The organism is Halomonas sp. NYA30, assembly GCF_976980765.1.
The window spans coordinates 2,576,633-3,494,712 of record NZ_OZ334477.1; the positions used below are offsets into that span (position 1 = coordinate 2,576,633).

The window sequence follows — 918,080 nt, forward strand, 5'->3', positions numbered from 1 at the left end:
ACAGCGGTGAACTGGATTGGGTAGCCGAATTATTTCCCGGTAGCCGTGACTATTTATCAGTTTACGAAGAAGCAGGCCTTGTCGGCCCCCGCAGCACCTTCGCGCATGGCATCCATCTTGATAACGGTATGCGTAAGCGCTTGGCAGATAGAGGTGCCAACATTGCCTTTTGTCCCAGCTCCAATCTCTTCCTAGGCAGTGGGTTATTTGACCGTGAAGCTGCTAAACAGACGGGTATGGCATTTACTTTTGCCAGTGATATCGGCGCAGGTACCGATTTGTCAGGGTTTGGAACGCTGAAAGCCGCTTATCAAGTGGGTCAGCTAGGAGGGCAACCCCTTACCGCATGGCAAGGTTTCTATGGTTTAACCATGGGTAATGCAAAGGCGCTATCTCTGGATGACCATATTGGCCAGCTTGCTCCTTCTTTAGAGGCTGATTTTGTCGTGATCGACCCTCAGTCGACAACACTGCTTGCAAGACGCATCAGCCGCTGTACTACCCTTGGCGAGCGACTGTTTGCACTAATAATGCTGGCCGATGACCGCGCCATTTATGAAACCTGGGCAGGCGGTATCTGCCAACACCGCCGAGATTAAAACACATATAAACCCAGCCGAGACTGGCTGGGATTTTATATGCCTTATTTTCTTTCACGCACACAAAAAACCCAGCCGGGTGGCTGGGTTTTTTGTGTGCGGTATAGGTGCCTGACGATGACCTACTCTCGCATGGGGAGACCCCACACTACCATCGGCGCTAAGCGGTTTCACTGCTGAGTTCGGCAAGGGATCAGGTGGTTCACGCGTGCTATGGTCGTCAGGCGTAACGGGTAATGTACATCATGCTGACTATTGCTAAATTGTGATCGTCTCATCGCCTGCCGCCCGGGCTGTTGCCTGGGCCACACGCTGCGTATCCGGTTTCTTCGTCATCATCGCGACCAGACCCCTTGGGTGTTATAGGGTCAAGCCTCACGGGCCATTAGTACACGTTAGCTCAACGCCTTGCAGCGCTTCCACACCGTGCCTATCAACCAGCTGGTCTCGCTGGGCCCTTCAGGAGGCTCTAGGCCTCAGGGATGTCTCATCTTGAAGGGGGCTTCCCGCTTAGATGCTTTCAGCGGTTATCCCGTCCGACCATAGCTACCCGGCAATGCCACTGGCGTGACAACCGGAACACCAGAGGGTCGTCCACTCCGGTCCTCTCGTACTAGGAGCAGCCCTTCTCAAACATCCAACGCCCACGGCAGATAGGGACCGAACTGTCTCACGACGTTCTAAACCCAGCTCGCGTACCACTTTAAATGGCGAACAGCCATACCCTTGGGACCGACTTCAGCCCCAGGATGTGATGAGCCGACATCGAGGTGCCAAACACCGCCGTCGATGTGAACTCTTGGGCGGTATCAGCCTGTTATCCCCGGAGTACCTTTTATCCGTTGAGCGATGGCCCTTCCATACAGAACCACCGGATCACTAGAACCTGCTTTCGCACCTGCTCGACGTGTCTGTCTCGCAGTCAAGCACCCTTATGCTCTTGCACTCAATGCACGATGTCCGACCGTGCTGAGGGTACCTTCGTGCTCCTCCGTTACTCTTTAGGAGGAGACCGCCCCAGTCAAACTACCCACCACACACTGTCCTCGATCCGGATAACGGACCTGAGTGAGAACGCCAATGATGCCAGGCTGGTATTTCAAGGTTGGCTCCCTCCGAACTGGCGTCCAGAGTTCAAAGCCTCCCAGCTATCCTACACAGGCAACATCAGCGTCCAGTGTGAAGCTATAGTAAAGGTTCACGGGGTCTTTCCGTCTAGCCGCGGGTACACCGCATCTTCACGGCGATTTCAATTTCACTGAGTCTCGGGTGGAGACAGCGTGGCCATCATTACGCCATTCGTGCAGGTCGGAACTTACCCGACAAGGAATTTCGCTACCTTAGGACCGTTATAGTTACGGCCGCCGTTTACCGGGGCTTCAATCAAGAGCTTCGCCTTGCGGCTAACACCATCATTTAACCTTCCGGCACCGGGCAGGCGTCACACCCTATACGTCCGCTTGCGCGTTAGCAGAGTGCTGTGTTTTTAATAAACAGTTGCAGCCACCTGGTATCTTCGACCGGTTCGGGCTTAGAGAGCAAGTCTCATCACCCTACGCCGGCGTGCCTTCTCCCGAAGTTACGGCACCATTTTGCCTAGTTCCTTCACCCGAGTTCTCTCAAGCGCCTTGGGATTCTCTCCCTGACCACCTGTGTCGGTTTGGGGTACGGTCGCACATGATCTGAAGCTTAGAGGCTTTTCCTGGAAGCGTGGCATCAGTGACTTCCTGACCGTGGTCAGTTCGTTTCGTGTCTCGGCCTTAAAGCATCCCGGATTTACCTAAGACGCCAGCCTACTCACTTTCACCAGGACAACCAACGCCTGGCTCACCTAGCCTTCTTCGTCCCCCCATCGCAACCATGTCCGGTACGGGAATATTGACCCGTTTCCCATCGACTACGCCTTTCGGCCTCGCCTTAGGGGCCGACTCACTCTGCTCCGATTAGCGTCGAACAGAAACCCTTGGTCTTCCGGCGAGGGAGTTTTTCACTCCCTTTATCGTTACTCATGTCAGCATTCGCACTCGTGATACCTCCAGCAGACTTCTCAATCCACCTTCATTGGCGTACACGACGCTCCTCTACCGCTCATCCTAAAAGGATGAACCCGTAGCTTCGGTACCTGGTTTAGCCCCGTTACATCTTCCGCGCAGGCCGACTCGACTAGTGAGCTATTACGCTTTCTTTAAAGGATGGCTGCTTCTAAGCCAACCTCCTAGCTGTCTGAGCCTTCCCACATCGTTTCCCACTTAACCAGGATTTCGGGACCTTAGCTGACGGTCTGGGTTGTTTCCCTTTTCACGACGGACGTTAGCACCCGCCGTGTGTCTCCCACGCGTTACTCACCGGTATTCGGAGTTTGCCTCGGGTTGGTAAGTCGGGATGACCCCCTAGCCGAAACAGTGCTCTACCCCCGGCGGTACTACATGAGGCGCTACCTAAATAGCTTTCGAGGAGAACCAGCTATCTCCGAGCTTGATTAGCCTTTCACTCCGATCCACAAGTCATCCAAATCTTTTTCAACAGATCCTGGTTCGGGCCTCCAGTTGATGTTACTCAACCTTCACCCTGCTCATGGATAGATCGCTCGGTTTCGGGTCTATATCCAGCGACTGTGTCGCCCAGTTAAGACTCGGTTTCCCTACGGCTCCCCTATACGGTTAACCTCGCCACTGAATATAAGTCGCTGACCCATTATACAAAAGGTACGCAGTCACAGAACAAGTCTGCTCCTACTGCTTGTACGCACACGGTTTCAGGATCTATTTCACTCCCCTCTCCGGGGTTCTTTTCGCCTTTCCCTCACGGTACTGGTTCACTATCGGTCAGCCAGGAGTATTTAGCCTTGGAGGATGGTCCCCCCGTCTTCAGTCAAGGTTTCTCGTGCCCCGACCTACTCGATTTCACATGATCAGATTTTCGACTACGGGGCTATCACCCGCTACGGCCGCGCTTCCCAACGCATTCGCCTAATCAGTCACATGCTTAAGGGCTGGTCCCCGTTCGCTCGCCGCTACTAGGGGAATCTCGGTTGATTTCTTTTCCTCAGGGTACTTAGATGTTTCAGTTCCCCTGGTTCGCCTCGTACACCTATGTATTCAGTGCACGATACCGATCTTATGATCGGTGGGTTTCCCCATTCAGAAATGCCCGGGTCACAGGTTGTTGCCACCTCACCGAGCCTTATCGCAGGCTACCACGTCTTTCATCGCCTCTGGCTGCCTAGGCATCCACCGTGTGCGCTTCATTGCTTGACCCTATAACCCGAAGGAGTCTGGTATCTCGCAATGATCACGTTTCATTTTGCCGGATACGCTGACGCGTATCACAATTTAAGACCACTTCTTGCGAAGTGTTCTTGTCAGCATGATATACATTGTTAAAGAGCAGCTGTTCAATGAACAGTGATAAAGCGGCGGGCGATAACTAAAACAACCGTTACAGCACAGCGACTTATCAGTGGTCACGAAACATTCACAAACGGTACTTAAGGTAAAACAGCGTAGCAACGTAATGGTGGAGCCAAGCGGGATCGAACCGCTGACCTCCTGCGTGCAAGGCAGGCGCTCTCCCAGCTGAGCTATGGCCCCATTTAGTCACACTCACCTCTGGCCAATTTTATTTAACGCAAGGCATTTTATGGCGAAGCATAGCCTGCTATGCGAGTCATAAAATAACGCAGCGATAGATAAAATTTGGTGGGTCTGGGCAGACTTGAACTGCCGACCTCACCCTTATCAGGGGTGCGCTCTAACCAACTGAGCTACAGACCCAAGAGGGGATCGTGCTTAAACCGTTTGCTCTATATCTGATCAGGTAATTCATTGTGGACGCTTACCGACGCGTGACGCATCGTTTAAGGAGGTGATCCAGCCGCAGGTTCCCCTACGGCTACCTTGTTACGACTTCACCCCAGTCATGAACCACACCGTGGTGATCGCCCTCTTGCGTTAGGCTAACCACTTCTGGTGCAGTCCACTCCCATGGTGTGACGGGCGGTGTGTACAAGGCCCGGGAACGTATTCACCGTGACATTCTGATTCACGATTACTAGCGATTCCGACTTCACGGAGTCGAGTTGCAGACTCCGATCCGGACTGAGACCGGCTTTAAGGGATTCGCTGACTCTCGCGAGCTCGCAGCCCTTTGTACCGGCCATTGTAGCACGTGTGTAGCCCTACCCGTAAGGGCCATGATGACTTGACGTCGTCCCCACCTTCCTCCGGTTTGTCACCGGCAGTCTCCTTAGAGTTCCCGACATTACTCGCTGGCAAATAAGGACAAGGGTTGCGCTCGTTACGGGACTTAACCCAACATTTCACAACACGAGCTGACGACAGCCATGCAGCACCTGTCTTACAGTTCCCGAAGGCACACCAGAATCTCTTCCGGCTTCTGTAGATGTCAAGGGTAGGTAAGGTTCTTCGCGTTGCATCGAATTAAACCACATGCTCCACCGCTTGTGCGGGCCCCCGTCAATTCATTTGAGTTTTAACCTTGCGGCCGTACTCCCCAGGCGGTCGACTTATCGCGTTAACTTCGCCACAAAGTGCTCTAGGCACCCAACGGCTGGTCGACATCGTTTACGGCGTGGACTACCAGGGTATCTAATCCTGTTTGCTACCCACGCTTTCGCACCTCAGTGTCAGTGTCAGTCCAGAAGGCCGCCTTCGCCACTGGTATTCCTCCCGATCTCTACGCATTTCACCGCTACACCGGGAATTCTACCTTCCTCTCCTGCACTCTAGCCTGACAGTTCCGGATGCCGTTCCCAGGTTGAGCCCGGGGCTTTCACAACCGGCTTATCAAGCCACCTACGCGCGCTTTACGCCCAGTAATTCCGATTAACGCTTGCACCCTCCGTATTACCGCGGCTGCTGGCACGGAGTTAGCCGGTGCTTCTTCTGCGAGTGATGTCTTTCCTGCCGGGTATTAACCGACAGGCGTTCTTCCTCGCTGAAAGTGCTTTACAACCCGAGGGCCTTCTTCACACACGCGGCATGGCTGGATCAGGGTTGCCCCCATTGTCCAATATTCCCCACTGCTGCCTCCCGTAGGAGTTCGGGCCGTGTCTCAGTCCCGATGTGGCTGATCATCCTCTCAGACCAGCTACGGATCGTCGCCTTGGTGAGCCTTTACCTCACCAACTAGCTAATCCGACATAGGCTCATCCAATAGCGGGAGCCGGAGCCCCCTTTCTCCCGTAGGACGTATGCGGTATTAGCCTGGGTTTCCCCAGGTTATCCCCCACTATCGGGCAGATTCCTATGCATTACTCACCCGTCCGCCGCTCGTCAGCATCTAGCAAGCTAGATCTGTTACCGCTCGACTTGCATGTGTTAGGCCTGCCGCCAGCGTTCAATCTGAGCCATGATCAAACTCTTCAGTTTACAATCATTGTGATCCTTACTCGCTTACCCAAGGACTAGCCGAAGGCAGCAAAAGCGGATCAAACTTGGCTCAAGGTTCAAACGAATTCATTCAAAACAGGTTTCGAAAAACCTTATTGCTTGAGTCGCTTGCCTTGATATTTGGTGATTTGCCACCAACATCAGCAAGCGCCCACATGAATTACCTGATCAAATTGTTAAAGAGCTGGTCATCAAGGCCGTGCCCCGTTGACGTGTGGCGTATACTACCCGAATCTCCGGCAAGGTCAACAGTGAAGTCCATATTTATTAGTAAAATATCACTACCAATCAACGCCCACCCACCAAAAACTGCCCAGACGCAAACATTGACCCAAGACAAAACAACATTTCCTCCCTTACGTAAGCTTAAGAATAAGCGGACTCAAACCGCCGTTCGTAAAAGCAAGGGAGAAATAATGATGACTATAAAAGCTATCGTCATACCTGTTCTGATAGCGGGTGCTATTCTTACAACCAATATGGCAAGCGCAGAGAACGGACTGGAAAACTATCGTAACCGCTTCGAAGCGCTGCCTCACTTACCGCCTATTCCAGCAGATAACTCACTTACAGAAGAGAAGATTGAGCTGGGTAATATGCTTTTTTTTGAACCACGTATATCTTCTAGCGGTGTAATCAGTTGCGCCACTTGCCATAATCCAGCCCTTGGCTGGGCTGACCGCATACCGCGAGCGGTGGGTCATGATGGGCAAATCGGGGAACGTAACACCCCTACCGTGCTAAACAGTGGTTTTTTGGGATCCCAGTTCTGGGATGGCCGAGCTGCTGATTTAGAAGCCCAAGCGTTAGGGCCAATTGAAGCACCAGTAGAAATGGCCATGGATTTAGAAATGGCGCTAGATCGGTTAGTCGGGTTCGAGCTTTATCAGGAAAAATTCAATGAAGCGTATCCTAACCAAGAAGACCCCATCACCGATGACAACCTAGCGCATGCACTGGCCGCGTTCCAACGCACACTCAACACACCCAACTCACCTTTTGATCGTTACCTACACGGCGATCAAGAAGCAATTAGCGAACAAGCCAAAGATGGCATGGTGGCCTTTGTTGATAATGGCTGTATCGCTTGTCATCGTGGTTCAAACTTTACCGACAGCCAATTCCATGCGATTCAAGTGCCGGGGTCAACCGACCTAGGTCGCTATGTTGTCACAGAAGAAGAGAGCGATAAGTACCGTTTCAGAACTCCCACGCTCCGCAATGTGGCGGTGACCTATCCTTATATGAATAACGGCGCCACCGAAACACTAGAAGAAGCTGTCGCCATAATGGGACAGGAAATGCTGGGGCGAGAGTTTGATGATGACACTATTGGTGACATAACTGCTTTTTTGAACACACTCACCGGCGAAATGCCCGAGTTTGAAGTCCCCGCACTGCCTTAAGTCACTTATTTTAACGAAGCAGCCGCCTGACCAGTATTGCCAGGCGGCAATATTTTATATCGCAACCAAACGGGCCAGCAGCTCTTCGCGACGCTCTTGAGTAGTAAAGGCTTCTTCAATAGCATTACGCGTTAACTGACGAAACACTGCCTCGTCCCAGCCAAATGCTTCAGCGCAAGCGATGTGATTAGTCAGCATGCCGCCACCAAAGTAGGCGGGATCGTCAGAGCTAATCGTCACTTTGAGCCCTTCAGCCAACAGCTTAGGAAGCGGATGATCGCGAAGATCCTCTACCACCTTTAAGCTCACGTTAGAAAGTGGGCAGACCGTTAGTACAATTTGCTCGCTGCGCAAACGCTCCACTACCTCAGCACTTTCTAAACAGCGCACGCCATGATCAATACGTTGAACATCAAGTAGATCCAGGGCTTCTTGAATATATTCTGCAGGGCCTTCCTCTCCTGCATGGGCCACTCGAACAAGACCAAGCTGCTTGGCACGCTCGAACACCTCGACAAACTCAGCAGGCGGATTATTTTGCTCAGCGCTATCTAAACCGACGGCATCCAGCATTTTCCAATAGGGAGCCGCCTGCTCAAGCACATGCAATGCCTCATCTGCAGGACGATCACGTAGAAAAGCCATAATCATGCCGATAGAGAGATCGAGTGTCTCCTCGGCTTCCTGCTTGGCTTTTAATAATCCAGCCATGACTACTTCGAGAGGAACGCCACGCTGCAGATGTGCTTGGGGGTCAAAATGCATGTCGATATGCACTACGCCCTCTCCCCGCGCACGCTTGAAATAGTCCATCGCCAAGTCGTAAAAATCCTCTTCATTACGAAGCACATTCATGCCTTGGAAATAGAGATTCAGGAAACCTTGCAGGTCGCTGAAATGGTAAGCATCTTTGGCTTCTTGCACCGAGGCATAGGGTAAATCAATGTCATTACGCTTCGCCAAGGCAAACATTAATTCTGGTTCCAGAGAGCCTTCGATATGCAAATGCAGCTCTACTTTAGGAAGGTTGCGTAAGAAATCGTGCATGGAGGGCTCCGTGCTGTCGTATTAACTAATTATTCACTCAAGCATTGGCTAAGTTTACCGGCATCTAGATGCCAGTGGTACTCGACGCCAGGCAATAGGTTCAGCGAACTAATTTGATGGACAAAGAAAATAGCCGTGCGATTAACAAGCCATTTATCAAGTGAAGCAGCGACATGCTGTGCCGTTTTGGCATCAACGCCCGCAAATGGCTCATCAAGAATCACTAGTTGCGGGTTGCATAGCATCAGGCGGGCCAATGCCAAACGCCTACCCTGACCACCCGAAAGCTGCTGGCCTTTCTCGCCCACCGCCGTAGCTAAGCCTTTCGGCAGCTGTTCAACCCAGCTATCCAAGGCAACGTCACTCAATACGTCCCAAAGCATGTTATCGCTAGCGGCGGGGCTGGCAATACGCAAGTTCTCGGCTAAAGAAGCATCAAACAGATCCACTTGCTGAGTGAGTATGGCGAAGTGTTTGGCACGGCTCTCCTCCGAGAGTTGCCACGCTGGCACGCCGCCTACCATCACCTCACCCTGCGTGGCTCTTAAACGTCCCACCAACACACTGGCTAAAGACGATTTACCGGCCCCGGAGTTACCGGTAATCACCGCTCGCTTTCCAGCGGGCAGCTGAAAATCAATACGACTTAACGCGGGCTCTAATGTTTGCGCATAATGAAGAGAGAACTGATTCGCCTGAATGCTTAAACCAACATCATTAGGTAGCGTAACCGCGGAGACAGCCGACGGTGGCTCACCGGTGAACTCATTTAACCGGCGCACCGCCGCGTAGCTCGCGCCCAGCTTCACAAAACTAGCGGGCAGCGTCAGGTAGGCTTCGTTCACCCCCAATGCAATCAATACCGCCATGACTACAATAGGCCCCGTCACCAGCTGCTGGCTAAATATCAAGCTGGCCAGCCACAGTACTGCCAACACCATCAAACCACTAACGGCACTCACCAAGCAGTTTAACAACGCTGTCTTGCGACCTAAACGGCGCTGATTACTGAACGCCTGCTTTTCTTGGCTAGCGATAAGCGTCCGGTGCCACTGGGTAGTTTGATAACTCATCAGCTCAGCCGAGGCCTGCACTTGATCAACCACTAGGCGGCGCAAGGACTGCTGATCCACTACCTGCTGATAGCTTTGCGAAAATCCCCAGGTAGCAGCAAAGAGAGTCACCAGCAACCAGAGCAAGCCCAATGTCACCGCCATCAGCAAGGCAACGCTGGGCAACCAAATAGCCACAAAAAGCGACACAGCCACCATGCCAAGCAGCGTCACTAACGGTGGCACTAAAAGGCGCAGGTATAAATTATCCAGGGTATCGATATCCGCCGTTAACCGGCTAAGCCAGTCACTGGCACGCTTACCATGCAAACGAGCATCGTCTAGCCGCGTTAAATAGCCAAACACGCGATAACGCAAGTCAGCAAGCAGCGTTAACACCGTATTATGGTTATAGAGCCGCTCAATATAACGCGCAATAGTACGTGCCAAGGCGAAGAAACGAATGCCGCCACCGGGAACATAAACATCGAGTCGCGCAGGAATACCCAGCGCTAAGGCGATACCGGCCAGGGCACTGGCCGTAATAAACCAGCCCGACAAACCCAGCAGGGCAAGCCCAGCGATAAGAGTGACCCAAACCAGCAAAGCACCCACCAAAAAGCGCTGACGCCGTCGCACTAACAGCTGCAGCCAGGGAAGGAAGTCTCGAAAAATGGAACTCATAGGATTGCCTCTACCAACTCGCCCTTATTAAAAGCAAAGTGGCGCTGGGCAACGGCAATCACCTCTGGATGGTGAGTCGCTATCACCAGAGTGCGTCCCTGCTGGGCAAGCTCAAGCAAAGCCGACATAACGAACTGCTCAGTCTCCTGATCTAAGCTCGCTGTAGGCTCATCCAACAGCACTAGCGGAGCATTGCTGAGATATACGCGCGCAAGAGCAAGGCGCTGGGCCTGCCCACCTGACAACCCGACTCCGCGTTCACCAATTAGCGTATCCAGGCCATCAGGCAGCTGGGTTAAAAGAGACCCAAAACCTGCTCGCTGAAGCGCAGCCACCATTTCTTCACGGGAAGCGCGAGGTGACGCTAAACAAAGATTATCAATCAAGCTGCCATGCAAGAGGCAAGGCTGCTGATCTAACCAAGCGTATTGGCTATTGTCTTGACGGCGATACTCACCTGAACTTGGGGCAATAAAGCCTGCAAGCAACGCCAGCAGGGTCGATTTCCCACTGCCCGAGGCTCCGCTAATCGCCACCACCTCTCCCTGTTTAATCGTAAGATTAATAGGGCCAATGACGTGCCCACGTACGGGATAAGCAACGCTAACGGTCGTTAACTCAATTACCGATGACGCCGATAACGGCGGTATAGAGTCACGCTCACTCACAAAGGAGGGTTGATTGAGTATACTCACCACGCTTTCAGCAGCCCCCAGCGCCGCCGCACGGTCATGGTAATGCTGAGACAGCGTGCGCAAAGGCTGGAAAAACTCAGGAGCCAGCAATAGCACTGCTAAGCCTGAAAAAAGCGTGAGTGACGATGAAGGCCCATACTCGATATAACCCAGCAGTCCGAAGCCCACATACATGGCCACAACGGCAATCGCTACCGAGGAAAAAAACTCAAGTACCGCGGAGGAAAGGAAGGCCAGGCGCAAAGTACGCATACTAAGACGCCGATAACTATCAGTGGCATGCCAGACATCCTGCTGGGCAGCTGACGTCCGCCCAAACAGTTGCAGCGTGGTCATACCGCGCACACGGTCAATAAAGTGGGCTGAAAGACGTGAGACGGCAACGAATTGATCACGATTAAGACGTTCAGCGCCCATACCCACCAGCGCCATAAAAAGGGGTATAAGCGGGGCAGAAAGCAGCAAAAACAGTGCTACCAAATAGTCCAGCCACCCCACCACCGCCACTATTAATAGCGGTAAATAAAGCGTAATTCTCAGTTGCGGATAAAAGCGTGCAAAATAGCCTTCCAACGTATCAATGTGCTCAACCACCTGACTGGCTAGAGAGCCGCTATGTTGGCTGGTCAGCCAAATCGGCCCTAGCGCGGACAATTTATCCAACAGCTGAGCCCTGGCGCGCTGACGGATTCGCAAGCTTGCCTCCAGGCTCAAGGTCTCATGGCCCCACTGAAAGGCTGCACGTAACAGCACGCTACCCACCAGCAGGGCAAATACCGGCAACAGATCAATGGGTAAACGATCATGCACAATCAGTTGATCAATCAGCCACGCCAAGCCAACGACTACCACAACCGTTTGACTGCCGGCCAGCACACCGCAAAGAGCAGAGCCCAGCAGACGTTTGCGCTCTCCCCTCGCCAGCGTTTTCAGCCAGCTGCGCGGCGTAAGGGAGAACGCCTCATCAGTTACCATCCGCTTAGTGGTATCCCTCGCCTACACGCACCTTGCCGCGGAACACCCAATACGTCCAAGAAGTGTACGCAAGGATGATGGGGATAACGAAGAGCATGCCAATCAATAAGAAAAGCTGCGATTCTGGGGCTGAAGCTGCATCCCACAACGTATAGTTCGGGGGCACAATGACCGGCCATTTACTGACAATCAAACCTAAATAGGTAAATAGATAAATACCGATGGTGGCGATAAAAGGAATACCTTCGTCCCGACGCTTAACCGAACGATAAACCATAAACGCCGATAGCAATGCCAGCGCAGGGAATATCCAGATCAATTGCAGATTGCCAAACCAGCGCTCCCACACCATTGGGTTAACGAACGGCGTCCAAATACTGATAATCGCGAAAACCCCTAGCACAAGCGCCAATAGCATAGGGGTAATTTTATAGGCCCAGTCTTGAATATGGCCTTCTGATTTAAGTATCAGCCAAGTAGCTCCAAGTAGCGCGTAGCCTGCCATTAAGCCAAGGCCGGTTAATACAGAAAAAGGCGTCAGCCAATCAAATGCCCCGCCCACATAGGCGAAATCCTCAACCGGGAAACCTTGAATATAAGCACCTACCACGGCACCTTGCGCAAAGGCAGCGATCGCCGACCCCCAGCAAAACGCGCGGTTCCACCAGTGCCGATTACGCCTGGACTTAAAGCGAAGCTCGAAAGCAACACCTCGGAAGATCAACCCAGCCAACATCAAGAAAACACCAATGTATAAAGCTGGCAAAAACACCGAATAAACCAGCGGAAATGCGCCTAACAACCCTGCACCACTTAGCACCAGCCATGTTTCGTTGCCATCCCATATTGGCGCCACCGAATTCATCATCACATCCCGAGCATCTTCATCAGGTGCAAAGGGATAAAGAATCCCCAGACCCAAATCAAATCCATCCATGAGCACGTACATCATAATGCCGAAGCCGATGATAAAGGCCCAGATCAACGTTAAATCAAACATTTCCATGTTTAGCTCCTCACCGGTTCAACGTCGTCATCATAGGGGGTATGGGCAGCCGACATAGGCCGCATCGGTCGCTTGAAGTGATTATCAGTCGTAGAGTCCTGCTCCTCAGGTAACATGCCGTTGCGCACGACCCGAGTGAGGTAATACACACCCGTATAAAACACTACGCCGTAGACTAAGACATAACCAATCAAAGTGAATAACGCCATTGGACCCGTCAATGAAGGCGTCAGCCCTTCTTCATGGGTCATCATGCCGTAAACCAACCACGGAGACCGACCTGATTCAGTGACAATCCAACCCGCCAATACAGCGACAAAAGGCATCGCAATCATGCCAGTGAGTGTCTTTAAAAACAGTGGCTGTTCATAAACACGCCCCTTGCGGCGCAGGATCAGTCCTGCGAACGCTACCGCTATCATCAACAGACCAATCCCCACCATTACACGGAATGCCCAGAACACAATGATGACAGGCGGTTGCTCTTCCGGTGGCGCTTCACTGATGCCAGGAATCTCCCCGTCAGGTGAGTGAGTAAGAATGAGGCTTGCTAGATTAGGAATACCAAACGCAAAGTGATTGGTCTGGGCCTCCTGGTCAGGAATGGCAAAAAGAAGCAATGGCACATTGGTAGAGGTCTCCCAATGACCTTCCATCGCAGCAACCTTGGTCGGCTGGTGCTCCAAGGTATTCAAACCGTGAAAATCGCCAATAACCGCTTGTGTAGGGGCTAAAAAAAGCAACAACCAAAGGCACATCGAAAGTGCACGGCGGTTTGCCTCCGGGTCGCGATCACGTAACAAGAACCATGCGCTAACCCCCGCCACCACAAAGCCGCCTGTTAAGAAAGAGGCAACGGCCATATGCAAGAAACGGTAAGGGAATGACGGGTTAAAGATTGCCTCGCGCCAAGAGGTAACATGGAAGCGAAAGTCAATCAGCTCAACGCCTGCTGGTGTATGCAACCAACTGTTGGCAGATAAAATCCAAAAAGCCGAAATGAACGTCCCAATCGCTACCATAATAGAGGCAAACAGATGCACCCCTTGAGGCACCTTACCTCGACCAAACAAGAGCACGCCTAAGAAAGCGGCTTCCAGAAAGAAAGCTGTCACCACCTCATAGCTCAGCATGGGTCCGAGGAAGTTAGAAGAAGCTAGGGAAAAATTGCTCCAGTTAGTACCAAACTGAAACGACATCACAATCCCGGACACGACTCCCATCCCAAAGACAACGGCGAACACCTTTGTCCAGAAAAGCGAGAGACGATCCCAAGCTGGATTGTTGGTCTTAAAGAATAGGCCATGAAGCAGCGCAATGTAGGACGCCAGTCCAATAGTAAACACGGGGAAGATCGCGTGAAACGACACAACGAATGCAAATTGCAATCGCGATAATACGAGCGGATCAAGTTCCATTTCACTCTCCTAAGGCCTGAATCGATATTCCATCAACGAGTTAACACAAGCTTAGTTGAGCCTTAAGGGCAGCGCACTTTTAGTTATAAGCACTAAGCTTATTTCTTAACTATGTTAATTTTTTAAACATATTATACATTAAGTCACCATCATACATTGACAGCCTAACACCCAAGATGGGTCGCATTGACGCACCAAGCACCATAGCGCTGCGCTATTAGGAACATACGTCTAACGAGACATAATCACGACGCTTACCATATAGCCGGTGTACGCGATAAAAAGCGCCAGCAATATCCCACCTTCCAAGCGATTAATACGCCGCGTGCGGCCACGCCAAGAAAACGCAAATAGAATCATCAGCAGTGTCATACCGGTCATCACGCTCCAGTCGCGCACCAATACTTCCCGACCTGCTTCAATGGGGGCAATGACCCCCGCCAGGCCAACGACCGCCAAGCTATTAAACAGGTTAGAACCGACCACGTTGCCCAACACCATGTCGTGTTCTTTCCGACGCAGAGCGCTGATAGAAGAGGCAAGTTCCGGCAGCGAGGTACCAATAGCGACGACGGTTAGACCAATAATCAAATCACTGACACCGAAGCGAACCGCAATTTCAACCGCCCCCCAAACCAACAGACGTGAACTAGCGATTAAAAACAGCAGCCCTACCAGGGTCCACATAATGGATTTACCCCGGGACATCGGCTTGCTATCCAGGGTCTCAGCTACTTCAGATACGATTGCGTCGTCAGGCTGACTACGTGAGCGAATAATGCTAACAACGATAAAAGCCACTAATGCCAGTAAAAGACAGACGGCTTCCCAGCGTGCTACAAAACCGTCCAGTAGCATTAAACCAGTCGCCAGCATGACCAGCATAAGTATTGGCATTTCTTTACGGATAACGCTGGAATGAACAGCTAATGGCGAAATAAGCGCTATCAGCCCCAGTATCAAGCCGATATTGGCAATATTAGAGCCGTAAGCATTACCTACCGCCAGCCCTGGGTTACCATCTATTGCCGCCAGCACTGATACCATCATTTCAGGGGCCGAGGTACCAAAACCGATGACAAGCATCCCAATCAACAGCGGCGAAAGCCCAAGCCAACGCGATGTTGCTGCAGCGCCATCAATAAATTTTTCGGCACTCCAAACCAATAAGATCAAACCAAACACAACCGCTAATGTGGGAAGCAACATTTCATTTCCTTCATGGCATAATGATCGGCACTAATTTCAATGTTTTGTATCTTAGTGCCACTTCATAGCGAGGGCGCTAAGATGATTTTACTAGCAACGCTAACTATCACGTTGCGACCTCTTGCTGAGGAGCTATCCTGGCAGAGAAGCAAACGGCAGTGCTGTTCATCCGCTGCCACTCGCCATTGCGCCGCAGCATCGTTGTCTAAACTGATGCCATGGTCAAGCGGCTTGTCTATGTTTTTGAACATTATTTCAGCCACATAGGCTTGCTATAATGTTCAATTAACAGCTTAATTCGCCATATCCTAGTAGCTTAGCTAGGGATTCGCACTGAGAGTTTTGGTTTTTGCCCTCACAAAGATTAACCAAGCGCCGCACATTACCGGTCAACACACCGCTCGTTGACCGCTCGCCACCTGAGGTAAGAACTCAGCGACGGCGTTTGCGTGCCTGTCATGAATGTGACTGGGTCTCGGCGCTCCCACCACTCAGCTCTGGTGAAAAAGCCAGCTGCCCGCGCTGCTCTCATGTGTTAGTCACACGCCACCGCTACCCAGCACAGCGGAGTATGGCATTGGCCATCGCATCACTGATCGCGCTGATAGTAGCGGTGTCATTTCCCTTTATTAGCTTTACGGTTAGCGGTGTTAGTAACCGTATTGAGCTGACTCAGACGGCCACCACGTTGATTGGCTTTCATCAGCCTATCGTCGCCATCGCCATCATAATGACGATTGTGGTACTGCCAGCCGTCTACTTATTCGGTGTACTTTGGCTTCAGTTTGGTCTTCTGCGCAATCATCCCATGCCCTATAGCCGGGATATTGCCCGCACATTAGCGCACTTAACGCCCTGGATGATGGCCGATGTATTTATTATTGGCGCTCTAGTAAGCCTGATCAAAATAGCTGGCCTAGCCGATGTTGATCTAGGCATATCCTTTTGGGCATTTTGCGTGTTTGCACTATTACTACTGATGACCACTCAATCTATCGACGCAGATTGGATGTGGTTCTCGCTAGAGGGAGAACCCTTGGCCCCAGACGGCACTCAAACTGGAATTCCTGCCGCTGGCCAAGGGTTAACTGGGTGCCCCACCTGCGGGCTTATTAATCGCCTATCGCCACAAGGACGAGGATATTGCATTCGCTGCCATGAAAAGCTTCACCAGCGGTTACCGAATAGTTTGCAGCGCACATGGGCACTGCTGGGCGCCTCAGCGATTATGTACATTCCTGCTAACGTTTACCCGATTATGACCACCACAAGCCTGGGCAGCTCTTCCCCGTCAACCATCATAGGCGGCGTCGTTCAACTGATACAGATGGGCTCCTGGCCAATTGCAGCCGTCATTTTCATTGCTAGCGTTATCGTACCCGTCGGCAAATTAGTTGCCTTAACCTGGCTTTGCCTAGTCGTTAGACGCAGCAGTGTCTTGAATGCCCAAAGCCGTACTCGGCTTTATCGCTTAACGGAATTTATCGGCCGCTGGTCGATGGTCGATGTGTTTGTGGTCGCTATTTTGGTGGCGCTAATCCGTGCAGGATCATTAATGTCGATTACACCAGGTCCCGCTGCACTCGCCTTCGGCTCTGTGGTTGTGTTAACCATGTTGGCGGCAATGACATTTGACCCACGCTTAATATGGGATAACTCACCTCCCCATAGAAACGCTTTTCGCCACTTTCTTCTTCGCCGTAAAACGGCCACCAAGGAACCTGTTGATGGCTAATGAAACAACTCCGCCTACTTCCAACCAGGCTAATGCTGACTCCACCAGCGAACAGGATTTAAATAAGGCTAAGACATCGCGTCAAACGCGCCTTTCGCCTATTTGGGTAGTGCCTATCGTCGCCATCGCGATTGGCTTATGGCTGGTATATGACAACTATTCCAGTCGCGGCACCCAAGTCACGCTTACCATGGATAATGCAGAGGGCATCGAGGCGGGCAATACACTGATCCGCAGCCGCAACGTTGAGGTTGGCCGTGTTCAGAGTGTGCGTCTATCCGATGATCTCTCTCATGCGGTATTAACCGCCCGCATCCAGCCGGAAGTCGAGGATATGCTGCGCGAAGATAGTCGCTTCTGGGTGGTTAAACCGCGCATTGGACGTGAAGGGATTAGTGGCTTGGGTACCGTACTATCCGGCGCTTACATTCAGCTTGAGCCCGGCACAGAAGAAGCACCAAGACGCGAGTTTCCTGTTAGCGACATCCCTCCCGTCGCCCCGGCCGGGCAGGCAGGCCTGCGCCTAAGCCTAACCAGCCAATTGGGAAACTCTCTTCGCGTTGGCGACCCGGTTTCCTATCAGGGCTACACCGTGGGACGCATTGAAGAAAATAGCTTTGAACCTGATTCACGCACTATGCAGCATCAGGTATTTATTGAAGAGCCGTATACCGACTTAGTGACCGACAGCACACGTTTTTGGACCTCTAGTGGTATCGATTTTCGTTTAGGTGCTGATGGTGTACGCGTTAACGTCGAATCCATTGAAGCATTACTCGGCGGCGGCGTTACGTTTGGCGTACCTGAAGACCTACCCATGGGGCAGCCAGTCGAAGCCAATACCCGCTTCACCCTTTATGCCGATGAAGATGCTGCACGAGAAGGAACCTTTAATCGTTATTTAGAGTATGTACTACTCGTAGATGAAACGGTTCGCGGTCTATCCAAAGGAGCCCCTGTGGAATTTCGCGGGGTGCGAATGGGCACTGTTGCCGCGGTACCCTGGAACTTTACCGCTCCTCAGCCTGACTCGCGCGCGCGCTTTGCAATTCCTGTCTTGATCAGGATTGAGCCGCAACGTCTGGGTATTGAAAATAGCGATATTAATCTAGAAGAGTGGCAAGCTCGTTTTGACCGCATGTTTGGCCTGGGGCTACGCGCGTCACTCAAAAGTGGCAACCTGCTGACAGGCGCACTGTTTGTCGACTTAAACTTCCAGCGTGACCTCGCCGACGAGTATGTCGCCGAACGATTCTCTGAGCGCGACGTATTCCCTACCGTGGCGGGCGGGTTTGCGCAGATTCAAGCACAAGTGACCGATTTGCTTGAGAAATTGAACAGCCTTGAGGTTGAACCGCTACTCGCTGGCTTGGATCGCAACTTGCAGGCCTCCGAGAGCGTACTTAATGAAGTGCGTGAAGTAAGCACTTCCATCAATCAGCTGCTGAACGACCCTGAGACCCAGGCTATTGGTGGCAATCTAAACGGGACTCTTGAGGAACTGCGTAGCACGCTGGAAGGGCTGTCTCCGTCATCGCCCGCTTACCAAGAGCTCACTACAGCAATCGAACGACTGGATCGCTTAATGCGTGATTTGCAGCCACTTACCCGCACGCTTAACGACAACCCTAGGGCTCTGCTGTTTGACAACCTGGATGCCCAGGACCCCATCCCGCGCGCGCCACGTGATTAAGGAGGCCTCCATGCTGATAGGAACAAGTATGACGAAATGGATCAAGTGTTTACTGCTAGTAATGGTCTGCGCACTGGTATCGGCTTGTGCCAGCAGTGTCGCCCCTCCTGCGCGCTATATGCTGCCGACCGACCAAATAAGCAGCACCACAAACCAGCCCGAGGGTACGCTCGTCCTGAGCGCGCCTCGGCTGGCCCACTACCTAGATGTAGACGGCATAGTGATGCAACTGGACGACATTACGCTGAACGCTGCACGTGAACATCAGTGGGCGGAAGGATTGAATAGGCAGTTAGAGCGCCGCATGCGCGCCAATTTATCGCAAGCAATGCCCACACTCAGGGTAATGCGCGCAGAGGGCGAGCCCGCTGACGCATTGACCCTGCGCCTTACTGTTGATCAATTCCAAGGCCGTTATGATGGTGTCGCCGTTGCAAGTGGCCAATGGCAATTAGTCAACGGTGCTGGCGAACTGTTGGTAATGGAGAATTTCTACTCGGAGACACCGCTTGAAAAAGATGGCTACCCAGCGCTTGTGCGCGCGCTGAGCGAAAGCTGGGATCAAGCCGCCGAGCTTATCGCCAATGAAATACGCCAAGGCCATTATTTTAATTAATGTAAGGCTTACTAACCGTGGTTTGCTGAACTACGCTAAATATCAGCCTTATCAGGGATGTTCTTATGATAGATGAAACGAACAACACTGCTGAATTGCCCGCTGAACAACTGCGCGAGGCGGTCAATGCGTTAATGCAGACAGTGACATCCCTGCTGGAGGGAGAGGCACCACTCGCAACCCTTGAAACAGCCCTGCATAGTCACGACGCCCTACTCGATCAGTTAGCCATTCACTCGCTCGACGCGTCAACACTAGCCGCGCTTGAGCGTATTGAGCAATTTATTACTCTGCACGCGGGGAATTACTATCAAACCGCCAGTGCCGAGCTCGATAACAAACAAAAAAATCGGTTTATTTCTCTCTTTGCACGCCGACTACTCGCCCTTGATGGGCTGGGGCCGGCAACGGCACAACAGCTATTTCAGCTAGGCGTACACACACCCGAGCAATTTTTTGCGTTAACACCTGGCGAGCTTGCCCAGCTGCAATTACCGCCCGCGACATTAGCTCGTTTAATCCCTCTTCATGCCCAGCATTCACCACTGACACGAGACAGCTAAACAGGCTGGCATCGTATATTCGTGGTACACTGCTCGGCTAATTACTGATACGTAAGTTTTCTGGTGTGCCCGTGCACATCAGTCTCAGCATTTCTTAGCGCTGTAATCTTCACGTCTCCTTTCACGGTCATCCACGGCTAACTAACGACCATCGCGGCATGCTGAGATATCTGGCACACTTCGCTGCCGCGAAGGTCAATCAACCTCGCTTTTTGAACATTACATCTAGTGACAACAACCACTTACCGGTATTAACTCACTAGGTGATTGCGGAGAACGCATGAGCTTTTCTGAACTTGGCCTGCACGCCGATTTATTACGCGCTGTCACAGCGCAAGGTTACACCGTCCCTACCCCGATACAGCGACAAGCTATCCCTGTCGTGCTAGAAGGTCGCGACATGTTAGCCAGCGCCCAAACCGGCACAGGCAAAACCGCCGGTTTCACACTGCCCATGTTGCAACGCTTAAACACAGGCAAGCGACCGGGCAAACGTCAGGTTCGCGCCTTGGTATTAACCCCAACCCGTGAACTCGCCGCCCAAGTAGGCGAAAGCGTCACCACCTATGGCCAACATTTAGCATTACGCTCGCACATTATCTTTGGCGGTGTCGGTCAACAGCCTCAAATCGATGCGCTTAAAGCTGGGTTAGATGTACTTGTCGCCACACCAGGGCGCCTTCTTGATCTTCACCAGCAGGGCCATGTAGATCTTTCGTCCGTTGAGATCTTAGTCCTGGATGAAGCTGACCGTATGCTTGATATGGGCTTCATCCACGACATCAAACGACTCCTGCGCCTAGTCCCTAAAAAGCGTCAAAACCTGTTGTTCTCGGCAACGTTCTCGAATGAGATTCAAACCCTGGCTCAACAGTTGCTGGACAACCCAGCGATGATTGAAGTAGCGCCGCGCAATACCACCGCGGAGAAAATTGAACAGGCCATTTACCGCGTAGATCGCGAGAAAAAACGCGAGCTGCTGGCCCACTTAATTCAGCAAAATGGCTGGTTCCAAGTATTGGTGTTCACGCGAACCAAACATGGTGCCAACCGCTTGGCTGAGCAGCTCTCTAAGCAAGATATTCCTTCGATGGCGATCCACGGCAATAAAAGCCAAGGCGCACGTACTCGCGCGTTAACAGCGTTTAAAAGTGGCGACCTGCAAGTATTAGTGGCTACTGATATCGCCGCCCGAGGCCTCGATATCAACGAGCTGCCCCATGTGGTCAACTTTGATCTACCCAACGTGGCGGAAGATTATGTGCACCGTATTGGGCGTACCGGACGCGCAGGCAGTAATGGCGAAGCCGTCTCGCTGGTATGTGTCGATGAGGACGCGCTGCTGGGAAATATTGAACGGCTGATTAAACAGACGTTGCCCAAGCATATAGAACCCGGCTTTGAGCCTGACCCAAGTATAAAACCTGAGCCCATCGAGAATGGTCGCCGCAATCAACGCCAGCCTCGCGCCAAACGCAAACCCGAAGGCCAGAGCGCAAATACTAGTGGCGAACGCAAACGTCGCGCCCGCCGCTAGCCTGATAGGCAGGAATATGCGAAGGTGTCGCCTTTGCATATTCCCCCTCCTATATTGAGCAGCTATTTTAAGCCGTTAGGCATGAACCCCTTATTCATGGAGTGATTATGGCGTCTTCTCAACTTATGGCCGATTACCGCCAATGGCTGACATTTCAACGTCAAGAGCAGCTCAGCCGTGAGCATCAAGGAATTGTGCAGCGTTTAGAGGACGCTCGAGCCTCAGCGAATCAAGTGTCTCAGGCTTACCGCAGCATGGCTGAAAAGGCATCTGTTGAAGGCGCTTGTTACCGCACGATTTTTTTACGCCAACGCGATGATAACCATGCACTGCCCTGCGAAGGGTGGTTGTTTGTGCGCCGCGTACTGAGTGAAGGTAACAGTACCCGTGTGCGTGTCACCCTGCTGGAAACGTTTACCCTGGAAGACGGCATTATGGCCCCAGGCGATAAGCCTGCACGCAAGCTCACGTTAGAAATATTTGACCAGCTGCTAATGGATAAAGGCATGCGCACTAACGTTAGAGTAGATAGCCTGGACTCCTCACAGGATTATCATTTCATCACGCTACTCGATGCTGTTCGCGGAGACTTGCGCCCTCACCTTAAATAAACGTTGGCGTGAAATAAGCATCGATATGGCATCCCGTCGTTCAATTACCTTTATTCTGCTGATGGTCGTGGTAGGGCTAAATTTACGCCCTGCCATGTCCTCAGTTGCCCCTTTGCTGACGCGCTTACAAGAGAGTGCGGGTCTCTCAGCCACTGCCGCGGGACTACTGACCACGCTTCCCGTGCTCTTTTTAGGCCTCTCCGCACCGCTAGCCCCTGCACTTGCCAAACGCATAGGCAGTGAACGCGCACTGAGTGCGGCGCTGATTCTTCTCGCAGCAGGTCTTATTTTGCGTGGCTTACCGCTTCCCGGCGTGTTATTCGTCGGTTCTGCAATGGCGGGGGGCGCAATAGGCATTGGCGGCACCCTACTACCCGCCTTGGTAAAACGCGAACTGCCCCAGAGTGCCGACCTGCTCACCGGCTTATATACCATGGCACTCTGCTTGGGTGGCGCCTTAGGGGCCGGATTTAGCGTACCGCTAACACAGCTGCTCGGCAGTTGGCAGGCAAGCTTAATGAGCTGGGCACTACTGGCACTGTTTGCGCTTGTTTTATGGCACTTTCAAATGCCACGCTCACTGCAATCGAACACGCTCAATCCGCCTAAAAGTGGCCTTTTACGACTGCTTAAGCAGCCGCTTACCTGGCACGTTATGCTGTTTATGGGTATTCAGTCCTCCATGGCTTATATCGTTTTTGGCTGGCTGCCCACCTTATTAGTTGCTCGCGGCTATAACGAGGCCGATGCAGGCTGGACCATGGCGGTTTCGATTATGTGTCAACTAGCCTCCGCGCTAGGCGCACCTTGGCTAGCACGTCTGGGGCGGGACCAACGTCCCGCTTTATTACTGGTGCTATTCAGTACGGCCGCGGGGCTGTGGATGCTGCTTATCGCACCATTAATATGGAAATGGCCCGGCGCGGCCCTCCTTGGCATCGGTCAAGGTGGCAGCTTTAGCTTAGCGCTCAGTTTGTTAGTGTTACGTACAGCCAACTCACGTCTTGCAGGGCAGCTTTCTGGTCTAGTTCAAGGCGGTGGTTATACATTGGCAGCGCTAGGACCTTTCGGCGTCGGGGTGATGCTTCAATCGGGCGCTAACATCTCGCATATCGCCTGGCTGTTAATCGCCCTGCTTACCGTATGCTGTGGCTTTGCATTGCTGGCTGGACGTAATCAGCGTCTAGATGACCAGAGTGGTGGACTTTTGGTAGAGCGCATTACACGCTCATAATGATTTCCCAGTATCGTAACAGGCCCAGGAGATGCCTATGCCCCCCTACTCCCCGCTAGCTAGCAGCAGCGCTTCCCAAGAGCGCATCTTGGTCATTTACACGGGGGGCACGATTGGCATGCAACAGCATGCCAATGGGCTTGCTCCCGGTGGCGACTTTGCCACTCGAATGACCAAGGCCCTTGCTCAGCTTCCGCTTGCTCACCAGCAGTCCCTTCCAGCCTATGACGTCGTTAGCTATTCGACCTTAATTGACTCAAGCGCCGCTACGCCGCTTACTTGGCAGCAGCTTGCACGCGATGTTAGCAGCCAATTAACGGTCTACGCAGGCTTTGTCATCATTCACGGCACCGACACCCTCAGTTGGACTGCTGCTAGCCTTGCCTATCAGCTACAAGGTTTAGATCGCCCGGTGATCGTGACGGGGGCCATGCGCCCGCTGGAAGCTCCCGGCAGTGATGCACTAGATAATCTGCACGGCGCGCTGCAGTTCGCCGCCAAGCCCGAGCTACAAGAAGTAGCTATTTACTTTGCCGGGCAGTTGCTTCGCGGTGTCCGCGCCATAAAACAGCACAGCGAAGCGCTCAATGCCTTTGCAAGCCCCAACTACCCCTTGCTCGGCGAACGGGTGGGCGACGATTTCGTTTATTACCCCAGTCGTGGGCTGGCCCTGCAACAACGGGGAGCACCACGCTTTGAACTGCCCGACTACCGTTTGATTAATCAAGGGGAAGTGGTTCGTATCATGCTCTGGCCTGGCATCACAGCCTGGCAGCTTGAGACGTGGCTAGGTGATTCGCGCGTTAAAGGCGCGTTACTCCAGCTCTGGGGCGCAGGGAACCTGCCCGACGACCCACACTTGCTGGACGTGCTGGCCAGAGCCAGTGGAGAGGGCAAGCTACTGGCCGCCATTAGCCAGTGCCCGCAAGGGAGCATCCAACTGGGCGCTTACGCTGCTGGCCACGGCCTGAGCGATGCAGGCATTCTGGCGGGCGACGACATGACACCGGAAGCAGCATTCACCAAACTGGCTCACTTACTGGCCCAGCCGATCTCATTAGAAGATCAGCGCCAGCGCTTTTTAACACCACTGATCGGCGAACGATAACGTAGCGGAATTTGCGCAGCGCTGGCATACCTTGAGATTCCGTCTATGGTGTAGAAGGGTAACCTAACAGTTTGAAGGAACAATAAATTATGGAAAAGCCAGTACATCATTTCAGTGAACTGTTTGAGCAGCTGGGCCTTGCGTCTGATGCTGATTCCATCGAGCGCTTCATTAAGCGCAATGCCCCGCTCCCCGAGTCAATGCCATTGGCAGAGGCACCCTGCTGGAACGAGGGTCAAGCGGCGTTTCTAAAAGAAGCCGTGGATGAAGATGCCGATTGGGCCGAAGTTGTTGATCATCTGGACGCTTCAATGCATAAGCCTCACTAACCTCGGCAACCACTCGTTGGGTGCGCCGTTAAAAAGCAGCGCCCTAACCGTTTAAACGCGCTTCAACGCGGTCAAGAATTTGCCGGCTGACTTTTCCCACCAGCGGCTTGGCCGCTTTGTTAACGGCCTTTTCCATTAGGCGGTTGCGAATTTCATAGCTTAGCGTCAGCGCCACTTCAGTCCCTTCCGGCACTTCGCGAAGACGGTATCGCCCCTGGTTTTTAACCCCATCCAGCGACTCCCAGGCAAGCACATGGGGCGGTTGAACTTCGGTGACCATGACATCAAACGCCCAATCCATACCGACAGCGCGCACGTGCCATCGATAGCGGTTCTCTCCCAATGTGTCGATGGAGCGGATTAGATCCGAGTAATCAGCAAAATCCTCGACGCGACGCAGTAACTCGAACACCTTTTCGGGGGGAGCGTTAACAATTTCACTGTGTTCAATGGTAGCCATTGGTTGCCCTCTAACAACGTGGATGATTAGCGTAGCATGTTGATATTAATGCTGCCCGCCCATGCCGCAATTACCCCAATATGCGCTAGAACTGGTCAGATTAGCCGCTATTGCGTAAACTGCCGCCTTTCCGGACCGGACCCCGGAACGCCGCGCCAGCAAATTGCTGCTCGCGATCAATAAATTCTCCGACAACGAGTGTTTTCTCATGTCATCAATACCCCCTGTGGCCGCTGATAGCGCCACGACTGTCGTTATCTATTCCGGTGGAATGGACTCTTTTACCGTGCTTCACCGCGCGCTGCGCGAAGGACTTACCGTCCACGCGCTCTCGTTTGACTATGGCCAGCGGCATGCTCGTGAACTCGACACTGCTCGTCAGGTCTGCGCCACGCTTGGCGTGCCCCACCAGGTGGTCGATATTCGCGCCATCCACGGTCTGATTGATAATTCAGCGCTGACCAACCCAGACCAAGCGATGCCCCACGGCGACTACGCCGCGGACAATTTACGCGCTACGGTGGTGCCTAATCGCAATATGATTTTACTCTCTTTGGCGATTGCCAAAGCGGTCAATATTGGCGCAGAGCGAGTCGATTACGGCGCCCATAGCGGCGATCACATATTGTACCCGGACTGCCGCCCCGAGTTCGTTGAGGCCATGAACCACGTCGCAGGCATTGCCAACTTCGAGCCCGTCACGCTCCACGCGCCTTACCTTTCTTCAAGCAAGGCAGAGATCCTGCGTGAGGGCTTGGCCATGGGCTTGGACTACCGCCACACCTGGACGTGTTACGAAGGCCGAGAACTAGCCTGCGGCGTTTGCGGTAGCTGCCGCGAACGACTAGCCGCCTTTGCCGCTAACGGGGTGACAGACCCATTGGCATATACCCCAGACACCGCAGGACAACGCTGATGTACCAAGTTAAAGAAGCGTTTTATACCCTGCAGGGGGAAGGCGCCCAGGCCGGAAGAGCAAGCGTTTTTTGTCGTTTTAGCGGCTGCAACCTGTGGTCGGGCCGCGAAGTGGATCGTACAACGGCTAAGTGCACGTTTTGCGATACCGATTTTATTGGTACTAACGGTATCAACGGCGGAAAGTTTGCCACTGCCGAGGCCCTTGCCGAGCACATTGCAGCCCTTTGGCCTGCCCAAAGCGGTGGTGAAAAGCCCAAGGCAACACCCTATGTCGTGTTTACCGGTGGTGAGCCTTTGCTGCAGCTTGACGAGACATTGATTGCCACGCTGCACCGCCATGGGTTTGAGGTAGCCGTCGAAACCAACGGCACGCTGGCGCCACCCCCTGGCATTGACTGGCTGTGCGTCAGCCCCAAGGGCAACAATCCCTTGGTCGTTACCCATGGCGACGAATTAAAGCTCGTTTACCCCCAGGCTGATGCGCCCCCGGAGCAGTTTTCAAGCTTGGACTTTCAGCACTTTTTTTTACAGCCGATGGATCTTGCTCCCCTCCACCAGGACAAGACAACCGTTGCTGAGACGACCGCTTACTGTATGGCTAATCCACAATGGCGTCTTTCGCTGCAAATGCACAAATTAGCAGGTTTTGATTAATGGCTTTATTCGTTCAACAACTGACCCATATCGACATCTCGCTTTGGTGCGCCAAGCGCGGCTTGGTCGGCTGTAGCTGGCAGGTAGACGCGGTGCTGGAGGGCGAGCTGGGTGAAGACGGCATGCTGTTCGATTTTGGTGAAGTGAAGCCGTGGATTAAGCGTACCCTGGACAGCGGGCTGGACCATACCCTACTGGTCCCCACCGAGGCATCAGGTATCAGTGTCTCCGAGTGCCCTGAAGGGTTATGCGTCCGTACCACGACGCCCTACCCAATGGAAGTACGCGGGCCGGAAGAGGCATTCACCCTGCTTCCCTGGCAAGCTATTACGCTTGAAATGGTCGCTGAACATTTAAGCCACCAACTGACCGAGCAGCGTCCTGAAAATGTTGATCGGGTTTCCCTAACACTTAGCGATGAACCCAACGACGGCGCCGCATACGGCTACAGCCACGGCCTGAAGCGGCACGCAGGAAATTGCCAACGCATTGCCCATGGCCACCGTTCACGACTGTATATCTGGCAGCAGGAAGCGCGCCAAACCCTGCTTGAGCAACAGTGGGCGGCATGGCTGAATAATCGCTACCTTCTTGAAGAAGCAGATATCGCGGCTCGCAATAGTGAAACCCTTACCTGCCGCTACCGAGCTGCCCAGGGGGATTTTTCCATTACCTTGCCACCGTCGTTGTGTACCGTGCTGCCCGGGCCAACCACGGTAGAAAATATTGCGGCCTGGCTGGCACGGGAAGTCGCCACACAGAGCGGTCAAGTCACACGCATTCAGGCGTTCGAGGGTATCAACAAGGGCGCGATTGCTATGTTTTCACCAAGTGCTGCGCTATGAGCGAAGGATGTCGTGCGGGGTGTGGCGCCTGCTGCATCGCGCCTTCGATTAGCTCTGCTATCCCCGGCATGCCAGAAGGCAAGCCGGCAGGGGTACGCTGTGTTCAGCTAGATGAATACAACCTGTGTCGTCTATTTGGTGACCCGAGCCGCCCCAAGGTTTGCGAACGTTTTAACTTTGATGCCAGCGTGTGTGGCGAGCACCGAGAAGAGGCGCTCGCCACGCTGACCTGGCTAGAAGAAGATACACGTTAGAAAGCGCACTTTCTCCACCTCCGCCAAAGCCAACTCCCTTGGGCTAACTCCCTAGGGGCTGGCTCCCTTGTGACTAGCTTTCAATACTCACGGGGTGTGGCAAACGGCGGTCCAGCAGGCTGATCCAGCGTGTCAGTACCGGGGCATCACTGTGACTGACTTCGCTCAACAAGCGCCTGAAACTCTCTTTGGCCTGCTGGTCATTAGGCTCAATGCGCGTCAACCATAGTTCAAGGGCCGCCAGTTCCTGGTGGCGGTTGCCATGCTCGCGAGCTTGATTAATCGCCATCTCAGCTAATGCTTTCACTTCATTGGCGGGATGCCCAAGCAGATCACGCACCTTGGCAAGCTGGGTGGCTAATTCCGGCAGGAATAGCGTTGTCCTTTCACGGGCGATCACTAAGCACTGATCCAGGTAATCCTCTGCAGCGTTTAGCTCGCCCAGCTCAATACACGCGTCCGAATACCAGAGTACTGGCCGCTGATAGCGGTTACGCCCTTTCAGCTCGGCCATCTGGTCTAGACTGTCACGCAGTTGGATAAGCCCCGCTGTATCCCCTGCCAACGCCCGCTGCCAGCCGAGAATAATTTGTGCGGAAATTTGCCATAACTGCAAATCTGGTGTGCCGGTCATAGCGGCCGCCCGTTCGGCGTGCCGAGCAGCCAGATGAACGTGTCCCAATTGACGATAAAGCGCCGCGGCAAATAATAGCGCCATCGCCAAAGTACCAGGGTGTGCAATCTTCTCCGCTAGGCGAATCGCCGACGAGACTTGACGTTCAGCGCGCTGATAATCGCCACGCAAACAAAGCGCCCAGCCTTGAAAGCAGGCAGCAGAGACTTGCGGGTGATCAGAGAATGGCAGCCACTCAATCATCATCTGCGCATTCAGCGGATCAATTTCATCCAAGTGATCGTGCGCCTGCTGAATGCGTCCAGCCCAATACTCGCAATTAGCCCGGGCATAATCGGCTAAACGGCGATAACGCGGGTCTTCGAGACGGGACGCGATATCGGCCAGAGTTGAAGCCAAAGCAAACGCATCCGCATGGGCATAGCGCTGGCTACGACCGACCCAGAGCCCCCATTTGACCAGGAATATCTGTTCCAGGTCTTCAGGGTCTTCGAGACTATCACTGCCCGATTCACGCAGTAGCTCCCGAGCACGCACAAAACTTTCGTGGGCAGTCGGTGAGCCGTGTCCCTCTAACGAAAAAGCCGCCTGACCGCGAACGGTGAGCAGGCTCACTTCACGCTCGATCTCGTGCTCAACATGGCGAAGGCTCGCCAAACCGAAATCCGCCATACGCAGAGCGGTTCGGTTGGCACTGACCTTGAGTGCTTCTCGAGCGGCCAGCTCAAAGTAACGGGCGCCACGAGCATAGTGCCCACTACGACGGAGGTGGGTAGCGAAATCACCGGGGTGACGGCTGATCCATACCGGAAAACGCTCTTCTATTAAAGTCACCACCTGCTGGTGCAGCTTGACCCGCACATCTCTCGGGCAAGAGAGATAAGCGGCTTCCTGCAGCAACTGGTGACTAAACTGGAACTCGTGGTCGCCACTCTCTTTATCAACCGGCTCAACGATTTCCAGCACTCGCATATGCTCAAGCGCTTGGTTCAGCCGACCTTTTTCCCAGCCACTGCACTCAAGTAGAAAATCCAACCGGAAGCGCTTACCCAGTACCGCTGCTACGTGGGCAATTTCACGGTCGCCCTCAAGTTGATCAATACGGCTTGCTAAAAGCCCTAACAACCCCTTGGGCAGTTCTTCAAACTGGACACTGCGCCCTTCTCGGCGATCCATATCCAAACGACGGCAAATCTCCTGCATATACAGAGGCACACCATCGCAGCGCTCAATAATTTGATTACGCAACCGCGGACTCAGATGGATGCGGTAACGGCGGGAAAGTTGTGATAAAAGCCGCGAGGACTGCAACGCATCCAGATTACCTAAGCTGATTTGCTGATCCCAATGCAGTTTCACCGGCAACGCTTCACGCCCATGATGACTAGCTACCAACATAAAAGCGGTGTTGATAGGTAATCTTGCCTGCAGCCCTGCCAATACTTTAAAAGAGGGTTCATCCAGCCACTGTAAATCATCAATCATTAACACCAGCGTGTGCGTCGTTGCTTGCCGCTCAATTAAGCGGTGCAAAAGCATCACGACCAGCTCAACGGCTTCGCCACTTTGGGCAAGCTGGGTAATCTCCTGTACTTCATGTACGCCAAGCGCCTGCTCCAGCAGATGCTGTCGGTCAGCCGCAAGCTGATCAAACCCTAGCGTTGTCTGTAGTTCGTGAATGGCTTCAACAGTAAGCGCTTGCTTGAGATACCAGCCAACCAATGTGCGGGCCACCCCATAAGGGTCTAGCACCGAAAGACGCGTAGTGGGCTGCCAGCATATCGCCGCATCACGACTAAGCTCTAATTGGCGAAAACCGACCATTAACGCCGACTTTCCCATCCCCGAGGCACCACGCACCAATACACTTTGGCGCAAGCCAATACCTGCCCGCGCCAGCGCATCGCGCAGGGTACGCAGCGATGTTTCACGGCCCACCAAGCTGGGGGGAAGTGCATCGCGGCCGCCTTCGTTTTGGCCCAACACCAGCGCACGCAAACGTACACGGCCATCACTGGCGATCAAACGCGACACCAGGCGTGGCTGAAGGTCAAGCGCGGGTGGCATATGCTGACTGGCTTCTTGTGAAATAACCAGCTCACTACCTTCTGCTGCGCTCATGAGCTCCAAAGACATTTGCGTGACTTGCCCTAACGGGTCCGCTAACTGACGCTCGGGTAGGTACACCACACGACCGCTGTGCAAGCCAGCGGCCAACTCAAAGTGCGGTATATTACCCTCACCAGTCCAGTGGCGCCCGCTCTCTTGGGGAAGGGCCTGACGACAATGCTCATAAAGCGCCACTAGTTCCGCCAACTGATGCGCGGGGCCATGAGTGCCGAAACAGGCCAAGCCTAAGCCGCCCGTAGCACCTGGAAGCCAAAAGCCACCTAAGTGATGGCACTGCTGCTCTAACCAGCGTAGTAATTCCAACTGCAGCGTAAGGCAGTGGCGTGTCGCCGCGCGATCTTGCCACTCCCCTTTTAGATGCAAGCGTATAGCCATCACGGAGAGCTGACGCAGTTCGATTTCATCTTCACGTAGCGGCTTACTATCCGCTGCCAGCGCGCGCGAAAAGGCGCCTTGAGGGCTCATCATTCGCGGGTCGTGGTGGCCATCTGACCAATAGCTGGCTAACTGCAGAAAGCTTGGCTCAGGCTGCTGGCCCGACAGCGCTAACAGCTGTAAATAGCTGTTGTATTGCTCATGGGCAGCAGCCATTTGGTTTTGTTCGGCGAGTTGACGAACCAAACGCTCATGAAAGGGACCGTAGCCTGAAAAGCGGCTGACCAACGCTTCCAAAATTGAATCAGGTACATCGGCGTGAGCTTCGAGCACCTGCTCAGCAAAACGAATGACACGCTGACGCCACTCATTACGAACTTGGACTAACCAGCGCTGAAATTCGCTACAGTTGGCCAGTTGCAGCTCTTCAATCAAGTCGCCTTGGTAACAAGACATCAGCGCTTCAAGGGTATTTAAATCGCGGGGTCCTTCTAGGAGCTGCTGCAGCGTATGGAGGTCAACCTGCCAGTTATTAGGAAGTTGAAAAGCAATCGTTTGCCGGGAGACGCTTAATACTTGGTCGGCGCTCTCACCTAACGATTGGCGCAAACAGTGCAGCGCATGGCGCAGGTTGGTTCTGCCTGATGACAAACCTTGGTCGGGCCACAACAGCTCTGCCAGAGCAGCCCGATTGACCGGCTGGCGGTGCAGCAAAAGATAAACAAGCAGCGCTTTCACTTTGTCGTAACTAAAGTGGGTCAATACATCTTCGCCCTGGGTAAGCGAAAAGTGGCCGAATAAGGTTAACTGGTCTGTCTCACGAGCATCGCGCATGATAAACATCCTGCCGGGCTAAGCGGCTTAAGCTGGCACACCGCTATGAAAACGAAAAGCCGTATCGGGCGAAGTAATCAGCTCCGCTTCACGCGCCACAAAAAAAGCGATCCGCTCGTCAATAGAGCTTGCTGTTTGCTGGCGAGCCAGCAACAAATAGTCTTCAAAATGACGGCCTTCTGACTTCACAAGCGTGCGATAAAACTTGGCAAGCTCTTCGTCTAAATAAGGAATCAAACAAGCAAACCGTTCACAGCTACGTGCTTCAATAAGTGCACCGATGATTAACACATCAATTAGCCGTTCGGGATCATTACTACGCAAGTGTCGCCTAAGCCCTTCAGCGTAACGTGATGCCGTTAAATGTTGGTAGGCAACGCCGCGTGCTTCCATAAGCGCGACTACCTGCTCGAAATGGAGCAGCTCTTCACGGGCTAATTGCGACATTTTGCTGAGCAACAGCGGCTGATCAACATAGCGATAGAGCAGACTCATTGCCGTAGAAGCGGCTTTTTTTTCACATTGCGCGTGGTCAATTAATAGCGTTTCAGGATTTTCGAGCGCCCACTGCAGCCATGCGTCAGGGGTTGCACAGGCCAGAAACTGGCGCAGGCTTTCAGGCAACAGATCATCCGCTTTTAACGCATGGTCAGCCCTTTGCAAGGCATTCGTTTGTAATTTATCAGTTTGGAAAGTACTGGTTTGGAAAGTACTGGGTTGTATCGACATAACACCATTACCAATCTTGTGTTTCACTATTGTACAACATATAAGCGCTCAAAACGCTCAGTCCCTGTTAGGTACAAATATTTATACCTTGCATCGCCTATTACTAATGTAGTTATTCGCTCAAAAATGCTCCACACACTTTATAAGCACACTATTAGTAGGATGCCTCTAAGGTTATAAATTGAGGTCTATGGTAACCCGCTGTAACCTCAATCACACCCGCACAAGCCTATGTTAACTTAGAAAATGGTAAAAACTTTCCTGAACTTGAGCCAAACGACTAATAAAAAGGTGTTTTTTGATTCATTTAGATCGTGACATCAACATAAAGTACAACAGAGGTCACGCCATGCCAGCTTAACATTGTCGACAGTTTGCCGTAGAATCTCGGCCATCCAACCATATGCTGTTTGTCAAGCGTATGTCCTATGTGATTGGTCCACTTTCCAACACTGCGCAGCCAATACGGTGCTACGTGTAGGCCGTCACCATAAAGTAAATCAGAACGTAGATGAGAGGGCCCCAACGTGCTTGAAGCTTACCGCCAACATGTCGAGGAACGTGCTGCTGAGGGCATCCCGCCCAAACCCCTAACCGCCGAACAAGTAGCGTCAGTAGTTGAGCTGCTTAAAACGCCACCGGCCGGTGAAGAGGAGTTTATTCTCGATTTAATCACCAATCGCGTACCGCCCGGTGTTGATGAAGCCGCCTACGTAAAAGCGGGTTTTCTAACTGCAGTCGCGAAAGGTGAAGCAAGCTCGCCGCTGATCGACAAGGTGCATGCTGTTAAACTGCTTGGCACCATGCAGGGCGGCTACAACATTGTTTCAATGGTTGAACTTCTCGATAACGAGGAGCTTGCCCGTGAAGCAGGTGAACAGCTCAAGCACACATTGTTGATGTTCGATGCCTTCCATGATGTCGAAACACGCGCCAAGAACGGCAATAGCGTTGCTAAAGACGTTATTCAATCGTGGGCGGAGGCTGAATGGTTCCTCTCTAAACCGGCCCTAGCTGAAAAAATCACTCTCAGCGTGTTTAAAGTACCCGGCGAAACCAACACGGATGACTTGTCGCCGGCGCCAGATGCCTGGTCACGCCCTGATATACCGCTGCACGCTAATGCGATGCTTAAAAACGAGCGTGATGGCATTGAACCCGTTGTGCCAGGCACAACCGGCCCGCTCAAGCAGATTGAAGACGTTAAAGCAAAAGGCTTTCCGGTCGTTTACGTTGGTGACGTCGTGGGCACTGGCTCATCGCGTAAATCAGCGACTAACTCCGTACTCTGGTTCTTTGGCGACGACATTCCTTACGCCCCCAATAAGCGCGCTGGCGGTTTCTGCTTTGGTAGCAAAATCGCGCCTATCTTCTTCAACACCATGGAAGACTCAGGCGCCCTGCCGGTAGAGATGGACGTCAACAACCTGAACATGGGCGACGTCATCGACGTTTATCCTTATGAAGGCAAAGTCTGCAAGCATGGCACCGATGATGTCATCACTACGTTTGAACTTAAAACGCAGCTGATCCTAGATGAAGTACGTGCTGGCGGCCGTATCCCGCTTATCATTGGTCGCGGACTAACCGGCAAGGCGCGTGAGTCGCTGGGACTACCCGCCTCTGACGTTTTCCGCTTACCCGATCAGCCCAAAGATACTGGCAAAGGCTTTACCTTAGCCCAGAAGATGGTTGGCAAAGCGTGTGGTTTGGACGGCGTTCGTCCGGGCATGTACTGCGAGCCTAAAATGACCACCGTTGGGTCTCAAGACACCACCGGCCCGATGACACGCGATGAGCTGAAAGACCTTGCTTGCCTAGGCTTCCAGGCCGATCTGGTCATGCAGTCTTTCTGCCATACCGCCGCTTATCCTAAGCCGGTCGACGTAGATACCCACCACACTCTGCCAGACTTCATCATGAACCGCGGCGGTGTTTCACTACGCCCCGGCGATGGCATCATTCACAGCTGGCTGAACCGCATGCTATTGCCTGACACAGTTGGCACCGGCGGCGACTCGCACACCCGCTTCCCGCTGGGCATTTCGTTCCCAGCCGGTTCAGGCCTGGTAGCGTTTGCTGCTGCCACCGGCGTCATGCCGCTGGATATGCCGGAATCGGTACTGGTTCGCTTTAAAGGCCAGCGTCAGCCGGGCGTTACGCTGCGCGATTTGGTTCACGCCATTCCGCTTTACGCCATCAAGCAGGGCTTGTTGACTGTCGACAAATCCAATAAGAAAAACGCCTTTTCAGGCCGCGTGTTGGAAATTGAAGGTTTGGAAGACCTAACCGTCGAGCAAGCCTTTGAGCTTTCCGATGCCTCTGCCGAGCGTTCTGCTGCTGGCTGTACGATTACGCTGTCAGAAGAGAGCGTGACCGAATACTTGAAGTCCAACATCACCCTATTGAAGTGGATGATGGGCAACGGTTACGGCGACGAACGTACCATTAGCCGCCGTATTGAAGGTATGGAAGCATGGTTGGCTAACCCGAGCTTGATGCGTGCCGACCAGGATGCCGAATACACTGAAGTTATCGAAATTGACCTGGCTGAAATTAAAGAGCCGGTTCTGTGTGCCCCGAACGACCCGGACGATGCTCGCCTGCTATCAGAAGTAGCTGGCCAGAAAATCGACGAAGTCTTTATCGGTTCATGCATGACTAACATCGGCCACTTCCGGGCTGCGGGCAAGTTGCTTGAAAAGCAGCCTGCCGGTAGTTTAAAAACCCGGCTGTGGCTGGCACCACCGACGAAAATGGATCAACACCAGTTGACTGAAGAGGGCTACTACGGCATTTATGGCCGTGCAGGCGCTCGAATGGAGATGCCGGGTTGTTCACTGTGTATGGGTAACCAGGCCCGCGTTGCTGCCAAGAGCACCGTGGTGTCTACGTCTACACGAAACTTCCCGAACCGCCTGGGCGATGGTGCCAATGTGTACCTTGCCTCAGCGGAACTGGCGGCTGTTGCCGCAGTAGAAGGACGCCTACCCAGCGTTGAAGAGTATCAACGTTATATGGGTGAGTTTGACGCCATGGCTGGCGAGATTTATCGTTATATGAATTTTCACGAAATAGAGGAGTATCAAAAGATCGCCTCTAACGTGATTCCGATCGCTCAAGAAGCTTAATTTAACGCTTGAGTCTGATCACCCCATCGCCGATGCTCGCACCATCGCAGAGAATGTGACAGATTGCATTTTCTGAGTCGATGACCGAACGCCCCGCCACTGTTCTTCAGGGCGGGGCGTTTTTTTTGCACTGCCTTTGGACACCAATTTAATATCAACAGCCTCTACCATTAGGAGCGTGTGATGACGAATTCAACGCAAATTGTGACACCCGATCTCTGTGATGCGCACCCAGAAGTCGCCGTACTCGACCCGCTGTTTGTTAACTTTGGTGGTCTTGAAGCCTTTTACGGTCCTATTCGCACCATTAAATGCTTTGAAGATAACTCCATGGTTAAGCAAGCGGTCGCCGAGCCAGGTAATGGCGCGGTACTGGTGGTCGATGCAGGCGGCTCGCATCGCTGCGCCATGCTGGGTGATATGCTGGCAGAGCAGGCCGTCGCCAACGGCTGGGCAGGCGTTGTGATGTACGGCTGCGTGCGTGATGTGGATATACTCGCCGCCTTGCCGATTGGCGTTCAGGCATTGGGAAGCCATCCCCGCAAGAGTGAAAAGCACGGTGAAGGTCAGCGCGACATCGACGTCACCTTTGCAGGCGTCACCCTTCAGCCCGGACAGTGGTTATATGCAGATAACAACGGCATTATTGTTGCTGCGCAAAAGCTGTCACTTTCCTGACTATTTTTACTACCTATAAAGGTTGATTACAGTCCACTTGCCAGGTGTGGTGCTTACTGCCACCCTGGTGATTCATTCTTACCGTTTAGTGACGATGCAGCCTTTGACCTACCTTGGCTCTGCCTTACTGCGCACGCTGCGCGATCATCTTCGCCCTCTGATCGCCTATCACCTGTTTTTTACCCTGCTCGCCTCAGCCTTACTGCTGCCAGCGATCACCTGGGTGACGCGTGGGCTGCTGGCCCAACTCAACCGCACCGTCGTCACCAATGATGAATTGATTGCTCTGCTCTTTAGCCCGCTGGGATTGATAGGCATGCTGATAGGGCTTGGGTTCGCTTTTCTGATTATTTACTGGCAGCAGGCAGGCATGCTGCAGGTAGCCGTCAGACCGCGCGATAACCATTACCGGCTCGCCCTTGAAGCACTCTGGCTGAGCACTCGTCGGCTGCACACCCTGGCGGGCCTTGTCATACTTCAAGTAGGCACACACTTATTATTGCTCGCGCCCTTTATGGCCGGCCTCACATGGCTTTACGACTTCTGGCTGAGCGACATAGACCCTTACTACCTTCAGCGTGTGCGCCCTCCTGCACTGTGGTACTTCATTGGCTGCGCCCTCCCCCTGATCATTGCCTGGATATGGGCGGCCTCATGGCTCTATCTGCGTTGGCTGCTCGCACTGCCCTTAGTGGCCCTGGAAAGTTGCAACCCCTGGCAAGCACTGAAGCGTAGCGTGAGCCTAACGCGCGGCTGGCGCCGTTCGATTGGTGCAGCGGTGTTGCTCTTGCTACTGATTATTATCAGCCTGCCGTTACTGACCACGTTGCTATTCGACCGGCTATTTACGCCCTTGCTGTGGTGGCTGCCTGAGCATAACGCCGTACTCATACCGGCGATGTTGGCGTACCTGTTGGGCTATGTGCTGATTACACTGACCATTACCTTTTTGGGTATTGCCACTAACGCCCTCCTTTCTGCCTGCTTGTACATGCAGCTGGCGCATCAAGAACCACGCCCAGCGGCCCCACCGGACGATACGAACGCAGGGCGCCTTGCCTGGGCGGTTGAGCTCAGTGTGCTTGTTTTTGCCGGCCTTCAAGCGTGGTGGATTCTGAATAGCTTCGAAATTCGTGACAACGTCGCAGTGATAGCCCACCGCGGGAGCTCCATGGTGGCTCCTGAAAACACCCTCTCTGCATTAGAGCAGTCACTTATTGATGGTGCTGACTATATCGAAATTGACGTACGCTTGAGCAGTGACCAGCAGGTAATGCTCTACCATGACCGCAGCATGGCACGGCTAACTGGCGACAGCCGTGAGTTTGGCGAGCTAACCAGAGACCAACTTAGCCAATTCGATGTGGGCAGTTGGTTTGGAGATGCGTTTCAAGGCGAGAACATTCCTGGCCTGGACGAAGCGCTCGAAAGAGTTCGCGGAAAAGCAGGGTTAATGATTGATATCAAGCCCTTGCCGGGTCAAGAGCAAGCGTTAGCCGATGCCGTTATTGATACCTTAAATACCGAGAGCGACATTCGATACCGCTGCTGGGCAACCCAACAAAGCGCCTTTGATGGTTATACCGCCTGCGGTTTCCCCAATACGCTGTTGGATATGCGGATGGCGACCATGTCGCCGTCTCTACTCGAGCATATTAATGCCCGGGCGCCAGAACTACGAGTTACTTTGTTGGCGCAGCTCATTCTGCCCGGCACACTCAATCGACGTGGCTTTGATGCACTCGGCCTACGCCATAACCGCATCACGGAAGGAGAAGTTCGCCTGGCACGGCTTTACGGCTACGAAATACACGCATGGACGGTTAATGATCGCGCCAGAATGTCGACGTTGATTGACCTAGGCGTCGATGCCATCATCACCGACTACCCAGATCGTTTAACAGAGCTTATTCAGATTCGCCGTGAGTTAAGTGACGGGGCGCTAATGCTAGTGAAACTGCGCAACTGGCTTCGTCAGTAGCGCTCCTAATCGCCCATCACCACACCCTCACGCCGTGGGTCAGCGCCACCAAACAGCGTACCATCGTTTAGCCGCCTAATGGCTTGTAGCCCGCTGGTCAACTCCCGTTCGCTAACCGTGTGGCCGCGCTCCCTTAGTGACTCAATAGTTTCCTCAGGAAAACGCCCCTCTTCGATGTAAACATCGCCGCCCAACGTAATGGCATGGGGAAGATTGAGTGCTTCCTGGGCACTCAGCCCCCAGTCACGCAGCGCGATTAGAGTGCGGGCCGTATAATGAATGATCGCCGCACCACCCGGCGAACCCAAGCTAGCCACTAGCTCACCGCTTTCTTGATCGAATACCAGCGTAGGGCTCATGCTAGAACGCGGGCGCTTGCCTGGCTCGACTCGGTTCGCCACCGGGTCGCCATCCACTTCAGGAGCAAATGAAAAATCGGTGAGCTCATTATTGAGCAAGAAACCACCCGCTAGGCCTGTTCCGCCATCCGAGAGAATGCGCGAACCGAACGCCTGCTCAATGGTGGTCGTCATGGCCACCGCATTGCCCTCCTCATCCACAATACTGATATGGCTAGTGCCATGCTCAGGCTGATCGGGCTGGCTGGCCCAACTAACGGCAAGCTCGCCGGGATTGCCCGGTTCAGCGCTGTCGCCCATGCTCATCTCTTTAATGAGCTCACTGCGTTGCTCAAGGTAGTCAGGGGCCAGCATCAATGACCAATCGCCCCCCGGTGCTTCGACAAAATCCGGGTCGGCGATATAACGACCGCGGTCAGCAAAAGCGAGCCGCGAGGCTTCCAGAAACTGGTGCAACCACCCGCTGCTTGGAGCGCCGTTATCTAACGGGGCTTCAAGCAGCGGCTGTTGGTCGAGCATGCCCAAGATCTGCATCACGGTGAGATGGCCCGACGAGGGAGGCGGAAAGCCGCATACTTCCCACTGCTGCCAAGGCGTACATAAAGGTTCGCGGTCAAGCGCCTCGTAGCCACGCATATCTTCAACCGACAAACTACCAGGCCGCTCAGGGTGATTCTGAACCCGCTCAACGATATCTTCCGCCACGGAACCTTCGTGCAAGGCAGCGCTGCCTTGGTTTGCTACGCGACGTAGTACCTCTGCCAAGGCCGGATTCTTGAGTATTTCGCCAACCGCGATAGCCTCTCCTTCGCTATCATAATAAAACTGGCTGGCTAACGGATCTTGGCGCAGAAACTCGTCACTCGTCAGGCTGGTATGCAACCGATTGCTGACAGCAAAGCCTTCTTCGGCCAGGGTAATAGCCGGTGTAAACAATTCTTCCCAGGCTAGCTCACCATGCTCTGCATGGGCTTTTTCAAGCATACGCAGCGTACCCGGCACACCGACAGAAAGGCCACTAACCACCGCGTCGTTAAACACAAGCGGCTCGCCATTCTCTAAAAACAGCTCGCCATTGACTCCCTGCGGTGCGGTTTCACGACCATCATAGGCGCGCACTTCGCTGCCATCGTAATGCATTAGAAAAGCACCACCACCGATACCGCTAGATTGAGGCTCTACCAAATTCAGTACCATTTGCACTGCAATGGCCGCATCAATAGCGTTACCACCGGCTTTCAATACTTGATAACCAGCATCGGTTGCGAGCGGGTTGGCTGCCGCCACCGCAAACGACTCAGCCTCCCAGCCTGGCTTCTCTTCATAGCCAGACTCGCTTTCAGGAGCAATGGAGGGTGTCTCGTAGCTAAACCCCCAACTATAAAGCGGCGTTACCAGCAGCACAGGTAGCGCAAACTTAGCTGATTTTGTGAACATTTCAGCGCTCTCCGCGACAAGTTAAATACAAAAACACACATAAAAGAGTAGTCTATAAAAACAGCAACGCCCGGCTCAATGTCCGGGCGCAAACTAAATGTTTTAGCAAACAAACTTATTCAATTTTTTGGCCTGCGAGCATAAACCACGTTTCCAGGACCGCATCGGGATTGAGCGATACGGAGTCGATCCCTTGTTCCATCAACCACTTCGCCAAATCGGGATGATCTGACGGCCCCTGGCCACAAATGCCGACGTATTTCCCCTTCGCTTTACACGCCTGAATCGCCATCGCAAGCAGCTTTTTAACCGCCCCATTACGCTCGTCGAACAGATGTGCAACGATGCCCGAATCCCGATCTAACCCCAATGTTAACTGTGTTAAATCGTTAGAGCCGATAGAGAACCCATCAAAGTACTCAAGGAACTCATCGGCTAGCAGGGCGTTAGCTGGCAGTTCGCACATCATAATCACTTTCAGGCCTGTCGGGCCGCCCCGTTCCAATCCGTTGGCGGCCAGCAGCTCTACCACCTCTCGCGCTTCGTCGGTGGTACGCACGAAGGGCACCATGATCTCGACATTCTCGAAACCCATCTCTTCACGCACCCGCTTCAGGGCACTGCATTCAAGCTCAAAGCAGGGCCGGAACGCTTCAGAAATGTAGCGCGACGCACCCCTAAAACCGAGCATCGGATTCTCTTCACCCGGCTCATAGAGCTTACCGCCAATCAGGTTTTCGTATTCGTTAGACTTAAAGTCTGACAGCCGCACGATCACACGCTGCGGGTGGAACGCGGCTGCCAGCGTCGAAATCCCCTCAACCAGTTTATCGACGTAAAAACTGACGGGGTCGGCATAACCGGCCGTCCGTAAATCGATCACCTGCTGCAAATCCACCGGCAGCGTGTCGTACTCCAACAGCGCTTTAGGGTGAACGCCGATCATGCGGTTAATAATAAATTCCAGACGCGCCAAGCCTACCCCCGCATGAGGCAGGCTGGCGAAGCCAAAGGCGCGATCAGGATTGCCCACATTCATCATGATCTTGAAGGGAATTTCCGGCATAGCGTCGACACTGGAGACTTTGCAGTCAAACTCCAGCAGCCCTTCGTAGACATTGCCGGTGTCGCCTTCTGCACACGAAACCGTAACGTCGATGCCCTCTTTGAGCTGAGTCGTTGCGTCGCCACACCCCACTACCGCGGGAATGCCCAATTCACGGGCAATAATGGCGGCATGGCAAGTGCGCCCGCCACGATTGGTGACGATGGCGGAAGCGCGTTTCATTATTGGCTCCCAATCCGGGTCAGTCATATCGGTGACCAGAATGTCGCCATCATGGATCTTGTCCATATCGTCAGGGCTGAGCACCACTTTAACGGTACCGCGGCCAATGCGCTGGCCAATTGCTCTGCCGGTGATTAATGTGCGGCCTTTTTCGCGCAGCTGGAAACGTTCAAGCTTGCCGCCTTCCTGCTGGGAGACGACCGTTTCAGGACGCGCCTGAACGATATACAGCTCACCATCATCGCCATCTAGCGCCCACTCAATATCCATGGGGCGCTGGTAGTGCTGCTCGATCGTCATGGCCTGACGAGCCAGCTCCATCACCTGTTGATCATTAATACAGAAGCGACCACGGTCTTGATGAGGCACATTGACGGTTTCAACGGATTTACCGGCGCTGGCATCCTGGCCATAAACCATCTTGATCAACTTGGAACCCAAGTTACGGCGCAGCACTGCCGGGCGGCCCGCCGCCAGGGTCGGTTTATGCACGTAGAACTCATCGGGATTGACTGCGCCCTGCACAACAGTTTCGCCCAAGCCCCAGGAGCCAGTAACGAAAACCGCATCGCGGAAGCCAGACTCGGTATCCAAGGTAAACATAACGCCCGACGCACCGATCTCAGAGCGCACCATTTTCTGCACACCGGCCGACAAAGCAACATTTTCATGGGCGTAGCCACGGTGGACGCGGTAGGAGATAGCGCGGTCGTTAAACAGCGAGGCAAATACTTCGTGCACGGCGCGCTTAATATTGTCGAAGCCGTCAATATTGAGAAAAGTTTCCTGCTGACCCGCGAAGGAAGCATCGGGTAAATCTTCAGCGGTAGCAGAGCTGCGTACAGCCACTTTTAACTGAGGATGCTGTTGCTGGAGCTGTCCGTAAGCGTCGCGAAGGGCTGTCTCAAAGCTAGGCGGCAACGGCGTATCAATAATCCATTGGCGAATAGTGCGGCCCGCCTCGGCGAGCGCTTTAACATCGTCCACATCCAAGCGCGCAAGCGTGGCATTAATGCGCTCGTTAAGGCCTTCGTGGGAGAGAAACTCGCGGTAGGCATGAGCGGTAGTGGCAAACCCGCCAGGCACCGTTACGCCAGCACCGGACAGATTGGAAATCATTTCACCTAGTGAGGCGTTTTTACCACCCACGCGTTCGACGTCTGACATGCCCAGTTGATCGAACCACAGAATGTACTCTTCCACGTAACCCCCTCGCTCATAGACATCGACACGATCACTAATATTGCCGTTTAGACGTAGGATCATGGATTATTGATTGAGACACCCTAGCACCGCGCTACTATATTCGCCATTGGTCTAATAGCGAAGGGAATGGAGGATTTTTACAACACGAAGGGTTTTTAGGTCATTTGTGTAGTCAGTCACTTTGCCCCTCCCTAGCCAGCACGCATAGCGAGTTGCTCTAGCAAACGGCTCAGCACACAATAGCGCAGTTACTTACCAGTGGATGTCACTATGAAACGTACGGCTTTTTTTATCTCTGATGGCACCGGGATCACAGCAGAAAGCTTAGGGCGCAGCCTGCTGGCCCAGTTCAGCGATGTTGAGATCGATATGCAAACCAAGCCTTATATCGATACGCTGGAAAAAGCTCAGGCACTAGCAGCCATTATCGAAGCGACAGCCAGCCGCGACGGTCATCGTCCGATCATCATTGATACCATCGTTGACCAACAAATTCGCAACGTCATTCGGCAAGCATCCGGCTTCAAGGTCGATATTTTTTCAACCTTCCTAGAGCCATTGGAACAGGAACTTAATACTCACTCTTCCTATAGCGTTGGGCGCACGCACTCAATTGGTAGCGATGACGTCTATATGGACCGGATTCACTCGGTGCACTTTGCGCTGGATAATGATGACGGAGCACGCACTCATCAATACGATAAAGCCGATATTATCCTGGTCGGCGTCTCACGCTGCGGCAAGACCCCTACCTCTCTCTATCTAGCACTCCAGTTTGGTATTCGAGCGGCCAACTATCCGCTGACGGAGGATGATTTAGACGAAGATGGCATGTTAAAACTGCCTAAGGCGCTCGCGCCCCACCGTCAAAAGCTGTTTGGGCTTACCATTGATGCGCGGCGTTTATCAGCGATACGCAATGAGCGGCGGCCGAATAGCCGTTACAGCTCCATTGATCAGTGTCTTCAAGAAGTTGGGCAAGCGGAGTCGCTTTATCGCACCATGCACATTCCCTTTATTGATGCGACGCGCTTCTCGGTAGAAGAGATCTCAACGCGGATGATTGCAGAAACGGGCTTAGCGAGGCGCTTTTCGCCCCGCTAACGATCCATTCTGCTGCTAACTTACATTCCTTTAGGGGCAAAAATTCCCGGCGCGTTTCGCCAGTAGCCTTTGTAATCCATCCCAAAACCAAACACATAACGGTCGGCGACTTCCAAGCTGCAGTAGTCGGCCTTTAAACCGGGCACCGCTTTGCGGTTATGCTGTTTATCCACCAGTACTGCTGTCGTGACACTGGCTGCCTGGGCTTCTTCGCAGTAAGCCAAAATGGCGGCTAGCGTGGCGCCTTCGTCCAAGATGTCGTCAACGATCACCACATGGCGCCCCGCCATCGGCACCTCAGGAGAGACACGCCAAAACAGCTCACCGCCGCGCAGCTCATTGCGGTATCGAGTGGCATGCAAGTAATCCACTTCAAGCGGAAAGCCCAGCCGGGTTAGCAAATGCCCTGTGGTGATTAAGCCGCCATTCATAACGCAGTAAAAGACCGGCAGCTTGTCGCCTAAATCTCGCGTGATCGCTTCCGCCATACGATCAAGTGCCCGCTCTACCTCTTGCTGAGAAATAAGGCAGTCGGCGTTATCCATCAATTCACGCATTGAGTCCAATGACTCTAAGGCTTTTTTATCCAACTTTGACATCTAAACTCCAGGCGGGTTAAAAGCTTCAATTACATCAGTCGTGTGAATTTACACAGCATTGGGTTTCGGTTTATCAGCCAATGCTTCCAACTTAGCGTGGGTACGACGCCATCTGCCCAACGCACTTAGGGCATCGATATCAGGCCGTGCACGGCTGTAGCGCAGTTTGGCGGGACGTTTGGTTTCAATACCCCGGCAGGCTTCAATCACCTCAAGTGCAGCGGCGCGATCATTGCATACCAGCAACATATCGCAACCAGCCGCTAGTGCTGCCTGGGCTCGCTGTTTGGGCCCACCCGCCTCGTGGGCGCCCGCCATACTTAAATCATCAGAAAAGATGCAGCCTTTGAAGCCCAACGATTCACGCAGCATACCCAACCAATGAGGGGAAAACCCGGCAGGACGCGTATCGAAAGCACTGTAAATCACATGCGCAGGCATTACACCGTCTAACGGCGCGGCCAAATGGGCAAAGGGCACCAGGTCACGTTGTTTAATCACTTCTAGCGGGCGGTCATCCACCGGCAGCGCAACGTGAGAGTCTGCCGCAACTCCGCCGTGACCGGGGAAGTGCTTCCCGACAGCGGCCATACCAGCCTCATGGAGCCCTTGAATAAAGGCGCTGCCGAGCTGCGCCACATGCTGGGGATCGCGGCTAAAACTTCGGTCTCCAATAACACTTGAGATGCCGCTTTCGACATCCAGTACCGGAGCAAAGCTAAGATCCAAACCGCAGGCGGCCATTTCCATGCCCAATAGCCAGCCAGCATCTTTTGCGAGCGCAAGACCATCATCGGGGTTGGCGCTATAACACTCACCAATGCGAGCCATGGCAGGAAGACGCGTCATCCCTTCTTTAATACGCTGAACGCGGCCACCCTCTTGATCAACGGCAAGCAATAAGTCCGCACGCACACGTCGAATATCGCTGCAGAGCTGGCGTACTTGGTAGCCGTTCTGGACATTGCGGGCAAACAGAATAACGCCCCCTACCACCGGTTCTAGCAGCAAGCGCTTTTCTGCGGCCGTTAATTTCGGGCCTTCAAGGTCGAGCATGACCGGGCCTAACGGTTGAGTCATCGTGATAGGTCCATTAAAAAAGAGGCGGTGATTCTAGACGATCGTCTAGCGGTGTCAAAACAGATTAGTCAAACGACTGACGACCGCCGTGCAACCAAACGGGGGTACCTGGTAACGCTAACGAAAAGATATAGAGCAAATCACTATTGCGTAAACGAATACAGCCGTGGGATGCAGCAACGCCCATGGGCTGATCAGGGGGCGTACCATGAAGATAAATATAGCGACGCTGTGAATCGACCTGACCACCACGGTTCACGCCTTTTTCTAGTCCGCATAGCCACAGGATGCGGGTCAAAATCCAATCCCGCTTCGGATATGCTTCAGCTAGCGCAGGAGAAAATGCCTCCCCCGTCCAGCGACGACCCCGAAATACCGCATTATCAGGCATCCCGTTGCCGATCGCGGCTCTTATATAGTGCCAACCATGGGGTGTTTTGCCACTGCCGTTGTGCTCACCAACGCCCGCGAGGCCAGACGATATCTCACACTCATGCAGCACCTTCGGCCCTCGCCAACAGCGTAGCTGCTGCTGTGTGGTATCGATTTCCAACCAGATGTCCTCTACAGGGGGAAGCTCAGCGAGCTTGGGCGTTCGCATATTTTCCTTCTTCAAGTGCTGGGGGCAACGGTGCATTCATGGCAGCCACCACTACTGGGCGCAACCGCCTAACCAAATCCCGCACGGTGACCTGCTCTTGATAATCCTTTTCAGCGATATCGCGCAGTGCATCAAGGCCTGAAAGCGTAAAAATCACCGTACCAAGCATAAAGTGTAGCCGCCAAAAGCGTTCCGCGTCAGGCAAGTCGGGCGTGGCTTGACGCACTAACTCGGTGAAACGGGTAAACACATCACCATACTCTTGCTGAATATGACGCCTAAGATGCCCCTGCGCTTGGCTATAGGCAAGGCCCAGCAAGCGCATAAACACCTTTAAACTGTTGCGCTCAGCAGGCACTGCCAGCACGGTGGTCGCCATGGTTTCGAGTAGCGTTTCCAACGGAATAACGCGCCCTGCATGCTGGGCTTCAAGTTCATCAAGCGCAGTATGAAAACGCTGGGTGAACGGGTCCAGATAGCGTGAAAACACGGCCTGAATTAAGGCTTTTTTGGAACCAAAATGGTAATTCACCGCCGCTAAATTGACGCGCGCTTTGCTAGTGATGTTGCGCAGCGATGTTTCAGCAAAACCTCGCTCAGCAAACAGCACTTCAGCGGTGTCGAGTATTCGAGTTACCGTATCAGATTGAGCCATGCCGCTCTCCGGGGAAACGAGTGTTTAAAACATAGCAAAATACTATGCCATATCGCTGGTGGGCTCAACGCTTGATTTTCTGATGAAATATGGCTGTCTATATGAGTAGAAGCTTAGTTTAAAACGATTAGGAAAAATTCGGGGGCCTTTCTAGAGAGGGGGTTGACAAGACATGTACTGGACAGAGGAACATACTGTATACTTAACCACTTATCGATTAAGTCGACTTTTAATTTGTTACTGTCTATTCACTATTTTTGGAGTCTGGTATGTCGCGTCCGCTAACCGCTCGCCAACAGCACGTATTTGATTTTATTGTTAAGACCATGGGCGAATTTGGCTACCCTCCGACCCGTGCTGAAATTGCGAAAGCACTGGGGTTCCGCTCACCTAACGCCGCGGAAGAGCACCTGCGCGCGCTCGAGCGTAAAGGCGCTATTCGCATTATTCGCAATACTTCACGCGGTATTCGCCTACCCAATCAAGAGCCCCAGGAGTTAGTAGACAGCACCGCAAGTGCGTTGCCAGCTGCCAATATTGAAGCCTCGCCTGCTGGGCTGCCTGTGATTGGCGAAGTAGCCGCCGGGAGCCCTATCCTAGCGGCTGAGCATATTGACCGTTACTGCCCTCTGCCAGCCGAGTACTTCACTCCTAAAGCCGATTATCTGCTGCGTGTGCGGGGCCTTTCGATGAAGGATATTGGTATTTTAGAAGGTGATTTATTGGCAGTTCACCGTACCGAGCGGGTGCGCGATGGCCAGATTGTCGTTGCGCGCCTGGATGATGAAGTAACCGTTAAGCGCTTCAAACGCCAGGGCCACCAAGTAACGCTATTTGCGGAAAATGCAGACTTTGCGCCCATTGAAATCGACCTGCGTTCACAGTCACTCGATATCGAAGGTGTCGGCGTTGGCGTTATTCGTGGCGGTAATGGCCAGGCACTGGGCTAACCACCGTCGCTACTGCATGTCGATATAGCGGTGGTCATTAAAGGTGGCCACCCAATTAGGATGATAGACCAGCAGAATACTCAGCAGCATCCCGGTAATAAACGCCTCTGAAGGCATTAGTAGAGGTAAGAAGCGAGCATACTCCTGGGCAAGATAGATAGCGTTAGGGTCTGTACCTGCCACGATGATCAGCAGCACGGCAGCCAGCCCTGCCCCTAATGTTGCCAACGCCGCCCCAAAAAATCCGCAGGCAAATAGAAACACCATCAGGTTATCCGGCAGGCGGCGATCTACCAGCCGCCACACTGTGCCAATAATGGCAGCCGGAACAATGCCCGTTACCAGTACATTCGCCCCCAGTAGCGTCCACTCATTGCGGCCGATAATTACCATTGCCACATTAATGAGTATATTGCTGATCAGCGCTAATGGCGCTTTAAACACGAGTGTCATCAATACCGTAAAGACGAGATGCAGCGTTAGCCAGTCGACCGCCTGAGCGCGTAGCTGCCACATCAGCGCCACTGCCAGCGTTGCGCCTAACCAACGGTGCTGAAGAGCAGTGTCTTCCAGTAGCACTTGCCAGGGCCGCCGCCAAAGAGCCCACACCACTACGCCTAACGAGAGTAGCGAGGTGAATATCAGCGCCCAGGGCGCCAGTACACTTTGTGCGAACGACATAGCGGCTTCTCACATTATCGAGCGTTAGCTAAACACCACGGTCTTGTTGCCATGCACTAAAACCCGATCCTCAAGATGCCAGCGTAAACCGCGTGCGAGAACGGCTTTTTCAACATCACGCCCAAAGCGGACTAGATCGGTTGGGGTATGGCAGTGGCTAACGCGATGAATATCCTGTTCGATAATCGGGCCCGCGTCGAGTTCCTCGGTAACATAGTGGCAGGTGGCGCCAATCAGCTTCACTCCGCGCTGATATGCCTGGTGGTAGGGCTTAGCCCCAGCGAAAGAGGGTAAAAAACTGTGATGAATATTAATCACCCGCCCTGCATAGCGTGCGCACAGGTCAGGCGGCAGAATTTGCATATAACGCGCCAGCACGACGCAATCAGCACGTGCACTATCGATTTCTGCTTGCACCTTGGCAAATGACACTTGCTTGTTATCGGGGTCGACTGGCACATAGTGATAAGGAATGCCGTACCATTCGGTCAATGAACGCATATCGTCATGGTTGGAAATGACGCCAACAATATCGCAATCCAACTCACCCGCCTGCCAGCGATAAAGCAAATCTACCAAGCAGTGTGACTCTCTAGAGACCATCAATACCACCCGGCGGCGCTGCTGTGTATCCACCAATGACCACTGCATATCGAATTCGATTGCCACCGGCTCGAACGCTGCACGTAGCGCTTCTACCGACATCCCCACTGAATCCGCCAAGATTTCGTAACGCATAAAAAAACAGCCCGTTTCTAAATCAGAGTGCTGGCTGGCTTCAGTGATAGACCCCCCTTGCTTAGCAATAAAGCTCGATACTCGGGCCACAATACCTACCCGATCAGGGCAGGACACAACTAAACGATAATAATGGGACATGTGAGCGACTCTTGACCTATTTCTAAGGTAATTATGACAAACCAACGGCTTAGGTTGCATAGTGTATCGGAAGGCCAAGGATGATTGTTAGCCGCCCCTGCCTTCCCGTATAGTTGAGTCACTACTTTTTAGGCTTTTCATAACTGATGCACTCTCCACGCGTTCAAATTCGTCCCCGTCGTCGTCCTCCGCTGCGCATGTTGCCGCTGGGGGGATGCGGTGAGATTGGTATGAATCTAACGCTCTACGGCTACGATGATCACTGGATTGTCGTCGACTGCGGCATGATGATTCGCCAGGATCTCCCCAACTCACCGCTACAAGTGCCTAATCTTGATACACCAAAAGCATTAGGGATAGTCCCGAAAGCACTATTTGTTACCCACGGCCATGAAGACCACATTGGCGCCGTCGCTTGGCTCTGGCCGATGTGGAATTGTCCTATTTATGCCACGCCATTAGCCGCAGGGCTGTTACGCCTTAAATTTTCTGAACATCAACTTAGCAGCGCTGCGATTCATGTCATCGAACCAGGTGAGGCACTTGAAAGCGGGCCGTTTACGCTGCGCTACTTGTCGTTGACGCATTCAATACCCGAAAGCTGTGCCATTATGATGATGGCTGGTGGTTATCGCGTTTTACATACTGGTGACTGGAAACTTGATCCTGAGCCGCTTATCGGTTTACCGGTAAGCGCGGCGCAGTTTAGAGCGCTGGCCCCGGTCGATTTAGTGGTCGGCGATTCCACCAACGCCCCCATGCCAGGCCACTCCGGCAGCGAGGGTGATGTGGCGAGAGCATTGGTAAAAACCCTCGCCAACTGTCAGGGCCGTGTGGTGGTCTCTTGCTTTGCCAGTAACCTTGCGCGGGTATTAGCTATCGGGCGCGCAGCGCATCAGTGTGGCCGTCGCATCAGCTTAATGGGGCGCTCAATGGAGCGAATGGTTAGCGTTGCGCGTGGGCTTGGCTATATGGATGACTTACCGCCGCTGGTACCCAATCACGACCTGGGGTACCTCCCCCCGGATGAAGTGGTCATTATCGCCACCGGCAGCCAGGGTGAGGCCCGTGCCGCGCTTCAGCGTCTTGCTCAGGGCCGCCACCCCTTTGTGGATCTTCAGCCCGGCGATAATGTCATCTTCTCGGCTAAAGCCATTCCAGGCAACGAACGCCCTATTGAACAGCTAAAAAAACGTTTAGCGCAGTTAGGTGTTCGTATTTACGACGAAATCAACCATCCCGAGTTACATGCTACTGGGCACCCCGCTCATGATGAGTTAATCAAACTCTATCAATGGATTAAGCCGAAGCACCTGATGCCTGTCCACGGCGAAGCAAGGCATCAGCAGGCGCATCAGGCAATTGCCCGTCAATTAGAGATCAGTGCGCCGTTGTCGCCAGTTAATGGCGATTTAATCAGCTTTGATAACCAAGGGCTGCGCTGCGAGGCACGCTATCCCCAGCCGCCCTGCATCGTCAGCCAAAACAGCGTGGTTCCTCACCCAGGGTTGGAAGTAAAAGACGCCAGTACGGCACGTCGTGGCAGTTTGTACCTAGCACTGCCGGTGACCGCGACTGATACGGGCTGGGCGCGCATTGGACGTTTGATGCTGGATGCGACGGGTGCCAGCCCGCTGGATGAAGATAGCTTTAGTGATTGGCTGGATGATCAGCTTGATGAGATTGCCGCCGACACACTGGCCGACCTTCGCCAAGCATTGCAGCCTCGCTTGGTACACTGGCTGGCGGAGCATATGCAGCACCTGCCCGATGTGCATCTTCAAATTATGGCCGCCGAAATGCCAGAAGCCCTTACCCTGGAAAATGCTGCCAATCGTTAGTGGTGCATCATTGCGGAGTAGCAAGACGTGGCAAACTCACTCCCAGCGTGCCGCGTCTTGTTGGTCAGAGTGGCGTTCTTTGACCCAATATTCTCCCCGAGTGGAGTGCTCTTTCTTCCAAAAAGGCGCCTGGGTTTTTAAAAAATCCATAATAAAATCGCAGGCTTCAAATGCCTCTCGGCGGTGAGCACTAGCTACAAGCACCCGCACGATGGGGTCGCCAGGGCCCAGATAACCAACGCGATGAATTATCCGCACCGCTTGTAGCGACCAACGCTGCCACGCCTGCTCGCCAATCTCCGTTAGCGTGCGCTCGGTCATACCGGGGTAATGCTCCAGTGTTAACCCCGTAACATCGGGCGTCTCGTTGAAATCACGCACCAGTCCGGTAAAGCTCACCACCGCGCCAATATCGCTGCGCCCGACTAATGCATCGCTATAGCCGTAGTCCATCGAGAATGGCGCTGCTTGAACCGCTACTTTAATATCCAACGTTAACCCCCTGTGACCGGTGGGAAAAACGCCACTTCGTCATCATCGGTCACTAGCGCATCATCGTTTGCCATTACCTGATTAATGGCACATAACGTGCGCTGATCAGTAAGCAGTTTAAACCGATCATCGCGCTCGGCCAGCGCTGCCTTTAAACCACTGATATCGCGGCTAGCAAGCTGGTCCAGCCCAACAGTCGCCTCGCTTTCTCCTACCCGCTCGCGCAGTTCAGCCAGAAATTTAACCCGCACGCAGGGGGAAGGACAGCGCTCACCCAGGCTTACTTCTCCTGAGGTGCCTTCGCCCGTCACGATAGGCGACTGCCTATTCACACGCTGATAATCCCCGCGTTGGCCGCCCTGCTTGCTGTCGAGCTGGATCGCTTCAATATGCATGCCCTTATCGACCGCTTTGCACATATCGTAGAGGGTTAAGCAGGCGACTGAAACGGCTGTAAGCGCCTCCATCTCAACACCGGTGCGACCATTTAAACGACACAGCGACGTTACATGCACACAGGACTCGGCCATGTCGATCTCGAATTCAACCGACACCTTTGATAGCGCCAATGCATGGCAGAGTGGAATCAATTCATGAGTGCGTTTTGCAGCCTGAATGCCCGCGATACGGGCGGTGGCGAGGACATCTCCTTTCGGCAATCCCCCTTCGCTGAGCAATGTCAGCGTTTCAGGCAGCATTACAATGCGCCCCGAGGCGACGGCTTCGCGGCGCGTTTCTTGTTTATCGCCGACATCCACCATGTTGGCTTCGCCCCGGGTATTGAGGTGGGTTAGATGCATGCTGGTCACCTTTCCTTTTTTGAAGCCACAGTTTGGTTTTTTGCGTTTATCCAGGTCACTATCCAGCGCGCGATTGCGTCGCTGTCATCAAGATTTAACTGCGCTACGCAAGAAGTTAAATCAATTGGCGATGGCGCGCTTAATGCAACCGCCTCGACCCATGGGTCGGTCAAAATTGCCGAGTCCCCTACGCCATCGCGATAAAGCACCAGCTTAGGGATCGGCCAAGCTTTAAAGCCTTCGACAATCACTAGGTCGGGATGGTGCGGCACCATCATGGTTATTAAGCTGGCTAAATCGGGTTCTTCCTGGTCGGGCGTTTCCTGCATCAGCGCAAATCGTTGCCGTGAAGCGACTAGAACAGGGGCCGCGCCCGCACTACGCAGTTTATAGCTATCCTTTCCAGGCTGGTCGACTTCAAACGAGTGATGAGCATGCTTAATCACGGCTACTTTCAAACCATACGCAGCTAATAGAGGCAGCAGCTTCTCTAACAGTGTCGTTTTGCCGGTACCGCTCCAGGCAGCAATCCCTAGAATGGGGAAGGATGCGGTTAGTTCGTTACTCATACAGCCTACCCCCCTACTTGCCATTCATACGATGCTCACAGCGTTAAAGTGGATGACTTTACTCGCCCTCTTGCGCCTTGGGTAATAGCCAGTTCAACGCAATACCTACCAGTGCAGCCAAGCTCACGCCTTGCAGGGTAAATTGCCCGCTCCCGAACTGCATACCACCTATTCCGAATACCAGTATGAGCGAGACCACTACTAAGTTGCGAGGTGCCGTCAGCGACTGCCCTGCTCGCACTAGCGTGTTCATACCAACGACCGCAATAGAACCAAACAGCAATGTCATAATCCCCCCCATGACCGGGCCGGGTATAGTCTGCAGCAGCGCACCAAGCTTAGACACAAACGCCAGCACAATGGCAAAAATCGCAGCAACAATCATGTACTTGGGGTTAAATGCCCGAGTCAGCGTTACCGCCCCCGTGACTTCCGAGTAGGTTGTATTCGGGGGGCCGCCAAATAGCGCTGCCACACTGGTCGCCAACCCATCGCCTAACAGGGTGCGATGCAGGCCGGGTTTTTCCAAATAGTTTTTGCGGGTCACTGAGCCAATAGCAACCATGTCACCAATGTGCTCTACCGTCGGGGCGATAGCGACCGGGATCATAAATAGAATAGCGGCCCAGTGAAAACTGGGTGCGGTAAAGCTGGGCACCGAAAACCACGCCGCTTCGCGTACCGGGGTAAAATCTACTAATCCCATTAACAACGCCAAGCAATAACCCGTGACGATACCCCCCATAATCGGCACTAGGCGGAGCAGGCCGCGGCCAAAAACGGCCAGCAACAAAGTCACCAACAAGCTGGTCATTGAGAGAAAAATGGCCGGACCATAGCCGATGTTGTCACTGGTTTCACCGGTTGCCATGCTGACTGCCACAGGCGCCAGCGCCAAGCCAATGACCATGATTACCGGCCCGACCACAACGGCAGGGAGTAAGCGGTGCAGCCAAGCGGTACCTTTTAATCGCACCGCTTGTGAGATCGCGACATATACCAGCCCTGAGGCCATCAGACCGCCCATCGTGGCCGGCACACCGAAGCTTGCTACCGACCCCTGAATAGGCGCGATAAAAGCAAACGAAGAGGCCAAAAAAACGGGCACACTTTGCTTCGTCACTGCATGAAATATCAACGTGCCAGCCCCAGCAGTAAACAGTGCGACACTCGGGTCAAGTCCGGTTAATAGCGGTACTAATACCAAGGCACCAAAAGCCACAAATAGCATTTGTGCACCGGTTAACACTACTTTTGGCCACGACTCTACCTGGCTGGTAGCTTCACGCATTAGAGAATTCCTAGTGATTATTAGAGAGCAGCTATGCAAAAAAATGCCCCTAACGCGAAGCGTGAGGGGCTAATTTAAAAAAGGCGCTTAGCGCGTTCCGAAAATCTTATCGCCTGCGTCACCCAGCCCAGGGACGATATAGCCATTTTCATCGAGTCGCTCATCGACCGAAGCAGTGTAAATTTCGATGTCGGGATATGCTTCCTGCACCCGTTTGATGCCTTCAGGGGCAGCGACAAGCACAATCACCTTCATATGCACACAGCCACGCTCACGCAGCATGTCCAACGTAGCCACCATTGAACCACCGGTGGCCAGCATAGGGTCAATCACGATTGCCATACGCTCTTCGATATCGTTAGCGAATTTGGCGAAATACGGTACTGGCTCAAGCGTCTCTTCATCGCGGTAAAGACCAACAACACTGACTCGAGCACTGGGAATTAAGTCTGTTACTCCTTCTAACATACCCAAGCCTGCGCGCAAAATCGGTACCACGGTAACTTTTTTACCCTTAAGCCGTCGTGTTGCAATCGGCTCGCCGTTCCATCCTTGGATTTCGTGATCTTCCAGCTCAAGACCTTTGGTTGCTTCATAGGTCAATAGCTTAGCGACTTCACCTGCCAGCTCACGAAAGCTCTTAGTGCTCAGATCAACTTCGCGCATCAGTCCCAGCTTATGTTGAACAAGCGGATGGTTAATGGCGTAAACACTCATGGGACTTCCTCACAGCTGGGGATTCAAAATGACAATCTGGGTATGTCACTAGACGCAAAATTGCGCACATTCTACCCGCAACCTAATAGGAGGTTAAGGGGTTTCCGGCAATTGCCAGTCGATAGGCGTGCGCCCCTGCGCTTGCAGGAATTGATTTGCTTGCGAAAAGTGCCGGGTGCCAAAAAACCCTCGATGCGCAGAGAGCGGCGACGGGTGCGGGGCTTCAAGCACCAAATGGCGACTCTGGTCAATTAATGCTTTCTTCTGGCGCGCCTGACTTCCCCATAACAAAAACACACATGGCGACGCATGCTGGCTAACGGCTTCAATGGCGCGGTCAGTGAATACCTCCCACCCCTTGCCGCGATGAGAACCAGCATTCCCTTGTTCAACCGTTAACGAGGTGTTTAATAACAGGACGCCCTGCTTGGCCCAACTATCCAAGTTGCCATGCTGCACCGGTTTAAAGCCGACATCGCTGGCCAACTCTTTGTAGATGTTAGCTAGCGAAGGCGGCACCTGTACACCGGGCCGTACGGAGAAACTCAAGCCATGAGCTTGGTTGGGGCCGTGGTAAGGATCTTGCCCCAAGATAACGACTTTCACTTCATGCAGAGGGGTTAACTCAAAGGCGCGAAACCATTGCGCTGAGTGGGGGTAAATGGTTTTTTTAGCCGCCTTCTGCTTCGCCAAAAACTCCTTTAGTGCGAGCATATAGTCAGCCTTAAACTCATCACCCAGCCACTGACTCCAATCGTCAGGAAGTGGATTGGCCATCATTACCTCTTCATTTGATCGACGAGTGGTTCAACGTAAGCAACACCCATATCCCAAGGAAACTGGATCCAGCACTGCTGCGCTACTTCCGTTAGGTATTGATCCACCAATGGACGACCGTCCGGTTTGGCATAAATGGTCACAAAGTGTGCCTTAGGCAACATTTTGCGTACTGCGCGTGCAGTTTTGCCAGTATCGACTAAATCATCGACGAGTAGCCAGCCATCACCGTCATGGTCGACACCCTTCATAATATCCAGGCCACCCTGATCCATATGGTCGTAGCTCTTAATACACACCGTATCGATCAGACGAATATTAAGCTCACGGGCGATTAGTGCGGCCGGAATTAAACCGCCACGGGTAATCGCCACAATGCCCTTAAAATCACGCTCGATCATCTGATGACAAAGCGTACGCACATCACGGTGAAGCTGATCCCAGGAGACAGTGAAGTGTTGGTGATAACGATCGCTGCTCATTGGGGGCTACTCGTCTTCGTTGAAGGAACAAACTGCGAATACGCTGTAACCCGCATCGCGAATTTTTTGTGACCCACCCAGTTCGGGAAGATCAATAATCGTAGCCGTTTCCACTACGTGACCACCGCTGCGCTGGATAAGGTTAGCCGCTGCCAGCATAGTGCCACCGGTGGCGATCAAATCATCCATCAGCAGAATACGGTCATCTTTCTGGAAAGCATCGGAGTGCAGCTCAACTTCCGAATGACCGTACTCCAGCGTATAAGTCTCGCTGATGGTTTTAAACGGTAGCTTGCCCTTCTTACGCACCGGCACAAAGCTACACCCCAACTCATAAGCGAGCGGTGCGCCAATAATGAAACCGCGCGCATCGATTGCCGCGATAGCATCCAGGTTCATTTCCTGATAGCGATGTACGAAGCTATCAATCAGCTTGCGAAAGGCCGCGCTATTTTGTAGCAAAGGAGTGATGTCGCGAAAATTCACGCCTTTCTCAGGCCAATCTGGAACCGTGCGAATAACGGACTTAATGTAGTCGCCGTAGATGCTCATCGCGTCTCTCATTGAGTAGTAAAATTAAGTAGTTAGAAAGCGGAAAAGGCCGATCAAACCAAGAAGAGATACCTTACCGCAAACAGGAGCGCCAAAATAATAACGGCCGGATTCAAGTCGCTAAAACGGCCTGATAACGTTTTGATCGCTACGTAGCTGATGAAACCGAGTGCAATTCCTTCGGCAATCGAGAACGTCAGCGGCATTGCCAAAGCAGCAATCAGTACCGGCGCAGCATCCGTTGGATCTTCCCAATTAGCATGCGCCAAGCTACCCGTCATTAATACCGCTACATACAGCAGCGCACCAGCGGTAGCGTAGGCCGGAATGGAGCCCGCCAACGGTGCGAAGAACAGGCTGATCAGGAATAGGCCGCCCACGACTACCGCCGTCAAACCAGTCCGGCCACCGGATGCGATGCCCGCTGTTGATTCAATATAGCTAGTGGTAGTGGAAGTACCCAATGCAGCACCCGCCATAGACGCGGCACTGTCAGCCATCATGGCACGGCCAAGGCGCGGCAGCTTGCCATCTTTATCCAGTAGTTTGCCCCGATGAGCAACGCCCACCAACGTGCCCGAGGTGTCAAACAAATCAACAAACAAGAAGGCAAAAATGACGCTGAGCATCGCTACATCTAGCGCGCCCATTAAATCCATCGCCATAAATGTAGGCGCAATCGAGGGAGGCATCGACATTAGACCGCCGTACTCATTATGGCCCAGCACCATGGCAATCACTGTCACGCCCAAAATACCGATCATGACCGCACCGGTGACGCGCAGGTAAGAAAGCGCGGTAATCACAAAGAAGCCTAACAGCGCATATAAGGCGGGCGGCTGAGATAGATCACCTAAAGAAACAAAGGTAGCGGGATTAGCAACCACAATACCGGCATTTTTCAGCGCAATCATCGCCAAGAAAAGACCGATACCAGCAGCGATCCCGAGTCGCAATGTCATGGGAATAGAGTTAATAATCCATTCACGAATTCTAAAAATGCTTAACAGGAAGAAAGAGAGACCAGAGAAGAAGACGGCGCCGAGTGCCGCTTCCCATGTATACCCCATACCCAATACAACACCGTAGGTGAAAAAGGCATTCAACCCCATGCCTGGTGCTTGGGCGATTGGATAATTGGCCCATAGGCCCATCACGAAACAGCCAATCGCTGCGGCTATGCACGTCGCCACAAATACCGCACCGTAGTCCATGCCCGCTTCAGACAGGATGCTCGGGTTAACAAAAATAATGTAGGCCATCGTCAGGAACGTAGTGATCCCGGCGATAACTTCTGTTTTCACATTAGTTTTGTGCTCAGTGAGCTTGAAATAACTATCCAGAAGTTTCATGAATTTTCTTATCCTTAGCGATAACGCAGCACGCGCACGCGTTCTGGTGCTGAGAAAAGCCGCACATACTACCGAAACGCTCACCGTGATGCGAGCGCTTCAGCATGGCGACCCATGTAAGCGAGAGCAGCCCCGCCGCTGTATACAAAGCAATCTTCAGGCCACAACCTAACCGATCGGTCAATTCAATGGCGGATTAAGCTAAAGAGGGTTGCTGCGTCCGTTTTTTTGAGAGAGCACGCGCTCTACCGTTTCAACGATCACCTGGGTTTGCGGATCAATTTCAATATTGACTTGATCCCCCGGCGCTCGATCCTGAAGCGTAGTGCGCGATAAGGTTTCAGGGATTAAATTGACGCTAAACTCTACGCTTCCGCTATCGCTTTGACGTACATCACCGATAGTCAAACTGATACCGTCCACCCCGATATAGCCTTTCTCGAACACAAATCGGCCAAGCCTTTCCGGCAGGGAAAACCATAATCGACGGTTATTGGGCGCTTCTTCAATAGCCACTACCTCTGCCATGGAAATGATGTGCCCCGACATAGAGTGCCCACCAATCTCATCGCCAAAACGCGCCGCACGCTCTATATTGACGCATTGCCCTGGCACAATTGCACCAAGATTAGTCAATCTCAGCGTTTCACGCATCAAATCAAAACTAACGCTATCACCATCGATGGCCGTCACCGTTAAGCAAACGCCGTTATGAGCAACAGATGCACCAATCTCAAGCCCCTCGCGCATGGCTGGCGGCATTTCCACAACATGTACGCGAAAATCATCCAGCTCACGCACCGCTACTACCTTGGCGACCCCTTGCACAATGCCCGTAAACATATGGCTCATTCTCCTAATGGGTAAAAACTAAGTATTAAAAAACTAAGTATTAAAAGCGGGGAGGTAAAAATAACCAAAATCACGGGCACAAGCTTACTACTGGCGCCCCCTATGTGTGCACTCTTATGGTGATTTCCATAAGAGCATGAAACGTGAGGCCCTCTATTCTACGTCACTCGTTTTTATAGGGTCTTGCGTAAGCGTGTTTTTCTCTCATCGAACACGCCCCTCTAAGCCTGTCGACAGCTCTAAAAACCTAAACACTCTTTTCTAATAGAATAAAAGACTATTGTAAGCTCCTAAAACATAAAATCAGACGGCTATAATTGACAAAACACCTACCTATCTCTAAGCTTTTGCCGCAAATGTAATGACGCCGATTTGTACCCAGATTGCGGGCGTCCACCAAGTTTCCAACTCGGTGAAGTGCAGCTAAAAGGGTGTGTCCAGCGTTGATGGCCGCCCATTAGGGTGGCCTTTTTTGTTTCTCATTCGCTGCTGGCCCGCCCTACACTGACCCGCCCAATGCTTGCGCCCCGCACTCCGTCTTCGGCCTACCGTTAAGGCAGACGCTATGATTGAACTTAGCAACGTCAGTAAAACCTATTTCAGCAACAACAAAGGCAACGGCTCCAATGCCATCCATGCGCTTAAAGAAGCCAACCTCATCGTCCCCAAAGGCACCATTCACGGCGTCATTGGCCTGTCTGGCGCGGGGAAATCGACGCTAATTCGCTGCGTTAATCTGCTAGAGCGCCCCACGAGTGGCACCGTGACAGTGGATGGACAGGAAATGACAAGCCTGAGTAACGCAGCCCTTAACCGGGCGCGTCACCGCATCGGTATGATTTTTCAGCACTTCAATTTGCTAACCACGCGCTCGGTCTTCGATAACGTTGCCCTACCGCTTGAGCTGATGGGACAAAAACGCCATACCGTTCGCGAACGCGTTATTCCACTGCTCGAAATGGTTGGTCTGGCAGATAAAGCGGATCAGTACCCCGCCCAACTTTCGGGCGGCCAGAAACAGCGCGTTGCGATTGCTCGGGCACTGGCCAGCAAACCGCAGGTATTGTTGTGCGATGAAGCCACCTCAGCGCTGGATCCACAAACCACCAGCTCTATATTAGAACTGCTGCGTGACATTAATCATCAATTGGGGATCACCATTCTACTGATCACCCACGAGATGGAAGTGGTGAAATCGATCTGCCACCGCGTCAGCCTGATCTCAGATGGCGAATTGGTGGAGGATTCTGAAGTCGGCGACTTCTTTACTGCCCCCCGCACCCAGCTTGGCCGTGAGTTTCTCAACGACTTTCTTCAGCTGACGCCACCTAAAGAACTGATAGAAAGGCTCGTTGGTACCCCTGGGAACAATACACACCCGGTGGTACGCCTAACGTTTTCTGGCGACGCAGTTTCCACACCGCTGATTTCGCGCCTAGCTCGCGAGTGCGGAGTCGATGTCAGCATTTTGCAAGCCAAGGTAGAGTCGATCCAGGAACGCACTTTGGGGCTGATGATCGCTGAGCTGCTGGGCACGCCGACGCAAACTCAGCAAGCCATGACCTATCTTGAATCTCATCAACTACAGGTAGAGGTACTCGGCCATGTCCAGCGCAATGATTGATCTTATCTTACAGGCCACGTTGGATACCCTTTATATGGTGGCCGTTTCAGGGCTTATTTCCACCTTAGTGGGCCTACCGCTTGGCGTGATGCTGTATGTCACCCGCCCACGCCAAATATTGGCGAAGCCGGTGCTCAATCAATTGCTGAGCATTATTACCAACATTGGCCGCTCTATTCCGTTCATTATTTTGATGGTGGCCATTATTCCTTTTACGCGCATGTTGGTGGGCACCTCAATTGGTATTAACGCCGCGTCAGTGCCGCTTACTATTGCTGCCATTCCGTTTGTTGCTCGGCTGGTAGAAGCAGCGCTGAATGAAATTTCGCCAGGATTAATTGAGGCCGCCCAAGCCATGGGGGCAACGCCGTGGCAGATCATTTGCAAAGTGCTAATCCCAGAAGCCCGTGGCGGAATCATGACTGGCTTAACGATTACCGCCGTCACGCTGGTCAGTTACTCCGCCATGGCGGGTGCCGTCGGTGGCGGCGGCCTAGGCGACTTGGGCATTCGCTACGGCTACAACCGCTTCAACCCCACCATCATGCTGATTACGGTAGTGATTCTGGTTGTTATGGTGCAAGGCTTCCAAAGCCTGGGTGACTACTTGGTGCGCAAGAGTGATCGTAAATAAAAGCGGCCAACGGAGTAATCCAATATAACCAAAACGCATTAGACAACTGCTTCTTATTACCGCATCATTGAACCATTACGTACAACGTTACTGGAGAGACCTCATGCAAAAACTCATTATTGGTAGTCTTACCGCATTAGCCCTTGCGGTTAACGTCGCTAACGCTGAAACGCGCAGCATCAAGATGGGTACCGTTGCCGGCCCTGAAACCGAGGTAATGGAAGTGGCAGCGCGCATTGCCAAAGAAGAGTATGACCTGGATGTCGAAATCATTGAGTTCACTGATTACGTCACGCCCAATGCTGCTCTGGCCGACGGCAGCCTGGATGCCAACGCCTACCAGCACGAGCCCTACTTGCAGTCGATGGTAGAAGATCGCGGCTATGACCTGGCAATTGCTGGTTACACCTTCGTTTACCCAATCGGCGCTTACTCAGAAAAATACGACAGCATCGACGATCTACCTGACGGTGCACAAATCGCGCTGCCCAACGATCCTTCCAACGAAGGCCGCGCGTTGATCCTGATGCACAACGAAGGACTGATCACCCTTAACGACCCAGAGTTTCTGGAATCAACACCTATTGATATCGCTGAAAATCCCCGCGACTTCCGTTTCCGCGAAATTGAGGCTGCCCAGCTTCCTCGCGTACTGCCTGATGTCGATATGGCGTTCATCAATAATACCTTCGCGCAGCCTGCGGGCCTGAGCCTGGACGACGCCTTGATCAAAGAAGGCCCTGAATCTCCGTATGTTAACTTGATCGCCGTACGTGGCGGTGACGAAGAGCGCGAAGAGATTCGCCAACTGGTCGACGCTTATCAGCGTGATGAAGTGATTGAAAAAGCGGAAGAGCTATTTAAAGGTGCTGCGGTACCTGGCTGGACCGAGTAAAACCGCAAATTAGCCATCAATAGATGACATCAGGCCGACACGCATAGGCACCTCTATGCAAAAAGTGTCGGCCTGATGCGTTAGTAGCAAGAGAGGTCTCATGCAAAACAACGTTGACTATCCACTCCTCAATCGCCAGCTCGAAGCGCTGCTTGACACGCGTGACTGGCTCACCAACAGCGCCCAAACGTGTGCTTTTATTCAGCAGCAGCTCAGCGACCTTAACTGGGTCGGCTTTTATCTCCAGCGCCAGCCTGACGTCTTGGGCCTGGGCCCGTTCCAAGGGCAGCCTGCCTGCCACCCGATCCCATTCAGCAAAGGCGTATGCGGTGCCGCTGCACGCCAGCAAATCACCCAGCGAGTCGACGATGTGCATGCGGTGGCTGACCATATTGCCTGCGACGCCAACTCACGCTCCGAGCTGGTAGTACCCATTGTGGCCAACGGCACTCTTTGGGGGGTTCTTGATCTGGACAGCCCTCTCCATGCGCGCTTTACCTCACAAGACCAAGCAGGCATTGAAGCCCTAGTCGCCACCTTTATACGTCAGACAGAGCTGCCCGACTTAATTGAACGCTAGCGGCTTCATAAAACGCTAACAACGCCCATACGAAAACACCCCGAGCAATAAATGCCGGGGTGTTTTGATAATAGCTGGTAGGACCAGGCGGATTTGAACCGCCGACCTCCACGATGTCAACGTGGCGCTCTAACCAACTGAGCTATGGTCCTAGAAATTGGGGCTGGCTAGCGACTGGTAGGACCAGGCGGATTTGAACCGCCGACCTCCACGATGTCAACGTGGCGCTCTAACCAACTGAGCTATGGTCCTATTGCGCGCTGAAACAGATGGCGCTAGCTAAGCAACGGATGCGTATTTTACGCATTCATCACTGAATTGCAAGCTATTTTACACCACTAACGAATGCGCCTTGAGCTGCTCAACGGGATACAGGTCGTCATTTATAGCGCATTTCTATCTTTATAATCCTTATAGCGCTAGGCTGGGTATTTTAATATTCTTGATATTCATTAAGGGTGATTGATCATGCTGGGTATTTTGCTAGGAAGCATAGCCATCGTGTTATTAATAGCGACACTGATTGCGCGCATAGAATTACACTGGTGGTGGATCCGCAGCTTTGAATTTCCACGCTTGCAGATTGCTTGTCTGGCGCTAATCACCTGGCTTTTAGCTGCTGTCCTGCTGGAAGGGGGGGCATGGCAGTGGGTAACACTACTTGCGTCAGGCATCACTTTTCTGATTCAAGGCTACTACATTATGCCTTTCACTCGCCTATGGCCTATACAGGTTAAAACAGCGAAGAGTAACGACGACGATAAAACCATTACCCTGCTGATTGCTAACGTGCTGACGCCTAACCGGCAAGCTCAACCGTTAATTGATATGATCAAACAGCACCAGCCTGACATCGTATTAACGCTAGAGTCTGACCAGTGGTGGCAAGACCAATTGGATCCCGCGTTAGCTGAGCAATGGCCCAATAGCGTTAAAATCCCGCTAGACAACCTTTACGGCATGCACCTCTATTCTCATCTTGAGCTTACCGACACTTCCGTCGAATGGTTGATTCAAGATGACATCCCGTCTATTCATACCAGAGTAACACTGGCTAACGGCGACTCTATTCGCCTATTTGCCCTGCACCCTCGCCCGCCAGCACCCAGCGAGAGTGAAAAATCCCTTTGGCGCGATGCAGAGCTATTGTTGGTAGGCAAACGTATTCATGAAGACCCCCAACCGACGCTAGTCGCTGGCGACCTCAACGACGTGGCATGGTCACGCACAACACGCCTGTTTTGTCGTGTTGGCGGCATGCTCGACCCACGCCGAGGACGCGGGTTGTTCAGCACCTTCCACGCCAAATACCCGATATTGCGCTGGCCTCTGGACCATATTTTTGTGACCGAACACTTCACGCTGGTGGGTATGCAGCGGCTGAAATATTTCGGTTCTGATCATTTTCCTATGTTGGCAACGTTTTGCTATCGCCCTTCGCGCAAAAATGAAGCAGAAACCCCAGAGGCCAGTACGGAAGAGCGAAGTGAGGCCAGCGAAACAATCCAAGAAGGTAAAATTGAAAAACAAGAGACCTGATCGCTGGCTTACTTGCATTGCTTACTCGGGGACGCCTCCCTGGGTAAGCACGGTTGGGTCTAGCAACCGCTCTAACGTTTCGCGATCCAGGTCGGTCCTCTCCTCGGCGACATCAATAATCGCCCGCCCGGCTTGATAAGCTTCTTTAGCAATCGCCGCGGCAGCGTTATAACCAATCACGCCATTTAATGCCGTTACCAAAATAGGATTTTTTGCTAGCGGGCCTTTTACATTCTCTTCACGCACTTTAAAGGTCGCAATTGCTCTATCCGCTAGCAGCCGGGCAGTATTACTCATCAGGCTAATGGAGGTAAGCAGATTGGAAGCGACCAGCGGCAACATCACGTTCAACTGAAAATTACCGCTTTGCCCGGCAACCGTAATGGCCGTATCCAGGCCTATCACTTGCGCGGCAGCTTGAGCGGCTGATTCTGGAATCACCGGATTAACTTTGCCTGGCATAATGGAGCTACCGGGCTGCAGTGCCTCAAGTTCAATTTCCCCAAGCCCTGCCAGTGGGCCAGAGTTCATCCAGCGCAAATCATTGGCAATTTTCATGATTACACAGGCGAGCCCTTTCAGTTGCCCCGACAGCTCTACCGCCGCATCTTGTGACGAAAGGCTGGCAAAAAAGCTGTCATTGGGTGTGAACATTAACCCGGTCTGTTCACTAAGCTCTTGAGCAACCTGCTCAGCAAAACCGGCTGGCGCGTTAACACCGGTACCTACAGCGGTCCCGCCTTGCGCTAATCTGCAGAGCCTCTTCATTGCGCTGTCAAAACGCTCTACGGCCTGATTAATCTGGCTCGACCAGGCGCCTAGCTCTTGATCCATGCGCAGCGGCATAGCGTCCATAAGATGCGTACGGCCGGTTTTTACCACATGGCTTAGTTCGCTCGCGCGCTGATCAATAGTATCGCGCAGATGAACAAGGGCTGGACGCAGCGATTCGTGAACGGCAATGGCCGCCGAAAGATGGATTGCCGTTGGGATTACATCATTACTCGACTGCCCCATATTAACGTGATCGTTCGGGGTTACCTCAACGCCCTCACGGCTCGCTAAGGTCGCCAACACCTCGTTGACGTTCATATTGGTGGAAGTGCCCGAACCGGTTTGAAAAACATCGATGGGGAAATGCTGGTCATGCTTGCCGGTTAATACGTCACGAGCCGCTTTTTGGATAGCTTCGCCACGTGCGCTATCTAACCCTCCCAGGGTTTGGTTTGCGCGTGCTGCGGCTAGTTTGATGCGGGTGACCGCATGAATAAAAGCGGTCGGCATAGGCGTATGGGAAACAGGAAAGTTATTGATTGCCCGCTGTGTCTGCGCGCCGTAGAGGGCATCGAAAGGCACTTCCAGTTCGCCCATGCTGTCGCGTTCCATCCGTGTTGCCATTGCTCTTACTCCCATCAGTGAGATTAATAGTGCTGCTTATCTGAGCGCATACTCTCTCTTTCGTTCGCCAGCATAAAACTGCATCGACTCCCTTTAAGCTAGCTGGCTGGGCCATGCGGGTAAACATGACCTTGCCCACATACACTTATTTGCCTCTATTCTAAGATGCCTAAAGCCAGATGTTGCACTGCACAAAAACAGTTGCTATGCTGCATCGCAAGATAGCTTAAAAAGCTACCCAATCAATAAGCAGCGCCAACCTCTGGATAGCTGCTTTTGGCAAGACTAGACCCAGGAGGGTATGACGATGCGTACTTTAAACACTAACGAAATGACTCAGCAATTTGACAACATGTTTATGGCGCCAGTACGCGCTTATATGGCATTAAGCATCGATTACAGCGAAAAAATGGTCAATGCTCAAATGGATGCCAGCAAAGCATATTTCGACACAGGCGTTGCGCAGATGCGCCAGATGATGGATGTCAAAGATGCAGAAGGTCTGCGTAGTTACATGGAAGGCCAGCAGAAAGTTGCTAAAGACCTAGCCGAGCGCGCTAAAGGCGACGCAGATAAAGTTGTATCGCTACAGCAGGACTTTATGCAGAAAAGCCAAAAGATTACTGAAGATAACGTCAAGCAGGCGCAAACTGCCGCTAGCAAAATGACGAAAACTGCCTAAACTCAAAAAGGTTTACGTGGGCCGCATGCGCTTTTAAGCGCAGCGGCAATAAACGCCACCGCTGGCTCTGCCAGCGGTGGCGTTTTGGTTACAGCCTTAGCAGTGCGTTTTAACAATGACTTCACCAATTGAGTGCAGATTTCACAAACGGAATGGTTAGTTTGCGCTTGGCCGATAAAGACGCTTTATCGAGTGTTTCCACAGCGCGACACAACTCACCTAGCTCACGCGGGCCGCGATGCAAAATATAGCGCCCGACGTCATCGGGTAGCTGCATTCCTCTCACGCTGGCGCGCAGCTTTAAAGCTGCCAAACGCTCTTCATCGTTCTCTAATGGGTGCACATGGAAGGTTACCCCCCAAGTCAAACGCGAGGCCAAATCGGGCAGTACCACATTTAACTGGCGGGGCGAGGCGCTTGCCGTGATCACCAGTTTTTTACCGGCATCACGCAGCCGATTAAAGGCGTGAAATAGCGCCTCCTCCCAGCGTTTACGTCCAATCACGCACTCCAGATCGTCAATCGCCACGAGATCTAAGCGCTCAATGTCTTCGAGCATTAACGGCGGAAAATGGCCTAAATCACCCAGCGGCAAATAGAGCGCACGCTTATCAGCATCCGATGCGGCATGACAGGCTGCTTGGAGCAGATGGCTACGGCCAACGCCCGGCGCCCCCCAGAGGTAAAGAAACTGTTCACCCTCGGGGTTTAACTGCTGGGTAATGTGCTCTAACAGCGGCGCGTTCGCTCGCGCCGCGTAATAGTTATCGAAAGTAGCATCGTCACGCAGCCCAATTCCTAGTGGAAGCTGTGCCGGTACTCGGCTCATGGGGACTCCCCTAAATCTTTACGACGTTGCTCATCACGGTTCGGCTCATCATGGTATGAAGAACTGACTTCAATGATACTGTTATGTTTGTCGGTGTTATTTTCGTCGTACAGCTCACTGTGCTGATAGCGAACTTTAACCTCTTTCAGTAGCACCAGAATAACCGCTGCCACCGGCAGTGCTAGCAATACGCCTGTCAATCCAAACAGGTTGCCGCCTGCCAACACGGCGAATATAACCGCAACCGGGTGAAGGCCAATTTTATCGCCTAATAACTTAGGTTGCAGAATGACGCTCTCTGCCATTTGACCAATACTGAATACCAGGATAACGCCCAATACTGCCCACCAAGTCGCGAATTGAAAAAGAGCTACAACGAGGGCGATGATTAAGCCAACAATAAAGCCCAAGAACGGCACGATACTGACCAGACCCGACACAAAACCAATGAGTAGACCAAAATTCAGCCCCATCAACGTCAAACCAACCGCGTAAATAATCCCTAAACACAGCATGACTAACAGCTGTCCGCGCAAGAACGAGGAGAGCACTTCATCGCAGCGGCGCGCCAAGCGAAAAGTATCATCTGCCCACTGACGCGGAATCAGGTTGGCAATGTTATCGAGCAGCCGATCCCAATCCAGAAGCAAATAAAAGGTCACAACGGGGATCAGCGCCACATAGGTAATCCAGGATACAAACGCCATACCGGAACGGCCAATTTGGCCTAATGCCTGGGCTAAATATCCTCCTGCATCACGCCAATTTTCGGCCAGTGTTTCTCTGACATTGGTTAATTCTGTCGTTACATCGTAGCCAGTCCACTCCTGAACTTGCGGAGCGAGTATATTTTCTACCCAGTTGAAGACGCTCGGAATAGCCTCTCCCAGCTGTTTAAGCTGTTGCACCAACAGTGGAATTAATATGAGTAAACTGACGACGAGAACGATGAGTAACACCAAAAATACGCCACTCACCGCTAATAGGCGATTCATTCCCCAGCGTTGGAACTGGTCCGCTAGCGGATCGGCCAGATAAGCGAGAATCATCCCAGCAATAAAAGGCATCAGTACTGCATCTAGCAAATAAATCAAACCGCCGATCACCACTAAAAACAGGACACCCCACCAAGAATTCCGCATAGTTCCCTCTCAAACGTGGATTTAATCCAACTATTTTCATTAAACGCTACTATTTTTACTTACCACTACTATGCCGCATATGAACAAAAGCTGCTCGTATGCTTTTCATCATGTGTCACAGCGGTGCGACCTGGGCCGCTGAGTGTTACAATCCGCCAAAGTTAAGCCCAGCTCTGGCCTTGTCGCCAGCACTACCAGCACCGCTAATTGCTTCACAGGATCTGTCATGACCGAGACCTCCTCTTCTTCGGCTACTCCTTCCCTCAGCTATAAGGACGCAGGCGTCGATATTGATGCCGGTAATGCCCTGGTTGACCGCATCAAACACGTTGCCAAACGCACTACTCGCCCAGAAGTAATGGGCGGGCTGGGCGGTTTTGGCGCGCTGTGTGAAATTCCAGCAGGCTATCGGCAACCCGTTTTAGTCTCGGGAACCGATGGCGTCGGCACCAAACTGCGCCTAGCGATGGATCTTGGCAAACACGACACGATTGGTATTGATTTAGTCGCTATGTGTGTCAACGATTTGATCGTGGCGGGTGCCGAACCGCTACTGTTTCTTGACTACTATGCCACGGGCAAGCTCGATGTGGATATTGCCGCTGATGTTGTCACCGGTATTGGTGCTGGCTGCGAGCTGGCTGGATGCGCTCTAGTAGGCGGCGAAACCGCGGAAATGCCGGGCATGTACAAAGGCAGCGATTACGATTTAGCTGGCTTTTGCGTCGGTGTTGTTGAAAAAGCAGACATCTTAGATGGTAGTAAAGTGGCCGAAGGCGACGTGATTCTGGGGCTGGCATCATCAGGACCTCACTCCAACGGTTACTCGCTGATTCGTAAAATACTCGACGTCAGCAACGCTTCGCTAGACACAGACATTGACGGCAAGTCTCTCGGTGATGCGCTAATGGCGCCTACTCGCATCTATGTAAAATCTCTGCTCTCTTTAATGCGCGGCAGCGATATTGCGGTACATGCCCTATCGCATATTACCGGTGGCGGGCTGCTTGAAAATATTCCCCGCGTACTGCCTGATAATCTCGCGGCGCATATTGATATTGCCAGCTGGGAGCGCCCTGCCGTGTTCGATTGGCTCCAGGCCCAGGGCAATGTCAATGAAACCGAAATGCATCGTGTGCTTAATTGCGGTATTGGCATGGTTGTCGTGGTCTCCCAACAGCAAGCTGAGCAGGCAACAGCTCACTTGGAAGCCGAAGGCGAAACTGTTTACCGCCTAGGACAGATCGTTGAGCGCCAAGAGGAAGCCGTTATTTTGGAGAACCTCTCGGCATGACCAATACGGATTATCAAAGCGATACCATTAGAGATGTGGTCCCAGACCCACTAGGCGCGCGTCGCATCGTGGTGCTGGTTTCAGGCAATGGCAGCAACCTGCAGGCGTTAATTGATGCCCAATCCCACGACCGTTTAGGAGGTGGCGAAATTGTTGCCGTCATCTCCAATATCGCTGATGCCTATGGTTTAAAACGTGCCCACGAAGCAGGTATTGAAGCGGTGGCACTGCCCCATCGCGAATATGATAGCCGTGAAGCCTACGACGGCGCCCTGATCAAGGTCATTGAGCGCCATGAGCCGGACCTTATCGTTCTGGCGGGCTTCATGCGTATATTGACACCTCGCTTTGTACAACGCTTTTTGGGCCGTATGCTAAACATTCATCCTTCGTTGCTCCCTTCTTACCAAGGCTTAAACACCCATGCCCGCGCCCTGGCAGACGGCGTTACAAGTCATGGTTGTAGCGTTCATTTCGTCACCGAAGAGCTGGACGGGGGCCCCGTAGTACTCCAGGCCGAGCTTCAGGTCAGCGCTGACGATACGGTGGAAACACTGCAAGAGAAGGTGCGCTCTCGCGAGCACCTGCTTTATCCCATTGCCGTGCAGTGGTTTTTAGAAGGCAGGCTCCAGTTCAGTCCAGAAGGTGCCAAAATGGATGGCCACCTACTACCAGAACACGGGATGCGCCTCTCCCACGCCGATGCGGCTGAAGAGCTTGATGAGGAGTTTGACGAAGAGTCGTAAGGCTAGACTGATATCGTCACAGCAAGCAGCAAAAAGCGCCTTACGGCAAAACCGTAAGGCGCTTTTTTTGGCAATGCATTTCGCAGGACTAGGTACGCGGTAGCGTAACCCCGCGCTGGCCCATATATTTTCCGCCCCGATCTTTATATGACGTTTCGCAAACCTCATCAGACTCCAAGAACAGCATCTGCGCGACGCCCTCATGGGCATAGATTTTCGCGGGCAGATTGGTGGTGTTAGAGAACTCTAAGGTAACGTGGCCTTCCCACTCAGGCTCCAGCGGCGTTACGTTAACAATAATACCGCAGCGCGCGTAGGTGGATTTACCCAGGCAGATCGTCAGCACATTACGCGGGATACGGAAGTACTCAACCGTGCGCGCCAGTGCAAATGAGTTCGGCGGAATAATGCACACATCGCCCTTAATATCGACGAAGCTTTTTTCATCAAACGCCTTCGGATCCACAATCGCTGAGTGAATATTGGTGAAGACTTTGAATTCATCAGCACAACGCACGTCATAGCCATAGCTTGAAGTACCGTAGGAAATAACGCGCTGGTCGTTCACATAGCGCACCTGTTCGGCTTCAAAAGGCTCAATCATCGCGTCGCTTTTGGCCATGCGACGAATCCAGTTATCAGATTTGATACTCATGTGTTACTTCATCACTCGCTAAAAGAAATAGTGGGGCCATCGCCTTGGTTGGCATTAACCGCTTCGGCTACTTTTTGGGCGATAGCAGCAAAGGTCTGGCTAACCGCACCCTCTGGTTCAGATATGACGCTCGGGCGACCTGAATCCGTCAATTCGCGAATAGATAGCGTCAGCGGCAGTCTTCCAAGTACTTGGGTGTCGTACTCTTGAGCAATGCTGTCGCCGCCACCGGTTCCAAAAATAGCCGCTTCATGGCCGCAATTTTCACAATGGTAAAGGCTCATGTTTTCTACCACGCCGAGCACCGGGACGTTGACCTTGCGGAACATCTCAATCCCTTTGCGGGCATCTAACAGCGCAATATCCTGGGGCGTTGTGACGATCACAGCGCCTGCCACCGGCACTTTCTGCGCCAGCGTCAGTTGGATATCACCGGTGCCTGGCGGCATGTCGATCAGCAGAAAGTCGAGATTGTCCCACTGGGTCTGCGTCAGCATCTGTTGAAACGCACCCACGACCATCGGACCACGCCATACCATCGGCTCGCGGGTGTTGACCATAAACGCCATCGACATCGCTTGTAGACCGTGTGCCTCTAGCGGCAGAAACTTATTATTGTCCGCCGCCTGAGGACGAACACCTTCTTTCACGCCGAGCATCTGTGCCTGGCTGGGTCCGTAAATATCCGCATCAAGAACACCCACGCGATACCCTTGCGCCGACAATGCTAACGCCAAGTTCACCGTGACCGTGGATTTACCCACGCCGCCTTTACCCGATGCCACTGCAATAATATGTTTAACCCCATCCATTCAATGGCACTCCTCATTTAGGCACTTAATTAACGTTGAGTGGATGATACTCCTCGGGGGCTCAATCATAAACCAGCAAACAAAAAGCGGATGCCGGTTGCCCGACATCCGCTCTCGTGTTGCTAGTCTACAGCGTTACCGCTTTTCACTATTAGCCAGCAGCGTTTTGCTGTGCTTCCTCACTACCACTATCGCTATCGTTGGCGCTCTCATCGCCATTGCTAGACGCTTCTTCTGACGAATTCTCTTGTGCAGAGCTGTCATTTGAAGAACCACTATTTGAAGAGCCATCGTCTGAAGCGCCGTCGTCTGAAGAGCTGTCTTCAGACGAACCGCTTTCTGACGAGCCACTTTCTGAACCGCTGCTCTGGGAAGAAGAAGTGGCTTCACCAGCAGACTCCTCAGCGTCGGCCAAACGGCTGTCTAGTGTGGAAAGCTCATCGCGCCATTCACCAAGCTGACTCTCTAAGCGCTCTAGTTGGCTCTCACGCTCTTCAATATCATTCTCAACGCTCGACACTTCCTCACGGCCCATCTCTAAAGCGACCATGACGTCATCGAGCTCGGTGCGCACGTCGCTCAAGCTCTGCTCTTCCTCTTCGCGAAGCGCCGTTAGCGAATCCACTTCATTTTGCAGCTCATCGCGTTCGCTAGTGATGGAATCACGCTCGCTTTTTAGTTCATCAAGCTCGCTTTGGGCAGTTGAGATTTCCTCTTCTAAACCGCTTAGCTGTTCATTTGACTGGCTAATCTGCTCTTCTAGCCCTGACAGCTCCTCTTCCATGCTGCCCAGCTCTTCAACCGCTTGTTGGCGCTGCTCCTCGGCTTCTTGACGGGCGGCTTCAGCCTCCTGACGAGCTTCTTCAGCGCTAGAACGCGCTTCTTCAACTTGCTGGAGAGTACTTTCCGCCTCATCGCGAGTGCTGATGATCTCGTCGCGCTCTTCACGCAGCGCGCTCATCTCACTGTCAGCGCTCTCTATCTGCTCATTAAGAGAGGCGATTTCTTCTTCTAGCGCATTTCGCTCGGATTCAAGTTCTTCTAACCGCGACTGCACATCGCTGACATTGGTTTGAGCACTCTCGAGCGAAGAATTGGCCTCTTGCTGCTGAGCCTCAAGAGACGCCATTTCCTCTTGCAGCGCGGCTAAATTGGTTTCAGCTTCCTCTATTTCGCTAATGCGCTGGCTCATTTGGCTGTTTTCTTGCTCAACGCTAGCGAGCTGCTCTTCTAAGCTATCGACGCGATCCTGGCGAGAGCCTGCGTTAGACTGCGCCATAATCGCCCAGACAACCGCAATAGCAGCGATCCCTGCAATCGCTTTTACTCGGTTATCTTGAAAGAGAGTTTTCATATCCGTCTTTTTAGCCGGCTCTGTCTTTTTGGCTGGCTCCGGCTTGTTGGCCGGTGTCGGGTGATCCGTATTATTTGTTTCTGACATTATGCGTTCCTCTTTGGTCTAAGCTAACGTTGGCCAAGCTAACGTAATCAATTGCATTTGTAATGCGCTAGCCGTGGATGTTCTCCCTTTCAGCATACACAGCTCACTGTATCTAGCCAGTCTGTTAGTAACAATCGTATATAAATGTTGCTGTAACGTTACCACCACCCTCTATGATAAATCACGTTAAGCTGAAGGGGGGTGTTTACCCTCATAGAAGCCTGATGCTTGTCCATTGTGCACATCAAACCAACTGAGCGTCGTGTGCAGCGACACCACACTTCCCACTATTAGCAGCGTAGGCGGTTTAATGTGGCCCGCCAAGAAAGTAGCTGGAAGCGCTGACAAACACCCAATATGAGTTTGCTGTTGGCGCGTTGTTCCTTGCTCAATCAAGGCAAGCGGTGTTTCCGGCGCTAAGCCGTGCTTAATCAACGCCTGGCTAATCACATTTACGCTACCCAACCCCATGTAAAAAACCAACGTTTGCCCAGGCCGCGCGAGCGCATCCCAATCAAGATCACACTCGCCTTGCTGCAAATGTCCGGTCACAAAGCGCACCGACTGGGCATGATCGCGATGGGTCAGCGGTATTCCCGCATACGCCGCACAGCCCGATGCCGCGGTTACTCCCGGTATAACTTCCACACTAATGTGCGCCGCCACCAGGGCCTCAAGCTCTTCGCCTCCGCGGCCAAAAATAAACGGATCGCCGCCTTTGAGGCGAACAACGCGCTTACCTTGCTGCGCCCATTTTACTAGCGCTTGGTTAATACCATCTTGAGGAACGCTGTGCTGCGAGCGCGCTTTGCCGACATAAAAACGCTTCGCTTGCGCGGGTATAAACGCAACAATCTCATCGCTGACTAAGCGGTCATATAGCACGACTTCAGCAGACTGCAGCCGCTTATATGCTTTGAGCGTTAATAGCTCGGGATCGCCGGGGCCTGCCCCCACTAAACTGACCAAGCCATATGAGCGAGACATTTGCTCTCGTGCTTCTTCCAAGAAACCACCTCAGGAATAAAAAAGTTTTTTAATATGCAAAAAAGTAATTAATTTTATCACTAAATGCCAATAACGCATCGACTATTGCTTAGAATTCAACTTTTTATATTTTATAAAATAATATGTATATTCTTAAAAAATATAAATTTTAACCATATTGCCTGAAATTACTTACATACTGATTACGTAAATAGCGCTAATCTTCACGACCAAAATTAAATTGGCATATGCTTGGAGATTCACGCATGCCCGTGAATGATATAGACGCACCCCAGCGAATCAGCGCTGACCACTTGATACCCCACATTCCTGGCGTCATCTTTCAATTACACCGCGCTCGTAACGGTCATATGCGCTTCCCCTATATAGAGGGTGGCGGTGTGGCTCTCAAACATATTGACCGAGACCTGCTCGCACAAAATGCTGGTGAGTTGGTTGAGCAATTAACGGGCAATGATCACCCCAAAATCATGTCAGCGATCGAACGTTCAGCACGCTGGATGCTGCCGCTGACGACCCGCTTTCTACTACCGTTCCCGAAAGAAAAACCTCACTGGATTGCGGTGAGCGCACGACCAAAGACGGTCGTGGATGGAGTGCAGTGGAACGGCATAATGATGGACATTAGCGACCAGGTCTCCGAGGAGCAGCGGCTTCGCAAGCTATGCGATACAGACCCGCTCACAGAGTTACCCAATCGGCGCAAATTGATGGTGCATTTAACTAATATAGCCTCACTTAGCACCCGCCATGGCACGCCGCTCTCCATCATGATGATCGATATCGATCATTTTAAACGCCTTAACGACCGCTGGGGCCATTTGCACGGTGATGACGTGCTCAAACAGTTGGCGACACAAGCGCAGTCACTACTGCGCTGTGAAGACATGATCGCCCGCCTGGGCGGAGAAGAGTTTATGGTCGTGCTGCCGCTCACATCGCTGCAGCATTGCCATACACTTGCCGACCGAATACGCCATGCCATCAGTGTGTACGACTTCGGCATGGGCGCTGGCCAGGTAACGCTAAGCATCGGAATTGCCGAATTTCGTTGTGGCGAGCCTCTTACGAGTTTGATCGAACGGGCCGACCAGGCGCTGTATAACGCCAAGGATATTGGTCGCGACTGCGTTTGCCTTCTACGCTAGTAAGAAACACCCCGCTAGAGGAGCAAAAAGATGGCAACGCTCGCTGAATCTACCTGCGAACCCTGCGGTAAAAATGCTCAGCCGCTAAACTTAGGAGAAGCCCAAGAGCGGCTAAAAAGCCTCAGCCAGTGGCAGATTGTCGAGCACGATGGCATCATGAAGCTGTCACGGAGTTTTACATTTCGCGACTTCGCCAGCGCATTGGCATTCACCCAACGCGTTGGTGATATTGCAGAGCAGGCTGGCCACCACCCCGTTATTACCACAGAGTGGGGCAAAGCCACCGTCACGTGGTGGTCTCATGCTATTAAAGGCCTGCATCTAAATGACTTCATTCTTGCCGCCAGAACCGACGAGGTAGCCGAATAAATGTTTGAGCATATTGAGCGAGTCCCAGGAGACGCCATTCTCGGGCTGATCGAAGCTTTCAAAAAAGATACCAACCCGCAAAAAGTGGATTTAGGTGTCGGTGTTTACCGTGATACCCAAGGCAATACGCCGGTAATGCGCGCTGTTAAGGAAGCAGAAGCTCGCCTGCTCAAAAACGAAACGACAAAAACCTATATCGGTTCTCACGGCGCGCCTAGCTATGGCGAAGTCGTGCTGCCCATGGTTTTTGGCGCTGATTCATCCGTCTTAAAAGCCAATCGTGCCAGCGCCACCCAATCACCAGGCGGTACCGGCGCGCTGCGCTTGGCTGCAGATTTTATTGCCACACAGCTGCCGGGTAAGGGTATCTGGGTAAGTGACCCGACATGGCCGAACCACCACGGCATTTTTACGGCAGCTGGTATTGAGCTGCACAAGTACCCTTACGTTGACCCCGACAACCGTCTCGACTTTGACGGCATGCGGTCAGCGCTGAAAAGCATTCCTGAAGGTGATGTGGTGGTGCTACACGCCTGCTGCCATAACCCTACCGGTTTTGATCTTTCCCATGACCAGTGGCAGGAAGTGCTGGAAATCGTGCGTGAACGCAAGCTGCTTCCGCTGATCGATTTCGCCTATCAAGGCTTTGGCGAAGGTCTGGATGAAGATGCTTATGGCGTGCGCCTGCTGGCAGAGAACCTTGATGAAGCGATCATCACCAGCTCATGCTCTAAAAACTTTGGTATTTACTGCGAGCGTACCGGTTGCTTGATCATGGTGGCCAAAAATAACGAGCAGATGGACAACATCCGCTCTCAAGTCGCCATCGTTGCCCGTGAGAACTACTCGAACCCGCCCGCTCACGGCGGCTCTATCGTCAGCGAAATTCTCCACGACGCCGAACTGACCGAGATGTGGCGTGAAGAACTCACCGAAATGCGTGATCGCATCAATACCCTGCGCCGCGACTTTGTGGAAGCACTGAAGCCCTACGGACTGGACGAGAAGTACGCCTGCGTTGCTGAGCAGCGTGGCATGTTCTCCTACACCGGCTTAACGCCGGAACAGGTCGATCGCCTGCGTGACGAGTTTGGTATCTACATGGTGCGCTCGGGTCGCGCCAACGTAGCGGGCTTCTCCCACGAGAATCTCCCCTACTTGGCCAAAGCGATTGCCGCTGTTAACGACTAATCGCCAAGCAGCAACGCAGTAACAAACGCCCAGGCAACGCCTGGGCGTTTTCATGTATTAGGCACTTGACCGATTAGTCAACACTTCGGCACACTCAGTATAGCCTTGTATACAACACACCATAATCAAGAGGCATAACATGGCGGCTGCCAGCACTCACTATCCGTGGTACAAAAAAGAAGACACTGACGCATTCTTCGCTCTCTTCCAAAACAACATCGCCAACTTTGTCATTATCGCCATCACCATGCTGGGCATGGGGTTTCCTGCCTCCATTGTCTATGGGCAAGTGCTGCCCGGCGCAGCGGTAGCGGTGATGGTAGGCAACTTCTACTATGCATGGAGCGCGGCAAGGCTGGCACGCAAAGAAAACCGGGCGGATGTGACAGCGCTCTCTTACGGTATCTCGACGCCGGTGATGTTCGTATTCCTGTTCGGCGTATTGCTACCCGCCAAACAGCTCACCGGCGATGCGGAAATGGCTTGGAAAGTGGCTGTTGCCGCCTGCTTTATAAGCGGTGCCATTGAAGCCGCGATTAGCGTCATTGGTCGCTGGGTGCAATACCACTTACCAAGAGCCGCTATGCTTGGCGCAGTGGCCGGCGTTGCACTGACGTTTATTGCCGGAGAAATGCTGTTTAAAACACTCGAAATGCCGATTATCGGCCTGCTGGTGTTAGCGATTATTATTGTTGGCTTAGTGGCCCGCGTCAGCATGCCCTTTAAGCTTCCAACCTCGCTATTTGCCATTATTGTCGGTACCGCCATGGCCTACTTGATTGGCGACGCTGGCACCGAACGGTTTAGCGATGCCTTTACCCACCTAGGCTTTTATCCATTACTTCCCAATCTGGCCTGGTTTGAGGGGCTGGGGCTACTGCTGACCAGCATGCTTGCAGTGCTGACCGTGGTGCTGCCCATTACACTGTATAACGCTATTGAAACCATGAACAACGTGGAAGCAATGGAGGCGGCAGGCGACAAATACGATGTGCGCGAATGCCAGGCAGTAGATGGCGCAGGCACCATGATTGGCGCGCTATTTGGCGGCGTCTTTCCAACTACGGTTTATATCGCAACGGTAGGCGCTAAATGGATGGGCGCGGGCCGGGGATACAGCCTGCTGAATGGCGCTGTATATGCCTTAGCCACCATGTTCGGTCTCATTGCTGCGCTGGCAGCAATTATTCCCGTTTCTGTAGTAGCGCCCATTCTAGTCTTTGTTGGCATGTCGATGATTGCGACCGCCTTTCAAGCCAACGACACGCGCTACTACCCTGCCGTGGCGCTGGCCATGCTGCCCTACTTTGCTAACTACGTGATGACGCGCTTTAATCGCGGGGCTGGCGAGGTAGTGACCGATATCTCAAGTGCCATCGTAGTAATGGGCCAAGGGGCCATGTTTATGGCGATCCTACTGGGCGCTATGACGGTCTCGGTGATTGATCATCAGTTTAGGCGTGCAGCCGCCTTCGCGGCAATTGCGGCGGGCTTTTCGTTTTTCGGACTAATGCACGCCCCTAAACTCTCTTTCAATGCAGCGCCAGAGTTTGTCATGGGCTACTTGGGTATGGCACTACTGTTTATGTATTTTTCCTATCAGGAAGCAGCACGCAAGCGTTAATGGATGAATCCCGCCTGCCGATGCGGGCGGGATAAAATACGCCGCATAACGAGCCATGCCATAAAGCCTGCCAGCAGATTCCCCACGGCCGCACCCGCCGCCAGCCCCCACCAACCGAAGAACTGCGAGCCCAACCATAGGCAAGGCAAATAACAAATAAACAGCCGCGCACTGGATAACAGCATGGCTCGTAATGGCCAACCTAACGCATTACCTGCCGAGACGACTAGCATGCAAACACCTAGTGCCGCATAGCTAGGCAAGAGAAAACGAATCAGCAGCGTCAGCTCGCTTTGCACATCCGGGTTGCCTGCCAACGCCATCGCTAGCCAGGGCGCTCCCAGTGCCAATACTATGCCGAGACCCAGCTGCCAAAATAGCGCGACCTTAATAGCTAACGTCATCAGCTGCTGAATTTGCCCCCAATCACCGGCACCGTAGCAACGCCCTAACCATGGCGGCAGCGACATGGTCATGGCCAGAATGACCATCAGTGAGAGTGTCTCCAAACGGCTTGCCAAGCCCCAGGCGGCCACTTCGCTTTCACCCAGGCCCGCCACAACAGAGATTACCAGCATCGCAGCCAAGGGTGGCATCAGCTGGCTGACCATGGCCGGTGCGGCAATACCCGTAAATGGCCGCCACGACTGTTTGGCCTCTTGCCACAGTCCCTGCTGAGCGGCCCACTGGCGTTTAAGTAATTTACGCGTGGTCACCAATAGACCTACTGAAAAAGCAATCGCGGTTGCCCAGGCTGCGCCAGGTAGACCCCAGCCTTCCCAATCACCAATACCAAAGATTAGCAGTGGATCGAGAACAAGGTTCACAAGACTACTCAGCACCATCATTTTGCCTGGTAGACGGGTGTCACCGTGGGCACGAAAAACGCTGTAGCTGAAATAAAGCAGTGCCCCCAACCATGCGGATAGCAGCTGAGGTGCCCAATAAATGCGGATATAGGAAAGCGTCGTTTCATCCGCGCCCAGCAGTCGAAAGATAGGCACATAAAATATCCATAATGCGATCGCCAAGAGGCCGATGACGCCGCCACCCGCCATAAGCACCAAACTGCTTAAGCGTCTCGCCCGGGCTTCTTCACCCGCCCCCAATGCCCGCGAAATAAGCGCGGCAATCGCAATACCCATCCCTACCTGAATGCCGATAATCAGAAACGACAACGGAAAGGTAAATGATTGCGCGGCCAACGGCGCAGTACCCAAACGAGCAATAAATGCGCTATCAACAAGTTGAAAACCCAATAGCGCCAACACCCCAATGGCCATAGGCCACGTTTGACGCCATAGGGTTATCGCCAACTCTTTTTGTTGCATGACAGCAGCCAAGCACTCTCTCCTTAGGTGATGGATAAATATTTATCGGTTGTAACGTAAAACGCCACCGCCCTTAAAGGGCAGTGGCGTACTTAGCGCAGTAAATTCTTACTGACGAATACCTTCAAACGTCACATATAGCTCAAGTTCGTGCATAGATTCAGGGAAGTCACTCATATTAATACCATAATCGCCCAAGGTCAGCGTAGTGCTACCTTCAAAACCAGCGCGGTAGTTGCCCCACGGGTCATCGCCTTCACCCATCAGGGTAACCGGCATTTCAATCTCTTGAGTTTCGCCGTGCAGGGTCAAATCACCGGTCAACACGCCTTCATTATCACCCGTTGACTCAAAGCCTGTAGAGGTAAAGGTCGCTGTCGGAAATTCACTGGCATTCAGGAAGTCGCCGCTCAGGATATGACGGTCACGCTCAGCATGGTTGCTGGTCAGGCTATCCACTTGGACTTCGATTTCTGCTGAAGATGCTTCAAGGTCTTCAGGATCGTAAGCGAACTGGCCCTCAAACTCTTCAAAGCTACCTAGAATGTAAGAGAAACCCAAGTGAGAAATTTTGAATTGAATAAAGGCGTGTTGGCCTTCGGTATCGATTTGGTAATCAGCTGCCTGTGCTTGGCTCAATGGTACCAGCGCTACAGCGGCGATCGCGGATGCAAATGCTGTTTTCTTGAACATATTGAATTGCTCCTTGCTTTACTTAATAGGCACCGCGGGAAGTCAATTATCTTACGCGCGATGTTTAGAAAAAGTGTAAACGGCTAACGTGATGACTTTGTTGCATTATGATCGCCAGCTCGGCTATGCGCTGGATTCAGCATACGTACCAATGTTGAATGCCGGTCTAGCCAGTGATGCTTAAACGCGGCAAGCGCGTGACCTGCCGATATAATCATCAATGCCAGAGCGCTATACCAATGTACATTACCTGCCAAGCTTGCCTGGTTGGGGAAGTCATATACCAGTGCAGGTACCTCAAACCAACCAAAGACAGTGATACCGCTTCCGTCAGCGGTCGAAATTAAGTAGCCGCTCACCATGACCAGCAATACAAGCACATAAAGAGCGATATGCCCCACATGGGCAGCAATAATCTCTAGGCGGCCGCCTTCTGCCGTAGGGGTTGGTTGAGCAAAGCGCCATACTAATCGCGCCAGGGTAGCAAATAGTAGCAACATACCAATCGAGCGATGTACCCATGGGCCCTGATTGTACCAGGGGTCATAATAGCCAAGGTCCGTCATCCACCAGCCCAGCGCAAACAGACCGATAATAGCCAGCGCGCTTAGCCAGTGAAACAGAATACTGATCAACCCCCACCCGCTACGACTATTACGCCACATCACTGTTTTCCCTTATTCGTCGCTACCCGTTAGCGAATACGTTAATAACGCAAGCATATCGTGTAACCGCGTTAGGAACCGCTGAAAAAAGCAGAACACATCATTCGTAAAAACCACTGTTTGAAGATAGCGTGCTGATTGAGATTGGCGCAGAAAAAAACCGGCCAACTGCTGGGCCGGTTTTGCTTATCAAGCGGCTAGTTAACTCGCAGCCAGGGCATCCAGTCCACGGGCTAAATCACGCTGAATGTCTTCCTGGCTTTCTAACCCTACCGCGACTCGGATCAAGCCAAGGGCGATACCGGCAGCGGCCTTTTGGTCATCAGAAAGACGCCCATGGGTAGTGGTGGCCGGGTGGGTAATCGTGGTTTTAACATCACCTAAATTACCCGTTATCGAAAGCATGCGAGTCGCATCAATTACCTGCCACGCGCCTTCCTGACCGGCCTTCACTTCAAAGCCCAATACGGCGCCGAACCCCTTTTGCTGCTGTTTGGCCAAGGCGTGCTGTGGATGATCCTCCAGGCCGCTATAGAACACGCGGTTCACCGCCGGATGTGCATCTAACCAGCGGGCAAGGATCAAGGCATTTTCACAATGCGCTTTCATACGCAGTGATAGTGTTTCCAACCCTTTGGTGAATATCCAGGCATTGAAAGGGCTCAAGCACGGGCCGCAGGTACGTACCACACCGAACACTTCTTCAAGCAGCGCATGGCTCCCCACTACTGCCCCGCCAATGGCACGGCCCTGCCCATCCAAATACTTAGTCGCCGAATGGATGACTAGGTCAGCACCTAGCGCCAACGGCTGCTGGAGGGCCGGTGTGAGGAAGCAGTTATCAATTGCCAGCAGCGCGTCGTGACGTTTGGCCAACGCGGCCAGGGCCGGAATATCGGCAATTTCAGACAGCGGGTTCGAGGGCGTTTCGGCAAACAATAGACGCGTTTTGGGCGTGATCGCCGCTTCCCATGCAGCGGCATTGGAAAGCTCGACATAACGCGTGGTAATACCAAACTTGCCTAAATACTTATCGAACAGACTAACCGTTGAGCCAAATAGCGACCGGGAGGCCACAATTTCATCCCCTGCGGAAAGCAATGCCAACGCTGTCGACAGAATGGCCGACATGCCCGAACTGGTGGCAACACAGCGCTCGCCGCCTTCAAGCGCCGCTAGGCGACGCTCAAAGGTATGCACTGTCGGGTTGGTAAAGCGTGAATAAACATTACCCGGCTCTTGGCCACCGAACTTACGCGCCGCTTCTGCAGCGCTTTCATAGACAAAGCTCGAGGTCGGAAAAATAGGCTCCGAGTGCTCCTGCTCAAAGGTGCGCTGATGGCCTGCCCGGATCGCCAGTGTCTCTAATGACCATTCATCCTGGTGACCGTCTTCCTGATGATTGTCATCATGCATAAGGCTTCACTCCTAATCGTCCAGGTCATCGTCTTGATTGTGCATATCGACAAGAGCGTGATCGCCAGCACTCTGATCCTTGGCAGAATCATTACGGCTAGCTTCAAGCGCGGCCAAATAAGCGTCGTCGATATCGCCGGTGACGTAGTTGCCGTCAAACACCGAGCAATCGAACTCTTCCATTTCAGGATTCACTTCACGACACGCCGCTTTTAGATCTTCCAGGTTTTGATAGAAGATGCGGTCAGCCCCAATTAAATCACCGACCTCATCTTCGCTACGGCCATGGGCAATCAGCTCAGACGCGGCGGGCATATCGATGCCATACACATTGGGGAAGCGAACCGGCGGCGCCGCCGAGGCAAAATAGACCTTACGCGCACCCGCATCACGGGCCATTTGAATAATCTGCTTACAGGTCGTGCCGCGCACGATGGAGTCATCCACCAGCAGCACGTTCTTGCCTTTAAACTCAACGTCGATAGCGTTGAGCTTTTGACGTACCGATTTCTTCCGCTGAGTCTGCCCCGGCATAATAAAGGTACGGCCAATGTAGCGGTTCTTCATAAACCCTTCGCGATAGGTCACCCCAAGGTGCTGTGCCATTTCGAGGGCAGAGGTGCGCGACGTGTCTGGAATAGGAATGACCACATCAATATCATGATCCGGCCATTCATTGAGGATTCGATCACCCAGCTTACGGCCCATCTGCATCCGGGTACCGTAAACATAGGCACCGTCCAGCAGCGAGTCTGGGCGCGCTAAGTAAACATGTTCAAAAATGCACGAGCGAAGCAGCGGACGATCAGCACAGACTTGAGTATGAATATTGCCTTCGATATCTACAAAAATAGCTTCACCAGGCGACAGATCACGCTCAAGCTCAAAGCCACCGACATCCAACGCAACGGATTCGGAGGCGATCATAACCGCTTGACCGTTTTCCTCTTCGCGGGTACCGAAGACTACCGGGCGAATACCGAAGGGGTCGCGGAACGCCACCATGCCAAAGCCATTAATAATCGCCACGGCGGCATAGCCACCTTTACAGCGACGGTGAACGCGACGCACGGCGTCAAAGATGTCTTCCGCTTCCAGGTGTAAGCCTTGCTTACCCAGCTCATGAGCAAACACGTTGAGCAGCACTTCAGAATCGGAACTGGTATTGATGTGGCGTAAATCGGTCGAGAACAGCTCCTGTTTCAACTGCTCGGAGTTGGTCAGGTTGCCGTTATGCGCCAGCGCAATACCATAAGGCGAGTTGACATAGAACGGCTGCGACTCTGCTTCACTTGATGAGCCTGCCGTCGGATAACGTACATGACCAATGCCCAGGTTGCCTTTCAGGCGAGCCATGTGGCGGGTGTGGAATACGTCACGAACCAATCCGTTACTCTTGCGCAGTAAGAAGCGTCCCTCGCTCCATGTCATCATGCCGGCAGCGTCCTGGCCACGATGCTGAAGTACGGTCAGGGCATCGTAGATTCCCTGATTTACCGCCTGTTTGCCTAGAAGGCCCACTATACCGCACATTCACGTTACCTCGCTTAATGCCATGGCTTACCTAAGTCACTTACCTAAGCAAGCCCGTACGTTCGTAGAATCGACTTCAGTAACAGGTCAATCACCTGTCGGGATAACTTCACGTTCCGCTGCACTAGGCAGGCGCAACGCAGGCAGAGAAATATCTCGTAGTGACGACGGCGCATCAGGCAGCTCGCGATCCCACTGGTTTAACTGACTCACCGCCCAATCGCGCAGTTGGATAAAGGTCGGCCGCAGCTCCGCCTGTTGCCACGCCTGTAGCTCAGATAACGGGGTGAGCGTAATCAGCACCGTCGCCACAAGCAAAACAACCGCCCCGCGGGCAACACCGAAAGCGGCCCCCGCCACGCGGTTCAAAAGCCCCATGCCCACCCACTCAACCGCGGCATGCACTAAACGAATCACAATGCCACACAGTAAAATGACGGCAAAAATTACCAGCACGAAAGCGAGCACCAGGCGGGCATCAAAGCTTTCAATAAACCCGCTCATCAGTTCCGCCACCGGCTCGGCGAGCACCCGGGCCACCATTAACGCGACGACCCAGGCGGCCAGTCCCAATGCTTCGCGTACAAATCCTCTTACGAAACCGGCTAGCATTGATAACGCCAGCACGGCCAAGAACACCGCATCAATCCATGTTAACGCCATGGTTTAGTCTCTTACTCGAACAAGAAGGCCCTGAACATTGGCGCGTTCTTTGATCGAGGACATGGCAGATTCACCGTCTTCGGAGGTGGCATAGGGGCCAACAAATACAGTGGTCATATTGTTATCACGCTCACGTTGATAAACGCTAAACCCCTCTTCTGACAGTTGTGCGCTGAGTCGCTGGGCATTCGCTGGCTCACCGAAACTGCCCACTTGCACCGCCCACTCCCCTTGGGCGCTGGAAGAAGGACTAGAAGCGCTTTGTGACTCGCTTCCAGAGCTGCTTTGACCACTGCCACTATTGGTGGCAATTAAATCAGCGATGGGGTCGCTATCAGGAGTAGACGGCGCCTCGTCGGGCTCACTGGAGCCTGCCGCTTCTGCGCTAGAAGGTGACTGGTTTGAAGCAGCGATTTGATCGGTTTGCGGCGCTCGCGGGTTGGCATCAATAGGGGTAGAGCCGTCGTCACTATCGTCACTGGGTGCTGAAGATAATGCGGGTTCATCAATGGTTGAGGGCCTTTCTGGCGCGGGTACATTACGACGCTCCACCTCAACCGGCTGCTCAATGACAAAGCTCGGCTGGGGACGCTCTTCTCTAGGTGCCGGGTCACTCATTAGCCACGGCACAAAGATCGCCAGCAGTGCGAGCAAAATTACAATACCGCTAATGCGTTCGGTTTTACCGTATTTCATTTCCGTCTCCATCAAGCGACGCGGCGCCTGTTGGCAGTGGCCGAGCTAGCAGTGCCGCTACAGTAAAGAACGACCCGGTGGCCAAGACACGATCATTGGGCGTTAACACCTTAGCGAGCCAATCGGCGCCAGCGTGCGGCGACTCTGCGCAAAAGTGCACCCGCCCTCCCTGAGCTATAATACGTTGCGACAACTCACTTGCCAGGCAACCTCGTTCGCCTGTCAGCGACACGCACACCCAATCGCTGATGCGGGCTGATAATGCCTGTATGACACCGTCAATATCCTTATCATTCAACATGCCGATAAGGCCCCACTGCTGGCCCCCTTCGGGCGGTGACGGTAAGTGGCGAGCGACGTACTCGGCGGCATGCGGATTATGCCCCACATCCAGGCACCATGGACCAATCCATTGTAGCCGCCCAGCCAGTTGCACCGTCGCGAGCCCTACTTTTACATGAGCGGGCACCAACGCCATTCCGGCAAGTACGAGCGCTTGTAATGCAGTCGCCGCATTATCGATAGGCAGCCCAGGGTCAGGAAGCGCGTCAACGACGATGCTCGTGCCATCCGCTTGCTGCCCCTGCCAGCGCCAATTGGAATACTCTTCACCCATGGTTTGGTGGGTAAACTGCTGCCCTAATGCAAACTTAGGCGCTGCTAACGACTGTGCGCATTCGAAAACGCTTACTGGTAACGCTTGACTGCCTAATACGGCTGGCTTGCCAGCACGGAAGATACCGGCTTTTTCGCGCCCAATCTGAGCCAGATCGGTGCCTAAAAAGTTAGCATGATCCTGAGCAATCGTGGTGACGATGGCTACATCTGCATCAATGATATTGACCGCATCAAGTCGACCGCCAAGACCTACTTCAAGTACCGCAAGATCAAGTTCTGCGTTAGCTAAGCACCACAGACCGCACAGTGTGCCCGCCTCAAAATAGGTCAGGCTGATTTCATCATCCTGCAAGCGTGCTCGCTCAACGTGCTCAAAACCTTCTACGAGCAGTTGATCTTCAGCTTCCTGACCGTCGATTTTGATGCGTTCGTTGTAGCGCAATAAGTGGGGTGACGTATAGGTACCCACCCGCCAACCGTGGGCACGGGCAATGCTCTCGATCATGGCAAGGGTTGAGCCCTTGCCATTCGTTCCCGCCACGGTAATAACGCGGGGAGCAATCGGGCTTGAAAGCAGCCTCATACGCTTTGCCACTTTGGAAACTCGCTCCAGGCCCATATCGATTCCGACCGGGTGCAACGTTTCCAAATGTTGAAGCCATTGGTTTAAAGACAAGGGCGACAAAGAGTCTGGCTGCAAAGAATCAGGCATTGCGTGTATGGTCGTCACTCTTAGCGGTAGAGGAAGTGTCCTTCTTAGCTGGCTCAATGCTTTCATAAGTGACGTCAGCAGTGTCCGCTAACGCTGCCTCTTCGACGATAGGTTCTGAAACGTCCGCATCATCCGTCGACAACGAACTAACTGGCGTAGCATCGTGATGAGTCAGTTTACGCAGCACACTGCCCACGCGGGCACGCATTTCATGACGATGAACGATCATATCGACAGTGCCATGCTCAAGCAGAAACTCACTGCGCTGGAACCCTTCTGGTAGAGTTTCACGCACTGTTTGTTCGATGACCCGTGGGCCAGCGAAGCCAATCAATGCATTGGGTTCGGCAATATTTAAATCACCAAGCATAGCCAACGAGGCTGAAACGCCGCCAAAGACAGGATCAGTAAGCACTGAAATATACGGCACTCCCGCCTGCTTGAGCTTCTCAAGCGCCGCAGAAGTTTTGGCCATCTGCATCAACGAGAAGAGCGCTTCCTGCATACGCGCACCGCCCGAAGCTGCAAAACACACCAGTGGAATATTCTCTTCCAGTGCGAGCGTAGCGGCGCGCACAAACTTCTCGCCTACCACCGCCCCCATTGAGCCGCCCATAAAGGTGAACTCAAAGGCAACCGCTACTACAGGCAAACCGTCCAGCTCACCGCGCATGGCCACCAGTGCATCTTTCTCACCGGTATCTTTTTGCGCTGCAGTCAGGCGGTCTTTGTATTTTTTAGAGTCGCGAAACTTCAATCGATCATTGGGTTCGATTTCCGCCGCGATCTCTTCGCGTCCTGCTTTATCCAAGAACCAGTCCAAGCGTTTACGCGCCGTCAAGCGCAGGTGGTGATCGCACTTGGGACAGACGCTATTGTGTTTCTCTAACTCAGGAAGATAGAGAACCGCTTCGCACTTGGGACATTTACGCCAGAGGCCGTCGGGAACGCTAGCGCGACGGTCTTTACGCTGGATACGACCCATGGAGGGTACGATCTTGTCTAACCAGCTCATATCAAAAAGGCTTCCGTTATACGTCAACGCCTGGCAAAACCAGGCTTGATGAGTGTCGTCAAACTGTTAAGTATAGGCGATAAAGCATTTAGCTTTAGGCATCCATCGCCGTACGCATTTCTGCTAATACACTTTTCAACTGGCCCGCAATGGTTTCCGGCGCATCCAAGCTTTCGGCGATACGGTTAACCAAGGCGCTACCTACAATTACACCATCGGCGACTTTAGCCACTTCCGCGGCCGTAACGCCATCACGAATGCCAAAACCAACGCAAAGCGGCAAATCGGTCATCCCACGCAGTGAAGCCAAGTGCTCGGCTACGTCTTCGGCATTCAGGGTGGCAGCGCCTGTCACGCCTTTCAGCGAAACATAGTATAAGTAGCCCTCGCCATGGGCGCATATTGTAGCGGCACGCTCGTTAGAAGTGGTAGGCGCAACGAGAAAAATCGCCGCTAAATCACGAGATTTCAGCAATGGGCCAATTTCATCGGCTTCTTCCGGCGGCATATCGACAATCAAAACGCCGTCGACGCCGACACTGGCAGCTTGGTCAGCAAAGCTCTCGTAACCAATACGCTCAATAGGGTTTAAATACCCCATTAACACAACCGGCGTCGTGGTATCGGTTTGGCGAAACTCTTTGACCATCTGCATCAGGTCAACCAGCCGTGTTCCCTGCTTTAACGCACGCTCACAGGCTTTTTGAATCACTGGGCCATCGGCCATTGGGTCGGAAAAAGGCACGCCAAGTTCAATGACATCAGCACCGGCGTCTACCAGTGCGTGCATAAAGCCCACCGTATACTGCGGTGCTGGGTCCCCTGCGGTGATGTAAGGGATCAGAGCCTTGCGACCCTGCTGTTTAAGTTCACTGAAACGCTGATCAATACGGTTCATTCTCGCCCTTAAAAAAGCTGACCTTAAAATTCGATGCCATCAATCTTAGCAACGGTCATGATGTCTTTGTCGCCACGCCCAGAAAGGTTGACCACGATATGTTGGTCCGGACGCATGGTAGGTGCCAATACCTTGGCATGGGCCAGCGCATGCGCCGACTCAAGAGCGGGCATAATGCCTTCCATATGCGTCAACTCACGAAACGCTTCCAGCACTTCGTTGTCGTTAGCCACCACATATTTAACACGGCCAACATCCTTCCACAGGGCGTGCTCCGGGCCTACGCCCGGGTAATCCAGGCCAGCTGAAATAGAGTGAGTGTCTGACACCTGACCAGCTTCATCGGACATTAAATAGGTGCGGTTACCGTGCAGCACACCGCGCGGGGCGTTGGACGCCAGCGGTGCCGCGTGGCGGCCCGTTTCAACCCCATCGCCACCGGCTTCTACGCCGTACATAGCAACGTCATCATCTTCAACGAACGGATAGAACAGCCCCAGGGCATTCGAGCCGCCCCCAACACAGGCAATCAGCGCATCTGGCAAACGGCCGATCTGCTCCAACGACTGGCGACGCGCTTCACGGCCCACGACCGCGTTAAAATCACGTACGAGCAGCGGATAAGGGTGTGGGCCAGCCACGGTACCGATGATATAGAAAGTGTTATCAACGTTGGTGACCCAGTCACGCAGCGCTTCGTTCATGGCATCTTTAAGCGTACGCGTACCGGACTCTACCGGAATCACCCGTGCGCCCAGTAAGCGCATACGATAGACGTTTAGCTTCTGACGTTGGACGTCTTCCGCCCCCATATAAATATCGCACTCAAGCCCAAGGCGAGCAGCAACAGTAGCGGAGGCAACGCCATGCTGGCCCGCCCCCGTTTCAGCAATAATGCGCGGCTTACCGGTTTTCTTTGCCAGTAGCGCCTGGCCGATGGTGTTGTTGACCTTATGAGCGCCGGTGTGATTCAGGTCTTCCCGCTTCAGCCAAATCTGTGCGCCACCAAGGCTTTCCGACCAGCGTTTGGCATGATAAAGCGGCGACGGGCGCCCCACATAGTGGGCAAGATCATAGTCAAACTCAGCTTGGAAGTCGGGGTCATCACGTAAGCTGAAATATGTTTTTTCCAGCTCTTCCAAAGCAAAGCTGAGGGTTTCTGACACAAACCGACCGCCGTAGGGGCCAAAATGACCACGGGCATCCGGCATTCGGGTCAGGTCACTGAACTTTGTTTTCAGTACAGTGTTAGAAACGGTTTCAGAAGCGGTCACAGAGACACCTCACAAGATCGCCAGAACAGGCAACCAATAAATGAATCAACTTAACAACGTAGCTCGATAAAATACCCATAGGCAACATACATGAACTGCGTCTATCTAAACGTGCGCAAAGAGCGCTAACAGGCGTCGGCTAATGCCACATGACGAACGAAAGACGCCATCTTATCGGCATCTTTACAGCCGTGGGAGGCTTCAATACCGCCGGATACATCCACTGCATAAGGCGCTACTTGGCGCACAGCGTCAGCGATATTATCAGCACTCAACCCACCGGCGAGGATAACAGGTTTTGCTAGATTTGCGGGGATTCTCGACCAATCAAAGGTCTCCCCTGTGCCCCCCGGCACTCCCGGCCGGTAAGCATCTAACAGCAACGCCTGAGCCCCATGATAGCGTTCAGCTTCATGCGCTAAATCTATTTCATCGCGCATGCGTAGCGCTTTCATCCACGGAAGCGAATAGCGCTGGCAGGCGTCGGGTGTTTCGCTGCCATGAAACTGGAGCATATCTAAATAGGGCAGACAGCGCTCAATCAGCTCATCATCCTGATCTACAAACAGCCCTACGCGGGTCACAAATGCTGGCACGCGCGCTGAAAGCACCGCCAGTTGCTCGACATCCACACTACGGGCACTGCTCGGCCACATCACAAAACCTAAGGCATCCACCCCTAGCGCCACGGCACGATCAATATCCTCGCCGCGGGTGAAACCACAGAACTTAATGCGCGTACGGAGTAACGGCAACGTACTCATATAGACGCCTCCTGTTCAGGGTTAATTGCCGTATTGCTAAGCGAACGGTTGCGACGATAGGCGACCCGGGGCGTATCAGGGAGCTCGCGCTCGCCTGTCCACTCGCCGGTAAATGCGAGTAATTGCGGCCCTAAAGGCTCCTTAGGCAAATCAAAGCGCTCATCGTACACCGAATCAACAAAATGCAGCCCGCAGGCGGGCGCCGTGACATCGCCTTTGCGACGGTTTTGAAGCGCTAAAAGTTCACCAATATAGGCTTCTTTTTGAGCACCGCGGCCAACGCTCACCAGCGCACCGGCAATATTGCGGATCATATGGTGCAGGAACGCATTTCCTTGAATATCAATCATGACTAGCTGGCCGTAGCGCTTTACGTCGACAAAGTGCATATGCCGCCAGGGGGTTTTTGATTGACAGCCAGCGGCACGGAAGCTCGAAAAATCGTGCTCCCCTACCAGCGCCTGAGCGGCTCGATGCATGGCATCGGCGTCTAACGGATCTCGGCACCAGGTCACATTGGCGCGCTCCAGTACGGGGCGGCTAATCTGGTTCAGCAAGACGTATCGGTAGCGGCGCCCCAGGGCGCACAGGCGTGAATGAAAGTCGTCGCCCACTGGTTTCACCCAGCGCACGGCTATGTCGCGAGGTAACTGGGTGTTGGCACCAAAAATCCAGGCTTTCTCAGAACGCCCCGCGGTGGGGTCAAAATGCACGATTTGGCGCGTTGCATGCACTCCCGAATCGGTGCGGCCGCTGGCATGCACCTGAATAGGCTCATTGGCCACCTTGGACAATGCAGCCTCTAACGAAGCCTGGACAGAGGCGGCGTGCTTAAGGCGCTGAAAGCCGCAGTAATGGGTACCGTCGTACTCGATACCCATCGCCAAACGACCCGTAAGCGGAATTTTCTCATCGAAGTGATAGAACAGCGTCATCAAGCCACATCATTTTGAAGATTTTGAAGGTTCGCTATTATCCAGGCCTCGCGGCTTGAATGCTACCTCTTCAATTTCCCACTCCTCTTCAATCGGCCGATGCGGTTGTTTTGCAGGGGAAACAGTTTCGGCGTCAGGCTGACTGGCGAACTCTACCGTAGGCTGCATTGGGGTTTCGGTGCGCAGGCCTTCTTGGCTACTTGGCGTGTTCATTAAAGTGGGCGGGTGATAATCGATAAAGCGATGCCCGGCATCCTCAGACCCTTTGGGGGCGCGTTCGGTTGGCTGTACATGATCAACAGGTGCCGCTGGCTCAGCCGATTTTAAGTCAGCACTGAGAGAAGCCAGCAACAAACGCATGGGCGCTGGGCTTAGTGGCGGCGCTAATGACAAGTGATCAGAACCGTTATCGGGGGCAACATGCAGACCTAAGCGACGCTGACGTCCTTGCTCAGCCAACCCGGATGCCTGGCTTTTTTCATAACTATTCTCATAGCTATTTTCATAATTTGTTTCATAACTGTTTTCATAGCGAAGCGTGTCATCTTGCTCGGGCGTTTGCGCTTGCTCATCAATTAACCACTGATCGGAGTTCGCCGTTGACGCTGCGCTGGTGTAAGAAATCTCGGGTTCGTCTTCGATGGCGACCTGTGGCTCGCTTTGTTGATGTGGCTCTTCCACGTCGTCATCATTCGCCTGGATTGGGTACGCAACAGGAACAGCCTCAGGCATCTGCGCTGTCTTAGAGGCTGCTTTAGGCGCTGCACCAGGCGTGACTGTTGGCTTTGTTACTGGCTCAGGGACATCGTCCCAGGTCTCTTCACGTCGCTTGCGTAACCACACCAATACTCCCAGAAGCAGCGCGATGGCAGCTAACGCGAGCGGCCACTGATAACGCTCAACTAAGGCAGCCACTCCCGGGCTGCCCATCTCATCCATGCTGGCAATGAGTGGTTCGGGTGACTGCTCTTGAGCAGCCAACGCATCGCTCAACGCCTGAGTTAGCGAGGCCACTTCACTACGCAGCGCATTAAGCTCGGCACGCATTAACGCGCGCTCTTCCATTACCTGCTGAAGCGTCGCTTGGCTTAGGCGCAGCTGCTCGGTTAATTCTGCCCGGGTTAGCGCCTCGGGCTCGTCGGCAGCCTCTTCCAGTGCAGCTTGGTCATTTACTGCGGGCTCGTTTGCTTCTCGCTCATTTTGTTCAGCGCCACCCGCGGCAAGCGCGCTGTCTGGCTCAGCTGCACCAGTAGACTCAAGGGTTTGGCCAGCAGCTATAGCAATGTTTGAAACCGCATCCTCTTCAACGTCAGGTAACGGCACTGTCTCCAATGAGCCGTTGCGGCGAGCGCGCCAGGCTTCATTCATCGCTTTTATAGCGGCGTCAGCATCAAGATGGGAGCGCGCCAAAATTCGCTCAGCATCAGGGACACTCAGCGTTTGGCCTGCACGCATATCATTTATATTGCCGCTAGGAAAGACGTCTGGATTGGCTTCCAGTAGCGCCACCATCATCTGCTGAACGCTAGTTTGAGGGGGTTTAACGCGCTCTGCGACGCCCCATAGCGTATCGCCGCTACCCACATACGCGCTGCTGCTGCCATTTCCACGCTCGCTTACCACGGGTGGCGCCGCTGATCTGGCTTCAGCCACCGGAGGAGTCGCTGCGTTACTCGTTGTTGGCGCAGCGTTGGGAGCAGCGCTTTGGGCCTGCCCTTGCTGCGAATAGCCCTGGGGATCAAACAGCAAAGTGATGTCACGAAATTGTTGGCCGCCCGGAAACTCAACCGCCAGCAGCAGGTCAAGCCAAGGCTCCTGCATCGTTTGACCGGAGCTTAAACGCACTTGTCGTTGCCCTTGCTGCTCTACAATCTGGGCACGAACACTTGCAGCTAGAGGCGTCCATTCAAGGCCCGCCGCGGCAAAATCTTCCGGCTCGGCAACGCTGACTCGGATATCGTCAAGAGCGTAGTCACTGCTTTCCAACAATGGAATGGAAGCATTTAGAGGCGCATTCAGATACGAGCCGACACTCGCCTGCCCCAGCCCAACGGCTAGTGCAAAAGGACTCACTGCACTCAATGAGAGCCATGTAATCCATGTCAGTGTCTTTTTCATGAATGATCCCTGATCGCCTACTTACTTTTTTACCATGGATACAAGCTTATTGTATTACGTCTTTTTTATCATAACTTAACGAAATAAAGCCGTATTTCCCACTACCGTGATTAATAGCAGCGTAAAAAAACGGGAAGCTGCAACCAGCTTCCCGTCTTCGACTAGCGTATAACAGCGAACAATTACTGTTCCCGCAGAATCTTCAGCATCCGCTTAAGGGGCTCTGCTGCGCCCCACAGCAGTTGGTCACCGACGCTGAACGCGGAGAGGTATTCACCCCCCATTTGCAGCTTACGTAGGCGGCCAACCGGCACCTGTAGCGTACCAGTGGCAACGGCAGGTGTTAGGCCAGCAATGGTCGCATCCTTATCGTTCGGGATCAGCTTGACCCATTCGTTGTGCTTGGCAATGCGATCTTCGATCTCATCCAACGGCACATCGTGCTTCAGCTTGATGGTGAACGCCTGGCTGTGTGAGCGCATTGCGCCAATACGAACACATAGGCCATCGATGGGGATCGGATTGTTGCCGAGGCCAAGAATTTTATTGGTCTCAACACTGGCCTTCCACTCTTCACGGCTCTGACCGCTTTCCAGCTTGCTATCGATCCACGGTAGCAGGCTACCTGCCAATGGTGCGGCGAAGTTATCGATCGGGAAATTGCCACCGCGCATTGCGGCGGTTACCTTGCGATCGATATCCAGAATCGCACTGGAGGTATCCTTCAGCTCTTCACCAACACTGTCGTGTAACTGCCCCATTTGGTTGAGCAGCTCGCGCATGTGCTTAGCGCCTGAGCCAGAAGCCGCCTGATAGGTCATGGAGGTCATCCATTCAACCATATCGGCTTCAAACAATCCGCCCAAGCCCATCAACATCAAGCTTACAGTACAGTTCCCGCCAACAAATGTTTTGGCGCCCTTGGATAGCTGGTCATCGATAACCTTGCGGTTAACCGGATCCAGCACGATCGTCGCCTCATCTTCCATACGCAGAGTGCTAGCGGCGTCAATCCAGTAGCCTTTCCAGCCTGCGTTACGCAGATCTTTGTAGACTGGCTTGGTGTAGTCACCGCCCTGGCAGGTGACAATAACATCCAGCGCTTTGAGCGCTTCAATATCGAAGGCGTCTTTAAGCGGAGGCACATCCACACCGATATCGGGGCCGGGCTGGCCAACCTGGGAGGTGGTGAAGAACACCGGCTCAATGCCGTTAAAATCACCATCGTCCAGCATGCGCTGCATAAGTACAGAGCCCACCATACCGCGCCATCCCACGAAACCGACTTTCAACATATGAAGTCCTCCTGCAAAGAATGAGTCTCTATATTATACACACTTCTTTACGCTGATTTTTGAAACCACATTGACCAGTGGTGTAATAACGACTGCGTAATCCAGGGCGCCGGGGATAGGTCGTAGAGGGGGTCATTTGCCAGGGCCGTGAAATGCGTCCATGCAATCACGGCATTTCCGCCATCCATGGCGGTCAGTGGCAAATGTAGCGCCCATGGAGGGGTTCACAGCGCCCCCTCGTAGGCCTATCGCCGGGATAGCCCAGCCAACGTCACTTACTGCTTAGCAAACGCCGCCAACACTGCATCACCTATGGCATCGGTGCCGATGGTCTGCATGCCTTCTGAGGCAATATCCGCCGTGCGCAGGCCATCATCCAATACGCTGCCGACGGCGGCTTCAATACGCTCCGCCAGTGCATTTTCATTTAGTGAGTAACGCAGCATCATGGCCACCGAGAGCATCATCGCTAAGGGATTAGCTACATTCTGACCAGCGATATCCGGCGCGCTGCCGTGGCAAGGCTCATACATGCCCTGCCCACTTTCGTTGAGCGATGCTGAAGGCAGCATGCCGATAGAACCGGTGAGCATAGCGGCGGCATCAGAGAGAATATCGCCAAACATATTGCCGGTGACCACCACGTCAAACTGCTTCGGGGCACGTACTAGCTGCATAGCGGCGTTATCCACATACATGTGGGTAAGCTCTACGTCCGGATACTCCGGCGCCAAACGCTCCATGACTTCCCGCCATAGAATGGTGACTTCCAGCACATTGGCTTTATCAACTGAGCAAAGCTTCTTGCCACGCTTCTGAGCCATTTCAAACGCGACACGGCCAATGCGCTCGATTTCGCTTTCAGAATAAATATAGGTGTTAAAACCTACGCGCTCGCCATTACGGACTTCAATGCCGCGGGGTTGGCCGAAGTAGATCCCGCCTGTCAGCTCGCGAACGATCATAATATCCAGCCCGGCGACCAACTCAGGCTTGAGGCTTGAAGCGCTGGCGAGCTGCGGATAAAGCATAGCTGGGCGCAAATTACCGAATAAACCCAGGTTTTTACGCAGGCCCAACAGCCCTTTTTCAGGACGCTTGGAAAGATCTTCGATTTTATCCCACTTGGGGCCACCTACCGCGCCCAGCAAAATAGCGCTGGCCGCTTTGGCTTTTTCCAGAGTTTCCGCGGGCAGCGGCTCCCCATGAACATCGTAGGCAGAACCACCCACCAAGCCCTCTTCTACTTCAATATCCAAGCCCGCTTCTTGGCAAGCTTTTAACAAGCGTGCCGCCTGGGCCGCAATCTCGGGGCCAATACCGTCGCCCGGCAGAAGCAATACTTTATGGGTCATGCTGAATCCTTAGCGTTTAATTATAGAAGGCTGGCTTACGCAGACTGACGAAACAACCACGGACGCGCCGCTTTATGCTTCTGCTCAAAAGCACGGATGGCGTCTTCGTCTTTCAGCGTCAGGCCAATATCGTCCAGCCCTTCCAACAAGCAGTGTTTGCGGAACTCATCCACGTCAAACTCTAAAATCTCGCCGCTGGGAGTAATCACCCGCTGATTCTCTAGATCCACATCCAACTGGTAGCCTTCGCTGGCGTCCACCTCGGTGAACAGGCGATCCACCACGTCTTCTGGGAAGGTGATTAGCAGAATGCCGTTTTTGAATGAGTTGTTGTAGAAGATATCGGCAAAGCTGGGGGCAATCACCACTTTGAAACCGAAATCTTCCAGCGCCCACGGCGCGTGTTCACGAGAGCTACCGCAACCAAAATTGCGCCGCGCCAGCAATACTTCAGCGCCTTTAAAGCGCGGCTGATTCAAGACGAAATCTGGGTTCAGCGGACGCTGCGAGCAGTCCTGGCCCGGCTGACCTTCATCCAGGTAGCGCAGTTCATCAAACAAGTTAACGCCAAAGCCGGTACGCTTGATCGACTTCAAAAACTGCTTGGGGATAATCAAATCGGTGTCGACGTTAGCGCGATCAAGGGGCGCTACCACGCCTTCAAAACGTTCAAACTTTTTCATGGCTTAGGCCTCCTGAGCGTGAGTGGCATCGTTAGCGGGTAAGCTGCGAACGTCAACAAAGTGACCGGCGATCGCCGCTGCCGCTGCCATGGCGGGGCTGACCAAGTGCGTGCGGCCGCCATAGCCCTGGCGCCCTTCAAAGTTGCGGTTGGAAGTAGAGGCGCAGTGTTCACCCGCGCCCAACTTATCCGCGTTCATGGCCAAACACATCGAGCAGCCCGGCTCACGCCACTCAAAACCTGCTTCAATGAAAATTTTATCCAAACCTTCCGCTTCCGCCTGACGTTTCACCAAGCCAGAACCCGGCACCACCATGGCCAGCTTGATCGAATCAGCCACTTTATTGCCCTTGGCGACTTTGGCGGCTTCACGCAAATCTTCGATACGCGAGTTAGTGCAAGAGCCGATAAAGATTTTATCCAGCTTGATATCGGTGATTTTCTGGTTGGCCTGAAGACCCATATATTCCAGCGCGCGGGTATGACTGCGCTGCACGGTTTCATCCAGCGCTGCGAGCGGATCAGGCACTTGGCCTGAGATACCGGTGACCATTTCTGGGCTGGTGCCCCAACTAACCTGCGGCTCGATCTCTTCAGCCTGCAAAGTAACCACTTTATCGAACTGCGCATCGTCGTCAGACACCAGATTGCGCCAGTCTGCCACGGCGGCTTCCCACTGCTCAGCAGTCGGCGCGAAGGGGCGCTTGCCAAGGTAATCAATGGTGGTGTCGTCCACGGCAATCAAACCTACCCGAGCACCTGCTTCGATAGCCATGTTGCACACTGTCATGCGGCCTTCCATGGAGAGCGAGGCAATTGCGCTGCCGGCAAACTCAATGGCGTAGCCGGTGCCGCCAGCGGTGCCAATCTTGCCGATAATCGCCAGCACCACATCTTTGGCCGTCACACCGAGGCCTAGCTCGCCTTCCACACGTACCTGCATATTCTTCATTTTTTGCGCCAACAGGCATTGGGTCGCCATGACGTGCTCGACTTCCGAGGTGCCGATACCGTGGGCCAAAGCGCCAAAGGCACCGTGAGTCGCGGTGTGGGAGTCGCCGCACACTACGGTCATGCCCGGCAGTGTTGCACCCTGCTCGGGGCCCACCACGTGCACAATGCCCTGGCGCGGGTCGTTGATTTTGAACTCTTCAATGCCGTACTCAAGGCAGTTGTCGTCCAGGGTCTGTACCTGAATCAGCGATACCGGATCTTTGATGCCGCTGTTGCCTTCAGCGCGCTCTTTAACCGTAGTGGGCACATTGTGGTCTGGTGTTGCCAAGTTGGCATCCAGGCGCCACGGCTTACGGTTTGCCAGGCGAAGCCCTTCAAACGCCTGGGGCGAAGTCACTTCATGAAGCAATTGGCGATCAATGTAGATTAACGCGGTGCCGTCATCGCGCTGTTTCACCAAGTGCTGATTCCAAAGTTTGTCGTAAAGCGTTTGGCCTGACATGTGGCTCTCCCGGGCAGTGCCCTGCTAGTTCGGTATGGCAGCCTCTGTGTGCTGCTTATATGGCGATAGCAAGAGTGTCACGCGACTCGCGCATAAAAGCAATTCATGTTATTCATAGTTTAGATTCCATATTGGAATACCTGATCAGAGAGCCTCAGTGGATACTCAAAGCCTCCAAGCATTTATGGCCGTGGCCGATACCCAAAGCTTCTCACGTGCCGCGGAGCAGCTTCACCTTACCCAGCCGGCCATCAGCAAACGCATTGCTACTCTGGAATCCCAGGTGGGCACTCGGCTGTTTGATCGCATTGGTCGGCGCATCGCGCTAACCGAAGCCGGTAATGTTCTGCTACCCCAAGCGCGGCGCATTCTGTTGACCGTGGAAGATAGCCGCCGCGCCCTGGCGAATCTTTCGGGCCAAGTTGGCGGTAAATTAACCCTGGCTACAAGCCACCACATTGGCCTGCACCGCTTACCACCGCTCTTAAAGCAGTACACCCAACGCCATCCGGAAGTAGAACTCGATCTTCACTTTTTGGATTCAGAGCAGGCTTACCAAGGCGTCTTGGATGGCACACTGGAAATGGCGGTGGTAACACTGGCGCCCCACCCTCATGAGCAGCTACAGGTTATTGAACTGTGGCGTGATCGGCTCTGTTTTACCTGTGCTATTGACCATCCACTCGCCTCTCATGCCAAACCCCAAGCTCACACTCACCAAGAAGCGTTATCGCTTTCCGCGTTGTGTAATTTTAATTGTGTGATGCCAGGGGCCAAAACGTTTACCGGTTCGTTGATTGCACAGCGCTTCACTGAAGCAGGGTTAAAACTGCCGGTCAGCATGGCAACCAACTATTTAGAAACGCTCAAGATGATGTGCAGCGTAGGCTTAGGCTGGAGCCTGCTACCGGAAAAGATGGTCGATAGTGAGCTAGTAGAGCTTAACGTCGATACTCCCCCTATCCATCGCCCGCTAGGGTATTTGGTGCATACCAACCGGACGCTTTCCAACGCAGCGCGTCGCATGATTGAGCAGCTAGAGGCAGCACGGGAGAACAAAGAAGCTCAATAAAGCGCCTTATTCATCAAAGGTTACTGCCTCAACCAAAGTTATTGCTGGTCGTACTGCGCAAATGCTTCTTTACCGGTTAGCTGCTTGGTTTTTTCCGCCAAAGAGTAGTAAGTAGGTTTTTGCTCTATAAATATCTGCTCGGTTATTTTCCACGCATCAGTGCTATCCAGAAGGCCAACGGGAAGCGCATAGTGCCCATTCTGCTTTAACCGATAAAACAGGTGCGTACCGCACTGCCGACAAAAACCACGCTCAGCCCAATCTGATGAATTGAACGTCGCTATGTGCTCTGCGCCTTTAAAATCCACATCCCCTGCAAAGTCAACGGCAAACATCGGGCCACCTCCCCACTTTCGACACATCGAGCAGTGACAAACGCCGACATGGTTGCTTTTGGTGGTAACAGTGACGCTAACAGCGCCGCAGAGACAAGCTCCCTGATGAGAAACAGCCATTATCACAGCTCCTTCTAAATTTGTAACATTGTGTAAATAAAAAAGAATTTTCTGATGCATCAGCTGTCGGAAAACTCATCACCACAAAATAGCTTAAAAGTGACTAGCACTATTTTAAGAACCAAAAAAAATCTCTTAGAGAAAGGTATCCATCTCTTTAATCCCCCTATAAGTGCCGCTCTCATAGGGGTCTGATGAATTTTATCAGCTGTTTGGCTGATGATATCCCTCTTCAAGTTCACGTTTTATTCCAATATTTACTTAAAGATACTCCTATACACTAGAAATATACATTTGATTACAAATCTGTGGTCATTAGCTTTCTGGGTAGGAGTATCACCATGCAAAATCGTCCTAGCTCCCTACTGCCGATTTGCCTGCTCGCCTGCTTAACATCGGGCGTAGCGTATGGGCAAACGACGACCGATGCGCAACGCGAAGCATTAGTTATCCAAGCACGCCAGGGAGCTCTGGAAACATCAATCGACGGTTTAAAAACGCTTTATTACCAAACACGCGATATTCGTGTTCGTGAGGATTTGGTAGCACTGCTGGTGCGAGCCGGGCGCCATCAGGAAGCACTCGCCGTTTGCGATTGGTGTCTAACAGAAAATTACAGCGATTCAGAACTCGCCAACCTAGCAGGGGCGGCACGCAGTGCAGGTGATTACGATCAGGCGCTGGAACTGTTTCGAGCGCTCACCTACCGTGATCCTTCCAACGCTCAGGGATGGCTAGGACAGGCGTTAGTCCATACGGATATGGAAAATTATACCTTGGCGGATATCTCTCTACAGCAATACAACCAAGTAGCGGGTACAACGACGGCAGGCCTTGAGGCAAGGGGCTACTTAGCAGCACGAACCGCCAATGCCACGCAAGAACTGGATGCCCGCCAATCCTTAATCGCGGAAGACCCCAGTAATACGAGTGAGTTAAATGCCCTTTATCGGCTGGCGGTAGGCTTGGGTGCTAGCTCTGCAGCACGCCGTATTATGGAAACGAACCCTGAGGTTTTCAGCGATAGTGACCGCCTATGGCTTACTTATTATGAAGGGGTAACCGATATACGCCTGGGTATTCACACTGATCAACCCTCAAGAACCCGCAGCGGCTTAGAACAGATGAATATTGTTCTGAGCACGCCGAACGCCCCCCAGGAGCTCATTACCATTGCCGAATACGACAAGGTAGTGGCTCTAGCTGAATTACGGCGCTTCTCTGAAGCTGAAGCGCTGGCGGTGAGACTAGAGAATCAACACGGCCAGCTACCCAGCTACGTTGCTCGCGCCAGAGCCCATGCGCTTAATGGTATGGGCCGCCCAGAAGAGGCCATCACGCTTTATGAAAACCTGATTCGGCAATCCCCCAAGCAGGCCACAAACCCTGACGACCCGCTTAATGAAGGGTTGTTCTACAGCTATACCGACGCCCAGCGCTTTCGTGATGCGGATAAGTTGCTAGAACAGTGGCGTGCCAGTGAGCCCGAGCAGCGCTTGGACTTCACTCAAACCGTTCGTATCGAAAACCCCAACTACCAGAAAGTATTACTGTTAGAGGTGCTGCTTGATGCCTGGCGCGGCCGTGAAGCTGAGGCCAGCGAACGCCTTGCCGCTTATCAAGCTCAAGCGCCAGCTGACCCTTACTTATGGATCATCAAAGGTGATATCGAACGCGACAGAGGCTTGCCAAGAAAGGCCGAGGAGTCTTATCAGCAAGCGATGCCCTTATTACCCCCTGATCGGCAAGAAGCCGCCGAGCATGGCGTATTGCTTTCGCGGTTACAGCGTGGCCAATGGAAAGGCACGACCAGCGAGATCGCTACCGAAATTGCAACCGCACGTCCAAGTGCATCACGGGACGATATGGCCCGCGAGTGGCGAGAACAGCGTGCACCGCAACTAAGCTCCACCGTTGAGCGTAGCAAAGGCCAAGGTAGTGGCACGCAGGCATCTCGTGAGTGGCGCTATGAAGTACTTTTGGAAGGGCCCCGTAATGACAACGGTTCCCGCCCTTTTGCTCAGCGCATTGGCCAGTATGGGGAGTTTGAAGATGAGGATCTTTATGCTTCTTACAACGTGGCGGGTTACGAATGGAACCTTCACCCCGCCACGGTAACGCTGGCGGCAGGCCATGGGTCTCAGCTTAACGAGGACTTCCTGGCGCTCGCCGAACTGCAGTACGCCCCAACGGATCACATCACCACGACGCTGGGTGTCGAAATCAACACCACCGATACACCGCTGCGGGCGCTGCGGGACGGCATCAACGCCGACCGCTACCGAGCTGAAGTGGCCTATCGAAAAGACGAGCGCGGCGCTGGTGCGTTCGGCGTCATGGCCACCGACTTTGAAGATAGCAACCTTCGGCAGTCTGTATACGGTTACTGGAATCAAACGCTCTACCACCTGGATCGCTGGCAGGTTAATGGCGAGGTTCAAGCTTCTGCATCACGCAACGATGACGTTGAAGCCAGCTATTACAATCCAGAGCGCGATGCCAGTTTAGCAGGCGTCCTGTCAGTTAATTATGAGATGCCGATCGATTACCGGCAGTCCTTTATCCAAACCGTTTCCCTAGGTTCAGGCCGCTACTGGCAAGAAGATTTCGACAGCGAAAACACTTGGTCAATTGGTTACCAACATAGCTGGGAGTTAGCCCCCAACGTGAACTTTGAATACGGCATCGCCCGCGAAAGAGCCGTCTATGACGGCGTTCCTGAATACGACAACGTTATTTCAGCCGGTTTTGTATGGAGATTCCTATGACACTCTGGCGCGTCATTATAATGAGCGCGGTTCTGCTGGTGATCGTCAATATTCAGCAGGCTCAGGCCGCACGCTCAGTGGATGATTATGTGGTGATCAGCTACCACGATGTCGTGGATTCCACGGTCACTCCCGATCTAGATATCTATTCACAGACGATTACACGTGGCCGACTCATCGAACACTTCAACCTGATTGCCTTAGGCGGCTATCAGCCAGTGAGCCTACAGCAGATCATCGATGCCAAAGCGGGCGGGCAACCCCTGCCTGAAAAAGCGGTACTGCTGACGTTTGATGACGGTTATCGCAGTTTCTACGATATTGTTTTCCCGCTGCTCAAGCTATACGACTTCCCTGCGGTGCAGGCAGTGGTCGGCAGTTGGCTGGATGTGCCAGCAGGCGGACGAGTGCCTTACGGCAAAATCACCCTCCCCCGCGAACGCTTTCTATCCTGGGAACAAGTTAAAACCTTGGATGAATCACCGCTGGTAGAAATTGCCTCCCACACTTACAACCTTCACTACGGCGCTGTCGGTAACCCGATGGGCAATGAGCAAGCAGCGGCGGTGACTAGCATTTGGAACGCGGGCAATGGTTATGAAAGCGAAGCGGACTACATCGAACGCATACGCAATGATATGGCACGGACGCAGCAGCAATTCCAAGAAAAAATAGGCAAGAGCCCGCGCGTGATGGTATGGCCCTACGGCGCTTACAGTGAAGCGACGCTCAATATCGCCGCCGAATATGGCATGAAATACACCTTCAGCCTACTCGGTGAGCCTAACCAGCTTAACGATTCCATGCGCAGTATGAACCGCTACCTGATTGACCAGGAAACCACCCTGGAAACAATTGAGGAGATTCTCTCTAACCGTGTTTGGGATAATGAAGACCTGCGTATCGTGCACGTTGACTTGGATTACGTGTATGACCCGGACCCCATTCAGCAAGAACAAAACCTGGACCGGTTGATTGAGCGCATTTCACGCTACGGCGTTAGCACCGTTTACCTTCAGGCCTATGCTGACCCGGATGGCGACGGTGTGGCCGATGAACTCTACTTTCCCAACCGCCATTTACCGGTCAGAGCCGACCTTTTCAACCGGGTTGCTTGGCAGTTAAAGAAACGTGCCAATGTGAAGGTGTACGCATGGATGCCGGTACTATCGTTTGATCTGGGGGATGGTTATCAATATGTCACCGATGTAAGAACCGGCAATGAATCTCCAGACCACTACCGCCGACTCTCGCCCTATGTGATCGAGAACCGCAACACCATTCGTGAGATCTACTTAGACCTTGGCCGCCTAACCAAGTTTGACGGTCTGCTATTCCACGATGACGCCTTCTTGACCGACTTTGAAGATGCTAGCCCCGCGGCATTGGACGCCTATGAGCGGGCGTCGTTACCCCGCGATATTAACGCCATTCGTAACGACGAAAACTTGATGGCCACCTGGGCCCGCTTTAAGGGAGAACACCTGACCGATTTCACACTAGAGCTGGAGAAAGCAGCTAACTACTATCGCCAGTCCGACAACAAGGTATTCACGACCGCTCGCAACCTGTATGCCGTCACGGTGATGGAGCCGCGCAGCAAGCGTTGGTTTGCCCAAGACATGCAGAATTTCGCCTCGGCTTACGACTTCGTTGCCGTGATGGCCATGCCCTATATGGAAAAAGCCGAGAACCCCAACCAGTGGCTAAGAAGCCTAGCCCGGCGTTCGCTGGAACAGGTTAGCGCTGACCAACTGGTGTTCGAGCTACAAGCTCAGGATTGGCACACCCAAACCCCCATTCCCAGTGCAGAGATAGCCCAGTGGGTACGCATACTGCGCGAAGAAGGCATTAAAAACATTGGCTACTATCCGGATGATTTTCATCAAAACCATCCTGATATCAATGTGATAAGACCGGTATTTTCCATCGGACGTCGATTCAGGGCCATCCCATGAACATACTCGACCACCTAGCCATCTTTACCCTCGGCTACCCCAGCCTGATGGCAACCATATGGATATGCGGGGGCATCTACTTTTACGTTCACTGGGAGCGCAAGCAGCCCTGGCCCACCACCTTCACGTGGGATGAAAATGCCCCGAAGGTAACTGTGCTGTTGCCCTGCTATAACGAAGGGGCCAATGTGGATGAGACGATTTATCACCTCTTTAAACAGAATTACCCGTTCATGGAAGTTATCGCCATTAACGATGGCAGCAAAGATGACACTGCCAGTCGGCTTGACGCCTTAGTACTTCAATACCCCGCCCTAAAGGTGCTGCATCAAGCTAACCAAGGCAAGGCCAGCGCCATGAACAACGGTTTGAGCCAAGCCACCGGCGATATCATTGTAGGCATCGATGGCGATGCGATACTCGACTACGACGCGATTGGCTATATGGTCAGTCACTTTCTCAGCAGCCCAAAGGTCAGTGGGGTTACCGGCAACCCACGGGTCAGAACCCGCTCGACCGCCATTGGCAAGATCCAGACCGGTGAGTTCTCCGCCATCATCGGCCTGATCAAACGCGCCCAGCGCATCTATGGAATGGTGTTCACCATCTCAGGGGTCATCTGCGCGTTCCGGCGCAAAGCGCTGGAAGAGGTCGGTGGCTGGAATACCGACATGATCACCGAAGACATCGATGTCAGCTGGCGCTTACAGCTGGCAGGCGGCCAAGTTCGCTATGAACCCAGGGCCATGTGCTGGGTACTGATGCCGGAAACGCTACGCGGGCTTTTTAAGCAGCGGCTGCGTTGGGCGCAAGGTGGCGGCGAAGTGTTCCTGCGCTATTTCACGCAAACCATTCGTTGGAAAAACCGCCGCTTCTGGCTGCTGATGCTGGAGTACATTGTCAGTGTGGTGTGGTGTTACTCAGTGATTACTTTGCTTTTTGCTTGGCTGGTTTCTCAGTTCTTTGTGCCCATGTCGTGGCCTATCACCGCTACGCTGCTCTCCTATTTTGGCAGCATCCTCATCGCTATTAGCTTCATCCAGTTCACCGTCAGCTTCTATATCGACAGTCGCTACGACAAAGAGATATTCCGCTGCGTTTACTGGAGTATCTGGTACCCGTTCGCCTATTGGATTCTCAATATGGCGACCGTTGTAATTGCCTTCCCGAAAGCTATGCTGCGCCAAAAGGGAAGGCTCGCCACATGGACTAGTCCTGACCGAGGGGAGCAATTCAATGAACAATAAACTGGTGCCCGTCATCATCGACAACCCTTGCCAAAAAAGCTGGGGCTATCGAACACGCGATATCTTAATCACACTCGCCACCCTCGTGCTGTGGATGTTGGTCATGACCAGGATGTATATGTTCTTCATCGTGGAAGAAGCGATTGTGGAACAGCTCTATTCCTCGGTCATGATCAAGGTGGTATTAATCGGCTTTGTCGTCACCTTCCTAACCTTTCACTTTTGGGCGGTTTACAACCGATACCTCTACACCAGCTACCTAAAACGCCAACTGCGCCACTTCCAGCAGCCAACGCTGACAATAGAGAACGACATGTATAACGAGATGGATAACGAAATCGAAAGCTACCAAATGCGCGAACAAGAAAAAGTCGGCATAACCAACCAAGCAACCAACTAAGACCGCCAGCATCCATTCAGGCCGCCTATGGCCTGAATGGAACGTACTTCCTTCTTCGCGTGGGCAGGCGACTCAATCTTCCCGCTCATGCTCTCCGCCTTTGTTAGTATAAAAGATGGGGGCTTAAAGCCTACTGACCCTAGCGCAGAATTATGTACTCATCATATGCGCGTACCGAGTAAGCCCAACACAACCATTAAGGTTACAATCACAGACTAAGCCAAACCCACTTTACTAATGAACGCCAAGCCCAGGTCTATGACTGTGAACACCCCCAATGGAAGTGAAAAAAGCCGCGCTAAGCCTGTTCGCAAAGGCCTGCACCCGAAGAATCTACACAACCAAGGCTATGACTTTCCTGCTCTCGTAAAAAGCCACCCAGCGCTAGTCCCCCATGTGAAACCGAACGCTTATGGCCAACTTTCCATCGACTTCGCAGATCCATTGGCCGTCAAAACGCTCAACGCCGCGTTATTAAACCGATACTACAATATTGTCGATTGGGACATACCAGAAGGCGCGCTTTGCCCTCCCGTCCCAGGCAGAGCCGACTATATCCATCACATGGCGGACTTAATTGGGCTTGGACCTGAAAAGCCCAGCATCAAGCTGCTCGATATAGGAACGGGGGCCAATGGCATCTACCCGCTACTGGCCTGCCAAATTTACGGCTGGCAGTGTGTGGGTAGTGACATTAACGCTCAGTCGCTTGAGAACGTCGCCACAATTATCGCCAACAACCCCACGCTTAAAGATCGCTTCACGCTGCGCACGCAGCCCGATAAAAACCATATTTTTGAAGGGATCATTCAAGCTGGGGAGTTCTTTGACGTCAGCGTATGCAACCCACCCTTCCATGCCTCGCTCGATGAAGCACTGAAAGGTAGCCAGCTTAAACGCAATAACCTTGCGCGTAGTCGCGGTGAACAAAAAGCAAACACCCAATCGCCCGTTCTGAATTTTGGCGGACTGGGAGCAGAGCTTTGGTGTAAAGGCGGCGAACAGCTGTTTCTTAAAAAGCTCATAAGAGAAAGCCAGGTGTATTCAACTCAATGTCGCTGGTTTAGCAGTTTGGTTTCAAAAGCCGAGAATGTTAAGCCTGCCAAGAAGCTGATTAGTAAGCTCGGTGCCGTTGATAGTCGGGAAATAGAGATGAAACAAGGAAATAAGGTGACGAGGATATTGGCCTGGACATTTATGTGAGCCGTTCTTTAGGAGCCGCATGATGATGCGAAACCTGCCGTGACATTACTCGAACACATATTATCCGCCATGCTTATCCTGACCCGTTTAGCCAGGACGATAAGCATGGCCTTCCGCTTTGTGCCGCCTCTATCCGATGCCGATGCTCATAAGATCATTCCTGTCAAAGGGAGCTAAGAGAACTTGCCATCTCGTCCAATTTATTGGAAAGCGCTCGGTAGGACAGTTTGGGTTGATACTGGGCATCGTAAATCAGCCCGTTACCATGGTTGTAATAGTCGTACCACTCATTAAGTGACGACCAACGATCGGTGAAGCCCCACATGGTGAACGAGTGTGCACCCTCTTCGATGCACGCTTCCAAGTACTGGGCATACCAATCGGCTACGGCCTTTGGGGTATCGGCATAGTTCTGATACTGGTTAATGTCCAGCTCCGACACCCGTACCTCGATACCCAGCGACTTGAAGCGGGCAATGGCCGACTTCAAGTGTGCCTTGGTCACAGAAGAAGTATTGCGTTGCCAGGACGCCTGGTAATCAGCGTTCACGTCTTCGTGCATCTGCAAGCCAATACCATGAATGGGCACGCCGGCGGTTTGCAACTCGACCACCAGGTTGAACAGGAAGTCCTGTTTGTCACCCGCCTCTTCACACCCCCACTCATTAATGAACAGCAGTACATCCGGATCCACTTCATGGGCTTTACGTAATGCCCGTTCAATGTAGCCACGTCCTAATGCCTGGTACCAGACGGAATCACGGAGCTGGTCTGTCCAGTCCAGGAACGGCTCGTTGATCAAATCGAACGACACCATGCGGCCCTTATAGCGGCCAAACAACCTCGCTATATGCTCGTCGAGGATCTCCCCAACTTCGGTAGCGGTGATAGTTCTATCGAGCCAGCCATCCCAGAGCCACTGCGGGGTCGCTTCGTTCCACGCCACCGTGTGGCCATGCACCTCCATGCCATTACGTTCGGCGTAGTCGATCAGCTTGTCCGACTCGTAGAAGTCGTAGACCCCACGGGCAGGCTGGATGAACTGGAACTTCATGCAGTTCTCAGGGGTGATCTGGTTAAACTCATTGCCCAGAATCGTGCGGTACTGCTCATCGAACACCATCGGGTACGTGGCCACCGCGGTACCGATGCGGAACTTACCGGCCTTGTCACGCAAGGTGCCCGCAGTCTTAGGCACACTACGCACAGGCGTCTCTTCCACGGTACCGGTCGTGGTGATCTGAGTGACAAGGAACGTTGCACCCACATTGGCTTCATCCAGGCTTAGATAAACCACCCCATCGGCAAACAGACACATATCCGACTGACGGGTTACTTCCACACCGTTGGTCAGGAACACAAGCTCGGTGCCCTCACGCTTGAAGGTGTAAATCACATTGGTGCCGACACTGGCAGCAGCATTTCCCGACTCGGTATTGTCAGGGTGATACATTGTCCAGTAACACCAGTCTCCATTGACGATCTGGGCCTTGAAGGTGCTCTGCGCGTAGTACCACTCATCCTGCACCATCGGGATAACCCCATGGAACAGGAAGTAGGTGGAGTTGGCGGCAGTCAGCGTAGCGGTGATATTGATCTCAAAGTCACCGGAGACCTGAAAGCGCATTGCCAGGTTGAGCGACGGATTATGTACCGGTGAGTCTGTGCTTTCAGGCAACGGCGACAGCTTACGGTCGAGGCCTTCAAACAGCACACCATTTGATTGCACAGTGGCACCAGAAAAACCTTCCCACAAATGTAATGGAACATTGGTCACGGGAATCCCTCAAAGAAATGTACCAGTGGGTTTTCACACGCATTAATTGTTGGGTTTGGAGGAACAATTGCTCTTTAAGCGCAGGATGCTGACCACTGCTTGACCTGCCAACACTTAGGCGCCAGTGGTGGTTTTCTATAACGCGAAGCGCACCGATAGGTTTGACGTCACGAAGCGGAGAAAAAAGTATTCGAGTGACGCACCGGATTAGCTGTTCCCAAGCATGTACGCACGAAGCTGCCGCTCCTCTCGCATAACATAGAGGACAAGAACCCGCATCTCATCCTCACGATAAAAAATGCGACATGGTGGAACAACGACTTCTCTATACACCGAATTAGGGAGTTCTGCAGGCATCCGCCCGGATTGGGGGAAATCTTCCAAGCGCTCGATTTTATCGAAAATCTCTTCTAACAGGCGGCTCGCAGCTCCAGGATTATCTAGAGCAATGTACTCTGCGATTGCGTTTAACTCTTGAAGGGCTGGCTCAGTCCAGATTACTTCAGCCATTTACTCATTTTCTCCCTGGCCTCACTTTGACTGTACGTTCTTCCCTCAAGTACAGCACGCTCTCCCCGTGAGAGCCCCTCAAGTAGCTCAAGCCGACGCTGCATGAATTCGTAATCTTGCACATCAACAAGATAAGCCGATGGCTGGCCATGTTCAGTGATCAGCACCGGCTCTTTAGACAGATGCAGGTCTGCTAAGATTTTTGTGGCTTGGCGTTTAAGGTTTGTAACAAGCTCAACTTTCATGGGCTCATCCCTGATTCAAATTGATAGTGACACTATAGTATCACTATGCAGGTGGAACAATTACAGCTAACGCCCGCAATAAACGGCGCGAGGAACGAGCGTCCGGCGACCGAAGGGAGCGAATTTAATTGCTTTGTGTACGCCCAGCATGGGCATGAACTAATGAGGTGGAAGTCCTCTGTAGGAAGATCACCGCCTCACCCTGATATTCAGGATAGTAGGCGACAACTACTAGCGAATGGCAAGGGCAAGACCGCGAGGTCTTGTCTGGAGGAAGCCGGACGCAAAACTGCGAGCTGATGAACAAGAACATCATACGAGGCGTAGGCTGGAGGCGAGTTGGCACAAGACAACGAAGCCAGGTGATCTAACGGCCACCGTAAATGATGCAGCAGTGCAGTGAAAGTTCATGCGCTTATCTGGGGAGATCTGCTTAACCAGCGATCGGTCAGCTAACCAGTCAGGCTCTGGTCTATAAGTGCCTGGGCTTTTCAGCCTCATCAACTGAAAAGAGCAAACCGATGAAAACCGATAGCGCGAACTGGGGCAACCCTGTGCGTGATTAAGCAGAGGTCAGCAGAAGGCATAGTAGCCAAATGCCTGCCGTAATGGGCAGGACAGGGTGAAGGCCTGAACATTCAGTAAAAGGAGGAGCCTTGTCACACTTGAATACGCGAATGCCGAACGGCAATGACACGACTCAGCGTGCTGACTCGAAGCCAGCCTTTAGCAGCGATCTGTTCGAGCAATTTCTTTCGCCTGCCAATTTACAGCAGGCATGGAAACAGGTTCGAGCCAACAAAGGGGCCGCCGGGGTGGATGGGATGACGATTGAGGCCTTCCCAGCCTGGGTGAAATCCGGTGAGTGGGACGAGGTAAAAGACCTGCTTCTTAGTGGTCGCTACTACCCACAACCGGTTAGGCGTGTGGAGATCGACAAACCCGATGGCGGCAAGCGATTGCTGGGTATTCCAACGGTGATTGATCGAGTTATACAACAAGCCATTGCTCAGGTGCTCACCCCGATCTTCGACCCGACCTTCTCACCCAATAGCTTTGGGTTCAGGCCGGGTAGAAATGGACACCAAGCGGTCGAGCAGGTGCAACAGATCATCAAGCAGAAACGGCGTATTGCTGTAGATGTCGATCTGTCCAAGTTCTTTGACCGAGTGAATCACGACCTGCTGATGTCGCTACTGAGCCGACGGGTTCATGATAAGCGATTGAAGCAGCTGATCGCTCGGTATCTACGAGCTGGGTTTATCGATAACCAGCTCTTCCAGGAGACGCGAGAAGGTGTTCCGCAAGGGGGGCCTCTGTCCCCTCTGCTGGCCAACATCATGCTCGACCCTCTGGATAAAGAACTGGAAAAGCGTGGCCACCTCTTTGCACGCTATGCCGACGACTTCATCATTCTGGTCAAAAGCCAGCGTGCCGGAGAAAGGGTGCTGAAAAGCATCACCCGCTTTATAGAAGACCGCTTGTCACTGGTGATCAGCACCGACAAAAGTCAGGTAGTGAGTGTCAATGAAAGCAAGTTCTTGGGCTTTACCTTCAAGAACGGGCGAATCAAATGGCACCCGAAAGCCCTGCTGAAATTCAAGCAGAGAATTCGGCAGCTCACTAACCGAAACTGGGGCGTCAGCATGAGATACCAGCTCTTTAAGACCAGCCAGTACATTGCGGGCTGGATCAATTACTTTGGCATCGCCAACTGTTATCAAGAGTGTTACGAGCTTGATCACTGGATACGCCGACGAATCCGTATGGCCTATTGGCGGCAATGGCGGAAACCCCGCACCAAGGTAAGAAACTTAATCAGGCTGGGTGTTCGAGTGCAGGCTGCCGTTGCCTGTGGCATCACCAGCAAAGGCCCGTGGCGCAGCTCCAAAACGCCGGGTATTAACCAAGCATTATCGGATGAATACCTGAAGAAAGCCGGTTTGGTATCACTGCGCGATGGATGGATCAAGCTTCACTACTGAGTGAAACGCCCTGTGCGGTTCCGCATGCAGGGTGTTGTGGGGGCTGGGGGCTAGACACCCCCGGCTACCCGATTATATTTTATTTTCGTCTCTAGTTCCATCATCTTTTCTTATTTTTAAAGATGGCAGTTGCTCACTTTCTAAGACCACTGATATGTCTCTTATATTACCAATAGGGAATCTCAATGCACTCGGGTTTTCATCGATTCCCCCAAATAAAACAAAACGAAATTCACTTTGATACTCGTACTCCGAAAACTTCCGGAATGGCCCCATTTTCCCATGATGTTCGCGTTTATTGACGTACTCGACCGGCCCTATTATAAGCCTCTTCGGGGAGGCTTTTGCTGCTTCTTCAAATCGTCTAACAAACTCTTTAGAATCTTTAATTATTACAGCAGTATCACCGAATCCAATATTTCTTTTATCAAAGTAAAAATTAGAGTCATCCGTAAACATATACATACAAAGAAAATTTTTGTTTTCTTTATACCCGTTTCGATATATCAGAGGGCTTATCGCACATCCAATCGGAACAAAATTACCCTCGCTATCTTGAACAGCAATCTCTTTAAACTGCAACGCTTCGTCTGCTCCTTCATCCGTATCTGATCGGAGAAAACCATCACCTTCAATGCTGGTGAAATAAGCATCAGTATTCATGTAAAGATTCCCATCAAGAAAGTCGTTCAAGTATTCCTGAGGAAGAATCTTAACTAGTATGATCTCGTATGACATCGACCACCCGAAATATAACGCTGAAGCGCACCGGTGGCTTTGTCGCAGCGCAGCGGAGACAAAGGCATCCGAGTGACGCGCCTGGTTAAATTACTACCGCTCACCTTCAAGGCCATGCCATACCCGGAGAATGATGATGGCACTGGGATGGAGCGAATATCGAACGACATATTTCCCGAAAACCATATCTCGAACAGAGTCAGGCACCGGTGCCATTTCAACTGGTGTGCCCATCTTGGGAAAATCAGGAAGCAATTCGATTTTGCCAACCAGTTCGGTGGCGATCCGGGCTGCCGCCGATGGATTGTGGACTGCAATGAACTCCCTGAGGCGCTGTAAATCTTCAATGGCTTCGTCCGTGTAAACCAGTTTCACTTACCTGACCTCGGTGCATCCTGCTCGTTGTCGGTTCCCCAACTATTAAGCCAGCTGTGAACCTCGCGGGCATCAACAACCTTGCCTTGTGCAGCGGACTCCATTGCTTCTAAGGTCTGTTTCCAGCGCTCTTGCTCCAGCTGCTGCTTTTCTATGTACTCCGATAATGCTTGGTTAATTACCCAACCTTTGCTCCGGTGCAACCTGCCAGCAATTGCTTCCAGGTGCTGTTCAACTTCTGCTTGAAGGCGAACCGTGGTGACGCTCATGACTATACCCTCGAGTTTGGCTACTACGATGTATTACAACATAGTCTACGAGGGTGCGGCAAAAAATTTAACGCTGAGGTAACCGGCGCCGGAGCGCAGCGGAGGGAACCAAAAGCGGTACGCTTTTGGCGTCCGGTTGACCGCCTGGTTAATGGCCGTTCACCACCGTGGTTGAGTCTGGAATCAAAGGCCGCATGCCCTCTCCCGGACAACTTGCACCAACTCAACGGATGCGACAGGGACCAGAACGCAAAAGCCGCCGGCCCGATTACCGTTTAAGACGGACGGCCCCGAGACTGGGGCACGCCATGAATACCAATACCGCAGACTATTTTGGCAACCAAACCCGACAGCGAATTTTCCGGCCTTGGCGATCACCAGCATGAGCGGGCTTTGCACCAAACCTGATGCCAAGGCCTTTGCACCGCACCCGCCAAAAACCCACAAAAGCCGGCCCATTAACGCCAGCCAGCATGCGCGGCTACGGAATGAAGGCGAAGCCGCAATGCAGTAGGCGTCGCGTGCCTGGCCTTGTTAGCTATTCTCTGACGTTTCTTCCTTCATTGCAGCGCTGGCAATGACCAATGCAGCCCCTACAATGAGCAATGTGAAGTGGCTATAGTTTCCCGGACACACAGACGCAGGTAGTATCTCCTGCTTATAGAGGTGTGTCATGACTCAGAAGAAAACCAATTCTTATACCGACGAATTCAGAGAAGGTGCCGTCAAACTGGCGATAGAATCGAATCAGCCAGTTGCCCAGTCCGCCCGGGAACTGGGGGTGAACGTCAATACACTGCATACCTGGATCAATAAATTTCACGGCGAACCACCGCCAGGCTCCGGTAAGCAGGTAAATGACGTGCATCTGTATGAGGAGCTAAAACAGCTGCGTCGTGAAAATGCCCGCCTCAAGGAGGAGCGGGAACTGTTAAAAAAGGCGGCAGCCTTCTTCGCCAAAGAATCACGCTGAAATACACCTTTATCATGCACCATCAGAGCGAATTCAGCATCGCTCTGATGTGTCGGGTGTTTGACGTTTCTCGAAGCGGTTATTACGAGTGGCAATTACGGCCGCCCAGCTTGAGAAACCAGCGAGATGAAGCGTTGAAGGCCAACATTCATAAACACCATCAAGCCAGCCGAGCGACGTATGGGACGCGACGTCTCCAGCAGAAGCTGTCTGAAGAGAATGAATCCGTCAGTCGGCGTCGCATTGGTCGATTAATGCAGGAGGAAGGTTTGGCGTGCAAAACAAGGCGCAAGTTCAGGGCAACGACGAACTCGAAACATGATAAACCCATTGCTCCCAACCTGCTGGATCGACACTTCACCACGGAGAAGCCCGATCAGGCTTATGTGGGGGATATCACCTACATACCGACGCGGGAGGGGTGGCTTTACCTGGCGGTGTTTATCGACTTGTATTCGCGCGCTGTCGTAGGTTGGTCAATGGATAGTCGCATGCCGACCTCGCTGGTCAATGATGCGCTCACCATGGCGATTTGGAAGCGTAGGCCTAATGCCGGATTACTAGTTCATAGCGACCGCGGAAGCCAGTATGCATCGGACAACTTCCAGCAGCTGCTGACGCAACATGGTTACCGGTGCAGTATGAGTCGTAAGGGAAATTGCTGGGATAATGCCCCGTCAGAAAGCTTCTTCCACACGCTAAAGACGGAACTTGTTCACCATGAAGACTTCAGGACGCGGGCTGAAGCGAAGCAAGTCATCTTCGAGTATATCGAAGTGTTTTATAACCGGGTGCGGCTGCACTCCAGCAATGGCTATATGAGTCCAGTGGACTATGAGTCAGCGCTACCAGTAGCTGCTTAGAAATATGTCCGGAAGACTGTTGCCACATCAATGCCCATCCCCATTGAAGTTGAACAGACTGCATTGCCATATCTGCTAAACCACGAAATGGGTTGCCTGCGAGCTCTGTCTCCATATCGGCTTTTGCTTGAGACATTTTTGATTGAAAGTTGATGAAAGTAAAAAGCATGACCCCAAGGCTTCCGATGCCCGTAAACCAGAGACCTTTGTATTTGTTTGCCAATACTAAGACGAGGGAAATTACCGCCAGAATTAAGACTATTGTTCCATCTCCTTTACCGTTCTGGAAGTAGTTCATGTTTCCCATAATTGGTACGCTCACAATCGGTGTGAAAACTCCGATAAAAAGGATGATTGAACCGATTAATCCGAGCAGTTGTTTTGTCTTCATATCTTCTCCCTTTTGTATTGCTAACGCCCGGCTCACGCGCCGGTTTGGAGCCGCGAAGCGGCGGAAAATCGGTCGCTGTGCAGCCGATTGTTAGCGTCTGGGCCCACGATTTCCTCTATTTATTCTTGCTCTAATGGTGTCGGAGTTATTTCTTAAGAAATTTGTTTTGCGAGCACAAAAGTCGTATTTACTGGAAATCTCGGTGCTACCTGCCTTTAAATTCACCACTCTATAATGCCCAGAGTGTGAGCCTGTTGAGAAAACCACGACATCACCATTCTTGGTAGTAAATAATTTGACGTCATTCTTATGAAGAAGATCTCTTATTTCTTGCTTTGGGTGCTTAAACTGATTTGCGTAGTCCGCACTAGCAATTGCAATGGTGGGTTTTACCGCTTTAACAAAGGCGGAAGTTGTAAACCCATTACTCGCACCGTGATGAGCTAGGATCATTATATCGGTTTCTTGGTTAATAGTCCTCTGACGCCGAAGCCCTGATGCAATATTGTTGCATTCTACGTCCCCCAAACTAAGAACATTGAAAGACCCTGATCTGAAATGCTTTACAGTCGAATTATTGTTAGAGCTTTCAGCATTTATAAACTTGGGGTGGTGTAACGTATCTTTATACCCATAGTTTTCAGCTTTATCTAAGCTGCTTATATATTCTGGAGTTATGCTAACTATCTTTTTACTGCCTTTCCCTTGCCTCTCATAAGCCCGAATAACTCTTAGACTCTCTTTTCCAGACTCGGAGTGAGGAGCATATCCGGGATATTCGATTTTCCTTGGGTTTAGCTCACTAAGAATTTCTTCCAGCTGGGATGGAGAGCAATGATTTCTATCCCAAGAGGTGATGTGGAGGCTATCTATTCGGGCAACCTCACAAAACCCCATCTCCTGTTTAATGCTATCTTTATTGGTTTCGTTGTAGCGAGCCTCTATAAGTGTAAAGCTATCTCCATTATAGTAAGAGAAGGAAGACCCCGCGCTACACAATTGGTAAGCTCTAAATCGAGTAACTTTGCTTTTAACTGTCAATTTTTCACCTTATCAACAGATTTATCTTTACTAGCTTCAATTCTTTTTACGATGTAACTAGTTTGCTTCTTATAAGAAAACCCTAGCAGCACTACCAGAATCGGAAAAATTGCATATTTTATATAAGATTCCAAGCTATCAAAGATTTCTATTATACTTTTTCCTATCACGACGAAACACAGAAGTAGCAACGCAGAGAGAACCGATCGATACATGTTATTCGTTTCAGATAGGATCTCAATTTTAGGATCAGATTTAACAGCATTTATAAAATCTGAATACTCTGAAAACTTTACGATTTTTAGCCTCTTCATGATTGGCTCCAAAACCAATGACCCAAATCTACTAATTACCAAACCAACGAAGTAATACAAGAACAATCCAGTTACTATGGAATCCTGGACCAGCGGTATGAAAAAGTATCTATCTGCAATAACGCAAAAAAGCACGCCCGGGAATAAATAATTAAATATATTATATGACGATAATTTATCTATGAAATTTTCCACATTTTCCCCATCTCGATACTTGATCATGGTGAACGCTAACGCCCGCAATAAGCGGCGCGAGGAACGAGCGTCCGGCGACCGCAGGGAGCGTACTTAATTGCTTGGTTATGTTTCGTCATTCGCGGAGCCGCTTCTTGTAAACTGACTCAATATCACTGACAGCATTTTTGATCTGCTGAGTAAAGTCATCTTCATCATTAATGAAATAGACAATTTTATCATTCGCGGCTACTCGCTCGGGGCTTCGATCTACTTGGGCACCAGGCCCTGCATAAGCGCCCTTTAACCAGAAATGGAGCCAAATTTCGGAATGGAGCTTACCGATAAGCTTTTGAAGTGCATCGAAGTGATCTTGCTCTCCCCATATGGCTCGTGCTTCGAGAGCCAAGGTTCTCAATTCCGCTCGCTTTTCATTCAGCCTTTGCAACCGTTCAGAGTATATTCGTTGCTCTTGCTCCAGGGCTCTGCCTGCCTCAACTTCCTCTTTTCGCAGATGAAGCATTGGGCTCCTTACCGCCTGAATCGCGTCCTCAATCTTGTAAGTTGTTGTAAGTATATTTTTAGCAACTTCGAACTTGGAGGTTCCATGCAGCTGACGACGCCATGTATTCAACCCAAGGATACCGATTGCCAGCGCCCCGAAAGTTCCAATGATCGCCACTAAATCTTTAGTGAGGCTGATGTCTGCTGATGTAAGGTTGAGGCAGATACTCAAATTTCTCTCCTAGAAACATAACGCTTTGCACAGCGGCGCGAGGTACGAGCGTCCGGCGCCGAAGGCGCGTACTGCTGCAACTTGTTACGTGTTGATTGGCACAAACTCGCGCTCAATTAAGTTAATTACTGAGGCAACTGTTTCAGTGCTTATACTCATTACTTTTGCACCACCCTTTTTGCCTTGCTCTACGTCAAACCCACGGCCTTCAAGGAACTCTTTAATATCATCATAGACATCCCTGCTCCGGCCTATAGAGAGATGATGCTTGCCCGACTTCCTTGCATTTACGTAGTAAGTTAGCTGTTTATCATCACTGAAAAATGTTGGCCCAGCAATCCGTGAACTTGATCTAAGAGGCTTCTCTAGTAAATCTGAAATCTCACCAAGTAAAATATGGTCAGACTTTTGTTTGGCTTCTACTTCTTTACGAAGGACGCTTTGGGTATAGGCGTCATTACTTTGTTCAATCGGTAATTCTTTCGCACCAATTAGCTCCATAATTGGTTGCATACGCTCTACTAGAGTATCGTCTTTATCTAAGAACCATTCACCCTCAATTCGGCTGTCATCTAGGAGCATGTGTAATGCATTTTCAACAGCCCTTGCGTCATGATGCTCCCAAGCAGCGATACATTGCGCCTTTATAGGAGATTTGGTATTGCTTATCTGTTGTAACCTTGAACTAAGGCTTGCATTCCCGGCTCCAGTTATACCCACTTTCTTATACGGAATATCGACATTCCCACCAATATCTACATGGCGCATTACATAGATAATATTTTGCATTATTCAAAAATACTCCGAACTCTTAAAGACACGTAACGCTGAGGTAACCGGCGCCGGAGCGCCAGCGGAGGGAACCAAAAGCGGTACGCTTTTGGCGTCCGGTTGACCGACTGGTTAGATTTCACTCTACCCCCCACGCTTCCTTTTCGCTGTCGGTCATAGATGAGCAAATCTGGCGGAAAGTATTGCTGAATTCGGAACTGACGTTTCCATGGGCTCTATAGTTCGTCAGCAAATATCGTTTCACGGTATTCGGCCACTTACCTGCACTATGAGCGTCATTGATGATGCCCTTTGCATCATGATAGCTAGTACCTTTGCGGACCTCGCCAAGTCTGCGTTCGAAATCTGCGAAGGTCCACTCATCAGATCGTGCCTCAAATTCATTGAGAAGTTTTTCTTTGTACTGCGCCATTAACATGCTTGCCTCCTTATTCGTGGGTAACTCGGAAATCTAACGCGGAGCACAGCGGCGCCCTGTCAAGGGCGTCCGGCGGCCGCAGGCCGCGTACTGGTGCGTATTGTTAGATGCCGGTTACCCGGCACTTTGTTGCGGCACCCAATGCCGAATGCCCACTCCCAATACTTTGAACCAGCTCGACCCATGGCGCTAGGAACCAGGGCACGGAATGCGCCGAAGACGCACGATGGGATGCCGGATTGCCCCGCGACCTGAACACCCAATTAGCTGCCAAAACTGATGCCTGACTGAGGGCTGTGTTCTGCCTGCCGGCAACCACTGAAACCGCGCCCGAACACAACACCAAAAAGCACCGGAGTAAGGCATTTAACGCTGAGCACAGCGGCGACCTTGGAATGGCGACGAAGGAGCCATGGAAAGGGCGTCCGGCGGCCATCGGCCGCGTACTGCTGCGACTTGTTAAGGGCCTGTTCACCCTTGGTTTTTATTGGGCACCCAATGCTGAATGCCAACTCCCGATACTGTGTGCCAGCTTGACCCATTGCGCCAGGAACCAGGCCACCGAATGAGCGGAAATTACCCGACGATTACGCCGGATTGCCCCGCGACCTGAACTCCAAATTACGCGCCGAAGCCGTTGCCAAACTTAGGGCTGTTTTCTGCCTGCCGGCAACCTGCCAAGCGGCGGTAAAACACCAAACCAAAGAACACCGGAGCAAGGCCTTTAACGCCCAGCTCAGCGGACAATTGAAGCGAAGCGGAAATTGTTCCGCTGCAGTTGATTGTTAAATTGCATTGCTAGATTATCTCCTCTGTCTCGCCGGACAGAAACCTATGAGCTTGGTAGTCGATTACGTCATGAAGCTTTTCTTTGTACTTTTCTTCATCAAGAAACCAGAACCCCCTACCACAGGTTTTACCTGTGCGTACTGGCTTGGTATTGAAGCTCGTGCCTATATAAAATCTTTCGCCAACGCGATAGCCCGTAACGCCAACAATACGCTTTTCGTTCTCATCATTATATTCATCTAGAACTTCGTGAGTGGCAATGCTCTTGAGCCTTTTCTGTGATACCCATTTTACAGGCCAAGAATGACCAGTCTGATCTACGACTTCTACCTTGTAGATCTCGGTTATACAGAGACTTTCATGCAAGGAGATAAAGAACTCAGACTTTTCACCTTCGTTTAATTTCACTGCCGACTTCGGATGTTGACGCCAAATCCATCGCCCTTTTTTATGCTGAAAGTACTTAGTAGCTCTTTGTCTCCAGGTTCTTGGAAGAATGAAATACTTAATATAGTCAATAGAAACAGGTCGTCGTCCTACTGCTCTAACCGTGATTTTATGTTTTGGGGTTTTAGGACCATCATAGCCAAAGGAAGACTCACATTTGAGTTTTGGCTTGTTTAGCCCGTGCTGCCTGAATCGGAGCCATAGGCCAAGTAAACCAGCTAAAGTGCCGATGGTCCCCGTAACAGCTCCCCAAAGAGCAAGGACTTCAGTTTGAATCATAACTCTCCTTGCAATTTAACGCTTTGCACAGCGGCGCGAGGTACGAGCGTCCGGCGCCGAAGGCGCGTACTGCTGCAACTTGTTACGTGTTGATTGGCACAAACTCGCGCTCAATTAAGTTAATTACTGAGGCAACTGTTTCAGTGCTTATACTCATTACTTTTGCACCACCCTTTTTGCCTTGCTCTACGTCAAACCCACGGCCTTCAAGGAACTCTTTAATATCATCATAGACATCCCTGCTCCGGCCTATAGAGAGATGATGCTTGCCCGACTTCCTTGCATTTACGTAGTAAGTTAGCTGTTTATCATCACTGAAAAATGTTGGCCCAGCAATCCGTGAACTTGATCTAAGAGGCTTCTCTAGTAAATCTGAAATCTCACCAAGTAAAATATGGTCAGACTTTTGTTTGGCTTCTACTTCTTTACGAAGGACGCTTTGGGTATAGGCGTCATTACTTTGTTCAATCGGTAATTCTTTCGCACCAATTAGCTCCATAATTGGTTGCATACGCTCTACTAGAGTATCGTCTTTATCTAAGAACCATTCACCCTCAATTCGGCTGTCATCTAGGAGCATGTGTAATGCATTTTCAACAGCCCTTGCGTCATGATGCTCCCAAGCAGCGATACATTGCGCCTTTATAGGAGATTTGGTATTGCTTATCTGTTGTAACCTTGAACTAAGGCTTGCATTCCCGGCTCCAGTTATACCCACTTTCTTATACGGAATATCGACATTCCCACCAATATCTACATGGCGCATTACATAGATAATATTTTGCATTATTCAAAAATACTCCGAACTCTTAAAGACACGTAACGCCCAGCTCAGCGGACAATTGAAGCGAAGCGGAAATTGTTCCGCTGCAGTTGATTGTTAAATTGCATTGCTAGATTATCTCCTCTGTCTCGCCGGACAGAAACCTATGAGCTTGGTAGTCGATTACGTCATGAAGCTTTTCTTTGTACTTTTCTTCATCAAGAAACCAGAACCCCCTACCACAGGTTTTACCTGTGCGTACTGGCTTGGTATTGAAGCTCGTGCCTATATAAAATCTTTCGCCAACGCGATAGCCCGTAACGCCAACAATACGCTTTTCGTTCTCATCATTATATTCATCTAGAACTTCGTGAGTGGCAATGCTCTTGAGCCTTTTCTGTGATACCCATTTTACAGGCCAAGAATGACCAGTCTGATCTACGACTTCTACCTTGTAGATCTCGGTTATACAGAGACTTTCATGCAAGGAGATAAAGAACTCAGACTTTTCACCTTCGTTTAATTTCACTGCCGACTTCGGATGTTGACGCCAAATCCATCGCCCTTTTTTATGCTGAAAGTACTTAGTAGCTCTTTGTCTCCAGGTTCTTGGAAGAATGAAATACTTAATATAGTCAATAGAAACAGGTCGTCGTCCTACTGCTCTAACCGTGATTTTATGTTTTGGGGTTTTAGGACCATCATAGCCAAAGGAAGACTCACATTTGAGTTTTGGCTTGTTTAGCCCGTGCTGCCTGAATCGGAGCCATAGGCCAAGTAAACCAGCTAAAGTGCCGATGGTCCCCGTAACAGCTCCCCAAAGAGCAAGGACTTCAGTTTGAATCATAACTCTCCTTGCAATTTAACGCTGAGGTAACCGGCGCCGGAGCGCCAGCGGAGGGAACCAAAAGCGGTACGCTTTTGGCGTCCGGTTGACCGACTGGTTAGATTTCACTCTACCCCCCACGCTTCCTTTTCGCTGTCGGTCATAGATGAGCAAATCTGGCGGAAAGTATTGCTGAATTCGGAACTGACGTTTCCATGGGCTCTATAGTTCGTCAGCAAATATCGTTTCACGGTATTCGGCCACTTACCTGCACTATGAGCGTCATTGATGATGCCCTTTGCATCATGATAGCTAGTACCTTTGCGGACCTCGCCAAGTCTGCGTTCGAAATCTGCGAAGGTCCACTCATCAGATCGTGCCTCAAATTCATTGAGAAGTTTTTCTTTGTACTGCGCCATTAACATGCTTGCCTCCTTATTCGTGGGTAACTCGGAAATCTAACGCTTTGCACAGCGGCGCGAGGTACGAGCGTCCGGCGCCGAAGGCGCGTACTGCTGCAACTTGTTACGTGTTGATTGGCACAAACTCGCGCTCAATTAAGTTAATTACTGAGGCAACTGTTTCAGTGCTTATACTCATTACTTTTGCACCACCCTTTTTGCCTTGCTCTACGTCAAACCCACGGCCTTCAAGGAACTCTTTAATATCATCATAGACATCCCTGCTCCGGCCTATAGAGAGATGATGCTTGCCCGACTTCCTTGCATTTACGTAGTAAGTTAGCTGTTTATCATCACTGAAAAATGTTGGCCCAGCAATCCGTGAACTTGATCTAAGAGGCTTCTCTAGTAAATCTGAAATCTCACCAAGTAAAATATGGTCAGACTTTTGTTTGGCTTCTACTTCTTTACGAAGGACGCTTTGGGTATAGGCGTCATTACTTTGTTCAATCGGTAATTCTTTCGCACCAATTAGCTCCATAATTGGTTGCATACGCTCTACTAGAGTATCGTCTTTATCTAAGAACCATTCACCCTCAATTCGGCTGTCATCTAGGAGCATGTGTAATGCATTTTCAACAGCCCTTGCGTCATGATGCTCCCAAGCAGCGATACATTGCGCCTTTATAGGAGATTTGGTATTGCTTATCTGTTGTAACCTTGAACTAAGGCTTGCATTCCCGGCTCCAGTTATACCCACTTTCTTATACGGAATATCGACATTCCCACCAATATCTACATGGCGCATTACATAGATAATATTTTGCATTATTCAAAAATACTCCGAACTCTTAAAGACACGTAACAGGTATTAGACGGCGCGTCCTATGATTGGATGAACGCGCCAGCATGTTTACTTAGCAAATGTAGCCTACCTTTTCGTGCATAACCACATGATTTTAAAATAAATTAATATTAATTAGGCTGCATTTGCAGAATTCGCATGCTTGCGCGTTTTGCCAAGCTCAATAATACTGTATGTATATCCACTGCCAGGAGACAGACACCAAATGGATATGCAAAGCAGGCCTCCGAAACTAATGGATCGTGTGAAAGCTGTTATGCGAGTAAAGCGCTACAGCCCACGTACTGAAAAAACATACTGTTACTGGATACGTTACTTCATTCGCTATCATGGGGTGCGACACCCAGCCAGTATGGGCTCTTCTGAAGTCCAAGCTTTTCTGGAGCACCTTGCCGTAGAGCGATATGTGGCTGCAGCTACACAAAACCAAGCGCTTAATGCTTTAGTATTTCTGTATCGCCATATCCTTGATATGCCATTGGGTGATATTGGTACCTTTTCACGAGCTAAACGCCCGCGTCGATTACCTGTCGTGCTTTCTCACGAAGAGGTTATGCGCGTATTAAATCAATTGTCTGGGCCTATGAATTTGATGGCAACCCTTATGTATGGCTCGGGACTGAGACTCATCGAAACGTGTCGTTTGCGCGTAAGAGATATTGATACCGAACGCCATATCATCACCGTCAGGGCAGGGAAAGGTGATAAAGACCGAACCACTTTACTACCCGCTGTCTGTCTTCCCGCGTTAGAGGCGCAAATTGAGTCGGCTGAACGGCAACTTGCCTATCGGCTAGCACGTGGTCGCGTACCAGTAACTTTACCTCATGCTCTGGACCGTAAGTACCCAAACGCAGGTATTTCCCTAGGTTGGCAATGGCTGTTTCCTGCCAGCCGCCCATGCTGTGATGATGCCGGGAACGTCGTTCTTCACCATATTCATTCATCGGCTGTGCAAAAGGCCGTGAAGCAGGCGATGAAATCTGCATCATTGCCACGTCCAGGCTCTTGCCATACCTTACGGCACAGTTTCGCCACCCAATTACTAAGCCAAGGCACGGATATTCGCACAGTACAAGAATTGCTAGGCCACAAAAGTATCGAGACAACGCAAATTTATACGCATGTAATAGGTAAGGAATTTGCAGGTGTGCGCAGCCCTTTAGGCTAGTCAAAAGCAAAGCACGCTACCGCCCCGGTGCATCTGGGCTGCGTTAAAACGCTCCGCTTGTGACCGTGTTTGGCTAATTAATCATACTTTATTCACAAACCCACCTCAGGTCACGTGTTGAGGCGAGAAAGGGCGTTGTATTTAAGTTGAATAACTTACTTGGTTTTTGTTCGGGCATCGCTTCGCGATGCTTCCGCGGGTGCCTCATTTGCTCGTTCCTCGCAAATTCGTTACCACGCGCTACGAAATGTGGCTATGCATGTATTAGTGCCAACCAAGGGCACTGCTGCCTCGCTCGTTACTAGGCGCTACGAAAGCCCCTCCCCTAACTCTTAGCTTACTGCTGGCCTTCCTTTGCAAATCCGATTAGCCTGCTAATTCACTATTAAGGGTTTGGCATGCAAGAGACGACTTCTCGGCAGCGCTTGGCGGGCGTGCTGATTCTGCTTGGCTTGATCGCACAAATTATTGGCTTTACAGGCTTATTGGGCACTGCCCATGCGGTGAGCTATTTGCTGTGGGTGGCGGTTTTGTTGCTGTGGCGGGATATTCCTCGCCGCTCGCGGGCTCAGGCGGGTGTGTTGATGGCGCTGGGTACGCTGATGCTACTGGTGGCGCGGTTTGTGTATGGCGCTGAAGTGGATTGGCCTGCGATGCTGCAGGGTAATGCCTTTGTGGCGGCGATGCTGGTGGGCGTTAGTTTTATCTCGCTGATTGGCAAGCAAGGCACTAAGGGTGCAACAGGCCAACGGGTGACTGGGGCGGGCGGTATTTTACGTACCTGGCTGGGGGTGCACTTTCTGGGCACGATTTTAAATCTCTCTACTGTGTTTATGGTGGGCGATAAGCTGGCCCGGCGTGGGCCGCTGACGACTCCGCAACTACTGGCGCTTAACCGGGGGCTTTCAAGTGCTGCGTTGTGGTCACCGTTTTTTGCTTCCATGGCGGTAGTGATCGCGTTGGTACCCGATGTGCAGTATGCGCAAATTGCCGTGGTGGGCTTTCCCATGGCGATGCTGTCAGGGCTGTTAACCACACTGGAACTAAGACGCCGATTTGATCTTACCGAAGTAGATGGTTTTTCGTTGTCGCCGCGCAGCCTACTGATGCCGGTGGGCATGGCGGCACTGGTGATGCTGTTTCACTTTTGGCTCACCCCTTCCCTTACCATCGTCAGCATTATTACCTTTCTGCTGCCTGGCGTGGCGGTGCTGAGCAACCTCCGCGATGGGCCACGTTTTACCCTACGGCGCATTCGTCAGCACACCACTACGCGGCTACCCGCCATGCGCGGGGAGATTTCGCTGTTTTTAGCCGCGGGGCTTTTGACGATTGGCCTTTCGACGCTGGTTAGTGCTGCGGCAGGTAGCGACTGGACCCTGTTCACGCGTTTCGGCACGCCTCAGGCGATGATCAGCTTTGCGGCGATTACCTTAAGCGCGCTGGTGGGCCTTCACCCAATTATTGGCGTTTCCGTACTGGCGTCGATACTGAACCTGCAGAGCGGCGAACAGACTTTGTTTGCCTTTGTGGCATTAAGTTCGTGGGCGGTGGGTACCAGCGTGGGGCCGCTTTCAGGGATCAACCTTTCGCTACAGGGGCGTTATGGGGTAAGCGGTTATCGCATGATGAAAAACAACCTGCTCTACGCGGCGGTGATGAGCCTGCTTTCGCTGGTCGCGATCGCAGGCGTCAGTTATATAGTGGGTTAACCGGCTCGCTTAGGTCTCGACGATTTTATTGGGGAAGCGGTAGAAGTAGCGATGACCGCACTGGTGGCAAGGTTCCAGCCGCGCCACGTTAGGCAGCATTACTTGGGCGTCGCAATGGGTACAGGCCATTAAACCGGGTGCTGCCATTTCACCTTCGCAGTAGTCGGCGCGGGCGGCTTCTAAGTCCTCTTCAAAGCGCTCGCGGTCTACCACGCTGCGGTCAGCAATGGAGAGCAACGACTCCGCCACGCGACGGGAAAGACCTTCAAGATCAATACCCAACCAGCTGGCGACTTGCTTGCCGGTGTCCGCCATGTAGTAGCGCATATCTTTAAGATCGCGCTCTACCCAGGCACGCAGCAGCGCTAGCTCGTCTTTGGTGTACTCTTCCAGCTCCGATTCAAACTCAACCGCGTCGTCTAGATCCTTCTGTAAGTTTTCCCAGGTTAACTCGTTAGCGCCGCCCTGCATCCGCTCTAACAGTCGTTCGTAGCCTTCGCGTAGGCGATTGTCATTCTGTTGTTCACTCATGGTACCTCTCCTTTTGTCGACGCATGCAGATCCTATCCTCGGCTTACCGTTCAAGGATACACCTGCATAGGATACAATCGACCTCACTTATCTGACAGTAGTCATCTAACATTCACTTTGCGCCCCTTTTGGGCGAATACGCCAAGGCATTAATAAACCGATGGACGCACAATACAACCCTCGTGATATCGAACGCGACGCCCAGCAGTACTGGGACAAACATCAGTGCTTCAAAGCCGTAGAGGACGCAAATCGCGAGAAGTTTTACTGCCTATCCATGTTCCCCTACCCTAGCGGCAAGCTGCACATGGGCCATGTGCGTAACTATACTATCGGCGACGTTGTCTCCCGTTTCCAGCGCATGCAGGGTAAAAATGTCATGCAGCCCATGGGCTGGGATGCATTTGGCATGCCCGCTGAAAACGCCGCCATTCAGAATCAGGTGCCGCCCGCCGAGTGGACCTACCAGAACATCGATTACATGCGCAATCAATTGAAGGCGCTGGGCTTTGCCTACGACTGGAGCCGTGAATTCGCCACCTGCGATACCAGCTACTACCGCTGGGAGCAGTGGTTCTTTACCAAGCTGGTGGAAAAAGGCTTGGTCTATAAGAAGATGTCCACGGTGAACTGGGACCCGGTTGATCAAACCGTACTTGCTAACGAGCAGGTGATTGATGGCCGTGGCTGGCGTTCCGGCGCGTTGGTTGAGCGCAAAGAGATCCCGCTGTGGTTCTTGAAGATTACCGACTACGCCGACGAGCTGCTGGCCGACCTGGATAAAGTAGAGTGGCCTGAGCAGGTCAAAACCATGCAGCGTAACTGGATTGGGAAATCCCGTGGCGTTGAGCTCAGCTTTGATATCAAGACCGCTGAAGGCTCCGATATCAAGGCGAAAGACGGCAGCACCTGCGACCCGCTGGCGGTGTACACCACGCGCCCGGATACGCTGCTAGGCGTGACCTATGTCGCGGTTGCCGCAGGTCACCCGCTGGCCAAGCAGGCGGCTGAGCAGAACAGTGAGCTGGCGGCCTTCTGCGATGAGTGCGCCAAGGGCGGCACCTCTGAAGCAGAAATGGCCACCAAAGAGAAAAAAGGCATGCTCACCGGCCATAGGGCGGTTCACCCGCTGACCGGCGATGAAGTGCCGGTTTATGTGGCTAATTTCGTGTTGATGGAATTTGGCACCGGCGCGGTGATGGCGGTTCCCGGCCACGACCAGCGCGACTGGGAGTTTGCCACCAAATACGGCATTGCTATTAAAGCGGTGATTGCCGACGAAAGCGGCCAGCCTGCCGACGTTTCTGAAGCGGCCTACGCCGAATACGGCACGGTAGTGAATTCAGGCGAGTTCGATGGGCTGGGCTTTGAACAGGCCTTTGATGCGATTGCGGCCAAATTGGCCGAGCTTGGCCGTGGCGAAGTCAAAACCAACTACCGCTTGCGCGATTGGGGCGTTGCCCGCCAGCGCTACTGGGGCGCGCCGATTCCGGTTAAATACGGCCCAGAAGGTCAAACCGTACCGTTAACCGACGACGAACTGCCAGTATCGCTGCCCATGGAAGTCACCGTCGATGCATCCGGCTCGCCGCTGAAAAAGATGCCCGCGTTCTCTGACCTGGGCGATGGCTGGACCCGTGAAACCGACACCTTCGACACCTTTATGGAGTCCTCCTGGTACTACGCGCGCTTCTGCTGTGCCGATAACACCGAGGCGATGCTGGACGAACGTGCCAACTACTGGCTGCCGGTAGATCTCTATATTGGCGGTATCGAGCACGCCATTCTGCACCTGTTGTATGCCCGCTTCTTCCACAAGTTGATGCGTGATTTCGGTTTGGTCGATTCCGATGAGCCCTTCCAGCAGTTGCTGACCCAAGGCATGGTGATCGCAGAAACCTTCTATCGCCCTACCGATAACGGCGGCAAGCAGTGGTTTAACCCTGCGGATGTGGAGGTGAAGCGCGACGAGAAAGGCCGCCCGCTGAGCGCTATATTAATGAGCGACGGCGAGCCTGTGGAGATGGGCGGCATTGAGAAGATGTCCAAGTCGAAAAACAACGGCGTTGACCCGCAGTCGATGATCGACAAGTTCGGCGCCGATACCGTGCGCCTGTTTATGATGTTTGCCGCACCGCCCGAGCAGTCGTTGGAGTGGTCGGATTCCGGCGTAGAGGGTGCTCACCGTTTCTTGAAGCGCCTATGGCGTCAGGTCAATGAGCATTTGGCGGCTGGTACGCCTGGGCCGCTCAACATTGACGCGCTCAATGATGACCAGAAGGCACTGCGGCGTAAAACTCACGAGACCATCAAGAAGGCCAGCGACGACATTGGCCGCCGCACCACCTTCAATACGGCGATCGCGGCCGTCATGGAGCTCTCCAACGCGATCGGCAAGTTCGACGACACGTCTGAACTGGGTCTCGCGGTTAGCCGTGAAGCGTTGGAAGCCGGTGTATTACTGCTCTCGCCGATTACCCCGCACCTGTGCCACAGCCTATGGGAAGCACTGGGCCATACGGGCCCGGCCATTGAAGCGACTTGGCCTGCCGTGGATGAAACGGCCCTAACCCGCGATAGCATTGAGCTGGTGGTGCAGGTCAACGGTAAACTGCGTGCCCGTCTTGAGGTGCCCGCAAGCGCCGATAAGGCATCGATCGAAAAACTCGCCATGGAACACGAAAACGTGCAGCGCTATCTTGAAGGTAACACCGTGCGTAAAGTGATCGTGGTGCCCGGCAAATTGGTCAACATCGTGGTGAGCGGATGAATCGACGCACATTTTTAACCGCCAGCATCGCCGCCTCAGCGGCGGTGCTGCTTAGCGCCTGCGGGTTTCAGCTACGGGGTACTGAATCACTGCCCACGCTGCCTCCCCTTTCCCTAGAGGGCGACACCAACAGTGCCGTTGCCCAACAGGTCGCTGCGCGCCTTCAACAGTTAGGCACTCAGGTAACGGCTGATGCCCCATGGCGGGTCACCCTGGGTACGCCTGCGTTAATTGAGCGGCGATTGGGTGGTGATGGCCGCGCAAGTCGTGAACATGAGCTGACACTGAGCACTTCGCTTTCGGTACAAGAGCGGGCATCCAATGCCTATCACCTCAATAACGCGACCCTGACGACGAGCACGCGTATTCGCGTTAGCGACGATGATCTCCTTAACCGTGAAACGCTGATGATGGAAGCCGAGCAAACGCTTGCTCGACAATTGTCTCAGCAAATCATCGAACGCCTTGCTTACATTGAGGGCATGCAGTGAAGGTATTTGCTGATCAGCTACCCGCTGCGTTAGCAAAAAAGCTGCCCCGCGTGGTTATCGTGGCGGGGGATGAGCCCTTACAACATCGCGATGCCTGCGATGCTGTAAGGAAAGCAGCTCGCCAAGCAGGCGTTGAAGAGCGTGAAGTACTCGATGTAGAGCCCAACTTTGCTTGGGGTCGGTTGATGGAGATGTCCAGCAACCTCTCATTGTTTGCGACCAGCAAGCTCATGGAATTGCGTTTGGGCAATCACAAGCTAGGGCAAGAAGGCAGTAAAGCACTAGCGCAGTATGCCGAAACACTGGATAACAGCGATGATATCTTGCTTATCAGTATGGGCAAATTAGACGCCAAGCAGCAGAAAAGTGCCTGGTTCAAAACGCTGGATAAGCAAGGGTTATTCGTACCGGTCTGGCCTGTCGATGTTTCCCGGTTGGGTTACTGGCTAAGGGATCGCGCGTCACTCCACGGCTTACAAATCGATCTGGATGCAGCTCGCCTGCTGGGTGAGCGCACAGAGGGTAACCTACTGGCCGCCGACCAGGAGCTGCAGAAACTAGCGCTGATTCACCCGCAGGGCACGCGCTTGAATGTGGAAAGCATTGCCCAAGGCGTTGAAGACAGCACACGCTTCGATGTTTTCAATTTGGCCGATGCCTGCCTAAAAGGCGAACCTAGCCGCGCATCGCGTATCGTCAATGGATTGCGTAGTGAAGGGGTCGAGGCCCCCATCGTGCTTTGGGCACTGACCCGGGAGCTGCGCACTCTCCTCTCGCTGCATCAGCATCTGGATCAAGGGCAAAGCTTTGAACATGCCTGCAAAAGCCAAAAGCCGATGATTTTTGATAAGCGACGTCCGGCCTATCAAAAAGCGATTGGCCGCCTGCCAATGAAGCGCCTGCATAAATTGCTGTTAATGGCACAGCGGCTCGATTTAGCCGTTAAAGGCGCTGCAACAATACCGCTGTGGCCAGGCCTAAATGATTTGGCAATGACCATGGCCGGTGGTCGTGGGCTGCTTTCTGAATCCGCCTGGACCTATCGCATTAGTGCAAATAATTAGTACTTTGCACATTAGACTTAAAAATTGAACCAATTGTTTCTATACTCACTCCACACCCCCCGACTAGTCTATAAGGAAGAAGACGATGAAAACATTGCGTGCATACCTCTCCACCCTCCTGATTGCGGCGCTTGTTATTACCAGCCTGCCCGTTGCAGCAGCTCCCACTGCGCCTCAATCCATTGATTTAGTCTCTACCCAATCTGTTTTGTCAGCTGATCGTGCTGGCGCTGACCGTGAGCGTATTAACGAGGTCCTGGCCCGCGCCGATGTGCAGGATCAACTGCTAAAACAGGGTGTTGACCTGAACGAAGTAGATGCCCGCGTTGCTGCCTTAAGCGATTCTGAAGCAAAGCAAATGGCTGACCAGCTCGAGATGATGCCTGCCGGTGCCGGTGGTGGCGTTATCGGTGCCCTCTTTGCCGTCTTTATCATTCTGTTGATTACCGATATTCTCGGCCTGACCGACGTTTATCCGTTTACGCGTTGATAGGCAGCTGATGACCACTAAGTCTACTAATATGCTTTCTAACGCCCGCTTCGCGGGCGTTTTTATTATGTTGCTACTGCTGAGCGGCTGCGCACGAAACCCGGCACTGCTACAAAGTACCTATCAAGCGCTTCCGCCCCATGCAGAAATCACCAGCGTACCGTTTTACGCCCAAACGGAGTTTCAGTGCGGCCCTGCCACGCTGGCGATGGTTCTCAACCATCAGGATGTCGAAACAGACGTTGAGCAGCTCATCCCCCAGGTGTTCTTGCCTGAGCGCGACGGCAGCGTACAGCCAGAAATGCTGGCGACTGTGCGACGCTATGATCAACTCGCTTATCCCATTCGCGGCACCATGGATGCGCTGTTAGGCCATCTGGCAGCAGGCGATCCGGTGGTGGTGATGCAAAACTTATCACTCCCTATCTACCCGATGTGGCACTACGCGGTGGCCATTGGCTACGACCTGCCTAGTGAAACGCTTATTCTGCGCAGTGGCGAAATTGAACGCCATACGATGTCGTTTAGCCGTTTCGACGCCACCTGGGCGCGCACTGAACGCTGGGGATTTGTCGTTGCCGAGCCCGGCACGCTACCTGCGGGTATCACTGCCCGTAATGCCCTTGAAGCCATCAGTGCCTACGAAGAAACGAACGGCCCCCAGGCTGCATTATCAAGCTGGCAAACGTTTAACGAGCACCACCCTACCAATGCTATCGGACAATTTGCGCTAGGCAACGCGCTGTACGCTGACCAACAACCAGAGAAAGCTCGCAACGCCTTTGAACGAGCAACGAAGCTTGATGAAAAAATGGGCGCTGCCTGGCTAAATCTAGGCCTTTTACTGCTTCAGCAAGAAGAACCCGTCGCTGCTCGAAAAGCGTTGGAACAGGCCGCCTCGCTGACGGGTAGCTGGCAGGAAAAAGCCCGCTTAGCCATAGAAAGCATGAATACACAATAAATATCAAAGACCTATAAAATTTACTAATAATAACGAGCACAAGTATGATCCTGCGATTAGTAAAGTTGTTGGATAGCATACCTTGCGAGTGAGTGCTTAAGTTACATAAGGATAAGCCTTCAAGTTGTTCATTGGACTACCTAACCATTGACGGGAGAGGTGCCATGCAGAACTGTCCTTTGAAACGTAAGTGCTCTGTTAATGGTTGTGTATATTTACTATACGAGCTGGCTCGTTTGCGACATTTTGCAAAGAGAGACGTCATCACTAACAGCTCGTTGATTGCGTCATGACGATTCTTCATCATTTGCGCCAGCCTCGCGGATGTTTGGCATTCCTTTTCGCCGTCATTTTCTGCACCTTGTCGGCAGTCATGGGCAGCTACGTATACAGCGCTTGTCAAAAAGCCAGTGCCAACTACACCAAACTGGTGAGTGATATTATGCTGGCCCAGCAAGCGGCACCACAATTACGTGAAGCGCTGGAAGAAGGAAGTAGTCATCAGCCTAACAACAAACATATTGAATACATTGATCACTTTATTGCAACTTCCAAGCAGCATTTAAATAACATACAGACCAATATTGAGCGTGATCGCTTTCTCACTTCTAACGTTAACTACCTTATTAATCATTTTAGCGAGCTTGATAACCGTCTTTCTGACCTGAACCAGCAGGCCCGTGAAGTCCATCAGCATCCAGAGCTTATTGAACCGTTGCAGCGTGGAGCAATGAAAGTTGGCGGTTCCTTGGCATGGCTTTATGACAAACTATTGGAAGAAGTCTACACAATGTCTTCGCAACAAAGCTTGGTGATGCAGCGGCTCTCAATCGCTATCAATGTGCTACTGGTAGTCATAATCGGCGCGGCGATCACGCTTAGCATGGCAGTTATCCGCCTGCACCGTCAGCGCAACGTAATGCATCAGTTAATGCTCACCGATGAATTAACTGGGCTGTATAACCGGCGCCATTTGGTCAATGTAGCCTTCGCAGTGCTGACTCAAGCGCAGCGTGATAAAACGCCGCTTAGCCTGCTGTTGTTAGACCTCGATCACTTCAAGCAAATAAACGACACCTATGGGCATCCTACTGGCGATGAGGTGCTACGCCAGGTCAGCAAAAAACTGCGTCAACTAAGCCGCCCATCCGATACATTAGCGAGAATTGGTGGCGAAGAATTTTGTTTGTTAATGCCCAATACATCCACCCATGATGCACTGCAGGTGGCGGATCGGCTGCGCCGAGAAATTGAAGCTAGCGAGCTGGGTGACCTAAATTTACATGCCAACCCGACCATTAGCATTGGTGTAACGACGGGTTATGGCGGCTCGCTTACGTTTGAGCAGCTATATTCATTTGCCGATAAAGCGCTCTACCAAGCCAAGTCGCTGGGTCGCAACCGTGTTGAAAGCTTGTTACCACCCATCGCCAAGGCTTCAGAAAACGCTGAAAAAGCAAAAAACTATATCCATTCTCTCATCAGCTAAAAGCGTATTACTTAACTAGAAAGCAATGAAAGCTGAGGTTAAAAAACACGATTCAAGCCATTTTGAGCGGCCACCCGATACGCTTCTGCCATGGTGGGATAATTGAAAGTAGTGTTAACGAAATACTTTAGCGTATTGGCGTCGCCCTTCTGTTGCATGATCGCTTGGCCGATATGCAGAATCTCAGACGCCTGATCACCAAAACAGTGAATCCCGAGTATTTCCAGGGTGTCCTGGTGGAAAAGTATTTTAAGCATCCCCACGGTATCACCGGTAATCTGCGCACGTGCAGTATCTTTGAAGAAAGCTTTGCCAACTTCGTAGGGCACTTTTGCTTCGGTCAACTCACGCTCGTTGGGGCCAAACGAGCTGATCTCAGGGATGGTATAAATTCCGGTGGGTACATCGCTAACAAAGCGATACTCTTTATCGAGCAGCTCGTTGCATGAATTAAGGCCTTGATCGTAGGCGGCACTCGCCAGACTTGGCCAACCGATCACGTCGCCTGCTGCATAAATATGGGGAACCTCGGTGCGGTAGTGCTCATCAACACTGAGCTGACCCCGGCCATTGGCCTTCAAGCCAATGTTTTCGAGCCCCAGACTATCGGTATTGCCTGTCCGCCCATTGGCCCACAAAAATGCATCAGCGCGAATTTTCTTGCCTGACTTGAGGCGCACGACGACACCTGCTTCATCGCCCTCAACACTCTCATACTCTTCATTATGGCGAACCAATACACCGTGCTTACGCAGGTGATAGGAGAGCGCATCGCTGATTTCATCGTCCAGGAATGACAGTAGGCTGTCACGGTTATTGATTAAATCAACCTTGACGCCTAACCCAGAAAAGATTGACGCGTACTCACAGCCAATCACCCCTGCCCCGAAAATCACTAGGGTGCGTGGCGTATGCGAAAGGCTCAAAATGGTGTCGGAGCAGTAAATACGCGGATGCCGGAAGTTAATGTCCGCCGGGCGATAAGGGCGTGAACCGGTAGCAATGACGATTTTTTTGGCCACCAGCTCTTCCATGCCTTCTTGGCGGTCATGAACTATCAGCGTATGTTCATCTTTAAAGCGGGCAACGCCGTGGAAGAGATCAATCCGGTTACGCGCATAAAATGTCGTGCGCATCTCTACCTGCTTGTCGATGGTGCCACGTGAACGTTCCATTACTTTCGGAAAGGAGAACCAGCGCGGCTCACCGATATCGCGGAACATACGGTTAGTATTGAACGCCATGATCTGTTTGACTTGATGACGTAATGCTTTGGAGGGAATGGTGCCCCAGTGAGTACAGTTACCGCCTACTTGAGCCTGCTTTTCAATAATCGCTACGCGTTTGCCATGCTTGGCAGCGTTAATGGCCGCGCTTTCACCCGCAGGCCCTGTACCGATTACCACGACATCGTAATTGTGAACCGCCATACTCTCTGCGTCTCCTTCCTATTCGGGTTAACCCATTCTCGTCAAACGATCGCCGACAAACGGTCCAAGGCTGATAGTCCCAGGCAAACGGCCCAAGGCAGAAAGTCCAAGACAAACAGGCACTTGTGGCATAAACGTTAAGAAGGCGCAGTTCACATGAACATGCGCCTCTTCGTTATTTATATGGCTTATTAACGACGGGTGGCGTCATAGCCTAGGTCAGCGCCGCGACTTTCGTCACTACGGCGCCGCTCGCTGCCACGCTTGCGGTTCTCTTCTTCGCACACTTCGTCTTTACCGCCACAAATATCACAGCCGTCTTTCATGCCTATTTGATTCAAACCACCGCATGAACCTGCAATAGGTTTACGACCCATGATGACACCCACGGCCATGACACCCATAATCAGTGCCATAAAGCCGAATACCAGTAACCAAATCGCCATAACAACCTCCCAGCATGTCACTGCTTAGCTTTCTATTATTGACCTAACCGGCCATCACCTCTATCTACAGCATTCAGGCCGATTAGTGCCTCACAATCTTTGTTTGTTAAGCCTATTGTACCTCAGTGGGCTGTTGTTATCAGCGCGGCGCACTTCTCATTAACAATACCTATCAGTAACACAAACGGGGCTGACCAAAAGGCCAGCCCCGCTCATTGTTACCGCAGTAATCTTTCTTCATAACCATTGCGATTATGACGATTGATTAGCCACCGAAATCATCCAATAGGATATTTTCTGGCTCAACGCCCATATCAAGCAACAGCTTAATGACCGAGGCGTTCATCATCGGCGGACCACACATGTAGTACTCGCAATCTTCAGGTGCCGGATGGTCCTTCAGATAGTTTTCGTACAGCACGTTATGAATAAAGCCTGTCGGCCCTTCCCAGTTATCTTCCGGCTGTGGATCAGAAAGCGCCAAGTGCCACTCGAAGTTCGGGAACTCTTCGGCTAACTGGTCATACTCTTCATTATAGAAGGTCTCACGCCAAGAGCGCGCACCGTACCAGAAGGTAATCTTGCGCTTAGACTTCAAGCGCTTCAACTGATCAAAGATATGACTACGCATTGGCGCCATACCCGCACCACCACCGATAAAGATCATTTCGGCGTCAGTATCGCGAGCAAAGAACTCACCAAACGGCCCCATCACGGTCACCTTGTCACCTTCTTTAAGATTGAAGACGTAGGTAGACATCAGGCCGGGCGGATGGTTAGTGCCAGGAGGCGGCGTCGCAATACGAATGTTGAACTTGAGGATACCCTTCTCATCCGGGTAGTTCGCCATGGAGTATGCGCGAATCACTTCCTCGTTGTTCTTATGGGAAATTTTGAACATATCAAATTTTTCCCAATCACCACGGTACTCTTCTTCAATATCGAAGTCAGAGAACTTGATGTCGTACGGCGGTGCCACAAGCTGTACGTAACCACCGGCGCGGAAGGCAACTTCTTCTCCCTCGGGTAGTTTCAGGTTCAGCTCTTTGATAAAGGTGGCAACGTTGGGGTTGGCAATAACTTCACATTCCCACTTTTTCACCCCAAACACTTCTTCAGGCACTTCAACTTTCATGTCCTGCTTTACAGGTACCTGACAAGAGAGGCGCCAGCCCTCTTTCTTCTCACGCATGGTGAAGTGCGACTCTTCCGTCGGCAGAATAGAGCCACCGCCCTCTTCTACACGGCACTTACACTGAGCACAAGAACCACCGCCACCACAGGCGGAAGAGAGAAAAATACCGTTAGCAGCAAGTGTATTAAGCAGCTTGCCACCAGCTTGGGTTTTCAAAGTGTGTTCGGGGTCGCCATTGACCTCAATGGTCACGTCCCCGCTACTCACAAGCTTGCTGCGCGCTGCCAGAATGATCGCCGTTAAGCTAATAACGATGACCGTGAACATGACAACACCGAGCAAGATGACTGTTGTATCAACCATGTCGGTTTCCTATTGCTGGAGGTTTCTATTATCCAGCGGTGTCTGACACCGCTGGAGAAAAACCGGCTCCGATTAAAGCTGAATGCCCGAGAAGGACATAAAGCCCAACGACATTAGCCCCACGGTGATGAAAGTAATGCCCAGCCCTTGGAGGCCACCCGGCACATCGCTGTATTTCAGTTTTTCACGGATACCCGCCAGCGCGGCAATAGCCAGCGCCCAACCGGTGCCCGCGCCAAAGCCATAGACCACGGCTTCACCAAAGTTATAGCTACGCTCTACCATGAACAGTACACCACCAAGGATGGCACAGTTAACGGTAATCAACGGCAGGAATACACCCAGCGCGTTGTAGAGCGATGGCACGTACTTATCAAGGAACATCTCCATGATTTGTACTAACGCAGCAATAACACCGATGTAAGAGAGCAGCCCAAGGAAAGACAGATCAATGTTTTCAGCACCGCTGATACCGGTCCACGTTAGCGCACCTTCTTGTAGCAAGTAGGTGAACACTAGGTTGTTCACCGGCACCGTGACGGTTAATACAACAATTACCGCGATACCCAGGCCAATCGCTGAGGAGACTTTTTTGGACACTGCCAAGAAAGTACACATCCCCAAAAAGAAGGCCAGCGCCATGTTTTCAACAAACACCGAAGCAACAAAAAGACTCAGATAATGTTCCATGTTACACGGCCTCCTTGGGTTTGGTGTTTTCCTTCATTTTGAACTCATTATCTTCCACCTGTTCTGGGTTGACTGCACGCATCACCCAGATCAGTAAGCCGATAATGAAGAACGCTGAAGGAGGTAATAGCAACAAGCCATTGGGAACGTACCAACCACCATTCTGAACGGTCTGAAGGATAGTGATACCAAAAATGCTGCCTGCACCCAGCAACTCACGGAAGAAGCCAACCACCATAAGCACAAAACCATACCCAAGGCCGTTACCAACACCGTCTAAAAATGACATTCCCGGCGTGTTGGACATCGCAAAACCCTCTGCACGCCCCATGACGATACAGTTAGTAATGATCAAGCCAACGAATACGGAAAGCTGCTTAGACATCTCATAGGCATACGCTTTCAAAATCTGGTCTACCACGATTACCAGCGAGGCAATGATGGTCATCTGAACGATGATACGAATCGAGGAAGGAATGTGGTTCCTGATCAACGATACGAACAGGTTTGAGAATGCCGTTACGAAAATAACCGCCAGCGCCATAACGAGCGATACGCTCATACTGGTGGTTACCGCAAGTGCCGAACAGATCCCCAGAATTTGCAGCGCAATAGGGTTATTCTGGAAAATCGGCGCGGTTAAAACGCCCTTTGCATTTACGTCCGCCATGATCAGGCCCCCTCAACGTCTTCGAAGTTGGTATCAGTCTCTTCGGCGTCTTCCGGCTCAGTACCACTGCGGAATTTAGCCAAATAGGGACCGAAAGCTTCTTCGCTTAACCAGAACTGCAGCATGTTAGTTACGCCGTTACTGGTTAGCGTAGCACCAGATAGTGCGTCTACTTCGTATTCGCCGCTAGCACCGCCCTTGGTCAGGTGGATCTCCGGTGAGAGGTCGCCCTCTTCATCGTAAATCTTTTTACCTTCCCACTGAGCCTGCCAGCGAGGATTGTTTACTTCAGCACCCAGGCCTGGCGTTTCACTGTGCTCATAGTAGGTGATACTGACGATCGTATTGCCATCACCCTCTACTGCCAGGAAGCCACGCATTAGGCCCCATAGCCCTTGGCCACGAATAGGTAGCACGATCTGTTCCGGGTCGTCTTCACCACCAATCAAATAAACGGTGGCGTAGTTTTCGACACGCGATAGACCAGCGATATCCTGATCGCCAGAAAGCGTGCGACCCGAAGCCGGGTCACGAGCAGCTTCAAAGCTATCGTAGGTATCAGGGTCAAACTCATCAGAATACTCACCGGTATCCAGGTCAACGACCCGAGCGGTGATCTCTTCGCTAAACACCTCTTCAACGTCCATGCCAGGCTCATACAGCTTGGCGACGTTCAAGATATTGGTTTTACGATCAAGCTCCTGATTGAGCTGTTGGGCGGGTCGCAGTGCGACCGCCGCAGTCGAGACAATGACGGAGCACACGATACAGAGTGCAAACGCCACAATCAGGACTTTCTTGATGGAGTTGTTACCTTGTGCCATTAGGCAGTCTCCTCGGCCGGTACGCCGGTACGCTTAACGCGACGCTTGATGTTGGCCTGGACGAAGAAATGGTCAATCAGCGGTGCAAACAGGTTAGCAAATAAGATAGCCAACATGATGCCCTCTGGGAAAGCCGGGTTCACAACGCGAATTAAAACGGTCATCACACCAATCAGCGCACCAAATATCAAACGACCTTGGTTGGTCATCGATGCTGACACCGGGTCAGTCGCCATGAATACCATGCCGAACGCGAAGCCACCGATCACCAGATGCCAGTACCACGGCATGGCAAACATCGGATTGGAGTCAGAGCCCATTAGGTTAAACAGCGTGCTGGTAACGACCATACCCAAAAATACGCCAAGCATGATTCGCCACGAGGCAATCCGCGTCCACAGCAGCACTGCAGCACCAATAAAGATCGCCAGCGTCGACACCTCACCCACAGAACCGGGGACAAAGCCAAGAAAGGCGTCCCACCAGCTGAAAGTATCCGTTAACGCGGTCATACCATCTTGGAACGCCAGCGAGAGCGCAGTAGCACCGGTGTAACCGTCAGCGGCAACCCATACAGCGTCACCGGAAATCTGTGCGGGGTAGGCAAAATAAAGAAATGCACGGCCTGTCAGCGCGGGGTTCAAGAAGTTCTTACCCGTACCACCGAATATCTCTTTACCGATTACCACACCAAAGGTGATACCCAGCGCAACTTGCCACAACGGAATGGTCGCGGGCAGTATCAATGCGAATAGCACTGAGGTAACGAAGAACCCTTCGTTAACTTCGTGACCACGCTTGATGGCAAACAACACTTCCCAGAAACCACCCACCACAAAGGTGACTAAGTAGATTGGCAAGAAGTAAGTCGCGCCGAGGACAAAGTTAGCCCATAAGCTGCTGGCATCATGACCTGACGCCAATGTCATCATAATTGCTTCGCGCCAGCCACCCATTGATGCGTAGCCTGCATCGATAGCCGTGTTTGCTTGCCAACCCGCGTTCCACATACCAAAGAACATTGCTGGGAAGGTACACAGCCACACGGTAATCATGATGCGTTTAAGGTCGATACCGTCACGCACGTGGGCGGTGGTTTTAGCAACGCTTGGCGGTGAATAAAAAATGGTATCTACCGCTTCAAAGAGCGGATAGAACTTTTCGTACTTTCCGCCTTTGTGGAAATGCGGCTCGATATTTTGGAGTGTTTGTTGAATACCCATCATCAGGCCTCTTTCTCGATCATGGTGAGATTGTCACGCAGGATGGGGCCATATTCGTATTTGCCGGGGCAAACGTACGTACACAGCGCCAGATCCTCTTCGTCCAGCTCCAAACACCCAAGCTGCATGGCAACCTCAATGTCGCCCACGATCAGCGAACGCAGTAACTGAGTTGGCATGATATCCAGCGGCATCACCGTTTCATATGAGCCAACGGGCACCATCGCGCGCTCTGAACCATTGGTTGATGTGGTGGGTGCGTAGTTACGCAAGCCTTTAATTCTGGAAAGATAGATCCCCAGGACAGAATGTCGATCTGCGCCCAGTGATAGCCACCCAAGTAAGATGCGCTTATTACCTTCTTCAATCAGACTAAACTGATTGCTAAAGCGTCCCAGATAGGTAAGTTTGCCTTCCGCGGTAAAGCCAGAAAATACAGAACCAGAAATGACACGGGTGTCATCGGGTTTGATGACTTCTTCTGCCAGGAGTTCATCCGTGCTAGCGCCGATACGGGTACGTACCAAGCGAGGGTTTTCAGCACGCGGGCCACCAATGGCAACCACGCGGCTCATATCCAGTTTCCCTTCTACAAAGAGCTTACCGAACGCGATAACGTCCTGATAGCCGATGTGCCACACCTGTTTGTGCAGAGCGACGGGAGAAAGGTAATGAATATGGGTACCCACTAGCCCGGCTGGGTGCGGCCCGGCAAAGCTTTCGGTTTTGACGCCTTCCACCTCACCGCCCGGAATAGAGGCGTTTTCCCCTGTACAAAGAAAGACGTTGCCCTCGGTCAGGCGCGCTAACACCTTGAGGCCATCTTCAAATGCTTGCGGCTGCTCATTAATGATCAGTGCAGGATCAGGGCTTAAAGGATGGGTATCTACGGCTGTTACAAAAATATCGGCCGGAGTGCTATCGATTGCCGGTGTACGCGAGAAAGGACGCGTGCGTAGCGCCGTCCAGAGTCCCGACTCCACCAGTTGGTCAACAACGACCTGGCGTTCAAGCTGCGTTAAGGCATTACGGTCATGAGCAGCGAATTCAATCGCCTCCTCAGTCTCGTCGACTTTGATCACAACAGATAGTAAACGACGTTTTTCGCCACGGTTTATTGCAAGCACTTCACCAGCAGCGGGCGCTGTATAGCGCACACCATCAATTTTCTTGTCGGTGAAGAGCAATTGGCCTAGTTTGACCTTATCCCCTTCCTGAACTTCCATCGTCGGCTTCATGCCAACGTAGTCGGTACCCAGGATTGCCACGTGGCGCACAGGCCGCGCATCTTCAATACGCTGCTCGGGCGCTCCCGCGATGGGGAGATCCAGGCCTTTTTTGACTTCGATCATAGTCTCGCCCAGTTGTTGGATCGGATATACGAAGGTATGGGGTTCGAATGCTTATTTTCTGCTCAGCGAATTGTTATTTTCTGCTCAGATTGTTACCAGTCCGGCCCAAGCAGCACTTGAACCACCCCGAAAAATCCATCGTATTATAAAGATAAGCGCGTCCAATGACCACATCCCTGATGATCTCCAAAAGTGCTATATACATTGGCAAACGGAAGGCATAGAGACAAAAAAACGCCACCCGAAGGTGGCGCTGCATCATTATTTCGCTTGATAGCCCCCGCAGAGAAGCTAATTTAGCAATATTATTATTTAGCTATTTAGCGCGGCAGCTTTAAGAACCGCACATTAGACATCTGTTGTAAAATACGCACGACTTGGCAGCTATAGCCAAATTCGTTGTCGTACCACATATAGACAACCGCATGATGACCGTTGGCGATAGTCGCTTTGGCGTCAACAATGCCAGCATGACGATTGCCTACAAAGTCCGACGAGACCACTTCTGCCGAGTCAACGAAGTCAATTTGCTTTTGATAAGCAGAATCAATCGACATGCGACGCAAGTAGTCGTTTAGCGCAGCCGCATCAGTCGTTTTGTCCAGTGTCAGGTTAAGAATGGCCATGGAAACATTGGGGATCGGCACGCGAATTGCGTTACCGGTTAGCTTACCCTCAAGCTCAGGCAGTGCTTTGGAGACAGCTTTAGCCGCGCCCGTCTCGGTTAACACCATGTTCAACGCCGCGCTGCGGCCACGACGGTCGCCTTTGTGGTAGTTATCGATCAGGTTTTGGTCATTAGTGTAAGCATGCACGGTCTCAACGTGACCGTTTACCACACCATACTCATCGTTAAGCACCTTCAATACCGGCACGATCGCGTTGGTGGTACATGATGCAGCTGAAACAATAAGATCGTTATCGCCAATCGATTCGTGATTAATACCGTAAACAATATTTTTGATATCGCCTTTACCCGGCGCGGTCAGCAGCGCTTTGGCAGCACCTTTGCACTTCAAGTGCTGGCCCAAGCCCTCTTCATCACGCCAAATACCGGTATTATCAACGATAACGGCATTGTTGATGTCGTAGGTGGTGTAGTCGATCTCACTCGGTGAATCGGCATAGATAACCTGAATGACATTGCCATTTACGGTTAGCGTGCGCGCTTCTGCATCAACCATGATGGTGCCATCAAACGGCCCGTGTACGGAATCGCGGCGCAGCAGGCTGGCACGTTTTTCAAGGTCCTTTGCCACATCGCCACGGCCACGTACAACAATAGCCCGTAGGCGTAGCAGGTTGCCGCCACCGGCTTTTTCAACCATCACCCGAGCCAATAACCGACCAATACGGCCAAAACCATAAAGCACCACATCTTGTGGCTCACCGGTGCTGGCACCTGGCTGATAACCATCAATAATTTCGTGCAGTTCTTTGCGCAGAAAGGCTTCCACATCGCCCCCGCCCTGGCGCTTAAACATTACCCCCAACTTGCCCACATCGACATGCGCAGGGCCAAGGTTTAACTCAACCATGCTTTTAAGAATCGGATAGGTATCTTCAACGGAGAGCTCAGTTCCCTCCAGTTTGCGTACAAAGCGGTGGTCTTTGAGAATACGGATGACTGACCGTTTGATGAGCGAGCGTCCGAACATGGTGGCAACAACATTATTCTGACGATAGAGCTGCCCTACCAATGGGATCATCTGCTCCGCCAAGGCTTCGTTGCCTTGCCATTCTTGAAAAACGTTTTCGAGCGCTTGCTGACTCACGGGCGGCCTCATCAGGTAGTGGAAACAGGAAGTGGAAACGGGGTCGTAAACTAATAATTCGGTTTATTATCCGGGGCAAGCGCAGTCGTCGCAATGAAAGGATAGTCGCACAACATGTAGGGGTATTACAGAAACGCCAATCTCACTACAAAACTACTTTCATAACAGATTAACCCGCTACCTAAAGCCGCGGCACTCTAACTGAAACGGGTGATCGTGTATGATCTGTTTTCCGTTTCAGCGCAAAACGATATCTTGCTTATGCCGACTTTCTCTCTGCTCGAACCGCCCCAGCCTCAAGGGACTCGCGATACGCTCTACTGGTCATCGCCACCGGGCAGCGCGACTGCTCTGGCTCTTTCACGCGTGGCCAAGCACGCCCCGCTATTGGTGATTACCCCCAATACGGCCAGTGCGCAGCGCCTGGAACAAGATCTTTACTTTTATAGCGATGTCCCCGTATTACCCTTCCCTGATTGGGAAACGCTGCCCTACGATAGCTTTTCGCCCCACCAGGACATTGTCTCAGCGAGGCTACGTACCCTGCGCCAGCTCCAAGATGGCGTGCGCGGCATTGTATTGGTGCCGATCAATACGCTGATGCAGCGCTTACCGCCGGTTGAGTACATCGCCGGGCGGGTAATGACGCTCAAAACCGGTGAGCGTTTGAATCGCGAAACGTTCCGGGAATCGCTTTCGCGAGCGGGCTATCGCGCCGTGGAAACGGTGTATGAACCCGGCGAATACGCCATGCGTGGCGCGTTGATCGACCTCTTTGCGATGGGCATGGACGAACCGATTCGCATCGACCTGTTTGACGATGAGATCGACACACTGCGTCACTTTGACCCCGGCAGTCAGCGCTCAACCGATAAACTTGAGTCGCTAGAGTTGCTGCCCGCCCACGAGTACTCGCTAAGCCGTAGCGCCATCGCCTGCTTTCGTGAGCAGTTTGAAACCCTCTTTGATGTCGACCCGCGCCAGTGCCCGCTTTATAACGATGCATTAAAGGGCATTCCCTCCCCGGGGCTTGAGCACTATCTGCCGCTGTTTTTTGAGCAGACCGCTTCGCTGTTTGAGCACCTAACCGACGACACCCGGGTCGCCCTACTGCCTGGTGTGCTTAATGCGGCCGAACAGCACTGGCAGTCTATTGATGCACGCTACGTTAACTTGGGTGTTGATCCTACACGGCCACTGCTACCACCTCACCGGGCGTTTTTCCCGGTCAGTGATGTTTTTTCGGCTATAAAAGCACGCCCGCGCATAGAGCTAACTGAAGACAGCGAGCAACGCCATGCGCATATACCTGAAGCAACCCCATTGCCTACGCTGTCGATTAATGCCCGCGCTAAGCAGCCACTTGGCGAGCTTACGGCGTTTTTGAAGTCTCACGCCGAAACCCGGGTGCTGTTTGTAGCGGAATCACGGGGCCGCCGAGAAGCGCTGGAAGAGATATTGGCCCCGCTTAAGCTTTCGCTCCCACATACCGATAGCTTTCACGACTTCCTAGCCAGCGATCACACCTATGCCATTACCGAAGGTTTGGTGGACAGCGGCCTGTGGCTGAACAACCCAAGCATTGCAGTGATCAGCGAGACAGAGCTATTTGGCGATGTGGTACGCCAGAGCAGGCGGCGTGAAAAAGCTACCGATGATAACGAGCTTGCGGTCCGCCATCTGTCAGAACTACACGAAGGCGCACCGGTGGTTCATCAGGCTCATGGCGTTGGCCGCTACATAGGGCTGGAAACATTGGAGGCCGGTGGTCAGGCAAATGAGTTTTTGGCGCTTTCCTACGCCGATGGCGCCAAACTTTATGTGCCGGTCGACAGCCTGCATATGATCTCCCGCTACAGCGGTGCCGGTGACGAATTAGCACCGCTACATAAGCTGGGTTCCGATCAGTGGGAAAAAGCCCGCCGCAAAGCCGCCGAGAAGATTCGTGATACCGCCGCGGAACTTTTGGATGTTTACGCTCGCAGGGAAGCTCAACAGGGCGTGGTCTACGAATCGCCAGGCGATGAGTATGTTCGCTTTGCGAGCAACTTCCCATTCGAGGAGACTCCCGACCAGCACGCAGCCATTGAAGCGGTGATTAGCGACATGACGTCACCGCAGCCCATGGATCGCGTGGTATGTGGTGACGTAGGCTTCGGCAAAACCGAAGTGGCCATGCGCGCGGCGTTTATCGCCGTGCAATCAGGTCGCCAAGTAGTGGTCCTGGTGCCTACCACGCTACTGGCGCGTCAGCACTTCGAAAATTTCCGCGACCGCTTTGCCGACACCGCCGTCAATATCGGCTTGATATCGCGCTTCACCAGTGGCAAAGAGGTTACCCAAACATTAGAGAGTGTTAAAAACGGCCAAACCGATATCGTGATTGGCACCCATAAACTTCTCTCAAAAAGCGTTGAGCTCCCCAAAATGGGACTCCTCATCATTGATGAGGAGCACCGCTTTGGCGTAGCACAGAAAGAGAAGCTCAAAACGCTACGCGCAGAAGTCGATATTTTGACACTAACCGCGACGCCTATTCCGCGTACGCTAAACATGGCAATGAGTGGCATCCGCGATTTGTCGATTATCGCCACCCCGCCCGCACGGCGCCTGTCGGTCAAAACGTTTGTTCAGCAGCACGATGCCAGTATCATTAAAGAAGCCCTACTGCGCGAGATACTGCGTGGCGGGCAGGTGTATGTGCTGCATAACGAAGTCAAAACCATCGAAAACAGTGCTGAAAAAATCCGTGAGCTGATTCCTGAAGCGCGGGTAGCGGTTGCCCACGGCCAACTACCTGAGCGCAGCCTCGAACGCATCATGTCGGATTTCTATCATCGCCGTTTTAACGTGCTGGTGTGCTCGACCATTATTGAAACCGGTATTGATGTGCCTAGCGCCAATACTATTATTATCGAACGCGCCGATAAATTTGGCTTGGCACAGCTTCACCAGTTGCGGGGCCGTGTTGGCCGTAGCCACCACCAGGCCTATGCTTACCTGCTGACACCGCCCCCTAAAGCGATGACCCGTGATGCCATCAAACGCCTGGAAGCCATTAGCGCTTCGGACGATCTAGGTGCTGGTTTCACCCTGGCCAGCCACGACATGGAGATTCGCGGAGCAGGCGAGCTACTGGGTGATGAACAGAGCGGCCAGATGGAAACCATTGGCTATACACTTTATATGGAGATGCTTGACCGAGCAGTGAAGGCCATTCGTGCGGGTAAAACACCCAATATTGATGCACCCTTCAATACCGGCGTGGAAATCAACCTCAACCTGCCCGCGCTGATTCCAAGTGATTATATTCACGATGTTCAGCAGCGCCTGGTGATGTACAAGCGGATTGCCAACACCCAGAGCGATAGCGAACTTAAAGAGTTACAGGTTGAGCTAATTGACCGATTTGGCTTGCTGCCCAATCCGTTGAAAAACCTGATTCGCCAGACCAAGCTGCGCCACCGTGCCGAGCAACTGGGAATCAGCAAAATCGAGGCTGGCGAGAGCCGCGGTAGAGTACTGTTTGATAGCAGCACCCAGGTGGATCCCTTAACCCTGGTGACCCTCATTCAGACGTCACCAAAGCACTATCGTTTAGATGGCTCTGACACCTTACGATTTGAATTATCAATGGAAAGCGTCGACAAACGCTTTCAACAGCTTGAAAACCTACTTAGTACGCTTAATCAAAAAGTAGCGGCGGCGTGACGCTTGGGGCAAACTTACCAGTAGCCATGCCTAGTTAACCCACCTCGTGGACTAACATCAGTGGCCCAACGACGCGCATCAGCAGTGAATTAACATATTAGGAATGATCATGAACATTCGCGACACCTTTACCCTCTGGGGCCCCACCAGCTTGGCAGTGCTATTAGCCGCGAGCTTGGCGAGCCCTGCTTTTGCGCAATCAGCTGCTGAGCAGGCCGACAGCCAACCCCAAGAGCTAGCTCAAGAGCAGGAGCAGGAGCAGGAGCAGGAGCAGCAAAATCAAGAGCAGCAGCCACAGGAAATCAGCATAGACGCTGTCGACAGCGCCGCTCAGGTTGCTGACCAAGATGAACTGCCTCGTGGTCACTTCCGCCTACCCGAAAGCGGTGACGTTATCGGTGAGAGCTACACAGTTGTGGTCGAAGACCCCAAGCAGACACTGATTGATATCGCCCGTCGCCATAACATTGGCTATGAAGAAATTCGCATGGCCAACCCAGATGTCAGCTTATGGGTGCCTGGCGTGGGTACCGAGGTAGTGATCCCCGCTCAGTACATTTTGCCGCCTGCCCCACGCGAAGGGGTGGTGGTTAACCTTTCAGAGCTACGTCTCTACTACTACCCTGCTGACAAGCCCGGCATCGTTGAAACGTACCCGGTCAGCGTAGGGCGTGAAGAGTTCGCAACGCCAGTGGGCATTACCCGCACCACCGTTAAAGTTAAAGACCCTGCCTGGGCGCCCCCCTCCTCCATGCGTCGTGAAGCAGCTGAACGTGGTGAACCAGCGCCTTCCGTGGTGCCACCAGGTCCTGACAACCCACTGGGCGAGCATGCAATTCTACTCGCCATGCCGAGCTATCTAATACACGGCACCAACCGCCCTGACGGCGTCGGTATGCGCGTTAGCCGCGGCTGTATCCGCATGTACCCTGAGGATATCAAATCGCTTTACGAGCGCTTACCGAGCGGTACACAGGTTAATTTAATGGATGCGCCATTTAAAGCAGGCTGGGCTTCCGACGGCACGCTGTTTGTACAGTCGTTTCCGCAGTTGGAAGAGAACGTGGAAGGCTTTGAACCTCTGCTAAATGCCGTAGAGCGCGTCACTGAGCTAACTGACAACGACATTGAAATAGATGCTGAACAGATACAGCGGGCCGTTGAAGCCCCCGATGGCCGCTTTATTGCCCTGCATGGCCCACAAGCGCCAGCACCTGAGCCAGAGCCCGAACCTGTTAAGCTGATTAACGAAGTTGAGCTCAGCGCTGCAGCTAGTGGCGAAGAAGAAACCTAATACACGGATACGGCAGTAACAAAAAACCCCGCCGAGGCGGGGTTTTTTGCGTAGCTAGCGGCAAAAACTACTTACCTAACATCTTTACCAACTACGACTTGCATACAGCAACCGCTGAGAGAGCCTAGTGGCTCCCCAGCAGCTCCAAGCAGAATTACTTCTGCATGGAACGCTGGAACATGCGGTTCATTTCTTCACGGTTCTGCTCAGACATCTGCAGAGCAGCCTGCGCATCGCGCTGGGCTTGGTTTGCAGTGTTCATAGCTTGTGAAGCCATGCTGCGTGCTTCTGCAGCGTCAGCCTGTGCAGATTCTGCAGTCATGCGAACTTCTTCCAGCGCGCCGGTAGAAGCACAACCAGCAAGAATTGCCAGAGAAGCAGCAGCAGCAGTCATCTTCAGAGTAGTTTTCAGAGTCATAGTGTTCTCCTTGAGTCGTCCTTGGGTACTACATTAAGGGTATGACAAAGGTAAGGTTACGCACATTAAAAATGTGCTTAGCTTAAATTTGTCTACCTGCGGTGCAGGTTCTTTACAGTGACTTGTGCTGCGAAGCACGCAAGTCAAACGCTGTTTTATAATAGACTACAGCGGTTGTCTATAGCCACTTTTTAAAAACCTCGAACTTCCTTCAACGGCAATAGCTTAACGGATCACTACACGGGTGCCAACACCCACTAGTTCTGCCAAGCGATCAATTTGCTCGTTGGTAACGGCAACACACCCTTGAGTCCAATGATAGCGACCATGAATATCGGGGTCTGCACTACCCAAGCCATGAATCCCAATCGCACCACCTAGCGCTGTATTTTGTGGCGGATGGCCGTTACGTCGGTAGAAATCGAAGTAATCTTCATAATCGGTTTGGGAATAAATCCCTTTTTCAAGCGCCATGCGTGCATGGGCTGGCGTTGGGAAATCAATCCCCATGAACGTACGCCACTGGCTTTCGTAATTAAAACGATTGATACGAAACTCACCCTTAGGAGTCACGTTATCGCCACGAACGCGCTGAGTCTTCGCCCCTGCACGCCCTAAGGATATGGGCGCATAGCGCTCTAAAAGCTCATTACCACGGAACACACTGAGCGTGGCCTCTTGATCATCAATCAGTACCCACAGCTCATTGCTATGGCGCGGCACATGGGCGCGCGTAAGCATTGTTTCGATAAGGTCAGAGGGAGCAGCCTGACTAGGTGCAGTGACAGCAGCGCTAGCAACCGCTGGCAAGCTCAGCGCCATAGCTAAAAACCGACGGCGATTGATTAAAAACATGGCAGCTCTCGAAACATATTAGCCTGTGGTGGACCAACTAAACGCATAGGGTGGCTGTTATACCTTATTCCCACATCCGCCGTAAGTAATTTCGTCATAGTACCGCTTTGGGTCGTCCCGAAGCGATGATGTGCTCGCCAGTGGCACATACTCATTAAACGCCCTGCAACTCTTCCATACTCGCCATCATGTGACGTATTTCAGAATTATGCCCTTCAGCTAGCGAATCAAAGAATTCTGCTTCGGGTTCAATTCTCGAGCGTGCGGCACGATGCTTGTACAACGCCTGCAAACGCTCATGGGCGGTGGTGGCTGTTTTCATGGCATCTTCTATGGAGCCTGTAACGGTTTGCTCCGCAATTCGATCCAGCTCAGGTGGCTCAGGGAATTCGCTCGATTCATCGAACCACGTCTCCAGCACCTCAGAATGATCCGTACCGTCATGGAACAAGTCTTCTAGACCCGTTTTCATCTTCAATTCACGGCTGGCGAGGTAATCTAATCCCATTTTTAAGCGTTCATTGTCGGCTTTATCAGCAGCCTCGCTGTATTGTCGCGCCATGCGCGCGTGAAAACCTGCCGCCCATTCGACTAAATCTTTAACTTGGTTATAGCGCATCATGATCTCCTTTTCGTGGTGCTTACTTGACCAGCGGATAAAATCGAGCCTTTTACCACTCCAGGCTGGTTTCACGCAGAGCAGCTATTTCGCGCTTTGCCGCCTGAAGATTATCCAGCAATTGCTGAGGCAAACTCGCTTGACTATCCACCTTAATCATAGCGGGATTATGAGTAGTACGCCGCGCAGCCCCTTCATCGCTATGCAGGCGTTCAAGCTGACCTGTCAGCCAATTCAACCAACTTTCCGGCTGAGCGTTTAAGTCGCGCAGACGCTGTAGCTCTGCCAAAGCCGGGCCTTGCTGAGATAACAATACACGCCAGCGATGCTCTGGCAAGCGCGCGTGCTCAGTAACTTCACGTAGAAGCGACTCTAACGCCAGCTCAAAGAGCGCCAACGCGCTCTCCTCCAGCGCCATCTGCCGCGAAGGGGCATGTTCACCCTCCCCCGCTGGCATAATGGCTAACAGCTCCGCTTGGTAGAGTAACTGATTGGTTCGCGAGCGTGCATTCACTTGCGCTTATCCTCCACGTGCCATTTACCAGCCTCAAACATGGCCTTCCAGCCGGTGGCTTTGCCCTCTTCGTCAGTCATTACAAACTGCTCTTTCGTCTTACGCGAATAACGGATTTGAGCGGGACGACCATCGGGGTCTTCACTAGGTGCTTTGAGAATAAAATGGTACTTCTCAGGCAACTCTTCGGCATGCGCTTTTAGCTCTTTCACCAGCGGTGGCCGCGTTTCGCGATTTTTAGGAAATTTACTCGCCGCCAAAAAGAGACCGCTTGCGCCGTCACGCAGCACGTAATGGTCGTCCACTTTTTGACATTCAAGTTCCGGCATCGGAATCGGATCCATTTTTGGCGGCGCCACTTCGCCGCTTTTCAATAGCTTACGGGTGTTTTTACACTCGCTATTGGTGCAGCCAAAATACTTACCAAAGCGACCTGATTTCAACTGCATCTCAGCGCCACACTTATCGCACTCGATCACAGGGCCGTCATAGCCTTTAATCTTGAATTTACCGCTTTCCACCTCATACCCATCACAATCAGGGCTGTTGCCACAAATATGCAATTTGCGCGTTTCATCAATCAGGTAGTTGTCCATCGCCGTGCCACACTTGCTGCAGCGACGCTTAGCACGCAGTGCATTCGTTTCAGCCTCTTCACCCGCATCTTCCGCTACTGCTTCTTCACCTGGAATCAGGTCGATGGTGGTCTTGCAGCGCTCTTTTGGCGGCAAATTGTAGCCGCTACAGCCCAGGAACACGCCTGTGGAAGCGGTGCGAATTTGCATATGGCGGCCACATTTCGGGCAGTCAATATTGGTGGGCACCGGCTGATTGGGCCGCATACCATCTTCGCTCTCCGCCTTGGCTAACTCTTCACGAAACTCACCGTAGAAAGCATCTAGCAAAGCCTGCCAGTTACGCTCGCCTTCGGCGACTTCATCAAGGCTATCTTCCATGCGCGCAGTGAATGAGAAATCCATCAAATCAGGGAAGGACTCTTTCAGCCGCTCGGTAACGATATCGCCAAGCTTCTCGGCATAAAAGCGGCGGTTTTCAAGCTTCACATAGCCGCGATCCTGAATCGTGGAGATAATCGATGCATAGGTAGAAGGACGACCAATCCCCTGCTTCTCGAGCTCTTTCACCAGGCTTGCTTCGGTGTAACGCGGTGCAGGCTTGGTAAAGTGCTGCTGAGGATCAAGCGCTTCCAACGCCATCGGCGTGCCTTTAGGCAAGTCAGGCAGGCTCTGATCTTCATTTTTACCGCTTGGCTTCATCACCCGTGTATAGCCATCAAATTTAAGCACGCGTCCTTTGGCACGCAGCTCATACCCATCAACCTCGACGCTAAGCGTACTGGACAGGTACTCAGCGGGTGTCATCTGGCAAGCTACAAACTGGCGCCAGATCAGCTCGTAAAGGCGCTCTGCATCGCGCTCCATACCGGACAGGTCTGATGCTTTGCGTTCAACGCTGGAGGGGCGAATCGCCTCGTGGGCTTCTTGAGCACTCTCTTTACTACTGTAACGATTAGGCGCTTCAGGCAGATAGCGCTCGCCAAACTCTTCGCCGATATAACTGCGCACGCCTTCCACTGCATCTTTTGAAAGATTGGTGGAGTCAGTACGCATATAGGTGATATAGCCCGCCTCATACAGACGCTGGGCCATGGTCATGGTCTTCTTAACAGAAAACCCTAACCGGCCACTCGCGGCCTGCTGTAGCGTAGAGGTAATAAAGGGCGCTGTCGGCTTGGAGCTGGTGGGCTTATCTTCCCGCGAAGTAATCGCGAGCTTGGCTTTTCTAAGCTGCTCAATACGCGCCAGGGTGTCTTTTTCAGAGGTGGGCTTAAAGGCTTTGCCATCCTGACGAACCAGGGCAAAACGCACCAGCTCACCCTCGGGAGAGGCCAAATCCGCGTGCACATCCCAAAACTCTTCAGGAATAAAGGCACGAATTTCGCGCTCGCGTTCAACAATTAGACGCACCGCGACGGACTGTACCCGGCCAGCCGACAGCCCACGCGCCACTTTCGCCCACAGCAAAGGCGAAAGCATAAAGCCCACCACGCGATCCAGGAAACGCCTAGCTTGCTGTGCTTCCACCCGGGGAATATTTAGCGCGCCCGGCGCTTTGAACGCGTCCTGTATGGCATTTTTGGTGATTTCATTAAACACCACGCGCTTATAGCGGCTGTCGTCTCCACCGATAGTCTCACGCAGGTGCCAGGCAATGGCCTCCCCTTCGCGGTCCAAATCCGTTGCGAGATAGACAGCGTCGGCTTTCTCAGCCAATTTTTTCAGCTCAGCCACCACTTTCTCTTTGCCTGGCAGCACCTCATAGCGCGCTTCCCAGCCATTGTTGGGGTCAATCCCCATCCGCCGAATCAGCTGATCTTGGCTTTTACGCTTCTTATATTCCACCTTCTCTTCCGCCGACATCTTGCGTGTCGCTGCGGCCTGGCGTGCGCGCTCCTTAGGATCGGAGGCTGCCTTACCTGAGCCGCTGGTCGGCAGGTCACGAATGTGACCCACGCTCGACTTCACGATGAAATCGTTGCCGAGATATTTGTTAATCGTCTTCGCTTTAGCCGGCGACTCGACGATGACCAGTGACTTGCCCATAGTGCTCCACTTTCCTAATGCACGGACTGTCTAGCACGTGCTCTAAATTCGGTGCCGTATCGCCGGGATGAAACAGCCCATTAACAAAGATACGGATGAAAAAATGCGCCTACCCTACCCCAGCCCTTGGCTAAGCGCCAGTAGCAACCAAGTCGTAGGAAGAATCCGTAGATTTCTGACAAAGAGTAGCTAGACACTAGACTGCCACTGGCATTACGGCAACCCAAAAGGCACACAGTCAAACAAAGCGCCCCCACCATATAGGCGGGGGCGCTGTGAGCTAACACACTGTTTTAGCGATTGTTAGACGGATTCTCACCTCCGCTAGTGCTGCCAGGTTTCACTGATGGCTTAGTGCTTTCCTCATTGGTGGCAGAGAGTTTAGTGGCTTTTTCCTCTGTTTCTTCAGGCGCAGCCGAGGGCTCAACAGATGTTAGCTTAGCTGCTTTTGGCTTAGCTTCTCCTGTATTAGCTTTTGCCTGACTAATTCCTTCCGATTTAACAGCTTCTTGCTTGGGTTTAATAGTTTCTGATTTAGCAGCTTCCGGTTTGGTAGCTTCTGGCTCAATAACTTTTTTATCAGCTTTACCAACCACGCCAGCCTTAGCGGTTTTTGACTTTGCTGGTGTTTTCGCCTTTGCCTTGGCAGCATTAGGAGTAGCAGGTGCTTCCTTTTTGCTAGGCCGTGCCTGATCAAAAAGCGCTTTTATCTGATCAAAGCGTTTAGCAGCATGCTCTGAAAGCTCGCCACTGGCGGCAAACACGTGTTCAAGGTGGCTAATATAGCCATCAATATCCTCGTTGCTATCACCCTTGAGCAAAATAGGCAGTGAATTCAGTGCTTGCTCACGATCCAGCTTCAAGATAAAGAATTGCTCACGCACTAAGCGCTTAAATTCACTCAGCTCTATGCCTGGCTCAAGCTCAGCACGGGAGGCGCGTAGCCGTTTGAAGTTACGCTCATCCGTGGCTGGAGCACCGCCGAGTACATAGATCAGCGAGCGCATAACCGCCTCATGAGCACCACCGTGGGTAATCTTCTCGCGCAGCGCTTCCCGGCGCTGCTCCATGAAGCGGCGGTGCTCGGGCTCAGCGCCGGGGCGGCGGCGATGCACATGGGCATCGCCATAAAGGCCCACGGCGGCCTGCAACAGCGGCTGGCCGTAAATATCCATAAACATTTTTTCAGTACTGCTATCGCGTAAATCGCGCACCGCATTGAGGCTTGCAACCAGCTGGTCAGAGCCCATGGTCTCAAGGGATTTGAAAAGATTATCATGTGAAACAGGATGACGATTTTTACGTATCGCGTCTGCCATTACCGGTAGCGGCACAGAAAGCGGGTTGCGGTCAGAAAGCAGCTTGTAGCCCAGGCGGATAGGGTGCATACGACGAATTAAGCGCGCCGCCTCAGGTGTTATCATGGCTTTTAGCCAAGGCTGCATAAATATCCGATACAAGCCCAAGTTTATTTCTGAAATACGCGCTACGGTGGCAAAGCGACGATCATCCTCAGGCTTGTGCATCACTGCCTGATCTAATTCTTCAAAGTTACGCGGCATAAATTCGAGCAGATAATCTCGCTCGAACAGCTCAGCATCTTCGCCCTTCTCCGCCGGGGATATGGAGGTTTCGTACAGCCCTGGGGGCAATACGTCGATGTAATCCATATTGGCAGTGAATTCGGTATGCTCTTTGCGTGACACGCTACCCGAAACAAATATACCTAGGTGGCCGGTAGTATCATGCTGGCAATAGACGATGGTTTGCTCGTTGGCAATGATGTCATCTGTGTTTTCATATAAATCACGAATCCATCCCAAGGCTTGCGGCGGCGGGGTAATATCATCCCCACGCGAGCAGAACACTACGATCGGCGAACGCACATTGCGCAGGTCGATTCGGCGCCCATCATGGGTCACCAACTGCGCGGTAGAGAGTCGATTACCGACAAACAGGTTATCGACAATATATTGGATTTCTTCACCGCCCAACACGACGTGACCGCCCCACCAGCGCTCAAATTCGAGGTATCGGTTCGCTTCTGTATCGATGTTGTCGTAAAGGTGATACTGCTTTTTCCAGTACGTATTAGCAGGGTTTAGGCGTTCAAAGTTCTGCACCAACCACGCCCCGTCAAACAGGCCATCACCAATGTCGCTAGTGAGCGCCGTAATCCAACTGCCCCCCGCCATTCCGCCGGTATAACGCATTGGGGCTTTGCCATGTTCGCCAGCCCAATAAGAAAGCGGTGCCCCGGCAATAAGAATAGGGCCAAACACATCTGGCTCTAATGCGGCCGCCATCATGATTTGCCAGCCCGCTTGGCAATTACCCACCACCATGGGCTTTTCGGTGGTTTCTGGGTGACGTTCGATCACATGGCGTAGAAACGCAACTTCTGACTCAACCACATCCTCCACGGTCTGACCCGGTTCAGGAAATGGCAAAAAACCAATAAAGTAGCAGGGATGCCCCGCTTTTAGCGCCACCCCCAACTCGCTGTCTGGCTTAAACCCGCCAATCCCTGGCCCATGTCCCGCACGCGGGTCGATCACTACAAAAGGACGTTTTTGTAGATCAATCTCAGTCCCTTCATGAGGTAGTACGCGTAACAACTCATAGTTGGTTGGTCGCGGCAGCGTCCGGCCAACCATTAGCACTTCAGTATCAAAACCCAATACGTTGGGCTTGGTTTGTTCCATGTGCTCAAGGTATTGATTACCACGCTCACGCATCACATCTAAATACAGAACGCTACGCTCCATGCTATCGCGCCAGTAATCAAAAGCCGCACGCCCAACCCCAAATGGGTCGAATAAGGAAGCGATCGTTTCACTACTTGGTACCACTGTGGAACCACTTTGCTGCTTTAGCCAAGCGTCAGTAAAAGCGCTGGCGGTTAGCAAAGGATTGGCGAGAAAGTTCATAGGTTCTCCCATTTGGTCGATGCGCCGGCATCAAACCGGGCAGCAATGAGGATGCTGCAATGCAATATAGTTTAGGCCACTAAGATCGCAACGTCGATCTTTACTCCTAGTAATTTCGACTAATGGAGCCACAAAGCACTCTTTAAGCAGCGCCAAAGATTCAGTGTTAGCATGCGTTGCGCTGACGATAAAGCCTGTATTTGGCATTAGTCCTAGCGACATTAAAGGGTGTTCACTATGAGGTTGCTATGTCATCCCCTACTCTGCTCAATCGCCTTACATTTCGGCAACTACAGGTCTTCCAGGCGGTGCACCGGCAACGCTCTTATTCTCGCGCAGCTGAGCAGCTGGGACTTACTCAGCCCGCGGTGAGCGCACAAATACGCCAGCTTGAGCTGGCTTTGGGTCAGCCACTCTTTAACTACGCGGGCAAAACGCTCCACACACTTCCCGCCGCCGACACGCTCGCCCATTCGACACGAGAAATTTTTGGTCAGCTTTCACGTCTGGAAATGAACCTATCGGACATTAATGGCAAAATAAGCGGCGAACTTAATATTGCGGCAGTATCCTCGGCTCAATATGTGGTGCCTTACTTACTCGCCCGGTTCCGTGCTCACTACCCAGAGGTGCACGTTCGCTTAAAGGTATGCAACCGCAGCCAAGCCCTAGAGCGGTTGACTGAGCAGCAGGACGACCTCGTTATTATGGCGATGGTGCCAGAGGATGATCGCTTAGTAGTGATGCCAATTCTTGATAATGAATTAATCGCGGTGGTTTGGCCGGAACACCCCCTGCTCTCTATGCCGGAGCCCTCTCTGGCAGACTTTGCACGCCACTACGTATTGATGCGCGAGCCAGGCTCTGGCGTGCGCAATGCCTTTGAACAAATGGCCGCCAATCAGCAGGTCGCCCTTCCACACTGTATTGAGCTGGGCACCAATGAAGCCATTAAAGGCGGAGTAATGGCCCACTTAGGCGTTGCCGTTCTCCCCCGCTTGGCGGTACAGCTTGAACTTGAGCAAGGGTTACTTTTTGAGCTTGGGCTTCCCGATTTTCCGATCCACCGATCCTGGTGCACGGTGTATGCGCGGGAACGTTTTCCCACACCGGTGGCAGAGCTTTTCTTAAGCTTTATCCGTGAGCACTTACCCGATTATCGCCGCCATTTTCAAGCGCCTTCAAGCCCGTTACCGAGCCACGGCGTCGCTTGCCTGCCAATGCTTGCGCCCTAGGGTCATGCGGTGTCCTGTTGACAGTGAAATATGTTACATTAGTAGCTATTAGCACGATGAAATATCGGATGCACTTCGTATTAATTAATCAGGTATCAATTGGCAGGTCTTGTAAGGGCTTAACGCCCACAAACGCACTCGGCCTACCGCACAAAAGAGAGGCTCTGTCCCTATGAGCAATACCCCTCCGCAACGCGTGTCTAGCGGTGAAAAATTCCGTAATGAACATGGCATGACGGTGATCAAGGATGGCATGAAGCAGCGCAAAGCGCAGGCAGAAGCCCCTTCTCTTGAACGCAAGCCTAAGTGGCTGCGCGCTCAGATCCCTGGAGGGGAGCGTTTTGAAGCGGTCAAAAAGAACGTTGCTACCCATCGACTAAGCACCGTTTGTGCTGAATCTCATTGCCCCAATATGGGCGAGTGCTGGAGCAACGGCACGGCGACCATCATGCTTATGGGTTCAGTATGCACTCGCGCTTGTCGATTCTGCGCGGTAGATACCGGCAATCCACAAGGCTGGCTTGATCACGAAGAACCTGAAAACACCGCGAAGTCAGTGGAGTTAATGGGCCTTCGTTACATCGTGCTCACCTCGGTAGACCGTGACGATCTCGACGATGGCGGTGCATCGCACTATGCCAACTGTATTAGTGCCATTAAAGCGCGCACGCCTGAAGTAGTCGTGGAAGCCTTAACGCCTGACTTCGATGGCGAGCTGAGTGCTATTGAGCGCGTTGTTGATTCTGGGTTACAAGTATTTGCCCAAAACGTTGAAACCGTTGAACGATTAACAGGCCGTGTACGTGATCGGCGAGCGGGTTATCGTAAAACGCTTGACGTGCTTGCCCATGCCAAGCGCTACCGTCCTGACATCATCACCAAAACCAGCTTAATGCTGGGATTGGGCGAAACTGACGAAGAGATTTTGCAGACTTTTGATGACCTGCGTGAAATCGGTGTCGATATCGTCACGCTTGGTCAATATTTGCGCCCAACCAAAAATCACTTGGCGGTAGAGCGCTGGGTAACGCCAGAAGAGTTTGACCGCTACCGCGTGATCGGTTTGGAGAAAGGCTTTATGGAAGTGCCTTCTGGCCCGCTGGTGCGTTCCAGCTATCGCGCTGATCGCGTGTTTGAAAAGAACAACCTGGGGCTCGCCTCACCCGCCGCCATTCCTGGTCAGGAACAAGAAGCGAACCCCAATATTATTCCAGCGTTAAACGTAGGATAAGCCTAACTTTACCGCTATATAGAGCTAGCTGAAAATAGGGAGCCACCGGCTCCCTTTTACAGCGGCGAGCTACCTACACTGACTAATTCACGATTTAGCCGTTTGGCTAGCGCTTTCGCCAACTGCTCCCCGACCTGATGATTGCTTGGTAGCGATGCAACGTCGGCCAACCTCACCATGGGCATGCCGGCATAGCCGCAGGGATTAATCCGTAAAAAAGGCGTTAGGTCACCATCGACGTTTAACGCTACGCCATGAAAGCTTGCCCCACGCCTAATTCGCAAGCCTAATGAAGCAATTTTAGCCTCACCAGCGTCGGTCACTACATACACACCGGGCGCATCAGGCCGTGCACGCGCGCTTACACCGTAACTGCTTAATACATCAATCACCGCATTCTCCAATGCAGTGACTAAATCACGTACGCCAATTTTTCCACGCCGCACATCCAGTAACGGATATAGCACCACCTGACCAGGCCCGTGATAGGTAACCTGCCCACCCCTATCTGTATGCACTACCGGAATATCCCCGGGTAGAAGTAAATGCTCCGGCTTGCCGGCCTGCCCTTGAGTAAATACAGGATCGTGCTCGACCAACCAGAACTGATCAAGGGTATTGGCATCGCGGGTATCAGTCAGCGAGCGCATGGCTTCCCAAACAGGAAGATAGGGTTGGCGCCCCAAGTGATGCAGCTTGATTGGCTCGGCGTCGCTCACGCTTACACCACCATATGCACACGACCGGTGGCTTTTAACGCCTCAAACAGCTCTTTAATGTGCTGCTCTCCAGTCGCTCTAATCACCACACGAACCGATTGGAAACGACCATTACGGCTATCAACTACCTGCATTGTCGTGGCGTCGAAATCAGGCGCATGGCGCACAATGACCTGACACACACAGGCAGGAAAGTCTTCGGCGGCATCGCCGACGACTTTTAACGAGTAATCACAGGGAAAAGTGATTTTAGGCGGCTCTTGAACCGCCGGTTGGCGCAAATCACGCAGTCCTTGTGGCGTACCTTTTTTCATAGCAACCCCATCATTGCAAAAAACAAAACCAACGGCTTAAACCTAATCAAACTTTAGTCGGTAAAGTTGCTGATTAGGCCACTAAAGAAGCGCTGCACCTGATCAAACAAACGCTTGAAGAGACCGCCCTCTTCAATGTTTTCCAAGGCCACCAAGCGACGCTCACCGACCACCTCGTCGCCCAGATGAACCTCAAGGGTGCCGACCTCATCACCAATAGCAATCGGGGCCTGAAGATCCGGGTTCAGATTAAGGCGCGCGCGCAGTTCTTCATTACGGTTACGCGGCAAGGTCATAAAGACCTCTTCATCGACTCCCACGCGTAATTCGTTAATATCGCCACCCCACACACGCGGCGTGGCCAAAACAGCACCACGCTCGTAAAGCTTCATGGTCTCGAAAAAGCGGAAACCATAGCTGAGTAGCTTTTGCGTTTCCTGAGCACGCGCCTCATCGGAGGTGGTCCCCATCACAACGGAAATCAAGCGCATATCGTCACGCTTAGCCGATGAGACTAGGCAAAAACCCGCCTCCGTTGTCCAGCCGGTTTTTAGGCCATCGACCGAAGGATCGCGCCACAGCAGGCGGTTACGGTTAGGCTGGTCGATGCCGCCATAAGAGAAAGTGCGCTGAGAGTAGATTTCATAGTGGTCGGGGTAATCATTAATAATATGCTGGGATAAGCGCGCCATATCGTGGGCAGTTGAGTAGTGATTATCCCCCGGCAACCCCGTGGCATTTTGGAAGTTTGTATTATTCATTCCCAGCCGAGTCGCATGTTGGTTCATCAGATCGGCAAAGGGCGTTTCTCCACCCGCTAAATGCTCAGCCATGGCGACACTGGCATCGTTACCCGACACAATAATGATTCCATGAAGAAGGTCATCTACTGAAACTTGATCACCCACTTCGATAAACATTTTAGAGCCGCCGGTACGCCACGCGTTCTCACTAATATTAATCATGTCAGTCAGATTAATAGTGCCGCGATCAAGCTCACGCTCAACCAAATAGGCCGTCATCAGCTTGGTCAAACTCGCTGGCGGCAGACGCTCATCGGAATTATGCTCAGCCAAGATGCGGCCACTGTTGGCATCCATGAGTATCCACGAACTTGCCGCTAACTGGGGAGCCGCAGGAATAATGGTTTGCGGTTGCGGAATTACCGGCTGAGGAACTTGCTGTGCACTGGCAGGCACAGCAACCGTCGCCATTGCAGCAAAAAGGCATAGCCGTGCAGAGCGACCAATGGATGTAAACACGTTCATAACGTCAGTCTCACTTACTTGAAAGCTTACTTGTAAAGCTTTTTTTAAAAACAAGGCGGCGCGTAAAACGCGCCACAAGAAATAAATAGGGTGCTAATTATCGCACAACAAAGACCTGGGGGAACCCTGCTTGACGCAGCGTTTCACGTGCTTGAGTCTCCTGCCCCGGCCTAATCGGACCTACTTGCACACGGTAGACGTCAGCATCACTCATAATACGCACGTCGTGAGGCTGCTCCCCCTGTAAACGCTGCTGTAACTGCTGAGCGCCTTCTGGATTCCCTAACGCGGCAATTTGTAGATAAACTTCGCCATCTGATTCGCCTTGGCTTGGCGTCGGCTGAGATACCGATTCTCGAGAGGACGCAGCAGGCGCTGAAGCAGTAGGCACTGAGGAATTAGATACTGAAATATTAGACGCCGTTTGCCGGGCAACAGCCGACGGAGCGTTTGAAGCAACTTGCCTCGGCTCTGGAGTGCTTGCTTGTTGGGAAGAACCACTCCCCCCTCGACCACGCTCGGCTAGCCACTGTTCAGGGTTGATTGCTTCAACTTTAACGGAGCCGGTGCCATTGTCGAGAAAACCCAATCGTGCCGCTGCCGCATACGAGAGATCTATTTCACGGTCACTATGAAACGGGCCGCGATCATTTACCCTGACAATCACCGATTGCCCGTTATCCAAGCTGGTTACCCGAGCAAACGTGGGTAAGGGCAACGAACGGTGAGCGGCCGACATTTTATACATATCGTAAATTTCGCCGTTTGAGGTCGCATAGCCGTGGAATTTTTCACCATACCAAGAGGCCGTACCGCGTTTTTCGTAGCCTGTGGCATCAGGCAGCACATGGTAGGTTTTTCCCCACACCTCATAGGTTGAGCGGTTGCCACCTCGGGAGGGCTGCTCAACGCGCGGCTCTGCATCGGGCACTTTGGTAACATCCGGCGGTTCAAGTGGGTAGGCATCTCCGCTCATGGCGTAACGACCGTCACTCGTAGCGGCCGACGAACTAGGGGCAGCTGCTTGATTGGCCGAGCTAGGCACATCAATACGCTGGGTATCATTGCTAGCACAACCACTGACCAGCGCCAGCAAGGCGATTACCCCGCCAGCACGCCTGGTTATCGTCAGTTTGCTATTCATGCCTCGTCCTCATGCAGCTTATCGTGCAATGCGGCGATCTCTTCCGCCAACTCGGCTACAGCCATGGCATACAGGTGACTATGGTTATAGCGAGTAATCACATAAAAATTATACTCGCCGAACCGATAGTGGGTCTCGCCATCAGCGAACTCAAGCGCCAACGGCGCGACTAACAATTCACTATCTAGAGAATCCTCAGGCATCAGTCCATGCGCGGCCAGTTGAGCGACACTCACTGCAGGAGGCGACGTTTGGTTAAACGAGAGTTCCTGTAATAGCTCGCTTGACAATTCGTCTGGCCCAGTGGCCTGGTGATAAATATCAGCCCCTGGTTTCCAGTTATGCTCGGCAAAGTAATTAGCGACACTACCAATCGCATCGACTGGGTTTTCCCACAAATCGCGGCGGCCATCATCATCAAAATCTACCGCATAGGCTTGGTAACTGGTGGGGATAAATTGCGGATAGCCCATAGCTCCTGCATAAGAGCCGCGCAGCCCAGTAGGGTCGACCTGCTGCTCGTACGCTATACGTAAAAACGCTGCCAGCTCACCGCGAAAAAAAGCGCCTCTCGCCGGGTGATGAAACGCCAGCGTGGCTAGCGAATCCAATACACGGTGCTGGCCTTTATGACGGCCGTAGTAAGTTTCAACGCCAATAATAGCGGTAATTATTTCAGCAGGAACGCCATAGGTACTTTCGGCTCGCGCCAAGGCGTCAGCATGCTTATCAATAAATTCAACGCCCTCTTCAATGCGCTGCTGAGTCATGAAAATGGCGCGATACTCATGCCACTTTAGACGTCGCTCGGCGGCCCCTTCCATGGCGTCCAGTACACTTTGGGTATAATTAGCCTGTCCGAGCGCCTCTTCTAGCCACGCTTGAGGGACCCCTTGCTCAACTAGCTCTTCCATCAGCGCTTGGCTGTCAGCATTTTGCTGAGGCGCAAAGTGCTGAGGGGCAGCTTGCTGTTCACCCTGAGAAGGCTCCTCAGCAATTGCTATGGGCGTTACCCAGCACATCATGGCTGCCAAAAAATAGCGGCTCGTCTTCCCTTGAACCTTGTTCATTAACTCTCCACTCCTGAGCTCTTTATCCCAGAACGATTAATTCCAGAACCATCTATTCCTGAGTTTTCCATTGCCGAGTAACACAGGCGTCTGAACTATATGTTTGGGCTGGGCAACTTTGCTAGCGCGACAGCAGCCGCCGATGAGCATGTATGGACATGAGAATACCGAAACCCGCCAACAAGGTCACGCTTGAGGTGCCGCCAAAGCTAACCAACGGTAGCGGCACACCAACGACAGGCAGAATGCCACTCACCATGCCCATATTGACAAATACATAGATAAAAAAGGTGAGGATGATACTGCCTGCGACTAAGCGGCCAAAGGTATCCTGGGCAGCGCTTGCCATCCAGACACCACGGCTCACGATTAATAGATACAGGCACAACAGCACCAGCATACCCACTAAACCAAACTCTTCGCCTAAAACGGCAATAATGAAATCCGTATGCCGCTCTGGCAAAAACTCTAACTGGGACTGGGTTCCCTGCAGCCACCCTTTGCCCCACAACCCACCGCTACCTATGGCGGTGGTTGACTGAATGATATTCCAGCCAGAGCCCAGCGGGTCGCTTTCAGGGTTCAAAAAAGTTAACACGCGCTGACGCTGGTAGTTATGCATATTCATCCATAACACCGGCACCCCGGCGGCCCCCAATGCCGCGATAAATCCGATCAACCGCCACGACAAACCTGCTAGCAGAACCACGATAAGAGCAGCACTGGCTACCAGCAACGAGGTTCCCAAGTCAGGCTGAATAGCCGTCAGCACGACGGGCACGCCGATGATAACGCCACACACTAGTATATCGCGCAGACGCGGCGGCAATTCACAGCGATTAAGATAGGCCGCCACCATTAACGGGGCTGCCAGTTTCATCATTTCCGAGGGTTGAAAGCGTATGACGCCAGGAATGACTAACCAGCGCTTAGCGCCCATCCCCACATCACCCACTACATCAACAGCAACCAGCATGGCAACCCCGACCCCATAGGCTAGCGGCGCGAAGCGCAAAAAAGTAGAAGGTGAAAACTGGGCAATGATCACCATCACCACCAGGGCGATGCAAAACCGTATGCTCTGAGCAATCACGGCATCAATGGATTGCCCAGAAGCGCTATAAAGAACGATTAAACCACTGCCCATCAATACCAGTAGCAAACCAAGCAGCCAGGGGTCTAGATGGATTCGCTCCCAAATACTTTTACGCCGGGCGATGCCGCTTTCGGGCGGGCGAACTGGGTAACCACGCATAGAACGCGCTAGATAATGCCAAGGCATGGGTTAGTTCCCCTCCACATTGGCATTATCTTCTTCTAACACTTCGCGTACTTCTTCTACGTCCGGCGCTTCATCCTCAAGTAACCAGGCATCCGTCATAGCACGCGCCAAATGAGCCGCGTGTGTACTGCCGCCGCCTGCGTTTTCAACAATAACGGATACCGCAATCTGAGGGTCTTCCAGCGGTGCAAAGGCCATAAACAGCGCGTGGTCACGGAGCCGCTCCGCTAACTCATCAGCGTTATAGCGTTGGTCCTGGCCCAGCGAAAACACCTGTGCAGTGCCTGACTTACCGCCCATGCGATACTCAAGGCCCACGCCAGTTCGACGCGCTGTCCCTTCGGTGCCACTAATCACCTTCTCCATACCGCTGAATACCCGATTCCACCAGTTGTCATTAGCTAACTGAATGTCATCCAAGGTGTCGGGCAGGTCACGGGGGACAGGGGTATCGCCAATCTGACGCGCCAAGCGCGGCTTCACCCAGTGGCCGCGATTGGCCAGCGTTGCAGTGGCGCTGGCTAGCTGCAAAGGCGTCACCTGCCAGTAGCCTTGCCCAATCCCCACGGACAGGGTCTCACCGGGATACCAGGGCTGGTTAAAGCGTCCTCGTTTCCAATCACGCGAGGGCATCAAAGCGCTGCTTTCTCCTTGCACGTCATGGGCGACACGCTGACCAAAGCCAAAATTACTCATCTGCTCATGGAGATTATCGATACCTAAATCATGTGCCAAGGTGTAGTAGTAAGTGTTATTAGAAACGGCTAGGGAACGCTCCATATCGACACGACCATGCCCCCAGCGCAACCAGTTGCGGTAACGACGGGAGTCGTTAGGTAACTGATAATAACCGGGATCATTAATCGTGCTATCAGGGGTAATGACACCTTCCACCAACCCGGCCAGCGCTAGAAAAGGTTTAATGGTAGAGCCAGGAGGATAATGACCACGGATAGCGCGGTTAAAAAGCGGTAAATCGAGATCTTCCTGCAAACCACGATAAGAAGCCACATCAATGCCGGTGACGAACTGATTACTGTCAAAACCCGGTGTTGAGACCATCGCAAGAATCTCACCTGTGCCTGGCACGATAGCCACGATAGAACCGCGACGACCATCTAACAATTCATAAGCCAGCATCTGGAGCGACTTATCCAACGTTAATGTTAAATTCTTCCCAGGTACCGGGTCAGTGCGCCCTAGCTCTCGTAACACTCTTCCGCGGGCGTTGGTTTCCACTTTGCGTAAACCCGCCTCACCATGCAGCTCTTCTTCGTAAAAACGCTCAATACCGGTTTTACCAATAAAGTGAGTACCCGCGTAACGACCTGCATCCAGCGTTTCCATCTCTTCAGCATTAATACGGCCAACGTAACCTAGCGCATGGGCCATTATTTCGGCATCAGGATAAAACCGCAGCGGCTGTGCCTCTATCTCCACCCCTGGCAATCGGTGGCGGTTAACTGCCAAACGGGCAATTTGGTCTTCACTTAGATCACTGGTAAGCAGCGCTGGTTGGAAAGGTCGTTGACGCTGGCGTGAGCGCACGTTAAACGCTTCAATCTCTTCTTCAGGAAGCTCAAGAAGCTCTACTAGCAGCGCCAGCGTTTCATCCAGATTATCAACACGCTCGCGAACAAGGGTCAGGTTATAGGTTGGACGGTTTTCGGCTAACAGTACGCCATTACGATCGTAAATTAACCCCCGATTAGGCGGCAGCGGTTCGACGCGAACCCGGTTATTTTCAGAGCGCGTGCTATACATGTCGTGCTGGACGATCTGTAAATAAATTAGCCGCCCCGTTAGCAAGCTGGCCAGGGTCAACACCACCAACACGGCGAGCAGCGCTCTAACACGAAAAATACGCAGTTCTTGCTCGGAGTTTTTTAGCGTGTTGGGGCGCTTGAGCATGGCAACGAAGACTCTCAAAACAAACAAAGGGCGCAACAGGACACAAACAGTAATGGCTTACCATTCAGCCGTTAACGGTGATAAGGGTGACCCACTAATAGTGTCCAGGCACGGTAGAGCTGCTCGGCCAGCATAATTCGTACCAGTGGATGTGGTAGCGTCAGTGGTGAGATTGACCAGGTTTTGTCGGCCGCGGCTGAGAGCGAAGGCTCAAGCCCGTCTGGCCCACCTACCAGCAACGCAATATCCCGCCCGGCCATGCGCCAAGCGTCAGCTTCTTGCGCCAGCTGCTCGGTGGTCCATGGTTTACCTTTCACTTCCAGTGCTACCACGTATTCGTCGCCACGCAACTTATCGCGAATACGCTGCGCCTCCTGGGCGCGCGCTTTCGCGATATCTGCATTTTTGCCACGCTGGCCGAGGGTGATTTCTTCAATCTCGAGATTGAAATCTCTCGGAAGCCGCTTACGGTAGGTCTCCACGCCCTCTTCTACCCACCCAGGCATTTTGCTTCCCACCGCTAACAGCCGGATTTTCATGACATGCCGGCTCGCTCTTGAAAGCGCTCAAGCGACTCACCAATCGCGCCCGAGTCCGTCGGCAGATCGGCCCATAGCCGCTCCAAATCATAGAGCGTGCGCGCCTCAGGCATCATGACATGAACCACAATGTCACCCAGGTCGACCAGCACCCAGTCGGCGTTATCACCACCTTCTACGCCCAGAGGACCTAGCCCTGCTGCCTTGGCTTTTTCCACTACGTTTTGCGCCAGAGCAGCGACGTGACGGGTCGACGTACCACTGGCAATCAACATGAGGTCGGTGACCTCGGTTAATTTAGCAACATCTAACTGCGTAATGTCGCGTGCTTTCAGTTCTTCTAGCGCGTCAACCGCTAGATTTTTCAATGTATCGATGTGCATGACTCCTAAAGACAACCTCATGGGGTAATCGGTCAATAAAGCCGGCCATTGTAACGGCTTATTTGACGACTGCCAGCGCTATTCACACTGCTGGTAAAGTCCGTAGCGCGCAATAGCCTGTTCAACGGAGGGCGGCACCAAATAGCGCACGCTTTTACCCGCTTCCAGCCGCTTTCGAATATAGGTCGCTGAAATGGCCATTAACGATGGCAATTCAAGCGACAAAAAGCCCCCACATGACCGCTGCATTAATTCCTCTACGCTATCGACTACCCGATGCTCTACCAGTTCCATTAATGGCGCTGGCAATGGATCGCCATAGCCTGGGCGAGCAATAACCACCAAATGGGCAAACTCAAATATGCGCGCCGGTTGATGCCATTGTGTAAGCCGCAAAAATGCATCGAAACCAATCACCATGACCAGACGCGTATTCTCACCATACTCCGCACGCAGCTCGGCAAGCGTATCGGTGCTGTAGGAGGGGCCGTCACGCAGAAGCTCACGATCATCAGCCAACAAGCCAGGCGTGTCACCGATACCCGCCTTTAAGAGCGCCAACCGCTGCCGCGCTGATACCTGCGGCTGATCCCGCAAGGGGGGCTGCTGAGCAGGTATCATATGTAGCTGATCAAGCGACAGCGCCTCATGCAACTCCACAGCACTGCGTAAATGCCCCAAGTGAATGGGGTCAAAAGTGCCACCCAACATTCCAATACGCTGAAACTTTAGACTCACACCACCCCCTTATTCACGCACTTGGCCATCACCGAATACGACGTACTTCTGGGTGGTTAAGCCCTCTAACCCTACCGGCCCGCGGGCATGCAGCTTGTCGGTTGAAATCCCAATCTCAGCGCCCAGGCCATACTCAAAACCGTCGGCAAAGCGAGTCGAGGCATTAACGATGACCGAACTCGAATCCACTTCTGCCATAAAGCGTCGCGCTAGTGAATAATCTTGGGTCACAATCGCGTCGGTGTGGTGTGAGCCGTACTGCTCAATATGGGCGATCGCTTCATCAACCCCATCGACCACTTTAATCGCCAGGACCGGGGCTAAATACTCTGCGTACCAATCCGCCTCATCGGCTGCGATAGCCTGAGGTAACAGTGCCTGAGTACGTTCACAACCACGCAGCTCCACCTCATATTCAGCATAGGCACGTGCTAGCTCGGGTAACAGTAAATCAGCAATCGGCGCATCGACCAGCAGTGTCTCCATGGTGTTACAAGTGCCATAGCGATGGGTTTTCGCATTGACGGCGATGGCTAAGGCCTTGGCAGGGTCAGCGGTGGTATCGATGTAGACATGACAAACCCCGTCCAGATGCTTGATGACTGGCACGCGCGACTCACGAGTAATACGCTCAATCAGCGATTTGCCACCACGGGGAATAATGACATCGACATATTCCGGCATGCTAATCATTGCGCCCACTGCGGCCCGGTCGGTGGTTGCTACCACCTGAACACTACCCGCTGGCAGTCCTACATCCGCAAGCCCTGCTTGAATACAGGCACTAATCGCAGCATTTGAGGCACTGGCTTCTGAACCGCCACGCAAAATACAGGCATTACCCGATTTTAAACACAGACTAGCGGCTTCCATCGTCACGTTAGGGCGCGACTCATAAATAATGCCAATAACCCCTAGTGGCACGCGCATTTTGCCAACCTGAATCCCGCTGGGCCGGTAACGCATATCACTAATCTCGCCCACTGGGTCTGGCAAGCTCGCTACTTGCTGAAGCCCTTCAATCATGGCGTCGATTCGAGCATCGTTTAGCGCTAAGCGGTCTAACAGCGCGCTCTCTAAGCCGCTCTGGCGGCCACGCTGCAAATCCTCAGTATTGGCGTCTAGTATGCGGCCGCGCGCTTCTGCCAAACGCTGCGCCATTGCCATCAGGGCACTGTTTTTCAATCCCGTATCCGCCAGGCGTAGCTCACTGGCTGCGCGGCGTGCCGCTTGTCCCAACGCCTGCATATAGGCGGGCACATCTCCGGACGCTAGGTGCTGATGGGCCTCTTCTTGGAACGGTGTTGAAACGCTCATAGTGTCTCCGTACGGCATCGTGCGTGCTAAGTGCAAATATGAAATTCAAGTACTCAAGCCATGTATTCAAGCCGAGTGCTCAGAATAACTACCAAGCTTAAAATCAAAAGTGAATAATGCCCTAAGCAGAGCCAGGGTACGTTGTTCAGTGGTTATGAAATGATAAACCCAATAGCTTTGAATGGCATGATTGTGCAGCCGTTTTTTACGTTTGTGCTTATGTTACGCCATTTCGACGTTATACTGAGGATGATTAAGGCGCTAATATGTGTCGCGTACGTTGTTCATAATACGCTCACCCACTTGCTCAGATATTTCTGGTTATTCAGGACGAATAGTAGTCACCATGCAAAGCAAGTATAAAATACGCCTACTACGTGCCAATCTTTTAGCGGCAGCCGTTGCTTTGGCGCTATGGACGCCCGCTACGCCGCCCGCTGCAGCACTCGTGCTGTGGCTTTCAGTCGGCTGGCTATTAATTACCGCTCTAATGCTCGACTTCAGTCACCGACGCTCGCGGGGGTTGCCATGGCAGCTTGTGCCGGGTGTGCTGCTGGTCGCGTTAATTGCGGCGGCTCCTGAACGGCACAGCATTTTGATTTGGGCCTGGGCCGCCATGCTGATGCTGCCACAAAATAATTGGGTGGCGGCATTTCATCTCAGCGCCGCACTGGTTAGCTCGGTCATGGTGGCACCCCAGTTGGAAAAGCCTGAATTTATCCTACTGCTCTGCTGCCTATTGGTGCTTGGCTTGCTGGCCCTCTCAAGAGCACAGCAGCTGATTGATATGAATGGCTCTATTCGCCAACGTTTACGATTGATTCCAGGGCTCAATTTATGGGCCGGTGAACAATTACTGCGCGACATTGCCCGCGAACAAACACGCTGTGAGCGTGAAGGCATTCATGCAGAAGTATTTATACTGCACGTTAAACGTCACCAACTTTGGCCAACTGCACAAAAACTGTGTGAATTAACGCATGATTTTGAAAACGTATACCGTTTAAGCAGTACGACGCTGGTCACCCTGCTTCTCGCACGTTCACCGAAAGAAGCCGCTCAACGACGCAGCTTGCTGCTCGCCGATCTACCCGACAATATCACGAGTGAATACCTTGAATTAATTGATATCGAACCGGCAACCCTATCGGTATGTGAGATGAGTAAGTTACCGACTGAGCGGGTACGAGAGACGATATGACCGAGCACCATATTCCCAAGCGGTTGATGACGCTCGCCTACGCCGCCAGCATTGCGCTAATGGCGGGTTATGCGCTTTGGCTATATGCCATGGGTGACTACCGCGACCTGCTGATCCCTACCTTCATGACCCTGCTGCTCATGTCAGCGCTACTCATGCATATCGGGCAAGGGCTGAAAAGCTATCTACCGCGCATCATATTACTTTGTTGCACTTACTCGGTGGTGCTTAGCGCTTTTTACTACCATCCTGGGGCATCGCCTATTTGGCTTGGCCTGCCCATTACCGCCACTTTTTTACTATTACCGCTGTGGGCTGCGTTACTGGTCAACATCGCTATCGGCCCCTTATGGTGGCTGCTTCCCACCGTCTCCGCTGCGCCACCCGCGATTATTGTCGGCTATGCCGCCTTAACGCTGCTCCTTGCGCTACCTCGATGGGAACACGCCCGTCGCCGTGCACTGCTTCGGGCGACTGACCCAAACGATAGCGACTGCAACGCCTATCACATTGATACGCTAAAAGAGCGCTTAAATAGCGAATTTCAGCGTGCGGCCATGCTCAATCAACAGCTAGTAGTGTTAGTTGTGCACTTGCCGCAGCTGGATATGGCCGCAGAGCAATTTGGCCATCGCGCACAGACGGCTCTATTGGGCGCGCTATGTAGTGAAGTGAATAGCCGCTGCCGTGACCATGATGTCCTGGGCCGCGCCGATAATGCTACGTTTTGGCTGGTTCTACCAGACACCAGTGAAAGCGGTGCACTATTGGTTCGCGAGCGCTTACAGCGAGCTCTTTCTGAGCGCGTGCTGGTGGAAACTGGCCAGCTTGAAGCGCGTATTGCGGCCTGCTTACCCAGTCGAGCAGAAAGCTTCGAACGTTATATAAAGCGTCTGAAAGCACGCGGCGCCTCACTCTCCAACGTTTAATTTATTGTAAGCCTCCCCTCATTTATCGCCGGAGAAGTATGTGCCGCTAGCCGATATGCTCCTTTCATTAACGCCATCGCCCCTACTACTACTTTGCCTAGTGCTGGTCATTGCATTAGTGGAATCGCTTGCGCTGGTGGGCTTGCTAGCACCTGGCGTGGTGTTAATTACCTCAACGGCTTCTATGGCAGGACATCAGGATATTGCCTTGGCATGGCTGATCGGTGCGGCCTTTATAGGGGCTGTTATAGGTGACGGCATCAGCTTTTTGCTCGGCTATAGGCATCGCGAGCAAGTTACCCAGCGTTGGCCGCTGTCTCAGCATCCCGAGTGGTTGGGAAGAGGGTCACGCTTCTTTGAGCGCTACGGTATATGGTCGGTTTTTATCGGCCGCTTTGTAGGCCCTGTAAGACCCATTATTCCCCTGGTGGCAGGCATGATGCAGATGCCGCCACGCACTTTTATTTGGGCCAACCTAACCTCGGCAGCGCTGTGGGCACCTGCTTATATTCTGCCCGGCTACCTACTTGGCCGCACTTGGCAGCACCATTTGAATCTCCCCCCAGGCATTGAAGCCGCGTTATTGGTACTGGCCGTTATTATTGTCGCTCTCGCGGTTATTTTTTCATGGGGCCGCCATCAAGCCACGCGGAATGGTCGACTTTACCGGATGATCGCCGGTACTGCTCGCCGGCTGCCACTGCTACGGCGCCCCTGGTTAGCAATGAGCCAATCAGGAGATGTCCCATTAGCCTCCCTGCTGCTCTTGGTCATAGCACTTGGTAGCCTATCGGGCTGGACGCTAATGGTTATCGGCGAAAACGGCCCACTGGATATGGATATTTTTATTCATCGACTGTTTACAGGGCTGCACGGTGATATTGCTTACAGCGCAGGGAATATTTTTGCGAAAATTGGCGACACCTTTGGCATTATCGCGTTCGCCCTGCCGTGGGCGGCGTGGTTACTGTTAGGCAAACGCTGGGATGCCATACGGCACTGGGGCGGCGCCTTTGCAGGGGTCGCATTGCTTAACATTATTGGCAAAGGGTTGTTTGGGCGTGCCCGCCCTGACACACCGGACTACCTGATGGGCTCTTTTTCCTACCCAAGCGCGCATACATCCACCGCAGTGGTGCTATTTGGTCTGACAGCAGCGTTTATTGCAGCCGAAATGCCTCGCCATAAGCGCTTTTGGGCCTATTGGTGTGCACTTGCGCTTGCACTGCCTATGGCATTATCGAGACTGGTGGTGGGTGTGCACTGGTTTAGCGATCTAGTGGGAGGCGCACTGTTAGGCTTAGTTGTCTGCGCACTGACCCTGCTGCATTGGCAGCAGCAGCCTCGGCCAAGCCTGCGGCCATGCCCCTGGCCTCTACTCAGCGTGGCATCGCTAGTACTTCTCAGCGCCCGCGTCGGTTTTTTGCCCCCGGTTTAAAGCACTAACACCGTTTTGATCAGCCAAGAGCAAGCCAGAGCCCAACCCCTATCATCAACGTGCCAGCGATACGGTTAAGTAAGCGCACATTGCCACTCTTACCGAGCACATTACGTAGCGTTTTACCCCCAGTGGCGTAGACCAGCATACTAGCGAACTCGATGGTTAAAATAACTGCAATCAGCAGACTGAGCTGGCCTGGCAATGGGCGGTTACTGTCTAAAAAAGGTGGCAGCAGTACCATAAAAAACGCCCACCCCTTGGGGTTTGCTACTGCGGTCACAAAGCCCTGCGTCGCTAGCTGTAGCCGACTGGCTGGTGGGCCAGCATCCAACTCGCTAGGTATTGCCATTCGCCCGCGGGAACGCCACATCATAATGCCCAAGTAGCCTAAATAAGCGCCGCCCACCCATTTGAACAGCACAAACAGCTCTGGCTGGCGTAGCATTAACGCCGCCACCCCTGCACCCGCCGCTGCCGCGACCAAGCCGACGCCGAGTAGCTCGCCAATCATCATCCACAGCGTACGCTTAACGCCTTGGGTCATACCCAGCACCATAGCAAGTGTCATGCACATGCCTGGGGTTAGCGAGACAAACAAAAACGTTGGTACAAAAACCGAGAGCGTCGCCCACGACATCATAGATTAGTTATCCTTAATTGATGAGGAGTTAGCAGTGCTTTCGACCTCACCCCAGCGAGGCACCAGCGAATGCTCGATTCCCAACTGGTTTAGGATACGCGCCACAATAAAATCGATTAGATCCTCAATACCTTGTGGGCGATGGTAAAACCCTGGCGCCGCTGGCAAGATGACCACGCCCAGGCGGCTTAATGCCAGCATGTGCTCAAGATGAATGGGGGAAAACGGACTTTCACGAGGCACTAACACCAGCGTACGGCGCTCCTTAATCGCAACATCGGCCGCCCGCTCAATCAGATTATTGCTTGCTCCGGTGGCTACCGCTGAAAGCGTTCCCGTTGAGCACGGGCACACCACCATTGCCGATGGCGCACCGGAGCCTGAAGCCACTGGTGCCATCCAGTCTTCGCGCCCAAAGCAGCGAATTTGCCCCGGCTGGGCACCGCTACGCTCACTTAACGCCTGAGCTAACCGCTGAGGCTGCGCTGGCAGTTCGATATCCGTTTCGGTGGCAATCACCATGTGTGCAGCTTTGGAAATCATCACCCACACTTCATGGCCCGCTGCGACCAGCACATCAATCAGTCGTAGTCCGTACTGTGCCCCAGAGGCACCGGTAAGTGCGACGGTAATTGGCTTTTTGAATAGCGGTTCAGTTTGATTGGTCACACATGCCCCTCGTTGGCGGCGGCTTTTTGGGCAGTCGTCAAAGCGGCCAGCAAGCGCTCATGCACACCCTCAAAACCGCCATTAGACATTACTACTATACGGTCCAATGGTGACGCTTGCATGACTACCGCCGCCACCAATTTATCGATGTCGTTATGCAGCTGCGCACGCGCCCCCTGAGTGGCTACCAGCTCCTCCATTGACCAATCCAGCCCAACGGGCTGAAACCAAAACACATTATCAGCGTCAGCCACGCTCTCAACCAAACGTTCGCGCAGTGCGCCCAAGCGCATTGTATTGGAGCGCGGCTCAATTACTGCCAGCAACCGCCCCTTGGTGGTCGCCGCGCGCAACCCTTTAAGCGTGGCGGCAATTGCCGTGGGGTGGTGGGCAAAATCATCAATGACCTGAATACCATTGATTTCACCGCGCACTTCCTGCCGCCTTCTGGGGGTTTCAAAACGCGCCAGCGCCGCACAACCACGGACTAAATCAATCCCACACAAGCTGGCTGCCGCTAATGCTGCCAATGCATTGCGGGCGTTATGCTCACCGGTAAGCGCCCATTCAACGACACCATCTTCGTCTTGGCCCTTGTTATTTTGAGAATGGCTATCCTGGCTGGGCTCGCCACCACAATGAAGCACCTGGAAACGGCTGGCATCGTCACGCTCAAGGGTAAGCTGCCATTCACTCGTGGCTTGGTCACCAAAATGAGCGACCGGAGTCCAAGCGCCCTGGGCAAGCACACGCTCAAGAGCGGGCTGCTCATCAGCCACTAAAAGTTGGCCTTGGCTGGGCACGGTACGCACTAAATGATGGAACTGGCGCTCAATCGCGGCCAGATCAGGGAATATATCCGCGTGATCAAACTCAAGGTTATTGAGTATCGCAATATGCGGGCGGTAATGAACGAACTTGGAACGCTTATCGAAGAACGCCGTATCGTACTCGTCAGCTTCCACTACAAACGGTGCTCGCGAATCGCCTAAACGCGCCGATACACCAAAATTACGCGGTACGCCGCCGATCAAAAAACCTGGCGTTAATCCGCCGCTTTCCAATAACCACGCCAATATGCTCGCAGTGGTCGTCTTTCCATGGGTACCCGCCACGGCGATAACACGTCGCCCAGGCAATACGTGCTCTGCCAACCACTGCGCGCCGGAGGTGTACGGCACTCCACTGTTGAGCAGAGCTTCCACCTCTTCATTGCCGCGTGACAGTGCGTTGCCTACCACCACAAGATCCGGCTTTGGCGATAGATGGTCAGCGCGATAGCCCTCCATTAAAGTGATACCCGCATCAATCAATTGGGTACTCATGGGCGGGTATACATGCTGGTCCGAGCCACTTACCTGATGACCCAACTCACGCGCCAGCAGCGCCAGGCTTCCCATAAAAGTGCCGCAGATACCAATAATATGCAGATGCATGGCATTCGCCCCGTTATTCGCCAATAAACTATTCGCAAAGACGTTTAATAAAAAAGCCAAAATATGGCGTAAAAATAGTCAAATAGCCTAGCATGCTGATTCAACTTGCTCATCTACTCATCGCTATAAACTGCGATTAACGGGGTCAAAACACCCTTCAAGTGACAAATCCTTTCAGTTGTTGCAGGATGCGGCCACTGTTTATCAATGTTAACTATCACTCTCTTTCCACTCGGCACGCTGATATGGGCCTAACCATCAGCGAAAGGAGCCTTTAGATGCGCATTTTAATCCGCTATTTTTTTCGTGGCGTTCGCTTAGTGCTTGCCCCGTTTATGCTGATTTCTGAAAAGCTCTCTACGCCTAAGTCAGTTGAACGCTCGCCTGAAGAGCAAGCCACTATTGATCAGACATGCCAGCGGCTAGCCCTGTATCAATTTCGCACCTGCCCGTTTTGCATCAAGGTACGCAAGGAGATAGCGCGGCTGGGGTTGAACATTGAACTGCGCGATGTCCAGCTTGACCCTGACCATAAGCAGGCGCTCTTGGAAGGCGGGGGGAAAGTTAAAGTGCCCTGCCTCAAAATTATCCATGACGATGGCCGGGAAGAGTGGATGTACGAATCTGACACGATCAATGCTTGGTTACATAAGCAGTTTGACTAACTAACTGCGTTACACCGTCATGTATTACCCGAAACGGGCAGATGCCGGTTTCGGGTATCAAAACTCGATTTTTTGCGCCTCCACATCAAACGCCACATCAATCTCAATGGTCTCTTCCTGGCTCGGAGGCTCATCCAGCTGTATTTGTAGCGCCAGCACGCCCTGTATCGTGCCAGCCACGTGAACTCGTTGACTGGCCCGCTCATAGTGCGTCAGCGTTACTTCTACATCGCCCCCTTCAGAGGTATAGAGCGGCGGTGAGGTCGAGTCCCCCAGCGGGTGTAACACCACGGCGCTGATCAGCTCCCCTTCGTTTATCGTCAGGCTAATAGACAGCGCTTCTTGAGTCTCCCAGGCCTCATCATCAGCAAATCCCGTAATATCGATAGTGATATGGTCATCACCTGACTCAATAAATGATGCGTTTGAATCATTGCCATGGCTCAAAATAAACCATTCGCGTAATTCACCATCTAACAAGCCTTTGATCTGAGACGTCATTTCCGAGCTGTTAGGCAAAGCATGCTCAGCGCCCTGCTCTGCATTGGTTCCAGGCGTTGGTTCAACGGCGACAGCTAAGGTAGGAAGGTACCAAGCCATGGCTGCCACGACGATTTTTTTCCACATACGGCTTCTCCGCCTATTCGGGCTTATCTTTTTTCTTACTACTTTCGTCTAATTACAAACATGCAATGTGCCGCTACTAGCCACGTCATGTAGCAGATGAATGATGCCTGTCATTATTTCGATTGTATGACGCAACAGGCAGTCTCTATGTTGTTAGCCTATGTTATTAAGATAGCTTTAAAGCTGACCGTGTCTGTTTTACGGGTATTTCCGCTCTTTAGCGAGGGAAAGCATCTGTAAAACGAACAATAAACAATGACCCAAGGGAACAATTATGACGTTCAAGAAAACCCTACTGGCTTCTGTTATTGGTGCAGTGGTTGCAGGTACGACATTGCTGCCGATGACGGCAAGTGCTGAAACCCTTCGTATTGGTTACTCTGCCGACCCTGAAACGCTCGATTTACATGAACAACTCTCTGGTGGCGTGCTGCGTTTCTCTCACCTCGCGTTCGATCCGCTCGTACGCTGGACCAAAGACTTCCAGTTTGAGCCGCGCTTAGCCACCGAGTGGGAACAAGTAGACGAAACCACTATGCGCATGACGCTGCGCGAAGGCGTTACCTTCCACTCTGGTAACGAATTCACCGCTAAAGATGTGGTATGGACTATTGAACGCCTGAAAGAAAGCCCTGACTACCGCGCTATTTTTGAACCCGTTGCCAGTGCCGAAGCGGTTGACGACTACACCGTTGAGATCGTTACCACTGAACCTTACCCGCTGTTGCTCAACCTTGCTACGTACATCTTCCCGATGGATAGCGAGTTCTATACGGGTGAAACCGACGACGGTAGCGACAAAGCTGAAATCGTCAAAGCGGGCAACTCCTTCGCTTCACGCAACGTTTCAGGCACCGGCCCGTTCATCGTGACCAACCGTCGCCAAGGCGTTCGGGTTGATTTCGAACGTTTCGAAGATTACTGGGACACTGAAAGCGAAGGCAACGTATCCAACATCGTCATGACGCCTATCGCTGAAAACGCCTCTCGCGTTGCGGCACTGCTTTCTGGCGGCGTTGACTTTATTGATGCCGTTCCGCCCAACGATTTAGACCGTGTCCGCGAAGCAGATGGCGTCAATCTGATTGAGATCGACGGTACCCGCATCATTGGCTTCCAAATGAACGAAGAGCGCGTAGAAGCCTTCCAAGACGCCCGCGTTCGCCAAGCGGTTGATCTGGCTATTAATCAGGAAGGCATTGCCGACCGTTTAATGCGCGGCTTTGCTAACCCGGCTGGGCAGTTCTCGCCAGAGGGTTACTCAGGCCACAACCCTGATTTAACGCCACGCTACGATATCGAACGTGCCAAAGAGCTAATGGCGGAAGCGGGGTATGAAGAGGGCTTCAGCGTTGAAATGATCGCCCCCAACAACCGCTACGTGAACGATGCCCAGATCGCCCAAGCAGTGGCCAACATGCTGGCGCAAATCAACATTAAAGTTGATCTACGCACCATGCCGCTTGCCCAGTACTGGCCTGAGTACGATACCCGTGAATCCGATATGGCAATGATCGGCTGGCACGCCGATACGGAAGACAGCGCTAACTTCTTCCAGTACCTCTCGTTCTGTATCGATGAAGAAACCGGCGCGGGTCAGTACAATTACGGCAGCTACTGCAACGAAGAGATTGATGCACTGGTAACCGAAGCGGATAGCGAAACGGATCTGGAGAAACGCAACGAAATGCTGCGTGAAGCCGAAGCCATGCTTTACGAAGACGTCGGTTTCATCATGCTGCACTGGCAGAACCTTGCCTACGCCGCGGCGGATGGTGTTGAGGTCGAGCCGGTGGTGAACGCTATCGACTTCCCTTACCTGGGTGACTTGGTCGTTAAAAGCAGCGACGACTAATCATGTCCATCGCGCATTAATTGCACAGTGCCAAAAGAGTCACTGCAATATTAACTGCCAGTATGCTTCGCTCCCTAAGCGTTTAGGGAGCGAAGCCTTTTGTTTGGCGGCACGAACCTGCAAGCACTTTGAATAACCATGCCCCTACTTTCTTTGATGAACCCTTCACATAGGTGGCGTACGCCATGATTGCCTTTTTAATCAAGCGGCTGATGCACGCGATTTTGGTGATGTTTGTCATCAGCGTGCTGGCCTTCGCCATTCAGGACAACCTGGGCGACCCCGTACAGCAGATGGTCGGCCAGTCAGTGCCGGAAAGCGAACGCGAAGAAATTCGTGAGCGTTTAGGCCTGAATGACCCCTTCCTGGTGCAATACGCGCGCTTTGCTAAAAATGCCGTTCAAGGTGATTTTGGCTACTCGTATTTTTACCGCGAACCGGCGCTAGAAGTCATCGCCCGTCACTTACCCGCCACCCTGGAGTTGGTATTTGCGGCAACGTTGATAATTGTGCTTTTTTCAGTACCTATCGGGGTCTACAGCGCGATCAAACCGCGCTCGCCGATTTCGCGACTATTCATGGGTGTATCGATCATCGGTATTTCAATCCCCGTGTTTCTTACCGCGATCGTGCTTATTCAAATTTTCGCGATTGGCGTTACCGTGACACTATTCCCAGAAAGTACCGGCTGGGGCGCTTGGTTAAACGCCTTTTTCTCCACCGAAGGTAATATGCCGTCCTTTGGTCGTGGCTATGATCTGGTGAATGTGGTGGGTAACTGGGATACCAATTTAGCCACCTGGAACGGCTTACAGCATCTAGTATTACCGGCCGTCTCATTGGCCTCTATCATGCTGCCGCTATTTATTCGCCTTATCCGCGCCGAAATGATGGAAGTCCTGCAGTCGGAGTACGTTAAGTACGCCCGCGCCAAGGGTATCTCTATGCGCCGTGTGTATTTTGTTCACGCGCTTAAAAACACCATGCTACCGGTGATTACCGTGGGCGGTGTACAGATCGGCACCATGGTGGCTTACACCATTCTGACCGAGACCGTTTTCCAATGGCCGGGTATGGGTCTGATGTTTTTGGATGCGATCAACCGCGCTGATATTCCGCTAATTGTGACCTACCTGATGATTGTCGGCGTTATTTTTGTCGTCACCAATACGATTGTGGATCTGATCTATGGTCTGGTGAACCCCACCGTTAAACTGACTGGGAAGCCCGCATGAGCACCACAAGTAATTCTTCACAAGCGAGCGCTTCACCCGGCCGCTGGGAGCGCATGCGCGACTCCTATATGTGGTACAGCTTCAAGCGTGACCGCACCGCACAGCTCTGCCTGGCCGTGTTTATTTGTATGGTTATCGCCGCCTTTGCTTCACCGCTGTTGGCGCCGACAGACCCTTACGACCTCGCTCAGATCGATATTATGGCCTCAGAGCTGCCTCCCTTCTGGATTGAGGGGGCCGATGAGCGCTACTCCTTAGGCACTGATGCCCAGGGCCGCGATTTATGGTCGATTGTGCTGTATGGCACACGCGTCTCGCTACTGATCGGCTTTGGCGCGGTCATTTTGCAAGCGCTGCTAGGGGTCACTTTCGGCCTGATGGCGGGCTATCTTGGCGGGCGTGTCGATACTATATTGATGCGGCTAGCGGATATTCAGCTCTCTTTCTCGACGCTAATGGTCGCTATCGTGGTAGGCGCTTTGGTCAAAGCGACCATGGGCAGCGCCTTCTATAGCCAATACGCAGTAATGATGCTGATCCTGATTATCGGCCTGGCCGAATGGCCGCAGTATGCCCGCACCGTGCGCGCTTCGGTACTGGCCGAGAAGAATAAAGAGTACGTAGACGCCGCCCGCGTGATGGGGCTGCGCAGCAAGCGGATAATGTTCCGCCACGTATTGCCCAATACGATGTCTCCAATCTTCGTTATCTCGACCGTACAGATTGCCAACGCGATTATTTCTGAAGCGGCGCTGTCGTTTCTGGGCCTGGGTATGCCGGAAACGCATCCATCTCTGGGCTCATTGATTAAATCAGGCTTTGACTACATCCAGTCAGGCTCCTGGTGGATTACGTTAATTCCAGGTGCGGTACTGGTGGTGCTGGTACTGTCGATCAATCTACTCGGTGATTGGCTGCGTGATGTCATGAACCCACGACTCTACAAAGGCTGAGGACACCATGGCACTACTTGAAGTCAATAATCTTGATGTCCGCTTTGCGCTGCGCCAGGGTGAAGTCCACGCCTTGCGGGACATTAGTTTCAGCCTTGAGCGCGGTGAGCGTTTGGGCATTGTCGGTGAATCTGGCGCAGGTAAATCCGTCGCGGCTTTTTCGCTACTCAATTTAATCGCTAAGCCAGGCTTTATTGCGGGCGGTACTGTCAACTTTGACGGCCAAGTGCTCAACCGCATGTCCGAGCGCGGCCTGCGCAAAGTGCGCGGTAATCGCATCTCGATGATTTTCCAGGATCCGATGATGACGCTCAACCCGGTGCTCTCCATTGGCGAGCAAATGGTTGAGTGTTTGAAAGCGCACCGGCGTATTTCCTCCAAAGAAGCCCGCGCGATTGCCTTGGATAAGCTGCAACAGGTGCAAATTCCCTCACCGGAAACGCGTTTGGATCAGTATCCTCACGAGCTATCCGGCGGTATGCGCCAGCGGATTATTATCGCCATTGCGCTGCTGCTCGACCCGGACATTATCATTGCCGACGAGCCGACCACGGCGCTTGACGTGACGATTCAAGCCGAAATCATGGCGCTGCTGCTTGAACTCTGCGAGCAACACAATGTGGGGCTTATTCTGATCACCCACGACTTGGGCGTGGTCAGCCAGGTCACTCAGCGCATGCTGGTCATGTACGCTGGCCGAGTGATTGAGCAAGGGCCGACACGGGAAATTATTAATGACCCGCAACACCCCTATACCCAAGGGCTAATCAACGCCTTGCCGCAGATGGCAACGCCGGGCGAAAAGCTCAATCAGATTCGTGGCAGTATGCCGTCGCTTTCTAACCTGCCCAGCGGCTGCGCGTTTCATCCACGCTGCGATTTTATCAATCGCGCCGATGGCCAGCCCCGCCCCGCCTGCACCCAGCAAGTGCCCGAATTTGTTGAGTCCGGCAATTGCCGCGTGGCGTGCCACATGGTGGCTGAAATGCTTGAAGACCGCCGTATGAAGGAGGAAACCTCATGAGTGCGCACGCTGAGGCCATGACGGAAAACCCTATGCCTACTCCTCGTCAGAACGAAGAGAGTGCTGATTCGCTGCTGCAGATCCGCGATTTGAAAAAGCGCTTCTCTCTCTCGGGTGATTTCCTTGATCAACTGCGCTTCAAGGGCGGCAAGCTGGTACGGCATCAAGAGTATGTCCATGCTATTAACGGCGTGAATCTGGATATCAAACGCGGTGAAGCACTGTGTGTGGTGGGTGAATCTGGCTGCGGCAAGTCCACCGTGGCACGTACGGTGATGGGGCTTTTAACACCCTCTGAAGGCGAGATTCGCTACGACGGCCAACGTATCGATAATTTAAGCTCGCGTCAGTTGCTGCCGTATCGCAAGCGTATGCAGATGATTTTCCAGAACCCTTATGCGTCGCTTAACCCGCGCATGACCATTCAGCAAACCTTGGAAGAGCCGCTGCGCCTGCACCACCCTGACTGGAAGCGGCCAAAAATCCTCGAAAAGGTTGAAGAAGTGATGCACTCAGTGGGTATCGATCCCGACTGGGGCAAGCGTTTTGGTCACGAGTTCTCGGGGGGTCAACGTCAGCGTATCGCGATTGCCCGCGCTCTGGCCGTGGATCCGGAATTCATCGTCGCCGATGAGCCTATTTCTGCCCTCGACGTCTCGATTCAAGCCCAGGTGCTCAACTTGCTGATGGAAGCCCAGCAAGAGCGTAACCTGACTTATCTCTTCATCACCCACGATTTAGCCGTGGTCGAGCACTTTGGCACCCGTGTGGCGGTGATGTACTTGGGTACAGTGTGTGAAATTGCCACGACGGCCACGCTGTTTGAAAAGCCGCGCCATCCTTACACCCAGGCGCTGCTCTCAGCGATCCCGCGCTTAAAGGATGACCGCCCCCAGCATATTCGCCTATCCGGTGAAGTGCCGACCCCGGTTAATTTACCCAGCGGCTGCGTGTTTCATGGCCGCTGCCCGCATGCCAATTCACGCTGTAAGCAAGAGATTCCCCTTTTGCAAACACAGGATGACGGAACCCGTGTCGCATGCCACGCTGTTGAAGAGGGGCGCCTATGAGTAGGCCCCCCTTTATAATACAGCGAGCCAAGTCGCTGAGAGGTAGAGCATGGAAATTCGCTGGCTAGAAGATTTTATCGCCCTGGCCAGAACGCGGCACTTCTCTCGCGCAGCAGATGATCAACACGTTACCCAGCCCACCTTCTCCCGGCGGATTAAATTGCTTGAGGAGGAGATGGGCGTAACGCTGATTAACCGTCAAACGTTACCCCTCTCGCTCACGCCCGCTGGTGAGGAGTTTTTAACCCTGTGTGAACAGGTGACCGAGCGAGTGCGGCTTACGCGAGACCGAGTGCGTGAAATCAATGCTGGCCAGCAGCGGCGTATTATGGTGGCGGCGCCGCAGAGCCTGTTGCCGCATTTTTTGCCTGAATGGCTTGCCTCTACAGGCTGGCAAGACCGCGTACAGCCCTATTTGCGGGCGACTGGCTGGGTCGCTAACGACTATTTTCAAGCGTTAGCGCGGGCCGAGTGCGACCTTGCCATCTGCTACTGGCCGATTGGGCGTTGCGACCTGGATATTGATACCAGTGCCTGCACCTACCGGGTCATCGGTCATGAAAGATTAATACCGGTGACTGGGTTAAATGCAGAGAGAGAACCCTGTGCGTTGCTACCAGGGTCGCGCCATCAACCAGCACCTTGGCTTGCCTACCCAAAGCGTGTTCTGGTCAAGTGAGAGCGGACACATTTTCAAGCCGCAGCTGCCAGTTCGATCTCCCTCGGTGACTGGTAGCCGAGGGTCGAGTGGAGCCGGCAGCTGTTGTACTCCATCTCGATATATTCGACGACATCGCGCCGTGCTGCCTGGCGGGTCCCATATCGCTGGTCAGCCAGCCACTCGCTTTTCAGTGAGCCGAAGAAGCGCTCCATGACGGCATTGTCCCAGCAATTCCCCTTGCGGCTCATCGAGGCCTGGAACCCGTGCCGATCCAGCGTGGCTCGGTAGTCATGCGATGCGTACTGACTGCCGCGGTCGCTATGATGGATCAACCCGCTCTTGGGCTGCCGCCGCCCTACGGCCATCTCCAGGGCGTCCAGAACCAACTCCGTGCGCATGTGATCCGCCATCGCCCAGCCCACCAGCTGCCGGTCGTGGAGGTCGAGCACCGCCGCCAGATAGAGCCACCCTTCCAGCGTCCAGATCGCGGTGATGTCGGCCACCCAGGCTCGGTTCGGTTCCGTCACCATGAATTGGCGGTTCAACAAGTTAGGCGCCACCGGCAGGGTGTGCTGACTGTCGGTCGTATGACGCCAGCGTCGCCGCTGTCGTGCCTCTACGCCGGCTTTCCGCATCAGGCTGCGAGCCTGGTAACGGCCGACATCGTAGCCGCGGCGGCGCAGTTCTCTGGCCAGGCGGCGGCTGCCATAGCTGCCACGCTTCTGGAGATGAATCTCTCTGACCTCTCGGAGTAGGGCCTGACGAGGGTCATCAGAGCCACGCCGTCGCCAGGCATAGAAACCGCTCCGGCTGACCTGCATGACTCGACACAACACGGCCACGGGATAGGTGGCCTTCTCCGACTCGATAAACTGGTATCTCAGCTCGACTCTTTGGCGAAGAAGGCCGCCGCCTTTTTTAAAATATCCTTTTCAATCTGAAGCTTACGAACTTCTGCGCGAAGCTTCTTGATCTCGGCGTCGCGATCATCCTCCTGCCGCCCCGGGGTGCCGGAGACCTGCTGACGGTGCTTGCGGCACCAGCGGTCCAGTACGCTGCGCTCCACGCCAAGGCGCCGGGCGGCCTCGGATACGGAATACCCCTGATCGATCACCAGGCTCACCGCATCCGCCTTGAAGTCATCGGAAAACCGACGTCGAGTCTTCTTGGTCATGAACACCTCCACTGCCTCCATTATGAGGCTTATCGGGGTGTCCGCTCCAATTGGACCACTTCAGCGCGGCTTGCTTGGCTCAGCCGTTAAAGCCCATTTGGCTAGGTTGCCGCAGAGCACATACTTAACTGCACAGAGTGAAAATCTCTACGCGGCGGGCATTAAAGAGCTGGTGCTGCTTGGCTATGGCATGAGCTGGCTGCCTGAGCGCAACGTGGCCGCAGAGCTTGCTCAAGGTACGCTGGTAAGAGCAGGCGATAGCCGTTGGGATGTGCCGATGGAACTACGGCTCTATCGCCATCAAAGCCACCACCACGCTGAACTCGACGGTTTCTGGAGTGAACTCGCCACTCCACGCACTTGAAGTCGTCTTTGAGAAAGCTTAATTGAGAAAGGACACGGTTTGCATGTCGAGCACTCTTTTTAACTTGCAACTCGATCATATAGCCCACCTTCAGCGCGCCTATGCGTCGATGTTGAGCGAACATGGATTAGATAGCCTAGCGATTTATAGTGGTCATGCCAGCGTGCATTTTGCTGACGATCATACGCCCCCCTTTCAGACTTACGGCCATTTCATGCACTGGGTGGGCTTAGCCGATGTACAGCATAGTTGGCTGATTATTCAGCCAGAAAAACGCCCACAGCTATACTTGTATGCACCCGCTGATTTTTGGCATTTACCCACTCATCTTCCCGAAGAGCCTTGGGTGACCGCCTTCGATGTTCACTTTTGCAGCGACAAAATCACACCACCCTTGATCGGTAATGCGGCCATTATCGGCGATACTGACCAACTCTCAGCTAGTCATCAGCAGACGATGCACGCCGAACGTCAGCCTGAGCAGCTGGTGAATTCACTGGATGAATTGCGGCTATTTAAAACGCCCTATGAGATTGCCTGTATTCGTGAAGCCAATCGCCTAGCGATAGCGGGCCATCAAGCAGCGCAAGCAGCGTTTATTGGCGCCTCCGGTGAACTGGATATTCAATTGGCTTACTTAGGTGCCAGTCGTCAGCGCGAATCAAACGTACCTTACCAAAACATCATCGGTTTAAATGAACACGCAGGGGTACTGCATTACCAGCATTACGACCTAAATGCGCCTAAACGGCGTTACAGCCTGCTAGTAGATGCTGGACGTCGGTTTCGAGGTTACTGCGCTGATATTACTCGCGCCTACGCTGGCCCCGATGCACCTGCAGCGTTTGGCGAACTGGTCACAGCCATGCATGATTTGAAAGATGAGCTTGTGAAAGGTGTGGCGCCAGGCGTTAGCTTTATTGCCCTACATGAGCAAATGCATCAACAGCTAGCTGATATATTGGTGGCCCACGGTTTATTCAAAGGCACCGCAGAGCAAGCGGTTGCTGAAGGCGTAACACGAGCCTTCTGCCCTCATGGGTTAGGTCATTCGCTGGGGCTACAAGTACACGATGTAGCTGGATTGCGTCACCCAGACGGCACGCCAGCACCAGCCCCAGAAAAGCACCCAGCACGTAAGCGTCCATTCCGCGACGTTCTGCCACCCCGCTAAAATTCGCCCTAAAGTAACCTCACAGTTTCCAACACGAGGTTATCGCCATGAGAAAGCACCGCACACCCGACCAGTGGCAGGCTTTGGTCAATCAGCAGCGTGACAGTGGTCTGTCAGCTCGGCAGTTCTGCGAACAAGAGAACATTGGTTACGCGAGTTTCTGCAACTGGCGCAAGCGCCTGTCTGATCCGTCGGCCGATGATTCGGCTGGATCCGGTGAAGCCAGCTTTCTGGATTTGTCGTCACTGATGGACACATCGCAATCCTCCGGCCCAGGCTGGAACATTGTGCTCAGCCTGGGCAATGGCGTTGAACTGCGGCTGAGCCAGAACGGGTGATCGGGCTCGATAGTCAGGCCCGGATCTGGCTGTGCACCGAGCCCACCGATATGCGCAAATCGTTCCGGGGCCTGAGTGCCCTGGTCCGGAATCAGTTGAAGCACGACCCTCTCAGCGGCCAGTATTTCGTCTTCGTCAATCGCCGCAAGACTCAGATGAAGATGCTGTATTTTACGACCACCGGTTACTGCCTGTGGGCCAAGCGCCTGGAGCAGGGGCAGTTCCGGGTGCCATTATCTGCCTCGGGGCAGCGAGCCCTGACCCTGACGGATCTGCAACTGCTGATCGATGGCATTGAGGTGCAGAAATACCGCCAGTTCAAGCGTTTTCGAGGGGTATAGAAGACGGACTTCCGGTATAATATCGGTCATGAATTCAACGGCTTCTGATCCTTGTCCCAATGCATCGTCCTCCTCGGCTCTGGCCGATGAGAATGCACTGCTGCGTGAGCAGGTCCAGATCCTGCAGCGCCAGCTGGACTGGTTCAAGAAGCAGCTGTTCGGCCCCAAGTCCGAGAAGCAGGTGTTTGATCTGCCGGGCCAGAACAGCCTGTTCCAGCCCGATGAAGCACCGCTGCCGGAGCAGCCTGCTGGCGAAGAAAAACGCACCATCAAGGCCTATCAGCGCGGCACCGGCAAAAAGCAGCGGGACGACGACTGCTTGAATGACTCCGGTCTGCGCTTTACCGCCGATGTGCCGATGGAGGTCATTGAGCACCTGCCACCGGAACTGACCGGGCCGGAGGCTGACCAGTACGAAGTGATCGGTAGCAAGACCACCTACCGGCTGGCCCAGCGTGCCTCCAGTTATGTGGTGCTTAAGTGCGAACGCCCGGTGTTCCGGCGAAAGGGGGCCGAGAAGCCGGTGACGACTCTGGCTCCGTTCAACGTGCTGGACAACAGCCTGGCCGACGTCAGCCTGCTGGCCGGGCTGCTGGTGGACAAGTTCCAGTTCCACCTGCCGCTGTATCGTCAACACCAGCGCATCCAGCAGGCCGGTATCACCGTCAGTCGCAGCACCCTGACGAACCTGGTCAAGCGTGCCATCGACCTGTTGCGACCCATCGTGGATGCCCAGACCGACAATGTGCTGCGCAGTCGGGTGCTGGCCATGGATGAAACGCCCATCAAAGCCGGTCATCAGGGCCGGGCCGGCCCGCAAAAGGGCAAGATGAAAACCGGCTGGTTCTGGCCGTTATACGGCGATGCCGACGAGGTGGTGTTCACCTACTCGAACAGCCGTGGGCGTGCCCATATCGAAGAAGTACTCAGCGAATCGTTCAGCGGCACCCTGATCAGTGACGGCTACGCGGCCTATGCCCGCTACGCTGCCGCTCAGGAGAGCGTCACCCATGCCCAATGTTGGGTGCATGGTCGCCGTTATTTTATCGAGGCACAGAAAGATCACCCGGAGACAGTCACCAACGCGCTGCAACAGATCGCCAAGGTGTACCGGAATGAAGAGGCCATCAAAACCCAGGGGCTGACTGGCGAGAAGAAACGCCAGTACCGGTTGGATCACTCGAAACCGGTGGTCAGCGACTTCTTCCAGTGGTGCCGGGATCAGTTGGCACAAGGCGGCCTCGTGCCCAGCGACCCGCTGACCAAGGCCCTGAACTACGTGCTCGGTCGCGAAGCGAGCCTGACCGTGTTCCTGGAAAACCCGGACGTGCAGCCAGACACCAACCACCTGGAACGGGCGCTACGCCCCATTCCAATGGGCAAGAAAAACTGGATGTTCTGCTGGACCGAACTGGGCGCGGAACACCTGGGCATCATCCAGAGCCTGATCAGCACCTGCAAGCTGCACGATATTAACCCCTACACTTACCTGGTGGACGTGCTGCAACGCGTCAGTCAGCATCCCGCCAGTGAAGTGGCGAACCTGACTCCACGGCGCTGGAAAATCCGGTTCGCCGAGAATCCGCTACGGGCTCTGATCGATCCCCGTCATCCGGACCGACAAGCCACGCAACTCACACCGGTGGAGGTCGTCCATGCGCATTGAGGACATGAGCATCGACGAGTTGCTGGAACTGAACCAGTACATCTGCCAGCGCATTGATGAACTGCAAGAACAGGAAACCCTGCAAGCCTTGAGTCGGTTGCGGGTTGGTCTGAAAGTGACCTTCGAAGGCCGAGAAGGACCGGTGTTGGGGATCGTCACCAAGATCAACCGCAAGAGTGTGATCGTGCTGGGCGAGGAAGGCAGGAAACAGTACAAGGTCTCGCCGGAGTTACTTAGGCCTCTGCGTGACGTGAAGTAGGTCAACTACGTCGTAGGATGAACGCTTACCCCAGCACTGCGGTTAACGCGTACGCTGCGCCCAGGTATGGTCGTGACCATAGAGCCAGGGCTCTATTTTATCACTATGCTGCTCGCCCCTCTGCGTAGCACATCACTGCCCATTAACTGGCTACTAATTGATCAGCTCTCACCCTGTGGCGGCATCCGCATTGAAGATAACATCGCGGTCACAGAAAGCGGTTTTGATAATCTAACGTAATGCGCTATTTTTCCGCTCCCTAAACGAGCAACGCCCGGCAAAAGGCCGGGCGTTGGATAACCACAAAACATGTCAGTACTCGATTAGAAGCGGTAAGTAACACCGCCGCCAATAGTAACCGGTTCAATGTCGACTTCACCGCCAACGTTGATATCGGCGTTCACATCCGCGTAGCTTGCGTAGCCATTCAGCATGATGTTATCAGTCACGGCCAGATCAATACCCACCTGACCAATGGCGCCGTAGCTTTCATCAACGCTCAAGCCGCTCGGCTCGCTGGAGAAATGTGTGTAGTTAAGACCAGCACCTACGTAAGGCTGCACGCGTGAATCCAAGCCGCCCAGCGGGTAGTAGTTAACCAGCAGGTTAACCGGCAAGCGATCAATACTGCCCGCTCCCACACCGGCTACACTCAAGTCGTGCTCGAATTCTTCGGAGCTGTTCAGCTCAACACCGACCTTATCGGTAAACAGGTAACCCACGCCATAGGTTAGTCCGCGCGCTTCATCAACACTTAATGAATCACCGGCTACATTGCCATTATCTGAACCCGTATCCGTCTGGGCAACGCCGCCACGGACAAATACATCGCCAGCGTTATAAGCAAGAGCTGCAGAGCTTGCCAGAGTGAAACCAGCAGTGATTACAGCGGCAGAAATCAGTTTCATATTACTCATCAGGGTCGTCCTCATTATGCAGCGCGCAGTTCCTTGCGCTTAGGGATTGCGATTCTTGCTATCCAACTTCCTATACAGTATATAGTATAAAAACAGTGTTTCCAAATATCTTGTGAAATATTAATATAAGTAAATTAGCCCTGATGTTTTTTTAGGCATAAAAAAAGTCCCCCGAAGGGGACCCAGGTGGAGCACGCCAGCTCACTCGATGTATCGTGCGGCTAAACCGCAACGATGTAGCAAAGAAGGGAAAGCACCAGCTCAATCATAGGTCGCTCTATTCATTTGCTGCTTACTCTTTATATTGCGAACGGCGTGCCACTATATTTTTAATATATATAAAACAATTACTTATAAAATTCAAGGGCAATTCAACATTTAAATAGCGCTTTCACACACTGCAAAGCGCACCAACAACGCGCATTTTACTGGCTGATTGCCTCAAAACGAGACATGGTTACTGACAAACTTGATTTCGACCACCACGTTTAGCGCGGTATAGCGCTTCGTCTGCTGTCACAAGCAGCCTTTCCCGTTCCTCATCTAGCACATCGACACTACATACCATCCCCGCTGAAAGCGTACAGGCAAACTCAATGTCGCCTTGTCTAAAGCGCAAGCGTGAAAAATATTCCCGTATGTTTTCCAGTTTTTTCCACCCATCCTCTGCTTCACAATATGGAAGAACGACTAAAAATTCCTCGCCCCCATAGCGACCTATGATGTCCGTTTGACGCAAACGCTGACGCAGGAGTGTGGCAACAGAAGCAATTACGACATCGCCTACCGCATGACCGTACGTATCGTTAACTTTTTTGAAATGGTCAATATCTATCATCGCTACTACTACTGGGTACTGCTGCCGGTAGGCACGAGCAATTTCGTTGATGGTGGCGCTTTTATGCTCAAACCTCGCGGGTTAGATGACAGCACATATAATTTATCGGGAATTGTGCAGCTAAGCTTAATTAATTAGTCTAAATGTATGCATTAATTCATCGGCTGTCGCTGGTTGTATCGATATTTCACATTCAGACGGCTGCTACTTTCAGCCGCGCCACCCACTATGGAAAACATTGATGACCACACCTCAAACCATCTATATCACTGGCGGAGCCCAGGGAATTGGCCTCGGTATCGCCCACACGCTGCTCACCGACGGCTACCGCGTCGCCATTACCGACATTGATGAAGAAGCTTTAAGCGCAGCCTCTGAGCGGTTGCCCCACCGTGAGAACCTGCTAACACTAATGGCGGATGCCAGCGATGAGGCGCAGGTAGCTAGCAGCCTCGAAAAAGCCACCAGCCATTTTGGCCAGTTAAACGGCATCGTTCATAACGCAGGTATTGCAGACCCCTTCAATGGCCCGGTGGAGCAGCTTTCGCTAGAGACATGGCAGGCCTACTTAAACACCAACCTCACCGGCGCCTTTTTGTGTGCCAAACATGGCGCTCCCTACTTACGCCCGCACGGTGGCAGCTTGGTGCTCATGGCCTCTTCCCGTGCACTTCAATCCGAGCCGGATACCGAAGCCTACGCCGCCAGCAAAGGCGGTATCGTCGCCCTTACTCATGCGCTGGCCATCAGCCTCGGCCCTGATATTCGCGTTAACGCCATCAGCCCTGGCTGGATTGAAGTTGGCGACTGGCAAAAGCCCAGCCGCCAGCAACCTGTGGAGCACCGTGCCGTTGACCTCGAGCAGCACCCGGTGGGGCGGGTTGGCACCCCCGAAGATATTGCCGCGCTCACCCGCTTTCTACTCTCCAAAGAGGCAGGCTTTATCACCGGCCAAAATTTTGTGGCCGATGGCGGTATGACGCGCAAAATGATCTATGCCGAGTAGCGGCACCGCCCATCAAAAAGATCCCATTAAAAAAGGCCATCCGCGGATGGCCTTTCGCTTTTCAAGAACGTACCGCTAAGGCGTGACGATAATCTTCACCTGCGCCTTATCGCTCAACAGGGCTTCGAAGCCCTCCTCCACGATATCCGCCAGCGGAATGCGTTGAGTGACCATATCCTCGGCGCGGAAGTAGCCCCGCTGCATCAGCGCCATCACCGCCGGGTACACATGACGATAGGCAATAATGCCTTTCATGGTGCGCTCTTTAATCACCAAGTCGTTGGGGTGAAAGCTGGCCTCTCCCTCCCAAATACTCACCACCACCACTTCGCCGCCCTCGTGAGTGCTGTGCAGCGCTTGGTTGAGCACGGCGGGAATGCCGGTCACTTCGAAGGCCACGTCCACCCCGCCGCCGCTCAAGGCGTGAAGCTTTTCCACCGCGTTTTCTTGCTGCGGGTCGACAACAATGGCTCCCAGCGCTTCGGCTTTAGCCTTACGGGATGGCGCAACTTCCACCGCATAAATCTGTGCAGCCCCTGCGGCTTTAAGCGCTTCGATGGTCATTAAGCCAATCGGCCCCGCACCAAACACCACGGCGCTATCCCCGGCTTTGAGGCTGCTCTGGCGCACTGCATGCAGCGCAACCGCCGCAGGCTCTACCAGCGCCCCCTGTTCAAAGCTGAGGTCATCCGGCAGTTTGTGCACCATGTGTTCACCCATCACGGTGAACTCCGAGAATCCGCCGCCTCCGCCAGAGAGGCCGTGAAAGCCGAGCAGCGGCGTCAGGTTGTAGCGCTCCATCTGGTAAGCGCCATCCTTGTTAGGTGACAGAATCGGCTCAATGGCCACACGGTCGCCTACTTTGACCCGCGTCACTTTCTCACCAACCTCCACCACTTCGCCCGCAAACTCATGGCCCATAATGATCGGTGCCTGTTCACCGCTAATGGGGTGCGGTTTGCCTACCGGAATAAAAATCGGCCCGGCGGCATACTCGTGTAAATCGCTGCCGCAAATACCGCAGGCGGCGACTTTCACCTTTACCTCATGGGGGTCGTTGATGGTAGGCACCGGCACGTGTTCAACGCGCAGATCTTTGGCGGCATACCATACCGCGGCCTGCATCTGTTGCTGATTCGTCAACTGACTCATAAGTATCCCTTCTTGTTAATACAAATGGCTTTCAAGACACATGGTGAACCGGCTGCAGCCCATAGACAGGCGTTTCCAGCCCTTCCATACGAGCCTTTAACTGCAGCGCCAAATAGTGCGAGTAGTGCCGGGACTGGTGCAGGTTGCCGCCATGGAACCACAGCGCCTCCTGCTGGGTGGGCTTCCACATATTGCGCAGCTCGCCCTCCCAAGGGCCGGGGTCTTTGGTGGTATCAGAGCCTAAGCCCCAGCATTTACCCACTTTATCGGCCACTTCCTGGGAGATCAGGCGGGCAGCCCAGCCGTTCATCGAGCCATAGCCGGTGGCGTACACAATGAGGTCTGCCGGTAGCTCGCTACCATCGGTCAAGGTAATGGAGTGCGGATTAATACGCTCGATGCCAACACCGCTGCGCAGCTTAATATCGCCATTGGCGACCAGATCGCAGGCCCCCACATCGATGTAGTAACCCGAGCCGCGGCGCAGGTACTTCAAAAACAGGCCAGACTCATCGTCACCGAAATCGAGCATAAATCCCGCGTCTTCGAGTTTTTGGTAAAACTCAGCGTCGCGCTGTTTAATCGCCTCAAACGCCGGGCGCTGGAAATCGGGCAACACCTTATAAGGAATGGAAGCAAAGATCAGATCGGCCTTTTCATGGGTAAGCCCGCCTGCCACCGCCTCTTCCGAATAAAGCGGCCCCAGCACTTCTTCCATCAAAGAATCCGACTTGACGATATGGGTCGAGGAGCGCTGGAGCATGGTGACATCGGCATCGTGCTCCCAGAGCGCGGCGGCAATATCGTGGGCCGAGTTATTCGAACCAATAATCACGCACTTTTTGCCCGCGTAAGCATCCGGCCCTGGGTGCTGACTGGAGTGCTGCTGTTCGCCCTCGAAGCTCTCCGCGCCTGCAAACTTGGGCACGTTGGGCATACCGGACATCCCGGTAGCCATCACCAGCTGTTTCGGGCGTAGCGTGATCTCTTCGCCGTTGCGCTTCACGTTCACGATCCACTCGCCTGCGGCTACATCGAAGCGTGCATTGTCGCAGGTGGTGGAACTCCAATAATTGATCTCCATCACCTTTGTGTACATTTCCAGCCAATCGCCCACCTTGTCTTTCGGTGCAAACACCGGCCAGTTCTCCGGGAAGGGGATATAGGGCAGGTGGTCGTACCACACCGGATCGTGCAGGCAGAGCGATTTATAGCGGTTGCGCCAGGAGTCCCCCGCGCGCTCATTGCGCTCGATGATAATGGTCGGCACGCCCATCTGCTTTAGCCGCGCCCCCAGGCCAATTCCACCCTGGCCGCCACCGATAATCACGCAGTAAGGCTGCTGTTTGTAGCCCAGCTCGGCTTCCTCGCGCTCCCGCGCTTCCAGCCAGGTTTCCCGCTGTTTGTTGGCACCGTGCTCTGCCCCTTTTGGCCGGTGGTGATTGCGCGGCTCTGGAAAATCATCCAGCGCCTGCATGGTGGTGAGCAGTGTCCAGCACTTGCCGTTCTTCAGGCGCAAGTAACCCTTGCCGCTAGCCACGGCTGTTTTAAAGGTGAACCACCCCTCAATGGTATCGCCGTTTTCGCTAGCCTCCCCTTCCAGCTGCCACTGGGTGGGCTGGGTATGGGCCAGCGTGGCATCGAGCATCGCCTGGATATCATCTTTGCCTTCGCAGGTTTTTAAATTCCAGGTAAAGGTAAGAAAGTCACGCCAATAGCACTCGTCGTTAAACAGCGATAGCACGCGCTGAATATCCTGCGCTTGCAGCGCCTCATCAAAATCATGCAGCCATGCGTTGACGGTGCTGGTAGCGTTTTGTGGTGTGCGTACTTGTGTGTCAGTCATCGCGGGTACTCCAGGGTCGTTGTTGTTGTTGAATTGTCGATAAGACATCCAACCCTAAGCACCCGCCGTGCCAAATACGCCAAACTATCAATAAGCAATTGAAAAATAAAAACAATGTAGTTTAATCTGCTTTCGCTAAGGCGTTGTAAAACACGTACACCTGTCACGCCGTTTACAGTCAAACGTTACAGGTGTAACGCACGACTAACGGCGCAACACACTCACGTTGACACCTCTCTCAGAGCGCATAGGCTTGAAGAACAACAACAAGCCCCAGAGCGTAAAACGCCATGCCCACTCAGTCGCCACCTGCACGGCTTCAATCCGTTCAGCGCCAGCATATCGAGCATATTTTCCAGCTCGGCGAAGGCTTGGAAATACCACAGCTACCGGCTCAACCCATGATTCGGCGCTCCTGGCTGCGCTGCCTGAACGAGTACCAGCTCGACCCCACGCAGCCACGCCCTGCCCGCGTGGTGCCTCAGCAAACACTCATAGAACATCGTGAATCCGTCGATGAGCTGCTGCACGTTGCCCGCGCCGGGGTCGAGCAGCTTTACGGGCAAATCGCCCAACTGGGCTACGTGCTGCTGCTCACCGACCATCGCGGCATTACCGTCGAGTTTCGCGGCAACCCAAATCAAGACCAGCAGCTGCGCAAAGCGGGCCTCTATTTAGGTGCCGATTGGGACGAGCGCTTCGCGGGGACCTGCGCAGTAGGCACCTGCCTTTACGACCGCCAAGCGATCATTTGCCACCGTCAGGAGCACTTCGACGCTACGCACATATCATTGACCTGCACCGCCGCCCCCATTGCCGACCCGCAGGGCAACGTGATGGCCGTGCTGGATATCTCGGCGCTGCAATCGCCTGCCCAGCATGAAAGCCAGAATTTCAGCCTATCGCTGGTCACGCTTTACGCCCGCATGATCGAAGACGCCTACTTCCTTCAGCGTTACCGCGACTGTTTGATGGTGCGGCTGGATACCTCCCGAGAGTTTGTCCATGTGAATGGCCGCGGCCTGATCGCCATTGAGGAGAACGGCCAAGTGATCGCCGCCAATGCCGTTGGCCGTGAACTGATCGCCGACCATCAGCGCCGCTGGCCGCCTTGGGCTGCACAACACGCGACCATGCTCAGCGAGTTGTTTGAATGCGAGATTACCGATGTATTGAGTATTAATAGCGCCACTGATGACCAGCTTCGTGCGTTCCGTGCCCGCGCCAGCAACGCCATCTACTTTATTAGCCTGCTGGAACCCCGCAGGCCGCGCACTGCCCCACCGAATAAGACAACTTCCACGCAGCCCAAGCCGCTAGCACGGCTAGGTGCTGACGACCCCGCCATACGCAAGCTGCAAAAACTGGCCGAACGGCTGCGTAACGAAGCCAGTGTCAACGTGCTGATCAGCGGTGAAACCGGTACCGGCAAAGAGGTCGTCGCCCGCGCCCTGCACGACAGCGGCAACCGCGCAAAAGGGCCTTTTATTGCGGTGAATTGTGCCGCCATTCCCGAAGCGCTGATCGAAAGTGAGCTGTTTGGTTACGAGCCCGGCGCGTTTACCGGCGGGCGGGCAAAAGGCATGCGCGGGCTCATCCCCCAGGCCCATGGCGGCACGCTGTTTTTAGATGAGATTGGCGATATGCCGCTGGCCCTGCAAACCCGCCTGCTACGGGTACTCGCCGAGCGTGAAGTGATGCCGCTGGGGGCGAACAAACCCGTCAAGGTCGACCTCCGCGTGATCACTGCCACCCATCGCCATATCGACAAGTTGATTGAGGAGGGAGCCTTCCGCGAAGACCTCTACTACCGATTAAACGGCGCCCAGCTGCGCTTGCCACCACTGCGCGAGCGGGCCGACAAGCTCTACGTGATTCGTCAGGTGTTTAACGATGTGGTCACAGAACGCGGCGGCAGCCCATCGCCCCGCCTACGAGCCGATGCCATCAGCGCCCTGCTCGCCTACGCCTGGCCCGGCAATATTCGTCAGCTTAAAAACGCCCTGGCGTTTGCCTTAGTGACTGCCGAGAGCGATGAAATCACCGTTTACGACTTGCCCGAACAGTGCCTGAGCCAGCGCATTACCCACACGCCTTCGCTAACCACCCCTGCGAGGGAAACCGCCGATAGTCATCTCATCACACAGCTTCAGCAGCATCAGTGGAATATCAGCGCCGTTGCCCGCGAACTGGGCGTTTCACGGCCAACGGTGTATCGGCAAATGCAGCGCCAGGGCATCGTGCCGCCAAATAAGGCCTGACGACTGACAGCCCTACCGCTTGGCCTGGGCGGCCAGCCTCACGTACACTTGTTTGAATCTTATTTCTATTATGCTTCCGACAAGCCGAGGCCCGTTATGGCATTTGACTCCACCTCTTCGTATATCGCAACCGATGCACTCAAGCAGGCGGTAAATGCCGCCGTGGTGCTTGAGCGGCCACTTCTCATCAAAGGCGAGCCGGGCACTGGCAAAACACTGCTGGCTGAAGAGTTGGCTGAATCTCTCGATACTCAGTTGATCACCTGGCACATCAAATCCAGCACCAAGGCGGCCCAGGGGCTGTATGAGTACGATGCGGTAAGCCGTCTGCGGGATTCACAGCTGGGCGTGGAAGGTGTCGAGAACGTCGCTAACTACATCAAGCCCGGTAAACTCTGGGATGCCTTTACCGCTGGCGAGCGTGTGGTGCTGCTGATCGACGAAATAGACAAGGCGGATATCGAATTTCCCAACGACCTGCTCCAGGAACTGGATCGTATGGAATTTCACGTTTACGAAACTGGGGAAACCATCCGCGCCGAGCAGCGCCCGATCATCGTTATCACTTCCAACAACGAAAAAGAGCTGCCGGATGCTTTTCTGCGCCGCTGCTTTTTCCATTACATCGAATTCCCCGACCGCGAGACCATGCAGGCGATTGTCGATGTTCACTTTCCAGATATCGCCCCTAAGCTGGTCAGCGAAGCGTTAGAAGTGTTTTTCGAGCTTCGCAAGGCGCCCGGACTCAAGAAAAAACCCTCCACCTCCGAGCTGGTCGACTGGCTCAAACTGCTGATGGCCGACGAGCTGGCGCAAGAAGCACTCTATAACCGCGACCCAGCAAAGGCCTTGCCGCCCATGGCTGGCGCCTTGGTCAAGAATGAGCAGGACACCCAGTTGCTCGAGCGCTTGGCATTCATGATGCGTCGCCAGAAGAACACAGGGCGCTAAGCCATGTTTATTGGCCTATTTGAAACGTTAAAGCGCGCGGGCGTGCCCGTCTCACTGCGCGAGCTTTTAGACCTTCATGCCGTAGTGGAGCGCGGCGTGGTGTTCGCCGATATGGAGGCGTTTTATCAGGTAGCGCGCACGGTGATGGTCAAAGATGAGCGCCACTTCGACCGTTTTGATCGCGCCTTCGCCGCCTGGTTTAAAGGCCTTGAGGACATGGACGCCGCCATTGAGTCGCTGATCCCCGATGACTGGCTGCGCCGCGAGTTTGAAAAACAGCTCACCGATGAAGAAAAAGCCAAGATCGAATCCCTGGGCGGCCTCGAAGAGCTCATTGAGACATTTAAAAAACGCCTGGAAGAGCAGAAAGAGCGCCACGCAGGCGGCAACAAGTGGATCGGTACCGGCGGCACTAGCCCGTTTGGCGCCTATGGCTACAACCCGGAAGGAATCCGGATCGGCCAGGATGGCTCGCGCCACCGCCGCGCCACCAAGGTGTGGGATGAGCGACGCTTTCGGGATTACGATGACTCGCTGGAGCTAGGCACCCGCAATATCAAGATGGCGCTGCGGCGGCTGCGCAAGTTTGCCCGCCAGGGCGCGCAGGACGAGTTCGATGTGGATAGCACCATCCGCGAAACCGCCAAAGATGCCGGGCTACTTAATGTGCAGATGCGCCCCGAGCGCCACAACGCCGTTAAAGTGCTGCTGTTTTTGGACGTAGGCGGATCGATGGATGACCATATTCGCGTGTGTGAAGAGCTATTCTCGGCGGCCCGCTCCGAGTTCAAGCACCTGGAGCACTACTACTTCCATAACTGCCTATATGAAGGTGTCTGGAAAAATAACCTGCGCCGGGGCAACGAGCGCATTCCGACCATGGATGTATTGCACACCTATGGCGCGGATTACCAAGTAGTGATTGTGGGTGACGCCGCCATGTCACCCTACGAAGTTTCCCATCCAGGTGGCAGCGTTGAGCACTTTAACGACGAACCGGGCGGCGTTTGGCTGCAGCGCCTATGTGACACGTTTCCGCGTCTGGCATGGCTTAACCCTTTGCCGCCTCGCGCCTGGGAGTACACCTATTCGACCAAACTCATTCGCGAGATTATCGACGACCGTATGTATCCCATGACGCTTGAAGGGTTAGAAACCGCCATGCGCGAACTGGCGAAAAAGTAAAAAGAAGCCAGCTTTTACGCAACACAGCGCCCTATAAGGCGGTAGGAAAGTTATCAAGTCCGGTTAAAAATGCCTGCTTCGCCTGCTCAAATGCCTTTGGGTCGTGTTTAAAACGACGCAGAATCAGCGCTTCATCCAAGCTAAGGGTAGGTGCCAGCTCATTGACGCTTTTGGCGGGGTGGCGCGCGCCTAAACCAATGCGTTTACCCCCTGCCCCGCCGAACCAGCGCTTGATACCACTCTTCTGGTAAAACGCCTCCTGCTCGGCGCTATCCACATCGACGCGCAAAGGGGCTTTCAAGGTAAGTTCACTAATCAAGCGCTGCTGGGCGTCTGCTTGGTCAAGCGAGCAGGCGTGGGTAACCGTCATGCCCACGCCTTCTTCGTCCAGCACTAGTAGTGCCAACGCTTGAGGCTTACCCTGGGCATCAACGGCAGCAAATAATCGTGCAGCTTCTTGAGGAAAGAGCACACTGCAGGTGCCGGTAAACACGACAAGCGGCGTTAGACCGACATCTTGTCCGTAAACTTCAGCGCATAAACGCGCCAGACAGGCATTGCGCTGGGCCTCTGCGTTAACGTGTACGACCTTCATTGGAATCAACCTCGCCGACTGAAAAGCCGCAAGCCTAGAGCAATCACTGCCGTTTGGACAGTGTCTTGTGCCAGGCGATAGACCCATTCATTTATACTGATACTGAACACGACTGCCAACAGGCTGTCGTCAGTCACTGTAAATGTGAACATTGACTTAGAAGGAGCTAACATGACCACCTTTACGAATGACCCCACCATGCCCACCCCGAGTTTCCCCGGCAGCCATATGGTCATAGACGATCATTATGTGTTTATTTCAGGGCTAACCGTCGCCGACCTCTCCAACGGCCACGCCGCACGGGGAAATATTAAAGAAGAGACTCGCTTAGTGATGCGCGCACTTTTGCGCATGCTTGAAATGGAAGGCGGTAGCTTTGCCGATGTAGTGCGCGTGGATATCCATCTTACTGACTTACACGCTATCCAAGACATGGATGGTATTTACGCCGAATATTTTGAACCCGGTCGCTACCCGGCGCGCACATGTACCGAATCCCCCCATCTCTGCGGCGGTAGCAATGTTGAAATCACCGTGATGGCAAAGCGCCAGCATCAATCAGAGCAATAACCGCCTCAATATCGACGTGGGCTTCCAGCATATCGGCCAAGCGATCAAGCTCACGCTCTCGGTGGGCTTGATAATCGCTTTGTTCACCGTTAACCAAACCTAACTGTTTCAGCAGTGCCTGGCAGCCGTCGGGATGGTCAAACAAGCCATGCAGGTAGGTTCCTAGAATCTGTCCATCACCGCTAACGGCACCTTCCGGGCGACCATCCACGGTAAATAAGGGGGAATTCAAGGCAGCCCCTTCGCTCACGCCATTATGGATTTCATAGCCGGTGGCTGTCGCGCCTTCAGTAACCGTTATGCCGCTCACATTTCGCAGCTGTTTGCCCGCCACCATACGCGTTGTGAGCGGCAGCAGTCCCAATCCTGCTTCTTTCCCCGGCTGGCCCTCCAGCCCATCAGGGTCATCCACCCACTCGCCCAGCATTTGAAAGCCACCGCAAATACCTAACACCTTACCGCCGTAACGCAGGTGGCGCTGAATGGCTTTATCCCAGCCCTGGTGCCGTAACCAGGCAAGATCGCTGGCAGTGCTTTTACTACCAGGCAGGATAATCACGTCAGCAGCAGGAATCGGCTGCTCGGGTCCTACAAAGGTCAGCGCCACCTGAGGGTGCAAGCGCAGCGGGTCGAAATCGGTGTGATTACTGATGCGCGGAAGTGCTGGCACGACGATATTAAGCACCTTGCTCTGCTTCTCGGCCTGGGTCACCCCAATACTATCTTCAGAATCGAGCACCACCCCTTGCAGATAGGGCAGCGTGCCCAGTACCGGTTTACCCGTACGCGCTTCCAACCAATCAAGCCCCGGTTCCAGCAGCGCAATATCTCCTCGAAAGCGGTTAATAATAAAACCTTTGGTGCGCGCCTGCTCGCTCTCACTTAGCAGCGCCAGCGTGCCCACCAACTGGGCAAATACACCGCCGCGGTCAATATCCCCCACCAGCAGCACTGGGCAGTCGGCGGCTTCGGCAAAACCCATATTGGCAATATCGCCTTCGCGAAGATTAATTTCTGCAGGGCTACCCGCGCCTTCGGCAATAATCACATCGAAGCGGCTTTCCAGTGCCTGCCAAGCCGCCATTACGCTCGCCTTTGCAGTGCGTTTATAGGCATGGTAATCCAGCGCATCCATATGGCCATGCACCTTGCCGCGCAAAATCACCTGGGCGCCACGATCCGTTTCCGGCTTTAGCAGTACCGGGTTCATATCACTATGAGGGGCCAAATAGCATGCCTGGGCCTGCAGCGCCGTGGAGCGGCCAATCTCGCCGCCATCGCTGGTCACTGCGCTATTCAGCGCCATGTTCTGGGGTTTGAACGGCGCCACTGATATACCACGCCTTGCCAGTGCACGGCAGAGCGCAGCCACCACAGTGCTTTTACCTGCATCCGAGGTGGTGCCTTGAATCATTAGTGTGGCCATCACGTTATCCCGCCCAGGTGAACAAGGGCGAGACTGTAGCGAGAGGTGCTAAGCGGCGCAATGTGTCTAACCATTTACAGACATATCAATCATTGTACGACCGCTATCTAGCTCTACCCATACCCTTTTCCGTTTTACGACACTAATCGGTAAATTGATTAAGACACGCGTGATAAACCGCCAAATCATCAGCCGAAAAACAGCAGAATGTGACCGACTCAACGCTTGGGTACTCCTTCAACATCGCTTTAACCGATGAGACGGCTATCGCCGCGGCCTGCTGGATGGGAAAACGGTACACGCCGGTGCTGATACTTGGGAAAGCCACTGTGTCAGCTTTCACGGTAGCCGCCAACGCTAAAGACTGCCGATAGCAGGAGGCAAGCAGCACCTCCTCGCCTTGTTCTCCGCCCTTCCACACCGGGCCAACCGTATGAATGACATAGCGGGCCGGTAACTCAAATCCATCCGTCAGCTTGGCCTCTCCTGTCGCGCAGCCGCCTAGTTCCTTGCAGGCTTTCAGTAGTTCAGGCCCCGCAGCGCGATGGATGGCGCCGTCAACACCACCGCCCCCAAGTAGTGAGGTATTCGCGGCGTTCACAATCGCATCGACCTTCAGGCGTGTTATATCCGCTTGAACGGCGTTGATGTTCATACAAAACCTCCTTCTTTACTTCATTATTTACTTCGCGACTGCGTTATAGAGACAGTTCAACTTCAGGGGTTGAAGCACTCAATTGCGCCAGCTCCCAGGCTTGTACCATCCGCTTTTTCTCAACACCCCACCGGTAGCCGCCTAGCGCACCGCTTTGCTGAATCACCCGGTGGCAGGGAATCCACAGCGCGATCGGGTTAGCGCCCACTGCATTGCCTACCGCACGGGAGGATTTTGGCGTGCCTAATGCCCTAGCGATATGCGAGTAACTGGCCAGCTGGCCTTCGGGAATAGTGAGTAGTGCCCGCCACACGGCAACTTGAAAATTGGTGCCCGTCACGTGCAATGACAAAGCAGCCGGCGCCTCTTCTGACTTGGCAAAAATCGCCTCCACCGCATAGCGCGTGGCAACTTGGTTAGGGTGGAAGGTGCTGCGCGGCCACTCCATGGCTAGTCTTGTTAGCAGTTCTTCTTCACTGGTGGTATCGATAAAGCCCATGCGACAAATACCACGGGGCGTCATTGCCACAAACATGCTGCCAAGAGGCGTGTCATGAACCCCATAAGTAATCTCAACGCCCTCACCCTGGCGCTTATACTCCCCAGGCGTAACGGCCTCTAGCTGAACAAAGTGATCATAAAGCCGAGATCCGCCGCTAAGCCCCAGGGTATGAGCAATATCCAGCAACGAAGTAGAGGAGTGCATCAACTGCTTACCCCGCTCCAGCGTTAGCGCCTGTAAAAACCGTTTAGGGCTAATCCCCACGTAACGGCAAAACAGCCGCTGGAAATGGAAGGCGCTAATATGAACATGAGCGGCCACTGTTTCCAAATCAGGCTGTTCAGTGGCATTGGCAACCATGTAGGTCATGGCTTTTTCGATACGCGCATAATCGTTCATGTTTATCTCTCTAGCCGTTTCGTTTCAGGCTACTTATGGGCTTATCATGGCAGACTAAGCGCTCAAGGCCCCGTTGCCGACCCGTATCTTGCTCAATGCGTTGTGGGCAAACACCCACTGTTTTAGCGTTATTGTTTCGGTGATGCAAAAAAGACAATCCACCTGTTTTCCGCTAGGGTGAGGCCCCGCCTCCATTGACAGTGCACACTAAGCCCATGCAAGACTTAATTGATGACATTGCCGCAGCCATGGCGAAAGCAGAGAAACGTGGCAAGGTCGCAGACTATATTCCCGAACTTGGCCATGTTGACCCACAACAATTTGCCATTTCGCTCGCCACCGTCGATGGCCAAGTATATTCGGCGGGCTGCGCGACCACCCCTTTCTCAATCCAAAGCATTTCCAAAGTCTTTACGCTGACGATCGCGCTAGGCCAGATGGGCGACTCACTCTGGACAAAAGTGGGCCGTGAACCCTCGGGCGACCCTTTCAATTCTATCGTGCAGCTTGAACACGAAAGCGGCAAACCACGTAACCCGTTTATTAACGCCGGTGCCATTGCGGTAGTCGATGCGATCATGATGGGCCATGAACCCAAAGAGACGCTGGGTGAGATTCTAAGCTTTGTGCGTTATATCGCCGATGACGACAGCATTTGCTTTGACCATGCGGTAGCTGCATCAGAGATGGCGCACCGCGACCGCAATGCTTCATTGGCGCACTTTATGAAAGCGTTTGGTCATCTTCGCCACGATGTCGATAAGGTCCTGGGCACCTACTTTCATCAGTGTGCTATTGCGATGAGCTGTGAGCAGCTCGCTCATGCCGGCCTGTTCCTGGCTTCGGATGGCGTCAACAAACCCAGCAACATTCGAGTCGTCGCCCCTCAGCGGGCCCGGCGTATCAATTCACTGATGATGATGTGTGGGCACTACGACGCCTCAGGGGAGTTCGCCTTTCGGGTGGGCCTGCCCGGCAAAAGTGGCGTGGGCGGCGGCATACTGGCCATCGCCCCAGGCCACGGCGCCATTGCCGTTTGGTCACCGGGGTTAGACGCCTACGGCAACAGTTTGCTAGGCACCCAGGCGCTTGAAATGTTTGTTCAGCGCACCGGCTGGTCGGTGTTTGGGCATTAAAGTACGCACCTCCGCCCCTTTTCCTACGCTAGACAATAGTAAGTCACTCCCACAGTATAGGCAGGCGGCCAAATACGGACATATCGCAACGCCATATCAAGTCAGGAGGACACCATGGCTAATAGTATGAAAAACCCCGATCACCGTGATGCGATTACGCTTTTCGCCCGCATGGGCTACGCCTCCCGCGGCATCGTGTATGTTTTAGTGGGTGGCCTTGCCGCGCTGGCAGCCTTTGGTCAAGGTGGCCAAACAGAAGGTAGCCGCGGTGCATTGGAAAGAGTCCTCATCGCCCCTTTTGGAAAAATACTATTAGGTGTCATCGCAGTGGGTTTGGTTGGCTACGCCATGTGGCGCACCATTCAAGCGGTCAAAGACGCCGACCATCACGGCAACGGTGCTAAAGGCTTAGCTATTCGTGCAGGCTTATTAGCGAGTGCGATTACCCATACGTTATTAGCCTTTTTTGCCGCCACGCTCATCTTCCAATTTACGGGCTCTTCCGGAGGTTCAGGCGGAGGTTCACAGGGCGTGGCAGGCTGGTTGATGCAGCAGCCTTTTGGCCGCTGGCTGGTAGGGGCTGTTGGCTTGGTTATGATTGGCGTAGGCATCGCCCATGCATTTAAAGGCTACAAGGCGAAGTTTCACAAACACTTCGCGATGCCACCCCAAACCCAAAAGTGGGCTTACCCCATCTGTCGTTTTGGCTTAATTATTCGCGGGATTGTATTTGTCATCGTGGGTTGTTTCTTTCTGATTTCCGCTTATCAGTTTAACCCCGACCAGGCAGGCGGTACGGCTGAAGTATTTAGTACGCTGCGCAGCCAAGCATACGGTCAATGGTTGCTGGCCGTTGTCGCTATAGGACTCTTCGCGTTTGGCCTATACAGCCTATTAGCGGCTATTTATCGCCGCATTAATCCAGAGATGTAGCGACCCCTAATGGCCAATACAACAAAGCGAACCAAGCAGTGGTTTGAGCGTATTAACGGCTCGAAGAACATGCTGTGGTTACTCGGCACCCTCTCCTTTTTGGAAACCATTATCCTGCCCATTCCGCTTGAGCTGGTGCTGATCCCGCTGATGGCAGCTAATAAACACCGTATCTGGCTTTTAGCGACGGTCACTACTGCGGGTTGCTTAATTGCGTCGCTGGTCGGCTATGGCGTTGGCATGCTGCTTTTTCAGTCGATAGGTACTTGGTTTATTGAATTTATGGGCATGGAACAAAGCTATCAGTCGTTCCAGACCTTCTTCGACCAGTATGGTTTTGCTGCGATTTTAGCCATTGGCATTCTGCCCATTCCCTTTCAGGTCGCGATGATTACTGCAGGCCTTTCCGGCTATCCGGTCCTACTTTTTACGCTAGCGGCGTTAATCGCCCGCGGCCTGCGTTACTTCGGCCTCGCCTGGCTCGTTCACCGCTTTGGCAGCCGAGTACTGCTGTTATGGAAGCAACAAGCCCTAGTAACCAGCTTGGTGGCGGGTGTAGTGGTACTGGCAGTGGCGCTGGGAATGCAGGCTTTGGCGGGGCTGATTGCTTAACCGGCGCTGTTGAAACATCCAGCCCCACCGTGGCAATGCGCGTTTGGCATTGGCTTACACATCATTCTGCGTCTTGTTACTAGGCGTTGCTGCCGTATGCTTCGCCTTCATATCTTTAAAGGCCTCCATGATGTCTATCGGCAGCGGGAAAACAATCGTCGAGGCGTTTTTATTGCTCATGTCGCTCATGGTTTGCAGATAGCGAAGCTGTAGCGCGGCAGAATTCTCCTGCATCACGTTGGCGGCCTCGACTAACTTTTTCGAGGCCTGCAGCTCCCCTTCAGCGTGGATCACTTTGGCCCGGCGTTCCCGTTCGGCCTCGGCTTGGCGGGCAATGGCGCGGATCATGCTCTCATCCAGGTCCACATGTTTGATCTCAACATTAGCCACCTTAATGCCCCATGCTTCGGTCTGGGCATCGATAATTTCCTGAATATCACTGTTGAGTTTATCGCGCTCGGAGAGCATCTCATCCAAGTCATGTTTACCCAGCACTGAGCGAAGCGTGGTTTGGGCCAACTGGCTAGTAGCCTGGGTGAAATTTTCAACCTGGATAATCGCCCTTTCAGGATCGACCACGCGAAAATAGAGTACGGCATTCACCTTAACCGTCACGTTATCCCGAGAGATTACGTCCTGCTCGGGCACGTCCATGGTCACGACACGTAGATCAACCACTTCCATCTTTTGAATACCGGGAATCACAATGATTAACCCCGGCCCTTTGACCTTCTGAAACCGGCCAAGAAAGAACACCACGCCACGCTTATATTCCGGCAGTATGCGTATGGAGGCGGCAATCAGCATCAACACCAGCACTACTGGAACCAAATAAGAAATAATCATGGGTCACCTCATCGAGTTGCTGGACTATCACATGAATAACGCACGACAACTGAGGGCCTAGTGGGGGGTGACGTATACCGTCAACCCTTCGAGGCGTGTCACTGTAAGCTGATCGCCCTGCTTAACCGGAACATTACTCACCGCGTTCCAGCGCTCGCCGTGCAATTGCACGTGGCCGTGGGTATCAAAATCCTCCAGGGCAATGGCATCTGCGCCAATCAGCTGCTCCGCGCCGGAATGTACCGGGCGGTGATGAAGCGTTGCAAAGCGCATCAGCGTCCATAGCATCAAGCCTCCTGACACCAGCGCCACACCCACGATAAGCGGCAATGAAATAGCCAGATACTCGGCATCCATCAGCATGACCGAGCCGAGCACAAAGGCAACGATGCCTCCTGCCCCCAGCACCCCGAAGCTGGGCAGTAGCGTCTCACCTACCATTAGCGCCAATCCCACCACCATCAACGCTAGCCCGGCGTAGTTAATCGGCAGCACCTGGAACGCAAACAGTGCCAACAGCAGGCAAATGATTCCGATGGTGCCTGGAAATAGGCTACCGGGACTGGCAAGCTCATATATCAGCCCGTAAAAACCCAGAATCATTAAAAAATAGGCGATATTGGGGTTGGTAATCAGCGAAAGTAGTTGGGTACGCCAATCCGGGTCGAAGCGCTCAATGGCGAGATCGGCGGTGGCTAAGGTGTATTCACCCCGCTCCATGACCACTGTCATGCCATCTATCTGCCCTAGCAGGTCATCATTATCACGCGCTACCACATCTATGACGTTTTGCTCTAATGCCTGGTTGGCGGTGAGATTCACTGCATCGCGCACTGCGTCTTCCGCCCAGTCGGCGTTGCGGCCGTGGCGCTCAGCCAAACTGCGGATGAAGCTCACCGCGTCTTCCATGACCTTGCGCTCCATGGCGCTGCCCTCACGGGCCGGCGCATCAGACGCATCTTGATCTTCTTCAGCATCGCTATCAGGCATACCGCCGCCGCCCATTTGCACCGGTGTCGCAGAGCCCAAATGGGTAGAAGGCGCCATGGCCGCTACGTGGCTGCCGTAAAGCAGATAGGTACCTGCACTGGCTGCGCGCGCGCCACTGGGGGAAACATACATCACCACCGGCAGGTCTGAATTGAGCATTTCCCGAATCATATCGCGGGTGGTATCAACCAATCCGCCAGGGGTATCCAGCTCAACAATCACCACTTCGCTGCCCTGCTCTCGGGCTTTACGAAGACCACGCTCAAAATAATCCTTGGTCGCAGGGCCGATAGCGCCTTCAATATTGAGGATTAAAGCGCTGGGCGAGGTTTGTGCCCTGGCCTGCCACGTGAGCGACAGCGCCGCCATCAGCAATCCCGCCACCAACAGCCACAGCCAGTGCGATTTGTGAGAAAGGGAGTGCATATCCGCTCCAGCAGCTATCAATATGCTCAAGGGTATCTACTCAACGTAGCACCCGCAGTGAGCTTCGTCATGAACAACATGATAGCGGGCGGTTAAGCGTAATAACGCTTAACCGCAGGAGGTTATGCTAAGCAACAGCGATGGCTGGAAGGACGTTCGAGGAGGTTGGCTGGGAGTTGGTTAGTTGACGTAATAGCCGCTTACCTTCCAATCACCCTCTTCTAGGTGAGGCGTGATAGTTTCGGTAATCTGAGGCTTATTTTCAAAACGGGTTTGGAACGTAAACACCGCATAATCACCAACAGGCGCGCCGGGCATGGACGTTTCACGGATAACCCGTATTCGCCGCCTGGACTCAACCGCCCCAAAATCACGTCGGGCTGCATTGATGGTACGGGCCAGCATATTGGAAGAGAGCGGCACCTGCAGGAGCGTTGAGGATGCCTCCCACGCTTGTTCATACTCACCGCTATCGATGGCTTCAAGCCACGCCAGCGCTGCCGCTTCAGCCGCATCGGTATGTGAATACGCGTTCGTGGTTAGCACGAGAAGCACGGTAGCAATGATAAAAGTCACTGTTTTGGACATAGCAAACTCTTGTGGCAGCCAGGGTTAATCGTGCGTCTTAAGTCATTATCGGAAGCTGGGGGGATTTCTTTAACGCTAATCCCGCCTAACGGCGACTAATGATAGAAAGGGATTCACCTGTCGTGGTCGGCGCTTCTCAAACCCCACCTGCTCGTTTACTATGCGCCACCCAACCTATCCAGCCCTCACCTTTAGGCGACCATGTCCGTCAACGCACTCTATACCGACCTTTCCGGCTACTACGATTTGATGTGCGTAGATATCGACTACCAAGCGCAAAGCAACGCCATTCGACGGCTGCATCAGCTTTTTGGTAACGACGGCACCGCCCATCTGGATTTAGCCTGCGGCACCGGCCCCCACGTGCGCCATTTTATTGATTTTGGTTACACCAGTGGCGGGCTGGATATCAATCAGCCGATGCTGGATATCGCCGCCTCGCGCTGCCCAGAAGCCCAATTCACCTTGCAAGATATGAGCACGTTCGACGTAAGCGAACCTCTCGATTTAATCACCTGCTTTTTATACTCGATCCATTATAACGATGGTATTGAGAAGCTAACCGCCTGCATCGCCAGCGCCCACCGCGCTTTAAAAGCGGGCGGTGTGTTCTACTTTAATGGGGTGGATAAACAGCGCATCAATAACGATCTATTCGTTAAGCACACCGCGAAACAGGGCGAGGATTCGTTCACCTTCCGCTCAGGGTGGCACTACAGCGGGCACGGTGAAAGGCAGTCGTTAAGGCTCAGCATTGAAAAAACCAGCGCCGGCAACACCCAAGTATGGAACGATGTACACCCCATGGTGGCGGTGAGCTTTATAGAACTAACCGCCCTACTAACGCCTTATTTTGAGGTGCATGTGTTTGAGCATAACTACGAGACCATCACCCCGTGGGATACTGTTTCGGGCAATGCGATTTTTGTGTGCGTGAAGAAATAGCGCCCACACAAGCTTATGGCGGGAAAAGTTCCTAAATGCTGCTTGGTTGAATCACCAGGCGTCTATAGTGAAGAGACCTATCACGGGCTGACGCCATGACCGACCTTATTTTGCCAAGCAACGCACACTTTCTAAATTTTCGGCATCGACCGCCTGACAAGCGCTTGGCCCCCTGGGTACAGTGCCTCTGGTCAATGGGTGGACCTGGGCAACTTAAGACCTCCCGAACCGAGAAGCTCTACCCAGATGCCGGTGCCAGCCTAAGCATCAAGCTCACCATCCCGCGCCCCATCATCACGCTCTGCTTCAACAGGCGCACGCTGGTCGAAACCTTCGACACGTCCACCCCAAGCCTAGGCATTCGCTTCAAGGCTGCCGGCGCCCACGGCCTGCTGGGCCTGCCACTCGAAGCTTTCACGGATGGCTTTCACCATCTAGAAGATGAACTTGAGCCACTAGGGCTGCAGGAACTGATGCCGATAGTAGAACGCCTTTATGTAGTGGTTCAATGATTCCGGACACCAACGTAGGTGGTAAGATTGCCACCATAAGCGAGGTGTCTGATGACCAGAAAACGACGTTCCTTTACTCCTGAATTCAAACAGGAAGCAGCCAGCTTGGTACTGGATCAAGGTTACACCATTGCCCAGGCCTCTACGTCCTTGGGCGTGGGTGAAAGTGCTTTGCGGCGCTGGGTTCAACAGCTGACGGATGAGCGAGAAGGCATTACCCCGAAGGGCAAAGCCTTAACCCCGGAACAACGCCGGATTCAGGAGCTGGAAGCCCGCTGCAAACGCCTTGAGATGGAGAAGAGCATACTAAAAAAGGCTACCGCTCTCTTGATGTCGGACGACCTGAATCGTACGCGCTGATAGACCAGTTGAGTGAGCAAATGCCTGTTGAAATGGTCTGCAATGCGTTCGATATCAGCCGTTCCAGCTATTACGAATACCGCCACCGGCGGAACCAGATAGACGTTGAGCGTCTGGCCCTGAAGGCGCAGGTAAACCGCCTGTTCACCAAGAGCCGCAGCTCTGCCGGCAGCAGAACGATCAAGTGCATGCTCAATGACGACGGCGTTGTCATTGGTCGCTTCAAGGTACGAAGACTGATGGGTGAGCTGGGGCTGATTTGCAAGCAACCTGGCCCTCACGCCTATAAGCAGGCCACCGTTGAGCGACCGGATATCCCGAATCACCTGGATCGTGAGTTTTCGGTAGAGCAGCCCGACGAGGTCTGGTGTGGTGACATTACTTACATCTGGAGCGGCCAGCGATGGAGCTATCTGGCTGTGGTACTGGATCTGTACGCCCGGCGAGTTGTTGGTTGGGCAATGTCATCCAGTCCGGATGCGGACCTGGTTGTAAAAGCTCTGGATCACGCCTGGGAACAGCGTGGTCAGCCAGAGAAAGTCATGTTCCACTCGGACCAGGGAAGTCAGTATGCCAGCCGTAAGTTTCGTCAGAGACTCTGGCGCTATCGAATGACACAAAGCATGAGCCGGCGCGGTAACTGCTGGGACAATGCCCCGATGGAAAGGCTGTTCCGGAGCCTGAAATCCGAATGGATACCGGCCTTGGGATATCGGGATCTGCCCGAGGCCAAAAAAGATGTGGGTGGCTATCTGATGGGCTACTACAACCGGCAACGACCTCACGCATTCAACGACGGCGTTTCGCCCGTCACGGCTGAGGAAAACCTTAAAATACTGTCCGGGATTAGTTGACCACTACATTACCAGCTCGACGAAAAGCAGGGTTTGCGACTTCTGGAAACATGGTTATTGCATCGACTGAGACGCATGCCGATTCTCAACAGCCGGATCGTCATGGTCATTCAGGCCATCAGAGAATTACAGCTTCCACCCCAACAGCTAGGCGCCACTATCGGTTTTACTAGGCGTACTCTGGAACGCAAATTAAAACGTGAAGTGGGCGTTACCCCTGGCCAATTAGTAGCTTATGCCCGTCTTAACCTTGCCCGCCATGAGTTGTTTGAGAGCAATCGTTCCCTAGCGGAAATAGCGTTGCAATGCGGCTACTATGATCAGGCTCACTTCACGCACGCTTTCCAAGCACTCGCCTATGAAACGCCCGCCGCCTACCGCAAACGCAAATTGTCGCAAATCTACAAGGCGTGACGAGCTTACGGTTTTAAGCTGAGGCCTCCACTAACCATCTAGGTCATCCTCATGTCTCAGCGTATCTCTCAGCAAGCCGTTTACCGCCTATGCCCTCGCTTGGCTGAACACTTGGTTCCCCTGGGCGCGGTCGCATCCGGCAGTACAGTCACCCCGACCATCACTCATTTGGTTAAATTGCGTGTTTCGCAAATCAATCACTGTGGCTTTTGTCAGCACATGCACTCGCAAGAGGCCAGAGATGATGGCGAACATCAGGTTCGCCTGGATGTGCTTCCCGCCTGGCGTGAAGTTGAAGTGGTCCAATTGGAGCGGACACCCCGATAAGCCTCATAATGGAGGCAGTGGAGGTGTTCATGACCAAGAAGACTCGACGTCGGTTTTCCGATGACTTCAAGGCGGATGCGGTGAGCCTGGTGATCGATCAGGGGTATTCCGTATCCGAGGCCGCCCGGCGCCTTGGCGTGGAGCGCAGCGTACTGGACCGCTGGTGCCGCAAGCACCGTCAGCAGGTCTCCGGCACCCCGGGGCGGCAGGAGGATGATCGCGACGCCGAGATCAAGAAGCTTCGCGCAGAAGTTCGTAAGCTTCAGATTGAAAAGGATATTTTAAAAAAGGCGGCGGCCTTCTTCGCCAAAGAGTCGAGCTGAGATACCAGTTTATCGAGTCGGAGAAGGCCACCTATCCCGTGGCCGTGTTGTGTCGAGTCATGCAGGTCAGCCGGAGCGGTTTCTATGCCTGGCGACGGCGTGGCTCTGATGACCCTCGTCAGGCCCTACTCCGAGAGGTCAGAGAGATTCATCTCCAGAAGCGTGGCAGCTATGGCAGCCGCCGCCTGGCCAGAGAACTGCGCCGCCGCGGCTACGATGTCGGCCGTTACCAGGCTCGCAGCCTGATGCGGAAAGCCGGCGTAGAGGCACGACAGCGGCGACGCTGGCGTCATACGACCGACAGTCAGCACACCCTGCCGGTGGCGCCTAACTTGTTGAACCGCCAATTCATGGTGACGGAACCGAACCGAGCCTGGGTGGCCGACATCACCGCGATCTGGACGCTGGAAGGGTGGCTCTATCTGGCGGCGGTGCTCGACCTCCACGACCGGCAGCTGGTGGGCTGGGCGATGGCGGATCACATGCGCACGGAGTTGGTTCTGGACGCCCTGGAGATGGCCGTAGGGCGGCGGCAGCCCAAGAGCGGGTTGATCCATCATAGCGACCGCGGCAGTCAGTACGCATCGCATGACTACCGAGCCACGCTGGATCGGCACGGGTTCCAGGCCTCGATGAGCCGCAAGGGGAATTGCTGGGACAATGCCGTCATGGAGCGCTTCTTCGGCTCACTGAAAAGCGAGTGGCTGGCTGACCAGCGATATGGGACCCGCCAGGCAGCACGGCGCGATGTCGTCGAATATATCGAGATGGAGTACAACAGCTGCCGGCTCCACTCGACCCTCGGCTACCAGTCACCGAGGGAGATCGAACTGGCAGCTGCGGCTTGAAAATGTGTCCGCTCTCACTTGACCAGAACAAGTTGCCTGTTTCAGTGAGCAGGAACGCGCCGCTCTGGCATGGGCAGAAGCCCTTACGCTGCTAAGCCAACATCCAATCAGCGACGAAACCTACCAGAATGCCTTAGCCGCCTTTGGAGAGCAGGATTTACTGGAATTGACCACGGTGATTCTGGCCATCAACAGTTGGAATCGGGTCGCAGTCAGCATGCAGTTTATGCCTGCTATCAAACTATAAATCTCCAACTACAGGGTTGAGAAAGGCGGTTTCCTTCCAGGCTACCGCCTTTTATTCAGACCTCTTTGAGACCAAATGCACCATCAATATCTGATACTGATGAAAGGTCAGGCTTCTGAACCACTAGGGGAAGGACGCAGTTGCATCTGAACGCCGAGTAAAAAGTTACGCAGCACCTGATCTTTACACTCGCGATAATTCTTGTGGCTTGGCTTACGGAAAAAAGCGCTTAATTCATGATTGCTGATGCGGAAGCCTGCCAGCTCAAAAATAGCCAGAATATCGTCAGCCTTTAGATTTAAGGCAATGCGCAGCTTCTGGAACACCATGTTGTTGTTTAACTGCGTTTCTGGCGCTGGCTGCGGGCCTTCGCGCTTACCACGCTTGAAGCTGATAAAGCCGTTCAGAAACGCTGCCAGCTCTCTATTTTTCATCGTCACAAAGGCATCGTCTTCATCCTTTTTCAGCCAAGCAGTGACCTGTTCCTGAGTCACGCTGACTTCTGCCAAGGCGAAAATATCCACGATGGTGCTGTCTTTTAAATCAAAGGCATACCGTATGCGGCGGAAAATATCGTTATTAGTCAAAATCGTATCCCTAGTCTTAGGCAAACCCAGCACAATCAGGCGTTATGTGCATCTACGTTTATCGTGAATATCACTAACATCAGCAGCTTAACAACTAACCTGTTGTCAGCTTTCCAAGCAGCTCATCAATTTCGTCTTTAAGCTCGCCATCTTCAATCTTGTTGGCGGTGATTTGGGCCTTTTTAAGATTGTTGATCGCTGCGTCAGTCTGACCCAACTCCACCTGCAGCTTCGCCATGGAGAACGCGATGGATGACATATGGTCTTTCGAATTCACTGCAACGGCTTTCTCAAAGGCTTTTTCGTAGACAGACAACGCCTCATCCAGCTCTTCCGTGAAGTCAGCCAATGTTTCCCACTGCTCTGGATGGTCCTTGTCGGTATTTTCGTTCTCGGTGCAGATCGCTTCCAACTGTGCATAAAGCGCATCAAACGCCTCTCTATCCTCTTTATCAGCAGCCTTCATGAGTTTTTCAGCGAGTTCGTAAACCGCTTTGTATATTTTGGTGTTAATCATGAACGACTACCTTTTCTCTATTAAAAACAGTAACAAGTAAAAAATCTGCTAAAAACAACGTTGTGGAACCGCCAACTCACCTTGGCCGGTGACATTATACCCTTTGAGGATAGCGCTACGGGTGTTCATTTTTCGGTTTTTGGGGCAAGACCAGACCACTGACCGCTATTAACAGTAAAGCTCCATGATGAACTCAGGTTCACCCGTTTGTTCATCAATCTGTTCACCTAATGAAATGAAGCCATGCTGCTTATAAAAATTGATGCTGGGGGCATTCTGGCTGTAAACACTGAGCTGCAAACACGACCTTCTGCTCTTGGCATCATCAATTAATGCTGACCCTATCCCCTGGCCCTGAAGGCTGGGTGACACAAAAACCGCTGCCAACGTACTTCCATAGAGGCAGTAAAACCCTGCTATTTGCTCATCCGCTTCATAGACAAAGGTCTCCGATGCAGGGATGTATACATCACGCATTTCGCTAACTTTGGACTGCCAATATTCTGACCCAGCGAAGGAGTGAGCTTTAATCGATGCTGAAAGCCAGATATCCAAAATGTGCTCAATATCCGCCTCTCGGTATTCACGAATCATCTAGATGTTCCTAATGAGGGTCATCGGCGCCAAAGGCGTTACTGAAAAGCTGCCTAGCTCTGGATAGGTTTTGCACCGGCACCAGGGCTAGGCAGCTTCATAAAATAAGGCGGAAATGCGTTGCCTTCCGTAAGGTAAATCTGATTCTTCCAGAAGATGAAGTCGCTTCCTTCACTTCCTACCGAAAGCGAAAAGGGATTTTACCAGATTATTCAAATAATATTTTTAGGTGCGGAAAATCTAAATTGTTCATCGATCAGCACCCTCGGAGGGTGCTGACCTGCTTATTACTGAGCATCGCGGTTTAAATTCCGCTCCGCCGGGATATCACTCAGATACTCGACAAACTCCACCTCAAAACCGGCCGGATCGACAAAATAAACATTTTTGCGGAATGGCTCCGTCGCGCCGGGTTTGGCGATGGCATAGCCCGCGTTATTTAACCGGGCAACCACGGCATCCAGGTTATCGGTCACATAAGCAAAATGGGCCAGCCCAACGCTGTGACCCTTCAGGTCGCGGTTGGCCCCTTCGCCGTGATCGCTTAACGCCAAGTAATGCTCATCGTCACCAAAATGCACCCATTTGCGGGGTTTGCCATACCACTCGCCATGGCCTTCATCGCGCACCCGCCAGTGTGGGAAGACGGCGCGGTAAAAATCCAACATGGCAGCTATATCGTCAACGACCAGATTCACGTGTTCCAAGTACATCAGTGTCTCCTTGCATTAAGTGAAATAGCAGGATAAAACCTCAACTTAACTTGAGGTAAAGCTGTTTTTGGAAAAAATGGTCACAGCAATTCAGGAGAGCGTGATGGCAGAAGCAGTTTGGAGTGTTGGCAAGGTGGCCAAGCGCTGCGGCATCAACGTCAGCACCCTGCACTTTTACGAGCAGCAAGGCCTGATTCAAAGCTGGCGCAATGCAGGCAACCAGCGCCGCTATAAGCCAGAAGTGCTTAGGCGTATTTCGGTGATCAAGGCCGCACAGAAAGTGGGCGTTAGCTTGGAAGAGATCAAACGAGCTTTTGAATCACTGCCTAATAACCGCACGCCGACAGTGGAAGATTGGCAACAGCTCTCAAAAAATTGGCAACAGATGCTGGATGGCCGGATTGCTTATCTGCAAAAGCTGCGCGATAACCTGGCAGGCTGTATTGGCTGTGGTTGCCTGAGCATGACCAACTGCCCGCTCTATAATCCGGATGACAAGCTGGCGGCATTGGGCAGTGGCCCTGTCTTGCTGGATCAGGCCGAGTACCGGGCCAAGGTGGATCGATAGACCGTCCAAGGGTGGGATTTTATCGCCTCAATCAGCCTGCGCTTCAGCGGTCGGCTGCTTTTACTTTATACTGCATCCTTATTTATTTTTGAAAAACCTTACGACACTCTGTCAGGGCGGCTTATGCCATTTGCAAAACTAGGATTATCCTCTCCTCTTGTTCAAGCGATTACTGAACTAGGATACCAAACGCCAACGCCCATTCAGGAACAAGCGATCCCTGCCATTCTTTCGGGTAACGACTTAATCGCCACTGCCCAAACAGGCACAGGCAAAACCGCCGCCTTTGTTCTGCCGCTGCTAGAACGGTTCAGCAACGCGGGCACGTTACGCGGCAAACGCATACGTGCGCTGATTCTCGTGCCGACCCGTGAGTTAGCGGTCCAGGTCGAAGCCAGTGTGGCGCAATACGCTAAACACACGCAGTTAACCTCAATGGCGATGTATGGCGGGGTGGATACCGAAGCGCAAAAAGAACGCCTGATCAAAGGCGTGGATATTCTGGTGGCCACGCCGGGCAGATTGCTTGATTTGGCCCATCAGCGTGCGCTGCACTTTGATGAACTGAAAGTCATGGTGCTGGACGAAGCGGACAGAATGGTCGACATGGGGTTTGTCGACGATATTAAGAAAATCATAGATCGCCTGCCTGAACACCGTCAGAACCTACTGTTTTCGGCCACCATCACAGACGACGTTCGCGCCCTTGCCTACGACTTTTCAGATCGCCAGATGACCGACCTGGCAGCTGAAATATCCATTTCTCCCAACGTCCGCGCCGCCGCTAATGTCAAACAATGGCTCATCACTGTCGATAAAGACACGAAATCCGCCTTGTTGAGCCACTTGATCAATGAGCAACAGTGGGATCAGGCGCTTATCTTTACCGAGAAAAAACACAATGCAGCCAAGCTCGTTGCTCAACTGGAAAAGCGCGGCATCACAGCGGATTCCATTCATGGCGATCGAAGCCAAGCAATGCGCGAAAAAATTCTGGCTCAGTTCAAATCTGGCGAACTAAAGTACTTAGTCGCCACGGGGGTTGCCGCGCGGGGCTTGGATATTGGTGAGCTGAGCCGTGTGGTGAATTACGATTTACCCTTTAAGCCAGAAGAGTACATCCACCGCATTGGCCGAACCGGCCGCGCGGGCGCCTCTGGTGAAGCCATCTCTTTAGTCGACATGAGTGACTTTAAGAACCTTTGTGCCATTGAAAGGCGGTTAAAAAGCATTATTGAGCGTAAAGAGATTGCAGGGTTCCCGGTTCGAAAAGCAGTACCAGAATCAAACTTGAATTACAGAAAATAAAGTAATCGTTAAAACTTACCCAAGAAGCTCACCTTTTAAAAGGGTGGGCTTCTTTATTATCTATATTTCAAGAATCCGGTACAAACGCATCTAATAGCTCGGCATTAGTGGGATATTTATCCAATAACGAAAGCAACTTCTGCGCGCCTTCTACTGGCTTAAGCGTTGTCAAACCTCTACGCAGTGTCCTTACTTTTTCGATATCTTTTGCATCGATCAACAGCTCTTCGCGGCGGGTACTGCTTTTGGCAATATCGATCGCCGGGAAAATCCGTTGATTGGCCACTTCGCGGGATAACACGAGTTCCATATTGCCCGTGCCCTTGAACTCCTCGAAAATCACCTGATCCATACGGCTTCCCGTATCCACCAGCACGGTGGCCAAAATGGTGAGCGATCCGCCGTTTTCGATCTTTCGCGCAGCACCAAACAGTTTTCGGGGTATTTCCATCGCTCTGGAATCCAGCCCACCCGACATCATACGGCCATTGCCCCGCTGCTCAGCATTGTGAACGCGCGAGAGTCTGGTAAGAGAATCGATCACAATCATCACATTATGACCCTCACCTGCTTGCTTACGCGCCGTCTCAAGAAGCTTATCGGCCATACGCACATGGTGTGTGTAGCTTTCGTCTGAAGATGAGGCATGTACCTCTGCCGACACACTGCGTTTAAAATCGGTCACTTCTTCAGGTCGCTCATCAATCAACAAGGCATACAGCTTTATGTCAGGATGCGCTTCTGCCACGGCCTGACAGATATGTTTTAACATCGTCGTTTTGCCGGAGCCCGGCGGCGCCACAATTAACCCTCGTTGCCCCATCCCAATGGGCGTAATCAAATCCATCGCTCGCACAGTACGCTGGTAAGCGCGCCATAAACCCCATCTACTCACCTTATTGTTGACTGATCACACTGGTGGTCTCTTTAGCATTGGAGATCATCATGAGTCGCGACCTCAATTCCACTCAAGCATTTTGGTTAGGGCACCTGTCTTATGCCGCCGCGTTGCAGATGCCGTTAAGCGCGTATGCTGAAGCGCAAGCCGTGACGTTAGCCGACCTGATGGCGTGGGAAAATCGGTTAATCGTGCAAGGCTTCCCCGTGCCACCGCGTTGTCGTCCCGCGCGGTTTGTCGCGGTGGAGGTCGTCGCATGATACGCCCAAGCACTGATTTGAGGGTGTACCTGTGCCGAGAACCCGTCGATATGCGCAAGCAAATTGATGGATTAGCATTACTGGTTCAGGAAGCCATGGCCTTGAACCCGTTTGATCAAGCGCTGTTCGTGTTCGGTAATCGCCAGCGCGATAAAGTGAAGCTGCTGTTCTGGGAACGTAACGGCTTTGTGGTGTGGTACAAGCGCTTGGAGCGTGAGCGGTTTAAATGGCCAACGCACCTGAAGGACGAGACCGTGACGCTAACGGGTCAAGAACTTAACTGGTTGCTGGATGGCTATAACCTGAAGGCTATGCAGCCTCACAAAGCGTTGGATTTTCAGCGCGTTGGATAGCCGTAGCGCTCTTGTTTTAGCGACGTTTTTGGTACACTAAGTGGTATGAAAAACGCCCCTTCCTCCTCACCGACGGTTACCCAGCTTGAGCGCAAGCTGGCCGCTGCTGACGCTGAAAATGCGCGGCTGTTGGCGTTGATGGAGAAAAAGGAAGCGCAGTGGGAGGCTACCAAACAGTCGCTGTTTGAGCAGTTCCGGCTTGCCCTGGAGCGTCAGTTCGGTCCTTCCACCGAAAAGTACCGTGTCGACCAGCGGGATCTGCTGATCAATGAAGCGGAAGTGGCGGTGGACGAGGAAGATGCAGCGGGTAGCGACGCCACCGCTGATGACGCGACGATCGACACCGCTACGCCTGCCAAGCGTCGCACGCGCGGCGGGCGTGTGGCGCTACCCCCAGAACTCCCACGTGTCGAGGTCATCCATGAACTGCCCAATGATGCTCGCCACTGCCGCGATGACGGCACCGCGCTAAAGGTGATCGGTGAAGAGGTCAGCGAAGAGCTGCACGTGGTGCCCGCCCGGATCGAGGTGATCCGTCATGTGCGACGCAAATATGCTTGCCCGCTGTGCGAAGAGGGCGTCAACACCGCCCCAGCGCCGGCCAAGCTGTTGCCCAAGAGCAATGCCAGCGCCACGCTGCTCGCCTATATCGCGACGGCTAAATACCAGGACGCGCTACCGCTTTATCGGCAAAGCCAGATCTTTGCCCGCCATGGCGCCGAGATCCCCCGCAATACCCTGGCACGCTGGATGGTGCAGGCGGGAGAACGGATCATCCCGCTGATCGACACGTTGCGCCAACACCTCTTAAACGCCCTGCTGATCCACATGGATGAGACGACGCTCCAGGTTAATCAAGAAGCGGATCGTGCCGCCAGTGCCACCTCGTATATGTGGGTGCAGCGCGGTGGCCCGCCGGGCCAGCAGGTGGTCTTGTTCGACTACGCGGCCAGCCGCGCCGGACGGGTGCCCGTTGATCTGCTAGGCGACTATGCGGGGCGCTTAATCACCGATGGCTATAAAGGCTACGCCGAGGTCGTGCGCCGTAACGGGATCACCCATGCGGGCTGCTGGGCGCATGCCCGGCGTAAGTTCGTCGAGGCCCAGAAGGTGCAGCCCAAGGGCAAGACCGGCAAAGCGGACTGGGCGCTGAACCAGATCCGTAAGCTATACGGCGTGGAAAAACAGGCGAAGGCCCTTGAGTCCGAGGCGCGTCACGCGCTGCGTGAACAGAAGAGCCGCCCGTTAATCGCTCAACTGCGCACCTGGCTCGACAAGTCACTGGCTCAGGTGCTGCCCAAAAGTGCGCTGGGTAAAGCCCTGCACTACCTGGATAACCAGTGGCCCCGGCTGACCCGATTCCTGGACGATGGCCTGATCCCGTTGGACAACAATCCGGCGGAGAACGCCATCCGTCCGTTCGTCATCGGCCGTAAAAACTGGCTGTTCAGCCATACTCCGAGCGGCGCTCATGCCAGCGCGGCGATCTACAGCCTGATCGAAACTGCCAAAGCCAATGGTCTCTCGCCTTACGATTACTTGCAGTATGTCTTCGCGACACTGCCCACCCTCAACGATGATGAGCTCCACACGCTGCTGCCCTGGCAGTGGAAAGAGACATTACCGGTCTAAGCGAAATCTGCCTAGATGTGGTTAGTGGCTCGCTTACGTACGCTGCTTGGAACCAGGCTCTAAATAAATGCGTGGGGAAGGATGAATAGCGACGCCATTTAAAAAACGTTTTTCGGGATCGTTAGGGAATTGATCTTCAACTTCATCGGTGGGCTTGGCATCTATCTGTTTTTTCGCCTTCAAGCCTAGTGTTTTTCTCGCCATAATATTGATGGATCGCCTTGAGTAGACTGAATTTATTGAATACTGAATTTATAAAATAATTGCATCGTAGACAGCCGACTGGTCGTATCGTTGCGGTGCTTGGCTTGAAGTAATTGGCATGGAAAACGGTTAAGTCTGACTTGTGCTCAATCAGATAATTCACACTGTGCTCAAAGGTCTGGGGTGGAACTGATCTTGGTAGTTGATCGCCACCAGAACTTAGCCATCTACGGCGTTTTTCTACAGCCTCGACGACCAAACTTTGCAGGAATTTTTGAGCCGCACAGCAGCGGAGAAATTGTCCGGCAACGGCGATTGGTTATGCATTATTCGTAGTGACTCCAAAGCCGGAGGACTTTTACCACTTGCTCATCTTCGAGTACTTGGTACACCAAGCGATGCTGGATATTGATTCGGCGAGAATAGGCTCCCGCGAGATCGCCAATTAACTTCTCAAATGGTGGCGGTTTGCGATAGGGGTCTTCTGCAACCAGTTCCAACAACTCCTGAGCTTTTAGCTTGAGACCACTGGAGGCTAGTTTCTTTGCATCTTTCTGGGCTTGTTTGGTGTAGATCAACTTCCATATCACCAGCCTAGCTCCTCATCGCACTCATCCACGGGGGTATCCATCCCCTCACGAATAGACTCACGCATTCCAGGTACAGATAGCAGGTAGAGTGTTTCTTGAATGGCTGACCAGTCTTCTTCGGATACCAAGACAGCCTTGTTCCGCTTGCCCATAATGACAATTGGTTGATGGGACTCGGCCGTTTCGTCAATCAACCTATAAAGGTTGCTGCGCGCCTCAGTCGCTGTGATTCCGGTCATGACGCACCTCTTGCGTGTTAAGCTTTCCACCAAGTGTACGCTTTAGAGTACGTACGTCAAGACGAACGCTTTGTGTGGCGCCGCACTCTGCGGCGATTTTGGAGGAGCAGAATACGCCGGAAAAATTGACCGCAGCAGTGCATTGTTAGGCTTTACTCATTAAGAGGGTAGACGCCGTCAATCCAAGAATCTGATAGAACCGGATTTTCTGGCGTCCCTCCAAGCAGCCCATTCATTCTTACTCTTTGGCCCTCACTGAGCAGGTATAGCTGTGACATAAGTTCATAACCCGAATCGGTAGGCAAAACGGGATCGAACATAAAGTCCGCCTTGAGGCCCCAATTTTGCCTCTTTAAAGGTACCATTTCGATGCCGATTTCGCTCTCGAACGGAAACTTTCCCAAAGCACCCGGCACGAAACCGACAAATGACACGACGTAACCTTCCCACGTTACTCTTTGGCCCCTATGTAAGATGAAGTTTTCTTGTCGCTTTAGCTGGTTCATTGACGAATAGTCTCTAAAGCCCAAAGGGCTTTCCAGTACGTTAACAACCCGCCGTGCCCCTTCCATATAAGGATCTTCATCGACCTTGAAGGGGAAATAATAGAAGGCTACTGAAAGCAATAGAGCCAGGACGGTGACGGAACCATATACATGGTTATGATACCTTCTCCACCATGATGGAAAAATCTCCCTTTCTAACCCCCGCACATCAGATTTTAGGATCGAATCAACGAGTTCCAGCTTATTAAAGCCGCTGTAGCCCGAGATCTTTAGCCTTTTTGCGATCACCTTTAGTTCATCTTTGCTTTTATCTTTCAGCTTGTCCCTCAACGATCCCTTGTACATTCTACTAATTTCATCCAAGTCTGATTCAGGAAGCTAACGCTCCCAAGCAGGGGCATATTTTTTGAGTTTTGCGCGCAGTGAAGCAAAAATATGTCCCGCTGCCTTGGTTTATTAATGGGTACTGGGTCATAAATAGAGCTATGGGTATGTAGCCGACTTCCAGCCCTGTCCCGTAACGCCGCCATCGAGGTCGCCTAGCTTTATATATCTTGATAGTTCTCTTAAGTAAACACAGCCACAATAGTTACAACGGTACGGACTTCCTTTTGACTCCGAAATCCTCGTTTTGGCTGATTCTGATAGCTCAGCTAACTGCCCCTCGGACAGCTGATTCTGCCTTGTCGATGTTCTACCAGAACATTTATCAGGACATACTTTCATATTAGTTCTCGTTGATGCTTAATAATTTCAGGCTAGTGGCCCAATTACAGTGATTAGGCTGCACGTTCTAATATTGAATAATCGCGCTGCGCTGTTCAAAATACTTATCATGCGCGCCGAAACGCCCTAATTATCTGAAACTGAATTAAATTAATAATAGCTTGGCTATATATCCAAAATTCGCGTGCAACCTAGTTTTGCAGATTTAATCATACTCTATTCATAAAATTGGCTTAGGTCACGCGTCGGGCAGGTAAAATTTTAGTGGTGCTTTGTTGAGAGGATAAGAAGCTGAGAAAGAAAATGCTGTTCAAATGATTGTTTTCATTGGCTAATTATACGCTGATCGCGCAACAAGTTGCGCTCCTACGAACCCTACATCGCGGGCTTTGGTGGCGGGCCGAACTGCTCACCTATAGCCCTAGAGTTATAGTCAAATCTGGTGGATGGCAGTCAGGCGGCAGTCCTGTCTGATTGATCGGTTACCTGCTCCCCATCCTGAAACCGGACGTTGTTCACGACCAGCTCCAGCTTGCTGAACCCCTTGATGCGCTTCCAGCGTTTCTCGGCGCTCTGGAGCAGCTTGAAGACCATCGCCAGGGTCGTCGCCCGGGATCCGCAGTTCCGGCTGCGCTTGCTCCGTAGACGGACCGTGGCGAAGGTCGACTCGATCGGGTTGGTGGTGCGGATATGCACCCAGTGCTCTGCTGGATAGTCGTAGAACGCCAGCAGCTCGTCCCGATCCTTGGCCAGGCACGCCATCGCCTTGGGGTACTTGGCCTCGAAGCGTTTCAACGTGCGATCGAAGGCCTTGTGCGCCTCGTCGCGGGTCTCGGCCATCCAGATGTCATGGAGGTCGGCCTTGACCTTGGGCTGCACTGATTTCGGCAGTTTGTTCAGCACGTTAGCGGTCTTGTGGACCCAGCAGCGCTGATGGTCGGTTTCCGGGTAGATCTTGCTCAGCGCCAACCAGAACCCCATGGCACCGTCGCCCACCGCCAGCTTGGGGGCTTGAGTCAGACCGCGCTCTCGTAGCCCCGTCAGCAGCGTTTCCCAGCTGTCTGCCGACTCACGGAAGCCGTCCTCGACGGCCACCAGCTCCTTGCGGCCCTGCTCCGTGACGCCGATGATCACCAGCAGACACAGGCGGTCATCCATGCGCACGTTGCTGTACACGCCGTCGGCCCACCAGTAGACGTAGCGACGGTCTGACAGGTCACGCTGCCGCCACTCGGTATGCTCGTCTTCCCATTGTTTCTTGAGCCGAGACACCGTGTTGGCCGAGAGCCCCTTGGCCTGGTCGCCCAGCAGCGCCGCCAGCGCCTCCTGGTAGTCGCCAGTGGAAATCCCCTTCAGGTAGAGCCAGGGGATCAGTTCCTCGATGCTGCGGGCCCGCTTCAGGTAGGGCGGCAGCAGGCTGCTGTTGAAGCGAGCACCACCGCCGCTGCGGTCACGCACCTTGGGCACCTGCACGCTGACATCCCCAATCCCGGTCTGGACCGTGCGCTCGGGCAGGTAGCCGTTGCGGACCACGGCCTGACGTCCATCGTCGAGCCGCTGATCGGCATACTGCGCCAGGAAGGTGGCCAGCTCGGCCTCGACGGCCTTGGCGATCAGGTCACGGGCACCTCGTCGCAGCAGCTCGTGCAGCGGGTCAGTGACCTGGGGTTCTGGTTGTGAAAGAGCCCGGAGGGTAGAATCGGTCATGGCGTATCCACTCGTGTTGGTTGAGATCTTGGTCGTGATCAATCAACAGGATACGCCACCCTTCCTACCTCCTCCCATACACCAGACTTGAGCTTAACTCATAGCCCTATTGCAGAGGGCTTTTGTAAGAGCCCGACTCGTCGGGCGATCGTTTTTGGTGGCTGATTAAGCGCTGATCGTCCAATGAATTGGGCTCCTACGACCTACTCACCGCAGGGTTGGTGGGCGCAATGAATTGCGCTCAGGGCACTGTGCATTTAACTGCGTGGGCGTATTAGGCTTTGAGCCATAGCGGAGGGTTTCGACCTGGTCTGGTAATGCACCAGACTTAGGCACCGGCATCGACTTTTTTAGCGGGTGGACGATGCCTTCGTTGTGCAGAGTGGTGTAAGGCTTTGCCACCGCCGCACCGTTTACTGCCACTCAAGCTTGAGGTCTTTATGTGACTGTGCGCAGTCACGCAGGTAGAGGTTAATCAAGCTTTGATAGGGAAGGTCTTTTTCTTCCGCCAGGTTCTTGAAATACGCAATAGTATCTTCATCCAAGCGGATCGTGACCTGCTTCTTAAGCTTTTTGGCATATGGGTTTTTGACTGATTCTGAGAAATCGTAATGTTCACGCATGCCTATACCCTTCGTAAGTTTTTCGCTCTCGTTTATCCGCCTTGCGCGCTGAGATAATTCGAATTGTTTCTCCACAATTGGGTTCATTGTGCTCTATCAGGGCAGCTGGCGCTGCCTTCGCGGGTGCCTTTGGCTCGTTCCTCGCCAAGCGTTACGCCGCGCTACAACTTCACAGACGGCGGCGCTGTATTATCCCCTCTTACATTACCCTTTAGACTTTACCCTTAAAGCTCAATCCCCTTCTGGGCTTTGATACCTTGATCTTTAAAAGCATGCTTAACCACTTTCATTTCAGTGACAGTGTCGGCGAGGTCGATGAGTTGTTGGGGGGCGTAGCGGCCGGTGACGACGGCGTGCTGCATTGCTGGGCGGGCTTGTAGGTCGTCAAGGACTTGGTCTAGGTTTAGGTACTCGTAGCGCAGGGCGATGTTGAGTTCGTCGAGCAGTACCAGGTGGTAGCTTTCGTCTTGAAGCATGCGTTTGGCTTCTGCCCAGGCGGCGTTGGCAGCTTCAACATCGCGTTCGCGGTCTTGGGTGTCCCAGGTGTAGCCCTGGCCCATTACGTGGTAATCCACGTTGGGCAGGTTGCGGAAGAACGCTTCTTCGCCGGTGCTGAAGGCGCCTTTGATAAACTGCACCACGCCGACTTTCATACCGTGGCCCAAGGCGCGGGCGAGCATGCCAAACCCGGAGCTGCTTTTGCCCTTACCGGGGCCGGTGAGCACTAGCAGCACGCCCTGCTCTTTATCGGCGCGGGCGATGCGCTCGTTCATGATTTTCTGCTTGGCCGCCATGCGCAGGGCATGGCGTTCGGGGGTTTTGGCATTCTCGCGCATGGGGCGTCCTCTTTATTAAAGCGCTTTATTAAGCTCTCTATTCAGCTTTCTATTAAGCTCTTTATTTAAATTCAGGCTTTTAGTACGTAGCGCAACGTCTCAACTACCTGATCGGTCGTGGTGCACCAGGCTTGGGCTTGCGCGTCGACTTCTTTAAGCGGGTGAACGATGTCTTCGCTGTGCAGGGTGATGTAGGGCTTGGCCAAGGCGGCGCAGTAGCCAGCATCGAAGGCGGCGTTCCACTGCTTGTACTGATCGCCAAAACGAACGACAACGAGGTCGGCCTGCTCGATCATGGTGCGGGTACGAATGGCATTGACCTTGGATGACTGGTGATCACGCCAGAAGCCATTCTCCGGTTTACCCAGATGGTCACCGGCGGCATCAGAGGCTGCGTGGTCGGTTACCGGGGCGGTGAACACGATATCCAGGCCCGCCGCGTCAGCGCCGCGCTGAATCTCTTCGCGCCAGTCAGTGTGAATCTCGCCGGAAAGGTAGACGTAAAAGCTCATGGTGTTCTCCTGCTGAGTTGAATTCAGATATGAAAAGCACGCAGCATAGCGCAGTTCAATTTTATGGAAAAATCTTCCACATCCTTCGTTAACCGTTATTGATGCTGATTGGCTGCCCGGTAAAAATATCCGCGACCAGCTTGGGTGCAGAAGGAAAGTAGCCATGGAAGTAGCTCGCCACCAACCCGCCTTCACGGTAAATCGGCTCGGCTTCGCTTCCGGCGAGTTTGCGCGTGCGCGCCAGCGGCGTCATGGTGGTTTCGAGTAACGAGTGGTGATAGGTATGGCCACGCAGCTCCCCTGCCCCGGCGTGCAAGCTTTGCAGCCCTAGCGCGGTGAGTTTACCGGCCATTTTCGCGGTGCCGTTAAGCAGCCCAAGCATCGCGTGGCTTTCGCCTTCGCCATCCACCAATTGCTCTACGCAGGCCATTAGGCCGCCGCACTCTGCGAGTATTGGTTTGCCCGCGCGGTGATGGGCGCGAATCGCCTCAAACATGCTGTGGTTGGCGCTCAATCGAGCCGCGTTAAGCTCGGGATAGCCACCCGGCAACCAGAGTGCGTCGCACTCGGGTAACTGGCGGTCAGTCAGCGGTGAAAAGAAGCTGACCTCAGCACCCATGGCGCGCAGCACGTCGACATTGGCGCGGTAGATAAACGCAAAGGCGTCGTCTCGGGCAATCGCAATGCGCACACCATTCAGGTAGTCCGGCACCGGCGCTGGCGACTCCGCGCTAAGCGTGACCAGCTTGGGCAAACGATCTAAACCCGATTCTCTCAATACCTCGGCGGCGGCATCCAACTGCGCATCCAGGCCGCTTAGCTCGCTGGCCTGCACCAAGCCCAAATGGCGATCAGGAATCTTCATTGCCTCGTTGCGGGGAATGGCTCCCAGAAGCGCAATGCCTTCCGGCATGCTGTCGGCGAGCAGTTTGCCGTGGCCGGGGCTGCCGACGCGGTTGGCAATTACTTCGTGAATGGCAAGATCGGGGTGGTAGTTAGCCAAGCCCTGCGCCACCGCGCCAAAGGTTTGTGCCATGCCCCAGGCATCAATCACCGGCAGCGCGGGGATGCCTGCCATGATTGCCAAGTCGGCGCTGGAGGGCGAGCCATCAAACAGCCCCATGGAGCCTTCGACCAGAATCACATCGGCTTCCTGGGCTGCTTCGGCTAAGCGCCAGCGGCATTCCTCTTCGCCGGTCATCCAGGGGTGAAGCTGATACACCGGCTGGCCAGAAGCCACTTCCTGAATCATGGGGTCAAGGTAATCGGGGCCGTGCTTGAAGACCCGCACCGTAAGCCCGGCATTGCGATGAAGCCGTGCCAGCGCCGCGGTGACCATTGATTTCCCCTGGCCGGAGCCGGGTGCGCTGATTAACGCCGCGTGTGCTTTGCCCTGAAACATAACGCTCCTTTTAACGGTTGATGGTTAAGCCTTTTTCATGCGATCAGGGCTGAGTGTCGGCGGGTCGAACCTTTCTTTGCTAAAGTGAAGGTCTTCGTTTAATTCTATGTTCCGCTTCGTTTCACCAACCGGGGTTACCGCATGCGTATTCTGTTTACTGGCGGCAGTGGCAAAGCTGGCCGCCATGCCACTGCTTATCTTCGCGATCAAGGTCACCGCGTTACCAATCTGGATTGGGTGACGTCTGACGTGCCCGGCATCACCACCCTGAAAACCGACCTGACCGATGCAGGCCAGGTGTTCAATGCCTGCCACGCTTATGCCGATTTCGACGAACTGGAGCCAGGCACCGGCGTACCGCGTTACGATGCCATTGTCCACTTCGCGGCCATTCCAGCCATTCTGCACCGGCCGGATAATGAGACTTACCGCATCAATACGCTAAGCACCTACAACGTGCTGGATGCCGCCACCAAACTGGGCATTCCCAAGGTCATCTTCGCTTCCAGCGAGACCACCTACGGCGTCTGTTTCGCCGATGGCGAGAAGAAACCGGACTACCTCCCTGTCGATGAAGAGCATCCCACTGTGCCTCAAGACAGCTACGCGATGAGCAAAGTGGTCAACGAGGTGACCGCGCGCTCCTTCCAGGCGCGTTCAGGCATCGATATCTACGGCCTACGCATCAACAACGTTATCGAGCCACACGAGTACCGTCAGAATTTTCCGGCCTACCTGGAAGACCCCGCTCTGCGTCGCCGCAATATTTTCGCCTACATCGATGCCCGCGACCTGGGCCAGATGGTCGACTGTTGCCTGAAAACGGATGGCCTCGGTTACCAAGTATTCAACGTCGCCAATCACGATCTCTCGGTGGGCTTGGCCAACGCTCAAGTGATCGAGCGCTTCTACTCCGGCGTGCCCATCAAGCGCGAAATGGGCGAATTCGAAACCTTCTACAGCATCGAAAAGGCCTGCCGGTTGGTCGGTTTCGAACCTCGTCACACGTGGCGGGATGAACTGGCGCCATAAGCTAGGCCTTTATCGGCACAAACACCGGCGCGCCATCCACCTCTACCACTGCTAGCTTTTGGCGGTAGAGGCTTTCCAGCGCGCTGGGCACCAGCATGCTAACCCGCGGGCCCCAGCACGCCTCGCCGTTGGGATACAGCAGCAGCACATGGTCGCACCAGCGGGCAGCCAGGTTTAGGTCGTGCAAACACATAATGACCGCCTGCCCCTGGGCGGCCTGTTCGCCCATTAGCGCCATCACGGCACTTTGATGATGTAGATCCAAATGGTTAGTCGGTTCATCCGCCAGCCACACATTGGGTGCCTGGGTGAGAACAGTGGCAATCGCTACTCGCTGACGCTCACCGCCGGAAAGTGTGCTCACCAAGCGGTCGCGTAGATGCGCTACATCTAAGCGCTCAAGGGCGGCTTCTGCGCGGGCGTAGTCATCGGCGCCCTCCATCTGCCACGGTGAGAGATAGGGATGACGGCCAATCAGTGCGGTTTCCAGCACGGTCGCGGGGAAGCCGTCCTGGCGGTCTTGAAACACCAACCCCAATCGCTGAGCGACGTGGCGGCGGCGCAGTTGACCAAGCGCCGAGTCGTTGAGCTCTACGCTGCCTGAACGCGGCGCCTGAAGCCCAGCCAGGGTGTGTAATAGCGTCGTTTTACCCGCGCCGTTAGGCCCTAACACGCCCCACACTTGCCCTGGCTCGATGGTTATATTTAGCGGCGTACCGCCTTCGCGGCCGGGCACATCAATGATGAGATCGCGGGTAGCCAGTACGCTCATCAGCGGCTCCGGTAGAGCAGGAACAGGAAGGTGGGCACACCCAATAGCGCCGTGATGACCCCAACAGGCAACTGTTCCGGGGCGATCATGGTGCGCGCCAAGGTATCGGCCAGCACTAACAGCGTGCCGCCCGCCAATGCACAGGCAGGCAATATCAGCCGCTGGTCATTGCCTAACAGCAAACGCAGCATATGCGGCACGACTAAACCGACAAACCCAATGCTGCCAGCCGTGGTGACTGCAGCGGCGGTCAGTAAACTAGCGGTAACGTAGATACACCACTCGAGCGGCCGAACCGCCACGCCCAGTGCTGCGGCCTGTTGTGGGCCTCGGGCCAATACATTGAGGCTACGGCCTAGCGGAATCAGCACCACGCAGGTGGCCAGCAACAGCAGTAGCGGCGGCCAAGGCGTGCGCGAATAGGAGAGATCGCCCATCAGCCAGTAGAGCATGCCCGGCAGGCGCTCGGCGGGGCTTAACGCCAGCATTAGCGTTATCACCGCGCCCCAGCCCGCAGCAACGACGACGCCAGTGAGCAGCAGCCGCGAAGGCGTCCAGCCGCCGCTACCGTGGGCCAAACCGAAGACTAAAAACGTCGAAAATAGCGCTCCGCCAAACGCCGAGCTTGAAATCGCCAGCCCGCCTAGCCCACCTAGCATGGCCGCCAATGCACCTATTGAGGCACCGCCGGAAAGTCCAAGCACATAAGGGTCAGCTAGGGGGTTGCGCAGTAATACCTGCATTAGCGCACCGGCTACTGCCAACAAACCACCCACGGCAAATGCCGAGAGCGCTCTGGGCAAGCGTAGCTCCATCACCATGGTTCGCGCCAATGCATCGCCTTCGCCTTGCAACAAGTCCCAAATTTGCGCAGGAGAAATCTTAGCGCTGCCTACGCCAAGCGCTAAGAGTAGCGCTGCCAGCGCCGCTAGTAATAGCAGGCTAAGCGGGAGACCCAGGCGCGCTAGCATTAGCTGCGCTCACGTTTTTGGCGGGCGATGTCGAGCTTTTCACAGAGGAGCTGTGTGCCCTCCATCAGGCGCGGCGTGGGTCGCTGAATCAGTGAAGGCGGTACAAAGAAGAGGTTATCTTTCGCAACCGCTTTTAAGTTGGAATACTGCTCCCAATGCGTCAGCCAATGGCGATTCTCTTCACCCATACCACCGGCCACAATCGCTTCGGGATTGGCTGCCAACACGGCTTCATCGTCGATACGCGGCACAAGGCGCGTTTGCTCGCCAAACACATTTTGACCGCCACAAATCTCAACCACTTGGCCAATCAGGTGCTGGTCGTTAACACTCATTAGCGGCTCGTCCCAGACTTGGTAGAAGGTAGGCACTGGCTCGCGGTCTCGATAGCGCTCTTCCAGGGCGTTCATGGTCGTACGGAAATTATCGGCCACCGCCTGCCCGGCCGCTTCCGTTCCTGCCAGCCGCGCCAAGCGTTCGATGGCGCTGGCCACGCCATCCATATCGCGAGGCTCTATATAGAACACCGGCATACCCAAGGCTTCGAGGGTTTCAAGCTGTTCAGCGGGGTTGCCGGTTACCCAGCCAATCACTAAATCCGGTGCCAAACCCACCAGCTTTTCTAAATCAACCCGGGTATGGCTACCCACTGAGGCTACTTGTTTGGCTTCCGGCGGATAGTCGCTATACGAGACGACGGCGACCACCTGATCCCCAGCTCCAGCCGCATAGGTCAGCTCGGTTGCGCCAGGCGAGAGCGTGGCAATTCGCTGGGCAGCATTGTGAAGACAGACCTCGCGATCACGATCATCCACTGCGCAGCGCGAGTCGTCGTTTGCCGGTGCAACCGTTGCCATGAATAGCAGCGCGAGGCCCAAGGCCCCGCGCGCTAATCCACTCTTTTTATTGACCAAAGTGAACACTCAAAAACCCTGCTCGGCCAGCGTTGATGTAGTCGCTCGTCGTTTCATACTCTTTATCAAAGGCATTTTCTACCGTAACACGCGCCGTCCAGAGAGGCGCAAACTGCCAACCTGCCCGCAGGTTAACCAGTCCATAGCCATTCAAACGCTGGGTATTGGCGGCATCGTCGTAGCGATGATTCTGCGCCACTAAGGAACCACCCAGCGACCAATCGCCAAGCTCACGATCGGCATCCAAACGCACACTTTGGGTGGCGCGACGGGCTAACCGATTGCCGGTATCCTGGTCTTCTGGGTCCAGGTAGGTAAACGCAGCTTGCAGAGTCCAATCGCTGATTTCGACACCACTGGAAAGCTCAGCACCGCGAATACGCGCGTTGTTAACGTTTTGCGGCGCCCATAATCCGCTGGGCGTCGGTGCCCAGGCAATCAGATCATCGTAATCGTTTTGGAAGGCTGCCAAGTCCCAGAACCACTGGCTGTATTGGCCGCGAACGCCTACCTCAACGGTTTCAGACGTTTCAGGATTGAGATCAGGATTGCCCGAATTCGGCCAATAAAGGTCATTAAAACTTGGCGCTTTAAAGGCGGTGCCTACGCTCGCGCGCAGCGTATGATAATTATCCAGGTCGTAACCCAACGCCAAACTGCCGGTGACTTCATCGCCATAAGCTTCGTTGTCGTCGTAACGCAGGCTTGCTTGAATGGCGAACGGCGAAAAGTCGAGTAGCCCTTGCGTAAACACAGCGGTGTTATCGCGACTGGTAACATCAAAATCGTTGGTGCTTGAAACACGGTCTTCGCTGATTTCAGCGCCAGCGATCAATTCATGAGCGCCAAACTGAAAATTGTTCTGCCAGCGGGCAGTTTGGGTGCGGGTGTCAATCACTGAGCCACCGAAATTATCGATGGTGTCCAGCTCATCACGAGCTTCGCTAAGCGTTAGGCGACTTTGCCAGGTATCGGTAACTGGCAGCTCGCCATAAATACCCGCTACCTGCTGGACGAAGTCATTCTCTCCGCCATCATATTCATTGTTACCGCGAGCGCGCAGCGCCAGCACACCAACCTCAGCGCCACTTTCAAAGGTATGCGCAACACGGGCCAGCGCAGAGGTGTTGTCGTAGCCTTTGTCTTCACCACCCCGCCGAATGGGTTGGCCGTCGGTATTGAAATGACTACCGGCAAAGCTATAGCGCGTACCTCCCTCGCGGCCAGCAACGCCTGCGCTTAACCGCTGGGTATTAAATGAGCCACCGCCGACTGAGATTCTGGGTTGCGGGCCCTCTTCGTCACCATCAGGTGTAAAGAGCTGAATAACTCCGCCGACCGCATCTGCACCGTAAAGGCTACCGCGCGGGCCGCGCACGATTTCAGCGCGGTCAAACATACGTGGATCTAAATACTGAAACGCGGCACCGCCGGCCGTTGCGGAGCGCAGGCGAATACCTTCAATCATTAGTACGGAGGCATCGCTGGGCGCACCGCGCAGGTAAACGCTGCTGCTTTTGCCAAAGCTGCCGTTGCTAGTGACATCAACGCCCGGCTGACCACGCAGAAGATCCGTCAGGCTGGTGGGGTCTTGATTGCGGAAAGTAGCTTCGTCCAGCACGCTAACAGATGAAAGGCTTTCGTTGGCCGTACGCGGCGCTAAGGCAGCAGTCACAACGACAGGATCTAGTGCGGCTAATTCGGTCGTCGCTTCAGCATATTGGGCCTGGGCAGAAAAGGAGATGGCTAGCGGTAACGCAGCCATACAAAACGCCGCACGTTTGGCGGTCGTGTGAAAACGGTGGTTCATGTGAGATCCCTTGCTCGTCGTGCTCACCCGCACAACGCAGTTTTTTTGACCGAGCGCAGGGAAAAACAAGGGAGTAACGATAGCGTTGCGCTACCGTTCACTGCCCTAAGAACGCCCTCCGCGTCTCGGCATGGTGTGGTTCAGTTAGAACCATTACTCTCGGGCCGGTCTCCGGGCTGACGAGCGAAAGGTGTCTCTAGCAAACAGAGCCACTCTTTTCCGAACGACCACCTTCCCGTGCGTGAGCACAGTGGCGTATTGGCCGTTCTTATCTCGATCACCGTTGCGGGGGCAGCGTTGGAATCACGCGAGGCGTTCACCAACTTCCCGTTTCACTAGCGGCTTTATCCACCGCCAGCACCTAAGAGTGGGCGTAAGCTAGCAACTTGCCCAAGAGAGGTCAATTGAAAGGGCGGTCAATTTTGCTATTGCAGAAACTGTAATCTATAAACTACATTAAATGGATGGCTGACATAAAGCAGACAGACACTTTCCGGAAGTGGGAAAGCAAACTCAAAGATTCACGTGCTAAAGCTACTATCGCTGCGCGTATCTTTCGCCTAGCCAATGGCCTAGCTGGTGATGTACAGCCAGTCGGCCAAGGCGTAAGTGAGCTACGCATTCATTATGGGCCTGGCTATCGGGTCTACTTCTTTAAGCGCGACGATGAATTTATTTTATTACTGTGTGGCGGTAACAAAAGCACGCAACAGAAAGATATAGACACAGCTCATCGCCTTGCGAAGGCATGGAGGTAAACATGAGCGAACAACTTTACGATTACGATCCCGCGGCAGCGCTGGATAACGAAGAAGCCATTGCGATATTTTTATCAGATGCTTTTGAAACCGGTGATGCCAGCTACATTGCAAAAGCTGTTGGTGTAGCCGCCAGAGCGAAAGGCATGTCTCAACTGGCAATTGAAACTGGCTTGTCACGCGAACAGCTTTACCGCTCTTTTGGCGAATCGGGTAACCCCACACTCAAGACAATGTTAGCGGTAACCCGTGCTCTAGGGGTGGATCTCACCACCCGACCCCACAAACCAGCGGCTTAGCCTGCTAGTCCCTAAATGCTATTTTCAGCGACTGACTCGTCAGCTACTTGAGCGCCATCACCAACCCATGGCGCACATACCATACCTCTTCAGCTTGGGCGGTGGCGTCTTGGGTGAACCAGCCATTGAGATCACGCAGGCGCCGCTGCTCTGGTTCCATGGGCACAACCCCACGGCCAACGTCGGTGGCGATAATGATTAACGCCGCGTTTAACTCGTCGGCGCGCTGGCATAGCTGGATCATCTCTCGCTGCCACTGCTGGCGCAGGGCATCGTTATCATCACGTTGAAGGTCAGCGCCGAGCCACTCAAGCACGCCGGTGATAATCAGCGGTGTATTGGCGACTAGCGCTTGCTGGCTATCGCTGAAAGGCTGCGCAGTATCAAGCCGCCACCACTGCGCTTCGGGAAAGCGAGCGATTACGGCGTCGCGTTTGCCAGCGCAGGCACCGCCGATGAAGAGCTGCATTGCCATTCCCCTTTGCCATGTTCGTCTTTTTGATAAATAAGCTGCCACCGCCTGCCTTGCGCTTGAAGCACGGTACCCTCCCAAAAGTGGATCGTCTCAAAGCGGCGACGCAGCTCACGGATCACGCCGCCGTGGGTGACGGCCAGTATCTTTTTGTGACCATCGGCACGAGCATTGGTCGCCAAATCATAAAGCCAGCCATCAAGACGATCGCGCAGTTGAGCCGCCGATTCGCCCCCAGGAATTTGCAGTTCGCCCACGCTATCAATCCAGGCACGGTAGTGCGGCAAGTCTTTTAGCTCGTCGTACACCTTGCCTTCGTACTCGCCAAAATCGAGTTCCCGCAGGCGTGGTTCAAGAGTGAGTGGCACGCCAGCCTTGGTGACTTCTGTCCACGCCAGGGTTTGTTGGCAGCGGTCAAGGTCGCTTGAGTAGATAGCATCAAACCGCTCATCCACCAACGCGTCGCGCAGTGCTAGAAGCCCAACTTCAGCGTCAGGAAACAGCAGCGGAATATCGCGCTGGCCTTGGTAACGACGCTCTAAATTCCAAGCGGTGATACCGTGGCGAACTGCCACCAGCTCCACAGTAAGATCAGTAGCCAAAGCTCTCCCCCTTCGATGGTGGCGCCCACCATATCGCCGTTCATTCCGTTAAACAGTCGCAACATTAGCCAGCGGATTAGTAACACAAAAACAGTGACCATTAGCATCATCAACACTATCGCAGGTGCTAGCAGTGCTATCAGCACGATCGGCACCAACGCAAGCGCCACATCCTGGCCACTAAGCGACTGTTGCCAGCTCCACGCCAACCCTTTCTGCTGGGCGCAGGGCGTCAGCACCAGTAACGCCACGCCTGCCCAGCGGCCTAGCGCGGGGATTGCTAATAGCCACCACCAGGGTGCGTGATAAGCCAGCAGTGCCCACAGCAGCACGGACTTCCAAGCGAGTAGAAACACCAACGCCAGCATTCCGAAGCTGCCGATTTGCGGGTCTTTCATGATTTCCCAACGGCGCGCCAGGGGCTGATTGCTGCCCAGCGCATCGGCGATATCCATTACGCCATCTAAATGCAGCCCGCCCGAAATAGCCACCCAAATGCTTAGCAATGTCAGCGCAGTAATCGGGGCGGGAACGTTTTGCATTCCGAACGCGACTACCGCTAGCACGGCACCAATCAACAGCCCCACTAACGGATAGGCGCGTACTGCCCAGCGTCGGGTATCAGATGTCCAGGGAACGACTATTGGAATAGGAACACGGGTAAGGAACTGCAGCGCAAGCAGAAGACCGAACAGGGCATTACTCAAATCAACGGCTCCTTCATTAACAGAATGCCTTTGCGGACTTCCAATCGATGACACACCCAGCAACCACTTCTATTACCGAGTCCGCCTCTTTCGCTAGCCAGCGGTGAATGCGTTGAAGAAACGCCAGATAGCGCCAGGTTTCAGCATCCGAGGGCGGCAGCGCTTCGTTGATATCATTGGAGACAATCACTAGGTAGAGGCCACGCGCTCGGGCATCGGCAAGTGCACTCGCCAGCCGCGCCAGGCCCTCCTCTTCGCTGAGCTCACTGGCGTACAGCACCTGACTGGCCCAGAGCGTTAGGCAATCCAACAGCACAGCGCTACCATTCGGCACTTTGGTGATCGCTTGATCAATGGCAAGCGGCTCTTCTAGTGTTTCCCACTGAGCGATCTGCCACTCACCTTGTCTGGATTGACGATGACGGGCCACGCGCGCGGCCATTTCGTCGTCGTATACGTCTGCGGTGGCTAAGTAGTAACAGGGCGAACGGCCCGCTGCATTGATTGCCTGCTGCTCGGCGACATCGCTTTTACCCGAACGCGCCCCACCGCTAACGAAGACAATCATTCAGCACCTTTTTCAGCAGGTTGATTAACCGCTGATTAGCAGGCGCGTCGCGTAGCGCCACCCTAAGCCATTCGCCATTAAGGCCGGCAAAATTGTGGGTATGGCGAACCAGCACGCCGCCGCGCAGTAGCCGCTCAAACAGCGCATCGCTGGTCATTTCATGTTTAGCGCTAGAACGGATAAGAAAAAAGCATGCCTGGCTGGGCACCACCTCTAAACCCAATTCAGTAAGCGCTTGAGTCATACGTGGTTGCTCACTGGCCAACCATCGTTGGGTGCGCCGGGTAAAGGCATCATCCGCCAGCAGTGGTGCCACCAATTCCGCCGCCAAGTGATTAACGCTCCAGGGCGGTTGATGGACCTGAGCCGCTTGAACCGTGGCCGCATCCGCCAGCAGGTAGCCCAGCCGGAGACCCGGTAGGGTATAAAATTTGGTCATGGAGTGCAGTAGAACGAGATGCGGATAGCGCGCCAATAACGTTGTCAGCGATGCCTCATCTTGGCTGTTACCCACCACCATATCGATAAAAGCTTCATCGACCACCACGCGACAATTCAGAGCAGCGGTGCGCTCCAGCAAAACCACCATGGTCGAGAAGTCGATAAGCGTCGCGGTAGGATTATTGGGTCGGCATAGAAACAGCACATCGGTGTCGCTTAACGCAGCCATCAGCGCATCAATCTCCAGGCTAAAATCCAATGAAGACAGCGGAATCTCGTTGATCGAAAGCCGATGGGCGCGACAGGCGCGGGCATACTCGCCAAAGCTCGGGGTCAATATGGCGGCTCGCTTACCCGCATGTAACGCAGCGGTCAGAAAGATGGCCTCGGCACCGCCGTTGGTCAGCAACACCTGTTCAGGCTGAAGCTGGTGATGGGCGGCGATGGCCTGACGAGCAGCGGGATAATCGGGCGATGGGTAATGATCAAGGCCCGCTAGCTGCCGCGTTAGCCAATCGCGCACCCACGCGGGCGGCCCCAGCGGGTTGAGATTGGCGCTAAAATCGTCCAGACGGTGATCGGCAGGCAAACCGAAGTGCGTTAGCAGCGTCTCGGCCTGGCCGCCATGCTTGGGCCATGCAGAGCTGGGTAATGGAGAGCTGGTCCATTGAGAGCCGGGGCATGCGGGCGTACTCATAGCAATCCTCGCAGAATAAACATCAGTCCAGCCATCACGAGCACCGACAGCATCATAAAGAGTAGCCAGGCGCCGTGCATCAAACGGAGAGTAGCGCCGATATGAGCAACACGCAGCGTCTCAAGTGGCTCGCCCAGGGTCGCACGGTGGGAAGCCACGCCTTGATAGAAGTTGGTGCCTCCCAACTGCACACCCAAAAGCCTCGCTACCATGGCTTCCGGCCAACCAGCGTTCGGGCTGGGATGGCATGGCGCATCCCGGCACGTGCCACGTAGCGCATCTTTCCAGCGTAACGTTAAAACAGTAAAAGTGCTCAGCAGCAGGCCAGCGAGCCATAGACACAGCGCGGTTAAGCGTGCGGGTACCCAGTTGGCCACATCGTCCAGCTTCGCGGAGGCAAAACCAAAATCAGCATAACGCTGGTTTTTATAGCCGACCATCGAATCCAGAGTATTTACCGCCTTATACGCCAGCGCTAGCGGCGCCCCGCCAATAAGAGCAAAAAACAGCGGCGCAGTGATGCCGTCCACCGTATTTTCCGCCACGGTTTCCACAGTGCCCCGGGTGATTTCCGCTTCGTCCAAGCGATGGGTGTCGCGGCCAACAATCATGCCCAGTGCTTGGCGTGCGGCGGGCAAATCGCCCTTGGTCAGCGGCTCTACCACAGCGCGGGCCGCATCGCCCAAACCTTTGATCGCCAGTGTCGTGGAGAGCAGCCAGAGTTCAGCGACCAATGCCAGCCCAGGGTGCAACTGCGTCAACACTGCTAGTAACAGCCAGCTGATACTCCACACGCCGCCTACCACGATGAGCGTCAGCAGGAAGCCGCACACTCTACGCTGCTGCGCAGTCCCGAGATTCCAAAGCTGTTCAAAACGACTGATAAACCGCCCGATCAGCACCACTGGATGCGGTATTGAACGCGGGTCGCCAACGAGTAAATCAATCACAATCGCCAGGGCGACCAGGATCATGACTGTTAAATCGAAAGGCGCGCTCATACGAATCCTTCGCTAGAGCAAGCTAGCGAGTTTAGCGTTGCCTGATACACTGCTCTTCCAATTGCTCGGCCAAGTGGTGTGCCGGAACCTGCATAAGGGGTTTCCCTCCCTTGCTGAGTGGCCGCCACACATACACAGTCCGTAGAGGTGCCTGTGGCGGCTGTACCGCTATACGTATCGATAATGCCAGCCTTATAGAGCGCTTGAACCTTGGCCTCTGTTATCGACAAACAAGTGTTTACTAGCGCGCCGTCAGTCAGTTGGGCATCGACAAACACAAACACGTTGATAGTGCCTGCCACGAGGCGAGGATCTTGTGAGTGAAGCGCGGTGATATCCACCGCATTGCCTGTCCCCGCCGTCACCAGCGCCATAACGCCATGCTCACGCTGCGCCAATGGCATACTGACGATGGAGGCGTTGCTTAACCGTACGGCTGTCATCATGGCAATTGATAAAGAAGGCAACCCCTGGGCACCCAGCCAAGCTCTGAGATCCGCCACGGGGGTGCGCCCATCGTAATTTTTATCAACATGAAAGTTGGCAAAGCAGTGCGTACTGCCAAAGCCATCGCCTATCAGCGCACTACTTAGAGTGCGCAGCGGCACCTGAGAGGTTATCGCCAAGCAATGCTCGCTTTGCGAGAGCGTTAATGGCTGGTTAAAAGGAAGCGTTTTCGGCGTGCTCAACAGTGTGCTCATAGTGCAGCTTTATCGCTAACACCGGCATCGGTGAACGTGGCCATTTCTGCCATCATCGCTGTGGCCGCCTGCAGCAAGGGATACGCTAGCGCCGCGCCGCTGCCCTCGCCTAGCCGCATGCCCATATCCAGCAGCGGCTTGGCGTCTAGTGCACGTAACGCAACATCGTGCCCCGGCTCTTGGGAACGATGGCCAAAAATCAAGTAGCCGCGCACTGCGGGACACATTCGACAGGCGGTGAGTGCGGCGACGGTAGCGATAAAGCCATCCACAATCGCAGGCAACCGATGCGCTGCTGCCGCTAAATACGCGCCAGTCATGGCGGCGATTTCCAGCCCGCCCAGCTTGGTCAATACTTCCAAGGGTGCCTGTGAATCAGCATTGCGCGCCGCGATGGCACGCTCAATAACGGCCACTTTATGGGTTAGCTGCTGTGAGTTAATGCCCGTGCCAGCGCCCACTAGGCTTGCCACCGGCTCGCCGGTTAACACCGCTAACATGGCGCTGCTGGCAGTGGTGTTGGCAATACCCATCTCCCCGACTATAAGGCACTTTGCCCCCGCCTTGATTGCCCGTTCAACCGCCGATACGCCTGCATTAATGGCTTCTGATGCTTGCCCAGGCTGCATCGCATCTTCTACTGCCATATTGGCGGTACCGCGGGATACCTTGGCACTGACCACCCCAGCCGCCGTGATATCGCTCGCCACGCCGACATCCACCACTTCAATACGCGCGCCAATCTGCCGGGCAAACACGTTAACCGCCGCGCCGCCCTGGGCAAAGTTAGCCACCATCTGAGCAGTCACCGCTTGCGGAAAGGCTGAAACACCCTCCGCGGCAACGCCGTGATCGGCGGCAAACACAATAACGGCCGGCGGTATTACGCTGGGCTTCAGTTCGCCAGTGATAGCGCTAAGCTGAATGGCTAATGTCTCTAGGGCACCTAAGCTGCCTGGCGGTTTGGTTAACGTATCCAAGTAGCGACGCGCTTGCTCACCTGCATGAAAAATAACTGGCTGGATGTCGTCAAGAATCGCGTGCATGCAGGCTCCGGCTTGGTGAATAAACAATAAATATTAAACGTAGCGCGCAAAAGGGTAGCAAAAGCCTGAGTGCTATACTTGCTATTTCACTGGTGGCTCTACCAAGCTGTTGGGGTTCTATGGATCCATCCGCGCATTGGCGGGAAAAATTCGACACCCCATATTCGGGTAATAAAACTACAATTGTGGTTTTTATTGCCGTAAAGTCTCTTAAATCGACACTAAAAAATGTAAAATAACTACATGTGTTACACACCGTCTTTATCATGCAGAGGTCCCTATGCCGAGCTCAACACCTGCCACTCTAAACCCCACCGTTGCTGAGGTTACCCAGCGCATCCGTGAGCGCTCCAAGCACCGGCGTGCCCTCTATGAATCTCATATGGCTGACCAGCATAAGCAAGGCGTACATCGCGGTGAGCTTTCCTGCGGGAACCTCGCGCACGGTTTTGCAGGTTGCGACGTGCCTACCGATAAAGGCCGACTAAAGTTAACCAATAGCGCCAACTTGGGCATCATATCCTCCTATAACGATATGCTTTCAGCCCACCGGCCATTTGAAGACTACCCTGCCGCTATTAAAGAAGCCGCACGTGGCATGGGTTCAACCGCTCAGTTTGCCGGCGGTGTGCCCGCCATGTGCGACGGTGTTACCCAAGGTCAACCGGGCATGGAGCTATCGCTCTTCTCCCGTGATGTAATCGCCATGGCCACCGCGGTTGCGCTTTCCCATAATATGTTTGATGCAGCGCTATATTTAGGTATCTGCGATAAAATCGTGCCAGGTCTCTTTATTGGTGCCGCACGCTTTGGCCATCTACCCGCCATTTTTGTCCCCGGCGGCCCCATGACAACGGGCCTGCCTAACGATGAGAAGGCTAGAGTCCGTCAGCTTTATGCAGAAGGCAAAGTAGGTCGCGATGAGCTTTTAGAGGCCGAATCACAGTCGTATCACAGCCCTGGCACCTGCACCTTCTACGGCACTGCCAACTCCAACCAGCTGATGATGGAGATGATGGGGCTACACCTGCCCGGCGCCTCTTTTGTTAACCCAGGTACTCCGCTGCGCGAAGCACTTACCCGTTACGCCACTGAACAAGCGATTCGCAATACCGAGCAAAGCGGCAACTACCGTCCGTTCTACAAGCAGATTGACGAACGTGCGATCGTTAACGCTATCGTAGGTTTACTGGCCTCCGGCGGATCTACCAACCATACCCTGCACTTGGTTGCCATGGCGGCGGCGGCGGGCATTACCATTAACTGGGACGACTTCACGGACCTCTCCGCCGTGGTGCCCAGCATGACCCGCATCTACCCCAATGGCCAAGCGGATGTTAACCACTTCCAGGCCGCTGGCGGCATGAGCCTGCTGATTCGTGAGCTACTCGAGGCTGGGCTTATCCACGGGGATATTCCCACTGTCTTTGGCACCGATATGTCGGCCTACACTCAAGAGCCTTTCCTTGAAGAGGGTAAGCTTACCTGGAGAGAAGGACCGGCCACGAGCCATGACACAGACGTCCTGCGCCCAGTTAGCAATCCCTTCTCGCCCACTGGTGGGCTTACCGTGCTTGATGGCAACCTGGGCCGCGGCGTGATTAAAATCTCGGCAGTGAAACAGGATCATCGCGTCATCGAAGCGCCGGTACAGCTGTTTGATGATCAAAATCAGGTAAAAGCGGCGTTTGAATCCGGCCAGCTTGACCGTGATGTGATTGTGGTGGTGCGCTTTCAGGGCCCCAAAGCCAACGGCATGCCTGAACTACACAAGCTCACCCCGTTCCTGGGAGTGCTTCAGGATCGCGGCTATAAAGTTGCCCTGGTTACGGACGGACGTATGTCTGGGGCGTCGGGCAAGGTTCCGGCCGCTATCCACGTAACGCCAGAGGCCGTTGACCGTGGGCCGCTCTCGAAACTTAAGGATGGCGATATCGTCCGCCTGGATGCCGATAGCGGAGAGCTAAACGTATTGATAGACGCCGCAAAATTCAATGCCCGTCCATGCGCCGAAGCCAATCTGGAACACAACCACTTTGGCATGGGCCGTGAGCTCTTTGGCGGCTTCCGCCACCTGGCCACTAAGGCCGAAGAGGGAGCGGGCGTATTTGGTGGTTTCGAGGCAGAAGTACTAGCGCGGGAGCTGGAAAAAATCGAGCAGGAGGACCAATGAGCCGACCGGCCCTCATTGGCGACATAGGTGGCACCAATGCACGCCTGGCGTTAGTCACGCCAGGCGAGATCACGCCGCACGATATTGTTAATCTTCCCTGCGCTGACTACCCCGGCGTTATTGAAGCGGTGCAGGATTATTTACAGCGTGTCGGTGCTACCGGCGATAAAGCGCCTCAAGAAGCGTGCTTAGCCTTTGCTTGCCCCGTTCACGCTGAGCGGGTCAAGATGACCAATAACCACTGGGAATTTTTAAAAAGCGAGGTTCAGCAAGCGCTGAACCTCGCTGTTTTTAAAGTCATTAACGACTTTACCGCCCAGGCGCTGGGTGTGCCTCATGTCGCTGCCAGTGAATTGGTCGAAGTCCAGCCAGGCAAGTCACAAGCGCACGCCACACGCCTTGTCATCGGGCCTGGCACAGGGCTAGGCGTTGCCGGGGTATTCCCCGGCCAGCGCGCCTGGATTCCACTGCCTACTGAAGGCGGCCATGTTACCTTCGCGCCCACGGATGATACCGAGCGAGCGATTGTGGATGTGTTTAAACAGCGTCGTCCACGAATCAGTGTAGAGCGAGTCTTATGCGGCCAGGGTTTGTTAGAACTTTATCAAGCCTACTGCACGTTTGAAGGTGCTGAGCCACGCTTAGCTAGCCCGGCGGATGTCACAAAAGCCGCTAATGAAGGCGATAGCCTCGCCACTACCGCCCTGCTGCGTTTTCTAAAAATTCTGGGCGATGTATGCGGCGACGCCACCTTGACCATGGGCGCGAGGGGCGGTGTTTATCTGTGCGGGGGCATCCTGCCGCGCCTGCTAGATTGGCTACCCAAAAGCGAACTGCGCGCCGCTTTTGTCAATAAAGGACGCATGGGAGCTTATAACGCAGACATCCCCATCTGGGTGGTCACCGCCCCCTGGACAGGCTTGTTAGGCGCTGCTGAGGCACTGCATAACGAAGAGGTTTTTTAATACCATTTCTAGCACCTCTAACAACACTCCTAACAACACCAATACGGAACCTGCTATGCCCGCCGCCTTTTTTGATGTGCCGTTTTTACTCGGCATGATGCGCCTGCACGAAGCACCCGCCATGCACGAACCTGAGCGATTAGCAGAATGGATTGAAGCGCGCCTGGAACAAGGCCTTAACTGGTTTGACCATGCAGACATTTACGGCAGCGGCCAAGGGGAGACGCTTTTTGGCGCCGCGCTACGGGCGCGCCCTGCCCTGGCTCAGCGGGTCAATGTCGTCACCAAAGCGAGCATCGCCAACGACAACCCCGCCCCTGGTTCGGGCAAGGTAAAGCACTACAACGCTAGCCCTGCTTATCTTAATAGCGCCATTGATGGCTCACTTGCGCGTTTGAATGTCGAACGTCTCGATCATTTCCTAATTCACCGCCCCGATCTACTGATGAATGCGGAAGCGACCGGCCGGGCGCTGGACGACGCCATTGACGCCGGCAAAATTGGCGCAGCAGGTGTTTCCAACCATTTGCCCAGCCAGTGGCGGCGCTTACAGGGCGCCATGCATCACCGCTTATCAGCTAACCAAATCGAGCTCTCGATTGCCCACACAGCGCCACTGTTTGACGGCAGCTTTGATGATCTCTGTGCCGAAGGCCACGCGCCCATGGCATGGTCACCTTTGGCAGGTGGGCAGTTAATGCATGGCGCCGTTGGCGACTGTTTGGATAAGTGGGCAACAGAGCTTGATAGCACCCCTAGTGCTTTAGCGCTGGCATGGCTGCGCAGTCTTCCTAACTCGCCAGTACCGGTAATTGGCAGCGTTAAACCTGAGCGAATCAACGACATGCTTAAAGGCCCTGCCACGCTACCTAGGGAAGCCTGGTATGAATTGCTAGAAGCCGCCCGCGGCCACTGCGTGGCATAAGGCTATTTGTATAAAACGACGCGGTACAAAACAACTATTACGTTAATTACACTAAGGAGCCACTGATGACGCCAATCATCGCCTTTGGGGAAGCACTGGTGGATATGCTCTCCAGCCGTCTAGGGGCGGCAAAGGATGCACAGGAAACCTTTACGCCCTACGCCGGTGGTGCTCCCGCTAATGTGGCGGTCGCCTGCGCTCGTTTAGGCGTACCCAGCCAGTTTCTAGGCATGGTGGGCGACGATACGTTTGGTCACTTCATCGTGCGCGAACTCAACAGTCACGGCGTCGACACCAGCGGCGTGGTATATACCCGAGAAGCCCGTACAGCGCTGGCGTTCGTTTCCCGGGATGACCAGGGCGAACGCACTTTTGATTTTTATCGCCCACCCGCGGCTGATCTGCTTTATCGTCTTGAGCACCTACCCCACGGTGTCTTTGAGAACCCCGCTATTTTACACCTGTGTAGCAACAGCCTGACCGACCCTGAGATTGCCGATGTCACCCTAGCAATGGCCACCATGGCCAAACGGGCAGGTTGCCTGGTCAGCGTAGACGCCAACCTGCGTCACAATTTATGGCCCGGTGGCGAAGCGGATGCCAGCTTAGTCACGCAGCTGCTAGACGGCGCTGAGCTGCTCAAGCTCTCACAGGAAGAGCTTGATTACTTGCGTGCCGACCACCCTGCGGAGTCGTGGCTTTCAGAGCGGCTAGCGGCAGGGGTAAAAGTTATCTTAATCACCGACGGCCCCAACGATGTCGTACTGAAAGGCGTCGGTATCGACCAGCGAATTGCGCCACCCAAAGTGGAAGCAGTCGATACCACCGCGGGTGGCGACGCTTTCATTGGCGGGCTGCTGGCGGAACTCTCGGCCCACGGCATTAATGAGAATTGGCACAACGATAGCGACTTTCTGCGGCGTGCAGTGGATACCGCCTGCCGCTGCGGTGCGCACGCCGTCACTCGGCCGGGCGCCTACGCCGCACTGCCGACCCGAGCCGATATTGCTTAGTCAGTAAAAACACATAAGCATTAATTAAATGGCGCGCCTGCTTCAGACGCGCCATTTTTTGTCCGCGCGAGGGGTCACTAAACACCCTGTTAGCTCGTACTTATGTCTAATCTGGCTTGCTTGTAGAAATGTCAGACATTTAATAGACTGAGGGTAATACGGCCATTGACGAGATCCGCCATGACGTTGGACGCTCTACCGCCCCACCAGGGGGGCGCTGAACAGTTAGCGTGCCTACTCGCCCAGGCGCTGCTGACAGGCCATTGGCAGCCGGGTGATACCTTCCCCCGCGAGCTTGATATCGGTAAACACTTTGCGGTGAGCCGCAATCAGGTACGCAATGCGCTGACCAGCCTCTCCGCGGCAGGGCTACTGGAACGTACGGCGGGTCGGGGCACGCTGGTGCGCGAAATGGGCGACTGGCACCTGCTCGACCCACTGATGAGCGAGTGGATGACCGGCCTGGTCAATCTTGACCCTCAGCTGGTACGGGCTATTTACGCCTTTCGTTTTTCTGCCGAACCAGTAGTCGCCGGGCTCGCCGCCCAGGCCGCTGAAGCTGAAGACCTCGAACGCTTGGAGCGCGCCTTTGCGGGTATGGAAAACACCGCAGGCAGCGTTGATGCACGCGCCGAGCATGCGGAATACGACGTTGCCTTTCACGATGCCACCTATCGCGCTAGTCACAATTTAGTCTGGCGACAAATGGGGCATTTACTGCGCCCATCCATCATGGCGTTGATTCATGGCTCTCAACACCGTACTGACACCTTGGACGACAGCCTCGCCCGCCATCGTCAAGTACTTGACGCTATCCGCCATCGCGATGCCAGCGCTGCAGAAACCGCCGCCAGAGAAGTGCTGCGCCGCACCGCCATTGACCTTGGCATTGTTAGCTAACATTACTCAATAAATATTTCCTATCCAAAAGGATGACCGGACATGAAAATTACCAAGCTCAAAACCTGGCAAGTTCCTCCGCGCTGGCTGTTTCTCAAAATCGAGACTGACGAAGGCTGCTACGGTTGGGGAGAACCGGTGATTGAAGGCCGCGCCGCAACCGTTGAAGCCGCCGTGCACGAGCTTTCCGACTACCTGATCGGCCAGGACCCGCACCGAATCGAACACCTCTGGAACATCATGTATCGCGCCGGATTCTACCGCGGTGGCCCTATTCTGATGAGCGCGATTGCCGGTATCGATCAGGCGCTATGGGACCTTAAAGGTCGCGATCTGGGTGTGCCCGTTCACCAGCTGTTAGGCGGCGCCGTACGCGACAAAATGCGCATGTACGCCTGGACCGGCGGCGATCGACCAAGCGACGTGGGCGCTGGTGCCAAGGCCTTGGTCGAAAAAGGCTTTACTGCCTTCAAAATGAACGGTACGCCCGAACTGCAAATCGTCGACTCCCATCGCAAGATTGATGAAGCAGTAGCACGAGTCGCTGAAGCGCGAAACGCCGTGGGCCCGGATGTCGGCATTGGGATCGACTTTCATGGCCGTGTGCATCGGCCAATGGCCAAAGCATTGCTGCGCGAGCTGGAGCCTTTTCACCCGATGTTCGTGGAAGAGCCGGTCGCCCCGGAGCACTTGCCTTGCCTGAAGGATATTGCCGGTGGCCTGGGTTACCCGCTAGCCACCGGGGAACGGCTGCACACCCGCTTCCAGTTCCGCGACCTGCTGGCCGACGGCATGATCGACATTATTCAGCCCGACATTTCCCACTGCGGCGGTATCAGCGAAGGGCTCAAAATCGCTGCCCTGGCCTCGGCCTACGATGTCGCCCTGGCGCCCCATTGCCCACTCGGCCCGTTAACGCTGGCCGCATCGCTACAGCTGGATGCAGTCAGCCACAACGCCTTTATCCAAGAGCAGAGCATGGGTATTCACTACAATCAGGGCAACGACGTGCTCGACTACTTGGTCGATAAATCGGCGCTCGCCATTGAAGACGGTTTCTGTGCTATTCCCCAAGGTCCAGGGCTTGGCGTTGAGATCAACGAAGAGTTCGTTGAGGAGCGCGCCAAAGTGGGGCACCGCTGGCGTAACCCGGTTTGGACGCATGAAGACGGTTCAATTGCGGAGTGGTAAGCCATGGAATCAAGCACAATGCGTGAAACGACTGAAATAGCACATCAGTTGGCCTGGATTGCCGTGGATTGGGGTTCTAGCAACCTACGCGCCTGGGGTCTAGATCAACACGACCAGGTAATTGCCCAAGCCAGCAGCGATAAGGGCATGCTATCGCTTAAAGCCGATGAGTATGAAGCCGAGCTGCTACGGTTAGTGGGTGACTGGCTGCCCATGAATGCGCCTACAAAGGTGTTAGTGTGTGGCATGGCGGGCGCCCGCCAGGGCTGGTTGGAAGCCGCCTACCTGCCGGTTCCAACGCGACTAGACCAACTGAGCCAAGGCGCGGTGACGCCCAGGCTTGCAGGCAGCCAGCTGCACGTTTATCTGCTGCCAGGTTTAAGCCAAACCCGCAGCGCGACGGCCCACTTTGACGTGATGCGCGGCGAAGAGACCCAGCTGGCGGGTCTGGTCGCCGATACGCCTGACTTTTCAGGCCTCGCTTGTCTGCCCGGCACGCACGCCAAATGGGCTACCCTGGAAGCAGGCGCCGTCACCCAGTTCACTACCTATCTGACCGGTGAGCTTTATCAGCTCTTGGCACGCCAATCGGTTTTGCAGCACTCCATCGGCAGTGATGACTTGAACGATGCGGCCTGCCGTGATGCCTTTGTGACAGCGGTCAGCGAAAGCCATGAAGCCCCCGAAACCTTTAGCAGCCGTCTGTTCGGCCTGCGTGCGCAAGATTTACTCGATGGTCGGTTACCCGCTGGCGACACGCGTGGTGCGGTATTGGCAGCCAGGCTCTCTGGACTCGCCATTGGCCTTGAGTTTGCTGGCGCCTGCCGTGAGTGCCCCACCGATATGCCCATCATGCTGATTGGCAACCAAGCGCTTAGTCAGCGCTATACGCTGGCGCTCAATGCTATCGGCTATCAAACCCAGCATGTGGATGGCGACACCGCCGTATTAGCTGGCCTGCGCCTCGCCCATTATGCGTTAAAATAATTTAAGCATGGAGAAATTGCCTATGTCGCTGCCACTGATTGGTATTTTGCGCGGTGTAACGCCTGATGAGGCCGTTGAAATTGCGGAAGCCGTGCTAGCCGCAGGTATCACCCAGATCGAGGTACCGCTTAATTCACCCAACCCACTAGAGAGCATTCGTCGCTTGGTAGACGCATTTGGCGAGCGCGCAGTCATTGGTGCAGGTACGGTGCTCACGCCAGCTCAAGTACGCGATGTTCACGCTGCAGGGGGACGCTTGATCGTTTCGCCCAACTGTCGGCCAGCGGTGATTGAAGAAACCCACCGGCTGGGTATGGCGAGTTGGCCGGGGATTGTCACGCCCTCTGAAGCCTTTGATGCACTCGATGCAGGGGCGACAGGGCTTAAACTCTTTCCCGCGGTGCAGGTAGGCTTAGAAGGTATGAAAGCGGTACGTGCCGTATTACCGGCAGGCACACGGCTATATGCCGTGGGTGGCGTTGGGGTCGATAATTTCGCTGAGTGGCGCGCCGCTGGCGTCGACGGCGCAGGCTTGGGCAGTGCACTGTACAAACCCGGCCAAAGCGCTGCTCAGGTACGACAACAAGCGCAAGCCCTTGTTGATGCTTGGTCAGCGGGAGAATAATAAGGAGAGCACACAACAATGAATACAGACATCAGTGTTTCAACGTGGCAGGCCGAGTTAGCGGTTGATAGTCGCTGTACGCTGGGGGAAGGCCCGCAGTGGGATGCTATTAATCAGCGCCTTTATTGGTGCGATATTCTCGGAAAGCGATTGCACTGGCTCTCCCCCGCTACCGGGGAAAGCGGCAACTATCAGCTTGATCATATGGTCTCGCTGGCCACGCCGCTTGAAGGCGGCGGGCTGCTGTTAGTCGGTGAAGATCGCTTATGCAGGTTCGATACCCATAGCGGTAGCGTAGAAACGTTTTGTGATTTCGAAACCGATAACCCGATCACGCGTAGCAATGATGCCCGTGTCGATTGCCATGGCAGTCTGTGGCTTTCCACCATGGGCAAGAAGGCCGAAAAAGGCGCGGGCAGCCTTTACCGCCTACATCGTGGCAAGCTCACACGGTTACGCTCAGGCTTAACGATTCCTAACGCTATTTGCTTCTCAGCCGATGGCTGTTTTGCCTGGTTTACCGATACGGTGACGGGCGTGGTGATGCGCTGGGCGCTCGACAGTGAAGGTTGGCCCAAAGGTGAACCGCAGCCCTGGGCGGACTTCTCCTCTACCCTGGGTAATCCCGATGGCGCGGTAGTCGATAGCGAAGGCTGCCTTTGGCTAGCACTGTGGGGGGCGGGACAAGTTGTGCGTCTGAATAATGACGGAAAAGTGATAGGCCGTGTTGAGCTGCCGGTCAGCCAACCCTCTTGCTCAGCATTTGCAGGTTCTGACCTAAAAACGCTGTATATCACTACGGCCCAAGAGGGATTTAGTGATGAACAGCTAGCCCAAGAGCCAACGGCAGGTTCGCTTTATGTGGTCGAAACCGGTATCAAAGGGCTTGTCGAGCCGCTTTTAAAGCTGGCATAACCGCCATTTGCAAGCGACCTTAAAGTATAAGACCCCGCTATAGCTAGCAGGGTCTTATTCGTTGTGGGTTTAAGCTTTTCGGATAGCTAATTTTTAACCAGCAAAGCTTATATACATAACGATCACTAACACCACCAACACGATGCCAGCAGGCACGGCGCCTTTCCAGGGGGTTAGATCGACGTCGCCGCTGTATTCCTGAACCCAATCAGTTTCACGCGGGCGAAGCTTGCCGATGATCAGCATCACTGCCACTAATAACACGAACACCAGCGCCACAAAGTGGAACTCGTGCATGACCTGCGGCAGCAGCGTGAACGGTGGCACAAAATAACCGGCAGCAATCAATAAGCAACCGCCCACCAGGGCAATCTTGGCCGCCATAGGCGGAACACGTTTGGTCAGCAGGCCAACCAGCACCACCGCTAGAATCGGAATAAAGTAGATCGCGTTCATCTTCTGCAGGTAGCCAAACAGGCTTTCCTGGCCGGCCAGCAGCGGCGCGATGATCATGGTAATGATGGCCATGATCCAGCCAAACACTTTGCCTGATTTAACCACCTGCTCTTCGGTAGCCTCTTTATTCAGTACACCTTTATAGATGCCCAGGCTGAAAATCGTGGTGGTGCTGTTAAGCGCGGAGTTAAACGACGACAGAATCGCACCCACCATCACTGCGGCGAAGAAACCGGTGAGGTAAGGGGGCAGTACGTTAAACACCAAATGGCCGTAGGCTTCATCGGCACGGACGCCCTGGTCAGCATAAAGGTGGTAAGCGATGATGCCCGGCAGCACCAAGTACAGCGGCCCCAGCAGCTTGAAGAGACCGGTCAGCAGAACCCCCTTCTGGCCTTCGGCAAGGTTTTTGGCCGCAAAGGTACGCTGGATAATCTGCTGATTGGTGCTCCAGTAGAAAAGGTTGATCAGGAATACGCCGGTAAACAGGGTGAAAAACGGCACCTGCTGTTCAGCGCCACCAATCGAATTAAGCTTATCCGGGTCGCTCTCTTTAAGGATGTTCCAGCCTTCCATAATGCCCGTGCCGTCACTGACGGCCTGCAGGCCGAAATAGACGATGACGAAACCACCGATCAGCAGCCCGACGCCGTTAAGCGTGTCGGAAACCGCTACCGTGCGCAGCCCGCCAAACAGCGCATACACCGAGCCGATAATGCCGACGATCCACACCGTTAACCAGAGCAGCGTCGAGGACGACTCAATCCCGGTTAATCCAGGAAGATCAAGCATTCCCTGCAACCCGATGGCGCCCGAATAGAGGATAATCGGCAGCAGAATCACCGCGTAGGCAATCAAGAAAATAATATTGGTGATTAGCTGCGTTGTTTTATCAAAACGTATTTCGAGTAACTGTGGCAACGTGGCAATGCCACTTTTCAAAAATCGCGGCAGGAAAAAGAGCGCCAGCGCTACCAGCGCAATAACCGCCACCACTTCCCAGGCCATTACACTTAAACCATCGGCAAAGGCAGCCCCGTTCAACCCTACCATTTGCTCGGTAGAGAGGTTGGTCATCAATAGTGAGCCAGCAATCAGTGGAAAGGTTAGCGTGCGACCAGCCAGAAAGTAGCCGCTGGTGCTTGAGTGATCATCGCGGCGCGTAATGCGCCAAGTGATAAAGGCGACAAGTCCTGTAAAGAACAGGAAGGACGCCAGGGTCAACGCGTGCATATTGACTCACCTCATCATCATTATAAGTGGCACGCACGTTACGGTATGCGCGGATTAAAATGTCAGACATATTATTCAGTCATTTTAGACGAGCTGAATATAGCCCCGTTATACACCTTTGGTCTTAGTCGCTCCTTCAAAGCGCCAAGTGGGCAAAGTCAGCACATAAAAAAGCCCCGGCTCTGTTCTTAAACATAACGTTTAAAAACATAAACCAGGGCGGCTGCCAGCGCTGCTGCTATTGATACGCAGCGGCAGCTTACTTAATGATGAAAACGCTCGGCTGATTGGCGGGCGAGTTCACGGATACCGTCCCAATCTTCCGCTTCCACCATTGCTTTAGGCGTCAACCAGGAACCGCCGACACACATCACATTCGGCAACGATAAATAGTCATCGGCGTTATCAACAGTGATACCGCCGGTGGGACAAAAGCGTGCTTCAGGAATCGGCGCTCCAAACGCTTTGATCGCTTTAGCCCCACCGCTGGATTCTGCTGGGAAGAACTTAAACCGGCGATAGCCATACTGCCAGCCAGTCATCAACTCAGAAACGGTTGAGACGCCTGGCAGCATCGGTACCGGGCTTTCCACGCCATAGCGGTAGAGAGCGTCGGTGGCACCGGGAGTTACCACAAAATCAGCGCCGACCTGCTCGGCTTGGCGATACTGGGCCGGGGTTAATACCGTGCCCACGCCAATGCTGGCACCGGGTAATGCTTCGCGCATGCGTTTAACCGCTTCCAGAGCACAATCGGTACGTAGGGTGACTTCCAGTACAGTTAACCCCCCTTCCACTAGGGCGCGGCCCAGCGGGACAGCGTCCTCCAAGCGCTCAATAGTGATGACGGGGATTACCTCAGCTTTTAAGCAGATGCTATCAAGCTCGGCGGTACGTGTAGACGGTAACTGTTTATCGATAGTCATGAGTGAGACTCCAAGCAAATTATTATTGACTAAGGCGGTTAACTCTCAAGGGCGGGCCTAAAGGATTGACCTTAGGGCGCCCAGTAAATCGCCAGTGGGCAGGTTAAAAAGACACGTATCGGCAGTTGACGTACATCGTCGCCGTTCAATGCCTTGGCCAATACGGCACGTTTGTCGTCGCCGGTAATATGTAGAAAATGGCGGCGCGCTTGATGTAAGCGATCCGCTGAAAAAGTAATTCGTGGCTGCGGCTGGCTAGGGGTGCGTACTGCCACAAGCAACTCATCCGTGGCGAGTGCCAGGTCAAGCTCACGGCTGTCAGGAAACAGCGAGGCGGTGTGACCATCGCCGCCCATGCCCAGAATTACGACGCTAGCGGGCCACGCCAATGCATCCATTCGCTTAGCGACTTCCTCGACACCTTCTTCCGGTGTCGCGGCATCACAAGTTAACGGTATAAACTGGGCAGCCGTCGCTTCACCCTGCAACAGGTGTTCGCGTACCAGCTTGGCGTTGCTATCGGTGCTTTCCTCTCCGACCCAGCGCTCGTCGGCAAGGGTGATGTCAATGCGATCCCACGGCAGTGGCTTGGCCGCCAGCGCCTTAAAAAATGGTACCGGTGTCGAGCCACCTGAGACGACTAACAGAGCGCGCTCTTGATTATTTAAATCGTCTTGAAGGGCTTGAAACACCGCTTCGGCAAGCTGCTCGGCGAGCTGTTGGCGTGCTTGGCTCATATTAATAATCCTCGTACCAGCTACGGCCGTCTTGGGTGATCATGGCGATGGAGGCGACCGGCCCCCAGGAACCCGCCGGGTAACGACGCGGCGGCGTGTCACGTTTTTTCCAACCGTCAATCAGTTGGTCGCACCAGCGCCATGCGTGTTCGATTTCATCGCGGCGAACGAACAGGTATTGCTGCCCTTTCATGACTTCCAGCAATAGCCGTTCGTAGGCATCGGGAATGCGCGATTTCGGGAAGGCACTGTTAAAGTCCAAATGTAGCGGGCCGGGGCGCAGGCGCATGCCTTTATCCAGGCCACTGTCTTTGGTCAACACTTGGAGAGCGATACCCTCTTCCGGCTGTAAGCGGATGATCAGCTTATTGGAGGCAATATTGCGCTGGTCCGGGTCGAAGATATAGTGCGGCTGCTGGCGGAAGTGAATCACAATCTGCGACAGTTTCTCCGGCATCCGTTTACCGGTGCGCAAATAAAACGGTACGCCCGCCCAACGCCAGTTAGCCACTTCGGTTTTCATCGCGACAAAGGTTTCGGTCTGGCTCTGGGTATTGGCGCCCTCTTCTTCTAGATAGCCGGGTACCGACTGCCCATCGCTGTTGCCCGCGATGTACTGACCGCGCACCACGTCTCGATCTAGCGCTTCGCCCACAAAGGGCTTGAGTGCTTTCAGCACTTTCACCTTCTCGTCACGGATGGCATCGGCATCCAGGTTCGAGGGTGGATCCATGGCGATTAAGCACAGTAGCTGCAGCAGGTGGTTTTGCACCATGTCGCGCAACTGACCTGCCTCATCGAAGTAGCCCCAGCGACCCTCAATGCCCACTTTTTCCGCTACGGTGATCTCCACATGGGAAATGTTGTTCTGATTCCACTGAGTGCCGAATAGCGGGTTGGCAAAGCGGAGTGCGATCAGGTTCTGTACGGTCTCTTTGCCCAAATAATGGTCGATGCGGTAAATCCGCGACTCGGGAAACACCTCGCCAATGGCGTCGTTAATTTCAATTGAGGAGTGCAGATCGGAGCCAATCGGTTTTTCAACCACCACGCGGGACTCTTCATCCAGACTTTTGCTGGCCTGAAGATGGCGGCAAATATCACCGTAAATACGCGCGCCGACAGAAAGATACACCACCATCGGGCGGGGTGACCCCTTTCGCCACTGGCGGATAGCGTCGTACCCGTCGACACTGGAAAAATCGAGTTGCAGGTAATCCAGGCGGGCGAGGAAGCGTTCTAAGCTTTGCTTGTCCTGCTCGCCGCTTTTCAGTCGCTTTTGCAGCGCGTCGTTAACCAGTTGCCGAAACGACGCCACATCGTGCTCTTGGCGAGCCAGCCCCATGATGCGCGTGCTTTCAGGCATTAAGCCTTCACGGTCAAGATGGTATAAGGCAGGAAACAGCTTGCGCATGGCAAGATCACCCAGCGCCCCAAATAGCGCTAAATCGATAGCATTATTTGGATCGCCCAGCGGCGCACCGTGGGAAGCATTGGACTGGCTCATCGTTGCTCCTATTTATAGTTAGTCAATCTAATGTAGTTAGATTACCTAAAACCTACCTGAAAGAAGACATTGTACGCAATAATTTGTGTAATTTTACTACAAAAATTGGGATTATCTACCACCAACAGCTCATAACACTCTCTCTGCGTCGCTAAAGCGCGAAATGGACCCGTGACAACAGAGCTATTTCACAAATAATTATCCAAACGGCTTGGTTTTTACAGACTTTTTATGGAAGGCCATGTTCTCTTAGCGCATGCTTTAGAATACTAAATGGCGAGTCAGGTATATGACACCTTTTACACCGTTGTTTCATCGCAGTAGGGATATGTATCGGCACTGGGCCCCTGTCTTTAAAATCATGTCGATTCTCTGGGTAGTACTGGCCCTATTCATGCTGGCTCCCCTGATTGTATTGCTTATCGAGCATGATCCCGACGCCCCCGCCTTTGGCATCTCTGTGCTGTTCATAGTGGGGGCGGCCGCACTTACCTGGCTACTCACCTTCCGGGCCACGCTGGAGCTGAAGCCCTGGCAGATGTTCATTCTGACCGCTGCCAGCTGGGTCACCATCAGCGGTTTTGCCAGCCTACCGCTCGTACTTGGCGCACCCCAGTTGACATTTACCAATGCCGTCTTTGAATCGGTTTCGGCGATTACCACCACGGGGTCGACCATCCTGGTCGGCATCGAACACTTTTCCGATGGCCTGAAACTGTGGCGGGGGCTGATGCAGTGGATGGGCGGCATCGGCATTATCGTCATGGGCATCGCCATCTTGCCGTTTCTGAAAGTAGGCGGTATGCGGCTGTTCCATACTGAATCATCCGACTGGTCGGATAAAGTGATGCCGCGCACGGGTGGTATCGCCAAAGCAACCCTTACCATTTATGTGGCTTTGACCCTGGTCGCGATTGGCAGTTACTGGACCGGTGGCATGACGCTGTTGGACGCCACCGTACATGGCATGACATCGCTTTCCACCGGCGGATTTGCCAACTCCGACGCCTCCTTTGGAGCCTATAGCGGCCAGCCTTGGTTACTCTGGATGGCCAGCTTTTTCATGCTCAGCGGTGCGCTTCCCTTTGTGCTGTATATCCGTTTTATACGAGGTTCAAGCAGCGCCTTATGGCAAGACCAGCAGGTACGGGGGCTGTTGCAGCTGCTGTTTACCGCGGTTCTGCTTATTAGCCTCTGGCGAGTTGCTCACGGAGATAACTGGTTTGAGTCGTTGACCCACGTCACCTTTAACGTCGTATCCATAGTAACCACCACCGGCTATGCCTCTGACGATTATACGCTTTGGGGTGCTCTCCCGATGATGGCATTTTTCTACCTCACCTTTGTCGGCGGCTGCAGCGGTTCGACCAGCGGTGGGATGAAAATCTTCCGCCTGCAGATTGCCACCTTGATGCTGCGTAATCAGTTGCACTACTTGATCCATGCCAATGGCATATTTACCACTCGCTACAATCAGCAACCGGTAACCAGCGACATCTCACGCAGCGTAGTCGCCTTTTCATTCTTTTTCTTCATTACCATCGCCGCACTGGCACTGGGCCTTTCCGCGTTGGGACTTGATTTGGTAACTGCCCTTTCTGGTGCCGCCACGGCGGTTACCAATGTAGGTCCCGGTCTGGGTGACATCATTGGCCCTGCGGGCAACTTCGCCTCCCTGCCCGACGCTGCAAAGTGGCTACTATGTATCGGCATGCTGATGGGACGTCTGGAAATTTTGACGGTCGTCGTACTGCTGACTCCGATGTTCTGGCGCCGCTAGCGAATTACCATGAAGGACGACAACATCATGCCGCTTGGCAAATCAATTAGCAGGTCCGCCTCGCACTTCGTTCGTCGGTTGCGCGCTCCCACGCCGTTTGAAATCCTCATCGCGCTGGCGAGTACCGGTGCTGCGCTGCTGATTGCCTGGGGTCTGTACGCCTGGCTGGCACTCGCCAATCTTTCGTTGATCTTTCTTACCGCGGTACTCACCAGCGCTGTTTTGGCTGGGAGCTATGCGGCTTTGCTCAGCGCCCTGCTGGGGTTTCTGACCTTCAACTTCTGCTTTACCGTCCCGCATTTTTCGCTTGCGGTCGAAGAGCAGGAGCAGCTACTGACGCTGCTATTCTTCCTATTGGTGGCACTCGTAGTGGGCAAGCTCGCCGGTGATAGCCGACAACGGCTGCTGGAGCTGAGTGAGGCGCGCCTTGCAGAAGAGCAGGAAAGGCTGCGGTCCGCGCTACTCTCATCGGTATCCCACGACTTACGTACCCCGCTGGCATCAATCATTGGCGCTGCCAGCTCGCTTCGCACCCTGGATGCTCAGCTGACCCAGCAGGATCGCTTCGAGCTGCTGGATGGCGTGTTGAGCGAAAGCGAACGGCTAAATCGCTATATACAGAACCTGCTGGACATGACCCGCCTCGGCCATGGCGATATGAAAATCGAGCGTGACTGGGTCGCGTTTGACGACCTGGTGTCATCAGCTCGTAAGCGCCTGGGCAGCATCCTCGATGGCCTGCAGATAAGGCAGCACTGGCCTGACGACCTGCCCCTGCTCTACGTGCATCCAGCCCTGATCGAACAGGCCCTGGTCAATGTGCTGGAGAATGCGGCTCGTTTCTCGCCCCCAAATGGCTGCATCACTATCGAAGCCCGCTGCTCCGGCACTTACAGAGCTGGGAAAAGTGGCTCTACTAAGCCCAACAATGATGATACGCCTACCCTGCTATTTTCAGTCACCGACGAGGGCCCCGGAATTCCGCCAGCGCTGAGGGAACGGGTATTCGATATGTTCGTTACTGGCCATGAAGGTGATCGCAGCCGACATGGAAGTGGCTTGGGGCTGGCGATTTGCCGCGGCATGCTGGGCGCCCACGCAGGGCAGATCCACGCCAGTCAAGGGCCCGTAGGGATCGGCACTAAGATCACCATGTCACTGCCGCTACCCTCCAAACGCGAGGAGGCAGACAATGAGCAGTGATCAAGTGCGGGTATTGGTCATCGATGACGAACCGCATATTCGCCATTTCTTGCGCATCAGCCTTGCCTCCCAGGGGTTCCAGGTGATCGAGGCCGCCACTGGTCGTGAAGGGCTGGAAAAACTCAGCGCCGGTGCATCTGCACCCAACGCGGACATCGTTCTGTTGGATCTTGGCCTACCCGATATGGATGGTCAGCAGGTACTCGATGCCATCCGCCAGCATTATGAAGTGCCCGTTATCATCGTTTCGGTTCGCGGGCACGAGGCAGAAAAAGTGCGTGCATTGGATAACGGTGCAAGCGACTACGTTACCAAGCCATTTGGTATCCAAGAGTTGTTGGCCCGTATTCGGGCTTTATTAAGACTGCGCGCCAGTCCCAGTGCTCAGCGATTCAACCATGGTGGACTGGTGGTCGATATCGCCGCCCACCAAGTCAGTTTGAATAATATTGCGGTTCATTTAACGCCTAAAGAGTTTGCCGTTCTGGCCCATCTTATCGCTTGTGCTGGACGCGTCGTGACTCAGACCCAGCTACTTCGTCAGATCTGGGGCCCTACCCACCAGGACGACAGCCACTATTTGCGTATTGTGGTGAGCAAACTGCGCTACAAACTCGGCGACGATCCCCAGTCGCCTACCCTGTTACAAACAGAACCCGGCATTGGTTACCGGCTCTCCCTTGAGCCTGACCGTGAGGACAATAGCCCATGAAAATCATCATTCTCGGCGCTGGCCAGGTCGGCGGCACCTTGGCAGAACACCTCGCCCGCGAGGAAAACGACATCACGGTCGTTGATACCGATGCCAAAAAACTGCGCGATCTGCACACCAAGCTCGATATCCGCACCGTGACCGGGGCGGGCTCCTACCCCATTGTGCTGCGCCAGGCAGGCTGCGAAGACGCCGATATGTTGATTGCAGTGACCAGCAGCGATGAAATTAACATGATCGCCTGCCAGGTCGCCCACACGCTGTTTCGCACTCCGACCAAGATCGCCCGGGTGCGCGCTACGGCGTACCTGACCCGCAAGGGGCTATTCGCCCACGAAGCGATTCCCATTGATGTCCTCATCAGCCCCGAGCAGGTGGTCACCGACCACGTGCGCCGCCTGATTGAGCACCCCGGCGCCCTACAGGTGCTGGAGTTTGCCGGTGGCCTAGTGCAGCTGGTGGCGGTAAAGGCCTTCTATGGAGGCCCGCTGGTGGGCCAGGATTTAGCCTTTCTGCGCCACCATATGCCCAACGTGGATACCCGTGTAGCGGCGATCTACCGACGCAACCGACCGATTATTCCCCGCGGCGATACGGTGATTGAAGCCGATGACGAGGTCTTCTTTCTCGCTGCAAGGCGGGATATTCGCGCGGTGATGAGCGAACTGCGTCGGGTCGAGCGGGATTTTCGTCGGGTAGTGATTGCCGGGGGTGGCAATATCGGCGAGCGACTCGCCGAGCATCTGGAACACAGCCACCAGGTTAAGATCATCGAGCACAACCTGGAGCGCTGTACCACGCTTTCTGAGCGCTTGGATCGCACCGTGGTGCTTCACGGTAGCGCCACCAGCAAGCGGCTGCTGGAAGAGGAGAACATCGAAGAGTGCGATATCTTCTGCGCGCTGACCAACGACGACGAGGTCAATATCATGTCGTCGCTGCTCGCCAAGCGTTTAGGCGCCAAGAAGGTACTGACGCTGATCAACAACGCCGCTTATGTGGATTTGGTGCAGGGTGGCGAGATCGATATCGCTATTTCGCCCCAGCAGGCGACTATTGGCAGCCTGCTGACTCACGTGCGACGCGGCGACATCGTCAACGTCCACTCGCTGCGCCGGGGCGCCGCCGAAGCAATTGAAGCCATTGCCCACGGTGACAAGCAGTCCTCCAAAGTGGTCGGCCGTACTATCCGCGAGATCGACCTACCGGAAGGCACCACGATTGGGGCAATTGTGCGCGGCAAAGAGGTCATCATCGCCCATGGCGATGTGAAAGTGGAAAGCGGCGACCACGTGATTCTTTTTGTGGTCGACAAACGCCGCATTCGCGACGTGGAACGCCTGTTCCAAGTTGGCTTATCGTTCTTTTAAAAACACTTTTAACAGGCGCTTTTAGAGTGGCTAAATCTCGACCGCGCGACCAATAAACTCAATGGGCCCGGTGGGCAGACCGGTGGCCGAACCGGTTTCATCTTCCAGCGTAAGCTCAAACAGCTGGTTATCTTCCAGCGGCGGCAACTGGTCTAGGCGCATCCTAATGGGTTGGCCAGGCTCTACTAAACCAAGCGATACCGGAGCCTGCCACTCATCCGCCTTGGTCCAGAACTCTAGTGCCTTACCTTCAGGCACTTCGAAGGTGCCCAGCGGGATGAGCTCTATTTCCTGCCGCGACGATGCCTGGACCACCCAGCCCGCTGACTGTGTTTGCGGGGCAAGCAGAACCACCATGTACTCGGGGGTAGTTGAAATAGCCGGTTCAGTGACTTCATTTGCCAGCATTACCCCCATGACTAACGCCGCCGCCAAGCCAAACCCGGCAGCACCACGCCAAAGGGGCAAGCTGTGTAGCATGCGCCGTGGTCTGGGAGGCACAACAACAGAACCGGTACGTTTATCGGACGCTTCTCGTGCCTTTAGGCTGCGCTCAATACGTGGCCATAAATAATCAGAGGGCGTTACCGGATCGGTGATAGCGGTATAGGGCAAGAAACGCTCTTCCCAAGCCATCACGGCTTTTTGCAGTTCAGGCTCATTGGGTAACCGAGCTTCCAGCGCTTTGCGCTGCTCTAACGACAGTGTGCCTAGCACGTATTCACCCGCCAAGGCATGGTCATCTTCGCGTTCGTGATCATTAGGGCGGGTCATGCCATACACTCCCGTAAGCGCAGTAAACTGCGTTTTATCCAGGCTTTAACGGTACCGAGGGGCGCCCCAGTATGGGCAGCAATTTCCGCGTGACTGAGGCCATCGACATAGGCGTGAAGTACACAGTTACGCCGCTCGGGCTCAAGTTGCTCTAAACAGCTATCCATCCGCTGGCCGGTCTGCCAATCAAAGGCTTCTTCGGCAACATCAGCGTGCTGGAAATGTTCGTCATGATCAAATTCGGAGGGGACATCGCTATCGAAGGTAATTTCACGGTCACGGTAACGAATAGCATTTAATGCCAAGTGACGCGCGACACTAAATATCCATGCTCGCGCAGACCCTTTGTCAGGGTCGAAACTATCGGCGCGTTGCCAAATATTAAGACAAGCATCGTGAACAATATCTTCCGCCATGCCACGATCTTTAACGATTCGTAGTACCACACCTAAAAGCCTGGCACCTTCGTGAATATAGAGTTGGTGCAAAGCGTCATGCTCGCCGCGGGCACATTTAGCCAATACAGCAGCATGATCAAATTCTGAAGACACGTCAGTCAAACCATAGCTCCCTGGTGACGGCACCGACGCCAGTCGTCGTTTTCACAGACAGCATATCCGCTAGGGACTCAACAAACGAGTCCCCAGCGGAATTAGCGTTCCAGTCGACTTATTCAGCCGCCCAGAAGATGTAATCCGCTTGATAGGTGACTACGGCGGTTGCACCGTCATGTTCCATGTCGCAAGCGACGTCAGGAGCGACACCCCCTTGGGTGTTCAAGCGCTGAATATAGCTAACGCCCGTCATTGCGCCTTCGCCTTCAGCAGGGTTGGCTTCAACAAGCTGGAGCGGAATGTTGCCATCGCCATTAGCGGCTGTGGCTAGCTGGGTGCCGGTGATTTTTGAACCGTCCAGCGCTTCCCATGTTGCTGGCGGGCCATAATAGCTACCCACTTGGCTGCCATCGCTATCATTAAGCGCAGCGTGTGGGCCTTTAAATACCCAGCCCATGTTGCCGTCGTCGTTGGTTTCACACATATAGGTAATAGCGCCAACGCCAACCGTTTCGAGGGCGATGGTGTTGCCGTCCGGTACTTGGACATCCGCAGGCGTTTCGGCCAAAGCGGCTTGACTGAAGGATGCAATCAGTGTGGCGGCCAAAGTAGCGCGCGTTAGATGATGAAGTGTCATTTCAGTCTCCTAAAAGGGTTGTTATCAGCTGCCGTAAATGGCGGCTGTATAGGGAATACCCGCGAGAAGACGTTTTGGATGCACTATTTTTAAAAAATAAAAAAACCCTGAGCAAGGGCTCAGGGTAACGAGTAGGAATAGTTAGCAGTGTTCGCTATAGCTTAAGCGGTCTTCTGCATTGCAATGGCGGTGTCCAGCATGCGGTTGGAGAAGCCCCACTCGTTGTCGTACCACGCCATAATCTTAACCAAGCGACCATTTACACGGGTGTGATTGGTATCGAAGGTGGATGAGTTGGCATCGTGATTGAAGTCGATGGAGACCAGCGGCTCGGCATTAACCGCCAGCACCGGCGAATTCGCAGCAGCCTTCTCGACGATGGCATTGATTTCTTCTTTGGTGGTATCGCGACTGGCGGTGAAAGTAAGATCCACCAGCGACACGTTGATCACCGGCACGCGAACTGCCAGGCCATCGAACTTGCCAGCCAGTTCCGGCAATACTAAACCTACCGCCGCTGCTGCCCCGGTCTTAGTCGGGATCATGGAGTGGGTCGCACTACGAGCGCGGTAAGGGTCAGAGTGGTAAACATCCGACAGGTTCTGGTCGTTGGTGTAAGCATGCACCGTGGTCATCAGACCGTTCTCGATCCCTACCGCATCGTTCAGCGCTTTTGCTACCGGCGCCAGGCAGTTGGTGGTGCAGGAGGCGTTGGAAACCACCGTATGCTCGGCGGTTAGAATATCGTCATTCACGCCGTATACAATGGTGGCATCGGCGTCGGGGCTGGGCGCAGAAATAAGCACCCGCTTGGCGCCAGCAGTAATGTGCTTGGCAGCCGCCTCACGCTTGGTAAACAGCCCTGTGCACTCCATCACCAGGTCGATATTCATCGACGACCACGGCAACTGTGCTGGGTCACGCTCGGAGGAGATCGCGATACGATCACCATCCACCGTGATGCTCTCGTTGTCATGCTCTACCTTGAAAGGGAAGTGGCCATGCACGGTGTCGTGACGCAACAGGTGGGAGTTCAGCGAAGGATCGCCCAAATCGTTGATAGCGACAACCTGTACACGGTCGCGGTAGCTGTTCTCGTAAAGGGCGCGCAGTACATTGCGGCCGATACGGCCAAACCCGTTAATCGCAACTCTTATTGTCATGATATAACTCCTCAATTAACCAATGGTAGCAAGTGTCGCATTTAGTAAAAAAATTACTAAAAATACGTATTTAAGCGTCATGAGGCTGAAAATTCGTATAACAACGGCCCCAAAAGGCTTGTAAATATCCAATATGTAGTAAAATTACTATATAAACGCTACTGTAGTCCAACATTAAAAGCTGGTCTTAGAAAGCCAATACAAGTAAAGGGTTCCGCCATGAGTGATGCACAACCGCCCCGCCAAGCTATCCGCACTCTACAAGCACGCAAACGCATTGCACTGATTGCCCACGACGGCAAGAAGGTCGAAATGCTGGAGTGGGCGACCCGCTGGCAAAGCGTGCTCAGCCAGCATGAGCTGATCGGCACCGGCACCACCGCCGGGCGCTTGAAAACCGCGCTGGGACTCGACGTTGAAGGGTTGATGAGCGGGCCGTTGGGCGGCGACCAACAAATTGGTGCACGCATCGCCGAACAGCGCCTTGATGTACTGATTTTCTTTTGGGACCCCTTCTCGCCGCAGCCTCACGACCCCGACGTCAAGGCGCTGCTGCGCTTGGCCGCCCTGTGGAATGTGCCTGTTGCCTGCAATGCGGCCACCGCAGACTTCCTGCTTTCATCGCCCTATCTGGGCGAAAGCTACGATATGTCGATTCCGGATGCCAACGCTTGGGCCCAGGCCAGAACGGTCTAAGCAGCAAGCATCAGAACGCCCTGTTCAGCGGGTGTGCAGGTGGCGGGCAACTACCTGCAGCCCGCACTCGTAGTGGCCGTCCAAGGCGGCCAACGCGCAGTTCAGCGTCAACGCAGCAATCCGGTCATAATCCTGCAACGCTGAATTGACCGGCTGGGGGAGAAAATCCAGCAGCCGGTGATCGCCAAAGGTGGCCAAACGGATATTGTCTGGCAAGCCGCCACGCTCCAAGAACACATCAAAGACCCCTTCCAGCAGCGTGTACGACGCCGTTACCAGTGCATCGGCGCCGCCCTCCTCATCCAACAGCCGGGCTGCAAGGCGCGCCCCTTCGCTACGCTCATAGCTCACTCCACTCAAGATCAGCGGCACAACCTCCGTGCCACTCAATGCCGCCTGGAAACCGCCCCGCCGTTCGCGGCTGATCGACAGGTTCGGCATTGCCTCCAGCCACGCCACACGTTTGGTCGCCCTACCGATTACCGAGCGTGTCAACGCCTCGGCCGCTTCGCAGTCATTGCTCACCACGCTGGAAAACAGTGCGGGATTCAGGCCACGATCCATGCCCACCACACACCAGCCCTCGTCTACCAGACCGGCGTAGAAGGTGTCGTCGCTGGGCAGACAACTGGCGGTGATCAACACCTCGCAGCGCTGGGCACGCAGCGCCAGGGCGAGTGCTCGCTCGCTCTCTGCACAGTCATCTGAACTGACAATCAGCAACTGATAGCCCTGCTCCCGCGCACCACGCTCCAGGCGTTTCGCCAGCCGGGCATAACTGATGTTCTCCAGGTCCGGCACGATAAGGCCCAGCAGACGGCTAGCCCCACGACGCAGAGCGGCCGCCTGCGGGTCTATGTGGTAACGGTGCTGACGTACTACTGCCATCACTTTCTCAATCGTTGCCACGCTAATACGGCGCTGCTCGGCCTGGCCATTAATCACGTAGCTAGCGGTCGTGCGCGAGACGCCGGCTAGCCGGGCAATATCGGCGAGTGTCATTCGGGTTCCCCTTGGTGTGACCGGGCAGTTTATCAGCAAGTAAGCGCCTACCAGACCAAAGTCTAAAAGCACGAACCTTGCGTCACGAAGTGAATCGATTCAGCATAGCACTAACACTAGATTCATTGGCAAGGATGAATCACCGCTGAAGGGTCGATTCATCCCACTGGCATCAATGCCATTACCATGATCATTTAACGACGATCACTTATGTACACGCCCTGCACTCGACCCAAAGTACTCACCGGAAGTACTTCGCAGCAACAGAGCGCGTTTACAGGAGAATGCTATGTTGACACTCGGCCCCGATGACATCCTGCTAGGCCGCCACGCGGATAGCTGGCAAACCGCGCTGGACAGTGCCGCTGAAGTGCTGGTAGACGCCGGACTGGTTGAGGCCGAGTACCGTGACGGCCTGCACGCCCGCGAAGCCCAGTCATCGACGTTCCTGGGCAACGCCATCGCGATCCCCCATGGCACGCCAGAAAGCCGCCAACATGTGAAGCAGACCGGCGTCCGCGTGCTGCAGTTTCCCCAAGGAATCGAGTGGCACGACGGTCAACAGGTGCATGTGCTGGTGACCATCGCGGCCCAGAACGATGAGCACTTGGATATTTTGCGCCAGCTCACTCACGTGCTGGATCGTGACGGCGTTGCCGAGCAGTTAGCCAGCGCCAGTTCCGCTGCCGATGTGGCGCGCCTGCTGTCCAAACCGGCGCTTGAGCCACGCTTGGATGCTAATACGCTATGTGTCAACTTTCCCGCCCAAGATCCGCAAGAGCTTGCCTTGGCCGCCGCTGCCCGCCTGCGTCAAAGCGGCTGCGTCGATAACGCCTTCATTGCCGCTGTCGCCGCCGCTCAACCCACCTGGTTAGGCAAGGGGTTGTGGCTGGCCAGCAGCTCGCAAGGGGTTAATCAGCCCGCGCTTGGGGTCGCCACGCCGGCGTCGCATACCTTGGAAAGCGCTGGCCACCCGGTCCATGCGCTGTTCTGCTTAGCTGCCCACGGTGATGCCCACCGTCCGCTGTTAGAGCAATTAATGGCCTTGCTGGATAGCGGCGCCAGCGACACGCTGCTCACATGCAACAGTGCTCAACTGCTTTCCCTGCTGGCGGGCGAGACCGCAAGCACCCACACCCGTCGCGTTCGAGTGCTTAATCCCCATGGCCTGCACGCCCGCCCCGCCAAGCAGTTGGTGCAAGTCGCCCGCGCCCAGGCAATGGCGATCAATGTGCGGCTGGAAGAAGGCAGCGCCACGCTGGTCTCGGCGGCCAGCTTGACCAAGGTGATCGGCCTGGGCGCACGCCGCGGCCAATGGCTGGTGCTGTCCGCCGAAGGTGATAACGCGCGTCAAGCGCTCGAGAGCGTGGCGGAAACGATTGAGGCTGGCTTGGGCGAGAAAGTGACGCCCCTTGACGGCGGCTTTGACACCGCGCCCGAAGCCAGCACGACTCAACCGGCCGTCGAGCCACTGGCTGCCGACACGCCCCATACCGGCGTGGCCGCTTCGCCGGGCTTGGCCATTGCCCCGGTGTTTGTTATCCGCCCCATGCAGTTCGACTACCCCGAGCACGCCGATGACGCTGAGCAACAGCTCATCCGCTTGAATCACGCCATTAAAGAGGGCGCGGCCCAACTGGAGGCGCTGGTTCGCAATGCCCAGGGCGGCGAAGTCGCCGATATTCTCTCGATGCACGAAGAGATGCTCGTTGACCCGGAACTTCACCACGCGGCCTCGGATGCCATTCGCGAAGGACGCTCAGCGGAAGCGGGCTGGTGGGAAGCGATTGAAACCGCTGCCCACGCCCAGGAAATGCTGGCCGACCGCCTGCTGGCCGAACGCGCCGCCGACCTCCGCGACGTGGGTCGTCGGGTGTTGGGCGTGCTCTGCGATGTGACGCTTCCTGAACCGCCTGACCACCCCTATATTCTGGTCATGGACGACATCGGCCCTTCCGATGTGGCTCGCCTGGATACCTCCCGTGTGCGTGGCCTGCTCACTGTACGCGGTGGTGCGACAGCCCACAGTGCCATTCTGGCCCGCGCACTGGGTATTCCTGCCGTCGTTGGCGCGGGGCAAGCGGTGATGGCGCTCAACAACGCCAGCATGATGATTTTGGATGGTGATCGTGGCCGGGTAACATCGCAACCTTCCGAAGAGCGGTTACAGCGTGCCGAGCAGCAGTTGCTCGACCACCAGCAGCGCGAAGCAGCTGCCTGGGAAACCCGCTTTGAGGTTGGTCAAACTCGCGATGGCCACCGTGTCGAAGTCGCCGCCAACCTGGGCAATACCGCCCACGCTGCCGATGCAGTAGAACGCGGCGCCGAGGGTGTTGGCCTGCTGCGTACCGAGTTCCTATTCATGGCCCACGCCAGCGCCCCGGATTTGACCACCCAGATCGGAGAGTACCGCCAAGCGGTGGAAGCGTTGGGCGGCCGCCCGCTGGTGGCACGTACCCTGGATGTGGGCGGTGACAAACCGCTGCCTTACTGGCCGGTTCCCCAGGAAGATAACCCCTTCCTAGGGCTGCGCGGCATTCGCCTGGCACTGACCCAGCCCGATGTTCTCGAGACCCAACTGCGCGCGCTGCTGATGGCCAGCAAAGATCACCCTTTGCGCATCATGCTACCGATGATCAAGGACATTGCCGAGTTTCGGGCGGTCAAGGTGATCTATGATCGCCTGCTGCAAGAGATCCCCGCCTCACAGCGCGCTACCGATGTGCAGCTCGGGGTGATGATTGAAGTCCCTTCCAGCGCGCTGCTGGCACCCAGCCTTGCCGCCGAGGTGGACTTCTTCTCGGTGGGCACAAATGATTTGACCCAGTACACCCTGGCGATTGACCGTGGACATCCGGAGCTTTCTGCCCAGGCCGATGGCCTGCACCCGGCGGTGCTGCGTCTAATCCAGATGACCGTGGCCGCAGCGCATAGCCAAGGCAAATGGGTCGGTGTGTGCGGTGAGCTGGCCTCGGATGCCGTGGCTATTCCCGTATTAGTTGGCCTGGGCGTGGACGAACTCTCGGTCAGCGCGCGGCAGATTCCTTTGGTGAAAGCTCGCCTGCGCGAGTTTGATTTTGCAGACGCCCAGGCCATCGCTCAGCTAGCGCTTTCACAAGCGACCAGTGACGAAGTGCGTGATGCACTGGAGGCGCGCTAATGGCCCGCGTGCTTTGCATTACGCTCAACCCAGCGCTGGATTTAGCGTTTAACCTTGACGCCTTAGTATTGGGCAGCGTCAACCGCCCTACCAGCGCGCAGCTCGAAGCCGCTGGTAAAGGCGTTAATGTTGCCCGTGTATTGGCAGAGCTTGGTCATAGCGTCACGGTCAGCGGCTTTTTAGGCAGCGAGAACGACGCGCCCTTCGCCCTGGCTTTCAAACAGCTGGGGCTGGCCGATGCCTTCGTGCGGGTGCCCGGCAGCACGCGTATCAATGCCAAACTGGCTGAACAGGGTGGCCGCGTTACCGATATCAACGGTCCCGGCATGCCGATTGACGCCACACATTTACAAACGCTAATCGACACGTTAGACGCCGAACTGAGCAGCGCGATGCCACCCCAGGCAGTGGTTGTCGCTGGCAGCCTGCCCCCAGGGCTGTCATTGGATGATTTTTGCCAACTGCTGGGGCACTTGAACGCCAGCGGTGTGCCGCTATGGGTGGATACCAGCGGCCCGGCTCTTAACGCCGCCATCGACGCCCACCCGGCGGGCATCAAGCCCAATGAAAATGAACTCGCCGACTGGGCAGGCGACACTCTCGACACGACACCAGCACGCTTGGCGGCCGCCAAGCGGCTACATCAAAGCGGCATCACCCATGCGCTTGTGTCAGCGGGTGCCGAAGGCGTGCTGTGGGTGAACGCCCAAGGTGCCTGGCACGCCACGCCCCCCAAGGTGACGGCAACCAACACGGTGTGCGCTGGCGATACCTTTGTCGCGGGCATGCTTCACGGCTTACTGAATCAACACGACCCGGAACGAACGCTGCGCTTTGCTACCGCACTCTCTGCCGAGGCCGTACGCCATGTCGGTGTCGGCAACGCCAACGCTGCGGATTTCGACTCACTCCAACAACACACCCGGATACGGCGTCTTGATGACTCCATCACCGAGGGAGCTACGCTATGAACATAATTCTGATTACCGCCTGCCCCAGCGGCATGGCCACCACCTTCCTCGCTGCCAAGCGCCTGGAGCAGGCTGCCCAGCGCCAAGGCTGGTCGGTACACGTTGAAATGCATGGCGAAATCGCGCCACTGCAGGCTGCTACTGCTGATCAGATTGCTAACGCCGATTTGATTGTGGTCGCCGCCGATCACGTGCCCGCCCCGGAACGCTTCGAAGGCAAGCGCCTGTTCCAGGCACCGATTGCCAGCGCGCTCCCCGACCCTAGCGGTTTTCTGGCACAGGCCAAGCGTGAAGCGCCGATTTACAGCGCGCCTGCCGCGCCTGCAACTTCCGTTTCTACCGCTGCAAGCAGCGCGGGTGGCAAGAAAATTGTCGCGGTCACCGCCTGTCCTACCGGCGTCGCCCACACTTTTATGGCCGCCGAAGCGCTCTCGGAAGCAGGTAAAGCCATGGGCCACGCCATTCGCGTGGAAACTCAAGGCTCGGTGGGCGCGCAAGATAAATTAACGGAAGAAGAGATCGCTCAGGCCGATGTGGTGCTACTAGCTTGCGATATCGACGTTGATCCGTCTCGGTTTGCAGGCAAGCGCATCTACCGCACGTCTACCGGCAACGCGCTGAAAAAGCCGCGCCCCACCATTGAAGCCGCGCTGGAAAACGCGGCACTGGAAAATAGCGGTTCGGCCAAGACCGCTAGCGACAATAAGAGCGTCAAAGAGAAAGGCGTTTATAAGCACCTGCTCACCGGCGTTTCCTTTATGCTGCCGATGGTCGTGGCGGGGGGCCTGCTGATTGCACTCTCTTTTGTGTTTGGCATTGAAGCGTTTGAGCAGGAAGGCACCCTGGCCGCTGCACTAATGCAAATCGGTGGTGGCACCGCCTTTGCGCTGATGATTCCGGTACTGGCAGGTTATATCGCTTACTCTATTGCCGATCGCCCCGGCATCGCACCGGGTATGATTGGCGGCATGCTGGCGTCCAATATCGGCTCCGGCTTTATCGGCGGTATCTTGGCTGGCTTCCTGGCGGGCTATGTGGCGCTGGCGGTTACTCGCTATGTCAAACTGCCCTCCAGCGTTGAATCTCTGAAGCCGATTCTGATCATTCCGCTGGTCGCCAGCTTGGTTACCGGCCTGACAATGATCTACGTGATTGGGGAACCGGTCGCGGCACTGCTTAGCGCCCTCACCAACTTCCTGGAATCCATGGGCTCCACCAATGCGGTACTGCTGGGTATTCTGCTGGGTGCAATGATGTGCTTTGACCTGGGTGGCCCGGTCAACAAAGCCGCGTACACCTTTGGCGTGGGCCTGCTCGCCTCAGAAACGTACGGCCCCATGGCGGCGATTATGGCGGCGGGTATGGTACCTGCCATTGGTATGGGGATTGCCAGCTTCGTCGCGCGCAACAAGTTCTCGGCACCGGAGCGCGAAGCGGGTAAAGCCTCATTCGTGCTGGGCCTCTGCTTTATCAGTGAAGGCGCGATCCCCTTTGCGGCGAAAGATCCGCTGCGGGTCATTCCTGCCTGTATCGCGGGCGGGGCACTCACCGGCGCGCTCTCGATGCTGGTGGGTGCGAAGCTAATGGCGCCCCATGGCGGTATCTTCGTACTGCTGATCCCCAACGCCATTACCCCGGCGCTGCTCTACCTGGGCGCTATTATAGCGGGCTCACTGGTTACCGGGTTAGGCTATGCGTTTATCAAACGCGGCGCGGCTCAAGTAGCGGTGGCTACCTAACGGCTGACCCTACCCTGTGTGGGCAGGCACGATTGCCTGCCCACACAAATACGTAGCTTTACGCAGTTAATGCAAGTCTAGTCATACTAGTCATAAATGCCTTCTACTCCTCGCCGCTTTTTATGTAGTATTTTTACATAACGCCACGTTTAGTTTGCCATTCGGTTCTGGTTACTACATTCACTTAATAACAAACGGATCGCCCTATGTTTCAGCTCACTCGTAGTGTCACCTGGCAGGCGCTTGACCGCCTACGCGACAAAACCGCTAATGACCGTATTCGTGACTACTTCACCAATGATCCTCAGCGCTTTGAGAAAATGAGCCTTCGGGTGGGCGGTCTGTTTCTTGACTACTCCAAGCACCATGTCTCCGATGAAGTGCTTACCAAGTTGATTGAGCTAGCCGACCACTCCGCACTGGTACAGCGCCGGGCACAAATGTTCTCCGGGGATATTATCAACGTTACGGAAAACCGCCCGGTACTGCACACCGCCCTGCGTCACTTAGGCGATGAGCCGGTGTATGTAGACGGCGAAGACGTCATGCCCGAGATCACCCGCACCCGCGAGCAGATCAAGCTGTTCTCTGAAGCGGTGCGCAATGGCGAGTGGAAAGGCTACAGCGGCAAACGTATTAAAGATGTGGTCAATATCGGTATTGGCGGCTCGGATCTTGGCCCTAACATGGCGGTGCGCGCACTGCTCAAATACCGCCACCCGGAACTGCACTTCCACTTCGTTTCCAACGTAGACGGCACCCATATCCAGAAGGTGCTTTCGCGCCTCGACCCGGCGACTACGTTGTTTATCGTCTCTACCAAGACCTTTTCTACCCAGGAGACGCTGCTAAACGCCAAAACCGCGCGGCGCTGGTTTCTGGAAAACGCCGGCGAAGACGCCGATGTGGGCGCGCACTTCATTGCCGCCTCCACCAACCGCAAAGCGGCCATGGAGTTCGGCATTCGCGAAGAGAATGTGTTCGAATTCTGGGCCTGGGTGGGGGGTCGCTACTCCATGTGGTCGTCCATCGGGCTGCCGATTGCGCTTTCAATCGGTTTCGAAGGCTTTATCGAGCTGCTGGAAGGCGCGCACGAGATGGACAACCATTTCATCGACGCGCCCTTCTCTCAGAACATGCCGGTGCTGATGGCGCTAATTGGTATTTGGTACATCAACTTTATTGGTGCCGAAACCCAAGCCATCGTGCCCTACGATCAAGCGCTGAATCAGTTGCCCTCTTTCCTGCAGCAGCTTGATATGGAGTCTAACGGTAAGTCGGTGGATATTTTTGGCCACCCGGTGAACTACAAAACCGGCCCGATTGTGTGGGGCCAAACTGGCTCCAACGGCCAGCACGCTTTCTTCCAGCTACTGCACCAGGGCACCCGCTACGTGCCGATTGATTTTATTGCCTCACTCAAACCCGAACCCGGCGTAGAAGACCACCACTTCGCGCTACTGACCAATATGCTCGCCCAGGCCAACGCCTTTATGGAAGGCAGCCAGGGGGACAGCAAAGAGCTAAGCCAACATGACCCCTACAGCTGCCCCGGCAACCGCCCCTCCAGCACGCTATTGCTGGACGAGCTAACGCCAAAAAACCTGGGGGCACTCATCGCGCTTTATGAGCACAAGGTATTTGTCCAAGGCGTCATCTGGAACATCAACTCCTTTGACCAATGGGGCGTTCAGCTCGGCAAACGTATCGCCGGTGAAATCAGCGAACGTATCGACACTAACGCCGCTGACTTTGACGCCTCCACTCAAGGCCTGCTGGAGTTGGTGCGGGCGCACTTCCCAAATGGCGGCAGCGGCGAAAAGGAAAGCGCACTGGCCAGTGCCGAGAAGAAGCCAGCACGAAAGAAACGTTGAACGGATAGGTTGGTAAATCTTTATAAAACTGCGCCTTGGCTTGAGTACGTCAAGGCGTTTTCCGTTCTTGGTTCTTTCAGCTTTAATAATTGGCAGTACTGAATCTAGTAGGCTCTTATATGTGAACTTACTTCCTTACGTCTCATCCGGAATCAACGCCAGCAGATCAGTGACGCCAATATCTATACCGGCTTGCGAGAGCAAGGTAGATACCTGCCCGCGGTGGTGGGTTTGGTGATTAAAAAAGTGGTTAATAAGGCGCGAGTAACTTCTGGTTGAAGCCACGCCTTTGGTGTTGTGGTAACTCAGTAGCGTATCCAGGTCATCATCGGTCAGCGCGGCTACCCAGTTAATAATCACGCTATCCAGCCAATGGCGATGCGCGCTTAGGCCTTGCATATCATCAAACAGGCGTTGAGCGAGATGCGTTGGCGTGGGCAGCGGCTCCATTACTGCCAATGTGGCGGCTGAAGAAGGATGAGCCGCAAACCGCTTAAGCCAAATCGTGTCGGCGACAACGATATGGTTCAAGGTGCCAAAAATAGAGCTAAAGAAAGCGCCTCTATCCTCTATAAGCTCAGCCGCACTTAGCTTGCTAGCGGCGTCATATACCTTGGCATTCATCCACTGGTTGTAGGATGCCATTAATGCAAAATGTGGTTGCAGTTCCATAGGTCAAATCGCCTCTTTCCATGCTGGCAACAACGGGTTCTTTAAGCGTATGAAATAAAGACGCGTTTGTATCCCCGAATTTGCTATTTAAGCCGCTAAGCGTTTTCTTGCGCCTTTCCCCAAACGCCATATACTGTATAAATAGCCATATAATTAGTTATACAGGCCAGAGGTGGCAAATGACGATCCCCGATCAAACATCGAGTGTTTCAGCCGTGCGTAAAGGCCGCGGGGCAACGTACGACCCTCACAACCGTTTTGCACCTAGCCATAGCGTGGTGGAAGACGACGGTTGGTGGCGTGAGAAAGCCTCTACGACCATCGCCACCGAAGTGCGCGAGGAAGTGAGCAAGAGCGCACTGTCGTGGAATAAATCACCGGACTTGCCATTTGACCGCTCACTGAACCCTTATCGTGGTTGTGAACATGGCTGCGTTTACTGCTACGCACGCCCCTCCCACGCTTACTGGGATTTATCGCCAGGGCTGGATTTCGAAACCAAGTTGATTGCCCGCAGCGGGTTGGTGGAACGGTTAACAGAGGAGCTGTGCCACCCCAACTATGTGTGCCGCCCGATCAACCTTTCCGGCAACACTGATTGCTACCAGCCGTTAGAGGCTACTTATAAAACCACACGCCGCTTGCTGGAGTTGCTGTTGGAGTGCCGCCATCCGGTAACGCTGGTAACTAAAAGTACGCTGGTGCTACGCGATCTAGAACTATTGGCAGAAATGGCAGAGCATCGCCTGGTGCGTGTGTTTGTTAGCTTGACCAGCCTGGACGCCGATTTAAAGCGCACGCTAGAACCACGGGCGGCGTCGCCTCAGGCGCGCTTACGGGCTATTCGTGAACTTAATACCGCGGGAGTCCCAGTCGGCACATTGATTTCGCCGGTTATTCCAGGGCTGACTGATCATGAAATTGAAAAGCTTCTAGAAGCAGCCAGCCGTGCAGGGGCGAGAACGGCGGCCTGGATGCTACTGTGCTTACCTTACGAAGTGGCGCCGCTGTTTGAAGCGTGGTTGGAAGCTCATTACCCAGAACGCGCCGCCAAAGTGATGAGTCTTATGCGCCAGTGCCGGGGCGGCAAAGCCTATGATGCCCAATTTGGTAAGCGCTTTCGGGGTGAAGGGGTATTCGCGGATTTAATTGCCCAGCGCTTTGCCCGCGCCAGCCGCCAGTGGAACATGCAGGATCGCACCGAGCAGGGCTTGAACACGCGGGATTTCCACCCACCACGGGCGCAGGGCGACTTATTCCTTTAAGCTAAGCAGCGCGTTAATCAATTTGCTGTTAAGGAAGCCTAATGTCCGCGCTTAGCAAAACGAAATCGAGTTTTTACCGACGTTTATACGTGGCCCATCTGATCGAACATGGCGCTGCCAGCGTGCCTGCACTCATTGAAGCCACCGGCATGCCACGGCGTACCGCCCAGGATACGATAGCCTCCCTTGCCGAATTAGATATCGAGTGCGTATTTACGAAAGATGAAGGCGAGCGCCACAACATTGGCCGCTACCAGATACGTGACTGGGGGGCGATTGACCCACGTTGGGTGGCAACGAATGCCGAGAGGCTTAAACAGGCACTCGGCTATTCCGGAACCCTCTGATCGTTTGCCTCCGGCTCGGCCCAGGCTAACCGTGCGGCATTGAGCGTGACACTCAGCGAACTTGCCGCCATGGCGAGTACCGCGACCAGGGGCGGAATGGCCATCACAGCTACCAGCCCTAGTGCCAGCGTATTATAAAGTGCTGAGAAGAACAGATTCTGCACCATGATGCGCCGAGTGCGTTTAGCAATGCTAAGCAGTTGCACTACACCACCCATTCCCGGCGTCATGAGCTGTGCAGAAGCCCCTTCACGGGCGGCTTCGCTGGCACTTAGCGGGGCAATACCCACATCAGCCGCGGCCAAGCTCAACGTATCATTCAAGCCATCACCCACGTAGAGCGTTGGCGATGGTAGCGCCTGCAACAGCCTCGCTTTGGCTTCAGGCGAACGCTGGGCATAGCAAGCTTCTCGGGCAAGCCCTATCTGCTCACCCAGCCAGCTAACGGCCCCCTGCCGGTCGCCGCTAATCATCGCCACCACATAGCCTGATGCAAGCAAACGCTTCACGCTTGGAGCAACATCCTCCACCGGTTGATCAGCTAGATAGAACGTGGCCAGCCAGCCCGCTTCGTCAGCCAACATCACTTGAGAAGCAAACATCAGCGCGGGGTCTTCAGGTTGAAATGGCAACGCAATCTGCTGACGAGTTAGCCAATTAGCGCTGCCTAGCGTTAGCCACTCGCCGCTATTTAGCTGCACTCGGCGCCCTTCCCCAGGCGATTCATTTACTTCTATATTCTGATCCGGATTCTGCTCGGGGTGCTGATCACGCTGATCATCCGACCAGTGGGTTAACGCGTGCGCTAGCGGATGTTCGCTTCCCACGACGGCGGCGCTTAATTTGCGCTGCACAGTATGCTTATCAACGCCCTCCCGCGCCTGCCAATGCAGCACGGAATGATTGCCGGTCGTTAAGGTGCCGGTTTTATCCAGTGCTACCGAGCGAATGCGCGCCAAGGTTTCAAGCGCTGCCGGGTCGCGTAGCGCAATACCTTGCTGCATGGCCTGACCGCCACCGGCAAGGCTTGCCAATGGCACGGCAAGCCCCACAGCACAGGGGCACGCCACCACCAGTACGGAAAGCGCCCGCACAAAGGCCTCTTCCCAGCCCGTTCCAAATAACAGCGCAGCAGGCAGCGTCAGCAACGCCAGCACAAGCGCTAAGGGGCTTAGCCAAGCGGCAAAGCGGTCAGCTAGCTTCTGCAGCTCGCCTTTTTTGGCCTGATAGCGGCGCATTTCGTCGCATAGACGGTCTAACCGGCGCTTGCCTACCCCGGCGCTCACCTGTATTACCAGCGGCGCTGCCCCCAGGTAGCGGCAGCCTGCGTAGACCTTCTGACCTGTATGAAAGTGGCGCGGCAGGCTTTCACCGGTCAGGGAGGCGGTATCGATCCAACCAGGCGCCTCCAGGGTGCCATCAAGCGCTACCAGCTCACCTGGCGCTAACTCGACGCGCATTCCTGCGGCCACTTCATCGGCAGGAACCATTACCCAATGTTCATGTTGGTAAACGCTTATGTTCGCGTTCGGTAGTGTCAATACGTCCAGCGCTTTTAACCCACGGTGACGGCACAGCGTTTCCACTAACCGCCCGACCAGCAATAGCACAATCAGCATCACCGCCGTATCGAAATATACTTCCGATGAACCGCGCCATAAAAGCCCAATCGAGACGAGCACCGCGCCAAATACACCAAGGCTGACGAGCACATCCATTCCAGGGCGTTTGGCGAGCAATGTACGCCACCCCGCTCGGTAAAACGGCACGCCCGCAAACAGCACCACGGGAAGTGAAAAAGCACCCGACACCCATGCCACTACCTGCTCGACCTGTTCATTGGGCAAGGCGGATGCGTAGACCAGAACTGAGGCAAGCATGGTCCACATGCCAAATAGCGAACCCACCATCAGCCTAAGTGTGAGGTAGCGGCTCTCCTCTTCCAGTCGCGCATGGGCATCGCCCACCGGCTCAAGTTCCGTCAGCCGGTAGCCTAGTCGCTTAACCTTTGAGGCAAGCACTGAGAGCTGAGTCGCGGCTGGCGTGCCGCTTATACAGAGGGTGGCGCTGGGATAATGCACGCTAACGTCATACACGCCATCACTCCGTTTGAGGGAGCCTTCCACGGCCAACGCGCAACTGGTGCACCACATACCGTGAAGGGTATAGAGCTTGTCTGCGTTAGTGTCAGTCATACCACTCACAGGCAAGGCGGAATACCGATGATGGGCATCGCTGCAAACAATACGCCGAAGGTAGAAAAGAGATAGAGCCCGGCAGAAACCCGTGCATTAAAGCGCAGCCGCCCGGCATGACGTTTGCTAATGCGGTAACACCCCACCGTTAACGCGGCTAATAGCGCAACGGCAGCAAGACTGACCATAAGCAGCAACGCATTAACGAGGGTAAAAACACCTTGTTCTGGGTCAGGGGGCATGACTTCACAGGCCACAGCATGGCCACCGTAAACTGTTACAAACCAAGCACTCCAAAGCGTTAAGCCAATAACAAAGTGTAATGGGTGAGTGAGGTGTAAGCGCTGCATCACGATGGTCATCCGCCTAACTCCCTATGACACGGGGCAGCACGGCAAGCGCGCCCACGATGATCCAGAACGTCGCCACGTTATAACGCCACAATTGAGCAACGACAGCGGGCTCAAAAGGTGCATGGGCGCCCACATAGCCATAACCCACCCGTAGGCCCTGAAGCAGCGTTAGCACAGCACCCAAACCCCCATGAAACAGTGCATACGCTAGTCCCACCATAATGATTGCATCATGAGAATTCTCGGTAACCGCAAGGTCTGCGCTCAGCAGTACCCAAAGCGTGATGCCCACCTGCAAAAACCCAAGCGCACTAATACTGAACATGCCTAGTGACAGCCCAGCATCACGCTGCTGACGCAACCCACTTATCAGTTTTTCGAGGATGCCTGCACCTACCGTGAGTGCTCCACCAGCCAACAGCAGGCCCACCAGGGAGAGCGGTGAAACCTCAGGCATTCGCCATTCAGGCGAGACCGTCCAAAGGTAGAACCAGCCAAACAAATAGGAAAGGAAGAACGAGCCATTAGCGAGCATGGTTATCGACATTGCCCATAGCCCGGGGCCATCCATGGTGCGCGAGTGCAGCGGAGGATCGCCGGGTGCCACCCGTGCATCAGGCGCAGCTTTTGGATGTGCACCGTTTTCCCATGACCAGCGCAATAGAAACAATCCAGCGACCACCACGGCGATAACGGCCAACGGGTAAAGGCGAGTCAGCAGACTTAAACACACCACTGCCAACGCCATCGCAGCGAAAAGCGGCCACCAAGAGTTACCTGGCAGGTGAATAATTTCGCGCACTTTGCCGGTTAACGGGTCGGTTCCCCACATTTCACGTCGCCCATGAGTCGCTACCGCCAAACTATGCTGGCCTTCCGCTATAGTGCGCGGCAAATCAGGGTCATCCCAAAGCGGGTGGCGTGTCTCGATTTTTGGCAAACTGACAAAATTATAGGCGCTTGGCGGCATGCTATTGGCCCACTCAAGGCCATCAGCATTCCATGGATTAGGCTTAGCGGGCTTGCCAAAACGGAAGTGTAGAGCAAAATCCAGCAGCACCATGGCAATCCCCGCCGACATAATGAAGCCGCCTACTGAAGAAATTAGATTAAAAATATCCCAACCCATGCCCGCGTCATAAGAGTAAACACGGCGCGGCATACCCAGCAGCCCGGTCCAGTGCATAATCAGGAACGTGGTATTAAAACCGATGAATGTCAGCCAGAAGCCCCATTTACCCAGCGTTTCAGAAGGCATACGGCCTGAAAAGAGGGGCAGCCAGTAGTAAAGCCCGGCGATCAGCGGGAAGAACATTCCGCCGACTAAAACGTAGTGCATATGTGCCACCACGAAGTGGGTATCGTGCACTTGCCAGTTAAACGGCACCAGCGCCAGCATTACCCCCGTTAAGCCGCCGCACACAAAAATGATCAAGAAGCCTAATATCCATAGCATCGGCAGCTTCATCTTCGGCTTACCCAGCCATAACGTCGCCAGCCAAACAAATACCTGAATCGCCGTGGGCACCGCGACCAGCATACTGGCGGCTGAAAAGAAGGCTTGAGCCAGCTGGGGAATCCCCACGGTAAACATATGGTGGACCCATAATCCAAAGCTGATAAAGCCGGTGGTGACAATGGCAAAAACCACCCAGCCATAGCCCACAATCGGACGGCCAGCGAACACCGGTATCAGTGTAGACACTATCCCCGCCGCCGGTAAAAAGATGATGTAAACCTCAGGGTGACCGAACAGCCAGAAGAGATGCTGCCAAAGAATGGGGTCACCGCCCCCGGCCACGTCAAAAAAAGGCATCCCCGCGGCACGCTCGAGCTCAAGTAAAATACTGCCCAGAATCAGCGGCGGGAAACCGACCACAATCATTAAAGCCATCGCGAGAATGTACCAGGCAAACAGCGGCATTTTATGCAGCGCCATTCCTTGGGTACGCGTACGCAGTATTGAAACCACCAGTTCTACACCGGCAGAGAGCGCGGAGATTTCAACAAAGGTGATCCCCAGCAGCCAAAAATCCGAACCTAAACCCGGTGAGTACTCGCTACTACTAAGCGGGGTATACATGAACCAGCCGCTGTCCGGTGCCATCTCTAACACCAAACTAAACGTTAAGATGATCCCGCCGAATAGATAGCACCAGTAGCCCAGCGATGTCAGCCGTGGGCAGACCAGATCGCGGGCACCGATCATCTTAGGAATCATGTAAATCGCCAGCCCTTCGAGCATAGGAATAGCGAACAGGAACATCATCACCGTGCCATGCATGGTGGTGACCTGGTTATAGATATCCGGTGTCATGAAATCTTGATCAGAAAGCGCCAGCTGGGTGCGTACCAGCATGGCCAACAGGCCGCCAATCAAGAAAAACACCATCCCAGTGACCATGAATCTCAGGCCAAGGGTGGTGTGGTTTACAATGGTCAGTGCTTTTAAGCCGCGCGGATTTCCCCAGATCTCATGCAGATCGTTGTGCAACCGCTTAGGATTTTCGGGTAAATCGCCCGGTGGCGTCACTTCACGATTAATGGTCGTCATGGTGTCAAGCTCTCCAGCCAAGCACCCAGGGACGCCAAGGTAGCGGTGTCAATATCATCGTGGGGCGGCATTTTATTGCCTGGTTTTAAACGTTGATGGTGTTGCAGCCAGTGGGTCACCGCGCCCTCTTCCATGGCCATAATGCCCGCTCCTAAGCTGGTACGGCTGCCTAAATCAGAAAGGTCAGGCCCTTCTCCAGCCGTTGAGAGCCCGGCTACCCGGTGGCAGCTCGCGCAATGGGTCATAAATGCCTCCCTGGCAGGTTCATGCTGTTGGTCGTTTGTCGCTAGCGACGACAATTCATCCGTTTGACGGTCAGCCAACCAAGCGTCGTACTCGTCGCGCTCGACAGCTTCTACATAGAGCTGCATCTGGGCATGCTGGGCGCCGCAGAACTCGGCGCATTGAGCGCCAAATACCGCTGGCTCATCCGCTTCCAAGCGTATTTTATTGATGCGCCCTGGAACCATATCAATCTTGCCACCTAACCGCGGCACCCAAAAGGCATGGATCACATCGGCACCGGTGACATGAAAATCAATGGGCTCACCCGCCGGCATGATGAGTTGATTAGCAGTCACCACTTCGCCGCCTTCCGCTCCTGGGTAGCGCACTTCCCACCACCACTGATGGCCGATGACTTCAATCACTTCCGGTGGATCACTTAAAGGCAGCGTTAACATACGTTGCCCCGTCGGCACACCAAAAGTTAACAGCGCGATAATACTGGCGACTGGCAGTATTATCCCGCCGCCGACAATCCAACGCCGTGCCACCCGGCGCTCTTCTACCGGCGTGCGTGCCACCTCTTTACGCTTAAAGGTATACAGCCAAAAAACGGTGACCATGACCAATACGACGGTGCCAAAGCCTAGCATCACCCACCAAATCATCACCACATCTCGCGCAGCTTGGCCTGCCGGGTCTAGAATAGACTTATCGCCCGCGCAGCCGGTTAGCAGTAATCCAGCTAACAGGGCGAGCAGAATGCCCAGCCGGTTGACCCTCTGCTGGGTTAAGCGTTGAATACTTGTTAAGCGCTGGATACGTGTTAAACATTGAAGTCTAAGCCTCATCCCTGAATTCCTTTTTCTGCCCACAGGAAGTGACCATGGCAAAAACTCGCCAACTCTCGATCGTAAGCCGCGCCTCTATCGCCGGCCACCCATTGCATCCAGTGATGATTCATTTCCCGGTCGCTGCACTGTTGGCGCTGGTGGCCAGCGATATCGGCTTTTTGCTGAGTGGTGATGAATTCTGGCTGCGCGCCAGCTTGTGGCTGGCTGGCGTCGGTGCGTTTGGCGGCTGGATTGCCAGTACGGCGGGGATTATTGACTTGGTCACCGTGCCGCGTATTCGCCGCCTGATTACCGGTTGGAGTCATGCCATCGTAGCGGTCGTAATGCTCTCGCTGGCGTCGCTGAACTGGCTGCTGCGCTTTAACGACGCCAGCGCGATTTTGCCCTGGGGATTGGCCGTATCGCTGATCACCGCTGGCTTGATCGCCGTGGCGGGCCTGCTGGGCGGCCAACTGGTGTATGAACATGCGGTCGGTGTCGACGTTGAGGACTAGAGCCACAGTGTTAGCTCCAATCCAGCGGTTTTGCTAATACAAAGCCTAGCACACTGAGAATGGCCACTAACGCAACGCATAGCGCTGTCCAGTTGGCGGGCTTCACCCAACGGTAGTGGCCCTGCTCAAGGCGCAGTATTAACCAGCCAAAACAGCCATGAGCGGCCACCATCGCCACCACGGCGCCAAGCTTTAAGATTAACCAGCCGCCCAATATGCCATGGATAAGAAACAACAGCGTACCCGACGCAATCGCCACTAAGGCGGCAGGGGTAGCAAAAGAGATATAAAAAAACCGCGGCATTGGCGGCGTACCCTGTGCAAAGCCCGAGTCTTTACGTAGCTGCAGCGTTTGGCTGAGCAAAGCGGGCAAATACAACAGCGAGCCGCACCAGATCACTAGCGCGGCAATGTGAAGCAGTTTAAGCCAGGGCATCGGGGCTTCCTTGCATTGCTTAAGGCGAGATAATGCTACCCCCTAACCTTAGCCAACTCACCGCACTCTGGCTAGCCGATTAACTCATCTGGATCTCGTAACCTGTGAATTTGCGGAGATTAATAACGCCGCTATCAAGGAGCAAATACTGGCCTTTGACGCCTTGCAGCACGCCTTCCACCACCGGTTGCTTATCAAAATTATGCGACACCACTTTTTTTGGGAAGACGCTGACCGGGTAGTGAAATTCTTGTGCGGGCTGCTCCATGGTGCGAATGGCATCTGCCCCATGAGTCTCGCGGAGTTGATTCAGCCCGCCAGCTAACAGGCTCAGCAGCCGGTCACGCTCAGCGGCTAAATCCATTGCTGTAACATCACCTTTAAGCATAGCCCGCCAGTTGGTGCGATCGGCCACCTGCTCTTTGAACAGCATTTCGACAAACCCCGATTGCTGCCGGGTATCGACTTCCAGAATCGGCAGCGCCTGTATCGCACCTTGATCCAACCAACGGGTCGGCATTTGGGTTTTGCGCGTAATACCCACTTTTAATCCAGAAGAGTTAGCCAGGTAAACGATGTGAGGCTGAAAACAGTGCTTCTCTCCCCACTCCGGCTCACGGCAGGTGCCTTGGAAAAAGTGGCAGGTTTCTGGTTTCATAATGCAGGTATCGCATTGTGCTAACCGCTTAAAGCAAGGGTAACAATGGCCTTGGGCAAAGCTCTTCTTGGTCGCCCGCCCACAGTGGGTACAGGCAATCGCGCCTGTCCAACGCAAACTAAGCGGCTCACCGATACGCTCATTAAGCGCGACACGATGCTCCCCTGCACGCAAATGGTAGGTTACCTGCTCATGCTGACGATCAGGCAGCGCTGCCGCCATTTTGCTTAAACAACCTTGCACTGCCGCTTCAATCACGCGTGGCATCCCGTGCCAAGCCGGCCATTTCTGGTGTTACACCAGCGCCGTTGGCAGCTGCCCCACAGGTACGCTGCTCTAAATAGCCTACGCGGCTCTCTTCCGGCACATTGTTCTCAGCTTCATAGCGCATCACCGCTTCCAAACAGAGCTCGGTCTGTTCGGGCGTTAAGCGACGACCATCAGGCCATTTGCGCAGCGATACCGCCTGTTTCAGGCTCTCATAGATCGCTGGGGTCATCTGGTTAATCATTTTCTCGAACGTCATTTCGCTCATTGCGGCCTCTTAATGTTTTTTCAAACGGCGGGATGAATAATACCAGCCTGTGACCAGCCCCACGAGTAGGCCACCCAAATGCGCTTCATTAGCGACATTGCCAAAACCAACGCTGCCCGCCATATCGGTCATGGTGAACACCATCCACCCCAGCATGAAGACCACCAGCATTTGCGGCACAAAGAAACCACTTCTGGGCACCCGCCGGGACATCAACCAAACGTGGGCCAGCAGCGCATAAACCACACCGGACATACCGCCAAACAATACGGTACCGGTCAGGTACTGGGCGATGTTGGCACCAATGCCAGCCACAATAAGCAGCAGTAGCATAGTGCGGCTGCCCTGCAGCGCTTCAATCTGACGGCCGAAGTACCACACCCACATCAGGTTAAATATCAAATGCATCCAGCCAAAGTGTAGAAACGCAGGCGATAGCAAACGCCACACCTGCCCTGACGAGAGCGTTTGCGACAGCTGACCGAACACCAGCTCACCACCGGAAATACCGATGGGCACGATGGTCAACGTTACGATCAGCTGGTCACCGAATATCCCTATCAGGGCAAACACCACCAAACTTATTGCAATCATCAAGGCCGTCACCGGCACTTGTTTGAGAGAAGTCAGGGAGGAATTCATGTTGCGTGAACGTTTGGCTGAGTGCTGTAGTTCCAGGGGCTCACCCTGTCTCCAGCGCTCTACCAATGATTTCAGTTCATCGTGTTGACGAGGGTCAGCTATCCATAGCAGCTGGCCGTCGGCCTCGTCGGTAATGCGGTGACCAATGCGGTGGCGCCAAAGTGCCTTGCGCAGTTCGCTTGTATCCGCGTGATCGGGCAAAAGCATCACTGGATGCATAACATCCCTCTAATCAATGCGCTAACGGGCACGGTGACCGCAGCGAGTAGGTATTGGGTGAGCTAACGGCTGCCAACAATCGGTTGCCAACAAAAAGGCAAAAAAAACCGGCGGTGGGGACCGCCGGAGAATAAAAGCAAGGGATCATTCAAGGGAACACTTACTCTGATAGCCGACAGCAGGGTTAGTTCAGCCATTTTTCAAAAATTATGTAAAAAAAAGTAACAAAAGAAATAATTACTTAATCAAAATCAATTTCCCAGGGTTTCGGCAATGCCCGCTCTTCTTTTGGCACCTTAATCCATACAAAGTGATCGGCATTTAGCGCCGTCTCTCCGCTCCAGCGGTAAGCGACTAACCGGCCATATTTGACCGCACTGTAATCTAAACAGGCGATATTACGAGCGGGAAGCGACGGTATTCCTTCGCACCAGTAGTGACCAATAAATAACGGCGGCTGTTCAGGCCCATAATAACTCAATTTCTGCCGCTCTTCGGTCGTGAGTTCGCGGGTTTCAAGATCGCCGGGCAGGTTATCTGGCTGAAAGACTACATCACCCCACTGTTGCGGGTCTTGAGCCCAAAAGTGGGCGCGGAAACTTTTCCGCGTAAAGCCATCGCCAGAGTGTATCGCAATCCCTTCGGGCAGCGAGACATGCGGGCCTCGGGTGAGGCGATCGAGTATTTGATACGCTTGGGTAGTGGGGTCGGTGGATTCAACCAAAAAATCGGTGTCCATACATTGATCAGGACGTCGCTGCTTTAGCTCGTCAATCAGCTTCTGATCCCAGCAGGCATGCACCACCCGAATTCCGTCTATCTCAAGGCAGAGCGGGATAGTTTTGAACCACGCCAACGTATCTTCCCACTCGTTGGTGTAGTCGCGATACTGCTCTAGGGTGTCTTGAATAATGCGATTATGCCGAGGAGTATGCTCACGCAGCCAGCGCTTGTGGCTACCTGCAGGCCCTGGATGAGTATACGCCAGGGCGTTGTACTCATGGTTCCCCATCACAATGTAGGCCTCGCCCTGCTCTACCATTCGCCGGGCAATGGTCACAGCCAAGCGAATACGCGGCCCGCGATCAATCAGGTCACCAAGAAAAATCACCTTGCGACGTGGGTGGCGGTATACACCGCTGCGCTGATGATAACCCAGCTTTTCGAGTAATGCGGCTAACGTAGCGCCACAGCCGTGGACATCACCAATCAGGTCATATCCTTCCAGCTGAGGCCTGCCTTGCGTTTCACGCTGCATGCTTAATCCCCCAACCGGTGGCTCCAGCCTAATTTGCTGCGCAGCACTTCGTAGAAATTATGTCCGATGGGGTGCACCAGTTGAACGCGTTCAGGCTTACGGGTAATCACCAACACATCGTTGGGCTTCGCTACCGCCCGCGTTTGCCCATCGCAGCTTATATGCGGATAGGTTTGGTTAGTTTCGCCAATATGAATACGGATTTCGCTGGCGGCATCAATCACGATTGGCCGACTCGACAGCGTATGGGGAAACATCGGCACCAGCGTCACTACATCAAGTTTGGGGTGCATGATCGGCCCACCACCCGAGAGTGCATAAGCCGTAGAGCCGGTAGGCGTGGCGACAATCAAGCCATCGCTGCGCTGGCTATAAACAAACTGACCATCAATAAACAATTCAAACTCAATCATGCGCACCGCTTTGCCGGGGTGCAGAACGACCTCATTCAAGGCATCGCCGTTGCCCACCGCAACACCGTTACGGTAGAGCACGGCGTCTAACAGGAAACGCTGTTCAATCTCAAATTCGCCCGCGAGCACTTCACTAACACGGGTTTCCAGCTCATCTGGCGAAATGTCAGTAAGAAACCCTAAGCGGCCACGATTGACCCCTAAAATAAGCGTTCCGCTTCGGCAGAGCGTGCGCGCCGCACCAAGCAAGCTGCCATCGCCTCCCACCACGATCACCAGATCGCACAGCTCCCCCAACATGCGGCGGCTTGCTTCCGGTTGACCATGGTGCGGCAAGGCAGTAGCCGTGCGGTCTTCCACCAGCACCGAATACTCATGGGCGACGAGATAGGTCACCAGGCGCTGCAGAGAATCGATTACTTTATCGCTACCCAACCGACCAATCAGCCCGATGGTTTTAAAGGGCCTGCCTGATTGATCGCTGGAGAGCGAGCTAGCCTCTGAAGATTTGGCATCTGGCGGTAAGGTGTTGCTCATGGGCCGACTCTCGCTAACAGAAGCCGCCATTATGGAGACACCGGAGGTATCGGGCAAATAGGCTTAGCTAACGGCCACTTGACGACGCTGGCACCACCAATGGTTGAGCCACAGCGAGGCCGCGATGATAAGCGCGCCTAGCAGCAAGCGCGGAATATCCGCATCGCGGTTCCAAATTACCAGGTTAACGATAAGACCTGCTGGCACCAGTGCATTGTTCATAATTGCTAACGTGCCAGCATTCACTTTAGTGGCGCCCTGATTCCAGGCAAAGTAGCCAACGCCAGACGCCACTAACCCCAGCCAGGCCAGTACGCCCCACTGCAGCGATGTGGTCGGTAATGCAGCGCTGTTGCCGAAGAGTAAATAAGCGGGTAGTGCCACTACCATTGCGCCAATGAAGAACCAGCCAAATACATTGTGCCACGCCAGCGTAGGAGGTAAATCAGCCGCTAATCGACGATAACCTACCTGACCAATAGCAAAGCAAAGGTTTGCCCCCTGCACCACTAAAAAGCCCATCCAGAAGCCGCTATCGACACCGTCATAGCGGATGACGCCTGCCCCGAGAACTGCAAGCAGTGCCGTCACGAGATAGATGGGGGTAAAGCGGCCAAACAGGAGGTCATCCAGCAGTGCGATATAGATAGGCGTAAAGATCGTGAACAGCAGTACTTCAGGCACCGACAACAGCAAAAAGGATTGGTAGAAGAAGGTGTACATCACCCCCAATTGGATGGCACCCAATCCCATGAGGGCGAGCCGCTGCTTACCACGCAACAGGCCGGGGCGTAAAAACGGCAGGAACACCAGCATGGCAAGCGTTACTCGTAGCAGCACCGCAAAGTAGCTGTCGACCTGCCCCGCCAGATAAACCCCTATCAACGAAAAGGAAAATGCCCACAGGGCGGTAACGCCCATTAGATAACCCATCGTAAACCCCGGCTTATAAATTAGTTTACGCGGATTATACGCACATGGATGAAGCTGCCAAGTCGTAAACGTAATAACAATCGTTGGTTAACGCCGCTGCAACCACCAAGCCGCATACACCACACCCGGCAACCAACCCGCCAGTGTCAACACCAACGCAATAATCACACGCTTTTGGCCGCCCTGTGTTAAGCCGACTGCGAGGGGTGGCAGGCATATCGCCAGGGCATAATAGGCGAACTTCAACGCGGCGGGCTCAGGTGTCGCTGGTTCTGCCTGGTTTTCTGATGCCGTTTTGGATGATGCAGCCGGGGTCGTATCTAGCGCCGCCTTGGGTGGTGGCGTGAAGTGTTCTACGGCGTCAGGGGCTGGCTCCTTAGCGGCCTGAGCGGCCCGCTCCTGGGCAATCCGATGGGCTTCTTTATCGATTTTCTGCTCAAGGGTTTCTGCCCCTTCAGCCAAGTCATCGTGATGGCGCTCCCATTCTTCCCAATCGTGGGGGGTGCCCGATTTAGGCCGTTGATGACCAGAGCCCCTCGCCCGCTCCCAGGCTTTCTCTTCTAACGTATTGGGTCGATCCGGGTCACGCTCACTCCCCACCCCTTTGCGGTTTAAATATTCACGTGCATCCATGGAAGGCTCCTTGATGCCTTAATTAACGATCAGCTATGCCATTAGAAAATTAACAACACAGAAAATTCAGTACTTATAGCGTTGAATAAAGATAGCTTGCAGGACGCACGCCATGAACAAATCACCTACAGTGAAAGAGTTGATTCTACCTTAGCGCCTACAACAACGAACAATCAGAACGCACTGCCTGCGAAGGCTTTATTGTCACAGCGCTGAATACGATGATCGAGGAGTGTCCATGATGAGTAGAGCTGCACCCAACATCGTTCGCGACATCATGTCCCGCGATTGCTACCGTGTTTCACCCGACGCATCCATCACCACATTAGCCAAGGGCCTGGCACTGCACCGCTTGCCAGGTGCACCGGTGGTTGATGCCGCCGACCGCTTAATCGGCTTTATTTCGGAGCAGGATGTATTGGGCCGTGTGCTTGATAGTATCTATCACGATGATGAGGCGCCGCTCGTTAAAGAGCTGATGCGCCACGAAGTACTCAGCGTATCACCGAATAAGAGCATTACCGACTTGGCACAGGAAATGCGTTCAGCGAAACCCAAGGTGTACCCAGTCGTAGAACAACAACGGTTAATAGGCATCGTGACACGACGTGATATCCTAATTGCACTGCTAATGATTCGCCGCCATTAGCCGTTATGCTGGCAACGCTTTTTTTAAGCAGCGATAAAACAGGCAAGCATCAGGCAAAAAAAAACCGCTACTCAAGGAGTAGCGGAAGCAAGGGATCAAAACAAAGAGCCAGAACAACAACTTTAGCGACTGCTATCGCGCTGTTGTCTGTACATACTCAGACACGCCGCACTGGAAAAGTTCGCAAAATAGTAAAATTTTCGACCTTGGCGGCGTCACGCGTATAATTAAATGACAATTTGTGAACTGATGACGCCTAGGAGCCCAGCGAATGGCGCTGTATTTATTGGTATTTGGGGTGTGTTTGCTGGTGATTGGCGCGGTAATGCTGGTGTTGATGACCTCAAGCACGCCGCGCTACCGCACTGAACCTAAGGATTTACTGGCGCTGTTTGATAAAGCGCTCAACAGCCAGGTAAGCGAAACCGAGTGGAACGCTATCATCGGCTACCCTATTCGGCATAATGAGTATTTGGATGGCATTCGTCGCCGTGCCGCCCATTTAATGGAGCAGCATGGCCGACGCTGGATGGTAGCCCAAGGTAAACCATTGCTCAATCAAGAGGGCCAGGCTGAACTTAAGGCCCTTCGCGATCATTTGTCCGCCCATACAGCCCTCCGCCAGCAGTAGCTGGTGCGGTCCAGGAGACCTGCTATGCCGAGCACCATTCGACAAATACCTCTAGCCAGCGCCACGCAACATCATGCTCATGATTTTCATCAAATAGTCATCACCATGTGTGGCTCGTCAGAGTTTGAAATTGAAGGGTTGGGTGGGCGCGTCAATGCCTTTTCAGGCTGTATCGTGCCCGCCAATCATGAGCACTACTATTCGGGCAATGGCCATAATCGACAATTGATTCTCGACCTGCCCGAGGACGCCCCCGCTTTGACAGGTGAAAATCACGAATTAGTAGCGCTATTTGATGCCCCCCGTTTTTTTGGTTTAGACAACGCACTGCGCCACTACTTAGCCTTTATGGAGAGCGAACTTGCTCAAGGGTTTGATACCTCTACCAACTCCTTTCAGCAAGACCGCTTAGCGGCCACCCTTTTAGGTTCCCTTAAAGCGAGATTGGGCTCTGCTACCACTTCAAACCAACGTCGGCTGGACTTGACGCGAATTAATCATTTTATTCGCCAGCACCTCGCTGAGGAGCTGCGTGTCGCCGACCTAGCGCGGCTGGCTTGTTTGAGCGAAGCACATTTTTCCGACTGTTTCCGCGCCCAAACCGGGCTTTCACCCTGGCAATACGTCAAGCGGCAACGGCTAAATGCGGCCCGCCAACTGATTTTGCAAAGCCGACTTCCGCTCACCGACATTGCCATTCAAACCGGCTTTGCCAACCAAAGCGCACTTTCTCATGCTTTCCGGCGTAGCTATGGTTTGTCGCCGCGTAAACTACGCCAGGGAGATGCGTCACCCATTGCGCTCAGTGCCTCAACCGCTGCGTTAGGGCCGCTAGCTGGCCAGCAAAAACTATACTAAAGTCGTAAAGTTACTGTGCTTGCCGCGGAATTGACATGTTTTACCGTGAAATCAGCATACACCTGAGTTAGCCGCACTCTACATTCGCTGACTAGCTTGGGCGTAACGCCCTGTTACCCATTCGTTCTGTTCAGACTTTCGGGGGCTTCAATGCTCAATGCCAAGAAAATGCGTGACCCTGCCATCTGGCAAACTGATCTCGACACTCTCATGGCGCGCGTTAGCGACCACTACCTAGTGGATGAAAGCGCCTATGTCAGCGAACTGATCAAGGTGTTGGATGCTGACCGCGACGACTTTGCCCGCATTGAAGCTAATACAGCCGCTTTGGTTCAGGATGTCCGTAAAATGGACACGGCCGTCGATACTATTGATGAGCTACTCCAGCAGTACAGCCTGGATACTCACGAAGGCCTGATGCTGATGTGCCTAGCGGAAGCCATGCTGCGCATTCCCGACAAAGCCACCGCCGATGCCCTGATTGAAGACAAACTTGGCCCCGCCGACTGGCAGTCTCACGTGGGCAAGAGCGACTCGTGGATGGTCAACGCCTCTACCTGGGGCCTGTTAATGACCGGGCGCGTGCTCAAGCTAGACCACCCTAAAGAGGGGCAGCCCGCCAACTTCATCAATCGCATGGTTAATCGTATGGGTGAGCCGGTGATCCGCCGCGCCATGTACGAAGCGATGAAGATCATGGGCAAGCAGTTCGTGTTGGGGCGCGATATTAATGAAGCGCTGAAGCGCTCAAAGCCGCTGTTCAATAAAGGCTATACCTACTCCTACGACATGCTGGGCGAAGCCGCCCGTACCCGTAACGATGCACAGCGCTATTTTGATGACTACGCACGGGCCATCGAGCAAGTCGGCAAAACCTGCAAAACGTTAAGCGATAAAACCCCGGCGCCGTCGGTCTCCATTAAGCTTTCAGCGCTTCACCCCCGCTATGAGTTTGGCCGCCGCGAGCAAGTGCTTGCCGAGCTGGTCGACACGGTCATAAAGCTGGTCAGCAAAGCGCGTGCACTGGATGTTGCGGTCACTATTGACGCTGAAGAGATTGATCGCCTGGAGATTTCTCTGGAAGTCTTCCGTGCAGTTTACGAAAGTGAAGCCGCCAAGGGCTGGGGTCACTTCGGTTTAGTGGTTCAAGCCTACTCCAAGCGCGCGCTGCCAGTGTTGCACTACATTAACCGTTTGGCCGACCAGCAAGGTGATGAGATTCCTTTGCGCTTGGTCAAAGGCGCTTACTGGGATACTGAAATTAAAGAGTCCCAGCAGCTTGGGGTCGACGGCTATCCGGTATTTACACGTAAAGCGGGTACCGATGTAGCCTATCTTGCCTGCGCGCAGTTCCTGCTCTCTAGCGACACCAAGGGGCGCATTTTTCCGCAGTTTGCTACCCACAATGCCCACACTGTGACGACTATTTTAGAATTTGCTAATCGCGATAGCCGTCCTTTTGAGTTTCAACGCCTGCATGGCATGGGCGAAGCCCTTTATGACGCTGCTCTTGAGCGTGCTCCGAAAGGTACCTACTGCCGAATTTACGCCCCGGTGGGTGCGCATAAAGACCTGCTGCCCTACTTAGTGCGGCGCCTGCTTGAAAATGGTGCCAACTCCTCGTTTGTTCACCAGTTGGTTGACCCTGACGTACCGGTCGAGTGGCTGTGTCAGCACCCGATTGAAACCCTGCGCCAGCAGCAACATCTGGCCAATATGAACATCCCGTTACCCAAAGACATTTACGGGCCCAAGCGGCGCAATTCACGTGGGGTAAATCTGAATATACGCAGCCACTACTATCCGCTCATGGAGAAGATGGCCGCGTTTATGGATCAGCAGTACCCGACGAAGCCGCTGCTCGCTTTTGATGTCGCTGACGACGCCGCCAATACCCATAGCGTTACCAGCCCATACGACCGCCAAAAAACCGTCGGTAGCGTTCAGTGGACGAGCAAAGAGCAAGCCACCCAGGCGCTGGATGCTGCCTGGGCCGCTTTCCCTCGCTGGGACGCCACCCCGGTGGCCGAACGGGCGGCTATTGTGCGTCGCTTGGGGGATTTGATGGAAGAGCATATGCCAGAGCTAATGGCATTGTGCTCGCGTGAAGGCGGTAAACTGCTTACCGATGGCGTCGATGAAATTAGAGAAGCCGTCGACTTCTGCCGTTTCTACGCCATGCGCGCTGAAGAGGATTTCGGCCAAGTCATCGAGCTCCCTGGCCCCACTGGCGAATCCAACCGCTTATTTATGGGAGGCAAGGGCGTATTCGCAGCCATCAGCCCCTGGAACTTCCCTGTCGCGATCTTCTGCGGCCAAATTGTCGCGGCGGCGGTAGCAGGTAACACAGTCCTGGCCAAACCGGCGGAACAGACGTCTATCGTCGCGCATCGTGTTATTGAGCTGCTCCACGAAGCGGGCATGCCCCGTGATGTCGTCCAGCTACTGCCCGGTGACGGCCCCACAGTCGGTAGTGTGCTGACCTCCGACTCACGGATCACCGGGGTAGTCTTCACCGGTGGCACCGACACCGCACAAATTATCAACCGCGCTTTGGCGGCACGAGAAAAGGCCCCTCTGGCCACCCTGATTGCGGAAACCGGCGGCATGAACGCCATGATTGTCGACTCTACCGCCCTGCCTGAGCAGGTGGTGGTAGATGTTATTCAGTCGGCCTTTCAGAGCGCTGGGCAGCGCTGCTCGGCGCTGCGGGTATTGTATCTACAAGACGATGTTGCCGACCGGGTCATTGAAATCCTCAAAGGCGCGATGAATGAACTGCGCATTGGCGACCCTCGCGATTTAGGCACCGATGTGGGGCCGGTAATCGATGAAGAGGCGCGCAAAGGCTTAATGGAGCACATCGAAAAACTCAAAGCCGAAAATCGTCTGGTCGCCGAAACACCGATGGCTGCTGAGCATACTCAAGATGGCACTTTCGTAGCGCCTGTCGCCTTCACGATTGATAGCATCGATTCACTCACGCGCGAGCAATTCGGGCCCATACTGCATATCGTGCGTTACAAAGCCAGCGAGCTTGATAAAGTTATCAATGACATTAACGGACGCAATTACGGCCTGACATTTGGCGTACATAGCCGTAACGAATCATTCGCCGCTGAAATAGCGCAGAAAATGCGCGTGGGCAATGTGTACATCAATCGTAATATCATTGGGGCTGTGGTGGGCGTTCAACCGTTTGGGGGTCAAGGGCTTTCTGGTACAGGCCCAAAAGCCGGCGGCCTTCACTACCTGCAGCGCTTTGTAACTGAAAAAACGATTACTAATAACACCGCCGCTTTAGGCGGGAACGCGTCGCTACTGGCGCTGGGTGATGAGTGAGCCGCTCATCACACCCGAAAATTTCTCCGACCTCACCCCAGCCTGACATTTGCTGGGGTACGTCAAGTGAATAGGAAAAGGGAATAACAGCCATTAACAACAACAAGACTGCGCCACAACCCACTCTTCTCGGTAAGCGCACTAACCTGTCGGCGCTACGTCCGACTTAATAACTAAGAAACAGGAGACTTTTTTATGGCTATTGGCGTTTGGATCAGCCTTTTTGCTTACTTTGCGCTCATGATTGGCATCGGCCTTTATGCTATGCGCAAATCCACATCCACCTCTGAAGATTACATGCTAGGTGGCCGAACCCTTAGCCCAAAGGTGGCGGCCCTGTCGGCTGGCGCTTCAGACATGAGCGGGTGGTTGCTGCTAGGGTTACCTGGGGCGATGTACGTATCCGGCTTGGGCTCAGCCTGGATCGGTATCGGCCTGTTCGTGGGTGCATTCTTTAACTGGGTGCTGGTGGCTCCGCGCTTGCGTGAACAGACGGTTCACTATGGCAATGCGATTACGATTCCAGCCTTCTTGGCCAACCGGTTCCCCACTCGGTCAATGTCGCTGAGAACGGTCTCCGCCATCGTCATCGTTATCTTTTTCGCAGTATACACGGCGTCAGGCTTAGTGGCAGGCGGTAAGCTGTTCGAAAGCGCCTTTGCTGGCGTCATCAACATTGGTGGCTTGAGCGATTACGCTACGGGCATCATCATCACGCTGGGTGTGGTACTGCTCTATACCGTGGTCGGCGGCTTCCTGGCCGTGAGCATGACGGACTTCGTGCAAGGCTGCATCATGATGCTGGCCTTGGTGATCATGCCTGCGGTGGTGCTGTTTGGCGAAGGTGGTGGTGGTTTCACCCAAGCATCACAAACGCTCAATGAAGTCGATCCCACGCTTCTGTCGTGGACAGAAGGATTGACCTTTATCGGCTGGCTCTCTGCCGTTACCTGGGGCCTGGGTTATTTCGGCCAACCACATATCATCGTTCGCTTCATGGCTATCCGAACGCTGAAAGATGTGCCTATTGCCCGCAATATCGGCATGAGCTGGATGGCCATCTCGCTGATTGGCGCAGTCTCTCTGGGCATATTTGGCCGTGCCTACGCGGTTCGTAATGGCATGGACGTAGAAGATCCGGAAACGATCTTTATTATCCTAGCCGAGCTGTTGTTCCACCCGCTGATCACTGGCTTCCTCTATGCTGCTCTGCTGGCGGCGGTCATGAGTACCATTTCCAGCCAACTGCTGGTGGCGTCTTCATCACTGACCGAGGACTTCTATCGCCTGTTCTTTCGTAAAGAAGCGACCGATAAAGAGTGTGTGGGCGTAGGCCGGATCAGTGTCGTACTGGTTGGCTTGGTGGCAGCCGTTATCGCGTCAGACCCGGATTCACAGGTGCTTGGACTAGTTAGTAATGCCTGGGCAGGCTTTGGTGCCGCGTTTGGCCCGCTGATTATCTTGTCGCTGATGTGGTCGCGCACGAACGGTGCTGGCGCTATCGCTGGCATGGTAGTGGGTGCCGCCACTGTCATGATCTGGATTGCATTGGGCTGGAACGGTGAATTTATGGGTGGTCCCGGTGTGTATGAGATCATTCCCGGCTTCATCGCTTCCTTTATTGCTATCCTGGTAGTGAGCAGTATGACAGCCGATGCGGGTGAATATCAGCACATCACTCGCTAACCAATAAGTTGTTCATGAGACCTTTACGTGTCAGATATATCGACAACAGGAAGGTCTCTACATTACAGCCCTTCTGCGCTGTATGTGATCGGGCCACCTTCGGGTGGCCTTTTTATGCCTGCCGTTCATGTTGTGAATAACGAATCTGGCGTTAAGACAATCACCCCTTGCCCTAGATCAATAACCAGTGACCACCTCTTTATTAGACTCTTAAACATCATGAAGTGGCTTATCCATAGCCGCTTAGCCATGCCACTAGGAGTCAACTCATGCGTAAAGCCGCCCTTCCCACCCTACTCGTTTCCAGTATTGCCGCTGCGGCTTTGATGACCAGCAGCCAGGTATTCGCCTATGGCGCGGGTGACTTTTTTACCCGCGTGGGTGTTGCAAAAGTGGACCCGACAAGCAATAACGGTGAGATATTAGGCGCCGATGTTAATGTCGATGCAGAGACGAATTTTGCCTTCACGCTAGGCTATCGCTTCCACGACAAGATGGGGGTCGAGCTGCTGGCCGCGCTACCCTTCAAACACGACCTGCAAGTGGAAGGCGTGACTGATGGCTCTACCAAGCATTTGCCACCTACCCTCACACTACAGTACTACCCGTTAGGGGGTACCGAGGCCCGTGTTCAGCCTTATGTCGGCGCAGGTATTAACTACACTCGCTTCTCTGACGAAAAAACCGATATCGGCGCATCATTGGAGCTTGACGACTCCTGGGGCGCAGCGGGTCAAGTCGGTATCGATCTGCTGATTGATGAACATTGGGCGTTAAATGCTGCGGCGTGGTACATCGATATCGATTCCGATGCCAAGGTGGGCGGCGCAGAGGCGGGCACCGTTGAGATCGACCCAGTAGTGGTAATGGCGGGCCTCAGCTACCGTTTCTAAGCTGCCTTAAAAGCGTTATGACGGATGCAATTTACAAAGCCTGCTTTGCGGCAGGCTTTGTCTGTTAAATCGCTTCCATCTTTAAATAGCGTTCAGCTTTCAGTGACTAACTGGTCAACTTTCTCTACCGCGTGTACAACAAGCAATTGATGATGTGCAGGTGTTTTCTCCTGCTGCAAATACGCGGCCACAGCGGGAGCCACTTCGCACTTGGCAGGCATGGCGGCGCGGGCCTCAATTAAGGCGTTTAAGCGAGCAATGAATACAAAGCGCACCCATTGAGGCAGCGACATCGTGTCAATGCAAAACGGCTGCTGGCTGGCGAATGCATCAGCGTCAGGTGTCGGCATACGCCATAGATCGGCGGCTTTCATCGCGGCTTCAAGTTCTAGAAGTGCTGTCTGTAGCGGTTGAAAAGTACTCATAACGTCGTTTGTAACTACCTCGTAAAATGAAAAAGCGTATCTTATTACCATTATCCCCATTCGGCTGGCTGCTTGCCAATCACGCTCACTTGTGAAGAGTTATCCATAGACTCACAGAAAACCTGCACGAGCCTGTGGATAAACTATGGAAAGGTGTCGCAGCGCTTGCTCTCATGGGGCTTTCGCACAGTTGTTTACTTTTTAACCACACTGTCATGTAAGGCATCCTCATTGGCCGGTATTTATCCGTCTCGGCGGCTGACAGTGACCCATCATCAAGGTAGAGTGCAGGCTTGCAACGCGGAAGGATGTCATGCAACCGATTCAAACCCTTGATGAGTTTTTTACCCGCAGCGGCGCAGAGGTTTCCCTTTACCATATGGGCCGCCATGTGGTCGCCTGCCCACGGGAGTCCCTCGCCGCCTTTGAGCGTGGCGAACTGGCGTGGCCAGAACCTTGGCAAGGCCAAGCACGTTTAGCCATTCTGTTCCGTTTGGGGGATATGCCCGAACCTGCCATTTGGTTTTTAGCTCTGCCACTCGATGAACAGGGGATGCTTGCCCCTGCTCAGCGTGATGCGTTTTTAAATCGTCTGCTGGAAACATTAGGTCGAGCTGTTTCTCAGGTGGGACGTGAAGAAACAGCGGACGTGGACCACTTAATGAAGGATAATCCCCTCGCCTTTACGCCCAGCGTTACCTTTCAAGCGATGCTCAATGCCCGTGCCACTTCTGACGCAGGGCTACCTGCCAGCCAGCATTTTGAGCCGGTTGAGGATTACTTGAGTGGCCAGCAGGCGATTGATTGGCAGGCATTGGGATTACAGGGAATTGCCGATTACGTCGTTCGTATGGAGTCGCCCGACGCGGACACGTTAGCGCTGAGACTGCCTGACCTACCTACCGCCGTTATTAACTCCGTGTGCTACTGTTTAGAGCACCAGCCACTACCACAGGCATTAGTCGCCGCGCTGCAACGTCGTGGCGAAGCCGCCGCACAAGCGGGCGACATTGAAACCTTATGTGCTTGCCTGCGCGCTGTGGGTAATACGGATGCAATAGCGGTGGGCAATTGGTACTCCGCCTTACTTAAAGACACCACAGTTTGTGGGCCGGATATGCTGGCTGCCATAGCCGGGCGTGGCTGGGTGTATCTTGAAGACGCTGAGCGCTTACCTCTTTTTCTACAGCGTTTGGCGGAAGATGAGCGTACTGATTTTGCCGCGGTAGTGCGTGATCTTGCTCTCATCCCACGGCTACGTTTACCGGTCATGATGGCCATGCGTGATGCGCCCGAAGGCTCTTCTATTCAACACCGTTTGAGCATGATGATGTCGCAGAGAAAGGCTTGATTTGATGTTGTCATTTTTAATTGCAAGGAGTGAGCCGTGAAGGAATTACCCTATCAGGCCAAGGCGGTCATTGGACGCCGTGAAATGGTGACGTTACCTGAGCTAGGGCTTCACCTGTGCTGTAAAGCAGACACTGGTGCGCGTACTTCTGCCCTGCATGCAGAAGAGATAGAGACACATGAAGATGAACATGGTCAACTATGGGTAAGTTTTATTACCCACAGCGCTGGGCCAACTACACCCGCCCATCGCTACAGTCTACATTTACATGATCGACGCCGAGTCACCAGTTCAAACGGACATAGCGAGTGGCGCTATGTAATACGTACCCCAATGCAAATGGGTGATTTGAATTTTCCGGTTGAATTGACCCTGACTGACCGCAGCAATATGCGCCACCCAATGTTATTAGGACGCCGCGCTATGCGCCGCCTGCTAATTGCACCCGGTGCGGCATTTTTGCACGGTGAGCCTTAACCCCTTTTATTAGCCGCCTTTATTTAGACTCGGAGTCCCCTACATGCATATCGCTCTGCTATCGCGCAACCGTAATTTGTACTCTACACGCCGCCTGGTTGAAGCTGCAGAGCAGCGTGGGCATACCGCTCGTGTGGTGGACACGCTGCGCTGCTATATGAGCATTACCTCCCACCACCCTTCGATTCACTATAAAGGTCAAGAAATTGAGCACTTTGATGCGGTCATCCCCCGCATTGGGGCGTCGGTGACCTTTTATGGGTGCGCGCTGTTACGCCAGTTCGAGATGATGGGCACCTACGTTATCAACGATAACGTTTCAATTACCCGCTCGCGGGACAAACTACGCTCACTTCAGCTATTGTCACGCAAAGGGCTGGGGCTACCGATTACCGGCTTTGCGCACTCTCCGGACGATATTCCTGACTTGATAACCATGGTCAAAGGCGCCCCGCTGGTGATTAAGCTGCTTGAAGGCACCCAGGGAATTGGCGTGGTGTTAGCGGAAACGAACCAGGCGGCGGAATCAGTCATTCAGGCCTTCATGGGTATGAAAGCCAATATCATGGTTCAGGAGTACATTAAGGAAGCACGCGGTGCTGATATTCGCTGCTTAGTGATCGGCGATAAAGTCGTGGCTTCGATGAAGCGTCAGGCGGCGGATGGTGAATTCCGCTCGAACCTACACCGCGGGGGCTCCGCCAGCGTGATTCGAATCACTCCTGAAGAGCGTTCAACGGCGATTCGTGCAGCCAAGGCCATGGGCCTGCGCGTTGCCGGTGTCGACTTGCTACGCTCAAATCACGGCCCGGTGATTATGGAGGTTAATTCTTCGCCTGGTTTGCAGGGCATTGAGAACGCCACCGGCAAAGATATTGCGGGCATGATCATTGAGCACATTGAAAGAAATGCCGCCCCAGCTCGTAAAACGCCGCCCAAGCCTAAAGGCTAAGGCAAAATCTTAAAATAATCCGATTCGGGGGTGGCAAATCGACGCTGTCCCCCCCACAATCTGCGTCACCGAAGGAGGTAGACGCTCATGTTTCTCGATAATCGCCAAGTGGCGATGGACAGCGTATTGGAAGCGCTGGCCGATAGCATTGATTATTTCCAAGACAATATCGAACGCCTGCGCCCCTCACTGCGCGACGCTTTAAAGCCGCATTATACTGAGCGGCTTAAGCAGATGCGTAAATTGCAGGAGCTTGCCCGTGCGCATTTGAAAATGCTGCCTCGGGATGCAGACGTTGAACGCGATGACTTTTTATGGCTTTGGAGCCGTCTAAAAAGCTTCGTAGGTAACGATAGCCAAGTATTGATCAATGAGTTATTAGAGCAAGAGCGTGTATTGATGCAGGCGCTCTCTTCGCTCTTTACCCATCCGCTACCTGATCCCATCGAACCGGTGGTAGAGGAATGCATGCGGGGGTGCCGTAAACTGATTCGCGAGCTCTATGCGCTGCAAAAGCGCAAAACGCATCGCTAGGGTGCCGAAAAGCGTTCGTTTAGTGACGGCAGAATTAGCTCGATGGGCGCACGCTTCTTAAACTCTATGGGCTCTGGAGTGCCGAGGAAATAGGGCTCCCTGCCCCATAGATACAGATCGCCCAGGGTAGCCACACGCGCTGCCCACTCGCGCAGTTTTAACCGCCACTCGACTCCCACCGTGGCATCATCCGCCACGCAGCCAGTAACATCCATCCCCAACGCACGTCCAATGTACACCGCGCGGGGAAGGTGCCAGCTCTGGGTAATCAGTAGCGCTTTATCCAACTGAAACACATCCCGTGCCCGCGCAAGGGTGTCATAAGTGCTAAAGCCCGCAAAATCCATGGTCAATTGCTCTGATGCAACGCCGCGCCGATAAAGCTCGCGCCACATCGCTCGTGGCTCGTTATACGCTTGGGTACGATTATCTCCAGACAGCAACAGATGCTCGACCTGGGACTGTTCAATCAAGGTGGCCGCAGTACGCATTCGCGCATGAAAGTGCGGATTCCGAACACCGCTGCGCGTCCAGTGAGAAGTACCGAAGACGACTCCCACACTCGCGGGACGGCACTGCTGCGGTTGACGTTCGATATAAGCAGCTGTCGTCGCGAGCACCCAAAAATTGCCACCTATAAACAGCAATGTCGCCAGCAGCGACAGTGCTCCTAGCGACATTAGTAAGCGCTTTAACCATTTCAACAAGAGGTTATGCATCCAGTTCCCCAGCTGGGGTTAGAACATGCCGAGTTCAAGCTTGGCCTCGTCACTCATCATGTCACGGCTCCAGGGGGGACTGAAGACTATCTCGGTGTGTACTTTGCTGATCTGCGGTGCACCAAGAATCTTATTGCGCGCATCCGCTGCAATAACATCGCCCATACCGCATCCCGGGGCGGTTAGCGTCATACGAATAGTCGCAATGCGCTCGCCGCTGATCAGGCGCTCAATGCGGCAGCCGTAAACTAGGCCCAAATCAACAATATTGACGGGGATCTCTGGATCGAAGCAGGTGCGTAACTGATCCCACACAAACTGCTCGATTTCCTCTTCACTGGCAGTTTCAGGTAGTGTGGGGCGGGGCAACGACTCAAGCCCCAGCGCATCAAGGTTGCTCCCCTCAATCAAGTACAGGCGCCCCTCAAAACCGACGCTCACCGAGCTACCTTTAGCCTGCATGACGCTGACTACGCTATCTTCGACGAGCGTTTCCGTACTACCAAACGGAATGGCAATAGCCTCCACATCGCGCTGGAGCGGCAACTGTTGACCCCGTTCGAGACTGGCTACTTGCTCAAGATCCATATCTGTCCTTAAAAACGTTCTTCAAAGAGCTGGCCTTAAAGAACCGACCTTAACGCACCATACCAATGACACGATTGAGTGCTTCAATAAAGCTATCCACTTCTTCGAACGTATTATACGCAGCAAATGAAGCACGGCACGTCGCATCGACTCCGAAATGATGCAGCAAGGGCTGCGCGCAGTGGTGGCCGGTGCGAATAGCCACGCCGAGTTGATCTATCAATAAGCCGATGTCTTGCGAATGCGCCCCTTCCACCACAAACGACAACACGCCTGCTTTTTGCGGTGCGGTGCCTAAGATACGCAGCCCATCGATTCGTCCAGCCGCTTGCGTCGCGCGGTCAAGCAACTGCCCTTCCCACTCGCCGATAGCAGCAACACCAACGCTTTCTACCCACTCAAGTGCACGCCCCAGCGCAATGACTTCCGCAATGGCGGGCGTTCCGGCTTCAAACTTGTGCGGAAAATCGGCGAAGGTGGTGCCTGCACCGAAAGAGACGGTTTTAATCATCTCACCGCCGCCCTGCCAAGGCGGCATCGCCTCCAGCAAAGCCTGCTTGCCATACAGCACGCCTACGCCGGTTGGCCCATACACTTTGTGGCCCGAGAAGGCGTAAAAGTCAGCATCAATCGCCTGCACATCGACTACCTGATGAGGGGCAGCTTGGGCACCATCAATCAGAATCAAGGCGCCGTGCTGGTGAGCAAGTGCCGCCATTTCCTGCACAGGGTTAATGGTCCCTAGCGCATTAGAGACATGATTGACCGCTACCAGCTTTGTACTCTCACTCAGCAGTGCGCGATAAGCAGCCATATCCAATGCGCCATTAGCCTCAACGGGAATCACTTTAATGGTAAACCCGATCTCGGCGGCCAACAGTTGCCAGGGCACAATATTGGAGTGGTGCTCCAACATTGAGATCAGCACTTCATCGCCAGGTGCTAGGTTTTTACGCCCCCAGCTCTGAACGACCAAGTTGATGGCTTCCGTGGTACCGCGGGTAAAGATGATCTGACGCGCATCTTCCGCGTTGAGAAACGCCCGCACCTTGTGACGCGTGCCTTCAAACGCCGCCGTTGCCTCATCGGCAAGGGTATGCAGCCCACGGTGAATATTGGCGTTATAGCGTGAGTAATAATCGCTGAAGACGTCAATCACCTGTTGAGGCGTCTGGCTAGTCGCCGCGTTGTCTAAATAGATTAGCGGCTTGCCGTGCACTTCACGGGCAAGCACCGGAAAATCCTGACGCAGACGGGCGACATCAAAGGGTGCTTGCACTTGCGCGGGCGCCTGCTCAATAACGGTATTTGGCATCAATCACTCCTCGTTGAGCCCTTGAGGCTAGTCTTTAAAAGCGGGTCTTAAAGAACTAGTCGTTAAGTGCGGCTGCCGCTTCAACAAGCCCAGCAAGATTAAAGCGCTCCGGCAACTTACCCGCAACCGCGAGTTCAACGCGCTCGGCAATCGCATCCAGGCTAACTTTATCCAACACCTCTCCCGCAAAGGCGAGGGTTAGCAGGCCTCGTGCGGTGGCTTCATCGATACCGCGCGTGCGCAGGGCATAGACCGCCTCTTCGTCCAGCTGGCCGGTAGTGGTGCCGTGTGAACACTTAACATCATCGGCGTAGATTTCAAGCTCAGGCTTGGCATCGATGTGAGCACGATCCGAAAGCAGCAGGTTTTGATTGCTCTGAAACCCTTCAATTTTCTGGCTGTCGCGCTTGACGTAGACCTTGCCGTTAAACACGCCGTGAGCGCGGTCATCCAGAATGCCTTTGTAGTTCTCATTAGAGAACGTCAGCGGCGCATTGTGGTTGACCTTGGTGTGGTTATCGACGTGCTGGCGACCTTGACCAAAGAACAGGCCCAGGAAGTTGGTTTCCGCGCCCTGGCCGTTCAAATCACTGATCAAGTCGTTACGCACTAGTGCGCCGCCCAGGCTCAGGTTGTACGAGGTATAGCGTGTATCGCGGCCCTGCTCGACATGAATGCTCGCCACATGCATATCACCCAATGGTGCTTCTTGTAGCTTGTAGTGAGCAAGGATCGCCCCACGATCAAGCATCAGTTCACCCACGACGTTGGTGAAGTTGGTCGCTTCGCTTTCGCCGGTGAAGTGTTCAATTAACGTGGCTTCGCTGCGGCTACCTGCTTCCACCAGTACGCGCGGGTGACACATCACCGGCTGGCCAGCGCGGGACAGAAACTGCAGCAGGATAGGTTTCTCAACGACCGTTCCCGGTGCAATGCGCACCACAGCGCCCTCTTCCATAAATGCCGTATTCAGCGCCGCAAACGGTGAGAAATCCACCCCGGTTAAGCGACCCAGCGGGCCACCAACTGCTTCGTGGTTCTCCGCCAGCGCCTTGGAAAGCGGTAACACCTGGACGCTTGAAGGCAACGAGTCCACATCCGAGAGCGCCGACGAGAAAACACCATCCACGAAGGTCAGGCGGTAAGCATCAATGGGCAGCGTCAGCGCCGCGGCACTGACCTGAGAGAACTCGGCGTTGTCGGCGAGCGCAAAGTTGCCTTGAGCAATTGAGCGCACGTCGGTGTATTTCCACTCTTCATCACGCCGAGTCGGAAAACCCAGCGCTTCAAAGCGGGCTGCACCCGCCTGACGACGTGCAGCAATCCACGTGGGCTCCGCCTGATAGTGCGGGCTGCGCGCTTTGAGTGTATCTAAAAAGGTTTGCGTATCGCTCATGCCACAGACTCCTCGATACCTTCGTACCCATTGGCTTCCAACTGCTTAGCTAGTTCAGCGTCACCGGTCTTAACGATACGACCATCGACCAGGACGTGAACCTGATCAGGCACGATGTAATCCAGCAGGCGCTGGTAGTGAGTCACTAGCAGAATGGCGCGGTCTTCAGCGCGCAGGCTGTTGACACCATCGGCGACCACTTTCATGGCGTCGATATCCAGTCCAGAGTCGATTTCGTCGAGCATCGCAAGCTTCGGCTGAAGCACCAGCATTTGCAGGATCTCGTTGCGTTTTTTCTCACCGCCAGAGAAGCCTTCATTAACGGCGCGCTGCAGGAAGCTGGCGTCCATTTTCATGTAACCAAGCTTCTCTTTCACCAGCTTCATAAACTCCGGCGCTGGCATTTCGCCTTCGCCGCGGGCGACGCGCTGGGCATTCAGCGCCGATTTCAGCAGGTAGATATTTTTAACACCCGGGATCTCGACCGGATACTGAAAACCCAGCAGCAGGCCCGCCTGGGCGCGTTCTTCAATTTCCATTTCGAGCACGTCTTTGCCTTCAAAGGTAATGGTGCCCTGGGTGACTTCGTAGCCATCTTTACCAGCGATAACCGCCGATAACGTCGATTTACCCGCGCCGTTCGGCCCCATGATGGCGTGCACTTCACCCGCGTTGATAGTCAGGGTGAGGCCTTTCAGGATTTCATTGCCTTCGACGGTGACGTGTAAATCATTTACTTGCAACATATTGATTACCTTCTAATTCTGGCGAGTCGCTACGGCGACACTAATAAAATGAGTGACTGAAGGGCTAGGGATTAACCTACCGCGCCTTCCAGGGTGACATTGAGCAGCGCTTCGGCTTCTACGGCAAACTCCATCGGCAGCTCTTGGAAGACGTCTTTACAGAAGCCATTCACAATCATGCTGACCGCGTCTTCTTCCGAGATACCGCGACTCTGACAGTAAAACAGCTGATCTTCACCGATTTTGGACGTGGTCGCTTCGTGTTCGATAGTCGCCGTGCTGTTGCCAATTTCCTGATAAGGGAAGGTATGCGCACCGCACTTATCGCCAATCAAAAGCGAATCGCACTGGGTAAAGTTACGCGCCCCTTTGGCACGCGGGCCGATTTTCACCAAGCCGCGATAGGACTGATCACTGCGACCGGCAGAGATACCTTTAGCCACGATATAGGAACGGGTGCCTTCGCCAATGTGAATCATTTTGGTGCCGGTGTCGGCCTGCTGGCGTCCGTTCGTGACCGCAACGGAGTAGAACTCACCAATACTGTCCTTGCCGCGCAGTACGCAGGAAGGGTATTTCCAGGTAATCGCCGAGCCAGTTTCAACTTGAGTCCAGCTAATCCGTGAACGGTCGCCACGGCAGTCGCCACGCTTAGTAACGAAGTTGTAGATACCGCCCTTGCCATTCTCATCACCGGGATACCAGTTCTGCACGGTGGAGTACTTGATGTAGGCATCGTCCAGAGCGACCAGCTCAACGACTGCAGCGTGCAGCTGGTTTTCGTCACGCATCGGCGCGGTACAGCCTTCCAGGTAGGAAACCTGGGCGCGGCTTTCGCAAATAATCAACGTGCGCTCAAACTGGCCGGTATTGGCCGCGTTAATGCGGAAGTAGGTAGACAGCTCCATCGGGCAAGTCACGCCTTCCGGCACGAATACGAAAGAGCCGTCGGTGAAGACCGCTGAGTTGAGCGCCGCGAAGTAGTTATCCGCCACCGGCACCACGGTGCCCAAATACTGCTTGATCAGTTCCGGATAGTCGCGGATAGCCTCGGAGATAGAGCAGAAGATAACCCCTGCTTCACCAAGCTGCTTTTTGAAAGTGGTGGCTACCGACACGGAGTCAAATACTGCATCAACGGCAACGCCAGCCAGCGCGGCACGTTCATGCAGCGGAATACCCAGCTTCTCGTAGGTCTCCAGCAGCTTGGGATCGACTTCATCCAGGCTCTGGGGGCGGTCTTCCGGGCGCTTGGGCGCACTGAAATAGGAGATCGACTGGTAATCGATCGGTGGGTAATCGAGATGCGCCCAGGATGGCGCTTCCATCTTCAACCACTGACGATAGGCATCCAAGCGCCACTCCAGCATCCACTCGGGTTCGCCCTTTTTCTTGGAAATAAAGGCGATGGTGTTTTCATCCAGGCCAGGTGGCAGGGTGTCGCTTTCAATATCGGTTACGAAGCCGTCTTTGTATTCGCGACGAACCAACTGTTCCATTTCTTCGCTTGCCATGGTGATACCCTCCGGGCAGTTGGGTGGCGAGATTATCGCCTTTAATAATAAAGTAGGCCTGCTGTGCTTGCGCCGCGCTTAGGCCGACGCCGCCGACAGGCTGATCGTTTGAATAGGCAGTTGCACCGGCAATTTTATGGGTGCTGTATCGGCTAAATGCGCTAAGGTCACGCTTTCAAGCAGCGTTCGCATCGCCAATGAAACCCGCTGCCAGTTGTCAGCCACACCACAGGTAGCCACAAGCTCGCAATCGCCTTCCGCTTGGCTACACTCGGTCATGGCAACAGGGCCTTCAATCGCCGCAATAATGTCAGCTGCCGTAATCTGTGATGCTGGCCGCGCCAAGCGATAACCGCCTTGCGCACCACGCTGGGAAACCAACAGTCCCGCACGTGCCAACATTTTAAGTGTTTTACTTACTGTGGGGTGTGGCAGCTGCACAGCCTCAGCCAAGTCGGCCGCTGCATGTGATGCTTGGGAGTGACGGGCAATTTGTGCCATCACTACAGCGGCATAGTCTGTCAGCCGAGAAAGCTTGAGCATGTCGACTCCCCTTTTATGTGCTTGGTACGCAGTCAATCAACTGGTTGGCTGCATCAATTGAGTACCATTTTAGTCCTGTATAAATTTGATGTGAAGCCCTTGAGCTAAATGGTTAGCAATTTGAGCAAAATAACAGCACGATCGACGCCAATCGCATCAAAAACAACAATCATTATCATTTAAAAAAGCTATTAGCTTTATACTGCTGCTGGCTATCGCTTTGCATGTATGAACAGCGTCTGGTAATTTCGATTGAGTATTGAGTGCCATCGCTCTGGATGGCGGCTTGCTATTCGAGGATTAAAAGATGGATTCAGCAGTCAACAATATGGTCAGCGCCTCAATGGCGATGCAGCAGGTGCAAGTAGTCCAGCAGGCCCAGTTTAACGTTTTTAAAGAGGCGTTAGACGGACAAGCAGCGCATATTACTGCGCTAATGGACAGCGTTGCCCAGGCGCCACAGCTGGCCACAAGTGGAAGCGTCGGTACGCAAATTAATACTACTGCGTAAAAGTCGAGGGCTGATAAATCAATAGCCCCCTGACATCAGAGGGCTATTTTTTTGACTGCCTGGTTTAACACTAGGCTTTCTTAACAAATTCAGATTTAAGCTTCATCGGGCCGATGCCGTCTATTTTACAGTCGATATCGTGATCGCCGCCCACCAACCGGATACTCTTCACTTTGGTGCCTACTTTAACCACCAGTGAACTACCTTTAACCTTCAAATCCTTGATCACCGTGACACTATCGCCGTCGACCAACATGTTGCCGTTAGCATCGCGCACGCCTGAAGCTTCTTCAGCGCTCTCCTCTGCTACCTTTGACCACTCGTGGCCACACTCTGGGCAAACGTATTGAAGCCCATCATCGTAGCTAAATTCGGAAGCGCAGGCAGGACAGTTAGGCAGATCACTCATAGGAAGGCTCCATCGCTTGGCTAAAAGAAAAGTCTGGTTCAAGGTCTAAGAAAGCGATGGAGCCTACACGGATTATTCCGCTTGTCTACTTTTGCGGATGCGATCAATCACGCTGATACGTGCCTACCAAACGATTCATGCCTAGCAGATTAGGCTCTACTTCTTTGAGAAGCTCGGCAAGCGTCAGCCCTTCAGGCAACGACGTTTGATGGTCCAGTGCTAACACCCAGAAATAGTAAAGATGTTTACCATGCCCTTCAGGGGGCATCGGACCAAAGTAACCAACTTCGCCTTTATCATTGGCGCCAGCAGTGCCCACAACACTCTTTTCAGTTAACTCATGGGTATCAGCGGGCAAGTTATAGAGCACCCAATGTACAAAGCCGTAGCTGCCATCCTTGACCAAAGGAGCATCTGGATCGTGACAGATAACAGCGAAACCCTGGGTTCCCTCAGGGGCATCTTTCCAAGCTAGGGCAGGCGAAACATTTTCCCCCTCACCAGTGTGCTTGGAAGGAATCGCTTGATGATCAGCAAACGCTGGGCTGGTAACCTGCATTGATGAAAGTGCAAATGCCATGCTTTTCTCCTCGGTCTATCTGATGGGCCTTGGTTTATCTGATGCCTTGATTTATCTGATGAGCCGCTGCTGAGTGTGAAGGCTATTAATCAGCGGGTCACCTGCTCAGCGTGTTGTTGCCACCACTGCTGAGCAGACGCCACATTCTCAGCATTATGTGTGGGGTCAAGTACTACCCCTAACTGAACGTAATCTCCACCTGTTCGAACCATTAGCTGAGGATCTTGAGTGGCTAGCTGAAGCGCGTAGAGAACCAGCATTTGTTCATACGCATCGCTGGTGTTCAACCGAGCAAACAGCAGTGGAACAGCAGGAAGCCCTATTTCGCCTAATTGCTCAGCGGCAATGTACCAGGGACGACGGTTGTCACGATCACCGTAACTGGTCACAAAACGCCGATCGGCCAAACGGCTAACATAATAGGACGCTTCCTCTTCGGGACTGATAAATAGCGGCGGCACCCAGTCACTCGCCGTGACGGCCTCCGGCGCTGTCGTGGCGGCAGGCGCGGGTTGCGAGCTGGCTAACGGTGCATCAGCCGCTGTCTGGCTAGGGGTGGGCGAAGGATGCTGTCCACCGGCACAGCCCGCGAGCAATAAGCTTACACCTACCCCTACCACCCTTAGATATAGCGCACTTCGCTGCATTGTCAGGCTTCCTTTGCTAGACATTAGAGAGGCCACCGGCCCTGTTTCTGTAGGCGACGCTTTACCCACACATCATAAAGGGTTCGCAGTGCTGGTTTAATCCCAGGCAAGCCAATCAGCCAAGCGACCGGGACCAGTAACGGAACACGCTTCATCAACAAACGGTAGGCGTCGATACCTTCTATTAATTGACCTTGCTCGGTTTCGACATGCAGAGAGCGTAGCGCTACTGCAGGGTCAACACCCTTTGCACGTAGGGCTTGCTCATTTTCGCTTACGTCAAGCCAACCAATATCTTTTGCATGGCGCCCCGACCAGCGCTCATAGCGCCGACGCTCTTGTCGACAAAGAGGGCACTGGGCATCGTAATAGACATTGATCAATGTCTTACTGGACATATTGCTTCTCAACTTTAAGACTCTTAAGCAGTGTGGCATTTTCAATATGTGGCGCAACCCCTTGCTGCCCCACGTTTCAATTAGGTCTTTGCTATGAATGCTGAATTGAGTAATGAATTTAGTAAACAACTGTTAGTGATTGCTCATGCCCCGTCGGCGAACACCCGCCTTCTGCGCGAAGCGGCCGCGCGGGGCGCTAGTCATCCTGATCTTGAGCAGGTGCAGTGTGTAGTGAAAGCGCCTTTAGAGGCAGGCCCAGAAGATGTACTAGCCTGCGATGCCATCTTGCTCGGTACCACGGAGAATCTGGGCTATATGAGTGGCGCGCTAAAAGATTTCTTTGACCGCACCTACTATTCTGTTCTAGAAAAAAAGCAAGGATTGCCCTGTGCGCTCTATATCCGTGCAGGCCATGACGGCACGGGCACTCAGCGCGCAGTAGAAAGCATCGTGACTGGCTTACGCTGGCGCTGGGTACAGGCCCCCCTCATTTTACGCGGTGAATGGCAGCCAACATTTGCAGATCAAGTAGAAGAAATTAGCATGACCTTAGCATTTAGTGTTGAAAGCGGCATTGTATAACAACGCGCAGCCTGCCTTACTGCAGGTAAGCACTTCGTGCATTCAGTGCGATTGAGAGTAATCAACGCACGATTCTTAGGTAGCCATTATGCACAACGTCATTGCCTTTTATGATGATCGCGTACTCGCTCACGAACCCAACATTGATGCCGATTTTTTACCTCAGCGAATCGATAAGCGTATTCGCCATCTGCTTGCTGGCTTACCTGTGCCTTGGAAATATCCTGAGCACCCTGGGCGATTAACCGCTATTCAACAGCTGCTTGAGAGAGCCCCCATTGAAGGTTTAAAAATTGAAGGGGGTAAAGCGGCTACCCATGAGCAGTTAGCGCGTGTGCATACCACTTCCTATCTAAGCGACATTTTCAGCCTGCGCGGCAAAAATGCCTGGCTGGATGTGGACACCACCGCGGTTTCACCGGGTAGCGTTGATGCCGCTGAAGTCGCCGCTGGAACGGCTATTGCCGCAGTGGAAGCAGTGATGGAAAAACGCGCTAAAAGCGCCTTTGCTCTTGTGCGCCCGCCAGGGCACCACGCAGAACCCGTTCGCGCCCGCGGCTTTTGCTTGTTTAACAATGTAGCTGTGGCGGCAGCCCATGCTCGCAGCGCGCTAGGTTGCGAAAGAGTGCTCATTGTTGATTGGGACGCCCACCACGGCAACGGTACCCAGGATATTTTCTGGGCAGAGCCCGACGTGATGTTTTTTGATATTCACCGCGCCGCCCCCTTCTACCCCGGCTCTGGCCACCTGGAAGAAGTAGGCGCCGGTTTGGGGGAAGGCACCACCATCAACGTACCGCTACCTGCTGGCGCCGGTGATGAAGCGTATTTGAAAGCCTTTCGCGACATCCTGGCGCCAGCAGCTGCCTGGTTTAAACCTGATATCATTTTAGTATCAGCAGGCTTTGACCCCCACTGGCATGACTTGGCGCTCAACGTCTCCTACGAAGGATTTGGCGCGCTAACCGGCTTTATGCAACAGTTGGCAGAACAGCACTGCGAGGGCCGATTGGTATTCGTATTAGAGGGCGGCTACAACCTTGAGTCACTGGCCAACGGTACAAGGGCGGTGCTCGCGGTTCTGGCGGGCAACACAGTACCGGTACCCGATACCTGCGGTATTGCGGAAGTACAAGCCGCAGCGGATTTTCACCGCACGGCTTTTCAATCTGAACCTGAATAGTGTTTTTCTGAACAAAAACCTGACAAATAAAAACGGCACCTCGAAGGATGCCGTTTGATTACCTAAACGCTATGGTTACTTTAGTCGTTCAAACACCGTTGCTACGCCCTGCCCCATGCCGATACACATGGTCGCCAAGCCCAGGGTGGTATCGCGCTGCTGCATAACGTTCAACAGCGTGGTGCAGATACGCGAGCCCGAGCAACCCAGCGGGTGCCCAAGGGCAATGGCACCACCGTTGAGGTTAACCTTATCGTCCAGCGCATCCAGGAAGCCTAAATCTTTCAACACTGGGATACCCTGAGCGGCGAAAGCTTCGTTGAGCTCAACGGTTTGAATATCCGCGGCTGACAGGCCAGCGGCTTTAAGCGCTTTCTTGGACGCAGGTACTGGACCATAGCCCATGATGGAGGCATCGCAACCTGCCACGCCGGTCGAAAGCACTCGCGCGATAGGCTCTAAGCCCAGTGCTTGAGCGCGCTCGTAGCTCATCACTGCCATTGCCGAGGCGCCCACAGAAAGCGCCGAGGACGTACCCGCAGTCACGGTACCGTTGCGCGGATCAAATACCGGCTTGAGGCTCGCCATAGACTCCAGGGTAGAGTCGGGGCGAATCACCTCATCGCGCTGAACCATCACCCTGAAGCCGCGCTGATCGTGGCCTTCAACACCGATAATTTCATTATCGAAGTAGCCCTTCTCCATCGCCGCTTGAGCGCGCTGGTGGGAACGCACGCCAAACTTGTCCTGCTCTTCTCGGGAAACGCCGTGCATTTTGCCCAACAGTTCAGCGGTCAAGCCCATCATCATCGCCGCTTTGGCCGCGTATTTGCTGGCTGCAGGGTTGACGTCAACGCCGTGAGCCATGGGTACGTGCTCCATATGCTCCACACCACCGATGATAAAGAAATCACCCATGCCCGCTTTGATATTGGCCGCCGCGATATGCAACGCCGTCATCGAAGAACCGCACAAACGGTTGACCGTTTGCGCAGGTACCGAACGGGGAATACCGGTCATAATCGCCGCGTTGCGAGCAATATTCATTGATTGCTCAAGCGTCTGATTCACACAGCCCCAGATCACGTCATCAACTTCCGACGGGTCTAGGTTTGGGTTACGAGTAAATAGTGCCTGCATGGCCGCAGCGGAGAGGTTCTCAGCGCGAACGTTACGAAAAGCACCATTCTTGGCTTTCGCCATGGCGGTACGGACACCGTCAACCACCACAATATCTCTCGGACTCAAACTCATCTCTTATCTCCTATGCGTGGTGGTTAGGCTTGGTTGTCAGACTTATCGCTGGAATAGAATAACTCGCCATTTTGAGCCATCTGACGCAGCTTATCGGTGGGCGCGTATAGCGGCCCCAGCTCTTCGGCTAGCCCTTCCGCTAGTTTCACAAACTCAGCCACGCCCATCGCATCGATGTAGCGCAGAGCGCCACCGCGGAATGGCGGGAAGCCGATGCCATAGATCAACGCCATATCGGCTTCAGCCGGCGTCGCGACAATGCCATCTTCCAAACAGCGTACGGTTTCCAAGCAGAGCGGCACCATCATGCGCGCGATGATGTCTTCGTCGGAAAACTCTTTATGCTCCTTCACCACCTCTTTGACCAATGCGTAAGCCGCTTCGTCGATCACTTTCTTCGGCTTACCCTTCTTGTCCTCTTCGTAGGCATAAAAACCCTTGTCGTTCTTCTGACCCAAACGGTCATTTTCGTACATGACCTGAATGGCGGTTTTGCCATCGCGGGCCATACGATCAGGGAAGCCTTCGGCCATGACGTCATTGGCATGAACGGCAGTGTCTAAACCGACCACATCCAGCAAGTAGGCCGGGCCCATGGGCCAGCCAAACTTCTCCATCACTTTATCAACGCGCTGGAAGTCAGCGCCCTGCTCCACCAGGAAGCTAAAGCCACCAAAGTAGGGGAACAGCACACGGTTGACCAAGAAGCCGGGGCAGTCGTTAACTACAATCGGCGTTTTGCCCATGGCGCGAGCGTAGGCCACGGTGGCAGCAACGGCGGCGTCCGAGGTTTTCTCACCACGGATGACTTCCACCAGCGGCATGCGGTGCACAGGGTTAAAGAAGTGCATACCGCAAAAGTTTTCCGGCCGCTTTAGGTTTTGCGCCAAGCGGTTGATCGAGATGGTTGAGGTATTGGAGGTGAGAATAGTGTTCTCGCCCACCACGCCTTCCACTTCGGTAAGTACCGCGTCTTTGACCTTGGGATTCTCAACAACAGCTTCGACAACGAGGTCGACGTTATCAAAATCGCCGTAAGAGAGAGTCGGGCGGATGTTGGTGAGCTTTTCAGCCATTTGCTCGGTAGTCAGCTTCTTACGCTCTACCTGCTTGGCAAACAGTTTACGGGCTTCTTTCAGACCTAACTCTATCGCGTCATCCTTGATGTCTTTCATCAGGATAGGCGTGCCTTTGGAGGCACTCTGATACGCGATACCACCACCCATAATGCCAGCACCGAGCACCGCCGTTTGCTTTACCGGCTGAGCCTGCTTTTCGTAATTGCTGGCTTTCTTTTTAACCACTTGGTCATTAAGAAACAGGCCGACCAGGTTGAACGCTACGCTGCTTAGCGCCAGTTTGGCGAAAGCCTTGGCTTCAATTGCCTGAGCACGGCCGCGCTCTTCACCAGCGCCTTTCTGTATCACTTTGATCGCTTCAACCGGCGCGGGATAGTGCGGCCCAGCCTTGCCAGCGACATACCCTTTGGCGGTTTCAAACGCCATCATCTGCTCAATCGGGTTGAGCTTCAGCGGGCTGGTCTTTTCAGCACGACGCGCCTGATAATCCAGCTCACCGGCATTGGCGCGATCAAGGATATCCAGCGCGGCGTCTTCCAACTGCTCTGCACTCACCACGGCATCCACAGCGCCCATCTTCAACGCGGCATCAGCACGATTTTCAGTACCGCCAGCGATCCATTCGATAGCGTTATCAGCGCCGATAATACGTGGCAGGCGCACACAGCCGCCCCAGCCGGGCAAAATGCCGAGCTTGGTTTCTGGCAAGCCAATCTTGGCTTTCTCGCTCATCACGCGAAAATCGGTGGTTAGCAATACTTCACAGCCGCCCCCTAGGGCCAACCCATTAATCGCGGTAACGGTGGGGAAAGGCAGGTCTTCGATGGCGTTGAAAATATCGTGTACCTTGAGATTCATCTCAACCAGGTACTCTTCACCTTTATCAAAGAGGTTGTGAAACTCAGTAATATCTGCACCGACGATAAACACTTCTTTACCACTAGCAATCAATAAGCCTTTTAAACTATTTTCAGCTTGGATTGCTTTGACGGCTTCACCCAGCTCTGCCACCACTGCGCTGGATAGTTTGTTGACGGACTCACCTTTCAGATCAAAAGTGAGCATAGCGATGTCATTGCCACTCGGGGTGTCACGACGTGTCACCGTGATGGCGTTGCCTTGGTAGATCATCCGCGCTCTCTCCACAATTCGGGTTGGTTCCATAAAAGGAACCCGCCACACTTTTATTCGACCAATAGAAATATACGGTCAACACAACCCAATCGATTTCATACGGCCGTTTGATTGCTTTAGCTTGGTTGAGTTGCCTGTGTTCGTCAAGCCCTGACTTTTGGCTAATTTATCCATCTACTGAGACCAGCACTCCCCTGCGGGCGTTCATGCTGCTAGGATCACGCTTCCAATTATTTTGCAGGTTAACTGTCTATGGGCGCACTGCTCACGCCATCCCGCATTGCCACCGTTCAGCGGCATATAGAAAGCATTGTCGAGCGACTAAAGCCATGGAGCTGGCTATGGCCCCCCATGGCATTTTCGGCCGGTTTAGGCAGCTTCTTTCTGGTCGATCGTCAACAGTGGCTGGGAGCTGCCCTCGCGCTAGGGCTTTTGTTCGCCTGGACGCTACTGCTTTCCGAAGGTTTAATCAGCCGCTGGCTGAAACGTCGTGGCCACCCAACGCCACCAAGAGGCGTAACGACGTTTATTGCCCAGATGATTCACCAGGAAACGCTTTTTTTCACGCTGCCGTTTATTTTAGTCACCACCGTTTGGAACAGCGGCCAAACGCTGTTTGCTCTGCTTGTAGGCGTGATGGCGCTACTGTCGATCATCGATCCCATTTATTTTAAAATTTCCGAACGATGGCGCAGCCTTTACTTCTTGTTCCACGCCATGTGCGTGTTTCTCGTGTTACTCGTGACGTTACCGATCATGGTACACCTCACTACCGGGCAAAGTTTACTCTTAGCGCTCGGCATCACGGTCGTGGTCGCCCTCCCTAGCTTTTGGCATCTGCTAAAGCAAAGTTCTTTCAAGCGCTGGTGCGCCTTTTTTGGCTTAACGTTGGTGTTAGCGTATGGCGCTTGGCTAGGGCGCATTTGGGTACCTCCTGCCAGCCTATGGATGACCAGCAGTGCTCTCTCGCCTGGGTTTGACGTTGAGCGGCGCCTTCCTCAGGGTTCAATGACGCTAACGCCTCAATCCATCAGCGAAAATGGCCTTTATGTATATACCGCTATACGGGCACCGCGTGGACTAAGTGAAACCATTACCCACGCTTGGCATCATAATGGTGAGCCAATGGACGTAGTGGAATTAAACATCAACGGCGGACGCGAGCAGGGATACCGCGCATGGAGTCACAAACAAAACTTTCCAGAAGATCCAACCGGGCAGTGGCGCATCGACATTATGACAAGCACTGGGCAGCGCTTAGGATTAATACGCTTTGAGGTGGCAGAGGATAGCCAGCAGGCTTCACTAGCCGATGGAGAAATACATGCCAGTGGCTTAAGCGGATTGAACTTACGGCGCTTTGTACCGGGCCGCACTAATGATGCAGAGGCGCAACCGGATGACTGAATTGTTAATCGCCTTGCATTCAGTGGCGCAGCTTATGACAATTCGCTTACTCACATTTATTGGTAGCTAGTTACTTATGGCTTCAACGATTGGTTTTCGTATCGCACGCTTGCCGCATCTATGGCGTTCAATTCTAGATCGACGACTTGCCCCCTTAGGCTTAACGCAAACGCGTTGGGTCACGCTCTATCACTTGTGGCGTATGGGCGAGGGGCACCCACAGTGCGATCTTGCCCGCGCCATTGGTGTTGAGGCACCGTCCTTGGTGCGCACTCTCGGCCAGCTTGAAGAGCAAGGTTTGGTGGAACGCCGTGCCTGTGACAATGACCGCCGTAGCAAACGTATCTATCTGACGCCAGCCGCTATGCCATTGTTGGAAAAAATCGACAGTGTTGCCCAGCAGGCGCGTAAGGAGATGTTTGCAGGCTTGAGCGAGGAGAACCTTGAACAGCTCAATGAATGGCTGGCGGTGATTGAAGCCAACGGGTTAGCCATTCAGGCCCGGGATCAAGACGGCCCAGCCTCATGATCATTCTTTGAGGTTGGCGCAGTCTGCTCTGTCCCTTTGAGCGGTTGACCGTTGGGCCGATCGACATGGCCCTGAAGAGTATCAATCAGTTGCTTAAACTCAGGTAAATATGTCGTGAATCGTTCAGCGGTTTGCGACTCCCACCACCACAGTGTTAGCGAATAGGCTGTTGATTGGACCACAAGCGCATCTTGTGGCAAACGTTCAAGCAGCGCTTTTAATGCTATCTCGGCATCTTCTGGGAGCGGTCGCAACGGGGCTATGCGCCACCGCCAGCCCGCATGATACGGTGCTAAAGCTTCACTCGCATTGCTGTCTCTGACCAAAATGAAATCCGGCCCAGGTGCTGACTGAGGATAGTGCCACCGGTAGGCAGGCATCGTCCCTTTAAAGTGGTGAAGCGGTGGTTTTTCCAGTTTGATAGTTACGCCTTGCTTGGCAATTTGCGTGCGCAACGTCTGCTGGCGCCTTTGGCGTGGACTGGGCTTTAGCCACATCACCGGTGCGATGACAAACATCGAAATTGCTATAATAATTAGCCATTCCATCTCTACATTTCCTTTAACGTGAGCCACACTGTATAAGCTATTCTAACCATCATGACTCAGGTCGTTGTTTTGATACACGTCATGGTTAAAACACGGATCATTGTTAAAATAAGGCACGCCATCTAAAGTAACGGTCATTGAACAAAGAACCTCCATTATTCTTTGTGAACTAGTGTTATCCACGCTAAGGAGATATGCCATGAGCTATCACCACATTTTAGTTGCCGTTGACTTAACCAAAGATTCCCACAAAATCCTGGAACGTGCCGTTGCGATCGCAGCACGAAACGATCAAGCCAAAATCTCCATTATGCATACCCTGGAACCGCTTGGGTTTGCCTATGGTGGTGATATACCGATGGATTTGACCAGCATCCAAGACCAGTTGGATGAACATGCCAAAAAACGCTTAGCCGAAATTGCCGCGCCGCATATTGCCGAGGCTGACCAGCATGTTGTCGTGGGTATGCCCGATACCGAAATCCACCGGTTTGCCGAAGAGCATGATGTGGACTTGATCGTAGTGGGCTCCCACGGTCGTCATGGTTTTGCGTTACTGCTAGGCTCAACCTCTACTGGCGTGCTGCACGGTGCTCAGTGCGATGTTCTTGCGGTACGCGTGGGCAAAAAAGGCGAGAAAAGCGACGAGTAAACCCTTGCTTTATATCGCTACGAAAAAGGCGCCTGTTCGGCGCCTTTTATCGTTGCTACATCTATTCCCCAGCGGCCATCGCTTCCAGCTCCATCCAACGCTCCATTGCAACTTCTAGCGCTTTCTGCACTTTCTCAAGGGACTGAAGTTTAGCCGTAACGGCTTCTGCTTCTTGCTGATAAAACGCGGGGTCACCAATCTCGCTCTCTAGCGCTTCTACTTCACTCTCAAGGCGTTCTATTTCAGCGGGCAGCGCGTCTAACTCACGCTGCAAGATGTAGGAGAGCTTAACGCTTTTCTTAGCCGGGGCAGCAGGAGCTTCGGCCACCTTTTTAGGCGTTTCTGAGGTGGGTTCAGTACGCTGACGCGCCGCCCCTTCCCAAGGCGCTGGAGGCAACTTGCCGCCCTGGCGAATCCAATCGGTATAGCCGCCCACGTATTCACGCACCACGCCATCGCCTTCAAAGGCGAGCATGCTGGTTACCACGTTATCCATAAAGGTACGGTCGTGGGAAACCAGCAGTAGCGTGCCATCGAAATCGAGAAGCAGCTCTTCAAGCAACTCCAAAGTTTCCATGTCGAGGTCGTTGGTCGGCTCATCGAGTACCAGCACGTTAGCTGGCTGAGTAAACAACTTGGCAAGCAGCAGGCGGTTGGACTCACCACCAGAGAGCGCTTTCACCGGTTGGCGTACCCGCTCAGGTGTGAACAGAAAGTCCTGCAGGTAACTCATCACATGGCGATCTTTACCGCCCACGCTGACGCGATCACTGCCCTGAGCAACGTTGTCATACACGGTTTTATCCAGCTCCAGCCCGGCACGCAGCTGATCGAAATAGGCCACTTTTAGATTGGTGCCCATCTGCACCTTGCCTTCAGTGGGTTCCAGCTCGCCCAGCAGGATTTTCAATAGGGTTGTCTTGCCCGCGCCGTTGCGCCCCAGGAAACCGATACGGTCGCCGCGCAGTACTTCAAGGTTAATATCACGCAGTATTACGTCATCGCCAAAGCGCTGGGTGACGCCTTGCAGCTCCACAACGCGCTTACCGGTGCGCTCGCCGCGATCCACCGTTAAGTTGGCATTACCCTGGCGTTCACGGCGCTGGCTGCGTTCGTTACGCATCGCTTCCAGCGCACGAACCCGGCCTTCGTTGCGGGTACGCCGTGCTTTAACGCCCTGACGAATCCAGGCTTCCTCTTGAGCGAGTTTTTTATCGAATTCAGCGTTCTCCCGTGCTTCCACTTCAAGCTCATGCTGCTTACGGGCCTGATACTCTTCGTACTTGCCGGGGTAGCGCCCTAGCTGGCCACGGTCCAGCTCCAGAATATTGGTCGCTAGCTTGGAAAGAAACGCCCTATCGTGCGTAATCAGCAGTACTGCGCCATTAAAGGCCAGCAGTTGCTCTTCCAACCAGGCAATGGTGTCTAAGTCCAAATGGTTGGTAGGCTCATCAAGCAGCAGCAGATCGGGCTCAGCAACCAGAGCGCGCGCCAGCGCTACTCGGCGGCGCCAGCCACCGGAGAGCGAGCTCATTTCAGCCTCAGGGGGCAAGCCTAAGCGCGTGAGCACCGTATCGATACGCTGGTGATACGACCAGCCATCAATGGCTTCCAGGCGCGTTTGCAGGGTCGCCATGCGATCCATATCGGGGTCAGGATCATTGATAAGATGATCGTACTCGGAGAGCAGCTCTCCGGCTTCTGGAAGCCCTTGGGCGACCATATCGAAAATGGTCAAGCCAGATGACTCGGGTAACTCCTGAGCCAACACGCCAATCTTGAGACCGGGTGCGCGCCAGATGGAGCCATCGTCGGGCAGAATATCCCCCGCTACCAGCTTCAGCAGAGTGGACTTGCCGGTGCCATTGCGCCCGACCAGCGCCAGCCGCTCGCCTTTTTCAACCGTCAGGTCGGCGCGATTGAGTAGTACATGGGTGCCGTAGGCGAGTTGCAGCTGTTCGAGTCGTAACAGGGTCACGCGGTGTCCTCCTTAGTCGTGAGGCGCACAGTGTAACGCATGAGCGCGCTGGTAGGGGGAACGTTGATGCATTAGTCGATGCTCGCGCATACCGTTACAATGGTGCCTTTGCATATTGAATGGGAGACACCTTTGACCACCGCGTATGCCGATGATTTTTTACCCGAAGCACTACAGTTTCGGCCTAGTACCCCTTTGGTGGATATCGGCGCTAACTTAACCCACGAAAGCTTTGGCCGCGATCTTGAGGCGGTTATCCAACGTGCCCAAGCGGCGCAGGTAACGACCATGATCGTTACCGGTACCGATCTTGCCCATGCTGAGCAAGCCGTCGAGTTGGCCAAACAGTATCCTGGCCTGTACGCCACGGCGGGTGTACACCCTCATGACGCCAGCCAGTGGGATGCAGGTCTTGAGCGCGCCATGGCGGCCCTGCATGCCTTACCGGAAGTAGTGGCTGTGGGCGAGTGTGGGCTGGATTTTAATCGCAACTTCTCGACGCCCCAGGAGCAGGAGCGTGCGTTTGAAGCGCAGCTGGCGCTCGCGGTCGAAAGCGGGTTGCCGCTGTTTTTACACGAGCGCGATGCGGGCCAGCGGATGCGCGAAATTCTGCATGCATGGCGAGACGACATCAGCCACGCGGTGGTTCACTGTTTCACTGCTGACCGCGATACGCTATTTGGTTATCTCGACCTAGACTTGCATATAGGGTTAACGGGCTGGATTTGCGATGAGCGGCGCGGTCATCACCTGCGATCATTGGTGAGTGATATTCCTCTTGAACGTTTAATGGTTGAAACCGACTGTCCTTATTTGCTACCCCGTAACTTGCCTACAAAACTCAAAGGGCGCCGCCATGAACCCGCTTTGTTACCTTGGATAGTGCGCGAGATTGCTCAGTGGCGCGGCATCAACGAAACTGAACTAGGCAACGCCACCACCCAAACTGCCAAGCGTTTTTTCCGTCTTCCCGCAGAATCATAATAGGAGTACTAGCGTGGCCGATTATCCTGGGTTTATTGCCATTGAAACGGGCGAAGACGATGGCTTACCGCTCGCCATTGCTTGGTCGCTGCCCGATGGCCGAGTGAAGCAAACATTAATTCAGCCGGATGATAGCTGGATAAAGGAAGACACCAATGCCCTGGGCGCCTACAGCATGGAAGAGCTGGAGAGCCTGGGGGTTAGTCCTCTGGAAGTGATTCGCGAACTTGAGAACGACCACTTCTCCGCCACGCTGTATACCAGCGACAACGGCGACGACGAAGCGGCACTGGCACGGCTGTTTGATACCTATGGGCTGGATCCTTTCGTAGAGCTAGCCCCGGCATCGGTGCTCTACCCTTCAATCACTCCTGGCGAATGGCATCGCCAGCGGCGTGAAACGTTCAGCGAGCTGGGCTTAGAGCCGATGCGTCCAGAACATGAGCTTGAGGTTATGCTTTCGATGCACCAGCGCCTTACCGAAGAGGACTAGGCATTAGCTACCAATAGCCTAGGATACGTTTGCACGAAGGAAAACCCTCTGCTAACCCATAATGAGGCTTTGTTTAGAAAGGTAGCTGTAGGACACGCTTTTGAGGACTCCATCTTAACGACATAGCCATTTCTACACAGGAGGTGACAGATGAAGGATTATGTTGAAAAGGGAGATATCTATTTTTTCTATCGGCCCAAGGTCAATACACCGCGGGTCGAAAACATTGAAGACGTTCAGCGCCTTTACTTAGTGCTAGCGCCAGACGATAAAGATACCGCTCGATTATTCCTGGTGGGCAAAAAGCGCATGCCTAAGATTAGCCATGGCAAGCCATCGTCTACCGCGCGCGAGTGGATGATGAACGACATGACAGGCAAGCCAACAAACATTGGCGAGGCGCTGGCGCCGCTCGACTACGCTACCAAGACCCGTGGCGAGCAGGAACAGGGCGAGGCCATTCCTGTTGGAGAAGGGCGCTACGCCATTTTTGAGCGTCACAACAGTTCGCGTTTGGCTTATCGGCTCACCAACCCCACTAACCCCGGCAAAGCGCAGGCGGAACTGGGGATTCTTGCCGAGGCAAGTTATATCATCTCAGTGCGCAACCCATCTCTTGATGTCCCCGGCTTTCCAGACGCTAAACCGAACTACCCCAAGCGCTTAATAGAGAAATTCGCCGACAAACGCTGGCTGGATATTGACGATAGCAAGCTGCTCGACTACGAAGATGCTCAACTTCTGCTCATCGGAGCGCATGACAACCTCGCCGAAGAGCAAATTTCCATCACCGGAAAGGCATCCCTATTCAAGACGTTAGGGCTAAAAAAGCGCGAGTGGCCCAATGAAGCGCTGGAAGATGGCGAGCTCACCGAGCCGCACATGCGGCCAGAAGCCAAGGAACCCGAAGGCGATCGCAGCAAAGGCGGTGAGCGCGGTGGCAAGGCAGCCACTGATTCGGCATCGGCGGCTGGCATTACCAAGGCACTTAAGGGCATCGATTTACCGAGCAGCAAGGCTGACCTGATTAAACAGGCCAAAACCAACCATTCCACAGATGACGTTATTGACGTATTAAAGGAATTTCCCAGCCGAAAGTACTCAACGATGGCAGATATCAAAAAGCGCTGGGGGAGATACGCTGATGGCACAGTTTACTTGTGAAATATGCGGGGCTGAATTCGAGCAAAAATCTCTTTACGAGCGGCATATGCTCACTTCTCATCCAAAACAGGCGGTCTCTGCGGCTGATATTGAAAAAGCGTTGAAAGGGATTGAATTCCCGAAAACACGCAGCGAACTCGTCGATGCACTGAGTGACGATGACCAAGAGGTGTGTGACATCGTGCGGCAATTACCTGACCAGGAGTATCGCGATGCTGCCGAGGTCGCGCGTGCCTTCGGAGAACTGCGTACTCATGATGACGTGCCCCACAACCAGCCAAGCAAGACTGGCGGCCAGCGTGCCATGCAAGCCCCATCCGCAGCTCGCTTTGCTAGCCTGTTCGATGGAATAAGCTTTCCAGCCACGCGTGAGCAGCTAATCAATCATGCCTATCGAAATGCGAGTAAGCAGGAAATACAACTGCTGAAGCAGTTTAGCGACCATCACTACCACAGCATGACTGACATTACCCACGAGTTGAAGCAGGTAAACTAAAGCGCCACTAAGTGGCGCATTGCTCCCCCTTCCCTTTTCAGGAAAATATCTAGCAAAAGCCGTCTAAAAAACTGTTTGCGGTCACCAGCTCCTAAATTAAGCTTGTATAAATCCTTTACTTATTTACTTCGTTTTCCGCCCCGTGAGCTTGTCTCTAAGCCTGTCAACCATGCCTACACCTGCCCCCACACTTTTGTGGAAGAGTTCTGAATGAGGAGCGCTGGGGTGCGGACGAGTCGGCGCCAGTGTTTTGGCCTGCTCTACTTTTTCACCTAGTTCAATGAGTTGGTCACTGGACATATGGGTGCGCATCTTAGGAAATTGCTGTGACTCCTCGTCGTCTGCATGGTGACTTAACAATCCTTCTAACTTTTCGAGCTGCGCCATGAAAACCGGATCGACGGCGTTACAATCTTCCAGCTGTTTCATTACTTGAACAATTTCATCGTGCTCTTGTTTGTCGTGCTCAACCTCTTCGGTTCCATTCGGTATGTATTTTTCTATTGCCGGATAAACGTACATTTCCTCGGCAACGGCATGGCGCATTACCTCAGCGATCAAGGTATCCGCCATATCTCTACGCCACTGTGGGTCATTTGAGCCTTTAATTTGGCCTGCCAGCGCCATCATTTCCTGATGATCTGTGGTTAGGATACCAACCACATCCTTGGCTGATCCGTTTGGATTGTGCTGAGTCATGAGATTCCCTCCTTATGATTCGTAACGCCTACATAGTAGACAGCTTCAACATAGTCGTGTGCATAGCAACCTATCAAGTCCTTGAGCAATGGCTGTTTTGAGCGTCAGCCCTTGTTGATAGTAAGCGTTCAATGCATGGCAAAAGGCTTTGGCACGTAGGGGTAAGCCTTCATCTTGGTAGCGCGCTGCCCGAACCATAACGCGCTGTTGGAAAGCGTCCCGGTCCACGTCCGTATCGCCCCCCAAATTGTCCACGCTGACATGGAAATGGCGGCCACACGCCTGGGCAAATAGGTACTCTAACGCTTGGGGAGCAACCTCTGCGCTCTCAAAAGCAGCTTGTTGCTCAGCATTACGCCCATCCGGCGAATACCAATAGCCGTAATCTTCTAATTGACGACGCTTTTCTCCCGCAATACACCAGTGGCTAATTTCGTGTAACGCACTGGCATAATAGCCCCGCGCAAAAATAACTTGATGGTACGGTGTTTCGCTATCAGCAGGCCGATAGAGGGGTTCATCGTCCCCCCGAATTAGGCGTGTTTGATAATGCTCTGCAAAAATGCCATCAAAGAGCGCGGTAATATCAGCCAGCGTCCATCGATCCTGCACGTGATTCAAATTGACCTCGTTTATCATTGCCGTTTGAGAAAGTATAACTGCCTCACAGAGGCAAACTAAATACAGGGCAGCAAGGCATAGGCTTCCCTGCTAACCTAGCGCTTTTTTATAGCTTAATTCGTCGATCAGGAGCCTTCTCATTGGGCGATTTCACTCAACAAGTTAAATCGGTGTATTGGCCAGAAACTCGCGCTCTGGTCTACTTGGCATTACCCATTTGCGGAGCTCAGCTGGCTCAAGCAGGGATGAGTGTTGTTGATGTCATGATGACAGGCCGACATGATGCAACGTCACTCGCTGCCGTCTCGGTAGGCTCCAGTCTCTGGATGCCATTGATGCTGTTTATGACGGGCACCCTGATGGGGCTCACACCAATTGTGGCACATTTGCTGGGTGGACAGCGCCAAACCGCTATTAGCCCAGCAGTGCACCAGGCGCTCTGGGTTGCCCTGCTGCTAGGTGTTGTCGCGGCCTTACTGCTCTGGTCGGCCGTCATGCCGATATTTGAATTAATGAATGTGCCCCCTGCCGTTGCCAGCCAGTCTGCCGCCTATCTGTCAGCTGTCGCCTTTGGTATGCCGGGGATCGCCCTTTTTCAGGCGCTTAGAGCGTTTTCCGATGGCATGAATCACACCCGCCCGGCGCTATGGATAAGCTTGGTCGGCTTAAGCGTGAATATTCCTGCCAACTACCTCTTGATCTACGGCGGCGATGGTTTGGTTGATTTATTTGGTGCCTGGACTCCCATTAGTTTGCAACAGCTGCCTGCCTTAGGCGCTTTTGGCTGCGGCATAGCGACGGCGCTCTCCATGTGGACGATGGCACTCGCGATGGCCTACTACACGCGCAGGGGAAGCACTTATAAAAGCGTTGCGATTTGGCAAAAACTGACACCGCCCCAATGGCTAGGCATACGTGAATTAGTGGTGGTGGGCGTTCCCATTGGTGTGGCTATTTTTGTCGAAGTGACCCTGTTCACGCTCATTGCACTCTTTATTGCCAGCTTTGGTGAAGTCACGGTGGGGGCTCACCAAATAGCACTCAGCTTCACCTCCATTCTGTTTATGCTGCCCATGTCGCTGAGTATGGCGCTAACCGTACGGGTGGGTAACACGCTTGGTCAGCAGCGTTTAACCTTAGCCCGGCAGGTCGCCTGGAACGGCATTGTTATCAGTGTGATCGTCGCAATTATCAACAGCATCTTGCTGTGGTTTAGCGCAATTCCTGTCATTGCGCTTTATACCTCGAACAGTGAGATACAGTCGCTGGCACTTTCCATCATTGCCTTGGCCGTTATCTTCCAACTCTCTGACTCACTACAAGTCAATCTGGCAGGCGCTTTACGCGGCTATAAAGATACCCGCATCGTGATGGTGATAACGGTACTCTCCTACTGGATTGTAGGCTTGGGCGGCGGCCACTGGCTGGGTTCCCGTGGCGTGGGCAGCATGGTTGCTCCACTTGGGGTTCATGGCTATTGGATGGGTTTGATTGCGGGCTTGAGCACTGCGGCCCTGCTACTTGCCTGGCGTTTGCGGCGTATCAGCGTTAAGGGGTAAACATGGCTTGGTGGGGCAATCTTTTTATAACACTAACCCTAAGTACCTTACTGGCTGGCTGTGGCGATCACCCTGCTGAGCAGCAGTGGCAGTCCTACCATCATCAGCTTGCGAATGATCTCGACCAGACAGGCATTGAGCGAGCTGACCCCATTAATATTGGCGATTTCCCTGAGCGCTCTGCTCGGCTTATTGATATCCCCGAAACAAGGGATAGCATGCTGAATATTTATGCACTACGCGAATGCCAAATTACTTCTCTTATAGCAGCACGTAACAATCAACTCGGCCGAGTAGCACCTCCTAGCCAGCAGTGGTTATATGAGCGAACACTATGGCAACGGCTAAGCACCTGCTGGAACAGCGATGTTCCCGAACAGTTAAGCGATGAAGACCGAACGCGCCTGCAACAGCTGACGGCCACTAAAACAGCTCAGTTACCCGCCGTCAGTTGGAACGCTATTTTTGATTCCAGCGAATGGGTGAAAAGCTTTTCGCGCGCAAGCCAGCCTTTAGCTAACGTCGATGAAAACACTATTGCAAGCCAGCTTGAAGCCATTGATTATCTTCAGCAAATGACGGATCATCAGTTTGACCTCAATTGGCAGCAAGACTCCTCGGCCCTCGAAAATCATTTAAAAACCCTACAAGAGCAGCCATTGACCGCCGAAGTGTTGCGAGCCCTGCTACTCGCCACTCAACGCTTAACCGAAGCGAATGCATTATTAGCTCAGCAGAAAGATGTCACACACTGCTTGAGGCGCTGGGAACCACAGTCGCTTGAACGCTTGGCAGACACTGCCCAACAGTGGCTAACAGCGATCAACCGCTTAATTGACGCGCAGCCGGTAGACAAGCCAATAGCGATTCAACGCTATCAGGCACGCTGGCTTTCGCTGGAAAACGCCCAAGCGCCCTGGGGCCAGTTTCAGCAAGCGTTCACCGAGCATCAAGCGCTACGAGCTCGCTTTCCAACTTGCTCAGATAATTAAAAAGCGTAGAACCCTTAACCTTATGAGCAACTTGTGCTATTGGTTGATAGGTAAGGTGGATAAGCAAGGATAATAATGAAGCAAGCCAAACTTGCTTCGCCAATGTCATGACCACGCAGCACAAGGAGGGACATAATGGGCGCATCCCTGTCACCCCGCTCTGCCCAGGTCATCGACCTGGAAACTGTGCGTCAGCGTCAGCAGGCGCAAAAGTGCCTAGTTCGTTTAGCTCCGGAGCTAGATGGGCTAGAGATGGTGTACCAACTCGCTGCGAGTCCCGACACTTACTACGGCATGCCTATTTTAGCCTGGGGGCTAAGAGAAGATGGTAGCGTCTTTGGCATGGTGCCGTGGATGGAAACGTTGGCGGCCTGCCATGATCTGAACAGCCAGGAGAATGGCTACTTCGTGGGTTACCGCGACCCTGAAACGGAAGAAATTTTCGATTCTCCACCGGACCATAAGTACCATGAGTTAGTCGCCGCAGCTGAATATTTTGATTATGAGGCTTCCGGAGAAGTCACTCTCATTCAGCAAATACCCGACACTCTGGGCACCCACGCGCTGTGCATGAATCACCCCAACACTCCCTGGCATATGAAGCCTGTTTACGGCTGGCGTCTCTACAGCGACGGTAGCCTTGACGCGCTCCTTGCCGACGAGAGCAAAGCGGCGATGACACCGATTTTGTTAGGGGATAAGTGCCTTTACAGCGCTCACGCTCGCCATCAAACCGTTTACTTTTTCCAGCGCCATATCGCCAATCGTATATTGGAAGAAGATCCGGCAACGCTTGAGGCGCTAGCCATGATGGTCGTGGCAAGCGATTAGCCGAGTGCCTTAGTGCTGCCTTGTGAGCGAGGCCAACATCAATGATGTTGATTTGAGCCTCGCTTGGGTTCTAGTGCTATCTCTAAGGATTATGCTAAGCGAATAAAATAGAGGTAGTTATTCTCAGACGCGGTGTCCTGCTCAAGCAGTTCGTGCCCTAAAAACTGACAAAACTTGGGCACATCTCGTGTGGTGGCTGGATCGGTGGCAATCACTTTGAGCACTTGGCCTGATGTCATATCGCGCACTTTGTTATGCATTAGCATAATAGGCTCTGGGCAGTAGAGTCCTGAGGTATCCAATACCACGTCAAAGCTGGGTAACGTACCCGTATTATCAGCCATTAATATCCTCGATGTAGGAAACAGAAAGTATGATTAAAGTTATCATCGAACGGCGAATTATGCCCGGTCTTGAAGAAGAATTTGAGCAAGCAGCGCGGGAGGCAATGCGCGTTTCCCTAGGCGTAAGGGGCTTCATCGGTGGTGAAACACTGGTAGAACTTGGTCATACCGATCGTCGACTGATGATTACCAAATGGCGTGACCTCCGCGCTTGGAAGGAGTGGCACTCAAGCGAAGCGCGGGCAATGGCCATGCAGCGTATTTTACCGCTATTAACCGAAGATGAAACTATCCGGATTTACGAGCCTGGCTATTAAGCCTGAGATTTCACTCGTGTTAATCCCTAAGCCTTACATGCACCGTTACCTCTTCCCGATCATGATAGAGGTGACGGCATGATACGTTCGCATGCACGCCCGCTTTTTCCAGCGACTCTTCCAACGCCGTTAGACAACGTGTTACCTCATCCCAGCGCTTTTTCATGGGTAACTTGAGGTTGAAGATTGCCTCCTTGCACCATTTACGGATCAGCCAACGTTCCACCATGGCTAGAACTCGCACTGGTTTATCGACAATATCGCAGACCAGCCAGTCTAAGCGCTGTGGTGGCTCCCAGGTAAAACCATCCTCTTTGAGATGATCAATCTGGCCGGTCTTCATCAACTGCGATTCCATGGGGCCATTATCAATGGCATAAACGTACATGCCGCGCTGAACCAGTTGCCATGTCCAGCCACCTGGGGCGGCACCTAAATCAGCTGCTTGCATATGCGGTGCTAACCGTTCATCCCACTCATCTCTAGGAATAAACTCATGCCATGCCTCTTCCAGCTTTAGCGTTGAGCGGCTAGGCGCACGAGAGGGAAAACGCAACCGACGAATACCATTAATCAAATCGCTACGATTGCCTGGAAAGCTCATCGCTAGCTGCACTTGATCACCGTCAGTCCAGAAAATATGTAAACGTCGTGCGCCCGCGCTGCGCCTTAACGCACCCCGCTTTTTCAACATACTTTCCAGCGGCTTGGTAAGCGCCTTAATCAGCCCAGCCAGTGCTTTGCCATCATTGGTATCCGGCGTTTCGTGCCAAATTTCCTCAAAGTTCCATCGACTAGCCTTTACCTGCTCCAAAATAGCGGTAAGGCGATCATCTCGTGAAAGAGTGAGAGCGGGCAATGCCGCTAAGCTTTGGCGTGCAAAAATTAGCTTTTTAAAGGCTGCTTGACGATGTAACTCATTCACCGGCTCGCCATCTAGACGCGTTAAGCTTACCCACCCCTCGCCGTAAGATGCCTCACAGGCTACGTCGTTTAATGCTGCATGATGCTGCATTTCAGCTAACGCATCATTTTCAAACCCTGGACGGCAATAAACTAACCATGACGTAGGTACCGTTTCGCTCACCACTTCACCTCGATTCCGCCCATCACAAACGCTGATGGCTGCCTAATTAATTGGGGGCGCATCATAGCATTTATCCAGCTCTATTTATTTTCTTTCACGCACACAAAAAACCCAGCCGGGTGGCTGGGTTCTTCGTGGTATAGGTGCCTGACGATGACCTACTCTCGCATGGGGAGACCCCACACTACCATCGGCGCTAAGCGGTTTCACTGCTGAGTTCGGCAAGGGATCAGGTGGTTCACGCGTGCTATGGTCGTCAGGCGTAACTTTAAATGTACATCATGCTGACTAGCGGTTGCTAAATTATGATCGTCTCATTGCCTGCCGCTTCGCCTGCCTCACCTTGTTCTGTGAGCTAGCTTAGCCACACGCTGCGTATCCGGTGTTCATTTACGTCATCATCGCGACCAAGACCCCTTGGGTGTTATAGGGTCAAGCCTCACGGGCCATTAGTACACGTTAGCTCAACGCCTTGCAGCGCTTCCACACCGTGCCTATCTACCAGCTGGTCTCGCTGGGCCCTTCAGGAGGCTCTAGGCCTCAGGGATGTCTCATCTTGAAGGGGGCTTCCCGCTTAGATGCTTTCAGCGGTTATCCCGTCCGACCATAGCTACCCGGCAATGCCACTGGCGTGACAACCGGAACACCAGAGGGTCGTCCACTCCGGTCCTCTCGTACTAGGAGCAGCCCTTCTCAAACATCCAACGCCCACGGCAGATAGGGACCGAACTGTCTCACGACGTTCTAAACCCAGCTCGCGTACCACTTTAAATGGCGAACAGCCATACCCTTGGGACCGACTTCAGCCCCAGGATGTGATGAGCCGACATCGAGGTGCCAAACACCGCCGTCGATGTGAACTCTTGGGCGGTATCAGCCTGTTATCCCCGGAGTACCTTTTATCCGTTGAGCGATGGCCCTTCCATACAGAACCACCGGATCACTAGAACCTGCTTTCGCACCTGCTCGACGTGTCTGTCTCGCAGTCAAGCACCCTTATGCTCTTGCACTCAATGCACGATGTCCGACCGTGCTGAGGGTACCTTCGTGCTCCTCCGTTACTCTTTAGGAGGAGACCGCCCCAGTCAAACTACCCACCACACACTGTCCTCGATCCGGATAACGGACCTGAGTGAGAACGCCAATGATGCCAGGCTGGTATTTCAAGGTTGGCTCCCTCCGAACTGGCGTCCAGAGTTCAAAGCCTCCCAGCTATCCTACACAGGCAACATCAGCGTCCAGTGTGAAGCTATAGTAAAGGTTCACGGGGTCTTTCCGTCTAGCCGCGGGTACACCGCATCTTCACGGCGATTTCAATTTCACTGAGTCTCGGGTGGAGACAGCGTGGCCATCATTACGCCATTCGTGCAGGTCGGAACTTACCCGACAAGGAATTTCGCTACCTTAGGACCGTTATAGTTACGGCCGCCGTTTACCGGGGCTTCAATCAAGAGCTTCGCCTTGCGGCTAACACCATCATTTAACCTTCCGGCACCGGGCAGGCGTCACACCCTATACGTCCGCTTGCGCGTTAGCAGAGTGCTGTGTTTTTAATAAACAGTTGCAGCCACCTGGTATCTTCGACCGGTTCGGGCTTAGAGAGCAAGTCTCATCACCCTACGCCGGCGTGCCTTCTCCCGAAGTTACGGCACCATTTTGCCTAGTTCCTTCACCCGAGTTCTCTCAAGCGCCTTGGGATTCTCACCCTGACCACCTGTGTCGGTTTGGGGTACGGTCGCACATGATCTGAAGCTTAGAGGCTTTTCCTGGAAGCGTGGCATCAGTGACTTCCTGACCGTGGTCAGTTCATCTCGTGTCTCGGCCTTAAAGGATCCCGGATTTACCTAAGATCCAAGCCTACTCACTTTCACCAGGACAACCAACGCCTGACTCACCTAGCCTTCTTCGTCCCCCCATCGCAACCATGTCCGGTACGGGAATATTGACCCGTTTCCCATCGACTACGCCTTTCGGCCTCGCCTTAGGGGCCGACTCACTCTGCTCCGATTAGCGTCGAACAGAAACCCTTGGTCTTCCGGCGAGGGAGTTTTTCACTCCCTTTATCGTTACTCATGTCAGCATTCGCACTCGTGATACCTCCAGCGAACTTCTCAATTCACCTTCATTGGCGTACACGACGCTCCTCTACCGCTCATTCCGAAGAATGAACCCGTAGCTTCGGTACCTGGTTTAGCCCCGTTACATCTTCCGCGCAGGCCGACTCGACTAGTGAGCTATTACGCTTTCTTTAAAGGATGGCTGCTTCTAAGCCAACCTCCTAGCTGTCTGAGCCTTCCCACATCGTTTCCCACTTAACCAGGATTTCGGGACCTTAGCTGACGGTCTGGGTTGTTTCCCTTTTCACGACGGACGTTAGCACCCGCCGTGTGTCTCCCACGCGTTACTCACCGGTATTCGGAGTTTGCCTCGGGTTGGTAAGTCGGGATGACCCCCTAGCCGAAACAGTGCTCTACCCCCGGCGGTACTACGTGAGGCGCTACCTAAATAGCTTTCGAGGAGAACCAGCTATCTCCGAGCTTGATTAGCCTTTCACTCCGATCCACAAGTCATCCAAATCTTTTTCAACAGATCCTGGTTCGGGCCTCCAGTTGATGTTACTCAACCTTCACCCTGCTCATGGATAGATCGCTCGGTTTCGGGTCTATATCCAGCGACTGTGTCGCCCAGTTAAGACTCGGTTTCCCTACGGCTCCCCTATACGGTTAACCTCGCCACTGAATATAAGTCGCTGACCCATTATACAAAAGGTACGCCGTCACCCAACAAGTGGGCTCCGACTGCTTGTACGCACACGGTTTCAGGATCTATTTCACTCCCCTCTCCGGGGTTCTTTTCGCCTTTCCCTCACGGTACTGGTTCACTATCGGTCAGCCAGGAGTATTTAGCCTTGGAGGATGGTCCCCCCGTCTTCAGTCAAGGTTTCTCGTGCCCCGACCTACTCGATTTCACATGTTCAGACTTTCGACTACGGGGCTATCACCCGCTACGGCCAGACTTCCCAATCTGTTCGCCTAATCAGTCACATGCTTAAGGGCTGGTCCCCGTTCGCTCGCCGCTACTAGGGGAATCTCGGTTGATTTCTTTTCCTCAGGGTACTTAGATGTTTCAGTTCCCCTGGTTCGCCTCGTACATCTATGTATTCAATGCACGATACCGATCTTATGATCGGTGGGTTTCCCCATTCAGAAATGCCCGGGTCACAGGTTGTTGCCACCTCACCGAGCCTTATCGCAGGCTACCACGTCTTTCATCGCCTCTGGCTGCCTAGGCATCCACCGTGTGCGCTTCATTGCTTGACCCTATAACCCGAAGGAGTCTGGACTCGCAATGATCACGTTTCATTTTGCCGGATACGCTGACGCGTATCACAATTTAAGAAGCACTTCGTAAGAAGTGTTCTTGTCAGCATGATATACATTGTTAAAGAGCGACTGCTAGAAGCAGTGATAAGCGTTCTTTCGACTTAAAAAGAAGAAAAGACCTTTAAAACCTTAAAAGCTATTTTTTCTTTTTAACGTGAAAAAACAAAAACACTTATCACTGCGTAGTAACAGCATTCTGATCAGGTAATTCATTGTGGACGCTTACCGACGCGTGACGCATCGTTTAAGGAGGTGATCCAGCCGCAGGTTCCCCTACGGCTACCTTGTTACGACTTCACCCCAGTCATGAACCACACCGTGGTGATCGCCCTCTTGCGTTAGGCTAACCACTTCTGGTGCAGTCCACTCCCATGGTGTGACGGGCGGTGTGTACAAGGCCCGGGAACGTATTCACCGTGACATTCTGATTCACGATTACTAGCGATTCCGACTTCACGGAGTCGAGTTGCAGACTCCGATCCGGACTGAGACCGGCTTTAAGGGATTCGCTGACTCTCGCGAGCTCGCCGCCCTTTGTACCGGCCATTGTAGCACGTGTGTAGCCCTACCCGTAAGGGCCATGATGACTTGACGTCGTCCCCACCTTCCTCCGGTTTGTCACCGGCAGTCTCCTTAGAGTTCCCACCATTACGTGCTGGCAAATAAGGACAAGGGTTGCGCTCGTTACGGGACTTAACCCAACATTTCACAACACGAGCTGACGACAGCCATGCAGCACCTGTCTTACAGTTCCCGAAGGCACACCAGAATCTCTTCCGGCTTCTGTAGATGTCAAGGGTAGGTAAGGTTCTTCGCGTTGCATCGAATTAAACCACATGCTCCACCGCTTGTGCGGGCCCCCGTCAATTCATTTGAGTTTTAACCTTGCGGCCGTACTCCCCAGGCGGTCGACTTATCGCGTTAACTTCGCCACAAAGTGCGCTAGGCACCCAACGGCTGGTCGACATCGTTTACGGCGTGGACTACCAGGGTATCTAATCCTGTTTGCTACCCACGCTTTCGCACCTCAGTGTCAGTGTCAGTCCAGAAGGCCGCCTTCGCCACTGGTATTCCTCCCGATCTCTACGCATTTCACCGCTACACCGGGAATTCTACCTTCCTCTCCTGCACTCTAGCCTGACAGTTCCGGATGCCGTTCCCAGGTTGAGCCCGGGGCTTTCACAACCGGCTTATCAAGCCACCTACGCGCGCTTTACGCCCAGTAATTCCGATTAACGCTTGCACCCTCCGTATTACCGCGGCTGCTGGCACGGAGTTAGCCGGTGCTTCTTCTGCGAGTGATGTCTTTCCTGCCGGGTATTAACCGACAGGCGTTCTTCCTCGCTGAAAGTGCTTTACAACCCGAGGGCCTTCTTCACACACGCGGCATGGCTGGATCAGGGTTGCCCCCATTGTCCAATATTCCCCACTGCTGCCTCCCGTAGGAGTTCGGGCCGTGTCTCAGTCCCGATGTGGCTGATCATCCTCTCAGACCAGCTACGGATCGTCGCCTTGGTGAGCCATTACCTCACCAACCAGCTAATCCGACATAGGCTCATCCAATAGCGGGAGCCGGAGCCCCCTTTCTCCCGTAGGACGTATGCGGTATTAGCCTGGGTTTCCCCAGGTTATCCCCCACTATCGGGCAGATTCCTATGCATTACTCACCCGTCCGCCGCTCGTCAGCGGGTAGCAAGCTACCCCTGTTACCGCTCGACTTGCATGTGTTAGGCCTGCCGCCAGCGTTCAATCTGAGCCATGATCAAACTCTTCAGTTTACAATCATTGTGATCCTTACTCGCCACTCGAAAGTGACAAAAGCGGATCAAACTTGGCTCAAGGTTCAAACGAATTCATTTCAATTTACATTGTCATGACCGCTTGCCTTGATATTTGGTGATTTGTCACCAACGTCAGCAAGCGCCCACATGAATTACCTGATCAAATTGTTAAAGAGCTGTTTCGCTGTGCTTAACTGGCGAACCGTTGAACTGGCTTGCCGCAGCGAGGAAGGCGTATTCTACGCATTTCCTGGTGGTTGTCAACCGCTGTGTTTAGCGGCTGAAGCGAGCGATGAAACTTGCGCTAACTTCCTGACAAACCAAGGCTTTTACACCTCATTCACCGCTGGTAACGCTTGGCGTCCCCGGCAGCGGATGCGTACTTTAAGGCCTCACTATCAAGATAGCAAGGAAAAGAAGTTATTGCGTATAAAAAAGCGGCAGAAGGCTCTCCTTCTGCCGCAAACCACCGATCAGAACGCCTGACCAGAGAGTGCTCTTTTTAACATCTTAGCCGTTAATCAAATTTCAAAGCCCAAGCCAAAGTCTTCACTAGAGATAGCCATTAAGCTGGAAGCGCCTGATTGAATCATTTGCGCATGAGCCTTTGTGCGCGGCAATAGCCGCTGGTAATAGAATCGCGCGGTATTCAACTTGGCGGCATAGAAAGCTTTATCGACACCTTCTAGAGAGACAGACGCCCGTTTGGCTGCGCGGGCAAATAGGTACGCCAGAGTGACGTAGCCGGAGTACATAAGGTAATCGACGCTTGCCGCGCCTACCTCTTCGCGGTCCTGCATCGCTTTCATACCTATGCCCATGGTTAGCTCACCCCACTCTGTGTTCAGCTTTGCCAGCGGCCCGATAAACTCTTTAAGCGCCGGGTTCTCTGATTCAGCCTTGCAGAACTGGTGAATCTCCTTGGTGAACACTTTCAACGACTCACCCTGACTCATAAGGACTTTACGACCCAGTAGGTCGAGCGCCTGAATACCGGTAGTGCCTTCATACAAGCGAGTAATACGTGCATCGCGTACCAATTGCTCCATGCCCCACTCTTTAATAAAGCCATGGCCGCCGTAAATTTGAACACCTTCATTGGTGCTTTCAAAACCGACTTCGGTCAAGAACGCTTTTACAATCGGGGTTAGCAACCCCAAAAGCGTGTCGGCACGCTCTCGCTCTTCACCTGGCTGACCATGCTCTACAACATCCAGCATTTGAGCGGTGTATAGCACCAGCATACGCCCGCCTTCGGCGAAGGCCTTCTGAGTCAGCAGCATGCGTCGAACATCGGGGTGGACGATAATCGGATCAGCCGGTTTTTCAGGCGCTTGCTTACCCGACAAACTTCGCATCTGCAGGCGATCACGGGCATAGCTCAACGAATTCTGGAAGCTGGCTTCAATCAACCCCAGCCCCTGAATACCTACCCCAAGACGAGCAGCGTTCATCATGGTGAACATGCACGCCAAGCCTTTATTCGGGGCGCCCACCAGATAGCCGGTTGCGCCATCGAAGTTCATCACACAGGTAGCGTTACCGTGAATGCCCATTTTATGTTCTAAAGAGCCACAGCTAACGCCATTGCGCTCACCAGGGTTGCCTCCGGCATCAGGCATAAACTTAGGCACCACAAACAGTGAGATACCTTTTGAGCCTTCGGGCGCATCAGGCAGTTTTGCTAACACTAAATGAACGATGTTCTCAGCCAGATTATGCTCACCGGCCGAGATAAAGATTTTGGTGCCGGTAATCGCGTAAGCATCGCCTTCAGTGGGCACTGCACGCGTTTTGATCAAGCCGAGATCGGTACCGCAATGGGACTCGGTTAAACACATCGTGCCAGTCCAAACGCCTTCCACCAACTTGGTGAGGTAGGTAGCCTTCTGCTCATCGGTACCGTGATGGCGCAGTGCATCCGCCGCGCCATGGGAAAGCCCTGGGTACATGCCCCATGCCAAGTTGGTTGCGCAAATCATCTCCGAAAGCAGCATGGCTAACGAATGCGGCAGCCCCTGCCCGCCATGCTCAGGATCGGCGGCCAAGCTCGGCCAGCCGCCTTCTACATATTGCTGATAGGCTTCTTTAAAACCATTTGGCGCTTTTACTTCGCCCCCTTCTAACAAGCACCCTTCTGCATCGCCGCTTTGATTAATCGGCAGCAGTACTTCGCGAGCAAAACGCGCACCTTCCTCTAAAATAGCGCTGACGACATCGGGCGATGCCTCGTCACCACCCGGCAAGCGCGCGTAGTGAGCAGGATAATCAAGCATTTCGTCCATAACGAAACGCATATCACGAATAGGGGCCTGATAAGTGGGCATCGCACTTCTCCTAAAACACTCTCCTACAACCGGGGGATCAAAAGCCGAATTATATTTTCAAAACAGAAAGCGGCTTTCAAACACATGTTTGAAAACTAGCGCGAGCGCTCAACAGAGTCAAGCGAGCGTTTGAATTTAGCGCTAAAACGCTCTACAACTTTGGTAGCTAATGCTGCAAACCTCTAATGCCAGCAATAAAAAACTCGCCAGCCAAAAGCTGACGAGCCGTCTCATTGTGATTCTATATAGCTGAAGCGTTACTGCATGCGTATGCCGCCATCCAAGCGAATGAGTTCGCCATTCAGCATTGGGTTGGTAATAATTTGCTCGGCTAATTGAGCAAACTCATCCGGCTTACCCAACCGCTTGGGAAATGGCACCGCTGCCGCTAGCGCCTGGGCAGCCTCATCGGGTATCTCGCTCATCATTGGTGTTTCAAAAACGCCTGGGGCAATTGCCATAACTCGAATGGCATGACGCGATAACTCACGCGCCGCTGGCAAGCTCATACCCACAACGCCCGCTTTAGAGGCGCTATAAGCACACTGCCCTACCTGACCATCAAAAGCCGCAATAGAAGCAGTGTTAATAATCACCCCGCGCTCCCCGCTTTCATTAGGCGTATTTTTAGCCATCGCCGCCGCGGCGAGGCGCATTACGTTAAAGGTACCCACCAAGTTGATGTTGATGGTTTTAATGTAGCTATCTAGATCAGCCGGCTTTCCCTCACGATCAACCAACTTGGCTACGCTAACGACGCCCGCACAATGAACCACACCTGAGAGACCGCCCTTGCCACCCAGCGCTACCGCGGTATCGACCGCCTGCTGCATTTGCTCGGCAGAGGTAATGTCTGCCAAACACGCTTGAGCATGCTCCCCCAACTGCTGAGCATGTGCGTTTACACTGTCATTTAAATCGCATAAAACGACCCGAGCGCCCGCAGCCACCAAACGCTCTGCCGTTGCCGCGCCAAGACCAGAAGCGGCCCCAGTAATTAAAAAAGTACTGTCCTTAACCTGCATAACCATATTCCCTATAAGCGTTATGTTTATTTGGCTGTCTTAGCTTCTTCTGCTGCTTGGGCACGCAATTTAAAGCGCTGAATCTTGCCACTGGGGGTTTTGGGTAACTCATCGACAAACTCAATAACGCGTGGGAAAGCGTGAGTCGATAACCGCTCACGCACTCGCTGCTTGATCTCATCGGCAAGTGCTTCACTTGCCTCATAGCCTTCTCGCAGTACGACATAGGATTTGATCACTTCGCCACGGATCTCGTCTGGCTGCCCCACCGCCGCCGACTCTGCAACAGCCGGGTGAGTCATTACACTGTTCTCAACATCCGTTGGCCCCACCCGATAGCCTGCAGTAGTAATAATGTCGTCGTCCCGCCCGGCAAATTGGAAGGTGCCATCTTCATTACGGATCACAACATCGCCAGTAAGGTAATAGCCTTCTACAAAGGGATTTTTCTCCTGCCAGGTGTAACCTTGAAAGAAGTGCGCAGGTGAATTCTTGATATCCACGGCAAGCACCCCCGGCTCGCCCGCAGGCAACTCGTGATACTCGGCATCCAAAATCGCCAGACGATAACCAGGCATTGGGACGCCCATCGCGCCCACATGCTTAAGGTGATCAAGAGCATGGTGGTTATTGCACGTCATGCCGGTTTCAGTTTGCCCATAATGGTCCATAACAGGACAGCCAAGCGACTTCTCAACCCAAGTGACCACTTCAGTGTTCAAAGGCTCGCCGGCTGAACTCGCTGCACGCAGCTCCAAGGTTTGATGGGCGTCATCAAACAGGCCTGATGCCTTCATCAGCCGGTAAGCGGTAGGGGCAGCGGCAAAATTAGTAATGTGATGGCGCTTCATAAACGCCAGCGCCCCCTCAGCACTAAAGCCCGCTTCACAAAAATGGGTCGTCACACCGAGCAGCAGTGGCCCCGTAATTGCATAGTACAGACCATACGCCCAGCCTGGATCAGCCATATTCCAAAAGCGGTCATCATCACGCAGGTCAATGGCGAGCTCCATATAGATCGCGAAGGCAGTCATTCCAGACAAGGGAACAGCAACACCTTTGGGCTTGCCCACGGTGCCAGAGGTAAACATTTGTAGAAAAGGTTGTTCAGGCGATAGCCTTGGCGGTTTAACGCTCATTGACGTATGCGTCAATGCAGCTTGCCAATCATGATCATCCGCATGTTCACTGGTTGCACCACCGACTGCCAGCACGGGCGGACACTGGTTCAAGCCATCAAACTTATAGCGATTGGCGTGATCGGTAATCACTAGCTTGGTATCTGCACGCCCTAAACGATAGTCCACGGCATCAGGGCCAAAGGCAGTAAATAGAGGTTGATAAACCGCGCCAATACGCCATGTAGCGAGTACCGCAATCAAAAGCTGTGATGACCGCGGCAACATACAAGCAATGCGATCACCTTTACCTAGCCCTTGAGCGTGAAACCAACCCGCCAATTTAGCACTTTGCTCATCTAACTCAGCGTACGTCAGGGTGTGAACCGCCCCTTGGGTATCCTCTTGAACTAGCGCTAGCACATCGCCGCGCCCTTGGCGCACATGCCGACCACAGCAGGCTTCAAAAGCATTCAACATTCCATCCTGATGGTCATCCAGGCGAGCAATAACGCTATCAATAGAAAATTTTTCAAGGTAGTGCTGATAGTCGGGCAGTGATTGTGGTGTCGCTGTCATGATGGCTCTCTAATGTGGTGGGTCATTGTTGTTAGTAATGAGCGCAAAGTAATACAGGTAGGGCGCAAGCAAGATCGCCAAAACTATCGGTTGACGTTAACGGAAGCTTTAAGTTAAAAACAACGCTAAAAGTAATCGTCGTAGAGAGCAAGCACTCTGATGAATTAAAGCGTTAGACGTTGGTAGGAAGCTGTATAGCGCAAGCAGTTCAAGCAGGCGGGGGCATAATCATGGCGACAAGCTCATCAGCGAGATCATCAGGGGAACGGGGGCCATTAGGATCATACCAGCGTACGGTCCAATTCAGTGCCCCGAGCACGAAGCGCGAGACCAGGAAGCGGTCTCCATGAATCAGCCCTGCTTCTAAAGCATCATCAATGACAGTAACCCACAGCGCTTCGTAGGCATCGCGTAAATGACTTAAATGAGCACTCGCATCAGGATCGAGTCGACGCCACTCAAAGAGTGCCACTACATGGGCATTACGGTCAGTAAAAAGCGTTTCGAGATGGGCACGCGCCATAACGCGCAGGCGCACTTCAGGGTCAGAAGCACACTCATCCAGCGCTTTACGTGCAATTAACAAGGCGTTTTGAGTGCCCTCTTCGATCACAGCAGCGAGGATTTCCTGCTTATCTTTAAAGTGATGGAACAGGCTACCGGACTTAATTCCCATTTCCTGCGCCAGCATACGCACGGTGGTGCGATCAAAGCCCTCGTGTACAAACAGCTGGGCGGCAAGGCGCGTCAATTCCTTGCGGCGAGGTGATGCATTCATTACATTCATGTCATTTACACTAGCGCTTGCTTGGTTACTCTGGAGAAAACCACAGCACCGCCTACGGGTCAACGTATCACCCACTACGCAACCTGATAATCACAATAAATCTGAAGGAGATTGACCATGAGCAGCCCCACTGACGTTGTATTTCTCGCCGCCAAGCGCACCCCTATGGGCGGCATGATGGGCAGCCTTTCGAGCATGTCGGCACCAGAGCTTGGCGCAATCGCCATCAAAGCAGCCATTGAAGAGGCGCGCATTGACCCCGCTCTGATAAGCGAAGGCATAATGGGCTGCGTACTACCAGCAGGCGTTAAGCAGGGCCCAGCGCGCCAGGCGATGCGCCAAGCGGGCATTCCCGATGCCAATGGAGCCACCACCATCAATAAGCTGTGTGGCTCTGGTATGAAAGCCGCCATGCTTGCCCATGATTTAATCAAAGCAGGCAGCGGAGATATTTTGCTGGCGGGCGGGATGGAGTCCATGTCTAACGCCCCGCACGTGCTGACCAAAGCACGCGGCGGTTACAGGTTGGGACACGGCGAGCTTAAAGACCATATGTTTTTGGATGGGCTTGAAGACGCCGAAACGGGCAAGCTGATGGGCGTGTTTGCTCAAGATATCGCCACAGAGCGTGGCTATACGCGCGAACGCTTGGACGATTTTGCCATTGCCTCGCTTGAGCGCGCCATGGCGGCCACTAACGCAGGCCACTTAAACGCTGAGATGGCCCCCGTCACGGTTTCCACGCGCCAGGGTGAACACCTGGTCGAGCACGACGAGCAGCCTTTCCAAGCTAAACTCGACAAAATCCGCCAGTTGCGCCCTGCTTTCGCCAAAGATGGCACCATTACCGCTGCCAACGCCAGCTCGATTTCCGATGGTGCCTCGGCGCTGATTTTGGCCAGTCAGGAAGCCGCGGATCAGCACGGTATTAAATCTTTAGCACGCATGCTCGGCCACACTACCCATTCACGCCACCCAAGTGAGTTCACTATCGCGCCGGTGGGTGCGATAGAAAAGCTGATGAAAAAGCTAGGCTGGGGCGTTAATGATGTCGATCTATTTGAGATCAACGAAGCCTTTGCCGTGGTGACACTGATGGCGATGGATGATCTAGGCCTGCCCCATGACAAGGTGAATGTTTTCGGTGGCGCCTGCGCTCAGGGCCACCCGATTGGCTCAACCGGCTCGCGCATTATTGCCACGTTGATTCATGCACTGCGCACTAAAGGCGGCAAACGAGGCATTGCCAGCCTGTGCATCGGCGGCGGTGAAGCAACGGCGGTTGCCGTCGAGCTAATCGACTAACCACTCCTCGTAAGGATCTAATCTCGAGAGGATAACGCCCTGTCATTACAATGACAGGGCGTTTTTCCATAGCGCAGCAAACAGCCAAGCAAGGCCTAACATAGGCAGAGACCAACGGTGAAACTCTGTCCAAATGCCAGGCTGACGAGCCAAGCGCAGGGCAATTAAATTAGCCATTGAACCTACCGCCAAACCAAAACCACCGACACTGACGCCCCAGGCAAGCGGCTGCCACTCACTCTGCTCCGCGAGTAGCAGCGTTGCTGGCACGTTGGAAATAATTTGTGAAAGCAGTATCCCTACGCTGATATCGCCACCGGGCCACTGACGCATTGTATTTATTGCCTGCTGAACGACATTTAGTTCACCGATGACACTTAAATTGATGAACATTAATACGAACACTACCAGCAGCATCCAATCGATGCTGAACACCGCTCGCCGGGCCACCAATAACATCGCTAGCATTACGCCTACCGTCGCTGGCAACACCCAGCCCATGTCCACCGCAATCAAAAAAAGCGGGTAGCCGATTAGCGCAGCCCATAGCGGCTTTTGTTGCCGCATCGTTGCTCCAATAGAAGTTGCCTCCAAATGTATTGACGCTTTTGGAAACGCCAAGGGAATAAGGAGCAAGAGCAGCAGCATTAGACCAACACCCAGCGGTAGCATTACCCATAGAAATTCGCCAAAACGTAGGCCTGAAAGCTGCCATAGATATAGGTTTTGTGGATTCCCAATCGGGCTCAGCGATGACCCCGCATTCACCGCTAGCGCTTCAAACACAATTAAACGCGCAATAGGCAGCGTTGCCATCCTGGCGAGACTAAGGGTCAGTGGCACGACAATAAACAGCGCCACGTCATTGGTGACAAAGGCAGAAAGCAGACCTGAAAACAGCACCAAACCCACCGCTAGGCGCCTTTCACCCTTCAGACGGGCCAATAACTGGCGTCCCCAGAGCGTTAAATAACCACTGAGCTCCAACGATCGACTGAGCAGCATAAGACCGGTTAACACAGCAAGCGTGGTCCAATGCACCCGCTCAGCCATCTCCGACAATGACTGAGGTCCCAGCCACCACAAAACGACCCATAGGCCGCTCATTAAGAGCAGCATAGGATCGTTCAGTAAACGCTGGGAGATAAAGACGACGGGCGAGATGAGCCGTTGGATCAATTGCAAAACATTAGTCGCTCAGAGAAAACCGCATGATAGCGCTGACTGCCTCTGAATAAACGCAAATTACTGTTTTTAGTATTTTAAGCAGACGTCATCAAATCGGTTTGACGATGGCGCTGCCCATCAGAGCTAGGTAAAGGGGTTTGTTGATGACTAAGCTGCTCCCATTCAGGGTATTCGCCGTTATGTTCATTGATGTCAGCCAAGTCCATTTCGGCAGCTTCTTCGGCAACACTAAACTGCCCAGCATACTCGCGCATTTGCAAAGCCTCCTGGGATAATCCTTCTGCGCTCTGGGCTGCCTGGTTGACTAAGCGCATGGTTCCTTGCGTCGTCGTATCAATTTGCACCACCGCCTGATTAACCTCTTCAATCCCGCGTCGCTGCTCCTCAGAAGCATTGGCTATTTGCGTCATTAGCGTATTCACGTTACTGGCCGCCTGCATTATCGCACGAGTATGCTCACCCGCTTGCTGCGACAACACACTACCCTGTTGAACACTCGCACTCGACGCTTCAATGCGTGACCGAATCTCGCTGGCAGCATTGGCACTGCGGGTTGCCAGCGCCCGCACTTCATTTGCCACGACTGCAAAGCCACGCCCATGCTCACCCGCACGCGCCGCTTCAACCGATGCGTTCAGCGCCAATATATTGGTTTGGAAGGCGATGCTCTCAATCATGCGGATGATGCTTTGGATCTCTTCAGAGTGATCATTGATTGCCTCCATAGTGGCAATAAACTGGGTAATGACCTCGTCACCCTGCTGCGCCTTATGGGAAACATCCGCAGTCGATTGGCTCACATGCGCCGCACTTTCCGCATTTTGATTTACGGTCGCGGTTAGCTGCTCCAGGCTCGCCGCCATTTGCTGTAAGGCAGACACTTGAGTATCGGTTTGGCTGGCCAAAAGCTGGTTCTGCTCAGTCATTTCCTGGCTGTTGCTATAGACCTGCTGGCTGCTGGCAGTAAGGCGATACACGGTTGTCGTTAAAGCGCTCTGCATACTGGCTAGCTCACTAAACAGCTGACCAATTTCATTGGTCGAGTGGGCTAAAACGGGCGTGGATAGATCGCCTTTAGCAATGCGTTGAAAATGCTCGGTAATGACTTTTAAAGGGCGAAGCACATTCTTGCGCACTCCCCATACCACCACCGCCACCACTAACAGCGCGGCACCCAACACCGCAATGACGCCCCAAAACAGTAGCGATGATACTTGCTCATAACGTGCGAGAAGGCCGTTACCCCGCTGGTTTAAGGCGTTAAAAAATGCCTCGGCACTCTGCACAAATTGCTGGCTGCTGTCATCTACCCGTGACTCTCCTGACAGAAAACCAGAGACATCACGCTCTTCCAGCATCATCATCTGCAGGCTAAGGTTATTGTTAACGAACGATTGAAAATCAGCGGCCAGTTGATCAACTAACGCTTGCTGCTCAGGTTCAAAATCACTCGATGAAAACTGTTCGAAGTTGACTGCCGCCGTATCCAACAACCTCTGTGATTCATCGATAAGCGGAGCGGGACGATCAAACGACGGGGTGCGAATTAACTCTGCTGCACGATTCATTTGGATACGCGCACGTAATAACTGCGTGTAAGCACTATTAAGCTCACTGACCTGCGCCATGTCCCGCTGATGTAGCGACGTGAATGCATCGCGGCCAAAATGGTTAGCGAACAGCCCCAATGCGCCAATCACGACGACCAAACCACTGAACGCCAAAAGCACCAGCGTCCAACTCGCCTTGACGCTTAAGTTATTGATCCATTTCATCTCGACCTGCCCCTATGAGTAAGATTAAGCAGACTTATGCAAGGGCAGCCATAGCTGCAGGCGACGGCGAATTTCTAACAACGCCTGCTCGTAAGAGTCAGGCTTACCAATTAGACGAGGGTCGCGAATATCCCAGAACAGCACTTCACCCGCCTGCCCTTGCCAATCCCGACAGGCCTGCTGAGCCTTATCACACAGCACAATGACAAAATCGAAGGTCTCGCTCTCAAACTCATCCAGCGACTTACTGTGTAAACCTTCGGTGGGTAGCCCCTGTTTGTGCAACGCTTCAAGCGTCAAGGCATGGGGTTCATCAGGTTCAGAACCAGCGCTAAACGACTCAAAACGATCACCTGCCATATGGCGAAGCAACGCCTCTCCCATTAAGGACCGTGCAGAGTTAGCGTTGCAAAGAAACAACACGCGGCGCTTCGACATAAGGAAATAGCCTCTAATGTAATTAATAGCTGTCACTTTACGCTGGATTCATGACGGCAATATTGCAGCTTGCAGGCGACGCTAGAAATATACGAAAAAACATATATCATGGAGTGATTAGCCTAAAATAGCGTTAAACAGGTAGCCCTAATGTCGTCACTCAAAGATTTCCCCCACCTGACTGATTTACCTAACATCGATACCGCACTGTTTGAGCGGCCTAGCAGTGATCGCCTTGGCGTTCCACAAAACGCCGAGCATGCACCTAAAATATTACTGTTATACGGTTCTTTGCGTGAGCGCTCGTTTAGTCGTTTAGCCGTTGAGGAAGCAGCACGCTTGCTGACCGCCATGGGTGCAGAAACGAGAATTTTTGACCCTAAAGGATTGCCGCTACCGGATGCTGAAGATGCCAGCCATCCAAAAGTTGACGAGCTACGCACGTTAGCCCAGTGGTCCGAAGGCATGGTGTGGTGCTCCCCTGAACGCCATGGCGCAATGACCGGCATTATGAAAGCGCAAATAGACTGGATTCCGCTTTCGCTAGGTGGCGTACGTCCTACCCAGGGCAAAACATTGGCAGTGATGCAGGTTTGTGGCGGCTCGCAGTCCTTCAACACGGTCAACCAGCTGCGCATTTTAGGCCGTTGGATGCGCATGCTGACGATTCCCAACCAATCGTCAGTGCCGAAAGCCTTCATGGAGTTTGATGAAAACGACCGAATGAAACCCTCCCCTTTCTACGACCGTATCGTCGATGTGATGGAAGAGCTGGTGAAATTTACGCTATTAGTGCGAGAACGTAGTGATCTCCTCACAGACCGCTATTCAGAGCGTAAAGAGAGCGCTGAAGAAGTTTCCAAACGGGTTAACCAACGCGCCATTTAACAAGGAGCTTCACATGTCAGCACTGGGCGATAACACTTCACCCTTCACCGCAGAAGGAATGGGGATTTTCGAGCGCTACCTCTCGCTATGGGTGGCATTAGCCATTGTGGCAGGTATTTTACTGGGACAATTTATACCCGCGGTGCCGGAAACGCTTTCGCGCTTTGAAGTGGCCCAGGTATCGATTCCTGTGGCCGTGCTTATCTGGGCGATGATTTTCCCGATGATGGCGCAGATTGATTTTACCTCGCTGCTAGGCGTGCGGCGCCAGCCGAAAGGTTTGATTATTACCAACACGGTTAATTGGCTGATCAAACCCTTCACTATGTTCGCTATTGCCTGGCTCTTCCTGATGGTTATTTTTCGGCCTTTTATTCCCGCTGAAGTAGCCAGTCAATATCTAGCGGGTGCCATTCTTCTCGGTGCCGCACCGTGTACCGCAATGGTATTCGTGTGGAGTTACTTAACCCGCGGCGACGCCGCTTATACGCTGGTGCAAGTGGCTCTCAACGATGTGATCATGCTGTTTGCTTTCGCTCCCATCGTGGTCTTCCTCCTAGGCATCTCCAACATTCAGGTACCGTGGGATACGGTTGCCCTGTCGGTGGTGCTCTATATTGTGATCCCCCTGACGGCAGGTTATATAACGCGCCAAACCTTGATCAAAAAACACGGTGCAGAGTGGTATGACAACGTCTTTATGAAGCGCGTTGGACCCATCACCCCGATTGGCTTGATCATCACCCTCGTGCTGCTGTTTGCCTTCCAGGGCGAGGTTATTCTCAATAACCCGCTGCATATTGTACTCATCGCTATTCCACTGATTATTCAAACGTTTCTAATTTTCTTTATTGCCTATGGCTGGGCCAAGGTTTGGCGGGTGCCGCATAACGTGGCAGCCCCTGGCGCTATGGTTGGTGCGAGTAACTTCTTTGAACTGGCGGTCGCAGCGGCTATCGCACTGTTTGGCTTACAGTCAGGCGCCGCGCTGGCCACGGTCGTCGGTGTATTGGTCGAAGTACCGCTAATGCTCGCGCTGGTGAAAATTGCCAATAACACCCGGCATTACTTTCCCACTGAAAACATCAAATAGGAAATAAAGGCCGTGGCACCCTATTTAGTGTTTCTGGGTTCAACTTGAAACAGCACACCGCCTACACCCGCCCGCCTCGGCGGGCGATTAGCCAAAGCCTGCATGCACATACTCTCCTCACTACTACATACATCGCATCGGCCGAGTTTATTAATCCGTGAACGTTATCGCTGGAAGCGCCTTTCAAGCCGCGCTTCGCTTACGCACAAAGCGATGCGCCGGGTGGTTAGCGCAACTTGCAGAAGTAAAAGAGACAAAGAACTCATCAGAGTTCCGGTAAACCTAAGCCTGAAATTGATATTGCAGTGATGAGTTTTTCTGTCTTGCGCGTCTGTCAGGACAGAACTAAGCTAAATTTCGGCTTACCAAATTCGGATAACCATATATAACTCCCCCCAGCTAGGGCTTCTCGACAATAACAATGGAGTGTCAAACGATGACACGCTTGAGTCGCCGCACCTTTCTAAAGTTAACCGGCAGCAGTGCCGCTCTGGGTACTCTTTCGCTGGCCCCCCTCACTCAGGCGCAGCAAAATAGCCCTTCTACCGCGGGTACCACACACCTGCCCTACCCACATGAGGTGATCGCCCGGCTTAGCGAGTTGACGGTCAATCAACCATTTTACTTTACTTACCCCGATATCCACTCACCCTGCGTGGTAATTCGCAGAGACCGAAAAGTTAAAGGAGGCGTTGGGCCAGACAAAGACATAGTGGCTTTCAGCACGCAATGTACCCATATGGGCTGTCCAGTGAGCTATGACCAGGAAGCTGAAACTTTCAAATGCCCCTGCCATTTCAGCATATTCGATCCCGATAACATCGGTCAGATGGTGATTGGCCAAGCTACCGAGAATTTGCCGCGAATCATTCTGGAGTATGACGAGGCTGAAGATGCCCTAAGAGCGGTGTCGATCGATGGTCTTATCTATGGCCGTCAGGCCAATATCATCTGATTCGGGAGTATAAAATGTCACAATTCAAAGACCGTATTCCCCTGCCTCCGGCAAATGCTCAAAAGACTAATATGGCTTGTCACTTCTGCATCGTCGGCTGCGGGTACCATGTCTATAAATGGCCTGCCAACCAAGAAGGCGGCAGAGCGGCTAACCAGAATGCGCTAGGGCTCGATTTCACTAAACAGCTGCCGGCCATGCAATTAACCATGACCCCCGCCATGGTTAATCAGATACGCGACCACGATGGCCGTGAATACAGCATCATGATCGTTCCTGATAAGGAGTGCAGCGTCAATAAAGGGTTATCCTCAACGCGTGGTGGCCAAATGGCCAGTGTGATGTACTCGGAAGGAACCTCCATCAGCGAGCGTCGCCTCAAGTATCCCATGATGTACACCGGGGACGATTGGTCAGACACCCATTGGGAACATGCCATGGCTCTATATGCTGGCCTAACCCAACGTATTCTCGATAATGACGGGCCGGATCAACTGTTTTTCAATCTCTTCGATCATGGCGGCGCTGGCGGCGGTTTCGAGAATACCTGGGCTACCGGCAAACTAATTTTTGACGGCATACAGTCAAAAATGGTGCGCATTCACAACCGTCCTGCCTACAACTCAGAATGTCACGCCAGCCGTGATATGGGCATTGGCGAGCTCAATAATAGTTACGAGGATGCAGAGGTGGCCGATGTCATCTTTTCCATCGGCGGAAACTCCTATGAGACTCAGTCGAACTGGTTCCTGGCCCACTGGGAACCGAACCTAAGAGGATCTAACATCGCTAAAAAGCGGGAATGGTTTTCTGGCGAGACAGTCGGCAAAGGAAAAGTTATTCTAGTCGACCCCCGACGCACTCCCACCGTTGCTATCTGTGAAACGATTGCTGGAAAAGAGAATGTTCTACATCTGGCGATTCAACCGGGAACAGATACAGCTTTATTCAATGGGTTGCTGACCTATGTGGTAGACCAAGGGTGGCAAGATCAGGCCTTTATCGACGGACACACCAGTGGTTTCGAGAAAATGCTAGCTGCCAATCGCATGGGATTGGACGAGTGTAGCCGCATCACCGGCGTGAGTCGGGCCGATATCGTTAAGGCCGCCGAGTGGGCCTATAAACCTAAGGCCAGTGGCCATGCGCCACGTACCATGCATGCCTATGAGAAAGGCGTGATCTGGGGAAATGACAATTATCGGATTCAGTCCGCAATCGTCAATCTGGCTGTGGCTACCCACAATGTAGGTCAACGCGGTACCGGCGTGGTTCGTATGGGCGGTCACCAGGAGGGCTATGTGCGCCCACCCTACCCAGGCGGACGCCCAGCACCTTATATTGATCAAGAGCTGATCAAAGGTAACGGCATGATGTTGACGGTGTGGGCCTGCAATGCGTTTCAAACCACCATCAATGCCGAGACTTACCGGCAGGTCATCAAGCGTCGTGCTGCCATTGTTAACCAAGCGCTGGCCGAAGCACGAGGCGTCACTTCTCAAGAAGAGTTGATCGATATTGTCTATGATGCCGTCAAAAATAGGGGCGGTCTATTTATCGTAGATATCGATCTTTACCGCACCAAGTTTGCCGAATATTCACATATGGTGCTGCCAGCGACTCATCCTGGCGAAATGAACTTGACCTCCATGAACGGGGAGCGCCGGCTTCGGCTGTCTGAACGCTTTATGGATCCTCCCGGCATCGCTAAGCCTGATTGTCTCATTGCCGCCGATATGGCTAACGCCCTAAAGCAACGTTATGAATCCGCAGGTAACGCTACGCTGGCCGAGCGTTTCGCTGGATTTGACTGGACGACCGAGGAGGATGCCTTCAACGACGGTTTCCGCATGGCGCATGAAAAGGAAATTGATAGCCAAGGCGGGCCAACAGGGCACTTAGCCACCTATGATAGATTGCGTGTGGCTGGCAATAATGGCGTCCAACTTCCCATCAAAGAGTATCGGGATGGCAAGCTCATTGGCACCGAGATGCTCTATACCGATAATAATTTCAGTACCAACGATGGCAAGGCCCATTTTCAACCATCACCCTGGAACGGTTTCCCCGACGTGGTTCAGCAGCAGAAAGCGTCTTATGACTTCTGGATCAATAACGGAAGAACGAATCATATCTGGCAAACGGCTTACCACGACCAATACCTGGCTTTCCGCAAAGGCCGCTACCCGATGGCACCATTAGAAATCCACCCACAGGATGCCCAGGACTTAGGCATCGCCAACGGCGATATAGTCGAAGTTTATAACGACTATGGTGCAACCACCGCCATGGCCTATCTTGAGCCTGACTTGGAACGGGGGCAGGTCTTTATGATGTTTGGCTACCCTAATGGGGTACAGGGTGATGTCATCAGCGATTGGACAGACAGAAACCATATCCCCTATTACAAAGGCACCTGGGCGAATCTTCGTCGGATAGGGTCAAACCCCGATTACCTTCGTGATGCAACCTTCAAACGTCGACGCTATAGCTAGGGTAAGGAACTCCGGGGCTGCCTCAAAAACCGCCGAGGATAGTGTGTTGGTGACTTAAAGGAGCCCCGAGCACGTCAGGTGCGACAGTGAATCATTAGTAACGCCAACAGAGCGCTCACCATCAAGCCAGAGGTCAACCACAGAGCTCCAGCGCCGTATTGTTCTATCAATAGGCCAAACAGCAGCGGCGCAAACGCTTGCATGGCCCGCGCCGGGGCAATGATTAAACCCTGGCGACGGCCAAAACCCGCAGGACCAAACAGAGCCAACGGCAAGGTGCCAGACGCAATAGTCATCATGCCATTGCCAGCACCGTGTAGCAGCGCAAAGCCCGCAGCGGGCATACCTACCGTTGCCAATAACGCGGCACCTAGTGGATGAAGCGTTGTCGCCACTCGCGCCGCGACCAGGGGGTGTAAATGGCGTAACAAAGCGAACTCACCCAGCCGCGCAGCCACTTGCGCAGGTCCTACCAACGCGGCAGCGGCCACGGCAACTGAGAGGGATACACCGGTTTCCTGCAGTAATCTAGGTAGATGAGCCGCCATCGCCGTCGACACAAACCAGCCTGCTGCAAATACAAAGGCTAACAGCACCATGGCTAAGCGGGGCCGATCAGGCGGTGGAACAGGTTTTTCGTCCTTATGTTCTGCCTGGCTAGCCCCTGCTTTTGGCAAGAGTGCATTAAGCGGCAGCCCTATCACAATATGCAGCATGGCCCAAACGATACAGGCGGCACGCCACCCAAACTCGTTTTCCAAGAGAGCGGTAACCGGCCAGCCGATGGTGCTGGCAAATCCCGCCAGTAGCGTAACACCGGTAATCGAAGCCCGGGCGCTGCGTCCTAATAGCCGCCCTAAGGTGGCAAAGGCGGCGTCATATAACCCCATTGCCATGCCAATACCAGTGATTAGCCAAGCAAGCATTAGGCTGAACACACCTTGAGACAGCGCCATTATGATTAGGCCAAGGGCCATGACACCGTTCGAGGCCATCAACACACCTCGCCCACCGCGCATATCAATCCAACGGCCAACGCTGGGGCCGAGCATAGCGGTTAATAACAAAGCTGCAGAGAACGCCGCGAACACCCAACTGGTCGGCATGCCTAAATCGCGGGCCATAGGCACCGCTAAGATAGCAGGCAAGTAGTAGCTAGATGCCCAGGCCAGCGTTTGCGCGCTGCCTAACGTTAGCGTTAAACCTAGCCTAGGCGAACGGATCATGCGGTTTGTCTAGGCAACGCTAGCGCCATCGCTGAACTTGCCGCCACTAAGGCAGCCGATACCCACAGGCAGGCACTCAGTCCGTAAGCCATATACAGCCAACCCGACAATAGCGTGCCGACTAACCGCCCCATGGCATTGGCCATATAGTAAAAACCGACGTCCATCGACACACCATCGGCGCGGGCAAAGTGAACAATCAAATAGCTGTGCCAGCTGGAATTAATCGCAAACAGCACCCCAAACGCGAGTAGCCCGACGACTAACCAACCTACTTGTGCCAAAGGCAGCATCGCCAACAAAATTGCCAGCACCGCCAGCGCTGCAGCCCACCCGGCCGTCAGCACTCGTACATCACCTTTAATTAGCCGGGTTAATTTTGGTGCCTGGGTCTGTACCCCGCCATAACCAATCACCCATATCGCCAACAGCCCCCCCACGGTCCAGTGCGTCCAGCCGTGCTGGTCGTATAGGAAGACCGGCAGTGCCACCACAAACCACACATCACGCGCTGCAAAAAGACAAAAACGTGCTGCGGAAAGCACGTTAATCGCGCGTGATTTTGAGAAAATCTCGGAGAACTTAGGCTTCACTTTCTGCCGACCAAGATCCGCCTTTAAGCGCAGCAGTGAGAGCAGCAGCACGCCAGCCAGCATCACGGCCATCACAAACACAGCAGCCTGAAAGCCAATCAGCGTTAACAGCAGCCCGCCGACAAAAAAGCCCAACCCTTTTAGCGCGTTTTTAGAGCCAGTCAGCATCGCTACCCAACGGTAAAGCGAGCTGTTAGCGTTCGCACTCTCTTTAGGAACCAGTACCTTAACGGCGCTTTTTGCGCTCATTTTATTAAGGTCTTTAGCAATGCCCGATAGCGCCTGAGCGGCCATGACCCAGACAACAGTTAGCAGACTTGCCGGCACCATTAACATGACCAGGGCCACAATCTGCAAACCCAAGCCCACGTTCATGGTGCGGTTGAGCCCCAGCCTTGCGCCCAGCCAACCACCCACCAAATTGGTCACAACGCCAAAGGCTTCGTAGAACAAAAACAGCATCGCGATGGCTAACGGCGAATAGCCCAATTGGTGGAAGTGCATCACCACCAGCATGCGAAGCGCGCCATCGGTGATCGTAAACGCCCAGTAGTTGCCGGTAATCAGCATGTACTGGCGCACCTCGAAAGGTAGCGCCCTTACCCGTGTAAGCATTGAATCAGCCACGACCCACCTGCTCATGCCCTACCATCAGGGATAGCTCTGCGGTTCGATTCGCGTAACCCCATTCGTTATCGTACCAAGCGTAGAGCTTTAGCTGCGTGCCGTTGACCACCATAGTAGACAGCGCATCAATAATGGAACTGCGTGGATCAGTACGGTAATCGATCGACACCAACGGGCGCTCTTCATAGCCCAGAATACCTGCCAACGGGCCATCCGCTGCGGCTTTCAATGCAGTGTTGACCTCGTCGACAGTGACTTCACGCTCAAGCTCAAACACCATGTCGGTCAGCGAGGCGTTAGCCAACGGGACACGAATCGCGTGGCCATTTAGCTTGCCTTCTAGCTCAGGAAAAATCGCGGTGATAGCTTTCGCCGATCCCGTTGTGGTGGGAATCAAACTCATACCACAAGCACGGGCGCGCCGCAGATCTTTATGCGGGGCATCCAGAATCGTTTGAGTATTGGTGATGTCATGCACCGTGGTCATTGAGCCATGACGAATACCAAAGCTGTCCTGAATGACCTTGACCACCGGCGCCAAGCAGTTAGTGGTACAGCTGGCAGCGGTAACGATCTTATGCTGCGAAGGATCAAAGAGATGATCGTTCACCCCCATCACTACATTGAGCACGCTCGCTTCTTTCATAGGCGCACTTACCACTACACGCCCTACACCTTGGTCGAGATACGCTTGAAGCTTCTCAGTGGTTTTCATTTTACCTGAGCATTCGATGACTACATCGCAGTCGGACCAGTCGCTATCGGCAATTGCTTTATTAGCGCTAAAGGCAACGGACTTTCCATCGAAAATAATAGCGTCATCAGTGGCTGTAATGCCCTGCCCTGGAGCCCAATGGCCGTGTACCGAATCAAATTCCAATAAGTGGGAAAAAGTTGCCGCATCGCCACCCGGGTCATTAATGCGCACAAGTTCAACGTCACCCGTCGGCACTTTTTGCCACAAAATCCTCAGTGTTAAGCGGCCAATACGGCCCAATCCATTGATACCAATTCGAAGTGCCATGGTGCCTCCTAGACTCTCTGTTCTATGGTGCCTATTTCCAGGTTTGCTGTTTTTAAAGCTGTTTATTGCTAAGAAGGATATCGATCATATACGTTTAAACATATATTAATATATAAAAAAACACACATTAAAAACAGGCCCACCGGGTGACGATGGGCCTGCTTGAAAGGCGCTAATTAACCATAACGACCGGAAATATAGTCTTCGGTTTTTTTCTTAGCGGGGGTTGAGAACATCACTTTGGTATCGTTGTACTCAATAATTTCACCCAGGTGGAAAAACGCCGTGTAGTCGGCCACCCGCGCGGCCTGCTGCATGTTATGGGTTACGGTGATGATGGTGAACTCTTCCTTTAGCTTATCCATCAAATCTTCGATGGTCGCGGTCGAGATTGGATCAAGCGCCGACGTTGGTTCATCCATCAAGATTACATCAGGCTGCACGGCAATAGCGCGGGCGATACATAAGCGCTGCTGTTGACCGCCCGACAACGAGGTACCGGGCTCTTGCAACTTGTCCTTCACCTCGTTCCAAAGACCAGCACTACGCAATGCCTTTTCAACCAGCTCATCTTGCTCGGCTTTGCGGCTAACCAAATCGTGCATGCGCGGGGCGTAAGCGACATTTTCATAAATCGATTTAGGAAATGGGTTCGGCTTCTGGAAGACCATTCCTACCCGGCGGCGTAGCGCGACTTCATCCATTTTGGCGGCATTGACGTCCCGCCCATCCATTTCGACCAACCCTTCGGTGCGCACGCTAGGAATCAGATCGTTCATGCGATTCAGGCAGCGTAAGAAGGTCGATTTACCACACCCAGAAGGGCCAATCAGCGCCGTTACATTTTTCTGAAACAGATCAATATTAAGGTTATTCAACGCTTGGTTTTTGCCATACCACAGGTTTAAATCGCGAACCCGGATGCTCAAATCATGGCAGGCTTGATTATTACGCGTGTAGGGCTGCCCAACGGCTGGTTCATACTGCTCATTAACTACAGGTGCTTGGCTGTTCATAGTCATGTCCTCTATCGCGCTGGCCTACCAGCGACGCTCAAATTTCTTACGTAACACAACGGCGAAGGCGTTGAGTGAGATGAGTATGGTGAGTAGCACCAAAATACCGCCGGCGGTTTTTTCTACAAACGCCTGTTCAGGCTCGCCTGACCAAGTAAATATTTGCGCAGGCATAACGGTGGCCGCTTCAGTAAAGGACGCGCCGACATCAGGAATAAATGCCACCATCCCGACAATAATCAGCGGTGCTGTTTCACCCATCGCTTGAGCAAGCCCAATGATGGAGCCCGTCATAATACCCGGCATGGCCAACGGCAGAACGTGATCGCGCACGACTTGCCAGCGCGAACAGCCCACCCCAAAGGCCGCATGGCGGATAGAGTCCGGCACGCTTCGCAGCGCAGTTCGCGTCGAGATAATAATCACCGGCAAGGTCATCAGCGCTAGCGTCATACCACCGGCCAACGGCGACGAACGCGGAACCCCGAAGAAGTTGATAAAGATCGCCAAACCTAACAAACCAAACAGGATTGAAGGAATCGCGGCCAGGTTATTGATATTGATTTCAATCGCCTGGGTGAAGCGGTTATCCGGCGCAAACTCTTCCAAATAAACGGCGGTCATTACCCCGATAGGAAACGAGATTAATAGCGTTACAATCATGGTCATCACGGTGCCGACCACTGCCGAGAGGATACCTGCGTTCTCAGCGATTTTTGAATCCCCGGATCCAAAAAAGGTGGTATTGAAGCGAAGGTCAACCTGGCCCGCTTCGACACGCTCATCAAGCGCCGCTTGCTCCTCTTCACTCAGGCGGTGCCGGTGTCCCTTCAGATACTGGTCGACCTCACTATTTGCTAACACCCACTGCGCTTCGCTGGTACCGATCATGTCGGGATTGTTGCGCAACTCCATGGGAATCACTCGCACCACCGTGCGACTGATTAACGGTAGCAGCTCTTGATCAAACGCCTGCCGACCATCGGTTTCCGCTTCTTCAGTGTAACTAATCTCGGTCTGGATATACGCCTGCTGGAAGGCTGGTAAGCCCTTGTTTAGCATGTCAGCAAAGAAGAGCACCAGAAACAGGCCTGCCAAGCCCAACGATCCCATCGAGATCCATTTAAGGCGGGCTGACTTACGGTGACGCCGACTTAGCTGCTGGCTGATTTCGTCAAAAGTATGGCTCATCGAAACAGTTCCTCAGCTTTACAGGTTATTCACGCGGTATTTTTCGCGGAAACGACGGATCATCAGTACGGACACCAGGTTCAGCGCAAGCGTTACCGCAAACAGCACAAGCCCAAGGGCAAAGGCTGACAAGGTTTCAGCGCTTTCAAACTCCTGGTCCCCTGTTAAAGCCGCCACAATACGCACGGTCACCGTGGTCATATCTTCCAGCGGATTAGCGGTGAGATTGGGCCGCATACCTGCCGCCATTACCACGATCATGGTTTCACCTAGAGCACGCGACATGCCTAGGAGTGCCGCTGAAATAATCCCCGGCAGAGCAGCAGGAATAACCACATCTCGAATGGTTTCACCTTTGGTCATGCCTAATGCCAGTGAACCTTGGCGCATACTATCGGGCACAGAGTTGATTACATCGTCAGACAACGAGGAGATAAACGGGATGATCATGATACCCATCACGACCCCTGGGGCGACGGCATTATTGTAAGAAGCGTCGAGCCCAAAAAATCCGGCGATATTGACAATAATGGGCGCTACTGTAATCGCGGCAAAAAAGCCGTAAACCACGGTAGGAATACCTGCCAGAACCTCCAGTACGGGCTTGGCAATGGTGCGCACGTTACGTGGTGCATACTCGGACATGTAAATCGCGGAGAGCAGTCCGATAGGAACAGCGACCAGCATAGCGATAGCGGTAATCATAAAGGTGCCGGCAAACAGCGGTACCGAACCAAATTCAGCCCCAGCACCATCGCCACGTCCCGCTGATGCTAAAAAACTCGCGCCTGGATTCCACGTGGTGCCGGTAATGAACTCCCAGAAGCTGTGCATTTGGAAAAAGCGCAGCGCCTCGGAAATAATCGAGAACAAAATGCCGAACGTAGTGAAAATCGAGATTAACGCTGCCCCGGCCAAGACCATACGGATGACCCGCTCAATGGCCTGACGGGCGTGAAAATCGGGTTTAACTTGGTTAAGACTTACCATCAGCCCTATGGCTGCAATCACCAAACTCGCGGACAGCAAATAGAGCGTGGGGATATCGGCGCCCATTAAAAGCAGCACAAAAGCCCCCAGCGTGCTCACTAGCACGGCTGGACCGGCAGTTGAGAGCACGGTAAACCAGGCGTATTGATCTGGCTGAGCAAACATCGCCGTGCCCGCACTGCGTAAACGGGTGGCTTTTGAACGGCCAGCAAAAAACGCCAGCAGCCCCAGCAGCAGTAACGCACCGCAAAAAATCAGAAGAAGCTGGTTAGTCTGCATCGAATTTCTCTCGCATTACTTAATGAAATCGTATTGGCGACTACTTTGGGGCACAAACATTACAGCAATGTGACAAACGCCAATATATCGCCGTCATAAAACGAAAGGCCGGCAGCTTTCGCTGCCGACCACTTTCATTTCTAACTTAACGACTTACTTAAGAACGTCTGCTGACATTGTAGTGCGATCTGCTACCGCTTGACGCCACTCTTCACGCTCGTCTTCCGGTAGAACGATCAAGCCGATATCTTTCAAGTAGCCATCTGCACCAATCATCATTTCGCTCATAAACATGTCGGTGTATTCGTACAGCGGCGGTACTTCTTCAGCGTGCTGGTTCTTCACGTAGAACCATAGTGAACGCGCAATAGGATAATCACCCGAGCTGATTGCTTCTGGCTCTGGCTCAACACCGTTGATGCTGGCACCGTTCAGCGTATCGGTGTTCTCTTCAAGGAACGAGTAACCAAAGATACCCATTGCACCGGTATCTTCGCTCAAGCGTTGAACGATCAGGTTGTCGTTCTCGCCAGCGTCGATATACACACCGTCAGAGCGAATTTCAGTATAGGCTTCTTCATACTCGTCCATCTCTTCGGAAGCAGCTTCCATAACCAGCTCTTCAAAAGCGTCACGAGTACCAGAAGTCGTTGGCGGACCATAGATAGAGATTTCGCGGTCTGGCAGCGAAGAATCAATGTCGCTCCAGTTGGTGTAGGGGTTGTCGACCAGTTCGCCGTCAACCGGCACCTGAGCAGCGACTGCCATGAAAATCTGTTCAAGCGTCAGGTCAACAACGTCATTTTCGTTGGATTGGCCTAAAACGATACCGTCAGAACCGATTTTAGCTTCGGTGATATCAGTGACGCCGTTCTCTTCACAACGCTCAAACTCCGCAACTTTCATGCGGCGTGAAGCGTTGGTGATATCAGGCGTGCCTTCACCAATACCATTACAGAACAGACGCAAACCACCGCCCGAGCCGGTTGATTCAATAACAGGAGTCGGGTTACCAGTAGTGGCACCGAACTCTTCAGTCACGTAGCTGGCAAACGGGTAAACAGTACTGGAACCTACGATACGGATTTGATCACGGGCCTGGGCAACACCGGCAACGCTCATTACAGCAGCCGCGATAACGGTGGTTTTTAGAATACGGTTCATGCGAAATACTCCTGTTCGTGTAGGGATCTAACCTTCGCAAGGCATACCTTGCACTGGTTCCATGACAACTTCATGACAGCAAGCAACACATGAACGAATTTTTGCTATACCGGGAAAATTCCCTTTGATTACAGCAGCAAGCCAAGCGCAGCCAAGGTACACAACGCCAGCGAAGCGCCTTGCAACAGACGTCTATCCAAGCGGTGGGCAATCGCGTCCGCCACTGCGTTACCCACCAGTACCGCGGGGAGAAAGGTAAGAGCCACCTGGAAATGCCATAGCTGAATCTGGTTGGCGAAGGCGAGAGTGATAATGGTCAACATTGAGGTCAAAATGAAAAAGGCGGCTAAGTTCCCCCGCACCCGATCAGCGGGTAAACCATGCATCAATATCACCATGGGTGGGCCACCGATGGCAGCAACGGTGCCAAAGATACCTGACAGTACACCAGCGCCGAATAGGGATATTCGATTTACCGGTAGTTTAAAACGGCACAGCGTCACCAACACAGCAAACAGCACGATGATTGCGATCAGCTTTTCTAACAGAAACATCGGCGCGGCGAGCAGAAGCCAAATACCCAGCGCATTGCCAGGCAGGCGCCCTACTAACGCCATGCCAATGGAATCCAGTCGCACCTCGTGCCAATAGTGACGCACCATCATTAATGAGACGGTAAAGCCAAACAGCACTAAAATGACCGGCACCAAGCGTGGCTCAAGCATCAGCAGCAACGGCGCCCCGATAACGGCCAAACCGAAACCGGTCGCGCGCTGGACAAAGGCACCCAGCAGCAGCACGGCTGCGCAGGCTAACCAGGTACTCATCGGCATATTGACCCAGGCCAGCATGCTATCCATCACGGCTGTTCATTCTTATTGCTCATTCCTGCGATTCATCCCTGCTACTCGCTTATGGCGGGCGACTTGGTTAATTTCCGCACGCCGATATTCCCCAACAGGGCAGCGCCCAACATAGTTAGCACCATTGGCCAAAGGTGTTCCACTTCAAACAACCCGACCAGCACCCCAGCGAGAGCGCCACAGGTAAACTGAATGCCGCCTAAAAGCGCCGTCGCGGTGGCACTGATATGGCCAAAGTGATCCAGAAGCGCCGAGATTGCGTTCGGGGTAATCAGCCCAATCATGCCGGTGAAGAGCATAATAAGCGGCACTACTAACATGAGTGACGCCATATTTAACGCGGTGACCAACACCAACCCTAGCGCCGCCACTAACTGTATCAGCAGCCCCAAGCGTAGATTTTGCTGTGGCGTGCGTTTGCGCAGCAGGTGGATATTGACACGATTGGAGAGCGCAATGACCAGCACGTTGACACCAAACACGAGCGGATAGGTGCCGGGCGATAGACCAAAATAGTCGAGATAAAGAAACGGCGAAGCCGTCACAAATGCAAACAGGCCCGCAAAGGAAGCGGCTACCGCGCAGATATACCCCATCCCTTCACGATGCTTGAGCACGCTGGCGTAATTGCGAATGACCTGGCGCGGTGACGCCGCTGGAAGCGACATATCGCGAGTCTCAGGCAGGCGCGTTCCCAGCAGCCAGAGTAAAAAGCCTGCATAAACGGCCAAGAAAACAAAAATCAACCACCAACCGGCCACATACAGCAACAGACTCCCCACGGCTGGCGCCACTAGCGGCGCCAGCATCATAATCATCGCCATCGTCGACATCACTTTGGCAGCCTCTCGTCCGCTAAAGCAGTCACGCACAATCGCTGCCGAGTTGACAACACAAGCACCGCCGCCCAACGCCTGCACAAAGCGCCAGGCAAGCAGCGAGGAGAGACTATCGACCGTGGTGATCGCTAGGCTTGCCAGCATAAACACCACCAAGCCGCCCAGTAGTACAGGCTTTCTACCCATACGATCTGATAATGGCCCAAAACAAAGCTGGCCCAGCGCAAAGCCGAACAAGAACACGCTGATGGAAAGTTCAGTGCGGTGAATACTAGCGCCGATACTCTCGGCGATGATTCCCATCGCAGGTAAGTAGGCGTCGATCGCAAAGGGTGCAAGCGCCGTGTTGGCAGCAACTAACAACGCGACACGGCGGGGATTAAGATGCATGGGTCTCCTTACGGCGATAATGAACGCACGGGAATAGATAGGCCGCTAATCATAGCTGATTTTAAGACACTTGTCGGGGCTAAGCGCTATACACACAGAGCTAGCACATTGGGTAATACGATGGATCACCCGCTGCGATAGCCCTGAGAAAGCCAAATCAGATTAAAGAGGGGTATTTAATGGTGCGTGGCTGCGTCTTGGGACTCAAGCATGTCAACCAGCGGCTGAAACTGCTCGCGGTTATGCTCGTTCATGTGCATCAAAATACGGTGGGCTTCGAGAATGCGTTCACGCAGCCCCTCTTCGTCGGCAGGCTCTTCAGGTAACTCTTCGAGAGCATCGTTAAGCGTTGTTGCCTGCTGCAGAGGCGCTTCCATCAAAGTGAAAAAGCGCGCAAACCCCATCACGTCCAACATTTTTCGAACGTCATCATTATCGACAATAATGGTCGGGGACTGCTCTAAGCGCCCTTTTACTGCCATTGCGACCTTAGCTAAGAAACCCAACGCGGTCGAATCCACATTGGTGGCCTCACGCAGGTCAATCAGTACGGCACGCAACCCCGGTGTCTCAGCAAGACGTTGGGCTTGGGTATCCAGCGTAGCGCAGAGCGTTAAACGCACATCGCCACACAGCTTTAAGACAAAAACACCAGAATCGAACGCCGCTTTAATGCGGCCTTCTTCACTCAGCATGACCAAATCCGCTCACCATCATGATTGTTAGATCATCGGGTAAAGCATCGCGTTCCTGGTTAGCATCAAACTCCGCGTCCCCTTCTCCAAGGAGCGCATTCGTCTCTGCCAGCCGGTCGCGCAACTGCTCAAGCGTGACACTCTCGCTTACTAATTGCTCAAGCTCCTTGAGCCGCGTGTCGAGCGTTTTACCCGGCAAGCATTCCAATACACCGTCTGAGCAAAGCCATAAACGAAATTTGTTCGGCAAAGCACAACTAAGCGAAGGATACTCCACATCGGGGAAAAGGCCTACTGGCATTCCTTCGCCTTCAAGACGCCGTAGCTCTCCTTCTGCTGCTAAAAGCGGCATGGGAAGCTGAGCGCCGAGCGAATAGTGCAGAGTATGCGCCTCATGGTCAATAACACCGACAAATAAGGTGGCATGTTTGCCTATATCAGTACCCTGCAACTCCCGGTTCATCGCCTTTAGCCAATCCGGCGGCAAGTTTTCTGGCTGCTGGCCATCCCACTCACTCAACCAACGATTGCATAAATATTTGAGCAGTACCGTGACAAAGGCCGACGACGCACCGTGCCCCGACACATCGGCAAAATAGAAGGCGCTATAACGCTCGTTATAACGTTGATAGTCTAGAAAATCACCGGATAGATAGAGAGAAGGTGCAAATACATAGTCGTAATACACCCCATTGATGACTTTAGGACGTAACGGCAGTAAACGCCGCTGGATATGACCACCACTCTGCTGATCCATACGCAGTAGCGCTAAATGCGTCTCTAGACTCTCATTTAACTCGGCAAGACGCTCATGATCACGCTTACGCTCTAGGGCCAAATCATTTAGCTCGATGGCTTTACGGATCATGCGCCGCAGCAGCTCGGCATGGCGTAGAGGGTGGACGATATAATCCACCAGCCCAACGTCAATGGCTTTGATAAGATCAGCATCCTGACGCGAGTCACTCACGACCAGCGTTGGTAAGCGTCGCGTTAGCTGCGACCACTGCTGGCGTGGCACTGCTCTGGCGTGGGCCACGATCAGCGCCGTATCCGCAGGCAAATGGTCGATGTCTTCAGCGGCGAATACCCACATGTCGTCACAGGTAATCGCTTCGGCCAGCGCATCGCGCTCTCGACCCGGCTCGTCGATCACCGCGATCAACTGCTTAGAATGCTCCATCATAAGCCTCAATCGACGCTATTTTCGCCACCAACGCCGTCGTCACCAGCGTCGCTATCTTCAAAGTCACTGTCATCAAAGTCGCTATCATCAAAGTCGAAGGTATCGCTGGCAAAGGGGTCATCGCCCAATTCTCCATCGCTCACCTCGAACTGGCGGCTCTGTAAGTAAGCGTCACGAATAAAGCGGTAGCGATCACCGCGAATCAACTCTTCCTGGTCGAGCAACCCCGCTCGGGTGTCAATCAGGTTGAGTGCTGTCAGGCTTATGCGAACAGTGTCGTCTTCTACGTAGGTAACCGGATACGCGGCTATGTCAGCAGGCAAGCCCGTAGTATCACGTAGCGTACTGGGGCCTAAGAAAGGCAGCACCAAGTAGCGTGAATCATCCCAGCCCCATACCGCCAACGTTTGGCCAAAATCCTCTTTATCCGCGGTAATTTCCATCAGCGTTGCGTAATCTAACAACCCGCCAATGCCAACGGTGGAGTTAATCAAAAAGCGCGAGGTAGCAAGGCCCGCATTAGCAGGCTTACCTTGGAGCACACTATTAAGCGCAGTACGTACTTCGCCTAAATTGGAGAAAAAGTTACCTACCCCCGTCTCTACTGGATCAGGGGTAATAGTGCGATAGCCTTTTGCCACAGGCTTAAGCGCGTAGCGATCCAATACGTCGTTGAATGCAAACACTTTACGGTTAAAGCCTTCCCATGGGTCGTCTGGGTTGGCGTTTTCTGCCATTTGTGTACTGGCACAACCGCCGCTTGCTAATAACGCCACCAGCAGTAGCGGCAACCCTTTTGAGCGCCACGAAAGCGTTGACTTGTCGTTACTTAACCACTGCCACATGACATTTTCCTTTTTCCAATTCCACAGCACGTTGACAGAAACCTACACCCGCCGAATGACGACACTGCCCGCACTATAGCCAGCGCCAAACGAACAAATCACACCAATATCGCCCTGATTGAACTGCTCGCGATGAAGGTGAAACGCAATAATGGAGCCAGCTGAGCTGGTGTTTGCATAGCGATCTAAAATGATCGGTGCCTGGGTTTCACTTGGGTCATACCCCAACACTTTACGGGCAATCAAATCGTTCATATGCCGGTTAGCTTGGTGCAGCCACATGCGTTTAAGGTCGCTTCCATTTAGCTCCAAGGACGCCAGATGATCGGTGATCAACTTGGCCACCATTGGGCAAACTTCTTTAAATACCCGCCGCCCCTCCTGCACGAACAGCTTATCCAACGCCATCGGATCACTGTCCGTCACGCGATTTAAAAAACCCGCATTATTACGAATCGCATTGGAAAACTGAGTGATCAAACGCGTACCGAGGATTTCAAACTGCTCATCAGCAACGGCAACAGCGCTATTTTCTAGTACCACAGCGGTACAAGCATCGCCGAAAATGAAGTGGCTGTCACGGTCTCGAAAATTAAGATGCGCTGAGCAAATCTCAGGATTAACCACCAGTGCGCGCTTGACGCTACCGGAAGCTATCGCATTTGCCGCGGTTTCCAAAGCAAACGTGGCTGAACTGCAGGCCACATTCATATCAAACCCATAGCCACTTGTTCCCAGTGCTTGCTGGACTTCAACGGCCACGGCAGGATAGGCACGCTCTAGATTTGAGCAGGCAACAATCACTAGCTCGATATCAGCGGCATCCACTTGAGCGGCGGCCAGTGCCTGACGCGCAGCCTCGGTCGCCATCTCGCACTGAAGCGAGGGTTCGTCATTACTCCGCTGTGGCAGTTTAGGCCGCATACGCTGTGGGTCAAGGATACCTGACGCATCGAGCACATAGCGGCTCTTAATCCCTGACGCTTTTTCAATAAACTCGCTACTCGAGTGTGCCAGCGGCTCGCGTTCTCCTCGCGCAATGGCCTCGGCGTGCTGCTCATTCTCACCATCTACCCAAGCATTAAATGCCGCCACCAGGGCCGCATTATCAATGGCGTGTTCCGGTGTATAGAGTCCTGTACCGGTAATCACCACATGTGTCATGCCAATCTCCTTTAAGCGGCTTGCCGACGTGAGCGGCCATCAATGTAGCGTGCGACTTACGGCGAACCCATCACGTTACTGTGTGCGTAAAATAGCGCTTTTTCCAGCACCTTTTTCAACCACTTGCTAAACGCTGATAATCTCTTGCCAACGCTTTTCTAGGCGTTTCACCGATACGGGCATACGGGTACCCAACTGCTGTGCAAAGAGCGACACCCTGAGTTCTTGCAACCACCAGCCAAAGCTCACTAACGTCGGGTCTTCGACACTCCCTCGCCGCTCACTTTTTCGACGGGCGTCAAAACGGGCCTCTAATGCCTGAACATCCTGCATCATCATTTGATCGCGACCACGTTCACGAGCGGCTTTTTCGAGCCGAAGCAGCGCCGCCTCGGTGTAGCGTGGATATTCATCCAGCCACTCGCCCGCATCGCGTATAAACCCTGGATAAACCAAACGCTGCATTTGCGCACTAACATCGCTGTACACCAGCGCCAAGGCAAAATTGAGCTTACCTTTTAGCACCTTACTGACTGCCAAGTGCCCTTGCAGTGCGGCTTCCACCTTAACCAGCAATGCTTTGGCTTCTTCAACGAGCTGACTCTGAGTAGCGGTCAGTCGCTCACTGAACTCGCCTTCTGAGCGCGGCAGCGGGTGCTGAGCGACGACCTGGGTAAACACCGCTAGCAGCAGATCGTCAATCAGAGCTTGCTTGCTGCCTACTTTGGCAAATAGCAGCGCGCAATTCTCAACACCGGGCAGTTGCTTAATCGCTTTCACTTGCTCGGGTAGCTTGGCAATGCCCAGCCGGGCGATACCTTCCTGGTGGGCGGCATCCGCCTTCGCCGGGTGATCAAACAGCGCCACCTTAAATTCGCTGGCTTCGCCCCCCCTGGTTTCAGCGACCAGCGCAGGATACGCCTCAACACGAATGCCTGCTTGGGTGGTCACGCGAGAGGCAGGCAATGGCGCTTTAGGCAAGCCAGCAACAGCAGGTTCAGAACTCACCTGTTCGGCCAGCGCCTGGGCACCAGCGCTGGCGGCTGCTTCAAAACGCTGCTCTAAAGCGCGCAGATCACGCCCCTGGCCTAAGGTTTCGCCCGCATGATCCACCACGCGAATATTCATGATCAAATGCGGTTCGAGCAAATCCAAGCGCCAGTCGTCCGGATGCACCCGCGTTGATGTGCGGCGGCGAATAAATTCTCCTAACGCCTCGGTTAACGGGCGTTGATCAGGCACCAAGGTTTCCAGCGCGGCATCCACCCAATCTGGGATCGGCACCACCTGGCGGCGAATGCTTTTTGGCAGCGACTTCAGCAGCGCAATACACTTTTCGCGTAACAGCCCCGGCACCAACCACTCCAGCGAATGCACCGACACTTGCGGCAGCATAGCGGCGGGAACGGTCAGGGTAATACCGTCATCCTCGGCTTCAGGGTCAAAGTGGTAGCTTACCGGGTACGCAACGCCCGCCAGAACTAAATGATCAGGATACTGAGCCTGGGTAACGTCATCAGCATCCCGTGCCTTAAGCGAATCAATATCGAAATGCAGTAATTGCGGCTCTTGCTGTTCGACCTGTTTGCGCCAGTGCTCAAAGCCCTTGCCGTTAACGATCTCCGCCGGGATCCGCTGGTCGTAAAAATCAAAAAGCGTATCTTCATCGACCAGAATATCCCGCCGCCGAGCACGGTCTTCCAGCGCTTCGACTTCATCAATCAGCGCGCGGTTATGGGCAAAAAAGACCCCTTTGGTGTGAAACTCCCCCTCCACCAGCGCCCGGCGTATAAACAGCTCCCGGGACTCTTGGGGTGCGATTGACCCGTAGTGCACCCGGCGCTGCGCCACGATCGGCAGTCCAAACAATGTGACCTGCTCAAAGGCCACCACCTGGGCGCGTTTCATCTCCCAATGCGGTTCGCTGTAGCTGCGCTTAACCAAATGCTGCGCCTGGGGTTCGATCCACTGGGGGTCGATTTTGGCCACGGTGCGGGCAAACAGCTTGGAGGTCTCCACCATCTCAAACGCCATGATCCATTTGGGCGACTTCTTGGCCAATCCAGAGCCGGGGTGGATCATAAACTTGCGGTTGCGAGCACCAAGGTACTCGCGGTTCTCCACCAGCGTACCCAAATTGGAGAGTAGCCCTGAAAGCAGCGCCTGGTGGACTTTACCGGAGGTTTTACGTCGTGCCTGCTTAGCCTGCTCTTCGCTCTCTTCTTCATCACGTACAGGCGGCGCGGGTACGTCGATATCCATATCTCGCAGCAGTTGACGCAGCTGGCGGAAGGTATCGTGCCACTCGCGCATGCGCAGGTAGTTGATGTAGTGATCGCGGCACCAGCGGCGCAGTTGATTGCCCGACAGCGCCTCCCGGGCGTTCTCGATGCCGTGCCAGAGGTTCAGCAAGGCGACAAAATCTGAATCCGGATCGTGCCAGCGTTGGTGGGCTTGATCGGCGGCTTGTCGTTTGTCCGCAGGCCGGTCACGCGGGTCTTGAATGGCCAGCGCCGAGACCACGATCAGTACATCGCGCAGGCTGCCGAATTCGGCGCCCGCCAACACCATGCGCGCCAGGCGTGGGTCAATCGGCAGCCGTGCCAGCTTGCGGCCAAGTGGCGAGAGATGCTGTCGCTCATCGACAGCACCCAGCTCGAACAGCAGCCGAAAACCATCTTTAACAAAGCGGCTATCGGGGGGATCTACAAACGGAAACGCCTCAATATCACCCAGTTTAAGCCCCAGCATCGAGAGAATCACCGACGCTAAGTTGGTGCGCTGAATCTCGGGATCGGTAAAACCAGGCCGAGATAGAAAATCTTCTTCACTGTAGAGGCGAATACACACGCCCTCGGCGATCCGGCCACAGCGTCCCTTGCGCTGATTGGCGCTGGCTTGGCTGACCGCTTCTACCGGTAGACGCTGTATTTTGGAGCGGTAGCTATAGCGGCTGATACGCACCAGCCCTGGGTCGATCACGTAGCGAATGCCCGGCACCGTTAGCGAAGTTTCCGCGACGTTGGTGGCCAGCACGATACGCCGCCCTCGGTGTGGCGCAAACACACGATTCTGCTCTTCATTGGAGAGCCGAGCGTAAAGCGGCAGAATCTCGGTACCCTTTAGATCGGCACGGCGCAGAATATCGGCGGTTTCACGAATTTCACGCTCGCCGGGTAAGAATACCAGCACATCCCGGGGGCCATGCAGCCAGCCTTTCTCACGCTCAATAGCTTCGATCTCACCCACTGCGTGCAGGATTCCCTCTTGGAGCGTGCGGTCTTCCTCATCCTCGTCGTCACGTGTTAGCGGACGATAGTGCACTTCAACAGGATAAGTACGTCCGGTGACTTCCACGACCGGGGCGGGCGTTGTCGCAGTGCCAAAGTGTTTAGCAAAGCGATCGACGTCGATTGTTGCTGAGGTAATGATGATCTTCAGGTCGGGGCGCTTAGGTAACAAACGCTTTAAATAGCCGAGCAGAAAATCGATATTGAGGCTACGTTCGTGGGCTTCATCGATAATGATGGTGTCGTAGCGCAGTAGCAGCGGATCGTGCTGGGTCTCGGCCAACAAGATTCCGTCGGTCATCAATTTAACCAACGTACTCGGGCTGCTCTGGTCGGTGAAGCGCACCTGATAGCCTACTTGGTCGCCGATAGAGACCTGCAGCTCTTCAGCCAAACGCCCTGCAACGCTGCGGGCAGCCAGACGACGCGGCTGGGTGTGACCAATCAAACCGCGGCGACCACGTCCAAGCTCCAGACACATTTTAGGTAGCTGTGTGGTTTTGCCTGAACCGGTCTCCCCTGCCACCACCACCACTTGTTGATCGCGTATTGCGTTAACGATGTCTTCTTTGCGTTCAACTACCGGTAGTTCGGGCGGATAATTAAGCGCGACTTGCTGGGCTTCACGCAGGCTAAGCTGTTGCTGAGAGCGATCGAGCTCACGCTGCACTTCATCCAAACCACGGCTGATGGGCTTGTTGTCGCGCTGACGGCGGTATAAACCCGCCAAGCGACGCTCCAGCCGCTCTGCATCGCGCAGCATCACACTCCCAGCCGCCTGTTGCAGCGACGCGAGACGTTGGCTATCGGTGGGGGCTGGGGATGTGTCGGTGGTCACGATTGAGTCGGCTTCCATTCACTTGGGCATTTAACAAGAGACATTTAATTTTGAGCTATAAAAAATCAACCCGCTCAATTGAGCGGGTCTTATACAAAGTTTCTTAGTACAGTTCTATAGTGTAACGCTTTCAGCAGCTCGACGCCTAACCACAGCGCCGAGCCGTCATTTAACGGTCAGGTTTTTGAGGGTTCCTCATCACGCAGCTGGCGGCGGAGCACTTTGCCCACGTTGGTTTTGGGCAGCTCATCTCGAAACTCGATGATTTTAGGCACTTTATAGCCGGTTAGCTCTTTTTTGCACCAGTCACGCAGCGTTTTCTCATCAAGCTGGCTATTTTTGCTCACCACAAACAGCTTAATCGCTTCGCCAGCATTTTCGTCCGGCACACCCACCGCTGCCGATTCAAGAACGTCCGGGTGGGCAGCTACCACATCCTCGACTTCGTTAGGATAAACATTGAAGCCGGAGACCAGGATCATGTCTTTTTTACGATCCACGATGCGAATATAGCCATCATCCTGCAGCACGGCGATATCACCGGTGTGGAACCAGCCATCTTCATCAATAGAAACCCGCGTTTCATCTTCACGCTGCCAGTAACCCTTCATCACCTGTGGCCCTTGAACGCACAGCTCCCCAGGCTCGCCCATTGGCACATTATTGTCATCCGCGTCGACTACTTTGACTGCGGTACCCGCAACCGGCTTACCAATGGTGCCCAACTGAATCGCATCGGTGGGATTGAAGCTTACAATAGGTGATGTTTCCGTTAGGCCGTAACCTTCGGCAATCGGGCAACCGGTGGTTTGTTCCCAGCGCTGCGCCGCTGCTTTGGTGAGCGCCATACCGCCTGAGATAGTTAGCTTTAGTTTAGAGAAATCGAGCTGTTTGAAATCGTCCCGATTACATAGCGCATTAAACAGGGTATTGAGGCCGATGAAAGCGGTGAATGGCAACCCTTTGAGCTCTTTGACAAAACTATCCAAATCACGAGGATTGGTGATCAACAAAGAGTGGTTGCCCGTTTCCATCAAAAATAAGCAGTTAACGGTAAACGTGTAGATGTGATAGACCGGCAGCGGTGCAATGATCAGCTCTTCACCATCGTTTAGATGAGGCCCAATGGCTTCGCGTGCCTGCAGCATATTAGCGATCAAGTTGCGATGTGTAAGCATCGCCCCTTTCGGCATTCCCGTAGTGCCGCCGGTGTATTGAAGCGCAGCTAAATCGTCGGGACTTCTCTTAACCTCAGTGTGATTTAGCGAGGCACCTTTTTTCAATGCATCGCGAAAACCCACCGCACTGGGCAGTGAATAAGCAGGCACCATTTTCTTAACGTGCTTGACCACTGCATTGATTAACCAGCGCTTGGGAACATCGTGTAAGTCGGCTAGCTGGGTGACTAAAACGTGTTTGATATCTGTTTTATCGAGCACTTTCTCCAGCTTGTCGGCCATATTGGCCAAAATCAAAATGGCTTTAGCGTTGGAGTCCTTGAACTGGTTGGCCATTTCCCGCTCGGTATATAGCGGGTTGGTATTCACCACCACCAACCCCGCCCGAAGCGCGCCAAATACCGCCACCGGAAACTGCAGTACGTTAGGTAGCTGGATCGCAATCCTATCTCCGGGGACAAGGTCGGTTTCGTGTTGAAGCCATGCGGCGAAGTCTGCTGACAGGCGGTCAAGGTCGGCGAAGGTTAGCGTTTTCCCCATGCAGGAAAATGCAGGTTTGTCCTTAAAACGTTCTACTGCGGTATGAAAAACATCCGTGACTGAATCATATTGATCCAACCCTTCAAGCGCTGGGCCACGTAAAACGGCGGCGTTGGCGTGTTCGCTCATGGGCAATCTCCGCTATCAATGTCGGCGTGCTCACCGACCTTGTTGTTGTCGCTAGGCTAATGTCGCAAAGTACAGGTGTCACAAAGTACAGACGCCCAACAATATACGACCCACGACAGGCTGTAAAACGATCGATTGAAACTTACGTTTCAACTTTAGCCCTAGTACTGGGTAGGTAAAAATCATGGTTCCTACCATTAACGTAAGTCACTAAGTCTATTATGGACACCCTTTATGGACAGTATCGCGCCTGGATTTCTCCATCCCGCCAAACCAATAGCTCTCCTGGCACCATACGTTGCCACGCTTCATTATGGGTAAGCGGCTCAGTGGCAATGACCGAAACGATATCGTCTGGGGTGGTGTGTTCGGCAAAATTTACCGTCATTTCTGCATCGGAGAGTTCCGCATCGCCAAAAGGCGCGCAGCGGGTGATGTGAGCCAGCTTGGTGGCGCAAAACGTATATAAATAGCGGCCATCCGAGAGCAGCATATTGAATACGCCCAACGCCCTTAGCTGCTCACATAACTGGTGCAAGCGCTCCCAAAGCTCTTCGGGTTCCGCAGGTTGGGTAGGAAACTCACGGCGAAGTTCTCCCATTAACCAGCAGTAGGCGTGTTCACTGTCAGTGCTACCAACCGGGATGTAGTTCCCTAACGCTAGACTCTCCCAGCCACTTAATTGGCCATTATGCGCATAGCACCAGGGACGCCCCCACATTTCACGGGTGAAAGGATGGGTATTGGCAAGCTTTACGCCGCCCACATTCGCTTGACGAATGTGACTGATCACCACGTTAGACTTAATGGGATAGTCGCAAATTAGCCGCGCAATGGGCGAATCGACCGAGGGGTGAGGGTCACGAAAATCGCGGTAACCGCCCTCTTCATAGAAGGCGATGCCCCATCCATCACGATGGGGGCCGGAGCCCCCACCACGATGCAAAAAGCCCGAAAAGCTAAAACAGATATCGGTAGGCACATTGGCGCTCATGCCAAGCAGTTCACACATACGCTTCACACATGCTTAAACACCGAACAGTTGGTTAAGGGGCCCATTAACCAATCACCGGTTCACGACGACGAGAAGGCGGCTGGTCATCATGAGGTTTCTCTTCTTGTGTCACGTACTCAGCATTGCTAGAACGACGCCACCACCACAGAGCGACACCAATAAGTGCGCCTAGCGCCATACCCAACACCAGCCACATCAGCCCGCCACGCAGCGCTGAACCGTTATTTTCTAAAAAGCCAACCGCTGCCACCATCGCCGAAGGTGCCCAACCGGTATAGAATTCACCCTCTTCAATCAACGGCAACCGGAAACTGGCGGGTGTCCATATCGCTCCAGCGACAGCCCAGGTCATCACTAAGCGCGGCAAGCGAGGCAGGAAAGTAAACGCAAAGTAGACCGCGACAATCACTAACAGCGACAGACCGTAATAACTCAACCACAACAGTGACGTTGAATTTGCAAACAGCATAATACCCCTCATGTGGGTGAACTCACCCGACGTTGATTTCCCGTTATGGTACCTATCAATTTATGAAAGCACAGCTAGGCATACAATCAGGCTTACCCGCTGCGCGATATTATCGCGCTAATGACCCGCAATGGCACTGGTTAGAAGAGCGCGAAAACACTGAAGTGAGCGACTTTTTAGAAGCCGCCAACCAGCAACAAGCCGATTGGTTTACCCCGCTAGCCCCGCTAGAAGAAGCGTTATACCAGGGCCATCTAGCGCGGCGCGAATTAGCCATCACCAGTCTTAAGACACCACTTGATCACTTTACGTTCTGGAGCGAGACCGGCGCCAAAGACGACTACCCAAGCTGGTGGCGTCACCCCAATAACCAACCTGAGCAATATGAATGCTTCTTCGATGTTAGCGCCCGCGCCGCCGAGCATGACTTTTACGACATGGGCGACATGGCGCTTTCACCCGACGAGCAGTGGCTAGCGTGGACAGAAGATACCCAAGGCGATGAACGGTTCACGCTCTGGTTGAAAGCCTTGCCTAACGGATCACCCGTTCAACTGCTTAGCGATATTGGCGCTGGCCTATGCTGGGCAGAAGATCAAACGGCCACCACAGCCACCCTACTCTTTACCCGCTTTGATGACACTCAGCGCCCCGATAGCGTATGGCGCATACCGCTACGCCTGGATAACCCCAGCGTCTCACTAGCGCCTGAACTGGTGCTGCGCGAGGAGGATCCAGAGTTTTGGATTGGCATTGGAAAAACACGTTCACGTTCATGGCTGCTGCTCGAAAGCGGCTCAAAGGACACCAGTGAGATTCACTTGCTGCCAGCACATACGCCGACAGCAACGCCGCTCTGTATCCAGCCCCGCCAGGCCGGCGTCGAGTACAGCATCGACCATCGCCCAGGCAGCTTTTATCGCCTGCATAATCAGGCAGGCGCTCATTTTCAGCTTGATTTTCTGCTGGAAAGCCAGCTTGGCCAGCGTCAATTGAGCTGGCTAACCTTAATCGCTCACCGGGAAGAGGCCACGCTTGAAGGCGTTGATGCGTTCTCCTGGGGTCTGATGCTGGGTGAGCGCGACCATGACCAAGCGCAGGTGCGTTTAAGGCGATTAGTGTTTGACGCGCAGCATGCCTGCACATTGGATGAGTATCTTGCCCTACCCGAACAGCCATGTTCACAACTGTTGGAAGATGCACCGCACTTTGATAGCCAGATACTGCGCTTGCGCGAAGAGTCGTTTACCCAGCCACCCAGTTGGTTCGCGCTTGATCTCACCAGCGGCGAACGCACGCTGCTCAAACGTGTGCCCGTTTACGGCAATCTTCAGCCTGAACAATTAATCAGTAAGCGTCTATGGGCCACCAGCCATGACGGCGAGCAGGTACCGGTATCGGTGGTCATGCGCGCCGACCTAGCGGATCAGCCTTTACCCACGCTGCTGTATGGCTACGGTGCTTATGGCGAGGCGCTAGATCCTTGGTTCTCTATCGCCCGGTTAGAGCTACTCGAACGTGGCGCAGCTTTTGCTGTTGCTCACGTTCGAGGTGGCGGTGAGCGCGGTGAACCCTGGTATTTAAACGGCAAGATGGCCCATAAGGAAAACAGCTTCCATGATTTCCTGGCAGCGCGCGAGGCACTGGTTGAGCAAGGCGTTAGTGATCCGCGGCATGTCGTTGCCTATGGCGCTAGCGCCGGCGGGCTACTGGTTGGCACCTGTATAAACCGTGCGCCTGAGGCTTTCTGCGCTGCCTTGCTTGATGTGCCCTTCTTGGACGTACTGCGTACGATGCAGAATCCGGAACTCCCACTGACGACAGCAGAGTACAGCGAGTGGGGGAACCCCGACGACCCAGAAGTGGCCGAACGAATAGCCGCGTACTCCCCCATCGACAATATCAAGGCGCAGGCTTACCCAGCGTTATGGATTGAAGGCAGTTGGTTTGATACCCGAGTCAGCTACTGGGAGCCAGCCAAATTTTATGCCCAGGTCTCACTACAGCAACAGGGTTCAGCGCCGGTGCTAATGCGTACGGATATGAGCAGCGGACACGGTGGCTCATCCGGGCGTTTCAAAGCCTGGCGCGATACGGCGCGGCAAGATGCGTTTATTCTTTGGGCGCTGGGCCTTAACACTCAACCCTCTCCAGCTCCTGCATAAAGAGCATGAAGGCCTGCTGTGCCCCCGCCAACACAGCAGGCCAGGTAGCGGTCGGGCAGTGATGCTCAGCGAAACGCCAGAAGTCGGCCCACTGGGCCTCCTCTAAAGGGTGAGTAGTCAAAAAACGCAGCGGTACCTGATTTCCCATCACGCGCTTAACGTGTCGAGCAATCATGGCGCCCCCCAAACGCGACCCTTCCAACACATAGAGCATGCCTACGATGCTCGCCATACTCTCAGGTAGTGAAACGCCGTGGGGTGCGCTCACCTGATGGCCTAATTGATCAATATCCGCCCTCAGCAGCGCTGCTCGTTGAGTGAGGGGGTAGTGAGCACCGTGAGCGATTAAACCAATGCTCAACACCTCTTCTAAGCTGGCTATCGGCACATAAAGGGCGCTTAACGCAGTGGCATATTCTGGCAGGGTTAAATCCTGCTTAAGCAGCGGCTTCAACGCGGGGTGCTGATCCACTCGACGATGGTCTGCCCGTGTTTCACGCTTCAACCATTCGCTAAGCGTTGGATTACTCATCCGTTGTCCAGCTGAATGACTTTGCCTGTTGAAGTAAGGCACGAAGTTTCAGCAGGTAGATACGAGTACTGGAAAACCAGGGCCTGCTGTGACCCACACGCTGCTCCACCCAGGCTTCAAATGACCGTCTCGGGGCAATCGCACTGCTGCCATTGCGATAGTCGACAGGTTTATCTGGATTGCCGCCCCAAGTGACTTCATAGAGGTGTTCCAGTCGGCAAAGATAGAGATTAACGCTGTGATACTGATCCAGAGGTAAATCACTAACGACTGCAACGCCCGCAATCTCACTCAATGGCATATCAGCACAATCGCGCTGTAGATTATCGCTTATCCATACGGACGACGTTTCAAACCTGGCCGCCTCGGCTACAACACCCACAGCGCTCGCCGATAATACGACCCCTCTTTGATGGTACTCATGTCCGACCTGCAAAATAACACCATCAGCATTAAACGTTTCCATTAGCCAACGACTCAATTCGGGCCAAGCGCTCTCTAACTCACCATGGCGCATCAGTACCGCTTTGGCTTGGTCAAACTGGCGCTGCAATCCATCCAGTATCTGTAACCGCCGACGTGCTTTATAGTCGCGAAGACGTAAATTAAAGGCTTCTGAAAGCGCACTCATGGCCTGTAACTGGCTAACCGTTAACTGTTTTGGTACCGCACTGTGGCAAGAGATCAGCGCATCAAGTTCACCTGACTGGGTGATGGGGAGAGAAATAGCCGAGCCAACGCCCATATTGGCCATATACTCTTGATGAACAGGCGATACGCTGCGCAGATCAGTCCAGGTAAGATTGGGATGTGATGACTCGGCACGCCCAACAATGGCCGAGGGTTCAGCGCTGGCGTGGGGTATAGAGCGCCATGGATTTTGTAAGTAGAGCTGACGTGCCACCTGTGGAATATCGCTGGCGGGGAAACGCAGCCCTAAGTAGCTACCATCCACCTCCGGCTGACGGGCTTCCGCCGTTACTTCACCGTCGCCTTCCGGCATAAAGCGGTAATAGTGCACTCTATCGAAGCCGCTTAAGGCCAGCAGCGCCTCTAATAGTTGCTGGCACTGGATTTCCAGCGCTTGGCGATCTTCTGGTACAGGATAGGCCTCCCCTGTCATAGGCATCAGGTCAGCATGAGCATCCACTGGGTAAAGCTCATAGATCAGCTGTTCGCCGTTATGACTGATGATCACATCAAACTCTTGCTGCCCAATATTCCCCTGGCCAATATAGCGCTCCCCCTGATTAAGGGGTGGGGCGATATTGTGAACCTCCTCAAGAAATTCGGGCAGCGGTTGGTCTAGTAGCTGTTCAATACGCATATCTAAAGCGAGTAAGCTTGCCAAATTAGCCGATACATGGCTGACACGTCCTTGAAGATCACTCACCACCAGCGCCCCGTGAGCCTGAATGGCGCCGGAAAGATGCAACTGCTCCTGCTCACACTGCTCGATAAACCCGTCTTGCATCGCCACGTTAGGAATTCCTTTCCTTGTCATCGTTGCTTGAAGGCAAAGCATAGGCCGCTACTAACACGGTAAACTCAGCCAGCGGTAGAGGTCTTGATAATAAATACCCTTGAACGTAATCACAGCCATTAGCGGTCAACCAACTCAGTTGAGCCTGAGTTTCCACCCCCTCCCCCACGGTGCGGATATTGAGCGCTTTGGCCATGCCCAAAATCGCCAACGCAATCGCTTGGTCACTCTCATCAGCATTACCTAGGCCGTCGACAAAGCTTTTGTCTATTTTCAGCTCAGCCAGCGGTAACCGTTTTAGATACGCCAGAGAGGAGTAGCCAGTGCCAAAATCATCGACCGCCAGCTTGATGCCAGCTTCACGCAGTTTTTCAATATTGCCTAATGCCGCGCTCGAGCGGTCCACCAGCGTACTTTCGGTAATCTCTACCTGGATAAGCTCGTGGGGGACACGGTACTGCTTTAAACAGGTAAACAAATGGGAGATGAAACGCTCTTCCTGAAAGCTGCGGGCAGAGACATTCATGGCCACTGGCGGCGGGCAGATACCGTCAGCAAGCCATTGCGCCAACTGATTAACCAACAGCAGCGCAACATGCCGATCCAGCTCTAAAATCAAGCCTGTTGCTTCTGCGACAGGGATAAAATCGGCAGGACTTACCGCGCCCAGTACCGGATCATTCCAACGCAGTAACGCCTCGGCTCCCACTATCTGATTGGGAGAAGCGCTGGTAAATTTAGGCTGATAGACCAAGTGCAAACGACCTTGCTCCATGCCTTCTCGCAAGGCGTGCTCTATGGCGACGTCTCGCATCAAGCGCTCTTGCAGCTCGGGTTTGAATAGCTCAAAACGGTCACGACCGTTCTCTTTAGCACGGTACATGGCCGTATCGGCAGCTTTGGTGAGGCCTGCCACATCTTCACCGTCATCGGGGCAAAAAGCTAGGCCAACACTTGAGGTGACGAATAGCGAATGACGGCGAACTTCAAAAGGTTTGGAAAGCGATTCAACTATCCGCTTGGCCACCTGTTCGGCACCTTCAATCGTGGTTTCCGTGACGATAATGGTAAATTCATCGCCCCCCAATCGGGCTACGGTGTCCATCTCTCTCACCAGCTCACGCAACCTAGCAGCCACTTGAATCAGCAGCTCATCACCAACGTCATGACCCAAGGTATCGTTAATGCTTTTAAAGTTATCCAGGTCTAGAAACATTAGCGCGCTGATTTGATTATTGCGTTTAGCGTGGGCAATGGCGACCTGAAGGCGGTCTTGAAACAACGTCCGATTGGGGAGGCCTGTCAACGCATCGTGAGTGGCTAAGTACTCCGCGTGCTGCTGAGACTCTTTAATGTGCGTGATATCCGAGAATACGGCCACATAGAGCATTTCTTCATGGCTATCCGGCTCAATACTGTTCAGCGTCAACCATTGTGAAAACAGCTTGCCATCATGTCGGCGGTTCCACACCTCTCCTTGCCAAAAGCCATTATGCTGAACTAGCTCCCATAAAATATGGCAGGTGGACGCAAGCTCAGTATCCATCCCATTTTCTTGTTCGCTGTATATAAGCGGCAGCGCCGGGGTGCCCAGTACCTGTTGAGCGGAAAATCCGGTAATCCGTGAGAAGGCGGCATTAACTGATTGGACATTACCTAACGCATTAATGACAACAATGGCCTCACCCGCCTGCTCGTAGACTTTGGCGGCCACCTGCATTTCCCGCTCGGCCTGCTTGCGCGACGTAATATCTTCCGCTTCTGTCAGGATCAGGTGTGGGTGGCCTTGCTCATCGCGTAAGACTTGATGAACCGACGAGAAAATACGCACGCCGCCGTCAGGCGTGGTCAACACGTGTTCCGCTTTTACCATGCGCTGATAGCGCAGTGCCTCAAGGTCACATGTCCACAGAGAACTAGCATAGGGTTCCGGAAATAATTCAAAGGGTGTATGGCCTACAAGTTCATTCTGGGACAAGCCAAACGTGTTTAAAAACTGGGGATTAGCAAACGTGTAGTGACCATTGAGATCCTTGAGCGCCATCATCACCGTGCTATTTTCCATCAGTGCGTTCAACTGCGCCTGGGATTGGCGTAATTTGGCCTGCACATGGCTAAGGTCGGTGATGTCCATCAACGTCACGATCAATAGCTCTACCTTGCCATCTCGACTAACGCCTGGCGTCAATACTCGCTGTAACAACCGCCCTTCAACTTCAACCACATCCTCTTCCGGCATCCCACTGGTCATAACGCTGGCAAGCTGCTGTTCCAAATTATTGAGTGCAGACGGAAGTTTTAACCCCCCCACGTGCCGCTGAAGGGCCGTAGGTCGAAAGTTGAAATAGCGTGCGGCTGGAGCGTTATAGCGCTTCAAGCAGTGGTCGGTATCAAATACCAGCAGCGGAAAATCAAGTGCATCATAGAGGTAGGTGTACTCTTCGTTAAGCTTCGTCAGCTCACCGGTTTTAACATTGAGTTCTTCATTAAGGCTTATCAGCTCTTCATTAGTAGCTTGAAGCTCTTCGTTGGCGGCCTCCATCTCTTCATTAGTGGCCTGCAACTCTTCATTGGACGCCTGGGCCTCTTCATTAAGCGACTGCATCTCTTCGTTGGCCGTGGCCAGCTCTTCAATTAGCGCCTGGAGATGTTCACGGGTAGCCACCAGCTCATCTTCTAAGCTATTTCCTTTTTCCGTTGGCAGCGGCTCCATTAGCCGCTCTAACGACACATCGGTTGCTGGAACAGCTTCAGTAATGGGATTCGGCGTTAGAATCACCAGAAGACGGCTGTCGTCATCGCTCTCCAGCGACCGCACACTGAGCCGCCACCAGCGGTCTTCAAAACGCCGACGGCGGCCTACCTGAGGCTCCCGCAGTTTCTGGAACTGATGCAACATCGTCATCAGCTCTCCGCGAAACACCGGACTAATCACATCGCTGATGCCTACTTGCGTGCGACCAGCAGGAAAATGTAAAAATTTAGCGACGTCACCCGCTGTATGCAGCACGCTTCCTTGGGTATCGCACAAGGCAACAGTTGCTTCCATATGGGAAACCAGCCCATCTAACAATTGCTGCATATCGCGATCACGCCGACGTAAAGGCTGACTCTCCCCACCCCCTTGCGATGAACGCACGGCTACTTCGCGGCTTTCACCCTGTTTGCGGAACAGACGTTCACGTCTATTCAGCGGCGTAAATAAACTTTCGGTTTGGGCGATACTTTCCGAGCGCCCTAGAAAAAGCACTCCTTTGGTTCTGAGTCCAAAATGAAAGCGCTGCAGCACCCGCGCCTGCAACTCATTATTGAAATAGATCAACACGTTACGGCAAGAAACCAGGTTCAATCGCAAAAATGGGGGGTCGTTGACCAAATTATGTTTGGCAAACACGACCATATCGCGCAGCTCTTTGTTGACCTCGTACGTATGCTCGTCAGCAGTGAAGTAACGCTCCACCCACTCGGACGGCAACGCTTCAAGGGCAGCCGCTATATAGCGACCGCGTCGAGCGATCTCCAAAGCATCTTCGTCGATATCGGTAGCAAATATCTGCACTACACGGCTGAACTCGCCATGCCGCCGCTTGGCTTCGGCAATCATTAACGCAATCGAGTAAGCCTCTTCCCCCGTTGCACAGCCCGCCACCCATATCCGAATTGGCTCACGACCTGCCTCTTGGATAAGGCTATTCACAGCCCCATCCAAAGCATCAAATGCGGACCTGTCGCGTACAAATGCCGTTACCGAAATTAAAATATCGCGACCTAGCTGCTCTAATTCTGCAGCATCAGACTCCACCAATGCTAAATACTGATGCATATCGGCAACATTTGTAGCAATCAAGCGCCGCCTGATCCGTCGACTTAACGTGCCTTTTTTATAGCCGGAAAAATCTAGCTTTCGATGCTCTTTTAACAATGCTAATAAGCGTTCTGGTACGTAGGCCTGATTATCCTCAATGCCTGAACGTTCAAGGCGAGATAGATCAGCCAACCGTGACGCCATGAACTCTACATCCAATACATAATCAATGACGCCGGCATCCAGCGCCGATTGCGGCATGCCGTTGTATTTAGCGCTGGCTGGCGTTTGCACCATCGTGATGCCACCGGCCGCCATAATAGCGCGTAAGCCAGCCGTACCATCAGAACCGGTGCCTGACAGCACAATCCCTACCGCAGACTCATGAGCGTCCGCCGCTAGCGAGATAAAAAATTCGTTAACCGACGGTTTTGGCCCAACGTGAGGTCTTATGGGGGTGGTATAAAAAACCCCCTCTTTAATAAGAGCATTGGTATTCGCAGGCACCACATAGATTACGCCCGCTTCTGGGGTTTGATTATCTTCAAAGAGCTGGACTCTTAAACGGGTCTCTCGGCTTAAAATGTCGACCAGCATACTTTTATGCTTCGGAGATACATGCTGTAACACGACATAAGCCAGTGGCATGTCCGGATCAAGCGGCTTTATCAACTTTGAAATGGCTTCTAACCCGCCAGCAGAGGCGCCGATACCCACCACGAGTGGAGGGATGGGAGGAAAGCTGGCAGCGGTCATGAGAATCCTTACAAGGGGTAACAGTCTCCACTCAGTTTACACACCTTACTGCGCAAAGCGACATTTTCAGAAGTCGAACCAGCCCAATAACCACCTGTTTTTTAATGCAGATTACATTCGTATTTGCTACTGCTTTTAGTTTAGCTTTAGACATTCGCTGTGCACCTGGGCAACCCCAGCTAATCAGCCAAACTTAACTTCAAATATAGAAATTTAGTGATGGCAAACTAAAATGGCGTAAAGCGACGGGGCTAGCACTCGCCACGAACGCCTTTTATGCGCTATTCCACAACGCTCTCGACGCCACTAATTACGCAATTTCTTTATTAAGTGGACACACGTGCCTTCCAAACCAAGCAGTTCCGATACTTATGATGGCTGCGTTTTGTCTGTGGGTCGGTGCACATAGGCACTGTCAGCGGCGCATTTTGCAGCTTGCCGGGCTGTTGTTTTTATGGGGTTATTGGCTTCATTACTTTAGCGGCTCACTTTGGCTGGCCGGTGCGTGCATGGCTACCGCGAGCAATTGAGTTAATCACCGACTTGCTCTGCTTTTGGTTAGGTATCGCGATACTGTTGGTAAGTCGACGCATTCCTCATTTGAAAACGTCGTTAAGCAGTAAGAGCAACTAACGGCGTTTAACTGTGATGTATTTCAAGGCTACCTATTTGCTCCACCGATGCCCATCGAGGCTTTGCAGGTATGGTTGGCAGAGCACTTTCAGACTAATTAAAATTAACTAAAAAGCACTTTTCTGTGTTGTTCTCAAGCGTATCGTCTGCACACCAGCCATTTATGAAAATATTTTCCAGAAAATATTCACTCGCTCACACTACTGCGTCATACTACACCTTAGTCGCATACACCAACGTCCAATCTCAATTTATAAGCCCAATGCTTATGACAGATCTTTAGGAGTCAGCAGAAACCATGAAATACCAAGATCACTTCCCGACAATTTGGGACGCTCCTCGTAAAACTAGCGCCAAACCCGCTAGCCAGGCGCCAGCTAAAAAAGCACTTTTACCGGTTAAAGAAGCGTTTTTATCTATTTGGGATACCCCAAAGCGCCAGCCCAGCGCTTAAAATGTAAGGGATTACATCGGCAGCACGGCAATGATGTGTGACTCCAGCTGCTGCTCAGGTACCTCATCTTGAGAAACAGCAAAACCACGCACACTGACGCCTTTACGATGTACCCGTTCGGCGTCATTGCTTAACAGCGGATGCCAGCCTGCCAGCTTGCGCCCTTCTGCCACCCGACGGTAGCCACAGCTTTGTGGTAACCAGGTGAACTCTTTTACCAAGGCGGGGGTAAGCTGGGTGCAGTCCGGCACCGTTTTAAAACGGTTCTCATAATCGCTGCACTGGCAGCTATGTATATCCAGCAGGCGGCAAGCCACGTTTAGCACTGCCAGTTCCTGGGTATCTTCGTCGTGCAACTTTAACAGGCAGCACTGCCCACAGCCGTCGCATAGCGCTTCCCACTCCTGGGGCGTCAACTCTTCTAGGGTATAGCGCTCCCAAAAACGCTCGCGCATCGCGGTTTCCATCGTTTTCTCCTTCACTACCACACAGAAACACGTCCTATGGTGGTGTATCAGTGTGGCTTAATTCTGCCAACAGCGCCGGCCATAAAGCCTGAAAATCGTCCTCTAGCGCTTGGTAATCGTCGTGCAGCCAGGGTACCAGAGCGGCAAGCTGATTCGGGCCAGACAATCGCTGGCCGATTCCCGCCACGGCGCGGCAGGTAAACGCAAAATCAGCGTAGCCTCTTAACCAATCGTGCTCGACAAGTGATGGCACCATGCCCGCCAGCCGGTTCGGCGCAGAGCGTGCTAAGAGCAGTCGATAGCAGCGTTTTACAATCACTTCCTGGTCAGCCTGCCCCGCCGTATCACGGGCTAGAAAATGGTCCCACACCATGTCGAGCGCAATGCCCGCATAGCGGCGCTGAGCAGGCGGGGCGCGTCGCCGCGCATTCACAACGCTCGGATGACTATCCACCCAGGCATCCACCCGGCGATGATGGCGAATGCCTAGCGCCGTGGCCGCGGGCCAATCACTTAAGTCACGCCCTTTAACCCCATCGGCAATTAAATTGCCGTAGAGAAAATCATCGCTACCCGCCCTGACGAGCCAAGCATGGGCAAGAAAATTCATGTAAAGCTAACGCTACTCATCGTCAGAACGCATATTAGAATGCGAGGCCACATGGGCGCGATGCATGTCGAGCAAGTAGGCCTCTTTAGGCGGCGGCATCTGTAAATAAAAGCCTTTATCGTTAATACCTTCGACCACATCAGCCGCATTAACACGTGACAACTTTTTATCAGCCGTTAGCAGCATGGTAAAAACCAACACCGGCTTACCAAACGTTTCCAGCAGTGGCGCTGGAATATCTGCCAATCCTTGACGTTTATCTACGTACAAATACATTTCATCTTTACGCGAGCTTTTGAACACCTCGCAAATCAGTTTGTCGCTCATGATGGTCGCTCCTCAAGGGCCTGGGCCAGCGCAGCATTCAAATACTCTCCCCGCCAACCGCTCGGCCAGGTGCAAGGCTCGCCCGCCAAGTCCTGCATCACCAGTGTTTCAATATCACGGCGGCGCAGCAGCATTTCCGGTGCCACACCTAAGTCATTGGCTTTCGCCGTCACCGCTTTTTTGAGTGCCTTAAAGCGTGACTTGAACGATGGATGCATCGGGTCTGGCCAACGTGTCGGCAGTGACGCTTCACCGCAATGTTGCGCCTGCTTCACCATTGCCAAAAGAGCATCACCCTCTTTTTTAATTAGCACCGGCTTAACGCCTTCCACTTCAGCGAGCTCGAAGCGGTTGCTGGGCATCTTTTCGGCGATGGCGAACAGTAACTTATCGCTAATGAGCCAATTGCGTGGCAAATCGCGACGGCGAGTTTCGCCTTCACGCCACGTAGTCATCAGCCGATACGCTTCCATTTGACGGGGCAGTAAGCGCCATAATTGGCGTTGACGGGTATACCACTGCTGATCGTTATCAACGCTACGGCCGGCCTGCTCAATCAAGCTAGCGCACTCAGCATCCACCCACTCGCGACGGCCTAGCGCAGTGAGCTTTTCAGCCTGTAGCGCCCAGACTTTTAATAAATAGATAACGTCCAGCGCGGCGTAATGGCACTGCGCAGGCGACAGCGGACGCACTAGCCAGTTTGAGCGTGTTTCCTCTTTAGGCAGCGTTTCACCGACCCAAAATTCGACCAGCTTTTGATACCCCATTCCTGGATTTTCACCCAAAAAGCCTTGTACTACCTGGGTATCAATTAAAGGTACGGGTAACACCCCTGCCCAGTGCTGAAAAACTTCCAGGTCCTCGCTACAGGAGTGGAGCAACTTAATCGCACTGTTTTGCAGCAGAGCACGGAATTTATCAGTACACGGGACAGCCACAGGATCAATTAGATAAGCCTCTTCACCCGCGGTGAACTGAATCAACGCAGGCACTGGAAAGAACGTATTCTCTCGGAAAAACTCGGTATCCAGAGCAATCACAGAAGCATCGGCTACTTGATCGCACGCAGCATCAAGCGCCTCTGGAGTATCAAGCCATTGAAAAGAGGGAGTAAGAGAGGACAAAAGCATTCTTCCAAGTTGGCGCAAGCGCTAAAGCGCTTGCGTTTAGATAGGCTTATTCGCTGGCAAAAGGCAGGCGACCATTAAACGCGCGACTCAAGGTGCCGCCATCAACATACTCCAGCTCACCGCCCATCGGGACGCCATAGGCAAGCCGCGAGAGTTTGACGCCATATTCTGCTAACTGCGAGGCAATATAGTGAGCTGTCGCCTCCCCCTCGATAGTAGGGTTCGTCGCCAACACCACTTCTTCGACGAGCCCTTCTGCGACACGTGCTTCTAACAAATCCAAACCAATCGATTCTGGGCCAATGCCATCTAACGGTGAGAGGTGGCCGTGCAGCACAAAGTAGCGGCCTTTAAAGCCGCCGGCCTCTTCAATCGCTAGTTGATCGGCAGGTGACTCCACCACACACAGCAACGCATCATCGCGGCGTGGGCTTTCGCACAGCATGCAAATATCGGCTTCAGTGAGTGTGCGGCAACGTTGGCAATAGCCCACTTCTTCAATGGCTTTTTGAATAACCGCAGCGAGTCGCTGCCCCCCTGGGCGTTCACGCTCAAGCAGGTGCATCGCCATACGTTGAGCCGTTTTAGGCCCAACGCCTGGCAGTACGCGAAAAGCATCCATCAACTGCTCAACGAGAGGAGAAAAACGCATTGCTTAGAACGGCATCTTAAAGCCGGGCGGAAGGTTCAAGCCAGCGGTCGCTGCTTCCATTTTTTGTTTAGAGCTAACTTCCAATTTGCGCACCGCATCGTTGACTGCCGCGGCTAACAAATCTTCCAAAAGCTCTTTGTCTTCTTCCATAACACTGGGGTCAATGGTCACGTTTGACACGTCGTGCCGACCATTCATAGTGACCTTGACCATACCGGCTCCCGCCTCGCCCTGCACTTCGGCTTTGGCGACTTCTTCCTGGGCTTGCTGCATTTTTTCCTGCATCTCTTGGGCTTGTTTCATCAAGTTGCCCATTCCACCTTTAAGCATGGTCTAGTCTCCAACGTGGTTAAAAGATAGGTCAATATTGCGATGATAGGTGAGACAGCTTAGCGCATTTCATCGGCTGGCTTAACGCTGGATTCTATCAGCTTTGCCCCAAACGCCTGCTGTAATTTCTGTACATGGGGGTCGTGATTGAGTAGATCAACCGCCTGGGCATGACGCTCTTGATTAAGACGCTCTTCGCGCTGCCTAGGTGTTTCCAGGCTATTAGACAACTCAGCCACGTAAAACGCTATTCGCCGCGGCATGCCCTGCTCTTTCAGCGCCCGCTCAATACGTGTTTGGTGCACCTCCGCCTGCATGGCCTCCTGGCTAGGGTCCAGGCGAAGGGTCAACAGCGTGCCATCATCACTTTCGACCAGACAGTTGCCGGCCAGGTTGCGCGTCAAACCGCCCAGCCCGAGTGCCTCAAAACATTGCAACCATTTTGCGTTGTCCAGCATACCAGCCGGGGCCACCGAAGCAGGTTCCTCCTGCGCAGGAGCAGGGTCTGCTGTCAACTCTGGCACTGGCGGCGAAACCGGTTCCGGCGCTGTTGTTGATTCCGCGACAGGCGCTGGATCAACCATAGCCGCAGGCTCTGGGCCTTGATCAGGCGCGCCAACCTCTGACGATGATGTTTCATTCTCGACAACCCAAGGGGGTGGCTCTTGTAACGGCGCCTCCTCTTCAGCGACAGGTAGGGCTTGGGGCTCGGCTTGGGGTTCTGGCTGCGCTTCTGGCGTGGGCTGTTCTTCTGGAATGGTCTGAATGTCAGGCGTTGTTTTCGTTTCTGGCGTGGGCGCTGATGAAACCGTGGCCGGCGCGGGAACGTGAGCATTCGTTTCTGACGCTGCCTCACCTGTAGGCTCGCGACGCAGGGGCAGCGGTGTACGCGGCGGTTTCGGTACGCCTTGAGGACGAAACGCCAGCATGCGCAGCAGCGTCATCTCCAGGGCGCTGCGCAGATCCGGTGCGTGCACCATATCCCCGCGGCCCTGAATACCGATTTGGTAATAGAGCTGAATGTCCTCGGCGGTAAAGCGGCTCGCTAGATGTAGGATAACATCGCGGTCGCCGTGACTATTATCAACCGCATCCGGCACCATTTGCGCCACCGCCAAGCGGTGCAGAATGCTGGAAAGCTCATCCAGCACCGCGGCAAAATCAGGGCCTTGTTCTGCCAACTCAGCCACTTCGGCCAGTAAGCGCTGCACATCCACATCGGCCAGGGCTTCTGCTAGCCCAAGAATATGACGATGATCCAAGGTGCCCAGCATGGCAGCCACATCCGCATGGCGAACCGCCCCCTGGCCAAACGCGATGGCTTGGTCGGTCAGGCTCATGGCATCGCGCATTGAACCTTCGGCCGCTTTACCCAGCAGCCACAACGCGCTCTCATCAAATGCAACGCCCTCTTCCCCTAGTACGTAAGTGAGGTGCTCCACTACGCGCTCAGGTGGCATATGCTTGAGGGTAAATTGCAGGCAGCGCGAGAGCACCGTCGGCGGCAACTTTTGCGGATCGGTGGTCGCCAGTAGGAATTTAACGTGAGGAGGCGGCTCTTCAAGCGTTTTCAGCAGCGCATTAAAGCTGCTGGTGGAGAGCATGTGCACCTCATCAATCAGGTACACCTTGTAGCGCCCTTGGGTCGGCGCGTACTGAACGTTATCGAGTAGCTCGCGGGTATCTTCCACCTTGGTTCGAGAGGCTGCATCGACCTCAATCAGATCAACAAAGCGTCCTTCATCAATAGCTTGGCAGCTATCGCACTGCCCACAGGGGGTAGAGGTAATGCCTTCATCACCACGCCCGTTGGCCGTGCAATTCAAACATTTGGCGAGTATGCGCGCCAAGGTGGTTTTACCCACCCCACGGGTACCTGTAAAAAGATACGCATGATGTAAACGCCCCTGGTCAAGGGCATTTACCAAGGCGCGTTGAACATGGGCCTGACCAACGAGTTCGTGGAATGTGCGGGGTCGCCACTTGCGGGCCAGAACCTGATAGCTCATGAAGCTGTACTTCCTTCAGCGGGCTAACTTACCTCGCGCTGAAGACAGCGCAAGGTAAGTGCCACGGTGCATAACAATGTGTCATTCTAACGGTTGCACCATAGCCCGCCAACCGCTTAGGGCGGAGTGCTCAACAACACTTAAGCGTTGTCACCACCCTCTGCAGCACCAGCGCGCTCGGCAGCTGCTTTCACCAGTTTTTCCAGCTCACCGTTTTGATGCATTTCCACCACGATGTCACAGCCACCGACTAGCTCGCCTTCTACCCATAACTGAGGAAATGTCGGCCAGTTAGCAATCTTAGGCAGTTCCGCGCGGATGTCCGGGTTATCCAGAACATTAACGAATGCAAAGCGCTCACCGCAGCTCATCAAGGCTTGCACGGTCTGGGCGGAAAACCCGCACTGAGGCAACTGTGGCGACCCTTTCATGAAAATAAGGATCGGGTTTTCGCTGATTTGACGCTGAATGTTTTCGGCGGTAGTGCTCATACTATTTCCTCGCTTATTGATGACCGATGCTTAACTACTCCGTTGCTTAGCTACGTAGCACTTAAATCTAGCATTTGGACGTAGCACTAGAAAAAGTACCTGAGTAGAGCGCTCGGCTTTAACGTGTGGGTCTATTCTACGCATGCCGTTCGCGTTGCGCATCCCCTGCTGCATAGCTAGGATAGTGTTTTTGCGCGGAGAGAAGCTCTTATGGCGACACGCCATTTCCTAACGCTGTTGGATTTGACCCCGGATGAGCTGGATTATTTGATCCAGCGCGCCATTACCATCAAGACCAACCTTAAAGCCCAAGGCCCTGTTTATACACCCTTACCCAACCGCACCCTGGCGATGATCTTTGAAAAATCGTCAACACGTACGCGTGTTTCATTCGAAACGGGCATGGCACAGTTTGGTGGTCACGCGCTATTTCTCTCCCCTCGCGACACCCAACTAGGCCGCGGCGAGCCGATCGAAGATACCGCTCGCGTACTGTCGGAAATGGTCGATGCGGTAATGATCCGCACCTTCTCCCACGCAGGCCTGGAGGCCTACGCCAGCGCCAGCAGCGTGCCGGTTATTAACGCTCTGAGTGATGACTATCACCCCTGCCAGTTGCTAGCCGACGTAATGACCTGGACCGAGCTACGCGGCAGTGTAAAGGGACGCACGGCAGTATGGATTGGTGATGGCAATAACATGTGCCACTCCTGGATCAATGCGGCCCGTCAGTTCGGTTTTCATTTGCGCATATGCTGCCCGAAAGGCTACGAGCCACGCGCCGACATCATGGCGGCCGCTGGTGACCAGATAACATTGCTGCATGACCCGCAAGCAGCGGTCAAAGACGCCGACCTGATCACCACCGATGTCTGGGCCTCCATGGGCCAAGAAGAAGAACAGGCCAAACGTGAGGCGGATTTCGCTGGCTTCCAGGTAACCGAAGCGATGCTTGATCAGGCGAATCAAGAGGTGCTGTTCCTGCACTGCCTGCCAGCACACCGCGGAGAAGAGATCAGCCAGACGCTGCTTGATGACCCCCGCGCCGTTGTTTGGCAGGAAGCCGGTAACCGCCTACATGCACAAAAAGCGCTGATCGAGTTCTTACTGCTGGGCAGGGTTGCTGAGTAATCTTTACTGGAGACGAAAAAAAGCCTCGTTTAATCAACGAGGCTTTTTTCTATAATCTTGATAAATATTATCAGGATTATATTTAATTTTGGTGGAGCCTAGCGGGATCGAACCGCTGACCTCAACACTGCCAGTGTTGCGCTCTCCCAGCTGAGCTAAGGCCCCACATGCTGCTCTTTTCGACAGCGAGGCGGATACTACGATGAACATTTACCTCGGTCAAGTTTTTGAACCACCAGCGTTGACTAATTCTCCTTTGCCGCCAGCTGTGGCACTCTATATGTCGTTAGCAAGATATGTAGTCAGCAATATAAAGTAGCGTACAAGGCCAACGCCTGAGCCCACGATGTTTCCATGCAGGAGCCTATCCATTGATCAGTGTACTTATCGCCGATGATCATCATTTAGTAAGAACCAGTATTGCGCACCTGCTAAACGAAGAGTGTGACATTAAAATTGTGGGCGAGGTCGACGACGGTGAAAATGCAGTGACACAGTGTCGCCATTTGAAGCCCGACATTGTGCTAATGGATATACGCATGCCGGGCATCGGCGGGCTGGAAGCGACACGCCGCATTCACCGCACAATGGAGGACGTCAAGGTATTGATCTTGACCGCGCACATGGAAGACAGCGTACTGCGTCGCATGCTGGAAGCTGGTGCCTCAGGATTTTTAAGCAAAGGCGCAGACGCAATAGAGATGACCGACGCCATACGCCAAGTATTTCATGGTCGGCGATATGTCAGTCAGGAAATTGCGCAACGCTTAGCCCTTTCACACTTTACCAATGAGGATAATCCGTTTAGCCACCTCTCCCACCGTGAGCTACAGATTGCCCTGATGATTGTTAACTGCCAACGCGTACAAGACATCTCAGATCGCCTGCACTTAAGCCCTAAAACAGTAAATACCTATCGCTATCGACTGTTTGATAAACTACAGATTGCTACTGACGTTGAGCTCACTCATTTAGCGCTCCGCCACGGGTTAGTCGAGGGGTTTGACGCCGCCCAGATATAACTCAATTTTCCCTGCTGTTATCGGGTACCGACACGCTGATATGACCTTTGATGCAAAACAGTTTCTAAGCTCGGTAAGTACCTCTCCTGGTGTTTATCGTATGCTTGATGAACAAAGCAACACGCTCTATGTGGGCAAAGCAAAGCGCTTAAAAGCGCGTCTTGCCAGCTATTTCCGTGGCCAGCTGAATACCAAAACCCAGGCCATGGTCGGACGCATCGCCGACGTTCAGGTCACCGTGACGCGGACTGAAACTGAAGCCCTGTTGCTCGAACAGACGCTGATTAAGCAACTGCGTCCGCCCTACAACATTTTGTTGCGCGATGATAAGTCCTACCCCTTTGTCTTTGTCACCGACCGTCACCCTTACCCGGCACTTGAGTATAAACGCGCTCGTCAACGTAGCGACGATGGTCGCTATTTAGGCCCTTACCCCAGCAGTGGTGCGGTACGGGAAAGCCTAGCGCTGATGCAAAAAATATTTCATATTCGGAACTGCGAAGACAGCGTGTTTGCGCACCGTTCGCGCCCCTGTTTGCAGTATCAAATTCAGCGCTGTAGCGCTCCTTGCGTCGACTATATCTCCGCCGAGGATTACCAGCGCGATGTTGAACATGCGGTGATGTGTTTGGAAGGCAAAAGCGAAAATGTCACCCAAGAATTGATGGAGGCAATGGAAGCGGCCAGCCAAGCGCTGAACTTTGAGGAAGCCGCTCGCCTACGCGATCAAGTTCAGCAGCTGCGACAGCTTCAGCAGCGTCAGTTTGTCGATACAGGCGGTGGTGATGCAGATATTTTTGCCTTGGCACAGCGACCCGGCGCGCTAGGCGTTTCTGTTCTCAGTGTTCGCGACGGACGCCTGCTGGGGGCACGCCATCACACGCCAAAAAACGACCTCGATCTCCCGCTAGAGACACTGCTCACTGAAGTGGTTAGCCAATATTATTTTGGCCAACCGCATAACGTTCCTAGCGAAGTCATTACCAGCCACCCACTCGACGATAGTGAGCTGATTGCCGAAGCGTTGACGCAGCAGGCGGGTAAACGCATCCGCGTCACCAGCCAAGTCCGCGGCCACCGCGCCCAGTGGCAACAGCTTGCGATTACTAACGCGGAGCAGCAATTGGCATCGCAGCTTGCCAATCAAACGCAACTTACTCAGCGCTTTACCGCGCTACAAAAAGCACTCGGCTTGGAAGAAACGCCTCAACGCCTGGAGTGCTTTGATATCAGTCACAGCCATGGCGAAGCGACGGTTGCTTCTTGCGTGGTGTTTGATCATCAAGGCCCACGTAAAAGCGACTACCGCCATTTCCGCATTGAAGGGGTGGCCGCAGGTGATGACTACGCCGCCATGCAACAAGCGCTCACACGGCGCCTTAAACGGGTGAAAAGTGGGGAAGCGGTAGCCCCCGACATATTGATCGTTGACGGTGGCAAAGGACAGCTCAACATGGCACGCGAGGTGTTTAAAACGCTTGAGATCACCAATATCATTCTATTGGGCGTCGCCAAAGGCACCACGCGTAAAGCGGGGCTTGAAAGCCTATTTTTGGAAACAGCGGACAATCCGCTTGATTTGGATCCGGCCTCACCGGCCCTGCATTTAATCCAACACATTCGCGATGAGTCACACCGTTTTGCCATTGCTGGCCACCGCGCCCAGCGCGATAAAGCGAGACGTACTTCGACACTTCAGGATATTCCGGGCATCGGCCCCAAGCGCAGGCGTGAGCTGCTGCGCTTCTTTGGCGGCCTGCAGGGGGTGCAAAAGGCTAGCCGCGATGAACTCGCCCGCGTTCCAGGTATTAATGCCTCGCTAGCCGAGAGCATTTACCGGGCGCTCAATGGATAAACCGCCTCTTGGCATAGATGCTATCGGCCAAGGGGGATAGAATAAGCGCCAGACACTTCGAATCCTCTGATTTTCCGGCAAGGATCGCACCCTGCGATGAATATACCCAACATACTGACACTGGCGAGAATCGCCTTTATTCCGCTGCTAGTGGTGCTGTTTTATCTGCCCTTCAGTTGGAGCATGCCTATAGCGGCTGGCCTATTTGCGTTAGCGTCCGTCACCGACTGGCTGGATGGCTATTTAGCGCGGCGCTGGAATCAGTCAACGCCATTTGGCGCTTTTCTAGATCCAGTGGCCGACAAACTTATGGTCGTCGTGGCCCTGGCGCTATTAATAGAGCGCTATGACACACTGGTACTCACGCTCCCAGCACTGGTGATTATTGGTCGTGAAATTGTCATTTCGGCGCTGCGTGAATGGATGGCCGAAATGGGCAAGCGTGGCATGGTGGCCGTGTCCTGGGTGGGCAAATTGAAAACAACACTACAAATGGTGTCACTGCTAATCTTGCTGGCGCTTCCACCAGCGCACGAATTTGCGCTGTTAGGAATTATGGTGCTCTATGCCGCTGCTATTCTCACGTTATGGTCCATGATCCAGTACTTGAAAGCCGCCTGGCCACATCTTAGCCGCTCAATGTAAGCTGCTGATAAGTAAATAATGAACACGCGCCAATTCATTGATTGACAAGCTGGCGGTGATCCGTATAATTCGCCCTCGAGTCGAGCGGGAATAGCTCAGTGGTAGAGCATCGCCTTGCCAAGGCGAGGGTCGGGAGTTCGAATCTCCTTTCCCGCTCCAAAGCGAAATTGAAGACGAGGTCGTAAGCTGGAACGCCAGCCCGGTCGAATCTACTTTCTCGCTTCAACGACTTTTGAGGCTGGATGGCAGAGTGGTTATGCAGCGGACTGCAACTCCGTGTACGCCGGTTCGATTCCGACTCCAGCCTCCATCTTTGTGTAGCAGTGATGTTTAAGTAGCACGAAACAGCATTGCGATGTGATTTTTGTGATGTATAGCCCGGATGGCGAAATCGGTAGACGCAAGAGACTTAAAATCTCTCGGGGGCAACCCCGTGCCGGTTCAAGTCCGGCTCCGGGCACCACTTCTTGTTTTATCTTTCCACAGTTATAAACTGTAACTCCCCCCCTTTTTCTGTTCTCTTTTTTACGCTGTAGTTTGCCGCCTTTTTTGTGTCCAAACATCGCTAAACGCTCATCGTCACGCTATGATGCCTGCCGTTTAATGGTTAGCGCTAAGCGGACTAGTCATATCTAAGATATACAAGCTTTTGGTCGGCATGATGAAAGGAGCGGGCACTATGAGCACGCCAATATCCGATGTACTTATCATTGGCGGTGGCGTCGCAGGGCTAACCCTTGCTCTGGAAATGGCTGATCATCAAACAGTCACCTTAGTTCGCCCCGCTCAAGACGACCAAGGCGCCAGCCGCTGGGCACAAGGCGGCATTGCTGCAGTACTCTCGCCCGATGACGATCTCGATGCACATATTAACGACACCTTGATCGCAGGCGATGGATTATGTGATGTCGAGGCGGTTCGCTTTACCGTCACCCACGGCCCTGCTGCTATTCAATGGCTGATTGATAAAGGCGTTCCTTTTACGCCGGAGACCGACCCCGCCGCCCGGTACCCCTATCACCTAACCCGCGAAGGCGGCCACAATGCCCGGCGTATTATCCACGCGGATGATGCCACCGGCCGCGCCGTGGTGGATACACTGTTAAACAACGTGGCGCAGCACCCCAACATTACCCAGCGCAACGACCTCACCATGGTGGGATTACTGCAGGATGAACAGGGCACCTGCCGCGGCGCCTATGGCAGCGATGCTAACCTGCAGTGGCACTCGCTCATTGCGCGTCATACTGTATTAGCGACCGGCGGGGCCAGTGGTCTTTACCGTCACACCACCACGCCAGCTCCTAGCAGCGGCGAAGGCATGATGATGGCTGCCGAACTAGGCGCTTGCTTGATGAACCTTGAGTTTCAGCAGTTTCACCCGACCTGCCTCTTTGATCCGGAAGGCCCGGCGTTCTTAATTAGCGAAGCGGTTCGCGGTGAAGGCGGCCATTTGCTCAATGAAAATGGGCAGCGCTTTATGCTGGCGCTGGATCAACGCGCAGAGCTCGCCCCCCGCGATGTAGTGGCTCGTGCTATTGACGCCGAAATACAGCGTGGCACGCGGGGCCATGTATGGCTGGATATTCGCCATTTAGGTAAGCAGGCAATTCACCACCATTTCCCCACTATTCTGGCCCATTGCGCCTCGCGCGGCATTGATATTACCCAGCAAGCTATTCCGGTAGTACCTGCGGCACACTATAGTTGCGGCGGTGTCGCAACCAACCTGCAAGGCGCCACTCATGTCATGAACCTATATGCCATTGGCGAAACGGCCTGCACGGGCCTACATGGTGCCAACCGGATGGCCAGCAATTCATTGCTAGAATGCCTAGTGTTTGCACGCAGTTGTGCTCGTGCTCTACTGGCCCAAGATGACCTCACACCCGTAGAGAAATTTCAGCCCCCTACCTTCCCGGCAACAGCCACTTTACCCACAGTAATGCTTAGCGATATCCGCCAACGCATGCGGGCCATCATGAGCCAGCATGTCTCCATTGTGCGTAACGCGACAGGGCTAAATACGGCTCAAAAGCAGCTGAAGGTACTGTTAAATTCGTTGGAAGAAGTAGAAAGCGCATTAGCAGCCCCGGAAGGTAAACGCTTATATCAAGCCCTGCAGTTAGCACGCCTAACGGTACTTGCGGCTCAACAGCGGCATGAGTCGCGTGGCTTGCACTACACCACGGATTGGCCACAGCAGCAGACGATAGCCGCTGCTTCGACACTGACTTTGCAAGATTTAGAAAAAAGGCGCTAGATCACGGCACTATTGGCCAGGGCGATGAAATAACTTGCGTACTTCGCGCAATTGCTCAGAAGGAGCGCTATCAGGCCATAACCAAACCCGCTGCTTACCAACATAAAGCCCTATTAACCAGGGCCCTAAATAATCGCAGCGCACTTGATACTCCTTATTGTTAAGCTCGTTCAGCGGTTGGTCGTTCTCAGCAGGCCGCTGCTCGCACGGCAACCAGCGGCCATAAAACAGCGAGCCTGTTGATATCAAAGAGAGCACTCCTGTCGGTTGACGCTGATAACCACGCCATACAAGAGCACCCCCAACCACGGCTACAGTCACTACCGCTGGCTTGCCCCCAACCCAGTAGCTAAGCCCCGCTATTCCAATCAACAGACAGCACTGCGTTAACCACCACTGCCTAGAGGGTACGATAGGCAGAATTATCGGTGGTTTCAGCATGTTCAACAATCATTTGTACGATACGCCGCTGGCTAGGTTCTTCAGGCCACTCTCGGTGCATTAGCCAGACAAACAAGTCCTGGTCTTCACCTTCAATTAGCTGCTGATAGGCCAGTTGATCCGCTTCGCTAATATGATCAAAACGCTGTTCAAGAAACGGAATTAGCAGAAGGTCTAGCTCCCACATACCGCGACGCGAGTGCCAATAAAGCCGTTTGCGCAAAATGGCTGCAGGGGAATTGTCGTCGTTCAACGTCAGCCGCTCCGATCAAATAAATGAAGCACCAGTATACCTAAGCTGTGGGGTCGCGCCAGCGCCCTCCTTCGCCTATGCTATTAATCAGTCTAGAACCTTGTTTTATCTGAATTGTTTTATACTGAATTGAGCAGTATGCTGAATTTGATGTGAGTGAGGCCGAGAGCGCGTCACGGCCTTCAATGTTCGCAGGGAGCTAACCGATGACTAAATCTGAATTAATCGAACAAATTGCGATGCGTCAGCCGGAATTGTCCGCCAAAGATGTTGAAACAGCGGTGCGTATTATCCTGGACGACATGACGGATTCTCTCGCCAGCGGTGGTCGCGTTGAGATCCGTGGCTTCGGCAGCTTTTCTTTGCACTACCGGGAACCGCGCGTAGGGCGTAACCCAAAAACAGGCGATGCGGTTGATCTTGAAGGCAAATATGTACCGCATTTCAAGCCTGGGAAAGAGCTACGTGAACAGGTAGACGCTAGTCGCGCACTCGGCTATTAGAGGCGGCTTTTGCGTTATCCGACCTTCTTCGGGATGACGCCGTCGCTTGAGTCGTACACAATAGCGCTACCGTGAACGTCACAGACTAGGAAACTCACATGCGTTGGATCAAAGGGCTTATTCTGGCCATTATTTTGCTGATAGTAGTGCTCGTAGGTATTTTGTTTGCCGTTAACAATCAGCAAACGATTGCTTTGAACCTTATTTGGCTGGAACTGCCAGCCGTATCGCTCTCTGTTTGGTTATTGGCGACACTGGTGTTTGGCGTCGTACTGGGCATGCTGGCCATGCTAGGTGTATATGTCCGTCTAAAAGCAACATTGGCCCGTAGCCAGCGCCATAACAAGCAGCAACGCAAAGAGCTTGATAGCTTGCGAACCCAGGAGTTCAAGGAACTAGCATAAATGCTGGATGTCGCGCTGCTAAGCGTATTGTTGGTCGCTATCGCCATCGGTTATGGCTTGGGCTACCACCAAGCTGGACGCCGTCGACATCGCTCTCTATCGCCCTCAGCGCCCTCACAGGCACTGTCGAGAGATTACTTTGTCGGGCTAAACTATCTCCTTAACGAGCAGCCCGACGAAGCGATCAACACGTTCATCAACGTGCTAGCCGTTAACAGCGATACGGTGGATACTCACATTGCTCTTGGCAAACTTTTTCGCGCCCGTGGCGAGGCGGATAAAGCGGTCAGTATTCACCAAAACCTCTTAGCGCGTCCTGCGCTGTCGCAGTATACCAATGAACAAATCCAGCTGGAGCTTGCCCGAGATTTCATGTCGCTGGGGGTACACGATCGCTCGCAGCGTCTTCTTAACACGCTACTGGAACACAGCAGCGACGATGAACTCCGCTATGCTGCCAAACAGCTACTGGTGGATTTATTAGAGCGTGAAAAGGCTTGGCACCAAGCATTAGAAGTAATTCAACCGCTGTTTAAACAGCACCCAAAGCTGCGGCGCCCTGCCGCGCATTGGCTGTGCGAACTGGCCATTGAGGAGATCAGCGAAGCCAGTCGAGCGCTTGCTAAAAAGCACCTGAAAAAAGCCCTACAGCTAGATGAAAGTTGCGTTCGCGCCACCCTGCTTTTGGCTGAATTAGAGATGGATAACGGCCACTATGGGCGCGCTATTGAGCGATTAGATAATATCCCGCGCCAGGAAATAGCCCATATTCCTACCATGCTGCCTGCTCTTAAAAATGCCTATTTGCGTCGTAACGATGTAGCGGGGTTTGAGGCGCACCTTTACCGCCTGCTTGAGCAAGCGCCCTACACCAGCATTATTATTGCACTAGGACAGCTCGTGCATCAGCGCGACGGCGTCGACAAAGCCATTGAGTTGATCGGCGAACGGTTGCGCGCAGTGCCAAGCTTGGGCGGGCTGGATTATTTGATCGACCTGTATATTGAGAGCCAGCGGCTAAACGGAAAATCCTCTCCTGACACGCGTTTATTGCTGCTAAAACACCACACCGATGCGCTTTTGCTTAATCGCACCCGCCACCGCTGCCGACACTGTGGATTTGCGAGTGATGCGCTCCAGTGGCAATGCCCCAGTTGCCGCTACTGGGGGACTATCAAGCCAGTTATCGGCGTAGAAGGTGAATAGCGACAGAATAAACAGCGCCGTTTATGCAATCGCTAGTTCGGCCTCAATCGCCTCAAGAGCTATCATAGGGTCTGCGGCCTGAGTAACGGGTCGGCCAATAACTAAATGCGTGCTTCCTGCCTGTATAGCTTGGCTAGGCGTCATAATCCGTTGCTGATCATTAGTCGCTGCAAAACTAGGGCGAATTCCAGGGGTTACTTTTAAGAACGAATCACCACAAAGTGTTTTAATTCGAGCGGACTCTTGAGCCGAACAGACAACACCGTGTAAGCCGCTTTGCTTCGCCAGCAGCGCTAAGCGCTCTACATGCTCAGCCAGCGCTGCATTAATACCAACATCTGCTAAGTCCTCGGCCTGCATGCTGGTCAATACGGTAACCGCAATTAAGTAGGTGCTTAAACCGTGTTGCTCCAGACGCTGCATAGCCGCCTCCATCATCCGCTGACCGCCACTGGCATGAACATTGACCATCCAAACACCCTGCTCCGCCGCTGCCTGCACGGCGCTGGCAACCGTGTTGGGTATATCGTGAAATTTAAGGTCCAAAAACACCTCAAAACCACGTCCATGCAACGCTTCAAGCACGGCGGGGCCACTGCGAGTAAACAACTCTTTACCTACTTTAACGCGGCAGCGGGCAGGGTCTAACTGATCAGCCATGCACAGCGCCGCATCTAGCGAAGGGTAGTCAAGCGCAATAATGATCGGGGATTCAGTGGCCATATAGTTGCTCCGAAAGTAGTTTTTGTCATTATACCAGCCTCTCACCCCTCCTCGCCTCCTCACCTCCTCACCTCCTCACAATGTAAGCTATTTGCCATAGAGCTATAGCTAAAAACTTACAACCGCTGTCGTACATCGCTGACATATTCACTCATTAAAAAAAGCTAAGTTGATAGTGCAGCAGCGTTCATAACGCTAAACGACAATTCAGGCGCATAACATCACCTCCTCTGAACTTCGCGCACCACATCTATGACACCAAATGTTATTAAAAGGATTATCGAGGATGAACATGACTATTAAAGGAACCTTAGCCGCACTTCTGCTTAGCATTAGCTTGGGACTTTCCAGTGGCGTGCTGGCACAAGAAGTGGCGCCTATCAATGTGAATTCCGCCGATGCTGAACTGCTGGCCGAATTACCGGGCATTGGCCCAAGCCGAGCAGAAGCCATTATTGAAGAGCGCGAAACCAATGGTGCCTTTGAAAGCGCTGAAGACCTTGAACGTGTCAGCGGCATTGGGCCTGCCACCGTCGATCGCATGCGCGATCAAGTAACGTTTGAAGAGTAATTTAACGGTGCAAACGACCATAACCCGGTAGCGCTTAAGCGCACCGGGTATTTTTAGTGAGATGTATTGAGCACCAAGGGCTAAATGATCCACTCACCCATAAATTTGTGTACAGGTAACGCTTCAAGCGTTGGCTGATGGCTGCATAGATCAACAATTTTTTGGCAACGACTTGCTGGAAATCGCATCGCCAAGTGTCGCTTAAACTTATCAACTAACAGTGGCATACCCTCTTCACGCCGGCGCCGGTGGCCTAAGGGATACTCCACCACGGCTTTATCTGTCGCACTACCATCCTTAAAAAAAACCTGCACTGCGTTAGCGATAGAGCGCTTCTCAGGGTCGTGGTAATCCGCCGAATACTCGGCGTTTTCCTCTACCACCATCTTGCCCCGCAGCTCATCAATCAGCGGATGAGCCGCGTGAAAGCTATCTTCATAATGATCAGCGGTCAGCTCGCCAAAGATAAGCGGCACCGCGGTCATGTACTGCAAGCAGTGGTCGCGGTCCGCTGGGTTAGCGAGCGCCCCGGTTTTAGAAATGATACGGATAGCCGAATCATGAGTGGTCAACACGATCTTATCGACATCAGCCAAGCGATCTTTCACCTGCGGATGAAGGACTACCGCAGCTTCACAAGCCGTTTGAGCATGAAACTCAGCAGGGAAAGCGATCTTGAACAGGATATTTTCCATCACATAGCTGCCAAACTCGCGCTGGAAACGCAGCCGACGCTCCGCTGCTGGCTTCAGACTCAAATCTTTATTGGCGTGGCTAAATAGTACATCGTAGAAGCCCCATTGGGGCGCCGACAGCGCGCTGGGAACACCCATTTCACCGCGCAGGGCGATATCCGCCAAGCGCACACCCCGTGAAGTGGCGTCCCCCGCGGCCCAGCTTTTCCGCGAACCTGCGTTGGGCGCATGACGATAAGTTCGCAGGCTCTGACCATCGACCCATGCATGGGAAAGCGCCGACAGCACCTGCTCACGATTGGCGCCCAGCAACTTGGCGGCCACCGCAGTAGACGCCACCTTTACTAATACCACGTGATCAAGTCCAACCCGATTAAAGCTGTTTTCCAGCGCCAGTACACCCTGTATTTCATGGGCCATAACCATTGCTTCAAGCACATCACGCATCACAAGCGGTGCTTCACCTTGAGCAACTCGCCGCTGAGAGAGGTGATCGGCTACCGCCAGAATGGCCCCAAGATTATCGGAGGGGTGGCCCCACTCGGCGGCAAGCCAGGTATCGTTATAGTCCAGCCAGCGGATGATACAGCCGATATCCCATGCCGCTTTGACTGGATCAAGACGCAGCGTTGTGCCTGGGACTCGCGCTCCAAACGGCACCACCGTGCCTTCAACTATCGGCCCAAGGTGCTTGGTACACTCCGGAAAGCGTAGTGCCAAGAGCCCACAGCCAAGCGTATCCATCAGGCAGTAACGCGCAGTCTCCAGCGCCTCTTGGGAACCCACCTGATAGTTCAGGACATAATCGGCAATGGCCTGCAGCTCGGGATCGTAATCGGGCCGCTCATTGGCTTCGGATGTGGCAGATGGTCTGGTAGACATAGCGCTCTCTCCTACTGTTGAATCACCTACTCCTCAGTATGGCTCAAGGAACCCGCCCTAAAAGCTGTCCCCAGGAATTCTCACCACTCCTTCCATCAATACCCGGGCACTACGGCTCATCACCGCCTGCTCGATATGCCACCGCCCCTCGTTCAAGCTTGCTTCAGCGCCAACCCGCAGGCTGCCAGAAGGGTGTCCAAAAGTGACCGCGTTACGTTGACCGCCACCTCCTGCTGCCAGATTCACCAGCGTGCCTTCAATGGCAGCTGCGGCGGCAATGGCGACGGCGGCCGTGCCCATCATGGCGTGATGCAACTTGCCCATCGAGAGCGCTCGCACCACCAGATCGATATCACTAGCATTCACACTCTTACCGCTCGAAGAGAGGTAATCTACTGGCGGGCCCACAAACGCCACTTTGGGTGTGTGCTGACGGTTAGCGGCCTCACTGATGTCGCTTATCAGCCCCATTCGTAATGCGCCATGGGCACGAATGGCTTCAAACATCGCAAGTGCTTTACCGTCGCCATTGATGACATCCTGAAGCTCGGTACCCACGTAGCCAATATCATCGGCATTAATGAAGATCGTGGGTATCCCGGCATTGATCAGGGTGGCTTTCAACACTCCCACACCTGGGACATCCAGTTCATCGATTAGGTTGCCAGTGGGGAAGATTGCTCCCTCGCCGTCCGCCGGGTCCTTAAAGGCTACTGGAATCTCAGCCGCGGGAAATGTCACTCCATCCAGCTCAAAACCGCCAGTCTCCTGCACCTGACCATTCACGACAGGCACCTGGGAGACAATGGTTTTCTGAATATTGACCTGCCAGATTCTTACCTCGACGACACCATTTTCTGGAATACGTGATGCATCAACTAGGCCATTGGCTATCGCAAAGGGGCCAACCGCCGCCGATAGGTTGCCGCAGTTGCCGCTCCAATCCACATAGGGCTTGTCGATCGAGACTTGGCCAAACAGGTAATCCACATCGTGTTCGGCTGACTCACTTTTCGACAGAATGACGGTCTTGCTGGTACTTGAGGTCGCCCCGCCCATGCCATCGATCTGTTTTTCGTAAGGGTCGGGGCTGCCGATGACGCGCAGTAGCAACTGATCCCGCGCTACGCCCGGTTGCTGGGCTGCTTCGGGTAGATCATTGAGCTTAAAAAATACGCCCTTACTGGTGCCGCCGCGCATATAGGTGGCCGGGATTTTTATCTGCGGCACATGTTTGTTTTGAACTGACTCGCTCATTATTACCACTCCTAAAAATAACCCGGTGCTCTAAGACTGATTCGAAAAGCTAGGTTCGAAAAGCTAAAGACACCGGGTTCTCTTGGCCAGATACGGTTTTAAGCTGCCGTCGATTCGAGGAAATCCTGGGCGAAGCGCTGCAGTACGCCACCAGCGGTGTAAATTGACACCTCCTCGGCGGTATCCAAACGGCACTTCATCGCGACGCTCTCGCTGTCTCCGCTTTGGCGGTGGATTACCAGCGTGAGCATTGCCCCTGGCGAAACGGCGCCTTCGACATCGAAGGTTTCGGTGCCATCCAGAGCGAGTGTCATGCGCGTAGTACCCGGTTCAAACTCCAATGGCATCACCCCCATACCGATCAGATTGGTGCGGTGAATTCGCTCAAAGCCTTCGGCGGCAATCGCTTCTACGCCTGCCAGTGCCACGCCTTTGGCCGCCCAGTCCCGTGAAGAGCCCTGGCCGTAATCCGCCCCGGCAATGATAATCAGCGGCTGCTTACGCGCCATATAGGTTTCAATCGCTTCCCACATTCGGGTCACTTCGCCTTCGGGCTCTACCCGCGCCAACGAACCCTGTTTTACCTTGCCGTCGGCATCGCGCACCATTTCGTTGAACAACTTCGGGTTGGCGAAGGTAGCGCGCTGGGCGGTGAGGTGATCGCCCCGATGGGTAGCGTAGGAGTTGAAGTCCTCTTCTGGCACACCCATCTTGGCCAGGTACTCACCCGCCGCGCTGTTGAGCTGTATCGCGTTGGAGGGAGAGAGATGGTCGGTCGTGATATTGTCCGGCAGGATTGCCAGTGGGCGCATGCCTTTCAGGGTGCGCTCTTTAGCCATATTACCTTCCCAGTAAGGCGGACGGCGGATATAAGTGCTCTGGGGCCGCCAGTCATACAGTGGGCTGACCTGGGCGCGGGCGCTCTTATCCAAGTCGAACATGGGAATATAGGTCTGCCGGAACTGCTCCGGCTTCACCGATGATTTGACGATCGCGTCGATCTCTTCATCCGCTGGCCAGATATCCTTCAAAGTGACGGGGTTCCCCGCCTGATCAACACCTAATGCGTCTTTTTCGATATCAAAGCGAATCGTGCCTGCAATGGCGTAAGCGACCACCAACGGTGGTGATGCCAAAAACGCCTGCTGGGCGTGGGGATGAATACGGCCATCGAAGTTACGATTACCTGAAAGCACGGCGGTTGCGTAGAGGTCGCGCTCAATAATCTCTTGCTGAATTTTTGGGTCCAGCGCTCCAGACATGCCGTTACAGGTGGTGCAGGCGTAGGCGACGACACCGAAGCCGAGATTTTCAAGCTCGCTCATCAAACCGGCTTCTTCCAGGTACATCTTGACGGTTTTCGAGCCCGGCGCCAGCGACGACTTCACCCAGGGTTTACGCAGCAACCCTAGCCGGTTGGCGTTACGGGCGATCAGCCCGGCGGCGACCATGTTGCGCGGGTTGGACGTGTTGGTGCAGCTGGTGATAGCGGCAATAATGACGGCACCATCAGGCATTCTGCCCGCCTTCTCCTCTTCCCGCGCTGCCTCAAGCCCTACCGCAATACCGCGTTGTGCCAGTTCTGAAGTGGGCAAGTGTGCATGAGGATTAGACGGCCCTGCCAGAGTGCGGTGTACCGATGAAAGATCAAAAGTCAGCACCCGCTCGTACTCAACCTCGGTCAAACTGTCCGCCCACAGGCCGGTGTGTTTGGCATAGGTTTCCACCAGCGCCACCTGCTCATCTTCACGGCCGGTAATTTTCAGGTAATCGATGGTTTGACCATCGATGTAGAACATCGCCGCAGTCGCGCCGTATTCGGGGGTCATATTCGAAATCGTGGCGCGATCACCCACGGTGAGCGCATCGGCACCTTCGCCGTAAAATTCCAGATAAGCCCCGACGACGCGCTCTTTACGCAGGAACTCGGTAATCGCCAGCACCATATCGGTGCCGGTAATCCCCGGCTGCAGCTTTCCGGTCAGTTCTACGCCGACGATATCCGGTAAGCGCATCATGGAAGCGCGGCCTAACATCACGCTTTCGGCTTCCAGGCCACCCACGCCCACCGAGATAACGCCCAAGGCATCGACCATGGGCGTATGGCTGTCGGTACCCACACAGGTATCCGGATAGGCAATGCCGTCGCGGTTTTGCACCACCGGTGACATCTTCTCCAGATTGATCTGGTGCATAATGCCGTTGCCGGGGGGAATCACATCGACGTTCTCGAATGCCGTCTTGGTCCAGTTGATAAAATGGAAACGGTCATCGTTGCGACGATCTTCAATGGCACGGTTTTTCTCAAAGGCGCCCTCTTCTGAGCCTGCGTGCTCCACCGCCAATGAGTGATCGACAATCAGTTGGGTGGGCACCACCGGATTAACCTTGGCGGGATCGCCGCCCTTTTCGGCGATGGCGTCACGCAGCCCGGCCAAATCGACCAGTGCGGTTTGGCCGAGGATATCGTGGCAGACGACACGCGCCGGGTACCAAGGAAAATCCAGGTCACTCTTGCGCTCGATCAGCTGTTTCAGCGCATCAGTGAGCAGTGCTGGATCACAGCGGCGCACCAACTGCTCGGCCAGCACACGCGAGGTATAGGGCAGCTGAGCATAGGCACCGGGCTGGATATCTTCCACCGCCTCGCGAGCATCAAAAAATTCAAGCGCTGTGCCAGGCAGGGGTTTACGGTATTGGGTATTCATAACAGGCAGACTCACAAGAAGGGGCTGAAAAAAGCCCGGTAGCCAAGCCACCGGGCATCACGCAGGTCAGTCTCGCGCTTCTATCGGCACCCACTCGCTCTTCTCGGGGCCGGTGTAATCGGCACTGGGGCGGATGATGCGATTATTGGCGCGCTGCTCAAATACGTGTGCCGCCCAGCCAGTCAGCCGCGAACAGACAAAAATCGGCGTGAACAGTTTGGTGGGTATATCCATAAAGTGGTATGCGCTGGCGTGGAAGAAGTCCGCGTTACAGAACAGCTTTTTCTCGCGCCACATTACCGCTTCGACCCGCTCGGAAACCGGGTAAAGCACTTTGTCGCCTACGTCGTCGGAGAGCTTCTTGGACCAGTGCTTGATAATCGCGTTGCGCGGATCGGACTCGCGGTAGATCGCATGACCAAAGCCCATGATCTTGTCCTTGCGCTCCAACATGCCCATGATCTTGCTTTCCGCCTCTTCCGGCGACTGCCAATTCTCGATCATCGCCATGGCCGCTTCGTTGGCGCCGCCATGTAGCGGGCCGCGCAACGAACCAATCGCACCAGTCACGCAGGAGTGCATATCGGAAAGCGTTGAGGCACAAACTCGTGCTGTGAAGGTAGAGGCATTGAATTCGTGCTCGGCGTAAAGAATCAGCGAGACGTTCATGACCCGGGCATGCAGTTCAGAAGCAGGTTCGCCGCGCAGCATATGGAGGAAGTGACCGCCTACCGAGTCATCATCCGTTTCAGTATCAATGCGTACACCGTCATGAGAGAAGCGATACCAGTAGCAAATAATCGAGGGCAGCACCGCTAGCAGGCGGTCGGCCACGTCCTGCTGCTGATCAAAGTTCTCCTCGGTTTCTAGATTGCCCAGCATTGAGGTGCCGGTGCGCATCACATCCATCGGGTGAGCATCTTTAGGAATCTGCTCAAGCACCGTTTTCAGCGCATCGGGCAAACCGCGCAGGTTTTTGAGCTTACTGATGTAGTGATCTAATTCGCCCTGGTTGGGCAGCTTGCCTTTTAGCAGCAGGTAAGCAACCTCTTCAAACTTGGCTTTTTCGGCAAGCTCTTTGATATCAAATCCACGGTAGGTCAGGCCTGAGCCGGTTTTGCCTACTGTGCATAGCGCGGTAGAGCCAGCGCTCTGACCACGTAGTCCTGCACCTGTTGCGGGTTTATCAGCCATGGTGTGTCTCCTAACTCTGCTTTTATTTTAAATTGTGTGTTTCATTTAACTTTCGGCAAGGCAGTCTCGGTGACGAGAGCAGGTTTCCGCGAGGGCGCCGTGAACCCATCCCTGGGCGCTACTTTCGACATCTGACCGCCATGGATGGCGGAAATGCCGGAATCGTCAGGAACATTTTCCGGCCCTGTCGAAAGACCCTCGCTTCAACCTGCCCTCTCACCAGTTGGCCTTACTGGTCTTCGCCTTTTTCAGCAAATAATGCATCGAGCTTTTGTTCAAAGTCGTGGTAGTTCAGAAAATCATAGAGCTCATCGCGGGTCTGCATGATAGGCACGACGTCTTTTTGGTGGCCGTTGTCGAGAATGCTTTGATAGACCTGGAGCGCAGCAGCGTTCATAGCGCGGAACGCGGAGAGCGGGTACAGCACCATGCGGCAGCCAACGTCACCCAACTCGGATTGGGTAAACAGCGGAGTAGCGCCGAATTCGGTGATGTTGGCCAAAATGGGCGCGTTGACCCTTTCACAGAAAGCTTTGTAATCATCCAGCGTGTGAACGGCTTCGGCAAAAATAGCATCCGCCCCCGCTTCAACGCAGGCGTTAGCGCGCTCAATAGCCGCATCAAGGCCCTCTTTTTGAAACGCATCGGTGCGGGCAATCAAATAGAAGTCGGGGTCGACCTTGGCATCAGCGGCGGCTTTGATACGGTCGACCATCTCCTGCTGGGTGACAATTGCCTTATTCGGACGGTGCCCACAGCGCTTTTGCGCGACTTGGTCTTCCATATGTACCGCGGCGACACCAGCACGCTGCATCTCTTTCACAGTGCGGGCGATATTGAAAGCACCGCCCCAGCCGGTATCGATATCCACCAGCAGCGGCAGCTCGGTGGCGCCGCAGATACGGTGGGCATCTTCCACCACATCATTCATGGTTGTCATGCCCAGATCCGGCAAGCCAAACGACGCATTGGCAACACCGCCACCAGAAAGGTAAATCGCTTGGTGACCGACTTTCTCGGCCATCAGCGCGGTGTAGGCATTGATGGTGCCAAGGATTGGCAGCGGGCGGTTAGCCTCTAGCGCGGCCCGAAAGCGGGCGCCGGGAGTCATTTGGGACATGGGCGTTTCTCCTGTTACTCATTTCTACTTATGTTTAGTTATGTTTAACGACGACTTAACGATGAGATTCTGATGCTGACTGTTCGAGGGTCGCTGCATAGCGATCCGCCACATTGGCGCGGGAGGCGCTGACATGACGGCGCATCAACAGCTCGGCCAACTCGGCGTCCCCGGCTTCAATGGCGTCCACAATGCGATGGTGCTCCACGAAAGCCCGCTGCGGTCGCGTGCCACTGGCACTGAATTGGGTGCGATAAAGGCGCACGAGATAGTAGAGGTCATCGCAGAGCAGATTCATTAGCATTTTGTTATGGCTGCCCTGAACAATGCAGTAGTGAAAATCGAGATCGCCTTCGCGCTGGTAGTAAGCTTCGCCGCGCTTCAGGTCGGCCTGGCCTTCGTGTAGCGCTAGTACATCGCGCAAACCCTGAACCTCCTCCGGCGACATATGCTCCGCCGCCAGACGCGCCGCCATACTTTCCAGAGCCTCACGCAGGTCAAACAGCTCTAGAAGCTCTTTCATTGAGAGTTGAACCACGCGCGCGCCTACATGAGGAACTCGCTCAATCAGGCGGTGTGCTTCCAGGCGACGCATCGCTTCGCGCAGCGGCCCGCGTGAAATACCATAGGTCTTGGAAAGCCCCGGTTCAGTGATCTTGCTTCCGGGGGCGAGTTCGCCACGCACGATGGCATCCTGCAATTGATGAAATACCCGCTCTGCGAGCGTGCGTACTTCGGGTACAGCCATTTCCGAGGCGGTTGCCTCAGAACCTGCTGTTGCAGAGGAAGCGTTGGCGGCAGTAGACGAGTTAGAAGCGAGTGTTGCCATGATTAATTGTCGACAATTGAAAAGTAAACAAACTCTAGCGTGTGTTATTTGAACCGTCAACTAGCCTAGATAGCCGATTTTGTACGCCTTTCGTTGTACTGATAGGGACAATCAGATCAGCTCTGTCAACAATCAAGCAGTTATTGTTAGGTAACGAGTGGTGGGTTGCGGTTGCATAGCGTTAAATGCGACAGGCGTCTAACACTGGTGTCATTGCCTACGCCCCTCTAAAATGGCTCGCCCTTTACTGGCGAGGCGTTTGTTTAATGATCAAGGCGTTGTCGATGACTTCCCTGCCCTATTCACCCGACCCCTTGGGCGTATTCGCCTGCCTGCGCGCCAGACCCGGCGCGGTGCTGCTCGATAGTGGTCGCCCGATTGCCAATGGCCGCTTTGATATTATCAGCAGCGACCCCCTGGCTACGCTGGAAGTGACGAGCGACGGCAACCCGAGCCTCTCATCTCACCAGTTCAGCCCTCCATCACACCTAGCCAACGATGCGTTTGCGCTGCAGCAGTGGCTATTGGATCAGTTAGATATCCCTAATGAGCCCAGCGAACTCCCTTTTCTTGGCGGTTTGATTGGCTATTGGGGCTACGATTTAGGACGTAAAACCTTATCCATACCTAGCGGTCAAGCGAGCCCGGTCGCACTACCACAAGCCCGTCTAGGACTTTACGATTGGTGTATTACGCTAGATCACGTGGCCCAGCAGGCATGGTTAATTGCCACGCCGGAACGTCGTGACCAGGTAAAAACCTGGCTTGCCACGTCACCAGACCAGCCAGGCACATTTGCACTTAATAATGCCTTTCAGGCCGAGCTTAGCCATGAACAGTACGTCTCGCGCTTTAACGCCGTGCAGCGCTATATACGGGCGGGAGATTGCTATCAGATCAATTTAGCGCAGCGTTTTTATGCCGACTATGAGGGGGATGAGTGGCAAGCGTACCTGCGATTGCGGCAGGCAACGCCCACGCCTTTTTCGGGCTTCATGGCCTGGGGAGATAAAGCCGTTCTCTCACTTTCGCCGGAGCGTTTTATCCAATGCCGCAATAGAGAAGTCGAAACGCGGCCCATCAAAGGCACCCGTCCGCGGGGCGCAACGCCAGAAGAAGATCAGGCGTTAGCGGAACAGCTATTGAGCAGCACTAAAGACCGCGCTGAAAATGTGATGATCGTTGACCTGTTGCGCAATGACTTAGGCCGCGTGTGTAAGCCTGGCTCCATTCGCGTGCCGCAACTGTGCCGCCTGGAGAGCTACCCCAACGTGCACCACCTGGTTAGCGTCGTGCAGGGAACGCTGGCCGATAGCTATACCCCACTGTCACTTCTTGAAGCCGCTTTTCCCGGCGGCTCGATTACCGGCGCGCCCAAGATTCGCGCCATGCAGATCATTGATGAATTAGAGCCCTGCCAGCGCAGCGTCTATTGCGGCAGCTTAGGTTATGTCGATGTACGCGGGAGTATGGATACCTCCATCGCCATTCGCACGATGGTTGCCGAGGCGGGAAGATTGCATGTATGGGGCGGCGGCGGCTTAGTGGCAGACTCTCAAGCGGACGAAGAGTACACCGAAACATTGGATAAGATTCGCCACCTAATTGGCGCCCTGGAATAAGCAATTAAATTTCTATATCTAAAAGGAATATAAAAGCCTAACTAAACGGTATTGGGGCGTCAGGGGTCGGGTTTGATAGCCTAGTCACCATGACTCTACACCCGAACAGGAGGCAGCATGTCCTCAGAGCTTGAAGCGATCAATAACGAATTTGCTAACAACCCGCAGGGTTTGGTTGAGTGGGCTTTAGTCCAGGGCGCGCGGCCTATCTGCACCACTAACTTTCGCCCTTTTGAGGCGGTGATTCTGCACATGGTCAGCCAGGTACGCCCAGATATACCGATTGTTTGGATGGACAGCGGTTACAACACCGAGGCGACCTATCAATTCGCCGACGAGGTGATAAAACAACTCCACCTCAATATCGTCAGCTTTGTGCCCCGTCGTACCCGCGCCCACCGCGAAGCGCTGGACGGCCCCATGCCGGGCATTGACGACCCGCGCCATGCAGCCTTTACTCAGGAAGTGAAACTCGAACCATTCGAGCGTGCGTTGCGTGAAATGCAGCCTGACGTATGGTTTACCGCGCTACGCGCTGAAGACACCCCCGAACGCGCCAAAATGCAGGCGGTTAGCCGCAACAGCGACGGCCTGTTAAAAGTGGCCCCGCTGCTACAGTGGAGCGCTAAAGATATGTATCAGTACCTACAGGCGCATAACCTACCCAACAACTTTGACTACTTTGACCCCACAAAGGTGGAAGAGAAGCGCGAATGCGGGCTGCATTTACAGCACTGATACTCGCCAAAAATCAATACTCGGGCAGGTCTAAGTCATCAAACAGCGACTGTTCATGGCGTGGGCCTGCTGTTAGCGCTTCATCCACACGGTCACGGGTTAAGTGAGGCGCGAAGCGCTCTAAAAAGTCATACATATAGCCGCGCATAAAAGTGCCACGACGAATACCAATCTTGGTCGTAGAGCTGGCAAACAGATGACTTGCATCCAGTGCTACCAAGTCATCGTCAAGCGCCTCATCCACAGCCATATGCGCCACAATACCCACACCCATTCCCAAGCGCACGTAGGTTTTTATCACATCGGCATCGGCTGCCGTGAGCACTACGTTAGGCGTTAACCCCTTCGCTTTAAAGGCATCATCTAACTGAGAACGACCAGTAAACCCAAACACATAAGTCACCAACGGATGCTCGCCAAGCGCCTCAAGGGTCAACGGGCCATCATGAGTCGCTAAAGGGTGCCCCTTAGGCACCAGTACGCAGCGGTTCCAGCGATAGCATGGCAGCAGTACCAAATCGGTAAACAGCTCCAGTGACTCGGTGGCGATAGCAAAGTCTGCCTGCCCTTCGCTAACCATCTGTGCAATCTGTTTGGGCGTCCCCTGCTGCATATGCAGGGCTACATCAGGGTATTTCAGCGTGAATTCGCTAATGATCGGTGGTAGCGCGTAACGAGCTTGAGTATGTGTGGTTGCAATCGCCAGGCTGCCACGACGCTCGTCGCTATGCTCCTGGGCAACCTGCTTGATATTATCGGTCAGGCGCAGCACTTGCCCGGCCAGTTCAATAATCGATTGGCCAGCAGGCGTTACTCGCGTTAGGTGCTTGCCGCTGCGGGCAAAAATCTCAACGCCAAGCTCGTCTTCCAATAAACGAATTTGTTTGGAGATCCCCGGTTGTGAGGTAAATAGACTTTGCGCTGTGGCTGAGACGTTTAGGTTATGTCGATTGACTTCCCAGATATAGCGTAGCTGTTGTAGCTTCATATCCTCACCTTATTTATTCTCTAAACAGATCTATGTAGGACGCGCCTTGAAACACATCCTTGCGCAGCTACTACGATGCGGTTGATGGGAAGCGGCGCTGGTGCGGCACTTTACAGCACCAGATAGAATAAAAAACAAATGGATAATACTTTTATATTATAAAAAAATCTTCCTACCAGCATCCATTAATTTCTGCTATTCAGATAAATCACCACACGGGAAATTTGCCAGCAACCTCCGCGCCCGCTAACATCTGCCCACGCTTATCGTGATAGAGATGAGGCGCGGTGAACGAGCGCCAATTGATCGCGTAATGACCGTTGCTCCATTCGAGGCAACGAAACAGTAAGAGCAACGCAAACGGGAGAAGCAAATGGCTAATAATGTTGATGTCACCAACGCCAATTTTGAGCAAGAAGTCCTCAACGCTGAACAGCCTGTGCTAATGAAGTTCTGGGCGCCTTGGTGTGGCCCGTGCAAAGTCATGGCCCCGGTCGTTGATGAAGTGGCTGCAGAGCGTCAGGACAGCCTGAAAGTCGTTAGTGTCAATGTTGACGATGCACCTGAAATTGCTGCCGAGCAAGGCGTACGCGGTGTACCTACCGTGATGCTGTTTAAAGCAGGCACCAAAGTCGCCTCACTGGTTGGCGCGCAATCCAAATCACAACTGACGCAGTTCATCGAACAGAACGCCTGATGACAGCCGTCCAGTACGTGCAATTTAGTACGTGCAATTACCGCCGACGCTGTCGGCGGTAGTGTTATCACTACTCTTTACCTCAACTTCAGCGCTTCCACGGCGGCAAGCTTGCGTCACTCGCCCTACTATCCTTTATACGCCGCCTCCCAGGCCCTAGCAGCCGAGCGATCCAGCGTGTTTGTGGGTGGCTATCAAGCGCGATTTTAAGTGTCATTGTCAGCACCACCGAAAGTAACATCCCCGCCGCACCAAAGATCCAGCCCCACACGACCAACGATAAAAACGCCACAAAGGTGGAGAGCCCTAACGCCTGCCCCATTACCCGTGGCTCAATTAGGTTGCCAAGCACAAAGTTGATGACCAGATATGCCGATGCCAACAGCATCGCCTGAAACGCGCCGCCATCTTGGGCAACCAGTAGTAACAACACCGGCGGTATGGCAGCCAGAGCAGAACCAATATTAGGAATGAAGTTTAGCGCAAAGGCTAACACCCCCCACAGCAGTGGAAATTCAACACCAACAATCAAGCAAGAGAGCCAAACCAGCGCACCCGTGGCAAGGCTAATAACCGTCTTAACCGCAAGGTAGCGCTTTAGCGTTAAGCTGAATTCACTGAAACGCTTCAAACTGGGCGCGGGATTTTCCAGTGCTCGAGATATTTTGTCGCGCACATTGAGCGTCTCAAACAGCATAAAGATAACCAGCAACCCAACAATAATGCTCTGCATGAAGAGATTGCCAAGCTGGCTCAATAGCGCTGGCATCCAGGAGCCTTCATCCTCGCCTTCAAAGAGGGAGTTGATCTGGTCCGGGTTGATTGCTAATCCGCGTGAAGAGAGCGCATTAAGCAAGTTCCAATACTGTTCATACAGCCGAGACTCAATTTCCGGCAGCGCCGTCAAAAAAGTGCTAAAGCTGTTAACCACTAGCAGACCAATGAGCGAAATAAACGCCAGCAACACCATTAAGGTCAGAAAGGCCGACATTCGCATGCTCAGACCACAGCGGTGCAGCCACTGCACCGGCGAGGTACACACCACCGCGATAAATATCGCCAGTAGCAACGGCACCAGTAAATCAGCACCAACTTTCATTCCAGCAATAATCACTACCAACGCGGCAAGCGCCAAGGTGGCATTGAGCGGAATACTTCGGTAATCCTCATCAGACACGTTCGACATAATCTTTCCCTAGCCTGTTATTGGTACATAATGGCTGCTTTGATCATAGTGCACAAACCGTGCAAACAATAAGCAACTGTTGTGCGTCCACTCTTCCTTGCTGAACTTTCTTTTCTACTACTCTTCCAAGTAGTGTCTGCCCTAGCTTATTGAAACAGCTTTTAAAACCATGATTTAACTTGGCGGCGCGGCTGTTCACTCACTGCGACCCCCTTACTAAGGAAACCATTTATGAAAGCAATTCCACTTAATTCTCAAAGATCAGGCTCTTCAGGGCTACGCTCTCAACTTCTAGGTTACGGCCTGCTAGGTGGTACCTTATTAGCACTCCTAAGTGCGCCTTTTGCTCACGCGGCACCGGCACACCAAGCGCCCCCCAGCCTGCACGTTCAAGCGCAATCTTGGGTTGAGGTAGAACCCAACAAGGCCACCCTCAACGCGCGCCTATGGGAAAACACGCCAGCCCTTTCCACCTTGGAAGAGAGCGATAGTAGCGCACTTAGTGATGCACGCGAGCGTTTAGAAAGCCGCGCCAGCGAATTAATCGAAAAAATGGAAGCCACCGGCCTTGAACGCAACGCCATCAACGCTGGATCGCTTAACGTCTACCCAGAGCACATTCAAGGACCACGCAACGAAGACGGCGAGCATGAAACACTCCAGCGCACGCGACTGGAGCGCCCTATCACCGTCGAACTTACCGACCTTGATCAATTAAGCGAAGTATTAGATGCCCTGATTGCGGCGGGCGTTAACTCGCTTGACGGCGTGCAATTCGACCTACAGGACCGTAATGCCGCGACTGACGAAGCATTGGTCAAAGCACTCGAGAAAGCACAGCACAAGGCAAACCTGATGGCCGACAGCTTAGATGCCGAATTGGGCCATGTGCAGCGCATTGAAGAAACTCAATCACCTATCTTCCAACCGCAGATGATGTCGATGCAGGCAGAGAGCGATGCCACTGGTGCCAGCCAATCCACTGCCACCAGTGATTACAGCCCTGGCACCATTCGTATTGATGCTGGCGTTAACGTTGTGTGGGCGCTTAAAGGACCAAATGCTCCAGGCCGCCCAGGTAGCGACGTAGCGGCTCAGGAATAGTCACCGACCCATCCGCCTGCTGGTGGTTTTCAAGCACTGCCAGCAGGCAACGCCCCACCGCTAGTCCAGAACCATTCAAGGTATGCAGCAACTGTGGCTTTTTGGTATCCGGGTGGCGATAACGCGCCTGCATACGCCGCGCCTGAAAATCCTCGCAGTTGGAAACCGAAGAAATCTCCCGGTACGTTTCCTGACTGGGCAACCACACTTCTAAGTCGTAGGTTTTAGTCGCCCCAAAGCCCATATCCCCAGTACACAGCGTCACCACACGATACGGCAGATTCAGCGCCTGCAGGATTGCCTCCGCATGACCACGCATCTCTTCCAACGCCTCGTAGCTCTTCTCCGGTTCGACGATCTGCACCATCTCGACCTTATCGAACTGATGCTGACGGATCATGCCGCGGGTATCACGGCCGTGTGAGCCCGCTTCAGAGCGGAAACACGGTGTATGCGCGGTAAGCTTCATCGGCAATGCCGCCTGCTCGACAATTTCATCGCGCACGAAGTTAGTCAGCGGTACTTCCGAGGTGGGAATCAGGTGGTACTCGCGCTCATCGTCCAGCTTGAACAGATCTTCGCCAAACTTCGGTAACTGGCCAGTCCCCATGAGCGATTCGCGATTCACCATATAGGGCACGTAGCACTCTTCGTAGCCGTGCTGTTCGGTTTGGGTGTCCAGCATAAACTGCGCCAGCGCCCGGTGCAGGCGTGCAATCGGCCCGCGCATTACCGCAAAGCGAGCGCCAGTAATCTTAGCTGCCAACTCAAAATCGAGATAACCCGATTTTTTACCCAGATCGACGTGATCGAGTACCGTGAAATCAAACGCCCGCGGCGTGCCCCAGCGGTGCAGCTCAACATTATCGTTCTCGCTTTTGCCTTCCGGCACGCTTTCATGGGGCAGGTTGGGAATACCGCTGATGGCGTCGTCCCACTCTTCCTGCACCTCGGAAAGCTCGCGCTTGGCTTTATCCAAGCGATCGCCTAAATCGCTGACTTCATCCAGCAGCGGCTGAATGTCTTCACCGTTAGCTTTGGCTTTACCAATCGCCTTGGAACGCATATTGCGCTCGTTTTGCAGCTGCTCGGTTTGCGTTTGCAGCTCGCGGCGACGCGACTCCAGCGCCTGCAGCCCCGCTTTATCAAGCACAAAGCCCCGGCGGGCCAGTTGTTGAGCAACCGTGTCAAGATCACCGCGCAGCAGTTTCGGATCGAGCATGAATCCTGTCCCTTGGCCTGAAATCAATAAGAGCAACGCGCTAATGCGCGTGCATAAAGGCGCCTATTGTAGGCAAAAGCATGGCAGGGAGCCATGGGCAGTGTCACGCTGCAGTTGTGATTCGCGCGTTTTCTCGGCAACCTAGCCCTAATTCACTCAAAGCCGAGCAACGCAACCATGTCTACTCCCTTTGATCAAACGCTTGCCGCCATTGATGCTCTTCATGCCGAGGATCCGCGCTCCACGACGCTTGCCGATGGCACATCCATGCCCCAGGAACTGGCCTACGCCCAGCGCATGAGCGACTGGCTCGACCGCGTGCACGATGCCCCAGATGAAGTGCTGCGCCTGGCCGTTCGCGCTCAGCACTTGCAGCGCTGGTTAGTAGCGCGCAATGAGTATCCCGAAGGGCGTGTGGGTTATTTAACCTGGCGGCGGGACCAAGGCATTCGCGCAGGCGATACTACCGCCCAACTGATGCGCGACGCAGGCTACGCAGACGAAGATGCCGCCCGAGCCGCGAAGATTATTGGCAAGAAAGGCCTGGGCCGCGATCCCGATGTACAAGCGCTGGAAGATTGCGCCTGCTTGGTGTTTCTAGAGAACTACTTTGCTGACTTCTCGCGTAAGATAGAGCACGACCATATGGTGCGTATTGTGCAGATGACTTGGCGCAAAATGTCGCCCCGCGCTCACGAACTGGCGCTAGCACTGCCGATGTCAGACGCCTCAGCAGCGCTGGTAAAAGAAGCCCTGGGTGTTGAGTAAGCCATGGAGTAAAGCGCTATCGTGAGATGCAGCCGGGCAGTCACTGCGGTAAAGTAGCCGTCTTCTTTTTTTGCGCCCCCGGCACTGACGGCTTGCTCAACTATGATTGCATCCTTGGATACCCGTACCGCCCCGTTTGAACGCTTGGGAAATTCGTATTTACGTTTTCTTCAAGCCCTCAAAACTCGCGGATTTGAAGGCGAAATTGCCCCCGACTATGCCAACCGCACGGTGCTGGCGACGGATAACTCGATTTACCAGCGCCTGCCCCAGGCGGCGGTCTACCCCAAGCATGCCGAAGACCTTGAACGCCTGTCCCGACTAGCCGCGCAAACCTCCCACCGGGGCATTGTATTGACCCCACGTGGCGGCGGCACCGGCACCAACGGCCAGTCGCTCACCGACGGCATCGTGGTGGACGTATCACGCCACATGAACAATATCCTCGAGATCGACACTAAAAACCGTCGAGTGCGCGTTCAGGCCGGGGTAGTGAAAGATCAGCTCAACGCCGCGCTCAAACCCCACGGGCTGTTTTTCGCCCCGGAGCTCTCGACCTCCAACCGCGCCACCATCGGCGGCATGATCTCCACTGATGCCAGCGGCCAGGGCAGCTGCGAATACGGTAAAACCCGCGATCATGTTTTAGAGCTCGATACAATTCTGATCGGTGGAAAGCACCTGCACAGCCGGGCGTTAACGCAGGACGAAGAGCTAGCTGAATGCCAGCAGGAAGGCATCCTGGGCCGCGTACACTCCACCGCCGCCGCCATTATCGACCAGCAGCGCGAATTGATTGTAGCCAAGTTCCCGCCGCTCAACCGCTGCTTGACCGGCTACGACTTGGCCCATCTGCGCGATGACGAGGGACTACTCAACCTCAACAGCCTGCTGTGCGGCTCGGAAGGCTCGCTGGGCTTTTTAAATGAAGCGGTGTTGAACGTACTGCCAATTCCCAAGCACTCCACCCTGGTCAATGTGCGCTACACCAGTTTTATGGATGCGTTGCGGGATGCCAAAGCATTAATGACTGCCAGCGCGCGGCCTACCTCGATTGAGACCATCGACGACACCGTGCTGCAACTGGCCATGGAAGACTTCGTCTGGGACAGCGTAGCGGAGTTTTTCCCGGCGACCGCTAACACGGCGATTCGTGGCATTAACCTGATCGAATTCAATGACGACGATGAAGCCGCCCTCGCCGAACGAGTGCGCGCCTTCATCGACCATTTAAGCCAAGACACCACCGTGGAGCGGCTGGGTTACACCCTGGCCGAAGGGCGCGGGCAGATCCAGAAAGTCTACGGTATGCGCAAACGCTCGGTGGGTTTGCTCGGCAACGTGCAGGGTGAGAAACGGCCGATTCCTTTTGTGGAAGATACCGCCGTACCGCCGGAGCACTTGGCGGACTTTATTGCCGAATTTCGTGCCGCGCTGGATGCCAGAGGGCTCTCCTACGGGATGTTTGGCCATGTCGACGCCGGCGTACTGCACGTGCGCCCCGCCATCGATATGAAGGATCCCGAACAGGAAAAACTGATTCGCGCGGTGTCCGATGAAGTGGCGGCGCTTACCAAGAAATATGGTGGCCTGCTATGGGGCGAGCACGGTAAAGGCGTGCGCTCTGAGTACGCGCCTAAGTTCTTTGGCGAGCTCTATCCCAGTCTTCAGCGGGTAAAAGCGGCCTTTGACCCCTATAACCAGCTCAACCCCGGCAAGATCGCCTCACCCGCCGAAGGCGGCGAGCTAATCGCGAAGGATAGCGACCCTGATCTGCTGACGGTCGATGGCGTGCCCATGCGCGGCCAGTTTGACCGCACCATCGACGAGCGCGCCTGGCAGGCCTACGACGCCGCGGTGTACTGCAACGGTAACGGCGCCTGCTACAACTACGACCTTGATGACCCCATGTGCCCTTCCTGGAAGGCAACGCGGGATCGCCGTCACTCTCCCAAAGGCCGCGCCAGCCTGATCCGCGAATGGCTGCGCCTGCAGACCCAGGCGGGGATCGACGTTGTCGAGGAGTCGCGTAAGAAAAAAGCCGAGGGCGGCTGGGGGTTTATTAAAAGCTTTCCGCTGCGGGTGGCGAACACTCTCAGCCGCAAGCAGCACCACGACTACTCCCACGAAGTTTATGACGCCATGGCGGGCTGTTTGGCATGTAAGTCCTGCGCGGGACAGTGTCCGGTTAAGGTCAATGTGCCCCAGTTTCGTTCACAGTTTTTAGAGGTCTACCACGGCCGCTACCTGCGCCCGCTGCGCGACTACGTGATCGGCGGCACCGAATTTATGTTGCCTACCCTGGCCAAGGCTGCGCCGCTGTATAACGCCGTAATTGGCCAGCGCTGGGTAGAGCAACTAATGCGCCGTACGCTGGGCATGAGCGACTCCCCAGCGCTGTCACGGGCCAGTGTTAAAAAGCAGCTGAACGCCTGGGGCGTCGCCGAGGCAACGCCGCTCTCGCTGGCCCTGTTAACCGAACAGCAGCGCGCCAACAGCGTGATACTTGTGCAGGACGCCTTCACCACCCACTTTGAAGCCAAGCTGGTGATGGACGTGGTGGAGCTACTCTCGCGCCTCAATCTACGCGTGTTTGTGATGCCTTATTCGGCTAACGGCAAACCCCTCCAGGTACAGGGCTTTTTAGGCGCCTTCGAGCGCACCGCCGCCAAGCAGGCCGAGCGGCTACGCACCTTGGCCCGCTTTGATATCCCCATGGTCGGTATCGACCCGGCGATGACCCTCACCTACCGCCAGGAGTACGTCAAAGCATTAGGCCATGAAGCCGTGCCGGAGGTGCTGATGCTGCAGGAGTGGCTGGCGATGCGCATCAATACGCTAGCGCCCACCCCGCTTAAGCTAACCGACCCCGGCTTTAAGCTGCTCTCCCACTGCACCGAGAAAACCAACGCGCCGGGCAGCCCTAAAGCATGGCAGCAAGTGTTCTCGGCGTTTGGGTTACAGCTTGAGCTGATGGCCACCGGCTGCTGCGGTATGTCAGGCACCTACGGCCACGAGACCCGCAACGCCACTACGTCCAAAACCATCTACGCCCAGTCGTGGCAACCCCAGGTGGAAACCAAAGAGAACGCAGGCAAGCTACTGGCTACTGGATACTCCTGCCGCAGCCAGGTGAAGCGCTACTCGAATCAAGTACTGCAACACCCTTTGCAGGCGTTACTCATTGCCCTAAAGCGCAGCTAAAATTTGTACAAGCACTAAACCTTGTATAACGTTGAGGGAGCTAACGGCGTGCAGTGCAAAAAGCTGTCACGCTGTTCATTGACTGCAGGGAGCCTCTTATTAACGTAATGAGCGCAGGCCAGACAAGGCAAAAATCAACGAAAAAGCGGAGTTTACGAATTGTAAATGAGCATTTTGAGGTGGTTTTTAACGCCGTATGGGCAAGCGCAATAGTTAATCAGAGGTTTCCTATTTATCAGGAGCTACCTTGTTGTTTCTACTTTCCTCCCTGGCTCGCCTAGGCGCAGGCGCTGTTCTAACCCTGAGCCTAGCATCCCTCGCTATCGCTCAGGAAAACCGTGTTGAGACGCAGTTGGTGGCTGACTCTCCGCGGATTGAGGTACTGCCGCTTACCGGCAGCGTCAGCGCCCCACAAACTTCCCAGCTGTCTAGCGCTGAAACGGGGCAGGTCAGCGAGCTAACGGTTGAAATGGGCGACACAGTCACTCAAGGCCAGCCGCTACTCTCACTGGATACCCGCGATATTAGCTTGGAAAGCCAGCGCGCCCGCGCGGATCTAGCCCAGGCCGAAGCCGAACGTGACGAAGCGCAGCGCCTAGTGAGCGAAGCCAACCAGCTCTCGGCGCAAAACTTTGCCGCCAGCGAGCGCCGCCAGCGTGAAAGCGCTTTGGCGGCGGCCCAGGCCACCCTTGAAGCGCGCCGAGCCGACTACAGCTTGGCCCAGCTGCAGCTCGAGCGTCACCAAATACGCGCGCCCTTCGACGGTATGGTCACCCACCGGGAGAGCAATGTCGGTGAGTGGGTCAACCCTGGCGATACCCTGCTTACCTTGGTCGATCTAGCGTCTCTTCGTTTAGATTTCTCGGTGCCGCTATCCGCCTATCAACGCTTTGAGGGCTCCCAGTTAGAGGTGCGCTTAGAAGGCAGCGATCAATGGCACCCGGCACGCACCCTCGCGCGTATTCCTCTTGATGCCAGCTCAAGGCAGTTTCTGCTTCGCGCGGCGCCGGAAACACCACTGGAGATGCTCCCGGGTATGGCCGTGGAAGGCCGATTGCAGCTTAACGGCGAAAGCGGGCCCAGCGTGCCGCGGGATGCACTCATTCGCCGTCCGGATGGCAGCGTCAGCGTTTGGCTAGCCCGCCAGAGCGATGATATTTGGCAGGCGTTCGAGCAGCGGGTTGAGATCGGCAGCAGCTACCAGGGAGAGGTCGCCGTTAATGAAGGCCTATCAGCGGGAGACCGCGTTATCGTCGTCGGTAATGAGCGGCTTGAAGAGGGGCAAACAGTGTCCCTGAGCGACGACTAAAGGAGCGATACCCGCGTATGTTTGCCGCCATTATTCGTCACGGCATCTTGGTTAGCGTTATTACGCTGATCCTGTTGATTCTGGGGATCGCCGCCATCTGGCGCATCCCTGTACAGATGATCCCCGACCTGGAAACCCGCGTTGTGGGCATCGAGACCCAGTGGCCGGGTGCCACGCCGCAGGATATTGAAAAGGATATCCTGATCGAACAAGAGGAGTTCCTGCGTAATGTGCCCAACCTGCAGCGCATGGAGTCCACCGCCAGTAGTGGCAGCGCCGAAATCGAGCTGGAGTTCCCGTTTGGCGTCGATCTTACCGAAACCTTGATTCGGGTTAATAACGCGCTAAGCCAGGTGCCCTCCTACCCCAACAACGTCGACCAGCCGCGCATCGTCGCTAACTCTTTTTCCGCTAACGCCTTTATGTACTTTAACGTTGGCCCACGGGAAGGCAACCCGCGTCAGCTCGATATGCCCGCCATGCGCGACTACCTGGAAGATAACGTCCGCCCGCGCCTGGAGAGCGTTGCTGGCGTATCGGAAGTCACGGTTTCCGGTGGTGCCGAGCGGCAAATGCAGCTGCTGATCGCCCCCGAAGCGCTAGTCGCCCGCGAACTGAGTATCGCTGATATTCAGGCCGCCCTTCAGGCCCGCAATCAGGATGTCTCTGGCGGTAACCTAGAGAGCGGCAAACGCCGCTACCTGCTGCGTACCGTAGGCCGTTTTGAGGATGTTGAAAGCCTTGAAGCGCTGATCCTTATCCGCGACGGCGACGCGGTCACCCGGCTAAGCGATGTGGCTGAAGTACGCCAATCCTACGCCGAACTCACTTCTCGCGCTTACAGCTCGGATGGACAGCCGGTATTGAGCGTGCAGGTGCGCCGGGAGCCGGGCGCCAATGTGATCGATATCAAGCGCGCCATGCTCGACGAAGTCGCGTCACTTAATGATGGCCTGCTAGCCGAGCAGGGTATGCGCATGACGCTCTCCAGCGACGACGTGCGCTACGTGGAGTCGTCGATTGCTAATGTCTGGGTTAACCTGGGCCTGGGTGCGCTGTTTGCCACCCTGGTGATGTACGCCTTCCTGCGCTCTGCCCGCGCCACCGTGGCCGGGGTCATCGGCATCCCTATCTGCACCATCGCTGCCTTTTTAGGCCTGCTGCTGGCAGGGCGCACGCTCAACGTTATTTCGCTGGCGGGTGTCGCTTTCGCCATTGGCATGACGATAGACAACACCATCGTCGTGCTGGAGAGTATTGAGACCCAGCGCCGCCGTGGTTTGGCGCGCTTTGAAGCGGCTCTCGAGGGCGTCAAGCAAGTATGGCCCGCGGTGCTGGCCTCAACGCTGACCACTATTTTAGTCTTTGTGCCCATCTTCTTTATTCAGCAGGAAGCCGGGCAGCTCTACTCCGATATTGCGGTGGCCATCTCTACGTCGATTATTGTCTCCATGGTAGTCGCCATTACCGTTATTCCCACCCTGGGCGCGCATATCGATTTTCGTGGTAAGGAGAGCGCTTCAACGTCATCGCCGCGCTGGGTACGCGGCTGCCTGTGGGTGGTTGATGGCATGATTCGCACGGCTTCCCGGCGCTTTCTCGCTATCGTGCTGGGCATTGTGGGGGGTATCGGCATTTTTGTCTGGCTGACGCCCCCGGCCGAGTACCTGCCCGAAGGCGAAGAGGCCAAAACCTTTGCCAGCATGAACGCCCCGGCGAGTTACAACCTGGCCACCATGGATGCCATTGCGCAAACGCTGCAGCAAAAACTGGAGCCCCATGTGGGCGCTGATCCAGAGGACTTCGAGAGCGGCGATACCGACATCCCGCCGATTCGTACCATGGGCATTCAAGCCGAAGCCCAAAGCCTACGGATCATTGCGGAAACCATCGACCCCACCCATATTGAAGCCTTGATGGACGCCCTCACCCGGCGCTTTGAGAAATACCCAGACATGCGCGCCTTCGCCGCCCGTGGCTCGATTATCTCCAGCAATGACGGCGGAACGCGCAGTATCACTTTGGATATTGCTGGCAACGATCTCAACGAACTCTACACTACCGCCAATGGGATTTATCAGCGCGCGCAAGACGTTTTCGACAACCCACGCATTCAGTCGCGCCCCTCCGCTCTGGATCTTGGCCAGCCGCTGATTGAGGTGTACCCCAATTGGGAGCGCGCCGCAGAAGTCGGCCTGGATACCAGCGCCCTGGGCACCACCGTCGCGGTGCTGACCAACGGCGCCTACCTGGATGACTTCTATCTCGACGACGAGAAAATCGACCTTTACGGCTATGGCCCCGAGGCGGGCGATATCGACCTGGATGCTCTTGCCACCCTGCCCATCTATACACCCTCAGGGGTAAGCGTTCCTCTCAATACCCTCGCCGAAATTCGCGAGACGGTGGGTACGGCTACGCTGCGGCGGGTAGACGGACGCCGCAGCGTCACGCTGGACGTTATTCCACCCCGCAGCGTGGCGCTGGAAGCCGGTATCGAACGGATGCAGCGCGAGGTGATCGACCCACTGCGCGATGAGGGCGTCATACCCGCCAACATTAATGTCAGCGTGACCGGCGCGGGTGATCAATTAGACGCCACCCGCCAAGCGCTTACCGGCAATGCGTTAATCGCGTTGGCGATTGTGTATCTGCTGCTGGTAGCGATTTTTGCCCACTGGGGTTACCCGCTGCTTATCCTCGCCACTATTCCGTTAGGCGCCGCTGGGGGGATTGTGGGGCTATGGCTGATGAATACCGTGGGCGCTCAGCTGCCGAAAATTGGCTTAAATGCCATCAGTCAGCCGTTTGATATGATCACCATGTTGGGATTCTTGATTCTGATGGGGACGGTGGTCAACAACCCGATACTGGTGGTTCATCAAGCGAGAGAGAATCTGCGCACGGCGAGCATGGGGGTGCGGGAAGCCATTCAACAGGCGGTAGAGAGTCGCTTACGGCCGATTGCCATGACGACTCTTACCACCCTGTGCGGGCTTTCGCCGCTGGTATTTCTACCCGGGGAAGGCACCGAGCTTTACCGCGGCGTCGGTGCCATTGTGCTATTTGGGCTGCTCGGCACGGCGATTGTCACCGTTACCTTCTTGCCAGCGCTTACCGTTGCCGTGCTCAGTTGGAAAACCAAACGGTCGGCGAGCTAAAAAGTTGCGGAGTTAAAAGAATAACCGCTTAAGTGCCAACCCTGGATCGCTTTCGCGCATAAAGACTTCGCCAACCAGAAAACCGTTAACGTTGTGGTCACGCATTAGCTCAACGTCATCGCGGGTATGAATACCCGATTCGGTAATCACCGTGACGCCCTCAGGAATGCGCGGCAGCAGATCCAGGGTCGTATTCAGGCTGGTTTCAAAGGTATGCAGGTTGCGGTTGTTGATGCCGACCAGTTTTAGATCCAGCGCCAGGGCGCGCTCAAGCTCCTCGGCGTCGTGTACCTCGACCAATACATCCATTCCTAGCTGATTGGCCTGCTGATGCAGGTCGCGCAGCTGTGCATCATCCAGAGCGGCAACGATCAGCAGAATACAGTCCGATCCAATCGCCCGGGCTTCACAGACCTGATAGCCATGGGTGATAAAGTCTTTGCGGATCACCGGCAGCGTGCAGACATCCCGCGCGGCAATCAGGTAGTCTTCGTGGCCCTGGAAGAAGTCGGCATCGGTGAGCACCGATAGACAGGCAGCGCCCCCTTGCGTATAGCTTTTGGCGATATCGGACGGGTGAAACTCTTCACGAATAACGCCTTTCGAGGGAGAGGCTTTTTTCACCTCGGCGATAATCGCCGGATCACCCGTTGCGATGCGCGTATTAAGCGCTTCAATAAAGCCACGCGGGGCGCTCTGCTTCTCTCCTAGCGCGAGCAGGTCTGATTCTGAGACCGCTTGGCGACGCTCAGCCACTTCTTGATCTTTGCGAGCCAGAATGCGCGTTAAAATAGTTGGCGTTGCCTGTTGAGTCATGTTGATCTCTTTTTTTAAAACTTATCTTGTTTAAGAACCTACTGCTTAAAAACGCTGGTGAAGTGCGAAAGCTCTTTCAATTTTTCGAGCGGCAGCTTGGAGGCTTGCGCGTCCTGGGCCACCATCACCCCCTCTTTTAAGGTATCCGCCACGCCCGAACAATAAAGTGCGGCCCCGGCGTTTAGCGCGACCATATCGGCGGCGGCGCCTTCACCGGAAAGCGCTGCCTTGACCAAGCGCAGGCTATCTTCGGCGCTATTGGCTTTCAGTGTTGCCAAGCTCTGGCGCTCAATGCCCTGCTCTTCGGGTGTAATGGTGTACTGGGTAATCTCACCCTCTTTTAGCTCGGCGACTAAGGTGGGGCCTGCCAGGGAGATTTCATCCAAACCATCGTCTGAATGGACCACCATCACATGACGGCTACCCAAGGTTTTAAGCACTTCGGCCATGAGCGGCACCAATTCTGCGGCGTAAACACCCAGCACCTGATTGGGGGCGCCAGCGGGATTAGTTAACGGCCCTAGAATATTAAACAGCGTGCGCACGCCCATTTCACGGCGGGGCCCAATCGCATAGCGCATGGCCGGGTGATGATTAGGGGCAAACATAAAGCCAACGCCCACCTGCTCGATGCAGCGCGCTACCTGGTCAGGCTTAAGATCCAGGTAAATACCCGCCACATCAAATAAGTCTGCACTACCGGATGACGACGAAACGCTGCGGTTACCGTGCTTGGCCACGTGTGCGCCAGCGGCAGCGGCAACAAAACTGGCAGCGGTGGAAACATTGAACAGGTTCGCGCCATCGCCACCGGTGCCGACAATATCGACAACGTTTTCAGCATGCAGCTCAACGCGCTTCATCAGCTCGCGCATGACCTGGGCAGCAGCGCTGATTTCAACGGCGCTTTCGCCCTTCATGGCAAGGCCCACCAGCAGGCCACCGATTTGCGCGTCAGAAGCATCGCCGGTCATGATTTGGCGCATCAAGGCGTGCATGGCATCGAAAGAGAGGTCTTCGCGGCGCATCACCGCATTAATCGCGTCTCGCATTTGCATGAGCAGAGGGGCCCCTAAAAAAGCGTGTGAAACCGGCCATCAGCCGCGTTTTAAAAAATTGGCCAATAGCTCATGGCCTTGGCGGGTAAGAATCGACTCGGGGTGAAACTGCACCCCTTCAATATCCAGCTCGCAGTGACGAAACCCCATGACTAAGCCGGGAGTAACGTCGTCATCGCCTGTCCAGGCAGTGACTTCCAAACAGTCAGGCAGGCTCGCTTTATCGACGACCAGAGAGTGATACCGGGTAACCTCAACAGGGTTATCCAACCCTTCAAATACACCTTGGTTCGCGTGTAGTACAGCAGAGGTTTTGCCGTGCATGACCTGTGGGGCGCGCACGACCTTGCCACCAAAGACCTGCCCAATCGCCTGATGGCCCAGGCAGACACCTAAAATAGGTAGCTTGCCAGCAAAATGTTCGATGGCGGCCATGGAGATACCTGCCTCGTTAGGCGTGCACGGCCCCGGCGATACCACCAAGTGCGTCGGCGCCAGTGCTTCAATCTGCTCAATAGTGATGTCGTCATTAAGGTAAGTGATTACTTTCGCGCCCAGCTCGCCCAGGTACTGGACGATGTTAAACGTGAAACTGTCGTAATTGTCTATCATCACCACTTTACGCGCTGGCTGATTCTGCGCTGACAGTTTCTGCCCCGACTGAGCTTGCGCCATTGCCCCACTTACTCCGTTGCGTCATTCAGATCACAGATGAAACCACTAATGACTTGATGATACCGCAACCGGGCGCTGCGTTGCAGGGGTTAAGTGCCGCGCCGGGCAGTAATGATCAGAAGCTCCCCCAGCGAGCTTACGAACCGCCCCATAAATGGGACTCACCAGCGGCGCACAGAAGAAACCGTTCGTTCAGTCATCAGGCACGCTATGCTTAGGAGTGTAAGACTATTAAGCATAGTGGCACTTTCCTTTAGAGGAAATCCAACCTTATACCTTACCTCGCTCGACCTGCCCGAAGATTGGTACTAGCAACGAACCACCGCAGTCTTTATTATCTACCGACATTTACGTTAGTTTACAATTAAGTTAGGAGCGTAAGATGACAAAGCGGGTTACCTGGATGTGTACGCTCTTATTTGTCGCATTGATCAGCACTGCGCCAGCCTATGCCAACACAACGCTACGCGTTATTGCCTCGTTTTCAGTCATGGAGGAGTTGGTCAAACGGGTGGCAGGAGACGCGGTCAGCGTCAATGTAATTGTTCCTGTGGGTGAAGACGTTCACCGCTGGGAGTTAACACCCCCCAATGTGCTTGCGTTAGAAGAGACCCATATCGTCTTTTATAACGGGTTGGGCTTAGAGCCTTGGATTCGTCATATTGAAGCGATGTCAGACGATCAGTTAACCCTCGTGGAAGTGGCGAAAAAGGCCGACTACGCGCCGCTGATGATCTCGACCGGGCAATATAAAGGCGAACCAGATCCGCACATGTGGATGGACCCCGCCGGCGCCGCCGCTTACATTGATGTGATTGCCGCCACGCTGGCCGAGCACCTGCCCAAGCAGGCAGATGTGTTTTATGCGCGCGCCGAAGAAGCTCGCAAAGCGCTGACTACTCTGAGCTCAGAGGTGAAAGAGCGGCTCGATGGTATCCCTCAAACCAACCGCACACTAATCACTAGTGAAGCAAGCTTTGGTTATTTCGCACGTGCTTTCTCATTTCAAGCCCAGGGAATATGGGGCGTTAATCATGAGACCCAAGGCAGTGCCCAGGCAATGGCCAAAATGAGCGAGCAACTTGCTGCAAAACGTCCCTCGGCACTCTTTTTTGAAAGCACGACACCCAGTATTCATATGGATGCTTTAGCTCGGGAGACTTCAATTCCACTCGCAGGGCCGCTGTATGTTGATTCACTGAGTCGCGCAGATGGCCCAGCTGCCAACTATTCGACCATGCTCCGTCATAACGCGGAGGTACTGCATACCGCTTTAGGTGGTGCAACGGCCGAGTAATCAGCCCTTTGCCATTACTCAATCGCTTTTGTCGTCTGGGAGGTGGTTGTCAGCAATTCTGTTAACGAAGAGAGCACTAGATCAGGGTGACTCTCTTCGATTGGCTCGCCGTGGTTGTAGCCGTACGGTAACGCTACGGTAGTAAAGCCTGCCGCTTTACCAGCAGCAATATCATGCCGGGAATCACCCACCATCACACACTCAGCGGCTGGAATTTGGTACGTGCGGGCAGCATGCAGTAGCGGCAATGGATGAGGCTTTTTTTCAGCCAGTGAATCACCGCCCACCCAGAGTGTAAAATAGTCCAACAGTTCAAAGTGCTGTAAAAGCGGCTCAATAAAACGCTCAGGCTTATTGGTGATCAGTACCAGTGTCATTCCTTGCTGGTGCAGCCCCTGAAGCGCTTGCTGAACGCCTGGGTAGAGTGTTGTGAGAGCATGGGGCGCGGCGCCATAGTAGTCCATAAAAGCATAATAGCCGCGCTGCTGGAGTGCGGGCGTGGGCGGTGTCTGTAACGCCCAGGTTAGGGCTCTTTCGACTAATACCGGCGCCCCATTGCCGACCCAATCACGCACCTCGGCTTCGCTTGGCTGGCGTAGATCAAGCGCCTTTAGAGCATGCGCCACCGCAGCGGCAAGATCTGGTACCGAATCAATCAACGTGCCATCCAAGTCGAACGCAATCAGCCGTTTACCCTGCAGTGCCGAATGTAGTCCTGAATATCGTTCTGTAAATCGTATGGAATGCACCGTCACTGCCCTCTGCCTCATCGTGTTTAGAAAACTATCTTACCTGTTCAAGGTAAACCTTCGCATTAGTCAGAAGCGTAAGAAGCTTCTATGCTGGAGCTAACTTAGCCAAGGAGATAATGATGGCCATACCCAGGATTGTGATTGTCGGCGGTGGCGCGGGTGGGCTAGCTCTCGCTACGCGGCTAGGGCATACATTAGGCAAGCGTAAACGCGCAGAGATTGTGTTGCTGGATCGTAACACCACCCACGTTTGGAAGCCTTTGCTCCATGAACTGGCGACCGGTGTGCTTAATTCCAGTATGGACGAGGTGGATTATCGCGGACATTCGTCTGCTCACTTCTACCGTTATCAACGTGGTTCGCTGACGGGTGTGGATCGCCAGCAGCAAGTCCTACGTTTAGCCCCCGTTAAAGACGAAGACGGCGCTGAGGTACTGCCTGCACGCGAGTTAACCTATGACTACTTAGTGATGGCGTTGGGTAGTGTCTCCAATGACTTCGGCACGCCCGGCGTCGCCGAGCACTGCCACTTTATTGATTCGCCCCAGCAGGCCAAAGCGTTTCAGCGCGATATGATCAATACCTTCCTGCGCTATACCGACCCCACCCTGCGCCAGCATACTCAGTTGACTATTGGCATTGTGGGCGGCGGCGCAACAGGGGTAGAGCTTGCCGCCGAGCTATTTGATGCCTCGCGTATGCTCAATGCCTATGGCGTAACGGCGATAGATCATCAGCACATTAGCGTGCACTTGCTAGAAGCTGCGCCGCGCTTGCTGCCTGGGCTTTCTGAACGGGTCAGCCAGACCGTTAAAACAGAGCTTGAGAAAATGGGCGTCACTGTTCATACCGATACGGCGATCAAGGAAGCACAAGCGCATCGGCTGATTACCGACAACGGTGAGGAGATCCAGACGGATATTAATGTGTGGGCAGCGGGTATTAAAGCGCCGCCATTTCTAACCGAACTTGGCCTGACGACTAACAAGAAAAATCAGATCGAAGTGAAACGTAGCCTGCAAAGTGTCGACGATGAAAAAATATTCGCACTTGGCGACTGCGCCAGTTGCCCGATGGGAGACGAGGGTACCGTGCCGCCTCGCGCTCAAGCGGCGCATCAACAAGCCAAGTTATTAGCCAAAAACCTGGTTAACCTACTCGACGATAAGCCACTGCAGGATTTTCGCTACCGTGATCATGGCTCACTGGTCTCACTGGCGCGCTACGATGCAGTAGGTAATTTGATGCGTAGCGGAGCCTCCAAAGGTCTGTTTTTGGAAGGCTGGCTGGCACGCCAAGCGTACGCTTCGTTATATCGTACGCATCAGCTCTCTATTCATGGGGCGACAAAAACGGGGCTGTCATGGCTGGTGGATAAACTTAATAAGTATTTAAAACCGCGCATGAAATTACACTAAACAAACACCCCGTTAATTTTCGCTTGAAACGCAGTATTAAGCCGTCGCTAGCGCCGCCCGCAGTTGTTTGAGTACTGTGTCGTAACCGTGCGGGTCGCTGGCTTGGTGGGCACTGAAAATAGCGGAGCCTGCTACAAAGGTATCGGCGCCAGCGGCGGCAATCTCGGCGATGTTGTCCACTTTTACTCCGCCGTCGATTTCCAAGCGGATATCATAGTGTGATGCATCAATGCGCGCCCGTGCCTCGCGCAACTTGTTTAGCGTACCAGGAATAAATGACTGGCCACCAAAGCCTGGGTTAACGCTCATCAGCAGTACCATATCGACTTTATCCATCACGTAGTCAAGATAAGAGAGCGGCGTCGCGGGATTAAACACTAAACCAGCCTTACAGCCACCATCGCGGATCAACTGCAGCGAACGGTCAACGTGCTCAGAGGCTTCAGGGTGAAAGGTGATGTAGCTGGCGCCTGCCTCGATAAAGTCGCTGATCATGCGGTCGACCGGCTTGACCATCAAATGCACATCAATGGGCGCCGTTACGCCGTGCTTACGCAGCGCTTTGCACACCATGGGGCCAATCGTGAGGTTAGGCACATAGTGATTATCCATTACATCGAAGTGCACCACATCGGCGCCTGCAGCCAGCACGTTATCCACCTCTTCACCCAACCGGGCAAAATCAGCTGATAAAATAGAGGGGGCAATGAGAAAATCATGCGCAGCGGTCATATTCCATTCCTGAAGAGTAAACAGTAGACGAGAGTAGCGACCCCTATGCCTGCGAGCACAGGCTAAAGAGCAAAGCCAAACATCTATCTTATCAGAGCCGCTTACTAGAACCACGTATCTGCGGCCTAAGAGCGGCTGAGCATAGTCATCACAGGCATATTCTTAAATAGAATATAAAACATGATTGTAATTCCACATTGATAGCTTTAACCTTGCGGCTATTGCGACACTACTTTTTGGCGATCCTATGCGCTTACTAATTTAAGGAGTTAACGATGACATTGCCGACAATTTTCCGCCGCAGCCTGATAGCCATTGCCATGGGCGTTACGGTCAGCGGTTCCGCCGTTGCCCAGGAGCGGGAGCTGCTCAATTCGTCCTACGATATCGCTCGCGAGCTGTTTGCCGCGATCAACCCTGAGTTTCAAGCGTGGTGGCAGGAAGAGCACGGTGAAGAAATTGCCATTAGCCAGTCTCACGGCGGCTCTTCTGCACAAGCACGCGCCATCTTGCAGGGCCTACGTGCCGATGTAGTGACCTTTAACCAGGTGACCGACGTGCAAGTACTCGCGGATGCCGGGCTGGTAGCAGAAGATTGGCAAGACGCATTTGAGAACAATGCTTCGCCCTACTACTCCACTACCGCTTTCCTGGTGCGTAAAGGCAACCCCAAAGGCATCGAAAGCTGGGACGATCTAGTCCAAGAAGACGTAGAAGTGGTCTTCCCTAACCCGAAAACCTCGGGTAATGGCCGCTACACCTATTTAGCCGCTTGGGGCTTTGCCGAGAACGAATTTGATGGCGATGAAGAGCAAATCGAAGAGTTCATGAGCACCTTTTTAGCCAATGTGGCGGTATTTGATACCGGCGGCCGTGGCGCGACGACCAGCTTTATTGAGCGAGAAATTGGCGATGTACTGATTAGCTTCGAGTCTGAAGTTAACAATATTCGTAGCGAGTACGGCAGCGACGATTACGAAGTGATCGTGCCGCCTGTCAGTATCCTAGCCGAATTCCCCGTTGCTGTTGTCGGCGAAAACGCTGAGCGCAACGGCAACAGCGACTTGGCCCAGAGCTATCTTGAGTACCTCTACACCGAAGAGACTCAGCGCCTACTCGCGGGCTTCAACTACCGGGTGCATAACGAAGCCGTGGTCGAAGAGTTTGCCGACGAGTTCCCGGAGACCGAATTACTCGAGGTAGACGACGTGTTTGGTAGCTGGGATGAAGCAATGGAAACTCACTTCGGCAGCGGCGGCCTTCTCGACCAGTTACAGCGCCGCTAATATTCACCTATGAGCCAGCCTGAACTATGAGTCAACTTGCCACTTGGCGAACCGGCAGCACACGCGTGCTGCCGGGTTTTGGCCTTTCTATGGGTATCAGCGTGCTGTTTATTTCGCTGGTGCTGCTCTTACCGATTACCGGCCTGTTCGGCCAGTTAGCGGGGCTTAGCTTCGCCGAATACTGGGCGATTATCACTGAAGGTCGTGTGGTCGCAAGCTATATGGTGACCATTGGCGCGGCAGCCGTCGCGGCCATTATCAATGCCATCTTTGGCCTGTTATTGGCCTGGGTGCTGGTGCGCTACGAGTTCCCTGGCAAGCGCTTACTGGATGCCTTGATGGATCTGCCCTTTGCGTTGCCCACCGCGGTGGCAGGCATTACCTTGGCAACGCTTTACGCCAGCAGCGGCTGGATGGGCCAACTGCTTGAACCGCTTGGTTTTCAGGTCGCCTATACCTGGGTGGGCATTGCACTAGCCATGGCCTTTACCAGTATTCCGTTTGTAGTGCGCACCGTTCAACCAGTGTTGGAAGACTTGCCCGCCGAAGTTGATGAAGCCGCCATGTCACTAGGGGCAACTGACGGTGTCGCCTTTCGTCGTGTGATCTTGCCGCATATCTGGCCTGCCTTGGTGACCGGGACCGGGCTTGCGTTTGTGCGCTCACTAGGCGAGTTCGGCGCGATCATTTTTATCGCTGGCAATATGCCTTATGAAACCGAGATCACCGCGCTGATGATCTTCGTCAAACTGCAAGAATACGACTATGCGGGCGCATCGGCGATTGCCTCGGTCGTGCTGTTCGTATCGCTGGCGCTGCTACTGGCTATCAATATTTGGCAGGGACGTTTTGTACGCCGCCTGCATGGAGGTAAGGGGTAATGCGTCGAATTGGTGATGCACCGGTTATCCGGCGTCTGCTGATAGGTGCCGCCCTAGTGCTGTCAGCACTTTTTTTGTTGCTACCATTGGTCGCTATTTTTGCTCAGGCATTTTCTCAGGGCGTCATGGTCTTCTGGACCAATGTAAGTAATACCTTCACGCTGCATGCGATTGGCTTAACGCTGATGATAGCGCTACTCACTATCCCGGTGTGCTTGGTGTTTGGTGTAGCGCTGGCGTGGCTGGTAACACGCTTCAGCTTTCCCGGGCGACGCATTTTACAGACCCTGATCGATATTCCCTTTGCGGTCTCACCTGTGGTGGCAGGTCTGATTTACTTGCTGCTGTATGGGCGCAACGGCTGGATCGGCACGTGGCTGGATGGCCACGATATTCAGTTGATGTTTGCCTGGCCGGGTATTCTGATGGTGACTATTTTTGTGACCTGCCCTTTCGTGGCCCGGGAATTGATTCCGCTGATGCAGGCTCAAGGCTCGCGTGAAGAAGAAGCGGCCGTGACGCTTGGCGCTTCCGGTTGGACGACATTTCGTCGCGTCACGCTACCCAACATTCGCTGGGCACTACTGTATGGCGTCATCCTCACCAATGCTCGTGCAGTCGGCGAATTCGGTGCCGTTTCGGTGGTCTCAGGTGCCATTCGCGGCCAGACCAATACACTGCCACTGCACCTTGAGCAGCTTTATCAGGATTACAACGCCGTAGGGGCTTTTGCCTGCGCGGCCTTACTCGCATTCATTGCCCTATTGACGCTCGCCGCGAAGGCCGGGCTGGAATGGCGCGCAGCGCGCCGGGAGGCATTTGCATGAGCATTCGCTTACACAACATCGCTAAGCACTTCGGCAATACCCAGGCATTAGAGCCCATCAATCTGGATATTCATGAAGGTGAGCTGGTCGGCCTGCTCGGCCCTTCGGGTTCAGGCAAAACCACCCTGCTGCGGATTATCGCCGGATTGGAAAATGCCGACCGTACCACCCAACCGGGTAAAATTCTGTTTGGCGACCGCGACGTGACCAATGTACATGTTCGCGACCGGCGGATTGGCTTTGTCTTCCAGCACTATGCGCTGTTCCGCCATATGAGCGTTTACGATAACGTGGCGTTTGGCTTGACCGTGCTCTCGCGCAAACGCCGCCCCAGCAGCGGTGAGATTCGTGCACGGGTGTTCAGGCTGCTTGAAATGGTCAAGCTGGAGCATCTTGCCAACCGCTACCCTGCCCAGCTTTCGGGCGGCCAGCAGCAGCGCGTGTCGTTGGCCCGCGCCTTAGCGGTGGAGCCTGAAGTATTGCTCTTGGACGAACCGTTTGGTGCCCTTGATGCCAAAGTACGCCAGGAGCTTCGCCGCTGGCTGCGTCATCTGCATGATGAGCTCAATTTCACCAGCGTCTTTGTAACTCACGATCAGGAAGAGGCACTGGAGCTTTCCGACCGCGTCGTGGTAATGAGCAATGGCCGTATAGAGCAGATCGACACCCCCGACGAGCTCTACCGCACGCCAGCAAATCGCTTTGTGTTTGAATTTTTAGGCGATGTCAACCACCTGGAAGGCAAAGTGAGTAACGGCGTATTGACCTGCGGCGATGCCTATTGGCACGTTGATCTGCCCGATGGTCATGAAGAGCTGTTGCTGCGCCCGCATGAAGTACGCTTAACCGAGCAGCCCACCTCAGAGAGCCACTTGCCGGTTACCATCACAGCGATCTCCCCGGTAGGTGCCGAAGTACGCGTGGAGCTAGAAGCCGACTGGCTGGCCCAGCCGTGGCTGGCTACCGTGCGCCACACTGACTTTGAACACTTGGCGCTACGCCGTGGGCAGCGCTTGTTTGCTCACCCGCGCCACTGGCGTCGCTTCCCCAAAGTCACTGAGAAAACGACGGAGCAGACACGCGTCGCATGACGTTTCAATAGCCGCCCCGCCCAGGGGTGGCTTGCGTTAATAACTACTCGGATTAGCTCAAAAGCGCATTTGCCTAAACGTTAGGCTCACCCGCGGCTCGATACTTTTTTTGGTTTTAGGCAGGCTATGTAGCCAGTTTTGCTGTGTAGTACCTTTCATAATCAACAGACTGCCGTGCTCTAGAGTAAGCGACACACTCTCCCCTGTTTGTTTATGTTTAAACGAGAATTTCCTTTCGCCGCCTAGGGTCAACGCCCCGATTGCCCCATTTTCAACAAGGTCTTTTTCGGCATCACTGTGCCAGCTCATGCCTTCCTCACCGGAGCTGTAATAATTACCCAGGCACGAATTAAAGCCCTCTTTGCAGTGGCTCTCCACAACCTGTTTAAGATCACGCAAAAAGTCCGGCCACACTAACGCCATTTTTGTGTAGCCGGAGTAGGTATAGGAAATCGGCTTGTCTGCATACCAGGCTATTTTCCTCTTTGTAACAATCTCTTTGCCGTAAATAAACGTGCGATCATGCTCCCAGCTTAATTCGCTTATGCATTTATCTAAATACATAGCCGCTGTGACTGTATCCAGGATTTTGCCGTGGTAATAAGCCGCCCCATCCCATGGGAGCAGATTAATCAACTTCATATCGTCGTTTTCAAACAGATCTGTATACGTCATAGCGGTGCCTATTTTGCATTCAGGACTGTAAAAAATTAGGACCAGTAGCTGCCAGCAGCGAAGCGATCCAGCAACCCTTTGCCATCGTTGGCAAAGCCGCAACGCCAGAACATACCGTCAGCGCGCTAGCCGCGTTATACTGGCCTTTTAGCCATAGCGGAGGAAGACTATGCTTCGGCGTCACTTTTTACGGATTTCAGGTGTTCTGCTTGCCAGCGCCTGGCTAGCCGGTTGTACTAGCCCGCAGTACCTGCAACTCAGCCCTGAACGCAGCGCCCAGGTGCCTCAGGTTGGCTCTGGCCAGCAAGTCACGGTAATTGCTCAGGATGGGCGCGAAAGCGATATTATTGGCAATCGTGCTGGCGGCGGAATGTCCACCGCGCATATCACCGTGAGCAGCCACGAATTAATTCCGCGCTTACAGCAAGAAGCAGAGCGCGCCGTTAGCGATATGGGCTTTACGCCCACGACTGAGCAAGCCGAGGGGCGTCCGAGTTTGACGCTGGAACTTGCCAGCCTGAATTACGCGCGTGGCGAGAGCGGCCAGCCGTTGGTAGACGAAGCGCGTCTTGAAGGTGTCTTCCGCGCTATCGCGCAAAACAAGGGCACTACTTATACCGGCACTTACACATCGCGCCGTACACAGGGTTATGCGCTTAAACCCGACGCCGACAGTAATGCACGCATGCTGAGCGATCTACTTAGCGATGGTATGAACCGTGCTTTTAGCGACCCTGAACTGGGCCAATTGCTCGCCCGCTAAGCTATCTCCTTCGCACAAGCCGCACACATGCGGGCTGCCCCTCTAAACACTTAGAGGCGCGGCCCGCGTCGTTCCAGCGCCCACACGCTCTCCGTGTAGCCGCGTTCATCGGGGTTGCCCTGCTCTAGAAATGTTAACGTGAAATTAGGGGCGAACAGGCTTTCAATTTCGCTGGCGGGGACACTATAGGGAGGCCCAGCATCACCCTCGTTGTGGGCCAAACTAATCAGCAGACCTTTGGCACCGGGCGGTACCAGTTGAGCAAGATGGAAAGCATAGCGCTGACGGGTTGCTGGCGGCAGCGCTATCAGTGAAGCGCGATCATAAAACGCCCCAATTTCTGCTGCCTGCTGAATATGTAGATGAAAAAAGTCCCCACACCAGAGTTCGACATTACCTTGACGGGAGACATTGAACCCTGCCTGGCGATATCGTGATACTGAGGTACTGCGCTGAGCCAAAAACTGCTCAATGGCTTCTGGGGCAAACTCAATACCCAATACCGGATATCCTTCATCAGCCAGCCAGCGCATATCCAGACTCTTGCCACACAGCGGTACAAGTACCTTGGTGCGTTTGGCAACACCAAGAGAGCCCCAATGACGCAGTAGTGCCGGGTGCGCCTGCCGCAGGTGAAAACCAATGCGCCCTTCTTGCCAGCGCTTGCGCCATTGATCACTCATTTTTTGCTACCTTGTCGTTGATCGCGCTATTAAAACCAACGGTCACGCTTTTTACGCCGACGTGGTAGGTGCGGCACAATCAAACCAACCAACAAGCCCGCGCCAGCCACACCACCGCCGTACATAAAGTAGCGCATCAAAAGATCTTCTTCCTGGGTTTCTAAGCGCGCCTGAAGCCCTCTTACCTGCTGGCGTGACTGCTCAGCCTGACTGTCCAGCTCTTGATTACTCGCTTCAAGCTCGGCAATACGCCGCTCACGAACCTCAAGAGTTTCGGTCATTGAAGAAACACGCTGTTCCCAGGATTCATTGATGCCTTCAAGCTCAGCCGTTAACTCTTCGACCTGCGCCTCTAACGCGGGTAACTGCTCAACGGCACTGGGTGTTTCCTGCAGCTCATCACTCAATACCCAGACCGCATTGCCATCGCTATTGCGAACGCGGGTATAATTGCCACTGGTTTCAAGTACTTCCACCTGTTCGCCAGCATTTAGCGTACCAATAATACGATAACCATCCGTCGGACCACTGCGCACGTAGGTACTTAACTCGTCGGTCACCCATGCCTGATTATCGGATTGGGCGTTAGCATTAATGCTCGCCACACTTAGTAAAACGCCGGCCGCAGCGGCGTAATATCGAAAACGAATTTTATTTACCTGCATGACATCATGTCCTGATTTAAAACGCTGCAAGGCGGACGAAGCCAACAGCGCTTATCGCCTAACTTAGCGGTGCGCTTGTCTCATACGCTTACCCTTCTCCGCGCGGTGGCAACGAAAAGGGACGGGGGAACTCTGCTACCCGGGCATCCGTTTTAACCGCCTTCAATGGGCCTTCACGCTCTACTTCATCAATGCGCACAATAGCATTTAACGGTAGGTAGCTACGTTTGACACCATCAAAGGTTCGCTGCAATTTTTCAGTCGCAGGGTCGACGACTACCCGTGAAGCATCGTCAAAGACAAACTCCTCGACTTCAATAAAGCCCCAAAGTTCGCTCTGAAAGATTTCTCGGACGTATAAATCCCAAATTTCACCCTGCTGGTGAACCACCACACGGTAGATCGGCTTGGCCGCCATCTTGGCCTATTCCTCTTGCCATTTGTACATTAAGTTGAACCGACTAGCTTACCATATTCCTACCGCTACGACTTTACGCTAAGCCTTTAGCGAACGCTGCGTTAATGCTGCGGATAATGGGCTTATTAGCCGCACCAGCCGCCCTCGTGTATGGTGTGCTGGGTGGTTTGGCAATTCTATTCACTCACCAAGTAGGAGTCATCAACATGCAAAAGGATCCAAATAAGGGCTATATCGCTCTGCTCGGGTGGAGCCTCAATGCGATTGAAGCGGCTGAGAATTTTGACCGTCGCTACATTGTCGTTGCACCTGACTGGGCCGAAGAGTATTGCCAAAAACACGACATTCCCTATGTGCCTTGGAATTTCGAGCGTCTTAATGACCGCTCAATGGAAATCGCCGAGACACTCAAAGAAAAGGGTGTTGATGTCGCGATCCCTCTCTATGAAGAAACCGTAGAGTGGGCTGGGGCCATCAACTCCGTACTACTTGATAATCCACGTATTTATGGTCAATCGCTACTGCTTCGCGACAAGGCGTTAATGAAGCGCCGGGCCCAGTTAGGCGGTATCCGCGTCGGTATCTTTGAAGAAGCCCACGATAAAGAAGACGTGGTGCGCTTTTTGAAACGCGTTAACCAGACGCTGCTTAAGCTGGATGGTGACCCCAACGACCCCATTCACCTCAAAGCCTTCGATAAAGCGGGCTGCCTGGGCCACCGTGTTATTCGTACACCGGATGAAGTGGATACCATCCCGGACGAAGAGTTCCCGGTACTGATGGAATCACACCTGGACGGCTGGGAGTTTGCTGTTGAAGCGTGGGTTCATGATGGCAAAATCGCCTTCTTGAACATCTCAGAATATGTAACGCTGGGTTACTCTGTATTTGTGCCTGCGTCTCCAGAGCTTGAGATATACCGCGAACAGATCACTCAACAAATTGAAAAGTTGATCAAGGCATTCGACATTGAGTTTGGTTTGATCCACCCCGAATACTTTGTCACCAGCGATGGTGAGATGTACTTTGGCGAAGTGGCGTATCGTCCGCCCGGTTTTAAAGTTTTTGAACTGTTAGAACGTGTTTACGGCTTTAATGCTTATCAAGCGTCAATGCTAGTGTTCGACCCGAAAACCACGAAAGAAGAAGTGGCCAAGTTTTTTCCCAAAGAAGTGGTCGATGCCGATGGCTTTGCCGGTTGCTTTGGCGTTTACCCACGCCGTCGTGTGGTCAGCCGTTTGGAAATTCCCGAAGAGACCGAAGATCACCCCTACTTTGAGTCTCATGAGCTAACCTCACCAGTAGAAGAAACCGTTACTAAACGCACCGCGTTTGGTACCCATTGGGGTCTGGTCTACTTTAAAGGCGAGGATGCGCATACCATACGCGACCTATTAAAACGCCAAGAAGACCTCGACTTCTATGTATAATCCCTGCTAACGCTGGGATAAGGAGTCACCGTGGAGACAGATCAAGTGACGTCTTCTCAAGAAGATAGCAAGCTCAATGGATTGTTGAGCAAATTTGATGACGCCGTGCGCCTGCTTACGCAGGCGCCCGCCTTCTCAAAGCCCGCCAAGCTGCCGCGAGTAATGGATACTGCGCGGCGAATATTACTTCAGGATGGCGGTTGTGAAGCACTGGAATCACGCGCGCAAGCGTTCGAGAACGCCGGTGTATTTTTAGGTTCCGATTGGGAAACCCCCCAATACTTGGTACCTACTTTGACGACTTTCTCGCTGAAAAGCGCAGATGCCAACGTGGTCGTTATTGAGTCATTAAGCGAGCTGCGACTGCTCTCTGTCGCTAAAGGCGATTTTGTACACCCGCTGGTTTCTGCAGAGCATGCGCACCATTACCTGACTCAGGTCATGGCCATTAATTTATGGCTGCTATTTTTACCGCCCAGTGAGGCGGAGCGGGAAACCCAGGGGCGCCTGGCGACCATTCCTCGCCAGCTTTTCCAGCACTTAGCGGATCGAATCGGCTACGAACATATCGTCGATCAACTGATTGATGAGATTTGGCGCATTTTAAAGCAGCGTCCCATCCAGGTTGACTCGATCAAACAGATGATCACTCAAATAGCGCTGTGCCAAGCCAACCCGGCGATTGATCTTGGCGCCAGTGGCCAAGGCGCCGACCGTTTGGTCAGCTCGCTTTACGGGCCCACTCAGGCCTGCCGAGAAGATCCTGGTGTCGATGTCTATCGTGATCGATTGGAGCATATGGATCAGGCGGCGCTGCAGGCTGAATCCACGGGTTTTGCCAGAGCGATGCACGATACCGGGCTAGTTTCGCCCTACCACGCCGTGTTGCTACGCCACCTGCTTGAAGAGGGTGACCATTTACTCTCTGAAGCGTTGGGCTTGTCGTCTACCGGGCGTGATTGCTTACTCTGCTACCGTGAGCTGGTTCAAGCGTTGATTCGTGGTGGGGTTTATCCTGCTACGTCGCAGGCAGTCTATGGCCTTGCGCTAATGCTCGAACGCGGCATTCTTTATCAGCCGCCGGTGGCACCGGCCATGTGGCGTCAGCTTAATCTGCCGCTCTCAGAGTGGGCGCAGTCACGACTCACTATCGCCTATGGCGACACTGTCTCTCCCCGTGCACGGCTGATTGAAGGCGTACTATGCATGTTGGGTCTGCCATTGGGCGTTGGACAGGGTAATAACCCTACCTGCCAATCGGCACGCGCCCTTTCCATGTGGGCCTACAATGATCCGGACTACCTGCTGCAGATGGTGGCGTGGGCAGCGCGTGATGACGAACTCATCATGCATTTCGAGGGTCAGGCCATCTCATCGATGGAGAGCCTTTCTGGCGTTGCGACTGAACTGCCGATGGATTTAGATCCCGTGTCGCTGATTGTCGTGCCACACCTTGATCGCATTTATGCCGAAATGGGCCGACGTTGTATTGGTCGTGAGGGTGACCCTCACCGCTGGGTGAATCCTGAATTTCATGGTTGGTGGTCAGGACGCGGCTTCCGCATCAATGTCGATGTGGCCACTGGGCAACTAAGCGATGTGGATGATTTTGTACGCCACTTCTACGCCAGCTATCACCCCTACTACAATGGCAACCAACCGCTGATTCACCCCCAGCCGGCGGGCATTGCGGTCACCGATAGCGCAGCACGCTTTATTGGCTGGCACGCGATCACCATTTTGCGGGCCTCCCTCGACCCGTCTGACGTTATGCGGGTTTATTTTTATAACCCCAACAACGATAGCGGTCAGGATTGGGGCGACGGCGTCATTGTCAGCACATCGGGTAACGGTGAACGCTTTGGTGAAGCATCACTACCATTCGAGCGCTTTGCATCGCGGCTGTATATTTATCATTACGACCCACTCGAACGCGGTGAAGTAGTCTCTGTCACCGATGAAGAGCTGGAAAATGTGAAATATTACCTCCACCGTAGCTGGGGAGCATCGCGTTTACCGCCTGTTGAACTACAGGCTGATCAAGGCCCTAACGCCCCACCGGATGCAGAATAAGCCGCCCTATTAACGACACTCTTAATCATTATGATGCGACTCGATCAACTATTGGTCAGCCAAGGGCTGGCCAATTCGCGTACCCGCGCCCAGCGGCTTATTCGCCACGGCCGGGTTCGCCTCGCTGCTGATGGCAAACCGCTCACCAAGGCGTCTGAAAAGTGGCCCGATAATACACGCTTTGAGGTGGAAGATGACCCCGAAGAGCGCTATGTATCCCGCGCTGGTTTAAAGTTGGAAGCGGTGCTTACCACGTTACAGTTGCGCTTTGACGACCATGTAATTCTTGATATTGGTCAATCCACTGGCGGCTTCACCGACTGCGCCCTGCGCTTTGGCGCCCGCCATGTCATTGGTATAGAAGTTGGCCATGGGCAGTTGGCCTCCGAGCTACGTGGCGACCCACGGGTGACGTGCCTGGAAGGATTAAATGCGCGCTACATGAGCAGCGATGAAGCACTAAAAAACTTGCTTGCCGTCCAACCCATCGATAGCGCCATTATGGATGTGTCATTTATCTCGCAAACGCTGATTCTGCCTGAAATTGCTACTCTGCTGCCGCTGGAGGGGCAATTGATTTCGCTGGTTAAACCTCAGTTTGAGCTGAACGCAGAAGCTCTCGATAAGCGCGGCGTGGTGCGTGACGCTAGCCGTTTTAACGACGTTGAAGCCAATATTCGCAGCACCTGTCACGCCTGCGGATTTACCATACGCCACTGGCAGGAGAGCCCGATTACCGGCGGCGATGGCAATCGGGAGTTTCTCCTGCATGCCGTAAAAGGCGCTTAATAAAAAGCTTCAAGTCGACGAAGGAGGCGTGAGCTGATTTGCAGACTGCACTTTTATCGCCTCGCCCTTATCAGGATGTAGCCATACGTCCATCTGCTCAAAGGCCACGCGTACACCCGCCTCACGAAACAGTGCATCAACCCGACAGTTAATTTCATCGGCAGCAAACAGCCTGTCGAGCAGGTCATTGACGAAAATACGTAGCTCGAAATTGAGGCTGTGCTGTCCGTAACTCAAACAGAAAACCTGAGGCTCAGGGTCCGCCAGCACGCGAGGATTGTCATCTGCAGCTTTGCGCAGCAGCTGATGCACCTTCGGCATGTCCGACCCATGAGCCACGCCGTAAGTCAGCACGACACGGGTGATATTATCCGACAGTGACCAGTTGATGAGTTGGTCGGTTACAAAGGTTTTATTGGGGATAATAATTTCTTTACGATCAAAATCAGTGACGGTCGTCGCCCGGATGCGGATACGGCTGACAGTACCGTGCAAATTACCAATCGTGATCGTGTCGCCAATACGAATTGGCCGCTCAAACAGAATGATCAAACCGGATATAAAGTTGGCGAAAATTTCCTGTAAACCAAACCCTAACCCCACACTCAGGGCGGCCACCAGCCACTGCAGCTTGTCCCAGGAGACGCCAAGGGTCGATAACCCCATCACAATCCCCGTGCCCACAATGGTGTAGGAGAGCAGCGAGCTAATGGCATAGGCGCTGCCCTGTTTCAAGGACATCCGAGATAACACCATCACTTCTAACAAGCCGGGTAAGTTGCCCGCCATGATAAATGTAATGGCGACAATCAGTAGGGCAGCAAAGATGTCCGATATCGATAACGCGTTATCAACCAGATCTCCCTCTTGCGCCTCCCACAGTGATACGTTGTCCAGATAGCCAAGCACTGAAAGCAAGTCCGCCCAGACCAAATAAAGCAGCGCACTAAAGCCAATCAACACAATCAGCTTGGAAAGCCGCAGCGACTGGCTATTGATTTGCGCCATATCAAGCGGTGGCTCTTCGACAACTTCTAACCCACCTTCTGCACCTTCTTGCACCTGAGCGCGACGGCGCGCCAGCGCACGGCGATAGGCGAGCCGACGAGCAGCTACTGCCAAGCTGCGCACCAACGTGGCTTCCACCACCACCCACAGCCCCAGCAGGTAAAGCGTAATGGCGAACCTGCCTACTAGGCGCAACGCAGTATATTCATAGCCCCAGGCGACTAATCCCAGCAGCATCAGCGGCACCGACGCCATCGCCAGCCCCAACAGCAAACGAAACAGACGCACGCCAAAAATGGGGATATGCGCCAGTATCAATTGCGCCAGCCACCAGCTCATGGCTATCAAACCAAGCGACAGTAATGCTAGCGCAACGGGACGCAGTGCTAACGGAGTCTCCATCTCACCCGACATCGCGGCAATGGCAATGACGGGCACCAAAGCGACCCCTAATCCGCCTAACAGTTGGCGTAACCGAGCAGTGTATTGAGGTGACCAGGTAAAATGACGCTCAGCCACCCCATCAGCAACCAATAGTCGGCGCCCCCATGCCACTACGCCCCAACTCAGGGCTAACTGAAGCAGTGCCGGAGCAACGCTAGTTGCCAACGGCCCCGCCGCGCCTAATAACCCGCCCCCAATACCCGCTAACGCTAAGGGTCCAGGCAGCGCCAGCAGTGCATTTAGCAGCACTGCTTTCGGCGTGTGCAGCTGGGTGTCGCTTTTCAAGCGTCCGATTTGTGAATGCAGGTTCGCCAAGCGCGTCTTAATTTGGCGACGTAACCCCATCAGCACGAGTCCCACCAACACAAGCGGCGCCCCGTTAAGCACTTGCCAAGAGAGTCCTTGCCAACGGGTGGGCAGAATGGCGCGCCACTCTCCCTCTTGCCACTCTAGGCGTAAATTATTCGGCAACTGGCGCAGCCAGTTAACGTCCAGCGGGCGGCTGTTGGCGACCCAAAATAGCTGTTCATCAATGGTTTCACGCAGCTCACTGGTGGTCGTTAATACCTGCTGCTGGTTCAGCTGTAGCTCGATCGCTGCACTCAACAAGCTACCATAGGACTGCTCCAATTGTTCGACCAGCTCCCGCCGGGACTGATAGAGCCGTGAGAGTGAATCCACCAGTTCTGGCGTCGCTTCTATGCCCGCTTCGACTAGCTGCTCAGTCGCAAACTGCTCGCTTTGGCGTAACTGGTCACGCTGACGGACTAAATCAAATTGCTTCAAACGCAGATCGGCAATTTCATCCTGCAAATCGCGCCGTGCGATTAATGGCGGGAGGGATTGGCGCTGCTCACGCAAAATACGCGACAGCAGTTGGCTTCCGCGTATGGCATTAATTTGCTCATTCAGGCTGCGCTGTAGTTGGCGGACATGCTCCAACTGGCGCTGGGCTTCAATATTCTCACGCACGATACTGTTAGCGCGGTCGGTGGCCCGTAGCAGTTCAAGGCTTAATGTTTGGTTGGCTTGTTGGGCTTGCACCACCACTGGGTGGCCAGCGGCAATTAAGGGGTTATCCCGGGCGGCATCAGCAATCGCTTGCTCTGAGGCCAAACGCCGCTGTTGGTCTATCACCCCTTGCAGCATACTGAGCTGCTGCTCTTGATAATCAATTTGCAACATAAGAACATCACGGCGCTCCTGCGCCAATTCGCGCAACCGGCTATTCGCGCTGAGTTCACGCTGGTAAAAGCTCACTTCGCGGTCAGCAAGTGCGCGCTCAAGGCTCAGCTGTATAAGCCGTGCATCATTCAATGCCGAAAGTTGCCGATCTGCTAGCAAAGCCTCGCGCTCAGCGTGTTGTCGGCGTAAACTCTCCGCGCGCTGAAGGGATTCAGCGATAGATTGTTGGGCACGCTCAGGGAGTGTTTGGGCAGCCAGTAGTTGGGAGTTCACTTCCGCTAGCTGGCTTTGCAGCTGCTGAAGTTCGACCACCGCGTCAGTTTGCAGGGTTTCCAGCTCGTCAAGGGGCCGGTCACTCAAACCAGCCACGGACAGTTGCTGTGACGCTTCTTCGGCTTCGCTCAACTCACGCTGCAAACGAGTTAGTAATTCTGGGGCTTGCTCTACGCGCGTATCTAACGCGGCCAGGCGCTCATCGACAGAGGCTAGCCGTTCATAGGCATCAAGAGCGGCCTCCAAGGCCTCTTTATCGCTGGTTTGTTGGGCGGTCAATGCGCCCTCAAGCGCTTCCAACTGAGCAAGCCTTGATGCCAGCTCAGCCTGCTCAGGCACGCGTTCGAGCATGCTGGCCTGGAATGTGGCCTGGGCCGCGGCACTGCTCACAATAAGCAGCAAGAATAAACACGTTACGATCCACTTACAGGTGCATCTCACCACGTTACTTATGCCTCGTTGACATCGAAAGCTCCGCAGACACGGATAATAGGCGTATTGTCAGACGTTCTGATAGCCAGCGCAATCAGAGGTGTTGACTTCCGCAGGCGGCGTGATAGAAACAACCATGGCATTTGCCTATTCATTCATTTTGCGAGCCACCTTAGATGGTTATCCGAAAACTACCGATCACGAAATTATTGGTTCTGCTGGGTCTTGCTACGTTTAGTGCAAGCTCCTTCGCTGAGTCCCAACAAGAGATTGAGGCGCGTATCCGTGCCCTCAACGCTGAGCTATATGATCTGCATCAACAGTTGCAGCAGGTAGAAAAACCCGAAGACGCCGCCCAAGGCTTACCATTTGAGCAGTTGCCTGAAGAAGCTGCCAGAGAAGACTTGAGCGAGCGCCGTGAACTTGAGCAGGAATCAAGCCGAAACCCGTTTTCAATCACAACGCACCGCACCAATTATCTGTTTCCGGTTAGCTATAATGCGAACCAGAACCGCGAAAGCTTTCGCAATATCTCAGACGACAGCGAAATAGATAGCGTAGAGCTTAAGTTCCAGTTTAGCGCCAAGGTAAATCTGGCTGAGCAGGTGTTTGGCAACTACGGTGACGTCTTTTTTGGCTACACCCAGCGCAGCTGGTGGCAGGCCTACAATACCGACGCTTCATCGCCTTTCAGGGAAACCAACTACGAACCTGAAATATTCATCGATTTTGACAATGCTTGGGAGGCGCTTGGATGGGTGAACACCCGCAACCGAATCGCCCTTAATCACCAGTCTAATGGTCGCTCAGATCCTCTCTCCCGTAGTTGGAACCGGGTGTATCTTGAAAGTACTTTCCAGCGCGGTGACTGGGCGTTCACCCTGGCACCCCATTGGCGGATACCGGAATCCACAAAGGATGACGACAACCCAGATATCGAACGTTACATGGGGTACGGCGATATTCGCCTCGCCAAGCGCCTTAATAACAACCATGAAGTGAGTGGACAGCTGCGTGGCAACCCAAGCGCTGGCAATATAGGCACACAGATAGATTACAGCTGGCCTGCTTTCAACAGCTTGCGAGCACATGTACAGTATTACTATGGCTACGGCGAAAGCATGATCGATTACGATCACCGTGTGCATCGCTTAAGCCTGGGGTTCAGTTTAAATCCCTTATTTAGTGCCACAGGGCTGAACCGATAGGTGTAACTGCTTGTCTGTTGTCAGGTGGCTGCTATGCTTGTAGCAGCCCTCTCATTCATTTTCATTCGTCAAAGGAAGACTTCATGGCCAAACGTCAGCAAACTTATTCTACGCAAGCCGATCAACTTAAAGATGACCTACGCCATTTGAGCGAAACCGTTGAAGAACTCGTCAACGCGACAGCTAAAGATGCCAGCGGAGAGATGAACGATCTACGTACTCGCGCCGAGCGCCGATTAAAAGATACCCGTGCGCGCCTTGAAGCTCGCGGCGAACGCATCTATGACGACACGCGCGACTCACTGACACAGCAAGCTGATGCCTGTGACCGCTATGTTCATGAAAACCCCTGGACGAGCATTGGCATTGGTGCCGCAGCAGGTATGGTTGTGGGTATGCTGCTCGGTCGTCGCTAATGGCTTTGGGTCCAACCCAACGCGTCTTCTCTGCTGCCAAACGCTTACTAAAATCGCTGATCGCTAATAGCGAAACTCGCCTGCGTTTGGCGGTGTTTGAGTTGGAAGAAGAGCGTGCGCGGCTACTGGTTTTACTCCTTCTTGCAGGAGCGAGCTTACTGTTGCTCTTGCTGGGTATTGCCACACTGACAGCGCTGGTTGTGGTTCTGTTCTGGGATAGCTATCGTTTAACCGCCATCGCCATAAGCGCTGGGGTGTTGATAGGTGCCAGTTTGTTACTAGCGTGGATCGCTGTTCGCCAGTCGAAGCGCCATTCTCTTTTAAAAGAAACACTCAAACAGCTTGCTGCAGATCGAGCACTGCTTGAGGAGCCAAGTGATGAAACCATCCGCAGACACCGCTAACCCACCAACAAAGCCACTAAGCCGTGCCGAACGTAAAGCCCTGCTGCTGGCAGAATTGGAGCAGCAGCGCGTGGATATTCTGGTCGATAGCGAATATTTGCAGCAAGCCGCCTCGCCCCTGGATAAAAACTGGCAAAGTTTCAAGCTGCCGCTTTACGCCGTCGGCGGTTTTGCCGCATTCAGACTAATGCGCCACCCAGGTGGAGCAATGGCGGCAGGCAGAAAAGTGCTTGCAGGCTATATGCTACTCAAGAAGCTTAAGTTATTAGCCAAAGTGGCTACTTAAGCCTGTTGCTAATACCCTGAGCGAGTGGCGTTGCCTAGCAAGACTGACCACAGGCTACGCCACTCGCCCACGCCCACTGAAAGTTATACCCACCAAGCTCGCCTGTTACATCCACTACTTCACCGATAAACCGCAGCTGTGGAAATCCTTTCACTTCAAAGGTTTTGGATGATAGCGCGTCGGTATTGACTCCCCCCATGGTCACTTCAGCAGTACGCCACCCTTCAGTACCCGCCGGCTTAAGTTGCCAAGCATTAAGCCTGTCAGCCCATTCGTCCAAGGCCTGATTGGCATATTGAGCGAGCGGCCGCGCAGGATCATGATCGGGATACCACTCAAGCAACGCTTGGGCCAAGCGCTTCGGAAAACGTTCCGTCAGCCACGTAGAAAGTTGACGCTTGGGAGTTTCTTGACGCGCCTCACGCAGCGATTCCGCCACATTTTCACCAGGCAATAGATCAACGGTAAGACTCACCCCTGGCTGCCAAACGCTGGATACCTGCAGCATCGCTGGCCCAGACAGGCCGCGGTGGGTAAACAGCATAGGATCAACAAAGCGACGGCTGCCAGCACTGGCGGCCACTGGTACGCTGACACCAGAAAGTGATGCTGCACGCGCTTTCCAGGTATCACTAAGGGTGAACGGCACCAACCCCGGCCGGGTGTCTAACACTTCCAAGCCAAATTGACGCGCTATGTCGTAGCCAAATCCCGTTGCTCCCATACTCGGAATAGAAAGCCCCCCGCTGGCCACTACCACCACACCCGCATCAATTTTACCGATCGACGTCGTCAGCCGCATGGCATTGCCCTGCTGTTCCACACGGGTAATCTGAGTACTGAGTTTTATTTCAGCCCCGGCCCACTCGCACTCGGTGAGTAGGGTGCGAACAATTTCCTTAGCGGAGGTTGCGCAGAACAGCTGCCCCGGTGTTTTCTCAACATGCTCAACGCCATGGCGCTCAACGAGCTCGACAAAGTGTTCTGGGCGGTAGCGCTTGAGCGCCGATATACAAAAGTAAGGATTTGAAGAGTAAAAATGCTGTGGCGTCGTGCCTAGATTGGTAAAGTTGCAGCGGCCGCCGCCGGACATCAGAATCTTTTTGCCCGCTTTGTTAGCATGATCAAGCACCAAGACCCGTTTACCGGCATAGCCCGCTTGCGCTGCGCACATCAAACCTGCGGCGCCAGCGCCAATGATAACGACATCATAAATCATAATGAGCAGTTCATAGTGGACGACATTCAAGGCGGCTCCGAGTGCAAAAAACAGGCATTCTACCAGGGGCATGCTTGATAAATTTTTATATTAAAAAAATACCCTGCATAATAAACGTATAACTATTTACAACACTGAGATCACTATGTCTTTACCGGTTCGACGACGACTGCTTCTAAGACTCACGCTTGTTCCTTTTGCCCTGCTGTTAGCGCAGGTGGCGTTTGCCCAATCGGCACCATCTGTCATCGGGACACGGGCAGAAATGACTACCTGGTCTGACCCCCTTGAAGCGCTGGGGACGCTGAGTGCCGATGAAAGCGTCACGCTTTCCACCACCGTCACGGAAATTGTCTCCGAGATCAATTTCCAGGACGGTGAACAGGTTGATGAGGGGCAACTGCTTATCCGACTAGAAGATGCCGAAGAGCAGGCGCAACTAAGGGCCTCGCAGTCGCTACGCGAAGAGCGACGCAATGCCTCGAACCGTGCCACGCAGTTGCAAGACCGTAATCTGGCGGCCAGAGCCGACGTAGAAGATAGCCAGTCCCGCCTGCGTCAGGCAGAAGCCGACATTCAAGCCATTGAGGCCCAACTAGCCAACTACCAAATAGAAGCTCCCTTCAGTGGCCGCGTTGGGTTTCGTAATATCAGCGTCGGTGCGCTGGTCACCCCAGGAATGGATCTGGTGACGTTGGATAAACTAGATGTTATGAAACTGGACTTCAGCGTACCCGAGGTGTTTCTAGGCCGCCTTGCACCAGGATTAATACTAAATGCCACTACCGCTGCCTTCCCAGACGATATTTTCAGCGGTGAAATTGCCACCATCGGCACTCGGGTCGACCCGGTGACGCGCAGCATTGATGTCCGCGCCGAACTCGACAACTCTGACGGCCGGTTGCGCCCTGGCATGCTGATGGAAGTCATCGTTCAGCAACACGTGCGCGACACTATTGTGATCCCTGAAGCCGCTATCGAACCCAGTGGAGACCGTCATTTTGTGATGCTTATCGAACAAAGTGACGGCACGACTCGCTTGGCACGCCGCGAAGTGGCGATTGGCGAACGACGCAATGGCGAGGTAGAAATTCTTGAGGGGTTGTCTGCCGATGAGTTAATTGTCGTTCACGGCCTGCAACTGGCCCGGGATGGACAAGAAGCCAGGCTGATCGGGATTGTCGATGACGAGACCGGGATTCGAGCGTTGCTGGAGGCTGACCGCTGATGCGCCTTTCGGATATTTCCGTTCAGCGCCCTGTGCTCGCGATGGTGATCGCGGCGCTGATTATTGCCTTTGGTCTCCTGGCGCTCAATCGCCTGCCGCTGCAGGAGTACCCCACCATTGACCCGCCGGTGGTCACTATCGACACCCGCTACCCAGGCGCCTCGGCCAGCGTGGTCGAAACGCGCATCACCCAGGTACTTGAGGATCGCATAGCCGGGGTGGAAGGCATCGAGCTGATTACTTCGCAAAGCGAGGATGGCCGCTCCCAGATTGAAATCGAATTCGGTATCGATATGGATATCAATGCCGCCGCCAATGATATTCGTGACCGAATTTCCGGCGCCCTGCGCAACCTGCCCGACGATGCTGACAACCCCGAGGTCACCAAGGCTGACAGCAGTGAAGAGATAGTGGTGTGGCTCAGCCTTTCCGGTGAAGACTACTCCATTACCGAACTCACCGATTACGCTAACCGCTTTCTGGTCGACAGCCTTTCCGTGCAACCAGGCGTGGCACGGGTACGCGTTGGCGGCGGCAGCGACTACGCGATGCGGGTTTGGCTGGATCGCAATGCACTGGCTGCCCGAGGGCTTACCGTCGGCGATATCGAGGATGCCCTGCGGGCCGAAAACGTAGAGCTCCCGGCAGGCTCGATTGAATCTGTCGATCGCCAGTTTATCGTTCGCCTTCCCCGCAGCTTTGCCAGCGCTGACGACTTTCAGCGCCTTGCGATCAACTCTCCTCAAAACCAGAGCGAAAACGGCTACCTGGTGCGCCTTGCCGACGTAGCCCGAGTGGAGGTCGGTGCGGTAGAAGATCGCTCTGTCTTCCGCTCCAACGGTGTGCCCATGGTCGGGCTTGGCATGATCATGCAGTCCACGGCCAATGTCATCGAGCTTTCCGAGGCGGTACAGGTAGAGCTTGAACGGCTGCAGGGCACGCTGCCGGAGGGAATGACGCTTAGCTTGAACTACGATGCCTCACTGTTCGTCTCCGGCGCGATTGATCAGGTCGTCATGACCCTATTTATCGCCATGGGCTTGGTAGTGGTGGTGATTTTCCTGTTCCTGGGAAACTTGCGCACTACCCTGGTACCCGCGGTAACAGTGCCCATTGCCGTTATTGGCGCGTTTACCGCCCTAGCCGCGATGAATTTTTCGATCAACCTGTTAACCCTGCTAGCGCTGGTGCTGGCCATTGGCCTGATTGTGGATGACGCCATCGTGGTGCTTGAGAACATCAATCGGCGTATGCACGACTACGGTGAAACACCGCTGGTCGCCGCCTTTCGCGGCACCCGGCAGATCGCCTTTGCGGTCATCGCCACCACGCTGGTATTGGTGGCGGTTTTTGTGCCCCTGAGTATGCTGCAGGGGGACATTGGCCGGCTCTTTTCCGAATTCGCGCTGACCATGGCCGCCGCAGTGGTGATCTCTACCCTACTCGCGTTGACACTTACGCCCATGATGGCGTCTAAAATTCTTAAGCCAGGCATGCACGATAGCCGCATTGGTAAAGCCGTACAGTGGCTGCTTAATGGCACCCAGCACCGCTATCAGGCGACATTGGAGTGGATGCTCAAGATGCGCTGGCTGGTCGTCGCCATGTTCGTGCTGTTGATTGCGGCTACTGCCTGGCTGGCGACAGCGCTGCCAAATGAATACACCCCGCAGGAGGACCGCGGCAACTTTATCGTATTAGTGAATGGCCCTGAAGGCGCTACCTTCGATTACATGATGGATTATATGGATGAAATCGAAGCGCGTATGACGCCGCTGATCGAGAGCGGCGAGCTGGAGCGTGTGGTAGTTCGTGCGCCGCGTGGCTACGGCAATATCGAGAATTTCAACAGCGGCTTTATTATCGTCAATATGGCTGATTGGGGCAGTCGCCGTAGCGCTTGGGAAATCATGGCCGACGTACGCCAGACACTGAGTACCCTACCCGGCGTACAAGCGTTCCCCGTCATGCGCCAGGGCTTTGGGCAACGCACCGAAAAACCGGTCCAGTTTGTACTGGGTGGCGGCACGTATGAGGAACTTGCCCGCTGGCGAGATATGTTGATCGACCATGTGCGTGAAAACAATCCGCGCTTAACAGCCCTGGAAAGCAACTACAACGAGACCCAACCGCAACTGCGGGTGGAGATCGACTACGAGCGTGCTGCCTCGTTAGGCGTTACCGTCTCGGAAATCGGCAGAACGCTGGAAGTGTTGTTAGGCGGTCGCAATGTCACTCGCTATGTGGATGAGGGTGAGGAGTACGATGTCATCCTGGAAGGTGACCGCGGTAGCCAGAACAGCCCCAGGGCGCTGGATAACATTCAGGTTCGCTCGGCGCGCTCCGGTGAGCTGATTCCTCTGGCCAGCCTAGTCACGCTTTCCGACTTTGCTGGTGCCAGCACCCTGAATCGCTTTGACCGCATACGCGCGATTACCATTGAGGCCAACCTGGCAGATGGTTACCCGCTCGGCGAAGCGTTGGCGTACCTAGAGGAGAGCGCTGCTGAGTTGCTGCCAGAAGAGGCACAAACCAATGTGGCAGGCGCATCGCGCGACTTCCAGCAGGCTAGTGGCGCCACCGCCTTCCTGTTGATAATGGGCGCACTGGTGGTGTTTTTGGTACTCGCTGCCCAGTTCGAGAGCCTAATCCATCCTTTTGTCATCATGCTCACGGTGCCACTGGCAATGAGCGGCGCCCTGCTTGCCCTACTGCTCACTGGACAGTCGTTGAACATCTACAGTCAAGTAGGCTTAGTGTTACTGATTGGCTTAGCCGCTAAAAACGGCATTCTGATTGTCGAGTTTGCCAATCAATTGCGTGACGAGGGGAAAGCGTTTCGAGCCGCATTGATTGAAGCCTCTGTGACACGCTTGAGACCTATCTTAATGACCGCCGTCACCACCATGGCCGGCGCCATTCCATTGATTATCTCGACAGGGCCAGGGGCCGAGTCGCGTTTGGTCATCGGTACCGTGATTATGGCGGGGGTCGGCTCAGCCACGCTGTTTACACTGTTTGTCGTGCCCGTGGCTTACGACCTGCTGGCACGCCATACGGGATCGCCAGGCGCAGTGAAGCGACAGCTCGAAGATGAAATCGCCAATGCCCCTTCCCATGAAGGCGCTTCAGGCAGGCAGTAAGTACCTCTCTAGTAAGTACCTATGCAGTCAGTACCAACGAAAAGGGCCTCCCGGTTAAACGGGAAGCCCTTGCTTTGAACTAGCATTGCTGCTGGCGGTTACTCACACTCGCCGAGGTACTCGCCTTCAATGACCGTGTTCATGCTCAGCTCGCCCATGGGCGACTGGGTCAGGATATCGACACTGCCTTCAATGCGCTCACCCATAAAACGCATTTCGCCATCGATGGTCGCTTCGCCACCTTCAGCACGGCATACCATGCTGTAGCTAAGGCCGTCTGCGTTCAAATCCTGATCGAGCAGCTCACAGCCCTCTTCTTCTTCGATGAAGCCGAATTCAGCGCCCTCAAGTTCTTCCTGAGTAATGCACTGACGCTCGGTTTCCGTTTGATCCGGAATTTCCATTTCGCCGCTGACGCTGGTTTTGCTGACAAACTCCCACTCACCAGCGGTTACATTGGGGGTTTCAGCCAACGCGACCATCGGAAAGGCCACTAGGGCCGCTACTGCCATGTTACGTAACATCATCGCTACTCTCACTGCGTTGCTTTAGGAACCAGCGAATATCCTACCTGATTCAATCCCACGATGCCCTACCTGACGACCACACTGCTACACTCACTTCCTTAGTAACGCTTGATTAAGCGCACTCCATCTAAAAGGAAGCCAACGATGCATGACGACGCCCTGGTCAATTATGACTTCCACTGCCCTTACTGCGATTCACCGCTGACCTTTCTCATTGATACGTCACAAGGCAGCCATGACACGTGGGAAGATTGCCACCAGTGCTGCGCGCCTATCCAGTTACAAGTTGTCGTTTCGCCGATGACCGGCGAACTCGATAGCGTAGTGGCCGGTCGCGACGACGACGTTCTATAGTTTGCATTAAACGTCTTGCAGGGCAGCCTTCCGCTTGGTTTCGTTGCGGCGCATAAAAAACCAAGCCAACAATGTTGCCAGGGATACGATCAGTATAATCAGCGTGGCAAGCGCATTAATCTTGGGTGATACGCCCATACGCACCGATGAAAACACCACCATCGGCAGCGTATTCGCTCCTGGGCCCGAGACAAAGCTGGCAATCACTAAGTCATCAAGTGAGAGCGTAAACGCCAGCAGCCAACCTGCCGCTAAAGCGGGCGTAATAATCGGTAGCGTGATGGAAAAGAAGGTTTTCACCGGCGGCGAGCCCAAGTCCATGGCCGCCTCTTCAATGGAGTGATCCACTTCTCGCAGGCGCGCTGCCACCACGACCGCGACATAGGCACTGCAAAACGTGGTGTGGGCAATCCAGATCGTCGCCATGCCACGGTCAGCGGGCCACCCGGTAATCTGCGCCATTTGCACAAACAACAGCAGCAGCGACAGACCGGTAATCACCTCGGGCATGACCAATGGGGCCGTCACCATGCTGGAGAGTGCCGTTTTACCCCGGAAATGGCCGTAGCGCGTCATCACAAAGGCCGCCACGGTGCCTAAGCAAACCGCCATGCTGGCAGCGAAAAATGCGATCCTCAGACTCGTCCACACCGCCGATAGAATCTGCTCGTCACGAAATAGTTCACCGTACCATTGGGTAGAAAAGCCAGCCCACACGGTGACCAGTTTCGAGGCGTTAAACGAATACACCACCAGTACAAACATCGGCAGGTAAAGAAACAGCAGGCCAAGTACCAGCATAACCGTTGAGAAGTTGATCCGTCGCAGGCTGCTCATGATGCTAGCTCCTTGGACTGATAGCGATGGAACCAGACAATCGGCACCAGTAACAGCAGCAGCATCACCATGGCCAGCGCCGACGCCACGGGCCAGTCGCGGTTAAGGAAAAACTCCTCCCACAACACCTTACCGATCATTAATGTGTCCGGGCCGCCAAGTAACTCGGGAATCACGAACTCGCCTACCGCCGGGATAAACACTAGCATCGAACCGGCGACAATCCCCCCCATAGAGAGCGGCAAAGTAACTTTGATAAAGGTATTGATCTTGCGCGAACCCAGGTCGGCAGCAGCTTCCAATAAAGAATTATCCATCCGGGTTAGGTGGGCATACAGCGGCAACACCATAAACGGCAAGTAGGCGTAAACGATACCAATCGTGACCGCAAACTGGGTATTCATCATGCGTAGCGGAGAATCGATCAGCCCTATCCCTATCAGTAGGTTATTGATCAGCCCGCTATTGCTTAAAATACCCATCCAGGCGTAGACACGAATCAGAAACGACGTCCACGAAGGCAGCATGACCAGCAGCAGTAAAAGCAGCTGCCAGCGAGCCGGTGCCCGCGCCATGGCATACGCCATTGGGTAGCCGATCAGCAGACAAGCCACCGTCGCTATGAACGCAGTTTTGACGGAGCCCCAATAGGCGGCGATATAGAGCGAATCCGAAAGGAGAAAGAGATAGTTGCCCAGGTTTAAAAAAACATGCAGCGTTTGGTCGGCATACTCAAGCAGTGGCCCATAAGGCGGAATCGCAATCGCCGCCTCGGACAGGCTGATTTTGAGTACCAGCGCAAAAGGCAGCAAGAAAAACAGCGTTAACCAGACGAGCGGAAACGCAATTACTGCCCGCCGCCCCAGTTTCAAGCGTTTGAGCAGTGCTGAAGAACGAGATGGCTTCATTGAAGGCAGGCTCCTCGCAGTAGGAAAGGCACCACGCTAGCGGTTCAAGACCCTAACGATTCAGAACAATAGTGCTGTGATCTTCCCAGTGGACATAGACGCTGTCTTCCCAGGTTGGCCGGTCACCACGGCGTTCCGTATTGGCCATGCTGACCTTGATCATCTGGCCCGACGGCGTGCGCACGTAGTAGAGCGAGAAGCCCCCCAAGTAGGCAATATCATCCACCTTGCCTTCCGCCCAGTTATATTCCGTGGTGGGCTTTTCACGGGTTAACCAGATTTTCTCGGGGCGTAGAGCGACCCACACCCGGCGATCCATCGCTTGGGTGGTTATCCCATGATCAATATAGATGGGGCGCTCTAGAGCAGGGGCGACGATGCGGCAGTGGTCGGCAGCATCCTCGATAATTTCCCCTTCAAACAGATTCACCGTACCGACGAACTCTGCCACCATGCGGCTTACCGGGCTTTCATAAATATCCACCGGCGAACCTACCTGCTCGATCCAGCCATCGGCCATGATCGCCACACGGTCAGCCATGGTCATGGCTTCTTCCTGGTCGTGCGTCACCATGATGCAGGTAACACCTACCTGTTCGATGATCTCGACCACTTCCAGCTGCATTTCAGTGCGTAGTTTTTTGTCCAGCGCTCCCATAGGCTCGTCCAGCAGCAACAGTTTGGGCCGCTTGGCCAACGAGCGCGCCAGTGCCACCCGCTGACGTTGCCCGCCGGAAAGTTGATGCGGCTTGCGCTTGGCAAAGCGCTCCATGTGCACCAGCTTGAGCATTTGCGCAACACGGGCGTCGATATCCGCTTTGGGCAGTTTGTCCTGCTTTAAACCAAAGGCAATATTCTGGGCAACCGTCATATGCGGAAATAAGGCATAAGACTGGAACATCATATTGATGGGCCGCTTGTGAGGTGGCATTGCGGTGATATTGACACCGTCTAGCAAAATGCGCCCTTCTGTTGGTGTCTCAAACCCTGCCAGCATCCGCAGCAAGGTTGATTTTCCCGATCCAGAACCACCTAATAACGCGAAGATTTCGCCGCGCTTAACCTGCAAATTGACATCATCCACCGCCAGCGCATCATCAAATCGTTTGCTTAAGCGTTTCACTTCCAGCACGACATCCTCGGCAAACCGCGGGGTTTTACCCAGAGGACGTGATGCGGAAGGAGTGCTTGGCGCAGCAGATGAAGGCTCGTTCGACAGGGGCGTAGTGACCATTCGCCACTCCCATCAAAAGGCCCGGTAACCCGGGCATTAATAAAGACGAACAGCGAGCCGGTGAGGAAATGCCTCTGGCTCGCCGTCGGATAAATGTCGGTTTTAACGACCAGACTTCACACGATTCCAGATCCGTGTACGTGCGCGTTGCACATCTTGAGGCTTTTCAATCGCTACGTACAGGTTTTGCATGACCTCAGTTTCCGGGTAAATAGCCGGGTCATTGATAATCTCATCAGAGAGATATTCATTGGCCGCCGCGTTGGGGTTGGCATACCGCACATACTCGGTAATTTCAGCGGCGATTTCCGGATCAAGAATAAAGTTGATAAACGCATGGGCGTTTTCAGTGTTCGGCGCATCGGCGGGTACCGCCATCATATCGAACCAAAGGGCAGCGCCTTCTTTGGGAATGCTGTAACCAATACTGAAATCACGACCAGCTTCTTCAGCACGCGCCGCAGCTTGGAAAATATCACCGGAGTAACCTGCGGCGACGCAAATATCGCCATTCGCCAGATCAGAGACATAACGCGAGGAGTGGAAGTAGGTCATATCGTCGCGAACGTCGGCAATCAGCTCGCCGCCAGCTTCCAGGTCATCAATACTTTCACTAAGCGGGTCCAAGCCCAAATACGCCATGGCGGGCGAGAGCATTTCATCACCTGAATCTAACATCGACAAGCCGCAACCTGCCTCGCTCAACGCAGCGGTTATTTCAGGATCAAACAGCAGCGCCCAACTGTCCAAGGGGGCGTCGTCACCGAGGATTTCCTTTACACGCTCAACGTTATAGCCAACACCGTTAGTGCCCCACATATAAGGAACCGAGTATTCGCTACCCGCATCAATAGCTTCCAAGTTGGCCATCAGGTCGGAGTTGAGATTGTCTAAATTGGGCAGTAGCTCATGGTTAAGCGGCTGGTAAACACCGGCGCTTAATTGACGAGTAAAATAGTGGGTAGAGGGTACCACCACATCGTAGCCGGAGCGCCCAGCGAGCAGCGCGGCATCCAAAATTTCATTGCTGTCATAAACGTCGTAGGTCACTTCAATGCCGGTACGCTCGGTGAATTTTTCCAGCGTTTCCGGGGCAATATAATCTGACCAGTTAAAAACCCGCACCTCGTCGGCGTGGGCAGCGCTAGCCGCTGCGGCAAACGAAATGGCCGCAACGGCCGCGGAAAGTTTGTGGATGTTCCCCATTATCACTGCTCCTAATGTCAAAGCTCTATTTGTCTAAGCTCTATTAGCGACGTTTTTGAGCCACTCGTTTTTAGCTCTCGCTGTTAATAACGCTTGGCTACGGCTGTTTGTGCCAGCTGGCCCACGGCTAACAATAGCGTAGGTCATAACGCTGACCGTGCGAATTTTGCGGTGCAGTGACGCCTACCGCAAGCCAATGTGAAAAATTCTTGTATTTTGCTTCATCGACCCCATTAACCAGCTAGTACAACGACAACGACCTAGTCAATAGAGAAAAACTATTGATGGCATGGCTATTCTTAATTTTAGCCATTAGTCGTTAGCCATTAGTATTATCAAAAATTTCACATTATTCATTCACCAATCCTGGAGATTATCTGAATGTCATTGATCAACACTGAAGTTAAGCCGTTTAAAGCAACTGCCTATTTGAATGGCGAATTTGTTGATGTTACTGAAGCCGACATGCAGGGTCAGTGGTCCATCTTTTTCTTCTATCCCGCTGACTTCACCTTTGTTTGCCCGACTGAGCTTGGTGACTTAGCCGACAACTATGCTGAATTCAAAAAACTGGGCGTTGAAATCTACAGCGTTTCAACCGATACCCACTTTACTCACAAGGCATGGCACGACAGCTCTGACACCATCGGCAAACTTCAGTACCCGATGATTGCGGATCCGACGCTGCGCATTTCACGCAACTTCGAAGTCTTGATCGAAGAAGCCGGTCTTGCCGAGCGCGGCACCTTTGTTGTCGACCCCGACGGCAAAATCCAGATCGTCGAAATTAACGCCGGCAACATCGGTCGCAATGCCGAAGAACTGCTGCGCAAAGTGAAAGCCGCTCAATACGTTCGCGCCAACCCGAACGAAGTGTGCCCAGCCAAGTGGAAAGAAGGCGAAGAGACTCTCGCTCCTTCTCTGGATCTGGTAGGCAAAATCTAAACCGCTCGCGGTTTTCACGCCCTTGCTCTTTTTTGCTGCGCAAGTGCGTGCATGTTCAACGCCCGGGTTTCGCCCGGGCGTTCTGTTTTAAAGCTGTTATTAAACCTGTTGTTAAAACTGTTTTTTAAAACAGTTTTTTAAAATGTTAATGATTAGCACCGTCACACACGTGTGTTCAATACGTCTGTTACCTGCGAGGAAGCTACTGTCATGCTGGACGCCAATTTAAAATCCCAGTTAAAAGCGTATCTGGAAAAAGTGACTCAGCCGTTCGAGATCGTTGCGTCCCTCGATGACGGTGCCAAGTCACAAGAGTTACTCGGTCTGTTGGAAGATATCAGCAGCCTGAGCGACAAGATTACCCTGCACAGCGATGGTCAGGATGCACGTACGCCATCGTTTGCGATCAACCGCCCCGGTGAAGAGACTGGCGTGGTGTTTGCAGGCATTCCCATGGGCCACGAGTTCACCTCGTTAGTGCTTGCCCTGCTGCACATTGGTGGTCATCCGCCTAAGACGTCTGACGAATTGCTTGATCAGGTTCGAGCATTAGATGGCGAGATGCTTTTCGAGACCTATTACTCGCTGTCGTGCCAGAACTGTCCGGACGTGGTTCAGGCGCTCAATTTGATGGCCATCTTCAACCCGAACGTGCGCCACGTCGCTATTGACGGCGCGCTGTTTCAGGATGAAGTCGAGTCTCGCGAAATCATGTCGGTACCGAGCGTTTATTTGAACGGTAAGCCGTTTGACCAGGGCCGCATGACGCTTGAACAGATTCTGGCCAAGGTTGATACCGGTGCCGCCGAACGCGATGCCAAAAAGCTGAGCGAAAAAGCCGCTTTCGATACGCTCGTCATTGGTGGTGGCCCGGCAGGCGCTGCGGCGGCTATCTACTCGGCGCGCAAAGGGATCAATACCGGTGTTGCCGCTGAGCGCTTCGGTGGTCAGGTGGCGGACACCATGGGCATTGAAAACTTCATTTCGGTGTCACACACCGAAGGCCCGAAAATGGTCAGCGCGCTTGAAGAGCATGTCAAAGATTACGAAGTTGACGTCATGAACCTGCAGCTGGCTACTTCCTTTAAAGCCGCCGAGACAGAAGGCGGCCTACATGAAGTATCGTTTGAGTCCGGCGCTAAGCTGAAGAGCAAGACGCTAGTACTGGCGACAGGCGCCCGCTGGCGTGAGATGAACGTGCCCGGCGAGCAGCAGTATCGCAACAAAGGGGTTGCCTACTGTCCTCACTGTGACGGTCCGTTGTTCAAAGGCAAGCGGGTAGCGGTCATTGGTGGCGGTAACTCAGGTGTTGAAGCGGCGATTGACTTGGCAGGCATTGTCGGCCACGTCACACTGGTAGAGTTTATGGGCGAGATGCGCGCTGATGCGGTGCTGCAGAAGAAGCTCAAGAGCCTGCCTAACGTTGATATCATTCTCAACGCACAATCGACCGAAGTCACCGGTGACGGCAGCCGTGTCAATGGCTTGAACTATAAAGACCGTACGACTGATGAGAGCAAATCCATCGCGTTAGAAGGTATTTTTGTTCAGATTGGTTTGGTACCTAACACCGAGTGGTTAAAAGGCTCACCGATCGAAATGACGCCGCGTGGTGAAATCATTGTCGATGCCCATGGCATGACATCCGTACCCGGCGTGTTTGCCGCAGGCGATGTGACCACCGTCCCCTACAAGCAGATCATTATCGCCATGGGTGAAGGTGCGAAAGCATCGCTCGGCGCTTTCGACTACTTGATTCGTAACTGACCGTGACGAAGAAAAGCCCGCGGACAAAATGTCCGCGGGCTTTTCTGTTGGGAAGTACCTTTAACTCGCGACCCGTTACGATACCCACGTACAATCTTTTAGGTATCCATTAAGATTTAGTTGGAATTTCCCCTAGCACCTCTGGAATCGTCATCTTCACATAGCGCCCTGGCGCAGGCTCAATCACTTTGAGTTCACCATCGCCAGGTTGGCGCGCAGGCACCATCTTTTCGCTATCGGCATAGCCATTCTCAGTCATCCAAGACTGCCAGTGGGGCCACCAGGAGCCTTCATGAGGCGTTGCGTTTGCTAGCCACTCTTCATGCGTTTCCGGTAGCACATCGTTCGTCCAGTAGCCGTACTTGTTTTTATGGGGCGGATTAACAATACCCGCGATATGGCCCGATCCGCCCAATACGAAGGTAACCGGCCCTTTAGGTAACAACGCCCCATAATAGGTACTGTTCCACTTGGCGATGTGGTCCTCTTTGGTGGATACGAAATAGCTGGGCGTGGAGACTTTACGCAGGTCTATTTTCACACCATCCAATTCAATACCGCCAGGCTCAACCAGGCGGTTCTCCAGGTACATATAGCGCAGGTACCAAGCGTGCGTCCCGGCAGGAAGATTGGTGCCATCCGTGTTCCAGTAAAGCAGGTCAAAGGCGGCAGGCGTTTCGCCCTTTAAATAATTATTGATGTAAAACGACCAAAACAGATCATTTTCACGCAGCAAGTTGAAGGTATAAGCCATTGAACGACCATCAAGATAGCCTTTCAACTGCAGCGTCTGCTCAATGCCTTCTACCACTCGCTCATTTAGAAATACGCCGATATCGCCAGGATCACGAAAATCCTGCAGCGTCGCCATATAAGTAACCGACTTTACTTTGCGCCCACGGCGCGTGCTGGTGAGGTAGGCCACTGTAGAGGCGGCTAGTGTGCCTCCCACGCAATAGCTGAGTAGATTGACCGACTTCTCACCACAGGCCTGTTCGATGGCTTCCATCGCGCTGATGGGTCCCATCTGCATATAGTCGGCCCAGGTGATATCGCGCTGTTCAGGGCCAGGGTTACGCCAGGAGATTAGAAAGACTGTATGGCCTTGATCCACCAGCCACTTAACCATTGAGTTATCTTCACGTAGGTCAAGAATGTAGTACTTATTGATCCACGGCGGCACCATTAGCAACGGCGTTTTAAAGGTTTTTTCTGTGGTGGGGGTGTACTGGATCAACTGGATCAATTCGTTTTCGTAGATCACAGCACCGGGCGTTACGGCAATATTTTCACCCACGCCAAAAGCGCCACGATCCGTCATGCGGACATTGATACCCTCGGCAGAATTCCCCAAGTCTTCGCGCAGGCGGGCTAATCCATCCACCAAGTTCTGGCCACGGGTTTCAAGCGTGCGGCGCATGACTTCAGGGTTGGTGCTCATAAAATTTGTCGGCGCCATCGCGTTGACCAACTGGCGCGCGTAAAACATCAGATTACGCTTTTTGGTTTCGTCTAAACCGCTTAGGCTTTCAACCAGCTCTTCCACCATCTGCGAAAACAGTAGGTACTGCTGCATGATAGCCATATAGTGCGGGTCTTGTGTCCACGCCTCGTCTTTAAAACGGCGGTCATTTTTGGCTGGCGTGATCAACGGAGTGACCTGCTCGCCAGCCATCCCGCGCATGGCTTGCTGCCACAACAACCATTGATCCTGCACCAACCGCGCCTGGGTTTCCCACAGCAGGGTAGGATTCTGCATCAGCGACTGCGCACCCGCTTCAAAGCTTTCGCGCATATCGCTATAAATGGAGTCGGCGGCTTCACTTGGTGCGATACGGGAAAGCAGATCCTGCATCAATCCTTGGTACTGCTCACCGATCTCTTTGAGCTGATTATTCCACTCTTCAAGCTCTGCCTGAGATAACCCTTCAGGTAAGCCCTTGGCTATTTCATCGGCTAGCCCTTGAGAAAGCCCTGATGATAATGCCTGGAACGGATTGTGCCACGCTGACTGCATACTAACTCTCCCTACGCCCTCTCCAGGCGCACCAACCACTTTGACCAAGACCAAGCTGTTATATAGCTGAGTTTTTAATACGATAAAGTTTTTATACGATAAGACTTCGATATGACAAGGTTTTATCGTTGCAACGTTTTAAATGCATCGCGGCGCCCTAAGGCGCCGCGATGATGTCGTCAATCAGCTTTTGCGCGATGAGTGACTGGAGGCTTTCGCAGGCTGCTCCCCTTTCGCAGTAGCCTTGGCTTGGTCGGACATTTGCTGCCCGGCTTCACTGAACATCTTTTCCATTTCAGACTTAAACTGCAGGCTCATTTCGCTCATCACCCGCGCATCTTCCTGCATCTGCTGGGAAAGTTCGTTCATCATCTCGGCTTGCTTGGTGCCGAAATCACGCAGGCTTTCTGCGTCTTGAATTTCAGTGGCGCTACGAATGCGCTCGGTACCCATCTGGCTGTAGCGCTTCATGGCTTCCAGCTGATACTGGGTCATTTTTTCCATATTGTTGAGCATCAGCGAATTAATTTTTCGCATGGGCTCAAACATCTGCTTAGTTTGGGCGTTAAAGGCGTCCATCATATTGTCTTGCATAGTGTCTGCTCCTGTATCGTTCCTTGGCATGAGCCTTGGAGTGACTCACCGTAATGTAGCTCTGCTGCACTGCAAAAAGAGTAATCTTTGGCATGCTGCATTGCAACAGTGGTGTGATTTCAGTATCACCGTGCAAGCCTGAACCGCTTTGCCATATTACTCTGCCCTACCTCAACAGGTGGAAAACCACCTGTTAAGTTAATGCGCGTTAACTGCTTGCTTCAATCTATGTGCCGCTGCTTCTTGTTTCAGAACGGGAACGTGACGATGCCGTTGACTTTGCTTTGCTGGAAGTAGCGCTTTCCGCATTGCTTTTAGAGTTAGTCCCCCCCCTCTTCTCATCATCATTGCTGTGGGCTGAAGAAGCGCTGGCGCTGCCCGCTTGCCGCAACATATCGAGCATCATTTGCTGGTAGGTTCCGAAGTTAGCTAGCCCTTGAGAAAGCCCTTGCTGCATCATCGGTTGCTGCAGGAAAGGCCGCATTAGGCTCATAGGGTCATAGCCTTCCACCCCAGACTCCATCTGCCGTTGAATATTCTCTAGCAGATTTTTCTGGAAAGCTTCGACATCAGGCAGCCCCAGTGATTGGCGAAATTCATCGGGGGTAAGATCAAACTCAACATTAATCTTCATAGGCGGCTCCTGCACTGTTTTTCATGACGACTACTCATGCAATTGTTTTGTTTGAGTGTAGCAGCGAACTGCAAACCTCACCGTGATGCGTTATCGCTGAGTTAAACGCGGTGTATCAACGTTAACATCGCCATTCTGACCACGCTGACGTAGCCAGTGATCCAACAGCGTAATCGCCATCATTGCCTCAGCAATGGGCGTTGCGCGAATCCCTACGCAGGGGTCGTGGCGCCCTTTAGTCACCACCTCGACTGCCTGACCATGAATATCGATAGAACGGCCCGGCGTAGTGATGCTGGAAGTGGGCTTCAGCGCTAAGCGCGCTACAATCGGCTGCCCGCTAGAGATACCACCGAGCACGCCGCCAGCGTGATTGGAAAGAAAGCCCTCTGGCGTCATCTCATCACGATGCTCGCTACCGCGCTGGGCGATACAGCCAAACCCTGCGCCAATCTCAATCCCTTTTACCGCATTGATACTCATCAAAGCATGCGCCAGATCAGCATCCAGGCGGTCAAACACCGGTTCGCCAAGCCCTACCGGTACGCCTCCGGCAATCACGGTAATTTCGGCACCTACCGAATCCTGGTCGCGGCGCAGTTGGTCCATAAAGGCTTCCAGTTCAGTGACGCGCTCCGGGTCGGGGCAGAAAAACGCATTTTGACCCACCGATTCCCACTGTTTGAACTCAATCTTGATAGGGCCTAACTGGCTCATATAGCCACGAATCTGGACGCCCTGGGCGGCTAGATACTTCTTGGCAATCGCCCCCGCTGCCACGCGCATAGCAGTTTCACGGGCACTGGAGCGCCCGCCCCCACGATAGTCCCGGTGGCCATATTTATGGTGGTAGGTGTAATCCGCGTGGGCTGGCCGAAACTGCTCTTTGATTTTCGAGTAGTCGTTAGAGCGCTGATCGGTGTTCTCAATCAGCAGGCCGATCGAGGTACCGGTGGTTTTGCCTTCAAACACCCCGGAAAGGATGCGCACCTGATCGGGTTCTTTGCGCTGAGTGGTATGCCGCGAACTGCCCGGCCTGCGGCGATCCAGGTCGAGCTGTAAATCGGCTTCGCTTAACGGCAGCCCAGGCGGACAACCATCCACAATAGCGCCGAGCGCTGGTCCGTGGCTCTCACCAAAGGTAGTCACACTGAATAGTTTGCCAAACGTATTGCCAGACATGGCCGTTAATTCCTCACACGAAAGACGCCGCATGGGCGTCGAGTTCAGCGGCGCTCAGAGCAAAAACACCCTGGCCGCCACGCTCGAATTCAAGCCATAGAAAAGCGACATCCGGAAATGCCGCTTCCACATGGCGGTCAGAGTTGCCGACTTCTACAATCAGCCAGCCCTCATCGGTTAAGTGTTCCCGCGCCTCGCGCAAAATACGCCGCACAATATCCAGCCCATCGCTACCGGCTCCCAGGGCGAGCGAAGGCTCGTGGCGAAACTCGGCGGGCATGGTGGCAAGGTCACGGGCATCGACATAAGGCGGATTAGAGACAATCAAATCAAAGCGTCGACCTTCTAAGCCACTGAAGACATCCGACTCTACCGCCCGTACCCGGTCGCCCACATCATGGCGGGTAATATTCTGACGCGCGACGGCCAAGGCCTCCTGACTAATATCGGCAAGCGCCACTTCGCAGGTCGGTAAATAAAGTGCCGTCGCAATGCCGATACAGCCAGAACCGGTGCATAAATCCAGCACACTGGCAGGCGGCTCTTCAGGAAACCAGGCGGCAAAGCCGTCTTCAATCAGCTCGGCAATCGGCGAACGCGGTATCAGTACCCGTTCATCGACACTGAACGGATGGCCGGCAAAAAAGCTCTCGCCCAATAAATAGGGGAGCGGACGGCGGGTGGTAACACGTTCCCGCGCCAGAGTAATAATCCGCTGCCGTTCTACGGGCAGTAGCCGCGCCTCGAGCACACCGGGATCGATGTTCCACGGCAAGTGCAGCGCGCCTAAGCAGAGCGCTACCGCCTCATCCCAGGCAGAATCGGTGCCATGGCCGTAGTGCAGGCCCGCCAGATAAAACTCGCTGGAGACCCAGCGCAGATAGTCGCGTAGGGTAAAGAGCTGGCTCACCAGCAACGACTCCGACAGGGAAAGGGTTGAGTGAGAATGCTCAACGTTTAGATGCGTGGTCACAGCGGCTCCTGATTGACGATAATGATGAATACAGCTGATAAAGCCTTATTCATGCAACGAATAAAAAGATTGTACCTTTCACGCCGCCCGGTTCACAGCAACGCTCAGCCCGCTATACTGTGCCTCTTTATCTGTTTCACCTTTATTTGCCACTTTTTTGCCACCCGAGCCTACCATGACGCGACGCCGCCACCTGCCCGACGATGACGATATCAATGCCTTTCGCGATGCGTTAAAGGCGGCAGGCGTGCGCCGTATCGCGACTAACCAGGCCGACCCTGGCAAACCTAAAATTGACGGCAAGGCCCATGAAGCTAGACGCCATGCGGCTGTTGAAAGCAATACGCCTCAGTCCAGCGGGCGCACCTCTGATGGCCGGGTGGAGGCCGTGCGCCCTTCTGAGTATTTAGAGTTTTGTGTGCCGGATTTACCATGGCGTACTTTTAGCCAACTAAAACGTGGGCAAACGGCGTGGCAAGCGGGACTTGATATGCACGGCTATACGCTGGAAGAGGCGCGTGTGGAGTTGGAGAGTTTTTTGCGCGACGCCGCCAGCCAAGGCTTGCGCTGCGTACTGGTGGTGCATGGCAAAGCGTGGGGCACCACGTCCGACTTTCCTGTACTTAAAAGCCATACTAATGCTTGGCTACGTGAGTGGCCGGGCGTACTGGCTTTCTGCTCCGCTATCGATATCGATGGTGGCACCGGGGCGGTATATATCTTGCTGCGGAAGCGGGGTCAGTAGCCGTTACTCGGTCGCGTCGGATGCGATGCTCGGCATGCGCCGCTCCAGTGCTTCATCAGCCAGATGCCGGCCCAGGCGAATCAAATCCTTGCCGCGGTGGAATTCATAGGTACTGCAGACTGTTTTGGGTATTTCGATCAGCACGTCGGGCGGGTAGCCCGCCACCTTGTACTTGGCCAGCGCCGCCTGGGTAATATCAAACGACTCCAGAATCATATCGAGCTTGCTCCACTCCCGCTTGCCACGGGCTTCAGTGGTCTCCTCCAGCTCTTCGCCCTCTCCGGCTGCCCCCTCCCCATTAGCGCCCAGCCCCGCCCACAGTTTTCGCGTAGCGGCGCGCACATCCCCCATCCAGTTACCCATGTTTTGATCGCGCTCAATCTCTTTTTTGCTACGGCTATCGGTCGCCTCCTCTTCCTTAGGCAGCAACTCCTCCATGGTGACTGGCAGCGGGCTATGCGCGGTCACGTTGACTGCCACCACAAAATCCGCTTGATGAGCCGCCACCACGGGCATGATCGGCAGCGGGTTAAGCAACCCGCCATCCACCAACACCTGATCACCCAAATGCACTGGCGTTATTACTCCCGGCACGGCAATTGAGGCGCGAATCGCCTGTAATAAGGGGCCATTTTGAAACCACACTTCCCGCTGGCGAACCAGATCCGTTGCCACCGTTGTCACTGGAATCGCGAGGTTTTCAATTAATATATCGCCCACCAGCGCTTCCAGCTTGCTCATGATCTTGCTGGCACGCATCGCACCCATCGGGCTCCAGGTCACGTCGACCAATTTAAGTACGTCCAGGTAGTCAAGGTTGCACACCCAATCGCGGTATTCAGGCAGCTTGCCTGCCGCATAAATACCACCGATCAGCGCGCCCATCGAGCATCCTGATACGGCGATGATGTCAAAGCCCCGCGCCTCAAGTGCTTCAATTACCCCAATATGCGCATAGCCGCGCGCACCGCCGCTGCCCAACACCAGAGCGACCTTGTTCCCACTACTGACATGCACCAATTCGTTCATACTGCCATCCATCGCTAGGCCTTATCGCTCTTAACCCTGTCGCTCGTAACCCTGTCGCTCGTAACCCTGTCGCTCATAACCCTGTCGCTCATAACCCAATGAGCGCTGATTACTGCAGAGACTTGCGCTACGGCGCGGGGCTCCAGATGCAAATGATGGCCACCATTAAGCACGTGGCGGGTCAATTCCTTGACTGCATGCCGCGCCTGAACCGCCCAGGCACGTTCACACAGAATCCCCTGCTCCCCTTCAACCAATAGCACTGGAGCGCTAATTTCCGCCAGCAATGACAACACCTGTTCGGGCGTGAAGCGCACCAATGAAGGCTTCAGCAAGCGACTGTCGGTGCGCATTTGCATATGGCCATCGGCGGTGGGCTGGGTGTTGCGCTCCACTAGCGGTGTGGCCGTAATGGTATCCACCGGCGTGACACCTCCGGCAACACGTGCAGCGATGGCACTCTCGATATCCGGGTAGCGCGGCGCGCGGGAAAGTGGCCGACGGTGGGCTGTCAGTCCTTTGCGCAGTTGGCTGGCGGTTTCTTCAACGGGCGTATTCAGCGCCCCTAGCCCGTCAATCAACGTTAGCCGCTCCACCCGTTCGGGCAGCGCAGCAGCAAGCAAGCAAGCCACTGCGGCGCCCATGGAGTGGGCCAACACGCTAACTTGGTTAAGGCCGAGATCTTCCATGACATCCAACACATCGTGGCAGTAGCCCCATAGCGCATAGTCACTGCCTTGTGGTAAGTGCGCCGACTGGCCATGACCACGAAAATCCAGCGCTACTATGCGAATACCGAGCTTTTCCACCAGCAGGGGAGCTAAGCGTGAAAAGCTGGCCGCATTATCCAGCCAGCCGTGCAGAGCCAGCCAAACCGGGGCATCAGCGCGCCCCCAACTAAGAGCGGCCAGGCGACCCTGGGCAAAAGAAAGCGGCTGCGACGCAACGCTGCGTGCAGCCGTAGATTCGGTGTGGGGCATAATCAACCATCCTGAACAAACGGCAACGTCATAAGGCAAGCAAGATGACGACGTAAGCGACAAACGTTACCATGCCCGGCGTAATGCTTCCGCCTCTTTTACCTCCACCCTCATTTGGTGCCATTATGAAACCACACCGCGATACCCGCGCTCGTAATCTGGTCTTTTTTGTTGCTGTCATTAGCGCCCTGGTGGTCGGTTTCTGGCTCGCAAAATAGGTTCAAGCCTCACCGAGTAGCCCCAGGCTGGCCGCTGGTGCTTGGCGACGTAATCCCCGCGAAAGTGCATGGCCTATCACGCCAATCAGCATAGCACCGCCAATGGGGAGGAAAATCCATAGTCCCACATGAAGGCGCGGGGTTAGATCCAACAAAAAGATGTACAACGCAGCCGTAGTCAGTTCGGCCAGCACCGCGCCCATCAACCCACTGGCAAAACCCAGCAACGCGTATTCAGCGCCCTGCACCCGTGAAATCATTTTACTGCCTGCGCCAAATACGCGTAATAGGCCGCTTTCATGGGCACGCACCGGCAAGCTTGCGGTCAGTGCGGCATACAGTACGCTTACCCCTGCCAACAGGACCAATGCAAGCACTAACTCCACCGCCCGTGTAACCTGGCCGAGTACATCCCGCACCTGGCCCAAAATGGCATCAACATTCAGCAAGGAAACCCCGGGGAATTCGGTAATAAGCTCCCGGATCAACCCCTGCTCCGCTTCAGGCAGATGAAAGGCGGTGATGTAGCTATGTCCAAACTGTTCCAGCACGCCTGGCGGAAAAATGACGAAGAAATTAGGCTGAAAACTATCCCAATTCAGGCTGCGCAGGCTGGTAATTTGGGTGGTGATTTCATCGCTACCCACCGAGAAGGTCATCTCGTCACCGATGCTTAAGCCAAGCCTTTCAGCGAGCCCATCCTCCATGGAGATGGGCACTGGCGCCGCTTGCTGCGTTGCCTCAACGGCGCTCATCCAGCCTTGGCCTTCACTGCCCTCTTCATTACCCTCCTCACTGTTAGCGTCGCCTCCCAACTGGGCTGGCGAGAACCACTCACCGGCCACCACAGCATTGCCTTCGGGCACTTCAGATTGCCACGTCAGATTGAGCTCCCGGCGCAGCGAGTTATCACCACGGGCATCAGGCGGCACGGCGTCTCCAGGCGGCTGACCATTAATCGCAATCACTCGCCCACGCACCATTGGGTAGAGGGAGCTTTGGGTTTCCACCCTTGGAGAGACTGCCGCCTCGAAAGGATCGCGTTCGGAAGGCTGGATATTGATGGCAAAGTAGTTAGGGGTATTGTCAGGCAATTGATCCTGCCACGTGCTAAGCAGATCGCCCCTTACCAGAACAATCATCGCCATGGCAAAGAAGGTCACAGAAAAGGCCAATAACTGGCCTAGGCCCGCTTGGCGACGCCGTGCTAGCTGGCGGCCGCCTAAGCGGAGCGCCTGAGACCACTCACTACGCCCGGAAAATCGCTGTACAACGCGCAACAAACCGCTAAGCAGCAGCGCACTAATCATCCACAGCACACCGAGCAGAGCCGCCCCACCAAACAACAGCGCAATCGCCAGCGGCAGGCTACCCGAGTAGAGCCACAGCAGCCCGCCAAACACTAGGCTGGCCACGCCCACCACGAGCCAGGCCGAAGGCGGCAGCGGATCTAATTCGCGACGCAGAACTTTTAATGCGCTCACTCGTTTGATACGCAGCAGGGTTGGCCCAGCAAACCCCACCAGCACGGCAAGAGCCGTAAATACGCCTAATCCCAACGGCATAAGACCAGGTGGCGGTAGCGTCATGGGTAAGAAACTCACCAACAGCCAGATCAGAACCGCTTGGCCAATCAGTCCAAGCAGCGCCCCAATCACTGCGGCTACCAGTGCCAAACCCATTAGTTGAAGCGAAAAAATCGTCACCAGTTGCCGCTGGCTGGCGCCAAAGCAACGCAACAGTGCGGCAGTATCCAGGTGGCGCTCCACATAACGGCGAGTCGACATTGCCACTGCCACGCCCGCCAGCAGTACCGCTGCTAAACCGGCCAGCCCCAGATAACTCTCTGCACGCTGCAAGGCATTGCCAAGCTGGGGGCGATCAACGCGGACATCGCGCACTTCCACCCCATCGCGGCGTAGCTCAGCAAGCAGGCCTTGCACTTGATCAAGCGCTTCCGGCGGGCCTGCTGCCAAGATTTCAAACTCAATCCGCGAGCCTTCTTGAACAAGGCCGGTGGCTTCGACATCGGCGGTATTGATCATCAAGCGTGGATTAAAATTACTGAAGCCGCCGGACTGATCCGCTTCGCGCTCAATGATCCCTGTTATCTCAAGTTCAGTCTGGCCCACTTGGACCCGGTCACCCAGTTCTATCTCAACCAGCTCTATCAAGCGTGGGTCAGCCCATGCTTCACCAGGGGCTGGACCAGACGCTATTTGTTCGGTGCCATTGCCAAAGTCGACGGAAGAGGCGCCGTAGTGAGGGTAGACCTCATCCACGGCTTTTAAGCTAGCCGGTTGAAAACGTCCATCGCGGCTAATCATTGATACCAGATCGACTTGGTCACTCAGTACGAAACCTGCATTTTCAAGGCGTTCTCGCAGCTCCTCTGAAAACGGATCACGCTGCTCTAGCACCAGATCGCCACCCAGCATCTGGCCCGCCTGGCGCTCTAAGCCGCGCTCTAGGCGATCAAGGAAAAACGCAATCATGGTAGAAGCTGCGACCGCCAATACCAGGGCGATAAACAGCGCACGTACATCCGCAGCTCGCAGGTCTCGCCTGAGGCTGCGCATGGCCAGGCGCCAATTCACATCACTCATTGCGTGCCCTCGTCGATCGGAGCCGCGGTGGGTACAAACGCTTCTAATTTTCCATGGTCTAATCGCAGGCAGCGATCACAGCGGCGCGCCAGAGCATGGTCGTGAGTCACTAAAATCAGCGTGGTGCCTGCTTCCCGGTTTAGGGTGAAGAGCAGATCAATGATTTGCGCGCCGGTGTCGGGATCCAAATTACCGGTGGGCTCATCGGCAAACACCAGCTCGGGGTCGGTAACGAAAGCACGGGCTACGGCAACGCGCTGCTGCTCACCACCGGAAAGTTGTTTGGGTAAGTGATTCACTCGCTCGCCAAGCCCAACACGCTCCAACCACTGGGCGGCGGTTTGTGTCTCCCCTGCACGCGGTGAGAGTTCGAGGGGTAACATGACGTTCTCAAGCGCGCTCAAGGTGGGCAGTAGTTGGAAGTTCTGGAACACAAAGCCCACTCGCCCAGCGCGTAGCGCAGCTCGCCCATCTTCATCCAAGCGGCTCAGCGCATGGCCGAAGAGTGTTAGCTCACCGTCGCTTGGGGTATCAAGGCCAGCCAGTAGCCCTAGCAGGGTTGATTTTCCCGCACCGCTCTTGCCTAGAATCGCCACACTTTCACCTGCCGCCACGCTTAGCGATAGGTCGTGTAAGATAGTTAGTGAGCGTTCACCGCTCGTCACTTTTTTAGACAGCTTGTCGGCATGCAGAACGGGATGCCTAACGGCGCCTTGTGGAACATCGCTTAACGCTTGGTTGTCGGTATTAGGCTGGCGCTCACCGTGGGGTGACTCGCTCGACATTGATATATCCGTAGCAGTATTGGCAGTTTTATCTGAGGAGCTTGGATTTGAAGAGCTTTGATTTAAGGAGTAAGACATGAAGCGTGGCATCCCTGTGGCATGGCATGGACTGAACCGCATGGTAACCGGATGGCTGGTGTTGCTGATAGTCACCTTTGCCTCGGTGTCTATCAACGCAGCGCCTACCAATACCGAACAGTCACCCAGTCTATTAGTGATGGGCGATAGTTTAAGCGCCGCCTACGGTATTGAGCGTGAAGAGGGTTGGGTGAGCCTGCTGGCAGAACGTTTAGAAGGCGAGGCGAACGTCATTAACGCCAGCATTAGCGGTGAAACCACATCCGGAGGTCTACAACGATTCTCTGACATTCTGGGACAGCAGCAGCCGGATATTGTTCTACTGGAATTAGGCGGCAATGACGGTTTGCGCGGTCTGGCACCCAATCAAATGCAGGCGAACTTAGCCAGCATGATTGAGCAGAGCCAAGAGGCAGGTGCACAAGTACTGCTACTAGGGATCGATATACCGCCCAACTATGGCCAAGCGTACCGGGACGCCTTTACCGGGGTTTTCCACTCGTTGTCTGAAGAGTACGGCATTTCTCTAGTGCCTTTCTTACTGAAGGATATCGCCCTAAACGACGCGCTAATGCAAAGTGACGGCATTCACCCTACCGCCGATGCGCAGCCGATTATCCTCGACAATGTGTGGCCCGAGCTTGAGCCGCTGATTGAGCCATTATTAGAGACAACGCATCAGGCAGCGGTTAATTAGGGTTAACAAAAAACTGTTTATCTACTTTATCGACGGGTGGATAAACAGCCATTTTGAAATAAACGTTAGCGCATAGCTTCTGCCATATGGGCAAACATCAGCAGTGTTGCTGAAAAATAGTCGTCTTGTTTTTGAGGTGCTGGGCTAGGTAGCGTTTCACCACTAACATAAGCTCTAGTTGCATCCACTCCACGTGAAATCGGGTATTCAGCGCGCTCACCATTTACCACATCAACCCAATCGGTTGGCAATAAATAAATCACTATCGGTTGCGCTATTTCGGTCGCGCACTGCTGGTTTATCGCGAGAGTCTTCACTTACCGAGTAATCACTGGCTAGCTACTCTTTTGTGCTTGCTGAAGCCCTAATCCCAACAAAATGAGCACCAACCCGACCAGGGTTGAAGGCAAAATAGGCTCTCCTACCACTAGATAAAGCAAAAACAGCGACACAGGCGGTGAAAGAAAAATCAGGTTGGAGACTTTGGCGGTGCGCGACACTTGGTGTACCGCCAGCTGCCACAAAATAAACGCCACGCCCATTTCAAACAGGCCTACATAAACGCCCGCCCCAAACGCTGGCCAACCATGCCACTGCACACCTGGGCCAAGCAGTAACAAAACCGTCAGCACAGGCAGACCCACACTGAAGTTTTGCCATTGGCCTACCAGAGGCTGTCGCTTATCGCGTGCATTAAGCAGCCAATAAAGTGCCCACAGCAGCGTCGAAGCGAGCGCCAGTACAACCCCTAATGGATCGGCGAAAGAGACATTGAAAACCGAGCCACGTGTTGCGATCACCCAAACGCCTGCGTAAGCGACGAACCCAGCAACGATATCTATTCGAGTCAAGCGTTGACCAAGCAAAGGCACCGCTAAAAACGCCATCGCTAACGCCCAGGTATAATTCAGCGCCATGGCTTCTTGTCCAGGGAGTCGGTCATAGGCGGCGAACAGCACTAAATAATAAGCCACGGGATTCATCAATCCCGCCCATGCAGCTGTTTTCCAACCACTGCGTAGCGCCTTAGACATATTTCCCTGCTTGATGACTAGCGCTCCCATTAATGCCCAGGAAACGAATACCGCTAGCCACATCAATTCCAAAGGGCTCATCCATGCGAGTGCTACTTTGAAAGCCGTTGCCACTGTCGACCAAAGCGCTACCGCCCCCAGGCCATAGAGGACGGCTTGCTTATCCTGACTCATCGGTCGACATGCCCTAAATCTCGCTCTGGATCCAATTGATCTCGCACGCGTTGCTTGAGAAGTTTTATATCGGGAAAGCCGCCATCACGCTTACGCTCCCAGAGCAGTAGTTCATCACACCATATCTCGAAAGTGCCGCCATGAGAGGGTGATAGCGCGACCTCAGTCAGTTGCTCACCAAAGGTCGATAGCAGTTCTTGGGCATACCAAGCGCTACGCAATAGCCACTGACATTGAGTGCAGTAGCGGATTTGAATGCGTGACATTGAGAGTTCCTTATCGGTAAATTCCTTTGCAGGATACTATGTCGTTCTCAGAAAACATTTTGTCATCTTAAATTAGCAATCGCCAAGGAACCGTCATGGCTCAACCGGATGTTTCACAGTCTCGCCTTTATGAGTGGCTAACAGGCGATGAAGATAGCCGCATGTGCGATGACATACCTGACAGTGCTTGCAACGAACAGCCGCGCAATTTTTTCCTACACCTATGGGCTTCTTTAGGAAATAAGTTGGCTGACGAGTTATCTAGCGCGCGCTTAGTTTTACCGTGGCTGATGGGCATTATTGGGGCACCGGTGTGGATGGTAGGCTTGCTAGTGCCCATACGTGAGGCGGGTGCGCTACTGCCACAAATTTTTGTGGCGGGTTTTATCCGCTTAAAACCCAAACGGAAATGGGTATGGGTAACAGGTGCGCTGATTCAGGCGCTAGCCGCATTAGTGCTGGCCCTACTTGCGTTGTTCGCCACCGGCTCTTTGGGCGGCGCATTAGTGTTAGCCGCGCTCGTGCTGCTTTCGCTGGCACGGGGCTTATCCTCCATCGCGACCAAAGACGTGCTGGGTAAGACTATTTCCAAACGCCGCCGCGGCACGTTGATGGGCTGGAGCGGCAGCGTTGCCGGTGGCGCTACGCTGGCGGCGGGCGCTGTACTCATGCTGCTTGATAGTCGCCCCGGCAATGTCATCGTGGCGCTCTTACTCGTAGTCGCCGCTAGTGGCTGGCTAATGAATGCCTTAGCCGCGGCCCGTATTGAAGAAGCGCCTGGCGCCGTTGAAGGAGGAGAAAACGGCTGGGACAGTATTAAGCTAGGTCTGTCGCTACTAAAAAATGATCGCACTTTTCTACACTTCAACCTTGCCAGGGCATTACTGCTATCAAGTGCACTTGCTTTGCCTTACATCGCCCTGTTGGGGCAAAACCAAAGTGGCACCGACCTCGGCGGCCTGGGTATTTTGATTGTAGTATCGGGGCTTGCAGCGATGGTGGCAAGCCCCGTCTGGGGCAAGCGCGCCGACCAATCGAGCCGCAACGTTATGCGCGATGCAGCGGTAGGTACGGCTATTTGCTGTTTATTAGCTGCCAGCTTGGCCTGGCTGCCAGGCGGGTGGGCACAAAGTATTTGGCCCTATGCGGTGGTTTACGCACTATTAGTGATTATTCACCATGGCGTGCGCTTGGGGCGTAAAACCTACCTCATTGATATGGCGAGTCAAGATAATCGGGCGCTTTACGTTGCGCTCTCTAACACGTTAACAGGCGTATTAATGCTTTTGGTAGGCGGCATTATTGGCGCTCTTGCACAATGGTTTGGTAGCGCCATACTACTGCTAATACTTGCTGCAACCGCTGTGGGGGCTGTATTGAGCGCCCACCAATTGCCCGAGGTCGAATGAGACGGTGCGTGTACACGATTGCAATGCGTGACAACGCTCGCCATGATAGAGCCAGATAGCAGCGGTAGATTGGAGCCCTTGCTATGCTGCTGATAATAAATGATTTGAAATCCTGCCCGTTCACAGGCAAAAAAAGTCACTTTGAACGGCGGGAAGGATTGGAGCTGCAACAGGAACCCCTTGATGAAACGATCTCCATTGATCAGTCCAGAGCTGCTCGAACGCATAATTGACGCCTCGGAAGACGGTATTGTTGTCGCTGAACAGGAAGGCGATGAAAATATCCTCATCTACGTCAATAAAGGCTTTGAGCGCTTAACGGGCTATAGCGCGGATGAAATTCTGTATCGCGACTGTCGTTTTTTACAGAACGAAGACCGCGACCAGGATGCTCTGGTCTCTATCCGAGACGCGCTTAAAGATGGCAGCCCTTCTCGCGAAGTACTGCGTAATTACCGTAAAGACGGCACCATGTTTTGGAATGAATTATCCATTACACCGGTCTACGACGAAGCAGACGAGCTGATGTATTTCATTGGCGTACAAAAAGACGTAACGGAACGTGTAGAGGCCCAGCTTGCGCTTGTGGAGTTACAAAAACAGCGAGATAACCGCTAATTATTAACTTTCTCACTAAAAAAACCGATCAATGCTTGAACTTCATCCCTACTGGCGTTATATAGCCGCAAGGCGCTTAATTTGCGCTAGGCGCTTCACTTTGCAATCCACACATGCTTTTTGATCCGTATGTGCTAATAAGTGGAGCCGTTGTTACGCCGGTACGCCGGCTGGGTTGGAGGACATCACATGAGCCGTGATCCCCTAAATCGTGAAACGTTTACCAGTGAAGCAATCGACTCAGACGAGTTCGAAAGTTTAGACGCCGTTAATGATGACCATTACGGTAAAAGCAAGCCTAGCAAAGCAGACAGCTTACGCGCACGACGCCAAGTAGAAGCATGGCTAGAAGAGCGTCGACTTCAGCGAGCCATAGAAGACGACTGGGACGAAGAAGAGTAAGCGTTGAATAGTTTGGCCTTCTCAGCCAATGAGTGGGCCTGGCTAGCCGCGCACCTTAAGCAGCCTAGCCTTTCCTGGCGCAGACCACTATCATCACTCCTTAGCCAGTAGCCTGCTGCTGTCGCTTTTTTCTATCAACAACCTAACGGATCTCCATGGCGCAATACGTTTTCACCATGAATCGGGTTGGCAAAGTAGTGCCGCCCAAAAAGCAAATTCTCAAGGATATCTCATTATCGTTTTTCCCTGGTGCCAAAATCGGCGTATTGGGGCTTAACGGTTCGGGGAAATCCACACTGCTGCGCATCATGGCCGGTGTCGATAAAGAGTTTGAAGGTGAAGCTCGTCCGATGCCCGGCATCAATATTGGCTACCTTCCCCAGGAGCCGGAACTAGACGACGAGAAAAACGTCCGCGACACCGTCGAAGAAGCGCTAGGGGCAATTAAAGAAGCACAAGAGAAGTTAGACGCGGTGTACGCAGCTTACGCCGAGCCAGACGCCGACTTTGATGCCCTGGCAAGCGAGCAGGGGCGGCTGGAAAATATTATCGAGGCGGCCGATGCGCATAACTTAGAACGCAAGTTGGACGTTGCCGCTGAAGCGTTGCGCCTTCCTCCCTGGGATGCCAAAGTCGGCAACCTATCAGGGGGTGAACGCCGCCGGGTGGCACTATGTCGCCTGTTGCTCTCAAGTCCTGACATGCTGCTGCTGGATGAGCCTACCAACCACCTTGATGCAGAATCAGTGGCTTGGCTTGAGCGCTTCTTGCACGACTACAACGGTACCGTAGTGGCGATTACCCACGACCGTTACTTCCTGGATAACGTGGCGGGCTGGATTCTTGAGCTTGACCGTGGTCAGGGTATCCCGTTTGAGGGTAACTACTCTCATTGGCTTGAGCAGAAAGATCAGCGCTTAAACCAAGAAGCCAAGCAGGAAGCCTCGCGCCAAAAAGCCATCAGGCAAGAGCTTGAGTGGGTGCGCAGCAACGCCAAAGGCCGCCAGGCAAAAAGCAAAGCGCGTCTTAACCGCTTTGAAGAAATGCAGTCAGGCGACTTCCAGAAGCGCAATGAAACCAATGAAATCTATATTCCGCCTGGTCCACGCCTAGGCGACAAGGTCATTGAGTTTCATAACGTGACCAAACGCTTCGATGACAAGCTGCTTTATCAAGACCTCTCTTTCACGATTCCCCCGGGTGCGATTGTGGGGATCGTCGGCGGTAACGGCGCAGGTAAGTCGACCCTATTCCAGCTGATTACCGGTAAAGAGCAGCCCGATGCAGGCGAGGTTGTGATTGGCGAAACCGTCGACATCGCCTATGTCGAGCAGTTACGCGATGCGCTGGACAACAAGCAAACTGTCTGGGAAGCCGTATCGGATGGTCAGGACATCCTGAATATTAACGGCTACGAAGTCTCTTCCCGCGCCTATGTGGGTCGATTCAACTTTAAGGGTAACGACCAGCAGAAGCGTTTATCGGAGCTCTCCGGGGGTGAACGTGGTCGCTTACAGCTTGCGCAAACGCTCAAGCAAGGCGCTAACGTGCTGTTGCTTGATGAGCCGTCAAACGATTTGGATATCGAAACCCTGCGGGCACTGGAAGACGCACTACTCGCCTTCCCCGGCTGTGCCATGGTGATTTCGCACGATCGTTGGTTCTTAGACCGTATCGCCACGCACATTATGGCCTTTGAAGGTGACTCTGAAGTGGTCTTGTTTGAAGGCAACTACGCAGAGTACGAAGAAGATCATAAAAAGCGAGTCGGCAACGATACGCCTAAGCGTATGAAGTACAAACGCATTGATGCTTGATAGCTTGCCTCACACTGACGCGTGATATTGATAGCCAAGGCCCCGCACTGCGGGGCCTTTTTAATTGCGCTGATGTCAGTAAACGCCTAACGTCTGCGATCAGTAAGAAATGAAACGATACACAGAATTAAAAATAGCACGAACAGTATTTGCGCAATGGTCGAAGCAGCCCCGGCAATGCCAGAAAAGCCAACCACTCCCGCGATAATCGCAATGATGAAAAACAGCACTGCATTGCCTAGCATCCTTTGCTCCTTTCCTTGGTTATCGCTTCCCTTAGGGGTTTGCTGCACACTCCATTATGCGGCGTCTATTAGAATTTAAAGGTGATAGGCACTTTTAGAGATGACTTTCGATGCCAGTCGCATGCCCCACTTCACCGGGGCAGGAAAACGAATGCCCCCTGCCTCTAAAGCAAGATGGGCGTGATGCGCCTCATCAACAGCCATTTGGCGTAGGATAGCTCGTGAGCGATAATCGCCGGGGGGTAGCGATTTTTGGTGAGCATCAAGATGTTTGCTTGCCTGTTCTTCCGTCGCGGCAACAACCCCCAAACTGATACGATCACTGACTGCCCCAGTCGCTGCACCGATGCCAAACGAGGCTACATAAAAGAGCGGGTTTAAATAGCTGGGTCGGCTTTGTAACTGCACTAAACGCTCATCACACCAGGCCAGATGATCGATCTCTTCCAGTGCAGACTGCTCAACCTGTTGACGCACATGAGGAAGTTTAGCGGTCACGCTCTGCCCCTGGTAAAGCGCTTGGGCACACACTTCACCGGTATGATTAATCCGCATCAAACCCGCCGCGTGGCGGCGCTCTTGATCATCGAGCACGCCATCGACAACACCCACTGCAGGGCTGGTGCGCTGCGATGCGGCCGCGTGAGGCATTAGCGTACGTAAAACAGTATCAAACTGGTGGATGACGCGATCTGAACGACTCTGTTGACGATCCATGGCAACACTCCGTTGTTTGATGACGGGTGACGATAGCGGTCTACTTAGACTAACCAGCAGGCCACGTGAAAGCGCGTCCACCCATTAAATGCATGTGGATATGGTAGACCGTTTGCCCGCCCATTTCGTTGCAGTTCATAACCACACGATAGCCATCTTCAGCAAAGCCCTGCTCACGAGCAAGCTTGGCGGCAGTAAACTGTAGCCGCCCTACCGTCACAAGATCGGTTTCATCGATATCATTGAGTGTAGCGATATGCTTTTTGGGAATGATCAACTGATGCGTCGGCGCCTGAGGGCCAATATCGTTAAACGCCAACACATGCTCATCTTCATAAACGATATCGGCAGGGATTTCGCGCTTGATGATTTTACAAAACAGACAATCCATATAACTCTCCTTACGGCTTTCAGCCAATGCTGACGGTCACGATTAACGGAAGCGCCGCTGCGCCAGTAGATGCCTGACCAGAGGGGCAAGTATGAGCTCCATGGCCAGCGACATCCGCGCGCCGGGTACCACCAAGGTATGCGGGCGGGTCATAAACGAATCTTTGATCATTGCCAGCAGCCAAGGGAAATCAACCGTGGAGGGATCTCGAAAGCGTATGACCACGAACGACTCAGCATCAGTGGGGATATCCTGCACCTCAAAGGGGTTGGAGGTATCAACAGTAGGCACCCGCTGAAAATTAATGTGGGTGCGCGAGAACTGCGGTTGAATATAGCGGACATAGTCATCCATCCGGCCCAGGATGGTGTCAATAACCGCTTCTTGTGAATAACCACGCAGTTTGGTGTCACGGTCAATTTTTTGAATCCACTCCAGATTCATGGTGGGTGCCACGCCTACCAACAGATCCACATGGCGGGCAATATCATACTCTTCGGTCACCAACCCGCCGTGCAAACCCTCATAGAACAGCAGATCAGTTCCACAGGGCAGCGATTGCCACTCAGTGAACGTCCCCACGCGGTAGCCCGCTTCAATTTTCTGCTTATCTTCGGCGTGGATATAGTGCCGAAAGGTACCTGAACCGTGTTCGCCATACTCGCTAAACAAGCCTTCCAGGCGGTCCAGTAAGTTAGCCTCTACGGCAAAATGAGAAAGCTCATCTTTGCGCTCGGGCTCTTCCCGGAAGATACGGTGCAAATCATCGCGGGTGTAGCGGTGAAAGGCATCGCCATCGACCACGGCTGCATGCACATCTTCACGCAGAAACATCCGCTCAAAACTGCGCCGAACGGTGGTCGTCCCCGCCCCGGAAGAGCCGGTGACCGCAATAATCGGATACTCCCGTGACATTAGCCGCTCCTCGCATGTGCAAGCGCTTGTTTAACCTGCTCAGGCACCTCAACAGGGCGACCCGTAGCAAGATCAATCAGCAGTTGATTAACCCGTGCTGTCGCGACAACCTGAAGGGAATCTGCCTGGTAAATGCGCTGATAAACTGTCAACGCTGTACCTTGAGGCTCAGGCACAGCAGTCGCAATGATCAAAGCGTCAGGCCAGCGTGCTTCACTTTGATACGTTATCGCAAGGTCGGCGACGACCGATGGATGCCCGTGCATGTCCCATTCAGGCAGATCCAGCGCCGCAAAGGCCTGAATACGCGCCTCGTGGAGCAGCGATACCATCGCATCGTGCCCCAAGTGGCGGCCGTAGTTCATATCGGTTACCCGCACTGTCAAAGAGTGACGATGAATGACCGCTTCAGCGGGAAAGTCCAGCTTGACACGCTCCATGCCTTTTCCTCGTCAGTGAACTGTTTAAACGGCGTATGCGTTCAGTACTAGCTCAGCATCAGGCTTACTTACCCCTCGCGAGCAATTGCTCTGAAAGCGATATCACGTCGACACTCAACGCCTTCCCAGTGAATCGCGTTGACGCCTTGGTACGCTTGCTGCTGCGCTGCTGAAACGCTATCACCTAACGCTGTTACGCACAGTACACGACCGCCTGCCGTGGTGATTTCACCCTTGGCATTTTGCGCAGTGCCCGCGTGAAACACTTTGCACCCCGTCTGTTCCGCTTCTGCTAAGCCTTGGATAACATCGCCTTTACGATAGCTGCCAGGGTAGCCGCCAGCAGCCAATACCACGCCTACCGCTGCACGCGAATCCCATTCGCAACGCTGCTCGGCCAATCGGCCTTCGGCACCCGCCAAGCAAAGCTCCGCCAGGTCAGAAAGCAAGCGCAGCATAATCGGCTGGGTTTCAGGGTCACCGAAGCGGCAGTTGTACTCAATAACACGAGGGTTACCGGCGGCATCAATCATTAAGCCTGCATACAGGAACCCCGTATAGGCATTGCCCTCGGCAGCCATGCCACGCACAGTAGGCAGAATCACCTGCTCCATAATGCGCGCATCAACTTCAGGGGTAACCACCGGTGCAGGCGAATAGGCCCCCATACCACCCGTATTCGGGCCGGTATCACCATCGTAGGCACGCTTATGGTCTTGGCTAGTCGCCATGGGCACGACATTCTCACCATCCACCATGACAATAAAGCTCGCCTCTTCACCCTCTAGGAACTCTTCAATCACCACCCGAGCGCCTGCATCGCCAAACGCATTGGCTTCCAGCATGTCACGAATAGCGGCCTCTGCTTCGGCTTCGCTAAGGGCTACGATGACGCCCTTACCCGCAGCCAAGCCATCCGCTTTGATCACTATCGGCGCACCCATTTTTTGCAGATAGGCTAGCGCGGGGCGTACCTCAGTAAAGGTTTGATAGTCTGCCGAAGGGATTTCATGACGAGCCAGGAAATCCTTGGTAAAGGATTTGGAACCTTCCAACTGGGCAGCCGCCTGCGTAGGGCCAAAAATTGTTAACCCTGCTGCTTGAAAACGGTCGACCACACCGTCAACTAAAGGCGCCTCAGGGCCTACCACGGTAAGGCCAATCTGCTCATCACGGGCAAAGGCGATCAGCCCCTCTAAATCGGTTGCCGCAATCGCCACATTGGTTAACTTAGGCTCCGTGGCGGTGCCTGCGTTTCCAGGCGCGACAAATACTTGTACAACCTGTTTAGATTGCGCTAATTTCCAAGCCAGGGCGTGCTCACGACCACCGCCGCCTATCATCAAAACCTTCATGTGCATCCTTCTCAAACGGGAGAGCGTATCGGCGGCATTATGCCACAGCGCAGCGGCGAGTGGGGTCAGGAGGTAGGTTTGTTATCATCGTCGGTGTCGCGGTTATCACTCTCAGTCTGCGTTGTATCTTCTGAGTCATCGGCTTGACCGGGCTGGTTCAGCGTGTTTTGCCAAAAGCGCATATTCTCTTCAGCTAACTCGCGCATAAACTCCAACGGCGTGTTACGCATCGCCTGCTTCCACTGACTTTGCAAACGTTTTTGCTGCTCTAACATCAGTTGAGTGCCTTGTTCTAGGTAGCGCGACAGCGGCAACGGTGATGTCATGTCGTAAACGCGGATTAATTGCGCCAGCAAGTCGTTAGAAAACACTTCTGCTTCGCTGTCCGCTTGCTCCTGCTCGATAATAATAGAGAGCAAAATAGTACGCGTCAGATCTTCCCTGCTTTTGGCATCTTCTACCCGAAATGGCTCTTCTTCGATAATTAAACGGCGCAGGTCTTCCAGCGTTACATAACGACTTTGCTGCGTATCGTACAACCTACGGTTAGCATACTTGCGAATCACGCGCACGGCGCATCTCCTTAAACGCGATAGGGGCTTTTGTTCCCGTTACTGGTATTGTGCCTGCACCACGCGTCCATGCAAGCCACCTTAATAGTTTAGCAAGACGCACTGCGCCTGTTCTGTGACCAATAGACCCTCATTATGAATTTGATTTTGCTTGATCCTAACGATCTTACCGCCGACGGCCACGTCTGCATCACCGACCCACGTCGCCTGACCCATTTGCGCGATGTCCATCGCTCGACCCCCGGCGACCTGTTAACCGTAGGAGTACAGGGTGGCAACATGGGTAAAGCGCTGCTGAAGGAACTGACGCCGGAACGCGCCTATTTCCAACTGGAAGCCCTTGATGAACCACCGCCGCCACCACTTCCCGTGCACTTGGTGCTAGCACTCCCCCGCCCACGGATGCTAGCGCGCACGCTGGAACATGTAACGGCGCTGGGTGTGAAAGAGATCACATTACTGCATACCAAGCGGGTAGAAAAAAGTTACTGGCAGTCACCGGAGTTACGCGCTGAGAAAATTCATCAACACCTACTATTAGGCCTGGAACAAGCGCGCGATACACAGCTACCTACTGTCACGCTGAGCAAAGGCTTTCGTCCCTTTTTAGTGCAGCAACTACCTGGCCTACTGGGCAACCGCCGCGGATTGGTCGCCCACCCCGGTATGCCTGATCCCTGCCCAAGAAATATCAGTGAACCTACTTTATTACTGGTAGGGCCAGAGGGAGGGTTTATAGCGTGGGAAGTCGAGCAGTTGCTGGCAGCGGGTTGCGAGGGCATGCACCTTGGTCCGCGCATTCTACGCGTCGAAACAGCCGTGACCGCCCTGCTGTCACGGCTGTTTTAACTAAGTAAATGTAAGTGGTTAAGATTGGTCATCTTCCGGGTCGTGGGGCACAACGGTTGCGTTTTCCCCACAGTCAGGATCTTGCAAGAAGGTTTCACGCACATCTAGCATGCCAAGGTGGCTAATCGTACGGCGGCCCAGTAGTAACGGGTAGTTCATCTCTTCGCGGTCGCGCAGACTGAATTGCTCTTCATAAATAGTGTCGCCCATGCAGACTTCCAGCAGCACCACAGGGCGCTCGTCGCGGCCGCCGGCTCCGCGCACTGCTAATTCTCGATAGAGCGGACGCTCAATTTGATCACTGAAGACCTCACCACTCGCCTGATCTTCAAGCTTTAAACGAAAGCGTACCCACTCTTCATCATCTTGCTCAAACAGCTCAATATCCCGCGCATCCAGCGAGGAGGTTAAGGCGCCGCTATCGAGCTTGGCCTTCACCTCAATATCCCAGGGCTGCAGGGTTGCTTTTTCAACCCAGCCAAATACTTGATCGTCATCAGCCATTGCTACGGAGGCAGAGAGCAAGCCTCCTATCAACACACTGCCTAGTAACTTTTCTAGTAACTTTTTGCCCATTAATTGCATAACATCATCCTTGGTAAATTCGATTTAACCTGATCACTCTGAATGACTGCGTAACTGCTCAAGCAGTGCTTGCGTCGCAAAGCCATCCGGTATTAACCCTTGATCTCGCTGGAAGTTCCGCAACCCCTGGCGTGTATTGGGCCCCATTACGCCATCCGCGCCGCCCACAGAGTAACCAACGCGGTTTAGGCCCCGCTGAAGCTCTTGAACATCGTCACGGGTAAGAGGCTGCTGCTCCCGCGGCCAGGCATGCTGTATCCCATCACGCCCGGCGATCGCATCACCCAAAGTTGCAACAGCCAACGCATAACTGGTCGCATTGTTATAGCGTAAAATGGCACGAAAATTTGCGCCTGCCAGGAAGGCAGGACCATCGGCGCCAGCAGGAATAACCATGGCCGCACTATCAAAGTCTGGCAACTCGCCCTGCCGCGCCTCTACGCCTTGAGAACGCCATTCGGCGCTGCTGCGTCGCTCGGTCTGAGCATAATCAAAGCCTTCTGGCAAACGCACCTCGACTCCCCACGGCTGACCGGCCTGCCAGCCAGCCCGGTCAAGATAGTTAGCCGTTGATGCCATAACGTCGGGGATACTGCCCCAGATATCGCGACGGCCATCACCATCGCCGTCCACGGCATAGGCTTCAAAACTGCTAGGGATAAACTGGGTATGACCCATCGCCCCTGCCCAAGAGCCTTTCATCTGCTCGGCGGCGATATCTCCTTCGTCGATAATACGCAAGGCAGCGAGTAGTTCCCCGCGAGCAAAGTCACGACGCCGTCCGTCATAAGCCAGTGTGGCAAGGGATTCCAAGGTCGAGAAATCGCCGAAATTACTGCCGTAGTTGCTCTCGATTCCCCAGATAGCGACGATAATTTCGGCAGGGATGCCAAAGCGTTGCTGCATCTGCAGCGCGGTATCCCGGTGGGCAGCCAGCTTCTCCCTCCCGGTATTAATCCGCGTAGACGACACCGCAGTATCAAGGTACTCCCAGATAGCGCGGACAAATTCGGGCTGATAACCGTCGAGCTCAATCACCCGCTCGCGAAAGCGTACGCCATCCAGTGCACTGCTCAGGGTTGCTTCGCTGATTCCCTGATTGGCGGCATACTGACGAAACTCCTGAAGCCACTGCTGAAAGCTTGCATAACTAACCTCAGTAGCGGCCTGAGTATCTACTTCTGTCATCAATTGAGAGTCGGCGAGCGCAACACTGCCTGCAAAAGGAGTGCTTAACGCGGCAATGAACGAGGCACATACTAAAGGGCGGAATGGTCGCCCAGCAGAAAAATTACGAGACATCATTTATATCCTTAGGCAGTCCTTGGCATGCCTGGGATGATGGCCTAGAAAAGTCGTAGATGCCAGCCTTCACGGCTGGTCATCAGTGAAGGTTACTTTGTAACGATAGTCAATATAGGCGGCTTGGCTGTTGTAACCGCTTCTTGGTAAGGAATTAGCCACTGCGCCCACTGTTCAGGTTCAACATAAGGCGCCTTAAACGCGAGAGCATTGACACGCCATGGCTGATGGCGTGCTAAACCAGGGGGAAAATTTTCGAGCGGTTTCAACCAGTGCGCAACATACAGCCCTTGTGGGTCGTAATGGCCTGCCTGCTTAAGCACGTTAAAATAGCGGTCCTGTCGTGGATCGCGCCCTACCCCGGCAATATAACGCCAATTACCCCAGTTACTGGCAACATCGTAATCAACCAAGCAGTGCTCAAACCATAAAGCGCCTAATCGCCAATCCACTTTTAAGTCTTTCACCAAAAAGCTGGCCACGTTTTGCCGGGCGCGATTGGATAACCAGCCAGTGTGTCGCAGCTCTAACATCGCGGCATCGACAAACGGCAGCCCGGTGGTAGCATTTCGCCAAGCATCAAAAGCGGCACAGGGCGTGGCTGGTTGACGAGAGCCAAACATCTTCGCCCCTTCCAGCTCGGCGACACGGATAAAATACTCCCGCCACAGTAGCTCAAAAGTAATCCAATAACTCGATTCGGTGCTGCCGTGCTCCGCTTCCCACGCTTTCACCGCCGCATACACTTGGCGGGCTGACAGACAGCCGCGGGCGAGCCAAGGTGAAACACGGGTTGAAAAATTCGCGCCCAGCAGACCATTGCGGGTTTTCTTATACGTCTCTGCGCCCTGTTGACGCCAAATGTAATCGTTAAGGCGCGTATGTGCCGCCGATTCACCGCCCCGATACACATAGCCCTGGCGGCTATCGGGCTGCCAGGTGGCGCTCTGCTCACAGACAGCTTTCAAGGGTGGAAACCCTCTGGGAGCTTCAGGCCAGGGGGGCAGCGTTACCGGTGCGCAGCGATTCTCAGGCACCGTACATTCTTGCTCTACGCTACGCCTGAAGGCAGAAAAGCTGTTGGGTAATGCCGCCTGCTCGAAAGGCAATGCATGGCGTTCAAAGAGGCGCCCGCTTTCCATACACGTAACGGTTGTTTCACTAGGCAGCGCTTCTACAACCGCTTGGATATGAGCATTTTCTTCAACCCCAGGATGCTCGGCAACGCGTATTTGTCGGGCATTAAGCGAGGCAGACAACTCGATGACAACGTTACTCGGCTTACCAATGCGTACCAACAAGTCACTGCCGCGTTGTAAAAGCTCACCGCGCAATTCCATCAAACTTTGCCATAAAAAGCGTAATCGGGCTGGCCCGATCCGCGGCGTCGATTCGCCCTCTATAAGAGGCGCCAACCACTGCTCATCCACGACAAAGAGACAAAGCAGGTAACTAGGGCGAGCGGTAAAGCGAAAAAGAGGGTTATCCGCAATACGCAGGTCGTCTTGCAGCCAGACGATATCGGTCGTGCTATTCATGCTCATGCCTCCTTGGGGTGCTTTGATGCCAAGCAGTTTGCCTGCTTAGCACTACGACGGCAGCGTTCGCTGCAGTAGCACACCTCGTCCCAGCAGCGCGCCCACTTTTTCCGCCAAAAGAAAGGACGCTCGCATTGAACGCAGGTTTTTTGCGACAAATGTTGTTTGCGGTGCATTGAACATTACTCACGCGCAGCATGTAGCATGCCGCAAAACATAGACACATTATCTTATACAGTATAATTATTGTACATGGTGAGTTTTCACTAGTGTGTATAAAAAAACGGGATTTATTAAACAGAGGATATGAAAAAGCCACCTGTGCGAAGGTGGCTCAATGGCGGTTATTCACTGGCGGGTGATAGGGTTTGTGTAACAACTGATGTCGTCAGCGTTATTTAGTCGGGGTCTGTTTCCCTTGGCTGGCGCTTGGCATTTTCCTGCGTTTCCAGGCCACTTTTTAATTCGTGGGTCAATGGGTCGTAGTTAGGGCGCAATTCATCCTTGACCGTTCCACTCCAAAGCTTGGAACCGACAAAGTAACCAGCTCGCCCAATAACATGGGCCGCTACGGGTGCGGTCATCAAAATAAACACAATAATGGCAAACGAACGGGCCACAATGCCTACTTCTGCAAAGTGCATAGCGGCAGCCAGCATAACCAAAATCACGCCTAACGCCGCCGCTTTGGTGGTCGCGTGCATCCGTGTTAGCAAATCAGGCAACCGCAGCAGGCCTACCGAGGCAAGCAGTATAAATAGCGCGCCCGCGATGATGAGCGTGCCTTTTATGAAATCAATCATCCCGAGGGCCTCCCCTTTCCAAAAAGCGTGCAAACGCTATCGCCGCCAAGAACCCCATCAAGGCAATCACAATGGCGGCATCCAGGAAGCTGGCAACATCCGACTTGATCGCATACACCCCAACCAACCCAACAACAGTGGTTGAAAAAAGCTCCAATGCGACCACGCGGTCGGGCAGACTCGGGCCACGAACGACACGAACAAAGGTCAGGATAAGCGCCAGGCTCATGATGACTTGGCTGATCAGAATAACCGTATCCATTAGCGAAACAGCTCCAGGGCCCGGTGCTCCATCTCTTTTAAATTACGCCGCAACTCCTCTTCATTGTCTAAAAACATCGCATGGATATACAACACCTTACGGTCATCAGACACATCCAGGCTAAGCGTTCCCGGCGTTAATGAAATCAGATTGGCCACCATGGTAATTTCCATTTCGGTGTGGGCGGAAAGCGGCATAGCGATAACCCCCGGCTTCATATGCCAAGGTGGCGTCACGATATCGAAAGCGACACGTAAGTTGGCCTGAATGAGTTCTTTTAGAAAAAAGCCGATAAAACCGATCAAGCGCGGCGCGCGAGCAGGATAACCTTTCAGGGCATCCAGCTGAGGCTCAATTAGCACCAGAGTGATATAGCCGAAGATTAAGCCGACAAGGAGATTCAGCCCACTGAAATCACCGCTCAACAGTACCCAGGCTAATCCTAACAGCAGGTTCCAAATAGCACCGGTCATGGCAACTCCTCCCCGGCGTCAGCCTTAGGTTCTTCATCGTTGGCGGCAGCTGAATCCAGCAGCACATCTTCGGCACTGGCTGAAGCGCCCAGCACTGCTTCAATATACCCGCGAGGCTCAAGCAACTGATCACCAATGCCGGTCATTACCCACATAATCGGTTCGGCAAACACACCAATCAGTAACGATGACAGAGCCAGCACCATTACTGGCAAATACATCATCCACAGACTTGGCTTTAACAGCCGCCCATCGTCACCGGTCGGCGTGGCCGTTTCGGGTACCAGATTATCTTCCGGTAGCGATTTCCAGAATATTTCATTCCAAATTTTGACCATGGAGTAGAGCGTCATTAGCCCCACCGCCAGCGCAATACCAGTGGCCACATAGGCCTCAACTTCCAGACCCGCGCGAACAATCACAAACTTGGCAAAAAAACCTGATAGCGGCGGCACACCGGCCAACGAGAAGGCAGAGATAAAGAAAGCAATGGCTAACCAAGGACGCTCACGATAAAGCCCCCCCATTTTTTTTAGCTGGTACGTGCCCTGCAAACGGTGGGTAATACCGCTAATCAAGAACAGATTGGTCTTCACCACCATATTATGCACGATGGCAAACACCCCCCCGGCAATCGCCAACGGTGTATAAAGCGCCAAACCTAAGATCATATAGCCAATTTGGCTGACAATATGAAACGACAAAATGCGCCTGAACTCATACTGGGCTGCCGCGCCCAATACGCCCGTTACCATGGTAAATACTGCGCCCCAGAGCATAATGTCCTGAAGATAGCCCATGGTTTGATCGAATATCAGCGTGAAAACACGGAACATCGCATAAACGCCGACCTTAGTGAGTAGCCCGGCAAATAGCGCTGAAACAGCGACTGGTGGCGTGTGATAAGACGCAGGTAACCAAAAGAACAGCGGGAAGGCCGCCGCCTTGATGCCGAATGCCACCATAAACATGACCGCTAACACTTCGACCATGCCTGTATGCTCTGCCTCATCCATGCGCAGCGCAATGTCAGCCATGTTGAGCGTTCCCACCATTCCGTAAAGCAGCCCCACCGCCGTCAGGAAGATTACCGACGCTAACAGGTTCAGCGTGACATACTTAATCGCCCCTTCCATCTGTGCGCGTTCGCCGCCCAGAATCAGCAGCGCAAACGAGGCCACCAGCATCACTTCAAACCACACATAAAGATTGAAGATATCGCCGGTCAAAAACGCGCCGGTCACCCCAGCAAGCAACAGGTGCATCAAGGGGTAATAGCCAAATTTTTCATGGCCACGGCCAGTGGTTGCCAATGAGTAAATCCCCATTGCCAAGCCGATAATCGCGGTCATCAAGACCATGACGGCACTTAGCAAATCGGCAATTAAGGTGATCCCAAACGGGGCTGGCCAACTGCCCATCTGCATCGTTACGTAGCCATCCGACAACGTCGATACAAACAGCCACAGGCTGACTATCAGTAGCGCGACATTGCCAGCCACCGCCATAAAGCGCTGCATGGGTCGCGAGCGCCAAAACAGCAACGAGATAGCCCCTGACAACAAGGGCAGGAGGACGGGAAGAGCAACTTCAGGCCTCACGTATCAGTATCCTTCATCTTATCGAGATCATCGGCCTTAACGACTTCGTAGGCACGCCGAATCAATACCACTGCAAACGCCAGCACCCCGAAGGCAATCACGATCGCTGTTAGCACAACCGCTTGGGGCAAAGGGTCAGCTACGCCGCTAGGCGGCTGCATCATACCTTCCGCAATCAGCGGCGGGGCACCACGGGTCATGCCCGCCGTGGTGAAAATCAGCAAATTGGCAGCGTTGGAAAGCAGCATCAAACCAATCACCAGTTTGACGATAGAGCGACGCAGCATCATAAAAATGGCCGTCGCATACAGCAGACCAATTGCCACTGCCATCAATGGTTCCATGCGGTGCCTCCTGTGAATTCAGGGTTCATCCTTATCCACCTCCATCAGCGTCATGACCATGCCCGTCACGGAGCCCAGCACGGCAAAGTAAACGCCGATATCAAAAATCAGCGGCGTGGAGGCTTTAAAATCAATCACCGGAATAGTCCACCACTGGGCAGTCAAAAAAGGCTGACCCATAAACCAAGCGGGCACCACCGAGATCATCCCCAGCAGCAGGCCGATGCCTATCAGGTCACGGGGATCAACCATCCGCAGCACTTCTTTGGTCGCGCTCACCCCAAAGGCAAATAGGTAAAGCGTAAAGGCCCCAGCGGCTACCAAACCGGCAATAAAACCACCGCCCGGCTCATCGTGCCCCCTGAGCAGCAGAAAAACAGAAAACAGCAATTGCAGCGGCATCAACAGCCGTGCCGCCGTATTGAGAATAATCGTGCCTGACTTAACCATCGTAAGGCTCCTTGGTGGTCACTTTACTGCTCTCCCCGCTCTTGCCATTGCTGTTCTCTCCATGACGCAGCTTAAGCATGGCAATTACACCAATCGCTGCGAGTGCCAGCACGAACATCTCACCCAGGGTGTCCAGAGCGCGATAATCCACCAAAATAACGTTGACGATATTGCGGCCGTAAGCCAGCGGAGCACTGTTCTCAATCATGTACGTCGAAATCGGTTCAAACTGCTGAATACTCCACGCAGTCATAATCAATAAGCAGATCAAAATGCCCATCATCGCGGCTACCACACCATCTCTTATGCGCTCTAGACTGGTGGAAAGATTTGAAAACCTCGGCAGCCGAAACAGCACCAGCACCAATAAAATCACCGTTAAAGTTTCCACCAGTAACTGAGTAATCGCTAAGTCCGGCGCGCTGAAAAGAATAAAAATTAACGCAATAGAGAAACCCATTACCCCAACCGACACGACGGCCCCAAGGCGCGAGCGAGTCGTTGTGGCAAATAGAGCGCCCATTGCCATCGTGCCCGCCACCACCACCTCGTGGAAACGGACATCAAGATCAAAAGCGAATATTGGCGAATGGCGTAACAAGATTGAATTCCCAATCAGCGCAATAAGCGTGATCAACATCACCAGAATGTAGTTACGCATATAGCCGTTTTGCAGCAGCCGTGTTTGCCACTCAGAGAACTGCACAATGCCGTTCATCATGCTTTCATAGCCCGCTTCGGGACCATGGCGCATGATCGGAGCCAGTAATGAAAGCTTGGCTCGCACACTATCCCAACGCTTAAACAGCAAAAAGCCAACGCCCAGGCTGATGATCGACATTATCAACGCCACATTGATGCCGTACCAAAGTGACAGTGTCACCTCCATCGTTTCTCCAGAAACAGAAGTGGCAGCTGACGTTAATAAGGCATTAGCGCCTAGCAAGGCTGGCATTAAGCCCAACAGTAGCGACCCTACTGCCAGTAACGCAGGGCCCACTAACATGCTTAGCGGCGCTTCATGAGGCTCAAGGGGGGTATGGTGACGCTTACCATAAAAGGGCCGTAACGCAATGATAAAGGCCACCGCAATCGTCAAAATAGAAGCGACAAAAGCGAATAACACCAACAGCATACGGAAGCTACCGGCGCCTAATACAGACTCAAGCATTAGCTCCTTACCGATAAAGCCAAACAGCGGCGGAACCCCTGCAAGTGAAAGCGCCGCTACCAATGCGATCATCGCCGTTACTGGCATTAACGAGCGCAGCCCGCCCATCTGCGTCACGTCTTTGGTACCGGTTTCATGATCAAGAATACCGGCGACCATAAACAGCGCGCCCTTGTACAGGGAGTGCGCTAGCAGAAAAGTGACAAAAGCGGTCATCGCATATTCAGTGCCAATACCCAACAACATTGTCAGCGTACCCAACGCCATGATGGTCGAGTAAGCGAGCAGCTTTTTGATATTCGTATGGTGAATCGCTAGGAACGCGCCGGTCAGCATTGTCGTCGCCCCAACAACGGACAAAATACCGACCCACATCGCCGTTCCACCAAGCTCTGGGTGTAAGCGAGCCAGTAGATAAATGCCCGCTTTCACCATCGTGGCGGAGTGAAGGTAGGCAGAGACCGGCGTAGGTGCGGCCATGGCGTTGGGCAGCCAGAAGTGGAACGGAAACTGAGCCGATTTGGTAAACGCCCCAAGCAGCAAACAGATCAGCATGGGTGTGTAGAGTGCATGCTCACGCAGGTCGGCTTCCTGGCTAAGGATCTCCGCCAGCGACCAGCTATCGCTCGCAATCCCCAACAATATCAGACCTGCCATCAATGCTAAGCCGCCAGCGACGGTGACAAATAAGCCCTGCCGTGCTGATTTACGGGCGTTAATATCAGCGTGGTTAAAGCCAATTAGCAAATAAGAGGTGATGCTGGTGAGTTCCCAGAAAATAAACAGCGTAAACAGTCCGTCCGCTAATACCAGCCCCAGCATCGAGACCATAAAGGCGACGAGTGCGATATGAAAGCGAGCGATATCGGGATGATCTTTTAAGTAACCACCGGCATACACCAGCACACAGGCGCCCATGACGGTGATCAATAGCCCAAATAGAAGTGACAAACCATCTAGCAGGAAAGTAAGGCTGATACCCAGGGAAGGCACCCACTGCCAATCCAACAGCAGGCTTCCGTTCTCAAAGATTTCAGGGGCTTGTAGTAACAGCCAGGCCGCTAACCCTGCTGGGAAAAGCGCCAGTACAAGACTGGTGCGATGCCCAAACCAACGATGCAGTAGCGGTGACGACGCGGCCAGCAAAAACCCCATTAAAACGGCAAGTTGCATCTGGCGAAATCTCCTGAAAAATGAAAGGCTCACCTTGGAGGTTGAGGCGAATACCCAGGCATCATGCCCTGTCACTGGCATGCCAGCGTTGAAGTAGTGTGATTCTAAAGTTGTACACCTTATAACAGATGGTTTTGACTGACCAGTCAAACGCTTAAACGCAAACAGCCGCTGGCGAACAAAAACTCGTCTGCGGCTGTTGTCAAGAAATGACTATAGCAAATAAGGTGTTACACGTTAGGCAATAGACAACCAACCCGCTAATTCATTATTGATAACTCTTAGTAGCGCTTCGATATGGTCGTCGCGATCATTCAGGCAAGGAATGTAGCTAAACGTCTCTCCGCCCGCTTCCATAAAGCTATCGCGAATCTCCTCTTCAATCTCTTCCAGGGTTTCGACACAATCTGACGAGAAAGCCGGCGACATAATCGCAATATGTTTATGCCCCTGCTTGGCAAGCTCCGCTACATGCTTGACGGTTTGCGGGCCAACCCACTTTTCAGGGCCAAACTGTGACTGGAAGGCGGTATCGACCTCCTCTTTGCTGAAACCAAGCTTCTCACGCAGCAAACGAGTGGTTTTCTGGCACTGGCAGTGGTAAGGGTCTCCCTCCATCAAGTAACGCTCGGGCACCCCATGGTAGCTCGCGACAAGCTTGGTGGGCCGGGTCGCAAAACCGTCATAGGCTTCTTGTACCGAGTTAGCCAACGCCTGAACATAGGCAGGATGGTCGAAATACGCGGGCACTGTGCGAATGTATGGCTGCCACTTCATTTTCATCAACGTACGAAATGCTTCGTCGTTAGCCGTTGCCGTTGTAGGAGAACCGTACTGAGGGTAGAGGGGAAAAAAAACGATTTTTTCACAGCCCTTCTCCTTCAATCGCGTCAACACGCTTTTGGTAGAAGGGTTGCCGTAGCGCATGCAGAAGTCGACTTCGACATCGTCACCATAGAGTGCTTTCAGCCGCGCCGTCATTTTTTCGGTTTGAGCACGCGTGGTGGTTAACAGCGGGCTTTCGTTTTTTTCGTTATTCCAAATACTACGATACGCCTTACCTGACGAAAACGGACGCTTCGTCAAAATAATCAACTGCAGCAGTGGTTGCCATTTCCAACCGGCATAGTCGACCACGCGCTTATCAGACAGGAACTCATTCAAGTAGCGACGCATTGACCAGTAGTCGGTGGCATCCGGTGTTCCCAAGTTAGCGAGCACAACACCGACTTTGGCACGCGGCACCGGCGGGTGATCACTAGGTGCATGGGCCAACCGGCCCTCGCCCGGTTGATCCTTGACGACATTCTCGGTCATTACACTTGCTCCTGGAAAATAACGGTGTCACTGATCACTAATACAATTTATGAATACCAGAGGGCCAAATCCTATCACTTTTCGGCAAAGTGGCGGCATAAAGTTATACTATTGACATCATTTGTATAACTACAGGCCAACTCATGTCTAAGCCTCTGCTTCTGGTGCTCGGCGACCAGCTCTCTTTTTCACTGACAACGCTGCAAGAGGCGCCAACCAATGCGGTCGTTGCTCTGTGCGAAGTCGCTGAAGAAGCACGCTATGTGCCTCATCATATTCAAAAAATCGGCCTCTTTTTGGCCGCCATGCGTCACTTTGCGCAGGCTCTACGTGATAAAGGTTTCCAAGTCCATTACAGCGCCCTGGATGATGCGGACAACTGCCACTCCCTTATTGAAGAAGCCGAACGTATAGCCACTCAGTATGGCTGCGACGAGATACGCGTTGCACGGCCTGGGGAGTGGCGACTGTGGGAGACGATGCAGCAGCGTGAAGACGCCACAATTCCCTGGCGACTTCTCGAAGATGAGCGCTTTTTCACGACGCCCAACGATTTTAGCCAGTGGGCAAGTGGTCGCAAGCAGTTAAGACTTGAGTATTTTTACCGTGAACAGCGTAAGCGTACTGGATTTCTGATGGAGGGCGATGAGCCTGCTGGCGGCAAGTGGAATTTTGACCATGACAATCGCCAGCCCATCAAGTCAGCGCTTGAGTTTCCTGAGCTGCCACAACACCGTCAGGACAAGCTGACCCAAGACGCTCTGGCCGATGCCGAACGCCACTTTAGTGATCATATGGGCACACTGACGAACTTTAACCTTCCGGTGACCCGGAAGCAGGCATTAGTGGATCTGAAGCACTTTATGCAGCATGGATTGGCTCAGTTTGGCCGCTATCAGGATGCGATTAGCGATTCCGCGCCCTATTTGTATCACTCACGGCTTTCAGCCGCGATGAACATCGGCCTGCTGTCGCCCCATGAGGTTTGCGAAGCCGCGGAGCAGTGTTATTACGCAGGGGATGCCCCGATTAATGCGGTTGAAGGATTTATCCGTCAAATTCTTGGCTGGCGCGAGTATGTACGTGGGCTCTACTGGACACAGATGCCCAGTTATAAAAGCGCCAACCAACTCGGCTTTACGCGCGAACTGCCGAATTTTTATTGGGACGCGAATACCGATATGCGCTGCCTGCAGCGCGCTATTCAGATGACCATCGACAATAGCTACGCTCACCATATTCAACGACTCATGGTCACTGGCAACTTTGCCCTCCTCTGTGGCGTCAAACCGGAAGCTCTGTGCGATTGGTACTTAGCGGTTTATGCCGATGCCAGCGAGTGGGTAGAGCTACCCAATACCTTGGGCATGGTACTCCATGCCGATGGTGGCTTAATGGGCTCCAAGCCTTACTGCGCCTCGGGTAAATATATCGACAAAATGTCGGATCACTGCCAGCACTGCCGCTACTCGCCAAAGCAGGTCACCGGACCTAACGCCTGCCCTTTCAACAGCCTTTACTGGCATTTCCTTGAAACTAATGCGGAGCGATTAAATAAAAATCCGCGCATGAAATTAATCTACGGCTCCCTTGGGCGCATGAACGATGAGAAGCGTGAGGCTATTCGCCAGCAGGCCGAACACTTTTAGCACAACTGGAAACATCGCCGGGCTACGGGCAAACCTGCCACACCGCTGGCTATGCAATATCCACAACCGAACGCCAATAAGGAATAACGATGAGCCGCTACTCACCACTGAAGGCATCGCCCCCTGTCACACTGTTTCATGACGGCCACTGCCCTTTTTGTCAGCAAGAAGTCGCATGGCTTAAAAAGCATCGTCACCAGGAACTCATCGCACTGGTAGATATCCAGGCCAGTGACTTTAACGCTCAGGCGTACGGGCAGGAATTTAATGCGATGATGGGCCAACTACATCTAAAAGATAGCCAAGGAGAGTGGTATATCGGGATGGATGCCAGCCGTGCCCTTTATGCAGTGTTGGGCTACCGGCGGCTGGTAAAGATTTCATGCTTACCGGGTGTACGCGGCGTGATGAATGCCGGTTACCGTTATTTTGCCCGTCGTCGAATACGAATCGGGCGGTGGTGGGAAAAGCGTAAAGCTAAGGGTTAACGATTTATACGTGAAGCGTTTGGGTTAGCGCGTAAACTTAAAATACTAACGGCATACGCGATGTAAGCGGCTCGCTGTAATGAGCGTCACGACCAATTACTTCATCGTGCGGCACGTGCTGTACTAAGTAAGCGCGGTGAATGCCAGCCCGTTTGAGTTCCATATAGGCATCATCCAGCGAGCGAAATAGCATTGGCTTAGAACGCTGCATCAGCATATGGCGCTCGCCTTCAACATCTTCCAGCTCAACCTGATAAAAACGGCTACCCGAATGGGTAATCACGCGAATTTCAAAGTTGTCGTGGCTGGCGACAAACTGCTTAAGATCCTTCAGTTCCATGGTTCCCTCCTGTTATTTGTCTATGTCATCAAGTATGCCATCAGATATGGCATCAGGGCACAGCATGACTGCACCCTATGACGTTTCTGTTGCCCTGTTGTTGCAGTGTTGTGACGTCCATTAAAAGATAGACTCACAATAGTGGGTTATTCAACAACTGATTTCTTAACCACTAATTTTCAACTGCATTCGAGGGCAATAGCGCAAGAGAGTTCCTGACCGAAGCGTCAAGAAGTCGTTATTTTACTGGTATTCAGAAGGGTCGATGGCTTTGCCAAGTGAATTACGGTCAATCCAGTTGCCGCCTTTGGTCTCTTTGTAGCGAAACACGACCTTATCCCCCACCTTAACGGGCAGCTCTCCATCTTCGGTTTGATAGCTATACTTTTCTCCCTCCACGACCAAATGGTAGCGATAAAGGTCTGGCATACCTAGCCACTCTTTGAAAGGCCCTTCACGCTCCAGTGCTTCAAGCTCACCGCGACCTTCTAGCTTAGGAAGACGCTGCCGATTACCGCGTCGAAATCCACCTGCCATTTGCTACTCCCGTTTATTTGCATATCGTGGGTGGGGCATTATACGAGCTCGCTCCCCATCCTCAAGTGACTCATCACAAAGCTATCTTTACTAGCCGGTCTTCACAAACCAGTCTTAAAAACCAGGCTTAAAAAAACCTAGTCGCCGAATGCTTGACCGTAGCTATCCGGGGCCAAATCTTCAAAGCGAGTATATTTACCGATAAACGCCATGTGAACGGTGCCGATCGGGCCGTTACGCTGCTTACCAATAATTAACTCCGCGATACCTTGGTTATCAGGGTTATCTGGATTATAGACTTCATCGCGATAAACGAAGGCAATCACGTCCGCGTCCTGCTCAATGGCGCCCGACTCACGCAAATCCGACATAACAGGACGCTTGTTGGGACGCTGCTCCAACGAACGGTTCAACTGGGAAAGTGCCACTACTGGACAATTAAACTCTTTCGCCAAGCCCTTCAATGAGCGCGAAATCTCGGAAATTTCACCGGTGCGGTTTTCGCTAAAGCCGGGGATCTGCATTAATTGAAGGTAATCGATCATCACCAGTGCAATATTGCCATGCTCACGCACCACCCGGCGCAACCGTGAGCGCATCTCATTAGGCGATAAGGCCGCGGTATCATCAATAAACAGCTGTTTGTCTTTGAGCAGGTTGACGGCGGAGGTTAAGCGCGGCCAATCCTCATCTTCCAACTGCCCGGTACGTACACGGGTTTGGTCAATTCTACCCAGCGATGACAGCATCCTCAGCATCAGGGACTCGGCGGGCATCTCCATAGAGAACACCATGACCGGCTTGTCGCTGGAAATAACCGCATGCTCAACTAGGTTCATCGCGAAGGTGGTTTTACCCATGGAGGGTCGACCTGCAATCACCACCATATCCGATGGCTGAAGACCAGTGGTCATCTCGTCCAGGTCACGGAAACCGGTGGAAAGCCCGGTCATCTCACCTTTCAGGTTAAACAGCTCATCAATGCGATCAACGGCCTTGGTCAATAGATCACTCATGCCGATAGGACCGCCAGTCTTAGGACGCTCCTCGGCAATCTGGAACACTAACCTTTCAGCTTCATTGAGCAATTCATCCGCTGGGCGCCCTTGAGGGGAAAAAGCGCTATCAGCGATTTGGTTAGCTGCACGGATCAATTTACGCAGCGTTGCCCGCTCACGCACGATATCAGCGTAGGCGCGAATATTACTGGCAGAGGGCGTGTTACGTGCAAGCTCGGCCAAAAAGGCCAGACCACCGACCGTATCCAAATGATCACGCGCTTCTAACGCCTCGGATAGCGTCACCACGTCCAATGGCTGACCTGACTCAGCCAGATGAATCATCACATTGAACACTAAACGGTGCTCATAGCGGTAGAAATCATCAGCCACCAAGCGCTCTGAGATGTTATCCCAGGCTTGGTTATCCAGCATTAGCCCGCCTAATACCGACTGCTCCGCCTCCAGAGAGTGCGGCGGCAGTTTTAGCGCTGCCGTTTCTTTATCAGCAGAAGGCTGGTCCTGCATAGCGAGCTCCTTTAAACACTACAGCGTAGCCGATGAAGAGGGGTATCTTAGCCGGAGCGAAAGCGTTCGACCACTGGCATCACACCCATCTAGACATTGTCTGAAAACGCCTAACCGTCATAGCCCAGGCAGGTTTATGACAATATCCAGTACGACCACCGAAAAACACAGGCACCAGAAATAACAAAAGGCGCGGGGGTACCCGCGCCTTTTGAGGCGTACGTGCTAGCACAGTGAGCGTCTAAGTAATTACTTAGTTACTCTGCAACTACCACTACGCGTACAACCGCATCCACTTCAGCGTGCAAGTGAATAGCGATGTCGTATTCGCCAGTTTGACGAATCGGACCCGTCGGCATGCGCACTTCGCTCTTGGCAACATCTATGCCAGCAGAGGAAATGGCGTCAGCCAGGTCACGCGGACCAATAGAACCAAACAGCTTGCCTTCGTCGCCTGCTTTGGAAACCAAAGACAGTTCGATGTCGTTCAACTGCTCAGCGCGCGCTTCGGCTTCTGCCTTGCGCTCAGCGGCTTGCGCTTCGAGCTCAGCACGCTGTGCTTCAAACGCTTCGATGTTGTCTTTGGTGGCCGGTACGGCTAAGCCGTAAGGCACCAAGTAGTTACGACCATAACCAGGCTTAACGGTGACTTTGTCACCCAGGCCGCCCAGCTTACCAATGTTGTCGAGCAGAATGACTTCCATCTCGTAAACCTCTTGTCAGTTGCTGCGGGCAAGGCGTGCGCGAACGTTCGCGAATGTATCAATCAGCCCCAACAGCAGCACAATGAGAATCGTGGGCCAGGTCGTGATCAGCAGCACATAAAATGCTACCAGCCACAGCCCGTTCATCCCCTTTATTCCAATAAACCCATGCACTAACGCAACGCCAGCTACCAACAGCGGAATCCAACCAAGCATCGCCAGCGCGTGTGCGCCCAGCAGCATACCTATCACTCCAATGACGACCAATACGGCCAGCTCCTTGGGTGTTAAGCGTAATGCATGAAACTCTTCGCGAAAGCCACCTGGGTTATACAACCCAGCTTGCCAGCTACGCGCAAGCGCTAAACACACTATTGCTGCCAACAGTACGACGAGCCCGGTAACCCCACCCACCACTAGCGCGGCGATGGTTTGGGTATCGTAGCCCTGATTGGCGAATTCCGTGAGCATGCGGTCCACTTCTTCTGAACCTTCCCGCAACTGCTCAAGCATTAACTCTGTGCCGCCTGGTGGGCTGAAGATGCCAAGTTGAACCATGACAGCGGCGACCAAGGTCCCCACAATCAACGTTTCACCCCAACGCATCCTCTCGCGCAGGATAACAGCCATCAGCGTTACCAGCAGTATGCTAGCAAGCGGAATGACGTCTCCCTGTGCCCACCACCAGCCAGCCGGCAGTGCTGCAGCGACAATGACTGGCAGCGCAGGTGCAAAACCTTTGCGTAGAGTCACCAACGCTGCGATGGCTGCCCCTAACCAGAACAGCCAAGGCACTAGCGTTGCCAGGGCCGCCCCGCCTGCAGCGTAAGGCGTGCCCCGCATCAGCCATCGGGCTAGTGCCAGCATCACGTTAAACGCTTACTGGTGGCTATCGGAGTAGGGCAGCAGTGCCAGATAACGCGAGCGCTTGATAGCAGTCGCCAACTGACGCTGATAGCGTGCTTTGGTGCCGGTAATACGGCTTGGAACGATCTTGCCGGTTTCGGTGATGTAAGCCTTCAGCGTGTCCAGATCTTTGTAATCGATCTGCTTGATGCCTTCAGCGGTGAAGCGGCAAAACTTACGGCGACGGAAAAAACGTGCCATGGACTAGCTCCTTAAAACGTGCAGTGAATAAAATCAGGCAGTTTCTTCTTCTTCAGCGCGCGGTTTTTCTTCGCGACGCGGACGTTTTTCTTCTGCCGGTTTCATCATCGGAGAAGCTTCAGTAACAGCTTCTTTGCAGCGAACAACCAGGCTGCGGATAATGGCGTCGTTGTAACGGAAGATGTTCTCGATCTCGTCGAGGGTCTCGCCGCTACATTCAACGTTCATCAGCACGTAGTGGGCTTTGTGGATCTTGTTGATCGGGTAAGCCAAGTGACGACGGCCCCAATCTTCTAGACGGTGCACAGTGCCGCTGTTTTCGGTAACGATGCTGGTGTAGCGCTCGACCATAGCCGGCACCTGCTCGCTTTGATCCGGGTGGACCATAAACACGATTTCGTAATGACGCATGGGATCTCCTTGCGGTTTGACAGCTTCCGTTGTGTGCTACCGCTAAACGCAATAAACGACGACAAGGAAGCAAGGAGTTAACTGAAGTGCTCCGCCACCGCATTAAACGGCTACCGGGGCATCAAACAGAACTTTTATTTCAACGACTGTTTCAATTACTAATTCTCACAGCTAACGCCCGCTTGCAGACAAACGGGCGCGTGTATCTTAGTAGTACGGCGGTTAACTTGCAAGCTGACGCTGACGAACAGCCTCAAACAGGCAGATACCGGTGGCCACCGAGACATTAAGACTCGACACTTCTCCTGCCATGGGCAGTTTGGCAAGATTGTCGCACGCTTCCCGAGTTAAACGGCGCATCCCCTTACCTTCGGCGCCCATCACCAGCGCCGTCGGGCCGGTCATATCGATCTCAAACACACTCTGCTCGGCTTCGCCTGCCGTGCCGGTGATCCAGACGCCGGCGTCTTTAAGTTTAGCGAGGGTGCGCGCCAAATTGGTCACTTGATAGACCGGTACCACTTCGGCTGCCCCACAGGCGACTTTGCGCACCGTGGCATTAAGCGGAGCGGCTTTATCTTTCGCTACAATCACCCCGTGAGCGCCCGCCGCATCAGCACTGCGCAGGCAAGCGCCAAAATTATGCACGTCGGTCACACCGTCCAGAATAAGAAACAGTGGAGAGACCGGTGCTTGCCAGGCGCGTAGCTTCAACCACAGCGACTCTTCACCCTCTGGCACCAGTGGCGGACAAAACGCCACTACTCCCTGGTGGGCAGCCCCCTGGGTCATTTGATCCAACAAGTCACGCGGCTGCTCTTTCACGCGAGCACCTTGGCCCTGGGCATGAGCAACCAGCTCTTTCAAACGACTCCCTGCCCCCTGCTGCACCCACAGCTCCCGGGGCGCTTCGCCTCTGTCTAATAGGCTTTGCAGGGCATGAACGCCATATACCTGATCCAGGCCATCTGGCGTCTTGGGGCCCGTACCCGAATGGCTACGCGAACCTCGCCGAGGTGGTGCCGTTTTCATGCTCAACCCTTATTCGGTGATGGTTTGCGCGGGCCGTTACGGGTGCGCCGGGGACCGCGACGAGCCGCGGGCTTCTCACCACCGGCTGCCTTACTACCCGCTGCCTTGGCGCCACCACCCGTTTTGGCACCAGAACCGCCTTCCCCACCGCGACTCTTACGGGGCTGACGGCGGGGGCGCGGCTTCTCATCGCCCAAGCCAAAGTCAATCTTACGATCGTCCATATCGACCCGCGCCACTTGAACGGTAAGGCCATCGCCCAAGCGGTAAGTGGTGCCGGTACGCTCACCTTTCAGGCGGTGCTTCTCAGCTTCGTAGTGATAGTAATCCGAAGGCAGCGACGTCACATGCACCAAGCCTTCCACAAAGAACTCATCCAGACGAACAAAGAGACCGAACTGAGTGACCGAAGCGATAGTACCTTCGAACATTTCGCCCAGCTTGTCGGACATGAACTCGCACTTCAGCCAGCTCTCGACATCACGGGTGGCTTCGTCGGCGCGACGCTCCGTCATCGAGCAGTGTTCACCCAGCTCGAGCATCTGCTCGAAGGTATATGGGCACCACTTGCTCGGCGGCTCAACCGGCGAACCTTCCACACGCAGCACCGTATTGGTCTGGCGCGGACCGCGAATCACCGAACGAATAGCGCGATGCACCAGCAGGTCAGGATAGCGGCGGATCGGCGAGGTAAAGTGGGCGTAGGCCTGGTAGGCCAACCCAAAGTGACCTTCGTTTTGCGGAGAGTAGACCGCCTGATTCATTGAGCGCAGCATGACCGTCTGAATGATATCGAAGTCAGGGCGGTCGGCAATCGATTCACGAAGTGCCTGATAGTCTTGCGGAGTGGGCATGTCGCCGCCGCCGACTGCAAGACCTAACTCGTTCAGGAACAGGCGCAGTTTATCAAGCCGCTCAGGTGTCGGCCGTTCGTGAATACGGTAAAGCGCCGGCAGGTCATGCTTATCCAGGAAGCGTGCAGTCGCCACGTTGGCTGCCAACATGCACTCCTCAATTAATTTGTGCGCGTTGTTTCGGCTACGCGGAACGATTTTCTCGATTTTACGCTCATCATTAAAGATGATCGCCGTTTCAGTGGTGTCAAAATCGATCGCACCACGTTCAGCGCGCGCTTCACGCAACAAGTAGTAAAGCTCTTCCAGATTCTTCAGCGGCTTTACTAGCTCGCTGTGCTCTGTCCGTAGCGCCTCGCCCTCTTCGCTCTTCTCATCAAGAATTGCCGCCACCTTGTTATAGGTAAGGCGAGCGTGAGAGTTCATGACGGCTTCGTAGAAGCGGTAGCGGCTAATCGCACCGGTTTGCGAAATATTCATCTCGCACACCAGCACCAGACGATCCACGTGGGGATTCAGCGAACAGAGCCCGTTGGACAATAGTTCCGGCAGCATGGGAACCACTTGACCAGGGAAGTAGACCGAGTTACCCCGCGTGCGGCCTTCATTATCCAACGGCGTGCCGGGACGCACATAGTGGGAAACGTCCGCGATCGCGACGAGCAGTTTCCAACTGCCGGATTTCGTTTTCCACGCGCACACCGCATCATCGAAGTCTTTGGCAGACTCATCGTCGATGGTAACCAGCGGTATATCACGCAGGTCAACGCGGTGCTGCTTGTCTTCTTCCAGCACTTCAGCTGAAATGCCAGAAATTTGGTCGAGCACTTCAGGCGGAAACTCTGCAGGAATATCGTAACTGCGAATCGCAATATCAATTTCCATGCCGGGATCCATACGCTCACCCAACACTTCAATCACCTCGCCTACCGGCTGTACACGGGTGGCTGGCTGCTGAACGATCTTGGCCGAGATCACCTGGCCATCTTTAGCGCCACCACAGGCGCTATGCGGAATAATCACTTCCTGAGTAATGCGCGGATTTTCCGGTATTAGAATGCCAAACTCAGGGGTATTGCTACGGTAAACACCAACGATGGTTTGGGTGTTACGTGCAATCACTTCGGCAATCGTCGCCTCATCACGGCCACGGCGATCACGACCGCTAACGCGTGCCAACACATGGTCGCCGTGAAAAACACGTCGCATTTGGCGCGGCGGCAATACCAAGTCCGGCTTTTTGCCATCATCCCGCAAGAGGAAGCCAAATCCATCGCGGTGCCCCAGCACTTTGCCTTTGATCAGATCGAGCTTGTCGATTAACGCATAGGCGCCCCGACGATCACGCAGCACTTGCCCATCGCGCTCCATCGCCGCCAAACGGCGACGGACAGCTTCGATCAGCTCTTCGTCTTCCAGACCCAGCAGGCGGCTCATATTTTCATGGGTAATCGGCTTGCCATACGTTTCTAAGGCAGCGAGCAAATACTCCCGGCTCGGCGCTGGATTACCATATTTATGCGCCTCGCGCTCGGCGTGCGGATCATCACTTAACGTCCAATACTTCATACGAGCAACATCCTTGATGGCGTCATTTGCGAGAGGCATAAAAAAAGCGCATACGCAGTGCGTTGCGGGCGGGATATTTCAGTGTTTGAAAAGCTGAAATGAATAGGATTTTGTTTAGTCATAGGCGCAGTATAGCGCTGCACGTTCAATCACCCAACCGTCTTAGACGTTGTTTATACAATTAGCTTTATAAAAAGCGCATAAGGGGTCTTGCATTTAACCATCACCCCGGTATTATACGCGCCACTTGCCCAGATGGCGGAATTGGTAGACGCGCTAGCTTCAGGTGCTAGTGTCCGTATGGACGTGGAGGTTCAAGTCCTCTTCTGGGCACCAAACTGCTTTTATACTATCTTTTTGTATACGCAGTTCAGTGCTAAGCAAGTAAAGGCAATAAGCCAGTCAACGTAAGTAGCAACAAGTTTGTGTTCGCCCAGGTGGCGGAATTGGTAGACGCGCTAGCTTCAGGTGCTAGTGTCTGTATGGACGTGGAGGTTCAAGTCCTCTCCTGGGCACCATATGAGCACAAACGATAGTAGATAATTTAAGCGTTAGATGATGCGCCCAGGTGGCGGAATTGGTAGACGCGCTAGCTTCAGGTGCTAGTGTCCGTATGGACGTGGAGGTTCAAGTCCTCTCCTGGGCACCATGAGTTACATGGGCCAGTCCGCATCATTATTTGTTTTCCTCTTTTAATCCTCTCCGTTTTACTCGCTTTTCTTAAAGCACCGCACCTTTCTCAAGTACCGTACCTTTCTAAAAGCACCTCCTCTTTACTGAAAGCGCCCTGGGCGTCGCGCCACTTCTTCAAGTGCCCAACCCTGTACTCGCAACTCCCCTTCCAGCACAGACTCTACTTCCGTCGTTAACTCTGGGAAGAAGTTAAGTCCCGTGCGCGTTTCTATATCATCAATCGTTACCAAGTAATCATCCAGCGGCTCATTTCCGCGGACATCCTGAGGCATGATAAACGCAAGCGCTAACGGTGCTTCGTTGTGCGGCGCGACAATAATTTTATAAAACGCCGAGGGCACTTCGACCAGCCCTACTCGATTAAACACGTTATCCATAAAGCGTTCGGGAAATACCGGCCCAGTAATCACCTGCAAACGATCAAAGCGCGGCGCAAAGTGATCCATAACGACTTCTTCTAAACGCTGCCACAGCTGCCGATTGAGTTGGGGCCGCTGCGGGGTCATATTACTCATCAAGAAGGTATCGACCTGAGCGCTACGTCCATGCACCGCGGCAATCGCGTAATTGGGCGCCAGATGGCCTCGGTCGTAACCACTGCCTGCGTAGCTATCCGTGCCTACCGGCCACAGTGTGCGCCAATCAGCTTGAAAATTTGGCCGGGAACCAATGCTTGAATCGTCTACCGCCTCAACCTGATAGCTTACCCAGAGCGGATTAACCCGCACATCAGACCAGCCAACTAAATAGCCGTCGTTGCGCAATACACGGTGAATCGTAGTAGGACGAAACTCCTCCCAGGTAGGCACTCCCATCCACGTATAAGCATCTTTATGCTGGCGCTCTTGAAATTCCCACAGCCCCGTACCAACAGCAACAAACAGCACGGCAATACCCAAGCGTCGCCCCTGCCGACGCCAGCTCGAAAGCGATGTTCCCAACACTCTTACTCCCTGGTTAGCGCTGACGAGCGCCTATCGTTTTATCTCGCTTAAAGCTACTACCATCGTGGCGATAAACGCGGCCCCAATTACCAGCCTAGTGAAAACATCGTTTCAAGATCGTGGCGGGAGTGCACCTGCATGGCATTCAGGGTTTCTGTATCGCTGATACCTTCTACGGCATTTAAGCGCTCCGTTACCAGCTCAGCCAAGCTTTCAAAATCGCGAGTACGGGCAATCGCCACCAAGTCGTAGCGGCCACAGGTAGAATAAACTTCACTAATGCCTTCTACATCAGCTAAGCGCTCGGCCACGGCTTTCACTTGGCCTTTATCGGTATTGATTAAAATGACTGCGTTTTGCATGGCGTGCCCCTCAAGAGAAAATAATGGCAACAAAAAGTCGTCTTTAAGCTGCGCAGAGTATAGCAGCGACTAGGAAGCGAGCGCAGCACCCAGCAATAGCGTGACCAATTGTCGCTGTACATCTCACGGCATTCGCACAAGCTTTGCACATCCGCTAGCATGTAAGAGAGAACTCCGACTTATAAGTTTATTCGGAGCACTAATAGAGGTGGATCACCACCCGACAACCGTGACCAACGTCATACCGTGACGATAAGGAGAAATCATGGCTAATAAGAGCCGTCGTGACTTCATGCGCAACAGCATGTTAGGGCTCGCTGCCCTTCCGCTGGGTGCAGGCATTCTTTCCAAGACTGCTTTCGCTCAAGAGCTGCCGCGTCTTGATCCTTCCTCAAGCAACGCCCAAGCGCTTAACTACGTCGAAGACGCCAGTGAAGCAAGCGACCACCCTGCTTATGAAGAGGGCGAGCGCTGCGATAACTGCATGTTCTTCAATGCAGAGACACAAGGTTGCCAGCTGTTTCCTGAGAACAGCGTTGAGCCTGCGGGCTGGTGTCAGTCTTGGACTGCACAAGCCTAAACAGCTGCCGTTTAACGCGGATACTGCTGTACTAACAACTACCCCGCGCTTTGCGCGGGGTAGTTGTTTTTAAAGGGTTGTTTTGAGAAAGCCGATTTTCACCGAAGAGCGCTTAAGAAGCATGGCTCTCATCTTCAACCGGCCAGTGAAAACGTCGCGTCACTTGCCCCTCCTCCATTGAGACCAGATGTACGGGGAAACCCCATAGCTGCTGTAAATGGCGAATGACCGGATAAACGCTGCGCCCCAGCGGGCGGCGATTATCCTGCACGTGATGAAGCGTCAAAGAGCGGTCCCCACGAATCGCTGCCTCGACCACTTGAATATTGGGCTCGCGAACAGAGAGCGCATACTGCGTCGCGAGCGCTTCACGAACCTGACGATAGCCCTGTTCGTTATGTATCGCCGCTACTTCAAGGGCCTCTAACTGATCATCATCCACCACTAAAAACAGCTTATGGTCGCGCATCACCTTCGGCGACAGAAACTGCTGAATAAACGACTCGTCCTTAAAGTTGCGCATCGCAAACTCCACCGTTTCCCGCCACGGGGTACCCGCCACATCTGGAAACCACTCACGATCCTCGTCGGTAGGGTTTTCGCAGATGCGCTTGATATCCATAAAAATCGCGAAACCAAGCGCATAAGGGTTAATCCCACTAAAGTGAGGGCTATCAAAGGCTGGCTGATTAATTACAGCGGCGTGAGACTGCAAAAACTCCAGCATCAGCCCTTCATCGACATTGCCGTCGTCGTAGAGTCGATTCATTAACGTGTAGTGCCAGAAGCACGCCCAGCCCTCATTCATCACCTGCGTTTGCCGCTGGGGATAAAAATACTGCGCCAGCTTGCGCACAATTCGCACAATCTCACGCTGCCAAGGCGCCAGCAACGGGGCGTTTTTCTCAATAAAGTAGAGCAGATTTTCCTGCGGCTCTGAAGGGTAAAGCCCGCCGCTATGTAAGCCTAACGGGTCATCGCCATTGGCATTGTGCAAACTACCCGGCAGCGAAGACTCCCCAGTGGGTGGTTCGGGAATGGTTCGCCAGAGCATATTAACCTGGGTTTGTAGATAGGCTTCCCGCTCATCCTGGCGCTTCGCTTCCTCTTCTGCAGAAATCGGTGAGGGGCGTTTGTAGCGGTCAACACCGTAGTTTTGCAGCGCATGGCAAGCATCCAGCAGCTGCTCGACAGCCTGCACGCCGTGGCGCTCTTCGCACTGGGCGATATACTTACGTGCAAACACCAAGTAATCGACAATAGAAGAGGCATCCGTCCAAGTACGGAACAGGTAGTTACCTTTAAAAAAGGAGTTATGACCGTAGCAGGCGTGGGCCATCACCAACACCTGCATCATCAGCGTGTTCTCTTCCATCAAGTAGGCTATACAAGGGTCAGAGTTAATGACCAGCTCATAAGCCAGGCCCATCTGGCCGCGCTTGTAAGCCCCCTCAACGGCTAGAAACTGCTTTCCGAATGACCAGTGGTGGTAGCCCACCGGCATGCCCACGCTGGCGTAGGCATCCATCATCTGCTCCGTGGTGATCACTTCTATCTGATTGGGATAAGTATCCAGACGATACTCATCAGCGAGCCTTGCCAGCTCCGCATCGAAGCGCTCCAGCAGGTTGAAGTTCCAATCGGAGCCGGTGGCAATCGGCTTGCGCTTGCGGGTCGCACTCATAGCCCACTCCTCTATTACACGGTCATACGGTCACTAGCCTCTATACACGGTCACTAAGACTGACTTAAGCGACGCTTGAACAGTTCGCGAAAGACCGGATAAATATCGCCCGCCTCTATAATTTGCCGCATGGCAAAGCGTTCGGGAAATTCTTTGACCACACTTGCATACTCATGCCACAGCGATTGATGGTCGTGAGGCGTAATCTCAACGTAAGCGTAGTATTGCAACTGTGGCATTAGCTGTTTGATCAGCAAGTCGCGGCAAATATTCGAGTCGTCATCCCAATTATCGCCATCGGAGGCTTGGGCCACATATAAATTCCACTGCCCCACTGGATAACGCTTTTCAATGATCTTATTGACCAGATTCAGCGCACTAGAAACAATCGTACCGCCGGTTTCGCGTGAGTAAAAAAACTCCTCCTCGCTAACTTCCCGAGCAGCGGTGTGGTGACGCACAAACACCAGTTCGACTTTTTCGTAGTGTTTCTCCAAAAACAGGTACAACAGTAAGAAAAAGCGCTTAGCGATATCTTTATGGTTCTGGGTCATCGACCCCGAAACGTCCATGACACAAAACATGACCGCTTGATTAGAAGGCTGCGGCTGGGCGCTTAACTGGTGGTAGCGCAGGTCATAGGTATCAATGAACGGCACGCCAGCAATACGTTTTTCCAGGCGTTCGATTTCAGTTTTCAGCTCGGCAATACGGGCCGGATTACGCAATACCGGGTCTTTACGCTCTTCGGCTTCCAGGGCCTCATGAGCTTCCTTAAGCGCCCGTTTAATCGGCGCGCGCATGGCAATGCGCCGAGCGTAGGCTTCGCGCATCGAACGGGTAATGCTGATCCGGGAAGGCACGCCATCTTTAGACAATCCCGCCCGCACCATTTTGACCTCTTCCAGCGACTTCAACGGTTTGCGCTGCAAGTGGGGTAACTCAAGCCCGTCAAACACAAACTCCAGAAACTCCTCGCGGCTGAGGGTGAAGGCGAACTCATCCACCCCTTCCCCCTGATTAGAGGCGCCGCCTTCCCCCGCACCACTGCCACCGCCCTGCCCGCTAGGCCGTCGTATTTTGTCGCCCGCTACAAACTCCTTGTTGCCTGGCGAGACGATATTGCGTGCCCCGCCCGGGCCATGCTGAAACACTGGCTCAGAGATATCCTTCGCCGGAATAGATATTTTTTCACCGCGCTCCATATCAGTAATGGAGCGGCGATTAACGGCCTCTTCAACCGAACGCTTGATATGCTTGCGATAGCGCTCTAAAAAGCGCTGACGGTTCACCGCGCTTTTATGTTTAGCGTTAGGCCTTCGATCAATAAAGTAGGTCATACGACCTCCTTAGACGCTTTTCTTAAGCACTGTTTTAACAACAGCCCTTAACTATCCGTCCCTTACTGGGACTTACGCACGCGCAGGTACCACTCGGACAGTAATCGAACCTGTTTTTCGGTGTAGCCGCGCTCAACCATCCGCGCCACAAAGTCTTCATGCTTCTTCTGGTCTGACCGGGAGGCCTTGGCATTGAACGAAATCACCGGCAGTAGCTCTTCGGTGTTGGCGAACATTTTGTGTTCGATAACACCTTTTAGCTTTTCATAGGACTGCCAGCTCGGGTTCATACCATTATTTTGTGCGCGTGCTCGCAGCACAAAATTGACCACTTCATGGCGGAAGTCTTTCGGGTTGGAGATTCCCGCCGGTTTCTCAATTTTCTCCAGCTCTTCGTTCAGCGATTGGCGATTCAACAGCTCGCCGGTTTCATGATCACGGTATTCCTGATCCTGTATCCAGAAATCAGCGTAGGTTACGTAGCGGTCGAAAATATTTTGACCATATTCGCTGTAGGATTCGAGGTAAGCGGTTTGAATCTCCTTACCAATAAAGTCCACGTAGCGGGGCGCCATATACTCTTTGATGAAGCCCAAGTAGCGTTCAAACACTTCTGAGGGCAGCTGTTCACGCTCCAATGCCTGCTCCAGCACATAAAGTAGATGCACCGGGTTGGCAGCCACTTCGGTGCTATCAAAGTTGAATACCTTAGAAAGAATCTTGAAGGCGAAACGAGTGGAGAGCCCTTGCATGCCTTCGTCAACGCCAGCCGCGTCGCGATACTCCTGAATCGACTTGGCACGCGGATCGGTGTCTTTCAGGTTTTCACCGTCGTACACGCGCATCTTGGAATAGATATTGGAGTTTTCCGGCGCTTTAAGCCGTGACAACACCGAAAACTGCGCCAGCATGCGCAGCGTATCCGGCGCGCAGGGCGCGGCATTTAATGAAGAATCCTCTAGTAGTTTTTGATAGATTTTGATCTCTTCGGTGACTCGCAGGCAATAAGGCACTTTGACGATATAGACCCGGTCAAGAAATGCCTCGTTGTTACGATTGTTGCGGAATGCCTGCCATTCAGACTCGTTAGAGTGCGCCAGGATCACCCCATCAAAGGGTATTGCTCCCATGCCTTCGGTGGGATTATAGTTGCCCTCCTGCGTCGCGGTGAGCAGTGGATGCAGCACCTTGATCGGCGCTTTGAACATCTCCACAAACTCCATCAACCCCTGGTTGGCACGGCATAAGCCACCAGAGAAGCTGTAGGCATCTGGGTCGTCCTGGGAGTAAAGCTCCAACTGGCGGATATCGACCTTACCCACCAGCGAGGAGATATCCTGGTTGTTCTCATCTCCCGGCTCGGTTTTCGAAATGGCAATTTGATTCAACCGTGAGGGGTACAAACGTACCACCCTAAACTGGGAAATATCACCGCCATACTCTTTGAGCCGCTTCGCCGCCCAGGGCGACATCACGCTGCGCAGATAACGCTGAGGAATACCGTACTCTTTCTCTAACAGCTCGCCATCCTCCTCGGGAGAGAATAAACCAAGTGGCGACTCATAAACTGGCGAGCCCTTAATGGCATAGAACGGGATGCGTTCCATCAGTAACTTCAAGCGCTCTGCCAGTGATGACTTACCGCCACCCACTGGCCCCAGCAGGTAGAGGATCTGCTTGCGCTCTTCAAGCCCTTGGGCAGCATGGCGGAAGTAGGCAACGATTTGCTCGATAGCCTCCTCCATACCGTGGAACTCTGCAAAGGCAGGGTAGCGGCGAATCACTTTGTTGGAAAAAATGCGTGACAGACGCGGGTCTTTCGCCGTGTCGATCACTTCAGGCTCGCCTATGGCTTCCAGCATGCGCTCGGCGGCGCTGGCATAAACCTTCGAGTCACGGCGACAAAGCGCCAAGTACTCCTCAAGGCTCATGTCTTCTTGCTGAACGCGGGCAAATCGGTCTTGAACGCGATCAAAGATACTCATGGAATTCTCCTGTGGCCTAACCCCAGGCTGCCACCGCCAAACCAAGTGTTTCGCAACGGTGTGCCAAACGAGGTGTCGCTTTTTTTAGCGTAGTCAGCATTAGCAAAAAGTGATGACTAAAACCTTCAACGCAGCGGCGATACAGTTAAGAGAATTATTCAGGGGATTAGTTGCGTTAAATAAAGCAACTGGCTACGAAAGGGAGCGCACTAGAGCAGTTGCGCCGCTGCCAGGGCAGCGGCGCAACTAGATTGCAGGTGCTAAACAGCAGCAAAAGAGGTGCTGTTTTCGCGCTTAACGCTCAAGCACGTCACGAATATCGGCTAATAACTCATCAAGTAATTCAACGGTGGTGTTCCAGGCACATACAAATCGGGCACCGCCAGCGCCAATAAAAGTATAGAAGGTCCAGCCTTTGGCTTTCAACGCTTCAATTGCCGGGAGTGGCAATTCAACGAAAACGCTGTTGGCCTGAGTAGGGAACATCAGTGAGACACCCGGCAACGCCTGTAGGCCTTCCGACAGGTAGCGAGCCATGGCGTTGGCGTGCTGGGCATTCGTTAACCAGGCGCCGCTCTCTAATAACCCTAACCATGGCGCTGAGATAAAGCGCATTTTAGATGCCAGCTGGCCTGCTTGCTTGCAGCGGTAAGAGAAATCTTCGGCTAACTCACGGTTAAAAAACAGGATTGCTTCCCCAAACGCCAAGCCGTTCTTGGTACCTGAAAAACACAGCGCATCCACGCCTACCTGCCAGGTCAGTTCAGCGGGAGTGGCATTTAGACTTGCACAGGCGTTGGCAAAGCGGGCACCGTCCATATGCAACCGCAGGTCATGTTTATCAGCAATGGCGCGAATCGCCATCAGCTCTTCGCGGGAATAAAGCGTGCCCACTTCGGTCGCTTGGGTCAGCGAGACCACTTTGGGTTTGGGGTAGTGAATATCGCTGCGCTTGGTGACCAGCGCCTCGATACCTTCCGGGGTAAGCTTGCCATTGGCGCCGGGTGAGGTCAGCAGTTTTGCGCCGTTTGAGAAAAACTCCGGGCCACCACACTCGTCGGTTTCGATATGCGCCAGCTCATGACAAATAACGCTGTGGTAGCTACGTCCCATCGCTGAAAGGGCCAGTGAGTTAGCAGCGGTGCCGTTGAAAACGAAGAAGACGTCACAGTCATAGTCAAACATTTCGCGGAAGCGATCTGCGGCACGGGCCGTCCAGGTATCGTTACCGTAAGCCAAATCATCGCTGCGGTTGGCTTCTAATAGATATTCCATCGCCTCCGGGCAAATACCGGAGGTGTTATCACTGGCTAAAAAACGCGGGCTACACTCCGAGGTCATGACAGTTGTCCTTATATCTGGCGATCTTACGGCACAGGCTGGGTGCCACCAGTGCCTTTAATGCCTAGCTATGCTTAATAGCCAGGCCAAGAAATCCCTTAATAACAGGACATTCAGTCTATCGCCATTAATGGGTAAACGTCACCCGCTCTACTAGCTTGTCTAGAACTATATCAAATACATCGGTGTCGAGAGCATGCTTCCGAGAGGGCGCTGTAAACCCATCCATGGGCGCTACTTTCGCCATCTGACCGCCATGGATGGCGGAAATGCCGTCATTGTCAGGAACATTTTCCGGCCATGGCGAAAGACCCTCTCTTCAACCTGCCCTCACACCTAGTGAAAGTTTTGACCCGATTACAGGATAGCGGCCAGACGTGTGCCCTGCTCAATCGCCCGTTTGGCATCCAGTTCGCTGGCTTCATCGGCACCGCCAATAATATGCACCGCCACTTTTGCCTGCTCCAGCGGCGCCAGTAACTCCCGCACCGACTCTTGCCCGGCGCACACCACCACGCTGTCTACCGCCAACACTTGATCAACGCCCTCGCGGCGAATATGCAGCCCTTGGTCGTCGATTTTGTGATACTCGCAGCCCGTTAGCGTGGTGACCCCACGGGCTTTAAGCGAGGCGCGGTGCACCCAGCCAGTGGTTTTACCCAGGTTTTTACCCGGTTTGGAGCTTTTACGCTGCAGCATCACGATCTCGCGGGGAACGTCTGGCGGTGTCGGTGTTTTTAAACCGCCGCGTTCGCCCACTGCTAAATCAACGCCCCATTCGTCGCACCAGTCAGCAATATCCAACGCGGGGTGTCCTTGGTGTGCCAGCAGTTCAGAGACATCAAACCCAATCCCCCCCGCGCCGATCACGGCTACTTTACGCCCGACCCGCTCGGGCGACTCAATCGCCTCGGCGTAGCTCAGTACCTTTGAATGGTCGTGGCCCGGCAGGCTTAGTTCGCGGGGTCGAACGCCGGTGGATAGCACCACTTCATCAAAATCGGCAAGCGTTTCTGCGGTTGCCGTGGTGTTCAAGCGCACCTCTACCGAATACTTCTCTAGCATTACGCGGTAGTAGCGCAAGGTTTCGTTGAACTCCTCCTTACCGGGGATTCTCCGCGCGTAGTTAAACTGCCCGCCGAGCTCACTGCGCTGTTCAAACAGCACCACGTTATGCCCGCGGCTGGCCGCTGTCACAGCCGTTGCCAGCCCCGCCGGGCCGCCGCCAACCACCGCGACTCTTTTACTCGTTTGCGCAGGCTCTATCACCAGCTCGGTTTCATGACAGGCGCGAGGATTAACCAAACAGGAGGTCAGCTTGCCGGCAAAGGTGTGATCCAGGCAGGCTTGGTTACAGGCGATGCAGGTATTGATCTCGTCTGCTAAACCTTCCTGGGCTTTACGCACCCAGGCGGGATCAGCCAGAAAAGGCCGCGCCATGGAAACCATGTCGGCGTGGCCCTCTGCCAGCACCCGCTCGGCGACCTCGGGCATGTTGATGCGGTTAGTGGTGATCAATGGAATCGAGAGCGCCGACTTGATGCGCTTAGTCACCTCGGTAAAGGCCGCTCGTGGCACGCTGGTCACAATCGTGGGCACCCGCGCTTCGTGCCAACCGATGCCGGTATTAATGACATTAGCACCAGCAGCTTCAATCGCTTGCCCAAGGGTAACCACCTCTTCCCAGGTACTGCCCTCTTCGACCAGATCAATCATCGAGAGGCGGAAAATAATCACGAAACGTTCACCTACCGCCTCGCGTACACGACGCACAATCTCCACGGCAAAGCGCATGCGGTTTTCAAACGCCCCACCCCACTCGTCCTCGCGCTGATTGGTGCGTTGGCAAATAAACTGATTAATCAGATAGCCTTCAGACCCCATCACCTCCACGCCGTCATAGCCTGCCTGCTGGGCCAGACTCGCGCAGCGCACGTAGTCGGCAATTTGCTGCTCCACCTCGTCGCTACTTAGCGCCCGTGGCATAAACGGATTGATCGGGGCCTGTATCGCCGAAGGTGCTACGAGATCCGGTGAGTAGGCGTAGCGTCCGGCGTGCAGAATCTGCATACACAGGTGGCCGCCTTCAGCGTGCACCGCATCAACCACTTGGCGGTGCTCCGGCAGTTGCGCTTCGTCAACAAGCGCATTGGCCCCCTGAAAAACCGCGCCTTCTGCATTGGGGGCGATACCGCCAGTGACAATCAGGCTAACCCCCTCCCGCGCCCGCTCGGCATAGAAAGCGGCTAGCCGTTCAAAGCCATTCGGCGCCTCTTCCAAATTGGTGTGCATCGAGCCCATTAAGACGCGGTTAGGCAGCGTCAAATGACCAATCGTTAGCGGTCGGAAAAGATGCGGATAGGCGGGCGTCTGGGTCATCACGGGTCTCCTGAATCTTATTAGTAGCGTTGCAAGGCAAATTCAAACAAGCGTATGACATCCTGAGCATCACGTATAGCCCTTAGATCTAGTCCTTCAATCTAGCCCCTCGATCTTTTGCCAACCGCTTGCCCAGCGCGCGAATCCGCGTCACATTACCCGGCTAACGATAAGGAACAGTTGCTATGCCCTTGATTTACTTTTTGCCGCCGCTCGCCACTGTATTGATATGGTCGGGCAATATGACCATTAATCAGCTTAGCGTAGGCGCCATTGCGCCCAGTAGTATCGCCTTTTTACGCTGGTTATTAGCACTCGCGGTGATGACGCCTTTTGTGCTGCCTGCGGTGTTGCGTCACCGTGACGAGATTCGTCGCCAATGGCCGAAGCTTGCGCTACTCGGGTTACTCGGCATGGGCCTATGGCAGGGGCTTGCCTATGTAGCGGCAGAAACCACCACCGCCACCAATATGGGCATTCTTGCCGCCATGGTGCCGTTGCTAACGGTGCTGCTGAGCGCGCTTATTCTCCGCGAACCACCGACTTTAGGCGGTGTTTTGGGCGGGGTGCTAGCGTTTGTGGGCGTCACCGTATTGCTAGGGCGTGGCAATCCGCTTTCGCTACTGCAGCTCCAGGTCGCCCTGGGCGATGCGCTGATGGTGGTCGCAGCAACCTGCTACGCGCTATATGGCGTGATGCTCAAGCGCTGGTCAATGAACTTACCGCCTTGGGTGATGCTCTACGCCCAAGTCTGTTTCGCCGTCCTATTCTTGTTGCCACCCTATTTAATGGGGCCAATGACGCCGATTGATGGGCAGAATATCGGCTTGATTCTCTATGCAGGTATTCCCGCCTCAGTCATCACTACGTTTCTATGGATGCGGGCGGTACGTCAAATCGGTGCCAATCAATCGAGTATTTTTATCAACCTGATGCCGCTATTTAGCGCAGTCATTGCCATGATCTTTTTAGGTGAGCGAGTGGCTGGTTTCCACTTTGCAGGCGGGCTACTCATCCTTGCCGGGGTGATCATGGCGCAAACACTGACACGGCCGTTAACCCGCGAGTTAACACCAGATAAGCCGAGCAACGCCCAATAATGCTAGAATGGGCGTTTACTTCTGACGCTGGGAAGCCCTGATATGTCCCTGGAAGAACTGCATCTTAATCTGCGCAACCTAATGAGCGATGACTACGATCAGCTCAAGGCATTGATGGACGCTGTCTATCACGATATCGGTGGAGCTTGGCCAAAGCGCACGATCGACAAATTAATTCAGGAATTCCCTGATGGCCAAATCGCCATTGAGGACGATGGACTGCTGGTGGGCGTGGCGCTCACCGTGCAGGTGGATTACGACGAATTTTCTAATCCGCACAAGTACGATGATCTGATTGGTCACCGCGAGATCATCCTCAATGATGAGGATGGCGACGCCATGTACGGTCTGGACGTGCTGATTCACCCGGATTACCGCGGCTATCGCTTGGGCCGCCGACTTTACGAAGCGCGTAAAGAGCTGTGCCGCTCAATGAACCTGCGCGCAATACTGGCCGGTGGGCGTATTCCCGAGTATCACCAGCACGCTGATGAACTCACCCCAGCTCAATACATTGATAAAGTCTCGCGCAAAGAGATTTACGACCCGATTCTCTCTTTCCAGCAGGCCAATGACTTCCAGGTCAAGCGCCTGCTGCGTAAGTACCTGCCGGAAGATGAGCAGTCGCGCGGTTACGCTACCCTGCTAGAGTGGAACAACATTCTGTTTGAGCCTGCTGCCAGCGTGCTCGACAACAAGCCTACCCAAGTACGTGTAGGTGCTGTGCAGTGGCAAATGCGTGAGTTCTCCTCAGTGGAAGCCGCGCTTCAGCAGATTGAGTACTTTGTTGATGCGCTGTCTGACTACCAGAGCGATTTTGCGGTATTCCCAGAACTGTTTTATGCCCCCTTGATGGGCCTTCAGGATCGCGCCGCCCAGCAGGATCAAATGGGCGCCATTCGCTTTTTGGCAGGTTTCACCGAGCGCTTTAAGTCGGAACTCTCGCGCATGGCGGTCTCCTATAACATCAACATTGTCGGTGGTTCGATGATTGAGGTCGGCGAGGATGACCGCCTCTACAACATCGCGTACCTGTTCCACCGCGATGGCAGCGTTGAGCGCCAGGCCAAGTTGCACATTACGCCTCAAGAGCGGCGCGACTGGGTCATTGAGGGTGGCGATGAGCTACAGGTGTTCGATACCGACGCTGGGCGCGTGGGCATCCTGATCTGTTACGACGTGGAATTCCCAGAGCTTGGTCGTCTACTGGCCGACCAAGACATGGACATCCTATTCGTACCCTTCTGGACCGATACCAAAAACGGCTACCTGCGCGTGCGCCACTGCGCCCAGGCGCGGGCAATTGAAAACGAGTGCTACGTGGTGCTGTGCGGCAGCGTCGGCAACTTGCCGTCGATTGAAAACCTGGATATCCAGTACGCGCAATCCGCGGTGTTCTCACCTTCTGATTTCGCCTTCCCCCACGATGCGGTGCTGGCGGAAACCACGCCGAATACCGAGATGATCTTTTTCTCGGACTTGGACTTGACCCGTTTGACGGTAGTGCGTGCCGAAGGCTCAGTGACCAACTTGAAAGACCGCCGCAAGGATCTGTTTGATTTACGCTGGCGCGACTGGTCGTGGAAATCGGGTGCTAACCTGGAGGAGTGAAGGGAATCATGAAAACAACAACGCCGCCCAATGGGCGGCGTTGTTGTTTCTAAAAGTGTGTTGTACTAGAGGAGTTATATAGCTCAATCAGGCCAAACAAGATGCGCGGGTACGCGGCCTTTGGCATCGAACAGCACCCCCTCATCGCGTAACTTGCGGTGCTGGCGCTCGGCGCCACCATGGTCGGCAAGCTTTAAGGATGCTGCAATCACGCGATGCCAGGGCAACTGATGGCCATCCGGTAGGTGGCGCATAGCCGACCCCACCATGCGCGGCGTAGCGCCTTCGGTCATGGCTGCAATGCGGCCATAGGTGGTCACTCGGCCCGGCGGAATTTGATCGACAATGGTGTAGATCTGCTCGAGCAATTCCGGCCGGGGCATGTGAAATATCCTCTTATTTATTACGCGTCTTTAAAAATCTTACCACCTGCTTACAGCGCCTCGACCAATTGATCGATCGCTTGAAAAGCTTCCTTGAGCGCAGCGTCGCGATGCTGCTCGCCCATGTTCAAACCTTCAGCATAGACCACCTGGGTATCTTTAATCCCCATCAAGCCGAGCATGGCTTTGAGGTGCGGCGTTTGGCTATCCATTTCGGTGCCAGCGTACTGGCCGCCACGGGCAGCCAGGATGATCGCCCGCTTGCCTTCTACCAAGCCTTGAGGCCCGTTTTCGGTATAACGGAATGTTTCTCCAGCCCGCAGCACACGGTCAAACCATGCTTTCAACTGCGAAGGAATACCCAGGTTATACATCGGCACCGCAATCACCAGCACATCATTCGCACGCAGCTCTGCCAGCAGCGTTTCCGAATGAGCAGCCAACTTGTGTTGCTCGGCGCTGCGCTCTGCAGCCGCCACTTGCCAGGCGCCCAGCTCGCTGATATCCAGGTGAGGCAGTGTATTTTTCACCACATCACGTTGGGTGACATCGATACCATCGCGAGCGTTAGCTTGCTCGATAAAGCGATTAGCCAGCGCATTGGATTGGCCGTTTTCCGCCAGAATAGAAGAGGTGATTACCAGGGCACGCGTCGTCATTGTAAGCTCCAAAGATCATTAGGTTAATGAGTTGGAAGCTATTCTACGACGCTTTCCGATAAGCAAAAGCGCAACGTTTTCCGACTTGTATTCGATTAAATCGAATTATGCGAGTGTGCTCTGTTTTATTTACATACATTTCACACATTCACCGGTTAAGCCAGCGGGCAGTCGCAGCCGACATGCTCTTCATCCCATCGAGTTGCACAGCCATTGCCAGACCAACCCTGCTTCATCGCTAACGTGGCGGCGGCTTGGCCGTACCAGCCAAAAGCGCTCGTCGCTAGCAGCCTGTCGGTCTTTCCGTTGCACCGTGAGATACTGACCACCGTCATCGCCGAGCTGAGAAGATCGCCATGAGCCGCTTCATCCCTGTGGATCGCCAGACCGATTACCTGCTGCCGCCTTCGGTAGACGAGTGGTTGCCCGATGGTCACCTGGCGCGGTTCGTTGTCGATGTTGTCGAACAACTGGACCTCTCGACGTTGACCCGGCGTTACATGGGGCGGGGTTCCAAGGCACATCACCCGGCGGTGCTACTGAGCCTGCTGATCTACGGCTACGCCACCGGGGTGGTCTCCAGCCGCAAGATCGAGCGCGCCACCTATGACTCGGTGGCGTTCCGTTACCTGGCCGCCAATACCCATCCCGACCATGACACGCTGGCCACCTTTCGCCGCCGCTTTCTGCCGGAACTGGAACAGTTGTTCGTGCAGGTGCTGTTGCTGGCCCGCGAGATGAAGCTGCTCAAGCTTGGCACCATCGCCCTGGACGGCACCAAGCTCAAGGCCAACGCCAGCAAGCACAAGGCGTTGTCGTATGGCCATGCCAAGAAGCTGGAGGCACAGTTCAGGGCAGAGGTGAAAGCGCTGACCGAGCGGGCCGAGTCGGCGGACAAGGAGGACGCGGCCGACGGCATGGATATCCCCGCCGAGATTGCCCGCCGTGAAGCCCGCCTGGCGGCCATCGCTGAGGCGAAGGCCAAGATCGAGGCGCGCGCCGAGGAGCGGGACGCCACCGAGCAAGCCGCCTATCAGGAAAAGGTGGCGCGGCGGGAGGCGCAGCGCAAGGCCGGCAAGAAGCCCCGTGGGCGTGACCCCGAACCGCCCACTGGTGGCCCGCGTGACAAGGATCAGATCAATTTCACCGACCCGCAGTCGCGCATCATGCCGGTCACCGGCAAGGGGTTTGATCAGTGCTACAACGCCCAAGCCGCGGTTGATACCGAGAGTCTGCTGGTGACCCATGTCCACGTCACGCAGGCGACCAATGACAAGCAGCAAGTCATGCCGCTACTGACGGCCTGGCAAGGTTACCCGGAAACGCTGGGAAAACCTGACCACCTGCTGGGTGATACCGGCTACTTCAGTGCCAGCAATATCCAGGCCTGCCATGACCATGGTATCGAACCGCTGTTGGCGATGAAGCGAGACGTCCATCACCTTCCGGTCTTTGAACGTTTCGCCGCGGATCCGCCTGCCCCGGAGAGCGAGGACCCCGTCGAACAGATGGCACACCGCTTGAAGACGCAGGCGGGCCGAGCGCTCTATGCGCTGCGCAAGCACACGGTGGAGCCGGTCTTCGGGATCATCAAACACGTGATGGGGTTCCGGCAGTTCTCGCTACGCGGACTGGATAAGGTCAGCGGCGAGTGGCGATTGGCCACCATGGCGTGGAATATCAAGCGGATGCACCGGTTGACGGCGGGCTGAGGGCTCGCCGCGCCCAACCGGCCAGCAGGCAAGGCGTCAGAACCGCCTTGCAGAAGCTGAGGGGCAGGTTAAGAGCCACACAACAGCACCAACACCAACACAGGGGGGGGTGAAGAACCCACGCCTCAGCTCATCCATTAACCTCAAGTCCGACAGACTGCTAGGCACACTAATAGTAAAGGGCGCCACTAAATCGCCACGTTGCTCCATTAAACGCCGGTGAGTAAGCGCAATGCCGCCACCTTGGCTGGCAAGTGCCAACGTCATGACCTGGTTATCGCAGGTGAGCGACCAACACTGCGCCTCAACATGGGCAGCACCCGCTTCCTGCAACCAGCCCGGCCACCCCACTCCAAACCCCACGGCGTGCAGCAGCGTGTGCCCGGCCAGATCACTCGGCGCAGAAAGCGTCTCTGCCAAGGCCTGGGAGCACACCGGCAGCAGATGCTCTTCCCCTAGCGGCTGCATTTCAACGCCGGTCCACTCCCCTTTGCCATAGCGAATCTCGACATCTGCCCCTTCAGGGCCAAAGTCATCAGGCCAGATAGCGCTCACCAAACGTATCGCCACCTGCGGGTGGGCGCGGTGGAAGGCAATCAGACGCGGCGCCAACCACGACTGCTGGATGACAGGCGTGGCACGCAGTGTGACCGGTTGCTCGGCCGTACTGCCAAAGACTTCCAGGGTACCTTCGCTGATTCGGACAAAGGCATCATGAATACTCGGCAGCCACGCTTGCCCCGCTGGGGTTAACGTTAAGCTGCGGGCATGGCGAACAAACAACTTCTGCCCGACACGGTCTTCCAGCAATCGAACGCGCTGACTGATCGCCGCCTGGGTCACTCCAAGCTCATTGCCTGCGGCAGTGAAGCTCAAGGTACGCGCTGCGGATTCAAAGGCTTGCAGCCATAACAATGGCGGTAACTGACTCATGAAAAAGAGACCTATAAATTAAATGATGTCTTAGGGGTCAGATTAATCGTTTGTCACTGGCGCTGCTACTCCTCATCCTGGTTAACACTTAAGCACACCCCTAACGCACAGCCATCTGGCTCTGCCGCAAAGGGAGCGATTCGGAGTCATCATGAATAGCGCGGTACAAACGACAACGATACCAACGACAAATAACGCTCAAGCCCCAGACATGGGCGAATTAACCCCCTACCAAACCGGCCCCGCCCTCACTCAGGCAATGCTCACCCAACAAGGTGTTGCACTTGAGTGGCAAGATGGCGAGCACACCACCCTGCCCCTGCTCTGGCTACGCGATCACTGTGCCTGCCAAGCATGCCGTCATCCGCAGACCCGTGAACGGCTTTACCTGCCGCTTGAAGCGATTTCCGAGCCGCCAACCGTGGCGCTACTGGATGGTCACTTGCATTTGAACTGGCAGGACGGCCACGTTAGTACGTTTCACAGCGGCTGGCTTTATCAGCGTCGTCCAGAAGCGACCCTTGCCTCAGCCGTCCCCAACGCCAAACCGTGGGTCAATAACTTCGCGCCTGAGCGCATCAACCATAGCGACTTCCTCACGCCCCAAGGCGAAAAAGCCTGGTTAACCGCTATGCTGCGCGATGGCTTGGCGCTGATCACCGACGGCCCTTTGGTAGAAGAAGAAGTAAGCCGGCTGGCTGAGCGTATTGGCCCACTGCGCGCCACCAATTTTGGTGCCCGTTTTGATGTGCGCTCTAAGCCCAACCCCAATAACGCGGCGTATACCGCGGTAGGATTGCCGCTGCATGTTGATTTGCCCAACTGGCAACAACCGCCCGATATTCAGTTGCTCTACTGCCTGCAAAACGAAGCCAGCGGTGGTGAATCGCTGTTTGCTGATGGTGCCCGCGTGGTAGAAGCGCTACGCCAGCAAGATCCAAAAGCGCTCGCCATACTCAGCGAAACGCCCATCGACTTTCGCTTTCAGGATGAGACCCACGATATTTCCATGCGAGCGCCGGTGGTCACGCTGGACAGCGCAGGTAACTTGGTCGAGATGCGCTTGAACAACTGGATTCGCGACGCGCTTCATTTACCGGTAGAGCAGATGGATGCTTGGTATAGCGCCTATGCTCTATTGTGGAAGTTATTTCACAGCGAAGCGCACCAGCTGGAGTTCACCCTCCGCCCTGGGCAGATGATTGCATTTGATAACCGTCGCGTACTGCACGGACGGCGCGAATTCGACCCCAATAGTGGCGCTCGCCATTTACAAGGCACCTATCTAGACCGCGACATGCTGGCCTCCCGCCTTCGTGTGCTAGCCCGCAACGTTTAGCGGCTTTCAAGTTTAAAGCACTTATCTGACAACAGCGTTTATCTGACAAAAAACCTAGCAAGGAGATCATATGACACATTTTAAACCTCTCGCTTCGGGCATTGCCCTTGCCACCACTGCGCTATTGGCCACGACCGTACAAGCTGATGATCAAACCATCGACTTCGGCGTACCCGCCTGGCCCGGCATTACGGTTAAAACCGCTATTGCTGAGCAGCTATTAAACCCGCTCGGCTACGAAACCAGCGTCCAGGAAATCGGCCTGCAGGTGATTTATCAGGGCATTGAAAGCGGCGATATAGACGTCTTCCTGGGTGCTTGGCTGCCTGCTCAACGCGAGATGTTCAATCCCCGCAAAGAATCGGGCGTACTCATTGATGTGGCGAACAATGTCGATGGCGCACAAATGACTCTGGCGGTTCCTGAATACCTCTTTGATGACGGCTTGCAAAGCTTTGCCGACCTTGATGACTACCGCGACCAGTTGGATGGCGAGATTCATGGCTTTGGTGCCGGTTCAGCGGCCAGCGAGATTCTTAACAACGCTATTGATAACGACACCTGGGGACTCGGCGACTGGCAATTGGTCGACACCAGCGAAGTCGCCATGCTTTCCGCCGCACGCAATGCGATTTCCCGGGAAGAGCCGATTGTCTGGGTGGGCTGGACGCCTCACTGGATGAACCTTGAACTGCCGATGCGCTACCTGGAAGATCCCGAAGATCTGTTCGGCGAGAACAACGGTGAAAGCGAGGTATTGACGCTTCTTCGCAGTGACTATGCTGACGCTAATCCCAACGTCGTGGCGTTCTTTGAGCAATTCACCTTCTCCGCCGAAGAGCAGAGTTGGATGATTCAGGCATTTGGTCAGGAAGAGCGCGATCTTACTGAGGTCGCCGAGCAATGGATCAATGAGCACCCCGAGCGCATTGAAGCCATGCTGGCTGACGTGACCACCACCGACGGTGAGCCCGCCTGGCCGGTGATTGAAGCAGAACTCAACAACTAATCGTTCGCCTAAAAAGCGCCTTCATCCCATCGCACGGCTAGCGTATGCTAGCGCTTTTTTAGTCGATGGGAGTGGGCATGTCGCGAACATTGAGCAAGGGCGTTGGCCTGCTGGTAGCCGTCGTGCTGTTAGGCGCTATGTGGCATTTGCTACAGCGCTATGACCTACTAACCCAGGCGCGCCTGAGCGAGCTGATTGATACCATCCGCCAGTGGCGTAACGCGCCCTGGATGTTTGCGGCGGTGATGGCCGTTTACGCTGGCGCGCTGCTGGTGATGTTCCCGCTTAGCCTACTGGTGGTAGTGACAGGCTTACTGTTTGGCCCGGTGTGGGGGCTGGCGTACGCCACGCTCGGTACATTGACCTCATCAGTGGTGTCTTATTGGGTGGGGCACTGGCTAGGTCGAGAGGCGCTGATGCACTATGGCGGCCGTCATTTACGTGGCCTTTCGGGCTATTTGTCCAAACGTGGCATTCGCACCATGACGGTCATTAACCTGTTGCCTCTCGCCCCGTTCACGCTGACGAATATGCTGGCGGGCGCTTTTCACCTTAAGTTCCGCGATTATATGATCGGCTCCACCCTCGGTATTGTGCCGGGGCTCGCAGCGGTGATTCTTTTGGGTAGCCAGTTAGGCGCCCTGTTCACTGCGGCCTCCACAAAAGAACTCGTGTTGGCAGGCGCAGGGCTTGCCGCTGGCGTTGGCCTGCTTGTCGGGCTTAAGTACTATACCAGTCAGCGTCAAGATGCCAACCGCCGCCAAGCAGCCAAAAAACGGCCTCAGCGTGAAGGGGAGTGATACTTAGCGAGCACTTCGGCGTAAAAGGTGGCTACCGCGGTGGCAAAGTTGGCAATATCAAACTCTTCAGCAAAGTGGCTGGCCTGTTTACCCAACTGCTGGCGAAGCTCTGCGTTATCTTTTAGCTCGATGACTTTTTGCCCCCACGCCTGACGATTTTGCGGCGTCTTGAAGCCGTTCACCCCCTGGCGTACCACATCATCAATACCGCTTGAGCGCACCGCCACCACGGGCAAGCCCGCCGACATCGCCTCTAAAATGACCATCCCCTGGGTTTCCGATGTAGAAGCGAACACAAATATATCGCCTAGGTGATAATAAAGCGCCATTTGATCAGGCGGCACCGCGCCCACTAACGTTACCCGTGCAGCCAGTTTTAAAGTATCGATCTGATGTTGAATGGCCTCACGATCTGGCCCATCACCGATGAGCAGCAGATGAAAATCCTCGTGTCCCTGGTTCTGCAGCTCAGCAAGTGCTTCCAACATAAAGCCAATATTTTTCTCTTTGCTAATCCGCGAGACGCTAATCAATATTTTTCGCGCGGGATCAATCGCTAGCCGCTCACGCAGTGCTTCTAACTCTCCCGCCTCGACATGCGCGAAACGCTCCACATCAATTCCCGTGGGTTGCACTAGCGAGGGCGTTTTAACCCCGATCATGCGTAGATACTCCTCTGCGGAGTAGGTAGGCACGATCACCCCTTGGCAGCGGTTAGAAAAGTGCTTAATCAGAGAGTGCGAGATCAAATTCCGAAACAGCGCACCGGGTAACGGTACAAAGTGGGCATAGTGTTCCAGGCGGGTGTGATAGGTGTAGACCACCGGCACCTTAAGCCGACGCCCCATAAACAGCCCCATGGAACCAAGCCAGAAAGGATGGTGAACATGAATCAAATCTGGCTTAAAGGCACGCAGGCAGCGGCGAAAGCGCACACTGAACGGGTTGGTTAAACGGAACTCCCTCTTCTCACCAAACGCCATCAAAGTCGGGATACGTTTGATCGCTTTATCGTCCTTCCATGCGTCACGATAACGGGGCACTAGCAGTTGAATCGAGTGCCCTAAATCACGTAAACCATTGCGCAAACGGTCCACCGACACCGATACGCCAGACACAAACGGAAAGTAGTTATTGGATACCATCGCCACTCGAAGTGACTTACCCAGGAAAGGCGTCGGATCAATATCAAAATCGGGATAATAATGGCGGTCTTCAAAAATCAGCCGATATAAACGCAGCGCTAACAGCGTCAGCAAGCCAACAATCAGTAAAAAGCGGGTATAGCTGACGTAAAAGAAGGCGTAAACCGTTGATCCAACGCTACTCACTACCCGCCACCAACCGGGGCTATCCACATTTAAACGCACCGGTGCAATGGCGACATTCTCACCTTCTACGTCGACGATAACGTAGTGATGAAAGCTGCTGTCGGCATCAATCAGAATACCGCCCGCACCGCCCGTGGTGACGTAATCCACCCCATTAATCGTCTGCTCTGAAAAGAGCGTTAGGTTAGCGGAGAACACCGTATCAACATCATACTCCTCCGCCAGCGCCATAATACCCTCGGCCAGCCGGGGGTCATTGAGATAATTGTCGGCTTCAAACAGCGGCGCGTCGCTCACGACGTTGTGCAGCGGCAAACCAATAAACAAAAACCGATGCTGCGCTTCAGATGCAGCCAGTTCCCTGGAAAGCCAATCAAGTTGCCAAGAGGTGGACGACTTGCCCGTACCGTCCAGGAAGATAAAGTGGCTATCGCCCGCGACGAAGGAGTAGAAATGCGGGCCAAAATATTCATAAAACAGGTAACTACCAAAGTCACTGTCTTCGTTATCACCATAGGTCAGCAAGTAAGGCACATTGAGCTGTTCCATGCTGTGATAGATCGCCTGATAGCTCTCTTGTCGCCCGCCATTAACGGCGTTACCCGCCGAGATCAGAAAATCGATGCCGCCCTGGTTGATGAGCGGCACAATTTCATCTTGAAAGACGCTCACCGAGTTATTGATGTTACCGACCACCGCAAAGCGGTAGTCGGTTCGCTCCGTCAATACCTCGCGAATATTCGCCACCTGAAGCGTATGGACTGACTCAAACTCAGGCTCCGCCACGTATAACCAAATTTGGTGCGCAATGAGCACACCCACCAAGGTAAGATTGAGAAAGAAAAACAGCCGCAACCATCGCTGGCGGGAAAAATGAAAAACGGAGCGTCGTGGCATTTAAAAGCGCTTTTTCCATGGTAAATGCAGAATGAACCGCTACTGCAGCGGCTCAAGCCTTAAAACGCCCTAACTATACAGCAACCCCGCGTTCAGGTGATGCCCCAGGTTAACCAGCGTCGCACCCGTTTAGGGTGGCCAATAAACGCCGCGGCCCGGCCTGATGACGATGCTCCCCCAGCCATATGCCCTGCCAGGTGCCCAGCGCTAGGCGACCGTCACGCACGGCCAAGGTGAGCTGAGTGCCCAGCAGGCTGGCGGCCACGTGGGCTGGCATATCATCAGGGCCTTCCAGCGTATGGCGAAAATAGGGCAAGTCTTCCGGCACCAGGCGGCGCAGAAAGGCATCTAAGTCGTGGCGCACATCGGGGTCAGTATTCTCGTTAAGCGTTAACGAGGCGGAGGTGTGCATCAACTGAAGGTGCAGCGTGCCAATATGAACATCGTTTAAACACGGCAGCGCCCTGGCCACGTCATCGGTAATAAGATGGAAACCGCGCGTCATCTCGGGTAAATGAATTTCTTGTTGGCACCACATAAACACTCCTGTGTTTGCTATCTCATTAACGACACGTCATCAGCGTGTCCTTCTTATATGGCAAAATGACGACAGAATGTAACGTCTGATAGTACACAACATAGCCGATCGCCAAAGACTCATCGCCAAGGAGCGCTTAAATGAAACATTTGCTAGGAAGCAGCGTCATCAGTATGGCTTTACTTACCGGCTGCACCGGCATTCCCGAGGGAACCGAGCCGGTTAGTGACTTTGCATTAGATCGCTACCTGGGCCAATGGTACGAGATAGCGCGCCTGGACCACTCATTTGAGCGTGGCCTTGATTGCGTCACCGCCACTTATAGCCTGCGCGATGACGACGGCGTACGCGTGATCAACCGTGGCTACAACCTGGAAGAGCAAGCGTGGGATGAAGCCGAAGGCCGCGCCTACTTTATTGATGATAAAAACATGGGCCGTTTGAAAGTGAGCTTTTTTGGGCCCTTTTACGGCGGCTATAACATTCTTGAACTTGACGATGACTACCAGTGGGCGCTGGTAGCGGGTCCTAACCGTGACTACCTATGGATACTCTCGCGTACACCGGAAATGGATAGCGCGACGGAGTCCCGCCTGCGCCAGCGTGCAGCGGAGCTGGACTTTCCTACCGATGAACTGATCGATGTCGCCCAGGGCGAAGCCTGCCCTAATCGCTAGTCAGGAAGACTTCGGCAGCGCCGACACCCGCCCCGCCATCTCCTGCTGAATAAACTCAATAAAAGCACGCAGCCGGGCGGGCACATGCCTGCGCTGCTCATAGACCGCATAGAAGTCCGCTCGTACACTCTGCCAGCCGGGTAGTAGCTCAACTAACGCGCCGCTGGCAAGGTGCTCGTTTACATCCCACCAAGAGCGCAGCATCACGCCATGGCCGTCCAACGCCAAACGGGTAATCACCTCACCATCATTGCTGGCTAACCGGCCACTGACTTTTACCGTTTGCTCCTTTTTGGACGGCTCGCTGCGTTCAAAGCGCCATAGCGGAAAATCACTGTCGTTCTCACGAATGACTAGGCAAGCATGCTGCTGCAAATCAGCCGGTGTCTGAAGGGGCGACGAGTGAGCGATATAGCCAGGCGATGCGCAGAGTATGCGTCGATTCGCTAAAATGCGTCGCGCGACTAAACGCGACTCTGGGGGTTCACCCACACGAATGCCGATATCAAAGCCATGATCGCTTAGGTTGAGCGGAAAGTTGGTGAGCTCTAGCCAGCCCTCCACCTCAGGGTGCTCAGCACAAAAACGCGATAGTAACGGCGCAATATGGCGGCGGCCAAAGCCAAACGTGGCATTAACACGCAACCGACCACTAAGGGCTTGGTTGGAACGCTCACCCAGGGAGCTCTCCAACTCGGCAAGCTCATCCAAAATTAGCGTGCCACGGGCAAGGTAGCGCTCGCCCTCCGCCGTCAGCGTCAACCGCCGAGTGGTACGGGCGGCCAATTCGACCCCCAAACGCGCTTCTAAAAGTTTCAGCCGCTTACTCACGGCGGAGAGCGATAGCCCCAATTCACGGGCGGTTGCCGTTAAGCTGCCTGCCCGTGCCAGGTGTTGAAAAAACGCCAAATCATCCAGTTGTGCCATACACCCCTTAGCCACTCTTCACTTTTACGCAACAATAGCTTGAATAGTAGCCTGATTATCTCTATCAAAATAGCCGCTACACTCTATTCAGTACTTACCAGACCTAGTACTTACCAGACCTAGTACTTGCCAGACCCAGTACTTGCCAGCAATTGTCAGCCACTAACAAGAGAAGGAAGCACCATGGCTCATCGTATCGCCATTATCGCCGGCGACGGCATCGGCACCGAAGTCATGCCCGAAGGCATTCGTGCCCTAGAGGCAACCGCCAAGCGTTTTAATATCGACCTTGAGTTCACTACTTTTGAGTTTGGTAGCTGCGACTACTACCTCGAACACGGCAAGATGCTGCCGGATGATTGGTTTGAGCAGTTAAAAGGCTTCGATGCACTGTTTTATGGCGCAGTTGGCTGGCCCGATAAAGTACCTGACCATATTTCCCTATGGGGCTCGCTGCTGCAGTTCCGCCGCCAGTTCGATCAGTACATCAACCTGCGCCCCTGCAAGCTGATGCCCGGCATTAAAAGCCCGTTGGCAGGCCGCGAACCCGGCGATATCGATTTCTATGTAGTGCGTGAGAACACCGAGGGCGAGTACTCAAGCGTTGGCGGCAAAATGTTTGAAGGCACTGACCGTGAAGTCGTCATTCAAGACACGGTCATGACACGTACCGGCGTGGACCGTGTATTGAAGTACGCCTTTGAACTGGCCCAAACCCGCCCGCGCAAAAAGCTTACTTCTGCCACCAAATCCAACGGCATTTCCATCACCATGCCGTACTGGGATGAGCGCGTCGTCGAAATGGCGAAGGGCTACCCTGAAATCGCGGTGGATAAATTCCATATCGATATTCTGACCGCCAACTTCGTTCTGCACCCGGACTGGTTCGATGTGGTCGTGGGCAGCAACCTATTCGGCGATATCCTTTCCGACTTGGGCCCCGCCTGTACCGGCACGATCGGCATTGCTCCATCAGCCAACATCAACCCGGAAGGCCACTTCCCCAGCCTGTTTGAGCCGGTACACGGCAGCGCACCGGATATCGCTGGTAAAGGCATCGCCAACCCTATCGGCCAGATCTGGTCCGGCGCCATGATGCTTGAGCACCTTGGCTACAAGGAAGCCGGTGATGCGCTGGTAAGCGCCATTGAGGAAGTGTTGAGCGCAGGCGACAGTCAAGTTCTCACCCGTGACGTGGGTGGCCAAGGCACAACGCAAAGCTTAGGCAAGGCAATTGCTGACGCTATTTCGCGCTGACGTTCAGATGCCATAGCGATTGTCTGCCCGGCTGACTCCAACCGGGCAGACAATGTATGTTTTTTACACGTCTATGTTCTACATTTGTCCTGAGGTGAAGAAAACGTCAGTTTCACTTCGCTCATAACAACATCAACAAACAAACTCAGGACAATGCTATGAAACTTGGACGCCGTCAGTTTCTCTCGGCAACGGCCGCTCTGGCCGCAGTCGGCACCACCCCCCAGCTGTTTGCCATGCAGGCCTCGCCAGGGCCCGCTCCCGCTCGCTACCCCATTGATGCCTGGAAAGTTGAGGATCAGCGCTTCAGTGACTACATGATTTTTAATAGCCCGCTGGAGCGCCACTGGAGTGGCGGACTATGGACAGAGGGGCCGGCCTGGAATGCCGTGGGCCGTTACGTTGTGTTCAGCGATATCCCCCGAGCCAAGCAGATGCGTTGGGACGAAGCGACTGGCCAGGTCAGCGTTTTAAGAGACAACGTTGGCCACTCTAACGGTAATACCTTTGATCACCAGGGTCGGCTAATTGCTTGCGAACACTACCCTTCTCGGGTGTTACGCTACGAGTGGGATGGCAGCACCACGGTGCTTGCCGAGCGCTATCAAGGCAAGCCACTCAATGCTCCCAATGACGTGGTGGCGCTCCCGTCGGGTGGTGTGATCTTTACCGATCCCGGATACGGCGCCCACTTCGACTATGAGGGCAAGAAGCGTGATCTGGAACTTGAAACCGCCATCTATTACGTCGATGACAGCCTTGATGAACCTATCATGCTGACCGACGATATTTTTAAACCCAACGGTATTGTACTAACACCGGATGGCAAGGGTTTCTACGCCAGTGACAGTGCCCCCACTCACTTCGAAGAGCCTGCGCGAATCATTCGCTGGACGCTTGGCGAAGATGGCCGCAGTGTCAGTGATCGCCAAGTGGTCGTTACCAGCGAAGATACCATTTTCGACGGCATGACCTGCGACATGGATGGCAATATCTGGTCGAGCGCCAACGGTGGCGAAGGTATCGATGGCGTCGTGGTTTTCTCGCCGGAAGGCACGCTGCTGGGGCGGGTTTTGCTGCCTGAAGTCTGTTCCAATGTATGTTTTGCTGGTGCGAATCGTAACCGGTTATTTATGACCGCCAGCCAATCCGTTTACACCATTTACACCGCGGCACGCGGCGCCTAGCGGTGTCGATATCACCCATAAAAAAGCCTCGCTGGACAATGCCAGCGAGGCTTTTACGTTATGAACTACCACTTCATCAGCTGGCTAGTTTTGCCGCTGTCTTGGCGACTAGCTCACCCTGGAAACGAGCAATTTTGAGCTCGCGCTCATCGGGCTGGCGAGAGCCATCGCCGCCAGCAAGGGTCGCAGCGCCGTAAGGCGTGCCGCCACTCACTTTGGAAATATCGAACTGTTCTTCAAGGCCATAACCAATCGGTACAATGATCATGCCGTGGTGAGCCAACGTGGTCCACGTAGAGGTAATGGTCATTTCATCACCACCGCCCGTACCGGTAGACGTAAACACGCTGGCAACTTTGCCACGAAGTGCGCCGTTAGCCCATAGTCCGCCAGTTTGATCCAGGAAAGTACGCATTTGCCCCGTCATATTACCGAAGCGGGTTGGCGTACCGAAGATAATCGCATCGTAATCAGCGAGTTCTTGTGGCGTAGCTTCCGGCGTATCGTAATCCTGCTTGCCGCCTGCGTTTCTAAAGGCTTCCGCGGGCATGGTTTCAGGCACGCGCTTAACGGTGACTTCAACGCCGCTGACGCTTTTTGCGCCCTCTGCAACGGCGTGCGCCATCGTATCGATATGACCGTACATGGAGTAATAAAGTACCAGAACCTTTGTCATGGATATCTCCTTAGCGATGTGTGGCTTATAGCTAACTTAGCAGTGCGTTGGGCTTTCTCAATAAACTGTACCTACAACATAGCGCACTCAAACGTAGATAAAAGCGAATGTTTTCGTCCGCGGGCATCGATTTCATCGACGAACGCCAGCTTGCACTTTACGCAAACCCCCACTAGCTTTGGTCTTGCCTACCTAAACGTATCCAAGGAGTCTGGAATGACGATTTTTGAAGCCCTGCGCAAGGATCATGATATTCAGCGTGATCTGCTTGCCCGCTTGATTGAGACTCATGGAGATAGCGACGAGCGCGACTCACTCTACAAACAAGTAAAAAAAGAGCTGCATGGTCATGCCGCAGCCGAAGAGCGCGCTTTCTACATTCCGCTGATGGAAATGGATTTGACCCAGGAAAAAGCTCGTCACAGCGTGGCCGAACATCATGAAATTGATGAGCTTATAGAACTTCTCGATGAAACCGACTACAGCGCCACTAACTGGCTGACCCATGCTAAACAGCTACAGCATTTAGTGACTCACCACCTTGATGAAGAAGAGCAGGAAGTGTTTCAGTTGGCAGGCCGAGGTCTACCAGATAACCAAAAAACCTCCCTTGCCAGTGAGTATCAGCAGGAAATGGAGCGCCAGCGCTCAGCGTAACCCGACACGCAGCTTGAAAAAGCGCTCATGCATCGCATGGGCGTTTTTTTTGATGCCAGTTCCCTTATGCTTTTCACGAATACGCTGGGCTTTTACATGCGAACGACCTAGTGTCTTGTGACAAACAGTTAGCGTGGTGATGCTAGGCTCACTTTTTATAACGACAACGACACTAAAAACAGAGACTAAGGAGCTGACAATGCTAGGCCAATGGCTCGACTGGTCACTTGACGGGCAGCTCCCGGACAAAAAGCAAGGCGTTTTCCCAAGCGGTCGCTACCACTTGTATGCACCGGGCGTTTTGGAGCTCACACCAAATACAGCAAGCCACGCGGCTCACGCGTGCATTTTTTCAGCGGCTATCCACGGTAATGAAACCGCGCCCGTTGAACTGATCGGTGAATGGCTCAGCCGCCTGGAAGCCGGTAGCGCCATACTTGGCGCGCCCGTGCTGGTCATCCTTGGGAACCTACCCGCGCTTAAAGCACAGCAGCGTTTCATCACCACCAATCTGAACCGGCTGTTTAAGCGTGAATTACACAATGAAGGCGAAGAACCGGAACGCGCCCGAATATTAATGGCCGCCGTGGATGACTTTTACGCCCGCCATTCAGGGCTACCCAAACTGCACTACGACCTACACACCGCCATCCGGGATAGCCGTTATCCCCGCTTCGTTGTCGAACCATTTGCCGACTCCTCTACCGACGCTGAGCAATGGGGGTGGCTCGCCGCTGCGGATATGCAGGCGGTGCTACACCAACATCAGCACAGCTGGACATTCTCCCACTACAGCAAGCACTATCACGCCGCCCAGGCCTTTACGTTTGAATTGGGCCGCGTGGCGCCCTTCGGTCAAAACGATATGGCGTCTCTAAAACCTATGGGTGCCCTGCTCACAGCGTTAAGTGAAGGGCACTCTCCGTCCCACCAGCCAGCCTCGCAAATGCAGTTTTTTAAGGTACAGCATGAGCTGATTCGCCACTCAGATGACTTTCAGCTCTGTTTTGCCGAAGACACGGCCAACTTCAACCGTTTTGAGCCTGGCACGCTGCTGGCGCAAGATGGAGAAGCTGGAGAGTTTCGAGTGGGTGATATGCCACTTCACGTGGTCTTCCCTAACGCCAATGTAGAAGTGGGTGCCCGTGCGGCACTGTTGGTGGCACCGGTTACGTAGGGTTAAGCGTTAAGGCGCTCCTCAAGACCCTCCTAACGTTAGAGAGATTGACAATAATAATGGTGAGGCGATAACAGGCTGCTCGGCGTTGATACAACTAACGTCGAGTGTTTAATGTGATAAGTAGGGCGCGCATTATGCGTCCAGCCTGATAGAATCGCCCCTTTTTTCGCGCCAGCCGCATCACAGCCCGTTATTGATAAACTACCGCTGATAACCCGTTGCTGCGGCAACTCTGTACTGGAGCCAATGTTATGGCCGCTACGCCTACTCCCCTTGAAGTGCGTAATATTAAAAAACGCTTTGGCGATACGGAAGTTCTGAAAGGTCTCTCACTGCAAGCCCAAAAGGGCGACGTGATTACCATGATTGGTGCCTCTGGGTCGGGTAAAAGTACTTTTTTGCGCTGCATGAATTTGCTTGAACAGCCCGACGATGGCGACCTCATTGTCCACGGCGAACCGATTCGCTTTAAGACCACGAAGCACGGCCGCGAACCTGAAGATTGGAAGCAGGTAGTACAAATGCGCGCCAAGCTTTCCATGGTTTTCCAGAGCTTCAACTTGTGGGCCCACATGACGCTGCTGGAAAACATCATTGAAGCGCCGATTCATGTACTGAAAAAACCCAAAAAAGAAGCCCTGGAACACGCCCACGCCCTGCTCGATCGTGTGGGATTAAGCGCCCGTGCCAACGCCTACCCGGCACAGATGTCCGGCGGCCAGCAGCAGCGTGGCGCCATCGCGCGCGCACTGGCGATGGACCCGGAAGTCATGCTATTTGACGAACCCACCTCCGCCCTCGACCCAGAGTTAGTAGGTGATGTGTTGAAGGTCATGCACGGGCTGGCCGAAGAGGGCCGCACCATGGTCGTGGTCACCCACGAAATGAGCTTCGCCCGAGATGTTTCCAGCCAAGTAATCTATCTTCACCAAGGCCTAGTGGAAGAAGCGGGACCGCCGGATCAAGTGCTAGGCAACCCGCAATCACCGCGCCTGCAGCAGTTCCTGGCACCTAAATACTGATCCGCGAGGCTCACCATGATTGATTTGCAAGGCTATGGGCCCCGGCTGTTAGAAGGGGCTGGCGTCACTGTTCAATTGGCGGTGCTATCGTTAATTTTAGCGATTATTTTAGGATTACTGACCGCCAGCGCAAAAATGTCGCGCAGTTGGTTGTTAAAGCGAACCGCCACGGTGTACACCACGCTCATTCGTGGCGTACCGGATTTGGTGTTAATGATGTTGCTGTTTTTTGGCGGCCAGATTGGTGTCAACGCCATCAGCGACATGCTCTATTACAACTACGACATCGATATTTATATTAACTTCAACGCCTTTGCCGCGGGTGTGCTTACCATTGGTTTTATCTTTGGTGCCTACATGGGCGAGACCTTTCGCGGCGCCTTTATGGCCGTGGATAACGGGCAGATCGAAGCAGGTAAGGCTTATGGCATGAGCAGCGGTCTCGTCTTTCGCCGTATCCGCTTTCCGCAAATGATGCGGCATGCCCTGCCTGGGCTGTCGAATAACTGGATGGTACTGCTCAAAACCACTGCGCTGGTATCCGTGATTGGGTTAACCGACATGGTACGCGTGGCCGCTGAAGCCTCTCGCGCCACCCACGAGCCGTTCACCTTCCTGATCCCGGTCGCCGTGGCTTACCTATTGATCGCCAGCGTCTCCGAATGGATTTTTGCGCGGCTGCAAAAACGCTACGACATCGGCTTTGGAGGTCAGTGATATGCTCGATATTTCCGCTTGGTTCAATGACCTACTCGCTGGCAATACCATTTTTACCGCCGATACGCTGGGCTACTATTGGGAAGGTTTAGTCACCACCACCCAATTAGTCTTCTTATCACTTATCGCCGGGCTAATACTTGCCGTGCCACTAGCGATCATGCGCAGCTCCAAACATAAATGGATTAGCCTACCGATCTATTTTTATACCTACGTATTTCGCGGTACGCCGCTGTTGATTCAGCTCTATATCATCTACTACGGCGTGGTGTTTATTGACGGCATTCAAGACACCTTTTTATGGCCAGTGCTGCGCGAAGCGTTCTATCCGGCCTTAATCGCCTTTACGCTCAATACCGCCGCTTACACTACCGAGATCTTCCGCGGCGCGATTAAAGCCACCGCGCAAGGCGAGATCGAAGCTGCCCGCGCCTATGGCATGTCGCAGAGCTTGATGATGCGACGGATTATCTTACCCAGTGCATTTCGCCGTGCCCTGCCCGCTTACGGCAATGAAGTAATCTTTATGCTACACGCCAGCGCAATTGCCAGCGTGGTCACCTTGATGGACTTAACCGGCGCCGCGCGCTTTGTCTATGCGCGTTATTACGCCCCTTTCGAAGCTTTTCTGTTCGTGGCTGCCATTTATTTATGCTTAACGTTCGCGATCCTGTTCTTTTTCCGTTATTTGGAGAAAAAACTGTTAGCGCACCTAAATTCATAAGTATGCCGCCAAGACCGTTAATCATGAAAAAATGATGAAACCGTCAAACAAACGTTGGTTCACTGGCATGTAAGCTCTTTTCGTCAGCGCCAACCTGGGTTAGTTTAATTGTCGGCTAACAACTATTTGTCAGTTAAAAACGGGGATCACATTCTGGTGAGTCCGCTTTTCTATGGAGATAGCTATAATATGAAAAAATTACTAACTCTTTCACTACTCGGCTTAGCAGTAGCGGCCGCCTCCTCAGCACAAGCACGTGACTACGACAACGTCCGTATTGGCGTTGACGTTCCATACGAACCGATGGAATTCCGCACCGCTGAAGGCGAGCTCACCGGCTTTGATATCGACCTGGGCAACGAGCTGTGCGACCGCATGGGCGTTACCTGTGAATGGGTCGAGCAAGCATGGGATGGCATCATTCCAGGGTTAATGTCTCGCAACTACGACGCCATTATGTCGTCCATGACGATCAATGAAGAGCGTCGTGCGCAAGTACTGTTCTCAGACCCCTACATCACCATGCCGTCAGCCTGGTTCGCCGCCAGCGACCTGGGTATTAGCGAAGCCACCACAGAAACGCTGGAAGGCATGACGATCGGCGTTCAACGCGGCACCCTGCAGGACAACTACGTTACCGACAATTTCAGTGACGTGGCTGACATCAGCCGCTACTCCACCGCCGATGACATGGTGCTGGATATGGCCGCCGAGCGCCTGGATATCGTTTTCCTTGACTTCCCGATTGGCCAATCGACCCTACTGGAAAGCGACGAAGCAGAATACGTCGTCGTAGGTGAGCGCATTAGCGAGCCGAAAGAGTACTTCGGTGACGGCTTTGGTATCGCCTTCCGTCAGCGCGACGAAGCACTGGCTGAAAAATTCAACGAAGCACTCGCTGAAGTGCAAGAAGACGGCACTTACGACGAAATCTATACCCGTTACTTTGGCGAAGAAGACGCCGAGTAATTACTCTTTCCTCCCCGGCTGAAACGTCGGGGAGGAATTCAATAGACACTCTCCAGCCCCTAGCTGCCCCCTGCCATTTTAAACCCATTGCTCCCACCTTCTACTTCCAATTCCCTTCGCTTAGCCATTGAAATTCCTAAATCACACCATGGTTGGTTTAAACCGGGTAAACTTATCGCCTGTTTGTAATGACGTTGAGAGCCGTTCGGCCAATTCAGCGAACTCGTGTGCGTAATACGGGTCTTTACTTCTCAACGCGAACCTACAAGGAGGTAACATGGTTGAAAAATCAGCGCCCCACTCAGCAACAGAGACGGCTGCGTCTTTGCGCCCCTCTTCCCACTGGACAGGCTGGGGGCAGTGGTTAGCACTGGTTACCATGACCATTGATCACCTCACCCGCTACATTCTGCCCGGCGCTTGGGATTTGGATTGGGCGGGTTCTTCCATAGGCCGTATTGCCTTTCCGCTGTTTGCCGCTATGGTGGCGTGGCACGGGCTGTTTAATACCCGTAATCCGCTGCGCTATTCGCGCCGAATTCTGATTATCGGTTTGGTCGCCCAGCTTCCCTATATGATGATGCCGCGTACGTCAGACGCCTTCATTCTAAATGTCTGCTTTACCCTCGCCAGCGGCTTGGCCCTGGGCGCGCTCGTGCGCCAAGGTTGGCAGCACTACCAGCAGCAAACCCTCACCATGCCCTGGCTGTTAGCTGGTGCCGCACTAGGCGTTACGGTGTGGTATCTGCTGGGGTTCTGGGTCGAGTATGGCCATAATGGGCTGTTGCTGATTCCGCTATTGATGTTTGCCATGCATGCCTTGAGCCAAGCGGACAGTGACTTTCAGTCGCGCCTGTGGGCCGGGTTAGCAGCGTTTCCGGCACTTTGGATTGCCGGTCAAATGAATGCGTCTGACATGGCCAAGTCATTTACCGTAGGCACTTGTGTGGTGGTGCTGATACTTGCCGCAGGGGCCGCCCAACGCATTCCTGCCATTAACTTGGCGATGCCGCGGCGTCTATGGTTAGCGTGGTATCCCGGCCACTTTGCATTAATCGCGCTATGGCTATTGCTGAGCGGACAGATAGCCTAAAAGATTCTTTCAACGCCGCTTTAATGCATGGCATCCCGCATCCAGGGCTTAAAGCGGCGTAGGCGTGCTCGCCCTTCCGTTTTGGCGCGGTACATCGCAATATCGGCCTGCTTAAGCAATTCTTCATCGTCACAATCAGCGGCCATAAAGCAGGTGTATCCCATGCTGGGCGTTACCTCCACCCAGCGGCTTTCAAGCCGATAAGGTTCAGAGAGTGCCTGCTGAACAGCGCACATATAAGCCTCAGCAGCGGCTTCCATATCTACCTCGGCCTCTTCTTCAAGCAGCGCCAGCAGGACAAACTCGTCGCCGCTAAGCCGTGCGGCCATGTCGCCTTCGCGCAGACAGCCTTCTAGTCGGCGGGCTACTTGCACCAGCAAATCATCCCCGGTGGCGTGCCCCCAGGTATCGTTAATCAGCTTGAAGCGATCTAAATCTAAAAACATCAACAAACCGCCCTGCTGTTCAGTTTGCTTCTCATGGCAGAGGGCAGCTAATCGCTCAATAAACAGGCGACGATTGGGCAAATCAGTGAGTGAGTCATAGTAGGCTTGGCGGTAAATAATCGCGTCGGCGCGCTTACGCTCGGTAAAATCTTCGATAATCGCTACACCGCCAACCATCTCGTTACCCGCGCTATGTACGCCATTGAAGAAGGCGCGCAGGGGCGTTCCCGCGCTAGCCTTGGGCAGATAGTAGGTTCCTTCGTAATAGCCAGTGCCTTTGGCCAGTGCGTTGCGCACAGCCTTTGCCACTCTGCTATCCGCCGAATGGGATAACATGCGATAGCCGAGCAACTGCGCACGGTTAACACCCAGGATATCCAGCAGTTTGCTATTACAGTCCGTTACTTGGCCATGTTCATCAAAATGCAGCACGCCCAGCGGCGAACGTTGAAAGATAGAGCGGTAGCGGTTTTCGCTTTCTTGCAACTGCACTTCGCGAGCAGACATACTCACCCGCAGGGCAATATTGTCGTGAATAATGCGACTTAGGCGTCGGCTGGTAGTAATAATCAGGCCTAAAAATAGGCTTAGCATGGCGCCAATGAGAATTGCCAGTGATGACCCTAACAACAAAAACTGCACCAGCAAGGGCAGTATAATCGGCAACACAAAGCCAAGCGAAACCCACCATACGGCAGAAAGCGTTGTGATGCCGCCAGCGGCAATACCGGCCAGGACAATCGAAAGCGCGGCTACCTGGCCATGGTTTTCGCCGGTAAACAGAAATACCCCACCAGAACCCCACACGCAGCCAGCCGCAATCGCACCAATGCTGAACCGATGTAACCAGCGGCGGCGCTGCTGTTGCTGCGCGGGTAAGCGGCTAAAATAGTAAGCCAAGGCAAGGCGAGCCAACGACACAAAGGTCAAGACGGCAAGCCAGGTCAGCAGTATCCAGCTCGCCACTACCGGCCACATGGCAGCCACTAACAACATGCCTGCCAACACACTGCTAAGCACGGGCTGCCATAAGTTATCGTACAGAAGGCGTACTTTCTCGCTGTGTAAGCGTTTTACGGTGACATGATGATCGCGCTGGAAACCACTACGCATCCCCGACGCAGTCCTCGTAGTTGAGGATTGAGACATACCGACTACCCGCCTAATGAAAAAGTGCTATTGGTTTCAGCCTAGTAAGCTGATTTTTTTGTGATTCCTTTTTAGCGCATTTAGGCAATTTTAGCGATATAAGTTGCGTACTCGGTCAACTACTGACCCATTAAGTAAGCAAAAAAGCCGCTTGCGGGGCAGGCGGCTTTGGAGCACTACTGTTTGATTGAAAAACTGAGATCTGGAGGGGGAGCATCGGGCAACAAAGCGCTACAGGCGCGAACTTTCTCAAGCAGTTCGGCATGGTTGGGTGCCAGGATATTGACGTGGGCGAGTTTGCGCCCGGCACGTTCTGCTTTGTCATAGCGATGCAGGTGCGTGTTTGTAAGCGCCAGGATCGCCGCATTATCCCCCTCACGACCAATTACATTAATCATGCACGTGGGGGCTATCGCCTGGGTATCGCCCAACGGCAAGCCCTGAATAGCACGCAGATGATTCTCAAACTGGCTGGTCACCGCGCCGTCCATCGTCCAGTGGCCGGAGTTATGTACGCGTGGGGCCATTTCATTGGCCAGCAGGCTGCCATCGCGGGTTTGAAACAGCTCTAACGCCAGCACCCCCACGTAATCCAACTCATCCAACAACGCACGGATATAGCTATCGGCGGTTTGCTGAACGCTAGCATCCAGATCCGGCAGCGGCGCAACGGAATAGCGCAGAATGCCATCCACATGCTGGTTTTCCGCCATAGGGTAGAACACCACCTCGCCATCACGACCGCGCACGGCAATCATCGAGACTTCGCGCACGAAATCGACAAATGCTTCAACGACTAGCTGCGAATGGCCAATAGCGGCCCATGCATCTGCCGCCTGCTCAGGCTGTTTCAATACTGCCTGGCCTTTACCGTCGTAGCCTTCCGTGACCGATTTAGCCACTACCGGGCAGCCCAGCTCGCGGGCGGCGGCTTCAAGCTGCTCGGCACTTTCCACCACACGATAAGCAGGCGTCGGAATTCCCAAGCGGTCAAATAGCGTCTTCTCTTCGACCCGGTTTTGGCACACTTCAATGGCGCGGCTACTCGGGTAAACCGGCTTGTGCTGCTCAATTTCCCGTACCAGTTGCACCGGCAGGTGCTCGAACTCGTAAGTCACCACATCCACCTTGGCTAAAAACTCAGCCAGGTGCTGGTTATTAGGGTCGACAATGACGTCGCCAATGCCTGCACTGGGGTTACCCGTGGTATCTAAAAAAGTGAAGCGATTGCCCAGCGGATAACCCGCTAGCGCCAGCATACGGCCTAGCTGGCCTGCGCCTAGTACACCGATATTCATAGACAGCCTCCTTATTCTGCTTCTGGATCGGGACGCGGATCCGGATTATCGAGTACTTTCTGGGTCTGCTCAGCGCGAAACGCCTCGACCGCACTGCGCACAGTGGCATCTTGTAAGCCAACAATCTGCGCCGCCAGCAAGCCTGCGTTAGTGGCGCCCGCCTTACCAATCGCCAGCGTCCCCACCGCAATGCCGCCCGGCATCTGCGCAATCGAAAGCAGCGAATCCAAGCCTTTAAGCGCCTTAGACTCCACCGGCACGCCGAGCACGGGCAGCGGCGTTTGCGAGGCCACCATGCCGGGCAAGTGAGCAGCACCACCAGCACCCGCCACAATCACTTGTAAGCCGCGCTCGGCCGCACCCTTGGCATAATCGAACAGCAGGTCCGGCGTACGGTGCGCCGAGACCACGCGGGTTTCATAGGCCACGCCCAAACGCTCCAGCATGGAGACAGCGTGCTCCATGACCGGCCAGTCAGACTTAGAACCCATGATCACGCCCACCTTGGGTGTGCTGTTCGACGACATGCAAAACTCCTCGGCCCAACGGCCTATAAAAGCGATACTAAATTGAAAAAGCGGCGTGTACCGGCCCAGGTACACAGCAAAATAGGAAGGCGCCTAGTTTACCAGAGCTAGCGCGTTTGCGGGCTTTGCAGAAATCGTGAAATTTTCATCAAAATAGGCATTGAAATGCGCACGAGTTGGCGGCATTGTGTCCTTGTCATTTCAGACTGTTGGAGCCACATGAGCACGGCACGCGCAACTGCCACTGCGGAACAGCTAGATCCTCCGCGAAGCAGCCCTGACCTCGATGTCAGGGAACTAGAAAAACGTACGCGATTAATGCGTATTATCACGCGTCTGATCGCTGTATCAGACTTAGGAAGCAGAGAAATTGCCCGTCGGGCAGGGCTTCCCGTTCAGAAAATTAGCGACCTGCTCGCCGGAAGGCTAGAGCACCTGGGAGTGGATGAACTTCACGCCCTGCGTCGCACCTTAGAGCTGGAGGCGCCATAGCAGACACTTTTCTGCTTTTCCCACCGCTTCTCCAACCGACAGGCCGCCTCCCGGCGGTCTGCCTAAAAGCTTTTTCTTCACGTCCCCAACCCTGAGATCGCTTCGCTCGCGATGACAGAAAACATTGCATTGCTCACGGTGCGATAAATATCCCGCCGAGCGCTACCAGTAAGACCACCACCCAAGCGGGCAGCTTCCATACGGTTAACAGCAAGAACCCGGTGAGCGCCAGCACAAACTCTTCTGCCCCAATGATCGCGCTGGTCCATACCGGCTGATAAAGTGCTGCGCCTAAAATGCCCACGACCGCCGCATTGGCACCGCGCATTAGCGCCTGAGCACTGCCCCACCGACGAAATTGGTTCCAAAACGGCAGCACGCCGACCAGCAGCAAGAACCCTGGGATAAAAATTGCCAGCAGTGCCAACAAAGCGCCCACTACCGCGTTCATGCCGGGCAGAAGCGCGCCCAGATAAGCCGCAAATGTGAATAGCGGCCCTGGCACCGCCTGGGCAGCGCCATAGCCTGCCAAGAACTCATCCGGTGTTATCCAGCCCGACTGTACTACCTCGGCTTCTAACAGCGGCAGCACCACATGCCCACCACCAAATACCAGCGCACCTGAACGATAAAAAGCATCGATCACGTTAAGCCAAACAGCACCGCCCGCCATCAGTGGCAGCAGAATCAGCAACCCGCCGAATAGCCCCAACGCGACCAAGCCTGCTCGGCGGGAAACCGGAAAATGCAGCGGTGCGCTTTCTGCTATGGCGGCACTATTCCGGCACAGCGTCAGCCCCACTAAACCACCCAATACAATCGCGGCGACCTGTCCCAGCGGGCCGCTTACCACCACCACCGTGAACACAGCGGCCAAGGCGATTCCTACACGGGTTTTATCCGGGCAGAGGTTGCGTGCCATCCCCCACACCGCATGGGCCACGATCGCTACCGCGACCACTTTTAAGCCGTGGATGATACCGCTGGCGATTGGACCATCCAGCACCGCAGCCCCCAATGCGAACAGCAGCAGAATAATCGCCGAAGGCAGCGTAAAGGCCAGCCACGCCATGGCCGCGCCCCAAGGGCCAGCGCGCAGTAAGCCGAGCGCAAACCCCACTTGGCTACTCGCCGGGCCGGGCAGAAACTGGCACAGCGCCACCAAATCAGCGTAGGCACTTTCGCTTAACCACTGACGCCGCTCCACAAAGGCAGTACGAAAATACCCCAGATGTGCCACCGGTCCGCCAAAAGACGTTAATCCCAGCGCTAAGAATGCCCAAAACACCTCGCCTATGCGCCTGCTTGTCTGCGTTTGCTCCACCATCCATCCTCACCGTTTACCCAATAAAAAAGCGCAAGGCTTATATGCTAAGCCTTGCGCTTGACGTCTTGATGACAACCACCAATAAATCGTTACTCTTGGTCTGTTACCGCACCGGTACTGGCAGAGCTAACGAGACGTGCATATTTGGCGAGCACGCCGCGGGTATAACGGGGTTCTGGCTGCTTCCACGCTGCGCGACGACGCATCAACTCTTCGTCAGACAGGTCCACCTCAATGGTATCGGCCTCCGCATCAATGGTGATGGTATCGCCATTCTCTACCAACGCCAGCGGGCCACCGTCGAACGCTTCCGGCGACACATGGCCGACCACAAAACCATGGCTGCCACCCGAGAAACGGCCATCGGTAATCAGCGCCACGTCATTGCCCAAGCCGCGGCCCATAATCGCCGAGGTAGGCGTGAGCATTTCGCGCATGCCGGGGCCGCCTTTAGGTCCTTCATAGCGAATCACCACCACATCACCCGCGACGACAGTGCCATCGTTAATGCGCGCCTGGGCTTCTTCTTCCGAGCCAAAGACCCGTGCCGAGCCTGAGAAGCGCGTGCCCTCTTTACCGGTAATTTTTGCGACTGCGCCTTCCGGTGCCAAGTTGCCGTAAAGCATGCGCAAATGGCTTTCCGTTTTAATCGGGTTACCGAGGGAAGCGATGATCGGCGGCTCGGCAGGGTAAGGAGCTACATTGGCCAGGTTCTCTTCCAACGTTTTGCCGGTAACGGTCAAGCAGTTGCCGTTGAGCAGGCCTGCGTCCAGCAGCATTTTCATCAGCGGCTGAATACCGCCAATCGCCACCAGCTCGCTCATCATGTAGTGGCCGCTAGGGCGCAAATCGGCGAGTACCGGCACGCGTTTACCGATCTCGGTAAAGTCCGCCAGGGTCAGTTCCACACCAATGGTGCGCGCCATACCAATCAAGTGCAGCACCGCATTGGTAGAGCCACCTAGTGCGATGGTCACCGTAATGGCGTTCTCGAACGCCTCGCGAGTCATGATATCGGAAGGCTTAATATCGTTGGCTAACAGCGCCAGCACGGCCTCGCCCGCTGCTTTACAGTCATCGCGCTTCTCCTGAGAGATCGCATTTTGCGCGGAGCTGCCCGGCAAGCTCATGCCCAATGCCTCAATCGCAGAGGCCATGGTGTTAGCGGTATACATACCGCCACAGGAACCGGGGCCAGGGATCGCCGTTTCTTCGATGTTTTTAAGCTCGATCAGGTCGATATCACCACGGGAGTGTGCGCCCATCGCCTCGAACACCGAGACGATATCGGTATGTCCTTTGCCGGGCATAATGGTGCCGCCATAGACGAACACGCTGGGACGATTCAAACGCGCCAGCCCCATCAGGCAACCGGGCATATTCTTATCGCAGCCCCCAATGGCCACCAAACCATCAAAGCCTTCGCAGCCCGCCACCGTCTCGATGGAGTCAGCAATCACTTCCCGCGATACCAGCGAGTACTTCATACCCTCGGTGCCGTTAGCAATACCATCGGAAATCGTGATGGTATTGAAAATCACACCTTTACCACCGCCAGCATCGGCACCATCGCGGGCAAACTCGGCCAGCTCATTAATGTGGCTGTTGCAGGGCGTCACCATGCTCCAGGTAGAGGCAATGCCCACCTGAGGCTTTTTGAAATCGGCATCCGTAAAGCCCACCGCGCGCAGCATGGCGCGGCTAGCGGCTTTACCAGGGCCATCAACCACAGGCGCAGAGTGACGACGGGAGTTTTGCGATGAATCTGACATTAGAAATCTCTCTTAGCGTTGTTCACGGTATCCGCATAGCTTGGCGATGCCACGGCGTTCGCGCAAGGGAAGATGGGAAACCCGACCTATGGCTTCATAGTTTGATATTTGTATTAAACAGCCGTTTTGTGCGGCTGCGCCTGGACTGACAACTCAAATCCGCAGGCTTTTGCATAGCGCTGAAGCGTTTTCCAACCGGGATTGCTGTCCCCGCGCTCTAGCCTGCTGATGTTACTTTTTTGAGTATGTAGGCGCTTTGCCAATTCGTCCTGGGTTAAACCTGCTTGCTGACGCATAGTAATCAGCGTATTGGCCAACTCAAACTCAGGTGCCAAACGGTCATACTCTGCTTTCACCTCAGGATTTTGCAGCGCCTGCTCTTTTAATGCTTTTAAGTTAATCACGACTGCACCTCGCGCTGTCTTGATTGAGCTAACTTTAACGCCTGTCGAGGCGTTTTTTGGCTCTTTTTTACAAATGCATGGAGAATCACAACGTGTTGTCCATGCACATAGCAAAACAGAGAACGTCCAATACCTTCTTTCGCTTTTGCTCTTATCTCAAACAGACCATCGCCCATCGCTTCTGTATGCGGTGGCCCTAAGTTCGCGCCATGTTCTTCAATCATTTCCAGCAACCGAAGCATTCTGGCCTGTATTTTGGGTGGCATGCTGAGAATATCTTTCTCAACGCCTGGGTAAAAATCAACCTGCCATTCCATTGCACAGCCCCTAAAGTTATCACTCATGATAACCTGAACTCTATAAAAGTTCCTAACCTTGATGCACACGGGCGCTCTTAACTTATGGCACCATACACTTAGCCGCTCCGCCCCGGCCGTGAAGGAACCATCCATTAAGGAACATCGTGCATGTCTGCAAACTCGCTGCTCTCACAAACGCCGTTAACGCCGGGCTTTATGGTCGTGCACGCCAATCGCCTGGAAGACCTGCGCGGTTTGGCGGTGGAGTGGATGCGCCTACACCCGCTCTCGCCGCTGGAGAATGAGACTATTCTGGTGCAGAGCAACGGCATTGGGCAGTGGTTAAAGCTGGCGCTGGCGGAAGACCCGGCCCAGGGCGGTGCGGGCATAGCCGCGGCATTGAACGTCACGCTGCCCGCGCGCTTTCTATGGCAGGCTTACCGCACGGTGTTGACGCACTTAACCCACGACGAGCACGCGGTGCCAGAAACGTCGCCTTTCGATAAGTCGCGGTTGATATGGCGCTTATTGCGCCTGCTGCCCAGCCTTGCCGAGCAGGAAGCCTTTGCGCCGCTGGCGCGCTTTTTAGAGGTTGATCGCGACCAGCGTAAACACTACCAACTGGCCGAGCGATTGGCGGATCTGTTCGATCAGTATCAGGTGTATCGCGCCGATTGGCTGGACGCCTGGGCCAAGGGTAACGACGTGCTGATCACCGCCCGTGGCGAAGCCCGCCCGTTGGAAGCGCACCAGCTGTGGCAGCCCGAGCTCTGGCGTGCCCTGCGCGACGATGTAGCAATGACGCAAGGCGACGCAGGCCTTAACAGCAGCCGTGCCCAGGTACACAGCCGTTTTCTGGAAGCCGCCGAACAGCTTGAAGGCCAAGCGTGCCCGAACGGATTGCCCCGGCGATTGATCATTTTCGGCATCTCGTCACTGCCCCAGCAAACCCTCGAAGCCCTGGCCGCGCTTTCACGCTGCTGTCAGATCGTGCTCTGCGTGCACAACCCCTGCCAGTACTACTGGGCGGATATCATTGAGCACAAAGACCTGCTCCGCGCCAGCCGTTATCGCCAGCGGCGCAAGGCGGGCATGCCCGACGCCCTGGATGTGCTCGGCACCGGTGATGCCGACGACGCCCTGCACCTCCACGCCCAGCCGCTGCTGGCCGCCTGGGGCAAACAGGGCCGCGACTACCTGCGCCTGCTCGACGAACACGACGACTCAGGCAACTACCAAACGTTATTTGAGCAGCAGGCGCTGCGCATCGACATGTTTGAGCCCTTCAGTGGCGAAGAGCGCCACTGCCTGCTCAGCCAACTGCAGGACGATATCCGCGAGCTGCGGCCGGTAGCAGAAACCCAAACTCACTGGCCCGCGCTAGACCCGGCCAGTGACGACTCAATAGTGTTCCATATCGCCCACGGCCCCCAGCGGGAAGTGGAGATTCTTCACGATCAGCTACTGGCAGCCTTTAGCGCAGACCCAGATCTTCGCCCGCGGGATATCATCGTCATGGTGCCGGATATCGACCGCTACGCGCCGCATATTGAAGCCGTGTTCGGCCAGTACCGCTCCGCTTTCGGTGGCTATAACGCGAACGCTAAACCCGACGATCCGCGTTACATTCCCTACACCCTTTCGGACCAGGCCAGCCGCCACCGCCTGCCAATGATGATCGCGCTGGAAAAACTGCTGCGCCTGCCGGAACTGCGCCTTTCAGTGAGTGACCTGCTGGATCTATTGGAAGTGCCCGCGCTGCGTGCACGCTTTGGCATCGATGAATATGACCTGCCCACCCTGAGCCGCTGGATCGAGGGCGCGGGCATCCGCTGGGGGCTTAATGCCGAACAGCGTACCCGGCTTGATCTTCCCGAAGGCCTGACCCAGAACACCTGGGCCTTTGGTCTGCGTCGCTTGCTGTTGGGTTACACCGTAGGCAGTGCTGAGGCGTGGCAAGGCATCGAGCCATTCGACGATATTGGCGGGCTGGAAGCATCGCTAGCAGGCCCCCTGGCAAACCTGCTGGAAAAGCTGGAAACCACCTGGGAAACCTTCTGCCAGCCCACCGACACCGCCACCTGGGTGGCCCGGCTGCGCGAGCTGCTGGAAACCTACTTCCTGACCGACGACGCTCAAGAGAGCGTGATGCTCACCAAGCTGGAAACCGCGCTACAGCAGTTGCTGGACAGCACCGAAGAGGCCGCGCTTTATGATCCCCTGCCGCTCTCCATGGTGCGCGAGCACTGGCTCGGGCAAATCGACGAGCACAGCCTTTCCCAGCGCTTTCTCGCGGGGGCGGTCAACTTCGCCACGCTGATGCCCATGCGGGCCATTCCCTTCAAGCACGTGTGCCTGCTGGGCATGAACGACGGCGAGTACCCGCGCTCACAGCCGCCGCTGGATTTTGACCTGATGGGCAGCGACTACCGCCCCGGCGACCGCTCACGGCGGGAAGACGACCGCTACCTGTTTCTGGAAGCGCTGCTCTCCGCCCGCCAACAGCTCTATATCAGCTGGGTCGGCCGCAGCCAGATCGATAACAACCCCATGCCGCCCTCGGTGCTGGTCGGCCAGTTGCGCGATCACCTGGAAGCGGGCTGGCACACGCAAAACGGCGAGCCGCTGCTGGAAGCGATAACCACCGAGCACCCGCTGCAGCCGTTCAGTCGCCGCTATTTCTCTTCCCAAGCCAGCGATTCCCCCGCCCAAGCACGGCTGTTTACGTATGCCCACGAATGGCACGCCCTGCACACCCCCAGTGGCGAAAGCACCCAAGGCTCAAAGCCACCAGCGCTTAAGGCAGACAGCGAACAGCAGAGCACGTTAACCCTGGCCCAACTAGGCAGCTTTCTACGCGACCCCGCGAAGGCCTTTTTCAACACCCGCTTAGGGGTCTATTTCGAGCAGGAAGCGCTTACCCAACTGGATGTCGAGCCCTTCACGCTGGATGGGCTACAGAACTGGCAACTACAGGATCAGTTAATCGCCGCCCAGCGCCACGCCGTGGATAACGGCCAACCGCGTATGGAAGCACTGCACGCAGCACTGGAACGCTTCAAGGGCCAGGGCGTGCTGGCCGTAGGAGCATTTGGCGAGCGGATGCGCGAAGCGCTGGCGGAACCGATGGAGGCACTGTTTGGCGCCTACGAAGAGGCGCTGCAAGAGTGGCCACACGTGGTAACAGCACCCCAGGCAGTGCATGTCGTTGAGAGAACTGAAGAAAAGGTAGCGCTGGAGGATTGGCTGGGGGAACTGCGCCAGGATGAAGCGGGCAACCGCTGCCGCCTGTTACTGCTTAGCAGCAGCCTGGTCAGCCAGGGGCGCGGCCGTGGTCAATACCGCTGGCAACACCTGCTGCGGCCCTGGGTTGCGCATCTGGCGGGCAATAGTGAGCGCCCGATGACCACCCAACTACTCTCCAAAGCGGGCCATGTGCGGCTGGAACCACTAGAAGCCGAGAACGCCCGCTACCAGCTACAAAACCTGCTAAGCGCCTGGTGCGATGGCATGCAGGCCCCGCTACCGCTGGCGCCACAGTCCGCTTTCGCCTGGCTGGCGAAGCTAGGCACACCGGCATCCGAACCGGACAGCGATGCCTACGCCGCCGCCGAAACCGCCTACGAAGGGGGCCGCTTCCAAACCGGCGAAGTCGCCCAAAGCGCCTACCTTTCCCACCAGTGGCCGAGCTTTGAAAGGCTATTCAAAGAGCGAGCCCTTGGTCACGGCTTCGCCACGCTAACCGAAACGCTCTATTCACCGCTGCATCGTGCTGTTAAAGGCTGACAAGCCTAATGGCTCTTCCAGCCCAGGGTTAACACCCGCTTCGCCAGCGAGATCATCTCCGGATCGCCGGTGTGCTTGTCCGGCACATCGGAGAGCTTGATCACCGGCAGCCACTGCTGCCCTTCCGGACGCGCCTCAACCATCTTGATCACCATGTTCATCGGCTCGACGCCCACATCATTGGTGAAGTTGGTGCCGATGCCGAACGCCATACCAATCCGGTCTTTGCAAAACGCATGAATATGCTCGACCTTCTCCGGCGTCAGCGCATCGGAAAAGATGATCGTCTTGCTCAAGGGGTTGATGCCCAGTCGCTCGTAGTGGGCGATGGTCTGGGAGGCAAAATCAATCGGGTCGCCGCTGTCATGGCGCACGCCATCGAACAGCTTGGCGAACTTCTTATCGAAGCTGTCGAAGAAAGCCCGCGAGGTAAACGTATCGGTCAGGGCAATGCCCAGATCACCGCGATACACATCCACCCAATGCTCGAGGGCAAGGCTGTTGGCCATCTTGAAACCAAAGCGGGCGCCGTGGAACATGAACCACTCATGGGCGTGGGTGCCGATCGGCTTAACCCCATGGCGCATGGCCAGCAGCACATTGCTGGTGCCGCTGAACGCCTCGCCACCATTGTGACAAAGTGCGCCCACCACTCGGTCATGAACATCGAACGAGAAGCGCCGACGGGTGCCGAACTCGGCAATCTTCAACCCAAGACGGCGGTAGAGTTCGATCTTCTCCTGGGCGCGCTGTTCGATCATCGCATCGGCCTCATGGGTGACCGACACACCACGCAGCCGATACCAAAGCTCGCTGATCAGCGCCATCAACGGCACTTCCCACAGAATGGTGCGGTACCAGGGCCCTTCGATAATCACCGAAAGGTCACTGCCCTGCTGCTCGATAATCACCTCGGCAGGGTCGTAATGAAACCCGGCCAGGAAATCGAGGTAGGTAGGGTCGAGATAGGGGCACGTCGTTTCGAGATAGCGCTTTTCCTCATCACTCAGGCGCAGCGTCGCCATCTGATCCACTTCGCGGCGCAGCGCAGCACCGAAACCATCAGGAAATTCGTGCTCGCCACGATTGATAAAGGCGTAGCGCGCCTGGGCATAGGGAAAGCGTTTGATCACGGCGTTCTGCATCGTGATCTTGTAAAAGTCATTATCCAGCAGCGATGTCAGCATGAGATCCCATCGTTAGAGTGAACCGAAGCCGCCGGTAGCGTAAACTCATTGCACCAAGAGTGGCTCGGCGACAAGATTATCAGGTGGCGGGGCTCTCATACAGTCTAGGAGCTGTCTTGATGCGTCTTACTCAATCACAGCGTGACACGATTCTTTCGAGCGTACGCGAGTTCATTAAGCCTTCTGTGCAAGTCCAGGTGTTTGGTTCGCGGCTGGATGATACCAAGCGGGGCGGCGATGTTGACCTGCTACTGATCTCCCAGACCGCAATACCACTACTTAGCCGTGCCGAACTCAAAATGGCACTTGAAGAGCGCCTCCAACTGCCTGTGGATATAGTGGCCTATGCCTCGACGGCTGAACCCACGCCCTTCCAAGCAATCGCCTTGGCACAGTCACGCCCGATCGATAGTGAGGAAGCAGCATGAGTCATGATGTTCTCAGCGAGCAGCAACGCTATCTTGCGCAACTGCTGGAAGCGATCCAACGCTGTGCTTGGTTTCTACAACAGTCACGCAACAAAATTACCTGGCCGATTGACGGTGAGTGGTTGGCAGAACACAAAAAAGATGTGGATTATTTCGAAACCCTTGCCGCCATTAATGAGCGGTTTGCCAAGCTGCAAGACTCGATAGCATCTACTATGCGGCACAGTGCTTTGCTTGCCGGTGAATCCACTGACAGCTTTCTCAAGGTACTGGCTCTATTTGAAAAACAAGGCGTAATTAACGCGACAAGTGATTGGCAACGCTGCCGCGCCATCCGCAATATCGCGGCACATGACTACTCGACCGACTACGAACAGATAGCCGAACACTTCAATCTGCTGAACGAGCTCGCTGACATACTTTTAGTGACGTCTCAACGTCTTGTGGCCTGGAACGCTGAGCAACTCAGTATCTACCCCGCCAGCCCTGACTTTTCAGCTGAGTTTGACAGCCTTTTCTTATGAGCCAGCCAGCACCACTCAATCCTCTGAGCCTCCCGCTCCACGGCAGCCGACTGATAGAGGCCAGCGCTGGTACCGGCAAAACCTTCACCATCGCCCTGCTTTACGTGCGCTTGGTACTCGGCGGCCACAGCGTTGACGACGACACCGCGTTTATCCGCCCGCTCACGCCGCCGGAAATTCTGGTTGTCACCTTCACCAACGCCGCGACCCAAGAGCTACGCGAACGAATCCGCAACCGACTGGTAGAAGCAGCAGGCGTATTCCGAGCAGAGGACGAAGAAGGAGGGGCGCCGGGGGCAAGCCGTAGTGGAGGTCATTCAACAGGGATGTTGAATGTAGCGCCCACGGATGGGTTCACAGCGCCTCCACGTAGGCTTGCCGCCGGGGAAGCCCCGGTTGCACTAGATCCGTTGCTCCTAGAACTCCGCGACCAATACGACCCTGCGACTTGGCCCGCCTGCTCGCGGCGCTTGGCGCTAGCCGCGGAATGGATGGACGAAGCCGCGGTTTCCACCATCCACAGTTGGTGCTACCGGATGCTGCGCGAACATGCCTTCGACAGCGGCAGCCTGTTCTCTCTCAACCTGGAAAACGACCAGCGCGAACTGGAACAGGAAGTGGTGCGCGACTACTGGCGCAGCTTCTACTACCCGCTGGACAGCGACGCCCTCGGCATTGTCACCCGCTACTGGAAATCACCGGACGACCTGCACGCCCCGCTACAACGGCTACTGCCCGAAAGCGAAGCGCTGGGCGACGAAAAGCCCGAACCCAGCGAGACCCTGGCCGCCACCCAGGCCGAACGCATCGCCCAACTCAATGAACTCAAAGCCCCCTGGGCCGCCTGGCTGGACGAACTGGTGCCCGCCCTGGAAGACGCCGCCACACGCAAAGCCTTCAAAGGCCAGAGCTTCAACGCCAAAAGCCGCGCCAACTGGCTAGGCGCACTGCGCGAGTGGTGCGACACGGAGGCCGACCGCCCGGCGCTCACCGACGCCGCCTGGAAACGCATGACGCCCGACGGCATGGCCGATATCTGGAAAGAGGGCGCACCGCCCTGCCCACAAGCCTGGGAAGCGCTGGCACAGCTACCGAAAGCACTGGACGCCCTGCCCGAGCCACGCAACGACCTGCTGATTCACGCCGTGCAGTGGTGTCGCACCCGCCTGGAGCGCGAACAGGAACGCCGCGCCGAGATGGGCCCCAACGACCTGCTCACCCATCTGGATCGCGCCCTGAAAGGCCCCAACAAAGAGGCCCTGGCCGCGCAGATTCAGCGCCAGTTCCCCGTGGCACTGATCGACGAGTTCCAGGATACCGACCCGATCCAGTACCGCATCTTCAACGCCGTGTATGACGTCGCAACGCCCCGGCGCGACAGCGCCATCCTGCTGATTGGCGACCCCAAGCAGGCGATCTACGCCTTTCGCGGCGCGGATATCTTCACCTACCTGCAGGCCCGCCAAGACACCGATGGCCGCCACGTCACGCTGGGCACCAACTTCCGTTCCAGCAGTTCGATGGTGGCCGCGGTCAATCACTGCTTTCACTACGCCGACCAGCACGATGCCGGTGCCTTTTTGTTCCGTGCCGATGGCGGCGACAACCCGCTGCCGTTTAACCCGGTGGAAGCCAAAGGCACCAAGGAAACGCTGGTACTCAACGGCAAACCAATACCAGCGATGACCTTATGGCCATTGGAGTGTGAAGAACCGCTCTCCAAAACCGCCTACCAAACGGAGATGGCCGAATGCTGCGCCTCGCACATGGCCGCGCTACTGGAAGCAGGCCGCCACCAGCAGGCGGGCTTTGCCAAGGACAGCAACGATAACGGAGAGCAATCACTCACTCCGCTGGCCCCCTCGGACATGGCGGTACTGGTCAACGGCCTGCAGGAAGCGCGGGCGATTCGACTGGCGCTGGCCAGCCGGGGCATCAAGAGCGTCTACCTTTCCGATCACGACAAGGTGTTCAGCTCCCCCATTGCCCCGCAGCTTGCCATTTGGCTGCGCGCCTGCGCCGAGCCCCAGGCCAACTCGCGCCAGGCGGAAGCCAAGCTGCGCGCCGCCCTGGCAACGCCAGTGCTGGGGCTGAGCCTTGAAGCACTCGATTACCTGAACCAGAGCGAACTGGCCTGGGAAGCGCGGGTCGAGCAGTTCAGCGACTACCACCGCCTGTGGCAGCGGCAGGGCGTGCTGCCGCTGGTGCGCCGAATGATGGTCGATTTTGATATCGCCGCACGGCTACTAGGCGAATTCGCCGAGGGTGAGCGTTTGCTAACCGACCTGCTCCACCTGGGTGAAATGCTGCAGCACGCCAGCCAGGAACTGGATGGCGAACACGCGCTGATTCGTTTTCTGGCCGAAGCCATTGCCGACCCGGATAGCCATGGCGACAGCCACAAGCTGCGCTTGGAGAGCGACGCCGATCTGGTCAAGGTCGTGACCATTCACAAATCCAAGGGGCTGGAGTACCCGCTGGTGTTCCTGCCGTTTATCGCCAACCACCGCCCGGTCAGCGACACCGACCTGCCGCTGCGCTGGCACGATAGCGACGGCACGCTGCAACTCAGCCTAAGCGCTGATGAAGCCACGCTGGCCACCGCCGACCGCGAACGCCTCGGCGAAGACCTGCGTAAGCTTTACGTCGCGCTCACCCGTGCCCGTCACGCCACTTGGCTCGGGCTGGCGCCGCTAAAAGGCAGCGAGAACAGCGCCATCGGCCACTTGATCAACGGCGGCAAGGCCATCGCCCCCAGCGCGTTTACCCACGCGCTAGGCGAACTGGTGAAAGGCAGCGATATCGATTTAAGTACCGCCCCGGAACCCACTACGCTGCGCTTCACCCCGGCGCCGGAACAGCAGGCACTGGGCCACGCCCGCACCCCGCTGCGCCCCGCCCGTGAGCAGTGGTGGATCGCCAGCTACTCGGCGCTGCGCACCTCAGGGGCCATTTCTGAAACGCTGCCAGGGGCGGCGCAGCCAACGCCCACGCCAGAACCCACCACCCCCCAGGAAGCCACCACCCTGGAAGTGCTAGATGAACCCCACGACAACGCCATCAACACCGAAGCGTTTCACCTGCACCGGTTTCCGCGAGGCCCAGGCCCCGGCACCTTCCTGCATGGATTGCTGGAGTGGGCGGGCCAGCTAGGCTTCAACAAAGCGCTAGAAGACCCCGCCGCCCGGGAAGATATGCTGCGGCGGCGCGTGCAACTGCGCGGCTGGCAGGCATGGCACGACACCCTGGCGGGCTGGCTGGAAGAACTGCTCGCCACACCGCTTCCCCTGCCTCACTCTCTGTCACTGGCCCCGTCCCTGACAGAGCCCAGCGAAGGCAGCCAAGTGGCGCTATGTGAACTCGAAAGTTATCAGGTAGAACTGGAGTTCTGGTTTGCCGCACACCAGGTACAAACGCGCAAGCTGGATGAGCTGGTCAGTGACCACTTACTGCCAGGGGTATCACGCCCCGTACTGGATGCCGACACCCTCAACGGCATGCTCAAGGGCTTTATCGACCTCGCCTTTGAGCATGAAGGCCGCTTCTATGTACTCGACTGGAAATCTAACTACCTGGGCAGCGACGACAGCGCCTACACCGCTGACGCCCTGCGCGATGCCATGCTCGAAAAACGCTACGACCTGCAAGCGGCGCTGTATATGCTCGCCCTCCACCGGCTGCTGAAAGCGCGCCTGCCCGACTACGACCCGCACCAACACCTGGGCGGCTCGATGACGGTGTTTCTGCGCGGCAGCCGCACCACCGCCCGCGGCGTACACGCCGTGCCCGCGCCGGTCGCGCTGATCGAAGCGATGGATGCACTGTTTACAGGCTCAGCAACAGCGTCAGCAGCAAGCAACCAGGAGGCACTGGCATGAGTAAGCGAGACACGGCTTCCAAGAACGAGTCCATGAATCTAGACCTGTTCGCCGATGACGCGCCGCCCGCTGCACCTGATTCAACCGCATCGGTAACACCACCGACAGAATCAGCCGCCAGTGCTACCCAGCCGCACCCCGCGCTAAGCGACACCGACGCGCTATTCCTGCTGTGTGAGCGCTGGGTTTCCCGTGGCTGGCTGCGGGATCTGGATCTGGCCCTGGTGCGCTTTCTCGACCGCGAAACCCATAACGCCCCGCCGCTGCTGTTGCTGGGCGCTGCGCTAGCCAGCCACCAGCTTGGCCGTGGCCATGTGTGCCTGGATATAGCCGCTACGCTGGAAGCGCCGGATTTTGCGCTTTCGCTGCCGCCGGAAGGCGACGACCTGAACGACCCGCCGCCGCTGCCCAGCCATGTACTGGCCACGCTAACGCTGCCCGAGTGGCAGGCCCCGCTCAACCACCCCACGCTGATCAGCGACGGCCCCGGCAATACGCCCCTGGTGGTGAGCCACAGCGACAACACCAGTAAACTCTACCTGCGCCGCTACTGGCAGTTCGAGCAAACCCTACACCAGGAAATCGCCATCCGAGTTAGCGCCGGTAACGAAGCGGATAGCCCACTACTCAAAAGCGCACTAAATACGCTATTTCCCGCCACCGACACCCTGGATTGGCAAAAGAACGCCTGTGCACTAGCCGCCCGCAGCCCCTTCGCGATCATCACCGGCGGCCCCGGCACCGGCAAAACCACTACCGTGGTGCGCCTGCTGGCCCTGCTGCAAACACTGCAACTGGCCCAGCCCAACGCCCACCCGCTACGCATTCGCCTGGCCGCCCCCACCGGCAAAGCCGCCGCACGGCTGAATGAATCCATCGCCGGGCAGGTGAAAGACCTACCCCTTAGCGGGTTGGAATCGCTATTAGATGAGCACTCAGCCACCGCCTCATCGAACGTAATCGACATTCCGACGGAAGTGACCACGATTCACAGGCTACTTGGCGCCCGCGCCGACACCCGCCACTTCCGCCACAACGCCGCCAACCCGCTGGCGCTGGATGTGCTTGTGGTGGATGAAGCCTCAATGGTGGATATCGAAATGATGACGGCGCTGCTAAGCGCCCTACCCGCCAGCGCCAAGCTAGTGCTGCTGGGGGATAAAGACCAGCTGGCATCCGTGGAAGCAGGCGCCGTGCTGGGCGACCTATGCCGCCGCGCCGACGCCGCCCACTACACTCCCACCACGGCGCAATGGCTGGCCGAACTCACCGACCACTCGCTGCCAGAGGCATTAATCGACCCGGACGGCCAGCCGCTGGACCAAGCCATTACCATGCTGCGGGTAAGCCACCGCTTTACTGAAACAAGCGGCATCGGCCAGCTCGCCCAGGCGATTAACCAGCCGCTAAGTGAGGCGTTGCGGGAACGGGATAAACACCAAGCCGTGCATGGCGTACTCAATAACGGCTACGCCGACCTACACCACTTAGTGTTAAAGCCAGACGCGCAAAACAAAGACAGCGCCTTGGAGCGCCTAGTGATCACCGGCAGCCCGGAACGTTTTCCCAACGCAGGCGAAGGCCGCACCAATTTCAAGGGCGAGCCGATTGCACCGCCCACCGGCTACCAGCACTACCTGAATACCCTAGCGAGTGAACGGCCTGATACGACACTGCCGTTTGAAGAGAACGGCGACGCTTACGATGCCTGGGCGAAGCAAGTGCTGAGCGCCTACAGCCGCTTTCAGCTACTGTGCGCGCTACGCAAAGGCCCGTGGGGCGTAGAAGGCCTAAACCTGCGCATCGCCAAAACATTGCGCCGCGAAAAGCTGCTGTTCGGCAACGACCACACGTTAGAGAAAGGCTGGTTCGAAGGCCGCCCGGTGCTGGTCACCCAAAACGACTACGGCCTGAAACTGATGAACGGCGATATCGGCATCACAATGGCGGTGCCTGATCCCCGCTCTTCCGGTAGGTCATTATTAAGAGTCGCCTTTCCGACCAGCGACCCAGAAAACCCCATCCATTGGGTGCTGCCTTCCCGCCTACACGCAGTAGAAACCGTTTTCGCGATGACGGTACACAAATCCCAAGGCTCCGAGTTTCAGCACACCGCCCTGCTGCTACCGCAAACGCCCAACCCCATCCTCACCCGCGAGCTGGTCTACACCGGCATCACCCGCGCACGCGATTGGCTTACGCTGATCGAAGCCAAGCGCGGGATATTGAATGAGGCGGTGACGCGGGCGGTTATGAGGGTTAGTGGGTTGGAGGATTAAAACCGACACAACCGGTTCTAGCCCGGATTTCTCACAGGGTATAAAAGAAAGCGGCTGAAAGTGCTATGATTTCAAGAACCTAACCAATCCATCAAGCACCAACAGCCGCTTCCAAAATGGTACCTGAAAAGCTGACCTTCTCGCCACTCTCACGCCGCCAAATTGAAGCCGACTTCTCCGGGGGCCACATTACGTCGGACGCCGGATTACTCCTGCTTCGTGAAGTCGATAAACAGCATCGCCTGACACGCCGCTTGGCCGCCGTGCTTCATGATCCCCGCGCACCGGAACAGGTTCGTCATAAGCTCGACACTTTGGTTCGTCAGCGGGTGTTCGGTGTCGCCGCTGGCTATGAAGATTTCAACGACCATGAGGCCCTGCGCTATGATCAGGCCCTTCAGACAGCGCTCGGTGAAGAGGATACGCTGGCAGGCAAGTCGACGCTGTGCCGGGTGGAGCAGAACGCCGATCGGCAAGCAATAGTGAAGGCCCATGAGTTGCTGTGGCATCACTTCATTGAACAGCATGACGAACCACCAAAGGAGATCGTGCTGGACTTTGATGGCACCGACATCCCCGTGCATGGCGAGCAACCCGGCAAGTTCTTTAACCGTTATTACGATCACCACTGCTACTTCCCACTGTATGTCTTCTGTGGGCGCCACTTACTGGTGAGCTATCTGCGCACCAGTGACCGCAGCGACAGCCGCCATAGCTGGGCGATCCTCGCCTTACTGGTACGCTTTATCCGTCAATACTGGCCCGATACGCGCATCGTGTTACGAGGTGATAGCCACTTTTGTCGTCCCCGGATGCTGAACTGGTGTGATCGGCATCACGTCGACTACATCGTGGGAATCGCCAAGAACAGCCGGCTGCTCAAGGAAGTGGACGTGCCCATGATGCTGGTGCGCAAGACCCAATGGCAGGTGGGAGGGAAAGTAGCGGGGACGTTCCGCTTCCAGTATCAAGCCCACTCCTGGAAATACTCACGCTGGGTGGTGGCCCGCCTAGAAGAAGGCGAGTTAGGCTCTAATCCCCGGTTTATCATCAGTTCCCGTTACGATGATGGCTTCAAGCTTTACTACGAGCAGTACTGTGCCCGGGGTGACATGGAGAACCGGATCAAGGATCAACAACTGAGCCTGTTTGCTGACCGGACCTCCAGCACGCACTGGTGGGCCAATCAGTGGCGGCTGATCTTGTCGGGCTTCGCTTATACGCTGTTCGAGCGGTTACGGACTTATCTGAAGCACACGCCCTTCGCGCGCATGAGTCCGAGCAACCTGAGGCTCAAGCTCATCAAAGTAGGCGCGGTCATCATCCGCAATACGCGTCGAATCCGAGTACTCATGAGTGACAGCTACCCCTATAAAACGGCGCTATCCGATCTCGTCAGGCGGTTGGTTCCTAACTGACTGCTCGGGCGCCCCCGGCCCGAAGCAATGGGGGAAAGGGGGAAGTGTGTCTGAACGCCGGAAAGTGGTTAAAAAGTAGCCGATGTAAGTCGAGCCAGTAGGTGTTTAGCGGTGTTACAGCCTGAGTGCGGTACTGGCTGAGGTACTATGAGAAATCCAGGCTAGTGGCGTCGGTTTCGGTTTAGAGCAGAATTAGAATGTGCTCTAATGTAACGGCTTGCTCACCGGAAAATAGGAGCGTAGCGAGTATTTTTTCCGGTGCCGCTATTTATTAGCCGATTTATCTATCTTTTTAACAGTTAAGGTATACCTCTTCTTTCATTACTTCTTGTAATGGACGGCCATTTCCTTAATCCACAACTACCTTTTCAAAGCCTGGGAATGTTGCCAGCAGATATTTCTCCTCATCACTGGTTACCACTTTAACAACTGTTAGATTCCTGATCGTTCGTGAACATGCCACATAAAATAGCTTCATGTTAGGGGGCGTGAAGACGCTACTAGTTTCAGTACTGTCAGGACTAAATTTAAATTTGTAGCGAGACCAGAAATACTCATCGAGAACAACTAAAACGTTTTCAATACCGGACCCCTTAGTCTTGTGCATTGTGATATATTCACACCCTTCATTAAGATACCTGTAATAGTTGATCACCTCATTAAAGGATATCGACTCAGAGAACAGCTCCTCGTAGAACCTCTCTTTTTTAAGGTTGGAATTTAACTCATTAAATACTTCTTCAGTAATTTCAATGCCTTCTCTTTCCATTCTAGATATAGTGTTGACTCCTGAAGCAAATCTCTCCTTGAACTTCTGGTATGTCTTATCTTTTTCTAGATCAGCCAAAAATGAGTCCTTACGCTCAATATAAGCTAGGTAACTGTCTGACTTCCTGATTATCTTTTTCTCAAAAGCAATTTCAAGCGTTTGAGTAACACTTAAATCACCTGAAGCGATCTTCTCAAATGCAGCAACAATTTTCTCTTTATCTTCAAGCTTGTTAAGCACAAACCCTGACTTCTTCAGTTCGGCTAGTATGAAATTGTATCTCTTTTTTGATCCATTATAGGCATCACATAGTTCTGCCAGGTCAAGTACCTGAATGCTTGAAAACACCTTTTCGATCTCGTCTTTAACTTCCGTATACCTATCAGCAAACATCTTATAGAGTGCGAAAAATCCAACCTTCCCTGCAATTGACTTGTTTGTAAGCATCAATTTTTTATGAGAGAGCCCTTCACCGTCAACCAAGTCAATTAACTTGTCGACGAAATCAAGGTATGCTTGCTTGTCTTCAGGACTACTATGTGTATGAGGTTTACTATCACCCCAGATTGCATAAAGCAGCCTAACCTGACCTTGCCTATCTTCCAAGGTTTCCTTGGTGCCATCGTTTCTAATCTTGAATGCAGGTTCTTGCCTAAGAGCATCCCCTCTAAGAGCATTAACAAAGTTAATTACCTGTTCAGAACATCGAAAGTTATCTTCCTTTGGTATCTCGACAAGATCACCTGAGTCAATATAGGCACGCACATCCCCAATACCATCTGAGTATATGCTTTGCATTGCATCCCCAAATAATCCTATTGTGGTCTGCCTGTCTTGAGGGAGATACTTTAAGAACACTTCAACAACGTCCTCGTGTGTATCTTGGTATTCATCAACCAAGATGAAGTCGTACTTATCAGATAAGATCTTTCCAAGCTTTGGATAACGTTGAAAGAGCAAACTTGTGATCTTGAGGAGGCTATCATGTCCAAATGAAAGGTCGTTGAACCTGTCAAAACGTGATTCATTGTACCTTATACGCCTATGACACTTACCCTCAATGCTATGTCGAACTTCAGCATTCAATTCAGCGATATTTTCATTTAGTGTCTGATTGATCTCATCCGGTGCTTTACCATACTCTCTTTTGCCAAGCTCTTTTGGTGAGGTTGCACCTATGGCAATGTATTTTAACTTTGCATACTTCTTATAGGTCTTCTTGTAGTTGTCATGATTAGCTTTCTTAAGGTCATTACCAATTAACCCTGAACTTTCCTCGGTCTCAATTTCTAGCTCATCCACTGTGAATATTTCATGTATAACTTTATGGATGGCTCTGGTGAACCGCCCCGGTTATTCCGGAGACCGGTTTGTTTGAGTCAGGCAGCTTCACCCGACTCCTCCAATTGACGATAATACGTCCTTTCTCGTTCTGCTGGTGGAACGTTTCCGATGGGTTCCAGCAGTCGGCGGTTGTTGAACCAGTCAACCCACTCCAGCGTGGCATACTCAACGGCATCCAGTCCCCTCCATGGGCCACGATGATGGATCACCTCCGTTTTGAACAAGCCGATGATGGTTTCAGCCAGCGCATTGTCGTAGGAGTCGCCGGTGGTGCCGACTGAGGCATTGATACCCTCGTCAGCCATACGCTCGGTGTAGCGGATCGAGAGATATTGGCTTCCCCTATCACTATGATGGATCAACCCTTGTCTGTGTTTTCGTGCCCACAGAGCTTGCTCCAGAGCGTCCAGCACCAGCGCCGTTCTCATCGACGTCGCTACACGCCAACCCACGATACAGCGTGCATAAACATCGATAACGAACGCAACGTAAACGAAGCCAGACCAGGTAGCGACATAGGTAAAATCGGCCACCCAAAGCTGATTAGGACGCATGGCCGTAAAGTCACGTTTCACTAAATCAGGTGCCCGTTTCTGGCCGGGATCACTGATGGTCGTGAAGGGGCGTTGGCCTCGCACCACGCCGCGAATTCCTAGGCGGCGCATGAGCCGTTCTACAGTGCAACGAGCAACATTAACGCCTTCACGGCGGAGTTGCCGCCAGACCTTACGGGCACCGTAGACGCAGAAGTTTTCTTCCCACACGCGCTGAATCTCAGCGGTAAGAAACGCATCCTGCCGATACCGGTCTGCCCGCCGTTCAGGATCAGCTTCAAGTGCCTTGTGGTGGTAATACGTCGATGGGGCGATTGGCAGTTGACTACAAATCGACTCGACCCCGAACTGAGCACGATGCTCGTCGATAAATGACACCATCAATTGGGTTTGCGGTCGAGCTCCGCCTGGGCGAAAAAAGCAGCCGCCTTACGGAGAATTTCATTGGCACGCTTCAATTCGGTGTTTTCACGCTCTAGCTGCTTGAGCCGTTCATGTTCAGACAGGTTAACCGAGCTGTTTTCCTGCGTGAGTTCTGTGCGTTTGCACCAGGCTCTCAAAGTCTCTGGTGTACAGCCGAACTTGCTGGCAATGGAGCAGATCGCCGCCCACTTGGACGGGTATTCGCCTTGCTGTTCAAGGACTAATCGAACAGCTCGCTCCCGGACTTCTGGGGAATATCGTTTTGGTGAGTTCATAACTCCATCCTCTCAAGATATGGAGTCTCCGGTAAAGACGGGGCGGTTCACTGGTGTAGTTCTTGATTAGTGAGCTAAGAAATGAATGTATGGTGGATATGTTGTAACCTTCTCCTACGCGGTCTATGATTTCGTTTACCGCAAGGTTGGTATGGGTAATGCACGCAATTCTCTTCTTAGGATAATCTTTGGATAGGAATTGTAGCGTTTCCTTTAGTGTTTCTGTCTTCCCACATCCAGCCCCTCCTTGCAAAACAAAACTATTTTTGTTTTCTGTGCATTCTTGGATTCTTTGCAGTGGTGTTACTTGGCTATCCACTTTAGTCCCTCCTTAATATACGAAGGGATATTCCACTTCAGGTTTTCATTTGAGAGAGCGAGGTAGAGTAATGATGAAGCAAAATTAGACTTTCCCTTACTATCAAGCATATCATCCACAAACTGATCAGGGTCAAACTTACACTCATCAAAATTGCCCTTGTTTTTAAGACCGTCGACATTCTCAAGATTACAGCCTATTTTAACCATGTTCGCACTCACGAACGCCTCCTCGAAGCTTCTACCCTGGTATCCATCTTCTTCAACATTCTGATAGGCAATCTTGATTAATGGCGATGGGTCATCATGATCATGGTTTTTAAGTTTTTCCATCCATGCAGAGAAGCTCTCCTCTTCAAACTTCGGTGAGTTATAAAAATGCCGTAGGGTTGCATTGCTAGTATGTGTGCCGTTCTTCGCAGGACATGCCGGATAGCTAACTCTATCCTTCTTACCCCTTTCTCCCATTTTGATCTGCTTCTTTGTTGTATCCAGATCTGTAATGATAAGAGTCTTTATCTCAAGGAAGTCAAGGAAATGCTTAAATGCTTTGGCGTTTGCTCCGACTTCAAGAATTGATATATTTTGAGACGTGAGTGCAGTATCACCCTTATCACCTATATCATCTTCGTCAAACTGATTAATGAAGTATGGAAGAAGCATCTTTTCAGAAGTACCTTCTATAAAGATTATCTTTTCTGCAAAGAAGAGCTCTGAGGACTCGATGGATAAGTATTGGTTTAGAAATTTAAAATGTTTCTTTTCCATCCTATCAATTTCAGCATCCTCTTCATCAGCATACCTTGCTTGTAACTCTATGAAGAAATTTCGTATCTCTACATTTTCTTTGCCCTTTGGAATGTGAAAATAACGGATGTTCTTGAAATTACATTTCTTGACGATATGAGCTGAATGCGTTGATATAAAAGTTTGAAGCCCCTTGATACCTCTTGGCCGCAGAAACTGAGTGCAACACCTTAAAATTTTAGTAAGGTGTTGGATTTATGGCTTATACAGAACTCAGTATCGAAGAGCGTTCCACCATTCAGGTCAGCCTTTGGCAGGAGATGAGCCTCCGACAAATAGCCAATATGCTGCAACGATCTCCATCCACCATCAGCCGCGAAGTACGTCGCAATCAAACTCAGCGCGGTACTTACCATGCTCGTCATGCACACACCCATCGTTGTGCTAGGCGTGTTGCTTGCCGCCCTAAGCCCAAGCTGCTTCTGGGCAGTGGTCGCTTTGAGCTGGTCATGTATATGCTCCGCCACCGCTTGTCTCCAGAGCAAATCGCAGGCAAGCTCCGACGCATGATCATGCCCCGATTTGAAGATGCTTACGTTTGTCGCGAGACGATTTACAGCGCCATTTACGCGTTACCTGTGGGTGAGCTTAAGAAAGAGTTGATCCACTGCCTTCGCCAAGGTAAATCAACGCGTAAACCTCGTCGTGGCCAGGTTGATCGGCGTGGGCAAATACCCGATATGGTGAGCATCCACCTTCGACCACCAGAGATCGAAAGGCGTGCCATGCCAGGACACTGGGAAGGCGACTTAATCAAAGGTAAGAACAATGCCTCTGCGGTTGGCACGCTAGTCGAACTAAGCAGTGGATACGTCATTCTAGCCAAACTCAACGATGCAACGGCCACCTCGGCGGTGGAAGGGTTTAGCGCAGCGCTCAACCGGATGCCGCTAGCGGCGCGTAAAAGCATGACGTACGACCAGGGGCGGGAAATGGCCAAACATGCGGACATCACCCAGGCAACGGGCGTTGCTATCTACTTTTGTGATCCACATAGCCCATGGCAACGGGGTAGCAATGAAAATATCAACGGCCTGATACGACAGTATTTACCGAAAGGAACCGATCTCTCTCGGCACACTCAAGAAGAGCTAGATGCTATTGCGCTACAGCTGAATATGCGACCTCGGAAGCGATTTGACTTTAGGTGTCCGATTGAAGTGCTGGGTGAGCTGTTAGCGAAGCATCAAGACAATCCACCCGCTGTTCATTAACGAGTGTTGCACTCAGAGTCTGCATCCAACCCTTTTAGAATCTTGGAAATTTGCTCAATGAAAACATACTGCAGTTGTGGATGGGTGTGAGCTTCAGGTTCTTCAATAAACAGAAGGTTTATATCCCGCCCCTTACCTTCAAAGTCAGCCTTCTCAATCTCTATATTGAGAAGAAGGTAGAGTATGTTCATGTAAGTGCCTATTCAAAATTAATCGCGTGATCAGTTCCGTAACCACCGAGTAAGCGGTGTACCTCTTCATGTAGACGTTCAAACGAGAGATAGGCACTCAAGGGCAGCCAGGTGTACTTCATCTGCCGCCACAGAATCTCTATCAGATTCAGCTCTGGTGAGTAGGCAGACAGATAGATCAGATGCACACGTTGCGACATCCACTCCACCCTCTTGCGCCTAAAGGCCTTGGAGCGATGCATGCTGGCATTGTCGAGCACCACAACGGCGAAGGTGTCTGGATCCTTCTGGATCACAAACTGGTCAAACGCTTCTATGACCGTTTCCGTGGTCACTGTCTCGGTTGTCGTGTGATAGACCAGTTTTCCGGCTCGGCTTAGGAAGCCCAGCACGTTTAGCCTTCGGCTGCGGGAGTAGGCAGTGACTTCCCAGGGCTTGCCGATAGGGCTCCACGCATACGGCACCGACGACGCTTGTGAAAAACCTGATTCATCAAAGTAATAGAGCTCGTGCTCGCCTTGGTCCTCTCGCTCGTGAAGCGCTTTCATCAAGCCTTGCGTTTTGCGAAAGTCCGTTTCGTCACGCTGGGTCTTGAGTGAATGCCGAATGCGCTTGAAGCTATGGCCATTTTTTTTTCAACGCCCGGCGCAGTGTCACCGTGGCGACAGACTTGCCAGTCTCTTCTTGAAAGCGAGCCTGTAAGGCGCGAATCTGATGGGGATGCTCGGCTACCAACGCTTGCAGTCGCTTGTGATCGTGTTCATCGAGGGCGGGTGTTCGTCCACTACGCGGTTTGTCGGTGAGACCATCAAAACCGGACACTTCCCATTGCTTGAACCATCGTGATACGGCATCGCGGCGAACCTGAAGTATCTCACTGATTTGGGTAATAGTATGGCCTTGGTCACTCAGTAGAATGGCATGCGCCCGACGACGGAGAGCGCGCTTCTCGCCATGGTGATAGGCGGAGGTCAGCGTCTGTTGTTCAGGTTCAGTGAGAGGGGCAACGAAGCGTTTTTCCATGGTTCTGTCCGTGTCAGAAATCCTGGCATGGATATTACACGAAAACTTTAGATCAGGTACTTAACCCAACCCGTTTAGGTGTTCAGGAAGTTCTGTATCATCTATCCCATAGGTAATTTTAGAATGGCTTGCCATGACTTCCTTAGACTGAAGATCAGACACAACATTTAAGGCTGTAAGAGCAAGAAAGGACTTTGCATTTTCAAGAAATGGTTCAAAGAAGGTTTTATAGTTGCCACTTAGTTGAACATCAGCGTCTATAATAGATGAATTAATGTCGTAAAGATCATCATGAGACATCTTAACTTTACTGTTATAGAACCGCGTTGTTAAGTGTGAGAGAATTCTTCGGTCTTGAGGGCTTGCGTCTGAACTTGTAACACTTCTATTTGCTTCAATTACCTTCAGGTTAATAAGATTGTTTACATCTGAAGCTTCCTTCTTGATCAAATTTGAGCGATGTTCAGCTTCAAAATCATTGTAGCTATCAAAGACATAGTATCCAACTTGGATATAATCAGAAAGATTTTTTCTGATGAACTCATCTTTCCTTTTGGTAACAGCTTCAAGATCTTTTAATAATTTCGATTTATTGATCGTTGCTTCAAAAGCAATTCTTACTGAGTTACATTTTGGATCAAGATCCACAATGAAATCAGAGAGATTCTGAAGGTTGTCTTCTTTGCCATACTCTATCTTCAGGGAAAGTCTTATCGCCAATGAATAGACATCTGTCTCGTCACAAATCTCAAGGATGTCTTTACGCAATCTCATAGGAAAATCATCGTAGCAAAAACGTCTGAATTTCAAAAAATTCTCAAACAGAACAATGAAAGATGTCTTCCCCGAGTTATTTTTGCCAATCAAAAGAGAGAGCTCGTTATTTGACTCAACTTCTAAATCCAGCGTTGTGTCTTTAAGTAATCTGAAATTCTGCATGCGTACTTTACTTATGTGCATATTTTCTCCTTCTAAAAAAATAGGAACACCTTAACTCCCCGCCCAAGATTCGCTTAAATCTCACTATTTCATGAAATCTATCCATCATGGAGCTTCCATATATTTTTTATATTTAGCTTCATTTGAACATTCAGAGTTTGGCTACTTACTTCACGGATCTGAGTTTAACCGTATTAGGAAAACTTCTATGACCATCCTCAATTATCATGTCTAATGCCAACCACAACCGGACACATAAAAGCGGAGCAGAGCGCAGCTTTTTGATGCCCGAGTTCATGGCATTGTTAGGTGTTTTACTTTTCATCGAAAAACTTCATGTTACCTTTAGCTAAAACCCAATAGAGAGGAAACTCTGAAACCGAACCACATTTTTCACATTGAAAACGTTCATGCAAATAGAACATTGCAGCATTTTTCTTTTTAATTCTAAAAGTCGCTTCACAGTGTATACATGAAAGCATATCCTTCATTGTTTTTTGCAACACCCTGCTAATAGACATTTTACGCCCATCTAGAAATAATGCCTCGTAACATCCCATAGTTATAAGAATGAGGTGATTTACTGTTTTTTGGTTAACAGAGTGTATTCGATTAAATGATGCCAATGTGATTTGTGAGAGATATAAAAATAGATAGGGCAGACCTTCCTTTAAAAACATATAGTAGTAATCATCTAAAGCATCTTCGAAGACAAAATTAAAAGAATAGTTTTCTGTTTTTAGCAAATCACCTTGAGACGTAGTTAGATGGGTTGCCCGCTGCCATGTTGCCTCAAAACCATTTTCATGTTTTTTTGAGTAAACGTAATTCCATATACTCTCTTCATCAAATGCATCCTTTAAATGTAACTTAGCAATCGCCTGCCTTATGATTTCCAGTCGTTTTTCCTTAGTTACTCCGCTAAAACTAATATAGTTATCCGATTCAAATCGTGAAATAAAATCATCTTCATCTGCAAGAATCCAGGAAAGGAAAAAAAGGTGTTCCTTGAGTGGCTTTCGCAGTAGTGAAAACGCTACCGAAAACTTACGCTTTTCGAAACACATCAATGACTCATACAAGAAATGAAGCATGTCTGCAGTTAATGCCAAAACGACATGACTTACGATATGGTGCTTGTAGGGCTCAAGAAGACCATTATCTTTCATGTAAGACAATATCTCTACATTCTGAAACTCTGCTTCTCTGCCCGTTTCGATTATTACCTTATGAAAAGTGTCGACAACTATATCTTGAACTCCGTGAGAATCATACTCAATCAGTAACTCGAGTATCTTGTCATGTAAGAAGAAACAGAACTCATGTGCCGGCCAGTAGTCTGGGGGCAGCATTTCTAGCCTATCCTCTCCTAGAATTCCTATTGATCGCATTTTCACCTACTTTTTGACATCTGAGGCTCAAAACAGCGGTGCGTTTACGCATCCGCCTGATTTTGCTTGTTAGCATTTTGTTTAATTAAAACCTTCTCTACGAGGTATCGCTTCAATACTCCTTTAGCAGATACTACTCTTTTTGCGTGAAATTCAACTTTTCCTTCTCTTTCACCACTTTGAGCATGATGCATTGACCAAGTTACTCGCTTCCTCATTTGCTCAGGGGCTTTTTCAGGGATTTTAAACGATACTGTATGGCCTTTCTTATCTTCATAAAACCTGCCGATACCGGAAAGTATGTTGTACTTAGTAACGTTGCCTTCTATGCCCGTTACAATCTGGTTTTCTGTGCGGATTGAAACACTCTTCAGTGTTTCTGCGTTCATGTTTATGACATCGCCAACCCTGGGCCTAGAAACTGTTATAGTTATGTCAGGGTTATTTTTAATTGGTCGATGAGCTTCTTCTAACGCAGACTCTAATACCTCTTCTATATCACTTATGAAAGGCTCAACTCGCTCTCCAAGTTTTTTAACTGTTGAAGTTTCGGGTTCGTAAACTAAATCGAGGGTTTTTGACCACGTCTACTTCAAAATGTCCCAAAAGGCAGCAGCAACAACGCTTCCAGCAATAGGATTTTCAATTATTAGAGTTAAAACTTGCTCATAGCTACCTTTTTGGGGAGGGCTAACAAATATCTTGGCTCCCGCAGCCCTGTTCCCTTTCCTTTTAACATCACCATCATTTAGCAAAGCATGAGTTGTAATCGCTATTGCTCTAGCAAAACCGTGTAATGATACAGACGCATCGTACATATCCAACCGGTGAAGATCAGCATCCCCGCCTTGATACGAAAGCTTTATTTGAATTTTTTTCATAATCTTTTTTTAAACTCCGAGGCAAATTACTCAAAAATGCCAACAGTGATCAGGCTGAATGCTGTGGTACAAAATGAAAGTGACGGCACGTTTAATAACGTTGTCTAGCACATTACCCATACCCTAACCTTTTAAAACCACTAATCATTAATTACAAATAAGCAATATAACAACAATCATTGTGCTCTCTGTATAAAACGAATGAACGTGCCTGCAGTATTTACCGGTATGAGCGTTTTGTGCCGAACAGCGTCATCCGCTTACTCCCTCAGAAAATGCCACCTTGCCCGCAATAGCTTCCATACCCTCAATCGGTTCCTCATAACTCCAAGCGATATCCCGATTCTCACCCAGCGAGAAATACACCGTATGCCCTTTAAAGGGACAATAAGTGGTGTTTTCTGAAACGGTGAGTAAGCCCATTTGCACGTCTTCACGTGGAAAGTAGTGGCGTGGCGGGTAGCCGTGCTCGCGGAGTTCAAGCGTATTGGTGGAGTCGGCTAGCAGAATGCCATCAACCTGCACTTGCATGCGCTGCTTGCTGGGGTGAAGCGTTATGCGGGCATTCTGCATTTTGTTGTCCCTGCGGCATTTTTTGCTCTAATGCTTCGAGACTAGCAGTTAACTTAGGTTAAGCCTACCTTGCCGGATTAGCTTTTAGTCGGTAACTGATCCTTTTTGATACAGGTGAGTCATTACTTCCACGCTACCGCTTAATGCACCGTGTTGAACGCGGCACAGCACTAGGCTGGGCTGTGTGCCTTTGGCTGTAATAGTTAGCTCGCCTGCTGCGTTCCAGCCGCCGCTATTGCCGCAGGTTTCCCATCCGCCCGTGGTGGAAACGTGGTTGGCGAGCAGTACCGGCAGTTGGTGGCGCTTTGCGATGGTGGAAAGTAGCTCGGCATCTTTTACGTAGCCGCCTGGGGAGATCAGTGCACTGGCTAGGTAAACGTCCGCTTGTTGGGCGGCGGCGGTTGCAGAGTGGCCGGGGTGGGTGAAGTCGGCGCAAATGGCCAGGGCAATGCGGGTGCCGTTTACATAGATAAGGCCGCTTTCATGGCCTTGGGCACAATAAACATCCTCCCCTTCGTGAAGGTGCTGTTTTAGGTAGAAGGTGTGTTCACCGTTGGGGAAGCAGATCACCGCTGCAATATAGGGTTTGCCGTTTGGGTTGTGCAGCGGGCAGCCTGCAATCACCACCGTGTTAGTAGCTACGGCGGCAGCAGTGAGCGTGGCAAAGGTTTTATCGTTGCGGGGCATAGCCAACTGGCTGAGTAGCGCCAGCTCGTAGCCAGTGAGCGAAAGTTCGGGAAAGGCTACTACATTGGCCCCTAGCGCGGCGGCGCGTTCTATGTAAGCCAGGTGCATTTGTAGGTTTTCGTCTACCGCTGCTTTGCTGACAGGCAGTTGGGCTAGTGCAATGGTGATGGGGGCTGGTGCGGTGGTTGTCATTTTTTATCGCTTCGCTGGCTGGGTGCTGGAAGGATCGCGGGCTAAAGCCACCTCCCACCGTGCCTTTATCGGTTTTTTGCCATACAAGGTAAATACCGCTTCTCGTCCAAAAACAAAAGCGGCTAAGAGATGTTTGACCAGACGATAACACTCCGCAATAGCGATGCGATACTGCCAGCCAGGGCATGAGCGTAGGCTTTGCTAAACAAATGCCGTCTGCTGAAAGCTCTCTCTTGCAATCACACCAGCATGCCAAGCCTGAAGCTGCGGATACTCTTCTTCCCAGTTCACCTCTGGCAGCCTGAAGGCGAGATAATCCAGCGCGACCGCAATAGCAATTTCACCCAAATTGATAGTTGAGGGCTGCGGTGTTTCTCCAAGCTCACTGTTCAACTGATTCAACAGCCGCTGAATGGCCCGCGAACGCCGCTGGCCCAGCTCGCTATCATCAACCCCATTGCCGAAATGCTTTCTGGCAATCACGGTGGTGAACGCGGCATCCATCAGGTTTTGGCCCAGCCCCGCCAGGTGCAATACATTCCCCAGGCTGGCTGCTGGCAGCATGGGCGGGTTGGGGCTTACGCTATCCAGGTAAACGGCAATCAGCATGGATTCGCAAAGCTGGGTGCCCTCCTCCGTTACCAGCGCCGGAATGCGCCCGGCGGGGTTGGCCTTTAATAGATCGACATCGTCTGCCCAGGGGTCGCACCACTTCAGCGTCACAGCGTCTGCTAGGCCTTTTTCCAGTAATACGATGCGCACCAGGCGCGCATAGGGCGAGGTTGCGTTTAGGTAGAGTTCCATTATTGCCTCCCGTGGTGTGTAGCGTGCTTTGTAGGTTGTTGGGCAGAAAGTTGCGCATGGCGCTGTTGTACACCGCGGCTAAGCAGTACCAGTAAAAAGCCCGCGACGAGGATGATGCCGCTGATGGCAAACAGGGGCGCGTAGCTGCCCCAGGTGCCATAAAGTGCCGACATGGCATAGCCTGCCACCGCCTGGGCGGCGGCAAAAGCGGCGGTGGCTTGCCCCCAGAGTTTCTTGTGGGCGGTTGGCCCTACCAGCTCAGCAAGACGGCCAGAGGTGAGTGCGACAATGCCGGGGATCATTGCCCCCACCACGAACGAGGAAACCGACTGGCTGAGGAATGCGAGCGAGAACACCGGCAGTAAGACAGCGGCGGCCTTCGCCGCAAAGGCGATCATTAAGCCACCCTGCCAGCCCACTCGCTGCGCCATTGCGCCAACCATGAATGGCCCACACAAGGCACCCACCCCGAAGATTCCCCACTGCAGTGAAGCCGCTTGATTGCCCAGGGCGTTTTCCCTGGCGAGATAGTCCACCCAGAACACGGTATGGGGCACAAAGCCAATCGCATCCAGGGCGTAAGCGCCCACCACCAACATCACGATTATCTTTACACCCGCACCCCCTGTGGGGCTATTCACCCTTGGGCTAGCCGTGATTGGTGAGGTTAAGTGTGCTATTCCCCAGTCGCACAAAAGGCCAGCGGCAATACACAGCAGCCCAAGCGTGCCCCAGGTGACGGAGAGGCTTAACGCTAGGAGTAGCGGTACGATGAAGGCCGAAAGCAGTGCGCCAAAGCCAATACCGGTAAACACCATGGCCCCGACACGTACTCGCCTTTCAGGTGGCGTGGCCGCTAGCGCCAGCGAGGGGCCAACGACCATTAAGATGGCCCCGGCAATCCCCGAGACCAACCGCCAGAAGAAGAACCAGAGAAAACCGCCCGCCCCGGCGCAGAGCACAAAGCTAAGCGTGATACCCGCGAAGCTTGCGGCCATCACCATGCGAGGAGAAAAGCGCTCACTCAGCCAGTGGGCAGCGAGTGCGCCGATAAAGTAGCCCATCAGGTTGGCGGCCCCCAGGTAGGCGCCTTGGCTCGCGGTGAACCAACCCTCTTGAATAATCGCGGGTAGTAGCGGCGTATAGGCGAAGCGTGCGATGCCTATCGCCGCCAGGGTCGCCATTATGCCTGTCATCAGGGCGGGCAGATCGTGGGTAGTGAGTGTTCGCTTCATCACGCCAATTCCTTTTTGTGCTACTCCTTGGTGGGGTCGGCAGCACGTGGGTACACCACCAGACTACGCGTGAGGAATTATTTCTAGAAACGATTAGTTTTGATCGCTACTATCTTGTTTATAGATAACCTGACAGGGAGACGGCGCGTGCAACTTAAATCGCTGCGACTGCTCGTAGCCGTGGCCGACACCGGCAGTTTTGGGGCGGCGGCCAAACGGCTGCACACGGTGCAATCCAATGTGACCACCCACATTAAGAAACTCGAGGAGGAGTTAGGCGTACAGCTGATTCACCGTGCGGGGCGGGTTCGCCCTACGAGTGCCGGGTTGGCGCTGGTGGAGTACGCCGAGCGCATGCTGTCGGCCCACGATGAAGCGGTGTCGCTGTTCAAAGGCCAGGAGAAGGCGTGTGGGCGGCTACGCATAGGCGCCATGGAGACCACAACGGCATTGCGCCTTCCGCCGATACTGGCGGCGTACCACGCAGCACAGCCTGACGTTGATATCCAGCTCAAGACCGGGCCCACGGCTGAGCTGGTCGAGTTGTTGCTTAACGGGCAGGTGGACTGTGTTTTCGTGGCCGGTCGGCTCGAGCATGGCCGCTACCATTCGCTCAAAGCGTTTAGCGAGCAGCTTGTCTTAGTCGGCTCAACGCCGATGACGAAGATGCCCTCTTCACAAGCGCTGCTGACGTCTGCCTTTTTGGCGTTTCGCCAGGGGTGCAGCTACCGCCAGCGTATCGAGCTGTTGCTGGCCTCCCATGGCGTCAATGCAGGGCGGATCTTCGAGTTCGGCTCCCTGGACGCGATGCTTGGCTGCGTTGCTGCCGGAATGGGTTACACGGTACTCCCCCGTGGGACGGTTGAAGCCCACCAGCACCGGTTCGGGATTCATACGCTGGAACTGCCCACGTCCATCGCCAATATCGATACCTATTTTGTCGCCCCCGAACCAGAAACCTGGACACCCGCACTGGCAAGCTTCGCTGAAACGTTGCGTGACTCGGTGTTGGTGGATGAGCCTCAGTTGACTGCGTCGTGATTAGAATTTGATCAGTACTTTGCCGATGTGTTTGGCGGCAGCTTGGAAGCGGTAGGCTTCTGGGGCGTCGTCAAAGTCAAAGGTTTTGCTGATGAAGGCGGTGCTGTCGTTTGCTGCCAGTGCGTTGATGTAGTTGACGAACATGGCGCGGCTGCCGTTGGCGATGCCTTTGATGGTGATGTTTTTGGTGATGAAGCTGATGTAGTTGGGGATCGGTGAGTTCTGTCCTGGGGTAACGCCGATGATAACGATTCGACCATTAACAGCCGCCGCGGCAACGGAGTGGCCTAGGGTGTCTTGCCCGCCGGTTTCGACGATGATGTCGGCGCCTTGGTCGTTAGTTTGCTTCATTAGCTCGACAGACCAATCTGGGTATTGTTTGTAGTTGATGGTGATGTCGGCACCCAGTTCACGAGCAACGCTGAGTTTCTCGTCGCTTGATGAGGTGATCGCTACTCGCGCACCGTGCATTTTCGCTACTTTTAACGCGGCTAAAGACACGCCCCCAGTGCCAAGGCACAGCACGAGGTCGCCCGCTCTTATGTTGGAGGTTTCTACCAGTGCGTTCCAAGCGGTTAGCCCTGCGGATGCGAGAACCGCTGCGTCTTGATCTGGGATGTTGTCAGGTAAGCGAATGAGTGACGCTGCAGGCAGCAGGATTTTTTCAGCTAGCCAGCCGTCGTGGGTGATGCCAATGTCGTGGGAGAAAATATTGGCACTGAAAGGGCCTTCGTGCCAGTTAGCAAAGTGACCACACACCACGCGGTCGCCAACGCTGACCTCTGTTACGCCTTCGCCAACGGCAATCACATCGCCCACGCCTTCTGTGCCAGGCACGCGCTTAGGGTCTTGTAATGGGCCGTAGGTGCCGGTGAGTATTTGTATGTCTCGGCTGATTAGGCTGACTAATCGTGGCGCAATGATGGCTTCTCCAGGACCTGCGATAGGTTCTCACTTAAGGTGTTGGTGCTGTGTTGTTCGCCAATTTGAAATGCTTTCATCGAGTAGGTAATCCTTTTTTTAGCCTGTATAAGAACGATGCTATCGCGCTGGGCTAGCAGTTTAACTGCTATTACCCAGCAGTAGTCTGGCATCCCCATTTTCAAGATGAGCTAGCGCTAGCTTACCTCCCACCACTCAAGCACCTGGGGCTCGATATGGCCGGTGGCCGGAAGCTGACCGTTGCGCGCGAAGTCGGCCCATAGCGCACGCATGCGTTGGCCATGTTCCAGCAAAGTGGTCTCGTCCACGCCTTTTACCAAATCGGCATGTTGCCAGCTGGATGGCTCGCCCAGTAGCAGCGGCAGGTCGATTGTGTGGGTGGCGCCAAACGGATAGCGGCCCTTGCACCAGTCCAGCCGATACAGGTAAGCGCGCCCACCTGCCTGGGCGTGGCGGCGGGCAAACTTATGCGCATCGCGGATATAGACTGAGCGTGTGGTGACGGCCACCATCGCTTTATTGAGCGCCTCCCCCACTAAGGGCGTGTTACGTAACCGCGTCAGGCTCGGCGATATCACCACAAACAGCGTGTTCTCTTCCGCGGTATAGCCCATAAACAGGTCGATTTTTGCGGCCGCGCGACGCCAGGCCGCATCGGTCTGGGCTTCACTGGGCAGCGGGTAGTGGCCGTACTGGGTGCCAAACGGCATGGCCGCTTTTAGGCCAAAGCCGCGGGCGGATTCAGCCACCTGGGTCTGTACGCGCAAAAGCTCATTAATAGGCGCATTGTCTTTTAAAGTGGCGGCTTTTTGGCCCATCTTGGCATTCATTTTTGCTCGGCCACGGCTAATGCCCAGCGGCGCGCTTTGAATAATGGCGCGCTGAAAAAGTCCTTCGGTGCCCTCGGAAATCATCAGATGCGCCGCTGCATCGCCCCCGGCGGACTGGCCAAATAGCGTGACATTGGTTGGGTCGCCGCCCATGGCCGCAATGTTGGTGTTGATCCAGCGCAGGGCCGAGATCATATCGAGCAGCCCCAGGTTCGCGGGGCGGTTGGCGTAGCCGCCCAGAAAACCCAACAGGCCAAGCCGGTAGGTGACCGAAACCACAATGAGATTGCCTTCGAGTGCCAGCGGGCGCACGTCGAACACCGCAAGATCCCCGGCGCCAAACACGTAAGAGCCACCGTGAATCCATACCATTACCGGGCGCGGCGCTTTAGCGGGGTTATCCGGCTGGGTGACCGATAAATGCAGCTCGCCCTCAACGGCGTGGAACTCCTGTTCGGTAACGCCTAATGCTTCATTCAGCTCTGGGATGGTGTTTTGCGGCGAGGCCGGTGACCACTGAGTAGCCTGGATAGGCGTGGTCGATGGCGGCTCATCTTTTGGGGCGCAAAAACGCTGAGCACGGGCGTAGCGAATGCCCGTGGCGCGAATAACGCCGTTATCCCGCCAGCCGATAATCTCCCCGGCGGGGGTCGTAAAGCGTGGCGCATCGTGGTCGTTTTGCTCAGCAGGGCCGTTTAGCTCTTCGTAGTGCATACCGCTCCTTGGTTTGCTTGATGAAATAAGCGCAGCGCCGCTCTTGCAGGTCGAGGCGTCGTTTAATCAGGAGGCGCTTGTTCATTTTGGTGCGCCTCAAGCACTGTAAGCGCTTCGGCTTCGATAGCATCAAGTACCTCGTCAGCCACTTGATAGCGAAATTGTTTACGGCGGTTGTTTGAAAGACGACCCTCATTGCTCAGGCACATCATGACCAAGCGCGCCAAATCGCTACCACGAATATCGTAAGCTTCGTTTATTGCAGCATACACATGATCGAAACACGCCAAGTAGTGAGCCTCGGCTTTTAGCTCGTCTTCCAAAGCTGCTTTTGCCATTTTTAGTAAAAATGCCACCGCCTCTGTCGCATCCCAAAAACGGTACAGGGCGTCCAACCCCTTAAAGTGAAAGTCATATTGATCAGCATCTATCCAGGTGACGTTCCAATGCTCTCGGGTGGGCTTTGAAAACGCTTCGAGAGCAGCCAAGTACTCTGTTTCATGACGCTTCATGGCAACCGAAATAGGTAAAAGACTGTCGCGATCCAACCCTCCCTTTCGGCATAACGTATGGTGTATCAGAAACCGCGAGATGCGTCCGTTGCCGTCCATGAAAGGGTGTAAAAAAACAAATCCAAAGGAGAGCACCGCTGCCACCACCAGTGGCGAAACGCCGTCTGCTATCCCCTTTTCTGAATCTTGATTGGCCCAGGTCATTAGCCAATTCATCAGCTCATCACAAAGCGCTGGCGGGGGTGGCAGATAGCTGACGCCTAGCGCTCCGGGTAAGCCATTGTGCAAGTAGTTTTGCTCATGGCGAAAGGTGACGGCTTTGTCGAAAGGATTACTGATAGCGCTGTTTTGAAGTTCGACGAGGTAGGCTTCTGTCAGCGGTCTACGTTCATGGGCTTGGCGCAGCAGTTGCATGAAGCGCTGTTGCTTATCTGGCGATGGCGACTCCTGTTCGATCGCGAACGAGGACTGAGTTTCACTCAAATATGCCCACTGAATTGCACGATCAAGCATACCCGTGGGCAATGAAGCCATAAAAGTGGAAGCTTGCCCCAGGATATCTTCTTCTAAAAGCGCCGTAATAACCGAGGTTCGACGTACAGTGGCGCAGTAGCCCAACGTGCCTAGACCATTGAAATCGATTCGCCAACGGCTATCCCGTACCGAGGGGCCGACAATATAATGCTCAGGATCGAAGAGAGGCACTGCCCGACCGCTGACAGCGATATCAAACGGCAAGCGTTTGACCATCGCTTCATATAGATGCGCTAACTTCCTCAAATAAATGCCGTTTGGCGAGTTTTGTAAGGCCTCTTGTAACTCTTCTGTGGGCAGATGGGGCAAAGTACCTGCCAGTATGGCAAGGTCTATCCCTTCGTGTTTCAGCGCAAACACCAGATGAGCGAGCAGTGAGGCATCCGGGGCTCGTCCTGCGGGTACCGCTATCTCGTCCCCCATAGTCATGATGCGCGTCACGGGACGAACCCGCGCGGGGTGTTTGGGCGGGCATACTCCCAAGGCTAAATGCTCGTGAAGGTATGCATAGCCTATCAGTTTCATCTTGAAGTGCCTCGAAACAGAATATTTTGTTCACTTCATCAAGAAAATATTCAGTAAGCAACTAGAAGATGATTTTTTATTAACCTGTAACACCCTGTAGGATTAGCTTTTAATCGCACATTACTCATGTTTCGCGGCAAGCCCGTTCATGCTCGCTAGGTAAACACGCTTGGCCCCACTTCTCCTGATAGAAAATCCTAACAGAAAGACGTCTGCTGAAAGCTCTCTCGCGCAGTAACGCCAGCATGCCATGCCTGAAGCTGCGAATGCTCTTCTTTCCAGTTCACATCTGGCAGCCTGAAAGCTAGATAATCCAGCGCCACCGCAATGGCGATTTCACCAAGATTGATGGATGAGCCTTGCTGTTTTTCCCCAAGCTCACTGTTCAACTGACTCAACAGCCGCTGAATAGCTCGCGAACGACGCTGGCCTAGCTCGCTCTCGTCAATCTCGTTGCCAACATGCTTTCTGGCAATCACGGTCGTGAACGCGGCATCCATCAGGTTTTGGCCCAGCCCCGCCAAGTGCAGCACATCCCCCAGGCTGGCGGCTGGCAGCATTGGCGGGTTGGGGCTTACGCTATCCAGGTAAACGGCAATCAGCATGGATTCGCTAAGTGTGGTTCCCTCCTCCGTTATCAGCGCCGGAATGCGCCCGGCGGGGTTGGCCTTTAACAGATCGGCATCGTCTGCCCAGGGGTCGCACCACTTCAGCGTCACGGCGTCCGCCAAGCCTTTTTCCAGTAATACGATGCGCACCAGGCGCGCATAGGGCGAGGTGGCGTTTAGGTAGAGTTCCATTGTTATTTCCCTAGTTGCTCGCTCAACGCGACAAGGTCTTCAGCCACAAAATCCCACGCTTCTTCTGCGTCTAAATCTTTGCTTTGGTGGGGCCCATACTCTGTGCGACGGGGGATAAACGCCGTTTTCAGTCCCAATGCACGGGCAGCACGCAGGTCAGCATTATGCGCCGCGCACAGCATTACCTCTTCCGGCGGTAGGCGTAGCAAGCGGCAAGCCCCTAAATAAACCTCCGGGTCAGGCTTGTAGTGCTCGAATAACTCGGCGCAAAAAATCATATCCCACGGTAGCTTGGCGTGACGGGCAACATCGACCATTAATGAGACATTACCGTTGGTCAACGTTGCGATGATGGCGTGCTCTTTCAGGCGCTGTAGGCCCTGTGGTACATCTGGCCAGGGTTCTAATTGGTGCCAAAAGTGATTGACGCGATCAATGGTCGCTTCGTCTAGCGCAATCCCCTGTTGATCGAGTAGCTTGACTAGGTTTTGTACGAAAAGTTGGCTCGCAAGCAACGGTCGATGCACGCGACGCATACCATCGCTCTAAAGCTACTGGCTAACTTTTCATATCGTGTGGCGATTCGGCGTAACTCTTTCAGCCAACCAAAGCAGCGCTCTACTGCATTGCGTTGCCGATATTTATGTTTATCAAACCGTCTTGGTAATCCAGGACGGGCTCTTCGATGCATATCACGTTGAGCTATCACGGGCTTCATACCGTGCCTGTCACAATAGTGGCGTAGCTCATCGCTGTCATAGCCTTTATCCGCCACGATGTAGCGACTACGCTTACGGGGCCGCCCCGTTCTACCTGGCAGATGAATCCTTTCTAAGGTAGAGATGAAGTGTCGAGAATCTGCTTGTTGGCCGGGTGACAAAGTGAAGCTCAAAGGCCAGCCGTGCCGGTCACATACCAAGTGAATTTTGGTGGTAAAGCCGCCGCGGCTACGGCCAAGCGCATGATCTACCGGTTCTTTCGAGCCCCCTTTTTAGCGCCACCCGCGGCAGCACGTGTCGCTCGAACTGAGGTGGCATCAATCATCCATGTATCCAAGTCCATAAGCCCATCTTCACGCAACCGAAGCTGCAGGCGGGCCAAGATGGCCTCGAAAGTGCCATCATCGCGCCACTGGCGAAAACGTTCATAGGCGGTAGACCAGGGGCCATATCGTTCAGGTAAATCGCGCCACTTGGCACCCGAGCATAATATCCAGAAAATACCATTGAGCACTTGCCGGTCATCGCGTCTGGGCCTGCCCATGGTTTGAGGAGGCGAGACGATATCTTCAATCTGTGCCCAACCGTCATCAGATATCTCGTAACGTCCGACCATCGTTTTCCCCTATGCTGCTATTGCATAGGAAAAGTTAGCAGATAAGACTTTTCGTACAAAGCCTAAGCTTTCTCGATGCAGCTCATCTAATACTGTCCAGGGGATTTCCCCTCTGCGCACCCTGTCCATGGAAGGCGCATAAAGCTGACGCCATTGATCCGCCAGTTCTTCACTGGGTAGATCAATCCCCAGTTCTTGCTCAAGCCCCCTGAACTGATGTATCAAGCTGGATCGCCAATCAACAATAGTGCCAAATACGTCAAACACGATGGCTTTCATTAGTGTCTCCTTGATGGATGGTTATTGCTGACGGCGTCGTTAGGTGGCTAGAAGTATCCTGGGCTGGTTTAGGCTTTTTTCACAAAGTGGGCGGTCACCATCATGTCGCCGACGCCGTCGACCTTACAGTCTAGTTGGTGATCCTTGCTATCCATTAATCGCTTGATCACGGCTTTGGTGCCCACCTTGAGTACCAGTGAGCTGCCTTTGACCTTGAGGTCTTTGATCATCGTTACCTTATCGCCTTCCGCTAGCAGCGTGCCGTGGGCATCTTTTACCGTCACGGTGTCTTCCGCCGCAGCCTCAGCAGGGTTCCATTCGTGGGCACATTCGGGGCAGATGAACAGGCGTTGATCCTGATAGACGAATTCGGATTGGCAATGGGGGCAAGGTGGGCACGGCATGAGTGATGACTTCTGTGGTTTGGTTTAGGCTGATGATGATACTTAGCCAGTGGCGCCGTGGCGAATGCCTTCACGCCCGCCCAAGAAAGGAGAACCAGGATGAACAAACGTGACCTGGAAGCGACCTATCGTGATTACATCACCTGCCTCAATAATCAGGACTGGATGAACCTTGGCCAGTTCGTGCATGACGATGTCCACCACAACGGCAAGCGCCTAGGCGTTGATGGCTATCGCGCCATGCTGGAAGCCGATTACGAGCAGATGCCGGATCTTCACTTTAACATTGAGCTGCTGGCCGTTGATTCACCGCATGTTGCGTGCAGGCTGCGATTCGATGTCACCCCCAAAAGTAGCTTCCTCGGCCTTGCGGTGGATGGCAAAAAAGTAACGTTTTGCGAGAACGCATTCTACCGCTTCCACGATAATAAGATTCAGGAAGTCTGGTCGGTGATCGATAAAGTCGCGATTGAGGCGCAGCTTGGTTAAACGTTCTGGTTATCTCCATTCACAAATGAATAGAGCAGAATATCGCATTCGGCTGAGCGCCCGCCAAGCGCGTCCGAGAGGTCGGGGCCTGTATGCAGGCGGCCCGGCCAGCGCAGCACCATGATCGCCAGAACGTTGCGGTGTTCACCACCCGCCAGCTCCTTTTCCCCCTCGGGCGAGGGAATGATGCCGCTGTCCGGGTCGATCGCCGCCATTAGTGCCTCGCGCACCCGTCCCACTAGCGGGTGGTCCTCGCGGCCGGCCAGCAGGAAGGCCAACGCCACCTCGGCCTGGATGTCGGCCGTGGCGCGGGCCATGATGCCGGCCGTCTCCCGTTCCAGCGCTTCCAGCACCCAGGCGTGCACCTCCGGGTCCACCTTCCGCTGGTAGTAGCGACTGTCAGCGATGACGAAGTGGGTCAGGCCATAGAGCCAGTTACGGTACTCGGCGTCGTTGAGCCCGGCAACTCGATCAGGCGGGTAGTGGCGTCGGAAGGCTTCTTCCACCTCCCGGCGCAGGTCCATCACGCCGAGCTGGTGAAGGAAGTACTTATAGTTGGCCACCTGAGCGGCATAGATCCCGATCACCGCGGGGTCGGTCAGGAAGGCCGCCCAGTCAACTTCTGCCTGGTAGCCCAGCGCCCGCTCGTGGTCCTCAATGGCTGGCAGCAGGCCGTGGTACTCGGCCTGGACCAGCCTGAACAACAGCCCCCGGGCGAAGGCGATCTCCTCCCACTCACTCAGCATGGCGCGCCGGGCACGCTGCTTGGCAGTGCGCTGCGAATAGTCGGCAACGATCGCCCGGCTGCGGGCAGCCGCGTACCCGGGCTCGGCCAGGCCGACGATGTCCTCCTCGAGTCGCGCCAGTAGTCGCTCGCCGTAGGCGTGATTGAGGGCGCACCAGCGCTGCTCGCCAGTCAGGCGGTAGAGCCGCTGGGCAAAGTGGCGCTGCTTGTCCTCGGACAGCGTCGGCAGCGCCTGCTCGTAGATCTCCTGGATGGCCAGACCGGCGTCGCGCTGGACGTCACGCTCCGCATGAGGCTCCATGGCGGCGCAGCCAGCCAACACCAGCACAATCATCAGTGAAAAGAGCTTTTTCATGACGGCCCCTTGGTGGCGTTCACTATCGATAGGCCATCATTGCACAGTTGATGAGCAATTAGGTGTTAGCTGATTGCTCAGAAAAAAAGCGCCCTGAGGGCGCTTTTCATAACGGCTAGCGATTAGAAAGAAGTCCATTTCTCGGTGTCTTGCTTGCCACCAACCACGTGAGTCGGCAAGCCTTTGTTGGCCCGCGGCTGGCTGTCACGCGCTCTTGGCGCTGCGGGTAGCGCGCGTTGGTTTTGGCCGGTGGTCGCTCCTCTAAAGAACGATACCTCCTTCAACAACGCTTCCGCTTGGCTTTGCAATGAACGCCCTGCCGCACTGGACTCTTCCACCAAACTCGCATTCTGCTGGGTGACACTGTCCATTTGCGAGACGGCGGTGTTTACCTGCTCGATACCTTGGGACTGCTCGCGGCTGGCAGTGGCAATCTCACCCATCAACACCGAGACGCGCTTAACGCCATGGACGATACCTTCGAGCGACTTGCCTGCTTGGTTGACCAGGTTTGAGCCGGTGTCGACTTGGCCGATACTGTCCTCGACGAGTTTTTTGATATCTTTCGCGGCATCAGCACTGCGCCCTGCCAGGTTGCGTACTTCGTTGGCCACCACTGCAAAGCCACGACCTTGCTCGCCCGCGCGGGCGGCTTCCACTGAAGCGTTCAGCGCCAGCAGATTCGTCTGGAAGGCGATTTCATCGATCAAGCCGACGATACCGGCAATCTTGCGGCTTGAGGCGTTGATGCCTTCCATCGCTTTGACGGCTTGACCTGCGATCTCGCCCCCGGCGTTGGCTTGCTGGCTGACATCGTGCACGAGTTTGTCGGCTTCGGAAGCGTTGTCGGCGTTCTGGCGCACGGTCGAGGTGATTTCGTCCATCGAGGCCGCGGTCTCTTCGATATTTGAGGCCTGCTCCTGAGTACGGCGACTGAGATCGTCGGTGCCTAGCACGATTTCATCGGCGGCGACATTCACGGACTCGGCGTTATTACGAACGGACATGACCACCTGCGAGAACTTGGTTTCCATGCTCTTTAACGCCCTGAGCATCACGCCAAACTCGTCCTTGGCTGAAGCGTCGACGTTGTTATCGAGCCTGCCTTCAGCCATGGCATTGGCGAGTGCTTGCGCCTTGCCCAGCGGCGTCATGATGCCGCGAATCAACCACATTGAGAGCAGGATGCCGAAGATGATTGCCGCCACCATAACGCCTATAACGAAGTTGCGCGTCCAAGCATAGTCGCTTGCTGACTGCTGGTTATTGGCGGCGGCTTGGGCGCTGTTAAGGTCGATAAGGCCCTGAATCGCCGTGAGCACTTTAGGGTATTCAGCACGTAGCGTGGTGGTGGCTATCTCTCTGGCGGCGTCATAATCATTGCCAATCATTGCCGCGTTAATATCGTCAATACCGGCACGCAGACTGGCTAGCGACACGATAAAGCTTTCGGCTACCGCACGCTCTTGATCACCAGAAACACGCTCAGGGAAGTAATCATTCCAGGCGGCGTCGATAATGGCATCGTTTTCCGCAACCTCTTGTTTCGTTGTTATAGCAGATGCCGGGGTTCGATCGCGCTGCTCGGCCGTTATCTTAACCCGGTTGCCGAGCAGTGCTTGGTTGACCTTAATAAGATCACCCAAGGTGAGTAAGTTCCCCTCATAAGTCCTGTTGAGGGCATCGTTGGTTTTGCTGAGACTGTAGAGACCGATAATACCGACAACAATTAACATCAAGATACACGCGCCTAAACTCACGGCAAGCCGCAGTTTAACGCTTCGATTCAGAAGTAGCATGGGGGATCTCGTGAAAGCCCGCAGCGCGTTGCATTGGGCAGGTGGAAGCCATCTCGGTAACTTCAAGCGTTTAGACCCAACGCATCTTGATACCAAGCAAAATGCATTATCGGCACGCGCACAGAAACATTAAATTTTTTTAACTTATAAAGCGCCAATTTCTTATGTCATTACATGCTACCCGCCCCCTTTGATGGTCATTAACTTATCATCTGCATGACACAGCTTTGTCACCTAGGAGCGCTAACGTTGCATTGTGAGTCACAATCAAGTGAGCTCATACATTACAGAAGGTGATCCAATGGAGCCTGTTCAATCCTCTGACTTAATGCTCCGCATCGAGAAAATGGGGGTGACATATCCTGGGAATGTTCTCGCACTCCGACCCACCACCGTTGATTTCCACAAAGGGGAGTTTACGGTTCTACTCGGTCTTTCCGGTGCAGGTAAATCTACGTTACTGCGCTCCCTCAACCACTTGGTGCGGCCCAGCACCGGCAAAGTGATATCGGCTGAACTAGGTGCACTCGAAACCATTACTACGGTACGCCGCCATCGGTGCAAAACCGCCATGGTTTTCCAGCACCATCAGCTCATTGAACGCCACACTGCGCTCCAGAATGTGCTGATGGGTCGGCTTGCTTACCACAGCACCTGGCGCAGTTTGTTTCCGCTACCCAGGCAGGAACAGGAGCTTGCCCTGCACTGCCTGGATCGCGTAGGCCTGGCTGAGAAGGCGCTTACCAGGGTCGATCAGCTTTCCGGAGGGCAGCAGCAGCGCGTGGGCATTGCTCGTGCCTTGGCGCAGCAGCCCGCCATGATCCTGGCGGACGAGCCAGTGGCCAGCCTTGACCCGGCAACCTCTGAGCGAGTGCTTACATTACTGCGAGACATATGCCGTGAAGATGGTATTACCGCCATCATTTCACTGCACCAGCTGGAATATGCCCAGCGGTTTGCTGACCGCATTATTGGTCTAGCGAATGCCCAAATCGTTTTCGATGCAGCCCCGGCACAGTTACAGCAATGCCACCTAGATGAGATTTACCACGGTGCGCCAGGGGTTTTGCCCGAAGCCGATGAAACCACCAACCCCACCCCTCAATCCGCGAATACCCCTTCGATAAAACTGGAGATTGCACAATGAAACCGCTATTCAGCTTTTTCTTCGCTATCTGTCTTATGGCTGGAATGACCGTGTCGGCCTTAGCTGCGGATCCTGATCCAAACCCAGACCTGTTAAAAGTCGCACTGCTCCCTGATGAAAACGCTTCTGAACTGATCAAACGCAACCAGCCATTGAAAGACTATCTTGAAAGCACGCTTGGCAAAGAAATTGAGCTAATTGTCACTACAGATTACTCCTCCATGATCGAAGCCATGCGTTTTGGTCGCATCGACCTCGCCTACTTCGGGCCCCTCTCCTATGTGATGGCAAAAAGCAAAAGCGAGATCGAACCCTTTGCGGCCATGATTGTGGATGGCAAGCCCACCTACCGCTCCATCATTATTGCCAATGTCGATTCCGGCGTTGAGTCTTATGCCGATATCGAGGGCATGAAGATGGCCTATGGCGACCGAGCCTCCACTTCAAGCCACCTGATTCCCAAAACCGTGTTGCTTGAATCGGCTGGTTTGGAAGCAGGAGAGGACTATGAAGCCCATTTTGTTGGCTCCCATGATGCCGTGGCGGTGAACGTTGCCAATGGTAATGCAGATGCAGGGGGACTATCGGAAGTGATCTTTGAACATGTGATGGACCGCGGCCTGATAGGTCGCAGCAAGGTTAGGGTGTTGGGTCACAGTGGGGAGTATCCGCAGTACCCCTGGGCGATGCGTTCCAACTTGAGCCCGGAACTCAAGCAGGAGATACAAGACGCTTTCATTAGCATTGATGATGAAGAAATCCTGAGCAACCTGAAAGCCGAAGGTTTCGCCGTTATCACTGACTCCGATTACGATGTGATCCGGGAAATGGGTAGTCTGCTCAACCTTGACTTCGCCAAGATGTAAGGGGGCATTATGAATCAGACCAAAACGGATCCGCCGGCCCTTTCTTCATTTTCTCCTGACGCGGTGCTGGCCGAACACGCGCGCGGCTGGCGGAGTAAGCTCTTCCAAGTGGGCTCGTTACTGGCAGTGGTTCTCCTGGCTAGTTGGTACGTGGACTTGCTGGATTTTCGCACCCTAGCCAACGGGGTTCCTGCCATCGCCACCCTGCTGGGTGAATCGCTACCGCCCGATTTCACCAATGCCAGGGATTGGATGTCTCCGTTGGTCGATACGCTCGCCATGAGCATTGCTGGCACGGCAATAGCGGTCATCGCTTCCGTGCCCCTGGCGTTCCTGGCTGCTCGCAATACCTCGCCCCATCCCGTGGTCTTCCACGTAACCCGCACGTTGCTAAATGCTCTGCGCTCGGTGCCCGAGCTGATTATGGGCATTATCTTCGTTGCTGCAGTGGGTTTTGGCGCCTTGCCGGGCGTGCTAGCGCTCGGCCTTCATTCCATCGGGATGGTGGGTAAATTCTTTGCCGAAGCGATTGAGCATGTCGACCCAGACCCAGTGGAAGCCGCCAATGCCGCTGGCGCAACTCGATTACAGGTTCACTGGCACGCTGTGCTGCCGCAGGTTCTTCCGCAGTTTGCCGATGTTTCCATCTATCGCTGGGAATACAATTTTCGCGCCTCTACGGTGATGGGCATGGTGGGGGCTGGCGGGATCGGCTTCGAGCTAATGGGCTCTTTACGTGTCATGCAGTACCAGGAAGTCAGCGCCATCCTGATTGTCATACTCGTTATGGTGACGATGGTGGATAGCCTTAGCGGCCATCTTCGTAAGAAATTCAAGTAAGGAAATCAAATGAAACCAAGGGTTTTCATTACCCACCGGGTACATAACAGTGTGCTGGAAAGGCTGGAACAGAGCTGTGAATTAATCACCAACCAGTCAGACACTACCTTACCCGCCGCCGAGGTAAAGGCCCGCGCGGCAACCGCAGATGGCATGATGGTGTTTATGCCGGATCGGGTCAGCGAGGAATTTCTGGCTGGCTGCCCCAAGCTGAAAGTCATTGGCGCCGCCTTGAAGGGATACGATAATTTCGATGTGGAGGCCTGTACGCGTCATGGCGTTTGGCTGACCTTCGTACCGGATTTGCTGACAGTGCCAACGGCTGAGCTCACCATAGGGCTAACCATTAGCCTAATCCGACATGTTCGGGCAGCCGACGAGTATGTTCGTTCTGGCCAGTTCAGGGGGTGGCAGCCAACGTTCTATGGGCTTGGGATTGCAGACGCCACTGTGGGTATCGTCGGCATGGGGCCCATCGGCAAGTCTGTGGCAACACGGCTCAAAGGCTGGGGGGCCACCTTACTGTATTCTCAGCCAGATGCCTTGCCCGCTGCTGAGGAGGAAACGCTTGGCGTGGCGCGCAAGTCGCTTGAAGAGCTGCTCGGGCAAGCCGACATTGTCATTTTGGCCCTGCCGCTCAATAAACAAACCCTGCATACCATGAACGCTGCGCGCTTGGCCCTGATGAAACCAGGCGCCTATTTGATCAACCCATGCCGGGGTTCTGTAGTGCAGGAAGCTGCCGTTTTGGAAGCATTGGAGTCTGGGCAGTTGGGCGGCTACGCAGCGGATGTTTTTGAAATGGAAGATTGGGCTCGAGAGGATCGTCCGCAAGAGATTTGCCCCACTTTGCGAGCACATCCCAACACGCTATTCACGGCACACATTGGCTCTGCCGTCCAGGATGTGCGGCTGATGATTGAACAGCGTGCTGCCGACAACATTCTGCAAGCGTTACAAGGAGAACGCCCTCAGGATGCGGCTAATTCGCCCACTATCACTGAGACAACTCCATGCTGAACTTGGTCTGGCTGAAAAGTTTTACCACACTGGTTCAGCATCGACGTTTTCAGGCCGCCGCCCAAGCTCTCGGTATCGCACAACCCACGCTTTCACAGCACATTCAAAAGCTCGAAGAGCAGCTAGGTGCCCTGTTGATACGCCGCAGTAAAACGGGATGCGAGCCCACCAAAGCAGCCCTGGCGCTTATGCCTCTAGCGCTTAGTATGTTGCAACTGGACGAGCGTGCCCGAGAAGTCGTTAGCGGTACGCGTTTACGCGTAGGGGCAAGTTCTAACATCGGTATTTACATGCTCCAGCCCTACGTGAGCACGTTCAAGAACATTCCGACGGTACCTGAGCTGGACCTAGTGATTGATAACAATCCAAACATTGCCAGACAATTGACCAGCGGCGAGCTGGATATTGCGGTGATGGAGTGGTGGAACCCGAAACCTGGCTTCCAGGCAATGGATTGGCGACAGGAGCCCGTGGTGTTAATTACTTCACCCGATCACCCCTGTGCGGAATGGCATGAAATAGACCGGAAAACCCTCGCAGGAATGAGCCTGCTGGGCGGTGAACCCGGAACAGGTACGGGCCGGTTGCTGGCGAACTTCTTTGGCGAAAGAGGGCCGTTCCCGAAGGTTTCAATGCAACTGGGCAGTACCGAAGCGGTTAAACAGGCTGTCAAAGCTGGCCTGGGCGTATCACTGGTGCTGGCAGCTTGCGTCGAAGAGGAGATTCAAGCGGGCACCTTATGTGCCATCCCGGTCAGTGATGCCGCATTGGCAAAAAAACTGATGGTCATTTGCCCTGAGACGCTTGCGCGGCAACCGCCAGTTTCCACTTTCGTCAGCCATATATGTCAGTGAAAATTGAGGGACATCTTTAGAGCCAGGGAAGGCGTGTGGGTGGCTAAGAATAGGTGCCATTGAGACCAACCCCCGCAAGCTTCACTGAAGCGTTAATCGGCATCGCGCAGCCGCACGCCTTCACTTTCGCTCCACAGGGCAATGGCGGCGTCATAGTCGTTGATGGTCATGGCGCGATAGTGCATTAGGCGGCTCTCATTGGGTGGCGGCGGTGTCTTGATCGTTCTGTTCGGCTGGCTGTTGGAAGTGGTCCTTCTGCTCGGCCCATTTCAGCAAAGCATCTAACGCCGGGCAGAGCGTTTGCCCCCATTCGGTGAGGCGGTACTCCACTTTCGGCGGCACCTGGGGGTAGACCTTTCGGGCCACGATGCCATCCGCTTCCAGTTGGCGCAGCTGTTGGGCGAGCATTTTCTGGGAGATATCGGGGATGAGTTTTTCGAAATCGGAGTAGCGCTGCACTTTTCCATCGAAGAGATGAAAGAGAATAATGAGCTTCCAGCGCCCTTCCAGCATTTTTAATACATTTTCCACATCGCTTGCGGCGGTAGCGGGCGTATAAATCTTTCTCATGGGGGAGCCACTTACCTTTTTGTGCGTTCTTGATAACGCGTCAGTCTAGGCAGAAGATTCTCGCATATTAACCCTTGCGAGAGATGACCATCATGAGTTTGTCACTGCCAGACGCGATCAGCACTTATTTCCACATCAGCAACGGGGCGGATGTTAGCCATATTGCAGAATGCTTTACCCAAGATGCCTGTGTGTTCGACGAAGGCGAGACGCACCGCGGGCACACCGCTATTCAAGCGTGGATGCGCGCCACCCGCGAGAAGGTTGAGTATAGCGTCGAACCAGTCAGTGTTTCCCAACAAGGCAACACAATGGTGGTCAGTGTTTCCCAACAAGGCAACACAATGGTGGTAACTGCCACCGTGACCGGCAACTTCCCCGGCAGCCCGGTGCAACTGGACCATGCTTTCCAGCTTGCCGAGTCGCAAATCCAGTCATTGGAGATCCACTAATGAACCTGAACTTGAACGGGCGACGCGTATTGATCACCGGTGGCAGCAAAGGGGTTGGCGCGGCTGCGGTGGCACTCTTTCGCGAGGAAGGCGCGCATGTGCTAACAACCGCCCGTACTAGCCCCGCTGACCTGCCCGATGAGCTGTTTGTAACTGCTGACCTGACGACGGCCGAAGGCTGTGCCACGGTGGCCGATGCGGTCAACGATCGCTTGGGCGGAGTCGATATTATCGTTCACGTACTGGGTGGTTCATCCGCCCCCGGCGGCGGGTTCGCTGCCCTTGGGGAGGAGGAGTGGCAGCGAGAGCTCGACATCAACCTGTTTCCCGCTGTGCGGCTGGATCGCGCCCTGCTGCCCGGCATGCTGGCCCAGGGCGATGGGGTGATTATCCACGTGACCTCCATTCAGCGTGAGCTCCCCCTGCCCGAATCGACCACGGCCTATGCGGCTGCCAAAGCGGCGCTCTCCACCTATAGCAAGAGCTTGTCCAAGGAAGTGTCACCCAAAGGGGTGCGGGTGTTACGGGTGTCGCCGGGCTGGATCGAGACAGAAGCCGCCGTTGCGCTGGCCGAGCGGATTGCCCACGACACAGGCACCGATTACGCAGGCGGCAAGCAGATCATCATGAATTCGCTGGGCGGCATCCCGATTGGCAGCCCCTCGAAGCCTGCAGAAGTGGCCAACCTGATTGCGTTTCTGGCATCACCGCTGGCAGCCACCATTACGGGCACGGAGTATGTAATCGATGGGGGTACCGTGCCGGTTGTTTGAGGGCGATTTGAGGGTGGTTTATACCGCCCCCTTAATGGCTTCCCGGTCTGCGATGACGGCTGGCAATTGTTCGCAAGCTGCATTGCCCTACTGACGATTAGCCATTAAAACCAGTGTTCAATAACCTTATTCGGTGAGGCACTGGTTCTTTACGTCTGGTTTTTTTTGATGGTCTTGGTGAGCCCGATAGGCTCTGTAGAAGTTGACGACGCCTCCGGCGAGAAACAGCAGGCTGGCGAAAATAAACTGAGCACCTAAGTAGGTGTGTAGTGCATGGGCAAGCGGTGTCTGATAGCTCGGCCAGAGATAAGGAATCGAGGCGGCCAAAAACAGGATGGAGCCGATGACAAACGAGATGGCAACGGCATTGAGTAGCTGCAAGACCACTAAGGTTCCCGCCTGAGTGATCTGCGTCACGTTGACCGTCGCGCCAATCGTAAACAGAACACTGCCAACGATAAAGCACCAGGCGCCCCCTCTTTCCCAGCCCACGCTGGGCAGAAACAAGGCGCTGCCTATCAGGAACAGTACACTACCGATGATATAGCCTGCCGACATTATAAACTCGAGCATGGTCTTCTTGCCGTGCGAGGGGTGACGGCGGTAATAGCTGATGATTTCTATTCAATCGTTTGCCGCCACCGCTAGATAGAATAACGAGCCCAAAATGAACAGCCCGGCCCCTGCCGCCATGTATTTTTCAAAGGCTGGCAGGAAGAAGACACTGCCTATCACAAAGGCAGCGGCACCCGCGATATAGGCTGAAGCATTCAGGCCTTCCCATAAAAAACTATCTTTGGGTAACGATGTTCTATAACTGCGTTTTCGGTTAGTGATGTGATGCGGCATGTCACGTCCTTATGTTTACACGAGCTAACAGAATGGCCGTTCCAGCGCTGATTTAAACACTCATCAAGTTTGCCCACGCCACTCGGCAGTTTAGCAGGCTATTGCATTTTACTGCCCGAAGCTGATGCCCAGCCGTAGTGCTTGTAGACCATCAAATTCGACCGTGACTTCATCAGAAAACAGGGGGTGGCCCTGTACTGTCAAATCCAGCGTTGCTTGCGAGCCGCGATAAGTGACGGTGACAGCTATATCTGCTGAGGTGCTAACGGGCGCCAGCACATCATACTCAACGTTATCAATGCTAACAGCGGAGAGGCCACGGTCATCCAGCTGTTCTTGGATTTCCCGCTCAACGACCACGCCGTAATAGAAGTAAATACCAGTGTAGCCAAGCGCTACTATTACGATTAGTGAAAGGAGCTTTCCCATTATTTCTCTCTAGTTTGTAAACGCTTTAATGGTTATTGCCTGCCATTAATAGGCGGCGTCACCATTGATAAGTTCTGTTTTATATCGAATATATTTAAGCTATTTCCTGCCCATGCGACACAGCTTGAATGCTGACTATATCGTCGTGTTCTAACTGCTCCACTTTGTCTTTTAAGTTTACGAGCATAAAGCACGATAGCACGGAATCCACGCTATCAAATATTCTTGAGACGGAGAGAATTGGTTGCTCGATTCTCTTCCAAGAACCGAGCAACCACTGCAATGGCCTGAATCGTTGAAGGTCAGGCCCGAAAAAAGCAGGGTAGTAAAAACAGATTAGTAAAAACCCGCTAGAAAAGCTTAGGGATCGCCAGCGCCACCGCCCGCGCCGTGTATATTGCCGGTGGTGTAGCTGGATTCTGGCGAGGCCAGCAGTACATAAGTACCGGCCAACTCTACCGGCTGGCCGGGGCGACCAAGCGGCGTGCTTTCGCCAAACGTTTCCACGGCGTCTTGTGGCTGGCCACCACTGGGCTGAAGCGGGGTCCAGAACGGGCCGGGCGCGACGCCGTTGACACGAATGCCTTGCTCGGCCAGCTGCTTCGCCAGCGCTTTGGTGAACGCGACGATGGCCGCTTTGGTCATGGAGTAATCGAGTAGGATTTTAGGCGGATCGTAGGCTACCACTGAGGTGGTATTAATGATCACTGACCCAGGCTCCATGTGGGGTATTGCTGCTTGGGTGATCCAATACATGGCGTAGAGGTTGGTCTTCATGGTGTCGTCGAAGGCTTCATGGCTAATATCCATAATCGACGGCTGCCACTGCTGGCGACCAGCGTTATTGACCAAAATATCTAACCCGCCTAATTGCTCAACGGCCTTTTCCACTAACTCGCTACAAAACGATGCATCACGGATATCACCTGGAATAGCCGCCGCGGCACGCCCTTCGGCTTCAATAAGCTCAATGACTTCGCGCGCGTCTGACTCTTCCGCGGGCAGGTAGTTAATCGCCACATCAGCGCCTTCACGCGCATAGGCAATAGCGGCCGCACGGCCAATGCCGGAATCTCCACCGGTAATCAGTGCCCTTCTTCCGGTTAAACGACCACTGCCGCGATAACTCTGTTCGCCGTGGTCTGGGCGCGGTGTCATGTCACTGGCAAGCCCAGGCCACTCTAGCGGCTGGCGTTAAAAGGGCGGTTTGGGGTACTTGCTTTTGGGATCCTGCATTTGGTTTAACGTGCCTCCTGAGTCATTGGTGTTTGAGGTATTACCTGCACCACCGGATGGCGATGTCGAAGATGACTGGGCGAATGCGGGAGCGGCCATAGCCGCCGCCATACCAGTAGCAAGGCCGCCCACCACTTGACGGCGCGTCGGGTCAAACGTGTTGTCAGGCTTCATAGTAATCCCCCATAAGTAATCGTCGTGAATCCATTCTGGGCGCATGGCCTAAAACGCGCGTGCTATCCCTGATAGAGCATGCAATAGGGAAATGCGTCAGCTCGTGTAAAACCCTATTGACCCTAGTTGGAATAACGGTGATTACCAAGCGGAGTACCGAAAGAAGCCATAAACTTAAAAAATGATAGTTATAAACCAAAATTTAAATAAGCAATTTGAAAAGTGGCAAGAGATGAATAATAAAAAGCAGGCGCGATGGCCTGCTTTTATACCTGTCTCACAACAACTCGCTCTTTACTTACCTTTTATCAGCAGGCTTGCGGTTCACTCACTTCCCGACACGCCCTGACGCTTTCTGCCAGTTCACTGACTAGGCCATGCACACGCTCTACGGCTTCATCGGGCGTATTGGCGTGTTCAATACAGTCGACCAACGCAGAACCGACCACCACGGCATCGCTATAACGGCCGATGGCGGCGGCCTGCTCGGCGGTACGAATACCAAAGCCCACGGCAATGGGTAGTTCGGTGTGTGCGCGCAGTTGATTTACTGCGCCTTCCAACCGCTCTGGCGTGGGCGCACTGCCGCCGGTGACGCCCGCCACGGAAACGTAGTAGATAAACCCCGAGGCGTTGGCCAGCACTTTGGGCAGGCGCTTGGCATCGGTAGTCGGCGTGGCCAGGCGAATAAAATCAATGCCGTGCTGGGCCGCTGGCGTACAGAGCTCTTCGTCATGTTCTGGAGGCAAGTCCACGACAATCAGGCCATCTACCCCGGCCTTAGCGGCATCGGTCAAGAAGCGCTCGACGCCGTAGCAGAAAATGGGGTTGTAGTAGCCCATCAGCACAATGGGCGTGGTGCTGTCTTCTTCGCGGAAGCGGCGCACCATTTCCAGCGTTTTGGCTTGGGTCTGGCCGTTATTCAAGGCACGCAACGCGGCTTTCTGAATGGCGGGGCCATCGGCCATGGGGTCGCTGAACGGCATGCCGAGTTCGATGATATCCACCCCCGCTTTTGGCAGCCCATGCAACAGGCGACGGGAGGTGTCGGCGTCCGGATCGCCAGCGGTAAGGTAACTCACCAGCGCCGGGCGGTTTTGCTGCTTAATGGCGGCAAAGCAGTTTTCAAGACGAGAGGTATGGGTCATGACGTTCTCCTGTGTCGCGCTCATAGCTGTTTAACCCCGAATTTTTCACCCAGGTGATGGGCTACACTCATCATGTCTTTGTCACCACGCCCGCTAAGGTTGACCACCATTAAGTGCTCGCGTGGCAGGTTGGGGGCGCGCTTGGCGACTTCGGCCAGGGCATGGGCGGTCTCTAGGGCGGGGATAATGCCCTCCTGTTGACAGCAAATCTGGAACGCTTCCAGCGCTTCGTCATCCGTGGCAGAGACGTACTCGACCCGCCCTTGCTCGTACAACCAGGCGTGCTCTGGCCCGATGCCGGGGTAGTCCAACCCGGCGGAAATCGAGTGGGCGTCGATAATCTGGCCATCTTCGTTTTGCAGCAAGTAGGTGCGATTGCCGTGCAGCACGCCAGGGGTGCCGCCGTTCAGGCTGGCTGCATGCAGGCCGCTTTTCACGCCCTTGCCACCCGCTTCTACGCCAATCATCTTCACGTCGAGGTCATCAAGGAAGGGGTGAAACAGCCCCAAGGCGTTTGAACCGCCACCAATGCAGGCCACCAGCGAATCTGGCAGGCGACCTTTCTTTTCCAGCATTTGGGCGCGGGTTTCATGGCCGATCACGGCCTGGAAATCGCGCACCATGGCCGGGTACGGGTGTGGTCCCGCCACGGTGCCAATGATGTAAAAAGTGTCGTCGACATTCGTTACCCAGTCACGCAGCGCTTCGTTCATGGCATCTTTTAGCGTACCGGTGCCAGAGGTAACGGGAATCACTTCCGCGCCCAGCAGCTTCATGCGGAATACATTGGGTTGCTGACGCTCGATGTCGGTGGCGCCCATGTAGATGACACAAGGCAAACCAAAGCGCGCCGCAACGGTCGCGGTGGCAACGCCGTGCATGCCTGCACCGGTTTCCGCGATGATGCGTTTTTTGCCCATCTGCTTGGCCAACAATACCTGACCGATGCAGTTGTTGATCTTGTGCGCGCCGGTGTGATTCAGCTCTTCGCGCTTCAAGTAAATACTCGCACCGCCAAAGTGCTCGGTGAGGCGCTCAGCAAAGTAGAGCGGGCTGGGGCGACCTACATAGTCGCCCTGGAAATAGGCAAGCTGGCGCTGAAACTCAGGGTCGCTCTTGGCAATGGTGTATTCGTCTTGCAGCTCTAGAATTAGCGGCATTAGGGTTTCGGCGACAAAGCGGCCACCGAAGCTGCCAAATAGGCCGTTGGCATCCGGCAAGCTTGAAGATAAATCCATTGGTTTATTCATCACGACCTCTGAATGCGATTGAGCGGAGCAATTTAAGATTGTGATGAAGATAGCGCAGGCAGGCGGTGATAAAAATCGATAAGATGTCAGCAACATGTGAGATTAAGTCAACTGTCAGCAGGATACTCCATGCAACACAGCATGCCCCCGCTTAGCGCCTTGCGCGCCTTTGAAGCCACCGCCCGTTTGGGTAGCGTGACCGCTGCTGCCGATGAGCTAAGCGTGACTCACGGCGCGGTCAGCCGCCAGTTAAAGAGCCTGGATGACCATTTTGGTGTCGCACTTTTTGCCAAAGCGGGCCGAGGCATAGCGCTTACGCCATATGGTGAAAAGCTGCAAACCGGTGTGGGAGAGGCGTTCGACCGTCTCAAGGATAGTTGCGCAGCGCTCAAACGTGATGTGGAAGAAGCCCCCTTCACTCTCGCCTGCCCTGGCAGCCTGCTAGCACGCTGGTTGATTCCCCGCCTGGATCGCTTGCACCGCGAGTTGCCTGAGCTCAAGCTAAAAGTCGTGGTGAGCGAAAGCGAACAGCCGGGTACGCAAACGGATGCCAGCGCCACCCTAGCGTTTGCCGAGCCTCCCTGGCCTGCGGGTGTGGAAGTATTCGAGCTGATGGCGGAGCAGATATGTGCGGTGGCAAGCCCACAGCTGGCGGCCCATTGCGATGCGACCAAGCCCGAATCGCTGTTTGCCAATAAGCTCTTGTATACATCTTCCCGCCCCCAGGCGTGGCCGCAGTGGGCCACTGCCAAAGGGCTAGAACTGGCACAGCTTGAAACGGCGCTAAGCAAAGGCCAGGGGTTCGATCACCTTTATTACTTGATGGAAGCGGCAGTGGCGGGCTTGGGTATCGCCATCGCGCCGCGGCTATTGGTGGAAGACGACCTGAGGAGTGGCAGGCTGGTGGCCCCCTGGGGAAGTATCCAAACCCCTGCGCGTCTGTGCCTGTGGTTACCCGGCCAAACCAACGTTCTCACTCAACCCCGCCGCAGCGAGCCGCTGGCGGAGTGGCTCAAGCGGGAGCTGGGGGCTGCACACTGCTGAAACCTTTCATAGTTGCTTCTGTACAATTAGATAAGTATGCAACTCCGGATACTGGTCGTACTCCAGATGTCTGCACACCGCGCCTAGCGTAATCAGCAGGGACAAGAAGCCGCTGGTACCAAGCGTAGAGTAGTAGACCTCGGGCCCCATAAAACTATCGGTATGCTCACCGGGTTCGTCGGTACCGCCGAAAGAGAAGATCAGTACCCCACCCTTATTCAGGCTTCCGATAAGCTTGGTCATCACGCTTTCCTGCTGCGCTAGCGGAATATGCCAAATGCTGTCCCAGGCGGTGATAAAGTCGTATTTTTCCGGCGACTGCCACTGGCAAATATCCTGGTGGTGAAAGGTCACGTCAGGGTGCTTCTGCTTCGCCAAACGTAACATTTCATCGGATATATCCACGCCTTCAGGCGTAAAACCTTCTTGTTGCAAGAAGTCGATAAAGCGGCCGGTACAGCCGCAACCGATATCCAGCGCCCTGCCCCGATTTTTCACAAACGAAAGCGCCCTTCTGTGAGCCTCTATCCCGTTAGCGAGATTGAATTTTTCGCTTTGCCAAAGGTGAGCGATCTGATCGTAGGCGCTGCCAATATCAGTAGGTGTCATGGGTGGCCTATAGGATAAAAAAGTGGAGACTTAGAGACTCTATCACCCACTCAAGCGTTCGCGGTTATTGGCCACCATTTCAGCCAGAAAGTCTGCCACGGCCCGAATGCGGCCTGACTGGGTAAGATCCGTCTGGATAACGAGATAGATGGGCTGATCTACGCCAATATCCGTAGCGACACAGACAAGCCCGGCCTCCCTGGCCAGAAAATGTGGCAATACCGCTATCCCCAGCCCCGCTTTCGCCGCCGCTAGCTGGGTCGCCAACGAGGTGGTGGTTAGCGCCGGTTCCCGCCCTTGCAGAACCCGCTCAACCCACTGGGCGGCAGGCAGGTGCGCTTGCATGTCTCCCCAGGTAATAAAGGCATCGGTGTCGTAATCGCCAGCATCGCGGTGAGCCTCACGCTGGGCCTCATAATCGGAGCTCGCATAAAGCCCAAACCCTAGCGAGCCAAGGCGCCGAAGAGTGACATTGCCCCGCTCGGGCTTGACCATTCTAAGCGCCAAGTCAGCGTCACGACGGTGCAGATTGACGGTGGTGATATCGGTCACCAGCTCAAGCCTGATACCGGGGTACTGATCATAAAATTGTGGCAATGCAGGCAGAATCAACGACGTGGCCAGGTTTTCAGCGGTGGCCAAACGCACCCTGCCGCTCAGCTGCGTAGCGAGTGCGCCCCCGCTGGAAAAGGCCGCTGCGGCGGCTTCCAGCGCTTCGGCTTTTTCGATTAGCCCGGCCCCTTCTTCAGTAAGCTGATATCCCGACTGCTGACGAACAAACAACGGCAGCTTTAAGGCTTTTTCCAATCGCTCAATACGCCGGGAGAGCGTCGCGATACCGAGATGGAGTTCCGCTGCCGCGCCGCTCAAAGTGCCGTGGCGGGCCACCGCCAGAAAAATGCGAGTGTCATCCCAGACCCATCCGCGGGGCATCTGGTTTTCAATATTGGAAAACGGCTTACCGAACTCGTTCATTTTTTTCATTATTGGATAGTGCCACGCTGTTATTGCGCGTTTCAACAAGCGCTCGATAACGGCTCACGCTCTCTTGGTGGGCCATGGTTTCGTGAGTCATAACAGGAGACATCGCATGCAAAAACGTACACTCGGCACCGACCTGACCCTCTCTGCCATTGGCTTAGGCTGCATGGGAATGAGCGAGTTCTACGGCCCCCGAGACGATAGCGAGTCGCTTCAGGTGTTGGCTCGGGCGGTGGAGCTGGGAATCGACTTTTTTGACACGGCGGATATGTACGGGCCACACCATAACGAGGAGCTGATTGGCCGTTTTCTTGCCAGCCATAAGCCAAACGTACGTATTGCCACAAAATTTGGCATTGTTCGCAACCCTGGTGAGTATCAGCGTCGCCTGGATAGCAGCGCCCAGTATGCCCGCCAAGCTTGCGAGGCGTCGCTGAAGCGGCTGGGCATCGAACAAATCGATCTCTACTACGTCCATCGCGTTAATCCGGAAACGCCTATTGAGGAGACCATGGAGGGCTTGGCGCAACTGGTGAAAGAGGGAAAAATTGCCCACATTGGCCTCTGCGAGGTTAGCGACGAGACCCTGCGCCGCGCACACGCCGTGCACCCGGTGACGGCGGTTCAAACCGAATACTCGCTCTGGACGCGGGACGTAGAGCAAGCGGTACTGCCCACCTGCAAGGAGCTCGGTATCGGCTTTGTGCCCTACTCTCCTCTCGGTCGAGGGTTTTTAACGGGCAGGTTTCAAGAGAACGCTGATTTCGGAGAAGGTGATTTTCGTTCTAACCTGCCCCGCTTCTCTGAACAGGCCATGGACACTAACCGCCGAATCGCGGAGGTGATTGGTGACATGGCAGCACTCAAAGGCTGCACCCCTGCGCAGCTCTCGCTGGCTTGGCTACTTTCCAAAAGCGACAACATCGTACCGATCCCGGGCACCAAACGGTTGCGCTACCTTGAAGAGAATGCAGCAGCTGCGTCCATCACCCTAACCGATGATGAGCAGCAACAGCTCGAAGCGGCCACTGCACACCTTCCGGTCATCGGCGAGCGCTATACACCGGAAGGCATGAAGGGGGTGAATGCGTAAGGAGCGGCTTGGGCCTGGCTACTGAATGATCTCGCCAATCGAACGTTTGCCATCCAGCAGCAGATACTCTTGGTTTACTAAATCGGGCTTTTGCACAGTGTGAAGTAGCGCATGGGCCACATTAGCGCGGGAGATTTGGTTGTCGCCTGCCTCCTCCAGTGAGCTGGCAAACTGCTGGCTGGCAGTTTCGTCGGTCAAACGCCCAGGCTTGAGAATGACGTAGGGCATACCGCTATTACGAAGGTGGGCATCAGCAGCGAACTTCGCGGCCATGTAGGGGCGCATTTTCTCGGGCGCCTCTAGTGGTTTTTCTGCACGCATGGCGCTAATCATGATGTAGCGGGAGAGACCTTTTTCCTTGGCGATATCGGCGGTCCGAATGGCGCCAAAAAGATCAATCATTAGCGTTTTATCTGGCCCGGTGTGAGGCCCTGAACCCGCCGTAAAGACCACTTGGTCGCAGCCGTCAAAAGCGTGCTCAAATTCGCCTTCTAAATCAGCCACCACGGTATCGATGCCGTGCTCTTTGAACCAGGCTGCCTGCTCGTCACTGCGGATCATCGCCTTGATAGGCGTGCCTGCTTTCTGGGCCAGCTCGCAAAACTGTTTGCCAATCTGTCCATTCGCGCCAATCACTAACGTTGTCATAACAGCTCCTTATGAATTACCTATTTACTTTGGGTGCAGGCACCCAGGCAGGATTTCAAGGCAATGAGCAGGCCGCTCTCCCGATAGGTCAAACTCTACTTGGTGGTATTCCCCTTACGCTACAACCCCAAACACTCGCCCTATTGCGGAGGTTAGCGCCATCGCGAGGCTGCCCCAAAACATCACTCTTGCGGCAGCTTTTAACATCGGCGCGCCACCTACTCGAGCAGCGATGGCACCCAACATAGCCAAAAAAAGCAATGAAAACAGCGCTACCAATGGAATCAATATTGATGGTGGCGCCCACCAGGCGACCAAAAGCGGCAACAGCGCACCCGTGGTGAAAGTGGCCGCCGATGAAAGCGCAGCTTGCAAGGGTCGCGCTTGGCTGGTGTCGGTAATGCCAATCTCGTCGCGCGCATGTGCGCCAAGGGCGTCGTTGGTCATTAATTGTTCGGCAACCTGCCGCGCCAGCTCAGGCGTTAAGCCTCGGGATTCATAAATAGCAGCGAGCTCTTCCTGCTCTAGTTCGTAATGCTCTGCCAATGCTTTGCGTTCAATATTCAGGTCGGCGTGCTCAGTATCGGCTTGCGAGCTGACCGATACATACTCCCCCGCCGCCATCGACATGGCGCCAGCCACCAAGCCAGCAACGCCTGCCAGCATGATCTCACTCTGCGCGGTGCTGGCCGCTGCAACACCGAGGATGAGGCTACTGGTAGACACAATGCCGTCATTGGCGCCTAGCACTGCAGCGCGCAACCAGCCAGACCGGTGAGAGCGATGATGCTCTGTATGGATCATGGGTTTATTTCCATCGTTGTTGAGTCGCGGGACTGGGTTTTAAATACACTGGGCTCCTTCAGAGCCTAGCAGGTCTTTTATGAAAACGACCGACTAGCAATTTTTTGCATTTACGCTTTGCAGCAAGAAATCTATTAGTTATTACGCCCACCCTGTAAGCAATAACCTACAAGAACGTAAGTAATTGCTTACAAAGCTGTCAGTTATAACTTACAAAAAAAGCATGGAAATAATGGTAAAATTAAGAATATTTAGTGAGCAGCTCGCCTCAAACGTATGTACAAATCTTGAGGCTTGTCGGTACCTCTAGATAAAAATTCTAACCGACAAAAAAATCATTAGGGAATCTCATGTTGAAACGTTCTATTACCGCCTCTATTGCACTGTTAGGTGCGACAACTGCACTTACATTAAGCGCGACCACTTTTGCTAATGATCATCAAGGCGAAATCAATCCGTGGCAACATTGCGGCATCGGCGCTGCTATTTTTGATGACAACACTACCGCTGCAGCGATCTCAAACGTTATTTGGGACTCAGGCACCACTGCCGTGACTTCAGCAACTATTTCACCTGGTTCTTGTGAAGGCGAAGAGATCAAAGTAGCTCAGTTCATCGATGAGACGTACGACCAACTCGCGATGGAAGCAGCCATGGGAGAAGGTAACCACTTAGCCGCTGCACTCGGACTGGTAGGTTGTGACGCTGGCGATGCTACTAGCATTTCTCAGCTACGTAGCGACTTGAGTGCTGTAAGCGCCGACTCTAGCTACTCCTCTATGAGCCATAATGACAAAGCCTACAGCTTTTACACTAGCTTAAATCAAGCGGCTGCCAACTGTTCAGCTAGCTAATGCCATACGTAGGCTGGCCCAGTCAGCCCACTTCGCTTTCTAAAGGATATATTTCGCATGCGGCGGCTTTGGCTGACGATTCTTTTATTTTGCTCACTATCGTCCACCTTTGTTCACGCAAATGTCGCGACCCTTTCTCAAGACTCACAGTGGCTATCACTGCTGCACTTTGACCGTAAAACTCCCTTCTCTCCCCCTAGAAGTGCCGTTATCGACAGCGCTTTTTTCCTTGCCGAAAATGGACGTTATGACCCCCAGGCGGAACTCGTTGCGACGCTTGCCGCCTTACGCAAGCCACCTGAGGCATCTGGCAGCCACGCAAGTTGCCGCTTCCCTGCACGAGCAATGTGGTTGTCAGCTAAAACTGGTGAGCAGTGGCCCGACACTAATTGCTCCGAATTTAATGAATGGCAAGAACAGCATCAGGGCTCTGAAATAGGCTTGATGTTTGCAACGGGCTATCTGGGTAATCCAGCCTCATTTTTTGGCCATGTAATGCTTCACTCTTCCGTGCCAGAAACGCAAAGCTCATCATCTAATGCGCAGTATCTGCTAGATACCAGCTTAAATTTTGGTGCTGATGTACCCAATGACGAAGGGTTGATTACCTACATGGCGAAGGGCCTTTTGGGCGGCTACGACGCGCAGTTTTCAAATGCTTCGTTCTATCGCAATACCACGCTTTATTCTGAACGAGAGATGCGCGACTTATGGCATTACCAATTAGGCTTTACAGAGGAAGAAGTATCCCTATTAACCGCCCACTTATTTGAGATTATTGGCAAAGACTACGAGTACTTATTTTTATCGCAAAACTGTGCCTCCCGAATTGCTAGAACACTGGAGCTGGTCGTAGAGAATGACCTTACACCTGGCTTTTCGCCATGGGTAGCGCCTGAGGATCTATTAAGGGCTTTGAGCAACACCACGCACCATGACAGCCCTTTATTAGTCAAAACGCGCCAAATACCTTCAAGAAGGCTTATTACCCAACGCTCTTTCAATGCCCTAAATAGTGATCAGCAACGTGCAGCAAACGCCGTATGGCCTTCCGAAAATGATTTAAGAATGGAGGCGCAGTCGTTTTCTGAGTTATCAGCAGTGCAGCGTAGTGACGTCTTGGATACGCTGCTTAGTCATGCCTCTTTTTTGCGCCAAACAGGCGACACAGAGCAATTGCCGGAAATAGAGCGTCAACTGCTTCAAGCACGGTTACGCCTTCCTACCGGCCATGCCGAAGTGAACTATGAAACATCGCCTGCAATACATGAAGTAGCAGCGCCCTCATTGATAGGTTTCAGTGGGGTTCATAACAGCCACTCTACTAATAGCACTCGTCTAAGGTTTCGACCTCTTCAGTACGATTTGCTCGATACCAATCAAGCTCGTATGCCCAATTCGGCTGTTGAAATTACTACTGTAGAAATTAATGCCGATGATCAAGGCGTATCGTTAAACCGCTTGGATCTTTTTAACGTTACCAATTTACATACTAATGCCATAGCGCTCCCTACCCTGCCACAAACGGCATGGCAAATATCTGCGGGCATTGAGAGGAACCGGCTAAGTTGTCGGCGCTGCTTTGATGGTGTTGCTAATGTGCTAGCCGGTAAATCATGGTCATTGGGGTCACATTTACCTTATTTTTTAGCAGGTGCGCAATTGCGAACACAGCGGCATTATGATGGCATGGCGGTACCGATGGTGAAGGCGGGCGTAGTGAGTAGTTGGTCACCAAGCCAACGCACCCACATTCAGTTATCACATCGCAGTAATATGGGTTACAGCGATCGCCAACGAACAGAGTGGCAATTACAGCATCGTTTTGCCCTATCCACTGAGTGGGACATGCGGTTTGAATTTCAGCATGACTATTCCGCTAACGAAGCGAGTATTGGTCTATCCCGTTACTTTTGAGTAAACACTGAACAGTTTCCCTCTTTTGGCGTTAACGCTTCAGGGGATGTACGCTTATTGAACGAACATTCAATTAAGGAATTCCCATGCAACGCCGTTTACTGGTTACGTCAATAACCCTGGGCCTTTTCGGTTGTGCTGCCACCAATGCGCTGGCGGAGTCCACACCGCTGGAACAGCAGCTAAAAGATCTGCAGTCATTCCAGATCATTGCCCACCGCGGTGCCAGCGGCCATGCGCCGGAAAGTACGATGGCGGCCTATGAACTGGCCCATGAGTGGGGCGTCGATTACTTGGAACTCGACGCTCAAATCACTTCGGACGGTGAGGTGGTGGTGTTTCATGATGACACCATTGGTCGCACCAGTGACGGCGAAGGCGAGATCAATAATTATACGCTGAAAGAACTCAAAGCTCTGGATACCGGCACGTGGTTCAACGAGCAATACCCTGACAGTGCCGACACGGCCTTTGAAGGTGCTCAGATACTTACCCTTGAGGAGTTATTGGAGCACTTTGGGCACGATGCACGCTACTACATAGAAACCAAGTCGCCGCAGTTGAACCCAGGCCTGGAAGAAGCGTTGGTAGCGTTACTGGAAGAGCACGACTTGATCGAGAGTGGTCGCGTTCTGGTGCAATCGTTTGAGCAAAATAGTTTGCTGAAAGTGCACGAATTAAACGAGAACATCCCGCTTATTCAACTCGTCTGGTATTACCCCAGCGAAGAAAAAAATGGCCGATTGGTGGAGTGGACGGACGTGACGCCGGGGCCAGAAGAGATCACCGATGAGGACTTCCAGGCAGTGGCGGATTACGCGGTCGGTTTGGGCACCAATTTCATTTACGAAGGCGAGGAAGTGATTGACGCTGACTTCATCCGTCAGGCGAACGACAACGGCCTGCCGGTACATGTCTACACCATCAATGAAGCTGATGAAATGGAGCGTTTGATGGAAATGGGCATCAACGGTCTTTTCACCAACTATCCTGATCGTCTGCTCGAACTCATAGAGTAAGCCGCTTATAAGCACTCCGTACGCCCAGCCTGGCTGGGCGTTTTTGGTGAATCGCTTTACGCCCTGAAGTCAGTGGCCAGGTCGAGCTGTGCCACTACCTGTTCCACTCGTTTACGGCCATCTCCTTGTAGTGCTTTAAGCGGTTGAGGCAAGCAGGGTTGGCTGACCTTGCCAGTTACTTCTGCAATGGTGGCCGCTACCCGCAAGCTGCCACCATATTCACGATAAAGCGCCCATAACGGCTCAAGCGCACTGGAAAGCGCATTAACCTGCTGGGTATCTCCCGCTTGAGCAGCCCGGGTCAGCGCCAGTGCTGTGTGGGGATAGAGCCCGCCAATAACGGAGTACCACGCATCACAGCCAGCGCTTAGCCCTGTAGCGGCGGCCGGATCCCCACTGATACCAATGGTGACCTCTGAAGGAATGAGTGCGCGCAGCCGCGCCACACGCTCGCGCGCTTTCTCGATATCATTCACTACTGGCGGGATCTTGATAGAGCGCACCTGTGGCAATTGAGCAATACGCCCGTGCAGCTCATCGCTGAAATCAAAATGGGTGGTGCCAGGATTGTCATACACGCATAGCGGAACACTCAATGAACGGCTGACGGTAGCATAGAGGTCGTACACTTCATCGTCGGTCAGCTTTTGATAGGACACCGGTGCCAATAACAGCCCACTGGCACCGGCTTGCTGGGCACGTTCCGCATTAACCAGCACATCGCGAGTACGCAATGCGCCTATGCCTACGACAACAGGCACGCCCCCGGCGTTTTCGACACTGAGGTTAGCCACGCGGGCGCGCTCTTCAACGCTTAAATAGGCGTAGTTGCCGGTCGACCCCAGCACACCAATGGAGTCCACACCTGCCGCGGCCAAGTGCTTCACTAAGCGAATAAACTCACACTCTTGAACGCCCTGTTCGTTCATGGGGGTTAGCGGAAATGCACTCAGGCCGGTGAACATGGCGGATGATCCTTTTAGGATGGCAGAGGAGAATTTTCAAATAGCCTTAATGAAATGTGTATCGCACAGACGCTTAACCATTAAGCTCAAGCTCTCATGAGCGCCGCGAAGCATAAGTCAATCTAAATTGACAAAATTAAATGAACAAAAATTAAAAAACAACTGCCACCAAGAGCCCTCACTCTTCTTCAACATAACTACCTGTTATTTTTTTTAAATTGATGTAGTGTTTGTGTATATGCCGTATCGTTACGGCACAGTTTTTTGGTGCTTATCCCTTAGCTAATCAAAGGACACTGAAGATAAAAAGCAATGCCGATAGACTGCGAGGGAGAACGCGTCATCAACTCATACACAGATAAAGTCCAATATAGAACTGCATCGTGCATGAACCTGGCGTTCATCAATCAACCAGTAAGATACCGCCCATGCCTCCACCTGTTTTGAGCGGTGCTCTAATGCGATTGCCGTTACTGGCAGTGGTCACCCTCGTTTTGCTGGTGATGTTCACTTTCACCTGCACAAATGCCATCGCTCGGGAGACCCCTCTTTTTTTAGTCGCCCATCCTGACGTCTCCACCCGCTGGTTGAATCGTGATACTACCCGCGCGATTTTTGCGATGCGTCAACGCACATGGCCGGATGGCCAAGCTGTCAGGGTCTTCGTTTTAAATAACAGTGATCCCGTACATGCTCGCTTCACCAAAGAGCAATTAGCGGTATATCCGCACCAGCTTCAGTTAGCCTGGGATCGCATGGTCTTCTCGGGAACCGGCCAAGCCCCTGACCGCGTCGCTGATCAGGCAGAGATGCGCGAGCACGTTGCCACGACACCCGGCGCCATTGGCTACCTAGAAAGGGAGTATCTGGATGATAGTATCCAAGTTATCTCAATGGAGTGAATACCGTGCTGTTGCCGCTCTGTTAGGCGTTGTTATATTAGGAGCTTCTACCCAAGCCCGTAGCGATGAAAACGTTAGGGATACTCTGCAGATGCATGGCTTTCTTAGTCAGGCGTTAGTCGTTACTGATGATAACGACTTTTTTGGCCCCAGCAGCCAAGATGAAGGTAGTTTCGAGTTCACCGAAATCGGTCTCAACGTTTCATTACGCCCTCATCAGGATGTGTTACTTGCCGCACAAATGCTAAGCCGCCGTGCAGGTGGCGAAAGTAGTGATGCTTATCCAGAGCTTGACTATGGCCTTATTGATTACCAAATAGTTTCCGACCAGCAGCGCACCTTTGGTATTCAGCTAGGCAGAATTAAAAATCCGTTTGGGTTCTACAATCAAACGCGCGATGTAGCATTTACACGCCCTAGCATACTGTTACCCCAATCACTTTATTTTGACCGCACCCGTTCACTAGCTCTAACAGGGGATGGACTAACGTTCTACCTGGAAGAGCGATTGGATAACGGCGTTATAAGAGGTCAGCTTGGTTTAGGGATACCCCAGGCTGACGGTGGCTTAAACCAGACGCTTCAGTTGCATCGTATCCGGGGCTCTTTCGATCCACAGCAATCTGGCATTGCACAAGTACGCTATGAGCATGATGCAGGACGTATTGTTGCGGCTCTAAGCCATGCCCATGTCAGATCCCAAATAGATACCCATTCCCCCAGCGTGAGTGATGGAGACTTTTACTTTAGGCCCTGGGTATTTTCGTTGCAGTATAATCAAGAACTCTGGAGTCTAACGGCTGAGTATGCACTGCGCCACTCAGGGTTAAAAAACTTCAATCAACCGGCTTTAAATTTTGATACGACCGGTGAAAGTTGGTATGTGCAGTATACGCGGCGCTTTTATGACGATTGGCAGTGGCTAATCCGTTATGACAGTTTGGTCAGTAACCGTGATGATGCGTCAGGTAAAGCCTTTGAGGCTAATGGCCTGGGGCCTGCTCACTCTCAGTATGCAGATGATTTAACCTTTGGTTTGCAATGGACGCCGCACCCTCAGGTAATGCTGGCAGGCGAATATCATCATGTGGATGGTACTGGCTGGCTGCCCCTTCAGGATAACCCGGATTCATCAGCCACCAGCCGACGCTGGAACATGTGGTTGTTCCAGTTATCACTGCGTTTTTGATGGGTTACTCGATTCTGGCTAGGATGCTATCGCGATGAAAACACCCGCCCTTTTTCGAACCCCTCAGCGCCTTAGCCTGACTTGGCGTGTTATCGCGTTGAGTAGCTTACTGCTTTTAGCATTAGTTAGCCTATTTACTTGGCTGGGTCACGAAAATCTCACCCGCCAGTTTCAGGAAAGCCGAAGCCAACACCATGAACGTCAACAGCGTGAAATTCATTTAGCGTTAACGCGTTCCTCCGAGAATTTACGTCAATTAGCCGGATTGACCGCTGCTTCAGCAAGCTTAGGCCCACCTTTACAAGCAGGTAATACTATTGATGTGGAGCAAGCGCTGGATTCCCAGTGGCCTGCACTCCAGCTTGAGGCGGGAATCGATGAAATCCTAATCATTAATACGCGTGGCCAAGTCTTGGGCACATGGGGCTCCGGTAATTCAGAAGCGCAGCTACCCATACTCAGTTGGGTGCAACGAGTCATGAATACCGAACGGCCACTAACCACGCTTCGCTGTGCCGCTAGTTGCCAACAATTTGCTGCAGTGCCGGTACTGGTAGATGGCGAAAGTGTCGGCATGGTCGTCCTGTCCCGCTCATTAGCGGATGTCACTCGGCAGGCGAAAGAAGTCTCTGGCAGCGAAATCGCGTTACTGGTCACAGGCGCTGCTGAAGACAGTGAAGGCCGTAATGTAACGGCTCAACGACAATTGAAAGCATGGAATGGGTATCTGCTCGCACTGACCAGTGAAAAACAAAGCCTAGCGCCGTTGCAGCGGGCAGCAGAAACCGCGCCAGTGGAGCGTTTGATAGAGGCACCGTTACACTTTGGGCATACTGGCAGGCATTTGGAGCTTAGCGCTGCACGCATGATAGAGAGCAGCGAGCGCAACGATAATGGTTACTTCCTACTGATATCGGATATTACCAGCCAAATTAATGCCATCCATAACGATACACGCACCCTATTGTTCGTTGGTGTGCTTGGCTGGATTGCCGCTGAATTACTACTGCTCGTCATACTGCTTGGCCCCATGGCACGGCTGCGTAGAGTCGCAGGCTTGCTACCCATACTGGCGAGTGGGCAATTTAGCGATATACGCTCCGCCCTTCCCAATCATCGCCATCGCATTGCAGACGAGATAGATATACTCGAAGTCACCACGCTTGAGCTTTCTCATCAACTCGAAAGATTGGAAAGCGAAGTACAAGAGCGCGGCAGCCAATTAGCTGAGCGTATTGATGAACTGGCCCAAGAGCGTGATTTCGTCAATAGCTTACTGGATACCGCCCAAGTATTTATCGTTGCCCAAGACAGCACAGGACGCATCAGTCTAGTCAATGAGTACACTCAATTGATGTTGGGGATAAAGGAGGCTTCCCTGCTTGGGCGCAATTTTGTAGATGTCTTCGAGACTGGCGTCTTTACCACAGCGAATGCAATTGCCTTACCTCAACAAGAAGAGAAAACGCTGCGAACTCCCGATCATCATCTCCACACTATCGCTTGGTATCATGCGCCTTTGCATACAGGTAACGAGGAACCGGTATCGCACATTTCCGTTGGCCTTGATATCACCGAACGCAAGGCCCCCGAAGCTCGGCTAACCTGGCTTGCCGAGCGAGACCCGCTGACCGAGCTGTACAACCGGCGCTACTTCCAACATGCGCTGCAAATCGCCATTGAACGCTCTGCCACTGCAAAAGGGGCGGTACTGCTGCTGGACTTGGATCAGTTCAAGGAGGTTAACGAGCTGAGCGGCCACCACGTGGGCGACAAACTGTTGCGTGAAGTGGCCGATACACTGTTCCATAAGCTAGGCCGCCGTGGCGTCATCGCCCGCTTAGGGGGGGACGAATTTTCGCTGCTACTCGAAGATACCAATGCCGACCAAGCAGTAACCGTCGCGCAATATATCGTTCAGCTGCTAGACGGTATCGGCTTTGTAGTCGGAGAGCGGCGGCATCGGGTCACGGCGAGTATTGGTATTGCGCTGTTCCCCACCCATGGCAATACGCCTGCCGATCTAATGGCGAGCGCCGATGTGGCTATGTACAAAGCGAAGGAGAGTGGCCTTCAGCACTGGCACCTTCTTTCTAAAGCTGAAAATGCCAAAGATGAGCTGCAGGATCGCGTTTACTGGGTTGAGCGGATACGCAGTGCGCTGGAAGAAGACAGCTTTGAGCTAATGGTTCAACCTATCATTAGGCTAGAAGATCAAGACATAAAACATTACGAAGTACTGCTGCGAATGCGCAACGCAGATGGCAGCCTGGTTTCTCCCGCAAACTTTATTCCTATCGCCGAACAGAGCGGCCAAATCGTGTTGATTGATCGCCGGGTAGTACGGCACAGTTTAAAAGCACTCAGCCAACTGCAGGATCGAGGCATTACGTTTGCAGTTAACCTTTCCGGCCAGTCCTTACATGATGAGGGGCTAAAGCAATATTTAGCCGAGGAAATAACCGCCAGCGGCGCTGACCCTCACCATTTGATACTGGAAGTGACAGAGACTGCAGCGGTTACCGATTTCTCTGCTGCACGCGGTGTATTACAAGCCGTGCGCAGCCTAGGGTGCCGCACCGCTCTGGATGACTTTGGTGTTGGTTTTAGTAGTTTTCACTACCTTGGGCAGTTACCCGTTGATTACATTAAGATAGACGGCTCTTTTATTCGCAGTTTGTTAATTAGCCCTGACAGCCGCGTTATCGTTCGCGCTATTGCGGATATAGCCAAAGGCTTTGGTAAGCAAACCATTGCCGAGTTCGTTGACCAAGAAGCATTGCTGCCCATATTAAAGGACTATGGAATCACGTATGGGCAGGGGTACCATTTAGGCAAGCCTACCAAGCTTACCGAAGCATTTTTTGGAATCAGTTACTTATAATAGAAGCAGTTTCAATTTCATTCTTGGACTAAAAAGGATAGCGCGTGATGTCTTCACCTCGTATAGCAACAAATAGGGAAGCACCTTCAGCATTACTGGAAAGGTTTATTCAAGAATTTAAATTTAAACTGTGTATCACTGAGCAGGAAAAGCATAAAGTTTATCGTTTAAGGCATGACGTTTACTGCGAAGAGCTGCAATATGAAGAACCGACTGACCCTTACAACAAGCTCGAATATGATATCCATGATCAAAACTCTATTCATTGCTTGATTGAACATCGCAGAACCGGCCTAGTGGCCGGATGTGTGCGAGTCGTCATTCCAAAGCCTTCTAGCCCTCAGCCGCTAAACCAGCTTCCTTTACAGACATATGGCAGCCAGAGCCTAACTCATCCGGAATTCCATCCCGAAAAGCTGGCTATCAATAGTTACTATGAAATTTCTCGCCTTGCCGTTAACCCTCTATTCAGAGCAAAAGCAAAAGAAAAAGACATTTTAGCAAACACAAGCGCTATTACCTGTTTTTCCGTAGAAGAAAGACAGCTATTCCCATTACTGGCAAGCGGGCTATTCATCACAGGTTATTCGTTAGGAAAGCAGCTAGGTAAAATTCAGGTATTTGCCATGATGGAACCTAGCCTGCCTCGGCTGCTCGCGCTAACCCGGATTTCTCACTGCACCTCAATGAGCTGCATAAATAGGTCGTAATACCGCCAACGGCCTATGACGACTGCTCAGATTGTCTACTATTTAACCAATTTCCACCGTCCAGACACACTTCCCCCTTCCCCCCATTGAGTCGGGCCGGGGGAGCCCGAGCAGTCAGCCCGGAGCCAACCGCCTGACGAGATCGGATAGTTCCGCCTTGTAAGGGTAGCTGTCACTCATCAGCACCCGGATTCGCCGGGTGTTGCGGATAATGACGGCCCCCACCTTGATCAGCTTGAGCCGCAGATTGCTCGGGCTCATACGCGCGAAGGGCGTCTTTTTCAGGTGTGTTCGTAATCGCTCGAACAGCGTATAGGCAAAGCCCGATAAGATCAGACGCCACTGATTGGCCCACCAGTGCGTGCTGGAGGTACGATCAGCAAACAGGCTCAGCTGTTGATCTTTAATCCGGTTCTCCATGTCGCCCCGAGCGCAGTACTGCTCGTAGTAGAGCTTGAAGCCGTCGTCATAACGGGAACTAATGATAAACCGGGGATTAGAGCCCAGTTCGCCTTCTTCCAGACGGGCCACCACCCAGCGTGGATACTTCCAGGCGTGTGCTTGATATTGGAAGCGGAACGTCTCTGCCACTTTCCCTCCCACCTGCCATTGGGTCTTGCGCACCAGCATCATGGGCACATCCACTTCCTTGAGCAGCCGACTGTTCTTGCCGATACCCACGATATAGTCAACGTGATGCCGATCGCACCAGTTGAGCATCCGGGAGCGACAAAAGTGACTATCACCTCGTAACACAAGGCGCGTATCGGGCCAGTATTGACGGATAAAGCGCACCAGTAACGCCAGGATGGCCCAGCTGTGATGGCTGTCGCTGTGGTCACTGGTACGCAGATAGCTCACTAGCAGATGGCGGCCACAGAAGACATACAGCGGGAAGTAGCAATGGTGGTCGTAGTAGCCGTTGAAGAACTTGCCCGGCTGCTCGCCGTGAACCGGGATATCGGTACCGTCAAAGTCCAACACAATTTCCGCCGGTGGCTCCTCGTGCTGCTCGATGAAGTGGTGCCAAAGTAGTTGATGGGCCTTCACTATCGCCTGCCGATCCGCCTGCTGCTCCATCCGGCACAGCGTGGACTTGCCTGCCAAGGAGTCGTCCTGGCCAACCGCCGTTTGCAGCGCTTGATCAAAGCGAAGGGCTTCATGATCGTTCAGGTCTTCGTATCCAGCGGCCACGCCAAATACCCGTTGACGAACCATGGTGTCTAGCCGGTGGCGAATCTGTTCTGGATCCCGGGGATCGTGAAGTACCGAGGCTAGTCGGCGAGTCAGGCGATGTTGTTTATCGACCTCGCGCAGCAAAAACAGTCCGGCATCGGAGGTGATGTGACCGCCGGAAAAATCGGCTTCAATTTGACGGCGAGAGAGTGGCGAGAAGGTCAGTTTTTCAGGTACCATTTTGGATAGCGGCTGTTGGTGTTTTTTCTGGTGTAACGTCCTGAAATAATAACACTTTCAGCCGCTTTCTATTATCCCCTGTGAGAAATTCGGGCTAACGGGGTTTCACTTCACCAAGGTAGGAGAAACCATTAACTTTCATGGTAAAAGAAGTGCCTACTATATAGATAAGCAAAAAGCAGAAAGTGGTTTAAAGAAAACGTTGCTACCCTTATATTTGCACATACAACAAACTCTCGCCCCTCAGTTAGAAGAAATGCTGGCTCAAGAAGCCAGCATTGCTCTTACCATGTAAATAAAAATGCCTATTATCAGCGTAGGGTCTAGGCTTCGGCGGTTGAGCTCCCACGATCATCCAAAACGTTCGGACGCTTAAAATCATTAACTGTAACGCTGGTAAATTTCTCCAAGAAAAATACTAGCGTTTCGGGATATCGAAAGCGCTCTACAAAGCGCTCTTGACCTTCTTGCGAACGCCGCGTCACGCTCGCTTGATAGCCGCTGTTAGATTTTGTCACTTTAACGCTATTTTCTCGGGCACCATCACTGGTAACAGCGGTTAGGGAAGAGTTACTCGTTAGTAAGGCATCAAGCTGCTGGGCAGCCGTGTGTTCTTCTTCAGTCGCCCATAGAGGTTGATCGCGATCCCCGTAGTGGAAAAGCATAATTACCAACATGACGGAAAAAATACTGCTGGTAAGCATCCAGGTTAATAAAACGCTCGATAACGGTGTGGTGAGCATTACGACTAACTGAATCACAATACCCACCGCTAGTATTCCCGCCAACGGCCTCCACATACGCGGGTTCATAAACCGCCGCTTCAGGGTGTACCCCCACAGCCCAATTACTGCTAATGCGCCCACCAGCAAATACACGGGAGAGAGCAGTGTACCGCCACCTGCTAATAAGGCGATGACACCGATGATAAGTATCACTGTGTAGAAAGCTGCTAATAGGCGGTAAGCGCGGTCTAGATTCATCAGTCAATCTCCATGCTTAATGGCCGGTGTCATAAGTGGTGTACCAGCCTTTGTTTTTATCGGCTATGGTTCTCGTCGTACTTTATGCAGTATAGGCAATGTTGTGAGTTCTACACGCCACGCCGCGTCAATGAATTAATTTAAATTTACATTAAAGCCCCTGGGCGCCACGACGCAGCCAATCATGCACAAACGCCAGCTTGCGCCGAGCGTTTTCAGAAAGCACAAAAGGATAGAGGTCCGGCAAGCCCATAGAGCGGTTAACATGATTAACGCCCACAGTGAGCGCCGCTGCCACGTAAATCAAGCGATCAGCATCTGGCTCCGCATAAGGCTCCCACTGATGACTGGGCAACTCTGGTGAAGAGAGATCGGATGCTGCAAAGCTATCGGCGATATCGGTTAAATGCAGCAAGTGCGCGGCCGTCTCGGCCCAATCCTCATGGGGATGGGCAGATGCATAAGTGGTTAAATAACGCTCTTTCCAATCGGGGGGCGGTCCGTTTTGATAGTGGCGCTGGAGCGCGGCGACATAATCCTGACGCTCGTCACCAAACATTTCCCGGAAAGCGTCAAGAAAATCTTCACGCAGGCTAAGCCGCCACCAAAGCATATGCGATATTTCATGGCGCATGTGGCCAATCATGGTTCGATAAGGCTCTTCTAACGCCTCACGCCGCGTTGTCACCAGTACAGGATCGACCTCGGCAACGCTGATGGTGACGACACCTTCAATGTGGCCCATGGGCACGGGCTTTTTGCCTTCCGCTAGAAGATGAAAAACCGGCGGCGCGCCTGGGTCTTCGGGACGGAACCAGTGCCAGCGGCCCAGGTTATCCAGCACCCAGCGCTTCGCCGCTTCGGTTTGGGCCCAGTTCGGAATTGCTTTAGGAAGGCTGGGGTCGGGCGCCAGCGCAGTCATCGCACAAGAGCGGCAAAAAGCGCCTTGTTCGGGGGCTATCCAATTACAACCGATGATGTCTCGATTAATACAGAACGGCGGCATAGGCACAAAAGCCCGAGCCTGGGGATCATAGGCGACGGGGACACCGTCAGCCGTTGTAAGATTGTCGAACCAAAGAGTGCCGGAGCCGACGGGGTTAGCAAATACGCGCATGCGGTGGAGCTCCTGAAAACGAGGAAAAGAGATCATCAAATAAACTGTTGAGCTTTCTCTTCTCCAAAATCCTAATAAAAAGTGTGATGCGCTTATTTCTTCGTTGCAATATTGTTCATTTCAAAGCCGTTTCTTTTCCAAGCTATTTCATTTCAAGGCTACTTCATTTCAAAGCCACGCTTGATCAAGAAATCACGCATATGCGGGCGCAGCTTGGTATCGAAAAGTGGCTTGAGATTATGCGACCAATCGGTATTTTTATTACTACTGCTACGCGCTTGGTAGTAAGCCTGCATAGTGGCATCAAAACGTTTCACCTGCTCACCGTCTTCAGTGTAGTAGTCTTCTTTTAGAATCGCTTCCACTGGTAGGCGCGGTTTTACTTCAGGATCATGGTCCGGGTAGCCAAGACACATACCAAAAACGGGATAAACATGCTCAGGTAGGCGTAATAGATCACTAATTGCTTGGGGATTATTACGTATGCCGCCGATATAGCAGATTCCCAGCCCTTCAGATTCAGCCGCCACTGCAACGTTTTGTGCCATCAGCGCCGTGTCTACCGTCGCTACTAACAGTTGTTCAGTCATGCCGCGCACTACGTTCGCCCCCGTCTGCTCAGATGCCTCGGTAGGCCGTTTCATATCGGCGCAAAACACTAAAAAGTCGGCACAGGTCGCAATGTATCCTTGCCCACCCGCCAGTTCCGCAATCTGCTCGCGATTAGCCTGATTTTTAACATGGATAACGGTATACGCCTGCACATGGCTGGACGTAGCAGCACCCTGCCCGGCCTGGATAAGCTCAATGAGCAACTCCCGTGGAATCTGGCGGTCACTGAATTTACGGATCGAACGGTGGGATTTAAGTAACTCAATAACGTCGTTCATGGTACCTCGTCTTGGCATATTGGCTGTCGCTAGTAAGCGCTAGAACCACCTAGCATAACTCCCTTATCCTATCGGCTATGCCGAAACCTCACCAGCTTCTGCCAGCATCGAATGCTAATCGCTCTTCTGCCGGTGGTTGCACCATGGCTATCTTTTAAGTGTCCTTTTTTTAGTACCGTGGCTCCGATTCTCTTTGTTGTTTTTTGCTCCAGCGCTCCAGCAGTAGATACACCATGCACGCCAGCCCCAGGGGGAGCAAAAAATAGAGTGCGCGATAGCCGATCAAAGCAGCGAGAATGTCGCTCTTAGCCACTTGATGTTGCAACAAAGCGATGAACACCGCTTCAAGCACACCCAGGCCCGCGGGAATATGGGTCACCACACCCGCAATACTGCTGACAAGAAGAATACCCAGGATAGTAGGGTAGAAAACGCCCTGGGGTAGCAGTAGGTAGACAAGCGCCGCCATCAAGGACCAATTAACCGCGCCAAGCAACATCTGAAGTAGAGCTAGTCGTAGCGAAGGGAGAACGATTTCATGACCCCGCCATTGCCAGGTGCGTCGCCGTGAATAACGACACGCTGACAGATAGAAAAGGCAAACAAGCAATAAACCCGCCCCAATAAACTGCAACCCTAGCGTGCCAACTTGCCAGTGCGCAGGCAACTCAATCAGCCTAAGCGTAAATAGCGTTCCGGCAAGCAGCATATAGCCCAGCCAATTGGTGGTTAAGCTCACACTCAGCACACGCGTCACGGTCGCCACTGTCAGGCCAAACTTTGTGTATAGCCGATAGCGCAAGGCAATGCCGCCAACCCAGGCGCCCAGGTTGAGGTTAAAGGCGTAGCATACGAAGGCTAACGGCAGCACCTCCTTGATCGGCAGCTCATGGCCGGTATAAAACTTGCCGAGCAGATCATAACTGCTGAAGACGGCAAAGCTTGTGGCAGTAATACCAAGCCCCATCATGACCAGGGCGGGACTATAGCCGCGCAGCGTTTCGATGACGGCCTGCCAGTCCATGTTCCGGACCAGTGAAAATAATAAGATCGCGACCACCATAAAGAGCAGCAAAGTGATGCCATGCTTCAGCCAACGCCCCCAGGCATTGCGCAGTTTAGCGCTCGCTTTTTTGCTGTTTGACTGCATCCGGCTCACTCCTCTGCACGCTTGTGTTTGTGCTTCCGAGACCTGGGCGCCAACGTTTCCATCCGAGCCACATGAGCGGGTAACCATCCCATTCGCCTGGGAAAATGACGCAGGAAATGAAAACTCACGAACATAAGCGGCGCCCGCCACCAGCGGCCTTTTTCCGCGACTTCGGTTGTTATCCTTTTACAACTGCTCTCGATAAGCTCAGATAGGTGTTTATGGATCTGTTGGTTGAGCCCAGCGTCGCAAACGAACAAATTGGCTTCCAGGTTCAGTGACAGGCTGAGTGGATCGAGATTGCTTGACCCCACCGTTGACCATTCATGATCAACAATCGCGATCTTTCCGTGTAAAGGGTGCTCGGTATACTCGAAAATGCTAATGCCCTGCTGCAACATATAGCTGTAAAGCGAGCTGGAAAACATTCTAGCCCAGGGCATATCGGGACGACCCTGCAAGATCAGCGTAACGTTAACGCCCCGTCGCGCCGCGTTTCGCAATTCATGAAAAAGACGATAACTGGGAAAGAAGTAGGCATTAGCAATGACTAGATGTGACTTTGCCGAACGAAAAGCCTGGAGATAATGCTCTTCGATATCATTACGGTGAAGGCTGTTATCACGAATAGCCAGACGTATAGCGGCGCTGCCAGCGGGGGAAGGCAATGCCCGAATCTGCGGCAGTCCCTGTACCGCTTGATGCTCTACCAGTAGCGCTCCAGCCGCATCACGAATGTCCATTACAATCGGGCCCCGCACTCGCAAGCCATAATCTTGCTTGCCCATGACATATTTGTCGGGCAGGTGATCGGCGCCGAAGTTGATACCACCGATAAAAGCCACATCGCCATCCACCACGACGATCTTTCGGTGAAGACGGCGAAACAGGTTAGTACGCATACCGAACAAGCGCGGTTTGGGGTCATAAACATGCAGGTGAATGCCAGCGTCTATCAGCTCTGTTATGTAGTCGTTGTCCAGATCCGCTGTCCCATAGCCGTCTACGGTGACGTCAATACGTACCTGCCTAGCGGCAGCGTCAAGTAGAGCCTCCTTAAGCTCCTGTCCTACTTCATCATTGAAAATGATGAAGGTTTCAATTAATACTTCTTCGCGAGCCGAACGAATGCAGTCAAATACGCTATTAAAATACTGACTTCCATTGATTAGCAATTCAGCTTCGTTACTTTCCGTCCATTGGAAATTCACAAGCATATCTCGGCAATGAGTGGTACGTGATCAGACAGGTGAGTCCAGGGTTTTCGAGACAATGCGCGGGGATTACGCACTGAAACGTTACGCACATAGATGCGATCAAGGCACAATAGCGGCCAGCGCGCCGGAAACGACTTCGCTGGGTGACCATAATGGTGCACGAATGCTTCAAACAGCCCACATTCCGTCAGCACATGGTCTGCCTGACGCCGCCAGTCATTGAAGTCTCCCGCGACAATAACCGGCTCGTCATCCGGCAAGGTGTCGAGCAGTTCACACAGTAGCTTCATTTGCGCTAGGCGATGACCCTGCCGTAGCCCGAGATGAACGCAAACAGCATGTACCCCACTGTGGCCGGGCACATCCAGTTGGCAATGCAGCAGGCCACGTTTTTCGGTGTCCTGAATGGAGACATCCTTATTGTCGTACTGCAGTATCGGGTAGTGGGATAACAGCGCGTTGCCATGATCGCCATTAGGGTAAACAGCGTTACGACCATAGGCAAAATCTGGCCATAACGTGTCAGCGAGGTATTCGTATTGAGGCACGCTGGGCCAGTCATGAAAGCGAACCGCATGTTTTCGGTGCTCGCCTATCACTTCCTGGAGAAAGACCAAGTCTGCGGATAGGGTCGTTACCGCCTCTCGAAGCTCTGGCAGGATATGACGTCGATTAAATACATTGAATCCCTTGTGCACATTGAGCGTCATGACCTGTAACGACTCGACAGGCGTGATAAGGCGTGACTGTTTTGTTGCAGACTCCTTCGTTGCAGACTGTTCCTTGGCGCTCACCGAACTCTCCCTTTCTGCTCCATGACATGGCCCACAGGGAACCCCATCAAGGAAAAGCGTAGCAGGAGAGCCTTGGTCTTGCTTTTTATCGGCCTCTTCTTGGTGCTAATGGCAATCGTTGTAGCGCAACGCGACGATACACATTACAACAAATGTAGAATCGCCCCGCGTATACCGCGTTGATCAATCCATAATTTGCCTAACGTAATGGGAAGCTTAAACCGACGCTTTCCCGCCGCACCTGGATTAAAGAGCAACTTTCCTGCCTGGGTTTCGTTGCGAGGTTTATGAGAATGACCGTGCAGAACGGCATCGCAAGGAGACGATGGGTCAAAATCCGCTAAACGATGAACAAGGTGCAGATGATGGTCATTAACCATAATATCCTGATGCACTGGCAAGCTCCCCGCCCATGCTGCCGTGTCGATATTGCCTTGAACGCAGTGAACCGGCGCCAGTGTTTCCAGGTGTTCCAAGATCGCTTTATCCCCTTCTTTGTTGCCCACGTCGCCCAAGTGCAGGATTAGCTCGCACCCCTGCAACAGGACAAGTGCTTCATCACGCAATAACCCATGAGTATCGGCAATAAGTCCGACGGGAGAAGTGATGTTGTAACGCGGCATTGATGAGTTCATTAATACGGTTTTCTCGCTTTTTTGAACTTTGTTGTAGTAACAATTTCGTCGCTTTTATTGATAGAACGCTACGTAACATTACTCAAATAGATCATATTTTTAAATAAACGGAAATGTCGTGATGTAATTGTTTTAGATTTTTGTTATCTATCTAATAAGTTAAGCAACAGCAAGCTATACTATGCTGGCTATCATTATATGACTGCCCCTTGATGGAATAATAACGACGCCAGGAAGCCGACATGACCAATATTTCTCCAAACGCACCCGGGCAAGAGTGGAACGCCAATGGCTATGCCCAGAATGCTGATTTTGTGCCTAAGTTAGGCAGCGAAGTCGTCAAGCTATTAGCGCCTCAACCCGGCGAACGCATTTTGGATCTTGGCTGTGGAGATGGCGCGCTGACAGAGCGCTTAGTGCAATTAGGGGCTAGTGTACTAGGGATCGATGCTTCAGAAGAGATGGTGGAGGCAGCACGAAAGCGCGGTATTACCGCACGCGTGGTCGATGGCCATCAGTTGCCCTTTGATCACGAGTTTGACGCCGTGTTTAGCAACGCGGCACTGCACTGGATGCTTGACCCCCAGGCTGTTTTGGCAGGGGTTAAGCGGGCGTTGAAGCCAGGGGGCCGGTTTGTGGCTGAGTTTGGTGGCCATGGCAATGTTGCCGCTATTTGCACCGCCCTGATTGCCGCCCTGCAGTTCCGCGGCATTAGTGCGCGCGGACGCCATCCCTGGTATTTTCCTACCACACATGAGTACGGCCATATACTGGAAACGGTAGGCTTCAAAGTAGAAAGCATTGAGCTGATTCCTCGCCCCACTCCTTTGCCTACGGGCATGATTGGATGGCTTGAGACGTTTGCCAGCCCGTTTTTACATGGGCTTGATGAAGATGTGCGAGAGGCCGTGCTGGAAAATACCTTAACGCTTTTAGGCCACAGCCTACGGGATGAGCAAGGAAACTGGACAGCCGATTATGTACGTCTGCGTGTTTCAGCCCGCGCATAAAGCCTGACAAGCATCTAAAAAAAGCCGCCGATAGTGAACGTTCACTATCGGCGGCTTTTACTTAAACCAAGACCTAGAATTCATCCCATTCGTCAGCGGTGACTTTTTTGCTTTGCGTTGTTTGCTGGCGTGGCGCTGGTTCAATGTGCCGGTTAGTGTCTTGCTCTTGCGTAACATGAGGATGAATTAGCGCACCATTGCTACTGGCACTCTCATCAATGCGGAAAGTAGTCATTAAATCGGCTAGTTCGCGGGCCTGACCTTCTAAAGAGCTTGCGGCGGAGCTGGTCTGTTGAACGAGAGCAGCATTTTGCTGGGTTACCGAGTCCATCTCAGTAAGCGCTGCGTTGATCTGTTCAATGCCACTATTTTGCTCCCTCGTCGCGGTCGAAATTTCACCCATCAATGTGGTGACTTGGCGAATTGCGTCCACTGTTTGATGAATGGTCTGCCCACTGCGCTCTGCTTGTTCGGCACCACCGTTAATTTTTGTAGTGGTTTGCTCAATCAAACTACGAATCTCTTTGGCTGAGTCGGCACTGCGCGTCGCCAATGAACGCACCTCGCTGGCCACCACAGCAAAGCCGCGACCTTGCTCCCCGGCACGCGCCGCTTCAACCGAGGCATTAAGCGCCAAAATATTGGTTTGGAAGGCGATAGAATCAATCACACCGATAATATCGTTGACTTGGCTCGCGCTAGCGGCAATCTCACGCATTAGTTGCACCGTACGCTCTACCTCTTCACCACCTGACTCCGCAGACTGCGACGCTGCGACTGAAAGCTGATCAGCCTCTTGGGCCGTTTCAGCATTTTTACTCACCGTCGTCGACATCTCCTCCATGCTGGAAGCGGTTTGTTGTAATGCTGAAGCCTGCTGTTCGGTTCGCGAAGAGAGATCGTGACTTCCCGCTGAAATATCACCCGCACCACTGAAGACTCGCTCGCTGCTGCCTCGTAATGCTATTACCAGCTGTTTTAACTTCTCCTGCATAGCCGCCAGGCCACTGAACAACTGGCCAATTTCATTACGGCCACGATCCTCTATGTGCCCTGTTAGATCGCCATCGGCAATCCGAGCAAAATGCGCACTGGCGTCGCGTAGTGGCCTTACAACGCTACGCATCATTGCCCACCTAATCACCACCGCCGCCAGGAGTGAAATTACTAGCAGGGTAATGGCAATGACACCAATAACAGTGGCTAAGTGGTTCACCTGTTGAAGAACACTAGCGCCGCGTCCTTCGGTATAGGCAATAAATCCACTCATAGCCGCATCAAGCTCAGCGCTTAAAGCTCCCAGCTCTTCTTGGCGGCGCTGAATTTGAAAAGGAGCGGCCTCAAGCAATGGGGAAATACCCTCTGTCACAAAGGCTTCATAAGCGCTGATAATGGCATCACGATGTGGTGCCAAAGTGCCTTCAGGGTTGATTGGCACAGCACGAAACTCATTAAAACGTGCCTCTGCTTCAGCGACTGCCTCTACCGCCATGGCAAGGCTTTCCTGCCCTTTTTCGGGGTTGCCTTGCGTGCTAAAACTCGCCGAGCGGTCTAAGAAGGTTTGCGCTCTTAATGAGTGCACTTGTGTGCGGTTGGCTAAGTTGGTGAGTCTTACGTTGGTGGCTGTCAGTTCCTCAAGTGCTTGAGAGCTGTTGTGATTCGCATAGAACCCAAGCCCGCTGATCAACCCAATCATCAGCACCAGCAAGGCTAACGCGGCAGTCAGACTCCATTTAATAGAGAGGTGCTTCATCCGGTGATCCCTTTTTCATTTATAAGTCATTCAATTAGGTATCGGCGAAGCTCAAGACAACTGAAACGTTCCGGGGTAATTTTAGACGTTTGTATAATAAACAATAGACTTAACGGTACTGTGCACACACGCGACAAGCGGGATCACGGCGAACTTGAAAATGTCGCCATTGGCCGCTCAAACCATCAAACGTGGATAACCCCTGGTGAGTAGTGCCTGCTCCGCTCAGTAGTTTGAAGGCTTCAACCGCTTGAAAGCAGCCGATCAAGCCTACCAGTGGTGCCATGACCCCACTCTCTGCGCAACTCAGCGCTTCGTCACCACTGTCATCGGGGGGATATAGGCAAGCGTAGCAAGGGCACTCGGCATTACGGGGATCAAAGACGGCCAGCTGGCCTGAAAAACGAATGGCCGCGCCGGAGATCAGCGGAACCCCAGCCTTTTGTGACGCCGCATTGACGGCATAACGGCTTGAAAAGCGGTCCGTACAATCCAGCACCACATCCGCTGAAGCCACTAAGCGCTCAAGCGCTTCGCCTTCTACATGTTGGTCTAACGCCACGACATCGCAGTGCGGATTAAGCGCTTGCATGCTGGCCTGGGCAGAGTGGGCTTTATTTAATCCCACACTTGCCTGCTGATGCGCTATTTGGCGCTGAAGATTAGAAAGTTCGACGTGATCGGCATCCGCGATGGTGATCCGCCCTACCCCAGCAGCCGCTAAATAAAGCGCCGCCGGTGAGCCCAAGCCACCTGCCCCAATAATCACGGCGTGAGCAGATAGCAGGTGCTCTTGGCCCTCGATATCCACTTCGGGCAGCATGATTTGACGGCTATAGCGCAGCAGTGCCTGATCGTCCATCATCGGCTTATTTATCCTCAAATTCCTCAAAATCAGGAATGTGTAAATTGAAGTTCTCTTTAACTTCTTCCATTACCACATAGCTTTTTGATTCTTTCACCCCAGGAAGCGTTAACACCACATCGCCCAACAGTTGGCGATAGGCCGACATTTCGGGAATACGGCACTTTAAGATGTAGTCAAACTGCCCTGACACAAGATGACACTCTTGAATCTGGGGTAGTTTCTCGACCGCGCGGCGGAATTCATCAAATACGGCGGGCGATTGTGTTTCTAAACTGATTTCGACAAAGACTAATAAATTGGCCTTCAAGGCACGCGGATCGAGGATTGCCTGATAGCCACGGATAATGCCAGCTTTCTCCAAGCGTTTAACCCGCTCGAGACAAGGGGTTGTGGATAACCCTACTTCCGAGGCCAAATCAACATACGAAATACGCGCATTGTCCTGCAAGCAGCGCAGGATTTTAAGATCGATACGGTCCAGCGTTCTATTTTTAGGTTTCATGCCAGAGTCCTTCATGCCAGTGTCCTTCATGCGAGCCCCTTGCTAAGGGTTGTACTAAATGGCGCTGAGTGATCAGACCATTTATATACAAATTCTAATCAACCAGTTAGTTATTAAAATAGCCTCTCAACATCAGCGCTTGAGGATTTGCAGCGGTTGTTGACATTAGCGCTGTCGATTTAACCCGCTGAGTTTAAGTGGCTGTTATTAGGCGCCCTAGGGTAACCCGTTCATGCCCTCCCAGGTCTCGAACACTTTCAACGTTCTGATAGCCAGCACTGCTTAGTGCCATGCGTACTTTTTCCGCCTGTGTATAACCGTGTTCAAGAAGCAGCCAGCCGGACGCTGTCAAATAGTGCCGAGCGGACTGCACCAAGTGCAACAAATCCGCCATGCCATCAGCGTTTGCAACCAGCGCCGAGCGAGGCTCAAAACGCACATCGCCTTCGGCAAGGTGAGGGTCATCGGCAGCAATATAAGGCGGGTTACTAACGATAATATCGAAAAGCGTACCGGCCTCAGCATCGCTTTCCAGCGCGCTAAACCAATCACTCTGCAGAAAATGGGCGTTGGTAATACACAAGTCTTGCGCATTGCTTGCTGCCAGCTCGACCGCCTCGTTACGCACGTCTACACCGAGCACTTGCCAGCCTGGCTGCTCGCTAGCAAATGCTAACGCAATGGCGCCCGTGCCGGTTCCAAGGTCAAGCAGTCGGCCAGTGGGCAGCGTCGCCCGGTTAAGCGCAAGCTCGACTAACGTTTCAGTATCGGGACGGGGAATTAACGTATTGGGAGAGGTCGCTAAACGCAGCCCCCAAAATTCACGCTCGCCGGTTAGGTAGGCCACTGGCGTGCCCTGGGCACGTGCGTCGATGAGTGCATCGAAGCGCGAATGCTCCTGGGAGGAACACATTTTATCGCCCCAGGTGTACAGCCAGGTACGATCCCGCTCAAGCACATGGCACATCAGCACTTCAGCATCCACACGCGGCGAGGTAGACCCCGCCGCCTGTAACCGTTGTGCCGCCTGTTTCAACAGCGCATCAAGCGACATTAGACGTCCTGAAGGGCTGAAAGCTGTTCCGCTTGATACTCGTGAATCAGCGGATTAATCACATCGTCCAACTGCTCGCCACTGACCACTTCATTCAGTTTATACAGGGTCAGGTTAATGCGGTGATCGGTGATGCGACCTTGCGGAAAGTTGTAGGTGCGGATGCGTTCGCTGCGATCCCCCGAGCCTACCAGCGAGCGACGGGCATCGGCCTGCTCCTGACGCTGGGAATCTACCGCATTGCGTTTGAGCTTGGCTGCCAGCAGCGACATCGCTTTGGCACGGTTTTTATGCTGACTGCGCTCTTCCTGGCATTCCACTACCACGCCGGTTGGTAGGTGAGTAATGCGGATGGCGGAATCGGTAGTGTTAACGTGCTGACCACCAGCACCGCTGGAACGGTAGGTATCCACACGCAAATCGGCTGAGTTGATATCGATATCACCGACATCGTCGACCTCAGGCATGACCGCGACGGTGCAGGCAGACGTGTGAATACGGCCCTGAGATTCGGTCGCCGGTACGCGCTGAACCCGGTGGGCGCCGGATTCAAACTTTAGCTGGGCGTAAACACCATCGCCCTTCACCCGGGAGATGATCTCTTTGTAACCGCCCTGCTCGCCGTGGCTGGCGCTGACGATTTCGACCCGCCAACCGCGCTTTTCCGCATAACGCGAATACATGCGGAAAAGATCACCGGCAAAGATGGCAGCCTCGTCGCCGCCGGTTCCTGCGCGTACTTCTAAAAACACCCCACGCCCATCGTCAGGGTCTTTCGGCACCAGCAGACGCTTAAGCTCGATATCTAATTCTTCTAACCGCTCGCGCCCTTCGCTCAGTTCCATCTCAGCCAATTCGCGCATGTCAGCGTCGCTGTCGCGGCTAAGCTGCTCGGCTTCATGCATATTGGTTTCGATGTCACGATAGCGCTGCCACGCGGCTACAAGCTCCTCTAACTCGGAGTATTCTCGTGAGTAGTCGCGAAAGCGCTGCTGGTTATTGATCACTTCCGGATCAGACAGCAGCATCGCCAGCTCTTCAAAACGTTCTGTAAAGCTGTCTAAGCGTTGGCGCAAAGTCTCTTTCATGCGGGCGTATCATCCTTCTGGCGTTTAACCGGGGGCGCAGGCGTGGTTTCAAAGGCTGGTTTAGCAGGTAACAGTAGGCGCGGCGCGGCATTCAGCAAGTCATGATGCTCCTCTGAGGCGGCATCACGTATGGCTTGAGTCGGCTGGTGCAGCAGGCGGTTAGTCAACTGATGCGCCAAGCGCTCAATGACTTTAGCAGGGTCTTCACCGCGCGCCAGCCGCTCTAACGCTTGATCGCGTGAAAGATCGCGCAGCGCTTCGCCATGCTGACGATAGTCGCGAATCAACTCTCCGCCGTTGCGAATGCGTCGCTCATGCTGCCAACTGCCCACCCCGTGTTCAATCAACGACTCGGCTTGATCGGCGGCGACTTGGCGATGGCGGCGATTCTCTTGAATCACCTCTTCCAGATCGTCGACGGTATAGAGGAATACATCGGCCAACTCGCCCACTTCGGGTTCGATATCACGCGGCACGGCGATATCGACCATAAATACCGGCCGATGACGACGCTTCTTGAGCGCCCGCTCCACCATCCCTTTACCGAGGATAGGCAGCGGGGCCGCGGTGGAAGAGATGACGATATCGGCATGTTCAAGGGCTTCAGGAATTTCTTGCAGGGTAATCGCCGTACCCCCCAAGGGGCCTGCCACGAGCTCCGCACGTTCGCGGGTGCGGTTGGCAACAGTAAGCTGGCGAACACCGGCTTCGTGTAAATGCCGAGCGACCAGTTCGATGGTTTCACCAGCGCCAATGAGTAACGCGCGTGAACGACTAAAATCATCAAAAATGCGGCTGGCCATACTGACCGCCGCGTAGGCCACTGAGACAGGGTTTTTGCCAATACCTGTTTCGGTACGTACCTGTTTGGCCACCGTAAAGGTGTGCTGGAACAGGCGCTCAAGCTCACCGCCCAACCCTTTAGATTCACGCGCCTGTTGATAGGCATCTTTCAACTGGCCAAGAATCTGCGGTTCGCCCAGCACCATAGAATCCAGACCAACCGCTACGCGCATTAAATGGCGCGCCGCATCGTTGTCTAGATAGTGGTAGGCACAGCGGGTCAGCTCATCGACGCGTAAGTTATGAAAGCGTCCGAGCCAATTGAGTACCGCCTGCTCGCCAGCCGCATCCGTGACACAGTAAAGCTCCGTGCGGTTGCAGGTCGATAGCACCGCCGCTTCACTAATTTGTGGCAGATTGCGCAATTCAGCCAACGCAATGTCAAGCTGCGCGGGCGAAAAAGCCACCTGCTCACGCACGGCCACGCTGGCGGTACGATGATTTATTCCCAGGGCAAGAAGCGTCATGCGTTATGCGTCTTCGCTAGTGTGTCGGACTTTCGCCGACCGCCGGTCTTAAAGCGGCCGCACCGTCAATTAGGGCTTGCTCAAACAAGTCTTTGGCGTGGTTCAAGCGCTGCCTATAAAATAGGCATAAAGATTGCTGACCACTTTTTCAAGGAGGAACATTCTATCACAGCAGGCTATCATCTGGCCCACACCACTTTGCCGCAGGCAGGCAAGCCGCTATGCTGAGCATTCGGCCACTTAATCGAGAGACGCATGCGACCTCGCTCTACACTTCTCGGCTCTACTGTTCTGAGCTTTTCATTTTTGCGCTTTGCTTTTCCAAGCGCTGCTGTACGGCGTTCGTCGCTGCTACCAGTGGCCGCCGCAGCGTTACTCCTGGGCGGCTGCCAATCGACATCCAGCCAGCAGAATGGCCCGCTGGGCACATGGGCCGATGACCCAATGCGCGAGGCCCCGCCTATAACGCGAGGGCTAGATGCCGCAGGGCTTAGCACGCTGCTGGGGGCTGAACTGGCTGGCCAGCGAGGCGATTACCGCTCGGCAAGCAAGGGTTATCTTGAAGCGGCGCAGCGCTATCGCGAGCCAGCACTTGCCGAGCGTGCGACGTTCGCCGCCCGCTTTGGCAACGAGGCCTCTTTAATAGAGGCTTCTGCACTACGTTGGCGTGAGCTGGCCCCACAGGCAGAAGCACCTAATCGCTTATTGGCGGCTTTTTCATTACAGCGCGGTGATTGGCTCGACAGCCTTGAGCAGCGTATTGATATTGTCGAAGCTGGCGGCCATGGCGATTTGACTGCCTTTGCAGAAATTGCGGTGGCGGAAGAAGCGCCACTTACCTTAATTGCTCAGCAGTTGCGCGCGCACCTAGCCCAGCCCAATGCTGACCAATTAGAACATCACAGCGATGTACTGCTCGGCACAGCACTGATTGAAGCCGCCCTTGGCGACACCGCCGTTGCCCAGCGGCGGCTTGATCAAGTCGCGCTACTGGATCCTGAATCAGCGGCGTTATGGTTGGTAAGAGCACGCCTTGCGCTAGAGACGGAAGACTACTCTGCTGCTCAGCGGGCGGCACAGCAGGGCTTGGAACTCGCCCCTGACGATGTGCGATTTATTTTGCTACTGGCCCAGGCCGAGATTCGCCTCAACAACATCAGTGCGGCCGAGACGCAAACTAATGCCCTGCTGGAGAGGCATGGCGGCAACCAGGACCTGCGCTTATCGCTGGCACAGCTGTATCTGGAAGAGGGGCACCCCGAACCCGCCCAACGCCTGCTACAGCCGCTGATTGGCCAGCCAGAGGTGCCGAATCTAGCCTATTACCTGCTCGGGGCGATTACCCAGGCCCAAGGCGATACCGACAACGCCCTACTTTATTACCGTCAAGTCAGCGAGGGGGATGAATTTGTGCCCGCTCGCGCGGCTGCGGCGCAAATGCTGATTGAAGAAGACCGTCTGCTTGATGCCCGTGCCTTTCTGCGCATTGAACGGATGCGTTTTGACAGCTACTTTACCGAGCTGGTAATGCTCGAAGTTCAGTTATTGGACGAAACCAATCAGACCGAAGAGGCCAATAGGCTATTAGACCGTGAAATCACCCGCACACCGGATGATGCTTCACTGCTTTATATGCGCGCTATGCGCCGCTGGGAAGCTGGCGACATTGCGGGAATGGAGGCTGATTTACGTCAAGTGCTGCGCACCGACCCTGACAATGCCGAAGCGCTCAATGCGCTGGGTTACACGCTGGCCGATCTCAATCTGCCTGGACGCCTACAAGAGGCGTTTGAACTGATTGAGCGCGCCTACGAAGCCGACCCGGACAACCCCGCCGTACTCGACAGCATGGGTTGGGTCTATTTCCGCCTTGGGCAGCCAGATGAAGCGCTTCCCTGGCTTGAAAGCGCCTATACACAGCTACCCGATCAAGAGGTCGCCGCCCATTTAGCCGAGGTCTTGCAGGCACTAGGTCGTGAAGAAGAGGCGCGCCGCCTGATTGAGCAGATTATGCAGCGAACCAACCTGCATCCGCAGATTGACGATTTGCTTAAGCGCTATCCTGAACTAACACCGCAGGCGATACCCTAACGCTATACCACCGATTCAGCGCACCGATCATGCTACTCTTGCGCCATCATCACCTAACATGGAGCCTGTTTATGCCGACACTGACGTCCTTTCCTTTACGCTCACCCATTGCACTTCCTTTCCCGCGGCTATGGGTTGTGGGTCTTACTCTCTTGCTCCTTGCTGGGTGCGCTTCGCAAGGCCCGGTAGATGAAAGTGGCCGACAAGCAGGCCAGTGGGAGCGGCAGCAGGCTGAGGTAGAGGCATTCCAAACCTGGACGCTGGTGGGCAAAGCGGGCCTGCGTACCTCGCAAGAGAACGTCAGCGCTAACCTGGACTGGAATCAGACCCCTTACTATTTCCGGATGCTGATCAGCGGGCCGTTTGGTGGCGGGCGCAATGTGCTTGAGGGTCGTGAAGGTCGCTTCTCACTCTCCAATAGTGACGGACGCTTTGAAGCAGAAACGCCGGAAGCCTTAATGGATGAGCAGCTTGGCTGGTCACTGCCTGTTAGTGCCATGCCTGACTGGGTACGCGGCCTACCCGGCGAAAATGACGACTATCAGATGGAAACCGATGAACTCGGCTTTCCCAGCCACTTGACACAAGACGGTTGGGAAATTGACTACCGCGACTGGGAACAGTTTGAAGGCATGTGGCTGCCGCGCCGGTTAATCATGAACTACGACGATGTACGCATCACGCTGGTCGTTAATCAGTGGCAAGCCAGCGACGAGTAAACCGTTTAAATGAATGCGCAACTTACTTTACCCGCCCCGGCCAAGCTTAACCGCATGCTGCATATAGTGAGCCGTCGTGAAGACGGCTACCACACACTGCAAACGCTATTTCAATTTATTGACCTTAATGATTACCTTGCGCTGGCTGCCCGCGATGATGGAGAGATCCATCTAACCCATGAGCTCAGCGGCGTAAACCACGATGACAATCTGATTGTGCGTGCCGCCCGCTTATTGCAGCGTCACAGCGGCACTCGACTAGGGGCGACCCTTTCTATTGAAAAACAGCTGCCTATGGGCGGTGGCTTGGGTGGCGGCAGTTCCAACGCGGCTACCACGCTAGTGGGGCTCAATCACCTCTGGCAGCTTCATCTATCGTTAGACGAATTGGCACGCTTAGGCCTGCAGCTGGGGGCCGACGTGCCTGTCTTTGTGCACGGCCATAGTGCCTGGGCTGAAGGGGTAGGCGAGCAGCTTACCGCGGTGACGCTGGATACCCCTTGGTTCGCCATTATTCATCCCGGCATAAGTGTGTCTACACTTGACGTCTTTCAAGACCCGCAATTGACACGTGACAGCCGCCCCATTACTATGGCGCGCGCACTGCAGGGGGGAGCGCCGGAGTGGCGCAACGACTGTGAAGCCGTCGTAAAGGAACGCTATCCGCCAGTTGCGGAAGCCCTTGATTGGCTCGCACAGCACGCACCTAGTCGGTTGACCGGCACGGGCGCTTGTTTGTTTGCTGCTTTTGAGACGCAGCAAGCAGCACAGGCAATCGCGCAATTAGCGGGTCAACGTTGGCCGACATGGGTAGCACGCGGGCTCAACACCTCTCCCCTACATGATGCTCTGGGCTGTTTATAACCCCGCTCTGGGCAGTTTATAACCCCGCTCTGGGCAGTTTATAGTCCCGCTCTGGGCAGTTTATAGTCCCGCTCTGGGCTATTACAGCCCCGCTCTGGGCAGTTAAAAGCGCCCGGTCAGCGCGTTAGGTTATTGCTGGGGTATCGCCAAGTGGTAAGGCACCGCTTTTTGGTAGCGGCATTCCCAGGTTCGAATCCTGGTACCCCAGCCAACCCAACAATGGCCTGCGTTTTTACCCCTGATTCCCAACACTGCAAAGGTGGCTGCGCGTGTCAAAATTGATGGTTTTCGCCGGGAATGCTAATCCCGCACTCGCTCAAAAAATTGCCGAGAGCTTAGACAGCCGTATGGGTAATGCTACGGTGGGTCAATTCAGCGACGGCGAAATTGCAGTCGAGATCAATGAGAACGTGCGCGGTAAGGATGTCTTCATCCTGCAATCCACCTGTGCACCGACAAACGACAATCTGATGGAGTTGATCCTGATGGTCGACGCACTGCGTCGCGCCTCGGCAACTCGTATCACCGCTGTTTTGCCCTACTTTGGCTATGCACGCCAGGATCGCCGTGTGCGTTCCGCACGGGTGCCGATTTCCGCCAAGGTAGTGGCGGACATGATGGTCAAGGCAGGCGTTGACCGTGTGATGACCATGGATCTACATGCTGATCAGATCCAGGGTTTCTTTGATGTCCCGGTCGACAACGTCTACGGCTCACCCATTTTGCTGGATGACATCGAGCGTCAGAATTATAGCGACCTCGTTGTAGTCTCCCCCGATGTGGGTGGTGTGGTTCGTGCACGCGCCATCGCCAAACAGCTGAACGCCGATCTCGCCATTATTGATAAGCGTCGCCCCCAGGCTAATCAAGCCCAGGTGATGCACATTATCGGTGAGATTGAAGGCCGTACCTGTGTCGTGGTCGACGATATGATCGATACCGCAGGCACGCTATGTAAAGCCGGTGAAGCGCTCAAAGATCACGGCGCCAAGCGCGTCGTGGCTTATGCAACGCACCCGATTTTATCCGGCCCAGCGGTTGATAATATTACCAACTCCGTACTGGATGAAGTGGTGGTGACCGACACCATCCCGCTCTCTGACGTTGCTCGTCGAAGCGGAAAAATTCGCCAGTTGAGCGTTGCCGGCCTTATCGCGGAAGCGATTCGTCGGGTCAGCAACGAAGAATCTGTCAGCGCGATGTTCCACTAAACGCCTGACGATATAGCCCCCTTTTGGGGCCACGGAAACGCCATCGTCTGGTCGCGGTCGATGGCGTCTTCCTTACTTAAACCAAGAGGCAATTCCATGTCTGATTTTATCCTGAAAGCCAGCGTTCGTAACGACCTGGGGAAAGGTGCGAGCCGCCGCCTGCGTCGTGCGAACCAGCAAGTACCTGCCGTTGTATACGGTGGCGAAAAAGGCGCGCAGTCTATCTCTGTAGAAAAAACCGCGTTCTACAAAGCGATTGAAGACGAGTCCTTCTTCTCCTCGGTCATCAAACTGATGATCGAAGGCAAAGAAGAGCAAGTGGTTGTTCGTGACCTGCAGCGTCACCCGTTCAAGCCGTTGCTAACTCACGCCGACTTCCTGCGCGTTGATGCTACTCACGAAATCACCATGAACGTGCCGCTGCACGTGACAGGCGAAGAAGTGTGTGTAGGCATTAAAGACCAAGGCGGTGAACTGCACGTACTGGCCAACGAAATTTCGGTCAGCTGCTTGCCGAAAGACCTGCCTGACTTCATTGAAGTCGATATCGCTGCTGTTGAGCTTGGCACTACGCTGCACCTGTCTGACCTTACTCTGCCGGCCGGCGTCACTTCTGTTGACCTGTCCCACGGTGAAGAGCACGACAATGCAGTACTGAGCATCACCAAAGTGAAAGTTCGTAGCGAAGAAGACGAAGACGGTGAAAGCGAAGGCGAAGAAGATTCCAGCGCCGAGTAAGTACTCGTTAAGCATCCAATGAGGGCCATGCCTGCATGGCCCTCGTGATGCTGACATGATGTTAGAATCAAGCGCCTCGGCGCTTGATTTTTTTTAGGGCTGGCGCTGGCGCGATGTCAAAAATTTCTCCTAGAAATGGGTATGAGGTGGGAATATGAGCCAGGTAACGGCCATTATTGGATTAGGTAACCCCGGCGCAGAGTATGACGCCACTCGCCATAACGCTGGCTTCTGGTTGGTCGATGCAATTGCGCGCAGCGCCCATGCAGAGTTGCGCCCAGAAAAGAAGTTTTTTGGCCACTATGCCAAAGTCCGCCTAGGCGACCATGAGCTGCACCTACTCAACCCCGCTACCTTTATGAATCGCAGTGGCGCCGCTGTGGCAGCCTTATGCCAATTTTTCAAACTGACCCCCGATAATTTACTGGTCGCCCACGACGAACTTGACCTTCCGCCAGGGCAGGCACGCTACAAAACTGGCGGTGGGCACGGCGGCCATAATGGCCTACGCGATATCATTAGCGCGCTAGGCGATCAAAAGCAGTTTCACCGGGTACGTATCGGCATTGGCCACCCAGGCGAGGCACGCCAGGTCACTAACTATGTCCTAGGGCGGCCCGGCAAAGCCGAACAAGAAGCGATCACTCGTGCCATTGATGAGTGCATCACCACGCTGCCATTAGTGCTAGCGGGAGACTGGGCCAAAGCGATGAACCAGTTACACAGCCTTAAGTCAGAATAAACGCTGTCGAAAACTGGCTAGTGACGCCGGTAGCTGACGGCTAGTGCATCTCGTAGAATGGCGATTATATTTACGCCCTACCACCTTATTTTCAGGAATATTATATGGGTTTCAATTGCGGCATCGTCGGTCTGCCTAACGTCGGCAAGTCCACGCTATTTAATGCACTGACGAAGTCAGGCATTGATGCAGAAAACTTCCCTTTCTGCACCATTGAGCCAAACGTCGGTATCGTTCCGATGCCGGACCCGCGTCTTGATAAGCTCGCCGAGATCGTCAAGCCGCAAAAGGTACTGCCGACCACCATGGAGTTCGTCGACATTGCTGGCCTAGTCGCCGGGGCTTCCAAAGGCGAAGGGCTGGGCAACAAATTCCTGGCCAACATCCGTGAAACCCAGGCGATTGCCCATGTGGTGCGCTGCTTCGATAACGACAATGTTATCCACGTGGCAAATCAAGTCGATCCTCGTGCCGATATCGAAACGATCAATTTAGAATTGGCGCTGGCCGACCTGGATACTGTCGAAAAAGCTAGCCAACGCTTGGTTCGTTCGGTGAAAGGGGGAGATAAAGACGCTATTGCCACCAAGGCGATTCTTGATCGTATTCAGCCCCACGTTGCGGAAGGCTTGCCGCTGCGCAGTTTTGGCTTGAGCGAAGAAGAGCAGCGTCAGGTGAAAAGCTTCGGCTTTTTAACCCTGAAGCCGACCATGTACATCGCCAATGTCAACGAAGACGGCTTCGAGAACAATCCTTACCTGGATATCGTTAACGAGATTGCCGCCGAAGAAGGCGCGCTGGTGGTGCCCGTGTGCAATCAGTTGGAAGCTGAAATCGCCGAGCTGGACGATGAAGAGCGCTCCATGTTCCTGAGCGAAATGGGCATGGACGAGCCGGGCCTTGATCGCGTGATTCGTGCGGGTTACTCCCTGCTAGGTCTGCAAACCTACTTCACAGCGGGTGTTAAAGAAGTTCGCGCCTGGACAGTGAAAGAAGGCGCAACAGCCCCAGAAGCAGCAGGCGTCATTCACACCGATTTCCAGAAAGGCTTTATTCGTGCCGAAGTCGTCGCTTATGACGATTTTGTTTCACTGGGTGGCGAGCAAGGCGCTAAAGATGCCGGCAAGTGGCGTCTGGAAGGCAAAGAGTACATTGTTAAAGATGGTGACGTAGTGCACTTCCGCTTTAACGTATAAACGGCCACGCCAACATTCTTAGCAATAAAACATTGACTAAAATCAGTGTTATCAGTATCATTCGCCCCCGTTGAAAGGCTACGTAGCTCAGCTGGTTAGAGCACATCACTCATAATGATGGGGTCCCCTGTTCAAATCAGGGCGTAGCCACCAAAGCTTATTGAAAAGCCCGCTGATTCTGTCAGCGGGCTTTTTTGCTTTAACTCGGCTGTGGCTGTGGGCGCAACACGATCAACTCAACGTGGTGCGGTTTAAAAATTGCGTCAGCGCGCGAGTAAGGTACTCCACATCTTTAGTACCTGCAGTTTCTCGAATGGAGTGCATCGCCCACTGCGGGATACCAACATCAATAGTGGGTACGCCTAGTTCGGTCGCGGTAATCGGTCCAATCGTGCTGCCGCAACCCATATCTGCCCGGGTCACGAACAACTGCACCGGGACATCCGCTTCACGACACACATCACGAAACAGCGCGCCGGTAACGCTATTAGTGGCGTAGCGCTGGCTCGCATTCACTTTGATCACCGGGCCGCCGTTAATCGCCGGGCCGTGGCGCTCATCGTGCTTGTCGCGAAAATTGGGATGCAGCGCATGGGCGTTATCGCACGAGATCATCAGCGACGACTGAATCAGCTGAATCAGTGACTCATCACTGCCCTTTTCACTTCCCTTGCCTCCCAGTTGACCATTAATGCGCTTTAGCACATCTGCCAGGAAAGGGCCTTGAGCTCCACAGGCGCTGGCACTACCCACTTCCTCATGGTCATTGGCCACCAGCACAGCCCCTTGACTACCATCGCTCTCTAGCAGCGCTTCTAACCCTATGAAGCAGGAAAGCAGGTTATCCAGTCGGGCGCTCGCCACCAGCTCTTGCTTGACGCCAACGAGTGATGGTGGCTGCACATCGTAAAAACCCAGCTCAAAATCAACCACTTCTACGGCACTCAGGCCGTGCTGCTGCTCTAGCCACTGCGCCACCAACTCGGCTAACGTGGCTGCCTCACTTTGCATCAACACCGGCGCCATTTGTGTCTGCGGATTTATCGGACGGCCGCTATTCACATCTCGATCAAGGTGGATCGCTAAACTTGGGATGGTGGCAATAGCACGATCGACATTGAGCAGCACGCTTTCTAAGCGCCCATCAGCGTGGCGCACATGAACGCGCCCTGCTAACCCTAGATCACGGTCAAACCAAGGCGCCATCAGCACACCGCCGTATACCTGTACGCCTAACTGTAGCCAACCCGCAGAACGCTGAGTAGCATTGGGCTTTAAATGCAGGCCGGGGCTGTCGGTATGCGCACCAATCATGCGCAATTCGGTTAATCTAGACTCAGGTAATTGAAACGCAATAATGGCTGAGTCGTTACGGGTAACGTAGTAGCGCTTGCCCGGCGTTAGCTGCCAATTCGCCTTTTCTTCCAGCCGCTGAAAACCGGCTTGCTCCAATCGCAAGGCCATATTGCCTGCAGCATGCCAGGGTGTCGGTGATTGACGCAGAAAGTCACAGAGACGTGTTAAACGATCAGCGTTGAAAGTCTCGGACATGGAAATCCTCTTAACAGTAATGATTGAGTCTCATAGCGCAGGCGACCTGCTACAATACTCCCTCGACCTACGCAACTCATGGGTCACATTGCGTGTCTAGGGAAGAATGAGTGTACACAAATCCGGGAGAGCTTGACTGATGAGCTTGTTTGCAACGCTTTCGCGTTCGGTCGCCCTGGCTGTCATGCTGGTTGTTTCCAGCCCAGCCGCCTTGGCGCAACTCGAGCCGACCGACGAACAACGCCAGGCGGCAGTGGAAATTGCGGACTCGCTCCGCTACGGACACTATGCTGACGTAAATTTTGACGAAGCATGGTCGCAAGACACATTCCAACGCTATTTGGACATTCTTGACGGTCAGCGCGCTTACCTACTGCGCAGTGATATTGAAGCCTACCGCCATCTAGAAACCAGCATGGCAGACGCCATTTTTAGTGGCGATCTAGACGACGCTTTTAATCTGTATAACGCGTTTAGTGAACGTCAACGCACTCGCGTTGAGTCGCTACTTACTCAGCTCGACGAAGGTCTTGATTTTAACTTTGAAAGCAATGAACGCTTAGAGATTGATCGTGAAGATGCCCCCTGGGCCTCCCGGCAAAGCGAACTCGACGAGCTATGGCGCAAACGGCTCAAAAATGACGCTTTAACCCTTGCCTTAACCGACCAGGACAGCGAACAGATTGAAACCAATCTGCGTCAGCGCTATGAAGGCCAACTGACCCGCCTGGAGCAAACCGAGCCTGAAGACGTGTTTGGCGTACTCATGGCAGCGGTCACTGGCAGCATCGACCCGCACACCGGCTACCTCTCCCCCCGCCAGGGTGAGTCGTTTGATATTCAGATGAGCCTCTCGCTTGAAGGGATCGGCGCCCTGCTTCAATCGGACGGCGAGTACGTCAAGGTTGCAAGCCTAGTGCCCGGTGGCCCAGCAGAGCGCGCAGGCGTTTTGGAACCAGCAGACCGCATCATCGCTGTTGGCCAGGAAGAAGGCGAGATGGTTAATGTCGTCGGTATGCGTCTGGATAACGTCGTGGACTTAATTCGTGGTCCTAAAGGCTCCATCGTTCGCTTAGATGTGGTACCTGCCCAAGCAGTCGATATGACTCGCTCGCAGATCGTTGAAATTACCCGCGATACTGTCAGCCTTGAAGATCAAGCTGCCAGTAGCGAAATCATTGAAGTCGAGCGCAACGGCGAGCCGCACCGCCTTGGGGTCATTAACGTGCCCACGTTCTACGTTGATTTCGACGCTTGGCAAGCCGGTGAAGAGGAGTACCGCAGTACCACACGCGATGTTGCCAAAGAAGTCGAACGCCTTAAAGAAGAGGGCGTAGAAGGTATCGTGCTTGATCTGCGCAACAATGGCGGTGGTGCCCTGCAGGAAGCCAATTCATTGATCGGCTTGTTTATCGATCGCGGCCCCACCGTACAGGTACGCGACGCCCAGGGCCGCATCCAGCTCTACGGCGACAGCGAAGCAGGCACGCTCTATGACGGCCCGTTAGGCGTATTAGTGAACCGCCTCTCTGCCTCTGCATCGGAAATTTTCGCTGGCGCTATTCAGGATTACGGTCGCGGCCTAGTGCTCGGTACGCCTACGTTCGGCAAAGGCACCGTGCAAACGCTTAATGATCTGAGCCATGGCCAGATCAAGCTAACTCGCGCCAAGTTCTACCGTATTTCTGGCGATAGCACCCAGAACCGCGGCGTAGAGCCGGATATCGACTTCCCCAGCCTGATTGACCCCGAGCGTATTGGTGAAAGCAGCTTGGATAACGCATTAGCGTGGGATACCGTTCAGAACGTTCAGTATCGCCGCTATGGCGAACCTGAAAACATGCTGGAGCAACTCATTGCCCAACATGATGCACGTGCGCAGGATAATGCCAATTTCCGCTATCTTGAACGCCAGTCCACACTTGCTCGTCAGCTACGCGAACAGCACACCAGCGTGAGCTTAAACCGCGAACAGCGCGAGCGTGAAATGGAAGCCCAGGAAGCCGAACAGCTCTCATTGGAAAACCAACGCCGCCGTGCGCTGGGCCTGGAAGAGCTGGATGAGTGGATGGACGCTCGGACAGACGCCACGGCAGGAATAGGCGGCGAAGAAAGTGATGATGCTGCTGCCTCACAAGAGAGCGAAAGCGAAGAGGATGAAGCACTGGCCGTCGATCGCGCCTACGTGTTGGAATCAGCAGAGATACTTCTCGATTACGTCCATTTGCAGGATTCTCAGCGGTTAGCGGCTAAGCGTTAACACGCACGGTTAAAGCACACTGAGAAAAAACGCCGACTCCTTTATAAGGGTCGGCGTTTTTATTACGCTATTTTAATCACTTAGCCTGCCTCAGCATCGCGTTAACACAGCGCCGCTCGGCGGGCAGGCCGATCACCCATTCGCGTTAAGCGCTGCGTGAGTGCCGCTAATTGCACAGCGCTGCCTTGGGTGCCCGCCTGAACAATATCGTGGGCCCAGGCAGGTAATTGAGAGGCAAGGCGGTAATAGACCCACTGCCCCTCGCGCTGATCGCTAAGCAACCCACATTGACGTAACTGAGCCAAGTGCCGTGACACTTTGGGCTGCGATTCCTGCAGCGCATGGGTCATTTCACACACGCACAGCTCCTGCTCTTGAGCAATTAGCAGCACCAGCATCAAACGCGTTTCATCGCTTAAACACTTAAATACTTGCAGCGCCTGGGGCGCAGTCACGTTGCCCACCATAAACTTCCTAAACTAATGGATTATCAATGTAGTTTACGTCACTAAATCGGTTGACGGTAAGCACCGATAGTTCTAATGGCGAACCAGCTCACACGCCAGACACAACAAAACCGCCTATACATTAGCTGGCAGTGGGTATAGCAAAAGAGAAAAGGAAACACTAGAAATGAACGCTTTCAGTCAACGCAGAGAAAACTAGGCGCTAATGAAAAGCAAATAAGCAGGGGGAATTAATTGGCTCCTCGAGCAGGACTCGAACCTGCGACCCAATGATTAACAGTCATTTGCTCTACCAACTGAGCTATCGAGGAATCATGCACTACCCAGAACGATACGCCGTAAAAAGGCAGCTAAAGAGGTACTAACTATATTACAACTTGGCTCCTCGAGCAGGACTCGAACCTGCGACCCAATGATTAACAGTCATTTGCTCTACCAACTGAGCTATCGAGGAACATCATAAGTTGTCGTGTTTTAAGCAAAGCCCTTCGCTTTAAAGCGGTAGCGAAGATTGGCTCCTCGAGCAGGACTCGAACCTGCGACCCAATGATTAACAGTCATTTGCTCTACCAACTGAGCTATCGAGGAACTGCTCAAACACGGTGCGTAGTATACCCATTGAAATGTGATGGTCAAGTATCGATTATGGCCGAATGCTAGCCCCAGGTTTCTTGTGCCCGTATAATGGGGATATCTAAAAGTGGCATGGCCCACTATCCGACACTCAATTCATCCTCGTCCCTTGACGACTCATAGATGACAGGTACCGATGGCGAAGAAGCTCTTCATCAAAACGCACGGCTGCCAAATGAACGAGTACGACTCCTCCCGCATGGCGGATCTACTCGGCGAATCTCACCAGCTCGAACTCACTGATAATGAGCGTGAAGCCGATGTCATTCTGTTAAACACCTGCTCGATTCGCGAGAAAGCGCAGGAGAAAGTTTTTCATCAGCTGGGCCGCTGGAAAAAACTTAAAGATGCCAACCCCGATCTAGTGATTGGCGTAGGTGGCTGCGTGGCCAGCCAAGAAGGCGAAGCCATTCGCAAGCGCGCACCGCATGTGGACATGGTATTTGGGCCACAAACCCTCCACCGCGTTCCTTCGATGCTGGATGCCCGCAGCAATAATCAGATTGCCGCTGTGGATGTCACTTTTCCTGAAATTGAAAAGTTTGACCATCTGCCCAAGCCCTCCTCCGATGGCGCCACTGCATTCGTATCGATCATGGAAGGCTGCTCCAAGTACTGCACCTTCTGCGTGGTTCCTTACACCCGTGGCGAAGAAGTTTCACGCCCCTTTGAAGCAGTTATGGATGAAGTCATCCACCTTTCCGATCAGGGCGTGCGTGAGATCAATCTGCTGGGCCAAAACGTGAATGCCTATCGCGGTGAGAATCAGCTTGGCGACGAGATCGACCTGGCCGAGCTGATTGCCTGTGTGGCGGCTGTAGACGGGATCGATCGCGTGCGCTTTACCACCTCGCACCCGGTTGAGTTTACCGACAGCCTTGTGGACGCCTTCGCGGATATCCCCGAGCTGGTGAGCCACCTACACCTGCCGGTACAGTCGGGTTCAGACCGCATTCTTAACGCCATGAAGCGTGGCCACACGGCGGCGGAGTACATCGAAAAGATGGAGCGTATCCGCGCCAACCGCCCGGATATCAGCTTCTCTTCAGACTTTATCATCGGTTTCCCCGGCGAAACGGAAGAAGATTTTGAAGCGACGATGAACCTGATTCACCAGATTGGCTTCGACCACTCGTTCAGCTTCGTTTACTCCGCACGCCCCGGCACACCTGCTTCTGGCCTGCCAGATGAAACACCGGAAAGCGTGAAAAAGCAGCGCTTGGCAATTCTGCAGGAGCGGATCATTCAGCAAACCGCGCAAATTAGCCGCCGTATGGTGGGCAGCACGCAGCGTGTACTGGTTAACGGCTTTTCGCCCCGCGACCCCGGCCAACTCTCAGGGCGTACCGAGAACAACCGCGTGGTGAACTTCCGTGCCGCCAACCCCACCGAGCTAATCGGCTACTTTGTCGATGTGGAGATCACCGAGGCCTTCCCCAATTCGCTGCGCGGCGAACTGGCCTCACCCGAGCGCTATTAAACGTTCACTTAGCACCGCCATTAACACAGGTCATTGCCCCGCTTCAGGCGGGGCAGTAAGCTGAACGATACACACACTAACGAGGGGTTCCCCACTCTTGAGCCAGCCAACACCTCAGGCCAATCGCATCATCACCTTAAGCCTTGAACCCAATGATCCGCAGCGCCTTGCTAGCCTTTGCGGCCAGCAGGACGAGCATTTGAAGCTGATTGAAAGCCGCCTGGACGTGACGCTGCGCAACCGAGGCAATGTGTTCCAACTGGCGGGCCCCGCCAATCGCATTAAAGCAGCGGCAAACGTACTGGAACATCTCTACCGCGAAACGGCATCCAGCGAACTTGAAGCCGATACCGTCCACCTGTTCCTACAGGAATCAGGGCTAGAAGCGATAGAAGATGAAGAAGATGGTAGCGGCAACAGCGACGAAGTGATCATGCGCACGCCGCGCACCATGATCAAACCGCGTGGCCTTAATCAGCAGCGCTATGTGTCCAGCATCCGCGAACACGATATCAATTTTGGTGTTGGCCCGGCGGGCACAGGCAAAACCTATCTAGCAGTCGCTGCGGCGGTTGAAGCGCTCAATCAACAGGAGGTACGCCGCATTCTGCTTGTGCGGCCTGCCGTCGAAGCGGGTGAGAAACTTGGCTTTCTACCTGGCGACCTGGCCCAAAAAATTGACCCCTACTTGCGCCCTCTTTATGACGCTCTGTACGAGATGATCGGTTTTGAGCAAGTGGCGAAACTAATTGAACGACAGGTAATTGAGATTGCCCCGCTGGCCTACATGCGTGGCCGCACGCTTAATAATTCCTATATCATTCTGGATGAGAGCCAGAACACTACGCCAGAACAGATGAAAATGTTCCTGACCCGGATTGGTTTTGGTTCTACCGCCGTCATTACCGGCGATGTGACCCAGGTCGATTTACCCAAGGGGCAGCGTTCAGGGCTGATTCAGGTGCTCGACGTATTGAAAGACACCCCAGGCATTGGCGTTACTCACTTTGCCGCCAAGGATGTGGTTCGCCACCCGTTGGTTCAGCGCATTATCGAAGCCTACGACATGTTCGAGTCCCAGCAAGAAGTGGAAGAGCGTGCTCGCCGTGAAGTGCGCCAGCAAGAACGTGATGCCCGCATGCAATCGCGAGAAGGCTCCTGGGATAGTTCGCGATGAACGAGCCTACGATTGATGAGCTAATAATTGATCGTCAGGCAGCGATCAACGAACCCCTGCTACCCTCTCTGACACAGCTCACCCACTGGGTGGGCTGTGTTTTTGCGCACCACCCGGATGACCAACGCCGGGAAGTGACTATCCGCTTCGTGGATGAGAGAGAAAGTCAGACGCTTAACCGCGACTACCGGGGCAAAGACAAAACCACTAACGTGCTGTCGTTTCCCTTTGAGAGCCCGCCCGGGGTTGAATTACCGTTACTGGGTGATCTCGTGATTTGTCATGCCGTGGTGGCTCAGGAAGCTCGCGAGCAACGTAAACCGCTTGAGCATCACTACGCTCATATGGTCGTGCATGGCATCTTGCATTTAATGGGCTACGATCATATTGATGATCAGGAAGCAGAAGAAATGGAGCAATTCGAGCGCGAACTATTGGCTGAGCTGCACATTCCCGACCCTTATGCTGACACTACCTCCGATGGCATTAATGGCTAAACGCTTTGGGTTTTTATTATTTGATAGTGGGTGCGTTAATTCAGGTAACAACGAATCTGGTACTATCCCCCGCATCGGTGATAAAACAGCTACCTGACAACGCCGTAAATAAGATAGCAACTGTCTGCCCGCAAACGAGAGAATTGACGCATGAGCGAAGACCGATCGAGCAACCCCAATCAAAAATCCTGGCTCGAGAAAATCTTTGGCGCCCTTTCCGGAGACAATGACGAACCCAGCTCACGCGATGAGCTGATGACGTTTTTACGCCATACCGCAGGAAAACTAAAGCTGGACCAAGACGCCATCATGATCATCGAAGGCGCGCTTGAAATCAGCGACCAGCAAGTACGCGAAGTGCTGATACCGCGTTCCCAGGTGTCCGCCATCGCGCTGGATCAAACCAGCGACGGCTACCTACCCCTCATTCAGGAAACCGGCCACTCCCGCTACCCGGTGATTGGTGAAAACCTGGATGATGTGAAAGGTATTCTGCTGGTAAAGGATCTGTTACCGCTACTCTCCCAAACGCAGGCCCAGCGTGACGCTTTCAAGCTTGATGATATCTTGCGACCGGCGATGTTTATTCCTGAGTCAAAACGCCTTAACAGCCTGCTCAAAGAGTTTCGTGATACCCATAATCACATGGCCATCGTCGTTGACGAATACGGCGGCACTGCGGGCATTATCACCATTGAGGATATCCTTGAGCAGATTGTCGGCGACATCGAAGATGAACACGATACCGACGAAGAGGATGATATCCGCGAGATCGAAAATGGCCGTTTTGCCATTCGCGCGCTAACCCCCATCGAAGACTTCAACGAACGCTTTGACACTGAGTTCTCCGACGATGAGTTCGATACGGTTGGCGGCCTGGTAATGCAGCAGTTCGGCCATCTGCCTCGGCGCGGAGAACATACCATTCTTGGTGGCTGGCGATTTGTGATCCTCAATGCTGACACCCGGCGCATTCGTCTACTCGAAGCCTACCGTGACACGCGTCGTGATGACGAAGAAGACGATGACCAGGAGAACAAGCCAGCCTAGTCGCTGATCGTCACTCTGCTCTCTATCCGCTTTCTCGCACTTTACCGACGATAGGTTATCGCTATGGGTTTACCCCCCGCGTTTTTGTTACAGCTGCTTGCCGCCCTGGTTGCTGGTGGATTCACCACCCTAACGGCCTCACCGTTTGAACTGTGGTGGCTTGGCCCGGTGGCGATTGGTTTACTATACACGGGCCTGCACACGTTAACCCCCGCCCAGGCGGCTCTAAAGGGGTGGCTATATGGCGTGGCGCTCTTCGCCAGCGGCACTTCGTGGGTATATGTCTCTATTCACGATTATGGCTATACCGGTGTACCACTGGCCGTTTTCCTAACTGTGCTGTTCGTGACGATTTTGGCGCTGTTTTTTGCCGGAACCTTCTGGCTCTATCGCCGCTTCACATCCGCTCGGCTCGCGTTTATCAGCTTTGCGGGCGCCTGGGTATTGGGCGAGGTGCTACGAACCTACCTGTTTACCGGTTTTCCCTGGCTGCTGCTGGGCTCTGGCTATGTCGATTCGCCACTAGCCGCCTGGGCACCCGTTGGTGGCGTCTATCTGCTTTCTCTATTGGTAGCACTTAGCGGTGCGATTGGTGCTGAACTACTGCTGCGCCGTCGGTGGTGGGCACTCGCGCCACTGGCAGCTATTTGGCTAGTCCCGCTGGCATTGCCTCAGCAGTGGACCACGCCAGTAGACGAGCCCACCCGTGTCGCCCTGTTACAAGGTAATCTGCCACAGCTGTTGAAGTGGACTCCTGAAGGGCAACGGGAGGCCGCTAACACCTACAGCGAACTGACTCGCGAAGTTGCCGACGATGTTGACCTGATTATCTGGCCTGAAACCGCCCTGCCGATGATGGAAACCCAGGCCCGCCCAGTGCTGGAACGAGTACAATCTAACCTACCGCCCGATGTCGCCCTGCTCACCGGCATCGTTCAGCGCGACGACCAAGAGCGCTATTTCAATAGCGTCATTGGCGTAGGCAATGTAGAGGGCAGCTACCAGAAAGAGCACTTAGTGCCTTTTGGTGAGTACTTGCCGCTGGAAAGCGTACTCCGCGGGGCGATCGATTTCTTTGACCTACCAATGTCGACCTTTACCAAAGGCGAGCACGAGCAAACACCCATGCAGGCCGCGGGGATAAATATCGGCAATGCGATCTGCTATGAAATTATCTACCCGCAGTTAGTTGCCCGCCGCGCGCAAGACAGCGGTGTCATCATGACGGTCTCCAACGACACCTGGTTTGGTGCCTCAATCGGCCCCCACCAGCATTTGCAGATGGCCCGTCTGCGAGCGCTAGAGAATGGCCGCTATGTGGTCCGCGCTACCAGCAACGGTATTACGGCGATTATCGACCCCGAAGGCCATATCGTGGAGCGCGCCCCGCAGTTCGAAACCACACTGATAACCGGTGAGTTCTACGCCATGGAAGGTTTGACACCGTTTACCCGCACAGGCAGTTGGCCCGCTTGGCTGCTAGCAGGCTTGTTGCTTTTACCCGGCGTCGTTGCCGCGCGCAGCAAACGTGACGTAAAAAGCTGATACGTAAAAAATCTGATACATAGTACTCGCCCGTAGCAAAATGGCCCGCGTCCTTTGTAGGACGCGGGCCATTTCGTTGTTTCAAGCTAGCGCTATGGGCAAGTGAATGCCAAAAGATTAGGCAGCGCTGTTTTTCAACGTCGCCATATCAATCACAAAGCGATAGCGTACATCGCCTTTTTCCATGCGCTCAAAGCCTTCGTTGATGTTGTTGATATCCAACATCTCGATATCACAGGTAATGCCTTGGTCAGCACACAGCTTGAGCAGCTCTTCGGTCTCGGCAATGCCGCCAATCAGCGAACCGGCAACCACACGGCGTTTGAAGACCAAGTTAAAGGCTTCAATGGCTGGCTCAATAGGTTCAAGCAAACCGACAATAATGTGCGTACCGTCGTACTTCAGCGACTTCAGGTAAGGGTTAAGGTCATGCTGTACGGGTACGGTGTCGAGCATAAAGTCGAAGGTATCAGCCACGGCATCCATCTGCGCCTGGTCGCTGGAAACCACCACGTGGTCAGCACCGTTGCGCTTAGCTTCTTCAACCTTGGCATCTGAGCGGGTGAATACGGTGACTTCCGCACCCAACGCCTTAGCCAGTTTAACGCCCATATGGCCTAAGCCACCCATACCAATCACACCAACTTTATGGCCTTGACCGACGCCATGGTGCTTGAGCGGTGAATAGGTCGTCACACCGGCACAAAGAATCGGCGCTGCTGAGGCTAGATCGATACCATCAGGCATCTGCAGTACAAAGTGCTCACTCACTACGATGGCGTCGGAGTAGCCACCCTGGGTTATGGTGCCGTCTTGGCGGTCTTCGCTACCATAGGTCATGGTGAAGCCTTCCAGGCAGTACTGCTCTACGCCATCTTTACAGGCGGCACAGGTACGGCACGAATCCACCATGCAGCCAACACCGACTAAATCACCGGCTTTAAAACGTGAAACCTTATCGCCGACCGAGGTCACGCGGCCGACAATTTCATGGCCGGGGACGACAGGGTACTGGCTCATTCCCCAGTCATTGCGGGCAAAGTGAAGGTCGCTGTGGCACACGCCACAGTAGAGAATTTCAATCGCCACGTCGTCCGGGCGCGGCTGGCGACGGTCAAAACTGAACGGTGCTAACGGTTTGTCCGCAGCAAATGCTGCATAGGATTTGGCTTGGCTCATCGGTGGGGCTCCATCTTGACTTCGCAACTAGACTTAAAAGCTGTTTTTTTCAAAACCAACTTTCAAAATCAGCAGACATTTCCTCGCGTGCGAGGTATGCCGACAGTATTGGCCTAATCCGTAAGGATAGCGATGAACGAAGCTACGCCATTTTTGCCAATTACTCCGATAGCACGTAATAAAATAACAAAAAATAGCTTAAAATCGCTATGATTATGCAAAAGCCACCAGAAACCAGAGAGAACCCCATGGCCTCCACCGCTCAGGCTGGCAATGCGCTGGCTGCTGTTATTGCACCACTCATTAAAAGCGACGGTATCAGTCAAACGACTCTGCCCGGCGTATCGTTACTCTGTTTAAGCCGCCACCAAGTGCGTACGCCGCTTCTCTATGAACCAAGCCTGACCATTATTGCCCAGGGGCAAAAGATGGGGTATCTGGGCGATCGTGAAATCCACTACGACCCCGGCCACTATTTAGTTCAAACGCTGCCCATGCCGTTTGAGTGCGAAACTTACGGTTCACCGGAAGCCCCGTTGCTGGGTATATCGGTACGCCTGGATCCGGCACTGTTGAGTGAGATGGTGACCGCCATGGGCGAGGCGGTACAACAGAACCAAACGCCACTGCCAATGGCATCAGTCGCCATGAACGATGGTATGCAAGACGCCGTACAGCGTTTGGCGCGCACACTGCATGCGCCTGTTGAATGCAAAACGATGGGCACGGCGCGTATTCGTGACGTGGTATTCGAGGCATTAAAGGGGGAGCAAGGCCAAGCGCTAAGGGCGTTGGTATTGGGGCATGGCAACTATTCGCGCATCGTGCAGGTGCTTTCGAGGCTTCATGCCAATTTTGCTGAAGACTTTAGCATTGAACAGCTGGCAGCCCAGGCCAATATGAGTCCGTCGACATTTCACCAGCACTTTAAGCAAATTACCCGTGCGTCACCGGCTCAGTACTTAAAGCGGCTGCGCTTAATCAAAGCCCAGCAGTTACTTTTGCAGGACAACCACAACGTCAATCAGGCCGCTGCGGCGGTTGGCTACCGCAGCGTGCCTCAGTTTAGCCGCGACTATAAGCGCTATTTTGGCGAGCCTCCGCTTCAACACCGTCGACAGGAACAGGCGTTACAGGCCGGACATCGGGGCGCCATAGCGTTTTACAGTCATTACTGATTACTTGGCAAAGTCTATTTTGCAAAGATCTGGCTCATATCTTTGAACGCCTTGAACTCCAGGGCGTTTCCGCAAGGGTCGAGCAGGAACATAGTGGCCTGTTCGCCCACTTCGCCTTTGAAACGTACGTAAGGCTCAATCACAAATTGTGTATCCCGCGCTTTCAGTCGCTCGGCCAGGGCTTCCCACTCATCCCACTGCAAAATCACGCCGAAATGCGGTACTGGAACGTTGTGACCGTCCACGGGATTGGTATGAGCGCTCTCTTGTCCCGGCGTTTTGGGTTGCTCGTGAATGACTAACTGATGGCCGAAGAAATTAAAGTCGACCCACTGCTCACTGGAACGCCCCTCTTCCAGGCCAAAAACGTCATTATAGAATGCCCGTGCCAGCGCAACATCGTAAACAGGAATCGCCAAATGGAAAGGTGAAAGGCTCATCGTCATCTCCAGCTTAAGTCGGTTTATGGGGATTGAGTGACACTTTGTGCTGCCACGCTGTATTCATCCTAGGGCGACGCATGGGAAAATAAAATCAATAACTATTTGGCTGATTCACAAAAAGGATTTATCAATGATCCGTGAGCTAAAGACGCTGATCGCGGTTGCCCAGGAAGGCACCTTTGCCGCAGCGGGTAACAAAATTGGCCTGACTCAAGCAGCGGTCAGTGCGCAGATGAAACGCCTTGAGGGAGAACTAGGCCTTGCCCTGTTTGAACGCAAAGGGCGTGCCGCCATATTGACCCAGCGAGGGCAAGAGACGTTGAAGCAAGCCCACGCCCTGCTGACGCTCTATAGCACGCTGGGCGTATCCATGTCAGGCCAGCCAGCCACACAACGGATCAATATCGGCGCCATCGCCTCCATCCAGCGCTCGCTACTGCCTGATGCACTCGCGCGCTTTCATCACGCTTATCACGATTGCTGTACCCACGTGGTACCGGGGCTTTCCATGGAACTGGTCAATCAGGTCGACGCTGGCGAACTGGATATGGCAGTGATAATTCGCCCGCCCTTTTCGCTACACAGTGATTTGCGCTGGACACCCCTAGCTCACGAGCCTTTTCGGTTAATCGTGCCACCGCATATCAACGGCGATCAGTGGCGGGAACTGCTCTCCAACCAGCCGTTTATCCGCTACGACCGTGCCTCCTTTGGGGGCAGGCAGGTGGAGCGCTTCCTACGAGATAACCACTGCAATGTGCGTGAGGTGTGCGAAGTCGACGAACTGGAAGCGATCATTAAGCTGGTCGCCAAGGAGGTAGGCGTGGCGCTGGTTCCCGAGGCCATCGCCCATTCACGCTGGCCAACCGGCGTGCGTGCGATTGATTTAGGCGAGCGTACCTTTCATCGTGATATAGGGCTGATCCATCCTACCAGTGGTCATTTGAGCGAACCCGCCCGAGCGCTTGCCCAATTGATTGGCGAAACGGCAGAACAACCTGATAATTGTGTTTAGCACGCAATCAAAGCCACAGGAGTTAATGCATGAAACCAGAGGATCTGGAAAAGCTAGTCACCCGTACCATGCCCTTTGGCAAGTATGAGGGCCGCCTGATCGCCGACCTCCCCGGCCCCTATTTAAACTGGTTTGCCCGGGAAGGATTTCCTTCTGGCGAGATTGGCCAGCTGCTTCATCTAATGCATGAAATCGATCACAACGGGCTTGGCCCGTTGCTTGACCCGCTGCGTAAAACGCCCAGCCAGCGCGGCGAAACTTAACGTTGGCAATCTTCGCGCTCGTTGAGGGCGCTCTGAAACTCAGCCCGGTAAGCCGACTCGTGGAGGGTCGGGTCTTTGGGAAAACGGCCTAAAGCGACAGCTAACTCAAAGAAGCCCGTAGCGGGTAACCCATCGCCCCGGCGGCTGACGACTAAGGCGGCGATAAAAGGTGTTTGTTGCGCGGCGTCTTCACGCATTAACTGCTCAAGCGCTTGGGTAACTTGCCCAATGGTGCGCGGCGGCGTCAGCCCCAGCTCGGTGGCCACCTGCTGGTAGGTCATTGGCAGGGCTTCTTGCGGTGCGCTGAGAAGCAACTGACGTAAAGCGGTTACGTGATCGGTCATGTATATCCTATCGTCAGGTATTAAACGTTCAGATTGCCAATTGGCGTTGTATTTGTGCTAAGAATAGCTGGAAAGGATAGCTCAAAAGAATCGCTGAATACGATGTGACAAGGAGAGAACATGGCAATGCAACTGAAAGCGTCACACCCACGCGGTGGCCGCTGGCCAGGTATACTGGCAGGTTTAGCCATTCTGCTGCTTGTAGTGGCGGTACTGATGATGGCGGGCGCTGGCCCGGCTTATCGGGGCGAACTTATCAGCCTGGGCGAGGCGTTTAACTTACTACGTAACGGCGTCTATGCGGCGGGTGGAGCGGTGGCAGTCAGCATCGTTACGCTGCTGCTGAGCATACTGGCTCGTCGCTTCACATCAGCCTTGATGGCCTCGCTGGTCATTATCGCTGCGGCGGCGCTGCTTTTTGTGCCTTGGCAGCACTGGCAACGTGCTCAAGAGGTACCGGCCATTCACGACATCACCACCGACACCCAGAATCCACCTGCTTTTGAAGCCTTAGCCAACGCACGGCGTGCTGCCCCTAACGCGGTCGATTACCCTGGTGAGGCAACCGCCCAGCAACAGCGAGCAGCCTACCCTCACCTCAAGCCGATAATCGTAGATGACTCTCCGCAAACCGTACTGGCAGCTGCCCAAGCAGCAGCGGAAGAGTCTGGCTGGCGTATCGCCAGAATTACCGACAATCGCATAGAGGCCACCGCAACCACGCGCTGGTTTGGCTTTGAGGATGACGTGGTTATTCGCTTAACCGAGCTGGACAATGGTGTGCAGGTCGATATGCGCTCGGCATCACGCCTGGGCGCAAGCGATGTGGGCACCAATGCAGCACGTATTGAAGAATTTTTAAGTGCGCTGGAAGCACGGCTCGAATAACGGCTCTACTTCTTTTCCAGCCCCCTTATCAGCCGCCGTTTTTAATGTAAGGAGTCCTGCCTGTTGCAAGTTTCACGCGCTAAAATTTGCTCCGCGTCCAGGGTGGCGATGGGTACCTGGTGCTGGATTGGAATATCGCCGCTCAATTGAAGCGCTTGGTAACGCAGGGCGCAAACGCGTAAAAACGAGGTGAAGTTACCCAAATCGTGCCCAGCATCGATCGATTCATGATACAGCCGAGTAATCATTTGGGCGGTATTCATTCCATCTCGCTGGGCGATCTCTTCGAGAATGTGCCAGAAATAGTTTTCCATCCGCACACTGGTGACCATGCCATCGATACGCAGCGAGTGCGTCGCACTGCGCCACAGCTCGGGGTTAGCTTGAATAAAGAGTTTACACATGGGTGTTGCCTCTCAGCGTAATCTGTTCAAACGTGTGTTCAAACTACAAGCATAGCGGGGAAAAACATAGCGCGCCCAGCCGGGGCTGGGCGCAAAGGTAATTATGATAGTGCGGCTAGCTTTACTTATTTAACAGTGCCATAAATTGCGCCAGCCATGCCGGGTGGGCAGGCCACGCGGGAGCGGTGACCAGGTTGCCATCGGTCACCGCATCCGTCACTTCCAAATTGGCGAAGTGACCACCAGCAAGTTCTACCTCCGGCTGGCAGGCCGGGTAAGCGGAGCACTGCCGGCCCTCAAGCACTTTTGCAGCAGCCAATAGCTGCGCACCATGGCAGATGGCCGCCACGGGCTTGTTGGTCTCAAAAAAGTGCTGAACCATCGTCAGGACTTCCTTGTTGAGACGAAGATATTCCGGTGCGCGGCCACCCGGTACAACCAGGGCATCGTAATCGGCAGGGTTAGTGCTGGCGAAATCAGCATTCAGTGCGAAGCGGTGCCCAGGCTTTTCAGAATAGGTTTGATCACCTTCAAAGTCATGAATCGCGGTTGCCACAGTATCGCCCGAGGCTTTACCAGGGCAGACAGCATCTACCTGGTGGCCGACGGCCATAAGTGCTTGAAACGGCACCATGGTTTCATAGTCTTCAGTGAAATCGCCGGTGATCATTAAAATACGCTTGCTGCTCATCTCAGTACTCCTTTTACCTATTTATCTTATGGTTATTGATCGAGTGTGTGAGCACACGCGAGGCGTGTGAGATGAGACTAGCAAGCGCTTTCCACCAGCAGGTAGTAATTGCTTACTACGTTGTAATTTCTTCCTTCTGTGGGAGTGACAGATGACGCTGTCCTGCCGTATCGCTTACCCGAAAGCGCCCTACCAGTGAATGCATATCACCGGCACGATCATCCAGTGTATGACTGGCTGTCGTGGCTTCTTGTACCAAGCGGGCATTTTGGTGCGTCACCTGATCCAATTGCGAAATCGCTTGGTTGATCTGGTCAATGCCTGCCGACTGTTCGTGGGTCGCCCCAGCGATCTCGGTAACATAGCGCGTCACCTCACCCAGGCTATCAATGATCTCCTGAAGGTGCTTACTGGATGCGTTGACGAGTTGCTCGCCCTCGCTAACCTTAGCGACACTATCATCTACTAAATGACGAATTTGGGCCGCCTCTTCAGCGCTGCGTCCCGCTAACTTACGCACTTCCTGAGCCACCACAGCAAACCCGCGCCCCTGCTCGCCAGCCCGGGCGGCTTCAACGGAGGCATTTAACGCCAACAAGTTGGTTTGAAAAGCAATATCGTCGATGGCTTTAATAATAGAGGTGATTTTTTCGCTCGCCTCACGAATATCACCCATTGCTGCTGTCGTACGAGTTGACACATCCCCAGCGGCACGTGCACGTTGATCAACGTTGCCACTGGCGTCTTTCGCCTGGTCAGCATACTCAGCCGTTTGCTTCACCGTCGCGGTAATCTGCTCAAGACTGGAGGCCGTTTCAGCCAGCGATGCTGCCTGCTGGTCGGTTCGTTGTGAGAGGTTTTCATTGCCTGCCGCAATCTGTCGGCTGCTCGCCGCGATGGCTTCAGCGCTTTCACGAATTTGCGCCACCATGCCTTCAAAAGTATCCATCATGCTATTAAACGCTTGAGCCGTCTGGCCTACTTCATCGTTGCGTTTAAGATCGAGACGCTTGGAAAGATCAGCGTTCTCGCCAGCAGCGCCACTGATGCTTTCCATCTGGCGGCGCATTGCCACGAGCGGGCCCAGTACACGCACCATTGTGCGCCAGCCAAAGATAGCAAGCAGCGCAATCACAATCAGTGTGACCATAATCAGTAACGAACGGCCAGCATTGGCTAACGTTTCCGCCTGGGTCGCGGCACTGTCAGCCTGTGCCACGGTATACGCTTCAACGTCACTTAACGCCGAGCGCATCTGCACCATGGCTTGGGCAACGTTACTGAGCGCCGCCTGCACTTGGGCATGTTGCGCAAGCTGCTGTAAGCGAAGCTCATAAACGGCGTTGTCATCGGATACCATCAGACCATCCAGCTCTCCGATGACCTCGACCAGATTATTAATCAATGCGCGCTGTTCTACTTCGGTACTGGGTGCATTTGCGATGGCCGCCAGCGACTGGCGGGCAAGCCCGACCTGCTGGGCAATTTCATTATGGCGCAAATTGACCAGGGCGTCGGTGCTGTCCATTTGCATCATTTGACGTCCAAGGTCAGATAATTGCGCGAGTGCCATGCGCGCGTTACCGCTCAAACGCCCAATGTCCGCCTGTGCGGTAAACATATTATCCAGAAGCGTAGTCGGCAGTGTCGTCATGCCGTCTTCGCGCCAGGCTTCCATCAACTCACGCTGGTCACGGTCACTGCGTACTTGGGCTAACGCGGTGCGTCCGGCAATGTCTTCGGCACTAAGCATCACTTGAGAAATAAGAGCTTGCATCGCACTAATACGCTCGGCCATTTGTGTTTGCAGGCTCAGTTCTTCACGGCGAATCGCCTCAAGCGCCGTATCGCCTGCCAGTAACGCCTGATAATGACTATCCAATTCATTCAGGCTTTCACCGTGTTCCACCCCACTCAGCCCTTGGCGGGCGTTATGAAAGCGTTCATCCAACGCGGTTTGTGTGGTGATCTCATCAAGGCCTGCTGCGTTCTCAGCAGCAAGCAGATCCGCATGGCGTTGACCAAACGCGCCCATGGTGAGCACCATGCCCCGGCTGGCATCCTGAAGCGGTAATACCTCACCGGTGATATAGCGCTGCGAGTCGATGAGCCGTTGGTTGGTCGTCCAACCTGTTGCCGCCAACACCACGGCGCCCAGCACCGCTGCTAAGAACAGGCTGATCAACATGGCTCTAATACTTAACGTTTTTTTCATTATCTGTTTTCACTTGTGTCAGGGGTCTTACAGGTAACTTAAGCCTTGATAACGTAACCGTTACGGTAACAGGCTCGCCCACTCCACCGACTCGAAACGGCCGTTTGTGATAATGGTTGGCCATACCGCATCGCTAGCCTGATGATCATTGCGCCCAAGGCTGAGCGGCTCCTCCAGGCCAATATCGATGGCGCCTAAGCCCAGCAAGCCATCCACAATGGCATCACGATCCGGATCAGCGCCAGCCGCTTTAACACCTTCTACAAACACCTTCGCGGCGAGATAACCTTCGAGGGAGATAAAATCAGGCTCGCTACCGCGGGCGTGGGTTTCAAGCGCCTGGCGATAAGCTTTAACAGCAGGCAGTTCGGCATCCAGGGGCGGCACAACTTGGGTAATGATGACGCCTTCTGATAACTCGCCAAGCTCAACCATCAGCGCTTGGCTGCCCACAAAGGAGACATTCAAAAACACTGCATCGGGTAGATCGTTGTGGGCTTCACGGATAAAGTCTGCCGCGGGCCCGTAGGTGCCCACAATAATGATGGCACGTGGTGTGACTGGCGCTTGCAGAATGGTTGCCAACCCTTGGTGAATATTGCGCGTACCACGGGTAAAACGTCCATGTGCCAGCGCTGCGGTATTTTCAACGCCATGAGAGGTTAACGCCTGTGTCGCACCATTGTAGCCAGCGTCGCCGAAGCTATCGTTTTGGGTAAAAAAGGCAATTTCCTCGGGTAAAATACCCGCTTCCAGCAGCCCATCCACCATTGCGGCGGTTTCCTGCACATAGCTGGCCCGGTAATTGATCACATAGCGGTCGGGCGGTGTTTTGCGCAATACGCCAGCGCCTGTGAACGCGCCATAAAGCAGCGTTTCATACTCGTTATAGATGGGAATGGTAACGGTGGCCGTCGGCGTACCGACGTTGCCTATCGCCGCCAACACGTCATCTTCTTGAATCAGTTGGCGGGTATTGCTGGCGGCTTTAAGTGGTTGGTATTGATCATCGCGTGCGATCAAGGCAAGTGTTTCACCATTCACCCCGCCTGCTGCATTAACCTCGGCAAAATAGGTCTCGATACCTTTTTGCATACCCAGCCCTAAAGGCGCAGCGCCACCGCTGGAAGGGGCGACAATCCCAAACGTAAGCTCTGCCTGCGTCAATGGTGAAACCAACAGCCCAGCGAATAACGTTATCTTCAACAGCCTCGTTTTAGGCAGCTGTTTTTTAAAACATTTTTTTATTAACAATAGCGTTCCCAGTCGTCGCATTGATCTGCTCCTTGCTAGCTAGATCACTTCTCCACCCTATAAATGGCATGTTGAAAACAGACAATGGGAACCATCGCATGCCTCCTACATTACCGATCTGTTACCCCTTACTATCGGCAGAAGAGTATACGACTAAAGGTTAGTTATCATTAATCGCTAAGTAATTATTATTACCCACTGTGTAACCCCAGTGAAATGATGGTTAGAAATATAAAAATAACCTTAAAAATCATTACTTTATAGAAATTAAGCGATCGCTAATCAGGTCGTTCAATCGCAAAACGATCGCTAATGCGGATGTAATCGCTGCCCGCTAGGCGGCCTACCGGTTTGAGAAGATCCATATCCACATGGCGGCCGTCCCATAGCGCGTCATCAATATGAATAGAAACCACTTGCGCCAGTACTAACGTACCTGCCAAGGGTTGGTCACCGAACCGAATCATATCGAACAGTTTGCAGCCAAACGCCACAGGCGCATTAGCAATCCGCGGAACGCTCACGCCCGGCATAGCAGCCTTTTCAAGCCCGGCCAGGGTAAACTCATCCTCTCCTGGCGGCAGGCTGGCACTAGTGGTATTGAGCGCTTCAATTAACGCTTCACTCCCCACATGCACAACGCATTCTGCAACGTCATTTAAATTACGCACCGTATCTTTAAGCTCACCGCTGCCATTGAGCAGTGGTGAAAACGCCAGCACCGGCGGGTTGACGCTAGCGACATTGAAGAAGGAGAACGGTGCTAAATTAGTATTTCCCTGCTTATCCTGGGTAGACACCCAGGCAATGGGCCTTGGGCAAACAACGCCAGATAACAAGCGGTAAATAACACCGGGGCTTAGGGGGGAATCATCTAACAGATAGTTACTCATTTTGGGCTCCTTGACGGTTAGTGTTCAGGTTAGTATCACTTTATAACAACAAGGCCCACCAAGCCTTGTTTTACTATTACCGATGCGACCAGTTTAAGGAATCCTCTCTATGAAGATTGTTATCCCCGATGACTACCAGGACTGCGTGCGCCGTTTAGATGCCTTCAAGCAGCTAGAAGGCCACGATGTAACGATCTATCACGACACCCTTACCAACCTGGACGCGCTAAGTGCGCGTTTTCAGGACGCCGAGGCGTTAGTGCTGATTCGTGAACGCACGCCTATCACGGCTGCCCTACTGGCGCGCCTGCCCAACCTGAAAGTCATTAGTCAAACGGGTGGTGGTGCAGCGCATGTGGATATGGCGGCCTGTCGCCGCCATGGCGTCACTGTCATGGCGGGCACTGGATCGCCTTATGCAGCGGCAGAATTAACCTGGGGTTTAGTCCTGGCGGCAATGCGTCATATACCGGCAGAAGTTGAGAACCTGAAAGCGGGCCGCTGGCAGTGCACGTTAGGTACCGGCCTTAAAGGACGCACACTAGGTATTTTTGGCTACGGAAAAATCGGCAGCCTAGTGGCACGCTATGGTCAGGCGTTTGAAATGAACGTGTTGGTGTGGGGTCGGGAAGGCACCCGCCAACGCGCCGCTAAAGCCGGGTTAGAAGTAGCCGAAAGCCAAGCTGCGTTGTTTCAGCGCTCAGATGTGCTGAGCCTGCACCTTCGCTTGAACGACGAAACCCGCGGTATCGTCACTGCTGAATCACTCGCCCAGATGAAACCTACATCTCTGCTGGTAAATACCAGTCGTTCACAGTTAGTGGTGCCCGGTGCGCTTGAGCAGGCGCTTATAGCCGGGCGCCCTGGTCAGGCAGCGGTGGATGTCTTCGATGTGGAACCGGTCATTGAAAACTCGTTGCTGGCATTGCCTAATTTAGTCGCCACGCCTCACCTTGGCTATGTAGAAAAAGATAGCTATGAGCTCTATTTTGGCGATGCCTTCAGCAACCTGCTGGCATACATGGATGGTCACCCGATTAACAATTTAGCGGGCTAATAGAGCGCGCTAAATAGGCTAGCCATCCCCGTCTCTGTGCCAATTGTGCTAGCCTTATGGGTTCACAAGTAACACAGGGGCCATTAATGCTCACCATTTCTAATAACGTTACCCTGGCTGATTGGGAGATTGATATCAGCCAAATTCGCGCCCAAGGTGCTGGCGGCCAGAACGTCAATAAAGTCGCTTCAGCAGTACATTTACGCTTTGATATTCTGAGCTCTACGCTGCCGCCTCTGTATAAAGAGCGCTTAATGGCGTTATCGGATCAGCGCATTAGCAAAGAGGGCGTGGTAATTATTAAAGCCCAGAGCCATCGAAAGCTTGAACTCAATAAAGAAGATGCGCTGGCACGTTTAAAAGAGCTGATTCAGAGTGCCACCAAGCAGCAAAAAGTACGCCGCCCCACCAAGCCCACCAAAGGCTCGCAGCGCCGTCGTGTTGATCACAAAACCCGAAAGGGAAAAATTAAGTCATTGCGCGGTAAAGTGTCGGCGTCATAATGCGCCAGTCAGTTCTTCAGAGCCTATCTTAATGAGCACCTCTTCTACCGTCCGCCCACTCTCGCCGTGCGTGCAGATCTGCCAGATCGAGCCATCCACTTCATTGTGCAATGGCTGCGGCCGTACACTAGATGAAATTGCTGTCTGGGGCGCCATGACCGAGGCCGAAAAAGCCCCGGTATGGGAACGCCTGGAAAGCGAAGGCTATGTCTCTGATAGCCATGTTTCCAAAGACTACGTTTCCAAAAACCATGTTTCCAAAGACCACGTTTTCAAAGACTAAGTTTTTACAGACTAAGTCTCTAAAGACAATGCCGCAGGCTGATGACGGTCACTCAAGATATGGTGCAACTCACCGCACGCCACCATCGGGTCGTCACAGTTGATCACAATATCCGAGCGCGACAACACGTAACTGCGGCCGGTAATGGTATTTTCCACTACTTGGTAAGCGCCTTCCTGATGCGTGCCAATGAAGGTGCCGATAAACCCCGTTTCACGCAGTGAAACCGTCTCCAGTTTATCGCCTATACTCAATCTTCCTTCATAGTTCATCAATGCTAGGCGTGCCGAGGTACCAGTACCCGTTGTACTACGGCAAATAACGCCAGGATGAACATAGGTGGTTGAGCGTGAACGTATATAACCTTCCGTTACCTTCTCTTCAGGCCCCATAAAGTGCAAAAACGGCAGTGGCCCTACGTCACCCAGCGTGTAGTGGGAAAAGCCTCGCTGCGCTTTAATCGCTTCGACGATTTTATAGGCACACTCGGATAGCGCACGTTCTTCATCACGCGTCAGCTTAAAGCCCAATTCAGTGGCATCCACTAACGCATAAAAGCCACCGCTGTAGGCGATGGAGTATGTGACATCACCAATACCCGGCACATCAATCGTATCGCGATAGGTGTCGATATAGCTGGGCAAGCCGCCACAGGTAACTGACTCCACCACGCCGTTATGCACTTTGGCTTCTATCTGCACCAAGCCTGCCGGCGCTTCCAGCTTAAAGCGCTGTATCCCTTCCTGCTTGGGCACAATACCGCTCTCCAGCACAGCTGTCGCGGTACACAAAGTGTTAGAGCCAGAGTAAATGGGATAGCCCATTACTTCCATAATGATATAGCCCGCGACCGCTTCCGGGTGGCTGGGAGGCACTAACAAATCGACTGACATTTCTGGAATGCCGTAGGGCTCTTCAAGCAGCAAGCGACGTAAACCGTCGGCGTCATCGCGCAGGTACTCCATCTGCTCGCGCACAGTGGCGCCTGGCAAAATATCGATGCCACCGGTGACAATACGGCTAACATCGCCACCGGCGTGAGTATCCATTAACTGGATGGTATGGAGATTAGGCACTAGTGGCGCTCCTGAGCGTCAGAAGAAAAATTTTCGAGGGCGAACGGAGCACCATGAGAGGCCCACTGGGCATCGGGAACAAGTACAATTTTACCCAGATAGTTGCTGTCTCGATTAACAAAATAGCGCTCGGCCGCGTGCAGGTCGGAAAGCTTAAATGCCGCATGAAGCACGGGCTTTAATTCACCGCTGCGTATCCATGCCACAAGCTGTTCGGCCTCTTCACGGGTGCCGTGGGAAACGCCAAAAATCTGCACTTGATACAGATAAACGCGCGTCCACATCATTTCGCTCAGATTGCCACCGCTGGCACCCGCAATGGAAAGGCGCGGGTAACTCTTACGCCCCTGCATATCGACAATCATGGTATCGATAAATAGATTGGTCATTTCACCGCCGACCAGATCCATCACCGCATCGATCGGTTTACCGCTGGTCGTTTCCAGCACGCGATCCACAAATGTCGGCAAGTCGCCACGGTCAATCACCGCTTCTGCGCCTAGTGCTTTGAGTGCGTCAGCCTTGTCTAGCTGGCTTACCGCATAGGGAATAGCGCCCACAACACGGCAGAGCTGAATCAATGCGGTCCCCACGCCGCCGCTGGCACCACTGACCAACACGCGCTCACCAGCACTTACCTTGGCGGCGGTCATCATGTGGTAAGCAGTTTGATACGAACACATGCCCATTGAGGCAAGTTCTGCATCGTGCAGCTCAGGGTTGGGCACGTGATAGAACTGGTCAGCAGGGACAGCGATATACTCAGCAAAACCGCCGTCGGCGCCATGGCCGTAGTAGTCAGGAGTGAGGTTAATATCACGGCGCTCGTCGGCGTAGATATTAAAATCGAGCAGCCCTCGCTGACCAATGCGCTCGGCGTCGACACCCTCTCCGACCGCCACGATACGGCCTGCCACATCGGCCCCTTGAATACGCGGGAAGGTAAGCGTCGGGGTGCCGCCCATGGCAAAGGAAGTTACATCACCTTTATCTTTGGTGGGGTAAAGGCCTTCACGCGCTTTTCGGTCAGTATTGTTCTTTGCCGTAGCAGTCACCTGTACCAGCACTTCCCCCGACTTGGGCTGAGGTGTAGCGACATCCTGATGGTATTCCAATTTGTCGATATCGCCATGTCCAATCAATAGCATGGCAGCCATCGTCGGCGGCACCGTGTGTTCAGTTTCGGCCATGAGCTGACTCCTTAATATGGGTGTATTGGCGCTCAAACGACAATAACAAACTCTTGCCGAGTCTCAAAAGCCATATAAGCGGCAATGGCGGCAACGCGTGGTTGCGAGGCCGCCAGAAGAACAAAGCATTACTATTAATATTAGCCAATTCAAATCTTAATTAAACATAAGCATTAGCTAAAGACAGGGACACCAATCAACACAGTGTGCAAGTAAAAAGCAAAGACAACATACGCCACCAGCCCGATGAGTACGGTAGCAATGGTAGCCATTTTCGTAGTTTTAACTGGCGCAGCTGGCGTCAAACGACCACGCTTTTTGGCAGCTTTAAACGCTAGGATTGCCCAGATAAGAAAGGCTGCAAAAAAGACAATATCGCCTAAGCGGCCATTGGCTAGCAGGTGGGCAAACGCCCATATTTTCACTGACAGCATCATCGGGTGGCCAAGCTTGGCCTTAATAGCATTATGGGGAACATACGCCGCCACTAGCATAATAAAGGCAGGCAGCATGAGCAGCGCGACCGCATGGCGCATTCCCATGGGTGGTTGCCACACATAAATAGGGTCAAGGCGCATCTGGCCAAAGCCGTAAATGGCAATTGCCAAGCCGATCACGGACACTGCCGAGTAGGCTATTTTCCACGTGATTTCGCCGAATTTGGCAATTTGCTGCTGACGCCAATTTTCAGCGAAGATACGTACAGAGTGGCTGCCTAAAAAAATCAGCAGCCCGATGATCATTATGGTCATGAAAAATGCTCCCAGTGAAAACGCTAGTCGACGGCTTGATGCCTTATAGTCTTGGTCGCTGCAGAGAATGCCACACTCACCCCTCAACCACCTATGCATGCGTCAACTTTTCGTTTCCTGGCGAATCGTTCACTGACGAGCTTAGAACCAGTGTTTGCGTTTAAATAACCAAATCAATATGCCGCCGATGCCCAGCATTGCTCCCAAGACAAAAAAGTAGCCGTACTCATAGCGCAGCTCGGGCATATTTTCGAAGTTCATGCCGTAAATTCCAGCAATAAATGTCAGGGGTACAAAAATTGCGGTAATAACGGTGAGAACACGCATGGTGATATTTAGCTGATGAGAAGAAATAGAGATATAGCCATCGACTAAGTCACCACAAATGTCATAGTACATCTGGGTCAAGGTGTAGAGGCGTTCAAAGCGGTCCGCCACATCGTTAATAGCGTGCAGGGTTTCGCTCTCTTCTCGGGGCAGATGCTCGTAGTCATAAGCCGTCAGTTCTTGAGTAATGCCTTTGTGGTAACTAAAAATGCGGCGCATTTTGACCAATCGAGAGCGATAAGTAATGATTTTGCGCATCAAGACATCGTTGCCGTCTTCTAACAGTTCATCCTCTAGATCGCTTAATTCAGTTTCAAACTCAAGCAGGCTATCGATATAAAATCCGGCTGAGATATACATAACGCGCAGCGCGACCTGCTCCGGCGAATGCGCCAAAAGTGCTCTTCCGTGCTCGTTAAATAGCCGCTCAATGCTTAACGCTTCACCAGGATGGAGCGTAACCAAAAACCGTTCGCCCACAAAAAAACAGACCTGTTGAGGCAAATAGTTCAGCTCGGCATCGAAGGAGGAAATGCCGCGATAAATAATCAGCGTATGGTTATCAAACTCTTCTATTTTAGGCGGATGACGCTCTTTATGGGCATCTTGAATCGCCATCGGGTGAAATTCGAATGCCTCTAAAATCGACCGTTCGCTCTGCTGGGTCTCCCCCTGCATGTCAATCCAAATATGGCTTCCCGGCGTAGCCCGCCACACAGCTATCAGGCTTTCACCGCCCTCTTGGGTCTCGCCTTCAGGCGTGGTCAGAATAGTTCGAATCATGATCGTCCTTGAATATTTCCGGTCTCGGGGTTTGTACGAAAAGTCGCTGAGCGAAGACCAGACTAGGCAAAAATAGGCGAAAAAACGGAGTTTACAGAGTGTAAATGAGTATTTTGAGCCGATTTTTAACAACGTATGGGCGAGCGCAAGCAGTTTTCGTACCAAGCCTAAGAAGCACTATCCAAAGGCTGCACTATACGAACTTGGGCTTTTCCCAAGCGCTTGGCATCATACATGGCAACATCGGCTCGCTTTAATAGCTCGTTGGCCGTTTCAGCACTAGTCGGCATGTACATGACAACACCTATGCTTGCACTGATATTCAGCGCCGCATTGCCAGCAGCAAACGGCTCTTCAATCACCTGTATTAATTTTTTAGCCAACGGCTCAATCGCCATGGACTCACTGCCTTCTAATAGCAAGACAAACTCGTCTCCGGCCCACCGCGCTATATAGTCGGTTTCACGGACGGCCCCCGCCAATCGTTTAGCCATCACACGCAGCAGCTCATCCCCCATGGCATGGCCATGAGTGTCGTTAATCGCTTTAAAACCATCCAGGTCCATGAATAAAACTGCTAAGGGCTTTTGAGTACGCCGAGCGCGGGCCATCGCATCAGGCAGGCGTTCATCCAGGGCGCGTCGATTCGGCAGTTTGGTTAATACGTCTTCACGGGCCTGTTGATCGCGCAAGCGCTCTAGCTGCTGCCGTTCGGTAATATCATGGATAAAAAGACTGCGTCGTTCGCGGCCATCAATGGTCAATGTCTTGATGCGGACCTCGACGGGCAGTTCCTTGCCATCATGGCACCGCGCTGTAAAGGTGATAGGGGCTTGATCACTCTCAGTTGGCAAGCCATTCGGAAAGAGTAGTTGTGTGATTGGCCTTGCCAGCACCGCCTTGCGTGGCCAACCAAACATTAGCTCAGCCGCTCGATTCCAATCCAGAATAACGCCCTGTGAATCAACGCTGATATAGGCGTCATAGGCGGATTCAATGACCAGGTTGAGCTCGTTGGTGCGCCGTTCAATTTGGCACTCCATACTGTAATGAAGCTCGCTCAACGCTCGCTGAGATTCCTGTGCTTTTTTTCTCTCTCGGATCAGCCGCTCACGCAGGCGAATTTCATCAGTCACAATCGCCGCTAAATCTTTCAAAGCCGCCAGTTCCTGATCACTAAGAGTACGAGGTTTAATATCAATCGCGCAGAGGGATCCCAATGCAAGTCCATTGGAGGTGCACAGCGGAATACCCGCATAAAAGCGAATCCCATTCGGGGCGGTCACATGGGGGTTTTGCGCAAATCTAGGATCCTTGCGTGCATCTTCAACAATTAACGGCTCTGAGGCCGTCACTGTATAAGCGCAAAAAGCCACATCTCGCCCTGTCTCGCGGGTTTCCACGCCCACGCGCGACTTAATCCACTGACGCTCAGCATCAATCAACGTGATCGTTGAGATAGGTACATTTAGTAACTGGGTAACCAACCTGGTGACGCGATCAAACGCCGGTTCATCCGGGGTATCTAATAGTTCAAGCTCATAAAGAGCGGCTAACCGCGCCTCTTCATTAGATGCTATGGGGTAGCTCATTGTCATGTCACCCATTCAGGGAGGTGTAGGTCTACCAGCATATCGCGACCAGCACTTTTCTGCTTACTGCTTATTATTTTTACTCATACTCGCGAGCAACACACTAACCAGCGTAGAGGCGACTATCGCGCCGACAAACGGCCCCAGCGTAGGAATACTGCCTGGAAAACTGGCAGCTACCACTCCCGCGATGAGACTGCCCTGACCGAACCACCCTGGAATAATGGCACCCAGCAATCCTGCAACGCCTCCCGCAACAGCCGAAAAAGGGGTCATGCGCTGCCACAGACCTAGCAGCACAGGCACCACAATGGCAGCACACAGTAAGTCAGCAATCAGGAATAGCCGCAGTACCGACAGCCCCTGCAAAGCAACCACTACCACCGGTATCATCAATGCAATCGTGACCCAGCGGGCAGCGGCGATGGAAACACCCCGCTGTTCGCTGCGCGACACCACCAGGGAAGCGATACCATTTTGTAACGTATCCACACTGGAGGCCACCAAGGTGACTGCCAGCACTAAGGCAGGTAGCGTCAGCCAAGCTGGGGCCTTCGTTAGCAGGGCGAAAAACGGCATCGGCGGCTCGCCAAGGGGAACCCCACTCATTGTCGCCAGCATGCCCAAACCACCAATTAGCATCACGACGACGACGGTCATACCGCCGCCTAGCCAAGCGCCACGGCCCAGGCTTTGATCATCCCTCGCCGCCCAAACGCGCTGCCAATACCCTTGATGGAAAAGGTTCGCTGCGGTGACGGCGATGACCAGCGTTAACGCAACGCTTAGCGCGCTGGTAACGGGGATGGAAGGCAGCGTTGCCTCGCTAGGCATTGTGGGTAGGCGCCATAACGTAACGCTACCCACCGCCAACAGAAGCGCTAGCAACAGCCATGCCTGCCATCGGTCTGTGGCAAGGCTGGCACGCAACCCGCCAACCGCGGTATACACCAGGGTGGTGAGGGCAACGCCAATAATCACCAGCGCGGGCGGCACATCTGACAATAGCGCGGTGATTGCCCCAATGGCGGTGAGCTCCGCTGCTAGAAAGCAAGCCATATAGCCCACCGAAACCAACGTTACCCAGCGCCGCACGCCTGGGCCATAGCACGCCTCTGCAAACTCGGCGATACTGCGCCCTTCCGGCAACGCACGGCGAATTTTTGGCCCGTAGAGTCCTAATACAATAAACGGCAGTGCCGACCCGAGCGCATAACCTGCTAATGCGAGGGGGCCAACAAAGGCGCCAATTTCAGGCGGGGCAAAGAGTATCCACGCCCCCATGCCGGAGGCAAGAAAGGAGAGGCCCAAGGTTGAAGCCGTTTGTGAGTTGCGGGCCGTCACATAGTCATCAACGGGACCATCCGCCCAGCGAGCCCGTAGGCCTAAAAAAGCAAAGCAGCACAGCGCCGCGCCAAGCACGGCTGACGTCAGATATAGCATGTCGCACTTCCTCCGCCGGTACGAACCGGATCAGGTTCCAGGGTCTGCGCAGCGCGCATTCTCAGCCCTTGCAAGCAGGGCTCCCCTGGCGACAGTGAATGAAGACGGTATCGTCAACCAAAAACGCGCCTTAGTAAAGTTTCGCGTCTTGGTAAGATTTAAGGTGTGTTGACAGCCTCAGCGCGGGGCACTCGCCCCATCAGATAGAACTCCTCATTGGGCGGCGTACCCGCCAGGGTGACCAGTCGATTCGACAAACCAAAAAATGCCGCAATGGCGCCTATATCCCAGCAGTCCTCTTGGCTAAAACCTTCTTCCCGCAGGCGTGTGCACCACTCATCAGTCATTTCACCGACATCAATGGCACAGTGCATGGCAAAGTCGAGCATGGCGCGGTGGCGCTCACTAATCGGCGCCACACGATGGTTGATGGCGACCTGATCCGCAAGCAGCGGGTCTTTGCTATAGATGCGCACCAGTGCCCCATGCGCCACCACGCAATACAAGCAGCGATTCCGCGCACTTGTAGCGACCACAATCATCTCTTTCTCGGCTTTAGTGAGCGAGTCAGATTCACGCTCCATGAGCGCATCGTGGTAGGCAAAGAAAGCACGAAATTCAGCAGGACGATGGGCCAACATTAAAAATACATTAGGCACAAACCCTGCCTTTTCCTGGACGGCCAAAATAGCGTGGCGAATATCGTCGGGCAGATCATCTAACGTTTCTGGTACATTAAAACGGCTTAATGAAGCAGACATAATCACCTCTTTATTGTTAAGTTTAACCATCTCATAAAAACGGCTTAGCCTTTACGTAACAAAACGCTAACTTAAGTGACTTTTAATTAGCGGCCCTGCTCGCCATACTGACGTAACGACCTGCAATAGCTGGCATAAACGAACCGCGCGCCTAACGCTTAATAATCAGTTCGTTCAAAGGGACACTGACATGAGCCATAACGAAGCAAAAGAACACATCTCCGGTCGTCTAAACGAACTGTTTGCTGACCCCTACCAAGCGTTTGAAAATGATACGGATGAACGCCAGCTACATATTCGGATCATGCTACATATGTTACTTGCCCGCCCAATGACGCGGGGCCAAATGACCTTGAGAGTCATTCATGGCTGGGAAAATGGTGGGTTTGAGCCCGACGACCTGCAGCATGTCGACTACACCCTCAGTGACGTTTCAGACTTCAAACGAGCAGTGCAGGATTTTGAAGACGCCTCCAAGCACAACACGCCTTTACCTGCTGACCAAACCGCCATTCTTGCTGCCCCGCTAGCCGATGCGATTGCAGAGGCGAAAGCCGAGGGCCAAGACCTCACCAACGGCATTCGTCATACCCCAGCGCGCTGGCCAGCGTTTGAGGGCGGCTTGGCACTCTATACGCTGTTTAAAATGTACCACCGCCTGATTTATGGCGAAGATGACACCTACCGCTGCTCGCAATGCATGACGCCGCTTGGTTTGCGCGAAATACATGAGTTTCACCTCGAAGAAGGTGAGTTCGCGCTGCTGGTGCCGCCTGCCCAGGACTTCATGAACGAACACTCCCTGCTGGTGCTGCATGAAAGCCAACTTGGCCCCATTGAACAACTGTTGGAAGAAAGCTTGCCGTTGTTTGATAACTTTTAAATCACGATATGTCGTTTCATCGGCTTGGCTTTGGCCTCGCCTGCTATCAATTGACCCCGCTTAATGCGGGGCCAGCAACAGGCATTTAATAGCGCTTCATTTAGCCAAGCGAAATCGTACTATTAATGCCACTAGAAACATTCTCTGGTTCAAACCAACGCGCTGTGACGGTTTTGGTTTGCGTCCAGAAGGCAATCGCCTGTTTGCCGTTAGGCCCTAAATCTCCCAGCTTTGATGCCCTCGAACCGGTGAAGCTGAAGTAGGCAACAGGCACGGGGATGGGCACGTTAATACCAATCTGGCCCACATCGATATCGGTTTCAAAACGGCGAGCAATCCAACCAGAGTTAGTAAAGATAGAGGTGCCATTGCCGTTGGGGTTGGCGTTGATAAATTCGATCGCTTCATCGAGGGTTTCAACACTGACCACGCACAGTACAGGCCCAAAAATCTCTTCGCGGTAAATGGTCATATCCGCAGTCACATCCGCAAACAGAGTGGGACCCACGAAGTTACCGTTGGGGTAGCCGTCCACTTGAACATTGCGACCATCGACCATCAGTTTGGCGCCCTCTTTTTCGCCTGCATCGATTAAACGCAGCACACGATCACGAGCAGCCGGCGATACCAGTGGCCCTAAATCGGCATCCAACTGGGTGCCCGGCCCCACTTTCATTGCCCGCGCCGCCTCAACAATGTCGCTTAGCCATTCGCGTGCCTCACCGACTAGCACCACCACCGAGTTGGCCATGCAGCGCTGGCCAGCCGCACCAAAGGCTGAGCCCAACAGGTTGTTAATCGCCTGACTGCGGTTAGCATCCGGCATCACCACGCAGTGGTTCTTGGCCCCCATCATCGCCTGCATCCGCTTGCCCGCTGCGGCGGCGCGGTTATACAACAGCGAACCCACGTGGGTAGAGCCAATGAACGAGAGCGCTTTGATATCCTGATGATCAGCAATTTGATTAGCCACATCCGGACCACCGTGTACCACATTGAGCACGCCGGGCGGGATACCGGCTTCGTGGGCCAGCTCGACTAAGCGCATAGTGGAGCTAGGATCTTGCTCTGAGGGTTTGAGAACAAAGGTATTGCCGGTGGCAATCGCCAGCGGAAACATAAAGCACGGCAACATAATGGGGAAGTTGAACGCGGTAATCCCTGCGCCCACACCCAATGGCTGATGCATGGTGTAAACATCCACCTCGTTGGCAGCGTTTTCAGCCAGCTCTCCCAGTTGCAGCGAGGTAATCGAGCAAGCGTGCTCCACCACTTCCAGGCCACGGCCTACTTCACCTTCCGCATCCGGCAGGGTTTTGCCGTGCTCTTCGGTAATCAGTGCCGCCAGCTCTGCAGTATTGTCACGAATCAACGCCTGAAGCTTAAGCATGATGCGCATTCGCTTGCCAAGCGGCACTTTTCGCCACTCCTTGAAAGCCTCCTTGGCATTACTGATGGCATGCTCAACTTCGTCAGCGGTGCAAAACGGCACCCGCGCAACGACCTCTTGTGTAGCGGGGTTAACCACATCGCGCCATTCCTGACTTTGCGACGGTACGGGCTGACCATTGATATACATGGGTATTTCGCGAACGGACATAACGTTGCTCCTGTTTATAGTTTTGGTTGTGGTGGCTGTGATGGTTGTGGCTATGGCTGTAATTGTTATGGCTGCGATTGCTGTCATAAAGCAGTGATTGCCTGCGCATCGCGGTAAGCAAGAACACAGGGTATAGCAGCAAGTTGACGTTAACGTCAATCAAGTATCCTACGAGTAAACAAAATCTGCCGTATGGCGTCAATTAGCCTTTCCATTGTTATGCCGTGCTGGCTATGCTTCGGCTAATCAGGGGCGCCGTGGCTTTTCAAACCGTTCACGGCAAACACTACGCATAACGTGTTTAAGCACAGGGAATTAACGATGCAGACCTTCAGCTGCCGCTGTGGCAATCCACTTTTCTATGAAAACACCCACTGCCTTACCTGCCAGTCAGACGTCGGCTGGTGCCCCGTCTGTAGCAATATTGTCGCGATTGAGCCGCTGGACAACGGTGGCTATCGCTGCGCCCACCCTGGTTGCGATACAGCGCTGATGAAGTGCCACAACTACGCCGTTGAGAACGTCTGTAACCGCATGGTGGTGATGGAACACGGCCAAGCGGATGCCCTATGCGATTGCTGTCGTTATAACGAGGTAATTCCCGACCTCAATATTGAAGGTCATCGTGAACGCTGGGCGGCGCTTGAAGCAGCGAAGCGGCGGCTATTTCATACCCTCGATCTACTCAAGCTGCCACACGGCACCAAAGACGATGCTATTAACGTGCCGCTAAGCTTTTCATTTATGGCCGACGCCCTCCCCGACCAGGGGTTATGGCGCTCTACCGCGAAGCAAGAGAAGGTTTATACCGGCCATGCCTCGGGCCATATCACCATTAACGTCAAAGAAGCCGATGACGTTGAGCGTGAACGCTTGCGCGTCGATATGAACGAATCACACCGCACGCTCATCGGTCACTTCCGTCATGAAATTGGCCACTATTATTGGGATGTACTGGTAAAGGATCGCGATGAAGAGGCTTGCCGCGCGGTATTTGGCAACCACCATCGACCAAGCTACGCCGAGGCGCTAGAGCGTTACTATCAGCAGGGCGCCCCCAGCGACTGGCCTGCGCGTTTTATCTCTGCCTACGCCACCATGCACCCCTGGGAAGACTTCGCCGAAACCTTCGCCTATTACTTGGATATGGTGGCCGTGCTGGATACCGCACTGCACATGGGCATTACCCATGTCGAATATGACGGTAGCCTGGACAGCATGTTGATGGCTTTTCATCAGGTCGGCTTGGCGGTGAACGAACTCAACCGGGATATGGGGCTACTCGACCTTTCGCCGACGGTGCTCGCCCCCGCCGTGCGCGATAAACTGGCGTACCTGCATCAACTGATCCAAGCCGCCAGCCCTGTTGAGCGCTAGCCCGTCAATCGTTGTCGTTGTCCCCTGCGTGGCTTTGGCTTTGTGTCTGGTTTTGCGTTTGTGCCACTCGGGGAACAGTGTCGTCATTCACAAAGTAGGTCGCACTAAGCGTATCGTGAATGGCAGCAAAGCCAATTTGCAGCTCGTCGATAAAGGCATGCAGCTTGCTCGGCGAATGGGCAAGCGCTTGGATATCGGCATCGACTACGTCCGCGCGAACCAGCGAAACCGTGGCCGCGGGGCGGTCTTGGCGGGGTAGCAAGTTAAGCTCATGGCCTAGCGTTTCTAGGCTGCAGGCAATCGAACGTGGCAGGTTGGGGTCTTGGAGCAAAAAGCGCAGCACATCCGGCCCCCGTACGCGTAAACGCACCTGCTGACGGTACATTTGATACGCGGTGAGTGATTTAAGCACACTCATCCACTGCAGGTTTTCAAATGGCAGCAGCTCCTCAGGGTTTTGCGGCAGCAAGCTGGCAGAGCGCACGTCCACGATGCGCGTCGTCATATCCGCCCGCTCCAACTGGCGCCCTAATTCAATAAACGTACGCGCCGGGCCATGACTCAAGGTGCCCTCAATGAGCCCCGTTAACGCTTGGCAACCACGAATCACGCTTTTGAGAAAGCTATCGCGGCGGCGCGGGCTAACGCCATGTTCAGCATGGTCGACGACGCTCAGATAGAGCTGATTAACCTCCTCCCAAATCTCCCGAGGCACCACATCCCGGGTGGTTCTGAGGTTCTCGCGAGCACTGGCGAGGGCGGAGATAATCGAAATATCATTCTCGGTATCGGCACATAAAAAATGTACGACATTGCGCTCATCGAAGTCTGTATGGCGTGCGGTGAAGGCTTCCAGGCTGCCGGTCATTTCGATAAGTGGGGCCCAACCTAACGGCAAGCGTCCCGGCAAATCCAGCATAAGGTGGCTGTTAACGCTCAATAGGCGCGCGGTATCTTCCGCTCGTTCAATATAACGCGCCATCCAGTAAAGATTTTCAGCAACGCGTGACAGCATGGCGTTAGGCTCCTTTCACCGCGGCCGCTGCCGCCTTATCGTCGGTTTCTACAATCCAGGTATCTTTACTGCCGCCGCCTTGTGAAGAGTTCACCACCAGCGATCCTTCTATCAAAGCCACCCGCGTCAAACCACCGGTCGTGACATGAATTTCAGGCCCTGAGAGTATGAAAGGGCGTAAATCCACATGGCGCGGCTGCGGCAACCCATTCGCTAGCGTAGGCGTAGTAGAAAGCGCCAGGGTGGGCTGGGCCATATAATTGCGTGGATTTGCCTTGATCAACTGCGCAAACTCATCGCGGGTCTCTTTGGTTGAGCGCGGGCCAATCAACATGCCGTAGCCGCCCGACTCATTGGCGGGCTTGACTACCAATTCATCCAGGTGGTCGAGCACATAGCGGCGGTCATCTTCAAACATGCACAGGTAGCTCGGCACGTTGGGCAACAGCGGCTCTTGATCGAGGTAATAACGAATCAGCGCAGGTACGAAAGCGTAAACCACCTTGTCATCCGCCACCCCAGCGCCCGGCGCGTTGGCCAGCGCGACTTTACCCGCCCGCCAAGCGCGCATCAGGCCCGCAACACCCAGCATTGACTCAGGATTAAACGCTTCCGGGTCTAGAAACTCATCATCAACACGGCGGTAAATAACATCCACGCGGCGCATGCCCTCGACGGTGCGCATATACACCACATCATCGTCATCCACTAACAGGTCACTTCCCTGCACCAGTTCTACACCCATTTGCTGGGCAAGATAGGCGTGCTCGAAGTAGGCAGAGTTATAAATCCCTGGGGTCAGCACCACAATTTGCGGGTCATCGCCGGGGCGCGGCGACATCGACGCTAGCATGTCGTAAAGCTGAGCCACGTAATCATCAACCGGCAAAATCTTGCCTGAGGCGAATAACTCCGGCAGCACTCGCTTAGTGACATTGCGATTTTCAAGCATGTAAGAGACGCCGGAAGGAATGCGTAAGTTATCTTCCAACACATAGAGCGTGCCATCCCCATCGCGCACTAGGTCTGACCCGCAAACATGCGCCCACACGCCGTGAGGGGGATTAATGCCTACACACTGAGGGCGAAAATTAACCGACTGCGCCAATACCTCAGCGGGTAACACTTTGTCCTTGATCACCTTTTGGTCGTGGTAGAGATCATCAATAAATAAGTTTAGCGCCTGCACGCGCTGCTTGAGCCCCGCCTCGGTTTTACGCCACTCATTGGCGGGAATAATGCGCGGCACAATATCAAACGGCCAGGCACGGTCGATCATTGCCCCTTCTGAATAAACGGTGAAAGTAATTCCCATGGTACGGATAGCGATCTCCGCCGCCGTTTTCCGCTCTGCTAACTCTTCTGCGCTAAACCTTGCCAACATGTTGCACAATTCACCCGCTGACTCGCGTGGCTGACCGGGCGCTGCCATCAGCTCATCGTAAAAATCACGACACGCATAGTTATTCCAATTCACTTGGCTCATGGGCGCTCTCCTGGCGCTGGGGTGGAAGCGGCAACTTCCTTAATGCTCAGTGTAGGCCTGCCGCGTGCAAAACAATCAAACAATTGAGAGCAATATGCGTACCATCTTTTGCGATATTTCAACGTTCGCTTACTTAAACGCAACTCAAACATTCCTTGGCAGAGCATCAGCGCCCATCAAACCCCTTTTGTGCTTCCTTTTGGTGCGGCCAGTCAGCTTCAAGTTGGTGCATAACGCCCTTTCCACTTTAGTTAAACGCCTTACTTAAGATAGCGGCTGCAAAAAAGTAAAAGTGGAACGATACTTGCGAAACGTTCGGTTATTCCCTAACCCAGCCGACTATCCGGTTGATAACGGTTCTCTTGAGGGTGGCCCATGACCATTCGCGTTGCCTTGTACCATCGTACGACTTACCACTTTGACCGCCCGGTGCGTCTATCACCCCATGTTATTCGGCTACGTCCGGCGCCCCACTGCCGCACCCATATTGAGTCGTACTCGCTCAAGCTCTCCGGCGAAGACCACTTTTTAAATTGGCAACAGGACCCGTTTGGCAACTTCAACGCCCGCGTGGTGTTCCCAGAACCGCGTAAAGAGCTAACCATCGCCGTCGAGCTGATCGCCCCGATGACGGTGATTAATCCGTTCGATTTCTTCCTGGACGACATTGCGCAACAGATTCCCTTCGATTACCCGGAAGCGCTGCGCCAGGAGCTGGGCCCCTATCTTGAAATCACCGAGTCCGGGCCGCGCTTGATGGAGTGGCTAAAGGGCGTGCCCCGCGAACCGACCACCACCGTCGATTTCCTGGTCGCGCTTAACCAGCGCCTACAAGACGATATCGGTTACCTGGTGCGCTTGGAGCCCGGTGTACAAAGCTGTGAAGAGACCCTGTCCCTGGCCAGTGGCTCGTGCCGCGATAGCGCCTGGTTGCTGGTGCAGATTTTTCGCCATCTAGGCCTCGCGGCACGCTTTGTATCGGGCTATTTGATTCAGCTTAAATCCGATGTCAAAGCACTCGATGGCCCCAGCGGTACAGAAGTAGATTTCACCGATTTACACGCCTGGACCGAAGTGTTTCTACCTGGTGCAGGCTGGGTAGGCCTTGACCCCACCTCGGGCCTGTTTGCAGGCGAAGGCCATATCCCGTTGGCCGCAACCCCCACCACGGGTAGCGCAGCCGCCATTACCGGTTTTTCAGATAAGTGCGAAGTCACGTTCGATGTGACCATGGAAGTGGAGCGTATTCACGAAGACCCACGGGTCACCAAGCCGTATAGCGATGAGCAGTGGCAGCGTATCTGCAACCTCGGCGACGAGGTGGATGCCGAGCTTCTTCAGCAAGATGTGCGCCTGACCATGGGTGGCGAACCTACCTTTGTATCGGTCGACGACATGGAAAGCCCGCAGTGGAATACCGAAGCGCTCGGTGAGCACAAGCGCGAGCGGGCCGAAGCACTACTGACGCGCCTTCAGGCCGCCTACGCCCCGGGCAGCGCGATTCAGCAGCAGCAGGGCAAGTGGTACCCTGGCGAACCGTTACCGCGCTGGGCGCTGGCCTGCTACTGGCGTAAAGATGGCGTGCCGCTATGGCGCGACCCACAGTGGCTGGCCTGCCTGGAGACCGCCCCGAAAGTGCAGGTGGATAACACCATGGCGCAACGCTTTACCAAGGCGCTCAGCGAGCGGCTGGGTGTGGCCGAACGTTACTGGATTCCGGCGTTTGAGGATGCCTACTACTATCTTTGGAAAGAGCAGTCGCTGCCGGTCAACGTTGACCCACGCGAAGCCAATCTCAAAGACGATGCCGAGCGCCACCGCTTGGCCCGTTTGTTAGAGCAAAGCTTAGATGAAGTGGTGGGCTATGCGCTGCCGCTGCGCCACTCGATCAGCCAAGCACACCGCTGGGAAAGCGGCCGCTGGCCGCTCAAGCGCGACCACCTGTTCCTGGTACCCGGCGACTCCCCCATGGGGCTACGCTTACCGCTTTCCGCGTTGCCTTGGGCTGACCCAGAAGAGCAGCCCCAGCCCGAATCACTGTTCGCACCGCGCCCTGAACTGGGCGATATTCACGGCGAGGTCGCCCGGCGTAACGCCGAGCAGCTGCATATTAGTGATGCCGAGCGCCTGGGGCGTTCCAGCCACCCCAGCCCATCGCACCCTGAAGGTGAAGACGTCCAGCAGCAGCCGCGGGCTGAAAGCGACCGCGAGAGTGGCATTATTCACACCAGCCTGTGTGTGGAGCCACGGGATGGGCGCTTGCATATTTTCCTGCCGCCATTGACCAGCTTAGAGCACTACCTCGACCTGCTCAGCACCGTTGAAGAGTGCGCCAAGGAACTCGCTTGTCCGGTCATGGTAGAGGGTTACTCGCCGCCTCGAGATCCGCGCTTGGAAAACTTTATGATCACCCCCGACCCAGGCGTGATCGAAGTGAATATTATGCCCGCCGCCAGTTGGCAAACCTTGGTTGCGCAAACTGAACGGCTGTATGCCGAGGCACGCGAAACCCGGCTGGGCACTGAAAAATTCATGTTGGACGGGCGCCATACCGGTACCGGTGGCGGCAACCATGTCACGCTGGGCGGCATTACGCCTGACGACTCGCCGTTTTTACGCCGCCCCGATTTGCTGGCAAGCTTGGTCACTTACTGGCAGCACCACCCTAGCCTCTCTTATCTGTTTTCGGGTCTGTTTATTGGCCCGACCAGCCAAGCCCCACGGGTGGATGAAGCGCGTCACGAAGCACTTTACGAGCTGGAAATTGCGTTACAGCAAATGCCTGAGGGTGATGTAGTACAACCCTGGCTGGTCGATCGCTTGCTGCGCCACCTGTTAACTGACCTAACCGGCAACACCCACCGCGCTGAGTTCTGTATCGACAAACTCTACTCACCGGATAGCGACAGCGGCCGACTCGGTTTATTGGAGCTACGTGGCTTTGAGATGCCGCCCCATGCGCGCATGAGCCTGATGCAGATGCTGCTGATTCGCGCCCTTGTCGCGCGCTGCTGGAAGGCACCCTATCGAGCCAAACCGGTACGCTGGGGCAGCGCCTTGCAGGATCGTTGGATGCTGCCCCACTACCTATGGAACGATCTTGACGATGTGCTTAGTGATCTACGCCACCACGGCTTCGATTTTGATCTTGAGTGGTTTGCCCCCTTCCTGGAGTTTCGCTTCCCGCTGCACGGACGCTTGCACACCCCCATGCTGGATATTGAGCTGCGCCAAGCCATCGAACCCTGGCATGTATTGGGCGAAGAGGCCTCAGCTGGCGGCACTGCCCGCTACGTGGATTCCTCAGTGGAGCGCCTGGAAGTCAAGGTGAGTGGCATGAGCGGTGACCGCTATGTGGTGACCTGCAACGGCCGCCGGGTGCCCCTTTCAGCTACCGGCAGAAACGGCGAAGCGGTGGCCGGGGTGCGTTACCGCGCTTGGCAGCCGCCCTCGGCGCTTCATCCGCAGATCCCCATTCACGCGCCGCTGGTGTTTGATGTGATCGACACCTGGAACCAGCGCTCAGTCGCGGGCTGTACTTACTACGTAGTGCACCCCACAGGGCGTAATTTCGATACCTTCCCGGTCAATGCGTTTGAAGCCGAAGCGCGAAGACTGGGGCGTTTTAGTGACAGCGGCCATAGTCATGGCCATCAGGTTCCCAAGCTGGAAACCCCCAGCCTGGAACTGCCGCAGACCCTCGACCTGCGCTGGACGCCTAGCTAATGCTTTTCTCTTAGCGACTAGTGCAGGATAATCCGCCTCCTACTGCTTAGGATTACAAGGATAATGACGGCCCCTGTCTCTCCCTCACTTCTCGCGCCCGTGGCTAACGGGCTCGTTGAGGATTACTTACACCAGCTAGGCAAGGGACAGCCCGGCACGTTCGACGCCATGCTCGATGGCCAGGGGCAGTTACGCCCTGGCTGGCAGAGCTTACTCGGCTCATTGGAGGGCCTGGGCCCGACGGGTCGTCACCAGCAGCATGACGAGATTCAGCGCCTACTGGCTGAAAACGGCGTAATTTTCAATATGCATGATGAAACCCAGGGGCGTTCGTGGCGGCTCGACCCGCTACCCTGGGTGATTGATGAACCACAGTGGCAAGCATTAGAAGCGGGGCTAATCCAGCGCAGTCGTCTGCTGAGCGCCCTCTACGACGATATCTATGGGCCCAAAACGCTCTTTGAGGCTGGACTACTCCCCACCCAAGAGCTGCTTGCCTCAGCGCATTTATTACTGCCCTGCCACCAGTCGCTGCCCAATGACCGCGCGCCGATTATTTTCCACGGTGTGGATGTGATTCAGGATACTCAGGGCCAGTGGCGGGTGTTGGCAGACCGCCTACAGGCGCCATCCGGTACTGGGCTTGCGCTCGAAAACCGTATACTGATGGCCCGCGCCCTGCCGGATATGTATCGCAATGCGCCCTTAAAGCGGCTAGCGGGGTTTCTTGACCTACACCACCGCACGCTGATCGCCATGGCCTATCAGCATCGCGATAACCCCACGCTTATCTTATTAACGCCGGGGCCGGGGAGCCCACGCTATTTTGAGCACGCCTATTTAGCCAATTACCTCAATATTGCACTGGTAGAAGGCCAGGATTTAGTCGTACGCGATACCCAAGTATGGCTGCGCACCCTGGGCGGTCTACAGCCAGTCGATGTGATACTGCGCCACTGCGACGACGCTTACTGCGACCCGCTGGAACTGCGCGGCGATTCGCAGCTGGGCGTACCCGGGCTACTCCAGGCCATGCGCTCAGGCGGCGTGGCGCTATCTAACGCCTTGGGGGTAGGCATTTTGGAAGCCCCGGTGTTAGCGGACTACTTACCGATGCTGTGCGAGCATCTTCTGGGTGAGACCCTGCTGCTGCCCAACGTCAATGCCACGACGCAGCCAGCCACCGCGCCGGTTTTTGATAGCCACCTACAGCGCCTGGAGCCCACCACGCTCAACCTACGCTGCTTTGTAACACGCACCCCCAATGCCACTGCCAAAAGCAGCACTGCTGCTAAAAATAGTGCGGCTGGCGAGTACCAAGTAATGCCCGGTGGTTTAGCTTGGGTTGGCGAACCTGGCTTGCCATCACTAAGCAGCACCATCGTTAAAGATGTCTGGGTTACGGCAGCCTCTCCTCAGCCCCATGTCAGCCAGCTCCGCCAGGCCCGCGGCCCGGTGGTGGCCACCCGTGACGGCACCGACCTACCCAGCCGAGTAGCCGAAAGCCTGTTTTGGTTAGGCCGCTACGGCGAGCGCTTAGACACCCGCGCGCGACTGCTGCGTGAAGCGCTAATGAGGCTAATGGAGTACGACCAGGATGAGATCGCCGATCAGCTGCTCGATGAACTTCTGCTGGCACTGGATATCACCACGCTAAACGAAGAGGACCAACAGCGACTACAGGCACCTTTGATTGGTTTTGATCTAAAGCGCGCCGCGTTACTGGCGCAGTTTGATGACGTGGATCCCCAGGCCTTACAGCCACTGTTTGCCCAACTAATGCGCAACGCACGCAGCGTGCGTGACCACTTAGGCGATGACTCCTGGCGGGTGGTGCACCAGCTGCGTCAGCGCATGGCCACCTTCAACCCAAGCTTGGGGGCCAGCGCGGCACGGCGCGCTTGCGAGGGGCTGTCTGCTCAGCTAGCCGCCTTCTTCGGGCTGTGTAACGAAACCATGCCCCATCACTACGGCTGGCGGTTTATGGATATTGGTCGCTTCCTGGATCGCGTACTGGGACTGCTCTCGCTGCTCAATCTCACCCTCAATGCGCCGCACTCGCCGGGGCTGGCGTTGTGGGAAGTCGTGCTCGCCACCACCGATAACTTTACCGCCTATCGCCGCCGCTACCGCAGTGAGCTTCACCCTGCGGCGATTCTCGATCTACTGCTGTTCGATGAAACCAATCCTCGCTCGGTGGGCTATATGCTCAAGCGCATTGAGCGTCAGATGGATCGACTGCCAGGCACTACATCCCCCTACCGTAACGCCGAACGCAGGCTGTTGATTCAGGCGAATGCAGCGCTCCATCTTGCGGATATTGATCGTTTGAGCCATTTAGCGGATACCCCCGAGGCGCAAGAGGCGTTAGAACAACTGCTGGACGCCCTGATTGAGCCCCTGAGTGCGCTTTCTGAAGCCATTAGCCAGAGCCATTTCAGCCATGTGGAACGACCTCGCCAGCTAGTTAGTATGGAGCCCGATGCATGAACTATACGTTGCGGCATACCACCCGCTACCACTACAGCGCTCCGGTAACGTTGTGCCATAGTGAAGCGCGGGTGCTTCCACGCAAAACGCCCCATCAGCAGTGTGGCGCTTCGGAATTACATATTAGCCCTGCGCCGCAGGTACAAAAGGAGCGCTGCGATATATTCGGCAACCGGGTGCTCTATTTCGCCATGGAAGAGGTCCATCAAACGCTGGATGTCACCGTGGTAACACCACTGAATACTCAACCGCTCACCGCCCTGCCAACTGTTTCACCAGCGTGGGAAAACGTGGCCCAGCTGCTGAGCCAAGACAACAGTTTTGACGTTCAACTCTACCGGTTGGACTCACCGTTTATCCGGCGTAACGACGAGCTAGCGGCCTTTGCCCGCAGCTGCTTCACCCCGGGCAGGCCACTTATTGAAGCAGCGCTAGCGCTGAATGAGTTGATTTATAGCACCTTTGAATACGACCCCAGCTTTACTACGCTGGCGACACCGTTAAGCGAGGTACTTGCCAACCGGCGAGGTGTTTGTCAGGACTTTGCTCACCTGGCGATTGGCGCACTGCGTTCGGTAGGGCTCGCCGCACGCTACGTCAGCGGTTATCTGGAAACCCAGCCACCGCCCGGGCAGCCGCGCCTGATCGGCGCGGATGCTTCCCATGCGTGGCTGGCGACCTGGATCCCTGAATGGGGCTGGCTGGCGCTTGACCCCACCAATGGCTCAGTGGCCGGTGAACAACACCCCGTGCTGGCTTGGGGGCGTGATTATGCAGATGTCGCGCCGCTCAAAGGGGTTATGAACGGCGGCGGCGAGCATCGTCTTGAAGTTGAAGTCGATGTCATGCCGCTGGCGAGCTAAAACATTAATAATTATTAATGCCTGATAGCCATCAGGCTGATTCGTAAGCGGCTTTAAGTCGATAAAACTCTTCAACAATAGCGGCCATTTCATCGGCGTCATAATCGCACAGGCCGCTCACCACGAGCTTTTTGGAGCCCACCCCTACCGCTTCACCGGCGGACTCTATCGAGAATTCCAGCCGTGCATCGGCACGTTTGCCGTTAACTTCTAGCGAAGAGTGATTCAGCGTTAAGCCCGGTGAAAAGCCATCTAAACGCTTGAGTGAAAATCCCATGCTATCGTAGATCACCAGCGGGCGTTTAGGGTTAAACATAACCCCATGCTGCTCCATGAGTGGTTTGAGATAGTGTGGGAAATTCTTGCCTGAAAACGCCACATAACAGCGTGCAAAGGCTTCCACCACAGCGGGATCATGGGTAATGTCACCGCTGCGCACCACCTGCAAGTAACCTTTACCGCTCTCATCACAGACATGCAGTGTACCGTCGTCTTCTTCGCTGAACTTTAGCGGTGTATCGGCGCCCACCATGTTGGTAAAGCGAAATTCCATTTGCCGCGACAACCCAAACTTTGTGAGCACCAATGCAAACAGCAGATCACCGGGCACACAAAAGCGGCGTGCATCCGGATTATGAATAGGGTTGTAGTCACCCGCCACGCCTTTGGCGAAGCGACTGGCCTGCTCTGCGGAGATCACCACATACTCTCCACGCTGCGTATAAAAATCCTTGAACATGGCGTTTGTTGCCTGCCTAGCGTTGAAATCGAAAACCCGTCACTGCCCAACGCCGCGCATAATGCCATAAAACACGCCCCAACAGGAGTAATCTGCCAGGGAAGCCACTATGCCAGACGCGAACACTCGTAAAAATCGCCTACCCCGCCTGCTTTTCAGGGTGTTGATTGGCTTACTGTTTATCATCCTGATCTGGGTAGCGGGCAGCTATTGGCTGCTTAATAGTCAGTGGCTACCCAAACGCATTTCCCAATTTGAAGGCATCGACATCCGCTGGGAGCAAGGCGCCAGCCGACACCCTGGCCGGTGGGAAGTCGAGGGGCTGTATCTCGCACGTGAAGATGAAGCCTTACCCATCTCCATTGAAGCCGAACGCGCGACCCTTTCGCTCTCTTTGCTGGCTCTGCTACGCGGCGAGCTACATATTAATGCCCTCGATGCTGAGGGCATTCGCCGCCTGATCGTCGGTGATATCGCGCTGGAAGCGGAAGGCCAACTACACGTAGCGGAGACCACACTGAGTCGCGACACCCTAGCTATCCCTAATGTTTCGCTCGCCATTACTAATGGTCGTTTAGTTCGCCTGAGTGATCAAGCAACCCTAGTGCACGATATTGATCTTACCGCTGATGCGACACTCGACACGATAACCCCCGTCGACGCCACCAGTGGCCAACTTAACCCCAACCTGCTGGCGGCGCTTTCGGCACAGCTTCAGTTGAATGCCCAAGCGGATGCCTGGGATGTCTTCATGCCCTATTTAGACGCCCTGCCCTGGCTAACCCTGGAGGGGCGCGGGGCACTCACCGGCACACTTGAGCTAACCGCTGGTAAGTTACAGCCCGGTAGCGAATTAATGCTGGACGCACCAGTGTTACGCTTAGCGGTAGATGAGCAGCGTTTACGAGCTTCAAGCGACTCGCCCCGCTGGCTAATCGCTGACAACCCACCACCACGTCACACCGCCACCGGTAAAGGCCAGGTTCGCTTGGCGATTGAGAACGATCAACTGCATTTTTCGACCCAGCTTGCCGATGTTGAGCTAGCTGAAATAGAACTGGCTGAAGTAGGACTGGCTGAAATAGAACAGGACGAGCCGCGCCCCTATGCAGAGCACGCTGAGCTTCGCCTTGCGACCCAAATTCCCAATCAACGCCTGGATCAGCTCGACCTTCCCACAGCGGCTACCCTGGCATTAAAGGGCAATATCATTCGTTTGGATATGCTTGACCGTTATCTTACTGCGTATGCTGACGAACAGGGCATCCGCCTTTCCGGCCATGGCCAAATGGATGCCTCAGCCAGCATTCGCGAATCGCGCCCTTTTGAAGCCCAGCTGAACATTCAAGCACCGGAACTAGCCGCCAATACGCTCGGCTTTATCGCCCAAGGCAGCGGCTCACTCAATGCACGGTTAACACCGCAAGAGATAATGGAAGCCACGTTCAACTTTAACGATGCCACGCTCCATCACCAAGAGCGCCTGCTGCTTGACGACGCTGATATCAACCTTATCGCCACAAGCCCTATTAATCCGCAAAAAGCGCTTGATGAAGTCTCTGCCACGCTCAGCTGGCAAGCGGCGCGGCTCCCTGATATCCGCGTACTACAGAGCTATTTAGCGGCCATTTTACCCACCCCTGCACCTCTGCAGTTGCTTAGCGGCCAAGCCACGAGTCACGGCCAGCTTACTATGACGCCAGAGCAACTCAGCGGTGAGGTGCATTTAGCTGGAAGCGGGCTAACGACTCGCTGGCAGCATGGCGAACAGGCGGGCACGTTAACCAGTGATATGCAGCTATTCCTGCCACTCCAGCAAGTAGCGATGGATGGTTCAGAGTTGAACATCAGCGGCACCCGGCTGAGCTGGCAAGTGGCCGATATCGACCGACCTAGCGAGCGCCTAGAGAGCGTATTAGTGTTAACCGACGGGTGTTTTCAGCGCCGCAATAGCATGCCTAGTGGTCAGTTTGCACTTGAAGGTAGTGTGCAACGGCTAGGCTTTTTAAACGCGTTTTTGCCTGACGCCCATGGCTTGGCCATTGCTGGCGAAGGCCAGCTCTTTGCTCAGGGCGCCTTTCGAGATAACCGCCTGCTGGCACCGACTCGATTGCGGGTCAACGCCGACCAGTTAGAAGTCACTTTTTTAGACTATCTCGCCACCGGACGCGGCGAACTTACCGCCCAGTTGAATAGCACCGAGCAGGCCCAGCTCTCGCTTGGCATTCCCCGTTTTGTCTTAAAGCGCCAAGACGATGACAGCCCACATGTGCAGGGGCGCCACTTTGCCCTCACCACGCAAACCAAGCAGTTTAGCGAAGTGCTTGAATCCCCCCAGCCCGAGCACTTCACCACGCGTATTGCGCTACCGATTACCGAGGTGCCCGACTTCACCCGTTACAACCGCTACCTGCCAGAAGGGGCGGGTATCACCTTGCTTGATGGGCAAGCCAGCCTAACCAGCGAATGGCTGCTGGAAGGATTGAACGCCCAAGGAGAAATAACGCTGCGCGCCTTTGGTGCCGAGCTGGCGCTACTGGATCAGCGCCTACGGGGCGATGTGCACTTGTATTTGCACCTAACCGACGGCGATCTGAATACACGCCGCTTTACTGCTAATGACTCTTTCCTACGCCTGGAAAACGTTAACCTTCAGAATGAAAACGGCTCATCGGATGCGGGTTGGTGGGTGCAACTTTCAATGTTTGATGCGCAGTTAGCGTGGGAAGACCCTGTTCGCCTAGCCAGCCAACTACGTTTGGAGATGCGCGACACGGGATTACTCGCCCGGTTATTTCTCGCCCGCGCCAGGGATAGCGACTGGCTCGGGCGCCTGCTAAATGTTCATGATATTGAGGGCACTGCGCAACTAGAGATCAACGGCGAGCTTATTAGCCTACAAGACCTGACACTCACCGGTGGCCCGCTGCTGCTGCTTTCGGACATCGCTCTGGCAGACCGCAGTGCCAACGGCGCGCTCTATGCGCACCTTGGAGTGGTTGGACTAGGCGTTGAGCTTGAAGATAGCGAACCAACCTTGCACGTTATTCAACCGCGCCGCTGGTTTAACCGCTGGCGAAAAGCCAATGGCAGGTAATACACATAAACGTTGCCTAATGTTTTTTGCGCTCACGGCGAATCATCCTCACCCGCTCTTTGGCTTTTTGCGGCGTGGAGAGCGGTGCCGCCGCCTCATCGTGGGTTTTGGCGGGCACCGTGACCCAGGCAAACACCGGCAATGCCAAGTGCCAATGAATGGCCGCCAAACGAAGCCCAAGAGTGACGCTTAGCGAGGCGGCAATCGCCAGTGTAAGCGGTGCCTCCAGCGCATGCAGCGCGACGTAAACGATACCTCCCGCCATCGCAGCGGTGGCGTAGATCTCTTCGCGCAATACCATGGGCACTCGTTGCGCCAGCACATCACGGATCATGCCGCCCGCCACGCCGGTCATCATGCCCATCAACACCGCCACCATGCCAGACGTGCCCAGCAGCAGTGCTTTATGGGCGCCAATAACGGTGAACAGCGCCAGCCCGAACGCATCGGCAATCGGCAAGAAGCCCCTTGAGAGACGGTGGATATAGTGAAACCCCATCAGCGAGACGCCTACGGTGGCTAAAATCACCCATAAATAGGTTGGGTCGGTCACCCAGAACACCGGCTTTACGCCTAGCACTAAATCCCGCAGTGTGCCCCCACCGATGCTGGTCACCGCCGCCAGCACCAGCATGCCAATTGGGTCCATGCGCGACCTGCACGCCAACATCACACCCGACAGCGCGAACACAATGACACCCGCCATATCCAGCCAATAGACCACACCTGACACGCTCTTCTCCTTAATGTTCGCTATCGATAAAGGCGCCAAGAATAACACTCTTCCCCAAAACACTGGCTCCGGCGCTCATTACTCAGTTGGGATAAATACTCGTGATTAGGTTACGCTGACCTATTAGGTTAACTGTGGAGTTGGAGCGTTTATGGATTGGAACCCGGCTTACAGCTGGCTGGTACTCGCCCTACTATTAAGTCTGGCAGAGCTATCCTCTGGCGCAATGGTGCTGCTTGCACTGGGTATTGCCGCGGCGCTAACGGCGGCCGTTACGGCGTTAGGTTTAACGCTCCCCTGGCAACTGCTCAGTATGGCTATTTTTACCGGCGTACTGCTACCGCTATGCATCATGGTCATTCGCCCGCGCTTCTCTCCCCGTGGCGTGGCTTATGGCACTACCGGCACGGGCGTCGAGAAAGGCAATCGCTACACTACCCTACGCCGGGATTTTGATGATGCCACAGGCATTAAAGTTAACGGCGATTTCTACCGCCTGCGCGTCGTTGAAAGCGGTGAAACTGAGCTACCCAGCGGTACGCTGGTTATATTTATACGATTTGAAGGCACCACTGCGCTGGTCGCGTTACATCAGCCTGACGACATAGCCCCTCACGAAGACGATCCCCAACGCAAGGAGCCTTAACAATGGATTTACCTATTAGCCCAGGTTTATTAATAAGCCTTATTATTGTAGTGATCGCGGTACTGATCATTTCTAAAGGTCTGATCATTATTCGCCAATCGGAAGTCATGGTGGTGGAGCGCCTTGGTTCATTCCATCGCGTTTTAGAAAGCGGCATCAACATCATCATTCCGTTTATCGAACAACCTCGTGCGATCACCATGCTGCGTTATCGCAAAATGGGTGAGGACTACACCGCCATCACCACAGACGAAACCCGTATTGATCGCCGCGAAACGGTGATGGATTTCCCAGGCCAACCGGTCGTTACCACCGATAACGTCACCGTGCGCATTAACGGCGCCCTTTACTATCAGATCATTGACCCCAAGCGGGCGGTCTATGAAGTCGAGAACATGAGCCAGGCCGTCGAAGTACTGGCGAAAACCACGCTACGCTCAGTAGTCGGTAAAATGGAACTGGATAAACTGTTTGAGTCCCGCGCGGAAGTTAATAATGAGATTCAGGCCGCGATGGAAGAGCCTGCGTCTAAGTGGGGGGTTAAAATCTCCCGCGTCGAAGTACAAGATATTGCCATGCCGGAAGAAGTGGAAACCGCCATGCGCCTGCAGATGGCCGCCGAGCGTAAACGGCGCGCGACAGTCACCGAAGCCGAAGGTGAAAAATCAGCGGCAATTGCCATGGCCCAGGGCCAGCGTGAATCTTCGATTCTTAACGCTCAAGGCGATAAAGAGTCCGCTATTCTGCGCGCACAGGGTGAGCAGGAGTCCATCAAACTAGTACTGAGCGCCATCGGCGATAGTGAAGAGAACAAGCGCACGGTGGTGGGTTACCTGCTCGGCCAAAGCTATATCAAGGTACTGCCCAACATGGCGAAGAATGGCGAGCGTGTATTCGTACCTTATGAATCATCGGCATTGCTTGGCTCAATGGGCATGTTCCGTGAAATGGCGGGATCACCTGAGGACACGGTGGCTAACCACCTTAAAAACCGTAGCGGCAGTGACAGCGATTTTCGTAGTGGAATTGTCGGTGGCGCGGTCAGCGGCCACTAATAGCGCCATCAAGAAACCGCAGGAATTACGTTAAGCCGGGCCCCGCGGGGTCCGGCTTTTTTGTACTCTGGACTTATCCGTTACCCGTCATCAAACGTTGAAGAAAACTTCATCGCCTGCGCCAATTTTTTAGCTAAACTGGGAACCATCGCTCAGTGGGCCGGGCATCGTTATGCGTTAACCACCAGTGTTGTCATCGGTTGATGCATCCAGCAGTGGAATACAATCTTGTTGGCACTCAAAACGCTCTCCATGCTACTTCGTGGGTACACCTTATGCCATGGCATTCTGCTAACGATAACCTTTACCTTGTTAATGGTAACGTCAACTGCTCTTCAGGCAGATGCCTCGCCTAAGCCACTCAATAGCTGGGAGTACCGCTGGGGTGATTCACCATTCAATGCCCAAGGTGCGCCCCAGTGGCTGCAGGATGAATCGCTAGACTGGCACGCCATTGATTTCCCTGCCGACCCGCCCGGCCGGAAGGGCCAACAAAATGTCTGGTATCGTGCTGTGCTGCCTGAGGGCGATTGGAACGATCCAGTGCTCTACATCACCAGCATCGACCTAATCGCCCAAGTCTACCTGGATGATAGGCTGATTTATCAACATGGCGAATTCGATTCCCAAGGATGGGGGGAGTTTGCGGGTTGGCCATGGCATATGCTCGACCTGCCTGAAGATGCGGCGGGCAAGACTCTCTACCTGCGCGTGTTTTCTTATTACACCAACATCGGCCTATGGGGCGAAGTTCAGGTGATGGAGCGCCTTGATGTGCTCAAGCACGTTATTCATGATTCAGCTCAGGATCTTGGCGTAAGCGCACTGGTTTTAGTACTGGCGATTCTAGCCACTATTTTTGCGCTGATTGGCCCTGAACGGAGAGGATTTGGCGCCATCGCCCTATTTGCCTACGCAGCGGGGCTCATGCTGATTGCGGAAGCCCCAGCTCGACAACTGATCGCCAGCAACGCCCTTGCCTGGGATACCCTGCGGGCGGGCAGCTACTATATGCTGCCTGTTGCGCTGGGGTTACTCCTTAGCCACTGGCTCGAAGGGTCTGCCAAGCGTTGGCTAAGCCATTTTTGGCGCCTGCATCTTGCTTATTTAATAGTCGCCATTGGCTTGGTTCAGGTTGGCATCATCAGCCTGCCAATCACCTTTCCGATTTTTGATGCTTTGCTGGCAGTGACGCTTCCGGTCATGTTGATACTGGCCCTATTCCGTTTCCCCAGGCTAAGCCTTGAGCAGCGCTTACTGGTAGTAAGCTTCACTGTTTTCGCACCGCTGCTAGTGACCGATATGCTAGTGGCACACGGCTTTATCTCGTGGCGCCCCATCCCCCTAAGCTATGGCACCCTCGTATTTTCACTGGCTAATGCCGCCATTTTTCTATGGCACTATCGCCGTACGCAGCAGGAACTGGCGCTATCGAACGAAACGCTTGAGCTAAAAGTGGCCGCACGTACGGCAGAACTGGACCGTCTGGTGCATGAGCTGGAAGGCCTTTCTTTCGAGGATCCTCTTACGGGTCTTCATAATCGTCGCCACTTCAATACTGTGTTCGATCATGAGTGTCGTCGCGCACAACAAAACAGCAGCCATCTATCGCTACTAATGTTGGATATAGACCATTTTAAAAAGATTAACGACCATTTTGGCCACGATGCTGGTGACAGCGTACTGGTAGAGATCGCATCGCGACTCCGGCAACACTTCCAGGGGATGGATGTCGTCTGCCGGTTCGGGGGAGAAGAGTTTGTAGCGCTGTTGCCGGCCACATCAGTAAGCGCAGCCGAGGAGCACGCCACTGCTCTGCTTAATACGATTTCTCATCAGGCATTGATCTATCATGGGGAACCGCTGGGGCGTATCACGCTCTCTTGCGGGATAGCCACTTACCCGGGGCTCACACAAGATCCGCAGAAACTACTGCGACTCGCTGACGAAGCGCTTTACCAAGCCAAGCACAGCGGCCGTAACCGCTGTGTCGTATGGGCTGAATCGCATCACGCTCAGCAGTTCATGCTGGCCCCAGCAGGTATTTCCATCTGTCTGGCGACTAGGGTGAATCGGTCGCCAGAAAGTGATCAATAAACACTGCGTAATCCTGCTCAGTACAGTCCGCGTAAGCGACTGCCAGTGTTGAAACGACCTCGACAAACTGCGTTTCTCTTCCTTTCAGGCGTTGGCAAACGGCCTTGGCAAAGCGTGTCGCGTCACCTCGATTAAGCGCCTGGGCACCGCGCAGGTGTTCACGGGCAAGAATTTCCCCCCACTGCTGCGCCAGCTTTTTATACGACTTACCACCAGAGAGCTTATGGGTCGGCATGTCTTTCTTGAAAGGCGAACGTTCGCGCACCGAAAACACCTTGTCATTCATGGTCAACCAACCAAGGTAGGCATCCGGATGCTCGGCAATGGCGTGGAAAGCCGCGGCATGACGGATACCTTCATTGGGAAACAGCTTCCGCCACGCCTGCTGCTGGGTCTTATCCATCAGTTGGTACGCTTCTGGCGGCACCTGCTCTTTGATATCCAGAATGATATCGTCATGCTCGTGCTCAACGCCTCCCTCAATCAATACGTAGTAACGCTCCACGCCCAGCGAACCAGTACCTGCATCCAGACGTCGAGCCGTATCTTTCACACGAAAATGGTGAGGATCACTCTCTTTAAAGGCGTGTTGCAGCGTTTGCTGGTACTCCTGCTCAATCAGACGGCGTAACTGGCTGGCGACATCCGCCGGTAGATTGGCGAGCTTACCGGGCCGCTCGGCGAATTGACGGCCTTTCTGGTCATCAAGCGTCGTCCATTTTTCGAGCATCCGCGCACGGCTCTGTTTATCCGCCACCTTATTCATGAACGGCTTCAGCGGGCCCTTGGCGGTGTCGAGAGTGACAGCGTGAATGGGTTTACCATCGACGTGATCCGCCAGCGTTTGGTAATAGCCTTTTATTAACTTTTTGAGTGCTTTATCAATCGCTTTGGTGTCCAGCTCTGCGTTCTCGCGACCATCCAGTACCACGCTGATAGCCAGTCGCCACACGTCGTACTGATAGTCACCAATCAACGCGTCGTCGAAGTCATCCATGCCATAACGCACCTGATCATCGTGGTGACCGTAAGCGCCAAAGTTATAGACGTGAGCATCGCCTTGCAGCCACGTTTGAGTTTCCGGCCAGCCGCCGAACAGGGCAAAGCGCCAATCGTGCCAAACGTCTTGCCAGAAAAGATGATTACTCCCCCGATAAAACCGGTAAGGCGACGCAGCCATTTTGGCGTACTTGGCCTGGCGGGTTGCCGTGGCCAATGTTTTGTTCGCCTGATGGGTTGCCTCAATCACCTGCTGAGGGCGGTTATGTCCAGTCAGTGCATGGCTCATTGCGTTGCCTTTGTTAGTGCATTCATTCGCTGTGTTTGCCCGGTGCGTAAAAAGCGCTCGGAGCATAAAAGCGGTTATCTGCAAGGGTAAGCGATGAACATGAATAGATTAAGTCAGCGTTTACTATCCACCCTTGCGCCCTAAGCGTGTTAACCCGCGTGGAGCCGCGATACGAAAGAAGCGCTCAACCACTTCTGCGTTGGTAGATGGCGTCATTAATGAGATCGCAACAAATACCGGCAGATTGAGCATTAGCCCCCAAAAGCCCGCGTGAATACCCATCGGGTGTGGCCAAAGGGTAGTAAATGCCGTGGTAATCAAAAAACCCACCACGATACCGGCCATCACGCCCAGGCGAGACGCTCGCGGCCAGAAGAACATCCCGATGAACGCAGGCATTACTTGGGAGGCAAAGCCCAGCCCCACCAGCAGAATCATCACCAGGCTACCGGGCTCGGCAATTGCCAGTGGCGCTATCACTAAGAACATGATGGGTAGGATCAATAGTCGCGCCAACTTGCCGGTGACAGCGTCGGATAACTTCAACACGGGCTGAATCACATCCTTACTGAGCGACAACGACACCGAGTGAATAAAAGGTTCGCTGGAAGACATAGAGGCCGCCAGAGTGCCCGCCCCCAGCAGCCCGACCAGCACGACAGGCAAGTGCTGCATGGCATATTCGAGTACCACAGTATCGGCGCGGGCGAGTTCAGGCAGCGAAAAAATGCCGATGAAGCCCACCACCACCATAGGCAAAATCACTACGTAATAAGTGGGCAGCCACGTTGCGCTGCGACGAATGGTGCGCGCGGAGGAAGCGCTCATCCACTGCGTCCATACTGGCGGCATAAACGAGAACATCGAAACGATGATCGAGGTTGTCCAAAAGCTAAAGCTCATATCACCACCGGCGCCTGGCAGGGTGAGAAACTCGCTATGATCGGCCTGGATGCGTTCGAACACCCCCGCAAAACTTAACCCACCGGTGGCGCTATGCACAGCCCACAGGCCAACCGCCCAGGCAACGATTAGCATCAGCACGCCTTGAAAGGCATTGGTGCGGCCAATCGCCCGCTGCCCGCTGACGTAGAGATACACGGCAATACAGGCCAACACCAGCACGACTCCCAGCCAAATCGGTATCAAGCCGCCGCTCATCACAAACAAAATATAGGCAGAGCCGATAGTTTGAAGCACCGCGTAGGCAACAGAGCCGATCGCCATCACGAGCGCGGCCAGTGCCCCCAGTGCAGGGCTCTGGTAACGGTCAGATATAGCACTTGCTTGGGTGACATGACCAAACTGCTCGCCGAACTGCCACACCTTCGGGCCGAAGTACCACGCGACCAACGCGAGATAGGCAAGGTAAATCGCTACATAAAATACCGCGACGCCTTTGGAATAGGCCCAGCCGGGCGCACCCATAAAGGTGTAAGCACTCACACTACCGGCGGCGATCAGCAGGTAGAGCGTTACCGGCCCCATGCTGCGCCCCGCTACGCCCCACTCCTCCAGGCTGTTCATGGAGCGGCCTGCCTTGGCGCGTAGGCCAATCACCATCGCAATGGCCACATACGTCAGTGTTATCAGTAATGGCCAAGGGCTACTCATAGTCGTCTCGCTCCACAATGCGGTTACCAATCAGCATGACCACCACGCAGGCAAAAATAACCAGGTAGCTCCAGACCACCATCAATGGAAGTCCCATCACCAGTGTTGCCCGGTTTACCAGGCCAATCACTGGCCATGTACCCGCCGCCATCAGTGCCACGAAAGCTATCAACAACCCCCACCCCGCACGGGAAGTGGGTAGAACGATCAAACGTCGCACGAGTACTCTCCTTTATTTAAACGCAACTTTATCGACGGCAGCGCAGGCCAACGCCAAGCGCTCCTTAAAGCCCCAACTGCCTCGACATCACTGTGACGGTCTCGCCCCGGTACTCAAGGTTTTCTATATATTGCCAGCCCAAGCGGCGATAGAGCGCTTGCTGGTCGGGGGTATAAAGGTAGAAATGCCGTATGCCACTCTCTATTGCTTCCGCCTCTACCCTTTTCACCAACCCAGATGCAATGCCCTGCCCCCGCCATTCGGGCACGACGAAGACGGAGGCTAGCCAGGGGGTAAGTTCGGGTCGAATGCTCATATCATCGGCAATAAGGCTGGCGGTTCCCACAGGGGTTTCACCTTGCATGGCCACAAAGATGGAGGGCACTCCTCCCTGGCCACATTCGGCCCTCACACGTTCAATAGCCTGTTCTTGGGTGAGGCCTGGGTGTAAATGCCCCCAAGCTTCAAATATCCAGATCGCCACCAATGAAACATGAGGATCATCGGCAGTTAGCCGATGAAGGGTAATATCGTCCGGCACGTTTTACTCCAAGCGTATTTAGCAAAATCGCAGACATTAGCGGTAAAGCAGTGATAGCGCTATAAAGCGTTTAGCTATAAAGCGTTTAGCTGGAAAGCGGCTAGCGGCTGCCCCCACTGGTCGCCATGCACCAGCTCACTCAACGGTAGCCGTGAGCGCCAGCCTTTGGCTTCAAGCTCCGGCTGATCTAAGAAATCGCTCACATAGCCAAGGCAGAGATACGCCAGCGGATAAACATGCCCAGGCAGGTTCAGCGCAGTGCTTAGCTGCTCTTGATCGAGAATACTCACCCAGCCAACGCCAATACCTTCAGCACGCGCCGCCAGCCAAAGATTTTGTACTGCTAAGCAGGTACTAAACAGGTCGGTATCAACTATGCTGTTGCGCCCCAGCACATGCGGGCCGCCCCGGCTTCGATCACAGGTAATACAGAGATTGAGCGGGCTTTCCAAAATGCCTTGCAGTTTAAGGCTGCGGTAATGATTTTTGCGCTCGCCCTCAAAGCGCTCGGCGGCCTTCCGGTTCTCCTGCTCGAACATCGCCAGCACTGTTTCCCTGACGTCGCGACTTTCAATCACGATGAAATCCCAGGGCTGCATAAACCCTACTGACGGCGCATGGTGTGCAGCTTCTAAAAGACGGGCCAGCACATCAGGGGAAATCCGGTCGGGCAGAAATTGCGAGCGCACGTCGCGCCGTTCGTGTATGGCGCGGTAAAGCCCACGGCGCTCAGCATCGGTAAAACGGTGATTCGAGGTGGTCATGGCGCTTGTCGGACCTTTTGCTGATCTGATTTATAGACGAGTGAAGAGTCTACACGAGGTCAGCCCAGCCTCCATCGCAGTGGCGTTGTTTGGCGTAATACGCCGTCCTCGTCCCAGTCATCCCACCCAGCAAAGGGGATAGCCAGCTCATTCTCCAGACTCTTCAGCCGAGATATCCAGGCCGCTTTACAAGCCTCCAGGTGACCCGGGAGGTCAGCTTCCGCTTGATAACGAATACCGCCGCCCTGAATGCCGTAGTTCACCTGGGGCGCCAGTACGTCAAAGCCAACGTAGTACAGGGATGAATGAATCGGCCAAAGCCAGTGAACCATGTTGCCTGCACGACCCAAGGGTTGAAATGTCTTTTCAGGCGAGCCCGTGGTCACTGAAAGTATGGCCCTCTTACCACGATAGTAGCCTTTATCGTAACGCATGCGACTCGTGTAGCGTCCTCCATACACTAACACCCGATCCAACCAGCCTTTCAAAATGGCAGGCTGGGCGTGCCACCATAAGGGAAACTGGAAGATCACCAAGTCAGCCCACTCCAACCGCGCCAACTCCCGCTGGACGTCCTGCGGCAATGTGTTTTCTTCGTGGTGAGCCCGCTGCTCATTGAGGGGATAGAAGTAGTCCGATGCCACAGCGCTATGCGGATAGTGCCCAGCGCGCTCCACTGGATCAAACTGCTCAGCATAAAGATCATCCACTTCCACTGTGTGACCCTCGCCTATCAGCTGTGCTACCGCTTCATCTACTAGGCCGCCATTAAACGACTTGCATTCAGGATGAGCCAAGACGATCAATACATTCATACTGCGCTTCCCCTATCGATTGGTTCAACGACACACTAACCTGTTCATATATGCTCAAAAATTGGCTAAAAATGAGAACCAGGCTTGCATGAATGAACAACGGATAAGATGGGACGACCTAGAAATTGTGCTAGCGATTGCCGAGGCGGGTTCGCTATCCGGCGCCAGCCGAACGCTGCGGATCAGCCACGCCACTGTTTTCAGGCGCCTGAGCGAGATGGAGAGACGTCTGGGCGTTACTCTTTTTGAGCGCAGCCGTAACGGCTATACGCCGACCATGGCAGGCGACGATTTAACAGCGTCGGCCCGCCGCGTGCAGCATGAGATCAACGGCGCAGAGCGCCGAATCATCGGGCAGGATTTAACGCTTACCGGTAGCCTGCGAATCACCACGACCGACACACTTTTCACGGGCCTGCTCTCCCCGCTGCTGGCAAGCTTTCGACAAACCTATCCGGCTATCACGCTGGAAGTGGTCATCTCCAACCAGCTTCACAGTTTGACGCGACGTGAGGCCGATATCGCGATCCGTCCGACTCGAACACCACCCGAAACCCTAGTAGGTCGCAAGGCAGGCGATATCATCCTGGCAATGTATGGTCAAAAGGCATATTGGCGAAACACGCCGTTGCCATTGGATCCTGCATCCTTGGCAACAGCGAACTGGATAGGCCCGGATGTACACCTAGGCGATACAGCACTTGAACAGTGGATGGTGGGTAAAAACGCGGCCTACCGGCTGGATAGCATGCTGGGGATGCAATTGGCGGTACGCCACGGGGCGGGAATTGCGGTACTGCCTTGCTACCTTGGTGATGCCGATGAAGCGCTACTCAGACTCAGCGAACCGATTGACGTGTTGACGACTCAGCTCTGGCTACTCACCCATCCAGATTTGCGCCATGTGGCCAGAGTGCGCGCGTTTATGGAGGCGATCACTGAAAGGCTGCGCGGAGGGTAACCATAAGGTCTGGTGCCTGATCGATGGATCAAGTGGCAGTGCATACCGGTGGCAAGAGCGATCACTCCTGCTCAACCCCCGCCAGAAACTGCTTCAGCAACTCATCCAGTTGTTGACGTTGTTCGTCAGTCAGCCCGCTCACCAGCTGCGCCTGTGTCTCCACATGGGCAGCCACCGCTTCGTCGATCAGATCAAATCCGCGCTGCGAAAGAGAGATCAGAAAACCGCGACCATCATCAGGGTTCTTGACCCGCTCGATCAGTCCTGACTTTTCCAATTGATGGATACGGTGAGTCATGGTGCCTGAGGTCACCATGGTGGATGCCATCAAATCGCTCGGCGATAGCGCATAGGGCGTCCCCTCTCGGCGCAGCGTGGCCAATACGTCAAAGCCCGCATCCGTCAGACCATATTTTGCCCAGGTCTTCTCCATCGCGCGCATCAAGGTGTGGTTCAGCCGTTTGACCCGCCCGATGGTACCCATCGGGGCTACGTCGAGGTCGGGCCGTTCCTGCCGCCACTGTTTGAGTATGTGGTCTACATGATCCATCGGTGTATTTTGCACCCAGTTATCTTGACGTCAAGATTAATCACACATAACTTGATATCAAGATATCAATTGAAACGCCGCTCTCGAGAACTTCACCAATGCCACCATCCAGCGCCACCCGCACGCCTTCAACCAAACGAGCCTGGCTTGCTCCGCTACTGTACTTGTTGTCAGGGGGTGCTTTGCTGGGCCTATCGACTAATTTGGCTAAATTTGCCAACGAGATGCAACTGTCGGCGCTCTCTTTTCTGTATTGGTCAATTTCGGGGGCGGCACTTATTCTGCTCGCGCTCGCTGCCTACCGCCGCAATCTGCCGCCGCTGACTGTTCGCAGCGTCGAGTACTACCTGATCTCTGCGCTGCTGGGCGTGGCGGGCGCCAACCTGCTCTTCTTTTCGGCTATCCCCCATGTCGGAGCAGGATTTGTGGCATTGATCATCACGCTGCCACCGTTGCTCACCTACGTTGGTGCTTTAACGTTAAAAATGGAGCGCTTTCAGCTCTTGCGTGCGGCTGGCGTCCTGTCAGCCCTTGCGGGAGCCTTCACCCTGGCTTTCCATAAGCTTTCCGCCCCTGATGCTGACTACCTTTGGATTATTCTCGCCTTGATTGGCCCTGTGCTGCTGGCCATCGGCAACCTCTATCGAACCCTGCGCTGGCCAGTGGGGGTATCCAGCGATGCGCTGGCGCCAGGGATGCTGATAGCTGCCTCTATTCTTCTGCTGGGGGTGGGCCTACTGCCAGGCTTCTCACTTCACGTGCCCATGGATCGATCTCTGCCGATTGTTCTAATTGCCGTCCAGGCGGTGGTTTTCGCGGGTCAGTTTTTACTGCTCTTTCTGCTACAGAAAAGCGGCGGCCCGGTATTTCTGAGCTTGCTGGGCTCTGTCGGTGCTGTGGTGGGTGTTCCGGTCGCTATCTTGTTACAGGGAGAAATCACCCCCGAGGGTTTGCTGCCTGGCATCCTACTGATTGGTACCGGTATTGCCCTGCTTAATATTGGTAAAGCGAAGCAGGTGCCTAATAGATCAGCCTAAACGGTGGGCCTAAGCGATGGGGTGATGATCATGGCAGGACGCTGTGGAGAGGGAGTCACAAGAGCCGTTATACCATCCTACTTACTGCTACAGAATGAGACGCTCCATGGAGTGCATTCCTCCTGCGGTTTTCACTATCCTAAACCCCATGCGCTCGTACAAAGCGATGGCTGGATTGATACAAAACACGCGAAGCCGAAGTAAGTGAATGCCCGCGTGCTGGGCAGTTTCACCCGTGAAGCGGATCGCCTCTGCACCCAAGCCTTGGCGCTGCCACGGCGGGGCAATTTGTAGTTCCCGAATATAGTAGGCGTCTTGATCGTGATTGATGCATAGCAGCCCCACGCGTGACGCGTTGATGACTAACGCGTAGCTGTCCAACTCGCCCCACTGTCTATTAAACAGATCGATATCCCATCGCATATCCAACTGCTTATAGTAGCTAGACATATTTTGACGAATTAGTTTTTCCGCGAACGCCTTGTCGTCAGTCGGCCGAATGATAGGCGTCATATCTCGACTCCTGGTGCTTGCTTCAGGTCTATGTGATGGCCCTTCCTTCGCGTTGCATGGACACTATCAATATTGAATCCGCTTACGCTATTCCTACCCCAACTGAAAAGGATACACAGGGCCGATCTTGAGCAACTGGGTGAGTTCATCCAGTGCCGCAAGCGACTCCTCCGCCAGCTGCGGGTCGGCGAGATCGTCGGGAGCCAGGCGGTCGCGATAGTGGCGATTCACCCAGGCAGTAAGGTCGTCATAAAGTGCATCGTTGAGCAGCACGCGGCCAGAGAGCGCGGCACGTTCGGCTTCTGTTAGCACCACACGCAAGCGCAGGCAGGCGGGGCCGCCACCGTTGCGCATGCTCTGCTTGACGTCTTTGACGATCACCTCGCCGATGGGGTTATTGCCCGCCAGAATGAGATCCTGGATCGTCCGCCAGACCGCTTCCCGCTCCTGACATTCGCCGGGGACCACAAGCGTCATGGTGCCGTCCGGGTTGGAGAGCAGTTGGGAGTTGAAGAGATACGATGCGACCGCGTCTTCCATGCTCACCGCCTCGACCGGCACGCGCACGGGAATCAGTGGCGTGTGCATTTTGGCACGCAACGCATCGAGCGTGCCCTCTTCATCCAGGAAGGCCATTTCGTGGTAGAGCAGCACGGGGCCGTTGCCCACCGCAATGACATCGTTATGGAACACGCCTGCATCGATGGCATCCGGGTGCTGCTGGGCGAAGACGGTTTGCGCTTCCGTAAGCCCGTGCTGGCGGGCTACCGCCTGACTGGCTTCCAGGGTCTGCCGGGCGGGGTAGCGCTGGGGTTCACGCTCGCCGCTACGCCCGTCACCAAACGCTTGGCGGCCATAGACAAACAGGTGAACGCCTGGCTCACCGTATTCGCCGCAAAGGCGGGTGTGATTGGCCGCCCCTTCATCGGAAAAGGCCGGCGTGGCAGGCAGCACGGGATGATGAGCAAAATGTTGCTCATCATGGAAAATAGCTTGCAGTACCCTTCCGGTGGTTTGCGGCTCCAGGTAGCGATGAAAGCTCGACTGCAGATTGGCCGGCGTGAAGTGCACCCGGCCATCCGGTGCGTCGACGCTGGGGGTAATCGTGCCTGCGTTAGCGGTCCACATGCTGGAGGCCGAACATACTGCCCGCAGTAGCTGCGGTGCCTCGATAGCAGCGCGGGCCAGCACATCGCTATTACTGCCGCTGAAGCCTAGATCACGCAGTGCCCCAACATCAGGCCGCTGCTGTGGGGGTAGCACGCCCTGGGCGTAGCCCGCGTCCATCAGCGACTTCATCTTGGCCAGACCCTGTAGCGCGCCCTCCTTGGGATTGGAGAGCAGGCCACCGTGGCTCATCGAAGCGACGTTACCGACTGCCAGCCCTGAGTAATTATGGGTAGGGCCGACCAAGCCGTCGAAATTGACTTCCCTGATATGGCTGAAGGCACTGCCGTTCATAGACTCACTCCTGGTGGCAAGGTTTCAGGCATCTCCAGGGTGTCGGCTTCCATGGAAGCAACCGGATAAGCGCAGTAGTCTGCCGCGTAATAAGCGCTGGGGCGGTGGTTGCCGCTGTCACCTACGCCGCCGAAGGGCGCATCACCGGAAGCGCCGGTGGTCTGGCGGTTCCAGTTGACGATGCCTGCGCGAATGCGCAGCAGGAAGTCGTCCCAATCGGCTTGATCGCCGCCAATCAACCCGGCGGAGAGCCCGTAGCGGGTGTTGTTGGCAAGCGAGAGCGCTTCATCCCAATCGCGATAGCGATGGATTTTCAGCAGCGGTCCGAAGTGCTCCTCGTCGGGAACGTCCAGGCCCGTCACATCAATCAGCGCAGGGCTTAACAGACTGGTGTTCTCTTCCAAGCGACGCATGCGATTGATCACCGTGCCCCCCATGGACTCCAGTTCCTCTTGCGCCTTGAGCAGACCATCTGCCGCCGCTACGCTCACCAAACCGCTATAGAATGGCGCAGGGTTCTCTTCGAACTGGCCCGCCACGTGCAGCTTAGCGATCGCCTCGGAAAGCGCATCGATCAGCCGGTCGCCCACGGCGCCCTCCGGCACCATCAAGCGGCGAGCGCAGGTGCAGCGCTGGCCACCGGAGAGAAACGCCGACTGCAGAATGGTGAGTACCGCTGCACGCTCGTCATCAATGTCCTTCACTACCAGCGGGTTGTTGCCACCCAGTTCGAGCGCCAGGATTTTATCCAGCTGTCCGGCAAACTGCTGATGCAGCATACCGCCCACTTTGGCGCTACCGGTAAACAGCAGGCCATCAATACCGGGGTTGCCTGCCAGCGCTTGACCAACGGCGACGCCTCCCTGCACCAGATTGATCACCCCAGCAGGCAGCCCGGCTTCCAGCCAGCACTGAAGGGTTAAATCGGCGGTCAGCGGGGTCTGGTCGCTGGGTTTGAAGACGACGGTGTTGCCCGCCAATAGCGCAGGAACCATATGGCCGTTAGGCAGGTGGCCTGGGAAGTTATAGGGGCCGAATACCGCCATCACGCCGTGGGGGCGATGGCGCAATACGGCTTTTGCATTGCCAACGGCTTTTTCACGCTCACCGGTACGCTCGTTATAAGCCTTGACCGATAGTGCGACCTTGCCCACCATCGCACCCGCTTCAGTGCGCGCTTCCCAGAGGGGTTTGCCGGTTTCAGAGGCAATCGCCACGGCTAGCGCCTCCCCTCGGGATTTCAGCACCTCGGCAAAACGCTCGACGAGGGCCTGGCGCTCGGCAAAGGGAGTGCGCGCCCAGCCAGGAAAGGCGCTGCGGGCAGCCTTTACGGCGATCTTGACCTGATCCGCGCTGGCCGTGGTGGCCTGCCAGAGCAGCTGACCGGAAACGGGATCGTGCTTGCTCAACGACGCGGCGTCGCCTGCTAGCCAGGCGCCATTGATAAGTTGCTGCTGTTGGGCGTGCATCGTTCTCTCCTTGCCATGTAAATGCGGGCTTATGTACGTACAGGCTTTCGGGCTCAGGTTTCCAACAGGCGAAGGTAATCACCGGTAGCGACACCCAAGCGGCTCGCTTCCTGCTCGTTAAGCACGATAGTGTTGTCGTCGGCGGGCGCGCGACCTATCCAGCTGGCAGTAAAGTTCAGCATATGGGTGGTAGCCGCCAGCCAGCGGCTGACGCTCTCTTCACGGGCAGCGGCAGACACCTCAACCTGGCATAGCCTTGAATTACGGATAGCGCGCACATCATCGATGTAAGCTTCCACCGTGGGGCCACCGTCGAAAATGTCGATATAGCCTTCCCAGCGCAATCCCTCTTTCTTCAACATTTCCAGTGCTGGGCGGGTGTGGCGATGTACCTGGCCAATGCAAGCGCGCGCCTCTTCGGCCATAAAGGTGGTGTAGATCGGGAACTTGGGCATCAACTCACCGATAAAGCTCTTCTGCCCCAAGCCGGTGAGTCGGTCCGCTTCGCTGAAATCCATGGGGAAGAAGTGTTTGCCCAGGCTCTCCCAGAAAGGGCTGGTGTTGTTCTCATCGAACACACCGCGCATTTCCGCCAACACTTTATTGGGGAATCGGTCACGAAACTGGGCGATAAACAACCAGCGCGCTTTGGAAAGCAGCGCGCCGTTGCGTAAGTGGCGATTGGCTTCACCACGATACTCCGGACGCAGGAACAGCGAGCACACCTCAGCATCGCCGGTGTGGTCGGAGCTTAAAAACAGCGTGTCGATGGTGCGGTGAAGATCCAATTGAATGGATGAGTGCGCCAAAGTACCCAGCCGATAGTTGTAAAACGGCACTTCGCGCCCTACCTGGCCTTCAATGGCACAACAGCCAGCAAGTTCGCCGCTCTCTTCATCTTCAAGAACAAAAAAGTAGAGCCGGTCATCCACCGGGGTGCGCTCTTCAAAGGCACTGGCGGCGGCTTCTATCTTGCCGGCCAGAAACTCGCGGTTATCCGGCAGCGAGGTAAACCCTACCCCGGCCTGCTGCGCAAGCGCCTGCAGCCCATCCAGGTCATTGCGGGCAATGGGTCGAATGCGCATTACATTTCTCCTTCATCGAGCGCGTCCACCGCGGCGGGTAAGGTAAGCGGTGCGGCCAGCACGGCTCGCCCTTCCGAAACGCCCAGCCGCTCGGCGTGCTCCGCCGACAGCATCAACTGGCCCGTGGGCGACAACGCATAACGCGCGACGATACAGCGGAAATCACCCAGCTTCTGGTTGGCAATCATCGCCGGTTCGGCATCTGGCAAAGCGTGTTCGGGACGTATGCGCACCGGGTGCCAGGCGGCTCGACGAAAGGTTTCCAGCCGCTCACGCTCGGCTTTGACAATCGGCCCAGCGTCGAAAATATCCACATGGCGCGAACGCACAAACCCCTCTGCCAGCATCTCTTCCAGCGCCTCTTCATGGGCGGGGTGTTCACGACCAATGGCGGCCCTCGCCTGGGGCGTCAACAGCGGCAGGTAGAGCGGGAATTGGGGCATCACTTCGGCGATGAAACTTTTCGAGCGCACCCCCGCAACGTGGTTGATGTCCTGGAAGCTGCGGGCAAAGAAGTGCCTGCCGACGCTTTCCCAAAACGGCGATTCACCGCGAGTATCCAGGTAGCCGGGGAACGCGACCGCCAGGATGCGCGAAAAGCGCTCTGGATATTGGGCAATAAACATCAACCGCGCCCGACGCAGCAGATTCTCGGCACTGGTGCCCTTATAGCGGGGATTCAGCGAAAAAGCGCACAGCAGGGTAGCATCGGAGACTTCGTGGGAAAGCGCCAGTGTCTGAACTTCACGACGCACATTCAACTGCTGCGAGGCGTGAATCAGCGTTTCCTGACGATAGGTGTAGTAAGCCTCATTGGCGCCTGCCTGGGCACGGATAGTGGCCGTTCCCAACACTTCCTCACGACTATCGTCAGCGAGCACAAAGGTATAGTGCTCGTTTTCTGGAAACTCGACCTCGCCATTGAAAGCCTCCTGGGAGCGCGCGATGCGCTCCTGAAGCCGCTCGCGATTGGCAGGCAAGTTGGTCAACCTGGGCACTGCATGCTCAGCCAACTGTTCGAGCGCCGGGAGATCCGACGCTTTAACGGGTCGCACTACCAGCATCTTCGACGCCCCCTCTGTTAACCCAGTAGGCTGCTCACTCATGCTGAGGCAACTAGCCGCTCAATGGCACGCTCTAGCCGAACCATGCCTTCGGCGATATCCGCCTCGGGAATCACCAGCGAAGGTGCCATGCGCAGTACATTGGGTCCTGCAATCAGGGCCATCAAGCCCTCTTCGATGGCCAGCGGCAGAATGTCCTTGGCGCGGCCTTCATAGGCATCCGACATCTGGGCACCTATGAGCAGGCCCATACCCCGGATCTCCTTGAACACCCCGTGCTTGCGGTTGATGGTTTCCAGGTGTTCGCGGAACAGATCGTGACGCTTTTTCACGCCTTCCAGCACTTCAGGGGTATCGATAAACTCGACGGCTGCCAGCGCCACGGCAGAGGCAAGCGCATTGCCGCCGTAGGTGGAGCCGTGAGTACCAATGACCAGCGACTTGGCGACGTCATCGGTGGCCAGCATGGCGCCAATGGGGAAACCACCGCCCAGCGACTTGGCGCTGGTCAGGATATCCGGGGTGATGCCGTAGTTCTTGTAAGCGTAGAGCTCACCGCTGCGACCCACGCCGGTTTGCACCTCGTCAAAAATCAACAGCGCGTTATGTTCGTCACACAGATCGCGCAAGCCCTGGAGAAATGCTGGTGTTGCGGGCACGATGCCGCCCTCGCCCTGCATGGGCTCGACCATGATCGCGCAGGTGTCGTCGCCCATCAGCGCACGAACGCTTTCCAGGTCGTTGTAGTTGGCGTGATGAATGCCGCCCGGCACCGGGCCAAAGCCCTGGGAATACTTGGGCTGGCCGCCCACGCTCACGGTGAAGAAGGTGCGGCCGTGAAAAGATTGATAAAACGAGATGATCTTGTCTTTCTGTTCGCCATGGTTATCGACGGCCCAGCGACGTGCCAGCTTCAGCGCGGCCTCGTTGGCTTCACCGCCTGAAGAGCATAGAAACACTTTATCAGCGAATGTACGCTCGACCAGCGTTTTGGCCAGGTTCAATGCGGGCTCGTTGGTAAACACGTTAGAGAGGTGCCAGAGCTTTTCGCCCTGCTCTTTCAGCGCATTGACCAGCACCGGGTGACAGTGACCCAGGGAGTTGACGGCGATGCCCCCAGCGAAATCGATATATTCCCGCCCCTGCTGATCCCACAAGCGGCTACCTTCACCGCGCACGGGTATGACCTGCTGCGGAGAGTAGTTGGGCGTCATGTAGTGGTCGTAATCTTGACGGCTTGGGGTATGACTCATGGCGCGTTATCTCCGGTGGAGGAAAGGAATGAAAACAGTATAAGGGGCCAACGCGGTTAACCGCTTTCAGCAATGGGACGGCAAATTATGAATAGCGACGCCCATTGAGTCGCGTTAACGCCTTGAAGAACGCTATAAGACCCCCATACTTATTGGCAAGCGATAAAGTCATGCTTGGATAGCGAGGTATCGCGACGTACTGACACTCAGGAAGAGAGGAGTACACCCTATGCAGATTGATCTAAGCGGTAAGCACGCCATCATTACCGGCTCGACGGCGGGTATCGGCTTTGCGATTGCCCAAGGGCTTGCCAACGCTGGCGCCAAAGTTGTCGTCACAGGCCGTTCGCAGGCACGTGTGGATGAGGCAATAGCCAGCATTAAACAGGATGCCCCAAATGCTCAGGTAGAAGGCGTGGCCGCCGATCTCGGCACCGCTGAAGGTTGCAAAATGCTGATCGAGCAGCAACCCAGCACGGATATCCTGATCAATAATGTGGGAATTTTCGGCCCCCAGGACTTCTTCGAGGTTGATGACGCGACCTGGCAACAATTTTTCGACATCAATATCATGAGTGCCGTGCGCCTTTCTCGCCATTATGCCCAGGGCATGCGCGACCGCGACTGGGGCCGCATCCAGTTTATCTCTAGTGAATCGGGCATTAACATCCCCACCGAGATGGTGCATTACGGCATGACCAAATCGGCGCTGTTATCGGTTTCGCGCGGGCTGGCCAAAGTGCTCAGCGGCACGCAGGTAACTGTCAACGCTATCTTGCCTGGGCCAACGCGCTCTGAAGGCGTGCTCACGATGATTGGTGAAATGGCAGAGAAAGAAGGCATTTCTCAGCAGGAAATGGAGGCACGCTTTGTTAAAGAGAACCGCCCGACTTCTATCATCCAACGCTTAGCAACACCTGAAGAAGTGGCTAGCATGAGCGTCTATGCCGCATCGACCCAAGCGAGCGCCACCACGGGAGCGGCACTGCGCGTGGAAGGCGGCATTGTCGATACGTTAACCTGAGCCCTCTAACCTTATCTTTCTAACCCAGGCGCTCTTCTCTGGGCGTCATGCCAAAATGATTTCGGTAGGCGGTGGAAAAATGCGCACCGGAGGAAAAACCGGTAGCGAAAGCGATATCGCCTACCGGCCGGTCACTTTCACGCAGTTGTTTGCGCGCTTCCTGTAAGCGTAAATCCAGATAGTACCGGCTTGGCACCGCCTGCAGATACTTCTTAAACAGTCGCTCCAGCTGGCGCCGGGAAATCCCCAGGTGCTCGGCCAGCTCAAGGGTCGAGAGCGGCTCCTCGATATTGGCTTCCATCAGCGTGACGGCATCTATCAGGCTTTTGGGCGCATGGCCCAGGCGGGTGCGTAGTGGCACATGCTGGCGCTCGTCCGCCAGCCGAATGCGATCACACACAAACTGTTCCGAGACCTGCTCTGCCAAGCGTGCGCCGTGGTGCTGACCTATCAGCGTCAGCATCAGATCCATCGCCGCCGTGCCGCCGGCGCAGGTCAGTCGGTCGCGGTCAATTTCGAACAGCTGCTGGGAAAGGGTGACTTGCGGGTAGGCTTGCGCAAACGCCTCAAAGCGCTGCCATGGCAGCGTGGCACGATAGCCTTCCAGCAACCCACAACGCGCCAGCACTTCCGTCCCCCCGGCCAAACCGCCCAGCGCCACGCCGCGCCCCTGGTGGCCGCGCAACCACTCGTTAAGCTTTGCTGGCAACGTATAGGGAAGCGGCGTAGGCGCGCATATTAGTAATAGATCGAGCGGCCCCAGCGCTGTACTTAATTCATGCTGCGCAATCAGGGAAAGCTGCGCACCGCTGCGTACCGGTTCATCGCTAAGGCTTAACGTAACGGTGTGATAAAGCATCTGCCCGCTCAACTGGTTCGCCATTTGCAGCGGCTCCAGCGCGCTGGCGTGGGTCAACAGCGAGAATCCCGGCAGTAGCATAAACGCGACCCGCCGACGGGCTATCGCTGCTTTTGATGCTAAGTGATTGGACTGCATAATTATTGAAGAAACTGCATGAGAACCGCCAACGACTTGGATAAATAACCATCTTACCCAATTGCGCAAATGAAGGCAGCGCTTGTTACTCATACATAAAAAAAGATGTCGCCGCGTTAATAGCGTTAGCGCAGCTACCAAAAAGGGCAAGGCGTATCCGCCTTGCCCTCTTCATTAGTCACTAACGATTGACTGTATCAAACAGCACCTCTGTTAGTGTTGCTGCGTTACTGTTGCTGCGCCTCAGATAGCGTCATGTTGCCATCCACTTCGCTGTACTCATCTTCTTGGTAATTATTCGATGAAGCTTCAATTTCATCTTCGCCATAGTTTGTGTTGACAACGAGCTGATCATTTTCAAGCTGCATGTCATTGATAGGCAGCGCAATGTCCGTTGCGCCAAAGCCCCAAATACCACCTACCGAAACAATAGCAAACAAATCGCCAGACTCATCGTGCTTTGCAATATGTTGTACTCCACCGATCTCTTCATCTTCCTGATTCATCACTGTCATCCCTTCCAGGTCGCTGACCTGACGTGACATCAGTGAGTTGGACTGGTCATTTTGATCGGCCTGATCATTTTGATCATTTTGATCAGTTTGGTCACTCTGCTGATCATTCTGCTGGCGCTCTTGCTCGTCTTCATTGACATTAACCTGGGCGTCTTCCGCTTGCTCAATCGTCACCTCAGGCTCGCCAGTTTGCTCAACGGTGACATTAGGTTCGGCTTCTTCCACGGTCACATTGGGCTCAGGTTGCTCAATAGTGACTTTAGGTTGAGACTGCTCCACCGTGATATCAGGTTTCTCTTGCTCTACTTCTACTTCAGCAGGCTTTTGTTTAACGTTGATGTCCCTAGTTTCGTCGTTGCTACCCTGCCCTTGTGCATTTGTGTCTTGTTGCTGGATCGTTTGATTGCTTCGATCAGTGTCATTCTCGTTCTCTTCCTGAGCAAGAACGCCAGCTGATAAGCCTGCGCAAACCGCACCGATGGCAATTGCTAATGCTGTCCGTTTCATACAATCTCTCCTTGTGTTGGTTTACACTTAAGAAGCTAGTACACCGAAGTGTACTAAATCAAAGCCAAAACGAATTTCTTATAAAAGATTAATAAACATTAACCACTTGCCAACTACATCTATTATTTATGTAGACAAAGTATTCACTACCACTTTTACTATTTAGCCCTTAGCTAATAGAGCGCTAAAAAACACTGTGCAGCTATTTACATACTGAATATTACACCGAGACTGGCTAGCTGATTAATAATACAACTACCCAGGAAAACGCTTACCCGCCTGTTCATCCGACGCATCATAATCCTGAGTATCATCAGGGTCGGAGCCAAACTCCTCGGCTGTTTTGGCTTCAAAACGCCGTGCAGCGTCAATGGCTTGAGGTTCAGTTTCATGTTGAGAGATTTCCTGAGGCTCACTAGGCTCAGTTACATCTATCACTCGCCAACCCGAAATAATAAGCTTATTGTCTCGCTTTTGACTGATAGGCTCCACGCGTGCTACTCGTGTCATATATCCTCCTGCTTGAAAGGTATTAACTTTTTATAACCTCTTCCTTTCTTAGCAGAACTTTCGTCCTCTGACGAATTTATAGACGAAATTTAACAACTATTGAAAGTAATAAGCCTCTTTCTAAATATTAAACGCTCTTGCCAAAACAAAATTGCCGGGCGCTCGGCCCGGCAATACGTCAGCATGGTGACTCGCTAGTTACCCCGATTAATGATGCCTAGCACAATAATGCTCACCACGATCACACCAAGAATGATAATCACCAGCGGGAGTAACTTATACATCCCGCCGGGGCGCTTCTTGGCTTCAGGCTGAAGATGTGGCTTGGAAGATTCAAAATCCTCAGGCACCCGCTCACCAATGATGTGCTCTTTCTGTTCTTCCGGGGTTTTGCTTTCCTTAGTATCCATAAACACCTCCCGCGTTCCGGTCGAATAGGCGTCACTAACGCCTAGGTGAATGACTTACAGATTGACGACATCGAACGTAACCTCTGGGTTGACGTCAGCATCGTAATCTACGTCGTCACGCTCGAAACCAAACAGCTTCAAGAATTCGTGCTTATAACCAGCATAGTCGGTAATGTCGAACAAGTTATCGGTCGTCACCTCTGACCATAGATCCTGACAAGCTTGTTGAACGTCGTCACGTAGCTCCCAGTCATCCAAACGCAGACGCCCAGCTTCATCTGTCACGAGTTCGCCCCGCTGTCCTTGGGCTGAGTAGAGGTGCTCGCCGAATAGGCGGTTTAATTGATCAATAGTGCCTTCGTGCAGCCCCTGCTCTTTCATGATGCGATAGACCATGGCGATATACAGCGGCATCACCGGAATCGCCGCACTCGCCTGGGTAACGACCGATTTTAGTACAGCAACGTTGGCGCCGCCGCCGCTCGCTTTTAATTTGCTGTCGATTGCCGTGGCAGCACGGTCCAGATCTTCCTTGGCTTTACCTAACGCGCCATGCCAGTAGATCGGCCAGGTGATTTCGGTACCGATATAGCTAAATGCCACACTGCGTGCGCCTTTCGCCAACACACCGGCTTGGTCAAGGGCATCCATCCACAGTTCCCAATCTTCGCCACCCATGACGGTGATGGTGTCGTCGATCTCTTGCTGGGTGGCAGGCTCTACTTCCGCTTCAATGATGGCGTCTTTATTAGTGTCGATTGCGGTGGCACGGTAGGTTTCGCCAATCGGCTTCAGGCTGGAACGCTTCAGCTCGCCGCTGTCCGGCAGCTTACGCACGGGCGATGCCAGCGAGTAGACCACCAGATCGATCTCGCCCATGTCCTGCTTGATCAGCTCAATGGCTTTTTCCCGCGCTTCATGGGAGAACGCATCGCCGTTGATCGACTTGCTGTAAAGCCCTTCCTGCTTGGCAAACTTATCGAAAGCCGCACTGTTATACCAACCGGCAGTACCCGGCTTTTTATCGGTGGCGGGCTTTTCAAAGAAGACGCCTAGCGTATCGGCCCCATAGCCAAACGCCGCGGTAATACGTGCGGCCAAGCCATAGCCACTCGAAGCCCCTATCACCAACACTTTTTTCGGGCCAGCCTGCTTATCCAAACTGCGGGTGCGGGTTGCTTCAATCTGCTCGCGAACATTCTGCTCACAGCCAATGGGGTGAGTGGTGGTACAAATAAAGCCGCGCACTTTGGGTTTAATAATCACAGTGAACCTCGTTATAGGATTGATTTGGTTACCAACATCGCCTTGCCAAGGCAACATTTTGACTCAGTGGGGCTATTCTAGCTGTCTCCGTGCCGTGTGTCCGCTCTTGAGCTATTGTGTAGCCGTGCGCTATTGTCCGCCCTTGAGCTAGGGGCGCTTTCACGTCACGATAGTTGCCTAAGCACCGACTTCTCCAATGAGGCGACCATGAATGCACAGCAGCTAGTAGATGAACGTGGTGACCTTTGGCTAGCGCTAGCCCCGCTGTGGCTGGATCGTGAACCCAGCGAACGCGATTACGCCCATATGGTAGAGGTCGTGCAGCGCTACGATATGACCCTGAGTGAACTTGAGTGGATGTTTCGCTTGGAAATGGCCCCGGTGATGTCTCGCCACCAACTTTCAATCGCTAGCGAGTGGCGACAATTTGATGATTATAAGCTGATGAAGCAGTTGGTTAATCACAACATGCGCTTGAAGGGCTGGCGACGCAAAAGCTGGGCGCTGTTTTCGGGATTGACCACGATGATGGTTCGCCACCGCTGGAATGCGCTAATGAACCGCGTCGCTGTCGGGCGGGGAGAACAGATTTAGGCTGACTTTTTCAGGCAGTCTCACTCTTGTTTTACAGATTAGCGTTATGGATAGGCTTGATCCAGCGCTTGCTCTAATGCCAGACGCAGCGGGCTCCCATGGTCGCGGGGCCCAAAGCGCGCTATCACTTTGCCATCGCGGCCTATTAAGAATTTGGTGAAATTCCACTTAATCAATTGGGTCCCCATCACACCGGGCGCTTCCCGTTTAAGCCAGCAAAACAGAGGATGGGCCTGGCTGCCATTGACGCTAACCTTTTCCATCAGTGGAAAGCTCACCCCAAATTTCTGTTCCCCAAACTGGCAAAAGGCTTGCGCGCTCTCGGGTGACTGGCGGCCAAATTGGTTGCAGGGGAAACCAAGCACGGTAAAGCCACGGTCCCGATAGCGCTGATAAAGTGCTTCCAGCTCGCTTAACTGAGGGGTAAAGCCACATTGGCTGGCAACGTTGACCACCAGCAGTACTTGGCCACGCAGCGCGCGTAGGTTAAACGGCAGCCCTTGGTGGGTATAGCAGTCTTGGTCGTAAATTTGCATCACTCGACCCCACAAAACCTCAAACGGCATAGCTATCACCATGCCACGACTCTACTTTTTACACCAGCGGCCCAGCGACCACTCTTAGCGCCAGCGCGATCAGCAGTACCCCGGTAATGCGGTTAATCCAGTGGGCACGCTGTTGCAGCCAAGGCAAAATGCGTGAGTAGGAAAGCAGCACAGCCACCAACACGTACCAACCACCATCAATAATCATCGCTGTTAGCACTATAATCGCTTTAGCCAGCGCACTCATGTCCGGGGTTACAAACTGACTTAGCAGGGCGACAAAAAATAGGATCAGCTTAGGGTTACCTAACGCGACGAGCACGCCCTCTTTGGCTGCTTGGCCCCGGGTAGTAGTCATCACTGTCGGCTGTAAGGCGCCCGCTTGACCGGCCCGCAGTGCTTTAATTCCCAGCCATGCTAAGTAGGCGGCTCCGCACCAAGTGATCAGTTGAAACAGTAACGGAAAGCCGGCAATTAATGCCCCCAAGCCCCACACGGTCAATAGCGCGTAAAAACCCACACCCAGGGCATGAAATATTGCGGCGGTCACGCCAGCAAAGCGGCCGCCGCCTAGTGTGTGGCGTAGTACCAGTGCCAAACTTGGCCCCGGCGACATAGCGCCCATGGCACAGATCGCGGCAAGTGATAGCCACAGCGTCAATGGCATGTGGTTGTCTCCTTGAGAGGTCGATATCACGATATAAGGCGTAAGCGCCAGTATACGCTAAGCCAAGTAACACTTCGGCCAGCTTCTTAAATAACGCTGTTAGCATGGTACGCTGTTGGGTAAAATTTGCTTTTTCGCTCTTTTTCACTCTTTTGAAGACACCCGCCCCGCTACTCAGTGCGCGGGGCATATAGAAAACTTAAGTCTAGAAAAATTAGGTCTAGAAAACATACATAGGACGGCAACATGGGTAGGGCTTTTCAGAACCGTAAGGAATCCATGGCCAAAACGGCCGATGCAAAGACCAAGGTCTACAGCAAATACGGGCGCGAAATTTACGTTTGCGCTAAAGCTGGTGGTACCGACCCGAACGGTAACTTAGCACTGCGCGGTTTAATGGAGCGTGCCAAGAAAGATCAGGTACCCTCTCACGTCATTGATAAAGCGCTCGACAAAGCCAGCGGTGCCGGTGGGGAAGATTTCTCTGCCGCGCGCTACGAGGGCTTTGGCCCCGGCAATGTGATGGTGATTGTCGACTGTCTAACCGACAACCCCAACCGCACCTTTGGCGATGTACGCGGCTGCTTTACCAAAACCAAGAGCAAAATTGGTACGCCCGGTAGTGTGAGCCATATGTTCGACCACTGCGCTATCTTCTCCTTCGCCGGAAGCGATGAAGACGCCGTACTGGAAGCATTGATGGAAGCCGATGTCGATGTCACCGACATCGAGCAGGAAGGCGAGCGCATTACGGTCTTCGCCCCGCATACCGATTACGCCAAAGCGAAACAGGCGCTACTGGATGCATTCGGTGAAATTGACTTTGAGGTTGACGAGATTCAGTTTCTACCGCAAACCACCACGCCGGTTGAAGGCGATGACGTGGCAATGTTTGAAAAATTCCTGGGCATGCTCAACGAGCTGGACGACGTGCAAAACGTCTATCACAGCGGTGAGCTGCCCGAGGAAAGCGAGAGCTAATCACTACCTCTTGAGGAAGCCGAGCCCACCGCGTTGCGAGTATCCAAGGCCGCATCCGGTGGCAACATCGCTGACTGTACGCCCGCGGCACTCAGCACTTTTTTGCCACGCAAGGTGAGATCGGTAATAAACAAGAATTGCTGGCGAGGGTCCACCGGGTAGGCGCGAATGCGATAGTGGGTACCCCAGGGTTTCTCTTCAGCTACGACAATAATTGGCTTATCGAACTTCAGGTAGGCACTGGTTAGCGCCACATCGCGCAATGCTTTGCGCACCCAGCCTGCTTCGTGCTCCGGGTGAAGATAAAAGCTCGCCACGCACTGCAGGCTGGTACCGCCGTTGTTGGCGTTATAAACGGCGTGATCCCACAGCTTTAAATGCGGCACATAGACCAAGTCATCGTCAGGGGTTTGGATGTCAACGGTGCGCAAGCCAACGTGCTTGACCTCGCCGTAGGTATCTTCAATCTGCACCCAGTCACCGGGCCGATAAGGCAGTTCTACCGCTGAGACAACGCCCGCTATCAGGCTGCTGACATAATCTTTCATGGCAAAGCCAATGGCTAAGCCCAGCGCCCCCATCACGGTCACCATGTTGCGTAGCGACGGCTCAATAATAGTCGGTACGATAATAGCGAGCGCAGTAATCAATATCAGCAGGCGTGTCATCGGCACCAAGGCAAAAATACGAAAACGTACTTGGCCGTGCATTCGATTGCCGATCCAGTTCAGCCCGCGTTGGCTGACAATAATCAGCACAATGGTTGCTAGCAGCACAACACCTAACGTCATCAGCGTTTGGCTATCGATATCGTTAAACAGTCGCGCGTACTTCTTTTGTTCTTCCATGGGTAGCCCTCCGTGGGCGTATCGAGAAGGGCTGCTTAAAGAGGGTCGACCAGATAATTACGCGACGCCAATAACTGACGAACGCTCGCGTAGCTTAGCGGTGTGATCTGCCAGCGCCCTTCGCAACTTGAAACAATGCCTTTGCGCTGTAGGGCTAAACGGGCATTAAGTGCCTCATGGTGTGAGAACGGCAGCACTTCGCCTAGAGCGTGATCATCCAGGCCGCCATGAACCAGTAACGCATGCAGTACCAGTGTGGCGATATCCCCGGTGTCGGCGGAAAGCTCCGCCTCGGCAAGGGCATCAACCAGCCATAGGGCATCTTCATCTTCTGCGTTTGGCTCACGCAGCCGCTTACGCCAGTAGTGCCATGCAAGTCCTACATGACCACGGCAGTGAGCCGCTAAGCGCTGGAGCTCTTTATTAGGCGCTTTACCGTTTTGCTCAGATGCTGAATCAGACAATACCTGCTTGCCGGTTCGCGTACTGTAAACCGCTGGAGGCTGTCCTTCATGAGTCGCCATCGCCGCAAAATAACGTGACAGCTGTTCGCCCTCCATCGATTGCAGGGTAAACACCGGCGCGCCATCAATTCCGACCACCTGCTGAAGATACGCATAGGCCCAGCTATCACAGCCAATCACGCCCTGCCCCAGGCGGCCGCTTAAAGCGCGTTCAAGAAACTCACGAATACCCTGAATTCCTTGGGTGTGGCGTAAAAAGTGACGCTCTAAGGCCGGTACTGCCCACTTTTGCTGATTGACGCAGCGCTCTACCCACTCAGTGCCCCCCTTGGCGAGTTCGTTAAGCGTAGGTGGCGGTAAACAGGCAACTTGGTGCTCTTCCGCCCACTGCCTAACCACCGCTGTATGGCCGCCATGAGGTGGGGCAATAAAAAAGGTGACCGGTGCTTCGCAGCTTTCAAGCTGTTGCGCTAACGCCTTAGCTGCAAACGACCAATCGATGGGCGGCACTAAATGCGCCAGCCGAACCCCAGGTAGCGCGTGTAGCTCGCTCTCTTCTTTCACTTGCTGTTCGGCGGCGTTCTTGCCCACTAGCCATGTTGACACCGAACGTAATGAACGTCGCCACTGGCTGGCCTGGGTCTGCTCGGGGGTATGAAATTGATCAAGCTCAACGACTTCCCATAATGGCGTGTCGGCTGATGATGGGTGCTCCCCCATGTACCTATTCCTGTCGCTAGAAATACCAGCACTTTAGCACGGCATTCCTAAAGGCTAACCTCATCACCGAACTTATAGTCTAAAATAAAGTCGTTAACAGTAGTATTTAACGCTCTTACAGGACGGATGTCGTAGGCAACAGCTAAAGGAGAAAGCGATGAGTGTTGTTCATGTCAGCGAAGAAGAGCTACACGCCAAATTAGAAAAATGTATCGCGGGTGAGCGGCTATTGATCGAGCATGAAGGCAATCGATTCAGTGCCAGAATTCAGCATGTCGGCTTGTTGGGCGTGAAGGTAATTCCAGAAACCGAGATTAAAAATAGCCACCGCACGCCAGGTGATGTGGAAGGGATTACCGTTCCTTATGACGATATACTGGAGCTAGAGGTTAAGGGCGTTGTTTACAGTCGATTGCCAGATTAATTCTAACCTTGCACGCCCGTAAGTTAACCAAGGCGTGCAAGTTTTCAGACTAAGCTCTAGTAGGGATGGCTATGCCAACTGGCTTAAAAAGTCAGGCAGATCTTGCCGAAGTGCTTGCCTGATTCCTGATGGCGAAAAGCGTCAGCGATTTCAGCGAGCGGGAATTCGCGGTCGATCACTGGATGCATATCAAACGTTTCCAGCGCGCGAATCATCTCGATCTGATCGCGGCGACTACCCACAATCAAACCTTTTAAACTCGCCTGTTTGGCCATTAGCTTAGCCGTTGGCACTTCACCTTCACGGCCAGTGAGAATACCAATCAAGGCGATATGCCCACCGATTTTCACCGCGTCAATGGACTGCGGCAACGTGCCAGAACCGCCTATCTCAACAACGTGATCAACACCTTCGCCGTTGGTCAGCTCTTTTACGCGCTTACCCCAATCTGGCGTCTCTTTATAGTTGATGGTGTGCTCGGCGCCCATTTCACGAAGCCGCGCCAGCTTTTCGTTGGAAGATGACGTCGCAATGACCCGCGCGCCCATTAGGCGGGCAAACTGCAGGGCAAAAATCGATACACCGCCGGTGCCCAGCACCAGCACGCTATCGCCTGCTTTAATACCACCATCGACAACCAGCGCACGCCAAGCGGTTAATCCCGCGGTCGTTAAGGTAGCGGACTCAGCGTGGCTGTAGCCTTTGGGCTGATGGGTAAACCACTCGAACGGGCGCACTACCTGTTCACGGGCATAGCCCTCTACGCCGTCGCCCGGCGTGGTGCGAAAATCGCCCACTCTTGCCGGGCCTTCCAACCAGTGGGGAAAGAAGGTAGAGACCACGTGATCGCCGACGGCAAACTCGCTCACACCTTCGCCAACAGCCTCGACCACGCCTGCGCCATCTGACATAGGAATGCGATTCTCTTCTGTCGGAATCATCCCGGCAACCACAGCGTAGTCATGGAAGTTCAGTGAGCTGGCGTGCAGGCGTACTTTAATTTCACCGGGGCCAGGCTCCCCTGGAGCCGCTAGCTCAACGATGTCTAGTTTGTCTAAACCGCCGGGCTGCTTAAGGTTGATCGCTTTCATCGTTACCTCACTATACAAGCGTGTATGTAACTATTATCAATTGGGGCTACTGCCCTCAACATCAAGCCCAAGAAACCCACCGGACTGCCGCTGCCACAAGCTGGCATAAATACCGTTTTTCGCCAGCAGCGCCTGATGCGTGCCGGTTTCGACGATGCGGCCCTCGTCCACCACAATCAGCCGGTCAAGCATGGCGATGGTAGAAAGGCGGTGGGCAATGGCGATGACCGTTTTACCTTCCATCAGCGTATCCAGCTGCTCTTGGATCGCCGCTTCGACTTCTGAATCCAGCGCTGAGGTCGCCTCGTCCAACACCAGGATCGGCGCATTTTTGAGCAGAACCCGAGCAATCGCGATGCGCTGGCGCTGGCCGCCGGATAGCTTCACGCCCCGCTCGCCCACGTGGGCATCTAAGCCGCGGCGCCCTTTCGGATCGACCAGTTCGTCGATAAAGGTATCCGCATGGGCCCGGCGTACGGCATTCCAGACATCTTCATCGCTGGCGTGAGGGCTGCCGTAACGAATGTTATCGCGCAGCGAGCGGTGCAGAAGCGACGTGTCTTGGGTCACCATACCAATCTGGTGGCGCAAGGAGGTTTGAGTCACGTCGGCAATGTTCTGACCATCGATCAATATCTGCCCACCTTGCAAGTCATAAAAACGCAGCAGCAAATTGGCCAGGGTGGATTTACCCGCCCCGGAACGGCCAATCAGGCCGATTTTCTCGCCGGGTTTGATGGTCAGGCTCAATCCATCAAAGACGTTTTTACTCTCCCCTTTCGCCTGGGCGTATTGAAAGCGCAGCGCGTCAAACACAATTTCGCCATGGGGCACCTGAAGCGCTTTCGCATTGGGCGCATCGTTGATCGTAGGCTTCTGAGCGATGGTGTTCATGCCATCCTGAACCGTGCCAATATTTTCAAACAGCCCGGCGACTTCCCACAAAATCCAGTCGGACATAAAGCGGATACGCATGACCAGCGCGATGGCAATCGCCAAAACGCCCAGGGAAATCGCCTCTGTGTACCAGGCGCTGATCGCCATGGCCGCAGTACCTACCAACAGCGCCGTGTTGAGCAGCGTCAAACCCATGCTCATGATCGTCACCAAGCGCATCTGGCGGTGAACGGTGACCATAAAGCCTTCCATAGCGTCTTTGGCGTAGCGCTGCTCGCGCTCGGTGTCGGCAAACAGCTTGATGGTTTGGATATTGCTGTAGCTGTCCACCACGCGGCCGGTCATCTGGGCGCGGGCGTCCGCCTGGGCCATGGAGACATCTCGCAGGCGCGGCACAAAGTAGCGCATGATCGCCAGGTAGCCCACCAGCCATAAGCCCAGAGGGATCAGCAGCAACAGATCCGCCCGGCCTAGCAGGTAGGCCGCGCCAGTGAAATAGACGATGGCGTAGACCAATAAATCCATCACCTTGGTGACGGTCTCGCGGATCGCCAGCGCCGTTTGCATCACTTTTTGCGACACCCGCCCGGCAAATTCGTCCTGATAAAATGCCAGGCTCTGGCTCAGCATATGGCGGTGGGATAGCCAGCGGCCTATCATCGGGTAGTTGCCGAAAATACTCTGATGGGTGACCAGTGACTGCATCAGCACCAACAGCGGCAAGCCGATCAGCAGCACTAGCCCCAGGCCAGCAAGCCACAGGCCGTTTTCAGCCCAAAAGCCTGCACGTTCAACATTGCCCAGCCAATCGACCAGTTGACCCATGTAGCTGAAGAAAACCACTTCAGCCGCCGACACCAGCGCCGTGAACAGCGTCATTAGCAGTAACAGCGGCAACATCGGACGGGAAAAGTGCACAATAAACGGCATCAAGCCTTTAGGCGGCGTTTCAACGTTGCCTTCAGGATAGGGATCAACCCGCGTTTCGAAGTAACGAAATAGCGGCTGTAAAACACGCGACAGCATATATTTTCCTTGTGAAGAACGCGGGTAACATTGCCTACAGCGCCGATACCCTGACAGGGAAGCGGAAAAAATGCGCTACAACATAAGCTGAAACGTTAATAAGGCTGCGGAATTTCACCTTCATCGTCATCATCGTCACGCATCCGCGCCTGGCGGTCGGCCTCTTCCTCTTTGGCATCGTCGATGACTTCCATCAGCTCATCGACGTTAGCAATATGGGTGTCGGCATCGAAGTGGCCGGTGAGCTTGCTATCCGGATGTAGTTCGCCGGTTTCATACAGCGCCCACATCTCTCTGCCATATTCGGTATTCAGAAGCGCTGGCGCGTACTTACCGAAATAATCTCGCATGTTATCCACATCGCGATAAAGCATGGCGGCCGCGCTGTTATTACCGGCGGCGTCAACGGCCTGAGGCAGATCAATAATCACCGGGCCCGAGGCATCGACCAGCACATTAAATTCCGACAGATCGCCGTGAATCAAACCTGCGCACAGCATCCTAACCACGTCTTGAATGACTTTGGCGTAGTAGGTCTCAGCCTGTTCTGGCGTTAGCGTGACTTCGTCCAAGCGCGGTGCCACATTCCCCTCGGCATCGCTGATCATCTCCATCAGCAGTACACCGTCGACAAAGCCGTGAGGTTCGGGCACCCGTACACCCGCAGAGGCAAGACGATAAAGCGCATCGACTTCGGCGTTGAGCCACGCCTGCTCCTGCTCTTTTTGGCCGTAACGGGTTTTTTTGGCCATTGCCCGTGAACGGCGGCTGTTGCGCTCTTTACGCCCTTCTTGGTACTGAACAGCCTGTTTAAAGCTGCGCTGTTTGGCCTCTTTAAATACTTTGGCACAGCGCACTTCTTCACCGCAGCGCACCACGTAGACCTGCGCCTCTTTACCGCTCATTAACTGCACCAGCACCTCGTCGATCATGCCATCATCGACCAGCGGCTGTAATCGCTTAGGGATTTTCATGGTTAGCTGCGTCGGCTCCTCTTTGGTACGCTTTCAATAACGGATACGGCGAACACGGAAAGCCCGCCCTTTTAATTTATCACGCTCGAGTTTGGCCTGGGCCTGCTGAACTACATCGCGCTCAACGGCCACATAGGCACTGCGCGCCAGCACTTTAATCTTGCCCACTTGGTTACCACGCAACCCGCCTTCGCTGGTCAGCGCGCCAAGAATGTCACCGGGGCGCAGTTTATCTTTCTTACCACCGGCTAATTGTAACGTCGCCATTAGCGGCTCAAACGGCACTGAGTGCTGGGGTTTAGGCAAAGGTTCGGTGGCAATAGGTTGCTCCAGCAAGCCTTCTAGCCTCTCCAGCCGGTAACTCTCTTTAGGGGTCACTAGCGTACAGGCAATACCGCTAGCCCCGGCACGCCCTGTGCGCCCTACCCGGTGAACGTGAACATCTAGCTCGCGGGCAATCTGGTAATTGAACACGGCGTCCAATTGGGCAATATCCAAGCCGCGGGCGGCCACATCGGTGGCCACCAGAATAGAAGCACTCTGGTTAGCAAACAGAATCAATATACGGTCGCGATCTTTCTGCTCTAAATCGCCATTCAGCGCCACAGCGCTAAACCCGACATCCGTTAGCTGCTCAGCCACGGCCTGGGTTTCACGCTTGGTATTACAGAACACCACGCTGGTCGCGGGCCGATAGACCAGCAGTAGCTGGCGCAAAGCGTCAAAACGCGCTTCTTCATTGGCGACGCTATAAAAGTGCTGCTGAATCGTGCGGGCGTCGTGAACCTCAGCGATTTTAACCGTCACCGGCTCACGCATGACGCCACGCGTCATCTCGGTCAGCCCGCCAGATGACTGCTCATCGGGAAAGGTCGCGCTGAACAGTAGCGTTTGGCGATTAGTCGGAGTGTCGGCAATGATGTCATCGATGGTGGCCTGAAACCCCATATCCAACATGCGGTCGGCTTCATCCAGCACCAAAATCGAGAGCGAATCAAGGGTCAGCGAGCCTTTGCGCAAATGCTCGTCAATACGCCCTGGCGTGCCAACCACAATATGCGCTCCGTGCTCTAAAGAGCCGAGCTGAGGGCCAAACGGCGCGCCGCCACAGAGGGTAAGGATTTTCACGTTGGCCATGCCGCGGGCCAAACGGCGCAGTTCTTCCGCCACCTGGTCAGCGAGTTCACGGGTGGGGCACAGCACCAGGCCTTGTACCGCGAAACTTTCGACCTTGAGTTGCGCCAGCAGCGCTAAACCAAAAGCTGCGGTTTTGCCTGAGCCGGTTTTCGCCTGGGCCAGCACATCGCGCCCGGCCAGCATGGGCGGCAGGCTCTCCGCCTGCACCGGCGACATTTCGTGGTAACCAAGGGTGTCTAGATTAGTCAGCAGCGCTGCTGGAAGCGCCAAAGAAGCAAAAGAAGTGTCGGACACAAAAAATTCCTGAAAGGGCTATATGGCCTAGTAAAGCTGTAATGTGAGGCACCATAACAGAAAGCGCCCCGGCCTGCGCCGCCATCACGTCGCCAGCGGAACAAAAGTGGCTTGGCTGAGCGTGGCTAAGTCCCTTGGCGAAAGCTCAATTTCAAGCCCACGCCGCCCGGCGCTCACATAAATATTGGCAAAGCTTTCTGCGGAGTGATCGATAAAGATGGCCAGCCGCCTCTTTTGTCCCAGCGGGCTCACGCCTCCCAATACATAGCCAGTAGTGCGTTCTACCTCGTCGGGTTGCGCCATTGCCGCTTTCTTCGCCCCGGCAGCCTTGGCGATCTGCTTCAAACCCAATTGGCAATTCACCGGCACAATGCCCACCGCCAACTGCTTACCATCCAGCTTCACAACTAAGGTTTTAAATACCTGCTCAACCGCTACGCCCAGCTTTTCCGCCGCTTCCAACCCATAGGAGTGCACGGTGGCATCGTGTTCATACTCATGAAGCTGAAAGGCGAAGCCTGCTTGTTTTGCGCTATTAATAGCCGGTGTCATGTCGCTCTCTTGGTTAACGGCGTGGATGGTACAGATTTTACTGTCAGGCGCACTTCGCCCTTTAGGTTAATAGCGCGACAGGTAAAAGAAAGTCAACTGATGGGCACAGTGGGAAGTTTGATTGATGCTGCTGGAAAGCTGCGCTACAGCGACTATGCTCACTAGTGCAATGCTTAACAGTGCCCTAGGTAAAAGGAAGCTAACCGAAAGGAGTTCAGCAATGCCAGCAACCTCTAAAGCACAGCAAAAAGCGGCGGGCGCGGCCCTTTCCGCAAAGCGCGGAGAAACCAAGCCCAGTGAACTTTATGGTTCGTCTAAAGAGATGTATGACTCGATGAGCGAGGAGGAGCTAGAAGATTTCGCGAACACAAAGCGCAAAGATAAGCCGCAAAAGAAAGACGATTAATCAACAGCTTGCTAATCAACAAAAACGCCAGCATCGTTAAGCTGGCGTTTTTTGGCAGTGCCTTAAACAGAACGTCAATCTTTTTCGCACACCTTAACCAGCGACCAGCGTCAGACTGGTGACTGGGCGCAGATTTAACCGCTTACAACGCTGTTCAACGCTGTCGACAATCTCTTGGGCGTCGTTGAACTGCTGCTTATCGAGTTGAATATCCACCATGAGAAAACTGCCTACCTGGGCAAGCCTCACATCGTCGGCGGTGACATCAAAATCAGCGACATCTTCCACCACGTTCTGGCGCACGCTGCTGCATGAGCCACCGAACATCAGTTCACGCAGCGCCCCACGCACCATGCGGATCGGCATGGGCAGGAAGTAGCCTGCAATAATCAGCACCATGACCGGGTCGGCAAAGCGCGCATAGCTGGCCCAGGGCGACTTCGTTAGCAGCCAGGTGAGCGCGAAGCCGAGCATCACGGCGGCACTCAGCCAAGTATCCATCTGCCACTGACGCAGTTCAGCCGCCAATAAAGATGAGCTTGCCACCCGGGCATAGCGCGCCAACCACCACCAGGTGAATAGGCAGCCCGTTACATTGACCACGCCAAACATCAGCGCCAAATCCAGCGTGACCAAGCGGCCACCCTCAAGCAGGCTCCAAAGCGCAGACACCAGCGAGACGATACACACCATCGCGATCACTACGCCTTTGAGCAGCACCGCGAGCGGCTCCACCGTCAGCCGCCCAAAGGGGTAGTGATCATCCGCTGGTTTGCGCGCCTGCTTGAGGGCATATAGCGACAGCGATGCCAGCACTAAGCTTAATAGTGAATAGCCACTATCAAATAAGATCGTTATTGAACCACTGGTAAGCCCTAGCGCTAACCCGGTAAAAGCAAACAGGCTAGCTGAAATGGCTGAGAATTTTAGCGCACGGCGCTCGGCAACAAAGGGGGTCACGCGGATAACTCCATAGCATTAGACGAATTGTGAGCCATAATAGTAGGGAGTGATGACAATCACGAGTCGCTCAGCGCCAAGTTAAATGGCGCTCAATGAATTCAGCGGAACAATTATGCGTGCGGAACAGGTTCAAGCCTTTATTGATGTCACCGAACACGGCTCTTTTGCCGCCGCGGCGCGGCATACCGGCCTCAAGCGGAGCACCCTTAGCGCTGCGGTTAATGCGTTGGAGGACAGTTTGGGCGTGGCGTTATTTGAGCGCTCTGGCAATAGCCTTACGCTGACCGCCGTGGGCGATAGTGTGCTGCCCGACTGCTACCGGTTACTGACCAGCGCCAGCCGGATCAAAAAGCACTGCCACCAACATTTGCAGGGCGTTGAAAGCCAACTCTGCATTGCCCGCGATGACGCTTTGCCTGAAGTGTTTTGGCGCCAGGTGATGCATGACTTAAAACAGCAATTCCCGCTCACCGCGATTTCGGTGTATTTGGTGCCTCCCCAGGAGCATACCCAGTTTGTGCAGCGCCAAACGGTGGATATTGCCTTCGGCCTGTATACCGCCGAAGGCATTGACGCCAATGCAGCCAATCTTGCTCCCGTCAGTATGCGTTTAGTGGCCGCGCCTAAACACCCGCTCAGTCGCTTGCCTAGCGTAAACCGCGACGACTTAGCCCAGTACACCCAAGTCTGTTTGACCCACGTGCAGGATGACAAGTTGATCAGCGAAGCGCTGTTTTCAGGCAATTACCTGGGGCTGACCATGTTTGAAGTAATTCGCGATGCCGTTATTAACGCGACTGGTTGGGCGCTACTGCCTTACCCGCTGGTTAAAGGTGCCCTGGAGACGGGCACACTGTGCACGCTTAACCATGACCTTGCGTTAGATAGTCACTACTACCGCTACGTTGAGAGCGACAACCGCGGCGTGGTTGCCACCGCCTTATTAACGAAGGTGGCACACTTCTTAGCCTCCCAGAACTAATAAACAGAACTAGTACACAGAACCGGCTGACATATCGTTGAAATCTTTTTTGTGGCGAAAAACACCAAAGCCTTCCACGCTATTAAAAATAGCTAAATAAGGAGCCGCCAGGACACGCCACGTGAGGGAGACACAGGCAAGTGTCATCTAGGCGTAATACGCACCTGCCAGTGTCGAAGTTGCCGTCAACCAAGGAGTGATTCCAACGATGGTACGACTCGATAAGAAAGCCACTCGGCTATATGTGTTGGACACCAATGTCCTCATTCATGACCCCACCGCGCTTTATCACTTTGATGAGCACGATGTTGTTATCCCCATGACAGTGCTGGAGGAACTTGATAAGCACAAAAACGGTGTTCGTGAAATCGCTCGCACGGCTCGCCAAATCAGCCGTACGCTCTCTGACCTTACTAGCCAAGTCACTTTTGACGAGATTCAACGCGGCATTCCCATTCCTCGAATCAGCGGCGAAACAGGACGCCTGCACTTCTTATGCTATAACGACTTAAAGCTCTTTGACTCACTCGATGATAGCCCTGACAACCGCATACTGGCGGAGACCTGCCGCCTACGCGAAGAGCGCCCTGACGCCTCCGTCATCCTAATCACCAAAGACATTAATCTTCGTGTTAAAGCCGCCGCATTGAAGGTGCCGGTCGAGGATTACCTTAACGACCGTGCTTTCTCCGACAGCGACGCCATGATCGAGGGTGCCCAGGTCTACGCTTCAGCGGGCCATGATGGCGCGTCACTCTGGGAAACGCTGAATGTTGACGTGACCGTTGAGCGTGTTGGCCATCACACGTTCTATCAGCTCACTGGCAACATGCCCCGCCAGTGGCACGTTGGCATGCTGGTCTCGGATAGCGAAAACGGCGCCGAATTTGAGGCGATCATTCGTGAACTGGGGCCTTCCTCGGCTCGTCTGCAACTGCTAACTAATTACCGCCATCACGCGGGCGTCTGGGGTGTGCATGCCCACGACAGTCGGCAAAATTTCACCTTAAACCTCCTGATGGACCCCGATATTGATCTGGTGACCATTGCAGGTAATGCCGGTACCGGCAAAACCTTCATGACCCTGGCCGCCGCCTTTCAACAGACACTGGATGCCAAGCTGTTTGAGCGTATTGTGTTTACCCGCGCGCCGATCCCGATGGGTGAAGATATTGGCTTTCTGCCCGGTACAGAGGAGGAGAAGATGTCGCCGTGGATGGGGGCCTTCCACGACAATATGGACAACCTGTTACGCAATGAGGAGGGAGAATCAAGCTGGGACAACGGCGCCACACGGCAGTTAATTGGATCGCGTGTTCAAATACGCTCACCGAGCTTTATGCGCGGCCGCACCTTAAACGACACTTTCTTAATCATTGACGAGGCACAAAACTTCACCCCCAAACAGCTCAAATCGCTAGTTACCCGGGCGGGGCGCAATACTAAAATCGTCTGCTTGGGCAACGTCGGGCAAATCGATACGCCGTATCTGACGGCTAACACCTGCGGCATGGCGGCGGTGGTGGAACGCTTCCGCGATTGGCCCCACGCAGGGCACATCACACTGAAAAGCGTTGAGCGCTCACGCTTGGCACTGGCGGCAGAAGAGCTGCTTTAACCCAACTGCCTCCCGCCGCTGGTATGGGGCGGGAGGCAAGGTGCCATCAAAAAGCCTTATGATTACGTTGACTTACTCACTATCGGCGTCTCTATCTACGTCCTTCCACGGCCGAGGAGTACCAATAGTATCCGCGGCAAATGCCTCGCGCTCGCCTAGCGGGCGCGCCTCGCCAATCGTGGTGTCGTTGTAAGTTTGACGCTCCATTTCGCAGTTCACTTCCGCACCGAACAGCACCACAAAGGCGGAAAGCCAAAACCATAGCATTAGCGCCACTACCGCCCCTAACGACCCATAAAGCTCGCTAAAGGTAGAGAAATAGCGCACATAGAGCGAAAGACCGCCGGAGCCTAACAGCCACATCACCGTCGCCAGCAGCGTGCCATAACTCAGCCAGCTCCACTGCGCGGACCGTCGATAGGGCGCGTAGCGGTACAGCAGCGCAATAAGAAAACTCATAATCACCAGTAGCGCAGGCCAACGCAGCCACTGCAAAATTTTGTTTAACGGCGGGTCGATCGCCAGACTATTGACCACAGCGGGCACAATCGCAATAAAACCCAGTGAAATCAGGGTCATAATAATCAGGCCAAAGGTCAGCGATACCAGTACGGTGCTACGGTGCAAAAGGCTGCGCTTTTCAGTTTCGCCATACACCACGTTAAGCCCGATCACCAATACCCCGACCCCCTTGGAGGCAATAAACATCGCAATCAACAGCCCCACCAGGGCACCCAGAAAGTTACCTGACTCCGCGCTCTCCACCACCTGCTGCGCCTGTTGATCAATGAGCTCGGCAGCATCCGGCGGCATAAAGCGGCTGATCTCATAGAGCTGTTGGCCTGCCTCGTAGGGGTCAAATAGCAATCCCCAGAGTGAGATCACCGCCGCGATGGTCGGAAACAGCGCCAATAAGGCATAGAAAGCCACCCCAGCGGCCAGCATGGTAATACGATTACGGCGCGCGGCGCGCACCACACGCCAAGCAATATCGTGCCAGCCACGCTGCGGTATATCGCCAGGCACAAGCGCGCGGCGGCCGCGCGCAAGTTTACCCACAGAGTGCTCCTAATAAGCGCCTGTTTGAGTACGTTCCAGGCAACCTTTTTTCTAACAGACGTATCATCGCTGGCCTTCCCACATCAGTAGCGCCGCAAGCAGTACGGCAAGCATCATCATTAAACCGCTAGTATGGTGACGCAACCAGGACTCCCCCGACAATAGCCGAGTTAGATGGCCCATCAACGTCTCTTCCGCTTTTTGAGCGGTCACCACGCTTACCGATTTCAGCCGGCCGCAGCAGTGACCGAAAGCTCGGATAGGCACCAGTACCGCGCCAACTACAAAAGCATAGAACCCCCATAGATCGCCCGCGGGAAGCGTTTTACCCGTCAACGGACGCGTTAGTAACCACCCCACCGCGGCGAACAGTACCCCTACCGGAAATGGCCACATAATTCCCAGCCACTCTTTCAGCGGCGGCATCTCGATGCTGCCAGCAGGCAGGGGAAGCCAAAGCGGCGTCAACAGCGCGGCGATGACGGCCACTAACCAGGCGCCCCACTGCTCTCGGTTACTGCCCCCTTGATGGCGCTGCTGCCACTGTCGCCAAAGCGCAGCGCTCACCAGTGCTGCCGTACCAACAGCAGCCCAACTGAGCAGCTTGATCAACGATTCATGATGCATTTCATAGAGCGGGGCTTTCACTCCCCATTTACTGACCATGCCCGCGCCGATAGCGCCCGCCAGCGAGATACCCGGCAATGCCAGCAAGGCCCATACCAGCGGCTGCGGCCAGCGTGGGAGATGTTCGCTGATGCTGGTGCCCATAAACAGCGAGCCTTTGGCAAGCGCATGATGAGCGGCAAACAGTACTAACCCTGGCCAAAGCAGCGGCCATACATCTGGCGCTACCAATCCCATGGCCACCAATGCGGTCATCATGCCCATCTGGCTGATACTGGAGTAGGCCAATACGGCTTTTGGATGGCGCTGAAAAACCCCATACACAGCAGCTGCAAAGGCGGCTGCAAGCCCTGCCACTAACATCCAATGACCAAACTGGGCTAAAGCGCCTGAAACCTGAGCGTGGCCTAGCGGCAGCACACTGATCCACCCCAGTAAGCCCGCCTTAATCATCACTCCACTCAGTACTGCGCTGGCAGGTGCTGGCGCCGCCGGATGCGCCAATGGCAGCCATACGTGCAAGCCAATCACACCCGCTTTGACACCAAAGCCAAGGCACAGCAAAGCAGCCATCCACACGCCGTGCTCGGCGCTGACAATGCTTTCGCGCACCCCCTGCAGCATCAGCGTGTCGGCGGCTCCCGCCGACCATAAGAAACCGCCTAAAATTAGCCCTTCGCCCAGCACCGCTAATATCAAGTATGCCTTGGCGCCTAAGCGTGCCTCTTGCGTTCCGGTGTGCACTACCAGGGCGTAGGCGGCAAAAGTCATCACTGCAAAGCCTAAATAGAAACTGGCGATATCCTGGGCAATGATGAGCAGCACATTACCCAGTGATGTTAACGGCCATAGCAGCGCCAGCCGCAGCAGGCGTCGCTGTGCATCTTGATCTCCTCGCTGTGCTTGCGCCTGCTCCGCTGCAAAATATCCCCTCGCGTGTACCGCTGCCAAACTCCAGAGCAGTGCGGTGAATGCTAGCCATGGGCGGCTCAGCGAGTTTAATTCCCACTCCCCGCCTAGCATCCAGGCATCCATTGTCCACTGCGCTTCCCCAACGTAAGCTAATAACAGCGCTGGCCAAGCGGCGCTTAGCCACAGCACTGAAAAGTAGTCACGCTGTGCCTCAGGCGTGCGGTAGGCAAGCCACACCGCATGACCCATAACGCCAAAAGGCCACAGCAGTGCCAGCGTAAGCAGTAGCGTTATCATGGCAGGTACTCCCCGTTTGCTACCCGGGCTGCCCAATCCAGGGGGCTATACGGGAGCCCTGCAAACAGCCCGGCCCCAAGGCTTATCAGCGCAGTGAACACCATGGGCCACAGCAGCCAGCCATGGGTTTCTAAACGCCCTAAGCGCTGCTCATGAGGCCAACTGCCTTTGCCGTGGGAAGGCCCTGGGCGAAACCAAAGACGATGCAAAATCGGCAAAAAGTACATGGCATTGAGTGTGCTGCTAGCCACCAACACAGCGACCACCCAATACATTTCAGCCTGTATCGCACCAACGCCGAGATACCATTTGGTAATAAATCCAGCGACGGGTGGAAGTCCGATCATGCCTAACGCGCCGATGGTAAACGCAATGCTGGTCAACGGCATGCGTTTACCGGCACCGTCCATTTCATCGATGCGATGAATGCCCAGCTCTTCGGCGTAGTTGCCCGCACAGAAGAATAACGTAACCTTCATTAAACCTTGGTGAAGCAAGTGTGCCAACGCCCCGACCGTACCAAAAGGGCCGAATATGCCTATTCCCAGAATGACGTAGGAGACTTGGCTGACCGTAGAAAATGCCAGGAGTGGCTTCAGCTCCTGTTGGGCAATGGCCCTGAGCGAGCCATAAATAATCGTAATAGACGCCGCCACCGCTAGCCCGGTAATAACGCCCAGCTCCACGCTAAGCTCAATCCCATACAGATCGTAAACGACCCGTAGAATCCCGAAGGCACCAGCCTTCACCACCGCGACCGCGTGCAGCAGCGCACTGACCGGGGCGGGTGCCACCATCGCCCTAGGCAGCCAGCCATGCAGCGGCACCATGGCAGCCTTGACCGCCAGCCCACTGACTAGCAGGATAAATATTAACGTTAGCAGGCCACGATGATCGTTTAAGTAGTCGCCCAAGCCCTCTTCAGAAGAGAACGATTGATCACCCGTTAAGTTATTCAGCAGCACCGCGCCCAGCAGCAATACCACACCTGCGCTTAGCGTGTAGCGCAAATAGACCCGTCCCGCATTGAGTGCTTGCTCCGTCCCCCGGTGAACCACCAGGGGATAAGTGGATAGCGTCAACATTTCGTAGAAAATCAAAAAGGTAAATAGATTATCAGCCAGCGCAATGCCGATAGTGCTCGCCACGCAAAGACTAAAAAAGCCAAAGAAGCGCTTTCGATTGGCAGAGCCTTCCAAGTAGCCAATGGCGTAAATCGTGGTGCATAGCCACAGTAGTGATGATAACCCTGCAAACATCACGCCCAAGGCATCAATGCGCAGCACAAAATCAAGGCCGCCTATCACCTGGAAACTAAAAATGTCTTCATGACCGGCGGCCACTCGCCTGACCATCAGAGTGACCAGAATAATCTTCACCACCGCCGCGCCAATGTTAATTGTCGTGCGTAGCCGCCGGGCCTCTTCCGGCAGGGCGAAAATAGTCACGGCCACCAGCAAGGAGGTGGCCAAAGCGGTTAACGGTAACCATGCGGCGTTCATGGGCTGCCTCCGTGCATCAATTCCAGCGGGAAATGAGCCAATAGCCCAAGTGCGAAAGCCGTTAAGGCGAGCAACATGGCAATTAAATCCATGCCTGGCGCGAGGGGTTGATAACGATGGCGCGGCGCCGTCTCATCAAAAGAGTAGCGAAACATGCGAAATACATAAGCCGCCGTCAGCAGCGTACCGGTTAATAGTGCCGCCACCGCCCACCACTGCTGGGTGATAATCATCGCCTCAAGCAACATCCATTTAGCGGTGAAGCCAGAACTGGGCGGTAGGCCCATCAAGGTAATCGAAGCAATGCCAAACACGAGTAACGAAAGTGGCAAACGGCGGCTGGTGCCTGCCAATCCTTTAAGGGTGTGCTCCCCAGTGGCCAATATCAGATTGCCAGCCGCCATAAACATGGCCGCTTTGGCAAAGGCGTGCCCCACCAGTTGCAGCCAAAAACCTTCCCAAGCCAAGGCACGCGGTAACGGAGCAATATCCGGCCCCAGTAACAGCGGAAAAGCCACCATTAGATAGCCCAATTGCGCGACCGTAGACGAAGCAACCAAGGTTTTAAGCGAGTCGGTACGCCACGCCAGGAGCCCACCCCATACAATCGCCAGCAAGCCTAACCAGGCAATGATGCGCGGGGCATAGAACGTATCTGGAAGAAGAATGCTCCATAGCTGTAGCAGCATGAACAGAGAAGCCTTGATGACCAACCCGGCATGCAGCGCACTCACCGGTGTCCAGGCGTTTTCGTGCACAGGGGTAAGCCAAGCGTGCAGCGGAAACAGCGCGGCTTTCAAGGCGAGCCCAGCGCCTATTAGCGCCGCGGCGAACCAAGCCACCGGGCCTGGCTCTATCACCTCGGCCAAGCCCTGCAAATCCAAACGGCCCCATTGGCCCAGAATCAGTGCCACCCCTAATAGATACGTGAGCGACCCAACTAACGCCAATAACAAATAGCGCATTCCCGCCAGCAGCGCTGGCGCCTTTCCGGATAGCATTAACATGCCTACCGCGGCCAGGCCCATTAGCTCTAACGCGATATAAAGAGTGAGTAAATCGGTGGCCAACCAAATGAGTGACAGCGCGCTCAGCGCAACGCCCATTAATGGCCATAGCCAACGTGCTAAAGGGCCAGGCTCGGTTAAGCGAAAATGCCCAGGCGTGTAGAGCGCGGCGGCAACGACGATACACTGAGTCGTTAGCAGTAACAGCACGCTTAACCCGTTTAAGCGCAGCGATAAGATAAGCCCCGCTATTTCCCATTGCCAACGGAGTAGGCCCGCCTCCTGAAAGGCCATTAGCAGCACGACACTCGAGGCTAATAGCGGCACGCTGGCCAACACCACAGGCCAGGCGCGCTTAGGAGGAAATAGCGCTGCCAATCCCCCCATCAACAGTGGAAAAACCAGTGCCACCAGCAACGCCCAGTGAGTAGAGACAAGCGGCGCAAAGGTGCTATCGAAAAGGCCAAAGCGCCATGTCATGCCTTGCTCCTCTGGGGTTTACCGTCACGCCCTAGCGCCTCGACCCCTTCCAAATGTAACAGCTGGCGAATGAGTAAAGCGCCAAGCATCGTCCCAAGACACGCCACCAACAGCCCTACACTGATGAGCATTTGCGCCGCCGCTGAGGTTCCCGCCACGCCAGCCAACAGTATAAAAACGCCGGAGCCAAGCAGATTAAAGGCCACCAAGCGCCTGAAGAGATGTCGGTGAAGGGCAAACGCCGCCAGGGCAAGAGCGGCGATGAGCACCCCGGCCAACAATAGTGGGTGCTCGGCAGGTGAATACACCATATCGCCAATCACGTAGCGAATTGCCGCGCCGACCATGACAAACCAGGCCAGCGCCAAGACCACGCGCATCGCAACCCGCGACCAGGAATGGCTAAATTTATCGTGCTTTAAAGGCGCAGAAGCGCCGGGAGATAGGAGGCCCAGGGCATAGAAGAAGCACAGCCCTGTCAGCAAAACGCCCAACACTAGCTCGGACGCCGCCAGCCATGGCGCGCCGAGCTTCAACCACGCCAGCACCATTGCGGCAGCAAAGGCGACAAAAAAACAGCTGGCACGCACTAGCCCGGATTTCTCATAGCACCTCAGCAAGTACCGCACCCAGGCCGCCATGCTATTAAAAACCTATTGGTACATCTTAAATTGCCTACTTTTTAACCACTTTCCGTCGTTCAGATACACTTCCCCCTTTCCCCCATTGCGTCGGGCCGGGGGCGCCCGCGCATTCAGTTCGGCACCAACCGCCTGACGAGATCGGATAGTTGCGCTTTATAGGGGTAGCTGTCACTCATCAACACCCGGATTCGGCGCGTATTGCGGATGATGACCGCGCCCACTTTGATGAGTTTGAGCCTCAGGTTGCTTGGGCTCATGCGCTCAAAAGGGGTCTTCTTCAGGTAAGTACGTAAGCGCTCGAACAGCGTATAGGCGAAGCCCGATAAGATCAGCCGCCACTGATTGGCCCACCAGTGCGTACTGGAGGTCCGGTCAGCAAACAGGCTCAGTTGTTGATCCTTGATTCGGTTTTCCATGTCGCCCCGAGCACAATACTGCTCGTAGTAAAGCTTGAAGCCGTCGTCGTAACGGGAGCTGATGATAAATCGGGGATTGGAGCCCAGCTCGCTTTCTTCTAGACGAGCGACCACCCAGCGTGGGTATTTCCAAGAGTGTGCTTGATACGGGAAGCGGAACGTCTCTGCCACTTTGCCTCCCACCTGCCATTGGGTCTTGCGCACCAGCATCATGGGCACGTCCACTTCCTTGAGCAGCCGACTGTTCTTACCGATACCCACGATATAGTCAACGTGATGCCGATCGCACCAGTTCAGCATCCGGGGGCGACAAAAGTGACTATCACCTCGTAACACAATGCGCGTATCGGGCCAGTACTGGCGGATAAAGCGCACCAGTAACGCCAGGATGGCCCAGCTGTGATGGCTGTCGCTGTGGTCACTGGTACGCAGATAGCTCACTAGCAGATGGCGGCCACAGAAGACATACAGCGGGAAGTAGCAGTGGTGATCATAATAGCGGTTAAAGAACTTCCCGGGTTGCTCGCCGTGCACGGGAATATCGGTGCCATCAAAGTCCAGCACGATTTCCTTGGGGGGTTGGTCATGCTGCTCAATGAAGTGATGCCACAGTAACGCATGGGCCTTCACCATCGCTTGCCGGTCTACCTTCTGCTCGCTCCGACACAGTGTAGACTTACCCGCCAAGACTTCATCTTCACCTAGCGCGGTCTGAAGCGCTTGGTCGTAACGTAGGGCCTCATGGTCGTTAAAATCTTCGTAGCCCGCGGCGACACCGAACACCCGCTGACGCACCAGAGTGTCGAGCTTGTGACGAACCTGTTCCGGTGCGCGGGGATCATGAAGCACGGAGGCCAAGCGGTGCGTCAGACGATGTTGTTTATCGACTTCCCGTAGCAAGAGCAATCCAGCATCGGAGGTGATGTGGCCCCCAGAGAAATCGGCTTCAATTTGCCGGCGTGAGAGTGGCGAGAAGGTCAGTTTTTCAGGTACCATTTTGGAAGCGGCGGTTGGTGTTGGTTTTTGGTGTAAGGCCCTGAAACGTTAACACTTTCAGCCGCTTTCTTTTATACCCCGTGAGAAATCCAGGCTAGGTGGCGATCAAACAGGCACACAAAAGCGAACCCTGTTAAGCACAGCGCCAGTAGCACTTCTATTACATCAAAGGAAGCTAACATCCGTTTACGTCACGTCCTTGCATCGGTCACGAATAGGCGCTCAGCTTAGGCGAGCACTTAGCCACTTTCCAATATCGTTAACCTGCTGAGGGCAGAGTGCATGCGCCATTGGGTACTGACGGTAATTGACTGCATAACCCAGCGCTTTTAAGCGATCTGCGCCGCTGCGGCCTAGGCTCTCGGGTACAATCGGATCAAAATTACCGTGCTGAACTTCGATCGGGATCTGGCGGTTGGCTTCCGCTAACTCAATATTGTCGGCCGTCGCAAAGTAGGTCGACATAGCCAACAGCCCGCCCAGCGGTGCGGGGAAAGTAAGCGCTGCGTGATAGGCAACGGCGCCCCCTTGTGAAAAGCCCGCCACAATAATGCGCTGGCTATCGATACCCTGGTCGATCTGCTCTTGGATCAGCGCCTGGATGCGTTCAGCAGATTTCTTAAGCTGGCTCTCATCTACCCGGCGCCCCAAATCCATGGCAAGAATATCGTACCAAGCGGGCATGACCATGCCGCCATTGATGGTCACCGGCAGGCGTGGCGCATGGGGCATAATAAAGCGCACATGCGAATCTTTAGGCAGCGCTAATGCGGGTACCAGCGGCTCAAAATCGTGCCCGTCCGCACCTAAGCCGTGAATAATAAACACACACGCATCGGCGGGTTGACCATCTTTCGGTTCAATAATCAGTTCGCCAGGAGCAGTCATAACATCGTATTCCTTATCCAAAAGGCGTCACCCTAGCGCAAACCTGCGTTAACAGCGAGCAGGCCAGCGCTTTAAATGGCCATCGTCGATTAAAAAGGGCGTACTTCGCTTAAAAGGGCCACACCAAAGGGATCAAGAGTAGCGCTATCGCCCCAGTCAGTATATTCAAACCACTCCCCAAACGCAGAAAATCGCTCACCCGATAGCCCCCAGGGCCATATACCATCAGGTTGGTTTGATACCCAATGGGCGTTAAAAAGCTGGCTGAGGCAGCAAACATCACAGCCACCACATAAGGCATTGGGCTAACGCCCAGGCTTTCTGCCGCGCTCATCACCACCGGAAAAATAATCACTGCGGCGGCGTTATTGGTCACCAGTTCAGTGAGCAGCGCAACCACACAGTAAGTGCCGATCAGGAGTAACAAAGGATTCCCCGCCACTAAGGTAAGCAAACTACCGGCAATGACCTCAGCGGCGCCAGAGCTTTGCAGCGCGGCACCCACGCCAAAGGAAGCAGCAATGGTTAACAACACTTGGGTATCAAGACCACGTTTGGCCGCCCCCACCGAGCAACATCCCGTCAACAGCGCTAATGCCGCCCCCAACATCGCGGCGTTCAACATACTCAGCACGCCCAGGGCGGCGAGCAGCACAGCGCCTAACAATAACCCCCAGGCGAGTGGCGCCTTTTCGTGTATCGGCCGGGCCGCGCCATTCAGCTCGCTAATCAATAAGAAGTCGCGTGACTGACGATGACGCTCAATAAACGGTGGTCGTGCTTCCAGCAGGAGCACATCAGCGGGCTGAAGCCTAACCTGACCTAGATTGCCTTTGACGCGCTCACCACTGCGGCAGATCGCCAACACCGCCGCGCCATACAAGGTTCTAAAGTGGCCGTCGCGAATACGTTGGCCAATAAACTGGCACTGGTTAGAAACCACCGCCTCGACCAAGCGGCGCTCCTTAAACTCTTTCTCCAGACTGGAGGTTCCATCTCGAGAAGGAATCAGGCCACGAATCTGCTGCAATTCCACCGCGGCATCGGAAGTGCCCGCAAACACTAGTCGGTCGCCGCCTTTTAGCTGCTCGCCGGGACCCACCACGCTAACCACGTTGCCTGCGCGCTCTATTTCAACCAGAAATAGCTCCTGCAAATGGCGCAGCCCGGCTTCCTCAACGCTGCGATCAACCAACACGCCCGCCGGGTCGACCTCCATTTCAATGGTGAACTCACGTGGGTTGGCAAACGCATTGGCCATCCCCTGCCGAGCAGGCAGTAAGCGTGGTCCCAGCAAAATCAGGTAAGCAAGGCCAGCTATCGCGACAGGGATACCGACCCAAGCCAAATCCAGTAGGCCCATGCCAAGCTCGGGGTAGCGTTCCAACAGTAGCCCATGCACCACTAAATTAGTGCTGGTGCCAAACAACGTAATAGTGCCTCCTAAAATGGACGCGAAACTAAGCGGCATCAGGAGTCGCTGGGGGGATAAACGCAGCCTGCGACTCCAGCTCATGACGGCCGGAATATAGGTAGCGACCACAGGCGTGTTATTAACGAAGGCGCTGAGTGCTGCCACAGGCAGTAAGAGGCGTACCAGCGCGCCGCTTTCTTTATGGGGGCGGCCAAGCACATAGCGAATGATCAGATCGATACCGCCGGTTTCACGAATGCTTGCCACCAGTACATACATAAAGGCAACGGTGAATAAGCCGCTATTGGAAAAGCCCCCCAGCGCCTGCTGCGGGTCAATCACGCCCAGCGTCATCAACACAATCACCGCCCCCAGCAGAATAATATCCGGGCCTAGGCGGGAGAACGCCATTAGCGGAAAAATGGTCAGTACAACCGTGACTGCAATCCAAGCATCAACCGACATCACCACAACATCCTTAATAAATAAGCATGGGTGTATTGTGAGGCCAGCTCTATATTCTAAAAAGTTATTTTTAGAAACACTTAAAGAACAAAATAGAATATACAGGTGTGAGGTGTGAGGTGTGAGGTGTGAGGTGTGAGGTGTGAGGTGTGAGGTGTGAGGTGTGAGGTGTGAGGTGTGAGGTGTGAGGTGTGAGGTGTGAGGTGTGAGGTGTGAGGTGTGAGGTAGGTATCGTTGCAAACAATCGTATAAATACAAAGAACCCCGCACTTGGCGAGGTTCTTTGGTCAATCAACGCTAGGCGGTGATTGCTAACATCTCAATATTTAAGAATTAACTTAAACAACTTTGATGTTAGAAGCCTGAAGGCCTTTTTTACCCTGGGTGACGTCGAAGGAAACCTTCTGGCCGTCTTGCAGAGATTTGAAACCTTCAGACTGAATTTCAGAGAAGTGCGCGAACAGGTCGTCGCCATTGTCGTCAGGAGAAATGAAGCCGAAGCCTTTAGTGTCGTTAAACCACTTAACTGTGCCAGTTGCCATGATCGAAATCCTCGATGTAGCTAATTAAATCCGGGAAATACCCGAAGTGCAGTGGGTAGAACAAGAAACCTTCACCAGATTTAACGCTTGAGGCGCTTCTATGCTGCTGACAACGTTCGACTTGCTAACCAACTGTGTTTATTTTGCGCCTAACCTGTGTGCGCGTCAACACACTTATAATCACGGCTATGCTGGCTCGTCTGACGGGGTGGAGACTAATCATTGACCGCGCTCACCAAGGAGCCAACCGGCTGCTTTCTCCGCAATCATCAGCGTGGGTGAGTTGGTATTGCCACTGGTAATCGTCGGCATAATACTCGCATCAGCCACGCGTAGCCCGCTAATGCCATGTACTCGCAGCCGACTATCGACTACCGCCATGGCGTCATCTTCACGGCCCATTTTGGCAGTGCCAACGGGGTGAAAAATCGTCGTGCCTATATCACCCGCTAACCGGGTTAGCTCGTCATCGGTTTGGTACTCAACGCCGGGCTTCACTTCTTCTGGAGCGTACTTGGCAAACGCGGTCTGCTCGGCGATCCGCCGGGTGACACGCAGAGAATCCGCGGCCACCTTTCGATCCTCGGGTGTGCTCAGGTAATTGGGCGAAATAGCCGGTGCCTGTCGGGGGTCGTTGCTTTTTAGCCGCATCGTGCCACGACTGGTCGGATTCAAGTTACACACGCTAGCGGTAATCGCCGGGTACGGGTGCAGTGGTTGGCCAAAAGCCTCCAGGCTCAGCGGTTGCACATGGTATTGAATATTGGGGTACGTTTGTTCCTTAGAGCTGCGGGTAAACGCCCCTAACTGTGAAGGCGCCATACTCATAGGCCCAGAGCGTTTAAGCAGGTACTCCAAGCCAATCCCCGCTTTACCTAACAGGGTACTGGCCACGGCATTCAGGGTTTTGCCATTGGTGATTTTATATATCGAGCGAATCTGCAGATGATCCTGCAGGTTCTCGCCCACCCCGGGCAATTCATGCACTACTTCGATGCCATGCTCGCGTAGCAGTTCGCCCGGCCCTACGCCGGAAAGCTGGAGTAGATGTGGCGTACCGATAGCCCCCGCGCAAAGCACCACCTCGCCGCTCACTATGGCGCGCTGCACCTGACCACCCCGTTCCACTTCCACACCTGTGCAGCGCAGCGCCTCCCCATGCTTGTCAAACAGCAGTCGATTGACCTGAGTGGAGTGCCAAAGCGTTAAGTTGTCGCGCTTCAACGCGGGTCGCAAAAACGCTTTAGCAGTATTCCAGCGCCAGCCCGAGCGCTGATTAACCTCAAAGTAGGCCACGCCTTCGTTAGAGCCGCGGTTAAAGTCCTCGGTACGTGGAATACCTGCCTGGACGGCAGCCTCGGCAAAATCATCCAGCACCTGCCATTTAAGGCGCTGCTTTTCGATCCGCCATTCGCCGCCGTGACCGTGGAAATCTCGATGCTTCGCATCAGCATCACCGCCATCGTCAAGGCGATAGTGGTCTTCGTGCTTGATGAAATCGGGCAAGCAGTTCTCCCACCTCCAGGCATCGTCGCCCGCCACATCGGCCCAGTGATCGTAGTCCCGGGCCTGCCCACGCATGTAAATCATGCCGTTGATGCTGGAGCAGCCGCCCAGCGTCTTACCGCGCGGATAGATCAACGAGCGGCCATTAAGCCCCTTATCCGGCTCGGTGCGAAACAGCCAGTCGGTACGTGGGTTATTAATGCAGTAAAGATACCCCACCGGAATATGTATCCAGTGGTAATTATCGCGCCCGCCCGCCTCTATCAGCAGTACACGGTGGTTGGGGTTGGCACTCAGCCGATTCGCTAGCAGGCACCCGGCGGTGCCTGCTCCCACCACGATATAGTCAAACTCTAAGCCCGCATTTGGCGCCGCTTGTGATTGTTGTTGAGCCATTATTGTTATCTCCGCTGGGCTTACTTCGCGGTCGGCATGACGAACTCAGCACCCGCATCGATGGAGTCCGACCAGCGCTGCATAATTGATTTCTGCTTGGTGTAAAAACGTACGCCCTCTTCACCGTAGGCATGGGTATCGCCAAATAAGGAGCGCTTCCAGCCGCCAAAGCCATGCCACGCCATCGGCACCGGGATAGGCACATTGATCCCCACCATGCCGACCTGAATACGGCGGCCAAACTCCCGTGCCACTGTACCGCTTTCAGTGAAGCAACTGACGCCGTTGCCAAACTCATGATCGTTAATCAACTGGATCGCGGTGGCAACATCCGGCACCCGCACACAGACCAGCACCGGGCCAAAAATTTCCTCTTTATAGATCGTCATCTCGGGGGTGACGTTGTCGAACAGCGTGCCGCCCATCCAGAAGCCTTCGGCGCAGCTCTCACCCGCCGCTGAGGCCTCAAAGGTACGGCCATCGACGACCAGTTCAGCGCCTTCCGCCACGCCTTTTTCGATATAGCCGGTAATCCGCTGGTGGGCTTGGCGGGTCACAATGGGGCCCATTTCCGCATCAAGCTGCATACCGTCTTTTACTTTTAGCGCTTTAGCCCGCTCAGCCAGTGCCGGCACGACTTTATCCGCCACGTCGCCGACCAACACCGCCACGCTAATCGCCATGCAACGCTCACCGGCAGAGCCGTAGGCGGCGCCGATCAGCGCATCGACCGCTTTATCAAGGTGGGCATCCGGCATCACCACCATGTGATTTTTAGCCCCACCGAGTGCTTGAATACGCTTGCCATTCCGCGCGCCGCGCTCGTAAATCAAATTGGCAATCGGCGTAGAGCCCACAAACGACAGCGCCTTAACGTGCGGATGATCGAGCAGCGCTTCCACCGAAACCTTGTCACCCTGTACGACGTTGAAAACGCCGTCGGGTAGACCCGCCTGTTTTAGCAGATCAGCCATCAACAGTGAGGCGCTTGGATCAAGCGGACTTGGTTTCAAGATAAACGTATTACCCGCCGCAATGGCGAGCGGAAACATCCACATCGGCACCATGGCCGGGAAATTAAATGGCGTTATACCCGCGACCACCCCTAGTGGCTGACGCATCGTCCAGTTATCGATGCCGGTACTTACCTGCTCGGTATAGTCACCCTTGAGCAACTGGGGGATTCCGCACGCGAATTCAACAATATCAATACCACGTGCGACTTCCCCCTGGGCATCGGTAAATACTTTACCGTGCTCCTTGGTAATCGCTTCGGCTAGCTCGTCTTTGTGGACATTTAACAGCTCTAGAAACTTGAACATTACTCGGGCACGGCGAATGGGCGGTGTATCGGCCCAGGCCGGAAAGGCGGCTTGAGCCGCTTCGACAGCGGTGTTCACATCTTGTGATGAAGCGAGCGATACACGGCCAGTAACGCGGCCGGTGGCGGGGTTAAAAACGTCCTGAGCGTTTGAAGACTCGCCAGCGGTGACCTGGCCATTAATAAAGTGCTGAATCGCTGTTGTTGTCATGGGAGTGCCTATTTTAAGAGCGTGGTTTTAAGAGCGTAGGTTAAATGCTTACGAAAAAGAGCCTGCGTTTAGCCTAGCCTACTGGGCGCTGGGAACAGATCAATTGAGTTATTTAAAAGCCAGTTATAAGCTTTGCTAATATCATCGGCATGCGTTGAGGCTCATCATGCAAGACTACGCGACACTCCGCGCCTTCGTGGCCGTTGCAAGAACGGGCAGCGTATCGCGCGCCGCTGAACAGTTACATTTGACGCAACCGGCCATCAGCCTCAAGTTGAAGCAGTTACAGGCCAATTTAGGTCTCACGCTGTTTAGCCGTCGCCCCCAGGGGCTAGCGCTGACATCCGATGGTCATGCCCTGCTCCCCGCCGCTGAAAAAGCTCTGGCCAGCGCCCAGGCGTTTGAGCAAACCGCTGGAACGCTGCACAGTACGCTACGCGGCAAGCTCTCCATCGGCACCATCGTTGACCCAGAATTTCTTCGCTTAGGCGCCTTTTTAAGCCGCCTGATGGCACGGGCACCTCAATTAGAAACCGAACTGCAGCATGGAATGAGCGGCAGCGTGCTAAATCGCATCGCACAGGGTGACCTGGATGTCGGCTTTTATCTGGCACCACCTGGTGAAGGCCCTGGATTGAACCAGGGATATGAGGCACTGGCTTGGCGCGAGCTGACGCACTTTGATTATCATGTGATTGCCCCTGCAGGCTGGGAGAACCGACTTATTGATACCCGTTGGGAGCACTTAGCCACGCTGCCCTGGATTGTGACGCCACAGGATTCCGCCCACCATCGGCTGCTGAAGCAAGCACTCGCCAAGAGCGGCGCAGTGCCTAACCGGGTAGCCCAGGTTGACCAAGAAGCCTGTATGTTGGATTTGGTCCGCGCAGGCGTTGGCTTAAGCTTGGCCCGCGACGCCCTGGCAATGACTGAGCGCCAAGAGAGTGGCCTGGCAGTTGCAGACAACATCCGCCTGCCCTGCGCATTAAGCTTTGTATGGCGACACGACAGCACTGCCGAATCGACCGTGAACGCTGCACTCAACACGCTGGACGAAGTATGGCCACATCGCTTGAGCTAGGTTGTCAGAAAAGGGTTGTAAGGAAAGGGAACGCCAAGCCACTAATCGACTCAACATAAACGATGACTCGCCACCGCCACTGGAGTGCTTGCAATGACCCGATTGTCCCTTCTTCGTCCATTCACGCTTAGCGTGTTGGCTGCCGCTGGTCTCGCCAGCACTTCGCTTCAAGCTCAGGCCACTCAAGCGGAGGCCACGTTTGCAGGCGGCTGCTTCTGGTGTATGGAACCCCCTTACGACAACCAACCCGGTGTTAACGCCACCATCTCCGGCTATATCGGCGGCGAACTCGAGAACCCCACTTACGAGGATATCTCCAGGGGTGGTACGGGGCATGCGGAGGTTGTGCAAATCGAATATGACTCAGAGCAGATCAGCTACGAGCAATTGTTGGATATTTTCTGGCGCAACATCGACCCCTTCGCGGTAGATCGTCAGTTTTGCGATGTGGGCGATCAATACCGCTCGGCAATTTTCTATCACGACGAAAGCCAGCGTGAACTCGCCGAAGCCTCCAAAGCGGAAATGGAAGAACGCTTCGACCGGGAAATCGCCACCCAAATAGTACCGGCCACCACCTTCTGGGCGGCCGAGGAGTACCACCAGGATTATTATCAAAAGAACCCCGTTCGCTATAAATTCTATCGCTTCAGCTGTGGGCGCGATGGACGCCTGGAAGAGGTGTGGGGCGAAGAAGCTGGTGGGCCTATGTTTGAATAAACAACTTCTTTAGCATTTTGCAACTTTCTACTTTGATAGCCGCAGCAGCTTATTAGTAGTAAGCATCATAATATGAAGCCCACAGATCAAAAGTCTGTGGGCTTCATTAAACGCTACTACGTTTTCGTGGAAATCACGCAAAGCTAACCTAATCAGACTAAATTTTGCTACTCAGCCATTTGCTTAATACCCAAGCACAGATACTTCAGCTCGGTGTATTCATCGATGCCATAGCGTGACCCCTCACGACCGATACCCGACGATTTGACACCCCCAAAAGGCGCCGAAGCGGTCGAGATGAGCCCCGTATTAATGCCCACCATGCCATACTCCAACGCTTCCGATACGCGCCAGATCCGTGACACGCTTTCAGCATAGAAATACGCCGCCAACCCATACTCCGTATCATTGGCCTGACGAATAACCTCCGCTTCCGTCTCAAACCTGAACACCGGCGCCAGTGGCCCAAAGGTTTCCTCGCGAGCACATGCCATGTCAGCGGTTACGTCAGCCACGACCGTTGGCTCAAACCAGGTACCGCCTAAGGCGTGTCGCTTACCACCGGTGATTAAGCGACCACCTTTATCGAGTGCATCCTGCAAATGGGATTCAACTTTCTCTACCGCCTTTTCAGAGATGAGTGGCCCCACCTCTACGCCTTCATCGCTACCTTTACCGACACTCAGTTCACTGGTGCGCTGGGCCAAACGTTCAACAAATGCATCGTAAACACCGCTTTGCACATAAATACGATTAGCGCAGACACAGGTTTGCCCGGCATTACGGAACTTACTGTCCAGCGCCCCGGTGACAGCATCTTCAATATCGGCATCGTCAAACACAATAAAGGGCGCATTACCGCCAAGCTCAAGAGACACCTTTTTGACCGTTGGAGCACAGGCAGCCATTAAATGCGCGCCCACTGGGGTAGAACCGGTAAAGCTCAGTTTGCGCACAATCGGGCTATCTGTCAGCACGGGGCCAATCGTTTTGGCATCACCGGTAACAATATTAATCACCCCGGCAGGAATGCCCGCTTGCTCGGCTAACGCCGCTAGCGCAAGCGCCGTCAACGGGGTTTCCATAGCGGGCTTAACGATAATCGTACAACCCGCCGCCAAGGCAGGCGCCACCTTGCGGGTAATCATGGCCGCAGGGAAGTTCCACGGCGTAATCGCCGCACAAACGCCCACCGGCTCGCGGGTAACAATGATGCGTTTATCAGTCGCATGACCGGGAATAGTATCGCCGTATAAGCGCTTCGCCTCCTCAGCGAACCACTCGATAAAGCTGGCCGCATAGCCGATTTCACCGCGTGCCTCTTTTAACGGCTTTCCTTGCTCCAAGGTCATCAGCTCGCCTAGCGCCGCCTCATTTTCCATAATCAGTGCATGCCAGCGTTTTAAAAGCTGCGAACGTTCCGCTGCGGTTTTAGCACGCCAAGCAGGCAATGCGGCGTTAGCAGCTTCAATAGCCTGACTGACTTGCTCCGCACTCAAGCTAGGGACATGGCCAAGCGTCTCACCGCTAGCAGGGTCGGTGACCGCGACACTACTGCCATCCGTTGCGGCCACCCACTGGCCGTTGATGTACGCGTTTTGTTTAAAAAACGTTTGCTTGGAGATAGACATTATTTTTCCTTTCAAAGTGAAGGTTAGATAAGTTCTTGACGCCAACGTCGCTGTTTTTTGACCAGCGTAGATTGATCGATGCCCAATGCAGCGGCTGCCGCTCGGGTCGTGCCATGGCGAGTAAGCGCCTGTTGAATGACTTGCTGTTCAAACTGCATTACCTGCTGGCGAAGATCACCACTCACGGGCGGTTGGCTAAACAGAGTGCTTGGGAATATCTCGTTCGGCAGTGCCGTTGCGGTTATCTCATCGTCTAAAACCGTGACGGATAAACGTTCGGTTAAGTTGATCAGCTCACGAATATTGCCAGGCCACGAATAGCTAGAAAGCAACTCCAACGCCTCGGGGTTCCAACCCCTTTCTACCCCATGCAACTGATTAAAATGGTCTAGGTAATAGTTCAGCAATGGAATCACCTCATCGCGCCGTTGCCGCAAAGGGGGCAGCCATAGCGGCACCACGCTAATGCGATAAAACAGATCCTCGCGAAAAAGCCCTTGCTTGACTCGTTCATTCAAATCCTGGTGAGTAGCGGTAATCAGACGTACGTTGGCATGACGAAAAGCTGTCCCACCTACCGGCAAGTAGCGATTCTCTTCCACCACTTTGAGTAGTTTTACCTGCAGTGCGAGAGGTAAATCGCCAATTTCATCCAGAAAAAGCGTACCGCCATGAGCCACATCCAATAGCCCCTGTTTGCCTCTAGGGGACGCCCCGGTAAATGCGCCTGCGGTGTAACCAAACAGCTCCGCTTCCAGCAACCCTTCAGGAAATGCCGTACAGTTAAGCTCCATAAAAGGTCCATCCGCACGGTCGCTTTGCTGATGTATATAGCGGGCCAATAGCGTTTTACCGGTGCCTGTTTCACCTTGAATCAGAATCTTCGCCGTTGTTTTCGCGACTCGACTGGCAAGCGCAAAGCAGGGCTCCGTTTGTTGGCTGGTGATCACCCCCGGCGCGCTTAGCGCCATAACCTCGGGCACTTTATATGCCTCGCGGATGCGCTGAATTTGCTCTAGCTGCTCTTGGGCATGTTTCGCCAGTAGCAACTCAGTGATATCCCGAACACTGGTAACCACATAAGCAATCGAGCCATCGGCACTGAACATAGGCGTTCCAGTGACTACGATCTTGCGGCTGTTATGGATAGTCTGCGCCAGCGTAATCGGGCGGCGTTCACGGATGACTTCCAACGACGCGGATTTGGAAATAAACCCTGCCTTCACCAAATCCGCCATATGAAAGCCCACTACCTCAGCGCGCGAAATGCCGGTGATACGTTCATAGGCTTTATTGATCGTTACCGTAATACCGTTGGCATCGGTGATATAAACCCCGTCATGCAAAGCATCCAACAGTGAACGCATCGGCTCTTGGTCAAAACCAAACGCATCTACGCTTTCAGCTTCCACCGGCGGTTTAATACCGGTGACACGGTAGCGAATACACTCGCCCACCAACTGGCCCAACGTCGCATCACACTGCGCCTTTTCGATATCGGTACGGGTCAACACCCCAATGACCTGACCTTGGGTATCAAAGACTTCCACCGCATCAGTGCCGTGTAAATCAAATAACGGCAGTGCGGTTTCCAGTGAAAGCCCCTCTTCGATCCGTTGCATAACAGTTCCTCTCACAGGCCAGGTCCACCGCCTAAGCGGTGAACACTGGTTTTCCAACCTTTTGGCGATTAAACCACTATAAAGGCAGAGACTGTTATTTGCGCAATGGCACTTCCGGCTCAGGATCCTCAACGGGCTGGGATGCCTCATCCCAATCCTTAACGAAAGTTTTATCCACCTCACCGGAGAAGAAGCGCTTACCGTAAATTAACGCGCAAAGCAAAATGCCCACCCCAAAGGCCCAGGTAGCGCCCTTTATCACCAGCATGGCCGCGATAATGCCCGCGATACCCAAGTCCCGTTGGCTGCGCGCTTCCATAATGCCGATGCGCACACTGACATAGCCTTGAATCAACAGCGTCAGCGCCAGCGCAATTCCTAGAATAGGCTCCACCAGGCTCACGATCGGCAGCAACAACAGCCCCGTATTCGTCCCCCAGCGAAATGAACCAGAACCACCGAAGATAGAGTTCATCGCCGCTTTGCCCTGCTTGTAACGCTCAACCGTTACCACATGCATCGCTGCCCAGAGCGGACCACACATCACCACATCAGGGCCAAAAATACTCATCCCAAAGTTACGCCCACCAAAAATCATATGAGCGCGGTTAGGGTTATAGTCGATTTTTTCATCCTGGCGCTTCTCATCAGCTTCTTCCAAAAGTGCCTTGCTTTGAAGCACATCGCCAAATAGCACAATGTAGGCCGCAATAACGGTCGGAATGGCCGTTAAAAACATCATCAACGGAGGTAAACCAACGCCAAATACCGTGTATTCACTGAACATCAGCGCGAAATCAGGCTGACTAAAGCCCCACTCAACGTCTGGCCAGGGCGCTTCACCAAACAGTGGAGCCACCACAATCGCCAGCACGATAATCGGGAAAATACCCAGTTTACCCACGGCACCCCACAGGCCGCCCTGCGCTTTCAGCTTGTTGAAATGGCGAGAGAAAATCAGATAAAACGCGACACCTACGGCAATCGCAATGGTAAAGGGGTACTGCTCAAAACGACCGCCTTCATCAAACACCACCACTATGGCGGCTAAGCCCGCGCCCATAATGACCCCCGCTTTAATGGCGGAAGGAATGAGCCGCACCACTTTACTGGCCATACCCGTTACCCCCAGGCCCAGTGCCAGTACCCCCAACATCATCTGAAAGGCAATCAGCGCATGCACCCTGTCTACCCCCTCGGGAAAGGTCGACACATAAGCCATCAACAGCGGAATAGCAGGTGTGATCCACCCTGGAATGACAGGGTCACCCAACAGGTGATGCAGCAAATAAAGCAAGCCATTTAAAATGACGATGGCCAACGCCGCTTCAAACGGCATGCCCAGTAGCTGCATCATCAATGGGATCGCGGCAAGATCCACCGCGCACATCAAAAGCCCTTGCAGGTAATCGGGCAGTTCAAAACGATAATGGTAAAACGGCAGGCGTAGCTTAAACGGCCCTAATGGTGTGTACGGGCTTTCTTCACCGTCAACGCGTTGCTTCCAAGCGCTCATGGCATGGACTCCTGTTTAAAGTTGTTAGTATTTTTAATAAACGTTTTGTCGTTATAGCGTTTTAATTAGCGACGAATTAATAAGCGGCGTGGTAAATCGCCTCAACATCCGCAAGCGTTAATACCCGCGGGTTATTACGCAGCAAACGTTCCACCTTAATGGCCTCGGCGGCCAACTCAGGAATGGCGGATTCAGGAATATCAAACGAACGCAGACCAGAAGGGATCTCCACATCAGCGCACAGTTTGTGTAAGCGCTTGATAACCAGATCCGCCACCGCATCATCGGAAAGGCCCGTTACTGGCTCGTCGAACGCCACCGCAATACCCCGAAAGCGCTCAACGCAAGCCAACTTGTTCCACTCCATGACGAAGGGAAGCAAGAGCGCATTGGTGACACCATGGGCTAAGTGGTAACGCCCACCTAATGGATACGCCAAAGCATGCACCGCGCCTACACCCGCATTACCAAACGCCAGCCCCGCCAACAGGCTGCCGGTGGCCATATCCTCGCGGGCCTGCAGATGGTTAGGATTGGCAAACGCCTTGGGGAGCGAATGCACAATGAGGTTCATTGCCTTAACCGCCAGTGCATCGGTAATCGGCGTGGCAAAGTTAGATAGATACGCCTCCACTGCATGGACTAACGCATCCACCCCGCTGGCCGCTGTCACAGAACGTGGGCAACTCAACGTAAGCTCAGGGGCGACAATCGCGACATCCGGTAATAAGCAGTCACTGACGATGCCCTTTTTCATCTGTTGGGCTTTATCCGACAGAATCGCGATATTGGTCACTTCAGAACCGGTGCCCGCCGTGGTGGGCATGGCGATCAAAGGTATTGTGCGTTGGTCAACCTTGTTCTCGCCAAACAACGCCTCCAGCGGACCTTCGTAGTGCGCATATACCGCTACACACTTAGCGATGTCCATGGCACTCCCGCCGCCTACAGCGATGACGCTGTCGTGCTTGCCAGCATTGAAAGCACGGGTGCACATTTCGACTATTTCTACTTCCGGCTCGGGCGTTACCTGATCAAACACCTCATAGGTCACCTTTAGTGCCGTGAGCTGCTCAGTAATCATATCCAGCGTGCCTGAAGCCACCACACCACTATCGGTAACGATTAAGGGGCGCTGCATACCCAACGATTGAACATAAGGCTGCAACTGCTGAGCGGCCCCATGGCCGGTAATCAGCTTCCCGGCGCTTTTAAAGCTACTCACTTGATTAAAGCTAGTTAACTGCATATGGCGCTTCCTATTAGCTTTTATTGGTGGTTTTACCAGCTCAATTATCAAACCGAGAATAACGCTGGCTATTTTTTACTTAGCAAACGCCATGCCAACCAAAAAAAACAAACAACCAACTGATTTAATTGATAAAAAAATTAAAGATAAAATCATGCAGGTATATGGGATGCAAAAAATCATCGAATAGCGACATTTTGATGACTTAATTCATCAACGTAACCACATATTGGCCCGAGCAAGGTAACTACGCCCTTCAAACAAACATGTCAGATATTTTTATCGCTATGCGATAAATAATAACTCTTGCCGATAAATAAAACTCACCTAGGCTCTGAAATGACGTTACCGAATAGCTTTTAACAAGGCGTAAATAACAATCCCCAACACTCTCAATGGTGACCCAATGAAACGCACATCCAACAGCCAACCTCTTCTTCACTTTAAAAAAGCGATGCTGTTACCGGCGGTACTGGGCGCAGCCTTATCGCTTGGTGCTACTACGGCAAACGCACAGGAAGTGCTAAAAGCAGGCGGAACGCCAAGCGGGATTCCGTTTACGTTCCTGGACGTGCAAACCAATGAGATCACCGGCGCGATGGTCGATCTGGTCAATGCACTGGGCGAAGATATGGGCTATGAGGTCACTATTCAGGAGTCTCAGTTCAACGCCTTGATACCCTCGCTGACCGCTGGGCATATCGACATAATTTCCGCCGCAATGCTGAAGACCGAAGAGCGCGCCAAACAGGTCGCGTTCAGCGATGATGTCTACCCCTATGGCGAAGGGGTCGTTACCCGTCAGGACTACGATGGCGAGATCAACACACTGGAAGACCTCTCAGGCGAAGTGACTGGCGCCCAGGTCGGTACCACCTACGTCGAACAGCTCAACAACATGGGCATTTTTCCAGAGATCCGCAATTACGACTCTTGGGCAGACATGATGCGTGACATCTCGTTAGGCCGCATCGTGGCGGGTGTCGGTGATGCCCCCATCATGAGCTACCACCTCAGCCAAGACCGCTTTCCAGAACTCCAGCTAGCAGACAACTACGAGCAGGAAATGGTTGGCCATATCGGCTTTGCGGTTGACCAGGAAAACACCGAACTGCTGGAACAAGTGAACACCTCGCTTGCTCACCTGAAAGAGAATGGCACTCTCGATGCCATCTTCGAAGAGTGGGGCTTGTAAACCACACCCAGGTAACCCACCGGCAGCGTTAACGAAACAGCCTGCTAATGATCACCCCAGCACTGCTTCACTGCCTCTTCGGGGGTAGTTGAAGAAGTGCATGCAAAATAAAGGCTTCCCATGGAGTTTTCGGACATCACCGCCTTTCTACCCATTCTATTAAAAGGTGCTCTGATTACGGTGCAGATCACCATTGGCGCCCTACTGCTAAGCACCCTGCTCGGCCTGCTCTTAGCCCTGATGAAGCTCTCGCCCGTGCGGGCGCTGTCGCTCACTGCAGGCACCTTCATCAATGTGGTGCGCGGCCTACCGATTATCGTTCAACTGTTTTATATCTACTTCGTACTCCCCGAACTCGGCATACAACTTAGCGCCTTCCAGGCAAGTATTATCGGGCTTGGCGTCGCCTATAGCGCCTACCAGGCGGAAAACTTCCGCGCCGGTATCGAAGCGATTGAAGCAGGGCAAATTGAAGCCGCCAGATCCATCGGCATGAAAAGCAAGCTCATCATGCGCCGCGTCGTACTGCCCCAGGCGATACGCATTGCGCTGCCACCCTATGGCAATACGGCCGTCATGATTCTGAAAGACTCATCGCTAGCCTCCACCATCACTGTCGCCGAAATGACCCGGGCCGGGCAGTTAATTGCCGCCTCCACCTTTCAGAACACCACAGTCTATACCCTCGTTGCCCTGCTCTATCTCTGCCTTAGTCTACCGCTGATTTTTGGCGTTAACCGCCTAGAGCGCTATTTCGGCAAGTCAGCGAAAGGAGGCAAATCATGATCAATATCAACGCTATTCATAAATCCTTTGGCGACGTAGAAGTGCTCAAAGGGGTCAGCCTAACGGTCGCCAAGGGTGAAGTGGTGTGTCTGATAGGCCCCTCAGGCTCTGGCAAGTCGACCGTCCTTCGCTGTATCAACGGCCTGGAGTCCTATGATCAGGGCAGCATTACGATCAATGACCGCCAGGTCGATGTGGTCAGCAAAGATATTAACGACCTGCGTACTCAAGTCGGCATGGTCTTCCAGCGCTTCAACCTATTCCCTCACCGCACGGTGGTCGAAAACGTGATGGAAGGGCCGATCTTCGTCAAAAACGAACCCCGTGAAACCGCCCACGCCAACGCCATCGCGCTGTTGGAGAAAGTCGGGCTAGGCGACAAAGTCGAAGCCTATCCACAGCAGCTATCCGGCGGCCAACAGCAGCGTGTCGCCATTGCCCGCGCCCTGGCCATGCAACCGGAAGCCATTCTGTTCGATGAACCCACCTCCGCCCTCGACCCCGAACTGGTGGGCGATGTGTTAACCGTCATGCGTGACCTGGCCAACGAAGGCATGACCATGGTGGTCGTCACCCATGAAATGGGCTTTGCCAAGGAAGTCGCCGACCGCGTTTGCTTTTTGTATGGCGGGCAGATTGTCGAATCCGGCGACGCCCACACGCTGCTTACCCAGCCTTCCCACGAGCGCACCCAGGATTTTCTGCGCCGCGTGCTAAACCATTAGCGGAGACCAAGGATGGCAAACCCATCTCATATGCCCCCTTCCCTGTGGGCTGACACAGCCCCCGCGGGCAGAGACTACCCAGCGCTGCAGGGCGCCCAGCGCAGCGATGTGGTGATTATCGGCGGCGGATTTACCGGCCTTTCCGCCGCCCTGGCACTCGCCAAACGCGGCATAAGCACCGCCTTACTGGAAGCCGAGAGCATCGGCTGGGGCGCGTCAGGCCGTAACGGCGGCCAAGTCATTCCCGGCCTCAAATACGACCCAGATGAACTCATCACACGCTATGGCGAAGAGCGCGGCCAACGCATGATAGAGCTCTCTGCCCGCAATGCCGATGTGGTGTTTGACCTTATAAAGCAGCACAACATTGATTGCGACGCCCAGCAGCGCGGCTGGATTCAACCCGCGGTTACCCATGCCAGCCTGAAAGCGATTGAATACCGTGCTCGCCAATGGCAAACGCGCGGCGTAAACATCGCCTGGCTAGATCAGCAGCAGTGCGCCGAGCGTCTCGGCACTTCAGAGTATCTTGGCGGCTGGGTAGACCCCAGGGCTGGCGGGTTGAATCCGCTCGCCTACGCCCGCGGGCTGGCACAGGCAGCGCACGATAGTGGAGCAACGCTGCATGAACACACTCGCGTAAGCTCTCTTACCCGTGCCGAAGGTCGTTGGCGCGTCATGTCGGAAGGCGGTGCGGAAATTCAGGCAGAGCGGGTTCTGCTCTGCACCAACGGCTACAGTGACAATCTGCAACCTAAACTCGCCAGCAGCCTAATCGCCGCCAATAGCTATCAGATCGCCACCCGCCCCCTTACGGCAGAGGAAGGCAATCATATTCTGCCCGGTGGCGAAGTGGCGTCAGATGCCCGCAAGCTGCTGCTCTATTTTCGCCGCGATCGGGACGGCCGCCTGCTGATGGGCGGTCGAGGCTCCTTCAACGACCCACGTAAGCCCAACGACTTTCGGCACCTAGAAAACGCCATCATCAAACTCTACCCCCAGCTAAAGGACGTAGAGATCGCCTTTCGCTGGGCAGGCCGCATCGCCATCACTAAGGACTCGCTTCCCCACCTACACGAACCCCAGCCAGGGCTCACCGTGGCGCTGGGCTATAACGGCCGTGGCGTGGCCATGGGCAGCCATCTGGGTAAATTATTGGGAGAGCACCTAGGTGAACATTCCCTGGAGGAAGCCCTACCTTTTCCTCTAACTCCCATCAAGCCGATTCCCCTGCACGGCCTACAAAGGCTGTATGTTGAAACGGTGGTCAATTACTATCGGGCCAGAGACTGGCTGGAGCGCTAAACCGCCCAGACGCTTCCACACCAACACACAAGATGTTGATACGCTCCCCTTGCGGCCTCGCCCCCAAGGGGAACACGTAAGGAACCCTATAAAAGCATGAAGCACGCCAACGCCAACGAACCACGCTCGCCGCAGTTCAATCAATCCCTTGCGAAAGCGTTTGACCTGCTTGAGCTGTTTGACGCCCAGCACAGCGAGCTCAGCCTCTCAGAAATCGCCAAGTTTTCAGGGTTGAGCATGGGCTCGGTGCAGCGCATCACCCACACGCTCGAACAGCTCGGCTACCTGGTCAAAGCCCCCTCCAGCCGCAAATACCGGCTCGGCATCCGCCTGATGACCCTCTCCGCCAACTATTTGGAAGCCGATTTACTGGTCGATTGCGCCAACCCCTACCTCTCGGAACTGAGCAACAGCTGCCTGGAAACCGTGTCGCTCACCGAACCCTGCGGGCTCGATATGATCTACATGGCCCGTTTTACCAGCCGCCACTACATTCCCATTCATATGCCGGTGGGCAGCAGCGTGCCAATGTACTGCTCCGCCTCCGGAAGAGCATACTTATCGGCGATGGACGACACCCGCGTTCACGACTATTTAACCGCCTGTGAGCTAAAGGCCCATACGCCCAATACGATTACCGATATCGACACCCTTAGCGAGCTGATCCGTGAATGCCGCTCACGCGGGGTCGCCTGGAACGACGCCGAATACTTTCTCGGCGATATCAATATTGCCGCGCCGATACGCAACGCTGCGGGTACTCCCGTCGCTGCCGTGCACATCACCACCCCTAGCAGCCGGTGGACCCTCGACCGCGCCCTGGAACAGCTCGCGCCCTTGTTAATGGAGTGTGCCCGCGCCATTACCAAAGCGGCCCGCATGCGTAGCTAAAACTATTGATTACGCCGAATATTTTTAGCATCACCTTATACCTCGGGGAAACAAAATAAACTTATAAAAACTCAATGAGAAATCAAAGGAACTGATTGATTAAATCAATGCCCGTAAGTAAGTACCTTTATTATGCAGAGGCGCTCAGTTTGTACTAGAGTGGTCCTGTATTAGAAATAGACCGGTCGATTAAGCGTCCAGGAGCTGGACGTCATGACCAACACATTGATCTATAGATAGGAGATCTTATGAGCAACAGCATCACGACGATTAACCCGACTAACGGTGAAGCACTCGATACTTACGCACTCATGAGCAGTGTTGAAGCCAAGCAAGTAGTCGATGCCTGCTACGATGCTTTTCTCGATTGGCGCCTGGAGTCACTCGAAAGCCGCGCCAAAACGGTGAAGGCGATTGGCCAAGCGATGCAAGCGCACAAAGAAGAGCTTGCCGACCTTATGGTCAAAGAGATGGGCAAACTGCCTTCTCAAGCGCGCCAGGAAGTCGATTTGTGTACCGCTATTTGTGACTACACCGCTGAACACGGCCCTAAGAAGCTAGCCGATGAAGAGCGTCAGCCGGGTAATGGTGAGCGTGGCTTTGTGACCTATTCACCCATGGGCGTCATTTACGGCATCCAGCCCTGGAACTTCCCCGCTTATCAAGTCGTTCGCTACTCTATCGCCAATATCATGGCGGGTAACGGCGTCCTGCTGAAGCACGCAGAAAACGTGACAGGTAGCGGCCTGCTGTTGGAAAAAATCTATCGTGAAGCAGGACTTCCCGAGAACGTTTTCCGCACACTCGTGATCTCTCATGACACTTCTGACGAAGTCATCGCTCACTCTGCAGTGCGCGGTGTTACGCTCACAGGCAGCGACGGCGCGGGTCGTAAAGTGGCCGTTAAAGCCGCTGAGCACCTCAAAAAGACCGTGCTTGAGCTGGGATCTAACGATGCTTATCTGGTGCTTGATGATGCCGACATGGATGTAGCGATCGACACCTGCGTTCAGGGGCGTGTCTACAACGGCGGCCAAACCTGTGTAGCTGCCAAGCGTTTTGTAGTGACTGAAAAGAACTATGAAGCGTTTAAAGAGCGCTATGTAGCTCGCATGCAGTCGCTAAAGGCCGGTGACCCGACCCAAGAAGGTAGCGACCTTGGCCCCATGGCCCGCGTTGACCTGCGCGATGGTCTTCACGACCAAGTGGAAGAGAGCGTTCGCAAAGGCGCGAAGATTCTCTGCGGTGGTGAAAAGCCATCCGGTAAAGGCGCGTTTTACCCGGTCACCGTGCTGGATAACGTGACCCCTGGTCAGCCAGCATACGACGACGAACTGTTTGGACCGGTTGCAGCGCTGATTCGCGCCAAAGATGATGAAGATGCGATGCGTATCGCCAACGACAGCCGTTACGGCCTGGGTGGCGGCATCATCTCTAAAGACGTTAAGCGCGCGACAGAGCTTGCCAGCAAGTACTTCGATACTGGCATGGTGTTTATCAACGGCTTTGGTGTCGCCACACCGGAAATGCCCTTCGGCGGGGTGAAAAACTCCGGCTATGGGCGTGAACACGGCGGCTTTGGCATGCTTGAGTTCGTTAATGCCAAATCAGTCATCGTCGTGCAAGAGTAATACGGTGAGCAACCTCAACAACATGCTGTGAGTTGTGAGTTGTAAAAAACTAGCGCCGCAGGCCTTCATCAGGCCTGCGGCGTTTTTGTTGTGCGTATGATTAAGAGCTTAGATTAAGAGCTTAAATGTTGTTCAGACGCTCGGCGCTGCCATAGCTTTATGCCTATCGCCATAATCACCCACGTTATCAACGCTGCGACAACATCGTCTAAAACAATACCGAAACCGCCATGCACAAACTCAGTTAGATGAATCGGCGGTGGTTTTAACGCATCAAAGAAGCGGTAAACACCAAACCCGAGCGCGATTACCAAGGGATGGCGCGCTGCCGCTAAACCAATAACCGCAAGCGGAAAGGCTACATACTCGTCGGCGACAATACTGCCATGATCCAACCCATCATAATGCCAGGCGGCAACGTGGCAAACCGGCACTGCCAGCACCAACAGAACCGCCATAACGATCCCTTGCTGGCCCAATGGGCGGCTCAATAACCACCACGCCAAGGGAATCCCCAACAGAGAGCCAAACGTACCGGGTGCAATCGGCGCTAGCCCTAGTCCAAAGCCCGTCGCTAACCAAAAATTAAACGTATCCAGCATTAACCCGCCTGCTCGGCTTGGCGCTCAAGTTCAGTTGTCATTTCTTTAGGTAAATTAAGCGCGCTAGCCAACTGATCCAGCCAGGCACGTTCCATAGGATTTTGGTCATCGGTCACGGCCACACTGATCAGGTACATCTCGCGTGCTGCCTGGGGAGAGTCCGCTTCACGTGCCAGGGCCTGAGCATCCAGCGGTGCTTTTAGCTGCCGCTCTACCCAGTTGTGCATCTCTTGATCGGCACCTAAGGCATCGATCTGTTCGGTGATCAACGCCTGTTCCTGCTCATCGATGTGACCGTCGGCGCGTGCCGCCATAATCATAGCCTGCAGTAGCTCCAGGCTGCGGCGCTCTTGGATCTCACCGCTGAGCACTTCAACCCGTTCGCCCTCTGACGCATTTTGGGTAGTATTCTGCTGGCCACTGTCAGTTTTTGCCGCCTGAGAGCTTTGCCAAGCTTTCCACGCCAGCATGCCTACCCCGGCAATGGCGCCATATTTAAGCGCTTTGCCACCCATGCTGCGGCCGCGCTTAGAGCCTACTAACATGCCCATGGCGCCGCCACCGAGCAGGCTTTTAACATCGAAGCCGCTAGAAGAGCCGCTTCCTTGGCCACTGCTACCGCCGCCTAATTGCTTAGAAAGCCCACTCAGCATGCCTTTAACATCGACACCGCTGCTACTGCCGCCCTTCTGGCTGCCGCCGGCTTGCTGCATCAGCTGCTGTAAAATCTTGCTTGCGTTCATCCTTGCACTCCTAAGTTGATATTATCTTTAGAGCTCGTTTGTCGATTAACACACTTTATAAATCATTCTATATGAACGCAGCATGAACTAACGCTGGCTTGGGCTTTAAATGTCATAGCCTTTAAATGCCTGAGTCTTTAAATACCTTAGAAATTAAAGAAGTGCGCCCTTCACTTCCACCGAGCTCCCGTGCCGGCTGGCACGCACGTCTATACGGACTGGCATTTGCTCTTTGAGTTCGCTGACATGGGAGATTACGCCAATCATACGCCCGCCCATTTGCAGTTCGCTCAGCATGTTAATGGCTTGATCCAGAGCATCCTGATCGAGGCTACCAAACCCTTCATCGATAAATAGCGTATCCAGTTGAATACCGCCAGCGTAAGCCTGCACTACATCCGAAAGGCCCAGCGCTAACGACAGAGCTGCCATGAAAGACTCCCCGCCGGAAAGCGTTGCTACCGAACGGTTCTTGCCGGTGTAAGTGTCAGCCACATCTAGCTCAAGGCCTGACGCTTTATTGCCCTTAGTGGGGTCCTCGCGGCGCACCAACTGATAACGCCCGCGGCTCATGCGTACTAGCCGTTCAGAAGCCTGAATCAGTACGTCATCCAGCAGCACGCCGAGCACGAAGCGTTGCAGGCTAATGCGATGCCCGGTGCGACCGTTAGCGACTTCGCTTAGCGTGCCCCACACCTGATACTGGGCTTCAAGTTCAGCCTGAGCCGTGTGAGCCTTAGCCAGTTTTTGGCGGATGCCATGCAGTGTGGTTAAGCGTCCATCCAGCGTCCGCCACGCCTCTAGCTGGGAGTTTTCTTCCGCTTGGGCGGCCTCGGTTTGACTAGAAAGCGCAGCCAAATCGGGGGGCGTTTTTTCAGCCAGTTGAGCGTGGTAATTCTGCAGCGCCCCTTCTAATTCGGCCAAACGGCGCTGGTACGTGTCTACCTGATGAATGAGCTCCTGACGCTGAGCGTCATCCAGTTGGGCTGCCTGAAAGGCAGCCTCATCCTCAAAGGGGCTGGCCAGAAGCGCTGCCTGCCACTCTGCTTGGGTCTGTTCAAGTGTTTGTTTAGCCTGCTCGACTCGCTCGCTGGCTCCCCTTAGCTGCTCGTCTGCTCGTGCCAGTTGGGTTTGGCTGTTCGTCAGCGCCAGCTGAGCACTATCCCAGGCTTGTTCAATTTGGGTAACTTGGCGCTCGAGTTCCGTGAGCATTTTTTGCATTGCGGCAGGATCACGAGCGTCGTCAGGCAGCGACTGACTCAACTGATCGCGCTGGCTTTCTAGCCTTAACGCGTCCTCTTTGGCTTTTTCAACCGCGGGCCGCTGGGCTTTAAGCTGTTTATCCAGTGCGCCCCACTCACGCCTTAACGCATCACGGGCGGTGATTTGTTGGCTAATCTCGCGCTCAACGCTTGCCTGCCGAGAGACCTGGCGATGCAACTCATCGCAGGTTTTTTGTAGCTCATTCAGCGGTTGGCTAGCCCACTCGCCTAATTGCTGATTGAGTCGCTGTACTTGCTCGCTGTGGTAGCTTATCTGCTGCGCTAGCTGTTGGTGATGGCGTTCAGCGCCCTGGAAAGATTGACGGGCCTGCGCCTGGGCTGAGCGCGCGTTTTCCACCTGCTCTTTGGTGACGATGTCTGCGTTATTAACGGCCGGGGTCGGATGCGCCAGGCTGCCGCAGACAGGGCAAGGGGCATCGTCCTCAAGAGTGAGCGCTAACAGCGCAGCCTGCCCTTGATGCCACCGCATCTCCTGCTCGGTAGCGAAGCGTTCCGCCTGCTCTGACTCGCTGCGCCGCTGGTCTAGTGCTGCCGTTGCCTGCTGTTGTTGCGTGGTGAGCTCGCGTCCCTGGTCGATTAGCGCATCCAGCTCTTTACGTTGGGTTAGCAGCGTTTCATAGCGGTTTAGCTCGACAGGGGCGCTGGCCAGCTGCTGGCGTTCCGCCTGTAACCGTTCGAGATTAACGCCTGCCGCCTCGCCCTGTTGGCGAATGGTGTCCAGTTGCTCCTCATCGCGCTTGAGGGCACCGTCAGCTTGTTGCCAAGCGGCCTGTGCCGTTTGGAATCGCGCCTGTAGTTCGCTTAATTGTTGGCCTTTTTGAATAAACTCGCTCAACTGGCGATGACGCTCGCGCAGCTCAGGGAGCCCTGTCTGACGCTCGCGGGCCGCCTCAAATGCACGCTGTGCCTGCTCCGCGCTAGTGCGCTGGCTGCTCAGTGCGGCGTCTGCCTGCTGCTGTTCCGCGTGCGCGGTGCTTAGCGCCTGCTGCGCTTGGGTTAACGCCGTACGCTGGGGGCGCAACGCCTGTGCGTGTTCACTTTGGGTCAAATGGTCTTGAATGCTGACGACCTGGCCCTGCTGTTCAAGATGACGCGTTTTTTCAGCCGCCAAGCTATCCCGCGCTTCAAACTGACGCTGAAGTGCCTGGGCATCATCGCGCTGTTTTTCGGCTTTACGTCGCTGCAGTTGGGCGGTTTCGAAGTCCTTTCGCGCTTGCTCGACCCGGGGCGTCAACGCTGCAAGCTCTTGCTCTAAAGCCGCTTCACTCTCCAGCTCACCACCGGCGAGAATGCCGCTGATATGTTGGCGATGCTCTTTCACTTCCCGTTCAATTTGATTGGCCTGAAGGCGCAAACGCTCTTCAATACGCTGAAATATTTGCGTTTGAAACAGCTGGGAAAATATCTCCTCGCGCTTTTTGGAGTCAGCGATCAATAGTTCACGAAACTTGCCTTGGGGCAGCACCATCACTTGGCGAAACTGGTTGGCATCCAGGCCTATCAAGGTTTGCAGCTCAGCGGTGGCATCGTTGACTTTGCGCGCCACCAAGCAGGTCTCTACCCCGCCATCCGCGTTTAAGCGCCATAGCTGCGCTTCCGCGTTATGGGTGGTGGTGCCTTCGCCACGTGCCTTGGGGCGCTCTTGCTGCGGCACGCGGCGTACCCGGTAATCCGCCCCGCGCAAGCGAAAATCAAGCGTAACTTCCGTTAGCAGCGTGGCGTTCGCTTGGTCACAGCGCATCTGAGAAGGTTCACGCTCGTTACCCGTCGTTTGGCCATAGAGCGCAAAACATAACGCATCCAGAATCGAACTTTTGCCCGCGCCTGTTGGGCCATTAATCAGAAATAGCGGGCTTCTTCCTAACGCAGTGAAATCGATGTTTTCTGAACCTGCAAAGGGGCCGAACGCCTGCATGGTAAGGGTTAACGGCGTCATTCTTGGGCCTCATCGCGCTGCAGCTGGTTAATCAACTCGGCCATGGCGCTAGCTTGCTTATCGCTCATGGCATCACCGCTGGTCTGAGTGAAGAAGTCACTAAACATATCTAGGGCATCAAAGCGTAACCGCTCGCGGTCAAGTTGCTGAGTGCCTCGTGCTTCCAGCATGCCGGGCTTTTCCAGATGCAGCACATTGGGAAACACCTCACGCAGCTTGCCCATGGGGTCGAGGATGGCGTGGCGATCGGTCAACCGCACCAACAGGTAATCGTCTGCTTGTGCATCCGTTCTTCCCTGGGCGATTAGCGCATCAATCTCACCCTCTAATACGCGCACTTCACGGCTGGGTATTAGCGGAATCTGTTCGATGTGCTTTATCCCGCTCGCGCCTACTTCCACCAGTGTGACGCCTTTGCTCTGGCTGGCTTCGGAAAAGCTGTACTTAAGCAAGGAGCCGCTATAGCGAATATGCTCACCGCCGCGATACTGCGGGCCGTGCAGGTGGCCAAGCGCCACGTAATCAAAGTGCCGCATAGGCTCCCAGGCCACGCTTTCGGCACCGCCTAACGTTAGCGGGCGCTCCGAATCAGAAGCGCTGCCGCCATCTACAAAGCAGTGGCTCATTAGTAGGCAGGGGCGTGTTGCATGGCGGCGCTCGCTAATCTGCTCGACCAAATAGCGATGGGCGCCGTCAAAGTCGCGCACTTCCACGTTAAACAGGCTGCGCACATGCTCAGGGTCGGCGTAAGGAATGCCGAATATATCCACTTCGAGGCCGTCAATGGTCAGCGTAACCGGCGTGGCAAACTCAGCTAAATCGGAGAGAATATGCAGCCCGGCTTGGCGCAGGTGGCGCGCGCCAAAGCGCAACCGCTCGGCGCCATCATGGTTGCCTGAAATCATGATGACCGGCAGCTTGCGCACCTCGCATAGCGCATGCAGCACCTCATCGAGCAGCGTTACCGCCGCCGAAGGCGGCACCGAACGGTCGTAGATATCGCCCGCAATCAGCACCGCATCGACGTTTTCCCGGTCAATTATTTCGATGAGCTGGTTAAGCACATGGCGCTGGTCTTCCAGCAACGAAAGGTTGTGAAATAGCCGACCCAAGTGCCAATCAGCGGTGTGGAGTAAACGCATAACAAGCTCAACAGCCAATAGTGTCGCGGCATCATAGCAACCTATTGGCGCTGCGTTTAGCGCTAGCGTTGAGCTTATAGAAAATGTCGTTACGGCGTTCTGGGGAGCTGGCGTTTATGATCGGTGCGTTGATAGGTATTGGTAATGGTGGTGTAGGCCTGGTCGCTAACCTGCTGACCGGTAAGAAAGGCATCGATTTCGGTGTAAGTGACGCCTAATGCCTCTTCGTCAGCCAATTGAGGTTTAAGCGACTCTAAATCAGCAGTGGGCTGTTTCTCTACCAGTATAACGGGCGCGCCTAACGCAGCACCGACCTCTCTCACCTGCCCTTTGGTAAGCCCTGTCAGCGGCACCAGATCGCATGCGCCATCACCATACTTGGTGAAAAAGCCCATTAATGCTTCTGCTGCTTGGTCGGTCCCCACCACTAAACCCGACTTTGCGCCAGCAACCGCGTACTGCGCCACCATTCGTTGACGCGCCTTAATATTGCCTAATACAAAGTCGCGTTGAGCGGCATCTTGAAACGTTAATCCACCCTCCTCCAAGGACGCTAGCAAGGCGTCACTGGCTGGCTTCACATTGATATCAAGCACTTCATCAGGGGTAATAAACGTTAGTGCCTGTTGAGCGTGATCCTCATCTTTCTGCTCGCCGTAAGGCAGCCGAATGGCATAAAAGCGTGCCTCAACCCCCTTTTCGCGGGCCTTTTCGACGGCCAGTTGGGCTAAACGACCAGCAACGGTGGAGTCCACCCCGCCGCTAATCCCCAACACAAGCGCGTGCTGTCCTGTCTCTATCATCTGGCTGCATAGAAAATCGACGCGCGCCTCAATTTCATACTGCGGCTCAATCGATGCTTTTACCTGCAAATCTGCCTGGATACGCTGCTGAGTTACTTGGTTAGTCATGGGGCTTCCTGCCTCACGGTTATGGATAGAGATTTCATCATTAAGATTCATCAACGCGGGGCGCTTTGCCTGCCAATACATCACCATGATGCTTTGGCAACATTTCTAGCGCATAGTGCGCAGCGGCAAGACGTACCTCATTACGATCACCTGAAAAGCGTTTCGTCTCCACTATCATGTATACCTCTTGGGCATGTCGAAACGCCCAGGCAAAGCAAACGGTTCCCACCGGTATATCATCATGGGGCTCTGGGCCCGCAATACCGGTGTTCGCTATGGCAACATTGGCATCATTATTGTTTAAAGCGCCTAACGCCATTTCGCGTGAGGTGACTTCGCTAGTCAGGCCATACGTATCGATGGTGTCAAAACTGACAGCTAAATAGCGATTTTTGGCCTCGGGTGAATAAACAGCCAATCCACAATCGATCGATTGCCCGCTACCCGGTATGCCCGCTAGCTCTGAAACAATTAGCCCCGCCGTGCACGATTCAGCCGTGGCCATTTTGAGTTCGTGCTTTTTTAGATACTCACTAATCTTTTCAAGCAGTTCCATTGCTTATCTCCTTATAACGTCATACCTCTGACTCCATTCACACCTTTGAGGCACTATAGTTAAGCACCGTTATTTGTCTAAAGCCTGTCGCCATTATTAACATTGTTTATGTGCGTGAATTAACGTCAAAACAGCTATAAAAAAGCCCCGCCCGAAGGCGAGGCTGTGATTTGCTAATGGGTTATATCAGCGCCGAAATGCATCGGGATAGTTGGTTAGATCCACGTTCCATAACACCGGCAACAAGAAATAAACCGCCGCGACGATGAGTAGCATGGCAATAATGTTGATCCAAAAGCCTGTGCGCACCATCTCAATGATTTTGAGTTTACCAGTGGCGAAGATAATCGCGTTAGGCGGCGTACCCACCGGGAGCATAAAGGCACAATTGGCGGCCATGGCGGCGGGCACCATCAGTACAAAGGGATGAATATCCAGTGCAAGGGCCAACGACGCTAGCACCGGCAGAATCATCGTGGCCGTGGCGGTATTTGAGGTGATTTCAGTAAGGAACAACACCATGCCGGTCGCTATGAGAATAACCAGCAAGAAGTTAACACCTTCCAGCACGCTCATTTGCCCACCGATCCACTCGGCCAGGCCCGAAGAGCCAAACCCTGCGGCAATCGCTAAACCACCGCCGAACAGGAGTAAAATGCCCCAGGGCACATCTTTGGCAATATCCCAACCCAACAGGCAACCGCCTTTATTTTTGGAAGGGATCAAAAACAGCAGCAGGGCCGCGACCACCGCGATCATGGTGTCATTGATGCCGGGGATATTAATGATCTGGCCTTGCCATAAAAACGAGCGGGTAATCCACATAAAGGCCGCAAACAGGAAGACCACCAGCACCGCTTTCTCTTCAAAACTGGTTTTACCCAGGGCCTCTTTCTCTTTGTGAATTAGCTCCCGCCCACCCGGCAAGTGACTAAATTCAATCCTGAAAAATACCCGTGTCAGTAGCAGCCACGCGCTAAACAGCAACACCAGCACGACAGGGAAAGCAAACATTAACCAGCCAGCAAAAGAGATTTCGATACCAAGCAGCTCATTAACAATCGCCGCCAGGATAATGTTCGGAGGCGTGCCAATCAGCGTGCCGAGGCCACCAATGGTACCGCCGTAGCCAATACCAAAAATCAAAGCCTTACTGAATTTTTCGATTTCGTCACTGTGGTCCCCATCACTTTTTTCAAGTTCCTGGCTAACCTGGTAAACAATCGCGGTACCGATAGGCAGCATCATCATCACCGACGCTGTATTAGATACCCACATCGATAAAAAGCCGGTCGCAGCCATAAAGCCGAACACAATGCTATTAATACTGGTGCCCAGTACGGCAATAATCGACAGGGCGATACGCTTGTGCAAATCCCACTTTTCCATCGCTAAGGCGATCATAAAACCGCCCAGAAACAGGAAAATAATCGGGTTGCCGTACGCCGCCGTTACCGTATTGCCATCCAGTGCGCCGGTAATGGGTAATAGTACAATGGGCAGTAGCGAGGTAGCAGGAATGGGGATAGCTTCGGTGATCCACCACACCGCCACCCACAACGTAGTGGCCAACACCATACGCCCTTCAAAACTTAAATCTTCAGGGTGAAAAAACATCACCACAAAAGCGAACAGCAGTGGTCCAAGCAGCAATCCAACTTTCTGTGGGTTGGTATAGGCAGGTGGCTTAGGTTGATGAGATGGCTCGCGCTTGGCACTGGAGGCCGCCGCCTTCGCGGCGCCGCCCGTTGGCAACGCGCACATCAATAGTTTTTTGGCTTGGTAGTGGGAGTGCCATAGCTGATCCCATACCGTCATCAGGGCTGTTTTATGCATAACGTAAGCGCCACTTGCGGTCAGAGTGAAAAGAAAAGGTCGGAGGCAGCTTTCCGATAAATGAACCGCCCCACGGGCCATACTGGATCTCCTTTGGCGCCCTTTATTAACTGCAATAGGCAATTAGTCCAGTCATTTGCCCAAAATTGCCACTAAAGTCTAACGACTTTAGTTTTATTATTAGCGCTTACTAACAGTGACATGAGCACATTGCCCACGTAAGTTAGCGCTACTATTAAATAAATAGTGACGCATTAAGGTTAAGGAGAATCGAGTGCTCGACCGCTGGACAATGCCGCTTACCCATCGCCCCTTAAAATGCATCGCACGCCCCTTGCAGCAAGTAGGCATAACGCCTGACCAAGTGACGCTAACTGCTTTTTTAATCGGCATTTCCGCGTTGCCGCTGCTGGCATACGAGCAGTATGGGTTGGCCCTCCTGGCGATTGTGCTTAACAGACTCGGTGACGGTGTGGACGGGGCCTTGGCACGCCTCAGTGGTCTTACGAGCGACGCTGGCGGCTTTCTTGATATCGGACTCGATTTTGTTTTCTACGCGGCCGTGGTGCTGGGGTTCGCGCTGGCAAAACCTGCCCAAAACGCACTCGCTGCTGCCTTGCTGCTATTTGCTTTTATCGGCACCGGCACCTCGTTTTTGGCGTTTGCGATTGCGGCCAAACAGCAGGCAATAGAGCGCCCTCACTTCCCCAATAAAGCGTTCTACTATTTAGAAGGTTTGACCGAAGGCACCGAAACGGTGATGGCGCTGGTGGTTTTTTGCCTATTCCCGAAGCACTTTTCAATACTGGCTATACTGTTCTCAATTGCCTGTCTCATCACCACGGCAACAAGATTATGGGGAGGTTACTGGACACTGCGCAGGCCTGAAAAACCTTAGCGCACCCTGGGCTGTTTACGCATTTGCTTCTCATTGGCGGCTATATTAAGCTCAGTTTCGTACCTCACACGTACCATTCAAATTCAGGCGGTTACCTCAGGTTAACCGCTGTCGCAATCACACGGAGCCGTGATATGCATAGCGAAACGTTAAACGACCTTTCCCAGGCAGGCCTTCAAATCGCCATTCAAGACATCAAGGATGATCTGTTCGACACTCCCGAGTGCGACTACGCGATTGCCCAACTGCTTAGCCAGTGGGGGCAAGCTGAAAAAGCCGAGCAACTGCTGGATGAGATGCTGCTTAAATGGGGCACTTCCCCTGAAGTTCTGGCTTTAACACAGCGTGGCCATAAAGAAATGAAAGCTGAAATGACGTCAGAGATGACCGGGAGTGAACTGCTCGCGGAGAATGACGAACCAATGCGCAAAGCACCCAAAACAGCACCGGCACAAGTTCGCGTTGTTGCGGCTTGACCCGCTAATTTAGCTTTTATCAATGCCCCTGGCCGCGTTCTCGGCAGGGGCATTTTTGATGAATGCCCGCAGCATACAAGCAACTGATAGAATAACGCCCCTTTCAGGTGCGTTAGTGGCCCATCGCCGTAATGCCCTCCTTTTCACTACCTGAGAGTTGCGCAATGTTCGCCACCGCCCACGCAGTTTTCCAGCCGCTCTTACGGCTGGGCCTTATCCCGCAGATTTTAATCGGTATCGTTACCGGGGTATTGCTCGCCCTGTTTGCACCGGGCGTTGCCAGCGATGTGTCTTTACTGGGCCAGCTATTTATTGCCGCTTTACAGGCAGTGGCACCTATTTTGGTGTTTGTACTGGTGGCGGCAGCCATCTCTGCTCATCAAAAAGGCCAACCTACCCACATGCGCCCTGTGCTGGTGCTGTATGTGGTTGGCACGCTGATCGCCGCATTCATCGCGGTGGCGGCCAGTTTTCTTTTTCCTACAGAGCTTTCATTGAATGCAGGTGAAGTGGAAGGCACCCCACCTGGGGATATTTTTAGCGTCCTGCGCGATCTGCTGTTGAACGCCGTAGCCAACCCCGTTAGTGCATTGATGGAGGCTAACTTTATCGCTATTTTGGCCTGGGCCATCGGCCTGGGTTTAACGCTGCGCCAAGCCAGCGACACCACCCGCCAAGCACTAAACGATTTATCCGCAGCAATTACCCGCATAGTTACCCTGGTCATTCGTTTAGCACCGCTGGGCATCCTGGGTTTGGTGGCAGGCACGCTGGCAGAGTCTGGCGTTGAAGCACTGCTCAACTACGCACAGCTGTTAGGTGTAATCGTGGGCTGCATGCTGTTTGTCGCGCTGGTGAGCAATCCGCTACTAGTGTACGTCGCTACCCGACAAAACCCTTATCCACTAGTATTTACGTGCCTGCGGGGGAGCGCGATTACCGCCTTTTTCACCCGCAGTTCAGCAGCAAATATTCCGGTCAACCTAGAACTTTGCCGTCGCCTGAAGCTTGATCCTGACACCTACTCTATTTCGATTCCGTTGGGCGCAACGATCAATATGTGCGGTGCGGCCATTACCATTACGGTGATCACCCTGGCCACGACTCATACGCTGGGCATTAATGTTGATTTCGCCACGGCGCTGCTGCTATGCGTGGTTTCAGCGCTGGCGGCCTGCGGCGTTTCAGGCGTAGCGGGTGGCTCACTGATGCTGATTCCCATGGCCGCCAACCTGTTTGGCATTCCCACCGAAGTGGCCATGCAGGCAGTGGCGATTGGCTTTGTGATTAGCGTGGTGCAGGACTCAACCGAAACCGCACTCAACTCCTCTACCGATGTACTCTTCACCGCTGCCGCCTGCCAGTCACAAGAGGCGAAGCGTTCGTAAATGCTCCGTTCGAGAGTGGCTTGTCGTCAGTACCACTCCCGGTCGCTGCCCACATTAACTATTGGATGGCTTAAAAAGCCCAGCCAAACGCTCACGCTCATCCTCTTCATAAAAACTCGGATCATCGAATAGATCACGCTGAGTGTCATCGAAGATCATTTCTAATGCCCCTGCACTGCTTTGTACCATCGGCTCAAAATGTGCGGTGTGGGTAATCAATGCCGTAACGTGGCGACGACGATAAATGGCGTACAACCCCAATAGGGTAAACACACAGGCGATATAGATCGGCAGACCGTGGCTCCCCACCGCCGTCATTAATGAGCCCGCCGCAATCGGCGCTACTGCACAGCCAGCGCCATGCATCACCAGCATATCCGCCGAGCCGGAAACAATTTCATCCGGGTGCAGTTGGTCGATCAACTGGGCCACCGCCAGCGGATAGAGCGAAAACGCCAGGCCACCCCAGATAAAATAGAGCCCCAGCAGCACTTCATGGCTGGGCGCAAAGGGCATACCCGCTGCGATCAGCGCCGCCAAGAGCACCACCCAGGTCATCACCCGAGGGCGGTCATGCTTATCAGAGAAACGCCCAATCGGGATTTGCAGCAACGCACCGCCAATAATTGCCACGCTCATCACCAGCCCAACGCCGCCAATATCAAACCCCAGCTGTGTCGCATAGACCGGGGTCATCGACCAAAAAGCCCCCATGGCGAGCCCCGATAATGCCGCTGAAGCCACCGCTAGCGGCGCAAAGCCTAGCAATGCTCGCAGGCTGCTTTTGGGTCGCTCGGGAATGGTAGGCTGAACGCGGCGAGTGAGGGTGATAGGTAGTAGCGCCCAACTGATCAAAATAGCGATAATCACGAAGAGCAAAAAGCCTTGCGGTGAGGAGAGCCGCAGTAACTGCTGAGCAGTGGCTAAAGCGCCCAAGTTAACCACCATGTAAACCGCGAAAATACGCCCCCGCTCATGGCTGGCGGCTTGGCTATTCAGCCAGCTCTCAATCACGGTGATTAAGGTAATAAACGAAAGCCCGTAGACCACCCGCAACGGCAACCATACCCAAGGGTTAACAAAGATAAGATGCAAAAGCGCCACCGATGCACAAATAGAGGCACAGAAGCCAAAGGTACGGATGTGACCCATACGGCGGATCAAGCGCCCGCTCACCCAGGTGCCGCAGATAAAGCCGACAAAGTAGCCGGACATGATGATCCCGAGCACCGCACTGGAAAAGCCCTCCTCAGTCCCCCGCAGCGTTAGCAGCGTATTCAATAAGCCGTTGCCCAGCAGCAACAACGCCACGCTCTGCAGTATCGATTTAACCGGTTTGAGCATTGCCAATGAACGCATTGCGTTTCCTCGCAGCAGACAACTTAAAGGTCATCAAAAAAGGCCATCAAAAAAGTTCATGCAGAAAGTAGATGCATAAAGAGTGCCACTGAAAGCTTTCGCTACCACCGTTGACAGGCTAACGTTCTTTATATAGAACGTTCTATATAAAGAACAGCCGGACACCCCATTATGGATCAGCTCTCCCTAAGCACCTTAGGTCAACATTTACAATCACTGCGATTAGCGCGGGGTTGGTCACTTTCGCAGTTAGCCAATGATGCGGGCATTGCCAAATCCAATTTGTGCCGCCTGGAGCAAGGGAACGGTAATCCAACGCTAGATACTATTTGGCGGTTGGCGGTGCAGCTCAACGTCCCTTTCGGTACATTAGTGGCGCCCATTACCGTACCGCTAGGCGAAGATGGCGTGCAGGTGCGTTTAATAGATCAGGGCAAAGATACTCCCCAAGTGGACGCCTATTGGATGCGCTGCGCGCCCCACACCCTGCGCCATGCCGAGGCCCATACCGCTGGCACTCGCGAATCGCTGACGTTGATTAGCGGCTCGCTTGAAGCGGGCCCAGCAGGCGACACTACCCAGCTTGGGCCAGGGGATACGATCACCTTCGCCGCTGACCAGCCGCATCTTTATCGTACCCAAGAAGCAGAAGCCACCTTGATGATGACCATCACCTACGGCATAAAAGGCGACACGCCATGAACCACTTTGCCAACCACTCCCCAATCCGCAACGCCTTCAAAGGCGTGCGGGAAGCCATTCCTCTGCTGGGCGGCTATGTTCCTGTTTCACTCTCGTTTGGAGTAGTCGCCACCCAGGCGGGGTTTAGCATGTGGGAAGCCGCCGCTATTTCAGCGCTGATTTACGCCGGCGCCTCACAGTTTTTGTTCGTAGGCATGGTGGCGGCGGGCTCTCCGCTTTGGCTGGTGGTAGCGATGACACTACTCATAAACGTACGCCATGTGGTTTACGGGCCGAACCTAGCAGCCTTATTACCGCGCAGCCGCCACTGGCCCTGGCTGATGCATGGCCTGACAGACCAGGTGTTTGCCCTGGCGCTTACGCGGCTGCCTCAGTTGCCTGCCCCTGAGCGTTTTGGCTGGTTTGTCGGCGCCTCGCTGCTGGCTTGGGGGGTGTGGATTGTCGGCACAATGGTCGGCGCGACGGCAGGGGAAACGTTAACCGCCCGCTGGCCACTGCTCGGTGAAGTGATGCCCTTCGCCCTGCCCGCGCTGTTTCTGACCATGGTCGCGCCGCGCTTTACCGACAAACGCTGGGCGCTGGCGCTGAGCTGCACCATTATCGCCGCGCTGCTGTTTACCTTTTACGGTTGGAGCAACGTGGCCATTCCGCTGGCAGCCGCCTGCGGCGCGATTTGTTTCTATATGGTGAAGTTTCAAACGAGGAGGTGTAACCCATGAGCAGTGCACTTTGGCTAGCCGTTGTGGTTTCGGCATTGGGGACGCTACTCATGCGCGTAGTGCCTTTCCTCTGGATGCAACGCCGTTTAAACAGCGCCACGGGGATTAATAACATGCCCCAGTGGCTTGGCATTCTCGGCCCGCTGATGATTGCGGCGGTATTGGGTGTATCCATCATGCCGGTCAACCCAAGCGCGATCTCCTGGTTCGCAACGGCTGTCGGACTCTCTGTGACACTATTGGTATGGTGGAAATTACGCTCACTGGGCTGGCCAGTGGCAGCTGGGGTAGCCGTTTTTGGGCTAGTGCAGGTGATAGCTTACATTTGATAAGGCCTGTGCGTTTAACACAGGCAACAAAAAGCCCGGCGAGTGGCCGGGCTTAGCGAAGAAGAAAGGCTTACCTCTTACCAGCTATATTTCACGCTGCCGATCACACTGCGGGACTCGCCGTAATAGCACCAGTACTCACAGCTTGCGACGTATTCTTTATCGGTGAGGTTGTTAACGTTAACCTGAGCTTCCCAGCCATCGGCAAATTCGTAACCCACCATGGCATCCACCAGGGTATAGCTATCCACTTCTGTGTTATCTGCGACACTGGTATCAACAGTACTGCCCACATAACGCACGCCACCGCCCAGGGTAACGCCATTTAACGCACCGCCGGTAAAGGCGTAGTCTAACCAGGTGGAAGCTTGGTGACGCGGAATCAACGGCGCGCGTTCATCTTCTTCCAAGCGCGAATCGTTGTAGGTGTATGCCGCTGTCACTCGAAGGTTATCGGTCACATAGCCAACACCTTCCAGCTCGAAACCTTGAGAGGTGCGCTCCCCTTCTTGTACCTGGAAGCCTGCCGGTGAGTTCACCAGCGTGTTGCTTTCTTGCAAATCAAAAACGGCAGCCGTTACATAGCCATCCCAGCCAAAGGGAGCCACCTTCACACCGGCTTCCCACTGCCGCCCTTCACGGGGGTCGTAAAGCTCGCCATCACTGTCAACGCGACCCACTGGGTCGAACGACTCGGTATAGCTGATATAGGGGTTAACACCGTTTTCACCCAGGTACATTGCGCCACCTGACCAAGATACCTGGTCATCGTCTGAACGCTGGGTCGTGCCCGCCGTTAGGTTGCTATTATCCGTTTCGGCCTGGTCGTAACGCACACCACCCAGCAGCACCCAACGGTCATCTATGCGCAGTTGGTTTTGGGCATATAAACCAGTTTGCTCTTTATCGATTTCCCGACTCAACAGATCATCTTGAGCAATTGGTGTGTAGTTACCATAAACTGGGTCGAAAATATCGATCGGATCACCGAATGCGTAATCGTCCCCTTCCTGACCACTCAGGCTTAGGTTCTGGTAATCAACCCCTAGCAGCAGCGTATTCTCGGTACGATCACCGTACCAAGTACCCACCATGCGGTTATCGACAGTCCAGCTATCGATAGAGCCATCACGATATACCAACCCGCGTGAGGCGCGGCGATCATCGACCATAGACAGCGCATAGCTGCTGCGCAGCTCTAAATCTAACTCGCTGTAGCGTAAATCTTGTTCAAACGCCCAGGTGTCATTAATGTTATGTTGTAGCTCATAACCCAGCCCCCATTGGGTACGTGTGTCCTTATCGTACCCTGGCTCGCTCAAATTGGTTTGCGGATCAATACGCCCGAAAGGTGTGTTTTGGACGGTGCCGTAAGGTAGCTTAAATCCGTTGACCGGTACGCCGTCATCCTTTTGCACACTGGCTAAAAAGGTGACGGTGGTGTCTTCGCTAAAATCCACCGCTAGGCTCGGCGCAAAGTAATAACGCTCGTTATCCGTAGCGTTTAAATCGCCATCGCGCTCTTTGTACATACCCACTAAGCGATAGCGTACATCGTCTGACTCACCCAGCGGCCCGCTGGTATCAATCCCAACTTGGCGATGGTTGCGGTTGCCAAGCTGCAAATTGACTTCCCCTTGGGGCGTTTCGGTAGGACGCTTGCTTACCGCATTGATCAAGCCACCAGGAGGCGCCTCACCGTAGAGAATCGATGACGGCCCTTTAAAGACCTCAATACGCTCCAACCCATAAGGCTCGGGTAGCCACTGATAAAACCCTTCACGGTAAATGCGCAGACCATCTTGATAGGTAGACTGATCAAAACCACGCACCTTGAGCCAATCGGTATTGTTATCACTACCATAGTGGCCAGAAAGCACGCCCGCACGATAGCGGAACGTTTCATCTAACTGCTGAACGTTGCGGGTTTCCAACTCTTCACGGTCAACGCTCGACACCGGGCGCGGCGTTTCTACCAGCGGTGTGTCGACCTTAAGTGCAGTAGCCGTCACTACCACGGTGTCGTTGGAAGTGGCTTCATCTTGAGCAAGCACAGTGAGCGGAACAACGCTCAGCATGCCGCCTAGAGGTAGGATAAGTGAACGTCGCACGGCGACAGCGAGCGGTAAACGCGCGAAGGGCTTAGTGTTCCGGAGCATGAAGAGGGCCTCAAAGGTGATAAAAAGCGTATCTCTATTATAGTAAAGCGAATGATACGGATTTTTATTCACATCCACAATAAGCACGATGAGGCAAGACAGGGCTGTGGAACGGAATGTTTCACGACAGGTGGGCTAAGGAACGCAGGGTTGGATGCAGACTCTGAGTGCAACACTCGTTAATGAACAGCGGGTGGATTGTCTTGATGCTTCGCTAACAGCTCACCCAGCACTTCAATCGGACACCTAAAGTCAAATCGCTTCCGAGGTCGCATATTCAGCTGTAGCGCAATAGCATCTAGCTCTTCTTGAGTGTGCCGAGAGAGATCGGTTCCTTTCGGTAAATACTGTCGTATCAGGCCGTTGATATTTTCATTGCTACCCCGTTGCCATGGGCTATGTGGATCACAAAAGTAGATAGCAACGCCCGTTGCCTGGGTGATGTCCGCATGTTTGGCCATTTCCCGCCCCTGGTCGTACGTCATGCTTTTACGCGCCGCTAGCGGCATCCGGTTGAGCGCTGCGCTAAACCCTTCCACCGCCGAGGTGGCCGTTGCATCGTTGAGTTTGGCTAGAATGACGTATCCACTGCTTAGTTCGACTAGCGTGCCAACCGCAGAGGCATTGTTCTTACCTTTGATTAAGTCGCCTTCCCAGTGTCCTGGCATGGCACGCCTTTCGATCTCTGGTGGTCGAAGGTGGATGCTCACCATATCGGGTATTTGCCCACGCCGATCAACCTGGCCACGACGAGGTTTACGCGTTGATTTACCTTGGCGAAGGCAGTGGATCAACTCTTTCTTAAGCTCACCCACAGGTAACGCGTAAATGGCGCTGTAAATCGTCTCGCGACAAACGTAAGCATCTTCAAATCGGGGCATGATCATGCGTCGGAGCTTGCCTGCGATTTGCTCTGGAGACAAGCGGTGGCGGAGCATATACATGACCAGCTCAAAGCGACCACTGCCCAGAAGCAGCTTGGGCTTAGGGCGGCAAGCAACACGCCTGGCACAACGATGGGTGTGTGCATGACGAGCATGGTAAGTACCGCGCTGAGTTTGATTGCGACGTACTTCGCGGCTGATGGTGGATGGAGATCGTTGCAGCATATTGGCTATTTGTCGGAGGCTCATCTCCTGCCAAAGACTGACCTGAATGGTGGAACGCTCTTCGATACTGAGTTCTGTATAAGCCATAAATCCAACACCTTACTAAAATTTTAAGGTGTTGCACTCAGTTTCTGCGGCCAAGAGGCATAAAAAAACGCCAAGTGTGCTTCTACGAGAGGCATGACGGATTTGTCATGAAATTGGTGGGCGCGGCAGGACTTGAACTTACGACCAAGGGGCTATGAGCCGTGTGAATAGCATGCCAATAATTGCCTTTGGTTGCTGTTTCAATTATCTACTTAAACAGTACCTGCCTCAGCACGTCTATTTTGCTCATCAACGTTGACACTTTGTGGCCCCTTCTTCGTCATTAGCTTAGAATATTTAAGCTGTTTTGTAACCCTCTGAGACGAGATATCCTAGCCCGGATTTCTCATAGCACCTCAGCAAGTACCGCACCCAGGCCGCCATGCTATTAAAAACCTATTGGTACATCTTAAATTGCCTACTTTTTAACCACTTTCCGTCGTTCAGACACACTTCCCCCTTTCCCCCATTGCGTCGGGCCGGGGGAGCCCGAGCATTCAGTTCGGCACCAACCGCCTGACGAGATCGGATAGTTGCGCTTTATAGGGGTAGCTGTCACTCATCAACACCCGGATTCGGCGCGTATTGCGGATGATGACCGCGCCCACCTTAATGAGCTTTAGCCGCAGGTTGCTTGGGCTCATGCGCGCGAAAGGCGTCTTCTTCAGGTAAGTGCGTAAGCGCTCGAGCAGCGTATAGGCGAAGCCCGATAAGATCAGCCGCCACTGATTGGCCCACCAGTGCGTACTGGAGGTCCGGTCAGCAAACAGGCTCAGTTGTTGATCCTTGATTCGGTTTTCCATGTCGCCCCGAGCGCAGTACTGCTCGTAGTAGAGCTTGAAGCCGTCGTCATAACGGGAACTAATGATAAACCGGGGATTAGAGCCCAGTTCGCCTTCTTCCAGACGGGCCACCACCCAGCGTGGGTATTTCCAGGAGTGGGCTTGATATTGGAAGCGGAACGTCTCTGCTACTTTCCCTCCCACCTGCCATTGGGTCTTGCGCACCAGCATCATGGGCACGTCCACTTCCTTGAGCAGCCGACTGTTCTTGCCGATACCCACGATGTAGTCGACGTGATGTCGATCGCACCAGTTGAGCATCCGGGGACGACAAAAGTGACTATCACCTCGTAACACAATGCGCGTATCGGGCCAGTACTGGCGAATAAACCGCACCAGTAACGCCAGGATGGCCCAGCTGTGGTGGCTGTCGCTGTGGTCACTGGTGCGCAGATAGCTCACCAGCAGATGGCGGCCACAGAAGACGTACAGCGGGAAGTAACAATGGTGATCGTAATAGCGGTTAAAAAACTTGCCGGGTTGCTCGCCGTGCACGGGAATATCGGTGCCATCAAAGTCCAGTACGATCTCCTTGGGTGGTTCGTTATGCTGTTCAATGAAGTGATGCCACAGCAACTCATGGGCCTTCACCATCGCTTGTCGATCGGCGTTCTGCTCACTCCGGCACAGCGTAGACTTGCCCGCCAGCGCCTCTTTTTCACCGACCGCCGTCTGAAGCGCTTGGTCGTAACGTAGAGTCTCATGGTCATTGAAATCTTCGTAACCAGCCGCCACACCGAATACGCGTTGACGAACCATGATGTCGAGTTTATGACGAACCTGTTCCGATGCGCGGGGATCATGAAGCACGGAGGCCAAGCGGTGCGTCAGACGATGTTGTTTATCAACTTCCCGTAGCAAGAGCAATCCAGCATCGGAGGTGATGTGGCCCCCAGAGAAATCGGCTTCAATTTGGCGGCGTGAGAGTGGCGAGAAGGTCAGTTTTTCAGGTACCATTTTGGAAGCGGCTGTTGGTGCTTGATGGATTGGTTAGGTTCTTGAAATCATAGCACTTTCAGCCGCTTTCTTTTATACCCCGTGAGAAATCCAGGCTAGGCAAACAAAAATCACCATACATATATAAATAAAAACCTCTTTTTTTCTTTCAGGTATTTTACTTGACTCTTGAATCATCACGCGCTGCAAAGCAATCTTTAAGTCTTCGTTTCTATTCTGAATATTTTCCACTAACCCTTTCTCAATACTAAGAAAACTTTCATCAGCATAGGGATTGTTTGAACGAGCATATATTTCTACACAATTATTTAACTCTAAAACCAATTCTTTTATTCCACCCATTTCCCTTAACTTATTTTATTTAAAGGATTTTTCGCATATTGTTAAGTAAGTATTTAGCTTTTCTCCCTTAGAAATCAAAGACTGCATTTTCCCAATAATTTCTTTGCTTTCCTCAACACCCTTATTTACTTTCTCCATTACTTGGTTCACTTCATCCTCAAGAGCATCAATACCTTTTCTGTCATTCTCCTCATGCTTTTTCTTTACTGCTTCTGAAAGTTTTTTCCTTTCCTCCTTTAACATCTTGAAATCTATTGTTCTATAAGCCATTACCATTACAAGCTTTATTAAATCTTCTTGATACGACTGACAAACCATCCTAATATAATCTAAAGAATCTCTTTCTTTTTTATTTTTTTCATTTTCCTCTGACACTATTATTGTCATATAACTTAATAACCCTGCAACCGTTGCTGCTGTTAGAATCGTAATATTCTCAGCATCAATGTTAACTATAAATGCAAGACATGCCCCTAACCAAAACGCAAAAAAACCAACGAGTACGAATCCCTTACTTTCCATTAAAAACCTCAACCTTCTTATTTTCATGGCTCAAACGCATTCGCTTCAAAACAACGCCACCATCCCTACAAACAGCATTCAAAATCCTATCCCTACGCTGTCTATCAGCCCTTTTATGACTAGGATCGTCGAGTTCTATCGCACAGTGAATACGAAAGTCTTCTTTTTGACATAGGAGGTAATCAAAGTGCCATTGCGATATTTGCCTAAACAGTGCTTGATATTCTCTAGTTTTAGAAAAATATCGGTTCACATTCGGCTTAATAACATCGGCAACGCGTACTTGAGCAAAAATATAGTATTTATCACCATATTTACTCTCAAGAAATCTGTAGAAATCTCTTTCAGTCGGTGTCATTAAAAACTCATTTCCTACATAGGCCTTACCTTTTTCAAGCAATACAGAAGACAAAGACTCTGTATCATCTTTTAAACCTCTACCCTTCTTACTTTTCTTACCTGTTTTATTTTTTAACATTACCTTTAATGCAAATATCGCGATTAAGCCTAACAAAGAAGGCCATAAACTCTGTAAAAAAGCTCCAGTTATCCCCAATCCTTCAAACATTTCCTTTCCTCTTTATTCACAGCCACTCTGGAAGCATTTATCAACAACCTTTTTTACTAGTTGATATCCGTTCTCGGCTCTGTTTGCGCTTTTTTCAAATTTTTCTTTGCCAGCTTGGCCAAAAATGTAAAACCAAACGAGGACTCAAATTACTCACCTGAGATTTAATTTTACTTTATATTATGAGTAGGAAACCACCGATTACGTCTTCTAGTCAACAATAATGGCTAGGTGACGGTAGCCTGATAGCCAGTAGCGCTGGGCCAAGTTGGTGGTGAAGGAAAGCGACGAGCTGGAGCTTCAGTATCGTCACACCCTGGAAGCACTGGCCCGCGAAAGTGGGCTGATCGGCATCCTCTTGCGCAAGGCTTAGAACAAGCTCTCCGATCCGGCCAAGCTCAAGAGGGTGGTCAGCCTGATCGACAAGGAAGGCCCTTGGGTTGGCTTGGAGATCGAGGTTAAGGGAGCCATCTACGAGGACTTGCTGGAGCGCAACGCCTCCGAAGTAAGATCCGGCGCCGGGGGGCTTCCTGCTCTCCACCTTCGAACACATCAAGACCCAGAGCCAGGATCGCGAGAAGCTGCGTCAGCTCAAGCGCAGCGCCCTACAAGGCTTAGATATCGTCGATGAGGTCGTGCGGCTGAGTGCCATAAACCTCTACCTGTGCGGCAACGGCGGCAATCGTTTCGACGTGGTGCTGCCGGACAACGTGCTGTTCTTCGACAAGCTCCCGGCCTTCCGGGAAGCCCAGACCAGAGAGCTGTGGGTCTGCGACTACCGCACTAACATTCACAAGACCCTGAAGACTAAGCGCCTGACTCATGCCGACCTCGATGACTTCGTTCGCTGCTACCACGAGCGCCAGGAGACCGAGCGCTTCCGCTGTTTTAACCATGACGAGCTGGTCTAGCGCGACAAGCTCAACCTGGATATCTTCTGGCTGAAGGATGACAGCCTGGAGGACATCAACAACCTGCCGGAGCCTGACGTGCTGGACCTGAAAGTCTGGAAAACCGACAATCATGTGATGAATCCTCGCCACAGCTATGGCAACTGTATGTTCATCAACATGTGACCCGCATTCAGGATCACAACGCCGTGGCACAAAAAATGGCTTTCCGCTGGCCCAACAGGACGCGCGGGATCACAGGTCGATATCTACCTCCTCGATCTCGGCCGCGACCGGCGGCGCGTCGCGCTGCGTCTCTGCCAGCTTGCGGTCGAACAGCAAGACGCCCAGCGTGGTGCCATCATCTCGCTCAGATAGTGTAGCGGCGACGACGGGACCGCAGCGCGCTGGGTCTTTCATCGCATAGGACGGCCCCCCGCTTTTGTCCTGCGGCCAGCCTGCCGCGAACCAGAACCCATGGCGCGGCAGGCTGTATTCGTTCTCGAACCTGTCGGTCTGCCGCGTCGTCATATTGGGTATGTCGCTGCCCATGCCGCTGCTGACCGTAAGGATACCACCGCAGAAATCCAGTTGATCCTCGCCTTCGGGCAGGGTGCCCCACAACATATATCGCCCTCCCTCCGTCAGCGAAGGAGGCCCGTATTTCCCCTCGAGCGACCGTCGCAGCCCCGCGGGCGTGGCGCTGTCGATCGGCACTTCAAGCCGACGCATAATGCCGATAATGGGCTGGCCCTCCAGGGCAGGCGCATAGATCGCCATGAAGGCTTCTTGCGTCTCAGGATTCAGGAACCCCTTGGCGGTCCCGAACAACCCCTCCACTGGCCTGGACGGCGCGAACACCACTGGATCGGGGATTTTCTCGCTGACGGCCGCTTCGAAGGCCGCCAGCGGCATCCCCAGGGTCAGGCCCACCACGTCCAGCGCCTGCGGTGGAACCGCCTCCGGCACCTTCCAGTCATCCGGCCCGATCGGCTCTGAAATCTCTAGTTCGCCGACGTTGTTGCGGACATGTTTCGTCAGCAAAACAGGCGTGACACTCAGGGTAACGACCCCGACAAGATCCGGCCCATCCATCCGGGCGGGCGAAGCACGCGCAAAGCGGACCTCATCTATATCGGCGATATATGTGGCGCTGGCGGCCCTTCCCGGGCCTTGCGGCGTGGGCTGCGCCCTGATCTGAACCAGCGCATCGGCATAGGGCGCGTCGGCCAGCGCGGGCACATCACTGTTGTGCCCCATCTGGCGACTAATATAGCCGCAATCGGCGCGAGTCTTATCTATGACGGCCCGCCCTTCGGACACCCAGAAACGATCCGGACCTGCGCGCGACGGCCCGCTTCGGCCGAGATTCATCCCTTCATCCGGCAGGGTGGCTTCGGGCATATGCTGGGCGACACCGTCATAGGCCGAGGTATTGCGACGCCCGACCGCGTTAGCCCTGACCTCTGTCATACCAATGCACCCGCTGTCTGGATGCCATTTCATCTCGAAACTCAGCGGCACGGCCACGCGGGGCGGAAGCTGCGCCGCCCGTGCCAGTGTCCATTCCCGAAAGATCGGGACAAGCCGCTCGATCTCGGGCGGGGTCACGTGCAGGGTCGGGTTCTCGAAGAACCGCCCCCAGTCGACCGAGCTGGGCACCACCACGTTCTCCACCGCTCCGGCCAGCGCGCGCTCCTTCAGCAGACGCTCGACCAGCATGCGCGTGTAGGACGCATCGTCATAGGCTTCGGGGGCGACGCTGATGGCCAGCAGGTCGATCCCCTCGTGATCCAACATCAGCACCTCGGGTGGGGTGATCTGCGGCGTGTCCTCAGTGCTTGGCCCCAGCTTGGGCGGCGCAGCGATCAGGAACCTGTCATCATCGCTCAGCAGATCGCCATTCCCCTGCGACTGACCCAGCATGATCTCCGATGGCGCGGACAATACGAGGATCGCACCGGATCTGTCGTCCTTCACCCCCACCGGGCGCACGCGGATATTACTGGTCAGCCGCATGCCGTCGCGATGCCCCGCCCTGTCAAGATCCAGATAGGCCTCGAACGCCTCGCGCCGCTCCGGATCAATACGCAACACCTCATAGGCATGCGAGGCCTCACCCTGAAGCGGTGGCGAGGCAAAGCCTGACACATCGTCACGATGCGGCACCCCGCGGAAGCGGACCGCCCTAACCGGATAGCCGCCCGCCTCCGCATCAAATGCGTGCAAGTTCCAATGCGCACCGATCCAGTATTCATCATGTGCGGCGGCGGTGATGTCCTCCGTCATCGAGGCCACCATCCTTGGACGCTGATCCGCAGGGGCGCGGGCCACATCGCGCAGACCGTTCAACGCAGCGCCTATGGCCGCCTCCCCCCCCGGAAAACGGCCCATAGCCCCAAGAAGCGACTTGCCCGTCGTGGCGAACACCTCATTCGGCAAAGGTTTCGGCCCCGTATCGTCCTGCGGCGCCGCGGTGACCGGTTGGGCCACGGGTATCGTCAGCGCCCGGTCGGCAAAAATCGTCACCGCATCGACTTTCGTGCCCAGCCTGACAAATCCCAGTTCCGCAACACTGATCGGCCCGCTGGCCGTTGCCCGCACCACCGCATCGCTCAGTGTGTAATCCACCGCGGCATGCAGCATCCGCGTGCGCTCGCCGCTCTGCTCCAGCATCGACAACAGGGCCGAGGCCTCGGCCTCTTCCATCGGCAGGAAGGACGGCACCAGATCCTTGATCGCCTGACCGGTCAGCGGATCCCGTGGTGCCCAGCGTCCGTTCTGCGCGCGCAGCGGAAAGCCCTTCAAGGTAAAATCATAGTCACTGACGACAACCGACATCACGTCGCGCACCTGCAAGGGAAGTTGCGGCATCCTGCCAGACAAGATCGCCCGTAAGCTCGGCTGCGCCGACTCCAGCGCGGCGCGGCGCTCGATCTCGTTCATGCCCTCGGGGTTCGACACATAGGCAACCGGAAACAGATCGTAGGCCTCGCGCTCTGTCAACAGGTAGCGGATCGCCTCATGCGCGGCATCGGCACCGATGGCACGGTCCGGCCCGGCCGCCAGAAGCGTGCCAAAGGCCAGGGCCGTTTCGATGGAATGTGTCTGCTGGCCCTTGTTGATGATCCCGGTCTCGACCCCCAGAGCGCGCCCCTTGGAGGCGTTGGTGTCCCATTCCGGCACGTAACGGCCCGAACTAACCGCTCCGCCGAACACGGCGACCATCCCGGCGGGATCCGTCGGGCGCGGCGCGCCTGTTGCCATGGTCGCGCCGGACTCGGGCGTCCAGTTCAGCACCACCCGGTCTGGTTCAGACACGTATTTCCCATCCACACGCCGCTCGGTCCGCCGTATCAGTGACACATGTTCGATCTTCGCTTCGGCGGTGAACTTGCGAAAATATCCGCCGCGTATCTCGATGGCGGGGGTCGAAATGGTCAAGACAACGCTCAACAGCAGGTTGTCCTTGACCCTGTTACCTCCCTTCTCCAACTCCGGCGCCACCATCCCGTCGGGCAGCGGCAGATAGAACGGTTTCTGGCTTGTCAGCGCAAGCGATGAGCTCAACTGCCGCCAGTTGAGCGAAAGGTTGGTCAGGGTATGAACCCCCTCGATATCCCGGCCCGATGAATACAGGCGCAAGCCGTCGCGCATCTCGTGCTGGCGCAGGGTTGCGGGAAATTCCAGCCGGAGCCGCGAGGGAACGGGTTTGGTCGCGTAAAAGGCGGCAAGAGATCGCAGAAAGGCCTCGAATTCGGGGCCGGTGATCCCTCTCTGCGGCGGCAGCGGCGCATCAGGTGGCAAGGCCATCCGCGGCACAAATTGCTGATACTGAGGAACCGTCGCTGACTCGGGATTTTGGGCAAGCGCCCACCCGAACAGTGCGGCCTGCACGGCGTCGTTCCCGTCGGTCGCGGCGGGCACGGGGGCCGCTGGGGCAGCGGCCGCAGTTGGCGCTTGCGCGTCCCGCTGTTGCGGCAGACCGAAGGACACGGACTGATCCGTGCCCGCCACGACCGGCCCAAACTGTCGAGCTGTCACCACAGACCTTAATTTCTCAAGGAGCTGTGGGCTTGCCGCTCCATCGACGGCAAGTCTCTGATCACGTTGGAATTGCTGAATAGCTCTTTTCGCATTCGGCCCCATCAGGCCATCCACCGGGCCGGGCTCATACCCCAGCTCGGAGAGTATTTGCTGGGCTTCGGCAATCTCCTCACGGCCGATCGAGGTACTCTGGACAAGGGAGACGGGAGGAGCGGCCGTTTGGGCCGCGATCAGCTGGCCATCAGCAGTGTGAGTCCAGGTCCCGATAGTCTGACCGGCAACGCTGCCGATCAGCCGCAGTTGCTGGATGGCGGGGCACTCGAACCCAAGTATCTGGCGAACGCCACCGGCAAGAAGCTGCAGCTGTCGAGTGCCGTCGCTCAGCTGTGCGGCATCTGGTGCGTGAACGCGAACCTCGACCGTCTCGCCGCACCACTGGCTTGCTTGGCTGATGGTGGCCTGCAGCCCGCCCATCCGGGCAACGGTGCGCTCCGATGCCTGAGACGGGGTGGCAAGCCATGGCAGAAGGGCAAGCGTAGCGACAATAGCGACAAGAGTATGCATGTGGTGCCCCCTAGCTGGTGTGTGCTGGGCGCATTGTCACGCAGGCCCTGCTCGACGCCGGCCATTGGTAAGCTTCCCAAACGGAGCGTTTCCGGCCGGTGCCACACGATTTTTGATTTCGCCATCATGCTCCCAGGTGCAAGAGCATGGCACCGCAGCAGTTACGCCTCTTCGATGATGTAGCCATCGGGACCTTGGCACATACGTATGCGTTCTTGGACAGTGGAACCATCCGGCTGTGTCACAGTGGTGGAGTTGATACTGCAGGTCTGGTTGGCCTCGACCAGCATCGTATCTGCACCGGCAGCGGGTTGAGTGGGAGCGGGTGCCCGCTGTCCGGCTGGCGCCGGGCGCAGCAGCCGCGTTGCCACAAAACCACTGGCGGCGCCATCTTCCGAGATGAGGTACCAGTTGCTCCCCTGCACTTTGCCGACAACCTGAACGTGCTGGCCCGCTGCGAGCGAGTCGACACTGCGATATTCGGTGCTGGGTCCCCCACGGATATTGCTGCTGCTGTCAGCAACGTAGGTTTCGCCAATCAGGTCGATGGGAGGCAACTGCTCGATGCGGTCACGCTTGACACTGACGGGAACCTGACTGCGCTGTGTAGTGCGTGCGGTGACCTCCGTGCGGCCACTGGCACCGGTTTCGGGGTCCTGCCACTCTTGCGGCTGTCCAGTCTCCAGGGCCCGCTGGTTGGCCTGTACCATTTTCTCCTGGCCGGACTGACTCAGGTGTCGTGCAATCTCCCGCCCGATCAGTGCACCGGCAACTGCGCCGGCGCCCGTGGCCAGAATTCTTCCCCGCCCCCCGCCGATCTGCGAACCAATCAGGGCGCCCGTTCCACTACCGATGAGGGTGCCAAGCGTGTCGGGCTGAAAGCTGCCCCCGGTGGTCTCGCAACCCAATAGCGAGAACACCAGGCCGCCCGTTGCCACGCCCATCGCCAGCGCCTTCAAAGGCCGCCGTGTCATCGTTGTTATTCTCGACATCATCGTTCCTCGCTGTTGAAGGACTACCCGCGATCCAGCTAACGAAGTTCAACCGAGTCCCATGCACCGGTCTTCCCCAAGTTCATTGAGCCTAGATTTTGAAACAAAATGTATCAATAGGTTTTTTTCTACAACAGCACGCTGACGATACTCATACTCGGCGTATGACAAATATCTAGCGCAGAGGGGATAAACTGAGCCTTGCGGTGAATGCCGGTTCAACGCCTCGACTATTGGCGCTGACAGGGGGCCAGGTGGGGCAGTACTGGCACGATGAAGCCGCAGCTATTCCAAGCCCAACCGCCACACGGAGAGCACGTTCCTGTGCCTGATACTGGTCTACCCCAAGAGTACGAAGGACAGCTTAACGCCCGCTGAAGGCTGCACTGAAAATACTGCCCACCAATTGAAGACAAAGGTTTCCAAATGAGCATTTTTGACGAACTGCAAACATCGCTGCAGGAAGCCGTTGAGATAAAACAAGGCAAAGCGCAAGCCAGCCGCATAACACGCCATGAAGTGGCTGATGTCGAAGCCATCCGAGCAAAACTACACGTCTCTCAAGCCGAGTTTGCCGAGGCTATGGGAACCAGTGTGGACACCATCAAAAGGTGAAAGTCCAAGCGCCGTAACCCTAAGGGCTAGCCGCAAAGGTATTGGCAACGATTCAGGACAACCCTGCTTTTTTCAACGAACTTGCTTCACATTAACGCTTTATTTGCAGTATGAATGCAGTGTCAATATCTAGTTAATATTTATGAAGAATATCGCTCGATACTCAAGTGGTGTTTGCCGTAGGCAATCTGCCGATTAAATCGGCCTTTTACTTTGACCACTACCCGCGCCGGAATTTGTGTGCGGCCCGCCTGATAAGCCTTTTCGGCACTGGCTGGCTTCCACTGCACCCATAGACGGTTCAATGCCTCTTTGGCAGCCTGGTCAAAGCCACCAGGCGCTGCAATCATTGGTTTGCCCGTAATACGGTTTGGGCGCGCTTTGGCGTATAGCCCCTTACCAATACGTACTAATCGTCCCTGCGCCTCCAATTGTCGAAGCACACGGCCAACTTGGTCATAACCACCCAGTGCAGCGAAATCATCACGTAGAAATACCATTCGCCGACTTTTGCGAATTTTTTCACGAATGCGTGACTCGAGCGTTTGAGTGGTCATGTAACGCCTCCAGTAGCTGGATAATAACGGATTTTACTCTATACCTTCAGACCTAAAAATACAAAAACACGACATCATAAATTATAAAATATTATTTTAATAAATTAAAATCAATTACTTAAAGGTTAAATAAAAAATTAAAGCGCCGCATATTCTCTACAGCATACCTCTTGCTTGTGAGCCGATCAAAAGCAAGCTCGGTATGTCACCACTCGCTTGGCAAATAATTCGGCCGATTGGCATTCCACGCTTTCGATCCCGCTGAAAATTCTCTCGATTCTGCAATACCCGGACGGCACCAAAGTGCTGAGACCCTTGCCCAATAATCTGGAAAAATGGCGATACAACCCTCGTGCCTTCAAAGTTAATGCTAAGAAACCACGTCGGCTTTTATGGGCGATAGCGTGGGACCAACAAGGTAATAGCAGCTGCGCTCGGACTATTTACTTTTATCGACGGAAGAAAGAATATGCACTCCAATCAGGCAAGGGCTATCAGGGTTGATAGCCCCCTCGACCTAGCTTTGTGTAACGTACCACCCTTGCAGCATTATCTAGCTAATGCGGTCAAACATCTTCTTCAAGTAACTATTACCACCCTCTTCCATAAACAATACATGCCTCTCCTCTAGGTCGGTTTTATGTTTTGGATCGCCCACGTTAAGCAAATCAGAAAACTTCGTTGGCGACAGCACGAAGGCATTCAATGTCAATGGTGGTTCGCCAAGTTTAGCCTGAGCAGCTAATGTTGACTCCAGGGTTTTTACTTCCTTGTATAGCCCAAGCTTAGGATGCGTCAGGTCTAGGTTACGAAGGCCCTTCGGATCGACAAACGTCAACCACTGCTGATTGGTTGCATCGTCCACTAGCCACAGCAGAAAATCTGGATAAAAATTCCCTGCCAAGGCAAAACCAAGGCCTTTTTTCTCGCTATCGGCATTGCGCAACAAATACAGGCTTCGGTGCCCGATAGCTTCTTTTCCTGCAGCTGAGTTATAGAAGGCTTCCAGGTCGCGCACAAACTCCCATTCACTGGGCGCATCAAAGCCCAGTGGCCGTAGCTTAAGGGGCACCGCATCCTTATCTTCAAGCGCTAGTAAGGGATAATACAAATGTCGGTCAAAGCTTATAGCTACCATATTCGGGGCTGACCATTGGCTTGCCTCACCTATTTTACCCTCAGCGACAAGCTGCTTCAGCGCTTCAAGCTTTTTCAGGTATTCTCCTCCTTTATCATTATTTTCTAGCTCAACTTGATAAAGCTTCAGCATCGATCCGTGGTCTTCATCGACATGGATAATGTCGTAGAATTGGCCTTCATACCCTTTCTTTAATGCATTATAAAAGCGCTCGGTATAATCGATTAGCAGCCGAATCAGGATGTCTTCCTGCTTACGAATATCACTAAAACTGCGCACTTTTAGTTCAGCTGCGGGAATGTACAGGGTGTACCACTCATTTGAGCCTGAGCAGAAATCGATCAGTCTTTGGCGATCAAGGCGTAGGTTGCTCCAGCTACGCTGGATTTTATAATCCTGCAGCGCTAAATAGACCCGATCCCAGTCGAAAACTGAAAATAAGTCGGTATTAAGTTTTTCCTTGTTTCTATCTTCTTTGACCGCCTGAAGGCCCTTACTTTGCGATGCATTTCGCTGGGTACTGAGCGCTTCCACACGCGGATACAAGTCGAGGATGATTTGGGGCGTTTTGATCTTGCCTTCAAATTCATCCGGAATCTCATATAGCCAGGGAAAGTGAGTACGCTTGAACCCTCTTTTCTGGTTATCTTTGTAACCATCCTTTAGAGCCAGCGTTTTCAGCTTCCCAGCAGGTAAATTAGCCTGCGTGGGAAAATCCAATTCTAAAATCTCATCACTGGGCGTGATGCCCTCTTCACGCAGATAGTCTTTAAAGGCCGCCATATAACTGGCGCGCACGCCAAAAATATTGAGCGTTTCCAGCTTATCTAGATGCACGTCTTTGGGCCGCTCCTGTGGCGTGGTTCGCTTCAACGAAAAGCCCTTACCTTTCAAGCGCACACCACGACCAAACAGCTGAATAATCTGTGAGCCTTCGCCCTGCCCCATATTTAGCAGCCCCATAGTCGAGACCCGCCAGCTGCTCCAGCCTTCGGTAAATTTGCGTGAGCCGATTAGCACGTTAAGCTGGCTACTCTTATCGTTTAGCGTGCCGAACAACGCGCCGCCAAAATCATCGCGCTCGCTGTCGAACGTGTCCTTATCTTCTGCCTGACCGAATAATTTGCCTTCATCTCCGATATTTATCAGGCCGAATGGTTCAGCATTACCCACGCGCAGTGCTAATTCGCCTTTACTGCTTTTTATATTGACCAGCTTAAGACGCTGCTTGGAAGGGGCATTGAACACTCGCTGTAAAATATCGGCATAAAGGCCGTCTACGTTATCAGTGAAGCCCATCAGAGGTGTAAAGCGGCCTTTGAAGATATTGTTGCCTTTAGCATCCAATATCTGAGCCCTATCAGCGATCAGGTCAGCCAACCATGTCTTGATTTGAGCATCATTGTTCAAGAAATCTGCTAGGAAGCTAACAACCTCCAATATGTCTGAATCTTCCCCGGATACCGTATTGCCTACAAACACCCAGAGTGGTTTTTCAATGTTGAAATCGTTCAGTTTTTCGCGATGAATGCTCCACAGCCATAACTGCTGATAAAAAGCCAGCAAACAGGCAGTGAAGTACTTAGCCGCATTATCTCCCTGCTCGTAGGCATCGCCATTCATATTGAGAATCAGCGACTCTTTACCGTAACCGTCTTCATAGAAAAACTTATAGGAGTAATCAAACAGAATACACTTGGCGTAGATTTCGCGAGTGGCTGTCACTCGGGCAAGGCGCTTATCCTCTAGAGATAGCGTCAGCTCTGCCAATTGAGTTTCATCCAGCTTTTTCAGGCTGCTAGTGCCGAACAGCATCTTGGCACGCTTTTTCTGCGTTTCCAGCTCCGCCATTTCCACGGTATAGCCTTTCGCAACCGCTTGACCGAAAGTGGCGGAATACTCAAAGGCAAATCCGCCTTGTATCAAAGCATTCCTACGCCGCATCCATGCCGTGGCATCTTTACCAGTTCCCCGATGTCCTTCATCGACCAACACCAGGTTGTTACCCTCAAATGCTTCTACGGCGACCATTTTGTCGCCCATCTCATCGCCCAGCTTATTGATATCGATAACTTCAACCATACCGGGATACATCAGCGTTTGGTTTTTGTTGAAGAGTTGAGCAGGGAAACCTGACAATTTCAGTTCATCTAGATGCTGTCGTGATAGCCCCTCGTTAGGGGTCAACAGAATGATTTTATCCGGGTAGCTGTCCGAGTGCCCCATCTGAAAGTAATGAAGGTACTGCTTAATGTTGACGTGAAGCAGCAGGGTCTTGCCGCTGCCTGTGGCATTCCAGAACGCCACCTTATTCAGATCATCGGCGACAAAATCGCGAAAAGGTTCTACGCCTTTTTCATCGCGATAGCAGGCCATCTCTTCATTTAAACCATCGAGTAAGATTTGCCGCTTATTGAAATACCAGTCCATGTAGATTTCGGTGAATAACAGCGATAGGTACTGAAAGTACTTCATCTGCAGCTCATGACCTTCCAACTTGTTACGCTCGGCTGTGATCTCTTGCCAATAGCGGACAATATTCAGGTCGTAGCGGCGTAGATCCGTCTCAGCCACCCGGTTTGGGTTGAACAAGCCGTGCATCAGCTCATGAAAGAACTTACTCTGACCATCCTCATCGATGCCTTCATGCCGGTCTTCACCAAGGCGCTGCTTTAAATCTGCCAATTTTTCGATGTTGAAAAACGCCAGCATCCAGCGGTTAAGAACCAACTCCTGGTGGAAGCTGCGTTTCTGATTTTTCTTGCTCACTCCGCCTCCCCCTTGGTATTGCCCTGTTTACTGGCTGTAGAAGTCTCCGGCTTGTTCTTACCAGACTCTTTTTTCAACAATTGAGCAGCACCTTCAAGCTCTCGCATGTGCTCAATAGCACCAAGGGCTTCTTTCTCCTCTCGACGGGTGGCGGTAAATTTCTCAAACTCAGCATGAGCGATAGCATCAGCTTGTTTTCGAGTACGTTTTCCCGCGTCAGACAATACCTGACGGTCGTTAAACCGCAAGAAGTCATCCAGCTTCTGCTCCCAGTCGGCCATGAAGACCTGCTTTCGTCGTTCTGCCTGATCCTCGGCAAAATCCAGCCACATGGTGATGATACGGTTCAGCTCGCGTATTTCATCTTCATTCAGGTAGTTCTTGGCTACCGTCACATCTCGCTTGCGTACCTCTTCACCTGCCCAACTGCTTAATCCAGCATTGGGCAACTGGTAGTTAATGCGGTTGGCAATAATCTCCGGCGCAGTCATGCCAGTAATCGCAAAATGCAGCTTGTTCTGCATGGTCTGAAAAAAACGTGTCGTTTCCTTAAGCGAGGGCTGGTAATCCGCAGCCAAAGAAAAAATCTCACGCACCCGCAGGTACATACGCCGTTCGCTGGCTCGTATGTCGCGGATACGTTCAATCATTTCATCGAAGTAGTCCGGCACCGCTGAGCCCGCTACCGGTGGGTTTTTCAGTCGCTCATCGTCCATGGCAAAACCTTTGACGATGTATTCACGTAGCACTTGGGTAGCCCACTGTCGGAACTGGGTAGCCCGTATTGAACTCACGCGATAGCCTACCGAGATGATCGCATCCAGATGGTAAAAACCGGTCAGGTACCGTTTGCCGTCGCTCGCAGTTATCCGGAATTTCCGGATAACTGATTTTTCCTGTAACTCGTTGTCTTGGAATATATTTCTTAGATGTTCACTGATGGTACGAATATCGACATCAAACAGCTCAGCCATTTGCTTCTGCGTTAGCCACAGGCTTTCCTCATGCAGCCGGGCTTCAACACGTAGGCGTCCATCCTTACCGGGGTAGATGACCATTTCACCTACCTTATCTGGATCTGGATGCGGTGCATCTTCATGCTCTGTCATCACACATCCTCCATGGAGAACATGCGCTCCAAAAACTCTGACTCAATTTGGCGCAGCAGAAGCTTTCGGGTTGCACCGCCCTCTTCGGCGGTTTGCGTTAGTACAGTGGGGATGTTGTGGTCGCCGTTGATATAAACTACATCGAATTCGTTATCAGCTGGGTTAATAGCCAGCCTATCGCACAAGCGGCTAACGCCTTCGTAATTCATCACGTCACAGTCACGCCAGAGCACCAAGCAGCTTTCTCCACTTGGCAAGGTACCAGTCACCGTCACAAAGCCGCGTTCCGGCTGGGCATCGATATGATCTACCCGCAAACCAATCAGGTAGTTGAAGGTTTCCACCAAGTCGACTTTAGTACGCTCATAAGCACCAGCAGAGTCAGTGGCGATATTCATGGCATAGTCGAAAGGCTTGTTGAAGTCCTCAACCGATAGCAGTGAACCTCGGCTTTCTACATCCAGCATGTAGTGAAGCAGATAGTCATCTTTTGCAGCCTGGTCGAGAGCGTCTAGCGTTTGGTTCTGTTTAACCTCACGGCGTAGTTGTAGATTGTTAAGGGTATCTTCATAACTTTCTAACTTTAGAACTTTGAAACAGTGGGAGATACCGGTTTCAGCTGAGGCTGGTTTTCCGTCTTGCCAGTTATCAGAATAAACGATCTTCTGCAGCCTTGGTTTAAGGACAGTGTCAAAATACTCGCCTTGTTCTGCGAGTATATATCTACGTTTCCCATCATCCTTTCTGTTTAGTTTTACTACTGCATGTGCAGTTGTCCCAGACCCTGCAAAATAGTCTAGTGTTAAAGAATTACGATCTGCCGCACCTGCAATATAAATAGCATCTACTACAGCATGAATGGATTTTGGATAAGAAAAGGGGTTAGAGCCAAATAGTTGCTTGAGCAATGCAGACCCATGCTCCGTGGCTGAATGTTTAGCATCTGCCCATGTTGAAACTGAAACCACACCACTTTCATTTGGGCGTCGCTTGTAATAAACATAATTTTTCCCTGAGCGATCCTTCCTTACTGAAAGCTCGGATCTTCTTGTTTCTACAGTACGCCACTCCCACCGCCAGCGCTTTTGAATACCATCATCATTATCCGGAAAAACGGCTGTTTCTTCGTCTGAAGGCTGCTCAAGTGGCACCCATTCTTCAGTCTCCTCATTCCACTCTATTTTTGGGACACGAAGGGCTTCGTCAGTCACATAGATAGGATAATACATTGAGCGCCGATCATTTCTATTCGAGTCGGAGCCCTCGCGGCGTAAATTCCTCCATTCAAAAATCCCGTCTTGATCAGATTCCTTAAAACGCGCGAGCTGGGCGGGGGTCGGAGGAAGCCTTTGAATTTTTGAGTTTCTAGTGTTCCCTGCAAACATTAGATATTCATGGGAAACAGCATAGCCACTCATCGTAGGCCGCCCTGATGGGTTAGAACGTACATTAATAATACCAAGCAAATTATCGTTAAACACACCCGTTAACAAAAAATTCAACTCTCTTTGCTGAGCATCATCAATGGCTGCAACAAGAACTCCCTCTGAGGCCATCAGACATGGTGTAATTTCAAGACGAGATTGCATCAAAGATGCCCAGCTTGAAGCTTTATATCCATTTTTATAGCTAATAGCACTAGCATCCGTATTGTAAGGCGGATCGATATAAACACAGTCAGCTTGCTCTCGATAACGCTCACTTAAGAACTTTAATGCTTGAAAATTATCTGAATTCAGAATCAGCCCTTCAGTTTTGTTATCGAGACTATCAATACTCGATATTAGCATTTGACTGAACATGCTATCGAAAAGACTCGTATCCAGCAGCCTATACGACCCAGACTTTAAGTCCTCAAGGGTTCCAGGAACCACCCCGTTCCATATACCTAGCTTATGCCATTGCTCCCACTGCTTTTCATTGGCAACTATCTCCGATAGTAACCAATCTCTGGAGGCCATTACCTTGGCCTTTTCTTCTTCATCTTCTATATCTTCGCCTATAGCAAATACTCGATCCAGTGTGATGCAGTAGTGACTAGACACCACAAACTTCTTTTTTAACCACAGTTTCTTCTGAAAGTCTTCTAACTGGGCAAGGAAACTTATCAGCTCCAGGGCGATAGCACGTAGACACTGAATCATGCGCAGATTTTTTTCAATATCGGCAAAGGCGCCTGCATCCTGCACATCGTCCAGATGCATCACTTCGTTTTTGATATAGAAGTCCAGCTCGCGGCGCAGAAAACCGCCTAGATTCTTATGAATAAAGTAATCGGCGTTATTTTTGGTGGTGTAATCATTTAGGTACTTTTCCAACTGGGTACGCTGGGGATTCTTCTCAGTAGGCACACGATTGCCCAAGTCTAGCCAGCGAGCCTTAACCGCTTCGTCCTTTAACACGCCGTCGACCGCTTGTTTAATGAGCGCATCCTGTTTTGTACCTTTAGGCTGAGGTGCATACTCAAAGCGGATAGTCAGCTCTGTGCCCTCTTCGCCAACCACTTCCTCAACCGGGGTTAGCGCTTCCTCGTACTCTTCACCTTGCTCATCGGTTCGAATGACCGTCTTTGGGTGAATGAGTGCGAAGCGACGCTCTTTATCGTTGTCTTTACGGTTGTCTTTGGCGGTATCGGCAGACACTAGACGAAAGTGAACGGTACGACCATCGTCCAGCTTAAAGCTGTAGTTGGCAAAGTTTTCACCGCTCTTCGTGTAGTACTGGTCTTTATTTGCCCAGTGCAGCATGACCTCTTCGCCAGAATAAGGAATGGCGTAGGTATCACCCTTGTAACGGCGCTGGCTGATAAAATCGCCATTGTCGTAGTAGCGGGAAAAAAAGGTCAATAAGTGAGAAAAGACAGCGTTTTCGTGCTCAGAAGCCCCAGCGCTGTATTCAGCCAGCTTCTGACGCAGTTCCTGCACTTTGGGTACATTGTCAGGGTCAAGTCCGTCGGCGGTGTACTGCTCTTCTTTTTCTTTCAATTCACGAGTGATCTGCTCACGCTGAACATTGCTGCCACTGCTCAGGGCTGACTGCACTTTTTTTGGTAAACGCTTTTCTAGGTATTCATTGATCTCATCAGCGCGCGCATTGAGAATCCGGTAAATACCAAAATCTAACTCTGGCTGATCAATCTGAAAAATTTCGCGCAGCTTAGTGACAAGCTCTTGAAATTTTGGACTATTTGATTCATTCATGTACTCAAACCTTAAAAGTTATATCCCTGCAATGTCATACGACTTGCCAGCGCAGGGTGAAAAGCGTCTCTGTTTCGGTTGTTTCCTGCAGACGTTGCTGCAAGGAGTCAATAAGTTGATCGCGCTGCTCTATAATTTCATCTTCCACAGCAAAGATATCCCGACGCTGGCGGCGCTGCTGTCTTTCTAATGAGGCGATTTCCTGTTGAATATCCGACTGCTCCTGCAGTGTTGAAGCCTTGCGGGCATCTCGCTTGAGTTGTGCGATACGCGCCTTGGTGTTTTTCAGCGCTTCTTCTGCTGCCAATAGTTTGTCTTCGGCCCACTTTTCCAGCTTGTCGCGCTCTTCATTAAACAAGCGCTGATTGGCTTCGAAAATATCGGCAACAGCAGCATTAATATGGCGTTCGCTGTTAGCGACAAGCTGAGCTGGAGGCTTATCATCCAGCACTTGCGGCTTGCCCTGGGCTTCAACTGCCATCAGCTTTTCGCACACTTCCTGGTCGAGTGACTGTCCATCGTCAGTGAGACCAGAAAACAGCAAGGTTTCGGTCGTTTCAAATGCAGTGACCTGTAATCTGTCCAGACGCAACCAACCGGTCTTGCCCACTAATTTTTCGACCTGGCTTATTTTGCTGTTGTGAGCACTGTAATCAAAAGTGATTTTGGCTTGAGGGGTTTTTGCGCTCAAACTACTTTCCTGTGCCCACTCACCCAATGGGTGGCTAAGCCGATAAGCGTGAGCGAGCATGTCAGGCTGAGCTGCGCCTCGAATCAACTGATATCGGCCTGGTGTAATGTGAGAACTCATGCCTGCCGGAGTTTTCTGTAAAGCAAATGCATAGGAAGCATGATCAAAGCGCACATATTTTTCTAACGCGTAGCGAGTCACCCCCCAGAACCAGCGGCCCAGTTTATCAAGACGTGCTTCAGCTTCATCTAGTCGGAGCTTGAGCCGGTCGTGGACATCTGCGTCAAAATTCTCTAACAGTTGGCTTTGAGTGTCCTTGATCCGGTCATTGATCGCTTCTTCTAGCTCCTCCTGCAAGGCGTTGAAGGCTAGTTCAATGTCATCTGGGTGGCGGCAGGTCTCGTAGATAGAGAGAATACGTTTTTCAAAGTCTATGCCGCTTTCTATGCGTCCTAGCACTTCATCCGAAGCCCCGAACACCCCTGAGAACAGGTGCAGCTTTTCAGATAGCAGCTCCAATACCCGCTGATCAGCCTGATTTCGTGTATTCAGGAAGTTGATGACCACCACGTCGTATTTTTGCCCGTAGCGGTGGCAGCGACCAATTCGCTGTTCTATTCGTTGCGGGTTCCAGGGCAGATCATAATTGATCAGCAGCGCACAAAATTGTAGGTTGACCCCTTCTGCAGCGGCTTCAGTGGCGATCATGATGTCGGCACCTGAGCCATCATCTTTACGAAAATGATCAATCAGGGCGGTGCGTCGATCCACCTGCGGAGATCCGGTAACCCTATCTGTGCCTTGATGCTCTTTTAACCAATCCTGATAAATGACTGTGGTGTCTGGATGGTTATTAGTCCCACTGAACATTGCCAGCTTGCCATCATAGCCATTGGCGGCTAAAAATTGGTATAGATAGCCTTGGGTACGCTTCGACTCAGTAAAGATAATAGCTTTGCGGGGAGCCCCCAGCTCAGTCATATTGGCAAAACCCAACTGCAGCGCTGTGAGCAATGATTTGGCTTTGGTGTCAGTTTGTAGGCCCTGGGCCAGCGTGATGATACCGTTTAGCTCATTTATTTCTTCGCGAATAGCCTGAGACTTTTGCTCGGTTGTTTTCAGTTCCTGCTGCAGTGCGGGAAGATAGCCCTGATTGGCTATTTCAGCGCCTGCACTTTGCTCCAGCTCTTGTTCTTCCAGGTAGTCGGTTTCAAGATCATCTTCTTCTACCCACTGTTCCAGTAGATTGATCTTATCGGCGGCGGCTTCATCAACCAGTAACTGTTCCAAGCGTGCGCAGATAGTGACAAGAGTACCGACAATAGCTGGGGTACTTGAAGCAAGCAGCTTGCGTAATATCAGCCCTGTTAGGTGGCGCTGGCGTTTGGGAAGGGCAAAAGATTCCTCGCGCAACAAAAAGGCAGAAACTCGCTCGTAAAGAACCTGCTCGGCGTCAGTGGGGTTGAAAGGCTGCGTTATTGCTCGCCGTGCGGTGTACTGAATGTACTCCAATACGTCTTTACGTAAGGTACGTTGAGTAAAATCAGCCAAGCGACCGCGCAGCTCTTCCAGCCCCTCAGGATTATTCACGTATTGCTTGCGGAAGGCCTTTTCATCACCAAAGAGATGCTCATCAATTAGCGTGGAAAGCCCGTAAACTTCCATCAAAGAGTTTTGAAGCGGCGTCGCAGTGAGCAGTAGCTTCTTCCGGCCTTCCAGGGCACGGCGCAGCGCTTGCCCAGTCCGGTTGCTTTGGCGATGGGCGTTACGCAGCTTGTGCGCTTCATCGATTACAACAATATCCCAAGAAATAGCCCGCAGCTCAGCTTCTAGTCGAGCAGCAAACTGGTAAGACATGATGATGACGGTCTTACCAGCTAGGTGTTGCAAGGTTTGCAGGGCGCTACCGGCTGACTGTTTACGGAGCGCGATGGCATCCAGCACGGTAGTAGGAATCGCAAATTTATCTAAGAGCTCCTGTGCCCATTGCTTGCGTAAGCTGGCAGGCGCAATGATCAGTAGCTTTCGACGGCGCTCAGCCCACAACTGGCATACCACCAGCGCCGCTTCAATCGTTTTACCAAGGCCCACCTCATCAGCCAGCAGAACGCCTTGCTGTAGCGGGTTGCGCATGGCAAATAGCGCCGCTTCGATCTGGTGAGGGTTCAGGTCTACGCTGGCATCAAATAGCGATTGAGATAGACGATCGACACCATCCGCCCCGTGACGTCGAGTTAGTTCGTGGGCGTAATACTTGGCGTGGTAAGCAGTGATTAACGTTTGCATTGCACCTAGCCTAGCCACGGGTTGATAACGATGGCACCTGTAGCCTCAAGAGGGCTTGTTCCCCATATTGTAAACGGCTGATGAAAGACACATATCATACACGCTAGCCAATGGGGATCAGCCTTTAAACTTTCGTAAAATGACAAACAGGAGAATAAAACGAGGGGGAAATACGTTACCCGCAGACCAAGGGACTTATAATCCCCTGCTTTTAAAATAGGCAAATATAGAAGTGGTGGGCCCAGTAGGACTTGAACCTACGACCAAGGGATTATGAGTCCCCTGCTCTAACCAACTGAGCTATAGGCCCGAAAAGCGTGCATATCATAGCGAATGTGGCAGAGTGAGGCTACCCCCTTTGCGCTATCTTGATGTCATTACGGCACTTTATGTGGATTGGGCAGTCTGGTGAGTAGTTCTTTATGCGGAGACGCGTTGTGAAAGTATTGATTGCTCTATTTCCCCTATTGTTAGCAGTGCCGGCTTTCGCTGACTGGCAGCTTGACCCTGCCCAGTCCCAGGTGCAGGCGTCGATTACTCAGTTGAACGGCGAAGCACCGCAAACTCATCACCATCAAGTGCGTGATCTGCAGGGTGATATCTCCAGCGATGGTACGCTGCGCCTGCCGTTAAAACTTAGCCAAACGGATGTGCTTGAGCGGTTTGGCGAGCTACCGCCATGGATAGGCATGCTGGCAAATACCACCCTGGTCACGCTAGTGGCACAGATGCCACCCGAGCGTTTAGATAGCTTAGATATTGGTGAATCACTGGTGGAGACGTTGGAGTTTCGCGTTCAGTCCGACATGATTAACCAGCAGGAATCCGTGCCGCTGCGGTTTACCCGCGAAGGCTTGAACGAGATACGCGTGACCCACGCGGAACCAATGGCGATGGATGGCCGAGCACTGATGGCCAACAGCACGGTGCGCACCGTGCTGTCGATGCTGGGCTATCAAGAGATTGACGAGCATGTGCCCGTCACTCTCAATGCGCTCCTGGTTAATAGATAATCGATAGCCGTTAAAGGTTGCTAATTGCTTCCACATCCCCCGCCTGGGCTTCGCCGGTTTGTACGCGCCACTGGGCGGCATAGTGGCCGTTAGCTGCCAATAGGCTCGAGTGGCTGCCCCGCTCGGCCACTTGGCCTTTCTCGATTACGACGATCTCATCGGCATGCACGATGGTCGAAAGCCGGTGAGCAATCATAATCACCGTGCGGCCATGGGCAATACGCTTGAGCGAGCGCTGAATGGCCGCTTCGGTTTCGTTGTCCACTGCGCTAGTGGCTTCATCCAGCACCAAAATAGGCGGGTCTTTCAGCAGCGCCCTGGCTAGAGAAAGCCGTTGGCGCTGGCCGCCGGAAAGCCGCACGCCCCGCTCCCCCACTGGCGTATCCAGCCCTTGGGGCAACGTCTCGATAAAGCTCCACGCTTCCGCCGTTTTGGCGGCATCGATAATCGCCGCGTCGTCCGAGTCAGGTTTGCCGTAGGCGATATTGTCGCGAATGCTGCCTTCAAATAGATAAACGTCCTGGCTAACCAGGCCAATCGACTGGCGTAGCGAGTTCATGCTGACGTCGGTAATCGGTTGCCCGTCGATCAGTACGCGCCCGCTTTCCGGGTCGTAAAAACGCAGCAGCAGTTTGATCAAGGTGGATTTTCCCGACCCCGTAGCCCCCACCAGCGCTAAGGTGTTGCCCGCAGGCACGTGCAGGTGAATGCCATCGACCCCGACAAGGCTGGTCGCGTAGTGAAAGCTGACATTATCAATCGTTACTTCGCCGCGTACTGGCTGGTTAAGCGGTGTGGTGCTGTCATCTTTGACCGTAATCGGCACTTCGAGCAGGTCAAGAATGCGACGCGTGCTCGCCATGGCACGCTCAAACAGGTCAATCACTTGGGCCAGGCCGGTGAGCGGCCAGAGCAGCCGCTGCGTCAGGAATACCAGCACGCCGTAAGCGCCCACGTTCAGCGAGCCGTTAAGCGCCATCATGCCGCCGACGGTAAAGGTGGCGAGAAAGCCCGCCAAAATCGCCATGCGGATGACCGGAATAAACGCGGAGCTAACCTTAATCGCGCGGCGGTTGGCTTCCACGTAGGCTTCGCTGGCATCGCGCAGGCGCTCGGCTTCACGGTCTTCGCTGGTGAAGCTTTTAATCGTGGCGATGCCGCTAAGGTTATTGGTTAACCGGCTGGCCAAATCACCGACCTTTTCACGCACATCGCTGTACAGCGGCCCGGCTTTACGCTGGAAGAAGAACGCCCCCCAGATAATCAGCGGAATCGGTGTGAACGCCAGCAGCGCTATCAGCGGCGAAAGCACGAAGAACACCGCGCCCACGGCTACCACGGTGACCACCACCTGAATCAGCGCGTTGGCTCCGCCATCCAGAAAGCGCTCAAGCTGGTTCACATCATCGTTCATGGTCGCTACAAGCTGGCCGGAGCTTTTCGACTCAAAGAACGCCATATCCAGCCGCTGGGCGTGCTCATAAGTATCCTGGCGCATATCCGCCTGTAGCCGCTGGGCTAAGTTGCGCCATAAAATCTGGAACAAGTACTCAAACAGCGACTCCCCTGCCCAGATAAAGAACGTCAGTACCGCCAGCATCGTGATCTGCTGTTGGGGCGTTTCAAATCCCAAACTTGCCACAAAGCTCTGCTCTTGATTGACCACCACATCAATGGCGACCCCAATCAATATCTCTGGGGCAATATCAAACAGCTTGTTGATAACGGAACAGACGGTGGCGGCAATAATGCGCCGCCGATAGCCTTTGGCGTAGCGCAGTAGCCGCACCAAAGCTTGAAAACTGTGCGCAGGAGAGGACACAAGGTTACCTTTCTAAGATTGTTGTTGGCTTAATCTATTGGCTAAGCAATAGCCTTAAACTAGCTAACCGCCGGAGAGCGCCGCACATTGGCAAGCAGCGGGCTACCGGTATCAGGATCAGTTAATAGTGTGCACTCTACTTGATAAAGCGTGCGTACTAAATCTTGAGTGACCACGGTAACGGGCGGCCCTTCCGCCACAATTTGCCCTTCCCGCATGGCGATTAAGTGATCAGCGTAGCGGCAGGCACTAGCGAGGTCGTGAAGTACCATCACCACGGTGCGACCGTGATGGGCAAGGTGCTTAACCAATTCGAACACTTCGATCTGATGGCCAAGATCCAGTGCCGAGGTAGGTTCATCCAGTAGCAGTAACGGCGTTTGTTGGGCGATGGTCATGGCAATCCAGGCGCGTTGCCGCTGCCCACCGGAAAGCGCGTCAATTGGCCGATCGGCGAGTTGCTCAAGCCCTGCTGCGGCCAGCGCGTGCTGAACTACCCGCTGGTCTTCTGCTGACCACTGGCGGAGCCACCCTTGATGGGGCTGGCGGCCAAAGCGAATCAGCTCGGTGACGGTTAAGCCTTCCGGCGCGACGGCCTCTTGAGGCAATAGCGCCAGCTGCGTCGCCAACTGGCGGGTGGGCAGGAGTTGAATATCGGCGCCATCCAGCAGTACCGCCCCGCTGTCAGGCTTATGCAGGCGCGCAAGCCCGGCCAATAGCGTTGATTTCCCACAGCCGTTGGGCCCCACAATGGCGGTGACTTGGCCGCTGGGTAGGGAGATATTCAAGCCTTCGATCACCAGCCGGGCACCATAACTCATGCCGAGTGATTGAGTCGCCAGCGAAGGCATTGATAAGGGCATTGATGTCGACGGGGAATGGCTCATGTGTAGCTCCTTTGCGGGCGCATTAATATCCAAAGTAGCCACGGCCCGCCAACCACTGCGGTCACGATACCCACAGGAATCTCAATGGGTGTGAGCAGCGTACGCCCGGCCAGATCAGCGAGCACCATTACCAGCGCCCCGGCAAGCGTTGCCGCCAAAAGTGGCACGCCGCGGGAACTCGACAGCGACCGGGCGATCTCGGGGCCAATTAGCCCCACCATACCTACTGGCCCGACAACAGCGACCGCCAACCCCGTCAGTGCAACCGACAGCAGCAGCACTTCCAAGCGGCGGCGTTTGACGTTAACCCCTAAACCGCTCGCGGTGGCATCTTTAAAACGTAGCAGCGTTAGTGAACGTGCCAGCGCCAGGGCGGTTGTCAGCCCTAACGCTAACCCGAGCATGAGTAGCTGTAGCGCACCGCTGGGTCGGGCATTAAGCGAACCGACCGTCCAGGGGTAGGCGGCGTTGGCGGTATCAATCGCCACCCGGGCAAGCAGCAGTTGCGTCACCGCGCCAAATACCGCACCAACGCCAATCCCCGCAACGATAAAACGGTAGCCCTGTGTGCCACTGCCTGCCGCTAAACCAAAGGTAAGCACTGCCGCCGTGGTCGCCCCTGCCAATGCCATGGCGGGCGGTGCAATTGAAACACCTATCCCTACGATGGATGCCACGGCAAACGCCGTCGCGCCATTATCAATGCCGATAATGCCCGGCGTCGCTAGGCGATTGCGGGCTAACGTTTGCATCAAAATGCCTGCCAGTGCGAAGGCGGCCCCGGTAAAGCAGGCGGCAGCCAACCGTGGCAAACGTAGCTCTTGCACCACAAAGGTGGCCATCATGTCAGCGTTGCCAACCAGTGCTTTCAGCACCATTCCCGGCGCTACCGGAACGCTGCCTAGGCTTAAATAGAGCATACAAGCGAGCAGTAGTGTGGTTAACAAACCAAGGTTAACCACTAGCGCACGCTGTTCAAACAGCAGACTGTTTGCGCCGTAGCGGCTTCGCCAAGCTAAGCGCCAATAGCCTTGCGGTGGCGGTACGCTGCTATTTTCGCCCTCACGCGCTGTAGTGTCATAAGCGCCAGATGAGAAAGTAGCAGAGGAACGGATAGAGGTGGCTTTCATAATCCCACTCATAACATCGGTAAGCGGCGCGCACGCACGACGGCTATCAATACAGGCGCGCCACACAACGCAGTGAGCACTCCCAGCGGCAGTTCTGAAGGGGCGACTACAACTCGTGAAATAATATCGGCAGCGAGTACGATCAGCGGCCCAATGGGCAGACAAAACCAAAGCGTGCGGCGAATATCCGGCCCGGCAAAGGCGCGCGCAACAAACGGCACCACCAGCCCCACAAACGCAATTGGCCCTGCGATAGCAGTGGCCGCGCCGACTAAAAGCGCCACGCAGGCCACGACCAACCAGCGAATAAGGTTTGGGTGGTGGCCCAACCCGGAGGCAACTCGTTCGCCTAAGGCCAGCGCGGCTAACGGCCGGGCGATCAATATGACGACCACTGTCGCGACCAACATACTGGGCAGCACCGCTAGCAAGTCGTCTAAGCGGCGGCCTGCCAAACTGCCAATCACCCAGAAGCGTATTTCATCCGCGGCGCGCTGATCATAAAGCAGAATCAACGAAGTGAGTGACGCCAGCAGCCCAGAAAACGCAGCCCCGGCGAGCACTAACCGAATAGGGTCATTGCCCACCCCGCGAAAGCGCGCCACGCTCAATACGCACACGCAGCCCACCAAAGCACCTAATTGCGCCACTGAAATACGTAAGGTAGCGGCACTGGCGCCGAGTACTAGCGCAAGCGCCACGGCAAATGCCGCACCCGCACTTACGCCTAAAAGGCCCGGTTCAGCCAGCGGATTGCGCGCCACCGCTTGCAATAGCGCGCCCGCCACCCCTAATGCCATCCCCACCACGATGCCGATTAAGGTACGCGGCGCGCGCAGCTCCCACACGATAAACTGCGCTTCGCTGTCCTGCGTACCACTAAGTAGCGCCAACGCCCGACCGGGGCCAACGCTTCCCGCGCCAATCAGTAGGCTAACGAGGCTCACCGCCATTAAGGCGGTGAGGAGTAGCAGTATCAGCGTACGCGGATGAGTACGGAGGTTAGTCATTGCAGAAGACGGAAATGTCACGGCAATAGCGCAGCCTCTATATCATCAAGGATCGCTTGCGCGGCCAGCGGGCCGTTGGCGCTGGTCCATAGTTGGCCATCAACCGGCACTACGCGCTCTTGCTGCACGACATTAAGCCGCGTAAAGGCGTTACTTTGCTTGGCCGCCTTCAACGCTGCTTGGCCGTCTTCGTTTAGCGTTGCCAGGAACAGCCAGTCACCGTCCACTTGTGAGAGGTTTTCCAAGCTAAGCACATCGCTATGCACGCCGCGCTCCCCCACCAATCCACCGTCCTGAATATCCAAACCGGCTTGGGCTAAAAGCCCTGCTGAGAAAAGGTTTTGCGACATGACCATTGGGCCACCGGGCATCCAGCGAACCAAAAACGTACTGCCACCAACACCTGCGGCCTCCACTGCCTCGGCCACTTCAGAAGCGCGCTGTTCCACGGCCTCAATGGCCTCTGCAATCGCCTCTTGTCGATTAAGCGCTTCGCCATAAAGGCGCGCTTCGTCTTTCCAGTTATCCGGTGCAAGTGGCTTAGTGGGTGGCACCACCGTGGGCGCAATGCGGGATAGCAGCTGATACTGCTCACCAGAGAGCTGGGCAGGGGCCAGAATCAGGTCCGGCTGCTGCGCCAACACGGCTTCGATGTTGATCTCGCGCACCACGCCCATAATCGCCGGCCGGTCATCGCCAAGATGAGCTTCAATGTAGCCCGCCACGTTATCGCCACCACGGGTGGTAACGGCACCTAGCGGGTTCACGCCTGCCGCCACGGCGGCATCCAGCGCCCCTTCGTACAGCGTTACAACGCGCTCCGGGGTTCCCTCAACGCTTACTTCTCCAAAAGCGGTTTCTAGCGTGCGAGCTTGCGCAGTAGTTGCCCCTAAAACAGTGAAGATCAAGGCACACAGCGCGATAGCCATGCTGAGACGCCAGCTCCTAGTGTGAATAGTCGTGTGGCGGTCAGTCTTTGATGTCGTTTTAACCCACATAGCTTTCTCTCAAGACAAAACGTTGAGATAGATAGTAACGATTCTCAAAAGCACCTGCACTACTATTCGGTAGAATCCTACGTTCCACTTCTTGCAACCCATCGCCGGCTTATACGTTTCACTTTATGCAACAAATCGTTCCTCAATTTTGCATCGCAAATAGGAACTTTTCTTTTTAGACTCTCAACCCTATTTGATAATTAATATCATAAGCAATCGAATCGTATTACCAAGGGGTTTTCATGCAAGACTTTACGCGTCACACATTAACCAGTGCCATTGCACTAGCCGCTGTCTCTTCGGGCGCCTATGCGCAAGAAACCGCTCAGTTAGGCAATATGGTGGTATCTGCCAGTGGCTTTGAGCAAGCCATGGTAGACGCACCGGCCAGCATCTCGGTGATCTCACGTGAGGAGCTTGAGCGCACGCGTGTCACTAGCATTGCCGATGCCCTGCGCGATATTGAAGGCGTCGATGTAGGTGGCCAAGTGGGTAAAACGGGTGGCAGTAATATCAGCATCCGCGGTATGCCGAGCGACTACACATTGATACTGATCGACGGACGGCGTCAGAATGCGGCGGGCAGCGTTACGCCTAACGGCTTTGGCGAAACCTCGACCAGCTTCTTCCCCCCCGTATCCAGCATCGAGCGCATTGAGGTTATTCGTGGGCCGATGTCGACGCTTTATGGCTCCGATGCCATGGGCGGTGTCATCAACATTATTACCCGCCGCGTTGGCCGTGAGTGGACAGGTTCCGTGGGCGTTGAGAATACCTTTAACCAGGATCGTGATTTTGGCGACCGCCGGGAAATCAACCTCTATACCAGTGGCCCAATAGTGGCAGATACACTGGGCGTTCAACTGCGCGGACGCTTCTATGAGCGCGACGCCTCCGAGCTTGTCTATAGCGACGAGAACGGTGACCCGATTGAAGTAAGCCAGCGCGGCCCCAGCCCGGTCGAGGGCGATATTTACAACCTGGGCGGCAAGCTGACCTGGACACCGGATGACAACAATGACCTCTGGGTTGATGGTGAAGTAAACCGACAGCGCTATAACAACGATGAATGCCAGTTAGGCACGCTTGACGGACGCACTCGTAGCTGCGACCCGGAACCAGGCGAAGCATTTGGCTACTCTGACGAACTGCGCTTTGAGCGTGAACAAGTCGCGATTGGCCACACGGGTCGGTTTGCATCAGGCACGTTGGAAACTAGCCTAATGCGCAATACCACCGAAACCAAAGGGCGCACCATTCCAGGCGCAATAGGTGAGGCTTACGACGGTTTTCCAGGCATTGTCGGCGGGGACCCGCGCGAGCTTGAGACCACTAATACGGTGCTCGATAGCAAGTTCATCATGCCGTTAGACAATCATATGACCACGGTAGGGATGCAGTGGTGGGATGCAGAACTTGATGATGGCCTTGCAGGGGAGACTTTCGAGCAAACCACTTGGTCGCTATTTGCTGAAGATGAGTGGCTGTTGCAAGAGGACTTAGCCCTGACTCTAGGCGGTCGCTATGACCACCACGATGCTTTTGGCAGCCAGTTCAGCCCACGCGGCTACTTGGTTTGGAATACTACCCCGGAGTGGACGCTAAAAGGCGGTGTTAGCCGCGGCTATAAGACCCCAACGCTTAATGCGCTGCACGCTGGCATTAATGGTGTCACCGGACAGGGTACCGTGCTGACCATCGGTAACCCTGACTTGGAGCCGGAAACCAGCACCAGCAGCGAGATCGGCGCTCACTACGATAATCAACAGGGTTTCACCGCCAGCGCGACGCTGTTCTACAACCAGTTTGACGACAAGATCGCCAGTGGCAACGATATCTTGATCGAAAACGATCCGCTGATTCCCGACGGTCTTTATGGCCAAGATATCAATATTGATGAAGCCATCACCCAGGGCATCGAGCTAGCCGCCAGCTATCAGTTCAATCCCGATTGGCGTTTGAATGCCAATTACACCTATACCGATAGTGAACAGCAAAGCGGCGAAAATGAAGGCGATCCGCTTACCGATACCCCAGAGCACGCGGTCAATGCCACGCTGCGCTGGCAAACCACTGCGAAACTGGACACGTGGCTCTCCGCGGAGTACCGCAGCGAACGCTACCGTAATCGTGAAAGCGTTCGTGGCGCTCCTTCCTATGATGATTTAGGTGATTTTAAAGCCTACTCACTGTTTCACCTGGGCGGTAATTACGCGGTGTCCGACAGCCTTAACCTAAGCGCCACGATCTACAACCTGTTTGATAAAGACTTCGTTGACTACCGCGCCTATGGCGATGGCACTAGCTTTGGCAATGTGTACGCCAATAGTGAGGAAGGCCGCCGCCTGTGGCTCTCCGCCCGCTACGAGTTTTAATCGGTTTCAGCTCGCTACTGTTTCAATGCTGTCTTCTGCCCCGGCTATGCGCCGGGGCTTTTTTGATAATTAGCACGCGCTCTTCTTAGCCAAAAAAAGGCGGCTATCGCTGGATAGCCGCTGCAGTAGTGCACCTATTACTGGAAAACTGGTTTAGAACGCAACGTTGAGACCCAACCAAACCCGGCGGCCATCTTCTACATAGCCGTACTCGTCGTAATCGATCGCTTCGTCGAACAGGTTGTAGATGCCGGCGTTGAGCTGCGTTGTTTCATTAAGCTGATAGCCCACGCCTGCATCTATAAAGGTGTAGGAAGGTGCCACAATGGCGCTTTGCGAGGGGCCGGTATTGGGCTGGCTCTCTTCACCGCGGTAGGTCGCTTTGGTCCACTGGCGCAGCTTGGGCGAGACTTGCCAATCTAGCGTGGCCGATACCTGATGGCGCGGGAGCTGGGTGAGCGGTTCGCCTGCGTACTCACCGCTCTTCTGCTCGCTGTCGGTAAAGGTGTAGCTGGCTGTTAGTTCAACTGCCTCGCTTAGCGGCGCCGCTATGCTTGCCTCTACCCCTTGTGTGACCGCTTCATCAATGTTGATGCGATAAGTAGGATCGCTGCCGAACTGGTTAGGCTCATCGGCACACACACCTTCGGGGCAGGCAATGCGGGTGATTTTATCTTCAAAGTCATTATGGAACAGTGTGATACCGCCACTTAGCCCGGCGTCATTGGCATACAGCAGCGCCAGTTCCTTATTGAGCGAGGTTTCTGGTTCTAAATCCGGGTTACCGTAAACGTCACCGCCTCGGCTGATTTGCCCCCAGTCAGCAGTGGCTTCGCGCAGGTTAGGCGAACGGAAGCCGGTGGAAACTCCGCCTTTTAACGTCCAATCTGGGGTCATGTTCCACACACTGTAGAGCCGCGGGCTGATGTGACTACCGTAGTTTTCAGCATCGTCTAACCGTATACCGCCAGTCAACGCCCAAGTATCGGTCAGCAGCCACTCATCTTCTGCAAACAGAGCCCACTGCCGCTGCTCTACGTTAGTACGATCGGAAATCTGGTTGGTCGTGTTGTCATCCAGCGACTCCTCTTCGTAGCTCGCGCCCAAGGTGAGCATATGGGCACCCAACGGCATCACCAGGCTGGTTTTAGCGGTGGTGTTGGTGATCTCAATTTCCCGCGATGGGTTTTCGCTGGTTTCCCGCTGGACAAAGCTTTCGCTGGTGCCAATATCAAAGCGGCCGCTATGGGTCAGAGCAACATGCCGATTGGTATAATCGTTGAAGCTATCCGTGCAGCCACCTCGGCAGCCTTCTGAGGGCGCCGAGTTACCCATTAGCGATTGACGCTCCTGCTCGGTAATACCGGCTTCAGCGGTAAAGTCGTGGTTATCCGAGGCGGCAAGACTGAACCGTGCTGTCAGGCTTTGCAGGCTTTTATCTTCGTAGCCGTTAAGAATATTATCTTCGTCACGCTGAGAAGTACGCCCATAAAGCTGCAGCCCCAACCTATCCCCTACCAGCGGGCCGCTTAGATAAAAATTGGCTTGGCGGCTGTCGCCAGAATCACTGCTCTCTTGCAGTACCGTGTCGAGCTGGACATTACCGTGCCACTCCTGGGCAACTTTGCGGGTAATCACGTTAATCACACCGCCAATGGCATCGGAGCCGTAGAGCGTCGACATTGGCCCACGCACCACTTCAATACGCTCGATTGCCTGCAGTGGCGGCAGCCAATCCTGCTCAAAACCGGCACTACCATTGGGCCGAGACTCACGCGAGTTTTGTGGGCGCCCATCCACCAGTATCAGCGTGTACTGGGAGGGCATGCCGCGGATAGAGATATCGTGGCCGTTATCCCCCGCGCCGCCACCGGTCACGATCACACCGGGCACATCGCGCAGCGCATCGGTAACATCTTGATAGTGGCCCCTTTCCAATTCCTCGCGTGAAATCACACTAATAGACGCTGGCGCATCCGAAACTGACTGTTCAAAGCCGGAGGCAGTCACCACCATATCATCTAACCGTGGTGCTTCTTGTGCCCATAGGGTGCCGCTGGAAAGAGTAGAGATAGCACTAGCCAGCAGCGTTCGGCGCAAACAGGGAGACATAGAAAAAGTCCTTCATGTAAGTGAGCAGTTGCCCTATAAATGGGAATTATTAGCATTTGTATTTTTGCACACTCTTTCCATAATGGGGTGAGACGGTGCGTTCAGCAAAACGGAACACAAATGCCTATTATTTTCATTCGCACCAAACAGTGGCACAATTAAACCTCACCCTTTGCCCGTGGGCCTGACCATGTATGACTTTGACGAACTCACCGCTTTTGCCGATGTAATGACCACGGGCAGCTTGACCCGCAGCGCGCAAACGCTCGGTTTAGCCAAATCGACCCTAAGTCGACGCATCAGTCAACTGGAAGCTCGGCTTAACCAGCCGCTGCTAAGACGCCAAGCCAACCGCTTAATCCCCACGGAAGCTGGGCTGCTGTTTCACAACTACTGCACTGAACTTTTGGCGATGGCGGCCCATAGCCAGGAGGCGCTGGCGGAGCTGCGTGAGGAGATCAGCGGTGAAATAACCCTTGAGGTACACGGTGCCTTAGCGCGTAGTTGGTTAGCGAGCGCCATTGATGCCTTCTTGAACCGGCACCCCAAGGTAGAACTAACGCTACACACTCGTGAAACGCCGCCAACTAAAATGCACAGTAATAGCGTGCATGTTTGGTTGGGGCCAACGCATGAGTGCGGGCTTAATCAGGAACGCTTGGGGTATTTAAGCCGTGGTTTATATGCCAGCCCCCGCTATTTAGAAAGGGCTGGCATGCCTAAGCACCCCGAAGAACTTAATCAGCATGCTTGGATAGACCTTTTGAACTCAGCGTCAAATGGGCTACTGCTCTCACATCCTGAACACGGCGAGTACACCTTTAACCCGCCCCGCTCACGGTTAAGGGTGGATCTCACCGCCCTCCATATTGATGCCATCGCGCGTAGCCAGGGCATTGGTCTACTCGCTCACTGGTTAACCGCCAAACGTGAACAGCATCATCCGGGCGAGCTGATTAACTGCCTGCACGGCTGGGAGCCAGCCCCTTTACCGATCACGCTGCTTTACGCTTATGGCCACCAGTCACGCCGAACTCACGCCCTGTTGGAGTTTTTACGCAGCCAAGTGCCCGCCCAGTGGCGTACGTCCACCGCCGCTGCATAGACCCATTAAGTGTTTACCTTGCCAGTTAGCCCGCTTATTAACGACAATAGGCGCTTAATTATTGCCAAGGACAGTCAATGCTTGCCGAACTTTTTGCCGTCATGGCGCCCGTACTTGCCGGTGCAGGGCTTGGCTATTTATGGGTACGCTTAGGCCATCCTTACCCGGTCGACTTCATTACCCGTCTGGTATTTAACATCGGAACACCGTCACTGGTATTAGCGTCCCTGGCAGGCGCCGACATTGATGCCACCACCTTTGGCCAGACAATGCTGGCCGCCGCGTTGGTGATTCTCACCATGGGGGCCGCGACCTTTCTGGTCGCGAAACTGTTGCGCCGCAGCTGGCGGGTGTTAATTGCTCCCATGATGTACCCCAATACCGGCAACATGGGCTTACCGGTGGTGCTTTACGCTTTTGGCAGCGCAGGCTTTGCCTATGGCATCACGGTGATGGTTACCGTCTCGTTATTTCAATTCACCCTGGGCGCTGTCCTTAATAGCCAAGGTAATCCACTCAAAACCCTCGTTAAAACGCCAACCGTTTACGCCATTCTTATTTCTATGGCGCTGTTGCTGACCGGTACCTCGCTGCCGCCCTGGTTGGCGAACACAGTAGATTTAATGTCCGGTTTCACAGTACCGCTAATGCTGATTACGCTGGGCGTCTCGCTGGCCAGCATCAAGGTCAAAAACCTGCGTTCGGGGCTAGGGTTTAGCTTAGTGCGCATCCCCCTTGCTGCGGTAGCCGCTTGGTTGATCGCTGGCTGGGTGGGCCTTCCCCCCCTCGCACAAAGCATTTTAGTAGTGCAGATGTGTATGCCCGTGGCGGTATTTAACTATCTATTTGCGCAACGCGCTCAGCGTGAACCTGTCTATGTTGCCAGCCTAGTGTTCTGCTCAACGCTGCTAGCGTTGGTTTATATACCGGTACTGCTCGCCATACTCATGTAAGCCCGCTTCTTTCAATAACGCCGTTTAAGCACTCTTAGCGGAACCCCGACGTGAGTGAAGAGTCACTGCTAGACTGTTATTAATAACGGGTACTAATGATAACGGGCATTAACATCACAGAGGGCACGCTATGCATTATGCCAATAAGAGTCACTCTACCCGCCTCTGGCTCGCGCCGGGGATTCGAGTAGCGGGGATTAGCGGGTTGATACTGGCGGCTACGATGAACAACGCGAACGCAGAAGTGATTGAGGCGTCGCTTGAAACTGAGCATTTAACCCTTTCTATGAAGCGTATCGCCGAGGGTTTCGAACACCCCTGGGCGGTTGCGTTTTTACCTGATGGGCGCTCGCTGGTCAGTGAACGCAGCGGGCAACTGACGCTTGTTGACCCCGAAAGTGGCGAAAAACGCTCCCTGGAAGGCATGCCAGACGTCAGCACGCAAGGCCAAGGCGGCCTGTTAGATATCGTTTTGCACCCTGATTTCAAAGATGGCAATGGCGCGGGTGACAACGACTGGATTTATTTCACCTGGAGCAAGCCCGATGGCAATAACACGCGTTCGGCGCTATCACGCGTACAATGGCTGGGCGACGAACTGGGTGAGGTAGAACACTTATTTGAACAGGACCGCGCCTCTGGGCCTGGCCGCCATTATGGCTCGCGACTCGCTTGGCTACCTGATGGCACGCTGCTAATGAGCATTGGCGACCGCGGTAGTGAGCCGCCTCGCGCCCAAGCAAGCGATGACCACGCGGGCTCAACATTGCGCCTTACCGCCACCGGCGGCGTGCCTGATGACAACCCTTTTGTAGACGATGACGCCACACTGGACGAAATCTATACCATGGGTAACCGTAATATTCAGGGCATGACCGTGTTGAGTAACGGCCAAGCTTGGGTATCCGAGCACGGCCCGCGAACCGGCGACGAGCTTAACCATATCGAAGCAGGCAATAACTATGGCTGGCCGGACGTCAGTCAGGGCAATGACTACGCCACCAATGAACCGATTGGCGAAGACTCACTGCCCGGCATGGTGAACCCGGTATATGTGTTTGAAGGCCGCTTTGCACCCGCCGGACTTGCAGAAGTGACTAGCGACGCGTTTGGCGAGTGGAAAGGTAACTTATTGGCTGGCGGTCTCGGCAGTGAAAAGCTACTTCGCTTGCGCTTAGAGAATGGTAACGTAGCCGAAGAGGAACTGATTCTTAATGGTGACATTGGTCGTATTCGTGATGTTCGCCAAGGCCCGGACGATGCCATCTATCTGCTTACCGATGCCCCACAGGGTGGTCTTTATCGCTTGGCGCCAACGAAACAGTAACGCCTCAAGCATTTACTGATACTAAAATGTATTAACACCACTATGGGCGCCGCATGCGACTACGCAATTTAATAATTTTAACGGTAATTGTGCCGCTTTTTGTCGTCCTAGTGGTGTTTAGCTTAGTCGCCATTAAATCGCTTGAGGATAACGTACGCTCAAAGCTCCAAACGGAAGTAGAGATTATTACCCGCACGCTGAGCTCTTCGCTGAGTTACGCGGTCACGCCGGACAGCAGCACCCCGCTCGAAGAAGCGCTACAATCGGCGTTCTCCTTCCACCGCATTTATGGCGCCTATGTATTCGATACCGACGGGCGCGACATTTACGGTCTAGGCCTTGGCAAAGACATTTTCAGCCGGGAAGAAATTCAGCAAGTCATTGAGCGCGATGATTTATATAGCAACTATCGACAGCACGATGGGTGGAATTACTACTCTGCGTTGACACCCCTGCGCTCACAAGATGGCACTGTGTATGGCGTGCTGCAGGTCAACCGACTCAATACCGGCATTGAGAGCTATACTGGCTTTATTAGCATTGTGGCCGTGTTGGTATTTGTGGTCGGCGCTGCAGGGATTGTATTTAGTATTTGGTGGGGGTTTCGCCGCCATATCGAGCGCCCGCTTAATCGGCTGCTGCACGTAATGCTGCTGGTGGAAGATGGTGACCGCAGCCAGCGTGCCGCCGAAGACGGCCCTACCGAATATCGCCGCCTCGCCTCTGGTTTAAATGGCATGCTGGACGCGATGGCAGAGAAAGACCAAGAAATCGACGACCGCCAGCGACGTGAAATAGAGCTTGAAAAGCGTCTACGTAAATCGAAAAAACTAGCCGAACTAGGTGTTCTTGCAGCGGGGGTTGCCCACGAAATAGGTGCACCGCTAACGGTAATCAATGGTCAAGCTCAACGCCTGGCTCGCCGCGATGTGATTGGTGATGACGAACGCGCAAGGCTAGGCCGCATTCGCGGCGAAGTGGAACGCATCGTTGAAATTGTGCGTCAATTAATGGAATTAGGCCGTCAACATAACGTAGAGAAAGGCGAGTTAGCACTTGATCAGCTTATTATGAGCGCCAGCGATTTGGTTGAAGAGGAGCTTGAGCCGCGCAACATTCGTCTAGACATTGAATTACCGTCACCGACCCCCAACTTAATCGCCAATGGTCAGCAGCTTATTCAGGTGCTGACCAATTTACTCAGAAATGCGGCGCAAGCGCCCGAAGTAAGCCGCATTAGGGTTCGAGCCCAACAGCAAGAACACGAATTAATACTGTGGGTAGAAGATGATGGCCCGGGTATACCCGACTCTCATCATCATAAAGTGTTCGATCCATTTTTTACCACCAAACCCGTCGGCCAAGGCAGTGGTTTGGGGCTCTCTATGGTACATCGCATTATTAACGACCACGGCGGCACGATCGGCGTGTTTGACAGCGTCCTTGGTGGCGCTGGTTTTGAAATTACACTACCCCTTAGTGAAACCGCATCCGCGTGAGGACAACGTTTGTGACCCATCAGGAACACCTTTTACCTTTATTGGTGGTGGAAGATGACGCCGCTATACGTGAGTTATTAGAGGAAGAACTGCAGGATGCAGGCTATACCACGCTCGGTGTCCCTAGCGCTGAAGAAGCTATCGCCTTATTGAGCCACACCACCGTCTCGCTGGTAATTACCGACGTACGTTTGCCGGGTATGACTGGCATACAGTTACTTCAGCAACTCCGCCAAGCGGGCAGTGAGTTGGGCATTATCGTGATTACCGCCTTTGGTACCATTGATCAGGCGGTCGAGGCATTAAAACTCGGGGCTGACGACTTTTTAACCAAGCCACTCGATTTGGATGCAATCCGGGAAGCCGTTTTTCGTGTGCTAGAACGGCAGCGTTTAGCAGTCTTCCACGATACCGATATCAGTCACTTTCATGGCATCGTGGGTAAAAGCCAAATCATGCAGGCGCTGTTTCACGATGCCTCTCGGTTAGCCAAAAGCGATGCCCCCATCCTCATTTTAGGTGAAAGCGGCACCGGTAAAGAGCTACTTGCTCGCGCCATTCATCAGGAAAGCCCGCGTAACGACCAGCCCTTCGTACCAGTTAACTGCGCGAGCATTCCCGCCGACTTGATGGAAAGTGAGTTCTTTGGCCATGTAAAAGGCGCTTTTACCGGCGCTAGCGAAGCGCGCAAAGGGCTATTTCAAAGCGCCCAGGGCGGCAGCCTGTTCTTAGATGAAATTGGTGAAATGCCGATTAATCTGCAGGCTAAATTGCTGCGTGCCCTGCAGGAGAAAACCGTGCGTCCAGTGGGTGGCGAGCGCGAAGAGCCGGTGGATGTGCGAATCATCGCTGCGACCCATCGCAATCTAGAAAAAGAGATAGAGCAAGGTAACTTCCGTAGCGACCTTTTTTACCGGTTGGAAACTTTTTCGCTGCGTATCCCGCCTCTGCGTGAGCGCGGCACCGATATCGAGCATCTTGTTTTTGCCCTTATCGATAAGCACTCTGAGGCACAGGGCAAGCAGATTGAGAAAATCGAACCCGAAGCACTCAGTAATTTGCTCAATTACGCCTACCCCGGCAACGTGCGCGAATTGGAAAACGCCATTATGCGCGGCGTTACGCTGAGCGAAGATGGCTCGCTAAGCCACAAGGATTTACCCGAGCGCCTGCGGGAGCAATCAACGGTGGAAACCGGCACGCCTATAGTGCCTTCCGTCAGTGGCGAACTACTCGCGGGCGGCCAACTGCCAGTCCCGCCTCCGATCCGCTGGCCCAGCTTGGAAGAAGTCGAAAAACGTTATATTAACAAAGTCTTGGAAGCCACAGGGGGCAATAAACGGCGCACCGCAGAGGTGCTGGGCATCGCACGCAGAACACTCTACCGCCGCCTTGAAGATAATGAAGAGTAATTAACGCGACCCTGCTAGCTGATTAAACAGGATAAAAAAAACCCCCGCGGGCGCGGGGGCGGAAAGGATGGCAAACCGTGTGGAGCAGCCGCAGGGAACAGACAGCTGATGCGATTTACCATCGTAGGGAGCGGTACACTAACAATTACTAATGACTAGCCATTACTGATTACTGGTTTCCTCATCATCGTCATCTGGGGTGGCATCTGTATCTTCACTGTCGCCCGGCATCGGGTCAGTGCCTTCACCGAAACCCGCTTCATCTTCTTCGGGGTTCATTGTCCCCGTGGCGGGTTCATCCATTGTGTCTTCAGGCATGTTCTCTTCTGACATGCTCTCTTCAGACATAGGCGCTTCAGATTCAGCGCCTGTACTTTGCGTCATAGAGCCTTCTGAACCTGAATCCTGTTCCATTGCAGGCTCTTCACTCATGCTCTGCTCAGGCTCAGTGGTGGCATCTTGTTCCAACGGAGACGGCTCTTCCGTGGGTGTCGCCGGCTCTTCACTATCGCCGCAACCAGCCAATACGATGACACTTGCTGCGGTTGCCATCATGCACAGCGTTAACCAACGTGGGCGCTTGGTAGCTTGCTGACTTTCAATTTGGTCATGTTGATTATCCATAATACCCACCTCCATTGATGAGACCGTTAATCTCTACTCTGCAACATGCAATTAATAAAACGTTTACTTGGTTAAATGAAAATTTGTCTTATACAAATAGTGACACGGCTATTAAGCACATTCATTTAACGTGCCAACTTCCACATAAAGAAAACAAAAACTTTAAAATCATAACGTTATGAAATAATAAATATCAGCATCGACGGCAGTTGCTCGAAATCAGGTGGGTAAAAAATGACACATGTAGCGTTAATTGCCCCGTTGAGCGAGCCGTTGTGACACACAGGCCCTACCTATGTATAATAATTATTAATAAATTAACCAACACAAGTTATCTTTTCTTTTATGAATGACGTTGTGCCGCGGCTAACGCTGTCATCAATGCACATTCATTCTGCTCAACAAAAAGGCACCGCCGATGGACGAGACACGACCCGTCAAAATTAAAGTGCGCGGCTTAAGCAAAGTCTTTGGCAAGCACCCTCAAAAAGCAATCGAGCTACGTAACCAGGGAATGAAGCGCCCGGAAATTCTGGAGAAAACAGGCCAGACGCTGGGGCTATCGGATATTTCGTTTGATGTCTATGAAGGCGAACTTTTGGTTATCATGGGGCTTTCAGGGTCAGGCAAATCGACGTTGATTCGCTGCCTTAACCGCCTGATTGAAACGACCGAAGGTGAGATCGTCATCGACGGTAAAAATATCCCGACGCTGAAAGAGAAAGCGTTGCTGGAGTGCCGTCGCCGCCACTTCTCTATGGTGTTTCAGAATTTCGCGCTATTTCCTCACCGCACTGTGCAGCAGAATGCCGAGTTCGGTTTGGAAATTCGCGGCGTAGAGAAAGCAGAACGGCACAAGATTGCTCATGACTCGCTGAAACAGGTTGGCTTGGAGGGTTGGGAAGACGCCTACCCCAATCAACTCTCCGGCGGCATGCAGCAGCGCGTTGGCCTAGCCCGTGCGTTGGCCAACGATGCCACCGTGCTGTTAATGGATGAAGCCTTCTCCGCACTCGACCCGCTGATTCGTAAAGACATGCAGCAAGAGCTTTTGCAACTGCAATCCAAAATGCAAAAGACCACCGTCTTCATCACTCATGACCTGGATGAGGCGCTCAATATTGGTGATCGCATCGTGCTGCTGAAAGATGGTGAAGTGGTGCAGATCGGCACGCCGGAAGAAATTCTGACTAAACCTGCGGATGACTACGTGCGGCGCTTTATCGAAGGGGTTGATCGGTCACGTATTCTGACCGCTGAAAGCGCCATGCGTCCGCTACGCACCACCGCCCGCGAAAGCGATGGCCCGCGTACCGCCCTGCACCGTATGCGCGACCACACTATCGACTCTATCTATGTCGTTGATCGCGACCGTCGTCTGCTCGGCCTGCTGGAGGTGGATGCCGCTAGCCGTGCGATTGAAGAAGGGGCTGACTCAATCATTCCCTATTTAACCCAAGATTTCCGCAAAGTCCCTATGGATGAGCCGCTGCATAACCTGTTTGCCATGTTTAGTGAAAAGAGCTTCCCTATTGCCGTGATTGATCAGCAAGAGCAACTGCTTGGCGTGGTGGTAAAAGGCGCAGTACTTGATGAACTGGCACGAGCAGGAGAGCAATAATGGAAATCCCACGCATCCCGCTAGGTGATTGGATTGAAAGCGGCCTGACCTGGTTGACCAGCGAATACTCCCTGGTTACCCGTGGCATCTCACGCTTCACTCAAACCGGCATTGATTTTTTAAACGACAGCCTAATGTGGCTGCCTGAGTGGGCACTGCTCGGTTTGATAGCCCTGCTCTGCTGGAAACTGGCGGGCGTTCGCTTAGCAATAGGCGCTGTCGCTGGTTTAGCGTTGATTTGGAACCTAGACCTCTGGAATCCAATGATCGAAACGCTCACGCTGGTGGTATTTGCCACCATGGTGGCAGTGGTCATTGCATTACCTGTGGGCATCGCTGCGGCGCTATCCAATCGGCTTTACCGCGTGATAATGCCGATTCTGGACTTCATGCAAACCATGCCAGCGTTTGTTTATTTGATTCCCGCGATTCCGTTTTTCGGCATTGGCTCCGTCTCAGCAATTTTTGCGACGGTCATCTTTTCGATGCCACCAGCGATTCGCTTTACCACGCTGGGTATTCGTCAAGTTCCTGTAGAGCTCATCGAAGCCGCTGATGCTTATGGCGCTACACGGGGTCAGAAACTGTTCAAAGTACAGCTGCCGCTTTCATTACCCACAGTCATGGCGGGTATCAACCAGACCATCATGTTGGCGCTCTCCATGGTAGTGATTGCCGCCATGATCGGTGCGGATGGTTTGGGCAGCGAAGTATGGCGCGCTATTCAACGTCTGCGTCCTGGCGATGGTTTTGAAGCGGGCATTGCGGTGGTTATTCTAGCCATGCTGCTTGACCGCTTGACGCAGTCACTGAGAAAGACCCGATAACCGGAAAAATGCATCAATTAAGCAAAACGGCAGAAGCGACTGCGTTGAGCCAACCGCTTGCTAAGTCGCTTCTGGCTAAGCATGCTGTGTTTGGCAGCAAATCGTCACATTAATAAATGTATACCCAAGGGAGAAAGTGAATGAAACATCGCACATTGAACCTCCGTATCCGTATCGCTTCACTGGCACTGTTAGCTGGTACAGGCATCGCTATCAGCAGTACAGCGCAAGCCGAGGAAGAGAAAGGCACCGTTAACCTGGCCTACGTCGAGTGGTCATCTGAAGTTGCTTCCACCAACGTGGTTGCCGCAGTACTTGAGCAAGCAGGCTATGAGGTGGATCTCACCTCGCTTTCTGCTGCTGCCATGTTCCAAGCGCTCTCTTCTGGCGATGCGGATGCTATCGTTGCCGCTTGGCTGCCAACCACTCACGCCGATTACATGGAACGCTTGGGTGATAGCATAGAAGACCTGGGTCCCAACCTGGACGGCACCAAGCTAGGCCTCGTTGTACCTGAGTACACCGACGTCGACTCCATTGCTGACCTTAACGATAACGCTGACAGCTTTAATAACGAGATCATCGGTATTGACCCCGGCGCAGGCTTAATGTCGCTGTCCGAAGAGGTTGTGGATACCTATGACCTTGACCTGGAACTGCGTAGCGGTAGTGGCGCCACGATGACGGCAGCGCTTTCGAGTGCCATTAATAACGAAGAAAACGTTGTTGTTACCGGCTGGACGCCTCACTGGATGTTCGCCCGCTTTGACCTCAAATACCTAGAAGATCCTGAAAATGTCTACGGTGGTGCAGAGCAGATCCATACCGCGGTTCGCGAAGGCCTGGAAGAAGACATGCCAGAAGCCTATGCCATTCTCGATGCTTTCGAATGGACGCCAGAGCAGATGGGGGAAGTCATGCTGATGAATCAGGAAGATGGCAGCGACCCCTACGAGAACGCAAAGCAGTGGGTTGAAGACAACCAAGACGTAGTGGAACAGTGGCTCGATAGCTAAAACTATACGAGCAAGCTATAGCAGGGGGCTTCGGCCCTCTGTTGTCGTTGTAAGTACCGTTTTAAGTGCTGTGTTAAGCACCGTATTAAGCGCTATGGTTCACAATACGTTGAACACTGTTTTAACAGATTTGCTATTGTGCGCCTTAACGTACGCCATGCAATGTTGGTTGATGACCACATTTTGGTTTTTGTTCAACATCTTTTGATCGACATACCTTGATCGAAATAGAGAGGCTCAAGTGGATAACCACGACGATAAACGCCCCCCTGAAGAGCAGGTCTCTGAAGGCATACCTGCCCCAGAGGGTGCGGCGAATCTGATTGACACCGATTATGTCATCGGGCAAGACAACATCACCACGAACACCATGGGTCTCAATCTTGACCTGCACGGCAAAGTGTTTAGCATTTCGGCAGTCGTTGTATTGCTGTTTGTGGTGCTAACACTCGCGCTGCAAGACACTATTGCGCCTATTTATGACGCTATTTTCGGCTTCTTGACCGGCAATCTAGCTTGGTTCTTTATTTCAGCTGCTAATATATTTGTCATTTTGTGCTTAGGCCTAATTGTCTCTCCCTTAGGTAAAATCCGCATTGGTGGTGCCGATGCCAAGCCTGATTTTACCTATATGGGCTGGTTCTCAATGCTGTTTGCCGCGGGTATGGGCATTGGCCTGATGTTCTTCGGCGTCAATGAACCGCTGACTCACTTTGGCACATCCTTTGACGGTGGAGACTGGGCTCCGCTGGCGGGCGCCGAGGGAGATGCCGCAGGAGCGGCTGCACTAGGCATGGCGGCCACGATCTTTCACTGGGGCCTTCACCCCTGGGCAATTTACGCGGTCGTGGCGCTTTCGCTAGCACTGTTCTCGTTCAATAAGGGCCTGCCGCTCTCCATGCGTTCAGTGTTCTACCCGATTTTGGGTGAGCGTGTTTGGGGCTGGCCAGGCCATGTCATTGATATTCTGGCCGTCTTCGCCACTCTATTTGGCCTAGCTACATCACTGGGCCTAGGTGCCACTCAGGCCGCTGCAGGCCTTACCTACTTGTTCGGCGCGCCGGAAAGCGATATCACCATGATCCTGCTGATCGTTGGTATTACGATCATCGCGATTGGCTCCATCTTAGCGGGTGTCGATAAAGGCGTGCAGCTGCTCTCCAAGATCAATATTGTGATAGCGGCGATGCTGCTGTTCTTTGTGATCGCGGTTGGCCCTACCCTGCTGATTGCCACCGGCTTCTTTGAGAACCTGTGGAACTATGCAGTTCACCTGCCTGCGCTATCAAACCCATTTGGCCGTGAAGATGCCAACTTTAGTCAAGGCTGGACGGCCTTCTACTGGGCATGGTGGATCTCCTGGTCTCCGTACGTCGGCATGTTCATCGCCCGGGTATCACGTGGTCGTACTGTTCGCGAGTTCCTGATATCCGTTTTGATCGTGCCTTCTGTGGTATCTGTACTGTGGATGACCACCTTCGGCGGCACCGCCATTGACCAATATGTCAGCCAGGGTATTGAAGCCGTACGTGACGCTGGCGTCGATCTGCAGCTCTTCATCATGCTGGAGCAGCTGCCGCTGTCACAAATCACCTCGTTCATCGCGATCATTTTAGTGATTATCTTCTTTGTGACCTCCTCTGACTCCGGCTCGTTGGTTATCGACTCGATTACCGCGGGCGGTAAGGTCGATGCACCGAAACCACAGCGCGTGTTCTGGGCGATCATTGAAGGCGCGATTGCCATTGCACTACTGCTCGGCGGTGGCCTAACGGCACTCCAGACCATGGCTGTATCAACCGGCTTCCCGTTCACCATCATATTGCTAGTGGCGTGTTATGCCATTATCAAAGGGTTGATGAGCGAGCCAAAAGCGGTTTAAGCCTTCGGTCTACTTACGCCGTAAAGCAAACGGGCAACCCAGTGGGTTGCCCGTTTTTTATTGATAGCCTTTAACACCAAATATCTTTTAAGGGTGTATCGGGCCGGTAATGGGTGGCAATTTGCGCCTGTAGTAACTCTGCCGTCGCCAGCGCATCCACCAGGGCGTGGTGGCCTTGATAGGCAGGCAAACCATAGCGTTCGCGGCTAGCGTGCAAACGTATCGAAACCGGTGGGCGGCCCAACCAACGACGAAAACGTGCCCAAAGCGTTTGACGATGGAGCCGCGCCTCCAGCGACATGGTATCGATCATCGGAAACAGCACCCCTTCCCCACGGCGAGCTTTGACAGCGGCATCTAAAAAAGGCCGCTCGATATTGCGGAAGTGAACGACGACTAATCGACCCGCTAACGCCGCTAACACCTCATCCAATATCACGTCTAAATCTGGCGCCTGGGCAATCTCTGAGTGGGTAATGTGGTGGTAGGCAATCGAGGCTTCCGCCAGCGGCCGCGAAGGATTCACCACCCAGTAGCGCCGCTCGGCAAGCTTAATGCGATTAAGGGTAAACGGCACAAGACCAATACTGACAATGGCATGGCGCCGCTCATCCAGCCCGGTGGTTTCCATATCAAGTGCCACCATAGGCACCTCGGCAATCGGGGTTTCCGGATCAGGTAGCGGGGTACTGAAAAACTTCTGGATCGCCGAACTGTCTGCCTGCTGAGCCCGCTGGGCCATATAGCCCGCCCAATCAGCCTGAGTGATTTTCTGACGTGGTCGTATTCCAAGCATCTCAGCGCCCCTGCCGCTGAGCGGGCATCGGGTAGCGGAACTTCAGAAATTTTTGCGCATTGCTAAGCACCTGGAAAGCGTCTTTCAGGGTGTGGCGCTCGCTATCCTCGACATTCTCCGGTTCAATATTGTTATCCGGTAGACGATCTTCTTGTAGGTCGATCATTTGATGGCGCAATCGTGACATGCACAGAAACTCAAACGCATAGCTCAATTTGTCGCTCATCCCGGTCGCTAATAACTGGGTGTTTCCAATGTCATTCAAACGCTGGAAAGAGTTCTGCGCTTTGGAGCCGCAAGCCAAGGCATGGATACGTACCAAATCCACCATCGGTGCAGTGCCCCGCCGTTTTAGATTAATGGAGTTGTTATGCTTGCCGTCCTGCTCCATCACAAAGGTACGGAAAAATCCTAACGGCGGTGTGCGGTTTAAGGCATTTCGCGCCATGGCGGCTAAAAATAGCGGCGATTTGGGTGCTGTTTCAGCAATCAGGTCTTGCAACGTTTCTACATAGTGGTCTTCGCCATAACAGCTATCCAGGTCAAAGAATATCGAACTGTGTAGCAGCCTTTCTGGCGTCGGATTGGCCATCCAATCCTGAAAATAGCGCTTCCAAACACTTACTGGCTGGCGCCACTGTGTATTGGTCGCCATCACGTCACCTTTGCAATAGGTATAGCCGCAGGCGTCCAAACCATCGCTAACAATTTTCGCCAAGGCGTGAAAGTAAGCGTCGTGCTGTTCGGGAACAAATTCATCGGAGAGTATCAGCGCATTGTCTTGATCGGTAACAATGCTCTGCTCATTGCGCGCCATGGACCCATTGACCATAAAGCAGTAAGGCACTGGCGGCGGACCTAGTTCCGCTTCGGCCATTTCTAGCAGCCGGCGGGTAAAGCTACGCCCGATGGTGGAAAGTGCACTACCCACCATCTGAGAATTGGCCCCTTCTTGTACCATTCGTACAAACGCCGCGCGTACATCCGGTGCTAAGCGTGCTAACCCTTGGGTACTGGATTGGTTAAAAATATTACTAACCAGATAGAGACCGCTATGGGTTTCATAACGAATGATATCGGAAAGATGCACGACGCCTACCGGACGCTGACGATAGAGCACAGGCAGGTGATGCACATTACTGCGCAGCATCGTCAGCATGGCTTCATAGACCGAGGCATCTGATTGAATAGTAATTAAGCGCGAGGAAACCACTTCGCCCACCTTAGTTTGTGGCGATAGCCCCTCAGCCACAATGCGAGTGCGAAAATCACTATCGGTCAAAATTCCGCACATCTGCCATGTTTGGCCCTCGCTGTCTTTGAAGCTGAAGCGTGGGTTGTCACTCCCCTCTTTCAATACTAATAGCGCAGAGGCTTGGGCTTCGCTCATCTGCTGAGCGGCTTGCTGAACGCTGGTAGAAACTTCAACCATTACCGGATATCGAGTCAGCAGTTTGCGTATCCGCGTGACCATCATGTCATTGGATTTCTTTTGCTGCTCGGCGGCGGTTTCTAGCCGCGGCCGTTCTAGCTCAACAAAATCAGCAAAATGGTCATCTTCTTCACACAGACGTTGGAAGACTGCGTTAGGGATAAAGTAGATTAAAGTATCTTCAATCGCTTGGGCTGGGAAACGCACTTTGTGGTTACGCAGCAGGCTGAAGTGACCGAAAATATCGCCTTCACCCAGGCGGTTATATAGCTCTCCCTGGCTACGATAGACCTCTACAGCGCCACTGCGAATATAGCAAAGGTCACTTAACGTCTCATTGAGCTCTAAAATACTACTTCCGGTTTTGAAATAGCTCACTTCCACCTGTTCTGCGATGGCATCAAGAAGATCATCCGACAGCCCATCAAACGGGGGAAACCGCCCCATATGCTGGCGTATTTCTAGCAGTTCGACATCCATACGGACTCCTTAGGCTTGCCGGTCAATTGACTGAATAATCAACATATAACGTAAAGTGTGGCGGGTAGGCTAGGTAAGGTAAACCCACGATGCACAATAAGGCGACCTTGTTGAAAAGATTAATCATTGAAGAAGCCAACATGAAAAAGCCCGATGCAATAAGCACCGGGCTTTGGTGGCCGAAGCCGAACTGATAGTTACGTGGCTAACTAATTTAGTAAACTAGCTACACTAGAAGGCTATCAGCTGATATCAATGGCTCAGCTTAGGATTGGCTAGCCATTTCCTGAACGCGCTGCATCATTTCTGGGTCTTGCTGAATAGATTGACCAATTGCATTGAAGGTATCAACATCTAAACCGCTGTCTTCGACCACTTCGATCATGCGGTCATTAGCTTCAGTGCGCACTTCCTGCTGCGCTGATTCATCTTCAGCTTCCTGCAGACGTTGGGTATATTCTTGAGAAATAACCGCAATTTCTTGAGAAGCATCGGCGAACTGCTGGAGCTGATCGTCAGAAAAATCCTGGGCAGGTGCTGCTTGCTGGGTTGCCATTGGATCTTGTGCTGAATCCTGATCTTGCTGGGCATGAGCAGTAGCCGTCATTAAACCAGTAGCGAGCAGGGCAGCGGAGAACAGAGCAGTCATACGTTGCATAGTAATAAACCTCAATATTGCGTTATGTATGTGCCCACTGTGACGCGCCTGATTCAAGCAGGTTCAATTTATTATGTAAAAGTTAGTAACAAAAAGAACTATATGTATCAAATAAATGATCTAAACACGCCACTACGGAAAAATAATGACCAATAAATTCAACAGCTTAAAATATAACGACCTCTCATCTGCGGGCTTGGCTGCTATGCCCGCTATTTTTGTTCTTCTTTGGAGCACAGGCTTTATTGGCGCCAAATTTGGCCTGCCTTATGCCGAACCCTTCACGTTTCTGTTCATACGCTTCGTGCTGACCTTACTGCTGTTAATTCCGTTGGCGCTCTTAATGCGAATTCCTTGGCCAACATCACCTAGGTTATGGACACACATCGCCATATCGGGCTTTCTAGTTCACGGCGCTTACTTGGGTGGCGTCTTCTATGGCATTTACTTAGGTATGCCGGCCGGGCTAGCGGCGCTGCTTGTCGGTCTTCAGCCGCTTTTGACCGCCGCCTTTGCCGGGCCACTATTAGGGGAAAAGCTGACACGGCTTCAGTGGGTGGGGTTGAGCCTGGGTTTAATCGGAATCTGCTTAGTCCTCGGCAGTAAGCTAGAGATTGGTGAATCCCTCTTTGATGGCTTCGGTATTAGCGCTTTACTGTGCGTCACCGCCGCATTAATGGGCATTTCGTTGGGTACGCTCTATCAGAAAAGATATTGCACCAGTATGCCGCTGCTTTCTGGGGCGGTTATCCAATACTTGGCGGCAGGTGTCCTACTAGGGAGTGGCGCACTACTATTTGAGACACGCCAGGTGGAATGGAGTAGTACTTTTATACTAACCCTTGCTTGGCTGGTGTTGATTCTCTCAATTGCCGCTATCCTGTTACTTATGGCCTTGATTAAAAAGGGGGAAGCCTCGCGGGTAGCGAGTCTTTTTTATCTTGTGCCACCTGTCACGGCGCTTCAGGCGTGGTGGCTGTTTGACGAACGTCTACCCCTACTGGGGCTTGCGGGAATGGTGATTGCCATCACTGGGGTAGTGATGGTGATTCGAAAACCCGCTCATGGGATGACTAAACGATAACAAGGTTTTGTAGACCAGGGTTTGGATAAACATGTCAGCACAACACCACTGTGCCAGGGTGAACGGACACTGTAACCGTTGCGATTCACCGGTACCTTTTGCATTTACGATGGCATTTCAACCAATCGTCGATGTTAGTCAGCGAGAAATTATTTACTACGAAGCGTTAGTGCGCGGGCCCAATGGTGAGTCTGCCTTTTCAATACTTGAGCAAGTAACTCAAGATTTGATGTACCGTTTTGACCAGGCGTGCCGTATTAAAGCTATAGAACTAGCCAGTGAACTAGGTATGCAGGAAAAGCTCTCTATCAACTTTCTTCCCAATGCGGTTTACGAACCAAGAGCGTGCATGCAAGCCACCCTTGAAACAGCGCACCGTATTGGCTGGCCTATCGAGCGGCTCAATTTTGAAATAACCGAAACTGAGCGAGTTACCGATCGTGGACATTTGCGCAGAATTATCGAAAGTTACCGCGAAATGGGGGTTACCACCTCGTTAGATGACTTTGGTAATGGCTATGCCAACCTTGACCTATTGACCGACCTGCAGCCAGATTCACTGAAACTTGACCGCGACCTGGTAATGACATGCAATAACGATAAGCGTCGCCAAGCCATACTCCGTAGCCTAGTGGCGCTAGCCAGCACATTGGGAATACCGCTAATTGCTGAGGGCGTTGAAACCCGTGAAGAGTCTCGCTGCCTAGTTGAACTGGGCATTCCGATGCAGCAAGGCTACTACTTTTCCTACCCAAATTTAGAGGCATTGACGGAAATTGACCACGCCAAATACGATTAGGTCATGTGAATAAAGACCATGACCAAATCGGTTATAGATGCTTTTATATCAGCATCCTAAACTATAGTTGTTGCAGATAATCAGCTCCGCCTAAGTTACGCATCTGCTGGCGTATCCATTGGCTGCGCCGCTCAACCTGGGCATCGGGCATTGCGGCGCTACGCGTTAACGGGCTGGGTAAAATAGCGGCCAACAAGCTGGCTTGGCGCTCGGTAAGGGAATGGGAAGAGGCGCCAAAATAGTGTTTAGCCGCTGCCTCCACCCCAAACACGCCGCGGTCCCACTCAGCGACATTGAGATAAACCTCAAGAATACGTTGCTTACTCCAGAGTATCTCAATCAGCAACGTAAACCACGCCTCTAACCCCTTGCGCGTCCAGCTTCGGCCGGTCCATAGAAACACGTTTTTCGCTGTTTGCTGGCTCAGGGTACTGGCACCGCGTAGCCTTCCGCCGTCCCGACTGGCCTGCAGCGCGCGGCGTAATTCGACAAGATCAAACCCACTATGATGCGGAAAGCGCTGATCCTCTGCGGCAATCACTGCCAGTTTGGCGTTGTCAGAGAGAGAATCCCAACCGCGCCACTCGCGCTGTAGTCGAATCGGCTCACTATGGATCCAACTCTGTATTTTGCGCTCAACCATCACCATCGAGCCCGGTGGAGGAACAACGCGAAACAGCACTACCAGCGCGACTGATAGCAGCACAAACGCTAATACGCTGCGCCATACAATCCGCCATAGCAGACGCATAAAACGGCGCAGCGAACGATTGAGCATCCAGTAATCCTTAACGCTTCATGAGGTGGTCTGCATGATAGCGCAGATGATCCTCAATGAACGAGGCAATGAAGAAGTAACTGTGATCGTAGCCCGGCTGACGGCGCAGTGTTAACGGATGATCGTGCTCTTCACAAACGGCTTCTAAACGCTCAGGCTGAAGCTGCTCTTCTAAGAACTGATCCGCTTCGCCCTGGTCGATAAACAGTCGCTGACGGGATGCACCATTAGCCACCAGTTCACAGGCGTCGTACTGACGCCAGCGTGACTGATCTTCACCTAGATAGGCAGTAAAGGCTTGCTGCCCCCAGGGGCAGTTCATTGGATTCACCACCGGTGAAAAAGCCGATACTGAGCGGAAACGACCTGGATGACGTAGTGCCAGAATCAAAGCGCCATGCCCACCCATCGAATGGCCACTAATGGATTCGCGACCATTCACCGGGAAGTGCTGGCGTACTACCGAAGGCAGCTCCTCAATCACATAGTCGTACATGCGATAGTGAGACTTCCAAGGCTCCTCAGTCGCGTTGACATAGAACCCAGCCCCGGATCCCAGATCAAAACTTTCGTGCTCGCCAGGCAAATCCGTGCCTCTGGGGCTGGTGTCAGGGCAGACAATCGCCACACCCAATTCGGCGGCAATACGGTGAGCGCCCGCTTTCTGCATAAAGTTTTCGTCATTGCAGGTTAGCCCCGAGAGCCACCAAAGCAGCGGTACGCGCTCGTTTTCCGCCTGGGGAGGCAGGTAAACGGCAAAGACCATGTCGCAATCCAGCGCACGGGAGTAATGGCGGTAGCGCTTATGCCAGCCACCAAAACTACGGTTAGCGGACACCAGTTCTAAAGTTTCACTCATGCTCATGGGCAGGTTCCTTTAAATGCAGCAAACGCGGCAGGTCTCCCCGCCGCGTTTTACACGTGCTAGCTATCAGTTTCAGCAATGATACTCAGTAATGCAGTACGGTACGAATGCTCTTACCCGCATGCAGTAAATCAAACGCTTCGTTGATCTTCTCAAACGGCATATCGTGGGTAATGAAGTCGTCGATATTGATCTCACCGTTCATATAACGATCAACGTAACCCGGTAGCTCGCTGCGCCCTTTGACGCCACCAAAGGCGGATCCTTTCCAGACGCGCCCGGTGACCAGTTGAAACGGCCGTGTCGAAATCTCTTCACCGGCCCCGGCGACACCAATCACGATCGATTCGCCCCAGCCTTTATGGCAGCACTCCAGCGCCGAACGCATCACGTTAACGTTGCCGATACACTCGAAGGAGTAGTCGACACCGCCATCGGTCATATCGACGATGACTTGCTGGATGGGGTCTGAGTACTCTTTCGGGTTCACGAAATCGGTAGCGCCAAACTGCTTGGCCAGCTCGGACTTATCGGCGTTAACGTCAATGGCGATAATCCGACCTGCTTTGGCCATCACCGCACCTTGAATAACAGCAAGACCAATCGCACCAAGGCCAAACACCGCCACCGTAGCGCCCGGCTCTACTTTGGCGGTATTCAGCACTGCACCGATGCCGGTAGTCACACCGCAGCCCAGCAGGCAGATTTTATCCATAGGGGCTTCTTTAGACACCACCGCTAGGGAGACTTCTGGCAACACCGTGTACTCGCTGAACGTAGAGGTGCCCATGTAGTGATGAAGCATCTTACCGTTTAGGGAGAACCGCGAGGTACCGTCAGGCATGACCCCCTTACCCTGGGTAGCGCGCACGCTGCCGCACAGGTTGGTTTTACCCGACAAACAGAACTTACACTTACCGCACTCGGCGGTGTAGAGCGGGATCACATGGTCGCCCGGCTTAAGGCTGGTAACGCCCTCGCCTACTTCTTGAACGACGCCGGCCCCTTCGTGACCCAATACTGCGGGGAAGTTACCTTCCGGATCAGCTCCAGAAAGCGTGTAGGCATCGGTATGACAGACGCTAGTCGCTGCCATTTTAACCAGTACTTCGCCCGCTTTTGGGCCTTCAACATCAATCTCAACTAATTCGAGCGGCTTACCCGCTTCTAGTGCAACAGCTGCGCGTGACTTCATTTCGGCTCCTCAATGTTCATTACTTCAACCACTATTACGAATGCGTTACTCGTCAGCTGCTACCGGGGCAAACTCAATTGGCAGCCAGCGATACCCTTGTTCATCTTCTATGATATGTCCAATACCAGGGAAAGGCATATGGGCACCGGCGATCCAGTGCTTATCTTCAACGGCGCTTTCGAGCACACTTTCCCGCGTGCGCACGGCCTGCTCTGGATTGGAATCAAACTCAATAGCCACCGTAGGGTCGGCAAACTGCACGCCGTAGCTGTGTACCACGTCACCCCATACCAGCATAGCGTCATCATCGCTATTGAGCATAAAGCTTGAGTGGCCAACGGTATGGCCATGAGTCTCTTGGGCCACAATGCCCATGAGCACTTCATCACCTGCTGTAAAGGGGTTGAAGCGACCCGCTTCCTGATAAGGCGCTACCGCGTCTTGGGCCATTTCAAAGAACGCTCGATTACCTTCGGGCGCCGCTGCCGCACGCTCCTCATCCAACCAAAAATCAGCATCGGCTTGGCTGGCACGTAACTCAGCGTTTGGGTAAACCGCCTCACCACTCTCATTGGCTAAACCGCACACATGATCCGGATGTAAATGGGTCATCAACACCGTGTCGACATCTTCTGGCGAATAGCCTGATGCGCGGAGGTTGCTCTCTACCTGACCAAGCGAGGGGCCAAAGCAGGCGGCAGACCCGGCATCGACCAGCACCAGATTCTCGCCAGTATGAATAAGAAAAGCATTAACCGCGGTTTGCATACCGCTTTCCGCATCAATAAATAGCGCATCCAGATGGCGAAGAATCTCTTCTTGCTCCATGCCTTTTAGCAAAGAAGTATCAATCGCTGTATGACCATCGTAGAGAGCAGTGACTTCATGCTCCCCAACCATCATACGAAACCAACCGGGAGCCTGCTCTTGCTGTTGCGTAGGTAGCTCTGCCTGAGCACTAGCGGCACAGCCAGCACTAATTGCAACGGCCAGCGCACCGCGCGACCACTGAGATAGGAATTTAGACATAAGCTATACACTCCATTGATACGCTAACGATGCGAGCAGTATAGGTCAGCTAGGCGCAGTAGATAAAGCGGGATACACTCATAAGATTATTGTCACTCAGCAACAATCGCCGTCGACCTAAGGAATTTCAACATGCAGCACTGGAGCCGTATCGAAGCGTTTGTCGAAGTAGTGCGTTTAGGCACGTTTTCTTCTGCAGCCCGCCACTTGAAAGTCTCTACCTCACATATCAGCCGCTTGGTCAGCCAGCTTGAAAACCAGTTGGGTGTACAGTTGCTGTATCGCACCACCCGCCAGATCCGCTTGACCGACGCGGGCGCTACCTATGTAGAGCACTGCCGCCACCTATTTGATGGGCTGCGCGATGCCGAGCAAGCACTGAGCGAACTCCAGGCCAAACCTAATGGGCTACTTAAACTTACCTCGGCCACGACCTTCGGCGAGCGCTTCATCGCCCCACTAGTTAATGACTTTCAGTGTTTGCATCCGCAGCTGGATGTACATATGCACTTCACTAATCGACCAGTGGAACTGATTGAAGAGGGCTACGATATTGCCATTCGGATGGGAGTGTTAAAGGATTCCACACTGATCGCTAGGCGCCTATGCGACCGGCGCGAATATATCGTCGGCTCGCAGGGCTATTTTCGCCAAGCGCCGCGCCCACATACCCTGGCTGAACTTAGCCAACATCGTTGCTTGATTGGCTCACGACCTAACTGGCTATTTGAAGTGAACGGCCAACGCCGGGAAGTGCGTGTCGAGGGGTGCTGGAGCGGTAATTCCGGTCCGGCGCTGTTAGATGCTGCTCGCAAAGGGCTGGGCTTGGCGCAGTTGCCGGACTACTACGTGGCCCCCTACTTAGCCAGCGGCGAGCTGATCGCCGTGCTGGAGCCTTTTCAGCATCACGATACCGCTGTGTGGGCGGTCTACCCCCGCCACCGCCATCTATCGCCTAAAATACGCCAGCTGGTAGATTATCTGGTTGCCAATATTGCCAGCGTCTTACCCAAGGACTCGCTTAGTTGAGAAATCGCTACTTAGCACTCAATAGCATTAACGGCGAGCCCACCTTTAGAGGTCTCCTTGTACTTATCCTGCATATCGCGACCGGTATCGCGCATGGTGCGAATCACTTTATCCAGCGATATAAAGTGCTCACCATCGCCATGCAGCGCCATACGCGCGGCATTAATGGCTTTGACGGAGGCGATCGCATTGCGCTCTATACAAGGCACTTGGACAAGGCCGCCCACCGGGTCGCAGGTTAACCCCAGATTATGCTCCAAGCCGATCTCAGCAGCGTTTTCCACTTGGCCCGGCGTGCCGCCCAGCACTTCGGCAAGCCCAGCGGCCGCCATTGCACAGGCGGAGCCCACCTCGCCTTGGCAGCCTACTTCAGCGCCCGAGATGGAAGCATTCTTTTTACACAAAATGCCGACTGCCCCGGCTGTGAGCAGAAAATCCACTACATCCGCCTCGCTAGCGTCGGGCTCAAATTTCAAATAGTACGCCAATACGGCTGGCACGATGCCCGCCGCCCCGTTAGTCGGTGCGGTGACCATCCTCCGCCCAGCGGCGTTCTCCTCGTTCACCGCCAGCGCAAATACATTGACCCAATCCATCACAGTAAAACTCGACACAATCAGGCGCTGATTTTCTGGCGGACTCAGTAATTGCTGATGCAAAGACTGCGCACGGCGGCGCACATTTAACCCTCCAGGCAAATGCCCTGTGGCACGCAGGCCATTGTCAATGCTGTCACTCATCGCTTGCCAAATAGTCAGCAGCTCTTCACGAATGGCCGATTCGCTACGCCAAGCCTTCTCGTTTTCAAGCATCAACTGACTAATGCGCAGTTGATGCTGCCGGCAGAGTGCGAGCAGCTCCTCCGCCGTATTAAAGGGATATGTCAGCGGCGTACTGTCCTCACCCACCTCGCCTTGATCCGCCTTGGCCTGATCAACATAGAAGCCGCCGCCTAGTGAGTAATATGTGTTCGTCGCTATCAGTGTGCCATGGCAGTAAGCGCTCAACACCATGGCATTAGGATGAAACGGCAGGCAGGTTTCATCCCACTCCACATCGCTGCCAACCTCAAAGGCGATTTGCTGGCCATTGGCAAGCAACAGTGGTTCGCTCTCATCAAGTTGTTTTAATCGCGATGCAATAGTGTCGGGGTCGATGCTTTCGGGCGCCTCCCCCATCAGTCCCATGATCACCGCTTGATCAGTACCGTGACCCACGCCGGTGGCGGCCAGTGAGCCATGAAGTCTTACCACGACTCGCGTGACGGAGGCGTCTTCGAGCGCCATGGCAAAATCACGCGCAGCGCGCATCGGCCCGACCGTATGGGAACTGGAGGGTCCAATACCAATACGAAAAAGATCAAACACACTAATAGCCATGCCGATACTCCCTCACAACGTTGTTATTGCCTGCCCATTTAACACTTTGCAGGGGCGATGACCAAACGTCGAGCGAATAACCACAATATCGACGTGCGAACACAGAAGTGTGACGATATAATGAACATTCACCCCTGCATGTTTGCATATGCACGTTACGACGCTGCTTACCCACAATGGATGTCGGTATGTCTTCTTCACCTCCCTGGCCAATAGGGTTTCAAACTATTTTAATACGTGCAGTGTTATACGTATTTTTCATTGGGGCAATTGCCCAAGGCGCCTATCTTGAAGCGCTCTATCTTCCCTCAGTGCGGTTTTCTGAATTGGGTTTTACCGAGTTTACGCAAACACTCGTGCTGGCCACCTGCTGCGCCATGCTGCTTTATATTCGCCAGGTGCTTAGGGTATGGCCCACCGTCAGCCTGCTGCTACTCGCGTTTGTAGCGGCCTCACTGGTGCGCGAGCAAGATCATTTCCTGGATAACTATGTCGCTGATAACACTTGGAAAGTGCTAGTAGCGCTGATCATTTTCCCAGCACTCTTTTGGGTGGTTAAGCAACGTAATCGCTTCCTCGTTGAGTTTGCCCATTACAGCAATACTTTCGCCTTTGGCTTGTTTACAGCGGGCGTACTGACCACGTATATCTTCTCGCGCCTGTATGGCCGGCAAGAGTTTTGGCAATTAATACTCGAAGATAGCTATTCAGGCACCTTTAAGAGTGTCGCTGAAGAAGTCGTGGAGCTTCTCGGTTACAGCTTGATTTTGATCGCCACACTGGAGCTGCTGCTGTTGGCTCGGCGCATTTATAAGACACAACGCCAAACGCCTGCATAACGCTTTCTATTGGCAGACCCATTACACTAGACCAAACATAAAAAAGCCCGCCGTTCAGTGAACGGCGGGCTTTTTAGGTCTTAGCCACTATTTAGGTATTAGCAGCTATCGATCACTCATCAAGGAATGAACGCAGCGGCTCAGAGCGGCTGGGGTGACGCAGCTTACGCAACGCTTTGGCTTCAATCTGACGGATTCGCTCACGCGTCACGTCAAACTGCTTGCCTACCTCTTCCAACGTATGGTCGGTATTCATATCGATACCAAAACGCATACGCAGCACTTTTGCTTCGCGTGCAGTCAAGCCACCTAATACGTTACGCGTCGCTTCGATAAGGCCTTCACCGGTGGCCATATCGATCGGCAGCAGCATGGTGCCATCTTCGATAAAGTCGCCCAGGTGTGAATCATCATCGTCACCAATCGGCGTCTCCATGGAGATCGGCTCTTTGGCGATTTTGAGCACCTTGCGTACTTTGTCTTCGGGCATTTCCAAGCGTTCGCCGAGCTCTTCCGGCGTCGGCTCACGACCCATTTCCTGCAGCATTTGACGCGAAACGCGATTGAGCTTGTTGATGGTCTCAATCATATGCACCGGAATACGAATGGTGCGCGCCTGATCAGCAATCGAACGGGTGATTGCCTGACGAATCCACCACGTGGCATAGGTCGAGAACTTGTAGCCACGGCGGTATTCGAACTTGTCGACCGCTTTCATCAGACCGATGTTGCCTTCCTGAATGAGATCCAGGAACTGCAAACCACGGTTGGTGTACTTCTTGGCAATCGAGATAACCAAGCGCAAGTTAGCTTCAACCATCTCTTTCTTGGCGCGACGCGCTTTCGCTTCGCCAATGGAGAGCTTGCGGTTTACCTCTTTGAGATCGGCAACCGAGAGCTGCACCATGTCTTCTTCAAAGGCGATCTTGCGCTGGGCACGAGCGATATCGGCGCGCAGCGGCTCAAGACGGTCAGCGTACTTGCTCTGCGCTGCCTGAAAATCATCCAGCCACGTTTTGCGTGACTCGTTACCCGGAAACGACTTGATAAAGGTTTTGCGCGGCACCTTGGCTTTTTTCACGCACAGCTGCATGACCGCTTTTTCCTGGGCACGCACTTGCTCGACACTGATACGCACTTGGCCAACCAGGCGCTCAAAGTGCTTGGGGACCAGCTTGATCGGCGAGAAAAGCACGGCTAGACGAGTCTGCTCGGCCTTTAGCTCGGCACTACCGCGACCATGCTTGGCAAACGCCGCTTCGACTAAAGCGTTCTGCTCGCGAATCTGCTCAAAACGCGCACGCGCTTCTTCGGGATCCGGACCGCCTTCGCTGGCGGTGGAGTCCTCGTCTTCTTCATCATCACTATCAACGTCGTCGTCAATCTCGGGCTCGGGTTCCGGCTCAGGCACTTCGGCCTCTGCTACACCAGGAATACCTTCATCCGGGTCGATGAAACCAGAAAATAGATCCGAAAGACGCCCCGGCGCTTCTTCATCCTGGGTAGCGTCGTAGGCGTCTAGAATAGACGCGACGGCACCCGGCAAATAGGCCAGAGACGACATCACTTCACGGGTGCCCTCTTCGATCCGCTTGGCGATTTCAATTTCGCCTTCACGGGTAAGAAGCTCAACCGTGCCCATTTCACGCATGTACATGCGGACGGGGTCAGTGGTGCGGCCTACATCGCTTTCCACGGCGGCAAGGGCCGCTACGGCCTCTTCCGCAGCGGACTCGTCCGTGGATTGATCCGACATCATCAAAGTGTCTTCATCTGGCGCTTCTTCAGCGACACTTATACCCATGTCGTTGATCATGCCAATGATGTCTTCCACTTGATCCGGGTCGGCGATATCCTCGGGTAGATGGTCGTTGACCTCGGCATAGGTCAGGTAGCCCTGTTCCTTGCCGCGTGCGATCAACTCCTTCAGACGCGACTGCTGCTGCGCATTTCCAGCCATAGAAACCCTATCTCGACGAAGAAGAATGAAACACCTGGAGCGCTGAATCGATTAAACTCAACAAGCCGTACAGTATAGCGTAAAAAGCAGGAAATTTTCCAGCTCGACGTATTTGCGCGGTCATTCAGGTGTGTTAGGTTGTTCGGTTAGGCCAACGCTCGGTGGCTGACCTTATATTTGGTGTTGATACGGCAGGAATTCAACCCCATCGCTCAAAACACCGCCTTATTGGCGCTGTGCAAGCTCCATTACCAAGCTTGCCAAACGCTGGCGCTGCTCCTTATCTAACTTTTGTCCGGCGCGCTCCTGCGCCAGCAACGCTGCGTACTCCTCTTGCGGAGAACGCTGACGCTGAACATGCTGCAGATGTTCCACCCAGCCATTCAGCTCTGCTTCCCTATCTGCCTTTGGAATCAACAATTCGCGCTTAGCGAAGGCTGCCAAAGCTTGCCCCTGCTGACTGCCCTGAAAATGCGCCAACACCACCTGCGGACTGCGGTAACGCCCTGCTTTGAGCAGTTCAACCAGCTCTCGGCATAGCGGCGTATCGTCATCCTCTGGCAACCACTCCAAATGATCAGGCAGCGCTGAAACCAAATTAGGCTCATGCAGCAGAAGCTGAACAATACGCCCGACAGGAGAAAGCACCTGAGAGCGGGAACGCGATGGCTGAGTAGACGCCAATTTGACCGCGCTGGGACTTCCTGAAGTCGAGTCAGTCTCACCCTGCTCCAGCTCCCCTTGCGCCAGATGGCGCTGTGCCGCTTGGGTACGCTTTTCTAGCAATACTTTCAACTGCTCTTGCGCCAACCCACTACGCTGCGCCAAGGACTCAAGCAGTAGTGATTTGAGCATGCCATCAGGCACTTTGTTCAATGCTTCAAGCACCTGGCTGGCAAATCGCTCGCGCCCTTCCACCGTATTTAAGTCGCGTCCTTGGGCCGCCTGCTCGAACAGAAACTCCGACAGCGGCATGGCACAGGTGACGCGATCCTGAAACGCCTGGGTGCCTTCACGGCGCACCAGAGTATCCGGGTCGTCACCTTCCGGCAGAAACAGAAAGCGCGCTTCACGGCCATCGATCATTTGCGGCAACGCGGTTTCCAACGCCCGGCTAGCTGCCTGCCTTCCCGCACGGTCGCCGTCAAAACAGAACACCACACGACTCACCAGTCGAAACAGGCGGGTCAAATGGTCTTCCGTAGTGGCGGTACCCAGCGTCGCCACGGCGTTATAAATACCGAATTGCGCCAGCGCCACCACATCCATATAGCCTTCGACCATAACAAGTTGCTCAAGCTTGCTAGAGGCTTGGCGCGCCTCATACAGGCCGTAAAGCTCACGGCCTTTGTGGAACACGGGTGTTTCCGGCGAGTTGAGGTATTTGGGCTGATCATCACCCATTACCCGCCCGCCGAACGCAATCGTACGCCCACGTAAATCACGAATCGGAAACATGACCCGATCCCGAAAGCGGTCATAGGTACGCCCGGTATCTTCACGATGAATCAGCAGGCCATACTCCACCTGAACCGGCTCACCAATACCACGCTCGCTGAGATGCTGCTTCAGCGCCTCCCAACCCGCTGGGGCATAGCCAATGCCGTAGGTCTTGATCACCTCATCCGAGAGCCCACGCCCCGCCAAATAACGCTGGGCGGGCTGCCCTTCCTGCATCTTCAATCGCTCACGATAAAAACTGGCGGCGAGTTCGAGCAGGTTAACGCCCTCTTTGCGCTTCTTTTCGCGTTGCTGAGCACGTGGGTCGTCAGCGCCTTCGCGAGGCACCTCAATACCCAAGCGCCCGGCCAACTGCTCTACTGCTTCGGGAAATGGCAGCTTGTCGTACTCCATCAAGAAGCGTAGTGCATTCCCATTAGCGCCACAGCCAAAGCAGTGATAAAACTGCTTATCCGCGCTGACGGTAAACGACGGGGTCTTTTCTTGATGAAAGGGACATAGCCCGGAGTAGTTACGGCCGGCTTTTTTAAGCTGCACACGCTCACCGACCACCTCAACCACATCAACGCGGCCTAACAGGTCATCAATGAAACGCTGTGGAATTTGGCCTGCCATGAACTACGGGCATCCTCGCGCAAAGCGCTAACTTTCGAGACTGTTTTTAAAAGCCCTGTTTTTAAAATCTGTTTTCAAAACCAGTTTTTAAAAACACTGCCTAAGGTCATCAGACCCATTACCAGATCAGATCATCATAAACAGCGACGGTCTTAACCAACGAAAGCATTAAAAACGACAGTCAAAAACAAACGGCCACCTAGTGGCGGCCGCTTGGCATCCCTCTTGAGACGACCAGCTAATTGCTCCGGCCCCCTCGGGTACGGATCAATAGAGCCGTTCGAAACGCTTTTGCTCACGCTGGACTTTCTTAGCGTGGCGTTTTACGGCAGCTGCCGCTTTGCGTTTACGCTCAGCAGTCGGCTTCTCATAGTGCTCGCGGCGGCGTACTTCAGAAAGAACACCGGCTTTTTCGCAAGAACGCTTGAAGCGACGCAGGGCGACGTCAAACGGCTCGTTATCACGTACTTTTACAGAAGGCATTAAGCACTCACCTACCTTAAGGAGTCTTGAGTTCGGATAGTACGTACACTGCGATATTGCGGTTCAGAATACAGTGTACGACCCAGTTTTACAGCGCACAGTAGTCTAGTCGCCGTTGGCCATCTTTGCAAATGCTTACGCTCGTTTGCAGCGACAATGCTAGACTACTGACCTTGTGATTTTCACCTTTATATTTTTGCACATCCTTTGAGAGTCCCTTATTTATGCGTGTTCTGGGCATTGAGACATCCTGCGACGAAACGGGCGTTGCGCTTTATGACACTTCGCTAACCGGCGGCAAAGGGCTGCTTGCCGACGCGCTTTACAGTCAAATCGCCATGCACGCCGAATTTGGTGGTGTGGTACCCGAACTCGCTTCTCGCGATCACACCCGAAAACTGCTACCGCTGATTGAGCAGGTGCTCAGCGATGCCAAGCTAACGCGTCACGACCTGGACGGCATTACTTATACCGCTGGCCCGGGCTTAGTCGGTGCATTAATGGTGGGCGCCAGCACCGCCCACGGCATGGCACGAGCGTTAAACATCCCCGTGCTCGGTGTACACCATATGGAAGGCCATTTACTGGCACCGATGCTGGAAGACGAGCCCCCCGAGTTCCCTTTCGTGGCGCTGCTGGTATCCGGTGGCCATACCCAGTTGGTCGAAGTGCAAGGGCTAGGTCGCTATCAGCTGCTCGGCGAATCGGTGGATGACGCCGCGGGTGAAGCGTTTGATAAAGCTGCCAAAATGCTGGGCTTGGCCTATCCAGGCGGGCCTCAAGTCGCCAAACTGGCGGAACAAGGGGATCCCAAGCGTTTTCGCTTCCCACGCCCGATGACCGACCGTCCAGGGCTCGATTTTAGTTTTTCCGGCTTAAAAACCCACACCATGACCGCCATTCGCCAATTGGAGGCAGCTGGTGAACTCGACGACCAAGCACGTGCCGACGTAGCCCGCGCCTTTGAAGAAGCCGTGGTTGATACGCTGGTCATTAAGTGCCGTAGAGCACTGGATCAAACCGGTTTGAAACGTTTAGTGGTGGCGGGTGGGGTTAGTGCCAATCATCGCCTGCGCGAACGACTACACGTTGAGTGTAAAAAACGCCATGCCCGCGCCTACTACCCACGCGGGCGCTTCTGCACCGACAATGGCGCCATGATTGCCTATGTAGGCGCTCAACGCTTGGCAGCAGGCGAGTGCGACACCTACGGCATAATGCAGGCAACCCCCCGTTGGCCGCTGGATCAACTGACACCCCCGGTTGCCGCTGATAGCTAGCTGCGCTCTAGGAGCCGCGAAACGGCGGCTCTTCACCGCGTCGAAGTCGACGAATATTGAGCCCGTGGCGGGCCAGCACCAGCAGGCTGAAGCCGCCGACCACCATAAAATACGCAGGCGCTAGCCAAGCGCATATAAGCGGCGCCACCAAAGCACTGGCTAGTGATGCCATCGCCGCCGTCTTTAGCCGCCACGCCAGTAGCGCCCAAATGACGGCGCTTAATAGCGCCACATTGGGCACCAATATCAGCAGTACACCAAACGCGCTGGCAACTGCCTTTCCGCCACGAAAGTGATGCCATAAGGGAAAACTGTGTCCAAGCAGCACGGCCAGCCCAACCAGCCCTTGCAACCATACTGGGCAGTTCATAAGCTTGGCCCCTAAAACAGCGGGCATGGCTTTTAAGGCATCTAGCAGCAGAGTAACGGCCGCCAAACGGGGGCCATAAAGGCGCAATACGTTAGAAAACCCAGGGTTAAACGAGCCATGTTGGCGTGGGTCACCCACACCCGCTAGGCGGCAAACGCTCAGCGCTGCCAACCAACTGCCGCTTAAATAACCCACTACTATCCATTCCATGGCGCTCTGCTCGCTTTATAGACCGTCTCGATAGCCTGGCTCGCTGTCGTTTAGCCCCATCCTAACGTACAATCGCCCGCTTGTTGCAGCTGGGGGAAGGCAGATGGATCGCATTTTGATTGAAGCGTTAACCGTCGACACAGTTATCGGTGTCTATGATTGGGAGCGTTCGATTCAGCAGTCGCTGAGCTTGGACTTGGTGCTGGCAACCGATATACGTTCAGCGGCAGCGACCGATGATTTACGCCTCACGCTGGATTACGCGGCCATTTGTCAGCGCATCCAGACATTTGCCGATGCTCATCAATTCGCCCTGGTCGAAACTTTCGCCGAACGCCTCGCAGAGTACCTGCGCACAGAATTTCCAATCAATTGGTTGCGCCTCACCGTGCGTAAACCCGGCGCAGTGCCCAACGCTGTCAGCGTCGGTTTGGAAATTACCCGCGGCGCCTTACCAGAGGCAACGCAGGAGCCCAGCGCATGAAGCTGGTTACTGTCAGCTTAGGCAGCAATATTTATCCCACTCGGCATATCCGCTACTGCCTTGATGCGCTCGCGGAGACCTTTGGCTCGCTGCAAATCTCACGTGTTTTTGAAAGCGAGCCAGTGGGTTTTACCGACAGCCGCAATTTCTATAATTTGGTAGTAGCCTTTCACAGTGACTGGTCACCCGGGGAGCTTCAGGCTTGGAGTAAGCAGCTGGAAATAGAACACGGTCGCCTTCCCGACACTGCTAAATTCAGCCCCCGCGCGTTGGATATCGACTTGCTTACCGTGGGCAGCCTCTGCGGCACCATCGATGATGTCACGTTGCCACGCAGCGAAATCACTCATAATGCGTTCGTGCTGCAGCCGCTTGCTGAATTGCTACCCACTGAACGCCACCCCTTGTGTGACACCTCTTACGCTTCGCTATGGAAAACCTTCGAACTAGGCAGCCAACGCCTCTGGGCGGTTGATTTTAGCTGGCGTGGCCGCTGGATCTCTCAGTCAGACGAGCTTCCTCGCTTGGCAGCGGCCCGTCGATAACCAGCTACTCAAGTGCCACCGCCACGACTTGCCCCCGCCGCACGCGTATTGCCTCACCCAGCGCTGCCCCCTGATATCCTTCCGCCATTAACGCCTGCGGCCCCACCTCGCGAGCCGCTAGCCAAGCGCTGCCAAGCCGCTTCACTTGCTCCGGCGCCAGCACGCTCACTAATGCCAACTGCGCCTCGACCTGCTCGGGCTTGCGCCAGCCATCCAACCGCTCCAGCCAATGCAGCACATTCGGGCCATCCAGTGGCGCGGTAAGCAGCGCATAAGTGAGCGCGGTATGACGGGCAAGCTGGGCCACGGCGTTAGGCAACTTTAACCGCGTTGCTAAGGCATCACGCTGTTCGGCGGTGAGCGGTGACACCAACTGCGCGTAGCGCCAGTGGGCCACTGCTAGCGTGCTGCTTTGGGGCGTTTGACCCAGCGCAGCTAAACCTTGCGGCAACACCGACCCCATAAGTTCGGGAAACCAGATGGGCAGCGCCTCACAGCGCTCTAGGGTGGTGAAATAAACGTCCGGGCTTGGTTCGCCCAGCGCCTTTTCGGTTTCCACCCACACCCGCTCGGCGGCCAAATGCTCAAGTTCACCGCTGTGGCTCACTTGGCGCATCAATGCCAGGGTTTCATCGGCTATGGTGAATCCCCGCGATGCATAGCGGGCTAAAAAGCGCGCAGTACGCAGTACCCGCAGCGGGTCTTCGCTAAACGCCATTGAGATATGCCGCAGCACACGCTGTTCAATATCGCCCTGCCCATTAAACGGGTCGGTTAACTCCCCCTCAATGCTCTGGGCAATTGCATTGATGGTTAGGTCACGGCGTAACAAATCCTCTTCCAGCGTGACATCGGGGCTGGCGTGAACATCAAACCCTGCGTAGCCGTGGCCAGACTTTCGCTCGGTGCGGGCAAGGGCATACTCCTCAGCTGTTTCTGGGTGCAAAAAAACCGGGAAGTCGCGACCCACTGGCTTAAAACCACGCTTGCGCATGGCCTCTGGCGTCGCCCCCACCACGACCCAATCATTATCGACAACCGACCAACCCAGCAAAGCGTCACGCACCGCGCCGCCTACACGATAAACCTGTAGGCCTGCTAAACGGGGGTCACTCCGTTTGTTAGTGTCACTTTTTTCCATTGTTTTCCCTATCTCCCCCGCTGCTGACTGGGCACGCTAGTGCGCTCGCCATTGGTCAGGTTTAGCGCGGTTAATCGCCCGCCCCAAACACAGCCTGTATCAAGCGCCTCGACGGGCACCTGCGCCTGAGGAGTCTCCCCTTCAAGGGCAGCCCAGTGGCCAAACAGCAGTTGAATATCATCGGCACGCGGGTATTGAAACCAAGGTAGAAAACCTTCTGGGGCACTATCAAGCCCCTCTTTCGCGGCAAACTCTAAACGCCCTTGGGCATCAATAAAGCGCATCCGAGTGAACACATTCACAATCAAACGTAGCCGGTCCATGCCTTCTAGATCGTCGCGCCAGATGTCCGGCTGGTTGCCGAATAGCTGGGTTAAAAACTGCCCTGATGTTTCACTCGCTAGCGCCGCCTGAACTTCCCGCCCGAGCGCTTCGGCCTGAGGAACGCTCCACTGGGGCAGCAGCCCGGCATGGGTCATTAGTATCCGGTGCTCAAACACGCTAAGGGGCTGGCTTTGAAGCCAATCCAGCAGTTCCTCCCGGTCAGGGGCACCAAGAATATCGCTCAGGGTGTCATTTTTTTTAAGCTTACCGCCACCACGGGCCACGACCAGCAAATGGAAGTCATGATTGCCCAATACGCTTTTTGCGGCGCTACCGAGCGCGCGCACCTCCCGCAAGCACGCTAAAGAACCGGGGCCGCGATTAATCAAATCGCCGACTAGCCAAAGCGTATCCCGCGCAGGGTTAAAACTGAGTTTCTCCAGCAGCGCTACGAATTCAGCATGGCAGCCATGTAAATCGCCGATCGCATAGGTGCTCATGCGTGAGGCCTTTTTAATGAAATGAATGGGCTAAATACTACCACCTCACTTGCCTGTTCTGCCTGCCGTCGGTTATTTATCTTGATGATTAACACTGGTGAAAGTAGCGAACGTGGATCACTATAAAAATGCGCGCAGGCGCTCTCAAGAGACACGTCCAGCAGCGAAATCGCCTTTCATAAGCATGGCTGCCTCGTCACTACTGTTAAGGAAAACGATACTCATATGGCTATGGATCATACGCGGCGTGGGCTACTACGGGTGGTTACCCTGGCGGGCATCGGCGCTGTAGTGCTGCCCGGTACAACACTGTTGCCGATCGCCCAGACCTTTACCGCTAAAACTTCCCCACCTATCGCTTCGGTGGTGGTGAACGGTTGGTTGCTTAAGGCTAGTGACCGCTGATGTATATCAATTTTGAGGCTATTAGCGAACAGCGTGACGCCGTGGATGTATGCATTATCGGCGCGGGTGCAGCAGGTATTTCCATGGCGGTCACCCTGTCGGAGCGGGGGCATCGCGTGCTGCTGTGCGAAGGTGGCGATGCGGACTACAGCGAACGCTCCCAGGATTGTTATCGGGGTGAAACCATCGGCGACCCTTATATTCCTTTATATGGCGCTCGCCTACGCCATTTAGGTGGCTCGACCAATCACTGGGGAGGCGTCTGTCGTCCGTTGGATCGCTATGACTTCACCGCCAAATCAGCTGCCAGCGAGACAGCTTGGCCCATTGGCCGTGATGCGCTTTCACCCTACTACCGCTCTGCCGCTAAGTTACTCGACTTGGCGACGACGCCCGCAGACCAATCCATCGCTGGGGCTGGGTTTAAACGCATCTATTTTTCTCTGGGCAACCCGACACGGCTGAAAGATAAATTTGCCGCTACGCTGCGCGATTCGATGACGCTTGAGTGCTGCTTAACGGCCAACCTAGTGGCACTGGAAACCCAAGATGGCCACGTCACCAGTGCCACTTTCAAGAATTACCAAGGGGACTACCGCTTGGTACATGCGCGCTATTTTGTGCTCGCCTGCGGCGGTATCGAAAACTCACGTTTGTTGCTGTGGTGCAACCAGCAAGCCAATGGACAGCTAATACCGCAGGCGGGCACGCTGGGGCGCTACTGGATGGAGCACCCTCACGCCACGGTGGGCAAGGCACTGTTGTTCAAGCCAGCGGCGCTGGGGCTAGACGACGAATACAACGTGTTTCTCTCCCCCACTGCTGCATCCCTCGATTCACGTCAAATACTCAACTGTGGGCTGCGCTTGCACCGTATGAACACTGAAACCACTCAGGCGCTGATTGATGAGCTCGCTGATCAAGCCCCTACGCTGGCGGGACGGATACGTGTCTGGCAAGCCCAAGGGCAGGTAATCCATGGCGTGGTATTAAGAGCCGCCTGGGAACAGGAGCCGCGCTTTGAGAACCGTATCGAACTGAGCGATGAGCTGGATGAACTGGGCGTTCCCCGCAGCCGCTTGGTATGGCAGCAGTCTGAGCTGGATCGCCGCACCATTCGCGAGAGCATGCTGCTGCTGGGTGAATACCTACGTGACAATGAGGTGGGCAGACTACAGATGGCTGATTGGCTTGCCGATACGCCTGTGCAACTGCCCACGGAAGGCGAACTAGCTGGACGTCACCACATGGGCGGCACGCGCATGAGCCTTGCTGCCGAGACGGGTATCGTTAACCCCGACTGCCGTCTATTTGCCCAGGAAAATTGCTACGTGGCGGGCTCCAGCGTGTTTGCCAGCGCGGGGCACGCCAACCCTACATTAACGCTAGTGCAGCTGGCCCTGCGGCTTTGCGATCATCTGGAGAGCAGGTTAACGCAGACATCTAGTGAAGCTGGAGCGGTACCGCCAACCTAAACGGTGTGATAGCCACTTCAAACGCGCGTTGCGTAGATGTGTCTAGCAACGTATAGGCGCCTTCCATGACTCCCACCGGCGTTTGAAGAATGGCACGGCTGGTATAGCGAAAGCTCTGGCCAGGGCCAATCAGCGGCTGCTGCCCGACGACGCCTTTGCCGCGCACTTCCTGGCACTCGCCGCTACCCTGGGTGATTTTCCAGTAGCGCGCCATGAGCTGCACGCTATGGGGGCTTTGATTATGGACGGTGATGGTATAGCTGAAGACGTAGCGCGACTCCGCATCATTGGACTCATCGGCACGGTAGCTAGGCGCAACGTTTACCTCGATAGTTAGACCACTCACGCTTGGCTGCCCCGCTCACTGCTCGCCTGCTCATCGGCGGCGACTCGATTGGCAATCGCCACGTACTCGGCGACCGTCAGTGTTTGCGGACGGCGGATAGGATCAATACCTAATTCTTCAAGGATTTCAGGGCTCACGCGCCCTTTAAAGTTATTGCGCAGCGTTTTGCGCCGCTGTCCAAACGCGAGCTTTACCAACTCAAACAGCAGCGTGGGGTCTTCTGCTGTATGAGGCAGGGTCGCATGAGGCGTTAAACGCACAATGGCCGACTCAACCTTGGGCTGCGGCACAAAGGCTTCCGGCGGCACAATAAATAGCTGCTCGACACTACAGTAGTACTGCGCCATGACCGAAAGACGCCCCCAATCAGCACCGCCCGGTTCAGCAGCCAAGCGCTCAACGACTTCTTTTTGCAGCATGAAGTGCATATCTTCTATCGCACTTCCTGCGGCAAGCAGGTGAATTATCAACGGCGTGGAGATGTTGTAAGGCAGATTACCCACCACGCGCAGCGCAGGCCCATCGCCTTTCAGCGCGGCAAAATCAAACTTCAGCGCATCGCCTTCGTGTATCACAAAGTCGGGGTAGTTAAAAAACTGCACGCGCAGGCCAGGGATCAGATCGCGGTCGAGCTCAATGACTTCTAAATGCCCTGCCGCTTCCAGCAGCGGCTCGGTCAGTGCACCCTGCCCTGGGCCAATTTCGACAAGGCGATCCGTCGAGCGCGGGCCAACGGCACGAACGATCCGCGAAATAATGCCAAGGTCGCGCAAAAAGTTCTGACCAAAGCGTTTACGAGCGCGGTGTTGGGGCACAGTAGACATCAAACGGTGTTCCTTGGAGTGCGGATTCAATCGGGAGTATTTCGCAGCAAACGCTAGACAGTAGCAGACAACCGCTGGGTAGATAGACGGCGTGCAAGGGCGATAGCGACTTTCAGGCTGCCGGGGTCTGCCACGCCTTTGCCAGCCAGATCCAACGCGGTGCCATGGTCGACCGAAGTGCGTACCAATGGCAAGCCCAGGGTAATATTGGCAGCCTGACCAAAGCCTGCATATTTTAACACTGCCAAGCCCTGGTCATGGTACATCGCCAACACTGCATCGACACCTGCCAAGTGCCGCGGGGTAAATAGTGTGTCGGCGGGCAACGGGCCAAGGATATCCATTCCCTCAGCGCGAAGGGCATCAAGCGCGGGAATAATAATATCCAGCTCTTCGTGGCCCAGGTGGCCATTTTCACCGGCATGCGGGTTTAAGCCACACACTGCAATGCGCGGTTTAGCAATCCCGAACTGGTGCTGCAAACCAATCGCCAGTAAGCGACTAATGCAAGTGACCCGCTCAAAGGTGATAGCGTCGGCGACGTTGCGCAGAGGCAAGTGGGTGGTCACCAGAGCAACACGTAAATCGCCACTACCCTGCCAGCTTGGCGATGCCGCATGTAGCGCCGCGTCGGTGGCCAGCATCATCACGACGTCATCAACGCCACAGGCATCACGCAGCCATTCGGTATGGCCGGTAAAGCCAGGGTGACCGCCGTCAATAATTACGCCTTTGTGCAGCGGTGCGGTCACCATGGCAGCGGCGAGGCCGTGTTGACAAGCATCGACCGCCATTGCCAGGGTGGCAAGTACGTAATCGGCGTTAGCTGGATTAAGCACACCTGGCGAGGAAGGGGCATTAAGAGCGACGGACCAAACAGGTAAGGCATTGTCGCCACTTGGGCACTCACCCACCGAACACTCTACCACCGTAACATCCAGCCCCAGCGCAATTGCGCGCTGGCGCAGCATTTCCGGATCGCCAATGGCCACGGTATTTGGAGGAAGCCCCCCCCCGGCTGCAAGCATTAGCGTTAGTTCAGGACCGATGCCCGCTGGTTCGCCGGTGGTGATGACCACCGGCAGCGCGCTATCAGCCCTTGAAGTCCCAGCTACCATTAGAGACGAACATCAACAAAAGCCTGTGAGCGAATCTCTTGCTGCCAGGTTTCAAGCTCTTCGTTCGCGCGACGCTGGAAGATCGCTTGGCGAACCTGCTCGCGCTGACTCTCCTGAGTAACGTTCTGGCGGCGACGCTCTTCCACCTCAATCACGTGGTAGCCGAACTGAGAGCGCACCGGCTGGGATATCTGGTTAACGCCTAGGTCACGCATTGCTTCCTCAAACGCAGGAACAGTTTGCCCTGGGCGCACCCAGCCAAGCTCACCCCCGTTGAGTGCAGTGCCGCTGTCATCGCTATACTCGCGCGCCACGGAGGCAAAATCATCTCCCTGAGACAAGCGCTGGCGCACTTCTTCGGCTCGCGCTCGCGCCTGGTTTTCATCGCGATTAGGCGTCAGCTCGATTAATACGTGGCGGGCCCGCGTCTCTTCAATGAAGTTCTGCTCGCCGGCCTGCCCCTGCTGCTGGTCAAGAAAACGCTCAACGTCACGATCACTAACCGTCACACGATTACTGATTTGGCGCTGCTGCACCTGACGCATCAGCATTTCGCGGCGAATATCTTCGCGCACGCTCGCCAGCGTCATGCCGTCAGCTTCCACGGCATCAGCAAACTCATCCAGCGTCATACCGTTGGATTCGGCAATCGAGCGCACCTGACCGTTTAGCTCAGTATCATCAATCGTCAGACTGGCATCTTCCGCCATTTGTAGCTGAATCTCTTCCATCACCATACGCTCAAGCACTTGCCGCTCAAGCTGGGAGCGGGGAGGAAGATTACCGCCCTGCGTCTGGGCCTGCTGCTCAATTTGCGCCATACGATCATCCAATTCGCTGCGCATGATCACATCGTTATTGACCACGGCCACGACACTATCCAATGCCTGACGCTGAGTGGATTGGAAATTCTGCGCCTGGAGTGTCAGCGGCGCCAACGCAAGGCCAGCGCCAACGCAGAGGGCGAGTAGGCTACCCGCAGAGAGCTGTTTCATTCGGCCTAGCAAGGGCTTTCTCATTTTCATTACAAACGTCTCTTTCATTAGCCATTCTATGGAAGTCATTTACAGGGCGGTCGGACGATAGCCAGGAATGGTCTGTTCAAAATAGCTGTCCGCATTCTGGCCAACGCCACCTAAGCCACGGAACACGAAGCGCAAAAAAAGCCCGCGATCATTAAAATCATCATCAATGCGGGCAGTATCATCGTCATCGACCCATTCACGCCAAACAAGCTGCAGGCCATAACAGCAGTTATTCCACTGCACGCCTGCCAGCTGCTCAAGCGAGCGGTCATTGGTTTGATCGTGAAGGTAGCGACCGATCAAATCAATGCTAGTGCTGGCTTTCCAGGCAAACGACAGATCCCACTCTTCACGGTTATAGTCGCGAAAGCCGTCGTCGCCCTGCAACACACCCGGGTCAAATCCTTCGATCTCCCAACGGTAGCCAAGGTTCACTACGTGCCCTTCGGGATGGCGATAACGTACATCAACGCTTGAGCGTTCGGTGCGATCACGGTGATCATCGTAGAGCCATTCGTAGCCACTGCTCCAGCGATCATTAATTTGCCAATCAAGGCGGGTCACTAGTGGTGAACGATCCCGGGTGGCCTGATAGTAGCTTTCAGGATTAACGTTGGGGTTTTCTTCCGGCCGATCCGGCAGCGTATCCGCATCGCCTTCGCTATCGATTCGGCGATCATCAAAGTAAACACTCTGCCCGACCCCAAACGAAAGTCGATCACGACCGGACGCATCCTCAAGTAGGCGCGACTGCACGCCATAAGAGAGCCGGTTGAGATCACCCACGCGGTCAGTGCCGGAAAAGCGCTGGGCGGACCAGAGCTGATCCCAGGAGAACACACGTTCTCGACTGTCAAAGTCCGGCAGCTCAGTTTGATCGGTACGTGGCACGTAGGCGTAGTTCAGACGCGGTTCCAAGGTTTGGCGATAGTCGCGCCCGCCGAGGGCCAGCTCGCGCTCAAAGACCAACCCGCTATCGATTGAGGTCAGCGCAATGCTGCGGCTGGGCGAGTCACCCCGCTCCGTTTCTCGCTCGCCATAATCCAACTCATAGGCGGTGTTCCACAGTTCAGTACGCGGCTCTAAATAGCCCCAAGGCCGTTCAAAGCGCCAGCCAACAACAGGCGTAAGGTGCAATCGGCTACCGGTGGCCGCCTCACGCTCCGGCACACGGCGCTCATCCACATCGCGCCAAAAATAGGTCGCATTAGAGCGCCACTGGGTGTAGAGGCCGTTGTCGAACTGCCAGTTCGCGTTGGCACTCAGGCTCGGCAGTTGATAAAAGGGCTTATCGCTATCGCTGAGCGGGTCTTCCAGACGCTGAAAGCCTTGGGCACGGGCATCTAACTGCCAGCGCTGGCCACGGTAATCGACCTGGGCCAAGCGCTCCATGCTGGCGCGATCACTTTCACCGAACTCGCCACCAAAGTCATCAAAATAGCGCCCGTCGCTGGCCGCACCATAGCGCAGCCGGTAAATGCTACGCTCGTTTACCCGCCCTGCATGGCGGGCATCCACATACCAACGATCCTCACCTTCAAAGCGATTTTCTCCACCGCCGGAGCCGCCGTTATCACTATTTAAATAGCCGCCTTCGACGATGCCCGCACTCTCTTCAAACAAGTAGCGGTACTCACCGTTCATTAGCAACCCGTGGTCGCTCATCCAGCGCGGCGTGATGGTTGCATCGTGGTTAGCAGCAATATTCCAATAAAATGGCTGAGTATAATCAAAACCGTCTGTTGAAAAGCCGATTGACGGGGACAGGAGCCCGGTGTGACGACGATCGTCAATGGGAAAACGTAGCCAAGGCCAGTAAAACACCGGGACATCTTTAACATGCAGTCGGGCATGACGCGCGGTGCCAAAGCCTTCTGCTTGGTATAATCGAATATCACTGCTCACCAATTCCCAGCTATTGGCGCCTGGGTCACAGGTCGTGAAGCTGGCGTCCTGCAGACGATACTCGCCCTCTGCCGTCTGCTCTAACTGATTTGCCTGACCGCGCAGGTGCTGGTCGTAAAGCACATAATGGCTATTCCCCAACGTCGCCCGGTCTTCGTTTAGCCTCAGCATCGCCTGCTCGCCGCGCACCAATGCACGTCCGTCACGTATGGCGATATTGCCTTCAGCATCGACCTGCTCACGGTCGGCGGGTAAAAAGACACGCTCCGCTTCTACTTCCTCATTGCCGCGCCGAAGCACCACATCACCGCGCAACAACGCCTCGCCATTGGCGGCGTAATCGACGTCGCTGGCCTCAAGTGAGAGGGTTTCCGGGTTCTCTTCCGCGGGTAAGCGGTAGCTGGGCATCACGTAGCGCCCCCGGCACAATTGATTGGCCGCCTCTTCTTCCCCCCAGGCTTGCCAGTCTAACGCCTCTGCGGGCATGTTTTGACCTTGAGCCACCGCTGTAAACGAGGCGCCAGCAAGCAAACTGCCCATCAGCGTATGCGCAACTGGCAACGTGCGCGAAAATCGCTTGCCCATGTTCGTTATCCTTGGCATCCAGAATCGGTATTATACAGCCCGCATGATGCCCGACCAGCAAGGAGCTTGCATGTCCTCTTATCGGATTAACGCCCTCACCACGTGGGCTGCCCAACAAAACGGCCTTTCCAAGGCCGATATTACGCTTTCATCCGCCGTGGGCGATGCAAGTTTCCGGCGTTATTTTCGCCTCACATTACCCGACGGCTCTACCCAGGTAGTAATGGATGCCCCGCCTGAACAGGAGGACTCACACCCTTTTGTCGCCATCGCCCAACGTTGGCACAGCGCAGGCTTGGCGGTACCCAAGGTGCATGCCGCCAACTTGGCGGACGGCTTCCTGCTGCTTGATGACCTGGGCAACACACCGCTACAAAACTTGTTTACCGACGACGCTACCACACAGGCGTACCATGCGCAGGCCCTAACGCTCATCGCCGAGCTGCAAAACCGCGCCAGCCCCGAATCACTGCCCGCTTATGATAGGGCGCTGCTTGGCCGGGAGCTCGATCTGTTTCCCGAATGGTGCTTGGGTGCTTGGCTGAAGCTACCGCCACCCGAAAGCTGGCACCCCCTGCGCGAGCAGCTTATTCAGCAAGCGCTGGCCCAGCCGGTGGTCAGTGTGCACCGCGATTTCGATGCTATGAACCTGATGGTACACGACCAGCGTTTATTCATGATCGACTTTCAGGACGCGGTGGCAGGCCCGCTAAGCTACGACCTTATCTCATTGTTGCGGGGGCGCTACTGCCGCTTTAGCGATGAGGAGTTTAGCGACTTCGTCAGCGCATTTTATCAGCAGGCCCGCCGTGATGGTCGTCTTCCCAGCCGGGTCGATTTTGCCACCTTCCTAATCCAGTGCCATGCCATGGCCGCTCAGCGCTCGCTGAAAGTGCTGGGCATATTTTGCCGTTTAACGCTACGCGATCAAAAAAGTGGCTATCTTGAGCGCTTGCCGCACTTTTTGGATCATCTGGAGGATAGTCTTTCGTTCCTGACCGAGCAGACTGATTTCACTGAGTGGGTCACGCTCACCTTTCGCCCCGCCCTCATGAAACGACTAGCGGAAATGACGTAATGAAAGCAATGATCTTAGCCGCAGGGCTCGGCAAGCGGATGCGACCGCTCACGGATCACTGCCCCAAGCCCCTGTTACCCGTCGCGGGTAAGCCGCTCATCGTGCATCATCTGGCGCGTCTTCACGAAGCGGGGATTCATGAAGTCGTCATTAATGTCAGCTACCGTGCCGAGCAGATTATTGATGCCCTGGGTAATGGCGATGCTTTTGGGCTGCGTATTCATTGGAGCCGTGAAACAGAGCCTTTGGAAACCGGTGGCGGTATTCAGCAAGCCCTACCGCTGCTGGGTGAAGCACCTTTTCTACTTATTAACGGCGATGTCTGGTGTGAAGCGTTGCCCAACGTACAAGCGCTGCAAGGCGATGATTTAGCGCATTTGGTGCTGGTAGATAATCCTTCCCACCACCCCGACGGCGATTTTGGGCTAGCGGGAGGGCGCGTTAATCAAACCAGCAATGAGCGGTTGACCTTCGCGGGCATCAGTGTGATTCACCCAGCATTGTTAGCCGGTCAGCCTCAGGGCGCCTTTACATTAGCGCCACTGCTCAGGACCGCTATTGATGACCAACGGGTGAGTGGGGAACATTACACGGGGCAATGGGTCGATGTGGGCACGCCTGAACGGCTGGCGGCATTGGAAAGCCAGCTCCAATTCCAACGACCGCGCGGGAAGGACTAGCCGATGCATCCAGACTATTTACGTGAGGCAATCGCTGATACGCCCCGCGTAGCGGTCTATGGCACGCTGAAGCAGGGTTTCAACAACGCCCACTGGTTAAACGGCGCCAGGCGACTGGGGAGCGACACCACCCGCGCCCTCACGCTCTATGATATCGGCCCCTACCCCGGCGCAAAATGGCAGCCATCCAAAGGCGTCACTATAGAGGTTTATGAGGTCAGCGTTGGCCAGCTGGCCCAGCTAGACCGGCTGGAGGACTACCGTATCGATGCCCCCGCGCAGGGCGAGTATGACCGCCAGCAAATAGCCACCCGCTTTGGTCGTGCCTGGGTCTATCTTTACAATCCGGAAGTGGCGGATAAGCGAGCCATTTGCGAAGGCGGTTGGGAGATGCCTTACACTGACCATGATTAATAATGCCGGTGATGAAAAACAGGGACATTGAGAAGAGCCCCGAGAAGAGGCGCGCAGGCCAAGAAATGTTATGCTGCGCGACTTACCTTTCGTCGCCTAGATGAGGAGAGCCGCGTGAAAGCACGGGTAAAATGGACAGAAGGCCGTCAATTTGTGGCGGAATCCGGTAGCGGGCACAGCGTTGTCATCGACGGTCCGCCCGACCACGGTGGCCGCAATACGGGGCCCCGCCCCATGGAAATGCTGTTGATGGGCATGGGCAGTTGCACCGCTTTTGACATCTTGAACATTCTCGATAAAGCGCGTGCCAATGTCACCGACTGTGTCGCGGAACTTGACGCTGAACGCGCTGATGAAGTGCCCGCCGTCTTTACCAAGATCCACGTTCATTTCGTAGTGACTGGGCATGCATTGAAAGAGAAGCAGGTTCAGCGCGCCGTTGAACTCTCTGCTGAAAAGTACTGCAGCGCGTCGATCATGCTGGTTAATGGCGGCGTAGAGATCACTCACTCTTTTGAGATTATCGAGGCTTGAGCGGCTGTTTGCACGGGCAGCGCTTGGCTCTCTCGGCTAGCGCCGCCGCTTGCCCAACCGCGGCGGCAAAAAAAGTAGTTCAGTCGGATGCAAGCAATCGCCTTGACGGGCATAATACGCCCGCTTGTTTTACCTTCACCTGTGCTGTCACCGCCCTGCTTTATCGGGTGGGGTTACACCGCAGCGATGGTGGCAACGTCTTATCGGTTCCGGCGCTGGCTCGTCGGGGTGTCTTCACCTGCCATAAGGAGGCTCGGACATGACAGATAATCTCCGACTCCACGGGTTTAACAACCTGACAAGCTCTTTGAGCTTCAACATTTACGACATTTGTTACGCCAAAACCGAAGAGCAGCGTGCGGCTTATATCGACTATATCGATGAGCTCTACAACGCCGAACGTTTGACGCAGATCCTGAAAGACGTCACCAACATTATCGGCGCTCATGTGCTGAATATCGCCCGCCAGGACTATGAGCCCCACGGCGCAAGCGTGACGATCCTGATTGCCGAGCATGAGCTGGATGACGCCGCGCCTGAGCAGATTAAGCCGGGCCCCGGTCCACTGCCAGAAACGGTGGTTGGGCACTTAGATAAGAGTCACGTTACGGTGCACAGCTATCCTGAGTCGCATCCTGACAACGGCATCAGCACCTTCCGTCTCGATATCGATGTCTCGACCTGTGGTCATATCAGCCCGCTTAAAGCGCTGAACTACCTGATCCACAGCTTCGACTCCGACATTGTCACCATGGATTATCGGGTACGCGGCTTCACCCGTGACGTAGACGGCAAGAAGCTGTTTATTGATCACGGCATTACCTCCATCCAAGACTACCTTGCTGACGATACCAAGCATGCGTATCAGATGATGGATGTAAACGTGTATCAGGAAAACATGTTCCATACCAAGATGCTGCTCAAAGATTTCGAGCTGGAAAATTACCTGTTCGGTACGTCTCGCCGCGATATTACCTTTGAAGAAGCACGTGATATTGAGAGCCGTTTGCGTAAAGAGATGCTGGAGATTTTTTACTCTCGTAACTTGGATTAAGCGACGCCTCTGAATGCCAAAAGCCAGCTAACGCTGGCTTTTTTTGTGGCGCTTATATGGGATCAATAAACGCTGGGCTCGCCTTCGGGGCGGGTCTTAAAGCGTCTATGCAGCCACAGATATTGCTCCGGGTGCTTGCGAATGGCCTGCTCAATAAACTGATTGACCTTGGTCGCATCGGCTACCTCGTCATTGCTCGGAAACCCTTCTAACGCTGGCAGGCTCTCGATGGTGTACGTCGCATTATCAGGGTTGCGGTGAAACATCATCGGCACCACCGACGCGCCGGTCATACGCGCAAGCTTGGCCGTTAAGCGAATCGTCGCAGCCTGCTGACCAAACAACGGTGCAAACACACTGACATCGCGGCCAAAATCCTGATCCGGCGAGTACCACACCATCCGGCCTGCCTTAAGCTGCCGCACAGCCCCACGCAGATCGTAACGGTCAATCGCGACTCCAAAGTTGCGTCCACGAGCGCGAGTCATAAAGCGCTCAAACAGCGGGTTGTTATGCGGGCGATAGACAGCGTCAGCAGAGAAAAATAGCGCGTGTAAGGCACCGCCTAAATCGAGCGATGAGAAGTGAACACCGATAATGACCACCCCTTTGCCTCGCGCCTGAGCACGGGCCATGTGCTCTTCGCCAATATAAGCAACTCGGTGGCGTAAGCTTTCGCCATTTCGACACCAGCCCGTCGCGGTTTCGACGAGACCAATGCCATTAGCGATGAATGACTCTTTGACGAGTTGCCGCTGTTGTTCGGCGCTCTTTTCGGGAAAGCACAGCGCTATATTGGTGTCGGTAATGCGCCGCCGCCGCTTGGCAAAGCGCCATGCGAGCAACCCAAGCCCTTTGCCAATACTCATTTTTAGCCGCCAGGGCAGCCAGGCGGCAACATACATGGCACCAATCCCGAGCCAAGTGGGCCAGTAACGCGGGTGGGCAAACGAACGTGGATAACGTGATTTTGACATAAAAACAACCGTTTAATCAGAACGCCCATGATAACGCCGAGGCGCCCGGGGCAGTACCCCCGTCAGCAGGGTATAGCTGATCGTATCGCAGTAACGGGCCACTTCATCCACCGGCAGTACTTCGCCGTTGCTAGCGCTACCCCATAATACGACTTCGCTGCCAATGGCGGCATCGGGCACGTCTGTTACATCCACCGTGAGCATATCCATAGAGACTTTACCGGCAATCGCGCAGCGTTGGCCGTTTACCAGCACTGGCGTACCATCGCGGGCATGGCGGTCATAGCCGTCACCGTAGCCGCAGGCAACCACGGCAATGCGTGAACGCCGCGGCGCACGCCAGCGCCCGCTGTAGCCCACGGGCTCGCCCTCTTCTAGCTCTCGCAGGGCGATAATTTCAGAGCGCAGAGTCATCACTGGCTTCAGTTGCCGGGTGATGTCATTGGCGACTTCTAAGGGGTCGCTGCCGTAGAGCATGACGCCTGGCCGGTTCCAGTCACCATGTGCCACCGGCCACGCCAAGGTCGCCGGTGAGTTGGCTAGGCATAGCGGCGCTTCTAGCTCACTGGTCAACTCCTGGAGCCGTGCCATTTGCTGAGTGAAATAACGGCTATCCTGAGCATCGGCAGTGGCAAAATGGCTCATCAGGTGCAGCGAAGCCACACTCGGCGCAGCAAGAAGCTGGCGCCAGATGGCAGCGGCCTCTTCAATGGCAAAGCCCAGGCGGTGCATGCCGGAGTCGACTTTTAACCATACCGGGATGGGCTGGCGTGGCGTGGCCGCCAACAGTGCATCAACCTGCCACTGGCTATGCACCGCGATCCAGAAACCGTGGGTGTCCACCAGCGCCAACTCATCAGTACTGAAGATGCCTTCAAGCAGAACGATAGGCTTCGTAATGCCACCTTTACGCAACGCGAGAGCCTCTTCGATACAGGCGACGGCAAACGCGGGAGCATGGGCCTCCAGCGCTTGAGCGCACGCTAGCGCACCATGCCCGTAAGCATCAGCTTTGATAACGGCCACTGAGCGGCTTTGGGGCGCACAGCGGCACGCCAATTGATAGTTGTGACGCAGCGCGTCCAGATCAATATCGGCCACAAGGGGGCGCATAGGTTTTCTCACTTACCTGATTCAGCAATAAATGCTTATTAACAAAAAATGTCAGCGATAAAAAACCGAGCAAGCACCTATAGGTACTTGCTCGGCTTAGAGGGAAGGCGCGTTTAATAATCACCTTTGTTGCGCTTCAAACACTTAAGTTTCAAACAAAGCTTCTAACGAGAGACCCTGTTTTTCCAGCGAACGACGCAGCTTTTTCAGCGCTTCGACTTGAATCTGGCGAACTCGCTCGCGGGTTAAACCGATTTCGGCGCCCACTTCTTCCAGGGTGGCGGATTCGTGGCCGCGTAAGCCAAAGCGGCGCACGACAACTTCACGCTGTTTTTCGCTCAGCTCATCAAGCCAAAGATCAACGTGCTCTTTGACATCGCCATCCACCAGACGCGCTTCAGGCCCCTGCACCTCATCGTCGGTCAACGTATCGATCAGCGGCTTATCGCTCTCACCGCCCATCGGGTAATCAACGGACGATACGCGCTCATTGAGGCCGAGCATCTTTTTGACCACCTCGACCGGTTTGTCCAGGTGCTCGGCGATCTCTTCAGCAGTGGCCTCATGGTCAAACTTCTGGGTCAATTCGCGCGCCGCGCGCAGGTAGATATTGAGCTCTTTGACCACATGAATCGGCAAACGGATTGTACGCGTTTGGTTCATCAACGCGCGCTCAATGGTTTGTCGAATCCACCAAGTGGCATACGTTGAAAAACGAAAACCCCGTTCGGGGTCAAACTTTTCAACGGCGCGGATCAAGCCCAAATTACCCTCTTCGATCAAATCCAGCAGCGTTAAGCCGCGGTTAAGGTAGCGGCGGGCAATCTTCACCACCAGCCGCAAATTGGACTCAATCATCCGTGAGCGTCCCAGCGGGTCGCCCTTACGCGCTAATCGGCCGTAATATACTTCCTCTTCTGGCGTTAATAATGGCGAAAAGCCGATTTCGTTGAGGTAGATTTGCGTTGCATCCAAGCTTTGGGTCGATTGTCGATCCTCACGCCCTAGCGCTTTTTCAAAAGCATCTTCTTCTACCGCGATGTCATCATCGGTATTATCAAGTGCCTCCTCAGCAGCCTCCAGGTCAACCTCCTGTAGATCTTTCTCCAACATACTCATGGCCTTACCCCCGTGTTTCGCCTACCCGCCATTTAGAAAGTCAAAGGGGTGCGCTCTAAGGCGCACACCATATTGTTATGTGACAATTGTTATATGACGCTCGAATACAGCGATTCGGGCAACTTCCAAGTTAAACGCTGGCCTTCCACGCTACCGGTGAGTGCATTAGCGGGAAGGCAGAAAGTCCATGGGATCTTGAGGCTGGCCATCACGGCGAACCTCGAAGTGCAATCGGACATTTTCTGCGTCACTATCCCCCATCGTCGCAATCACTTCACCCGCTTCTACCACGTCATTTTCACTGACCCGTAAGCTATCGTTATGCGCATACGCACTCAGGAATTGGTCGTTGTGCTTGAGAAGGATGAGGTTGCCATAACCCCTGACGCCGCTGCCCGCATAAACCACAATACCGGGCCCAGCTGCTTTAACAGGTTGCCCCTTTTCACCGGTGATATCAATCCCGGCAGTGATGCTATCGCCTTGTCCAAATGCCCCGACGACGTTGCCATCGGCAGGCCATTGCCAATTGATCGTTTCAGCAGGCGTATAGGTACGCGAAGAGCGGTCAACGCTGGCACTTTGTGTAGCTGGAGCAGCTTCAGGCTGTGGCTCGGGTTCTGATACTGGCTGCGGTTCAGGTTCTGACGCTGGCTCAGGTTCCGGCTGAGCGGCAGGCTCAGGTTCGGCAGCTGCGACCACTTCAGGCTCAGGCGTGGAGGAAGAGGTATTTTCTTCACTGCTAGGCGAAGAATCAGCCACTTGTTCCGCAGCCTCTACGGCATCGCGTTCAGCGGTTAGGCGCTGGTTACGTTGAATCGCGGATTCGTCGGGCAACAGCCAGTCGAGTTCCTGGTCATCACTCGCAACAGAGGCTGCTTGCGGATTCAGTCCGGTCGCCACGGCGCCACCACCATTGTTATTAGCGGCAGGCTGGCTACTGGCGACTGATGACGTTGAGGCGCCTTCGCGCAGGGCAATGGTTTGCCCTGGCCGAATTTGGTACGGCGCATCAATATTGTTCATTGCCGCCAACTGGCGATAATCCAAATTGTGCTGCCATGCGATGCCATACAGCGTGTCGCCCGCTTTAACGGTGTACTGGGGTGAGTTTTCCACCGCTTGGCGTGCTTGGCTTAAATCACGCACTTGAGGGCTTCCGCCTTGTTGGCTGGCACAACCCGCAATTGTTAATGCCAGCGCCGACATCATCAGTACTTTAAGACTATAACCTTTACGCATATAAACCTTACTCCTTTTCAGCGCCAAGCTTGGTATCGATGGGCCGACGATCCGCGTGTCGGTTGAGTAACACAACAATGAGTGCCCCCAAGGCCATTAGCGCGACAACGCCAGCTACTTGTGCCGAGGCACCGGTCAATACGGCATAGTCAGCGGGCAACAAATAACGGTGCTCCAAAGGGATCATTTGCCCTTCTGGCCCTATTTGATAGCGTAACAGTTCACGCCATGGCCAGAGAACCGGTAACGAACCGACAATAAACCCCAGTAGCAGTTGCATGGTCGAGGTATGGTGGCGCCGTAACAACCAGGACAACAAGCGTGAAAACAACGCTAAACCCACCACACAGCCCATTCCAAACAGAATAATAATGCCCAGATCAAAGCTGCGAATTGCTCCCATGATGGTGCCGTAGAGCCCCATTGTCAGCAATAGAAAACTGCCTGATACCCCTGGCAGGAGCATGGCGCTGATGGCAATGCAGCCTGCCACCATCACTACCAGCGCCTCGTTGCCCAGCAGCAGCACCAGCGGCATCATGCCTGGCAACGCTTGGGCGAGCACTAACCCCACCAACAATGGCAGCAGATACCATAGTTTCCAGCCGCTACTTGCCTGCCCGACCACCAGTGCGGAGGCCGCTACAAGGCCAAAAAAGAACCCGTCCAACAGTAGTGGATGCGCTTCCATCAACCATAGTGCTAAATGCGCAACGCTAAATAGACTAACCGCAACACCTGCCAATAGCGGTACCAGAAAGGCTAGGTTCAAATGGAGACTCAGGGCTTTCCAGCCACCTTGACGCCATACACCAATCGCACTTGGGCCAAATTGCTTGATGGTGTTAATCAGCTCTTCATAGATACCGCTAATAAACGCAATCGTACCTCCCGACACACCGGGTACCGCATCGGCGGCGCCCATCCCTGCGCCACGTAAAAATATTCCCAAGGGTTGCCGCTTCAATCCACTACTCCTTGTAGTAAAGGTACAAAACGTACGGGCTCAAGCCGCCGTTTTTCAAAGGCACTGCCGATGCGCTTTACCTGAGTAAGCCACTGGCTGCCATCGGGATCTTCCAAGGGGGCGATCAACACCCCGTCGTAACTCAATTGCTCTAGTAGCGATGTGGGCAATGTATGAGCGCAGGCGGTTAGCAAAATAACATCAAACGGTGCCACTTCAGGCCAACCATAGCCTCCATCCGCCACTGCTAGTGTGGCTGGGGCCGTAAGCCGCCGTAACCGCTCAGCCGCACGCTCGTACAACGCACCAATGCGTTCAATGGAGTAGAGCTCTTCTACCAAGCGCGACAATATTAACGTTTGATAGCCAGACCCGGTGCCCAGTTCCAATACCCGGCGGGGCCCGGCGCGCAACACGAGCTCGGTCATCCGCGCCACAATGAACGGCTGCGATAGCGTTTGGCCAAAGCCAATCGGTAAGGCGGTATCTTCATAGGCGCGGTGCGCCAGCGCCTCATCCACAAACAGATGACGCGGTTCACTGGCCATGACCTCTAGCACGCGGGCATCGTTGATGCCTTGCTGCATGAGGCGCTCGACCATTCGGTCTCGGGTACGCTGTGAGGTCATACCGCGACCGCGCAGCTCAGCAGGGGAGATATCAGGCAAAAACATCCAACCAATCCTGCACATCGTTAAGCGCGGGGTGGCGCGTCAGGTCTGTTTGTAACGGTGTAATCGATACAAAGCCCGCTTCAACAGCGGCAAAATCGGTATCTTCACCATCATCGGCATTGGCTGCTACCGGCGCAATCCAATAGCGGGTACGCCCCCGCGGGTCTTGTACTGGCAACGGTTTTTCGGCTGGTCCGCGGTACCCAAGGCGGGTAACTTTAACGCCTTTGATCTCTTCCCAGGGTACATCGGGGACATTGACGTTAAGCAGCGTACGCGGCGGTAGCGAGAGTTGATCCGCGGCGCCAATCAAGGTGGCGGCCACTCTTCCGGCGGTAGCGAAGTGGCGCTCGCCGCATAGCGACATGGCAATCGCGGTCATGCCTAGGTTGCGCCCTTCCATCGCCGCCGCAACGGTGCCGGAATAGAGCACATCGTCGCCCAGGTTACTGCCGTGATTAATCCCTGAGATCACTAAATCAGGTTTTTCATCCCATACACCGTGAACGCCTAAATAGACGCAGTCGGCAGGGGTACCATCAACGCTATAAAAGCCGTTATCAAGCGCCGTCAATGAAAGCGGCCGTGACAAGGTAAGCGAATTACTGGCACCGCTGCGGTCTCGGTCAGGCGCCACCACGCGCATATTGGCGTGCGACAGCAGCGCATCGTGTAGCGCACGCAACCCAGGCGCGTAAACACCGTCATCATTTGAAAGCAGTAGTCGCCGCATAGTGGCTCTCCCTTTTTTATATGCACAAGTTATATGCACAAGAGTCATTAGCGCCAGCGTCATAAGCACACAGCATAAACGCGAAAGGTGACAACTCCTATCCATCACTTTTAGTAAACTTTTTAACGTCTTATAGCTATTCTGACGACTTATAACCGTTCTGACGACTGACGTCGCCCACCGCTATCCACTCATCTCTATCAGCTCACCAAGCACAGCGGTAGCAAAGCTACCGCGAGGCAACGCAAACGAAAGCCGTACGGCATCAGCTTCCCAAGTAAGCTGTGGTTCCAGCAGCCGCATCCGCAGCGCACGGCGTGCCTGCTTAACCCCGCAGCGCTCCAAACCACTACACAAGCCAGGATACTGCTGCTGCAAATACGTTTCATAGCTAGCAGCGTCACCCTGACCGGCTTCGCCAACGCCCCAGAGCACCCCCGTTGGATGCACATCCAGCGCCATGGCGCGGGCCTGAAGCGTCGCATCGGTGGCTTCAATACCAAACACGCTTTGCGTGCCGTCCAACATTAAGGTGTCGCCTGCCAGGGGTTGCGTCCAAGTGCCATCCGCAACGCGAGTGCTGAGCAGTTCGTTAAACAAAAAGCTGCGCGCGGTAGAAAGCATCATACCTTGACGGTCGTCCCGTTTACGCCAACCTCTGTTAAGTAGTGCTTCTGCGCGCTGAAGATTATGCCCTTCATGACCAAAGCGCTGGGGGCCGAAATAGTTGGGCACACCAGACTGACAAAGCGCTTCCCAGCGGCTGATAAAGTCGTCGCTTGCTATGGCCTTACCGCTTAGGCGTAAGACGAATCGATTAGTGCGGTGAACCCCGCGCTTAAGCTTACGCGGGTGGCGCGCCTGCTCAACCACCGTGATGCCCTGGGCATTAAGCGATTGCTCTAAGTCAGGCGGCGCATCGCGCCCTGGCAGATGCACGCTCAGCCACTGGCGGGTCACGGCAATACGATCCTTCATCCCGGAGTAACCAATATCACGGGGTGTTACGTCACAAAGCCGACTTAACAACTTAGCCACTTCTAACGTGGATTGGTTACGTTTTTCAACCCGCAACCACAGGTGTTCCCCGTGCGCCTCGGGAGTAAAATCCAACTGTTCGTCAACCCAGAAGTCTTCCGCCTGAGCACGGTATTGACCGGCTTTAGGCGGGCCGAACAGAGGATCTAAGCAACGCTGCCAGACAGGCATATTAATCATTAAGCGCCTCTGCACGGTCTAGTAGCACCACTGCCTCAGCAGCAATACCCTCACCGCGCCCGGTAAAGCCCAGCCGCTCGGTAGTGGTGGCTTTAACGTTAACCTGGCTAAGCGCGACGCCTAAGTCAGCGGCAATGATGGCCCGCATTGCATCAACATGAGGCGCCATTTTAGGCGCTTGCGCCATTAGCGTGGCGTCCAGATTGACCACGCCATAGCCCTGGCCCTGAATAAGAGTGACCACATGGCGCAGCAGTTCGCGGCTATCAGCCTCCGCCCACGTTGGGTCGGTATCGGGAAAATGACGGCCAATATCGCCCAACGCACAGGCACCTAACAGCGCATCGCTCACAGCGTGCAGCAGCACATCGCCATCGGAGTGCGCCACGAAGCCATGGTCAAATGGCAGCTTAACGCCACCGATCATCAGGTGATTGCCGGGGCCGAAACGGTGGACATCGAATCCGTGGCCAATACGCATTACTAAGCTCCTAATGATTAAAGCCTGTCAGGCAGGTTAGCGGCTTGGGCCGCCATAATCGCAGCTGCCAGCGCTAAGTCGTCTGGGTGGGTAATTTTCAGGTTGTCGCGCCGCCCGCTTACTAATTGCGGCCGTTCGCCCAGGGCTTCGACTGCCGAGGCTTCATCAGTTACCAGTGTTTGCTGCTGGCGGGCGGTTTCCAGTGCACGCCGCAGCAGCGCGTAACGAAAACCTTGGGGCGTTAGCGCATGCCATAAGCCATCCCGGGGTTCTGTTCGCGAGCTCAGGCTCTGGTTATCGGCACGCTTCATGGTATCGGCTACCGGCATCGCCAAGAGCGCGCCAGCGGGGTGTGTCGAAGCGGCTTGATAGAGCGCCTGCAGGTCGTTCACGGTAATACAGGGACGTGCCACATCATGCACCATCACTACATCGTCACCCTCGGCCGTCATGGCGTGCAGCGCATTTAACACGCTGTCCATTCGCTCGTTGCCACCGGGTACTCGCTGCCAGTCCGCAAAAGGTACCCAGCCCGGTGAAAACCAGCGGTCATCAGCATCTAAACAGAGTACCAAGCGGGCGTGGGGAAAGGCGTGATGCAGCCGAGCCAAGGTATGCGCCAACACCGGCTGTTCATCGGCCAAGGTTAAATACTGTTTAGGCTTGTCTGCCCCCATGCGGCGACCTTGGCCCGCCGCAGGAACGATTAGCCAGGTTTGGCTCACTGTGCCGGCTCCTGGGGAGCGACCAGACCCGCATTAATACCGATCAGCTCATTCTCAATTGCCACACCAGGCACCCAGAAAAATTGTTCATCGGTACGCACCATGCCCATATCGCTACGCGCCCGTTCCTCTATGGCGTCTAAACCGTTTTTTAAATCCGTCACTTCGGCCGCCAGCCGCGCATTGCGCTCGCGCATGGGTACATTGGCCGCTTCTTGCACCGCCACACGTTGCTCCACACGCTGTAAATCGCTCCAGCCGCCGTTACCTAGCCACAATTCGTATTGAAGCAGTGCCACCACCGCGAGCAATGTTATCACTAGCCATTTGCGCATCATTGCTCTCCCTTGGTATATCGGCTGGGTTTATTAAAAGCACTGGCTGAATCAACCTCTGCGCTGATCCGCTAAAGAGCGCTTATCGGCGCGCATTATGCCATTAAGGGGCAACACCAGCGAGCCGCGCCTTACTTTAATGTCGGTTTTAATAGCGGTTTTAATAGCAGTTTTAATATCGACTTAAATGACGGCGTAAATGATCGTTAAAATCACTGCTTAAATGGCAGCGCTTGATGGGCCGCTTCGCGATAGGCGCTGACATGCTCGCCCTCTTCCTGGCAAAACTGGGCGACACCGGCAGCAAGCCCCGGATGGCGAATATAGTGCAGCGAGCGCACTCGTTGAGGGGCAAAGCCACGCACCAGCTTGTGCTCACCCTGGGTGCCTGGATCAAACAGCGTTAAGCCATGCTGCAAACAGTACTCAATCCCCTGGTAGTAGCAAGCCTCAAAGTGGAGACAATCAGCGACGACCTCGCTTCCCCAATAGCGGCCATATAACGTGCTACTGCCACGAAAATAGAGCGCTGCGGCTACCGGGCGGCCTTCACTATGGGCCTGTACCAGCACTAGCGCGTCCGGCATGGTTTGGCGTAGTTGTTCAAAAAAATCATGGTTTAAATAAGGCGGACGACCACGCTCATGGTAGGTAATCGCATAGCAGCGATAGAAATGTGCCATATCGGCGGAGGTAATCGCCTCGCCTTCCAAACGCGATACCGTTAAGCCTTGCTCAGCGACTAAGCGCCGCTCGCGCTTGATCATTTTGCGTCGCTTTGAGGTCAGGCTGGCCAAGAAGCCATCAAAGTCGCCAAAACCACGATCACGCCACTGAAACTGGACGCCTTCACGGGTGATAAGCTCGGGGCACTGTGCCTGCCAAGCGGTGACATCCGCTTCATTGGCAAACAGCAAATGCCAGCTTGAAAGGGCTTGGCTTGTGCACTGTTCACGCCATGCCTCGGCAAGAAACGCTCGCACTGCCGTGGCATCGGCGTGTTCAGCAATCAGCGTGCGCACGCCGGGTACCGGTGTGAACGGCACCGCGCTAAGCGCTTTAGGATAATAACGACCACCGGCGTGTTCTAACGCTTCCGCCCAGCCCCAATCAAACACATACTCACCGTAGGAGTGATGCTTGCGGTACATGGGCATCGCCGCGACTAGCTGCTCGCCTTGCCATACACTCAGATGACAAGGCTCCCAGCCGGTAGCCACGCTGACCGAGCCGCTGACTTCAAGTGCGTGTAAAAAAGCATGGCGTAAAAAGGGCTGATCGTTATCGACGAGGGCATCCCACTGGCTTGCCGTGACGGCCCCAATGGTGGGTAAAATAGTGAGCGACAGCGGATCTAACGGCATAGCACCTTCCAAGGAGTGTGGGGCTAACGCAATATAAATTACCAGCACCACTTTACACTAACTGACTGCATTAACCGTTTACATTAATCATTGTCGTCAGCCGTTTATACCGACCATCTCTACCCGACCAACTATACCGACATTGATACCCACGTTTATCACTCACGCCGATAGCGGCGTACAGGAGAGGCCATGAAGCGCGACCTAACGGGTGACTTCCAAACGCAGCGTCATGCTGCCGATCAAATGCCCTACCCGACGCTAACGGTGCGACGTGAACGACTGGCTCGCCTTGCGCGCATGACCAAGCATCACCAGCTAGAGATTATCCGTGCGATTCAAACCGATTTTGGTCAGCGCAGCGACGTGGAAATACGCATAGCCGAGATCAGCGCGGTACTAGACGCCATTCGTCACGCAAGACTCAATCTATGGCGCTGGATGCGCCCTTGGGCGGTCAGTATGCCCTGGCGGCTACTGCCAGCACGGGCTCGCATTGCGCCTCAGCCACTAGGAGTTGTCGGCGTGATATCACCCTGGAACTACCCATGGTGTTTGTCGTTAATGCCGGTGGTTGACGCCTTTGCAGCAGGTAATAGGGTGTTACTCAAACCTAGCAAGCACTCCCCCGCTACCAGCGCCCTACTGAAGCGATTAGTACCGCAATATTTTACCCCTGAAGAGTTCAACGTGGTGGAGGGCGATGAGGAGGTTGCGCGTCGTTTTAGCGGCTTACCGTTTGATCACTTGATATTCACTGGCTCTACCGCGGTGGGACGGCAAGTCGCCCAAGCGGCGGCGGCGAATTTAACCCCAATCACGCTAGAACTGGGCGGTAAATCGCCTGCTATCGTGGCGGGCGATGCCGACCTGGATCAAGCGGCCGCAGCGATTATTTTCGGCAAAGGTATGAACGGCGGACAAACCTGTATTGCCCCTGACTATGTGCTGGTAGAGAGCCGCCATATTAGCGGCTTGGTTAAGGCGTTAAGCCACGCCATTCAGCAGCAGCGACCCGACGATCACGCAGCCACGTCTCCCATTGATGCAGCTCATCAACAGCGGCAAGAGGCCATGCTCCAAGAAGCCCACGATCATGGCTGTAGAATCATTGATTACGGCCCGCATGCGCCTGCACTGATTATCGATCCCCATCAAGGCCTTCAGGTGATGCGTGAAGAAACGTTTAACCGCTGCCTATCGGTGATTGGTGTCAGTGATATAACGGCAGCTATCAACGTTGTGAATGCCCGCCCCCACCCATTAGCCCTTTACGCATTTACTCACGATAAAGGTTTACAGCAACAGCTGCTGGAAACCACTCGTTCTGGGGCACTGGTGTTTAATACGACGCTGCTGCATCACGCAGTGCCATCTTTACCTTTTGGTGGTGTAGGAGAGAGTGGCATGGGCGCCTATCACGGCCGCCACGGCTTTGAGCGATTTAGTCATTTACGTAGTATTTTTTATCAATCAAAACGCACACCTAGCCACATGCTTTATCCGCCTTACCGGCGCTGGCTAATGAAACTGATTGGGCTTGGTTAAAGCTTACGGGTTAATGTCCGATATTTAGTTATACATTGGCATAAAACCCTTATGGTATGTTTTATTAATTCTCAGCTTTGGAATAGTCATGCAAGCCACAGAAACACCTGATAATGAAACACAGCGTTTGGCGGCCTTGCATGCTTTACAGGTACTCGACACCCCTCTCGATACGGCTTTTGAGCGTATGACGCAATTGGCCCGTGACCTGTTTGATGTGCCTATTGCGCTGGTTTCATTAGTCGATCAAGAGCGCCAATGGTTTAAATCGCACCAGGGACTTGATACCTGTGAAACCAGCCGGGAAGTCTCTTTCTGCGCCCATGCCATTGCACTTGATGCGCCACTGGTGATCGAAGATACGCTTCACGACGAGCGCTTTAGAGATAATCCACTGGTCGGCGACCTGCCGCATATCCGCTTTTACGCAGGTTACCCACTACGGCCATTAAATGGCATGCCGGTAGGCACACTGTGTATCATTGATCGCCAGCCTCGCGTCTTCAGCGAGCGTGACTTAATGTTACTCGGTAGCTTGGCCGGTCAAGTAGAAGAGCTATTACACCAGCATAAGCTGCAGGTGGACCTTACCCATACCGCGCGCCGTTTTGAGGCGCTATTCAACAAAAGCGCCACCGCCAAGATACGTATTGATCACGCGGGCCTGATTATTGGTATCAACCCCTTCGCACTGAACCTCCTCGGTTATGAAGAGAGCGAGCTACTCGGAAAAAATGTCGCTGTGCTCACTCCCCCAGACATTAGCTCACAGCACGATTCGTTTATCGCCCGCTATATTGCTGGTCACGAGCCCAAAGTCATTGGGCGTGGCCGTGAAGTCGAGGCATTACATAAAGAGGGACGTTACATACCGGTTCATCTCGCGATTAATGCCATCCACGATGATCACGGAAAAGTGGTCGAGTTTTTAGGCGTACTCACCGATTTAACCGATGTTTACAACGCCAACCGCAGGATGCGTAAAGAGCAGAACTTGCTCAAAGTGCTCCACCAGGGCGTTACCGACTATCAAGCATTAATGTCGGGAAAACGCCTATGGACCTTCTTAATGGAGGCGCTTCGCGACCTTACCGACAGTGACTACGCGCTGATCGGTGAAGTAATGCCCACCACGACCACCAATGCGCTTAAAATCCATGCGATTACCGACCTGTCCTGGAGTGAAGAGTCTCGCCTCCTGATGGAGCGACTGCGTAGCGGCGATATGACCCTCACCAACCCCAAATCGCTGCTTGGCCGCGTATTTGCGTTTGGCGAAGTGATTATGACCGATGACGTTTATAGTCACGTCAAACGCGGCGGTTTCCCCCCGGGTCACCCACCGCTGCATAATTACCTGGGTGTACCCATATTCAGCGGCGAGCGGCTGATCGGCATGTTTGCCATCGCCAATAGTAAACAGCCGCTCAATCAGGCACTGCTGGATTGGTTGCAGCCGTTTACCGATACCTGTGCTCTGCTGATCAACCTTTACAGCCAAATGGCAGAGCGCGAAGAGGTCACCAAAGATTTGGCTAACGCCAGAGATCAAGCGGAAATAGCCAATCAGGCGAAAAGCGAATTTCTCTCCTCGATGAGCCATGAGTTGCGCACCCCGCTCAATGCCATCATTGGGTTTTCTCAATTGCTAGCCAAAGGACGGCGCGACCCACTGACTGAAAAGCAGCAGCGCCAAGTAACACAAATTGAGAAAAGCGGGCTTCATTTACTGAGTTTAATTAATGAGGTACTCGATCTCGCCAAAATAGAAGCAGGTCATCTGACGCTGTCCATTGAGGCAATCGTAGTGACCAACGTGATTGATGATGCTTGCAGTACGCTTGAGGCCAATATTGAAGCGGCGGGTATTACGTTACTTCGCACACCCCACCCTCCCCACTGGCAAGTCAGCGCAGACTACACCCGCACCAAACAAGTGCTGCTTAACCTGCTCTCCAATGCGATTAAATATAATAGTCATTACGGGACTATCGAAATCGCAGTAACGCAAGAGAGCGATGAGCTATGTATTAGCGTTACCGATTCGGGAAAAGGGATTGCTGCCGAGCGCCAACATGAGCTATTTGAACCGTTTAATCGCCTTGATGCCGAGCAGAGCACAACGGAAGGTACGGGTATCGGCTTAGCCATCACCCGCGAACTCATTGGGCGGATGCAAGGGCGAATCGGTGTGGAAAGTGCACCAGGAGAAGGATCCAGCTTCTGGTTTACGTTACCTATCAACGAACAGAGCCTACCGCAAGAAAACATGCTGCCTAGCGAAATCTCAGAGACCGCCAACGAGACTGAGCACATCTTCCAGCTGCTTTATATTGAGGACAATCCAACTAACCAACGGTTGATGGATGACATTATAGAAGACTATCCCAATATTGAGCTTCAGACGGTGTCCAGTGCAGAACTAGGGCTTGAAATCATGCGACACTCGCCGCCTGATTTAGTGTTAATGGATATTCATTTACCCGGTATGAATGGCTATCAAGCGTTAGCGGAGATACAGAACACCCCCGCACTCCAGCATATTAATGTGATTGCCCTGTCGGCCAATGCGATGGATCGCGATCTTCGCTATGGTTTAGCCGCCGGTTTTGCTGATTACCTGACGAAACCCATCGATATCGAGAAGCTAAGCCGTACGCTTCACCAGTTTTTACCGCCTGTGGTAAGGGAGGTGCCATGAGCCTTACCGAAAAACATCTGCTAGTTATTGATGACAACACGGTTAATATCGAATTATTGCTCGACCTACTTGACGAGTATGGCTTCGAGAATGTTCACGGTATTAATGATTCACGGGAAGTGCTTGGCCACTGTCAGTTGCAGATGCCTGACCTGCTACTGCTGGATATCCGTATGCCCTACTTAGACGGCTACGCGGTTATTGAGCAGTTGAGTGCCCACTTTGAAGAGCAGATGCCTCCGATCATTGTGCTCACCGCGCAAATCGATGATGCCACCCGTCAACGCGCTCTCGCTTTGGGCGTTCGTGATTTTATCACCAAGCCCTTTAAGCAGGATGAAGTCCTGCAGCGTATACGCAATACGTTGAACATTGAGCACCGCTATCAAATACGCGATAAGCAGGTCGACACGTTAGAACTGACGGTCGCTAAACGCACCCAAGAGCTTGATAGCCAGTCGCGCACTGACTCAATTACCCAATTACCCAATCGCCGCGGATTAAACCAGGCATTGCAAGCGGCAGCCCTTCAAGCCTCCGGCACAGGGGTATTGTTTATTGCGCTTGATAAATTAGATGATGTGGTGCGCCTGCACGGCTACCAGGTCGCCGACCAATTGCTGCGTCACATTAGCCAGCAGCTGCGACAACAGCTTAGCGCTGATTGCCTGCTCGGCTTGTGGGGTGGCAGCGAACTCCTGGTTATCACACCAACGGCAGATTCAGCCAAGCTGACGCAACTGGCTGAACAGCTGTTGAGCTGCTTTGAGCAGGATCAGGCGTTGGATGAGCTGCTGCTTCCCCTTAGCGCACGTATCGGGATTAGCGGTGAAACGGGCCATTTTGAGACTGAACGCCTGGTGCATATGGCCGCCTTAGCGTTGCCGCCCCAAGGGTCGCTACGCATCCAATGCTATACGCCAGCGATTGAGGAGAAGCAGCGCCATCAGCTACATATTCAGCAGGCGATACGCGGCGCCACCGAACGAGGTGAAATGTCGCTCGCTTTCCAGCCCAAACTATCGCTGGCCGATCACAAAATTATAGGCGCAGAAGCACTCCTGCGCTGGCACCATCCAGAGCTCGGTCTTATCTCCCCAGGCGAGTTTATTCCACTGGCAGAAGCCAGCGGTGATATTCTTGCCATCGGTGACTGGGTGCTCAATGAGGCGATGCGCTACATCAACCTTTGGCGGGCGCAAGGGCTGCTCAATGATGACTTCCATATTGCCGTCAACGTGGCCGCACGCCAGCTAACGCGTAAAGACTTTGCCCAACAGCTACTGGCGCGGCTTGAAGAGCAGCAGATTCCCCAGCGCTTTTTTGCTCTGGAAGTGACAGAATCCGGGCTGATGAGCGATATGGATCACGCTCGCCAACAGCTCGCGCAGCTGGCCAAAATGAATATCGCTGTCGCTATTGATGATTTTGGTACAGGCCAGTCGTCGCTGGCGTATATTAAAACGCTGCCCTTTTCGACACTCAAAATCGATCGTGCCTTTGTGATGGATCTGGAAACCAGCGCCATTGATCGCCAACTGGCGCAAACGATTACCCAGCTTGCACATAGTGTAGGTTGCGATGTGGTGGCAGAAGGCATCGAAAATTCCGCCCAAGCGGCGTATTTAAGCTCGATTGGCTGTGAGGCTGCACAAGGTTACTTTTACGCTCGCCCGCTGCCTGCCGAGGCCTTTGTGACCTGGTGCAGCGAATGGCAGCCGCTTCTTTCTACTTCTCCTAGGGAGGCCGTTAATGGCTCATGACTTACTTGACCGCTTACGCGAACGTTTAGAAGAACTCAACCGCTCGGAGCGTAAAGTCGCCAATGTAATTCTTGAGGACCCGACGGTCGCTACCAGCCTTAGCATTGCCAGCCTAGCGCAGGCGGCAAGCGTTAGTGAGCCCACGGTAAACCGTTTTTGCCGCAACTTTGGCGCCAAAGGCTACCCTGATTTCAAAATCAAACTCGCTCAGAGTTTGGCCGGTGGCACGCCTTATGTCACCCGGGCCGTGGAGCCCGGCGACACCGCCACCCAGTACACTCAAAAAATTTTTGGCGCCACCATAGCCGCACTAGACGAAGCACAGCGTGAAATCGACATGGCCGCCATCGAGCGCATGGTCGACTATCTCACCCAGGCAAAACAGATCCACATTTTTGGTTTGGGCGCTTCTGGCGCAGTGGCCCAGGATGCCCAACACAAGTTCTTCCGCTTCAACCTGCCGGTGATGGCCTACATAGACGTGCTGATGCAACGCATGGTCGCCGCCGCCTGCCATACCGGTGATGTGGTAGTGATTATCTCCTACACCGGCCGCACCCGGGAACTAGTGGATATTGCCCGCTTGGCGAGGGATGCCGGCGCCGTGGTTCTGGGCATCACCGCGCCCAATTCACCGTTAGCGCATGAGTGTACTGCCACGCTTGAAGTGGCCACGCCCGAAGACACCGACCACTACATGCCGATGACCTCGCGGGTAATCCAATTAACGCTGATTGATGCGCTGGCCACCGGGGTGACCCTGAGGCGTGGCGAAGACTTCTTACCCCACCTCAAGAAAATCAAAGACAGCCTACGCGACACCCGCTTTCCGGTGGAAAAGCCCGGCAAGTGAGTGGTGAGTGTTTACTCACTGACGGCGGCGGTCACGGTAATTTCCACTTTCAGCTCATCAGCTGGCAGCGGTGCGCACACGCAGGTGCGCGCCGGGGCGTAGCCTACCGGTACCCAGGCGTCCCATACTTCGTTCATGGCAGCAACGTCGCTGCCGTCTTTTAGGTAAACCGTCGCGCTAAGCAACTGTTCACGGCTTGAACCAATCTCTTTCAGTAGCGCATCTACCCGCGCCAGCATGCTTTCGGTTTGCGCGGTAATATCGCCATTACGGGCCTCAGGGCCAGCCACTTGACCACACAAATAGGCAACCCCTTGGTGAATCACCGCACGGCTCATGCGGGCTTTCGTATCGTGGCGCTGAATCGTCATAGTGCAAACTCCCAATAAGTAGAAAAAAAGCAGTCTAAACCGCTTAGCTTACCTTTGACCATGCCAAAAGCATTAAGGCTATCAAAGCCGATCGGTAGGCACCGGGCGATGTTCAAAGACCCGCCGCAGGACAAAGCTGGTGTGCGCCCCCGTCACGCCTTCAATCCGGTTGATCACGTGCAGGAGCAGGTGCTGATAGTCATCCATATCGCGCACCAGAATCTTGAGCTGAAAATCCGCCGCCTGACCGGTAATAATCAAACACTCAATGACGTTGGGTATCTCGCGAATATGGCGCTCAAAATTATCGAAGCGCTCCGGCGTGTGCTGATCCATGGAAATATGCAAAAGCGCCATCAGTTGATAACCCAGCTGGCGGGAATCTACCTCGGCACGGTAATGCAGGATTAAGCCATGCTCTTCCAGTGCCCTCACCCGGCGCAAACACGGCGAAGGTGAAAGCCCAATGCGGTCGGCCAACTCCTGATTACTGATACGCCCCTCCTGCTGCACTATATCCAAGATATGACGATCGAAACGATCCAACACCAATGGCGACACGGACATAACAGGCAGCTCCTACCAAAATAGTTAATCAAAACGATATATTATGCCAATTATGTTCTTGTTAACCCTATCTTCGCAAGAACCTAGCGCGGCAAACCTTTTACACTAAGGAAGCTGCCAAAAGCAGTGAACACGTTAGCACGGTCGCCACAAGCAGCCGACTCAATCACCCAGCTACGATTAGGAAACCACCATGTCTGCTTTTGATCATCGCAAATATCGCCCTGCGCCCCGTGTGCCTGCCTTCAATCGCCAATGGCCGGATCGTGACCTTGATCACGCCCCGATCTGGGTGAGCGAAGACCTACGCGACGGTAACCAGGCGTTACTTGAGCCGATGACCGTTGAGCAGAAACAGCGCTTCTGGCATCAGATCGTTAAAGTAGGTATCAAAGAAGTCATGGTGGGCTTTCCTTCGGCCAGCCAACCGGACTACGACTTCGTGCGCTGGCTGATCGAAGAGGATCAAATTCCCGATGACGTCACCATTGCGGTGCTGGTGCAGTGTCGCGAACACCTGATCGAAAAGACCTTTGCCTCGCTGGTAGGCGCCAAACGCGCCATTGTTCACCTCTACAACTCCACCTCAACGGTTCAGCGCGAACGTGTCTTTGAGATGGATCGCGCCGGTATTGTGGATATCGCGGTACAGGGCGCCACCTGGGTTAAGACCTACGCCGACCGTTACCCGGACATTGACTGGCGCTTTCAGTACTCACCGGAAAGCTTTTCCAGCACCGAAATCGATTTTTCCCTGGAGGTCTGCGAAGCAGTCTTGGATGTTTGGCAGCCAACGCCGGACAACAAATGCATTCTCAACCTGCCGACCACGGTGGAAGTGGCTGGGCCGCACCATCACGCCGACCAGATTGAGTACTTCTGCCAGCACATCAGCCGCCGCGACAGTGTGATCATCTCGGTGCATACCCACAACGACCGCGGTGGCGCTGTCGCCTCCGCCGAGCTTGCCCTGCTGGCCGGTGCCGAGCGGGTAGAAGGCACCCTGCTGGGCAATGGCGAGCGTACCGGTAATATGGATATCGTCACCCTGGCGATGAACCTTTATAGCCAAGGCATTGATCCTGAGCTGGATCTTTCCAATCCTGATGAAATCATTCAGGTCGTCAACGAGTGCACCGGGATTGCGATTCACCCACGCCACCCCTGGGTGGGCGAGATGGTCTACACCGCTTTCTCAGGCAGTCACCAAGATGCGATCCGTAAATCACTCAAGCACCAGAAGCCCGACGAGCCGTGGCAAGTGGCCTATTTGCCCATTGATCCCCATGACATCGGTCGCGACTATCAGGCCGTCATTCGCGTCAACAGCCAGTCCGGTAAGGGGGGCATGGCCTTCCTGCTGGAACGCGATTACGGCATTAACCTGCCGCGTTGGATGATGCTGGCCTTGGCGCCTTACGTGCAGCAAGAGAGCGAAAAACGCGCCAGCGAACTCTCCAGCGAAATGATTCGCCAGGTGATGTTTGATCACTTCACCCAGGAAGCACCGCTCTCGCTAGTCGACTACCGGCTTTCCAAGGGTCAGCAGGAAGGCATTGAAGTCACGCTGCAACAAGGTAGCGAAACGCTACGCCTTTCAGGCAAGGGCAACGGCGCGATGTCCGCGTTTACCGATGCGTGGCAACGTCACTCCGGCAGCAGCGTAGGCATTATCGATTACAGCGAGCACTCTCTCGGTGCCAGCAGCGAGGCCAATGCCATTGCCTTTGTGCAGCTTAATATCGATGGTCAGCGGCTCTGCGCGGTAGCCGAGGACAGCGATACGGTAAGTGCATCGCTCAAGGCGATCATCGCGGGTATCAATTTCACCGATCAAACGGTGGCAAAGGGATTATCTTCCAAGGAAGCAGAGCTGACGCTGTAACCGCCGCTGCCACCTAAACCTCAACTGGCGATGTAGCCTGACTCAAGCAGGGATTCATCTACGTCGCCAGCAAGCGTATCGAAGACAAATATTGCACACCCAGCTCTACTTTCGGTATTTCTCACATGGATTAGCGCAAAATCAACACCGGCAGCTGCGCTTTACGCAGCATCGCGGTGGTAGTACTGCCGACCAATAGGTGGCGAATTCGCGAGTGGCCGTAGGCCCCCATCACCAACATATCAATGCCGTTCTCTTGTTTGTAAGCACGTAGCGTTTTTTCTACTTCGCCAGAGCGGATGGCCCCTTCGGCAGTGTGACCGGCCTCGCGCAGTGTTTCTAATGCCCAGGCTAGCTGCGAGCGGTTTTCTGCGGTTTCCGCACCCACAATCACCACGTGGCAGGTGGCGCCCTCAAATAGTGGGCTTTTAGCCAGCATTTCCACGCCTTTACGCGCGGTGTTACTGCCATCGAATGCCATCATCACGTTATGCGGCTGGGTAAACTGTTTCGGCACCATAAGAATCGGCCGGTGCATTTCCCGCACCACACGCTCAAGGTTGGAGCCTAAATGGCCGCTGGCTTGGTGCGCCGTTTCGCCCCGCTTGCCGACTACCAGCAAGCGCACCTCTTTTTCGTTCTCGACTAACGTTTCCACCAGCGTACCGTTGCGCTGCAAGCACTGCGGCTCGGCAACGCCCGCGCTTATCGCACGCTCTTTGGCGGCGTCTAACAGTAGTCGCCCGCGTTCACGGGAGACTTTGGCATGCTGCTCTTCTATACCCGAGAGTTTTTCCAGCAGGTGCTCTCGGGTACCTAATCCTAGGTTACCGGTTAAATCCGGCTCGGTTACCTGGGCGTGATGATTATCGACGGTGTGGATAAAACTAAGCGGCGCATTCAGCGCTTTAGCGGCCCAGGCCGCATAATCACACACACCTTCTGAAAACTGAGAACTATCGATAGCGGCCAACACGCGATCTGACATGGAGTACTTCTCCTTGAGCGGGGGCATCAACATTGTTGTTATATTCTCGACCTTTTCTACACCAACTGATTGACGTGCGACACCCTAAAACGCTCTTGCGTGCTTCGGACGCTATAAAACGCACATGCTAAACTGGGCGGCCTATTTATTGAGCGCCTAAGGGGGAAGCATGAGTGATGGCTTAACAAGCGTACTGTTAGTCGCACTCGGCGGCGCGCTGGGTGGCATGGGGCGGTTTGCGGTTTCCAATCTACTGGCCCGCTATCTCGGTAAGGCCTTTCCCTGGGGAACCCTGGCGGTTAATGCCAGCGGCGCGTTTCTAGCGGGCTGGCTACTCGGCAGCCTAGGTATCGCCAACGCCCCCTCACCTTTATGGCTGTTCACTGTCGCCGGTTTACTGGGTGGCTACACCACCGTTTCTTCTTTTAGCCTGCAGACCATCGAGCTATGGCAAGGCGGCCAGCAACTGCGCGCCAGCGTGAATGTAGGGGCCACGCTGCTGTTTGGCTTAGCCATGGTCACCTTTGGCTGGTTGTTATCAGGCGCTTCTCTGTCAGGAGCGAACTTATGAGTGCCTGGAGAGCGTACCTTGCGGTGGGCATCGGCAGCGGCGTCGGCAGCGTGCTACGTTACGGCGTTTCGCTGTTATCGCAGGCGGCATTAGGGGGTTATTTCCCGTGGGGAACACTTATCGTCAACGTGCTGGGTTCTTGTTTAATCGGCTGGTTGGCTGCCACCTTCTCGCGCTCACCCCACAGCCCACTCGCGCGTTTGCAACCGTTACTGGTCGCCGGGTTTTGCGGGGGCTTTACCACCTTTTCGCTGTTTAGCTTAGAGACGCTGTATCTGGTGCAGGTGGGCAAACCAGCTATGGCGCTGGTTTATATAGTGGTCAGCCTGCCGCTTTGGCTGGGTGCCGCCGTTGTGGGTGAACGCATGGCGCTTTCTCGTTAGGCTTTGTACGAAAACTGCCTGCGCTCGTCTATACGGCGTTAAAAATCATCTCGTGCGCGAGTCCGATCAAAATGCTCATTTACACCCTGTAAACTCCGCTTTTTCGTTGATTTTTGCCTTGTCTAGCCATCGCTCGCCGACTTTTCGTACAAACCCTAGCAAAACCGTCAGCCAAAGGACGATCCAGTATGCGCGATCAGATGGAACAGTATCAGTCTTGGCTCTATCTGGTATTCATTGGCTTGGGTTTAGCACTAGGCATCGGGGCGCCGGGATTTGCTCAGCGCCTAGCGCCGTTAGTATGGCCTCTATTAGGCATACTACTGTATGCCACCTTTACTCAAATCCCCTTACTGAACATTGCCCGCAGCTTCACTGACAAGCGCTTTATGGCGGCGTTACTAACCGGCAACTTTATCGCCATTCCCGCTTTTTTAGCGCTTTTCGTTTTGTGGCTACCGCTTTCTTCCGCAGTGCTGGCAGGCGTTCTGCTGGTACTGCTAGTACCCTGCACCGATTGGTTTATCACCTTTACGCATTTAGGCAAAGGCGATGCCGCCCGGGCGATGGCTGCCACCCCGCTACTGCTGCTGGTGCAGATGGTTGCGCTACCGATTTATCTTTGGCTGTTTTTAGGCAGTGAATGGTTTCAGTTAACGCTTTCTAAAGAGCTACTGAGTGCCTTTACCGGCCTTATTATTACGCCGTTAGTGCTCGCTTGGCTGACTGAATACCTAGCCCAAGGCCGCCGCAGCATTAAACGCAGCGTTGCCTGCCTGGGGCTGCTGCCCGTGCCGCTATTGGCGCTGGTGGTGTTTATGATTGCCGCTTCGCAGGTTCACACTGTGATCGAGCTTAGCGAGGTGTTGGCTCAGGTCGTCTTTATCTTTATCGGTTTTTTACTCTTCGCGGCACTGCTGGGCAAAGGGCTAGGCAAGCTGTTTGCATTGCCCACCGCTAGCGCCCGAACCCTGGCCTTTAGCTTTGGCACGCGTAACTCCTTTGTAATGCTGCCTATTGCGCTAACGCTACCTAGCGCTTGGCAGGCAGCGGTCGTCGTGATTGTGTTTCAATCACTGGTAGAGCTCTTTGGCATGGTGGCGTTCTTACGCTGGGTGCCTAGCAAGCTATTGCCAGAGAAAATAATTAACTGATGCGGTGATAGCCTCCCAATACCCCCTGCTTGCTCATCACAAATTGCCAAAGATGGATTTCCCGGGCGCGGAAAGCACCGGCGCAGCTTAATAAGTAGTAGCGCCACATACGATAAAACCCTTCGCCATATTGGGCTTTAAACGTCGGCCAGTTAGCCTCAAAATTTTGATGCCAAGCCATCAGCGTTCGGTCGTAATCAGCCCCAAAGTTATGTACATCTTCCACGACGAAAAGCGCTTCAGAAGCCTCAGTAACCTGCCCCATGGTGGGCAGTTCCCCATTGGGAAAAATGTACTTATCAATCCAGGGGTCGGTGACCGTATTGCTTAAGTTTTTACCAATGGTATGTAGCAAAAAAAGCCCGTCATCTTTTAAGCAACGGTGTGCGACACTCATAAACTCGCGGTAGTTTTTATGCCCCACGTGCTCAAACATGCCGATGCTGACAATACGGTCAAACTGCTCGTACTCATTACGGTAATCCTGCAAGCGAAACTCGACCGGCAAGCCTTTTTTGATCAGCCGCTGCCCGAACTCGGCTTGCTCTTTAGAGATCGTAAGGCCTACGCATTCAACACCGTAATGCTCGGCGGCGTAGGCCATAAAACTTCCCCAACCGCAGCCAATATCTAGCACCCGCATACCGGGCTTTAGCTCAAGCTTGCGGCAGATCAGATCAAGCTTTGCTTCCTGGGCCTCATCCAGCGTTTGAGCATCTTTCCAATAGCCGCAGGTATAGGTCATGCGCTGATCGAGCATGGCGGCGTAAAAGTCATTACCCAGATCGTAATGCTTTTCGCCCACTTCCCAGGCACGCTTCACCGTTTGCCGATTCAGCAGGCGCGAACGCAGAGAGTGATAAATCAATTGAGTGGGCTTGATACGCTGCCCGAGCTGGGCACGCATTAAGCGGTAAAACAGCTCATCAAGCCGATCGGCGTTCCAGTCCCCCTTCATGTAGCTTTCGCCAAACCCAAGATTGCCTCGCGCGAGAGCGCTATCAATAACGCCGGGGGCATTCAATTGGATATCCCAGGGGCGGTGCCCGTCGAAATGAATATCGGCTTGGGCCAGTAGCTCAGCAACAAAACGGTGGGAAGTAGAGGCTTCGTCGAAGCCAACAGGCTTTTTTTCCAACATAGGCATGTTCACAGCAGGCTCCTTACGCTATTCCAGTGGGTGAATAGGTTACAACCTGACTACTAGCATAGAAGCGCATGGCAACATTAGCATCATTTGATGGAGATCATTTATGCACTGCAGAGACTAAAAAGCCGGCTCACTCAAGAAAGAGGGCCGGCTGCGAAGGTAATACGCAAAGCGAGCTAAACGGTTATGCGCTACTGCTTTTTTTGAGTTTTAGCGCAAAATCAGCACCGGGATGCGGCTACCACGTAGCATAGCCGTTGTGGTGCTGCCAACCAGCAGGTGGCGAATACGCGAATGGCCGTAGGCGCCCATCACCAGCAGGTCAATGCTGTTCTCTGTTTCGTAGGCTTGTAGGGCTTCATCTACCTCGCCTGCACGAATAGCGCCTTCGGCTTGGTGGCCCGCTTCACGCAATGTGCCTAACGCCCACTCAAGCTCAGAACGGCGTTCAGCCGTTTCCGCACCCACGATCAGCACATGGCACTCAGTGCCAGCAAAAAGCGGCGAACGAGCCAGCATCTCGACGCCTTTACGGGCGGTTTTGCTGCCGTCAAAGGCCATCAATATCTTTTCAGGCCGATTGAAGGTTTTTGGCACCATCAGGATGGGGCGGTGCAATTCACGCACCACCCGCTCAAGGTTAGAGCCAAGGTGGCCACTGGCCTGATGGGCGGTTTCACCGCGCTTGCCCACCACCAGTAAACGTATGTCTTTCTCAAGCTCTAACAGGCTTTCCACCAGGGTGCCATTGCGTTGGCGTGTGGCGGGGTCGCTGACCCCATCTTCTATTGCGCGCTCTTTGGCGGCTTCCAACATCAACTTGCCTTGCTCGCGATTCACTTTAGCGCGCTGCTCATCAAGTTCGGAAAGCTCTTTCATCAGCCGTTCGCGGGCGCCGAAACGCAGGTTGCCGGAAAGGTTCTGCTCTTCGGGTACTGCTGAGTGGTTGTCGACCACATGCACAAAGGTTAGCGGTGCATCCATGGCCGAGCTTGCCCAGGCAGCGTAATCGCAGACGCCTTCGGAAAACTGGGAGCCGTCAATAGCGGCTAATACTTGATCTGTCATGTTGCGCTCCTTGCGTTGGTTAGTGGCCGCCCATCAACTTTTCAACCGCTTCGGGGTCGTTATGAACCGCATAGCGATCCACTACCGTCGCGCTGGCTTCGCTCAAACCAACAAGCTCTACTTCAGTACCCTCACGGCGGAATTTAATCACGATCCGGTCCAGCGCTTGTACGGCAGTCACATCCCAGAAGTGTGCTCGGGAAAGATCAATCGTCACTTTCTCGATACTTTCCTTGAGATCGAAAGCGGCCGTGAAACGCTCAGAAGAGGCGAAGAACACTTGGCCGACTACTTGATATTCACGCTCTTTGCCAGCTTCGATCTCTCGTGACCCGATGTAGAGAATGTTGCCCACTTTGTTAGCGAAGAACAGCGCGGCAAGCAGCACACCGACAAACACTCCGATCGCCAGATTGTGCGTACTGACCGTGACCGCCACGGTAGCCAACATGACGATATTGGTGCTTAGGGGGTGTTTTTTAAGGTCTCGGATCGATTCCCAGCTAAAGGTGCCGATTGATACCATGATCATTACCGCCACCAGCGCCGCCATGGGTATCTGCGACACCCAATCTGACAGGAAGACCACCATCATTAAGAGCACCACGCCAGCAATCAGCGTCGATAATCGCGTCCGGCCACCGGACTTAATATTAATAACTGATTGACCGATCATGGCACAGCCAGCCATGCCGCCCATCAGCCCGGCACCTATATTGGCAATCCCCTGCCCTTTACACTCGCGATTTTTATTACTCGGTGTATCGGTCAGGTCATCCACAATGGTGGCGGTCATCATCGACTCAAGCAGGCCCACCACAGTCAGCATCAACGCGTAAGGTAAAATAATCCATAGTGTTTCCAGATTCAGCGGCACGCTGGGCCACAGAAAAACAGGCAGCGTATCGGGCAGTTCACCCATATCACCGACACTGCGGATATCCATCCCACTAATCATATAGACCGCGGTTAGCACCACAATGCAGACCAACGGTGAAGGAATCGATTTACCGATGACCGGTAAATAGGGGAACAGATAGATAATGCCCAAGCCCGCCAACGTCATGGCATAAACATGCCAGGTCACGTCGGTCAATTCCGGCAGTTGCGCCATGAAGATCAAAATCGCCAGCGCATTCACAAACCCAGTAACCACTGAGCGCGACACGAAGCGCATCAAATCCGCGAGTTTCAGGTAACCGGCTATAATCTGCAGTACACCGGTAAGCAGCGTTGCCGCCAGTAGATATTCAAGCCCATGTTCGCGCACCAGCGTCACCATCAGTAACGCCATAGCGCCGGTTGCCGCTGAAATCATGCCGGGACGACCACCGGTGAAGGCAATAATCACCGCGATACAGAAGGAGGCATAAAGACCAACTTTGGGGTCAACGCCTGCGATGATTGAAAAGGCAATCGCCTCGGGAATCAGCGCAAGGGCGACCACGATTCCCGAGAGCGTGTCGCCTTTAATATTGGAAAACCACTCTTGCTTACTATAGAGAGACATTCAGGGAGTCCATGGCTGGAGGTTAAAATAGTACAAACCCTCGACGCGACACAGTGGCGCACGCAAGACGCGCGGTATCAGAAGGATAAGCCAGTGCTTGAGCAATCGAAGGTTCGGCCCGCCAATCGGCGGAAGAATGGCAATAGCGTGCCGCGACGCCGTGACAACGCAATGAACGTGTCGAGACGTTTCGCTTGAGGAGGGGAACAACCTAGGGCGGAGTCATCAGCCCAGAAACAGGCAGTGCCTGCGATAATCTTGAAAAGATCATTACTGTTATGCCTTGCTGTCAGTAAAGCGCGAATCGACATCGCGTCGGTTAAAGCGGGAGGATTCTATCAGCAATTAGCGCCCACTGCACCCGTGCTACGCCCTTAGCAGGGTGCCCTCTAGGTTCAATTTGGCGTACCATGACGCTTGAAAACGACGTCTTATCCAGTCCCAACAATTTTCGTTGAAGCGGCACGTGCAGCCCACCTTCCGATTAAAGAGGAGCAGTCAATGAGCCAGTCTATTGCAGTCATCAAGGGCGACGGTATCGGCCCCGAAATTATGCAGGCCACGCTACGAGTACTCGACGCGTTAGATTGCGGCTTGAATTACCAACATATTGACGCCGGCCTGGGCGCGCTTGAAAAGCACGGCACGCTGATTCCCCAGGAATCGCTGGATGCCATCGAAAAATACGGCATTGCCCTAAAAGGCCCGCTGACCACGCCGATTGGTAAGGGCTTCTCCTCAATCAACGTACAGCTACGCCGCCACTTTGATCTTTACGCCAACGTGCGTCCGGCGATTAGCTTCCCCGGCACCCGCTCGCGCTACGACGATATCGACATGATCACCGTGCGCGAAAACACCGAAGGCGCCTACCTTTCCGACGGTCAGGAAATGATCGACGACGGCAATACCGGCATTTCGGTAATCAAAGTTACCCGCAAAGGCTCAGAGCGTATTGTGCGCTACGCTTTTGAGCTGGCCAAAAACAACGGCCGCAAAAAAGTCACCGCGGTACATAAAGCCAACATCATCAAAACCAGCTCTGGGCTGTTCTTGGACGTGGCGCGTGAGATCGCCAAAGAGTACCCCGAGATCGAATTTCAGGAGATGATCGTCGATAACGCCTGCATGCAACTGGTGATGAACCCGCATCAGTTTGATGTGGTGGTCACTACCAACCTGTTTGGCGATATTCTCTCTGACCTATGTGCAGGTCTAGTGGGTGGACTGGGCCTGGCGCCTGGGGCGAATATCGGCGAAAAAGCGGCAATCTTTGAAGCCGTGCACGGCTCCGCGCCAGATATCGAAGGCAAAAACATTGCTAACCCCTGTGCCCTACTGCTGGCTGCCGCGCAAATGCTCGATCACCTGGGCATGAACGAGAAAGGCGACGCTATCCGCCAGGGTATTCGTACCGTGCTGGAAACCCGCCGCGATATGGTGACCCCCGACATGGGCGGAACCGGCAGCACCGATTCCTTTGCCCAGGCGTTGGTCGAGTACGTACAGGGCTAGTTCATAACTAACTAGGTGGTTTGTCTTAAACGTCGTTAAAGCGGTAACGTAATAAATGCAACGCATTGAGGGTGACCAGCACGGTCGCCCCGGTGTCCGCCATTACCGCGACCCACATCCCCGTAATTCCCAGCGCGGTAGAGACCAGAAACAGCGCTTTAAAGCCAAGCGCCAAGGCCACATTGGTTTTAACATTACGCATGGTCGCCCGGGAGAGCGCAATCATTTCGGCAATGCCCGCTACGCGGTTTTTAAGCAAAGCGGCGTCGGCGGTTTCTAGCGCCACATCGGTACCGCTACCCATCGCAATACCTACTTCCGCTGCCGCGAGCGCCGGTGCATCGTTAATACCATCGCCCACTTTACCTATCGGCCCAAGACCTTGTGCCTGCCACTGGCGTACACGCTGGGCTTTGTCTTCGGGCATCAGCTCGCCTTCGGCTTCAATGCCCAACTGCTCACCAATGGCGGCCACGGTGCGGGCGTTATCTCCACTAAGCATCAGGGCCTGTACGCCTAGGCGCTCAAGCGCTTGGAGTCCTTCGCGAGCATCTTCACGGGGCTCATCACGCAAGGCAATCAGCCCTAACGGGCGCTCATTTTCTACCTCTATTTCTATCAAGACGGCCACGCTTTTGCCCTGCGCTTCCAGCGCGGCAATGCGCTTATCGCCGTCACTGGTGGGCCAGTTGAAACGTTGCAAGTAGCGCGGACTTACCAGCATTAACTCACGCCCATCCACCCGCCCAGCAACGCCATGCCCTGCTAGCGCATGGGCACCTTGCACAGTAGGCAGCGGAGCATCCTGCTGCCGGTGAAAATAATCACTAATCGCCACGGCGAGGGGGTGGCTCGAGCCCTGCTCCAGCGCAGCGGCGAGGCGCACTATTTCATCCCGCCTGTTTTTATCAACACTGCCGTCAGTTTCAAAGCTCTCCACATCGGTGACGATGGGCGTGCCTGCGGTTAGCGTCCCGGTTTTATCCAGCGCGACCCGTTTAAGCTTGCCTAACTGCTCCAATACCGCGCCGCCTTTCATTAACAGGCCGTGACGAGCGCCCACCGACAAGCCTGCTGCAATGGCCGCGGGGGTCGAGATCACTAGCGCACAGGGACAAGCGATCAACAGCAGCGCCAGGGCGCGGTAGATGGATTCCGACCACAGCATTGGCGACACCAGCGGCGGTATAATAGCGACCAGCAGCGCTACTGCCACCACCGCAGGCATATAGTAAAAAGCAAAGCGGTCGATAAAACGCGCCACCGGTGCTTTCGCCGCCTGGGCCTCCTCCACCAGCTTGATCACTCGGGCAATTGTATTGTTTTCAGCGCTTTTGGTTACCTCGACCTCCAGCACGCCGTCCAGGTTGACGGTGCCCGCAAACACCCCCTCGCCTTCGCCACGTTCACTCGGCACCGACTCACCATTGACTGGCGATTCATCAATTGAGGACCGTCCCGCCATAATGAGCCCATCGCAGGGTAGCCGGTCGCCGGGGCGCACCTGCACCCGCTGGCCGGGCTGGAGCGAAGCGGCAGCGACCTCACGAATGTTGCCTTGCTCCATTAATCGTGCGGTAGAGGGCGTCAGCTTAGAAAGCGCCGAAATACTGCGCCGTGCCTGGGCGGCGGCGACCCCTTCGAGCATTTCCCCCACCGCAAACAGAAACACCACGACCGCGGCTTCGGCGGCGGCGTTTATCGCCAGCGCTCCAATGGCAGCGATGCTCATCAGCATTTCAATGGTGAACGGATTCCCCATCTTCAGCGCTTGCCCAGCACGCTGAACAATCGGCACAAGGCCAACCACCGTCGCGACGACAAACGGCCAAGTGCCCAGGCTAGGCCAGGCAAATTTAAGCGCCCAAGCAAGCGCCAGCAATACCCCACTGACAAGCACTAAACGCCCTTTAGGCGTTTTCCACCAGGGGGTATGAGTGGTCGCTTCAGCCGTGTCCGACGACTCATCAATTACCTGGTACCCCAGCGCAGTGATGGTCGACTCTATCTCGGCATGGGGCAGCGTTTTCCCAGGCGGCGCGGTCAATCGTACCGAGCCGGCGACAGAACTCGCAGAGACTTCTTCGACATGGTTTAAGCGCGTTAGCGCCGCTTCGACCTTACGCTCGCAGCCGCCACAATCCATGCCCTGCACTCGCAAGGTGGTGGGCGTGTTCGTCGCTTGAGGGGATTTGTCTTGTGTGGTTTTAGCAGGGGTCGTGTGACTCATCGCATGGAGCTCCCAGTTCGACTATCTTAAGGGAAGCGTAATACCTGTAGCGACTAGAGGTTCAAGCAATGAAAGAACATTCCCCAGCGCTCTCCCCCGCTGAGCGCTATATTGGCATTGGTGAATTGGCACGTGAGTCCGGCTGCAAACCGGAAACGGTGCGCTATTACGAGCGCATTGGTCTACTGCCTTCAGCACCGCGCAACGAAGGCAACCAGCGCCGCTATACGGCGTCGGCTATCCGTCGATTAACGTTTATTCGTCATGCACGGGATTTTGGCTTTTCGGTTGAGGCGGTACGGGAGCTTTTACAAATGGCGGATTATCCCGCCATGCCCTGCGAAGAGGTCGACACCTTGGCCAAACATCACCTAGCCGAAGTAGAAGCACGGCTTGCGCGGCTAACCGCGGTGCGCGATGAACTGCAGCGCATGATCAATCAGTGCGCGGGAGGCAATATTGGCCAGTGCCATATTATTGACGTGCTGAGCGACCATCGCCTGTGTGAGCACTCTGGCCCCCACGGTGGCGCGGATGTCATCGGTTAACGTGAAGTTAGCCCAGCCACACATCCAGAAACAGCATAATCACCAGCCCCATCGCCAAACCAAAGGTGGCTTTCTTCTGATGGCCGGATCGGTGGGTTTCAGGAATGATTTCATGGCTGATCACATACAGCATGGCGCCAGCGGCAAAGGCTAAGCCCCATGGCAGCAATATTTGCGAAACGCTAATAATACTGGCGCCAAACAGCCCACCGATGGGTTCGATCAAGCCGGTTAGCGCAGCAATCGACCAGGAGCGCCACCTCGAGTAGCCCTCGCCCATCAACGCAACCGCGACGGCTAGCCCTTCCGGCATGTTCTGCAGGCCAATGCCGATCGCCAGCGGCATGCCGCCTTCTAGCCCATTGGCGCCAAAACCGACGCCCACCGCCATGCCTTCTGGCAGGTTGTGGATGGTAATGGCAAATACAAACAACCATACCCGGCGCAGTGATGCAGCCGCTGGCCCTTCGCGCCCCTGGGCAAAATGCTCATGGGGAAGATGCTCGTTAAGCAGCGCAATCGCGCCCATGCCCAACAAAATAGCGGTACACACAATCGCGGCGGGCACGGGGCCACCAGAATAATAGATTTCAGCGGCATCCAGCGCAGGAATAATCAGCGAAAAGAAAGACGCCGCCAGCATCACCCCAGCGGCGAAACCCAACGCCAAATCGCGAAAGCCACGGCTGGGTGCTTTGCCTAGCAGCACTGGTAATGCGCCTACAGCCGTTAGCAGCCCGGCCGTTAAGCTGCCTAAAAACCCTAATAACAACGTATTTTCCATGAACAACATAAACCCGGTTAGCAATTAGCAAGACATAAAACAGAACGACACGTTGTTGTCTAGGTTTTGTACCAAAAGTCGCTGGAGAAAGGCCAAGCGAGGCCAAAACCGGCGAACATCACTTCGCCCTCCTCACTCTGCATTGAGCATCGCCAACGAGTCAATTAACACCTAGGCCTGGCGGTCTCAATAACAAAGCCGCCTTCTTCTTCCGCTATATGTAAAATTTTAATTACAATGTGTTAATAACATTATGTGCTATATCGCTACAAAAAAGTGATTTTACACCGAATGTCTATTATGATTTGTATAACTATACAAGCCCTATACGATCGAGACATTTTATAAATGCTAAGCCTTCACCGCCATTCACCCCAACATAGCGCCCTATTGCAACATACTGCCTGTATTTCATTCACCCCTGATGGTGAGATTAAAGAGGCAAGCCCTCTATTTTTGAACGCTGTGGGCTACACGCTCGAGCAAGTTAAGGGACAACATCACCGTATGTTTTGCTTTCCTGAAGAAACCAACCAGCCCGAATACGCCGCTTTTTGGGAAACACTCGCCGCAGGCTACAGCCAGCAGGGGCGCTTTCGGCGCTTAAACGCTAAAGGCAAGGAAATTTGGCTTGAAGCGACCTATATACCTATCAAAAACCGGCGTGGAAAAGTTATACAAATATTCAAAGTCGCTAGCGACGTTACAGACAAACATCAAAATGCGGCGCGGGAGCGCGCCATTCTTCAGGCGTTGAATAACTCTATGGCAGTGATTGAATTCACTCCAGATGGGTATGTACTGGATACAAACAGTAATTTTGAACAAACAATGGGCTACGCAGCTGAACAAATAAGAGGCGTTCATCACCGCCAATTTTGCCCTGATACGTTTTACCAGCAGCACCCTGATTTTTGGGAGCGGTTAAGCCGTGGCGAATTTATGCAGGGTAAATTTGAGCGCATTGATGCTCGTGGCAACACTATCTGGTTGGAAGCCACTTATAACCCAATCCACGATGAGCAAGGGAAAATCATCAAAGTAGTCAAATTTGCCACGGATATTACCCGCTCAATTCAAGAATCAGAAGCAGCGTATATAACGGTTAATACGGCGCAAACATCGTCAACACAGACTGAAAAAATAGCCCAGAGCGGTTTAACTCACCTCAAACAAATACTCAAGGATTCAGAACAAGCCACACACACGCTCAACGAAGCACAGAGCTTAATAGCCGCCCTTAATCAACAAGCTGACCAAATTAATAAAATCACCGCTTCAATCGCGCAAATTGCCAATCAAACCAACCTATTGTCGCTTAATGCTGCAGTTGAAGCAGCGCGAGCCGGCGAGCAAGGCCGCGGATTTGCGGTGGTTGCAAACGAAGTACGCCGTTTAGCCAAGGGCTCCAGCGAAGCAGTTGAAGAAATTACCCGAGTGCTTAAAGACAACAGCGCATTGGTGGAACGCACTACGCATGCTATGCAGCAAGTGGTGGAACAGGGCAAATCAAGCCAAGCCAGCGTGGGCGAAATTGAGGTCATTGTGAATGAAATACTGATTGGTGCGCGCAGTGTGTCAACGTCTATTGAGCAGCTAGCGTTGGAATCTCCTCGCTAACCCAATAAAAAAGCCAGCACTGTTGTACTGGCTTTTGTAGCTTATACCACGCTGTTAACGTAGCGGTGTTTTGCGCAAATAGGGCAGGATCGTTTCGTATTCGCCATATTTCTGTTTGGCGTCTTCATCAGAAACGCTAGGTGGAATAATAACGTCTTGCCCTACCATCCAATCAGCCGGAGTGGCAACACCGTGCTTCGCGGTGGTTTGCAGTGCATCCAGGGCACGCAGAATTTCAGCAAAATTACGCCCCACGGTCATGGGGTATGTCATCGAGAGCTTCAACTGCTTATCCGGTCCGATAATAAATACCGAACGTACCGTGGCACTGTCTGCTGGCGTGCGGCCATCAGGTAAATAGGCATCTTCAGGCAGCATATCGAACAGCTTGGAAACAGTCAGGCTATCGTCAGCGATGATAGGAAAATCAACATCGCTGCCGGATACGTTCTTAATATCAGTGCCCCAGCGTTTGTGGTCTTCCACGCCATCAACCGATACACCGATCACCTTGGTGCCGCGCTTTTTCCACTCTTCGCTCAGAGTGGCAACAGCACCAAATTCCGTCGTGCAGACCGGGGTAAAGTCTTTAGGGTGTGAAAATAGGATAGCCCAGCTATCGCCAATCCATTCGTGAAATTGAATCGGCCCCTGACTAGTCTCCGCTTTAAAATCAGGCACGACTGCATTGATACGTAATGACATTGCTTTCCTCCTTATTGGATGTTGAACGCCCTAATACCTTATTTGTCTTTCAACACCTTCACTATAGATCATTTAGTGCTAAGACAGCCAGTGGCAAGGCAACGTTCACTCTGTAGAGCCAAGCCCAGTATAAAGGCGTAAAAGCCTAACTATAAAATGTACAACGGCGCCTTAAGGCGCCGTTTTATACCAATAAGCTGTAAAAGACTTACTCAGCCGCTTTGGCGTTTTTATCATCCCGCTTAACACGCTTGATCCACTGCTGTTTCGCGTAGTGGCGCAAATTGGCTACATTGTCGGTCTCATCGACAATATCCTGCCCCAGAATGGTTTCGATAATGTCTTCAAGCGTAATCAGGCCGACAAAAGTGCCGTGCTCATCATAAACCACCCGCATATGCAGGTGATCTTTGAGCATAGAGGTAAACACCTGCTCTACATTATTTGAAACATCCACGCTACCAATCGGGTGCATCAGTTCACGCATCGTTTTGGCATCGTCTGCATGGTACATATCGGCTTTATGCACATAGCCAAACGCCTGCTCGCCGTTATCCATCACGGGGAACCGCGTGAACGGCGCTTTGCCATACTGCTTATCAAACGCGGAGACGGTCATATCAGGCAGCACCGTTACACACACGGTACGTGGCGTCATCGCTTTGCTCACCAGGATATCGTGCAAGTTGAGCATATTGATGATGGTGCGTGATTCATCCGCATCCAGCACGTTCTCTTCCAGGCCCACGCGCGCGAGGACTTTGATTTCATCGCGCAGGTCGACATCATGCTCTGACTTGCCTAGGCGGCGCGTAATCTGTTCTGACATCCAGATAAAAGGCAGCAAACCCATAATCATAAGATTTAACAGGCGTGGCAGAAACGGCGATAAACCGCGCCAGTACGTTGCGCCAATGGTTTTTGGGATAATTTCCGACAAGATCAAAATCAGCATCGTCATCACTGCCGACACGATAGCGATAGAGGCTTCACCAAATACCACGGCCGCCTGAGCCCCCACCGCCGTTGCCCCAACGGTATGGGCGATCGTATTAAGCGTCAAAATAGCCGCGAGCGGCCGGTCGATATTGGCTTTTAGGCGCGTAAGCGAGGCATGTAACTTGGGATTGTCTTCTTTCTGTTTAGCTATATAGCTGGGGGTAATCGAAAGAAGCGCCGCTTCAAGGATGGAACATAAGAATGAGAACGCGATTGAAAGGGTAGCAATCGTGATTAAGAGGAACATGAGGGCCTAGGGTGATGGATTATTTCGCGTTTATAGGGGTAAGGCAGACGAATGTCAATAACAGCCATCACCAAAGCAGCAGAAACCATCCATTGGCCTCCCCCCTAGCTTGCGCCTTTCAAAGTTTACTTTTGTTCACAGTTGAAGGGTTACAAATCTAGTGCAAAGAGAACTATATTATTAAAAATGAGTTCAGATTCATCAATAAAGAAGAAGTTACAATAATTAAACTCACTTGATAATCAAGCCTCTTTTCACTTAGGTGCCTCCCCTTGTGCCTGTTCCCAGTATTATTCGACTAAATACAGAGAAGGCCTAAATGTATAACAACTTTTTTAACGCATCTCTCTATAAAGCATTACTCAATCATACGGCCTGCATTTTCTTTACGCCACAATGGGTTATCAAGCACGCTAGCCAATCGTTTTTAGACGTAATGGGGTGTCGGCTACAGGAAATCAAAGGGCAACATCACCGTATTTTCTGCGATGCCGCCGAAACACAACGCCCTGAATATCAAACGTTTTGGCTGTCGCTTGCCGCTGGCAAAAGCCACCATGGGCGCTTTCGCCGTTTTAGAGAAGATGGCGAAGAGGTGTGGCTTGAAGCAACCTACCTGCCAATATGCACGCGCATGGGCAAAGTAACTCAAATTCTTAAAGTAGCCAATGAAGTTACTAAAAGCCACCAAGAAGCTAACCACCAAGATGCGCTGCTGCATGCCCTACACCGCTCTATGGCCGTGATTAAATTTACGCCAAAAGGCGACATCCTGGATGTAAACCAAAACTTTGAAAAAGTAATGGGTTATCGCAAGGAAGCATTGATCGGCAAACATCACTCTATGTTTTGCCGACCTGATTTTTATCGCCAGCAACCCAACTTTTGGCAGAATCTTGCCAACGGTGACTTCAAAAATGGCCGCTTTGAACGGGTAGATGCACAGGGCAAAACCGTATGGCTTGAAGCGACGTATAACCCTGTTGAGGATGAAGACGGTAATGTTATAGAAGTCGTTAAATTTGCCAGCAACATTACGCCACTGGTAGAAAAAGCCACCGCCACAACAGGTACGATAAGCTCAGCACAAAGCAGTACGTCGCAAATCGAGCAAACCGCTAAAGAAAGCCTGGGTCACTTAGATGAGATGGTGAAAGGCGCTGCACAGGCCGCGCAAACGCTAGCCCAAGCGCAAGCACTAATTGATGAATTGCATAAGCAGTCGCAAGGTATTCACAAAATCACCGAATCCATCGCAAAAATTGCCAACCAAACCAACCTCCTCTCGCTGAATGCTGCCGTAGAAGCCGCCCGTGCGGGCGAACAAGGCCGTGGCTTTGCCGTTGTAGCCAATGAGGTACGTCAACTCGCCAAAGGGGCCACCGAGGCGGTAGCGCAAATAACCCAGGTACTTAAAGACAACAGCAGCTTGGTAGAACGTACGACCCAATCCATGCAGCAAGTGATTCAGCAGGGCAAAGCCAGCCAGTCCAGCGTTAGTGAGATTGATACCATTGTGAATAAGATTCTTCACGACGCCCGCAATGTCGCCACCTCTATCGAACAACTCGCCGCCGATACGCATATTTAGCCAAACCGATTTCATGCACAAGGAAGTGCACCCTTTACACATCAACCTCCTTTTATCGCTTTTAAGCATGCTACTATCTAACCCAGCTTAACTAGTTTAGATAAACATGCCTGAAAGGATATTGACTGATGTTCGATTCGCCCGTTGCGGTTGCCACGCCTGCCGCTGTTGATAGCTTTATCGACCGCTGGAAAGGCACCACCGGCACCGAAAAGGCCAACTATCAGCTCTTCCTTTCAGAACTGTGCACACTGCTTGAACTCCCCACGCCCGACCCTGCCAGCAAAGATAACAGCGAAAACGCCTACACCTTTGAGCGCCGGGTGGATATTCAAAACCCCGATGGCAGCGAAAATCGTGGCTTTATCGACCTCTACAAGCGCGGCGCGTTTGTACTGGAAGCCAAGCAAACCGGCAAAGGGCTAGAAACCAAAGGCTGGGACAAAGCCATGCAGGCGGCTTATAACCAAGCCGACCAATATGTACGCGCCCTGCCCGCTAAAGAAGGCCGCCCAGCGTTTATTTTAGTCACGGATGTTGGCCGCACGCTGGCACTCTACTCTGAGTTTTCGCGCTCCGGCGGCACCTATGTCCCCTTTCCAGATCCGCGTAATTACCGCATTAAGCTGGAAGACTTACGCCAGCCAGACATTCAGCAACGCCTTAAAGCGCTATGGGAAGCACCCGATACGCTAGACCCGAGCCAATACGCTGCCCGCGTCACTCGCGAGGTCAGCGGCAAGCTGGCGACCCTAGCGAAAACGCTTGAGGCCGATGGCTATGAAGTCGATCGCGTGGCGCATTTTCTTAAACGCTGCCTGTTCACCATGTTTAGTGAAGATGTGGAGCTACTGCCCAAAGGCAGCTTCACCGCATTTTTAGAGCGCATGAAAGCAACCCCCGAGCACTTTACGGACGCCATTGGCTCGCTGTGGGAAAGCATGAACAACGGCGGCTTTAGCGGCGTGCTCACCGCTAAAGTAATGCGCTTTAACGGCGGCCTGTTTAAAGGCATTGACCCGATCCCGCTCAACGCCGAGCAAATTCAGTTATTGATTGATGCCGCCAAAGCCGACTGGCGCTTTGTCGAACCGGCCATTTTCGGCACGCTGTTAGAGCGCGCCCTAGACCCCCGCGAACGCCACAAGCTGGGTGCCCACTACACGCCCCGCGCCTATGTCGAACGGCTGGTAATGCCCACGCTGATTGAACCGCTGCGCCGCGAATGGGCCACCGCCCAGGTAGTCGCAGAAGCCCACAACCAGAAAGGCAAAACCGACAAAGCGCTGGAAAGCCTGCGCGCTTTTCACCACAAGCTGTGCCAAATACGCGTGCTTGACCCCGCCTGCGGCAGCGCCAACTTCTTGTATGTCGCGCTGGAACATATGAAACGCCTTGAAGGCGAGGTCTTAAACCTTATTTCCGACCTGAGCGGCGGGCAAGACAGCCTGGACGCCGAAGGGCTAACCGTCTCGCCCCAGCAGTTCCTCGGCATGGAAATTAACCCCCGCGCCGCCGCTATTGCCGAAATTGTATTGTGGATTGGTTACCTCCAATGGCACTACCGTATTCACGGCAGCCTCGATTTGCCTGAACCGATTCTAAAAGACTTCCACAACATCCAGGAGCGCGATGCGCTAATTGAATACGACAGCAAAGAGCTGCTCTTGGACGAACATGGAGAGAAAGTCACCGTTTGGGACGGCATCAGCATGAAGAAAAGCCCCGCCACCGGTGAGCTGATCCCCGATGAAAGTGGCCGGACTGACGTTTACCGCTACCACAACCCCAAGCGCGCCGAGTGGCCGCAGGCGGATTATATTGTCGGCAACCCTCCGTTTATTGGCGCCTCTACCATGCGCCGCGCCCTGGGCGATGGCTATGTGGATGCTGTCCGTTCAGTGTATAAAGGCACCGTGCCGGAATCCGCCGATTTCGTGATGTACTGGTGGCATATTGCCGCCGAAGCGGTCCGCACTGGCCACGCTCAGCAATTTGGTTTTATTACCACCAACAGCCTGCGCCAAACCTTTAACCGCCGCGTATTAGAACCGCACTTAAGCGATGCCAAAAAGCCGCTGTCGCTCACCTTTGCCATACCCGACCACCCCTGGGTAGACGGCAACGACGGTGCCGCAGTACGCATCGCTATGACCGTGGGCCGCGCTGGCGAAGCACCGGGGCTTTTGCAGCAGGTAACAAACGAAAGCAGCGATGAAGCTCGCGAAGCCCGAGCAGTTACCCTTAGCCGCCGCGACGGTAAGGTATTTGCTGACTTAACCATTGGTGCGGATGTGGCTGGCACTGCTTCTTTAAAATCTAATCAAAACATCGGCCAGCGCGGTTTTGAGCTAGGCAACTCAGGTTTTATTGTCAAAAATAATGAAATAAAAGAGCTTATTCCCAAAGATGTAGAGCTATTTTCAAGCAATGTAATACGTCCTTATCGTAATGGACGAGATCTGACGCAAACACCTCGACACGTTAATGCCATAGATCTTCACGGGCTCGACTTAGATACAGTCCGTCAGAACTATGGTGCTATCTATCAGTGGCTTCTTGAAAGAGTAAAACCTGAGCGCGAACAAAACCGTGACCCTCGCTTGCGAGAAAACTGGTGGTTACACAGAAGATCACGCGGTGACTTGCGCAGCATGTTGCGCCACCTTCCTCGTTATATCGCCACGGTAGAAACTACCAAGCACCGTCTTTTTACATTCTTAGGTGCCGATATTTTACCCGACAATATGTTGGTGAATATTGCGGTAGATAACGCAGCTTGGCTTGGCATTCTATCTAGTCGTGTGCATGCAGCTTGGGCACTGACAGCAGGTGGACGTTTAGGCATGGGCAATGATCCACGCTATAACAAAACACGCTGCTTCGAGACCTTCCCCTTCCCTGACATTACCGGCGAGCAGGCGTCGCATATCGGCCAACTGGCCGAGCAGATCGACGCTCACCGCAAGCGCCAGCAGGCAGAGCACCCCACGCTCACGCTAACCGGTATGTACAACGTGATGGAAAAACTGCGCGCCGGTGAGGCGCTCAACGCCAAAGAGCAAACCATCAACCAGCAAGGGCTAGTCAGCACGCTGATGGCCGACCACGATGCTTTAGACAAAGCAGTTTTTAACGCCTACGGCTGGGATGACTTGGCAAAAGTACTAGTAGGCTTACCCGGCGCCACTACGCCCCTGCCGGATAAACCCACCGCCCAGGCAGAAGCCGAAGAAGAGCTTCTGATGCGCTTGGTAGCGCTTAACAAGCAGCGCGCCGCCGAAGAAGCCCAAGGTAAGGTGCGTTGGCTACGCCCGGAGTACCAAGCGCCTGCAGAAGCCGCGCCCACCCAAACCGAGCTACAAAGCGCTACAACGGCCAGCGACACACCCGCCGCCGAAAAAACCAAAGCTGCATGGCCCAAAGACTTGGCCAGCCAAGTCACCCAGCTACGCGATATGCTCGCCGCCAGCCCAAACAGCGCCGAAAGCCTGGCCGCCCAGTTCAAACGCAAACCGGTAAAAGGCGTCAACGAAGTCCTATCCGCGCTGGCCGCCTTGGGCCAAGCCCAGCAAGAAGGCGAGCAATGGCGGCTGGTGAGGTGATATGAAAAGACCTTACGTAGTAGAGGCTAAGGAAATTCTGCGCCAATCGACCCAAGGACGCACAAAGCCATTTATCATACGTGATGCAAATAATGATCAATATGTAGTGAAAGGCGTCAATGGCGTTGGCCAACAGTCACTGGTATCTGAACTCATTTGTTCTGAATTAGCACGACGCTGTGAATTGCCTGTTGCTGAGTACGCCTTAATGCGTTTTCCAACGGGCATGTTGGACTTTTCGACAGAACCACGTGCTGGGGATCTAGAGGGAGGAATGGCCTTTGCGTCTAAGGTAGCTCCCCATAGCCAAGACTTACTCTTCTCGTTAATAGGAGAGGTCGACGAAGGTACCCAGCAACGTCTCTTACTGTTTGATATTTGGATTAACAATGAAGATCGATGTTTAAGCAGCCAGGGAGGCAATGTAAACCTACTATGGAGCGCTGTAAGTGGTTTGGTGGTCATAGATCATAATTTAGCTTTTAACCCCATAAACCACACAGGTAATTTTGAAAATCATGTATTTAGTCACCAACGTGAACGCTTTGCAGACCTCGAAATACGCGCACGCCACGAAGCGGTGCTTGACGCTACACTGAATGATTGGGATATGATCACTGACTTAATACCTTTAGAGTGGCTCTACCGAGATATAGACGACGAGGCCTCTGAGATACAGCCCACGTTAGCAGAGCGCTTTAATTTGTTAGTACGTTTACGCGATCCGTCCTTCTGGAGCTTGATATGAGCGCAATTATTTGTAATTACGCGGTACTGCGCTTTCAGCCCTATCTCGATACAGGTGAGTTCGCGAACCTGGGGATCATCATGCTCTGCAATAATGGCGCTTTTCTCCAGCGGGTCGAAACCATTTCACGAAAGCGTATTACCCATTTCTTCGATAAATTGCCAGTCAAAGTGTTTACACAAGCACGCCAGCATTTCGTGACGGAGCTTAAGCGCACGGTTGATTTAGCCAACCACCACAAAGGTCAATTGGATGTACAGCTGCGCATATTCAATGACTTGGTAGAACCACGCGAAGCCATGTTCCGCTTCAGCAAGCCGGGGACTCTGGCTGCTAAAGATCCAAAGACCGCCCTTGATGAACTGTTCAATCGCTATGTTCACCATGATTTCAAGCACATAGCCACACCAGAAGAACAGCTCACTAAAAATGTTACCGATTGGCTCAGATCACTGAATCGCAGATACACAGAACAGACGCTGGGTAATGATATTGTTCGTGTAAAATTACCATTCGTCTGGCAGGAAGGTGCCAATATACGTCAAGCCATAAAGCCAATTAGCTTTGATTTAGAAGACGCTAGTCGCATTATTGAAAAAGGTGACAAATGGTTATCGCACTTACGCCGGCTCAAGCTTTCAAACAATGCGCCTGAGGACATGGTGTTTATAAGCCAAGCCCCTAATGTACAAAAAGGCCCTAAGCTGCGTGCTTACAAAGAAATTTGCCAAGAAATAGAGAGTGATTTTTCAGCAAGAGTCCTTCCCGAGCAACTCGGCCAATATAACATTCTCAAGGCAGTCGCAGAGCCTGCGGCATAAAGCCGAAAGAGTTAGCTGCAAAGCGGCCAAACCAGGCTTTTAATTTCATATTTAAACGGCCAACTTTTTGACGCCAATTAGTTTTAATGCGAAATGCCGTATGTGAGGCAATAGTTTCACGCCCGAAACGGCAGTGCAGTACCAATAGCAACAAAGATACCGCCGCAGGTGCGGTTGAATCCGCGGCCCACGCGTTTTAACCAGTGGCGGACGCGGTTGGCCATATTGGCGAGTAAGCCTTCAACGATACATTCAATCGCCACAAAGGTGCCAGCCAGCACGAAAAACTGCAGTATCAAGCTACCTTGAGGATTGATAAATTGAGGTAAGAAGGCGCTGAAAAACAGTAGCACCTTAGGGTTGGTGATGGATGCCAGTACGCCCTGGCGATATAAATGCCATCCGCTCGCTTGGCTTGCGTTCACGTCAATTTCGCCTGTAATTGGTGGCGAGCGCCATACTTGAATACCCAACCAGACAAGATAGGCTCCACCTACCCATTTCAGCACCGTTAGCCATATCACCGATGATTTAAGCAGCGCACCAATCCCAAACATGCATAGGGCAATAATCAGGAAAAAGCCTGTGGCACCGCCAATAATGGTAAACAGCGTTTTCCGGCTGCCATGCATCGCGCCATGGGTTAGCGCTAACAGGCCGTTGGGCCCTGGCGAAAGTGACAGGCCTATGCAGGCGATAAGGTATAAAAGCCAAGTGTCCAACAGCATGTTACTGCCTCACCCAGGGAAAATATGTGTGTCGCCAGCATGTCACTATTAATTAGCGTTTTCCATTGTTAATGCACAGACAATAAAAAAGCCTCCCCGGCGATATGTGGCGCTGGGAAGGCGTTTTGCTACTGCGTTTATGATGTTGCTTAACGCTTAAGCGAAGACTTCAGTCCACTCGTTGCGCTTAGCTAGCAGATTACGGGCTAGTTCCTGGGCACCTTCTAAGCTGTGGCTGGCAGCCCAGCCGCACTGCATTTCGTTGCAGGCGGGTACTTCAGTCGCGACCAACACATCGTTTAGCGTTTGCTCAATGATGCTCAGCACGCCGTCATAGTCATCGTGATTAATCATCGCGATATAGAAACCGGTTTGGCAGCCCATGGGGCTGATATCGACCACTTTATCGGTGTGATTGCGAGAAAGCTCAGCCATCAAATGCTCAAGAGAGTGCAGCGCAGGCATCTCCATGTGCTCTTTATTGGGCTGGCAGATCCGCAGATCGTACTTGTGAATCCTGTCGCCGTTCTGGCCTTCTTTGATGTCGGCTAAACGCACGTACGGGGCTTTTACCTTGGTATGATCCAGGTTAAAGCTTTCGACGTTCATCTTTTTATCGGTCATGTTGGCTCCTTTTTGCGTGCCGCTTTCCGGTTAGCTAGTGGCCTATTCTACACGCTAGGGCTATACCTTGGGTGCGTCGAAATTCCATGGCTCATCGGTGTAGACGCACACGTTGGCATCTTCAATATCGCCGTCCGGCGATTCAACGTGCTTGGCAAAGAACGCTTGAATCTCTTTGCGCTGGCAGTGGGCTTCAAACTCTTCACGGCTAGCCCAAATCTCATGAAAAACAATCGGGTAACCGGTGCCTTGAGCGAAAGGGTTGTCGATTTGGCGCGTTACGGTGTAGTGAATGCACGCATCTTCACGGTGGGTGTTTGGCTCTAAACCCTGCAACGCTTTGAATACCGCTTCTTCTTTGCCCGGCTTGGGTTTAAAGCCAGCAACACAGTAAATTTTTTCTGACATGCTCATATCCTAAGTCGTTAAGCGTGCGTCATTATGCGGCCTGTCTACGTAGGTTAACAATCTAACGGATAATGCGCTCCGCTAATGCTTGTAAATCGGTGACCGTCATATCGGGTTCAATTCCCCAGGGATCAAATGGAGCATCCGAACTCCGCCGTACCCAGGCGCTACGTAACCCGGCATGGGTAGCACCAATCACATCAAAGGGGTTGCTGGAAATTAGCCAGGAGTGCTCTGGGCGCACCTCTAAACGGCTACGCAGATGAGAATAGACGGCGGGGTCTGGCTTAAAACGCTTTACCTCATCGGCGCTTATCACGTCATCCATATGGCTCTCAACGCCTGCTCGAGCCAGTAGCTTAGTTACCGCGTCTGCCGTGCCATTTGAAAACGCCACGCAACGTATGCCCGCATCGCGCAGTTGATCCAAAGCGGGCACGACATCAGGAAACGCTGGCAGCTCACCATACACCGACATCAAGTGATCATGGTCGGTATCGGTAAGGCCAGTTTGTAACGCCCGATCAATGAAGACCAGCGCTTCGCGAGTGCATTCAGAAAACGGCACATAGGCACCCATAAGGCCGTGGCGGAAGCTGTATTCAAGCTGTTTCTCCCGCCAGCGGCGGGCAAACTCGCCTGCTTTGGAGGCATCAGTCAAGCGTCGTTCCAGCTCAATCGTTACCCCTTGGGTATCAATCAGCGTGCCGTAAACATCGAAGGCTAATACCGGCTGCATTGTGGGTCTCTCCTTTACTATCAGTTGGCTAACATCTGTATTCAGCATAGTCGTGGTCTTCAAAAACAGAAGCAGCCGCCTTCAAAAACAAAAGCGCCGCTGCACAGGCAGCGGCGCTCAAAAGGCTAAGACAGGTTATTAAACCGTAAAGGCAGCCTCTTGCTGGCCGGTTTTCAGATCACCGGAGCGGGTAAGCTCATCAGTGATACGGTCAATCGCACGTTTGGCGCGGCCAATCATCTCATCCACTTCACCCCGGTTAATGGTCAGCGGTGGCGCAAAGCCTAGGATATCGCCCTGGGGCATGGCGCGGGCAATCAGGTTTTCTTCCATGGCTGCCGCGGCCACACGCGGGCCAACTTTAAGCGCGGGGTCGAAGTGCAGGCGCTGCTTGGCATCTGGCGAGAACTCAAGCGCCGCCATCAAGCCAACACCACGCACGTCACCCAGCAGCGGATGGCCTTCGAAGTTAGCTTTTAGCTGCTGCTGGAAGTAAGCACCGGTTTCCGACGCGTTACCCACCAGGTTTTCACGCTCGATGATATCCAGGTTAGCAAGGCCAGCCGCACAGCCTAGCGCGTGTCCAGAGTAGGTCCAGCCGTGGCCGATGGGGCCATATTCACCAGTGCCCTGCTCAAGTACTTGCCACACTTTCTCGCCGACAATCACACCAGAAAGCGGCTGGTAAGCACTGGTTAAGCCTTTGGCGATAGTCACCAGGTCAGGCTTCATGTTGTAGTGGTGGCTGCCGAAGTCAGAGCCGGTACGGCCAAAGCCGCATACCACTTCGTCAGCGATCAGTAGCACATCGTACTTCGCCAGCACGGCTTGGATCGCATCCCAGTAGCCTTCCGGTGGCGGCACGATACCACCCGTGCCCAACACCGGCTCGCCGATAAAGGCGGCCACGGTATCAGGGCCTTCTTCCAGAATCATTGCTTCCAGCTTGTCGGCGCAGTAGGAGGAGAACTCAAGCTCCGTCATACCGTGCTGTTCGGCGGCACGCAGGTAGTAGTGCGGCGCTTCGGTATGGCGAATGGTGTCAATTGGCAGGTCGAAGTGGTCATGGAATGCTTTTAGACCCGTCAGTGAGCCAGAAGCGATACCAGAACCGTGGTAGCCGCGCATGCGTGAAATAACTTTTTTCTTCTGCGGACGGCCTAATACGTTGTTGTAGTAACGCACGATCTTGAGTTGGGTTTCATTGGCGTCTGAACCGGACATGCCGTAGTAGACCTTGGACATGTTCATGCCCGCAATCTTCAGAATACGCTCGGAAAGCTCGATTTGTGGCTCGTTAGAGTGGCCCACGTAGGTGTGGTAGTAGGAGAGCTCTAGCGCTTGCTTGTAGATCGCTTCGGCAACTTCAGTGCGACCGTAGCCTATGTTGACGCAGTAAAGCCCGGCAAAGCCGTCGATAAACTCACGGCCATCTTTATCCACGATATTGATGCCTTTACCGCCGGTAATCACGCGGCCTGGCGCATCGCCGTGGGCGAAATCGCGCAGGTGGGTAGAGGCGTGGAAAGTGACTTTACGATCGCGTTCGATCAGGTCCTGATGCAAGCTCATAGTGTTCTCTCTGTACGATAAACCTCCCCGACCAGCGGGGCGGCATTAAAAATATTGTGGGCTGCACGGCTGATTAGGCACACGCGAACACGCTGTAAACCCATCCCTGGGTGCTCGGCTTTTTCATCTGACCGCCAAGGATGGCGGAAATGCCGGAATTGCATGGAGCTCTTTCCGGCCCTGAAAAAGACGGTTCGCTTAGTGCCTAACCAGCCTCGACTGCGACTCTATCCTCGCTAGCTCCCCGACACCGAACCCAGCGCGCCAAGGCAGTAATATTTCGTTTCCAAATACTCATCGATACCGGTAGCACCACCTTCACGGCCAAGGCCGGACTGCTTCACGCCGCCGAAGGGTACTGGCGGGCCGGTCATTTTCACCGAGTTGACGCTGACCATGCCGTACTCAAGCGCGCGCATCAGCTTCCAAATGCGGCGGATATCATGGGTGTAGATGTACGCAGCCAGGCCGTACTCGGTATCGTTAGCCAGCTCGATCACTTCATCGTCGGTGCTGTAAGCGGTGATGCCGGCGACCGGCGCAAAGTTCTCTTCCCGCCACACTTTCATCTGGGGCGTTACGCCGGTCAGCATGACTGGCATAAAGAAGTTTTCACCCGGTGCTTTGTTCTGATCACCACCGATCATAGTAGCGCCTTTGGAAATGGCATCATCAACAATCGCGGCAGCTTTTTCCACCGCTTGGCGGTGAATCAGTGGGCCAAGATCAATCTCACTTTGCAAACCATTACCTACCGTGAGGGCAGACATACGCTCGGCAAACTGCTCAACGAACTCATCGTGGATCGATTCGTGCACCAGAATACGGTTAGCCGCTAAGCAGTCCTGTCCGGCGGTTTGGAACTTGGCGTCCACCGCGGCGTAGGCCGCTTGTTTAGGATCCATATCCGGCCCGACGATAAACGGCGCGTTGCCGCCCAACTCTAAGGAGAGCCGTTTTACCGTGTTAGCGCTTTGCTCGATCAGTAGGCGACCTACCCGTGTGGAACCAGTGAACGAGAGCGCCCGAATACGCGACTCACCACACAGAATTTTAGAGACTTCCGCCGGGTCGCCTAACACCACGTTGAAAATACCCGCGGGAATGCCGGCACGCTCGGCAAGCTCCGCCAGCGCCAACGCCGAGAACGGCGTTTCATTGGCAGGCTTAACGATTACTGGGCAGCCAGCGGCCAGCGCGGCGGCCGCCTTACGGGTTATCATCGCCAGCGGGAAGTTCCAGGGCGTAATCATGGCCGCAATACCCACCGGCTCTTTAATGGTGCCAAGTGAGGCATTAGGGATATGGCTGGGAATGGTTTCGCCGTAGGTACGCTTGCCCTCTTCCGCGAACCAGCGTACGAAGCTGGCGCCGTACTCGACCTCGCCACGGGCATCCGGCAGCGGCTTGCCCTGCTCCAGGGTCATGATGGTAGCGAGGTCTTCACGGTTGGCTTGAATCAGGTCGTACCAGGCCAATAAGCGCTCGCAGCGCTCGTCAGCGCGTAGCGCCCGCCAGTGAACAAACGCAGCCTCAGCGGCATCCACCGCAGCGGTAATCTGTTCGGCTTCCAGCAGCGGGATATGGCCAATGGCTTCATTGGTGGCAGGATCATACACCGCCTCTTCGCGACCACCTTCACCGTGGGTCCATTTACCGTTCACGTAGGCGTACTGCCGGAACAGACGCGGATCTTCCAGGCGCTTGGCAAGCGTGGTCGATAGTGTGGTCATGGAAACCTCCCTCAAATGCAGTCTGGCTAACCGAACGCTGCAGAAACTGTGTGGCATTGTCAGCAAGCTCATTGCCTTGCCGTCGAATGCACCCAGGTTAACGAAGAGTGGCCACGAAGTGTTTTTGAAAACCGAGACTTATCACGCGACTTTTTTTGTCAGCGGTCGTTTGGCAGTGCTTTTTTTTTGTTGTACTGGGTAATAGCTTTTGGTGGGGCCTAAAGAATGTCGTCGGTATCAATACCGATAGGCACACGTTTGACGGTTTTAGTCACGATATAGGTGAAGTAGCGCTCGATACCGGCCTCGGACACCAGCCACTTATCCATCAGGCGTTGATAGCTATCAATGGTGCGGGCTTCAAACTTCACTAGGTAATCCACTCCACCCCCTACCGCCACACACTCAGTGACTTCGGTGGTTTGCATCACCAGCGCTTCAAAACGGGCAAAGCTTTCGGCGTTGTGTTGCTTAAGCTCGATCTGCACCCACACGGGATTGCGCGGCACCAACACATTCGCGTTGATGCGCGCCGTATACCCTTCGATCACACCGGCTTTTTCAAGGCGCTTCACGCGTTCCCAACAGGGACTGACCGAGAGATTGATCGCCTCGGCCAGTTTCGACTTGGTGATTCGCCCATCACGAGAGAGGATGTCGAGAATTTTCAGATCGTAACGGTCAAGTTTTATCATGCTGGGGGCTACGCCTCCAGGCGGTCAACAACATCGGCAATCACCGCCAGGGTGTCCCCCATATTGATGAGCGAGGGCGCACGGCGGGCCATCAAAATGCCATCACGCTCGGCTTTGTAGGCCACTGGTGCAGTGCCGCTGCGAGTCATGTCATACACATAGGCGATGGTTTGCCCTTTTTTCACTTCATCACCGAGTGCCACCAATAACTCTAACACGCCGGAGTGCTGGCTCTGCACGTAACAGCTGGCATCGGGCATATCGAGATACATCTGCCCGCCTGCAGGCATTTCGACTTCGCCTTTGACTAGCCCGTAGTGAATCAGGAAATTGCGCACGCCGCGTTCGGCAATGGCGATACTTAAGGGCGTCGACGTGCCGCCGCCGCCAAGCTCTGTGGCCACAAACACTTTGCCCTGGCGCTCGCAGGCGGTATCGAAGAGCTTTTCCGCATCCAGCTCAAACATCACCATGGCGTAGGGGGCGCCGAACGCTTTGGCGCCTTCCAGAGCGGACTGCTGCTGCGCTTTGTCATCCAGTACGTGAGACGCACCAAACGGCAGAATATCCAGCGTACGGCCGCCAGAGTGCAGATCAAGCACCACATCACTCATCGGCACCAGCACGCGGGTAAAGTAGTCGGCAATCTGCGGCGTGACGCTGCCATTGGGGTCGCCGGGAAAACTGCGGTTGAGGTTGCCTTTATCCATCGGCGAGGTGCGCTTGCCCGCCATCACGGCTGGGGTGTTCATGCATGGCACGATAATCACCCGCCCTGTTACGTCTTCTGCTTTAAGCGTTGAAGAGAGCTTCAGCAGCGAGGTAATGCCTTCGTACTCATCACCGTGGTTGCCGCCGGTCAGCAGTGCCGTGGGGCCGTCGCCGTTCTTGACCACGGTCACCGGAATCATCACCGCGCCCCAGGCAGATTCGTCAGTGGAGATGGGCAGTTTTAAAAAGCCGTGCTGCACGCCATCGGCATCGAAATCAACGGTGGCGGAAATGGGGCTTGGCCGCAATTGGTTCGCTTGATCAGTCATTGGATATTCCTTTTTTACAAACCACTACTTAACAAACAGCTGGCGCGGAAAATTGGCCAGGGTTTCGCAGCCGTCTTCGGTAATTAAGATGCTTTCGGTAATTTCCAAGCCCCAGTTTTCCTCCCAGAGCCCGGGCATAAAGTGGAACGTCATGCCCGGCTCCAGAATAGTGTCATCGGAGGGGCGCAAACTCATGGTGCGCTCACCCCAGTCGGGGGGGTATGAAATACCGATGGGATAACCACAGCGGGCGCCGCCGCGGTCAAAACCGTATTTATCCATCGCCGCACCCAGCGCCATGGCAATATCCGCCGTGCGGTTACCGGGTTTGGCCACTGCCAAGCCGTTTTCAATGCCTTCCAGCAGCGCCGATTCGGCACGGATAAAGTCAGTGGGCGGCGTACCCAGGAAAACCGTACGCGACATGGGCGCATGGTAGCGCTTAAACACCCCGGCAATCTCAAAGAAGGTCCCCTCGCCTTTGCGAAAAGGCGTGTCGTCCCAGGTCAGGTGCGGTGCAGCGGCGTCTTTACCGGTAGGCAGCATGGGCACAATGGCGGGATAGTCACCGCCAAAAACCTTGCCATTCCCATCAACAAAGCCTTCAATGCCTACGCGGTAAATTTCCGACACCAGCTTGCTCTTCGGCAGGCCGGGTTCAATCACTTCCAGAATACGCGTATGCATGCCTTCCACGATTTTGGCGGCAATGCGCATATAGGCCACTTCCTGGGGCGATTTGATCGCACGACACCAATTGACCAACGCATTGGCATCCATAAAGCGTGCATGGGGCAGCTCTTTCAACAGGCTCAGATAGGCCTTGGCGGAGAAGTAGTAGTTATCCATCTCCATACCCACCACACCCAAGTGCCAGCCACGATCAGGCATGATCGACTGCGCCAGATACTCCATTGGGTGCATATCCGGATTTTGCACATAGTAATCCGGGTAGTAGGTGATGTTGTCGGGATCAATCCAGCAGGTGCGCAGGGCACCGTTGGCATCCATGCGCCGACCAAACCATACCGGCTCGCCTTCGAGGCCCACCAGGACACACTGATGCACATAAAACGACCAACCGTCGTAACCGGTTAGCCAGGCCATATTGGAAGGGTCACTGACGATTAATACGTCAATGCCACGACTGGCCATTTCAGCACGCACTTTCCACAGGCGGGTAGCATACTCTTCGCGTGTGAAAGGTAGGGAAACCTGAGTCATCGGGCAACTCGCCATTAAGGATCACCAAGAACCAACGTGCTGCCTACTGTTAGGCACACAACGCTGGGCCACAGGATCGACCTGGCCACCACCGATCAGGCGTCGGGGTTGCATCTGCTGCGGTTGCAGCAGGCCCGCCAATGTCGTCTTAAGGCGATACTAGCACCGACCCTTGGTTAGCGGTCAAAGGCTTTATGACAAAAAGTGCATAGAACATCATTATTTAGGCTGAGCGAGCTTGCAACAGTCCCCATCGCTCACCATGATAACGGCAGTGAAGACACTTTTATCGAGAGGAGGCGGGATGAAAATTATTGTCCATATTGACGAAGCTGCACAGTGGCAGGAGGCGCTTTCACAGGCACTGCCCCAAGCCACAGTGCTAACTAGCGAAGCACCCGCGGAGGAGCGCAAACAGGCTGACTACCTCGCCATTTGGAAAGCGCCTGCGCATTTGCTGCAAGAACAGACTCAACTAAAAGGGATTATCAACTTAGGCGCCGGGGTGGATTACCTGCTGAAAACGCCAGGGCTGCCTAGCGATGTACCGATTGTGAAGTTACGCGATGCGGGCATGGGCGAGTTAATGGCCGATTACGCCCTGTATGGTGTGCTGCATTTTTACCGCAGCATGGACCGTTACCGGGAACAGCAGCAAAGCGCCACCTGGCAACCACAGGCCGTGGTAGAGAAATCGCAGTGGCCGGTGGGTGTACTAGGTCTGGGGGCTATAGGTGGTTTTGTGGCCAGCGCTTTGCAGCAAGCTGGTTTTCCGGTGCTGGGCTGGAGCCGCTCGCCCAAGCAAATTAGCGGCGTACACTGTTTTCACGGCGATGACGGGCTAACCGAACTGCTAGGACAGGTGCAAAGCTTAGTCACTATTTTGCCTGACACGGAAGCGACCAAACACATTCTTAACGCCGAGCGTCTTGCCCAATTACCCAAAGGCGCCAGCGTGATCAACCCAGGCCGGGGCAGCTTGATTGATGAACAGGCATTGCTGGATGCGTTGGGCAGTGCTGACCAGCCGGGCCACTTGCGAGGGGCACTACTGGATGTCTTTCAGGAGGAACCGCTGCCGACAAACAGTCCGCTATGGCAGCATCCCAATGTGGTCGTTACACCGCATATGGCGGCGCCTACGCCGCTGAATGATGCCATCGACCAGGTAATTTCCTACTTACATGCCTTTGAATCAGGTGAAAAACTCTCCACCGTCAACCCGGACGCGGGCTACTGAAGCCCTCCTCCACCGCGGTTATACTAGCGCGCTGGGAACCAAGCGCTGGCTAAAGGCTCTTAGGAAGACACCATTTTTGGAGGGACGGCCTTGGTCAATGTTTTCGCACGACAGCCTAGCCGCATGCTTGCGGGGATAGGGTTGAGTCTTGCCGCTTTCTGGTTGAGCGGCATGGCGTTAGCAGCAGACACACTCAAAGACCCACGCCCCTTTGAGGCCCAATACCGGCTTGAAGTGCGCGGCTGGCCTGGGGCCACCATCACCCACCGGCTCACTAACGAAGGTAGCCACTGGTTAAGCGACATGCGTTTTTCCATTACCGTGGCACGCGGCCAGGAATTCAGCCGTTTTGCTGTCAACGGCGATGAGACCCAGGCGCTGCTCTTTAATAGCAGCTACTCAGTGCTAGGCGTCGGTGATAGCTATGAATTAAACGAAAACGATATTCCCAGCTTAGATCGGCAAACGGCGCTGTTTGATTTATCGCGCCGGGCGGGGCATGAAAACTGCATCGAGAGCGCCCCCTGCGAGATTGAGTTTGTTGATCAAAAGGGGCGTGATGAGCACTTTCAGTATTATGTTACAGAAAAAAATACCAACGCCCCTGACACCATTAGCGTCCCTGCCGGTGAGTTTGAAGCGCTGCAGGTATCCTTGATTGATATAGAGAAACCTGACCGCCTGCTGCAACTTCACTTTCACCCCGACTGGCCCGGCTTGATTCTGTCTGCGGTGTACCAAAAAGAGGGCAGCCGCGAAACGCAGCTGACGTTAACCAACTTCAACCCAGACGGGGGCACGACGCCCTAAATGTTTTCAGGCTTATTGATTGTTTTGTTACCGCTGGTTCTTGGCTACTTGGTACCGGTGCATGCCACCCGCATTCAGCAGTTAATAAACCGAGCCGTTAGCGGCTCGGTTTATTTGATTTTACTGTTCATGGGCATCAGTTTGGCGGGTCTAGAAAACCTAGCTAGCCAATTTTCACGCTTAGGTGGCAACGCCCTACTGCTATTTAGCATTACCACCGCCTTTAACCTAGCAGCGCTTTGGTGGTTATCATGCCGTTTGCCCCTTAAGGCAGGCAACTCGCCGGTGGTAAAGAATGCACCCACCAGTAAATTGGCCGCCATGCAGGGCTCGCTGTTGCTCGTTGCTGTGGTGGCGGGCGGCGTTATCGTCGGCCTGCTGGCAGGGCCTCTTGTGGGCGAAGGGCTTTTCAGCACCGCCGATTTACTCGCCGAATGGGTGCTTTACCTACTATTAGCACTGATTGGTTGCCAGCTGCGCAACTCAGGCATGCCTCTTAGACAAATCCTGCTTAACCGTATGGGGCTGATGATTGCAGTCACCCTAGCAATCAGCTCATTACTGGCGGGCCTAGTTGCCGCCCCGCTGCTTTCACTTAGCTGGAACGAAGGGTTGGCGATGGCCTCGGGCTTCGGCTGGTATTCGCTTTCGGCGATTCTAATTGGCGATCAATTAGGCCCACTAATGGGTGGCGTGGCATTCTTCAACGACCTCACCCGCGAGCTGCTGGCGTTTATCCTGATTCCGTTGGTGATCCATCGCCATACCGCGCTGGCGATTGGCTACGGCGGGGCGACCTCTATGGATTTCACCTTGCCCGTCATTCAGCAACATGGCGGCGTGGCCTGCGTCCCTATCGCCGTGGTCAGCGGGTTTATTCTTTCGCTGCTATCCCCCCCGCTGATCCTGTTTTTTCTTTCACTATCGGCTTAAATGCGGCGAGGCCATGCTTTTTTTCGCAGTGGCCTCGCCCCCTGCCCTAAGCGATTAATAAGCAAGCCAAAGTTACTATTTACTTTTGTTAAAAAAACAGCCTAGCTCACTAAAGATACAGGAAAATTCAACAAACAAAAATAGAAAAAACCCTCTTATCTTTTATTAAATTTTAAACATAACCCTTTAAAGCCAAAGCATTTAACGGACTTAACCGCTCTTCCATTGTGCCTCTTTAGCTCTTCCGATACTTATTTAACACGCATATTGATGTAGGTTATGGTTGCCCCCCATTTAGCTAACCTATGATTCCTCAACTATAGTTTTTAAGTAGCGCCTGCTCTTAAGTAGCGACTTCCGATGCAACGCCTAGAGGCATGGTAGCCGAGGGTAAGGAAAGGAAGTCATTAAAGAGTAATGAGCTAGGTAGTTAAATACTCGATAGTTAAATACTAGATAGTTAAATACGGCCTGACTTAAGGCCATCTAGTTAAAAGCTATCAGTTAAACAGTGTTGACCATGGTAATCCAGGGAGGTAGAACATGGGCGATGTGGCTTTGAGTGAGGTTGCTAACATTAAAAGCATGCCGGACGAGAGCATGGTAGAAAATGACGAACAAGAGGGGCCTAGACTGAAAGAGGTTCCTTTTACCCATAACCAAGTAATCCCCCGGCACCATTTAAATCAAACTGTTACCGATCGCCGTTATGACATTATCGATCGAAGCCATAACGATAAACTCGACTCTCCACAGCGCATTCTATTTGTTACCACTGAAATTACCGATTTCGTTAAGGTCGGCGGTCTGGGCGATGTCTCCTCGGCACTTCCCCGCGCACTGGCAGCGCATCACGATGTACGAGTATTAATCCCCGCTTATCGGGAAATGGTTCAGTCCAACTATGACATTGTAACTGTTGGCCATTTGCCTTCTTTTGCGGGATTGCCAGCGTGTGATATTGGCCAGCTAACCTGCCGCGATGGGCTGATCGTTTATGTACTGCTCTGCCCAGAGCTTTATGAGCGTGAAGGCACTCCCTATGGCACCGGCTCTAGCGGTTATGGCGATGGTCAAGATGAAGGCTGGAAAGATAATGATATCCGCTTTGCTCGCCTGTCACGGGCAGCTGCCGATATCGCCTTGGGCAAGGCAAATCTCGATTGGCAGCCCCAGTTATTGCACCTCAACGATTGGGCATGTGGCTTGGCACCGGCGTATTTGCACTGGCAAAGCCAAGGGCAACCCATCCCGACTGTTTTCACCATTCACAACCTGGCTTACCAGGGCGTGTTTGATGCCTCGCGCCTTGGGGTGCTCGGCATTCCTGACGAGGCGTTTCATATTGATGGCGTCGAATACTATGGCGACATCTCCTTCATGAAAGCGGGCATCGTTTATGCCTCGCAAGTAACCACCGTCAGTGCCACCTATGCCCAGGAGATCACCACGCCGAAATTCGGCTGTGGGCTTGATGGGCTGCTTCGTTGCAAAGCCGACCAAGGACGCTTGAGCGGCATTCCCAATGGTATTGACGACTCCTGGGATCCGCGCACCGATAGCCTCTTGATCCAAGCGTTCTCTTCTAACGATTGGCGCGGTAAGCGTGCCAATGCTGATTATGTTCGCCGTCACTTTGGGCTAACCCCCAGCCAAGGTCCCTTGTTTGCGGTGATATCACGCATGGTGCATCAGAAAGGGCTGGATCTGACCATTGAAGCAGCCAAAGCCATTGTCCATGCGGGCGGCCAAATCGTTTTTATGGGTTGCGGCGAACACCATGTCGAGGAAGCGCTACGTAAGCTGGCCATTCGTTTTCCTGGCGCCATTACTGCTTACATCGGTTTCGATGAGTATCAGGCTCGCTGCCTCTTCGCGGGAAGTGACTTTCTGCTGATGCCGTCACGCTTCGAGCCATGCGGGCTAAGCCAGATGTATGCCCAGCGGTTCGGCTCACTGCCGATTGCTCACCGCACCGGCGGCCTGGCCGATACGATTGAGGACGGCGTTACCGGCTTTTTGTTCGACGACATGCAGTTCGGCAGCTACATGCATGCCATTCAGCGCGCCTTTGCCGTATACCGCTCAACCGACCTGTTCAATGCCATGCGCGGCGCGGCGATGGCGGGACGTTACCACTGGAAACAGTCAATCGTCCCCTATAGCAAGCTGTACCTACAGGCGCTTGAACAGGCAGGCAACGAGGCGACACTGGCTCAGGGATGAAGGGGGATAAGCGATGCTTGAAAAGCCACGGCTCCAACTACAAGCGTTTCAACCCACCTTCGGCGCACAGGTCGTCGGGGAAAACTTAACACGGTTCGTGCTCTGGGCGCCGGGCGCTCGCCGGGTTGCTGTAGAGGTTGAGGGGTTGCCCAGTGTCACCATGGATAAGAGCGATGACGGCTGCGCAACGGCCGAAGTAGCCTGTGGGCACGGTGCGCGCTACCGCTATCGTATATTTAATGAGAAAGACGACGAGAACGCCGAGCAGGGCAGCCTAGTGCCCGACCCCGCCGCCCGCGCCCAGGCCGGTGATATCGACGGCCCCAGTGTGGTGATCGACCCCAATCACTACCGGTGGAAAAACACCGACTGGCAGGGGCGCCCGTGGCATGAAACCGTGTTCTACGAATTGCATGTCGGCACCTTGGGTGGCTTTCAAGGCGTGCGCCAACATCTGCCCTACTTGGCGGAATTAGGTATCACCGCCATTGAGTTGATGCCGGTGTCGGAATTCCCCGGTGCGCGTAACTGGGGCTACGACGGCGTGCTGCCCTACGCGGTGGAAGCCTCCTACGGCAGCCCTGATGATATGAAAGCGCTGATCGACGAGGCCCACGCCTACGGCCTAATGGTGTTTCTTGATGTGGTCTATAACCACTTCGGCCCCGACGGTAACTACTTGGCCAACTACGCTGGCGCCTTCTTCCGTGAGGATTTGGTCACCCCGTGGGGGCCCTCCATCGACTTTCGCCAACCGATGGTACGCCGTTACTTCATTGATAACGCCTTGATGTGGCTAGAGGAGTACCACCTGGATGGCTTGCGCTTCGATGCTGTCCACGCCATTAGCGAGCAGGACTTTCTGGTTGAGCTAGCCGAAACAATACGCACCCAAATTGCCCCCGAGCGGCATATCCATCTGGTGCTGGAGAACGAAGGCAATACCGCCAGCCTACTCAATCCACAGCAGTTTACCGCTCAGTGGAATGACGACTGGCACAACGTTTTGCATGTGCTGATGACCGGCGAGCAGGAAGGCTATTACAGCGATTTTGTCGATGACGCCACCCCCCGGCTGGCCCGCTGTCTCAGCGAGGGCTTCATATTTCAGGGCCATACCTCGCGCCATGGCCATTCCCGCGGAGAGCCCAGCGCGCACCTACCACCCACGGCCTTCGTCGCGTTTCTTCAGAATCATGACCAAACCGGCAATCGTGCCCTCGGCGAGCGGTTAAATGTACTCACTGATGCCGATTCACTGGCAGCCGCTGAGGTTTTACTGCTGCTATCCCCCATGATCCCGCTGTTATTTATGGGCGAAGAGTGGGGAGCCACGCAGCCCTTCCTATTTTTCACCGAACATAATGAAAACCTCGCCCAAGCCGTTCGTGAAGGGCGGCGGGCAGAGTTTGCCGACTTTAGCGCTTTTATTGACGAAAAGAGCCGCGAGCGCATACCCGATCCTAATGCCCTCACCACCTTCGAAGCCTCTATTCCCGACTTTGCCGCGCGAGAAAAGCCACCGTTTGCTGCCTGCTTAGCGCGCTATCGCACGCTATTAGCGCTGCGCCACCAGCATATTGTGCCGCGTCTGGCTGGCGCGGAAGCATTGGAGGCAAACGTGCTCGGCGACAAAGCAGTACTGGCCCGCTGGCGAATGAAGGACGGCACTCAACTGGTGATAGCACTCAATCTTGGGCAGCAGCCGGCAGCTACACCGGGACTAGGAGTAGGTCAGCTACTTTATGAAACCAGCGACGGGGTCGCGAAGGCCGCCGAGAGTGGCCGGATGCCTCCCCGCGCTGCGGCGGCCTGGTTGCGCGATAACCCCGGTGAAGAGGAGGTAAGTGCATGAAAGTGTTACTAAGGGAACTCGCCGACGCGGCCGGATTACTGCTTGAGTGGGAAGATAGCGACGGCGAGCCCTGCCAGCTCTCTGAACAGGTTCAGCGTCACTTACTGGAAGTACTGGGCTATTCAACGGCGAGTGAGGCCGCCATGAAGGAAGGCTTGCAACGCCTGAAGCGCCTGCATGCACCGCAAAGCCCGGCAGAATGGCCACCGCTGCTTACCGCCGACTGTGACACACCGATCACGCTGCCCTCGCCGTTGCCTCCCGGCACCGCGTTTACATTGCAGCTTGAGCAGGGCGGCTCTCAACAAGGTTACCTCGACGATGACGGTGCGGTGCCCAGCGTTACCGAGATCGGCTATCACCAGTTGCAGATAGCCGATACTGAATTGACCCTGGCCGTCGCACCTCACCAGTGCTATTCGCTTAGTGACGCCAGCGGCGAGTCTACGCCCAGGATGTGGGGCTTGGCAGCGCAGCTTTACGCCTTGCGGCGTCCCGGGGATGGCGGTATTGGCGATACCTTGGCATTGGAGCAGTTCGTTACACATGCCGCTCAACAAGGTGCGGCTGCCCTGGCGATTAGCCCTACCCATGCCATGTTTAGCGCCGATCCTGAGCGCTACAGCCCCTACTCCCCCTCTACACGACTGCTCTACAACGTGCTTTACAGTGCTGCGGAAACTCTGCTGGGCGAGACCAGCGTTCATGACGCCCAGGCCCGCAACGGGCTGCAGGCTGAGCTGCGCCGCCTGGAAGCCGATGACTACCTCGACTGGCCCGAGGCAGCACGCGTCAAGCTCTCCTGGCTGCGTTATCTCTACGATGACTTCATGGTGCGTGAAGATGATGAGGCCCAAGCCCTCCACCGGGAGATGCAGGCATTTCGCCGTGCGGGTGGCGCATTGCTGGAAGATCATTGCCGCTTCGAAGCTCTGCAAAGAGAGCTCGGCCCCGGCGACTGGCGAGAGTGGCCTGAAGAGCTACGCGACCCAGCCAGCCCTAAGCTTGCTCACTTCGCCGAAACCCGCGCCGATGAAATCGGTTTTCATGCTTTCCTGCAGTGGATAACCGCCGATGGGCTGTCCCGTGCCCAGCGCACAGCTCGTGAAAGCGGCATGGCGATTGGATTGATCGCTGATCTGGCGGTAGGGGCAGATGCTGGAGGCAGCCAAACCTGGAGCCGCCCAACGGATATGCTGGAAGGCGTCTCAATCGGCGCCCCACCCGACCTGTTTAATGCCCATGGCCAGGATTGGGGGCTTGCCGCTTTTTCTCCCGATGGCCTAAAGCGTTCAGGCTTTCGTAGTTTTATCGACATGCTGCGCAGTGCCTTCGTCCATGCCGGCGGGGTGCGGATCGATCATATCCTTGGCTTGTTGCGACTATGGCTCATTCCCCGTGGCGCATCGCCCACTGAAGGCGGTTATCTCCGCTACCCGCTAGACGACATGCTGCGCCTGGTGGCACTGGAGTCCTGGCGACACCGCGGCATCGTGATTGGTGAAGACCTGGGCACCGTCGCCCCCGGCTTTCGCGAACGCCTTACCGCCCGCGGCATATTGGGCATGCAGGTGCTGTGGTTCGAGCAGGACGAGGCGCATAACTTCCTTGCCGCCAGCGATTGGAACCCACATGCCATGGCAACCTCCTCGACCCATGACCTGCCCACCGTGGCGGGCTGGTGGGCGGGGCGAGATATTGAATGGCGCAGCCGGCTGGGGCTACTCAAGGAAACGCAAAGTGCTGAAAGTGAACAGCTAGCCAGGCGCAAGGAACGGGCCAAACTCGCCGCTACGCTGGGCTTACTGGGTGTAAAGCCGACGACCGAGACACTAGAAGCGGCCGATATACCCGCCTCGCAGGTACTCGATGCGTGTGCGCGCCACTTAGCTGCCACGCCCGCGCCGTTACTCCTGCTCCCAGTTGAAGACGTCCTGGGGCTTGAGGAGCAAGCCAACTTACCAAACACGGTGGATGAGCACCCTAATTGGCGTCGGCGCTGGGCATCCGATGCCAACGATTTACTGACATCGGATGAGGTTCGTCAACGGCTCGTGGCGCTGACACGTGCGCGCAAAGCCACCTCCTCTAGCAAACCATCACGATCCGCCCTATTTGGGAAATCGACTCATGAATGAAATCCTCGCGACTGTGCGGTTGCAGTTTCACCGCGACTTTACCCTAGAGGATGCCGAACACTGGGTAGACTATTACGCCAGCCTGGGTATTAGTCATATTTATGCCTCACCTCTACAGGCATCACGTGCCGGTTCGCCCCATGGTTACGATGGCATCGACCCAACACGCATCGACCCTGAGTTAGGCGGCGAGGCGGCGCTGGAGCGCCTAGTATCGCGGCTTCGCTCGCGTGGCATGGGGCTAATCCTGGATATTGTCCCCAACCACCTAGCGGTGGGGGGCTCCCAAAACCGCTGGTGGCAAGATGTGCTGACCTGGGGGAAAGATAGCCCCTATGCCGACTTCTTCGATATTGACTGGCACGCTGCTGATATTAATAGCGCCGCCCCCTCGCTTGCCGGAAAGCTGCTAGTGCCGTTCTTGGGTGACCCTTATGCCGAGATACTCCATTCGGGTGAATTAGAACTGAGCTACGACGCCGATAAGGCAGGCTTCCATGTGGATTATCACGAGCACCGCTTTCCCATCGACCCCCGTCATTACGGCGACATACTACGCTTTGCTGAGCACAACGTGCTGCACGAACAGGCGGCCTTTTTCGATGCCTTGCAGCAACGCGAAGACGCCTATACCGCCGCTGACGAGGCGCGTTACCAGCTAAGCAAGGTGATGGAATCCCCCGCTGCCCGGCAGTCGCTCGACGATGTTCTGCCCCTGTTTGACGGTGCAAACCCCAACGGCGCCATTCGCCTGCATAACTTACTTGAACGCCAGCATTACCGCCTGGCGTGGTGGCGCACCGCCTCTGATGAGATCAACTGGCGGCGTTTCTTCGATGTCACCGAACTAGGCGGCGTGCGCGTTGAAGTGCCGGAAGTGTTCGAGGCCGTTCATGCCCTGCCGTTACGGTTGGTCGAAGCGGGCTGGGTCGACGGCTTACGGGTCGACCACGTTGATGGACTTGCCGACCCACGCGGTTATTGCCTAAAGCTGCGCCAGCGCCTGGATGCCTTGCAAGCCAAGCGACCGGCCGAAGTGCCTCGCCAAGTCGCTCTCTATGTAGAAAAGATTTTGGGTGATGGCGAAACACTACATGACGACTGGGGCGTGGACGGCACCAGCGGTTATGAGTTTATGAACGAGGTCTCAGGCATACAGCACGACCCGGCCAGCGCCGCACCACTGCGCAAGCTTTGGCAGGAAATCAGTGGCCGAGACGTTGATTTTTCAACCGAGGTACGTCTGGCCAGGCGCGAGATACTGACCTCACTGCTGGCCAGCGAATTCAATGCCTGTGCCAACGCCCTGCATGCCGTTGCCCGCGCCCAGCTTGCCAGCCGTGATATTACTCTGGCGGCCATCAGCCGGGCACTGGAAGCATTAATCGTTCACTTCCCCATTTACCGCAGCTATGCCGATGAGGCCGGGCGCCCCAAAGCCGATGCTCCCTTCTTCGCTCAGGCGATGCGAGGGGCTCGGCAGGCGCTAAATCCGCCAGACATTGCAGTGCTCGAAGCATTAGAGCGCTGGCTGGGCGGCGAAGCGCCTTGCGACATCGCTAAGGATGACGAGCGCCGATTGCGCCAGCGCGCCATAGTGCGCTTCCAGCAGCTCACCTCGCCGGTGGCGGCCAAGGCAGTGGAAGATACCGCGGGGTATCGCAGCGCCGTGTTGATCTCGCGAAACGATGTGGGCTTTGATGGCGAGCATTTCAGCCATTCTCCCAAGCATTTTCACGAAGCGAATGCCCGGCGTGCCCGCCAGTTCCCCCGCACCATGGTGACCACCGCCACCCACGACCACAAGCGTGGCGAAGATGTTCGCGCGCGTTTAGCAGCACTCAGCGAGCACGCCTCTCACTTTGCGACAAACATTGAGCATTGGCGGCGGTTAGCCGCCCCGCTGCGCCGATCGTTGCCCGGTGGGGTTGCTCCCTCACCGGGCGATGAACTGATTCTCTACCAAGTTCTTTTAGGGGCTTGGGCGCCAACGCTTGACCCGCTGGACAACGACGAAATGCAAACGTTTACCCAGCGGCTCGCTCAGTGGCAGCAAAAAGCCCTGCGCGAAGCCAAGTTACGCAGCCATTGGCTATGGCCAGATGATACTTATGAGTCCGCTTCTCAAGCGTTCCTTGAGGACTTACTGACCACACCGCCCCTGCGCGATTCCATTGCAGCGGCGGCACGCACTATCGATCTACCGGGCGCCCTCAATGGCCTCGTACAAACGGTACTTCGCCTGACCGTACCCGGCGTACCTGACCTCTACCAAGGTGGCGAATTCTGGGATTACAGCTTGGTCGATCCTGATAACCGCCGCCCCGTCGACCATGCCGCGCGTCAAGCAGCGCTTGAAGCGGCCCTAACGTCTACAGAGGCACTATTAACCTGGCGGGATGGACGAATAAAGCAAGCGCTCATCGCCCGGTTACTGGCGTTGCGCCATCGTCATCCACGGCTATTTACCCACGGTGATTATCATCCTATCTCGGCAACCGGTGAGCATGCTGACCATGTGGTGGCATTTACCCGGCGCTACGCTGGCTACCGATTGTTGGTGGTAGTACCCCGGCTGACGACAGCGCTACTAGGCAACGCTGAGCTACCGCATATTCCCCCGACGCACTGGGGAGATACTTTGCTACAGCCAGATGCTGGCGTTTGGCAGGGGATTTTGACCGCGTCTTCGCTGGAGATAGGCGACCACGGACTTCCTATTGCCTCCTTGCTGGCGGAACTACCCGTCGGTGTCTACCTGCGCGACGACGACACGGAGAGCAGTGGCGCTTGGGTTACTTCTAGATGACTTCCACACCCTGTCACATCGAAAACGAGCGTCGAAAACGAATTGTGACATAGCACATAGGATGAGCTGACATGACTGACGAAGAACGCGTGCGTCAACTGGCCTACAGCATCTGGGAAGCTGAAGGACGCCCCGAAGGCCAACAGCAACGCCATTGGGATAGGGCATTAAAGATCGTTGCCGCTGAGCAAGCAGCCGGTAACGACGCCGATTTGGAAGAAGTCGGTGAGCCGCTGGACGAAACACCTATCTTGGAGGAGGACTTGCCGCTAGAGGATGACGAGGTAGGCATCCAGGAGAACCGTTTACCGCTGGAAGACCCGGACGGCGACCCCGACTTCGATGAAGCTCCCTTTCGCGACGACACCGTAGTGGGGCAAGACGTGCCGGTACAAGATCGTGGCCATCCGCCCCAGGCGCCCACCGACCCCGACGCTACAGCGAGTTCGATGGAGCCACTGCCTGAGGACTCCGCCACGGTGGTGCGTACCCGCCGCCCGCGGCGTAGCAGCGACCCGCTGGCCGCTAGCAAAGAGACGAGCACAGCTAAGACAGCTAACACATCCAAGAAAGCAGGTAAGACGGCAACGGCTAAAAAGACAGATGCCAAGACAACGAAAAAAGCGACGCCAAAGGCGAAGAAAACCAATACGCCTAAGACAAGCGACCCCGAGAGTTAAAAGCCGTTTTTAAAAACGGTCGTAAAAAAACGCTTGTTAACAAACAGACGTTAAAACGTTAGCTAACACCCAAGTGCCCGAATGGCCCAAGGATGAATGCAATGAATACAAGCCACGCCTCGCGGGACAGCGATAAGTCCGTTGCCGCCGACGAAACCCCAAGCGTTATGCGGCAAACACGTGTTCACGAAGGATCATCGTTTCCTTTAGGGGCGACCTGGGATGGGCTAGGCGTTAATTTCGCGCTGTTCTCGGCGAATGCCACGAGGGTTGAACTATGCTTGTTTGATGAAAACGGCGAACAGGAGTTGGCACGTGTAGAGCTGCCCGAATATACCGATGAAGTTTGGCATGGCTACCTACCCGACGCCCGCCCCGGCCAACTGTATGGTTACCGTGTACACGGCCCTTACGCCCCCGAGGAAGGCCACCGCTTCAACCCCAACAAGCTGCTGCTCGACCCTTACGCCAAGCAGATTGTGGGTG

At 54.0% G+C, this 918,080-nt stretch carries 829 protein-coding genes, 17 tRNA genes, 6 rRNA genes, 7 pseudogenes, 2 riboswitches and 1 other annotated feature (2 of these 862 running past the window's edge); of the genes and pseudogenes, 344 read left to right on the forward strand and 515 right to left on the reverse strand.

Going from position 1 to position 918,080, the window contains the following annotated elements; all coding sequences use genetic code 11:
* A protein-coding gene (gene guaD / locus ACWI0H_RS11950; protein WP_485873558.1) for a guanine deaminase crosses the window boundary here: on the forward strand, window positions 1-599 show its 3' end. The gene continues 715 nt to the left of window position 1, outside the view; the window shows 599 of its 1,314 coding nt (coding positions 716-1,314); the start codon falls outside the window, past its left edge; the stop codon is at window positions 597-599.
* A 109-nt stretch (window positions 600-708) separates the two neighbouring features.
* Here the strand turns inward: guaD and rrf (ACWI0H_RS11955) are convergent.
* From rrf (ACWI0H_RS11955) to ACWI0H_RS11975, 5 genes are all read right to left on the reverse strand, one after another.
* Window positions 709-824, reverse strand: a 5S ribosomal RNA gene (rrf, locus tag ACWI0H_RS11955).
* A gap of 139 nt (window positions 825-963) precedes the next feature.
* Window positions 964-3,856: ribosomal RNA gene (locus ACWI0H_RS11960) — 23S ribosomal RNA — on the reverse strand.
* Between the two features lie 257 nt (window positions 3,857-4,113).
* Window positions 4,114-4,189, reverse strand: a tRNA-Ala gene (locus tag ACWI0H_RS11965).
* A gap of 106 nt (window positions 4,190-4,295) precedes the next feature.
* Window positions 4,296-4,372: transfer RNA gene (locus ACWI0H_RS11970), tRNA-Ile, on the reverse strand.
* An 84-nt stretch (window positions 4,373-4,456) separates the two neighbouring features.
* Window positions 4,457-5,989: ribosomal RNA gene (locus ACWI0H_RS11975) — 16S ribosomal RNA — on the reverse strand.
* Together the 16S, 23S and 5S rRNA genes with 2 tRNA genes alongside form the textbook arrangement of a ribosomal RNA operon.
* 65 nt (window positions 5,990-6,054) lie before the next feature.
* Between ACWI0H_RS11975 and ACWI0H_RS11980 the strand changes: the two genes are divergently transcribed.
* Window positions 6,055-7,416: a cytochrome-c peroxidase gene (locus ACWI0H_RS11980; protein WP_336270376.1), complete on the forward strand. Its 1,362-nt coding sequence runs from the start codon at window positions 6,055-6,057 to the stop codon at window positions 7,414-7,416.
* A gap of 54 nt (window positions 7,417-7,470) precedes the next feature.
* Here the strand turns inward: ACWI0H_RS11980 and ACWI0H_RS11985 are convergent, their stop codons facing one another.
* The 6 genes from ACWI0H_RS11985 to ACWI0H_RS12010 form a co-directional block, all read right to left on the reverse strand.
* Window positions 7,471-8,463 (reverse strand): adenosine deaminase, encoded by a 993-nt coding sequence (locus tag ACWI0H_RS11985; protein ID WP_101145401.1) that lies wholly within the window; start codon window positions 8,461-8,463, stop codon window positions 7,471-7,473.
* 29 nt (window positions 8,464-8,492) lie between these two features.
* Window positions 8,493-10,199 carry a thiol reductant ABC exporter subunit CydC gene (cydC, locus tag ACWI0H_RS11990; protein ID WP_008956269.1) on the reverse strand — a complete coding sequence of 569 codons (1,707 nt, stop codon included), beginning with the start codon at window positions 10,197-10,199 and terminating at the stop codon, window positions 8,493-8,495.
* Window positions 10,196-11,869, reverse strand: coding sequence for a thiol reductant ABC exporter subunit CydD (gene cydD / locus ACWI0H_RS11995; protein ID WP_008956268.1), 1,674 nt, complete (start codon window positions 11,867-11,869; stop codon window positions 10,196-10,198). Before cydD ends, cydC begins: the two co-directional genes overlap by 4 nt.
* A 4-nt stretch (window positions 11,870-11,873) precedes the next feature.
* A complete protein-coding gene (gene cydB, locus ACWI0H_RS12000) occupies window positions 11,874-12,875 on the reverse strand; it encodes a cytochrome d ubiquinol oxidase subunit II (protein ID WP_101145402.1) in 1,002 nt (333 codons plus the stop codon).
* A gap of 2 nt (window positions 12,876-12,877) precedes the next feature.
* Window positions 12,878-14,293, reverse strand: coding sequence for a cytochrome ubiquinol oxidase subunit I (locus tag ACWI0H_RS12005; protein ID WP_008956266.1), 1,416 nt, complete (start codon window positions 14,291-14,293; stop codon window positions 12,878-12,880).
* A gap of 231 nt (window positions 14,294-14,524) precedes the next feature.
* Window positions 14,525-15,502 (reverse strand): calcium/sodium antiporter, encoded by a 978-nt coding sequence (locus ACWI0H_RS12010; RefSeq protein ID WP_101145403.1) that lies wholly within the window; start codon window positions 15,500-15,502, stop codon window positions 14,525-14,527.
* Between the two features lie 349 nt (window positions 15,503-15,851).
* On the opposite strand from ACWI0H_RS12010, the gene ACWI0H_RS12015 reads away from it, so the two are divergent.
* The 9 genes from ACWI0H_RS12015 (at window position 15,852) to ACWI0H_RS12055 (ending at window position 24,928) form a co-directional block, all read left to right on the forward strand.
* Complete coding sequence (locus ACWI0H_RS12015) at window positions 15,852-17,237, forward strand: paraquat-inducible protein A (protein WP_101145404.1); 1,386 nt, start codon at window positions 15,852-15,854, stop codon at window positions 17,235-17,237.
* Window positions 17,230-18,930, forward strand: coding sequence for an intermembrane transport protein PqiB (pqiB, locus tag ACWI0H_RS12020; RefSeq protein ID WP_101145405.1), 1,701 nt, complete (start codon window positions 17,230-17,232; stop codon window positions 18,928-18,930). Before ACWI0H_RS12015 ends, pqiB begins: the two co-directional genes overlap by 8 nt.
* A 10-nt stretch (window positions 18,931-18,940) precedes the next feature.
* Window positions 18,941-19,546: a PqiC family protein gene (locus ACWI0H_RS12025; protein WP_232774571.1), complete on the forward strand. Its 606-nt coding sequence runs from the start codon at window positions 18,941-18,943 to the stop codon at window positions 19,544-19,546.
* 65 nt (window positions 19,547-19,611) lie between these two features.
* Window positions 19,612-20,109 carry a hypothetical protein gene (locus ACWI0H_RS12030; RefSeq protein WP_101145406.1) on the forward strand — a complete coding sequence of 166 codons (498 nt, stop codon included), beginning with the start codon at window positions 19,612-19,614 and terminating at the stop codon, window positions 20,107-20,109.
* A gap of 280 nt (window positions 20,110-20,389) precedes the next feature.
* Window positions 20,390-21,646, forward strand: coding sequence for a DEAD/DEAH box helicase (locus ACWI0H_RS12035; protein WP_101145407.1), 1,257 nt, complete (start codon window positions 20,390-20,392; stop codon window positions 21,644-21,646).
* A 107-nt stretch (window positions 21,647-21,753) separates the two neighbouring features.
* Window positions 21,754-22,257, forward strand: a complete 504-nt coding sequence (locus tag ACWI0H_RS12040; RefSeq protein WP_008956259.1) for a hypothetical protein — start codon at window positions 21,754-21,756, stop codon at window positions 22,255-22,257.
* 25 nt (window positions 22,258-22,282) lie between these two features.
* Complete coding sequence (locus ACWI0H_RS12045) at window positions 22,283-23,491, forward strand: MFS transporter (RefSeq protein WP_101145430.1); 1,209 nt, start codon at window positions 22,283-22,285, stop codon at window positions 23,489-23,491.
* A gap of 37 nt (window positions 23,492-23,528) precedes the next feature.
* Window positions 23,529-24,599 (forward strand): asparaginase, encoded by a 1,071-nt coding sequence (locus ACWI0H_RS12050; RefSeq protein WP_232774573.1) that lies wholly within the window; start codon window positions 23,529-23,531, stop codon window positions 24,597-24,599.
* Window positions 24,600-24,688: 89 nt separating this feature from the next.
* Window positions 24,689-24,928 (forward strand): DUF2789 domain-containing protein, encoded by a 240-nt coding sequence (locus ACWI0H_RS12055; protein WP_101145409.1) that lies wholly within the window; start codon window positions 24,689-24,691, stop codon window positions 24,926-24,928.
* Between the two features lie 43 nt (window positions 24,929-24,971).
* Here ACWI0H_RS12055 and ACWI0H_RS12060 read toward each other — a convergent pair whose 3' ends face one another.
* Window positions 24,972-25,388, reverse strand: coding sequence for an SRPBCC family protein (locus tag ACWI0H_RS12060; protein WP_101145410.1), 417 nt, complete (start codon window positions 25,386-25,388; stop codon window positions 24,972-24,974).
* 208 nt (window positions 25,389-25,596) lie between these two features.
* Between ACWI0H_RS12060 and queC the strand changes: the two genes are divergently transcribed.
* Genes queC through ACWI0H_RS12080 form a run of 4 tightly spaced genes read left to right on the forward strand, consistent with a single transcriptional unit; the run spans window position 25,597 to window position 28,059 of the window.
* Window positions 25,597-26,304: a 7-cyano-7-deazaguanine synthase QueC gene (gene queC, locus ACWI0H_RS12065; RefSeq protein ID WP_485873559.1), complete on the forward strand. Its 708-nt coding sequence runs from the start codon at window positions 25,597-25,599 to the stop codon at window positions 26,302-26,304.
* Window positions 26,304-26,960: a 7-carboxy-7-deazaguanine synthase gene (gene queE, locus ACWI0H_RS12070; protein ID WP_101145412.1), complete on the forward strand. Its 657-nt coding sequence runs from the start codon at window positions 26,304-26,306 to the stop codon at window positions 26,958-26,960. The genes queC and queE overlap by 1 nt, the downstream gene beginning before the upstream one ends.
* Window positions 26,960-27,805, forward strand: coding sequence for a 6-pyruvoyl trahydropterin synthase family protein (locus ACWI0H_RS12075; RefSeq protein ID WP_101145413.1), 846 nt, complete (start codon window positions 26,960-26,962; stop codon window positions 27,803-27,805). The genes queE and ACWI0H_RS12075 overlap by 1 nt, the downstream gene beginning before the upstream one ends.
* Window positions 27,802-28,059 carry a YkgJ family cysteine cluster protein gene (locus tag ACWI0H_RS12080; RefSeq protein WP_101145414.1) on the forward strand — a complete coding sequence of 86 codons (258 nt, stop codon included), beginning with the start codon at window positions 27,802-27,804 and terminating at the stop codon, window positions 28,057-28,059. The genes ACWI0H_RS12075 and ACWI0H_RS12080 overlap by 4 nt, the downstream gene beginning before the upstream one ends.
* 73 nt (window positions 28,060-28,132) lie before the next feature.
* On the opposite strand, the gene ACWI0H_RS12085 is transcribed toward ACWI0H_RS12080, so the two are convergent.
* Both ACWI0H_RS12085 and ACWI0H_RS12090 read right to left on the reverse strand, forming a co-directional pair.
* On the reverse strand, window positions 28,133-32,032 hold the full coding sequence (locus ACWI0H_RS12085; protein ID WP_101145415.1) for an ATP-binding protein: 3,900 nt from the start codon (window positions 32,030-32,032) through the stop codon (window positions 28,133-28,135).
* A gap of 27 nt (window positions 32,033-32,059) precedes the next feature.
* Window positions 32,060-32,761, reverse strand: coding sequence for a MiaE family protein (locus ACWI0H_RS12090; RefSeq protein ID WP_101145416.1), 702 nt, complete (start codon window positions 32,759-32,761; stop codon window positions 32,060-32,062).
* A 527-nt stretch (window positions 32,762-33,288) separates the two neighbouring features.
* Between ACWI0H_RS12090 and acnB the strand changes: the two genes are divergently transcribed.
* The 3 genes from acnB (at window position 33,289) to ACWI0H_RS12105 (ending at window position 38,551) form a co-directional block, all read left to right on the forward strand.
* Window positions 33,289-35,892 carry a bifunctional aconitate hydratase 2/2-methylisocitrate dehydratase gene (gene acnB, locus ACWI0H_RS12095; protein ID WP_101145417.1) on the forward strand — a complete coding sequence of 868 codons (2,604 nt, stop codon included), beginning with the start codon at window positions 33,289-33,291 and terminating at the stop codon, window positions 35,890-35,892.
* Between the two features lie 183 nt (window positions 35,893-36,075).
* Complete coding sequence (gene rraA / locus ACWI0H_RS12100) at window positions 36,076-36,570, forward strand: ribonuclease E activity regulator RraA (RefSeq protein WP_176303724.1); 495 nt, start codon at window positions 36,076-36,078, stop codon at window positions 36,568-36,570.
* A 37-nt stretch (window positions 36,571-36,607) separates the two neighbouring features.
* The gene (locus ACWI0H_RS12105; protein ID WP_101145418.1) at window positions 36,608-38,551 is read left to right on the forward strand and encodes a glycerophosphodiester phosphodiesterase family protein; all 1,944 of its coding nucleotides are present in this window, start codon (window positions 36,608-36,610) and stop codon (window positions 38,549-38,551) included.
* 5 nt (window positions 38,552-38,556) lie between these two features.
* Here the strand turns inward: ACWI0H_RS12105 and ggt are convergent, their stop codons facing one another.
* Window positions 38,557-40,347, reverse strand: coding sequence for a gamma-glutamyltransferase (gene ggt / locus ACWI0H_RS12110; protein ID WP_101145419.1), 1,791 nt, complete (start codon window positions 40,345-40,347; stop codon window positions 38,557-38,559).
* A 115-nt stretch (window positions 40,348-40,462) separates the two neighbouring features.
* Complete coding sequence (gene ppsA / locus ACWI0H_RS12115; protein WP_101145431.1) at window positions 40,463-42,838, reverse strand: phosphoenolpyruvate synthase; 2,376 nt, start codon at window positions 42,836-42,838, stop codon at window positions 40,463-40,465.
* 273 nt (window positions 42,839-43,111) lie between these two features.
* On the opposite strand from ppsA, the gene ppsR reads away from it, so the two are divergent.
* Window positions 43,112-43,945 carry a posphoenolpyruvate synthetase regulatory kinase/phosphorylase PpsR gene (ppsR, locus tag ACWI0H_RS12120; RefSeq protein ID WP_101145420.1) on the forward strand — a complete coding sequence of 278 codons (834 nt, stop codon included), beginning with the start codon at window positions 43,112-43,114 and terminating at the stop codon, window positions 43,943-43,945.
* A 20-nt stretch (window positions 43,946-43,965) separates the two neighbouring features.
* On the opposite strand, the gene ACWI0H_RS12125 is transcribed toward ppsR, so the two are convergent.
* The 4 genes from ACWI0H_RS12125 to ACWI0H_RS12140 all read right to left on the reverse strand — a co-directional run bounded on the left by ACWI0H_RS12125 (window position 43,966) and on the right by ACWI0H_RS12140 (window position 46,880).
* Window positions 43,966-44,544, reverse strand: coding sequence for a hypoxanthine-guanine phosphoribosyltransferase (locus ACWI0H_RS12125; RefSeq protein ID WP_101145421.1), 579 nt, complete (start codon window positions 44,542-44,544; stop codon window positions 43,966-43,968).
* A gap of 48 nt (window positions 44,545-44,592) precedes the next feature.
* Window positions 44,593-45,624: a beta-N-acetylhexosaminidase gene (nagZ, locus tag ACWI0H_RS12130; RefSeq protein WP_101145422.1), complete on the reverse strand. Its 1,032-nt coding sequence runs from the start codon at window positions 45,622-45,624 to the stop codon at window positions 44,593-44,595.
* Window positions 45,625-45,688: 64 nt separating this feature from the next.
* Window positions 45,689-46,225, reverse strand: a complete 537-nt coding sequence (locus ACWI0H_RS12135) for a L,D-transpeptidase (protein ID WP_101145423.1) — start codon at window positions 46,223-46,225, stop codon at window positions 45,689-45,691.
* The gene (locus tag ACWI0H_RS12140; protein WP_035557501.1) at window positions 46,203-46,880 is read right to left on the reverse strand and encodes a TetR/AcrR family transcriptional regulator; all 678 of its coding nucleotides are present in this window, start codon (window positions 46,878-46,880) and stop codon (window positions 46,203-46,205) included. Before ACWI0H_RS12140 ends, ACWI0H_RS12135 begins: the two co-directional genes overlap by 23 nt.
* A gap of 269 nt (window positions 46,881-47,149) precedes the next feature.
* Here ACWI0H_RS12140 and lexA point away from each other — a divergent pair, with 269 nt between their 5' ends.
* On the forward strand, window positions 47,150-47,830 hold the full coding sequence (lexA, locus tag ACWI0H_RS12145; protein ID WP_035557499.1) for a transcriptional repressor LexA: 681 nt from the start codon (window positions 47,150-47,152) through the stop codon (window positions 47,828-47,830).
* 9 nt (window positions 47,831-47,839) lie between these two features.
* Here lexA and ACWI0H_RS12150 read toward each other — a convergent pair whose 3' ends face one another.
* Together ACWI0H_RS12150 and purU are read right to left on the reverse strand one after the other, a co-directional pair.
* Complete coding sequence (locus tag ACWI0H_RS12150; RefSeq protein WP_101145424.1) at window positions 47,840-48,511, reverse strand: energy-coupling factor ABC transporter permease; 672 nt, start codon at window positions 48,509-48,511, stop codon at window positions 47,840-47,842.
* 24 nt (window positions 48,512-48,535) lie between these two features.
* Window positions 48,536-49,390 carry a formyltetrahydrofolate deformylase gene (gene purU, locus ACWI0H_RS12155; RefSeq protein WP_008956237.1) on the reverse strand — a complete coding sequence of 285 codons (855 nt, stop codon included), beginning with the start codon at window positions 49,388-49,390 and terminating at the stop codon, window positions 48,536-48,538.
* Between the two features lie 230 nt (window positions 49,391-49,620).
* Between purU and ACWI0H_RS12160 the strand changes: the two genes are divergently transcribed.
* The gene (locus ACWI0H_RS12160; RefSeq protein WP_101145425.1) at window positions 49,621-51,231 is read left to right on the forward strand and encodes a ribonuclease J; all 1,611 of its coding nucleotides are present in this window, start codon (window positions 49,621-49,623) and stop codon (window positions 51,229-51,231) included.
* Window positions 51,232-51,267: 36 nt separating this feature from the next.
* On the opposite strand, the gene moaE is transcribed toward ACWI0H_RS12160, so the two are convergent.
* The 10 genes from moaE to ACWI0H_RS12210 all read right to left on the reverse strand — a co-directional run bounded on the left by moaE (window position 51,268) and on the right by ACWI0H_RS12210 (window position 59,106).
* On the reverse strand, window positions 51,268-51,723 hold the full coding sequence (moaE, locus tag ACWI0H_RS12165) for a molybdopterin synthase catalytic subunit MoaE (protein ID WP_035557489.1): 456 nt from the start codon (window positions 51,721-51,723) through the stop codon (window positions 51,268-51,270).
* Between the two features lie 2 nt (window positions 51,724-51,725).
* Window positions 51,726-52,523, reverse strand: coding sequence for a cyclic pyranopterin monophosphate synthase MoaC (gene moaC, locus ACWI0H_RS12170; protein WP_101145426.1), 798 nt, complete (start codon window positions 52,521-52,523; stop codon window positions 51,726-51,728).
* 5 nt (window positions 52,524-52,528) lie between these two features.
* A complete protein-coding gene (mobB, locus tag ACWI0H_RS12175; protein ID WP_035557484.1) occupies window positions 52,529-53,092 on the reverse strand; it encodes a molybdopterin-guanine dinucleotide biosynthesis protein B in 564 nt (187 codons plus the stop codon).
* A 58-nt stretch (window positions 53,093-53,150) separates the two neighbouring features.
* The gene (locus tag ACWI0H_RS12180) at window positions 53,151-54,383 is read right to left on the reverse strand and encodes a uracil-xanthine permease family protein (RefSeq protein ID WP_350359339.1); all 1,233 of its coding nucleotides are present in this window, start codon (window positions 54,381-54,383) and stop codon (window positions 53,151-53,153) included.
* An 87-nt stretch (window positions 54,384-54,470) separates the two neighbouring features.
* A complete protein-coding gene (upp, locus tag ACWI0H_RS12185; protein WP_339884846.1) occupies window positions 54,471-55,100 on the reverse strand; it encodes a uracil phosphoribosyltransferase in 630 nt (209 codons plus the stop codon).
* A gap of 93 nt (window positions 55,101-55,193) precedes the next feature.
* On the reverse strand, window positions 55,194-55,877 hold the full coding sequence (gene ung / locus ACWI0H_RS12190) for a uracil-DNA glycosylase (RefSeq protein ID WP_485876216.1): 684 nt from the start codon (window positions 55,875-55,877) through the stop codon (window positions 55,194-55,196).
* Between the two features lie 2 nt (window positions 55,878-55,879).
* Window positions 55,880-56,359: a xanthine phosphoribosyltransferase gene (gene gpt, locus ACWI0H_RS12195; protein ID WP_008956229.1), complete on the reverse strand. Its 480-nt coding sequence runs from the start codon at window positions 56,357-56,359 to the stop codon at window positions 55,880-55,882.
* A gap of 6 nt (window positions 56,360-56,365) precedes the next feature.
* The gene (locus ACWI0H_RS12200) at window positions 56,366-56,911 is read right to left on the reverse strand and encodes an adenine phosphoribosyltransferase (protein ID WP_035557476.1); all 546 of its coding nucleotides are present in this window, start codon (window positions 56,909-56,911) and stop codon (window positions 56,366-56,368) included.
* 53 nt (window positions 56,912-56,964) lie between these two features.
* The gene (locus tag ACWI0H_RS12205) at window positions 56,965-58,263 is read right to left on the reverse strand and encodes an NCS2 family permease (RefSeq protein ID WP_035557474.1); all 1,299 of its coding nucleotides are present in this window, start codon (window positions 58,261-58,263) and stop codon (window positions 56,965-56,967) included.
* A 201-nt stretch (window positions 58,264-58,464) separates the two neighbouring features.
* Entirely contained in the window at window positions 58,465-59,106 is a 642-nt protein-coding gene (locus tag ACWI0H_RS12210; RefSeq protein ID WP_485876218.1) for a riboflavin synthase subunit alpha, read from the reverse strand.
* A gap of 574 nt (window positions 59,107-59,680) precedes the next feature.
* Between ACWI0H_RS12210 and ACWI0H_RS12215 the strand changes: the two genes are divergently transcribed.
* The 4 genes from ACWI0H_RS12215 to ACWI0H_RS12230 all read left to right on the forward strand — a co-directional run bounded on the left by ACWI0H_RS12215 (window position 59,681) and on the right by ACWI0H_RS12230 (window position 62,848).
* A complete protein-coding gene (locus ACWI0H_RS12215; RefSeq protein WP_485873560.1) occupies window positions 59,681-60,739 on the forward strand; it encodes a methionine ABC transporter ATP-binding protein in 1,059 nt (352 codons plus the stop codon).
* Entirely contained in the window at window positions 60,720-61,373 is a 654-nt protein-coding gene (locus tag ACWI0H_RS12220; RefSeq protein WP_008956224.1) for a methionine ABC transporter permease, read from the forward strand. Before ACWI0H_RS12215 ends, ACWI0H_RS12220 begins: the two co-directional genes overlap by 20 nt.
* A 103-nt stretch (window positions 61,374-61,476) precedes the next feature.
* Window positions 61,477-62,268 carry a MetQ/NlpA family ABC transporter substrate-binding protein gene (locus tag ACWI0H_RS12225; RefSeq protein WP_008956223.1) on the forward strand — a complete coding sequence of 264 codons (792 nt, stop codon included), beginning with the start codon at window positions 61,477-61,479 and terminating at the stop codon, window positions 62,266-62,268.
* A gap of 100 nt (window positions 62,269-62,368) precedes the next feature.
* Window positions 62,369-62,848, forward strand: a complete 480-nt coding sequence (locus ACWI0H_RS12230; RefSeq protein WP_485873561.1) for a GAF domain-containing protein — start codon at window positions 62,369-62,371, stop codon at window positions 62,846-62,848.
* 75 nt (window positions 62,849-62,923) lie between these two features.
* Here ACWI0H_RS12230 and ACWI0H_RS12235 read toward each other — a convergent pair.
* Both ACWI0H_RS12235 and ACWI0H_RS12240 read right to left on the reverse strand, forming a co-directional pair.
* Window positions 62,924-63,000, reverse strand: a tRNA-Val gene (locus ACWI0H_RS12235).
* A 23-nt stretch (window positions 63,001-63,023) separates the two neighbouring features.
* Window positions 63,024-63,100: transfer RNA gene (locus ACWI0H_RS12240), tRNA-Val, on the reverse strand.
* A gap of 216 nt (window positions 63,101-63,316) precedes the next feature.
* Here ACWI0H_RS12240 and ACWI0H_RS12245 point away from each other — a divergent pair.
* The gene (locus tag ACWI0H_RS12245; RefSeq protein WP_485873562.1) at window positions 63,317-64,387 is read left to right on the forward strand and encodes an endonuclease/exonuclease/phosphatase family protein; all 1,071 of its coding nucleotides are present in this window, start codon (window positions 63,317-63,319) and stop codon (window positions 64,385-64,387) included.
* A gap of 21 nt (window positions 64,388-64,408) precedes the next feature.
* Here ACWI0H_RS12245 and ACWI0H_RS12250 read toward each other — a convergent pair whose 3' ends face one another.
* A complete protein-coding gene (locus ACWI0H_RS12250) occupies window positions 64,409-65,785 on the reverse strand; it encodes a class II fumarate hydratase (protein ID WP_485873563.1) in 1,377 nt (458 codons plus the stop codon).
* Between the two features lie 307 nt (window positions 65,786-66,092).
* On the opposite strand from ACWI0H_RS12250, the gene ACWI0H_RS12255 reads away from it, so the two are divergent.
* On the forward strand, window positions 66,093-66,467 hold the full coding sequence (locus tag ACWI0H_RS12255; RefSeq protein ID WP_485873564.1) for a phasin family protein: 375 nt from the start codon (window positions 66,093-66,095) through the stop codon (window positions 66,465-66,467).
* A gap of 121 nt (window positions 66,468-66,588) precedes the next feature.
* Here ACWI0H_RS12255 and hda read toward each other — a convergent pair whose 3' ends face one another.
* Together hda and ACWI0H_RS12265 are read right to left on the reverse strand one after the other, a co-directional pair.
* Window positions 66,589-67,296, reverse strand: a complete 708-nt coding sequence (hda, locus tag ACWI0H_RS12260; protein ID WP_485873565.1) for a DnaA regulatory inactivator Hda — start codon at window positions 67,294-67,296, stop codon at window positions 66,589-66,591.
* Window positions 67,293-68,438, reverse strand: coding sequence for an AI-2E family transporter (locus ACWI0H_RS12265; protein WP_176303708.1), 1,146 nt, complete (start codon window positions 68,436-68,438; stop codon window positions 67,293-67,295). The genes hda and ACWI0H_RS12265 overlap by 4 nt, the downstream gene beginning before the upstream one ends.
* A gap of 226 nt (window positions 68,439-68,664) precedes the next feature.
* On the opposite strand from ACWI0H_RS12265, the gene purM reads away from it, so the two are divergent.
* Window positions 68,665-69,732, forward strand: coding sequence for a phosphoribosylformylglycinamidine cyclo-ligase (purM, locus tag ACWI0H_RS12270; protein ID WP_101145438.1), 1,068 nt, complete (start codon window positions 68,665-68,667; stop codon window positions 69,730-69,732).
* Window positions 69,729-70,478, forward strand: coding sequence for a phosphoribosylglycinamide formyltransferase (gene purN / locus ACWI0H_RS12275; protein ID WP_101145439.1), 750 nt, complete (start codon window positions 69,729-69,731; stop codon window positions 70,476-70,478). Before purM ends, purN begins: the two co-directional genes overlap by 4 nt.
* A gap of 88 nt (window positions 70,479-70,566) precedes the next feature.
* Here purN and dcd read toward each other — a convergent pair whose 3' ends face one another.
* The 4 genes from dcd to cobA all read right to left on the reverse strand — a co-directional run bounded on the left by dcd (window position 70,567) and on the right by cobA (window position 74,373).
* The gene (gene dcd, locus ACWI0H_RS12280) at window positions 70,567-71,133 is read right to left on the reverse strand and encodes a dCTP deaminase (RefSeq protein WP_101145440.1); all 567 of its coding nucleotides are present in this window, start codon (window positions 71,131-71,133) and stop codon (window positions 70,567-70,569) included.
* Window positions 71,134-71,144: 11 nt separating this feature from the next.
* Window positions 71,145-71,945 carry an iron-sulfur cluster carrier protein ApbC gene (apbC, locus tag ACWI0H_RS12285; protein ID WP_485873566.1) on the reverse strand — a complete coding sequence of 267 codons (801 nt, stop codon included), beginning with the start codon at window positions 71,943-71,945 and terminating at the stop codon, window positions 71,145-71,147.
* 151 nt (window positions 71,946-72,096) lie between these two features.
* Window positions 72,097-73,386: a coiled-coil domain-containing protein gene (locus ACWI0H_RS12290; RefSeq protein WP_485873567.1), complete on the reverse strand. Its 1,290-nt coding sequence runs from the start codon at window positions 73,384-73,386 to the stop codon at window positions 72,097-72,099.
* Window positions 73,387-73,572: 186 nt separating this feature from the next.
* Entirely contained in the window at window positions 73,573-74,373 is an 801-nt protein-coding gene (gene cobA, locus ACWI0H_RS12295) for a uroporphyrinogen-III C-methyltransferase (RefSeq protein WP_485873568.1), read from the reverse strand.
* Between the two features lie 266 nt (window positions 74,374-74,639).
* On the opposite strand from cobA, the gene ACWI0H_RS12300 reads away from it, so the two are divergent.
* From ACWI0H_RS12300 to ACWI0H_RS12315, 4 genes are all read left to right on the forward strand, one after another.
* A complete protein-coding gene (locus ACWI0H_RS12300; RefSeq protein ID WP_350359348.1) occupies window positions 74,640-75,542 on the forward strand; it encodes a GGDEF domain-containing protein in 903 nt (300 codons plus the stop codon).
* Window positions 75,543-75,572: 30 nt separating this feature from the next.
* Window positions 75,573-75,911: a 4a-hydroxytetrahydrobiopterin dehydratase gene (locus ACWI0H_RS12305; protein ID WP_350359349.1), complete on the forward strand. Its 339-nt coding sequence runs from the start codon at window positions 75,573-75,575 to the stop codon at window positions 75,909-75,911.
* Window positions 75,912-77,102: an amino acid aminotransferase gene (locus ACWI0H_RS12310; protein WP_008956208.1), complete on the forward strand. Its 1,191-nt coding sequence runs from the start codon at window positions 75,912-75,914 to the stop codon at window positions 77,100-77,102.
* Window positions 77,103-77,241: 139 nt separating this feature from the next.
* Window positions 77,242-78,726: a uracil permease gene (locus ACWI0H_RS12315; RefSeq protein WP_035557427.1), complete on the forward strand. Its 1,485-nt coding sequence runs from the start codon at window positions 77,242-77,244 to the stop codon at window positions 78,724-78,726.
* Here ACWI0H_RS12315 and ACWI0H_RS12320 read toward each other — a convergent pair.
* From ACWI0H_RS12320 to leuC, 18 genes are all read right to left on the reverse strand, one after another.
* Window positions 78,723-80,069: an MATE family efflux transporter gene (locus tag ACWI0H_RS12320; RefSeq protein ID WP_485873569.1), complete on the reverse strand. Its 1,347-nt coding sequence runs from the start codon at window positions 80,067-80,069 to the stop codon at window positions 78,723-78,725. The two genes, ACWI0H_RS12315 and ACWI0H_RS12320, sit on opposite strands and share 4 nt — an antisense overlap.
* Before the next feature lie 96 nt (window positions 80,070-80,165).
* Window positions 80,166-80,750: a YceI family protein gene (locus ACWI0H_RS12325; RefSeq protein ID WP_035557424.1), complete on the reverse strand. Its 585-nt coding sequence runs from the start codon at window positions 80,748-80,750 to the stop codon at window positions 80,166-80,168.
* An 83-nt stretch (window positions 80,751-80,833) separates the two neighbouring features.
* Complete coding sequence (locus tag ACWI0H_RS12330) at window positions 80,834-81,415, reverse strand: cytochrome b (RefSeq protein WP_485873570.1); 582 nt, start codon at window positions 81,413-81,415, stop codon at window positions 80,834-80,836.
* Between the two features lie 201 nt (window positions 81,416-81,616).
* Complete coding sequence (locus ACWI0H_RS12335) at window positions 81,617-82,831, reverse strand: O-succinylhomoserine sulfhydrylase (RefSeq protein WP_485873571.1); 1,215 nt, start codon at window positions 82,829-82,831, stop codon at window positions 81,617-81,619.
* Between the two features lie 12 nt (window positions 82,832-82,843).
* Entirely contained in the window at window positions 82,844-84,364 is a 1,521-nt protein-coding gene (purF, locus tag ACWI0H_RS12340) for an amidophosphoribosyltransferase (protein ID WP_485873572.1), read from the reverse strand.
* Window positions 84,365-84,451: 87 nt separating this feature from the next.
* On the reverse strand, window positions 84,452-85,027 hold the full coding sequence (locus ACWI0H_RS12345; protein WP_485873573.1) for a CvpA family protein: 576 nt from the start codon (window positions 85,025-85,027) through the stop codon (window positions 84,452-84,454).
* A gap of 3 nt (window positions 85,028-85,030) precedes the next feature.
* Entirely contained in the window at window positions 85,031-85,723 is a 693-nt protein-coding gene (locus ACWI0H_RS12350; protein WP_485873574.1) for an SPOR domain-containing protein, read from the reverse strand.
* Window positions 85,710-87,053, reverse strand: coding sequence for a bifunctional tetrahydrofolate synthase/dihydrofolate synthase (gene folC / locus ACWI0H_RS12355; RefSeq protein ID WP_485873575.1), 1,344 nt, complete (start codon window positions 87,051-87,053; stop codon window positions 85,710-85,712). The genes ACWI0H_RS12350 and folC overlap by 14 nt, the downstream gene beginning before the upstream one ends.
* On the reverse strand, window positions 87,046-88,068 hold the full coding sequence (gene accD, locus ACWI0H_RS12360) for an acetyl-CoA carboxylase, carboxyltransferase subunit beta (RefSeq protein WP_101145447.1): 1,023 nt from the start codon (window positions 88,066-88,068) through the stop codon (window positions 87,046-87,048). Before accD ends, folC begins: the two co-directional genes overlap by 8 nt.
* A 94-nt stretch (window positions 88,069-88,162) precedes the next feature.
* Window positions 88,163-88,966 (reverse strand): tryptophan synthase subunit alpha, encoded by an 804-nt coding sequence (gene trpA, locus ACWI0H_RS12365; protein WP_485873576.1) that lies wholly within the window; start codon window positions 88,964-88,966, stop codon window positions 88,163-88,165.
* Between the two features lie 23 nt (window positions 88,967-88,989).
* Entirely contained in the window at window positions 88,990-90,177 is a 1,188-nt protein-coding gene (gene trpB, locus ACWI0H_RS12370) for a tryptophan synthase subunit beta (protein ID WP_045812255.1), read from the reverse strand.
* 188 nt (window positions 90,178-90,365) lie between these two features.
* On the reverse strand, window positions 90,366-91,004 hold the full coding sequence (locus tag ACWI0H_RS12375) for a phosphoribosylanthranilate isomerase (protein WP_336274357.1): 639 nt from the start codon (window positions 91,002-91,004) through the stop codon (window positions 90,366-90,368).
* Entirely contained in the window at window positions 91,001-91,939 is a 939-nt protein-coding gene (gene truA / locus ACWI0H_RS12380; protein ID WP_485873577.1) for a tRNA pseudouridine(38-40) synthase TruA, read from the reverse strand. Before truA ends, ACWI0H_RS12375 begins: the two co-directional genes overlap by 4 nt.
* Window positions 91,940-91,948: 9 nt before the next feature.
* A complete protein-coding gene (locus tag ACWI0H_RS12385) occupies window positions 91,949-94,057 on the reverse strand; it encodes a type IV pilus assembly protein FimV (protein WP_485873578.1) in 2,109 nt (702 codons plus the stop codon).
* 182 nt (window positions 94,058-94,239) lie between these two features.
* The gene (gene asd, locus ACWI0H_RS12390; protein WP_336274354.1) at window positions 94,240-95,352 is read right to left on the reverse strand and encodes an aspartate-semialdehyde dehydrogenase; all 1,113 of its coding nucleotides are present in this window, start codon (window positions 95,350-95,352) and stop codon (window positions 94,240-94,242) included.
* Window positions 95,353-95,627: 275 nt separating this feature from the next.
* Window positions 95,628-96,707, reverse strand: a complete 1,080-nt coding sequence (leuB, locus tag ACWI0H_RS12395) for a 3-isopropylmalate dehydrogenase (protein WP_485873579.1) — start codon at window positions 96,705-96,707, stop codon at window positions 95,628-95,630.
* Window positions 96,708-96,742: 35 nt separating this feature from the next.
* Window positions 96,743-97,390 (reverse strand): 3-isopropylmalate dehydratase small subunit, encoded by a 648-nt coding sequence (leuD, locus tag ACWI0H_RS12400; protein ID WP_176303695.1) that lies wholly within the window; start codon window positions 97,388-97,390, stop codon window positions 96,743-96,745.
* 3 nt (window positions 97,391-97,393) lie between these two features.
* Window positions 97,394-98,845 carry a 3-isopropylmalate dehydratase large subunit gene (gene leuC / locus ACWI0H_RS12405; RefSeq protein ID WP_336274351.1) on the reverse strand — a complete coding sequence of 484 codons (1,452 nt, stop codon included), beginning with the start codon at window positions 98,843-98,845 and terminating at the stop codon, window positions 97,394-97,396.
* A gap of 157 nt (window positions 98,846-99,002) precedes the next feature.
* Here leuC and ACWI0H_RS12410 point away from each other — a divergent pair, with 157 nt between their 5' ends.
* Window positions 99,003-99,917: a LysR family transcriptional regulator gene (locus ACWI0H_RS12410; protein ID WP_485873580.1), complete on the forward strand. Its 915-nt coding sequence runs from the start codon at window positions 99,003-99,005 to the stop codon at window positions 99,915-99,917.
* A 38-nt stretch (window positions 99,918-99,955) separates the two neighbouring features.
* On the opposite strand, the gene ACWI0H_RS12415 is transcribed toward ACWI0H_RS12410, so the two are convergent.
* Entirely contained in the window at window positions 99,956-100,372 is a 417-nt protein-coding gene (locus tag ACWI0H_RS12415; RefSeq protein WP_336274349.1) for a GFA family protein, read from the reverse strand.
* A gap of 341 nt (window positions 100,373-100,713) precedes the next feature.
* Here ACWI0H_RS12415 and pgaA point away from each other — a divergent pair, with 341 nt between their 5' ends.
* The 5 genes from pgaA to rlmF all read left to right on the forward strand — a co-directional run bounded on the left by pgaA (window position 100,714) and on the right by rlmF (window position 107,948).
* Window positions 100,714-103,140 carry a poly-beta-1,6 N-acetyl-D-glucosamine export porin PgaA gene (gene pgaA, locus ACWI0H_RS12420; protein WP_485873581.1) on the forward strand — a complete coding sequence of 809 codons (2,427 nt, stop codon included), beginning with the start codon at window positions 100,714-100,716 and terminating at the stop codon, window positions 103,138-103,140.
* Complete coding sequence (gene pgaB / locus ACWI0H_RS12425) at window positions 103,137-105,098, forward strand: poly-beta-1,6-N-acetyl-D-glucosamine N-deacetylase PgaB (RefSeq protein WP_485873582.1); 1,962 nt, start codon at window positions 103,137-103,139, stop codon at window positions 105,096-105,098. Before pgaA ends, pgaB begins: the two co-directional genes overlap by 4 nt.
* Window positions 105,095-106,345 (forward strand): poly-beta-1,6-N-acetyl-D-glucosamine synthase, encoded by a 1,251-nt coding sequence (gene pgaC, locus ACWI0H_RS12430; RefSeq protein WP_485873583.1) that lies wholly within the window; start codon window positions 105,095-105,097, stop codon window positions 106,343-106,345. The genes pgaB and pgaC overlap by 4 nt, the downstream gene beginning before the upstream one ends.
* Window positions 106,335-106,745, forward strand: a complete 411-nt coding sequence (locus ACWI0H_RS12435; protein WP_336275275.1) for a hypothetical protein — start codon at window positions 106,335-106,337, stop codon at window positions 106,743-106,745. Before pgaC ends, ACWI0H_RS12435 begins: the two co-directional genes overlap by 11 nt.
* A 258-nt stretch (window positions 106,746-107,003) precedes the next feature.
* The gene (gene rlmF, locus ACWI0H_RS12440) at window positions 107,004-107,948 is read left to right on the forward strand and encodes a 23S rRNA (adenine(1618)-N(6))-methyltransferase RlmF (protein WP_485876220.1); all 945 of its coding nucleotides are present in this window, start codon (window positions 107,004-107,006) and stop codon (window positions 107,946-107,948) included.
* A 163-nt stretch (window positions 107,949-108,111) separates the two neighbouring features.
* Here rlmF and ACWI0H_RS12445 read toward each other — a convergent pair whose 3' ends face one another.
* The 3 genes from ACWI0H_RS12445 to ACWI0H_RS12455 form a co-directional block, all read right to left on the reverse strand.
* A complete protein-coding gene (locus ACWI0H_RS12445) occupies window positions 108,112-109,725 on the reverse strand; it encodes an endo-1,4-beta-xylanase (RefSeq protein ID WP_485873584.1) in 1,614 nt (537 codons plus the stop codon).
* Between the two features lie 207 nt (window positions 109,726-109,932).
* Window positions 109,933-110,235, reverse strand: a complete 303-nt coding sequence (locus ACWI0H_RS12450) for a type II toxin-antitoxin system RelE/ParE family toxin (protein WP_290675810.1) — start codon at window positions 110,233-110,235, stop codon at window positions 109,933-109,935.
* Entirely contained in the window at window positions 110,223-110,480 is a 258-nt protein-coding gene (locus ACWI0H_RS12455; protein ID WP_022990189.1) for a type II toxin-antitoxin system Phd/YefM family antitoxin, read from the reverse strand. The genes ACWI0H_RS12450 and ACWI0H_RS12455 overlap by 13 nt, the downstream gene beginning before the upstream one ends.
* 656 nt (window positions 110,481-111,136) lie before the next feature.
* Here ACWI0H_RS12455 and ltrA point away from each other — a divergent pair.
* Window positions 111,137-112,465 carry a group II intron reverse transcriptase/maturase gene (ltrA, locus tag ACWI0H_RS12460; RefSeq protein ID WP_336275325.1) on the forward strand — a complete coding sequence of 443 codons (1,329 nt, stop codon included), beginning with the start codon at window positions 111,137-111,139 and terminating at the stop codon, window positions 112,463-112,465.
* A 72-nt stretch (window positions 112,466-112,537) separates the two neighbouring features.
* Here the strand turns inward: ltrA and ACWI0H_RS12465 are convergent, their stop codons facing one another.
* The 3 genes from ACWI0H_RS12465 to ACWI0H_RS12475 all read right to left on the reverse strand — a co-directional run bounded on the left by ACWI0H_RS12465 (window position 112,538) and on the right by ACWI0H_RS12475 (window position 113,847).
* A complete protein-coding gene (locus ACWI0H_RS12465) occupies window positions 112,538-113,128 on the reverse strand; it encodes a hypothetical protein (RefSeq protein WP_485873585.1) in 591 nt (196 codons plus the stop codon).
* A gap of 168 nt (window positions 113,129-113,296) precedes the next feature.
* Window positions 113,297-113,578 (reverse strand): type II toxin-antitoxin system RelE/ParE family toxin, encoded by a 282-nt coding sequence (locus ACWI0H_RS12470; protein ID WP_023012028.1) that lies wholly within the window; start codon window positions 113,576-113,578, stop codon window positions 113,297-113,299.
* Window positions 113,575-113,847 carry a CopG family ribbon-helix-helix protein gene (locus ACWI0H_RS12475; RefSeq protein WP_022989998.1) on the reverse strand — a complete coding sequence of 91 codons (273 nt, stop codon included), beginning with the start codon at window positions 113,845-113,847 and terminating at the stop codon, window positions 113,575-113,577. Before ACWI0H_RS12475 ends, ACWI0H_RS12470 begins: the two co-directional genes overlap by 4 nt.
* Window positions 113,848-114,520: 673 nt before the next feature.
* On the opposite strand from ACWI0H_RS12475, the gene ACWI0H_RS12480 reads away from it, so the two are divergent.
* Window positions 114,521-115,683, forward strand: a protein-coding gene (locus ACWI0H_RS12480; protein ID WP_336270105.1) for an IS3 family transposase whose coding sequence is annotated in 2 segments (ribosomal slippage) — window positions 114,521-114,794 and window positions 114,794-115,683 — 1,164 coding nt in all. Because the reading frame shifts where the segments join, the coding sequence is not laid out codon by codon here.
* 481 nt (window positions 115,684-116,164) lie between these two features.
* Here the strand turns inward: ACWI0H_RS12480 and ACWI0H_RS12485 are convergent.
* The 9 genes from ACWI0H_RS12485 to ACWI0H_RS12525 form a co-directional block, all read right to left on the reverse strand.
* Entirely contained in the window at window positions 116,165-117,115 is a 951-nt protein-coding gene (locus ACWI0H_RS12485; protein WP_485873586.1) for a ComEC/Rec2 family competence protein, read from the reverse strand.
* 624 nt (window positions 117,116-117,739) lie between these two features.
* Window positions 117,740-118,339, reverse strand: coding sequence for a hypothetical protein (locus tag ACWI0H_RS12490; RefSeq protein ID WP_050713458.1), 600 nt, complete (start codon window positions 118,337-118,339; stop codon window positions 117,740-117,742).
* An 84-nt stretch (window positions 118,340-118,423) separates the two neighbouring features.
* Window positions 118,424-119,128, reverse strand: a complete 705-nt coding sequence (locus ACWI0H_RS12495) for a GIY-YIG nuclease family protein (protein ID WP_485873587.1) — start codon at window positions 119,126-119,128, stop codon at window positions 118,424-118,426.
* Window positions 119,129-119,249: 121 nt separating this feature from the next.
* Window positions 119,250-119,549 (reverse strand): hypothetical protein, encoded by a 300-nt coding sequence (locus ACWI0H_RS12500; protein WP_485873588.1) that lies wholly within the window; start codon window positions 119,547-119,549, stop codon window positions 119,250-119,252.
* 798 nt (window positions 119,550-120,347) lie between these two features.
* Window positions 120,348-121,064 carry a hypothetical protein gene (locus ACWI0H_RS12505; RefSeq protein ID WP_485873589.1) on the reverse strand — a complete coding sequence of 239 codons (717 nt, stop codon included), beginning with the start codon at window positions 121,062-121,064 and terminating at the stop codon, window positions 120,348-120,350.
* Window positions 121,065-121,146: 82 nt separating this feature from the next.
* Window positions 121,147-121,851 (reverse strand): GIY-YIG nuclease family protein, encoded by a 705-nt coding sequence (locus ACWI0H_RS12510; RefSeq protein ID WP_485873587.1) that lies wholly within the window; start codon window positions 121,849-121,851, stop codon window positions 121,147-121,149.
* A gap of 106 nt (window positions 121,852-121,957) precedes the next feature.
* Entirely contained in the window at window positions 121,958-122,674 is a 717-nt protein-coding gene (locus ACWI0H_RS12515) for a hypothetical protein (RefSeq protein ID WP_485873589.1), read from the reverse strand.
* 104 nt (window positions 122,675-122,778) lie between these two features.
* Window positions 122,779-123,078 carry a hypothetical protein gene (locus tag ACWI0H_RS12520; RefSeq protein WP_485873588.1) on the reverse strand — a complete coding sequence of 100 codons (300 nt, stop codon included), beginning with the start codon at window positions 123,076-123,078 and terminating at the stop codon, window positions 122,779-122,781.
* A 100-nt stretch (window positions 123,079-123,178) separates the two neighbouring features.
* Window positions 123,179-123,883, reverse strand: a complete 705-nt coding sequence (locus ACWI0H_RS12525) for a GIY-YIG nuclease family protein (protein ID WP_485873587.1) — start codon at window positions 123,881-123,883, stop codon at window positions 123,179-123,181.
* A 241-nt stretch (window positions 123,884-124,124) separates the two neighbouring features.
* On the opposite strand from ACWI0H_RS12525, the gene ACWI0H_RS12530 reads away from it, so the two are divergent.
* The gene (locus ACWI0H_RS12530) at window positions 124,125-125,090 is read left to right on the forward strand and encodes an integron integrase (RefSeq protein ID WP_290673205.1); all 966 of its coding nucleotides are present in this window, start codon (window positions 124,125-124,127) and stop codon (window positions 125,088-125,090) included.
* 398 nt (window positions 125,091-125,488) lie between these two features.
* Entirely contained in the window at window positions 125,489-126,802 is a 1,314-nt protein-coding gene (locus ACWI0H_RS12535; RefSeq protein ID WP_336274553.1) for a hypothetical protein, read from the forward strand.
* 9 nt (window positions 126,803-126,811) lie between these two features.
* Here the strand turns inward: ACWI0H_RS12535 and ACWI0H_RS12540 are convergent, their stop codons facing one another.
* The gene (locus tag ACWI0H_RS12540; RefSeq protein ID WP_336274552.1) at window positions 126,812-127,333 is read right to left on the reverse strand and encodes a zinc ribbon-containing protein; all 522 of its coding nucleotides are present in this window, start codon (window positions 127,331-127,333) and stop codon (window positions 126,812-126,814) included.
* 160 nt (window positions 127,334-127,493) lie between these two features.
* On the opposite strand from ACWI0H_RS12540, the gene leuS reads away from it, so the two are divergent.
* The 6 genes from leuS (at window position 127,494) to ACWI0H_RS12570 (ending at window position 134,598) form a co-directional block, all read left to right on the forward strand.
* On the forward strand, window positions 127,494-130,103 hold the full coding sequence (gene leuS, locus ACWI0H_RS12545; protein ID WP_336274551.1) for a leucine--tRNA ligase: 2,610 nt from the start codon (window positions 127,494-127,496) through the stop codon (window positions 130,101-130,103).
* Window positions 130,100-130,594 carry an LPS-assembly lipoprotein LptE gene (locus ACWI0H_RS12550; RefSeq protein WP_008956582.1) on the forward strand — a complete coding sequence of 165 codons (495 nt, stop codon included), beginning with the start codon at window positions 130,100-130,102 and terminating at the stop codon, window positions 130,592-130,594. Before leuS ends, ACWI0H_RS12550 begins: the two co-directional genes overlap by 4 nt.
* Window positions 130,591-131,658 carry a DNA polymerase III subunit delta gene (gene holA / locus ACWI0H_RS12555; protein WP_485873590.1) on the forward strand — a complete coding sequence of 356 codons (1,068 nt, stop codon included), beginning with the start codon at window positions 130,591-130,593 and terminating at the stop codon, window positions 131,656-131,658. The genes ACWI0H_RS12550 and holA overlap by 4 nt, the downstream gene beginning before the upstream one ends.
* Window positions 131,659-131,743: 85 nt before the next feature.
* A complete protein-coding gene (locus tag ACWI0H_RS12560) occupies window positions 131,744-132,148 on the forward strand; it encodes a PA2779 family protein (protein WP_008956584.1) in 405 nt (134 codons plus the stop codon).
* Between the two features lie 10 nt (window positions 132,149-132,158).
* Entirely contained in the window at window positions 132,159-133,109 is a 951-nt protein-coding gene (locus ACWI0H_RS12565; RefSeq protein WP_336274549.1) for a PA2778 family cysteine peptidase, read from the forward strand.
* 289 nt (window positions 133,110-133,398) lie between these two features.
* On the forward strand, window positions 133,399-134,598 hold the full coding sequence (locus tag ACWI0H_RS12570) for a GGDEF domain-containing protein (protein WP_485873591.1): 1,200 nt from the start codon (window positions 133,399-133,401) through the stop codon (window positions 134,596-134,598).
* Between the two features lie 38 nt (window positions 134,599-134,636).
* Here ACWI0H_RS12570 and sthA read toward each other — a convergent pair whose 3' ends face one another.
* The 9 genes from sthA to ACWI0H_RS12615 all read right to left on the reverse strand — a co-directional run bounded on the left by sthA (window position 134,637) and on the right by ACWI0H_RS12615 (window position 144,506).
* Entirely contained in the window at window positions 134,637-136,028 is a 1,392-nt protein-coding gene (gene sthA / locus ACWI0H_RS12575; RefSeq protein ID WP_485873592.1) for a Si-specific NAD(P)(+) transhydrogenase, read from the reverse strand.
* A gap of 191 nt (window positions 136,029-136,219) precedes the next feature.
* Window positions 136,220-136,474 (reverse strand): (Na+)-NQR maturation NqrM, encoded by a 255-nt coding sequence (nqrM, locus tag ACWI0H_RS12580; RefSeq protein ID WP_008956588.1) that lies wholly within the window; start codon window positions 136,472-136,474, stop codon window positions 136,220-136,222.
* A 265-nt stretch (window positions 136,475-136,739) separates the two neighbouring features.
* Complete coding sequence (gene nqrF / locus ACWI0H_RS12585) at window positions 136,740-137,972, reverse strand: NADH:ubiquinone reductase (Na(+)-transporting) subunit F (protein ID WP_176303677.1); 1,233 nt, start codon at window positions 137,970-137,972, stop codon at window positions 136,740-136,742.
* Between the two features lie 72 nt (window positions 137,973-138,044).
* Complete coding sequence (gene nqrE / locus ACWI0H_RS12590) at window positions 138,045-138,662, reverse strand: NADH:ubiquinone reductase (Na(+)-transporting) subunit E (RefSeq protein WP_240719763.1); 618 nt, start codon at window positions 138,660-138,662, stop codon at window positions 138,045-138,047.
* Window position 138,663: 1 nt separating this feature from the next.
* Complete coding sequence (locus tag ACWI0H_RS12595) at window positions 138,664-139,332, reverse strand: NADH:ubiquinone reductase (Na(+)-transporting) subunit D (RefSeq protein WP_336274546.1); 669 nt, start codon at window positions 139,330-139,332, stop codon at window positions 138,664-138,666.
* A 2-nt stretch (window positions 139,333-139,334) separates the two neighbouring features.
* A complete protein-coding gene (locus ACWI0H_RS12600; RefSeq protein WP_485873593.1) occupies window positions 139,335-140,156 on the reverse strand; it encodes a Na(+)-translocating NADH-quinone reductase subunit C in 822 nt (273 codons plus the stop codon).
* Window positions 140,156-141,382: an NADH:ubiquinone reductase (Na(+)-transporting) subunit B gene (locus ACWI0H_RS12605; RefSeq protein ID WP_485873594.1), complete on the reverse strand. Its 1,227-nt coding sequence runs from the start codon at window positions 141,380-141,382 to the stop codon at window positions 140,156-140,158. The genes ACWI0H_RS12600 and ACWI0H_RS12605 overlap by 1 nt, the downstream gene beginning before the upstream one ends.
* The gene (locus ACWI0H_RS12610; protein WP_485873595.1) at window positions 141,382-142,731 is read right to left on the reverse strand and encodes a Na(+)-translocating NADH-quinone reductase subunit A; all 1,350 of its coding nucleotides are present in this window, start codon (window positions 142,729-142,731) and stop codon (window positions 141,382-141,384) included. Before ACWI0H_RS12610 ends, ACWI0H_RS12605 begins: the two co-directional genes overlap by 1 nt.
* Before the next feature lie 320 nt (window positions 142,732-143,051).
* Window positions 143,052-144,506, reverse strand: coding sequence for a glyceraldehyde-3-phosphate dehydrogenase (locus tag ACWI0H_RS12615; protein ID WP_035586224.1), 1,455 nt, complete (start codon window positions 144,504-144,506; stop codon window positions 143,052-143,054).
* Window positions 144,507-144,767: 261 nt separating this feature from the next.
* Between ACWI0H_RS12615 and mfd the strand changes: the two genes are divergently transcribed.
* Window positions 144,768-148,217, forward strand: a complete 3,450-nt coding sequence (mfd, locus tag ACWI0H_RS12620) for a transcription-repair coupling factor (protein WP_485873596.1) — start codon at window positions 144,768-144,770, stop codon at window positions 148,215-148,217.
* A 109-nt stretch (window positions 148,218-148,326) separates the two neighbouring features.
* Window positions 148,327-149,511: a L,D-transpeptidase family protein gene (locus tag ACWI0H_RS12625; RefSeq protein WP_485873597.1), complete on the forward strand. Its 1,185-nt coding sequence runs from the start codon at window positions 148,327-148,329 to the stop codon at window positions 149,509-149,511.
* A 154-nt stretch (window positions 149,512-149,665) separates the two neighbouring features.
* Here ACWI0H_RS12625 and ACWI0H_RS12630 read toward each other — a convergent pair whose 3' ends face one another.
* The 6 genes from ACWI0H_RS12630 to ACWI0H_RS12655 all read right to left on the reverse strand — a co-directional run bounded on the left by ACWI0H_RS12630 (window position 149,666) and on the right by ACWI0H_RS12655 (window position 157,471).
* Window positions 149,666-149,929 carry an Lpp/OprI family alanine-zipper lipoprotein gene (locus ACWI0H_RS12630; RefSeq protein WP_008956598.1) on the reverse strand — a complete coding sequence of 88 codons (264 nt, stop codon included), beginning with the start codon at window positions 149,927-149,929 and terminating at the stop codon, window positions 149,666-149,668.
* A gap of 225 nt (window positions 149,930-150,154) precedes the next feature.
* A complete protein-coding gene (locus ACWI0H_RS12635; protein ID WP_336274540.1) occupies window positions 150,155-150,784 on the reverse strand; it encodes a L,D-transpeptidase family protein in 630 nt (209 codons plus the stop codon).
* A gap of 154 nt (window positions 150,785-150,938) precedes the next feature.
* Window positions 150,939-151,403, reverse strand: coding sequence for a ferritin family protein (locus tag ACWI0H_RS12640; protein WP_008956600.1), 465 nt, complete (start codon window positions 151,401-151,403; stop codon window positions 150,939-150,941).
* A gap of 52 nt (window positions 151,404-151,455) precedes the next feature.
* Window positions 151,456-151,917, reverse strand: a complete 462-nt coding sequence (locus tag ACWI0H_RS12645) for a DUF6586 family protein (RefSeq protein WP_339881700.1) — start codon at window positions 151,915-151,917, stop codon at window positions 151,456-151,458.
* Window positions 151,914-154,541 carry a type I DNA topoisomerase gene (gene topA / locus ACWI0H_RS12650; RefSeq protein WP_485873598.1) on the reverse strand — a complete coding sequence of 876 codons (2,628 nt, stop codon included), beginning with the start codon at window positions 154,539-154,541 and terminating at the stop codon, window positions 151,914-151,916. The genes ACWI0H_RS12645 and topA overlap by 4 nt, the downstream gene beginning before the upstream one ends.
* A 293-nt stretch (window positions 154,542-154,834) precedes the next feature.
* Window positions 154,835-157,471 (reverse strand): DUF3141 domain-containing protein, encoded by a 2,637-nt coding sequence (locus ACWI0H_RS12655; protein WP_485873599.1) that lies wholly within the window; start codon window positions 157,469-157,471, stop codon window positions 154,835-154,837.
* Between the two features lie 248 nt (window positions 157,472-157,719).
* Between ACWI0H_RS12655 and ACWI0H_RS12660 the strand changes: the two genes are divergently transcribed.
* Window positions 157,720-158,706, forward strand: coding sequence for a LysR family transcriptional regulator (locus ACWI0H_RS12660; RefSeq protein ID WP_035557245.1), 987 nt, complete (start codon window positions 157,720-157,722; stop codon window positions 158,704-158,706).
* Window positions 158,707-158,878: 172 nt separating this feature from the next.
* Window positions 158,879-159,937 (forward strand): lipoyl synthase, encoded by a 1,059-nt coding sequence (gene lipA / locus ACWI0H_RS12665; RefSeq protein WP_336274536.1) that lies wholly within the window; start codon window positions 158,879-158,881, stop codon window positions 159,935-159,937.
* 56 nt (window positions 159,938-159,993) lie between these two features.
* On the opposite strand, the gene lipB is transcribed toward lipA, so the two are convergent.
* The 11 genes from lipB to ACWI0H_RS12720 form a co-directional block, all read right to left on the reverse strand.
* Window positions 159,994-160,656: a lipoyl(octanoyl) transferase LipB gene (gene lipB / locus ACWI0H_RS12670; RefSeq protein WP_336274535.1), complete on the reverse strand. Its 663-nt coding sequence runs from the start codon at window positions 160,654-160,656 to the stop codon at window positions 159,994-159,996.
* Window positions 160,657-160,658: 2 nt separating this feature from the next.
* Complete coding sequence (locus ACWI0H_RS12675) at window positions 160,659-160,970, reverse strand: HP0495 family protein (RefSeq protein WP_035557238.1); 312 nt, start codon at window positions 160,968-160,970, stop codon at window positions 160,659-160,661.
* Between the two features lie 53 nt (window positions 160,971-161,023).
* Window positions 161,024-162,238, reverse strand: a complete 1,215-nt coding sequence (locus tag ACWI0H_RS12680; protein WP_101145742.1) for a D-alanyl-D-alanine carboxypeptidase family protein — start codon at window positions 162,236-162,238, stop codon at window positions 161,024-161,026.
* Between the two features lie 97 nt (window positions 162,239-162,335).
* A complete protein-coding gene (locus ACWI0H_RS12685; RefSeq protein WP_035557234.1) occupies window positions 162,336-163,382 on the reverse strand; it encodes a septal ring lytic transglycosylase RlpA family protein in 1,047 nt (348 codons plus the stop codon).
* On the reverse strand, window positions 163,379-164,452 hold the full coding sequence (mltB, locus tag ACWI0H_RS12690) for a lytic murein transglycosylase B (RefSeq protein WP_485873600.1): 1,074 nt from the start codon (window positions 164,450-164,452) through the stop codon (window positions 163,379-163,381). The genes ACWI0H_RS12685 and mltB overlap by 4 nt, the downstream gene beginning before the upstream one ends.
* Window positions 164,453-164,573: 121 nt before the next feature.
* Complete coding sequence (gene rodA, locus ACWI0H_RS12695) at window positions 164,574-165,734, reverse strand: rod shape-determining protein RodA (protein ID WP_176303662.1); 1,161 nt, start codon at window positions 165,732-165,734, stop codon at window positions 164,574-164,576.
* A gap of 3 nt (window positions 165,735-165,737) precedes the next feature.
* Complete coding sequence (gene mrdA, locus ACWI0H_RS12700) at window positions 165,738-167,645, reverse strand: penicillin-binding protein 2 (protein ID WP_176303661.1); 1,908 nt, start codon at window positions 167,643-167,645, stop codon at window positions 165,738-165,740.
* A 71-nt stretch (window positions 167,646-167,716) separates the two neighbouring features.
* On the reverse strand, window positions 167,717-168,184 hold the full coding sequence (gene rlmH / locus ACWI0H_RS12705; protein ID WP_008956613.1) for a 23S rRNA (pseudouridine(1915)-N(3))-methyltransferase RlmH: 468 nt from the start codon (window positions 168,182-168,184) through the stop codon (window positions 167,717-167,719).
* Window positions 168,181-168,567 (reverse strand): ribosome silencing factor, encoded by a 387-nt coding sequence (gene rsfS / locus ACWI0H_RS12710; protein ID WP_035557221.1) that lies wholly within the window; start codon window positions 168,565-168,567, stop codon window positions 168,181-168,183. Before rsfS ends, rlmH begins: the two co-directional genes overlap by 4 nt.
* A 78-nt stretch (window positions 168,568-168,645) precedes the next feature.
* Window positions 168,646-169,305, reverse strand: a complete 660-nt coding sequence (gene nadD, locus ACWI0H_RS12715) for a nicotinate-nucleotide adenylyltransferase (protein ID WP_485873601.1) — start codon at window positions 169,303-169,305, stop codon at window positions 168,646-168,648.
* Between the two features lie 9 nt (window positions 169,306-169,314).
* Window positions 169,315-170,622 carry a glutamate-5-semialdehyde dehydrogenase gene (locus ACWI0H_RS12720; RefSeq protein ID WP_485873602.1) on the reverse strand — a complete coding sequence of 436 codons (1,308 nt, stop codon included), beginning with the start codon at window positions 170,620-170,622 and terminating at the stop codon, window positions 169,315-169,317.
* Window positions 170,623-170,968: 346 nt separating this feature from the next.
* Between ACWI0H_RS12720 and ACWI0H_RS12725 the strand changes: the two genes are divergently transcribed.
* From ACWI0H_RS12725 to ACWI0H_RS12735, 3 genes are read left to right on the forward strand one after another with little or no spacing between them, the layout of a single operon-like run.
* Entirely contained in the window at window positions 170,969-171,823 is an 855-nt protein-coding gene (locus ACWI0H_RS12725; protein ID WP_339884881.1) for a hypothetical protein, read from the forward strand.
* Complete coding sequence (locus ACWI0H_RS12730) at window positions 171,820-172,752, forward strand: diguanylate cyclase domain-containing protein (RefSeq protein ID WP_485873603.1); 933 nt, start codon at window positions 171,820-171,822, stop codon at window positions 172,750-172,752. Before ACWI0H_RS12725 ends, ACWI0H_RS12730 begins: the two co-directional genes overlap by 4 nt.
* Before the next feature lie 40 nt (window positions 172,753-172,792).
* Window positions 172,793-174,190, forward strand: coding sequence for a bifunctional DedA family/phosphatase PAP2 family protein (locus tag ACWI0H_RS12735; RefSeq protein ID WP_485873604.1), 1,398 nt, complete (start codon window positions 172,793-172,795; stop codon window positions 174,188-174,190).
* Window positions 174,191-174,209: 19 nt separating this feature from the next.
* On the opposite strand, the gene ACWI0H_RS12740 is transcribed toward ACWI0H_RS12735, so the two are convergent.
* From ACWI0H_RS12740 to mpl, 3 genes are read right to left on the reverse strand one after another with little or no spacing between them, the layout of a single operon-like run.
* On the reverse strand, window positions 174,210-174,833 hold the full coding sequence (locus ACWI0H_RS12740) for a LysE family translocator (RefSeq protein WP_179915895.1): 624 nt from the start codon (window positions 174,831-174,833) through the stop codon (window positions 174,210-174,212).
* Between the two features lie 3 nt (window positions 174,834-174,836).
* A complete protein-coding gene (locus ACWI0H_RS12745) occupies window positions 174,837-175,502 on the reverse strand; it encodes a flavin prenyltransferase UbiX (RefSeq protein WP_485873605.1) in 666 nt (221 codons plus the stop codon).
* Window positions 175,499-176,938, reverse strand: a complete 1,440-nt coding sequence (gene mpl / locus ACWI0H_RS12750; protein ID WP_485873606.1) for a UDP-N-acetylmuramate:L-alanyl-gamma-D-glutamyl-meso-diaminopimelate ligase — start codon at window positions 176,936-176,938, stop codon at window positions 175,499-175,501. The genes ACWI0H_RS12745 and mpl overlap by 4 nt, the downstream gene beginning before the upstream one ends.
* Before the next feature lie 278 nt (window positions 176,939-177,216).
* Between mpl and ACWI0H_RS12755 the strand changes: the two genes are divergently transcribed.
* A complete protein-coding gene (locus ACWI0H_RS12755) occupies window positions 177,217-177,603 on the forward strand; it encodes a glutaredoxin family protein (protein ID WP_008956417.1) in 387 nt (128 codons plus the stop codon).
* A 57-nt stretch (window positions 177,604-177,660) separates the two neighbouring features.
* Here the strand turns inward: ACWI0H_RS12755 and ACWI0H_RS12760 are convergent, their stop codons facing one another.
* Entirely contained in the window at window positions 177,661-178,230 is a 570-nt protein-coding gene (locus tag ACWI0H_RS12760; protein ID WP_485873607.1) for a hypothetical protein, read from the reverse strand.
* A 274-nt stretch (window positions 178,231-178,504) separates the two neighbouring features.
* Between ACWI0H_RS12760 and ACWI0H_RS12765 the strand changes: the two genes are divergently transcribed.
* From ACWI0H_RS12765 to ACWI0H_RS12790, 6 genes and pseudogenes are all read left to right on the forward strand, one after another.
* A complete protein-coding gene (locus ACWI0H_RS12765) occupies window positions 178,505-180,085 on the forward strand; it encodes an ABC transporter substrate-binding protein (RefSeq protein ID WP_485873608.1) in 1,581 nt (526 codons plus the stop codon).
* Window positions 180,086-180,270: 185 nt separating this feature from the next.
* Complete coding sequence (locus ACWI0H_RS12770; protein ID WP_335596250.1) at window positions 180,271-181,320, forward strand: ABC transporter permease; 1,050 nt, start codon at window positions 180,271-180,273, stop codon at window positions 181,318-181,320.
* The gene (locus tag ACWI0H_RS12775; RefSeq protein ID WP_485873609.1) at window positions 181,317-182,273 is read left to right on the forward strand and encodes an ABC transporter permease; all 957 of its coding nucleotides are present in this window, start codon (window positions 181,317-181,319) and stop codon (window positions 182,271-182,273) included. The genes ACWI0H_RS12770 and ACWI0H_RS12775 overlap by 4 nt, the downstream gene beginning before the upstream one ends.
* A 7-nt stretch (window positions 182,274-182,280) precedes the next feature.
* Window positions 182,281-183,297 (forward strand): ABC transporter ATP-binding protein, encoded by a 1,017-nt coding sequence (locus tag ACWI0H_RS12780; protein WP_336274521.1) that lies wholly within the window; start codon window positions 182,281-182,283, stop codon window positions 183,295-183,297.
* Entirely contained in the window at window positions 183,294-184,367 is a 1,074-nt protein-coding gene (locus ACWI0H_RS12785; RefSeq protein ID WP_374730571.1) for an ABC transporter ATP-binding protein, read from the forward strand. The genes ACWI0H_RS12780 and ACWI0H_RS12785 overlap by 4 nt, the downstream gene beginning before the upstream one ends.
* A 49-nt stretch (window positions 184,368-184,416) precedes the next feature.
* Window positions 184,417-185,040, forward strand: a pseudogene (locus ACWI0H_RS12790) (LysR family transcriptional regulator); the annotation flags it as partial.
* A 20-nt stretch (window positions 185,041-185,060) separates the two neighbouring features.
* Here the strand turns inward: ACWI0H_RS12790 and ACWI0H_RS12795 are convergent.
* A protein-coding gene (locus tag ACWI0H_RS12795) for an IS3 family transposase (protein WP_485873610.1) occupies window positions 185,061-186,202 on the reverse strand; the annotation gives its coding sequence in 2 pieces (ribosomal slippage) (window positions 185,061-185,941 and window positions 185,941-186,202; 1,143 coding nt in all).
* Window positions 186,203-186,263: 61 nt separating this feature from the next.
* On the opposite strand from ACWI0H_RS12795, the pseudogene ACWI0H_RS12800 reads away from it, so the two are divergent.
* From ACWI0H_RS12800 to ACWI0H_RS12830, 7 genes and pseudogenes are all read left to right on the forward strand, one after another.
* Window positions 186,264-186,566, forward strand: a pseudogene (locus ACWI0H_RS12800) (LysR substrate-binding domain-containing protein); the annotation flags it as partial.
* A 43-nt stretch (window positions 186,567-186,609) separates the two neighbouring features.
* Window positions 186,610-187,740, forward strand: a complete 1,131-nt coding sequence (pepQ, locus tag ACWI0H_RS12805; RefSeq protein ID WP_485873611.1) for a Xaa-Pro dipeptidase — start codon at window positions 186,610-186,612, stop codon at window positions 187,738-187,740.
* 47 nt (window positions 187,741-187,787) lie between these two features.
* On the forward strand, window positions 187,788-188,078 hold the full coding sequence (tnpA, locus tag ACWI0H_RS12810; protein WP_172416383.1) for an IS66 family insertion sequence element accessory protein TnpA: 291 nt from the start codon (window positions 187,788-187,790) through the stop codon (window positions 188,076-188,078).
* A complete protein-coding gene (gene tnpB / locus ACWI0H_RS12815) occupies window positions 188,075-188,419 on the forward strand; it encodes an IS66 family insertion sequence element accessory protein TnpB (protein WP_004578760.1) in 345 nt (114 codons plus the stop codon). Before tnpA ends, tnpB (ACWI0H_RS12815) begins: the two co-directional genes overlap by 4 nt.
* Window positions 188,420-188,447: 28 nt before the next feature.
* Window positions 188,448-190,085 carry an IS66 family transposase gene (gene tnpC / locus ACWI0H_RS12820; RefSeq protein ID WP_172416382.1) on the forward strand — a complete coding sequence of 546 codons (1,638 nt, stop codon included), beginning with the start codon at window positions 188,448-188,450 and terminating at the stop codon, window positions 190,083-190,085.
* Window positions 190,075-190,344 (forward strand): hypothetical protein, encoded by a 270-nt coding sequence (locus tag ACWI0H_RS12825; protein ID WP_062375866.1) that lies wholly within the window; start codon window positions 190,075-190,077, stop codon window positions 190,342-190,344. The genes tnpC (ACWI0H_RS12820) and ACWI0H_RS12825 overlap by 11 nt, the downstream gene beginning before the upstream one ends.
* A gap of 30 nt (window positions 190,345-190,374) precedes the next feature.
* Window positions 190,375-190,584 (forward strand): annotated as a pseudogene (locus tag ACWI0H_RS12830) (M24 family metallopeptidase); the annotation flags it as partial.
* Window positions 190,585-190,667: 83 nt separating this feature from the next.
* On the opposite strand, the gene ACWI0H_RS12835 reads toward ACWI0H_RS12830, so the two are convergent.
* The gene (locus tag ACWI0H_RS12835) at window positions 190,668-191,261 is read right to left on the reverse strand and encodes an OmpW/AlkL family protein (protein WP_336274518.1); all 594 of its coding nucleotides are present in this window, start codon (window positions 191,259-191,261) and stop codon (window positions 190,668-190,670) included.
* A 457-nt stretch (window positions 191,262-191,718) separates the two neighbouring features.
* Window positions 191,719-192,150, reverse strand: a complete 432-nt coding sequence (locus tag ACWI0H_RS12840; protein WP_336274558.1) for a GGDEF domain-containing protein — start codon at window positions 192,148-192,150, stop codon at window positions 191,719-191,721.
* 190 nt (window positions 192,151-192,340) lie between these two features.
* On the opposite strand from ACWI0H_RS12840, the gene ACWI0H_RS12845 reads away from it, so the two are divergent.
* Window positions 192,341-193,105: an SDR family oxidoreductase gene (locus tag ACWI0H_RS12845; RefSeq protein ID WP_336274517.1), complete on the forward strand. Its 765-nt coding sequence runs from the start codon at window positions 192,341-192,343 to the stop codon at window positions 193,103-193,105.
* A 75-nt stretch (window positions 193,106-193,180) separates the two neighbouring features.
* Here ACWI0H_RS12845 and ACWI0H_RS12850 read toward each other — a convergent pair whose 3' ends face one another.
* Both ACWI0H_RS12850 and ACWI0H_RS12855 read right to left on the reverse strand, forming a co-directional pair.
* The gene (locus tag ACWI0H_RS12850; RefSeq protein ID WP_336274516.1) at window positions 193,181-194,257 is read right to left on the reverse strand and encodes a 2,3-butanediol dehydrogenase; all 1,077 of its coding nucleotides are present in this window, start codon (window positions 194,255-194,257) and stop codon (window positions 193,181-193,183) included.
* A gap of 31 nt (window positions 194,258-194,288) precedes the next feature.
* A complete protein-coding gene (locus tag ACWI0H_RS12855) occupies window positions 194,289-196,103 on the reverse strand; it encodes an NAD(P)-binding domain-containing protein (RefSeq protein ID WP_485873612.1) in 1,815 nt (604 codons plus the stop codon).
* A gap of 290 nt (window positions 196,104-196,393) precedes the next feature.
* Between ACWI0H_RS12855 and ACWI0H_RS12860 the strand changes: the two genes are divergently transcribed.
* The 3 genes from ACWI0H_RS12860 (at window position 196,394) to ACWI0H_RS12870 (ending at window position 200,500) form a co-directional block, all read left to right on the forward strand.
* Window positions 196,394-198,364 carry a sigma-54-dependent Fis family transcriptional regulator gene (locus tag ACWI0H_RS12860; RefSeq protein ID WP_485873613.1) on the forward strand — a complete coding sequence of 657 codons (1,971 nt, stop codon included), beginning with the start codon at window positions 196,394-196,396 and terminating at the stop codon, window positions 198,362-198,364.
* A 96-nt stretch (window positions 198,365-198,460) separates the two neighbouring features.
* The gene (locus ACWI0H_RS12865) at window positions 198,461-199,315 is read left to right on the forward strand and encodes an AAA family ATPase (protein ID WP_176303639.1); all 855 of its coding nucleotides are present in this window, start codon (window positions 198,461-198,463) and stop codon (window positions 199,313-199,315) included.
* A 3-nt stretch (window positions 199,316-199,318) separates the two neighbouring features.
* Entirely contained in the window at window positions 199,319-200,500 is a 1,182-nt protein-coding gene (locus tag ACWI0H_RS12870) for a vWA domain-containing protein (RefSeq protein ID WP_485873614.1), read from the forward strand.
* Between the two features lie 31 nt (window positions 200,501-200,531).
* On the opposite strand, the gene ACWI0H_RS12875 is transcribed toward ACWI0H_RS12870, so the two are convergent.
* On the reverse strand, window positions 200,532-201,095 hold the full coding sequence (locus ACWI0H_RS12875) for a hypothetical protein (protein WP_485873615.1): 564 nt from the start codon (window positions 201,093-201,095) through the stop codon (window positions 200,532-200,534).
* Window positions 201,096-201,266: 171 nt separating this feature from the next.
* Here ACWI0H_RS12875 and ACWI0H_RS12880 point away from each other — a divergent pair, with 171 nt between their 5' ends.
* Window positions 201,267-201,665, forward strand: a complete 399-nt coding sequence (locus ACWI0H_RS12880; RefSeq protein ID WP_485873616.1) for a RidA family protein — start codon at window positions 201,267-201,269, stop codon at window positions 201,663-201,665.
* Here the strand turns inward: ACWI0H_RS12880 and ACWI0H_RS12885 are convergent.
* The 3 genes from ACWI0H_RS12885 to ACWI0H_RS12895 form a co-directional block, all read right to left on the reverse strand.
* Window positions 201,625-203,091, reverse strand: a complete 1,467-nt coding sequence (locus tag ACWI0H_RS12885; RefSeq protein ID WP_485873617.1) for a cobyric acid synthase — start codon at window positions 203,089-203,091, stop codon at window positions 201,625-201,627. The genes ACWI0H_RS12880 and ACWI0H_RS12885 overlap by 41 nt on opposite strands.
* 142 nt (window positions 203,092-203,233) lie before the next feature.
* On the reverse strand, window positions 203,234-203,746 hold the full coding sequence (locus ACWI0H_RS12890; protein WP_485873618.1) for an O-acetyl-ADP-ribose deacetylase: 513 nt from the start codon (window positions 203,744-203,746) through the stop codon (window positions 203,234-203,236).
* Between the two features lie 43 nt (window positions 203,747-203,789).
* The gene (locus tag ACWI0H_RS12895; protein ID WP_485873619.1) at window positions 203,790-204,647 is read right to left on the reverse strand and encodes a bifunctional transcriptional activator/DNA repair enzyme AdaA; all 858 of its coding nucleotides are present in this window, start codon (window positions 204,645-204,647) and stop codon (window positions 203,790-203,792) included.
* Window positions 204,648-204,862: 215 nt separating this feature from the next.
* Between ACWI0H_RS12895 and ACWI0H_RS12900 the strand changes: the two genes are divergently transcribed.
* The 3 genes from ACWI0H_RS12900 to ACWI0H_RS12910 all read left to right on the forward strand — a co-directional run bounded on the left by ACWI0H_RS12900 (window position 204,863) and on the right by ACWI0H_RS12910 (window position 207,328).
* A complete protein-coding gene (locus ACWI0H_RS12900) occupies window positions 204,863-205,783 on the forward strand; it encodes a glutaminase (RefSeq protein ID WP_485873620.1) in 921 nt (306 codons plus the stop codon).
* Window positions 205,784-205,897: 114 nt separating this feature from the next.
* Window positions 205,898-206,716 carry a DUF1206 domain-containing protein gene (locus ACWI0H_RS12905; protein ID WP_485873621.1) on the forward strand — a complete coding sequence of 273 codons (819 nt, stop codon included), beginning with the start codon at window positions 205,898-205,900 and terminating at the stop codon, window positions 206,714-206,716.
* Between the two features lie 9 nt (window positions 206,717-206,725).
* Window positions 206,726-207,328: a YqaA family protein gene (locus ACWI0H_RS12910; protein WP_485873622.1), complete on the forward strand. Its 603-nt coding sequence runs from the start codon at window positions 206,726-206,728 to the stop codon at window positions 207,326-207,328.
* A gap of 54 nt (window positions 207,329-207,382) precedes the next feature.
* Here the strand turns inward: ACWI0H_RS12910 and ACWI0H_RS12915 are convergent, their stop codons facing one another.
* The 3 genes from ACWI0H_RS12915 to ACWI0H_RS12925 form a co-directional block, all read right to left on the reverse strand.
* A complete protein-coding gene (locus tag ACWI0H_RS12915; RefSeq protein WP_485873623.1) occupies window positions 207,383-208,174 on the reverse strand; it encodes a slipin family protein in 792 nt (263 codons plus the stop codon).
* A 57-nt stretch (window positions 208,175-208,231) separates the two neighbouring features.
* Window positions 208,232-209,590 carry an NfeD family protein gene (locus tag ACWI0H_RS12920; RefSeq protein ID WP_336274503.1) on the reverse strand — a complete coding sequence of 453 codons (1,359 nt, stop codon included), beginning with the start codon at window positions 209,588-209,590 and terminating at the stop codon, window positions 208,232-208,234.
* 180 nt (window positions 209,591-209,770) lie between these two features.
* Window positions 209,771-210,178 carry a DUF4019 domain-containing protein gene (locus ACWI0H_RS12925; protein ID WP_336274502.1) on the reverse strand — a complete coding sequence of 136 codons (408 nt, stop codon included), beginning with the start codon at window positions 210,176-210,178 and terminating at the stop codon, window positions 209,771-209,773.
* A gap of 201 nt (window positions 210,179-210,379) precedes the next feature.
* On the opposite strand from ACWI0H_RS12925, the gene ACWI0H_RS12930 reads away from it, so the two are divergent.
* The 6 genes from ACWI0H_RS12930 (at window position 210,380) to ACWI0H_RS12955 (ending at window position 214,761) form a co-directional block, all read left to right on the forward strand.
* Complete coding sequence (locus tag ACWI0H_RS12930) at window positions 210,380-211,123, forward strand: class I SAM-dependent DNA methyltransferase (RefSeq protein ID WP_485873624.1); 744 nt, start codon at window positions 210,380-210,382, stop codon at window positions 211,121-211,123.
* A gap of 95 nt (window positions 211,124-211,218) precedes the next feature.
* On the forward strand, window positions 211,219-211,635 hold the full coding sequence (locus tag ACWI0H_RS12935) for a DUF6597 domain-containing transcriptional factor (RefSeq protein WP_485873625.1): 417 nt from the start codon (window positions 211,219-211,221) through the stop codon (window positions 211,633-211,635).
* A 51-nt stretch (window positions 211,636-211,686) separates the two neighbouring features.
* A protein-coding gene (locus tag ACWI0H_RS12940; protein WP_350359378.1) for an IS3 family transposase occupies window positions 211,687-212,849 on the forward strand; the annotation gives its coding sequence in 2 pieces (ribosomal slippage) (window positions 211,687-211,942 and window positions 211,942-212,849; 1,164 coding nt in all).
* A gap of 75 nt (window positions 212,850-212,924) precedes the next feature.
* Window positions 212,925-213,263: a helix-turn-helix transcriptional regulator gene (locus tag ACWI0H_RS12945; protein ID WP_485873626.1), complete on the forward strand. Its 339-nt coding sequence runs from the start codon at window positions 212,925-212,927 to the stop codon at window positions 213,261-213,263.
* Window positions 213,264-213,314: 51 nt separating this feature from the next.
* A complete protein-coding gene (locus ACWI0H_RS12950; RefSeq protein WP_485873627.1) occupies window positions 213,315-213,590 on the forward strand; it encodes a carboxymuconolactone decarboxylase family protein in 276 nt (91 codons plus the stop codon).
* A gap of 29 nt (window positions 213,591-213,619) precedes the next feature.
* Window positions 213,620-214,761 (forward strand): IS3 family transposase gene (locus ACWI0H_RS12955; RefSeq protein WP_485873610.1). Its coding sequence is split into 2 segments (ribosomal slippage): window positions 213,620-213,881 and window positions 213,881-214,761, totalling 1,143 coding nucleotides; the frame shifts between segments, so codons are not numbered across the junction.
* Between the two features lie 354 nt (window positions 214,762-215,115).
* Here ACWI0H_RS12955 and ACWI0H_RS12960 read toward each other — a convergent pair.
* From ACWI0H_RS12960 to ACWI0H_RS12975, 4 genes are all read right to left on the reverse strand, one after another.
* Entirely contained in the window at window positions 215,116-215,595 is a 480-nt protein-coding gene (locus ACWI0H_RS12960; protein ID WP_336274498.1) for a YehS family protein, read from the reverse strand.
* 94 nt (window positions 215,596-215,689) lie between these two features.
* Complete coding sequence (locus ACWI0H_RS12965; RefSeq protein WP_472952729.1) at window positions 215,690-216,112, reverse strand: tetratricopeptide repeat protein; 423 nt, start codon at window positions 216,110-216,112, stop codon at window positions 215,690-215,692.
* A gap of 168 nt (window positions 216,113-216,280) precedes the next feature.
* The gene (locus ACWI0H_RS12970; protein ID WP_472952731.1) at window positions 216,281-216,706 is read right to left on the reverse strand and encodes an N-acetyltransferase; all 426 of its coding nucleotides are present in this window, start codon (window positions 216,704-216,706) and stop codon (window positions 216,281-216,283) included.
* 287 nt (window positions 216,707-216,993) lie between these two features.
* Window positions 216,994-217,419: a VOC family protein gene (locus tag ACWI0H_RS12975; RefSeq protein ID WP_485873628.1), complete on the reverse strand. Its 426-nt coding sequence runs from the start codon at window positions 217,417-217,419 to the stop codon at window positions 216,994-216,996.
* Between the two features lie 103 nt (window positions 217,420-217,522).
* Here ACWI0H_RS12975 and soxR point away from each other — a divergent pair, with 103 nt between their 5' ends.
* Together soxR and ACWI0H_RS12985 are read left to right on the forward strand one after the other, a co-directional pair.
* Window positions 217,523-217,987 (forward strand): redox-sensitive transcriptional activator SoxR, encoded by a 465-nt coding sequence (gene soxR / locus ACWI0H_RS12980; RefSeq protein WP_485873629.1) that lies wholly within the window; start codon window positions 217,523-217,525, stop codon window positions 217,985-217,987.
* Between the two features lie 123 nt (window positions 217,988-218,110).
* Window positions 218,111-219,295, forward strand: coding sequence for a DEAD/DEAH box helicase (locus tag ACWI0H_RS12985; protein ID WP_485873630.1), 1,185 nt, complete (start codon window positions 218,111-218,113; stop codon window positions 219,293-219,295).
* 67 nt (window positions 219,296-219,362) lie between these two features.
* Here ACWI0H_RS12985 and rho read toward each other — a convergent pair.
* Window positions 219,363-220,160: pseudogene (gene rho / locus ACWI0H_RS12990) on the reverse strand (transcription termination factor Rho); the annotation flags it as partial.
* A gap of 80 nt (window positions 220,161-220,240) precedes the next feature.
* On the opposite strand from rho, the gene ACWI0H_RS12995 reads away from it, so the two are divergent.
* From ACWI0H_RS12995 to tnpC (ACWI0H_RS13005), 3 genes are read left to right on the forward strand one after another with little or no spacing between them, the layout of a single operon-like run.
* Window positions 220,241-220,453, forward strand: coding sequence for a hypothetical protein (locus tag ACWI0H_RS12995; RefSeq protein ID WP_138801450.1), 213 nt, complete (start codon window positions 220,241-220,243; stop codon window positions 220,451-220,453).
* Complete coding sequence (gene tnpB, locus ACWI0H_RS13000; RefSeq protein WP_336268928.1) at window positions 220,450-220,806, forward strand: IS66 family insertion sequence element accessory protein TnpB; 357 nt, start codon at window positions 220,450-220,452, stop codon at window positions 220,804-220,806. Before ACWI0H_RS12995 ends, tnpB (ACWI0H_RS13000) begins: the two co-directional genes overlap by 4 nt.
* A 45-nt stretch (window positions 220,807-220,851) precedes the next feature.
* On the forward strand, window positions 220,852-222,438 hold the full coding sequence (gene tnpC / locus ACWI0H_RS13005) for an IS66 family transposase (RefSeq protein WP_485873631.1): 1,587 nt from the start codon (window positions 220,852-220,854) through the stop codon (window positions 222,436-222,438).
* Window positions 222,439-222,471: 33 nt separating this feature from the next.
* Here the strand turns inward: tnpC (ACWI0H_RS13005) and ACWI0H_RS13010 are convergent, their stop codons facing one another.
* The 9 genes from ACWI0H_RS13010 to ACWI0H_RS13050 all read right to left on the reverse strand — a co-directional run bounded on the left by ACWI0H_RS13010 (window position 222,472) and on the right by ACWI0H_RS13050 (window position 229,783).
* The gene (locus ACWI0H_RS13010; RefSeq protein WP_485873632.1) at window positions 222,472-222,642 is read right to left on the reverse strand and encodes a hypothetical protein; all 171 of its coding nucleotides are present in this window, start codon (window positions 222,640-222,642) and stop codon (window positions 222,472-222,474) included.
* A gap of 326 nt (window positions 222,643-222,968) precedes the next feature.
* Window positions 222,969-223,232, reverse strand: a complete 264-nt coding sequence (locus tag ACWI0H_RS13015) for a Txe/YoeB family addiction module toxin (RefSeq protein WP_290699360.1) — start codon at window positions 223,230-223,232, stop codon at window positions 222,969-222,971.
* A complete protein-coding gene (locus ACWI0H_RS13020; protein WP_290699357.1) occupies window positions 223,229-223,471 on the reverse strand; it encodes a type II toxin-antitoxin system Phd/YefM family antitoxin in 243 nt (80 codons plus the stop codon). The genes ACWI0H_RS13015 and ACWI0H_RS13020 overlap by 4 nt, the downstream gene beginning before the upstream one ends.
* 152 nt (window positions 223,472-223,623) lie before the next feature.
* On the reverse strand, window positions 223,624-224,340 hold the full coding sequence (locus ACWI0H_RS13025) for a Rho termination factor N-terminal domain-containing protein (protein WP_485873633.1): 717 nt from the start codon (window positions 224,338-224,340) through the stop codon (window positions 223,624-223,626).
* A gap of 816 nt (window positions 224,341-225,156) precedes the next feature.
* On the reverse strand, window positions 225,157-226,410 hold the full coding sequence (locus tag ACWI0H_RS13030; protein ID WP_054641842.1) for an IS256 family transposase: 1,254 nt from the start codon (window positions 226,408-226,410) through the stop codon (window positions 225,157-225,159).
* 413 nt (window positions 226,411-226,823) lie between these two features.
* Window positions 226,824-227,120 carry a BrnA antitoxin family protein gene (locus tag ACWI0H_RS13035; protein ID WP_485873634.1) on the reverse strand — a complete coding sequence of 99 codons (297 nt, stop codon included), beginning with the start codon at window positions 227,118-227,120 and terminating at the stop codon, window positions 226,824-226,826.
* Window positions 227,121-227,257: 137 nt separating this feature from the next.
* A complete protein-coding gene (gene cobO, locus ACWI0H_RS13040) occupies window positions 227,258-227,869 on the reverse strand; it encodes a cob(I)yrinic acid a,c-diamide adenosyltransferase (RefSeq protein ID WP_485873635.1) in 612 nt (203 codons plus the stop codon).
* 71 nt (window positions 227,870-227,940) lie between these two features.
* Window positions 227,941-228,381, reverse strand: a complete 441-nt coding sequence (locus ACWI0H_RS13045) for a YtoQ family protein (RefSeq protein ID WP_295709557.1) — start codon at window positions 228,379-228,381, stop codon at window positions 227,941-227,943.
* 88 nt (window positions 228,382-228,469) lie between these two features.
* Window positions 228,470-229,783 (reverse strand): cobyrinic acid a,c-diamide synthase CobB, encoded by a 1,314-nt coding sequence (locus tag ACWI0H_RS13050; RefSeq protein ID WP_485873636.1) that lies wholly within the window; start codon window positions 229,781-229,783, stop codon window positions 228,470-228,472.
* 141 nt (window positions 229,784-229,924) lie between these two features.
* Between ACWI0H_RS13050 and ACWI0H_RS13055 the strand changes: the two genes are divergently transcribed.
* A complete protein-coding gene (locus ACWI0H_RS13055) occupies window positions 229,925-230,815 on the forward strand; it encodes an NAD-dependent epimerase/dehydratase family protein (RefSeq protein WP_485873637.1) in 891 nt (296 codons plus the stop codon).
* Window position 230,816: 1 nt separating this feature from the next.
* Here ACWI0H_RS13055 and ACWI0H_RS13060 read toward each other — a convergent pair whose 3' ends face one another.
* From ACWI0H_RS13060 to ACWI0H_RS13075, 4 genes are read right to left on the reverse strand one after another with little or no spacing between them, the layout of a single operon-like run.
* The gene (locus tag ACWI0H_RS13060; RefSeq protein ID WP_485873638.1) at window positions 230,817-231,587 is read right to left on the reverse strand and encodes an ABC transporter ATP-binding protein; all 771 of its coding nucleotides are present in this window, start codon (window positions 231,585-231,587) and stop codon (window positions 230,817-230,819) included.
* Entirely contained in the window at window positions 231,587-232,558 is a 972-nt protein-coding gene (locus ACWI0H_RS13065) for a FecCD family ABC transporter permease (RefSeq protein ID WP_485873639.1), read from the reverse strand. The genes ACWI0H_RS13060 and ACWI0H_RS13065 overlap by 1 nt, the downstream gene beginning before the upstream one ends.
* Window positions 232,558-233,415, reverse strand: coding sequence for a cobalamin-binding protein (locus ACWI0H_RS13070; RefSeq protein WP_485873640.1), 858 nt, complete (start codon window positions 233,413-233,415; stop codon window positions 232,558-232,560). The genes ACWI0H_RS13065 and ACWI0H_RS13070 overlap by 1 nt, the downstream gene beginning before the upstream one ends.
* A gap of 46 nt (window positions 233,416-233,461) precedes the next feature.
* Window positions 233,462-235,282, reverse strand: coding sequence for a TonB-dependent receptor domain-containing protein (locus ACWI0H_RS13075; RefSeq protein WP_485873641.1), 1,821 nt, complete (start codon window positions 235,280-235,282; stop codon window positions 233,462-233,464).
* A 145-nt stretch (window positions 235,283-235,427) separates the two neighbouring features.
* Window positions 235,428-235,662: riboswitch (cobalamin riboswitch) on the reverse strand.
* Between the two features lie 84 nt (window positions 235,663-235,746).
* Between ACWI0H_RS13075 and ACWI0H_RS13080 the strand changes: the two genes are divergently transcribed.
* Both ACWI0H_RS13080 and ACWI0H_RS13085 read left to right on the forward strand, forming a co-directional pair.
* A complete protein-coding gene (locus ACWI0H_RS13080; RefSeq protein WP_485873642.1) occupies window positions 235,747-236,040 on the forward strand; it encodes a type II toxin-antitoxin system RelE/ParE family toxin in 294 nt (97 codons plus the stop codon).
* A 2-nt stretch (window positions 236,041-236,042) separates the two neighbouring features.
* Window positions 236,043-236,339 carry an addiction module antidote protein gene (locus tag ACWI0H_RS13085; RefSeq protein WP_339934718.1) on the forward strand — a complete coding sequence of 99 codons (297 nt, stop codon included), beginning with the start codon at window positions 236,043-236,045 and terminating at the stop codon, window positions 236,337-236,339.
* 43 nt (window positions 236,340-236,382) lie between these two features.
* Here the strand turns inward: ACWI0H_RS13085 and ACWI0H_RS13090 are convergent, their stop codons facing one another.
* Genes ACWI0H_RS13090 through cobT form a run of 8 tightly spaced genes read right to left on the reverse strand, consistent with a single transcriptional unit; the run spans window position 236,383 to window position 242,574 of the window.
* Window positions 236,383-236,808, reverse strand: coding sequence for a bifunctional adenosylcobinamide kinase/adenosylcobinamide-phosphate guanylyltransferase (locus ACWI0H_RS13090; RefSeq protein WP_485873643.1), 426 nt, complete (start codon window positions 236,806-236,808; stop codon window positions 236,383-236,385).
* Window positions 236,760-237,413 (reverse strand): histidine phosphatase family protein, encoded by a 654-nt coding sequence (locus ACWI0H_RS13095; protein ID WP_485873644.1) that lies wholly within the window; start codon window positions 237,411-237,413, stop codon window positions 236,760-236,762. The genes ACWI0H_RS13090 and ACWI0H_RS13095 overlap by 49 nt, the downstream gene beginning before the upstream one ends.
* Window positions 237,350-238,120 (reverse strand): adenosylcobinamide-GDP ribazoletransferase, encoded by a 771-nt coding sequence (cobS, locus tag ACWI0H_RS13100; protein WP_485873645.1) that lies wholly within the window; start codon window positions 238,118-238,120, stop codon window positions 237,350-237,352. Before cobS ends, ACWI0H_RS13095 begins: the two co-directional genes overlap by 64 nt.
* 16 nt (window positions 238,121-238,136) lie before the next feature.
* Complete coding sequence (locus ACWI0H_RS13105) at window positions 238,137-238,688, reverse strand: bifunctional adenosylcobinamide kinase/adenosylcobinamide-phosphate guanylyltransferase (protein ID WP_485873646.1); 552 nt, start codon at window positions 238,686-238,688, stop codon at window positions 238,137-238,139.
* Window positions 238,672-239,826 carry a threonine-phosphate decarboxylase CobD gene (gene cobD / locus ACWI0H_RS13110; protein WP_485873647.1) on the reverse strand — a complete coding sequence of 385 codons (1,155 nt, stop codon included), beginning with the start codon at window positions 239,824-239,826 and terminating at the stop codon, window positions 238,672-238,674. The genes ACWI0H_RS13105 and cobD overlap by 17 nt, the downstream gene beginning before the upstream one ends.
* The gene (cbiB, locus tag ACWI0H_RS13115) at window positions 239,823-240,827 is read right to left on the reverse strand and encodes an adenosylcobinamide-phosphate synthase CbiB (RefSeq protein ID WP_485873648.1); all 1,005 of its coding nucleotides are present in this window, start codon (window positions 240,825-240,827) and stop codon (window positions 239,823-239,825) included. Before cbiB ends, cobD begins: the two co-directional genes overlap by 4 nt.
* A complete protein-coding gene (locus ACWI0H_RS13120; protein WP_485873649.1) occupies window positions 240,824-241,528 on the reverse strand; it encodes an adenosylcobinamide amidohydrolase in 705 nt (234 codons plus the stop codon). The genes cbiB and ACWI0H_RS13120 overlap by 4 nt, the downstream gene beginning before the upstream one ends.
* Window positions 241,525-242,574, reverse strand: coding sequence for a nicotinate-nucleotide--dimethylbenzimidazole phosphoribosyltransferase (gene cobT / locus ACWI0H_RS13125; RefSeq protein ID WP_485873650.1), 1,050 nt, complete (start codon window positions 242,572-242,574; stop codon window positions 241,525-241,527). The genes ACWI0H_RS13120 and cobT overlap by 4 nt, the downstream gene beginning before the upstream one ends.
* Window positions 242,575-242,854: 280 nt before the next feature.
* Between cobT and edd the strand changes: the two genes are divergently transcribed.
* The 9 genes from edd to ACWI0H_RS13170 all read left to right on the forward strand — a co-directional run bounded on the left by edd (window position 242,855) and on the right by ACWI0H_RS13170 (window position 252,268).
* A complete protein-coding gene (edd, locus tag ACWI0H_RS13130; RefSeq protein ID WP_485873651.1) occupies window positions 242,855-244,747 on the forward strand; it encodes a phosphogluconate dehydratase in 1,893 nt (630 codons plus the stop codon).
* A complete protein-coding gene (glk, locus tag ACWI0H_RS13135; protein WP_485873652.1) occupies window positions 244,744-245,712 on the forward strand; it encodes a glucokinase in 969 nt (322 codons plus the stop codon). Before edd ends, glk begins: the two co-directional genes overlap by 4 nt.
* 55 nt (window positions 245,713-245,767) lie before the next feature.
* Window positions 245,768-246,637: an aldo/keto reductase gene (locus ACWI0H_RS13140; protein WP_485873653.1), complete on the forward strand. Its 870-nt coding sequence runs from the start codon at window positions 245,768-245,770 to the stop codon at window positions 246,635-246,637.
* 65 nt (window positions 246,638-246,702) lie between these two features.
* The gene (locus ACWI0H_RS13145) at window positions 246,703-247,650 is read left to right on the forward strand and encodes a carbohydrate kinase family protein (protein ID WP_336274423.1); all 948 of its coding nucleotides are present in this window, start codon (window positions 246,703-246,705) and stop codon (window positions 247,648-247,650) included.
* A 180-nt stretch (window positions 247,651-247,830) separates the two neighbouring features.
* Window positions 247,831-248,550, forward strand: a complete 720-nt coding sequence (locus tag ACWI0H_RS13150) for a FadR/GntR family transcriptional regulator (protein WP_485873654.1) — start codon at window positions 247,831-247,833, stop codon at window positions 248,548-248,550.
* A gap of 42 nt (window positions 248,551-248,592) precedes the next feature.
* Window positions 248,593-249,741 carry a galactonate dehydratase gene (gene dgoD / locus ACWI0H_RS13155; protein WP_336274421.1) on the forward strand — a complete coding sequence of 383 codons (1,149 nt, stop codon included), beginning with the start codon at window positions 248,593-248,595 and terminating at the stop codon, window positions 249,739-249,741.
* Window positions 249,742-249,744: 3 nt separating this feature from the next.
* The gene (locus tag ACWI0H_RS13160) at window positions 249,745-250,728 is read left to right on the forward strand and encodes a 2-dehydro-3-deoxygalactonokinase (protein ID WP_485873655.1); all 984 of its coding nucleotides are present in this window, start codon (window positions 249,745-249,747) and stop codon (window positions 250,726-250,728) included.
* A gap of 22 nt (window positions 250,729-250,750) precedes the next feature.
* The gene (locus tag ACWI0H_RS13165) at window positions 250,751-251,353 is read left to right on the forward strand and encodes a 2-dehydro-3-deoxy-6-phosphogalactonate aldolase (protein ID WP_485873656.1); all 603 of its coding nucleotides are present in this window, start codon (window positions 250,751-250,753) and stop codon (window positions 251,351-251,353) included.
* Window positions 251,354-251,371: 18 nt separating this feature from the next.
* A complete protein-coding gene (locus tag ACWI0H_RS13170; RefSeq protein ID WP_485873657.1) occupies window positions 251,372-252,268 on the forward strand; it encodes an SMP-30/gluconolactonase/LRE family protein in 897 nt (298 codons plus the stop codon).
* A gap of 93 nt (window positions 252,269-252,361) precedes the next feature.
* Here ACWI0H_RS13170 and ACWI0H_RS13175 read toward each other — a convergent pair whose 3' ends face one another.
* From ACWI0H_RS13175 to zwf, 4 genes are all read right to left on the reverse strand, one after another.
* Window positions 252,362-253,957 carry a solute:sodium symporter family transporter gene (locus ACWI0H_RS13175; protein WP_485873658.1) on the reverse strand — a complete coding sequence of 532 codons (1,596 nt, stop codon included), beginning with the start codon at window positions 253,955-253,957 and terminating at the stop codon, window positions 252,362-252,364.
* A gap of 263 nt (window positions 253,958-254,220) precedes the next feature.
* A complete protein-coding gene (locus ACWI0H_RS13180) occupies window positions 254,221-254,883 on the reverse strand; it encodes a bifunctional 4-hydroxy-2-oxoglutarate aldolase/2-dehydro-3-deoxy-phosphogluconate aldolase (RefSeq protein WP_008956979.1) in 663 nt (220 codons plus the stop codon).
* 71 nt (window positions 254,884-254,954) lie between these two features.
* Window positions 254,955-255,620: a 6-phosphogluconolactonase gene (pgl, locus tag ACWI0H_RS13185; protein ID WP_485873659.1), complete on the reverse strand. Its 666-nt coding sequence runs from the start codon at window positions 255,618-255,620 to the stop codon at window positions 254,955-254,957.
* 1 nt (window position 255,621) lies between these two features.
* On the reverse strand, window positions 255,622-257,127 hold the full coding sequence (gene zwf / locus ACWI0H_RS13190) for a glucose-6-phosphate dehydrogenase (RefSeq protein WP_336274415.1): 1,506 nt from the start codon (window positions 257,125-257,127) through the stop codon (window positions 255,622-255,624).
* A gap of 289 nt (window positions 257,128-257,416) precedes the next feature.
* On the opposite strand from zwf, the gene ACWI0H_RS13195 reads away from it, so the two are divergent.
* Genes ACWI0H_RS13195 through trkA form a run of 4 tightly spaced genes read left to right on the forward strand, consistent with a single transcriptional unit; the run spans window position 257,417 to window position 262,192 of the window.
* The gene (locus ACWI0H_RS13195; RefSeq protein WP_485873660.1) at window positions 257,417-258,907 is read left to right on the forward strand and encodes a TrkH family potassium uptake protein; all 1,491 of its coding nucleotides are present in this window, start codon (window positions 257,417-257,419) and stop codon (window positions 258,905-258,907) included.
* 9 nt (window positions 258,908-258,916) lie between these two features.
* The gene (locus tag ACWI0H_RS13200; protein WP_485873661.1) at window positions 258,917-260,110 is read left to right on the forward strand and encodes a sensor histidine kinase; all 1,194 of its coding nucleotides are present in this window, start codon (window positions 258,917-258,919) and stop codon (window positions 260,108-260,110) included.
* Complete coding sequence (locus ACWI0H_RS13205) at window positions 260,100-260,822, forward strand: response regulator (RefSeq protein ID WP_485873662.1); 723 nt, start codon at window positions 260,100-260,102, stop codon at window positions 260,820-260,822. Before ACWI0H_RS13200 ends, ACWI0H_RS13205 begins: the two co-directional genes overlap by 11 nt.
* Window positions 260,819-262,192, forward strand: a complete 1,374-nt coding sequence (gene trkA, locus ACWI0H_RS13210) for a Trk system potassium transporter TrkA (protein ID WP_485873663.1) — start codon at window positions 260,819-260,821, stop codon at window positions 262,190-262,192. Before ACWI0H_RS13205 ends, trkA begins: the two co-directional genes overlap by 4 nt.
* Before the next feature lie 30 nt (window positions 262,193-262,222).
* Here the strand turns inward: trkA and ACWI0H_RS13215 are convergent, their stop codons facing one another.
* The 4 genes from ACWI0H_RS13215 to gap form a co-directional block, all read right to left on the reverse strand.
* Complete coding sequence (locus ACWI0H_RS13215; protein WP_485873664.1) at window positions 262,223-262,966, reverse strand: anti-sigma factor; 744 nt, start codon at window positions 262,964-262,966, stop codon at window positions 262,223-262,225.
* Window positions 262,963-263,517, reverse strand: a complete 555-nt coding sequence (locus ACWI0H_RS13220) for a sigma-70 family RNA polymerase sigma factor (RefSeq protein ID WP_336274450.1) — start codon at window positions 263,515-263,517, stop codon at window positions 262,963-262,965. Before ACWI0H_RS13220 ends, ACWI0H_RS13215 begins: the two co-directional genes overlap by 4 nt.
* 118 nt (window positions 263,518-263,635) lie before the next feature.
* Window positions 263,636-264,157 (reverse strand): DUF3455 domain-containing protein, encoded by a 522-nt coding sequence (locus ACWI0H_RS13225; RefSeq protein WP_485873665.1) that lies wholly within the window; start codon window positions 264,155-264,157, stop codon window positions 263,636-263,638.
* Window positions 264,158-264,318: 161 nt separating this feature from the next.
* Window positions 264,319-265,320, reverse strand: a complete 1,002-nt coding sequence (gap, locus tag ACWI0H_RS13230; RefSeq protein ID WP_008956989.1) for a type I glyceraldehyde-3-phosphate dehydrogenase — start codon at window positions 265,318-265,320, stop codon at window positions 264,319-264,321.
* Between the two features lie 219 nt (window positions 265,321-265,539).
* Between gap and ACWI0H_RS13235 the strand changes: the two genes are divergently transcribed.
* Complete coding sequence (locus ACWI0H_RS13235) at window positions 265,540-266,016, forward strand: methylglyoxal synthase (protein ID WP_008956990.1); 477 nt, start codon at window positions 265,540-265,542, stop codon at window positions 266,014-266,016.
* Between the two features lie 24 nt (window positions 266,017-266,040).
* Here the strand turns inward: ACWI0H_RS13235 and cra are convergent, their stop codons facing one another.
* Window positions 266,041-267,018 carry a catabolite repressor/activator gene (cra, locus tag ACWI0H_RS13240; protein ID WP_485873666.1) on the reverse strand — a complete coding sequence of 326 codons (978 nt, stop codon included), beginning with the start codon at window positions 267,016-267,018 and terminating at the stop codon, window positions 266,041-266,043.
* 289 nt (window positions 267,019-267,307) lie between these two features.
* Between cra and ptsP the strand changes: the two genes are divergently transcribed.
* The 4 genes from ptsP to pgi all read left to right on the forward strand — a co-directional run bounded on the left by ptsP (window position 267,308) and on the right by pgi (window position 274,762).
* Complete coding sequence (ptsP, locus tag ACWI0H_RS13245) at window positions 267,308-270,178, forward strand: phosphoenolpyruvate--protein phosphotransferase (protein ID WP_485873667.1); 2,871 nt, start codon at window positions 267,308-267,310, stop codon at window positions 270,176-270,178.
* Window positions 270,178-271,149, forward strand: a complete 972-nt coding sequence (gene pfkB, locus ACWI0H_RS13250) for a 1-phosphofructokinase (RefSeq protein ID WP_485873668.1) — start codon at window positions 270,178-270,180, stop codon at window positions 271,147-271,149. The genes ptsP and pfkB overlap by 1 nt, the downstream gene beginning before the upstream one ends.
* Window positions 271,146-272,888 carry a PTS fructose-like transporter subunit IIB gene (locus ACWI0H_RS13255; RefSeq protein WP_485873669.1) on the forward strand — a complete coding sequence of 581 codons (1,743 nt, stop codon included), beginning with the start codon at window positions 271,146-271,148 and terminating at the stop codon, window positions 272,886-272,888. The genes pfkB and ACWI0H_RS13255 overlap by 4 nt, the downstream gene beginning before the upstream one ends.
* Before the next feature lie 206 nt (window positions 272,889-273,094).
* Window positions 273,095-274,762, forward strand: coding sequence for a glucose-6-phosphate isomerase (gene pgi / locus ACWI0H_RS13260; protein ID WP_485873670.1), 1,668 nt, complete (start codon window positions 273,095-273,097; stop codon window positions 274,760-274,762).
* 135 nt (window positions 274,763-274,897) lie between these two features.
* Here pgi and ACWI0H_RS13265 read toward each other — a convergent pair whose 3' ends face one another.
* Window positions 274,898-275,434: a DinB family protein gene (locus ACWI0H_RS13265; RefSeq protein ID WP_339934996.1), complete on the reverse strand. Its 537-nt coding sequence runs from the start codon at window positions 275,432-275,434 to the stop codon at window positions 274,898-274,900.
* A 179-nt stretch (window positions 275,435-275,613) separates the two neighbouring features.
* Here ACWI0H_RS13265 and ACWI0H_RS13270 point away from each other — a divergent pair, with 179 nt between their 5' ends.
* Together ACWI0H_RS13270 and ACWI0H_RS13275 are read left to right on the forward strand one after the other, a co-directional pair.
* Window positions 275,614-276,699 carry a PA0069 family radical SAM protein gene (locus ACWI0H_RS13270; protein ID WP_485873671.1) on the forward strand — a complete coding sequence of 362 codons (1,086 nt, stop codon included), beginning with the start codon at window positions 275,614-275,616 and terminating at the stop codon, window positions 276,697-276,699.
* 41 nt (window positions 276,700-276,740) lie between these two features.
* Window positions 276,741-277,046 (forward strand): winged helix-turn-helix domain-containing protein, encoded by a 306-nt coding sequence (locus ACWI0H_RS13275; protein WP_008956999.1) that lies wholly within the window; start codon window positions 276,741-276,743, stop codon window positions 277,044-277,046.
* Here ACWI0H_RS13275 and ACWI0H_RS13280 read toward each other — a convergent pair.
* Genes ACWI0H_RS13280 through coxB form a run of 4 tightly spaced genes read right to left on the reverse strand, consistent with a single transcriptional unit; the run spans window position 277,028 to window position 283,224 of the window.
* Complete coding sequence (locus ACWI0H_RS13280; protein ID WP_485873672.1) at window positions 277,028-279,241, reverse strand: heavy metal translocating P-type ATPase; 2,214 nt, start codon at window positions 279,239-279,241, stop codon at window positions 277,028-277,030. The genes ACWI0H_RS13275 and ACWI0H_RS13280 overlap by 19 nt on opposite strands.
* A 5-nt stretch (window positions 279,242-279,246) precedes the next feature.
* Window positions 279,247-279,603 carry a hypothetical protein gene (locus ACWI0H_RS13285; protein ID WP_339934993.1) on the reverse strand — a complete coding sequence of 119 codons (357 nt, stop codon included), beginning with the start codon at window positions 279,601-279,603 and terminating at the stop codon, window positions 279,247-279,249.
* Window positions 279,604-279,607: 4 nt separating this feature from the next.
* The gene (ctaD, locus tag ACWI0H_RS13290) at window positions 279,608-282,148 is read right to left on the reverse strand and encodes a cytochrome c oxidase subunit I (RefSeq protein ID WP_485873673.1); all 2,541 of its coding nucleotides are present in this window, start codon (window positions 282,146-282,148) and stop codon (window positions 279,608-279,610) included.
* The gene (coxB, locus tag ACWI0H_RS13295) at window positions 282,145-283,224 is read right to left on the reverse strand and encodes a cytochrome c oxidase subunit II (RefSeq protein ID WP_008957003.1); all 1,080 of its coding nucleotides are present in this window, start codon (window positions 283,222-283,224) and stop codon (window positions 282,145-282,147) included. The genes ctaD and coxB overlap by 4 nt, the downstream gene beginning before the upstream one ends.
* 35 nt (window positions 283,225-283,259) lie before the next feature.
* Between coxB and ACWI0H_RS13300 the strand changes: the two genes are divergently transcribed.
* Entirely contained in the window at window positions 283,260-283,721 is a 462-nt protein-coding gene (locus ACWI0H_RS13300; protein WP_008957004.1) for a DUF2231 domain-containing protein, read from the forward strand.
* A 10-nt stretch (window positions 283,722-283,731) separates the two neighbouring features.
* Here ACWI0H_RS13300 and ACWI0H_RS13305 read toward each other — a convergent pair whose 3' ends face one another.
* The 8 genes from ACWI0H_RS13305 to ACWI0H_RS13340 form a co-directional block, all read right to left on the reverse strand.
* Entirely contained in the window at window positions 283,732-284,157 is a 426-nt protein-coding gene (locus tag ACWI0H_RS13305; protein ID WP_008957005.1) for a CopD family protein, read from the reverse strand.
* A gap of 79 nt (window positions 284,158-284,236) precedes the next feature.
* Window positions 284,237-285,037, reverse strand: coding sequence for a DUF2797 domain-containing protein (locus ACWI0H_RS13310; RefSeq protein WP_485876223.1), 801 nt, complete (start codon window positions 285,035-285,037; stop codon window positions 284,237-284,239).
* A 28-nt stretch (window positions 285,038-285,065) separates the two neighbouring features.
* Entirely contained in the window at window positions 285,066-285,350 is a 285-nt protein-coding gene (locus ACWI0H_RS13315) for a YeaC family protein (RefSeq protein WP_176304616.1), read from the reverse strand.
* 9 nt (window positions 285,351-285,359) lie between these two features.
* A complete protein-coding gene (locus ACWI0H_RS13320; RefSeq protein ID WP_485873674.1) occupies window positions 285,360-286,211 on the reverse strand; it encodes a rhomboid family intramembrane serine protease in 852 nt (283 codons plus the stop codon).
* A gap of 241 nt (window positions 286,212-286,452) precedes the next feature.
* The gene (locus ACWI0H_RS13325; protein ID WP_485873675.1) at window positions 286,453-287,469 is read right to left on the reverse strand and encodes a metallophosphoesterase; all 1,017 of its coding nucleotides are present in this window, start codon (window positions 287,467-287,469) and stop codon (window positions 286,453-286,455) included.
* A gap of 2 nt (window positions 287,470-287,471) precedes the next feature.
* Window positions 287,472-288,419, reverse strand: coding sequence for an NAD(+) kinase (locus ACWI0H_RS13330; protein WP_101145263.1), 948 nt, complete (start codon window positions 288,417-288,419; stop codon window positions 287,472-287,474).
* A gap of 63 nt (window positions 288,420-288,482) precedes the next feature.
* The gene (locus ACWI0H_RS13335) at window positions 288,483-289,352 is read right to left on the reverse strand and encodes a carboxylate/amino acid/amine transporter (RefSeq protein WP_176304614.1); all 870 of its coding nucleotides are present in this window, start codon (window positions 289,350-289,352) and stop codon (window positions 288,483-288,485) included.
* 87 nt (window positions 289,353-289,439) lie between these two features.
* Window positions 289,440-289,985 carry a YqaE/Pmp3 family membrane protein gene (locus ACWI0H_RS13340; RefSeq protein ID WP_485873676.1) on the reverse strand — a complete coding sequence of 182 codons (546 nt, stop codon included), beginning with the start codon at window positions 289,983-289,985 and terminating at the stop codon, window positions 289,440-289,442.
* Window positions 289,986-290,226: 241 nt separating this feature from the next.
* Here ACWI0H_RS13340 and ACWI0H_RS13345 point away from each other — a divergent pair, with 241 nt between their 5' ends.
* The 6 genes from ACWI0H_RS13345 (at window position 290,227) to ACWI0H_RS13370 (ending at window position 298,044) form a co-directional block, all read left to right on the forward strand.
* A complete protein-coding gene (locus tag ACWI0H_RS13345; protein WP_035557597.1) occupies window positions 290,227-290,634 on the forward strand; it encodes a CBS domain-containing protein in 408 nt (135 codons plus the stop codon).
* 271 nt (window positions 290,635-290,905) lie between these two features.
* Complete coding sequence (locus ACWI0H_RS13350) at window positions 290,906-291,265, forward strand: hypothetical protein (RefSeq protein ID WP_008957014.1); 360 nt, start codon at window positions 290,906-290,908, stop codon at window positions 291,263-291,265.
* Window positions 291,266-291,289: 24 nt separating this feature from the next.
* Window positions 291,290-292,123, forward strand: a complete 834-nt coding sequence (locus tag ACWI0H_RS13355; protein WP_485873677.1) for a helix-turn-helix domain-containing protein — start codon at window positions 291,290-291,292, stop codon at window positions 292,121-292,123.
* Between the two features lie 150 nt (window positions 292,124-292,273).
* On the forward strand, window positions 292,274-295,465 hold the full coding sequence (gene putA, locus ACWI0H_RS13360; RefSeq protein WP_485873678.1) for a bifunctional proline dehydrogenase/L-glutamate gamma-semialdehyde dehydrogenase PutA: 3,192 nt from the start codon (window positions 292,274-292,276) through the stop codon (window positions 295,463-295,465).
* A gap of 195 nt (window positions 295,466-295,660) precedes the next feature.
* On the forward strand, window positions 295,661-297,151 hold the full coding sequence (putP, locus tag ACWI0H_RS13365; RefSeq protein WP_485873679.1) for a sodium/proline symporter PutP: 1,491 nt from the start codon (window positions 295,661-295,663) through the stop codon (window positions 297,149-297,151).
* 269 nt (window positions 297,152-297,420) lie between these two features.
* The gene (locus ACWI0H_RS13370; RefSeq protein ID WP_336274390.1) at window positions 297,421-298,044 is read left to right on the forward strand and encodes an OmpW/AlkL family protein; all 624 of its coding nucleotides are present in this window, start codon (window positions 297,421-297,423) and stop codon (window positions 298,042-298,044) included.
* Window positions 298,045-298,136: 92 nt separating this feature from the next.
* Here ACWI0H_RS13370 and ACWI0H_RS13375 read toward each other — a convergent pair whose 3' ends face one another.
* Entirely contained in the window at window positions 298,137-298,469 is a 333-nt protein-coding gene (locus tag ACWI0H_RS13375; protein WP_176304609.1) for a YqcC family protein, read from the reverse strand.
* Between the two features lie 313 nt (window positions 298,470-298,782).
* Here ACWI0H_RS13375 and ACWI0H_RS13380 point away from each other — a divergent pair, with 313 nt between their 5' ends.
* The 4 genes from ACWI0H_RS13380 to ACWI0H_RS13395 all read left to right on the forward strand — a co-directional run bounded on the left by ACWI0H_RS13380 (window position 298,783) and on the right by ACWI0H_RS13395 (window position 301,783).
* Complete coding sequence (locus tag ACWI0H_RS13380) at window positions 298,783-299,820, forward strand: DUF3549 family protein (protein ID WP_485873680.1); 1,038 nt, start codon at window positions 298,783-298,785, stop codon at window positions 299,818-299,820.
* Between the two features lie 36 nt (window positions 299,821-299,856).
* Window positions 299,857-300,297 carry a putative ATP-dependent zinc protease gene (locus tag ACWI0H_RS13385; protein ID WP_176304607.1) on the forward strand — a complete coding sequence of 147 codons (441 nt, stop codon included), beginning with the start codon at window positions 299,857-299,859 and terminating at the stop codon, window positions 300,295-300,297.
* A gap of 43 nt (window positions 300,298-300,340) precedes the next feature.
* Window positions 300,341-301,249: a 30S ribosomal protein S6--L-glutamate ligase gene (gene rimK / locus ACWI0H_RS13390; RefSeq protein ID WP_485873681.1), complete on the forward strand. Its 909-nt coding sequence runs from the start codon at window positions 300,341-300,343 to the stop codon at window positions 301,247-301,249.
* An 87-nt stretch (window positions 301,250-301,336) separates the two neighbouring features.
* The gene (locus ACWI0H_RS13395) at window positions 301,337-301,783 is read left to right on the forward strand and encodes a hypothetical protein (RefSeq protein WP_336274387.1); all 447 of its coding nucleotides are present in this window, start codon (window positions 301,337-301,339) and stop codon (window positions 301,781-301,783) included.
* Here ACWI0H_RS13395 and ACWI0H_RS13400 read toward each other — a convergent pair.
* The 7 genes from ACWI0H_RS13400 to ACWI0H_RS13430 all read right to left on the reverse strand — a co-directional run bounded on the left by ACWI0H_RS13400 (window position 301,780) and on the right by ACWI0H_RS13430 (window position 308,604).
* Window positions 301,780-302,502, reverse strand: a complete 723-nt coding sequence (locus ACWI0H_RS13400) for a SanA/YdcF family protein (RefSeq protein WP_176304605.1) — start codon at window positions 302,500-302,502, stop codon at window positions 301,780-301,782. The two genes, ACWI0H_RS13395 and ACWI0H_RS13400, sit on opposite strands and share 4 nt — an antisense overlap.
* An 18-nt stretch (window positions 302,503-302,520) precedes the next feature.
* Window positions 302,521-303,090, reverse strand: a complete 570-nt coding sequence (gene sufT / locus ACWI0H_RS13405) for a putative Fe-S cluster assembly protein SufT (RefSeq protein ID WP_176304604.1) — start codon at window positions 303,088-303,090, stop codon at window positions 302,521-302,523.
* 49 nt (window positions 303,091-303,139) lie between these two features.
* Window positions 303,140-304,405: an aminotransferase class V-fold PLP-dependent enzyme gene (locus tag ACWI0H_RS13410; RefSeq protein ID WP_176304603.1), complete on the reverse strand. Its 1,266-nt coding sequence runs from the start codon at window positions 304,403-304,405 to the stop codon at window positions 303,140-303,142.
* 55 nt (window positions 304,406-304,460) lie between these two features.
* Window positions 304,461-305,801 (reverse strand): Fe-S cluster assembly protein SufD, encoded by a 1,341-nt coding sequence (sufD, locus tag ACWI0H_RS13415; protein WP_485873682.1) that lies wholly within the window; start codon window positions 305,799-305,801, stop codon window positions 304,461-304,463.
* Window positions 305,798-306,547, reverse strand: a complete 750-nt coding sequence (gene sufC, locus ACWI0H_RS13420; protein WP_336274385.1) for a Fe-S cluster assembly ATPase SufC — start codon at window positions 306,545-306,547, stop codon at window positions 305,798-305,800. Before sufC ends, sufD begins: the two co-directional genes overlap by 4 nt.
* 71 nt (window positions 306,548-306,618) lie before the next feature.
* Window positions 306,619-308,061, reverse strand: coding sequence for a Fe-S cluster assembly protein SufB (sufB, locus tag ACWI0H_RS13425; RefSeq protein ID WP_176304600.1), 1,443 nt, complete (start codon window positions 308,059-308,061; stop codon window positions 306,619-306,621).
* A gap of 78 nt (window positions 308,062-308,139) precedes the next feature.
* Complete coding sequence (locus ACWI0H_RS13430; protein ID WP_008957030.1) at window positions 308,140-308,604, reverse strand: SUF system Fe-S cluster assembly regulator; 465 nt, start codon at window positions 308,602-308,604, stop codon at window positions 308,140-308,142.
* Between the two features lie 307 nt (window positions 308,605-308,911).
* On the opposite strand from ACWI0H_RS13430, the gene ACWI0H_RS13435 reads away from it, so the two are divergent.
* A complete protein-coding gene (locus tag ACWI0H_RS13435; protein WP_008957031.1) occupies window positions 308,912-309,115 on the forward strand; it encodes a putative motility protein in 204 nt (67 codons plus the stop codon).
* Window positions 309,116-309,185: 70 nt separating this feature from the next.
* Here the strand turns inward: ACWI0H_RS13435 and ACWI0H_RS13440 are convergent, their stop codons facing one another.
* The 4 genes from ACWI0H_RS13440 to ACWI0H_RS13455 form a co-directional block, all read right to left on the reverse strand.
* Window positions 309,186-309,524 (reverse strand): zinc ribbon domain-containing protein YjdM, encoded by a 339-nt coding sequence (locus ACWI0H_RS13440; RefSeq protein ID WP_101145273.1) that lies wholly within the window; start codon window positions 309,522-309,524, stop codon window positions 309,186-309,188.
* Between the two features lie 103 nt (window positions 309,525-309,627).
* Window positions 309,628-310,104 carry a YbhB/YbcL family Raf kinase inhibitor-like protein gene (locus ACWI0H_RS13445; RefSeq protein WP_485873683.1) on the reverse strand — a complete coding sequence of 159 codons (477 nt, stop codon included), beginning with the start codon at window positions 310,102-310,104 and terminating at the stop codon, window positions 309,628-309,630.
* An 89-nt stretch (window positions 310,105-310,193) separates the two neighbouring features.
* Window positions 310,194-310,751 (reverse strand): hypothetical protein, encoded by a 558-nt coding sequence (locus ACWI0H_RS13450; RefSeq protein WP_485873684.1) that lies wholly within the window; start codon window positions 310,749-310,751, stop codon window positions 310,194-310,196.
* A gap of 23 nt (window positions 310,752-310,774) precedes the next feature.
* The gene (locus ACWI0H_RS13455) at window positions 310,775-311,149 is read right to left on the reverse strand and encodes a thiol-disulfide oxidoreductase DCC family protein (protein ID WP_485873685.1); all 375 of its coding nucleotides are present in this window, start codon (window positions 311,147-311,149) and stop codon (window positions 310,775-310,777) included.
* Between the two features lie 93 nt (window positions 311,150-311,242).
* Here ACWI0H_RS13455 and ACWI0H_RS13460 point away from each other — a divergent pair, with 93 nt between their 5' ends.
* Together ACWI0H_RS13460 and ACWI0H_RS13465 are read left to right on the forward strand one after the other, a co-directional pair.
* Window positions 311,243-311,731 carry a flavodoxin family protein gene (locus ACWI0H_RS13460; RefSeq protein ID WP_339934983.1) on the forward strand — a complete coding sequence of 163 codons (489 nt, stop codon included), beginning with the start codon at window positions 311,243-311,245 and terminating at the stop codon, window positions 311,729-311,731.
* Between the two features lie 88 nt (window positions 311,732-311,819).
* Window positions 311,820-312,914, forward strand: coding sequence for a histone deacetylase family protein (locus tag ACWI0H_RS13465; protein WP_485873686.1), 1,095 nt, complete (start codon window positions 311,820-311,822; stop codon window positions 312,912-312,914).
* A 75-nt stretch (window positions 312,915-312,989) separates the two neighbouring features.
* Here ACWI0H_RS13465 and fadA read toward each other — a convergent pair whose 3' ends face one another.
* The gene (fadA, locus tag ACWI0H_RS13470; RefSeq protein WP_008959931.1) at window positions 312,990-314,168 is read right to left on the reverse strand and encodes an acetyl-CoA C-acyltransferase FadA; all 1,179 of its coding nucleotides are present in this window, start codon (window positions 314,166-314,168) and stop codon (window positions 312,990-312,992) included.
* A gap of 23 nt (window positions 314,169-314,191) precedes the next feature.
* Complete coding sequence (gene fadB, locus ACWI0H_RS13475; RefSeq protein WP_485876225.1) at window positions 314,192-316,378, reverse strand: fatty acid oxidation complex subunit alpha FadB; 2,187 nt, start codon at window positions 316,376-316,378, stop codon at window positions 314,192-314,194.
* 255 nt (window positions 316,379-316,633) lie between these two features.
* Between fadB and ACWI0H_RS13480 the strand changes: the two genes are divergently transcribed.
* Window positions 316,634-317,788: a DUF5924 family protein gene (locus tag ACWI0H_RS13480; RefSeq protein ID WP_339883968.1), complete on the forward strand. Its 1,155-nt coding sequence runs from the start codon at window positions 316,634-316,636 to the stop codon at window positions 317,786-317,788.
* A gap of 76 nt (window positions 317,789-317,864) precedes the next feature.
* Window positions 317,865-318,317: a transcriptional regulator SlyA gene (gene slyA, locus ACWI0H_RS13485; protein ID WP_035556925.1), complete on the forward strand. Its 453-nt coding sequence runs from the start codon at window positions 317,865-317,867 to the stop codon at window positions 318,315-318,317.
* Here the strand turns inward: slyA and ACWI0H_RS13490 are convergent.
* A complete protein-coding gene (locus ACWI0H_RS13490; RefSeq protein WP_485873687.1) occupies window positions 318,296-318,865 on the reverse strand; it encodes a preprotein translocase subunit YajC in 570 nt (189 codons plus the stop codon). The genes slyA and ACWI0H_RS13490 overlap by 22 nt on opposite strands.
* Before the next feature lie 199 nt (window positions 318,866-319,064).
* On the opposite strand from ACWI0H_RS13490, the gene ACWI0H_RS13495 reads away from it, so the two are divergent.
* The gene (locus tag ACWI0H_RS13495) at window positions 319,065-319,517 is read left to right on the forward strand and encodes a universal stress protein (RefSeq protein ID WP_008959936.1); all 453 of its coding nucleotides are present in this window, start codon (window positions 319,065-319,067) and stop codon (window positions 319,515-319,517) included.
* A 61-nt stretch (window positions 319,518-319,578) separates the two neighbouring features.
* Here the strand turns inward: ACWI0H_RS13495 and ACWI0H_RS13500 are convergent, their stop codons facing one another.
* The gene (locus ACWI0H_RS13500) at window positions 319,579-321,495 is read right to left on the reverse strand and encodes an ATP-binding cassette domain-containing protein (protein WP_485873688.1); all 1,917 of its coding nucleotides are present in this window, start codon (window positions 321,493-321,495) and stop codon (window positions 319,579-319,581) included.
* A 99-nt stretch (window positions 321,496-321,594) separates the two neighbouring features.
* Between ACWI0H_RS13500 and ACWI0H_RS13505 the strand changes: the two genes are divergently transcribed.
* From ACWI0H_RS13505 to ACWI0H_RS13520, 4 genes are all read left to right on the forward strand, one after another.
* Window positions 321,595-322,479, forward strand: a complete 885-nt coding sequence (locus tag ACWI0H_RS13505) for a TatD family hydrolase (protein ID WP_485876227.1) — start codon at window positions 321,595-321,597, stop codon at window positions 322,477-322,479.
* Window positions 322,480-322,492: 13 nt separating this feature from the next.
* Window positions 322,493-322,972, forward strand: a complete 480-nt coding sequence (locus ACWI0H_RS13510; RefSeq protein ID WP_008959945.1) for a hypothetical protein — start codon at window positions 322,493-322,495, stop codon at window positions 322,970-322,972.
* A gap of 150 nt (window positions 322,973-323,122) precedes the next feature.
* Window positions 323,123-324,136, forward strand: a complete 1,014-nt coding sequence (locus ACWI0H_RS13515) for a DUF2795 domain-containing protein (protein WP_485873689.1) — start codon at window positions 323,123-323,125, stop codon at window positions 324,134-324,136.
* Complete coding sequence (locus ACWI0H_RS13520) at window positions 324,117-324,632, forward strand: DUF2795 domain-containing protein (RefSeq protein ID WP_485873690.1); 516 nt, start codon at window positions 324,117-324,119, stop codon at window positions 324,630-324,632. The genes ACWI0H_RS13515 and ACWI0H_RS13520 overlap by 20 nt, the downstream gene beginning before the upstream one ends.
* A 123-nt stretch (window positions 324,633-324,755) precedes the next feature.
* Here the strand turns inward: ACWI0H_RS13520 and ACWI0H_RS13525 are convergent, their stop codons facing one another.
* Together ACWI0H_RS13525 and ACWI0H_RS13530 are read right to left on the reverse strand one after the other, a co-directional pair.
* Window positions 324,756-325,331, reverse strand: coding sequence for a hemerythrin domain-containing protein (locus ACWI0H_RS13525; RefSeq protein ID WP_336275250.1), 576 nt, complete (start codon window positions 325,329-325,331; stop codon window positions 324,756-324,758).
* Window positions 325,332-325,376: 45 nt separating this feature from the next.
* On the reverse strand, window positions 325,377-325,970 hold the full coding sequence (locus ACWI0H_RS13530) for an elongation factor P hydroxylase (protein ID WP_431313202.1): 594 nt from the start codon (window positions 325,968-325,970) through the stop codon (window positions 325,377-325,379).
* Window positions 325,971-326,092: 122 nt separating this feature from the next.
* Here ACWI0H_RS13530 and ACWI0H_RS13535 point away from each other — a divergent pair, with 122 nt between their 5' ends.
* The 3 genes from ACWI0H_RS13535 (at window position 326,093) to ACWI0H_RS13545 (ending at window position 329,334) form a co-directional block, all read left to right on the forward strand.
* Entirely contained in the window at window positions 326,093-327,511 is a 1,419-nt protein-coding gene (locus ACWI0H_RS13535) for an MATE family efflux transporter (protein WP_485873691.1), read from the forward strand.
* A gap of 2 nt (window positions 327,512-327,513) precedes the next feature.
* Entirely contained in the window at window positions 327,514-328,503 is a 990-nt protein-coding gene (locus ACWI0H_RS13540; RefSeq protein ID WP_485873692.1) for a DUF3080 family protein, read from the forward strand.
* A 135-nt stretch (window positions 328,504-328,638) separates the two neighbouring features.
* Window positions 328,639-329,334 carry a hypothetical protein gene (locus ACWI0H_RS13545; RefSeq protein ID WP_485873693.1) on the forward strand — a complete coding sequence of 232 codons (696 nt, stop codon included), beginning with the start codon at window positions 328,639-328,641 and terminating at the stop codon, window positions 329,332-329,334.
* Window positions 329,335-329,423: 89 nt separating this feature from the next.
* Here ACWI0H_RS13545 and tusA read toward each other — a convergent pair whose 3' ends face one another.
* On the reverse strand, window positions 329,424-329,678 hold the full coding sequence (gene tusA / locus ACWI0H_RS13550) for a sulfurtransferase TusA (RefSeq protein ID WP_336275254.1): 255 nt from the start codon (window positions 329,676-329,678) through the stop codon (window positions 329,424-329,426).
* A gap of 29 nt (window positions 329,679-329,707) precedes the next feature.
* Between tusA and ACWI0H_RS13555 the strand changes: the two genes are divergently transcribed.
* A complete protein-coding gene (locus tag ACWI0H_RS13555) occupies window positions 329,708-329,995 on the forward strand; it encodes an antibiotic biosynthesis monooxygenase family protein (RefSeq protein WP_101145289.1) in 288 nt (95 codons plus the stop codon).
* A gap of 19 nt (window positions 329,996-330,014) precedes the next feature.
* On the opposite strand, the gene rlmM is transcribed toward ACWI0H_RS13555, so the two are convergent.
* The 4 genes from rlmM to ACWI0H_RS13575 all read right to left on the reverse strand — a co-directional run bounded on the left by rlmM (window position 330,015) and on the right by ACWI0H_RS13575 (window position 336,243).
* Entirely contained in the window at window positions 330,015-331,085 is a 1,071-nt protein-coding gene (gene rlmM, locus ACWI0H_RS13560; RefSeq protein WP_198555983.1) for a 23S rRNA (cytidine(2498)-2'-O)-methyltransferase RlmM, read from the reverse strand.
* Window positions 331,086-331,227: 142 nt separating this feature from the next.
* Window positions 331,228-331,343: ribosomal RNA gene (gene rrf / locus ACWI0H_RS13565) — 5S ribosomal RNA — on the reverse strand.
* 167 nt (window positions 331,344-331,510) lie between these two features.
* Window positions 331,511-334,402 (reverse strand): 23S ribosomal RNA (locus ACWI0H_RS13570).
* A gap of 308 nt (window positions 334,403-334,710) precedes the next feature.
* A 16S ribosomal RNA gene (locus ACWI0H_RS13575) occupies window positions 334,711-336,243 on the reverse strand.
* Between the two features lie 150 nt (window positions 336,244-336,393).
* On the opposite strand from ACWI0H_RS13575, the gene ACWI0H_RS13580 reads away from it, so the two are divergent.
* Window positions 336,394-336,732, forward strand: a complete 339-nt coding sequence (locus tag ACWI0H_RS13580; RefSeq protein WP_485873694.1) for a hypothetical protein — start codon at window positions 336,394-336,396, stop codon at window positions 336,730-336,732.
* 35 nt (window positions 336,733-336,767) lie between these two features.
* Here ACWI0H_RS13580 and ACWI0H_RS13585 read toward each other — a convergent pair whose 3' ends face one another.
* The 4 genes from ACWI0H_RS13585 to ACWI0H_RS13600 form a co-directional block, all read right to left on the reverse strand.
* Entirely contained in the window at window positions 336,768-338,573 is a 1,806-nt protein-coding gene (locus ACWI0H_RS13585; RefSeq protein WP_485873695.1) for an acyl-CoA dehydrogenase C-terminal domain-containing protein, read from the reverse strand.
* Between the two features lie 257 nt (window positions 338,574-338,830).
* Window positions 338,831-339,598, reverse strand: coding sequence for an SDR family NAD(P)-dependent oxidoreductase (locus tag ACWI0H_RS13590; protein ID WP_101146497.1), 768 nt, complete (start codon window positions 339,596-339,598; stop codon window positions 338,831-338,833).
* Between the two features lie 26 nt (window positions 339,599-339,624).
* Window positions 339,625-341,295, reverse strand: coding sequence for an AMP-binding protein (locus ACWI0H_RS13595; protein WP_485873696.1), 1,671 nt, complete (start codon window positions 341,293-341,295; stop codon window positions 339,625-339,627).
* Window positions 341,296-341,503: 208 nt separating this feature from the next.
* The gene (locus ACWI0H_RS13600; RefSeq protein WP_485873697.1) at window positions 341,504-342,073 is read right to left on the reverse strand and encodes a TetR/AcrR family transcriptional regulator; all 570 of its coding nucleotides are present in this window, start codon (window positions 342,071-342,073) and stop codon (window positions 341,504-341,506) included.
* Window positions 342,074-342,199: 126 nt separating this feature from the next.
* On the opposite strand from ACWI0H_RS13600, the gene ACWI0H_RS13605 reads away from it, so the two are divergent.
* Window positions 342,200-343,387, forward strand: coding sequence for an acetyl-CoA C-acyltransferase (locus ACWI0H_RS13605; RefSeq protein ID WP_485873698.1), 1,188 nt, complete (start codon window positions 342,200-342,202; stop codon window positions 343,385-343,387).
* A 45-nt stretch (window positions 343,388-343,432) separates the two neighbouring features.
* Here the strand turns inward: ACWI0H_RS13605 and ACWI0H_RS13610 are convergent, their stop codons facing one another.
* The 3 genes from ACWI0H_RS13610 to ACWI0H_RS13620 all read right to left on the reverse strand — a co-directional run bounded on the left by ACWI0H_RS13610 (window position 343,433) and on the right by ACWI0H_RS13620 (window position 346,788).
* Window positions 343,433-344,572: an SLC13 family permease gene (locus tag ACWI0H_RS13610; protein ID WP_485873699.1), complete on the reverse strand. Its 1,140-nt coding sequence runs from the start codon at window positions 344,570-344,572 to the stop codon at window positions 343,433-343,435.
* 77 nt (window positions 344,573-344,649) lie between these two features.
* On the reverse strand, window positions 344,650-346,350 hold the full coding sequence (locus tag ACWI0H_RS13615; protein WP_485873700.1) for a methyl-accepting chemotaxis protein: 1,701 nt from the start codon (window positions 346,348-346,350) through the stop codon (window positions 344,650-344,652).
* A 24-nt stretch (window positions 346,351-346,374) separates the two neighbouring features.
* Window positions 346,375-346,788, reverse strand: coding sequence for an arsenate reductase ArsC (locus ACWI0H_RS13620; RefSeq protein ID WP_485873701.1), 414 nt, complete (start codon window positions 346,786-346,788; stop codon window positions 346,375-346,377).
* A 150-nt stretch (window positions 346,789-346,938) separates the two neighbouring features.
* Here ACWI0H_RS13620 and arsH point away from each other — a divergent pair, with 150 nt between their 5' ends.
* The 4 genes from arsH to ACWI0H_RS13640 all read left to right on the forward strand — a co-directional run bounded on the left by arsH (window position 346,939) and on the right by ACWI0H_RS13640 (window position 352,219).
* The gene (arsH, locus tag ACWI0H_RS13625; RefSeq protein ID WP_485873702.1) at window positions 346,939-347,676 is read left to right on the forward strand and encodes an arsenical resistance protein ArsH; all 738 of its coding nucleotides are present in this window, start codon (window positions 346,939-346,941) and stop codon (window positions 347,674-347,676) included.
* A 13-nt stretch (window positions 347,677-347,689) separates the two neighbouring features.
* Window positions 347,690-348,769: an ACR3 family arsenite efflux transporter gene (gene arsB / locus ACWI0H_RS13630; protein ID WP_485873703.1), complete on the forward strand. Its 1,080-nt coding sequence runs from the start codon at window positions 347,690-347,692 to the stop codon at window positions 348,767-348,769.
* A 436-nt stretch (window positions 348,770-349,205) separates the two neighbouring features.
* The gene (locus ACWI0H_RS13635) at window positions 349,206-349,724 is read left to right on the forward strand and encodes an arsenate reductase (azurin) small subunit (RefSeq protein WP_485873704.1); all 519 of its coding nucleotides are present in this window, start codon (window positions 349,206-349,208) and stop codon (window positions 349,722-349,724) included.
* Between the two features lie 14 nt (window positions 349,725-349,738).
* Window positions 349,739-352,219 (forward strand): arsenate reductase (azurin) large subunit, encoded by a 2,481-nt coding sequence (locus tag ACWI0H_RS13640; protein WP_485873705.1) that lies wholly within the window; start codon window positions 349,739-349,741, stop codon window positions 352,217-352,219.
* Window positions 352,220-352,293: 74 nt separating this feature from the next.
* On the opposite strand, the gene ACWI0H_RS13645 is transcribed toward ACWI0H_RS13640, so the two are convergent.
* From ACWI0H_RS13645 to ACWI0H_RS13725, 17 genes are all read right to left on the reverse strand, one after another.
* Window positions 352,294-353,445 carry an MFS transporter gene (locus tag ACWI0H_RS13645; protein WP_485873706.1) on the reverse strand — a complete coding sequence of 384 codons (1,152 nt, stop codon included), beginning with the start codon at window positions 353,443-353,445 and terminating at the stop codon, window positions 352,294-352,296.
* Window positions 353,442-354,680 (reverse strand): organoarsenical effux MFS transporter ArsJ, encoded by a 1,239-nt coding sequence (gene arsJ / locus ACWI0H_RS13650; protein ID WP_485873707.1) that lies wholly within the window; start codon window positions 354,678-354,680, stop codon window positions 353,442-353,444. The genes ACWI0H_RS13645 and arsJ overlap by 4 nt, the downstream gene beginning before the upstream one ends.
* Window positions 354,658-355,689 (reverse strand): ArsJ-associated glyceraldehyde-3-phosphate dehydrogenase, encoded by a 1,032-nt coding sequence (locus ACWI0H_RS13655; protein ID WP_485873708.1) that lies wholly within the window; start codon window positions 355,687-355,689, stop codon window positions 354,658-354,660. The genes arsJ and ACWI0H_RS13655 overlap by 23 nt, the downstream gene beginning before the upstream one ends.
* A 176-nt stretch (window positions 355,690-355,865) precedes the next feature.
* On the reverse strand, window positions 355,866-356,705 hold the full coding sequence (gene pstB, locus ACWI0H_RS13660; protein ID WP_485873709.1) for a phosphate ABC transporter ATP-binding protein PstB: 840 nt from the start codon (window positions 356,703-356,705) through the stop codon (window positions 355,866-355,868).
* 24 nt (window positions 356,706-356,729) lie between these two features.
* Entirely contained in the window at window positions 356,730-357,896 is a 1,167-nt protein-coding gene (gene pstA, locus ACWI0H_RS13665; protein ID WP_485873710.1) for a phosphate ABC transporter permease PstA, read from the reverse strand.
* Between the two features lie 18 nt (window positions 357,897-357,914).
* Entirely contained in the window at window positions 357,915-359,165 is a 1,251-nt protein-coding gene (gene pstC / locus ACWI0H_RS13670) for a phosphate ABC transporter permease subunit PstC (protein ID WP_485873711.1), read from the reverse strand.
* Window positions 359,166-359,318: 153 nt separating this feature from the next.
* Window positions 359,319-360,329 (reverse strand): PstS family phosphate ABC transporter substrate-binding protein, encoded by a 1,011-nt coding sequence (locus ACWI0H_RS13675; protein WP_485873712.1) that lies wholly within the window; start codon window positions 360,327-360,329, stop codon window positions 359,319-359,321.
* Between the two features lie 128 nt (window positions 360,330-360,457).
* Entirely contained in the window at window positions 360,458-361,189 is a 732-nt protein-coding gene (locus ACWI0H_RS13680; protein WP_101147903.1) for a sulfite exporter TauE/SafE family protein, read from the reverse strand.
* A 44-nt stretch (window positions 361,190-361,233) separates the two neighbouring features.
* Window positions 361,234-362,421 carry a multidrug effflux MFS transporter gene (locus ACWI0H_RS13685; RefSeq protein WP_101147902.1) on the reverse strand — a complete coding sequence of 396 codons (1,188 nt, stop codon included), beginning with the start codon at window positions 362,419-362,421 and terminating at the stop codon, window positions 361,234-361,236.
* A gap of 176 nt (window positions 362,422-362,597) precedes the next feature.
* A complete protein-coding gene (locus tag ACWI0H_RS13690; protein ID WP_485873713.1) occupies window positions 362,598-363,116 on the reverse strand; it encodes an STAS domain-containing protein in 519 nt (172 codons plus the stop codon).
* Complete coding sequence (locus ACWI0H_RS13695) at window positions 363,106-364,299, reverse strand: PP2C family protein-serine/threonine phosphatase (RefSeq protein WP_101147900.1); 1,194 nt, start codon at window positions 364,297-364,299, stop codon at window positions 363,106-363,108. The genes ACWI0H_RS13690 and ACWI0H_RS13695 overlap by 11 nt, the downstream gene beginning before the upstream one ends.
* An 8-nt stretch (window positions 364,300-364,307) precedes the next feature.
* On the reverse strand, window positions 364,308-365,147 hold the full coding sequence (locus ACWI0H_RS13700; RefSeq protein ID WP_101147899.1) for an MlaA family lipoprotein: 840 nt from the start codon (window positions 365,145-365,147) through the stop codon (window positions 364,308-364,310).
* A 42-nt stretch (window positions 365,148-365,189) separates the two neighbouring features.
* Window positions 365,190-366,311: a beta-ketoacyl-ACP synthase III gene (locus tag ACWI0H_RS13705; RefSeq protein ID WP_485873714.1), complete on the reverse strand. Its 1,122-nt coding sequence runs from the start codon at window positions 366,309-366,311 to the stop codon at window positions 365,190-365,192.
* A 126-nt stretch (window positions 366,312-366,437) separates the two neighbouring features.
* The gene (gene hrpA, locus ACWI0H_RS13710; RefSeq protein ID WP_485873715.1) at window positions 366,438-370,457 is read right to left on the reverse strand and encodes an ATP-dependent RNA helicase HrpA; all 4,020 of its coding nucleotides are present in this window, start codon (window positions 370,455-370,457) and stop codon (window positions 366,438-366,440) included.
* Window positions 370,458-370,615: 158 nt separating this feature from the next.
* Window positions 370,616-372,286, reverse strand: a complete 1,671-nt coding sequence (locus tag ACWI0H_RS13715) for an AMP-binding protein (protein ID WP_035563314.1) — start codon at window positions 372,284-372,286, stop codon at window positions 370,616-370,618.
* Window positions 372,287-372,518: 232 nt separating this feature from the next.
* Window positions 372,519-373,298, reverse strand: coding sequence for a class II glutamine amidotransferase (locus ACWI0H_RS13720; RefSeq protein WP_485873716.1), 780 nt, complete (start codon window positions 373,296-373,298; stop codon window positions 372,519-372,521).
* 46 nt (window positions 373,299-373,344) lie between these two features.
* Window positions 373,345-373,770, reverse strand: a complete 426-nt coding sequence (locus ACWI0H_RS13725; protein WP_339883658.1) for a hypothetical protein — start codon at window positions 373,768-373,770, stop codon at window positions 373,345-373,347.
* A gap of 62 nt (window positions 373,771-373,832) precedes the next feature.
* Here ACWI0H_RS13725 and ACWI0H_RS13730 point away from each other — a divergent pair, with 62 nt between their 5' ends.
* A complete protein-coding gene (locus ACWI0H_RS13730; protein ID WP_485873717.1) occupies window positions 373,833-375,935 on the forward strand; it encodes a S9 family peptidase in 2,103 nt (700 codons plus the stop codon).
* On the opposite strand, the gene ACWI0H_RS13735 is transcribed toward ACWI0H_RS13730, so the two are convergent.
* The 11 genes from ACWI0H_RS13735 to grxD all read right to left on the reverse strand — a co-directional run bounded on the left by ACWI0H_RS13735 (window position 375,904) and on the right by grxD (window position 389,617).
* Entirely contained in the window at window positions 375,904-376,467 is a 564-nt protein-coding gene (locus ACWI0H_RS13735; RefSeq protein ID WP_485873718.1) for a biliverdin-producing heme oxygenase, read from the reverse strand. The genes ACWI0H_RS13730 and ACWI0H_RS13735 overlap by 32 nt on opposite strands.
* Complete coding sequence (locus ACWI0H_RS13740; RefSeq protein ID WP_336274344.1) at window positions 376,460-377,941, reverse strand: GAF domain-containing protein; 1,482 nt, start codon at window positions 377,939-377,941, stop codon at window positions 376,460-376,462. Before ACWI0H_RS13740 ends, ACWI0H_RS13735 begins: the two co-directional genes overlap by 8 nt.
* 7 nt (window positions 377,942-377,948) lie before the next feature.
* On the reverse strand, window positions 377,949-382,511 hold the full coding sequence (locus tag ACWI0H_RS13745) for an EAL domain-containing protein (protein WP_485873719.1): 4,563 nt from the start codon (window positions 382,509-382,511) through the stop codon (window positions 377,949-377,951).
* Window positions 382,512-383,609: 1,098 nt separating this feature from the next.
* Window positions 383,610-384,065 carry a YcgN family cysteine cluster protein gene (locus tag ACWI0H_RS13750; protein ID WP_485873720.1) on the reverse strand — a complete coding sequence of 152 codons (456 nt, stop codon included), beginning with the start codon at window positions 384,063-384,065 and terminating at the stop codon, window positions 383,610-383,612.
* Between the two features lie 34 nt (window positions 384,066-384,099).
* Entirely contained in the window at window positions 384,100-384,675 is a 576-nt protein-coding gene (locus ACWI0H_RS13755; RefSeq protein ID WP_101147891.1) for an acyl carrier protein phosphodiesterase, read from the reverse strand.
* A gap of 12 nt (window positions 384,676-384,687) precedes the next feature.
* Window positions 384,688-385,002 (reverse strand): YcgL domain-containing protein, encoded by a 315-nt coding sequence (locus ACWI0H_RS13760; protein WP_485873721.1) that lies wholly within the window; start codon window positions 385,000-385,002, stop codon window positions 384,688-384,690.
* Window positions 384,999-386,135: a ribonuclease D gene (gene rnd / locus ACWI0H_RS13765; protein WP_485873722.1), complete on the reverse strand. Its 1,137-nt coding sequence runs from the start codon at window positions 386,133-386,135 to the stop codon at window positions 384,999-385,001. Before rnd ends, ACWI0H_RS13760 begins: the two co-directional genes overlap by 4 nt.
* Window positions 386,136-386,181: 46 nt before the next feature.
* Window positions 386,182-386,787, reverse strand: a complete 606-nt coding sequence (gene recR / locus ACWI0H_RS13770; protein WP_485873723.1) for a recombination mediator RecR — start codon at window positions 386,785-386,787, stop codon at window positions 386,182-386,184.
* A 3-nt stretch (window positions 386,788-386,790) separates the two neighbouring features.
* Window positions 386,791-387,117 carry a YbaB/EbfC family nucleoid-associated protein gene (locus ACWI0H_RS13775; protein ID WP_485873724.1) on the reverse strand — a complete coding sequence of 109 codons (327 nt, stop codon included), beginning with the start codon at window positions 387,115-387,117 and terminating at the stop codon, window positions 386,791-386,793.
* 59 nt (window positions 387,118-387,176) lie between these two features.
* A complete protein-coding gene (gene dnaX / locus ACWI0H_RS13780; RefSeq protein WP_485873725.1) occupies window positions 387,177-389,126 on the reverse strand; it encodes a DNA polymerase III subunit gamma/tau in 1,950 nt (649 codons plus the stop codon).
* A gap of 140 nt (window positions 389,127-389,266) precedes the next feature.
* The gene (grxD, locus tag ACWI0H_RS13785) at window positions 389,267-389,617 is read right to left on the reverse strand and encodes a Grx4 family monothiol glutaredoxin (protein WP_008959532.1); all 351 of its coding nucleotides are present in this window, start codon (window positions 389,615-389,617) and stop codon (window positions 389,267-389,269) included.
* Between the two features lie 210 nt (window positions 389,618-389,827).
* Here grxD and argF point away from each other — a divergent pair, with 210 nt between their 5' ends.
* Window positions 389,828-390,748, forward strand: coding sequence for an ornithine carbamoyltransferase (argF, locus tag ACWI0H_RS13790; RefSeq protein WP_008959533.1), 921 nt, complete (start codon window positions 389,828-389,830; stop codon window positions 390,746-390,748).
* An 89-nt stretch (window positions 390,749-390,837) separates the two neighbouring features.
* On the opposite strand, the gene ACWI0H_RS13795 is transcribed toward argF, so the two are convergent.
* Window positions 390,838-390,913 (reverse strand) — tRNA-Ala (locus ACWI0H_RS13795).
* Between the two features lie 206 nt (window positions 390,914-391,119).
* On the opposite strand from ACWI0H_RS13795, the gene uvrY reads away from it, so the two are divergent.
* The 7 genes from uvrY (at window position 391,120) to nadB (ending at window position 396,533) form a co-directional block, all read left to right on the forward strand.
* Window positions 391,120-391,770: a UvrY/SirA/GacA family response regulator transcription factor gene (gene uvrY, locus ACWI0H_RS13800; RefSeq protein ID WP_008959534.1), complete on the forward strand. Its 651-nt coding sequence runs from the start codon at window positions 391,120-391,122 to the stop codon at window positions 391,768-391,770.
* 40 nt (window positions 391,771-391,810) lie between these two features.
* Window positions 391,811-393,625: an excinuclease ABC subunit UvrC gene (gene uvrC, locus ACWI0H_RS13805; protein WP_176304403.1), complete on the forward strand. Its 1,815-nt coding sequence runs from the start codon at window positions 391,811-391,813 to the stop codon at window positions 393,623-393,625.
* Between the two features lie 96 nt (window positions 393,626-393,721).
* On the forward strand, window positions 393,722-394,270 hold the full coding sequence (pgsA, locus tag ACWI0H_RS13810) for a CDP-diacylglycerol--glycerol-3-phosphate 3-phosphatidyltransferase (protein ID WP_035566621.1): 549 nt from the start codon (window positions 393,722-393,724) through the stop codon (window positions 394,268-394,270).
* A gap of 84 nt (window positions 394,271-394,354) precedes the next feature.
* Window positions 394,355-394,429: transfer RNA gene (locus tag ACWI0H_RS13815), tRNA-Gly, on the forward strand.
* A 77-nt stretch (window positions 394,430-394,506) separates the two neighbouring features.
* Window positions 394,507-394,580, forward strand: a tRNA-Cys gene (locus ACWI0H_RS13820).
* Window positions 394,581-394,646: 66 nt separating this feature from the next.
* A tRNA-Leu gene (locus ACWI0H_RS13825) sits at window positions 394,647-394,733 on the forward strand.
* A 216-nt stretch (window positions 394,734-394,949) separates the two neighbouring features.
* Window positions 394,950-396,533, forward strand: coding sequence for an L-aspartate oxidase (gene nadB, locus ACWI0H_RS13830; RefSeq protein ID WP_485873726.1), 1,584 nt, complete (start codon window positions 394,950-394,952; stop codon window positions 396,531-396,533).
* Between the two features lie 9 nt (window positions 396,534-396,542).
* Here nadB and ACWI0H_RS13835 read toward each other — a convergent pair whose 3' ends face one another.
* Together ACWI0H_RS13835 and ACWI0H_RS13840 are read right to left on the reverse strand one after the other, a co-directional pair.
* A complete protein-coding gene (locus ACWI0H_RS13835; protein ID WP_485873727.1) occupies window positions 396,543-396,974 on the reverse strand; it encodes a hypothetical protein in 432 nt (143 codons plus the stop codon).
* A complete protein-coding gene (locus ACWI0H_RS13840) occupies window positions 396,934-397,227 on the reverse strand; it encodes an FAD assembly factor SdhE (protein ID WP_008959539.1) in 294 nt (97 codons plus the stop codon). The genes ACWI0H_RS13835 and ACWI0H_RS13840 overlap by 41 nt, the downstream gene beginning before the upstream one ends.
* A 206-nt stretch (window positions 397,228-397,433) precedes the next feature.
* On the opposite strand from ACWI0H_RS13840, the gene ACWI0H_RS13845 reads away from it, so the two are divergent.
* From ACWI0H_RS13845 to lapB, 3 genes are all read left to right on the forward strand, one after another.
* A complete protein-coding gene (locus tag ACWI0H_RS13845; RefSeq protein ID WP_008959540.1) occupies window positions 397,434-397,730 on the forward strand; it encodes an integration host factor subunit beta in 297 nt (98 codons plus the stop codon).
* 98 nt (window positions 397,731-397,828) lie between these two features.
* Window positions 397,829-398,134, forward strand: coding sequence for a lipopolysaccharide assembly protein LapA domain-containing protein (locus ACWI0H_RS13850; protein ID WP_339883030.1), 306 nt, complete (start codon window positions 397,829-397,831; stop codon window positions 398,132-398,134).
* A complete protein-coding gene (gene lapB, locus ACWI0H_RS13855; protein ID WP_485873728.1) occupies window positions 398,135-399,340 on the forward strand; it encodes a lipopolysaccharide assembly protein LapB in 1,206 nt (401 codons plus the stop codon).
* Between the two features lie 21 nt (window positions 399,341-399,361).
* Here lapB and pyrF read toward each other — a convergent pair whose 3' ends face one another.
* Window positions 399,362-400,063 (reverse strand): orotidine-5'-phosphate decarboxylase, encoded by a 702-nt coding sequence (gene pyrF / locus ACWI0H_RS13860; protein WP_485873729.1) that lies wholly within the window; start codon window positions 400,061-400,063, stop codon window positions 399,362-399,364.
* A gap of 286 nt (window positions 400,064-400,349) precedes the next feature.
* On the opposite strand from pyrF, the gene ACWI0H_RS13865 reads away from it, so the two are divergent.
* Complete coding sequence (locus tag ACWI0H_RS13865; RefSeq protein ID WP_485873730.1) at window positions 400,350-400,634, forward strand: ComEA family DNA-binding protein; 285 nt, start codon at window positions 400,350-400,352, stop codon at window positions 400,632-400,634.
* Window positions 400,635-400,714: 80 nt separating this feature from the next.
* On the opposite strand, the gene prpD is transcribed toward ACWI0H_RS13865, so the two are convergent.
* The 6 genes from prpD to ACWI0H_RS13895 form a co-directional block, all read right to left on the reverse strand.
* Window positions 400,715-402,211: a 2-methylcitrate dehydratase gene (gene prpD, locus ACWI0H_RS13870; protein WP_485873731.1), complete on the reverse strand. Its 1,497-nt coding sequence runs from the start codon at window positions 402,209-402,211 to the stop codon at window positions 400,715-400,717.
* A gap of 57 nt (window positions 402,212-402,268) precedes the next feature.
* Window positions 402,269-403,468 (reverse strand): 2-methylaconitate cis-trans isomerase PrpF, encoded by a 1,200-nt coding sequence (prpF, locus tag ACWI0H_RS13875; RefSeq protein ID WP_485873732.1) that lies wholly within the window; start codon window positions 403,466-403,468, stop codon window positions 402,269-402,271.
* 98 nt (window positions 403,469-403,566) lie between these two features.
* On the reverse strand, window positions 403,567-406,176 hold the full coding sequence (gene acnD, locus ACWI0H_RS13880; RefSeq protein ID WP_485873733.1) for a Fe/S-dependent 2-methylisocitrate dehydratase AcnD: 2,610 nt from the start codon (window positions 406,174-406,176) through the stop codon (window positions 403,567-403,569).
* A gap of 66 nt (window positions 406,177-406,242) precedes the next feature.
* Entirely contained in the window at window positions 406,243-407,370 is a 1,128-nt protein-coding gene (gene prpC, locus ACWI0H_RS13885) for a bifunctional 2-methylcitrate synthase/citrate synthase (RefSeq protein ID WP_485873734.1), read from the reverse strand.
* Window positions 407,371-407,599: 229 nt separating this feature from the next.
* Window positions 407,600-408,490, reverse strand: coding sequence for a methylisocitrate lyase (gene prpB, locus ACWI0H_RS13890; RefSeq protein WP_336274293.1), 891 nt, complete (start codon window positions 408,488-408,490; stop codon window positions 407,600-407,602).
* A 55-nt stretch (window positions 408,491-408,545) separates the two neighbouring features.
* On the reverse strand, window positions 408,546-409,238 hold the full coding sequence (locus ACWI0H_RS13895; RefSeq protein ID WP_336274343.1) for a GntR family transcriptional regulator: 693 nt from the start codon (window positions 409,236-409,238) through the stop codon (window positions 408,546-408,548).
* A gap of 347 nt (window positions 409,239-409,585) precedes the next feature.
* Here ACWI0H_RS13895 and pabB point away from each other — a divergent pair, with 347 nt between their 5' ends.
* Window positions 409,586-410,941: an aminodeoxychorismate synthase component I gene (gene pabB / locus ACWI0H_RS13900; RefSeq protein WP_336274292.1), complete on the forward strand. Its 1,356-nt coding sequence runs from the start codon at window positions 409,586-409,588 to the stop codon at window positions 410,939-410,941.
* Window positions 410,942-411,058: 117 nt separating this feature from the next.
* Window positions 411,059-411,679, forward strand: coding sequence for a phosphoadenosine phosphosulfate reductase domain-containing protein (locus tag ACWI0H_RS13905; protein ID WP_336274291.1), 621 nt, complete (start codon window positions 411,059-411,061; stop codon window positions 411,677-411,679).
* Between the two features lie 13 nt (window positions 411,680-411,692).
* Here the strand turns inward: ACWI0H_RS13905 and cysB are convergent, their stop codons facing one another.
* Window positions 411,693-412,667, reverse strand: a complete 975-nt coding sequence (cysB, locus tag ACWI0H_RS13910) for an HTH-type transcriptional regulator CysB (RefSeq protein ID WP_008959553.1) — start codon at window positions 412,665-412,667, stop codon at window positions 411,693-411,695.
* 373 nt (window positions 412,668-413,040) lie between these two features.
* Between cysB and trxA the strand changes: the two genes are divergently transcribed.
* A complete protein-coding gene (trxA, locus tag ACWI0H_RS13915) occupies window positions 413,041-413,364 on the forward strand; it encodes a thioredoxin (protein WP_008959554.1) in 324 nt (107 codons plus the stop codon).
* Between the two features lie 88 nt (window positions 413,365-413,452).
* Here the strand turns inward: trxA and ACWI0H_RS13920 are convergent, their stop codons facing one another.
* Window positions 413,453-414,550 (reverse strand): AI-2E family transporter, encoded by a 1,098-nt coding sequence (locus ACWI0H_RS13920; RefSeq protein WP_008959555.1) that lies wholly within the window; start codon window positions 414,548-414,550, stop codon window positions 413,453-413,455.
* 231 nt (window positions 414,551-414,781) lie between these two features.
* On the opposite strand from ACWI0H_RS13920, the gene ACWI0H_RS13925 reads away from it, so the two are divergent.
* Window positions 414,782-415,654, forward strand: coding sequence for an SIMPL domain-containing protein (locus ACWI0H_RS13925; RefSeq protein ID WP_485873735.1), 873 nt, complete (start codon window positions 414,782-414,784; stop codon window positions 415,652-415,654).
* On the opposite strand, the gene serS is transcribed toward ACWI0H_RS13925, so the two are convergent.
* Window positions 415,599-416,876 (reverse strand): serine--tRNA ligase, encoded by a 1,278-nt coding sequence (serS, locus tag ACWI0H_RS13930; RefSeq protein ID WP_336274288.1) that lies wholly within the window; start codon window positions 416,874-416,876, stop codon window positions 415,599-415,601. The genes ACWI0H_RS13925 and serS overlap by 56 nt on opposite strands.
* Window positions 416,877-417,053: 177 nt before the next feature.
* On the opposite strand from serS, the gene ACWI0H_RS13935 reads away from it, so the two are divergent.
* The 4 genes from ACWI0H_RS13935 (at window position 417,054) to ACWI0H_RS13950 (ending at window position 425,318) form a co-directional block, all read left to right on the forward strand.
* Window positions 417,054-417,644 (forward strand): DUF4202 domain-containing protein, encoded by a 591-nt coding sequence (locus ACWI0H_RS13935; protein ID WP_336274287.1) that lies wholly within the window; start codon window positions 417,054-417,056, stop codon window positions 417,642-417,644.
* A gap of 102 nt (window positions 417,645-417,746) precedes the next feature.
* The gene (gene ydiJ, locus ACWI0H_RS13940) at window positions 417,747-420,848 is read left to right on the forward strand and encodes a D-2-hydroxyglutarate dehydrogenase YdiJ (RefSeq protein ID WP_485873736.1); all 3,102 of its coding nucleotides are present in this window, start codon (window positions 417,747-417,749) and stop codon (window positions 420,846-420,848) included.
* 247 nt (window positions 420,849-421,095) lie between these two features.
* Window positions 421,096-422,157, forward strand: a complete 1,062-nt coding sequence (locus ACWI0H_RS13945; protein ID WP_485873737.1) for an efflux RND transporter periplasmic adaptor subunit — start codon at window positions 421,096-421,098, stop codon at window positions 422,155-422,157.
* 17 nt (window positions 422,158-422,174) lie between these two features.
* Window positions 422,175-425,318: an efflux RND transporter permease subunit gene (locus ACWI0H_RS13950; RefSeq protein ID WP_485873738.1), complete on the forward strand. Its 3,144-nt coding sequence runs from the start codon at window positions 422,175-422,177 to the stop codon at window positions 425,316-425,318.
* Window positions 425,319-425,330: 12 nt separating this feature from the next.
* On the opposite strand, the gene trpC is transcribed toward ACWI0H_RS13950, so the two are convergent.
* The 3 genes from trpC to ACWI0H_RS13965 are packed head-to-tail and all read right to left on the reverse strand — an operon-like array spanning window position 425,331 to window position 427,867.
* A complete protein-coding gene (gene trpC / locus ACWI0H_RS13955; protein WP_485873739.1) occupies window positions 425,331-426,134 on the reverse strand; it encodes an indole-3-glycerol phosphate synthase TrpC in 804 nt (267 codons plus the stop codon).
* A gap of 38 nt (window positions 426,135-426,172) precedes the next feature.
* The gene (gene trpD / locus ACWI0H_RS13960) at window positions 426,173-427,192 is read right to left on the reverse strand and encodes an anthranilate phosphoribosyltransferase (RefSeq protein ID WP_485873740.1); all 1,020 of its coding nucleotides are present in this window, start codon (window positions 427,190-427,192) and stop codon (window positions 426,173-426,175) included.
* 39 nt (window positions 427,193-427,231) lie between these two features.
* Complete coding sequence (locus tag ACWI0H_RS13965) at window positions 427,232-427,867, reverse strand: anthranilate synthase component II (RefSeq protein ID WP_176304545.1); 636 nt, start codon at window positions 427,865-427,867, stop codon at window positions 427,232-427,234.
* 382 nt (window positions 427,868-428,249) lie between these two features.
* Between ACWI0H_RS13965 and ACWI0H_RS13970 the strand changes: the two genes are divergently transcribed.
* Window positions 428,250-429,164 (forward strand): metal ABC transporter substrate-binding protein, encoded by a 915-nt coding sequence (locus tag ACWI0H_RS13970; protein ID WP_176304546.1) that lies wholly within the window; start codon window positions 428,250-428,252, stop codon window positions 429,162-429,164.
* 14 nt (window positions 429,165-429,178) lie between these two features.
* Here the strand turns inward: ACWI0H_RS13970 and ACWI0H_RS13975 are convergent, their stop codons facing one another.
* On the reverse strand, window positions 429,179-429,934 hold the full coding sequence (locus ACWI0H_RS13975; protein ID WP_339885432.1) for a phosphoglycolate phosphatase: 756 nt from the start codon (window positions 429,932-429,934) through the stop codon (window positions 429,179-429,181).
* Window positions 429,935-430,035: 101 nt separating this feature from the next.
* Between ACWI0H_RS13975 and ACWI0H_RS13980 the strand changes: the two genes are divergently transcribed.
* A complete protein-coding gene (locus tag ACWI0H_RS13980) occupies window positions 430,036-431,334 on the forward strand; it encodes an NAD(P)/FAD-dependent oxidoreductase (protein ID WP_176304548.1) in 1,299 nt (432 codons plus the stop codon).
* A gap of 36 nt (window positions 431,335-431,370) precedes the next feature.
* Here the strand turns inward: ACWI0H_RS13980 and rpe are convergent, their stop codons facing one another.
* The gene (rpe, locus tag ACWI0H_RS13985) at window positions 431,371-432,066 is read right to left on the reverse strand and encodes a ribulose-phosphate 3-epimerase (protein ID WP_101147858.1); all 696 of its coding nucleotides are present in this window, start codon (window positions 432,064-432,066) and stop codon (window positions 431,371-431,373) included.
* Between the two features lie 275 nt (window positions 432,067-432,341).
* Between rpe and cysP the strand changes: the two genes are divergently transcribed.
* From cysP to ACWI0H_RS14005, 4 genes are read left to right on the forward strand one after another with little or no spacing between them, the layout of a single operon-like run.
* The gene (gene cysP, locus ACWI0H_RS13990) at window positions 432,342-433,352 is read left to right on the forward strand and encodes a thiosulfate ABC transporter substrate-binding protein CysP (protein WP_101147857.1); all 1,011 of its coding nucleotides are present in this window, start codon (window positions 432,342-432,344) and stop codon (window positions 433,350-433,352) included.
* A 26-nt stretch (window positions 433,353-433,378) separates the two neighbouring features.
* Window positions 433,379-434,233: a sulfate ABC transporter permease subunit CysT gene (gene cysT, locus ACWI0H_RS13995; protein ID WP_101147856.1), complete on the forward strand. Its 855-nt coding sequence runs from the start codon at window positions 433,379-433,381 to the stop codon at window positions 434,231-434,233.
* Window positions 434,233-435,060, forward strand: coding sequence for a sulfate ABC transporter permease subunit CysW (cysW, locus tag ACWI0H_RS14000; RefSeq protein WP_101147855.1), 828 nt, complete (start codon window positions 434,233-434,235; stop codon window positions 435,058-435,060). Before cysT ends, cysW begins: the two co-directional genes overlap by 1 nt.
* Window positions 435,057-436,151, forward strand: coding sequence for a sulfate/molybdate ABC transporter ATP-binding protein (locus ACWI0H_RS14005; RefSeq protein ID WP_008959573.1), 1,095 nt, complete (start codon window positions 435,057-435,059; stop codon window positions 436,149-436,151). The genes cysW and ACWI0H_RS14005 overlap by 4 nt, the downstream gene beginning before the upstream one ends.
* Before the next feature lie 57 nt (window positions 436,152-436,208).
* Here ACWI0H_RS14005 and ACWI0H_RS14010 read toward each other — a convergent pair whose 3' ends face one another.
* Complete coding sequence (locus ACWI0H_RS14010; protein ID WP_232774968.1) at window positions 436,209-436,793, reverse strand: alpha-ketoglutarate-dependent dioxygenase AlkB family protein; 585 nt, start codon at window positions 436,791-436,793, stop codon at window positions 436,209-436,211.
* A 202-nt stretch (window positions 436,794-436,995) separates the two neighbouring features.
* On the opposite strand from ACWI0H_RS14010, the gene ACWI0H_RS14015 reads away from it, so the two are divergent.
* Window positions 436,996-437,589 carry a YajG family lipoprotein gene (locus ACWI0H_RS14015; protein ID WP_008959576.1) on the forward strand — a complete coding sequence of 198 codons (594 nt, stop codon included), beginning with the start codon at window positions 436,996-436,998 and terminating at the stop codon, window positions 437,587-437,589.
* A gap of 50 nt (window positions 437,590-437,639) precedes the next feature.
* Here the strand turns inward: ACWI0H_RS14015 and ACWI0H_RS14020 are convergent, their stop codons facing one another.
* The 3 genes from ACWI0H_RS14020 to ACWI0H_RS14030 all read right to left on the reverse strand — a co-directional run bounded on the left by ACWI0H_RS14020 (window position 437,640) and on the right by ACWI0H_RS14030 (window position 439,355).
* Complete coding sequence (locus ACWI0H_RS14020; RefSeq protein WP_101147853.1) at window positions 437,640-438,272, reverse strand: class I SAM-dependent methyltransferase; 633 nt, start codon at window positions 438,270-438,272, stop codon at window positions 437,640-437,642.
* A gap of 29 nt (window positions 438,273-438,301) precedes the next feature.
* Window positions 438,302-438,937, reverse strand: a complete 636-nt coding sequence (locus tag ACWI0H_RS14025; RefSeq protein WP_485873741.1) for a TIGR04211 family SH3 domain-containing protein — start codon at window positions 438,935-438,937, stop codon at window positions 438,302-438,304.
* A gap of 88 nt (window positions 438,938-439,025) precedes the next feature.
* Window positions 439,026-439,355, reverse strand: a complete 330-nt coding sequence (locus ACWI0H_RS14030) for a DUF1820 family protein (RefSeq protein ID WP_008959579.1) — start codon at window positions 439,353-439,355, stop codon at window positions 439,026-439,028.
* Between the two features lie 206 nt (window positions 439,356-439,561).
* On the opposite strand from ACWI0H_RS14030, the gene ACWI0H_RS14035 reads away from it, so the two are divergent.
* The 3 genes from ACWI0H_RS14035 to ACWI0H_RS14045 are packed head-to-tail and all read left to right on the forward strand — an operon-like array spanning window position 439,562 to window position 443,647.
* Complete coding sequence (locus ACWI0H_RS14035; RefSeq protein ID WP_176304553.1) at window positions 439,562-440,785, forward strand: ATP-grasp domain-containing protein; 1,224 nt, start codon at window positions 439,562-439,564, stop codon at window positions 440,783-440,785.
* A gap of 30 nt (window positions 440,786-440,815) precedes the next feature.
* Window positions 440,816-442,858, forward strand: a complete 2,043-nt coding sequence (locus ACWI0H_RS14040; RefSeq protein ID WP_485873742.1) for a hypothetical protein — start codon at window positions 440,816-440,818, stop codon at window positions 442,856-442,858.
* 30 nt (window positions 442,859-442,888) lie between these two features.
* Window positions 442,889-443,647, forward strand: a complete 759-nt coding sequence (locus tag ACWI0H_RS14045; protein ID WP_485873743.1) for a TlyA family RNA methyltransferase — start codon at window positions 442,889-442,891, stop codon at window positions 443,645-443,647.
* A 9-nt stretch (window positions 443,648-443,656) separates the two neighbouring features.
* Here the strand turns inward: ACWI0H_RS14045 and mscK are convergent, their stop codons facing one another.
* Complete coding sequence (mscK, locus tag ACWI0H_RS14050; protein ID WP_485876230.1) at window positions 443,657-446,998, reverse strand: mechanosensitive channel MscK; 3,342 nt, start codon at window positions 446,996-446,998, stop codon at window positions 443,657-443,659.
* A gap of 167 nt (window positions 446,999-447,165) precedes the next feature.
* On the opposite strand from mscK, the gene ACWI0H_RS14055 reads away from it, so the two are divergent.
* The 4 genes from ACWI0H_RS14055 (at window position 447,166) to ACWI0H_RS14070 (ending at window position 449,303) form a co-directional block, all read left to right on the forward strand.
* Complete coding sequence (locus ACWI0H_RS14055; RefSeq protein ID WP_485873744.1) at window positions 447,166-448,197, forward strand: phospholipase A; 1,032 nt, start codon at window positions 447,166-447,168, stop codon at window positions 448,195-448,197.
* Between the two features lie 83 nt (window positions 448,198-448,280).
* Entirely contained in the window at window positions 448,281-448,613 is a 333-nt protein-coding gene (locus tag ACWI0H_RS14060; protein ID WP_008959585.1) for an ElaB/YgaM/YqjD family protein, read from the forward strand.
* Entirely contained in the window at window positions 448,613-449,017 is a 405-nt protein-coding gene (locus tag ACWI0H_RS14065) for a phage holin family protein (RefSeq protein WP_008959586.1), read from the forward strand. The genes ACWI0H_RS14060 and ACWI0H_RS14065 overlap by 1 nt, the downstream gene beginning before the upstream one ends.
* The gene (locus ACWI0H_RS14070) at window positions 448,992-449,303 is read left to right on the forward strand and encodes a YqjK-like family protein (RefSeq protein ID WP_008959587.1); all 312 of its coding nucleotides are present in this window, start codon (window positions 448,992-448,994) and stop codon (window positions 449,301-449,303) included. Before ACWI0H_RS14065 ends, ACWI0H_RS14070 begins: the two co-directional genes overlap by 26 nt.
* Window positions 449,304-449,337: 34 nt before the next feature.
* Here the strand turns inward: ACWI0H_RS14070 and ACWI0H_RS14075 are convergent, their stop codons facing one another.
* Entirely contained in the window at window positions 449,338-450,522 is a 1,185-nt protein-coding gene (locus tag ACWI0H_RS14075) for a BaiN/RdsA family NAD(P)/FAD-dependent oxidoreductase (RefSeq protein WP_485876232.1), read from the reverse strand.
* A 145-nt stretch (window positions 450,523-450,667) separates the two neighbouring features.
* Between ACWI0H_RS14075 and ACWI0H_RS14080 the strand changes: the two genes are divergently transcribed.
* Window positions 450,668-451,750, forward strand: a complete 1,083-nt coding sequence (locus ACWI0H_RS14080; protein WP_485873745.1) for an efflux RND transporter periplasmic adaptor subunit — start codon at window positions 450,668-450,670, stop codon at window positions 451,748-451,750.
* Window positions 451,750-454,893 carry an efflux RND transporter permease subunit gene (locus tag ACWI0H_RS14085; protein ID WP_485873746.1) on the forward strand — a complete coding sequence of 1,048 codons (3,144 nt, stop codon included), beginning with the start codon at window positions 451,750-451,752 and terminating at the stop codon, window positions 454,891-454,893. Before ACWI0H_RS14080 ends, ACWI0H_RS14085 begins: the two co-directional genes overlap by 1 nt.
* Window positions 454,894-454,991: 98 nt before the next feature.
* On the opposite strand, the gene ACWI0H_RS14090 is transcribed toward ACWI0H_RS14085, so the two are convergent.
* Complete coding sequence (locus ACWI0H_RS14090) at window positions 454,992-455,420, reverse strand: DUF3617 domain-containing protein (RefSeq protein ID WP_008959591.1); 429 nt, start codon at window positions 455,418-455,420, stop codon at window positions 454,992-454,994.
* A 144-nt stretch (window positions 455,421-455,564) separates the two neighbouring features.
* Here ACWI0H_RS14090 and ACWI0H_RS14095 point away from each other — a divergent pair, with 144 nt between their 5' ends.
* Window positions 455,565-455,774: a zinc ribbon domain-containing protein gene (locus ACWI0H_RS14095; protein ID WP_008959592.1), complete on the forward strand. Its 210-nt coding sequence runs from the start codon at window positions 455,565-455,567 to the stop codon at window positions 455,772-455,774.
* A 6-nt stretch (window positions 455,775-455,780) separates the two neighbouring features.
* Here the strand turns inward: ACWI0H_RS14095 and ACWI0H_RS14100 are convergent, their stop codons facing one another.
* From ACWI0H_RS14100 to ACWI0H_RS14115, 4 genes are all read right to left on the reverse strand, one after another.
* Window positions 455,781-456,611, reverse strand: a complete 831-nt coding sequence (locus ACWI0H_RS14100; RefSeq protein ID WP_176304561.1) for an ABC transporter permease subunit — start codon at window positions 456,609-456,611, stop codon at window positions 455,781-455,783.
* Window positions 456,608-457,519 (reverse strand): ABC transporter permease subunit, encoded by a 912-nt coding sequence (locus ACWI0H_RS14105; RefSeq protein ID WP_339882628.1) that lies wholly within the window; start codon window positions 457,517-457,519, stop codon window positions 456,608-456,610. The genes ACWI0H_RS14100 and ACWI0H_RS14105 overlap by 4 nt, the downstream gene beginning before the upstream one ends.
* Before the next feature lie 52 nt (window positions 457,520-457,571).
* Window positions 457,572-458,753, reverse strand: a complete 1,182-nt coding sequence (locus tag ACWI0H_RS14110; RefSeq protein ID WP_485873747.1) for an ABC transporter ATP-binding protein — start codon at window positions 458,751-458,753, stop codon at window positions 457,572-457,574.
* Between the two features lie 102 nt (window positions 458,754-458,855).
* Entirely contained in the window at window positions 458,856-459,959 is a 1,104-nt protein-coding gene (locus ACWI0H_RS14115) for a polyamine ABC transporter substrate-binding protein (RefSeq protein WP_101147840.1), read from the reverse strand.
* Between the two features lie 387 nt (window positions 459,960-460,346).
* On the opposite strand from ACWI0H_RS14115, the gene ahpC reads away from it, so the two are divergent.
* Both ahpC and ahpF read left to right on the forward strand, forming a co-directional pair.
* Window positions 460,347-460,904, forward strand: a complete 558-nt coding sequence (gene ahpC, locus ACWI0H_RS14120; protein WP_431313221.1) for an alkyl hydroperoxide reductase subunit C — start codon at window positions 460,347-460,349, stop codon at window positions 460,902-460,904.
* Between the two features lie 210 nt (window positions 460,905-461,114).
* The gene (gene ahpF, locus ACWI0H_RS14125) at window positions 461,115-462,671 is read left to right on the forward strand and encodes an alkyl hydroperoxide reductase subunit F (protein WP_485873748.1); all 1,557 of its coding nucleotides are present in this window, start codon (window positions 461,115-461,117) and stop codon (window positions 462,669-462,671) included.
* 109 nt (window positions 462,672-462,780) lie between these two features.
* Here the strand turns inward: ahpF and phaC are convergent, their stop codons facing one another.
* The 5 genes from phaC to prmB form a co-directional block, all read right to left on the reverse strand.
* Window positions 462,781-464,688 carry a class I poly(R)-hydroxyalkanoic acid synthase gene (phaC, locus tag ACWI0H_RS14130; protein ID WP_485873749.1) on the reverse strand — a complete coding sequence of 636 codons (1,908 nt, stop codon included), beginning with the start codon at window positions 464,686-464,688 and terminating at the stop codon, window positions 462,781-462,783.
* Between the two features lie 183 nt (window positions 464,689-464,871).
* Window positions 464,872-465,282, reverse strand: a complete 411-nt coding sequence (locus tag ACWI0H_RS14135; RefSeq protein WP_176304566.1) for a phasin family protein — start codon at window positions 465,280-465,282, stop codon at window positions 464,872-464,874.
* A gap of 226 nt (window positions 465,283-465,508) precedes the next feature.
* Entirely contained in the window at window positions 465,509-465,916 is a 408-nt protein-coding gene (locus ACWI0H_RS14140; protein ID WP_336274962.1) for a hypothetical protein, read from the reverse strand.
* 90 nt (window positions 465,917-466,006) lie between these two features.
* On the reverse strand, window positions 466,007-467,098 hold the full coding sequence (aroC, locus tag ACWI0H_RS14145; RefSeq protein WP_485873750.1) for a chorismate synthase: 1,092 nt from the start codon (window positions 467,096-467,098) through the stop codon (window positions 466,007-466,009).
* A gap of 13 nt (window positions 467,099-467,111) precedes the next feature.
* Window positions 467,112-468,071 (reverse strand): 50S ribosomal protein L3 N(5)-glutamine methyltransferase, encoded by a 960-nt coding sequence (gene prmB / locus ACWI0H_RS14150; protein WP_101147836.1) that lies wholly within the window; start codon window positions 468,069-468,071, stop codon window positions 467,112-467,114.
* A 175-nt stretch (window positions 468,072-468,246) separates the two neighbouring features.
* Here prmB and ACWI0H_RS14155 point away from each other — a divergent pair, with 175 nt between their 5' ends.
* Window positions 468,247-468,816, forward strand: coding sequence for a Smr/MutS family protein (locus ACWI0H_RS14155; protein ID WP_008959605.1), 570 nt, complete (start codon window positions 468,247-468,249; stop codon window positions 468,814-468,816).
* A gap of 3 nt (window positions 468,817-468,819) precedes the next feature.
* Here ACWI0H_RS14155 and ACWI0H_RS14160 read toward each other — a convergent pair whose 3' ends face one another.
* The 4 genes from ACWI0H_RS14160 to ACWI0H_RS14175 form a co-directional block, all read right to left on the reverse strand.
* Window positions 468,820-469,845 carry a patatin-like phospholipase family protein gene (locus ACWI0H_RS14160; RefSeq protein ID WP_336269568.1) on the reverse strand — a complete coding sequence of 342 codons (1,026 nt, stop codon included), beginning with the start codon at window positions 469,843-469,845 and terminating at the stop codon, window positions 468,820-468,822.
* Between the two features lie 14 nt (window positions 469,846-469,859).
* Entirely contained in the window at window positions 469,860-470,825 is a 966-nt protein-coding gene (locus ACWI0H_RS14165; protein ID WP_485873751.1) for an alpha/beta fold hydrolase, read from the reverse strand.
* A gap of 220 nt (window positions 470,826-471,045) precedes the next feature.
* Window positions 471,046-473,649 carry an ABC transporter permease gene (locus ACWI0H_RS14170; RefSeq protein WP_485873752.1) on the reverse strand — a complete coding sequence of 868 codons (2,604 nt, stop codon included), beginning with the start codon at window positions 473,647-473,649 and terminating at the stop codon, window positions 471,046-471,048.
* Window positions 473,646-474,434, reverse strand: a complete 789-nt coding sequence (locus ACWI0H_RS14175) for an ABC transporter ATP-binding protein (protein ID WP_485873753.1) — start codon at window positions 474,432-474,434, stop codon at window positions 473,646-473,648. Before ACWI0H_RS14175 ends, ACWI0H_RS14170 begins: the two co-directional genes overlap by 4 nt.
* A 76-nt stretch (window positions 474,435-474,510) precedes the next feature.
* Between ACWI0H_RS14175 and ACWI0H_RS14180 the strand changes: the two genes are divergently transcribed.
* Window positions 474,511-475,209 (forward strand): arylesterase, encoded by a 699-nt coding sequence (locus ACWI0H_RS14180; RefSeq protein WP_485873754.1) that lies wholly within the window; start codon window positions 474,511-474,513, stop codon window positions 475,207-475,209.
* Window positions 475,210-475,274: 65 nt separating this feature from the next.
* On the opposite strand, the gene ACWI0H_RS14185 is transcribed toward ACWI0H_RS14180, so the two are convergent.
* Genes ACWI0H_RS14185 through ACWI0H_RS14195 form a run of 3 tightly spaced genes read right to left on the reverse strand, consistent with a single transcriptional unit; the run spans window position 475,275 to window position 476,683 of the window.
* Window positions 475,275-475,526 carry a hypothetical protein gene (locus tag ACWI0H_RS14185; RefSeq protein WP_101147830.1) on the reverse strand — a complete coding sequence of 84 codons (252 nt, stop codon included), beginning with the start codon at window positions 475,524-475,526 and terminating at the stop codon, window positions 475,275-475,277.
* A gap of 18 nt (window positions 475,527-475,544) precedes the next feature.
* Window positions 475,545-476,417 carry a DMT family transporter gene (locus ACWI0H_RS14190; protein ID WP_485873755.1) on the reverse strand — a complete coding sequence of 291 codons (873 nt, stop codon included), beginning with the start codon at window positions 476,415-476,417 and terminating at the stop codon, window positions 475,545-475,547.
* A complete protein-coding gene (locus tag ACWI0H_RS14195) occupies window positions 476,414-476,683 on the reverse strand; it encodes an Rdx family protein (protein WP_485873756.1) in 270 nt (89 codons plus the stop codon). Before ACWI0H_RS14195 ends, ACWI0H_RS14190 begins: the two co-directional genes overlap by 4 nt.
* Window positions 476,684-476,778: 95 nt before the next feature.
* Here ACWI0H_RS14195 and ACWI0H_RS14200 point away from each other — a divergent pair, with 95 nt between their 5' ends.
* The 4 genes from ACWI0H_RS14200 (at window position 476,779) to ettA (ending at window position 480,929) form a co-directional block, all read left to right on the forward strand.
* A complete protein-coding gene (locus tag ACWI0H_RS14200) occupies window positions 476,779-478,092 on the forward strand; it encodes an MFS transporter (RefSeq protein WP_485873757.1) in 1,314 nt (437 codons plus the stop codon).
* A gap of 183 nt (window positions 478,093-478,275) precedes the next feature.
* Complete coding sequence (locus ACWI0H_RS14205; RefSeq protein WP_485873758.1) at window positions 478,276-478,710, forward strand: PAS domain S-box protein; 435 nt, start codon at window positions 478,276-478,278, stop codon at window positions 478,708-478,710.
* 189 nt (window positions 478,711-478,899) lie between these two features.
* Window positions 478,900-479,112, forward strand: coding sequence for a PA3496 family putative envelope integrity protein (locus tag ACWI0H_RS14210; protein WP_008959622.1), 213 nt, complete (start codon window positions 478,900-478,902; stop codon window positions 479,110-479,112).
* A gap of 155 nt (window positions 479,113-479,267) precedes the next feature.
* A complete protein-coding gene (gene ettA / locus ACWI0H_RS14215; RefSeq protein ID WP_101147825.1) occupies window positions 479,268-480,929 on the forward strand; it encodes an energy-dependent translational throttle protein EttA in 1,662 nt (553 codons plus the stop codon).
* A gap of 86 nt (window positions 480,930-481,015) precedes the next feature.
* On the opposite strand, the gene ACWI0H_RS14220 is transcribed toward ettA, so the two are convergent.
* The 7 genes from ACWI0H_RS14220 to phaR form a co-directional block, all read right to left on the reverse strand.
* Window positions 481,016-481,174 carry a DUF1328 domain-containing protein gene (locus tag ACWI0H_RS14220; protein ID WP_101147824.1) on the reverse strand — a complete coding sequence of 53 codons (159 nt, stop codon included), beginning with the start codon at window positions 481,172-481,174 and terminating at the stop codon, window positions 481,016-481,018.
* A gap of 75 nt (window positions 481,175-481,249) precedes the next feature.
* A complete protein-coding gene (coq7, locus tag ACWI0H_RS14225; protein WP_008959625.1) occupies window positions 481,250-481,891 on the reverse strand; it encodes a 2-polyprenyl-3-methyl-6-methoxy-1,4-benzoquinone monooxygenase in 642 nt (213 codons plus the stop codon).
* 49 nt (window positions 481,892-481,940) lie between these two features.
* Window positions 481,941-482,282, reverse strand: coding sequence for a histidine triad nucleotide-binding protein (locus ACWI0H_RS14230; protein ID WP_008959626.1), 342 nt, complete (start codon window positions 482,280-482,282; stop codon window positions 481,941-481,943).
* Window positions 482,283-482,324: 42 nt separating this feature from the next.
* Complete coding sequence (locus tag ACWI0H_RS14235; protein WP_008959627.1) at window positions 482,325-483,197, reverse strand: phosphoribulokinase; 873 nt, start codon at window positions 483,195-483,197, stop codon at window positions 482,325-482,327.
* Window positions 483,197-483,637 (reverse strand): acyl-CoA thioesterase, encoded by a 441-nt coding sequence (locus ACWI0H_RS14240; protein WP_485873759.1) that lies wholly within the window; start codon window positions 483,635-483,637, stop codon window positions 483,197-483,199. The genes ACWI0H_RS14235 and ACWI0H_RS14240 overlap by 1 nt, the downstream gene beginning before the upstream one ends.
* Before the next feature lie 68 nt (window positions 483,638-483,705).
* Window positions 483,706-484,992 carry a phosphoribosylamine--glycine ligase gene (gene purD / locus ACWI0H_RS14245; protein WP_485873760.1) on the reverse strand — a complete coding sequence of 429 codons (1,287 nt, stop codon included), beginning with the start codon at window positions 484,990-484,992 and terminating at the stop codon, window positions 483,706-483,708.
* Between the two features lie 65 nt (window positions 484,993-485,057).
* Window positions 485,058-485,564 (reverse strand): polyhydroxyalkanoate synthesis repressor PhaR, encoded by a 507-nt coding sequence (phaR, locus tag ACWI0H_RS14250; protein ID WP_336274486.1) that lies wholly within the window; start codon window positions 485,562-485,564, stop codon window positions 485,058-485,060.
* A 135-nt stretch (window positions 485,565-485,699) separates the two neighbouring features.
* On the opposite strand from phaR, the gene ACWI0H_RS14255 reads away from it, so the two are divergent.
* Window positions 485,700-486,413 carry a 16S rRNA (uracil(1498)-N(3))-methyltransferase gene (locus ACWI0H_RS14255; protein WP_485873761.1) on the forward strand — a complete coding sequence of 238 codons (714 nt, stop codon included), beginning with the start codon at window positions 485,700-485,702 and terminating at the stop codon, window positions 486,411-486,413.
* Window positions 486,414-486,431: 18 nt separating this feature from the next.
* On the opposite strand, the gene rloA3 is transcribed toward ACWI0H_RS14255, so the two are convergent.
* The 12 genes from rloA3 to hemH all read right to left on the reverse strand — a co-directional run bounded on the left by rloA3 (window position 486,432) and on the right by hemH (window position 497,432).
* Window positions 486,432-486,998 (reverse strand): retropepsin-like aspartic peptidase RloA3, encoded by a 567-nt coding sequence (gene rloA3, locus ACWI0H_RS14260; RefSeq protein ID WP_339884110.1) that lies wholly within the window; start codon window positions 486,996-486,998, stop codon window positions 486,432-486,434.
* Between the two features lie 33 nt (window positions 486,999-487,031).
* Window positions 487,032-488,300 (reverse strand): lytic murein transglycosylase, encoded by a 1,269-nt coding sequence (locus ACWI0H_RS14265; protein WP_485876234.1) that lies wholly within the window; start codon window positions 488,298-488,300, stop codon window positions 487,032-487,034.
* A 92-nt stretch (window positions 488,301-488,392) separates the two neighbouring features.
* The gene (locus ACWI0H_RS14270) at window positions 488,393-489,838 is read right to left on the reverse strand and encodes a DASH family cryptochrome (RefSeq protein WP_485873762.1); all 1,446 of its coding nucleotides are present in this window, start codon (window positions 489,836-489,838) and stop codon (window positions 488,393-488,395) included.
* A gap of 2 nt (window positions 489,839-489,840) precedes the next feature.
* Window positions 489,841-490,014, reverse strand: coding sequence for a DUF2256 domain-containing protein (locus ACWI0H_RS14275; RefSeq protein ID WP_348534239.1), 174 nt, complete (start codon window positions 490,012-490,014; stop codon window positions 489,841-489,843).
* A gap of 222 nt (window positions 490,015-490,236) precedes the next feature.
* A complete protein-coding gene (gene mnhG / locus ACWI0H_RS14280; protein ID WP_008958996.1) occupies window positions 490,237-490,641 on the reverse strand; it encodes a monovalent cation/H(+) antiporter subunit G in 405 nt (134 codons plus the stop codon).
* The gene (locus ACWI0H_RS14285) at window positions 490,634-490,903 is read right to left on the reverse strand and encodes an MrpF/PhaF family protein (protein WP_008958995.1); all 270 of its coding nucleotides are present in this window, start codon (window positions 490,901-490,903) and stop codon (window positions 490,634-490,636) included. The genes mnhG and ACWI0H_RS14285 overlap by 8 nt, the downstream gene beginning before the upstream one ends.
* Window positions 490,903-491,376, reverse strand: coding sequence for a Na+/H+ antiporter subunit E (locus ACWI0H_RS14290; protein WP_485873763.1), 474 nt, complete (start codon window positions 491,374-491,376; stop codon window positions 490,903-490,905). The genes ACWI0H_RS14285 and ACWI0H_RS14290 overlap by 1 nt, the downstream gene beginning before the upstream one ends.
* Window positions 491,373-492,977, reverse strand: coding sequence for a Na+/H+ antiporter subunit D (locus ACWI0H_RS14295; RefSeq protein ID WP_101147808.1), 1,605 nt, complete (start codon window positions 492,975-492,977; stop codon window positions 491,373-491,375). Before ACWI0H_RS14295 ends, ACWI0H_RS14290 begins: the two co-directional genes overlap by 4 nt.
* Complete coding sequence (locus ACWI0H_RS14300; RefSeq protein ID WP_008958992.1) at window positions 492,974-493,321, reverse strand: Na+/H+ antiporter subunit C; 348 nt, start codon at window positions 493,319-493,321, stop codon at window positions 492,974-492,976. Before ACWI0H_RS14300 ends, ACWI0H_RS14295 begins: the two co-directional genes overlap by 4 nt.
* Before the next feature lie 18 nt (window positions 493,322-493,339).
* Window positions 493,340-493,771 carry a Na+/H+ antiporter subunit B gene (locus ACWI0H_RS14305; protein ID WP_008958991.1) on the reverse strand — a complete coding sequence of 144 codons (432 nt, stop codon included), beginning with the start codon at window positions 493,769-493,771 and terminating at the stop codon, window positions 493,340-493,342.
* Entirely contained in the window at window positions 493,764-496,115 is a 2,352-nt protein-coding gene (locus ACWI0H_RS14310) for a putative monovalent cation/H+ antiporter subunit A (RefSeq protein WP_485873764.1), read from the reverse strand. Before ACWI0H_RS14310 ends, ACWI0H_RS14305 begins: the two co-directional genes overlap by 8 nt.
* Window positions 496,116-496,352: 237 nt before the next feature.
* Window positions 496,353-497,432 carry a ferrochelatase gene (gene hemH, locus ACWI0H_RS14315; RefSeq protein WP_485873765.1) on the reverse strand — a complete coding sequence of 360 codons (1,080 nt, stop codon included), beginning with the start codon at window positions 497,430-497,432 and terminating at the stop codon, window positions 496,353-496,355.
* A 143-nt stretch (window positions 497,433-497,575) separates the two neighbouring features.
* On the opposite strand from hemH, the pseudogene ACWI0H_RS14320 reads away from it, so the two are divergent.
* Window positions 497,576-499,161, forward strand: a pseudogene (locus tag ACWI0H_RS14320) (cryptochrome/photolyase family protein).
* Between the two features lie 9 nt (window positions 499,162-499,170).
* Complete coding sequence (locus ACWI0H_RS14325) at window positions 499,171-499,569, forward strand: thiol-disulfide oxidoreductase DCC family protein (RefSeq protein WP_176302031.1); 399 nt, start codon at window positions 499,171-499,173, stop codon at window positions 499,567-499,569.
* A 37-nt stretch (window positions 499,570-499,606) separates the two neighbouring features.
* Here ACWI0H_RS14325 and ACWI0H_RS14330 read toward each other — a convergent pair whose 3' ends face one another.
* From ACWI0H_RS14330 to rnr, 9 genes are all read right to left on the reverse strand, one after another.
* Complete coding sequence (locus ACWI0H_RS14330; protein WP_008958985.1) at window positions 499,607-499,909, reverse strand: DUF6482 family protein; 303 nt, start codon at window positions 499,907-499,909, stop codon at window positions 499,607-499,609.
* A 243-nt stretch (window positions 499,910-500,152) separates the two neighbouring features.
* Window positions 500,153-500,446 (reverse strand): hypothetical protein, encoded by a 294-nt coding sequence (locus ACWI0H_RS14335; RefSeq protein ID WP_008958984.1) that lies wholly within the window; start codon window positions 500,444-500,446, stop codon window positions 500,153-500,155.
* A gap of 137 nt (window positions 500,447-500,583) precedes the next feature.
* Entirely contained in the window at window positions 500,584-501,972 is a 1,389-nt protein-coding gene (gene dnaB, locus ACWI0H_RS14340) for a replicative DNA helicase (RefSeq protein WP_485873766.1), read from the reverse strand.
* Window positions 501,973-502,229: 257 nt separating this feature from the next.
* Window positions 502,230-502,676 carry a 50S ribosomal protein L9 gene (gene rplI, locus ACWI0H_RS14345; RefSeq protein WP_035584127.1) on the reverse strand — a complete coding sequence of 149 codons (447 nt, stop codon included), beginning with the start codon at window positions 502,674-502,676 and terminating at the stop codon, window positions 502,230-502,232.
* 15 nt (window positions 502,677-502,691) lie between these two features.
* Window positions 502,692-503,543 carry a hypothetical protein gene (locus ACWI0H_RS14350; protein WP_176302066.1) on the reverse strand — a complete coding sequence of 284 codons (852 nt, stop codon included), beginning with the start codon at window positions 503,541-503,543 and terminating at the stop codon, window positions 502,692-502,694.
* Between the two features lie 12 nt (window positions 503,544-503,555).
* Window positions 503,556-503,783, reverse strand: a complete 228-nt coding sequence (rpsR, locus tag ACWI0H_RS14355; RefSeq protein ID WP_008958980.1) for a 30S ribosomal protein S18 — start codon at window positions 503,781-503,783, stop codon at window positions 503,556-503,558.
* Between the two features lie 33 nt (window positions 503,784-503,816).
* Window positions 503,817-504,194 carry a 30S ribosomal protein S6 gene (gene rpsF, locus ACWI0H_RS14360; RefSeq protein WP_007113338.1) on the reverse strand — a complete coding sequence of 126 codons (378 nt, stop codon included), beginning with the start codon at window positions 504,192-504,194 and terminating at the stop codon, window positions 503,817-503,819.
* 222 nt (window positions 504,195-504,416) lie between these two features.
* The gene (gene rlmB, locus ACWI0H_RS14365; protein WP_485873767.1) at window positions 504,417-505,226 is read right to left on the reverse strand and encodes a 23S rRNA (guanosine(2251)-2'-O)-methyltransferase RlmB; all 810 of its coding nucleotides are present in this window, start codon (window positions 505,224-505,226) and stop codon (window positions 504,417-504,419) included.
* A gap of 2 nt (window positions 505,227-505,228) precedes the next feature.
* Complete coding sequence (rnr, locus tag ACWI0H_RS14370; RefSeq protein ID WP_485876236.1) at window positions 505,229-507,649, reverse strand: ribonuclease R; 2,421 nt, start codon at window positions 507,647-507,649, stop codon at window positions 505,229-505,231.
* Between the two features lie 249 nt (window positions 507,650-507,898).
* Between rnr and ACWI0H_RS14375 the strand changes: the two genes are divergently transcribed.
* The 3 genes from ACWI0H_RS14375 to ACWI0H_RS14385 all read left to right on the forward strand — a co-directional run bounded on the left by ACWI0H_RS14375 (window position 507,899) and on the right by ACWI0H_RS14385 (window position 508,298).
* Window positions 507,899-507,985: transfer RNA gene (locus ACWI0H_RS14375), tRNA-Leu, on the forward strand.
* Between the two features lie 95 nt (window positions 507,986-508,080).
* Window positions 508,081-508,167, forward strand: a tRNA-Leu gene (locus ACWI0H_RS14380).
* 44 nt (window positions 508,168-508,211) lie between these two features.
* A tRNA-Leu gene (locus ACWI0H_RS14385) sits at window positions 508,212-508,298 on the forward strand.
* 124 nt (window positions 508,299-508,422) lie between these two features.
* On the opposite strand, the gene ACWI0H_RS14390 is transcribed toward ACWI0H_RS14385, so the two are convergent.
* Window positions 508,423-509,283, reverse strand: a complete 861-nt coding sequence (locus ACWI0H_RS14390; protein WP_485876238.1) for a DNA/RNA non-specific endonuclease — start codon at window positions 509,281-509,283, stop codon at window positions 508,423-508,425.
* A gap of 89 nt (window positions 509,284-509,372) precedes the next feature.
* On the reverse strand, window positions 509,373-509,648 hold the full coding sequence (locus tag ACWI0H_RS14395) for an Lrp/AsnC family transcriptional regulator (protein WP_008958975.1): 276 nt from the start codon (window positions 509,646-509,648) through the stop codon (window positions 509,373-509,375).
* A gap of 265 nt (window positions 509,649-509,913) precedes the next feature.
* Here ACWI0H_RS14395 and ACWI0H_RS14400 point away from each other — a divergent pair, with 265 nt between their 5' ends.
* Window positions 509,914-510,228, forward strand: coding sequence for a high-potential iron-sulfur protein (locus ACWI0H_RS14400; RefSeq protein WP_008958974.1), 315 nt, complete (start codon window positions 509,914-509,916; stop codon window positions 510,226-510,228).
* Window positions 510,229-510,340: 112 nt separating this feature from the next.
* Here ACWI0H_RS14400 and ACWI0H_RS14405 read toward each other — a convergent pair whose 3' ends face one another.
* From ACWI0H_RS14405 to ACWI0H_RS14425, 5 genes are all read right to left on the reverse strand, one after another.
* Complete coding sequence (locus ACWI0H_RS14405; RefSeq protein WP_350359379.1) at window positions 510,341-511,912, reverse strand: SpoVR family protein; 1,572 nt, start codon at window positions 511,910-511,912, stop codon at window positions 510,341-510,343.
* 53 nt (window positions 511,913-511,965) lie between these two features.
* Window positions 511,966-513,252: a YeaH/YhbH family protein gene (locus ACWI0H_RS14410; RefSeq protein ID WP_101147802.1), complete on the reverse strand. Its 1,287-nt coding sequence runs from the start codon at window positions 513,250-513,252 to the stop codon at window positions 511,966-511,968.
* Window positions 513,253-513,314: 62 nt separating this feature from the next.
* Complete coding sequence (locus tag ACWI0H_RS14415; protein ID WP_485873768.1) at window positions 513,315-515,237, reverse strand: PrkA family serine protein kinase; 1,923 nt, start codon at window positions 515,235-515,237, stop codon at window positions 513,315-513,317.
* Between the two features lie 294 nt (window positions 515,238-515,531).
* A complete protein-coding gene (locus ACWI0H_RS14420) occupies window positions 515,532-516,578 on the reverse strand; it encodes a threonine aldolase family protein (protein ID WP_485873769.1) in 1,047 nt (348 codons plus the stop codon).
* A 357-nt stretch (window positions 516,579-516,935) separates the two neighbouring features.
* A complete protein-coding gene (locus ACWI0H_RS14425) occupies window positions 516,936-518,957 on the reverse strand; it encodes an FAD-dependent oxidoreductase (RefSeq protein ID WP_485873770.1) in 2,022 nt (673 codons plus the stop codon).
* Window positions 518,958-519,142: 185 nt separating this feature from the next.
* Here ACWI0H_RS14425 and ACWI0H_RS14430 point away from each other — a divergent pair, with 185 nt between their 5' ends.
* On the forward strand, window positions 519,143-520,057 hold the full coding sequence (locus tag ACWI0H_RS14430) for a DMT family transporter (protein WP_101147800.1): 915 nt from the start codon (window positions 519,143-519,145) through the stop codon (window positions 520,055-520,057).
* A gap of 42 nt (window positions 520,058-520,099) precedes the next feature.
* A complete protein-coding gene (locus tag ACWI0H_RS14435; protein ID WP_336274473.1) occupies window positions 520,100-521,668 on the forward strand; it encodes a GNAT family N-acetyltransferase in 1,569 nt (522 codons plus the stop codon).
* Between the two features lie 83 nt (window positions 521,669-521,751).
* Here ACWI0H_RS14435 and ACWI0H_RS14440 read toward each other — a convergent pair whose 3' ends face one another.
* Window positions 521,752-522,051: an MGMT family protein gene (locus tag ACWI0H_RS14440; protein WP_176302023.1), complete on the reverse strand. Its 300-nt coding sequence runs from the start codon at window positions 522,049-522,051 to the stop codon at window positions 521,752-521,754.
* 50 nt (window positions 522,052-522,101) lie between these two features.
* Window positions 522,102-522,710 carry an FMN-dependent NADH-azoreductase gene (locus tag ACWI0H_RS14445; protein ID WP_485873771.1) on the reverse strand — a complete coding sequence of 203 codons (609 nt, stop codon included), beginning with the start codon at window positions 522,708-522,710 and terminating at the stop codon, window positions 522,102-522,104.
* Window positions 522,711-523,066: 356 nt separating this feature from the next.
* Here ACWI0H_RS14445 and ACWI0H_RS14450 point away from each other — a divergent pair, with 356 nt between their 5' ends.
* Entirely contained in the window at window positions 523,067-524,422 is a 1,356-nt protein-coding gene (locus ACWI0H_RS14450) for an IS1182 family transposase (RefSeq protein ID WP_016913619.1), read from the forward strand.
* A 36-nt stretch (window positions 524,423-524,458) separates the two neighbouring features.
* On the opposite strand, the gene ACWI0H_RS14455 is transcribed toward ACWI0H_RS14450, so the two are convergent.
* Window positions 524,459-525,355, reverse strand: a complete 897-nt coding sequence (locus tag ACWI0H_RS14455) for a LysR substrate-binding domain-containing protein (RefSeq protein ID WP_485873772.1) — start codon at window positions 525,353-525,355, stop codon at window positions 524,459-524,461.
* 151 nt (window positions 525,356-525,506) lie between these two features.
* Between ACWI0H_RS14455 and ACWI0H_RS14460 the strand changes: the two genes are divergently transcribed.
* The 3 genes from ACWI0H_RS14460 (at window position 525,507) to ACWI0H_RS14470 (ending at window position 528,503) form a co-directional block, all read left to right on the forward strand.
* Window positions 525,507-526,694: a TauD/TfdA family dioxygenase gene (locus ACWI0H_RS14460; RefSeq protein ID WP_485873773.1), complete on the forward strand. Its 1,188-nt coding sequence runs from the start codon at window positions 525,507-525,509 to the stop codon at window positions 526,692-526,694.
* 70 nt (window positions 526,695-526,764) lie between these two features.
* Window positions 526,765-527,703 carry an ABC transporter substrate-binding protein gene (locus ACWI0H_RS14465; protein ID WP_485873774.1) on the forward strand — a complete coding sequence of 313 codons (939 nt, stop codon included), beginning with the start codon at window positions 526,765-526,767 and terminating at the stop codon, window positions 527,701-527,703.
* Window positions 527,704-527,780: 77 nt separating this feature from the next.
* Window positions 527,781-528,503, forward strand: coding sequence for a TVP38/TMEM64 family protein (locus tag ACWI0H_RS14470; protein ID WP_339881992.1), 723 nt, complete (start codon window positions 527,781-527,783; stop codon window positions 528,501-528,503).
* Here the strand turns inward: ACWI0H_RS14470 and ACWI0H_RS14475 are convergent.
* Both ACWI0H_RS14475 and ACWI0H_RS14480 read right to left on the reverse strand, forming a co-directional pair.
* On the reverse strand, window positions 528,485-530,731 hold the full coding sequence (locus tag ACWI0H_RS14475; protein ID WP_485873775.1) for a glycosyltransferase: 2,247 nt from the start codon (window positions 530,729-530,731) through the stop codon (window positions 528,485-528,487). The genes ACWI0H_RS14470 and ACWI0H_RS14475 overlap by 19 nt on opposite strands.
* A gap of 109 nt (window positions 530,732-530,840) precedes the next feature.
* The gene (locus ACWI0H_RS14480; protein WP_008958959.1) at window positions 530,841-531,269 is read right to left on the reverse strand and encodes a secondary thiamine-phosphate synthase enzyme YjbQ; all 429 of its coding nucleotides are present in this window, start codon (window positions 531,267-531,269) and stop codon (window positions 530,841-530,843) included.
* 140 nt (window positions 531,270-531,409) lie between these two features.
* On the opposite strand from ACWI0H_RS14480, the gene ACWI0H_RS14485 reads away from it, so the two are divergent.
* Complete coding sequence (locus ACWI0H_RS14485) at window positions 531,410-531,946, forward strand: lipocalin family protein (protein WP_485873776.1); 537 nt, start codon at window positions 531,410-531,412, stop codon at window positions 531,944-531,946.
* Here ACWI0H_RS14485 and ACWI0H_RS14490 read toward each other — a convergent pair whose 3' ends face one another.
* On the reverse strand, window positions 531,947-532,873 hold the full coding sequence (locus ACWI0H_RS14490; RefSeq protein ID WP_485873777.1) for a LysR family transcriptional regulator: 927 nt from the start codon (window positions 532,871-532,873) through the stop codon (window positions 531,947-531,949). It abuts the gene before it with no gap.
* A 183-nt stretch (window positions 532,874-533,056) separates the two neighbouring features.
* Between ACWI0H_RS14490 and ACWI0H_RS14495 the strand changes: the two genes are divergently transcribed.
* Together ACWI0H_RS14495 and ACWI0H_RS14500 are read left to right on the forward strand one after the other, a co-directional pair.
* Window positions 533,057-534,130: a tartrate dehydrogenase gene (locus ACWI0H_RS14495; protein ID WP_176302013.1), complete on the forward strand. Its 1,074-nt coding sequence runs from the start codon at window positions 533,057-533,059 to the stop codon at window positions 534,128-534,130.
* A 158-nt stretch (window positions 534,131-534,288) separates the two neighbouring features.
* The gene (locus ACWI0H_RS14500; RefSeq protein WP_485873778.1) at window positions 534,289-535,317 is read left to right on the forward strand and encodes an SMP-30/gluconolactonase/LRE family protein; all 1,029 of its coding nucleotides are present in this window, start codon (window positions 534,289-534,291) and stop codon (window positions 535,315-535,317) included.
* A gap of 76 nt (window positions 535,318-535,393) precedes the next feature.
* Here ACWI0H_RS14500 and wrbA read toward each other — a convergent pair whose 3' ends face one another.
* The gene (gene wrbA, locus ACWI0H_RS14505) at window positions 535,394-535,993 is read right to left on the reverse strand and encodes an NAD(P)H:quinone oxidoreductase (protein ID WP_485873779.1); all 600 of its coding nucleotides are present in this window, start codon (window positions 535,991-535,993) and stop codon (window positions 535,394-535,396) included.
* A gap of 216 nt (window positions 535,994-536,209) precedes the next feature.
* Between wrbA and ACWI0H_RS14510 the strand changes: the two genes are divergently transcribed.
* The 7 genes from ACWI0H_RS14510 to ACWI0H_RS14540 all read left to right on the forward strand — a co-directional run bounded on the left by ACWI0H_RS14510 (window position 536,210) and on the right by ACWI0H_RS14540 (window position 542,355).
* Window positions 536,210-536,650 carry a hemerythrin domain-containing protein gene (locus tag ACWI0H_RS14510; RefSeq protein ID WP_176302011.1) on the forward strand — a complete coding sequence of 147 codons (441 nt, stop codon included), beginning with the start codon at window positions 536,210-536,212 and terminating at the stop codon, window positions 536,648-536,650.
* 199 nt (window positions 536,651-536,849) lie between these two features.
* The gene (locus tag ACWI0H_RS14515) at window positions 536,850-537,827 is read left to right on the forward strand and encodes a succinylglutamate desuccinylase (RefSeq protein ID WP_485873780.1); all 978 of its coding nucleotides are present in this window, start codon (window positions 536,850-536,852) and stop codon (window positions 537,825-537,827) included.
* A gap of 254 nt (window positions 537,828-538,081) precedes the next feature.
* Entirely contained in the window at window positions 538,082-538,852 is a 771-nt protein-coding gene (locus ACWI0H_RS14520) for an ABC transporter ATP-binding protein (RefSeq protein ID WP_336270121.1), read from the forward strand.
* A gap of 15 nt (window positions 538,853-538,867) precedes the next feature.
* The gene (locus tag ACWI0H_RS14525; RefSeq protein ID WP_336270122.1) at window positions 538,868-539,569 is read left to right on the forward strand and encodes an ABC transporter permease; all 702 of its coding nucleotides are present in this window, start codon (window positions 538,868-538,870) and stop codon (window positions 539,567-539,569) included.
* A gap of 1 nt (window position 539,570) precedes the next feature.
* Window positions 539,571-540,293, forward strand: a complete 723-nt coding sequence (locus tag ACWI0H_RS14530; RefSeq protein ID WP_290700368.1) for an ABC transporter permease — start codon at window positions 539,571-539,573, stop codon at window positions 540,291-540,293.
* Window positions 540,294-540,482: 189 nt separating this feature from the next.
* On the forward strand, window positions 540,483-541,262 hold the full coding sequence (locus ACWI0H_RS14535) for a transporter substrate-binding domain-containing protein (protein WP_290700371.1): 780 nt from the start codon (window positions 540,483-540,485) through the stop codon (window positions 541,260-541,262).
* Between the two features lie 277 nt (window positions 541,263-541,539).
* Window positions 541,540-542,355, forward strand: coding sequence for a TraX family protein (locus ACWI0H_RS14540; protein ID WP_485873781.1), 816 nt, complete (start codon window positions 541,540-541,542; stop codon window positions 542,353-542,355).
* A gap of 20 nt (window positions 542,356-542,375) precedes the next feature.
* Here ACWI0H_RS14540 and ACWI0H_RS14545 read toward each other — a convergent pair whose 3' ends face one another.
* From ACWI0H_RS14545 to purE, 3 genes are all read right to left on the reverse strand, one after another.
* Entirely contained in the window at window positions 542,376-543,914 is a 1,539-nt protein-coding gene (locus ACWI0H_RS14545; protein WP_485873782.1) for a diguanylate cyclase domain-containing protein, read from the reverse strand.
* Window positions 543,915-544,126: 212 nt separating this feature from the next.
* Complete coding sequence (locus ACWI0H_RS14550) at window positions 544,127-545,248, reverse strand: 5-(carboxyamino)imidazole ribonucleotide synthase (protein ID WP_008958944.1); 1,122 nt, start codon at window positions 545,246-545,248, stop codon at window positions 544,127-544,129.
* Between the two features lie 11 nt (window positions 545,249-545,259).
* Window positions 545,260-545,775, reverse strand: a complete 516-nt coding sequence (purE, locus tag ACWI0H_RS14555; RefSeq protein ID WP_008958943.1) for a 5-(carboxyamino)imidazole ribonucleotide mutase — start codon at window positions 545,773-545,775, stop codon at window positions 545,260-545,262.
* A gap of 219 nt (window positions 545,776-545,994) precedes the next feature.
* On the opposite strand from purE, the gene ACWI0H_RS14560 reads away from it, so the two are divergent.
* Window positions 545,995-546,267: an XRE family transcriptional regulator gene (locus tag ACWI0H_RS14560; protein WP_008958942.1), complete on the forward strand. Its 273-nt coding sequence runs from the start codon at window positions 545,995-545,997 to the stop codon at window positions 546,265-546,267.
* A 133-nt stretch (window positions 546,268-546,400) separates the two neighbouring features.
* On the opposite strand, the gene chrA is transcribed toward ACWI0H_RS14560, so the two are convergent.
* The 4 genes from chrA to ACWI0H_RS14580 form a co-directional block, all read right to left on the reverse strand.
* Complete coding sequence (gene chrA / locus ACWI0H_RS14565) at window positions 546,401-547,594, reverse strand: chromate efflux transporter (RefSeq protein WP_485873783.1); 1,194 nt, start codon at window positions 547,592-547,594, stop codon at window positions 546,401-546,403.
* Window positions 547,595-547,683: 89 nt separating this feature from the next.
* Window positions 547,684-549,366, reverse strand: a complete 1,683-nt coding sequence (gene ilvD, locus ACWI0H_RS14570; protein WP_485873784.1) for a dihydroxy-acid dehydratase — start codon at window positions 549,364-549,366, stop codon at window positions 547,684-547,686.
* Between the two features lie 113 nt (window positions 549,367-549,479).
* Window positions 549,480-549,770 (reverse strand): helix-turn-helix domain-containing protein, encoded by a 291-nt coding sequence (locus ACWI0H_RS14575; RefSeq protein ID WP_350359384.1) that lies wholly within the window; start codon window positions 549,768-549,770, stop codon window positions 549,480-549,482.
* Window positions 549,767-550,114 carry a type II toxin-antitoxin system RelE/ParE family toxin gene (locus ACWI0H_RS14580; protein ID WP_485873785.1) on the reverse strand — a complete coding sequence of 116 codons (348 nt, stop codon included), beginning with the start codon at window positions 550,112-550,114 and terminating at the stop codon, window positions 549,767-549,769. The genes ACWI0H_RS14575 and ACWI0H_RS14580 overlap by 4 nt, the downstream gene beginning before the upstream one ends.
* 123 nt (window positions 550,115-550,237) lie before the next feature.
* On the opposite strand from ACWI0H_RS14580, the gene recC reads away from it, so the two are divergent.
* Window positions 550,238-553,855, forward strand: coding sequence for an exodeoxyribonuclease V subunit gamma (recC, locus tag ACWI0H_RS14585; protein WP_485873786.1), 3,618 nt, complete (start codon window positions 550,238-550,240; stop codon window positions 553,853-553,855).
* A 5-nt stretch (window positions 553,856-553,860) separates the two neighbouring features.
* Here recC and pncB read toward each other — a convergent pair whose 3' ends face one another.
* Window positions 553,861-555,042, reverse strand: a complete 1,182-nt coding sequence (pncB, locus tag ACWI0H_RS14590) for a nicotinate phosphoribosyltransferase (protein ID WP_008958936.1) — start codon at window positions 555,040-555,042, stop codon at window positions 553,861-553,863.
* Window positions 555,043-555,161: 119 nt separating this feature from the next.
* Between pncB and ACWI0H_RS14595 the strand changes: the two genes are divergently transcribed.
* From ACWI0H_RS14595 to ACWI0H_RS14615, 5 genes are all read left to right on the forward strand, one after another.
* Entirely contained in the window at window positions 555,162-555,470 is a 309-nt protein-coding gene (locus ACWI0H_RS14595; RefSeq protein WP_350359386.1) for a nucleotidyltransferase domain-containing protein, read from the forward strand.
* A complete protein-coding gene (locus ACWI0H_RS14600) occupies window positions 555,467-555,994 on the forward strand; it encodes a hypothetical protein (RefSeq protein WP_101147781.1) in 528 nt (175 codons plus the stop codon). The genes ACWI0H_RS14595 and ACWI0H_RS14600 overlap by 4 nt, the downstream gene beginning before the upstream one ends.
* Complete coding sequence (gene recB / locus ACWI0H_RS14605; protein WP_485873787.1) at window positions 555,991-559,872, forward strand: exodeoxyribonuclease V subunit beta; 3,882 nt, start codon at window positions 555,991-555,993, stop codon at window positions 559,870-559,872. The genes ACWI0H_RS14600 and recB overlap by 4 nt, the downstream gene beginning before the upstream one ends.
* Window positions 559,873-559,904: 32 nt before the next feature.
* Window positions 559,905-562,151, forward strand: coding sequence for an exodeoxyribonuclease V subunit alpha (gene recD / locus ACWI0H_RS14610; protein ID WP_485876240.1), 2,247 nt, complete (start codon window positions 559,905-559,907; stop codon window positions 562,149-562,151).
* Window positions 562,152-562,267: 116 nt separating this feature from the next.
* Window positions 562,268-563,569 (forward strand): IS1380 family transposase, encoded by a 1,302-nt coding sequence (locus ACWI0H_RS14615; RefSeq protein ID WP_035565795.1) that lies wholly within the window; start codon window positions 562,268-562,270, stop codon window positions 563,567-563,569.
* A gap of 349 nt (window positions 563,570-563,918) precedes the next feature.
* Here ACWI0H_RS14615 and ACWI0H_RS14620 read toward each other — a convergent pair whose 3' ends face one another.
* The 4 genes from ACWI0H_RS14620 to ACWI0H_RS14635 form a co-directional block, all read right to left on the reverse strand.
* Window positions 563,919-565,640 (reverse strand): UvrD-helicase domain-containing protein, encoded by a 1,722-nt coding sequence (locus ACWI0H_RS14620; protein ID WP_485873788.1) that lies wholly within the window; start codon window positions 565,638-565,640, stop codon window positions 563,919-563,921.
* Window positions 565,641-565,717: 77 nt separating this feature from the next.
* Window positions 565,718-566,934, reverse strand: a protein-coding gene (locus tag ACWI0H_RS14625; protein WP_230806374.1) for an IS3 family transposase whose coding sequence is annotated in 2 segments (ribosomal slippage) — window positions 565,718-566,649 and window positions 566,649-566,934 — 1,218 coding nt in all. Because the reading frame shifts where the segments join, the coding sequence is not laid out codon by codon here.
* Window positions 566,543-566,659 (reverse strand) — a sequence feature (AL1L pseudoknot). (Overlaps the previous gene by 117 nt.)
* A complete protein-coding gene (locus ACWI0H_RS14630; RefSeq protein ID WP_485873789.1) occupies window positions 566,873-567,253 on the reverse strand; it encodes an AAA family ATPase in 381 nt (126 codons plus the stop codon). The genes ACWI0H_RS14625 and ACWI0H_RS14630 overlap by 62 nt, the downstream gene beginning before the upstream one ends.
* Complete coding sequence (locus ACWI0H_RS14635) at window positions 567,238-568,020, reverse strand: TOPRIM nucleotidyl transferase/hydrolase domain-containing protein (protein ID WP_485873790.1); 783 nt, start codon at window positions 568,018-568,020, stop codon at window positions 567,238-567,240. Before ACWI0H_RS14635 ends, ACWI0H_RS14630 begins: the two co-directional genes overlap by 16 nt.
* A gap of 236 nt (window positions 568,021-568,256) precedes the next feature.
* On the opposite strand from ACWI0H_RS14635, the gene ACWI0H_RS14640 reads away from it, so the two are divergent.
* Window positions 568,257-569,273: an IS30 family transposase gene (locus ACWI0H_RS14640; RefSeq protein WP_101145547.1), complete on the forward strand. Its 1,017-nt coding sequence runs from the start codon at window positions 568,257-568,259 to the stop codon at window positions 569,271-569,273.
* Here ACWI0H_RS14640 and ACWI0H_RS14645 read toward each other — a convergent pair.
* The 10 genes from ACWI0H_RS14645 to ACWI0H_RS14690 form a co-directional block, all read right to left on the reverse strand.
* Complete coding sequence (locus ACWI0H_RS14645) at window positions 569,270-569,464, reverse strand: AAA family ATPase (RefSeq protein ID WP_485873791.1); 195 nt, start codon at window positions 569,462-569,464, stop codon at window positions 569,270-569,272. The two genes, ACWI0H_RS14640 and ACWI0H_RS14645, sit on opposite strands and share 4 nt — an antisense overlap.
* Window positions 569,465-569,472: 8 nt before the next feature.
* A protein-coding gene (locus ACWI0H_RS14650) for an IS630 family transposase (RefSeq protein WP_101146788.1) occupies window positions 569,473-570,487 on the reverse strand; the annotation gives its coding sequence in 2 pieces (ribosomal slippage) (window positions 569,473-570,099 and window positions 570,101-570,487; 1,014 coding nt in all).
* Window positions 570,488-570,547: 60 nt separating this feature from the next.
* A complete protein-coding gene (locus ACWI0H_RS14655; RefSeq protein WP_485873792.1) occupies window positions 570,548-571,447 on the reverse strand; it encodes an AAA family ATPase in 900 nt (299 codons plus the stop codon).
* A 293-nt stretch (window positions 571,448-571,740) separates the two neighbouring features.
* Window positions 571,741-572,778, reverse strand: coding sequence for a hypothetical protein (locus tag ACWI0H_RS14660; RefSeq protein WP_485873793.1), 1,038 nt, complete (start codon window positions 572,776-572,778; stop codon window positions 571,741-571,743).
* Between the two features lie 83 nt (window positions 572,779-572,861).
* Entirely contained in the window at window positions 572,862-573,206 is a 345-nt protein-coding gene (locus ACWI0H_RS14665; protein WP_485873794.1) for a DUF7947 five-stranded beta-barrel domain-containing protein, read from the reverse strand.
* Between the two features lie 198 nt (window positions 573,207-573,404).
* A complete protein-coding gene (locus ACWI0H_RS14670; RefSeq protein WP_485873795.1) occupies window positions 573,405-573,698 on the reverse strand; it encodes a DUF7946 domain-containing protein in 294 nt (97 codons plus the stop codon).
* Window positions 573,699-573,950: 252 nt separating this feature from the next.
* On the reverse strand, window positions 573,951-574,271 hold the full coding sequence (locus ACWI0H_RS14675; RefSeq protein ID WP_485873796.1) for a DUF427 domain-containing protein: 321 nt from the start codon (window positions 574,269-574,271) through the stop codon (window positions 573,951-573,953).
* An 84-nt stretch (window positions 574,272-574,355) separates the two neighbouring features.
* Window positions 574,356-575,150 (reverse strand): carbon-nitrogen hydrolase family protein, encoded by a 795-nt coding sequence (locus ACWI0H_RS14680; protein ID WP_485873797.1) that lies wholly within the window; start codon window positions 575,148-575,150, stop codon window positions 574,356-574,358.
* Between the two features lie 201 nt (window positions 575,151-575,351).
* Complete coding sequence (locus ACWI0H_RS14685; protein WP_485873798.1) at window positions 575,352-575,954, reverse strand: glutathione S-transferase N-terminal domain-containing protein; 603 nt, start codon at window positions 575,952-575,954, stop codon at window positions 575,352-575,354.
* A complete protein-coding gene (locus ACWI0H_RS14690) occupies window positions 575,954-577,189 on the reverse strand; it encodes a YbfB/YjiJ family MFS transporter (protein ID WP_485873799.1) in 1,236 nt (411 codons plus the stop codon). The genes ACWI0H_RS14685 and ACWI0H_RS14690 overlap by 1 nt, the downstream gene beginning before the upstream one ends.
* Before the next feature lie 147 nt (window positions 577,190-577,336).
* Between ACWI0H_RS14690 and ACWI0H_RS14695 the strand changes: the two genes are divergently transcribed.
* Window positions 577,337-578,230, forward strand: a complete 894-nt coding sequence (locus tag ACWI0H_RS14695; RefSeq protein WP_485873800.1) for a LysR substrate-binding domain-containing protein — start codon at window positions 577,337-577,339, stop codon at window positions 578,228-578,230.
* Here ACWI0H_RS14695 and ACWI0H_RS14700 read toward each other — a convergent pair whose 3' ends face one another.
* The 8 genes from ACWI0H_RS14700 to ACWI0H_RS14735 all read right to left on the reverse strand — a co-directional run bounded on the left by ACWI0H_RS14700 (window position 578,231) and on the right by ACWI0H_RS14735 (window position 585,105).
* Window positions 578,231-579,175 carry a zinc-dependent alcohol dehydrogenase family protein gene (locus ACWI0H_RS14700; protein ID WP_485876242.1) on the reverse strand — a complete coding sequence of 315 codons (945 nt, stop codon included), beginning with the start codon at window positions 579,173-579,175 and terminating at the stop codon, window positions 578,231-578,233. It abuts the gene before it with no gap.
* A gap of 173 nt (window positions 579,176-579,348) precedes the next feature.
* Entirely contained in the window at window positions 579,349-580,716 is a 1,368-nt protein-coding gene (locus tag ACWI0H_RS14705; protein ID WP_485873801.1) for a carboxylesterase family protein, read from the reverse strand.
* 62 nt (window positions 580,717-580,778) lie between these two features.
* Window positions 580,779-582,287 carry a Fic family protein gene (locus ACWI0H_RS14710; RefSeq protein ID WP_485873802.1) on the reverse strand — a complete coding sequence of 503 codons (1,509 nt, stop codon included), beginning with the start codon at window positions 582,285-582,287 and terminating at the stop codon, window positions 580,779-580,781.
* Window positions 582,288-582,484: 197 nt separating this feature from the next.
* Window positions 582,485-583,087, reverse strand: coding sequence for a glutathione S-transferase N-terminal domain-containing protein (locus ACWI0H_RS14715; protein WP_336274042.1), 603 nt, complete (start codon window positions 583,085-583,087; stop codon window positions 582,485-582,487).
* A 2-nt stretch (window positions 583,088-583,089) separates the two neighbouring features.
* Window positions 583,090-583,623 carry a haloacid dehalogenase type II gene (locus tag ACWI0H_RS14720; protein WP_485873803.1) on the reverse strand — a complete coding sequence of 178 codons (534 nt, stop codon included), beginning with the start codon at window positions 583,621-583,623 and terminating at the stop codon, window positions 583,090-583,092.
* Window positions 583,569-584,422, reverse strand: a protein-coding gene (locus ACWI0H_RS14725; RefSeq protein ID WP_485873804.1) for an IS5 family transposase whose coding sequence is annotated in 2 segments (ribosomal slippage) — window positions 583,569-584,080 and window positions 584,080-584,422 — 855 coding nt in all. Because the reading frame shifts where the segments join, the coding sequence is not laid out codon by codon here. The genes ACWI0H_RS14720 and ACWI0H_RS14725 overlap by 55 nt, the downstream gene beginning before the upstream one ends.
* A 9-nt stretch (window positions 584,423-584,431) precedes the next feature.
* A complete protein-coding gene (locus ACWI0H_RS14730) occupies window positions 584,432-584,701 on the reverse strand; it encodes a hypothetical protein (protein WP_485873805.1) in 270 nt (89 codons plus the stop codon).
* A gap of 68 nt (window positions 584,702-584,769) precedes the next feature.
* Window positions 584,770-585,105, reverse strand: a complete 336-nt coding sequence (locus ACWI0H_RS14735) for a zinc ribbon domain-containing protein YjdM (RefSeq protein WP_339935700.1) — start codon at window positions 585,103-585,105, stop codon at window positions 584,770-584,772.
* Window positions 585,106-585,204: 99 nt separating this feature from the next.
* Here ACWI0H_RS14735 and ACWI0H_RS14740 point away from each other — a divergent pair, with 99 nt between their 5' ends.
* Window positions 585,205-585,594: an ester cyclase gene (locus tag ACWI0H_RS14740; protein WP_485873806.1), complete on the forward strand. Its 390-nt coding sequence runs from the start codon at window positions 585,205-585,207 to the stop codon at window positions 585,592-585,594.
* On the opposite strand, the gene ACWI0H_RS14745 is transcribed toward ACWI0H_RS14740, so the two are convergent.
* Window positions 585,591-586,694: a DUF3541 domain-containing protein gene (locus tag ACWI0H_RS14745; RefSeq protein ID WP_485873807.1), complete on the reverse strand. Its 1,104-nt coding sequence runs from the start codon at window positions 586,692-586,694 to the stop codon at window positions 585,591-585,593. The genes ACWI0H_RS14740 and ACWI0H_RS14745 overlap by 4 nt on opposite strands.
* A 122-nt stretch (window positions 586,695-586,816) precedes the next feature.
* Window positions 586,817-588,493, reverse strand: coding sequence for a methyl-accepting chemotaxis protein (locus ACWI0H_RS14750; RefSeq protein WP_485873808.1), 1,677 nt, complete (start codon window positions 588,491-588,493; stop codon window positions 586,817-586,819).
* Window positions 588,494-588,794: 301 nt separating this feature from the next.
* Here ACWI0H_RS14750 and phnC point away from each other — a divergent pair, with 301 nt between their 5' ends.
* From phnC to ACWI0H_RS14775, 5 genes are read left to right on the forward strand one after another with little or no spacing between them, the layout of a single operon-like run.
* Window positions 588,795-589,640 (forward strand): phosphonate ABC transporter ATP-binding protein, encoded by an 846-nt coding sequence (gene phnC / locus ACWI0H_RS14755; protein ID WP_336274044.1) that lies wholly within the window; start codon window positions 588,795-588,797, stop codon window positions 589,638-589,640.
* Window positions 589,637-590,506: a phosphate/phosphite/phosphonate ABC transporter substrate-binding protein gene (phnD, locus tag ACWI0H_RS14760; RefSeq protein ID WP_485873809.1), complete on the forward strand. Its 870-nt coding sequence runs from the start codon at window positions 589,637-589,639 to the stop codon at window positions 590,504-590,506. The genes phnC and phnD overlap by 4 nt, the downstream gene beginning before the upstream one ends.
* A gap of 9 nt (window positions 590,507-590,515) precedes the next feature.
* Entirely contained in the window at window positions 590,516-591,346 is an 831-nt protein-coding gene (phnE, locus tag ACWI0H_RS14765; protein WP_176301979.1) for a phosphonate ABC transporter, permease protein PhnE, read from the forward strand.
* A gap of 9 nt (window positions 591,347-591,355) precedes the next feature.
* Entirely contained in the window at window positions 591,356-592,366 is a 1,011-nt protein-coding gene (locus tag ACWI0H_RS14770) for a phosphonate dehydrogenase (RefSeq protein WP_485873810.1), read from the forward strand.
* On the forward strand, window positions 592,360-593,220 hold the full coding sequence (locus ACWI0H_RS14775) for a LysR family transcriptional regulator (RefSeq protein WP_485873811.1): 861 nt from the start codon (window positions 592,360-592,362) through the stop codon (window positions 593,218-593,220). The genes ACWI0H_RS14770 and ACWI0H_RS14775 overlap by 7 nt, the downstream gene beginning before the upstream one ends.
* Window positions 593,221-593,415: 195 nt before the next feature.
* On the opposite strand, the gene ACWI0H_RS14780 is transcribed toward ACWI0H_RS14775, so the two are convergent.
* Window positions 593,416-593,790 (reverse strand): winged helix-turn-helix transcriptional regulator, encoded by a 375-nt coding sequence (locus tag ACWI0H_RS14780; protein WP_176301976.1) that lies wholly within the window; start codon window positions 593,788-593,790, stop codon window positions 593,416-593,418.
* Window positions 593,791-593,882: 92 nt separating this feature from the next.
* Between ACWI0H_RS14780 and ACWI0H_RS14785 the strand changes: the two genes are divergently transcribed.
* Both ACWI0H_RS14785 and ACWI0H_RS14790 read left to right on the forward strand, forming a co-directional pair.
* A complete protein-coding gene (locus ACWI0H_RS14785) occupies window positions 593,883-594,242 on the forward strand; it encodes a nuclear transport factor 2 family protein (protein WP_485873812.1) in 360 nt (119 codons plus the stop codon).
* Complete coding sequence (locus ACWI0H_RS14790; RefSeq protein ID WP_485873813.1) at window positions 594,242-595,015, forward strand: SDR family oxidoreductase; 774 nt, start codon at window positions 594,242-594,244, stop codon at window positions 595,013-595,015. The genes ACWI0H_RS14785 and ACWI0H_RS14790 overlap by 1 nt, the downstream gene beginning before the upstream one ends.
* 126 nt (window positions 595,016-595,141) lie before the next feature.
* Here ACWI0H_RS14790 and ACWI0H_RS14795 read toward each other — a convergent pair whose 3' ends face one another.
* From ACWI0H_RS14795 to trpB (ACWI0H_RS14825), 7 genes are all read right to left on the reverse strand, one after another.
* Window positions 595,142-595,588, reverse strand: coding sequence for a YrhK family protein (locus ACWI0H_RS14795; RefSeq protein ID WP_485873814.1), 447 nt, complete (start codon window positions 595,586-595,588; stop codon window positions 595,142-595,144).
* A gap of 51 nt (window positions 595,589-595,639) precedes the next feature.
* Window positions 595,640-595,864 (reverse strand): YrhK family protein, encoded by a 225-nt coding sequence (locus tag ACWI0H_RS14800; RefSeq protein ID WP_485873815.1) that lies wholly within the window; start codon window positions 595,862-595,864, stop codon window positions 595,640-595,642.
* 108 nt (window positions 595,865-595,972) lie between these two features.
* Window positions 595,973-596,293, reverse strand: coding sequence for a hypothetical protein (locus ACWI0H_RS14805; protein WP_176301972.1), 321 nt, complete (start codon window positions 596,291-596,293; stop codon window positions 595,973-595,975).
* Window positions 596,294-596,653: 360 nt separating this feature from the next.
* A complete protein-coding gene (locus ACWI0H_RS14810) occupies window positions 596,654-597,451 on the reverse strand; it encodes an SDR family oxidoreductase (protein ID WP_485873816.1) in 798 nt (265 codons plus the stop codon).
* Between the two features lie 36 nt (window positions 597,452-597,487).
* Window positions 597,488-597,703 carry a hypothetical protein gene (locus ACWI0H_RS14815; protein ID WP_485873817.1) on the reverse strand — a complete coding sequence of 72 codons (216 nt, stop codon included), beginning with the start codon at window positions 597,701-597,703 and terminating at the stop codon, window positions 597,488-597,490.
* A 308-nt stretch (window positions 597,704-598,011) separates the two neighbouring features.
* Window positions 598,012-598,851 carry a tryptophan synthase subunit alpha gene (gene trpA, locus ACWI0H_RS14820; protein WP_485873818.1) on the reverse strand — a complete coding sequence of 280 codons (840 nt, stop codon included), beginning with the start codon at window positions 598,849-598,851 and terminating at the stop codon, window positions 598,012-598,014.
* Window positions 598,852-598,871: 20 nt separating this feature from the next.
* Window positions 598,872-600,101 (reverse strand): tryptophan synthase subunit beta, encoded by a 1,230-nt coding sequence (gene trpB, locus ACWI0H_RS14825; protein WP_485873819.1) that lies wholly within the window; start codon window positions 600,099-600,101, stop codon window positions 598,872-598,874.
* A 129-nt stretch (window positions 600,102-600,230) separates the two neighbouring features.
* Between trpB (ACWI0H_RS14825) and ACWI0H_RS14830 the strand changes: the two genes are divergently transcribed.
* Complete coding sequence (locus ACWI0H_RS14830; RefSeq protein WP_485873820.1) at window positions 600,231-601,145, forward strand: LysR family transcriptional regulator; 915 nt, start codon at window positions 600,231-600,233, stop codon at window positions 601,143-601,145.
* Window positions 601,146-601,151: 6 nt separating this feature from the next.
* Here ACWI0H_RS14830 and ACWI0H_RS14835 read toward each other — a convergent pair whose 3' ends face one another.
* Window positions 601,152-601,754 carry a class I SAM-dependent methyltransferase gene (locus ACWI0H_RS14835; RefSeq protein WP_485873821.1) on the reverse strand — a complete coding sequence of 201 codons (603 nt, stop codon included), beginning with the start codon at window positions 601,752-601,754 and terminating at the stop codon, window positions 601,152-601,154.
* Between the two features lie 42 nt (window positions 601,755-601,796).
* Window positions 601,797-602,738: a LysR family transcriptional regulator gene (locus ACWI0H_RS14840; protein ID WP_485873822.1), complete on the reverse strand. Its 942-nt coding sequence runs from the start codon at window positions 602,736-602,738 to the stop codon at window positions 601,797-601,799.
* Between the two features lie 106 nt (window positions 602,739-602,844).
* Here ACWI0H_RS14840 and ACWI0H_RS14845 point away from each other — a divergent pair, with 106 nt between their 5' ends.
* Window positions 602,845-603,828, forward strand: coding sequence for an aldo/keto reductase (locus ACWI0H_RS14845; RefSeq protein WP_485873823.1), 984 nt, complete (start codon window positions 602,845-602,847; stop codon window positions 603,826-603,828).
* An 18-nt stretch (window positions 603,829-603,846) separates the two neighbouring features.
* On the opposite strand, the gene ACWI0H_RS14850 is transcribed toward ACWI0H_RS14845, so the two are convergent.
* Together ACWI0H_RS14850 and ACWI0H_RS14855 are read right to left on the reverse strand one after the other, a co-directional pair.
* The gene (locus ACWI0H_RS14850) at window positions 603,847-604,476 is read right to left on the reverse strand and encodes an SDR family oxidoreductase (protein WP_485873824.1); all 630 of its coding nucleotides are present in this window, start codon (window positions 604,474-604,476) and stop codon (window positions 603,847-603,849) included.
* Window positions 604,477-604,590: 114 nt separating this feature from the next.
* Window positions 604,591-605,280, reverse strand: a complete 690-nt coding sequence (locus tag ACWI0H_RS14855) for a VIT1/CCC1 transporter family protein (RefSeq protein ID WP_339881922.1) — start codon at window positions 605,278-605,280, stop codon at window positions 604,591-604,593.
* Between the two features lie 350 nt (window positions 605,281-605,630).
* Between ACWI0H_RS14855 and ACWI0H_RS14860 the strand changes: the two genes are divergently transcribed.
* The 4 genes and pseudogenes from ACWI0H_RS14860 to ACWI0H_RS14875 all read left to right on the forward strand — a co-directional run bounded on the left by ACWI0H_RS14860 (window position 605,631) and on the right by ACWI0H_RS14875 (window position 609,070).
* Window positions 605,631-606,134, forward strand: coding sequence for a DUF3015 family protein (locus ACWI0H_RS14860; RefSeq protein WP_176301966.1), 504 nt, complete (start codon window positions 605,631-605,633; stop codon window positions 606,132-606,134).
* A gap of 57 nt (window positions 606,135-606,191) precedes the next feature.
* Window positions 606,192-606,482, forward strand: a pseudogene (locus tag ACWI0H_RS14865) (DUF7843 domain-containing protein); the annotation flags it as partial.
* A gap of 3 nt (window positions 606,483-606,485) precedes the next feature.
* Window positions 606,486-608,051, forward strand: coding sequence for an Lnb N-terminal periplasmic domain-containing protein (locus ACWI0H_RS14870; protein ID WP_485876244.1), 1,566 nt, complete (start codon window positions 606,486-606,488; stop codon window positions 608,049-608,051).
* A gap of 86 nt (window positions 608,052-608,137) precedes the next feature.
* Window positions 608,138-609,070: a glycerophosphodiester phosphodiesterase family protein gene (locus ACWI0H_RS14875; protein WP_485873825.1), complete on the forward strand. Its 933-nt coding sequence runs from the start codon at window positions 608,138-608,140 to the stop codon at window positions 609,068-609,070.
* A 56-nt stretch (window positions 609,071-609,126) separates the two neighbouring features.
* Here the strand turns inward: ACWI0H_RS14875 and ACWI0H_RS14880 are convergent, their stop codons facing one another.
* Window positions 609,127-610,035, reverse strand: a complete 909-nt coding sequence (locus tag ACWI0H_RS14880) for a dihydrodipicolinate synthase family protein (protein WP_485873826.1) — start codon at window positions 610,033-610,035, stop codon at window positions 609,127-609,129.
* A gap of 428 nt (window positions 610,036-610,463) precedes the next feature.
* Here ACWI0H_RS14880 and ACWI0H_RS14885 point away from each other — a divergent pair, with 428 nt between their 5' ends.
* Genes ACWI0H_RS14885 through ACWI0H_RS14900 form a run of 4 tightly spaced genes read left to right on the forward strand, consistent with a single transcriptional unit; the run spans window position 610,464 to window position 615,720 of the window.
* Window positions 610,464-610,937: a hypothetical protein gene (locus ACWI0H_RS14885; RefSeq protein WP_339934814.1), complete on the forward strand. Its 474-nt coding sequence runs from the start codon at window positions 610,464-610,466 to the stop codon at window positions 610,935-610,937.
* A complete protein-coding gene (locus tag ACWI0H_RS14890; RefSeq protein WP_485873827.1) occupies window positions 610,906-612,126 on the forward strand; it encodes a hypothetical protein in 1,221 nt (406 codons plus the stop codon). The genes ACWI0H_RS14885 and ACWI0H_RS14890 overlap by 32 nt, the downstream gene beginning before the upstream one ends.
* 34 nt (window positions 612,127-612,160) lie before the next feature.
* Window positions 612,161-615,010 (forward strand): bifunctional diguanylate cyclase/phosphodiesterase, encoded by a 2,850-nt coding sequence (locus ACWI0H_RS14895; RefSeq protein ID WP_485873828.1) that lies wholly within the window; start codon window positions 612,161-612,163, stop codon window positions 615,008-615,010.
* Between the two features lie 47 nt (window positions 615,011-615,057).
* The gene (locus tag ACWI0H_RS14900; protein ID WP_485873829.1) at window positions 615,058-615,720 is read left to right on the forward strand and encodes a PEP-CTERM/exosortase system-associated acyltransferase; all 663 of its coding nucleotides are present in this window, start codon (window positions 615,058-615,060) and stop codon (window positions 615,718-615,720) included.
* Between the two features lie 114 nt (window positions 615,721-615,834).
* Here ACWI0H_RS14900 and ACWI0H_RS14905 read toward each other — a convergent pair whose 3' ends face one another.
* The 8 genes from ACWI0H_RS14905 to ACWI0H_RS14940 all read right to left on the reverse strand — a co-directional run bounded on the left by ACWI0H_RS14905 (window position 615,835) and on the right by ACWI0H_RS14940 (window position 623,910).
* On the reverse strand, window positions 615,835-617,136 hold the full coding sequence (locus tag ACWI0H_RS14905; protein ID WP_444676419.1) for an IS1380 family transposase: 1,302 nt from the start codon (window positions 617,134-617,136) through the stop codon (window positions 615,835-615,837).
* A gap of 323 nt (window positions 617,137-617,459) precedes the next feature.
* Window positions 617,460-618,119 carry a hypothetical protein gene (locus tag ACWI0H_RS14910; RefSeq protein ID WP_339884051.1) on the reverse strand — a complete coding sequence of 220 codons (660 nt, stop codon included), beginning with the start codon at window positions 618,117-618,119 and terminating at the stop codon, window positions 617,460-617,462.
* 151 nt (window positions 618,120-618,270) lie between these two features.
* The gene (locus ACWI0H_RS14915; protein ID WP_485873830.1) at window positions 618,271-619,236 is read right to left on the reverse strand and encodes a zinc-binding metallopeptidase family protein; all 966 of its coding nucleotides are present in this window, start codon (window positions 619,234-619,236) and stop codon (window positions 618,271-618,273) included.
* A gap of 158 nt (window positions 619,237-619,394) precedes the next feature.
* Window positions 619,395-620,126 (reverse strand): oxygen-insensitive NADPH nitroreductase, encoded by a 732-nt coding sequence (gene nfsA, locus ACWI0H_RS14920; protein ID WP_485873831.1) that lies wholly within the window; start codon window positions 620,124-620,126, stop codon window positions 619,395-619,397.
* 169 nt (window positions 620,127-620,295) lie between these two features.
* Entirely contained in the window at window positions 620,296-621,276 is a 981-nt protein-coding gene (locus ACWI0H_RS14925; protein WP_485873832.1) for a lysylphosphatidylglycerol synthase domain-containing protein, read from the reverse strand.
* Between the two features lie 5 nt (window positions 621,277-621,281).
* Window positions 621,282-622,493 carry a cardiolipin synthase ClsB gene (clsB, locus tag ACWI0H_RS14930; RefSeq protein WP_485873833.1) on the reverse strand — a complete coding sequence of 404 codons (1,212 nt, stop codon included), beginning with the start codon at window positions 622,491-622,493 and terminating at the stop codon, window positions 621,282-621,284.
* A complete protein-coding gene (locus ACWI0H_RS14935; RefSeq protein WP_485873834.1) occupies window positions 622,484-623,287 on the reverse strand; it encodes an endonuclease/exonuclease/phosphatase family protein in 804 nt (267 codons plus the stop codon). Before ACWI0H_RS14935 ends, clsB begins: the two co-directional genes overlap by 10 nt.
* Window positions 623,288-623,430: 143 nt before the next feature.
* The gene (locus ACWI0H_RS14940; protein ID WP_485873835.1) at window positions 623,431-623,910 is read right to left on the reverse strand and encodes a metallophosphoesterase family protein; all 480 of its coding nucleotides are present in this window, start codon (window positions 623,908-623,910) and stop codon (window positions 623,431-623,433) included.
* A 254-nt stretch (window positions 623,911-624,164) separates the two neighbouring features.
* On the opposite strand from ACWI0H_RS14940, the gene ACWI0H_RS14945 reads away from it, so the two are divergent.
* Entirely contained in the window at window positions 624,165-624,932 is a 768-nt protein-coding gene (locus ACWI0H_RS14945; RefSeq protein WP_485873836.1) for a class I SAM-dependent methyltransferase, read from the forward strand.
* A 73-nt stretch (window positions 624,933-625,005) separates the two neighbouring features.
* Here ACWI0H_RS14945 and ACWI0H_RS14950 read toward each other — a convergent pair whose 3' ends face one another.
* The 6 genes from ACWI0H_RS14950 to hemA form a co-directional block, all read right to left on the reverse strand.
* Window positions 625,006-626,685 carry a methyl-accepting chemotaxis protein gene (locus ACWI0H_RS14950; RefSeq protein WP_485873837.1) on the reverse strand — a complete coding sequence of 560 codons (1,680 nt, stop codon included), beginning with the start codon at window positions 626,683-626,685 and terminating at the stop codon, window positions 625,006-625,008.
* A gap of 109 nt (window positions 626,686-626,794) precedes the next feature.
* Complete coding sequence (locus ACWI0H_RS14955) at window positions 626,795-627,550, reverse strand: HesA/MoeB/ThiF family protein (RefSeq protein WP_485873838.1); 756 nt, start codon at window positions 627,548-627,550, stop codon at window positions 626,795-626,797.
* 4 nt (window positions 627,551-627,554) lie between these two features.
* Complete coding sequence (locus ACWI0H_RS14960; RefSeq protein WP_336268596.1) at window positions 627,555-628,055, reverse strand: Lrp/AsnC ligand binding domain-containing protein; 501 nt, start codon at window positions 628,053-628,055, stop codon at window positions 627,555-627,557.
* 193 nt (window positions 628,056-628,248) lie between these two features.
* Window positions 628,249-629,109 carry a peptide chain release factor N(5)-glutamine methyltransferase gene (gene prmC, locus ACWI0H_RS14965; RefSeq protein ID WP_336268565.1) on the reverse strand — a complete coding sequence of 287 codons (861 nt, stop codon included), beginning with the start codon at window positions 629,107-629,109 and terminating at the stop codon, window positions 628,249-628,251.
* On the reverse strand, window positions 629,109-630,197 hold the full coding sequence (gene prfA, locus ACWI0H_RS14970) for a peptide chain release factor 1 (RefSeq protein ID WP_008957335.1): 1,089 nt from the start codon (window positions 630,195-630,197) through the stop codon (window positions 629,109-629,111). Before prfA ends, prmC begins: the two co-directional genes overlap by 1 nt.
* Window positions 630,194-631,507, reverse strand: coding sequence for a glutamyl-tRNA reductase (gene hemA, locus ACWI0H_RS14975; RefSeq protein WP_485873839.1), 1,314 nt, complete (start codon window positions 631,505-631,507; stop codon window positions 630,194-630,196). Before hemA ends, prfA begins: the two co-directional genes overlap by 4 nt.
* 255 nt (window positions 631,508-631,762) lie before the next feature.
* On the opposite strand from hemA, the gene ACWI0H_RS14980 reads away from it, so the two are divergent.
* The 9 genes from ACWI0H_RS14980 to ACWI0H_RS15020 all read left to right on the forward strand — a co-directional run bounded on the left by ACWI0H_RS14980 (window position 631,763) and on the right by ACWI0H_RS15020 (window position 639,221).
* The gene (locus tag ACWI0H_RS14980; RefSeq protein WP_485873840.1) at window positions 631,763-633,598 is read left to right on the forward strand and encodes a tetratricopeptide repeat protein; all 1,836 of its coding nucleotides are present in this window, start codon (window positions 631,763-631,765) and stop codon (window positions 633,596-633,598) included.
* Window positions 633,599-633,669: 71 nt separating this feature from the next.
* On the forward strand, window positions 633,670-634,317 hold the full coding sequence (lolB, locus tag ACWI0H_RS14985; protein WP_485873841.1) for a lipoprotein insertase outer membrane protein LolB: 648 nt from the start codon (window positions 633,670-633,672) through the stop codon (window positions 634,315-634,317).
* Between the two features lie 9 nt (window positions 634,318-634,326).
* Complete coding sequence (ispE, locus tag ACWI0H_RS14990; protein WP_485873842.1) at window positions 634,327-635,181, forward strand: 4-(cytidine 5'-diphospho)-2-C-methyl-D-erythritol kinase; 855 nt, start codon at window positions 634,327-634,329, stop codon at window positions 635,179-635,181.
* A gap of 136 nt (window positions 635,182-635,317) precedes the next feature.
* Window positions 635,318-635,392, forward strand: a tRNA-Gln gene (locus ACWI0H_RS14995).
* 58 nt (window positions 635,393-635,450) lie between these two features.
* Window positions 635,451-636,392 (forward strand): ribose-phosphate pyrophosphokinase, encoded by a 942-nt coding sequence (locus tag ACWI0H_RS15000; protein WP_009287569.1) that lies wholly within the window; start codon window positions 635,451-635,453, stop codon window positions 636,390-636,392.
* A 96-nt stretch (window positions 636,393-636,488) separates the two neighbouring features.
* Window positions 636,489-637,130 (forward strand): 50S ribosomal protein L25/general stress protein Ctc, encoded by a 642-nt coding sequence (locus ACWI0H_RS15005; protein ID WP_339883783.1) that lies wholly within the window; start codon window positions 636,489-636,491, stop codon window positions 637,128-637,130.
* Window positions 637,131-637,284: 154 nt separating this feature from the next.
* Window positions 637,285-637,872 carry an aminoacyl-tRNA hydrolase gene (pth, locus tag ACWI0H_RS15010; protein ID WP_485873843.1) on the forward strand — a complete coding sequence of 196 codons (588 nt, stop codon included), beginning with the start codon at window positions 637,285-637,287 and terminating at the stop codon, window positions 637,870-637,872.
* Between the two features lie 104 nt (window positions 637,873-637,976).
* Entirely contained in the window at window positions 637,977-639,068 is a 1,092-nt protein-coding gene (gene ychF / locus ACWI0H_RS15015; RefSeq protein ID WP_007113453.1) for a redox-regulated ATPase YchF, read from the forward strand.
* 76 nt (window positions 639,069-639,144) lie between these two features.
* Window positions 639,145-639,221 (forward strand) — tRNA-Met (locus ACWI0H_RS15020).
* 78 nt (window positions 639,222-639,299) lie between these two features.
* Here the strand turns inward: ACWI0H_RS15020 and ACWI0H_RS15025 are convergent.
* Window positions 639,300-640,619 carry a M18 family aminopeptidase gene (locus tag ACWI0H_RS15025; protein ID WP_485873844.1) on the reverse strand — a complete coding sequence of 440 codons (1,320 nt, stop codon included), beginning with the start codon at window positions 640,617-640,619 and terminating at the stop codon, window positions 639,300-639,302.
* Between the two features lie 139 nt (window positions 640,620-640,758).
* Between ACWI0H_RS15025 and ACWI0H_RS15030 the strand changes: the two genes are divergently transcribed.
* Window positions 640,759-642,879, forward strand: a complete 2,121-nt coding sequence (locus ACWI0H_RS15030) for a carboxy terminal-processing peptidase (RefSeq protein WP_485873845.1) — start codon at window positions 640,759-640,761, stop codon at window positions 642,877-642,879.
* A gap of 101 nt (window positions 642,880-642,980) precedes the next feature.
* Here ACWI0H_RS15030 and ACWI0H_RS15035 read toward each other — a convergent pair whose 3' ends face one another.
* The 4 genes from ACWI0H_RS15035 to ACWI0H_RS15050 form a co-directional block, all read right to left on the reverse strand.
* Window positions 642,981-643,346: a metalloregulator ArsR/SmtB family transcription factor gene (locus ACWI0H_RS15035; protein ID WP_008957347.1), complete on the reverse strand. Its 366-nt coding sequence runs from the start codon at window positions 643,344-643,346 to the stop codon at window positions 642,981-642,983.
* A gap of 235 nt (window positions 643,347-643,581) precedes the next feature.
* Window positions 643,582-643,657 (reverse strand) — tRNA-Asn (locus tag ACWI0H_RS15040).
* 67 nt (window positions 643,658-643,724) lie between these two features.
* Window positions 643,725-643,800 (reverse strand) — tRNA-Asn (locus ACWI0H_RS15045).
* Between the two features lie 58 nt (window positions 643,801-643,858).
* Window positions 643,859-643,934, reverse strand: a tRNA-Asn gene (locus ACWI0H_RS15050).
* A 181-nt stretch (window positions 643,935-644,115) separates the two neighbouring features.
* Here ACWI0H_RS15050 and miaB point away from each other — a divergent pair.
* The 5 genes from miaB to lnt all read left to right on the forward strand — a co-directional run bounded on the left by miaB (window position 644,116) and on the right by lnt (window position 649,728).
* Window positions 644,116-645,459, forward strand: coding sequence for a tRNA (N6-isopentenyl adenosine(37)-C2)-methylthiotransferase MiaB (gene miaB, locus ACWI0H_RS15055; protein ID WP_176301940.1), 1,344 nt, complete (start codon window positions 644,116-644,118; stop codon window positions 645,457-645,459).
* A 97-nt stretch (window positions 645,460-645,556) separates the two neighbouring features.
* The gene (locus ACWI0H_RS15060) at window positions 645,557-646,636 is read left to right on the forward strand and encodes a PhoH family protein (RefSeq protein WP_485873846.1); all 1,080 of its coding nucleotides are present in this window, start codon (window positions 645,557-645,559) and stop codon (window positions 646,634-646,636) included.
* On the forward strand, window positions 646,633-647,133 hold the full coding sequence (ybeY, locus tag ACWI0H_RS15065) for an rRNA maturation RNase YbeY (protein ID WP_176301938.1): 501 nt from the start codon (window positions 646,633-646,635) through the stop codon (window positions 647,131-647,133). Before ACWI0H_RS15060 ends, ybeY begins: the two co-directional genes overlap by 4 nt.
* 150 nt (window positions 647,134-647,283) lie before the next feature.
* Complete coding sequence (locus tag ACWI0H_RS15070; RefSeq protein ID WP_101145639.1) at window positions 647,284-648,183, forward strand: CorC family transporter; 900 nt, start codon at window positions 647,284-647,286, stop codon at window positions 648,181-648,183.
* A 63-nt stretch (window positions 648,184-648,246) separates the two neighbouring features.
* Entirely contained in the window at window positions 648,247-649,728 is a 1,482-nt protein-coding gene (lnt, locus tag ACWI0H_RS15075; protein ID WP_485873847.1) for an apolipoprotein N-acyltransferase, read from the forward strand.
* A gap of 117 nt (window positions 649,729-649,845) precedes the next feature.
* Here the strand turns inward: lnt and ACWI0H_RS15080 are convergent, their stop codons facing one another.
* Window positions 649,846-650,907 (reverse strand): NAD(P)-dependent alcohol dehydrogenase, encoded by a 1,062-nt coding sequence (locus ACWI0H_RS15080; RefSeq protein WP_336268555.1) that lies wholly within the window; start codon window positions 650,905-650,907, stop codon window positions 649,846-649,848.
* A 248-nt stretch (window positions 650,908-651,155) separates the two neighbouring features.
* Between ACWI0H_RS15080 and ACWI0H_RS15085 the strand changes: the two genes are divergently transcribed.
* Window positions 651,156-652,085, forward strand: coding sequence for an AraC family transcriptional regulator (locus ACWI0H_RS15085; protein WP_336268554.1), 930 nt, complete (start codon window positions 651,156-651,158; stop codon window positions 652,083-652,085).
* A gap of 14 nt (window positions 652,086-652,099) precedes the next feature.
* Here the strand turns inward: ACWI0H_RS15085 and ACWI0H_RS15090 are convergent, their stop codons facing one another.
* Window positions 652,100-652,525, reverse strand: coding sequence for a VOC family protein (locus ACWI0H_RS15090; protein WP_336268553.1), 426 nt, complete (start codon window positions 652,523-652,525; stop codon window positions 652,100-652,102).
* A 133-nt stretch (window positions 652,526-652,658) separates the two neighbouring features.
* Here ACWI0H_RS15090 and ACWI0H_RS15095 point away from each other — a divergent pair, with 133 nt between their 5' ends.
* Together ACWI0H_RS15095 and ACWI0H_RS15100 are read left to right on the forward strand one after the other, a co-directional pair.
* Complete coding sequence (locus ACWI0H_RS15095; RefSeq protein WP_485873848.1) at window positions 652,659-653,543, forward strand: LysR family transcriptional regulator; 885 nt, start codon at window positions 652,659-652,661, stop codon at window positions 653,541-653,543.
* 29 nt (window positions 653,544-653,572) lie between these two features.
* Entirely contained in the window at window positions 653,573-653,806 is a 234-nt protein-coding gene (locus ACWI0H_RS15100) for a DUF3820 family protein (protein WP_022522550.1), read from the forward strand.
* On the opposite strand, the gene ACWI0H_RS15105 is transcribed toward ACWI0H_RS15100, so the two are convergent.
* Window positions 653,803-654,150, reverse strand: a complete 348-nt coding sequence (locus tag ACWI0H_RS15105; protein WP_336268545.1) for a hypothetical protein — start codon at window positions 654,148-654,150, stop codon at window positions 653,803-653,805. The genes ACWI0H_RS15100 and ACWI0H_RS15105 overlap by 4 nt on opposite strands.
* Window positions 654,151-654,270: 120 nt before the next feature.
* On the opposite strand from ACWI0H_RS15105, the gene ACWI0H_RS15110 reads away from it, so the two are divergent.
* Entirely contained in the window at window positions 654,271-655,038 is a 768-nt protein-coding gene (locus ACWI0H_RS15110; protein WP_485873849.1) for a DUF1499 domain-containing protein, read from the forward strand.
* A gap of 41 nt (window positions 655,039-655,079) precedes the next feature.
* Here ACWI0H_RS15110 and ACWI0H_RS15115 read toward each other — a convergent pair whose 3' ends face one another.
* The 5 genes from ACWI0H_RS15115 to ACWI0H_RS15135 all read right to left on the reverse strand — a co-directional run bounded on the left by ACWI0H_RS15115 (window position 655,080) and on the right by ACWI0H_RS15135 (window position 660,495).
* Window positions 655,080-655,442, reverse strand: coding sequence for a ribbon-helix-helix domain-containing protein (locus ACWI0H_RS15115; RefSeq protein WP_101145647.1), 363 nt, complete (start codon window positions 655,440-655,442; stop codon window positions 655,080-655,082).
* 121 nt (window positions 655,443-655,563) lie between these two features.
* Window positions 655,564-656,133 (reverse strand): DJ-1/PfpI family protein, encoded by a 570-nt coding sequence (locus ACWI0H_RS15120; protein WP_008957362.1) that lies wholly within the window; start codon window positions 656,131-656,133, stop codon window positions 655,564-655,566.
* A gap of 115 nt (window positions 656,134-656,248) precedes the next feature.
* Window positions 656,249-658,348 carry a methyl-accepting chemotaxis protein gene (locus tag ACWI0H_RS15125; protein ID WP_485873850.1) on the reverse strand — a complete coding sequence of 700 codons (2,100 nt, stop codon included), beginning with the start codon at window positions 658,346-658,348 and terminating at the stop codon, window positions 656,249-656,251.
* Window positions 658,349-658,408: 60 nt separating this feature from the next.
* On the reverse strand, window positions 658,409-659,554 hold the full coding sequence (locus ACWI0H_RS15130) for an ABC transporter substrate-binding protein (RefSeq protein WP_485873851.1): 1,146 nt from the start codon (window positions 659,552-659,554) through the stop codon (window positions 658,409-658,411).
* A 326-nt stretch (window positions 659,555-659,880) separates the two neighbouring features.
* Window positions 659,881-660,495 (reverse strand): flavin reductase family protein, encoded by a 615-nt coding sequence (locus ACWI0H_RS15135; protein WP_008957365.1) that lies wholly within the window; start codon window positions 660,493-660,495, stop codon window positions 659,881-659,883.
* Between the two features lie 109 nt (window positions 660,496-660,604).
* Between ACWI0H_RS15135 and ACWI0H_RS15140 the strand changes: the two genes are divergently transcribed.
* The 3 genes from ACWI0H_RS15140 to ACWI0H_RS15150 all read left to right on the forward strand — a co-directional run bounded on the left by ACWI0H_RS15140 (window position 660,605) and on the right by ACWI0H_RS15150 (window position 662,338).
* Window positions 660,605-661,552 (forward strand): D-2-hydroxyacid dehydrogenase family protein, encoded by a 948-nt coding sequence (locus ACWI0H_RS15140; RefSeq protein WP_485873852.1) that lies wholly within the window; start codon window positions 660,605-660,607, stop codon window positions 661,550-661,552.
* Window positions 661,553-661,638: 86 nt separating this feature from the next.
* On the forward strand, window positions 661,639-662,055 hold the full coding sequence (gene arfB / locus ACWI0H_RS15145; RefSeq protein WP_101145656.1) for an alternative ribosome rescue aminoacyl-tRNA hydrolase ArfB: 417 nt from the start codon (window positions 661,639-661,641) through the stop codon (window positions 662,053-662,055).
* Between the two features lie 31 nt (window positions 662,056-662,086).
* On the forward strand, window positions 662,087-662,338 hold the full coding sequence (locus tag ACWI0H_RS15150) for a DUF1289 domain-containing protein (RefSeq protein WP_485873853.1): 252 nt from the start codon (window positions 662,087-662,089) through the stop codon (window positions 662,336-662,338).
* Between the two features lie 11 nt (window positions 662,339-662,349).
* On the opposite strand, the gene ACWI0H_RS15155 is transcribed toward ACWI0H_RS15150, so the two are convergent.
* The 7 genes from ACWI0H_RS15155 to ACWI0H_RS15185 form a co-directional block, all read right to left on the reverse strand.
* The gene (locus tag ACWI0H_RS15155; RefSeq protein ID WP_198556003.1) at window positions 662,350-663,414 is read right to left on the reverse strand and encodes a proline racemase family protein; all 1,065 of its coding nucleotides are present in this window, start codon (window positions 663,412-663,414) and stop codon (window positions 662,350-662,352) included.
* Window positions 663,414-664,604: an alcohol dehydrogenase catalytic domain-containing protein gene (locus tag ACWI0H_RS15160; protein ID WP_485873854.1), complete on the reverse strand. Its 1,191-nt coding sequence runs from the start codon at window positions 664,602-664,604 to the stop codon at window positions 663,414-663,416. Before ACWI0H_RS15160 ends, ACWI0H_RS15155 begins: the two co-directional genes overlap by 1 nt.
* A gap of 173 nt (window positions 664,605-664,777) precedes the next feature.
* Window positions 664,778-665,356: an NnrU family protein gene (locus tag ACWI0H_RS15165; RefSeq protein ID WP_339885345.1), complete on the reverse strand. Its 579-nt coding sequence runs from the start codon at window positions 665,354-665,356 to the stop codon at window positions 664,778-664,780.
* A gap of 141 nt (window positions 665,357-665,497) precedes the next feature.
* Window positions 665,498-666,466, reverse strand: coding sequence for a magnesium transporter CorA family protein (locus ACWI0H_RS15170; RefSeq protein WP_176301918.1), 969 nt, complete (start codon window positions 666,464-666,466; stop codon window positions 665,498-665,500).
* 167 nt (window positions 666,467-666,633) lie between these two features.
* A complete protein-coding gene (locus tag ACWI0H_RS15175) occupies window positions 666,634-668,058 on the reverse strand; it encodes a sensor domain-containing diguanylate cyclase (protein WP_485873855.1) in 1,425 nt (474 codons plus the stop codon).
* Between the two features lie 63 nt (window positions 668,059-668,121).
* Window positions 668,122-669,501 (reverse strand): SLC5/6 family protein, encoded by a 1,380-nt coding sequence (locus tag ACWI0H_RS15180; protein ID WP_485873856.1) that lies wholly within the window; start codon window positions 669,499-669,501, stop codon window positions 668,122-668,124.
* Window positions 669,491-669,598, reverse strand: a riboswitch (TPP riboswitch). Its footprint overlaps the gene before it by 11 nt.
* A gap of 61 nt (window positions 669,599-669,659) precedes the next feature.
* Window positions 669,660-670,262, reverse strand: a complete 603-nt coding sequence (locus ACWI0H_RS15185) for a peroxidase-related enzyme (protein WP_485873857.1) — start codon at window positions 670,260-670,262, stop codon at window positions 669,660-669,662.
* Between the two features lie 190 nt (window positions 670,263-670,452).
* Between ACWI0H_RS15185 and ACWI0H_RS15190 the strand changes: the two genes are divergently transcribed.
* The gene (locus ACWI0H_RS15190) at window positions 670,453-671,145 is read left to right on the forward strand and encodes a hypothetical protein (RefSeq protein WP_176301914.1); all 693 of its coding nucleotides are present in this window, start codon (window positions 670,453-670,455) and stop codon (window positions 671,143-671,145) included.
* A gap of 100 nt (window positions 671,146-671,245) precedes the next feature.
* On the opposite strand, the gene ACWI0H_RS15195 is transcribed toward ACWI0H_RS15190, so the two are convergent.
* Window positions 671,246-672,745: a CoA-acylating methylmalonate-semialdehyde dehydrogenase gene (locus ACWI0H_RS15195; RefSeq protein ID WP_176301913.1), complete on the reverse strand. Its 1,500-nt coding sequence runs from the start codon at window positions 672,743-672,745 to the stop codon at window positions 671,246-671,248.
* A 321-nt stretch (window positions 672,746-673,066) separates the two neighbouring features.
* Between ACWI0H_RS15195 and ACWI0H_RS15200 the strand changes: the two genes are divergently transcribed.
* Complete coding sequence (locus ACWI0H_RS15200; protein WP_101145666.1) at window positions 673,067-674,122, forward strand: zinc-binding metallopeptidase family protein; 1,056 nt, start codon at window positions 673,067-673,069, stop codon at window positions 674,120-674,122.
* Between the two features lie 4 nt (window positions 674,123-674,126).
* On the opposite strand, the gene ACWI0H_RS15205 is transcribed toward ACWI0H_RS15200, so the two are convergent.
* Together ACWI0H_RS15205 and ACWI0H_RS15210 are read right to left on the reverse strand one after the other, a co-directional pair.
* The gene (locus tag ACWI0H_RS15205) at window positions 674,127-675,137 is read right to left on the reverse strand and encodes an alpha-E domain-containing protein (RefSeq protein WP_336274066.1); all 1,011 of its coding nucleotides are present in this window, start codon (window positions 675,135-675,137) and stop codon (window positions 674,127-674,129) included.
* 4 nt (window positions 675,138-675,141) lie between these two features.
* Window positions 675,142-676,623, reverse strand: coding sequence for a circularly permuted type 2 ATP-grasp protein (locus ACWI0H_RS15210; RefSeq protein ID WP_101145667.1), 1,482 nt, complete (start codon window positions 676,621-676,623; stop codon window positions 675,142-675,144).
* Window positions 676,624-676,998: 375 nt separating this feature from the next.
* Between ACWI0H_RS15210 and ACWI0H_RS15215 the strand changes: the two genes are divergently transcribed.
* From ACWI0H_RS15215 to ACWI0H_RS15225, 3 genes are all read left to right on the forward strand, one after another.
* A complete protein-coding gene (locus tag ACWI0H_RS15215) occupies window positions 676,999-680,349 on the forward strand; it encodes a transglutaminase family protein (RefSeq protein ID WP_485873858.1) in 3,351 nt (1,116 codons plus the stop codon).
* 63 nt (window positions 680,350-680,412) lie between these two features.
* Window positions 680,413-682,839: a circularly permuted type 2 ATP-grasp protein gene (locus tag ACWI0H_RS15220; RefSeq protein WP_485873859.1), complete on the forward strand. Its 2,427-nt coding sequence runs from the start codon at window positions 680,413-680,415 to the stop codon at window positions 682,837-682,839.
* A complete protein-coding gene (locus ACWI0H_RS15225; protein WP_336274069.1) occupies window positions 682,836-683,702 on the forward strand; it encodes a transglutaminase family protein in 867 nt (288 codons plus the stop codon). The genes ACWI0H_RS15220 and ACWI0H_RS15225 overlap by 4 nt, the downstream gene beginning before the upstream one ends.
* Before the next feature lie 31 nt (window positions 683,703-683,733).
* Here the strand turns inward: ACWI0H_RS15225 and ACWI0H_RS15230 are convergent, their stop codons facing one another.
* Window positions 683,734-684,441, reverse strand: coding sequence for a DUF3581 family protein (locus tag ACWI0H_RS15230; protein ID WP_336274070.1), 708 nt, complete (start codon window positions 684,439-684,441; stop codon window positions 683,734-683,736).
* A gap of 109 nt (window positions 684,442-684,550) precedes the next feature.
* On the opposite strand from ACWI0H_RS15230, the gene ACWI0H_RS15235 reads away from it, so the two are divergent.
* Window positions 684,551-687,538: a translocation/assembly module TamB domain-containing protein gene (locus ACWI0H_RS15235; protein ID WP_485873860.1), complete on the forward strand. Its 2,988-nt coding sequence runs from the start codon at window positions 684,551-684,553 to the stop codon at window positions 687,536-687,538.
* A gap of 16 nt (window positions 687,539-687,554) precedes the next feature.
* Here the strand turns inward: ACWI0H_RS15235 and ACWI0H_RS15240 are convergent, their stop codons facing one another.
* Complete coding sequence (locus ACWI0H_RS15240) at window positions 687,555-688,271, reverse strand: trimeric intracellular cation channel family protein (protein ID WP_336274072.1); 717 nt, start codon at window positions 688,269-688,271, stop codon at window positions 687,555-687,557.
* 151 nt (window positions 688,272-688,422) lie between these two features.
* Here ACWI0H_RS15240 and ACWI0H_RS15245 point away from each other — a divergent pair, with 151 nt between their 5' ends.
* From ACWI0H_RS15245 to ACWI0H_RS15255, 3 genes are all read left to right on the forward strand, one after another.
* Window positions 688,423-688,917: a nodulation efficiency, NfeD-like protein gene (locus ACWI0H_RS15245; protein ID WP_336274073.1), complete on the forward strand. Its 495-nt coding sequence runs from the start codon at window positions 688,423-688,425 to the stop codon at window positions 688,915-688,917.
* Between the two features lie 2 nt (window positions 688,918-688,919).
* Window positions 688,920-689,972 carry an SPFH domain-containing protein gene (locus ACWI0H_RS15250; RefSeq protein WP_335596467.1) on the forward strand — a complete coding sequence of 351 codons (1,053 nt, stop codon included), beginning with the start codon at window positions 688,920-688,922 and terminating at the stop codon, window positions 689,970-689,972.
* A 228-nt stretch (window positions 689,973-690,200) separates the two neighbouring features.
* Complete coding sequence (locus ACWI0H_RS15255; RefSeq protein WP_485873861.1) at window positions 690,201-692,069, forward strand: GGDEF domain-containing protein; 1,869 nt, start codon at window positions 690,201-690,203, stop codon at window positions 692,067-692,069.
* Here ACWI0H_RS15255 and ACWI0H_RS15260 read toward each other — a convergent pair.
* From ACWI0H_RS15260 to ACWI0H_RS15285, 6 genes are all read right to left on the reverse strand, one after another.
* Window positions 692,035-693,357, reverse strand: coding sequence for a DUF2252 domain-containing protein (locus ACWI0H_RS15260; protein WP_485873862.1), 1,323 nt, complete (start codon window positions 693,355-693,357; stop codon window positions 692,035-692,037). The two genes, ACWI0H_RS15255 and ACWI0H_RS15260, sit on opposite strands and share 35 nt — an antisense overlap.
* Before the next feature lie 123 nt (window positions 693,358-693,480).
* Window positions 693,481-694,971, reverse strand: coding sequence for a sodium:solute symporter family protein (locus tag ACWI0H_RS15265; protein ID WP_485873863.1), 1,491 nt, complete (start codon window positions 694,969-694,971; stop codon window positions 693,481-693,483).
* Window positions 694,964-695,191 carry a hypothetical protein gene (locus tag ACWI0H_RS15270; protein ID WP_485873864.1) on the reverse strand — a complete coding sequence of 76 codons (228 nt, stop codon included), beginning with the start codon at window positions 695,189-695,191 and terminating at the stop codon, window positions 694,964-694,966. The genes ACWI0H_RS15265 and ACWI0H_RS15270 overlap by 8 nt, the downstream gene beginning before the upstream one ends.
* Before the next feature lie 64 nt (window positions 695,192-695,255).
* Window positions 695,256-695,732 carry a GNAT family N-acetyltransferase gene (locus ACWI0H_RS15275; RefSeq protein WP_485873865.1) on the reverse strand — a complete coding sequence of 159 codons (477 nt, stop codon included), beginning with the start codon at window positions 695,730-695,732 and terminating at the stop codon, window positions 695,256-695,258.
* A gap of 74 nt (window positions 695,733-695,806) precedes the next feature.
* Window positions 695,807-696,496 (reverse strand): 5,6-dimethylbenzimidazole synthase, encoded by a 690-nt coding sequence (gene bluB, locus ACWI0H_RS15280; protein ID WP_485873866.1) that lies wholly within the window; start codon window positions 696,494-696,496, stop codon window positions 695,807-695,809.
* A 59-nt stretch (window positions 696,497-696,555) separates the two neighbouring features.
* The gene (locus tag ACWI0H_RS15285; RefSeq protein ID WP_485873867.1) at window positions 696,556-697,311 is read right to left on the reverse strand and encodes an NAD(P)H-dependent oxidoreductase; all 756 of its coding nucleotides are present in this window, start codon (window positions 697,309-697,311) and stop codon (window positions 696,556-696,558) included.
* Between the two features lie 88 nt (window positions 697,312-697,399).
* On the opposite strand from ACWI0H_RS15285, the gene ACWI0H_RS15290 reads away from it, so the two are divergent.
* Window positions 697,400-698,272, forward strand: coding sequence for a LysR family transcriptional regulator (locus ACWI0H_RS15290; RefSeq protein ID WP_485873868.1), 873 nt, complete (start codon window positions 697,400-697,402; stop codon window positions 698,270-698,272).
* A 61-nt stretch (window positions 698,273-698,333) separates the two neighbouring features.
* On the opposite strand, the gene ACWI0H_RS15295 is transcribed toward ACWI0H_RS15290, so the two are convergent.
* Window positions 698,334-698,822: a MarR family winged helix-turn-helix transcriptional regulator gene (locus tag ACWI0H_RS15295; RefSeq protein ID WP_485876246.1), complete on the reverse strand. Its 489-nt coding sequence runs from the start codon at window positions 698,820-698,822 to the stop codon at window positions 698,334-698,336.
* A gap of 98 nt (window positions 698,823-698,920) precedes the next feature.
* Between ACWI0H_RS15295 and ACWI0H_RS15300 the strand changes: the two genes are divergently transcribed.
* A complete protein-coding gene (locus tag ACWI0H_RS15300) occupies window positions 698,921-699,859 on the forward strand; it encodes an EamA family transporter (RefSeq protein ID WP_485873869.1) in 939 nt (312 codons plus the stop codon).
* An 87-nt stretch (window positions 699,860-699,946) separates the two neighbouring features.
* Here the strand turns inward: ACWI0H_RS15300 and ACWI0H_RS15305 are convergent, their stop codons facing one another.
* The 6 genes from ACWI0H_RS15305 to ACWI0H_RS15330 form a co-directional block, all read right to left on the reverse strand.
* Window positions 699,947-700,372, reverse strand: a complete 426-nt coding sequence (locus tag ACWI0H_RS15305) for a GNAT family N-acetyltransferase (protein WP_485873870.1) — start codon at window positions 700,370-700,372, stop codon at window positions 699,947-699,949.
* A gap of 93 nt (window positions 700,373-700,465) precedes the next feature.
* A complete protein-coding gene (astB, locus tag ACWI0H_RS15310) occupies window positions 700,466-701,833 on the reverse strand; it encodes an N-succinylarginine dihydrolase (RefSeq protein WP_485873871.1) in 1,368 nt (455 codons plus the stop codon).
* Complete coding sequence (astD, locus tag ACWI0H_RS15315) at window positions 701,830-703,302, reverse strand: succinylglutamate-semialdehyde dehydrogenase (protein ID WP_336268502.1); 1,473 nt, start codon at window positions 703,300-703,302, stop codon at window positions 701,830-701,832. The genes astB and astD overlap by 4 nt, the downstream gene beginning before the upstream one ends.
* A gap of 53 nt (window positions 703,303-703,355) precedes the next feature.
* Window positions 703,356-704,387 (reverse strand): arginine N-succinyltransferase, encoded by a 1,032-nt coding sequence (astA, locus tag ACWI0H_RS15320; protein WP_008958092.1) that lies wholly within the window; start codon window positions 704,385-704,387, stop codon window positions 703,356-703,358.
* Window positions 704,387-705,451 carry an arginine N-succinyltransferase gene (locus ACWI0H_RS15325; protein WP_008958093.1) on the reverse strand — a complete coding sequence of 355 codons (1,065 nt, stop codon included), beginning with the start codon at window positions 705,449-705,451 and terminating at the stop codon, window positions 704,387-704,389. Before ACWI0H_RS15325 ends, astA begins: the two co-directional genes overlap by 1 nt.
* Window positions 705,452-705,489: 38 nt before the next feature.
* Window positions 705,490-706,704: an aspartate aminotransferase family protein gene (locus tag ACWI0H_RS15330; RefSeq protein WP_336268501.1), complete on the reverse strand. Its 1,215-nt coding sequence runs from the start codon at window positions 706,702-706,704 to the stop codon at window positions 705,490-705,492.
* Window positions 706,705-706,933: 229 nt separating this feature from the next.
* Between ACWI0H_RS15330 and ACWI0H_RS15335 the strand changes: the two genes are divergently transcribed.
* On the forward strand, window positions 706,934-707,728 hold the full coding sequence (locus ACWI0H_RS15335) for an SDR family NAD(P)-dependent oxidoreductase (protein WP_485873872.1): 795 nt from the start codon (window positions 706,934-706,936) through the stop codon (window positions 707,726-707,728).
* Window positions 707,729-707,747: 19 nt separating this feature from the next.
* On the opposite strand, the gene ACWI0H_RS15340 is transcribed toward ACWI0H_RS15335, so the two are convergent.
* The 5 genes from ACWI0H_RS15340 to fabV form a co-directional block, all read right to left on the reverse strand.
* Window positions 707,748-708,725: a GlxA family transcriptional regulator gene (locus ACWI0H_RS15340; RefSeq protein ID WP_431313205.1), complete on the reverse strand. Its 978-nt coding sequence runs from the start codon at window positions 708,723-708,725 to the stop codon at window positions 707,748-707,750.
* Between the two features lie 227 nt (window positions 708,726-708,952).
* A complete protein-coding gene (locus tag ACWI0H_RS15345) occupies window positions 708,953-709,747 on the reverse strand; it encodes a PRC-barrel domain-containing protein (RefSeq protein ID WP_336268499.1) in 795 nt (264 codons plus the stop codon).
* Between the two features lie 255 nt (window positions 709,748-710,002).
* Window positions 710,003-710,257, reverse strand: coding sequence for a hypothetical protein (locus ACWI0H_RS15350; RefSeq protein WP_485873873.1), 255 nt, complete (start codon window positions 710,255-710,257; stop codon window positions 710,003-710,005).
* A gap of 194 nt (window positions 710,258-710,451) precedes the next feature.
* Entirely contained in the window at window positions 710,452-710,667 is a 216-nt protein-coding gene (locus ACWI0H_RS15355; protein WP_008958099.1) for a hypothetical protein, read from the reverse strand.
* A 54-nt stretch (window positions 710,668-710,721) separates the two neighbouring features.
* On the reverse strand, window positions 710,722-711,933 hold the full coding sequence (gene fabV / locus ACWI0H_RS15360) for an enoyl-ACP reductase FabV (RefSeq protein ID WP_101147777.1): 1,212 nt from the start codon (window positions 711,931-711,933) through the stop codon (window positions 710,722-710,724).
* 207 nt (window positions 711,934-712,140) lie between these two features.
* Here fabV and ACWI0H_RS15365 point away from each other — a divergent pair, with 207 nt between their 5' ends.
* Window positions 712,141-712,527 (forward strand): DUF7079 family protein, encoded by a 387-nt coding sequence (locus ACWI0H_RS15365; protein ID WP_101147748.1) that lies wholly within the window; start codon window positions 712,141-712,143, stop codon window positions 712,525-712,527.
* Window positions 712,528-712,571: 44 nt separating this feature from the next.
* Here the strand turns inward: ACWI0H_RS15365 and ACWI0H_RS15370 are convergent, their stop codons facing one another.
* Both ACWI0H_RS15370 and ACWI0H_RS15375 read right to left on the reverse strand, forming a co-directional pair.
* Window positions 712,572-713,063 carry a glutathione peroxidase gene (locus ACWI0H_RS15370; protein WP_035586876.1) on the reverse strand — a complete coding sequence of 164 codons (492 nt, stop codon included), beginning with the start codon at window positions 713,061-713,063 and terminating at the stop codon, window positions 712,572-712,574.
* Window positions 713,064-713,121: 58 nt separating this feature from the next.
* Complete coding sequence (locus ACWI0H_RS15375; RefSeq protein ID WP_101147747.1) at window positions 713,122-713,739, reverse strand: LysE family translocator; 618 nt, start codon at window positions 713,737-713,739, stop codon at window positions 713,122-713,124.
* A 246-nt stretch (window positions 713,740-713,985) separates the two neighbouring features.
* Here ACWI0H_RS15375 and ACWI0H_RS15380 point away from each other — a divergent pair, with 246 nt between their 5' ends.
* Window positions 713,986-714,720 (forward strand): YebC/PmpR family DNA-binding transcriptional regulator, encoded by a 735-nt coding sequence (locus tag ACWI0H_RS15380; RefSeq protein ID WP_008958104.1) that lies wholly within the window; start codon window positions 713,986-713,988, stop codon window positions 714,718-714,720.
* On the opposite strand, the gene ACWI0H_RS15385 is transcribed toward ACWI0H_RS15380, so the two are convergent.
* Together ACWI0H_RS15385 and ACWI0H_RS15390 are read right to left on the reverse strand one after the other, a co-directional pair.
* Window positions 714,717-715,568: a mechanosensitive ion channel family protein gene (locus ACWI0H_RS15385; protein WP_485873874.1), complete on the reverse strand. Its 852-nt coding sequence runs from the start codon at window positions 715,566-715,568 to the stop codon at window positions 714,717-714,719. The genes ACWI0H_RS15380 and ACWI0H_RS15385 overlap by 4 nt on opposite strands.
* Window positions 715,569-715,603: 35 nt before the next feature.
* Window positions 715,604-716,752: a hypothetical protein gene (locus ACWI0H_RS15390; RefSeq protein WP_485873875.1), complete on the reverse strand. Its 1,149-nt coding sequence runs from the start codon at window positions 716,750-716,752 to the stop codon at window positions 715,604-715,606.
* Between the two features lie 157 nt (window positions 716,753-716,909).
* On the opposite strand from ACWI0H_RS15390, the gene ACWI0H_RS15395 reads away from it, so the two are divergent.
* Window positions 716,910-717,176 carry a hypothetical protein gene (locus ACWI0H_RS15395; protein WP_176301878.1) on the forward strand — a complete coding sequence of 89 codons (267 nt, stop codon included), beginning with the start codon at window positions 716,910-716,912 and terminating at the stop codon, window positions 717,174-717,176.
* 83 nt (window positions 717,177-717,259) lie between these two features.
* On the opposite strand, the gene ACWI0H_RS15400 is transcribed toward ACWI0H_RS15395, so the two are convergent.
* The 5 genes from ACWI0H_RS15400 to ybaK form a co-directional block, all read right to left on the reverse strand.
* Window positions 717,260-718,267 carry a zinc-dependent alcohol dehydrogenase family protein gene (locus tag ACWI0H_RS15400; RefSeq protein ID WP_485873876.1) on the reverse strand — a complete coding sequence of 336 codons (1,008 nt, stop codon included), beginning with the start codon at window positions 718,265-718,267 and terminating at the stop codon, window positions 717,260-717,262.
* Window positions 718,268-718,303: 36 nt separating this feature from the next.
* The gene (locus ACWI0H_RS15405) at window positions 718,304-720,190 is read right to left on the reverse strand and encodes an ABC transporter ATP-binding protein (protein WP_485873877.1); all 1,887 of its coding nucleotides are present in this window, start codon (window positions 720,188-720,190) and stop codon (window positions 718,304-718,306) included.
* 95 nt (window positions 720,191-720,285) lie between these two features.
* Complete coding sequence (locus ACWI0H_RS15410; RefSeq protein ID WP_336275092.1) at window positions 720,286-721,164, reverse strand: PA4780 family RIO1-like protein kinase; 879 nt, start codon at window positions 721,162-721,164, stop codon at window positions 720,286-720,288.
* Between the two features lie 33 nt (window positions 721,165-721,197).
* Window positions 721,198-722,595, reverse strand: a complete 1,398-nt coding sequence (gene dbpA, locus ACWI0H_RS15415) for an ATP-dependent RNA helicase DbpA (RefSeq protein ID WP_485873878.1) — start codon at window positions 722,593-722,595, stop codon at window positions 721,198-721,200.
* 84 nt (window positions 722,596-722,679) lie between these two features.
* The gene (gene ybaK / locus ACWI0H_RS15420; RefSeq protein WP_485873879.1) at window positions 722,680-723,147 is read right to left on the reverse strand and encodes a Cys-tRNA(Pro) deacylase; all 468 of its coding nucleotides are present in this window, start codon (window positions 723,145-723,147) and stop codon (window positions 722,680-722,682) included.
* Window positions 723,148-723,367: 220 nt separating this feature from the next.
* On the opposite strand from ybaK, the gene ACWI0H_RS15425 reads away from it, so the two are divergent.
* Window positions 723,368-723,553 carry a DUF3008 family protein gene (locus ACWI0H_RS15425; protein ID WP_485873880.1) on the forward strand — a complete coding sequence of 62 codons (186 nt, stop codon included), beginning with the start codon at window positions 723,368-723,370 and terminating at the stop codon, window positions 723,551-723,553.
* Between the two features lie 93 nt (window positions 723,554-723,646).
* Here the strand turns inward: ACWI0H_RS15425 and ACWI0H_RS15430 are convergent, their stop codons facing one another.
* On the reverse strand, window positions 723,647-724,513 hold the full coding sequence (locus ACWI0H_RS15430; RefSeq protein ID WP_485873881.1) for a cation diffusion facilitator family transporter: 867 nt from the start codon (window positions 724,511-724,513) through the stop codon (window positions 723,647-723,649).
* A gap of 115 nt (window positions 724,514-724,628) precedes the next feature.
* Between ACWI0H_RS15430 and ACWI0H_RS15435 the strand changes: the two genes are divergently transcribed.
* Both ACWI0H_RS15435 and ACWI0H_RS15440 read left to right on the forward strand, forming a co-directional pair.
* Window positions 724,629-725,498, forward strand: a complete 870-nt coding sequence (locus ACWI0H_RS15435) for a LysR family transcriptional regulator (protein WP_485873882.1) — start codon at window positions 724,629-724,631, stop codon at window positions 725,496-725,498.
* 208 nt (window positions 725,499-725,706) lie between these two features.
* Window positions 725,707-727,116: a PhoH family protein gene (locus ACWI0H_RS15440; RefSeq protein WP_008958119.1), complete on the forward strand. Its 1,410-nt coding sequence runs from the start codon at window positions 725,707-725,709 to the stop codon at window positions 727,114-727,116.
* A 72-nt stretch (window positions 727,117-727,188) separates the two neighbouring features.
* On the opposite strand, the gene ACWI0H_RS15445 is transcribed toward ACWI0H_RS15440, so the two are convergent.
* From ACWI0H_RS15445 to ACWI0H_RS15495, 11 genes are all read right to left on the reverse strand, one after another.
* Window positions 727,189-728,175 carry a YihY/virulence factor BrkB family protein gene (locus tag ACWI0H_RS15445; RefSeq protein WP_008958120.1) on the reverse strand — a complete coding sequence of 329 codons (987 nt, stop codon included), beginning with the start codon at window positions 728,173-728,175 and terminating at the stop codon, window positions 727,189-727,191.
* Window positions 728,176-728,238: 63 nt separating this feature from the next.
* Entirely contained in the window at window positions 728,239-730,011 is a 1,773-nt protein-coding gene (locus ACWI0H_RS15450) for a proton-conducting transporter transmembrane domain-containing protein (RefSeq protein WP_485873883.1), read from the reverse strand.
* The gene (locus tag ACWI0H_RS15455; RefSeq protein WP_335596437.1) at window positions 730,008-731,513 is read right to left on the reverse strand and encodes a complex I subunit 5 family protein; all 1,506 of its coding nucleotides are present in this window, start codon (window positions 731,511-731,513) and stop codon (window positions 730,008-730,010) included. The genes ACWI0H_RS15450 and ACWI0H_RS15455 overlap by 4 nt, the downstream gene beginning before the upstream one ends.
* Entirely contained in the window at window positions 731,510-733,000 is a 1,491-nt protein-coding gene (locus ACWI0H_RS15460; RefSeq protein WP_485873884.1) for a complex I subunit 5 family protein, read from the reverse strand. Before ACWI0H_RS15460 ends, ACWI0H_RS15455 begins: the two co-directional genes overlap by 4 nt.
* Window positions 732,997-733,590: a hypothetical protein gene (locus ACWI0H_RS15465; protein ID WP_485873885.1), complete on the reverse strand. Its 594-nt coding sequence runs from the start codon at window positions 733,588-733,590 to the stop codon at window positions 732,997-732,999. The genes ACWI0H_RS15460 and ACWI0H_RS15465 overlap by 4 nt, the downstream gene beginning before the upstream one ends.
* 164 nt (window positions 733,591-733,754) lie before the next feature.
* Window positions 733,755-735,056 carry an IS1380 family transposase gene (locus ACWI0H_RS15470; RefSeq protein ID WP_101146771.1) on the reverse strand — a complete coding sequence of 434 codons (1,302 nt, stop codon included), beginning with the start codon at window positions 735,054-735,056 and terminating at the stop codon, window positions 733,755-733,757.
* A 222-nt stretch (window positions 735,057-735,278) separates the two neighbouring features.
* Window positions 735,279-735,944 (reverse strand): alpha/beta hydrolase, encoded by a 666-nt coding sequence (locus tag ACWI0H_RS15475; RefSeq protein WP_339883820.1) that lies wholly within the window; start codon window positions 735,942-735,944, stop codon window positions 735,279-735,281.
* A gap of 109 nt (window positions 735,945-736,053) precedes the next feature.
* Window positions 736,054-737,823 carry an SLC13 family permease gene (locus tag ACWI0H_RS15480; RefSeq protein WP_485873886.1) on the reverse strand — a complete coding sequence of 590 codons (1,770 nt, stop codon included), beginning with the start codon at window positions 737,821-737,823 and terminating at the stop codon, window positions 736,054-736,056.
* 338 nt (window positions 737,824-738,161) lie between these two features.
* Window positions 738,162-738,365, reverse strand: a complete 204-nt coding sequence (locus ACWI0H_RS15485) for a cold-shock protein (RefSeq protein WP_008958127.1) — start codon at window positions 738,363-738,365, stop codon at window positions 738,162-738,164.
* 219 nt (window positions 738,366-738,584) lie between these two features.
* Window positions 738,585-740,267, reverse strand: coding sequence for a GMC family oxidoreductase (locus ACWI0H_RS15490; RefSeq protein ID WP_485873887.1), 1,683 nt, complete (start codon window positions 740,265-740,267; stop codon window positions 738,585-738,587).
* A 20-nt stretch (window positions 740,268-740,287) separates the two neighbouring features.
* Window positions 740,288-741,799 carry a CoA-acylating methylmalonate-semialdehyde dehydrogenase gene (locus ACWI0H_RS15495; RefSeq protein ID WP_485873888.1) on the reverse strand — a complete coding sequence of 504 codons (1,512 nt, stop codon included), beginning with the start codon at window positions 741,797-741,799 and terminating at the stop codon, window positions 740,288-740,290.
* 166 nt (window positions 741,800-741,965) lie between these two features.
* Here ACWI0H_RS15495 and ACWI0H_RS15500 point away from each other — a divergent pair, with 166 nt between their 5' ends.
* A complete protein-coding gene (locus ACWI0H_RS15500; protein WP_281662279.1) occupies window positions 741,966-742,880 on the forward strand; it encodes a LysR family transcriptional regulator in 915 nt (304 codons plus the stop codon).
* 93 nt (window positions 742,881-742,973) lie between these two features.
* Window positions 742,974-743,600, forward strand: a complete 627-nt coding sequence (msrA, locus tag ACWI0H_RS15505) for a peptide-methionine (S)-S-oxide reductase MsrA (RefSeq protein ID WP_101147724.1) — start codon at window positions 742,974-742,976, stop codon at window positions 743,598-743,600.
* Window positions 743,601-743,767: 167 nt separating this feature from the next.
* Here msrA and ACWI0H_RS15510 read toward each other — a convergent pair whose 3' ends face one another.
* From ACWI0H_RS15510 to ACWI0H_RS15525, 4 genes are all read right to left on the reverse strand, one after another.
* The gene (locus ACWI0H_RS15510) at window positions 743,768-745,231 is read right to left on the reverse strand and encodes an NAD-dependent succinate-semialdehyde dehydrogenase (protein ID WP_101147723.1); all 1,464 of its coding nucleotides are present in this window, start codon (window positions 745,229-745,231) and stop codon (window positions 743,768-743,770) included.
* Between the two features lie 23 nt (window positions 745,232-745,254).
* Complete coding sequence (locus ACWI0H_RS15515; RefSeq protein ID WP_101147722.1) at window positions 745,255-746,853, reverse strand: sigma 54-interacting transcriptional regulator; 1,599 nt, start codon at window positions 746,851-746,853, stop codon at window positions 745,255-745,257.
* Between the two features lie 94 nt (window positions 746,854-746,947).
* Window positions 746,948-748,369 (reverse strand): hypothetical protein, encoded by a 1,422-nt coding sequence (locus tag ACWI0H_RS15520; RefSeq protein ID WP_101147721.1) that lies wholly within the window; start codon window positions 748,367-748,369, stop codon window positions 746,948-746,950.
* Window positions 748,370-748,445: 76 nt separating this feature from the next.
* Window positions 748,446-749,618 carry an iron-containing alcohol dehydrogenase gene (locus tag ACWI0H_RS15525; protein ID WP_485873889.1) on the reverse strand — a complete coding sequence of 391 codons (1,173 nt, stop codon included), beginning with the start codon at window positions 749,616-749,618 and terminating at the stop codon, window positions 748,446-748,448.
* Between the two features lie 406 nt (window positions 749,619-750,024).
* On the opposite strand from ACWI0H_RS15525, the gene ACWI0H_RS15530 reads away from it, so the two are divergent.
* From ACWI0H_RS15530 to ACWI0H_RS15555, 6 genes are all read left to right on the forward strand, one after another.
* Window positions 750,025-750,813, forward strand: coding sequence for an ABC transporter substrate-binding protein (locus ACWI0H_RS15530; RefSeq protein ID WP_198556143.1), 789 nt, complete (start codon window positions 750,025-750,027; stop codon window positions 750,811-750,813).
* 120 nt (window positions 750,814-750,933) lie between these two features.
* The gene (locus tag ACWI0H_RS15535) at window positions 750,934-751,599 is read left to right on the forward strand and encodes an amino acid ABC transporter permease (protein WP_022522437.1); all 666 of its coding nucleotides are present in this window, start codon (window positions 750,934-750,936) and stop codon (window positions 751,597-751,599) included.
* Window positions 751,596-752,324: an amino acid ABC transporter ATP-binding protein gene (locus tag ACWI0H_RS15540; RefSeq protein WP_022522436.1), complete on the forward strand. Its 729-nt coding sequence runs from the start codon at window positions 751,596-751,598 to the stop codon at window positions 752,322-752,324. The genes ACWI0H_RS15535 and ACWI0H_RS15540 overlap by 4 nt, the downstream gene beginning before the upstream one ends.
* A gap of 12 nt (window positions 752,325-752,336) precedes the next feature.
* The gene (locus ACWI0H_RS15545) at window positions 752,337-753,629 is read left to right on the forward strand and encodes an NAD(P)/FAD-dependent oxidoreductase (RefSeq protein WP_485873890.1); all 1,293 of its coding nucleotides are present in this window, start codon (window positions 752,337-752,339) and stop codon (window positions 753,627-753,629) included.
* A 96-nt stretch (window positions 753,630-753,725) separates the two neighbouring features.
* Window positions 753,726-754,520, forward strand: a complete 795-nt coding sequence (locus ACWI0H_RS15550; protein ID WP_485873891.1) for an IclR family transcriptional regulator — start codon at window positions 753,726-753,728, stop codon at window positions 754,518-754,520.
* A gap of 248 nt (window positions 754,521-754,768) precedes the next feature.
* Window positions 754,769-756,151: an NAD-dependent succinate-semialdehyde dehydrogenase gene (locus ACWI0H_RS15555; protein WP_485873892.1), complete on the forward strand. Its 1,383-nt coding sequence runs from the start codon at window positions 754,769-754,771 to the stop codon at window positions 756,149-756,151.
* A 113-nt stretch (window positions 756,152-756,264) separates the two neighbouring features.
* Here ACWI0H_RS15555 and ACWI0H_RS15560 read toward each other — a convergent pair whose 3' ends face one another.
* The 7 genes from ACWI0H_RS15560 to ACWI0H_RS15590 form a co-directional block, all read right to left on the reverse strand.
* Window positions 756,265-756,753, reverse strand: coding sequence for a phosphatidylglycerophosphatase A family protein (locus ACWI0H_RS15560; RefSeq protein ID WP_281662286.1), 489 nt, complete (start codon window positions 756,751-756,753; stop codon window positions 756,265-756,267).
* Entirely contained in the window at window positions 756,753-757,496 is a 744-nt protein-coding gene (locus tag ACWI0H_RS15565) for a tellurite resistance TerB family protein (RefSeq protein ID WP_101147713.1), read from the reverse strand. The genes ACWI0H_RS15560 and ACWI0H_RS15565 overlap by 1 nt, the downstream gene beginning before the upstream one ends.
* A 153-nt stretch (window positions 757,497-757,649) precedes the next feature.
* Window positions 757,650-760,715: an AAA family ATPase gene (locus tag ACWI0H_RS15570; protein ID WP_485873893.1), complete on the reverse strand. Its 3,066-nt coding sequence runs from the start codon at window positions 760,713-760,715 to the stop codon at window positions 757,650-757,652.
* Window positions 760,712-761,857 (reverse strand): exonuclease SbcCD subunit D, encoded by a 1,146-nt coding sequence (locus ACWI0H_RS15575; RefSeq protein ID WP_485873894.1) that lies wholly within the window; start codon window positions 761,855-761,857, stop codon window positions 760,712-760,714. Before ACWI0H_RS15575 ends, ACWI0H_RS15570 begins: the two co-directional genes overlap by 4 nt.
* 89 nt (window positions 761,858-761,946) lie before the next feature.
* Complete coding sequence (nadE, locus tag ACWI0H_RS15580) at window positions 761,947-762,768, reverse strand: ammonia-dependent NAD(+) synthetase (RefSeq protein ID WP_485873895.1); 822 nt, start codon at window positions 762,766-762,768, stop codon at window positions 761,947-761,949.
* Between the two features lie 40 nt (window positions 762,769-762,808).
* Window positions 762,809-763,324 carry a CinA family protein gene (locus ACWI0H_RS15585; RefSeq protein WP_336274102.1) on the reverse strand — a complete coding sequence of 172 codons (516 nt, stop codon included), beginning with the start codon at window positions 763,322-763,324 and terminating at the stop codon, window positions 762,809-762,811.
* A gap of 186 nt (window positions 763,325-763,510) precedes the next feature.
* Complete coding sequence (locus ACWI0H_RS15590) at window positions 763,511-765,160, reverse strand: DASS family sodium-coupled anion symporter (protein ID WP_485873896.1); 1,650 nt, start codon at window positions 765,158-765,160, stop codon at window positions 763,511-763,513.
* A 274-nt stretch (window positions 765,161-765,434) separates the two neighbouring features.
* On the opposite strand from ACWI0H_RS15590, the gene ACWI0H_RS15595 reads away from it, so the two are divergent.
* From ACWI0H_RS15595 to sstT, 3 genes are all read left to right on the forward strand, one after another.
* Window positions 765,435-766,058 (forward strand): CDP-alcohol phosphatidyltransferase family protein, encoded by a 624-nt coding sequence (locus ACWI0H_RS15595; protein WP_485873897.1) that lies wholly within the window; start codon window positions 765,435-765,437, stop codon window positions 766,056-766,058.
* Between the two features lie 134 nt (window positions 766,059-766,192).
* A complete protein-coding gene (locus tag ACWI0H_RS15600; RefSeq protein ID WP_336274105.1) occupies window positions 766,193-766,534 on the forward strand; it encodes a hypothetical protein in 342 nt (113 codons plus the stop codon).
* Between the two features lie 164 nt (window positions 766,535-766,698).
* Window positions 766,699-767,922: a serine/threonine transporter SstT gene (sstT, locus tag ACWI0H_RS15605; protein WP_485873898.1), complete on the forward strand. Its 1,224-nt coding sequence runs from the start codon at window positions 766,699-766,701 to the stop codon at window positions 767,920-767,922.
* 54 nt (window positions 767,923-767,976) lie between these two features.
* On the opposite strand, the gene ACWI0H_RS15610 is transcribed toward sstT, so the two are convergent.
* Window positions 767,977-769,281: an MFS transporter gene (locus ACWI0H_RS15610; RefSeq protein ID WP_485873899.1), complete on the reverse strand. Its 1,305-nt coding sequence runs from the start codon at window positions 769,279-769,281 to the stop codon at window positions 767,977-767,979.
* Window positions 769,282-769,452: 171 nt separating this feature from the next.
* Between ACWI0H_RS15610 and ACWI0H_RS15615 the strand changes: the two genes are divergently transcribed.
* From ACWI0H_RS15615 to ACWI0H_RS15625, 3 genes are read left to right on the forward strand one after another with little or no spacing between them, the layout of a single operon-like run.
* A complete protein-coding gene (locus ACWI0H_RS15615) occupies window positions 769,453-769,983 on the forward strand; it encodes a helix-turn-helix domain-containing protein (RefSeq protein ID WP_101147704.1) in 531 nt (176 codons plus the stop codon).
* Window positions 769,980-770,702: an AzlC family ABC transporter permease gene (locus ACWI0H_RS15620; RefSeq protein ID WP_485873900.1), complete on the forward strand. Its 723-nt coding sequence runs from the start codon at window positions 769,980-769,982 to the stop codon at window positions 770,700-770,702. Before ACWI0H_RS15615 ends, ACWI0H_RS15620 begins: the two co-directional genes overlap by 4 nt.
* Window positions 770,699-771,031: an AzlD domain-containing protein gene (locus tag ACWI0H_RS15625; protein ID WP_485873901.1), complete on the forward strand. Its 333-nt coding sequence runs from the start codon at window positions 770,699-770,701 to the stop codon at window positions 771,029-771,031. Before ACWI0H_RS15620 ends, ACWI0H_RS15625 begins: the two co-directional genes overlap by 4 nt.
* Before the next feature lie 77 nt (window positions 771,032-771,108).
* On the opposite strand, the gene ACWI0H_RS15630 is transcribed toward ACWI0H_RS15625, so the two are convergent.
* The 10 genes and pseudogenes from ACWI0H_RS15630 to ACWI0H_RS15675 form a co-directional block, all read right to left on the reverse strand.
* Window positions 771,109-773,109 (reverse strand): TonB-dependent siderophore receptor, encoded by a 2,001-nt coding sequence (locus ACWI0H_RS15630; RefSeq protein WP_485876248.1) that lies wholly within the window; start codon window positions 773,107-773,109, stop codon window positions 771,109-771,111.
* 260 nt (window positions 773,110-773,369) lie between these two features.
* Window positions 773,370-774,386, reverse strand: coding sequence for an IS30 family transposase (locus tag ACWI0H_RS15635; RefSeq protein ID WP_101145547.1), 1,017 nt, complete (start codon window positions 774,384-774,386; stop codon window positions 773,370-773,372).
* Between the two features lie 497 nt (window positions 774,387-774,883).
* Complete coding sequence (locus ACWI0H_RS15640) at window positions 774,884-776,185, reverse strand: IS1380 family transposase (protein WP_485873902.1); 1,302 nt, start codon at window positions 776,183-776,185, stop codon at window positions 774,884-774,886.
* A 72-nt stretch (window positions 776,186-776,257) separates the two neighbouring features.
* The gene (locus tag ACWI0H_RS15645) at window positions 776,258-776,527 is read right to left on the reverse strand and encodes a hypothetical protein (protein ID WP_485873903.1); all 270 of its coding nucleotides are present in this window, start codon (window positions 776,525-776,527) and stop codon (window positions 776,258-776,260) included.
* A 15-nt stretch (window positions 776,528-776,542) separates the two neighbouring features.
* A complete protein-coding gene (locus tag ACWI0H_RS15650; RefSeq protein ID WP_485873904.1) occupies window positions 776,543-777,049 on the reverse strand; it encodes a hypothetical protein in 507 nt (168 codons plus the stop codon).
* Window positions 777,039-777,617, reverse strand: coding sequence for a DUF2726 domain-containing protein (locus ACWI0H_RS15655; protein ID WP_485873905.1), 579 nt, complete (start codon window positions 777,615-777,617; stop codon window positions 777,039-777,041). The genes ACWI0H_RS15650 and ACWI0H_RS15655 overlap by 11 nt, the downstream gene beginning before the upstream one ends.
* Window positions 777,618-778,231: 614 nt before the next feature.
* Entirely contained in the window at window positions 778,232-778,642 is a 411-nt protein-coding gene (locus tag ACWI0H_RS15660; protein WP_485873906.1) for a hypothetical protein, read from the reverse strand.
* A gap of 120 nt (window positions 778,643-778,762) precedes the next feature.
* Entirely contained in the window at window positions 778,763-783,118 is a 4,356-nt protein-coding gene (locus tag ACWI0H_RS15665) for a peptidoglycan-binding domain-containing protein (protein ID WP_485873907.1), read from the reverse strand.
* Window positions 783,119-783,279: 161 nt separating this feature from the next.
* Window positions 783,280-783,828 (reverse strand): SH3 domain-containing protein, encoded by a 549-nt coding sequence (locus ACWI0H_RS15670; protein WP_485876250.1) that lies wholly within the window; start codon window positions 783,826-783,828, stop codon window positions 783,280-783,282.
* 42 nt (window positions 783,829-783,870) lie between these two features.
* Window positions 783,871-784,113: pseudogene (locus tag ACWI0H_RS15675) on the reverse strand (glycine zipper 2TM domain-containing protein); the annotation flags it as partial.
* A 423-nt stretch (window positions 784,114-784,536) separates the two neighbouring features.
* Here ACWI0H_RS15675 and nadS point away from each other — a divergent pair.
* On the forward strand, window positions 784,537-784,725 hold the full coding sequence (gene nadS / locus ACWI0H_RS15680; RefSeq protein ID WP_485873908.1) for a NadS family protein: 189 nt from the start codon (window positions 784,537-784,539) through the stop codon (window positions 784,723-784,725).
* A gap of 140 nt (window positions 784,726-784,865) precedes the next feature.
* On the opposite strand, the gene ACWI0H_RS15685 is transcribed toward nadS, so the two are convergent.
* The 6 genes from ACWI0H_RS15685 to ACWI0H_RS15710 form a co-directional block, all read right to left on the reverse strand.
* Window positions 784,866-785,282: a DUF6088 family protein gene (locus tag ACWI0H_RS15685; RefSeq protein ID WP_485873909.1), complete on the reverse strand. Its 417-nt coding sequence runs from the start codon at window positions 785,280-785,282 to the stop codon at window positions 784,866-784,868.
* 553 nt (window positions 785,283-785,835) lie between these two features.
* Window positions 785,836-789,189 carry a DEAD/DEAH box helicase family protein gene (locus ACWI0H_RS15690; protein WP_485873910.1) on the reverse strand — a complete coding sequence of 1,118 codons (3,354 nt, stop codon included), beginning with the start codon at window positions 789,187-789,189 and terminating at the stop codon, window positions 785,836-785,838.
* Window positions 789,186-790,298 carry a virulence RhuM family protein gene (locus ACWI0H_RS15695; RefSeq protein WP_485873911.1) on the reverse strand — a complete coding sequence of 371 codons (1,113 nt, stop codon included), beginning with the start codon at window positions 790,296-790,298 and terminating at the stop codon, window positions 789,186-789,188. Before ACWI0H_RS15695 ends, ACWI0H_RS15690 begins: the two co-directional genes overlap by 4 nt.
* The gene (locus tag ACWI0H_RS15700; RefSeq protein WP_485873912.1) at window positions 790,298-793,498 is read right to left on the reverse strand and encodes a site-specific DNA-methyltransferase; all 3,201 of its coding nucleotides are present in this window, start codon (window positions 793,496-793,498) and stop codon (window positions 790,298-790,300) included. The genes ACWI0H_RS15695 and ACWI0H_RS15700 overlap by 1 nt, the downstream gene beginning before the upstream one ends.
* 34 nt (window positions 793,499-793,532) lie before the next feature.
* Window positions 793,533-796,475 (reverse strand): SNF2-related protein, encoded by a 2,943-nt coding sequence (locus ACWI0H_RS15705; protein WP_485873913.1) that lies wholly within the window; start codon window positions 796,473-796,475, stop codon window positions 793,533-793,535.
* Between the two features lie 233 nt (window positions 796,476-796,708).
* Window positions 796,709-796,785 (reverse strand) — tRNA-Ile (locus ACWI0H_RS15710).
* A 112-nt stretch (window positions 796,786-796,897) separates the two neighbouring features.
* Here ACWI0H_RS15710 and ACWI0H_RS15715 point away from each other — a divergent pair.
* Window positions 796,898-797,488 (forward strand): hypothetical protein, encoded by a 591-nt coding sequence (locus ACWI0H_RS15715; RefSeq protein WP_485873914.1) that lies wholly within the window; start codon window positions 796,898-796,900, stop codon window positions 797,486-797,488.
* Window positions 797,489-797,498: 10 nt separating this feature from the next.
* Here the strand turns inward: ACWI0H_RS15715 and ACWI0H_RS15720 are convergent, their stop codons facing one another.
* Genes ACWI0H_RS15720 through ACWI0H_RS15740 form a run of 5 tightly spaced genes read right to left on the reverse strand, consistent with a single transcriptional unit; the run spans window position 797,499 to window position 803,266 of the window.
* Window positions 797,499-799,310 carry an ABC transporter ATP-binding protein gene (locus ACWI0H_RS15720; protein WP_485873915.1) on the reverse strand — a complete coding sequence of 604 codons (1,812 nt, stop codon included), beginning with the start codon at window positions 799,308-799,310 and terminating at the stop codon, window positions 797,499-797,501.
* Between the two features lie 59 nt (window positions 799,311-799,369).
* Window positions 799,370-800,197, reverse strand: a complete 828-nt coding sequence (locus ACWI0H_RS15725) for an ABC transporter ATP-binding protein (protein ID WP_485873916.1) — start codon at window positions 800,195-800,197, stop codon at window positions 799,370-799,372.
* Complete coding sequence (locus tag ACWI0H_RS15730) at window positions 800,194-801,327, reverse strand: FecCD family ABC transporter permease (protein WP_485873917.1); 1,134 nt, start codon at window positions 801,325-801,327, stop codon at window positions 800,194-800,196. The genes ACWI0H_RS15725 and ACWI0H_RS15730 overlap by 4 nt, the downstream gene beginning before the upstream one ends.
* An 8-nt stretch (window positions 801,328-801,335) precedes the next feature.
* On the reverse strand, window positions 801,336-802,337 hold the full coding sequence (locus tag ACWI0H_RS15735) for a FecCD family ABC transporter permease (protein ID WP_485876252.1): 1,002 nt from the start codon (window positions 802,335-802,337) through the stop codon (window positions 801,336-801,338).
* A 17-nt stretch (window positions 802,338-802,354) separates the two neighbouring features.
* Complete coding sequence (locus tag ACWI0H_RS15740; protein ID WP_485873918.1) at window positions 802,355-803,266, reverse strand: ABC transporter substrate-binding protein; 912 nt, start codon at window positions 803,264-803,266, stop codon at window positions 802,355-802,357.
* 311 nt (window positions 803,267-803,577) lie between these two features.
* On the opposite strand from ACWI0H_RS15740, the gene ACWI0H_RS15745 reads away from it, so the two are divergent.
* Window positions 803,578-805,710: a TonB-dependent receptor domain-containing protein gene (locus tag ACWI0H_RS15745; protein ID WP_485873919.1), complete on the forward strand. Its 2,133-nt coding sequence runs from the start codon at window positions 803,578-803,580 to the stop codon at window positions 805,708-805,710.
* Window positions 805,711-805,863: 153 nt separating this feature from the next.
* On the opposite strand, the gene ACWI0H_RS15750 is transcribed toward ACWI0H_RS15745, so the two are convergent.
* Window positions 805,864-807,822 (reverse strand): ligand-gated channel protein, encoded by a 1,959-nt coding sequence (locus tag ACWI0H_RS15750; RefSeq protein WP_485873920.1) that lies wholly within the window; start codon window positions 807,820-807,822, stop codon window positions 805,864-805,866.
* Between the two features lie 190 nt (window positions 807,823-808,012).
* Here ACWI0H_RS15750 and ACWI0H_RS15755 point away from each other — a divergent pair, with 190 nt between their 5' ends.
* From ACWI0H_RS15755 to ACWI0H_RS15775, 5 genes are all read left to right on the forward strand, one after another.
* Window positions 808,013-808,927, forward strand: a complete 915-nt coding sequence (locus tag ACWI0H_RS15755; protein WP_485873921.1) for a LysR family transcriptional regulator — start codon at window positions 808,013-808,015, stop codon at window positions 808,925-808,927.
* A 77-nt stretch (window positions 808,928-809,004) separates the two neighbouring features.
* Window positions 809,005-809,880 carry an AEC family transporter gene (locus ACWI0H_RS15760; RefSeq protein WP_008958165.1) on the forward strand — a complete coding sequence of 292 codons (876 nt, stop codon included), beginning with the start codon at window positions 809,005-809,007 and terminating at the stop codon, window positions 809,878-809,880.
* Window positions 809,881-810,010: 130 nt separating this feature from the next.
* A complete protein-coding gene (locus tag ACWI0H_RS15765; protein WP_485873922.1) occupies window positions 810,011-811,207 on the forward strand; it encodes a PQQ-dependent sugar dehydrogenase in 1,197 nt (398 codons plus the stop codon).
* 53 nt (window positions 811,208-811,260) lie between these two features.
* Window positions 811,261-812,706 carry an ATP-binding protein gene (locus ACWI0H_RS15770; RefSeq protein WP_339882937.1) on the forward strand — a complete coding sequence of 482 codons (1,446 nt, stop codon included), beginning with the start codon at window positions 811,261-811,263 and terminating at the stop codon, window positions 812,704-812,706.
* An 11-nt stretch (window positions 812,707-812,717) separates the two neighbouring features.
* Window positions 812,718-814,118 carry a sigma-54-dependent transcriptional regulator gene (locus ACWI0H_RS15775; RefSeq protein WP_485873923.1) on the forward strand — a complete coding sequence of 467 codons (1,401 nt, stop codon included), beginning with the start codon at window positions 812,718-812,720 and terminating at the stop codon, window positions 814,116-814,118.
* 162 nt (window positions 814,119-814,280) lie between these two features.
* Here ACWI0H_RS15775 and ACWI0H_RS15780 read toward each other — a convergent pair whose 3' ends face one another.
* Window positions 814,281-814,742 carry a hypothetical protein gene (locus ACWI0H_RS15780; RefSeq protein ID WP_485873924.1) on the reverse strand — a complete coding sequence of 154 codons (462 nt, stop codon included), beginning with the start codon at window positions 814,740-814,742 and terminating at the stop codon, window positions 814,281-814,283.
* 418 nt (window positions 814,743-815,160) lie between these two features.
* On the opposite strand from ACWI0H_RS15780, the gene ACWI0H_RS15785 reads away from it, so the two are divergent.
* The 4 genes from ACWI0H_RS15785 (at window position 815,161) to ACWI0H_RS15800 (ending at window position 820,088) form a co-directional block, all read left to right on the forward strand.
* A complete protein-coding gene (locus ACWI0H_RS15785) occupies window positions 815,161-816,363 on the forward strand; it encodes a quaternary amine ABC transporter ATP-binding protein (RefSeq protein ID WP_485873925.1) in 1,203 nt (400 codons plus the stop codon).
* A complete protein-coding gene (locus tag ACWI0H_RS15790; protein WP_176304473.1) occupies window positions 816,363-817,190 on the forward strand; it encodes an ABC transporter permease in 828 nt (275 codons plus the stop codon). Before ACWI0H_RS15785 ends, ACWI0H_RS15790 begins: the two co-directional genes overlap by 1 nt.
* Window positions 817,191-817,330: 140 nt before the next feature.
* Window positions 817,331-818,206, forward strand: a complete 876-nt coding sequence (locus ACWI0H_RS15795) for a glycine betaine ABC transporter substrate-binding protein (RefSeq protein WP_339882944.1) — start codon at window positions 817,331-817,333, stop codon at window positions 818,204-818,206.
* 241 nt (window positions 818,207-818,447) lie between these two features.
* Window positions 818,448-820,088, forward strand: coding sequence for a BCCT family transporter (locus ACWI0H_RS15800; protein WP_485873926.1), 1,641 nt, complete (start codon window positions 818,448-818,450; stop codon window positions 820,086-820,088).
* A 70-nt stretch (window positions 820,089-820,158) separates the two neighbouring features.
* Here ACWI0H_RS15800 and ACWI0H_RS15805 read toward each other — a convergent pair whose 3' ends face one another.
* The 3 genes from ACWI0H_RS15805 to ACWI0H_RS15815 all read right to left on the reverse strand — a co-directional run bounded on the left by ACWI0H_RS15805 (window position 820,159) and on the right by ACWI0H_RS15815 (window position 823,454).
* Window positions 820,159-820,884 (reverse strand): 3'-5' exonuclease, encoded by a 726-nt coding sequence (locus ACWI0H_RS15805; protein ID WP_485873927.1) that lies wholly within the window; start codon window positions 820,882-820,884, stop codon window positions 820,159-820,161.
* A gap of 1 nt (window position 820,885) precedes the next feature.
* Window positions 820,886-822,796 (reverse strand): DUF294 nucleotidyltransferase-like domain-containing protein, encoded by a 1,911-nt coding sequence (locus tag ACWI0H_RS15810; RefSeq protein ID WP_485873928.1) that lies wholly within the window; start codon window positions 822,794-822,796, stop codon window positions 820,886-820,888.
* A 265-nt stretch (window positions 822,797-823,061) separates the two neighbouring features.
* Window positions 823,062-823,454 carry a DUF4168 domain-containing protein gene (locus tag ACWI0H_RS15815; RefSeq protein ID WP_101145241.1) on the reverse strand — a complete coding sequence of 131 codons (393 nt, stop codon included), beginning with the start codon at window positions 823,452-823,454 and terminating at the stop codon, window positions 823,062-823,064.
* A 145-nt stretch (window positions 823,455-823,599) separates the two neighbouring features.
* Between ACWI0H_RS15815 and ACWI0H_RS15820 the strand changes: the two genes are divergently transcribed.
* Together ACWI0H_RS15820 and ACWI0H_RS15825 are read left to right on the forward strand one after the other, a co-directional pair.
* Window positions 823,600-824,538, forward strand: a complete 939-nt coding sequence (locus ACWI0H_RS15820) for a DMT family transporter (RefSeq protein ID WP_485873929.1) — start codon at window positions 823,600-823,602, stop codon at window positions 824,536-824,538.
* A 31-nt stretch (window positions 824,539-824,569) separates the two neighbouring features.
* A complete protein-coding gene (locus ACWI0H_RS15825) occupies window positions 824,570-825,337 on the forward strand; it encodes an EAL domain-containing protein (RefSeq protein WP_485873930.1) in 768 nt (255 codons plus the stop codon).
* A gap of 61 nt (window positions 825,338-825,398) precedes the next feature.
* Here the strand turns inward: ACWI0H_RS15825 and mtgA are convergent, their stop codons facing one another.
* The 4 genes from mtgA to ACWI0H_RS15845 form a co-directional block, all read right to left on the reverse strand.
* A complete protein-coding gene (mtgA, locus tag ACWI0H_RS15830) occupies window positions 825,399-826,115 on the reverse strand; it encodes a monofunctional biosynthetic peptidoglycan transglycosylase (RefSeq protein WP_485873931.1) in 717 nt (238 codons plus the stop codon).
* A 10-nt stretch (window positions 826,116-826,125) separates the two neighbouring features.
* Complete coding sequence (gene fghA / locus ACWI0H_RS15835; RefSeq protein ID WP_179916035.1) at window positions 826,126-826,980, reverse strand: S-formylglutathione hydrolase; 855 nt, start codon at window positions 826,978-826,980, stop codon at window positions 826,126-826,128.
* Window positions 826,981-827,065: 85 nt separating this feature from the next.
* Window positions 827,066-828,175, reverse strand: coding sequence for an S-(hydroxymethyl)glutathione dehydrogenase/class III alcohol dehydrogenase (locus ACWI0H_RS15840; protein WP_485873932.1), 1,110 nt, complete (start codon window positions 828,173-828,175; stop codon window positions 827,066-827,068).
* A 45-nt stretch (window positions 828,176-828,220) separates the two neighbouring features.
* Window positions 828,221-829,204: an MBL fold metallo-hydrolase gene (locus tag ACWI0H_RS15845; RefSeq protein ID WP_485873933.1), complete on the reverse strand. Its 984-nt coding sequence runs from the start codon at window positions 829,202-829,204 to the stop codon at window positions 828,221-828,223.
* Between the two features lie 132 nt (window positions 829,205-829,336).
* Between ACWI0H_RS15845 and ACWI0H_RS15850 the strand changes: the two genes are divergently transcribed.
* Window positions 829,337-830,233 carry a LysR family transcriptional regulator gene (locus ACWI0H_RS15850; protein ID WP_485873934.1) on the forward strand — a complete coding sequence of 299 codons (897 nt, stop codon included), beginning with the start codon at window positions 829,337-829,339 and terminating at the stop codon, window positions 830,231-830,233.
* 11 nt (window positions 830,234-830,244) lie between these two features.
* On the opposite strand, the gene ACWI0H_RS15855 is transcribed toward ACWI0H_RS15850, so the two are convergent.
* Window positions 830,245-831,612, reverse strand: a complete 1,368-nt coding sequence (locus ACWI0H_RS15855; RefSeq protein ID WP_101145234.1) for an L-serine ammonia-lyase — start codon at window positions 831,610-831,612, stop codon at window positions 830,245-830,247.
* Window positions 831,613-831,800: 188 nt separating this feature from the next.
* Between ACWI0H_RS15855 and ACWI0H_RS15860 the strand changes: the two genes are divergently transcribed.
* Window positions 831,801-832,451, forward strand: coding sequence for a hypothetical protein (locus tag ACWI0H_RS15860; protein WP_298967565.1), 651 nt, complete (start codon window positions 831,801-831,803; stop codon window positions 832,449-832,451).
* A gap of 112 nt (window positions 832,452-832,563) precedes the next feature.
* On the opposite strand, the gene rpoD is transcribed toward ACWI0H_RS15860, so the two are convergent.
* From rpoD to rpsU, 3 genes are all read right to left on the reverse strand, one after another.
* Window positions 832,564-834,411 carry an RNA polymerase sigma factor RpoD gene (gene rpoD, locus ACWI0H_RS15865; protein ID WP_336274127.1) on the reverse strand — a complete coding sequence of 616 codons (1,848 nt, stop codon included), beginning with the start codon at window positions 834,409-834,411 and terminating at the stop codon, window positions 832,564-832,566.
* 225 nt (window positions 834,412-834,636) lie between these two features.
* Window positions 834,637-836,487 (reverse strand): DNA primase, encoded by a 1,851-nt coding sequence (gene dnaG, locus ACWI0H_RS15870; protein WP_485873935.1) that lies wholly within the window; start codon window positions 836,485-836,487, stop codon window positions 834,637-834,639.
* Between the two features lie 267 nt (window positions 836,488-836,754).
* Window positions 836,755-836,970 carry a 30S ribosomal protein S21 gene (gene rpsU / locus ACWI0H_RS15875; protein ID WP_008956349.1) on the reverse strand — a complete coding sequence of 72 codons (216 nt, stop codon included), beginning with the start codon at window positions 836,968-836,970 and terminating at the stop codon, window positions 836,755-836,757.
* Window positions 836,971-837,194: 224 nt separating this feature from the next.
* Here rpsU and tsaD point away from each other — a divergent pair, with 224 nt between their 5' ends.
* On the forward strand, window positions 837,195-838,250 hold the full coding sequence (tsaD, locus tag ACWI0H_RS15880) for a tRNA (adenosine(37)-N6)-threonylcarbamoyltransferase complex transferase subunit TsaD (RefSeq protein ID WP_485873936.1): 1,056 nt from the start codon (window positions 837,195-837,197) through the stop codon (window positions 838,248-838,250).
* Window positions 838,251-838,257: 7 nt separating this feature from the next.
* Here the strand turns inward: tsaD and plsY are convergent, their stop codons facing one another.
* Window positions 838,258-838,830 carry a glycerol-3-phosphate 1-O-acyltransferase PlsY gene (gene plsY, locus ACWI0H_RS15885; RefSeq protein WP_339883525.1) on the reverse strand — a complete coding sequence of 191 codons (573 nt, stop codon included), beginning with the start codon at window positions 838,828-838,830 and terminating at the stop codon, window positions 838,258-838,260.
* A gap of 103 nt (window positions 838,831-838,933) precedes the next feature.
* Between plsY and folB the strand changes: the two genes are divergently transcribed.
* The gene (folB, locus tag ACWI0H_RS15890) at window positions 838,934-839,314 is read left to right on the forward strand and encodes a dihydroneopterin aldolase (RefSeq protein WP_101145228.1); all 381 of its coding nucleotides are present in this window, start codon (window positions 838,934-838,936) and stop codon (window positions 839,312-839,314) included.
* Complete coding sequence (folK, locus tag ACWI0H_RS15895; RefSeq protein ID WP_176304454.1) at window positions 839,311-839,859, forward strand: 2-amino-4-hydroxy-6-hydroxymethyldihydropteridine diphosphokinase; 549 nt, start codon at window positions 839,311-839,313, stop codon at window positions 839,857-839,859. Before folB ends, folK begins: the two co-directional genes overlap by 4 nt.
* A gap of 4 nt (window positions 839,860-839,863) precedes the next feature.
* On the opposite strand, the gene ACWI0H_RS15900 is transcribed toward folK, so the two are convergent.
* On the reverse strand, window positions 839,864-841,000 hold the full coding sequence (locus ACWI0H_RS15900; RefSeq protein ID WP_336274130.1) for a tRNA nucleotidyltransferase/poly(A) polymerase-related protein: 1,137 nt from the start codon (window positions 840,998-841,000) through the stop codon (window positions 839,864-839,866).
* A gap of 8 nt (window positions 841,001-841,008) precedes the next feature.
* A complete protein-coding gene (locus tag ACWI0H_RS15905) occupies window positions 841,009-841,824 on the reverse strand; it encodes a symmetrical bis(5'-nucleosyl)-tetraphosphatase (protein ID WP_176304452.1) in 816 nt (271 codons plus the stop codon).
* A gap of 225 nt (window positions 841,825-842,049) precedes the next feature.
* Between ACWI0H_RS15905 and ACWI0H_RS15910 the strand changes: the two genes are divergently transcribed.
* Together ACWI0H_RS15910 and ACWI0H_RS15915 are read left to right on the forward strand one after the other, a co-directional pair.
* Complete coding sequence (locus ACWI0H_RS15910; RefSeq protein ID WP_336268472.1) at window positions 842,050-842,229, forward strand: hypothetical protein; 180 nt, start codon at window positions 842,050-842,052, stop codon at window positions 842,227-842,229.
* Complete coding sequence (locus tag ACWI0H_RS15915; RefSeq protein WP_336268471.1) at window positions 842,229-843,704, forward strand: FAD-dependent oxidoreductase; 1,476 nt, start codon at window positions 842,229-842,231, stop codon at window positions 843,702-843,704. Before ACWI0H_RS15910 ends, ACWI0H_RS15915 begins: the two co-directional genes overlap by 1 nt.
* Here the strand turns inward: ACWI0H_RS15915 and apaG are convergent.
* From apaG to ACWI0H_RS15940, 5 genes are read right to left on the reverse strand one after another with little or no spacing between them, the layout of a single operon-like run.
* Window positions 843,673-844,050 carry a Co2+/Mg2+ efflux protein ApaG gene (apaG, locus tag ACWI0H_RS15920; RefSeq protein WP_008956340.1) on the reverse strand — a complete coding sequence of 126 codons (378 nt, stop codon included), beginning with the start codon at window positions 844,048-844,050 and terminating at the stop codon, window positions 843,673-843,675. The two genes, ACWI0H_RS15915 and apaG, sit on opposite strands and share 32 nt — an antisense overlap.
* A complete protein-coding gene (gene rsmA / locus ACWI0H_RS15925) occupies window positions 844,047-844,874 on the reverse strand; it encodes a 16S rRNA (adenine(1518)-N(6)/adenine(1519)-N(6))-dimethyltransferase RsmA (RefSeq protein WP_035558921.1) in 828 nt (275 codons plus the stop codon). The genes apaG and rsmA overlap by 4 nt, the downstream gene beginning before the upstream one ends.
* A gap of 53 nt (window positions 844,875-844,927) precedes the next feature.
* A complete protein-coding gene (gene pdxA, locus ACWI0H_RS15930; RefSeq protein WP_101145222.1) occupies window positions 844,928-845,992 on the reverse strand; it encodes a 4-hydroxythreonine-4-phosphate dehydrogenase PdxA in 1,065 nt (354 codons plus the stop codon).
* Window positions 845,992-847,017, reverse strand: coding sequence for a peptidylprolyl isomerase (locus ACWI0H_RS15935; protein ID WP_101145221.1), 1,026 nt, complete (start codon window positions 847,015-847,017; stop codon window positions 845,992-845,994). Before ACWI0H_RS15935 ends, pdxA begins: the two co-directional genes overlap by 1 nt.
* Window positions 847,018-847,056: 39 nt before the next feature.
* Window positions 847,057-849,507 carry an LPS-assembly protein LptD gene (locus tag ACWI0H_RS15940; protein ID WP_101145220.1) on the reverse strand — a complete coding sequence of 817 codons (2,451 nt, stop codon included), beginning with the start codon at window positions 849,505-849,507 and terminating at the stop codon, window positions 847,057-847,059.
* Between the two features lie 70 nt (window positions 849,508-849,577).
* Between ACWI0H_RS15940 and ACWI0H_RS15945 the strand changes: the two genes are divergently transcribed.
* The 5 genes from ACWI0H_RS15945 to speD all read left to right on the forward strand — a co-directional run bounded on the left by ACWI0H_RS15945 (window position 849,578) and on the right by speD (window position 853,267).
* Window positions 849,578-850,585: an aminoglycoside phosphotransferase family protein gene (locus ACWI0H_RS15945; RefSeq protein ID WP_101145219.1), complete on the forward strand. Its 1,008-nt coding sequence runs from the start codon at window positions 849,578-849,580 to the stop codon at window positions 850,583-850,585.
* Window positions 850,585-851,265, forward strand: coding sequence for an N-acetylmuramate alpha-1-phosphate uridylyltransferase MurU (murU, locus tag ACWI0H_RS15950; RefSeq protein WP_472953370.1), 681 nt, complete (start codon window positions 850,585-850,587; stop codon window positions 851,263-851,265). The genes ACWI0H_RS15945 and murU overlap by 1 nt, the downstream gene beginning before the upstream one ends.
* A gap of 3 nt (window positions 851,266-851,268) precedes the next feature.
* Window positions 851,269-851,679 carry a gamma-glutamylcyclotransferase family protein gene (locus tag ACWI0H_RS15955; protein ID WP_472953372.1) on the forward strand — a complete coding sequence of 137 codons (411 nt, stop codon included), beginning with the start codon at window positions 851,269-851,271 and terminating at the stop codon, window positions 851,677-851,679.
* A gap of 114 nt (window positions 851,680-851,793) precedes the next feature.
* Window positions 851,794-852,213, forward strand: a complete 420-nt coding sequence (locus ACWI0H_RS15960) for an OsmC family protein (protein ID WP_008956332.1) — start codon at window positions 851,794-851,796, stop codon at window positions 852,211-852,213.
* 259 nt (window positions 852,214-852,472) lie between these two features.
* A complete protein-coding gene (speD, locus tag ACWI0H_RS15965) occupies window positions 852,473-853,267 on the forward strand; it encodes an adenosylmethionine decarboxylase (RefSeq protein ID WP_008956331.1) in 795 nt (264 codons plus the stop codon).
* 62 nt (window positions 853,268-853,329) lie between these two features.
* Here speD and lpxL read toward each other — a convergent pair whose 3' ends face one another.
* From lpxL to ACWI0H_RS16025, 12 genes are all read right to left on the reverse strand, one after another.
* Window positions 853,330-854,244, reverse strand: a complete 915-nt coding sequence (lpxL, locus tag ACWI0H_RS15970) for an LpxL/LpxP family Kdo(2)-lipid IV(A) lauroyl/palmitoleoyl acyltransferase (RefSeq protein WP_336274135.1) — start codon at window positions 854,242-854,244, stop codon at window positions 853,330-853,332.
* 12 nt (window positions 854,245-854,256) lie between these two features.
* The gene (gene alr, locus ACWI0H_RS15975) at window positions 854,257-855,357 is read right to left on the reverse strand and encodes an alanine racemase (protein ID WP_101145214.1); all 1,101 of its coding nucleotides are present in this window, start codon (window positions 855,355-855,357) and stop codon (window positions 854,257-854,259) included.
* 144 nt (window positions 855,358-855,501) lie between these two features.
* Window positions 855,502-856,476: an RNA polymerase sigma factor RpoS gene (gene rpoS, locus ACWI0H_RS15980; RefSeq protein ID WP_035558949.1), complete on the reverse strand. Its 975-nt coding sequence runs from the start codon at window positions 856,474-856,476 to the stop codon at window positions 855,502-855,504.
* A 165-nt stretch (window positions 856,477-856,641) separates the two neighbouring features.
* Entirely contained in the window at window positions 856,642-857,718 is a 1,077-nt protein-coding gene (locus ACWI0H_RS15985) for a peptidoglycan DD-metalloendopeptidase family protein (RefSeq protein WP_101145213.1), read from the reverse strand.
* Window positions 857,719-857,725: 7 nt separating this feature from the next.
* Entirely contained in the window at window positions 857,726-858,685 is a 960-nt protein-coding gene (locus tag ACWI0H_RS15990) for a DUF368 domain-containing protein (RefSeq protein ID WP_008956326.1), read from the reverse strand.
* Complete coding sequence (locus tag ACWI0H_RS15995; protein WP_101145212.1) at window positions 858,682-859,359, reverse strand: protein-L-isoaspartate(D-aspartate) O-methyltransferase; 678 nt, start codon at window positions 859,357-859,359, stop codon at window positions 858,682-858,684. Before ACWI0H_RS15995 ends, ACWI0H_RS15990 begins: the two co-directional genes overlap by 4 nt.
* The gene (gene surE / locus ACWI0H_RS16000; RefSeq protein WP_101145211.1) at window positions 859,346-860,092 is read right to left on the reverse strand and encodes a 5'/3'-nucleotidase SurE; all 747 of its coding nucleotides are present in this window, start codon (window positions 860,090-860,092) and stop codon (window positions 859,346-859,348) included. The genes ACWI0H_RS15995 and surE overlap by 14 nt, the downstream gene beginning before the upstream one ends.
* Window positions 860,093-860,275: 183 nt before the next feature.
* Window positions 860,276-861,310, reverse strand: a complete 1,035-nt coding sequence (truD, locus tag ACWI0H_RS16005; RefSeq protein WP_101145210.1) for a tRNA pseudouridine(13) synthase TruD — start codon at window positions 861,308-861,310, stop codon at window positions 860,276-860,278.
* Window positions 861,303-861,791, reverse strand: a complete 489-nt coding sequence (gene ispF, locus ACWI0H_RS16010) for a 2-C-methyl-D-erythritol 2,4-cyclodiphosphate synthase (RefSeq protein WP_485873937.1) — start codon at window positions 861,789-861,791, stop codon at window positions 861,303-861,305. Before ispF ends, truD begins: the two co-directional genes overlap by 8 nt.
* Before the next feature lie 17 nt (window positions 861,792-861,808).
* On the reverse strand, window positions 861,809-862,516 hold the full coding sequence (gene ispD, locus ACWI0H_RS16015; protein WP_485873938.1) for a 2-C-methyl-D-erythritol 4-phosphate cytidylyltransferase: 708 nt from the start codon (window positions 862,514-862,516) through the stop codon (window positions 861,809-861,811).
* Window positions 862,513-862,851, reverse strand: coding sequence for a cell division protein FtsB (gene ftsB, locus ACWI0H_RS16020; protein WP_008956320.1), 339 nt, complete (start codon window positions 862,849-862,851; stop codon window positions 862,513-862,515). The genes ispD and ftsB overlap by 4 nt, the downstream gene beginning before the upstream one ends.
* A gap of 212 nt (window positions 862,852-863,063) precedes the next feature.
* Window positions 863,064-864,215, reverse strand: coding sequence for a GNAT family N-acetyltransferase (locus tag ACWI0H_RS16025; protein ID WP_485873939.1), 1,152 nt, complete (start codon window positions 864,213-864,215; stop codon window positions 863,064-863,066).
* A gap of 192 nt (window positions 864,216-864,407) precedes the next feature.
* Here ACWI0H_RS16025 and ACWI0H_RS16030 point away from each other — a divergent pair, with 192 nt between their 5' ends.
* The 4 genes from ACWI0H_RS16030 (at window position 864,408) to ACWI0H_RS16045 (ending at window position 871,080) form a co-directional block, all read left to right on the forward strand.
* The gene (locus ACWI0H_RS16030) at window positions 864,408-865,763 is read left to right on the forward strand and encodes an aldehyde dehydrogenase family protein (protein WP_485873940.1); all 1,356 of its coding nucleotides are present in this window, start codon (window positions 864,408-864,410) and stop codon (window positions 865,761-865,763) included.
* Window positions 865,764-865,851: 88 nt separating this feature from the next.
* Window positions 865,852-868,464 (forward strand): ATP-binding protein, encoded by a 2,613-nt coding sequence (locus ACWI0H_RS16035; RefSeq protein ID WP_485873941.1) that lies wholly within the window; start codon window positions 865,852-865,854, stop codon window positions 868,462-868,464.
* On the forward strand, window positions 868,461-870,227 hold the full coding sequence (locus tag ACWI0H_RS16040) for a two-component system response regulator (RefSeq protein WP_176302454.1): 1,767 nt from the start codon (window positions 868,461-868,463) through the stop codon (window positions 870,225-870,227). The genes ACWI0H_RS16035 and ACWI0H_RS16040 overlap by 4 nt, the downstream gene beginning before the upstream one ends.
* Complete coding sequence (locus ACWI0H_RS16045) at window positions 870,217-871,080, forward strand: MurR/RpiR family transcriptional regulator (RefSeq protein WP_008956315.1); 864 nt, start codon at window positions 870,217-870,219, stop codon at window positions 871,078-871,080. Before ACWI0H_RS16040 ends, ACWI0H_RS16045 begins: the two co-directional genes overlap by 11 nt.
* 11 nt (window positions 871,081-871,091) lie before the next feature.
* On the opposite strand, the gene ACWI0H_RS16050 is transcribed toward ACWI0H_RS16045, so the two are convergent.
* Entirely contained in the window at window positions 871,092-871,451 is a 360-nt protein-coding gene (locus tag ACWI0H_RS16050; protein ID WP_485873942.1) for a RidA family protein, read from the reverse strand.
* A gap of 81 nt (window positions 871,452-871,532) precedes the next feature.
* Window positions 871,533-872,018: an Lrp/AsnC family transcriptional regulator gene (locus ACWI0H_RS16055; RefSeq protein WP_008956313.1), complete on the reverse strand. Its 486-nt coding sequence runs from the start codon at window positions 872,016-872,018 to the stop codon at window positions 871,533-871,535.
* Window positions 872,019-872,211: 193 nt separating this feature from the next.
* On the opposite strand from ACWI0H_RS16055, the gene ACWI0H_RS16060 reads away from it, so the two are divergent.
* Window positions 872,212-873,903 carry a 2-isopropylmalate synthase gene (locus tag ACWI0H_RS16060; RefSeq protein ID WP_101145202.1) on the forward strand — a complete coding sequence of 564 codons (1,692 nt, stop codon included), beginning with the start codon at window positions 872,212-872,214 and terminating at the stop codon, window positions 873,901-873,903.
* 130 nt (window positions 873,904-874,033) lie between these two features.
* Here the strand turns inward: ACWI0H_RS16060 and ACWI0H_RS16065 are convergent, their stop codons facing one another.
* Window positions 874,034-874,891: a universal stress protein gene (locus ACWI0H_RS16065; RefSeq protein ID WP_101145201.1), complete on the reverse strand. Its 858-nt coding sequence runs from the start codon at window positions 874,889-874,891 to the stop codon at window positions 874,034-874,036.
* Between the two features lie 169 nt (window positions 874,892-875,060).
* Here ACWI0H_RS16065 and crcB (ACWI0H_RS16070) point away from each other — a divergent pair, with 169 nt between their 5' ends.
* The 3 genes from crcB (ACWI0H_RS16070) (at window position 875,061) to ACWI0H_RS16080 (ending at window position 876,999) form a co-directional block, all read left to right on the forward strand.
* Window positions 875,061-875,462 carry a fluoride efflux transporter CrcB gene (gene crcB / locus ACWI0H_RS16070; protein ID WP_101145200.1) on the forward strand — a complete coding sequence of 134 codons (402 nt, stop codon included), beginning with the start codon at window positions 875,061-875,063 and terminating at the stop codon, window positions 875,460-875,462.
* Window positions 875,459-875,845: a fluoride efflux transporter CrcB gene (gene crcB, locus ACWI0H_RS16075; RefSeq protein WP_101145199.1), complete on the forward strand. Its 387-nt coding sequence runs from the start codon at window positions 875,459-875,461 to the stop codon at window positions 875,843-875,845. The genes crcB (ACWI0H_RS16070) and crcB (ACWI0H_RS16075) overlap by 4 nt, the downstream gene beginning before the upstream one ends.
* Before the next feature lie 188 nt (window positions 875,846-876,033).
* Window positions 876,034-876,999, forward strand: a complete 966-nt coding sequence (locus ACWI0H_RS16080; RefSeq protein ID WP_485873943.1) for an arsenic resistance protein — start codon at window positions 876,034-876,036, stop codon at window positions 876,997-876,999.
* Here the strand turns inward: ACWI0H_RS16080 and cfa are convergent.
* The 3 genes from cfa to ACWI0H_RS16095 all read right to left on the reverse strand — a co-directional run bounded on the left by cfa (window position 876,992) and on the right by ACWI0H_RS16095 (window position 880,727).
* Window positions 876,992-878,152 (reverse strand): cyclopropane fatty acyl phospholipid synthase, encoded by a 1,161-nt coding sequence (gene cfa / locus ACWI0H_RS16085; RefSeq protein ID WP_485873944.1) that lies wholly within the window; start codon window positions 878,150-878,152, stop codon window positions 876,992-876,994. The genes ACWI0H_RS16080 and cfa overlap by 8 nt on opposite strands.
* Window positions 878,153-878,359: 207 nt before the next feature.
* Window positions 878,360-879,217, reverse strand: a complete 858-nt coding sequence (locus ACWI0H_RS16090; RefSeq protein WP_485873945.1) for a universal stress protein — start codon at window positions 879,215-879,217, stop codon at window positions 878,360-878,362.
* Between the two features lie 19 nt (window positions 879,218-879,236).
* A complete protein-coding gene (locus tag ACWI0H_RS16095) occupies window positions 879,237-880,727 on the reverse strand; it encodes a SulP family inorganic anion transporter (RefSeq protein ID WP_485873946.1) in 1,491 nt (496 codons plus the stop codon).
* A 501-nt stretch (window positions 880,728-881,228) separates the two neighbouring features.
* Between ACWI0H_RS16095 and ACWI0H_RS16100 the strand changes: the two genes are divergently transcribed.
* Window positions 881,229-882,242, forward strand: a complete 1,014-nt coding sequence (locus ACWI0H_RS16100) for an isocitrate dehydrogenase (protein ID WP_101145194.1) — start codon at window positions 881,229-881,231, stop codon at window positions 882,240-882,242.
* Between the two features lie 25 nt (window positions 882,243-882,267).
* Here ACWI0H_RS16100 and ACWI0H_RS16105 read toward each other — a convergent pair whose 3' ends face one another.
* Window positions 882,268-884,472: a heavy metal translocating P-type ATPase gene (locus ACWI0H_RS16105; RefSeq protein ID WP_485873947.1), complete on the reverse strand. Its 2,205-nt coding sequence runs from the start codon at window positions 884,470-884,472 to the stop codon at window positions 882,268-882,270.
* A 68-nt stretch (window positions 884,473-884,540) separates the two neighbouring features.
* Here ACWI0H_RS16105 and ACWI0H_RS16110 point away from each other — a divergent pair, with 68 nt between their 5' ends.
* Complete coding sequence (locus ACWI0H_RS16110; protein WP_339884519.1) at window positions 884,541-885,020, forward strand: MerR family transcriptional regulator; 480 nt, start codon at window positions 884,541-884,543, stop codon at window positions 885,018-885,020.
* A 7-nt stretch (window positions 885,021-885,027) separates the two neighbouring features.
* On the opposite strand, the gene ACWI0H_RS16115 is transcribed toward ACWI0H_RS16110, so the two are convergent.
* Complete coding sequence (locus tag ACWI0H_RS16115; RefSeq protein ID WP_472953392.1) at window positions 885,028-885,804, reverse strand: ZIP family metal transporter; 777 nt, start codon at window positions 885,802-885,804, stop codon at window positions 885,028-885,030.
* 348 nt (window positions 885,805-886,152) lie between these two features.
* Between ACWI0H_RS16115 and ACWI0H_RS16120 the strand changes: the two genes are divergently transcribed.
* A complete protein-coding gene (locus tag ACWI0H_RS16120) occupies window positions 886,153-887,424 on the forward strand; it encodes a methyl-accepting chemotaxis protein (protein ID WP_472953395.1) in 1,272 nt (423 codons plus the stop codon).
* A gap of 54 nt (window positions 887,425-887,478) precedes the next feature.
* On the opposite strand, the gene ACWI0H_RS16125 is transcribed toward ACWI0H_RS16120, so the two are convergent.
* Window positions 887,479-888,129, reverse strand: a complete 651-nt coding sequence (locus ACWI0H_RS16125) for a peroxiredoxin (RefSeq protein WP_336274145.1) — start codon at window positions 888,127-888,129, stop codon at window positions 887,479-887,481.
* Between the two features lie 208 nt (window positions 888,130-888,337).
* Window positions 888,338-889,375: a CNNM domain-containing protein gene (locus ACWI0H_RS16130; protein WP_485873948.1), complete on the reverse strand. Its 1,038-nt coding sequence runs from the start codon at window positions 889,373-889,375 to the stop codon at window positions 888,338-888,340.
* 319 nt (window positions 889,376-889,694) lie between these two features.
* Between ACWI0H_RS16130 and ACWI0H_RS16135 the strand changes: the two genes are divergently transcribed.
* The 4 genes from ACWI0H_RS16135 to ACWI0H_RS16150 all read left to right on the forward strand — a co-directional run bounded on the left by ACWI0H_RS16135 (window position 889,695) and on the right by ACWI0H_RS16150 (window position 896,140).
* The gene (locus ACWI0H_RS16135; RefSeq protein WP_485873949.1) at window positions 889,695-890,966 is read left to right on the forward strand and encodes a methyl-accepting chemotaxis protein; all 1,272 of its coding nucleotides are present in this window, start codon (window positions 889,695-889,697) and stop codon (window positions 890,964-890,966) included.
* A gap of 128 nt (window positions 890,967-891,094) precedes the next feature.
* Window positions 891,095-894,571, forward strand: coding sequence for a class I SAM-dependent DNA methyltransferase (locus tag ACWI0H_RS16140; RefSeq protein ID WP_485873950.1), 3,477 nt, complete (start codon window positions 891,095-891,097; stop codon window positions 894,569-894,571).
* Between the two features lies 1 nt (window position 894,572).
* Window positions 894,573-895,319: a HipA family kinase gene (locus ACWI0H_RS16145; protein ID WP_485873951.1), complete on the forward strand. Its 747-nt coding sequence runs from the start codon at window positions 894,573-894,575 to the stop codon at window positions 895,317-895,319.
* Complete coding sequence (locus tag ACWI0H_RS16150; RefSeq protein WP_485873952.1) at window positions 895,316-896,140, forward strand: DUF3037 domain-containing protein; 825 nt, start codon at window positions 895,316-895,318, stop codon at window positions 896,138-896,140. Before ACWI0H_RS16145 ends, ACWI0H_RS16150 begins: the two co-directional genes overlap by 4 nt.
* A gap of 116 nt (window positions 896,141-896,256) precedes the next feature.
* On the opposite strand, the gene ACWI0H_RS16155 is transcribed toward ACWI0H_RS16150, so the two are convergent.
* The 9 genes from ACWI0H_RS16155 to doeA all read right to left on the reverse strand — a co-directional run bounded on the left by ACWI0H_RS16155 (window position 896,257) and on the right by doeA (window position 904,903).
* Window positions 896,257-896,868 carry a LysE family translocator gene (locus ACWI0H_RS16155; protein WP_485873953.1) on the reverse strand — a complete coding sequence of 204 codons (612 nt, stop codon included), beginning with the start codon at window positions 896,866-896,868 and terminating at the stop codon, window positions 896,257-896,259.
* Between the two features lie 156 nt (window positions 896,869-897,024).
* Complete coding sequence (locus tag ACWI0H_RS16160; protein WP_290835322.1) at window positions 897,025-897,492, reverse strand: S-ribosylhomocysteine lyase; 468 nt, start codon at window positions 897,490-897,492, stop codon at window positions 897,025-897,027.
* Between the two features lie 60 nt (window positions 897,493-897,552).
* Window positions 897,553-897,900: a putative quinol monooxygenase gene (locus ACWI0H_RS16165; RefSeq protein ID WP_427387081.1), complete on the reverse strand. Its 348-nt coding sequence runs from the start codon at window positions 897,898-897,900 to the stop codon at window positions 897,553-897,555.
* A gap of 61 nt (window positions 897,901-897,961) precedes the next feature.
* Window positions 897,962-898,639 (reverse strand): haloacid dehalogenase type II, encoded by a 678-nt coding sequence (locus tag ACWI0H_RS16170; RefSeq protein WP_485873954.1) that lies wholly within the window; start codon window positions 898,637-898,639, stop codon window positions 897,962-897,964.
* Window positions 898,640-898,777: 138 nt separating this feature from the next.
* Window positions 898,778-900,211, reverse strand: coding sequence for an aminotransferase (locus tag ACWI0H_RS16175; protein ID WP_485873955.1), 1,434 nt, complete (start codon window positions 900,209-900,211; stop codon window positions 898,778-898,780).
* A gap of 236 nt (window positions 900,212-900,447) precedes the next feature.
* Window positions 900,448-901,944 carry an NAD-dependent succinate-semialdehyde dehydrogenase gene (locus ACWI0H_RS16180; RefSeq protein WP_485873956.1) on the reverse strand — a complete coding sequence of 499 codons (1,497 nt, stop codon included), beginning with the start codon at window positions 901,942-901,944 and terminating at the stop codon, window positions 900,448-900,450.
* A gap of 218 nt (window positions 901,945-902,162) precedes the next feature.
* Window positions 902,163-902,639, reverse strand: coding sequence for an Lrp/AsnC family transcriptional regulator (locus ACWI0H_RS16185; protein WP_485873957.1), 477 nt, complete (start codon window positions 902,637-902,639; stop codon window positions 902,163-902,165).
* 8 nt (window positions 902,640-902,647) lie between these two features.
* On the reverse strand, window positions 902,648-903,679 hold the full coding sequence (gene doeB, locus ACWI0H_RS16190; protein ID WP_485873958.1) for a N(2)-acetyl-L-2,4-diaminobutanoate deacetylase DoeB: 1,032 nt from the start codon (window positions 903,677-903,679) through the stop codon (window positions 902,648-902,650).
* A gap of 24 nt (window positions 903,680-903,703) precedes the next feature.
* Window positions 903,704-904,903, reverse strand: coding sequence for an ectoine hydrolase DoeA (doeA, locus tag ACWI0H_RS16195; protein ID WP_176302433.1), 1,200 nt, complete (start codon window positions 904,901-904,903; stop codon window positions 903,704-903,706).
* 304 nt (window positions 904,904-905,207) lie between these two features.
* On the opposite strand from doeA, the gene ACWI0H_RS16200 reads away from it, so the two are divergent.
* From ACWI0H_RS16200 to glgX, 9 genes are all read left to right on the forward strand, one after another.
* Window positions 905,208-906,143 carry a 2-hydroxyacid dehydrogenase gene (locus ACWI0H_RS16200; protein WP_336275211.1) on the forward strand — a complete coding sequence of 312 codons (936 nt, stop codon included), beginning with the start codon at window positions 905,208-905,210 and terminating at the stop codon, window positions 906,141-906,143.
* 90 nt (window positions 906,144-906,233) lie between these two features.
* Window positions 906,234-906,953 carry a hypothetical protein gene (locus ACWI0H_RS16205; RefSeq protein ID WP_101147457.1) on the forward strand — a complete coding sequence of 240 codons (720 nt, stop codon included), beginning with the start codon at window positions 906,234-906,236 and terminating at the stop codon, window positions 906,951-906,953.
* Complete coding sequence (locus ACWI0H_RS16210; RefSeq protein ID WP_101147458.1) at window positions 906,954-907,886, forward strand: LysO family transporter; 933 nt, start codon at window positions 906,954-906,956, stop codon at window positions 907,884-907,886.
* Between the two features lie 543 nt (window positions 907,887-908,429).
* Window positions 908,430-910,112, forward strand: coding sequence for a glycogen synthase GlgA (gene glgA, locus ACWI0H_RS16215; protein WP_485873959.1), 1,683 nt, complete (start codon window positions 908,430-908,432; stop codon window positions 910,110-910,112).
* Window positions 910,113-910,125: 13 nt separating this feature from the next.
* Complete coding sequence (treZ, locus tag ACWI0H_RS16220; protein ID WP_485873960.1) at window positions 910,126-911,967, forward strand: malto-oligosyltrehalose trehalohydrolase; 1,842 nt, start codon at window positions 910,126-910,128, stop codon at window positions 911,965-911,967.
* Window positions 911,964-914,105 carry a 4-alpha-glucanotransferase gene (gene malQ / locus ACWI0H_RS16225; protein ID WP_485873961.1) on the forward strand — a complete coding sequence of 714 codons (2,142 nt, stop codon included), beginning with the start codon at window positions 911,964-911,966 and terminating at the stop codon, window positions 914,103-914,105. The genes treZ and malQ overlap by 4 nt, the downstream gene beginning before the upstream one ends.
* Window positions 914,098-916,914: a malto-oligosyltrehalose synthase gene (treY, locus tag ACWI0H_RS16230; RefSeq protein WP_485873962.1), complete on the forward strand. Its 2,817-nt coding sequence runs from the start codon at window positions 914,098-914,100 to the stop codon at window positions 916,912-916,914. Before malQ ends, treY begins: the two co-directional genes overlap by 8 nt.
* Before the next feature lie 71 nt (window positions 916,915-916,985).
* On the forward strand, window positions 916,986-917,594 hold the full coding sequence (locus ACWI0H_RS16235; protein ID WP_339882595.1) for a DUF2934 domain-containing protein: 609 nt from the start codon (window positions 916,986-916,988) through the stop codon (window positions 917,592-917,594).
* A gap of 101 nt (window positions 917,595-917,695) precedes the next feature.
* Window positions 917,696-918,080, forward strand: partial view of a glycogen debranching protein GlgX gene (glgX, locus tag ACWI0H_RS16240; RefSeq protein ID WP_485873963.1) — the beginning only. 1,814 nt of this gene lie beyond the right edge of the window; the window shows 385 of its 2,199 coding nt (coding positions 1-385); it begins with the start codon at window positions 917,696-917,698; its stop codon lies beyond the right edge, outside the window.

What these genes read in the sequence shown, in the direction of transcription:
- ACWI0H_RS11985 (WP_101145401.1), bottom strand. Translation starts at nt 8,463, where the DNA reads ATGCACGATTTCTTACGCAACCTTCCTAAAGTAGAGCTGCATTTGCAT.
- cydC (WP_008956269.1), bottom strand. Translation starts at nt 10,199, where the DNA reads ATGAGTTCCATTTTTCGAGACTTCCTTCCCTGGCTGCAGCTGTTAGTG.
- cydD (WP_008956268.1), bottom strand. Translation starts at nt 11,869, where the DNA reads ATGGTAACTGATGAGGCGTTCTCCCTTACGCCGCGCAGCTGGCTGAAA.
- cydB (WP_101145402.1), bottom strand. Translation starts at nt 12,875, where the DNA reads ATGGAAATGTTTGATTTAACGTTGATCTGGGCCTTTATCATCGGCTTC.
- ACWI0H_RS12005 (WP_008956266.1), bottom strand. Translation starts at nt 14,293, where the DNA reads ATGGAACTTGATCCGCTCGTATTATCGCGATTGCAATTTGCATTCGTT.
- ACWI0H_RS12010 (WP_101145403.1), bottom strand. Translation starts at nt 15,502, where the DNA reads ATGTTGCTTCCCACATTAGCGGTTGTGTTTGGTTTGATCTTATTGGTT.
- pqiB (WP_101145405.1), top strand. Translation starts at nt 17,230, where the DNA reads ATGGCTAATGAAACAACTCCGCCTACTTCCAACCAGGCTAATGCTGAC.
- ACWI0H_RS12025 (WP_232774571.1), top strand. Translation starts at nt 18,941, where the DNA reads ATGCTGATAGGAACAAGTATGACGAAATGGATCAAGTGTTTACTGCTA.
- ACWI0H_RS12030 (WP_101145406.1), top strand. Translation starts at nt 19,612, where the DNA reads ATGATAGATGAAACGAACAACACTGCTGAATTGCCCGCTGAACAACTG.
- ACWI0H_RS12035 (WP_101145407.1), top strand. Translation starts at nt 20,390, where the DNA reads ATGAGCTTTTCTGAACTTGGCCTGCACGCCGATTTATTACGCGCTGTC.
- ACWI0H_RS12040 (WP_008956259.1), top strand. Translation starts at nt 21,754, where the DNA reads ATGGCGTCTTCTCAACTTATGGCCGATTACCGCCAATGGCTGACATTT.
- ACWI0H_RS12045 (WP_101145430.1), top strand. Translation starts at nt 22,283, where the DNA reads ATGGCATCCCGTCGTTCAATTACCTTTATTCTGCTGATGGTCGTGGTA.
- ACWI0H_RS12050 (WP_232774573.1), top strand. Translation starts at nt 23,529, where the DNA reads ATGCCCCCCTACTCCCCGCTAGCTAGCAGCAGCGCTTCCCAAGAGCGC.
- ACWI0H_RS12055 (WP_101145409.1), top strand. Translation starts at nt 24,689, where the DNA reads ATGGAAAAGCCAGTACATCATTTCAGTGAACTGTTTGAGCAGCTGGGC.
- ACWI0H_RS12060 (WP_101145410.1), bottom strand. Translation starts at nt 25,388, where the DNA reads ATGGCTACCATTGAACACAGTGAAATTGTTAACGCTCCCCCCGAAAAG.
- queC (WP_485873559.1), top strand. Translation starts at nt 25,597, where the DNA reads ATGTCATCAATACCCCCTGTGGCCGCTGATAGCGCCACGACTGTCGTT.
- queE (WP_101145412.1), top strand. Translation starts at nt 26,304, where the DNA reads ATGTACCAAGTTAAAGAAGCGTTTTATACCCTGCAGGGGGAAGGCGCC.
- ACWI0H_RS12075 (WP_101145413.1), top strand. Translation starts at nt 26,960, where the DNA reads ATGGCTTTATTCGTTCAACAACTGACCCATATCGACATCTCGCTTTGG.
- ACWI0H_RS12080 (WP_101145414.1), top strand. Translation starts at nt 27,802, where the DNA reads ATGAGCGAAGGATGTCGTGCGGGGTGTGGCGCCTGCTGCATCGCGCCT.
- ACWI0H_RS12085 (WP_101145415.1), bottom strand. Translation starts at nt 32,032, where the DNA reads ATGCGCGATGCTCGTGAGACAGACCAGTTAACCTTATTCGGCCACTTT.
- ACWI0H_RS12090 (WP_101145416.1), bottom strand. Translation starts at nt 32,761, where the DNA reads ATGTCGATACAACCCAGTACTTTCCAAACCAGTACTTTCCAAACTGAT.
- rraA (WP_176303724.1), top strand. Translation starts at nt 36,076, where the DNA reads ATGACGAATTCAACGCAAATTGTGACACCCGATCTCTGTGATGCGCAC.
- ggt (WP_101145419.1), bottom strand. Translation starts at nt 40,347, where the DNA reads ATGTTCACAAAATCAGCTAAGTTTGCGCTACCTGTGCTGCTGGTAACG.
- ppsR (WP_101145420.1), top strand. Translation starts at nt 43,112, where the DNA reads ATGAAACGTACGGCTTTTTTTATCTCTGATGGCACCGGGATCACAGCA.
- ACWI0H_RS12125 (WP_101145421.1), bottom strand. Translation starts at nt 44,544, where the DNA reads ATGTCAAAGTTGGATAAAAAAGCCTTAGAGTCATTGGACTCAATGCGT.
- nagZ (WP_101145422.1), bottom strand. Translation starts at nt 45,624, where the DNA reads ATGACTCAACCGTTAGGCCCGGTCATGCTCGACCTTGAAGGCCCGAAA.
- ACWI0H_RS12135 (WP_101145423.1), bottom strand. Translation starts at nt 46,225, where the DNA reads ATGCGAACGCCCAAGCTCGCTGAGCTTCCCCCTGTAGAGGACATCTGG.
- ACWI0H_RS12140 (WP_035557501.1), bottom strand. Translation starts at nt 46,880, where the DNA reads ATGGCTCAATCTGATACGGTAACTCGAATACTCGACACCGCTGAAGTG.
- lexA (WP_035557499.1), top strand. Translation starts at nt 47,150, where the DNA reads ATGTCGCGTCCGCTAACCGCTCGCCAACAGCACGTATTTGATTTTATT.
- ACWI0H_RS12150 (WP_101145424.1), bottom strand. Translation starts at nt 48,511, where the DNA reads ATGTCGTTCGCACAAAGTGTACTGGCGCCCTGGGCGCTGATATTCACC.
- purU (WP_008956237.1), bottom strand. Translation starts at nt 49,390, where the DNA reads ATGTCCCATTATTATCGTTTAGTTGTGTCCTGCCCTGATCGGGTAGGT.
- ACWI0H_RS12160 (WP_101145425.1), top strand. Translation starts at nt 49,621, where the DNA reads ATGAATCTAACGCTCTACGGCTACGATGATCACTGGATTGTCGTCGAC.
- moaC (WP_101145426.1), bottom strand. Translation starts at nt 52,523, where the DNA reads ATGCATCTAACCCACCTCAATACCCGGGGCGAAGCCAACATGGTGGAT.
- mobB (WP_035557484.1), bottom strand. Translation starts at nt 53,092, where the DNA reads ATGAGTAACGAACTAACCGCATCCTTCCCCATTCTAGGGATTGCTGCC.
- ACWI0H_RS12180 (WP_350359339.1), bottom strand. Translation starts at nt 54,383, where the DNA reads ATGCGTGAAGCTACCAGCCAGGTAGAGTCGTGGCCAAAAGTAGTGTTA.
- upp (WP_339884846.1), bottom strand. Translation starts at nt 55,100, where the DNA reads ATGAGTGTTTACGCCATTAACCATCCGCTTGTTCAACATAAGCTGGGA.
- ung (WP_485876216.1), bottom strand. Translation starts at nt 55,877, where the DNA reads ATGGCCAATCCACTTCCTGACGATTGGAGTCAGTGGCTGGGTGATGAG.
- gpt (WP_008956229.1), bottom strand. Translation starts at nt 56,359, where the DNA reads ATGAGCAGCGATCGTTATCACCAACACTTCACTGTCTCCTGGGATCAG.
- ACWI0H_RS12200 (WP_035557476.1), bottom strand. Translation starts at nt 56,911, where the DNA reads ATGAGCATCTACGGCGACTACATTAAGTCCGTTATTCGCACGGTTCCA.
- ACWI0H_RS12205 (WP_035557474.1), bottom strand. Translation starts at nt 58,263, where the DNA reads ATGAAACTTCTGGATAGTTATTTCAAGCTCACTGAGCACAAAACTAAT.
- ACWI0H_RS12210 (WP_485876218.1), bottom strand. Translation starts at nt 59,106, where the DNA reads ATGTTTACGGGCATTGTGCAAGGGGTCGCCAAGGTAGTAGCGGTGCGT.
- ACWI0H_RS12215 (WP_485873560.1), top strand. Translation starts at nt 59,681, where the DNA reads ATGATTGAACTTAGCAACGTCAGTAAAACCTATTTCAGCAACAACAAA.
- ACWI0H_RS12220 (WP_008956224.1), top strand. Translation starts at nt 60,720, where the DNA reads ATGTCCAGCGCAATGATTGATCTTATCTTACAGGCCACGTTGGATACC.
- ACWI0H_RS12225 (WP_008956223.1), top strand. Translation starts at nt 61,477, where the DNA reads ATGCAAAAACTCATTATTGGTAGTCTTACCGCATTAGCCCTTGCGGTT.
- ACWI0H_RS12230 (WP_485873561.1), top strand. Translation starts at nt 62,369, where the DNA reads ATGCAAAACAACGTTGACTATCCACTCCTCAATCGCCAGCTCGAAGCG.
- ACWI0H_RS12245 (WP_485873562.1), top strand. Translation starts at nt 63,317, where the DNA reads ATGCTGGGTATTTTGCTAGGAAGCATAGCCATCGTGTTATTAATAGCG.
- ACWI0H_RS12250 (WP_485873563.1), bottom strand. Translation starts at nt 65,785, where the DNA reads ATGGCAACACGGATGGAACGCGACAGCATGGGCGAACTGGAAGTGCCT.
- ACWI0H_RS12255 (WP_485873564.1), top strand. Translation starts at nt 66,093, where the DNA reads ATGCGTACTTTAAACACTAACGAAATGACTCAGCAATTTGACAACATG.
- hda (WP_485873565.1), bottom strand. Translation starts at nt 67,296, where the DNA reads ATGAGCCGAGTACCGGCACAGCTTCCACTAGGAATTGGGCTGCGTGAC.
- ACWI0H_RS12265 (WP_176303708.1), bottom strand. Translation starts at nt 68,438, where the DNA reads ATGCGGAATTCTTGGTGGGGTGTCCTGTTTTTAGTGGTGATCGGCGGT.
- purM (WP_101145438.1), top strand. Translation starts at nt 68,665, where the DNA reads ATGACCGAGACCTCCTCTTCTTCGGCTACTCCTTCCCTCAGCTATAAG.
- purN (WP_101145439.1), top strand. Translation starts at nt 69,729, where the DNA reads ATGACCAATACGGATTATCAAAGCGATACCATTAGAGATGTGGTCCCA.
- dcd (WP_101145440.1), bottom strand. Translation starts at nt 71,133, where the DNA reads ATGAGTATCAAATCTGATAACTGGATTCGTCGCATGGCCAAAAGCGAC.
- apbC (WP_485873566.1), bottom strand. Translation starts at nt 71,945, where the DNA reads ATGGATGGGGTTAAACATATTATTGCAGTGGCATCGGGTAAAGGCGGC.
- ACWI0H_RS12290 (WP_485873567.1), bottom strand. Translation starts at nt 73,386, where the DNA reads ATGTCAGAAACAAATAATACGGATCACCCGACACCGGCCAACAAGCCG.
- cobA (WP_485873568.1), bottom strand. Translation starts at nt 74,373, where the DNA reads ATGTCTCGCTCATATGGCTTGGTCAGTTTAGTGGGGGCAGGCCCCGGC.
- ACWI0H_RS12300 (WP_350359348.1), top strand. Translation starts at nt 74,640, where the DNA reads ATGCCCGTGAATGATATAGACGCACCCCAGCGAATCAGCGCTGACCAC.
- ACWI0H_RS12305 (WP_350359349.1), top strand. Translation starts at nt 75,573, where the DNA reads ATGGCAACGCTCGCTGAATCTACCTGCGAACCCTGCGGTAAAAATGCT.
- ACWI0H_RS12310 (WP_008956208.1), top strand. Translation starts at nt 75,912, where the DNA reads ATGTTTGAGCATATTGAGCGAGTCCCAGGAGACGCCATTCTCGGGCTG.
- ACWI0H_RS12315 (WP_035557427.1), top strand. Translation starts at nt 77,242, where the DNA reads ATGGCGGCTGCCAGCACTCACTATCCGTGGTACAAAAAAGAAGACACT.
- ACWI0H_RS12325 (WP_035557424.1), bottom strand. Translation starts at nt 80,750, where the DNA reads ATGTTCAAGAAAACAGCATTTGCATCCGCGATCGCCGCTGTAGCGCTG.
- ACWI0H_RS12330 (WP_485873570.1), bottom strand. Translation starts at nt 81,415, where the DNA reads ATGTGGCGTAATAGTCGTAGCGGGTGGGGGTTGATCAGTATTCTGTTT.
- ACWI0H_RS12335 (WP_485873571.1), bottom strand. Translation starts at nt 82,831, where the DNA reads ATGCATGATGACAATCATCAGGAAGACGGTCACCAGGATGAATGGTCA.
- purF (WP_485873572.1), bottom strand. Translation starts at nt 84,364, where the DNA reads ATGTGCGGTATAGTGGGCCTTCTAGGCAAACAGGCGGTAAATCAGGGA.
- ACWI0H_RS12345 (WP_485873573.1), bottom strand. Translation starts at nt 85,027, where the DNA reads ATGGCGTTAACATGGATTGATGCGGTGTTCTTGGCCGTGCTGGCGTTA.
- ACWI0H_RS12350 (WP_485873574.1), bottom strand. Translation starts at nt 85,723, where the DNA reads ATGAAATACGGTAAAACCGAACGCATTAGCGGTATTGTAATTTTGCTC.
- folC (WP_485873575.1), bottom strand. Translation starts at nt 87,053, where the DNA reads ATGCCTGATTCTTTGCAGCCAGACTCTTTGTCGCCCTTGTCTTTAAAC.
- accD (WP_101145447.1), bottom strand. Translation starts at nt 88,068, where the DNA reads ATGAGCTGGTTAGACAAGATCGTACCCTCCATGGGTCGTATCCAGCGT.
- trpA (WP_485873576.1), bottom strand. Translation starts at nt 88,966, where the DNA reads ATGAACCGTATTGATCAGCGTTTCAGTGAACTTAAACAGCAGGGTCGC.
- trpB (WP_045812255.1), bottom strand. Translation starts at nt 90,177, where the DNA reads ATGCCGGATGCCCGTGGTCATTTTGGCCCCTACGGCGGTCGGTTTGTG.
- ACWI0H_RS12375 (WP_336274357.1), bottom strand. Translation starts at nt 91,004, where the DNA reads ATGAGTACGTTGCCGTTACTCCGTACGCGCATTAAGTTCTGTGGTTTC.
- truA (WP_485873577.1), bottom strand. Translation starts at nt 91,939, where the DNA reads ATGACGCTGTTCTATCACTTCGATGAGAAAATTCCGCTTACGGGTCGT.
- ACWI0H_RS12385 (WP_485873578.1), bottom strand. Translation starts at nt 94,057, where the DNA reads ATGAAAAAGACACTGACATGGATTACATGGCTCTCATTGAGTGCAGTG.
- asd (WP_336274354.1), bottom strand. Translation starts at nt 95,352, where the DNA reads ATGTTGAAAGTCGGTTTCGTGGGATGGCGCGGTATGGTGGGCTCTGTA.
- leuB (WP_485873579.1), bottom strand. Translation starts at nt 96,707, where the DNA reads ATGACCCATAAAGTATTGCTTCTGCCGGGCGACGGTATTGGCCCCGAG.
- leuD (WP_176303695.1), bottom strand. Translation starts at nt 97,390, where the DNA reads ATGAAAAAGTTTGAACGTTTTGAAGGCGTGGTAGCGCCCCTTGATCGC.
- leuC (WP_336274351.1), bottom strand. Translation starts at nt 98,845, where the DNA reads ATGTCAGGCCAAACGCTTTACGACAAACTTTGGAATCAGCACTTGGTG.
- ACWI0H_RS12415 (WP_336274349.1), bottom strand. Translation starts at nt 100,372, where the DNA reads ATGGCTGTTTCTCATCAGGGAGCTTGTCTCTGCGGCGCTGTTAGCGTC.
- pgaA (WP_485873581.1), top strand. Translation starts at nt 100,714, where the DNA reads ATGCAAAATCGTCCTAGCTCCCTACTGCCGATTTGCCTGCTCGCCTGC.
- pgaB (WP_485873582.1), top strand. Translation starts at nt 103,137, where the DNA reads ATGACACTCTGGCGCGTCATTATAATGAGCGCGGTTCTGCTGGTGATC.
- pgaC (WP_485873583.1), top strand. Translation starts at nt 105,095, where the DNA reads ATGAACATACTCGACCACCTAGCCATCTTTACCCTCGGCTACCCCAGC.
- ACWI0H_RS12435 (WP_336275275.1), top strand. Translation starts at nt 106,335, where the DNA reads ATGAACAATAAACTGGTGCCCGTCATCATCGACAACCCTTGCCAAAAA.
- rlmF (WP_485876220.1), top strand. Translation starts at nt 107,004, where the DNA reads ATGACTGTGAACACCCCCAATGGAAGTGAAAAAAGCCGCGCTAAGCCT.
- ACWI0H_RS12450 (WP_290675810.1), bottom strand. Translation starts at nt 110,235, where the DNA reads ATGGCTGAAGTAATCTGGACTGAGCCAGCCCTTCAAGAGTTAAACGCA.
- ACWI0H_RS12455 (WP_022990189.1), bottom strand. Translation starts at nt 110,480, where the DNA reads ATGAAAGTTGAGCTTGTTACAAACCTTAAACGCCAAGCCACAAAAATC.
- ACWI0H_RS12465 (WP_485873585.1), bottom strand. Translation starts at nt 113,128, where the DNA reads ATGAATACTGATGCTTATTTCACCAGCATTGAAGGTGATGGTTTTCTC.
- ACWI0H_RS12475 (WP_022989998.1), bottom strand. Translation starts at nt 113,847, where the DNA reads ATGAGCGTCACCACGGTTCGCCTTCAAGCAGAAGTTGAACAGCACCTG.
- ACWI0H_RS12495 (WP_485873587.1), bottom strand. Translation starts at nt 119,128, where the DNA reads ATGCAAAATATTATCTATGTAATGCGCCATGTAGATATTGGTGGGAAT.
- ACWI0H_RS12500 (WP_485873588.1), bottom strand. Translation starts at nt 119,549, where the DNA reads ATGTTAATGGCGCAGTACAAAGAAAAACTTCTCAATGAATTTGAGGCA.
- ACWI0H_RS12505 (WP_485873589.1), bottom strand. Translation starts at nt 121,064, where the DNA reads ATGATTCAAACTGAAGTCCTTGCTCTTTGGGGAGCTGTTACGGGGACC.
- ACWI0H_RS12510 (WP_485873587.1), bottom strand. Translation starts at nt 121,851, where the DNA reads ATGCAAAATATTATCTATGTAATGCGCCATGTAGATATTGGTGGGAAT.
- ACWI0H_RS12515 (WP_485873589.1), bottom strand. Translation starts at nt 122,674, where the DNA reads ATGATTCAAACTGAAGTCCTTGCTCTTTGGGGAGCTGTTACGGGGACC.
- ACWI0H_RS12520 (WP_485873588.1), bottom strand. Translation starts at nt 123,078, where the DNA reads ATGTTAATGGCGCAGTACAAAGAAAAACTTCTCAATGAATTTGAGGCA.
- ACWI0H_RS12525 (WP_485873587.1), bottom strand. Translation starts at nt 123,883, where the DNA reads ATGCAAAATATTATCTATGTAATGCGCCATGTAGATATTGGTGGGAAT.
- ACWI0H_RS12530 (WP_290673205.1), top strand. Translation starts at nt 124,125, where the DNA reads ATGGATATGCAAAGCAGGCCTCCGAAACTAATGGATCGTGTGAAAGCT.
- ACWI0H_RS12535 (WP_336274553.1), top strand. Translation starts at nt 125,489, where the DNA reads ATGCAAGAGACGACTTCTCGGCAGCGCTTGGCGGGCGTGCTGATTCTG.
- ACWI0H_RS12540 (WP_336274552.1), bottom strand. Translation starts at nt 127,333, where the DNA reads ATGAGTGAACAACAGAATGACAATCGCCTACGCGAAGGCTACGAACGA.
- leuS (WP_336274551.1), top strand. Translation starts at nt 127,494, where the DNA reads ATGGACGCACAATACAACCCTCGTGATATCGAACGCGACGCCCAGCAG.
- ACWI0H_RS12550 (WP_008956582.1), top strand. Translation starts at nt 130,100, where the DNA reads ATGAATCGACGCACATTTTTAACCGCCAGCATCGCCGCCTCAGCGGCG.
- ACWI0H_RS12560 (WP_008956584.1), top strand. Translation starts at nt 131,744, where the DNA reads ATGAAAACATTGCGTGCATACCTCTCCACCCTCCTGATTGCGGCGCTT.
- ACWI0H_RS12565 (WP_336274549.1), top strand. Translation starts at nt 132,159, where the DNA reads ATGACCACTAAGTCTACTAATATGCTTTCTAACGCCCGCTTCGCGGGC.
- ACWI0H_RS12570 (WP_485873591.1), top strand. Translation starts at nt 133,399, where the DNA reads ATGACGATTCTTCATCATTTGCGCCAGCCTCGCGGATGTTTGGCATTC.
- sthA (WP_485873592.1), bottom strand. Translation starts at nt 136,028, where the DNA reads ATGGCGGTTCACAATTACGATGTCGTGGTAATCGGTACAGGGCCTGCG.
- nqrM (WP_008956588.1), bottom strand. Translation starts at nt 136,474, where the DNA reads ATGGCGATTTGGTTACTGGTATTCGGCTTTATGGCACTGATTATGGGT.
- nqrF (WP_176303677.1), bottom strand. Translation starts at nt 137,972, where the DNA reads ATGGTTGATACAACAGTCATCTTGCTCGGTGTTGTCATGTTCACGGTC.
- nqrE (WP_240719763.1), bottom strand. Translation starts at nt 138,662, where the DNA reads ATGGAACATTATCTGAGTCTTTTTGTTGCTTCGGTGTTTGTTGAAAAC.
- ACWI0H_RS12595 (WP_336274546.1), bottom strand. Translation starts at nt 139,332, where the DNA reads ATGGCGGACGTAAATGCAAAGGGCGTTTTAACCGCGCCGATTTTCCAG.
- ACWI0H_RS12600 (WP_485873593.1), bottom strand. Translation starts at nt 140,156, where the DNA reads ATGGCACAAGGTAACAACTCCATCAAGAAAGTCCTGATTGTGGCGTTT.
- ACWI0H_RS12605 (WP_485873594.1), bottom strand. Translation starts at nt 141,382, where the DNA reads ATGATGGGTATTCAACAAACACTCCAAAATATCGAGCCGCATTTCCAC.
- ACWI0H_RS12610 (WP_485873595.1), bottom strand. Translation starts at nt 142,731, where the DNA reads ATGATCGAAGTCAAAAAAGGCCTGGATCTCCCCATCGCGGGAGCGCCC.
- mfd (WP_485873596.1), top strand. Translation starts at nt 144,768, where the DNA reads ATGCCGACTTTCTCTCTGCTCGAACCGCCCCAGCCTCAAGGGACTCGC.
- ACWI0H_RS12625 (WP_485873597.1), top strand. Translation starts at nt 148,327, where the DNA reads ATGAACATTCGCGACACCTTTACCCTCTGGGGCCCCACCAGCTTGGCA.
- ACWI0H_RS12630 (WP_008956598.1), bottom strand. Translation starts at nt 149,929, where the DNA reads ATGACTCTGAAAACTACTCTGAAGATGACTGCTGCTGCTGCTTCTCTG.
- ACWI0H_RS12635 (WP_336274540.1), bottom strand. Translation starts at nt 150,784, where the DNA reads ATGTTTTTAATCAATCGCCGTCGGTTTTTAGCTATGGCGCTGAGCTTG.
- ACWI0H_RS12640 (WP_008956600.1), bottom strand. Translation starts at nt 151,403, where the DNA reads ATGCGCTATAACCAAGTTAAAGATTTAGTCGAATGGGCGGCAGGTTTT.
- topA (WP_485873598.1), bottom strand. Translation starts at nt 154,541, where the DNA reads ATGGGCAAGTCACTGGTCATCGTCGAGTCGCCGGCTAAAGCGAAGACG.
- ACWI0H_RS12655 (WP_485873599.1), bottom strand. Translation starts at nt 157,471, where the DNA reads ATGAACTTTCTCGCCAATCCTTTGCTAACCGCCAGCGCTTTTACTGAC.
- ACWI0H_RS12660 (WP_035557245.1), top strand. Translation starts at nt 157,720, where the DNA reads ATGTCATCCCCTACTCTGCTCAATCGCCTTACATTTCGGCAACTACAG.
- lipA (WP_336274536.1), top strand. Translation starts at nt 158,879, where the DNA reads ATGAGCAATACCCCTCCGCAACGCGTGTCTAGCGGTGAAAAATTCCGT.
- ACWI0H_RS12675 (WP_035557238.1), bottom strand. Translation starts at nt 160,970, where the DNA reads ATGAAAAAAGGTACGCCACAAGGACTGCGTGATTTGCGCCAACCGGCG.
- ACWI0H_RS12680 (WP_101145742.1), bottom strand. Translation starts at nt 162,238, where the DNA reads ATGAACGTGTTTACATCCATTGGTCGCTCTGCACGGCTATGCCTTTTT.
- ACWI0H_RS12685 (WP_035557234.1), bottom strand. Translation starts at nt 163,382, where the DNA reads ATGAATAGCAAACTGACGATAACCAGGCGTGCTGGCGGGGTAATCGCC.
- mltB (WP_485873600.1), bottom strand. Translation starts at nt 164,452, where the DNA reads ATGAACAAGGTTCAAGGGAAGACGAGCCGCTATTTTTTGGCAGCCATG.
- rodA (WP_176303662.1), bottom strand. Translation starts at nt 165,734, where the DNA reads ATGCCTTGGCATTATCTAGCGCGTTCTATGCGTGGTTACCCAGTTCGC.
- mrdA (WP_176303661.1), bottom strand. Translation starts at nt 167,645, where the DNA reads ATGCTCAAGCGCCCCAACACGCTAAAAAACTCCGAGCAAGAACTGCGT.
- rlmH (WP_008956613.1), bottom strand. Translation starts at nt 168,184, where the DNA reads ATGAAAATCCGGCTGTTAGCGGTGGGAAGCAAAATGCCTGGGTGGGTA.
- rsfS (WP_035557221.1), bottom strand. Translation starts at nt 168,567, where the DNA reads ATGCACATCGATACATTGAAAAATCTAGCGGTTGACGCGCTAGAAGAA.
- ACWI0H_RS12720 (WP_485873602.1), bottom strand. Translation starts at nt 170,622, where the DNA reads ATGAGCGTTTCAACACCGTTCCAAGAAGAGGCCCATCAGCACCTAGCG.
- ACWI0H_RS12725 (WP_339884881.1), top strand. Translation starts at nt 170,969, where the DNA reads ATGCAAAGCAAGTATAAAATACGCCTACTACGTGCCAATCTTTTAGCG.
- ACWI0H_RS12730 (WP_485873603.1), top strand. Translation starts at nt 171,820, where the DNA reads ATGACCGAGCACCATATTCCCAAGCGGTTGATGACGCTCGCCTACGCC.
- ACWI0H_RS12740 (WP_179915895.1), bottom strand. Translation starts at nt 174,833, where the DNA reads ATGATGTCGTGGGCGACGCTCTCGGTTTTTGTACCAACGTTTTTGTTT.
- mpl (WP_485873606.1), bottom strand. Translation starts at nt 176,938, where the DNA reads ATGCATCTGCATATTATTGGTATCTGCGGCACTTTTATGGGAAGCCTG.
- ACWI0H_RS12755 (WP_008956417.1), top strand. Translation starts at nt 177,217, where the DNA reads ATGCGCATTTTAATCCGCTATTTTTTTCGTGGCGTTCGCTTAGTGCTT.
- ACWI0H_RS12760 (WP_485873607.1), bottom strand. Translation starts at nt 178,230, where the DNA reads ATGTGGAAAAAAATCGTCGTGGCAGCCATGGCTTGGTACCTTCCTACC.
- ACWI0H_RS12765 (WP_485873608.1), top strand. Translation starts at nt 178,505, where the DNA reads ATGACGTTCAAGAAAACCCTACTGGCTTCTGTTATTGGTGCAGTGGTT.
- ACWI0H_RS12770 (WP_335596250.1), top strand. Translation starts at nt 180,271, where the DNA reads ATGATTGCCTTTTTAATCAAGCGGCTGATGCACGCGATTTTGGTGATG.
- ACWI0H_RS12775 (WP_485873609.1), top strand. Translation starts at nt 181,317, where the DNA reads ATGAGCACCACAAGTAATTCTTCACAAGCGAGCGCTTCACCCGGCCGC.
- ACWI0H_RS12780 (WP_336274521.1), top strand. Translation starts at nt 182,281, where the DNA reads ATGGCACTACTTGAAGTCAATAATCTTGATGTCCGCTTTGCGCTGCGC.
- ACWI0H_RS12785 (WP_374730571.1), top strand. Translation starts at nt 183,294, where the DNA reads ATGAGTGCGCACGCTGAGGCCATGACGGAAAACCCTATGCCTACTCCT.
- pepQ (WP_485873611.1), top strand. Translation starts at nt 186,610, where the DNA reads ATGTCGAGCACTCTTTTTAACTTGCAACTCGATCATATAGCCCACCTT.
- tnpA (WP_172416383.1), top strand. Translation starts at nt 187,788, where the DNA reads ATGAGAAAGCACCGCACACCCGACCAGTGGCAGGCTTTGGTCAATCAG.
- tnpC (WP_172416382.1), top strand. Translation starts at nt 188,448, where the DNA reads ATGAATTCAACGGCTTCTGATCCTTGTCCCAATGCATCGTCCTCCTCG.
- ACWI0H_RS12825 (WP_062375866.1), top strand. Translation starts at nt 190,075, where the DNA reads ATGCGCATTGAGGACATGAGCATCGACGAGTTGCTGGAACTGAACCAG.
- ACWI0H_RS12835 (WP_336274518.1), bottom strand. Translation starts at nt 191,261, where the DNA reads ATGAGTAATATGAAACTGATTTCTGCCGCTGTAATCACTGCTGGTTTC.
- ACWI0H_RS12845 (WP_336274517.1), top strand. Translation starts at nt 192,341, where the DNA reads ATGACCACACCTCAAACCATCTATATCACTGGCGGAGCCCAGGGAATT.
- ACWI0H_RS12850 (WP_336274516.1), bottom strand. Translation starts at nt 194,257, where the DNA reads ATGAGTCAGTTGACGAATCAGCAACAGATGCAGGCCGCGGTATGGTAT.
- ACWI0H_RS12855 (WP_485873612.1), bottom strand. Translation starts at nt 196,103, where the DNA reads ATGACTGACACACAAGTACGCACACCACAAAACGCTACCAGCACCGTC.
- ACWI0H_RS12860 (WP_485873613.1), top strand. Translation starts at nt 196,394, where the DNA reads ATGCCCACTCAGTCGCCACCTGCACGGCTTCAATCCGTTCAGCGCCAG.
- ACWI0H_RS12865 (WP_176303639.1), top strand. Translation starts at nt 198,461, where the DNA reads ATGGCATTTGACTCCACCTCTTCGTATATCGCAACCGATGCACTCAAG.
- ACWI0H_RS12870 (WP_485873614.1), top strand. Translation starts at nt 199,319, where the DNA reads ATGTTTATTGGCCTATTTGAAACGTTAAAGCGCGCGGGCGTGCCCGTC.
- ACWI0H_RS12875 (WP_485873615.1), bottom strand. Translation starts at nt 201,095, where the DNA reads ATGAAGGTCGTACACGTTAACGCAGAGGCCCAGCGCAATGCCTGTCTG.
- ACWI0H_RS12880 (WP_485873616.1), top strand. Translation starts at nt 201,267, where the DNA reads ATGACCACCTTTACGAATGACCCCACCATGCCCACCCCGAGTTTCCCC.
- ACWI0H_RS12885 (WP_485873617.1), bottom strand. Translation starts at nt 203,091, where the DNA reads ATGGCCACACTAATGATTCAAGGCACCACCTCGGATGCAGGTAAAAGC.
- ACWI0H_RS12890 (WP_485873618.1), bottom strand. Translation starts at nt 203,746, where the DNA reads ATGAACATCAACGCCGTTCAAGCGGATATAACACGCCTGAAGGTCGAT.
- ACWI0H_RS12895 (WP_485873619.1), bottom strand. Translation starts at nt 204,647, where the DNA reads ATGAACGATTATGCGCGTATCGAAAAAGCCATGACCTACATGGTTGCC.
- ACWI0H_RS12900 (WP_485873620.1), top strand. Translation starts at nt 204,863, where the DNA reads ATGCAAGACTTAATTGATGACATTGCCGCAGCCATGGCGAAAGCAGAG.
- ACWI0H_RS12905 (WP_485873621.1), top strand. Translation starts at nt 205,898, where the DNA reads ATGGCTAATAGTATGAAAAACCCCGATCACCGTGATGCGATTACGCTT.
- ACWI0H_RS12910 (WP_485873622.1), top strand. Translation starts at nt 206,726, where the DNA reads ATGGCCAATACAACAAAGCGAACCAAGCAGTGGTTTGAGCGTATTAAC.
- ACWI0H_RS12915 (WP_485873623.1), bottom strand. Translation starts at nt 208,174, where the DNA reads ATGATTATTTCTTATTTGGTTCCAGTAGTGCTGGTGTTGATGCTGATT.
- ACWI0H_RS12920 (WP_336274503.1), bottom strand. Translation starts at nt 209,590, where the DNA reads ATGCACTCCCTTTCTCACAAATCGCACTGGCTGTGGCTGTTGGTGGCG.
- ACWI0H_RS12925 (WP_336274502.1), bottom strand. Translation starts at nt 210,178, where the DNA reads ATGTCCAAAACAGTGACTTTTATCATTGCTACCGTGCTTCTCGTGCTA.
- ACWI0H_RS12930 (WP_485873624.1), top strand. Translation starts at nt 210,380, where the DNA reads ATGTCCGTCAACGCACTCTATACCGACCTTTCCGGCTACTACGATTTG.
- ACWI0H_RS12935 (WP_485873625.1), top strand. Translation starts at nt 211,219, where the DNA reads ATGACCGACCTTATTTTGCCAAGCAACGCACACTTTCTAAATTTTCGG.
- ACWI0H_RS12945 (WP_485873626.1), top strand. Translation starts at nt 212,925, where the DNA reads ATGCCGATTCTCAACAGCCGGATCGTCATGGTCATTCAGGCCATCAGA.
- ACWI0H_RS12950 (WP_485873627.1), top strand. Translation starts at nt 213,315, where the DNA reads ATGTCTCAGCGTATCTCTCAGCAAGCCGTTTACCGCCTATGCCCTCGC.
- ACWI0H_RS12965 (WP_472952729.1), bottom strand. Translation starts at nt 216,112, where the DNA reads ATGATTAACACCAAAATATACAAAGCGGTTTACGAACTCGCTGAAAAA.
- ACWI0H_RS12970 (WP_472952731.1), bottom strand. Translation starts at nt 216,706, where the DNA reads ATGATTCGTGAATACCGAGAGGCGGATATTGAGCACATTTTGGATATC.
- ACWI0H_RS12975 (WP_485873628.1), bottom strand. Translation starts at nt 217,419, where the DNA reads ATGTACTTGGAACACGTGAATCTGGTCGTTGACGATATAGCTGCCATG.
- soxR (WP_485873629.1), top strand. Translation starts at nt 217,523, where the DNA reads ATGGCAGAAGCAGTTTGGAGTGTTGGCAAGGTGGCCAAGCGCTGCGGC.
- ACWI0H_RS12985 (WP_485873630.1), top strand. Translation starts at nt 218,111, where the DNA reads ATGCCATTTGCAAAACTAGGATTATCCTCTCCTCTTGTTCAAGCGATT.
- ACWI0H_RS12995 (WP_138801450.1), top strand. Translation starts at nt 220,241, where the DNA reads ATGAGTCGCGACCTCAATTCCACTCAAGCATTTTGGTTAGGGCACCTG.
- tnpB (WP_336268928.1), top strand. Translation starts at nt 220,450, where the DNA reads ATGATACGCCCAAGCACTGATTTGAGGGTGTACCTGTGCCGAGAACCC.
- tnpC (WP_485873631.1), top strand. Translation starts at nt 220,852, where the DNA reads ATGAAAAACGCCCCTTCCTCCTCACCGACGGTTACCCAGCTTGAGCGC.
- ACWI0H_RS13010 (WP_485873632.1), bottom strand. Translation starts at nt 222,642, where the DNA reads ATGGCGAGAAAAACACTAGGCTTGAAGGCGAAAAAACAGATAGATGCC.
- ACWI0H_RS13020 (WP_290699357.1), bottom strand. Translation starts at nt 223,471, where the DNA reads ATGACCGGAATCACAGCGACTGAGGCGCGCAGCAACCTTTATAGGTTG.
- ACWI0H_RS13030 (WP_054641842.1), bottom strand. Translation starts at nt 226,410, where the DNA reads ATGACCGATTCTACCCTCCGGGCTCTTTCACAACCAGAACCCCAGGTC.
- ACWI0H_RS13035 (WP_485873634.1), bottom strand. Translation starts at nt 227,120, where the DNA reads ATGAACCCAATTGTGGAGAAACAATTCGAATTATCTCAGCGCGCAAGG.
- cobO (WP_485873635.1), bottom strand. Translation starts at nt 227,869, where the DNA reads ATGCGCGAGAATGCCAAAACCCCCGAACGCCATGCCCTGCGCATGGCG.
- ACWI0H_RS13045 (WP_295709557.1), bottom strand. Translation starts at nt 228,381, where the DNA reads ATGAGCTTTTACGTCTACCTTTCCGGCGAGATTCACACTGACTGGCGC.
- ACWI0H_RS13050 (WP_485873636.1), bottom strand. Translation starts at nt 229,783, where the DNA reads ATGTTTCAGGGCAAAGCACACGCGGCGTTAATCAGCGCACCCGGCTCC.
- ACWI0H_RS13055 (WP_485873637.1), top strand. Translation starts at nt 229,925, where the DNA reads ATGCGTATTCTGTTTACTGGCGGCAGTGGCAAAGCTGGCCGCCATGCC.
- ACWI0H_RS13060 (WP_485873638.1), bottom strand. Translation starts at nt 231,587, where the DNA reads ATGAGCGTACTGGCTACCCGCGATCTCATCATTGATGTGCCCGGCCGC.
- ACWI0H_RS13065 (WP_485873639.1), bottom strand. Translation starts at nt 232,558, where the DNA reads ATGCTAGCGCGCCTGGGTCTCCCGCTTAGCCTGCTATTACTAGCGGCG.
- ACWI0H_RS13070 (WP_485873640.1), bottom strand. Translation starts at nt 233,415, where the DNA reads ATGGCAACGGTTGCACCGGCAAACGACGACTCGCGCTGCGCAGTGGAT.
- ACWI0H_RS13075 (WP_485873641.1), bottom strand. Translation starts at nt 235,282, where the DNA reads ATGAACCACCGTTTTCACACGACCGCCAAACGTGCGGCGTTTTGTATG.
- ACWI0H_RS13080 (WP_485873642.1), top strand. Translation starts at nt 235,747, where the DNA reads ATGGCTGACATAAAGCAGACAGACACTTTCCGGAAGTGGGAAAGCAAA.
- ACWI0H_RS13085 (WP_339934718.1), top strand. Translation starts at nt 236,043, where the DNA reads ATGAGCGAACAACTTTACGATTACGATCCCGCGGCAGCGCTGGATAAC.
- ACWI0H_RS13090 (WP_485873643.1), bottom strand. Translation starts at nt 236,808, where the DNA reads ATGCAGCTCTTCATCGGCGGTGCCTGCGCTGGCAAACGCGACGCCGTA.
- ACWI0H_RS13105 (WP_485873646.1), bottom strand. Translation starts at nt 238,688, where the DNA reads ATGATTGTCTTCGTTAGCGGTGGGGCGCGTTCGGGTAAAAGCGATGTC.
- cobD (WP_485873647.1), bottom strand. Translation starts at nt 239,826, where the DNA reads ATGAGTACGCCCGCATGCCCCGGCTCTCAATGGACCAGCTCTCCATTA.
- cbiB (WP_485873648.1), bottom strand. Translation starts at nt 240,827, where the DNA reads ATGAGCGCGCCTTTCGATTTAACAGTCATGATCCTGGTCGCCCTGGCG.
- ACWI0H_RS13120 (WP_485873649.1), bottom strand. Translation starts at nt 241,528, where the DNA reads ATGAGCACACTGTTGAGCACGCCGAAAACGCTTCCTTTTAACCAGCCA.
- cobT (WP_485873650.1), bottom strand. Translation starts at nt 242,574, where the DNA reads ATGCACGCGATTCTTGACGACATCCAGCCAGTTATTTTTCATGCAGGT.
- edd (WP_485873651.1), top strand. Translation starts at nt 242,855, where the DNA reads ATGCCGAGCTCAACACCTGCCACTCTAAACCCCACCGTTGCTGAGGTT.
- glk (WP_485873652.1), top strand. Translation starts at nt 244,744, where the DNA reads ATGAGCCGACCGGCCCTCATTGGCGACATAGGTGGCACCAATGCACGC.
- ACWI0H_RS13140 (WP_485873653.1), top strand. Translation starts at nt 245,768, where the DNA reads ATGCCCGCCGCCTTTTTTGATGTGCCGTTTTTACTCGGCATGATGCGC.
- ACWI0H_RS13145 (WP_336274423.1), top strand. Translation starts at nt 246,703, where the DNA reads ATGACGCCAATCATCGCCTTTGGGGAAGCACTGGTGGATATGCTCTCC.
- ACWI0H_RS13150 (WP_485873654.1), top strand. Translation starts at nt 247,831, where the DNA reads ATGACGTTGGACGCTCTACCGCCCCACCAGGGGGGCGCTGAACAGTTA.
- dgoD (WP_336274421.1), top strand. Translation starts at nt 248,593, where the DNA reads ATGAAAATTACCAAGCTCAAAACCTGGCAAGTTCCTCCGCGCTGGCTG.
- ACWI0H_RS13160 (WP_485873655.1), top strand. Translation starts at nt 249,745, where the DNA reads ATGGAATCAAGCACAATGCGTGAAACGACTGAAATAGCACATCAGTTG.
- ACWI0H_RS13165 (WP_485873656.1), top strand. Translation starts at nt 250,751, where the DNA reads ATGTCGCTGCCACTGATTGGTATTTTGCGCGGTGTAACGCCTGATGAG.
- ACWI0H_RS13170 (WP_485873657.1), top strand. Translation starts at nt 251,372, where the DNA reads ATGAATACAGACATCAGTGTTTCAACGTGGCAGGCCGAGTTAGCGGTT.
- ACWI0H_RS13175 (WP_485873658.1), bottom strand. Translation starts at nt 253,957, where the DNA reads ATGCACGCGTTGACCCTGGCGTCCTTCCTGTTCTTTACAGGACTTGTC.
- ACWI0H_RS13180 (WP_008956979.1), bottom strand. Translation starts at nt 254,883, where the DNA reads ATGACTATCGATAAACAGTTACCGTCTACACGTACCGCCGAGCTTGAT.
- pgl (WP_485873659.1), bottom strand. Translation starts at nt 255,620, where the DNA reads ATGAGCCAAGCACGCCAACAGCTCGCCGAGCAGCTTGCCGAAGCGGTG.
- zwf (WP_336274415.1), bottom strand. Translation starts at nt 257,127, where the DNA reads ATGAGCCAGTCCAATGCTTCCCACGGTGCGCCGCTGGGCGATCCAAAT.
- ACWI0H_RS13195 (WP_485873660.1), top strand. Translation starts at nt 257,417, where the DNA reads ATGACACCTTTTACACCGTTGTTTCATCGCAGTAGGGATATGTATCGG.
- ACWI0H_RS13200 (WP_485873661.1), top strand. Translation starts at nt 258,917, where the DNA reads ATGAAGGACGACAACATCATGCCGCTTGGCAAATCAATTAGCAGGTCC.
- ACWI0H_RS13205 (WP_485873662.1), top strand. Translation starts at nt 260,100, where the DNA reads ATGAGCAGTGATCAAGTGCGGGTATTGGTCATCGATGACGAACCGCAT.
- trkA (WP_485873663.1), top strand. Translation starts at nt 260,819, where the DNA reads ATGAAAATCATCATTCTCGGCGCTGGCCAGGTCGGCGGCACCTTGGCA.
- ACWI0H_RS13215 (WP_485873664.1), bottom strand. Translation starts at nt 262,966, where the DNA reads ATGACCCGCCCTAATGATCACGAACGCGAAGATGACCATGCCTTGGCG.
- ACWI0H_RS13225 (WP_485873665.1), bottom strand. Translation starts at nt 264,157, where the DNA reads ATGACACTTCATCATCTAACGCGCGCTACTTTGGCCGCCACACTGATT.
- gap (WP_008956989.1), bottom strand. Translation starts at nt 265,320, where the DNA reads ATGACAATAAGAGTTGCGATTAACGGGTTTGGCCGTATCGGCCGCAAT.
- ACWI0H_RS13235 (WP_008956990.1), top strand. Translation starts at nt 265,540, where the DNA reads ATGAGTGATGCACAACCGCCCCGCCAAGCTATCCGCACTCTACAAGCA.
- cra (WP_485873666.1), bottom strand. Translation starts at nt 267,018, where the DNA reads ATGACACTCGCCGATATTGCCCGGCTAGCCGGCGTCTCGCGCACGACC.
- ptsP (WP_485873667.1), top strand. Translation starts at nt 267,308, where the DNA reads ATGTTGACACTCGGCCCCGATGACATCCTGCTAGGCCGCCACGCGGAT.
- pfkB (WP_485873668.1), top strand. Translation starts at nt 270,178, where the DNA reads ATGGCCCGCGTGCTTTGCATTACGCTCAACCCAGCGCTGGATTTAGCG.
- ACWI0H_RS13255 (WP_485873669.1), top strand. Translation starts at nt 271,146, where the DNA reads ATGAACATAATTCTGATTACCGCCTGCCCCAGCGGCATGGCCACCACC.
- pgi (WP_485873670.1), top strand. Translation starts at nt 273,095, where the DNA reads ATGTTTCAGCTCACTCGTAGTGTCACCTGGCAGGCGCTTGACCGCCTA.
- ACWI0H_RS13265 (WP_339934996.1), bottom strand. Translation starts at nt 275,434, where the DNA reads ATGGAACTGCAACCACATTTTGCATTAATGGCATCCTACAACCAGTGG.
- ACWI0H_RS13270 (WP_485873671.1), top strand. Translation starts at nt 275,614, where the DNA reads ATGACGATCCCCGATCAAACATCGAGTGTTTCAGCCGTGCGTAAAGGC.
- ACWI0H_RS13275 (WP_008956999.1), top strand. Translation starts at nt 276,741, where the DNA reads ATGTCCGCGCTTAGCAAAACGAAATCGAGTTTTTACCGACGTTTATAC.
- ACWI0H_RS13280 (WP_485873672.1), bottom strand. Translation starts at nt 279,241, where the DNA reads ATGACTGACACTAACGCAGACAAGCTCTATACCCTTCACGGTATGTGG.
- ACWI0H_RS13285 (WP_339934993.1), bottom strand. Translation starts at nt 279,603, where the DNA reads ATGACCATCGTGATGCAGCGCTTACACCTCACTCACCCATTACACTTT.
- ctaD (WP_485873673.1), bottom strand. Translation starts at nt 282,148, where the DNA reads ATGACGACCATTAATCGTGAAGTGACGCCACCGGGCGATTTACCCGAA.
- coxB (WP_008957003.1), bottom strand. Translation starts at nt 283,224, where the DNA reads ATGAGGCTTAGACTTCAATGTTTAACACGTATCCAGCGCTTAACAAGT.
- ACWI0H_RS13300 (WP_008957004.1), top strand. Translation starts at nt 283,260, where the DNA reads ATGGCAAAAACTCGCCAACTCTCGATCGTAAGCCGCGCCTCTATCGCC.
- ACWI0H_RS13305 (WP_008957005.1), bottom strand. Translation starts at nt 284,157, where the DNA reads ATGCCCTGGCTTAAACTGCTTCACATTGCCGCGCTAGTGATCTGGTGC.
- ACWI0H_RS13310 (WP_485876223.1), bottom strand. Translation starts at nt 285,037, where the DNA reads ATGGCGGCAGCGCTGCCTGATCGTCAGCATGAGCAGGTAACCTACCAT.
- ACWI0H_RS13315 (WP_176304616.1), bottom strand. Translation starts at nt 285,350, where the DNA reads ATGAGCGAAATGACGTTCGAGAAAATGATTAACCAGATGACCCCAGCG.
- ACWI0H_RS13320 (WP_485873674.1), bottom strand. Translation starts at nt 286,211, where the DNA reads ATGCATCCAGTGATGCTTTTGCCCGATCACGCGGATACAAGCGAACTG.
- ACWI0H_RS13325 (WP_485873675.1), bottom strand. Translation starts at nt 287,469, where the DNA reads ATGCAGCGTGAAACGCAAGGCAGGCCTCAGCTGGAAGGATATGACCTG.
- ACWI0H_RS13330 (WP_101145263.1), bottom strand. Translation starts at nt 288,419, where the DNA reads ATGAGCAACACCTTACCGCCAGATGCCAAATCTTCAGAGGCTAGCTCG.
- ACWI0H_RS13335 (WP_176304614.1), bottom strand. Translation starts at nt 289,352, where the DNA reads ATGGGTTATCTAATGGGCGTTACCGCCCTGTGGGCATTTTCCTTTTCG.
- ACWI0H_RS13340 (WP_485873676.1), bottom strand. Translation starts at nt 289,985, where the DNA reads ATGGATGCACGTGAATATTTAAACCGCAAAGGGGTGGGGAGTGAGCGT.
- ACWI0H_RS13345 (WP_035557597.1), top strand. Translation starts at nt 290,227, where the DNA reads ATGAGTAGAGCTGCACCCAACATCGTTCGCGACATCATGTCCCGCGAT.
- ACWI0H_RS13350 (WP_008957014.1), top strand. Translation starts at nt 290,906, where the DNA reads ATGGCGCTGTATTTATTGGTATTTGGGGTGTGTTTGCTGGTGATTGGC.
- ACWI0H_RS13355 (WP_485873677.1), top strand. Translation starts at nt 291,290, where the DNA reads ATGCCGAGCACCATTCGACAAATACCTCTAGCCAGCGCCACGCAACAT.
- putA (WP_485873678.1), top strand. Translation starts at nt 292,274, where the DNA reads ATGCTCAATGCCAAGAAAATGCGTGACCCTGCCATCTGGCAAACTGAT.
- putP (WP_485873679.1), top strand. Translation starts at nt 295,661, where the DNA reads ATGGCTATTGGCGTTTGGATCAGCCTTTTTGCTTACTTTGCGCTCATG.
- ACWI0H_RS13370 (WP_336274390.1), top strand. Translation starts at nt 297,421, where the DNA reads ATGCGTAAAGCCGCCCTTCCCACCCTACTCGTTTCCAGTATTGCCGCT.
- ACWI0H_RS13375 (WP_176304609.1), bottom strand. Translation starts at nt 298,469, where the DNA reads ATGAGTACTTTTCAACCGCTACAGACAGCACTTCTAGAACTTGAAGCC.
- ACWI0H_RS13380 (WP_485873680.1), top strand. Translation starts at nt 298,783, where the DNA reads ATGCAACCGATTCAAACCCTTGATGAGTTTTTTACCCGCAGCGGCGCA.
- rimK (WP_485873681.1), top strand. Translation starts at nt 300,341, where the DNA reads ATGCATATCGCTCTGCTATCGCGCAACCGTAATTTGTACTCTACACGC.
- ACWI0H_RS13395 (WP_336274387.1), top strand. Translation starts at nt 301,337, where the DNA reads ATGTTTCTCGATAATCGCCAAGTGGCGATGGACAGCGTATTGGAAGCG.
- ACWI0H_RS13400 (WP_176304605.1), bottom strand. Translation starts at nt 302,502, where the DNA reads ATGCATAACCTCTTGTTGAAATGGTTAAAGCGCTTACTAATGTCGCTA.
- sufT (WP_176304604.1), bottom strand. Translation starts at nt 303,090, where the DNA reads ATGGATCTTGAGCAAGTAGCCAGTCTCGAACGGGGTCAACAGTTGCCG.
- ACWI0H_RS13410 (WP_176304603.1), bottom strand. Translation starts at nt 304,405, where the DNA reads ATGCCAAATACCGTTATTGAGCAGGCGCCCGCGCAAGTGCAAGCACCC.
- sufD (WP_485873682.1), bottom strand. Translation starts at nt 305,801, where the DNA reads ATGAGCGATACGCAAACCTTTTTAGATACACTCAAAGCGCGCAGCCCG.
- sufC (WP_336274385.1), bottom strand. Translation starts at nt 306,547, where the DNA reads ATGTTGCAAGTAAATGATTTACACGTCACCGTCGAAGGCAATGAAATC.
- sufB (WP_176304600.1), bottom strand. Translation starts at nt 308,061, where the DNA reads ATGGCAAGCGAAGAAATGGAACAGTTGGTTCGTCGCGAATACAAAGAC.
- ACWI0H_RS13430 (WP_008957030.1), bottom strand. Translation starts at nt 308,604, where the DNA reads ATGCTCAAGCTTTCTCGGCTGACAGACTATGCCGCTGTAGTGATGGCA.
- ACWI0H_RS13435 (WP_008957031.1), top strand. Translation starts at nt 308,912, where the DNA reads ATGGATTCAGCAGTCAACAATATGGTCAGCGCCTCAATGGCGATGCAG.
- ACWI0H_RS13440 (WP_101145273.1), bottom strand. Translation starts at nt 309,524, where the DNA reads ATGAGTGATCTGCCTAACTGTCCTGCCTGCGCTTCCGAATTTAGCTAC.
- ACWI0H_RS13445 (WP_485873683.1), bottom strand. Translation starts at nt 310,104, where the DNA reads ATGGCATTTGCACTTTCATCAATGCAGGTTACCAGCCCAGCGTTTGCT.
- ACWI0H_RS13450 (WP_485873684.1), bottom strand. Translation starts at nt 310,751, where the DNA reads ATGCAGCGAAGTGCGCTATATCTAAGGGTGGTAGGGGTAGGTGTAAGC.
- ACWI0H_RS13455 (WP_485873685.1), bottom strand. Translation starts at nt 311,149, where the DNA reads ATGTCCAGTAAGACATTGATCAATGTCTATTACGATGCCCAGTGCCCT.
- ACWI0H_RS13460 (WP_339934983.1), top strand. Translation starts at nt 311,243, where the DNA reads ATGAATGCTGAATTGAGTAATGAATTTAGTAAACAACTGTTAGTGATT.
- ACWI0H_RS13465 (WP_485873686.1), top strand. Translation starts at nt 311,820, where the DNA reads ATGCACAACGTCATTGCCTTTTATGATGATCGCGTACTCGCTCACGAA.
- fadA (WP_008959931.1), bottom strand. Translation starts at nt 314,168, where the DNA reads ATGAGTTTGAGTCCGAGAGATATTGTGGTGGTTGACGGTGTCCGTACC.
- fadB (WP_485876225.1), bottom strand. Translation starts at nt 316,378, where the DNA reads ATGATCTACCAAGGCAACGCCATCACGGTGACACGTCGTGACACCCCG.
- ACWI0H_RS13480 (WP_339883968.1), top strand. Translation starts at nt 316,634, where the DNA reads ATGGGCGCACTGCTCACGCCATCCCGCATTGCCACCGTTCAGCGGCAT.
- slyA (WP_035556925.1), top strand. Translation starts at nt 317,865, where the DNA reads ATGGCTTCAACGATTGGTTTTCGTATCGCACGCTTGCCGCATCTATGG.
- ACWI0H_RS13490 (WP_485873687.1), bottom strand. Translation starts at nt 318,865, where the DNA reads ATGGAATGGCTAATTATTATAGCAATTTCGATGTTTGTCATCGCACCG.
- ACWI0H_RS13495 (WP_008959936.1), top strand. Translation starts at nt 319,065, where the DNA reads ATGAGCTATCACCACATTTTAGTTGCCGTTGACTTAACCAAAGATTCC.
- ACWI0H_RS13505 (WP_485876227.1), top strand. Translation starts at nt 321,595, where the DNA reads ATGGTGCCTTTGCATATTGAATGGGAGACACCTTTGACCACCGCGTAT.
- ACWI0H_RS13515 (WP_485873689.1), top strand. Translation starts at nt 323,123, where the DNA reads ATGAAGGATTATGTTGAAAAGGGAGATATCTATTTTTTCTATCGGCCC.
- ACWI0H_RS13520 (WP_485873690.1), top strand. Translation starts at nt 324,117, where the DNA reads ATGGCACAGTTTACTTGTGAAATATGCGGGGCTGAATTCGAGCAAAAA.
- ACWI0H_RS13525 (WP_336275250.1), bottom strand. Translation starts at nt 325,331, where the DNA reads ATGACTCAGCACAATCCAAACGGATCAGCCAAGGATGTGGTTGGTATC.
- ACWI0H_RS13530 (WP_431313202.1), bottom strand. Translation starts at nt 325,970, where the DNA reads ATGATAAACGAGGTCAATTTGAATCACGTGCAGGATCGATGGACGCTG.
- ACWI0H_RS13540 (WP_485873692.1), top strand. Translation starts at nt 327,514, where the DNA reads ATGGCTTGGTGGGGCAATCTTTTTATAACACTAACCCTAAGTACCTTA.
- ACWI0H_RS13545 (WP_485873693.1), top strand. Translation starts at nt 328,639, where the DNA reads ATGGGCGCATCCCTGTCACCCCGCTCTGCCCAGGTCATCGACCTGGAA.
- tusA (WP_336275254.1), bottom strand. Translation starts at nt 329,678, where the DNA reads ATGGCTGATAATACGGGTACGTTACCCAGCTTTGACGTGGTATTGGAT.
- ACWI0H_RS13555 (WP_101145289.1), top strand. Translation starts at nt 329,708, where the DNA reads ATGATTAAAGTTATCATCGAACGGCGAATTATGCCCGGTCTTGAAGAA.
- ACWI0H_RS13580 (WP_485873694.1), top strand. Translation starts at nt 336,394, where the DNA reads ATGAATTACCTGATCAAATTGTTAAAGAGCTGTTTCGCTGTGCTTAAC.
- ACWI0H_RS13585 (WP_485873695.1), bottom strand. Translation starts at nt 338,573, where the DNA reads ATGCCCACTTATCAGGCCCCTATTCGTGATATGCGTTTCGTTATGGAC.
- ACWI0H_RS13590 (WP_101146497.1), bottom strand. Translation starts at nt 339,598, where the DNA reads ATGCAGGTTAAGGACAGTACTTTTTTAATTACTGGGGCCGCTTCTGGT.
- ACWI0H_RS13595 (WP_485873696.1), bottom strand. Translation starts at nt 341,295, where the DNA reads ATGACAGCGACACCACAATCACTGCCCGACTATCAGCACTACCTTGAA.
- ACWI0H_RS13600 (WP_485873697.1), bottom strand. Translation starts at nt 342,073, where the DNA reads ATGAATGCATCACCTCGCCGCAAGGAATTGACGCGCCTTGCCGCCCAG.
- ACWI0H_RS13605 (WP_485873698.1), top strand. Translation starts at nt 342,200, where the DNA reads ATGAGCAGCCCCACTGACGTTGTATTTCTCGCCGCCAAGCGCACCCCT.
- ACWI0H_RS13615 (WP_485873700.1), bottom strand. Translation starts at nt 346,350, where the DNA reads ATGAAATGGATCAATAACTTAAGCGTCAAGGCGAGTTGGACGCTGGTG.
- ACWI0H_RS13620 (WP_485873701.1), bottom strand. Translation starts at nt 346,788, where the DNA reads ATGTCGAAGCGCCGCGTGTTGTTTCTTTGCAACGCTAACTCTGCACGG.
- arsH (WP_485873702.1), top strand. Translation starts at nt 346,939, where the DNA reads ATGTCGTCACTCAAAGATTTCCCCCACCTGACTGATTTACCTAACATC.
- arsB (WP_485873703.1), top strand. Translation starts at nt 347,690, where the DNA reads ATGTCAGCACTGGGCGATAACACTTCACCCTTCACCGCAGAAGGAATG.
- ACWI0H_RS13635 (WP_485873704.1), top strand. Translation starts at nt 349,206, where the DNA reads ATGACACGCTTGAGTCGCCGCACCTTTCTAAAGTTAACCGGCAGCAGT.
- ACWI0H_RS13640 (WP_485873705.1), top strand. Translation starts at nt 349,739, where the DNA reads ATGTCACAATTCAAAGACCGTATTCCCCTGCCTCCGGCAAATGCTCAA.
- ACWI0H_RS13645 (WP_485873706.1), bottom strand. Translation starts at nt 353,445, where the DNA reads ATGATCCGTTCGCCTAGGCTAGGTTTAACGCTAACGTTAGGCAGCGCG.
- arsJ (WP_485873707.1), bottom strand. Translation starts at nt 354,680, where the DNA reads ATGAGCAGGTGGGTCGTGGCTGATTCAATGCTTACACGGGTAAGGGCG.
- ACWI0H_RS13655 (WP_485873708.1), bottom strand. Translation starts at nt 355,689, where the DNA reads ATGGCACTTCGAATTGGTATCAATGGATTGGGCCGTATTGGCCGCTTA.
- pstB (WP_485873709.1), bottom strand. Translation starts at nt 356,705, where the DNA reads ATGAACAGCCAAGCACCTGTAGTTAATGAGCAGTATGAACCAGCCGTT.
- pstA (WP_485873710.1), bottom strand. Translation starts at nt 357,896, where the DNA reads ATGAGCCATACTTTTGACGAAATCAGCCAGCAGCTAAGTCGGCGTCAC.
- pstC (WP_485873711.1), bottom strand. Translation starts at nt 359,165, where the DNA reads ATGCAGACTAACCAGCTTCTTCTGATTTTTTGCGGTGCGTTACTGCTG.
- ACWI0H_RS13675 (WP_485873712.1), bottom strand. Translation starts at nt 360,329, where the DNA reads ATGAACCGTATTCTAAAAACCACCGTTATCGCGGCTGCTGTAATGAGC.
- ACWI0H_RS13680 (WP_101147903.1), bottom strand. Translation starts at nt 361,189, where the DNA reads ATGGATAGCATGCTGGCCTGGGTCAATATGCCGATGAGTACCTGGTTA.
- ACWI0H_RS13685 (WP_101147902.1), bottom strand. Translation starts at nt 362,421, where the DNA reads ATGCATCTTAATCCCCGCCGTGTCGCGTTGTTAGTTGCTGCCAACACG.
- ACWI0H_RS13690 (WP_485873713.1), bottom strand. Translation starts at nt 363,116, where the DNA reads ATGCTGAGTGAAGAAGGCCGCATTAAAGCGGCGTTCGATTCTGGTGTT.
- ACWI0H_RS13695 (WP_101147900.1), bottom strand. Translation starts at nt 364,299, where the DNA reads ATGGAGCATTCTAAGCAGTTGATCGCGGTGATCGACGAGCCGGGTCGA.
- ACWI0H_RS13700 (WP_101147899.1), bottom strand. Translation starts at nt 365,147, where the DNA reads ATGTGGCAGTGGTTAAGTAACGACAAGTCAACGCTTTCGTGGCGCTCA.
- ACWI0H_RS13705 (WP_485873714.1), bottom strand. Translation starts at nt 366,311, where the DNA reads ATGACACATGTGGTGATTACCGGTACAGGACTCTATACACCGGAACAC.
- hrpA (WP_485873715.1), bottom strand. Translation starts at nt 370,457, where the DNA reads ATGGAAGCCGACTCAATCGTGACCACCGACACATCCCCAGCCCCCACC.
- ACWI0H_RS13715 (WP_035563314.1), bottom strand. Translation starts at nt 372,286, where the DNA reads ATGAGCGAACACGCCAACGCCGCCGTTTTACGTGGCCCAGCGCTTGAA.
- ACWI0H_RS13720 (WP_485873716.1), bottom strand. Translation starts at nt 373,298, where the DNA reads ATGTGTGAACTGCTTGGCATGAGCGCCAATGTGCCTACCGATATCTGT.
- ACWI0H_RS13725 (WP_339883658.1), bottom strand. Translation starts at nt 373,770, where the DNA reads ATGCTGTTTGCAAATTCAACGTCACTGTTGTGGTTGAGTTATTACGGT.
- ACWI0H_RS13730 (WP_485873717.1), top strand. Translation starts at nt 373,833, where the DNA reads ATGAAAGCACAGCTAGGCATACAATCAGGCTTACCCGCTGCGCGATAT.
- ACWI0H_RS13735 (WP_485873718.1), bottom strand. Translation starts at nt 376,467, where the DNA reads ATGAGTAATCCAACGCTTAGCGAATGGTTGAAGCGTGAAACACGGGCA.
- ACWI0H_RS13740 (WP_336274344.1), bottom strand. Translation starts at nt 377,941, where the DNA reads ATGCAAGACGGGTTTATCGAGCAGTGTGAGCAGGAGCAGTTGCATCTT.
- ACWI0H_RS13745 (WP_485873719.1), bottom strand. Translation starts at nt 382,511, where the DNA reads ATGACCGCTGCCAGCTTTCCTCCCATCCCTCCACTCGTGGTGGGTATC.
- ACWI0H_RS13750 (WP_485873720.1), bottom strand. Translation starts at nt 384,065, where the DNA reads ATGGAAACCGCGATGCGCGAGCGTTTTTGGGAGCGCTATACCCTAGAA.
- ACWI0H_RS13755 (WP_101147891.1), bottom strand. Translation starts at nt 384,675, where the DNA reads ATGAATTTTCTTGCCCATGCTTGGCTCGTCAGGGCGGGTAGCGATGAT.
- ACWI0H_RS13760 (WP_485873721.1), bottom strand. Translation starts at nt 385,002, where the DNA reads ATGAGCGACAAACTGATTTGCGAGGTGTTCAAAAGCTCGCGTAAAGAT.
- rnd (WP_485873722.1), bottom strand. Translation starts at nt 386,135, where the DNA reads ATGCTTTTGTCCTCTCTTACTCCCTCTTTTCAATGGCTTGATACTCCA.
- recR (WP_485873723.1), bottom strand. Translation starts at nt 386,787, where the DNA reads ATGCGTTTTTCTCCTCTCGTTGAGCAGTTGATGGATGCTTTTCGCGTA.
- ACWI0H_RS13775 (WP_485873724.1), bottom strand. Translation starts at nt 387,117, where the DNA reads ATGCTTAAAGGTGGAATGGGCAACTTGATGAAACAAGCCCAAGAGATG.
- dnaX (WP_485873725.1), bottom strand. Translation starts at nt 389,126, where the DNA reads ATGAGCTATCAGGTTCTGGCCCGCAAGTGGCGACCCCGCACATTCCAC.
- grxD (WP_008959532.1), bottom strand. Translation starts at nt 389,617, where the DNA reads ATGAGCACTACCGCCGAAAACATTCAGCGTCAAATCAGCGAAAACCCG.
- argF (WP_008959533.1), top strand. Translation starts at nt 389,828, where the DNA reads ATGGCGACACGCCATTTCCTAACGCTGTTGGATTTGACCCCGGATGAG.
- uvrC (WP_176304403.1), top strand. Translation starts at nt 391,811, where the DNA reads ATGACCTTTGATGCAAAACAGTTTCTAAGCTCGGTAAGTACCTCTCCT.
- pgsA (WP_035566621.1), top strand. Translation starts at nt 393,722, where the DNA reads ATGAATATACCCAACATACTGACACTGGCGAGAATCGCCTTTATTCCG.
- nadB (WP_485873726.1), top strand. Translation starts at nt 394,950, where the DNA reads ATGAGCACGCCAATATCCGATGTACTTATCATTGGCGGTGGCGTCGCA.
- ACWI0H_RS13835 (WP_485873727.1), bottom strand. Translation starts at nt 396,974, where the DNA reads ATGCTGAAACCACCGATAATTCTGCCTATCGTACCCTCTAGGCAGTGG.
- ACWI0H_RS13845 (WP_008959540.1), top strand. Translation starts at nt 397,434, where the DNA reads ATGACTAAATCTGAATTAATCGAACAAATTGCGATGCGTCAGCCGGAA.
- ACWI0H_RS13850 (WP_339883030.1), top strand. Translation starts at nt 397,829, where the DNA reads ATGCGTTGGATCAAAGGGCTTATTCTGGCCATTATTTTGCTGATAGTA.
- lapB (WP_485873728.1), top strand. Translation starts at nt 398,135, where the DNA reads ATGCTGGATGTCGCGCTGCTAAGCGTATTGTTGGTCGCTATCGCCATC.
- pyrF (WP_485873729.1), bottom strand. Translation starts at nt 400,063, where the DNA reads ATGGCCACTGAATCCCCGATCATTATTGCGCTTGACTACCCTTCGCTA.
- ACWI0H_RS13865 (WP_485873730.1), top strand. Translation starts at nt 400,350, where the DNA reads ATGAACATGACTATTAAAGGAACCTTAGCCGCACTTCTGCTTAGCATT.
- prpD (WP_485873731.1), bottom strand. Translation starts at nt 402,211, where the DNA reads ATGTCTACCAGACCATCTGCCACATCCGAAGCCAATGAGCGGCCCGAT.
- prpF (WP_485873732.1), bottom strand. Translation starts at nt 403,468, where the DNA reads ATGAGCGAGTCAGTTCAAAACAAACATGTGCCGCAGATAAAAATCCCG.
- acnD (WP_485873733.1), bottom strand. Translation starts at nt 406,176, where the DNA reads ATGAATACCCAATACCGTAAACCCCTGCCTGGCACAGCGCTTGAATTT.
- prpC (WP_485873734.1), bottom strand. Translation starts at nt 407,370, where the DNA reads ATGGCTGATAAACCCGCAACAGGTGCAGGACTACGTGGTCAGAGCGCT.
- prpB (WP_336274293.1), bottom strand. Translation starts at nt 408,490, where the DNA reads ATGTCCCAAATGACTCCCGGCGCCCGCTTTCGGGCCGCGCTAGAGGCT.
- ACWI0H_RS13895 (WP_336274343.1), bottom strand. Translation starts at nt 409,238, where the DNA reads ATGGCTGTACCCGAAGTACGCACGCTCGCAGAGCGGGTATTTCATCAA.
- pabB (WP_336274292.1), top strand. Translation starts at nt 409,586, where the DNA reads ATGATCAAGGCGTTGTCGATGACTTCCCTGCCCTATTCACCCGACCCC.
- ACWI0H_RS13905 (WP_336274291.1), top strand. Translation starts at nt 411,059, where the DNA reads ATGTCCTCAGAGCTTGAAGCGATCAATAACGAATTTGCTAACAACCCG.
- cysB (WP_008959553.1), bottom strand. Translation starts at nt 412,667, where the DNA reads ATGAAGCTACAACAGCTACGCTATATCTGGGAAGTCAATCGACATAAC.
- trxA (WP_008959554.1), top strand. Translation starts at nt 413,041, where the DNA reads ATGGCTAATAATGTTGATGTCACCAACGCCAATTTTGAGCAAGAAGTC.
- ACWI0H_RS13920 (WP_008959555.1), bottom strand. Translation starts at nt 414,550, where the DNA reads ATGTCGAACGTGTCTGATGAGGATTACCGAAGTATTCCGCTCAATGCC.
- ACWI0H_RS13925 (WP_485873735.1), top strand. Translation starts at nt 414,782, where the DNA reads ATGAAAGCAATTCCACTTAATTCTCAAAGATCAGGCTCTTCAGGGCTA.
- serS (WP_336274288.1), bottom strand. Translation starts at nt 416,876, where the DNA reads ATGCTCGATCCGAAACTGCTGCGCGGTGATCTTGACACGGTTGCTCAA.
- ACWI0H_RS13935 (WP_336274287.1), top strand. Translation starts at nt 417,054, where the DNA reads ATGTCTACTCCCTTTGATCAAACGCTTGCCGCCATTGATGCTCTTCAT.
- ydiJ (WP_485873736.1), top strand. Translation starts at nt 417,747, where the DNA reads ATGATTGCATCCTTGGATACCCGTACCGCCCCGTTTGAACGCTTGGGA.
- ACWI0H_RS13950 (WP_485873738.1), top strand. Translation starts at nt 422,175, where the DNA reads ATGTTTGCCGCCATTATTCGTCACGGCATCTTGGTTAGCGTTATTACG.
- trpC (WP_485873739.1), bottom strand. Translation starts at nt 426,134, where the DNA reads ATGACTCAACAGGCAACGCCAACTATTTTAACGCGCATTCTGGCTCGC.
- trpD (WP_485873740.1), bottom strand. Translation starts at nt 427,192, where the DNA reads ATGCAAATGCGAGACGCGATTAATGCGGTGATGCGCCGCGAAGACCTC.
- ACWI0H_RS13965 (WP_176304545.1), bottom strand. Translation starts at nt 427,867, where the DNA reads ATGGCGCAAGCTCAGTCGGGGCAGAAACTGTCAGCGCAGAATCAGCCA.
- ACWI0H_RS13970 (WP_176304546.1), top strand. Translation starts at nt 428,250, where the DNA reads ATGACAAAGCGGGTTACCTGGATGTGTACGCTCTTATTTGTCGCATTG.
- ACWI0H_RS13975 (WP_339885432.1), bottom strand. Translation starts at nt 429,934, where the DNA reads ATGAGGCAGAGGGCAGTGACGGTGCATTCCATACGATTTACAGAACGA.
- ACWI0H_RS13980 (WP_176304548.1), top strand. Translation starts at nt 430,036, where the DNA reads ATGGCCATACCCAGGATTGTGATTGTCGGCGGTGGCGCGGGTGGGCTA.
- rpe (WP_101147858.1), bottom strand. Translation starts at nt 432,066, where the DNA reads ATGACCGCTGCGCATGATTTTCTCATTGCCCCCTCTATTTTATCAGCT.
- cysP (WP_101147857.1), top strand. Translation starts at nt 432,342, where the DNA reads ATGACATTGCCGACAATTTTCCGCCGCAGCCTGATAGCCATTGCCATG.
- cysT (WP_101147856.1), top strand. Translation starts at nt 433,379, where the DNA reads ATGAGTCAACTTGCCACTTGGCGAACCGGCAGCACACGCGTGCTGCCG.
- cysW (WP_101147855.1), top strand. Translation starts at nt 434,233, where the DNA reads ATGCGTCGAATTGGTGATGCACCGGTTATCCGGCGTCTGCTGATAGGT.
- ACWI0H_RS14005 (WP_008959573.1), top strand. Translation starts at nt 435,057, where the DNA reads ATGAGCATTCGCTTACACAACATCGCTAAGCACTTCGGCAATACCCAG.
- ACWI0H_RS14010 (WP_232774968.1), bottom strand. Translation starts at nt 436,793, where the DNA reads ATGAAGTTGATTAATCTGCTCCCATGGGATGGGGCGGCTTATTACCAC.
- ACWI0H_RS14015 (WP_008959576.1), top strand. Translation starts at nt 436,996, where the DNA reads ATGCTTCGGCGTCACTTTTTACGGATTTCAGGTGTTCTGCTTGCCAGC.
- ACWI0H_RS14020 (WP_101147853.1), bottom strand. Translation starts at nt 438,272, where the DNA reads ATGAGTGATCAATGGCGCAAGCGCTGGCAAGAAGGGCGCATTGGTTTT.
- ACWI0H_RS14025 (WP_485873741.1), bottom strand. Translation starts at nt 438,937, where the DNA reads ATGCAGGTAAATAAAATTCGTTTTCGATATTACGCCGCTGCGGCCGGC.
- ACWI0H_RS14030 (WP_008959579.1), bottom strand. Translation starts at nt 439,355, where the DNA reads ATGGCGGCCAAGCCGATCTACCGTGTGGTGGTTCACCAGCAGGGTGAA.
- ACWI0H_RS14035 (WP_176304553.1), top strand. Translation starts at nt 439,562, where the DNA reads ATGCAAAAGGATCCAAATAAGGGCTATATCGCTCTGCTCGGGTGGAGC.
- ACWI0H_RS14045 (WP_485873743.1), top strand. Translation starts at nt 442,889, where the DNA reads ATGATGCGACTCGATCAACTATTGGTCAGCCAAGGGCTGGCCAATTCG.
- ACWI0H_RS14055 (WP_485873744.1), top strand. Translation starts at nt 447,166, where the DNA reads ATGGTTATCCGAAAACTACCGATCACGAAATTATTGGTTCTGCTGGGT.
- ACWI0H_RS14060 (WP_008959585.1), top strand. Translation starts at nt 448,281, where the DNA reads ATGGCCAAACGTCAGCAAACTTATTCTACGCAAGCCGATCAACTTAAA.
- ACWI0H_RS14065 (WP_008959586.1), top strand. Translation starts at nt 448,613, where the DNA reads ATGGCTTTGGGTCCAACCCAACGCGTCTTCTCTGCTGCCAAACGCTTA.
- ACWI0H_RS14070 (WP_008959587.1), top strand. Translation starts at nt 448,992, where the DNA reads ATGAAACCATCCGCAGACACCGCTAACCCACCAACAAAGCCACTAAGC.
- ACWI0H_RS14075 (WP_485876232.1), bottom strand. Translation starts at nt 450,522, where the DNA reads ATGATTTATGATGTCGTTATCATTGGCGCTGGCGCCGCAGGTTTGATG.
- ACWI0H_RS14080 (WP_485873745.1), top strand. Translation starts at nt 450,668, where the DNA reads ATGTCTTTACCGGTTCGACGACGACTGCTTCTAAGACTCACGCTTGTT.
- ACWI0H_RS14085 (WP_485873746.1), top strand. Translation starts at nt 451,750, where the DNA reads ATGCGCCTTTCGGATATTTCCGTTCAGCGCCCTGTGCTCGCGATGGTG.
- ACWI0H_RS14090 (WP_008959591.1), bottom strand. Translation starts at nt 455,420, where the DNA reads ATGATGTTACGTAACATGGCAGTAGCGGCCCTAGTGGCCTTTCCGATG.
- ACWI0H_RS14095 (WP_008959592.1), top strand. Translation starts at nt 455,565, where the DNA reads ATGCATGACGACGCCCTGGTCAATTATGACTTCCACTGCCCTTACTGC.
- ACWI0H_RS14100 (WP_176304561.1), bottom strand. Translation starts at nt 456,611, where the DNA reads ATGAGCAGCCTGCGACGGATCAACTTCTCAACGGTTATGCTGGTACTT.
- ACWI0H_RS14105 (WP_339882628.1), bottom strand. Translation starts at nt 457,519, where the DNA reads ATGAAGCCATCTCGTTCTTCAGCACTGCTCAAACGCTTGAAACTGGGG.
- ACWI0H_RS14110 (WP_485873747.1), bottom strand. Translation starts at nt 458,753, where the DNA reads ATGGTCACTACGCCCCTGTCGAACGAGCCTTCATCTGCTGCGCCAAGC.
- ACWI0H_RS14115 (WP_101147840.1), bottom strand. Translation starts at nt 459,959, where the DNA reads ATGGGGAACATCCACAAACTTTCCGCGGCCGTTGCGGCCATTTCGTTT.
- ahpF (WP_485873748.1), top strand. Translation starts at nt 461,115, where the DNA reads ATGCTGGACGCCAATTTAAAATCCCAGTTAAAAGCGTATCTGGAAAAA.
- phaC (WP_485873749.1), bottom strand. Translation starts at nt 464,688, where the DNA reads ATGCAGTCAGCGTGGCACAATCCGTTCCAGGCATTATCATCAGGGCTT.
- ACWI0H_RS14135 (WP_176304566.1), bottom strand. Translation starts at nt 465,282, where the DNA reads ATGCAAGACAATATGATGGACGCCTTTAACGCCCAAACTAAGCAGATG.
- ACWI0H_RS14140 (WP_336274962.1), bottom strand. Translation starts at nt 465,916, where the DNA reads ATGAAGATTAATGTTGAGTTTGATCTTACCCCCGATGAATTTCGCCAA.
- aroC (WP_485873750.1), bottom strand. Translation starts at nt 467,098, where the DNA reads ATGTCTGGCAATACGTTTGGCAAACTATTCAGTGTGACTACCTTTGGT.
- ACWI0H_RS14155 (WP_008959605.1), top strand. Translation starts at nt 468,247, where the DNA reads ATGACGCGACGCCGCCACCTGCCCGACGATGACGATATCAATGCCTTT.
- ACWI0H_RS14160 (WP_336269568.1), bottom strand. Translation starts at nt 469,845, where the DNA reads ATGAACGAATTGGTGCATGTCAGTAGTGGGAACAAGGTCGCTCTGGTG.
- ACWI0H_RS14165 (WP_485873751.1), bottom strand. Translation starts at nt 470,825, where the DNA reads ATGCCCCACACCGAATCTACGGCTGCACGCAGCGTTGCGTCGCAGCCG.
- ACWI0H_RS14170 (WP_485873752.1), bottom strand. Translation starts at nt 473,649, where the DNA reads ATGAGTGATGTGAATTGGCGCCTGGCCATGCGCAGCCTCAGGCGAGAC.
- ACWI0H_RS14175 (WP_485873753.1), bottom strand. Translation starts at nt 474,434, where the DNA reads ATGTCGAGCGAGTCACCCCACGGTGAGCGCCAGCCTAATACCGACAAC.
- ACWI0H_RS14180 (WP_485873754.1), top strand. Translation starts at nt 474,511, where the DNA reads ATGAAGCGTGGCATCCCTGTGGCATGGCATGGACTGAACCGCATGGTA.
- ACWI0H_RS14190 (WP_485873755.1), bottom strand. Translation starts at nt 476,417, where the DNA reads ATGAGTCAGGATAAGCAAGCCGTCCTCTATGGCCTGGGGGCGGTAGCG.
- ACWI0H_RS14195 (WP_485873756.1), bottom strand. Translation starts at nt 476,683, where the DNA reads ATGTCACGCATTCAAATCCGCTACTGCACTCAATGTCAGTGGCTATTG.
- ACWI0H_RS14200 (WP_485873757.1), top strand. Translation starts at nt 476,779, where the DNA reads ATGGCTCAACCGGATGTTTCACAGTCTCGCCTTTATGAGTGGCTAACA.
- ACWI0H_RS14205 (WP_485873758.1), top strand. Translation starts at nt 478,276, where the DNA reads ATGAAACGATCTCCATTGATCAGTCCAGAGCTGCTCGAACGCATAATT.
- ACWI0H_RS14210 (WP_008959622.1), top strand. Translation starts at nt 478,900, where the DNA reads ATGAGCCGTGATCCCCTAAATCGTGAAACGTTTACCAGTGAAGCAATC.
- ettA (WP_101147825.1), top strand. Translation starts at nt 479,268, where the DNA reads ATGGCGCAATACGTTTTCACCATGAATCGGGTTGGCAAAGTAGTGCCG.
- ACWI0H_RS14220 (WP_101147824.1), bottom strand. Translation starts at nt 481,174, where the DNA reads ATGCTAGGCAATGCAGTGCTGTTTTTCATCATTGCGATTATCGCGGGA.
- coq7 (WP_008959625.1), bottom strand. Translation starts at nt 481,891, where the DNA reads ATGGATCGTCAACAGAGTCGTTCAGATCGCGTCATCCACCAGTTTGAT.
- ACWI0H_RS14230 (WP_008959626.1), bottom strand. Translation starts at nt 482,282, where the DNA reads ATGGATTGTCTGTTTTGTAAAATCATCAAGCGCGAAATCCCTGCCGAT.
- ACWI0H_RS14235 (WP_008959627.1), bottom strand. Translation starts at nt 483,197, where the DNA reads ATGTCACGGGAGTATCCGATTATTGCGGTCACCGGCTCTTCCGGGGCG.
- ACWI0H_RS14240 (WP_485873759.1), bottom strand. Translation starts at nt 483,637, where the DNA reads ATGGAGCGTGTCAAGCTGGACTTTCCCGCTGAAGCGGTCATTCATCGT.
- purD (WP_485873760.1), bottom strand. Translation starts at nt 484,992, where the DNA reads ATGAAGGTTTTGATGATAGGCGGCGGTGGTCGTGAGCACGCCCTGGCT.
- ACWI0H_RS14255 (WP_485873761.1), top strand. Translation starts at nt 485,700, where the DNA reads ATGAATTTGATTTTGCTTGATCCTAACGATCTTACCGCCGACGGCCAC.
- rloA3 (WP_339884110.1), bottom strand. Translation starts at nt 486,998, where the DNA reads ATGCAATTAATGGGCAAAAAGTTACTAGAAAAGTTACTAGGCAGTGTG.
- ACWI0H_RS14265 (WP_485876234.1), bottom strand. Translation starts at nt 488,300, where the DNA reads ATGTCTCGTAATTTTTCTGCTGGGCGACCATTCCGCCCTTTAGTATGT.
- ACWI0H_RS14270 (WP_485873762.1), bottom strand. Translation starts at nt 489,838, where the DNA reads ATGAATAGCACGACCGATATCGTCTGGCTGCAAGACGACCTGCGTATT.
- ACWI0H_RS14275 (WP_348534239.1), bottom strand. Translation starts at nt 490,014, where the DNA reads ATGCACCGCAAACAACATTTGTCGCAAAAAACCTGCGTTCAATGCGAG.
- mnhG (WP_008958996.1), bottom strand. Translation starts at nt 490,641, where the DNA reads ATGATTGATTTCATAAAAGGCACGCTCATCATCGCGGGCGCGCTATTT.
- ACWI0H_RS14285 (WP_008958995.1), bottom strand. Translation starts at nt 490,903, where the DNA reads ATGGATACGGTTATTCTGATCAGCCAAGTCATCATGAGCCTGGCGCTT.
- ACWI0H_RS14290 (WP_485873763.1), bottom strand. Translation starts at nt 491,376, where the DNA reads ATGACCGGTGCTATTTGGAACCTGCTGTTAGGATTAGCCTGGGTACTG.
- ACWI0H_RS14300 (WP_008958992.1), bottom strand. Translation starts at nt 493,321, where the DNA reads ATGGAACCATTGATGGCAGTGGCAATTGGTCTGCTGTATGCGACGGCC.
- ACWI0H_RS14305 (WP_008958991.1), bottom strand. Translation starts at nt 493,771, where the DNA reads ATGGTTAAGTCAGGCACGATTATTCTCAATACGGCGGCACGGCTGTTG.
- ACWI0H_RS14310 (WP_485873764.1), bottom strand. Translation starts at nt 496,115, where the DNA reads ATGCAACTTGCCGTTTTAATGGGGTTTTTGCTGGCCGCGTCGTCACCG.
- hemH (WP_485873765.1), bottom strand. Translation starts at nt 497,432, where the DNA reads ATGACCGAGAATGTCGTCAAGGATCAACCGGGCGAGGGCCGGTTGGCC.
- ACWI0H_RS14325 (WP_176302031.1), top strand. Translation starts at nt 499,171, where the DNA reads ATGAGCCGCTACTCACCACTGAAGGCATCGCCCCCTGTCACACTGTTT.
- ACWI0H_RS14330 (WP_008958985.1), bottom strand. Translation starts at nt 499,909, where the DNA reads ATGGAACTGAAGGATCTTAAGCAGTTTGTCGCCAGCCACGACAACTTT.
- ACWI0H_RS14335 (WP_008958984.1), bottom strand. Translation starts at nt 500,446, where the DNA reads ATGGCAGGTGGATTTCGACGCGGTAATCGGCAGCGTCTTCCTAAGCTA.
- dnaB (WP_485873766.1), bottom strand. Translation starts at nt 501,972, where the DNA reads ATGCAGGACCAGCCTTCTGCTGATAAAGAAACGGCAGCGCTAAAACTG.
- rplI (WP_035584127.1), bottom strand. Translation starts at nt 502,676, where the DNA reads ATGGAAGTCATTCTGCTCGACAACATTGGTAAGCTGGGCGGCCTGGGT.
- ACWI0H_RS14350 (WP_176302066.1), bottom strand. Translation starts at nt 503,543, where the DNA reads ATGCTGGCACTAGCCCGATGGCTGATGCGGGGCACGCCTTACGCTGCA.
- rpsR (WP_008958980.1), bottom strand. Translation starts at nt 503,783, where the DNA reads ATGGCACGTTTTTTCCGTCGCCGTAAGTTTTGCCGCTTCACCGCTGAA.
- rpsF (WP_007113338.1), bottom strand. Translation starts at nt 504,194, where the DNA reads ATGCGTCATTACGAAATCGTGTTTATGGTCCACCCGGATCAAAGCGAG.
- rlmB (WP_485873767.1), bottom strand. Translation starts at nt 505,226, where the DNA reads ATGAAAACGGCACCACCTCGGCGAGGTTCGCGTAGCCATTCGGGTACG.
- rnr (WP_485876236.1), bottom strand. Translation starts at nt 507,649, where the DNA reads ATGAAGTATTGGACGTTAAGTGATGATCCGCACGCCGAGCGCGAGGCG.
- ACWI0H_RS14395 (WP_008958975.1), bottom strand. Translation starts at nt 509,648, where the DNA reads ATGCAAAACGCAGTCATTTTAATCAATACCGATAAAGGCCAAGTGAAA.
- ACWI0H_RS14400 (WP_008958974.1), top strand. Translation starts at nt 509,914, where the DNA reads ATGGCTAATAAGAGCCGTCGTGACTTCATGCGCAACAGCATGTTAGGG.
- ACWI0H_RS14405 (WP_350359379.1), bottom strand. Translation starts at nt 511,912, where the DNA reads ATGAGTGCGACCCGCAAGCGCAAGCCGATTGCCACCGGCTCCGATTGG.
- ACWI0H_RS14410 (WP_101147802.1), bottom strand. Translation starts at nt 513,252, where the DNA reads ATGACCTACTTTATTGATCGAAGGCCTAACGCTAAACATAAAAGCGCG.
- ACWI0H_RS14415 (WP_485873768.1), bottom strand. Translation starts at nt 515,237, where the DNA reads ATGAGTATCTTTGATCGCGTTCAAGACCGATTTGCCCGCGTTCAGCAA.
- ACWI0H_RS14420 (WP_485873769.1), bottom strand. Translation starts at nt 516,578, where the DNA reads ATGACCTCGGAGTGTAGCCCGCGTTTTTTAGCCAGTGATAACACCTCC.
- ACWI0H_RS14425 (WP_485873770.1), bottom strand. Translation starts at nt 518,957, where the DNA reads ATGACCCAGACGCCCGCCTATCCGCATCTTTTCCGACCGCTAACGATT.
- ACWI0H_RS14430 (WP_101147800.1), top strand. Translation starts at nt 519,143, where the DNA reads ATGCCCTTGATTTACTTTTTGCCGCCGCTCGCCACTGTATTGATATGG.
- ACWI0H_RS14435 (WP_336274473.1), top strand. Translation starts at nt 520,100, where the DNA reads ATGTCCCTGGAAGAACTGCATCTTAATCTGCGCAACCTAATGAGCGAT.
- ACWI0H_RS14440 (WP_176302023.1), bottom strand. Translation starts at nt 522,051, where the DNA reads ATGCCCCGGCCGGAATTGCTCGAGCAGATCTACACCATTGTCGATCAA.
- ACWI0H_RS14445 (WP_485873771.1), bottom strand. Translation starts at nt 522,710, where the DNA reads ATGACGACGCGTGCCCTGGTAATCACCTCTTCTATTCTGGCGGAAAAC.
- ACWI0H_RS14450 (WP_016913619.1), top strand. Translation starts at nt 523,067, where the DNA reads ATGAGCCGCTTCATCCCTGTGGATCGCCAGACCGATTACCTGCTGCCG.
- ACWI0H_RS14455 (WP_485873772.1), bottom strand. Translation starts at nt 525,355, where the DNA reads ATGAGTCAGTTACCGCCATTGTTATGGCTGCAAGCCTTTGAATCCGCA.
- ACWI0H_RS14460 (WP_485873773.1), top strand. Translation starts at nt 525,507, where the DNA reads ATGAATAGCGCGGTACAAACGACAACGATACCAACGACAAATAACGCT.
- ACWI0H_RS14465 (WP_485873774.1), top strand. Translation starts at nt 526,765, where the DNA reads ATGACACATTTTAAACCTCTCGCTTCGGGCATTGCCCTTGCCACCACT.
- ACWI0H_RS14470 (WP_339881992.1), top strand. Translation starts at nt 527,781, where the DNA reads ATGTCGCGAACATTGAGCAAGGGCGTTGGCCTGCTGGTAGCCGTCGTG.
- ACWI0H_RS14475 (WP_485873775.1), bottom strand. Translation starts at nt 530,731, where the DNA reads ATGCCACGACGCTCCGTTTTTCATTTTTCCCGCCAGCGATGGTTGCGG.
- ACWI0H_RS14480 (WP_008958959.1), bottom strand. Translation starts at nt 531,269, where the DNA reads ATGTGGTGCCAACAAGAAATTCATTTACCCGAGATGACGCGCGGTTTC.
- ACWI0H_RS14485 (WP_485873776.1), top strand. Translation starts at nt 531,410, where the DNA reads ATGAAACATTTGCTAGGAAGCAGCGTCATCAGTATGGCTTTACTTACC.
- ACWI0H_RS14490 (WP_485873777.1), bottom strand. Translation starts at nt 532,873, where the DNA reads ATGGCACAACTGGATGATTTGGCGTTTTTTCAACACCTGGCACGGGCA.
- ACWI0H_RS14495 (WP_176302013.1), top strand. Translation starts at nt 533,057, where the DNA reads ATGGCTCATCGTATCGCCATTATCGCCGGCGACGGCATCGGCACCGAA.
- ACWI0H_RS14500 (WP_485873778.1), top strand. Translation starts at nt 534,289, where the DNA reads ATGAAACTTGGACGCCGTCAGTTTCTCTCGGCAACGGCCGCTCTGGCC.
- wrbA (WP_485873779.1), bottom strand. Translation starts at nt 535,993, where the DNA reads ATGACAAAGGTTCTGGTACTTTATTACTCCATGTACGGTCATATCGAT.
- ACWI0H_RS14510 (WP_176302011.1), top strand. Translation starts at nt 536,210, where the DNA reads ATGACGATTTTTGAAGCCCTGCGCAAGGATCATGATATTCAGCGTGAT.
- ACWI0H_RS14515 (WP_485873780.1), top strand. Translation starts at nt 536,850, where the DNA reads ATGCTAGGCCAATGGCTCGACTGGTCACTTGACGGGCAGCTCCCGGAC.
- ACWI0H_RS14520 (WP_336270121.1), top strand. Translation starts at nt 538,082, where the DNA reads ATGGCCGCTACGCCTACTCCCCTTGAAGTGCGTAATATTAAAAAACGC.
- ACWI0H_RS14525 (WP_336270122.1), top strand. Translation starts at nt 538,868, where the DNA reads ATGATTGATTTGCAAGGCTATGGGCCCCGGCTGTTAGAAGGGGCTGGC.
- ACWI0H_RS14530 (WP_290700368.1), top strand. Translation starts at nt 539,571, where the DNA reads ATGCTCGATATTTCCGCTTGGTTCAATGACCTACTCGCTGGCAATACC.
- ACWI0H_RS14535 (WP_290700371.1), top strand. Translation starts at nt 540,483, where the DNA reads ATGAAAAAATTACTAACTCTTTCACTACTCGGCTTAGCAGTAGCGGCC.
- ACWI0H_RS14540 (WP_485873781.1), top strand. Translation starts at nt 541,540, where the DNA reads ATGGTTGAAAAATCAGCGCCCCACTCAGCAACAGAGACGGCTGCGTCT.
- ACWI0H_RS14545 (WP_485873782.1), bottom strand. Translation starts at nt 543,914, where the DNA reads ATGCGTAGTGGTTTCCAGCGCGATCATCATGTCACCGTAAAACGCTTA.
- ACWI0H_RS14550 (WP_008958944.1), bottom strand. Translation starts at nt 545,248, where the DNA reads ATGAATATCGGTGTACTAGGCGCAGGCCAGCTAGGCCGTATGCTGGCG.
- purE (WP_008958943.1), bottom strand. Translation starts at nt 545,775, where the DNA reads ATGTCGTCGAACAGCACACCCAAGGTGGGCGTGATCATGGGTTCTAAG.
- ACWI0H_RS14560 (WP_008958942.1), top strand. Translation starts at nt 545,995, where the DNA reads ATGAGCACGGCACGCGCAACTGCCACTGCGGAACAGCTAGATCCTCCG.
- chrA (WP_485873783.1), bottom strand. Translation starts at nt 547,594, where the DNA reads ATGGTGGAGCAAACGCAGACAAGCAGGCGCATAGGCGAGGTGTTTTGG.
- ilvD (WP_485873784.1), bottom strand. Translation starts at nt 549,366, where the DNA reads ATGTCAGATTCATCGCAAAACTCCCGTCGTCACTCTGCGCCTGTGGTT.
- ACWI0H_RS14580 (WP_485873785.1), bottom strand. Translation starts at nt 550,114, where the DNA reads ATGAGTGATAACTTTAGGGGCTGTGCAATGGAATGGCAGGTTGATTTT.
- recC (WP_485873786.1), top strand. Translation starts at nt 550,238, where the DNA reads ATGTCTGCAAACTCGCTGCTCTCACAAACGCCGTTAACGCCGGGCTTT.
- pncB (WP_008958936.1), bottom strand. Translation starts at nt 555,042, where the DNA reads ATGCTGACATCGCTGCTGGATAATGACTTTTACAAGATCACGATGCAG.
- ACWI0H_RS14595 (WP_350359386.1), top strand. Translation starts at nt 555,162, where the DNA reads ATGCGTCTTACTCAATCACAGCGTGACACGATTCTTTCGAGCGTACGC.
- ACWI0H_RS14600 (WP_101147781.1), top strand. Translation starts at nt 555,467, where the DNA reads ATGAGTCATGATGTTCTCAGCGAGCAGCAACGCTATCTTGCGCAACTG.
- recB (WP_485873787.1), top strand. Translation starts at nt 555,991, where the DNA reads ATGAGCCAGCCAGCACCACTCAATCCTCTGAGCCTCCCGCTCCACGGC.
- recD (WP_485876240.1), top strand. Translation starts at nt 559,905, where the DNA reads ATGAATCTAGACCTGTTCGCCGATGACGCGCCGCCCGCTGCACCTGAT.
- ACWI0H_RS14615 (WP_035565795.1), top strand. Translation starts at nt 562,268, where the DNA reads ATGGTACCTGAAAAGCTGACCTTCTCGCCACTCTCACGCCGCCAAATT.
- ACWI0H_RS14635 (WP_485873790.1), bottom strand. Translation starts at nt 568,020, where the DNA reads ATGGAAAAGAAACATTTTAAATTTCTAAACCAATACTTATCCATCGAG.
- ACWI0H_RS14640 (WP_101145547.1), top strand. Translation starts at nt 568,257, where the DNA reads ATGGCTTATACAGAACTCAGTATCGAAGAGCGTTCCACCATTCAGGTC.
- ACWI0H_RS14645 (WP_485873791.1), bottom strand. Translation starts at nt 569,464, where the DNA reads ATGAACATACTCTACCTTCTTCTCAATATAGAGATTGAGAAGGCTGAC.
- ACWI0H_RS14655 (WP_485873792.1), bottom strand. Translation starts at nt 571,447, where the DNA reads ATGCACATAAGTAAAGTACGCATGCAGAATTTCAGATTACTTAAAGAC.
- ACWI0H_RS14660 (WP_485873793.1), bottom strand. Translation starts at nt 572,778, where the DNA reads ATGCTGCCCCCAGACTACTGGCCGGCACATGAGTTCTGTTTCTTCTTA.
- ACWI0H_RS14665 (WP_485873794.1), bottom strand. Translation starts at nt 573,206, where the DNA reads ATGAACGCAGAAACACTGAAGAGTGTTTCAATCCGCACAGAAAACCAG.
- ACWI0H_RS14670 (WP_485873795.1), bottom strand. Translation starts at nt 573,698, where the DNA reads ATGAAAAAAATTCAAATAAAGCTTTCGTATCAAGGCGGGGATGCTGAT.
- ACWI0H_RS14675 (WP_485873796.1), bottom strand. Translation starts at nt 574,271, where the DNA reads ATGCAGAATGCCCGCATAACGCTTCACCCCAGCAAGCAGCGCATGCAA.
- ACWI0H_RS14680 (WP_485873797.1), bottom strand. Translation starts at nt 575,150, where the DNA reads ATGACAACCACCGCACCAGCCCCCATCACCATTGCACTAGCCCAACTG.
- ACWI0H_RS14685 (WP_485873798.1), bottom strand. Translation starts at nt 575,954, where the DNA reads ATGGAACTCTACCTAAACGCAACCTCGCCCTATGCGCGCCTGGTGCGC.
- ACWI0H_RS14690 (WP_485873799.1), bottom strand. Translation starts at nt 577,189, where the DNA reads ATGAAGCGAACACTCACTACCCACGATCTGCCCGCCCTGATGACAGGC.
- ACWI0H_RS14705 (WP_485873801.1), bottom strand. Translation starts at nt 580,716, where the DNA reads ATGCACTACGAAGAGCTAAACGGCCCTGCTGAGCAAAACGACCACGAT.
- ACWI0H_RS14710 (WP_485873802.1), bottom strand. Translation starts at nt 582,287, where the DNA reads ATGAAACTGATAGGCTATGCATACCTTCACGAGCATTTAGCCTTGGGA.
- ACWI0H_RS14715 (WP_336274042.1), bottom strand. Translation starts at nt 583,087, where the DNA reads ATGGAACTCTACCTAAACGCCACCTCGCCCTATGCGCGCCTGGTGCGC.
- ACWI0H_RS14720 (WP_485873803.1), bottom strand. Translation starts at nt 583,623, where the DNA reads ATGCGTCGCGTGCATCGACCGTTGCTTGCGAGCCAACTTTTCGTACAA.
- ACWI0H_RS14730 (WP_485873805.1), bottom strand. Translation starts at nt 584,701, where the DNA reads ATGAAAGCCATCGTGTTTGACGTATTTGGCACTATTGTTGATTGGCGA.
- ACWI0H_RS14735 (WP_339935700.1), bottom strand. Translation starts at nt 585,105, where the DNA reads ATGCCGTGCCCACCTTGCCCCCATTGCCAATCCGAATTCGTCTATCAG.
- ACWI0H_RS14740 (WP_485873806.1), top strand. Translation starts at nt 585,205, where the DNA reads ATGAACAAACGTGACCTGGAAGCGACCTATCGTGATTACATCACCTGC.
- ACWI0H_RS14745 (WP_485873807.1), bottom strand. Translation starts at nt 586,694, where the DNA reads ATGAAAAAGCTCTTTTCACTGATGATTGTGCTGGTGTTGGCTGGCTGC.
- ACWI0H_RS14750 (WP_485873808.1), bottom strand. Translation starts at nt 588,493, where the DNA reads ATGCTACTTCTGAATCGAAGCGTTAAACTGCGGCTTGCCGTGAGTTTA.
- phnC (WP_336274044.1), top strand. Translation starts at nt 588,795, where the DNA reads ATGGAGCCTGTTCAATCCTCTGACTTAATGCTCCGCATCGAGAAAATG.
- phnD (WP_485873809.1), top strand. Translation starts at nt 589,637, where the DNA reads ATGAAACCGCTATTCAGCTTTTTCTTCGCTATCTGTCTTATGGCTGGA.
- phnE (WP_176301979.1), top strand. Translation starts at nt 590,516, where the DNA reads ATGAATCAGACCAAAACGGATCCGCCGGCCCTTTCTTCATTTTCTCCT.
- ACWI0H_RS14770 (WP_485873810.1), top strand. Translation starts at nt 591,356, where the DNA reads ATGAAACCAAGGGTTTTCATTACCCACCGGGTACATAACAGTGTGCTG.
- ACWI0H_RS14775 (WP_485873811.1), top strand. Translation starts at nt 592,360, where the DNA reads ATGCTGAACTTGGTCTGGCTGAAAAGTTTTACCACACTGGTTCAGCAT.
- ACWI0H_RS14780 (WP_176301976.1), bottom strand. Translation starts at nt 593,790, where the DNA reads ATGAGAAAGATTTATACGCCCGCTACCGCCGCAAGCGATGTGGAAAAT.
- ACWI0H_RS14785 (WP_485873812.1), top strand. Translation starts at nt 593,883, where the DNA reads ATGAGTTTGTCACTGCCAGACGCGATCAGCACTTATTTCCACATCAGC.
- ACWI0H_RS14790 (WP_485873813.1), top strand. Translation starts at nt 594,242, where the DNA reads ATGAACCTGAACTTGAACGGGCGACGCGTATTGATCACCGGTGGCAGC.
- ACWI0H_RS14795 (WP_485873814.1), bottom strand. Translation starts at nt 595,588, where the DNA reads ATGCTCGAGTTTATAATGTCGGCAGGCTATATCATCGGTAGTGTACTG.
- ACWI0H_RS14800 (WP_485873815.1), bottom strand. Translation starts at nt 595,864, where the DNA reads ATGCCGCATCACATCACTAACCGAAAACGCAGTTATAGAACATCGTTA.
- ACWI0H_RS14805 (WP_176301972.1), bottom strand. Translation starts at nt 596,293, where the DNA reads ATGGGAAAGCTCCTTTCACTAATCGTAATAGTAGCGCTTGGCTACACT.
- ACWI0H_RS14810 (WP_485873816.1), bottom strand. Translation starts at nt 597,451, where the DNA reads ATGACACCGCGCCCAGACCACGGCGAACAGAGTTATCGCGGCAGTGGT.
- ACWI0H_RS14815 (WP_485873817.1), bottom strand. Translation starts at nt 597,703, where the DNA reads ATGAAGCCTGACAACACGTTTGACCCGACGCGCCGTCAAGTGGTGGGC.
- trpA (WP_485873818.1), bottom strand. Translation starts at nt 598,851, where the DNA reads ATGACCCATACCTCTCGTCTTGAAAACTGCTTTGCCGCCATTAAGCAG.
- trpB (WP_485873819.1), bottom strand. Translation starts at nt 600,101, where the DNA reads ATGAATAAACCAATGGATTTATCTTCAAGCTTGCCGGATGCCAACGGC.
- ACWI0H_RS14830 (WP_485873820.1), top strand. Translation starts at nt 600,231, where the DNA reads ATGCAACACAGCATGCCCCCGCTTAGCGCCTTGCGCGCCTTTGAAGCC.
- ACWI0H_RS14835 (WP_485873821.1), bottom strand. Translation starts at nt 601,754, where the DNA reads ATGACACCTACTGATATTGGCAGCGCCTACGATCAGATCGCTCACCTT.
- ACWI0H_RS14840 (WP_485873822.1), bottom strand. Translation starts at nt 602,738, where the DNA reads ATGAAAAAAATGAACGAGTTCGGTAAGCCGTTTTCCAATATTGAAAAC.
- ACWI0H_RS14845 (WP_485873823.1), top strand. Translation starts at nt 602,845, where the DNA reads ATGCAAAAACGTACACTCGGCACCGACCTGACCCTCTCTGCCATTGGC.
- ACWI0H_RS14850 (WP_485873824.1), bottom strand. Translation starts at nt 604,476, where the DNA reads ATGACAACGTTAGTGATTGGCGCGAATGGACAGATTGGCAAACAGTTT.
- ACWI0H_RS14855 (WP_339881922.1), bottom strand. Translation starts at nt 605,280, where the DNA reads ATGATCCATACAGAGCATCATCGCTCTCACCGGTCTGGCTGGTTGCGC.
- ACWI0H_RS14860 (WP_176301966.1), top strand. Translation starts at nt 605,631, where the DNA reads ATGTTGAAACGTTCTATTACCGCCTCTATTGCACTGTTAGGTGCGACA.
- ACWI0H_RS14875 (WP_485873825.1), top strand. Translation starts at nt 608,138, where the DNA reads ATGCAACGCCGTTTACTGGTTACGTCAATAACCCTGGGCCTTTTCGGT.
- ACWI0H_RS14880 (WP_485873826.1), bottom strand. Translation starts at nt 610,035, where the DNA reads ATGTTCACCGGCCTGAGTGCATTTCCGCTAACCCCCATGAACGAACAG.
- ACWI0H_RS14885 (WP_339934814.1), top strand. Translation starts at nt 610,464, where the DNA reads ATGCCTCCACCTGTTTTGAGCGGTGCTCTAATGCGATTGCCGTTACTG.
- ACWI0H_RS14890 (WP_485873827.1), top strand. Translation starts at nt 610,906, where the DNA reads ATGATAGTATCCAAGTTATCTCAATGGAGTGAATACCGTGCTGTTGCC.
- ACWI0H_RS14895 (WP_485873828.1), top strand. Translation starts at nt 612,161, where the DNA reads ATGAAAACACCCGCCCTTTTTCGAACCCCTCAGCGCCTTAGCCTGACT.
- ACWI0H_RS14900 (WP_485873829.1), top strand. Translation starts at nt 615,058, where the DNA reads ATGTCTTCACCTCGTATAGCAACAAATAGGGAAGCACCTTCAGCATTA.
- ACWI0H_RS14905 (WP_444676419.1), bottom strand. Translation starts at nt 617,136, where the DNA reads ATGGTACCTGAAAAACTGACCTTCTCGCCACTCTCTCGCCGTCAAATT.
- ACWI0H_RS14910 (WP_339884051.1), bottom strand. Translation starts at nt 618,119, where the DNA reads ATGAATCTAGACCGCGCTTACCGCCTATTAGCAGCTTTCTACACAGTG.
- ACWI0H_RS14915 (WP_485873830.1), bottom strand. Translation starts at nt 619,236, where the DNA reads ATGCGCGTATTTGCTAACCCCGTCGGCTCCGGCACTCTTTGGTTCGAC.
- nfsA (WP_485873831.1), bottom strand. Translation starts at nt 620,126, where the DNA reads ATGAACGACGTTATTGAGTTACTTAAATCCCACCGTTCGATCCGTAAA.
- ACWI0H_RS14925 (WP_485873832.1), bottom strand. Translation starts at nt 621,276, where the DNA reads ATGCAGTCAAACAGCAAAAAAGCGAGCGCTAAACTGCGCAATGCCTGG.
- clsB (WP_485873833.1), bottom strand. Translation starts at nt 622,493, where the DNA reads ATGCTTGTGAATTTCCAATGGACGGAAAGTAACGAAGCTGAATTGCTA.
- ACWI0H_RS14940 (WP_485873835.1), bottom strand. Translation starts at nt 623,910, where the DNA reads ATGCCGCGTTACAACATCACTTCTCCCGTCGGACTTATTGCCGATACT.
- ACWI0H_RS14945 (WP_485873836.1), top strand. Translation starts at nt 624,165, where the DNA reads ATGACCAATATTTCTCCAAACGCACCCGGGCAAGAGTGGAACGCCAAT.
- ACWI0H_RS14950 (WP_485873837.1), bottom strand. Translation starts at nt 626,685, where the DNA reads ATGAAGCACCTCTCTATTAAATGGAGTCTGACTGCCGCGTTAGCCTTG.
- ACWI0H_RS14955 (WP_485873838.1), bottom strand. Translation starts at nt 627,550, where the DNA reads ATGATGGACGATCAGGCACTGCTGCGCTATAGCCGTCAAATCATGCTG.
- ACWI0H_RS14960 (WP_336268596.1), bottom strand. Translation starts at nt 628,055, where the DNA reads ATGAAACCTAAAAATAGAACGCTGGACCGTATCGATCTTAAAATCCTG.
- prmC (WP_336268565.1), bottom strand. Translation starts at nt 629,109, where the DNA reads ATGTCGCTTGATGCGCTGTTGAAACAGGCGGCACAACGGTTACAGGCG.
- prfA (WP_008957335.1), bottom strand. Translation starts at nt 630,197, where the DNA reads ATGAAAGAGACTTTGCGCCAACGCTTAGACAGCTTTACAGAACGTTTT.
- hemA (WP_485873839.1), bottom strand. Translation starts at nt 631,507, where the DNA reads ATGACGCTTCTTGCCCTGGGAATAAATCATCGTACCGCCAGCGTGGCC.
- ACWI0H_RS14980 (WP_485873840.1), top strand. Translation starts at nt 631,763, where the DNA reads ATGCGACCTCGCTCTACACTTCTCGGCTCTACTGTTCTGAGCTTTTCA.
- lolB (WP_485873841.1), top strand. Translation starts at nt 633,670, where the DNA reads ATGCCGACACTGACGTCCTTTCCTTTACGCTCACCCATTGCACTTCCT.
- ispE (WP_485873842.1), top strand. Translation starts at nt 634,327, where the DNA reads ATGAATGCGCAACTTACTTTACCCGCCCCGGCCAAGCTTAACCGCATG.
- ACWI0H_RS15005 (WP_339883783.1), top strand. Translation starts at nt 636,489, where the DNA reads ATGTCTGATTTTATCCTGAAAGCCAGCGTTCGTAACGACCTGGGGAAA.
- pth (WP_485873843.1), top strand. Translation starts at nt 637,285, where the DNA reads ATGAGCCAGGTAACGGCCATTATTGGATTAGGTAACCCCGGCGCAGAG.
- ychF (WP_007113453.1), top strand. Translation starts at nt 637,977, where the DNA reads ATGGGTTTCAATTGCGGCATCGTCGGTCTGCCTAACGTCGGCAAGTCC.
- ACWI0H_RS15025 (WP_485873844.1), bottom strand. Translation starts at nt 640,619, where the DNA reads ATGTCCGAGACTTTCAACGCTGATCGTTTAACACGTCTCTGTGACTTT.
- ACWI0H_RS15030 (WP_485873845.1), top strand. Translation starts at nt 640,759, where the DNA reads ATGAGCTTGTTTGCAACGCTTTCGCGTTCGGTCGCCCTGGCTGTCATG.
- ACWI0H_RS15035 (WP_008957347.1), bottom strand. Translation starts at nt 643,346, where the DNA reads ATGGTGGGCAACGTGACTGCGCCCCAGGCGCTGCAAGTATTTAAGTGT.
- miaB (WP_176301940.1), top strand. Translation starts at nt 644,116, where the DNA reads ATGGCGAAGAAGCTCTTCATCAAAACGCACGGCTGCCAAATGAACGAG.
- ybeY (WP_176301938.1), top strand. Translation starts at nt 646,633, where the DNA reads ATGAACGAGCCTACGATTGATGAGCTAATAATTGATCGTCAGGCAGCG.
- ACWI0H_RS15070 (WP_101145639.1), top strand. Translation starts at nt 647,284, where the DNA reads ATGAGCGAAGACCGATCGAGCAACCCCAATCAAAAATCCTGGCTCGAG.
- lnt (WP_485873847.1), top strand. Translation starts at nt 648,247, where the DNA reads ATGGGTTTACCCCCCGCGTTTTTGTTACAGCTGCTTGCCGCCCTGGTT.
- ACWI0H_RS15080 (WP_336268555.1), bottom strand. Translation starts at nt 650,907, where the DNA reads ATGAGCCAAGCCAAATCCTATGCAGCATTTGCTGCGGACAAACCGTTA.
- ACWI0H_RS15085 (WP_336268554.1), top strand. Translation starts at nt 651,156, where the DNA reads ATGGCCTCCACCGCTCAGGCTGGCAATGCGCTGGCTGCTGTTATTGCA.
- ACWI0H_RS15090 (WP_336268553.1), bottom strand. Translation starts at nt 652,525, where the DNA reads ATGAGCCTTTCACCTTTCCATTTGGCGATTCCTGTTTACGATGTTGCG.
- ACWI0H_RS15095 (WP_485873848.1), top strand. Translation starts at nt 652,659, where the DNA reads ATGATCCGTGAGCTAAAGACGCTGATCGCGGTTGCCCAGGAAGGCACC.
- ACWI0H_RS15100 (WP_022522550.1), top strand. Translation starts at nt 653,573, where the DNA reads ATGAAACCAGAGGATCTGGAAAAGCTAGTCACCCGTACCATGCCCTTT.
- ACWI0H_RS15105 (WP_336268545.1), bottom strand. Translation starts at nt 654,150, where the DNA reads ATGACCGATCACGTAACCGCTTTACGTCAGTTGCTTCTCAGCGCACCG.
- ACWI0H_RS15110 (WP_485873849.1), top strand. Translation starts at nt 654,271, where the DNA reads ATGGCAATGCAACTGAAAGCGTCACACCCACGCGGTGGCCGCTGGCCA.
- ACWI0H_RS15115 (WP_101145647.1), bottom strand. Translation starts at nt 655,442, where the DNA reads ATGTGTAAACTCTTTATTCAAGCTAACCCCGAGCTGTGGCGCAGTGCG.
- ACWI0H_RS15120 (WP_008957362.1), bottom strand. Translation starts at nt 656,133, where the DNA reads ATGAGCAGCAAGCGTATTTTAATGATCACCGGCGATTTCACTGAAGAC.
- ACWI0H_RS15125 (WP_485873850.1), bottom strand. Translation starts at nt 658,348, where the DNA reads ATGAAAAAAACGTTAAGTATTAGAGCCATGTTGATCAGCCTGTTCTTA.
- ACWI0H_RS15135 (WP_008957365.1), bottom strand. Translation starts at nt 660,495, where the DNA reads ATGAGTAACTATCTGTTAGATGATTCCCCCCTAAGCCCCGGTGTTATT.
- ACWI0H_RS15140 (WP_485873852.1), top strand. Translation starts at nt 660,605, where the DNA reads ATGAAGATTGTTATCCCCGATGACTACCAGGACTGCGTGCGCCGTTTA.
- arfB (WP_101145656.1), top strand. Translation starts at nt 661,639, where the DNA reads ATGCTCACCATTTCTAATAACGTTACCCTGGCTGATTGGGAGATTGAT.
- ACWI0H_RS15150 (WP_485873853.1), top strand. Translation starts at nt 662,087, where the DNA reads ATGAGCACCTCTTCTACCGTCCGCCCACTCTCGCCGTGCGTGCAGATC.
- ACWI0H_RS15160 (WP_485873854.1), bottom strand. Translation starts at nt 664,604, where the DNA reads ATGGCCGAAACTGAACACACGGTGCCGCCGACGATGGCTGCCATGCTA.
- ACWI0H_RS15165 (WP_339885345.1), bottom strand. Translation starts at nt 665,356, where the DNA reads ATGACCATAATGATCATCGGGCTGCTGATTTTTTTAGGCAGCCACTCT.
- ACWI0H_RS15170 (WP_176301918.1), bottom strand. Translation starts at nt 666,466, where the DNA reads ATGATTCGAACTATTCTGACCACGCCTGAAGGCGAGACCCAAGAGGGC.
- ACWI0H_RS15175 (WP_485873855.1), bottom strand. Translation starts at nt 668,058, where the DNA reads ATGAGCTACCCCATAGCATCTAATGAAGAGGCGCGGTTAGCCGCTCTT.
- ACWI0H_RS15180 (WP_485873856.1), bottom strand. Translation starts at nt 669,501, where the DNA reads ATGCTATATCTGACGTCAGCCGTGCTTGGCGCGGCGCTGTGCTGCTTT.
- ACWI0H_RS15185 (WP_485873857.1), bottom strand. Translation starts at nt 670,262, where the DNA reads ATGTCTGCTTCATTAAGCCGTTTTAATGTACCAGAAACGTTAGATGAT.
- ACWI0H_RS15190 (WP_176301914.1), top strand. Translation starts at nt 670,453, where the DNA reads ATGAGCCATAACGAAGCAAAAGAACACATCTCCGGTCGTCTAAACGAA.
- ACWI0H_RS15195 (WP_176301913.1), bottom strand. Translation starts at nt 672,745, where the DNA reads ATGTCCGTTCGCGAAATACCCATGTATATCAATGGTCAGCCCGTACCG.
- ACWI0H_RS15200 (WP_101145666.1), top strand. Translation starts at nt 673,067, where the DNA reads ATGCAGACCTTCAGCTGCCGCTGTGGCAATCCACTTTTCTATGAAAAC.
- ACWI0H_RS15205 (WP_336274066.1), bottom strand. Translation starts at nt 675,137, where the DNA reads ATGCTGTCACGCGTTGCTGAAAATCTTTACTGGATGGCGCGTTATATT.
- ACWI0H_RS15210 (WP_101145667.1), bottom strand. Translation starts at nt 676,623, where the DNA reads ATGAGCCAAGTGAATTGGAATAACTATGCGTGTCGTGATTTTTACGAT.
- ACWI0H_RS15215 (WP_485873858.1), top strand. Translation starts at nt 676,999, where the DNA reads ATGACCATTCGCGTTGCCTTGTACCATCGTACGACTTACCACTTTGAC.
- ACWI0H_RS15220 (WP_485873859.1), top strand. Translation starts at nt 680,413, where the DNA reads ATGACGGCCCCTGTCTCTCCCTCACTTCTCGCGCCCGTGGCTAACGGG.
- ACWI0H_RS15225 (WP_336274069.1), top strand. Translation starts at nt 682,836, where the DNA reads ATGAACTATACGTTGCGGCATACCACCCGCTACCACTACAGCGCTCCG.
- ACWI0H_RS15230 (WP_336274070.1), bottom strand. Translation starts at nt 684,441, where the DNA reads ATGTTCAAGGATTTTTATACGCAGCGTGGAGAGTATGTGGTGATCTCC.
- ACWI0H_RS15235 (WP_485873860.1), top strand. Translation starts at nt 684,551, where the DNA reads ATGCCAGACGCGAACACTCGTAAAAATCGCCTACCCCGCCTGCTTTTC.
- ACWI0H_RS15245 (WP_336274073.1), top strand. Translation starts at nt 688,423, where the DNA reads ATGGATTGGAACCCGGCTTACAGCTGGCTGGTACTCGCCCTACTATTA.
- ACWI0H_RS15250 (WP_335596467.1), top strand. Translation starts at nt 688,920, where the DNA reads ATGGATTTACCTATTAGCCCAGGTTTATTAATAAGCCTTATTATTGTA.
- ACWI0H_RS15260 (WP_485873862.1), bottom strand. Translation starts at nt 693,357, where the DNA reads ATGAGCCATGCACTGACTGGACATAACCGCCCTCAGCAGGTGATTGAG.
- ACWI0H_RS15265 (WP_485873863.1), bottom strand. Translation starts at nt 694,971, where the DNA reads ATGAGTAGCCCTTGGCCATTACTGATAACACTGACGTATGTGGCCATT.
- bluB (WP_485873866.1), bottom strand. Translation starts at nt 696,496, where the DNA reads ATGACCACCTCGAATCACCGTTTTACCGATGCTGAGCGCCGTGGGCTT.
- ACWI0H_RS15285 (WP_485873867.1), bottom strand. Translation starts at nt 697,311, where the DNA reads ATGAATGTATTGATCGTCTTGGCTCATCCTGAATGCAAGTCGTTTAAT.
- ACWI0H_RS15290 (WP_485873868.1), top strand. Translation starts at nt 697,400, where the DNA reads ATGAATGAACAACGGATAAGATGGGACGACCTAGAAATTGTGCTAGCG.
- ACWI0H_RS15295 (WP_485876246.1), bottom strand. Translation starts at nt 698,822, where the DNA reads ATGGATCATGTAGACCACATACTCAAACAGTGGCGGCAGGAACGGCCC.
- ACWI0H_RS15300 (WP_485873869.1), top strand. Translation starts at nt 698,921, where the DNA reads ATGCCACCATCCAGCGCCACCCGCACGCCTTCAACCAAACGAGCCTGG.
- ACWI0H_RS15305 (WP_485873870.1), bottom strand. Translation starts at nt 700,372, where the DNA reads ATGACGCCTATCATTCGGCCGACTGACGACAAGGCGTTCGCGGAAAAA.
- astB (WP_485873871.1), bottom strand. Translation starts at nt 701,833, where the DNA reads ATGAACGGCAGTGCCTTCAGCCATATCAGGGAAGTCAATTTCGACGGC.
- astD (WP_336268502.1), bottom strand. Translation starts at nt 703,302, where the DNA reads ATGCACGCCCAACAGCAGCAACTTATCAATGGCGCCTGGCTAGCAGGC.
- astA (WP_008958092.1), bottom strand. Translation starts at nt 704,387, where the DNA reads ATGCGCATTCGACCCATTGCCCGCAATGACCTGGATGGGCTGCAGGCG.
- ACWI0H_RS15325 (WP_008958093.1), bottom strand. Translation starts at nt 705,451, where the DNA reads ATGCTGGTAGTGCGACCCGTTAAAGCGTCGGATCTCCCGGCGCTCGAA.
- ACWI0H_RS15330 (WP_336268501.1), bottom strand. Translation starts at nt 706,704, where the DNA reads ATGAGTCATACCCCAAGCCGTCAAGATTACGACCACTACATGACGCCC.
- ACWI0H_RS15335 (WP_485873872.1), top strand. Translation starts at nt 706,934, where the DNA reads ATGCAGATTGATCTAAGCGGTAAGCACGCCATCATTACCGGCTCGACG.
- ACWI0H_RS15340 (WP_431313205.1), bottom strand. Translation starts at nt 708,725, where the DNA reads ATGCAGTCCAATCACTTAGCATCAAAAGCAGCGATAGCCCGTCGGCGG.
- ACWI0H_RS15345 (WP_336268499.1), bottom strand. Translation starts at nt 709,747, where the DNA reads ATGAAACGGACAGCATTAGCAATTGCCATCGGTGCGGTTTGCGCAGGC.
- ACWI0H_RS15350 (WP_485873873.1), bottom strand. Translation starts at nt 710,257, where the DNA reads ATGACACGAGTAGCACGCGTGGAGCCTATCAGTCAAAAGCGAGACAAT.
- ACWI0H_RS15355 (WP_008958099.1), bottom strand. Translation starts at nt 710,667, where the DNA reads ATGGATACTAAGGAAAGCAAAACCCCGGAAGAACAGAAAGAGCACATC.
- ACWI0H_RS15365 (WP_101147748.1), top strand. Translation starts at nt 712,141, where the DNA reads ATGAATGCACAGCAGCTAGTAGATGAACGTGGTGACCTTTGGCTAGCG.
- ACWI0H_RS15370 (WP_035586876.1), bottom strand. Translation starts at nt 713,063, where the DNA reads ATGCAAATTTACGACCAAGACTGCTATACCCACCAAGGGCTGCCGTTT.
- ACWI0H_RS15375 (WP_101147747.1), bottom strand. Translation starts at nt 713,739, where the DNA reads ATGCCATTGACGCTGTGGCTATCACTTGCCGCGATCTGTGCCATGGGC.
- ACWI0H_RS15380 (WP_008958104.1), top strand. Translation starts at nt 713,986, where the DNA reads ATGGGTAGGGCTTTTCAGAACCGTAAGGAATCCATGGCCAAAACGGCC.
- ACWI0H_RS15385 (WP_485873874.1), bottom strand. Translation starts at nt 715,568, where the DNA reads ATGGAAGAACAAAAGAAGTACGCGCGACTGTTTAACGATATCGATAGC.
- ACWI0H_RS15390 (WP_485873875.1), bottom strand. Translation starts at nt 716,752, where the DNA reads ATGGGGGAGCACCCATCATCAGCCGACACGCCATTATGGGAAGTCGTT.
- ACWI0H_RS15395 (WP_176301878.1), top strand. Translation starts at nt 716,910, where the DNA reads ATGAGTGTTGTTCATGTCAGCGAAGAAGAGCTACACGCCAAATTAGAA.
- ACWI0H_RS15400 (WP_485873876.1), bottom strand. Translation starts at nt 718,267, where the DNA reads ATGAAAGCGATCAACCTTAAGCAGCCCGGCGGTTTAGACAAACTAGAC.
- ACWI0H_RS15405 (WP_485873877.1), bottom strand. Translation starts at nt 720,190, where the DNA reads ATGCTGTCGCGTGTTTTACAGCCGCTATTTCGTTACTTCGAAACGCGG.
- ACWI0H_RS15410 (WP_336275092.1), bottom strand. Translation starts at nt 721,164, where the DNA reads ATGAAAATCCCTAAGCGATTACAGCCGCTGGTCGATGATGGCATGATC.
- ybaK (WP_485873879.1), bottom strand. Translation starts at nt 723,147, where the DNA reads ATGACACCGGCTATTAATAGCGCAAAACAAGCAGGCTTCGCCTTTCAG.
- ACWI0H_RS15425 (WP_485873880.1), top strand. Translation starts at nt 723,368, where the DNA reads ATGCCAGCAACCTCTAAAGCACAGCAAAAAGCGGCGGGCGCGGCCCTT.
- ACWI0H_RS15435 (WP_485873882.1), top strand. Translation starts at nt 724,629, where the DNA reads ATGCGTGCGGAACAGGTTCAAGCCTTTATTGATGTCACCGAACACGGC.
- ACWI0H_RS15440 (WP_008958119.1), top strand. Translation starts at nt 725,707, where the DNA reads ATGGTACGACTCGATAAGAAAGCCACTCGGCTATATGTGTTGGACACC.
- ACWI0H_RS15450 (WP_485873883.1), bottom strand. Translation starts at nt 730,011, where the DNA reads ATGATAACGCTACTGCTTACGCTGGCACTGCTGTGGCCTTTTGGCGTT.
- ACWI0H_RS15455 (WP_335596437.1), bottom strand. Translation starts at nt 731,513, where the DNA reads ATGAACGCCGCATGGTTACCGTTAACCGCTTTGGCCACCTCCTTGCTG.
- ACWI0H_RS15460 (WP_485873884.1), bottom strand. Translation starts at nt 733,000, where the DNA reads ATGACATGGCGCTTTGGCCTTTTCGATAGCACCTTTGCGCCGCTTGTC.
- ACWI0H_RS15470 (WP_101146771.1), bottom strand. Translation starts at nt 735,056, where the DNA reads ATGGTACCTGAAAAACTGACCTTCTCGCCACTCTCACGCCGGCAAATT.
- ACWI0H_RS15475 (WP_339883820.1), bottom strand. Translation starts at nt 735,944, where the DNA reads ATGACTGCTCCTGGCGAACTGATTATTGAACCGAAAGATGGTCAACCC.
- ACWI0H_RS15480 (WP_485873886.1), bottom strand. Translation starts at nt 737,823, where the DNA reads ATGTCGGTTGATGCTTGGATTGCAGTCACGGTTGTACTGACCATTTTT.
- ACWI0H_RS15485 (WP_008958127.1), bottom strand. Translation starts at nt 738,365, where the DNA reads ATGGCAACTGGCACAGTTAAGTGGTTTAACGACACTAAAGGCTTCGGC.
- ACWI0H_RS15490 (WP_485873887.1), bottom strand. Translation starts at nt 740,267, where the DNA reads ATGGCTCAACAACAATCACAAGCGGCGCCAAATGCGGGCTTAGAGTTT.
- ACWI0H_RS15495 (WP_485873888.1), bottom strand. Translation starts at nt 741,799, where the DNA reads ATGACAACAACAGCGATTCAGCACTTTATTAATGGCCAGGTCACCGCT.
- ACWI0H_RS15500 (WP_281662279.1), top strand. Translation starts at nt 741,966, where the DNA reads ATGCAAGACTACGCGACACTCCGCGCCTTCGTGGCCGTTGCAAGAACG.
- msrA (WP_101147724.1), top strand. Translation starts at nt 742,974, where the DNA reads ATGACCCGATTGTCCCTTCTTCGTCCATTCACGCTTAGCGTGTTGGCT.
- ACWI0H_RS15510 (WP_101147723.1), bottom strand. Translation starts at nt 745,231, where the DNA reads ATGTCTATCTCCAAGCAAACGTTTTTTAAACAAAACGCGTACATCAAC.
- ACWI0H_RS15515 (WP_101147722.1), bottom strand. Translation starts at nt 746,853, where the DNA reads ATGCAACGGATCGAAGAGGGGCTTTCACTGGAAACCGCACTGCCGTTA.
- ACWI0H_RS15520 (WP_101147721.1), bottom strand. Translation starts at nt 748,369, where the DNA reads ATGAGCGCTTGGAAGCAACGCGTTGACGGTGAAGAAAGCCCGTACACA.
- ACWI0H_RS15525 (WP_485873889.1), bottom strand. Translation starts at nt 749,618, where the DNA reads ATGCAGTTAACTAGCTTTAATCAAGTGAGTAGCTTTAAAAGCGCCGGG.
- ACWI0H_RS15530 (WP_198556143.1), top strand. Translation starts at nt 750,025, where the DNA reads ATGAAACGCACATCCAACAGCCAACCTCTTCTTCACTTTAAAAAAGCG.
- ACWI0H_RS15535 (WP_022522437.1), top strand. Translation starts at nt 750,934, where the DNA reads ATGGAGTTTTCGGACATCACCGCCTTTCTACCCATTCTATTAAAAGGT.
- ACWI0H_RS15540 (WP_022522436.1), top strand. Translation starts at nt 751,596, where the DNA reads ATGATCAATATCAACGCTATTCATAAATCCTTTGGCGACGTAGAAGTG.
- ACWI0H_RS15545 (WP_485873890.1), top strand. Translation starts at nt 752,337, where the DNA reads ATGGCAAACCCATCTCATATGCCCCCTTCCCTGTGGGCTGACACAGCC.
- ACWI0H_RS15550 (WP_485873891.1), top strand. Translation starts at nt 753,726, where the DNA reads ATGAAGCACGCCAACGCCAACGAACCACGCTCGCCGCAGTTCAATCAA.
- ACWI0H_RS15555 (WP_485873892.1), top strand. Translation starts at nt 754,769, where the DNA reads ATGAGCAACAGCATCACGACGATTAACCCGACTAACGGTGAAGCACTC.
- ACWI0H_RS15560 (WP_281662286.1), bottom strand. Translation starts at nt 756,753, where the DNA reads ATGCTGGATACGTTTAATTTTTGGTTAGCGACGGGCTTTGGACTAGGG.
- ACWI0H_RS15565 (WP_101147713.1), bottom strand. Translation starts at nt 757,496, where the DNA reads ATGAACGCAAGCAAGATTTTACAGCAGCTGATGCAGCAAGCCGGCGGC.
- ACWI0H_RS15570 (WP_485873893.1), bottom strand. Translation starts at nt 760,715, where the DNA reads ATGACGCCGTTAACCCTTACCATGCAGGCGTTCGGCCCCTTTGCAGGT.
- ACWI0H_RS15575 (WP_485873894.1), bottom strand. Translation starts at nt 761,857, where the DNA reads ATGCGTTTACTCCACACCGCTGATTGGCACTTGGGTCGGCTATTTCAC.
- nadE (WP_485873895.1), bottom strand. Translation starts at nt 762,768, where the DNA reads ATGACTAACCAAGTAACTCAGCAGCGTATCCAGGCAGATTTGCAGGTA.
- ACWI0H_RS15585 (WP_336274102.1), bottom strand. Translation starts at nt 763,324, where the DNA reads ATGGAACTGCTTGAAAAGATTAGTGAGTATCTAAAAAAGCACGAACTC.
- ACWI0H_RS15590 (WP_485873896.1), bottom strand. Translation starts at nt 765,160, where the DNA reads ATGCATAAAACAGCCCTGATGACGGTATGGGATCAGCTATGGCACTCC.
- ACWI0H_RS15600 (WP_336274105.1), top strand. Translation starts at nt 766,193, where the DNA reads ATGCATAGCGAAACGTTAAACGACCTTTCCCAGGCAGGCCTTCAAATC.
- sstT (WP_485873898.1), top strand. Translation starts at nt 766,699, where the DNA reads ATGTTCGCCACCGCCCACGCAGTTTTCCAGCCGCTCTTACGGCTGGGC.
- ACWI0H_RS15610 (WP_485873899.1), bottom strand. Translation starts at nt 769,281, where the DNA reads ATGCGTTCATTGGCAATGCTCAAACCGGTTAAATCGATACTGCAGAGC.
- ACWI0H_RS15615 (WP_101147704.1), top strand. Translation starts at nt 769,453, where the DNA reads ATGGATCAGCTCTCCCTAAGCACCTTAGGTCAACATTTACAATCACTG.
- ACWI0H_RS15620 (WP_485873900.1), top strand. Translation starts at nt 769,980, where the DNA reads ATGAACCACTTTGCCAACCACTCCCCAATCCGCAACGCCTTCAAAGGC.
- ACWI0H_RS15625 (WP_485873901.1), top strand. Translation starts at nt 770,699, where the DNA reads ATGAGCAGTGCACTTTGGCTAGCCGTTGTGGTTTCGGCATTGGGGACG.
- ACWI0H_RS15630 (WP_485876248.1), bottom strand. Translation starts at nt 773,109, where the DNA reads ATGCTGAGCGTTGTTCCGCTCACTGTGCTTGCTCAAGATGAAGCCACT.
- ACWI0H_RS15635 (WP_101145547.1), bottom strand. Translation starts at nt 774,386, where the DNA reads ATGGCTTATACAGAACTCAGTATCGAAGAGCGTTCCACCATTCAGGTC.
- ACWI0H_RS15640 (WP_485873902.1), bottom strand. Translation starts at nt 776,185, where the DNA reads ATGGTACCTGAAAAACTGACCTTCTCGCCACTCTCACGCCGCCAAATT.
- ACWI0H_RS15645 (WP_485873903.1), bottom strand. Translation starts at nt 776,527, where the DNA reads ATGGGTGGAATAAAAGAATTGGTTTTAGAGTTAAATAATTGTGTAGAA.
- ACWI0H_RS15650 (WP_485873904.1), bottom strand. Translation starts at nt 777,049, where the DNA reads ATGGAAAGTAAGGGATTCGTACTCGTTGGTTTTTTTGCGTTTTGGTTA.
- ACWI0H_RS15655 (WP_485873905.1), bottom strand. Translation starts at nt 777,617, where the DNA reads ATGTTTGAAGGATTGGGGATAACTGGAGCTTTTTTACAGAGTTTATGG.
- ACWI0H_RS15660 (WP_485873906.1), bottom strand. Translation starts at nt 778,642, where the DNA reads ATGATTGTCGGTTTTCCAGACTTTCAGGTCCAGCACGTCAGGCTCCGG.
- ACWI0H_RS15665 (WP_485873907.1), bottom strand. Translation starts at nt 783,118, where the DNA reads ATGCATACTCTTGTCGCTATTGTCGCTACGCTTGCCCTTCTGCCATGG.
- ACWI0H_RS15670 (WP_485876250.1), bottom strand. Translation starts at nt 783,828, where the DNA reads ATGGTACAGGCCAACCAGCGGGCCCTGGAGACTGGACAGCCGCAAGAG.
- nadS (WP_485873908.1), top strand. Translation starts at nt 784,537, where the DNA reads ATGAGCATTTTTGACGAACTGCAAACATCGCTGCAGGAAGCCGTTGAG.
- ACWI0H_RS15685 (WP_485873909.1), bottom strand. Translation starts at nt 785,282, where the DNA reads ATGACCACTCAAACGCTCGAGTCACGCATTCGTGAAAAAATTCGCAAA.
- ACWI0H_RS15695 (WP_485873911.1), bottom strand. Translation starts at nt 790,298, where the DNA reads ATGACAGAGCATGAAGATGCACCGCATCCAGATCCAGATAAGGTAGGT.
- ACWI0H_RS15700 (WP_485873912.1), bottom strand. Translation starts at nt 793,498, where the DNA reads ATGAATGAATCAAATAGTCCAAAATTTCAAGAGCTTGTCACTAAGCTG.
- ACWI0H_RS15705 (WP_485873913.1), bottom strand. Translation starts at nt 796,475, where the DNA reads ATGCAAACGTTAATCACTGCTTACCACGCCAAGTATTACGCCCACGAA.
- ACWI0H_RS15715 (WP_485873914.1), top strand. Translation starts at nt 796,898, where the DNA reads ATGCGGAGACGCGTTGTGAAAGTATTGATTGCTCTATTTCCCCTATTG.
- ACWI0H_RS15725 (WP_485873916.1), bottom strand. Translation starts at nt 800,197, where the DNA reads ATGAGCCATTCCCCGTCGACATCAATGCCCTTATCAATGCCTTCGCTG.
- ACWI0H_RS15730 (WP_485873917.1), bottom strand. Translation starts at nt 801,327, where the DNA reads ATGAAAGCCACCTCTATCCGTTCCTCTGCTACTTTCTCATCTGGCGCT.
- ACWI0H_RS15735 (WP_485876252.1), bottom strand. Translation starts at nt 802,337, where the DNA reads ATGACTAACCTCCGTACTCATCCGCGTACGCTGATACTGCTACTCCTC.
- ACWI0H_RS15740 (WP_485873918.1), bottom strand. Translation starts at nt 803,266, where the DNA reads ATGGCTATCGCGCTGTGTGCCTTGATCTTCACTGTTTTAGGGGCAACT.
- ACWI0H_RS15745 (WP_485873919.1), top strand. Translation starts at nt 803,578, where the DNA reads ATGCAAGACTTTACGCGTCACACATTAACCAGTGCCATTGCACTAGCC.
- ACWI0H_RS15750 (WP_485873920.1), bottom strand. Translation starts at nt 807,822, where the DNA reads ATGTCTCCCTGTTTGCGCCGAACGCTGCTGGCTAGTGCTATCTCTACT.
- ACWI0H_RS15755 (WP_485873921.1), top strand. Translation starts at nt 808,013, where the DNA reads ATGTATGACTTTGACGAACTCACCGCTTTTGCCGATGTAATGACCACG.
- ACWI0H_RS15760 (WP_008958165.1), top strand. Translation starts at nt 809,005, where the DNA reads ATGCTTGCCGAACTTTTTGCCGTCATGGCGCCCGTACTTGCCGGTGCA.
- ACWI0H_RS15765 (WP_485873922.1), top strand. Translation starts at nt 810,011, where the DNA reads ATGCATTATGCCAATAAGAGTCACTCTACCCGCCTCTGGCTCGCGCCG.
- ACWI0H_RS15770 (WP_339882937.1), top strand. Translation starts at nt 811,261, where the DNA reads ATGCGACTACGCAATTTAATAATTTTAACGGTAATTGTGCCGCTTTTT.
- ACWI0H_RS15780 (WP_485873924.1), bottom strand. Translation starts at nt 814,742, where the DNA reads ATGGATAATCAACATGACCAAATTGAAAGTCAGCAAGCTACCAAGCGC.
- ACWI0H_RS15785 (WP_485873925.1), top strand. Translation starts at nt 815,161, where the DNA reads ATGGACGAGACACGACCCGTCAAAATTAAAGTGCGCGGCTTAAGCAAA.
- ACWI0H_RS15790 (WP_176304473.1), top strand. Translation starts at nt 816,363, where the DNA reads ATGGAAATCCCACGCATCCCGCTAGGTGATTGGATTGAAAGCGGCCTG.
- ACWI0H_RS15795 (WP_339882944.1), top strand. Translation starts at nt 817,331, where the DNA reads ATGAAACATCGCACATTGAACCTCCGTATCCGTATCGCTTCACTGGCA.
- ACWI0H_RS15805 (WP_485873927.1), bottom strand. Translation starts at nt 820,884, where the DNA reads ATGCTTGGAATACGACCACGTCAGAAAATCACTCAGGCTGATTGGGCG.
- ACWI0H_RS15810 (WP_485873928.1), bottom strand. Translation starts at nt 822,796, where the DNA reads ATGGATGTCGAACTGCTAGAAATACGCCAGCATATGGGGCGGTTTCCC.
- ACWI0H_RS15815 (WP_101145241.1), bottom strand. Translation starts at nt 823,454, where the DNA reads ATGCAACGTATGACTGCTCTGTTCTCCGCTGCCCTGCTCGCTACTGGT.
- ACWI0H_RS15820 (WP_485873929.1), top strand. Translation starts at nt 823,600, where the DNA reads ATGACCAATAAATTCAACAGCTTAAAATATAACGACCTCTCATCTGCG.
- ACWI0H_RS15825 (WP_485873930.1), top strand. Translation starts at nt 824,570, where the DNA reads ATGTCAGCACAACACCACTGTGCCAGGGTGAACGGACACTGTAACCGT.
- mtgA (WP_485873931.1), bottom strand. Translation starts at nt 826,115, where the DNA reads ATGCTCAATCGTTCGCTGCGCCGTTTTATGCGTCTGCTATGGCGGATT.
- fghA (WP_179916035.1), bottom strand. Translation starts at nt 826,980, where the DNA reads ATGAGCATGAGTGAAACTTTAGAACTGGTGTCCGCTAACCGTAGTTTT.
- ACWI0H_RS15840 (WP_485873932.1), bottom strand. Translation starts at nt 828,175, where the DNA reads ATGAAGTCACGCGCAGCTGTTGCACTAGAAGCGGGTAAGCCGCTCGAA.
- ACWI0H_RS15845 (WP_485873933.1), bottom strand. Translation starts at nt 829,204, where the DNA reads ATGTCTAAATTCCTATCTCAGTGGTCGCGCGGTGCGCTGGCCGTTGCA.
- ACWI0H_RS15850 (WP_485873934.1), top strand. Translation starts at nt 829,337, where the DNA reads ATGCAGCACTGGAGCCGTATCGAAGCGTTTGTCGAAGTAGTGCGTTTA.
- ACWI0H_RS15855 (WP_101145234.1), bottom strand. Translation starts at nt 831,612, where the DNA reads ATGGCTATTAGTGTGTTTGATCTTTTTCGTATTGGTATTGGACCCTCC.
- ACWI0H_RS15860 (WP_298967565.1), top strand. Translation starts at nt 831,801, where the DNA reads ATGTCTTCTTCACCTCCCTGGCCAATAGGGTTTCAAACTATTTTAATA.
- rpoD (WP_336274127.1), bottom strand. Translation starts at nt 834,411, where the DNA reads ATGGCTGGAAATGCGCAGCAGCAGTCGCGTCTGAAGGAGTTGATCGCA.
- dnaG (WP_485873935.1), bottom strand. Translation starts at nt 836,487, where the DNA reads ATGGCAGGCCAAATTCCACAGCGTTTCATTGATGACCTGTTAGGCCGC.
- rpsU (WP_008956349.1), bottom strand. Translation starts at nt 836,970, where the DNA reads ATGCCTTCTGTAAAAGTACGTGATAACGAGCCGTTTGACGTCGCCCTG.
- tsaD (WP_485873936.1), top strand. Translation starts at nt 837,195, where the DNA reads ATGCGTGTTCTGGGCATTGAGACATCCTGCGACGAAACGGGCGTTGCG.
- plsY (WP_339883525.1), bottom strand. Translation starts at nt 838,830, where the DNA reads ATGGAATGGATAGTAGTGGGTTATTTAAGCGGCAGTTGGTTGGCAGCG.
- folB (WP_101145228.1), top strand. Translation starts at nt 838,934, where the DNA reads ATGGATCGCATTTTGATTGAAGCGTTAACCGTCGACACAGTTATCGGT.
- folK (WP_176304454.1), top strand. Translation starts at nt 839,311, where the DNA reads ATGAAGCTGGTTACTGTCAGCTTAGGCAGCAATATTTATCCCACTCGG.
- ACWI0H_RS15900 (WP_336274130.1), bottom strand. Translation starts at nt 841,000, where the DNA reads ATGGAAAAAAGTGACACTAACAAACGGAGTGACCCCCGTTTAGCAGGC.
- ACWI0H_RS15905 (WP_176304452.1), bottom strand. Translation starts at nt 841,824, where the DNA reads ATGAGCACCTATGCGATCGGCGATTTACATGGCTGCCATGCTGAATTC.
- ACWI0H_RS15910 (WP_336268472.1), top strand. Translation starts at nt 842,050, where the DNA reads ATGGCTATGGATCATACGCGGCGTGGGCTACTACGGGTGGTTACCCTG.
- ACWI0H_RS15915 (WP_336268471.1), top strand. Translation starts at nt 842,229, where the DNA reads ATGTATATCAATTTTGAGGCTATTAGCGAACAGCGTGACGCCGTGGAT.
- rsmA (WP_035558921.1), bottom strand. Translation starts at nt 844,874, where the DNA reads ATGTCTACTGTGCCCCAACACCGCGCTCGTAAACGCTTTGGTCAGAAC.
- pdxA (WP_101145222.1), bottom strand. Translation starts at nt 845,992, where the DNA reads ATGGTAGCTGGGACTTCAAGGGCTGATAGCGCGCTGCCGGTGGTCATC.
- ACWI0H_RS15935 (WP_101145221.1), bottom strand. Translation starts at nt 847,017, where the DNA reads ATGAAAATGAGAAAGCCCTTGCTAGGCCGAATGAAACAGCTCTCTGCG.
- ACWI0H_RS15940 (WP_101145220.1), bottom strand. Translation starts at nt 849,507, where the DNA reads ATGGGCAAGCGATTTTCGCGCACGTTGCCAGTTGCGCATACGCTGATG.
- ACWI0H_RS15945 (WP_101145219.1), top strand. Translation starts at nt 849,578, where the DNA reads ATGTCCTCTTATCGGATTAACGCCCTCACCACGTGGGCTGCCCAACAA.
- murU (WP_472953370.1), top strand. Translation starts at nt 850,585, where the DNA reads ATGAAAGCAATGATCTTAGCCGCAGGGCTCGGCAAGCGGATGCGACCG.
- ACWI0H_RS15955 (WP_472953372.1), top strand. Translation starts at nt 851,269, where the DNA reads ATGCATCCAGACTATTTACGTGAGGCAATCGCTGATACGCCCCGCGTA.
- speD (WP_008956331.1), top strand. Translation starts at nt 852,473, where the DNA reads ATGACAGATAATCTCCGACTCCACGGGTTTAACAACCTGACAAGCTCT.
- lpxL (WP_336274135.1), bottom strand. Translation starts at nt 854,244, where the DNA reads ATGTCAAAATCACGTTATCCACGTTCGTTTGCCCACCCGCGTTACTGG.
- alr (WP_101145214.1), bottom strand. Translation starts at nt 855,357, where the DNA reads ATGCGCCCCCTTGTGGCCGATATTGATCTGGACGCGCTGCGTCACAAC.
- rpoS (WP_035558949.1), bottom strand. Translation starts at nt 856,476, where the DNA reads ATGAGTATGTTGGAGAAAGATCTACAGGAGGTTGACCTGGAGGCTGCT.
- ACWI0H_RS15985 (WP_101145213.1), bottom strand. Translation starts at nt 857,718, where the DNA reads ATGCGTAAAGGTTATAGTCTTAAAGTACTGATGATGTCGGCGCTGGCA.
- ACWI0H_RS15995 (WP_101145212.1), bottom strand. Translation starts at nt 859,359, where the DNA reads ATGTTTTTGCCTGATATCTCCCCTGCTGAGCTGCGCGGTCGCGGTATG.
- surE (WP_101145211.1), bottom strand. Translation starts at nt 860,092, where the DNA reads ATGCGGCGACTACTGCTTTCAAATGATGACGGTGTTTACGCGCCTGGG.
- truD (WP_101145210.1), bottom strand. Translation starts at nt 861,310, where the DNA reads ATGATTAATATGCCTGTCTGGCAGCGTTGCTTAGATCCTCTGTTCGGC.
- ispF (WP_485873937.1), bottom strand. Translation starts at nt 861,791, where the DNA reads ATGCGTATTGGCCACGGATTCGATGTCCACCGTTTCGGCCCCGGCAAT.
- ftsB (WP_008956320.1), bottom strand. Translation starts at nt 862,851, where the DNA reads ATGCGCAAATGGCTAGTGATAACATTGCTCGCGGTGGTGGCACTGCTT.
- ACWI0H_RS16025 (WP_485873939.1), bottom strand. Translation starts at nt 864,215, where the DNA reads ATGCCGTTAGATCCGCTGTCGCTCACTATTTTACCCACCATTGGGGCC.
- ACWI0H_RS16030 (WP_485873940.1), top strand. Translation starts at nt 864,408, where the DNA reads ATGAAGCGCGACCTAACGGGTGACTTCCAAACGCAGCGTCATGCTGCC.
- ACWI0H_RS16035 (WP_485873941.1), top strand. Translation starts at nt 865,852, where the DNA reads ATGCAAGCCACAGAAACACCTGATAATGAAACACAGCGTTTGGCGGCC.
- ACWI0H_RS16040 (WP_176302454.1), top strand. Translation starts at nt 868,461, where the DNA reads ATGAGCCTTACCGAAAAACATCTGCTAGTTATTGATGACAACACGGTT.
- ACWI0H_RS16045 (WP_008956315.1), top strand. Translation starts at nt 870,217, where the DNA reads ATGGCTCATGACTTACTTGACCGCTTACGCGAACGTTTAGAAGAACTC.
- ACWI0H_RS16050 (WP_485873942.1), bottom strand. Translation starts at nt 871,451, where the DNA reads ATGACGATTCAGCGCCACGATACGAAAGCCCGCATGAGCCGTGCGGTG.
- ACWI0H_RS16055 (WP_008956313.1), bottom strand. Translation starts at nt 872,018, where the DNA reads ATGTCCGTGTCGCCATTGGTGTTGGATCGTTTCGATCGTCATATCTTG.
- ACWI0H_RS16060 (WP_101145202.1), top strand. Translation starts at nt 872,212, where the DNA reads ATGTCTGCTTTTGATCATCGCAAATATCGCCCTGCGCCCCGTGTGCCT.
- ACWI0H_RS16065 (WP_101145201.1), bottom strand. Translation starts at nt 874,891, where the DNA reads ATGTCAGATCGCGTGTTGGCCGCTATCGATAGTTCTCAGTTTTCAGAA.
- crcB (WP_101145200.1), top strand. Translation starts at nt 875,061, where the DNA reads ATGAGTGATGGCTTAACAAGCGTACTGTTAGTCGCACTCGGCGGCGCG.
- crcB (WP_101145199.1), top strand. Translation starts at nt 875,459, where the DNA reads ATGAGTGCCTGGAGAGCGTACCTTGCGGTGGGCATCGGCAGCGGCGTC.
- ACWI0H_RS16080 (WP_485873943.1), top strand. Translation starts at nt 876,034, where the DNA reads ATGCGCGATCAGATGGAACAGTATCAGTCTTGGCTCTATCTGGTATTC.
- ACWI0H_RS16090 (WP_485873945.1), bottom strand. Translation starts at nt 879,217, where the DNA reads ATGACAGATCAAGTATTAGCCGCTATTGACGGCTCCCAGTTTTCCGAA.
- ACWI0H_RS16095 (WP_485873946.1), bottom strand. Translation starts at nt 880,727, where the DNA reads ATGTCTCTCTATAGTAAGCAAGAGTGGTTTTCCAATATTAAAGGCGAC.
- ACWI0H_RS16100 (WP_101145194.1), top strand. Translation starts at nt 881,229, where the DNA reads ATGAGCCAGTCTATTGCAGTCATCAAGGGCGACGGTATCGGCCCCGAA.
- ACWI0H_RS16105 (WP_485873947.1), bottom strand. Translation starts at nt 884,472, where the DNA reads ATGAGTCACACGACCCCTGCTAAAACCACACAAGACAAATCCCCTCAA.
- ACWI0H_RS16110 (WP_339884519.1), top strand. Translation starts at nt 884,541, where the DNA reads ATGAAAGAACATTCCCCAGCGCTCTCCCCCGCTGAGCGCTATATTGGC.
- ACWI0H_RS16115 (WP_472953392.1), bottom strand. Translation starts at nt 885,804, where the DNA reads ATGGAAAATACGTTGTTATTAGGGTTTTTAGGCAGCTTAACGGCCGGG.
- ACWI0H_RS16120 (WP_472953395.1), top strand. Translation starts at nt 886,153, where the DNA reads ATGCTAAGCCTTCACCGCCATTCACCCCAACATAGCGCCCTATTGCAA.
- ACWI0H_RS16125 (WP_336274145.1), bottom strand. Translation starts at nt 888,129, where the DNA reads ATGTCATTACGTATCAATGCAGTCGTGCCTGATTTTAAAGCGGAGACT.
- ACWI0H_RS16130 (WP_485873948.1), bottom strand. Translation starts at nt 889,375, where the DNA reads ATGTTCCTCTTAATCACGATTGCTACCCTTTCAATCGCGTTCTCATTC.
- ACWI0H_RS16135 (WP_485873949.1), top strand. Translation starts at nt 889,695, where the DNA reads ATGTATAACAACTTTTTTAACGCATCTCTCTATAAAGCATTACTCAAT.
- ACWI0H_RS16140 (WP_485873950.1), top strand. Translation starts at nt 891,095, where the DNA reads ATGTTCGATTCGCCCGTTGCGGTTGCCACGCCTGCCGCTGTTGATAGC.
- ACWI0H_RS16145 (WP_485873951.1), top strand. Translation starts at nt 894,573, where the DNA reads ATGAAAAGACCTTACGTAGTAGAGGCTAAGGAAATTCTGCGCCAATCG.
- ACWI0H_RS16150 (WP_485873952.1), top strand. Translation starts at nt 895,316, where the DNA reads ATGAGCGCAATTATTTGTAATTACGCGGTACTGCGCTTTCAGCCCTAT.
- ACWI0H_RS16155 (WP_485873953.1), bottom strand. Translation starts at nt 896,868, where the DNA reads ATGCTGTTGGACACTTGGCTTTTATACCTTATCGCCTGCATAGGCCTG.
- ACWI0H_RS16160 (WP_290835322.1), bottom strand. Translation starts at nt 897,492, where the DNA reads ATGACCGATAAAAAGATGAACGTCGAAAGCTTTAACCTGGATCATACC.
- ACWI0H_RS16165 (WP_427387081.1), bottom strand. Translation starts at nt 897,900, where the DNA reads ATGTCAGAAAAAATTTACTGTGTTGCTGGCTTTAAACCCAAGCCGGGC.
- ACWI0H_RS16170 (WP_485873954.1), bottom strand. Translation starts at nt 898,639, where the DNA reads ATGCAGCCGGTATTAGCCTTCGATGTTTACGGCACGCTGATTGATACC.
- ACWI0H_RS16175 (WP_485873955.1), bottom strand. Translation starts at nt 900,211, where the DNA reads ATGAGCTTGCATCAGGACCTGATCGAACGCGATCGTAAAGTCACTTTC.
- ACWI0H_RS16180 (WP_485873956.1), bottom strand. Translation starts at nt 901,944, where the DNA reads ATGACCACACTATCGACCACGCTTGCCAAGCGCCTGGAAGATCCGCGT.
- ACWI0H_RS16185 (WP_485873957.1), bottom strand. Translation starts at nt 902,639, where the DNA reads ATGATAAAACTTGACCGTTACGATCTGAAAATTCTCGACATCCTCTCT.
- doeB (WP_485873958.1), bottom strand. Translation starts at nt 903,679, where the DNA reads ATGACTGATCAAGCGAACCAATTGCGGCCAAGCCCCATTTCCGCCACC.
- doeA (WP_176302433.1), bottom strand. Translation starts at nt 904,903, where the DNA reads ATGACTCAGGTTTCCCTACCTTTCACACGCGAAGAGTATGCTACCCGC.
- ACWI0H_RS16200 (WP_336275211.1), top strand. Translation starts at nt 905,208, where the DNA reads ATGAAAATTATTGTCCATATTGACGAAGCTGCACAGTGGCAGGAGGCG.
- ACWI0H_RS16210 (WP_101147458.1), top strand. Translation starts at nt 906,954, where the DNA reads ATGTTTTCAGGCTTATTGATTGTTTTGTTACCGCTGGTTCTTGGCTAC.
- glgA (WP_485873959.1), top strand. Translation starts at nt 908,430, where the DNA reads ATGGGCGATGTGGCTTTGAGTGAGGTTGCTAACATTAAAAGCATGCCG.
- treZ (WP_485873960.1), top strand. Translation starts at nt 910,126, where the DNA reads ATGCTTGAAAAGCCACGGCTCCAACTACAAGCGTTTCAACCCACCTTC.
- malQ (WP_485873961.1), top strand. Translation starts at nt 911,964, where the DNA reads ATGAAAGTGTTACTAAGGGAACTCGCCGACGCGGCCGGATTACTGCTT.
- treY (WP_485873962.1), top strand. Translation starts at nt 914,098, where the DNA reads ATGAATGAAATCCTCGCGACTGTGCGGTTGCAGTTTCACCGCGACTTT.
- ACWI0H_RS16235 (WP_339882595.1), top strand. Translation starts at nt 916,986, where the DNA reads ATGACTGACGAAGAACGCGTGCGTCAACTGGCCTACAGCATCTGGGAA.